This is a genomic window from Pelagerythrobacter sp., assembly GCF_041912895.1.
Lineage (GTDB): Bacteria > Pseudomonadota > Alphaproteobacteria > Sphingomonadales > Sphingomonadaceae > Pelagerythrobacter.
On the sequence record NZ_JAYSGI010000001.1, the window covers coordinates 611,667 to 1,378,668 of the forward strand.

The following is a 767,002-nucleotide window of genomic DNA, read 5'->3' on the forward strand; positions in this document are numbered from 1 at the left end:
GCGCGAGACGCTCAGGAGCGAGATTTATGATTGCGAGTTCATCTGGTGCACCATCGTCCTTACGCCCCCATGCGAACGTCCAGATGGTGTAGCCCTGTCGTTTTAGATTCGGTTCTAAGCGACAGGGCGCCTCTGCTATCAAAATACTCAAGGAGCGCTTGAAATAGAGCGATAGCCTCTACACCCAACTGGGAATGCTACAGAAAACAGCTGGACAATGTGGCGCAATATAGAGCAATATTCTTTAGTCCAAACACGCGACAGAGCAGGCGTGTGGGGTGAAATGTGGGTTCGGTTTTGGCGGCCATTTAAGTAAAAAATGATTTCAAATCATTAGTTTGAGACTTAATAAGTCCACCCTGTCCGCCATGACATCACCTGGGCTGGGTTGGGCGCCGGGTTTTCGCAGGTGCGGGGTTGCGGCGGACGATGTGGTTCTCGCGCACCCCGCCGGTGCGGTCGGCCTCGGCGACGTCGTGATCGCCCTGCGGGTCGTCCTCGATCTCGTATTCCATCGTGCCGCTCCTTCACGAAAGGAAACGCACGGGATGGCAAAAAGGCGACCGCGCCGGTCGACAAACCGCCGAATTTGTTCGCCGAACGGATTTTCATCCATCGCTTTGGGCGGTCAGCGCATGGCGGCGGAGCGCTGCGTAATCCTCGCGGCAGGCTTCGGCGGTTTCGGCGAAGGCGCCTTCGAGCGTGGGCAGCGGACCCGGCGGAGCGCCGAAGCCGGTCGACGCGTTGACCTTGTCGTACCAGTGCGCGCCCCACACGCCGTCCTCAGGATGCGGCCCGCGCGCCCAGCGCAGCATCGCGGCGTCCCAGCCGATCCCGAGCGCCGCGCAGAGCCGCGCGAGCACGCCCGCCGGATCGGCGAGCACGTCGTCCGAATCGACCACCGGCGGGATTTCGCCGGTCCGCTCCGCCTCATGCTCGAAGTACCGCCGCAGCTGCGCGAAGCCGAGCATCTCGGCGCGGCGAAGTTCGTTCTTCGCGGCATAGCTGGCGACCACACGCTCGGGCGCGCGGATCAGGAAGGCGTGGCGATGGTGCGGCATGTCGGCGATGCCGACCGGGCCGACCATATGGTGCGGCATATGCTTCTGATACCAGACCGACGCGCCGCCCGGCGCTTCGCCCGATTGCGCCGCGAGCACCGAGCTCCAGTCGCAGTCCATATCGGCGATCGTCTCCGCCGCCATCGGATGCAGTTCGCCGGTGGCCTCGAGGAAAGCGCCGTAGAACGGCTCGTCCGACACCGCGCAGTCGCTTCGCGCGCCGAAGCTGCGCATCATCGCGGTCGAGATGTTGCGCGGGCCGGACCACATGGCGATGCGGATCGTCACGGTCTTGTTTGCCCTCGCACGTCCTCGTCGATCCGGGCGAGGTAGAGCCGTTGGAGCTTCTCGACCATCGGCCCGCGCCCGGTGCCGAGCACCCGCCCGTCGACCGAACCGACCGGCGCGACCCCGGCGAAAGTGCCGGTGGTGAACGCCTCGTCCGCGCCATATACGTGGGTGAGCGAGAAGTTGCGCTCGCGCACCACGACCCCGGCCTCGCGCGCGATCTCGATCACCATGCCGCGGGTGATCCCGTCGAGGCAGTAGTCGCCGCTCGAGGTCCAGATCTCGCCATCCTTCACGATGAAGAAGTGGGTCGAATTGCAGGTCGCGACGAAGCCGTGCGGATCGAGCATCAGCCCCTCGTCCGCGCCCGCTTGCGCGGCCTGGATGCAGGCGGTGATGCAGTTGAGCTTCGAATGCGAATTGAGCATCGGGTCCTGCACGTCGGGATAGCCGCGGCGGACGTGGACGGTGAACAGGTTGAGCATCCGCGTCGCGGTCTCGGGCGCGGGCTCCTTCCATTCGGGAATGAGGACGATCGTCGCGGGCGTCACCACCACGCGCGGATCCTGATACGGGGTCGAGCGCACGCCGCGCGTGACCATCAGCCGGACATGCACGCCGTCACCGTCCATGCCGTTTGCGTCGAGCAAGGCGTAGAGCCGCCGTTCGAGTTCTTCGCGCGGCACGCCGATATCCATGTGGATCGCCTTCGCCCCGCGCCACAGCCGATCGAGGTGGCGATCGAGGAAGGCGAGGCGCCCATGGTGCAGGCGGATGCCCTCCCACACCCCGTCGCCGAGCATGAAGCCGCTGTCGAACACGCTGACCTTGGCTTCGGCGCGCGCGAAGTGTTCGCCGTTGACGTCGATCAGCACGGTGTCGTTGCGCGGATCGGGGACGTAGAGGTGGGTGCCCTGTGCCATTCGTTCAGCGCCCCCTTCCGACGATCTCGTCCATCTGTTCGCGCAGCTTGGGATCCCATTCGGCGCGCAGCTCGCGGACCTTGGCGAGCAGCGGCTCGTTCTCCCACGCGGGAATGTCGTTGCGGTAGAGATCGGCGACTTCGCGCATCGAAGTACGGTCCATCTCCTCGAACGCGTCGCGCATCGCCATCGCCGATTGCCGGTCCGCCCCGAGCGCTTCGTAAGCCGAGCGGCCCATGCGCAGCGAAGCGTCATAGGTTTCGCGGATCACGTCGCGCGCGCCCATCGCCCACAGGTGGTAAACATGGTCGCGGTCGATCGCGCGGGCGATGACGTGCAGGTTCGGGAAGTTCTGCAGCGCGTAGCCGACCAGCTTGTCGATCTGCTCGCGCTCGTCGAGCGCCACGATCAGCAGTCGCGCCCGCGCGATACCGGCGCTGGCGAGCAGATCGGGCCGGGTCGCGTCGCCGAAGTAGCTCGTCACGCCGAACTTCTTGAGGTGTTCGAGATGGGTCGAATCGTAGTCGATCACCGTCGCGCGGTGCCCCGCGGCGTCGAGCATGCGGTCGACGATGCCGCCGACACGGCCGCGGCCCGCGATGATGATCGGGTTCTCCTCCGCGATGGTGTCCGCCTCGCGCTCCTCGCCGCGGCAATAGGCGGCTTCGATCAGCTTATCGTAGGCGATGAACAGCAGCGGCGTGACGAGCATCGTCAGCGCCACGACCAGCAGCAGCAGGTCCGCCGTCTCGCTATCCAGCACGAAGTTGGCGACAGCGAAGGCGATCAGGACGAAGGCGAACTCGCCCGCCTGCGCGAGGCTGAGCGAGAACAGCCAGCTCGACTGGCGGCGGATGCCCGCGATGCGCGCGATCGCGGCGAGCACCAGCACCTTTACCGCGATCACCACCGCGGCCCAGAACAGCACGGTGCCCCAGTTCTCGACCGCCAGCGCGAAGTCGATCCCCGCGCCCACGGTGATGAAGAACAGCCCCAGCAGCAGCCCCTTGAACGGCTCGATGTCGCTTTCGAGTTCGTGCCGGTACTCGCTGTTGGCGAGCACCACGCCGGCGAGGAACGTGCCCAGCGCGGGCGAGAGACCGACGAAGGTCATCAGCAGCGCGATGCCGATCACGAACACCAGCGCGGCGGCGGTGAACAGTTCGCGCAAGTGCGCGCCCGCGATGTAGCGGAACACCGGCCGCGTGAGATAGGCGCCGATCAGCACGACCGCGCCGACCGCGGCGAGCGTGGTCAGCGCGGACAGCCAGACGGGCATGCCCGCGGTGATGTCGAGACCGCCGTGGCCGTGCGCGCCTTCGGCCACCGCGCCGCCCGCCGCCGCCAGTTCGGGCAGCGCGAGAAACGGCAAGATCGCCAGGATCGGGATGACCGCCACATCCTGGAACAGCAAGACCGAGAAGCCCGCCTCGCCGCCTTCGCTCTTGAGCAGGCCCTTCTCGGTCAGCGTCTCGACGATGATCGCGGTCGAGGACAGCGCGAGGATCATGCCGATCGCGAGCGCGGTGCGCCACTGCTCGCCCGCGAGGTACATCGCGCCCGCGAGCACGAGCGTGGTCGCAACTACCTGTCCCCCGCCCAGCCCGATCAGGCGGCGGCGCATTTCCCACAGCCGTTTCGGCTCGACCTCCAGCCCGACGATGAACAGCATCATCACCACGCCGAATTCGGCAAAGGCCTGCAGCCCTTCGACATCGACCCCCAGCGCGAGGAGCAGCGGCGAGAGCGCCATCCCCGCGAGCAGGTAGCCGAGCACCGAACCGAGGCCGAAACGCGTCGCCAGCGGGACCGCGGCGACCCCGGCCATCAGGATGACGAAGGCGAGGATCAGGAAACCGGTCAACGCGCCCTCCTCATGCCTAAATCAGATGTGCAGCGCCCGTCCGTAGGCGGCGAGCACGCTTTCGTGCATCATTTCGGACAGGGTCGGATGCGGGAACACGGTCTGCATCAGCTCGGCTTCGGTCGTCTCGAGCTGCTTGCCGACGGTATAGCCCTGGATCAGTTCGGTCACTTCGGCGCCGATCATGTGCGCGCCGAGCAGCTCGCCGGTCTTGGCATCGAACACCGTCTTGATGAAGCCTTCGGCCTCGCCCAGCGCGATCGCCTTGCCGTTACCGATGAAGGGGAACGTGCCGGCCTTGACCTCGTGCCCGGCCTCCTTCGCCTTCGCTTCGGTCATACCGACGCTGGCGACCTGCGGGTGGCAATAGGTGCAGCCGGGGATGTTGGCGCGGTCGAGGGCGTGTGGGTGGACATCCCTGTTGCCCAGCTCCTGCGCGATCGCCTCGGCGGCGGTGACGCCCTCGTGGCTCGCCTTGTGCGCCAGCCACGGGCCCGGGGTGCAATCGCCGATCGCCCACAGGCCCTTCGACTTGGTGCGGCCGTAAGGGTCGATCTGAATGAAGCCCTTCTCCATCTCGGCCAGCTTTTCCAGCCCGATGCTCTCGGTGTTGGGCTGGATGCCGACCGCGACGATCACGTGGGTGAAGTCCTGCTCGGCGACCTTGCCGTCCTTCGCCTTGATCTTCGCCTTCACGCCGCTGGCGGAGGTCTTGATATCCTCCACCCCCGCGCCGGTCATGATCGTCATGCCCTGCTTGGTCAGCGACTTCTCGAGGAAGGCGGAGACGTCCTTGTCCTCCACCGGCACGATCCGGTCGAGCATCTCGACCACGGTAACTTCGGCGCCCATGTCGTTGTAGAAGCTGGCGAATTCGATCCCGATCGCGCCCGATCCGATCACCAGCAGCTTCTTGGGCATTTCGGGCGGCGTCATCGCGTGGCGATAGGTCCAGATACGCTTGCCGTCGGCCTTGGCGAACGGCAGGTCGCGCGCGCGGGCGCCGGTGGCGACGATGACGTGCTTCGCCTCCAGCTTCTCCTCGCCCTTGTCGCCTTTCACGGTCAGGCTGGTGGGGCCGGTCAGCGTGCCCTCCCCCATGTGCACCGCGATCTTGTTCTTCTTCATCAGGTGCGTGACGCCTTGGTTGAGCTGCTTGGCGACGCCGCGGCTGCGCTTCACAACCGCTTCGAGATCGGCCTCGATCTCCTTGGCCTTGAGACCGTAGTCGCCCGCGTTCTGCATGTAATGGAAGATCTCGGCCGAGCGCAGCAGCGCCTTGGTCGGGATGCAGCCCCAGTTGAGGCAGATGCCGCCGAGCAGCTCGCGCTCCACGATCGCGGTCTTGAGGCCCAGCTGCGCGCAGCGGATCGCCGCGACATAGCCGCCGGGGCCCGATCCGAGCACGATAACGTCGTATTTGTCAGCCATGATTCGTCCTGTTTGGTCTTGCGTCGGCCCACAGACATGGACCGGTTGTTACACTGTCCAGGCGATAAAAGGTCGCCTTGTGCGGAAATGCGTCGCCTTGCGGGGTAAACCCGTCGCCTTGCGGGGTGCGGGTGTCGCCTTGGGCGTGGAATATGTCGCCTTGCGCGGTCCGGGAAGGCGCGGTTTCATCGAGCGGTCGTCGAGTGTGCATCGCGTGACGATGGCACGGATGGGTCGGTGTAGGACAGCGATCATCGCGCACCCTCGCCCACCGCACGCGGCCGGTCCGTGTCGTCGAGCAGCACGAACCTGAACGTGCCGCACGCCACTTTCACCGTCGCTTCGCCGTTGCGTTCGCGGGCGATGGCTTCGGCGGCGATGGTCAGCGAGGTGGTGCCGGTAGCGGCGATCTCGCAATAGACCGACAGTTCGTCGCCCACCGCCATCGCGCCGGGAAAGGCGAAATCGGTGGCCGAGACGACCACGGCCTTGCCCCGCCCCACCCGGCTCGCCAGCGCGCCCGCGCCCAAGGCCATCTGGCTCATCAGCCAGCCGCCGAACACCCCGCCATAAGGGTTGGTGTCCGCCGGCATCGCGGTGACGCGGATCATCGGTTCGCGGCTATCGCCCATTCAGCCCGCCACCAGTTGGAGGTTCGCGGCGGTCACCCAGCCGTGGCGGCAGGGGCCATCATAGGGGCGGCTTTCGGCGATCGGGCTGCTGACGCGGCAATCGCCCAGTTCCTGGAACTCACCCGAGGGGTAGACGATGCCCTGCCATTCGCCCTCGCCCTCGCACAGCCAGACCAGCGAACGGGGCGGCAGGGTGTCAGTTTCCAGCGCCTCGGCGTCGGGCCGCTCGCGCACGATTTCGTCCTCGTCGTAAGTCGCGATCCGCGCAATCCCGCCGCAGGCATCCGTTACCGGGCCTTCCAGCCCGATCATCGGCACGCGCACGTCGCTCGCCTGCACCGTATCGGGCGCGGGCGGGCCGAAGCCCTGCCCGGCCAGCAGCGCGATGGCGAGCAGCCGGATCACCTCAGACCACGAGGCCCATCGGGTTTTCGACCAGCTGGCGGAAGGCGTCCATCAGTTGCGCGCCGTCGACGCCGTCGATCGCGCGGTGGTCGAAGCTGCCGGTCGCGCTCATCATCGTGGCGACGCCCAGCGCGCCGTCGATCACGTGCGGGCGCTTCTCGCCAGCGCCGACCGCCATGATCATCGCCTGCGGCGGGTTGATGACTGCATCGAACTGCTTGGTGCCGAACATCCCGAGGTTGGAAAGGCTGGCGGTGCCGCCCTGATATTCGTGCGGTTGGAGCTTGCCTTCCTTGGCCTTGCCCGCGAGTTCCTTCATCTCGGTGGAGATTTCGGCGAGGCCCTTGCGCCCCGCATCGACCACGATCGGGGTGATGAGGCCGCTGGGCGCGGCGACCGCGACCGACACGTCCTGCCGCTGATACTGGTACAGCTCGTCGCCCTGGAAGCTGACGTTGCACTGCGGCACGCGCTGGAGCGCGCGGGCGAGCGCCTTGATCAGCAGATCGTTAACCGACAGCTTCACGCCGTCCGCCTCGAGGCTGGCGTTGAGTTCGCCGCGCAGCTTGAGCAGGGCATCGAGGCGCACGTCCACGGTGAGGTAGATGTGCGGGATGGTCTGCTTGGCCTCGGTCAGGCGGCGCGCGATGACCTTGCGCACATTGTTGAGCTTGATCGCCTCGTAAGGCGCGCCGAGATCGGAACCGGCAGGTGCTTTCGCGGGCGCCTTCGCGCCGTCCGTGTCCTTCGCGGTGTCTTTGGCAGGCGCCTTGCCCGGTTCGGCAGCCTCGACATCGGCCTTGACGATCCGGCCATTGGGGCCGCTGCCCTTCACGGCGGACAGATCGAGGCCCTTCTGCTCGGCGATGCGCCTGGCCAAGGGGCTGGCGATCACACGGTCGCCATCGGCCTGTGGGGCGGCGGGGGTTTTCGGCTTTTCAGGAGCGGCATCCTCGGATTTGTCCTCGGGCGCCTTCTTTTCCTCGCCCGCGGGCTTGGCCTTCGCAGGCGTTTCTTTCTCCTCGTCGGCCGAATCTTCCGAGGGCTTCTCTTCTTCGCCCGAACCGGAGGCCGCTTTCGCTTCCTCCGGGTCCTCGTCCTCACCCGCGAGCGTGGCGATCACGGTGCCGACCTTCACGCCTTCGGTGCCCTCGGGCACTTCGATCTTGACGATCGTGCCTTCGTCGACCGCCTCGAACTCCATCGTCGCCTTGTCGGTCTCGATCTCGGCCATGATGTCGCCCGCGCTGACCTGGTCGCCTTCCTTCACGAGCCATTTGGCCAGCGTGCCTTCTTCCATCGTGGGCGAAAGGGCGGGCATCTTGATCGGCGTGGGCATGTTTACGTCGGGTCCTCGCGAGTTTTTCGCGCCCGCTGTGGCCAATTTGGCCGCGCCGGGCAAGGTTCTTGCACGGAATACGTTTTCATCCGATATCCCGCCGCCGGAGGGAATGCATATGCGGGTCTATCTCGTGATCATGGACGAGACCGAGGAAGCGCGCAAAGCGCTGCGCTTCGCCGCGCGCCGCGCGCAGGCGACCGGCGGCGCGGTGCACATCCTCGCGCTGGTCCAGCCGCAGAGCTTCAACGCCTTCGGCGGAGTGCAGGCGACGATCGAGCAGGAGGCGCAGGACCGTGCCGAGGTGATGGCCAGCAGCGCGGCGGGCAACCTCTATTCCGAAAGCGGCAAGATGCCCACGATCGCGGTGCGCGTGGGCGAAGGGCAGGCGGTGATCAAGGAATACCTCGCCGAACACGCCGAGGTCGCCGCGCTGGTGCTCGGTTCGGCGGAGGAAGGCGGGCCGGGGCCGCTCATCACCCACTTCGCCGCGCATTCGGGCGGACTGCACTGCCCGCTCTATGTCGTGCCCGGCGGACTGGAAATGGACGCGATCGATGCGCTCGCGACCGACGGTTAGCAGCTAGCGCTTCTTCCCCCGCCCCTGGTGGCGGATATTGGCGGGGCGACCGCGTTTTCCCTGAGCGGGTTTGTTGTTTGCGGGTTTGCCCTTAGCGTGATTGCCCTTCGGTTTCGCGCGCGGCGCGGGCCGGTCGCCGCGCGGTTCGATGCGGCTCTCGCTGCCCGGCAATTCGAACTTGAGCGCGCCGGTCAGCGCGTTCGCTTCGCCCAGCCGCAGTTCCAGCCGGTCGCCCGGAGCGAATCGCCGGCCGCTGTCCACGCCGACCAGCGCCTGCGCGGCTTCGTCGTAGCGGTAGTATTCGTTGCCCAGCGTCGAGACGGGGACCAGCCCGTCGCCGCCCAGCCCGACGATGGTGGCGAAGAACCCGAACGACTGCACGCCGGTGATGCGGGTGGCGAAGGTCTCGCCCACCCGGCCCGCGAGCCATGCGGCGACGTAGCGGTCGATCGTGTCGCGTTCGGCCTCCATTGCGCGGCGCTCGGCCTTGCTGATCGCTTCGGCGACTTTGCCCAGATCGGCCCGGTCGCGGTCCGACAGGCCGGTGGCGGGCGGCAGGTCGCCTGCCGGTTTCGGCTGTTCGAGCGCATAGGCGTCGACCAGCGCGCGGTGGACCAGCAGGTCGGCGTAGCGCCGGATCGGCGAGGTGAAATGCGCGTAGGAACCGAGCGCGAGGCCGAAGTGCCCCGCGTTCGCCGGCCCGTAATAGGCCTGCGTCTGCGTGCGCAGCACCGCCTCCATCACTTGCGCCTTCTCGCTCTCGTCGGTCACGTCCTTGAGCATTCGGTTGAACAGGCCGGGGGTAACGACCTGCCCCAGCGCCATGCTGCGCCCGAACGTGGCGAGATATTCCTTGAGCGCGACCAGCTTCTCTCGGCTCGGCGTCTCGTGCACGCGATAGACGACCGGCGCCTTCTTGCTTTCGAGCGCCTTGGCCGCGGCGACATTGGCCGCGATCATGAAATCTTCCACCACGCGGTGCGCATCGAGCCGTTCGCGCACCGCGATCTCGGCGATCTTGCCCTGCTCGTCGAGCCGGACCTGCCGCTCGGGTAGGTCGAGTTCGAGCGGGTCGCGCGCGGTGCGGGCGGCGAGGAGGAGCTTCCATGCGCTCCACAGGTTGCGGAGGTGTTCGGGGGCGTCGCCGCCGTCGATCGCGGCCTGCGCATCCTCGTAGGCGACGTTGTGCGAGATGCGCACGGTCGCGCGGGTGAAGCGCCACTTGGTCACCTTACCGTCGGGCGCGATTGTCAGGTGGCAGGCCATCGCTGCCCGGTCCTCGCCTTCCTTGAGGGAGCACACGTCGGCGCTGAGAACTTCGGGCAGCATCGGCACGACGCGATCGGGGAAATAGACTGAGTTCCCGCGCTTCCGCGCCTCGCGGTCCAATTCGCTGCCGGGGCGGACGTAGAAGCTGACGTCGGCGATGGCGACGAGCGCGTCGTAGCCGCCCGCCCCATCGGGCTTGGCCCAGATCGCGTCGTCGTGATCGCGCGCGTCGGCGGGATCGATCGCGACGATCGGCAGGTGGCGCAGGTCCTCGCGCCTGTCCTCGCTGAGCGGCAGCTTCGCGGCGCGCTTGGCTTCCTCGATCGCGGCTTCGGGGAACACGTGCGGGATGCCGTGTTTGGCGATGGCGATTAGCGAAAAGCTCTTGGGCGCGAGGGGATCGCCGAGCACCTCGACCACATTGACCCCGGCGCGGTGGCCGCGCCCGGCGGGTTCGGCGAGCACGAGCTGGCCTTCCTCCGCACCGCCGAGATCGGCGATGGGGGAGGACTGGCGCACCCGCTTGTCGACCGGGGCGAGCCAGCCTTTGCCGCTCTTGTCGATCTCGACCACGCCCATCAGCCCCTCGGTGCGCGCGGGGAGCTTCTTCATGACATGCGCGGTCCATCCGCGCCCGGTTTCCTCGGTCCGCGCGAGCACGCGGTCGCCGACCTTGAGCGCGGCGTGGCGACCCTTCCCTTTCTTGCCTTCGATCACGCGGAGGCGCGGCGGCGGGGTGGCGTCGTCGGGCTGCCAGGCGTCGGGGATGGCGAAGGGCTCGCCGTCGTCGATCTCCAGCACGCGCAGCACGGTGACCTTGGGCACCCCGCCCATGCGGTGATAGGCGGTCTTGCGCCCGTCGATCAGGCCTTCCTCGGCCATGTCCTTGAGGCGCTTCTTCAGCGCGATCTTTTCCTGGCCTTTGAGGCCGAACGCCTTGGCGATCTCGCGCTTGCCCGCGATCTTGTCGGAGCTCTGGATGAATTCGAGGATCTGCTCGCGCGTGGGCAGTCCGTGTACTGTTCTTTTCATGCGCGCCATATGGGCCCTCAGCCCGGCGCGCTCAAGCAGCGCGGCTCAGTAGTAGGCGATCAGCCTGCCGAGGATGGCGATGCAGACCCATACGAAAAGCGAGAACAGCGCCGAGGCGCGTTCGATCGGCGATGGCTGCGCGAGAGCGCCCGGCCGCTTGCGCCGCCAGCGGAACCGGAACGAGAGGGCGTTGAGCACCGCCAGCGCGAGGAGGATCAGCTTGAGCTGGAACGTGGTCGATGTGGCCAGGGCCTCGCCATCGGCCGCGAACAGGACGAGGCCCGACGCGCCCTGCACCAGCAGCCCCGCGATCGCGATCGGCGTGAGCGCGTGCGACAGCGGCTCGAGCGGGAGGCGGCGCCACAGCCCCGCGATCCGCAGATCGACCACCGCGATCGCGCCGACCAGCATGACCAGCCCGAGGATATGGAGCACGTTCGCGATCGGATAGACCACCGCGCTGCCACGCGCCCAGTCGACCAGCCCGATGCCGTCGAGCCAGCCGTTCAGGGCGAGAAGCAGCGATTCCACGATGGCTCAGCGCAGTTCGACGACCTTGCCGCCCGCCCTGATCCGCTCGACCCGCATCTCGCGTGTGCCGTCGCGGCGGATATAGCCGGTGATCGTGACCCGTTTGCGGTCGTCGATCGCATCGAGCGTGAGGCCGCGCTGCTCCATGCGCGAGACGGGCGCGAGGACCACGTCCCACTCCGCGCCGCGCCAGTTCATCTTCGCGCTGCCGTGCGGGTTGCCCCAACGGACATCCTTGAGCGGGCCGGTCAGCGTGATCGGCTCGTCCTCGTTGTAGGAACTCCACCCGTGATGAGCGAGCGCCGCGGCAGGCATGGCCGCCAGCGCGCAGGCGAGGCCGACTTTGGCGAACGGGGACATGGGCGGGTTCCTTTCGATGGTTCCTGCGAAAGACTATCCCATCGGAGCCCGGATTGCACGCCGCTGCGGCTTTGCGGGCCTATTGCTCGATGGGATGAAACCCGCCGGCGGGCACCGCGCTTGCGACCGGGCTCTGCGAGCCGTCGGCGCTGCGCGAGCTGACGCCGAAGATCCAGTCGTCGCCGCGCACCCCTTCGAGCTTGGCGCTGGTGGCGACGACGTTCTCGATCACCGGTTCGTCGCGCCAGTAGGGTTCGTCGGGGCGGCGCTGCCAGATCGTGTAGCCGGTGGCGCCGGGCACCTCGTCCCACGCGATTTCGGTGAAGGTCTGCACCGCGGCCTCCGCCGTGGGCGTGGGGGGCATCGCGGTCTGCGCCAGCGCGTCGAGCGCGCGCACGTTCAGCCGGGTGACTTTCGCCAGATAGGGGAAATCCATCTCGTCGATCGTGTCGCCGTAGACCGTGCCGTCTTCGGTGCGCAGGTCCTGATGCTGGTGCTCGTAATCCTCGACCGCGACCGAGAAGCGGACCGCCGGATAGCCCTTTTCGAGGAACGGAATGTGGTCGCCGCCGCGCCCCATGCGGTCGGTTCGCCAGATCTGGCGGACGTCGAGGCCCGCCGCATCATCGGTGGTGTGGCCTTCCGCCAGGTCGTCGAGCCAGCGCGAGAGATTGCGCGAGGGACTGTCGTTCTCGCCCCCGTCGCGGCGCTGCGCCGCGCGCGCCTCGTCGGTCAGGTCGAGGCGCGGGCCTTCGGAGAACACGCGCACGTGGGTATCGTCGCAATAGCCGTCCGATCCGCACGAATTGCCGACGACGTCGTTGTTGAGCACGGCCTTCACCGTCCAGCCCTGTTCCTCGGCATAGTCGGCGAGCAGTTGCGCGCCGTAGAGCCCCTGCTCCTCGCCCGAGAGCAGCGCGTAGACGATCGTGGTGGGATAATCGTGCTGCGAAAGCACGCGCGCGGCCTCGATCACCAGCGCGGTGCCCGATCCGTCGTCGTTCGCGCCGGGTGCGTCGCTGGTGGAGTCCATCACGTCGCTGACGCGGCTGTCGATATGGCCCTGCACGATCACGACCTCGTTCGGCCGCTCGCTGCCGCGTTGGATCGCGACCGCGTTGCGCAGACGGGTCGGCTCGGGCACGCGGTTGCCCTCGATCATGCGCTCGGGCGCGACGACGGTGAGGCAATCGCCGCAGCGTTCGGAAATGCGCTCAAACTCGGCGAGGCCCCAGTCGATCGCCGCGCCGATGCCGCGCTCGGGATCGTGCTGCACGGACAGGGTGTGGCGGGTGCCGAAACTCACCAGCTTCTCGACATCGGCGCGCAGGCGCTCCTGCGAAACGCTGTCGGCGGGATTATCCTGCGCGGCGAGCGGCGTTGCGGTGAGAAGGGCGGCGAGCGGGAGGAGCTTGTGCATGGCGCGCACTGTTGCCGCGAAATCGCACGAATACAAGTGCGTGTCCCCGCGAAGGCGAGGATCTCAGGCAGCCGATGGACGACCAGATGGCCCGAGGCCCCGGTCTTCGCCGGGGCTCGGGACGGCCTTCAGTACGCCCTGCCGACCAGCACCCGCTCGACCGCCGGATCGCCGGTGAACAGACACGTGCCATCGGCAGGGGCGGCGTCGATCGGCACGTTGCGCACCGTCAGTTTGAGTGCCTTGAGCGCCTCGACGACCTGTTCCAGCGCCGCGCCGGTCGGCTTCGACCACTGAACCTCGACCCAGCCCGGATAGCGGCCGTTCGAAGCGAAGAACTGCTTCAGCGCGTCCATCGTCTCGACGCCGCGCGTCACGTTCGCCTCGCGCCGCTCGCGCGCCTCGGCGAACAGCGCCTGCTGGATATCCTCGAGCATGGCGGGGATCGCCTGCGCGGCGGCTTCGCGCGTGGGGGCTGCGAAGGCGGGCTTGCCATCCTCGCCCCACAACCGGTCGCGGCGCAGCAGGCTGACGACGCCGCCCTCCATGTCGCGCCCGCCGACCTCGACGATCACCGGCGCGCCCTTGCGCACCCAATCCCACCGCTTGGCCGCCGCCTTGCCCGGCTTGCTGTCGAGCAGCACGCGCACCGGCTCGCCCAGTGCGGACCCGCTGGCGAGCGCAGCGCGCAGCGCTTCGCAGTATTCGAGCAGCGCGGCATCTTCGGGCTTGTCGCGCAGCATCGGCAGGATCACGATCTGCCACGGAGCGATCCGGGGCGGCACGCGCAGCCCGTCGTCGTCGCCGTGGGTCATGATCATGCCGCCGACGAGGCGCGTCGATACGCCCCAACTCGTTGTGTGGCAGAGTTGCTGCGCGCCTTCGCGGTCCTGATAGCGAATGCCCGCGGCTTCGGCGAAATTGGTGCCGAGATAATGGCTGGTGCCCGCCTGGAGCGCCTTGCCGTCCTGCATCATCGCCTCGATCGACCAGGTCTCGACCGCGCCGGGAAAGCGTTCGTGCTCGGGTTTCTCGCCCGCGACCACGGGCATGGCGATGTCTTCCTCGGCGTGCGCGCGATAGACTTCGAGCATGCGCAGGGTATGCTCCTTCGCATCCTCGGCGGTCTCGTGCGCGGTATGGCCTTCCTGCCACAGGAATTCGCTGGTGCGCAGGAACATGCGGGTGCGCATTTCCCAGCGCACGACGTTGGCCCACTGGTTGAGCTTGAGCGGCAGGTCGCGCCACGATTGCACCCAGCGCGCCATCGCGTCGCCGATGATCGTTTCGGAGGTCGGGCGCACGACCAGCGGCTCTTCCAGCTTCGCTTCGGGATCGGGCACCAGCCCGCCCTCCCCATTCGCGATCAGGCGGTGATGGGTGACGACCGCCATTTCCTTGGCGAAGCCTTCGACGTGGTCGGCCTCGCGCTCGAAGTTCGACAGCGGGATGAAGATCGGGAAATAGCAGTTGTCGTGGCCGGTGGCCTTGATCCGGTCGTCGAGCAGGCGCTGGATGCGCTCCCAGATGCCGTAGCCCCACGGCTTGATGACCATGCATCCGCGCACGCCCGATTCCTCGGCCATGTCGGCGGCGGCGATCACCTCCTGATACCACTGGGCGAAATCGTCGGCGCGCTTGACGGAGAGCGCGTGGCGGATCTGGGACACGGGTGTTTCCTGCGGTTGTGAGTTGGCGTTCGGCGGGCGGCCCTCGCGCTATTTGCCGAGTTCGTCCAGCTTCTTCTGCATCGCGGCCATCTGTTCGCGCAAGGCGTCGATCTCGCCGTCCTTGTGTGGCTCCCGGCGCGAATCCGCTTGCGGCGCTTCGGCTTTCCTGGTGCCGGGGATGAACGCTTCGGTCGCCGCGCGCATCATCGCCATGTTGGTTTCGGCGATCTTGGCGAGCGGGTTGTTGCCCATTCCCTCGCGGAACGCTTCCCGCAATTCCGTCTGGTTCTTGCGGAAGTTGGCCATGCTCGCTTCGAGATAGCTCGGCATCATCGCCTGCATCGAATTGCCGTACATCGAGATGAGGTCGCGCAGGAAGCTGACCGGCAGCATCTGCGCCCCGCCCGATTCCTCGTCCATGATGATCTGGGTCAGGATCGAATGCGTGATGTCGTCGCCGGTCTTGGCGTCGACCACCTGGAACTGCACGTCCTCGCGCGTCATCTTCGCGAGATCCTCCAGCGTGATGTAGCTCGAGGTGCCGGTGTTGTAGAGGCGCCGGTTGGCGTATTTCTTGATGATGACCGGATCGCCCGGGTTGCGCTGGTTTCTCGTCATTGCAAGATCCTGAAATGCTGCACTGATGCTGCATTAGCAGGTGCAGCATGTGCGGCGCAACATCACGCCTCCGTAATGCGCCCTCACCGGCGGAAGCGACGGCCCAGCGTAGTCAGCAGTTCGTATTGCGACAGGCCGCTGGCGGCGGAGACCTCGGGCAAGTCGAATGGCACGTCGAGCCAGTCGCCTTCGTCGACCTCGGGCGCGGCGGTGAGATCGACCACGATCATGTCCATCGACACCTTGCCCAGCAGCGGCAGGCGCGCGTCGCCGTGACGGAGCGCGCCGCCCGGCCCGCGCGCGCGCAGGAAGCCGTCGGCGTAGCCGAGCGAGACAACTCCCGCCCGCATCGGCGCGTGCGCGGTGAACGTCGCGTTGTAGCCCGCGCTGTCGCCGGGCGAGAGATCGCGCACCTGAATCACCGCGGCCTGCGGAAAGGCGACCTGACGGATCGTGCCGGCCAGTTCGCCGCGCGGCACGCCGCCGTAGAGCGACAGGCCGGGCCGCGTCAGGTCGAACGCGAAGTCGGGCCCGAGCGCGATGCCAGCGCTGTTCGCGAGGCTGCGGCGGCGGGAAGGAATCGCCGCGCACGCTGCGCGAAACCGCTCGAGCTGTGCGGCGTTCAATGCGCTGTCCTCGTCCGCCGACGCGAGGTGCGACATCAGGATATCGACATCGAGTGCGGCGATCGCGGAATCGCCGATCGCGGCAAGCGGGACGCCCAGGCGGTTGATCCCGGTATCGACCATCAGGTCGCACCGTCCGCCGCCAGCTTCGGCCCAGCGCCGCGCCTGCTCGACGCTGTTGACCACCGGCTTGATCCCCGCCGCGCGCGCATAGGCGGCGTCCTCCGCCCGCATCGGGCCGTGCAGCACCGAGAGCTGCGCGGGATCGACGTGGCGCAGCACCTCCAGCGCCTCGCTCCAGTGCGCGACGAGGAAATCGCGCGCGCCGGCATCGCGGAGCACGGGCACCGCCTTGTGCGCTCCGATCCCGTAGGCATCGGCCTTGACCGCCGCGCCCGCGCGCGCCGCGCCCGACATCGCATCGAGCGCGCGCCAGTTCGCCGCGAGGGCCGTTTTGTCCAGTCTTAGCCGCAGGCTCGGCGGCGGAAGTTCAAGCATCGTCGTGGAAATCTCTCGGCGGCCCGCCCGGAATGCCCCACCATGCGACGATAACGCCGAACGCGACCACCGCCCACGTATACCACAGCCCGGCGTAGACGTCGCCCGTGCGCGCGACGATGATCCCCGAGATCAGCGGCAGGAAGCCGCCGAGGTAGCCCGCGCCGATGTGGTAGGGGATCGACATCGAGGAATAGCGGATCTGCGGCGGAAACATCTCCGCCAGCAGCGCCGCTGCCGAACCGAAGGTCAGCGCCGAAAGCGCGCCGAGCCCGAGCAGCAATGCGACGATGCCGATCACGTTGGCGAGCGGCGGCAATTGCCGCGTGAAATCGAACCCGCGCTCCGCGAGTGCGGCCTGGAGCCCGTCGCGCCGCGCCGTGCCGTCGTCGAGCCATTGCGGCGCGAGCGCCAGCGGTTCCCCCGCGACGGTGATCGCCAAGGCGCGCGCATTTTCGACGGTGTAGCTGACCCCGCTCGCGGTCAGCGTATCGAGCACCTTGCCGCAGTCGCTCTGTTCGCGGTCGAACAGCTCGGCGAAGGGATCGGTCGCGCATTGCGGCCCCGACACCACCACCGGGTTCTGCGCCGCCGCTTCGGCGAGCGCCGGGTTGACGAGCTTGCCCATGCCCCAGAAGATCGGGAACAATAGCAGCAGCGTCAGCACGCAGCCGATCACGATCGGCCGCTTGCGTCCGACCCGGTCGGACCAGCGCCCGACTACGAGGTAGAACGACATCGCGATCAGGCCCGCGCCGAACAGCACGAGTTCGACCAGCAACTCGTCCATCCGCATCGGCCCGCGCAGGAACGAGAGGCCGGAGAAGAACGCCGTGTACCAAATCGTCGTCAGTGCCCCGGTGACGCCGAACAGCGCGACGAAGATGCGCTTCTTGTTGCCCGGATAGGTGAAGCTGGCGGTGAACGGGTTGGCGGCGGTGCGCCCCTCGGCCTTCATGGCCTGGAACACCGGGCTTTCGTTGAGCTTGAGGCGCATCCACAGCGAGATGCCGAGCAGCACGATCGAGAGCAGGAACGGCACGCGCCAGCCCCAGGCGGCGAAATCGTCCTCGGGAATGACCATCCGGCACACGAGCACGACCGCGATCGAAAGCACGAAGCCGCCGACCACGCTCGCCTGGATGAAGCTGGTATAGAAGCCGCGCTTTTCCGGCGGCGCGTGTTCGGCGACGTAGATCGCCGCGCCGCCGTATTCGCCGCCGAGCGCAAGGCCCTGAAGGATGCGGAAGCCGATCACGATGATCGGCGCGGCAATGCCGATGCTCGCCGCGCTCGGGATCATGCCGACCCCGGCGGTCGCGATGCCCATCAGCGTGACGGTGACGAGGAACGTGTACTTGCGCCCCAGCCGGTCGCCGAGGAAGCCGAACAGGATCGCGCCGAGCGGGCGGAAGCCGAAGCCGACAGCAAATCCGGCCCAGACGAGCAGGATCTGCAGGGTCTCGTTGTCGCTGGGAAAGAAGGCCGCGCCGATCAGCCCGGCGAGCGTGCCGTAGATGAAGAAATCGTACCATTCGAAGATCGTGCCCGCCGAGGAAGCGGCGATCACCAGGCGGATTTCCTTGTCGGTCGGCTGGCGCTGACCCACCGTTGCGTCGTCACCCATCCCGCGTTCCCGTCTCCCGATTGCGAACGCTTAGCCAGCGCCGTCTTTCTTGGAAAGCGCCGCGCACGCGGCTCTCCACGGCAACGCGATGGCGCCGTGGCGGCCGGGATAGTCGCGTGCGGCAGCGATCGCCTCTATCCCCGGCCATTCGGGCAAGGCACCGCCTTCGAGCCAGCCGGCGACCGCGCGTTCTGCCTGCGCGATATCCGCAGCCGTCCGGCCCGCCGCGCCGCGCGCGAAGAGCGCCGCCGCTGCCTGCCCGACCGCACAGGCGGAAACGCGCATCCCGACCTCACCCACGGTGTCGTCGGGCGCGAGCCCGAGATCGATCGCGATCGTGCTGCCGCAGGTGCGCGAGACGGCCTCGCCCCGCGCCGCGACGTGATCGAGCGGCGGATAGCCCGCCAGTTCGACCGCGAGCGCGAGCATCTCTGGCGTGTACAGCGGGGCGGCGGCGCGCGCGGCCACTATCCGCCCTCTACGGCGGCGCCCTCTTCGCGCAGCATCGCGCGGCGGGTGTGGATCATCTCGACCAGCGCGTCGCTGCTGGCGTTCACCACCGGATAGGTCCGCGCGGTGGTGATCCAGGCGGGCCTGCCGGCGACGCCCCAGATCGTGTCGTAGCCGAGCACCAGCAGCGAGAAGGCAAGCACGACGATGATCGCGCCCTTGATCGCGCCGAAGCCGAAGCCGAGCACCCGGTCGATCGGGCCGAGCATCGACACGCGCGAGGCCTTGCCCATGCGCCCGGCGATCAGCTTCATCGCGGCGTAGGGGATCAGCAGCAGCAAGGTGAAGGCGAGAACCGAGGTGCCCGTGCCGCCGCCGAGATAGGGCTCCATCGCGGCGGTCAGCGGCGTGTGCAGCGCACGGATCGCGAACAGCGCGAGAATCCACGCCGCGAGCGAGAGCACTTCCTGCACGAAGCCGCGCATGAAGCCGCCCACGGACGCGACCCCGACGATGATCAGGACGATGATATCGAAAGCAGTCATATCCGGCAGAATTAGGTAGCGGCCATTACCCGGTCAACGAGATTGGCGAGCTGGGTGACGCCGCGATAGTTAAGGCCGGCTGAATCCCCGCCGCCATCCTTCCCGTTCGGCCCGTATCCGGCATCGAAACCGAGCTTGGCCGATTCGCGCAGGCGGAGCGAGGAGTGCGCGACCGGGCGCACCTCGCCCGCCAGCGAAACCTCGCCGAACCACACGCTCTTGGGCGGCAGCGGACGATCGGCGAGCGCGGAGACCAGCGCGGCGGCAACGGCAAGGTCCGCCGCCGGATCGGTCAGGCGATAGCCGCCCGCGACGTTGAGATAGACCTCCGCCGAGCTGAAATTCAGCCCGCAGCGGGCCTCCAGCACCGCGAGCAGCATGGCGAGGCGGCCGGTGTCCCACCCCACCACCGCGCGGCGCGGGGTCGCGCCCGATTGCAGCCGCACGATCAGCGCCTGCACCTCGACCAGCACGGGCCGCGTGCCTTCCAGCGCGGGGAACACCGCGCTGCCCGCGAGCGGCTCGTCGCGGCCGGAGAGGAACAGCATCGAGGGGTTCGAAACCTCCTCCAGCCCCTGCCCCGCCATCGCGAACACGCCGATCTCGTCGACCGGGCCGAAGCGGTTCTTGAGGCTGCGCAGGATGCGGTACTGGTGGCTGCGTTCCCCCTCGAAGCTCATCACCACGTCGACCATGTGTTCGAGCACGCGGGGGCCGGCGATATTGCCGTCCTTGGTCACGTGACCGACCAGCACCAGCGCGACGCCGTTTTCCTTGGCATAGCGGATCAGTTCGAACGCGCAGCCGCGCACTTGGCTGACGGTGCCCGGCGCGCCCTCGATCGTGTCCGAATGCATCGTCTGGATCGAATCGATCACCAGCAGCGCGGGCGGCTCCATCCCGCCGAGCGTGGTGAGAATATCGCGCACCGAGGTCGCCGCGGCGAGCCGGATCGGCGCATCGGCCAGCCCGAGGCGGGAAGCGCGCAGCCGCACCTGCCCGGCGGCTTCCTCCCCGCTAACGTAGACCGTGTCGCCCCCTGCCCCGGCGATCTTCGCCGCCGCCTGCAACAGCAGAGTGGACTTGCCGATGCCCGGGTCGCCGCCCATCAGGATCGCCGAGCCGGGCACGAGCCCGCCGCCGAGCGCGCGGTCCAGCTCCGCCAGCCCGGTGGTGCGCCGCTGCAGCGCCTCGCCCGGCGCATCGAGCGGTTCGAACGCGATCGCCCGCCCGCCGCTCGACAGGTCGTGCTTCTGCGAGAACACCGTCGCGGGCGCATCTTCGACCAGCGTGTTCCACTCGGCGCAATCGGGGCACTGCCCCTGCCAGCGGTGCGACACCGACCCGCAGGCCTGGCAGACATAGCGTTTCTTCGACTTGGCCATCGTCGTCGGCGATAAACGGAACATTTATGGAACGCAATTGCCAAGGCGGCCCGGGCACGGCACAAGGCGCGCGATGCGGCAGAAGGAACTGAGGATCGCGCTCGTCTGCTACGGCGGGGTCAGCCTGGCGGTCTACATGCACGGCGTCACCAAGGAGCTGTGGAAGCTGGCCAGCGCGAGCCGCGCGTTCCATGCCGGTGATCCGCCCGCCGACGGGGTGCAGGGCATCTATCGCGAACTGCTCGAAGCGATCGAGGCCGGGCACGGCATGCGGCTGCGCGTGCTGCCCGATATCCTCAGCGGCGCGAGCGCGGGCGGGATCAACGCGGTGTTCCTGGCGCAGGCGATCCATTCGGGCCAGTCGCTCGAACCGCTGACCGAGCTGTGGCTGACCACCGCCGACGTCGAGCGGCTGACCGATCCCGAGGCCGAGCCGATGTGGCGCTACGCCAAGATGTGGGCGCAGCCGCTCGCCTGGTGGCTGCTCAAGCGGCCGGGCAACGCGGTGTCCGAAAGCGTCGCGCCCGAAACGCAATCGGAAGTGCGGCGCAAGGTTTCGGACTTCATCCGCGGGCGCTGGTTCGAGCCGCCGTTCTCCGGAATCGGCTTCTCGCGACTGCTTTACGACGCGCTGGCCGCGATGGCCGAGGCGCCGTGTGGCAAGCCGCTGCTGCCGCCCGGCCATCCGGTCGACCTGATGGTGACGGCGACCGATTTCCGCGGCCATCTCGAACTCCTGCGGCTCAACAGCCCCCCGGTGGTCGAGGAGACCGAGCACCGGATGCCGGTGGGCTTCAACGCGCGCACCCCTGCCGAGGGCGGCAGCGATCTGGCGGACCTGCTCGAACTAACCTTCGCCGCGCGCGCGACCGCGAGCTTTCCGGGCGCCTTCCCGCCGTTGCGGCTGGAGGAGATCGACCGGCTGGCGCGCGAGCGGGAGGTCGGCTGGCCCGGTCGCGCGCGCTTCCTCGAACGGGTGATGCCGGTGAACATGCGCCACGGCACGGCGGAGGCGATTTCGCTGATCGACGGTTCGGTGCTGGTCAACAAGCCGTTCGACGGCGCGATGCGTGCCTTGCGCGGCCGCCCGGCGCAACGCGAGGTCGACCGGCGCTTCGTCTATATCGATCCGCGCCCCGACCGCACCGGCGCGCATGGCGGGCGGGGCGACGAGCCGGTGGGATTCTTCGGCGCGATCTTCGGCTCGCTCTCGACGATCCCGCGCGAACAGCCGATCCGCGACAACCTCGAAGTGCTCGAGCGGCAATCGCACGAGGCGGAGCGGTTGCGGCAGATGATCGCGGCGCTGCGGCCCGATGTCGAGGCGGCGGTCGAAAAGCTGTTCGGGATGACGTTGTTCCTCGATCGGCCGACCCCGAAGCGGCTTCACGCCTGGCGCGCGAAGGCGCAGCAGGCCGCGGCCGAGCACGCGGGATACGCCTTCCAGTCGTATGCCCAGGCGAAGTTTACCGCGATCGTCGAGACGCTTGCCCAACTGGTGTTCGACGCCGCGCCCGAACTGAAGCTGGCCGACGAGCGCCCGATCGCCACCCGGCTGCGCGCGGCGCTGGTCGAACGGGGGCTCGACAGTCTGTCGTCGCCGTCAGGGGGCGCGAGCGAGGCGGCGATCGCGTTCTTCCGCGCGCACGACGTGGGCTTTCGCGTCCGCCGCCTGCGCCTGCTCGCCCGGCGGCTATCACGCGAGTGGGAAGCCGATCCCGAGATTCCCGACGCCGCGGTGGAAGATGCGCGCCAGGCGATCTACGCGATCCTCGCGCTCTATTTCACGCGCGAAGGGCACGACGAGCTGGGCGAGGATTTCGCGGAGCTCGCCGCGCGCGCGATCGACGATCCGGGCGCGGTGCTCGATGCGCTCGCCGCGCGGCGGCTGTTGCCCGAAGTCGATGAACTGGCCGAACAGATGCTCGCCGAGGCGCTCGAACGGATGCCCAAGAACCTGCGGCGGCTGATGCTGCTGACCTATCTCGGGTTCCCGTTCTACGATGTCGCCACGCTGCCGCTGCTCCGGCACGAGGCGTTGACCGAGTTCGACCCGGTGAAGGTCGACCGGATCAGCCCCGACGACGCGCGCTCGATCCGCGAAGGCGGCACGCGCGCCACCCTGCGCGGGATCGAGTTCTACAACTTCGGGGCGTTCTTCAGCCGTGCCTATCGCGAGAACGACTATCTGTGGGGCCGGCTGCACGGAGCCGAGCGGATGATCGACCTGGTGTGCTCTACGATCGAAGGCGGCGAACCGAAAGTCGATCCGGCGGACGTCAAACGGAGGATATTCCTCGCCATCCTCGACGAGGAGCGCGACCGCCTGCGCGCCGATCCCGGCCTACTAGAGCGGATACGCGGCGAGATATTGCGAACCGAGTGACTAACGCGCGAGTTCTGCGACCAGCGCGCGGGCGGCGGCAGTCACATCGTCCCAGGTATATTCGAACAGTTCCTCGCCCCCATAGTAGGGATCGCTGACGCTCGCGCCCTCACGACCGGGGACCAGATCGAGCAGGAGCGAGACGCGCGCCGAGGTGTCGGCCGGCGCGATCGCGCGCAGGTCTGCGAGGTTTTGCGCGTCCATCGCGAAGATATGGGTGAAGCGGGAGAAGTCGTCGACGGTTACCTGCCGCGCGCGCAAGGCTGCGATGTCCGCACCGGCTGCGAGAGCGACCGCCTGCGCGCGCGGATCGGGCGGGCTGCCCGCGTGCCAGTCGCCGGTGCCCGCCGAATCGATCTCGACCGTCAGCCCGGCGCGCGCCGTTTCGGATCGGAAAGCCGCTTCGGCGAGCGGCGAACGGCAGATGTTGCCGAGGCAGACGAACAGGACCGCGGGCGAACGCTCGCTCACCCGCCGAACGCGTCCTTCAGCTTTTCGAAAAAGCCGCGGCTCTCGGGGCATTCCTCACCGGTTTCGGTTTCGCGGAACTGTTCGAGGATCGCCTTCTGCTCCTTGCTGAGCTTGGTGGGCGTCTCGACCACGATTTCCACCACCAGGTCGCCCCGTCCGCGCCCCTGCAGCACGGGCATGCCCGCGCCGCGCACGCGCAACTGCTTCCCCGACTGGATGCCGGCGGGAATATCGACGGTGTTCGTTTCGCCCGAGAGGTCGGGAATCTCGACCTTTCCGCCCAGCGAAGCGGTGGTGAAGCTGATCGGCACGCGGCTGAGCAGCGTCGTGCCCTCGCGCTGGAACACCGCGTGCGGGCGGACGTGGACGAAGATGTAGAGATCGCCCGGCGGCGCGCCGCGCGGCCCGGCTTCGCCCTTGCCCGAGAGGCGGATGCGGGTGCCGGTGTCGACGCCGGGAGGTATCTCGACGTCGATCGTCTGCGGCCGGTCGACCGAGCCCTCGCCGCCGCAATCACGGCACGGGCTGACCAGCACCTCGCCGCGCCCGTGGCAATTGGGGCACGGGCGTTCGACCACGAAGAAGCCCTGCTTCGCGCGGACCTTGCCGTAACCGTTGCACAAGTTGCAGCCGCGCGTGCTGGTGCCCGGCGTCGCGCCCGAGCCGTGGCAGGTTTCGCAGGTCTGCGAGACTTCGATCTCGATCTGGTTGTTCTTGCCGTGGAAGGCGTCTTCGAGCCCGATCTCCATGTCGTAGCGCAAGTCGGCGCCGCGGCGCGCCTGCTGGCGCCCGCCGCCGCCGCCGAACGCGCTGCCGAAGATGGTCTCGAAGATATCGCCGATATCGGCGAAGTCCGCCCCGCCATGGCTGCCGCCGCCCATGCCCTGCTGGAAGGCCTGGTGGCCGTAGCGGTCGTAGGCCGCGCGTTTCTGCGGATCCTTGAGGCAGTCGTAAGCGACGCTGATCGCCTTGAACTTGGCCTCGTTCTCCTTGCAGCCTTGGTTGCGGTCGGGATGATGCTGCATCGCCAGCTTGCGGTAGGCGGACTTGATCGTCGCGCCGTCCGCGTCGCGGCTGACGCCGAGCAGTTCGTAAAAATCGATTTCGGTTGCCGACATAATGCTATCGCGCCCCGTGAAGGATCGGGCCGCCGCCGGGGTCGAACACTCCGGCGGCGGCGGCGATCTTCATCGGGCGTCTCAGGCCTTCTTGTCGTCTGCGGCGTCGGCGCTGTCGTCGACTTCCGAGAACTCGGCATCGACCACGTCTTCCTCCGCACCACCTTCGCTGCCGGCGGCGGCTCCGTCGGTCGGGGCGTCAGCGGACGCGTTCGCCTGTTCCTGGCTGTAGATTTCCTGGCCCATCTTCATCGCCACGTCGGTCAGCGCCTGCGCCTTGGCGTTGATCGCGTCGACGTCATCGCCTTCGAGCGCGGTCTTGACTTCGGCAAGCGCGGTTTCGACCTGCCCCTTCAAATCGGCGCTGATCTTGTCGCCATGCTCGTCGAGCTGCTTCTGCGTCGCGTGGACGAGGCTGTCGGCCTGGTTGCGGGCCTCGGCGCTGGCGCGGCGCTTCTTGTCCTCGTCGGCGAACTTCTCGGCATCCTGCACCATCGATTCGATGTCGCTGTCGGACAGGCCGCCGCTCGCCTGAATGCGGATCTGCTGCTCCTTGCCGGTGCCCTTGTCCTTTGCCGAGACGTTGACGATGCCGTTGGCATCGATGTCGAACGTCACCTCGATCTGCGGCACGCCGCGCGGGGCGGCGGGGATGCCGACGAGATCGAACTGGCCGAGCATCTTGTTGTCCGCGGCCATCTCGCGCTCGCCCTGGGCGACGCGGATCGTCACCGCGTTCTGGTTGTCTTCGGCGGTCGAGTAGGTCTGCGTCTTCTTGGTCGGGATCGTCGTGTTGCGGTCGATCATGCGGGTAAACACGCCGCCCAGCGTCTCGATGCCGAGCGAAAGCGGGGTCACGTCGAGCAGCAGCACGTCCTTGACGTCGCCCTGCAGCACGCCCGCCTGGATCGCCGCACCCATGGCGACGACTTCATCGGGGTTCACGCCGGTGTGGGGCTTCTTGCCGAAGAATTCCTCGACCACTTCGCGCACCTTGGGCATGCGGGTCATGCCGCCGACGAGGATCACCTCGTCCACGCCGCCCTTTTCCACGCCCGCGTCGGCGAGCGCCTTCTTGCAGGGTTCGAGCGTACGCTTGATGAGGTCGCCGACGAGCTGTTCGAGCTTCGAACGGGTGATCGTCTCGACGAGGTGCAGCGGGGTGCTCGATCCGCCTTCCATGCGCGCGGTGATGAACGGCAGGTTCACTTCGGTCTGCGCGGCGCTGGAAAGCTCGATCTTGGCCTTTTCAGCAGCTTCCTTGAGGCGCTGGAGAGCGAGCTTGTCGCTCTTCAGGTCCATGTTTTCCTTCTTCTTGAAGGCGTCGGCCAGATATTCGACGATCGCGCTGTCGAAGTCCTCGCCGCCGAGGAAGGTGTCGCCGTTGGTGCTCTTCACCTCGAACACGCCGTCGCCGATCTCGAGGATCGAGACGTCGAACGTGCCGCCGCCGAGGTCGTAGACGGCGATGGTCTTACCGTCGTCCTTGTCCATGCCGTAGGCGAGCGCGGCCGCGGTCGGCTCGTTGATGATGCGCAGCACTTCGAGACCCGCGATCTGGCCGGCGTCCTTGGTCGCCTGGCGCTGCGCGTCGTTGAAGTATGCGGGCACGGTGATGACCGCCTGCGTGACGGTTTCGCCGAGGTAGCTCTCGGCGGTTTCCTTCATCTTCTGGAGGATGAAGGCGGAAACCTGCGAAGGCGAATAGTCCTCGCCGCCGGCCTCGACCCAGGCATCGCCGTTCTTGCCCTTGACGATGTCGTAGGGGACGAGCTCCATGTCCTTCTTGGTCAGCGGATCGTCGAACCGACGGCCGATCAGGCGCTTGATGGCGAACAGCGTGTTGTCGGGGTTGGTCACCGCCTGGCGCTTGGCCGGCTGGCCGATCAGGCGCTCCTTGTCCTTCGTGAACGCCACGATCGACGGCGTGGTGCGCGCGCCTTCCGAATTCTCGATGACCTTGGGCTTGCCCCCGTCCATCACGGCAACGCACGAATTGGTGGTGCCGAGGTCGATACCGATTACTTTCGCCATGGTTTCCCTATTCCACTTGCTTTGGTTGGACGCCGCACGCTGTGTTTCCCGGGTATCGGCGAAACGGTTCGGCGGCTCGATTACGAAGCGCGATATAGGTGCGGTTTCAGTTGGCACAAGGGAGCTTCGCGGCTAGCGTCGAGAACGATACGAAGGGGAGAAACCACCGTGAAATCATCCGTTCTGGCCGCCGCATTCCTGTCCGTCGCCACGCTGGGGCTCGCCGCCTGCGGGGACAGCGCGAGCGAGCAGCCGGCCGAAGCGCCCGAGGGCGTGCCCGGAATGACGATCACCAACGCGCGCATGGTTCTCGCTCCGGTGGAGGGCAATCCGGCGGCGGTCTATTTCGATCTCGCCTACGACGGGGACCGCAGCGTGGCGCTCAACCGCGCGCACGTCGAAGGCGCCGAGAGCGCCACGCTGCACGAATACGCCGAATGGAACCGCCAGATGCAGATGGCGGAGATGTTGCCGCTGGTGCTCAAGAAGGGCGACAAGATCGCGTTCGAGCCGGGCGGCAAGCACGTGATGGCGATGAACGTCTCGCCCGAACTCCAGCCCGGCGGCACGACCGAAGTGACGCTGACCGTCTCGGGCGGCGACAAGACCACGTTCGAGGCCCCGATCCAGGGTCCGGGGGAAGAGCGCTGAACGAAGCGGCCGTTTCCGCCGCCCCGGCCTGCCCGGCGGGCGGCGAACGGCCGTTGACGACGGGCGAGATCGCGCTCGCCCGCAGCGTGTTCGGCGAGGCGATCGACTATGCGAAGGTCACGATCCGGCGGCGCAAGTTCTTCCCCTTCCAGCCGCGCAAGGTGACGATGGCCCCGCGCGGCCACTTGCATTTTCACCCGCTGGGCGAGGCCTATTGCGAGGACTTCGCGCAAGTACCGCTCATCAGGCAGGGCCTGTTCGTCCACGAGATGACGCATGTCTGGCAGACCCAGACCCGCGGCGAGTGGTATCTGGTAACGCGCCGGATGCCGTGGGCGCGATACGACTACTCGCTCAAGCCCGGCTGGCCGCTGGAGCGCTACGGGATCGAACAGCAGGCCGAGATCGTGAAGCACGCGTTCTGGCTGCGAAATGGCGTGCGCGTGGCGGGCGCGCCCGATGTTTCCGCCTACGACATGCTGGTGCGTTTTCCCGGCGCCTCTTGAGCGAAGCGGTTTCAAACGATACCAACAGGCGCCATGACCGGGCGGCCCAACCCGCGCCCGGCATGCAGGTTCACGCATGGAACTCAAGGATTACGGGATGTCGCGGGAACGCGGCTTCCTTTCGCATTACGAGATCGATTCGATCGCCCTCCCCCGCCAGTTCGACGCCGTGGTCGAGGCCGCCGGAAACCTTTCCGGCCTGCTGACCACCGGCCGCGTGCGCCACTGGCTCGACGCGCTTCCCGATCCGCGGATCGAGGATTGGGCGAAGGAAGCGCCGGAGGAAGAGGTCCGCACCGCGATGGTGCACTATTCGTTTCTCGTGCAGGCCTATGTCTGGGGCGAGGCCGATCCGCCCGCGCACCTGCCCGCCGACCTCGCGCGCCCGATGGTGGCGATCGCGGACCGGCTGGGGCAGGCGCCGCTGCTGCCCTATTCGGGCTATGTGCTCGACAACTGGTATCGGCTCGACAAGTCGGGGCCGGTCGATCTCGACAACATCGTGATGCACCAGAACTTCCTCGGCGGGGACGACGAGAACTGGTTCGTGCTGGTCCACGTCGCGATCGAGGCCGAGGCGGGCGTGCTGCTCGACAACGCGGCCAAACTGGTGAGCGTGGCGAAGCAGGGCGACGAGGCCGAGGCGACCCGGCTGCTGGTCGAGATGGATCAGGCGTGGGAGCGGATCTACGGCCACTTCGCGCGCATGCCCGAGCGCTGCGATCCGTACATCTACTTCCACCGCGTGCGCCCCTACATCCATGGCTGGGCGAACAATCCGGCGCTCGGCGGCGGGCTGGTGTACGAAGGGATCGAGCGGTTCGGCGATACGCCGCAGGCGTTCCGCGGGCAGACCGGCAGCCAGTCGAGCATCGTGCCCGCGATGGACGCGCTGTTCCAGGTCGGCCACTCGGACGACCCGCTCAAGAGCTTCCTCGACGAACTGCACCAGTACCGCCCGGTACCGCACCGCCGCTTCATCGAAGATCTGGCGGCGCAGTCGACACTGCGAGACTTCGTGACCGCATCGGGCAACCAGGCGCTCAAGGACGCATTCAACGCGTGTCTGGAGCAGTCGGCGCGCTTCCGCACGCGACATCTCGAATATGCGGCGAGCTACATCAACAAGCAGGCCGGTTCGATCGCGGGCAACGATCCCGATGTCGGCACCGGTGGCACGCCGTTCATGAAGTATCTCAAGAAGCACCGCGACGAGAACCGCGCGCAGACCGTCTGACGCGATTTCGCCGCACAACGAAAAAGGGCCGCCCCGTGAGGAGCGGCCCTTTGTCTGTCGATCGGGTATCGATCAGCGGAAATAGTCGCGATAGCGGCTGTCGCCACGGCAATCGTCGTCGAGATAGCGGCGGCCATCGCGGTCGCGCCAGCCGTCGCAGTTGTTGTTCTTGTCCTTGAGGTATCCTGCCAGACCGCCGATCGCAGCACCGGCGATGGCGTAGGTCTCGAAATCCTCGCCGGTGATGGCGGCGGCGGCGGCGCCGGCAGCGGCACCCAGGCCCGCACCTTCGGCGGCGTAGTTTTCGGCGCAGGCCGAAAGGCTCAGCGAGGAAGCGAGCAGCGCCGGCACGAGCAGCATTTTCGTTTTCATCATGGGTCTCCGTTGCATCCCTGTCCGGCTGCTACGAACTGGCCGCGATTAGGTTCCAGGCTGCGGACCGCTGCGCGGCGAACCGGCTGACCTGTCAGTCGTATTCGACGCCAGGCAGGCCCTGCCCACCATCGGCGATGAACGCGTCGATCCGGGTTTCGAGCACCGGCAGCGGCACCGAGCCGAGCGAGAGCACGACATCGTGGAACTTGCGGATGTCGAACCGCTCGCCCAGCGCGCCTTCCGCTTTCGCGCGCACCCGGCGGATGGTCATCTCGCCCAGCTTGTAGGCGAGCGCCTGCCCAGGCCAGCTGATGTAGCGGTCGACCTCGGTGCCGACCTCGTGCTGCGACAGCGCGGTATGGCTGGCGAGATAGTCGATCGCCTGTTGCCGGCTCCAGCCGCAGTGGTGGATGCCGGTGTCGATCACCAGGCGCGCCGCGCGCCACATCTCGTAGCTCAACTGCCCGAACTTCTCGTACGGCGTGCGGTAGATGCCCATCTCGCCGCCGAGATATTCGACGTAGAGCCCCCAGCCTTCGCCGAAGCCGGAGAAATAGGTCTGGCGGCGGAAGCGCGGCGCTTCCTCCTGCTCCAGCGCGACGCCCATCTGGAAGCTGTGGCCGGGGATGCACTCGTGCAGCGTCAGCGCGGGAATGTTGTAGAGCGGGCGCGAAGGCAGGTCGTGCGTGTTCATCTGGCAGGCATCGAGCCCGCCGCGCCCCGCGGTGTAGAACGGCGCGATCGCCGGATCGACCGGGCGGATCGCAAAGCGATGGCGTGGGAGGAAGCCGAAGTAATCGGCGATCACCCCGTCGACCCGCTTGGCGGCATAGGCGGAAACGCCCATCAGTTCGTCGGGCGTATCGGCGACGAACTGCGGATCGGTGCGCAGGAAGGTGATGAACTCGGCCAGCGTGCCGTCGAACCCGGCTTCCGCCTTGACCTTCTCCATCGCGGCGGTGATCCGCGCGACTTCCTCCAACCCGATCTGGTGGATCTGCTCGGCGGTCAGGTCGAGCGTGGTATATTGCTCGATCTGCTGCTGGTAGTAGGCCGCGCCGTCAGGCATTTCCTCGGCCGCGAGCGTCTCGCGGGTCTGCGGCAGGTATTCGTCGCGAAAGAACGTGAGCAATTCCGCATAAGCCGGTGTAACGCTGCCGGAAATCGCCGCGCGGCCCTCGGCCTTGAGCCGCTCGGCCTCGGCCGTGGGAATGCGCTGCGGCATGTCGGCGAAGGCCTTCCAGAACGGGCTCTGTTCCGGGTCTTCCGCCACACCCGATGCGATCGAGGCGTCACGTCCTTCCAGCGTCGCGCGCGGCACGCTGAAGCCGCGCTCCAGCCCGGCGCGCGCATTGGCGATATGTTCGTCGAAATAGCGCGGAATATCGCGCATCCGGGCGATATAGCGCTCGTATTCCTCGACCGTCACGAAACCGCTGCTCGGCGCGAGATAGCTCCAGAAGTTGCTGTCGCTATCGAACGGCATTTCCCATTCGCGGAAGCGCGCGTCGCCGATCTCCGCCTCGAGCAGCGTGCGGAACACTTGCGCGTCGATCGCCGCCGAGCCCTCGAGCGCGCTCTGGTCGATCGCCTCGAGCCGGTCGAGGAACGCCTGCGCCCGCTCGGCGCGCGCGAGATTGGCTTCGGGGGTCACCGACCACAGCCGGTCGCCCGGCGCGGTGCTGCCGTTGGCTTCCTCGATCTGGTGATACTGGTCGAGCTGGTAGTCGTAGTATTCGTCGGTCAGCGCGGAGAGGCGTTCGTCGGCGCCATCCTGCGCCTGCACCGGCGCGGCGATCATGCTGGCGGCAAGCACCGCCGCCGGAAACGCAAACCTCATTCGACCCTCTCCCCTGTTATTGGGTGCTATTTCGCGACGCTCACCATCGCGGGGCGCAGCAGGCGATCCTTGATCATGTAGCCCGATTGCAACTCCTGAACGATCGTGCCGGGCTCCTGCCCTTCCTCGGCCGGAACCTCCATCATCGCCTGGTGCTGGTTGGGATCGAGCGGCATGCCCTTGGCGGCGATCCGCGTGATGCCATGCTGCGCGAAGACCTTCTCGATCTCGCGCATGGTCGCCTCGATACCCTCGACAAAGCGCTTGGCCTGCTCGTCCTCGCGCAAGGCGGCGGGCACATGGTCCAGCGCGCGAGCGAGATTGTCCGACACCGAGAGGATATCGCGGGCGAAGCCGGTCGCGGCATAGCTGCGCGCGTCCTGCACGTCCTTTTCGAGGCGGCGGCGCACGTTCTGCGTGTCGGCACGAGCGTAGAGTACGTCCTGCTTGGCCGCGTCGAGATCGGCGCGCAGAGCGGCGAGCGCATCCTCGACACCGCCTTCGCCGGTCGCGTCGTCATCATCCTCGAGGAACTCTTCGGGCACGCCCTTCAGTTCCGTTTCGACGGCCTCGTCGTGCGGCCGACCGTCTTCCTTGCGCGTATCGTTGTCGCTCATATTGCTCGTATCTATCCGATGAGTTTGCCCAGGGACCGGGCGGTGAAATCCACCATGGGGACGACCCGCGCGTAATTCAACCGAGTGGGGCCGATCACCCCCAGCACGCCGACCACTCGCCCCTCGCGGTCGCGATAGGGGGAGGCGATGACCGACGAGCCGGAGAGCGCAAACAGCCGGTTCTCGCTGCCGATGAAAATGCGCGTCGCTTCCGCCGTGCGCGCGCTTTCGAGCAGTTCGGCGACCGATTGCTTGTTCTCGAGGTCGTCGAGCAGCGAGCGCACGCGTTCCAGATCGGTCAGCGCGGCATCGTCGAGCAGGCGCGCCTGTCCGCGCACGATCAGCACCGGACGCCGCGCGGCGTCCTCGCTCCACACCGCGAGCCCGCGTTCGACCAGCCCGCTGCTCGCCTCGTCGAGCTGCGAGCGGCCCGAAGCGATCTCGGCGCGCATCGCGGCGGCGGCTTCGGGCAGCGTCCGGCCCGCAAGCCGCGCGGTGATGTAGTTGCTCGCCTGTTCGAGCAGTTGCGGCGAGATGCCCTCGCCCAGCTCGATCACCCGGTTCTCGATCGCCCCGTCCTCGCCCACCAGCACCGCGAGCACGCGCCCCTGCCCGAGATTGGCGAGGCTGAACTGTGCAAGCCGGGGTTCGAGCCGGGGGACCATTACCATGCCCGCCGCGCCGGAAATGTCGGAGAGGATCGCGCTGGTCTGCTCCAGCGCCTGTTCGATCGGGCCAGGATCGGCGAGCCGCCGCTCGATCGCCTTGCGCTCGGCGGCGGTGGGTTCGGCCACCTGCATCATCCCGTCGACGAACAGGCGCAGCCCGCTTTCGGTCGGCATCCGGCCCGCGCTGGTGTGCGGCGCGGCGAGCAGGCCGAGCGATTCGAGATCGGCGAGCACCGAGCGGATCGAGGCGGGGGAGAGATTGAGTGCGGCGCCGTCTCCGGTTCTGGCCCCCGCCAACGTCTTCGATCCGACCGGCTGCCCGCTGTCGAGATAGCCTTCCACCACCAGGCGGAAGATCGCGCGGGCGCGGTCGGTCAGTTCGGTGACGGGTGGCGTGGGCATGGCGGCGCCAGATTGGCCCGAGCGCGCCGCGCGATCAATCCCGGTCGTACTGGAAACGGTCCTCCGCCGTGCCGACGAGATCGTCCAGCGGCAGTTCGCGCCATGCCGTCATGATGGCTTCGCGGTTCTCGGCGAGGCCGGGCTGGCGGCACCCGGTGTTCCATTCGAGCACGGTGCCGTCGCCCGCAGGGTCGCCCCACGATATCGCGACCGCAGCCTGGTCGGTCGCCATCGGGCCGTCGCAGTTGCCGTGGTTGTAGGCCACATCGCTCGCCGGCCGATAAGGCGCGAGGCGTTGCTCGAACGCGCGGACTTGCGCGGGCGTGGCGGTGAATTGCCGTTCGCCCCGCACCGCCACGAAGCGCTCGCCGCGATAGGTGCCCTGCCCGCTCGCGTCGATCTCGACCGAGAACACCGGGCAAGAACCGAAGCAGGGGCCGCGTTGGTAGGAGATTCGCTCGGCGCTGTCCGCCGTTTCGTCGGGCTGCGTGACGCAACCCGCGAGCGCGCCTAATGCAAGCAGAGCGGAAAGCGGGGCGGCGGTCGTTCGGTTCATCGAAAAAGCCTCGAGTGCTGCCGCGCCCTTCGCGGCGCGCTGGCCACCAACGCACAACCCCGCTAGGGCGATCCGCGAATTTCAGACACGGAGATTTTCATGCGACCTTCCGGCCGCGCGCCCGACGAGATGCGCGCCCTTTCGTTCGAAACCGGCTTCACCAAGCACGCCGAGGGTTCGTGCCTCGTCAGCTTCGGCGATACCCGCGTGCTGTGTACCGCGAGCGTGGAGAAGGGCGTGCCGCCATGGCTGCGCGGTAAGGGCGAAGGCTGGGTAACGGGCGAGTACTCGATGCTCCCGCGCGCCACGCACACCCGCGGCCAGCGTGAGGCCGCGCGCGGCAAGCAGAGCGGTAGAACGCAGGAAATCCAGCGCCTTATTGGGCGAAGCTTGCGCGCCGTGGTAGATTTGAAAATGCTCGGCGAGCGGCAAATCACGCTCGATTGCGACGTGATCCAGGCCGACGGCGGCACCCGCACCGCCGCGATCTCCGGCGCGTGGGTCGCGCTGCGGCTCGCGGTGGACGGGTTGATGAAGAGTGGCGCGCTGGTCGACGATCCGATCACGGCACAGGTCGCGGCGGTGAGCTGCGGCATCCATCAGGGCACGCCGGTGCTCGACCTCGACTACGACGAGGACAGTTCAGCCGATGCCGACGCGAACTTCGTGCTGATCTCCGGCGGCCAGATCGCCGAGGTCCAGGCGACCGCCGAGGGCGCGACGTACGACGAGGAAGGCCTGCTGCGCCTCCTGCGCCTCGCGCGCATGGGCTGCGACCGCATCTTCGCCGCGCAACTGGAGGCGGCGAAGGGGTAACATATCAGAACACTTGTCATTCCCGCGAATGCGGGAATCCATGGCGGTCCGTCGCAAACCGGGACGCCGAATGGACCCTCGCCTTCGCGGGAGTGACAAAGAAAGAGAAGCGAAATGAACCGCAAGCTCGGCCACGGCAAACTCGTCATCGCCACGCACAACGCGGGCAAGCTGAAGGAAATTCAGGCGCTGCTCGATCCTTACGGGGTCGAGTGCCTGAGCGCCGGATCGCTCGGCCTGCCCGAACCGGCGGAAACCGGCACGACGTTCGTCCAGAACGCGCTGCTCAAGGCGCGCGCGGCGGCGGAGGCTTCGGGCATCGTCGCGCTGGCGGACGACAGCGGGCTGTCGGTCGCCGCGCTCGACGGGCGGCCGGGGGTCTACACCGCCGACTGGGCCGAGCGGCAGTGGTTCGAGGGCGAGCCGGGACGCGACTGGTTCATGGCGATGGGCAAGGTCGAAGGGATGCTCGCCGCCAAGGGCGCCGACGCGCCGCGCGACGCGGCGTTCCATTGCGTGTTGGCTATCGCATGGCCCGATGGCGAGCATGCGGTCTACGAAGGCACCGCGCCCGGCACGCTGACCTGGCCGCCGCGCGGCGAGCTCGGCTTCGGCTATGATCCGGTGTTCGTGCCGCAGGGCCATGATCTGACGTTCGCCGAGATCGCGCCCGAGGAAAAGCACCGCATCAGCCACCGCGCCGACGCGTTCGCCAAGCTGGTCGCCGAGCAGTTCGGCTGAGCCGAGTCCCCGCGAAGGCGGGGACCTCAGGCCGTCTGGCGCTCCAATTGCCCGAGGCCCCCGCCTTCGCGGGGGATCGCGAATATGCTAAAGGATCGGCGTGGCAACCGCACTCTACATCCACTGGCCGTTCTGCCTGAAGAAATGCCCTTATTGCGACTTCAACAGTCATGTGCGCGCCAGCGTCGATCACGCGGCGTGGCAGGCCGCGCTGGTCGCCGACATGCGGCACGAAGCCGCACTGGCGGGCGGCGCGCCGCTCGAATCGATCTTCTTCGGTGGCGGCACGCCGTCGCTGATGCCCCCCGACCTCGTCGGTGAATTGCTCGCCGAAGCCGAGCGGCTGTGGGGCTTCGCGTCCGACATCGAGATCACGCTGGAGGCCAATCCCTCGTCGGTGGAGGCGGCGGCGTTCGCGGGGCTGGCGGCGGCGGGGATCAACCGCGTTTCGCTCGGGCTGCAGGCGCTCGACGACGCGACGCTGCGCTTTCTCGGGCGACTGCATGACGTCAACCAAGGGCTCGCCGCGCTCGACGTGGCGCAGCGCCGGTTCGCGCGCGTCAGCTTCGATCTGATCTACGCCCAACCGGGACAGACCGAGGCCGAGTGGGACGCCGAACTGACCCGCGCGCTCGGCTTCGGCACCGGGCACCTGTCGCTTTACCAGCTGACGATCGAGCCCAACACGCGCTTCGCCACCGATGTGCGGCGCGGCGTCTTCGCCCCGCTCGACGACGATCCTTCCGCCGAACTGTTCGAGCTGACCCGCGCGCTGACCGCCCGTGCGGGCCTGCCCGCCTACGAAGTCAGCAACCACGCCCGGCCAGGGCAGGAGAGCCGCCACAACCTCGCCTACTGGCGCTACCGCGACTATTGCGGGATCGGCCCCGGCGCGCATGGGCGGCGGGGCGACAGGGCGACGCAGCGGCACAGGAAGCCGGAGAACTGGCTCGCGGCGGTCGAGGGGCATGGCCACGGCATCCGTGAGGATACGCCGCTGACGCCCGCCACGCGCGCGTCGGAAGCGCTGCTGATGGGGTTGCGGCTCGCCGAGGGAATTTCGCTCTCCAATATCGCCACGCGCTTCGGTTTCGACCCTGCGCATCTGGTCGATCCGCACGCGCTCGACATGCTCATGCGCCTCGGCTTCGTCGAGCGGAACGATGATCGGCTAACGGTCACCACGCGGGGAATGCCGGTGCTCGACGCGGTGCTCGGCGAACTCGTCCATCCGGCACTGGTAGCAGCATGAGCATGGCCGATCTGCTGGAAGGCTGGCACCAGCATCTCGCCACCGGCCGCCGCCGCTCGCCGCACACGGTGCGCGCCTATCTGGCAGCCGCGCGCAACCTGCTCGCCGCGACCGGGATCGAACACTGGGACGATGTCGCGCGCCTCGACACTGGTGCCCTGCGCGCCCAGCTCGCCCGCCGCCGGGCGGACGGTCTCTCCAACGCCTCGACGGCGCGCGAGCTCTCCGCGCTCAAGGCGTTCGTCGCCCACGCGCGCGAGCGGACGGGGGCCGGCGAAGCCACCCCGCCCCGCCTGCGCGGCCCGCGGATCAAGAAGGGCCTGCCCCGCCCGGTAACGCCCGACGACGCGGGCAACCTCGCCGATCTGGTCGCTGCCGACGCGGCGGAGGAATGGATCGGCGCGCGCGACCGCGCGGTGCTGCTGCTGCTCTACGGTGCGGGCCTGCGCATCGCCGAGGCGCTCTCGCTCACCGGCGGCGACGCGCCGCTGGGCGAAACGCTGACGGTCACCGGCAAGGGCGGCAAGCAGCGCGTGGTGCCGATCTTGCCGATCGTACGCGAGGCGGTGGCCGACTACACGCGCCGCTGCCCCTGGCCGCTCGGGCGCGAGGAGCCGCTGTTTCGCGGGGCGAAGGGCGGCGCGCTCAATCAGGGCATGGTGCAGAAGGCGACCGCGCGCGCGCGCATCGCGCTCGGCCTGCCCGCCACCGCGACCCCGCATGCGCTGCGCCACTCGTTCGCCACCCACCTGCTCGGCGCGGGGGCGGACCTGCGCAGTCTGCAGGAGCTGCTCGGCCACGCGAGCCTCGGTTCGACGCAAATCTACACGAAGGTCGACGCCGCGACGCTGCTCGATACCTACCGCGCGGCACATCCGCGCGAGCGCTAACGCTAGCGCTGATCGTGTGGCTTCCAGGTGATGACGCGGTAGAGGTACAGCGCGACCACCAGCGCCGCGACCACCAGTGCCAGCGGTCCGATCAGGTGCTCGAACTGCGCGAAACGGCGGCCGAACCAGCTGCCCGCCCCGGCGAGCGCGGCGATCCATATCGCCGAACCCGCGGCGGTCCATATCAGGAACTTGATCTGCGACATGCCGACCATGCCGGCGGGCAGCGACACCATCGTCCGCGCGACCGGCATGAAGCGCATGACGAAGACGATGCCCGAGCCGTAGCGGATGAACCAGTCGTGGAGCTTTTCCACCTCTTCCCAGTCTAGCGTCAGCCAGCGGCCGTAGCGGTCGATCAGGGGTTTGAGGCGTTCGTAGCCGATCCAGCGGCCGATCCCGTACCAGACGTAGTTGCCGAGGACGGTGCCTGCGACCGCGACCGCGACCAGCGTCCAGAAATCGAAGCGCCCCTGCGACACCGCGACGCCGCCCAGGCCCATGATGACTTCCGACGGGATGGGCGGGAACACGTTCTCGAGGAACATGAGGATCGCGATGCCGAGGTAGCCCCAGCCTTCGATCAGATCGAGGATGAAATTGGTCATGCCGGAGCGGGCCGTTATCCGGCGGCGGCGCCCTCCGCAAGCCTGCGCTCGATCGCATCCCAGATGCGTGCGCCGGTATCGGTGCCGTTGAAGCGGTCGATCGCGACGATGCCGGTGGGGCTGGTGACGTTGATCTCGGTCAGCCACTTGCCGCCGATCACGTCGATCCCGACGAACACGAGGCCGCGCCGCTTCAACTCCGGCCCCATCGCGGCGCAGATCTCTTCCTCGCGCGCGGTCAGCTGGGCAGCTTCGGCATGGCCGCCCTGTGCAAGGTTCGAACGGAACTCACCTTCACCCGGGAAGCGGTTGATCGCGCCCGCGAATTCGCCGTCGACCAGCACGATACGCTTGTCCCCCTCGGCCACTTCGGGAAGGAAGGGCTGGACCATGTGCGGTTCGGGCCAGGTCTGGTTGAAGACTTCGGACAGCGCCGAGAGGTTGGTCCCCTCCGCGTCGATGCGAAAGATCGCCTTGCCGCCGTTGCCGTGGAGCGGCTTGACCACCACCGAGCCGTGCTTCTTCTGGAACGCGCGGATATCCTCGAGCCGCCGGGCGACCAGCGTCGGCGGCATGAAGCGCGCGTAATCGAGCACGAACATCTTTTCCGGCGCGTTCACCACCTCGCGCGGATCGTTGACCACCAGCGTCTCGCCCTTCAGCCGGTCGAGCAGCAGCGCGGCGCTGATGTAGCCCAGATGAAAGGGCGGATCCTGCCGCATCAGCACCACGTCGATATCGCGCCCGAGGTCGATCTTTGCCCGCTCGCCCTGCCAGGCGAAGTGATCGCCCGGCGTGTTTTGCACGGAAACCTCGCGCGCCCAGGCACTTACGCGGCCTTCCTCCCACGCGAGCGAAGTGACGTCATAGTGCCACAGCCGATGCCCACGCGCTTGCGCCGACAGCATCAGCGCGAACGACGAATCGCCGGCGATGTTGACCGTTTCGATCGGGTCCATCTGGACGGCGACGCGCAAACTCATTCTCGTTCCTTCAGGGCTGCCAAGCGTTGACGATGTGGCGGGGGAAGCCGCCCGGCGCAAGGAGCAGCACGTCGATGCGGATATCCTCGCCCTCGGTGGCGTATTCGTGCGCCACCGCCTCGACCGCAGCGGCGACGCGGCTCAGGCGGTATTCGTCGATCGCGTGATCGAGTTCGGCGGTGGATCCGCGCCACTTGACCTCGACGAAGGCGATCGTGCCGCCGCGCTTGCACACGAGGTCGATCTCGCCGAGCGGCGTCCGGCGCCGCCGGTCGAGCACGCGCCAGCCTTTCATCTGGAGCCACAGCGCCGCGCGCCCTTCCCCCTCGCGTCCCTGCCGTTCGGCGCGCTGGCGCTTCATCGGCGCAGTTCGAGCGCGCGGGCATAGAGCGCCTTGCGATCCTGCCCGGTCGCCTTCGACACTTGCGCCGCCGCCTGCGACGCTTTCGCGGTTTCGAGCGCCGCGCGCAGCAGGGCGTCGACGTCATGGTCGCCCGGGGGCTCGTCGCCTGCGGGCGCGATCATCAGCACGATCTCGCCCTTGGGCGGATGCGCCGCGTAATGTTCCGCAAGGTCTTCCGCGCTGCCGGTCCGGCATTCCTCGTGCAGCTTGGTCACCTCGCGCGCGACCGCTACCTCGCGGCCCGGCAACACCTCGCCGATCGCCGCGAGCGATTTTGTCAGCCGCGGCGCGGTTTCGTAGAAGATCGCGGTCGCCTGCGCCCCAGCGACCGATTCCAGCGCCGCACGCCGGGCCTTGTCCTTGTTCGGCAGGAAGCCGGCGAACAGGAAGCGGTCGTTCGGCAGACCGGAGAGCGTCAGCCCCGCAATCGCCGCGCAGGCGCCGGGCAACGTGGTTACGGGAACGCCCGCCGCGCGCGCGTCGCGCACCAGCCGGTATCCGGGGTCCGACACCAGCGGCGTGCCCGCGTCGCTGACCAGCGCAACCGCCTTCTCGTGCATCGAGGCGACGAGGCGCGCGCGATCCTTCTCCCCGGCGTGATCGTCGTACCGCCACAGCGGTTTCGACAGGCCGAGGTGCTTCATCAGCTTGCCGGTCACGCGCGTATCCTCGCACGCCACGCCGTCGCACCGTGCCAGCGTCTCGGCTGCCCGCATGGTAATGTCGCCGAGATTGCCAATCGGGGTCGCGACTATATAGAGACCGGGCTGGAGAGGTTGGTGGGCCACCTCCGCACCAATGGACACGACGAAGGGGAGCCGCAAGCATGAAGCGTTGGAAACTGGATCGGCGGATGCTGGTTATCGCCGGGGCAAGCGCCCTGTTGGCGGGGTGCCAGATCATTCCCAAGGGGCCGACCACTTCCACCGCGCCCGAGCCGGGCCCGACCCCGACGCCCACCGAATCGAATCTGCCGCAGGACGAAGCCCGCCACCGCGTCGCCCTGCTGGTGCCGATGTCGGGCACCAACGGCGCGGTCGGCCAGTCGATCGCCAATGCCACCACGATGGCGCTGCTCGACACCAATGCCGACAGCCTGCGCATCACCACCTACGACACCTCCGGCAACGCTGGCGACGCCGCGCGCCGCGCGATCGCCGACGGCAACAAGCTGATCCTCGGCCCGCTGCTCGGCGGCAACGTGCCTTCGGTGCTCGCCCAGGCGCGCCCGGCCAACGTGCCGCTGATCGCCTTCTCCAACGATACCGGCGTCGCCGGGCCGAACGTCTTCGTCATGGGCCATATCCCCGAACAGTCGATCGCGCGCAGCGTCGGCTACGCGCGCCAGCGCGGCGCGACCGATTTCGCCGCGATCGTGCCGGAAGGCGAATACGGGCGCCGGGCGGAAGCCGCGCTGTCGAATGCGGTCAACGGAACGGGTGGCCGCGTGGTCGCGAGCGAGACTTACGCCCGCGGCAACACCTCGATCGTCAGCGCGGCGCAGCGGCTGGCGCAGCAGGGCGGCTACGACACCGTGCTGATTGCCGACGGCGCGCGCCTTGCGGCGCAGGCGGCGGGCGAGTTGCGGACGGACGCCGGCGGCACGCGGATCATCGGCACCGAACTGTGGAGCGGCGAAAGCGCGGTCACGAGCGCTTCCGCGCTGCGCGGCGCGCTGTTCTCCGCGGTGTCCGACGCGCGCTTCAAGCGGTTTTCCGACAGCTATCGCAGCCGCTTCGGATCGCAGCCCTATCGCATCTCCACCCTCGGCTACGACGGCGTGCTGCTGGCGTTGCGCGTCGCGCAGGACTGGCGCGTGGGCAGCGACTTCCCGACCGCGCAGCTCTACGAGGAAGGCGGCTTCCTCGGTCTCGACGGCCCGTTCCGCTTCGGGCGCAGCGGCGTGATCGAACGGGCGATGGAGGTGCGCGAGGTGCGCGAGGGGCAGGTCGCGATCGTCGCGCCCGCGCCGACCGGCTTCTGACGCTGACGATAACGTGCCCGCCGCCGCTTGAAGGTCCGCGAATCCGCGGCCAATAGCACTCGTATGTCAGAAGACCTGTTTGCCGACACGCCCGCTTCGAGCGGCGACTACGATGCCTCCTCGATCGAGGTGCTGGAAGGGCTCGAGCCCGTCCGCCGCCGCCCCGGAATGTACATCGGCGGCACCGACGACCGCGCGCTGCATCACCTCGCCGCCGAAGTGCTCGACAACGCGATGGACGAGGCGGTGGCGGGGCACGCCACCCGGATCGAGGTGAGCCTGGAGGAAGGCAACCGCATCGCCATCGCCGACAATGGGCGCGGGATGCCGGTGGCCGAGCATCCCAAGTTTCCCGGCAAGTCGACGCTCGAGGTGATCCTCGGCACGCTGCATTCGGGCGGCAAGTTCTCAGGGAAAGCCTACGCCACCAGCGGCGGCCTGCACGGCGTCGGCGTGAGCGTGGTCAACGCGCTGTCGAGCCACACCCGGGTCGAGGTCGCGCGCGACCGCCAGCTCTATGCGCAGGAATTCGCGCGCGGCGAGACGCTGGGCAAGTTGCAGGAACTGGGCCCGACGCCGAACCGCCGCGGGACCACGGTCGCCTTCACCCCCGACACCGAGATCTTCGGCGACCGCCAGTTCAGCCCCAAGCGCCTCTACAAGCTGGCACGATCGAAGGCGTACCTGTTCGCCGGGGTCGAGATCCGCTGGAAATGCGCCGCCTCGCTCGCCAGCGAGGACGTTCCGGCCGAAGCGGTGTTCAAGTTCCCCGGCGGGCTCGCCGATCATCTGGCCGAGCAGGTCGGCGAGCGCGAGTGCGTCACCAGCCAGCCCTTCGCGGGCAGCCAGGAATTCGCCGACCAGCAGGGCCGCGTCGAATGGGCGATCGCCTGGCCGCTGTGGTCCGATGGCTCGACGAGCTGGTACTGCAACACCGTGCCGACCCCCGACGGCGGTACGCACGAGCAGGGCCTGCGCGCCGCGCTGACCAAGGGGCTGCGCGCGTTCGGCGAGCTGACCGGCCAGAAGAAGGCGAAGGACATCTCCGCCGACGACGTGATGACCGGCGCCGAGATCATGCTCAGCGTGTTCATCCGCGATCCGCAGTTCCAGAGCCAGACCAAGGACCGCCTGACCAGCCCCGAGGCCGCGCGCCTGGTCGAGAACGCGGTCCGCGACCACTTCGACCATTTCCTGTCCGACAACATGGAGCGCGGGCGCGCGCTGCTCGGCAGCGTGATGGAGCGGATGGACGAGCGCCTGCGCCGCAAGGCCGAGCGCGAGGTCAAGCGCAAGACCGCGACCAACGCCAAGAAGCTGCGCCTGCCCGGCAAGCTGACCGACTGTTCGGGCGAAGGCAGCGGCGAGACCGAGCTGTTCATCGTCGAGGGCGACAGCGCCGGGGGCAGCGCCAAGCAGGCGCGCAACCGCAAGACGCAGGCGATCCTGCCGATCCGCGGCAAGATCCTCAACGTCGCCAGCGCCAGCGCGGACAAGATCCGCGCCAACAGCGAAATCGCCGACCTGGTGCTCGCGATGGGTTGCGGCACGCGCAAGGATTGCGATGCGGAAGGCCTGCGCTACGACCGCATCGTCATCATGACCGACGCCGATGTCGACGGCGCGCATATCGCCACGCTGCTGATGACGTTCTTCTTCCAGGAAATGCCCGACATAGTCCGGCGCGGGCACCTGTTCCTCGCCCAGCCCCCGCTCTATCGCCTGACCGCGGGCAAGGAGAGCGCCTATGCCCGCGACGACGCGCACCGCGCCGAACTGGAAGCGACCACGTTCAAGGGCAAGAAGGTCGAGGTCTCGCGCTTCAAGGGCCTCGGCGAGATGAACCCACAGCAATTGCGCGAAACCACGATGAACCCGGAAACGCGCAGCCTGATCCGCATCACCCTCCCCGCCGAACACGAGCAGCGGCACGCGGTGAAGGAACTGGTCGACCAGCTCATGGGCCGCAACCCGGAACACCGCTTCAACTTCATCCAGAACCGCGCGGGCGAATTCGACCGCGAGATGATCGACGCTTAGCTTGCGTCCGGCAGATAACGGCTCGCCCAAGCGGCGATGACGGTGGCGGCGAATTCGGCGTCGCGCGCTTCGAGCAGCAGGTGATCGGCGCCCGCGAGGCTGACGAAGCTCTTGGGATGTTTCGCCGCTTCGAACAGCCGCGCGGCGTTCTCGATCCCGACGAGCTGGTCGGTGGGCGAATGCATGATCAGCAGCGGCCGGTCGAGTTCGCCGACTTCGCCCGCGAGGTCGACCCCGTGCAGGTGCTCAAGAAAGGCGCGCGAGATGGTAAACGGCCGTCCGCCGATCTCGACCTCGCCGCGCCCGTTCTTCTCGACCGCGTCGAGATCGCCCGAGAGCTGGTGCAGTACGTGCGCCACATCGGCGGGCGCGGCGATCGTCGCCACCGCGGCGACTTCCTTCAGTTCGCCCGCCGCCGCCAGCACCGCCGCCCCGCCGAGGCTGTGGCCGACCAGCAGCACGCCCGGGCCGAACCGGTCGACCAGCGCCGCGGTCGCGGCCTCGACGTCGCCGACATCGGCGGGAAAGCTGTCGGCGCCGAAATCGCCGCCGCTGTCGCCCAGCCCGGTGAAGTCGAACCGCAGGCACGCGATCCCGCGCCCGGCCAGCGCGCGGCTGACCGCGACCGCGGCGCGGCTTTGCTTGGTGCAGGTGAAGCAGTGGGCATAGAGCGCCGCCCCGCGCACCGGCCCGTCGGGCAGTTCGAGCGCGCCGGACAGGTCGTTGCCGGCGGGCCCGGCGATGGTCAGCGTTTCGGTCGGCATGGGGTCTCCTCGGTCGGCGGGGCTTGATAGCAATGCGCCCGAGGCGGCGGAAAGTTTCGCCCGCCGCGTAAGAAATCCCGCCGCGATCGGACTAAGGGAGCCATGGAGCAGGCACAGGACGATCTCTACCGCGAGGCGGGCGAGCATTTCGCCCCGGCTATCGCGCGCCTCGCCCGCGCGATGGAGCGCGATGCCGACAAGGCGCGCGACCTGGAGCAGGACATCCACTGCGAGCTGTGGCGCAGCTTCGCCCGGTTCGACAGGCGCTGCTCGCTCAAGACCTGGATTTACCGCGTCGCGCACAATGTCGCGGCCGATCACGTCGCCGCTGCGGCGAACCGCCCGCGCCCAGTGCCGCTGGAGGAGATCGAGGCCCTGCCCGCTGCGGCCGACGCCGAGCGGCTGGCGGCGGAGAGCCATGCGATCGCCCGGGTGCGCGAATTGATCCGCCGTCTGTCCCCGCTCGACGCGCAGGCGATCGTGCTATGGCTCGAAGGTCAGAGCGGCGCGGAAATCGCCGAAATCACCGGCCTCGGCGTCAATGCCGCCAACGTGCGAATTCACCGGGTGAAGGCGCTGCTCGCCAATGCCTTTGCCGAGCCCGCGAAAGGAGGGGCCACGTCATGACCGATCCGCTGTTGGAAAGCTGGGCCGGCGACGAGGCCGACGCCCGCTTCACCCCGCAAGAGGAATTCGCGCGCCGGCACTCGCGGTTCGAGCGCCGTATCCGCCGCCGCAACCTGCTCGAATATCTCGCGGGCGGTGCCGTCATGGCGGTGTTCGGCTGGATCGCCGTGCAGACCGCGCTGGCGGGTGAGTTGGTGATAACGCTCGGCTGGATCGTCGCGATCGTCGGCATGGGCGTGGTTCTGTTGGGGCTTCACCGGCGCGCGAGCCTGTTACCCCATCGCCTAGAAGCCGATGGCCGCAGTCACCTGCGCGCGCAGTACGAACGTCAGCGCCGCGCCCTGGCGAGCGTGTCGCGCTGGTATCTGGCCCCGCTGGTGCCCGGCATGGTGCTGGTGTTCGTCGGCTCGGCCCTGCCCGTCGCGCGCGAAATCGGATGGCCGGCGGCACTCGGCGGCCTCGCGCTGCCGGCGTTGATCGTGACCGGTATTTTCGCCGGGATCGCCTGGCTCAACCGCCGCACTGCACGCGCACTCGAACGCGAGATCGCCGCGCTCGACGCGCTCGCCTGAAAACCGCATAGTTCTCGCCGACAGGAGGAAATCCCATGCTTCGCACCATCGCCCTCGGGCTTGCGCTCGCTGCGTCGCCCATCCAGCTTGCTGCGCAACCGCCCCAACCGCAGGAGGACGCCGTGCCCGGCCCGATCGCAACCGCCGCCGAGGGCGTGGTCGCCGTGCTGCGCGGCGAGAAGCCGGCCGCCGAGGTGTTCGCCCCCGCTTTCCTCGCCGCAGTGCCGGAAGCACAACTCACCGCGCTGGCGCAGCAGCTCGCCGCACAGTTCGGGCCGTTGCAGGGGCTGGAAGGTGCCGATCCGGTCGGCCCCGATGGCGCGAACATCGCGATCCGCTATGAACGGGCGATCGCGCGCGGGCCGATGCAGCTCGACGCGCAGGGCCTCGTGATCGGTTTACGCCTCAACCAGTTCGATCCGATCGACGACAGCGCGGAGAAGATCACCGCCGACCTCGCCGCGCTGCCGGGCGCAACCAGCGTCTATTACGCACCGCTCGCCGAAGGGGCCGAACCGATCCTGGCCGCCAACGCCGACCGCCAGTTCGCCATCGGCTCGACCTTCAAGCTCTATGTCCTCTCCGCCCTCGCGCGCCAGATCGCGGCGGGCGAGCATTCGTGGGACGAGGTGGTGCCGCTCGCGGTGAAATCGCTCCCGAGCGGCATGGCGCAGAACTGGCCGAAGGGCGCGCCGGTCACGCTTCACACGCTCGCCACCTTGATGATCTCGATCAGCGACAACACCGCGACCGACCAGCTGATCGCCGTGGTCGGGCGAGACGCGATCGCCGAGGAACTGCGCGCCAGCGGCCATTCCGCGCCGGATCGGACCCTGCCGTTCCTGACCACGCTCGAACTGTTCGGCCTCAAGGGCGACCTCCCACGCGGGCAGGCCTACGCCGCGGCGGACGAGGCCGAACAGAAGCGGCTGCTCGATGCCTTCGCGCAGGAAATCGCGGGCGATCCCGAGCGGATCGTCAAGCCGACCTTTACCCAACCGACCGAAATCGACACGCTCGAATGGTTCGCCAGCGGCCGCGATCTCGCCGCGCTGTTGCGCCGCATCGGCGCGCTGGACGATCCGACCGCGCGGGAGATCACGGCCGTCTCCCCCGCGATGCCCGAGGCAAAGCGCGGCGAATGGCGCTACGTCGGCTACAAGGGCGGATCGGAGCCGGGGGTGCTCAACCTTACGTGGCTGTTGCAGGACGAGGCGGGCGCGTGGCGCGTGCTGTCGTTGAGCTGGAACGATCCGCAGGCCCCGGTCGATGCCGGCACCCTCGAACTGATCGCCCAGCGCATCCTCTCGCTCGAATGATCTGACCCTTGCCCCGGCGCGCCGCACGCCTTAACGCGCACGTAAAGTTGCAAGAGGAAACCGGATGACCCAGCGCTTCGAAGGCACCAGCTCGTATATCGCGACCGACGATCTCAAGGTCGCCGTGGACGCGGCGGTCACGCTGCGCCGCCCACTGCTGGTCAAGGGCGAGCCGGGCACGGGCAAGACGGTGCTCGCGCACGAGATCGCCAAGGCCATCGGCGCGCCGCTGATCGAGTGGAACGTGAAATCCACCACCAAGGCGCACCAGGGCCTCTACGAATACGATGCGGTCGCCCGCCTGCGCGACGGGCAACTCGGCGACGAGCGGGTCCACGACATCCGCAACTACATCAAGCGCGGCAAGCTGTGGGAGGCGTTCACCAGCCCCGAACTGCCGGTGCTGCTGATCGACGAAATCGACAAGGCCGACATCGAGTTCCCCAACGACCTGTTGCAGGAACTCGACCGGATGAGCTTCGACGTTTACGAGACGCAGGAGCTGATTGCGGCGAAGGAGCGCCCGATCGTCGTCATCACCTCGAACAACGAGAAGGAACTGCCCGACGCCTTCCTGCGCCGTTGCTTCTTCCACTACATCAAGTTTCCCGACCGCGAAACGATGCGTGAGATCATCGAGGTCCACCACCCCGGCATCCAGAAAAACCTCGTCACCAAGGCGATGGAGATGTTCTACGAAATCCGCGAAGTGCCGGGCCTGAAGAAGAAGCCCTCGACCAGCGAACTGCTCGACTGGCTCAAGCTGCTGCTGAACGAGGACATGCCGCTCGAGGTGCTGCAGGACAGCAATCCCAACAGCGCCGTCCCGCCGCTCCACGGCGCGCTGCTCAAGAACGAGCAGGACGTGATGCTGTTCGAGAGGCTGGCGTTCATGGCGCGGCGGCAGGGGTAGCGGACGCTCAGAAGCCTGAGATGAGCATGTCGAGCGCGTTGCCGATGGTGAGGTCATGTTCGGCCAGAGAACCGATTGGGGGGCCCAATTCTGCCAAAGTCAATGTCGCCGCTCCTTGGGGAGCCACGGTGTATGCAGCGCCCTCAAATTCGACAGTCGGGTTAAGGCGCATGGATCGGGCGACCCCAGCCTCGGCAGAAAAGAGCGGAACTACGAATCGGGTTTTCAGATCGTCGAGCACATCGGCTTGGCAATCGACCACGAGCATCGAATTTTCGCGCAGGCGGTAGACATCGAATTTCGCCACTAGAATTTGCGGTATTTGGCGAGCGGGAGCCCATGCTCCGCGACGTGGTCGTTCCACGCCTGGATCGCCTCGGCATTCTCTTCCCGCCAGCGGGCTTCGCGCGTCGTCTTGACCTCTCGGGCAAGGCCCTCCTCGCAGGCGCGCGACAGATTGATGTCGAGTTCGCGCGCAGCCTCCACGAGCGACTGGTCTAGCGAGACATTGGTTGCCCGGCGGAGCGAGCCGCGCGTGTGTGCATTCATTCGCATCACCTTTCATGCGCAAGATATACGCGCATAACTATCGGTGCAAGGGTGGCCGAACCGGCTTCAAAAGCGCGGACCCGATCGGTATCTGACTCGCGTGGGCACTTCATTGTAAAAAACTCGTCACAATCTGCCAGACCTAAGTTTTTAGCACCCCCGGTGAGTGGTCGACGCGCTCCTCAGTCGAAGCTGTAGGCCAGCTCGAAATCGCCCCAGCGGCGGCCGGCGACGAACACCGGGACGTAGACGTTGCGGACCACGCGGTAGGTCTTGCCGTCGCCTTCCTGGCGATAAACCGCCATCATGTAGGCGTCGCCGCTGCGTTTGGCCTTGTGGTCGATCGCGTCGAGGATGATACGGCCGTTGCGGCAATAGCGGGTATCGTGCGCGAGGTCGCCGGTCGGTTCCTGCGAATGGCGGGTCAGGTGCGTGGGCAGGTAGCCGTTCATATCGGTGCAGGCGGCGGCCATGACGGGGCCGATTTCCTTGGGCGCGCGGTCGAGCAGCGGGCGCCAGTGTTCGTGCGCCCAGTCCATCAGCGCGGTGCGGAAGCGCTTGGGATTGCTCCCTTCTATTTCGCGATAGTCGCTGTCGAAAAGCTGGTCCGGCGTCAGCCCGCCGGCGGCGATCGCTTCCTCGGCCAGCCGCTCGACTTCGCGGGCATTAGCCTGCGCACGTTCGACCATCGCGCTGTCCTGCGGCGACAGCCCGGCCTTGACGATCGAATCGAACATCTCGCTGGCGGTCATCTCGAGCTGTTCCATCCGCTGATGGGCGCTCTGCAGCTTGCTCTCGTTCTCCACCGCGGCGACATCGAAATTGTCGAGCACGCGCTGGACGCGGCCGACATGGCCGCTGATCGTACCGGTCGCGCGGGCGATTTCGTCGTTCTGACGGTCGACCTCCTCGACCAGATCGGCGACGCCCTGGATCGTCTGTTCGATCTGGAACACCGAGGCCTTGGCCTGCTTGCTCGCTTCCGCGCCGTTTTCAATCTGTGCGATCACCGAGTTCGCCTCGCCGCCCAGCGTATCGATGGTGCGCGCGATTTCCTCGGTCGCGCGGCGGGTGTCGCCGGCGAGGCTCTTAACCTCGTTGGCGACGACTGCGAAGGTGCGGCCCGCGTCGCCTGCGCGCATCGCCTCGATCGTGGCGTTCAACGCGAGGATGTTGGTCGTCTCGGCGATCTGCTCGATATCCTGCGAACAGCGGCGCACCTGATCCATCGCGGCGGCGAAGCCGGTGACGTGCTGGGTCAGCGTACCGACGAGTTCGAGCAGGCCGGTGATCTGGCCGAGCGAGGAGTGGATCAGCTCGGTGCCCTGCCCCAGCCGGTCGATCGCCCGTTCGGACAGCAGCCGAGCCTCGTCGCTCGCCTGCGAGACCTTGTCCTGATCCGCCTCGAGTGCCTCGACGGTGCCGCGCAGGGCGTCATGCTCGGCGCGCAGCGTTTCCGACGAGCGGATGACCGCCTCGACGATCCCCGCGACATCGGTGCAGCCGACGGTGACCTCGCCGCAGCTTTCCGGAATGCGGTTGATCGGCTCGCTGCTGCCGACATCGATCTTCAGTTCTTCCATCGAAAGCGCACCCCCGGCCCTGCTTGTCCGCGCAAGGGTCTATCGAGGCATGGTTATCGAAGTTTTAAGCCGCTGGGGCGCTGTGCCCGGATACCTGCCGTAACGTCATGCTGGCGAGCGTGCCGCGGAGCGGGTAGGACGATGCGATGTTCTTCAATTTCGTCGACGAGCTACGCGCCGCGGGCATCCCTGCCAGCTTCAAGGAACACCTGACGCTGCTCGAAGCGCTCGACCGCGACGTGATCGAGGAAACGCCCGAGGCGTTCTACTACCTCAGCCGCGCGACCTTCGTGAAGGACGAGGGGCTGCTCGACCGCTTCGACCAGGTGTTCCAGAAGGTCTTCAAGGGCGTGCTGGCCGATTACGGCACCAGGCCGGCGGACGTTCCCGAAGACTGGCTCAAGGCCGTGGCGGAGAAGTTCCTGACGCCCGAGGAAATGGCGGCGATCAAGTCGCTCGGCGATTGGAACGAGATCATGGAGACGCTGAAGAAGCGGCTCGAGGAACAGGAAAAGCGCCACCAGGGCGGCAACAAGTGGATCGGCACCGGCGGGACCAGCCCGTTCGGCAACTCGGGCTACAACCCCGAAGGCGTGCGGATCGGCGGCGAAAGCCGGCACAAGCGCGCGATCAAGGTGTGGGACAAGCGCGAGTTCAAGAACCTCGACAACACGAAGGAACTGGGCACCCGCAACATCAAGATGGCGCTGCGCCGCCTGCGCCGCTTCGCGCGCGAGGGCGCGGCCGACGAGCTGGATCTCGACGCGACGATTTCGGGCACCGCGCGGCAGGGCTGGCTCGATATCCATATGCGGCCGGAGCGGCACAATGCGGTGAAGCTGCTGCTGTTCCTCGATGTCGGCGGGTCGATGGACCCGTTCGTCAAGCTGTGCGAGGAACTGTTCAGCGCGGCCAATGCCGAGTTCAAGAACCTCGAGTTCTTCTACTTCCACAACTGCCTCTACGACGGCGTATGGAAGGACAATCGCCGCCGCTGGCAGGAGCGGACCAAGACCTGGGACGTGCTCCACAAGTACGGCCACGACTACAAGGTGATCTTCGTCGGCGACGCGGCGATGAGCCCCTACGAGGTCACCCACCCCGGCGGCAGCGTCGAGCACATGAACGAGGAAGCGGGCGCGGCGTGGATGAGCCGCGTGACCAGCACCTATCCGGCGACCGTGTGGCTGAACCCGGTGCCGGAAAAGCAGTGGGGCTATTCGCAGTCGACCAAGATCATCAAGCAACTTGTCAACGACCGGATGTATCCGCTTACCCTCGACGGCCTCGACGATGCGATGCGCGAGTTGAGCCGTAAGCAGGGGTAGGCGCTTGAGGCACACCCGGTTCGAGGCGGTCCGCCTTCGCCTCGAGCGGTTCGATCCGGGGTCGGGCTGGCGGCTGTGGCTCTACGAATTCCTGCTGTTCGGGTTCAAGCAGGGATGGGCGTGCCTGTTCGGCGCGCTGATGCTGGCGCTGCTGCTCGGCACGCATTTCCTCTATCCGACCGACGCGCCGCTCGCGCGGTACGATTTCCTCACGCTCGCCGCGCTGGCGATACAGGCGGGAATGCTCGCGTTCCGGCTCGAGACGTGGGGAGAGGCGAAAGTGATCGCGATCTTCCACGTCGTCGGCACGGTGATGGAACTGTTCAAGACCGCCGCCGGATCGTGGGTCTATCCCGAGCCCAGCCTGCTGCGGATCGGCGAGGTGCCGCTGTTTTCCGGCTTCATGTATGCCGCCGTCGGCAGCTATATCGCGCGCGTCTGGCGCATCTTCGATTTCCGCTACACCGCCTATCCGCCGCGCTGGGCGACCTGGCTGCTGGCCGCCGCGATCTACGTCAACTTCTTCGCGCATCACTGGCTGCCGGACATCCGCTATCTGCTGTTCGCGGCGGCCGCGCTGCTGTTCTGGCGCACGCGGGTCCATTTCCGCAACTGGCGCGCGCACCGCTGGATGCCGCTGCTGCTCGGCTTCGCGCTCGTCGCGCTGTTCATCTGGTTCGCCGAGAACATCGGCACCTTCGCCCGCGCTTGGTCCTATCCCGGGCAGGAGGACGGGTGGGAGATGGTCGGGCTGGCGAAGCTCGGGAGCTGGTTCCTGCTGATGCTGATCAGCTTCGTGCTCGTCAGCCTCGTCCAGCCGATCCGCGAGCCCGACAGGCCGATAGTTTGAGGCGACCGGGTGTTTAGTGTATTCTCGCGGCGGAGGAGAACGCGATGCACTGGATCACCCTTCCCCTCGCGGCTGCCGCGGCGTTCGCTGGGCCTTCGCCTTCGCAGACGATGGACGGGGGTCGCGTTGCCGCCCTGCCCGCCGAATATCGCCCGTGCAGCGGGAGTGTGCCGGTGTTCAACGCTGAGGCGTGCGATAGCCGAGCGTTGACCGTCGAACCGGCTCCTGTGCCAGGCGAGGTCGCCTGTCGCGACCGTATTCGCGAGGCCCGCGCGGCGAGCGGGCAACCGGGCCTCGACAGCGAGCCGGCGAAACCCGGCGAAGCGCCGATGATCGCAGCGGTCGACAAGCGGATCGACGGCTGCGCGGTGATGCAGATGCACCGCGACGTGAACGATATTCGCCCGCTGCCCGCTCCCCCCGAAAAGGGCGCGAAGCTGCTGCACAAGCTGGACTAGCCCTTGCGGTCGAGCTCCTCGTCGAGCCGCAGGCTGCAGCGCCAGAAGAAGAATGCCGGGACCAGCCCGAGGAACGCCGCGCCGTAGAGCACGTAGCGCACGCTTTCCTCGCCGTAGGCCGGGTGCAGCATGTCCGACAGCATGCCGAAGAACAGCGGGCCGAGCCCCAGCCCGATCAGGTTTTGGAAGAACAGCACCATCGCCGCCGCGATCGCCCGCGCGCGCAGCGGCACGAGGCCCTGCGCGGCCGAGTAGGTCGGGCCGTAGTAGAGCGAGTTGCACAGCGTCGGCACGATCAGCAGCACCAGCGCGACCTGCCAGGTGCTCGCCTGATAGGCGAGGAAGGCGATCGGCGCGGCGACGGCCATGCCGATCGCGGGCGCGGTGAGCACGTGGCGGCGGTTCTTCGCGCCGTACCGGTCGGCCAGCCATCCGCCGAACCACGTGCCGAAGATTCCCGCCGCCCCGTTGATGACGCCGAACCAGAAGCCGACCTCGCCCGGGGTCATGTCGTGCGTGCGCTGGAAGAAGATCGTGGTCCACGTCGTCTTGCCGTAGGCGAGGAAGGCGGCGGTCGAACCGGCCGCGAGCAGCAGGACGAAGGCGCGCGATCCCATCACCGAGCGGACCGCCGTCCAGGTGGAGACGCTCGCTTCGGGCGCGGTGTCGGCGGGCATCGCGGCGGCCAGCCTCTGGCGCGGGTCACGCAGCGCGAAATGGACCACCAGCGCCAGCGCGACGCCCGGCAGGCCGACGATCAGGAACGCCATCCGCCAACCCACCCAGTCGGCGAGGAACCCGCCGATCATCATACCCAGCAGCGTGCCGATCGGGATGCCGAGCGCGTAGAACGCCAGTGCCGAGCTGCGCCGTTCGGGCGGCACGATGTCGCTGATGAGCGAGTGCGCGGGCGGCGTGCACCCCGCTTCGCCCACACCCACCCCGATCCGCGCGAGCAGGAGCTGCACGAAGTTGTTCGCCATCCCGCACAGCGCGGTCATCGCCGACCAGGTGGCGAGCGCGATCGCGATCAGGCGCGGCCGGTTTGTGGTCGGCCGGTCGGCATAGCGCGCGATCGGCAAGCCCAGCGCGGTGTAGAACAGCGCGAAAGCGAGCCCCGTCATCAGCCCGATCTGCGTGTCGCTGAGCCCGAGTTCGAGCGCGATCGGCTCGGCCAGGATGTTCACGATCTGCCGGTCGATGAAATTGAAGATATAGACGATCAGCAGGATCCACAGCGTCGCGCGCACCGATCGCTGCGTGGTGGTTGTACCTGCTGCCGTCGCCATACCCGACCCTCTCCTGAAGCGCGGGTATGCCCGTCGCCGGATCGAACCTCCCTTAGTATCGGGCGTGCGTCAAGCGGCGATCAGGAATATCGAAGAATCGGTGCGATCTGCTCACGCCACGCGGCCTCGTCCGCCGAAGCCGTGCTGTCGAGGTCGTCCGGTTCGGCCTCGGCGTCGTCGACCCACTGGCGCAGGCCGGGGCCGCCGTTGATTACGTCGATCGCGAGGCGCGAGAGTTCGTATTCGTAGGGGAAATCGCGCCACAGATCGTAATCGGAATGCAGGCGGCGGATCGCCTTGAAGGCGAGCGCCTGGAGCCGCCACGGTCGGAACGCGGCGTGATCGTAGAACGGAGCTTCGGCGTGGATCATCAGCGCGCCGCACGTCTCGCCCGCGTGCTTGTGGAAGGTCGGCTCGAACCAGCATTCACGCAAGGCGCATCCGGCGAGCCATTCGGGGGCGAGCCGCGCCATCTCGGCGTGAATCGCCGCGGCGTCGAGATCGGGCGCGCCGAACAGTACCTCGAGCGGGCGCGTGGTGCCGCGCCCTTCGCTCAGCGTCGTCCCCTCGATCATCACCGTACCGGCATAGGCGCGCGCCATGTTGACGTTCGCCGCATTGGGGCTCGGGTTGATCCACACGCGATCGGCAGGCCAGCCGTGACCCGGACCGCCGGGCTGCCAGCCCTCCATCCCGATCACCTTGTAATCGACGTCGAGCCCGAGATGATCGACGAACCATTGCCCCATCTCGCCCATCGTCAGCCCGTGGCGCATCGGCATCGGCGCGGCGCCGACGAAGCTCTCCTGCCCCGGTACCAGCAACGTGCCCTCGACGGGGCGGCCGGCGGGGTTCGGCCGGTCGAGCACCCACACGCTCTTGCCGTGTTTCGCCCCCTCTTCCAGCAGGTAGAGCAGCGTGGTGACGAACGTGTAGATGCGGCAGCCGAGGTCCTGCAGGTCGAACAGGAACACGTCGGCGCTCGACATCATCTGCCCGGTCGGGCGGCGCACCTCGCCATAAAGGCTGAAGATCGGGATACCGTAGTGCGGATCTGTCTCGTCCGCGGTTTCGACCATGTTGTCCTGCTTGTCGCCCTTCAGGCCGTGCTGCGGGCCGAAGGCGCTGGACACGTTGACGCCCGCCGCGATCAGCGCATCGAGGCTGTGCATCAAATCCTCGGTGACCGAGGCGGGATGCGCCACGAGCGCGACGCGCGTGCCTTCGAGCGGTTTCCGGAGGGCGGGGTCGGCGAGCAGCCGGTCGATGCCGAATTTCATGCCCCTGCGGGTGCCGCAAGCCTGCCTGCGAAGCAAGCTCCGTCGTGGAAATCGGGCGGCCCGGCGGGATGGGCGAGCGCCCAGTAGCTGAGCGTTCGCCCCTCCTCCTCGATCACCGCGCAGAGGCCCGCCGCGCAGTCCGAACGCGGGAGGCCCGCGCGCGGCACGGTGGCATCGAAGATCGCCATCGCACTGCCGGTGCGCATCGTGCAGTCGGGTTCGCGCGGGAATGGGCGCTCGCTAATTCCCGTGCGGTACCTGGTGAAATCGTAGGCGGCCCAGCGTTCGGAAGGGGAGAGGTTGATCTCGCAGTATCCCGTGCTTCCCTCGGGCCGCAGGAACAGCTCGAAGCACGTCGTGCGCCACAGCTCGTCCGCCCTGCCCCGCCCCGCGAAGGCCGGCATCACCAGCTGGCCGATCCCCTCGATCCGCCAGCGCAGCCGCAGCCACTCGCTGTCGGAATTCAGAATGCGCGCCTCGACCCGTGTCACCGCCAGCGGCGGATGGTCGGGATGCGCGACGAGTTCATGCGTTTGCAACCGGGTGTCCTCGTGCTACGCGCCGCCCCCGCACAGAGGGCCTATGACGACTTACGAATCCGAATTGCTGCGCGTGCTCGACGAACGCGGCTATGTCCATCAGGCGACCGACGCCGCGGGGCTGGACGCCCTCGCCGCGCGGCAGGTCGTGCCCGGCTATATCGGTTTCGATGCCACCGCGCCCAGCCTTCACGTCGGCAGCCTGGTGCAGATCATGATGCTGCGCCGGATGCAGCAGACCGGGCACAGGCCGATCGTATTGATGGGCGGCGGCACCACGCGGGTCGGCGATCCGACCGGGCGCGACGAAAGCCGCAAGATGCTGACCGACGAGGCGATCGCCGACAACATCGCGGGTATCCGCACGGTGTTCGAGAAACTGCTCGTGTTCGGAGACGGCCCGACCGACGCGGTGATGGTCGACAATCAGGACTGGCTGGGCGAGCTCGGCTATATCGAGATGCTGCAGAAGGTCGGCACCCATTTCACCGTCAACCGGATGCTGACGTTCGATTCGGTGCGCCTGCGGCTCGAACGCGAGCAGCCGATGACCTTCCTCGAATTCAATTACATGATCCTGCAGGGCTACGATTTCCGGCATCTGGCGCAGGAAATGGGCGCGCGGTTGCAGATGGGCGGCAGCGACCAGTGGGGCAATATCGTCAACGGCGTCGAGCTTGGCCGCCGGATGGACGGAACCGAGCTGTTCGGCCTCACAACCCCGCTGCTGACCACGGCGGACGGCGCGAAGATGGGCAAGACCGCCGGCGGCGCGGTGTGGCTCAACGAAGCGCAGCTCCCGGCATACGATTTCTGGCAATACTGGCGCAATGCCGACGACCGCGATGTGGGCCGGTTCCTGCGCCTGTTCACCGATCTGCCGCTCGACGAGATCGTGCGGCTCGAAGCGCTCGAAGGCAGCGAGATCAACGCGGCCAAGGTCGTGCTCGCGAACGAGGTCACCAGGCTGGTGCGCGGCGAGGATTCGGCGCGCTCGGCCGAAGCGACTGCGGCCGAAACGTTCGCCGGGGGCGCGGGCGAGGACCTGCCGACGCTCGCTGTCGGGCCCGAGGGGATGCGCATCGGCGCGGTGCTCACCGCGCTCGGCTTCACCGCCTCCAACGGCGAGGCGAAGCGCAAGATCGCCGAAAACGCCGTTCGGCTCGATGGTGCGGCGGTTGCCGATCCGGGCTTTCTGGTCCTGCCGGAAATCGGGCGCGACCTGCGCCTCAGCCTCGGCCGGAAGAAGCACGCAATCCTCACCCGCTGATCGCTGCGCGACCCCGTAATCCTTCGCGGTTCGGGGGGTGCGCAGCTTTACCAAATATCAGCCTTTCGCGTGCATTGAACACCCCGTCGAACAAACAACAAAAAAGGGGTTGTCGCCACGTGTCCGCTGGAGCGAATCTGAGCGTTACCGATCTGCGCCGAACCGCGCGCCATCCGGTCGACCATTCCGTGATCGCCGAGCATCACGATCGCGGCGATATGCCGCTCCATGTCTGCAACGTTTCCGACCATGGCTTCATGGTCGACGATGCGAAGGATCTCGCCCGCGGCGACCGCGTTATCATCCGCCTGCCGACCATCGGCCGGATCGAGGCCTACGTGATCTGGACCCGCGACACCCGCGCCGGCTTCCAGTTCGAACGGATCATCCGCATCGACGACTTCGTCGACATGATCGACGCGATCCAGCCCAACCCGCGCCTGCGCCGTCGCCGCTGATCCGCCAACCGGGCGGGCGGGCGGCAAGCACCGCTTCGCGCCGCGGTCGATCTGATTGCTTGGCTTGCGCGATGCGCGGTGCCATGGCGCGGGCGTGATCACCGAACCGCGATCCCCGTTCCGCATCGCCAACTTCCGCGCCTACTGGGTGTCGCGCCTGTCGATGACGCTGGCGCAATACGCGATGATGCTCATCATCGGGTGGCAGACCTACGACATGGCGCGCGACGGCGGCATGAGCGTGGCGGGCGCCTCGGGCCAGCTCGCGCTGATCGGGCTGTTCCAGTTCGTGCCGCTGTTCCTGCTGACCCCGTTTTCCGGCCTTGCCGCCGACCGGTTCGACCGGCGCAATCTCGCACGGCTGACGATGGTGCTGCAACTGGCGTGCGCGGTCACGCTGGCGCTGCTGACCTGGCACGATCTGCTGCGCATCCACTGGCTGTTCGCGATCGCGGTGGTGCTGGGCGTGGTGCGCGCGTTCAACGGCCCCGCCCTCTCCGCGCTCGCGCCGAACCTCGTGCCCAAGGCGATCCTGCCCAACGCCATCGCGCTGTCCTCGATCGCGTGGCAGAGCGGGATGATCGTCGGCCCGGCGATCGGCGGATACCTCCACGCGATCGTGCCCGCGCTGCCCTATGCCGTCGCCGCGGCGCTGTTCTGCGTTTCGATCGCGGCGATCTCGTGCATCGGCAAGGTGCCGCAGCCGCCGATCCCCGGCGCGGCGCGGCCGATCGGGCAGATGATCGACGGGCTGCAATATGTCGTGCGCAACAAGATGGTGCTGGGCGCGATTACGCTGGACCTGTTCGCGGTGTTCCTCGCCGGGGCGACCGCGCTGTTCCCGGTCTATGCGCGCGATATCCTGCAAGTGGGGGAGACGGGCCTCGCCCAGCTCGCGATGGCCCCGGCGGCGGGCGCGGCGATCACCGCGCTGTGGTTCTCGTTCCGCCCGCTCAAGAACAACGTCGGCCCCAGGATGCTGTGGGCGGTCGCCGCGTTCGGGCTCGCGACGGTGGTGTTCGGCCTCTCGACCTGGATGCCGCTCAGCCTCGCGATGCTGTTCATCGTCGGCGCGGCGGACATGTTCTCGGTCTATATCCGCCAGTCGCTGATCCAGCTCCACACGCCCGACGACAAGCGCGGGCGGGTGTCTTCGGTCTCGCTGCTGACGATCTCCGCTTCCAACGAATTCGGCGACTTCTTTTCGGGCACGCTCGCCTGGCTGATCGGGCCGGTGCTGGCGGTGGTGAGCGGCGGCGTGGGCGCGATCGTCACCGTGGCGCTGTGGGCGAAAATCTTTCCCGTCCTGCGCACCACCCGGACCTTTGACCCGCCGGAGGAATTGGTCGAGACTACGCCAGAAGAAAAATTGCAGGAGAATATCCCATGAAGGCCGCCAGCGTTCTCGAAACCATCGGCAGCACCCCGCACATCCGCCTCTCGCGCCTGTTCCCCGACCACGAGGTCTGGGTGAAGAGCGAGCGGAGCAATCCCGGCGGCTCGATCAAGGATCGCATCGCGCTCGCCATGGTCGAGGATGCGGAGAAATCCGGCGCGCTCAAGGCTGGCGGCACGATCATCGAGCCGACCAGCGGCAACACCGGGATCGGGCTGGCGATGGTCGCCGCGGTCAAGGGCTACAAGCTGGTTCTCGTCATGCCCGAGAGCATGAGTGTCGAGCGCCGCCGCCTGATGCTCGCTTACGGCGCGACGTTCGACCTGACCCCCAAGGAAAAGGGCATGAAGGGCGCGATCGAGCGCGCGACCGAACTGGCCGGGCAGACCGACGGCGCATGGATCCCCAGCCAGTTCGACAACGAGGCGAACTGGAAGATTCACGTCGCCACCACCGCGAAGGAAATCGTCGCCGATTTCGAAGACAGCCCGATCGACGTGCTCATCACCGGCGTCGGCACCGGCGGCCACCTGACCGGATGCGCCGAGGAACTGAAGCGCCACTGGAGCGGGATGAAGGCCTACGCGGTCGAACCCGAGCTATCGCCGGTCATCGCCGGTGGCCAGCCCGGCCCGCACCCGATCCAGGGCATCGGCGCGGGGTTCATCCCCGGCAACCTCCACACGCAGGCGATCGACGGCGCGATCCAGGTCGCGGCCGACGCGGCGAAGGACATGGCCCGCCGCTGTGCGCGCGAGGAAGGGCTGCTGGTCGGTATCTCGAGCGGAGCGACGCTGGCCGCGATCGCGCAGAAGCTGCCCGATCTCGAGCCCGGCGCGCGCGTGCTCGGCTTCAACTACGACACCGGCGAGCGCTATCTCTCGGTGCCCGACTTCCTGCCCGAAGAGTAAGCTAGAGCCCCTCGCCGCCGACCCAATGCGCATTGGAGAGGCGGCGGGCGAGCGCCCAGACCTGCACGCGGATATCGGGCACGGCGACGATTTCCCACGAGGCGCCGCGCGTCATCGGGCCGATCGCATAGAGCCGCTCGTTCCGCCGCCCCGATGCGCCGATCGTGTGCGACTGCGCGTCGACGTCGATCCCGATGCGCAGCGGATCGGGCCGGATCACTCCGCCGCGCGTGAGTTGTTGCAGCAAAGGCTCGCGCGTCGCGCCCAGATCGCCCTGCGGCCCGGTGCAGTTGATGACCCGGCGCACCTCGATCGTGCGCTCCGCCGCGTTGCCCCGGCGGCGCAGGGTGACGGCGGCGTGGCCCTCACCCGGCGCGAAGCCGCAGGTCTTGCCCGCGATCACCGTCAGCCGTCCCTCAGCCATCAGCGCGTTCAGCCGGTCGGCGACCGCCGGAGCGATGCGGTGGCGGTGGATATCCCACCAGGGGCGCAGATGGCGCAGGAACCGCGCCCGCCCGGCATCGTCCGCCGCGCGCCACAGCGGCGCGGTGAAGCGGCGCAACTCGTCCACCGCGTTGCGCCAGCCGACCTCGCTGGCGCGTCCGCGCACGTGGCGGACCAGCGCGGAGGCCTGCGGCACGGGCCGATCCTCGATCGGCGCGAACGGCGGCTGCGTGTCGTGCCGGTGAGGGAGCAACCCGCGCCGCGACATCGCCACGATCCGCCCGCCGAACCCTTCGGCATCGAGCCGCAGCACCATGTCGACCATCGTCAGCCCGGTGCCGAGGACGAGCACCGTGTCCTCGCTGGTGAGACCGGCGGTCGCCGCGTCGGTCCACGGGTCGGCGGCGTAGAGATCGCCCGCCAGATCGGCGCTCAGCCCGCGCGGATGATGCGGCGGCAGGTTGCCGACCGCCAGGATCGCGATGTCGGCGCGCACGGTGCCGCCCCGGTCGAGCGCGATGCGCACGTCGCCGCCCATCTCCAGCGACGTCGCTTCGCCGCGCACCAGCTCCAGCCGCCCGGGCTGACGCGCCATCTCCTGATCCAGCAGATCGCGCAGGTAGGCGCCATAGACCAGCCGCGGCGCAAACGAATCGGCGGCGAACGGCAGGCCCTTGCTGGCCAGCCAGCGGGCGAAGCTGTCGGGCTCGTCGGGCAGCGCGTTCATCCCCGCCGCGCGGACGTTGAGCACGTGGCTGGGCGCGGCCTCGCCATAGGCGAGCCCCTCGCCCGCCCGGTCGCGGCGCTCGATCAGCGTGGCGCGCGGCCCGTCGTGCCGTAACAGGTTGATCGCCTGCAGGGTGCCGGAAAACCCGCCGCCCACGATCGCGACATGCGACAACATCGGGCTAGATTACGTAGTCGGGATCGGTATGCGCTGCGGCCTGGCGGCGCTGTTCCAGCTCGCGGTGCAGCTCGCGCACGCAATCGCTGGCCGCGCGCTCGAACATGCCGGGCACGACCGCATGCGCGAGGCACTTGATCCCGCCCGCGACCATCTTGCCACCGAACCGGGCGGCGATGCCCGCATGTTCGAGGTAGCCCTCGCCCACCAGGCGCGGATGATCCACGAAAGCGCGGCGCAGGATACCGGATCCGCGCGCGGGCGCTCCGGCCTCCTGCGGGCGATCGGAAAGGGTCTGTTCGCTCGTCATTCCCGGGCCATACCGCGCGGCCCCGGGCTTTCCAATCCCGTGCGCACTGTATCTCGCCCGCTTTTGCTGCCAGACATCGGCGCAGCGCCGGAGATGTGCCGGGGATGCGCCAAAGATGAAGGGGGACTGTCGCGATGCAACGCAGGGCTTTCGTGGGCGGATCGGGCGCGCTGTTGCTGGCAGGCTGCACCCGCGCGGCGACCGGCCTGTCGCCCGCCCTTGCGCCGGGCACGCCGCGCCTCGCGCCGCTCCACCTCGACATGGCGCACCTGATGAAGATCACCGTGTGCCTGCGCCCGTTTCGCCCGGCGGGTCCGCGGTTGGAGATCGAACGGTTCGGCGAGAAGACCGTGGTCCACAACTACGGCCACGGCGGCTCCGGCTGGTCGCTCAGCTGGGGCTGCGCCGACGAGGCCGCGATGCTCGCGCGTTCGGGCGGCGCCAGCGAGTTCGCGGTGATCGGCGCGGGCGTGATCGGCCTCACCACCGCGCTGCGGCTGATCGAAAGCGGGGCGAAGGTCACCATCTATGCGCAGGAATTTCCGCCCGAAACCCGCTCGGCGCGCGCGACCGGAGTGTGGTCGCCGAGCAGCCGCGTCGCGCTGTCCACCGCCGCGCCCACCGGCTTCGCCGAGCGCTGGGAAGGCTGGGCGCGTGCGTCCTATGCAGCGCATTTGCGGATGATCGGCCTCGTCGGCGATCCGGCCGAATTCCTCCCGCAATACGAGGTGAGCGGCGGCGACGATGGCGCGCCCTCCCCGCCCGCGCAGCACGATTTCCTCCACCTGCACCGCCGCGTGCGCGACCTCACCCCCGCGTGGGAGCGCCTCAGCGGCACCGAAAATCCCTTCGCCCCGCGCGACACCGCGACCGGGCAAGGCATGGTGTTCAACGTCGCCAGCTACGCCGACCGGCTCGCGCAATTGTTCATGCTGCGCGGCGGCCGGATGATCCGCCGCGCCTTCCCCGACCGCGCCGCCGCGCTCGCGCTGGGCGAGCCGGTGATCGTCAACTGCATGGGCTTCGGCGCCAAGGCGATCTGGGCCGACGCCGGCATGGTCCCCGTGCGCGGTCAGATCGGCTGGCTCGTGCCCCAGCACGACGCGCGCTATTCGCTCTACTACGGCGGCGTGAACGCCATCTCCCGCCGCGACGGCGTGGTCATCCAGTACTACGGCCCCAACGAGGACTTCGGCTACGGCGAACCCGACGAGGTTGCGGACCCGGTAGAGACCGAGCGGGCGCTGGCGATATTGCGTGGGGCGTATGTTGGGTGACGGACTGCCGAGCCGCGAAATTCAGCCTGTCTTCCCTTCCCTCTCCGCACCGCACCCAGCCTCTCCGCTCGTCTCCACCCGCTCCACATCGCTTGTCATCCCCGCGAAAGCGGGGATCCCGCTTCCCTGTGATCCGGTAAACACAAGCTGGCCCCCGCCTCCGCGGGGTGACGAGCTCGGTTGGAGGCGGTTGAGTAAACCCGATCAGAGCGACGTCGATTCACGACCCTAATTGCCGACCTTCAGTTCGCCGTTATGATCTCTCGTAAGGAGACCTTGTGATGGCTGATAACGATGCCCTTCGCCTAAGCTGCACAGAACAGGGCTTCATAGACGCGTTTCGCACCCACGGCTTTCTTTCACCCTACATCGAAGAAGCAGTGCCTGCGTATGTTCGCCCGCACGCTGAGTGGTTCGCCCATGCGGAAGCGCTGAACAGGGCAGGGCTCGATGCCTTCTACCGCCGCGACAACGAAGTGGTGGGTTTGTCGAGTCAACATCCCGTGTCGCTGTCGATCAGAATGACGTTCCGAGCACTGTCTGCTTTCCAAGCGGCACTGATCCTTTATCGCCGGGCAATGGTGCAGGAAGGGGAGACACTTACTCGCAACATCTACGAGACGGCATTTTGGCTTGGTTACCTCCACAAGGATGGTCCCGCCGCTACCCGGGCCTTCCTCAACGATGAACGCAAATCGCAGAAGGACCGCGCTTCCTATTATCTGGAGCAATTTGCCTCCGGAGCATACGATCCCAACCCAGAGATTGAAGCCCAGTTGCGAGAGCAGGTCGCAGAACTTAAGTCGAAGATCACCAACGCCGATGATGTGTCCGTGAAAGAGGCGGCTAGGCGCAGCGACCTTTATGGACATTACGAAACTTATAAGCACCTGAGCGCCGGATCGGCACACAACTCGCTCAATAGCCTTCACCGCTACCTAAACCGTAATCCCGACGGTTCGTACGATGGTCACATTGTAGGTCCTGATCCCGACGCTCTTGTAGATGCGCTCCCGGTCATGTGCATCGGTCTCGGCATCACGCTCGCGATGTTTTGCACGATCGTGGCGCTAGATCACCCAGAGGATGATCTACAGACACTGCTCATAAAGACGGACACGATGCGAAAAGCTCAGAAGGCGGCGGGCGGCGGTATTGCCACAATGGCATGACCTAAGGCTGGCGGATCGTCGTGGCATCCGACTGGCTGACGCGGTTCCCTGCGTTAACTGAGATCGTGTCCGGGAAAAGCGCCGCGCTATGTCGGTTACCGTCAAAAGCCATTCCACTTCCCATCCCATTACGGACATCACGAAAGGCGAAGAATTCGAACTGTCGCTAACGATGATTTCGGCAAACCGTTTTCCTACACTTCAACAGTTTTGCTAGCCTCGCGTCGGCTCTTTCCATCGTCGATCCCCACCCCTGCCCTGCAAGCGGATTCAGGAAGTCTGCGCGGCGAATGCGCAAGTGCTTGCGCCCGCCGCACACGGAAGGTGACAACCGAGACAGCGCTTTTGGATGCACCCGTCTGAAAACAAACGCAGATTCGGGCCGGCGCTATTTTTTAAAGGCCCTCGGTCCGTGTAACAGCGCCTTGCGTCAGGAAGCGGTCGCGAAAGCCTCTTCGCCCAGCGCCATCATTGCTTCGCTGCCCGCTTCCAGCTTGCGCCGCAGCGCGCCGGCGTCGGGCAGGAAGCGTTCGGCGTAGTAGCGGGCGGTGACGAGCTTCGCTTCGTAGAACGCCTTGTCATCGCCACCCTCGCCCAGCTTCGCCTGCGCGACCTTGGCCATGCGCAGCCACATCAGGCCGAGCGTCACGATCCCCATGATGTGCATGTAGTGGTGCGCGCCCGCGCCGAGGTCGTTGGGGTTCTTCATCGCGTGCTGCATGAACCACATCGTCGCGGCCTGCTGTTCGCCCAGCGCCTTCTCGAGCTTCTCGGCGAGCGCGCCCAGGGCCTCGTCGCTCTTCGCTGCGGCGGCTTCCTCGCCCACCAGCTTGAAGAACGCCTGTACCGCCGCGCCGCCGTTCTGCGCCAGCTTGCGCCCGCACAGGTCCATCGCCTGCACGCCGTTGGTGCCTTCGTAGATCTGGGTGATGCGGGCATCGCGCACGAACTGGCTCATGCCCCATTCCTCGATGTAGCCGTGCCCGCCGAACACCTGCTGCATGTTCACCGCAGTCTCGAAGCCCTTGTCGGTGCCGTAGCCCTTGATCACCGGCGTCATCAGCCCGAGCAGCAGATCGGCCTCGGCGCGCTCTTCCTCGGTTGCGGCCTTGTGCGTCAGGTCGACGAGCAGCGCGCCCCACAGCGCCAGCGCGCGGAAGCCTTCGGTGAAGGCCTTGGCGTCCATCAGCATGCGGCGCACGTCGGGGTGGACGATGATCGGGTCGGCCTTCTCCTCCGGCTCGGCGGGGCCGGTCAGCGCTCTGCCCTGCCGTCGGTCGATCGCGTAGGCGACCGCGTTCTGGTAGGCCGCCTCGGCCTGGCTGAAGCCCTGGATGCCGACGCCGAGCCGCGCGGCGTTCATCATGATGAACATGGCGGCGAGGCCCTTGTTCTCCTCGCCGACCATCCACCCGGTCGCCCCGTCGTAGTTGAGCACGCAGGTCGAGTTGCCGTGGATGCCCATCTTGTGCTCGATCGAGCCACACGAGACGCCGTTGCGCTCTCCCAGACTGCCATCGTCGTTCACCAGCACCTTGGGCACCACGAACAGCGAGATGCCCTTGGTCGAATCGGGTGCGCCGGGCGTCTTCGCCAGCACGAGGTGGATGATCTGCTCGGTGAGGTCGTGCTCGCCGGCGGAGATGAAGATCTTGGTGCCGGTGACCCTATAGCTGCCGTCGGCCTGCGGCTCGGCCTTGGTGCGGATCATGCCGAGGTCGGTGCCGCACTGCGGCTCGGTCAGGTTCATCGTGCCGAGCCATTCGTTGGCGATCATCTTGGGCACGTACTTCGCCTGCAATTCGGGCGAACCCTTGGCGAGCAGCGCCGAGACCGCGCCGTTGGTGAGGCCGGGGTACATGCCGAACGCCTGATTGGCCGACGAGATGAATTCTTCGAGCACGAAGCCGAGCGCGTGGGGCATGCCCTGGCCACCGAATTCCTCGGGTGCCGAAAGTGTGCTCCAGCCGCCTTCGCGGAACTGCTCGAACGCGGCTTTGAAGCCCGGCGGAGTGGTGACCGAGCCGTCTTCGTTGCGGGTGCAGCCGTGTTCGTCGCCCGCGCGATTGAGCGGCGCGAGCACTTCGGAGCAGAACCGCCCGGCCTCGCCGATCACCGCGTCGATCATGTCGGGCGTGGCGCTCTCGAATCCCGGCAGATTACCGTAGCTGGCGAGATCGAGCACTTCGTTGACGACGAAGCGCGTGTCGCGGGTCGGGGCGATATAGGTCGGCATCGGAATGTCCTGCGGTAAGGGGTGTCAGTCGATCGCGTCGACGAGCTTGATGAAGGCGGTCAATTCCTTGATCGAGGAATCGATGTCCGCCCGCTGGCGCTTGAGCTTGGCGACGTGCGCCCGGCATTTCTCGACCGTGACGCGGCGCTGCTCGACGCGCCCGTCGCCCAGATCGTAGAGGTCGATCATCTCGCGAATCTCGGTCAGCGAGAAGCCGACGTTCTTGGCCCGCATGATCCACGCGAGCCGCGCGCGGTCGCGCTTGGAATAGACGCGCGAAAGGCCCACGCGGCGGGGCGCGATCAGGCCTTCGTCCTCGTAGAAGCGGAGCGCGCGCGCGGTGCAGTCGAACTCCTGCGTCAGGTCGGAGATCGAGAACTGCTCGCGCGAGTGCTTGTCGGGCCGGTCGAGATGCGCGCCGGAGTGCGTTTCGGAAAGCTTGCGGGCGGGCTGTGACATGGCCTTACCTTACTCCCCCTTACGTAAGCGTCAACCTTCAAGCGCTACGAGGTCGTCGCCCTCGAGCCGCCGGAAGAAGCAGCTTCGCGCACCGGTGTGGCAGGTCGGCCCAGCCGCGCGGCAGCGCAGGACCACCGCATCCTGGTCGCAGTCGACGAGAATTTCCTCGACCGTCAGCGTGTTGCCAGAGGTTTCTCCCTTGCACCAGAGCTTGCCGCGCGAGCGCGAATGGAAATGCGCCAGCCCCGTCCTGTGCGTGGCGTCGAGCGCCTCGCGGTCCATATGTCCGACCATGCGCACCGAGCCGTCGAGCGCGTCGATCACCACGGCGGTCAACAGGCCGGCGGCGTCGAACTTGGGTTCGAATTTATCGGTCAAGCTATCTTCCCCGAACGAATACATGCGCCCCGAAAGGCGGGATGACTGTTTGTTGCACGATAACCACAGGCGCGACTCAAAATCCACGCCCGAAGCACATGTTGCTTTGATCGGCGGGTCGGGAGTGGGAATAGGGGGCCGTTGTCCGCAAGGGCAACTCGCCGAGCTTTCGGTGCCAGTAGAGCGCCATGGTTCAGGGGAAACGGAGACGCAGCCCGCCCGAGGCCATAGGTCATGGGCGAAGGCGCCTCCGGCAACGTTGAGGGATAGGATCCCGTGCGGCCCGATGGGGGTTTGGCCGTCACAGCCTTCGGGCGGATCCTTTGATTTTCGTCACGTGGCGCCCGGAGCTTCGGCTCCGGGCGTTTCGTTATCGGGGTTCCATCCGGGCATGCCGCCCTTCCCCTCCTCCAGCACGCGAGAGAAGCACGCGACGATTACGCGTTTCGCGCCAGCGCGCTTCAGGGCCGCGACGCAGGCTTCGCTCGTCGCGCCGCTCGTCAGGACATCATCCACCAGCACCACGTTGGCGCCGCGCAACGAGGCCGCACGGCGCGGATCGGCCGCGATCGCCCCCGACAGCGTCTTGGCGCGCGCCTTGCGGCCCAGTCCGCCGAGCATCGGCGTGCGCTTGTGCCGGTGCAGCGCATCGACCGTCAGCGTGCCGCCGGTCCCCAAGGCAAGCTCGCGCGCGATCAGCGCCGCCTGGTTGAAGCCGCGCCGCCACAGCCGCCAGCGGTGCAGCGGCACCGGCACGATCAGCCACTCGCCCTCGAGCACCGGCAACCGCGCCGCGACGAGCCGCGCGAGCATCGGCGCGAGCGCGATTCGCCGGCCGTGCTTGAAGGCCAGCACCAGCTTGCGGGCGGTATCGTTGTAGATCGTCCCTGCCGCAATACCATCGTGCCGGGGCGGGTGTGCGAGACAGGGAGCGCAGATCATCGTCCCTTCCGCGACGTCGCTGGCGATCGGTCGTTGGCATCGCGCGCAGGCGGGCGCGCCGGGGATGACCAGTTCGCTCCAGCACGCCGGGCACAGGCCATCCTGCTGCGCGATGCTCTCGCCGCATACCGGGCAACGCGGCGGGTAGATCAGGTCCACCAGCGGAGCGAGCGATTCGCGCAAGAGGGTGGCGGCAGGCATCGCGCGATGCTGCCCGCGCTTGCATGCGCCTGGCAAGAGCGGCAGGGCCCGGCGATGGCATCTTCCGGAGTACCACAGATCTTTTCCCGCCCGCGCCGCGCGGCCCGCTGGCGCAGGGCATTGGAACTGCAGCGCGGCGCGGATGCGGCGGACTTCGTGTTCCGCGCGATGGCCGAGGAACTGGGGGATCGGCTTGGTTTCATCGACCACCGGATGGAAACGGCGCTGGTGATCGGCGACCCAACGGGGCTGGCGGTCGAGGCCCTTGACGGTTCGGCGGCGCGGATCGTTTCGCACGGCCCCGACGCGATCGACGAGGAAGCGGCACTCGACGGGCGGTACGATCTCGTCGCCAGCCTCGGCTCGCTCGATACGGTCAACGACGTGCCGGGCGCGCTGCTGCATATGCGCGAGGCGCTGGCGCCCGGTGGGATTGCGATCGCCAGCTTCCTCGGCGCGGGTAGCTTGCCGAACCTGCGCCGTGCCCTGCTGGCCGCCGAGCCCGAACGCCCCGCGGCGCGGATGCATCCGATGATCGACATGCGCGCCGCCTCGGCGCTGCTCCAGCGGGCCGGGTTCGCGCGGCAGGTCGCGGATTCGTTCACGCTCCGGGTGCGCTACGGATCGCTCGACCGGCTGGTGGCGGACTTGCGCGCACAGGGGCTGACCAATGTGTTGGCATCCACCCCGCCTACGTTGTCGCGCGCTGCGATGGAGCGGGCGCAGGCTGCGTTTCTGGATCAGGCCGATACGGATGGAAAGGTGGTCGAACCTTTCGAGATCATCACTCTAACCGGCTGGAAAAGTTAGCGAAGGCTCGCCTGCGCCGCCGCCAGCCGCGCAATCGGCACGCGGTAGGGTGAGGCGCTGACGTAATCGAGACCGATCTTCTCGCAGAACGCGATGCTGGCCGGATCGCCGCCGTGTTCGCCGCAGATGCCGAGCTTGATGTCACCCCGTGTCGCCCGCCCACGCTCGACGGCGAGTTCGACCAGCTGCCCTACCCCGTCGATGTCGAGGCTGACGAATGGGTCGCGCGGGAAGATGCCCTTGTCGACATAGGGAGCAAGGAAGCGCGCCGAATCATCTCTCGAAACACCCAGAGTTGTCTGCGTCAAATCGTTGGTTCCGAACGAGAAGAAGCGCGCCTCCTGTGCGATCTCCCCGGCCATCAGCGCGGCGCGCGGCAGTTCGATCATCGTGCCGACGAGATAGGCGACCTCGCGCCCTTTCTCGGCGAAGACCTCACCCGCGACGCGATCGACCAGCGCGCGCAGCAGTTCCAGTTCGCGCTTGGTGGCGACGAGCGGGATCATCACCTCGGGCAGCGGCGCTTCGCCGCTCGCCTCGGCGACCTCGCACACCGCTTCGAAGATGGCGCGCGCCTGCATCTCGTAGATTTCGGGGTACGTGATCCCGAGCCGGCACCCGCGATGACCCAGCATCGGGTTGAACTCGTGGAGTTCGTCAGCGCGCCGCCGCAAGTGATCGACACCCAGGCCGGTGGCATCGGCCAGTTCGGCGAACTCGGCGTCGCCGTGCGGCAGGAATTCGTGCAGCGGCGGATCGAGCAGGCGGATGGTGCACGGCAGCCCGGCCATGACTTCGAAAATCTCGCGGAAATCGGCGCGCTGTTCGGGCAGCAGCTTGGCGAGCGCGGCGCGGCGGCCCGCCTCGCTGTCGGCCAGGATCATCTCGCGAACCGCGCTGATGCGGCCCGCATCGAAGAACATGTGCTCGGTGCGGCACAGGCCGATGCCCTCGGCGCCGAACTGGCGTGCCATGCGGCAGTCCGCCGGGGTTTCGGCATTGGTGCGGACCTTCATCCGCCGGTGGCGGTCGGCCCAGTCCATCAGCGTGCCGAAGTCGCCCGCCAGCTCGGGCTCGATCGTCGCGACCTCGCCTGCCATGACCTGCCCGGTCCCGCCGTCGAGCGTGAGCGTATCGCCCTCGCCCAGTTCGCGCTCGCCGATGCGCAGGGTGCGCGCCTTGAGGTCGATCGACACACCCGGCGCGCCCGAAACACACGGGCGGCCCATGCCGCGCGCAACCACCGCCGCGTGTGACGTCATGCCGCCGCGCGCGGTCAGAATGCCTTGTGCTGCGTGCATCCCGTGAATGTCCTCCGGGCTGGTTTCCACGCGAACGAGGATGACCTTCTCGCCACGCTGCGACCATTGCTCGGCGGTGTCCGCATCGAGCACGATCTTGCCGCTTGCCGCGCCGGGCGAAGCCGGGAGGCCGGTAGTGAGCACGTCGCGCGGGGCATCGGGGTCGAGCGTCGGATGGAGCAGTTGATCCAGTGCCATCGGATCGACCCGCAGGATCGCGGTCTTCTCGTCGATCAGGCGCTCATCCACCATGTCGACCGCGAGCTTGAGCGCGGCCTTGGCGGTGCGCTTGCCGCTGCGGGTTTGCAGCATCCACAAATGCCCGCGCTCCACGGTGAATTCGATATCCTGCATGTCGCGGTAGTGCCGTTCGAGCAGGTCGAACACGCGGGCGAGCTCGCCGTAAGCCTCGGGCATGGCCTCTTCCATGCTGAGCGGTTTCGCGCCCGCCGCTTGGCGCGCGGCTTTCGTGAGGTATTGCGGGGTGCGGATGCCGGCGACCACGTCCTCGCCCTGCGCGTTTATCAGGTATTCGCCGTAGTAGGCCTTCTCGCCCGTCGCCGGATCGCGGGTGAAGGCGACGCCGGTGGCGCTGGTTTCGCCCATGTTGCCGAACACCATCGCCTGCACGTTGACCGCAGTGCCCCAGTCTGCGGGAATGTCGTTCAGCCGGCGGTAGACCTTCGCCCGGTCGCTGTCCCAGCTATCGAACACGGCGCGGATGGCGCCCCAGAGTTGGTCGTCGACGTCTTGCGGGAAGTCTTCGCCGAGCTCGCGCAGGACGATCGCCTTGTACTCCCCGACCAGCGCCTGCCAGTCTTCAAGCTCCATCTCGGTATCGTTGAAGAAACCCTTGTCTTCCTTGGCGATTTCGAGCGCTTCTTCGAACAGGCCATGATCGATGCCGAGCACCACGTCGGAATACATCTGGACGAAACGGCGATAGCTGTCCCACGCGAAGCGGGCATCGCCGCTGGTCGCCGCGAGGCCCTCCACCGTCTCGTCGTTGAGGCCGAGGTTGAGAACGGTGTCCATCATGCCAGGCATCGAGACGCGTGCGCCCGAGCGGACCGAGACGAGCAGCGGATCGGCGGCATCGCCGAAGCGCTTGCCGACGGTTTTCTCGATATGTTGCAGGGCCTTGGCGACGTCATCTCGCAATGCGTCGGAGAAATCGCCGCCTTCTTTCAGATAGCGCACGCATTCGTCGGTCGCGATGGTGAAGCCGGGGGGCACCGGCAAGCCGATGCTCGCCATTTCCGCGAGGTTCGCGCCCTTGCCGCCGGTGACGGTCTTGTCCTTCTGCCGCGCAATCGTATGCGCGGCATCGCCGCCGAAGGTAAAGACTGTCTGTTCCATGCCGTTCCTTGTCTGGATGGGATCGGTTGCGGGCCGGTCCGCGGCGGATCAGCCCTCGATGCGCGAGAAATCCGCCACGTTGTGCACTGCAGCACGAAAGCGTGCAAGCAGGTCGAGCCGATGCGCGCGCTTGTTTTCTTCATCGGCGTTTACCGTCACTTCTTCGAAGAACCGGTCGATCGGCGCGCGTAGCGAAGCCAGCGCGGCCATCGCGGCGGCGAAATCCTCCGCTTCGATCGCCTGTGCGGCGGCGGGTTCGGCGGCATCGAGCGCGTCCATCAGCGCCTTTTCCGCAGGCTCCGGCGCGTAGGACAACTCCTTTGCGTGACGGTCCGCCATCTTGGCGTCGATCACCGCCTTCATGTCGGGATCGTCGACGTTGGCGAGCGGGTCTTCCTCGCCGGTATGCGCGGGCTCGCCCTCGACGCCGTACCAATCCTCCTTCTTGAGGATATTGGCCGCGCGCTTGTACCCTGCGAGCAAGTTGGCGCCGTCCTCGGATTCCATGAAGGATTGCAGAGCGTTCACACGAGCCAGAAGCCGCACGAGGTCGTCTTCGTTCCCGAGCGCGAAGACTGCGTCGATGAGGTCGTGGCGGACGCCTGCCTCGCGTTGCTGGACTTTGAGGCGGTCGGCGAAGAAGTCGTGGAGGCTGCTAACGCCTTCCAATAAAGCCAGATAAATCGAGTTCACCCAGTGAATGGGTTTGCTCAGTTCATTGGACATATGCTCCTTGTTGACGAGATTCTCTTGGAATCTCCAAGCAGCGCCTTTCTCGGAAAATTGGAAGGGGCGGTCGGAGACAGCAGCCACATACCAAGTCTCAATGAGCGAGAAGTCGGTCTCACCCAAGCGGCGATATTCTCTAATGGCAATGTGCTTCGAGAGGAGCTTGGCAACCGGCCTCGTCACCTCGTTGAGCGAGAGACGCAATTGTTGGTCAGACAAAACCCGAATGATTCCAAGCGCCGCACGCCGAAGCGCGAATGGATCTTTTGATCCGGTGGGCGTCTCGCCGATAGCAAAGAAGGCAACGACGGTATCCAGCTTGTCCGCCAGCGACACCGCCACCGTCACTGGCGCGGTCGGCACCTCGTCGCCCTGACCGACCGGCTTGTAGTGGTCGCGGATGGCATCAGCGACCTCGTCAGGCAGCCCCTCGGCGCGGGCGTAATAGCCGCCCATCAGCCCCTGCAACTCGGGGAATTCGCCGACCATCTCGGTGACGAGGTCGGCCTTGGCGAGGCGGGCGGCATCCTCCGCCATCTGCGCCAATTCTTCCTTTGTCACCCCGGCCCCCGAGCCGGGGTCCCGCTTTTCTTCGAGCGCTGCACCAGAAGAAGCGGGACCCCGGATCAAGTCCGGGGTGACGATCCCTTCTTCCACCAGCCAGCGCGCCAGCTTGGCGACGCGCTCGACCTTGTCGGCGACGGTGCCGAGCTTTTCGTGGAAGGTAATCCGCTCGAGCTTCTTCGCGTGATCGGCCAGCGGGGTCTTGCGGTCCTGCTCCCAGAAGAAGCGCGCGTCGGAGAGGCGCGCGGCGAGGACCTTGCGGTTGCCGTCAACGATCGCCGCGCCGCCGCCTTCCGCGGCGATGTTGGCGGTGCAGACGAAGGCGTTGGCGAGCGTTCCCGACTTGTCCTCACACACGAAGTATTTCTGGTTCACGCGCGCGGTGAGCTGGATCACTTCCGGCGGTACATTCAGGAAACCGCTGTCGAACCGGCCCAGCAGCGGGACTGGCCATTCGGTCAGCCCGGCATTCTCGACCACCAGGCCCTCGTCTGCGATGACCGTGAGACCGGCAGCTTTCGCCGCCTTGCGCGCGGCCTCGCGAATGATCCCGGCGCGTTCCTGATGGTCGACGATCACGTGGGCGGCACGCAGCTTGTCGGCGTAATCGGCGGCGCTACTGATCGTGATCTCGCCCGAATGATGGAACCGGTGGCCGAGGGTGACCCGACCAGAAGCGACGCCGTGGACCTCGCACTCGACCACATCCTCGCCCAGCAACGCGACGATCCCGCTCAGCGGACGTACCCAGCGCAAGCTATCGGTGCCAATCGAGGCAGCGCCCCAGCGCATCGACTTGGGCCAGGCGAAATCGCGGACGATTGCCGGGATCGCCTCGCCCAGCAGGTCGCCGGTGGCGCGGCCGGGCTTCTCGATCACCGCGAACCACGTGTTGCGACCTTTCACCTCGCGCAGTTCGAGCTGGTCGCGGGTAACGCCGTTCTTGCGGCAGAAACCGTCGATCGCGGCGTCGGGCGCGCCTTCGGGCGGGCCCTTGGCCTCCTCGCTGACAGCCTCGGTGGCTTGCGGCAGGCCGCGCGCGATCAGCGCGAGGCGGCGCGGGGTGGACCAGACGGTGACCTCGCCGGGTTCGATGCCCGCCGCCTCCATCTCGCGGCGGAACAGCTTCTCCAGCTCGTCGCGCGCGCCGGCCTGCATCCGCGCGGGGATTTCTTCGGAGCGCAGTTCGAGGAGGAAGTCGGAGCCGCTCATTTCGACCACTCCGGGTATTTCTCCGCCCAGCTGGGCGCCTCGCGGGCCATGTAGGCCTCGCAGCTACCGCGAGCGAGATCGCGGACCTGCGCCATGTAGCTGGCACGTTCCTGCACCGAGATCACGCCCCGCGCCTGCAGCAGGTTGAACACGTGGCTCGCCTCGATCGCCTGTTCGTAGGCGGCGATGGGCACGTCGTTGTCGAGACAGTTGCGGCATTCGGCCGCGGCCTTGCGAAACAGGTCGAACAGCGCGTCGGTATCGGCGATCTCGAAGTTCCACTTCGACATCTGCTTCTCGTTCTCGAGGAAGACGTGGCCGTAGCTCGTCCCGCGCCCGTCGAAATTCAGGTCGTAGACGTTGTCGACGCCCTGGATATACATCGCGAGGCGCTCGAGGCCATAGGTCAGCTCGCCCGCGACCGGCTTGCAGTCGAACCCGCCCATCTGCTGGAAATAGGTGAACTGCGTCACCTCCATGCCGTCGCACCAGACCTCCCAGCCGAGCCCCCAGGCGCCCAATGTGGGGCTTTCCCAGTCATCCTCGACGAAGCGGATGTCGTGCTTGAGTGGATCGATCCCGATCACCCGCAGGCTCTCGAGATAGAGATCCTGAATGTCGGGCGGGCTCGGCTTCAGGATGACCTGATACTGGTAGTAGTGCTGGAGCCGGTTGGGGTTCTCGCCGTAGCGCCCGTCGGTCGGGCGGCGGCAGGGCTGGACGAAGGCCGCGTTCCACGGCTCGGGCCCGAGGGCGCGGAGCGTGGTCGCGGTGTGGAACGTGCCCGCGCCCATCCGCATATCGTAGGGCTGGAGGATCAGGCACCCGTGCGCGCTCCAGAAATCGTGGAGGCAGAGGATCATGTCCTGAAAGCTGGTCTGGGGTGATCGGTCCATCGTGCGCGCGGCCATGGCGCAGGCGCGAAATCGGGTCAATGCGCAGGCTGCGGTGGACGCGCGAAAGACAGGCATGTGTGACATGATGTCAGGTTCTGTTGACATGATAAGCGAATCGCGACATATGGTCAGGGAAACCTGACACCAAGGTCGATCTGGTCTCATATACCCCGAGGGAGTAACAATAGTGTACAACGCGAAAGCGACGACCAATCGTGACTGGGCGAAGATCCATCTCAATTTCGGCGTGTTCGCCATTCCCTGCCTCGCTCTTCTGATACTCTCGAAAATGGGCATGCTCGAAGAAAGCTATGGCGTGATCGGGGCGGCGTCCCTCGTACTCTCGATGATGGTGATGTTCATGTCGCGCAACGCCGACGAATATACGCTGTCGTTATGGTCGGCGGGCGCCACTGCGGGGTTCATGGCCGCCGTCGCATGGCTGATCTTCGCGCCGCTGATCGAAGGGTTCGTCGATGGGGCGACGGGCAATGCGCACATCAGGGACTGGCCGGCCGACATGGGCATCCACATCGGGATCGCGGTGTTCCTGATAGCCTTCAACCTGAAGCGCTTTCGCGGCACGGCGTGAGCGAGATGAAGGGAGCACTGCGGAATATGCCTTACGACCCCCAAGCGCCGACCGGCGGCGAGACGGCCAGCGCGTTCAACATGGCGTGGACGGGGCTGGCGGCGAATGTCGTGCTGCTGATATCCTACCTGACGGGAAGCCACACGATCTCGACCGCTGCGCTGGCCGTGACCGGCGCACTCATCGCTGTGGTGATGTTCAGCAATCGTTTCGACGAGCATTTCAGTGCCGTGCGCGACACGGGGTTGCGGTGGGGCATGTCGGTGATCGCGCTCTATCTGTTCGCGGGCGCGGTGCTGTCGCTGGCCACGGGTGTGCGCCGCCTCGGGTTCTACACCGCGGCAGGCGAGTGGCCCGATCTCGGGCGTGGAATTCCCGGTCTTCTGGCCGACGGATATCTGCTGGCAATCGTTGCCGGACTGGCATTCCACCTCGGCTTCGCCTGGGCGCGCATTCGTGGAGCGGCAAGCAGGTGAAAAACCGCCTCAAGGTGCTGCGTGCCGAGCGGGACTGGAGCCAGGCGGAGCTGGCGATGCAGCTCGACGTGTCGCGGCAGGCGGTGAACGCGATCGAGACGGGCAAGCACGATCCCTCGCTGCCGCTGGCGTTCCGCATCGCACGGTTGTTCGAGATGAGGATCGAGGAGATTTTCGATGACCAGGGATGATGATGTGGAGCGTGCCGAGAGCAACTTGGGCAATCTGGCAATCCTCGCAGGTGCTGGCTTGTTGGCGCTGTTCGCGCTCGGAGTCCTCGCGGGTCTGATTACTGGTGCAGTCGAAAATTCCGGCCCGCCCCATCCGGTGATCTATATCGCGGGTGCCGTCGCAGCACTGCTGCTCGCGTTCGCGGCATGGCTCATCCGTCGTCATCGCCGCGCACTGACATTGCCGCGCAGCCCGCGCATGCGCGAAGCAGGTGCGATCCTTTACCTGAGCGCAGGGCTGGGCTTTGCCGCCACGCTTGCGCTGATACTGCTTACAGGTTCCGAATTCGGGCTCGACCTGTTCGTTTCCGACGGACCGATCGGCCGCGAGGTCGCGCTGGTCATGGCCGCTATCGTCGTGATCGGCATGGCGCTGTCGATCCGCTGGTTTCTGCTGCTCGACGAGCACGAGCGGGCGGCGCACGATTTCGGCACGGTAGTGGCGTTCTATGCCTATCTCACGATCAGCGCGATCTGGTGGCTGCTGGCACGTGGCGGGCTGACCCCTTGGCCAAACGGCGTGCTGATTTTCTGGCTCTCGCTGGCCGTATGGGTGGTCGGATGGGCATGGCGCCGCCGCGGCTGATTTCCTATAATCCAACGTAACCGAAGGACAACCCGACATGACGTTCACGATCATTATCGATACCGCCCGCCGCCTTTCGCTCGGCGTCTCCGCAATTTCGCTCGCCTTGGCAGGGCCGGCGTTCGCGCAGGAGGAGGTGGCACCGGCCCCCGCCGCCGAAGCCACGGTCGCCTCGCCCGCTTTGTGGAAGGTCGCCGACGAGGACACCACGATCTGGTTGTTCGGGACGGTCCACGCGCTGCCCACGACCATCGAATGGTATCGCGGCCCGATCGCGACCGCGCTGGGCGGCTCGGACACGCTCGTCACCGAGATCGAGATGACGCCCGCAACGGCGACCACGATGCAGCAGATCGTGATGACCAAGGCGATACTGCCCGATGGCCAGACATTGCGCGGCCTGCTCGATGACGATCAGCGGGCGGCCTACGAAGCAGCGATGACGAAGCTGGAGCTGCCGGTGGCCGCGTTCGACCGGTTCGAGCCCTGGTATGGCGCAATGACGCTGGCGATGCTGCCGCTGCTGAAGCAGGGCTATTCGCTCGACGCGGGGGCGGAACAGGTGCTCGAGGCGCAGGCCGGGGAGACGATCGGGCGCGGCGCGCTCGAGACCGTCGAGGAACAGCTCGAGCTGTTCGATGGTCTGCCGCAGGATGCGCAGGTCGAGTTCCTGATGGAAACGGTCGATGGCATCGACGACATCAAGGAAATGCTCGATGCGATGGTCGCCGAATGGGCCGAAGGCGACGCCGACGCCCTGGCCGACCTGATGAACGAGGGGATGGACGATCCGGTGCTGGCCGAGCGGCTGCTCTACGCCCGCAACGCCAACTGGGCGCAGTGGATCGACGAACGGCTCGAAGCGCCGGGCACGGTGTTCGTCGCGGTCGGCGCGGGCCACCTCGCGGGCGAGAACAGCGTGCAGGAAAAGCTGGAGGATCTCGGGATCGAGACCGAACGCGTCCAGTGATGCGCCTGCCTGCCTTGCTGGCGGCGCTGCTGACGCTCGCCGCCTGCGGGCAGGCCGGTCCGCCTCCCGGATTCGAGGGCACCCCCTCCCCCGCGTTGTTCGAGGTTTCGTCGGCGGACGGTGAGGTGGAAGGTTGGCTCTTCGGCACGATCCATTCGCTGCCGGACGGGGTGGAATGGCGCACTGGCCCGCTCGACGATGTTGTTTCGCGGGCCGACCTGCTGGTGGTCGAGGTCCGCGATCTGGACGACGCGGCGGGGTTGCGCGATGCCTTTGCGGCGCGAGCCCGCACCGCCGGGCAGCCGCCGCTGGCGGACAAGGTTCCACCCCGGCTGCGCGGCGATCTCGCAGCGATCCTCACCGAGCACGATCTCTCGCCCGATACCTTCGCCGATATCGAGACATGGGCCGCGGCGCTGACGCTGGCGCAGTATGCCGAGACGGGCGATTCCGCGAACGGGGTCGACCGCGCACTGCTGCGCGAGATGCCGCGCGCGAAAGTCGTCGAGCTGGAGGGCGCGGACGCGCAGTTCGACGTATTCGACCGCCTGCCCGAGACCGAGCAGCGCGACCTGCTCGCCGCGGTGATCGTGGACATGGAGCGCAACCGCGAAAGCCCGGCCGTCCACGCCGCAGACTGGTACAAGGGGCGGATCGACCACCTCGCCGATCGCGAGACCAGCGCGATGCTTGCCGATCCCGAACTGCGCGAGGCGCTCTACGCGGCCCGCAATCGCGCCTGGGCTACGCGGCTCACAGCGCTGCTGAGGCGCGATCCGCGGCCGCTGGTCGCGGTCGGCAGCGCGCACCTGGCGGGTGAGGATGGGCTGCCCGCGCTGCTTTCGGCGCAAGGCTACACCGTGCGGCGCATTCAATAGCGCGATTCCCCGCAGGCTTGCATTCGCCCGGCCTTGCGCTATAGGCGCGCGCTTCCGACCATGGTCATCCCTGGAGGCGTGGCGGAAACCTGTATTCAAAAGCATTTCGAAAGGTACGTGACATGAGCGACGCTCTGACCCTGCCGGCCGAGACGCGCGATCGGGCGGGCAAGGGAGCCTCCCGTGCACTGCGTCGCGAAGGCCGTGTCCCCGCCGTGATCTATGGCGGCAAGGAAGAACCCACCCCGATCCACGTCGAGGAGCGCGTGCTGGTCAAGCAGCTCGGCACCGGGCATTTCATGAACTCGATCATCGAGATCGAGCTCGGCGGCAAGAAGCTGCGCACCCTGCCCAAGGACGTCGCGCTGCACCCCGTCAGCGATCGCCCGCTGCACGTCGATTTCCTGCGCCTCGCGAAGGGCGCCAAGGTGGACGTGAACGTGCCGGTCGTGTTCGAGAACGAGGAAGCGAGCCCCGGCCTCAAGAAGGGTGGCGTGCTCAACGTGGTCCGTCACGAACTGGAACTGGTCTGCGACGCGGACAAGATCCCGAGCGAGATCACGATCGACGTCACTGGCAAGGAAGTCGGCGATTCGATCCACATCAGCGAAGTCACGCTGCCCGAGGGTTCGGAAAGCGCCATCACCGACCGCGACTTCACCATCGCCACCGTCGTCGCCCCGTCCGCGCTCAAGCGCTCGGAGGCCGAGGAAGGCGAGGAAGTGGCCGCCGACGACGTGCCTGCCAGCGAGCAGAGCGACGAGGAAGGCGAGAGCGAAGAGGACGCCGGCGAGGAGTAATCCTCCCATGTCCCGTTCGGGCTTTCAATCGAGGCGCCGGTCCAGCGATGGGCCGGCGCTTTGTGTTTGTGCGTTCGCTTGCCTATCTCTCCTCCGGCGATACGATCGCGCGATCCGCACGACACCGGAGAAATCAGCTTGAGCGACACCGATACCGTCCCCGTTCCGGCCGAGGTGAAAGCCCGCGCCGGCTGCACGCTGGAACAGTACGAAGAGTTGTACCGCCGCAGCCTGGACGAGCCCGACGCGTTCTGGGCCGAGCAGGCGGAACGGCTCGACTGGATCGAGAAGCCCGGAAAAATCGCGAACTGGAGTTTCGATCCGGTCGACATCAAGTGGTTCGAGGACGGCACGCTCAACCTGTGCCACAACGCGGTGGACCGCCACGTCGAAGCGGGCCACGGCGACACCGTCGCGCTGATCTTCGAGCCCGACGATCCGGCGGGCGAGGTCCGGCGGCTGACCTATGCAGACCTCCGCCGCGAGACGATCCGCATGGCGAACACGCTCAAGGCGATGGGCGTGGCCAAGGGCGACCGGGTCACGATCTATATGCCGATGATCCCCGAGGGCGCGATCGCGATGCTCGCCTGCGCCCGCATCGGCGCGGTGCATTCGGTGATCTTCGGCGGCTTTTCCCCCGATGCGATCGCCGGGCGGATCAAGGATTGCGCGAGCGACTGGGTTATCACCGCCGACGAAGGCCTGCGCGGATCGAAGACCATCCCGCTCAAGGCCAACGTCGATGCCGCGCTGGAGAAGGTTTCGGTCAAGGCCGTGCTCACGGTCCGCCATACGGGCGGCAAGGTAACGATGCGCGAGGGACGCGACCACTGGTATCACGAGCTGTCGCAGGATGTCGGCGACGAATGCCCGTGCGCGCCGATGGCCGCGGAAGACCCGCTGTTCATCCTTTATACCTCGGGCTCGACCGGCAAGCCCAAGGGCGTGCTGCACACCACCGGCGGCTACGCGGTGTGGACCGAGACGACCTTCCGCCACGTGTTCGATTACCGGCCCGGCGAGGTCTACTGGTGCACCGCCGACATCGGCTGGATCACCGGGCACAGCTATATCGTCTACGGCCCACTGCTGAACCGGGCGACCGCGCTGATGTTCGAAGGCGTGCCGAATTACCCCGATCACGACCGCTTCTGGGCGGTGTGCGAGAAGCACGGCGTGAATGTGTTCTACACCGCGCCCACCGCGATCCGCGCGCTGATGCGCGAAGGCGAGGCGCATGTCGCCAAGCATGATCTTTCCAGCCTGCGCCTGCTCGGCACGGTGGGCGAGCCGATCAACCCCGAGGCCTGGCGCTGGTATCACGATACCGTGGGCGGCGGCGCGATCCCGGTGGTCGATACCTGGTGGCAGACCGAGACGGGCGGGATCATGATCACCACCCTCCCCGGCGCGCACGACATGAAGCCGGGCAGCGCAGGCAAGCCGTTCTTCGGCGTGTGCCCCGAACTGGTCGATGGCGACGGCCAAGTGCTGGAAGGCGCGGCGAACGGCAATCTGTGTGTCACGCGCAGCTGGCCGGGGCAGGCGCGGACCGTTTACGGCGATCACGACCGCTTCGTGCAAACCTATTTCAGCACCTACAAGGGCAAGTATTTCACCGGCGACGGCTGCCGCCGCGATGCGGATGATTACTACTGGATCACCGGCCGGGTGGACGACGTGATCAACGTGAGCGGCCACCGCATGGGCACCGCCGAGGTCGAAAGCGCGCTGGTGGCCCACCCGCGCGTGGCGGAAGCGGCGGTGGTCGGCTTCCCGCACGACATCAAGGGCCAGGGCATTTACTGCTACGTCACGCTCAACGCCGGCGAGGAGGCGGAGGAGGACTTCGCCGCCGAACTGCGCCAGTGGGTCCGCAAGGAAATCGGCCCGATCGCCACGCCCGATCACCTCCACTTTACCCCCGCCCTGCCCAAGACCCGCAGCGGCAAGATCATGCGCCGCATCCTGCGCAAGATCGCCGAAAACGAGACGGGAGCATTGGGCGACACCTCGACGCTGGCCGACCCGGGGATCGTGGATACGCTGATCGAGGGACGGCTGAACCGCTGACTTGACACGATCCGCCGCCTTCGCGGGGGATTGGGTGGAGGGTTGCCGTCCCGCGCCTGACCGCTACAGCGCCCCCATGCAGATATGGGCAGGCCTCGGTAATCCCGGACCGCAATACGCGCTCCACCGCCACAACGTCGGCTTCATGGCCTGCGACGTGATCGCGGAGATGCACGATTTCGGCCCGGTGCAGAAGAAATTCAGCGGTTGGGTGCAGGAAGGCCGCATCGGCAGCCAGAAGGTGCTGCTGCTCAAGCCCGCGACCTTCATGAACGAGAGCGGCCGCAGCGTGGGCGAGGCGCTGCGCTTCTACAAGCTCGACGTCGATGCGCTCACGGTATTCCACGACGAACTCGATCTCGCCCCGTTCAAGGTCAAGGCGCGCGTCGGCGGCGGGCTGGCGGGGCACAACGGGCTGCGCTCGATCAACCAGCATCTGGGCCCCGACTTCCGCCGCGTACGCATCGGCATCGGCCATCCGGGCCACAAGGACCGCGTGACCGGCCACGTCCTCGGCAACTACGCCAAGGCGGAAATGGAAGACCTCACCGACATGCTCGCCGCGATTTCCGCCGAAGCCGACTGGCTCGCGCAGGGTAACGACGCCCGGTTCATGAGCGATGTGGCGCTGCGAATGCAGTGAAGGAACGTCGCGACCCCGCGCAGCTTTCGCGGCCGAAGATGCTCGCGGTGATGATCGCACAGGCGGCGGTGTTCACGGCGGTCGGCGCGGGAATCTGGGCGCTGTCGGGGCGCGCGCTGGCCGATTTCGTCACCGTCGACGGCGGACAGGTGCTCGTCGGGCTGGCGATCGCCGCGGCGATGATCGCGAGCGCAGCGGCCATCTGCTTCGGATCGCCGACACTTTCACGCAAGCTGGTTCGCACACAGGAAAAGCTGTTCGGGCTGTTCGGCGGCCGCCTTTCGCTTACCGCGATCATCGTGATTTCCCTATGTGCCGGGATCGGCGAGGAAGCGCTGTTCCGCGGCGGCCTGCAAACGTTGGCAGGCGACTACGTGCCCATGCCTCTCGCCATTGCGCTGTCCTCGATCCTGTTCACCGCGATACACATGGCGCGCCCGCTGGTGATGGCGCTGATCTTCGCGATCGGCTGCCTTTTCGGATGGCTCTATTGGCAGACCGGCAGCTTGCTGGCGGTGATGATCGGCCATGCGATCTACGACGTGTTCGCGCTATGGTACGTCCAGCGCGAACTCGATGGGATGGGGTTCTACGATGCGCAGGCGGACGAGGCCGCGTCTGATCCGTAACGTGCTCGACGCGGCGGCAAGCCCGTGCCACGATAGGTGCGAGGAGGACTGCCGATGATCGACCTGACCCGCCGCACACTGCTTGCAGGCGCCGCCGCGACGACCGCGCTCGCCGCCACCGTCACCCGCGCGCAGCCCGATGCCGTGGCCGCCGCGCCCGATCTTTCGGGCAAGTCGATCCTCATTACCGGCTGCTCGTCGGGCTTCGGGCGCGTGGGGGCCGAGCACTACGCGCGGCTCGGCGCCAAGGTGTTCGCGACGATGCGCAATCTGCCGCGGCCCGAGGCGGAGGAACTGGAAGCGCTAGCGCACGACGAGAATCTCGACATCACGGTGATCGAGCTCGACGTGCTTGACGACGACATGGTGGCGCGCGCCGTCGCCGAGGCGGAGCGGCTCGCGGGCGGTGCGCTCGACGTGCTGGTCAACAATGCCGGGATCGGCATCTCCGGCCCGGTCGAGGTGCACGACATGGAGGCGGTGCGGCTGGCGTTCGACACCAACGTCTTCGGCTACCACCGCCTCGCGCGCGCGGTGCTGCCGGCGATGCGGGCACGCAAGAGGGGGCAGATCTTCGCCGTGTCCTCGCAGCTCGGCCGGGTGATCGTGCCGTTCGGCGGGATGTATTCGGCCAACAAGTTCGCGGTCGAGGCGATGTTCGAACAGCTCGCCTACGAACTGGTGCCGCACAATATCGACGTCACCATCATCGAGCCGGGCGGCTACCCCACGAAAGTGTGGGTCAACCGCAACGTTTATACCGGTGCGCTGAAGGAACGCGCGGCGGAAATCCACACCGCGGGCTATCCCGAAGTCGTTGCCGCGATGGGGACCGAGGACGGATCGGGTCGCAGCGCCGACACAATGGACGTGCCGCGCGCGATCGCCGAGATCGCCGCAATGCCGCCCGGCACCCGCCCGCTGCGCCGCGCGGTGAGCGGCAGCGCGATCCCGCAGACCGAAATCAACCGCGTCGCCGCCCAAACCCAGCTCGCCATGCTCGGGCGGTCGGAACGGCTGGGCCCGCTGGTGCGGGCGGTCCACGACTAGCTTTGCCGCGCGAGTGCCGCTAGGGGCCGCGGCACCTCATATTTCCGGAGTTTTCGATGGGTTTCCGTTGCGGAATCGTCGGGCTGCCCAATGTCGGCAAGTCCACCCTGTTCAATGCGCTGACCGAGACGCAGGCGGCGCAGGCGGCTAATTATCCGTTCTGCACGATCGAACCCAACGTGGGCCAGGTCGCGGTGCCCGACGAGCGGCTGGAGAAGATCGCGGCGATCGCCAAGAGCGCCAAGGTCGTCCCCACCCAGCTCGCCTTCGTTGACATCGCGGGCCTCGTGAAGGGCGCGAGCAAGGGCGAGGGGCTCGGCAACCAGTTTCTCGGCAACATCCGCGAGGTCGACGCGGTGGTCCACGTGCTGCGCTGCTTCGAGGACGATGATATCCAGCACGTCAGCAACAAAGTCGATCCGATCGCCGATGCCGAGGTGGTCGAGACCGAACTGATGCTGTCCGACCTCGAAAGCCTCGAGAAGCGCGTCCCCGCCGCGGCCAAGAAGGCGACCGGAGGCGACAAGGAAGCGAAGATCATGGCCTCGGTGCTCGGCCAGGCGCTCGACCTGCTGCGCGAGGGCAAGCCCGCGCGGCTGACCGAGCCGAAGGATGACGAAGAGGCACGCGTCTTCGCGCAGGCGCAGCTCCTCACCGCCAAGCCCGTGCTCTACGTGTGCAACGTGGCCGAGGAAGACGCGGCCGAGGGCAATGCCCTGAGCGCCCAAGTGTTCGAGAAAGCCAAGGCCGAGGGTGCCGAAGCGGTGGTCGTGTCCGCCGCGATCGAGAGCGAGCTGGTGGCGATGCCCGCCGAGGACCGCGCCGAGTACCTCGCCGAACTCGGCCTCACCGAAAGCGGCCTCAGCCGCGTGATCCGCGCGGGCTACAAGCTCCTCGGCCTGCAGACCTTCTTCACCGCCGGGCCGAAGGAATCGCGCGCGTGGACTTTCCCGGCCGGTGCGAAGGCCCCGCAGGCGGCGGGCGAGATCCACACCGATTTCGAGCGCGGCTTCATCCGCGCCGAGACCATCGCCTACGACGATTACGTCACGCTGGGCGGCGAAGCACCTGCGCGCGAGGCGGGCAAGCTGCGACAGGAAGGCAAGGAATATCTCGTGCAGGACGGCGACGTAATGTTGTTCAAGTTCAACGTCTGAGCCGCTCCACGGGCACCAATCCCGGCCCCGCCCGTTGCGCTGACAGGTTAACGGGGACAAAGATGGCCGCCACGTCCGAGAAATTCCGCTGGCTCGTGCGCGCCGGGTTCGCCGCGCGCGGGATCGTCTACCTGCTGTTCGGCTACCTCGCGCTCGGCACCGCTGGCGAGGCACGCGATGGGCAATCGGCGGTGTTCGATTATCTGCAGGACGTGCCGCTGGGCGTGCCGCTGCTCTACGTCATGGCACTCGGGCTGCTCGGCTATGCCACGTTCCGCTTCATGTCCGCGATCGGCGACATCCAGCATCGCGGCAGCGGGACGGAAGGCGCGGTGAAGCGCGTCGGCGATGCCGCCAGCGGTGTCGCGCACCTGTTCCTCGCCTACGCCAGCTACCAGTTCGCGAGCGGCGCGAAGCAGACTTCGGACGGCGGATCGAGCGGCGAGCAGATGGCCGGATCGGTGCTCGCGATGGATCTCGGCCCGGTGCTGATCGGGCTGATCGGCCTCGGCTTCCTCGCTGCCGCGGGCAAGCAGGCCTACAACGCGTGGACCGGCGACTTCATGAAACGCGTCTCGGCCGGTGCGCCTTCGGGCATTCGCACGGCGGGCCGGGTCGGCCATGCGGCGCGCGCGGTCGTGTTCGCGGTGATCGGCTGGTCGATGGTGCAAGGCGCATGGCTGGCACAGGAAGGCCAGATCAAGGGCCTCGGCGAAGCGCTGCTTTCGCTCCGCGACATGGGCGCGCTCTACACGCTGGTGGCGATCGGGCTGATCCTGTTCGGCGCGTTCAGCCTCGTGGTCGCGCGCTACCGCATCATCCCCGAGCTGGGGATCGAGGGCCTGAAGCCGAAATTCTAGTCGAACGCGGCGAGGATGGGGCATGGCCCCGCCCCGCCCTGCGCGCAATCCGCCGCCAGCTTGGCCAGCGAAGCACGCGCGGCGGTCAACTCGGCGATCTGCACATCGAGCGAGGCGATGCGTTCGCGCGCCATCGTTCGGGCGCGCGGGCGATCGTCGGTGCGGTCGAGGTCGATCAGTTCGGCGATTTCGGCGAGCGTGAAGCCCGCCGCCTGCGCGTGGCGGACGAAGCGCAAGCGGCGCGCGTCGCTCGCATCGTAATGCCGCCCGCCCGGTGCATCGCCGCGCGGAACGAGCAGCAGGCCCTTGCGCTGGTAAAACCGGACCGTCTCGACCCCGACGCCGCCCGCCCGCGCGAGATCCGAAATGCGCATCGCGTTCATGCTTGACTCCGTACCATGGTACAGAGGGTATGGTGTAGGACATGAGCACAAACAAGACCGCCCGACTGCACCGCATGGTGATGGAAAAGCACGTCTGCCCTTACGGCACGAAGTCGAAATGGCTGCTCGAACGCCATGGTTATACGGTGGACGATCGCTGGCTGACGACGCGTGAGCAGACCGACGCCTTCAAGCGCGAACACGATGTCGCCACGACCCCGCAGACTTTCATCGATGGCGAGCGGATCGGCGGCTATACCGAGCTGCGTGCGTTTCTGGGCAAGCCGCTGCCGGACAAGGATTCGACCAGTTATAAGCCGGTAATCGCGGTGTTCGCCATCGCCGCCGGGCTGGCGCTGGCTGTGAGCCACTTCGCGTTCGGGAACGCCGTCACCATTCGCGCGGCCGAATGGTTCGTGGCCTTCAGCATGGCGATCCTCGCGATGCTGAAACTGCAGGATGTCGAACAGTTCTCGACCATGTTTCTCGGTTACGACCTGCTGGCGCGCCGGTTCGTGCCGTATGCCTATGCCTACCCGTTCCTCGAGGCGGGCGCGGGTATCTTGATGGCAGCGCATGCGCTCAACTGGTTGTCGATCCCGGTGGCACTGTTCATCGGCACGATAGGCGCGGCCAGTGTGTTCTACGCGGTCTATATCCAGAAGCGCGATATCAAATGCGCCTGCGTGGGCGGATCGAGCAACGTGCCGCTCGGCTTCGTCTCGCTGACCGAGAACCTGTTCATGATCGGCATGGCGCTCTGGATGATTTTCCGGCCATAGCGATCGGATGCTGCTAGGGGGCCGGGATGATTCATTTCGAGGATATCGAGATCGGCGCGAAGCAGAGCTTCGGCAGCTATGCGGTAACGCGCGAGGAGGTGATCGAATTCGCCACCAAGTACGATCCGCAGCCCTTCCATCTCAGCGACGAGGCGGCGGCGGCGACGCATTTCGGGCGGCTTTCGGCCAGCGGATGGCACACCTGCGCCATGACGATGCGGATGCTGGTCGAGAACATGACCACCGTCGAACAGGCCGGTCTCGGCTCGCCCGGAATGGACGAACTGAAGTGGAAGCGCCCAGTGTTTCCCGGCGACACGCTGCGCTGCGAAACCGAGGTGATCGACAAGCGGCGCAGCCAGTCGCGGCCCGAGATGGGCCTGTTCAAATCGCGCATCCAGGTGTTCAACCAGGACGATGCGGTCGTGCTCGAACTGATCTCGAATGGCCTGATCCGCGTGCGCGAGCCAGGCGCGCCGATCTAGCTCAACTGCCGCACTGCGCCACGCCATTGGCGCCGAACACGACCTGATCGCGTCCGTTGCGAAGTTCGAGGCGGCTCGGGTAGTCGACGGTTTCGGTGCCGCTCTGCTCGCCCTCCCCCTCGGCGAGATCGAGCACCATCGCGTATTCCTTGCCGGCATACTGGCCGCGCGCGCCGAGCGGCAGCGCAGGGCTGCCGATATCGGGTGCGAGCCGGCGTATGCGCCCCTCGACCTTGATGTAGGCGCCCCGCTCCATCGCCAGCGCGAGCACGCGGTCGCCCTCCCCTTGCGCGACGAACGAACAGCCCGCGCCGAACAGGTCGTTCTGCTCGATATCGGAGAACGCGATCGCTTCGGGTTCGACCGGCTCGGGCGGGATATCCTGCGCCGCCTCGACCGCGGCGATCGCGCGATCATCGGCCGCCTCCTGTTCGGCGGAAGTCAGTTCGGGCTCTCCGCAGGCGGCGAGCGACAGCAGAACCAGCGGTGCGAACAACCTGTGCATCAATGCCTCCCGAAAAGTTTCTCGACGTCTTCCATCTTGAGCTTCACCCATGTCGGGCGCCCGTGATTGCACTGGCCCGAGCGCGGGGTGCGCTCCATCTCGCGCAGCAGCGCATTCATCTCGGCGACCGAGAGGACGCGCCCCGCCCGCACCGAGCCGTGGCACGCCATTGTCGCGAGCACGAGATCGAGCTTCTCGCCCAGCAGCAGCGAGCCACGGTCGTCGGTCGGCCCGTTGAGCGCGAGGTCGTCGGCAATATCCTGCAGCAGCTTTTGGGGATCGCCCTTGCGCAGCGAATGCGGCACGCTGCGCACGAGCATCGCGGCGGGGCCGAAACGTTCGATCGCGAGGCCGAGTTCACCGAGCCTTTCCGCAGCATCCTCGAGCCGGTCGCAGGCGGGCTCGTCGAGTTCGACGACCTCGGGAATCAGCAACGCCTGCGCCCGCGCGACCGAATCGCCCGCGCCCGCCGCGCGCAGCCGTTCGAGCACCAGCCGCTCGTGCGCGGCGTGCTGGTCGACGATCACCAGCCCGTCCGCCGCCTCGGCGACGATATAGGTACTCGCGACCTGCCCGCGGGCGATGCCGAGCGGGTATTCGGCGGCGTCTTCGGGCAGCGGCGCGGCCTGCTCGGCCCGGCCTTGCGGCACCGGCTCGGCATCCCCGCCTTGCCCTCGCCACGCTGGCGCAGGCTCGCGCACGGAGGTTGAAGGCTGCGACCAATCCCGCCCAGAGAAGATCGATTCGAGCGCGGGAGCGGCGGGCTCGGCCTGCCAGCGCCCCATCGCCGCGGCATCGGGGGCCTGCGCGCTGCGCCGGTCGCCCGTCGCCAGCGCCTGCCGCAGCCCCGAGACGATGAACCCGCGCACCGCCGCCGAATCGCGGAAGCGCACTTCGGTCTTGGCCGGATGCACGTTGACGTCGACATCCTCGGGCGGGAGATCGAGGAACAGCGCCAGCACCGCATGCCGGTCGCGCGCCAGCATGTCGGCATAAGCGCCGCGCACCGCGCCGGTTAGCAGCCGGTCCTTCACCGGGCGGCCGTTGACGAACAGGTACTGGTGGTCGGCGACCCCGCGGTTGTAGGTCGGCAGGCCCGCGATCCCGGTGAGCCGCATGTCGCCCCGCTCGAGATCGATCGCCACGCCGTTATCGGCCAGCTCGCGGGCGACGATCTCCGACACGCGGCGATCGAGCGGCTGCCCCGCCTGCAAGCCGAAAACGCGCCGCTCGCCATGTTCGAAGGTGAAGGCCACGTCGGGCCGCGCCATCGCCAGACGGCGCACGATGTCGTGACATGCGGCGTATTCGCTGCGCGGCGTGCGCAGGAACTTACGCCGCGCGGGCACCTTGCCGAACAGGTTTTCCACCCGGACCCGCGTGCCCGGCGGCAGCGCGGCGGGCCCTTCCTCGCGCAATTCGCCGTGATCGATCACACGCTTCCAGCCCTCGGCCGAACCGTGCGGGCGACTTTCGAGCGTCAACCGCGCGACGCTCGCGATCGACGGCAGCGCCTCGCCCCGAAATCCCAGCGTGGCGACTTGCTCGATCGCGTCATCGGGCAGTTTCGAGGTGGCGTGGCGTTCGAGCGCGAGCGCCATCTCCTCTGCCGCCATACCGCAGCCGTCGTCGGTCACTTCGATCCGGGCGAGGCCGCCCTCAGCGATCTTCACCGCGATGAGAGTCGCGCCGGAATCGATCGCGTTCTCGATCAGTTCCTTCAGTGCGGCGGCGGGCCGTTCGACCACCTCGCCGGCGGCGATGCGGTTGACGAGCGTTTCGGGCAGGCGGCGGATCGCGGGCATCGGAGAACCTGCCTAGCGGCGAAGCGCCACGAATTCGAGGCCGACGGTGAAATTGCCCGCGGGTTTCGTCATAATTTTTTTGGCCTTTTGCCCCGGCATTGGGTAAGGGGTCGCCATCCCTGTCAGATGCGGGTCACGGCAGTCGCAGGATGCTGCGGCAAGTGCTCGAAAGATATACGGAAATACGCGACGGCAATGAGCTTCTTTTCCAATCTGTTCAAATTCGGTTCGCAGAACATGGCGATCGACCTCGGAACCGCGAACACGCTGGTCTACGTGCAGGACCAGGGCATCATCCTCAACGAACCCTCCGTCGTCGCGATCGAGACGATCAACGGCATCAAGCGCGTCAAGGCCGTGGGTGACGACGCCAAGATGATGATGGGCAAGACGCCCGACAGCATCGAGGCGATCCGCCCCCTGCGCGACGGCGTGATCGCCGACATCGAGATCGCGGAGGAGATGATCAAGCACTTCATCCGCAAGGTGCACGGCAAGAAGAGCCTGTTCCGCTATCCCGAGATCACCATCTGCGTCCCCTCGGGCTCGACCTCGGTCGAACGGCGCGCGATCCGCGACGCGGCGTCGAACGCGGGCGCGAGCGCGGTCTATCTGATCCTCGAGCCGATGGCCGCAGCGATCGGCGCCGACATGCCCGTTACCGAGCCGGTCGGTTCCATGGTTGTCGACATTGGCGGCGGCACGACCGAAGTCGCGGTGCTGAGCCTGCGCGGGCTCGCCTACACCACGTCGGTCCGCACCGGCGGCGACAAGATGGACGAGGCGATCGTCAGTTACGTCCGCCGACACCACAACTTGCTGATCGGCGAATCCACCGCCGAGCGGATCAAGAAGGATTACGGCATCGCCACGATTCCCGAAGACGGCGTGGGCGAGACGATCACTCTCAAGGGGCGTGACCTCGTGAACGGCGTGCCAAAGGAAATCACGATCAACCAGGCGCATGTCGCCGAAGCGCTGGCCGAACCGATCGGCGCGATCGTGGAAGGCGTGCGCATCGCGCTGGAAAACACCGCGCCGGAACTGGCCGCCGACATCGTCGACCAGGGCATCGTGCTCACCGGCGGCGGCGCTCTGATCCAGGGCCTCGACGAGCACTTGCGAGAGGAAACCGGCCTGCCCGTCAGCATCGCGGAAGATCCGCTGTCCTGCGTCGCGCTCGGCACCGGGCGCGCGATGGAAGATCCGATCTACCGCGGCGTCTTGATGACCGCTTGAGGGGAGACGTATGGCGCCGCCTTCGTCACGGCGCTCGAGCTATTCGCGTAGGGCGCAATACGGTGTTTTCACCGGCTATGTAATCGCCGGCATCGGCGCGCTGATCGGTGCCGTCCTGCTCGCCCTGTCGCTCTGGCGCCCGGCCAGCTTCGAAACGCCGCGTGCCGTGGCGCACGACGCGGTGGCTCCAGCGGGAGAGGCAAGCGCGGATGTTCGAGCCGAAAGCCAGGGACTGATCGAGGCCATCCGCGGCTACCTGCGCGCGGGGAGTCAGAACGCCGCGCTCAAGGAGGAGGCCGAGCTCGCCCGCATCCGTTTGGCCGAAGCCGAGGCGGTCAAGCGCGAGAACGCTCGGCTCAAAGGCCTGCTCGGGCTCGACGAAGGCAGCACCCGCGCGGTGGCGGTGGCGCGGCTGATCGGCTCGACGTCGTCCAGCGCGCGGCGCTTCGCCTATCTCGGCGCGGGCAGCGCGGACGGAGTCGCGGTGGGCATGCCGGTGCGTAGCCCGCGCGGCGTGGTCGGCCGCGTGCTCGAGGTCGGCCGCGACAGCTCGCGCGTGCTGTTGCTCACCGACAGCCAGAGCGTGCTGCCGGTGCGGCTCGCCCGCAGCAACGTGGTCGCCTTCGCCGAGGGGCGCGGCGACAGCATGCTGCGCATCCGGTTGGTCAATCTCGGGATCAATCCGCTGAAACCGGGCGACGTGTTCGTCACCAGCGGCGCTGGCGGTTACTACCGCCCCGGCATCGCAGTCGCGATCGTCGCCGAAAAGACCGGGGACGGCGCGCTGGCCCGGATCATCAGCGACCCGGCGGCGACCGACTACGTCGCGGTCCAAGAAGTCTGGCAGCCCCGTGCGGTGGCCGCCGCGGCAACGCCGGTCGAACAATCGGTGGGGGACAGCCAGACCGGCAACGAGCCCGCGCCCGCCGCGGACGGGCAATAATGGATCGCGCCGATCCGCGATCGCGGCGCGATGCCTATGGCTCGCGAATTAACCGGGCGCACTCCCCCGCCCTCGCCTATGCCGTGCCGTGGGCGACGATCCTGCTCGCCAGTATGCTCCCGGCATTTCCCATCGCGTCGGCCGCTCCGGTAGTGCCGCCGCTGGGCCTGATGACACTGGTCGCCTGGCGGCTGGTGCGCCCCGGTCTGATGCCGGTCTGGGCGGGGTTTCCGCTGGGCCTGTTCGACGACCTGTTCAGCGGTCAGCCGTTCGGCAGCGCGATCCTGCTGTGGTCGCTCGCGATGCTGGCCATCGAAGCGGTTGAAGCGCGGTTTCCGTGGCGGAGCTTCGTTCAGGACTGGTTGATCGCGACCGCGATACTGGCCACGTATATCGCCGCCGCAGCCGTGCTTTCCGGCGGGCAGTTGGGGGCGCCGCTGTTCGGCGCGCTCGTTCCACAAGTCCTGCTCTCCCTGATGCTTTACCCCATCCTCGCCCGCCTTATCTCCGCCCTCGACCGGTTCCGCCTCCTGCGCGTGCGGGTGCTGGGCTGATGGCGTGGCGGAAGCGGCCTCCGGTGCAGGCCACCAAGGCCATGCTCGAGAATACTTACGATCGCCGCAGTTTCGTGGTCGCGGGGCTCGGCGTGGGCGTGGGCACGCTGCTCGCGGCGCGCATGGGCTACATCGCGATCGCCGAGAACGAGAAGTACGCGACCGAAGCCGAGAGCAACCGCGTCAACCTGTCATTGATACCGCCGCGCCGGGGATGGATTCTCGACCGCAACGGCGCGCCGCTGGCCTCCAATCGGGCCGACTTTCGCGTCGACGTGATCCCCGAGCGAATGAGCGACCCCGAGCGCGAGATCGCGGTGATCGGCGAAGTGCTCGGCTTCGATCAGACTCAGGCGCACGAGTTGCGCGAACGGATTGCACGCGCGCGCGGCTTCCAGCCGGTCGAGGTCGAGAGCGGACTGACCTACGACGAATTCGCTGCGCTGAGCGTGCGCCTTCCCGAACTCCCCGGTGTGGTGCCGCAGCGCGGCTATTCGCGCTTCTACCCCACCGGCCCGACCGTCGGCCATCTGATCGGCTACGTCGGCCCCGCCTCTGCCGAGGAGTACGAGCAGGACCGCAATCCGCTGCTGATCACGCCCGGCTACAAGATCGGCAAGGACGGGATGGAAAAGCAGTTCGAGCAACGGCTGCGCGGCGTGCCCGGTGCGCGCCGGGTGGAGGTGACCGCGTCGGGCCGCATCGTGCGCGATCTCGAGACCCGCGAGGATATCCAGGGCAAGCCCATCAAGCTGACCATCGACGGGCCGCTGCAAGATTATGCCGCACGCCGCATCGGGCTCGAGTCGGGCTCGGTCGTAGTGATGGATTGCCGCACGGGCGACCTCCTGTGCATGGCCTCGATGCCGAGCTTCGACCCGAACAGCTTTTCCGACGGTATCGGCAGCGTCGAGTATTCCATGCTGCGCGACGACGAGCGCGTGCCGCTGCGCAACAAGGTGCTCAAGGGGCTGTACCCGCCCGGTTCCACCGTCAAGCCGATGGTGTCGATGGCGCTGCTGCGCGAAGGGATCGATCCCGAGGAGACGGTCTATTGCGGCGGCGGGCTGCGGGTGGGCAACCGCGTGTTCCACTGCTGGCAGCGCCGGGGCCACGGCCAGGTCAACATGGCCAAGGGCATTTATCAGAGCTGCGACGTCTATTTCTATCATCTCGCTCAGCGCATCGGGATGGACCCGATCGCCGCGATGGCGCGTCGGTGCGGAATGGGGCAGGAATTCAAATTGCCGGTGCTGAGCCAGTTCTACGGCACGGTGCCCGATCCGGCGTGGAAGCTGGAGAAATACGGCCAGCAATGGCAGGCCTACGATACCGTCAATGCGACCATCGGCCAGGGATACATGCTCGCGAGCCCGCTGCAGCTCGCGGTCATGGCCTCGCGGCTCGCCAGCGGCAGGCACGTCGAGCCGCACCTGCTGTTCGGCGAATCCAAGGGCCAGTTCCCGGCCGCCGACTTCTCCGACGAACACGTCGCCTTCGTGCGCAAGGCGATGAGCGACGTGATCAACGGCCCCGGCACCGCCGGTCGTGCTCGCCTGCCGGTCGACAACGTGCTGATGGCCGGCAAGACCGGCACCGCGCAGGTCGTGTCGCTCTCGGTGTCCAACGGGCGCTCGGGCCCATGGAAATATCGCGACCACGGCCTGTTCATCTTCTTCGCCCCGTTCGACAACCCGCGCTATGCCGGCGCGGTGGTGATCGAGCACGGCGGCGGTTCGGGCGCGGCCTACCCGATCGCGCGCGACGTGATGACCTTCCTGTTCGACCCTGCCAAGGCGATGGAAGCCCTCCACGGATTCGAGCAGCAATGGGGCGGCACGGCGCAGGAGCGGCTGGCGGCAAAATATGCCGCCTATGCGGCGCAGGCGGGCGAACAGGTGGGGCCGGTGCCGCAACGCGAGGAAGAAATCTTCGCGCGCGTCGATGCCGAGGCGCGCGCCGCGGCCATGGTGCCGGTGGCGCAGGCGACCGACGCGGCGATCAACCGTTCGGCCGGCCCGGAATGAACTCGGTGATCCCCGCCCCTGTCGCGCGCCAGCCCTGGGCGATGCTCGCGCCGCTGATCCTGCTGGTCGGTTTCGGCGCGATGGTGCTGTTCTCGGCTGCCGGGGGGCATTGGCAACCCTTCGCCACTTCGCATCTGATGCGCTTCGGGGTGTTCCTCGCGATGGCTTCGGTCATGACCCTGTTCGGACGCGACCTCGTGCGGTTTGTGGCCTATCCGGTCTATGGCGTGATCCTCCTGCTGCTGGTAGCGGTGGAGACGATCGGCTTCGTCGGGGGCGGCAGCCAGCGCTGGCTCGACCTCGGCTTTCTGCACCTTCAGCCATCCGAGTTCATGAAGCCGGCGGTCGTGCTCGTCCTCGCCAAGTTCTACGGCGGGCTGCCCCCCGGAATGACCGGGACCTGGCGCGCGCTGATCCCCGCCGCGGTGCTCGTCGCGCTGCCGATGGGCCTCGTGCTGCTGCAGCCGGACCTCGGCACCGCGCTGGCGATCGGTTTCGGCGGAATCGTTGTAATGTTTTTGGCCGGACTGCCGCTGCGCTGGTTCATGCTCGGCGGCGCGGCGGCGGTGGTCGTCGCTCCGATCGCCTATTTCTTCGGCCTGCACGACTATCAGCAGCGCCGGGTGACAACGTTCCTCGACCCTGAAAGCGATCCGCTCGGCTCCGGCTATCACATTACCCAGTCCAAGATCGCGATCGGGTCGGGCGGACTGTTCGGCAAGGGCTTCAACGAAGGGTCGCAGAGCCATCTCAACTACCTGCCCGAGCCGCACACCGACTTCGTCTTCGCGACCATGGCGGAGGAATGGGGCCTGCTCGGCGGGCTCGCGGTGATCCTGATCTACGGTCTGATCATGCGCTGGGGCCTGAGCGTGGCGCGCCAGTCGCCCGATCGGTTCTCCAAGCTGCTCGCCTCCGGCATGGTAGCGACGATGTTCTTCTACGTCGCGATCAACCTGCTGATGGTGATGGGGCTGGCGCCGGTCGTCGGCATCCCGCTGCCGTTCATGAGCCACGGCGGCTCCTCGATGATGACCAACATGATCTGCATCGGCACGCTGATGATGGTCAATCGGTGGAACCGCCAGGCGCCGCGCAGCCGGCTGGGTTAGCGTGCTGCGAAAATTCCCCCCTTTCCATGCGCGCGAGGGACGCTATATGCAGCGCCTCCCGAGTCGGGGCGGCCGCACGGCCAACCCGCCAGACCGCCGGGATGTGGACGCATAGCTCAGTTGGTAGAGCAGCTGACTCTTAATCAGCGGGTCCTAGGTTCGAGCCCTAGTGCGTCCACCACCACTTTCCTGAAAATCTAGAGACTTTCGAAGCGGCCGAGTTCCTTCGGGGTCAGGCGCACCGTCATTCGATGGATCGGCCCGTTGTCGCCGGCTTCGGCGTGGTCATCGAGCACCTGGCCGTGCGCGTGGAGCCAGGCGATCTTCTGCCCCTCGCTCGAGGGCAGCACGATTTCGTGCACTTTCGCGCCCGCCGTCAGGATCGCATCGAGCCGGTCGAGCAGCGCCTCGACGCCTTCGCCGGTCTCGGCCGAGATCGCGGCGATGTCCGCGTCGCCCGAAGCTGTGGCAAGCAGTTCGCCGCGTGCCTCGGCCGCCAGCAGGTCGATCTTGTTCCAGGCTTCGACGATCGGGATCGCGCTGCCGCCGTCCTCTCCCTCGACGATGCCGAGCTCGGCGAGCACCTGCAGCACTTGTGCCTTCTGTGCTCCGGCCGAATCGCTGGCCATGTCGCGCACGTGCACGATCACGTCCGCGCCGGTGACTTCTTCCAGCGTGGCGCGGAATGCGGCGACGAGCTGGGTCGGCAGATCGGAAATAAAGCCGACCGTGTCCGACAGGATCGCCTTTTCCACGCCGGGCAGGCGGATCGCGCGCATCGTCGGATCGAGCGTGGCGAACAGCAGATCCTCCGCCATCACGTCCTCGCCCGTGAGCCGGTTGAACAGCGTCGACTTGCCCGCGTTGGTATAGCCCACCAGCGCGATCACCGGCCACGGCGCCCGCCCACGCCGCTCACGATGCAGCGCGCGGGTCTTGCGGACCTGCTCGAGTTCCTTGCGCAGGCGGCCCATGCGTTGGCGGATCATTCGCCGGTCCGCCTCAATCTGCGTCTCGCCGGGACCACCGAGGAAGCCGAAGCCGCCGCGCTGGCGCTCGAGGTGAGTCCACGAGCGAACGAGGCGGCTCTGCTGGTAGTCGAGGTGCGCGAGCTCGACCTGCAAGCGTCCCTCGGCGGTGGCCGCGCGCTCACCGAAGATTTCGAGGATCAGCCCGGTGCGGTCGATCACCTTGCGCCCCAGCGTCTCCTCGAGATTGCGCTGCTGGATCGGCGAGAGCGCGCCGTCGACCACCACCAGTTCGGCTTCATGCTGCTCGCAGGCGACGCCGATATTCTCGACCTGACCCGCGCCGAACAGCGTGCCCGGTCGCACCTGCCGCACCGGCAGAACCACGCTCTCGGCGACGACGATGCCGATCGCGAGAGCGAGGCCGCACGCCTCCGCAAGCCGCGCCTCGGCGTCGAGGTCGTGCTGCTGGCCGCGGATATCGGGACAGACGACGAGCGCCCGCGCCCCGCGCGAGACTTCGCCCAGCAGGTTGTCGTCGAAGCTCAGTCTTCTTCGCCTTCCCAATCGTCGGTCAGGTCGACCGGGGTGGCCGGCTGGATCGTCGACACGGCGTGTTTGTAGGCGAGCTGGACGTAGCCTTCACGTTCCAGCAGCATGCAGAACAGGTCGTAGGCCGCGATCGCGCCCTGCAGCATCACCCCGTTGACGAGGAACATCGTGACCTGGGCCTCGGCGTCGCGCACGCGTGAAAGGAACACGTCCTGCAACAGGCGCTGCTTCTTGCTCGAATCCTGGCTGGCGAACTGCGCGGCGTCCATCGGCTGCGCGGGCATGATCGTCGAGATCGCGTGCTTGTAGACCAGCTGCGACTGCCCGTCGCGGCGCAGCAGGATCGAGAAGTTATCGAACCAGGTGACGATGCCCTGCAGCTTGACGCCCTTGACCAGGAACATGGTCACCGGGGTCTTGTTCTTGCGCAGGATATTGAGAAACGCATCCTGCAGGTTCGGCTGGCGCGCGGGCTTGTGTTCGCCCTTGGCCATCTCGCTTTCGGCGGGCTTCGGCTTGGGGCGCGCGGAAAGCGTCTTTCCGGTGGACATCGAGGGTCTTCCTTCTTGTTGGCGGCCGCCCTTGCGGTCCGCATTCTGGCGAGCGAAAAAATCCGCCGGCCGCTGAGGCAACCGATTATGCAGCGATTGGTGCCCGCGGGCAATTCCCATATTGTTTGGGTTGGTGCTTGCCCGCGCGAAGGTTCAGCTCTTGCGGTCCGCCGTGCCGCGCTCGCTCATGCCGAGCAGCTTGAGCTTGCGGTGCAGCGCGGAGCGTTCCATGCCGATGAAGCTCGCAGTCTTCGAGATATTGCCTGAAAAGCGCCTGATCTGGATGGTCAGATACTCGCGTTCGAAAGTCTCGCGCGCTTCGCGCAACGGGGCGCCCATCAGCGTCGATAGCCCGTTGGTGCCGCCCAGCTTGCCGCCGGTCACCTCGCTCGGGAGCATTTCGGCCTCGACCACGCGCAATTCCTCGCGCGGGGACAGGATCACCGTGCGCTCGACCACGTTGCGCAGCTGGCGCACGTTGCCCGGCCAGTCGTAGGCCTGGAGCGCCGCCATCGCCTCCTCCGATATCTCGGGCGAGGGAATGCCCTGTTCGGCGGCGTAGCGGGTGAAGAAGTGCTGCGCGAGCGCGGGAATGTCGTCGCGCCGCTCGGCCAGCGAGGGGATGGCGACGGGCACGACATTGAGCCGGTAGAACAGGTCTTCGCGGAAGCGCTTTTCCTCCATCTCCTCCGTCAGATCGCGCGAGGTGGAGGACACGACGCGAACGTCGACCCCGATCTGCCGGTTGCCGCCCACGCGAACGAAGCTCTGCTCGGTCAGCACGCGCAGGATGCGCGCCTGGGTCGAAAGCGGCATGTCGGCGACTTCATCGAGGTAGAGCGTGCCGCCATCGGCGGTCTCCAGCAGACCCGGTCGGACGAGCTGACCGTCGGTCTCTTCGCCGAACAGTTCCTGTTCGAAGCGTTCGGGGGTGATGCGGGCGGAATTGACGATCACGAAGGCGCTGTCGGCCCGCGCGCTCCAGCTATGGAGCAGCCGCGCGGCGACTTCCTTGCCCGCGCCGGCCGGCCCGTCGATGAGTACGCGGCTGCCCGTGTTGGCGACTCGCTTCAGCGTGGCGCGGACCTGATTGATCACGGTCGAGTTGCCGGTGAACTCCTCACCCTGTGAATGCCCCTGTCGAAGCCGCACGTTCTCCCGCCGCAGACGTTCGGTCTCGGTCGCGCGGCCGACGAGATGCAGCAGGCGCTCGGCTTCGAACGGCTTCTCGATGAAATCCATGGCGCCGCGGCTCACGGCCGAGACGGCGGTGTCGATGTTGCCGTGGCCCGAGAAGATGATCACCGGCAACTCGGGCTCGCGCTTCTTGATTTCGTCGAGCACTTCGAGCCCGTCCATCGCGCTGCCGTGCAGCCAGACATCGAGCAGGACGAGGCTCGGGCGGCGCTGGTCGATCGCGGCGAGTGCGGCGCTGCTATCGCCTGCCGTGCGGCATTCGTAGCCTTCGTCGCTCAGCACGCCCGACACGAGCTCGCGGATATCGCGCTCGTCGTCGACGACGAGAATGTCTAGCGCCATGGGGCGATCTCCTTGCTGTCCATCATTCGGTGCCCTCGCCGCCCTGCATCGCGGGCTCTCGCGCCAGGCGCAGCGTCACGCGGGTACCGCCCGCCGGCGCGGTGGCGAAGGCCATTTCCCCGCCGTGTTCCTCGACGATCTTGTTGACGATCGCGAGCCCGAGCCCGGTGCCTTTCTCGCGCGTGGTCACGTATGGCTCCACGATCCGGTCCCGGTCTTGCGGCAGGCCCACGCCGTTGTCCTCGACCATGATCGTCACGTCGCCGGGACCTTGCTCGATCGACACCGATATTCGGCCGCGGAAATCCGGTTCGGCATCGCGGGCCCTGGCCTCGACCGCCTCGACCGCGTTCTTGAGCACGTTGGTCATGGCTTGGCCGATCTGGTGGCGATCGCAGGCGAGCGCGACCGGTCCGTCGCCATCGTGGACGAAGCGGAAGTCCACCTCGGGATGCGCGACTTCCTGCAGGAACAGCGCCTGCCGCACCAGATCGAGCGCGTCCTCCTGCCGGAACACGGGCTTGGGCAGCCGCGCGAACGAGGAGAATTCGTCTACCATCTTCTTGAGATCGCCGACCTGGCGCACGATCGTGCTGGTCAGTTCGTCGAACAGTTCGCCGTCGCTTTCGATCTGCTTGCGATAGCGCCGCTTGAGGCGCTCGGTCGCGAGCTGGATCGGGGTGAGAGGGTTCTTGATCTCGTGCGCGATCCGCCGCGCCACGTCCGACCATGCCGCCTGCCGCTGGTCGAGCAGCTGGCGGGTGATATCCTCGAAGGTGATGACCTGCCCCTCGGAGAAATGCGCGATCTTCACCGCCAGCGTGAGCAGTTCGCCGCCGACGGTCTGATTGACGATCCCGCGGTCGATTCCGGCTTTCACCAGGCCCGCGATCGGCGGCGAGAGGCGGTCGAGCGCAAGCCCTGCCGGCGTGGCTTCCGCGTCCCCGATGAGCAGCGCCTGTGCGGAACCGTTCATCAGCAGGACCTGCCCGCCCTGATCGACCGAGATCACGCCCGAAGTGACCGATTCGAGTACCGTCGCCATGAACGCGCGGCGGTTCTCGAGCTGGCGGTTGGCGCTCACCAGCGCGTCGGTCTGCCGCTCGATCTGCGCAGTCATGCGGTTGAAGGCGCGGTTGAGCAGCCCGATCTCGTCGGGCCCGGTTCGCCCCTCGACGCGCAGCGCGAAGTTGCCCGCGCCGACGCGCCGGGCGGCGCCGACCAGATCGGTCAGCGGCTCGACCTGCCGGTCGGCGAACCGCAATGCGAACCACACCGCGAAGCCGAGCAGCCCCAACGAGACGAAGAACAGCGCGAGATTGAAGCGGAGCTGCAAGGCCCTGCCGCGCTGGGTCAGCACCTCGTAGGTCTGCGACAGCGCTCGCGCGCGCTCGAACTGCTGGTAGGCCCGCGCATCGGTGTCGCGCGCGACGTAGAGGTAGATGCCCGACTCGCGGTCGATCGGGGCGAGCGCCTCGATGCGCGAGGAATCGGTCGAGACGAACACGTTCTCGCCCCGCTGGAGCACCGCCAGCGCCCGCGCGCCGAACTGCGCGGGATCGTTGCCGGCGGTAAGGTTGTAGGATGCAGCCGTGCGCAGCTTCCCGTCGCCCACGTCCTGCAGGATGACGCTTTCGCTGATGTCGCGCGGGCCCATCTGGTAGGTCATGAACTCGGCGAACGCGCGGCTGCCGAGATCCTCCGCGCTCAGGCTGTCGAGCGCTTCGGCATAATAGAGCACGTCGCCCGCCATCGCGCTCGCGTGATTGGCCAGATCGACCTCGTTTTCCTCGTAATACGCCTGCTCCAGCGCCCGCGAGTTTTCGACCAGCGCGCGCGAATTGTCCGAGAACCAGAAATCGACCCCGGACTGGAACAGCACCGCCGCGAAGGCGGCGACCAGCAGCGTCGGAATCGCGGCGACGAGCGAGAAGAAGAACACCAGCCGCACGTGGAGCCGCGCGGTGCTGCCGGCTGCCCGGCGCAATGCCAGCCGGCGGCCGAGCAGAACGGTCAGCGCCATTGCGGGAAGCAGCGTGCCGATCAGCAGGCTCGCGACTTGCCCGGCGGGAACCAGTTGCCCGTCGGGCGGCGCGCTGGCGAACGTGGCCCAAGTGGTCAGCGCCATCGCGATCAGAGCGAGTGCAGAGGCCAGTTCGAGCAGGAGGAAGAAATTCGCGCGGCGCGAGGCGACGACGAACCGTCTCCACCAGCGCGGGCTGCGCCGAGTCAGCGAGAGTGTCGAATCCGCCACAGTTGCAGGCTTACAACTGCACTGTTGCGGGTTTGCAAGAATGAAATCGCCGAACCGAAGCTTTCCCCAGACGAGATGTCAGCCGGCGCGGAGAAAACGCTCCGGCTGGACATCGAGTTCCGCGAGCTTTTTGCGCAACGTGTTGCGGTTGATGCCGAGCAGCTTGGCGGCGCGCAGCTGGTTACCCCCGGTTTCTCGCAAGGCGTGCTCGAACAACGGGCGCTCGAACGCCGCCAGCGCGCGATGGTAGAGCGTGCCGGACGGGGGAGCGTGTTGCGTCAGCCAGCCCGACAGCGCGCCCTTCAGGTCGTCGCCGTCGCCATCCGGCGCATGCGCGGCGGTCTCGCCGAGAATGGCTTTCGTCGTCGCGGCATCGATCACGTCGTCGCGTGCCATCAGGGCGAGGCGATAGACGGCGTTCTGCAATTCGCGCACGTTACCGCGCCAGCGCTGGTCTTCCAGCAGCGCGATCGCGGCACGATCGATCCGCCGCTCGGGCAGCCCCTCGCGCGCGGCGAGGCCGAGGAAGTGCTTGACCAGCGCCTCGATATCCTCGGCGCGCTCGCGCAGCGGCGGCAACTGGATCGGCACGACGTTGAGGCGGTAGAACAGGTCTTCGCGAAAGCGCCCGCTGGCGATCATCGGCTTGAGGTCGCGATTGGTGGCCGCGACGATGCGCACGTCGACCGCGATCTCCTGCCGCCCGCCCACGCGCCGGATGCGGCCCGACTGGAGCGCGCGAAGCAGACGGGTCTGCGCCTCGAGCGGCATGTCGCCGATCTCGTCGAGGAACAATGTGCCGCCGGCCGCCTGTTCGAACTTGCCGATCGCCTGCGCGATCGCGCCGGTGAAGGCGCCCTTTTCGTGACCGAACAGCTCGCTCTCGATCAGGTCGGCCGGGATCGCGGCGGCGTTGACCGCGACGAACGGGCCCGATTTGCGATGGCCGAGTTCGTGGATCGCTTCGGCCACCAGTTCCTTGCCGGTGCCCGATTCGCCGAGGATCAGCACCGTCAGGTCGTTGCGCAACACGCGGGTGATCATGCGATAGACCGCCTGCATCGCCGTGCTGCGGCCCACCAGCGGTAGCCCCTCGCCCGCCTGCGCTTCTTCCCCGCGCCGCTCGCTCGATCCGACCGCCTGCGACACCGCACGCACCAGGTCCTCGAGGTCGAACGGCTTGGGGAAGTACTCGAACGCGCCGGTGTCGCTCGCCCGGACCGCAGTATCGAGCGTGTTCTGCGCCGAAAGGACGATCAGCGGCATGTCGGGGCACGCCGCGCGGACCGTACCGATCGAAGCGATCCCGTCGCCGTCGGCCAGCATTACGTCGGTCAGCATCACGTCGTAGCGCGCCGAGGCGATAAGGCGGTCGCGCGCGGCGATGCTGTCGCAGCGATCGACCGAGAAGCCCTCGTCCTCCAGCGCGGAACGAATGACGGTCGCGATCGCGGCATCGTCCTCGACCAGGAGCACGCGGCCCGTCATGCCTCTTCTCCCGCCTTGGCCACCGGCAGGTGGATGCGGAAGGTCGTCCATCCGGTCGCCTCGTCGCGCTGATGGCCGATACGCCCGTTCATGTCGCGCACCAGCTTGCGCACGAGCGCAAGACCGAGGCCTTGCCCGCTCGCTTTCGACGTGACGAACGGTTCGAACACGTGATCGCGCAGCGCCGGATCGATGCCCGGGCCATTGTCGCTGATCGCGATCTCGATCGGCAGCCGTATCGCGCGCCCGAGCGCGAGGCTGGAAACCAACCCGCTGACGAACCGCGTGCGGATGACGACGCGCGGCGTCTCCGCGCCCGCGCAAGCGTCGCGCGCGTTGGAGATGAGGTTGATCAGTACCTGTTCGAGCGCGTCGCGGCTCGCGAGCACCGGCGGGAGCGAAGGGTCGAATTCCTCGACCAGTTCCACCTCGCCCGCATCCGCCGCGCGCACCGTGGCGAGCGCGCTGCGCACCGCCGCATGGAGGTTGATCGGCGCCACGGGATCGATCCGCTCGCTGCCGAGCCGCTGCATCCGATCGATCAGGCGCGCGATGCGATCGACCTCGTCGGCGATCATCGTGGCGAGCGGCTTGTCCCGTTCGCTCAGGCGTCGCGCGACGAGTTGCCCGGCGCCGCGGATCGCCGCGAGCGGGTTCTTGATCTCGTGCGCGAGGATCGCCGGGGCACGCAGCGCAGTCTCGTCACGGCCGACGTCGCCGAGTTCGCCCTGCCCGATCTCGGACAGCGTCATCACGCGCCATCCGGGATGCGGAGCGAGCGGCGACACGGTGACGTTCACCTGCGCGGCGCGCTCGCCGCAGCGCATCGTCATCCCGCGCACCGTCAGGCGCGCTTCGGAATCGGCGAGGCGATGCGCCACGCGCTCGTCGTCGACCTCGATCACATCGAGCAGGCACGCCCCGACGAGGCGATTGGCGCTCCGATGCAGCAGATCCTCGGCGGCCGGATTGGCTTCGCGCACCACCAAGTCGGGATCGAGCAGCAGAACGGCGAAGATGAGGCCCGCGATCTGCGCTTCCGCGCCGGGGCGAGCCTCCAGCGTCACCGCCGTCATGCTCACGCGGCGCGGCGATGCAGGAACGGGGCGTAGAACCGTTCGATCTCGCCCAGCACCTGAGCGGGATCGTCGATGAAGTTCGCGCGATTGCGGAACTCGGCCGAGCCGTGCATCCCCTTGGTGTACCAACCGAGATGCTTGCGCGCGATCTTGGTGCCGACCGCGTGCCCGTAGTGATCGAGCATCGCGTTGTAATGTTCGATCAGCACGTCGTACTGCTCGTCGAAACTCGGGCTCGCGAGCGTCTGGCCCGTGCGCCACCAGTGCATGACCTGCCCCAGCAGCCACGGCTTGCCATAGGCGCCGCGCCCGATCATCAGCCCGTCCGCGCCCGACTGGTCGAGCGCATTCGCCGCATCCTCGATGCCGCAAATATCGCCATTGACGATCACAGGGATGGAGACAGCGTCCTTCACCTTGCGGATGAAGCGCCAGTCGGCATTGCCCTTGTACATCTGGTTGCGCGTGCGACCGTGGACGGTGATCATCCTCACGCCCAGATCTTCGGCGATCTTCGCCAGTTCGGGCGCGTTCAGGCTGTCATGATCCCAGCCCATGCGCATCTTGACCGTGACCGGCACTGCGACGGCCTTGACCGTCGCTTCCATCAGCTTCGTCGCCAGCGGCACCTCGCGCATCAGCGCCGAACCGGCGAGCTGGCCCACGACTTTCCTCACCGGACAGCCGAAGTTGATGTCGATGATCTCGGCCCCGTTGCCTTCCTGGAGCTTCGCGGCCTCGCCCATCGAGTGAGGATCACAACCGACGAGTTGCATCGACACCGGTTCCTCCGCCGGGTCCCACGCCGCCTTCTGAACCGACTGACGCGTTTCGCGGATCGCAGCCTCGCTCGCGATCATCTCGGTCACGTTGAGGCCCGAGCCGTAGCGGCGCACGAGAGTGCGGAACGGCATGTCGGTCACGCCGGTCATCGGCGCGAGCACGACCGGGCAATCGATCGTGACCGGGCCGACGCGGATCGGCTTCAACGCCGGAGGGGTGGGAAGCGAAGTCATCTGCAAGCTGTGCCTAAAATTTGGGCAGCGCATAGTGGATTGCCGCTGTGCGCGCAAGCCGCTAGCGCGCTGCCGCAATGTCGGAAGCCCCCGCCCTGCCCCCGTTCGCCGCGATCGTGGTCGCCGCTGGCAAGGGCCTGCGCGCGGGCCAGCCGGTGCCCAAGCAGTTCGCCAACTGGCGCGGCAAGCCGGTGGTGCGCTATTCGGTCGAGGCGCTGGCGGCGGCGGGCGCGGACCCGATCGTGGTGGCGATTCCCGAGGGTGCCGACGAAATCGCGACGGCGGCGCTCGACGGCATTGCTACGGTAGAGTTTATCACAGGCGGCGCGACCCGGCAGGAATCGGTTCGCCTCGCGCTCGGCGCACTCGAACGGCGTTCTCCGAGCCATGTGCTGATCCATGATGCGGCGCGCCCCATTCTTCCCCGCCCCGTGATCGACCGTTTGCTCGGAGCGCTGGACAGTCAATCCGGCGCGATACCGGTACTGCCGGTGATCGACTCGCTCGCCCGCGACGATGGCGGCATGATGGCCGGATCGGCGCCGCGCGAGGACTTGCGCCGGGTGCAGACGCCCCAGGCGTTTCGCTTCGCCGATATCCTCGCCGCCCACCGCGCATGGGCCGGAAGCGCCACGGCGGGCGACGATGCGCAGGTTCTGCGCGCTGCGGGTGGCACGGTCGCGCTGGTCGAGGGGGACGAGGCGCTGCGCAAGCTCACGTTCGCGGAGGATTTCATGACCGATCGTCCCATCGTCCGCACCGGAATGGGCTTCGACGTGCATCGGCTCGAGGCAGGCGGGGAACTGTGGCTCGGCGGCGTCCACGTGCCGCACGATCGCGGGCTGTCGGGGCACAGCGATGCCGATGTGGCGCTTCACGCGCTCGTGGATGCCCTGCTCGGCGCGGTAGGCGAAGGCGATATCGGCGCGCACTTCCCGCCGAGCGATCCGCAATGGAAGGGCGCGTCCTCCTCCCGCTTCGTCGAACGCGCCGCCGAACTGGTCACGGCGGCAGGCTATGCCATTGCCAACGTCGACGTGACGATCATCTGCGAAGCGCCCAAGATCGGCCCGTACCGTGACGCAATGCGCGCACGGATCGCTGAACTCTTGGCGATCGCGCCGCAGGCCGTTAGCGTGAAGGCCACGACCACAGAGCGGCTCGGCCTCACCGGCCGGGGCGAAGGCATCGCCGCTCAGGCGATCGCCACCGTTCAAGCAAGGGATTGATCGCCCGATGCGACTGACATGGGTTCGAACCGCCGCCTCGGCACTGGCGCTGGCCGGGCTGGCGCAGCCGGCGCTGGCGCAGACCGCCGATTGCGTGAACCAGGCCGATGTCGAGCAGGCCGCGATCTACGCGATGCCCTCGCTCTACGCCGGCTTCACCGCGAGATGCGCTGCCTCGCTGCCGACCGACGGCTTCATCGCAACCCGGGGCGAGGCGTTCATCGCGCCTTATCGGCAGAGGCAGAGCGCCGCCTGGCCGGGCGCGAAGGCCCTGCTCGACACGTTCGCTTCCAGCGGAAAGGCATCGAGCGAGATCGGCGAGATATCCTCGCTGCTCGGCACCATGCCCGACGAGGCGCTGCGTCCGTTCGTAGATGCGCTGGTGCAGCAGAAGCTAGCCGAAGACATCAAGTTGCAAGATTGCGGCAAGGTCGAGCGCGCGATCGAGCTTCTCTCACCGTTGCCGCCCGAAAACACCGGAGGACTGGTGGCGATGCTGCTCGACTTCGCGGGTGTGAAGAACCCGCCGCTCTGTCCGTACCAGCCGAAATGAGCGACAGCGTCCTGCCTCAAGACGTCGCCGAACTGGCGAAGCGCGTCATCGAGGAAAACCTCGCCGCGTGCCGCCGTGTCGCGGTGGCGGAAAGCTGCACCGGCGGCCTCGTCGCCGCGGCGCTCACCGAGATTCCGGGATCGTCGAAAGTGCTCGATCGCGGTTTCGTCACCTATTCGAACGACGCCAAGATGGAGATGCTCGGTGTCTCCAGCGAGATCATCGAGACGTTCGGCGCGGTGTCGATCGCCTGCGTCTGGGCGATGGCGCAGGGCGCGATCGAGCGCAGCCAAGCCGACGTTTCCGTGGCGATCAGCGGCGTGGCAGGCCCGGACGGGGGAACCGACCTCAAGCCGGTCGGCACGGTCGTGTTCTCACGCGTGGTGCGCGGCGAGAACGGCGAGCCCGAGGGTGAATTGCGCACTTTCGACGGCAAGACGCGCGCCGAAATCCGCCGTCAGGCGACGCTCTGCGCGCTGGAACTGCTGCTTCCGTAGAGCTCTTCCGCCCGCGTTTCGAACGCGGAGACGAGCTTGCGGAAGGCGCGGTCGAAATACTGGCCGGCTAGAGCCTCGAACACCCGGTTCTTGAACGTGAAATCGACCGCGAAGTCGATCTTGCAGCCGCCTTCGCCCAAGTCGGTGAAATGCCATTCGTTGTCGAGATCGCGCAGCGGCCCGTCGACGTAGACCACGTCGATCATCTCGGGCCGGCGCTTGGTCACGCGCGAGGTGAAGCTTTCGCGGAAGCTCTTGAAGCCCACGACCATGTCGGCGACCATCTCGGTCTCGCTGTCCGAGCGTACGCGGGTAGCGATCACCCACGGCAGGAACTCCTTGTAGCGCGCGACGTCCGCCACGAGGTCGAACATCTGTTCGGCGCTGTACGGCACCGTGCGGCTTTCGCGGATGCCGGGCATCAGGCCTTCTGCTTGGCCAATTTCGCCTCGCGTGCAGCCTTCATCTCGGCGAAATCGTCGCCTGCGTGATAGCTCGAGCGGGTCAGCGGGCTCGCCGCGACCTGCAGGAAGCCCTTGGCCCGCGCGATCGAGCCGAACGCGGCGAACGCCTTGGGCGTCACGAAATCCTCGACCTTCGCGTGCTTGGGCGTGGGCTGGAGATACTGGCCCATGGTGATGAAATCGACATCCGCGCTGCGCATGTCGTCCATCACCTGATGGACCTCGAGCCGCTGCTCGCCGAGCCCGAGCATGATACCCGACTTGGTGAAGATCAGCGGATCGTGCGACTTCACCTCCTCAAGCAGCCGCAGCGAGGCGTAGTAGCGCGCGCCGGGGCGGATCGTGGGATAGAGCCGCGGCACGGTTTCGAGGTTGTGGTTGAACACGTCCGGCCCCGCCTCGCAGATCGCCTCGATCGCCGGGCGCATCTTGCCGCGGAAATCGGGGGTCAGGATCTCGATCGTCGTGCCGGGCGTCTCGCGCCGCAGCGCCTTGATGACCTTCACGAACTGCCCCGCCCCGCCATCGGGCAGGTCGTCGCGGTCGACGCTGGTGATGACGATGTGTTGCAGGCCCATCTTGCCCGCCGCCACGGCGACGTTTTCCGGTTCCATCGGATCGACGATGCGCGGCATCCCCGTCTTGACGTTGCAGAACGCGCAGGCGCGGGTGCATACGTCGCCCAGGATCATCACCGTCGCGTGCTTCTTGGTCCAGCATTCGCCGATGTTCGGGCAGGCGGCTTCCTCGCACACGGTGTTGAGGTTCAGGTCGCGCATCAACTGGCGCGTCTCGTGATAGCCCTTGCTGACGGGTGCCTTCACGCGAATCCAGTCGGGCTTGCGCTGCCGCTCAGGGCGCGCGCCTTCGGGCGCGGGTGCGGAGGAGAGGTCGTTCATGCGGCCCATCTAGTCACCACGGGGGCCTCTTGCCAGCCCTTTCCCCGCGAGGCATGGGGCATGGCATGAAGAGCTTCGCAGACCTGATCGCCGGCTACCGCAATTTCCGCAAGGGCGCGTGGTCCACCCAGCGCGAGCGGTGGAGCGAACTGGCCGAAGGGCAATCGCCGCGAGTGATGGTGATCGCCTGTTCGGACAGCCGGGTCGATCCGGCGCAAATCTTCGACGCCGATCCGGGCGAGATTTTCGTGGTGCGCAACATCGCCGCGATGGTTCCGCCGTTCGAAACGACGCCGGGCAATCATGGCGTGTCCGCCGCGCTCGAATTCGCGGTGCAGTTCCTCAAGGTGCGCGAGATCGTCGTGATGGGCCACGGGCTGTGCGGCGGGTGCAAGGCGGCGCTGACGCAGGACCTCCACGGCACCGAGCCCGGCAAAGGCGGCTTCGTCGCCAACTGGATCGCGATGCTCGACGAGGTGCGCGATCCGATCGCGGCGAAGCTGGGGACCGAGGGGCGCGAGGCGGAACGGGCAATGGAACATGCCGCGGTGAGAGTCAGCCTCGCCAACCTGCGCACGTTCCCCTGCGTTCAGGAAAAGGAAGCCAGCGGATCGCTCGCCTTGCACGGCGCGTTCTTCGCGATCTCGGACGGCGTGCTCCACCTGCTCGATGAAGACAGCGGCGAATTCGCCCCGGCCGAGTAAGCGCTTGCCGCACTTCGTTCGCGCCGCCATGTAGGCGCGCATGACCGACGAGCTTCAGCATCGCAACATCGCCCTCCTGATCGATTCCGACAACGCCAGCCCGTCCGGGATCGACCCGGTGCTGACGGTGCTGGCCGAACTGGGGCAGGTGAATATCCGCCGTGCCTACGGCAACTGGCGCAAGCCCGCGCTCAAGAGCTGGGCCGATCTCGTTCACCGCTATGGCATCGAACCGCAGCAGCAGTTCGACATGACCAAGGGCAAGAACGCGACCGACATGAAGATGACGATCGATGCGATGGACATGATGTATCGCGGCCGCGTGCACGGGTTCGGGATCATGAGCTCGGACAGCGACTTCATGCCGCTCGCCATGCGCATCCGGCAGGACGGCTACCCGGTCTACGGCTTCGGCAGCGCCAAGACGCCCGAGGCGTTCCGCCAAGCGTGCACGCGTTTCATCGACGTGGAGGCGCTGATCCGCGCGGAGAAGGAAGAACGCGCCAACGGATCGAAGGGCGCGAAGGCCCCCAAGGGCGAACTCGACGACGAGATGCTGCACCTGCTGTTCGAGGCCTACAACGCCAGCAAGCGCGACGAGAAAGGCTTCGCCAAGCTGTCCGAAGTCGGCCAGCGGGCGGGCAACCGCTCCAGCTTCGACACGCGCAACTACGGTTACGCGCGGCTGATCGACCTGATCGAGGATATTCCCAACTTCGCCACCGAGCGCCGCGAGGGTGGGCAGGTCTGGGTCAAGCGGCTCCGCTAACGCGCATGAGAAAGGCGCGGACCATGAGCCCGCGCCTCTTTCGACAATTTCCGGAGACTTACTGCGCCGGAGTTTGGGCCGGCGCCGCCGTGGCCGTCGCCTCGGCAGCCGGGGCCGCCGCAGTGGCGCCGCCCGATACCTGCCCGGCAGCATAGAGGCCCCACAGATCGGCGACCGGCGCGCGCGCGCCGTCGACCTTGTCGAACGTGGTTTTCGCCTCGGCGAACTGGCCCTGATCGACTTGTGCGATGCCCAGGCGGGTCAGCGCACGACCGGTATCGACGCCCGACTTCGTGAGTGCGAGCTCGTACATTTCCGCGGCCTTCGCGGGCTGCTCGAAGTTGAGGAACATGTCGCCCGCGGCCATGGCGTCGACCGCGCTGCCGGAACCGCGTGCACCGCTCTCCAACTCGGGAAGGTCGGCACGCGCCGATTCCATCTGCGCTTCGGAGGTCGTCCGGGCTTCGGTCACCAGCACATCGCCTTCGTTCAGCATGTTGGCGGCGAGCCCTTCCGCCAGCACTCGACTCACTTCGCCCGGCAGGCGAAGCGGATCGGCGGCAAGAATGTAATCGGAATAGTCGCGCCCGTTGCGCAGGCTGTCGGTCCGATCGGCCAGGCGCATCAGGTCGAGCAGCGTCTGATCGTCGTAGTCGTAGAAGCTACGCTGGACCGCGATCGCATCGCCCCAGACGTCGCTCGACGGGTAATTCGCCACATAAAGGTTGGCGAACGCCGCCGCATCGTCGGCCAGCGCGTTGTTGTAAGCGACCGCGAAGCCGCGGCGGATCCACGCCTCGTCGACCGGCTCGCCCGCCTGCTGCTTGGCTTCGATCGCCTGCTTGAGCGAGGCGAGCCCGGCGGCGTAATTCTCTTCGTTGAAATAGGCTTCGGCGATGAGGCCCTTCGCATTGCTGTCCTGATAGCCGGCTGCGACAGCCTCCTCGAAGCGTGAGCGTGCTGCGGCCCAGTCCTCGGCCTGATAGGCGAGTTGGCCGGCCGCAAAAAGGTTGCGTCCCTGCTGGTCCGCCGGCGTCTTGCCGCTGTCGAGCATCATGTCGAGGCCCTGGCGCTGGACCGCGATATCCTTTGCGTTCGATCCGATCGAATAGACCAATTGGCCCGCGGCGAACTTGTCGTCGGGGGTCTGCGCAGCAGACACAACGGTCGGAATTGCGCCCTTGAGAGCGTTGGGGTCCTCCTTGGCTTCCACCCGCTTAGCAAGCGGCTGATAGGCGGCGATGAACCCTTCCGAGTAATCCTTCTTCTGCGCCTCGCCTTCCTCCTGCGCAGCGGCGGGCGCTTCGAGCGCGACCGCACCGAAAGTGCTGCCAGCGACGAGCGCGAGGGCAAGAGCGAAATGCGAACCGAAGCGCTTGGTGCGCGGCTGCGGATTGCGAGCGAAAGTCATCATTGGGGTATCTCCCATTACAGAATTCTGAGCCGTAGAGGCTGGGGTATGCGGGCTAGGAACGCACGACGAGCGCGCTAGTGCCGCCTCGTCCGCTTCATTGCAATCACTGGTAGGGGATTCGTGCTGAACGGCCTTTGAACGCGCGGTTCGCGCTCCGCGCGTGTGCGAAAAACGCAAAATGTGGAAAAAGCGCGTCGGAATGCCCATCTAAGCGTCGGTTCGAGTGGCGGTGCCCGGCCATCTCGCCTAGGCTTCCCGCACAGTTCCCAGGCAGCAGAACGAAACGAAAAGAAGTCCGTTGAGCGACGATACCGATACCCTTGCCCCGCCCTCCCCGATGGGCGAATTCGAACGCGTCGACATCGTCGACGAGATGAAGACCAGCTATCTCGATTACGCGATGAGCGTGATCGTGAGCCGCGCGCTCCCCGACGTGCGCGACGGATTGAAGCCGGTTCACCGCCGTATCCTTTTCGCCAGCCAGGAAGGCGGCTTCGTCGCCGGGCGGCCCTATCGCAAAAGCGCCAAGATCGTCGGCGACGTGATGGGCAACTACCACCCGCACGGCGACAGCGCGATCTACGATGCACTCGCGCGCCTGACGCAGAGCTGGTCGATGCGCGTGCCGCTGATCGACGGTCAGGGCAACTTCGGTTCGATGGATCCCGATCCGCCGGCCTCGATGCGCTATACCGAAGCGCGGCTGGCGAAGGTCGCCAACAGTCTGCTCGACGATCTCGACAAGGACACGGTCGATTTCGCCGACAACTACGACGGTTCGCGGCGCGAGCCGACCGTCCTGCCCGCGCGCTTCCCCAACCTGTTGGTCAACGGCGCGGGCGGCATCGCGGTCGGCATGGCGACCAACATCCCGCCGCACAACCTGGGCGAAGTGATCGACGGCTGCCTCGCCTTCATCGAGAACCCCGGGATCAGCAGCGAAGAACTGATCGAGATCATTCCCGGCCCGGATTTCCCCACCGCGCCGCTGATTCTCGGGCAGTCGGGCGCGAAGGCCGCCTACACCACCGGGCGCGGCTCGATCCTGATGCGCTGCCGTCACGAGATCGAGAGCACACGCGGTGCGAGGGCAGACGGCCGCCAGTCGATCGTACTGACCTCGATCCCCTATCAGGTCGGCAAGTCCGGGTTAGTCGAGAAGATCGCCGAGGCAGCTAAAGACAAACGGATCGAGGGCATTTCCGACATCCGCGACGAATCGAGCCGCGAAGGCGTGCGCGTGGTCGTGGATCTCAAGCGCGACGCCTCGCCCGAGGTCGTGCTCAACCAGATCTGGCGCTACACCCCGGCGCAGGCGAGTTTCCCGGCGAACATGCTGGCGATCCGCGGCGGGCGCCCCGAAGTCCTCAATCTGCGCGATTTCATCCAGGCGTTCGTCAGCTTCCGCGAACAGGTCATCACCCGGCGCACCAAGTTCGAACTGAACAAGGCGCGCGAGCGGGCCCATATCCTGCTCGGCCTCGTGGTCGCGGTTTCCAACCTCGACGAGGTCGTGGCGATGATCCGCGGTGCGTCCAACCCCGCCGACGCGCGCGCCAAGCTGATGGCGAAGGAATGGCCGATCGGCGACATCGCGCAATATATCGCGCTGGTCGAGGCTATCGAGCCCAGCGCCGAGCAGGAAGGCGGCACCTATCGCCTCAGCGAACGGCAGGTGAAGGCGATCCTCGACCTGCGCCTCCACCGCCTGACGGCGCTGGGCCGCGACGAGATCGGCGGCGAATTGAAGGACCTGTCGATCGCGATCGAGGAATACCTCTCGATCCTGGCCGACCGGGTGAAGCTCTACGGCGTCATGCGTGAAGAGCTGACCGAGATCCGCGAGCTCTACGCCACCCCGCGCCTGTCCGAAATCGCCCCCGCGTGGGACGGGATCGAGGATGAGGATCTGATCGAGCGCGACGAGATGGTCGTGACGGTCACCCACGGCGGCTACATCAAACGCACTCCCCTCCAGGCGTTCCGCGCGCAGAACCGCGGCGGCAAGGGCCGCAGCGGCATGGCGACGAAGGACGAGGACGCGGTGGTCGAAATGTTCGTCACTTCGACACACAACCCCGTGTTGTTCTTCACCAATACCGGCCGCGTCTATCGCCTGAAGGTCTGGCGCCTGCCTGAAGGCGGGCCGACCACCAAGGGCCGCCCGATGGTCAACCTCCTCCCGCTGAGCGACGAGGAGCGGGTGACCAACGTGCTGCCCCTGCCCGAAGACGAGAACGAGTGGAGTCGCCTCAACATCGTGTTCGCCACCGAACAGGGTATGGTGCGGCGCAATTCGATGGACGCCTTCACCAACGTACCGTCAAACGGCAAGTACGCGATGGGCTTCGTCGAAGGCAGCGGCGACCGGCTGATCGGCGTGGAACTCCTGACCGAGCGGCAGGAAATCTTCCTCGCCTCCGACGCCGGCAAGGCGATTCGCTTCGCCGCCACCGACGCCCGCGAAACCAAGAGCCGCACCGGCATCGGCGTGCGCGGCATGGCGCTGAAGGGCGGCGCCAAGGTCGTGTCGATGGCGGTGTTCGATCCGAACACGGCGGACACCGAAACGCGCGATGCCTACCTTCGCGCCGCACCCTGGAAGGAAAGCCCTGCAGAGGGCGATTTGCCGGCCGAGCGGATCGGCGAAATGGCCGAGGCGGAGGAATTCGTCCTGACGATCACCGCGAATGGATACGGCAAGATATCCTCCGCCTACGAATACCGCACCATCGGCCGCGGCGGACAAGGGCTGACCAACATCGGCACGCCGGACAGCAACCCCGGCCGCAACGGCCCCGTCGTCGCGAGCTTCCCCGTGCGGCACGGCTCGCAGCTGATGCTGGTGACCGATCAGGCCAAGCTGATCCGCCTGCCGATCGATTTCCGGCACTTGCTCGGCGAAGACAATGACGGCGGCTTCCGCATCATCGGCCGTGGCTCGGCCGGCGTGCGCATCTTCAACGTCGCGAAGGGCGAGCATGTCGTCGGTGCGGCGCTGATCGACGAGGACGAAGCACCGGAAAACGACGCAGAGGAAGCGATCGTCGAGGAAATCGTCGGGCGCGGCAGCGTCGAGACGCAACCCGAAACGACGCCGCGTTCGGACGACGACATGACGCGCGAGCCCGACGGCGACTGACGCCGCCGGGCTCCGCCGTCGCCTATGCGCGGCGGCGGAGCGTCTGGATCACGCCGGTGGCGATCAGGAACTGGCCGGCGAAATAGGTCGGCCAGATGAGCAACGCCGGGAGCGCGCTGCTCGCCAGCGGGCCCATCCGCGCGAAGATCAGCAGGTCGGAGAATACGAACAGCACCGCGCCCGTTCCCACCCGGTATCGCGGAAAACGACTCAACCACGCGCAGGCGGCCATCGCGCCGAGCGCGAGCGCATAGAGCGTGACGCCGGTGTCGTACGTCAGCAGCCAGGCGATGAGCGGCGTTCCGGCCAGCAGCGCGAGGGCCAGTGCCTTCTGGCTGGCCGCCGTCGAAGGCCGCATGTTGCGCAGATACAGCGCCATCGCCGCAACGTGCGAAGCGAGGAACGCCGCCCCGCCCCACAGGAAATCGAGCTCCAGCAACATGTCGCCCAGTGCCGAGAGCGCCATTACGAGCGCCAGCAACCGCCCGTCGGCGCTCGCGTGGCGCGCCAGCGCGTAGATCGCGAGGAAGCCGACCCCCGCGCCTTTCAGCAGGATCAGCCACAGCTCGCCCATCGGCCAGTCGCGCACGAAGAAATACACCGTCGCCGCCGCGATCGCGGCGAGCAGCCATGGCCGGTGTTCGACAAGTGCGCGCCTCGGCATCCCTTTGTTTCTCCTCGCGGGCGGCTTGGACTTGAACCCGATGCCCGGCAAGCACTAGGTGCCACGCCATGACCTATGACGTCCACATAATCGGCGGCGGCCTGGCCGGGTGCGAAGCGGCATGGCAGCTCGCGCAGCATGGCTATCGCGTGCGCCTGTCGGAGATGCGCGGCAGCGGCGACATGACGCCCGCGCACCAGACCGACGGGCTGGCCGAACTCGTCTGCTCGAACAGCTTTCGCTCCGACGATGACGAGCGCAACGCGGTCGGCCTGCTGCACCACGAAATGCGGCGGCTTGATTCGCTTGTGATGCGCGCGGGCGAAGCGGCACGGGTGCCCGCCGGCTCGGCGATGGCGGTCGACCGCGACGTGTTCTCCGCGGGGGTCGAGCGCGCGCTCGCCGAACACCCGAACGTGACCGTGGTGCGCGAACGGATCGACGAGCTGCCCGCTGCGGGCATGACGATCGTATCCACCGGCCCGCTGACCGCCCAGGCACTGGCCGAAAGCGTGGTGCGCGCGACCGGGCAGGACCGCCTCGCTTTCTTCGACGCGATCGCGCCGATCGTCCACCGCGACAGCATCGATATGGACGTGGCGTGGTTCCAGAGCCGGTGGAACAAGGGAGACGGGAAGGACTACATCAACTGCCCGATGACCAAGGAGCAGTATCTCGCCTTCCACCAAGGCCTGATCGACGGCGAGAAGATCGCGTTCAAGGAATGGGAGGCCGACACACCCTATTTCGAAGGTTGCATGCCGATCGAGGTCATGGCGAGCCGCGGGGTCGACACGCTCCGCTTCGGCCCGATGAAGCCGGTCGGGCTCGACAATCCGCGCGATACCACGCCCGAATTCCCGCAAGGCCGCTGGCCCCATGCGGTGGTGCAGCTTCGGCAGGACAACAAGCTCGGCACGCTGTGGAACATGGTCGGCTTCCAGACCAAGCTGAAGCACGGCGCGCAGGTCGAGCTGTTCCGCACGATCCCCGGCCTCGAGAACGCGGAATTCGCGCGGCTCGGCGGGCTGCACCGCAACACCTTCCTCAATTCGCCGCTGGTGCTCGACCGGCAGCTGCGTCTGAAGGGTGGCGAGCATGTCCGCTTCGCCGGGCAGATCACTGGATGCGAGGGTTACGTCGAAAGCTCGGCGGTGGGGATCATGGCGGGGCTGATGGCAGCCGCCGAACTGGGCGGCGAAACCTGGACCGCGCCGCCGCCTTCCACCGCGATGGGCGCGCTGCTTTCGCACATCACCGGCGATGCCGAGGCCGAGACGTTCCAGCCGATGAACGTCAATTTCGGCCTTTTCCCGCCTCTCCACGACATAAAGAAGAAGGCGCGCAAGGAAGCCTACGCCGAGCGCGGGAAGGCCGAATTCGGGGCGTGGCTGGCGACGCTCGACCGCGTTCCGGCATAACCTCAGCAGCGGCAGGCCGGTTTCGCCCGCCGCTTGGGCGCGGTCGTCGCGAATTCGGCTTCGCTCAACTCCCGGTCGCCATTCGCGTCGGCGCCGTCGAAGCGCTCGGCGGTCGTCACCGCCCACTCCTCGAACGTCAGCAGGTTGTTGCCGTCCTTGTCGAGCTTGCGAAAGGCGTCGGTGCGCGTCGACAGCATCTCGACCCGCGTGATCCTGCGGTCTCGGTTGCGGTCGTAGCGGAAGAAGCGCCGCTCCTCGCGCGTCAGTTCGGTCGCTTCGGGTGGCGCGGGGCCGGTGAGATCGCCCGGATCGACTTCGGGCAGATTCTCCGAATCGGGCGCAGCGACTTCGGGCAGCGGCGGTGGCGCGCCGCGTTCGACCTCGGCCCGGCCTTGCCACCAGAACAGCCCGATCGCGACCAGCAACAGCGTGACGACGCCTCCAAGCACCACCCGGTTCATGGCAAATCCCCCTCGACCCGGACGATAGAGGCTAGCGCCCGAACATGCCAAGCCGAAGCGCGGCAAGCACGTCGCGCCGTCCCCCGACCAGCGGTGCGCCGCCCCCGGCGAGCGACCGTAGCGCCAGCCCGTACAGAACGGCAAGCGGACGCAGCCGCCGTTCGCGCGGCGCGCGGCGTTCGGTTTCTTCGGCAAAGGTCAGCGCGATGGCGCGCTCCTCCGCGTCGGTCGCCTGCGCGGCAAAATCGGCGAGCGCCCAGAGCCGCCCCGCCGCGCGCGCATCCGCCGCCGCCTCGGGTTCTCCGGTGTGCCGCGCCAGCGCAGCGAACGCACCGGCACGGCCCTCGGCGAACGTCTCGATCGCACGGGCGGGAAGCGGCGCATCGCCGACGAGTTGCTCCCACCCCTCGACGAGCCCGGCAAGTGCCACCTCCTCACCGCCCCACCATTGCCCGATCGCATCGAGCACGGGATCGCCGGCGGCGCGCGCATCCACCGGCTTGCCGAGTTCGTCGCGCCACCATGCAAGGCGCAACTGCGCGAGCAGCGGCTCGTTCGCCTTCGCCACGAGTTCGGACAGGCGGGTATCGAGCGCGAACAGCGCAGCGGTGGCGTCGCGCGAGGCCGCCGGGGCATAGTTGAGCGCAAGCTTTTGCGGCAGCGGAAGGGGATCGGGCGTCATGCCTGCCGCGGTAGCATCCTCCGCCCGGGCATTTGGAGTTTTTTAATCCAGCTCTCCTAAAGCGTGCGCTGAACAACTGCGGACGTTCGTGACGGGTATGGGCATCGTCAAATCTATGGCTTCGCTGTGGCGCGACGCGCGGGGCAACTCCCTGCCGATTTTCGCTGCCTCGCTGGTTCCACTGCTCGCGATCGTGGGCGGCGGCGTGGACGCCGCACGCGGCTATCTCGCCAAGACGCAACTCCAGAACGCGTGCGACGCGGGCGTGCTGGCAGGGCGCCGCGCGATGGCGAAGTCGGGCGAATACGGCGATACCGAAGCAGGCAAGGCGACGCAGATGTTCAACGCGAATTTCGATTCGGACATCGTCACCGCCGACCGGGTGAACTTCGACACCGAAGCGGGCGACGAGGGCGACGTGTTCGGCACCGCCTCCGCCCGCATTCCGACCGTCTTGATGAAGCTGTTCGGCAAGTACGACCTGTCGTTCTCGGTCGATTGCATGGCCGAACTGCAGATCACCAATTCGGACATCATGTTCGTGCTGGATACGACCGGATCGATGGGCGGCAGCCGCATCTCGGGTTTGCGGCAGGCGGTCAGGGATTTCCACCAGACCATTACGTCCGCAGTGACCGACGACGACGTCCGGGTGCGCTACGGGTTCGTGCCATATTCGACTACCGTCAATGCAAAGGAACTGCTCGACGAGGGCGAAATCACCTCGGCCTATTTCCGCGACAGCACACCTTATCAGACTCGCTTCGCCGTCTTTAATCGCAACGACTATATCGTTCGCGAAAAGAAACTGACTGACAGCGGGCAGTACAATACCAGCGGCTACAGCTGCGATAATTCGTGGTCCAATTCTTCCGGTACGAAACCGAATAACGTGAATGTCACGTATTACCGCGAGGAAAGCCGAGGCTGGTTTTCTGGCTGCCGCGTCCGCTGGGAAACCTACCGTTATTCATACGAAAACAAAAAGGCCTATCATTTCAACGGCTGGGTCTATCGCCAAGGGAACCTCAACACGAGCGACTACAAGGATTTCGACAGCGTCGAGATCGCGACGGACTTCGATCCGGAGATGTCCTATCTCTCGACCAGCGGCGAATACGCTATAGATGCGCTGGCGAAGCTTTCGATCCGCGGAATGAGCAAATCGAGTTCGCGCTGGAACGGTTGCATTCAGGAACGGGACACCGTCGAAACCGACGATTTCGATCCCGTGCCTTCGGACGCGTACGATCTCGATATCAACCTGACGCCCGACAGCCCGGCTACGAGTTGGAGCCCGATATGGCCCGACGCGTCATATTACCGCACGCCTGGCACCACGCGCACGAGTTCAGGGACTAAGACCACGAGTGCCCCCTGCCCCGCGCCCATGCTGCCGTTCCAGACAATCGACCTTTCGACCACGGCCGTTCCCGGATGGCTCGAAACCTATCTCAGGAATCTGAACGCCACCGGTAACACCTACCACGATATCGGCATGATCTGGGGCGCACGGCTCGCCAGCCCCAACGGCATACTGGCCGACAACGTCAACGAAGACTCCGAACGGGCAGAAAGCATCAGCCGTCACCTCATCTTCATGACCGACGGCAAGATGGAGCCGCACATCCAGTCGTTCACCGCATATGGCGTCGAATACACCGACAACCGTATCGCGCCTGCATGGTCGAGCACGGGTGCGGTGGCGGATCGCCACACCCAGCGATTCCTGGCCGCCTGTGACGGGGCGAAGGACGAAGGCTACACGATCTGGGTCATCGGCTTCGGCGAATCGCTCACCGACGCCATGCGCTCCTGCGCGACTGGGCACCGAGCCTATTTCTCGAACGATAACGACGAACTTCGCGCCACCTTCCGCTACATCGCATCGCAGGTGGCGGACCTGAGACTTGCCCAGTGACGTATCGCCGCAATCTCGCGCGCGATACCGGGGGTGTGACGCTCGTCGAATTCGCGCTGGTCGCCCCGGTGCTGTTCCTGTTGATCTTCGGCATCTTCGACATCGGCCACGGCCTCTACTTGCGATCGGTACTCCAGGGGGCGGTGCAGGACGCGGCACGCGGAGCGGGACTGGAGAGCGGCCGGCTCAACCAGGCGGCGCTGGACGAACGCGTGATGCTGAGCGTCCAGGGCGTCATGCCGTTCGTCGAAGAGGACGATATCGATATCGTGCGCCTGAACTACGAGAATTTCAGCGATGTCGGGACGCCGGAAGATTTCGACGATACCAATCGGAACAACACCTACGACGACACCGAGTGTTTCACCGATCGCAACGACAACGGCCAGTGGGATCCCGACGTCGGTGCGGGTGGCCTCGGCGGGGCGGACGACATCGTGTATTACGAGGTGGGCGTGCGTTACGATCGACTGTTCCCGCTGTGGAGCATGATCGGCCTGCCCCACCGCGGTCTCGCGCAGGCGACCACGGTGATGCGCAACCAGCCGTTCGGCGAGCAGGCCGAGCGCGAGGCGGTGCGCATATGCCCGTGAAGCAAAGCCTTCTTCGCTCGCTACGCTGCCTCGCCCGCGCACGCGATGGCGTGGCACTGATCGAGTTCGCCTATTCGCTGCCGATCATGGTCGCGCTCGGGTTGGGCGGGCTCGAACTGGTCAACTACACCACGGCGCACCTTCGCGTGAACCAGATCGCGATCTCGCTCGCCGACAACGCGTCGCGCGCCAAGCAGGACGTGATTGGCAGCAACCCGCGTTTCCGCGAGCTCGACGCGAACGAATCGATCCGTGCCGCGCAACTGCAGGGCGGCAACCTCGACCTCGCGGATCACGGCCGCGTGGTTCTCTCCAGCCTCGAGGTGAACAAGCAGGGCGGCCAGTGGATCCACTGGCAGCGGTGCGGCGGAGCGAAAAGCTACCGCTCCCGCTACGGCGACGAGGGAACCGGGCGCACCGGCCGCGGCTTCGGGGGCATGGGGATCGGATCGCGCAACGTCCAGGCGGAACCCAATTTCGCGATCATGTACGCCGAAGTCTATTACGACTATCAGCCGCTCGTGCTCGCCCGGTTCATCCCGGACCAGACGATCTACAAGACCGCCGCGATGTACGTTCGCGACGACCGCGATCTTTCGGATGACGGCATCTTCAATCCGTCTCCCAAGGCGACCAAGAGCACCTGCTGATCGACGAACAATGTCAATAAATTAACCCTGTAAGTTCGCGATGCGCTTACGTGGCAACGCGTATCGCCCGAGCCGTGGTAAACCATTCCGCCTCGAACATCGGCCGCCGCTTTGCCGGATGGCTCGCGCGCCTCGCGGGCGACCGGTCGGGCAACACGCTGGCGATCATCGCCGCGGCGATCGCGCCGATCCTGGCGATGGTCGGCGGCGGGGTCGACATGGGCCGCTCGTACCTCAGTCAGAGCCGTCTGCAGCAGGCGTGCGACGCGGGCGTTCTCGCCGCGCGCAAGCGGCTCGGTTCGCAGGCCGCCGTCACCGGCGAAATCTCCGACGACGTGGCCGAAACCGGCCAGCGGTTCTTCAACATCAACTTCCGCACCGGCTCCTATGGCACGGAGAACCGCGATTTCGTGATGACGCTGGAGGAGGACTTCGCGATCTCGGGCGTCGCGACCGTCGATGTGCCCACCACGATCATGCTGATCTTCGGGTTCGACAACGTTCCCGTGCGCGTCGAGTGCGAAGCCCAGCTCAACTTCGCTAATACCGACGTGATGATGGTGCTCGACGTCACCGGGTCGATGGCGCAGATCAACGCCGGCGACACGCTCTCGCGGCTCGACACCATGAAGGGGACGATCGAAACGTTCCACGCCCAGCTCAGCGCCGCGGCGCAGGCCGGTTCGCGGATCCGCTACGGCTTCGTGCCCTACTCGACCAATGTCAACGTCGGCCACCTGCTGCGCGACGAATGGGTCGTCGACATGTGGAACTATCAATCGCGCGAACAGACCGAGGATACGAAACATCCGAGCAAGCGCACCTATAATACCGGAGCGACGCTCGTCTCGGGCTCGATCACGACTGTTGACTACGAAAATTACAAGGCGAGCTTCACTGAGCTCAAGGGCTATCACTGCCCTTCAGCCCCGGGCAGCAACGTGACCACCCAAATAGACGAGACGGCATACAAGGAAGAAAATATCGTCACACCGCTGGAGGGGGTACGCAAGGAGTGGACCTACATCCGCACTCGCAACGGCGCGAGCTATTCGACGGTTCTCAACGACACAACCTGTATCGTGCGTCAGCACACCTATAACGACTACGTCGACACTTATAAGAAGATTGAGGAACCCTCGCTCATCAGCAAAAAGCAGTGGCGCTACGACCAGATCGAATACGACGTGGCAGACTGGCGGACAACGGGCAACGGGTGTATCGAGGAACGCGACACCTACGAGATCGCCAGTTACGACACGGTCGATCTCTCGCGCGCCCTCGATCTCGATCTCGATCGGGTTCCGACCCCTGGCGACACGGCCACGCAATGGCGGCCGATGATGCCATCCTATATCTTCGGTCGGCAACTGAAATGGGACGGCAAAGGCAAGTTCGACACCAAGGAGAAGAAGACCGGAGACGAATACGTGACGCCGGTCGGACTGTCCTCCGCCGCGTGCCCGGCGCCGGCGCGCAAGCTCTCCGAGATGAGCGCCGAAGAGCTGACCGACTACCTCGGCACACTCCGCGCCGAAGGCAGCACTTATCACGACATCGGGATGATCTGGGGCGGCCGGCTCATCTCGCCCACCGGCCTGTTCGCGGCCGAGAACGCCGACGGGCCCGGTTCGACGACCAGCCGGCACCTGATCTTCCTGACCGATGGCGAGACCGCCCCGCTCGATCTCAGCTATTCGAGCTACGGGTTCGAGCCGCTCGATCGCCGTCGCTGGTCTCCTGCCTCCACGCTTTCGCTGACGCAGACGGTGGAGAACCGCTTCGCCTTCGCCTGCGGCGAGGTGCGGCGCAAGAACGTCACCATCTGGGTCATCGGCTTCGGCGTCACGCTGAACGACGTGATGAAGGATTGCGCGGGCGAAGGGCATTATTTCGAAGCAGCCGACGCTGCCGAGCTCAACGCCTCGTTCGCCGCGATCGCCGACAGCCTCAGCGACCTGAGGGTGAGCCGGTGAGGCGGCTGCGCAATCTCGGGCGCGACCGCGAGGGCGCGGCGCTGGTCGAATTCGCGCTCGTCGCGCCGGTCCTGCTGCTTTTGCTGCTCGGCATGTTCGACATGGGCTACAACTATTACATCCAGTCACAATTGCAGGGCGCGATCCAGAAGGCGGCGCGCGATTCGGGTATCGAGGGCGCGCATGCGACGATCCCGCAGATCGACGGCCGCGTGGAAAAGGCCGTCCACGACCTCGTCGCCGGGGCGGAGGTCGATTTCTCGCGCAAGTCGTACGCCACCTTCACCGACGTCGCGCGGCCCGAAGACTACAGCGACATCGACGGCAACGGCGTGTGCAGCGGCGGCGAACCGTTCGAAGATGCCAACGGCAACGGCATCTGGGACGAGGATCGCGGATCGGAAGGCCAGGGCGGCGCGCGCGACGCGGTGCTCTACGTCGTGACGGTCAGCTATCGTCGGCCGTTCGGGGTCACCGCTCTGATCGGCCTGCCCGACACGCTCACCACGCAAGCGACGACGGTGCTGCGCAACCAACCCTACGGCGACCAGAACCTGTCGCAAACGGTGGGCAGCTGCGCATGAGCCGTGCAGGCACCCTTCTGAGCCGGTTGCGCCGCTCGGCCTCGGGCACCGCGCTGACCGAATTCGCCCTCGCCGCGCCGCTGGTCATGACCGCTGGCCTGTGGGGCGTGGAATCGGCGCACCGCGCGGTGGTGCAGATGCGCGTCAATCAGGTCGCGGTGCTCGTCGCGGACAACGCCTCGCGCGTCGGCGAGAACTCGCTGCTGGGCGAGACCAGGCTCTACGAAACGGACGTCAACGACGTGCTCTACGGCGCGCATGCGCAGACCGGGCGTGCGTTCGACCTCTACAAGCATGGCCGGGTGATACTCTCCAGCTTGGAGGTCGTGCCCGATACCGAGGATCAGCAATACATCCACTGGCAGCGCTGCAAGGGCGAACTGATGCGGACATCGGGCTATGGCTTCGAGGGCGACGGCACGGCCAGCGGCATTCCGGGCATGGGCCCGGCCGGCGAGGAGATCATCGCGTTCAAAGATGAAGCGGTGATGTTCGTCGAGGTGGTGTACGACTATCAGCCGCTGATCTCCGACGCTTTCACCCACGCCGACGATATCCACGCCACCGCCGCCTTCAACGTGCGCGACAATCGCGACCTGTCACAGATCTACCAGCGCGATCCGAGCAGCCCGGACGCGGTGGCGGATTGCAACGTTTACGACGGGGTGGCGACGATCAACGGCTGACCGCGCCGCGCCCGCTCAGACGTAGCAGACCTTCTTCACGGCCTCGACGATCCGCTTGGCATCGATCAGCGCCAGCTTTTCGAGGTTCGCCGCATAGGGCAGCGGCACGTCCTCGTTGCACACGCGCAGGACCGGTGCATCGAGGTGGTCGAAGCCTTCCTCCATGCAAACGGCGATCACTTCCGACGCGATCGAGCAGGTCGGCCAGCCTTCCTCGGCGATCACCAGGCGATTGGTCTTGGCGAGACTTTCGAGGATCGTTTGCGTGTCGAGCGGGCGCAGCGTGCGCAAGTCGATGACTTCGGCCTCGATCCCATCCTCGGCCAGCTTCTCGGCCGCTTCGAGCGAGAAACCGACGCCGATCGAATAGCTGACGATCGTCACGTCCGCGCCTTCGCGCACGATGCGCGCCTTGCCGATCGGCAGGACGTGCTCGTCGAGTTCGGGCAGTTCGAAAGTCTTGCCGTAGACCAGCTCGTTCTCGAGAAACACGACCGGGTCTTCGCTGCGGATCGCCGCTTTCAGCAGGCCCTTGGCGTCCGAGCTGTCATAAGGTGCGATCACGATCAGGCCGGGCACGCTGGCGTACCACGGGCCGTAGTTCTGGCTGTGCTGCGCCCCGACGCGGCTCGCCGCGCCGTTGGGGCCGCGGAACACCACCGGGCAGCGCATCTGGCCGCCCGACATGTAGTTCGTCTTGGCCGCCGAGTTCACGATGTGGTCGATCGCCTGCATCGCGAAGTTGAAAGTCATGAATTCGACGATCGGGCGCAGTCCGCCCATCGCCGCGCCGGTGCCGATGCCGGCGAAACCGTATTCGGTGATCGGCGTGTCGATCACGCGCTTGGGCCCGAATTCCTCGAGCAGGCCCTGCGTGACCTTGTAGGCGCCCTGATACTCGGCGACTTCCTCGCCCATCACGAACACGCGCTCGTCGCGGCGCATTTCTTCCGCCATTGCATCGCGCAGCGCCTCGCGCACGGTGACGCTGGCCATGTTGGTACCGTCGGGAATGGCGGGATCGGACTTAGGCTCCGACTTGGGCTTGTCGGGTGTGATCGACTCCTGCTCGTCCTCCGACTTTTCCGACTTCTTCTCCTTGCCGGAATCGTCGTCTTCGGAATCGGCCGTCGTGTCCTTCTCGTCGTCGCTGTCAGCCTCGTCCTTCGCAGGCGCTTCGACGTCGGACGCATCCTCGCCCTCGCCCGCGAGCACGGCGATCACGGTACCGACCTTCACGTTCTCGGTCCCTTCGGGAACGACGATCTTGCCGACCGTGCCCTCGTCCACCGCCTCGAATTCCATCGTCGCCTTGTCGGTCTCGATCTCGGCGAGGATGTCGCCCGAGGCGACCTCGTCGCCTTCTTTTACCAGCCACTTGGCGAGCGTGCCTTCCTCCATCGTCGGGGAAAGGGCGGGCATCTTGAGTTCGATCGCCATGGCTCAGTACTCCTCCACCAGAACGTCGGTGTAGAGTTCGCCGGCCTCGGGCTCGGGCGAGTTTTCCGCGAAATCGGCCGCTTCGGCCACGATCTTGCGGATATCCTTGTCGATCGCCTTCAAGTCATCCTCGCTCTTGCCCTGTTCGACGAGCGCCTTCTTGAGCCCCTCGATCGGGTCCTTGTGCTCGCGCACGTCCTGCACTTCCTCGCGCGTGCGGTATTTCGCCGGATCGGACATCGAGTGCCCGCGATAGCGATAGGTGTTCAGCTCCATCAGCACCGGGCCGTTGCCCTCGCGCACGCGCTTGAAGGCGATCTCGGCTGCGGCGCGCACCTCCAGCACGTCCATCCCGTTCACGTCCATGCCGGGAATACGGAAAGCCGTGCCGCGCCGGTGGAATTCGGTCTCGGCGCTCGACCGTGCGGTGCTGGTGCCCATCGCGTACTGATTGTTCTCGATCACGAACACGATCGGCAGTTTCCACAGGCTTGCCATGTTCATCGTCTCGTAGACCTGGCCCTGGTTCGCCGCGCCGTCACCGAAATACGCGAGACACAGCCCGCCGTCCTCGTTGTACTGGTGCGCCAGCGCCAGCCCGCCGCCAAGCGCGACCTGCGCGCCGACGATCCCGTGCCCGCCGTAGAATTTGTGCTCGGTGCTGAACATGTGCATCGAGCCGCCCTTCCCCTTCGAGATGCCGGCCTGGCGTCCGGTCAGCTCGGCCATGATGACCTTGGGGTCGATGCCGTAGGCGAGCATGTGGCCGTGATCGCGATAGCCGGTGATCACGCTGTCGACATCGTTGTCGAGCGCGCTCTGGAGACCGATGGCGACCGCTTCCTGCCCGATATAGAGGTGACAGAACCCGCCGATCAGGCCGAGGCCGTAGAGCTGGCCCGCCTTTTCCTCGAACCGGCGGATCAGCAGCATCTGCCGATAGAATTCCATCATCTGATCTTCGGAAGCGTCGAAGCTCTTCGCCTTCTCAAACGCATCCTGCAAACTGTGCAGCGCGAAGTCGGCATCCTTGGCAGCGCTCTTGCTCTTGGCAGGCGTCTTGCGGGTCTTGGCGGTTCTGGCCAAATCTCTTTCCTCGATTGTCGCGATCACCCGGGGAGGTGCGCCGCGGCACGCGGCATCGCTTGCCTATAGGCGCAAGGCGCGCGCGCGTGCAACGTCTCGCCGCGCCGATGAATACGAAATTTCCGTAGCGGCAAGCGCCGGTCGAGCGCGGCTATTCGCCCTGCGGGTCGATCATCAACACGAGTTCGTCGGGATGGACGACGTTGAAGTTGCGGCGCAGTTCCTCGCCAACCAGATCCGGGTCGGCATGAGCGGGATGCGCCAGTGCGACGCGGTTCTTCAGCGCGTCGCGCTCTTCGGTCAGCTTGGCGATCCGCGCCTGGCGCTGCTCGAGCAACCGCGCGTTCTCGCCCCACGCGAGCAGGCCGCTGGGTCCGGCGATCGCGAGACCCATGAGCAACAGCAGCAACGCCAGGGCAAGCCCTTGCGTCAACTGCTCCCTCGGCAGGGTGATCCGGTGTCCCTCTCGCGTCACGAGGGCGACAGAATCACAGTTAACGCTGCGATTCAAGCGGTTTGTGCGATGATTTGAAGAACCCGCGACGATTTGTTGGGCAATAGGGACCGCGCGCGCGCTTCGCCCGTTCCCTTCCTATCGACCCGCTTGCATTTTTCGCCTGAACTGGTTACAGTTGAAACCAATTAGAGGAGACCCGTTCATGCCCGATCTGTTCGACAATCCTGCCGGCCTCGATGGCTTCGAGTTCGTGGAATTCTGCGCGCCCGAAAAAGGCGTGCTCGAGCCGGTCTTCGAAACGATGGGATTCACCCACGTCGCGACGCACCGTAGCAAGGACGTGCATCTCTGGCGCCAGGGCGGGATCAACCTCGTCACCAACTACGAACCGCACAGCGCCGCGTGGTATTTCGCGCGCGAGCACGGCCCCTCGGCCTGCGGCATGGCCTTCCGCGTGCGCGACGCCGCCGCGGCATGGGAACACCTGATGGAGGCCGGGGCGCAGCCGGTCGAAACCGAGACCGGTCCCATGGAGCTCAACATCCCGGCCATCAAGGGCATCGGCGGCGCAAACCTCTACATCGTCGACCGTTACGATGCGGACGGCTCGGAAGAGAAACTGTCGATCTACGACATCGATTTCGAATACCTGCCGGGGGTCGACCGCCACCCTGAGGGCGCCGGGTTCACCGTGATCGATCACCTGACGCACAACGTCTATGGCGGTCGGATGAAATACTGGGCGGACTATTACGAGACGCTCTTCAACTTCCAGGAAATCCGGTACTTCGACATCAAGGGCGAATATACCGGGCTGACCTCCAAGGCGCTGACCGCGCCCGATGGCAAAATCCGCATCCCGCTCAACGAGGAAGGCGACAGCGGCAAGGGCCAGATCGAGGAATACCTGCGCGAATTCAACGGCGAAGGCATTCAGCACATCGCGCTGATCTGCGACGATCTCGTTGCGGCGTGGGACCGGCTCAAGCAGTTCGGCGTGCCGTTCATGACCGCCCCGCCCGAAACCTATTACGAGATGCTCGACGAGCGCCTCCCCGGCCACGGCGAGAACGCCGGCGAACTCAAGACCCGCGGCATCCTGCTCGACGGGACCACCGAAGGCGGCCAGCCCCGCCTGCTGCTGCAGATCTTCGCCGAGGCGCAGGTCGGCCCGGTGTTCTTCGAATTCATCCAGCGCAAGGGCGACGAAGGCTTCGGCGAAGGCAACTTCAAGGCGCTGTTCGAAAGCATGGAGCGCGACCAGATCAAGCGCGGTGCGCTCAAGGTCGAGGACGCCAAGAGTGTGGAGCCGGCGGAATGACCGAACATCCGATCAGGCTCGGCGGGGTCCACCACGCCGCCTATCGCTGTAAGGACGCGAAGGAGACGGTCGAGTGGTACGAAAAGGTGCTCGGCATGGACTATGTCAGCGCCTTTTCCGAAGACCACGTGCCCTCGACCGGCGACTACGATCCTTACATGCACGTGTTCCTCGATGCCGGTAACGGCAACGTGCTCGCCTTCTTCGAGCTGCCCACGCAGAAGGACATGGGTCGCGACGAGAACACTCCGGCCTGGGTCCAGCACCTCGCGTTCAAGGTCGGCAGCGAGGACGAACTGCTCGCGGCGAAAGAACACGTCGAAAGCCTCGGCATCGACGTGCTCGGCCCGACGCACCACGGCATCTTCAAGTCGATCTATTTCTTCGACCCCAACGGCCACCGGGTCGAACTCGCCACCGACATCGGCACCGACGAGCAATATGCCGAGTTGAAGCGCGTCGCGATGCCGATGCTCGAGGAATGGAGCCGGACCAAGAAGGCCCCGCGCCACGCAGACTGGCTGCACGAGATCGCGCGGGCCGAGCACGCGGCGAATTCCTGAGGAACATTCCGCCGACCTGCCCCGTTCCCCTCCCCGACACCGACTTTAGGGGGACGTTTTGAATTATATCGGAATTCTCGAACGGCAGCTCATGGGCATGGGCCGCACCGCGATCGAAATGCTGCCCAGCCTGGCGATCGGCGTCGTGCTGCTGTTCGTCACCGCGATGGTCGCGCGCGGCGCGGTGAAGCTGACCGGCGGCCTCACCGGCCGCTCGCACATCCGCAACGATCTCAAGGAACTGATCCAGACGCTGACCAAGCTGCTGGTGTGGATCATCGGCGTATTGCTGGTGATGACGATCGTCGTCCCGGGCTTCACCTTCGGCGGCATGGTCGCGGGCCTGGGCATCGGCGCGCTGGCGATCGGGTTCGCCTTTCAGGATATCTTCGAGAACTTCCTCGCCGGCGTGCTCATCATGCTGCGCGAAAAGATGCATATCGGCGACACGATCGAGGCCGAGGGCGTCGACGGGACGGTCGAGAAGATAACCCTGCGCGAAACGCACGTCAGGCAGTTCTCGGGTGAGCTGACGATCCTGCCCAACTCGATGATCTTCAAGAACGCGGTGAAGATCGTCACCGATCCCGGCACGCGCCGTTTTCAGTTGATGGTCGGGGTATCCTACGACGCCGATCTCGCGCAGTCGCAGCAGGTGATCCGGGATGCCGTAGCCTCCGTTGACGGGCTCATGGAAGACAAGGGCGTCGACGTGTTCGCGCGGGAATTCGGCGCCAGTTCGATCGATTTCCTGGTCCGCTGGTGGGTCGATACGCGGCAGAACAGCCTGTTCACCGTCCACAACGACGTCGTGTTCGCGATCAAGCAGGCGCTCGACGCCGCCGAAATCGAAATTCCCTACCCATACGTCACGCACACTTTCGCGCAGGACGTGCCGATAGCGGCTACCAAAACCGACTGAGCGCGCGGCGGGAGGCACGTTCGGCACCGCGATTGTCATGATCGCCGCACCCTGCCACACGACCTCCGGTCACTCGAGGGGAGTTCGGTGCCGGATTTCTTGTCCATCAGGTGTGTGGCGGCGGCTGCGATCGGCCTTTGTCTCGCAGGGGCTGCGAGCGCGCAGTCGCTGTACGTCAATCCGGATAGCAGCACGGTCGAGGCGGTCGATCGGCTGGAGGGCGAAGCGCGGCGCGACGCTCTGCTGCTGAGCCGCTTCCCCTCGGCGACCTGGTTCACCGCTGGCACTCCTGAAGAGGTCGAGCGGGAAGTTGCGCGGCTGGTCGATGCGGCGCATGCCGCGGGGCAGGTGCCGGTGCTCGTCGCCTACAACATTCCGCTGCGCGACTGCGCGCTCTACTCGGCAGGCGGGGCCGAAGGGGCGGACGAATACGTCGCGTGGATCCGCGGCTTCGCGGCGGGCATCGGCGGGCGCGAGGCGATCGTCGCGCTGGAACCCGACGCGATCGGCGTCGTCCCGTGGCATCGCACCCTCATGGGGGAACCGGAAGCCTGCCGTCCGGACATCGCCGAGCCGGACGAGGCGGCTGCCGAGCGATTTTCCTCGCTCGGCGCGGCGGTCGGCATTCTCGCCGATCTGCCGCGAACCCGCGTCTATCTCGACGGGACCGGCAGCAGCTGGCTCGCGCCGGGGGAGACGGTCGACCGGCTGGCGCGCGCCAACATAGCCCAGGCCGACGGGTTCTTTCTCAACGTGTCCAACTTCGAAAGCGATGCGCGGGTGACGCACTATGCGCGCTGGGTCAGCGACTGCCTGGCGCTCGTCACCGCAGGCGCGATCGGTCCGCGTGAATGCCCGAGCCAGTACGATCCGGCGGATTTCGCCGACGTCGCGACCTGGGGCGCGACCGACGCCGCTTACGATGCGCTGTTCGCCGCAGCCGGGCTGGCGCGCGATCCGGCTTCGCAGAAGCGGGCGATCGTCGATAGCAGCCGCAACGGCACGGGTTCATGGTCGCCACCCGAAGGCAAGTATTCCGACGCGGAGGTCTGGTGCAATCCGCCCGATCGCGGGTTGGGGCGCAGACCGACGCTCGATAGCGGCGATCCCTATGTCGATGCCTTCCTGTGGATCAAGATTCCCGGCGAATCGGACGGCGAGTGCTATCGCGGCACCGCCGGTCCGATGGACCCGGAACGCGGCGTCGAAGCTCCGCGCGCGGGCGGCTGGTTCGCCGCGCAGGCGCGCGAACTGATCCGCTATGCCGAGCCGCCCCTGACCGCCGACTAGCGCGGCGGCGGCGCGGTGGAGGCGCGCACGAGCAATTCGTGTGGATGGTCGCCGCGCGTCGCGGGCGCTTCGCCTTCATCGCCGCCCCCGGCATCGAGCGTGGCGATCAATCGGTCCACCGCGTCCCACGCCATTTCGCTGACCGGCTGGCGCACCGTGGTAAGCTGCGGCCAGGCGGTGCGCGAGACTTCCGAATCGTCGAACCCGGCAACCGACACGTCCCCCGGCACCGACAGCCCGGCATCGCGGACCGCGGCCATCGCGGCCACCGCCATGTCGTCGTTCTGCGCCAGGATCGCGGTCGGGCGTGGCGTGCGGCGCAGCAGGTCGGCGGCGACGGTGTAGCCGACGTCGTAGGTGAAATCGCCGGTGCCGATCATGTTGTCGTCGATCGCCGCACCCGCCTCGGCGAAGGCGCGGCGATAGCCTTCCATTCGCGCCGCGCTGGCCGCGTGCGAAGGATCGCCCATGACGATACCGATGCGCCGGTGGCCCAAGCTCAGCAAGTGTGCGGCAATCGCGCGGCCTGCGGCGACCTCGTCCATCGCCATCACGATGCCGCGCTCCATCGCGCGGTGCGGTGTGATCCGCGCATAGGGCAGCTTCTGCCGGTCGAGCATCGCCAGCAGATCGTCCTGATCGCAAGCGGGCGGCGCCAGCAGCACACCGTCCAGCCCAGCGCGCAACAGCAGGCGACCCAGTTCTTCCGGGCGGCTGGCGACGTCGCGGAACGGCAGCACGACGAGGCGATAGCGCGCATCCTCCAGCCGGGCGAGCGCGCCGTTCTGCAATTCGACGACGTAACTTGGGCTCGGCCGCTCATAGGTCAGCCCGATCAGATAGCTGCGCCGCGCGATCAGGCTCTGCGCGGCGATGTTGGGGTGATAGTCCAGCGCCGCCGCAGCCGCCTTGACCCGCTCGCGCGCGTCAGCGCTGACATGCGGCGCATCGTTCAGCGCGCGCGACACGGTCTTGATCGAAACGCCGGCGAGATCGGCGACGTCGACGATCGTGGATCGCTTGGAAATGGCGGTTTCTCCCCCGAAAATGCGCCCCCGCGCGGCCTGCCGGGCACCTGCCGACGCGCTTGGTTAGCGCCTCTCTTGACTTGTGTCGATGGCGCACGGTAAACGCTGTCAGATGCAACGGTAAACGTTGTCAGGTATTCAGGGAGGGAGAGGTTAGTGCTGCGTCGCAGAGCCACACTCATGTTCGGAGCAATGTCGGCCGCGTTGTGCGCCGGAATGGTCGCCGCGCCGCTGGCCGCGCAGCCGAACCCGCCGGCCGTCGCCGATCCGCAGCAGTGGTCCGCGCAGGCCGCGCCGCTGGCGCTCGACCCGGCGATCGAGCGGCGAATCGACGAGCTGCTCGCGGCGATGTCGCTCGAGCAGAAGGTCGGCCAGATCATCCAGGCCGACATCGCCAGCGTCACGCCCGAAGATGTCTACCGCTATCACCTCGGCTCCGTCCTCAACGGCGGCAATTCCACGCCGAGCGATAAGTACAACGCCCCCGCCCCCGAATGGCTGGAGGCGGCCGACGCGTTCTACGCCGCGTCGATGAAGCCCGATGGCGACCTGCCGCGCATCCCGGTGATCTGGGGCAGCGACGCGGTGCATGGGCACAACAACATCGTGGGCGCCACGCTGTTTCCGCACAACATCGGCCTCGGCGCGGCGCGCGACCCGGAACTGCTGCGCCGGATCGGCGAAGTCACCGCGATCGAGATGCGCACCACCGGGCTGGACTGGACGTTCGCCCCCACGCTGGCGGTCGTGCGCGACGACCGCTGGGGCCGCACTTACGAAGGCTTCGGCGAGACGCCGGAAATCGCCGCCTCCTACGCCGCGCCGCTGATCGAGGGGCTGCAAGGCAAAATCGGCGACGAGGACTGGCTGCGCGGCCCGCACATCATCGCGACCGCCAAGCACTTCCTCGGCGACGGCGGCACCGCAGGCGGCAAGGACCAGGGCGATGCCCGAATCGGCGAGGACGGGCTGCGCGACCTGTTCAGCCCGCCCTATCTTCCCGCGATCGAGGCCGGGGTCCAGTCGATCATGGTCAGTTTCTCGAGCTGGAACGGCGCGAAGATGCACGGCAACGAATCGCTGCTGACAGGCGTGGTCAAGGATCGCTGGAACTTCGACGGGTTCCTGGTCGGCGACTGGAACGGCCACGGGCAGGTGGCAGGATGCACGGTCACCGATTGCGCGCAGTCGGTGATCGCCGGGCTCGACATGTACATGGCGCCCGACAGCTGGAAAGGCCTCTACGCCTCCACGCTGGCGGACGCGCGCGACGGCACGCTGCCCGCGGACAAGCTGGACGAGGCCGTGCGCCGCATCCTGCGGGTGAAGCTGCGCGCTGGGCTGTTCGAGGCTGGCAAGCCGTCTTCCCGCCCCTATGCCGGCGAGTTCGAGCGGCTGGGCAGCGCCGAACACCGCGCGGTGGCGCGCGAAGCGGTGCGCAAGTCGCTCGTCCTGCTCAAGAACGCGGGCGGCGTGTTGCCGCTCGACGCCGGGGCGAACGTGCTCGTCGCGGGCGGCGGGGCGGACAGCATGACCAAGCAGACCGGCGGCTGGACGCTGAGCTGGCAGGGCACCGGCACCACGCGCGCCGATTTCCCCAACGGCCAGACGATCTGGGAAGGCATCGAGGAAGCGGTCGGCGAAGCGGGCGGCACCGCCACGCTGTCGCCTGATGGTGCCTACGCCGAAAAACCGGACGTCGCGATCGTCGTGTTCGGCGAAGACCCTTACGCCGAATTCCAGGGCGACCGGCCCGATGTCGGCTACGACGATGCGGAAAGCCTCGCCCTGCTGCGCAAGCTTCAGGCCGACGGCGTGCCGACCGTGTCGGTGTTCCTCTCGGGCCGCGCGATGTGGACCAACCCGTTCATCAACGCGTCCGACGCTTTCGTCGCCGCCTGGCTGCCCGGCTCGGAAGGCGGCGGCGTGGCGGACGTGCTGTTCGGCGAAGCGGAATTCACCGGCAAGCTGCCCTACAGCTGGCCGAAGACGAGCGACCAGACGGCGGTGAACGTCGGCGATGCGGATTACGATCCGCTGTTCGCCTACGGCTACGGCCTGACGGCAGACCAACCCGGCGATCTCGCAGCCCTGCCTGAAGACCGCGCCACGGCTGCCCCGGCAGACGACAACGTGCTGTTCGCCGCCGGGCGCGCGGGCGCCGGGCGGCAATTGCTGATCGGTGCGCCGGGCGCGCTGGCGACCAATCCGGGGCCGGAGCTGATTACGGCCGAAGGGGCCGACCGCAACGCGCAGGAGGATTCGGTCCGCCTGCGCTGGACCGGAGCGGGACGCGCCGCCGCAGCGATCGTGCAGGATGGCCCGAGCGACCTGACGCGCCAGACCAACGGCGATCTCGCGCTGGAGCTGGAGCTCAAGGTCAATGCCGCCCCCACCGCCGACGTCAGCCTGCTGATGGCGTGCGGCGAAGGCTGCACGGGTGGCTTCCCGCTACGCGGCGTGCTCGCCAGCGCGGCCGAGTCCGGCCAGTGGACGCGCTTCGCGCTGCCGCTGAGCTGCTTCGAACAGGCGGGTGTCGACATGAGCCGTGTCGAGACGCCGCTGATGCTGGTCACCGAAGGCCAGCTCGACATCACCCTCTCGTCGGCGCGCATCGTCTCGCCGTCGGGCGGCCAACTTTCATGCCAGTGAACGATCGCATCGCGCCGATCGCAGGGGAGGACAATATGACCAAGACCAAATTCGCCGGAGCGCTCGGCACCATGTTGCTGTGTTCGGTCGCCGCCGTTCCCGCCTACGCGCAGACCGCACCGGCGAACGATCCCGCAACCGAGACGCAGGAAGCGGACGATGACGATGGCGTGATCATCGTCACCGCCAACCGCCGCGAGGAAAACCTGCAAGATGTCTCCGGCGTCGTTCAGGCGCTCGATGCCGAGCAACTGCGGCAGGACGGGATATCCGAGCTGCGCCAGCTGCAGATCGCCGTGCCCGGTCTCAGCATCGCCAACCAGGAAGGCAACGTCGAGATCTTCATCCGCGGCGTGGGTTCGGCGAACAACACCGAGCTGGGCGACCCGGGCGCCGCGCCGCACCTCAACGGCACCTACATCCCTCGGCCGCGCGGGCTCGGCCTGATGTTCTACGACCTCGAACGGGTCGAAGTGAACAAGGGCCCGCAAGGCACGTTGTACGGCCGCAACGCGCTGGCCGGCACGCTGAACATCATCACTGCCAAGCCCCGGCTGGGCGAGTTCGGTGGCTATGCGCAGGCGGAGATCGCCAACCGCTCGTCATACGGCGCGGAAGGCGCGCTGAACGTGCCGCTGGGCGACACGATCGCGATGCGCGCGGCCGGGTACTACATCAACCGCGACTACGGCTTCCGCAACGTCTCCACCGGCGAGCAGGCGCGCAACCTCAAGCCCGCCGGGCTGGAGGAGAACTACGCCGGGCGTCTCTCGCTGCTGTGGGAGCCCGACGACCGCCTCAGCGTCTCGATCGTCGGGGATTACGGCAAGGAAACCGGCACCGGCTATCCGGGCGCGAACATTTACAGTGCGGTGATCGCCACCGGTCTGCGGCCCGACAAGCTCGACCTCAAGGATGTCGTCTATCGCGGAATGCAGGGCGATATGGAGAACGAGCTGTGGGGCGTTCAGGGCAAGATCAATTACGATTTCGGCAGCTTCACCGGTGAAGTGACCGGCAGCTACCGCTCGGTCGATTTCTACCAGGCGAACGCCAGCAGCGAAGGCATCGACCATCCGGGCCGCGACCTCGACGGGTTCCAGTACGACAACTTCTCGAACAACTTCTGGCAGTCGCGCTCCAAGAGCCAGGTCTACGAGGCGCGCCTGTTCGCCAACGACGATCAGCGCTTCCGCTGGAACGTGGGCGGGTTCTACTTCACCGAGGATCAGGCCGTCGGCTATCTCGCCTTGGCCGACCGCGGCTACTGCTGCTACTCGGGCACCGAGTTCACCATGCCCGACGTCGACGGTGAGAGCTTCGCCTTCTATGGCGACGGAACGTACGACGTGACCGACCGCCTGCGGTTCCTCGCCGGCATCCGCTACACCGAGGAAAAGAAATCGCGCTACGGCATCGGCGGCAACTGGGCGCTGACGCTGGGCGGTGAAGGCTTCGCCTGCTGCTTCAGCACCCGGCTCGGCACCGAAGGCTTCAAGCCCAACCTGCTCGACCGTCCGAACTTCGACGTCAGCGGGATCGACACGCTGCAGGGCCGCGCGCAGTTCCTGGTCGAAGGGATCAAGATGCCGGGCCTGCGCGATACGCTGATCGACCAGATCGGCTCCATCGCCAACGGCACCAGCCCCAACGGCACCTGCATCGACCGCCCAGATATCGACAACGGCTTCGTCGATTGCCCGGCAGACGGCGGCTTCAGTTTCGTCGAGCTGACGATCCCCGATCAGCAGATCGGCCAATCGAAGTTCGATTTCGTGGACTGGCGTGCGGGCCTGGAATTCGATGTCAGCCCGGACAACATGCTCTACGCCAAGGTTTCGACCGGGCACAAATCTGGCGGCTTCAACGACAGCTTCAACGGATCGACGATCCCGGAAACGTTCAGCCCCGAAAAGCTGGTCGTCTACGAAATCGGCAGCCGCAACGGGTTCGATGCCTTCGGGCGGCGGGCGATCTTCAACCTGACCGGTTTCTACTACGACTATTCCGATCAGGTCTTCCAGGATCTGACCTGCATCAACCTCGACGATTCCCAGACGCCGCCGGTCTGCAACGGCTATTCGCTGGTGAACCGCAACATCGGCGCCTCGCGCATCTACGGCGCGGAAGCCGAACTGCGGCTGAAACTGCCGGCGAATTACGCGCTGGATCTCAACGCCGCCTACCTCGACACCAAGGTGACCGAAGGTGTGGTGGCCGATGCCCGCGCGCAGGATTTCGACGCGGGCGGTGAATCGCCGCTGGTCAGCCTGGTGGGCAATCGCCTGCCGCTGGCCTCGAAAATGAACCTCAGCGCGCGTCTGTCGCAGTGGTTCGACATCGGGCCGGGCCGGTTCGATTGGCAGGCGCTGCTCAACTACCGCTCGTCGTTTTTCCTCAGCCAGTTCAACGAAGACGACATCGTCTTCCTCGACGGCACGCGGCAGACCGCGCTGGAGGCCGGCTTCCCCGACCGCCAGAAGGGCTTCGTGACGCTGAACCTCGGCGCGGGCTATTCGGTCGGCAACTTCCGGCTGGAGGCGTGGGCGAGCAACTTCCTGAACGAGGAGGCATCGCAGAAGGCGCTGGTCGGCTCCGCGCTCAACATCCGCTTCCTCAACGACGTGCGTACCTATGGCTTGCGTGCCCGCGTAACCTTCTGATCGCGCGACCCGGCCGCCAGCACCGCGCTGGCGGCCGGGTACCGATTACGCAGTGCCTGTACCCAGTCTTGTGTGGTGCCCCTGGCCGGACTCGAACCGGCACTCCGTGAGGAACTCGATTTTGAGTCGAGCGCGTCTACCAATTCCACCACAGGGGCTCCGGGGCGGGAGCGTTGCCGTTAGCCAGCCGCCGCCGCTTCATCAACGGGAATTACTTCAGCGCCCCTGCCAGCAGCTTGTGCAGGCGCGAATGCAGCGCATCGTTGGCGGCGAGAACCTGCTTCGCATGGATCGACTGCGAGCGGCCACGATAGTCGCTGACGAAGCCGCCCGCCTCGCGCACCAGCAGGCAACCGGCGGCGGTGTCCCAGTCCGCGAGGTCGCTTTCCCAGAAGCCATCGAAGCGGCCAGCGGCGAGCCAGGCGAGATCGAGCGAGGCGGCGCCGAAGCGGCGGATGCCGGCGACCTGCGGGCCGATCGCGGCGAAGATCCGGCTCCATTCGGCGAAATCGCCGCGGCCGCCGTAGGGGATGCCGGTGGCGATCAGCGCATCTGACAGATGCGAGCGCGAGGATACGCGCAGGCGCCCGTCCTTCAGCCATGCGCCGCGGGTCTTCTCGGCCCAGAACGTCTCGTCGGTGATCGGCTGGTAGACGACCGCCGCGACCACATCTCCCCAACCCGAGCCGTCGGGTTTCGGCTCCTGCGCCGCGATCGAAACCGCGAAGTGCGGGATGCCGTGGAGGAAGTTGCTCGTGCCATCCAGCGGATCGACGATCCAGCGCGGCTTGGTCGGATCGCCTTCGATCGTGCCGGCCTCTTCCATCACGAAGCCCCAGTCGGGACGCGCGTGGAGCAGTTCGTCGTAGATCGTGCGCTCGGCCACCCGGTCGGCCTTGGAGACGAAGTCGGACGGCCCCTTGCGGCTGACCTGGAGGTGTTCGACTTCGCCGAAGTCGCGCCGCAGACGGCCGCCCGCCTTGCGCGCGGCGCGCTCCATCACGCGAACGAGGCCGGAGAACATGGACATGGTGCTTGTGCTATCCCGTAATCAGTCGAGCGCGATCTGGATCGATCGCGCGGTCAGTTCGATCTCGCCCCAGCCGCTCGAGATATTGGCGTAATCGCCCTCGATTGTGGCAGAGTAGATATCGGAGTAATCGACATCGCGCCCGGCTTCGGGCTTCGCCTTGCGCAGCCGCAGGTCGTCGAGGTCGGCGAAGCGGACGAAGCCCTTGCGGTAGCAGCCTTCGGCCCCGTCTTCCGGCGCGGCGTAGCGCGGATGCCCGTCGAGCAGGTGGAAGTCCATTTCGAGCGTGAGCGACTCGTCGTCGTAGATCACGCCGAGGATATAGCTGGTCGGCAGGTCGATGCCGTCCAGCCTGGGATGCCCGCCCGCGCTCACGGTCAGCCGGCCTTGCCGACGTAGGTCCGCTCGTAGACGTCGACCACGATGCGCGTGCCGCTCTCGATATGCGGCGGCACCATCACGCGCACGCCGTTGTCGAGCACCGCCGGCTTGTAGCTGGACGAGGCCGTCTGCCCCTTCACCACCGCATCGGCTTCGACGATATCGGCCTCGACCTGTTCGGGCAGCGCGACCGAAATCGGCTTCTCGTCCCACAGTTCGAGCGTCACCTGCATCCCGTCCTGCAGGAACGGGCGCGCATCGCCGAGCAGGTCGCTGGGCAGGTTGATCTGTTCATACGTGTCGTTGTCCATGAATACCAGCATGTCGCCGTCTTCGTAGAGGAACTGGAATTCTTTGGTGTCGAGCCGCACGCGCTCGATCGTGTCGGCACTGCGGAAGCGCACGTTCGTCTTGCGGCCATCCTGCAGGTTCTTCATTTCGACCTGCATGTAGGCGCCGCCCTTGCCGGGCTGGGTGTGCTGGATCTTGGCGACCTTCCAGATGCCGCCTTCGTATTCGAGGATGTTGCCGGGACGGATGTCCACGCCGGAGATCTTCATGGTTCAAGGAGCCTTCGTTTGAGGGGCGGACCTCGATCAGGGCCGCCCGCGATCGCGCGCCGCGCCTTAGCCGAGCCGCCGCGCGCGGGCAAGGTCGCTGGCGCGCGCGTGCCCGCGATGATAGGGGCTGGCCCATGACAGGCATCCGATATGCGATCGCGCTGGCTTCGGCGCTGGCAGCCGCGGGCGCGATGGCCGCGCCCGGGGGCAAGCTCGGGACGATCCCCCAGGGGCGTTACCAATGTTCGATGCCGGGCGATGCCGCCGGAAAGGCGTGGCGGGACATTGCCAACGAAGGCTTCACCATCGGCACCGGCTCGACTTATCGCACTGCTAACGGTTCGGGGACGTATTTGCTCACCGGGACCAAACTCGTCTTCACACGCGGCCCGCTCAAGGGCGAACGGTTCACCCAGACCGGCAGCGCCACGCTGCGCCAGATGGGCAAGGACGGCGCTCCGGGCCGAATGCGCTGCGTTCGCGAAGGGCGCTAGCGCCCCGCCCCCTGGCGCCCGGTCAGCAGCGGAAAGGGATTGATCGCGTTGGCCGGCTCCCACCAGTCGGCGTCGGCGGTCGTGCGCAAGATCGCGAAGTGAAGGTGTGGCGCATCCTGCGGAGCGTTGCCGGTGCTGCCGACCGCCCCCAGCCGCTGGCCACGGCGGATCCGCTGGCCGTCCTTGAGCCCTTCCGCATAGCGATCGAGGTGGGCGTAGTAATAGATCGTTTCGCCGTCCTGGCCGCGGACATAGATCGTGTTGCCCCCCGCGCCCGACTTGAACAGCTTCTCGATCCGACCCGGCGCCGCCGCGACGACCGTGGTGCCACGCGGCGCCATGATGTCGATCGCTTCGTGCAGCCGGGTGCCATCGCCGCGCTCGTCGGTGAAGGTGTCGGTGAGGTCGGCGGCGCGAATGTTCAGCACCGGGATCAGCAGATCCCTCGCGGCGGCAGCGGCAGGCCGCTCGGCCGTGCGCGAATCGATCGCCGCCGCGGCGCCGGTATCGGTCGCGACGGGGCTGGGCGCCGCTTCAGCCGGCTGCGTGGTCTCGCGTTCGCCCTCGCTGTCGGCGTAGCGCACAAAGCTGCCGCCCGCGACGATCCACACCGCCGAGGTCAGCGTCGCCGTGACCACTATCGTCAGAACCCGGTCGAGAACGTTGAGCGCCATATCAGGCTTCGAATAGCACGTTCGTGCGCCCCGTCACCATTTCCGCGAGCCGCGCCGCATCCCAGTTGGTCAGCCGCACGCAGCCGTGGCTCTGGGTCCGCCCGATCGCCTGCGGTTCGGGCGTGCCGTGGATACCGTAGTGATCCTTCGAGAGATCGATCCACACCACCCCGACCGGGCTGTTGGGGCCGGGGGGAAGCTGTTGCTTCTCTTCGTGATCGGGCACGTCCCAGAACAGCGCCGGATCGTAGGCGAACTTGGGGTTGAACGAGATGCCGTTCACGTCCCATTCGCCGAGCGGCAGCGGATCGTGCTGCGAGCCCGAGGTGACGGTGAACAGCGCGACGAGCTTGTCGTCCGCATTGTAGGCGCGCAGCGTGCCCTTCGACTTGCTGACCACGACCCGCGCGGCCTCGGGCTGTTCGCTGCCGACCCCGAGCGATTGCAGCGTACGCTGCCAGTCGGGATTGTCGATCGCGCCGGGCTGGATACGGTCGGCGCCGATATTGGGGACGCGGATTAGCTGACCAGCAGCGAATGTCGAGCGCGGTTCGGCATCGGCGGTGTCCGATGCGGTCGGTGTCGGCGTGGGTGAAGCGGGCGTATCCGGCGGCGCCGCGCCGGCGGGCCTTCCGCCCGGATTGAGCGTGCGTAGCACCTCCACGGTCGTATGGAAGCGTTCCGCGAGTTTCTCGTCGAGAGTTTCGTAGCCCAGCCGGTCGAGTTCGGCTTGGTCTGCCGGGTCCTCGGGCATCTCGGCGAAGGTCAGCGCGCCCCACGATTCGGGAATGCGGACGATACGCGTGGCCGGAATGTTGTCCCACCTGGCGAGCGCGCGGCGGGTGTCGTCGTCGAGCTCGCCGGTGACTTCCAGCGTGTTGGCTTCCTGAAACCCGCGCAACGCATTCTCGGTGCTGAGACCGATCCGGCCGTCGATCACGCCCGGGCCGAAGCCCTGGCGATCGAGCACGACCTGAACCTGCATCATCGGGCGCGCATCGGTATCGCGGATTTCCGGCACCACGAAGTCGCCCTGCCCCGGATCGTGCGAGGCCATCGCATCGGCGAGATTGCCGTCGGCCCTCTCCGCGCTGGCGGCGGTCTCGCTACCCGGCTCGTCGGGATCGGTCCCGTTGAACCCGCATGCAGAAAGGGCGAGCAGGGAAGCAGCGGCGATCAGGTGGCGCATCGGGTTCTCCGGACATACGGGACGCGACCCGCCCCTGCGCTGCGAAAACGCGCCATGCCCGGAATGTATCCGTCCGCCGCCCGGCTTACGGCGCGGAGGCCTGCCCGATCGCGCGGTGAAACTCGCGCACCGCTTCGGCTTCGTTTCCGCTGCCCCAGACGGCGTGGCTCACCGCGAGGAAATCGGCGCCGGCCGCGACCAGCGGCGCGCAGTTGGCCGGGGTGATCCCGCCGATCGCGACGCACGGTATTTCGAACAGGCCTTGCCACCATGCGAGCAACTCGGGTTCGGGCCGGTGCTCGCTTTCCTTGGTTTCGCTGGGGAAGAAGCTGCCGAACGCAACGTAGTCCGCCCCTGCCTCGCCCGCTTCCATCGCGAGATGGCGCGATGCATGGCAGGTGACGCCGATTTGCGCAGTGCGGCCCAGCGCCTCGCGCGCCTCCGCCGGGGAGCCGTCGCCCTGCCCCAGATGTATGCCGTCCGCTTCAAGCCGCCTGGCGAGCGCGATCGAATCGTTGACGATGAAGGCGCAATCGCGCGCGGCGCAGATTTCCTGCAGCGGCGCAGCGAGCCGCGCGGCCTCGTGCTGGTCGAGCCCCTTCACGCGAAACTGGAAGGCGGCGACCGGCCCCGCCGCGAGCACGCGTTCGAGCCGGTCGGGGAAATCGCCGCCCACGTCGAGCGGGGAGATCAGATAGAGTTGCGTGGCTGGTTCGGTCATCGTGTGGTGGGATAGTGCGACGGAGGGGATTCGTCACGCGTTCAGGACCGAGAAAGCGGGCTCGCGCGTTACTCCGCCGATGAACCGCATTCTCGCCCTCGCCGCTCCGGCGCTCGCCGCGCTGCCGCTCGCAGCCTGCACCGTCGTCCCCGACGCCCCCGCCGTCGCGCGCACCCCGATGCCCGAGCGCTACGCCGTGCCGATCGACCAGCCGGTGCGGGTGGGCGATCTGGTGGTGACGCCCAAGGCGGTGGTCGAGGACAGCCGCTGCCCCGAAAACGCGCGCTGCGTCTGGGCCGGGCGGCTGATCGTCAAGACACGGATCGACGGCGACGGCTGGCGCGACACGACCGATATCACGCTGGGCGAAACCTTCGGCACGCACGGCCGGGTGATCGCCCTCGTTTCGGGCATTCCCGAGAAGCGCGCCGACCGCGAGACCGACCCGCGCCAGTATCGCTTCGTCTACGAGATGCGCTAATCCTCCCCGGTACGGGGAGGGGGACCGCGGCGCGCAGCGCCGGCACGCGCCGCCGCTTAGAAGATTTTTTACGCGACGCTGGCGGCGTGGATCCGGTCGATCGCCGCGCCGAGCGTGGCGTCGAACTCGTCGTCGCTCTGGCCCGAGCGGAGATCCTGCAGCAGCCCGCGGCTGAAGCTTGCAATCATGCCGGGGTTCCGCGCCAGCAGTTCGCAGGCCTCGTCGGTCGAGTAGCCGCCCGACAGTGCGACCACGCGCAGCACTTTGGGATGGCGCGCCAGCCCCGCATAGAGCCCGGCTTCGGCGGGGATCGAGAGCTTGAGCATGACCTGCTGCCCTTCGGGCAGCGCATCGAGGCCTTCGAGGATCGCCTCGAGCAGGACCTTCTCGCCCTCGGCGCGGTCGGCGGCGGTGATATCGTACTCGGGTTCCAGGATCGGCATCAGCCCCGCGGCGAGGATGCGCGCGCCCTCGGCGAACTGCTGGTGGACCATGGCCTTGATCCCCGCGGTGTCGTTCGCCTTGATGACCGAACGCATCTTGGTGCCGAACACGCCCTTGTCCTTCGCCCGCGCGAGCAGGCTTTCGAGATCGGGCATCGGCTTCATCATCTGAACGCCGTCAGCTTCGTCCTCCAACCCCTTGTCGACCTTGAGGAAAGGCACGATGCCGCGTTCCGCGAGCCGGTCGGGCACCGGCCGGCCGCCGCTCTCCCCATCCATCGTCTTCTCGAACAGGATCGCGCCGAGCACCTTGCCGTTGCCGAAGCACGGGCTCTCGACGATGCGGCTGCGCATGGCATGGATCAGCGCGAACATCTCGTCGTCGCCGTTCCAGGTGCCCTCCTCGATGCCGTAACCGCGCAGCGCCTTGGGAGTCGAACCGCCCGACTGGTCGAGCGCGGCGATGAAGCCCTGCCCACTGGCGATGCGGTCGGTCATTTGCTGGCGGTTCATCGTCGATCCCTTGCTGTCGGCGCATTCGTATGCACGCGGCGCCAATAGCCAGCACCTCGGGCGCAAGCAAGCCCGCCTCAGGCCTGTCTGCCCGATACCTTGCGGATGATCGCGTCGAAGCGCAGCACGGGTGCGCCGTCGGCGGTGACGAGGCCCTGCACGAACACCGTCCGGCCGCCCGCGCGCACGACTTCGCCGCGCGCCTCGACCAGTTGCCCCTCGCGAACCGGATCGAGGAAATCGCCCGTCAGATGGAGCGTGACGCCATGACTGCCGTCCATCGCCGCGCGCGCGATCGCGAAGATCGCCGAATCGGCGAAGGTCATCAGGCAACCGCCGTGCATGAAGCCCGCGCCGTTCATGTGCCGCGCCTCGGCGCGGAAGGCGCAGAGCGTGCTGCCGTCCTCGAGAACCTTGTCGTAGAACGGGCCCGCGCGCTCCTCGAAAGCGTCGTCGCGCCAGGTCGACCATCCGGCCCATTCGCCCTCTGTCACCCGCACCGGGCCGCTCGACGCGCCGACGAACGGGGCCTCGCTCATGCGCTCAGCGCCGCGACCCCCGGCAGCTCCTTGCCTTCCATCCATTCGAGGAAAGCGCCGCCCGCGGTTGAAACGTAAGTAAAATCCTCCGTCACACCCGCGTGATTGAGCGCCGCGACGGTGTCGCCGCCGCCCGCGACCGAGGTCAGCGAGCCGTCCTGCGTCAGGGCTGCGGCGGTCTTGGCCAGCGCGACGGTGGCGGTGTCGAACGGTTCGGTCTCGAACGCACCCAGCGGGCCGTTCCATACCAGCGTGCGGCAGGTCTTGAGCACGTCCGCCAGCGCCTCGGTCGCCTGCGGGCCGATGTCGAGGATCATCTCGTCTTCGGCGACCTCGTGGACGTTGCAGGTGCGCAACGAGGGGGGATTGGCGGCGAATTCCTTCGCCACCACCACGTCGTAGGGCAGGTGCACGGTGCAGCCCGCGTGGTCGGCCTTGTCCATGATCGCGTTGGCGGTGGCGGCGAGGTCGTGCTCGCACAGGCTCTTGCCGACATCGACCCCGCGCGCGGCGAGGAAGGTGTTGGCCATGCCGCCGCCGATGATCAGGTGCTGCACTCGGCCGACGAGGTTCTCAAGCACGTCGAGCTTGGTCGAAACCTTCGCCCCGCCGACCACCGCGGCGACCGGCGCCTCGGGATTGCCCAGCGCCTTGTCGAGCGCGGTCAGTTCCTTCTCCATCGCGCGCCCGGCATAGGCGGGCAGCAGGTGGGCGAGCCCCTCGGTGCTGGCGTGCGCGCGGTGCGCGGCGGAGAACGCGTCGTTGACGTAGAAATCGCCGTGCGCCGCAATGCCCTTGGCGAATGCGGGATCGTTCGCCTCCTCGCCCGGCCAGAAGCGAACGTTGTCGAGCAGGCCGATATCGCCATCGCGCAGGATGCCGATCGACTGTTCGACCACCGGGCCCATGACTTCGGGGATGAACATGATCTCGCGCCCGAGCACGCGCTCGACGTCGCCCTGCACGAAGCTGGTGCTCATCGTCGAATGGCGCGCGCCCTTAGGGCGGCCGAAGTGCGCCAGCAGCAGTACCTTGGCCCCGGCGTCGGCGAGTTCGAGGATCGTCGGCATCGACGCCTGAACCCGGGTGACGTCGGTCGCCCGCCCGTCCTTCATCGGCAGGTTGAGATCGACGCGGACGAGCGCGACCTTGCCAGCGATCTCCCCGAGATCGTCGAGGGTCTTGAACTTGGCCATTCGTGAATCCTCAGATCAGCCCCGCCATTACCCCGGCGGTATCGATCATGCGGTTCGAGAAGCCCCACTCGTTGTCGTACCAGCTGACCACGCGCGCGAGCTTGCCTTCGAGCACCGCGGTTTCCAGCGAATCGACGGTAGAAGACGCCGGGTAGTGGTTGAAATCGCTCGAAACCAATGGCTGATCGGTATAATCGAGCACACCCTTCATCTTGCCTTCGGCGGCGGCCTTGAGCGCGGCGTTCAACTCTTCGGCAGTGGTGTCGCGGCCGGGGGTGAACACGAGGTCGATCAGGCTGACGTTCGGCGTCGGTACGCGGACCGACGACCCGTCGAGCTTGCCCTTCAGCTCGGGCAGCACCAGCCCCACCGCGCGCGCCGCGCCGGTGGTGGTCGGGATCATGTTCTGCGCCCCGCCGCGCGCCCGGCGCAGATCCTTGTGGATCTGGTCGAGCATGCGCTGGTCGTTGGTGTAGCTGTGGATCGTGGTCATGAAGCCGCGCTCGATGCCGACCGTGTCGTGCAGCACCTTGGCGACCGGGGCGAGGCAGTTGGTGGTGCAGCTCGCGTTCGAGACGATCACGTCCTCGGCGGTCAGGGTATCCTGATTGACGCCGAACACGATCGTCTTCGAAACGCCCGTCGCGGGGGCGGAGATCAGCACGCGCTTGGCGCCGGCTTCCAGATGCGGGCGCGCCGCCTCGTCGGACTGGAAGAAGCCCGTGCATTCGAGCACGATGTCGATCCCGTTGGCCTTGTGCGGCAGCTTGCCCGGATCGCGCTCCGCGGTGACGTGGATGTGCTTGCCGTTGACGACCAGGTCGTTGCCGTCGGTCTCGACCTTGCCCGGGAAGCGGCCGTGGGTGCTGTCGTGCTGGAACAGCAGCGCGTTCGCGCCGGTATCGGCGAGGTCGTTGATCGAGACGAGCTCGAGATCGTGATCGTCCCGCTCCAGAATGGCGCGCGCCACGAGCCGCCCGATACGCCCGAAACCGTTGATCGCAACCTTGGTCGCCATGTGAAGAACTCCTGTTAAATACCCAGCTTGGCTTTGATTTTCGGCACGATGGCCTCGGCGGTGAAGCCGAATTTCTCGAACAGGTCGCCCGCCGGGGCCGAAGCGCCGAAGCGGTCGAGGCCGATCTGCAATCCGTCCGTCCCGGTGTAGCGTTCCCAGCCCAGCGTCGCGCCGGCCTCGATCGAGACCTTGAGTGCATCGGCGGGCAGCAGGTCGGTGAGATAGGCCTCGTCCTGCTCGGCGAACAGTTCCATGCACGGCATCGAGACGACGTCCACGCCGATGCCGTCCGCCTCCAGCGCATCGGCGGCGGCGCAGGCGAGCTCGACTTCCGACCCGGTGGCGATGAGCACAACCTTGCGCGTCCCCGTGGCGGCGCGCAGGCGATAGGCGCCCTTCCCGCTCAGCATCTCGCCCTCGGGATCGTCGGCATGGCGAAGCTGCGGCAGGTTCTGGCGGCTGAGCGCGAGGACCGACGGCGTGCCCTTGGCCTGCAAGGCGAGGTTCCAGCACTCGGCGGTCTCGATCACGTCGGCCGGGCGGAACACGTAAAGGTTCGGGATGAGCCGCAGGCTCATCAGCTGCTCGACCGGCTGGTGCGTCGGCCCGTCCTCGCCCAGCCCGATCGAATCGTGTGTGAAGACGTAGATCGCGCGCGTCTGCTGCAGGGCCGAGAGGCGCACCGCGTTGCGGCAGTAGTCGCTGAAGATCAGGAACGTGCCGCCGTAGGGGATCACGCCGCCGTGCAGCGCCATGCCGTTCATCGCCGCGGCCATGCCGAATTCGCGAATGCCGTAATAGAGATAACGGCCGCCGTAGTTGTCGGCGGTCAGTGGCTCCATCCCCTTCGCCTTGGTGTTGTTGGAGCCGGTGAGGTCGGCCGAGCCGCCGATCATTTCGGGCAACAGCGGCGTCAGCACGTCGAGCGCCATTTCCGACGCTTTGCGCGTGGCGACCTTCTGGTCCTTGCCGAGCCAGTCGGCGAACGCCTGTGCGGCCTTGTCGCCCTGCGGCAACTCGCCCGCCATGCGCCGCTCGAACTCGGCCTTGTGCTCCGATGCGCCGAGGCGCTCGCGCCATTCGCCGTGCATGTCGGCGCCGTGCTGGCCGAGCGCGCGCCAGTCGGCGAGGATATCGTCGGGTATCTCGAACGCCGCCGCGCTCCAGCCCAGTTCCTCGCGCGCAGCGGCGACTTCGTCCGCGCCGAGCGCCGCGCCGTGGGTCGCGCTGGTGCCCTGCTTGTTGGGCGCGCCCTTGCCGATCACCGTGCGGCAGGCGACGAGCGAGGGGCGCTCGTCGGCGATGGCCTCCTCGATCGCGCGTTCGATATCCGCGCCGTCGTGCCCGTCGCACGAGACGACGTGCCAGCCCGTGGCTTCGTAGCGGGCGCGGATGTCCTCGCTGGTCGAAAGATCGGTCGAACCGTCGATGGTGATCGTGTTGTCGTCCCACAGCACGATCATCCGGCCGAGCTTGAGATGCCCGGCGATCCCGATCGCCTCGTGGTTGATCCCTTCCATCAGGCACCCGTCGCCTGCGACGACCCAGGTGCGGTGATCGACCAGATTGTCGCCGAATTCGGCGTTGAGGTGCCGTTCGGCGATCGCCATGCCCACGGCCATGGCGAGGCCCTGCCCGAGCGGTCCGGTGGTGCATTCGACGCCGTCGAGCAGGAAGTTTTCCGGGTGGCCCGCGCACGGGCTGCCGAGCTGGCGGAAGTTGGCGATCTCCTCCATCGTCGGGTGCGCGTAGCCCGAGAGGTGGAGCAGCGAGTAGATCAGCATCGAGCCGTGCCCGGCGCTCAATACGAAGCGGTCGCGGTCGGCCCAGTCAGGCGCGGCGGGGTCGAACTTGAGATGGTTCGCGAACAGCACGGTCGCGACGTCGGCCATTCCCATCGGCATGCCGGGATGGCCCGAGTTCGCCGCTTGCACCGCATCCATCGAAAGCGCCCGGATGGCGTTGGCCATGGGGGCGAGACGGGTGGGGTCGAGACTCATGCGCGGGGTCGCTCCTGCCGGTGGTTCGATGCGCGCTAGGGCTTGCGCGATTCGGGCGCGCGAAGCCTTTGCGGACGCGCAGGCGCAGGTCAACAGCGTGCGACCGGGCGTCCCCCGCGTGCGAGCAAATGCAAGTTATCAACAGGCGCCTCCAAGGCTTTGCGCCGACACGGATTTGCGATATTTTGCGCGCATGGATGGCGAGCGTATCGAACACGCGGTGCAGCGCATCGAAGCCGCGCTGGCACGGATCGCGGTGGCGGCCGACGGCTATCGCCCTGCGCCGCCGTCGGTCACCGGCATGGTCGGCGCGCATCGGCGACTGCGTCAGACGACTGCGGAGGCGCTGCGCGAACTCGACGGCCTGATCGACGAGCTCGAGCGATGAGCGAGGTCCGGCTATCGGTCGGCGGGCGCGACTATTCGGTCGCTTGCGCCGAAGGCGAAGAAGCGCACGTCGCACGGCTCGGCGAGGCGATCGACGGCAAGTTGCAGCAACTCGGCAGCGGTCTCTCGAACAAGGAAGCGGAGAACCTGCTGTTCGCGGCGCTCCTGCTCGCCGACGAACTTCACGAAAGGCGCGAGGAAACCACCGGCGCGCAGACATCGCCGGCCGCGCTGGATGCCGAGCTCGAGCGACTGCGGTCCGCGCTCGAAGAGGCCGAACTCGGCCGTTCGGCCGCCGGCAGCGAGATCGAGACCTTGCGCGCCGATGTCGAAACCGCGCGTGCGAGCGAAACGGCGCTGCGCACCGAGCTCGAAAACCTCCGGATCGAACGCGACAGCGCGCGATCGGCGACCGCGTTCGACGATCCGGGCCTCGCCCCGTCGCTCGAACGATTCGCCGAACTGCTCGAGAACTGCGCCGACAAGCTTGAGGGAAAGCCCCCAGCATCCTAGATAGGCGGTGGCGGGACTGCCCGGCACGCGCCCATACGAAAATCCCTGGGGCTATAAGCAATCCACGGGAGCTGTCCCTGCTTCGGTCCACGGGTTCGTCCTGGGGGCTGGGGCATACGGCGCCCACCTGACCCTTAGGCGTCAGTGGATTTCCTGGGAGAACGACCCATGGTGGTTCCGCCACTTTCCTTTCGACCCTAACACATAAGCCGATGACCAAGCCCGAATTGCGAAAGAGACTGCGCGAAGCGCGGCGTGCGGAAGTCGCGGCGCTGCCGCCGCAGGTGCGCGCGCTGGTATTTCACCGCCCGCCCGCACCGCTGCTGGAGCGCGTGCCGGAAGGCACGACGATCGGCCTCTATGCCGCCCGCGGCAGCGAGGCTCCGGCGGCATCGTACGCGCGGTTCTTCTCGGAGCGCGGTCATCCGCTCGCCCTCCCCCGCTTCGCGGACCGCACCGCGCCGATGGAATTCGCCCTGCATACCGATCCGTTCGACGAGAGCGATTTGGCCGAAGGGCCCTTCGGCATGGCGCAACCCACCGCCGAGGCCGAGACGGTGGTGCCGCAGGTGCTGTTCTTGCCGCTGATCGGGTTCACCATACGCGGCGACCGGCTGGGCCAGGGCGGCGGGCATTACGACCGCTGGCTGGGCGACCATCCCGACACCATCCGCATCGGCATGGCGTGGGACGGGCAACTGATCGACGATCTGCCGGTGGAGCCGCACGACGCGCCGCTCGACGCCGTGGTCACCCCCACCCGCCTCTACGGGCCGTTCTGATGCGGCAGGAACCGAGCTGGCGGCTGCCTGTCGGCATCCTGGCATTGCTGGCGGCGCTGACCGTCTATGGCGTGCTGATCGCGCGCTACATGCCCGATCTCATCGGCGGCTGGCCCGCTTGGGCGCAGACGCCGGTCTATCTCGTGCTCGGGGTGATCTGGCTGCTGCCGCTGCGCCGTTTCCTGATCTGGATGGAAACCGGCCGCTGGGGCTGATCGAAATGCTGCGCTTCGGGTGCCCCCGGAAAGGGGTGAGAGAGCGATTTCGATGGAAGGAAAAGTCCCCAAGTGGCGCGAGTGACGGGGCTCGAACCCGCGACCTCCGGCGTGACAGGCCGGCACTCTAACCAACTGAGCTACACCCGCGTGCCGCTTGGGGAGCAGCGCCACTAGGCCAGCCTCGCAAGGCTGTCAACGGCCTCCCGCAAGACTTTTTCGCGGCAGGGGAAAGTCGCTTTCGTTAACCATATTTTCGCCTCTCGCCGTCATCCCGTCAGCGACACGGAAGGGGCGGTTTTCATGCGGATCGGATGGATTATCGGCGCGCTTGCCTGCACCGCTGCCAGCGGGCTTGCGGCGCAGGACACGCGCGGAATTTCGCGCGCGGTCTACGTCGAACGGATCGCCACGGCACCGGGCGGCGAGAGTGTTCGTACGATCGAACCGGCGCGTGCGCTGCGGCGCGGCGACACGGTGGTGCTGGTCGTGGAATGGCGCGGCACAAGCCGCGGCGAGCCGGTGATCGTCTCCAGCGCGGTGCCCCGCCCGCTGGCCTTCCAGCAGGCGAGTTCCGATGCGGTCGAGGTATCGGTCGACGGCGGGCGCAACTGGGGTCGGATCGGCGCGATGCGGGTGGACGACCGCGACGGACGCCGCCTCGCCTCACCCGAAGACGTCACGCACCTGCGCTGGCGGAGCGCCACCGGCGCGACCCGGCTGACCTATAGCGCGATCGTGCGTTGACGCGGCGTCAATCCGCCAGCAGCAGAACCGGCTTCTCGATCAGCTTCTTCAGCGCCTGGACGAAGCTCGCCGCGTCCCACCCGTCGACCACGCGGTGATCGCAGCTGATCGATACGTTCATCAGCTTGCGCTTCTCGATCCGTTCGCCGCCCATCCCGTCGGGGACGAACATCGGCCGTTCGACGATGCGGTTGGGGCCGATGATCGCGACCTCGGGCCGGTTGATGACCGGCGTGGTGGCCACACCACCAAGCGGGCCGAGCGACGTAACGGTAAGCGTCGAGCCCGAAAGCTCCTCGGACTTGGCCGAACCATCGCGCGCCGCATCGGCCAGGCGCACGATCTCGCGCGCGAGCTGCCACAGGTTCTTCGCCTGCGCATCGCGGATCACCGGGACCATCAGGCCCTTGTCGGTCTGCGCCGCCATGCCGAGATGCACCGCGCCGTGGCGCGTGACCACGCCCGCTTCATCGTCGAAGCGCGCGTTGATCATCGGGAAATCGGGCAACGTCTTGCAGATCGCGGTGATGAGCAGCGGCAGCATCGTCAGCTTCGGCTTGTCGCCGCGATTAGCGTTGAGATCGGCGCGCAGCCGCTCCAGTTCGGTGACGTCGCATTCCTCGACGTACGAGAAATGCGGGATATTGCGCTTCGCCTCGGCCATGTTCTGCGCGATCCGCTTGCGCAGGCCGACGACCTTGACCTGCTCGTCTCCTCGCGCGCGGCCCGCCGGACTGAACCCGCCGCTGCCGCTATAGGTCAGGAAGGCGTCGAGATCGGCGTGGCGCAGACGGCCGTCCTCGGCAGGTTTCACTTCGCCGAGATCGATGCCCAGATCCTTCGCGCGCTTGCGCACCGCGGGGGAGGCGAGGACCTTGGCGGATGTGGTGCCGGGGCCTTCGAAAGGCTCAGGCTGAGCGGAGGCTTTTTCGGTTGGCGAACTTTGGCTTTGCGAGTCTTCGGTTCGCGCAACATCCGCTCGTCCTGAGCCTGTCGAAGGACGCTCGCGCTGCTTTTCCGCCGCGATCGCATCGTCGGCGTCGCTCGCGTCCGGGTTCTCGACCTCGATCCGCTCCTCGACCCCCTCCGTTTTGGGCGTGGGCGCGGCGTCGGCCGCAGCCTCGTTTTCCTCGATCACCTCGTCGGGAATCTCGCCTGCGACCTCGATCACCACCAGCATCGAACCGATCGCGATCGTGTCGCCGACTTCGCCTGCGACTTCGATCACCTTGCCCGCGACCGGGCTTTCCATCTCGACCGTCGCCTTGTCGGTCATCATGTCGGCCAGCCGGTCGTCCTCGTCCACGGTATCGCCGACCTTGACGTGCCAGTCGACGATCTCCGCCTCGGCGATGCCTTCGCCGATGTCGGGCAGGTTGAAGGTGAATTTCGCCATGAGGTCAGTCCTTGAGGAGCTTGTCGATCGCTTCGCCGATGCGAACCGGGCCGGGGAAATAGGCCCATTCGAGGCTGTGCGGATACGGGGTGTCGAAACCGGTCACGCGCTCGACCGGGGCTTCGAGGTGATAAAAGCAGCGTTCGGTGACCAGCGCGGAAAGCTCCGCGCCGAAGCCCGAGGTGCGGGTCGCCTCGTGCACGATCAGGCACTTGCCGGTGCGCTCGACCGACGCTTCGATCGCCTCGATATCGAGCGGCACCAATGTGCGCAGATCGAGGATTTCGGCCTCGACGCCCTTCTCGCAGCAGACTGATTCGACCACGTGGACCATCGTGCCGTAGGCGAGGATGGTCATCGCATCGCCCTCGGTCACCGTGCGCGCCTTGCCGAGCGGGATCTTGTAGTAACCTTCCGGCACCGCGCTCTGCGGATGCCGCTTCCACGGTTCGGCGGGCTTGTCGTAGTAGCCGCTGAACGGCCCGTTGTAGATCCGCTTCGGCTCGAAGAAGATTACCGGGTCGTTGTCCTCGATGCACGAGATCAGCAGGCCCTTCGCGTCGTAGGGCGTCGAGGGGATCACCGTCTTGAGGCCGGAGACATGGGTGAAGATCGCCTCGGGGCTCTGGCTGTGCGTCTGCCCGCCGAAGATGCCCCCGCCGAAGGGCGAACGCACCGTCAGCGGCGCGATATATTCGGTCGCCGAGCGATAGCGCAGCCGCGCCGCTTCCGAGATCAGCTGGTCGAGCCCCGGATAGATGTAATCGGCGAACTGGATTTCGGGCACCGGGCGCAGGCCATAGGCCCCCATCCCCACGGCGACGCCGATGATCCCGCATTCGGAGATCGGCGTATCGAACACCCGCGTCTTGCCATGCTTTTCCTGCAAGCCGGCGGTCGCCCGGAACACGCCGCCAAAATAGCCGACGTCCTCGCCCAGCACGATCACGTCGGGGTCGCGATCCAGCATGATGTCGAGCGCGTCGTTGATCGCCTCGATCATGTTGAGGCGACGTTCGGTGCCCCGCTGTGCCGCTTGGCGCTCCTTGGTTTCGGTGCTCATTGCGGGCGCCCCCCGTCGAACTTGATCTTGCGCTCGCGCGTCGCCTGCTCGGCCTGTTCCTTGAGGTGCCAGGGCAATTCCTCGAACACGTCTTCGAACATCGTGCGGAACGGCTGATGCATACCGTGGCCGAGGATGCCGTTCTTCTCGGCCTCCTTGGTCGCCGCCTTGACGCGTTCGGCCGCCTTGCGGTCCATTTCGGCCTGCCGGTCCTCGTCCCATTCGCCGAGCGCGATCAGGTGGTCCCTAAGGCGCGTTACCGGATCGCCGAGCGGCCATTCGGTACGCTCCTGCGCGCTGCGGTAGCCGGTCGGGTCGTCCGAGGTCGAATGCCCTTCGGCGCGGTAGGTGAAATATTCGATCAGCGTCGGCCCGGCGTTGGCCCGTGCGCGGTTCGCGGCCCAGCGCTGCGCCGCGTAAACCGCCAGCGCATCGTTGCCATCGACCCTCAGACCCGCGAGCCCATAACCCAGCGCGCGCGCGGCGAACGTGGTCCGTTCCGCCCCGGCGAAACCCGAGAAGCTCGAGATCGCCCACTGGTTGTTGATAACGTTGAGGATAACCGGTGCATTGTAAACCGTGGCGAAGGTGCAGGCCGAATGGAAGTCGCCCTCTGCCGTGCTGCCTTCGCCCACCCAGGTCGCGGCGATCCGGCTGTCGCCCTTGATTGCGCTCGCCATCGCCCAGCCCACCGCCTGCGGGGTCTGCGTGGCGAGGTTGCCGGAAATCGAGAAGAAGCTGTGCTCGCGGCTCGAATACATGATCGGGAGCTGGCGCCCCTTCAGCTTGTCGCCCTTGTTCGAGTAAATCTGGTTGATCATCTCGACCAAGTCGTAGCCGCGCGCGATCAGCACGCCCTGCTGCCGATAGCTGGGGAAGACCATGTCGTCGCTGGCGAGCGCCATTGCGGCAGCGACGCTGGTCGCCTCCTCGCCGGTGCACTTCATGTAGAAGCTGGTCTTGCCCTGCCGCTGGCCGCGGAACATCCGTTCGTCGAATGCGCGCACCAGCGCGAAATGGCCGAGCATCGTGCGCAGCGTTTCGGGGTCGAGCTTCGGGTCCCACGGCCCGTGCGCCTGGTCGTCGTCGCCCAGCACGCGGATCAGATCGTGGCACAGCGGCGCGGTTTCCTTCGCCTCGCAGGCCTCGTCCGGCCGCGGCTGTTTGCCGGGCTCGGTCACGCCGATATGGCTGAAATCGACCGTGTCGCCGGGGCGGAACTTGGGTTCGGGGACGTGGAGCTTGAGCGCGGGCTTGTTGGTGCCCGCCGTATCGCTCCCGTCGGGCCTGTCGGCCATATCGGTATCTCCCAGAGCGTGAGACGCAATCTTATACGTGTGCGATATTTTATTTCACACCGCGAAAGGGGTCAAGGCTTCGCTGTCTTCACACCGCGACCGGCGCCTTGATCGGAGCCTGCGGGGCGTAATCGTGGACGGCGAAATCCTCGATCCGATAGCCGAACACCGTCTCCGGCTTTCGCGTTATCCCAAGCCGCGGGTGGCCTTGCGGTTCCCTGCCGAGCTGTTCCTCGATCAGATGCGTGTGATTGAGATAGAGATGCACGTCGCCCCCCATCCACACGAACTCGCCCGGTTCCAGATCGACCTGCTGCGCGATCATCCGCTGGAGCAGCGCGCCCGACCACAGGTTGAATGGCAGCCCCAGCGCCACGTCGCAGCTACGCTGGTAGAGCGCGCAATTGAGGTGCCCATCCGCGACATGGAACTGATACGTCTTGTGACACGGCGGCAGCGCCATGCGGTCGAGCTCGGCGACGTTCCACCCTTCGATGATGTGCCGCCGGCTGCCCGGATTGGTGCGCAGCGATTCGACCACCTCGGCCACCTGGTTGATCCCCGGCCCCGGCTCGAACAGCCCATCCTTGCGGTAGCGATAGGTGGGCCAGTCGACCCATTGTTTGCCATAGACCGGCCCAAGGTCCCCCCACCGCTCGGCAAACGCCTCGTCCTCGGCGATCCGCTGGACGAAGGCATCGAGCGAGATGTTCTCGCCGGTTTCCTTCACGTAGTGCGCGTGCGGCCACTCGTTCCAGATCTTCACCCCCTGCAGCACCAGCGGGCGGATATTGGTCTCGCCGGTCAGGAACCACAGCATCTCGCGGGTGGCGGTCTTCCAGTAGATCCGCTTGGTGGTGAGCAGCGGCATAGCACCGTCCGCCAGATCGAATCGCAGCATCGCGCCGAATACCGAACGCGTGCCGACGCCGGTGCGATCGACGCGCTCGCTGCCCTCCGCCCAGATGCGCCGCATCAAGTCGAGATACTGCCACTCCGGGTGGTCGCGGTCGGTCGAGAGGGCGGGAATCGCGGCGCTGGCCATGCCACTTCCCTAGCCGCGCAAATGCCCGCTTGCCACCCCGCGCCGTGCTGCCTATAGGGCCCGCCTTGCCTCGACCCGCACGGCACTTTGCCCGCGCGGGACCGACACGGTCGGGGAGTAGCTCAGCCTGGTAGAGCACTGTCTTCGGGAGGCAGGGGCCGGAGGTTCGAATCCTCTCTCCCCGACCAATTTTCGCGTTGAACCAGCGGTCTATACGCGCCTTTAGCGCAGTTTATGCATGGCGCGTCGCGCGGCCCGATGCTGGCTTTTCTGAAGCCACTGTTCGAGCGTCAGGTTGCCTTCCGCCAGGTCCGCGAGCACCGCGCCGCGTTCGCCTGCGGGAAGCGGTGGCCCGGTGGTGGAATCGACCGTCGTCTGCCGCTCGACCTCCGCGTTCAGGAGAGCGCCTGCGAGAATTCCGTAGGCGCTCAGGAAGAGCCACATGAGGAAGACCACTATCGCCGACAGCGAGCCATAGGTTGCGCTGTAGTCGCTGATGTATGCAACATAGAGCGAGAAGCCGAAGCTGATCGCAATCCACAGCACTGTCGCCAGCAGCGCGCCCGGCGCGAGCCAGCGCCACCGCGCCGGGCGGCGATCCGGGCCGTAGCGCATGATCAGCGCGAAACCGAAGCTGCCGATAAGGATCGTGGCGATCCACGTCAGGCACTTGAAAAGCAGTTCGGTGCCGGGGCCCACCACGCTCTGCGTCTGGACCTGCAACCACGCGAATGCGCCGGCTCCGCCGATACCGACTAGGGCAATCCCGATCGCGGCCACGGTAAGCGCCGCCGCGCGCAGCGTCAGCGCCACGAAGCCGCGCGATTCGTGCTCTTCATTGATTACATTGAGTGCCCCGATGAGCCCGTTCGCCGCGCGCATCCCGCCGTAGATCGCAAAGAACAGCGCGACGATCAGCGCAAATCCCGTCACGCCCGAATTGGTGGTGACGACCGCGATCAACTGCTCCTCGATCAACGAGCGCGCTTCGAGCGGGAGAACCGTGGTCAAGGCCACGATCTGCCGCTGCACCATCTCCACATCGCCGATCAGGCCGTATATCATCACCGTGGCCGCGATGAGCGGCGTGAGCGCCAGGAAGACGAAGAAGGCCACCCCTGCCCCCAGCAGCGAGAGGTTGTGGAAGCCCCACATGGTGTAGGCGCGCTTCAGGATCACCTTCCACGCGCCGAGCGGCATGGCCAGCGGTGAATTGGCAGTTGCGCCGGGCGCCGCGATCGGCGATGAAATAGCCTTGGCTTCTGGAATTTCAGCGGAATTCTGCTCTTCGCTGGTTTTCTGGTCGATTGCGGTATCGTGCGGGGCCAAGGGGGCTTCCTTTGGATTTTGGCGCAATGGGGTCGGTTTCGAAACTAACGGGCAAGCCCGGCTTTGGTGCCGTTCACTGGCGAGCGCTCGGTGCTGGCACCGCGCTCTGGCTGGTGACGATGTCGCATGCCGCGCTTGCGCAGACGGTCGAGGAAACGGGCACGCAGGAACCAACGGCCGAAGTGCAGGTGCCGGCGCCACCCACCGACATCGATCTTCCCGAGGTCGAACCCGTGATCACCGACGAGGAGTTCGACGAAGCGATCCCCGAGATCGATGTCGAAGACGACCCGGCGCTTGAAGGGCCGCTCGAATCGATCGCCGATTTCGAACGCCGCATAGCCGCCGAGCAGGGCGATGCCCTGCCCACCGAAGATCAGGCACCGCCGCTCGGCGATCCGGCGCTGGCCGATGGCGACACGGCCGAGGAGATCGGCGACGCGCCGGTCCGCGATGCCGAGCTTGCCGCCCCACTTCCGCCGCTGGGCGAATTCGATGTCGAGCCGGTCGAATTCGCGGAGCAGGCGGACGATCAGGAAGCGGTCGAGGTCGCCTATACCGTCCAGGTCAACGGGCTCGACGAAGTGGACGAGGAGGCGGATACCGCCCTCGCCGACATGTTCGACGACCTTTCGGCGCTCGGCGAAGGCGATGGCGAGGCGGCCAATGTGGCGCAAGTCGCCGCGCGGCTGACCGAAGACAGCGCGCTGTTGCAGCGCATTCTCGCCGCGGAAGGCTGGTATCAAGCGAGTGTCGCTACCCGGATTGACCGTTCGGAAGGCGAAGGCGGGCAGCCGCTGACCGCCGTGCTCGACGTCGTGCCGGGGCAGCGGTTCGTGTTCTCCGGCATCGTCATCGATGCCGATCCGACCGAGCCGCCTGGCCTCATCCGCGACAACCTCGCGCTGCAGGTCGGCGAGCCGATCGTTGCCGAACGGGTGCAAGGCGCCGAGGCGCGCGTCGCCGTTACATTGCCGGAAAACGGTTATCCTTTCGCCGAGGTCGGCCAGCGCGATATCCTGCTCGATCAGGACAGCGGCGACGGTATCTATACGCTGCCGATCGAAACGGGGCCGCGTTCGCGCTTCGGCGCGATCGAGACCACCGGCGACCTGGCGTTCGATGCCGAACACGTCGAGGTGCTCTCCCGCTTCGAGCGCGGCGAGCTCTACGACAGCCGCGATGTCGACGATCTTCGCCAGGCGCTGGTCGCGACGGGATTGTTCAACACCGTTTCGGTGACGCCGCAGCCGAGCGGCGAACCGGCGGGCGACGGCACCGAATATGCGACCATTCTGGTGGAGCAGGAAGCCGGGCCGCCGCGTACCATCGCAGGCAGCGCCGGATACGGCACCGGTCAGGGCTTCCGCGTGGAAGGAAGCTGGACGCATCGCAATCTCTTCCCACCCGAAGGCGCGCTGATCGGCCACGCCATCGCGGGGACGCAGGAACAGGGCGCCGGCGTGACCTTCCGCCGGTCGAACGCGGGTCAGCGCGATCGCACGTTCCAGCTGCGCGCGGAGGCCTTGCACTCGGATTACGATGCCTACGAGGCGTTCACCGGGCAGATTTCCGCCCTCATCAGCTACGATTCGACGCCGATCTGGCAGAAGCCGATCACCTATGCCTACGGCGTCCGGCTGATCGGCACGAACGAGCAGGATTACGATTTCGCCACCGAAGAACTCGATCGGCGGACGTTCTTCATCGGCGGACTGACGGGCCAGATCGGGCTGGACCAGACCGACAGTCTGCTCGATGCGACCAAGGGTTTCCGCCTGACGGCACTGATCGAACCCGAAGGTTCGCTGCAAGACGGGTTCACCCCCTATGTCCGCGCGCGACTGGACGGTTCGGCGTATTTCTCGCCGACCGATTCGATCGTGCTCGCCGGCAGGGTCAGGCTGGGGACGATCCAGGGTATCGACCGCTTCGACCTGGCCCCTTCCCGCCGGTTCTACGCCGGCGGCGGCGGATCGGTGCGCGGCTTCGGCTATCAGGAACTCGGGCCGAAGGTGCAACTCGACAATCCCGATTTCGACCCGACCGATCCCGAAGAGGAAGACGATCCGTTCATCTTCCGCCCGATCGGCGGCCGCAGCCTCAACGAAGCCGCGGCCGAGATCCGCTATCGCTTCGGCAATTTCGGGGTGGTCGGTTTCGTCGATGCCGGCCAGGTTTATGAAGACAGCCTGCCGCAATTTTCCGACATCCGCTTCGGCGCAGGCATCGGTGGCCGCTTCTATACCAATTTCGGGCCCTTGCGGCTCGACCTTGCGATGCCGCTCGATCGCCAGCCGGGCGAGAGCCGCTTCGCGGTCTACGTTTCGATCGGCCAGGCGTTCTGATGGCCGAGGAACCCGAGACGACGCCGGTGGAGGGCTTCGAACACGAGCCGTCGCATATCGACGAACCGCGGCGGCACCTTGGCCGAAAGCTGGGGAAATGGGGTGCGGGTGTCGTGGGCGGGATCGTCCTGCTCATCGGGGCCGCACTGCTCCTTCTCGATACGGGCCCCGGCCATCGCTTCGTCGCCAATCAGATTGAAGCGCTCGAATTCGAAAACGGCATGGCGATCGGCGTCGGCCGGATCGACGGCTCGATATATGGCGAGATGGTGATCCGCGATCTCAGCATTGCCGATCCGCGCGGCCGGTTCCTGACCGCCCCGGAAATTCGCCTCGACTGGCGCCCCTTCGCCTTCATCGGCAGCCACCTCGACATCCGTTCGTTGACAGCCGAGCGGGCGACCTTGTTGCGGCTGCCCGAATTCAACGAGACCCCGCCGTCCAACGAGCCGCTGCTGCCCGATCTCGACATCGACGTCGACGAATTCCGCATCAACGATTTCGTGGTCGAGGCTGCGGTCAGCGGCGAACGGCGCGTGGTCAGCTTCGCCGGGAACGCGCATATCGCCGATCGCCGGGCGCAGGTGGCGTTGAACGGCCGGACGATATCCGGCCGGGGCCAGGCGGGCGGCGACCGTATCGCGCTCACGCTCGACGCGGTGCCGGAGGACAACCGCCTCGATCTCGATCTCGAACTCGATGCGCCGGGCGACGGGGTGATCGCCGCCATGGCCGGGCTCACCGATCCGCTGTTGGTGCGCCTCAAGGGCGTCGGCGATTGGGCCGCGTGGAACGGGGGGCTGAACGCAAACCTCGCGGGAAGCGAATTCGCTCGCCTGCGGATCGCGGCGCGCGACGGCGCCTTCACGGTTCGCGGCCCCACCCGGGTCGCGCGCATGTTCGAAGGGCCGACCGCGGCCTTGCTCGGCCCGGTGCTCGACATCGATATGACCGCCCGGCTGGACGAGCGTCGGGCCGTCCTGCAAGGCGGGCTGTCGAGCGACGCCTTCCGGCTCGATACCGAAGGCGTCGTCGATCTGGGCGAGAGCGCCTTCGACGACCTGCGGCTCGGCTTCGTGCTCCTGCGCCCCTCGGCACTGGCGGAGAACCTCTCCGGCAGCGGCCTGCGCGGGCAACTTACGATCGACGGAGACTTCGCCACGCCCGGCGTTGCCTACACGCTCAACGCCGACCGCCTGACGATGAACGACATGGGGCTGCAGGATCTGTCGGTCAGCGGTGCGGCGGAAGTCGACGCCGAGCGCATCCTCGTTCCGGTCCAGGCCCGCGTGGGGCGCATTACCGGGCTCGACACGGTGGCCGGCGGTTCGCTGGCGAACGTTCGGTTGAACGGCGATATCGCGATCGAGGGCCCGCGGATTCTCTCGGACAACATGCGTATCCGTTCCGATCGCATCAATGCCAACGTGGTCCTTCTCGCCGACACCTCCACCGGCCTTTACACCGGTGCGATCGACGGGCGGATCGACAACTACCGGGTCGAGAGCGTCGGGATCTTCGACGTCGAAACCGATATCGATCTGGAAACCGAGCGATCCGGCTTCGCGCTGGTCGGACGTGTCAGCGCGCGATCGACGAGCTTGTTCAACGAAGGGGTGCGCGATTTCCTCGGCGGCAATCTCGTCGCCTCGGCCGATGTCGGCTACGGCGGCGATGGCGTCGCGCGCTTCCGCAACCTCCGCCTGAGGGCGCCACTGGTGCGGATCACCGGCGGATCGGGCAGCTATGCGCCCAACGGAAACATCGCTTTCAATGCCGATGGGGTGACCGAGCAATACGGCGCGGTCGGCGTGCGCGTGGCGGGCACGATCGCCGATCCGCGCGCGACGATAACCGCCGAGCGCCCCGATCTCGGCATCGGCCTCGCCAATTTGCGGGCCGGTATCACCGGAGCGCCGAACGGCTACCGGCTCGAAGCCACCGGCGATACCGACTACGGCCCGCTGACCGCCGACGTCGTGCTGGGCATGGGGGATCAGCTCACGCTCGATATCAACAGCGCGAACCTGGCGGGCATCGATTTCGCCGGTTCGCTGCGGCAGACGAGCGCCGGGCCGTTCGCCGGTCGCCTCACCGCCAACGGCCAGGGCATGGGCGGCGTCGTGCGCCTCGATGCCGAGGGGCAATATCAGCAGGCGCTGGTCAATCTACGCGCGCGCAACACCGTATTGCCCGGCCCCGCCCAGCTGTCGATCGGATCGGCGATCGTCGATGCGCGGGTCGTTCTCTACGACACCCCCTACGTGGTCGCCGACGCGCAGGTATCGCAGCTGCGCATGGGCAGCCTGAACCTGACCGCGGCGCGTGCGGTGGTCGATTACCGCGATGGCCAGGGGCAAGCCAAGGTGCTGGCCGAAGGTGTGAGCGGCGTGCCCTTCCGCGTCGCCGCCAATGCCCGGCTGACCCCCGATCTGTGGCGGGTCTCGCTGCAAGGCCGGGCGCGGGGAATCGCCTTCAGGACGACCAGCCCGGCGCGGATCGTGCCCGGCGACGAGGGCTACGAACTGCTCCCCACGCGGATCGATTTCGGCCAGGGCAATATCCGGCTCGCGGGCACCTATGGCGATGGCATGCGGTTGCAGAGCCGGCTGGACAATGTCGACGTCGCGCTGATGAACGCCTTCGTGCCCGGCCTCGGCGTAGGCGGCAGCGCCAGCGGCAGTTTCGATTTCGCGCAGGCGAATCCCGCAGTCTTCCCCCGCGCCGACGCCCGCATGCGCATCGACAACTTCACCCGCACCACGGCGGTGTCGGTCAGCCAACCGATCGACATCAACTTCGTCGGCAAGCTGCTGGCCGACGGCGGCGAGGCGCGCGCAGTGATGCGCCGGCGCGGCACGGTGATCGGCCGGATGACGGCATCGCTCCGCCCGCTTCCCGCGCGTTCCGGCTCATGGACCACACGCATGCTCGCCGCGCCGCTGTCGGGCGGCATCCGCTACAATGGCCCGGCCGACACGCTGTTCTCGTTCGCGGGGCAGCCCGATCAGCGGCTGTCGGGCCAGATCGGCCTTGCCGCCGACTTTTCCGGGCGGGTGCAGCAACCGCAGCTCAACGGCGTGATCCGGGCGAACGATCTCACCTACGAGAACCAGACCTTCGGCACGCGCCTGTCCAACATGGCGATCCGCGGACAGTTCACCGGCGACAGGCTGGAACTCGAGCGCCTGACCGCGACGGCGGGCGACGGCACCGTCGGCGCGCAGGGCTTCGTCAGCCTCGCTTCGGATCGCGGCTACCCGATGGACCTCTCGGTCGAACTCGACGATGCGAACCTGGCGCAAAGCGACGCGCTCGCGGCGACCGCCACCGGCCAGCTGCGGTTGAGCAAGGCCGCGGGCGAAACGGCGCTGCTGTCCGGGCAACTTCAACTGCCGGAGACGCGCTACCAGATCATCCGCCAGGGCGCGGCCGAAGTGCCCGAACTGTCGGGTGTCCGCTTCAAGCCGCCCGTGGGGCCCCAGCGTATAACGGGCGACGAGCCGGTTCAGGCGTCGGCGGGCCTGTTCGAACTCGTGCGGCTCGACATATCGCTCGATTCGCCCGAACAGCTCTACGTTTCCGGCATGGGGCTGGAGAGCGAATGGAGCGCCGACTTGAGGCTGGCAGGCACGAGCGCCGCGCCGCGGGTGACGGGCAGTGTAGAACTCGTCCGCGGCACGCTGGGCTTCGCCGGGCGCTCGTTCGAACTGACAGAGGGGCTCGTGCGCTTCACCGGAGGGGCGACGATCGATCCGGTCATCACGATGGTCGCCACCGAGGATATCGAGGACGTTACCGTCAACGTGAACGTATCCGGCCGGGCGATGGACCCGCAGATCGCGTTCTCCAGCGTGCCGGGCCTCCCGCAGGACGAAATCCTCGCGCGCATCCTGTTCGGCAGCTCGATCGGCAACCTGTCGACGCTGCAGGCGGTCCAGCTCGCCGCGTCGCTGAATTCGCTGCGCGGATCGGGCGGCGGGCTCAACCCGCTCGGCAAGCTGCGCTCGGCAACGGGGGTCGACCGGCTTCGCATTCTGGGTTCCGACGAGACGCAGGGCAGAGGCACCGCGCTTGCCGCGGGCCAGTACCTCACTGACGACATCTACGTGGAGTTCATTACCGATGCGCGCGGCTTCACCGCCACGCAACTCGAAGTCAGCCTCACGCCGGCGCTGTCGATCCTGAGCCAGGCCGGCGGTTCGGGCACCACCAACGTCAACGTCCGCTATCGGAAGAACTACTGATGCGCGGCGCCGTGCTCGCGCTGTCGATCTGTGTCGCTCTCACCGGATGCAAGCGCGAGCCGACCTTCGAGGAGCGTTACGACAAGGCCGAACAGGATATTCGCGAAACCGCCCGGGAGATCGATCGGGAACTGGCCGATCCGGCAGGAGCACCCGCCGAAGGCACTCGTGCGAGCGACAAGGCGCGCCCGGCTCCGCCGGAGACTAGGAAACGAACCTGAGAACCCGCGGCATCGCCGCGGTGACGATCGAGGCGTGATCCTCTCCATCGAGCACATGGACCTCGGCCCCGCGACCACCTTCCCGTCGATTGAGAATTTCGCCCAGTTCGACCGCGCTGCCGATCATTCGGCGAGATCGCCTACGCTCGAGTATTCGATCGCGACCGGGATCGTGGAATTGCCGCGGCGCCAGCGCTTCCTCCCATTCTCCGACGCACAGCAGGGTGCGGGGATCGATCGCTTCGGCCCCACGGAAGGTTTCGAGAAGGCTGAACCCGTCCCACCATAGCGACGGGCTGAGCGCGATGTGGCGGTCGAACAGACCGGGGCGGCTGCACATCGTCCACAGCGCGAAATACCCTGCCAGCGAATGCCCGAGCAGCATCTGCCGATCCTGGTTCACCCGCATCAGGTCATGCGCGAAGGGCAGCAATTCCTCCGCCAGAAAATCGAGGAACCGTCCCGCGCCGTGCTCGGTCGTGTTTCCGCCCTCGCCTAGCGGCGTGGTGTAGTCGCGCTTGCGGGTATCGACGTCCGATCCGTTCGCCGAGGACACGCCGACGATCGCGATCTCGCGGGCGCCGGTGGCATCCGTCCGCCGCGCCATGCGCCGCATCGTTTCCACGCATGTCGCGAAGCACGTATCGCTGTCGAGCAAGACGAGAAGCGGCCAGCCATCCGCGGGCGGTTCGCCCTCCGGCCGCGCGATGTGGACGCGATATCGGTCGCCGACATGGTGGCTGTCCAGGGTCATCACCCTGCACCCGGCGATCTCGAACGGTGTGCCGTTATCGGATCGGGCCGCTTGCATCGTCAAATATCCTATTGCACTTTACAATCATTCGCAATTAGCCGAAGGCTGCCCGCGTTCCACGAGATGAATGGATAGCGATTCCGGTGTTCGGAGCAAATGCGAGTTCTCAAAGCCGTGATCGAGCCGCCAGCCTTTGGCGCGTGATCCTGTATTGCGCTCTCGCATTCGCGATGGTGACGCTCGCGGCTTGCGACCGGCGTGACGGCACGGTTGCGCAGCAGTCGGCGCTGCAACTGACCGACATAAAGGGGCGCACCGTCTCGGTGCCCGGTCCGGTGTCGAAAATCGCGATCGACGACAGCCGCTATCTCGTCGCGCTGTCGCTGATCCATCCTGATCCGGTGTCCTTGCTTTCCGCCTGGGCGCACGACGACAACCGCCTCGGCGCGGAAGGTTACGCGCAGTTCCTGAAAGCGTCGCCGGAACTCGCGGACCTGCCCAGGATCGCGAGCTCGGCGGAAAACTTCGACGTCGAATCCATCATCGCCGCGCGCCCCGACGTGGCGGTTCTGTCGGTCGAAAGCGGAGTGACCGACGCGCAGATCGAGCGGGTCGAGGGCGCCGGCATCCCCGTGGTGGTGCTCGATTTCTTCGCCGATCCGCTCGACGATCTCGCGCCGAGCCTCGAAATCCTCGGCAAGTTGGTCGGCCGCGAGGAACAGGCGCGCGAATTCCTCGCGTTCCGCAAGCAGCGGATGGACGCCATCGCGCGCCGCGTCGCCGAGCTTCCCGAAGCGGAGCGCACGCTCGTCTTCCTCGAGGCGCACGCCGGGAGCAGCCCGGATTGCTGCAATTCGCCCGGGCGCGGCAACGCCAGCGATTATCTGCAATTCGTGGGTGGCCACAACATCGGGGCGGACGCGCTGTCGCAATCGTCGGGCAAGCTCAATCTCGAATACGTCATCTCGCGCGATCCCGCCGTCTATATCGCGACGGGCGGTCCGCATCTCGCGGCGCGCGGCGGGTTCGTGGTCGGCCCGGGCTACAGCGAGCAGGATGCGCGTGAATCCCTGCGCAAGGTGGCGGCACGGCGCGGGATCGCCGATCTGACGGCGGTGCGCGAAGGCCGCATCTACGGTTTTTCGCACCAATTGCTCAATTCGCCGCTCGATATCGTCGCGATCGAGACGTTCGCGAAGTGGCTGCATCCGCAAGTGTTCGCCGATCTGGCGCCCGACCAGACACTCGCCACCCTCAATTCGCGCTTCCTCGCCGTCCCCTACGACGGGGCATACTGGGTTTCGCTGAAAGAATAGTTCGTCAAAACAGGAGATTATCGTGCGCATTACCCGATCGAGTTCCGCCGCTGTCCTGATGGGCCTGATGCTCGCCGCCTCGCCGATCGCGGTCGGCAGCGCCGCCGCGCAGCAGGCATTCGGCGAAGTCGCCAAGGCCGCGGATGCGAGCGTCTCCTTCGATTCCGCTGAGGACGGCGCACCGATCGTGGCCGGTAGCCAGGTCGAGGTGTCGGGCAGCGGGTTCCAGCCGGGGCAGCAGGTCACCCTCGCCTACGGGCCGACGACGCTGACCGCGCAGCCGCTGACGGCCGATACCGAAGGCGCGGTGACCGGCGCCTTCGCGCTCCCGGCCGATGCCGTCGTGGGCGTCCACCCGATCGTGGTCACGACCGGCGCGCCCTATTACGCCACCATCGCGGAGCTGAAGGTCTCGCCCGATATCCCGCTGTCGGGCGAAGATGCGTTCGATCTGACCGTGTCCGAGCCCGCGCGCGGCCTCTACCAGACGGTCTACAGCCCGAAGAGCGGGGCGATCTATGCCGCGTCTGCGGTGGGCCGCCCGCCGGTCAAGCAGTCTGAAATCGTCAAGCTGGACGCCGATACGCTGAAAGTGCTGGCGCGGGTCAGCCCCGCCGCCGCGCCGCAGCGCCAGGGCCGCGACGGAACAATGGGCGATGGCGGGCTGTTCGCGGTCTACGGGATCGCGGTGGACGACAGCAAGGATACCGTGTGGGTCACGAATACGCGGCAGGATACGGTGGCGGTCTATCGCCAATCGGACCTCGGCCTGATCAAGCAGTTCGCCCCGGGCACCGTCGCCCACTCGCGTGACGTTCGCGTGGACGAGGAACTGGGCAAGGCCTACGCCACCGCCACCTTCACGCCTGAAGTCGTGGTGTTCAACACCGCTGACAACACCGAAGCCAAGCGGATCACGATCGCTTCGAACAAGCGGCGCGAGGAATTCGGCGTCGCGAGCCTTTCGCTCGATCCCGAAGCGCACAAGCTCTACGTCGCGGGCCTCGGCACGTCCGAGGTCGCGGTGATCGACACCAATACCGACGAAGTGCTGCACGTCTTCCCGGTGCCCGGCGCGCGCGGCACGATCGGCGTCTCGCATGATCCGCAGACGGGACGCATCTACGTCGCCTCGCAGGGCAGCGACAACCTGGTGGTGCTCGATGGCGAGACGGGCGCGGTGATCGCCGACACCCCGGTCGGTGCAGGGGCGCTGAACGTGGTGTTCGACCCGGCATCGCGGCAGGCCTTCGTCGCCAACCGCGGGTCGAACACGGTGACCGTGACCGATGCCGACGGCAAGATCGTCGCCAACCTCGGCCCCGCGCCGCGCGCCAACCACGTCGCGCTGGGGCCGAACGGATCGGTGATCGCGGTCGACAAGTCCGCCGGCACGCGTGACGCGGAGTCCGACCAGCTTCTGCGGATCGTCCCCGCGAACTGACGCGCGCAGACGAATGAAACCGAAAGGGCGGCCCCGCGCGGGTCGCCCTTTTTCGTTCAGTTCGGGGTTTCGAGAATATCGTCGATCGCGATGTTGAGGCCTCGCCCCGCGGGTTCGACCCGAGCGGAAACCTGATAGACCTCGGCCAGCCGCTCGGCTGTAATCGCCTCGGCAGGCGGCCCCTCCGCCGCCACGCGTCCGCCGGACAGCAGCACCACGCTGTCCGACCAGCGCGCCGCCATCGCCAGATCGTGCAGCACCATGATGACGATCATCCCGCTGCCCTCGGCGATTTCGCGGACCAGCTTCATCACGCGAAGCTGGTAATGCAGGTCGAGCGCGCTGATCGGCTCGTCCAGCAGCAGAACGCGGGGCGCGCGAACGAGCGCCTGCGCGAGCGAGGCAAGCTGGCGCTGCCCGCCCGACAGGTGGCCGAGTTCGCGCATCGCGAGGTGGCCGATACCGACCCGGTCCAGCGTCTCCAGCGCGGCTTCGGCCAGCCGCTGCACCGAAGCGCCCGCGTGATCGCTGGACGAGGCGCGAAGCGCGCTGATCGTCGCTTCGATCACGCTCAACCCGATGCGCTGGGGCAGGTTCTGCGGCATGTAGCCGACCAGCTCGGCATGATCGGCCAGCGGCAGGCCCAGCAGTTCGACGTCGCCGAGCCGCACCGAGCCCTGCGCGGGCTGAAGCCCGGCCAGCGCGCGCAGCAGCGTGGTCTTGCCCGCCGCGTTGGGTCCAAGCAGCGAGATGATCCGCCCCGGCGCCACCGGCCCGAGATCGACGCCATCGACCACCACCTTGCCGCCATACCCGGCGGAGAGGCCGTGAACGGCAAGTTTCCCGCTTTCGGTCATACCCGGTCCGGCCGGCGCAGGATCAGCGCGAGGAAGATCGGCACGCCGATCATCGAGGTCACGATGCCCACCGGCAGCAGCACGCCGGGCACCAGCAGCTTGCTGGCGACCGAGGCGAGCGACATGATGAGCGCGCCGGTGAGGATCGAGGCGGGTAGCAGAAAGCGGTGATCTTCCCCCAGCAAGAGCCGCGCGATATGCGGGCCGACGAGGCCGACGAAACCGATCGTGCCGACGAACGCGACCGACGTGCCCGCCAGGGCGCTGATGCGCAGTAGCGAGAAGAACCGCAGCCGCCGCACGTCGATCCCGAAGCTGCGCGCGCGGTCTTCGCCCAGCCGCATCGCCGTCATCGCATTGGCCGCCCGCAGCGAGAAAGGGAAGGTCACCGCGCACACCACCGCGAGGACGGCCACGCTGTCCCACGTCGCGCGGCCCAGCGCGCCCATCGTCCAGAATACGAGTTGCGACAACGCCTCCTGCGAGGCGACGAACTGCAGCAGAGCCACCGCCGCGTTGAAGGTGAAGACGAGCGCGATGCCGAACAGGATCACCCCTTGCGTGCCCGCCGCGCGGCTGCGCGCCAGCGCCTCCAGCAGCAGCACCGATCCGAACGCGAAGATGAAGGCGTTGACCGGCACGATCCAATCGTTCGTCAGCCCCGGCAAACCGAAGCCGAGCACAATGCCCAGCGCCGCGCCGAACGACGCAGCGGATGAGACGCCGAGGGTGAACGGGCTGGCCAGCGGATTGTCGAGGATCGTCTGCATCTCGGCCCCCGCCAGCGAGAGTGCCGCGCCGACGAGCAGCGCCATCAGCGCCATCGGCAGGCGCACCTCGCGGATGATGGTGACGGCGGGGAGATCGAGCGCGCCAGGGAAGAACAACCCGTTGAACACGTCACGCAGAGGCAGGGCCGAAGGGCCGGTCGAGATATCGAGCGCGAGCGCGAACAGGCTCGCCGCCAGCAGCACGACGAGCAACAGCACGCGCTTGCGCACGAGGCGGGTGTAAGCGCCGATCGTGGCGGCGCGCGTGTCGCGTTCTGAAAACGGAGCGGAACCCAGCTTCGGTCTCCCGGGAGGATACGGCAGGGGCTGGAAACCCCGGCGATTTCTGGCAAAGCGGTTGGCGAACGGGCCATGGCAAGTCAAGCGAAGGACTCGCATTAGCATCTGTCCTTGCCTACCATAAATCTCTCACCAGCATCCGGAATGCCCATGAACGATATGTCGTCCGCCCCCGTACTTACCCCCGGTCTCGCCGACGCGATGACCGGCTGGCGGCGCGAACTGCACCAGCATCCCGAACTCGCGCACGAAGAGCGCTGGACGGCGGATTTCGTGCACGCGAGGCTGCGCGAATTCGGCCTCGATCCGGTGGCGGTCGGCGGCACGGGCGTGGTCGCGGTGATCGACAGCGGGCAGCCCGGCCCCTCGGTCGCGCTGCGCGCCGATATCGACGCGCTGCCGATGGACGACCGCAGCGGACGCGACTACGCCTCGCGCCATGCGGGCGTCGCCCATGCCTGCGGGCACGACGGGCACACAGCGGCACTTCTGGGCACCGCGCGGCACCTCGCCGCCCATCCGCCGCGCACGGGCCGTGTGGTGCTGATCTTCCAGCCGGCGGAGGAGAACGGCAAGGGCGCGCGCGCGATGATCGACGACGGCCTGCTCGAACGGTTCGCGTTCGACGAGGTCTACGGCTTCCACAACATGCCGCTGCTCGATCCGGGGCAGGCGGGCGTGCGCGCCGGGCCGGTGCTGAACGGCTATATCGTTTGGCGCATCGCGGTGACGGGGGTCGGCGGGCATGGCGCCGCGTTCTACAAGGCGGTCGATCCATTGCAGGCGGCGGCGCGGCTGGCGGTGGAGATTTCCTCGATCGTCGGGCGCTATGTCGATCCGGCGGAGGCCGCGCTGATCAACGTCGCCTCGCTCCAGGCCGGGACCAACCATAACATCATCGCTGACAGCGCGAGCCTTTCGGGCACCCTGCGCGCGCTCAAGCCCGAGGTGCAGGCGCTGCTGTTCGAGCGGCTCGAGCGGGCCTGCGCCGGGATCGCCGCGATGACGGGATGCGAAGTGGCGTGCGAGAAGCTCGCCGAGGTTCCGCCATGCGTCAACGCGCCGGAGGCCGCCGCCCATGCCACGCACGCCTGCGCCGCCGTGGTAGGCGATGGCGGCATCGTCGCGGACCACCCGGCTTATCCATTCACCGACGATATGGCACTGCTGCTCAACGCCGCGCCGGGCGCGTACCTGTTCCTCGGGCAGGACAGCGTGATGTGCCACAACCCCGAATACGATTTCGACGATGCGTTGCTGCCGGTCGCGGCGGGCATCTTCGTCCAACTAGTAACTGACCGGCTGGGCTTGACCGCAAGCTGAAACCGCCCTCCCCTGCCGTCGCAATACTTTCGAAAGGATAGCCCGCTTGCCGCTGAACGACACGAAGATCCGCTACGGTACCGTCACCCGGCTGCTGCACTGGGGCATCGCCGCGCTTCTCGCTTGGCAATTGGGCGGCATGCTCGCGAAGGAAATCGTCGGGCGCACCCCGTTGACGGGTTTCTGGGTCGGATCGCACGTATCGATCGGGTCGCTGCTGTTCGTGCTGATCCTGGTGCGCGCGGTCTGGGCCTTGAGCCAGCGCAAGGCCAGGCCCGACCATCCCGGCGTGGTCGGCGCGCTGGCGAAGGTCGGCCACTTCGCGCTCTACGCGCTGATGGTGATCGTGCCCTCGCTCGCCGTGCTGCGCCTGTTCGGCAGCGAGGATCCGGTCTCGGTGTTCGGCGTGCAGTTGCGCGGGGCGACGGGCGGCGAGATCGAATGGATGACGGCGCCCGCCAATTTCGCCCATAGCACCCTGGCCTGGCTGCTGCTGGCGCTGATCGTCGGTCATGTCGCGATGGTCGCCATCCACCGCTTCTGGTGGCGCGACGACACGCTGGCGCGCATGGCGGGCGATCCTAGGGCGTAGGCTCCGATCGGATCGCCGCGCGCAGAGCGTCGGGAATGCTGGCCCGCAGCGTTCCCCCGTGGCCGAGGCCGGGATAAGTGATGCGGCGCACGTCGAGGCCGGGCTTGTTCGCCAGTGCTTCGACGAATTCGTCCGTCGTCGGGCCTGCGAAACGGCTGCGTGCTTCGCGCCGCCGGGGCGATCCGCCGTCCGATCCGGTCGCGATCACGACGTGCTTGTCCGCCGCGCCGGCGAATGCACGTCCGGCCTCGACGATCACGCCTTCGTCCCACCACAGCGAGGGACTGGTCGCGAAATAGTGCGAGAAGGCATCGGGCCGTTCGAACAGCGTGTGCAGCACGAACAGGCCGCCGAGGCTGTGGCCCCATAGCGCCTGCCGCTCGGGATCGAGCCGAGTCAGCTTCGCCACCTCGGGCCGGATGCGGTGTTCGATGGTGTCGAGAAACGCATTCGCGCCGCCGCCCTGTCGCCCGCGCGAATTGTGCGTTCCGGCGCTCGGCGTGTAGTCGCGATACCGCTCCGCCGCGTCGAGGCGCAGTGGCGTGTCGTGACCGATCGCGACGAGCACCGGGCGTGCGTTTGCATCGACTTCGGCCAGCAGCGCTTCGTCGATATGGGCGAGCGCTGCCTTGCCATCGAGCATCCATAGCGCCGGGCGGCCAGTGGCAGGCAGCGCGCCTTCGGGAATGCCCACAGTCACGCGGTATCGCCGCTCGCCGTCCTCGCTCGCGATATGCAGGGTTTCGAAGCGATAGCCCGGTGCACCGCGATCGGCGATCGTTTCAGGCGCGGTCAGGTCCATGCGCGGCTGCGCAGCGGCGGGAAAAGCGAGCGCCGCCAACAGGCACACGAGTGCGGTGGACACGAGGGCGCGCATCGTCATGCCCGCAGCGTCGCCCCGCCATCGACGTAGAGATCGGCCATCGTGATGTGCCCCGCCCGCTCGCTCAGCAGGAAGATCACCGCCTCGGCCACGTCTTCCGGGCTCGCCAGTTTGCCGAGCGGAATGCCCGTCTTGTACGCTCCGGGAAGGCCCGCGATCACGCGCTCGGCCCCGCTTTCGTCGGCCCACATGCCGGTCTGCATCGGCGTCAGCGTCGATCCGGGGGCGACGGTGTTGCAGCGCACGCCGTATTCGCCGAGCTCCAGCCCCAGGCAGCGCATGAACATGTGGCTCGCCGCCTTCGACGCGGCATAAGCGGCCATCGCGTGGCGCGGCACGCCCGCCGCGTTCGATCCGACCGTGACGATGCTGCCGCGCCGCCGCTCCTTCATCCGCCGGGCGAGCGCGCGGCAGACGTGGAACACGCCGTCGGTGTTGACCGCGAAGACGCGCCGCCATTCCGCGTCGTCCGTGTCCCACACCGGCAGGTTCGACAGCACGCCCGCGACGTTGACCCCGAGGTCGACCGGCCCGGCCTCGTCTTCCACCCGCGCGACGAGGGCATCGACGGCGGCGCTGTCGGCCACATCGAGCGGTTCGACACCATCGGCGGCGGCGATCTCGGTCGCGATCACCCGCGCGCCTTCCTCACGCAACAGGCGGGCGACGGCAGCGCCGATCCCGCCGCCCGCGCCGGTGACGAGGGCGATGCGGCCTGCGAGGCCGGTGGGGCGGCTCATGCGTCGATCCTCTCGTGGGCCAGCATCCGTTGCGATAGTGCAGGCGCGATCAGCGCGCTGGCCTGCGCGCCGGGCAGTTCGGGGTGGAGGAACGGCACGCCGATGGCGTCGAGCGCGCCGCAATGGGGACGCCACAGATCGGCCTGCAGATCGGGTCGCGCCGCGTGATCGGCATCGGCGCGGATATGGGTCAGCGTGCCGCCGAACGGCCGATGGTAATGCGCGCGCACCAACCGATTGGTGTCGAGTACGGTGCGGATCACCCCGTCCTGCACAGCATCGGGCAGATTGCCGAGCGCGCTGTCGCCCGCACGCAGAAAGGCGAGAACTTTGGTGCGCGTGTCGAGCTGAGGATATCCCTCCGGATCGTAGCCCGCGATGGCCAGTAGGGCGCGCAGCGCCTCGGCCTCGGTCGGCTGGGGTTCGGCGCGCCAGCATTCGGCGGGATAGGCGTCGAGCAAGGCGACCAGCCCGACCTCGCGCGCCTGCGCCTCCAGTTCGGCTGCCACCGCCTGCGCGATCAGGCCGCCGACCGACCAGCCGCCGATATGGCATGGACCGCGCGGATGGGCCTCGACGATCCGTGCGGCGTAATCCGCCGCCAGCGCCTCGATGCTGTCGGGCAGGGGATTCGCCAGATCGAGCGCGGGCGACTGCAAGGCATGGACAGTTCGCCGCGGCGACAGCGCACTCGCCAGCGTGCGGTAGCCCCAGCCGATCCCGCCCGCCGGGTGGATCAGGAACAGTGGCGGCAGGTCGTTATCGTCGCCGCGCGCGAAGGTGACGAGCGGCGCGAGCCCCTCGTCGCGGATCGCTGGCCCGGCGGCGATCCGCGCGGCTAGCCCGGCGATGTCGGGCGTCTCGAACAGTGCGCCAAAACCGGGGTCATGGCCCCATTCCTCGGCAACGCGCAGCATCAACCGCACCGCCGACAGCGAATCCCCGCCGAGCGCGAAAAAATCGTCTTCGCGCCCGATCGGCCCGTCGATTTCGAGCACTTCGGCATAGAGCGCCGCCAGCCTCTCCTCGTCGTGGCCCTGCGGCGCCGATCCTCCGGCGCTGGCGAAGGCAGGCACGGGCAGCGCACTGCGGTCGAGCTTGCCGTTGGCCGTCACCGGCAGCGCGTCGAGCGGCACGAAAGCCGCCGGGACCATGTAGGCCGGAAGGTGCGCGGCGAGCGCATCGCGCAGGGCCGCTTCGTCGAAGCCATCCCGCGAGACGACATAGGCAACGATCCGCCCGTCCACCGCCTGCACGGTCGCGGCGCGGGTAAGGCCGGACGCGGCGATCGCCGCCTCGATCTCGCCCAGTTCGATCCGCAGGCCGCGGATCTTCACCTGATGATCGTTGCGGCCGAGGAAGATCACCGCCCCGTCCGCCCTGCGCCGCGCGAGATCGCCGGTCCGGTACAGACGCTCGCCGGGGTGGAACGGGTCGGGCACGAAGCGCTCGGCGGTCAGATCGTCGCGGCCGAGATAGCCGCGCGCCAGTTGCACGCCGCCGAGGTGGAGTTCCCCCGCCCCTCCCGGCGGCACCGGGCGCATCCGCGCATCGAGGATTAGCAGACGCGTGTTCCACACCGGCCAGCCGATCGGCACGGGGCGCGCGTCATCCTCCAGTCCGGCGCGCCAGTAGCTGACGTCCACCGCCGCCTCGGTCGGGCCGTAAAGGTTGTGCAACTGCGCGCCGATCCGCCGGTGGAAGCGGTCGCGCAAGTCGGCCGGCAGTTCCTCGCCGCTGCAGAATACACGTGCGAGCGACAGCCCTTCGCTGTCGGGCGCGTCGAGGAAGGCGGCGAGCATTGAGGGCACGAAATGCAGCGTCGTGATCGCTTCGTCGCGGATCAGTGCGGCGATGGCGGCGGGATCGCGGTGCGCACCCGGCGGCGCGACGACCAGCGTGGCGCCGAGCGTGAGCGGGAGGAAGAACTCCCACACCGACACGTCGAACGTCGCCGGGGTCTTTTGCAGGATGCGGTCGCTAGCGTTGAAACCGTAATGCGCGCCCATCCACGCCAGCCGGTTCACGATCGCCCGGTGGGTAACGACAACACCCTTGGGATCACCGGTCGAGCCTGAGGTGTAGATCACGTAGGCGGCATGGTCTGGCAGCGGCAGATCGTGCGGCGCGGTGTCGCCCCAATCGGCGGGGCGCAGCAGGCGCTCGCCGTAGAGGTCGTGCGGATCGCTGTCGGCCAGCACGGCGGCAGGCGCGGCGCTATCGAGGATCGCAGCGACCCGCGCCGCCGGATGCTCGAGATCGAGCGGCAGATAGGCGCCGCCCGCGCGCAGCACCGCGACCAGCGCGACCACCAGCTCAAGCGATCGGGTCAGCGCGACCGCGACGATCGTTTCCGCCGTCACGCCCCGATCGCGCAGTTGTCCGGCCAGCGCGGCGGTGCGCTGGTCCAGCTCGGCATAGGTCAGCGCGCGGCCTTCGAAGCGCACGGCCTCGGCATCGGGGTGGGCCACCATCGCGCGCTCGATCAGTTCGGCGAGCGACGCGTCGGACAGCGGGTGATCGGTGGCGTTGAACGCCTCGATCTCGCGCCGCGCCTCGTCGGGCGTGGCGGTCGGGATGTCGGCGAGGCGCACCGCATCGGTGGCGGCGGAGAGGAAGGTTTCGAGCCGCGCGGCATGGGCCGCGATTTCGGAATCGCCGTAGAGATCGGGGTTGGCGTCGACTTCGAGCGTGATCGCACTCGCCAGATCGCCGCGGAACGTGAACGCGATGTCTTCCACCGGCCCGGTGCCGGTGACGTGGAGCGTTGCATCGAGACCGGCGAAGCGCGGCGGTCGGTCGTAGGGCTGGACGTTGACCAGCGGGCCATGCAGCCGCCGCTCGCCGCCGATCAGCCCGAGATCGCGCCGCACCTGCTCGCTGCGATAGCGGCCGTGGCGGCGCGCCTCCTGCATTGTGGCGCTCGCCTGCCGGAGCCACTCAGCTAGCGGCATGTCCTCGTCGGGCACCACGTGCAGCGGCAGCACGTTCATCACCATCGCGGGTACGCGCGCCGCCGCGCTGCCGAAGCGGCCCATGTGCGGCATCCCGATCACGATCCCGTCGCCGTCCACGAAGCGATCGCAATAGGCGGCGACGAGCGCGGTCAGCACGTCGGGCCAACTTGCGCCCGACGCCTTGGCTAGTGCGGCGACCGCGCCGCGCGCCGCCTCCGCCATCGGCTGTTCGTGGCGCAGGAAGCGGTGCGCCGAGATGGCGCGGCCCGGCGCCATTCCGGCGATGTCGTCGAGGCCGCCGAGATGATCGCGCCACCATGCGCAGTCGTCTTCGCGCGCCTCGCTGGCGCGATAAGCGACATCCTCCTCCCATAGTCTGGTGAGGGAAGCGAACGGGCGGCCCGCGCCGTCCTTGCCTTCGCGGAACGCGGCATAAAGTTCGGCTACGCGCTTGGTCAGCATGACCATACCGAACCCGTCGTTGGCGAGGTGGTGGACCTGCTGCGCCCACAGGTGCTGCTCGGGCGCGAGGCGATAGAGCGTCTGGAAGCCGATCGGGCCGGTTGCGAGATCGACCGGCGTTTCCATCGCCGTGCGTATTGCGGCGAGCGCCTCGCCCTCGGGATCGGGGCGATCGGAGAGGTCGATCACGACAAGGCGCGGCGCGGCGCCGGCCAGCGTCTGCTCCGGCCCGTTCTCCCCGGCGTGGAACGTCAGCGCCAGCGCCTCGGCCTCGTGGCTCGCCTGCTCGACGGCGCGCTGGAACGCGGCAGCGTCAAGCGGCCCGGAAAGGTCGATATATTGCCCGGTGTTGAAGATCGGATTGGCCGGATCGAGCGCCTGCGAATACCACAGGCCCGATTGCGCTTCGGTGAGGGGACGGGGTGTGCCGATCAAACCCCAGCCTGCCTTTGCTCCAGCAAAACTTGAAGCTCCGCCAGGGTCTGCGCTTCGCCCAGGTCGGCAAAGTCGAGCGGTAACCCGCGCTCTTCCCACAATGAGGCGAGGTTCATCGCGCGTATCGAATCCAGCCCCGCATCCATCAGGTTGGCATCGGCGTCGAGGTCGCCCGGCGCGATCTCGAGGATTTCAGCCACGTCGGCACGCAACGTGTCAGTCATTTCAAAGTCTCCAGAACCTGCCGCGTGCTCAGTACGACGCCGCTGCAATCGGCAACCGCCCGCAGCGCCAGATCGTGCCACTCGCGCGAGAAATCGGCCAGCGCATCGGCGATGAAAAAGGGATGCACATCGCGCTGGAACGCCTCGTATGCGGTCGCCTGACAGCCGATGTGGGCATAGACGCCGCAGATCATCAACTGGTCCCGCCCGCGCGCGTGCACCAGGGTTTCCAGGTTGCTGCGCTGAAACGCGCTGTAGCGATGCTTGACCAGCACGATATCGTCAGGCCCAGGGGTCACCGCCGCGGCGACGGCCTCGTGTTCGGCAATGGCGCGCATTCCCGGCCCCCACAGATCGCCCTGAAGCCCCCGGTCGCGCCGGTCCTGCGCGCCCTTCTGCGCGGTGTGGAACACCGGCACGCCCGCCGCGCGGCAGTGATCGAGCAGCGCGGCGACATTGGCCACCAGCGACTCAAGCGGCGCCTTGCCCGGTTCGAATGCGGCGAGGAAATAGTCCTGCATGTCGTGCACCAGCAGCGCGGCGCGCGACATATCGAGCGACCAGTCGGCGCGCGATGGCGGCAGGTCGGCCTCGCGCGGCAGGTCGTAGGGCGCGACGGTGGGCAGGCGGCGCGGCTCGCTCACGCACTGGCGCCTTCCGCCAGCAACCGCTCACGAAGCTGCGCGCGCAGTTCCTTACGGCTGATCTTGCCGACCGCCGTGGTGGCGAAGCTCTCGACGAAGACGATCTGGTCCGGCACCTTGAACGCAGCGATGTCGCGCCCGCGCATCCACGCCTTGATCTCGCCGGGCGCGGGCGGCACGCCATCGGGGACGACGAAGGCGCAGATGCGTTCGCCGAGGAAACGGTCGGGCAGCGAGACAACTGCCGCGTCGAACACGTTTTCGTGCGCGAGCAGGTGATCCTCGACTTCCTCGGCGGAAATCTTTTCGCCCGCGCGGTTGATGTGATCGGTCGCCCGGCCCTGCACCACCAGATTGCCGCCGTGGACGCGCTTCACCACGTCGCCGGTGCGGTAGAAACCGTCGTCGGTAAAGGCGCGCGCGTTGGCCGCCGGATCGTCGTGATAGGCGCGGATCGTGTAGGGGCCACGGGTGAGCAGGTTGCCCGGTTCGCCGTCTGCCACCGGCTCTCCAGCATCGTCGACGATCAGCACTTCGTCGTCGGGCGAAATCGGGCGGCCCTGCGTTTCCACGATCACGTCTTCGGGGTCGTCGAGCCGGGTGTAGTTGACCAGCCCTTCCGCCATGCCGAACACCTGTTGCAGGGTGCAGCCGAGTTCGGGCCGTACCCGCCGGGCCGCCTCGGGCATGAACTTGGCGCCACCCGCTTGCAGCACCTCCAGACTGGAGATGTCGTGCGGCGTCTTCGCGGCGGCGCGCAGCCACAGCAGCGCGAGCGGAGGAACGAGGCCGGTGATCGTCACGCCTTCGCGCGCGATCAACGGAAAGGCGACTTCGGGCGCAGGGTTCGTCGCCATGACGACGGTCGCCCCGGCACGGATCGCGCCGAAGATACCGGGCGAACTCATCGGGAAATTGTGCGCCACAGGCAGCGCCGCGAGGTAGACGCTGTCGGCTATCATCCTGCAGATCGCGTTGCTCGCGCGGATCGAATAGAGATAGTCGTCGTGCGTGCGCGGGATCAGCTTGGAAAGCCCGGTGCTGCCGCCGGAAATCTGCACCAGCGCGACGTCGCTTGACGATACCTTCGGACGGGTCGGCGGCTCGGCACCGTTGCCGAAGTCGGCGAAGGCGACGTGGCGGCCGGGATCGCCGACCACCACCGCGTGGCGAACCGCCGGCACTTCCACCATCACCTGATCGGCGAGCGCGCGATAGTCGAACCCATCGTGCCGGGCGGCCACCACGATCGCCTTGGCTTCGGACTTGCGCGCGAAATGCGCGACCTCGGTCAGCCGGTGCGCGGGCAGCGCGAAAACCGGGATCATCCCGGCGCGAAACAGGCCGAACACCACCGAGAGGAATTCCGCCACGTTGGGCAGTTGCACCAGCACCCGCGCGCCGGGTTTAAAACCGAGAGCGAGAAATCCGGCAGCGGCGACCTCCGCCCGTTCGGCCAATTGGGTATAGCTCCAGCGCCGCTCGCCGCAGACGACCGCGGTGCGCTCGCCGTGGCTGTCGGCCATGCGGGCGGGCAGGTCGGCGAATGTCTCACCGGTCCAGTATCCGGCGTCGCGGTAGCGCGCGGCGAACGGTTGGGGCCAGTGCTGGGCGAGCGGTTTCATCTACGAGGCTTTCGCGCGGCGCGGCGCGTCCTGGCTTCCGAGAGCGCGCAGCATGGCACGGAATTTCGCCGCCGTCTCGTGCACCTCGCTTTCGGGCACCGAACCTTCGACGATGCCCGCCCCCGCGTGCAGCGTGATGCGCGATCCTCCGACCTGCGCGCACCGGAGGGCGACGTGCCATTCACCGTCGCCGCGCTCGTCGACGTGGCCGACCGCGCCCGCATAGAACCCGCGGTCGTGCGGCTCCAGTTCGCGGATCGCTTCCAGCGCGGCCTCGCGCGGATGGCCGCCGACCGCGGGTGTCGGGTGGAGCATGGCGGCAAGCGCGACCGCCGAGGGGGCGTCTTGCTTCAGCGTGCCCTCGATCCGCGTGCCGAGGTGCCACATCGTCATGGTGGAGCGCAGGCCCATGCCACCCGGCGTGCGCAGGTCGCTGCACAGCGGAGCGAGCAGGTCGAGGATGTATTCGACCGTGATGCGGTGCTCGCGCCGGTCCTTGTCCGAGGCCAGAAGCGCCGCGGCGCGTTCGCGGTCCTGCACCGGATCGCGCCCGCGCGGCAGCGAGCCGGCCAGCGGCTCGGAGACCACCCGGTCGCCGTCGCGCGATACCAGCAGTTCCGGCGTCGCGCCCATCAGCAGGTGGTCGTCGCCGGTTCCGGCGGGGTCGAGATCGACGCGGTAGGTCGTGACATCCGGGTCGGCCGAAAGGACGGAAAGAAGGCGATCATAGTCCGGCCGGTCAGCATGTTCGAGCACCACGCGCCGTGACAGCACGACCTTGCGCAGCGGCGCTTGGTCCGGCGCGCCGATCATGTGCAGTGCACGGGAGACCATGACGGCGTATTCAGGCGCCGCGGGAACCTCACACATATCTTTCTGGTCAAAAGGCCCGGCACCGGCCACCGCGTCGGGCGCTGTAAAACGGGCCGAGCGCAGGGATGCCGGCTGGTAGAGCAGTTCCTCCCCCTGCGGATCGAACGGCAGTGCGCCGACGAGGATGCGGGGCTCTTCGGCAGCCATCTGCGCGAACACACTGCGCAAGCGGCTTTCGAGATCGCCGCGCGCACCGGGCGGAACCAGACGCAGGAGGCCCAACGCGCGCAATTCTTTGCCGTCACGCCGCAGAATGAACACTGTAAAAAGCCCCTTCGATGAGCGCGAGAAGCGACACGATATAGCGATTGCCTCGCAATAGCGATCCTGTGTTCCTTTGTCGGGTTCGATGGTCTATTGCAACGGCAAGATGGCAGAAAATTACAAAACGATGCAAGATGGATAGGGCCGGAGCCGACACCGGCCATGGCAAGAGCGGCCCGGCCCTGTCCCTCGCGCCGCTCATGCTGGCCGCCTTTACCGGATCGATGGCGATGATGGCGTTCGTCGCCGTTGCCGGGCCGCTGGCGCACATCCTTTCGCTGGCGCCATGGCATCTCGGCTCCGCGATGGCGATAGCAGGGGTCGCGTGGATCCTGATGTCGCGCGTCTGGGGCGTCAGGAGCGACCGGGTGGGCAGGCGGCCCGTGCTGCTCCTCAGTCTCGGCGGCTTCGCCTTGGCCTACCTGTCGCTGGCCCTGTTCGTCGATGCGGCGCGGCAGTTCGCCTTCCCTGCGATGCTGTCCTTCGCCGGACTGGTCGTGGGCCGAGCAGTCATGGGCACGTTCTACGCCGCCGTGCCGGTGGTCGCCGCCGCCGTGGTGGCCGATACCGTCGCACCGGCGCGACGTGCGAAGAGCATGGCCGCGATCGGGGCGGCGAGTTCGGCGGGCATGGTCGTCGGCCCGGGACTTGCCGGATTGATGGGCGAATGGAGCCTCGTGCTGCCGCTCTATATCACCGCGCTCTTGCCGATCGCCGCGCTGGTGCTGCTGTGGTCCCGCCTGCCGGGCGACCCGCCGGTGGTGCGAGCACCCAAGCCCGCGCCCCGGCTTTCCGACCGCCGCCTGCACCCCGCCATGGCGTTCGGTTTCGCCGCCGCCTTCTGTGTCGCAATCGCGCAGATCGTGATCGGGTTTTACGTGATCGATCGCCTCGCGCTCGATCCCTTCGCCGCCGCCGAGGTGGCGGGGGGCGCTCTGGCGATCGTCGGCGTCGCGCTGGTCGCGACGCAGACGTCGATCCAGAAGGTGGACTGGCCGCCCATCAGGCTGATCGCGATCGGTTCGCTCGTCGCGGCAGCGGGTTTTGCCGTCACCGCCCTGGCGGCGAGCGTGCCGCTGGTGTGGGCGGGATACGCCGTCGTCGCATGCGGGATGGGCATGATCTATCCCGCAGTTCCGGCGCTCGCCGCGAACTGCGTGGAGGCGGGGGAGCAGGGCGCGGCCGCCGGATCGGTGGCGATGGCGCAGGGCATGGGCGTAGTGATCGGGCCGCTGGTCGGCACGGCCGCCTATGCGGTCTTCCCGGCGCTGCCCTACGCACTCTGCGCGGCGGGCCTTGCCGTCGCCGCGATCGGTGCGCGCGCCGGATTCAAGCGGGCATAGAAAGCCCCGCACCCCGGTTCACTCGGCGTGGGGGGCGGGGTCGGGCTTGCCGGATCAGAAGCGCATATTCGTTTGGACGAAGAACGCTCGGCCGGGTTCGTTGTAGTTGTTCGCGCCCGCGCCATTGTTCGAACTGGCGCGGAACAGCCGTTCGTCGAACAGGTTGTTGACCCCCATGCTGAACCGCAGCGCTTCGGTAGCCTCGAAGATCAGGTTCGCGGATACGAGGTTGTAGGGGTCGCGCGGGAGCAACTGCTCGTCGCTCGGTTCGTCGCCGCTGTAGAGGATCGCGTTGGGCGTCTGCTTGCCGTAGCGGGTGAAGGTGCCGATGAACTTGATGTCGTCGGTGATCTCCCAGTCCAGCGTCGAGTTGATCGTGTATTCGGGAATGACCGACAGCAGCCGGCCCGTCTCGCGGTCCTCGTTGCGGATCATGTAGGTGACGTTGGTGCTGAGCACGAGATTGCGCGCGAACGGGATCAGCACGTTGCCCTCCAGCCCTTCGACGATCGCCTTGCCGGTGTTGTACCACTGGAAGATTCGCGCCGGGCTGCCGTTGTAGGGCGCGGTGCCGATCGGAACGTTGTTGGCGATGATCTTCTGGTCGTAGTCGTTGCGGAAATAGGTCGCGCTGAAGTTCCACCCGCCGGGGCGGAAGGCGATGCCGACTTCCTTGTTGACGCTGGTTTCCGGCTCCAGGTTCTCGTCGCCCTGGATGAAGCAGCCACCGCCAAGGCTCGGGAAGTTGTCCGGGCAGCCGTTGCCACGGGTGTAGTAGAGATAGTTCGGGTTCGACTGGTAGAGGTTCGGCGCCTTGAACGCCTTGGCGATCCCGCCCTTGATGACGACTGTGGGCGTCACCTGATACGATGCGGAGAAGCTGGGCGACCAGTTGCTGCCGAAGGTGGAGTGATGGTCGAACCGCACGCCCGGCGTCAGCGTCAACCGGCCCAGCACGACGTTGTCTTCCACATAGGCCGCGACCGTGTCCGCATCGGATTCGGTATCGCGCATGTCGGGGTTGTCGATGCCGGGCAGGTCGATACCCTGGCTGTTCGACACGGCGTAGGGATCGTCGAGGTATTCGTAGCGATATTCGACGCCGAACGTCATCACGTGCTGCGCCGCTCCGGTCGCGAACGGCACGTCCAGCGTGCCTTGCGTGAACCAGTTGCGCAGGGTCGAGGTGGAGAATTCGGTTTCGGTGTTGATCGTGCCTTCGCCGCCGCCGGCGAGGCCTTCGTTCAGGCGGCGGTTCTTCGTTTCCTCGAATTGCACCAGTGCTTCGAACTCGCCGAAATCGAAATTGCCGCGATATCCGCCGCTGCCGGTGTAGCGCTTGAGGACGTTCGTTTCCTCGCCGATCAGCGCTTCGGTGATCGGGCTCGATGCACCGCTGCCGAGGCGGTATTCACCGGAGTACTCGCTGCCCTGACGGCTGAATCCGCCTTCGATATCGAAGCGGTGGACCTCGTTCGGCTCCCACCTGAGCAGGCCGTTGATGTCCTTGTTCTCGACCCCTTCCCTGCCGCCGGGCGGAACCAGCCCGTCCTCGATATCGGCCGCCTCGGCGTTGATGAACGGATCGTCGGCGGTCGTCTTGCTGTAATTGCCGAAGACCCTGAAGCCGAGCCCAGTGGCGATCGGCCCGGCGACCGAAAAGTTGGCCCGCTTCGTATTGCTCTCGCGCGTGTCCTCGGGGACCAGCACGAACCCACTGACCGAACCGCGAAATTCGTCTGCCGGGCTCTTGGTGATGATGTTGATGACGCCGCCGGCCGCCCCCGAGCCGTAGCGGGCCGCAGCCGGGCCGCGCAGAATCTCGATCCGCTCGACCTCTTCGGCCGGCACCCAGTTGGTGTCGCCGCGCGAATTGCGCTCGCCGTCGCGGCCCATGCGCACCGAATTGCGCGACGACACGGGTTTGCCGTCGACCAGGATCAGCGTGTTTTCCGGGCCCATGCCGCGAATATCGATCTGGCGGTTGTTACCGTAGGTACCGGCCGAGCCCGCGCCGGTAAGGTTGATGCCCGGCTGCCGGCGGATGATGTCCGCCAGATCGTTCACGGGCGGCTGCTCGGCAAGCATTTCGGAGGAGATCGTGGTCGAGCCTAACGCCTGAACGGCCTGGCGTTCGGCGGTCACCACGATCTGGCCGTCGTCGGCGCGAACCGTATCGCCGACCGCGACCTGATCGTCTTCGATCTCTGCGGGCGGAGTGCCCTCATCCTGCGCGATCGCCGGAGTGGCTTGCGCGATGGCGAGTATCGAAACGCCGTAAAATGCTGCAAATGCTGATTTCATTATCCTGCCCTGTTTCGCCGGATTGCAAATAGCGGCTATTGAGAAGCAATCGCAGTTGCTCCTAGGCAAGTGATTGCCATTTGCAACCCGAAATTTCCGCGTGTCCCTCTCAGACGGGAAATCGGAACCTCCGGTTCGGCGAATCTGGCGATCACTCAATGACAAGGGCTGTTGGTGCGGCCTGGCGAAAATCCGGTTCGGCGAGGGTTTATGCGGGCGGGTCAATTCGCCTGCCGGTTCCGCGGTGAGAAGCTCGCCCGAAGCCGCGACATCGTTAGCATATCGCTAACCTCGACTCCGTATTCAGGCCCGGCGAGCCAAGGGGAGCACCGGCGTGAAGGGCGTGATTTTCAACCTGCTGGAACGGGTCGTAACCGACGAATTCGGCGCCGATATCTGGGACGACCTGATCGACGAAGCCGGGGTAAGCGGCGCGTACAGCTCGCTCGGCAACTATGCCGACGAAGATATCGAGGCGCTGGTCGCCGCCGCCGCAGCGAAGACCGGACAGACACGCGCGCAAGTGCTCCACTGGTTCGGCGTGCACGCCATGCCGCTGCTGCGCGAGCTCTACCCTTCGCTGTTCGATCCGCACGCCACTTCGCAGGATTTCGTGCTCTCGGTGAACGAGATGATCCATCCCGAAGTGCGCAAGCTCTACCCTGATGCGGTGTGCCCGTTCTTCCACGTGCGCCGCAACGGCGACAACGCGGTGAGCCTGCAATACGAATCGCAGCGCGACATGATCGATCTCGCCCACGGCTTTCTCGACGGCGCGGCGGTGGTCTACGGCGACAAGGTCGCGGTCGAGAAGCCGGGCGGCGCATCGGATCGGCTCGACGCGAGCTGGACGCGATGAACCAGGCCGCCGCGGTCTGCACGTCTTGTGCGGACAGGATCGACCGGCTGGAAACGCGGCTGGCGCGCGAACGGTCCGCGCGCGCCGAGGCCGAACGCACGGCTGAGGACGGCTTGCGCGCCCTCTACGAACACAAGCTCGACGCCGAACTGCTCGGCAAAGTCGCGGCCCACGCCAACAACGCGCGCAATCTCGACGAGGTGCTGGTCGCAACGGTAGATGGCGTGCTTGAGCGGACGGGCTGGCCGTTCGGCAGCGTGTTCTTTCTCGCCGAAGATGGGCAATCGCTGCAGCCGGCGGCCGTAACCCGGGCGACCGGGGAGGATGCGGCCTCGCTCTGCCATTTCGCCAGACAGGCATTGATCTCGATCGCGGGCAACCACGATCCGGTCGCCCGAGCGATCGCCAGCCGGATACCCGTGGTCGAGGATTCGATCGGCCAGTCGGCCATGGCGTTCGCTCGCCGGCTGGTGGCGATGAAATGCGGCATGCGCTGCGCGATCGCGATACCCGTGCTCTGCGGCGAACGGGTGGTCGCGGTGATGGAGTTCATGACCCCGATGGACAGCGCCCCGCGCGAAGGGCTGCTCGATCTGCTGATGCAGGTCTCCGCGCAGGTCGCGCGGATGCACGAGCGGGTCGAGATGGCCGAGCGCCTGTCGCACGACGCGCTGCACGATCCGTTGACCGGCTTGCCCAACCGCCAGCTCTTCTCCGACCGGCTCAAGCGCGCGGCGCAGATGCAGGCCCGCGCCGGCACCGGCTATTGCGTCCTGTTCCTGGATCTCGACCGGTTCAAGGCGGTCAACGACGGCTTCGGCCACGCCATCGGCGATGCCGCGCTGGTCGAGGTCGCGGGAATGCTCGCGCAATGCGTGGAGCGCGACGCGGCGCGTGCGCAGACCACGATAGCGCGCATGGGCGGCGACGAATTCTGCATCCTGATCGAAGACGATGCCGTCACCGTCGATGCGGTGGCGGAGGCGGTCGCGCACCGGATCGTGCAAACCGTCGGCGCGCCGCTGGCGCTGGGCCGCCACACAGTGCGGATCGGCGTGTCGGTCGGGCTCGCCAAGTCGGGCGATGGTGCGCGCGATGGCGAGATGATCGTCCGCGACGCCGACGACGCGATGTATGCGGCCAAGGCCGCGGGCCGGTCACGCGTGATGGTCCACGACGAGGTGCGGCGCCAGGAAACCGCACGCCGCGATCGGCTGCTGCAACAGCTCGCGGAAGGTATCGCGGGCGGGTTTACCGGTTTCTCGATCGCCTATCAGCCGATCGTCGCGCTGGCCGATGGCGCGATCAACGGATTCGAAGCGCTCGCCCGCTGGTCGAGCCCCGAAGGCGAGAGCGTTCCGCCATCGGAATTCATTCCGCTGATCGAGGACAACGAGCTGATCGACGAGCTCGGCCACTGGGTGCTCGACCGCGCGCTCGCGGCGCTGGCGCGGATGAACGCGCGACGCGGCGCGCAGGCGCCGCTCAGGATGAGCATCAACGTCTCGCCGCTGCAACTGCGCCGGGCGTTTCCGCAACAGGTCGCGGACCTGATCGCACGGCACGGCGTGGCGCCAGGCAGCATCAGCCTCGAGGTGACCGAGGGCGTGGCGCTGGGAGAGGACGAAGAGACGGCCGCGGTCATCGCCGAGTTGCGCGCGCTCGGCCTCTCGCTCAGCATCGACGATTTCGGCACCGGGTATTCGACGTTCTCCTACCTCCAGAAATTCCCGTTTGAGACGCTCAAGATCGACCGCTCGTTCGTGAGCGCGATCTCGGAGGGGCAAGCGGGGGTCGACATCGTCAGGGCGATCATCGAACTCGCGCGTGGGCTCGGCGTGTCGATCGTGGCCGAAGGGACCGAGACCGAGGAGCATATCGAGGCGCTGCGCCTGCTCGGCTGCGATCAGGCGCAAGGGTACTATTTTTCCGAACCGCTCGAATTCGATGCGGCCGAGGCGCTCTGTGCAAGCGGCGCCGCGCCGTCGCGCAAGGTCGCCTGACCTAGCCCCCTCGGAGCAGTTGCACACCCCAGTCACGCTCGAACAGGTAGAGCAGGATGCGCGCCGCCGCGCCGCGTTCGCCCTCCAGCCCGCCATCGCGCTCGATCAGTAGCCGCGCGTCGTCGTGCGCCAGCGGCAAAAGGCGCTGGATCTGTTCCAGCGTCGCCACGCGGAACGGCGTGTCGCCCGACTGGCGCGTGCCGAGCAGTTCGCCGCCGCCGCGCAGGCGCAGGTCTTCTTCCGCCAGCCGGAACCCGTCCTGCGTTTCGCGCATCAGGGCGAGCCGCTCGCGCCCGGTTTCCGACAAAGCATCGCCGCGCAGCAGCAGGCAGGTGGATTTCTCGCTGCCCCGCCCCACCCGGCCGCGAAGCTGGTGGAGCTGGGCGAGGCCGAAGCGCTCGGCCTGTTCGATCACCATCAGCGTGGCCGCGGGCACGTCGACCCCGACCTCGATCACCGTGGTCGCGACCAGCAGTTTCGCATCGCCGCCCGCAAACCGCTCCATCGCGGCATCCTTCAGTTCGGGCCGGAGCTGGCCGTGGACGAGCACGACGGCTTCGCCGAAGCGCTCCTTCAGCATGGCGTAGCGCGCTTCGGCCGCGGCGATGTCCTCGCTCTCCAGCTCGCGCACCATCGGGCAGACCCAATAGGCCTGCTGCCCGCCCGCGATATGCCGCCCGACCGCCTCGACCACATCCGCCAGCCTCTCCTGCGCGACCACGCGGGTGTCGATCGCCTGCCGGCCCGGCGGCATCTCGTCGAGCCGGCTGACGTCCATCTCGCCGTGCTGTGCCAGCGTCAGCGTGCGCGGGATCGGGGTGGCGGTCATCGCCAGCGTGTGCGGCGTGCGGCGCCCCTTGCCCGCTAGTTGCAGCCGCTGGGCGACGCCGAAGCGGTGCTGTTCGTCGATCACCACCAGCGCGAGATCGCGGTAGGCGACGCTCTCCTGAAAGATCGCATGGGTGCCGACGACGATGTCGATCGATCCGTCCATCAGCCCCATCAGGATCGATTCGCGCGCCCTGCCCTTGTCGCGCCCCGTCAGCAGCGCGACCTCGGCGCCCGTGGGCCGCGCCATCGCGCGCAAGGTTTCGAAATGCTGGCGGGCGAGGATTTCGGTCGGCGCGAGCAGCGCGGCCTGCTTTCCGGCCTCGACCGCGATCAGCATCGCTTCCAGCGCGACCACCGTCTTGCCCGCGCCGACATCGCCTTGCAGCAGCCGCAGCATCGGCGTTTCCTGGGCCAGATCGCCTTCGATCTCGCCGATCGAGCGAGTCTGCGCGCCGGTGAGCGGGAACGGCAGCTCGAGCTTGGCGCGCAAACGGCCGTCGCCTTGCAGCGGCTGCCCTTTGCGACGGCGGTTGTCCGCGCGCACCAGCATGAGCGCGAGGCTGTTGGCCAGCAATTCGTCGTAGGCGAGGCGTTCGCGCGCGGCGGCGTGTTCGTCCTTGTGCGCCAGCTTCAGCGCGTCGGCCCAGGCAGGCCAGTCCTGCCGCGCGAGCTGGCCCGGCTCGATCCATTCGGACAACGCAGGAAGCCGTGCCAGCGCCTGCGTCACCAGCCCCGCAAGCTTCGGCTGCGTCAGCCCTTCGGACAAGGCATAGACCGGCTCGCATAACCGCCCCAGCGCATCGCCGCCTTCTTCGGAGACGTGATCGGGATGGACGATCTGGAGCATGTCGCCGTAGCGGTCGAGCCGCCCGGCGATCCAGCGCCGCTCGCCCACCGGAAGCTGCTTTTTCGCGGTGTAGGACGCGCGACCGAAATAGGTCAGCGCGCAGACGTTGCCGACTGCGTCCTCCGCCAGCACGCGATAGGGGCCGCGCCCGCTGCGCGCTGCGCGATGCTCGGTCGGGGTCAGCGCGATGACGATCTGTTCGCCCTCGCTCGCGGCATCGAGATTGTCGACCGGCCGCCGCGTCACGAACCGTTCGGGCAGGTGGTAAGCAACGTCCTTCACCCGCGTCAGCCCCAGCTTGTCGAGCGGCTTGCCCAGCTTGGGCCCCACGCCGTCGAGCGTCGCGGTCTCGGCGAACAGCGGGTTGAGGATTTCGGGGCGCATGACGACGCTCTTAACCTCTATCGTCATCTCGGCGAAAGCCGGGATCGCGTGCAGTTGGAACGCGCCGGTGGAAAGCGATCCCGGCTTGCGCCGGGATGACGCGAACGATAGGCGCGCGCCATGCCCGATCCCACCCGCCTTTCCCGCGCCCGCTTTCGCGCCTGGCACCGCGGCACGCGCGAGGCCGACTACATGATCGGCGGTTTCTTCGACCGCTACCACCAGAGCTGGGCCGAGCCCGACCTCGTGTGGTTCGAAGCGCTGCTGGAGGAAGACGACGTCGACGTCATGGCCTGGGCGCTCGGGACGCAGGCGGTGCCGGACCAGTTCGCGGGTGCCCGGATGGCGATGATGCAGAAGCTCGACTACGTTACCATCTGATTGCGGGTGGGAATTTCCCGCCAAGTCTCTATGTGAAGCGCCGACAGCTACCCCGTCCGAACCCATCGGGCGGGTTTTCGCGCGTGCCCGCCCCGCGCATCCGACCTGGAAAAACGCCATGCCCGATATCCGCCGCATCCTCACCGCCGACCGCCCGCTGACCCTCGCCTCGGTCGCACGCGGGGCGCAGCCGCTGGTCATGGCCGATCTCGCGCGGGCCGCGAAAGGCCGCGCGGTGTTCATCGCGGCGGACGATGCGGCGATGCATTCGGTGGCCGAGGCGGCGCAGTATTTCGCGCCCGAACTGGAGGTGCTGGAATTCCCGGCGTGGGATTGCCTACCCTACGACCGCGCGAGCCCCGCGCTTTCGGTCAGCGCCCGGCGGCTCGCCGCATTGCATCGGTTGCAGGCCGGCAAAGATAGTGCGCAACTGCTGGTCACCACCGCAAACGCCGTGCTCCAGCGCGTCCTCACCCCGTTCCGCATCCGCGAGAGCGTGCGCGAATTCAAGCCGGGCGTGGAGATCGGGCGCGAGAGCCTTGCCGCATTGCTCCAGCGGCAGGGCTACAGCCGCACCGATACCGTGGTGGACAAGGGTGAATACGCCGTGCGCGGCTCGATCGTCGATGTGTTTCCCTCGGGCCTCGAGGCGGGCCTGCGGCTCGATTTCTTCGGCGATGAGCTGGAAAGCCTGCGCAGCTTCGATCCCGCCACGCAGATGAGCACCGGCGTGCTGAAATCGCACTTGCTGCTGCCCGCGAGCGAGGCGCTGCTCGACGACGACAGCATCAAGCGCTTCCGCAGCCGATACCGCGAGATGTTCGGCGCAAACGCCACGCAGGACCCGCTCTACGAAGCCGTCAGCGAAGGCCGCCGCCTTGCCGGGATGGAGCACTGGCTACCCCTGTTCGAGGACCGCATGGCGACGCTGTTCGACCATCTGGACGGCGGCGATCTGGTGGCGATCGATTCGGCGGCCTTGCAGGCGGCCGAGGAACGGCTCGGCGATATTTCGGATTACCACGACCAGCGCATCAGCACCGCGGGGCAGGCCAAGGGCAGCTATCGCCCGCTCGCCGCCGATGCGCTCTATCTGGGCGAAGCCGAGTTTTCCGCCGCGCTCGACGCCGCGCCCGCCCACCGCACCACGATCTTCGCCGAACCCGAGAGCGAGCGGGTGGTGGACTTCGGCTTCACTTCAGCCCGCGATTTCGCGCCCGAGCGCGCGCGGGGCGACAACATCTACGAAGCGGCGGCCGCGCACCTCGGTGCGCTCGGCAAGGCGGGAAAGAAGGCGTTGTTTGCCGCCTATACGCCCGGCAGCCGCGCGCGGATCGCCTCGATCCTATCGGAAGCCGGAGCCCAGACGCAACTTGCCGAAACGTGGCAGGAAGCGCTCGGGCTGGCGGCGAAGGGGAAGCCCGTCGCGCTCGTCCTGCCGCTCGAGACCGGCTTCGCGAACGACGATCTTGAACTGCTGACCGAACAGGACGTGCTCGGCGATCGGCTGGTCCGCCGCAAGAAGAAGCGCAAGGATTCCGACGCCTTCCTGGCCGAACTCCAGGCGCTCAATCGCGGCGATCTGGTGGTCCATGTCGATCACGGGATCGGCAAGTACCTGGGGCTGGAGCCGATCGCGGTCGGCAAGAGCCAGCACGACTGCGTGATGCTGGAGTATCGCGGCGGCGACAAGCTCTACATCCCCGTCGAGAACATCGACGTGCTCAGCCGTTACGGCAGCAGCGAGGAGGCGGTCATGCTCGACCGGCTCGGCGGCGAGGCATGGCAGAAGCGCCGCGCGCGGCTGAAAGAGCGCATCCGCGAGATCGCGGGCGAGCTGATGCAGGTCGCCGCACGCCGCGCACTCCGCAAGGCGCCGGTGCTGGAGGCCGAGGAGGCGAGCTACAACCAGTTCGCCGAACGCTTCCCGTGGCAGGAAACCGACGATCAGGACCGCGCGATCGAGGACGTGCTCGGCGACCTCGCCGAAGGCAAGCCGATGGACCGGCTGGTGTGCGGCGATGTCGGCTTCGGCAAGACCGAGGTCGCGCTGCGCGCCGCGTTCGTTGCTGCGATGGCGGGACAGCAGGTCGCGGTGGTCGCGCCGACGACGCTGCTCGCGCGCCAGCACTACGCCAATTTCGTCGAGCGGTTCGCGGGCTTCCCGCTCAAGGTCGCGCGCCTTTCGCGACTCGTCCCGGCGAAGGAGATGACCGAGACGCGCGAGGGGCTGACAGCAGGCACCGTCGATATCGTGATCGGCACCCACGCGATCCTGTCGAAGAACACGAAGTTTCGCGATCTCGGCCTGGTGATCGTGGACGAGGAACAGCGCTTCGGCGTCACCCACAAGGAAAAGCTCAAGCAGCTTCGCGCGGACGTCCACGTCCTCACCCTCACTGCCACGCCGATCCCGCGCACCTTGCAGATGGCGATGAGCGGGCTGCGCGAGCTTTCCACGATCCAGACTCCGCCGGTCGACCGCCTCGCGGTGCGGACCTACGTGATGGAATGGGACGACATGGTGATGCGCGAGGCGCTGCTGCGCGAACATCATCGAGGCGGGCAAAGCTTCATCGTCGTGCCCCGGATCTCCGACATGGAGGGCGTGTCCGACTGGCTGCACGAGCACGTGCCCGAAGTGAAGTTCGTCGCCGCGCACGGCCAGATGGGCGCGACCGAGATCGAGGAGCGGATGAGCGCGTTCTACGAGCGCAAGTACGACGTGCTGCTGGCGACCACGATCGTCGAAAGCGGGCTCGACCTGCCGAGCGCGAACACGATCATCATCCACCGCGCCGACATCTTCGGCCTCGCGCAGCTCTATCAGCTGCGCGGGCGGGTCGGCCGCTCGAAACTGCGCGCCTACGCCTATCTGACCTACGGCGCCGACACCGCGCTGTCGGAAGTGGCGGAAAAGCGCCTCAAGGTGCTCGGCGATCTCGACAGCCTCGGCGCGGGGTTCCAGCTCGCCAGCCACGATCTCGACATTCGCGGCGCGGGCAACCTGCTGGGCGACGAGCAATCGGGTCATATCCGCGAGGTCGGCTTCGAGCTCTATCAGTCGATGCTGGAGGATGCGATCCTCGCCGCCAAGGCGGGCGACGCCGGGCTGGAGCGCGACAGCGAAGGGCTGAGCCCGCAGATCACCGTCGATGCGCCGATCATGATCCCCGACGATTACGTGCCCGATCTCGCGGTGCGCATGGCGCTCTACCGCCGCCTCAACGACGCGAAGGACAAAGCCGAGATCGAGGCGATGGCGGCCGAGATGATCGACCGCTTCGGCCCCCTGCCCGACGCCACCGCCAACCTCGTGCGGCTGATCGAGATCAAGCACCAGGCGATCGCCGCCAACATCGCCAAGATCGATGTCGGAGCGCGCGGCACACTGGTGACGTTCCACAACGACGATTTCCCCGATCCCGCCGGGCTGCTCGCCTACGTCGACCGGCTGCAGGGCACGGCCAAGCTACGGCCGGATATGAAGCTGGTCATCAACCGGGCGTGGGGCGACCCGAAGTCGCGCCTCAACGGGTTGTTCCAGCTCACCAAGGGGCTGAGCGGGGTCGCCCGCAAGGCTGAGCGGCGGGAAAAGACGCCCGCCTAGGAGTCGCCCCGCGCGAGTGCGGCGAAGGCATCGGCCGTCATCGGTTTCGCGCGCAGGAAGCCCTGGAACACCGCGCAGCCTTCCTTGCGCACGCTGGCGAGCTGGTCCTCGCTTTCGATCCCCTCGGCGATCACCGCCAGATCGAGCGCGCTCGCCATCGCCACGATCGCGCGCAGGACGGCCAGATCGCGCGCGTCCGACACGATGCCCTCGACCATCGTGCGGTCGAGCTTGAGATAATCGAGCGGCAGGATCTTCAGATAGCGGAAGTTGCAGAACCCCGCGCCGAAATCGTCGAGCGCAAGGCGGATACCGCGCGCCGCCAGCAGCGCGAGCTGCGCCGCGCTGCGCTCCACGTCGCTCACCAGCGCCTGCTCGGTGATCTCGAGCGTCAGCCGGCCCGGCGGGAAGCCGGCGGCTTCGATCATCGCGATCATCGATTCGGCGAAATCGTCGGCCGCGAGGTCGGTGGCGGTGACGTTGATCGACAGGCGCAGGTCCGCCGGCCATAGACCGGCATCGGCCAACGCCCGCATGCCGATGTGCCGGGTCAGCGCTTCGGCGGTCCCCGCGCGGCTCGCGATCGCGAACATCGCCTCGGCGCCGATCTGCCCGCGTCGCGGATGGTTCCACCGCACCAGCGCCTCCGCGCCCGCGAGCGTTCCGTCGGCGCACGCGAACTGCGGCTGGAACAGCACCTCGATCTCGCCGCGATCGAGCGCGGCGGCGAGATCCCGCGCCAGGCCGCCCTGCCGCGTGCGGCGGTCGGCGGACAAGCGGCGCTCGTTGATCGATGTCATCCCCTGCATCTCCGCGCACTGGCCCAGTCCGTCGTATCCGTCTGCCCGTGCGCCGCGCGCGTTGCAAATCGGGACGGCCGCCAATAGGTTGCGCCGCAGGCATGGACGGAGCCTTTTCTGCATGACCGTTTCCAACGGATATACGCGGCTGGCCATGCTGGCCTCCGACACCGAGCGCGCGCAGGAAGCCGCGCACGAACTGCGCCAGACGCAGGATTTCTGCCCGATCGACGAGGCCGAGGCGATCGCGGTGATCGGCGGTGACGGCTTCATGCTGCAGATGCTGCACCAGATGCTCGATCGCGATGCGGTGAAGCCGGTCTATGGCGTCAATCTCGGCACCGTCGGCTTCCTGATGAATCGCCACCGCAAGGCCGGCAAGCTGATCGACAAGGTCAATCGCGCGCGCACCATCGGCATCGCTCCGCTGCGGATGGACGCGGTCGGTCAGGACGGGGCGACGACGACGTTCTGCGCGATCAACGAGGTCTCGCTGCTGCGTGAGACGCGCCAGACGGCCAAGATCGAGGTTTCGGTCGACGACCGGGTGCGGATCGAGGAGCTGGTGTGCGACGGCGTGCTCGTCGCGACTCCCGCGGGATCGACCGCCTACAACCTCTCGGCCAACGGCCCGATCCTGCCGCTCGATTCGAACCTCCTCGCGCTCACGCCGATCAGCCCGTTCCGCCCGCGCCGCTGGCACGGCGCCATCCTGCCCGACCGCAGCCGCATCCAGCTGCGCGTGCGCGAACCGAACAAGCGCCCGGTGTCGGTCGTCGCCGATCAGAAGGAACTGCGCGACGTGGCCGAAGTGACGCTGGAGATCGCCCGCGAATCGGAGCTGACGCTGCTGTTCGATCCGGGCCACGCGCTCGACGAGCGGATCGTCGCCGAACAGTTCATCGCCTGATCGCCGATCGGCTGCGAATGCGCGCACGTCAGGCTTGCCAAACCCGAATGCCGCCCATATAGGCGCACCCCTGCCCGCCGCCGGGGGCTGTTCCCCGATAGCTCAGCGGTAGAGTAGGTGACTGTTAATCACTTGGCCGTTGGTTCGAATCCAACTCGGGGAGCCACTCGGCGGCGGGTATGAAAAAGGGCGCGACGGGATTTCCCGCCGCGCCCTTTTCGCATTCGGTGCCTGGCCCGGGTCAGCCGGCGCCGTGGCAGTGCTTGTACTTGCTGCCCGAACCGCACGGACACGGCGCGTTGCGGCTGATGTCCATCCCGGCATAGGGGTTGTCGGTCGAAGCGCCGCCCGGGCTCGCCGCGGCGCGCGGGCTCCCGGCGAGCGAGCCGAACAACGCGGCGCGATCCGCCGAGCCGTCGCCGTCGTTCGAATTTTCGATCCCCGTCAGCGGGTCGATGTGGCCGGTCAGGAAATCGGGCAGGTCCGGCAGCGACTGCTGCGGCGGCGGAGCCACGCGAAGCTGGCTCTTGAGCAGGATCGAGGTGATGTCCTCGCGCAGCTTGTCGAGCATCGATTCGAACAGCCCGAAGGCTTCCTGCTTGTACTCGTTGATCGGCTGCTTTTGCGCATAGGCGCGCAGGAACACCACCTGGCGCAGCGCGTCGAGCGTCGCGAGGTGCTCCTTCCAGTGATAGTCGAGACGCTCGAGCAGGATCGACTTTTCGACCTGGCGCCAGATCGACGGATCGTTCTCGCCGATCTTCTTCTCCATCACCGCATCGACTTCGGCGCGCACGCGCTCCTCGATGATCTCCGGCTCCACGGTGTCTTCCTGCAGCCAGGCGTCGAGCGGCGGCTGGATGCCGAGCACATCGTCGAGGCGTTCGCGCAGCCCCGCGATGTCCCACTGCTCGGGATAGGAGCCGGGCGGGCAGGCGGCGGTCACGATGCCCGCGACGGTATCGTGGCGCATGTCCACCACCACGTCGTCGACCTGTTCGCTGTCCATGATCTCGGAGCGCTGCTCGTAGATCACCTTGCGCTGGTCGTTCATCACGTCATCGTATTCGACGACCTGCTTGCGGATGTCGTAGTTGCGCGCCTCGACCTTCTTCTGCGCGGTCTCGATCGCCTTAGAGAGCCAGCGCGAACCGATCGCCTCGCCGTCCTCGAGGTTCGAATTCATCATCCGCGCGAACAGCGTGTCGGGCCCGAAGATGCGCAGCAGATCGTCCTCGAGGCAGAGGTAGAAGCGGCTCAGGCCCGGATCGCCCTGACGGCCCGAACGGCCGCGCAGCTGGTTGTCGATCCGGCGCGATTCGTGCCGCTCCGTGCCGAGCACGAACAGGCCGCCCGCTTCGAGCACCTGTTGCTTCTCGGCGGCGATCTCTTCCTTGATCCGGGCGACCGCCGCGTCCTTCTCGGGCCCGTCCTCCATCTCGCCGAGTTCGTCCTCGGTGCGAAATTCGAGGTTGCCGCCGAGCTGGATGTCGGTCCCGCGGCCGGCCATGTTGGTGGCGATCGTCACCGCGCCGAGGCGGCCGGCCTGCGCCACGATATGCGCCTCCATCTCGTGGAAGCGCGCATTGAGCACCGCGTGCTTGACGCCTTCCTCGTCGAGGAACTTCGACAGCATCTCGCTCTTCTCGATCGAAACCGTGCCGACCAGGGTCGGCTGCCCGATCTCGCTCTTTTCGCGGATGGCCCTGGCGATGGCTTTGAACTTGTCGACCGTGTTCTTGTAGAACTCGTCTTCCTCGTCGATCCGCTGGACCGGCACGTTGGTCGGGATCTCGACCACGTTCATCTTGTAGATGTCCCAGAACTCGCTCGCTTCGGTCGCGGCGGTGCCGGTCATGCCCGAAAGCTTGGGGTACATGCGGAAGTAGTTCTGGAAGGTGATCGAAGCCATCGTCTGGTTCTCGGGCTCGATCTTGACGCCCTCCTTGGCCTCGACCGCCTGGTGCAGACCGTTCGACCAGCGGCGGCCGTCCATCATGCGACCGGTGAACTCGTCGATGATGACGACCTTCTCGTCCTTCACGATATAGTCGATGTCGCGCTTGAACATCTTGTTCGCCTTGAGCGCCTGGTCGAGATGGTGAACGACCTGGGTGTTCTCGACGTCGTAGAGATTCTCGGTCTCGAGCATGCCGGCTTCGGCCAGCATCGCCTCGACCCGTTCGATCCCGTCCTCGGTCCAGGTGATGTTCTTGGTCTTCTCGTCGGCCTCGTAGAAGCTTTCGTCGATCGTCTTCACGATCGCGTCGACGGTGGTGTAAAGTTCGCTCTTGTCCTCGGTCGGGCCGGAAATGATCAGCGGGGTGCGTGCCTCGTCGATCAGGATCGAATCGACCTCGTCGACGATCGCGTAGTTGAAGGGGCGCTGCACCATCTGGCGCCGCTCGTGCTTCATGTTGTCGCGCAGGTAGTCGAAGCCGAACTCGTTGTTGGTGCCGTAGGTGATGTCCGCGGCGTAGGCATCGCGGCGCTGTTGTTCGCCGAGATTGGGCACGATCACCCCGACCGTGAGCCCGAGCCAGCGGTAAATCTGCCCCATCCACTCGGCGTCGCGGCTGGCGAGGTAGTCGTTGACGGTGACGACGTGGACGCCCTTGCCTTCGATCGCGTTGAGGTATGTCGCGAGCGTGGCGACCAGGGTCTTGCCCTCGCCGGTCCGCATCTCGGAAATCTCGCCGCGGTGGAGCACGATACCGCCGATCATCTGCACGTCGAAATGGCGCATGCCGAGAACGCGGATCGAGGCCTCGCGCACCGTGGCGAACGCTTCGGGCAGGATGTCGTCGAGCGTCTTGCCTTCTTCCAGCTGGATGCGGAACTTGGCGGTTTGCGCCTGCAGCTCCTCGTCGGAGAAGGACTGGATCTGCTCTTCGAGCGCGTTGATCTGGCTTACGATCTTGCCGAGCGAATGGACGTAGCGGTCGTTCGACGAGCCGAAGATGGATTTGGCGATGGCTTGAAACATGGATGGGCCCTGTCAGGACTGGAAATGGATAGGCGCCGCCCGCGTGCGTCACGCACGGAGCGGCGAAGAAGGTCGGGAATGCGGGAACCTGCCTATTCGAAGGCGCGGTCGGGTCCGAACTGCACGGTCGGGATATAGATCACGACCGGCTTGCGTGGCCGGCACTCGCGCGCCGGATCGGCCTTGGCGGGAACCCGACCCTTGCGTGCGGCCGCATCACAACGCTGAGCCTTGCCCGGCTGAGTTTCGGTCGCACTGTCGCCGACCTGTGCGCTCAACGCCTGCGCATAGGCAGCACTCGCCGGCGTGCCGGCGGCGGCAAGTCCGGTGATGAGCGCAAGGCAGGCGAGAAGGCGGGTCAGCATCTCGGCGCAAGATAAGTGCTTTTCGTCGAATCGTCCACCTCGAAAGCCGCATTTACCCCCGCGGGCGCGGCGGCTAGTAGCCGCGGCATGGATCTCGAACGCTCGCCGCTCGCCGCGCCCTTCCCCGACATGCCGCCGATCGCGGGTGTCACGCTGCGCGTGGCGCGTGCCGGATACAAGGACTGGGGCCGTTGCGACCTCACTTACGTCGAGTTGGCGGAGGGCACTGCGGTCGCCGGAGTGTTCACGCGCAACGTGTGCTGTTCGAGCGAGGTCGAGCTGGGCCGCGAACAGGCGGCGGCGGGCCGTGCGCGGGCGCTCGTGGTCAACGCGGGCAACTCCAACGCTTTCACCGGCTATCGCGGGCGCGAGGCGGTCGAGGCGATCATGGCGCAGGTGGCGGGGCATCTGGGGTGCGAGCCGGGCGAGGTGTTCGTCTCCTCCACCGGCGTGATCGGCGTGCCGCTGCCGCAGGACAAGGCCCGCGCCGGGGTTGCGGCCGCACTCGATGCGGATCAGTGTTCGTGGGAAGATGCGGCCGCAACCATCGGAACGACCGACACTTTTCCCAAGGGTGCGACAGCGCAGGCGGTGATTGGCGACACCACCGTCACCTTGTGCGCGATCATCAAGGGCAGCGGCATGATCGCGCCCGACATGGCGACGATGCTGGGCTACGTGTTCACCGACGCGGCGGTGGAGCCGGGCTTTCTTCAAGAGCTGATCTCCGCGGCGAACTCCAGTACGTTCAACTGCATCACGGTGGACAGCGATACCTCGACCAGCGACACCGTGCTCGCGTTCGCCACCGGCAAGGCGGGCAACGCGCCGCTGGCGTCGTTCGACGATCCGGGCGCCGACGCCTTCGCCGCCGCGCTGCACGACGTCTGCCGTCAGCTCGCGCACCTTGTCGTCCGCGATGGCGAAGGGGCACGCAAGTTCATCGAGATCGCGGTGACGGGTGCCGTTTCGGATGACAGCGCGCGCAAGGTCGGCCTGGCGGTCGCCAACTCGCCGCTGGTGAAGACTGCGATCGCGGGCGAGGACGCCAACTGGGGCCGCGTGGTGATGGCGGTGGGCAAGGCGGGCGAACCGGCCGACCGCGACAGGCTCTCGATCGGCTTCGGCGGCCACTGGGCCGCGCGCGAGGGCCTGCCGCTGGCCGACTACGACGAAGCGCCGGTCACCCAGCACCTGAAGGGCAGCGAAATCAGGATCGAGGTCGATCTCGGCCTGGGTGACGGCGGCGCCACGGTGTGGACCTGCGATCTCACCCACGGCTACATCGCGATCAACGCGGATTACAGGTCGTGAGCGTGCTCGACCGCGAAATCCTCGCGCTGGTGCGGCGGGTAAGCGAGGAGGCGATCCTGCCGCTCTACCGCGTGCTCGACGATACGCAGATCGAGGCGAAAGCGCCGGGCGACGTGGTGACGGTGGCCGACCGCGCCGCCGAAGCGATGCTGACCGAGGCGCTCGCCGCGTTCGAGCCCGCGCTGCCGGTCGTCGGCGAGGAGGCCGCCCACGCCGATCCTTCCACGCAGAGCGCGCTGGCGGGCGACTGCTGGATCGTCGATCCGCTCGACGGCACGCGCAATTTCGCCCGCGGCGAGCCGCCGTTCGGCGTGCTGATCGCGCGCGCCGAGGGCGGCGTGGCGCGCTCGGGCTGGATCTACGATTGCTTGAGCGGCCGGTTCTGCGCCGCACACGAAGGCCAGGGCGCGTTTGTTGACGGCGAGCGGATCACGGCGCGCGGCACCGGCGAGACGCCGCCGCTCGCCGCGATCTCACTGGTGTTCATGGAAGAGGCGCGGCGCGAGGCGGTGAAGCGCCATGTCGCCCCGCATTACCGCCTGACCGACATCCCCTATTGCGCCGCCGAGCAGTACCCGCGCCTCGCGCTCGGCACGAACGACGTGTCGATCTTCGAGCGAACGCTGGCGTGGGACCACGCGGCGGGCGTGCTGTGGCTCAACGAAGCCGGTGGCAAGGCCGCGCGGCCCGATGGTTCCGCCTATCGGGTCGACGAGTGGGACCGGCCCGGACTTCTAGGCGCGGCGAGCCCAGCGCTGTGGGATGACCTCGCCGCGCTCTACGCCAAGGGTCCTTAAAGCTCGCCTTCGAGCCAGCCCTTGAGCTGACCCTTCGGCGCGGCGCCGAGTTTCTGCGCGACAGGCTTGCCATCCTTGAACAGCACCATCAGCGGAATCGACTGCACGCCGATCTGGCCGGGGACGCCGGTGTTCTCCATGATGTCCATCTTGGCGATCGTCACCTTGTCGGCCAGCTCCTCGCTGATTTCCTCCAGCGCGGGCGCGATCATCTTGCACGGGCCGCACCAGTCGGCCCAGAAATCGACCAGCACGGGCTTCTCGCTGTCGAGGACATCGGACTGGAAGCTGGCATCGGTGACGTTGACGGTCGCCATGGAAAATCTCCTTGTTGTGTTGGGCTCTATTTAGGCTGTGGACGTGGTCACTCAACGGGCGGTGCGTCAAACCTTTCCTGCGCTGTGGACAAGGCGGCTTTCTGCGCGGCCAGAACTTCCGCCGGAATGGCGATCAGGCGCGGCGCCTGCGTGTAGAGAACCGCCGCTTCGATCGTGCGGCCCGGGTAGATTTCGGCCAGCGCGGCGGCATAGGCGGCCATCTGGCGCAGGGTGGATCGCGGCATCTGATCGAGCGATTGCGGCGGGCGGCGGGCGGTCTTGAAATCAACCACCGTCACCCGCTCCGGCTCGACCAGCAACCGGTCCGCGGTGCCCGCCACGACCTGCCCGTCGACGATGGCCGCCAGCGGCACTTCGGCCAGCGCGCCCGGTGCGAACACATGCGCGAAGGAGGGATCGGCCAGCACCGCGAGCGAGGATGACAGCACCTCGCCGCGCGCCTCGGGCGAAAGGCCCTGCCCCTGCCGCTCCAGCCACGCACCGGCGATTTCCCCGCGCGCTTGCGGTGCCACGTCGGGCAAGCGTTCGAGCAGCCTGTGCGTCAGCGTGCCGCGCAGCGCCGCTTCGCGCAGCATCTCGGGCGGCAGCGGCGGATCGGCGCCGCTGTCCTCGCCCGCGGAGGACGGCGCAAGCGGGCGTGGCGGACGCGGCTCAGGGCCAATCGGCGTGGTCGCCCATGCCGGGAGCGTTGGTGCCGCCGACGCCGCCTGTGGCTCGTCCACCGGCAGCTTCGGCGCACGCGAGCCGAGTTCCCACCGCGCACCCCACAGGTCGTCCGCCAGCCCGTCGCTTTCAAACAGCGGGGCGAGCCGGGCATACCAGCTATCGGCGTGCGGCACGCCCTTCTCGCGCGGGCCGAGCGAGCCGCCGATGAACAGCGCCTCTTCCGCTCGCGTCATCGCGACGTAGAGCAGCCGCCAGTGCTCGCGCATTTCCTCGGCCAGCGCGGCGGCGTGGGCATCGGCGATCGGGCCGAGCCGCTGGTCTTTTGAAAGGCCGGGAATCGGCACGCTGCGCCCAGCCTCTCCGCCCGGCACGTCCTCCGCCAGCGTCAGCGCGCCGCCGCCCGGCGGGGTGCCGGTGGCGTCGGCAAGGATCACGATCGGCGCCTGCAAGCCCTTCGATCCGTGCGCGGTCATCACCCGCACCAGATCGCCGCCCTCACCCGCCTCGCGCTTCAGTTCGCCCTCGCCCGCGTCGAACCACTGGATGAAGCCCTGCAGACTCGCCGGATGCGCGGCGGCATAGGCGTGCGCGGCGTTGAGCAATTCGTCGATCGGGTCGTTCGCCTCGCGCCCCAACCGCGCGATCAGCTTGCGCCGCCCCTGCCACGGGCCGACCAGGATCCAGTGCAGCAACGCCTGCGGCAGTTCGAAATCCGCCCGCGAGAGCAGCGCGCCGAACCGCTCGAGCGTTTCCGCCACCAGCGGCGCGCGCGACATGCGCAGGTGCGCCCACAGCCGCACGCCCTTCTCGCGATAGCCGTGTTCGAGCAAGTCGTCCTGGTTCCATCCGCCCAGCGGCGAAACGAGCAGGTTGGCGAGGTTGAGATCGTCGAACGGCTGCGCGGCGAAGCGCAGCGCTGCCATCAGGTCCTTCACGCCGAGCGGCGCGCCGAGCCGCAGGCGGTCCACCCCCGCCACCGGCACGCCCGCCGCGTGGAGTCGCGCGACGATCAGCCCGGCAAGCTCCTTGCGCTTCCTCACCAGCACCATCACGTCGCCCGGCCCGGCGTTGCGCGGTGTGCCCTTGGCGAGCGGGAAGCCCTCGTCCAGCCATGCCTTCACCTGCCGCGCGATGCGGTCGGCCATCTGGCGGTCGTGGCGCGAGAGCCAGCCTTCCTCGCCCTCATCGTCCTCGCCCTCGGCCTCGCCCGAAACCGGATGCCACAGCGTGACGAGGCCGGGCCGCTCTTGCCCCAGATGCGCCTCCGGCTCCGTGCGCAGGCCGAGTTCCCCATGCCCCACCGCCGCGATCGCGCGATCGACGAAATCGAGCACCGGCTGCCCGGTGCGGAACGACTGGCCCAGCCCATATTCGCGCAAGCGGCGGGCGGGAGGCGCGCCGGGCGGCGGCAGATCGCCATCGGCCAGCGCGTCCATCGCCGCCTTCACCCGCTCGCGCGCGGCCTCGAAATTCTCCGGGCTGGTGCCCTGGAAGCGGAAGATTGCCTGCTTGTAGTCGCCCACCGTGAAGATCGTGCGCAGCTTGCCGTCGTGCGCGCCAGCGCCTGAGAAGAAATCGTCGATCAGCGCGAAGACGATCGCCCATTGCGCGGCGTTGGTGTCCTGCGCCTCGTCGATCAGCACGTGATCGAACCGGCGGTCCATCTTGTAGCGGACCCACGCCGCCATCTCCGACCGGCCGAGCAGTTCGGCGGCGCGGCGGATCTGGTCGTCGAAATCGACCAGCCCCTCGCGCGCCTTGGCCGCATCCCACAACAGCGCGAACTTGCGACCGAGCTCGAGCTGCGGCGCGATCCCCTCGGCCAGCGCGACGACGCCGAGAAATTCGCGAACCTTTCCGATGCAGGCGCCAGCGCGCTCGCTCGCCTCGGCGAAGGCGGGTTCGGCGTTCTTGGGCAGCTTGGGATTGCCGTTCTTGTAGAACAGCGCGTCGGCGAGCGCGTCGATGCCTCCGGCGCGCGCGGTCTCGTCGCCGCCGAGCCAAGCGCCGATCGCCTCGACCGCGGCGCGGCCCATCTTGCCCTTCCACTCGCGATAGTCGGCGAGGCACTGGCGCAGCGCCGCGGTGTCGAACACCCCGTCGCCACACAGCGCCGCGGCGTCTTCCGCGCGCGCGTCGGCCTCCAGCCCCAGCAGGCGATTGACGCGCGGGCGCATCGGCGGCTGCCATGCGCCGGGGCCGAACCACAGCTCGCTCGCGCCCGCGCAGCGCATCAGCCAGGCGCGCACGCCGTCCGGCCCCTTGTCGCGGCTCAGCTGTCCGATCGCCTCCAGCGTCGCGCCATCACCGTCGCGCTCGGCGGCAAGCAGCATGTCGGCCAGCACCTCGCGCGAGAGCAGCTCGCGCTCGCGGTCTTCCATCGGGCGCGATCCGGGGACGATCCGCGCCTCTTCGGGGAACGTCGCGAGCAGCCACTGGGCAAAGGCATGGATCGTATCGATCCTGAGGCCCCCGCCCGGCGTGTCGAGCACGCTGGCGAACAGCGTGCGCGCGCGCGCCTGCGTAGCCGGATCGAACGGCGCGCCGATGGCCTTCAGCTCGCCCGCGAGCGCCGCCGCGTCCATCCGCACCCAGCGCGCGAGCACGTCGTTGACGCGCACCGCCATTTCCGCCGCACCCGCCTTGGTGAAGGTCAGGCACAGGATCTGCGAGGGATCGGTATCGGGCTGGAGCAGCAGGCGCAGCACGCGCGCGGAGAGGACCTGCGTTTTGCCCGTGCCCGCCGAGGCGGACAGCCACACGCTCTCTTGCGGATCGACCGCGTCGCGCTGGCTGCCGGCGAGCGGATAAACCTTGCCGCTCATGCGCCACCCTCATCGTCGTCGAGCCGCGCCTGCCATTCGTCGAGCCGCATCAACTGGTCGTAATCCGCATAGCCCGGATAGTCGGGGTTCAGCCGCGCGGTGAACGGCTTGTCGCCTTTGATGTAATCGCCGATCGCTTCGCGCAGCTTCGTTTCGGTCAGCGGCATGAACCGCTCGGGCTCGATGCCGGAACGCTTGCTGCCGATCTTCAGCGGGGTTTCGACATAGCCGAAGCCGCCGTCACGGTTCTTGGCAAGCGACCAGTATTCGAACGCCGCGGGTTCACCCGCCACGCCGTCGATCCCGCCGCGCTGCGCCATCATCCCAATCAGCCCGAGCTGGAGCGCGAAGCCCTGTTCGACCATCGCCCAGCCGGGCGGCTTGCCGGTCTTGTAATCGACGATCACGAGTTCGCCGCCGGGCAGCCGGTCGATCCGGTCGGCGCGGCCGTGGATGCGCACGCCGTCGATCTCCATCGCGCCCTTCGCCTCGACCGCGATCGCCGCGCGCTCCGGCTCGGCGGCGATCGCCTCCTCGACCCATTCGAGCGCCGCCATCAGGCGCGGACGCCACAGCCCGCGCATCAGCGGGTGCATGTTCATTTCGGTCAGCACCGTCTCGGCGATCGGCGCGAGGGCAGCGGTAGGGTTGTCTTCGCGCGCCTCGTGCCACGTCTCGAGTATCTTGTGTGCCGCTGTGCCCTGCCATGCGGCGGAGGGCTCGGCGTCGAGCGCGTCGAGGCTGCGTAGGCCGAGGATCGCCCCGGCGTAGAACTGATATGGGTCACCGAGCAGGCGGTCGAGCGCGGTCACCGCGATCGGCACGTCGCGCTGCGCGGCGCTCGGGCGCGGCGCGGGGCGCGGATAGGCGGACGGCTCGCCCGGCGTGGCGTCGAGCGCGCGCGCCAGTTCGACCGCCGCGGTCTCGCGATGCGTTTCGAGCAGCTTCTCGCCCAGCAGCGCCTTGACCCGCAGCAGGAAGCGCGAGGGGATCGCCGGGCCGCCCTCGTCGCGCGCCGCGCGGCTGAGCACGACCTCTGGCGCACCGAGCGCTCCCGCGAGATCGTGCGCCGACAGCCCGATGCGGAAGTCCGCGCCGGGCACGCCCAGCGCGCGCATCACCGGCGGCGCGAGCAGCGGATCGGGCGCGGGGCGCGGCGGCCAGCTACCTTCGTTCAACCCGCCGCAGATCACCAGGTCGGCCCGGCCCATGCGCGATTCGAGCAAGCCGTAGATCGCCACGCGCGGGTGCCCGCCATAAGGGGGCCTAACCGCGACGCGCTCCATCGCCTCGCGCAGCACGGCGGGTAGGTCGGCGGGCGCGAGGTCGAGCGCCGTATCGCGCGCATGGAGCCGCAAGTCGTCGACGAAAGCGGAGAGCGCTCGCCCGTCCTCGCGCGCCCACAGATGTTCGCCGCACAGCGCCTCGCCCGCCGCTGCCAGCGAATCGACCTGTTCGCCGAACGGCCGCTCGTCGCCGCCCATCAGCAACGGGGCGAGGATGCTTTCGACCGTATCCCACCAGTCACCGATTCCGCGCGCCTTGCTCTCGGCGACAACCGCCCGCAGCGGCCCCAAGCCGGGCGCCGGGCGCGGGCCGCGCAGCGCGAGTTCCAGCGCGCGCGCATGGTCGAGCCAGTCGGCACGGCCGAGCGGTTCGCCCGCCAGCGGATGTTCGAGCAGCGCGAGCAGCGCGACCGGCGCGGCATCCTCGGCCGCGACCTCCGCCAGCAATAGCAAGAGCCGTCCTGCCGCCGTCTGCGACAGCGGTCGCCCCGCCGAATCATCCGCCTCGATATTCCACCGCCGCAGATGCGCCGCGACCCGCGCCGCGAGCCCGCGATCGGGCGTGACGACCGCCACGCGCTTCTCAGGTGTTTCGAGCGCCTGCCGCACCAGCAAGCCGATCGCCTGCGCCTCCTCTTCCGGGTTGGCGCTTTCCATGATCCGCACGCCCGCCAGTCGGCGCTTCTCGGGCGGCAGGTCGACCCAGCCGGTGCTCGCCTGCGGGGGCAGGAACAGGCTGGAGATCGCATGGCTGCGTTCGGGCTCGGCCGCGCCGATCCCGCGCCGGTGCCACGGCTTCACCTCGCCCCGCGCCACGCCCATGCGATTCAGCAGCAGCTTAAGATGGTATTGCGGATGGGTGACGGCATCGCCGCGCGCGAAGGCGGTATCGGCAGGATCGCCGCCGATCCCGGCACGGCCCAGTTCGTCCCATACCGCATCGTCCAGCGCGAGGTCGAAATCGGGCAGCACGACCGCGCCATTGGGCAGGTCGGCCACGACGCGCAGCAGGCGGGCGAGTTCGGGCGCGGCGCTGGTGACGCCCGCCGCGACGATCGGGGTCGCGGGCGGATCGGCGCGCCAGTGCTTCGCGGCGCGCGCGAACAGCAGGTTCCGCCGGGCGGCAGCGTCAACCATGCCGAGCGCTTCCAGTTCGGCGCGCCACATCGCCTGGACGGTGTAGAACAGCCTGGTGTTGTCGCTCCAGTGCGTTGCGACTTCGGCCAGCGCCTGCATCACCGGTTCTTCCCACAGCGCATCAGGCGCGACGCCTTCGACCAGCAGGCGGTCCATCGTCTGGCCGATCTCGTGCGCCAGCCGCAGCCGCCCGGCGGCGGTGGGGCGCGGATCGCGCCCGAGCGCGGCCATCGCCTGGTCGAGCAGGCTCGCCAGCGTCAGCCAGCGGCGCGTCGGCTCCACAGCGGGAGGAATGTCGCTCGCCCCCAACGGATCGAGCAGCGCGCCCAGCGTCTCGTCGAGGTCGAGGTCGCCGACCACCGTCATGCGCGGCATCAGCATTCCAGCCTGCGCTTCCGCCCCGAAGTGGCGGATGAACGCCTCGGTCACCGTGCGCACCGCGCGGGTGCTCGGCAGCAGCAAAGTCAGGCGCGCGAGGCCGATCTCGGGTTCGGCGTAGCGCGGCGCCAGCCCCGCCACCAGCGCATCGGCGAAGCCGCGATGCGCGGCGATCGAATAGACGCTTGGACCGGGCCGCTCAGCCACTTTTCAGCGCTTCTTCAGTCGGCGCGATCGCCTGCGGCGTGCCGACCTCGAACCATTGCCCGGTGAAGTTCGCACCATAAAGCCGCCCTTCGGCGATCGCGCGTTCCCACAGCACCATCGTGCCGAACGGCCCCTCCGGGGCATCGCGCAGCAGGCGGTGCGAGACGAGTTGGATGCCGGTGTAGATGAACGGCGCGACACGGCCCGGCAGCCGCCGCTTCAGCCGCCCCACCGGGTCCATGTGGAAATCGCCCTGCCCGCGAAAGTTGCTCGCCCGCGCGTGCGGCACGACGAGCAGCAGCGCGTCCATCGCGTCGGCGTCCCAGCGTGCCGAGAGGTCCGCGAAGGCGTCACGCGGCCCGTCCAGCCAGATGTTGTCGGCGTTGAGGCAGAAGAACGGGTCGGGCAGTTGCGGCAGCGCCTTCACCATCCCACCGCCCGTCTCCAGCAGGAGGTCGCGCTCGTCTGAGATAGCGACTGCCGGGGCCTTGCGCTCTTTCAGATGCGCTTCCAGCGTGTCGGCGTAATAGTGGACGTTGACCACCGCCTTCGCCACGCCCGCCTCCGCCAGCCGGTCGAGCGCGTGGTCGATCAGCGGCTTGCCCGCGACGCGCACCATCGGCTTGGGCTGGCTGGCGGTGAGCGGCCGCATCCGCTTCCCCAGCCCGGCCGCCATGATCATCGCGGTGTCGGAGGCGAGCCCAGCACTTTCGGACGTCACTGGATTTCCCCGCCGAAGTTGTCGCGGATATTGCGCGGAATGTTCGCGTCGAACCAGCGCGCCACCGGGGCAAGCGCGGGGTGCGCGAGATCGCGTTCCATCGCTTCCCACACGCGCGGCACCATCGCGAGGTAGCGGGCCTTGTGATCGCGCTTCCACAGGCGGGTGAAGATGCCGACGATCTTGGCATTGCGCTGCGCGCCGAGCCGGGCATAGTCGGCTTCGAAATGCGCACCGGGCGCAGCGGCGGCGATGTAGCGATCGAGCATCGCCTGCTCCAGTTCGACCAATACGTCGCGCCGCGCATCCTGCAGCAGCGAGACCAGATCGTAAGCCGGATGGCCGACCAGCGCATCCTGGAAATCGATCAGCCCCTGCGGACCGCTGCCGTCCGCCGCCGGGCCCAGCAGCATGATGTTTTCCGCATGATAGTCGCGCAGCACGGTAACGCCGGGGGTCTGCCGCTCCAGCAGCGGCGCGAGCGTCTCCTCCCACGCCGCGGCGTACCCGGCCTCGTCCACCGTCAGCCCCATCGCCGGGCAATACCATTCGGTCAGCAGCGCCACTTCGCGCTGATAAGTCGCCATGTCGTAGGGCGCGAAGGGGCCGGGCGGCTTGCGGTGCAGATCGGCCAGCGCGTCGATCGCGGCCGCATAGGCGCCGGCTTCGCCGCCGGGATTTTCGTCGAGCCAGTCGCGCATCCGGTCGTGCCCGAAATCCTCCAGCAGGATCCAGCCTGCGGCGGCATCCTCGGCGACGATCTCGGGCGCGCGCTGGCCGTGCGCGGCGAGCCAGTGCGCCACGTCGAGGAACGGCTGCGGGTCTTCGTGCGGCGGGGGGGCGTGCATCAGCATCGCCTTGCGCCCACCTTCGGCGACACGAAAATAGCGGCGGAACGAGGCGTCACCCGGGATCGGGTCGATCGCGGCCCCCGCCCATCCGGCACGGTCGAGGAAACGGGTCAGGCCGTCTGGAAGCTCGCTCATGGCAGGCGGGTTAGCCAATCCGCCCCCGGCGCGGCAATCGCAATCCGCCCCTGCCCCACAGTTTCCAGCGTGATCGCGAGGCAGCCCGGCTCGTGCGCGAAACCGCCTGCCTTTTCGGGCCACTCGGCGATCAGCGCCGCGCCCTCGCGGTAATCGTCCAGCCCGATCTCCTCGGCTTCTTCGGGCCGGTCGAGGCGGTAGAAATCGGCATGGACCAGCGGCGGATCGAGCATGTCGTACGTCTCGACGATGGTGAAGGTGGGCGACGGCACCTCGCCGCGATGCCCGAGCGCGGCGACGATCGCGCGCGCCAGCGTCGTCTTGCCTGCCCCCAACCCACCCGACAGCGCGACCACGTCGCCCGCCCGCAACCGCGCGGCGATCCGCGCACCGAACGCTGCCATCGCGGCGAGATCGGGCAGTTCCACCCTCACGGCAGGTGAACGGTGGCGGTGGTGCCCGCGTTCTTGCGCGAGACGATGTCCAGCGTCCCACCCTGCGCCTCGATCAGCTGGCGCGCGAGAGGGATGCCGAGGCCGTGCCGCCGCTCCAGTCCCCCGCCGTCCTGTGTCCGGCGAAGCCCGTCGAGCGCGTGGGCCAGTTCGCGCGCCGTCATCCCCCGGCCGTTGTCGGAAATCGTCACGCGCGCGCCATCGGGCCTGCGTTGCAGGTCGACCAGTATCCGCCCGCCCTCACCCGTCGCGGCGATCGCGTTGTCGAGCAGGTGACCGATCGCGCGCGCGAACTGGCGTGGGTCGGCATCGACCTTGCCCACCGAACTGCCGCGCAGATCGAGGCTGAGGCCGCCGGCGACGATCGCTTGCTCGCGGTCACGCACCACTTGCGTCACCAGCGGCATCAGCGCGATCCGCTCCTTCGCCACCGGCAGCAGGCCCGCCTCGCTCTGCGACAGGTCGAGCACGTCCTCCACCTGATCGCCGAGCCGCGCGACCGAATCGAGGATCGCGCGGACATAGTCCTTCGCTTGATCCGAAAGGTCGCCCGCCACCCCGCTTTCCAGCAATTCGGCGAACCCGCCGATCGAGGTGAGCGGGGTGCGGAATTCGTAGCTCATGTTGGCGAGGAAGCGGGTCTTGACCTGATCGGCCTCCTCCAGCGCCATGTTGCGTTCGCGCAGCGCCTCTTCCGCCTTCTGCGAATCGGTGATGTCGAGCACGGTCAGCAGGCCGTTGCCGTCGGGCAGCGGGACGCCCGCAAATTCCAGCGTGCGCCCGTCGGCAAGCTGAATGCGCCCGCCCTGCTCCTTCCGGTCGAGCGTGGCGGCGCGGATCACTTCACCGACCAGCTTCGCCTGCTTGGGCTTCGCCAGGTTCGGCGCGAGCGCCTCCAGCAGCGCATCGGCGGCAGGATGCGCATCCATCAGCTCGGGATCGAGACCCCAGACGCCCGCGAAGCTGCGGTTCCACAATTGCAGGTGGCCATCGGGGGCGAACACCGCCAGCGCCTCGAACAGGCTGTCGAACGTGGCGGTGCGGGTGCGCAGCAGCGTGTCGCGGGTGGCCGAGAGCGCGAGTTGTTCGGTCCGATCCTCCGCCACCAGTACCAGCCCGCCGTCGGGCATGGGCGTCGCCACGACGCGCAGGTGCGTCTTGTCGGCCAAAGGCCAGGCCTCCTCCTGCGGCGCGCCTGCACTGAACCAGTCGGCGTGTTCGCGCCGCCAGGCAGGGAAATCGCGCACCACGGGAGTCTTGCCCGCATCGCGCGCGTCGCTGAGGAACCGCTTGAAATCGAGGCCAGCGGCGACCGAGCCGGGCGCGACGCCGAAGATGCGGCGGAACGGCTGATTGGCGAAGGTCAGCCTGCGGGCCGTGTCGAACTGCGCGACGCCGACCGAAAGCTGGTCGAGGATCGAGCGCTGCGCTTCGCGGAAGGCGCGAAATTCGCGGCCGAGCTGCTCCAGTTCCTCGATGTCGACCGCGTAGCCCGCGATCCCCTCGCGCCCCAGCGGCAGGTCGTTGACCCGAAGCGAGCGCCGCTCGCCGCCCACGGTCGCGGCCACGATCCGTTCGACCGGCGTCTTCTGCCCGGCGGCCTGCAGCGCGACCTGCGCGGCGCTGAGCCCGTCGACCGTCTCGACCAGTTCGAGCTGGCGATCGACCGCTTCGGCCGCGCTGCCGGCACCCACCGCCTCGACATAGGCGGCGTTGACCAGCCGCAGGCGCGCGTCGGTGCCGCGAAACCACATCGGCATCGGCGCGGCTTCGATCAGGCCGACGAGCGCGGCGAAATCGCCCTGCGCGCGCGCGGCATCGTCACGCAGGCGGGCAAGCTCGCTCTCGCTCTCGCTGAAATCGAACACCCACACCAGCGCCGCGCCGCCGGGCGATACCTGCGGATCGGCCAATGTGCCACGCAGCGCGAGGCTGCGGCGCGATCCGGGCGGGGTCAGCGCCATGCGGAAGGGCGCGGCGGTCTTTTGCGCGCGGCGGACGTGCTCGGTCAGTTCGGCAAGCTGCGCGTCCGACAGTCCTTCACCCTTCGTGCCGGTCAATTCGCTAAGGTACGCGGGCAGCTTGCCAAGGCCGAGCCAGCCCGCCAGCCGCTCGGCCGCTTCGATCCGCATGTCGGCGCGCACCAGCAGCGGGATCGCCGGGGCCTCGTCGATCATCCGCGCCATGCGCCGCGCCACCTTGCGGCTCACTTCGGCTCCGCGCGCCTTGGCGGCCGCCGCGATCATCAACCACGCCGCGCCCACCGTCCACGCGGCGAGCAGCAGCCCGATCAGCGCCAGCGCGGTGGGGGAAAGGTCCATCCCTGCCAGCTATGCGGGCAGCCGAGCGGATGCAACGGCAATTGGCCATTTAACACGCAATGGTGCGAGCCTTCGCCGACGCGAAGGCTCGCCCATGATCAATACCGATAATGATCCGGCTTGAACGGCCCTTCCTGCGGGACGCCGATGTAGTCGGCCTGCTTCTTGCTGAGCTGAGTCAGGGTGACGCCCAGCTTGTCGAGATGCAGCGCGGCGACCTTTTCGTCCAAGTGCTTGGGCAGGACGTAAACGTCGTTCTTGTATTCGTCCGCCTTGGTGAACAGCTCGATCTGCGCCAGTGTCTGGTTGGTGAAGCTGCTGCTCATCACGAAGCTCGGGTGGCCGGTGGCGCAGCCGAGGTTCACCAGACGGCCCTTGGCAAGCACGAGGATCGACTTGTCGTCGGGGAAAGTGACCAGGTCGGTGCCCGGCTTGATTTCCTTCCACGTATAGTTGTCGAGCGCCGAGATCTGGATCTCGCTGTCGAAGTGGCCGATGTTGCACACGATCGCCATGTGCTTCATCGCCTTCATGTGCTCGGCGGTGATCACGTCCTCGTTGCCGGTGGCGGTGACGAAGATGTCGCAGCGCTTGGTCGCCTCGTCCATCGTCACCACTTCAAACCCGTCCATCGCCGCCTGCAGCGCGCAAATCGGGTCGATCTCGGTCACCATCACGCGCGCTCCGCCGTCACGCAGCGAAGCGGCCGAACCCTTGCCGACGTCGCCGTAGCCCGCGACGCAGGCGACCTTGCCGGCCAGCATCACGTCGGTCGCACGGCGGATGGCGTCGACCAGCGATTCCTTGCAGCCGTAGAGGTTGTCGAACTTCGACTTGGTGACGCTGTCGTTCACGTTGATCGCGGGGAACGGCAGCTTGCCCTTCTTGGCGATCTGGTAGAGCCGCATGACCCCGGTGGTCGTCTCTTCCGAAACGCCCTGGATCGCCTCGACCGACTTGGTGAGGTAGCCCGGCTTCGCCTTCACGAACGTCTTGAGCGAGCGCTGGAATTCGATTTCCTCGGCGTTCTGCGGCTCTGGCAGTTCCTCGCCGGCTTCGATCCGCGCGCCCCACAGCGCGAACATCGTAGCGTCGCCGCCATCGTCGAGGATCATGTTGGCGGTGCGGTCGGCATCATCGCCGGTGGACCAGTCGAAGATCTTGCCGACATAGTCCCAGTAATCGGCCAGGCTCTCGCCCTTGATTGCGAACACGGGGATACCCTGGTCGGCGATCGCGGCGGCGGCGTGGTCCTGTGTGGAAAACACGTTGCAGGTCGCCCAGCGAACATCGGCACCCAGCGCCACCAGCGTCTCGATCAGCACCGCGGTCTGGATCGTCATGTGCAGGCTGCCGGTGATCCGCGCGCCCTTCAGCGGCTGCGCGCTGCCATATTCCTCGCGCAGCGCCATCAGGCCCGGCATCTCGGTTTCGGCGATGGCGATCTCGTCGCGCCCGTATTCGGCGAGCGCGATGTCCTTGATGATGTAATCCTGCTTGGCGTCGGCCACGAAAATCTCCTGAAATCGGCTGTGTCACGGCGCCGCGCGGGCGCCTGTCGGATCGCAGGCGCATGTAGCGAGCGGCCCGCCGCGAAGCAAATATAAAGCGATCTTTATATCCTTTGCCGTTGCCGCGTAACGCAGGCGCCCTATATCGGCATGCGAACGGACGGGACGACGAAAGGATATTGCGACATGACGATTGCCGTTGGCGACACCATTCCCGATGTGAAACTGGTCAAGGCGACCGAAAACGGGCCCGAGCAGGTTCAGTCGGGCGACTATTTCAAGGGCCGCAAGGTCGCGCTGTTCTCGGTGCCCGGCGCCTTCACGCCGACGTGCTCGGCACGCCACCTGCCCGGCTATGTCGAGAAGGCGGGCGACCTCAAGGCCAAGGGCGTGGACGAGATCGCCTGCACCGCGGTGAACGACGCCTTTGTGATGGGCGCTTGGAACAAGGATGCGGGCTCGTCCGACATCACCATGCTGGCCGACGGCAACGGCGAATTCGCCCAGGCGACCGGCCTGACGATGGACGGCAGCGGCTTCGGCCTGGGCCAGCGCGGCCAGCGCTACTCGATGATCGTCGATGATGGCGTGGTGACCGAACTCAATGTCGAGCAGCCGGGCGATTTCTCGATTTCGAGCGCCGAGCACATGCTCGGGCAGCTGGGCTGATCAAGGCATCCGCCGGGCTTCGAAGTCGTTAGCGCTCTCGGCTTCGAAGCTCGCCGGAATTGCCTCGTATCGGCGCCCGCGAGCAGCCTCTCGTTTTTCATAGAATGCTCTAGCTTGGTAAGCAGCGTGCCTGCTATAGGCGCGGCCAGATCTCAGCAGGCTGAGGTCCAGGGGGCAAAATAATGAACTATTCTCGCGTGTTGGCAGCTCTCGGAGCATGCCTATTGGTGTCTGCCTGCGGCGGGGACGACGGGGCACCTTCCGGACCCGTGGATTCGGGGCCACCACCGACAGTCGCACCCGAGGGCATTCCTGCGAGGACATCCACGCACGTATATCCAACGGCTTTCTCGATGGAAGAATCTCGCTCTATTTCCGGCATCGGTTACGAGACGGTGACGATTCGGACCGGGTCCATCAGACCGGACGGGTCACGTGCCCATATTGCAAAGGCGACTTTCTCCGATCGTCCCAATGGCCTTTTCGAATACGACGCAGTACAACGTTCGGCGTTTTTCCAGTATGATGGCGTAGTCACCACGGCAGTAGATGATGGGCAAAACCTGACCAGTTACGGCAACTACCAACTGTTATGGTATGATCCTTTTGCGGATGATCCCTATAATATTTCTTTTGTCGGGACCCAGGGGCCAACGTCGCCCTATATCGCTTATGCCTCGAACACGTTCCAAAATGAGGATCGTTCCGAAACCGTGCAGGCTTTCGCAGGGGGGCCACGGACCCGACCGGACGATTTCCCCCCTCGTGGCTACGATGAACGGTCGTTCGCTTTTTCGGCGCAGGTCCTCGAAACGGAAACCCTTTCAGGAGGGTTGGACAGCAATGACGTTTCGATCGAATTCGATTTCGCCAGCGACAAATTCGCGGCGGACCCGCTTCGGTTCGATCTGGGCGAAAATGCCGGTTCCCTCACGCTTTCCCTGTCGTTGACCGGCACGCTTACCCGCAGCGATGCTTCGCTGGTCGCACAGGTTACCGATTCGGTGTCAGGGGCCACGGCTGTCCTGCGCGGAAGCTGCTTCGGGCCATATGGTGAGGCTGTCTACATGGCCGGGATAATGGAATTGAACGACGGGCGGCAGATCATGCTGACCATTTATTCGTGAATCGCATCGGCGTGCACGAGCGTGATCGGTAGGGCTTGCGTGCCGCTGGGCACGCCGGCCTGATCTGCGCGCCAACTCGAATAAAACCCGCGAGCTCTGCCAGACTGAGACGTATGTTGCGGAAACAGTCGGGCCGTGGCGCTTTGCGGCCGGCTTGACCGTTTCACGCGAAGCGCACGCATAATTAGGCGATGCGGGCCGCACGTGCTAGGAACAGCGCGCTGACGTCGAAATTTGCGACGGACTTCGAACTTTGCGCTCCGCCGCTTGCTCTTGATAGCCCCGGCGTAAACCAGACGACGACTTCCTTTCATCGGACGATTTGACGCGACAACCCCAAGGCATTTCGCCGCGGGTCACCTTACGTTCTGGAAAGGACATCCCATGGCCAAGATCGGCACTGTAAAGTTTTTCAACGAAGACAAGGGTTATGGCTTCATCCAGCCTGATGACGGTTCGCCCGACAGCTTCGTCCACATTTCCGCCGTACAGGCTGCCGGCATGCAGACGCTGCAGAAGGAACAGCGCCTGAACTACGAAGTCGAGCAGGGCCGCAACGGCAAGGAGAGCGCGGTAAACCTTTCCGCCGCCGACTGAATTTCCTTTTTCGAACTGCCCCTTCCGCCGATGCGGGAGGGGCAGCTTCCTTCCACGATCCGAGGAGCCGGCGGTGAGCCAGACGTTCGAATTTTACGATGCCCGTGCGAAGGAGGCCGCGACTGCGGCCAGCAATGCGACGCTCGACAACGTTCGCGACCGCAACCTGCGGGCCGAGAAGACCTGGCGAGGGCTGGCCGATCAGGCGCAGAAGGTCATGGTCGATCGCGAAGCGGCCGAGCGCGAACGGGCCCTCCGCCGCGCCGCCGAACAGGCCGGTTGATCTCGCGCGGGGATTGAGCCCCGCGCTCAATACCCCATCAGCTTGAGCACTTCTTCGCGGCTGCGCGGATCGTCGCGGAACGTGCCCATCATGCGGCTGGTGATCATCCCGACGCCCGGAGTGCGGACGCCGCGCGCGGTCATGCACGAATGGCTCGCCTCGATCACCACCGCGACGCCTTGCGGCTGGAGGTGGTGCCAGATGCAGTCGGCGACCTCCGCCGTCAGGCGTTCCTGCACCTGCAGACGGCGCGCGAAGCCGTGGAGCACGCGGGCGAGCTTCGATATGCCGACCACGCGATCGGTCGGCAGGTAGGCGATCGCCGCCTTGCCGATGATCGGGGCCATGTGGTGTTCGCAGTGGCTCTGGAACGGGATGTCCTTCAAGAGCACGATCTCGTCGTAACCGCCGACTTCCTCGAACACGCGAGAAAGATGCACCGCCGGATCCTCGCCGTAGCCGAGGCAGTACTCCTTCCACGCGCGCGCGACGCGCTTGGGCGTATCGAGCAGGCCTTCGCGCGCCGGATCGTCGCCCGCCCAGCGGATCAGCGTGCGGATCGCGTCCTGCACCTCGTCAGGGACCGGAGGCTTGCCATCCGCCACGTCTTCGTCGGGCCCGACCAGGCTGCTCATCGTTTGACCTTCCTCTTCGCGCCGCGATAGGCGCGGCCGATCAGGCTTCCCTTGCGGAAAAGCCCGCCCTTGGCAAACGGCTCGAACATGTCGTCGGGCCGTTCGGGATCGAGCAGCGTCGAATCGGCCAGCTTCTCTTCCGTCTCGCTGAGTTCGGGCACATCGTAGGGCCGCAGCGAACGACCCTCGGCCTGCCCATGATCGGCGATCAGGCGATGCATCGAACCGGCCGCTTCCAGCAGCCGCGCGACCTCGTCCTCCTCCAACCCGCAATGTTCGGCAAGCAGCGAACGGCGCAGCGCGCCGATCCCCTCGCAGGCATGGCCGTTGCCCGGCCGATCGCAATCGATGAACACGTCGCACTCGGAATCGAGACCCATCGAGCGGTTGTTGAAGTTCGCCGACCCGATCCTCAGAACGCGGTCGTCGACGATGGTCAGCTTGGCGTGGACGTAGATCGGCGTCTCGCCGGTGTGCGGCACGTAGACCTTGAAGCGTTGCCGATGGTCGATTTCGGCCAGTCCGTGCAGCAAGCCGGCGCGGGCATAGTCCATCGCCTGCTGCTCCAGCCAGCCTTCGGCGGTGATCGGCTGGACCATCACGATCTCGGGCGGATCGTCCTCCTTCAACCGCCGCGCGATCGCTTCGGCGATCTTGCGCGAGGTGAAGTATTGGTTTTCCGAATAGATGAACCGCTTCGCGCGCGCGATCTGGTCGAGCAGGAGGCGCTCGATCTCGTCGACCTGCGGCAGGCCATCGTACTTCGCGCGGGTGCGGGCGATGCCGATCTCGACGTTCTCGAACTGGGCAGTCAGGCCATCGGGCCACAGGCTGTCGTCGGGAATATCGACCTGGTGCAGATCCTTGCCGCCGGCGCGCTCCCACCGTTCGCGGCTGTACATACCGAGCACGCGCGCGGCCTCGCCTTCGAACATCATCGTCGCATCGTGCCACGGGCCGTAGCGGCGGCCGCGCGGACGACGGCGACGGCGGTCGCGCTCGATATGATCGCGCGTGTCCCACCGATCCTGCGTCATGTCGATCCCGCCGCAGACCGCCAGCTTGTCGTCGAGCACCGCGATCTTCTGGTGGTGCGAACAGCCGACCGGATGGTGCGTGTCGAACTTGAAGGTGATCGCGCGGTGCGACGCCATGCGCAGGATGTCGACCGCCATGTATCCGCGGAGCGCGAACTTGAGCACGCCGTAGTTCCACTTGAGCACGCGGATTTCCAGACCCTTGCGGTGGCGCGCCAGCCACATCAGGAAGCTGCCCAGCCGCCGGGGACAGTCGCGACGCAGAATGCGCGAGAACCAGCGCCGACCGACCGCCAAGTGGATGCGGGTGTCGAAATCCCATCCGACCAGCATGATCCGCCGCCGCGCCTTGAGCATCGCCTGCTGCATCAGCGCGAAATAGTCGGCCGCGTCGACGATCACGCTCGCGCGCTCGACACGGGCGTAGCGCCAGACGCCTGGTTCTTCGGATTCGTCGTTGAACTCGGGCTCGGTCGCGCCCGCCTCGGTCTTGCTCACCCCTCCCTCGCCCTTTCTATTCCTTGGCGTCTTCCTTCTTTTCCGGGGTCACCTCGGCCTCGGTCTTCTCCTCGCGCTTGCGGCGCTCGAAGACCGATTCCATGTGTTCCTCGTCCGCTTCGGTGAGATAATTCTCGAAGTCTGGGAAGTGATCTTCCTCCTCCTCGTCGATATGGTGCCGGTACTGATGATCGAAGCTCTTGAACTTCGTCAGCCAGCCGCCCGTCGCCATGTCGGTTGCAGCGAGATCGTTGAGCGCTTCCTCGATCTCGTGGTGCTCGGCGACCGAATGGCGCGTTTCGCCGGTCGTCTCGGGCTTGCGCAGCATGGTGGAATAGAGCGCCTGTTCCTCCGCGGCGGCGTGGCTCTTCAGTTCTTTGGTGAGTTCGGTGAACAACGTTTCGCGTTCGTCGCTCTCGCCATGGGTTTCGAGAATGCGATCGAGCAGCGAGCGGTGGCGGTCGTGATCCTGCTTCAGACGCGCGAAGATCGTTTCGGCGGTCATGCGATGGGTATCCCTGTTCGGTGGAGGTGTACCCCGGCAGAATGGGCGAAGCACGGCATTGTTCCGCACGTCGCGGCGGGGGTGACGCGGCGCGGTTCGCGCACCATATTGCAGCAATGGACGTATTTCGCCAAGCCCCGCCCACCGCCGAGGACATGGAGCGCATGGTGCGCGACGTCGTCGAATCTCTGCCCGATGAATTCCGCGATCCGCTGCGCAAGGTGGTGGTGCGGGTCGAGGAATTCGCCACGCGCGAGCAGCTCGACGCGGTCGACATCCGCAGCAAGTGGAACCTGACCGGGCTCTACGAAGGCCGCCCGCTCGACGAACAGTCGATCTGGGATCCGGGCGACCTGCCGCCGGTCATCAGCCTGTTCCGTCAGCCGCTGGTGCGCGAATGGCGCGAGACGGGGGTCGATTTCGGCGATCTCGTGCGCCACGTGGTGATCCACGAGGCCGGGCATCACTTCGGCTTTTCCGATGACGAGATGCACTGGCTGGAAGATCAGGTCGACTGATCGCCCTGAGCAAGCTGACTGCGGATATGGTCGAGCACCGGCCCGTAGATCGGATTCTCGAACTCCACCCCGACCACCTGACCCTCGCACCACCGCACCGTCGCCGCGATCGGTCCGATGGCGCCGACCCGGATGGTGATCTGCGCGCCGGGGCTCAACCGGCCGAACTTGTCGAAAAACCGGCAGCCGCCTTCGGAGATGTCGAGCACGCTGACGTCCTTGGGCACGCCGGTGCCGGTGCGATAGCGGCCCTCGACCGCAATACCGTGGCGATCCTCGCGCCGGATTTCCCTGTCGTCGGGCCCCATGGGGCAAATCTACCCGCGCAGGCGCGGCAGGCAATAGGGTTTACGTAAAACCCCCGGGAAGGCGCCTCAACAAACCTCGTCCGCCGCACGGCACTTAAGTCGGAACGGTCCTGAACCAGACGCCAAACGGCCCGCCCCCGCATTTGCGGAGACGGGCCGTTTGATGGCGCGCCCGAAAGGATTCGAACCTCTGACCCCCAGATTCGTAGTCTGGTGCTCTATCCAGCTGAGCTACGGGCGCGCTTGGAGGGGGCCACATAGGGGCGGCGTTTGCGCTTGGCAATCCCTATCGGGTGCAAATCGGGGATGCGCCGAAAAAGTCGCGGACGAGCGCCACGTCGAGCGGTGGCATCGCGAGTCGCGGGATGTCGTGCGGCGCGAACCAGTCGATCTCACCGCCTTCGAGCGCTTGGGGCGCACCCGTCCAGCAGGCCGATGTGTAAAGCAGGATGACAATGCCCGGCGCGCCCGCTTCCGGCCCGCACTGGGCGAAGCCTGCCGGTTGCAGGTGGTCGCGGTCGAGGCCGATGCCGAGCTCCTCGCGAATCTCCCTTTCCAGAGCGAAATCAGGCATTTCCCCCGCCTCGACCTTCCCGCCGGGAAATTCCCACAGCCCGCCATGATGCTTGTCTGGAGGGCGCCGGTGCATGAGCCAGCGCCCGTCCTCACGCGCGAGCGCGAGCGCCGCGACCGCGATCCATGTCGGATTTCCTGTCACGTCAACCATTCGGCGGAACCAATCCTTAACCCAACCTGGGCAGAAGCGATCGTCAGGACCGTATCGGGGGGCATCCCAGTGCTGAGGAAATTCCTGAATCGTATCGGGAACGACACCAGCGGTGCGACCGCCGTCGAATACGGCCTGATCGTGTCCTTGGTCGTCATCGCCTGCATCGTCGCAATTCAAGGCGTCGCCGGCGAAACGATAGAGATGTGGAGTACCATCTCGACTGAGGCCGCAGCGGCGATGGAGTAGGGGTCGGCGCTCGATCGGCGCTTTAGCACTTTTTCAACCCCTCCCCTCTATTTCCGCAGATTGCTCGTTCCCGCGTTGCAGGAAAGAGTTCGGGTATCGAAGACTGAACCAGGAGACTAGACATGAAGTTCATCACCAAGCTGCTCCGCGACGAGCAGGGCGCCACCGCCATCGAATACGGCCTGATCGCCGCCCTGATCGCGGTCGCCGCGATCACCGCCATGAGCACGCTGGGCACCGAGCTCACCGAAACGTTCTCGACCGTGTCGAGCCAGCTTGGCGCGAACAACACCGTTTCGGGCTGATTCCACTCTACCGGAAGAAGAAGGCGGCAGGAACGATCCTGCCGCCTTTTTCATGCTCGGAGCCTAGCTGCCGCGCACCACGATCTTGACCTTCTGCCCGGCCTGCAGCTGGTCGCTCGAACCCAAGCCATTGAGCACGCGGAAGCGCTGTTCCTTCGCATCGTCATAAGCCATCCGGTTCGCCAGCCCCGACACCGTGTCGCCGCTGCGCACCGTCACCACCTCAAGCCGCCGCGGCACCACCTGGCTCGCTTCGGCCTGGGTGATCCGGCGCATCGAATTGAACATCGGCGTGAACGTGCCCGAACGGCCCGACTGGCTGATCGTGGCGAAGTGGAACGCCTGGCTGTTCGAGAACTCGTAGGCAAACACCACCACGTCCACCTGTCCATTGCCGCTGTTGACGCGCGCGGTGCCGTAGGCGGCGGGAATTCCGTTCACCGTGGTCCGCTGGAGCGCGGCGGGTGCGAGAGTCTGCTGCTGTCCGCCGAGCGCCTGGAATACGCTGCGCACATAGGCCTCAAGGTTGCCGTTGTAGGGGCCGGTACTCAATTGCGCTTGCCCGCTCTGCCCGTTGATCGACACCGCGCTGGTGCCGTTGACCATGTAAAACCCCTGAGGCGCAGTGAACGACAGGCGGAAGACCGGGTGGATGAACTGCCGCCCATCGATAATCCCCTGAGCCGGATCGTCGCCGTAGACGAGACCGTCGATCCGCGTGAGGAAAGTGTCGCGATTGGTCACGCCGCCCGCCCCGGCGGTGGCGCTCGCCCGCTGAAGCGCGGACTGCACGCGGCTCGCCGGATCGGGGTGGGTCGAGGCCCATTCGGGCACCGTCGCGTCGCCGCGCCCGGCCAGCGAGGCGTCGAGCGCGTTCTGCGATGCGAGGCTTTGCAGAACGGTGGCCATCGCGCGCGGATCGTAGCCGGCGCGATGGAGATACTGGATACCGAGATCGTCCGCCTGCAACTCCTGGTCGCGCGAGAAGCGCAGCGTGAGCAGTTGTGAGCCCTGCAGGAGCCCTTGTGACACCTGCTGTCCGATGCTGCTGTCGCCCAGCAGGATGCCCGACAGGATCGCCCCCGCCGCGCCGAGCAGCGAATTCTGCTGCGCCGCGGCCTGCCGCCGCTGCGAATGGCGCGCGGCGACGTGACCGACCTCGTGCCCGAGCACACCCGCGAGCTCGGCCTCGTTGTTCATCAGCGCGACGAGTTGGCGCGTGGTGTAGACGTAGCCGCCGGGGATCGCGAAGGCGTTGTTCACCGAGCTGTTGAGCAGCGTGACGGTGAAATCGGACTGCGCGTTGCCGAGGCCGGACTGTACGGCGATATTCTTGCCGACCTGCTCGACGTATTGCGCCTGCGGCCCCGTCATCGCGCCGCCGAATTCGGCGAGCAGTTGCGGATGCGCTTCCGCGCCCATCTGCGCTTCGGACTGGGTGATCGGAGTCGAGGCGCTGGGGATGTTGCCTCCGCCCATCGCGGTGCACGAAGTCAGCGCGAGCGAGAGAATTGCGGTTGAACCGAGGGCGAGTTTCTTCAAGTGGGGCATTGCGATGTCTCCTCCAGGCATGCGCGGCGCTCCACCCGCCGCTGCGTTTGTTCCTGTGAGGGTGAACCCGGCGCGTGCCGGCTCGGTTCCCGCGTCAGGCGCAGCCGATCTGCAGGAAGCGATCCTCGCGCATCCGGCGGATCCGTTCGGCCGGCAGTGCGGCGAGCGCGTCCAACTCCTCGCCGATCGCGGCGCCCAGCGCCTTCGCCGTGCCTTCGGGGTCGCGTTGCGCGCCGCCGACCGGCTCGCGCACGATGCGGTCGATCACACCCAGCTTTTCCAGATGCTGCGCCGTCACTTTCATCGCCTCGGCCGCGTCCGGAGCCTTGTCCGCGGTGCGCCACAGGATCGAGGCGCAGCCTTCGGGCGAGATCACCGAATAGACCGCGTGTTCGAGCATCAGCACGCGCTCGGCACTCGCCAGCGCGACCGCGCCGCCCGAACCGCCCTCGCCTACGATCGTCGCGACCATCGGGGTCGGCAGCGCGAGGCACGCCTCGGTGGAGCGGGCGATCGCCTCGGCCTGGCCGCGCTCCTCCGCCTCCACGCCGGGGAACGCACCCGAGGTATCGACCAGCGTCACCACCGGCAGGCCGAAGCGCCCGGCCATCTCCATCAGGCGGATCGCCTTGCGATAGCCCTCGGGCTTGCCCATGCCGAAGTTGTGGCGCAGCCGGGTTTCGGTGTCGTGCCCCTTCTCGTGCCCGATCAGCATCACGCGCCGTCCGCCGAGCCGCGCGAAGCCTCCCAGGATCGCCTCGTCCTCGCCATACGTCCGGTCGCCGCCGAGCGGGACAAACTCGTCGAAGGCATGGGCGACGAAATCGCGGAAGTGCGGGCGTGCAGGATGGCGGGCGACCTGCGTCTTCTGCCACGGGGTCAACGCGGCATAAGTGCTGGCCAGCAGGTCGGCGCTCTTCTGCTCCAGCCGGGCGAGTTCGCCGGAAATGTCGACATCGTCGCTGTCGGCGGCGGCGCGCAGTTCGGCGATGCGCGCTTCGAGCTGTGCGACGGGCTTCTCGAATTCGAGGTAGGAAATCATCGCGCTCCGCTAGTCCGGCTTTGCGCGATGAGCAAGGGCGCGATGGGCAAGGGGGTGCCGGTCGTTGACCAGCGCGACCAGCCGCGCGCTGTCGACGTGGGTGTAGATCTGCGTGGTCGCGATATCGGCATGGCCGAGCAGGGTTTGGAGCACGCGCAGGTCCGCCCCGCCCTCCAGCAGATGCGTGGCGAAGGCATGGCGCAGGACATGCGGGCTGACTTTTTCGGGCGCGAGTCCCGCGCGCATGGCGAGATCCTTCAGCAGCTGGAACAGCCGCACCCGTGTCAGGTGCTTGCCTCCGCGCGAGGGAAACAGGTGCCTGCCCTCCGCCGGGCGCAGCACCAGCCAGCGTGACAGTGCCGCCTTCGCCCGCCCGCTGACGGGCACCATGCGCGCCTGCCCGCCTTTGCCCGTCACGGTGATGAATGGCGCATCGCGCGGCACCGCCGCGAGCGGCAGCGAAACGAGCTCGGTCGCGCGCAGGCCCGATCCGTAGAGCATTTCCAACAGCGCCAGCAGGCGCACCGCGCGCGGATCGTCGCCGTCCGCCTCCTGTTCGGCGCGGGCGAACAGTGCTTCGATATCGGTGTGGCTCAGGATCTTGGGCAGCGGACGGCGGGTCGCCGGGCGCAGCAGCGCGGGCGAGGGATCGTCGGCCCGTACGCCTTCGTCCACCAGGAATCCGTAGAACTGACGCAGCGCCGACGCCTTGCGCGCGACGGTGGCGGGCGCGAGCGAAGCCCAAGCTTGCCCCAACCGCTCCAGATCGCCGCGTTCCGCGCTCTCCAGCGCGCCGACCACGTCTTCCGCACCTTCGAGATCTCGGCGATAGGCGGCCAGCGTGTTCGCCGCCGCGCCGCGCTCTGCGGCGAGCATGGCGAGGAAATCCTCGATCGCGGACATCAGCCGCGGGCCACGGCCTCCGCCGCGATCATTCGCGCTTCGGCTGACAGCCCGACGCGGTTCAGCGCGGAGACGATGTGGTAGAGATGCCGCGCGGTCATCCGCTCCCATCCCTCGCCCTGCATCCCCAGCCCGGCGAGCAATGCGACCAGCGCGGCATTGTCGACCTCGGCCGCGCGCTCGATCGTGCGGGTCCATTTCGTCTGGCCCGAAAGGTCGATCCCGACTTCGTCCGAATAACTGCCGAGCGTGCCCTCGTCGATCCGCCCAAGCCCCGCGAGCCCGGCGAGCAGGAAGCGCGACTTGCGCTTGCCCGCGCTCTCGTCGCTCTCGACGAAGCTGCCGATCTGCCCGCCCGAGACCGGGTTCTGCCGGTTCTGCTGCGCCAGCGCGAGCAGCGCCCATCCCTGGCTGCCCTGCGGCACGACCTCGGCCCATTCCATCGCGTCGCGATCCAGCCCGGCGGCCAGCATCGAGGCGATCAACCGCGGCGCGGCGTCGACGAATTCGTCGCGCGGCGGAATGCGCGCGGCGGCATAGGCGGTCAGCACCATGCGGCCGTAGCCCGCTGCGCCCCCGCCCCAGATTTCCTCCATCGCGGCCAGCCGTGCGGCGGGCGCATCGCCGACATAGGCGTTGCGCAAACTGGCCGCGGTCGCCGCCGCCGGGCCTTCGGCGCCCTCGACCGTGTAGAGCTGACCGTAGAGATCGACCATCGCGGCGGACGACAGGATGCCCTCGCGCCCCGCCCAATCCGCGCCTGGGGCGCGCACGGCGGGCGCAAGCGCGGGCGAGATCGCAGAGACGCGCTGGTAATAGGGCTCGGGGTCGGCGAGCAGGTTGTCGGGAATTTCCGCCCCGAGTGCGGTTGCCAGCGCGTAGCGCCACGGGGTAATTTCCTCGACCGCGTCCCATTCCAGCGTGACGGCGCGCCGCCCGCTGCCCGCAGCCCCGGCATAGCGCTGCGCCAGCAGCACGTCGATCGCCGGCGCTGTGCCGCGCGACAGCGCGCGGTTGAGATCGGTTCCGGCGCGCACGCCCTGCCCGGCGAACGCCGCGCAGATCGAGCGCCAGAGCTGCCAGCGCGCCTCGTCGCGGTCGCTGCCCTGGAGCTGGATCGCGGGGCACGCGCCGGTAATGTCGGCGGTGGCGACATAGGCATCCAGCGCTACGTCGGTCAGCGCGCGGTTCCAGTTGCTGGTGTCGACATCCTGCACGATCGCACGCGCGGCGGTGTATTCGCCGATCGCGTTCAGCGTGCCTGCCCGCAAAGCGGCAAAATCGACCGGGTCCATTCCCTCGGGCGCGGCGAGACGGCTGGCGAGCGCGCGGCGCAGCAGGATATGCCCCCAACGCGACACGAGCGGACCGCGGGTGCCCGCGAGCGCTGCACGGACCAGCGCAGCGGGCTGCGCTGCGAGCGACGCGGTCGCGAAACCGCCCTCCTCCGGGCCGAGCACGCCGACTTCGGCGAGCGAGCGACGCGCGGCAGGCGGAATGTCGGACCGGGGCTTGAGCCCGAGCAGTTCGTCGAGCTCGTCGGTGTCCATCGCCTCCAGTTCCTCGAGCGAGGGAAGATCGTAGGGCAGATCGATGCCGGCGAGCGGATCGCTTCCGGTCGTGCCGGGAATGTCCTGGATCACCGGCACACTGGTTGCCGAGGGTGCAGGGGCGCTCGTGGCGGCGGAGGTTGGGCGGGGCGCGGGCGTCGGGCTCGGCGCGGGCGCCGGGTCGTCGAACCCGGGCGGCAGCAACGACTCGGGCGAACTCTGCGCCACCACGAGCGTCGAACACAGCGCCAACGCGGCACCGCTAGCGAGCAGCGCGGTCCTCATGCTGGCGTCTCCGGCAGGTCGACCGGCTGCGCGATCGGCCGCAGCGGTTCCTCCCCGCCGTCGATCCAGGCGTAGAGCAGCAGGACGGCGATCACTGCCGCCGCCGCCCACGCGATACGCTTGCCGGTAATTGCCAAGTCCCGATGACCCTTCTCACAGTTGCGCGCCACCTAGCCCATCTATAGGCGATGCGGCAATGACCCAGCAGGCCGAAACGCTCAGCGACGCCGAAATCGCCCGCATCGCGCGCCGGATCGACCGACCGGTCGTGCTCGTCGGGCTGATGGGCGCGGGCAAGTCCACCGTCGGGCGCAAGCTCGCCACGCTGCTGGGCAAGGACTTCACCGACGCCGACGACGCGATCGAACAGGCCGCGCAGATGAGCGTGGCGGAAATCTTCGACCGTTTCGGCGAAGGCTATTTCCGCGATGGCGAGCGGCGCGTGATCGCGCGACTGATGGAGGAAAACCGCGGCGTGATCGCCACCGGCGGCGGCGCGTTCGTGAGCGACGAGACCCGCAAGCTGATCCTCGATCGCGGGATCGCGGTATGGATCGACTGCAAGGTCGAAACGCTGGTCGAGCGCACCGCGCGGCGCAACAGCCGCCCGCTCCTGCAAGGGGGCGATCCGCATGAGATCCTCTCCCGGCTCAGCCGCGAGCGCGAACCATTCTACGCGCAGGCGCCGATCCGCATCGGGGGCGAGGACGGGCCGCACCTGGACACCGCGATGGCGATCATCGAGGCGATCGACCGATGGCGGTAGTCCCGGTCAAATTGGGCGGACGGTCCTATCGCGTCCACGTCGCGCGCGGGCTGCTGCGCGAGGCCGGGCGGCACTGCGCACCGCTCTTGCGCAAGCAGACCGTGCCGATCGTGACCGACGCTAACGTCGCACGCGAATGGCAGGCGACCGTCTCCGTCTCGTTCATCGCACAGGGGATCGAGCCACGCTGGCTGGTGCTTTCGCCCGGCGAGGCCAGCAAGGGGTGGGACACGCTGGCGCGCGTAACCGACTGGCTGCTGGCCGAGCAGGTCGAGCGCGGCGATCACGTGCTGGCGCTCGGCGGCGGCGTGATCGGCGATCTCGTTGGCTTCGCCTCGGCGATCCTCAAGCGCGGATGCCGGTTCATCCCGTTGCCAACCACGCTGCTGGCGCAAGTCGACAGCTCGGTCGGCGGCAAGACGGCGATCAACACCACTGCGGGCAAGAACCTCGTCGGCGCGTTCCACCAACCCTCGCTGGTGCTCGCCGATCTCGACGCGCTCGCCACTCTGCCCGAGCGCGAGATGCGAGCCGGCTATGCCGAAGTGCTGAAATACGGCGTGCTGGGCGATGCGGAATTCTTCGATTGGCTGGCGGCGAACTGCGGCGCGGTCCTCGCGCGCGAGGACGAACCGCTCGAACGCGCTGTCGCCGCCAGCGTCGCGGCCAAGGCGCGGATCGTGGCGGAGGACGAGCGCGAAACCGCCGACCGCCGCGCGCTGCTCAACTTGGGCCACACCTTCGGCCATGCGCTGGAGGCGGAAACCGACTTTTCCGACCGCCTGCTGCATGGCGAAGGCGTCGCGCTGGGCATGGTCCTCGCCGCGCGTTATTCCGCCCGGCTCGGCCTGATCGGGGAAGACGACGCGGCGCGCGTCACCCGCGCGGTCGACGCCGCCGGGCTGCCCGCCGAAATTGCCGCGCTGGGTCTCAATGCTGACGGTGCGCGCCTGGCGGACCACATGTTGCACGACAAGAAGATGGACGCGGGCACCCTCCCCTTCGTCCTGCTGCGCGGAATCGGCGAAGCCTTCGTCGCACGCGACGTGAAACTCGCCGATGTGGCGACATTCCTCGACGAACAACTTCGTTCGCGCTGACTTTCGCGCGACAGCGCCTTCGCCAGCGGCTAACTCCCTTGCAAAAGAAGCAATTGCGGGGACGCCGACGATGACCACTGCCGAAGCCACTCCCGAACTCGCCCTCGGCCCGGACGACCGCGCGTTTCTTGGTCATCCCAAGGGCCTGGCCTACCTTGCCTTCACCGAGGCATGGGAGCGCTTCAGCTTCTACGGCATGCAGACGCTGCTGGTACTGTACATGGTCAACAACCTGCTGCTGCCCGGCAATGTCGAGAACGTCGCCGGGATCGAACGATTGCGCGCGCTTTACGGCGGGCTCGACGGGCAGGCGTTCGCCTCCGCGATCTTCGGCACCTATGCGGCAAGCGTCTATCTGACGCCGATCCTGGGCGGATGGATCGCCGATCGGCTGCTGGGCAAGCGGCGCACGGTGCTGATCGGCGCGGTGGTGATGGCGGCGGGCCATTTCCTGATGGCTTTCGACGTCACGTTCCTGTTCGCGCTGCTGTGCCTGATCGTCGGTTCGGGACTGTTCAAGGGCAACATCGCGAGCCAAGTGGGCAGCCTCTACAGGCCCGGCGACCTGCGCCGTGCCGACGCGTTTCAGATTTTCTACCTCGGCATCAACGCGGGGGTGATCGCCAGTCCGCTGATCGTGAGCACACTGGGCGAGAAGGTCGGCTGGCACTGGGGTTTCGGTGCGGCGGGCGTCGGAATGCTGATCGGCCTCGCGATCTACGTCGCCGGCCAGAAGCACCTCCCGCGCGAGCATTTCGACGTGCCGGCGCGCGGAGCGAGGGCGGCCGCCGAACCCAAGGCACCGATGACCCGAAGGGACTGGCTCGCCACCGCCGCGCTGCTCCTACTCATCCCGGTGATGGCGCTGGCGATCGTGCCCAACAACCAGATCTTCAACGCCTACCTCGTCTGGGGCGACCGCTCGTTCGACCTTCAGTTCTTCGGCACCACCCTGCCCACCGGCTGGCTGGTCACGCTCGACGCGATCGTGTCGGTCAGCTTCCTCGCCATCGTCGCGCTGTTCTACCGCTGGTACGGCAAGCATTGGCGCGAGCCAGACGAACTGACCAAGATCATCATCGGATCGGCCTTCTCGATCGGTGGCATGGCCTGCCTCTACATGGCCGCGGCCACCACCGGGCCGGGCGAAAAGATCGGCCTGTTCTGGCCGGTCATGTTCCACGTCGTGAACTCGATCGGCTTCGCGCACATGCTGCCGGTCAGCCTGGCGCTGTTCGCGCGGCTCGCCCCCAGCCAGATCAACGCGACGGTGATCGGGCTGTACTATCTCGCCTTCTTCGCGGGCAATTCGATCGTCGGCTGGGTCGGGGGCTGGTTCGAGACGATGCCGGTGACGAGCTTCTGGCTGATGCACATGGGGTTCGCCGCGGCGGCGGGGCTCGCCTTCGTGGCGTTCAAGCTCCTGCTCGCCAGGCGGTTGATGCACGACGCCGAGCCCGAGGATGCCGCGCTGGCATGATGCTACGGCCCCCGACTGCGTGGATCAGTTCGCTTTGGCCTCAAGCTTCTCGGTCAGCGAAGTGACGTTCTTCGGCAGAGCCGCCGCCTTGGCGAGCATCATCTCGTCGTGCTCGACGAAAATCCGCTCGAGCTCGGTGCGCCGTTCGAGCAGCATGTTGGCAATGCCGGGCGCTAAGCTGTCGCGGTCGCCAATCCGCCCGAGCATGACCGAAAGGTCGCTGATCGTCGCTTCTTCGGGCGACTTGAAATAGTGGCCCCGGTTGTCGAAAAAACCCATTCCCTTGTGCGCCATGGCCTGTCTCCAATCGTGATCGGACCCGGCTGACGGCAGCGCATTCGCCCTTGCCACGCTCGGCACACGGCTCGCTGCTCTATGGCTTGAAAATATCGCAGTGCGCGCACCGGGCGCAAGATTATTAACCATGGCACAGTGCCAGGGAAACGATTTGCTTTCCAACGTGGCGTGCGCGCCACAGTATCTTGCGTCAAAAAAGCCGCGATCCGTCCGGCACCGGCGTATCGGGCGCGAACAGCACGACCTCGCCCGCCGCGTCGGCGAAGCCGAGCGTCAGCACTTCGGACATAGCCGGGCCGATCTGGCGCGGCGGGAAGTTGACCACCGCCGCCACCTGCCGCCCCGGCAACGCGTCGAGCGCATAGTTCGCGGCGATCTGCGCGCAGCTCTTCTTCCGGCCGATCGCCGGGCCGAAATCTATCAGCAAGCGGTAACTCGGCTTGCGCGCTTCGGGAAACGCCTCCGCCGAAACGATCGTGCCCACGCGGATGTCGGCCTTCAGGAAGGTCTCGAAGTCGGTCCGCTCGGCGGCGGGTGCATCGGGCGCATGGTGCAGGTGCATTGGCCGGTCACTCCGCCACGATCATGGCCAGGCTCTCGAGTTGGCGGACCGATCGGGCCGCGCGCGCCTCGCCTTCCGCCACCAGCCGGTAAGGCCCGACCTCGTCGTCCAGCGGGGCGTCGTCGCAGCGAGTCGCGACGATGATCGGCGCATCACCCAGCAGCGGCTCGATCTCGCCGAGGCTGAACAGCACCGCGTAGCCATCACGCGCGCGGGCCAGCACCGCGGTCCGCAACGCCTCGCCGCGCACCTCACGCCCGCTCGCCGCGCCCATCCGCGCGACCACGCTGGCGAGCGTCGGACCGGTGCAGGCCGACACCTCACCATGCGCCTCCAGCCGCGCCTCGACCACCGGCAAGCCTTCCAGCAGCGCGGCATTGACCGCCACCGGCTCGGCAGCGACCAGCGAAAGGAGGGCGAGCGCGATACTCATTCGAGTTCCAGAATCACCTCGTCGACCGCCAGGCTGTCGCCCTCGCCCGCGTTGATCTTGCCCACGGTAGCGGATTTCTCCGCGCGGAGGATGTTTTCCATCTTCATCGCCTCCACCGTGGCGAGCGGCTGGCCGGGCTGGACCTCGTCGCCCTCGGCTACGTGCAGCTTCACCAGCAGGCCTGGCATGGGGCAGATCAGCATCTTGGAGAGATCGGGCGGCACCTTCTCGATCATATGCTGCGTCAGGTGCGCGACGTGCGCTGGCAGAATGCGCAGATCGTGCCGAGCGCCGCGCGTGGTGATTGCATAGCCGGTGCGCGTGGGCGAAAGTCGCAGGCCGAGGCGATCGACGGGTTCTGCGTCCTCGTCCGCGCCCGGGGCGTAGAGCGCGACCTCCACGAACCGCGCGCCGGGCGTGTATTCCATCGCCAGCTCCACCGGATCGCCGTCCACCGTGATCGCGCGCTCCTCCAGGCTCACCGCGTGGTCGGTGCCCCCCACGGTGATCGACCAGTCCCCCGGCGCGGCGAGCGCGGGATCGAGCTGGCCCGCGATCCGCCGCGCGCGATCCGCATCGGCCGTGGCGATCGCGCCGCCGACCGCCGCCAGCGCGCGCTTCAGCTCGGCGGAAGGTTCCGCTCCCGCGAACCCCTCGGGATACTCCTCGGCGATAAAGCCGGTGGTGAGATCGCCCGAGCGGAAGCGCGGGTGCTGCATGATCGCGCTGAGGAAATCGACGTTGTGCCCCAGCCCTTCGAGCTGGAATGCGTCGAGCGCGCGCACCTGCAGGTCGGCCGCCTCGTCGCGTGTCTTGCCCCAGGTCACCAGCTTGGCGATCATGGGGTCGTAGAACATCGAGACCTCGCCGCCCTCGAACACGCCGTCGTCCACCCGCACGCCATCGACGCCGCGCCGCCCATTCGGGTTTTCGGCGTTCTCCGCGCCGTCGTCGGTCCAGCCTTCGACCGGCGGGCGGTAGCGCACCAGCCGCCCGATGCTGGGCAGGAAGCCGCGATAGGGGTCTTCGGCATAGACGCGATTCTCGATCGCCCAGCCGTCGATGCCGATGTCGCCTTGCGCGAACGGCAGCTTTTCGCCCGCCGCGACGCGGATCATCTGCTCGACAAGATCGATCCCGGTGATCGCCTCGGTCACCGGGTGTTCGACCTGGAGCCGGGTGTTCATCTCGAGGAAGTAGAAGCTCTCACCCGTCGGGTCCGCGCCGCTGACGATCAATTCGACCGTGCCCGCGCTGTGATAACCGACCGCGCGCGCCAGCGCGACGCTCTGTTCGCCCATCGCCTTGCGCATTTCGGGGCTGACGAAGGGCGACGGCGCTTCCTCCACCACCTTCTGGTGGCGGCGCTGGATCGAGCATTCGCGCTCGTTCAGATAGACGATGTTACCGTGCTTGTCGCCGAGCACCTGGATCTCGATGTGGCGCGGGTCCTCGATGAACTTCTCGATGAACACGCGGTCATCGCCGAACGAGTTCTTGCCTTCGCGCTGGGTCGCCTCGAACCCTTCGCGCACGTCGGTGTCGTTCCATGCCAGCCGCATGCCCTTGCCGCCGCCGCCCGCGCTGGCCTTCATCATCACCGGATAACCGATGTCGTTCGCCCACTTGAGCGCATCATCGGTGGTGTCGATCGCATCGGGCGAGCCGGGCACGGTGTTGACCCCGGCCTCCTTGGCCAGCTTCTTCGATGCGATCTTGTCGCCCATCGCCGCGATTGCAGGTGCGGGCGGGCCGATGAAGGCGATGCCCTCTGCCTCCAGCGCCTCGACGAAACTCGCCCGTTCGGACAGGAAGCCGTAGCCCGGATGCACCGCCTCGGCCCCGGTCTGCTTGCACGCGGCGATGATCTTGTCCGCGAGCAGGTAGCTCTCGGCGGCGGGCGGCGGGCCGATATGCACCGCCTCGTCCGCCATCCGCACGAACGGCGCGCGCGCATCGGCATCCGAATAGACCGCCACCGTGGCGATACCCATCCGCCGCGCGGTGGTGATGACCCGGCAGGCAATTTCGCCGCGATTGGCGATGAGGATTTTGGAGAACATGGATTTCCTATCAGGCTGCCTTGGGTGCCGGAGCGCCGCGCAGCAGCCCCTCGGTGCTCAGGTCTTCGTCGATTTCGGGCCAGTGGATACCGTAGCCAGCGCCGGCCTTCTCCCACTTCGCCCGTTGCTTGGACGTCGCGCGGAGAAGGCGGGGATACCAGGCGAGCGGGGCCGAGATCGTGCGACCGTCCATCAGATCGACGATCAGGCTCGCTTCGTCGAAGCGCACGTCGAGGACGCGCTCGTCGGTCACTCTAGCCGAAATATTCATGCCACGCCTCCAGCAGCCTGACGCGGTGTTCGTCAACCAGCTTAGCAATGTCATTAATCTCGTGCGCGCGAAAGCCCCGGCTCTTCGCCACCTCGCCGCTGTCGAGCCAGACCTTGATCGTCGCCTCGCCGCGGTCGACGTGGATATGCGGCGGCTCGTTCGGCTCGTGGCTGTAGAAATAGAACCGCAAAGGTCCGATGCGCAGGACTGTCGGCACCGGTCAGGCGTCCTCCACCGCCTTGCACGCCCGGCCAGAAGCCCGCAACGGCTCCTCGCCTTGCAGCGCCGTCAGCCCCAGCTTGGCGAACAGTGCGCCGTCGCTGTCGTCGCCAGCGTTCGGCGCGGTCAGCAGCTTGTCGCCGGTGAAGATCGAATTCGCGCCGGCGAGGAAGCACAGGGCCTGCGTTGCCTCGGACATGCTCTCGCGGCCTGCGCTCAAGCGCACCATCGACAGCGGCATCGTGATCCGCGCCACCGCCACGGTGCGCACGAACTCAATGTCGTCGATCTTGGCGAGCGGCGTGTCGGCCAGCATGTCGCCCAACACCGTGCCCTTCACCGGCACCAGCGCGTTGACCGGCACGCTCTCGGGATGCTGTTCCAGCGTCGCCAGCGTGTGGACGAAGCCCACGCGGTCCGCGCGCGTTTCGCCCATGCCGACGATCCCGCCGCTGCACACGTTGATCCCCGACGCGCGCACGTTCGCCAGCGTCTCAAGCCGCTCGTCCATCGAGCGCGTGGTGATGACGCGCTCGTAATATTCGGGGCTACTGTCGATATTGTGATTGTAATAGTCGAGCCCGGCTTCGGCGAGCATTTCCGCCTGTGTCGGCGTCAGCATGCCCAGCGTCATGCAGGTTTCCAGCCCCATCTCGCGCACCCCTTGCACGATCTTGACGATCGCGGGCATGTCGCGATCCTTCGGGTTGCGCCAGGCGGCACCCATGCAGAAGCGCTGGCTCCCCGCGTCCTTCGCCTGCGCCGCGCGCTGGAGCACGGCCTGCACGTCCATCAGCTTGGTCGCCTCGACCCCGCTGTCGGCCTTGACCGACTGGCTGCAATAGCCGCAGTCTTCCGGGCAACCGCCGGTCTTGATGCTGAGCAGCGTGCAGAGCTGGACCTGTTCGGGCGGGTGGTGGTCGCGATGCACGCTGGCGGCGCGGAACAGCAGTTCGGTGAAGGGAAGGTCGAACAGCGCGGCGATTTCCTCGCGCGTCCAGTCGGTGCGGATGTCTGTCATGTCGAATGTCCGATAGCGGCCCCGCGCGATTGCGCAAACCCTTGCAGCGCGGCGGCATAGTGCGGCGCCCCCCGACGGTCGCCCTCGCCCGAGAGCAGGCCCGCCATTGCGCCCGCGAGCCGCGCGACGTTCGCGTCCGACAACTCGGCCAGCGGCGAAACGTAGACGCCGATAGTGAACAAAATCGCGCCGGTTTCGGGCAGGCGGCGCAACGTCTGGCGCTCGGAGCGGACGAACAGCGTCTCGCCCGCGTTGTCGGGCGTGACATGCGCGAAGGCGTCGGGCCGCGCGATCCAGCGCAACTCGGGCGTCGCGGCGATAAACCAGTTGCAGCGCCCGAAAATCCGTCCGGGCCTCAGTTTCAGCATGAAGTGGTCGACACCGCTCGCAAGCTGTTCGGCAAAGCCCTGGATCGGCGCGTGCATCGCGGCCAGCGGCAGCCCCATCTTCTCCGCCGGACGCCAGTCGCTCGGGAATGCCACCGCCGCGCCGACGAGGCGGTAAAAGTCCTCCTCTTCCCGTTTGGTCAGCAGGCACATGTCCTCCCACCGCGCCGTAGCCGCCTCGGGCAATCCACCCGCGACCCCGAGCATCGCCGCCAGCTCGCGCCCCGGCGCCTCGGCCTCCGGGTCGAGTTGGACGCCTTCGGGAAAGGCCGCAAAACCCTCCTCGCGCGCGGCGAGATCGGGCTCGGGCTGCAACCACTCGTCGTCCGCCAGCGCGGCGAGCCCCATCTTCAGCACGCCGCCCCCGCGCGCCTTGGGCAGCAGTTCGTCGACGGAGAAGCCGAGTGTCACGCGGGCTTTCGCGCAAGATAAAGACCCACCGCCATAACCGCGATACCGATGGCGCGCCTGGGCGTCATCGCGGTCTGGATCGCGCCGAGCCATCCGAAGTGGTCGATCGCCGCCGCGGCCACGATTTGGCCGAGCAGCACGAAGAAGATCGCGTTTCCGAGCCCGATGCGCGGCGCGGCGAACGTGACCGAAACAGCGTAGAAAATGATGAACACCGCGCCGAACCAGATATGCGGCGCCTCGAAGCTGATGGCGTGCCTTTGCGGCAAGCCCGTTACCGCAAGCAAGGCGATGGCGATAACCAGCCCGATCGCGAAACTCACCATCGTCGCCGCGACAGCCCCGCCGAGCTGCTTGCCGAGTGCCGAGTTGAAAGCGGCAAACACCGGAATACCGATACCCGCTGCGAACATCATCGCGGCGATCGGCAAGAAGGGTCCCGATTGCGCGTTACTCATTCTGCTGGCTCGGCCTGAGCATCCTCGACGCCGAGCATCGAAGCGAATGCGCGCTCGGACGCCTCGGGGTCGTCCGCGATTGTCTCTTCGCTGCGACTGGTCGGTATCATGTCAGCACCGTGGGTGTGAAATTGTACAGGAAAGCGCCAACCCCGCCCGAGAGCAGCGTGCTCACCATGGCTTGAGCGATCCGAATGACCCGCGCGACCTTGTCGCGCGAATGCGGCGTGACTTCGAGGCTGGCGAGATACGAAGCGACGAGCAAGCTCGTCACCCCGGCCAGGCCTATAAAGACCAGCACGACGATGAGTTGCTTGGGATCGAATTCAGTTCCCTGACCGTCGGCGAACGCGAATACACCACCGAGCGAAACGAGCGATATGCCGGTGGTGTGCTTGAAGAAATCGTAGGACCGTCCGAACGGAACATCCAGATCGGCCCCGAGCTCGCCATCCTCGTCCATCATTCCGCCGCCTCGCTCATGTCCTCGTCGCCGACATCCTCGCCCGGCGGGGGCATATTGTGGCCCAGCAGGCGCAGCATGTCGGCCGCGCATTCGACCACGTTCGAGCCGGGGCCGTAGATGCCCTGCACCCCCGCCTCGCGCAGGAATTCGTAGTCCTTGGCCGGGATCACCCCGCCCGCGACGACCTTCACGTCGGCGCGGCCCGCTTCGCGCAGCAGCTCGATCAGTTCGGGGATCAGCGTCTTGTGTCCGGCGGCGAGGCTCGACGCGCCGATCGCGTCGACGTCGTTTTCCAGCGCCATCGCGGCGGTTTCGCGGGGGGTCTGGAACAGCGGGCCGCTCAGCACTTCGAAGCCCATGTCGGCAAACGCGCTGGCGATCACGTTGGCCCCGCGATCGTGCCCGTCCTGGCCCATTTTGGCGACCATTACGCGCGGCTTGCGCCCCAGCCGGCGCGCCACCGCCTCGACCCCGCGCACGATCTGGCCATAGCGCTCGTCGCCCTCGTAGGCGCTGGCATAGACGCCCTTCACCGGCGTCGGCATCGTGTCGTAGCGGCCGAACGCGTCCTCCATCGCGGACGAAATCTCGCCCAGCGTCGCATCGTGGCGGGCTGCTTCGACGGCCAGCCCGAGCAGGTTGCCGCCGCCGTTAGACCCTTCGGTCAGCGCCTCCAGCGCGGCGCGGCAAGCGGCTTCGTCCCGTTCCGACCGCACGCGCTCGATGCGCGCGATCTGGCTGGCGCGGACCTTGTGGTTGTCGATGTCGAGCGTCTCGATCTCGGCCTCTTCGGGCAGGCGATACTTGTTCACGCCCACGATCACCGTCTCGCCGCGATCGACCATCGCCTGCTTGCGCGCGGCGGCTTCCTCGATCTGCGCCTTGGGCTTGCCGGTCGCGACGTAGGCGGTCATCCCGCCCGCCGCGTCGACCTCGTCGATCAGCGCGCCCGCCTGCTCCACCAGCTTGGCCGTCAGCGCCTCGACGTAATACGATCCGCCGAGCGGATCGGCGACGTTGGTCATCCCGCTTTCCTCCTCGATCACCAGCTGCGTATTACGCGCGATGCGGGCGGAGAAATCGGTCGGCAGCGCGATCGCTTCGTCGAGCGCGTTGGTGTGCAGGCTCTGCGTGCCGCCCAGCACCGCGGCCATCGCCTCGATCGTGGTGCGGATCACGTTGTTGTACGGATCCTGCTCCTGCAGCGAGACGCCGCTCGTCTGGCAGTGCGTACGCAGCATCTTCGACTTGGGATTCTTCGCCCCCAGCCCCTCCATCACGTCGTGCCACAGCGCGCGGCCCGCGCGCATCTTGGCGACTTCCATGAACAGATTCATCCCGATGCCCCAGAAGAAGCTGAGGCGCGGGGCGAAGGCGTCGAGGTCGAGCCCGGTGGCCATCGCGCGCTTCGCGTATTCCTTGCCGTCGGCGATGGTGAAGGCGAGCTCCTGCACCGCCGTCGCCCCGGCCTCGTGCATGTGATAGCCCGAGATCGAGATCGAGTTGAACCGCGGCATGTGCTCGCTGGTGTAGCCGATGATGTCCGAGATGATCCGCATGCTCGGCTCGGGCGGGTAGATGTAGGTGTTGCGGACCATGAACTCCTTGAGGATGTCGTTCTGGATCGTGCCCGAAAGCTTGTCTTGCGACACGCCCGAACGTTCCGCCGCGACGATGTAGAACGCCAACACTGGGATCACCGCGCCGTTCATCGTCATGGAGACGCTCATCTGGTCGAGCGGAATATCGCCGAACAGGATCTCCATGTCGCGCACGGTGTCGATCGCGACGCCCGCCTTGCCGACGTCGCCCGTTACGCGCGAATGGTCGCTGTCGTAGCCGCGATGGGTGGCGAGATCGAATGCGACCGACAACCCCTTCTGCCCGGCGGCGAGGTTGCGGCGATAGAACGCGTTCGATTCCTCGGCGGTGGAGAAGCCCGCGTACTGGCGGATGGTCCACGGGCGGCCGGTGTACATGCTGGCGTAGGGGCCGCGCGTAAACGGCGCGAAGCCGGGCAGGCCCGGATCGAGATCGGCGGTATCCTCGGCGGTATAGAGCGGCTTGACAGCGATCCCCTCTGGCGTGTGCCAGGTGAGGTCGCGGCCCTTTACTTCCTTGTCGGCGGCGGCCTGCCAGTCGGCGGGGGTGGGTGCGTCGTTCTTGTCGTTCATGGCAGACCCCTTAACGCTTCGCATCGCGCGAAGTCGAGACGCGATGGAGCGCCGGATGGGCGCATCCGATCGATTCACGCACCCCGGCACGAGATACCGTTTTCCTACATGGCTCTGCTTGTGCCACCACTCGGCGGTGCCGCAAATCCCCGTCCACCGTTACAACCCGGATCGAAGTCCACACCACGCGCACCGCGATTGCCCCTTCCACCGAGGGCGAACGGGCGAAAGTCACACTTTCTCCATCCGGCCGGAGCGTAACGCGCAGCGCGTGCCTTTTGCTTGCCTTTTCGCACCGCTTCGCCTAGTCGCGCGCCCGTTCTAGCAATCGCCAGATTGAGACGAACCTTCGCGCACGGCACTCGGCCACGCGGAGAATACGGCCCTCTTGCCCCGTCAGCCTTCGCAATGGTGCGCGGGCAGCGGTGAAAGACCCCGGTAGAACCGGCGGCCGGTAGCAAAACGTGAACAGGAATACCGCACACATGGCAACTTCCGCCAATCCCACGCGCGACGATTTCGAAGCGCTGCTCAACGAACAGCTCGGCGGCGCCGGCGACGAAGGCTTCGAAGGCCGCGTCGTCAAGGGCACCGTCACCGCGATCGAGGCCGGCATGGCCGTGATCGACGTCGGCCTGAAGAGCGAAGGCCGCGTCAACCTCAAGGAATTCATGCGCGTCGACGACGAGCACGGGCTCGAAGTCGGCAGCGAAGTCGAAGTTTTCGTCGACCGCGTCGAGAACGCCGACGGCGAAGCGATGCTCAGCCGCGACCGCGCCCGCCGCGAAGCCGCCTGGGACAAGCTGGAAAGCGAATTCGGTGAAGGCAAGCGCGTCGAGGGCCGCATCTTCGGTCGCGTCAAGGGCGGCTTCACCGTCGACCTCGACGGCGCCGTGGCGTTCCTGCCCGGTTCGCAAGTCGATATCCGCCCCGTGCGCGACGTCACCCCGCTGATGGACATGCCGCAGCCGTTCCAGATCCTGAAGATGGATCGCCGCCGCGGCAACATCGTCGTTTCGCGCCGCGCGGTGCTGGAAGAAACCCGCGCCGAACAGCGCAGCGAGCTGATCGACAAGCTCTCCGAAGGCCAGGTGATCGACGGCGTCGTCAAGAACATCACCGATTACGGTGCGTTCGTGGACCTGGGCGGCATCGACGGCCTGCTCCACGTCACCGACATGAGCTACAAGCGGGTCAACCACCCGAGCGAGATCATCGAGATCGGCCAGACCGTGACCGTGCAGATCGTCCGCATCAACGAGGAAACCCAGCGCATCAGCCTCGGCATGAAGCAGCTGGAAAGCGATCCGTGGGACGGCGTGGGTGCGAAGTACCCGGTCGGCGCGAAGATGACCGGCACCGTCACCAACATCACCGAATACGGCGCCTTCGTGGAGCTGGAGCCGGGCATCGAAGGCCTCGTTCACGTTTCCGAGATGAGCTGGACCAAGAAGAACGTGCACCCGGGCAAGATCGTCTCGACCTCGCAGGAAGTCGAAGTGATGGTGCTGGAAGTGGACAGCGAGAAGCGCCGCATCTCGCTCGGCCTCAAGCAGGCCCAGCGCAATCCGTGGGAAGAGTTCGCCGAGAAGCACCCGGTCGGCTCGAAGGTCACCGGCGAAGTCAAGAACGCGACCGAGTTCGGCCTGTTCGTGGGCCTCGACGGCGACGTGGACGGCATGGTCCACATGTCGGACATCGCCTGGGGCATCTCGGGCGAGGACGCGCTGGCGCTGCACCGCAAGGGTGAAGAGGTCGAAGCCGTCGTGCTCGACGTCGACACCGACAAGGAGCGCATCAGCCTCGGCATGAAGCAGCTCGAGAAGGGCGCGCCGACCGAAGCGGGCGCTTCGGGCAGCCTGCGCCGCGGCGAGACCGTGACCGTAACCGTGCTCGAGGTTCGCGACGGCGGGCTCGAAGTGCAGGTCGGCGAAGACGGCGCGACCGGCTTCATCAAGCGTTCTGACCTCGGCCGCGACCGCGACGAGCAGCGTCCCGACCGCTTCCAGGCCGGCCAGAAGGTCGACGCGCTGGTCGCCGGCTTCGACCGTTCGAAGAAGCCGAACTTCTCGATCAAGGCGCGTCAGATCGCCGAAGAGAAGGAAGCGGTGGCGCAGTTCGGTTCGTCCGACTCGGGCGCCTCGCTCGGCGACATCCTCGGCGAAGCGCTGAAGAAGAAGGACTGACCCTTCCGCCTTCACGCCCGTCAGGGTTGAAGAAAGGCCCGTCTGCCACCCGGCAGGCGGGCCTTTCCTACATCGGCCCCGCTGCGTAAGATGCGCACCCTCAAGAAGCGAAGCGATAGGGCATACAAAAAACGCCATGCTCGAAGTCCACCAGTTCCCCTGCCTGTCCGACAACTACGGTTTCCTGCTGCACGATCCGGACAGCGGCGAAACGGCGTGCATCGATACGCCCGACGGCGCCGAATATCTGAAGCAGGCGCAGGCCAAGGGGTGGCGGATCACGCAGATCTGGAACACCCACTGGCACCCCGATCACGCGGGCGGCAACACTGCGATCGTCGAGGCGACCGGGGCGAAGGTCGTTGCCCCGAAGGAGGTCGAGAAGCTGTCGCCGATCGACCGGTTGGTCGGCAACGGCGATATGGTTTCGCTCGGCGGCTACGAAGCGCGGGTGATCGACGTCGGCGGGCACACCGACGGGCATATCGCCTATTACATCGAGGATGCGGACATGGCCTTCGTCGGCGACAGCGTGTTCGCGCTGGGCTGCGGGCGCATGTTCGAGGGCACGCCCGAGCAGTTCTGGGGCAGTATCGAGCGGATCAAGGCGTTGCCGGGCGAAACCACCCTCTACTGCGCGCACGAATACACGCAGGCGAACGCGAAGTTCGCGCTCCATGCCGATCCCGACAACGTCGAACTGCAACTCTACGCGCAGGAAATCGACCGCAAGCGCGAACACGGCGAGCCGACCGTGCCGACGCAACTTTCGCGCGAACTCGAAACCAACCCCTTCCTGCGCGCCGACAAGGAAGGCCTGCGCAACCGCTGGGGCGGCGGCCAGCCGCACGAGACGTTCGCGGCGCTGCGGGCGGCCAAGGACGCGTTCTAGCCCTTCTCGGCGCCCGTCCAGTCCATGCCCCTGTAGGTATCGCCGGCCTTCAGTTCGGCGATCATCTGTGCGACGCGCTTGCCGCGGGTCTCGTCGCGCTTCGCCCGCCCGATCCAGATCAGGTAGTCGTTGCGCTGATACGGCGGCCGCGCCGCATAGGCCTTGGCCTGACCCGCGTCGTGCAGCGCGCGCTCGACATCGGCCGGCATGCTCTCGCGCGGACGCTTGCTCATACGGAAACTCCGGATTGGCGACTTCGCACCGGCAACTGCCGTCGCCCGGCCACGTTCCTACCCCGGATAAGGGTCCGCCTTAAGCAGCTTCGCCAGGTGGGCGGCGTTGGCGGCGACCATCTTCGCGGTCTGTGTCACCTTCTGCGGACGATGTTCCAGGTCTTTGAAGTCGACGCTGCCCATCGCTTCGCCCACCCAGTAACAGGCGGCGACCGCGGGGATCGTCCAGCCGGTGTCGTTGAGGCTCTGGAACAGTTGCGCGCTCGACCAGTGCGCTCCGTCCTCGTTGCCGACGATCGCCGCGACCGCGACCTTGGAATAGCTCGGCATCCGGCCCGCATCGTCGGTTTCGGACAGGAAGGCGTCCATCCGTTCGAGCACGCGCTTGGCGATCGAGCCGATCTGGCCCATCCAGATCGGACCGCCGAAGATCAGGATATCATGCGCGAGGATTTTCTCGCGCAGTCCGGGCCACTCGTCGCCCTTCCCCTCGTCCGAGGTCACGCCGGGCAATACATTATAGTCGGCGATCCGCAGCGTTTCGGCGAGCGTTACGTCGTGCTTGGCGAAGGCTTCTTCCAGCACGCCGATCATCGCATCGGTCGAACTGGCCTCCCCGCCCGAGCGCTTGAGCGAGCAGTTGAGCGCGATTGCGGAAAGGGCCATGCGATTTCTCCTGTTGTTACAGGAAGAAGCGCACGGCCCTTCGATCGTTCCGCAATGTGCCGCGGGTCAGATGCTCGAGATCAGCTCGTCGGCCAGCCTGCGGTCGGCCTCGGCGTCGTGCTTATCGGCGATCAGCTTGCGCGATGCTGTCGCGGCGGCGCTGGCGGCGCGGGCGCGGACGTCGTCCACCGCCTCGCGCTCGGCGGCGGCGATCTTGTCTTCGGCCATGCGCTTGCGGCGTTCGACCATCGCCTTGCCGTCGTCTTCGGCCTTCGTGAGGATGGCGTCGGCTTCGCGCTGGGCATTGCTCAGCATCGCCTCGGCGTCCTTTTCGGCGTTCGAGACCTTGCGGCGATATTCGTCGCGCAGCGTCTCGGCCTCGGCACGCAGGGCCTTGGCTTCGTCGAGTTGCTGGCGGATCGCGGCGATCTTGTTGTCGAGCCCGCCGACGATCATGCCGGGGACCTTCTTCCAGATCGCGATCAGGATCAGCACCGTCATCGCGACGGCGACGACCTGGAACGGCGCGAGGCCGAAAAGCTCGGGCTCGACGTGAACCGCCGAGCCGTGTTCGACCACCGCTTCGGTCTGCGCCTCGTCGGCGGTGAAGAGTTCGGGCGCGTTAGCCATGAGCCATGGCCTCCTTCACGGCCTTCTTCGCATTGGCGGCGGTGACGCTGACCCCGGCGAGACGCTGGACGATGTCCTGCGCCGCTTCGGCGGCCACGCCTTCGACTTCGGCCAGCGCCGAAGTGCGCGCCGCGGCGATCGAGGCCTCGGCATCGGCGAGCTTGGTGTCGAGCCGCTTCTGCGCGGCCGCCAGCTTCTTCTCGTTGGCCGCGGCCGCATCGGCCTTGGCCTTGGCGACGAGCGTCTGCGCGGCGGCGCGGTTTTCGTTTTCCCGCTTGCGCCAGGCCTCCTCTTCCTCGTCTGCCTGCGTGCGCGCAGCATCGGCGGCGGCGAGATCGGCGGCAATCTGACCGTCGCGCTGGGAGACGGTGTCCATGACCTTGGGGACCATGCCCCGGCCGATCACGAAGAAGACGATCCCGAAGAACACCAGCAGCCAGAAAATCTGGCTGGAGTAGGTTTCTGCGAGCTGGGCTATCTGGGGCATCGAATCACGTCCCGGAAGTCAGGCGAGAACAGGCGCGCCGGCCGGGCTGACCCGGCCGGCGACGATTGCAGAAGTCGATCAGGCGACGAAGATCAGGATCATCGCGACGACGAACGCCAGCAGGCCGAGAAGCTCGGCGGCGGCGAAGCCGATGAACAGACGGCCCTGCTGGCCGTCGGCGGCGCCGGGGTTGCGCAGCGCGCTCTCGAGGAACGAGCCGAACACGTTACCCACGCCGATCGCGGCCATACCCGCGCCGATCGCGGCGAGACCGGCACCAACCAGCTTTGCAGCTTCTACGTCCATGTCAAAAACTCCTTTGAAACGAATGAATTGATTCGGGTTGTTGAAACTTTAGTGAAGGTTCTCGGCGTCGTTGATGTAGAGCGACGTCAGGAGAGCGAACACGTAGGCCTGGATGCCCGCGACCAGGATTTCCAAGGCGCAGATGCCGATCATCAGCACGAAGCTGGGCAGGCCGACGAGCAGGCCGAAATGGGTCCCCGCATTGGTGCCGTCGATCACGAAACTCGACAGAACCTCGAGCAGGACGTGCCCCGCCATCATCGCCACGAACAGCCGCAGCGCGAGGCTGAACGGGCGCACCGCGAAGCTGACGAGCTCGATCAGGAAGATCGCCGGGATCATCGGCAGCGGCGTGCCGTGCGGCACGAACAGGCTGAAGAAATGGAACCCGTGTTTCCAGAAGCCCACGACCAGCACGATCGCGAAGCTGATCGCCGCCAGCACGCCGGTGATCGTGAAGTGGCTGGTGAAGGTGAACGGGTGCAGGCCGATCAGGCCGAGCGGCAGCAAGCCGAGGATGTTGGCGAAGAGGATGAACATGAACAGCGAGAACACGTAGGGTACGTACTTGCGCCCCGCCTTGCCGATGTTCGCCTCCAGCATGTTGTCGACGAAGCCGGTGAAGGTTTCGACCGCCATCTGCCAGCGGCCCGGCACCAACTGGCGCTTCATGCCACCCCACACGAAGGCGGCGAGCACCACGGTGGTGATCAGCATCCACATCGCGCTGTTGGTGAAGGCGATGTTGTAGCCCGCAATTTCCCAGTTCGCCGAGCCGAACAGCGGCTCGATGGTGAACTGGTACATCGGATCGACCTTGGCCGGTTCGGCTGCCACGGCGTTCTACGTCCCTACCTCATGAACATCCGCGCTCGCGGCTACCCCTCCGGAGAGGAGTCGTCGGAGCGCGTGTTCGCCATCCTAAAAATGTTCCTGAAGGCCACCACTATCCCGAGGAACAGGCCGACCAACAGACCCCAGGGCGACGTGCCGGCGAAGGTATCGACCAACCAACCGAGCACGAGACCGCCGAGAATACCGCCGAGGAGATCCGCGAGCACCCGGTTTCCGCTGCGATAGTTCGCATCGGAGCCGGTCGCCTGCGGCCGGTTGCGCTGTTCTTCACGCTCTTTCGCGGCCTTCAGCCGCTGTTCGAGCGCATCGATCCGCGCATCCTCGGCAATCGGTTCTCGTGCGGGCTTATCGTCGCTCATGCCATGCTCCTTGTTAGGGGAATGCGCGGCACAGGCAACGGTTGCCCGCCGAAGGCGCCGCCCCCTTAGGCGGCGGTCATAGGCAAGTCAATCGGCGGGTTGCTGCATTGCGGGAGAACTTGCCCCCAAGCGGGCACGGGCGAACTCTGGCGCCCGCGATCGATGCGGGTCAGCCCGGACAGCGGCTGTCGCGCTGGGGGGCGCCACTGCCGCGCGTCTGCCACGAGCCGTCGGGCGCCTGGTATTTCTCGCCCGGCGAGGTCTTGGAGATGGCGATGCAGCCCGCCGTCAGCGCATATTCCTCCAGCGTGGCGTTGGCCGCCTGCGCCTTCTGCGCGTAGATCGCCCGGCGCTTGATGTTGATGTCGTTGACCATCCGGCGCAGTTCGGCCGAGCCTCCGCCGACGATGCCGAGGTAGCCATCCATCTTTTCGCCCACGGTGCCCGCCGCGCGCGCCTGTTCGTAGGCCGGATCGCGCTGGGCGTGGGCCGCACCGGCGAGCCCGCCCACGGCGAGCGCGAAACCGGCTGCGGCGAAAGCTGCCTTGCGCACGAAATCCCTGTTCATCTCAATCTCCATCAGAAGATATCCGCATTGTTCTCGATCGTGTTGCCCGCGTCTTCCGCGAGCCGGTAGATCACTTCCTGCCGGATGTTGATGTTGAGCTCGATCACGATGGGCTTGTCGGGCGCCTCGACCGAGATGCACCCGCCCAGCGCGAGCGAGCCCGCCACCACCAGCGGCAGCGAACCCCTGGCCCACGCCCGTTGTGCCTTTCCCCGCATGGGCAAGGTTTTCGCAGCGCCGGGGCGGGCCGTCAATTCGACTGGCTTCATGGCATAGTCTCGCTTTCCTGGGTCTGAACGGATTGGTCGTCGTCGGCTTCGGGATCGTCGGGCCGAATGATCTCGAGCCCGGTCCCAGGCTCGGCGCCTTCGGATGGAGTTGCCGGCGCGGGCTGCCCTTCGGGAACCTGGAACTGCACGCCGTCGTCGCGCAGCAGCCCCAGTTCGCGCGGGTCGCGCACGAAAGCGGGATCGTAAAGCGAACGCAGGTTGGTCAGCAGCTGCGCGAAGGCAGCGCGGATGTTGACCCGAAATTCGAGCGGCAGCCCGGCAATCTGCCGGGTCACGAAGTTGCTGCTCGTCCCCTCGCCCTGGCTGACCCCCTCGAAGCGGACCTCGGTGATGATCTCGCCCGAAAGGCTGCCGTTCATGCCCACCGTCATGCGCCGGTAATCGAGCGAGCGCAGCGCCTCGAACGCGTAGTTGGCGATCGGCGAAAGATCCTCGTAGGTCAGCTCGCCGACATATGACACGTTGCCGCCGGGCGGGCGCGACGTCAGCAATCCGCCGTCGATCCTGCCGTACCCCTGCTCGTCGAACACGATCGGCACGGTGCCGTCGAAAATGCCCGTGGCGCTGATGTTGCCCAGCTCCATGTTCTGGACGAAGGCAGCGGCATCCAGCCCCTCGATCTCGAACACGTAGGCGCGCCGCTCGCTGATGCCGAGATTGAGATCGACCGGGCGCAGCCGCAGCGTGCCGCCCATGAACGGCCAGGTGCCGCCCGCGACACCCAGGAACTGTCCCTCGCGCAGCGCGAATTCGACCGTTCCGTCGGTAACCTCGATCCCCGGATTGACCGAGCCGACCCGGATCTGCTGCCGCGGCGCGGTGGTCAGCGCGATCAGGTCGTCGAACACGATCGTGCCCGCCGCGCCGCGCACCGGGCCGAAGGCGGCAGCGAAATCGAGCCCTTCGCTGGTGAACCGGCCCGAGCTGGTCACACCATCTGCATTCCAGTCGATCCGCCCGCTGCCGGTGACCACGCCGCGTGCATTGGCGATCACGCCCAACGCGCGCGGGGTGAGCATCACGGGCTGGAGCGATTCGTCGAACAGCAGGCCGGCGACGGTGAGATCGGCGCGCCCGGTGCCGCTGCCCAGATCGTGGACGATCGCGACCCGCGTGACCTCGCGCTCGCTGGTCGGTTCGCGCAGCACGGTGTCGGCGCGGATCACGTTGTCGGCCAGCGTCAGCGTGGCATCGCGCGCCATCAGCGGATTGAAGCGGTCGGTCTCGGCCCGGTCCTCAAGCGTGAAGCGGCCTTCGGCGAGCGAGAGCACGCCGCCCGCGTAGCGCCACGTCCCCGAGGTTTCGCGCAAGTCGAGCGGGACGACGAACAGCGAGACGTCGGCATCGTCGAACGTGCCGGCGATCTCGCGGCCCAGCGTCGCGGCGAGATTGCTGACGCTGAAGCGGCTCGCCGCGTCGGGCGGGCCGAGCGCCACGGTGACGTCGCGCGCCGAAAGATTGCCGGGCCAGGCGAACCCGATCGGACCCGAGGCGAGCACGATCGGCGTTCCGGCGAGCCGGCCGGCGAGATCGAGCGACGGCGCCCCAGCGGCGATCCGCAAACCGCGCGGACCGTAGGCGAGGATCGGCGCGCCTCTGGCGGGGCACAGCGTCAGCGTACGCCGCTCGAACACCAGCTCGGCCAGCGCCAGCCCGGCGAAGCGGAAATCGGTGCATTCGCGCCACATCGCCAGCCCGCCCGCGCGCGACCAGCCGCCTTCGAGCGGAACCTCCAGTTCGCGTGCGGAACCGCCGGGCAACGCGCCCGACGCGATCGCCCGGCCCGAGAACCCGAAGCGCCCGCCGGTTCCCTGCGCGATCGTAAGCTCGGGTATCGCGAGGCGCGAATCGCCGGCGGTGTATTCGGCCATCCGCAAGCGCAGCAACGGATCGCGGCCCGGCAGGCGCTCCATGCGTCCGGTGATTTGCGGCAGCCCTTCGCCGCCGGTGCTGAAGTTGCCCGCGATACGCGGCGCGGCGCCGCCAGCACGGCTGAACTGCCCGCGCGAGAGCGCCAGCAGCGTCGCCCCGCTGCCCCCGCGCAGGGTCGCGTTCGGTACGAGCAGCGACAGCGAATCGCCGCGCACGCGCGCAGTGACGCTGGCCGCGATCCGGCTGCCGCGCGATTCGCGCACGAGACCGCCAGCGGCGCGCTCGAGCAGCGGGGCAAGCAGCGTGCCCTGCCCCGCGGTGCCGAGCTCGCGAATCCGGCCGGTCAGGCGATCGCCGAAGCGCAGGTCGTTGCCTTCGAGGTCGCCTTGCAGCGCGATCCTTTGAAACCCATCGCGCGCGCGCAATGCGCCGCGCGCGGTCAGCACCGCCAGCCGTCCCTGCGGATGGGCGATCCCGCGCCCGGCGAGCGTGTAGCGGGCATTGAGCTGGCCGTCGCGCCAGGCAGCGCGCATCGTGCCGTTGACGCCGCTCGCGCGCGTCTCGCCCGCAGCAAGCGCGCCGCTCGCGAGCGAGGCCCTGCCCTCGACACCCGCGAAATCCGCATCGGCGGTGGCGTCGAGCGTCAGCGCCGCGTCGGCTAGTCTGATGCCGCCAGCCGGACAGGCGAACCCGGCGAGCCGCAGCGGACCGGCGAAACGCAGCTTGCCGGCCTCGGTCGTCACGCGGCCATAAGCGCTCGCTCCGGCGCCCTCGCATCCGCCGCCGTTGATCTCGGGCGCCACCGCCGCGAGCACGCCGGCGAACCCGCTGTCGAGCCTGCCCGCGCCCTCGGCCTTGAAGCCGACCGGACCGTAGGCGGTCTCCAACAGCGCGCGTCCGTCGGTCAGCGCGATGTCGAATTCGGGCAGTCCCGGCGGCTCGTCGGTGTCGCGAAACAATACGCGGTCGAGCGAGCCGAAGCTCAGCGCCCCATCGCGCCAGCTACCGAACAGACGCGGCCGTTCGAGCTCGATCCGGCCGATCTCGGGGGTACCGAAGCCGTAGCGCATATGCACCACGACCCGCTCCACCGTCAGGTCGGGCAGCAGCGGATCGCCGATCACCACGTCGCGCAGCACCTGCTGGCCGGGGCCGATGCTCTCGATCTCGTATCGCGCGGGAAGGTCGTAATCCTCGAGCAGCTCGGCGATTACATTCCCTGCGATACGCTCGCGCGTGAACCATGCGATCGCGAGCCCAGCGACGATCAACAGCAGCAGCGCGAGCGAGACGCGCCAGCGCCATTTCGTCAGGCGGCGGCGCGGCGCTACGGTTACGGCCTCGTCAGCATTATCGTTGTCTTCGGCCAGCGCCATCGCCTCACACTTGCGCGCATCGCCGGGCAAAGGCAATGCATCGGTTGTCGAACGCGACGGCGGGGGGAAGGTTGCCGCAGGACAAGGAAAATCCGGGCCACACGGGCCATCGCGCGCGATTGCGCCAGCGGCTGCTGACCGGCGGGGCGGAGGCGTTGGCGGACTACGAACTGCTCGAATATCTGCTGTTCGCCGCCAATCCGCGCGGCGACACGAAGCCGCTCGCCAAGGCGCTGCTCGCGCGGTTCGGCTCGCTCGCAGCGGTGCTCAACGCGGAAGCCGGCGCGTTGCGGCAGGTTTCCGGTATGGGCGAGACGGGTGCCGCGGCTCTAAAGGCGGTCGCACTCGCCACCCGGCGCATGGCGCGCGGCGAAGTGCAGCAAAAGCCGGTGCTGGGCAGTTGGCAGGCGCTGATCGATTACCTGACGATCGACATGGCGCATCTCACGGTTGAGCGCGTACGCGTGCTCTATCTCGACACGCGCAACCGGCTGATCATGGACCACCACGTCGGCGACGGCTCGGTGGACGAAGCGGCGATCCATCCGCGCGAGGTCGTGCGCAAGGCGCTCGACCTCGGTGCGAGCGCGCTGATCCTCGTCCACAACCACCCGAGCGGCAATCCCGAACCGAGCCGCGCCGACATCGCGATTACCCGCCGCATCGCCGAGGCGGGGCGGCTGCTCGGCATCGTCGTCCACGATCATGTGATCGTGGGGCGCGAGGGGCATACGAGCCTGAAGGCGAAAGGACTGATCTAGCGCGCGCCGCCTCTCCGGCTTGCCTTCGCGCGGCGCGCGCCCTAGCGGCGGCGCATCCTTGCCCCGATGGAGTCGATGATGGTCCCCCGCTATGCCCGCCCCGACATGTCCGCGATCTGGGAGCCGGAGGCGCGCTATCGCATCTGGTTCGAGATCGAGGCGCACGCGACCGAGAAGCTGGGCGAACTCGGCGTGGTGCCCGAGAGCGCGGCGAAGGCGCTGTGGGACTGGTGGGCGACCGATCCGAAGATCGACGTGCCCGCGATCGATGCGATCGAGGCGGTAACCAAGCACGACGTGATCGCCTTCCTCACCTGGGTTGCCGAGCAGGTGGGCGAGGAGGCGCGCTTCATGCATCAGGGCATGACCAGCTCCGACGTGCTCGACACCACGCTGGGCGTGCAACTCGCGCGCGCCAGCGACATTTTGCTGGAAGACCTCGACCTGCTGCTCGCCGCGATCCGGCGCCGGGCGGAGGAACACAAGTACACCCCCACGATCGGCCGCAGTCACGGCATCCACGCCGAGCCGGTGACCTTCGGCCTCAAGCTCGCGCAAGCCTATGCCGAGTTCACCCGGTGCCGCCAGCGGCTCGTCGCCGCACGGGCGGAAATCGCCACCTGCGCGATCTCGGGCGCGGTGGGCACGTTCGCCAATGTCGATCCGGCGGTGGAGGAGCACGTCGCCGAGCGCCTCGGCCTCGCGGTCGAGCCGATCTCCACCCAGGTCATCCCGCGCGACCGGCACGCGATGTTCTTCGCTACGCTGGCGGTGATCGCGGGCTCGATCGAGCGCGTCGCGGTCGAGGTGCGCCACTTGCAGCGCACCGAAGTGCTGGAAGCGGAAGAATACTTCTCGCCCGGGCAGAAGGGCAGCTCGGCGATGCCGCACAAGCGCAACCCGATTCTGACCGAAAACCTCACCGGGCAGGCGCGCATGATCCGCGCCTACGCCCTGCCCGCGCTGGAGAACGTCGCGCTGTGGCACGAGCGCGACATCAGCCATTCCTCGGTCGAACGCTTCATCGGCCCGGACGCGACGATCACGCTCGATTTCGCGCTCGCGCGGCTGACCGGGGTGATCGACAAACTGCTGGTCTATCCCGAGCGGATGCAGGCGAATCTCGACCGGATGGGCGGCCTCGTTCATTCGCAGCGCGTACTGCTGGCGCTGACGCAGGCGGGCGTGAGCCGGGAGGACGCTTACCGGCTGGTGCAGCGCAACGCGATGAAAGTGTGGGAATCGGATGGCAAGCTGTCGCTGCTCGATCTGCTCAAGGCCGACGAGGAAGTCACTGCGGCGCTCAGCCAAACCGAGTTGGAAGAGAAGTTCGATCTCGAATACCACTTCAAGGAAGTCGATCGCGTGTTCGACCGGGTGTTCGGTTAGGTTCTTCCCTTGGATTGCCAAGGCGACTAGCATCGCGCAGTCGAAAACCGGGGAACGAGGCGAAACATGCAAGTCGTAAGAACGATCGTCTGGGTGCTGCTGCTGGCGGCGCTGCTGGTGTTCTCCGCGTTCAACTGGACGCCGGTGGAAGTGAAGATCTGGACCAATCTGGTGCTGGAGACCAAGATCCCCGCGCTGGTGATCGTCTCATTCCTGCTCGGGCTGGTGCCGATGTGGTTGCTGCATCAGGGCACGCGCTGGCGGCTGAAGCGGCGGATCGGCTCGCTCGAGACCGCGCACCGCACCGCGGTGGCCAACGCCGACCGGCACGATGCGGTGACCACGCCTGGCACCACTGCTGCAGCGACCCCGGCGGAAGTCGACAGCGGCTTCGCGGTCGATCCGGCTCCGCCACCGGCCGCTGTGCCACACCCGGCCCCTGCCGCGTCGGACATCCCGCCGGGCGATCCGCGCGATCCCAAAGACCGCCTGTGACCAATCCCGTCTATCTCGCTCTCGACCTGCCGCAGCTCGATGCGGCCAAGGCGCTGGCCGGAAGGGTCAAATCGCACGTCGGCGGGATCAAGCTGGGGCTCGAATTCTTTTGCGCGCACGGGCACCACGGGGTGCACGAGATCGCGCACCTCGGCCTGCCGGTGTTCCTCGACCTCAAGCTGCACGACATCCCGAACACCGTCGCCGGAGCGATGCAGGCGATCCACGTGCTCGAACCCGCGATCGTCACCGTCCACGCCAGCGGCGGACGCGCGATGATGGAGGATGCCAAGGCCGCCGCCTCGAACGGCACGAAAGTCGTGGCGGTGACGATGCTGACCAGCATGGACGACCGCGATCTCGACCGCACCGGTGTGAAGGGCAATGCGCACGAACAGGTCATGCGGCTGGCCGAGTTGGCCGAAGCCGCCGGGCTCGACGGGATCGTCTGCTCGGGGCAGGAGGTCGGCGCGGTGCGCAAGCAGTGGAAGGAAGGCTTCTTCGTCGTCCCCGGCCTGCGCCTGCCGGGCAATGGCGAGAACAACGCGAACGGCGATCAGAAGCGCGTCGTCACCCCGCGCCAGGCGCGCGACGACGGGGCGAGCGTGCTCGTCGTCGGCCGCCCGATCAGCCGCGCGGAAGACCCGGTGGCAGCGGCGCGCGCGATCGAGGCGACGCTTTGATATCTATCGAAACGGCATCGCCCGGCGATGCCCCTGCCCTCAAGCGCATGCTCGAAGCGGCCTATCGCGGCGATTCGGCCCGCCGCGGGTGGAACCATGAAGCCGACATCCTCGACGACGAGCGGGTAACGCCCGATGAGGTCGCAGGGCTGCTCGCGGACCCGCAGGCCACCATGCTCGTTGCACGCGGCGAGGGCGCCATCGTCGGCTGCGTCGCGGTCACCCGCAAGGAGGCCGCATTGGCCTATCTCGGCATGCTGTGCGTCGAGCCTGAATTACAGTCCACCGGTCTCGGACGACGCCTGCTCGACGCAGCGGAAGAAAGCGCCCGCAGCCGCGGCATCTCGGCGATGGAAATGACCGTCATCGACAGCCGCGACACGCTGATCGCATGGTACGAGCGACGCGGCTACTCGCGCACCGGCGAGGCGCGCCCGTTCCCCGTGCTGCGCGACCCTCCGCTCACTTTCGCGGTGCTGGAAAAGCCGCTCGCCGCGCCCTAAGTGCCGCCAATGGCCGCGACGAAGATCAAGATCTGCGGGATCACGGCTCCCGACGCGCTCGAGGCGGCGATCGCCGCGCGGGCGGACTGGTGCGGGCTGGTGTTCTTCCCGCCCTCGCCGCGCAATCTCGCGCCTTCAGACGCGCGCGCTCTGGCGGGGCAGGCGGGGCGGCGGATCGGCAAGGTCGGGCTGTTCGTCGATCCTGCCGATGCGCTGCTGGCCGAGGGAGTGGCGGCAGGCGCGCTCGACGCGATCCAGCTCCACGGTGACGAGACGCCCGCGCGCGCGGCGCAAGTGCGCACCCGCTTCGCCTTACCGGTGTGGAAGGTGATCGCGGTCTCCTCCGCCGCTGATGTCGCCCGCGCGGAACTGTATCGCGGCGCGGTGGACACGATCCTGTTCGACGCGCGCACGCCGAAAGGCGCGGATCGTCCCGGCGGCATGGGCTTGCGCTTCGACTGGTCGTTGCTTGCGGCCTATCGCGGCGCGCTGCCGTGGGGGCTCGCCGGTGGGCTGACGCCCGAAAATGTCGCCCAGGCGGTGGCGCTCACCGGCGCGCCACTGGTCGATACCTCGTCGGGCGTTGAACGCGCGCCGGGGATCAAGGACCTGGGCAAGATCGCCGCGTTCTGCGCCGCCGCGCGCGCCTGAGCCAAGGCGCGATGCGCGCCACCAAACCTATCGTGTCTCGACTCCGCGCGGCTCGACCGGCATTGGGGGCGCGATGACGAGCAACCCCAATTCCTACCGCACCCAGCCCGACGAGCGCGGGCACTTCGGCGACTATGGCGGCCGCTTCGTGGCCGAGACGCTGATGCCGCTGGTGCTCGATCTGGAGCGCGAATACCGCGCCGCGCAGGCCGATCCGGCGTTCAAGGCGGAATTCGACGACCTGCTGGAGCATTACGTCGGCCGCCCCAGCCCGCTCTATTTCGCCGAGCGGCTGACCGAGGCACTCGGCGGCGCACAGGTGTGGTTCAAGCGCGACGAACTGAACCACACCGGCGCGCACAAGATCAACAACTGCATCGGGCAGATCCTGCTCGCGATCCGCATGGGCAAGACCCGGATCATCGCCGAGACCGGCGCAGGCCAGCACGGCGTCGCCACCGCCACCGTCTGCGCGCGCTTCGGCCTCCCGTGCACGGTGTTCATGGGCGCGGAGGACGTGCGGCGGCAATCGCCCAACGTGTTCCGCATGAAGCTGCTCGGCGCCGAAGTCCGTCCCGTCACCGCCGGGCGCGGTACGCTCAAGGACGCGATGAACGAGGCGCTGCGCGACTGGGTCGCGAACGTCCACGACACCTTCTACATAATCGGCACCGCGGCGGGCCCGCATCCCTACCCGGAACTGGTGCGCGATTTCCAGAGCGTGATCGGCAAGGAAGCGCGCGAACAGATGCTCGGCCGCACCGGCCGCCTGCCCGACCTGCTGGTGGCGGCGATCGGCGGCGGATCGAACGCGCTGGGGCTGTTCCACCCCTTCCTCGACGATGCGGACGTGAAGATGCTCGGCGTCGAGGCGGCAGGCCACGGTCTCGACGGCAACGAGCACGCGGCCAGCCTGCTCGGCGGCTTCCCCGGCGTGCTCCACGGCAACAGGACCTATCTGTTGCAGGATGAGGACGGCCAGATCACCGAGGGCCACTCGATCAGCGCTGGGCTGGACTATCCCGGAATCGGGCCGGAACACGCGTGGCTGAAGGACACGGGCCGGGTCGAATACACCGCCGTGACCGACGACGAGGCGCTGGAGGCTTTCCAACTCCTGTGCCGCACCGAGGGCATCATCCCCGCACTCGAACCGAGCCACGCCATCGCGGCGGTGGCGAAACGCGCGAAGGAGATGAACCGCGATCAGATCATCCTCGCCAACCTCTGCGGGCGGGGCGACAAGGACATCTTCACCGTGGCTGAAAAGCTAGGAGTGGAGATGTGAGTCCACCAGTCCGACAGGGGATAGAGTCCGGATTGCTGGCTGCAGTCCTCGTCTTCATACTGAGTATTGCATTCGCATATATGTCAGAAGCTGCAATCGATCCGAACAAGGAAATGGCTCGCTCGCTGGTCTTTGCGCTCATTTTTGGTGTGTTGGGATGGCGTCGTGCTAACCATGACTGATCGCGTCTCCACCGCCTTCGCCAAGCCCCACCCCGCTCTCGTCGCGTTCATCACCGCGGGCGACGGCGACACCGCGGCCAATCTCGACGCGCTCGTCGCGGGCGGCGCGGATGTGATCGAGTTGGGGATGCCATTTACAGATCCGATGGCCGATGGCCCCGCGATCCAGCAAGCGAATATCCGTTCGCTCGGCGCGGGAACGACCACCGCCGAGGTGCTGCGGATCGCCGCCGGGTTCCGCGAGCGCCACCCCGACGTGCCGCTGGTGCTGATGGGCTATGCCAACCCGATGGTGCGGCGTGGGGCGGAGTGGTTCGCCACCGCCGCGAAGGACGCGGGCGTCGATGGAGTGATCTGTGTCGACATTCCTCCCGAGGAGGACGAGGCGCTCGGCCCCGCGCTGCGCGCCGCCGGGATCGCCCCGATCCGTCTCGCCACGCCCACCACCGATGCGAAGCGCCTGCCGCAGGTGCTCGAAGGCTCGGACGGGTTCCTCTACTACGTCTCGGTCGCGGGGATCACCGGCAAGCAGCAGGCCGTGCAGGGCTCGATCGACGAGGCGGTGGCACGGCTCAAGGCCGCGACCGAGCTGCCCGTAGCGGTCGGCTTCGGCGTGCGCACGCCCGAACAGGCGGCCGCAATCGCCCGCGTGGCGGACGGCGTGGTGGTCGGCTCCGCGCTGGTCGAACTGGTCGGCGAGCATGGCGGCGATGCGCCGCGTCACTTGCGCGACCTGACCGAAAAACTTGCCAAGGCGGTGCATTCGGCGGCAAGGGCCGACCATGAATAGGTATCTGGCATGAACTGGTTCACCCGCGTCCGCAATTCGCTGCCCTTCGTGGCCAAGCGCACCACCGAGGAAACGCTGTGGGTCAAGTGCCCCGGCTGTTCCGAAATGCTGTTCACCAAGGAATACGAGGAAAACCTCAAGGTCTGCCCGCGCTGCGGCCATCACGGCCGGATCGGCGCGGACGAGCGGCTGAGCCAGGTGCTCGACGACGGGTTCGACCTGCTCAAGCAGCCCGAGGTGGCCGAAGACCCGCTCAAGTTCCGCGATACCAAAAAGTATCCCGACCGGCTGAAGCAGGCGCGCGCGAAGAACCCGCACAAGGATGCGTTCTCGGTCGGTTCGGGCACGATCGAGGGGCACCCGGCGGTCGTCGGGGTGCAGGATTTTGGTTTCATGGGCGGCAGCATGGGCATGGCGGTGGGCACCGCCTTCGTGCAGGGCGCCGAGCGCGCGCTGGAGCGCGGGTGCGGCTATATCGTCGTCACCGCGGCGGGCGGCGCGCGGATGCAGGAAGGCATTCTCAGCCTGATGCAGATGCCCAAGGCGACCGTGATGACGCGCCGCCTGAGAGAGGCCGGCCTGCCCTATATCGTCGTGCTGACCGACCCCACCACCGGCGGCGTCACCGCCAGCTACGCGATGCTGGGCGACGTGCAGATCGCCGAGCCGGGCGCGCTGATCGGCTTCGCGGGCCAGCGCGTGATCCAGGATACGATCCGCGAGAAGCTTCCCGAAGGCTTCCAGCGCGCGGAATACCTGCACCAGCACGGCATGGTCGACATGGTGGTCGACCGCCACGATCTGCGCGCGACGCTGGCGAACGTGCTGGATTACTTGCAGCCCGCGAAGGCGGCGTGAGCCAAGCATCCTCCCCGGCACGGGGAGGGGGACCAGCCGCAGGCTGGTGGAGGGGCAGGTCGCAAAGGCTCGTCACAGCCAAGGTGCGGAGCGCGGCATGTGCCCCTGCACCCCTCCCCCGCTCGGGGAGGATATGAAAGACTTCGGCACATCCTCCGACCCGGCGGTGCAGGCACAACTCGACCGGCTGGCCACGCTTTCGGTGCCGCAGGGGCGGCTCGGCCTCGACACGATCCGCGCGCTGCTGGCTCGGCTCGGCGATCCACACCTGTCGCTGCCGCCGGTGTTTCACGTCGCGGGGACCAACGGCAAAGGCTCGATTTGCGCCTTCCTGCGCGCGATGCTCGAGGCTGAGGGCCACCGCGTCCACGCGACCACCAGCCCGCACCTGGTGCGCTACAACGAGCGGATTCGCGTGGCGGGGGAACTGATCTCCGACGCCCGGCTGGCGGCACTGCTAGCGCAAGTGCTCGACGCGGGGGCGGACCTCGGGCCGAGCTTCTTCGAAGTCACCATCGCCGCCGCCTTCGCGGAATTCGCGCGCGTTCCCGCCGATGCCTGCGTGGTCGAGGTCGGGCTCGGCGGGCGGTTTGATGCGACCAACGTGATCCCGCGCCCCGCCGTATGCGGGATCGCCGCGCTGGGGATCGACCACGAGCGCTTTCTGCTCGCGCCCGAAGAAGGCACGCCGAGCGAGCCGCTGGCGCGCATCGCGTTCGAGAAGGCGGGCATCGCCAAGCCGGGCGTGCCGCTGGTGACGCAGTCGTATCCGGAAGGTGCCGCTCAGGAAGTCGAACACGCCGCCGAGCGCATGGGTGCACCGCTCGCAATGCGTGGGCGTGAATGGCACGGCGAGGTCGATGGCGAAGCGCTGCGCTATTCCGACAACAACGGCGCGCTCGACCTGCCGCTGCCCGCCCTGCCCGGCCCGCACCAGCCCGAGAACGCCGCGCTCGCCGTCGCCATGTTGCGACACCAGAGCGCGCTGGCTGTTACGCCCGAGGCGATGGCAGAGGGTATCCGCAGCGCCAACTGGCCCGCACGCCTCCAGCGTCTCGCCCCGGGCCCGCTCACCGATGCACGCGAAGTATGGCTCGACGGCGGGCACAATCCCAGCGCCGGGGCGATCCTCGCGCGGCATTTCGCCGGGCAGCGGCTTCACCTCGTGCTGGGGATGATCGCGGGCAAGGACCCGGCGGCGCTGACCGCGCCGCTCGCCGGGAGCATCGCGAGCCTGACGGTGGTGCCGGTGCCCGCGCACGACTGCTTCCCGGCGGAGGCGTTTGGCCCCGAGACGATCGCGGCACCCAATGTCCCCGCTGCACTCGCCGCGCTGCCGGGCGATGGCCTGCCGGTGCTGATCGCGGGTTCGCTCTACCTCGCGGGCGAGGTGCTGCGGCTCAATGGGGAAATGCCGGACTAGACCGGCGGGTCAGCCCGCGCATCGCCCTCACCCACTTCGCCGGCGGTGCCCATCGCAGCGTCGACCAGCCCGGTGCGCATCATCCACCAGAACAGCACGATGCCCGGCAGCGCGAGCACGGTGGTCAGCAGGTAGAAATCGACATAGCCGAACGTCTCGATCAAGCTGCCCGCGGTGGTGCCGGTCAGCAACCGCCCGACGATGCTCGCCCCCGCACTGATGAGCGCGTATTGCGCGGCGGTGAAGCGCAGATCGCACAGCGCCGAGAAATAGGCGACCACGACCACCCCGCCATAGCCGCTGGCGAAGTTCTCGAAGCCGATCGCGCCCGCCATGCCGAGGTTGCTCTTGCCGATCGCGGCGAGCCCGGCGAAGCTGAGGTTGGAGATTGCCATCAGGATCAGCGCGATCAGCACCGATCGCTTGAGGCCGAGCCGGGCGTAAAGAATGCCGCCCACGAACACGCCCACGATCAGCGCCCAGAAGCCGACGCCGATGTCGTAGATCGCGATCTCGTCGTTGGTGAAGCCGAGATCGTCGAACAGCAGGCGGAAGGTGAGGTTCGCCAGCGTATCGCCGATCTTGTGGACGAGGATGAACAGCAGCACCAGCCATGCGCCGTTGCGGCGGAAGAATTCGACGAACGGGCCGGAGATCGATTGCCACATCTCGCCCATGCCGCGCCGCGCGGCCACGACCTTGCGCCGCGCGGGCTCGCCCAGGATCAGCGCGGTCAGCATCGCGGGCAGCGCGAACACCGCGCAGGCGATATAGGCCGCTTCCCAGCCCATCCGTGCGGCGACGACCAGCGCCAGCGCGCCGGCGGCAGCGGCACCGATGCGCCAGCCGTACTGGCTCATGCCCGAGCCGGTGCCGAGCTGATAGGGTTTGAGCGTCTCGATCCGGTAAGCGTCGATCACGATGTCGAAGGTTGCCCCCGCCAGGCCGAGCAGCACGGCGGAGGTCGCGGTCCAGACGATGTCCGCGCTCGGATCGACCAGCGCGAGGTTGACCGTCGCGGCCATCACCAGCAGCCCGACCACGATCATCCACGACACGCGCTGGCCGAGCCGCCCGATCACCGGCAGGCGCACCCCGTCGATCACCCAGGCCCAGAGGAACTTGAGGTTGTAGACGAGGAAGGCGAGCGTGAAGGCGGTGACGGTCGATTTCTCGATCCCGTCCTGCGCCAGGCGGGTGGTCAGCGTCGCGGCCAGCAGCGCGAAGGGAAATCCCGACGACACGCCGAGGAAGAACGAGGCGAGCGATTCCTTCTCGAGATAGGGCTTGATCGATTCCCAGGTGCTGCGGCGCTCATCCCCGCCCGCATCGATCGTTTCGGCCATTCCCTAGCGTCCTTCCGTTTCGCCCGCTTTGGTGCGACACTAGCCGGGAGAGAGGACGAGGAACAGGCGTCATGAGCGCTACCCGCACCGAGCATCCCACGCGTGGCCCGACCGGCGGCATGCTGGCGCTGGCGCAGGCCATCGCCGGGGGCGAAGGCCGGGCCGAGGCGGGCGTGAGCGAGGTGCCCGCTAGCGTCTATACCGACCCAGACTACTTCGCGCGCGAGCAGCGGGCAATCTACCAGCGGATGCCGCAGATCCTCGCCCCGTCCGCGCTGCTGCCCGATCCGGGCATGGCGGTGCCGCACGATGCGACCGGGCGTCCGCTGCTCGTCACGCGTGACGGCGAGGGCAAGGCGCACGTGTTCCTCAACGTCTGCCGCCATCGCGGCACGCGGCTGGTCGAGGGCAGCGAGCCGGTGTGCCAGAAGCGGCTCGTGTGCCCTTACCACGCCTGGACCTATTCGGTGGACGGGCGCCTGCTCGCCCTGCCCCGCCCCGATACCTTTCCCGGTCTCGACAAGAGCGCGAAGGGGTTGATCGAATTGCACAGCCGCGAGACGGGTGGGTTGATCTGGTTCTGCCCGCAGGAGGGTGCCGCGGACTTCACCCATGCCGAGACACTGGGCGAGGATTTCGACGCGCTGGGCATGGGCGAACACGTGCTGTTTCGCCGCAAGACGCACGATGTGGCGGCGAACTGGAAGCTCATCATGGACGCCTTCCTCGAAAGCTATCACGTCACCCGGCTCCACGCGCAAACGATCGGGCCGTTCTTCAAGGACGGAGTGACCTCGGGCGACATGATCGGCCCGCACGCGCGCAGCGCTGTGGGGCGGCTGGAGGATATGGAGCGGATCGACCTCAACGACATGGCCGCACTGCGCCGCGTGATCACTTTCGCCTATCAGCTCCTGCCCGGCGCGCTCATCATCCCCAGCCCCGACTACATCAACGTGATGACGATGATGCCGCAGGCGCACGACCGCACGCTGGTGGAGGATTTCATGCTGATCCCCGAGCATCCCGCGACAGACAAGGCGCGCGACCATTGGGAGCGAAGCTGGGCACTGCTCGACGGCGGGGTGTTCGCAAGCGAGGATTTCCGCGCGGCCGAACTGGGGCAGCAGGGCCTCTCTACCGGCGCGATCCCCTTGCTCACGCTCGGCACGCTCGAAGGCGGTATTCGGCGCTTCCACGAGACGGTCGAGGAAGCGTTGCGCGCCGCCAATTGAACGCGTAGGCGCGCGCGATGGCGCAGCAACCCAGACCAGAAGGCGAACGTATCGCCAAGCTGCTCGCACGCGCGGGCGTGGCCAGCCGGCGCGAGGTCGAGCGGATGATCGCCGACGGGCGCGTGGCGGTCGGCGGCAAGGTGCTCGAGACCCCGGCGACGATCCTGCCGCACCTGCGCGGCGTGACGGTGGACGGCAAGCCGGTCGCGGCGGCGGACCGCACGCGGCTGTTCGCGTTCCACAAGCCGACCGGCCTCATCACCGCCGAACGCGATCCCAAGCGCCGCCCGACCATCTACACCGCGCTGCGCAACGCCCTGCCGCGCGACGCCGGACGGGTCATGCCGATCGGCCGGCTCGACCTCAACACAGAAGGGCTGCTGCTACTCACCAACGACGGCGAACTGAAGCGGCAGATGGAACTGCCCGCGAGCGGCATCCCGCGCACCTACCGCGCGCGCACGTTCGGCGAGATAAGCCAGCAGCAGCTCGAGGATCTGATCGACGGTGTGACCATCGACGGGATGCATTACGGCCGGATCGACGCCAACATGGAGCGGCGCACCGGGCGCAACCAGTGGATCGAGCTGACGATCACCGAAGGCAAGAACCGCGAGATTCGCCGCGTGCTCGAACACCTCGGGCTACAGGTCAGCCGCCTGATCCGCACCGGCTACGGCCCGTTCGCAATCGGCGAACTGGCGCGCGGGCAGGCGGTCGAAATCCCCAAGCAGCAGATCGAGCGATTCCGTAGTGGTTTGAAGAAGCGCTCGTGAGGATCGTCGCGGGCGAATGGCGCGGGCGCAAACTCGTCGCGCCCAAGGGCGAGGCGACGCGGCCCACCGCCGACCGCACGCGCGAAACGCTATTTTCCATGCTGGCGAGCAGGCTGGGCAGTTTCGAGGGGCTGGCGGTGGTGGACCTGTTCGCGGGCTCGGGCGCGCTCGGGCTGGAGGCGCTATCGCGCGGCGCGGCGCGGTGCCTGTTCGTCGAGCAGGACAGCGCCGCGCTGACCGCGTTGCGTACAAACATCGCAAGCCTGGATGCGCGCGCCCGCTGCGAGATCAGCGCGGCTTCGGTGCTGTCGCTGGGGCCGGCGAAAACGGCGCTCGATCTGATTCTGCTCGATCCGCCCTACGGCACCGGCGCGGGCGCGGTCGCGCTCGACAGGCTGCTGCGACTGGGCTGGATGGGGGAAGCCACGTGGGCGGCGCTGGAGACGCGGGCCGACGAGGCGGTGCAAGTAAAAGGCCTCGAAATCGAGGCCGAAAGACGCGTCGGCAAGGCGAAGTTGACTTTGCTCCGCCTTGCCGCGCAGATTTAGAGGTTCAACGCACCGATTACATCGGTTCCTGCGTCGGTTCCTCCTCGGTCACCGCCGGGTCTTCTGGCGTCGGATCGGTGGTCGGCTCAGCCGCCATGTCAGCCGGAGGGGCCTCGGTCGGAGCAGCCGTGGTGGCGCCACTCGCCATCGCGGCGGCCTGGCTTTCGATCTGCGCCCAAGCCTGCTCCTGCTGCTCGGCCGGAAGGCCCGAGAGCGTCACCTTGTTCGAGTCCGAGATGCGCCAGAACAGTTCCTGACGATCAGGCGTCAGCGCCCAGAAATAGGTCTGGGTGTCGGCCGGCCAGGCATCGTACTGGGCCTGCTGGGCCGCGGGCCACGCATCGTAGCTCGCTTGCTGCTGGGCATCGAGCGAACTGGTGGCGGTCGCTTCGACCGGCGGCGCGGATGCGGCTTCGTCCTGCGCAAGCGCGGGGAAAGCGATGAGAGCGGCGGCAGCCGCGGCGGGGATAAGAGTAACAATACGCATTGGGAAATCTCCTTTGCAAAAATCCCATGCAACGAACGCGAACCAATTCCCGACAGCAGTCCCCCTGTCAGGATTACCTATTATCGTGGCCATCAAGAGGGCCTGAAACAAGGTTTCCGGCTTGGCCAAATCGCTTCTGGAGAACGCTTCAGCGGTAAATGTGGCCGAATCGCGGCAAAACGCAGATCAACAAATTTCCGAAATTTTTCAGCACGTCGCTGGCCAAAATTGCCAATCAACATAAAGTAAGGGCGGAGCCGCCATGGCAGCTCCGCCCCTTTTCGGCCTGTGCGCTCATCCGTGTCCAGAGAGGCGCGCCGAAAAAACCGTCAGGCCTCGGGCTCTTCCTCGGCCACCGGCGTGGCCGGCTGTTCGGCGGGCAGCGGCTCGTCGATTTCGCTCGCCGGGCGACCCGGCCAATAGTTTAGCGGACGATTGCCGTAATTCTTGCCCGCCTCACGCGGATTGACGCAGCCGTCGGTGACCCCGTCCTCGCAGATCGGATAGTCGGTCTTCGGCGCGGGTGCACTCTGCACGGTCTCGCTCGCGACGAACTGCATATTGCCCGAGCCTGCCTGCGCGCCAGCCGGCGACCGCGGCGTGGCCGGAGCGGTCGACGTCATCGGCGCGGAGGTGGCAGCGGGCGCCGGCGGGGGCGGCGCAGTGCCGGAAGTCGACGGCGTCGCGGGCATGCTGGATGCGGGAGCAGCCGCAGGGGCCGCGGGTGCAGCAGCGCCCGGAGGGGGCGCACCGTTGAGTTGCGCGGAAATCTGCGCCCAAGCCTGAGTCCGCTGGGCGGGCGTCATCTGGAACACCTGCACCCGCTGTTCATCGGTCAGCGCCCACCAGCCGGTCTGCTGTTCGGGGGTCAAGGTCCAGTAATACTCCTGAACTCCGCCCGGCCAGCCATCGTAGGAAGCCTGCCGGTCGGCGGGCCATGCGTCGTAAGCGGTCTGCTGCGTCGCGTTCATCGAAAACGCGGCGTCGGTCGCCATATCGGCGGGCGCCTGCGCTGCCGTCGCGGTATCTTCGGGGGCGGTGGCATCCTGGGCAGCAGCGGGTACGGCCAGCGCCAGCGCGGCGGCACCAGCAAGCATCATGGTACGCATTGCAGCTTTCTCCATTGTCGGTTGTATAGCTGGCTCTACGCCGCACGCCGGGCTCGGTTCCGCCGCGCCCTTGCGCCGGCACCTTGCGTTCTCTAACTGTTCGCGTCGTGACCGACCTCGCCGAATCCGCCGCCGCTCGCCCACCATCGAGCGAGATTCCGCTTTATGCAGAGCAGCTTAACGCGCCCCAGCGCGAGGCCGTGCTGACGACCGAGGGGCCCGTGCTGATGCTCGCCGGGGCCGGAACGGGCAAGACCTCGGCGCTCACCGCACGTCTGGCACATCTCGTCGCAACCCGGCGCGCCTGGCCGAGCGAAATCCTCTGCGTCACTTTCACCAACAAGGCCGCGCGCGAGATGCGCGAACGGGTTGGCCGGCATATCGGCCCTGCGGTGGAAGGAATGCCGTGGCTCGGCACGTTCCATTCGATTGGCGCGAAGATGTTGCGACGCCATGCCGAACTGGTGGGACTGCAATCGAATTACACGATCATCGATACCGACGACCAGTCGCGCCTGCTCAAGCAGCTGATCCAGCAGAACGACCTCGACGAGAAGCGCTGGCCCGCGCGCCAGCTTGCCGGCCTGATCGACCGATGGAAGAACCGCGGGCTCAACCCCGAGGATCTCGATGCGGTCGAGAACGAGGCCTACGCCAACGGCCGCGGCCAGCAGTTCTATAGGCTCTATCAGGATCGGCTGAAGGCGCTGAACGCCTGCGATTTCGGCGATCTGCTGCTGCACATGCTCAACATCTTCCGCCGCGAGCGCGAGGTGCTGGCGCAGTATCAGCAGCGCTTCAAATACATCCTCGTCGACGAGTATCAGGACACCAATCAGGTCCAGTATCTCTGGCTCCGCCTGCTCGCGCAGGAGCGCAAGAATATCTGCGTGGTGGGGGACGACGATCAGTCGATCTATTCCTGGCGCGGGGCCGAGGTCGCCAATATCCTCAAGTTCGAGAAGGATTTTCCCGGCGCGGCGGTCATCAAGCTGGAGCAGAACTATCGCTCCACCCCGCACATCCTCGGCGCCGCCTCGGGCCTAATAAATGCCAACAGCCAGCGGCTCGGCAAGACGCTGTGGACCGAGGCCGACGGCGGCGACAAGGTGCGCGTGATCGGCGTGTGGGACGCGCCCGAGGAAGCGCGCCGCGTAGGCGAGGAGATCGAACGGCTGGAGCGCGAAGGCGCGCCGCTCGACCGGATCGCCATCCTGGTGCGCGCGCAATACCAGACGCGCGAGTTCGAGGACCGCTTCATCCAGATCGGCCTCGCCTATCGCATCGTCGGCGGTTTCCGCTTCTACGAACGCGCCGAGATTCGTGACGCGCTCGCGTACCTGCGGGTGATCGCCCAGCCCGCCGACGATCTGGCGTTCGAACGGATCTACAACCAGCCCAAGCGCGGGCTCGGCGCCAAGACGCTCGAGAAGATGCACCAGCATGCGCGCGCCACCGGCCTGCCGCTCGCCGCCGCCTCGCTGCAACTGGCCGACAGCGACGAACTGCCCGCGCGCGCAGGCGGCACGATCGCCGCGCTGATGCGCCAGTTCCTCGTGTGGCGCGAGCAGGCAGACAAAGTGACACCCGCCGAACTGCTGCGCACGGTGCTGACCGAGAGCGGCTACGAGGCGATGCTCCAGGCGGAAAAGACCGCCGAGGCGGCGGGACGGCTGGAAAACCTGTCCGAACTCGCGCGCGCGATGGAGGAATACGACACGCTCGGCGATTTCCTCGAACACGTCAGCCTGGTGATGGACAACGACGCCGACCAGTCGACCGAGAAGGTCACGATCATGACCATCCACGCCGCCAAAGGGCTGGAATTCGACAACGTGTTCCTGCCCGGGTGGGAGGAAGGCGTGTTTCCGAGCCAGCGCGCGCTCGACGAAGGCGGGCTCGCCAGCCTCGAGGAAGAGCGCCGCCTGGCCTACGTTGCGATCACCCGCGCGCGGCGGCGTTGCACGATCGTCCACGCGGCGAACCGGCGCATCTACGGCCAGTGGACCAGTTCCATCCCCAGCCGTTTCGTCGGCGAACTGCCCGCCGACCATATCGAGGAAGAAACCACGCTCACCGGTGGCGCCTCATTGTGGCGCGCAGGGATGAGCGAGCACGACGATCCGTTCGCCCACCTCGCCCGGGCCCAGCCTGCCCGCACCACCACACGCGGCCCCGGCTGGCAGCGCGCGCTCACCACCGGTTACGATCCCAGCCCGAAGCGAGTAAAGGAAAGCACGCGCAGCGCGGCGAGCTTCGCCGCCAAGCCGCGCACCGACATCGCTATCGGCGCGCGCGTGTTCCACGACAAGTTCGGCTACGGCACGGTGACCGATCAGGAAGGCAACCGGCTGGAGATCGAATTCGAGCAGGCCGGCACCAAGCGGGTGATCGACAGCTTCGTAACGGTGGCGTGAAGGCGCTAGGGAGGCGCGAGATGGGCCGAATGAACATCGCGGCGATGAAGTTCGCCAAGGTCTATCCGCTGTACGGGCAGAAGGCCGAGAGGAAGGGGCGGACGAAGGACGAGGTGGATCAGGTCATCTGCTGGCTGACCGGTCACGACCGCGCGAGCCTGCAGCGCGAGATCGACCGCGAAACCGATTTCCAAACGTTCTTCGACGAGGCTCCGAGGCTCAACCCGGATCGCACGCTGATAACCGGCGCGGTCTGTGGCGTGCGCGTGGAAGACGTCGAGGACCCGCTGATGCGCGAGGTCCGCTACCTCGACAAGCTCGTCGACGAGCTGGCAAAGGGCAAGGCGATGGAGAAGATTCTGCGGGCCTGAGCGCCATGCGGCAACCGACAGCGCGCGGCCCGCAGCGCCCGCGCGTCAGCTGAAACCGACGCCGAGGAAATCGGGCTTCGGCCCGTTCCATTCGCCTGCGGGGACCGGTTCGTCGTCTTCGTCGCGACGGCGGCGCTGGCGCTCGGGGCGCTCCGCCCGGTCGGGCCGCGAGGGGCTGTCGCGGCGCGGCTTGCGGCTTTGCCGGTCGCGATCTTCGCGGTCCTCGCGATCGCGGCGCGAACGGCGGGGCCGTTCCTCCTTCTCGTGAGGGCGTTCCTCGCGCGGTTCGGGCGCGGGCTTGAGCTCGACGCGGACGTCCTTCTTGCCGAACACCGCGATTTCCGCGCCGGTCAGCTTCTCGACATTGTCGATCGCCTCGGCGTCGTCTTCCGCGACGAAGGTGAACGCACGCCCCTTGGCGCCCGCGCGGCCGGTGCGGCCGATGCGGTGGACGTAGTCGTCCGGGTGCCACGGCGTGTCGAAATTGAACACGTGGCTCACGCCCTTGATGTCGAGCCCGCGCGCGGCGACGTCGCTGGCGACGAGGATGTTGACGTCGCCCTGCTTGAACCGGTCGAGTTCGCGCAAGCGGCTGGTCTGGTCCATGTCGCCGTGGATTTCGCCGCTGGCGAAGCCGTGACTCTGCAGGCTCTTGTTGAGCTCGCGCACGGTGGTCTTGCGGTTGGCGAAGATGATCGCGGTCTCGACCAGATCGTTGCGCAGCAACCAGCGCAGCGTCTCGCGCTTCTGGCGAGCCTTCACCGGCACCTTGAACGCGGTGATGTTCTCGTTGGTGGAGGCGCGGCGGCTGACCTCGATCCGCTTGGGCGCGGTCAGGAACTTCTTCGCCAGCTTTTCGATCGGCGGCGGCATCGTGGCGCTGAACAGCATCGTCTGGCGCGTTTCGGGCAGCTTCGAGCAGATGAACTCGATATCGGGGATGAACCCCATGTCGAGCATCCGGTCGGCCTCGTCGATCACCAGCAGTTCGCAGCCGTTGAGCAGGATCTTGCCGCGCTCGAACAGGTCCATCAGCCGGCCCGGGGTGGCGATCAGCACGTCGACGCCTTCGTCGAGCGCCTTGACCTGGTCGCCCATCTGCACGCCGCCGATCAGCAGTGCCATCCTGAGGTCGTGGTTGGTGCCGTACTTCTCGAAGTTCTCCGCCACCTGCGCCGCGAGTTCGCGCGTCGGCTCGAGAATCAGGCTGCGCGGCATGCGCGCGCGGCGGCGGCCACTGGCGAGGATATCGATCATCGGCAGCACGAAGCTTGCCGTCTTGCCCGTGCCGGTCTGCGCGATGCCGACGATGTCCTTCATCATCAGGACCGGCGGGATCGCCTGCGCCTGGATGGGAGTCGGCTCGGTATAGCCGGCGGCATCGACGGCCTTGAGCAATTCAGGGGATAGGCCGAGGTCGGCGAAAGTCATCTGTGTCCGATGGATCCGGGTTGTGGCTGGGGTGCCCGCCGTGCAGGGCACTTCGCACCTGCACAATCGCCGCGCCCTTTGCGCGGGACGCGAGGAAAAGTCAAGAATTGCCGGAGAGGCCGGTCAATCGCGTTCCGCGACCATCTGGTTGAGTGCCGAGATCGTGCACCGCGAGCCGGTGCGCGACTGGAGCCTGTCGCGATCGGCGCACATCATCCCGTCGGACCGGCGCTCGAGATAGAAACCCGAATAGAAATCCCGTGCCGAGCACGACCGCTCCAGCTCCACCGCGAACATCCGCCGGTCACGCATGTAGAGCATCAGGCGATTGTCGCGCGCGGGCTGCACCGCGCCGATCGCCGCGACCGGCAGGCATTCGGTCTCGCGTTCAGCGGGGCGTATCCGCGAGGGGCGCACTTCCGCCAGCGACGACAGGTTCGGTTCGCGCGGGCTTGTGCGATGCGGCGCGACGCGGATGATGACCCGCTGCTCGATCCGCACCTGATGCTGGACCGGGTCGGCATGGAGCGCGTCGAGCATGATCCAGCCCGGCTGCATGGCCTCGGCCCCGATCGTGCGCGGAACCGCCGGTGCGGAGTCCCCGACGATCGACGGTCCGGCCGGCGCAGGCGAGCCGAACAGAACGAGCAGGGATGCAATGATGGCCGCGGGGCTGGTCATCGAAGCTGGTCAGTTTCTCCGTGCGGTCGCCTCGATCGAGGCAACTCTATGCCGTGCGGCGCAATAGCGCAAACGCTTGAACGGAGGCTTAATCCTGCCGCGCTGCGAAGACGCGGGTGGTGAATATGCCCGCTGCTGTGCCATAGGCGCGAGATGCGCGATCCCGACGCCTTCCTCGCCGCCGCGGCCGACCTGCTCGGCGCACGCGGCTTCTCCCGCGATGCCGACACGATCGCGCCCTGGCTGACCGACTGGCGCGGGCGCTATTCGGGCCGCGCGCTGGCGATGGCCTCTCCGGCGAGCACCGAAGAGACAGCGGCGCTGGTGAAGCTGTGCGCGCAGCATCGCGTGCCGATCGTCCCGCAGGGCGGCAACAGCGGCATGTCGGGCGGCGCGACGCCCGACGAAACCGGCGGCGCGCTCCTGCTTTCGCTGCGCCGGATGAACGTCATCCGCACACTCGATAGCGATGCGCGGCAAGCGGTGTGCGAAGCGGGCGTCATCCTGCAGACGCTGCACGAGGCGGCGCACGATCACCGCCTGCGCTTCCCGCTCACGCTTGGCGGCAAGGGCTCGGCGACGGTCGGCGGACTGATCTCGACCAACGCCGGCGGGACGCAGGTGCTGCGCCACGGCACGATGCGCGCGCAAGTGCTCGGCATCGAGGCGGTGCTGGCCGACGGCAGCGTGTTCGATGCGCTGACGCCGCTCAAGAAGGACAACCGCGGGTTCGATCTCAAGCAATTGCTGATCGGTTCGGAAGGGACGCTGGGCGTGGTGACCGCCGCGACGCTGCGGCTGCTTCCCGCCATCGGCGGACGCGCGGTGCTGTGGGCAGGAATGGATTCGATCGGCGCGGCGCGGCGCCTGCTGCTCCATGCCGAGGCGCGCGCCGGCGACCGGCTGGAGGGGTTCGAGGTGATCCCCGCGCACTGCCTCGCTTCGGTGCTCGATCACTTGCCCGACGCCCGCAGCCCCGTCTCGGGCGAGCACGCCTGGCATGCGCTGATCGAGTTGGTCGCGGAAGATGGGCAAGCCGATGCCCTGCCCGCGCTGGCCGAAACCTTGCTCGCGAGCGCGTTCGAGCAGGGCCTCATCGCCGATGCGACGATCGCCGCCAGCGAGGCGCAGGCCGAGCAGTTCTGGCTGCTGCGCGATTCGATCTCCCCGGCGGAGCGCGCGATCGGCCCGGCGATGCAGCACGACATCTCGGTGCCGGTCGAGCGCATGGCCGATTTCGTCGACCGCGCAGTGCCCGAGGTCGAGGCACGCTTCCCCGGCACCACCGCGGTCGCCTTCGGCCATCTGGGCGACGGCAACGTGCATTTCCACGTGCTCGCGCCGCGCGGCGCGGCGCGCGGCGTGTGGGAGGAGAACGAGGGCAAGGCGATCAGCGCCTTCGTCCACGATCTCGTCACGCGCTGGGGCGGGTCGATCAGCGCCGAACACGGTATCGGCCAGATGAAGCGCGACGAACTGGGCCGGCTCGGCGACCCGGTCGCGCTCGATATGATGCGCCGGGTGAAACAGGCGCTCGATCCGTACGGCATGCTCAATCCGGGCAAGCTCGTGCCACTTGCACAGCCTGCCGCCACACCGTAAGGCGCGCCCTTCACGCGCGGGGCGAGCCTTGCGCGAAGCGACATTCCTGACGATCCGGAGAGATTCCCATGGCCAGCGCGCCGCAGCCCAGCCTGCCCCTGTTCTACAACGACCTGATGCCGCTCAACAGCCGCGATCACGCCAAATGGCACAGCAAATCGGTCGATTCGGCCAAGTGGCTTTCGGGCCAGCACGCGATTCCGCTCACGGTCGACGAATTCGTGCAGGCGCAGCGCGACTATCCGATCGTGTTCTCCTCGGGCGAGAACCCGCTGCCGCTCGCGCTGATGGGCCTCAACGAAGGCGTGAACACTTTCGTCGACGAGAACGGCAAGGTCACCGATCCGGTCTACCTGCCGGCGTATGTCCGCCGCTATCCGTTCATGCTGGCCAAGCTCCAGCAGGATTCCGACGAGCTCTCGCTGTGCTTCGATCCGACGACCGACGCGGTCGGCGAGTTCTCCGAAGGCGAGGCGCTGTTCGACGACGAGGGCAAGCCCGCTGCGGCGACCCAGCGCGTGCTCGAATTCTGCCAGCACTTCGAGGAAGCGGGCCAGCGGACCAAGAACTTCATCGACGAACTGAAGAAGCACGATCTGCTGATGGATGGCGAGATTGCCATCACCACCAACGACAATCCCGACAATCCCTACATCTACCGCGGCTTCCGCATGGTGAACCAGGAAAAGCTGCGCGAAGTTCGGGGCGATGTCCTGCGCACCTGGAACCAGAACGGGCTGATCGCGATGATCTACAGCCACCTGTTCTCGCTCGAACTGATGCGCTCGATCTTCGCGCGCCAGCAGCAGCAGGGCAAGGGCCCCACCCTGCCGCCGGCTCCGGCCGAAGTTCCGGTCAATTGAAGCACGGCAGAGCGGGGTTTCCGGGCGGCGGCCCGGGCTTGTAAAGGCCACACCCCTTTCCTATCTGCAATGTGTCGGACCGGCGATCCCCTCATGGCCGGTTCCGATTGGTGCGCTGCGGTGCACCTCCTCCCTGAACCTTGGCCACCTCGTGCATCTTGCACGAGGTGGTTTTTTCATTCGGCCGCCAGCGGCAGGGTTCCTCCGCGACCGAGCGCGGCGACCACGTCCCCCAGCTCGCGCACGAGCCCGCCGAGCAGCTTCGCCATCGCCGGCATTCGGGCCGATGGCTCGGCAAACTGCGCGTCGAGATAGGTCGCGCGGCAAATCTCCACCTGCATCGCATGGATCCCGCGCGCGGGGGCGGCGTGCCGGTCGAGGATATAACCGCCGGCATAGGGACGGTTGTGCGCCGCGCGCCGTTCGTGGCGCGCGAGAAAGGCGAAGCCCTGCGCCGCCAGCCCCGGGTTGCAAGCAGCGCCGAACCGGTCGCCGATGACGAATTCCGCCGGCCGGTCGCCGGGGAAGCGGGGCCGCAGCGGCGGCATCGAATGGAGATCGATCAGCAGCGCTGCGCCCCAGCGGTCGCGCAAGGTTTCGAGCGCCTGCCCCAGCGCCGCGTGATAGGGCTTGTGGATACCGTCGATCCGCGCTTCGAGCTCGCCCCGCGTAATCGACCGTTTCCACAGCTCGCCCACCCCGGCCAGGCGGCGCGGAATCAACCCCAGCCCGCTGCGCGAACGACGGTTGACCAGCGAGTTGCGCACCTCCCTCGGCGCCCCGCCCTCGACCATCGACCAGTCCATATCTTCGCACGCGCGATTGAGATCGAGCATCGCGCGCGGGGCATGTGCCACCAGCAGCGCCGCTCCGGTGGCCTCGGCGATTTCGTGCGCGAGCAGGTCGACATAGCGATCCTCGAGCCTGAGCGCGCTGTAATCCGCATTGCGCATCGCCTCGATCACCGCAGGCGGATAGTCGCGGCCGGCATGCGGGGCGGCGACCAGCACCGGGATCGGGGTATCGCGCGGAACGTGCAGCGTGAATGCCGGTCCGCCGTGGCCGGGTATCGCCCCCCGCGGCGGCGCGTCACCCCCCGGCCCTGCCATCTGCTCGTCCATCGCCATCCTTGCTGGACCGTTGACCATGGTGTGTCAAAGCAGGGCAACATCGACAAGGCGAAAGATTTCTTAAGCCGGCACGGCTAAGGCCGCCGCATGACGCACAGCAATGGTCTCAAGGTCCTGATCGCCGAAGACGAGGAGGCGATGCGCGGTTATCTCGCGCGCGCACTCGAAAACGCCGGCTACGACGTGGTCGCCGTGGATCGCGGGACCGAGGCGGTGCCACTGCTCGAGGCGGAGGATTTCGACCTCCTCCTGTCCGATATCGTGATGCCCGAGATGGACGGGATCGAACTCGCCCAGCGTTGCGGCGAGGTGAGCCCGCATACCAAGGTGATGTTCATCACCGGCTTCGCCGCCGTCACGCTCAAGGCCAGCCGCGAGCAGCCGCAGGCCAAGGTGCTGTCCAAGCCCTTCCATCTGCGCGACCTCGTGCTCGAGGTGGAGCGCGTATTCGAAGACAAGTTGCAGATGACCGTCTGACGGCCTGCGCAAATGGGCTTGCGCGGGGCTCGGCCTCTCGCTAGATGGCCCGCCTGCCGATGGCCCGGGGCGTATAGCTCAGTGGTAGAGCACTATGTTGACATCGTAGGGGTCCCAAGTTCAATCCTTGGTACGCCCACCATCGCAGACGATAAGAGGCTCGCCGGAAGGCGGGCCTTTTTCGTTTATGGGCGCTTCCCTTGCGCCCTCCCCGCCCTCTGCTAAAGCGCCCGCAAACCTCCTCAGGACAGACAAGGGCAGACATGCAGAAAATCCAGGTCAAGAACCCGATCGTCGAGCTCGACGGCGACGAAATGACGCGCATCATCTGGGAATGGATCCGCGAGCGGCTCGTCCTCCCCTACCTCGATGTCGACCTGAAGTACTACGACCTGTCGATCGAAAAGCGCGACGAAACCGACGACCAGATCACCGTCGACGCCGCCAACGCCATCAAGGAGCACGGCGTGGGCGTGAAGTGCGCCACGATCACCCCGGACGAGGCGCGGGTCGAGGAATTCGGCCTCAAGAAGATGTGGGTCAGCCCCAACGGCACGATCCGCAACATCCTGGGCGGCGTGGTGTTCCGCGAACCGATCGTGATCGACAACGTGCCGCGGCTGGTGCCCGGCTGGACCGACCCGATCGTGGTCGGCCGCCACGCCTTCGGCGACCAGTACCGCGCGAAAGACACGCTGATCCCCGGCGCTGGCAAGCTGCGCCTCGTGTTCGAAGGCGAAAACGGCGAGAACATCGATATCGACGTGTTCGAATTCCAGTCCAGCGGCGTCGCGATGGCGATGTACAACCTGGACGATTCGATCCGCGACTTCGCCCGCGCGAGCATGAACTACGGCCTCGATCGCGGCTGGCCGGTCTATCTCTCGACCAAGAACACCATCCTCAAGAAGTACGATGGCCGCTTCAAGGATCTGTTCCAGGAAGTGTTCGACGCCGAATTCGCCGACAAGTTCAAGGCCGCCGGCATCACCTACGAACACCGCCTGATCGACGACATGGTCGCCGCCGCGCTCAAGTGGAGCGGCAAGTTCGTGTGGGCCTGCAAGAACTACGATGGCGACGTGCAGTCCGATACCGTGGCGCAGGGCTTCGGCTCGCTCGGCCTGATGACCAGCGTGCTGATGACGCCCGATGGCAAGACCGTGGAGGCCGAGGCCGCGCACGGCACCGTTACCCGTCACTATCGCCAGCACCAGCAGGGCAAGGCGACCAGCACCAATCCGATCGCCAGCATCTTCGCCTGGACCCGCGGCCTGATGTATCGCGGCAAGTTCGACGACACCCCCGACGTGGTCCGCTTCGCCGAGACGCTGGAGAAGGTCTGCATCAACACGGTTGAGAAGGGTCAGATGACCAAGGACCTCGCGCTGCTGATCGGTCCGGACCAGAACTGGCTGACCACCGAGCAGTTCTTCGAGGCGATCGTGAAGAACCTCGAAACCGAGATGGCGAACTGGAAGTGAAACCTCTGCCCTCTTGCGTCATTGAACACTCGATGACGCAAGGGGGCACGATTTCCAGTGGCTAAGACACCGACAAAGCAGCAACCCGCGCGCCGCAAGGCGTCCGAGAAGTTCGGCAAGCGCCGGCTCGAGGTGCGCAACGCGCGCGCGAAGGACATCCGCGGGATCGCCGCGCTGGTGCGGCGCGTCTATGACGACATGCCCGCCTACACCCACGGCGAAATCCGCGGACAGATCAACAACTTCCCCGAAGGCTGCTTCGTCGCGCTGCTCGACGAGGAGGTCGTCGGCTATTGCGCGACGATGCAGATCGCCGAGACGCTGGCGTTCCAGAACCATGACTGGGACGAGATCACCGGCAACGGCTTCGGCAGCCGCCACGATCCCACCGGCGACTGGCTCTACGGTTACGAGATGTGCGTCGACCCCAAGGTGCGCGGCGTGCGCATCGGGCGGCGGCTCTACGAGGAACGCCGCGCACTGGCCGAGGAAAACGACCTGACCGGGATCGTCTTCGCCGGGCGGATGCCGAACTATCGCCGCAACAAGCGCAAGGTGGACGGCCCGGACGATTATCTGGAACAGGTGATCGCCGGAAAGCTGCACGATCCGGTGCTGCGCTTCCAGCTCGCCAACGGGTTCGAGCCCGAGCGGGTGATGAAGAACTATCTGCCCGAGGACAAGAAGTCCGAGGCGAACGCGGTGATGATGGTCTGGCGCAACCCCTACGTAGAGCGCGACCAGCCGGTGAAGAAGCGTCTGCCGCGCGGGGTGGAGGCGGTGCGCGTCGCGACCTGCCAATTGCAGGCGCGCGCGGTCGCCGACTACGACGAGTTTCTGCGCGCGATCCGCTATTTCGTCGATGTCGCAAGCGATTACGAGGCGGACTTCATCGTCTTTCCCGAACTGTTCACGCTGATGTTGCTGAGCTTCGAGGAAAAGGAACTGTCGCCGGTCGAAGCGATCGAGCGTCTGTCCGAATACACCCCGCGCCTCAAGGCCGACATTTCGGACATGGCGATGCGGTTCAACATCAACATCATCGCCGGATCGCACCCGACGCGGATGGAGGACGGCGACATCCACAACGTCGCCTACGTCTGCCTGCGCGACGGCGCGATCCACGAGCAGGAGAAGATCCACCCGACGCCCAACGAACGCTATTGGTGGAACATCAAGGGCGGCGACAAGATCGACGTGATCCAGACCGATTGCGGCCCGATCGGGGTGCAGATCTGCTACGACAGCGAGTTCCCCGAACTGACCCGCCGGCTGGCCGACGAAGGCGCGCGGATCATCTTCGTGCCGTTCTGCACCGACAGCCGGCAGGGGTATCTGCGCGTGCGCTATTGTGCACAGGCCCGCGCGATCGAGAACCAGTGCTACGTCGTGCTCTCGGGCAATGTCGGCAACCTGCCCAACGTCGCCAACATGGATATCCAGTATGCGCAGAGCTGCATCCTGACCCCGTGCGACTTCCCCTTCGCGCGCGACGGCATCGCCGCCGAGGCGAGCGAGAACGTCGAGACGCTGACGATCAGCGACATCAACCTCGCGGACCTTAGCTGGGCACGCGCCGAAGGCACGGTGCGCAACCTCGCGGACCGCCGTTTCGATCTCTATCGCATCGAATGGGACGAGACCGGCGCGCATCCCGGCAAGCCGCCGCCGCGGCGCGAACCGCTCGGCCCCTCGACCGTCGGCGGCGGTTAACCGGAAACGGTGGGCGAGCGCACCCGCTCGCGCCGCACGCCGAGGCCGATCGCGCGGCCGGGAACGCGCCGCAGCAGCGGAAAACGGTCGAGCACCCGCACGGGCAGCGGCGCGCGGGTGATCGCCTCGCCCGACAGCACGCGCCCGATGATCGCATCCTGCGCCGCCTTCTGCGCGGCCTGGATGACGCGGGTGGGAAACATCCGCCGCGCCTGGATGCTGGCGAGCAACGGGTCGGGATCGGTCCCGGCCACCATCGGCCCGGCAAGCAGGTTCGCCGCCGCGACCGCATCCTGGATCGCAAGGTTGATCCCGATACCGCCAATCGGGCTCATCGCGTGGGCCGCGTCGCCGATCGCCAGCAAGCCGGGCCGGTGCCAGCGCGTCAGCCGATCGAGCGCGACCGACAGCAGCTTGAGATCGTCGATGCTGTCGGGCTCCCCATGCTCGGGAAACGGAATGTCGGGAAAGGCGGCGGCGACCTGCTCGCGCACCCAGCGCACGCCGCGCGCCTTGACCGCCTCCGCACCGCCCTTGGGCACGAGCAACGCCGTCTGCCAATACGATCCGCGGTCGATCAGGATGACCATACGCCCCGTGTCGACCGAACCGCGCAGCGCGCCGCCCGGATTGTCCCCCTGACCGAGGTGAAACCAGAGCACGTCCATCGGCGCGCCGAGCGCTTCGACCGGCAGCAGGCCCTGCGTGCGCACGAGCGAATCGCGCCCGTCGGCCATGATGGTGAGCCGCGCGCGAAGCTCCTCTCCGCCCGCCAGGCGCACTCCGGCGGTGCGGCCGCTCTCCTCGATCAGCGCTTCCGCCCGGCTCTCCATCCGTAGCGAGAAACCCGCGAAGGCGCCCGCCTCGTCGCGCAGGAAATCGAGGAATTCCCATTGCGGCATCATCGCGATGAAGGGCGCCGCGACCGGCAGGTGCGAGAGGTCGCCCACGGCATAGTCGCGCCCGGCCACGCGAATTTCCGCCCGGTCAAGCCGGTCGTGCGGCCGCTGCAGGAAGCGCCGGAGCATGCCGAGTTCGTCGAGCACCTCCATCGTCGAGGGATGGACGGTATCGCCGCGGAAATCGCGGAAGAAGTCGGCATGCTTTTCCAGCACGGTCACTCGCAGGCCGGCCCGCGCGAACAGCAGGCCAGCCATCATGCCTGCCGGTCCGCCACCGACGATCGCGATATCGCGGGCATTGTCGTGCGCCATGCCGTGACATTGGTGCGACCGGTGGCTAGGTGCAAGCCATGGCCGGTGAGATCGCCCCAACCCCCGCACTGTCCGACGCGCTGGTGATCCTCGGCGCGGCGGGTATCGTCATTCCGGTCTTCACCCGGTTCCGCATTACGCCGGTCATCGGCTTCATCCTCATCGGCATCGCGGTCGGCCCCTTCGGCCTCGGCGAATGGGTCTTCGAGTACCCGTGGCTCGGGCACATTACGATAAGCGATCCGGAGAGCCTGGCCCCGTTCGCCGAATTCGGCATCATCCTGTTGCTGTTCTCGATCGGGCTCGAGCTGTCGTTCAATCGATTGTGGCAGATGCGCAGGCTCGTCTTCGGGCTCGGCGCGCTCGAACTGCTCATCATCGGCAGTTGCCTCGCCATCGCGCTGTCGATGATGGGGCAATTCTGGACCGGCGCGCTCGGGCTGGGGCTGGCGCTGGCGCTGTCCTCCACCGCGATCGTGCTGCCGATTTCGGGCACCACCACTCCGGTCGGGCGCGCCGCGCTATCGATGCTGCTGTTCGAGGACATCGCCATCGTGCCGATCATCTTCATGCTCGGCGCGATGGCGCCGAACGCGCAGGCCGAAGGGTGGGAAGGCCTCGTCGACACGCTGTGGCAGGGTGGGCTGGTGGTCATCGCGCTGCTGGTTGTCGGGCGGATCGCCCTGCCCCGCCTGTTCGCGCAGGCGGCGCGAACCAAGAGCCCCGAACTGTTTCTCGCCGCGAGCCTGCTGGTGGTGATCGGCGCGAGCCTCGCTACCGCCGTCGTCGGCCTGTCGCCGATCGTCGGCGCGCTGATCGCCGGGCTGCTGATCGCCGAAACCGAATATCACGGCGAGGTCGAATCGATCATGGAGCCATTCAAGGGTCTCGCGCTCGGCGTGTTCCTCATTACCGTGGGCATGAGCATCGACCTGACGACGATCTGGGACAATCTCGGCCCGATCGCGCTGGCGGTGGTGCTGGTGCTGACCTTCAAGGCGGTCGTCACCGGGATATTGCTGCGCCTGATGGGTGCGCGGCGAAGCACCGCGGCGGAAACCGGCATGCTGATGGCGAGCCCTTCGGAAACCACGCTGATCGTGCTCGCCGCGGCCAGTTCCGCGTTGCTGATCCAACCCGGCACCGCGCAATTCTGGCAGATCGTGACCGCGATCGGGCTGACGGTGACCCCGATCCTCGCCAAGCTCGGGCAGATGATCGCGCGCCGGGTGGAGGCCGCGCCCGAGCTTCCGCCCGAACACAGCGACGATCCGCGCGTGATCGTGGTCGGTGCGGGCCGTGTCGGACGCCTCGTGGCGGACATGCTCCGGGTCCACGAGAAGCCCTATATCGCGCTCGATTCGAACCCCGACCTGATCGCGCGCGCCAAGCGCGAGGGCTATCACGCGCTCTATGCCGACGCCTCGCGGCGCGGCGCGCTCCACCGCCTCGGCCTCGACAATGCGCTGGCGGTGGTGTTGACGATGGACGAACCGGTGCTCGCCCAGCGCCTCGTCGCCAAGCTTCGGAAGCAATATCCCGAGTTGCTGATCGTGGCGCGCGCGCGCGATTCGATCCACGCGGCCGAACTCTACCGCGCCGGGGCGAGCCATGCGGTGCCCGAAACACTCGAAAGCTCGCTCCAGCTATCCGAAGCGGTGCTCGGCGACATCGGCGTGGCTATTGGCCCCGTGATCGCCTCGATCCACGAAAAACGCGACGAATTTCGCGAGCAAATCCGCAAGGGCGGCGCGCTCGAGCACAAGCCCAAGCTGCGCACCGGCACCGTCGAAGCGGGCTAGGTCAGGCGGAAACGGTCTCCGCCATTGCCGCCTTCACCGCTGCGATCGCATCGGCGCCCTTGCCGCCATCGGGGCCGCCGCCCTGCGCCATGTCGGGCCGCCCTCCGCCGCCCTTACCGCCGAGCGCCTCGACACCCTGGCGCACCAGCGCGATTGCATCGAACCGGCCGATCAGGTCGTCGGTGACCGCGACTGCGATCGCCGCGCGTCCGCCGTTGACCGCGACCGCCGCCGCGACGCCCGAGCTGAGCCGGGCCTTCGCTTCGTCGAGCAGGCCGCGCAGCTCCTTCGCATCGAGCCCTTCGAGCACTTGGCCGGAGAACTTCACCCCAGCAACATCTTCGTCAGCCGTGGCGGGGGCCGAGCCGCCACCGCCGCCCAGCGCGAGCGCTTTCTTCGCGTCGGCCAGTTCGCGTTCGAGCCGCTTGCGTTCGTCGACCAGTGCGGCGACGCGCGCTTCGACCTCGTCGGGTGCGGTGCGCAGCGTGTCGGCGACCGATTTCAACGCGTCCTCGCGCGCGACCAGCCAGCGGCGCGCCGCCTCGCCGGTCAGCGCCTCGATCCGGCGCACGCCCGAGGAGACCGCGCTTTCGGACACGATGCGGAACAGGCCGATGTCGCCGGTGGCATTCACATGCGTGCCGCCGCACAGCTCGACCGAATAGTTGCGCGCGCCTTCTCCCTTGCGGCCCATCGACAATACGCGGACCTCGTCGCCGTATTTCTCGCCGAACAGCGCCAGCGCACCCGCTTCGACCGCGTCGTCGGGGCTCATCAGCCGGGTCTGGACCTGCTCGTTGGCGCGGATTTCGGCGTTCACCTCAGCCTCGACCGCGGCGATGTCCTCGTCCGACAGCGGCTTGGGGTGCGAGAAGTCGAACCGGAAGCGGTCGGCGGCGACGAGCGAGCCCTTCTGCGTCACATGGCTACCGAGCCGGTTGCGCAGCGCGGCGTGGACCAGATGGGTGGCCGAATGGTTCGCGCGGATCATGTCGCGGCGCGTTGCATCGACCGTGAGGTGCACGCTCTCGCCGACGGACACGCTGCCTTCCTCGACAGTACCGTGGTGCGCGTGGAGGCGGCCGAGCGGCTTGCCGGTGTCCGAGACCGCGATGCGCAGGCCCTCGGGCGTCCAGATCTTGCCGGCATCGCCCGACTGGCCGCCGCTCTCGCCGTAGAACGGGCTCTGGTTCGTGAGGATCGTGACCTCGTCGCCCACCTCGGCGCGCTCGATTTCGGCGCCGTCGCGCACGATGGCGACCACCCGGCCTTCGCCCTCGGTCGAGGAGTAACCGGTGAATTCGGTGCCACCCTCGCGTTCGGCCACGTCGAACCACAGTTCGCCGTCGGCGGCCTGGCCCGAGCCTTTCCACGCGGCGCGCGCGGCGGCCTTCTGCCGCGCCATCGCGGCGTCGAACCCCTCGCGGTCGACCCCGATGCCGCGCGCGCGGAGAGCGTCTTCGGTCAGATCGTAGGGAAAGCCATAGGTGTCGTAGAGCTTGAAGGCGGTCTCGCCGGGCAGTTCGCCGCCCTCTGCAAGACCGGTCGTCTCTTCGTCGAGCAGGCGCAGCCCCTTGTCGAGCGTACGGCGGAACTGGGTTTCCTCGCGCTCGAGCACTTCCTCGATCAGCGCCTGTCCGCGCTGGAGTTCGGGATAGGCCTGGCCCATTTCGGCGACGAGCGTGGGCACGAGGCGGTGCATCAGCGGCTGTTCGGCACCCAGCAGGTGCGCGTGGCGCATCGCGCGACGCATGATCCGGCGCAGGACGTAGCCGCGCCCTTCGTTCGAGGGGAGCACGCCGTCGGCCATCAGGAACCCGCTGGACCGCAGGTGATCGGCGATCACCCGGTGGCTCGCGCGGCGATCGCCTTCGGCGGGCACGCCGGTCAGCCCCTCGCTCGCCGCGATCAGGATCTTGAAGGTATCGATGTCGTAGTTGTCGTGCACCCCCTGCATGATCGCGGAGATGCGCTCGAGCCCCATGCCGGTGTCGATGCTGGGCTTGGGCAGATCTGTTCGGGTCCCGTCTGCCGCTTGCTCGAACTGCATGAACACGAGGTTCCAAATCTCGATGAAGCGGTCGCCGTCCTCGTCGGGCGATCCCGGAGGGCCGCCGGGGATGTGATCGCCGTGGTCGTAGAACACCTCGCTGCACGGGCCGCACGGGCCGGTGTCGCCCATCGACCAGAAGTTGTCGCTGGTGGCGATGCGGATGATCCGCTCTTCGGGCAGGCCGGAAATCTTGCGCCACAGGTCGAACGCCTCGTCGTCCGTGTGATAGACGGTGGCGGTGAGGCGGTCGGGTGCGAGACCCCAATCCTTAGTGAGCAAGGTCCAGGCGTGCTCGATCGCCTGATCCTTGAAATACTCGCCGAACGAGAAGTTGCCGAGCATTTCGAAGAACGTGTGGTGGCGCGCGGTGTAGCCGACGTTGTCGAGATCGTTGTGCTTGCCGCCGGCGCGCACGCATTTCTGGCTGCTGACCGCAGTCGGCGCAGGCGGCGTTTCCAGCCCGGTGAACACGTTCTTGAACGGCACCATGCCCGCGTTGACAAACATCAGCGTGGGATCGTTGTACGGCACCAGCGGCGCGCTGGGCACCGGCGCGTGGCCATTGCGCGCGAAATAGTCGATGAAGGACCGGCGGATATCGTTGGTGGACTGCATGCCTGCGCAGGTAGTTCCTGCGGCGCGGTGCGACAAGCCGATTAACGTGCGCGCAGTGAGCGAGCCAGGCGATCGTGCACCGAGGGCATTTTATGGCGGATGGCGCGAAAACCGCCGTATCCAAGAAAAACCGGCGCGGGCCGCTGCGGGCACACACGCCGGTTTTCCGTTTTCCGGGGCGCCACCCGATAGCGGGATCGCGCGCCCCCTTGAGGCGATGATCAGTCGTCCGCGTCCGGGCCGGTCATCATCTCCTCGGCGACCTCATCGGTCCGGCCGCGGATCGCGGCTTCCAACTTGTCGCAAACTTCGGGATTTTCCTTGAGATACTGCTTGGCGTTCTCGCGGCCCTGGCCGATGCGGATCGAATCGTAGCTGAACCAGCTACCCGATTTCTCCACGATCCCTGCCTTGACGCCGAGGTCGAGGATCTCGCCGATCTTGGAGATACCCTCGCCGTACATGATGTCGAATTCGACCTGCTTGAACGGCGGGGCGACCTTGTTCTTGACCACTTTCACGCGGGTCGAGTTGCCGACGATCTCGTCGCGATCCTTGATCTGCCCGGTGCGGCGGATGTCGAGCCGGACCGAGGCATAGAACTTCAGCGCGTTGCCGCCGGTCGTGGTTTCCGGGTTGCCGTACATCACGCCGATCTTCATGCGGAGCTGGTTGATGAAGATCACCATCGTCTTCGACCGGCTGATCGACCCGGTGAGCTTGCGCAGCGATTGCGACATCAGGCGCGCCTGAAGGCCCACGTGGCTGTCACCCATCTCGCCCTCAATTTCGGCGCGCGGAACCAGCGCGGCGACCGAATCGACCACCAGCACGTCGATCGCGTTCGAACGCACCAGCGTGTCGGTGATCTCGAGCGCTTGTTCTCCGGTATCGGGCTGCGACACGACCAGTTCGTCGATATCGACGCCCAGCTTCTTGGCGTAGACCGGATCGAGCGCGTGTTCGGCATCGACGAACGCAGCGGTGCCGCCGTTCTTCTGCGCTTCGGCGATCACGTGCAGCGCGAGCGTCGTCTTGCCCGAGCTTTCCGGCCCATAGACCTCAATCACCCGGCCCTTGGGCAAGCCGCCCACGCCCAATGCGATATCGAGCCCGAGCGATCCGGTGGAGATCGCCTCCACCTGCATGGCTTCCTTCTGGCCCAGCTTCATCGCCGAACCCTTGCCGAACGCGCGATCGATCTGCGCCAGAGCGGCGTCGAGCGCCTTTTGACGGTCCACGTTGCTTTCCTTCTCAACCAGCTTCAGTTCCGCCGCCATCGCATGGCCTCCTTCGCTTGCCTAGGGCATCGTCGCCGTTATCTACCGAAGCCGGTGTATTCGATTTGTTCCATGAGAACAAGTGTGGAACGGAAATTTTTTCGCGGCGTAGGAAATCACGGAATTTCAGCGTGATACAAGGGAATCATCCGGTGATACGGCGCTGCCGCCAGCGAATTTCGCGTTCCGTGCTGGCGGGAATGTCGAATTCGATTACCCGCTCCCCATCCTTCACGCGCGAGCGATCCCGGCGGCGCGTCTCCCATTCGGCGCTCCAGCCGAGCACCACGCGCAGCCGGACCGGCAAGCGCAACGCGTTGACGACTTGCGCTTCCATCTCGACCCAGTCGCGCTCGTCGTCGCGCGCATCCTCGCTCAGCCGCACGCACATCGCTTGGACCTGATCGCTCGTACCCAGCGCGATTTCGACATCCTGCCCGCTCGCGTAGTCGCGCAGCCGCTCCTCCCCGACGAGCAACGGACCGCGCGACGACGGCTCGAACACCGCGACCCCGCCCGAGGGCAGCGCCACGCCGAGCCCGTGCTCGCTATCGTTGACCGTTTCGAGCAGACGTGCGGCGGGGACGAACCCCTCCACCTCGCCGCCGGGTTCGCAGCGAATCTCGTAGAGCAGTTCGCCTTCCACCGCGTCCTTCTGGAGGAAGGCGATCTGTTTCAGCCCTTTGGCCGACACCGTCACCGGTTCGGGCACCCGATAGAGCTTGAGATCGCCCAGTTCCTCTTCCTGCGCCACCATCGCCACGCGCGAGCCGGTGACGATAATCGTATCGGCGGCGGATTCGTAAGCCGGTTCGGGGGCCATCATCGGCGGTGGGGGCGGAGGGGGCGGCGGCGGCGGCGGATAGGCCACCGGCGTCCCCGCCGCGGTGCTGCCGAGCGGATAGCAGGTCAGCCGCAATGGCTCCGCGTCCGGCGGATCGGCGAGATCAGCGAAATCGCTCACCACGTTGAGCGTGCCTGCCACCGCCATCAGTTCGGCATCGGCGAACGACTGCGCGTTGTCGTTGAGCAGCGTGAGCCACGAAGTCAGTGACAGTTCCACGCCCCCGCGCCCGTCGCCGGGGCCGAGCGTCGCGACGTAATCCGCCTGCCAGTCGAACCCCCAGGCGAGATACGTCAGCACGACCTGATAGGTGCCCCCGGCGGGATCGCGCGTGTCGACCGAGAACACGGGCTGCGCGGAGAGGCCGGCGGGAATGCGGTCGAACGTCAGCGTTTCGGGCAGCCCGGCGCAGCGCACCGCCTCGTACCCCTCGCCGGTTTGCAGCACGAGCCCCCCGTCGGCGCGGGTGCGCACGATCGCCTGTTCGCTTTGCGCCCGCCCGGTGGCGGGGTTGGTGCGGGTGATCGTGACCCGGTTGCCCAGCGCGCCATCGACCAACGCGGCGGGGGAGAGTAGCGCGGCGTTGCGGTTGGTCTCGATCGTGCCGCCCGGCAGGCCGGTGACGATCGCGCTGACCGCGACCATGCCCTCGGCGACGCCTTCGAAGCGCACCGTGCTTTCGCCCGGCGGCAGGGTGACGGTGCGCGTCTCGCTGACCATCGCGAAGCCCCGCGGCCAGTCGCGGTCCATCGCCTCGTCGGGCCCGCGCGTGGGATCGCGATAGACTGTTACCGCCAGCGTTGAAGGTGCCGAGGCGTCGACCGGCGCACGGCCTTGCGCTGCGGCGGGCACGGCCAGCGCCGCCAGCACGAGGCAGAGGATCGCGGCGCGCCGCATCGCCCGCACCCGGCCGGTCAGTACCGCGTTTCGTAGGTGACGCGGACCACCCGCTCGCCCTCGGCGGGCACGGGCACGGCCCACTTGCGGCGGTCGGCATTAAGCTGTTCGCCCGTGATGTCCTCGCTCACGATGCGGAAATCGCGGCCCCACCAGCCGCGGTCGAGCCCGGCCTGGACCAGATCGACTTCCACCGGGGCGGCCTTCGCATTGGTAAGGGTATAGCGCATCGTGGTGCGGTAGAAGGTCTGCGGCCGTTCGATCTCGACCTCCTCCGCCACCTCGCCATCGCGGATCACGCGGTAGCGCGCGCTGCGCTCCCACTCGGCGCCGGTGATCTCCTCGCGCCGCTCGACCTCGGCCTGCACGAACACGTCGAACGCGTCGCCGGTGCGCAGCGAGAGCTCACCGCCCATCGGGGTGTGCGCGATCGCGTTCTCGCCGATGAACTGCGGCGTGCCCTGCGCGTCGCGCTGGTAGAAGCGCACCGTGCCGCCCGGCAGCGCGTCGCCCAGCCCACCGTCACGCGACGATGAGAAGGCGATCTCGGTCGAGGCGTTGACCGGCGCATCGTCGCTGGTGAGCCAGCCCACGGTGCGCGCATAGACCCGGCGCGCGGGCACCCCCTGCACGTCGAGGAAGCTGACCTGCTTGGTCTGGTTGTTGGCGATCGTGGTCCGCTCGGCGAGCGGGTAGAGGTAGAAATCGCCGACCTGCTCGCGGCCCGAATTCTCGGTGCCGGGGCGAACCATCCCCGATGGCGGTGGAGGCGGGCGGGGAATGCGGCGATTGACCGGCCTGCCCTGCCCGCCCGCAGGATCGCCCGCGATCAGCAACGTATCGGCACGGTGGAAGGTGGTGCCGGTCTGGTTGGTCAACGTCACCCAGCCCTGCATATCGATCGTGCCGCTGGCCTCGTCGTAAAGCGAAACGTAGTCGGCCGCCCAGCCGAGGCCGGGGGTGAGATAGCGGATCGATGCCGGGCGCGTGCCGCCGCGCTCGCTCTCCACCATGACCGACAGCGTGGGGCGGGCGCGCAGGTTGGGCGGTACCTCGTCGAACACCGCGCGCACCGGCAGTCCGTCGTCGCGCAGCACCTCGATCCGGTCGCCGATCCGCACGACCACGCCGCCGGCCGTGGAAAGCACCGTGGCGCGCTCGCGCGTCTCGGTGCCGGTTGCGGGATTGGTGCGGATCAGGGTGATCGTCTGCCCGACCGCCTTTTCCATCAGCTTGGACGGGGTGAGCAGGTCGAAATCGAAGTTCTGTTCGACGATCCCCGCGCCCTCGGCATTGAAGCTCAGCGTTTCGGGCCGGATTTGCGCCGACACGTCGGGGAATTCGATCCGGCTGCGCCCCTGCGCGATCGGAAGCTGGCGCACGTCCTGCACCAGCGCCTGCCCGTTGTTGTAGATCGTGACCGAAACGTCGCCCTGCTCGGTTTCGCCGGTCGCGGTCTCGGGCTGCGCGATGGCGGCGGTGGTCCACAGCGCGAGCGGCAATGCCGGCCCCGCCACGAGCATGCGAGCAATCCTCATCCGGTTTCCCCTCTCGATTCGCCGCACGGGCGGAGCGCAATGAACGGAAGGCTAGCGTGCTTCGCGGCGGCTGTCAGGGGCAAACGCTGCGCGCGGCTTCACCTAGCGGGTTGCGGGCTGCGGCGTTTCGCCTCGCCGAGCACGCGCGCGACCTTGTCGCCGATCTGCTGCACGCTGAACGGCTTGGCGATGAAATGCATGTCGGCCAGGTCGATCTGGCTGCGCAGTTGCTCTTCGGCGTAGCCCGACATAAACAGCACCGGCAGGCCGGGCCGCGCCTTGCGGATCGCGCGGACCATCGCAGGCCCGTCCATCCCCGGCATGACCACGTCCGACACCACCAGATCGAAGCCGCCGCCGCCCGCGATCGCCGCCAGTCCCTCGTCGCCATCGGCAGCTGTGGTGACGGTGTAGCCCGCGCGCACCAGCGCCCGCTCGGCCACCGCGCGGACCATGTCCTCGTCCTCCACCAACAGCACGCGCCCGCCGCCCGACCAGTCGCTGGTGGCGCTCGGAGCCTCGTCTTTGGCGGGGCGGGGTTCGGCGCCGCGGTGGACGGGCAGGTAGATCGTGAAGCGCGCGCCCTCGGGCTCGCCCGACGGGCCGAGCAGGTTGTCGGCAAAGATGAACCCGCCCGATTGCTTGACGATGCCGTAGACGGTCGACAGCCCGAGCCCGGTGCCCTTCCCCTGCTCCTTGGTGGTGAAGAACGGCTCGAAGATCTTGGCCAGCAGTTCGGGCGGAATGCCGCCGCCCGAATCCTGCACCACCAGCGCGGTGTAGTCGGCCGCGGGAATGATCTCGGAACCCATCTTGCGGACGTCCGCCGCCGCAACCCTGCGGGTCGCCAGCGTCAGCTTGCCGGTGCCGTCACCACCCGCATCCCCGCGCGCATGAATCGCGTCGCGCGCGTTGACCGCGAGGTTGACGATCACCTGCTCGAGCTGTTGCGGATCGGCGCGTACCGGCCCGAGGTCGCGGTCGTGGCGGACGCGGAAGGCGATCTTCTCGCCCAGCAGTCGCTTGAGGAGCTGGCTCACCTCGCTGACCACGTCGGGCAGCTGCACCACCTCGGGCCGCAACGTCTGCTGGCGGCTGAACGCGAGCAACTGGCGCGTGAGACTGGCGGCACGGTTGGAATTGGCGCGGATCTGCTGGATGTCGTCGTAGTCGCTGTCGCCGGGCGTGTGGCGCAGCAGCATGAGGTCGCAATATCCGATGATCGCGGTCAGCACGTTGTTGAAATCGTGCGCCACCCCGCCCGCGAGCTGGCCGACCGCCTGCATCTTGGTGGCCTGCGCGACCTGGCGCTTGAGCCGCGTCTCTTCGGTCGAATCGGCCAGCGTCAGCAGCACCGCCGGATCGCCCAGCCCGCGCACCCCGGCGATGCCGAGCAGCGCCGGATCGTCGGGCTGGTGGCGCAGCCGCACGGCCATGTCGCCGCTGGAAGAAGGGCCGCGCGCGAACCGGCGCACCGCTTCGATCAGCGCGCTCTTGTCTTCCTTCACCACGAGATCGGACGGGAACGGGGGCAGCCCCTTGTGCTCCATGCCGGTCGCGCGCAGGAACGCCTCGTTGCCGAACAGGAAGCGGCCGTCGCGGTCGGTCATTGCCAGCCCCAGCGGCAGAGCGCCCAGCAGCGATTCGAGTTGGGGCGCGGCCGAGACACTGCCCCCGCCGCCTTCCCAACCGCTGCCGATCCCCACGCCGCTGTCGACCAGCAGCATCAGCGAGGGCGCCTCGTCCGCCCGGGCGGGCCCGTCAGCGCCAGGGTCTCCGAGCGACACCTGAACGAGCATTCTGGGTGTGCCGCGACGCCCTTCGCGTGCGAAATATATCCGTTCGCGCTCGTCCGAACGGAGTTGCTCGGCGAACGCCTGCCCGGCCAGCGTCGCCGCCGGATCGCCGGTCGCGCGCTGGGCAAAGCCCGATCCTGCGGCGCGGATCATACCGTCCGAACCGACCACTGCCGCCTCGATACCGGCCTGTGTGAGGAACGCGCCGAACGGTCCGGTGAGCCAATCCGCAAGCGGCGCGACCGGGTCCGCAGCCGTCAGCGGGGTGAAGCGCCACACAAGATGGTCGTCGCCGCGCCCGACCCGCTCGGCCTCTGCCGACCACGATCCTGCGCCGTCCTCGTGCACGAGCGTGTCGACGGTGCTCCTGCCGTCGCGCCATGCCGCGCGCGCGGCACGCACCAGCCGCTCGAGCGAGACGCGGTCGAGCGGCAGGTTGGGCGGCGCGTGAGCGACGCCGAACCAGTCGCTGTAGAGACGGTTGGCGCAGACCATGCGATTGGCCCGATCGGTGATCGCGACTGCACTGTCGGGCCGCTCGATGGCCGCGACCGTGACCGACCAGTCGGGCGGTGCGAAGCCCTCGTCCGCCGGCGCGGCGCGCATCAGCGACAGGGTGTAGGCGGTCGCCATCAGCGCCCCGAGCCCGACCGCGTAGCCGAGCGTGAGCGCGGTGTCGTCGCTGACGAGGAACACCAGCGCCGCGCTTGCCAGCAGGGCGGCGGCGATGCCCGCGATCAGGCGCAAGCGTCCGGTGTTGCGTTCCGCGCCGTCGGCCATCAGCTTTCCCGCGTTCGCAGCCGCTCGTCCAGCCGCCGTTCCATCTGGCGCAGGCGGCGGGCGCGCTTGCGGCTGACGACCAGGCGCCAGACCAGCCCTGCCAGAACGTAGCCGATCGCGGCCGAAACCACCGCGAGCACGACGAAACCGAACGCGGTCACGCCGGCGATCTCGACCGCGTCGATCGCCCAGGTCCAGCGACCGCTCGCCAGCTCGTCGTTCGCCACGTTGACGGTCACCGCATCGACCTTGAGCACGAACGCGCCCACCCGGTTCGCGACCACCAGCCAGAACGGCACGGTGAAGGGATTGGTGATGAACGTGGCGAGCGCCGACAGCGGCACGTTGGCGCGCGCGGGCAACGCGAGAAACGCCGCGAGGAAGATCTGTCCGATCGGCACGATGAACGCCGTGAACAGCCCCAACGCGACCCCGCGCGGAACCGAACGGCGCGTGAAGCGCCACAGTTCGGGGCTGAGGAAGCGGTGCGCGATCGGCGCGAGGTACTTGTTCTCGGCCATCTGTTCGCGCGTGGGCATGTGCTTGCGCAGCCAGTCGGCGAGGAATGTCTTGGAAGGTCTGCGCATCACGATCTCGCCGCCGCAATGCTCGCGCGAGGCGGCAAGGGCAAGAGCGGCGGTGCGAAATCTGGTGAAGCGGTCATTGCAGGCGATATGGGTAAGGCGCGTGGCGATAGCCAGCCGCTGAACGGCCCGCGCGTCAGCCGTTCTCGCGCATCAGCCGCGCCTTGTCGCGCTTCCAGTCGCGCTCCTTGATCGTCGCGCGCTTGTCGTGCGCCTGCTTGCCCTTGGCGAGCGCGAGCTCGACCTTCGCGCGGCCGGTGCCGTTGAAATAGACCGACAGCGGCACCAGCGTCATGCCCTTGCGCTCGACCGCGCCGAACAGCTTGTCGATCTCGCGGGTGTGCAGCAGCAGCTTGCGCGGGCGGCGCGGCTCGTGGTTGAAGCGGTTGCCGTGGCTGAATTCGGGCACGTTGGCGTTGACCAGCCAGACCTCGCCCTCGCGCACTTCGGCATAGCTCTCCGCGATCGACGCCTCGCCCGCGCGCAGCGCCTTCACTTCGGTCCCCTGCAAGGCGATGCCCGCTTCGAAGGTGTCCTCGATATGATAGTCGAACCGCGCGCGCCGGTTCTCGGCGACGGTCTTGCGCTTGTCGAAGGTGACGGGTTTGGGGCGGGCCATGAGGCGGAGGCATGTAGGCGCTCGCCTTTTCGCTTGCAATCCGCGCCGAACGCGGGCCGAACATCGCGCCATGGACACGGCTGGCGGACCGGGCGAACCCTTCACCATCGCAGGCGAGGCGATCGCGCCGGGCGAAGCGCGCTCGCTTGCGATCCCCGTCAGCCAACTCGCCACCGGGGTGCCCGCCACGCTCGCGCTGCGCGTAATAAACGGCGCGAAGGGCGGGCCGACGGTGTTCGTCAGCGCCGCGATCCATGGCGACGAGATCACCGGCACCGCGATCGTGCAGGAACTGATCGCCCGGATCGCGCCCGAAGCGCTGGCTGGCACGGCGGTGCTGGCGCCGGCGGTCAACGTGTTCGGCTTTCTCCAGCACGACCGCTACCTGCCCGACCGGCGCGATCTCAACCGCAGCTTTCCGGGCGGCAGCAAGGGCTCGCTCGCCGCGCAGCTCGCGCACAGTTTCCTCGAGCACGTGATCGCCCCGGCCGACCTCGGCATCGACCTGCATTCGGCCGCGGTCCACCGCTACAACCTGCCGCAGATCCGGGTGGCGGAAGGCGATCCCTACCTGATCGAACTGGCGATGGCCTTCGGCGCGCCGGTGATCGTCGAGAGCCCGCTGCGCCCCGGATCGATGCGCGCGTTGGCGCACGAGCGCGGCACGCCGATGCTGCTGCTCGAAGCCGGCGAGGCGCTGCGCTGGGATCGCCTCTCGATCGACATCGGCGCCCGCGGCGTGCTGCGCGTGCTCGCCCACCTCGGCATGATCGCGGCGGACGACGGGCTGTCGTCGGTCGGCGTGCCCGCGCGCTCCAACCGCAGCCTGTGGGTGCGCGCACCGCGCGGCGGAGTGACGCACCGCCGCCGCAAGTCGGGCGACACCGTGACAAGGGGCGAAGTGCTCGCCACCGTCTGCGGATTGCTGGGCGAGGACGCACGCGAGATGGCGAGCCCGATCGACGGCATCGTGATCGGCCACGCGACGCTGCCGGTGGTCAACCAGGGCGACGCGCTGTTCCACATCGCCGAGGTCGCGCACCTCGAACTCGCGGGCGAGCGCGCCAGCTCGATCACCGAAGCGATCCGCGCCAGCGAACCCGAAGGCCCCGCCCAGCCGCTGCTCGACGAGGACGAGGTTATATAGCGGGCCTGTCGAAGTGGTATTGAGTCCCTAGACCAGCCCCGCGTGCTCCAGCGCCGCATCCACCGCCTTTTTCGCGTGGTCCGAGCATTCGACCAGCGGGAGGCGGACGGCGGGGGAGAGCCAGTCGTGGACGCGGCTGAGGGCGTATTTGACCGGCGCGGGGCTCGCATCCTCGAACATCGCGTAATGCAATGGGTAGAGGCGGTCGTTCAGTTCACGCGCGCGGACGAGGTCGTTGTCGGCGCAGGCCTGCTGGAATTCGGCGCACAGCGCAGGCGCGACGTTGGCCGTCACTGAGATGCAGCCCACCGAACCCGCGGCGTTGGCGGGCAGCGCCAGTTCGTCGTCGCCCGAAAGTTGGCAGAAGTCCTTGCCGATGCCCATGCGGTGGTCGGTCACACGCGAAAGGTCGCCGCTCGCATCCTTGATCGCGACGATCCGCTCGGGATAGCGGTTCGCGAGTTCACACACCGTTTCGGGCTCGATATCGGTCACCGTGCGCCCGGGCACGTTGTAGAGGACTATCGGCAGGTCCGAATTCTCCGCCAGATAGCTGAAATGCGCGATCAGCCCCGCCTGCCGGGGCCGGTTGTAGTAAGGCGCGACGCACAGGCCCGCCGCAGCCCCGGCCTTCTTCGAGAAGTTCATGTGCAGCAGCGCGTTCATCGTGTCGTTGCTGCCGCACCCGGCGATTATGGGCACGCGGCCCGCCGCCTGCTCGATGCAGATCTCGATCACCCGGTGATGTTCGGCATTGGAGAGGGTCGATGCCTCGCCCGTAGTGCCGCAGGGGACGAGCGCCTTGCTGCCGTTCTCCACCTGCCAGTCGACCAGCCGGCGGAACGCGCTCTCGTCGAACGCCCCGTCGCGAAAAGGAGTCACCAGAGCCGGAATCGAACCCGAAAACATTGCCTGAACCCTCGCCTTTGCCCATAGCGCGAGCGAAACGGCGCATGGGGATTTTCATTCAGCGCCTGATAAGGAGGCCGGGGGCACCATGTCCAGCATGACACGTAATTCCTTGTACGGGCTGGCTTTACTCGCAACCACCGTTCTCACCGGCTCGGGCCCGCTGGTCGCCCAGCAGGATCCGGTCGACAGCGCGCGGCAGATGATGGTGGCCACCGCACCTTCGCAGATCGGCCAGGCGGTGGAGCGGTGGAAGTTCCTGACCGGAAACGACCGGATGGACTTCGGCTCGTATGCCGGGTTCGCGCTCGCCTACCCCGAATTCCCGCGCATGGACGTGATCCGCGCCAATGCCGAAAACGCGCTCGAAAGCGGCGCGCCGAGTTCGGAACAGCTCGTCGCCTATTTCGACCGCAATCCGCCGCTGACCAACGCGGCGCGCGCGCGTTACGCTCTCGCGCTCGCCGGGCTCCAGCGGCCCGAGGCGTTTGCCGCTGCGGAAGCGGCGTGGCGCGGCGGGCGGATGAGCACCCCGGCCGAGGCCTACATGCTCGGCCTGTTCGGATCGCGCTTCACGCCCGAGGATCACGATGCGCGCATGGCCGCGCTGCTGTGGCAGGGCGAGGCCGATGCGGCGGCACGCCACATGGTCAACGTCTCGCCCGGCTATCGCGACCTCGCGATGGCGCGGCTCTCGATCCTTCAGGGCAGCGATCCGGCGTTGTCGGGGCTGCCGGTGCCGTCCAATGCGCGGAGTGATCCAGGCTACGTCTACAATCTCGCGCGGCAATACCGTTCCAGCGGGCGGTTGCCGCAGGCGATCGACCTGATGGCGAACCGTCCCCCGTTTTCCGCCCCCGCGTTCGATGCGCAGGATTACGTGACCGAGGCGCTGCGGATCGCACGCGGCGCGGGCGCCCGCCCAGCGATGCAGATCGCGGGCAAGGTCGACGACCTGTTCATGCCCGGGGCCGACATCTCGGGCATGAGCTATCGCCTGCGCGACGACTACACCTCGCTGATGTGGCTCGGCGGCACGAAGGCGCTGTGGGAGCTGGGTGACGGCAACGGTGCCGCGCCGCTGTTCTATCGCTACGGCAACGCCGCACGCACGCCGCAGACCCGCTCCAAGGGGTTCTACTGGGCGGGCCTCGCGTCCGACCGCGCGGGCAATGCGGGCGAGGCACGGCGCTATTGGGAAATGGCGGCGCAATATCCCGAATACTACTACGGGCTGCTCGCGCTCGAACGGCTCGGCCGCCCCACCCCCGCGTTCGGCACCGCGACGCCGCCGCAGCCGACCGCCGAGCAGCGCGCCGCGTTCCGCTCCAACCCGCTGGCGCTGGCGGTGCGCGAACTGGCGCGTGGCGGCAGCGACTGGCGCACCGAGCGCTATTTCTTCACCGAACTGGCCGGCTGGGCCGACGACGCGAGCGAGATGCAGCTCGTCGCCGAACTGGCGCAGGAACTGCGCATGCCCGAGCTGGCGGTGGTGATCGGCCGCGCCGCGCCGGAGAAGAACATCGCCGGGTTCGAACGCGTCGGCTTCCCCACCGTCTCGCAGCCAGGCGGGACCGACTTCACCATCGTCCACGCGATCGCGCGGCAGGAAAGCGAGTTCGACGAAGACCGTGTCAGCCACGCCGGCGCGCGCGGACTGATGCAGGTGATGCCCGGCACCGCGCGCGAGCAGGCGGGCAAGATGGGCATGAGCTACGAATACGCGAACCTGACCGGCGATCCGCAGTACAACGTGCGGCTGGGCGACGGCTATTTCGCCCGCATGATGGACATCTACGGCGGCAGCTATCCGCTGGCGGTCGCGGCCTACAACGCCGGGCCGGGCAATGTGAACAAGTGGCTGCGCAGCAACGGCGATCCGCGCAACGGATCGGTCGACTGGCTGCGCTGGGTCGAGGAGATTCCGATCTTCGAGACCAAGAACTACGTCCAGCGCGTGCTCGAAAACGCAGTCGTCTACGAGGCGATGTATCCCGATCGGGTGCGTTACGGCGAACCCAAGGGCATCAGCCGGTTCATCGGCAAGTCGACGCCCGGTTGATCTGGTCCGGCTGACCTTGCGGCGGGCGGCGCGATCGTGCTTATGACGCCGCCATGCCCGCAGCCCCCACCCGGACCAATCCGATCACCCCGGCAGGCTACGCCGCGCTGCGGGCGCGCTACGACCACCTGCTCGGCGCCGAGCGGCCCGAGATCGTCGAGATCGTCTCGTGGGCGGCGGGCAACGGCGACCGGAGCGAGAACGGCGACTATCTCTACGGTCGCAAGCGCATGCGCGAGATCGACCGCGAACTGGCTCATCTCGCCCGCCGGATGAAGGCCGCGCGGGTGATCGATCCGGCCGACCAGCCCGACCGCGAGCGCGCCTTTTTCGGCGCCACGATCGAACTCGCCGACGAGGACGACGCGCGCAAGACCGTGACCCTCGTGGGCGACGACGAGCAGGACGCGGGTGCGGGCCGAATCGGCTGGTCGAGCCCGCTGGCACGCGCATTGCGCGGCGCGGCGGTGGGCGACCTGCGCACCGTTCGCCTGCCCACCGGCGACAAGGAATGGGAAGTGGTGGCGATCGTCTATGGCTAGGCCCGGCGCTCTTTCATTCGGGGCTCTCGCGCTCGCCGCCCTCGCGCTGGCCGCACCGCTCGCCGCGCGCGACAGCCTGGGCATGTTCGACAGCTGGGGCGCGTTCCGCGATCCGGGCGTGCCGCGCTGCTACGCCATCGCGCGCCCGCTGCCGACTTCGCGCGCAAGCGACTATCGCGCTTTCGCCAGCGTGGGCACCTGGCCGCGGCGTCAGGTGCGCAACCAGCTCCATCTGCGGCTGTCGCGCGCGCTGGCCGACGGCGCGGAAATCCGCCTCGCGATCGGCGACCGCCGCTTCGTCCTGACCGGTGGCGGGGGCGACGCCTGGGCCGCGGACAAGGCAATGGACGCGGCGGTGATTGCCGCCATGCGCGCGGCGGGGAGAATGACGGTGAGCGCGCGCGACACCCGCGGGCGGCGCTTCACCGACCGCTACGACCTGACCGGCGCGGCGACCGCGATCGACGCCGCCACGGTCGGCTGCGCGAGGGTGGGCCGATGACCGATTTCAAGTCCTCACTGAGCCCAAAGGATATCGCTGCGGCGGCGCGCCGCTATGCGCGCGATAGCCGGGTGCGGATCGCCGATTTCCTCGCCCCGGAGACGGCGCGCGAACTGCATGATTTTCTCGCAGGCGGCGAGTGGTGGCGCACCTTCAACCAGGGCGAGCGGACGTGGGATCTCGGGCCGGAGTCGCTCGCAGCGCTCACCCCGGAACAGGCGGCACAGCTCGACAGCGCTATTCACCAAGGCGCACGCACGGGCTTCCAATACGTCTACGAGACGATCCGCGTATCGGAAGACTCCAGCGAGCGGGCAAGCCGCGCACTGGCCGTGGACCGGCTGCTCGACATGCTCAACGACGAGGCGATGCTGGAAGTCTGGCGCAAGCTCACCGGCGACCAGCAGGTGGGGTTCGTCGACGGACAGGCGACGCGCTATCTTCCTGGCCACTTCCTGACGCGTCACGACGACGACGTCGCGGGGAAGAACCGCGTCGCGGCCTATGTGCTGAACCTATGCCCGGAATGGCAGCCCGAATTCGGCGGCCTGTTGCAGTTCCACGATGCCGAGGGCGAAGTAACCTCGGCGATGGTGCCGGGCTTCAACGTGCTGAACCTGTTCCGGGTGCCGCAGCCGCACAGCGTGTCGGTGGTCGCCCCGTTCGCTCCCGCCCCGCGCTACGCGATCACCGGATGGGTCCGGCGCGGATAAAGAAAGGGCGGAGCCGAAGCCCCGCCCTTCCCACTCGGTGGCTGATTACTGGCGTCAGAAACGCATGCCGACAGATGCCACGACCTGGTGGCGGTCGAGGTCGACGTCGTACTGGTCGATGTCCGGACGATCGCCGGGGAGGTCGACCTCGGCTTCCGAATAGTTCGAGTAGCGATACTCGCCCTTGACATACAGACCGGAGTCCATGGCGTATTCGACGCCCGCACCGACACGATAGCCGTCGGTGTCGAAATCGGTGTCGTATTCGTTTTCACCGTCGAGCGTGGTCGCGTCGAACTTGGCGTTGGTGTAGCCGCCCTTGGCATAGATCAGCGTGTTGGGCGTGACTTTGGCGCCGGCGCGCAGGCCGATGTAGAGGTCGCGGTTGGAATCGACCGGACCCAGGCCGAAGCTTTCGAAATCACCGTTAGTGAATTCGGTGTCGGCGGTCGAATCCATGTATTCGCCCTCGATACCGATCACGGCGCCGCCGGTGTCGAGATCGTAGCCCGCTTCGAAGCCGTAGCCGAAGCCTTCGATCGACTGGTCGTTGTCGTTGTTCTCGCTATCGTCGTCGATGCTGCTGCCGGCACCCGTCTGGTCGTAGCCGCCGATCACGCCGATGCGCGGACCGTTGAACGGGGAATCGGCCGATTGCGCCATCGCGGGGGTGGCCAGAGCCACCAGCGACCCGGTGGCGATGAATGCGATCGTTTTCTTCATAAGTACTCCATCGTTGTCCGGCGGGCGGCGCGATGGCCGCCAGCCTGGACCACCCAAACGGCACGATACGGCGGCGGTTTCATTAACCTTTCACAACGATCCTCGTGTTGTTTTTCAGCCACATGTTAGCGCGACGAACTGACGAAAATTATCGACGAACGGATCAGGCGTGTCGGATGGTCGACGAAAATCGGGGAACCCTTCCCGGCCGCGCCCCGGCCTGCATCCCGACAGGCTTTGCCTTGTCACCCGCCGCGCCCTATATGCGCCTCGTCATGACCCATACTTCGCTGATGCCTATCCCCGGACAGGTCGATCCGGTCCCTGTCGCGCGCGACATCACGCCGCGCGCGGATGGCCGCATGGACCTGATCGGGCTGCCCAAGGCGCGTATCGCCGAACTGTTCGCCGACACCGGGCTGGATGCGAAGCAGGCGAAGCTGCGCGCCAAGCAGGTCTATCACTGGCTCTACCATCGCGGCGCGACCGAATTCGAGGCCATGACCGACATCGCCAAGACGATGCGCCCGTGGCTGACGGAACGCTTCGTGATCGGCAGGCCCGACGTGGTCGAGGCGCAGCATTCGAGCGATGGTACCCGCAAGTGGCTCCTGCGCACGGCGGACGGGCACGAGTTCGAGATGGTCTTCATCCCCGATGCCGACCGCGGCACGCTGTGCGTTTCCAGCCAGGTCGGCTGCACGCTCAACTGCACCTTCTGCCACACCGGCACGATGAAGCTGGTGCGTAACCTGACGCCGGGCGAGATCGTCGGCCAGGTCATGCTCGCGCGCGATGCGCTGGGCGAGTGGCCGAGAGGCCGTATGGATGTCGCCGAGGTGGAGGACGAGGCGGAATATACCTCCGATGGCCGCCTGCTGACCAACATCGTGATGATGGGCATGGGCGAGCCCCTGTACAATTTCGACAACGTGCGCGACGCGCTGCGGCTGGTGATGGACGGCGACGGGCTGGCCCTAAGCAAGCGGCGGATCACGCTTTCGACCAGCGGCGTGGTGCCGATGATGGCGCGCTGCGGGGAGGAGATCGGGGTCAACCTCGCGGTCTCGCTCCACGCGGTGACCAAGGACGTGCGCGACGAGATCGTGCCGCTCAACCGGAAATACGGCATCGAGGATCTGCTCGCCGCCTGCGCCGCCTATCCGGGCGCGAGCAACGCGCGGCGGATCACGTTCGAATACGTGATGCTGAAGGACAAGAACGACAGCGACGAGGATGCGCGCGAACTGGTGCGGCTGCTCAAACAATTCGACCTGCCGGCGAAGGTCAACCTGATCCCCTTCAATCCCTGGCCAGGCGCCCGTTATGAATGCTCGACGCCCGAGCGGGTGCGGCGCTTTTCCGACATCGTGTTCGAAGCGGGGATCAGCGCCCCCGTCCGCACCCCGCGCGGCCGCGACATCGACGCGGCCTGCGGCCAGTTGCGTACCGCCGCGCAGAAGAAGAGCCGCGCGGACCGGGATCGCGAAGCTGCGGAAGCCGCCGCGTAGACCTAATCCGTTTCTGCGTCGAACCGGGCGCGGGCCTCGTCGATCTCTTCCCTGTTGGCCATCGCCCAGCCGCCGAGCACGCCGACCGGATCGCGCAGCGAACGGCCGAGCGGGGTGAGCGAATAATCGACGCGGGGCGGCACGCTCGGCGTCACTTCGCGGGCAACCAGCCCGTCCCGTTCCAGCGCGCGCAAGGTGCGGGTGAGCATGCGCTGCGAGATTCCGTCGATTCCCCGGCGCAACGCGTTGAACCGCACCGGTCCGGCCGACAGCGTCATCACAACCTGCATCGTCCACTTGTCGCCCACGCGCGCGAGAATGTCGTTCACCGCCTTACATTGGATCGGACTATGGACCTCGGGCGCGGGGACGCCGGTCACACCGGTGTGCCTATCGGACGAAAATGTGCCTTCTTGCGCGGGTGCGGTGATGGTTTCCATATGGCCCCTAGTTATCATCAGTAACCAGGGAATCCAAGAATGCAGATCCTCCGTATCGACAGCGCGACCACCGGCGAGGCGTCGGTCAGCCGCGTGCTGACTCAGGCGATCGTCGACCATTTGACCGCCCAGCACCCTGAAGCCACGCTGGTCGAGCGCGATCTCGCAACCGATCCGCTGGCGCATATCGACCCGGTAACCACCGCCGCGATCCGCACGCCGCAAGACATGCACGACGAAACGGTGGCTGCCGCATTCCCGGCGGAGCGTGCGGTGCTGGACGAATTCCTCGCCTCGGACGTGGTGGTGATTGGCGCGCCGATGTACAACTTCACGATCCCCAGCCAGCTCAAGGCATGGATCGACCGGATCGCGGTGCCCGGCGTCACCTTCACCTACAAGGATGGCGGCCCGCAGGGGCTGGCGGGTGGACGCCGCGTGATCGTCGCTTCGTCGCGCGGCGGCGCTTACGAGGATGGCAATCCGGCCGATCATCAGGAAACCCTGCTGAGGCTGGTTCTCGGGTTCATCGGGATCGACGATCCCGTGTTCATCCGCGCCGAGAAGATCGGCTTTGGACCTAAAGTTCGCGATCAGGCGATCGCCGACGCGAAGGCGGAAATCGCGCAGCTTTGAACCGGGCAGGCGATCGCTCGTCGCCGCGATGGAACGGTTGGTCGCAGAGCGCCGAGGGAGCCAATTCGTTCATCCAGCGTTGTGGATCGATGAACGAGACGGGCCGTTAAGGGTTCGATCCCACATCAGGAAGGAGACAGAACGATGTTGAACAAGATGCTTCTCGCCGCTGCCGCCGCTACGGTCACGGTCGTCGCCACGCCCGCCATGGCGGTCGAGCTTCCGGCCCCGACCCAGGCACCGGTGCCGGCCAACTTCGCCATTCATACCGACGTGACCGCCTCATACGACCGCGATCGGCGCTGGCGCGACCGCGACGGCCGCTACGATCGCGATGGCCGCTATCGCGATCCGCGCCCGATCAGCCGCAACTCGCGCATGTGGCGTGGCGACGATGGCCGCTACTACTGCGAGCGCGACAACGGCACCACCGGCCTCGTGATCGGCGCGGGCGTGGGTGCGCTCGCCGGGCACGAGATCGCCGGCAACGGCGGCGACCGCACGCTCGGCGCGATCCTCGGCGGCGCGGTCGGCGCGGTCGTCGGACGCGAGATCGACCGCGGCAGCCTGAAGTGCCGCTGATGCTTCGCCGGGCCGTTTGAACGCGAGCCGGTCCGGCAGGGAAGGCGCGCCGTCCATCCGGGCGGCGCGCCTTTTTCTTTGCACGCCGGTTCGCTGCTGTGCTTGAATGCCCGCGATGAGCGATGCCGCACCGCCCCGCCCCGCAGTCCTCGTTACCGGAGGGGCGAAGCGCCTCGGCGCTGCGATCGCGCGCGCGTTCGGCGAAGCGGGCTGGCATGTCGTGATCCACTACGGTTCGTCGCGCGACGAGGCCGAGGCGCTCGCCGCCGCACTTCCTTCGGCAGAAACCGTGCGGTGCGACCTCGCCGACGGCGACGCAGCCGTCGCGATGGTCGAGGCCCTGAGCGCGTGCTTGCCCGACTGGCGCGTGTTGGCAAACTGCGCGGCAATTTTTGATCGCGACAGTGTAACCGAACTCGATTCCGCAACGTATCTACGCGCGATGCAGGTGAATTCCGCAACTCCCGCGCGCATGGCGCAGGCCTTCCTCGCTCACGCGCGCGCGGCGGGTGGGCGGCGGGTGATCCAGTTCACCGACCAGAAGCTCGCCAATCCGAATCCGGATTTTCCCAGCTACACGATGAGCAAGCACGCGGTGGCCGCCATGGTGCCGATGCTGGCACAACCGCTGGACGAGGGCGGCGCGGCGCACCCCGGGGATCGGGTCTATGCTCTCGCCCCCGGCGCGATCCTGCCCAGCCACGACCAGAGCGAGGACGAGGCCGAAGTGTCGCACCGGCTGAACCTGCTGAAGCGCCGGACGGGCGCGGAGGAAATCGCGCAGGCGTGCCTGTGGCTCGCCCAAGGTTGGCTCGCGAGTGGCGAAACCCTGTTCGTCGACAGCGGGCAGCATCTGCTCGCGCAGCCGCGCGACGTGATCTACCTCGCGCGCGAAGGCGTCTCAGTATGAAGCGCCACGCACTCTCCACCCGCCTGTGGCACTGGTTGAACCTCGCCTGCCTGATCGTGCTGTTCATGAGCGGGCTGAACATCTCCAACGCGCACCCGCACCTCTACTGGGGCGACTGGGGCTTCGATCCGGCGACCGCGTGGCTCAGCGTGCCGCGCTTTCCCGGCTGGGCGACGATCCCCGGCCACTACGACCTCGCCGCCGCGCGCGACTGGCATATCCTCGTCGCCTGGCCTTTCGCGCTGGGCTTACTGTTTATGTGGGTCGCGATGCTGGTGAACCGTCATTTTCGCCGCGATATCGCCACCCGAAGCCGGGAATGGCGCTGGCGCGCAATCCGCGCGGACATCGCCAGCCATCTGCGGCTCGATTTCGATCATGGCGATGGCAAGTACAATTTCCTCCAGAAGCTCTCCTACGGCATCGTCCTGGGCGTGCTGCTGCCGCTGATGGTGTTCACCGGCATGGGCATCAGCCCGGGGTGGGAGCCGCATCTTTCGTGGATGATCGAGGCAATGGGCGGACGCCAAACCGTGCGCTCGATCCATTTCGTCACCGCGTGGGCGCTGGCGGGGTTCTTCGTCGTCCATGTCCTGCTCGTGCTGCTCTCCGGCCCGGTGCGGCAACTGCGCGACATGATAACCGGAGGCCGCGAATGAAGCGCCGCAACCTCCTGGTGGGCGCAGGCGCGGCGCTGGCCGCCGGATGCGCCAAGGTCGCCGAGAGCGATGCGGGCGCTGCGGTGCTGTCGGCGGCGGAGGACTGGCACCGCAAGGCGCAGCGCCTGTTCGCCGCGCGCACCGCGCTGGCAAAGGAATACGATCGGTCGGACCTGTCGCCTTACTTTCGCGGCAACGGATCGCGCACCGTCGATACCGACGCCTACCGCGCCGCGCTGGCGGAGGGGTTCGCCGACTGGCGGCTGGAGGTGGGCGGCCTCGTGCGCCATCCGCTCTCGCTCAGCCTGGAGAACATTCGCCGCCTGCCGCAGCGCACGCAGATCACCCGGCACGACTGCGTGGAAGGGTGGAGCGCGATCGGCGAGTGGACCGGCCCGCAACTCGGCACCATCCTGGAAGGCGCGGGCCTGCTGCCGCAAGCGAAGTACATCGTCTTCCGCTGTGCCGACACCCTCTACGGCAGCCGCTACTACGAAAGCGTCGACCTGATCGACGCCTATCACCCGCAGACGATCATCGCCCATGCGCTCAACGGCGAGCCGCTGCCCGAAAAGAACGGCGCGCCCCTGCGCATGCGGATCGAGCGACAACTGGGCTACAAGCACGCCAAGTATCTGACCGGGATCGAGGCGGTCGCCAGCCTCGACGAGATCGGCCGCGGCGAAGGCGGTTACTGGGAAGACCGCGGCTATCAGTGGTACGCCGGCGTTTGACGAGAACGCGATCCTCGCGAACGCGAGGGCTCGCTACTTCGGATACTTCTCCAGCGTGGGCCGCCATCCCAGCGCGGCCATTTCCTCGAGCACATCGGGATCGATATCGGCCAGCTTGTTGACGTAGAGGCATGCTTTGCCGCGCGAATGCTTGCCCAGCCGTGCGAGCAACGGCGCGAAGGCGGCGTCCTCGCTCTCGTCGCCGCAGTCCATGATATAGAGCGAATGCTTGGCCTTGCGCGGGCTGAACCCCAGCCGGCACATCTCGCCTTCGTGCCCGCTGGCGTAGCGATAGTGATATTCGCCGTAGCCTATGATGCTCGGCCCCCACATCTTCGGCGCTTCGCCGGTCACGCGGCGGAACAGCGCGTCGAGCACCCGCGCATCGTCGCGCTTCGCCGCAGGTTCGACTCCGGCGATGAAATCGGCCGGTTCGACGTGTGTGGCCCGGGTCTTGTTCTCCGCCATACCGCCAGATTAGCGCGGCGTTGACAGCAGGCAAGCGCTGGGGTGAAACCATCGGACGGATTGAGGGAGAATTCGGCGCGATGTGGCTGCTCGACAAGTTTCTGAAGGCGGCGATCAGGCGCGGCAGGCTGATCGTCACCGACCATACCGGCGCGATCCACGAATACGGGCCGGGCCCGGCGCTCGACGGGAGAGGGCCGATGCATATCCGGCTGACCCATCGCAAGGCGGCCGCTCATATCGCGCGCTATCCCCAGCTCGGCGCGGGCGAGGCATTCATGTGGGGCTGGCTGGTGGTCGAGCCGCCGCACGACATCCGCGACATGATCCTGTTCGTGACCGAAAACACCAAGTCGATCGGCGACAAGGCGATCCAGGGCCAGGGCCTGCTGCGCAAAGTGGCGGACAAGGCGATCGCGAAGCTCGACGGGATCAACCTGCGGTCGAAAGCCCGGCGCAACGCCGAGCACACCTACAACCTCACCCGCCAGCTCTACGAACGCTTCCTCGACGAGGATCGCCAGTACACCATGGCCTATTACCGCGATCCGGCGAACAGCCTTGAGCAGGCGCAGATGGACAAGAAGGCGCACATCGCCGCCAAGCTCCACCTCGAAGCCGGCAAGTGCGAAGGGATGCGCGTGCTCGACATCGGCTGCGGCTGGGGCGGCCTCGCGCTCTATCTGCACGAGATGTACGGGGTGGAGGTGCTCGGTGTAGCTCTCGCGCCCGATCAGATCGCCTTCTGCCAGGAACGCGCCGAGGCGGCGGGCGTGGCCGACAAAGTGAAGTTCGCGCTGATGGACTACCGCGACGTGACCGGCCAGTTCGACCGGATCACCAGCGTCGGCCTGCTCGAACACGTCGGCACGATCCACTATCCGCAATTCTTCGAACATACACAAAAGCTGCTGAAGCCCGACGGCGTGATGTTCAGCCATTGCTGCGGCCGCGTCGGCCCTCCGGGGCGGACCGACGCGTGGACGCGCAAGTACATCTTCCCCGGCGGCTACATCCCCGCGCTGAGCGAACTCGTGACCGAAAGCGAAAAGGCCGGATGGCAGGTGATGGACGTGGAGGCGATGCGCTTCCACTACTCCCACACGCTGGAGGAATGGTACAACCGCACCGTTATGCACGAACGCGAGGTCGTCGGCATGTACGACGAGGTGTTCTATCGCATGTGGCTGTTTTACCTCGCCGGGGCGGAACAGAGCTTCCGCCACGGCGGGATGGTCAATTGGCAGATCCAGTATGTGAAGGACCGCGCCGCCATCCCGATGACGCGCGACTACATGACCGAGGAATCCGAACGCCTGCGCGCACGCGGCGCGGTGCCCGGCTGGCGCTTCGACCCGGCGCTGCGCGAAGCGGCGGAGTAGGCGGCCTGCGCTATCGTTCGCGATCCTGAAAGCGGAAGATGCCGAGGATTGTGATGAACCCAGGCTCGCTCATATACGCAATCTGGAACCGATAACGCCGCGTGACGATCCGCCGAAATGCACGGCCTTCGACCCCCATGCCGATTGCCGGAAAATCGGTCAGCAGGTCGATCGAACGGAAGATATCGTCGGTAATCGCCGGAAGGATGTCTGGCGCGACACCCTGGTAGTGCGCGATGATGGCCCTAAGATCGTGTTCCGCCTCGCGGCGAAAGCGTATCGACGTCATGCCTTAAAGCGCTTGCCCAAAAGCTCCGCGATCGTCGCTGGAGAGGAATATTCGGGTTTCGGCTCGGCGACTCGCCTGTCTAGCTCCACCGCTTCTGCATCGCTGAACGCATGCTCGGTCGAATAGGTCGCCATGATCGCACCAAGCACTTCGTCCAGCGGCTCACGGCGGTCGGCGGGGAGGTCTTTCGCGAAGGCGACAAACTGGTCGAGCACGGTCATCAGCGGACCATATCACGCGCTGGACGGAAATCGAAGCAGCGGGATCGCTCGATCGGCCAGCTCCCGTCCGAGGTTAAGGACGAGGCTCAGACTTTGGCCTACGAGACAGCCAGCGATAGAGCGGGCCGAAGCCCACCAGCGCCGCGCCGGCGAAAGGCAGCGCCACGACCCACAGGCGCACGCCGGTAACCCCCTCGGGACTCGCGATACTGATCGCGGCGGTCATCGCGAGGCCGAGGCAGATCAGCAGCAGGCCCGTGAGCAACCGCACATGCGGCACCGGGCGCCCGCCGCGCGCCGGACCGAAGTCGCGCTCGTGCCGCGCGAACACGCCGATCAGCGGCAGCAATACTACGATGTAGAGCGCGAACCACACGGGCCGCGCCCCCTACCATTCGGCGCTCCCCGGCGCGGCGCGCAAGCCGATCCCGCCGAGCAGCCATGCCGCGACCATCACCAGCACGAAAGCGGTCAGGTGCCAGAGATAGACCGTCATGATCATGCCGTTCATCAGCACGGTCGCGGTCCATACGCGCAGGTTGGCCAGCGTCCGCCGCCCGAGCGGTTCGAGCGCGAGGGCCAGCCCCGCCTGTGCCACGCCGAGCGCGAACAGAGCCAGCGTCGGCGGCATCGAGTTGGTCATGGCGGCCCCCGGCACGCCGATCATCGCTACCGGATAAGGCCCGTAGCCGACCAGCAGCGCCAGCGCCGCCAGACCGCCCGCGAACAGTGCGAGCGCACGGGGCAAGCTGCCGAACCGCCCCTCGCGCCAGGCATATCCGAGTTGGTGGATACCGACCCAAACGAACAGGAAATTGGCGAAGTTTACATAGGGCACTCCGGCGACGAGCGTCAGCCCGTCCACCGCCACCGCGGCCAGCGCGAGCGCGGCGAAGCTGGCGAATCCGAACCGCTTCAACGCGCGCCATGTGATCGGGGTGAGCGCGGTGACCAGCAGGTACACCGCGAGGAACCACACCGGCACCAGCGCGAGCGAGGTCGCCAGCCGCACGATCTCGCGGCTCACGCCCGCCTGCGTGCCGAAGAACGCGAACAGCGCCCATGCGAGCAGCACCGGGAAAACTGGATTTATCAGCCGCTGGATACGGCTGGCGAACCATTCGGCGTAGCTGCTTTCCCCCTTCTCGATCATCGCCGCCCAGCTCACGCCGTTGGAATAACCGCCGACGAGGAAGAAGATCGGCATGACCTGAAAGCCCCACGTCAGCCACTGGGTCCACGGCAGGATGCCGAGCAGGTGACCGCCCTGCACTTCGCCGGCGGCGTCGATGTAAGGCGCGGCGACCAGCCAGTGGCCGATCACCACCGCGAGGATCGAGAAGGCGCGGAGGAAATCAACCCAGCGGTTGCGCTCGGGCGGCGCCTGCCGCGCCAGTTCCCGCGCCTTCGCCCACAATCCCGCCATAAGCCTGCGACCCCTTGCCCGTTCCGGCGCGGTTATAGGCACGCAAATGCTCCGGCCCCAAGGCGAACTTGTTTGCCCCGCCAGCTTCGCGCTGTTACCCGCGCGCCCGATTGATGGCCCGAGTGACGGAGTGCCCAGCAATATGTCCGAAGTGAAACGCGTCGTTCTCGCCTATTCGGGCGGCCTCGATACCAGCGTGATCGCCAAGTGGCTCGAGGTCGAGCGCGGGCTGGAGGTCGTCACCTTCACCGCCGACCTCGGCCAGGGCGAGGAGATCGAACCCGCGCGCGAAAAGGCGCGGGCGATGGGCATCCCCGACAAGCACATCTTCATCGAGGATCTGCGCGAGGAGTTCGTACGCGACTTCGTATTCCCGATGATGCGCGCCAACGCCCGCTACGAAGGCGATTACCTGCTCGGCACCTCCATCGCCCGCCCGCTGATTTCTAAGCGCCTGATCGAGATCGCGCGCGAGACCGGGGCCGACGCGATCGCCCACGGCGCGACCGGCAAGGGCAACGACCAGGTCCGTTTCGAGCTGTCGGCCTATGCGCTCGATCCCGACATCGTGGTGATCGCCCCGTGGCGCGAGTGGGACTTGGCCAGCCGCACCGCGCTGATCGCCTGGGCGGAAAAGCACCAGATCGCGGTGCCCAAGGACAAGCGCGGCGAAAGTCCGTTCTCGACTGACGCGAACCTCCTCCACACCTCGTCCGAGGGCAAAGTGCTCGAAGACCCTTGGGAAGAGACGCCCGACTACGTCTATTCGCGGACCGACCACCCGGAAGACGCGCCCGACACGCCCGAATATATCGAGATCGAATTCGAACAAGGCGACGGGGTGGCGCTGAACGGCGAGGCGATGAGCCCCGCGACGCTGCTCGCCGCGCTCAACGATCTTGGGCGCAGGCACGGCATCGGCCGGCTCGATCTGGTCGAGAACCGCTTCGTGGGCATGAAGAGTCGCGGGATGTACGAGACGCCGGGCGGCGAGATCTACGCCCGCGCGCATCGCGGGATCGAGCAGATCACGCTCGATCGCGGCGCGGCGCATCTGAAAGACGAGCTGATGCCGAAGTATGCCGAGCTGATCTACAACGGTTTCTGGTTCAGCCCCGAGCGCAAGATGCTGCAGGCGGCGATCGACCACAGCCAGCAGAAGGTGAGCGGCACCGTGCGGCTCAAGCTCTACAAGGGACTCGCGAGCGTGGTCGGACGCAAGTCGGCCAATTCGCTCTATTCCGAAGCGCATGTGACGTTCGAGGACGACGCCGGCGCTTACGACCAGGCGGACGCGGCGGGTTTCATCAAGCTCAACGCCCTGCGTCTGCGGTTGCTCGCCAATCGCGACCGGTAGAAAGCCAAGCGAATATTTTGCGGCGGGCCGTTGACTTATCCACCCGCGTCCACAGCGAAATCGGGGGACAGTGGAAAACCCGGCCCTTGCAACCTTGCGCGACTCGGTTTCACGGCGCAGTCTCAGGACATCGAAAGGACATCGAAGAGTTCGAGTTTGACGATCTAACGATCTGATAACATTAAAATTCTTCAAGTCATTTCGACGTGGCGGCAGCTGTCCGCGCGGTCTTCGATGGATACCTGCAAAAGGCTTCGGCCCGATGCAAGTGGACCGTTCGAGAAGGACGCGAAAGCAATGCCGTCATGGGCCGGACGATCCGGTCGGCAGTCGAGGATTTGCGAGGTGCGGGCCTTCGGGCGCAAGTCTTGCGGAACGGTTCGAGACGACCGATTACCAGCGATCGACCGGTCTCGGAACCGCCGGAAGGCTGGTCTGCGGTTTTCGAACCGCGATCGCCCACGACGGAACCGGATGCCGGTGCGAGCGCCGGTGACGGATGCGGTTGGCCCGGTTCGCCGGATCGCCGCGGAAACACCGGGCGCCAAGCGCTTCCGGAACGGTTCGCCGGGAAGGAAGACCACGCATCGGTGAGAGTGGGGTCGGCAGCTATGCCGGCCCCATTTCTTTTGCCCCTTCGACATGCCAGCGGTCCGGCCCGGGCAGACGCGTCGCGGGCGACCGAATCGCCCGGCCTAGACCTTTCTCATTCGCCGAAAACGAGACGGCGTCACCGCGATTCGAACGCAGGAAGTTCCCCAAAGCGCGACGAGTTGAACCCGAATCGGGATGGGTGGCCGCCAAGGTGGTGCCTCCGTTATTCCCCGTCCGGTATAGCCGCCGCCATTATGGACGGGTCGATAAACGTTCGCCGCTTGCCGGCTCGCAAGCTCGCCGCCTTCGCCGCGGCGTTGGTGCTGACTGCCCCCGCTGGCGGCCCCGCGCTCGCCGATACGGGCGCGAAAGCCGATGCGTTTGAGGCGAACTTCGTCCACCTGCCTGCCAACTCGATCGCCATCGCTCCGGCCGCCGGTGCGGTGGACGTAACTGCGATCGAACCGGCGGTCGAGGAAGCGGGCGAAGTGCTCGGCTCGGGTGTCGCTTCGTATTACGGGCGCCGCTTCGCCGGCCGCCCCACCGCCAGCGGAGAGCGGTTCGATCCCGGACAACTCACTGCCGCGCATCGCACGCTGCCGTTCGGCAGCAAAGTGCGGGTGACCAATCCGCGCAACGGCAAGTCGGTCGTGGTGCGGATCAACGATCGCGGGCCGTTCCACAAGGGCCGCATGATCGACGTATCGCGCGCTGCCGCGGACGAACTCGGCCTGGTGCAGCGCGGCCATGGCACGGTCGATCTCGTCCTGCTCGACTGAACGCGCGGCCACCCCCGACCACATTCGCATCGCCGGAAAAAACAGGGGCCCCCGCGCATGGCGGAGGCCCCTGCCGCTCGTCGGCCTCGGTGGTGACGCCGGCGGGCTAGCCGGGATGGCAAGGAGGCGACGCGCAGACTTTTCGAGGGAGGGGGGAGAAGAAGGCCGCGCGCCGCCTCTCCCCGCACCAACCATGGCGGTGCGAAAGGGGGTCCAGTCTTAGCGGCGGGTCGTGCGCGGGATGCGATGGCCCCGCCGGGTTCATCGATGCGACAGGTGAACCTAGGCGTTGCCCACGACGTAGCAGGCCGCGGCCACCAGCGCTCCGGCCCAGCGATTGGCGCGAAACCGCTCGAGCGGATTGGCGGGGTCCGCCGGATCGAGCGACGCGACCTGCCAGCCGAGATGCAGTGCGGCGGGCACGAGCGCGAGCAGCGCGACCCAGTCCGCGCGCAGCAGCCAGAACGCCAGCCCCCAGAGCGCGAGCGCGCCGAGGTAGAACACCGTCACGCCGCCGCGCACCCGGCCACCGAGCCGCAGCGCCGACGAGCGGATGCCGACCAGCGCGTCGTCCTCGCGATCCTGCAGGGCATAGATCGTGTCGTAGCCGATCACCCACAGCACGCAGCCGGCGTAGAGCGCTGCGAGCACCTCCCAGTTATCGCCGCGCAGGGCGATCCACCCGACCGGCGCGCCCCAGCTGAACACCAGCCCGAGCCACGCCTGCGGCCACCATGTGATCCGCTTCATGAAAGGATAGGCGGCGACCAGCGCGAGGCTCGCCAGTGCGACGACCTGCGCTTGCCAACGAAGCTGGAACAGCACGATGAGGCCGACCGCGCACAGCGCGCCGAGCCAGGCCCACGCGAGCGTCTGCGAAATCCGTCCGCTGGCGACCGGCCGCACCGCGGTACGCGCCACCTGCCGGTCGAGATCTGCATCGACGATATCGTTGTAGACGCACCCCGCCCCGCGCATCGCCACGGCGCCAAGCAGCAGCCAGAGGAGCAAGCCGATCTGCCACCCGGCGCCGGCCAGCCACAGCCCGAACGCGCAGGGCCAGAACAGCAGCCACCAGCCGATTGGCCGGTCGAACCGGGCAAGCTGCGCGAGGTCGCGCGGCACCTGCGGCAGGCGCGCGACCAGGCCGCGATGCTCGCTGTCGGGGACGATCTGATCGGTCACGGCTTGTCCCCTACCGCCCGGCGTGGCACCTGCCTAGCCATGCCCGCCACCCCCGCCTGGCCACCGCGCAGCGCACCGCGGCTGTTCGTCCCGCCACCGCTGGCGCAGGGCGTGGCGATCGCGGTCGAGGGCAATCAGGCGAACTATCTCGCCAAGGTCATGCGCGTGGCGCCGGGCGACGCGGTGATTCTGTGCGACGACGCGACCGGCGAATGGGCGGCAAAAGTGATCGAAGCGGGCAAGCGCGCGGTCGTGCTCGAGCCGGTCGAGCTGCTGCGCGGGCGCGAGGCGGTGCCGGACCTGTGGCTGTGCCCCGCGCTGCTCAAGAAGGATCGCTTCGACATGGTGCTGGAGAAGGCGACCGAATTGGGCGTCGCCGCGATCCGCCCGCTCGTGACGCGCCGCTGCGTGGCCGACAAACTCAACCTCGATCGGGCGCGCACCGTCACGATCGAGGCCGCCGAGCAATGCGCGCGCACCGCCCTGCCCGACGTCTCCGAGCCGGTGAAGCTGGCCGGGCTGCTGCGCGACTGGCCGGAAGATCGGGCGCTGTTCTTCGCCAACGAACTTGGCGGTGCACCGGCTGCGGAGGCGTTCTCGCAGCGGGGCAAGGCCGCCATCCTGATTGGCCCCGAAGGCGGTTTCGACGACGAGGAACGCGCGGCCATCCGCGCGCTGCCGCAAGCCGTGCCGATCTCGCTCGGCCCGCGTATCCTGCGCGGGGAAACCGCCGCCATCGCGGCACTGGCGGTGTGGATGGCGAGCGCGGGCGACTGGCGCGGCGAAGAATAAATTCCTTCCCACGCAAGGTCCGGTTTCCTAACTGAGCCGGCATGAGCACGCGCGACACCTCGACCACCGACGATCCGATCATCGAATCGCGCGACCAGCTCGTCGCGCCGATGCAGGCGGGCGAGAAACCCAAGAGCGCCTGGCGCATCGGGACCGAGCACGAAAAGCTGGTCTACAAGCGCAGCGATTTCCGCGCACCCAGTTACGACGAAGACTGCGGTATCCGCGATATCCTGCTGAATTTGCGGCAGTTCGGCTGGGAGCCGGTCGAGGAAGGCGGCAAAGTCATCGCGATGCGCGGGAGCGACGGCACCGTCAGCCTCGAGCCCGCGGGCCAGCTCGAACTGTCGGGCGCGCCGCTGGAAAATCTGCACGAGACCTGCAACGAGACCGGCCGCCATCTGGAGCAGGTGAAGGCGATCGGGGAATGCTGCGGGGTCGGCTTTCTTGGCCTCGGCATGTGGCCCGACAAGACGCGCGAAGCGCTGCCGGTGATGCCCAAGGGCCGCTACGCGATCATGATGCGGCACATGCCGCGCGTGGGCAGCCTCGGCCTCGACATGATGCTGCGGACCTGCACGATCCAGGTCAACCTCGACTATGGCAGCGAGGCGGACATGGCGAAGAAGTTCCGCGTCGGCCTCGCGCTCCAGCCGCTCGCCACGGCGCTGTTCGCCAATTCGCCGTTCACCGAAGGCAAGCCCAACGGCTTCCTCAGCTATCGCAGCCACATCTGGTCGGACACCGACCCGCACCGCACCGGCATGCTGCCCTTCGTGTTCGAGGACGGCTTCGGCTACGAACGCTGGACCGACTACATGCTCGACGTGCCGATGTACTTCGTCTTCCGCGACGGGAAATACATCGACGCCGCCGGGCAGAGCTTCCGCGATTTCCTGCGCGGCGAGCTGCCCGCGCTGCCGGGCGAGAAGCCGCGCCAGTCGGACTGGTGGGACCACCTTTCCACCGCCTTCCCCGAAGTGCGGCTCAAGAGCTTCCTCGAGATGCGCGGCGCCGATGGCGGCCCGTGGAACCGCATCTGCGCCCTGCCCGCCTTCTGGGTCGGCCTGCTCTACGATCAGGCCGCGCTCGACGCGGCGTGGGATCTGGTCAAGCACTGGTCGATGGAGGAGCGCGAGGCGCTGCGCAATGCGGTGCCGAAACTCGCACTCGATGCGCCGCTGCCCGGTGGCGGCAAGCTGCATGACATCGCGCACGAGGTGCTGGCGATCTCGCGTGCGGGCCTCGCCGCGCGCGCGCGGCTGAACACCGGGGGCGACAACGAAACCGGGTTCCTCGAAACGCTCGACGAGATCGTCGCCAGCGGCAAGGTGCCCGCGCAACGCCTGCTGGATCTCTACCACGGCGAATGGGCGGGCGACGTCAGCCGCGTCTACGAGCAGAGCTTCTAGGCTACTCCGCCGGTTGCACCATCGCGCCGCCGCGCGGGCGCAGGCGCTTCGCCAGCGCGGTCAGCGGCCGGGTCAGCAGGCCGTGCCGTTCCATCCAGGCGTGGTATTCACGGTATTTCGCGTCCTCGCCCAGCAGGTGCGCTTCCTCGGTCTTGGCGCGCCAGAAATAGATCGCGCTGATGCAGGCGAGGAAGAACGTGTTGCGCACCATGTCGACCGGCGATCCGCTCGATACAAGAAACGGCAGGGTCGAACACCACCAGAACAGGTTCTTCGACACGTAGGCGGGATGGCGGGTGAAGCGGTACGGGCCGTTCGTCAGCACGCCACGATAGGTGAGATTGGAAAAGCGTAAGCCGAACGCGACCGTCGCCCAGGCGTAAAACGCGGTCAACAGCGCGAGCCACCCGGCCCAGAGCCACAGCAGCGCCGGATGCCCGGCCAGCCAGTGCCCCCAACCCGGCGTATTCACCTCGTAGGCCAGGATGCCGTCCGCGCCCATGAAGGCATAGACGAACGGCGGATAGCAGATCAGCGCCGCAAGCCACCCCGCGAGAAACGGGTTGCCGCTGCGAATATGCGCATCGAGCGGGCGGAAAGTCATCAGATAGCCGACCGTGCCGATCTGCACGTCGATCACGAACAGCAGGCCGATCAGGACGCCACCGATCGCCACCGGATCGCGCAGGGCCTGCGCCAGATCGGCCTCCACCACCACGGCGAAACCGCCGGGCAGGATCGAGATCATAAATGCGCCGAAGAACCCCTTGATGATCCACGCGCGCCAGTGCTTCTTGACCTGCTCGGCATCCCAGCCCGCCCGATGCAGCAGCATCGCGCCGAAGTGCCATGCGTTATCGCGCGGCTCCACCAGCCGCCGGTCGAGCCACAGCACGTAAGGCACCGAAAGCACCACCAACGGAACCACTGCGGCTGCCAGCACCTCCATCGCGAACAGGTATTGCCCGCGCCAGTACCAGCGTGCGATGCAGTAGAGCCCGGCGATGATCGCCCAGGTGGCCCACAGGCCCGCGAGCTTGATCGCCGAGTCGCCGATCACTTCGGCCAACGGCCGCTTGCGATGCCAGTCGATCCCGGTCGACGGGTTGCGATGCACCTTGTCGACCAGCACCGACCATGCAGCCATCGGCGCGGCGGAGAAGAACAGCGCGGCGAGCGCGGCGTAAGGGCCGGACATCGGCGCGCGCGGGCCGGGCAACGCGAAGGCGTCGGCGAATTGCGGCCAGTTACGGCAGAACACGATCCATGCGAGCAGTCCGAGCAGCCCGGCGAAGCCCACCCCCGCCGAAACGTCGCTCGCAGGCGGGGCTTTCGCAGCTGTTGGATGCGCGCTCATCGTGAGCCGCGCGATAGCCCGAAAGGGTTAAGGAGCGGGTAAGGCCTTAGGGTCCTGACCCTAGCGGAAGGCGTGGATCGTGCCCTCGTCGTCGAGCAGGTAGAGCATGTTGTTCGCCACCACCGGTGCGAGCGAGACGGGCTTGTCGAGGTCCCTGAACAGGTTCGCCGCGCCGTCGGCCAGGCCGACCTTGTAGATCTGCCCTTCGGTGCTCGCGATCCACAGGTTGCCGCCTGCGAGGACGGGGCCGGTCCAGAAGATCGCGCCTTCCCGGTCCTCTTCGTCGCGATAGCGGCTGAGCTGCGTAATCCAGCGCACCTTGCCGCTGGCCCGCGCGATCGCGAGCAGCTTGGCATCGTCGGTCAGCGCGAAGATCCATTCGCCGGCGATCGCGGGCGTGGAGATGCCGGCGACGTTGAGCTCCCAGATCCGCTGCCCAGTCACCAGCTCGTATGCCGCCATGCGCCCGCCCTGGCCAAGCGCATAGACGCGGCCGCCGTCGATGATCGGATCGGCGTCGATATCGGTCAGCGAGCCGACCTCGGTCGAGATCGAGGTGCGCGCGAGCGCGTCGGACCACAGGAACTGGCCGTTCTCGTAACGATAGGCCGACAGCTCGCCCGAGCTGTAGCCCGCGATCACCGTGCCCTGCCCCGCCGCCGGAGCGGCGACGCCGAACACGCCGGCCGCCGTCTGCGAGCCCGATTCGTTCCATTTCGACTGCCCGGTCGCGGCATCGAGCGCATGGATCTGGTTGTCCTGCGTCATCACGTAGACCGAGTTGAAGGCGATCGTCGGCGAACCGCGCAGCGGACCGGCGGGCTTGACCTTCCATATCTCAGAACCCGTTTCCGCCTCGAGCGCGGCGACTTCGCCGACGCCGTTGGTGATGTAGAGCCGCCCACCGTTGTAGCTCGCGCCGCCGCCGAAGGCCGCGTTCTGCACGTTTCCGGCCAGCTCCATGCGGTGGCTCCAGCGCCGCGCGCCGGTCGCCGCATCGAACGCGTGGACGACGCCGTCGGTATCGACCGCGTAGAGCATCCCGCCGCCGACCACGGGAGCGGCGGCGAGCCTGCGGCGTTCGCCCCCACCCGCGATCTGGGCGGTCCACACCTGCGAGGGTGCGTCGGCCAGCGTGAGGTGGCCGTAGCTCTTGCTCGCGGTGCCCCCCGCCTGCGGCCAAGCATCGTTAGTCTGCGCGGGCGGCACGACGACCGCCACCTCGGCGAGCGAGGCATCGACGCTCGCGCCGCTCTCGATGCGCGAGAGCACCGGCTTGCGTTCGCCGACGGTCGGCGTGGTCTTGGGGCCGTCTCCGCCGAAAAGACCGCATGCGCCCAGCGTCGCCGCCAGCGCCACCACGGCGACGCCGCGGGAGAGATTCGAAAAACGGATGGAAGTCATCGGTTCAAGGCCTGTTCTGAAGGTCTATTGCGCTTGCGGCGCAGCGCCTGCGGGCGCGCGAATTTCGTCGAGCACCGCGTCGACATCCTCGATCGCGTCGACCCCGAGCACGCCGGCCATCTGCCGCGCGCGCGAGCGCAGCGCTTCGGGCTGGTTTTCGTCCCTGGCGATCGAGGCGAACAACGCGCCCGCCTCGCGGTTCTTGCCCTGCTCCAGCTGCGCCATCGCGACCAGTTCGGCCGCGCTACCGAAGAACGGCTTGCCCGGCACGGCCATCGGCTGCAGCCGCGAAATCACGTCGGCCGGCGGCAACGTGTCGAACGTCGCGGCGACCTGGCGGATCGTGGCCAGATCGCGCATCAGCTGCGGCGCATCGCCATCGGCGGCGACCCCGGCGTAGAGCTCCGCCGCATCGGCGGTGCGCCCCTGTTCCATCGCGATGCCCGCCTTGAGCAGGGTCGCCTGCGTCGCCGCGCCGCTGCTGCCTTCGGCGATCAGTGGGTCGAGCTGGCTGTCCGCACCGGCGAGATCACCGGCCTGCAACCGGTCGAGCGCGCCGACCAGCGTTTCCGAGTGCGCCTCCATCGCCGCTTCCTGGCGATGGTTCCAGTAGAGGTAACCGCCGAACGCGACGAGGCCGAGCACCAGCGCGGCGATCAGCGGCTTGCCGTAGCGGCGGCCGAAATCGGCGTACTGATCCTGGCGGACGGCTTCGTCCACTTCGCGCATGAGGACATCTTCCGATGCGGCGCGTCTCTGTTCGGAGGAGGTGGTGGGAGTGAGGGCCAAGCTGTGGCTCTTTCCATTTATCAATTTGGGCGTTCGGCGGGCTGTTTAGCGGATGGGCGCGCCAATTCAACTTGGAAACCTGCCTGTCCCCCGGCGAGTGAACCGCAGGTGAAGCGCACTGGCGCGGCTTCAGGGCAACGTGTCGCGGCCCATGGCGGACGCGTAGAGCCGGCGATAGGCCGCGATCATCGGTTTCTCGTCGAACCTGTCGCGCGCCTTGGCGCGATTGGCGCTGCCGAGTTCCGCGCGCAGAGCGGGATTCGCCGCCAGCGCCCGCAGGCTCTCCGCCAGCCGCTCGGGCACGGGATCGACGAAGGTGCGGTTCGGTTCGGCCACCATCTGCCCGATATCGCCCACGTCCATCGCGGCGACCGGCAGGCCCGCCGCCATCGCCTCGATCAGCGAGAGCGGCGCCTGCTCGCTGTCGGAGGAGATCGCGAAGATATCGAACAGCCCGGCATAGCGCGCAGGGTCCATCGCGAAGCCGGGCAAATGGACGCGGTGGCCGATGTCGTGGTGCTCGGCGGCGGCGCGGATCGCCTCGCGCTCGGGTCCCTCGCCCACGATCACCAGGTGCCATTCCTCGGGCAGCGGCGCGAAGGCCTTCACCAGCCGCGGCAGGTTCTTGACCTCGCGCAGCCCCGCGATCGTGCCCACCCAGAACTCGCCCTTGCGCTTGACCACGCCGCGCAGCGCGTCGGTCTTGGGCCGTTTGGCGAAGGCCCTGGTGTCGATCCCGTTGGCGATATGCTTGACCCGGCCCAGCGGCTGATCCCACGTTTCGAGCGCGATCCGCTCGAGCGTCTCGGACGGCACCACCAGCCCGTTCGCCCGGCCCAGCGCGATCTTGCGGTAGAGATTGCGCGTCGGCTTGAGGCGCGTCCGCTCGTCCTCGTTGAAGCCGTCCTCGTGATGGATCAGCGGCGGCAGGCCGAACGCGTCCTTGAACGCGGTGTGCGCCATCACCGCATCCATCGCGCCCCAGTTGTAGGTCAGGACCAGATCGTAGCCCTGCATCGCCCGCGCGAGGCGCTGAAGACGCGCCGGGGTCGGCCATCCGTGAAGCGGTGGGAAGTCTTTCGGGTAACGCACTGGTATCTGGCGCAGAAGATGCTGCGCCGCCTCCATGTGTTCGGGCTGGCCCGAGACGATCGCATGATCGACCTTCGGCCCGAACGCATTCATCAGGCGCACGGTGCGCAGTTCCTTGCCGCCCGCCGCGAAAGTCGAATGCAGGTGGAGGATTCGCGCCCGGCCGCGCGGATCGGCGCTCATGCGGCCCGCGCGAGCAGTCGGTCGATCGCCGCGAGCGCGACCGGCTCGTCCAGCAGCGGAGCGTGGCCGACGCCGGGCACGGTCACCAACTCCGCATCGGGGTGGCGCGCGGCCATCGCTTCGGCCGTGGCAGGCGAGAGCAGGTCCGACAGCGCGCCGCGCAACAGCAGCAGCGGCGCATCGCGCAAGGCCTCGAACGCGGGCCACAGATCGGGCGCCGCGCCGCCGCTGTCGGCGTTCTCGTCGCCACGGAACGGCTCGGCGATGCTCATGTCGTAATCGAACCCGATGCGGCCGTTCTGCTGCACCGTCAGCCCGCGCTTCGCCATCGCGAGCCAGTCGCCGGTCTCGAAGCCGGGATGCGCAGGGGCATGGACCTCCTCCAGCGCGAGTGCGGCGTGCATCCAGGTGGGGAAATTGCGCCCCTGCCCGACATATTCGCCGATCCGCGCGAGCCCCGCAGGCTCGACCTCCGGGCCGATGTCGTTGAGCACCGCTCCGGCGATCCGGCTTGGCTCCTTCGCCGCCATCAGCATCGTCATCAGTCCGCCGAGCGAAGTGCCGATCGCGACGAAGCGCGCCACGCCTTCCTGCGCCAGCAGCGCCTCGACATCCTCGACATAGGTTGCGGGCGTATAGCTCGCGGGATCGCGCGCGTATTCGCTGTCGCCGCGCCCGCGCATCTCGGGCACGATCACGCGGCGCGAAGCCGACAGGTGCGCGGCGAGATCGGCGAAATCGCGCGCATTGCGCGTCAGCCCGTGCAGGCACAGTACCGGCGCGCGGTCGCCCGGCCCCTGCCCCGGCCCCGGATAATCCCGGAAATGCAGCTTCAGACCGTCCGGGCTTTCCCAGAAGCGGTCGGTAAATCCAGTATCCATCGGTTTCCGGGGGTTTCCTGTGTCAATTTCCCGCGACGGCCCGGCTGTCGTTGCCACCGCCTTCGCAGTCGCGCACTATCGCCCGATGCGCGAAGAACCGCAAGCGTCGCCCTATCGCCCCGATCCCGCGATCCTCCCGCTGGCCCCGTGGCTGGCCGATCGCGTGGAAGCGGCGCGGTTCCCTGCCGCCACGCTGCGGTATCGCAACGATCGCTGGGACAGGGCGGTTGGGCTGGACGAGCTCGACGAAGCCGCATGGATCGATCACTTCGCCCGCTTCGCGCCGCTCGCCGGCAACCTGCCCCAGCCACTCGCGCTGCGTTACCACGGGCACCAGTTCCGCGTGTACAACCCCGAGATCGGCGACGGGCGCGGGTTTCTGTTCGCGCAGCTTCGCGACGAATCCGGGCGGCTGCTCGATCTCGGCACCAAGGGTTCGGGCACCACGCCGCACAGCCGCACCGCCGACGGACGGCTGACCCTGAAAGGCGCGGTGCGCGAAATCCTCGCGACCGAAATGCTCGAGGCGCTGGGGGTCTACACCTCGAAGACCTTCTCGGTGATCGAGACCGGGGAAGAACTGTGGCGCGGCGACGAGCCCTCGCCCACCCGCTCGGCGGTGATGGTGCGGCTGAGCCACGGCCACATCCGGATCGGCACCTTCCAGCGGTTGCTGGCGCTGGAAGTGCGCGACCACATGGCTCAATTGGTCGATTACTGTCTTGCCCGGTTTCCCGGGCCGCAGCCGCCGCCCGACGCGCCGGGACGCGACGAGCCTGCGGTAATCCTCATGCACCAGGCGGTCGAGCGGCTCGCCGATCTCGCAGCGAGCTGGATGGTCGCGGGTTTCGTCCACGGCGTGCTCAACACCGACAACATGAACGTGACCGGCGAGAGCTTCGATTACGGCCCGTGGCGCTGGCTGCCCACATGGGATGCGGGCTTCACCGCGGCCTATTTCGATCACAACGGCCTCTACGCCTTCGGCCGCCAGCCGGAAGCGGTGCACTGGAACCTCGGCCAGTTCGCGGTCGCGCTGCGCCTGCTCGCCGACGCGCCGCCGCTGATCGCTGCGCTCGAGCGCTTCGGGCCGCTCTACATGGCAGCGGTGGCGCGGCGCTGGTGCTGGCGGCTTGGCGTCGCACAGCGCGGCCCCGAACGCGACGGCGCGCTGGTGGCGGCCTGCGAGCAGGCGATGCGCGAGAGCGGCATCCCGCCCGACACGTTCTTCCACCGCCACCGCGGCGCGCGAAATGCCGAAGGCGCCCTCGCCGAAGCGCTGGCCGGATACCGACCGACGGCGGGTGACGACGCCTCCTATTGGGCCGAAGCGCCCCCCGAATCGATGCTGATCGACGAAGTCGAGACCATCTGGTCAGCCATCGACGAGCGCGACGACTGGACACCGCTAGCCGAGAAGATTGCCGCTGTGCATCGCATGGGCGATGCGCTGGGCGCGCCGCCTGCACCTGAGGGTCACGCGCCCGGTTGAGTGCTTCCCATCAGGGCTGTCCGGTCGTCATCTCCAGCGGCTGGATATCGATCCCGAACAGCTTCCATTCGCCCTGTTCCCACTGGAAATACATGTCGAACGAGAGCGATATCGGGCGCATCTGGAACATGCCTTGCACACGAAATACGTCTTCGCGGACAAGCTGCGGTGCCTGGGTGTAGGTCGGCGGGATCAGCAGCGCGTTCGATAGGTCGATGCGAGAACGGCGAATGCCGGCGAACACCTCGGCCAGCCGCGCAGCATCGTTGTTGATCTGGAAACCTTGCGCGGAGATATCTCGCAGCACCGAATAGTTGCCCGACCGGTTGGCGTGATCGACCGCCGCCATCGTGGACCAGATCATCTTCGACAGTTCGAGCTGGCTCGGCGTGGGCCGAATCGAGGGGGGCGGCTGCACCTGTCCGGCCGGAACCTGCGCTTGCGCCATTGCGGACGAAACGGGCGAGAACGCCATTACGGCGAACAAAAATGCCGGGGCAAGGCGCCCCGGCATCTTCGGTAGTTTTGCAGTCATCGTCATGACCATCGGTTCTGACGGCTCACCAGGCGATCTGGAAGCCGCCGCGGGCGCCGACCTCCCCGCTGTCGAAGCCGACACCGAGACCGGCCGAAAGCGCAGCGTTCTCGCCGACCCGCGCGCTGAGGGCCATGGTGCCCGCCGCCCGGTCGTCGAAATAGCCGACCCCGCCCGAGAGACCGAAGTTGGTCCCCGAAGGAAGCGTCGGCGATTCCATCGCCAGCGCCATCGCCACGCCCTCGTTGGCCCGCTCGATCGCCCGGCGATTCTCGGCGGTCTGGCCGAACAGCGAGTTGATCTGCCCGGTCTGTGCGCTGGTGAGCGACTGGAGCGAAGCGATATCGGCCGTGTTGGTGGCGATATTTGCCGTATTGACGCCGATCGCCGCTGTGTTGGCCGCGACCGAAGCGTTGGTGGCGATCCCGGTCGTCAGGCCCAGCGTGCCGTTCGCATCGGAGGTCACGACCGAGATCGTGCCCGTCTGGCTCGCGGTGCTGGTGTCCAGCCCGGCAATCACGACCTGCCCGTCGTTGGCCGCAGTCGCGCCGTTGCCGATCGCAACCGAATTGACTCCGGTGGCCGACGCTTCGTTGCCCATGGCGATCGCGCCGTCGCCGGTCGCGCTGGCGGCTTCGCCCACGGCGACCGAGCGGACCCCGCTCGCGGTGGCGAGGTGGCCCAGCGCGGTGGCGCGTTCGGCCGTGGCGTTGGACCTCCAGCCGAAGGCGGTCGCCCCGGCGCCGATCGCCGACGACTGCCCGCCGACCACGGTGGTCGACGCGCCGTCGGCTATCGTCGAGAAGCCCGCCGCTCCATCGCGGTTGCCGCCGATGGCGATCGAATCGCCGCCGATCGCCTGCGCGGTATTGCCGATCGCGACCGCATTGCTGCCGGACGCCACCGAATCTTCGCCGCCGGCAAAGCTCTGGTCGCCCGAAGCGGTGGATTGATGGCCGACCGCCGTGCCCATCGCACCGGACGCCACGGCTTGCCAGCCGAGCGCGGTGGCGCCGGGCGTGGTGGCAACTGATTCGCCGCCGATCGCGGTGGTCGAATTGCCTTGGGCGAGCGCGGTATCGCCCACCGCCAGCGCATCGATCCCGTCCGCCGACGCGAAGTTGCCGACCGCGGTCGAGTTATCGCTTGCCGCCGTGGCATTGCCGCCCACCGCAAGCGAGGAATCGCCAACCGACTGCGCGCGCGTACCGAAGGCAGAGGAATTGTCCCCGGTCGCCACTGCGGAGTCGCCTACGGCGGTCGAACTACCGCCGGTTGCGGTAGCCGAATTACCGAACGCCGCCGATCCGAGCCCGGACGCTTCCGCGCGTGCGCCATAGGCCGAGGCGAACGCCTGGGTGGCCTGCGACTGCACGCCTGCCGCGATCGAGAAGATGTTCGTCACGCTCGAATCGGCGCCGATGGCGACCGAGCTGCCGGCGGAGACGCTGGCGTTTTCGCCAATCGCCGTCGATTGCTGGCCGCTGGCGCTGGAATTGTTGCCGATCGCAACGCTGCCGCTGGCGCCGAAGCCGGTGCTGGCGCCGTTGCCGACCGCGACGCTGTTACTGGCGAAGAACCCGTCGCTGGCCTCGTTGCCGATCACGACCGAGCCCGAGCTCTGCGCGTTGGCCGCTTCGCCGACCGAAACCGCCCGAACGCCGGTGGCCGAGGCGAGATGGCCAATGGCCGTCGCCCGTTCTGCACCCGCTACCGAGCGCCAGCCGTAGGACGTAGCGCCCGGCCCCATGGCCATCGCTTCGCCGCCGACCGCGGTCGTCGAGTTGCCGCTCGCCATCGCGCCCGAGCCCGCATCGTCGCCACCGATCGCGATCGCGTCAACGCCGTCGGCCGAGCTGCCGTTGCCGATCGATATGCTCGAAACGCCGCTCGCGAGAGCCTGATCGCCCTGCGCGATCGAAAAGTCACCGGTCGCATCCGCGTTTTCGCCAACGGCTACCGAGCGCACGCCAGTAGCGTCGGCGAGGTGACCCAGTGCGGTCGAGCGGACCCCCGTTGCATTAGCCTGCCAACCCACGGCGGTGGTTCCAGGCTGAGTTGCCGTGCTTTCCGAACCGACCGAGACCGAGTTCAGCCCGGAGGACACGGCCCCCTGCCCGACGGCCACGGCGTCCGAGCCGCTGGCGGTTGCTCCCGTTCCGAGCGCGGTGCTGGTGCCGCCAGAAGCGGTGCTGCCCCGGCCGAATGCGACCGAGTTGCCGCCGCTTGCGTCCGCCGAGAGGCCGATTGCCGCAGAGTTCTGGCCAGATGCGGAAGACAGCCGGCCCACCGCGACCGAATTGAGGCCCGAAGCATCGGCATCGCGGCCCAGCGCGGTCGCCACGTCTCCGGTGGCGGAAGCGTTGGCACCCACCGCGGTGCTGCTCGAGCCGGTCGCATCGGCATTGGAACCGCAGGCGAGGCTGGTGTCTGTGCCGTCCGACGTCGCGCCGCCGGTCGAATCCGCAGGTATGGCGAGGAATGCATCATCAACGACACCTTCCTGATTGCCGTCGTCGAGCAAACATTCTTCCGCGGCAGCCGGGGTTGCCGACATCGCGAACATGGCTATCGCCAAGGTCGAAGCCGAGAGCGTTGCACCGCCCAGTAGTTTCAGATTGCGTCGCATAGTCACACACCTCTCCTGCGGCCCCCCGCGAGGCCAGTTGAAAGCAAAGCGCCGCTTAACGGCAGCGCCCGGTGCGACCCGGCTATGTCATGGGAGGAAAGGAATTTGCGACGCGATGGCCACCACCCCTGTTCTTGCCCCCTGTCGCGCCTACATCCCGTGGGAGGGCGCAGCGTTGGCTTGATCGCCGCAGGAGGCCAGACACCATTGGGTGTTTGACCGCGGCGCGACTCGGACTAGAAGCCCGCAAAGCCGTCAACGCCGGTTAAGCATACGTAATTTTTGAGATCGCACAACAACTTAAGGAGCCGCCCACCGTCGTGCCACAAAGCGAGCTGATTTCCTTCGAGCCTGCGACCGGCAGGGAACTGTGGCGCAGCCCGATGGGCGATGTCGACGCGACGGTCGATCGCGCCCGGCGCGCGTGGCCCGCCTGGGCGGCGCAGCCGCTGGCGACGCGGATCGAGCTGTGCCGCCGCTTCGCGAACGAGGTGCGCAAGCAGGCGGACAAGCTGGCCGAACTGATCGCGCGCGAGACGGGCAAGCCGTTGTGGGAAGCCCACACCGAGGTCGAGACGGTCATCAACAAGGTGGATATCTCGGTCACCGCCTATGCCGAGCGGACCGGACAGAAGAAGCTCAACAGCGCGCTCCAGGGCACAGCGGCGGTCCGGCACAAGCCGCACGGGGTGATGGCCGTGCTCGGCCCCTACAACTTCCCCGCGCATCTGCCCAACGGCCACATCGTCCCCGCACTGATCGCGGGCAACGCGGTGATCTTCAAGCCGAGCGAGAAAACGCCCGCAGTCGGCGAATTCCTCGTCGGGTGTTTCCATCGTGCCGGGATATCCGCCGCGGTGGTGCAACTGCTGGTGGGCGGCGCGGACGAAGGCAAGGAACTGGTCGCGCATCGCGGGGTCGATGGCGTGCTGTTTACCGGATCGGCGCAGGCGGGCATCGCGATCAACCGCAAGCTGGCGACCGATCCGGGCAAGATCGTCGCGCTGGAGATGGGCGGCAACAATCCGATCGTGGTGATCGACACGCCCAAGGTGTCCGACGCCGCGACGCTGATCGTCCAGTCGGCCTTCACTTCGGCCGGACAGCGCTGCACCGCGGCGCGGCGGCTGATCGTCAAGGCGAGCATGTACGACGCGGTGGTGGACGAGGTGAAGCGGCTCGCCGGGCGGATCATCGTGGGCGAACCGTTCGCCGACCCCGCCCCGTTCATGGGTCCGGTGATCGACAACCAGGCGGCGGACCAGCTCGTCGAGAGCTTCCTCTACCTGCTGTCGAGCGGCGGCAAGGCGATCCGCCACATGACCCGGCCCGACGACGACCTGCCATTCCTCTCGCCCGCGATCATCGACACCACCGCGATGGCCGAGCGACCCGACGTCGAGCTGTTCGGCCCGCTGCTGCAGGTTATCAAAGTGGAGGATCTCGACGAAGCGATCGCCGCGGCGAACAACACGCGCTTCGGGCTGTCGGCCTCGCTGATCGGCGGCGCGCCGCAGGATTACAACCGTTTCTGGGCCAATATCCGCGCGGGCATCGTCAACTGGAACCGCCCGACCAACGGCGCTTCGTCGAACCAGCCGTTCGGCGGGATCGGCCTGTCGGGCAACCACCGCCCGGCCGCGTTCTACGCCGCCGACTATTGCGCCTATCCGGTCGCGAGCACCGAGATGGAGCAGCCGCGCGCGAGCGTCGGCGTCGGCTTCAAGGACGCCTGAGGCGGATCGCCCGCCCCCTCACCCGTCACCGCGCGTAACGAGATCGACCGCGACCGTGCCAGCCGGCCCTTGCCGAACCGCGACCGCGAAGGCCGCGCCGCCCCTGCGTCCGCGCAGCACGCGTTCGTCCCCGGCCGTAGCCAGCCGCGAGGAGTACCCCGCCTCCCGCGCGAGCGTGTGGTAGAACGCGAGCACCTCGTCGGAGGAAGCGGGGGTGCGGAAATTGACGGCGCGCAGCGCACAGTCGCCCGAATCGGTCCCAGCCGCTTCCTGCGTCGCGCCGCGCGGGTAGATCGGGAATTCGGTCGGCATCCGCGCCGCCCAGACGAAATCGTGCCTCAGCGCCTCGACGCAGGGCGCCGGAGCGCCAACCTCGCGGGCACGCGCGATCACCGACAGCCGCACGGCAAGCGGCGCCGCGGCTGCGGTGCCCGGCTCGGGAAGCGCCAGCAGCCGGTCGCGGCCGCCGACGATCTCGATCGCCTCGGCCCGAGCGGCGTCGATCGCGCCGATCGAATCATTCGGCAGCGGCAGCGCGTGGTCGATGCCTCCGGTCAGCGCCGCGCTGCCTTCGTTCTGGCGCGCGAGATCGGGATCGACGAGAATCTGGTCGTTCAGTGCGGCGACGATCGCGGGATCGACCTCGCGCGGTTCCTGCGTGACCGGGGCGTCGCCGCAGCCGGCCAGCGCAAGCGCCCAGAATGCCGCGAAGAATCGATACTGGCGCAACCCGGCCTCCGTTCCGCGCGCACCGCGCCCGTGGCGGCGGCATAGCGGCTATCCGCGACCAACGGGTTAACCGCGTTCGGACAAACTTGAAGGCGCCCCGCTGCCTCTCGGCAGCGGAGCGCCTTCCACGGCCCGGTGGGTGCCGCGCGACGGCTGCAGGTGGGTGCAGCCGAAGATTGTCAGTGTTGCCGGATCAGCGGCAGCGCGAACCGCCCTTGTCGATCTCGCGGCCGAGGAGCGCACCGCCCGCCGCGCCGAGAATGGCGCCGAGAGTGCGGTCGCCGCGACCGGCAACTTCGTGGCCGATCAGACCGCCCACGGCGCCGCCGATCAGGAGCCCGGTCGTGCCGTTGTCCTTGCGGCAGTAATACCGCCCGTCGTTGCCGCGCCACACGCGCGTGTCGCGATTGACCCGGTCATAGCGGTCGTAACGGTCGTGGCGGTCGTACCGGCCACGGTCGTAGCGGCGATAATCACGGTCGCGATAACGGTCGCGCCACTGGTTAGCGCTCTCGACCTGGTAGGTCGGCGTATAAGCAGCCTGATGAACGCTCGCCGGAGCGGCGGCTTGGGCGGGCGCCGCCAGTGCGAGGCCCGGTGCGGCAATCGCGAGAGCTGCGATCATGATAGTCTTGTTGGTCATCGCTCGGTCCTTTCTTCGTCTCGCCGGACCCCGATTCGATGGGTCATCCGCTCGATGTGTTCAGTTTTAGGGGCCGTTTCCTGAACGGACTGCAACGCCGCGTGCAGATTTCGTTTTTGCGACGAAACGAGCTTTGCCATCGACGGTTCGCGGCTTGCACAGGCTCGGCGCGATGCGTAGATCGCCGCACGATGAATGGCCCCGCTTCCCCGCCCCGGCAGTCGGGCCTCGCCGCCGGGCTCTCGGCTTATTTCATCTGGGGCTTCCTGCCGCTCTATCTGATCCTCGTGCGCGAAGTGCCCGCGTTCGAATTCGTCGGCTGGCGCATCATCTGGACGCTGCCGATCTGCCTCGCGATCGTCGCCTTCCGCCGCCAGGGGCCGCAAGTGTGCGCGGCGCTGGCGAGCGGGCGCAGCCTGGTGACGCTGGCCGCCAGTTCGGCGCTGATCGGGGCCAACTGGCTGGTCTACGTCTGGGCGATCCAGAACGATCAGGTCTATGCCGCCAGCCTCGGCTATTACATCAATCCGCTGATCAACGTGCTGCTCGGCACTTTCGTGCTGGGCGAAAAGCTCAGCCGCCGCCAGTGGCTCGCGGTGGCGGTCGCCGCGGCAGGGGTAGCGCTGCTGCTCGGCGGCGCGCTGACGACGCTGTGGATCAGCCTTTCGCTGGGCCTGAGCTTCGGCACCTACGGCCTGCTGCGCAAGCAGGTGGACGTGGGCGCGCTGCCCGGGCTGACGGTCGAATCGGCGCTGCTGCTGGTGCCTGCCGCGGGTGTCGCGTGGTGGTATGCGGCCTCGCCCGCGGGTTCTTCGTTCGCGCAGTCGACGGAACTGAGCCTCGCGATCGTGCTCGGCGGGGTGTTGACCGCGATCCCGCTGCTGCTGTTCGCCATCGCCGCGCGGCGGATGGACTATTCGACGCTCGGCTTCCTCCAGTTCCTCGCCCCGACGATCGTCTTCATCCTGGGGCTGACGGTATTCGAGCAGCCGCTTCAGCCGGTGCAACTCGCCTGCTTCGTGCTGATCTGGGCCGCGATCGCGATCTTTGTGTGGGATATCCTCGCCCGCCGGAAGGCGGACAAGGTGCTACAGGCGTAGCGTCCAGCGCAGCGTCTCGCCGGCGTGGAACGGCACGATCGCCGTGCCGCCCGCGTCGATTTCCCCCGGCACCTCGACCCCGCTGCGATCGAGCGTGATACGCGCTTCGTTGAGCGGCAGGCCGTAGAAGCGCGGGCCGTTCTCGCTCGCGAAGCCCTCGAAGCGGTCGATCGCGCCTTCCTCGTCGAACACCTGGAGGTAGCTTTCGAGCGCGTAGGGCGCGTTGAAGATGCCCGCGCAGCCGCAGGCGCTTTCCTTGGCTTCGCGCGCGTGTGGCGCGCTGTCGGTGCCGAGGAAGTATTTCGCCGAGCCCGAGGTCGCCGCCTTGCGCAGCGCCAGCCGGTGCCGTTCGCGCTTGGCGACGGGCAGGCAATAGGCATGCGGTCGGATGCCGCCCACCAGCATCGCGTTGCGGTTGATATGGAGATGCTGCGGCGTGATCGTCGCGCCGACGTTGTCGCCCGCGCCGTCGACGAAGCGCACCGCGTCCTCGGTGGTGATGTGCTCGAAGATCACCTTGAGGCCCGGCAGCTCGCGCAGCAGCGGTTCGAGCACGCGGTCGATGAACACCTTCTCGCGGTCGAACACGTCGATCTCGGCGTCGGTCACCTCGCCGTGGACGCACAGCGGCATGCCGATCGCCGCCATCCGCTCCAGCGCATCGCGGATGTTGGCGACATCGCTGACGCCGTGGGCGGAGTTCGTCGTGGCGTTTGCCGGATAGAGCTTGGCGGCGGTGAACACGCCCTCGCGATGGCCGCGCTCCAGCTCGTCCGGGTCGGTGTGATCGGTGAGGTAGCAGGTCATCAGCGGAGTGAATTCCACGCCCGCAGGTATCGCAGCCATGATCCGCTCGCGATAGGCCGCCGCCGCATCGACGCTCGTCACCGGCGAGGCGAGGTTCGGCATCACGATCGCGCGGGCGAACTGGCGCGCGGTGAACTGCGCGACGCCTTGCAGCACCTCGCCATCGCGCAAGTGGACGTGCCAGTCGTCCGGGCGGCGGATGGTGATCGTATCGCTCATGAAGGCGACCCGGCGGGAGACATGGACCACATGTTACACTGTCCTGGAGAGAAAAAATCCGCCGCCGTCCGCGCGCTGTCGAGGCGAGCATCGGGGCGGATCGGGAAGGCGGGCATGGCGACCCCATGGCATATGCGCGGGCCGTAGGACAGGGCTTGATTCGCTCGCCCGGCGCGCCACCTTCACGCCATGCCAGCGACTCGCCTGTTCGACCGCGCCGTGGTGCGCCTTTCCCCACAGGATGAGGGCGAGGATGTCGCCGCGTTCCTGCAGGGCCTGCTCACCAACGACGTGTCCGGCCCGCTGCCCGCCTATGCCGCGCTGCTTTCGGCGCAGGGCAAGACGATGTTCGACCTGATCGTGTGGCCGGGCGATGCGGGAGAATTGCTGCTCGATTGCGAAGCCGCACATGCCGCCGAACTGGTCAAGCGGCTGGCGCTCTATCGCCTGCGCCGCAAGATCGCGATCGCGGTGGACGATGACGTGGCGGTCCATTGGCGCCCGCATGTGGGCGATGGCGCCGCGTCCGACCCGCGCCTCGCCGATCTCGGGCAGCGCTGGCTCGCCCCCGCTTCGGCGGAAGACGCGGCAGCGGACGACGCGTGGCGCGCGCACCGCCTCGCGCTCGGCGTGCCCGAAGGCGGCGAGGAGATGGGCGACGTGCTGTGGCTGGAAACCAACGCGATCGAACTCAACGGCGTCAGCTTCGCCAAGGGCTGCTACGTCGGGCAGGAGAACACCGCGCGGATGAACTGGCGGCAGAAGGTCAACCGGCGGCTGGTGGTGGTGCCGCTCGACCGGTCGGACGAGAAACGGCGCAAGGCGGCCTATCCCGCGCTGGGGCTGGCGGTCGATCACCTGCGGGTGGACGCGATCGACCCGGCGTTGGCGCCCGCATGGATGGCGGCGGCCCTCAGCCCGACTGGCTAATAACGTAGGTTCAGCCCGGCTGGCTGACCAGCGCGATCGAGTTCAGCAGCATCCGCTCGGCGCGGTCGCGCGCGGCGGTGTCGGGCAGGTTGAGCGAGCGCGCGAGCACCGACCCGATCAGCGCATCGCCCATCGCCAGCAGCACGAGCGCCAGCGTATCTTCGTGGACATAGGTGGCCTCGCTGCCCGAGCCGCATCCGCCCGGCGCGATCTCGTCCACCAGCTGATGGATCGTCTCGACGATCGGCGACAGCGCATCCTCGTTACCGGTCAGGATCATCCAGCTCGCCAGCGCGCCCGCGCCTTCCTTGTCGAACGCGTCGAACGCCAGATCGACCACTTCGCGCGGCGAACCCAGCCCGGCCCGACTCGCCTGCACCGCCTGCTTGATGCTCTCGCACACCGTTTCGGCGAGGTGCCGCGCGAGTTCCTTCTGCAACCCCGAAGCCGATCCGAAATGATGCAGCAGGTTCGCATGGGTGCGGCCGATGCGCCCGGCGACGGCTTTCAGCGTCACCGCCTGCGGCCCCGATTCGATCAGCAGCGCTCGCGCCGCCTCCAGCGCCGAGCGGCGGCTCTCTTCCGGGCTCAGGCGCTTGCGGCTTGCCATGCGATTCCTTGAGACATAAAATGGTTAACAATCCGGGGGATCGATCGATGGGCTTAGAACGCGAAGCCGCCGCCGACAAGTTGCCGCTCACGTCGGGCAGCGCGACAGGCAGCGCGACTCCGGCGGATCATGCGCTCAATATCCGCGACCAGAAGTTCTGCCGCGGCGGAACCCCTGCGCGCTGGTGGCATTCGGGCGATCCGGTGGCGACCGCGTGGTACAACTCGGTTTCCGCCAGCCTGCCGCGCGGGGAGAAGTTCTTCATCCAGGTGATGAAGTACTACGACGACAAGGTTCCGCCGAAGATGGCCAAGGAACTGCGCGCCTTCACCCGCCAGGAATCGAACCATGCGCGCGAGCACGTCGCGTTCAACAACCTCGCGCAGAGCCACGGTTACGACATCGAATCGATCGACAAGGGCATCGAGGAGATGCTCGCACTGACCAAGGGGCGGCCGGTCGAGTTCAACCTGGCGATCACGATCGCGCTCGAACATTTCGCCGCCTCGATCAGCCACTGCCTGCTGACCGATCCGCGTTATCTGAAGGGCGTCGATCCCGAGATCGCCGAGATGTGGCGCTGGCACTCGATCGAGGAGATCGAGCACAAGGGCGTGACCTACGACGTGTGGCTCCACGCCACGCGCGAATGGTCGGCGTGGAAGCGTTACCGCGTGCGCGCGATGCTGACGCTGCTCATCACCCGACGGTACTACAACAACCGCGTGCGCGACGCGCTGGGCTTGATGCGGCAGGACGGGATCACCGGCGTGCGGGCCAGATGGCTGCTGTTCCGGCACCTGTGGTTGTCGCCCGGGATGATGCGGCGCATGTTCCCCGAATGGGCGAAAATCCTCCTGCCCGGCTTTCACCCCTGGAAGCAGGACGATCGCGCGCTGATCCGCAAGTTCGACAGCCCCTATGCCGACGCGGTGATGCCGGCCGAATAGCGCGTCCTATTGACAACGATGTAAGTAATCGATACTTACAAGGCTGTCAGTAACATGCAGAGCGAATCATGAACGCCCAGACCATCGCCTTCGACCGCGCCGCTGCGGTGCCCACGCCGGGCGATCTCACGATCACCGTACGCGACGAGCGCTTCAACCGCGGCTCTGCGCCCAGTCGCTGGTGGGCGGGCGATGCGTTCGGCACCGCCTGGCACAACGCGCTGTCGGCGACCTTCCCGCGCGGCGAGGCGTTCTTCATCGAAGCGGTGAAAGCGCACCGCGAAGGTGCCGATCCGCGGCTCGAGGCCGAAATCCGCGCCTTCGTGCGCCAGGAAATCAACCACACCCGCGAGCACATCGCGTTCAACAAGCTGGCCGAGAACGCCGGCTACGACATCAAGGCGATTGACGAGCGCGTTCGCGAGATGCTCGAGCTGACCAAGGGGCGGCCCGAGATCCTCAACCTCGCCGCGACGATGGCGCTTGAGCACTACACCGCGATGATGGCGCACGAATTCCTCGCCAACCCGAAGCATTTCGCCAAGGCCGATCCCGAGGTCCGCGACATGTGGCGCTGGCACGCGGTCGAGGAAATCGAGCACAAGGGCGTCGCCTACGACACCTGGAACCACGCCACCCGCGACTGGACGCCGTGGCGGCGCTGGAAGGTGCGCAGCCTGATGATGCTGATCGTCACCGGGCGCTTCTTCACCCACCGCTGGGAGGATTCGCTGAACCTCCTCGCGCAGGATGGGATCACCGGCTGGAAGGCGCGCTGGGGCCTGTTCAAGTACCTCACCGTGACCCCCGGCGTGGTGCGGCGGATCGTGCCGGCGTGGCTCTCGTACTTCAAGCCGGGCTTCCACCCGTGGGATCACGACGACCGCGAATTGATCGGGCTCTATGAGAGCGAATTCGAGGACGCGCTGCTTCCGGCGGAATAACCGGAACGAGCCCCGGCTCGTACTATGTCACGCCGCGCGCATGTCCGGCTCCGCCTCGCCTTCCAGATCGAGCGCATATTCGGCCGCCAGGGCCGTTTCGCCCCGCCCGCAGCTATGCCGCGCGCGCACCGCGCCGGTGGGCACGAAGCCGAGCTTACGCAGCACGCGCCCCGAGGCCGGGTTGTCGAGGAAGTGCCCGGCGGCGATCCGGCGATGGCCGAGCATGCGCGCCACGTCGAGCGCCGCGCGGCCTGCCTCGGTCGCGTAGCCGCGCCCCCAATGGCGCCGGGCGATCCAGTATCCCAGTTCGACCTCGTTCTCATGCAGGTCGATCCCGATGCCGCCGATCACCGCCGCGTCATACGCGCGCGCGATCAGGAAGCGCGGAAAACGCGGGCTTACCGGCAGCGCCACGAAGTCGTGCGCGTGTTCGGCGGTGTAGGGCCAGGGCGCGCTGGCGAGATTGCGGACCACCCCCTCGTCGGCAATCCCGCCGAAAACGTGCTTCCAGTCTTCGGGCCACGGGGGTCTCAGCAACAGTCTTTCGCTGCGATGGAACACGGCGGTTCTCTCCTCTTCGCCCCGCCCGCCGCCGCACTAGAGGCGATGCGTGACACTTGCATGGCGGCGAAAGAATATTTCGCCGATCGGAGAGGGAGAAACGACAAGAGGGAGACGGGCCCCCTGATTCACAGGATGGCCCCATCTCCCTCTTCGTCTGCCGGTCGTTACCCCGGCTGGGACCGTCCCGTGTGGACGACCCCGTTATCGGATCGTCCGGTTATTCGGCGGCTTCCGCGAACATGTCGACCGACACGTATTTGCGGCCGAGCTTGCCCTTGTGGAATCGCACGACGCCTTCGCTGAGCGCGAACAACGTGTGATCCTTGCCCATCCCGACGTTGGTGCCCGGATAGAACTTGGTCCCGCGCTGGCGCACGATAATGTTGCCCGCGAGCACGCCCTGGCTGCCGAACTTCTTCACGCCGAGGCGACGGCCGGCCGAATCGCGACCGTTGCGCGACGAACCGCCTGCTTTCTTATGTGCCATCGTTCGTGGTCCTTACTTCTTGGCGTCGGTTTTCTTGGCTGCGGCCTTCTTCGCCGGAGCCTTCTTCGCGGGGGCGGCCTCGGTGGCGCCTTCCTTCTTCGGCGCGGCCTTCTTGGCGACCGGCTTGTCGGCGTCCGCCTTCTTGGCCGGGGCCTTCTTGGGAGCGGCCTTCGCCTCTTCCTTCGCCGGAGCGGCCTTGGCCTCGTCCTGCTTCGGAGCCGGCTTGGCCGCTTCCTTCTTCGGCGCGGCCTTCGAATCGCCCACCGCGGTGATGCGCAGCAGGGTCAGCTGCTGGCGGTGGCCGTTTTTGCGGCGATAGTTGTGGCGGCGGCGCTTCTTGAAGACGACGACCTTCTCGCCCTTCGCCTGCGCGATGATCTCGGCCGAAACCGAAACCTTGCCGGCGTCGGCCATCTTGTCGCCCTCGCCGGCGAGCAGGACGTCGCCCAGCGTCACCGTGTCGCCGGCTTCGCCAGCGAGCTTTTCGACCGCGATCTTGTCTCCGGCGGCAACCCGGTATTGCTTGCCGCCCGTGCGCACTACTGCGAACATGGTGGTTACTTCCAATCTCGTTGTTTATGCCCCCGCCTCATGGAACGGACCTCGGGGAAGGGGCGCGTCCGATGCGCCGCCGCTGGCGGGCCCCGGAAAGATGGGTGCCGTTAAGGGAACCGGGGCACCAAGTCAACGGCGGATTGGCCTTTGCGCGCCGCATCTGGCGCGGTGCGCGGCGCGTGCTATGAGCCTTGGCGAATGACGCACGCCTTGCTCCGTATCGCACCGCTGCTGCTCGCCGCCCCACTCGTCGCCTGCGCCGGTGGGGGCGGGGGCGATTACCCGTCGCTCGCGATCCGCGACGCCGAACGGGTCGAGGGCAGTTTCGAAGCCGCCGCACCGTCCGAAGCGCCGCCAGCGCCTGCGCCGCCGAGCGCGGACCTGCTCGAACGGCTCGCCCAGCTCGAGACGGCGGCGAGCGATGCGCACCGCGCCTTCATGGAGGCCGCACCGGGCGCGCGGCGCGCCGTCACCGCGGCGCGAGGCGCAGGCGTGGAGAGCGATCGCTATGCCGAGGCGCAAGTGGCGCTGGCCGACCTCGATTCGCACCGCAGCCGGGCCGCTGTGGCGCTGGGCGATCTCGACCTGCTGTTCGCCGACGCGACCTTGGCGTTCGCCACGCGAGAGCCGATCGCGGCCGCGCGCGCTGAGATCACCGGGATGGTCGCGGAAGAAGACGCGGTGCTCGCCGAACTGCGCGGGGCGCTCTGACCTAGCGCCAGCGGGCGAGATCACGCCGATCTTCGTCGCGCGGTTCGATCCAATGCCAGCCATCGGCGCGCTGCTCGCGTTTCCAGAACCAGGCAGCGGATTTCAGATGATCCATGCAGAGATCGACTGCCTCGAACGCAGGCCGGCGATGGCGCGCGGCGGCGGAAACGCACACGATCGGCTCGCCGGGGCGGAGCACACCGACGCGGTGCGCCATCAGCAGGCCCATCAGACCGAATCGAGCGATCGCCTCGTCGGCCAGCGCTTCCATGCCGGGCAGCGTGAGCGGGGCGTAGTGCTGCAATTCGAGCGCCTCCACCCCGCCCCCGCCGCGCACCTCGCCGACGAAGGTGCAGACGCCGCCGAGGCCGGGATTGGCCTGCGTGAACGGGCCGATCAGCGCGCCGGGCGCGAAGGGCCGGTCGAGCAGGCGGATATCGCGCATCGCGCTAGCCCCCGCTGACGGGCGGCAGGAAGGCCACTTCGCTGCCCTCACCCGCCTGCAAGTCGCGCTTGTCGGGCAGCAGCACGCCATCGACGGCGACCCGCACATCGTCCGCTCCGATCGCCTCGCGCATAGCGGGATCGAGCCGGGCGCAAAGCCTCGCCCAGTCGAGCGGGCCGGACACGGCGAGCGCGTGCTCGCCCTCCCCCGCAAGATCGGCGAGCTTGCCGAGAAAGACCAGCTTCACCCGCCGGTGACCGACATGTGGCGCGGCTGCGCGGGCGTCGCGCCGGGCGCATCGAAGGCGAAGGCATGGCGCGCGGGCTTGATCCGCATCGCGGTGTCGAGCGCGGTATCCAGCGCCGTCTCGGGATCGTCGGACCGCAGCGCCGCGCGCAGGTCGACCCGTTCGGCACCGCCGAGGCACGGGTAGAGCTGGCCCGTCGCGGTGACCCGCAAACGGTTGCAACCCTCGCAGAAGTTGTCGCTGAGCGGCGTGATGAAGCCGATCCGGCCGCCGGTTTCGGTACTATCGAAATAGCGCGCGGGGCCGCCGGTGCGGTGGTTCGAAGGCGTCAGTTGCCAACGGCGTTCGAGCGCGGCGCGGACTTGCGCGAGCGGAAGATAGCGGTCGAAGCGATCTTCCTCGACATCGCCCAGCGGCATCAGCTCGATCAGCGTGATCGCGTGGCCCTGCTCGTGCGCCCATGCGATCAGCGCGGGCAGCTCATGCTCGTTGATCCCGCGCAGCGCGACGGTGTTGATCTTGATCGCGATCCCGGCCGCCTGCGCGGCGGAAATGCCTTCGAGCACGTCGTCCAGCCGGTCGCGCCGCGCCAGCCGGGCGAAGGTCTCGCGGTCCAGCGTATCGAGCGAGACGTTGATCCGCCGCACGCCCGCCGCGGCCAGCGCGTCGGCATGGGTGGCAAGCTGGAGGCCGTTGGTGGTGAGCGTCAGTTCGTCGAGCCCATCCCCCAACCGGCGGCCGAGCCCGCGCACGAGATCGAGCACGTCGCGCCGCACTAGCGGTTCGCCGCCGGTCAGCCGGATGCGCCGCACCCCGCGCGCGATGAATCCGTTCGCCAGCCGATGGAGTTCGTCGAGGTCGAGCAAATCCTTGCGCGGCAGGAACGTCATCCGCTCGGGCATGCAATAGGTGCAGCGCAAATCGCAGCGGTCGGTCACCGATAGCCGCAGGTAGTCGATCCGGCGGCAATGAGCGTCGATCAGGGGTGCATGGGCATCCATCGCGCTATTGTGCCGGATTTCCCGCCGCTTGGCTATCGAGCGACAGGTATTGCCCCGTCACCCCCGGGGCTGCGGCGAGATAACCCGCCGCCGCATCGATCGCCTCGCCCTCGCCCGCAACGCCATTGATGCGCCGGGGGGCGTACTTGCGCGCGAGCCCGGCAACCATCGCGAGTCGCCACATGCGGTGCGTGTGATCGGCGGGCGCGAAGGCGAGCGTGACGTCGTCTCCGGCGTCCAGCGCTTCCTCGGCGTAGGGCAACCAGTGCTGGTCGAACACGCTCGCGGCGGCGAGCGGATCGGCGGGCAGATCGTCGATCGCGATCACTTTCATTCGCGGCGCTCGCGGGTGAGCGTCACGCCGATCTTCTCGTTCGCCTCGGCGATGGCGAGCTTGACGATCTTGACCGTCACCGCCTCCACCCGATCATCCTGCAGGAACAGCGTCTCGCAGATATGGTCGGCAACCGCCTCGATCAGCTTGAAGTGGACGCCGGGCGGCAGCGCCTCGGTCGCGGCGAACTTCAGGTCCATGTAGTTTTTGCTCGCCTCGAGCGGGGTGTCGGGCGTGTAGCGTTCGGCGCACTTGAGACGCGCCCGGATCGCGATCCGCAACGGCTGCGGCTTGCCGGTTTCCTCAGAATAGATGCCGGTGAGGACATCGTGTTCGAGATCGGCGACTTCGAGGATCAGCGAATCGGCCATGTGCGCCGCTTAGCCCGGATTCGACCAGCGCGCGAAGATCGCGGTGGGGAGCAGGCGTCCGCCCTGCCCGTCCTCACGCACCGCGAGATCGCCATGCTCGATCGTGCCGGGCAGATCGGCGAACCGCTCGGCCAGCAGACCGCCGAGCGCGAGGCTGCTCATGCGCACGGCATAGACGGTGAGGAACAGGAAGCGGCTCTCGTCATCGAGCAACTGGCGGCAATCGCCGACGAGGCCGGGCAGCCCTTCCTCCAGCCGCCAGACCTCTCCGCCCGGCCCGCGCCCGAACTTGGGCGGATCGAGGATGATCCCGTCGTAGCGCCGCTCGCGCCGGACCTCGCGTGCGGCGAACTTGGCCGCATCGTCCACCAGCCAGCGGATCGGGCGATCTTCCATGCCCGAAAGCGCGGCGTTCTCGCGCGCCTGCGCGACCGATTTCTTCGAGGCATCTACGTGCGCGACCTGCCCGAAGCGGCTGAGCGCGAGGCTGCCGACGCCGGTGTAGCCGAACAGATTGAGCAACGTCGCCTCGGTGCGCTCCCCGAGTTGCTCGCCCATCCAGCGCCACACCGGGGCCATGTCGGGGAAGAAGCCGAGGTGGCGGAACGGTGTGCATTGCGCGGTGAAGCGCACGTTGTCCCAACCGAGCGGCCAGCCATCGGGCGGCACGTCTTGGGCAAACTGCCAGCGGCCGCCGCCGTCCTCGTCGGACCCGGGTACGAATTCGCCATGCGCCTGCCATTCGGCGACGCGCGGAGCCCACATCGCCTGAGGTTCGGGGCGGATGAAACGGTAGTCGCCGTAGCGCTCGAGCTTGCGGCCATGGCCGCTGTCCACGAGGCCGTAGTCCGCCCAGCCCTCGCCCGCCATCACCAGCGGCGTTTCGGCCAGTTCCGCCATCAGCGCGGCGTCGCGTGGCTTGCAATATGGGCGGTGACAGCCTCGTAATCGCCCGGCAGCTCCACCATCCGCTCCTCGCGCGCGAACAGGTCGCCGACGCGAGACGGGAGCGGCGGGCGCGAGCCGGTGGCGCGCTCCACCGCATCGCCGAACTTGGCCGGATGCGCGGTGGCGAGCGTCACGACCGGGATTTCGGGCGGAAGATCCTGCAAGCGCGTGGCGTGGATGCCGATCGCGGTGTGCGGGTCGATCGTCTGGCAGCATTTCTCCCACGCCCAGCGCATCGCCTGCGCGGTATCGTCCTGATCGGCGCGCGCGCTGACGAACAGGCCGCCCGCCCCTTCGCGCTGCGCATTGGTGAGGCGCATCGCACGGCTGCGCTCGAACCCCCGCATCTGTTCGGCCAGCGCCGCGCCGTCACACCCGCCGGCATCGAACAGCAACCGCTCGAAGTTCGAACTGACCTGGATATCCATCGAAGGCGCGGCGGTGGGGGTAACGGTGCCGGCCGAATAGTCCCCGTCGCGCAGCGCGCGGTGGAGGATGTCGTTGACGTTGGTCGCGACCACCAGCCGCTCGATCGGCAGGCCCATCTGCGCGGCCACGTAGCCTGCGAAGACGTCGCCGAAATTGCCGGTCGGCACGCTGAAGGCAACCTTGCGTGCGGGCGCGCCGAGTTGCAGCGCGGCAGCGAAATAATACACCACCTGCGCCATCAGCCGGGCCCAGTTGATCGAGTTGACCGCGCCGAGGCTGAGCCTGCCGGTCAGCGCCGGGTCGGCGAACATGCGCTTCACCATCGCCTGCGCATCGTCGAAGCTACCGTCGATCGCGATGTTGTGGACGTTGGGCGCGAGCACGGTGGTCATCTGGCGGCGCTGCACGTCGCTGACCCGGCCTTTGGGGTGGAGCATGAAGATCTCCACGCCCTCGCGCCCGGCGACCGCGTCGATGGCGGCCGAGCCGGTGTCGCCGCTGGTCGCGCCGACAATGGTCAGGCTTGCGCCGCGGCGGCCGAGGAATTCCTCGAACAGCAGGCCGAGCAGTTGCAGCGCCACGTCCTTGAACGCGAGCGTGGGACCATGGAACAGCTCGAGCAGCCACTGGCGCTCGTCGAGTTGGACGAGCGGGGTGACCGCCTTGTGAGAAAAGCGCGCGTAGGCTTCCCCGCACAACTCACGCAGCCGCTCGGGCGCGAGGCTGTCGCCGACGAACGGCTGCATCACCCGCGCGGCGAGTTCGGCGTAGGGCAGCCCAGCCAGCGCGGCGATCTCGGCTTCGGTGAACTGCGGCCATTCGCGCGGCAGGTACAGCCCGCCGTCGCTCGCAAGGCCGGCCAGGGTTACCCCTTCGAAATCAAGCGCAGGCGCGCTGCCGCGTGTGGAGACGTATTCCATCGAAGGCAGCGGTTAGCGGTGCGCCGCGCGGCGGGCAAGCAACCCGGCCTAATCCGCGGCAAGGGTTTCCTTCTCGGCAGCTTCCAGTCCGGTCTTGAGCCGATGCAGGCCCGCTGCCGCCGCCGCCGCGTGCGGACCGATCCAGCGTTCGTGGATCGCCTGGATCGGCATCGCGTCGAGATGATTGAACCGCTCGCGTCCCTTGCGCACGGGCACCACCAGCCCCGCCTCCTCCAGCACGCGCAAGTGCATCATCACCGTGGTCCGGTCGAGCTCGACGAAGGCGGCGCACAGGTGCTTGGTGGTGAGCGGACGCAGCTTCAGCGCGTCGCAGATCGCGCGGCGCACCGGGTTCGCCAGCGCCTTGAACACGGCATCGAGATCGGTGTCGATTGACATGTTATGTTTTTATAACATATTTGAGTGCGACTCAACGGGAGAATGGCGGTGGAACTGAAATTCAGGGTCGCGGCGCGCATCGCCAGGCCGGTGCACGAGGTGTTCGAGGCGGTCGCCGATCCCGCGAAGCTGTCATGCTATTTCACCACCGGCGGCGCGCAGGGGCGACTGGAAACGGGCGCGACGGTGACGTGGGACTTTCATGATTACCCCGGCGCGTTCCCCGTTTACGTCAACGAAGTCGTGCCCGACGAGCGCATCGTGCTCGAGTGGCAGGCGACCGAAGGCGAATCGCCCAACGTCGAAGGCGGCGAGATGGCCGAAGCCGATTACCGCACCACAGTGACGATGACGTTCAAGGCGCTGGACGATGGACCCACGCTGGTCGAGATCGCCGAGGAAGGCTGGCGCGAGACACCCGGCGCATTGCAATCGAGCTATGGCAATTGCCAGGGCTGGAGCCAGATGCTCGCCGCGCTCAAGGCCTGGCTCGAATACGGAATCAATCTGCGCGAGGGGATGTACAAATAGTCCCGGCGTCAGGGGCGCCTCTTTCTCCGCAAGGCCAGCACGTAGATCACCAGCGCAGTCAGCGCGAAGAAGAACCATTGCCCGGCGTAAGCGAGATGGTTGTTGGGTATATCCGCGGGATCGGGCGCGGCGAGCTGCGCGAGGCCCGCCGGCGGTTGACCCACTACGAGGCGCGGCCCCGGGGCGACGATCCCTTCGACCGGGCCGCCCTGCCACGCGGCCGGCTCCGGCTCGACGGACCAGCCAATGGCGACGTCCGCCTCCGCTCCGCCGCCGATGGCGCAGCGCGCGATATTGGCCCAGCCCTTGCGGCCGTCCACGCTCGTGCCCGCGCGCGGCGTGACCGACAGAACACGTTCGCAATCGAGCCGGGCGTGGTGGAACAGCGCACGCTCCGCCGCTGCCTCGTTGCCCGGCCAGGCGACGGCGGCCGAGGTCGCCTGCGCCTCGGCATAGCGCGCGAGCAGCGCTTCCTTCTGCGCCCGCCGGTCGAGCTGCCAGAAGCCGAGCGCGATCATCGTGCCCACCGCGGCGAGGACGATTATCGTGGGGATGATCGGAACCTTGCGGATCACGGCTCGCGCCCGCCCGCTTCCTTCGCCCCGTTGCGGTACTCCGACGCGAGCAGCGCGGCCTTGGCGATCCGCAGGCCGAACACCACGGCTGCGGCGGTGACCGGCACCCAGATCAGCGCGTGCACCCACATCGGCGGGCGCACCGTCAGCTCCAGCCAGATGGCGAGCCCGGTGACGAAGGCGCCGATCAGCAGGGTGAGAAACGCCGCCGGCCCGTCGCCGACGTTGAACTTGGCATAATCGAGCCCGCAGCTACGGCAGCGCTCGGCGAACTGGATGCCGCGCGCGAACAGCGTCTTGCCGCCGCAGCGCGGGCACAAACCGAAAAGGGCAGCCTCGCGAACGCTCGGCTGCCCCCTTTCGGTGTCTGGTTCGCCATGAGGCATCAGTGGACCGGCATCAGTGGATCGGCGCGCCCCAGCTGCCCCAGACGTAGACCGTCACGAACAGGAACAGCCACACCACGTCGACGAAGTGCCAGTACCACGCCGCCGCTTCGAACCCGAAGTGCTGGCGCGGCGTGAAGTGGCCCTTGTAGGTCCGCACGAGGCACACGATCAGGAAGATCGTGCCGACCAGCACGTGGAAGCCGTGGAAGCCGGTCGCCATGTAGAACGCCGAGCTGTAGGTGTTGCCGCCGAAATCGAACGGCGCGTGCGAATATTCGTAGGCCTGAATCGCGCTGAACAGGATGCCGAGCAGGATCGTCAGCCACAGACCCTTCTTCAGCCCGTCGCGGTCGCCGTGGATCAGCGAATGGTGCGCCCAGGTGACGGTGGTGCCCGAACACAGCAGGATCAGGGTGTTGAGCAGCGGCAGGTCGAACGGGTTCATCACCGCCTCGATCGCCACCGGGGGGAACTGCCCGCCGATCACTTCGGCGATCTGGCTGGGGAACAGCGCGAAGTCGAACCAGCTCCAGAACCAGCCGACGAAGAACATCACTTCCGAGGCGATGAACAGGATCATCCCGTAGCGCATGTGCAGCTGCACCACCGGCGTGTGATCGCCGGCCTGCGCTTCCTTCACGATGTTGCTGAACCAGCTGAAGAACGTAGCGATCAGCCCGGCGACGCCGAGGCCGAGCACGAAGTGCCAGCTCGCCATCTCGTGCATGTAGAGCACCATGCCGCTGGTGAAGGTCAGCGCCGAAATCGAGCCGATCAGCGGCCAGATGTCGGGCGGAAGGATGTGATAGTCGTGGTTCTTGGTTCCGGCCATGGGTCGCGGGTCCTGTCTAATCGCTTGCGCGGCCCTTAATCGGCGGCGCGGAATTGGTCCAGTGGCTTAGGGTTCGATCTTGCGGTGGAAGGTGTAGCTCAACGTGATCTGTTCGACATCCCTCGCGTTGGGATCGTCCATGATCGCGGGATCGACGTAGAACAGTACCGGCATGCGCACTTCCTGCCCGGGCTGGAGCGTCTGCTCGGTGAAGCAGAAGCACTGAATCTTGTTGAAGTACTCACCCGTCTGTTCGGGCTCGACGTTGAAGGTGGCGTTGCCGGTGATCGGCTGGTCCGAATTGTTGCGCGCGGTGAAGAAGGCCATCTCGCGCTCGCCGATCTGCACCGTGTCGGTCACCTGCTCCGGCTCGAACGTCCACGGAATGTCGCGGCCCGTGCTGGCATCGAAGCGGATCGAGATCGTCTTCGCCCCGGCGCTCTGCGCCATGCGGGCGGCGAGGTCGGCGTCGGAATCGGTCGCGCGCTGGGTCGTTCCGCCGAAGCCGGTGACCTGGCAGAACAACTGGTACAACGGCACCGCGGCATAGCCGAGGCCGAGCATGCCGAGCGCGGCGAGGAAGCCGAACATGGCCACGCGCAGGTTCTTGCTCTCGAGCGTCGCGGTGGTCATCCGCTCAATCCCCCATCCTGACGATCGTGATGGCGTAGAACAGCACCACGAAGAACGCGAGCAGGAGGCCGAGCGCTATGTTGCGCCCCTTCTGCCGCTTCTGGAGTTCCTGCTGTTCTTCGGGCGTCATGCGAACCATCCTTGCACTTGCGCCGCGCGATCGGCGACGAGGGCGGCGAACAGCGCGAACAGATAGAACACGCTGTAGCCGAACAGCCGCTTCTCGGGCCGCATCCGGTCGTCCGGCCCCGCGGTGCGCAAGGCCACCGGCAGCGACAGGGCGACGAACAGCGCGGTCAACGCTGCCGCAGCTCCGCCATAGATCAGCCCGGTGCCGCCGATCAACCACGGCGCGAGGGCCAGCGGCAGCAGTAGCAGCGAATAGAGCAGGATCTGGCGGCGGGTGGACTTCTCCCCCTTCACCACCGGCATCATCGGAATGCCGACCTTCGCGTAGTCAGACTGCACGAACAGCGCGAGCGCCCAGAAATGCGGCGGGGTCCAGAAGAAGATGATCGCGAACAGCAGCACCGGCATCGCGGTCACGTCGCCGGTCACCGCAACCCAGCCGATCATCGGCGGGAACGCACCTGCTCCGCCGCCGATCACGATATTCTGCGGCGTGCGCGGCTTGAGCCAGACGGTGTAGACCACCGCATAATAGACGATCGAGACCGCGAGGATCGCGGCCGCCAGCCAGTTGACCGCAATGCCCATCAACAGCACCGAGCCGACCGACAGCGCGATGCCGAAATCGCGCGCGTCGGTGCGGGCCATGCGGCCGGCCGGAATCGGGCGCGCGGCGGTGCGCTTCATCCCGGCATCGAGGTCGGCTTCCCACCACTGGTTGAGCGAGGCCGCCCCGCCCGCGCCGAGCGCGATGCACAGCACCGCGGTGAAGCCGATGACCGGATGAATCGCACCTGGCGCGGCGAGCAGGCCGCACAGCCCGGTGAAGATCACCAGGCTCATCACCCGCGGCTTCGTCAGCGCGAAGAAATCGCGCCAATCGGCCGGTTGGGTTCGGGTGGCAGCGGTCATTGCATTCCCAGGTTGTTCAAGAAAGAGGGCGCACCGTTGCCGATGCGCCCCCTTCGTGTTCGGTCCCGGAGGATACGTTCCGGGCGGAGGCCAATCGTCGATCGGGCCGGCGTGGATCAGGCCGTGGCCGGGCGATGATCGTGATAGTCGTGATGCTCCTCGATCACCGGCAGAGTCTCGAACTGGTGATACGGCGGCGGGCTCGACAGCGTCCATTCCAGCGTCGTCGCGCCTTCGCCCCAGTAGTTCGGCGCCGCGCGCTTGCCGGCCATGAAGGCGTAGGCGAGGTTGACGAAGAACACGATCATCGAGGCGGCCATGATGAGGTAGCCCATCGACGAGATGTGGTTCCAGTAGCCGAACGCTTCCGCGAAATCCGGGTAGCGGCGCGGCATGCCCTGCCAGCCGAGGAAGTGTTGCGGGAAGAAGATCACGTTCACGCCGATGAAGAAGCCCCAGAAGTGGACGTGAGCGAGGAATTCGGAGTGCATCCGGCCGCTCATCTTCGGGAACCAGTAGTAGAAGCCAGCGAACAGCGAGAACACCGCGCCCATCGACAGCACGTAGTGGAAGTGCGCGACTACGAAGTAGGTATCGTGCACCACGTCGTCGATCCCGCCGTTGGCGAGGTAGACGCCGGTCACGCCGCCCACAGTGAACAGGAAGATGAAGCCCAGCGCCCAGACCATGGGCGACTTGAACTCCAGGCTGCCGCCCCACATCGTGGCGATCCAGCTGAAGATCTTCACGCCGGTCGGCACGGCGATCACCATCGTCGCGGCGGTGAAGTACATCTTCGTGTTCACGTCCATGCCCACGGTGTACATGTGGTGCGCCCAGACGACGAAGCCGACCACGCCGATCGCGACCATGGCGTAGGCCATGCCGAGGTAGCCGAACACCGGCTTGCGGCTGAAGGTCGCGATGATCTGGCTGATCATGCCGAAGCCCGGCAGGATCATGATGTAGACTTCCGGGTGGCCGAAGAACCAGAACAGGTGCTGGTAGAGCACCGGATCGCCGCCGCCCGCCGGATCGAAGAACGTGGTGCCGAAGTTCCGGTCGGTCAGCAGCATGGTGATCGCGGCGGCGAGCACCGGCAGCGCCAGCAGCAGCAGGAACGCGGTGACCAGGACCGACCACACGAACAGCGGCATCTTGTGCAGCGTCATGCCCGGTGCGCGCATGTTGAAGATCGTGGTGATGAAGTTCGTCGCACCCAGGATCGAGCCCGCGCCTGCGAGGTGGAGCGAGAAGATCGCGAAGTCGACCGCCGGGCCGACCGAACCCGAGGTCGACAGCGGCGCATAGACCGTCCAGCCCGTACCCGCGCCGTCACCGATACCGCCCGGCACGAACATCGAGAACATCAGCGAGCAGAAGCCCGCGACGGTCAGCCAGAACGAGATGTTGTTCATCCGCGGGAAAGCCATGTCGGGCGCGCCGATCATCAGCGGCACGAACCAGTTGCCGAAGCCGCCGATCATCGCGGGCATGACCATGAAGAACACCATGATCAGGCCGTGCGCGGTGATGAGCACGTTCCAGTGGTGCAGCGCCGCGTCGAAGTTTTCCGAACCCACGCCGGCGAGGAAGATCGACTGGTTGAGCACCTGGATGCCCGGCTCGGCCAGCTCCCAACGCATGATGCCCGAGATCGCGCCGCCGATGATGCCCGCGCAGATCGCGAAGATCAGGTACAGCGTGCCGATGTCCTTGTGGTTGGTCGACATGAACCAACGAGCGAAGAAGCCGGGCTTGTGATCGGCATCGTGATGCGCCTCTTCGGCGTGCGCCTGGAAGTCTGCGGTGGTAGTGGCCATGGTCGCGTTTCTCTTCGACGGAAATCAGTTGGCGGCGGGGGTCGCTTGCGCGGCCTCGGCATCGGCAGGGGCGGACGTATCCGCATCGGCGGCTGCGTCGGTTTCGGCCTCCTCGCCAGCCTCGGACGTCGAGGCGGCGTCGGCCGTCGGATCGGCCGCGGCGGGCTCGGCTTCGCCGACGGTGCCGCCGGGCTGCGTGCGGACCCAGGCTTCCCACTGGTCGCGCGGGAGCGCCTCGACCGCGATCGGCATGTAGCCGTGGCGCGCCCCGCACAGTTCGGAGCACTGACCGTAATAGATGCCGGGCTCGGTGATCGTCAGCAGGCGCTCGTTAAGACGGCCCGGAACGGCGTCGATCTTGAACCACAGCGAAGGCACCGCGAAGGCGTGGATCACGTCGGCGGCGGTGGTCTGGATGCGCAGCGGCGTATTGACCGGCACGACCATGCGGTTGTCGACCTCGAGGTGAGAGGGGAAGCCCTTGGCCTTCGCCTCTTCCTCCGGCATCATGTTCGAGATCACCTCGAACCCGCCGTTGTCGGGATAGGAATAGCCCCAGTACCACTGATAGCCGGTGACCTTGATCGTCACGGCGTCCTCGGGCGGAGATTCGTACTGGTCGGACAGCAGCGAGATCGAGGGGATCGCGATGCCGACGAGGATGAGGACCGGGACGAGCGTCCAGACCACCTCGATGAAAGTGTTGTGCGTCGTCTTCGACGGAGTCGGGTTGGCGCCGCGGCGGTAGCGCACGACGACCCAGACCAGCAGGCCGAGCACGAACACGCAGATGATCGCCATGATCCAGATCAGGCCGGTGTGCAGGCCGGTGGCGGTCTGCCCGATCGGCGAATACTGGTCCTGCACGTTCCAGGCGCCCGCATGCGGCTGGCCCTTGATCCATTCGGGACCGAGCGGCTCGTAACTGCCCGCCGCCGCTGCGGCATCGCCGGTTTCGGCGGCAGCGGCGTCGTCCGGGGCGGCATCGGCCGGAGCGGCGTCCGCGGGCGCAGCTGTTCCCGGCACAGTCGCTTCCGCGGTGGGTGCGGCAGGCGCCGCGTCCTGCGCCAGCGCGCTCTGCGGAACGAGGGCGAGCACGAGAGCCGCCCCGAGAGTGGTTACGATCCGCGTAGCCCGATCGGGCCAGTCACCGAAATTCATCTGTCCGACGCTTTCCGTTCTTGTTGCCGTTCTTGTCGCTGAAGGCCACGTGCGCAGCCGCGAAACCCCCGTCGGGGGACAGGTCTGGGCGGGCCTATACGCGCGCTTGCCCCCCGTCTCAAGCGCTTCTAGGAGAAAAATCCGAAACCGGCCATCCACGCCGCGAAACCACCCGAATATGGACCGTCCGAAGCGATGACAGAAGAAGAAGTCCTGCACGAATTCCGCGCCAGCGAGGCGCTGCTGGAGGGACACTTCTTGCTCTCCTCCGGCCGCCACAGCGGACATTACCTGCAGTGCGCGCGCGTATTGATGGAGCCGATGCGCGCCAGCCGCCTCGCCGCCGCGCTGGCGGCGAAGATGCCACGCGAACTGCGCGCGGCGGTGGACATCGTCGTCTCGCCCGCGATGGGCGGCATCATCATCGGGCACGAGATGGGCCGCGCGCTGGGCAAGGAGGCGATTTTCCTCGAACGCCCCGAAGGCACGTTCGAACTGCGCCGCGGCTTCCGGCTGGAGCCGGGGCAGAAGGCGCTGGTGGTGGAAGACGTGGTGACGACCGGCCTTTCCTCGAAGGAAGCGATGAAGGCGGTCGAGGCCGCGGGCGGCGAAGTGATCGGCCTCGTGTCGCTGATCGACCGGCGCGCGGACGGCGTGACCTTCGATGTCCCCTATCACGCGCTCGTCGACATCACTTTTCCGACTTATGCGGAAAGCGAGGTGCCCGCGGCACTCGCCGCGGTGCCGGTGACCAAGCCGGGGAGCCGCAAGTAGCGATGCTTCCTCGCCTGCGCCTCGGGGTCAACATCGATCACGTCGCCACCATCCGCAACGCGCGCGGGGGTGACCATCCCGATCCGGTGCGCGCGGCGGAGATCGTCGCGGCGGTCGGCGGCGACGGCATCACCGCGCACTTGCGCGAGGACCGGCGCCATATCCGCGACGAGGATCTCGCGCGCATCCAGGCCGCCACCGATCTGCCGCTCAATCTCGAGATGGCGGCGACCGAGGAAATGCTGGCGATCGCGCTGCGCCACAAACCGCACGCCGCCTGCATCGTGCCCGAGAAGCGCGAGGAGCGTACGACCGAGGGTGGGCTCGATGCCGCCGGGCTGCACAATCAGCTCGCGCCGGTCGTCTCGCGCCTCGCCGATGCCGGCATCCGGGTGAGCCTGTTCATCGAGGCGAGCGAACGCCAGCTCGACGCCGCGCTGCGCCTCGGCGCGCCGGTGGTGGAATTCCATACCGGCGAATACGCCCATGCCACGGGCGAGGATCGCGCGCGCGAACTGAAACGCATCGCCGACATGGCCGCGCTCGCCGCCAAGAACGGGATCGAGCCGCACGCCGGGCACGGGCTGACCTACGAGAACGTCCAGCCGATCGCGGCCATCCCACAGCTCGCCGAGTTGAACATCGGGCACTATCTGGTGGGCGAAGCGGTGTTCGTGGGGCTGGAGCACGCGGTTCGCACGATGCGCGAGTTGATGGACGACGCGCGGTGACCGTCGGCGCGCCCCAAATCCTCCCCGGCACGGGGAGGGGGACCGCCGACGAAGTCGGGGGTGGAGGGGCAGGTGCGGCGGCTCACGACTTCGCTCCTCTTGATCGGACGCCTGTGCCCCTCCACCATGCTGCGCATGGTCCTCCTCCCCGTGCCGGGGAGGATTTATGATAATCGGCCTCGGCTCAGACCTCACCAACATGGAGCGCATCGCCGCCTCGCTCGAGCGCTGGGGCGAGCGATTCGAACTGCGCTGCTTCACCGACGTCGAGCGCGCGAAGGCGGCGAAGCGTCCGTTCACGCGCGTCGGCACTTTCGCCAAACGCTGGGCGGCGAAAGAGGCGTTCGCCAAGGCGGTCGGCACCGGGTTCAGCCGCGGCGTGTTCCACAAGGATATCGGCGTGGTGAACGCCCCCTCCGGCGCCCCGACGCTGGCGCTGACCGGCGGCGCGGCCAAGCGGCTTGCGGAAATGACGCCGGAGGGCCATGAGGCGCTCGTTCACCTGACCCTCACCGACGACCATCCATGGGCGCAGGCCTTCGTCATCATCGAAGCCCGCCCGTTATGAGCAGTGTCCTTTCCCCCGCGACTGACAAGACCGTGACCGACAAGACCGACGCCAAGAAAGAGAAGATCAACTGGGGTTCGGAGCTGCGCGGGCTGGCGCTGATGCTGCTCGCCGTGCTCGGCTTCCACAGCTTCGTGGCCAAGCCGTTCTACATCCCCAGCGAATCGATGCTGCCCAACCTGCTGGTCGGCGACCGGCTGGTGGTGAGCAAGTATCCCTATGGCTGGAGCTGGGCCTCGATCTCGTTCCACCTGATGCCGCGCGGCGAATGGCGCATCTGGCCCGCGACGCCCGAATACGGCGACATCGTGATCCCCGTCCATCCGCAGCGCGACGAGGACTACATCAAGCGCGTTGTCGGTCTGCCCGGCGATACGTTCGAGGTCAGGAACGGCCAGATCGTGATCGACGGGACGCCGGTGCCGCAGGAAGTCGAGCCGCCGCTGCGCATTCCGGTCGACGCCAACATGCAGTGCGATTTCGGCAACGATCCGCGCACCGGGCTGCCGCTCGACTATACCGTGGCACTGCCCGACGGACGCACCATGTGCGAGCCGCCGACGCTGCGCGAGACCCTGCCCAACGGCGCGACCTATCTGGTCATCGACCACCGGACGCAGTCGCTCGACGATTTCAGCCCGATCGTCATCCCCGAAAGCCACGTCATGGTGATGGGCGACAACCGCGACCATTCGGCGGACGGCCGGGATTACAGCCCACGCGGTCTCGGCGGGCCGGTTCCGCTGGAAAACATCGGCGGGCGCGCGGAATTCATCACCTTCTCGCTCGACGGTACCACCAGCCTGAATCCGGTGAGCTGGTTCACCTCCTTGCGCGGCGACCGCGCCTGGACCACATTGCGTCCCGCAATCGCCGACAGGGGCACCCAGAGTGAGCGAAACTGAGTCGCGCAAGGCGGACGAGGCCGGAAGTCCGGCCGATGCCCCGATGGGCAGGAGCCCGGCCTACATCACCAACCCCGAGCTGCGGCTGGAGGCGGCGCGCGCGCTGATCTGGGTGCTCGTCGTCGGGCTGCTGGTGTTCGCCATCTACATCTCGCAATCGCTGCTGGTGATCTTCGGCGCGATGGTCTTCGCCTCGATGATCGACGGCGGTGCGCGCCTGCTCGGTCGGGTCTTCAAGATCGCCCGCGGCTGGCGCGTCGCGATCGTGATCGTGGCGATGGTCGCTTTCCTCGCCTGGCTGGGCCAGTTCGCCGGATCGCAGATCTCGCAACAGGCCGCGCAGTTCCCCGCGATCGTGGGCGAACAGCTCGGCCGGCTGCTCGCCCTGCTGCGCGAACAGGGCTTCGCGATCAGCCAGGCGGACGTGCAGAGCGTGGTCGGCAGCCTCGTCAGCGGAGTCGGCACGGTGACGCGCGCGATCGGCGGGATCGTGGGCGGATTCGCGACGATCGCGCTGATCCTGATCATCGGCATCTACATCGCGATCGATCCCAACCTCTACGAACGCGGCATCGCCTGGGTCGTGCCGCGCCATCACCGCGGCGCGTTCTACGACACCGTGGAACATATGGCCTTCACCCTGCGCCGCCTGCTGGCGGGCCGGCTGTTCGGCATGGTCGCCGAAGGCGTCTTCACCTGGGCGCTGCTGGCCTATGGCGGGCAGCTGTTCGGGATCGGGCCGGTGCCGATGGCCGCGCTGCTCGGCCTGCTGACCGGGCTGCTCGCCTTCATCCCCAATATCGGCGCGGTGATCTCGGGCATGCTGATGGTGCTGGTCGGCTTTTCCGGCGGCACCGACATGGGACTCTACACCATCGGGGTCTATCTGCTGGTCCAGAATTTCGACGGCTACATCCTGATCCCAATGATCGCGAAGAAGACGGTCGATCTCGCGCCCGCGCTGGTGCTCGGGGCACAGCTCGTGTTCGGCGTGGTGTTCGGAATCCTCGGACTGGCGCTGGCCGATCCGCTGCTGGCGATGATCAAGGTCGCGCTGGAGCGGCGGGCGGAACGGCTGGATCGCGAATCGGGCTCGTCCGACCACATCGAAGCGGAGGCCTGATGGCGCGCAAATTTCTCTATTTCGTCGCGATCCTGATCGTGCTCGCGATCGCGGCGCTGTTCGTGCTGCGCTTCTACTGGGACGATCTGGCCGAGGTCGCCTACGTTCCCAGCAGCGAATTCGTCGAGCAGAAGCCGCTCGAGACGAATGCTTATCAGGATCCGGCGATGTGGCTCTCGCGCCCGGGAATTGGGCTCGACGACGCGGCGCGCTGGCAGCCGGCGATACAGGGCGAAGGGCGCCAGCTTCCGGCCGAGGGCCAGTCGACCGTGCCGGCGTTCGCGGTCTTCTTCATCCATCCGACCAGCTATCTCGACCGCGCGAACTGGAACGCGCCGCTCGACGATGCGCAATCGCAGCAGATCGCGCGGCTCTACGTGCGCGGCATGGCGAGCCCGTTCAACCAGGCGAGCGAGATCTGGGCGCCGCGCTACCGGCAGGCGACGTTCGGCGCGTTCCTCACCGATTCGCCCGAGGCGCAGCGCGCGATCGACGCCGCCTACGAGGACGTGAAGCAAGCGTTCGATTTCTTCGTCGCGAGCGTCGACAGCGAGACGCCGATCGTGCTCGTCGGGCACAGCCAGGGCTCGCTGCACCTGCTTCGCCTGCTGCGCGAGGAGCTGGCGGACAGCCCACTCAAGGGCCGCATCGCGGCGATCTACGCGGTCGGCTGGCCGATCTCGGTCGCGCACGATCTTCCCGCGCTCGGCTTCCCCGCGTGCGCCACGCCTTCGCAGGCGGGCTGCATCATGAGCTGGTCGACTTTCGCCGAGCCGGCCGATCCGGGCCGCCTGCTCGATGCCTACGGCGGCTCGCCGGGGTTCGACGGGCAGCCGCGCGGTGAGAGCCCGATCCTGTGCACCAATCCGCTGACTGGCGGGATCGGCGGCGAGGCGCTCGCCGACGCCAATCTCGGCACGCTGATCCCCGAGGCCGACTATTCGACCGGCGAGCTGATCCCCGGATCGGTGCCCGCGCGATGCGATTCGCGCGGCCTGCTGCTGATCGGCGATCCGCCCGAAGTCGGCAGCGCGGTGCTGCCGGGCAACAACTATCACGTCTATGACATTCCGCTGTTCTGGCAGAACGTGAAGCAGGACGTGGGCCGCAGGGTCGAGGCGTGGACGGCAAGGCCCTGACCGGCCCGATCACCGAGCGCAGCGCCGATTTCGCCGCCGCCCTGCCCGATGGCGGCGCGCTGCTGGCGCTCGATCTCGGCACCAAGACGATCGGCACCGCACTGTGCGACGCGGGCTGGCACTTCGCCACCGCGGGCAAGACTCTGCCACGCGGCAAGTTCGGCCGCGATCTCGAAGCATTGAAGGCGCTGGCCAGCGGGCGCTCGGTGCGCGGCGTGGTGATCGGCCTGCCGCGCAACATGGACGGCAGCGAAGGCCCGCGCGCGCAATCGAGCCGCGCCTACGCCCGCAATCTCGCCGAAGGGCTCGGCCTGCCAGTGCTGCTGTGGGACGAGCGCTGGTCCACCGCGAGCGCCGAGCGCGACATGATCGGGCAGGACATGAGCCGCCGCAAGCGTGCCGAGCGGATCGACAGCCATGCCGCCGCGGTGATCCTGCAAGGCGCGATCGACGCGTTGACGGGCGGCAGTTTCTAGGCCGCGAGCATCCGGCGGCGCAGGCGCGCCTCTTGCGCCACGAGCCTGCTCCCCGAACGCTCGGCCTCGCGCCAGATCGCATCGGCTTCCTCCGTCTCCACGCCTGCCGCCCTTGCCTCGAAGCAGGCGAGTCGGATTCGGTCGCTCGGGTGACGGCGCCCGAAGCGTTCGGCGAGATCGAGCGCTTCGGCTCCGCCCAACCCCACGGCGAGGCGCAGGAAGACCTCGCTCGAAGTCGGGTTGAGCACACCGGTCACCCGGTCCGCTTCGACATCGAAGCCGTACTGGTCGAACCAGCCCGAAGCCGGATCGGCCGCAACCACGTTGAGCGACACCGACAGGCTTTCGGGCGGCAGCTGACGGTGAACGTCGCGGTGCGCGCGGTAGTGCAGCAGCTTGCCCGGCGACAGCGCGCTGCGTTCGACGAAGCGCAGCCCCGCCGGCTCGCCACGCCTGCCCGCGACGGCCTCGTAATCGTACTCGTAATAGTCGCTCCGATAGCCCGGCCCGAAATAGCCGACCGTCAGGAAATCGAAGTTGTGATCGTGCGGCACGCCATAGACGAAGCTGCGCGCGCCGCTGGTGCGGAAGGCGTGGTCGCTTTCGGCGGGCCAGAGGTTGGCGCGCAGGAAGTAGCCTTCGCGCATACCCGAAAGGACGATTGCCTGCGGGCCGTAGCCGCTCTCGATCGCGCCGTGGTGCGGTTGTCCGGTCAATTGCGCGATCAGCAGGTCGCCGAGAAACGCGCGATTGCCGCCGAGCCGGGCGAGCCACTGCGCGGCATGGGCGAGGCTGTCTTCCTCGCGCGGATCGAAACCCGCCGCATCGATGCCTGCGATCGCCTCTTCGAGATCGCAGAGCACCGGATCGTCGATCGCGATCACGCGGGGCACGGGGCGGCCTCCTGCTGCGCGAGTTGCGGATGGCGGGCGCAAAGGTCCGCGTGGAGCGAGCGCGCCGGGGCGTGGAGCGGATCGGCGCAGTCGCGTGCGATCCGGGCGAGTTCGCCAAAGCCCGCGGCGCTGTCGAGCGCGAGGCACTCGCGCAAAGCCTGCCAGCGCAGGCTGTCGCTCCCCTCGCGGGCCAGGGCAGCCATCGCGGGCACCGCGTCGCGCCGCTCCATCCGGCCGAGCAGCGCAAGCATCAGTTCGCTGCGGCTCTCGTGGCAATCGCCCGCCGCGCGGTGCAGCAGCGCGCCGTCGGACAGGCGATATTCGAGGCTCGGCAACGGTGCTCCGGCCGGGCGCGAGAGGCGCAAGAGGGTCGTCGTCCGATCCACGCGGGTCACGATCTTGGTCGTGCCGCGTCCATGGCAGGCGAAGGTCGAGCCTGCCGTGACGGCATATCCATAAACTTCAATTCTACTTTATCTTTGGGCTCGTGGACGATCGAAACCACCGTCGCTTCGGCGCTGCCCGAGAGGCAGATTTCACGCCGCTCGCCATCGGCGAAGCAGACCGAGCGCGGCGGCGGCTCGCGCGTGGGAGAATACTGCACCAGCGACAATGTCGCGCGCCCGGCCTGCGCGAGTTGGAGGACCGCATGGCCGTCCGCCATTTGGTGACGCAAGGGCACATGACCGAGCGGCGCGCGGGCGAGCGCCCGGAGCATGGCCGCAACCCAACCGTCTGCGAAACCTCGCGCCGCTTCGAGATCGGTCAGCACCGCGTCGAGCGCCCGGCAATCGCCCAGCGGTGTGCCCGCGCCGAAACGATCGAAGTCGGCGAGAACCGGCGCCACGCCGTCCGCCGCGCGCCAGTCGCCCGCAGCCTCTTCCAGCACCCTCCGGGCCCGGCGCTGCGCGGTCGGATCGCCACGCAACGCCTCTATCGCGGCGTCGATACGCACCGGCCTCGGCCCGTTCAGCCGATTCCCGCCAGGCCGCTCGGCATCGTCTCGTAGAGATAGATCATGATGATCACCGCACGGTCGTCGGTGGCAGCGGTCGCGGCGTTCGACAGGCTGCCGAACATGCCCACGGCGCTGTCGAGCGCGGGCAGCGAGGAGAGGTCGATCTTCGGAAGGTTCATCTGCGCATTCCCTGGTGACGCGGACTCGATGCGGCCCGCGACGGGGGAATGACGCGGCGCGTGCGCGGCGGGAAATTAGAACATTGCAATGCCTCGCCGGGCGACTAGAGCCCGCGCGATGGCAAGCGACCTGCCCCCTTTCGACCCCGCGACGGCGTCCGGGACGATGCTGCGCCACGGCCACCCGGGCTGGCTGGGGCTGCGCTACGGCGCGCACGGCGACGACTGGGTCGAGCTGACATTGCCCTGGCGCGAGGATCTCGTGGGCGAGACCGGCAGCGGCATTCTCGCCACCGGGCCGATCGTCAGCCTGATGGACATGGCCTCGGGCATGGCGATCTGGACCGCGACCGGCGAGTTCAAGGCGGTCGCCACGCTCGATCTCAGGGTCGATTACATGCGCCCCGCGCGCGAGGGCGCGGCGGTCAGCGGCCGCGCCGAATGCTACCGCGTGACGCGCTCGGCGGCGTTCGTGCGGGGCATCGCGCACGATGGCGCGCCCGACGATCCGGTGGCGCATGTCGCCGGCGTGTTCATGTCGATTCCGTGGAGGCCGCGATGACCGATCGGGCGACCATCGCCGAGCTGGAGCGCGAGCTGCCCGCCTATGCCCGCTCCCTCGGGATCACCGTCGATTCGCTCGAGGACGGCTCGCCCGTACTCGCGATCCCCTTCGGTACGATCGTCGAAGGGCGGCCAACGGTGTTCCACGGCGGCGCGACGAGCGGGCTGCTCGAAAACGCGGGCTATGCCGCGCTGCGCGCCGAACTCGCACGCGCCGGGCGGCAGCAGAGGCTCAAGCCGATCAACGTCACCGTGCAGTTCCTCAGCGCCGCCAAGAGCAAGCCGACCTTCGCGCGCGGCCGCGTGCTCCGATTGGGCCGGCGCAACGCCAACATCGAGGTCGAGGCGTGGCAAGACGACCGCGCGCGCCCGGTGGCGACCGCGGTGATGAACGTGCTGATGGCGGAGCCGGAAGGCGGTAGCGAAGGCTGATTTGACGCAAGCCTGCGTTGACGACGACACTGCTGCTTAGTTCACGCGGAGACGCTGAGACGCGGAGGATTTTTCGCGATATTCCACTGTCAGACACTCCTGCGCAGCGGGCATCTGATGACAACGCTGGAGCTGGGAGCCCGCTTCGCGGAAAATGGAAATCAGAACGACCAAAGCTCGAACTCTCCGCGCCTTCGCGTCTCCGCGTGAGCCAAACCTTCTATTGTGGCGCTGATTCTTCAACGGTGTCCGGTGGAGCCCCCGCCTCCAGCCCCACACCGTTCTCGTCAAGCCGGACGTCCAGCGGCACGCCGTCGACATCGGTCGAGATCACCACGCCGCCTTCGCGGACGCGCAGCCGCGTGCCGTCGTCGCCCAGCGGAATGTCGCCGATCTGCGGCACGTCCTGCGGCTGGACCGGGCCGCTGGGATCGGGGCTCGGCGTCGCCTGCGGGCGGGCGGGCGCCCGCGCCTCGCCGAGCGCTTGGCGCATGAAATCGCGCCAGATGCGCGCGGGCAATCCGCCGCCGTGGATTCCGGCGAGCGGCGAGTTGTCGTCGTTACCGATCCACACGCCGACCACCAGATCGCCCGCGTAGCCGACGAACAACGCGTCGCGGTTGTCCTGGCTGGTGCCGGTCTTGCCGAAGTTCGGCCCGCGCAGCATCGCCGCGCGCCCGGTGCCGCCGTTGATCGCCGCGCGCAGGAGCTGCTGGATCTGCTCGTGCTTGCGGCCCGAGAGGCTGTCCTTGCCGTCCCACAACCAGTCGAACCAGCCCGGCTCGCCTTGCGCGAAGGCGTGGGGATTTACGGGAAACTGGTTCGCGGCGATCCCGGCATAGGCGGCGGTCAGCTCCATCAGCGTCATCGTCGAGGTGCCGAGCGCGAGGCTGGGATCGCCCTCGGCGAGCGGCGAGGATACGCCGAGATCGCGCGCGGTCGCGATCACCGCCTCGCTGCCCACCCGTTCGAACAGGCGCACCGCGGCGACGTTGCTCGATCGCGCAAACGCCTGTTCGAGCGTCAGGCTGTCCGAATAGTTGCCGCTGGCGTTCTGCGGGCGGTAGCTGCCTTCGGCGATCTCGGTATTGTCGATCAGGTCCTGCGGCGCCATGCCGGCCTCGAGCGCGGCGAGATAGACGAACAGCTTGAAGGTCGATCCCGGCTGGCGCCGCGCCTGCGTCGCGCGGTTGAACGGCGACGCCTCGTAATCGCGCCCGCCGATCATCGCCACGACTTCGCCGTTGGTCCGCATCGCCACCAGTGCGACCTGCGCATCGCCGAGCGGTGCGCGTGCGGTGACGTCGCGGGCGATGCCCTGCAGCCGCGAATCGAGCGTGGTGGTGATCGTGCGTTCGGCATAGCCGCCCTCGCTCAGCTCGCGCGCGGCGGGCAGCGCCCAGTCGGCGAAATACGTGCCGGTCGGCAGCTCGTTGCGGGTGCGCACGTCAAGCCGCGGGGTCGGCATGGCGCGCGCCTGCGCCGCGCTCAGGTAACCGGCGTCGGCCATCGCGCCCACAACCACCCGCATCCGGTCCTCCGCGAGGTCGAAATTGCGCGTCGGCGCGAGGCGCGAAGGGGCCTTGAGCAGCCCCGCCAGCATCGCCGCCTGCTCGGGGCGGAGGTTCTCCGGCTGGCGGTAGAAATAGTGCAGCGATGCGGCGCGCAAACCATAGGTGTTGTCGCCGAAATAGGCGTTGGAAAGATAGCGTTCGAGGATCTCGTCCTTGCTCAGCCACGCCTCCAGCCAGAACGCGATCAGCGCCTCCTGCCCCTTGCGCATCAGGCTCTGTTCGGGCGTCAGAAACGTGAACTTGGCGAGCTGCTGGGTGATCGTGGAGCCGCCCTGCGTCGGCCCGCCGGTGAAGTTGGACCATGCCGCGCGCGCGATCCCGCGCGGGTCGATGCCCCAGTGGCTGTAGAAGCGCCGGTCCTCGATCGCGAGGAACGGCTCGATTACGTGGGCGGGCAATTCGGCCACTTGCACCGGCTCGTCCACCACCGCGCCGTTGCGCGCGATCGGCGTCCCGTCGGAGGCGAGCAGGGTCAGCTGCGGCGGTGCGATCGGTTCCAGCGAGCGCGAGAGCGGCGCGGTGACCGCGAGCCAGCCGACCAGCAGGATGAAGGCGAACAGCATCCCTGCGACGATCCTCACCGCCAGCTTGCGGCGGCGGCGCTTCGTCTCGCGCTTCGGCTCGTCGTCGATATAGCGGTCGAGTTCGTCGAGCCGCTCCGCCCACGGATCGGCTGCGGGAGCGTCCTGCACGGCGAAATATCCCGGCCCGACCGGTTCGCCGCCACCGCGCCGATTGCGCGAAGTCCAGGAAAAGGTGCGATCCATCTCTGCTGTGTTAAGCGCTTAACACAGCATGGGCGCGTTGCAAATCGTCAGGTGCTCGCGACGACGCTCTCGGGAAGTTCTGCGCCGAACACGCGCTGATAGTATTCGGCCACCAGCATCCGTTCGGCCTCGTCGCACTTGTTGAGGAAGCTGAGGCGGAAGGCAAAGCCGATGTCCTTGAAGATCGCCGTGTTTTCCGCCCAGGTGATGACCGTGCGCGGGCTCATCACGGTGGACACGTCGCCGTTAATGAAGCCTTGCCGGGTGAGATCGGCGACCTTGATCATGTCGGCGATGGTCTTCGCGTCGGTTTCCGGGTTCTTGGCGGCGACGATCTGCTGCTCGGTCTCGGCGGGCAGGTAGTTCAGGCCGACGACGATGTTCCAGCGGTCCATCTGGCCCTGGTTGATCGCCTGCGTGCCGTGATAGAGCCCGCTGGTATCGCCGAGGCCCACGGTGTTGGCGGTAGCGAACAGGCGGAAATTGGCGTCGGGCCGGATCACGCGGTTCTGGTCGAGCAGCGTCAGCTTGCCCGCCTGTTCGAGCACGCGCTGGATCACGAACATCACGTCGGGCCGCCCGGCGTCGTATTCGTCGAACACCAGCGCCACCGGGTGCTGGAGCGCCCAGGGCAGCAGCCCTTCGCGGAATTCGGTCACCTGCAACCCGTCGCGCAGCACGATCGCGTCGCGCCCGACGAGGTCGATGCGGCTGATGTGCGCATCCAGGTTGATGCGGATGCACGGCCAGTTGAGGCGCGCGGCGACCTGCTCGATGTGAGTCGACTTGCCGGTGCCGTGATAGCCCTGCACCATCACCCGGCGGTTGTGCGCGAAGCCGGCGAGGATCGCGAGCGTGGTGTCCGGATCGAACACGTAGGCCTCGTCGAGATCGGGCGTACGCTCGTCCGCCTTGGAAAATGCGGGGACTTTCCAGTCGATGTCGATCCCGAACGTCTCACGCACGTCCACCTCGGTGTCGGGCGCGGCGATCACGGTCTTGCTCGCCTGGTCGAAGCTCTTGTCGGTCATGTCGTTCATCTCGGAGCGGGTGCCTATACGCGCGGGGGATTCGCTGCAAGCGCGTGTGCCGCTAGATTTCATTCCACGCCGCCAAGGGTATAGTGGCCGCGATGGACAAGCGCCGCCCGACCGACCGCCTGCGCGAGGAACTCGTGCGCCGCGTGCGCGCCACATTCAACGAGGATGGCCAGCAATCGGTGCCGCCGTCGGACGAGGCGCTGTTCGAACGCGATTCGCCGATCCGCATGGTCCATGCCGACGTGGTCGGGATGATGGTGGGCGGGATCAGGGGGCTGCTGCTCCAGATGCTCCACCCGCATGCGTTGCAGGGCGTGCTCGACCATTCGGACTTTCGCGCCGATATGCACGGGCGGCTGCGGCGCACGGCACGCTTCATCGCCGTAACGACCTTCGGCCATCGCAACGAAGCGACGGCGGCGATCGAGCGGGTCAACCGCATTCACGAACGGGTCCGCGGCACCCTGCCCGACGGCACCGCCTATTCCGCACGCGATCCGCGCACGCTGGCATGGGTCCACGTGGCCGAGGCGACGAGCTTCCTCGCCGCCTATCAGCGCCACGTGCGGCCCGATATGCCCAACCACGAAAAGGACGAATACTTTCGCCAGTTCGCCCTGATCGCTCGCGCGCTGGGCGCCGATCCGGTACCGACCGACCAGCGTGAAGCGGATGCGATGTTCCGCGATCTGCGCGCCGATTTGCGCGGATCGGCCGAGGCGCGCGAAGTGGCGCAATTGGTGCTCACCGGGCGGCCCGAAGGCGCACCGCCGGCGCTGCAGGCGATGCTCGCGGCCGAGGCGGTCGCACTGCTGCCGCCGTTCGCGCGCTCGATGCTGGGTCTGGAAAGGCCGGGCCTCGCCGCGTTGCCCGCTCGCGCCGCTACCTGGGGCGTGGGCAAGACGCTGCGCTGGGCGTTCCGACAGGGCTAGGCCAGCTTCGGCGGCAGTTCGAACAGTGCGGTATAGCGCAGCGCCAGTTCCCGGTCGCCTTCGATGACGAGGCCCGCTTCGTGCTCGAGCTGCTCCCACGGCACACCCGCATAGAGCCCGCCCGCCACGATCGAGGCCGTCGACGCCCGGAACACCGCGTCGGCCTCCGCCGGATCGCCGCGCCGGATCGGTAGCGCGCCCTTCCCCGGTTCCGCGAGGAACGTGTCCTCCCCGATCGCGAAACCGATGGCGCCCTTCACCGCCCCGACGCGCGCCTTGTCGACCATCGTGCGCATCGAGATCATCAGCGAGACCGGCGAAAGCGGCAGCATGGGATCGTGCGCACTCGATTGCGCGGCCCAGCGGCCCGCCTCCTGAAGCAGAGGTTCGGCCGCATAGCCCCATTCGGTCAGTTCATAGACCTGCGCCTTGCCCGGCGGCGGAAGCCGGCGTTTCACCAGTACCCGAGCTTCCTCCAGCGAGGCGAGCCGTTCGGTCAGCACCTTGGCGCTGATTCCGGGCAGGCTGGCGCGGATGTCGGAGAAGCGCCGCGCCCCGAGCATTAATTCCCTGACGATCAACAGCGACCAGCGTTCGCCCACGAGTTCCATCGCGAAGGCCGTGCCACAGGCGTCTTCGTACCACTTACCGTGCAGTCCAGTTTCTTTTTGTAACTTCATAGTTGCTTTTTGTAACTCATGAGGTCAGAAAGTGCAAGTTCCGATTCGCGCCAAGGCGACCAACACGGATCGAACGAGGAGCAGGACGATGAACGACAGCGCGACATTGCCGCCCGAGAGCGAACTGAAACCGGCATCCGAACTCGCGGCCGCGAGCGACACGCGGCAGATTGGCGAAAGCGCCGAATATCGTAGCGCTCGGACCGCGCTGCTGGCCGAAGAAATCGCGCTGCGCGGGCAGATTCAGCGCGTCGCGCAACATCGCCGCGCGCTGCCGCCCGGCCCGGTCGCCGGGGATTACCGCTTTCTCGATAAAAAGGGCGACGAACTCGGCCTGATCGACCTGTTCGGGGAGCACGACACCCTGTTTACCTATTTCTGGATGTTCGGCCCGGAGCGCGAACGGCCGTGCCCGATGTGCACCTCGTTCGTCGGTTCGCTCGACATTCCGGCGCCCGATATCGAACAGCGCATCGCGCTGGCGATCGTTGGCCGATCGCCGGTCGAGCGCCAGCTCGCCGTGGCACGAGAGCGCGGCTGGAGCCACCTGAAGTTCTACCAGACGGTCGGCGACGATTTCGGCCGCGAATGGGGCGCGCTGACCGACGGCGAGGACGGGCTCGACGAAGGCGCAGCGGTGCTCGTGTGGCAGCGCGACGGCGATCGCGCGCGCCTGTTCTGGGCCGCCGAAGGTGGCCTGGAGACCGCCGATCCCGGCTTCGACCCCCACCTCGCGCCGGACCCCACACCGCTCTGGAACGTGCTCGACATGACGCCGGGCGGCCGCGGAACCGGCTGGTATCCCAAACTCGAATACTAAATCCACCACGACTGGAGAGACCTGATGGCAAAAAGCATATTCATCAATCTGCCCGTGACCGACCTGCCGCGCTCGATGAAGTTCTACGAGGCGGTAGGCTTCGCCAACAATCCGATGTTCACCAACGAACAGGCGGCCGCGATGGCGTGGTCTGACGAGATCGTCGTCATGCTGCTGACGCACGATTTCTGGAAGACTTTCACCGACAAGACGATTCCGAATGCGCACGACAGCGCGCAAGTGCTGCTGTGCCTGAGCCAGGACAGCAAGGATGCCGTCGAGGCGATCGTCGGCAAAGCGACTGCGGCTGGCGGCAAGGCCGACCCGACGCCGCAGCAGGACCTGGGCTTTGTGTATGGCCGCAGCTTCGAAGATCCCGACGGCCACATCTGGGAGAACGCCTTCATGGACATGAGCGCGGTGCCCGAAGGCGAAACCCCGGCCGAGCAGCCTGTGGGCTGAAGGCCTGCAAAAGGGAGAGGAGAGGAACCATGGCTGCCACCGCCAACCAAATCGCCAGCCCCGCACGCCCGATATCCGCCGGTGTCTGGACCGGGCGCGCCCTCAGCGGGCTGGCGGTCGCCTTCCTGCTATTCGACGCCGGGCTGAAGCTGGTCGCGCCGCAGTTCGCGATCGACAACAGCCCGCCGGGTCTCGGGTGGCCGCCCGAGATCGGGATGATGTACACGCTCGCGATCCTGCTGCTGATCCCGACCCTGCTCTACGTCTATCCGCGCACTGCGGTGCTCGGCGCGGTGCTGATCACCGGCTACCTCGGCGGCGCGATCGCGACCCATGTGCGCGTCGGCAGCCCGCTGTTCAGCCACACGCTGTTCGGCGTATACCTCGGCCTGATGGTCTGGGGTGGGCTGTGGCTGAGGAACCCGACGTTCCGCTCCGTCTTTCCCATTATCGACGGGAAGGATTGACCATGCCCGAAGTTGCCAGCGCCCCGATCACGATAACCGCCTACGACTGGGTGCCCGGTTTCGCGCGCGGGTTGGTGCGCGACCTGAGGGTACGCTGGGCGCTGGAGGAGGTCGGACTCGACTATCGCGTCGAATATCTGCCGCAGGGCACGCAGAAGGAGCCTGCGCACCGCCAGCGCCAGCCGTTCGGACAGGTTCCGACATTCGAGGACGGCGAGGTGAAACTGTTCGAATCCGGCGCGATCGTGCTCCACATCGCCGACCGGGCGCCGGGATTGCTGCCTGCCGGGCCGAACGCGCGGGCTCGCACCGCCGAATGGGTCTTCGCCGCGCTCAACACGGTGGAACCGCCGCTGAGCGACTGGGCGATCGCGACCTTGTTCGAGGCGGACCAGCCGTGGTCCGAACCGCGCCAGCCCGCGATCCGCGAGCGGATCGACGAACGGCTGGGCGAACTGTCCCGGCGGCTCGGCGACAACGAGTGGCTGGAGGGCGAATTCTGCGCCGGCGACCTGATGATGATCGCCGTCTTGCAGATGCTGCGCGGCGAGATCGCCGACCTGCTCAATCGCTACCCCAACCTCGCCGAATACCGGAAGCGCGGCGAAGCACGCCCGGCTTATGCCCGCGCGCTCGCAGCGCACCTCGCCGGGTTCACCGGCGATCCGCCGGAAGGGTGGACCGAAGACTAGCACCGGAGAGGAGAGAGGACATGAGCGACGATCTGCAATTCCCCGGGGTTACCGCGCACCTGACGATCGGTGACCGGCGTGCGCAGGAGGCCATCGCGTTCTACCGGACGGCATTCGGCGCCGAACTGTTGATGGACCCGCACCTGGCGGACGACGGCGAGCGCATCATGCATGCGACGCTCGTCATCAACGGCAGCCCGGTGATGCTCAACGACGACTTTCCTGAATACGGCGGCGGGGCGGGCAAGCCGGCGGCGGTGACGCTGCACCTCCAAGTCGATGATGCCGATGCCTGGTTCGCCCGCGCGCTGGAAGCCGGCGCAAGCGAGACGATGCCGCTGGCCGACCAGTTCTGGGGCGACCGCTACGGCCAGGTGACCGATCCGTTCGGACACCGCTGGTCGATCGGCGCGCCCGCCACGCAAGACTGATTTCCGAAGGAGAGAGACGATGGCCTATTTCGAAGGATTTGTCGGCGCGGTGCCGACCGCGAACGAGGAAGGGTATCGCAAGCATGCCGCTGGCGCTGCGCCGCTGATGAAGGAGCTGGGCGTTGGGCGCATGGTCGAAAACTGGGGCGACGACGTGCCCCACGGCAAAGTGACCGATTTCTATCGCGCGGTGAAGGCGAAGGACGACGAGACCGTGGTCTTCTCGTGGTTCGAATATCCCGACAAGGCGACCCGCGACGCCACCAACGAGAAGATCATGAGCGACGAGCGGATGAAAGCTTTCGGCGAAGAAATGCCGTTCGACGGCAAGCGCATGATCCTGGGCGGGTTCGAAGCGATCGTCGACGAACGCGGCGAGGGAACGATGGGCTATACCGATGGCTACGTCGCGCCGGTCCCCACCGAAAACCGCGAAGCCTATCGCGAAATGGCGCAGACGATGGCGCGCAAGTTCGTCGATCTCGGCGCGGTTCGCGTGGTCGAGGCGTGGGGCGACGACGTGCCGACCGGCGAAGTGACGGACTATGCCCGCGCGGTGCAGGCCGAGGATGGCGAACAGGTGATCTTCTCGTTCGTCGAATGGCCCGACAAGCCAACCCGCGACAAGGCCTGGGAAACGATCATGTCCGACACCTCGATGCAGGGGCAGGAGATGCCGTTCGACACCAAGCGCATGTTCTGGGGCGGCTTCCGCTCGCTGCTCGACGCCTGACGCCGCACTCGTACGCAAACCAAGGAGAAATGCCTTGTACGTCAATGGTTTCGTCCTCGCGGTGCCCTCGGACAAGAAGGACGAATACAAGCAGGTCGCCGAGAAGTTCTGGGAGATCGCCAAGGACTACGGCGCGAAGTCGCAGATCGAATGCTGGGAGGTCGACGTGCCCGACGGCAAGACGACCGACTTCCGCCGCGCGGTCAAATGCGAGGATGGCGAGAAGGTCGTCTTCTCGTGGGTCACCTGGGAGGACAAGGCGACCGCCGACGCCAGCCACGACAAAATGATGGCCGATCCGCGCATGAAGGACTTCGGCGCGGGAAACGGCAGCGACATGCCGTTCGACGGCAAGCGCATGATCTACGGCGGGTTCGAACCGCTAGTGTGGCAGGAGGCGTGAGCGCGATGCCGGACCCGGTGACGATCTGGACCTACGATTGGGTGCCGGAGGGGCCGCGCGGCTTCGTGCGCGATCTCCGGCTGCGCTGGGCGTGCGAGGAAGCGGGCATAGCCTACGATGTGCGCAGCGTCGCCTTCGAGGATCGCGCGACCAACCACCTGGACCGTCAGCCCTTCGGGCAGGTGCCGATGCTGGAGGACGGCGAGGTCCGCCTGTTCGAGAGCGGCGCGGCGCTGATTCACCTCGCGCGCCGGAGCGAGGCGCTGATGCCGCGCGATCCGGCGGGCGAGGCCGAGGCGCTACAATGGCTGGTGGCCGCGCTGAACTCGGTCGAGATGGTCTCGGTACCGTGGTGGTTCCTGACGATCTCGGGCGAGAAGGACAATAAGCTCACCGGGTGGATGGACCAGCGGCTCGGCCAGCTCGAAGCCGTGCTGGCGGAGCGGGAATGGCTGGCCGCGGGGCGGTTCACCGCCGCCGACCTGCTGATGGCGGACGTGCTGCGTGTGGGCCTGCTGCGCAAGCATGGCGAGCGCCCGGCGAGCGAAGCCTATGTCGCGCGTGTAACCGGCCGCCCGGCGTTTGCCAAGGCGCATGCCGACCAGCTTGCCCACTTCGGGGCGGCGGACAAGCATAGAGAAACGGAGACGGCATGATGAGCGAGGATCGCGGAGCTTTCATCTGGTATCAATTGATGACCCCGGACGCCGCAGGCGCGCGCGAATTCTACCGCGCGGTCGTCGGCTGGGCGATCGACGAGCGGGGTGAGAGCCTGCCCGGTGGCGGTGAATACCGCATGATCCGCCGTGCAGATGGCGGGACGCAGGGCGGCGTGCTCACGCTGGCGGGTCCGATGGCGAGCAATCCGGCCGGCTGGCTGGGCTATATCCATACGCCCGATGTCGATGCGGCGGCGGCGCGGATCATCGACGCGGGCGGCGCGGTGCACGTGCCCGCCGCCGACATGCCCGGCGTCGGCCGGATGGCGATGGTCGCCGATCCGCAGGGCGCGGTGTTCTACCTCATGACCCCTACCCCGCCCCCCGGCGATCCCGACGCGAAGAGCGACGTGTTCGATTACGAAAAGCCGCAGCGGGTCCGCTGGAACGAGTTGCAGACCACCGATGTCGAAGCCGCGGTGGCGCTCTACGGCGAGCTGTTCGGATGGGAACAGCGCGACAGGATGCCGATGGGCGAGATGGGCGATTACCTGTTCATCCACCACCGCGAAGGGATGATCGGCGCGATCATGCCCAGGATGCCCGACGTGCCGCAATCGGCCTGGACGTTCTACTTCGGCGCCGACGACATCGACCGCGCGGCGCAGGCGGTGACCGATGGCGGCGGACGGCTGCTCGGCGAGATCAACGAAATCCCCGGCGGCGAATTCGCCGTGCACTGCGCCGATCCGGCAGGCGCGACATTCGGGCTGGTCGGCCCGCGAGTGGCTTGAGGAGAGAACCCATGAACAAGAACACGATCTGCCTGTGGTACGACAAAGAAGCGGAGGACGCCGCGCGCTTCTATGCCGAAACCTTCCCCGACAGCGCGGTAAATGCGGTCCACAAGGCGCCCGGCGATTTCCCTGACGGCAAGGCAGGGGACGTGTTGACGGTCGACTTCACCGTCTGCGGCGTGCCCTGCATGGGCCTCAACGGCGGGCCGACCTTTCCGCAGACCGAAGCCTTCAGCTTCCAGATCGCGACCGAGGACCAAGCGGAAACCGACCGCCTGTGGAATGCGATCGTCGGTAACGGCGGCACGGAAAGCGAATGCGGCTGGTGCAAGGACAAGTGGGGCGTAAGCTGGCAGATCACGCCACGAACGCTGACCGAGGCGATGGCGGCGGGCGGCGACGAGGCTCGGCGCGCGTTCGAGGCGATGATGACGATGCGCAAGATCGACGTCGCGAAGATCGACGCCGCGCGGCGCGGAGACTGAACCGGTGGCGCGCAAGATCAGGGCCGGGGCGTTCCTCTCGCTCGACGGCGTGATGCAGGCGCCGGGCGGTCCGACCGAGGATCCGACCGACGGCTTCGCCGAAGGCGGCTGGGTCTTCAAACTGTGGGACGAAGGCATCGAGCCGACGCTCGGCACGCTGTTCTCCGGCGAATACGACCTGCTGCTCGGCCGCCGCACCTACGATATCTTCGCCGCCTACTGGCCCTATGCCGAAGGCGACAACAAGCCGATGAGCGAGGCGTTCGACCGCGCGGCGAAATACGTGCTGACGCGCGGAAACCAGCCGCTCGAATGGCAGAACAGCCACCGCCTCGGCAGCATCGACGACGTTGCAAAGCTCAAGACGGGCGACGGGCCCGATCTCGTTATCCAGGGATCGAGCACGATCTATCCCGGCTTGCTCGCCGCCGGGCTGATCGACACGTTGACGCTGATGACGTTCCCGGTGACGCTCGGCACGGGCAAGCGGCTGCTGGGCGATGGCACCCCGGTCGGGCGGATGGAAATGACCGATCACACGGTCACCGCCAAGGGCACCTTCATCGCCACCTACAAGCCCGGCGGCGCGCTACCGCCCTACCCCGAGGAAGCGCCGATCCCGGCCACGAGCGAGCGCGAAGCCGCCCGGCAGGCGCGGATGAAGGAGGGCAACTGGTGATGCTCGAACTGCATGGCCACCCCTTCTCGTCCTACACCTGGAAAGCGCTGATCCCGCTCTATGCGAACGGCACCGAATTCGCGTTCCGCGAGATCGATCCCTCGGTGCCCAAGTTCGAGAGTTTCACCGGCAAGGTGCACCCATCGGGTCAATTCCCCGTGTTGGTCGACGACGGCACCGTGGTGGTCGAGGCCACCAGCATCGTCGAGCATCTGGCGGTTCATCACCCCGGCCCGGCCCCGCTCATCCCCGCCGACCCGGCCGAAGCGGTGGTCGCGCGGATGCTCGACCGGGTGTTCGACAACTACGTGATGGGCAACATGCAGCGGGTGATCGCGGCCTATTTCGTCGACAAGGACGATCCCGGCGCCGGCGGGCTGCGTGACGAACCGTTCGCACCCGAGATCGCCGCCGGCAAGGCCGGGCTGCGCCGCGCCTATGCCTGGCTCGAGCACTGGCTCGGCAAAAGCGACCTGCCGCCGCACGTGTCGCTCGTCACCTGCGCCGCCGCGCCCGCGCTGTTCTACGCCGATTGGATCGAGCCGATTCCCGATATCCGCCCGCGCCTCGCGGCGCTGAGGGCCGAGTTGCTCGCGCTGCCGGAGGTCGCGCGCTGTGTCGAAGATGCGCGACCCTACCGGCCCCATTTTCCATACGGCGCGCCCGATCGCGACTGATCACCGAGGAGAAAGCCAGTGTCTGTCGATAGTTTCCCCCGCATGGCCTATCCCAACGAAAGCGCCGAATACCGCACGGCGCGCAACGCGCTGCTCGATGCCGAGATCGCGCTGCGGCGGCAGACCGAGGCGGTGGCCGAGATGCGCCGCGCGCTTCCGCCCGGCGGCCAAGTGCCGGAGGATTTCGTGTTCGAACGGATCGGCGCGAATTCGCGCGTCGAGAAGGTCCGGCTGTCCGAACTGTTCGGCGACCACGCTACGCTGATGCTCTACAGCTACATGTTCGGGCCCGATCGCGACCAGCCCTGCTCGGGCTGCACCCACCTGCTCGACTGCAACGACGGCGCCGCGCGGCATATCCCGCAGCGCGCCGCGTTCTACGTCGTCGCCGGATCGCCGATCGCGCGGCTCGCCGCCTGGGCGCACGAGCGAGGGTGGGACCACCTCAATCTGCTTTCGACCGCAGGCAACGAGTACAACGACCAATATTACGGCAACACCGCCGCACTGACGCCCGCGATGCGCCAACTGCGCGGCTACAAGCCCGACGAGAACTGGGACGAACCGATGCTCAATGTCTTCCGGAAGGATGGCGACACGATCCGTCACTTCTGGGGCAGCGAGCTGGTCTACACGCCGAAAGATCCCGGTCAGGACAACCGCGGGCTCGATTTCATGGACCCCGTGTGGCTGCTGCTCGACACCACGCCAGAAGGGCGCGGCGCCGATTTCTTTCCGCAAGTCGACTACGATTAAGCGCTGCGGCGCCAATTGACATGTAGATTTTGTTCACTCAATGTTCTGATCGAACGGGAGCGATTCGCATGGCCGAATATACCTTCTTCACCAATCCAATGAGCCGCGGGCAGATCGCCCGCTGGGCACTGCACGAGGCCGGCGCCAACTACGAGCAGGTGCTGGTCGACTGGTCGGACAAGCCCGAGGCATTGCTGAAGGCGAACCCGATCGGCAAGGTGCCGACGATCGTCCATCACCATGGCGGGCACGATCATGTCGTCACCGAAGCGGCGGCGATCTGCCACTATCTCGCCGAGGCGAACGCGCCCGACCTTCTGCCCGGTGCGCACGAGAAAGCCGACTATTTCCGATGGCTGCTGTTCTCCGCCGGGCCGCTGGAACAGGCGATCACCGCGAAGGCGATGGGCTGGGAGGTTCCCGAAGGTCGGCAAGTAATGGCGGGCTTCGGCAGCTACGAGCGCACCGTCGGCGCGCTGGAAGACTGGTTGGGTGCGCGCGATTTCGTGTGCGGCGACCGGTTCACGATGGCGGACGTCTATGTCGGCAGCCAAGTCGATTGGGGCCTGCAATTCGGCTCGCTGCCCGAGCGCGACGCGTTCAAGGTCTACGCCGAACGCTGTCAGGCACGCGACGGCTACAAGGCCGGGAAGGCGATCGACGGCGAGTTGATCGCCGCGATGCAGGCAGAGGAGAAATCGTCGTGAGCTATACCGCGAGCTGCCACTGCGGCGCGATCGGGGCGACGGTCGCAGGCGATCTGCCGGGCAAGGCGATGAGCTGCAACTGCTCGATCTGCAAGCGCAAGGGCACCGTGCTGCATTTCGTGCCCGCCGCCGAAGCGGACATCGCCGCACCCGCGGGCAAGCTGAGCGATTATCAGTTCAACAAGCGGGCAATCCATCATCAGTTCTGCACCGATTGCGGCTGTTCGCCGTTCTCGGTCGGCACGGGACCGGACGGCAGCGAGATGGTCGCGGTGAACCTGCGCTGCGTGCCCGAATGCGACCTCGATGCGCTGGAGATCGCGCAGTACGACGGCGCGTCGCTTTAGGCGATTGCGGCGCATTTCCTCAGGAGTTGGTAGGCTTCGACCACGCGCCCCAGCCGCCCCTCGAACTTGCGGTCGCCGCCGTTGCGGTCGGGGTGATAGCGGCGGACGAGTTCGGAATAGCGGCGGCGCAGGCGCTGGCGGTCGGTGTCCGAGCCGAGGCCCATCGTCTCCAGCGCCTGGACTTCCTCGCGGCTGAACCTGCCGTCCATCGCCATCTTCGCTTCGCGTTCGGCCCGGCTGCGGATGCCCCCCGCCCGCGCGGCGATGGCATCGAGGGGATCGTCGAAGTCGGCCCAGCGCGGCATCCCGTCGATCCCGGCGGTCGGGCGGAACGAGGGGCTTTCAGTGCGCCAGCCCGCGCCCGGCGCCTGCGCGTGGAGGATTTCCTCCGCGCTCATGCCTTCGAACCAGTCGTAGCCCGCGTTGAATTCGCGCACGTGATCGAGGCAGAACCAGCGCCAGCCCCCCGGTCCGTCGAACGAATTGCCCTGCCCGCCGGGCGCGCGAAACTCGCCCGCCTCGCGGCAGCCCGGCATCTCGCACCTCTGCTCGCTGTCTTCGTATCGTCCGTGGAACTTGCTCTGCTTCACGTCCATTAGGATGGGCATGGACAAGCCGAATGGGAACCCCCAAACCATGCCGATGGCCGGGCCTTTGCAGAACGAAATCGAATCCCTCCTCACCAATTCCTTCGCGCCGACGCGGCTGGAAGTGATCAACGATAGCGCGCAGCATCGCGGCCATTCGGGCGACGATGGCAGCGGCGAATCGCACTTTACCGTGGTGATCGAGAGTGAAGCTTTCACCGGCAAGAACCGGCTTGAGCGGCAACGGCTGGTCAATGCCGCGCTGGGCGACATTCCCGGCGAACGGGTCCACGCACTCGCGATCCGCGCCTTCGCGCCGGGAGACGCCTGATGGCCTACGACCTGTGGTACTGGCCGAGCATTCCGGGACGCGGTGAGTTCGTGCGGCTCGCGCTGGAAGCGGCGGGCGTGGCCTACCGCGATGTCGCGCGTGAGGACGGGGTTAAGGCGCTGACGGCCGATCTTGAAGCGCGCAGCGGCATCCGCCCGTTTGCCCCGCCCTATCTCACCACCAGCGCGAAGGGCGGCGAGTTCGCGATCGCGCAGGTCGCGCACATCCTCGCCTGGCTGGCCGACCGGCACGGCTTCGGCGCGGGCGAGCTGGAGCGCGATCTCGAACTGATCCAGCTTCAGCTTACGATCTCGGACATGGTGGCGGAGGTCCACGCGGTGCACCACCCGATCGCGGGCAGCCTCTATTACGACGACCAGAAGGACGCCGCGCTCGAAGCCGCGGTGCGCTTTCGCGACGAGCGCATTCCCAAGTTCCTCGGCTATTTCGAGGAAGCACTGGGCGCGAACGAAGGGCCTTTCGTGCTTGGCGTGAAATGGAGCCACGTCGACACCTCGCTGTTCCTGCTTGTCGAAGGGCTGCGCTATATGTTCCCCAAGCGGATGGAGGAAGTCGGCGGCGATTATCCCAGCCTCGCGGCCTGCCACGATGCGGTCGGCGAACTGGAGGGCGTGGCCGCTTACCGCAAATCGGACCGCTGCATCCCCTTCAACGAAGACGGCATCTTTCGCCATTACCCGGAGCTCGATGGCAAATGATCGAACAGACCATCACCCCCGACACCCATGATCTGGGACAGTTCGAGGTGCGGCGCGCGATCCCCTCGCGTGCGCGGACGATGGTGGGGCCGTTCATCTTCGTCGACCAGTTCGGGCCGGCGCAACTCGATATCGGCGCGGGGATGGACGTGCGCCCGCATCCGCATATCGACCTCGCCACGGTGACCTGGCTGTTCGAGGGCGCGATCGATCACCGCGACAGCCTCGGCACATTTGCCACGATCCGCCCGGGGCAGGTCAACCTGATGACCGCCGGGCGCGGGATCGTGCACTCGGAGCGCAGCCCGCAGGACGAGCGCGACCGCGGCGCGAAGCTCTACGGCATGCAGACTTGGCTCGCGCTGCCCGACGGGCAGGAGGAAATCGACCCGGCCTTCGAGGCGCAGACCGATCTTCCAGTGGTCGAGGACCAGTGCGCGAAGGCGATCGTCATCATGGGCGAGCTGTGGGGCAAGCGCGCGGCGACGACCACGCATGCCGACACGATCTATGCCGACATCGTGCTCGCCGCATCGGGCGCGCTGCCGATCGAGGCCAAGGCGGACGAGCGCGCGGTGATGCTGGTGGGCGGCGAGGCGAGCGTCGACGGCCAGCCGCTCGGGCTTTACGAATTGACCGTGCTCAAGCCCGGCGCCGAAATGACGCTCGCGAGCGAGCGCGGCGGGCGAGTGATGCTGCTCGGCGGCGAGGCGTTCACGACGAAGCGCCACGTGTGGTGGAACTTCGTCAGTTCGGATCGCGAACGGATCAACCAGGCAAAGCACGACTGGAAGGACGGCAAATTCCCCAAGGTGCCGGGCGACGAGGATGAATTCATCCCGCTTCCCGACAAGCAGCCCAATACGGTGAGCTACCCATGAGCTTCGCAGACCAGACCGTCTGGATCACCGGCGCATCCTCGGGCATCGGCGCGGCGCTGGCGCGCGAGTTCGCCGGGCGCGGGGCGAAGATCGTGCTGTCGGGGCGTGACGAGGCGCGGCTGGCGGCGGTGGCGGATGCGCTCGATGTGGAAACGCTCACTCTCCCCTTCGACGTGCGCGACGATGCGGCGCTGGCCGCGGCGACCGCGCAGGCGATCGCGTGGCGCGGCGGGGTCGACGTGGCGGTGGCCAACGCGGGCATCTCCCAGCGCAGCACCGCGCTCGAGACCGACATGCAGGTCTATCGCGACATCATCGCCGTCGACCTGACCCAGCAGATCGCCTTCGCACAGGGGTTGATCGGGCACATGGCGGAGCGCGGCAGCGGGCGGCTGGTTTTCATTTCCTCGGTCGCGGGCAAGGTCGGGGTGCCGATGCGCACCGCCTATTGCGCGGCCAAGTTCGGGCTGATCGGCTATGCCGACGCGCTGCGCGCCGAACTGTCGCAAAGCGGCGTGGAGGTCCATGTCGTCGCACCCGGCTCGGTCGCGACCGACGTCAGCCGCAACGCGCTGACCGCCGACGGATCGGCGCGCGGCAAAAGCGACAAGGCGATCGAGAACGGCATTCCGGCAGGCGAGGCGGCGCAGGAAATGGTCGACGCCATCGCGCTCAATCAGCGCGAGATCGTGGTCGCGCGCGGAATGGAGGAGGCGATGGGCAAGCTGCGCCAGACGCCAGACCAGTTGTTCGACCAGGTCGCGGCGATGGTCGCCGCGGGCTATGTCGAGAAGATGGAAGCGGAGGGATGAGCATGGAGCAGACGCGTGCGGCGCTCGCTAACGGGATCGAGCTGGACGTGGTCGACACCGGGCCGAAAGATGCGCCTGCGCTGATCTTCCTCCACGGCTTTCCCGAAAGCCATCGCACCTGGCGCCATCAGATCGCGCATTTATCGGACCGCTTCCGCTGCGTCGCGCCCGACCAGCGCGGCTATCGCGGATCGTCGAAGCCGCAGGAAGTCGAGGCCTACACGCCCGACAAACTGATCGGCGACGTGTTCCTGCTCGCCGACGCGCTGGGGATCGAGAAGTTCACGATCGTCGGCCACGACTGGGGCGGCGCGATCGCTTGGGGCACCGCGCTCGCCGGGCAGGCGAACGGGCGCGTGACGCGCGCCGTGATCGCCAATGCGCCGCATCCGGCGATTTTCCAGCAGCTGCTGTATACCAACGAGCACCAACGGGCCTCCAGCCAGTACATGCGCGGCTTCCGCGACCCCGAAAACGACGCGCTGGTGCGTGAGCACGGCCTCGCCGGTATCCTGATGAAGGAAATCAAGTGGGATCGTCCGAGCGCCATGGAGCCGGAGGAGCGCGAGGCGCTGCTGGCGGACTGGCAGGATCGCGAAGCGGCGTTCGGCATGCTCAACTGGTATCGCGCGAGCTCGGTCGACGTGCCGCCGCTCGACGCGCCCTATGCCCGCCCCGAAGGCTGGACCCCGCCGCCGTTGCCCAAGCTGACGATCCCGACGCTGGTGGTCTGGGCAATGGACGACCTCGCGCTGCCGCCCGAGAACCTTGAGGGAATGGACGCGATCATCGACGACCTGACGATCGTGGAAGTGCCCGACTGCGGGCATTTCGTGCCGTGGGAAGCCCCCGAGGCGGTCAACACGGCTCTGGATGAATTTCTTGCGCGGACCGAGTAACTAACCCAGCCATTTCACCCACGCGCCGTGCGGATGCGCGGTCGCGAGCAGCGTCCATTCGTCTGGCCCGGGCCAGTGGCGGGCGCGCAATTCGTGCGCGAAGGTTTCGCGGTTGGTTTCGAGCATGAGCCAGGCGAGCGGCTTCTGTGCGGTCGCGGCCCGCCCCGCCCGCTCCATCGCCGCCACGATACGGTCGCGTGCGGTTTCGGGCAGATATTGCCAGACGATGGAGTGGAACAGCGTGCGCGCCACGCCCTCCACCTGTGGCTCGGCGAGAACCTCTTCCACCCATTCATCGGCGGCCATGCGGTCGAGTTCGGGCGCACGGTCTTCCGTCAGCAGCGCAGCGCGGTCGATCCGGCCCATCCGCTCGCGCGCCTCGGGCCAGACATAGCTCTTCAGGCGCAGCACGGTGTCCGGATCGCGCAAGTCCAGCGGCTTGACGTCGCAGCCGCGAATGCCCTCGATCGTCACCGGGTCGCCGGGCGGAGGAGCACCGCGCCATTCGGGGGCGAGGCGGATCGGAGAGGTCGCCGGCCCCGCGCTCACCCCGCCGAGATCGAAGCGAAACCGCTCCATCATCGTGTTGATACCCGCGCTGGCGCCGATCTCGTTCATCTCGAAACGTGGACCGATCCTGCCCGACAGCCACATCAGGCCGGCCATGAGGCTGGCCGAGCGACCCGCCTCGTTGGTCTGCGGCGGATGGTCGAGCCATGGCAGGAGAACGTGATCGAACGTCTCGACCAGACCGACGACGAGATCGTCGACCTTGCCCTGGTCGGTCGTAATCCCGGCATAGACCGGCTCCAGCCGCCGGTCGGTGCCGCTCAGCAGCAGATAGTGCAGCCCGCCGACGATGCGCAGCGGCATCGCGTCCTCCACCACCAGCCCCTGCCAGTTCGCCATGCGGCGGCCCACGGCGGTGTCGGTTTCGAGCACCGGCAAGAGGCCGCGGATCACCCGCGCGGTGCCGGGCGCTCCGGCGTTTTCGGCGTGATCCGCTTGCCATGCGATCCCTTCGGGGACCGAGCGGGTATGCATGATCGCCTCTGCGCTGCCTGCCATCTCCATTGCCCTTTCCCGGCTCGCCATCTAAGTGCGCCCGCGCAATGGCCGCACCGCTGACCTTCGCCATCCCCAAAGGGCGCATCCTCGACGAGGCGCTGCCCGTGATGGCGCGCGCGGGCCTCGTGCCGGAAGACGCGTTCCACGACAAGGGCAACCGCAGCCTGACCTTCGGCACCACGCGTGACGACGTGCGGCTGATCCGCGTGCGCGCATTCGACGTCGCGACGTTCGTCGCCCACGGCGCAGCGCAGGCGGGGATCGTGGGATCGGACGTGATCGAGGAATTCGATTATTCGGATCTCTACGCGCCGGTCGATCTCGCCATCGGGCACTGCCGCCTCTCGCTCGCCGCGCCCGCCGACACGGCGGAGGCGCATGTGGGCGCGAGCCACCTGCGGGTGGCGACAAAATATCCGAACATCACACGTAGGTGGTTCGAGGGGCGCGGCGTGCAGGCCGAGTGCGTCAAGCTCAACGGCGCGATGGAGATCGCCCCGGCGCTGGGTCTCGCCGGGCGGATCGTCGATCTGGTCTCGACCGGCCGCACGCTGGTGGAAAACGGGCTGGAGGAACGCGACGTCATCATGCAGGTCTCCGCCCGGCTGATCGTCAACCGCGCCGCGCTCAAGACCGATCCGCGCGTGGCCGACCTGGTCGAGCGTTTCCGCGCGAACGTGGCAGCACCCGCCTGATGCGCCGCCTTGCGATCACCGATGCAGGGTTCGAGGCCGCCTTCGCGCGGCTGGTCGACGGCCGGCGCGAAAGCGATGTCGAGGTGCGGCAGGATGTCGCGACGATCGTCGAAGCGGTGCGCCGGAGGGGCGACGCCGCATTGGCCGAATACACGCTGCGGTTCGACAAGCACCGCCTGTCGGGTGAGAGCGACTGGCGCATTGCGGCGGACGACTGCCGCGCGGCTTACGAAGCACTTGAGCCCGCCTTGCGCGACGCGCTCGATCTCGCCGCCGCACGGATCGAGGCCTATCACCGCGACCAGCTTCCGGCGGATCGCGACTTTACCGACGAGGCCGGGGTCCGGCTCGGCGCGAAGTGGCTGCCGGTCGATGCCGCGGGGCTCTACGTGCCCGGCGGGCGCGCGGCCTACCCCTCCTCGCTGCTGATGAATGCGATCCCCGCGCGGGTGGCGGGGGTGGAGCGGCTGGTGGTCGTTACCCCGTCGCGCGGAGGCGAGACGAACCCGCTGGTGCTGGCCGCTGCACATATCGCACAAGTCGACGAAATCTGGCGCGTAGGCGGCGCGCAGGCGATCGCCGCGCTCGCCTATGGCACCGACCGGATCGCGCGCGTCGACGCGATCACCGGGCCGGGCAACGCCTGGGTCGCGGAGGCCAAGCGCCAGCTCTACGGCGTGGTCGGGATCGACATGGTCGCGGGGCCGAGCGAGATCCTGGTGATCGCCGACGCCGACAACGATCCCGACTGGATCGCCGCCGACCTGCTGAGCCAGGCCGAACACGACCCGACCAGCCAGTCCATCCTCATCACCGACGATGCCGCTTTCGCCAGCCAGGTCGAGGACCGGATCGACACGCAATCGGCCATGCTCTCCACCCGCGCGACCGCGCAGACGAGTTGGCGCGACAACGGCGTGACGATCGTGGTCGAGCGCCTGGAACAGGCCGTGCCGCTCGCCAATCGCCTCGCCGCCGAACACGTCGAACTCGCGGTCGCCGACCCCGAGGCGCTGTTTGCCGGCTTGCGGCACGCGGGCAGCGTGTTCCTCGGCCGCCATACGCCCGAGGCGGTCGGCGACTACGTCGCGGGGCCGAACCACGTGCTACCCACCGGCCGCCGCGCGCGCTTCGCCAGCGGGCTGTCGGTGCTCGATTTCATGAAGCGCACCAGCTTCATCGCGCTCGACCCGGCATCGCTCGCCGCGATCGGCCCCGCCGCGGTCGCGTTGGCCGAGGCCGAGGGGCTGCCGGCCCACGCCAATTCCGTTTCCATGAGGCTCCGTTGATGTCCGCTAACGCACCCCGTCGCTCGCTCGCCCGCTCCGCCGCGCGGCTCGCGGCGGTCCAGGCGCTCTACCAGCGCGAGATGGAGAAGACCGCGCTCGCGCGTCTGCTCGACGAATTCCATCAGCACCGCCTCGGCGCGTTGATCGAGGACGAGCAATACGCCGACGCCGAAGTCGCGTTCTTCGACGACGTGGTGTCGGGCGTCGATGCGCGCTGCGACGAGATCGACCTGCTGTTGAGCGAGAAGCTGGCCAAGGGCTGGAGCCTCGCGCGGCTCGACAAGACGATGCTGCAGGTATTGCGCGCGGGAACCTACGAGTTAATGGCACGTGCAGACGTGCCGGTGGGCACGGTGATCGGCGAGTACGTCGATGTCGCCAAGGCCTTCTTCGACGACCGCGAGGCCAAGTTCGCCAACGGCGTGCTCGACGCGGTCGCCAAGCAGGTGCGATGAGCGGCGAGCTCGATTTCATCGAGCTGCTGCGCGCCGCGCCGCTGCACCCCGGTGCGCGCGGGCTGGAAGACGACGCGGCGGTGCTGGCCATCGGCGGCGAGACGCTGGTCCTGACGCACGACATGCTGGTGGAAGGCGTCCACACGGCGGAGGGGCAAGACCCGGCCGACGTGGCGTGGAAGCTCGTCGCGACCAACCTTTCCGACCTTGCGGCGAAAGGCGCGCAGCCGCTGGGCGTGCTCGTCGGATTCATGCTCGGCGAGGGCGACGAGCACTTCGTCCGGGGTTTGCGCGAGGCGTTAGAGTCCTTCCACACCCCGCTGCTGGGCGGCGACACCGTTTCGGGCGGCCCGCCGCGCAGTTACGGTCTGACCGCGATCGGCCGCGCGACGCATGTTCCGGTACCCGCCCGGAGCGGTGCGCAGGCGGGCGATGCGCTTTACGTCACCGGAACGCTCGGCGCGGCGCTGGCGGGTTACGAAGCGTTCCAGGCGGGCGACCGCGAGGCCGCCCAGCCCTATCTCCGCCCCACGCCTCAGCTTGCAGCGGGGCAGGCGCTCGCGCCGGTCGTGACGGCGATGATGGACGTATCGGATGGCCTGCTGCTCGATGCCTGGCGGATGGCGAGCGCGAGCGGCGTGACCTTCGAGATCGATCCCACGTCCGTACCGATAGCCCTGCCCGATGCGCGGCGGGCCGAAGCATTACGCTGGGGCGACGACTACCAGTTGCTCTTTACCGCGCCGGACGGCGCCGATCTGCCCTTCCCCGCCGTGCGGATCGGAACGGCGATGCCGCTGTTCGAAGGCGCCCAGCTCAAGCTCGAAGGCGAGCTGATCCGCAACCCGGACGGCCTCGGCTACAGCCACGAAAGCTAGATATCGGGGCAGTCGACCCCGCGCTTCCGCAATACAGGGCGCAGCGCGTAGTACGCCTCTTTCGTCCGGTGGCTCGGGATCGCCGGATAGAGATGGTGCACGTAGTGCGTCTCCATCCCGATCGAGCCGATGTGGCCGAGCCTGCTCTTGAAGAAGCGCGTGTTGTCGTATCGGCCCGTGCCCTCGCGCGGATGATGCGGTGCCCAGCTCAGGTAGAACCGGATGTAGCTGAGGCCGATATGGCGCGGCAGCCACCAGATCAGCGCCGCCTCGATCGCGTAGCCGCTCCACGCCATGGCGAACAGGACGGCCAGGAAGATCAGCTGGAGGCGGATCGTGTCCTTGAGCGAATCCTCGGCCTCCTTGGTCTCCATCTCCTTGAGGATGCGCTTGTAGATATGGATCGAGCCGTCGACCCCCGGCTGGCGGTTGAGCCAGGTCTTGTAGATCGCGTGCCACGGGCCGTTGGCGCGATCGGGGTAGTCGGGATCCTTCTCGGGATGGTTGGTGTGGTAATGATGTTCGAGATGCATCAGCCGCGCCATCGAGAACGGGAAGACGATGATGATGGTCGAGACCTTGCCGGTCCATTCGTTGAGCCAGCGCGTCTTGCTGCCCGGGCGGCCGATGTTCGAATGCATCGCCTCGTGACTGGTGACGTAACCGCCGACCGCGAACACCGTCGAGAGCACGAAAGCGAGCGGCAGATTGAGCCAGCCCATGATCGCGAGCGGGAAGAAGCTGAGCCAGATCGCGTAGCAGGTGAAGGCGAAGGCGGGGTAGAGCCACATCCGCCCGCCTTCGAACCGCTTGGCGATCTCCCGCTCTTCCTTCAGCAGCGACACGCGCGTGTGGCGGTCGAGCGTGGCATCGCCGCCGAGCGGAATCGCCGGCGCATCGGCACGCGCGGGCGCCTCCCGCACGGTATCACGCACGTCCCCGCTCATACCCAGCGCCCCCGCAGCGTGGCGTAAAGGCCCCACGGCGCACCGATCAGCAGGCCGAACACGATCGGCGCCATGCCCAGCGGCGGTTGCCAGCCCCAGTAGACCATCGTCTGCGCGATCAGCGGCGCGATGAAGCCCACGCCGAACAGAAACGGCATGATCCTGAACAGGCCCTGCAACGCGCTTTGCATGGCGTTTATCTAAACTTAACCACGTTTCGTCGCAAGAGAGCGCGACATCGCCCGTCGCGGTGTCGCGTTTTCGGACACGGCAGCCGGGCACGAGCTTGGCAAACAGGGCCTTGCGCCCTGCCAGCCCCGCCCTATACCTTCGCGCCTCGGGCGGACTCCGCGAAGACGGGGCCGGTCGGCAAGGGACACATCAGGGAAAGGGGATTCGCGCGTGGATTTGATCGCGATCGCAATCGTGCTGGGGCTTCTGGCCATCGTCTATGGCTTCGTCACCAGCCGCCAGGTACTCGGCGCAGCCGCCGGCAATGCCAAAATGCAGGAAATCGCCGGCGCCATCCAGGAAGGCGCGCAGGCCTATCTGAGCCGCCAATACACCACGATCGGCATGGTCGGGGTGGTCGTGGCGATCATCGTCGGGATATTCCTCGGGCCGATCTCGGCCACGGGCTTCGTGATCGGCGCGATCCTCTCGGGCGTGGCGGGCTTCATCGGGATGAACATCTCGGTCCGCTCGAACGTGCGCACCGCAGCCGCGGCGCAGACCGGGCTGCAGCAAGGCCTCACGCTCGCGTTCCGCGCGGGCGCGATCACCGGGATGCTGGTGGCGGGCCTCGCCCTGCTCGCCATCGCGGTCTTCTTCTACGTGCTGATCGGCCCGATGGGTTATGCCGCGAACGACCGCGTGGTGGTCGACGCGCTGGTCGCGCTGGCCTTCGGCGCATCGCTGATCTCGATCTTCGCGCGTCTGGGCGGCGGCATCTTCACCAAGGCAGCGGACGTCGGCGCCGACCTCGTCGGCAAGGTCGAGGCGGGCATTCCCGAGGACGATCCGCGCAACCCCGCCGTGATCGCGGACAACGTGGGCGACAACGTCGGCGACTGCGCCGGCATGGCGGCCGACCTGTTCGAGACTTACGTCGTTACCGTGGGCGCGACGATGGTGCTGACCGCCCTGCTGCTGAGCGGCGCGGGCAACCAGTTGCTGCCGCTGATGGCGCTGCCGCTGCTGATTGGCGGGGCGTGCATCGTCACCTCGATCATCGGTACCTATGCCGTGCGCCTCGGCGGCGGGACCAACATCATGGGCGCGATGTACAAGGGTTTCCTCGTCACCGCGGTGCTGTCGATCCCGGCGATCTGGTTCGTCACGCAATACGCACTCGGTGACATGAACGCCCCGATCGGCGCGCAGAGCGTTTCGGAAGTGGTTGCCGTCGTCGAAGGCGGAACGCTGGCGGAAGAAGGCATGTCGACCCAGCTCGGCGGCTTCACCGGCTGGGACCTGTTCTGGTGCTCGATGGTCGGCCTCGTCATCACCGGGCTCATCATCTGGATCACCGAGTACTACACGGGCACGAACTATCGCCCCGTCCGCTCGATCGCCAAGTCGTCCGAAACGGGCCACGGCACCAATGTGATCCAGGGTCTCGCGATCAGCCTCGAGGCGACCGCGCTGCCGACGATCGTGATCGTCGCGGGTATCATCGTCACCTACCAGATCGCCGGGCTGATGGGCATCGCCTATGCCGCGACTGCGATGCTGGCGCTGGCGGGCATGGTCGTGGCGCTCGACGCCTACGGCCCCGTGACCGATAACGCCGGTGGCATCGCCGAGATGGCGGGCCTCGACGAAAGCGTGCGCGAGAAGACCGATGCGCTCGACGCGGTGGGCAACACGACGAAGGCGGTGACCAAGGGCTACGCGATCGGATCGGCCGGCCTCGCCGCGCTGGTGCTGTTCGCCGCCTACACCACCGACCTCACCGAGTTCTTCCCGAGCGCGGACGTCGATTTCAGCCTCGAGAACCCCTACGTAATCGTCGGCCTGCTGCTCGGCGCCTTGCTGCCCTATCTGTTCGGCGCGATGGGCATGACGGCGGTCGGCCGCGCGGCGGGCGACGTGGTCAAGGACGTGCGCGAGCAATTCCACGCCGACGCGGGGATCATGGCCGGCACCAGCCGTCCGAACTACGCCCGCACGGTGGACCTCGTCACCAAGGCCGCGATCAAGGAAATGATCGTGCCCAGCCTGCTGCCGGTGCTCGCGCCGATCGTGGTCTATTTCGTGATCACGCTGATCGCGGGTCAGGAAAACGGCTTCGCCGCGCTGGGCGCGCTGCTGCTGGGCGTGATCGTCGGCGGCCTCTTCGTGGCGATCTCCATGACCGCCGGCGGCGGCGCGTGGGACAATGCGAAGAAGTTCATCGAAGATGGCAACCATGGCGGCAAGGGCTCTGTCGCCCATCATGCCGCGGTGACCGGCGACACCGTCGGCGATCCCTACAAGGACACCGCGGGCCCCGCCGTGAACCCGATGATCAAGATCACCAACATCGTCGCGCTGCTGCTGCTGGCTGCGCTGGCGGCTGGCTGATCCTTCGATCGATCGAACGCATTCGGGGCGCGGGACCAAGCGGTTCCGCGCCCCGTTTCGTTAAGCCTTCCTAAGCACTCGCCTGCTAGCCCGGTAACGCGGCACCATGCGCCGCGGATTGCGAAGGTTAACGCGTGGCCAGCGCACCCCTCGAACGCGTCGCAGCGACGGCGGCAAACCGCCGCGCCGGTTCGTGCGTGCGAAGTGCGAAGCTCGAGGCCGTTCGCTGGCACGATGCCGAGGAAGCGCTCACGCTCGCCGAATGGGATGATCTTGCGCGCTCTGCCAGCGAGCCCAATCCGTTCTGCGAAAGCTGGAACCTGCTGCCCGCACTGGCCGCATTTGCTCGGCGGCCGGTCGATCTGCTGACGCTGCGCATCGATGGCATGCTGTGCGCGCTCATGCCGCTCGCGCGCTCAGGCAGCTATTACGGATACCCGATCCGGCATATGGCCAACTGGAGCCACGACAACCTGTTCGTCGGCAGCCCGCTCGTCCGCCACGGATGCGAACAGGCGTTCTGGCGCGCGCTGTTGGTCTGGGCGGACACGCATTCGAAAGGGGCGCTGTTCCTCCATCTCGACCGCTTGGCCGAGGATGGTCCACTGTTCGCCGCGCTGTCCCGGATCGCCGCCGAAGAGACGCGCGAATGGGCCGTGGTGCAGCGGGAAGAGCGCGCGCTCCTGCACTCCGATCTCGCGCCCGAAGCCTATTTCGAATGCTCCATCAGCAGCAAGAAGCGCAAGGAGCTGCGCCGCCAGCACAAGCGCCTGTCCGAAGAAGGCGAAGTGCGGTTCGAACGGCAGGCGGACGCGGACGGGCTCGATGGCTGGATCGATGCGTTTTTCGCGCTCGAGGCGGCAGGATGGAAGGGGCGCAACGGGTCCGCGCTGGCGAACGATCCACACACCCGCGATTGGTTCGGACAGACGCTGCGCGGCGCCGCGGCGCAAGGGCGGTTAGAGCGGCTGACGCTCTCGCTCGATAGCGCGCCGATCGCGATGCTTGCCAATTTCATCGCCCCGCCGGGCGCATTCAGTTTCAAGACCGCCTACGACGAGGGCTATGCGCGCTATTCGCCCGGCGTCCTGCTCCAGCGCGAAAACCTCGATCTGCTGGCGCGCGGCGATATCGCTTGGTGCGACAGCTGCGCCGCCGCCGATCATCCGATGATCGAGCGCATCTGGCGCGAGAAGCGCGCAATGGTGCGGGTCAACGTCGCAATCGGCGGCAGACTGCGGCGCGCCCTGTTTCACCACATGCTACGCGCCGAAACCGCCCGGCGATCGAGGAGAAGCTGACGATGGGCGTTCATTCCACGATCGACCCCGCCCCCGGCGATGCCACCGCCGCGGTGTTCGATGCCGAGGCGCGCGCCGCCTTCGCCGCCGCCTATCCGGAGATCCCGCACGTGCTGCGCCATGCGCTGGCCGCGCACCCGCTGCTGGCGCTCGATGCCTTGGCGGCGCTCGCCGAGCGGCTGCCCGAACGCTCGATCGAATACAATCGCGGCGACCTGCCGATCGGGGTGGATGGCAAACCGGGCGGCACCGGCCTCTCGATCGGCGAGACGATCCGCCACATCGCGCGCAGCAACAGCTGGGCCGTGCTCAAGAATGTTGAGCAGGTGGCCGAATACGAGGCGCTCCTGCTCTCGCTTCTGGGCGAGGTTCGGGCCGAGATCGAAGCGAAGACCGGCGCGATGCTGCGCCCGCAGGCGTTCGTGTTCATCTCCAGCCCGAACGCGGTGACGCCGTATCACTTCGATCCCGAGCACAACATCCTGCTCCAGCTCGTCGGCCGCAAGACGATGACGCAGTTTCCCGCGGGCGACCCGCGCTTCGCGCCCGACACGATCCACGAATCGTACCACGCGGGCGGCGCGCGAGAACTCACCTGGCGCGACGAGTTGAGCGCGGCTGGCCGCGAGTTCGCGCTCGGCCCGGGCGAAGCGGTTTACGTGCCAGTGATGGCGCCGCATTTCGTGCGCAACGGGCCCGAAAGCTCGATCTCGCTGTCGATCACCTGGCGCAGCGACTGGAGCTTCGCCGAAGCCGACGCGCGCGGGCTCAACCGCGTGCTGCGCCGCGCGGGCCTGACGCCCGCCGCCCCCGCGCGCTGGCCGCTTACGAACCGCGGCAAGGCGCTCGCCTTCCGCGCACTGCGCCGGATCGGCATCGGCGATTGACCAAGAGCCTTGCGCGTCGCAAGGCTCCAGCATGACCGACCAGCCCGCCCCCGCAGCACTCGTCGCCGATTTCATTTCTCTGCTGACTGTCGGGGGCAAGGGCGACCATGAATTCACCGGCCGCCCGCAAAAGGGCGGCGTGGGCCGTGTGTTCGGCGGACAGGTGATCGCCCAAGCGCTCCAGGCCGCGCAAGCGACCGCGCCGCAGGGCATGGCCGCGCATTCGCTGCACGCGTACTTCCTGCGCGGAGGGCGCGAGGGGCCGGAGATCGACTTTCGCGTCGAGGCCGACTTCGACGGGCGCAGCTTCGCCAATCGCCGCGTGGTGGCAAGCCAGGACGGCACGCCGATCCTCAATCTCACGGCGAGCTTCCAGCGGCCCGAACACGGCCTCGAGCACGACGACTACGCGATGCCCGACGTCGCCCTGCCCGAGGAGCTGACGCCCGATTGGGAGCTTCGCCGCAAGTTCATGGAAAAGGCGGGCGAGGTCGGCGAGGCGCAGCGCGCGCTGATGCTCCGTCCGCGCCCGATCGAGATGCGCACCGTCGACGGTCTCCACTGGATGAGCAAGGAGCCGCGTCCGCCGCAGGCCCATTCGTGGTTTCGCACCGTCGCGCCGCTGCCCGACGATCCGGCGCTCCACCGCGCAGTGATCGCCTATGCCAGCGATTATGCGCTGCTCGGCACCAGCGCGCTGCCGCATGGGCTCAGCTGGGCGCGCGGCGAGCTGGTCGGCGCGAGTCTCGACCACGCGCTCTGGTTCCACCGGCAAGCGCGCGCCGACGAATGGCTGCTCTACGCCACCGACAGCCCGTGGAGCGGCAGCGGACGTGGCTTCAACCGCGGTCGCATCTTCGACCGGAAGGGGCATCTGGTGGCGAGCGTCGCGCAGGAAGGGATGATGCGGCGGCGATCGGAACGATCGGGATAGCTCGCACCTCCTCCGGCGAGGCCGACGCAAGACACAAAAAAGGCCCCGAAAGGGGCCTTTTTCATTGTCGGAATTTTCCGGATCTCAGCTGAAGATCCATTCCCAAAGCCATGAACGCATAATCTTTACCCCTTCTGCGGATTTGCAGAAGGAAACTACGTTAACCATTCTTGTTTGTAAAGTATTAACCAATCTTGTTACGGAGGAGCGGGTTATCCTGTTGTAAAGTAAGAATTTCCTTGAGCTGACTTAACGCCATCGGGCGGGCGATATAATATCCCTGCCCGAGATCGCAGCCGATCTCGCGTAGAAGAGCGTAGGTTTCCGAATCTTCGATGCCTTCCGCGACCGAGGTTAATCCGGCATCTCGGGCCAGCCCGATCACGTTCTTCACGATTGCTCGGGCGGTAGCCGACCGATGCAGATCGCGGACGAACATCTGATCGATCTTTATCTCGTCGAAAGGCAGTTCGAAGATCGCTTCAAGGTTCGCGCTGGCCACTCCGAAATCGTCCATGGAGAACGTTACGCCCAGTTGCTTCACCTGCTCGAACACCCCGCGTGCCGCAGAAAAGTTCTCGATGCGCGCCGTCTCGGTGACTTCGATCGTCAATTGGTCGGGGTTTACCGAATGAATCGCCAGATTCTTCTCGATAAGTTCGGCGATCCGACTGTCGACGAACTGGATCGCCGAAACATTGACCGAGATACGCGGCTTGTGCCCCCCGCCTTGCAGCACTTCTACCGCATCGAGACTTTTGGCGAGGATGCGCTTGGTCAACTCGTCAAGCCGTCCGACGCGCTCGCACTGAAGGATGAAGCGCGAAGGAGGAATCTCCCCGCGCTCTTCATCCACCCAGCGCGCCAGCGCTTCGGCGCCCACGATCCGCCCGTCCCGCAAATCGGCCTGTGGCTGGAGCTTGATCGAAATGCGATCCTCCGAAAGGGCGCTCTCCAATCGCGACTGCAGCGAATAGTCCCATTCCTCGCTGTCAGCCGCGAAGTCGGAAATAATGAACACCGGTCGATATGCTTCGCGCGCCTGGTCGGCCGCGGCGATGGCTGCACTCAGCCGACTGGACACTGGCTTTCCGGACGATTCGTCCACTCCTATCGTCATCGAGACGTCGAGTACTCGCTGAGAAACCGTGATCGACTGCGACGCAATCGCTCGCAGGCCTTCGAGATGCCCTTGCAAGTCGTTTGACAGGTCTCCGCTAACGATCCAGGCGAAATATTTCCCGCCATCGTAATAGATTACAGAACCTGCATCGCCGAGTCCGAGCCGGGACGCCAGTTGACGAAGATAGCGAGTTTGATCGGGCGCCGTTAGCGTTGCGAAAACGGCATCGAGGCGCGCAATCTTCGCAACGACGACCGATGTCTTCCCCGAAAAGTTATCGTCGAAATCACGCTGCAGGGCGACAAAATTTGGTAGCTTGCTCCGCGGTTCTACAAACAGATGGCGTCGTTTGAAGTTCACTGTCGATCGTAGCGAGGCATAGGTGAGCGCGAGCATGAGCAACTCACCGAATACGCTTCGGATACCCAAATGCGCCGTCGCCAAGATAAATGCAGCGACCGATGCAACCCAGCACAGGTAGAATATGCGCCTCGGCCTCGCCCGCCTGAACAGCGAGATTCCTGCGACGAGACTCAGCCCGAAAAGGCCAACCACCCAAGGCCAGTGAAACGTCCATCCTGTGCCCCGCAACGCCGTTTCGGCGGCGAGAACATGCACCAGACTTGATGGCCCGAAAGCATAGCCGGGATATTTCACGATCCTGGCGTCCGTTCCGGACGGTCCCAGGATCACCATTTTTCCTGCTAGCGCATCGGTTTTCCCTGACGCAGGCGCCCACTCGTCGAATTCGTATTGTGGCACCAGAGCCAGATCGATCGAGTAATCCAAAGCGATCGAATCATACTGACGGCCATTCGCTGCCAGCACGCTCCACATTGCAGGAAATTCCACCGAGCCGTCGGAGTAGCTCGCCTCGATAGCCCAAACGAAGCCGAGGAAGTCGGTCCGGTAATCGTTACTGACGACGCGCATTCCCCGTTCGAAGAACGGATCGTTTTCTCGCAAGGGCTTGCCGGCAGCTTGGTCCTCCAACATCGTTTGAGTAAGCACGATTCTGTCGGCCGATCGCTCCATCGTCTTTCGCAGTTCAGAATCGAGTGCGCGGGCGTCGCTGCGCCGAACGGGCATATCGATGAAAATCCGTTCGACACCCGCCGCGTCGAGTTGTTCGATCGCGTGGAGCAACCGCCTGTTCCCGCCCGCGTTAGCGTTTGGGGAAGACGCCTGCCCCATCTCGAAAAATACGATATCGCCGCTAGGCGTATGGTCGAACAACTTGGCCTGTACCGACCAGACGGTTATGTCCACCGGACGCAGAAGCGTAGTCAGGCCGACCACCACCGCAATCGCGATGGCGATGGCGGCGTGGCGCAACCTTTCGGATGCAAACAGTTTTCGTGCCAGTGGCAGCAAGGCGGCTTTCCTCGATCGGCAGTTTTCCTAGCCGAACATCGTAAACATGGTGTTTCCAGCGAAGGCGCCGCTCGCGATGCGCCGGCGCCGGATGCTCACCCGCCCGGATGGTAGAAATCGTAGATCTTGCGCGCCACGCCCGCGCTGATGCCGGGGGTGCGTTTGAGATCGTCGAGCGCGGCGGCGCGGACCTTGCCCGCGGTGCCGAAATGGAGCAGCAGCGCGCGCTTGCGGCTGGGGCCGATGCCGGGAATCTCGTCCAGCGGGCTGGCGCTGATCGCGCGGCTGCGCTTCGCCCGATGCGCGCCGATGACGTAGCGGTGGACCTCGTCGCGCAGCGTCTGGAGGTGGAACAGCAGCGGCGAGTTGGTCGGCAGCGTCTTCTCGCGCCCGTCGGGGAAATGGAACACCTCGCGCCCCTCGCGCCCATGGTGCGGGCCCTTGGCGATAGCGATCAGCGGCACGTCCTCGATCCCCAGTTCCTCGAGCGCATCCTTGACGCTCGACATCTGGCCCTTGCCGCCGTCGATCAGCACGAGATCGGGCCAGGTGTCGCCATCCCGGTCCGGGTCTTCCTCCAGCGCGCGGCCGAAGCGGCGGGTCATCACTTCGCGCATCATGCCGAAATCGTCGTTCGTCTGCGCCTGTTTGATGTTGAACTTGCGATACTGGTTCTTCACGAAGCCCTCCGGCCCCGCGACGACCATCGCGCCGACCGCCTTGGCGCCCTGGATATGGCTGTTGTCGTAGATCTCGATCCGCTGCGGCGGTTCGGCCAGTTCGAGGAATTCGGCGAGTTCGCGGTTGATCTTCGCGCGGGTGCCGCTTTCGGCCAGCCGCCGGTCGAGCGCCTCGGCAGCGTTGCGGCTTGCCTGCGCCATCAGGCGGCGGCGATCGCCGCGCTGGGGCACGCTGATCTCGACCCGGTGCCCGGCGCTCTCGCCCAGCGCCTCGGCCAGCAGCGCCTGCTCGGGCAGCTCACGGTCGACGAGCACGGTGCGCGGCGGCGGCACCTCCTCGTAGAATTGCGCCAGCACATCGGCGAGCACGTCCGCATCCTCCACGTCCTGCGTGTGCGTGGGGAAGAACGCGCGGTGGCCCCAGTTCTGCCCGCCGCGCACGAAGAACGCCTGGATGCCGACTTGCCCGCCTTTGGCCGCGAGCGCGAAGACGTCCGCATCGCCGACCCCGGCGGCGTTGACCGCCTGGCTGCCCTGGATCGCGGTCGCGGCGCGCAGCCGGTCGCGCAACATCGCCGCGCGTTCGAAATCGAGATCGGCGGCGGCCTGCGCCATCTGTACTTCGATCTTCTTCTGCACCGCGCCCGACTTGCCGGAGAGGAAATCCTTCGTTTCCTGCACCAGTTCGGCATAATCGGCTTCGGCGATGCGGCCGACGCAGGGGGCCGAGCAGCGCTTGATCTGATAGAGCAGGCACGGCCGATCGCGGCGGCTGAAAAAGCTGTCCGTACAGGATCTTAGCAGGAACAGTTTCTGCAAGGCATTAATGGTGGTGTTCACACTGCCCGCGCTGGCAAATGGGCCGTAGTAATTGCCCTTCGCCCGCCGTGCGCCGCGATGCTTCATTACTCGAGGGAATTTATGATCGGCCCGCAAGAGTATGAAAGGGAACGATTTGTCGTCACGCAGCAGGACGTTGTACGGCGGGCGGTAGCGCTTGATCAGCTGCGCTTCGAGCAGCAGCGCCTCGGCCTCGCTGTTGGTGGTGACGATCTCCATCCGCCGCGTCTGGCTGACCATGCGGCGCAGGCGGTTGGAGAGGTTGGCGACCTGCGTGTAGTTCGCCACGCGGTTCTTCAGCGCGCGCGCCTTGCCGACGTAGAGCACGTCACCCCGGGCATCGAGCATGCGATAGACGCCGGGCTTGGGCTTCAGCGTGCGCACGGTATCGCGGATCGCGGTGACGCCCGCCTCGATATCGGGTTGCGCGCTGCCCTTTACGGTATAGGTCGCGCGTTCCTCGTTGAAACGCTCCGCGCCGCGCGGATCGGGCGGTGATCCGGCCGAGGAAGGCTGACTGTTGCGCGGCATATTGCCGACATAGTCGCTGCGCCGGAAATGGAAACCGTGGTCGCACAAGCGCGGTTCATCTATGATCCGCCAGACAAACGGCCTGAGATATTCCGGAGCAAGAACCAATGTTGAAGAAGATCATCGCCGTGGCGGCGCTCGGGGCGTCGGTCGTGACGCTGGCCGCGTGCAACACGGTCAAGGGCCTCGGCCGCGACATCGAATCGGTCGGCGAGGCGGGCGACCGCGCGATCTGATGCGCTTGCCATTCCGCGTCGCGGCTCTACCGCGGCGCGGATGGTCGATTACGATGCGATAGTGCTCGGCGGCGGGGCCGCCGGGCTGATGTGCGCCGCTGTTGCCGGGCGGCGCGGGCGCCGCGTGCTGGTGCTCGAACGCGCGGCGGAAGTGGGGAAGAAGATCCTCATTTCGGGCGGCGGGCGGTGCAATTTCACCAACGTCCACACCGCGCCCGACCGCTATCTATCGGCCAACCGCCATTTCGCGAAATCGGCGCTGAGCCGCTACGGCCCACGCGATTTCCTCGCACTGGTTGATGCCTACGGTATCGCGTGGCACGAGAAGACGCTGGGTCAGCTCTTCTGCGACGGATCGGCGCGCCAGATCGTCGCCATGCTGCTGGCCGAATGCGCGAAAGCGGCGGTGGAGGTGCGGTGCGGCGAGGACGTGACCGAAGTGGCGCACAACCGCACACACTTCCACATCACCGGCACCTCCGGCAGCTTCACCGCGCCCGCACTGGTGATCGCGACGGGCGGCCCCTCGATCCCCAAGATGGGCGCGAGCGATTTCGCCTACCGGCTCGCGCGGCAGTTCGGCCTCAAGGTCGTCGAGCCGCGCCCGGCGCTGGTGCCGTTGACGCTGGGCGGCGAGGACGTGCTGTTCCGCGACCTCTCGGGCGTCTCGGCCGACGTCGTGGCGTCATCGGGCAAGGTGCGGTTTCGCGAAGCGGCGCTGTTCACCCATCGCGGGCTGTCGGGGCCGGCGATCCTGCAGGCGTCGTCCTACTGGCGGCCGGGCGACGAGATCGGGATCGATTTCCTGCCCGACCGCACCGAAGGCTGGCTGCTCGACGCCAAGCGCGCCCATCCGCGCGCCGCGATGCGCGCCGCACTGGCGGAAATGCTGCCCGATCGGCTCGCGGCCACGCTGGCGGAGCGGATCGCGCTCGATGGCGAACTCGCCAACCTGCCCGACAAGGCGCTGCGCCAGGCGGAGGCACGACTGCGCGACTGGCGCTTCCGCCCCAACGGCAGCGAAGGCTTCGCCAAGGCCGAGGTGACGCTGGGCGGCATCTCGACGGCCGAGCTTTCGTCGAAGACGATGGCGGCGAAGCGCGTGCCGGGCCTCTACGCGATCGGGGAGGCGGTGGACGTGACCGGGTGGCTCGGCGGCTACAACTTCCAGTGGGCCTGGGCCAGCGCGGTTGCCGCAGGGCGAGCGCTGGCCGAGGACGCCGATTAGAACAGCTTGCGGAACTCGATCTCGAAGGTGCGGCCGAGCGGATCGATCAACTGGGGCTGATAGCTGAGCGGCACGGTGCCGGTGCCATCGGTCACCCGCTGCTGCGCATCGAACACGTTGTCGATGCTGAACGACAGCCGCGTGCCCTTCCAGAAGCCGGGCGTGCCACCGGTCAGCCATTCCTGCTGTTCGAGGTTGGCGAACAGCCGCAGGTCGAAAGTGGCGATATCGTCGAAGAACAGGTCCTGCGAGCCCGGCAAACCGCTGCCATCGATCCGCGTGGCCGATTCGTAGTTGCCCGACGCGCGCAGGCCGATGCCCTTGTAGAACAGGCCGCCCTCGAGCTCGATCTTGTGGCGCGGGACGCCGGTGCCGAACGCCTGACCACTCAACTGGTCGAGCACCGGTCCGCCGGGAGCGACGAGCACTTCGTTCTCGAACTCGATCGTGTGATAAAGGCCGAGGTTCCAGCGGCCCTGGCTCTGGCCCTGTCCGCCGCCGAAGCGCCCGCCGCCGGCACGGCTCTCGCCGCCGCTGCGCGCGACCCGCCCGCCGCGTTCCTGACCCTCGCCGCCTGCTTCGCCGGACGCTTCCGGCGCGGGCATCGCGCAGATACGGTTACGGAATTCGGCGAGGCGCGTCGGGTCGATCTGGCCGTTCGCGTCGCGCAGGCGCGCCTGAACCTCTTCGGGCAGCGTGGCGACGTCGATCTCGGCTGCGGGATCGGCGCACAGCGTCTGGCGCAGCGCGGCGAAGCGCTCGGGGTCCATCCGGCGGAACTGGCCGCCGGCGGCCGCGCCTTCTGCGCTGCACAGGCGTATGCGCAGGGCCTCGACCTTGGCCGGATCGATCTGGCCATCCTCGCCCTTCAGCCGCTCGAGCATGCGCTCGGGCACGCCCGAAAGATCCGGCGTCTCGCCCGCCGGAGTGGCGCAGAACGTCTGGCGCATCTGTTCCATCCGCGCCGGATCGAACCGGCGGCCCGGCGTGCCGGGTGCGGCATCGCCCGGCGCGGGGGCAGCGGCTTGCGGTGCCGGAGGCCCCTCGCCGCCATTGGCCGGAGGCTGAGGCGCTGCGGCGCTCATGCGCCCGCGCCATCCGCCCCGTCCGCCGCCATCGCCGCCCGGTGCCGCTTCGGGCTCTGCCCGGCCGACGCGGCCGAAGACGTTGATGCCGTAGCGCAGGCGCGAGCTCTTGGTGCCCGCGAAGGTGATCGGGCGACGGTCGATCGACACCAGGTTGCCTGCCGTATCGCGCACCACGCGATCGGGGAACGCGGCCTCGATCGCCGGGGTCAGCAGGGGAAACGACTGGGTGACGTCGTCCGACCGATTGCGGAAGTATTCGACCACGATGTTCGCCCGGTCGAACAGGTCGAGTTCGTAGTTCGCCGACAGCTTGATGTCGCGCTGGGTCTCGGCGGCGAGATCGGGGTTGCCACCGGTGACGATCGAGGCGAGCACGCTTTCGCCGCGGGTGAAATCGAACACCGGCACGTTGAAATCGGTCACCACCGGATCCCCGAGCTGCGACAAGCTCGGCGCGGCCTCCTTCCAGATATAGCTCGCCTGGAGCGACAGGCGCTCGGTCGGGCGCCACGAAAGGCCGGCGGTGGCATCGGCGAGCGTGCCGAAGTCCGACAGGTGGTTTACCCCCGCCGCGAGGTTGAGACTGAGTTCGCCCAGTCCGCCGAGGAAGCCCTCGCGCTCGCTCGCGATCGGCAGGCCGAGGTTGACCCCGGCGGACAGATTGCCGCGCGTCTGCGCGAACGTATCGTCCATCGCGGTGCGCGTGTCGGTGCTTTCGATGCGGTTCCACGAATAGCCGGTGTCGAACGTGAGGTTCGCCTCGCCCGCGGGCAGCATGAACGGATTGCCGCGCAGCGTCGCCTTGGCGTCGGCGGCGTAGGACGTGCTTTCGGCGCGGTCCACGCCCGCCGCCGGAATTCCGGGCAGCACGCCGTCGATTTCCAGTTCGCCGGCGTCGACCAGATCCTGGAGCACGCCCGCGTCGCGCCGCCGGTCGATCAGCGTCGTACTCTCGCTGCGGCTCGCCTCGAGCGTGGTGTCGAACAGCCAGTCGCCGATCGGCTTGTTGAGCGAACCGCCGAGCGAGACCGTGGTCGAGCGGTTGCGGCGCGTGAGCGGATCGGCGTCGAGCGTGCGGACGGCGGTCGCCCCGCCATCGGTGAGCGTGACCACGTCGAGGCCCGACAGCGAGCGGCTGGAGCTGCGTTCGATCCCGCCGTTGACCGAGAACGTGCCCGAACCCGGCGCTTCGCCGAGCGAGGAGTTGAGCGTGGCGTCGAGCTCCCAGTTCTCCGAATCGGCCCGCAGGCTGCGGAACGGCGCCGGATCGGGATCGGTCGGCACGGTCGGCGCGCTGCCGGTGGTCTGGATGATATCGCGCTCGTCCTCGGTCAGCAGGCTGGTGCTGCCGAATTCGAAGCCGATGTTCAGCCGGCGGTCGCCCGCGATCGTCAGTTGCGACAGCTCGACTTCGCCGTTCGAGGTGCCGCCGCGGAACGGCGCGCCGAATTCGCCCTCCACCTCGCGGCTCGCGTAATTGTCCTTCAGGATGAAGTTGACCACGCGCTGGTCCGCCGGGAAGCCGAACTGCAGCGCGACCTCTTCGGGCAGGACCTCGACCTTCTCGATCGCCTCGGGCGGATAGCGGCGAAATTCGCGAAAGCCGCCGACGCGCTGACCGTTGATGAGGAACACCGGCCGGCCGTCGCCGCGCCCGCGGCCCGATCCGGTCTGCGGAGCGAGCAGTTCGATCAGTTCCTCGATCGAACCCGCGCCGTAGGACGCGATCTCCTCCGCCTCCAGTTCGAGCACCGGGGGAACGTCGGTGTCGACCTGGCCGCGGATGCGGTCGGCGGTGACGACGATCTCCTCTCCACTGTCGACGGCGTCCTCGCCGCCTTCCTGCGCGGTGTCGGGGGCTTGCGCAGGTTCCACTTGCGCCAGCGCGGGGGCGGCGGCGAAAGCGGCGATGGCGAGCAGCGATGCGGTGGCGGTGAGTTTTGGCAAGGGTATCGTTTTCCTGTCGTCGTTGCGCCTCACCCCTGCCGGCTCACCTGCCAACCGCGCCGCGAAGGCGCAATCCCCGGGCGCGTAACGAATTGTCTCGCGAACCTTTCGCCCGGATTTACGAGGCTTCCCTTTTCGCGCGCGCGCCGCTAAAGGCCGCGCCCTGTCGACTCTCACATTGCACGGAACGATTACTGGATGGCCAAAGAAGAACTCCTCGAAATGCGCGGCAAGGTGGTGGAACTGCTGCCCAACGCGATGTTCCGGGTTGAGCTCGAAAACGGTCACGAGGTTCTCGGCCATACGGCCGGCAAGATGCGCAAGAACCGCATTCGCGTGCTGGTGGGCGACGAAGTGCTGTGCGAACTGACGCCTTACGATCTGACCAAGGCGCGCATCACCTACCGTTTCATGCCGGGACGCGGCGGCCCGGGGCCGCAGTAAGCTTCCGGGGGTGAGCGCACCCTCCCTCATCCTCGCATCGGCCAGCCCCCGGCGGCGCGAACTGCTCGCGCGGCTCGGGATCGAACCGGTGCGCGTGGCGCCCGCCGATATCGACGAGACACCGCACGAAGGCGAGCTGCCGCGCGTCTATGCCGTGCGCATGGCGCGCGAGAAGGCGCAGGCCGCCGCGAGCGCGGAAGCTCACGTGTTGGCGGGCGATACGGTGGTCGCCGCCGGGCGCCGCGTTCTACCGAAGGCGGAGGACGAGGCGACCGCGCGCCGCTGTCTCGAACTGCTGTCCGGCCGCCGCCACCGCGTGCTCTCCGCCGTCGCGCTGCATTATCCCGACGGCACGCTGCGCGAGAAGCTGAGCGAGACGAGTGTACGCTTCAAGCGCTTCAGCCGCGAGGAGATCGATTCCTACCTCGCGAGCGGCGAATGGCACGGCAAGGCGGGCGGTTATGCGATCCAGGGCGCGGCCGAGGGGCTGGTGGCGTGGATCGAGGGCAGCCATTCGGGCGTCGTCGGGCTGCCGCTGTTCGAGACCCGCGCGCTGCTCAAGGCGGCGGGCTTCGCTATTGGCTGACTGGCTGGTCGAGGAAGGCGTGGGCGAACATCGCGCCGTGCGCCTCGCGGGCGATCGCATCGCGGAAGCACGGATCGAATGGCCGGGCGCGGCACTGGCCGGGGACATCGTCGAGGCGACCCTGATTGCGCGCACCGCCGGCAGCGCGCGCGGCACGGTGCGGCTGGCGAGCGGCGAAGAAGCATTGATCGACCGCCTGCCGCGCGATGCGAGCGAAGGCGCCGCGATCCGGGTGGAAGTGGTCCGCGCGGCGATCGGCGAGCGCGGACGCGCCAAGCGCGCGCAAGTGCGGCCCAGTATGGGTTCTCCGGCAACCCTCACCCTTGCCGAGCGGCTTCGCAGCGAAGGGCATGCCGTCAAGGTGGTCCGCCGGTTTCCAGGCGGCGACTGGGACGAATTGTGCGGCGAGGCGCTCGACGGCGCGGTCGCCTTCGCCGGTGGCGCGCTGCTGTTCGCCCCCACGCCGGGCATGACCGTGATCGACATCGACGGTTCCCTGCCCGCGCGCGAACTGGCGCTGGCCGCAGTCGCCCCGTTGGCCGAGGCGCTGCGCCGGTTCGATCTCGGCGGCTCGACCGGGATCGATTTTCCCACGCTGGCCGCCAAGGCCGACCGGCGCGCGGTCGATGCGGCGCTCGGCGAAGCGCTGGCAGGCTGGCCGCACGAGCGCACCGCGATGAACGGCTTCGGCTTCGTGCAACTCGTCGCGCGGCTGGAGCGGCCTTCGCTGCTGCACCTGACGCACCTTTCGCGTACCGGCTTCGCGGCACGGCGATTGCTGCGCCGCGCCGAGCACGTCGCCGAGCCGGGGGTCCTGCTGCTCACCTGCCATCCGGCGGTCGAAAACGCCCTGCGCCCCGAATGGCGCGACGACCTCGCCCGGCGCAGCGGGCGGGCCGTACGGGTCGCCAGTGATCCCGCCCTTGCCCCGGAGGCGGGATTCGCGCAGGCCGTCGCATCATGACCAGCCCGAAGACCTGCCCGATCTGCAAGAAGCCGCGCAACGCCGAGTTCGCGCCGTTCTGTTCGGCCCGCTGCAAGGATCGCGACCTCGCCCAGTGGTTCAGCGACGGGTACGCCGTGCCCGGCCGCCCCGCCTCCCCCGACGAGATCGCGCGCGAGGACTGAATCCCCCCTTGCCAACATTGGCGGCCTTCGCCATAGCGCCGCTTCCAACCGCTCGCCGGCCTTTTTCCGGGCCGTACGCAGAGTGCAAGCCTCGGTAGCTCAGTTGGTAGAGCACGCGACTGAAAATCGCGGTGTCGGTGGTTCGAATCCGCCCCGAGGCACCACCCTCTTTCGCCGCAATTGCCTTGGCCCGCCGTTCGCGGTAAGGGCTGGCCCTGTTTCGATATCGCCCCGGCCCCGCTTCTCCCGCGCGCCGGGGCGCCTCCTTTTCGCCGTTAGGAACCGTCCATGTCCCGTCGCCGCCAGATCTACGAAGGCAAGGCCAAGATCCTCTACGAAGGGCCCGAGCCGGGCACGCTGATCCAGTATTTCAAGGACGACGCGACCGCCTTCAACGCCCAGAAGAAGGGCACGATCAACGGCAAGGGCGTGATCAACAACCGTATCAGCGAATACGTGTTCACCCGCCTCAGCCACATCGGCATCCCGACGCACTTCATCCGCCGCCTCAACATGCGCGAGCAGCTCGTCCGGCAGGTCGAGATCGTGCCGATCGAAGTGGTCGTGCGCAACGTCGCGGCGGGTAGCATCTCCAAGCGCCTCGGCATCGAGGAAGGCGAGCCGCTGCCGCACACGCTGATCGAATATTACTACAAGGACGACGGCCTGGGCGATCCGCTGGTCGCCGAAGAACACATCGCCTGCTTCAACTGGGCGAGCGCCGAGGAGATGCAGGACATCGCCAGCATGGCGATCCGCATCAACGATTTCCTGTGCGGCATGTTCGCCGCGATCGACATCCGCCTGGTCGACTTCAAGCTGGAATTCGGGCGCATCTGGGATGGCGATTTCAGCCGCCTGATCCTGGCCGACGAGATCAGCCCCGACGGCTGCCGCCTGTGGGACATGACCACCGGCGAGAAGCTCGACAAGGACCGCTTCCGCCGCGATCTCGGCGGCGAGGAGGAAGCCTACCAAGACGTGGCGCGCCGCCTCGGCCTGCTGCAAGGCGAGGACAACGGGCCGGGCGAGGTGTTCGACCTCAACGCCCACCGCGGCAAGCTGCGCGGATCGCCCAAGCCGAAGAAGTAAAGCCCGGCCAACCGGTTGAAATCGCTCGCCCGTGTTGTAGCATGGGCGGCGAGCCGCGCCCCGCGGCTGTGGATGGGAATCTTCATGACCGGACGTTTCGTACGCCGCGCGATCGCGGCCCTGCCTCTCGTGGCGCTCGCGCTGCCGCTTGCCGCGCAGGATGCGCCCGAACCCGCGCCGGTCGCCGCCGAAGCTGCCGCCACGCCTTCCGGCACCACGCCATGGGGCTTTCCGGTCTACGACATTCCGGCCGATCCGGCGGTGCGCTACGGGGTGCTCGGCAACGGGATGAAATACGCCGTGCTGCAGAACGCAACCCCGCGCGAGACGGCGGTGGTGCGGTTCGGGTTCGACGTGGGCTGGGTGGACGAACTCGACAGCGAGCTCGGCCTTGCGCATTTCATTGAGCACATGGCCTTCAACGGATCGACGAACATCCCCGAAGGCGAGATGATCAAGCTGCTGGAGCGCGAAGGGCTCGCCTTCGGTGCGGACACCAACGCCTCGACCGGATTCGAGGAGACGATCTACAAGCTCGACCTGCCGCGCACCGATCCGGCGCTGATGGACACCGCGCTGATGCTGATGCGCGAAACCGCCTCCGAACTGACCATCGCGCCCGAGGCGGTCGACCGCGAGCGCGGTGTGATCCAGTCCGAAACGCGCACCCGCAACAATTTCGCGATCCGCCGGATCAAGCATTACCTCGATTTCGTCGCGCCGCAGACGCGCTTCGCCACCCGTTTCCGCGCCGACGGCACGAACGAGACGATCGACGCCGCCGCCGCCAGCGTGCTGCGCGGCCTCTATTCGCGCTACTACCGCCCCGACAACGCGACGCTGGTGGTCGTGGGGGATATCGAGCCTGCCGCCGTCGAGGAGAAAATTCGCGAGAAGTTTTCCGACTGGCAGATGCCCGCCGGTGCGATGGAGCGGATCGGCACCGGCACGATCGATCTCGAACGCGGGCCCGAAGCGGCCAATTTCGTCGATCCCGACGTGCAATATATCGTCAGCATCGACCGCTTCCTGCCTTACGAGGCGCCCGAAACCTCGATCGAGCACAGCCGCGAGACGCTGCTGCTCGGCCTCGGCAGCGCGATGCTCAACCGTCGGTTCGAAACCATCGTCAACGGAGCCGACGCACCGATCGTCAGCGGCGGTGCGGGGGCGAGCGATTTCTTCGACGTCGCCGACCAGGCCAGCGTGACGGTGCAGGCCAAGGAAGGCGAATGGCGCGAGGCGCTGGCCGTCGCCGAGCAGGAATGGCGCCGCGCGGCCGAGCATGGCTTCACGCAAGGCGAACTCGACGAGCAACTCGCCAATTTCGAACTGCGCTTCCGCACCGCGGCCGAACAGGCGGCGGCGCGGCAGAACGGCCAGCTCGCGGACGGTATCCTCAATACGGTGCAGCGCGAGACGCTGTTCGTCACCCCCGCCACGCGGTACGAAATCTTCCAGCAGCTTCGCGATGGCCTGACCGTCGATGCCGTGAACGCGGCGTTTCGCGAGCATTTCGCGCTGACCGCTCCGCTGATCCACGTGAGCACCAAGGAGCCCATAGCGGACCCCGAAAGCACCATACTGGCCGCCTACGACGCATCGATGCAGGTTGCCGTGGCGCCGCCCGCCGATCGCAGCGGGGCCGCGTTCGCCTACGACGATTTCGGCACGCCGGGCGCGATCGCGGCGGATACGACGATCGAGGATCTGGGCATCCGCTCGATCCGTTTCGCTAACAACGTGCGGCTCAATCTCAAGCGGACCGATTTCGAGGAAGGCCGCGTGCGCTTTCAGGTCCGGCTCGGCTCGGGCCAGCTTTCGATCCCCGCCGATCGCAGCGCCGATGCGATCTTCCTCTCCTCGCTATTCGGCGCGGGCGGGCTGGGCGAACATGGCTACGACGATCTCCGCCAGATCCTCGCGGGTCGCAACGTGACCTATGGTTATGCCGTCACCGACGACAAGTTCGCCGTGTCGGGCGCGACGACGATGGCCGATTTCCCGCTCCAGATGCAGGTCAGCGCCGCTTATGCGAGCGATCCGGGCCTGCGCCCGGAAATCGCCAGCCGCTGGCAATCGCTGCTGCCGCCGTTCCTCGCGCAAGGCGACGCGACTCCGCAAAACGTCGCCCAGTTCGAGGTTCCGCGGATCGTCGCCGACGGCAACTCGCGGTTCGGCATTCCGCCGGAAGAACAACTGGCCGCCGTCACGCCCGATGGCGCACGCGCGGTGATCGCCGACCAGTTCGCCGCTGCCCCGATCGAGATTTCGGTAGTCGGCGACATCGACGAACAGGCGGTGATCGACGCGGTCGCGGCGAGCTTCGGCGCGTTGCCCGATCGCAGCGCGGACCTCGCGGCGTTCCCCGAAGCGCGGCAGGCCCAGTTTGCGAGCGATACCGCCCCCGTCACGCTCTATCACGCCGGGGCGCCCGATCAGGCGCTGGTCCAGATATACTGGCCGACCGACGACGACGACGACGCGCGGGCCGAAGCGGCGATGAACCTGCTCGCGGCCGTCGCTCGGCTGGAGCTGACCGAGGAAATCCGCGAGAACCTCGGCGCGTCGTATTCGCCGGGCGCGTTTTCCAACATGTCCAACGTCTACGATGGCTTCGGCACGTTCGGCACTTCGGTCGTCGTCGCGCCCGATCAGGCCGACGAAGTCTTCGAAGCGGTCGATTCGATTGCGGAGGAGCTGAAGAGCGCGCCGGTGACGGACGACCTGCTCGACCGCGCGCGCAAGCCGATGCTCGAACAACTCGCGGTGAGCAAGCGGCAGAACCCGTACTGGCTTGCGGTCCTGAGCGAAGCGCAGCTCCGCGCCGACCGGCTCGACCGGGTGCGCGATTACGAGGAACGGTTGCGCGCGGTGACGCCCGAAATGCTCCAGGCGCTCGCCCAGCGCTATCTCGATCCGGCCAAAGCGCTGCGCATCCGCATCGTTCACCAGAGCCTCGCGCCCGACGGCGAAGCGGCCGGCTCCTGACGCGCGGGCGGCATTCGGCTTGCCCTCGCCCGCGCAGGGCGGCATAGGCGCGCGCATCGCGATCGCCCCGCTATCGAGAAAGGCACCCGGCCCATGAAAGTCCGCATCCACGTCAGCCTCAAGCCCGGCGTGCTCGATCCGCAGGGCCGCGCGGTGCACCACGCGCTGGAAGGCCTCGGTTTCTCGGGCGTGGAGGACGTGCGGATCGGCCGGTTGATCGAACTCGACGTCGCCGACGGCACCAGCGAGGCGCAGCTCGAGGACATGTGCCGCAAGCTGCTGGCCAACACGGTGATCGAGAACTTCCGCATCGAGAGTACGGAGGCCGCGTGATGGCGTTCCGCGGCGCCGTCATCACCTTCCCCGGCTCGAACTGCGACCGCGACATGGCGGTGGCGCTGGAAAAGGTTTCGGGCGCGCCCGCGCTGCGCGTGTGGCACGGCGACGCGGACCTGCCCGACCGGCTCGATTTCATCGCGGTTCCGGGCGGCTTCTCCTACGGCGATTACCTGCGCTGCGGCGCGATCGCCAGCCGCAGCCCGATCATGCGCGCGGTGATCGAGGCCGCCGGGCGCGGCGTGCCGGTGCTGGGCGTGTGCAACGGGTTCCAGGTGCTGACCGAAAGCGGGTTGTTGCCCGGCGCGCTGATGCGCAACGCGCAGCTCGATTTCACCTGCCGCAACGCGCCTTTGCGGGTGGAGAACAGCCAGTCGCTGTTCACTGGCGCCTACGACAGCGGCGAGAAGATCGTGCTGCCGGTGGCGCATCACGACGGCAACTACTTCGCCGACGAAGATACGCTCGACCGGATCGAGGGCGAAGGGCGCGTCGCGTTCCGCTATCTCGATTCCGTGAACGGCTCGCGCCGCGACATCGCGGGCATCCTGAACGAGGCGGGCAACGTGCTCGGCATGATGCCCCATCCCGAACGCGCGATCGAGGCGGATCACGGCGGCAGCGACGGACGCCGGTTGTTCGAAGGTGCGGTGAAGGGCCTTGTCGCCGCCTAGGCGCTGAGGCGCTGGCTCGACCGGCGGAACAACTGTTCGACATCTTCCGCCGGCATCGGTCGGCCGAAGTGGAACCCCTGGATCTTGGTGCACCCGAGATTGCGCAGCATCTCCGCCTGTTCGGCGGTCTCGACGCCTTCCGCGGTCGTCGACATCTCGAGGCTCTGCGCCATCGCCACCACCGCACGGACGATGGCGAGGCTCTCCGCCCCGCCCTGCGCCGCCCCCTGGACGAACGTGCGGTCGACCTTGATCGTGGAGAACCTGAGCTTCCGCAGATAGCCGAGCGACGAATAGCCGGTGCCGAAATCGTCGAGCGCCACCGTGCAGCCGAGTGCCATGACCTGTTCGAGCGCGCCGCGCGCGATGTCGGCGTCGCGCAGGAAGATGCTCTCGGTAACCTCGATCTCCAGCCGCCGCGCGTCGAGCCCGCTGGCGGACAGCGCCCGCACCACGGTGCCGGCGAATTCGGGTTCGAGCAGTTGTTCGGGCGACACGTTGACCGCGATCCGCACGTGGCGCGGCCAGCGGGTGGCCTCGCGGCACGCCTGTTCGAGCACCCAAGCGCCGATCGGCACGATCAGCCGCGTTTCCTCCGCCAGCGGAATGAACTTGCCCGGGCTGACGAAGCCGTGTTCGGCGCTGTGCCAGCGCACCAGTGCTTCGAAGCTGACGATCGTTTCGTCGTGCGCGTCGACCACCGGCTGGAAATTCAGCGCCAGTTCGCCGCGGTCGAGCGCGCGGCGCAGCGCGAACTCGAGCTTGCGCCGCTCTTCCGCCGAGGCGTGGAGGGCGGGCTCGTAGTGGAAATGGTCGCTGCCGCCCTCGTCCTTCGCGCGGTAGAGCGCGAGGTCGGCGTTGCGCATCAAGTCCTCGACCGTCTTGCCGTCACGCGGGCCGAACGCCGAGCCGACGCTGGCACCGACGTAGAGCGTGTGATGGTCGATCTCGTAAGGCTGCGACAGCCGTTCGATCACCCGGCGCGCGATGGCCTCCACGCGGCTCCTGTCCGAAGCATCGCGCACGACGATCGCGAACTCGTCGCCGCCGAGACGACCGCAGAGCGCGCTCTCGTCCATCAGATCCCTGAGGCGGCGCGACACCTGCGCGAGCAACTGGTCGCCCACCAGATGGCCGAGCGAATCGTTGACCGCCTTGAACCGGTCGAGGTCGATCATCAGGAAGGCGCAGCGCGTGCGCCACTGGCCGGCATAGCGCAGCGCCTCGCCCAGCGCCTCGGTGAGCATGAGCCGGTTGGGCAGGCCCGTCAGCGTGTCGTAGCGCGCGAGATAGGCGATCTTCTCCGACGATTCGCGCTGCTGGGTGACGTCCGAGCCGACGCCGCGAAATCCCGCGAACGCGCCCGCGGCGTCGTACAGCGGCGTGCCCGACAGCTCCCACCAGCGGGTCTCGTGCCCGATCGAGACCTTCACCATGAGGTTGGAGAAGCTTTCGCGCCGCTTCATCCGTTCGGCCAGATCGTGCAGGCTGGGCGGGAACTGTCCGCTGTCCCAAGCATCGCCGGCGATGAATTGCAGGAACGACTGCCCTTCCAGCTCCTCGGGCCGCTTGCCGAGCGCGAACGAGAAGCGCGGCGAGGCGCCACGGATGCGGCGCGAGGTATCGACCTGCCATAGCCAATCGGCGCCGTTTTCCTCGAATTCGCGCAGCAGGAGCGAGACGACCTCGGACTTTTCCGCGGCGTTGATTTCCGCCATCCGGGCGGTGAGATAGATGCGCGCGATCTCGATCGTGCCGTAACTCACGGCGATCAGGAAGGATGCTGTCAGTCCGAGCAATTGCCACGCCTGCTCGACCGCGAGCATTCCCATCGCGGCGACTCCGGAAACGGCGGCGAACACCAGCGTGCCGAGCGGCGCGCCCGACGCGATCAGCGCCGAGCCCGCGACCAGCGTGCCCATCGCAACGAGGACGACGAACTTGTCGACCGGCCCGATGAACGGCGCGAATGCGAGCACCGCTATCGCCCACAGCACCCCGATCAGTCCGATCCGCAGCGCATGCGCGCGCAATTCACCCGCGTTGACGCGGCGGTTGTCGGCGTCGAGCAGGCTCGCATCGCGGCGCAGGATATAGAACACCGCGACGGCGACGAGCCCGCACCAGCCGAACAGGAGGAGATCGGGCACTTTCCCGAAACACGTCCAAGCGACCATCGCGGCGGCGAAAACGTGCGCTGCGAGGCGGGATTTCCACGCACCCGAGACCCGCGCGAGTTGCAGCCCGCGCAAGCGATTCCATTCCGCGTCCCCTTCCCCGCGAAGCCCGAGCACGGACATCACCGAAAGACGGGACGGATCGACCCCCTGATCTGCGTGCTTCTCTGTCACCGCGGGGCTGATAAACCCCGAAAGGTTATGGGGCAGTAAAGCGCCGCGCGCGCCCGACCACGTTGCTGCGCCGATTTACTCGACGGTGACGGACTTGGCGAGATTGCGCGGCTGGTCGACGTCGGTGCCCTTCGCGACCGCGACGTGATACGCCAGAAGCTGCACCGGCACGGCATAGACCAGCGGCGCGATCAGCGGATGGACCCGCGGCATCTGGATCGTCGCCAGGCAGCCTTCGCCCGCTTCCGCCAACCCCTCCGCATCGGAGATCAGCACGATCTTGCCGCCCCTTGCGCGCACTTCCTGCATGTTGGAGACGGTCTTCTCGAACAGCGGACCCGACGGCGCGAGGACGATCACCGGCACCGCCTCGTCGATCAGCGCTATCGGGCCGTGCTTCATCTCGCCCGAGGCATAGCCTTCGGCATGGATGTAACTGATTTCCTTGAGCTTGAGCGCCCCTTCGAGCGCCAGCGGATAATCCGGCCCGCGCCCGAGGTAGAGCACGTCGCGCGCCGGAGCGATGAGGTGCGCCATCCCGGCGATATCCTCGTCGTGGTCGAGCGCGGCGTTGAGCGCGGCGGGCGCTTCGAGCAGGTGGCGCACCACCTCCTGCTCCTCGGCGCGATCCATCCGGCCCTTCTTCACCGCCAGATGCGCGGCGAGCGCGGCGAGCACGGCGAGCTGGCAGGTGAAGGCCTTGGTGCTGGCGACGCCGATTTCCGGCCCCGCATGGGTGGGCAGCAGCAGGTCCGCCTCGCGCGCCATCGAACTGGTCGGCACGTTGACCACCACGCCGATCGTCTGCCCCGCCGCCTTGCAGTGGCGCAGCGCGGCGAGCGTGTCGGCGGTCTCGCCGCTCTGGCTGATGAACAGCGACAGCCCGCCCTCCTCGAGCACGGGATCGCGATAGCGGAACTCGCTCGCGACATCGAGGTCCACCGGCACGCGCGCAAACGTCTCGAACCAGTATTTCGCCACCATCGCGGCGTAGAACGATGTGCCGCAGGCGACGATCGTAACCCGGTTCACCGCCGAAAGATCGAAATCGATCTGCGGCAGCGCCACCGTGTTGTCGACCTGATGAATGTAGCTCTTGAGCGTCTGCGCGACGACGGTGGGCTGCTCGAAAATCTCCTTCTGCATGAAGTGGCGGTAATTGCCCTTCTCGACCGCCGCGGCAGAGGCGCCCGAGGTCGTCACTTCGCGCTCGGCCGCTTCGTTCGCCGCATCGTAGACCTGCGCGCCCTCGCGCGTGACGACCACCCAGTCGCCCTCCTCGAGGTAGGCGATCTTCTGCGTCAGCGGCGCAAGCGCCAGCGCGTCGGAGCCGAGGTAGGTTTCGCCCTCGCCGTAGCCGACCACCAGCGGCGAGCCGAGGCGCGCGCCGATCAGCATGTCGGGATGGTCGCGGAAGGCGATCGCCAGTGCGAACGCGCCGCGCAGCCGGGGCAGCACCGTCTTCACCGCACCCTCGGGCGAAGCGCCGTTCTCGATCTCGCGCGAGATTAGGTGCGCCACGACTTCGCTGTCGGTTTCGCTTTCGAGCGTCCGGCCATCAGCGAGCAGTTCGTCGCGCAGCGGCTTGAAGTTCTCGATGATCCCGTTGTGGACCAGCGCGACGTGATCGGTGGCGTGCGGGTGGGCGTTGTTCGCGGTGGGTGCACCGTGAGTCGCCCAGCGGGTGTGCGCGATGCCGACCGTGCCGGGCGCGGGATGGTGGGCAAGTTCCGCGACCAGATTGGCCAGCTTGCCTTCCGCCCGGCGGCGAACGAGCTTGCCGCCGTCGATCGTGCAGACCCCGGCGCTGTCGTAGCCGCGATATTCCATCCGCCGAAGCCCGTCGACCAGCCGGTCCGCGACGGGGCCATTGCCGACGATGCCGATGATTCCGCACATTGAACTCAGTTCCTTCGCAGATGATAGGGCACGCGAATTCCGGGCATGTTGGCCGGGAAGTCCTGCGTGTTGCGGGTGACCAGAATTGCGCCGTTAACCTGCGCCGTGGCCAGGATAAAGGCATCCATGAGATTCATTTTCGCCCGGCGCCGGATGTCGGCGGCGGCAGCGGCGATCCGCGCGTCGATTTCCACGACTTCGAATGGCGCGATGATCTGCTGGAGGGTTTCGCGCTGCTCGATCGGTTCGGCGGCGAGAAGTTCGGCCCAGACCACGCGACTGATGCGGTGGCGGTTGTATCGGCCCAGTTCGGCACTGGCGGCGGGGATATCGCGCAGCCAGTCGATCAGGATGTTGCTGTCGAAGAAGGGGTCGGACACGCGTCAGAGGTTTTCGTAGGCGGTTCGATCTTCCCGCAAGGCGCGCTGATAATCGATGGCATCGCCGATATCGTCGCGATCCTTCCAGAACCCGGCGCCGCGCGCGATCCAGCTCTTCGTGTCGGCATTGTGCAGGAGATATATCTTAACCGCATCGCGAATGAGCGCTGCCCGCGAACTCTTCCGCCGAAGTGCAAAAGCATCGAGTTTTTCGACATCGTCGTCGGGAATGTCGGTGAGGATTCGCATGATGATATCCTGATATCATATCAGTATATCATGTCAATCGAGCCGGAATGCTCCGCAATCGAGATGATCAAGCACACTTCGCCGCCACGTTCTCCCAACGCCTCGAATAATCAGGGTTAAGGTTAAATTAGCACCGCTCATTTAGCGAGTATGCATTGGGGTGCGGGGGACTTGTAGTGTTGAGGCATAGCGAGCAGAGCGGCAGCGTTGCGATCGCGATACCCCCCTCAGTTTCCGCGACCCGGGTATTGCGGACTGTCGTCCTGCGCGACGACGCGTGCATCTTCGCACTGGCGGTTGCGATCATCTTATTGACCCTCCAGTTCATCGCGGCTGCCGGGTTGGGATGGCCGAGCAGCGATTGGTTCGTCATCAACACCAGATTCTATCTCGTTCTGAGCGCGGCGGTTATCATCGCCGAAGCAGTCGTTCGCCTGGCGATCGTGCGCCCTGTCAGCCCGTTTCGCTATCTGTCCTCGCCGCCTGTGATCCAGATCGCGGCCCGGCGGACGTCCGCGCTCCTCCCGATCGCGGCGGTCGGCCTCTTCATGCCTGCGTTCTCGGCGATGAAGAGCAGCATCGGGCGGATAAATCCGTTCGCCTGGGACGAGACCTTCATCGCTCTCGACCAGGCCATTCACGGCACGGACCCGTGGCGGCTGCTCCAGCCAATCATGGGCCACCCGATCGTCAGCCTGATCGCTTCCAACCTCTATCATCTGTGGTTCGCGCTGATCTATCTGGGCCCGATCGTTTTCGCATTCTACGTGCGCGAGCGCCGGCTGCGCCTGACGTTCTTCATCGGTTACTTCGCGACCTGGACCGTCGTGGGAATGGTGTTCGCCACGCTGCTGTCTTCCGTCGGGCCGTGCTTCGTCGGTCCGATCCTAGGCAATCAGCACTTTGCAGAGCAGATGGCGTATTTGCACGAAGCGGACCGGATTTATCCGCTGGCAGTGCTCGACGTGCAGCAACTGCTGCTCGACTGGCACCGCTCGGCGGAGGGCGGATTCGGGCGCGGCATCACCGCCATGCCGTCGATGCACGTCGCGCTTTGCTGGCTCTATGTATTGGCCACATGGCGCATCGACCGGCGGATCGGACTGGCTTTCTTCGCCTTCTTCGTGGCGATCCAACTATCGTCCGTGCATCTCGCCTATCATTACGCCGTCGACGGTTATCTCTCGGTCCTGCTGGTGACGGCGATCTGGTTCGCCTGCGGCAAAGTCGCTGCTGCGGTCGGAAGCCCGGCCAGCAATCTCGGGAACCCTCGGCGATAGCGCCGCGCTTTCAGAGTTTCTCAATGTTTCCGCCCTATTTACCACCTTTCTAACGTGCCGGTCCGCTATCGCGGAGAAATGCCGGGCAAACCGACGAACAACTGGGGGTCGTCAGATGAGCGCATTTGGACGGAAGAACGGGCCCGGCGGTATGGCGCCCGGCGCGCGTCCCTCGTTCGGTGTCGCGCGCCCGATGCAGGGCGGTGACGCGGCGCAGCGCTCGCCCGAGCCGGGCGGCGATCAGTTTCCTCCGCTTCCGGGCGAAGGCGCCCCCTCGCAAGGCGATCCGGGCCAGCCGAACAAGGCCGACGCGCTGACGCGCCTGGCCGACCGCGCCAACGCGATCCACCAGCAGGCCGAGATCGGCGGGTTCGAGGCCAGCGTCCACAAGATCAAGGAGCAGGTGCTTCCCCGCTTGCTCGAGCGCGTCGACCCCGAAGCCGCGGCGACGCTGACCAAGGACGAGCTGTCCGAGGAATTCCGCCCGATCATCATGGAGGTGCTGGCCGAGCTCAAGGTCACGCTCAACCGGCGCGAACAGTTCGCGCTGGAAAAGGTGCTGATCGACGAACTGCTCGGCTTCGGGCCGCTCGAGGAACTGCTCAACGATCCCGACATCTCCGACATCATGGTCAACGGGCCCGACCAGACTTACGTCGAGCGCAAGGGCAAGCTGCAGGTCGCCAATATCCGCTTCCGCGACGAACAGCACCTGTTCCAGATCGCCCAACGGATCGTGAACCAGGTCGGCCGCCGCGTCGACCAAACCACCCCGCTCGCCGACGCCCGCCTGAAGGACGGCAGCCGCGTCAACGTGATCGTGCCGCCGTTGTCGCTGCGCGGCACGGCGATCTCGATCCGCAAGTTCTCCGAGAAGCCGATCACGATCGACATGCTCAAGGACTTCGGCTCGATGAGCGACAAGATGGCCACTGCGCTCAAGATCGCGGGTGCGTGCCGGATGAACGTCGTCATCTCGGGCGGCACCGGTTCGGGCAAGACGACGATGCTCAACGCCCTGTCGAAGATGATCGACCCGGGCGAGCGCGTGCTGACCATCGAAGACGCGGCCGAGCTTCGCCTGCAGCAGCCGCACTGGCTGCCGCTCGAAACGCGTCCGCCGAACCTTGAGGGGCAAGGCGCGATCACCATCGGCGATCTCGTCAAAAACGCGCTGCGCATGCGGCCGGACCGCATCATCCTGGGCGAAATTCGTGGCGCGGAGTGTTTCGACCTGCTCGCGGCGATGAACACCGGCCACGACGGCTCGATGTGCACGCTGCACGCCAACTCCCCGCGCGAGTGCCTCGGCCGTATGGAAAACATGATCCTGATGGGCGACATCAAGATCCCGAAGGAAGCCATCAGCCGGCAGATCGCCGAATCGGTCGATCTGATCGTGCAGGTGAAGCGCCTGCGCGACGGTTCGCGCCGCACGACCAACGTTACCGAAGTAATTGGGATGGAAGGCGACGTGATCGTCACCCAGGAACTGTTCAAGTTCGAGTATCTCGAGGAAACCGAAGACGGCAAGATCCTCGGCGAGTTCCGCAGCTCGGGCCTGCGCCCCTACACGCTGGAAAAGGCGCGCCAGTTCGGCTTCGATCAGGCCTATCTAGAAGCCTGCCTCTAACCGGTCAGCACGCCCTTCACCGCGAGCATGATGAGGCCGCAGCCGACGATGGCGGTGGTCAGGAAGATCGGGCGCCACGGCACCCAGCCGATGCCGTCGATCCGCGCCCGCTTCATCCGCCGGGTCTCGCCGATCATGGCGATCAGCGACACCGCTACCAGCAGCAAGCCCCAGAGCCCCGCGATCTCGGCCTCGCTGGCGAAGGTGATGAAGTGGTGGATGCCCATCGCGCGGGCGATATGGGTGCCTTTCCGCAACACGGCAAGCGCATGCGACAGACCGCAGGAACCGCGGATGCACGGATGCGTTTCACCCCCGTCCGCTCGTTACGAGCAGGGGAAAAGGGAAAAGACACCATGGTCCGCAAGATTATTCTCGCAGCGGGAATCGCCGCTTTCTCGCTCACCGCCGCGGCCTGCAACACCGTCAAGGGTGCAGGCCAGGACATCGAATCGGTCGGCGAGGCCGGCGACGAAGCGATCTGATCGGCATAAAAAGCCCTTACGGGTCGTATGCGCCCGCCGGAGCGATCCGGCGGGCGTTTCATTTTCAGGACCGGCGATAGACGAGCGTCAGGTTGTTCGCCGGCATCGCGTAGCGTGCACCGGGCGTGAAACCGGCATCCGCGGCGACGCGATCGACCGCAGCACGATCCCGCAGGCCCCACGCTGCATCGCGCCCGCGCAGGCTTACGTCGAACGCGATGTTCGACGGGGCGGTTTCGATATCTGCTTCCAGGAAAGGGCCATAGACGATCAGCGGCGCGCCGTGCGCCAGCAAGCCCGCCGCTCCGGCGAACAGGCCCTCGGTCGCCGCCCACGGGCTGATATGGATCATGTTGATGCACACCACCGCGTCGGCCTCAGCGATCGGCCATTGCGGCGCTGCGGCGTCGACGGCGATGGGTGCGAGCAGGTTGGCCGGTCCATCTGCGTCACGCCAAGCCGCGATCGAGGCACGCGCGCCCGGATCGGGATCGCTCGGCTGCCATCGCAGGTTCGCAAACCGCCGGGCGAAGAACACCGCGTGCTCTCCCGAGCCGCTGGCGAGTTCGAGGACCGTCCCGCGCTCGGGCAATTCTCCCGCCAGCACGTCGGCGATCGGGGCGCTGTTGCGCGCGGTCGCCGGGGCGTGGCGCTTCATTCCCACCGCCCCTGCGCCCGTGCGCGACGTTCGCGGATCGTCAGCCAGGCGAACAGCCCGAGCGGACCGGCGAGGAACGTCGCCAGCAGCACGGGAGCCTGCGCCACCCGACCGAACCCCTTCGCATCGGCGTCGCGCGCGATCCACAGGCCGACGAACAGATCGAACGCGAGATAGTGCGTCCAGCCGAGGACGATCGCGCCGTCCGACCGGAACAGCGACTTGAGCCCCGCGACCGAATAATCGGCGAGGCCGGGCGGTGGCAGGCCTGCGTCCCGCAACGGATCGACCGCGCCCGTCGCGAGCAGGACGAGCAGCACCGAATACATGAGGCACAGCAGGCCGATCCCGCAATAGAGCACCGCGGCCATCGCGAGCGGCTTTCGCGGCAGCAGGATGAGGATCGCCCAGGCAGCGAGCGCGAGGAGATTGGTGAAAGCGAAGATTCCGGTCCACATCGCGCTGCCCCTCAGGCGCCGACCGCGTGGTGCGCGGGTTGCGGAAATTCGCGCGCCGCGCGGCGGATGCCGTCGTTGTCGTGGGAGAACTTCCCCGCCGCCTTGCGCATCGCGAGGCCGAGGGTAGCCTCGGCCACCATCCGCGCGGCAATCGAGCGGTACTGCCGCATGCCGCCGCGCAGGAACAGATCGGTCAGCGGGCTCACCGTGATGCCGATCCGTTCGCCCGGCCTGCGCTCCTCGCCACGCTCGCCGCGCAGCAGGCCGGGGCGCAACACGTCGAGGCGCTTGAACCCGACCTTGGCGAGATCGCGTTCGACCTCGCCCTTCACGCGCAAGTAGAAGGTCTTCGCCGCGAGCGAAGCCCCGGCGGAGCTGACCGCGACCATCCGCTCCACGCCGTGCGCCTTCGCGGCGCGCGCCGTTTCCAGCACGAGATCGTGATCGACCGCGCGAAACGCCGCCTCGTCCGCGCCGGATTGCCGCCAGGTGGTGCCCAGCGCGCAGATCAGCGCGGTCGGCCGCACCGCTTCGAACACTTCGCCCCACTGCGCCGGATCGGCGACGAACATCTCCATCCGCACGCCGTCGGGCAGCGGCACCTCGCGCCGGCTGAGCCCGGTGAGGCGGAAATCGTCGCGCCCGATGGCGAGATCGATCACCGTGCGCCCGATCAGCCCGGTCGCTCCGGCGAGCGCGATGCGCAGCGGCTCAGACATTGCTCAATCCTTCGGGCCGGTCGCCGAAAATGCGCGCGTACTGGTCGATCGCAAACCGGTCGGTCATCCCGGCGATGAAATCGGCGATGTGGCGCGTGCGCTGCGGCTCGCCGGCGGGCAGCGCGGCGCGCCAGCCCTCGGGCATCAGCGAAGGATCGCCCGCATAGGCTTCGAACAGCCGGGCGGCGAGGTCGCGCGCCCGCCCGGCGGTGGCGAGTTGTTCGGGATGGTAATAGAGCCGGTCGTACATGAAGCGCTTCAGCCGCCGTTCCTGCGCCGCCATCGCGGGCGAGAACGTCGCCAGCGTGCGCCCCGCCCGGCGTACGGCTTCCGCCGTTTCAATGCCTTGCACGGCATCGCGCGTCTGTTCGATGACGTCGTTGACCATCAGGCCGATCTGCACCCTCACCAGTTCGCGCAACTGCCGCTCTCTCGAGGCGGCGGGAAAGCGCTTTTCGACCGCACGCCACTGGTCCGCGACGAAATCGAGCGACACGAGATCGTCGAGCGCGAGGAAGCCCGCGCGTAGGCCATCGTCGATATCGTGATTGTCGTAGGCAATATCGTCCGCCACCGCCGCGACTTGCGCTTCGAGCGAGGCGTGGCGGGCGAGGTCGAGCGGAAAGGCCGCATCGAGTTCGGCCAGCGCCCAGCCCGGCTGCACGACCGGCCCGTTGTGCTTGGCGAGCCCTTCGAGCAGTTCCCACGTCAGGTTCAGCCCAGGATGGTCGCAATAGGGGCTTTCGAGCCGCATCAGCGTGCGCAGCCCCTGTGCGTTGTGATCGAACCCGCCATGCGGCGCGGTCGCCGCCTCCAGCGCGTCTTCCCCGGCATGGCCGAACGGCGGGTGACCGATATCGTGCGCGAGGCACAGCGCCTCGGTCAGGTCCTCGTCCAGCCCCAGCGCGCGGGCGATGACCCGGCCGATCTGCGCGACTTCGAGGCTGTGCGTCAGCCGGGTGCGGTAGTGATCGCCGTCGGGCGCGATGAACACCTGCGTCTTCGAGCGCAGCCGGCGGAAGGCGATCGAGTGGATGATCCGGTCGCGATCGCGCTGGAATTCGCTGCGCGGCCCGCGCGCGCCGGCGCGGTCCTCGGAAAATTCACGCCCGCGCGACGCGGCGGGATCGGCGGCGAAGGGCGCACGGGTCATGCCCGGTGCGCCTAGGTCCTAACCGCCCGCGCGACAACGGGAACAATCGGGCAACCCCGCGTGACGCGGATCAATCCCCGCCCATGATCCAGTCCACCGCCGCTTCGCAATGGATGCGCGTGGAATCGAATATCGGCAGCACGTTGGCGTCGACATCGACCACCAGTTCGAGCTCGGTGCAGGCGAGCACGATCGCCTCCACGCCGTCCTGCTCCTTGCGGCTGATCATGGTCTTGAGCGCACGCTCGGCATCGCGGGTCGCCTTGCCCAGCATCAGCTCGTCGTAGATGATCCGGTCGAGAATCTCGACGTTGGCCATGTCGGGTGGCGTCAGGTCCACCCCGTGCGCGACGAGGTGCTGGCGATAAAAGTTTTCCGTCATCACGTTGCGCGTGCCGATCAGCGCGGCATTGGTGGCGCCATCGCGCTGCATCCGCTTGCCTACGCATTCGGCGATGTGGATGATCGGGATATCGACCTGGGCCGCAACCTCGTCGTAGACCTTGTGCATCGAGTTAGCGCCGATCACGATCGCCGTCGCTCCCGCCGCTTCGAGATGGCGTGCGGATTCGCCCAGAACCTGTGCCGCGCGCGCCCAGTCCTGTGCTTCGTGCAAACCATGCAGACGCCGGAAATCGAGGCTGTCGATGATCAGCGGCGCGCTTGCCAGCGGCTCGGCGCGGCGCTGCACCAGGCGGTTGATATGGTCGTAATACGATCGGGTGGAGACCCAGCTCATGCCCCCGATCAGCCCCAGTTTGCGCAAAGTCCGTGCCCTTCCGATATCGCGTGACGGCCCCGACCTTAGCGACATCCGGCGGTGCGCGTCCAGCCGGTGGCGGCACGACGGACGACGCGCGCGATACGGTGGTTAACCGCGCAAAAAGAAGGTCAGGGCGCTATCCCGGCGATCCAGCGCTCGACCGCCTCGACGCCTTCGGGATCGACCGTGGCTTTGCCCAGTTCGGGCATCGCGACACCCGGTTCGTCGCTGTCCATCCGGTGCACCAGGATCGATTCGCCCGGCTTGCCCGGCACGACGTCGAACAGCAGGCCGCCCGATCCACGCCCGGCGGCGACGGGGCGCTTCATGATCCCGAGCAGCCGCGGATCGTGCTGCTCCCACCGCAGATCGAGCCCGGAATTGGAGGCGGTGGCCGAGGGCTGGTGGCAATGCGCGCAGTTGACATCGAGATAGGCGCGCGCCGCATCCTCGGCGCCCGCCTCACCGCGTGCCTCCCACAAAGGCAGCACGTCCGCGCCTTCGGGCACGCGGTCGAGCAGCCCGCCGTCGACCATCGCGCCGAGCCATTCGTGCGCAAGGTTGCGCGCCTTGGGCCCGATCGGCACGACCGCGCCTTCCAGCCCGTGACATTCCTTGCACTGGTTCTTGTTCGGCACGCGGTAGCTGATTGCCTGCCCGCGCGGCGTCGTCACCTCGACCCGCGCGCCGGCGACCGCGAGCCGCGCCTCGGTCTGCTCTTCGTTCCAAAGGTAAGGCAGGGCGAGCCAGCCGTCAGCGCGGTGGAGCAGCACGCGCGTTTCGATCAGGCGGCGGCCATCGCCTTCCCCGAAAGCGAAGGTCTTTATCAGCGCCGCGCCGACCGGGATGTCGAGCAGCCCCTCGCCCGCCGCCTGCATCGTTACGCCTTCTGGCAGGTAGACGAAGCGCAATTTCTCCGCCCCGTCCGAATAGAGCGGCGTGTTGAGGCGGTAGGGCGTCACCCGCGCGGCAGGCTCCTGCGCGGGTGCGTCGGCGAAGAAGCCGAATTCGTCGAGTGTGCGCGGCAGCCCATCGGTGACCGCGGCATCGTTCACCGCCGCCGCACTGCCCTGCGAATGCGCGGCGATGCTGGCGGTGGCGGCGAGCAGGCCCGCCGCGAGAAAGGCGGTCGCGCGCCTCACCGGATGCGCGCCTCCAGCTCCGCGCTCGCGCCCCAGCCCTCGCTCGCCGGCGGTTCACCCGCTGCGGCCACCTCCAGCGGGCCGGGTTGCGCGCCTTCCATCCGGCGGCCCTGTTGCGGCAGGTTGAGCGACCAACCATTCATCTCGGGATGGACGGTCAGCGGCGCGGGATCGCTTTCGCCGATCAGCCCGTCCCACAGCACCGGCGGGAGCGCGCCGCCGAAGGCCGCGAGCAATTGCTCGGCACCGTCGATCTGCGGATCGGTGCCACCCGCGTCGACCTCGTTCCAGCCGATCGCGACGCTGCGCGGGTACGGATCGTAATCGGGATCGTCGAACTCCAGCGGATAGGCGATCACCATGATCGGCGCGGTCGGGTTGTCGTAGAGCAGGTTCTGCCCGACCCACACGTTCTCGTTCGCCATCACCATGATGCCGGTGCCGCGCCGCACGCTGGCGACGATATTGCCCTCCGGCGCGAAATTGGCGGTGGTGTTCTCGGCCACGAGGTTGTGGCGCACCAGCACGTTGCCGCCGCCCATCACCGGCAGATCGGGCAGATCGAACACCAGGATGCCCCCGGTGTTGCGGCTGACGAAGTTGCGCTCGACGATCGCGTCACGGCTGTTCTCGATCTCGATGCCCGCGACGTTGTCGGTCGCGACCGAATTGCGCACAGTGATCTTGCTCGACTGGCCGACGTAGATCCCGGCGTCCGACGCGCCGGAAACCTCGCTGCCGTCGATCAGGATATTGGTGCTTTCGACCGGGTAGATGCCGTAGGCGCCGTTGGTCGGCTTGGGTCCGCCCGTCCAGGTGACGCGAATTTTGTGATAGACGATGTCGTCCGCGCCTTTGGACTTGATCCCGTCGCCCTTGGGGTTCTCGACCGCGAAATCGCGCAGGATCACCCCGTCCGACGTGACCAACAGCCCCTCGCCCGAGCCCTGCTGGCCGGTGAAGTCGAGCACCGTCGCCTCCATCCCCGCGCCGCGCAGGGTGACGCCGTCGACGTCGAGGCTGAGGCCATCGGAGATCGCGAAGCGGCCCGCGCCCAGCACCACCTCGTCGCCCGGCGCGGCGAGGATCAGCGCCTCCTGCAAGCGTTCCTGCGCGCCCTCGCCCGCATCCACGGTGATCGTTTCAGCATGAAGCGGCGCGGCCAGCGCCGTGAGCGATATCGCGCCTGCAATCAGTGTCTTGTGCCCGATGGTCATCGTCGTTCTCTCCCTTGCGCGCATTGTGCGACAGTTGCGGGAGAAAGCCAAGCCGGTCCCTTTTCGAAACCGACGATGCGAACGGAGAGCGCCCCTCAGCCCAGCCCGACCGCGCAGAGCCCGGCGGAGCTTGCCGTCACCGCGACGGCCTCGGCATCGCCCACGCGGCGCACACGATCGACGTACTGGCCCAGGGTTACCGGGCGCGCGCTTTCGCCGGGCCGGGCCTTGAGCCCTTCCAGCTTGCGCAGTTGCGCGATCGTCAGCCGATCGACCATTCGCCCGGCCATGCAGGTCGCGTTGCGGTCCGACAGCCCCGCCCCCACGAGCGCGCTGCGCACGCGGTCCTCGGCGATCCGCTCGACGCAGCCCGAGGCGAGGACCAGCGCTGCCAGCGGCCACAGGGCGCGCATCAGTCCATCGCCTTGACGATTTCCTCGACCATCTTCTTGGCGTCGGACAGCAGCATCATCGTCTGGTCCATGTAGAACACGTCATTGTCGACGCCCGCATAGCCGACGCCGCCCATGCTGCGCTTGATGAAGAACACCTGCTTGGCCTTTTCCACGTCGAACACCGGCATGCCGTAAATGGGCGACGACTTGTCGGTCTTGGCCGCCGGATTGACGACGTCGTTCGCGCCGATGACGAAGGCGACGTCGCACTGCGCGAACTCGGAGTTGATGTCCTCCAGCTCGAACACCTCGTCGTAGGGCACATTGGCTTCGGCCAGCAGCACATTCATGTGCCCCGGCATCCGGCCCGCGACGGGGTGGATTGCGTATTTCACCTCGACGCCCTTTTCCTTCAGAACGTCGGCCATCTCACGCAGCGCGTGTTGCGCCTGGGCGACCGCCATGCCGTAGCCGGGGATGATGATGACCTTTTCCGCCTGTTCGAGCATGAAGGCGGCGTCGGCCGCGCTGCCCTGCTTGTAGGGGCGCTGTTCCTTCGCCTCGCCGCCGCTCGCGCTCGCATCCGCGCCGAATCCGCCTGCGATCACCGAGATGAAGCTACGATTCATCGCGCGGCACATGATGTAGCTGAGGATCGCGCCCGAACTGCCGACCAGCGCGCCGGTGACGATCATCGCGGTGTTGTGCAGCGTGAAGCCCATCGCCGCCGCCGCCCAGCCCGAGTAGCTGTTGAGCATCGAGACCACGACCGGCATGTCCGCGCCGCCGATCGGAATGATCAGCAGGAAGCCGATCACGAAGGCCGCGATCAGGATGGCCCAGAACAGCCACCCCTCGCCCGGCCCGGCGTTCGGCGCGAGCGCGTACGCGGCGGTCATGCCGAGGATCGCGGCGAGCGTGCCGAGGTTGATGACGTGCCGCGCCGGCAGCAGGATCGGCGCGCCGCCCATGTTCCCGTTCAATTTGGCGAAGGCGATCACCGAGCCGGAGAACGTGATCGCGCCGATCGCCGCGCCCAATGCCATCTCGACCCGGCTGATCGCGAGGATATTGCCGTCGAGCCCGAGGATATCGAACCCGCCCGGATTGAGGAACGCCGCCGCCGCCACCAGCACCGCGGCGAGGCCGACGAGCGAGTGGAATGCGGCGACGAGCTGCGGCATCGCGGTCATCGCGATGCGCCGCGCGATCACGAAGCCGATGCCGCCGCCGATGGCGATCGCGGCGAGGATTTCGGGCAGACTGGCAAGCTCGTGCGTCACCAGCGTCGTCACCACCGCGATCAGCATGCCCGCCATGCCGAAGCGGTTGCCGCGCCGGCTGCTCGCCGGGCTCGACAGCCCGCGCAGCGCGAGGATGAACAGCACCCCGCTGGCGAGGTAGGCGAGCGCGACCCACGGGTTCACCGCATGCGCGGCGTCGGCGGCGAGCGACAGGTCGGTGGTCGTGTCGGGGGCGAGGATCATCGGGCCTTGCCCTCCCCGGCGGCGGGCTTTTCTTTCTTCTTGTACATCGCCAGCATCCGCTCGGTCACCGCGAAGCCGCCGAAGATGTTGACGCTGGCCAGCACCACGCCGGCGAGGCCGAGCCACTTCGCGCCCGGCACCTCGGCCGCCGCCGCGGCGATCAGCGCGCCGACGATGATGACGCTGGAGATCGCGTTGGTCACCGCCATCAGCGGGGTGTGCAGCGCGGGGGTGACCGACCAGACGACGTAGTAGCCGACGAAGCAGGCCAGCACGAAGATCGACAGGATACTGATGAAATCCAAAGCTGGCGCCCCTCTCGACCGGTTCGGTTCGGGGGTGTGTATTGCAAGCGAGCGCGACGCTGTCGAGATGGTACGGACGCTCTGGGCGGCCATAACGAAAGCGCCGGGCCGCACATGGCGACCCGGCGCTTTCCAGTTAACGCTTCCGAACGGTTACAGCGTCGGCGTGAGCACACCGTCGATGACGTGGACCACGCCGTTCGACTGCATGACGTCGGCCGTGTTGACCATCGCCGTGCTGCCGCCCATGCCGGCGATCTTAACCATGTCGCCATCCATCGTGAGCGTCAGATCCTCGCCTTCGACCGTGGTCAGCGTGGCAGTGCCGCCGCCTTCTTCGATCTGCGCGGCGAGATCGGCGGCGGTGAGCTTGCCGGGTACGACGTGATAGGTCAGCACCTTGGTCAGATCGTCTTTGCCGTCATCGGCCATCAAGCCGTCGAGCGTCGCCTTGGGAACCTTGGAAAAGGCGTCGTTGGTCGGGGCGAACACCGTGAACGGTCCGGCCCCGGACAGGGTTTCGCCCAGCCCGGCCTGAGTCACCGCCGAAACCAGCGTCGTAAGGTTCGGCGCCTTCGAAGCGTTTTCAACGATCGTCATATCCGCCATCATCGGCGCGCCGCCGACGGTCGGATTGGTCGAAGCGGCCATGTCGTCGCCCATCGCGTCGGTGGCCATCGCATCGTCCGGCGTCGTATCGGCGGCAGGTTCGCTGCTGCACGCTGCAAGCGATACGGCAGCGACACCGGCGAGCATAAGTGAAGGAAGTCTCATAGATATTCTCCTCGGCAGCCTGGAGCGCTGTGTGCCCCAAACTCTGCCTACCCTACGAACGAGGGTAGCGTTGTTTCCGAGAAAGGGCCCTCGCGCGACCGCATCCGGGCATGAGTTGCGGGATTTGCCGACGGATATCCGGCGAGTTAATTATTACGTTATAAGGGGTTACGAGGCCTTCTTAAGCCTCTCGCTCACCACTTCGCCACCCTTCGTCAGCCGCACCGTGTCGCCGATCTCCTCATCGAGCACCGGCTTGCCCGCCTCCTTGTCCCAGAAAGCGGAGAGGAAATTGTAGTGGTTGCGGGCGAACAGCGCGCTGGCGTCGGCGGCGAGGTGCGCGGCGGTGTTCGCATAGCCGACGATCTTAACGCCGTGCCGCTCCACCACCTGGTCCGCGACCGAGCCTTCGACGTTGCCGCCTTGGGCCACCGCGAGATCGAAGATCACGCTGCCGGGCTTCATGCTCGCGACCTGCGCGTCGGAAATCAGGCGCGGCGCGGCCTTGCCGGGGATCAGCGCGGTGGTGACGACGATGTCCTGCTTCGCGATATGGCCGGACACCAGCTCGGCCTGGGCCTTCTGGTATTCTTCGCTCATCTCGGTGGCGTAGCCGCCCGATCCCTCGCCCTCGATCCCCGCCACATTCTCGACGAACACCGGCTTGGCGCCGAGCGACCTGATCTGTTCCTTCGTGGCGCTGCGCACGTCGGTCGCCGAAACCTGCGCGCCAAGCCGCCGTGCGGTGGCGATCGCCTGCAGCCCCGCTACGCCCACGCCCATTACGAAGACGCGCGCGGCCTGCACGGTGCCTGCCGCGGTCATCATCATCGGAAAAGCGCGACCATAAGTGTCGGCCGCAGCGATCACCGCCTTGTAGCCGGCCAGGTTCGACTGGCTAGACAGCACGTCCATGCTCTGCGCGCGGGTGATGCGCGGCATGAACTCCATCGACAGCGCCTCGATCCCCGCCTTCGCGTAGTCCGCGACCAGCTCCCGGTTGGCGAACGGATCGAACAGCGCGGCGACCCACGCGCCCGGCTGCGCGCCTTCGAGCAGCGCGAGTTCGGGCGCCTGGATGCCGAGCACGATATCCGCGCCCTTCACCGTCGCCGCCGCAGGGCCGATTTCGGCCCCCGCCTCGCGGAACGCCTCGTCGGGTATCGACGCGCTGGCGCCGGCGCCTTCCTCGACCGCCACCGTCGCGCCGAGCGCGGCGAATTTCTTCACCGTTTCGGGCGTCACTGCGACCCGGGTCTCGCCCGGGGCGCGCTCCTTGAGGATGGCGATCCGCAAAGCGCTTGCGGCGATCAGCTGGAAATCAGGATGACGACGATCAGAGCGATGATCGCGATGGCCGGGACCGACCACTTGAGAAGGGTAATGAAGCCGCCATAGGTCGCGTTGGCCGCCTTCATGTCGTTGCCCGAAGCCATTTCGTGTCGTTTCCTTCGTGGGAAAGGGGATTTCGCGGTGGGTCTATCGCGCCCGGGAGGCGGCATCAAGCCTCCCGCAAGCCGCCAACAGCCTTAATCGGACCTTTACCCCCGCCCCGTAGATCGAACCCCTGTGCCGCAGCGAGACGGTTAGGGGACGATGGCCGAGAACGAATCGCGCCTTTTGATGCTGATCGACGACGAGCCGGCGCAAAGCCGTCTCATCAGTGCGCTCGCCGCGCGCGAAGGCTGGCGCACGCTGGTGGTCGGCGATTCGGAAACCGCGATCGCCACGCTCGGCACGCGGCAGGGCATGCAACTGGCCGCGATCATCCTCGACCAATGGGTGCCAGGCGACGACGCCTGCCAGCTCATCGAGGAATTGAAGAGCCGCCGTCCCGCGCTGCCGATCCTGATGCTCACGACCAGCGCCAGCCCGCTGTTGGCGGTCGAGGCGATGCGCGCCGGTGCGACCGACTACCTCATCAAGCCCGTCGCACCCGATCGGCTGATGCAGGCACTGCGCAGCGCGACCAAGCGCGAGGCGCCCAAGGACGAGCTCCAGCCGCTGACCGAAAAAATGCCCGCCTCGCTCGATTTCGACGCGATGATCGGCACCGCACCCGCGTTCCGTACCGCGCTGGCGCGCGCAGCCAAGACCGCCCGCGGCCACGGCGCGGTGCTGATCGAGGGCGAGAGCGGCACGGGCAAGGAGATGCTGCTGCGCGCGATGCACGCCGCGAGCCCGCGCGCGAAGGCGCCGCTGCGTACGATCAACATCGGTGGGGTGCCGTCCAGCTCGCTCGAATCGATCCTGTTCGGGCACGAGCAGGATGCGTTTCCCGGCGCGTTCGACCGGCAGATCGGCGCGCTCCAGCATTGCGATGGGGGCACGCTGGTGCTCGACGAGGTCGACCGGCTCGACCAGTCAGTGCAGGGCAAGCTGGCCGACTGCATCGAGCAGGGCATCGTCCGCCCGATCGGCGCGCGCCACGGCTTCCGGGTCGACGTGCGGCTGCTGAGCGCGAGCAACCTGCCGCTCGCCGATCTCGTCGCGGCGGGCCATTTCGACGCGCGGCTCCACGCGGCGCTGGCGGCGACCACGATCGTGCTGCCTCCCTTGCGCGACCGGCCGGGGGACATTCCTGCGCTGACCCGTCATTTCCTCGCGCGGATCGGCGAGCAGCCGGGCCTGCGCCACCATTCGATCACCGACGGCGCGCTCTCGCTGCTCGCCGCGTTCGACTGGCCCGGCAACGTGCGCCAGCTCCAGTCGGTGCTGTTCCGCGCGGCGGTCTATTGCGACGGCGAGACGCTGACGATCGAGAGCTTCCCGCAACTGCTCGAACTGATCGGCGACAGTGCGGCGGCCGGCGGCGCACTGCACGAGAGCGGCGGCGTGATGCTCTACACCGACGACGGCAACCTGCGCCCGCTGGAGGACATCGAAGCCGACGTGATCCGCCTTGCCATCGGCCACTATCGCGGGCGGATGACCGAGGTCGCGCGGCGGCTCGGCATCGGGCGCTCCACGCTCTACCGCAAGCTTTCCGACCTCGGGATCGACAACGCGGCCTGAGCGGCTTACCCGGCCGCAATGGCCGATCCTTTCGACTTTTCGGGCAAGAGCGCGCTGGTCACCGGCGCCGCATCCGGTATCGGCGCGGCGACGGCGCGCTGGCTCGACGCGCACGGCGTGGCGCGGCTGGTGCTGATCGATCGCGACGACGCGGCGCTCGATACGCTCGACCTCGCCTGCGAGAGCGAGCGGGTAGCGGGCGACGTGTCCGATCCGGCGCTGTGGGCCGGTCTGTCGCTGGCCTCGCTCGATCATGCCGTGGTCAACGCCGGCGTTTCCTCGGGCGGCCCGATCGCCGAGTGCGATTTCGCCGAATGGCGGCGCGTCATGGCGGTCAACCTCGACGGCGCTTTCCTTTCCCTGCAAGCCGTGATGCGCGCGATGACGGGCGGCGGCAGCATAGTCGTCTCCGCCTCGGTCAGCGGCGTAAAGGCCGAGCCCGGCACCGCCGCCTACGGCGCTTCGAAGGCCGCGCTGATGCAACTCGCGAAGGTTGCGGCGAAGGAAGGCGCACCGCAGGGCTTCAGGGTCAACGCCATCGCGCCGGGCGGTGTCGACACGCCGATCTGGGACCAGACGCCGTTTTTCCGCGATCTCGTGGCCGAGCACGGCGGAGACCGCGATGCCGCGATGAAGGCGATGGCCGCGATGGCGACGCCGCTGGGCCGTTACGCGAGCGCCGACGAGATTGCGGCGCAGATCGGCTTCCTGCTTTCCGATGCCGCCGCCACGATCACCGGCGCGGTGCTGGTGAGCGACGGCGGCTATTCGCTTTAGCGTCCGGCCTAGTCGGTAAGGAAAGCGACCAGGCTCTTCACCTTCTTCTGCCGCCATTGCGGTAGCGGGGCGACGAGCCAGTAGGCGCGGCGGCCTTCATCGGGGCCTTCGAGCGTGGCAAGGCGGCCGTCTTCCAGCGCGTCCTCCACCAGCAGATAGGGCAGGATCGCCTTGCCCATGCCCGCGACCGCGCTGGAGAGCGCCTGCCCGGCATTGCCGACCTCGATTGCCGCATCGGCACCTTCGGGCAGCGGCGCGCCGGGCCAGTCGATCCACAGGTCGGGCGCGCCTTCGGCGGCGACCACGACGCGGCGCGCGGGGGCCAGCTCGATCCCTTCGAGTTCGCCCGGCCCGTCGACCAGCCGCACCGCGACGTCGAGATTGGTCTCGGTGAAGTCGGCGTTCTCGTCCGCGACGAAGCGGAAGCGAATGCCGGGATTGGCATTGCGGAACGCGGCGAGGCGCGGCGCGAGCCACTGGGCGTAGAATTCGCGCGGGGCGGCGATGGTATAGCGGTCGCTCGCCTGCCCCGCCTGCATCGACTGGACCGATTCCTCGAACTTGAGGAACCCTTCGCGCAGCGCGTCGAGCCCCGCGAGGCCCTCCTCGGTCAGTTCGAGCCCCTTGGAGGTGCGGCGGAACAGCACCGTGCCAAGGTGATCCTCCAGCGCGCGAATCTGCTGGCCGACCGCGGCGGGCGTCACCGCCAGTTCGTCCGCCGCACGGGTGAAGCTGAGGTGGCGCGCGGCGGCGTCGTAGACCCGCAGGGCGTTCAAGGGCAGGTGCGTGCGCTTCATCGTGCCGGTGCGGATAGCGGCAAGCCGCTGGCCCTGCAATCGTGCGCGGCGTAACAGAACCGTAACACGCGCACGACAGGGAGCCTGCGGAGCTTGGCACGTCGCATGAACGCATATTCGCATGGCGCGGCCGATCCGGCCGGCGAAGGCAGCGCGGCCGAGGGCGCGCCCGAGCGATACGTGAACCGCGAGCTTTCGTGGCTGTCGTTCAACCGCCGCGTCCTCGCCGAATCGGAGAACGAACGCTATCCGCTGCTCGAACGGCTGCGGTTTCTCTCGATCTCGGCCAGCAACCTCGACGAATTCACCATGATCCGCATCGCCGGGCTGGAAGGGCAGGCGACGCGCGGAATCGAGACCACCGCGATCGACGGGCTCGACCCGCGCCAGCAACTCGCCGCGATCCGTGAACAAGTGCTGGCGGTCGAGGCGCGGCAGCAGCGCGCGCTGGAGACGCTGCGCGCCCTGCTCGCGGGCGAAGGCATCCTGATCGCGGACATCGCCGATCTGGCCGAAGACCAGCAGACGTGGCTGGCGGAATACTTCGCAACCGACATCCTGCCACTCATCACCCCGCAGGCGATCGATCCCAGCCACCCCTTTCCGTTCGTCGCCAACCTCGGCATGGGGGTGCTGTTCCGGCTGAAGCGCGGCAAGCGCCAGCCCGATCTGGTGGAGATGGTGCTGATCCCCAGCGGAGCGCCGCGCTTCGTGCGCGTACCGGGCGCAACCGCGGTCTACGTCGCGATCGAGCAATTGATCGTGGCCTACGCCGACCAGCTCTTTCCCGGCTTCAAGATCCTCGGCGACGGCCTGTTCCGCGTGCTGCGCGACAGCGATATCGAGGTGGAGGAGGAAGCCGAGGATCTGGTCCGTTTCTTCCGCACCGCGATCCAGCGGCGGCGACGCGGGCGCGCGGTGTTGCTGGAGCTCGACCGCGACTGCGACCCGGCGGCCGAGGCGCTGCTGCGCGAACAGTTCGATGTGGGCAGCGCGATGATCGTGAAGTCCGCCGGGATGCTCGGCCTGCGCCATCTCGACGCGATCTGCGCCGAGCCGCGCCCCGACCTCAAGTTCGTCCCGTTCTCCCCCCGCTTTCCCGAACGCATCCTCGCGCACGATGGCGACTGCTTCTCCGCGATCCGCGAGAAGGACATCGTCGTCCACCATCCCTACGAGAGCTTCGAGGTGGTGGTCGATTACCTGCATCAGGCGGCGACCGACCCATGCGTCGTCTCGATCAAGCAGACGCTCTACCGCGCGGGCGACCAGTCCCCCGTCATCGCCGCGCTGATCGAGGCGGCGCAGAACGGCAAGGCGGTGACCGCGGTGGTCGAGCTGAAGGCCCGCTTCGACGAGGAGCGCAACATCCACTGGGCGACCGAGCTGGAGCGCGCCGGGGTGCAGGTGATCTACGGCTTCACCGAGTGGAAGACCCACGCCAAGGTCAGCCTGGTCGTGCGGCGCGAGGAGGAAGGCTATCGCACCTACTGCCACTTCGGCACGGGCAACTATCACCCCACCAACGCGCGCATCTACACCGATCTCAGCTACTTCACCGCCGACCCGGCGCTGGGGCGCGACGCGGCCAAGCTGTTCAATTTCGTCACCGGCTACGTCGAACCACGCAGCACCGAATGCCTCGCGATCTCGCCGATCGGGCTCAAGCAGAAGCTGTTCGACCTGATCGACGGCGAAATCGCCAATGCGCGGGCGGGCAAGCCGACGGGCGTGTGGGCCAAGCTGAACGCGATCACCAACCGCGCGGTGATCGACAAGCTCTACGAAGCCAGCGACGCCGGGGTGGAGATCCAGCTCGTCGTGCGCGGCATCTGCTGCCTGCGCGCGGGTGTGCCGGGACTGTCGGAGAACATCCACGTCAAGTCGATCATTGGTCGGTTCCTCGAACACGGGCGCGTATGGGCGTTCGGCAACGGCCACCGCCTGCCCAGCAAGCACGCGAGCGTGTTCCTGACCTCCGCCGACGCGATGAGCCGCAATCTCGACCGACGGGTGGAGGTGCTGGTGCCGCTGGCGAACCGCACGGTGCACGATCAGGTGCTCGACCAGGTGATGCTCGCCAACATCCTCGATACCGAGCAGAGCTGGCAGCTCCGGCCCGACGGGCAATACGTGCGGATGTGGGCGGAAGACGGCGGCTTCAACTGCCACGAATACTTCATGAGCAACCCCTCGCTCTCGGGCCGTGGCGCGGCGCTGAAAGCGGGCACGGTGCCTAAACTGCGGCTGGAGGATGAACCCGGATGACCGCCATGAGCCCGTTCGCCCCGCGCGCGCTGCATTCGCGGCAGGAGGATCGCCGCGCGGTGATCGACATCGGTTCGAACACCGTGCGGCTGATGGTGTACGACGGTCCGCAACGTGCACCGCGCACGATGTGGAACGAGAAAGTGGTCGCGCGGCTGGGGCGCGATCTGGCGAGCACCGGGCGCATTCCAGAGGAAGCCGCGGAACAGGCGCTGGCGGGCCTCGCGCGCTTCGCACTGCTGGCTCAGGAACTGGGCGTGCACGACGTGCAAACGGTGGCCACCGCCGCCGCGCGCGACGCGGCGAACGGAGCGGATTTTCTCGACCGGGTGGCTGCGCTCGGGCTCGAACCGAAGCTGTTGAGCGGCGAAAACGAGGCGATTGCCTCCGCCCACGGGGTTCTCGGCGCTTTTCCGCAGGCCCACGGGGTGGTCGCGGACATCGGCGGCGGCAGCCTCGAACTGGTCGCGGTGGAAGGCGGCGCGTGCCACGATGCCGCGAGCCTGCCGCTCGGCACGCTGCGCCTGCCCGCCCTGCGCGCCGGCAAAGTCACGGATTTTCGTCGCGCCGTGAGCAAGACGTTCCGCAAGGCCGGATGGGCGACGGCGCATCCCGGTCCGCTCTACATGGTTGGCGGCACCTGGCGCGCGCTCGCCGCCTATGCGATGCGCGCGGCCGACTATCCGCTGACCGACCCGCACGGATTCCGGCTCGATACCGGCGAGGCCGCGCGCATCGCACGCAAGGTCGCCCACGCCGATCCCGCGAAGCTGGCCGCGATCGAAGGCATCGGTGCGATGCGCGCCGAATCGCTGCCCGATGCCGCCGCATTGCTGGAGGTCATGCTGGCAGACCTCGCGCCCGATGGCCTCGTGTTCTCGAGCTGGGGCCTGCGCGAAGGGCTGCTCCACCAGCGGCTCGAACCGCTCGAGCGAGCGAAGGATCCACTGATCGTGGCCGTCGCCGATTTCGCTGCGCCGATGAACAGCGCGATCACCGATGCCGCGCTGATGAGTGCGTGGGTGGTGGATATCGCGCATGGCAGCGGGGCCGGCAGCGGGCCGGAGAACGAGCGGCTGCGGCTGGCGGGTGCACTGCTGTCGCTCGCGCTGCACCGGGTGGAGCCGAACTTCCGCGAGAGCCAGGCGCTCGAATGGGCGCTCGACAAGCGCTGGGTCGGGCTCGACGCGCGCGGCCGCGCGATGATCGCGGCGATGCTGCTGGGAAGCTGCAACCGGGCGGGCTGGTCCCGCCGGGTCGATGCACTCGCGGGCGAGGCCGACTTGCGCGAAGCGATGGGCTGGGGCCTCGCGATGCGGCTGGCCCGGCGACTGGGCGCGACCACCCGCGTCTCGCTGATGACCAGCGCCCTCGAACGCAAGAAAACGAAGCTGGTGCTGCGCCTCGACGAAAGCCGCGCCGCGCTCGCCGGCGAAGGCACGATGCGCGACCTCGCCGCGCTGGCCGACTGGCTGGGGCTGGAGCCGGAATTGCAGATCACGGCCTGAGCGGCCATCATCGCCGCATGACCGTACCGATAGACTACCGGCAGGCCGGGCCGGATTTCGACCGCTTCATGCTCGACCTGCGCGAGACGCTCGACCTGCAGACCACGCATCAGGCGTGGGGCGTGCTGCTGGGCGTGTTCGAGACGTTCCGCCGCCGGTTGACCCCAGCCGAAACTCTCGCCTTCGCCAAGGCCCTGCCGCCGCTGCTGCGGGCGACGTTCGTGCAGGACTGGAACTTCGATGGGCCACAGGCGCCGTTTGCCGATCGGGATGCGCTCGACCGCGAAGTGATGGCCTATCACCGCGATCATCAGTTGGCCGAGCCAGGCTGCATCGCCGCCACTGCCGCCACGCTGTGGCGCCACGCCGACCGGCAACGCCTCGAAGCCGCTCTCGCCCGGCTGCCCCAAGGCGCGCGCGATTTCTGGAGCGACCAGGCGTAGCTCCCTCATCGGGAGCGCGCTGCATCTTTAATTCTTGTTTAAATCTGACTGTGTGATATTTAACTCTGACATAAATCATCGGAGGATAGCATGCACATCGCGATAAATCCGAAACTGGCCCGCTTCGCCACGCTGGGTGTCCTGAGCTTCGTGCTGCTCGGCATCACTTTGAACGGCACGGGTTTGTTCGCTCCAGACGCCAGCCGGGCCGCGATCGTCAATCAGGTAGCCGGACTAATTCCGGCGCTGTTCTTCGTCGCCGGCATCTGGATGGTCGGGCGCGCGTTCAGGGCAATCTCGCGCGGCGAAGCTGTCGAGGTCGCGCTCAGTTCTCTCATGACGCGCCTCGGTGCCTGCCTGTTCGTCGGCGGACTGGCCTTCGTGTTCGCGCAACCCATTCTCACGAAAGCGATTCTCGGCACATCCCCTTGGGGCTGGTTCGATATTCCGTCGATCACGCTCGGCTGCCTGGGATTGCTGCTGATGGCGATGGCGCGCCCGCTGCGCGAAGCGGCCGATGCCCGCACCGAACTCGGCGAGATACTCTGATGCCGGTGCAGGTGACGCTCGACGATGTTCTCAGGAAGCGCGGACTCTCCGGCAAGGAAGTCGCGCAACGGGTGGGTCTCAGCGAAACCCAGCTTTCCCTGTTCCGATCGAACAAGGTTCGCGGCATCCGCTTCGCGACACTGGCGCGGCTTTGCCTGGTCCTCGAATGCGAACCGGGCGAATTGCTCGCATATGCGCGCGATCCCGACGATCTGAGGAGCAGCTAGCGCCTAAGCTTCTCAATCCGCCGTTGCCGGTGCTGCCAGCGGGAAGAAGGGGATGCGCACCTCCAGCGGGGTGCCGTCCGCGCGGTGGAAGGTGTAGAACCCCTCCATCGTACCGTGCGGGGTGGCGAGCGGGCAGCCCGAGACGTAGTCGTGGCTCTGCCCCGGCGCGAGGACCGGGGTTTCGCCGACCACGCCTTCGCCGTCGACGAGGTTGACCATGCCGCGCGCGTCGGTGATGCGCCAGTGGCGGGTCATGAGCTGGACCTGTTCGCCCGAAGCGTTCTCGATGCGGATGTGGTAGACCCAGAACCACTTGCCGGCCTCGGGCTGCGATTGCTCGGGCAGGAAATTGACCGCCACGCGCACGACGATCCCGTCGGTTATCGCGGTATGCTGGAACAGCTGTTTCATCGCATACGAGCGTAGCGGGAAAGGCCCCGGCGGGTAAAGGGTGCCGTCAGAGGCCGGCGGCGGAAAGCGCGCGGTCGAGGTCTTCGGTCAGATCGGCGACGTCCTCCAGCCCGATGTTGATCCGCAGCAGGCCCTCGGTCACGCCCATCTCTGCGCGCGCTTCCTCGCTCATGCCCGCATGAGTGGTGCTGGCCGGGTGGCACATCAGGCTGCGGGCGTCGCCGATGTTGTTCGAGATGTCGATCAGTTCGAGCGCGTCGAGCAGGGCGAAGGCCTGCTCGCGCCCCTCGACCTCGAAGGCGAAGATCGGGCCGAAGGCGTCCATCTGCTTCGCCGCGAGCGCATGGCGCGGATGGCTTTCGAGCCCCGGATGAAGCACGCGCGGCGCACGGCCTTCCACGAAGCGCCCGAGTTCGAGCGCCGTCTCGCTCTGCCGGTGCGCGCGCAACTCCAGCGTCTCCAGCCCCTTGTGGACGACCCAGGCGTTGAACGGCGAGAGGTTCGGTCCGGTGTTGCGCTGGAACGGCAGCAGCACCTCGTCGATGAATTCCCGGGTGCCGCAGACCGCGCCGGCGAGCACCCGGCCCTGCCCGTCCATCAGCTTGGTCGCCGAATAGGCCACCACGTCCGCGCCGAATTCGAGCGGGCGCTGGAGCGCGCTGGTGGCGAAGGCGTTGTCGACCACGGTGACGATGCCGCGCGCCGTCGCCAATCCGCAGACGAATTCGAGATCGACCACGTCGAGCGTCGGGTTGGCGGGCGTTTCGAAAAAGAATACCTTGGTGTTCGGCCGGATCGCGGCCTCCCACGCGGCGTTGTCGGCGCTGTCGATCACCGTGGTCTCGATCCCGAAGCGCGGGCACAGGTGGTCGACCAGCCAGCGGCACGAACCGAACGCGGCGCGCGCGGCGACCACGTGGTCGCCGGCCGAGAGCTGGCACAGCAGCGCCGCGGTCATCGCCGCCATGCCGCTCGCCTGCGCGCGACATGCCTCGGCGCCTTCCATCAGTGCGATCCGCTCTTCCAGCATCGCGACGGTCGGGTTCTGGAGGCGCGAGTAGGTCATCCCCTCGGCCTCGCCCGCGAAACGCGCGGCGACGGTGGCCGCATCGTCGTAGGTGTAGCCCGAGGTGAGGAACAGCGCTTCGCTCGTCTCGCCGTGCTCGCTGCGCCAGGTGCCGCCGCGCACCGCCTGGGTCGCGGGGCGCCACTTGCGCGTGATCGCGCGGTCCATGCCGGTCGTTCTCTTCATCGCGCGCGCTCTATCGGCAGGCGCGACGGGCGGCAAGCGCCCGGCGACCGTTCACCGATGGCGCGGACGCAGTTTCCAGCCGCCTTCACGAAGCCGGACGCGGCGGCCGCACCAGCGGCAACGTGCGGTCAACTCGTCATGCGGGGTGCGTACGCGCCCATCGTCGGGTCGGTGCCCAAAAAGCATGCAGAGAATGCGTCGGCTCATAGCGCGGCTCCGGTGCCAGCGCCCCCGCTGTCTTTACCCCCCGTGCGGCCGACCTCCACCCGATCAAACGCTTGGCGGTATTCTACCACGATCTTTTCGGAAATGGGAAGATGGGCCGGTCGCATCGCTTGCTCGGTTTCGGGTCCACGCCTATCCCGGCGTCGATGAATCGAGCGCTCGACCACCCGCGCGACCCGATCGGGTGGCACGCCGCGCTCGCGATCGGCTTCTTCGTCCTTTGCCTCATCCGAATCGGCGTGCCGGGCGCGCCCTATTTCGACGAGGTCCATTACCTGCCCGCGGCGCGCGCGCTGCTCGACGGCAGCGCATACCTCAACCGCGAACATCCGTTGCTCGGCAAGGAATTGATCGCGCTGGGGATCGCGCTGTTCGGCGACAATCCGTGGGGCTGGCGGATCGTGCCGCTGTTCGCAGGCACTGGCGCGCTGTTCGCCTTCATGCGCGCGCTGTGGTTCGCCGCCCTCTCGCGCTATGCTTCGATCGCCTATGGGGTGCTGCTGGCGAGCGGGTTCGCGCTGTTCGTGCACAGCCGGATCGCGATGCTGGACGTGTTCTTCGTCGCCTTCCTCGCGCTCGCGCTGTGGCAATGCGCGGCAGCGGTGCGGGAGCCCGAAACCGGGCGCTGGCGGCTCGCGCTCGCGGGCGTCGCGCTGGGGCTGGCGATGGCGGCCAAGTGGAACGCGGTGCCGATCGCGGTGCTGCCCGGCCTCGCCTTCCTTGCAGCACGATTTTCCGCCGGGCGACGGCGGCTGTTCACCAGCAGGCGGGGCGTGCCGGTGCCGGGCATTTCGCTGCTTGAAGCTGCCCTGTGGCTCGGCATGGTGCCGCTTGCGGTCTATTGGGCCACGTTCATACCCGCATACTTCGTGGCGAGCGACCCGCTCTCGCCCGGCGGGTTCATCGCACTGCACGGAGAAATCGTCGCGATGCAGGAAAGCGTGGTCCAACCGCATCCCTACCAATCGCGCTGGCCGCAATGGATCTTCGACTTGCGCGCGATCTGGTATCTCTACGAGCCGGTCGACGGCGCGCAGCGCGGGATCATGCTGATCGGCAACCCGCTGACGATGCTGCTCGGCCTCCCCGCGCTCGCGTGGGCGCTATGGCGCGCGGTGGCGGGCGACCGCACCGCTCTGGCCGTCACCGTGCTCTACGCCGTCAGCCTCGGTTTCTGGATCGTGGTGAACAAGCCGATCCAGTTCTACTACCACTATTTCCTGCCGAGCTGCTTCCTGCTCGCGGCGCTCGCTCTGGCGCTCGACGAACTGCGGAAACGCGGCCGGGGCAAGCTGGCGACGGCGATGCTGATCGCAAGCGTCGTGATCTTCGCGTGGTTCTATCCGATCCTCAGCGCGGCGGCGCTGCCGGGCGAGCGCAGCTTCGCCTTCTGGATGTGGATCGACGGCTGGCGATGAGGCTCAGCCCCGCTTCCACACGAAGCGGCTCGACAGCGCGTAGTTCCACACCGCGCCGACCACGATGCCCGCACCCGCCGCGAGCAGCCAGTGCAGCCCGTTTTCCTTCAGCAGCCCGGCCACCGCCACGTTCGCCACCGCGCCGACCCCGCAGGCCACGCAGAAGCCCGCCCAGCCGCGCAGCAGCGCCCCTGCCCCATGCAGCCGGCGGTCGCGATAGGTCAGCCAGTTGTTCAGCCAGAAGTTGAACGTCATCGCGGCAAAGGTCGCAGCCGCCTGCGCCGGGATGAAAGCGGTGTCCGCCTCTCGGTAGAGCAGCGCCAGCACCGCGAGGTGGACGATCACCCCGAGCCCGCCGACCGTGCCGAACAGCGCGAAGCGCGTGGGCACCACGCGGCCGAACGTCTTGTCGTAGAGTCCGATCAGGAAATCGAATGCCACCGCGCGGTCGAGCTTGCTTTCGCCGCTGCGGCGCGCGGCGAAGCGCAGGGGAAATTCGCGCACCTTCAGCGGGTCCGGCGCGCTGGCCAGCAGATCGAGCAGGATCTTGAAGCCCACGCCTGACAGGCGCGGCGCGAGGCGGCGAGCGGTTTCCGCTTCGAGCAGGAAATAGCCGCTCATCGGATCGGTCAGTTCGACGCCCGAGAGCCGCCGTGCGAGGCGATTGGCCAGCCGCGAGCCTTTCTCCCGCCGGGCGCTGGCAAGACCCTTCGGGCTGCCCCCCGCAACGAAGCGGCTGGCGACCGCGACCTGGCATTCGCCACCTTCGATCGCGGTCAGCATTGCGGGCAGCAGAGCGGGATCGTGCTGGTGGTCGGAGTCCATCACTGCGACGAAAGGTGCGGCGGTGGCGCAGATGCCTTCGATCGCGGCGGACGACAGTCCGCGCCGCCCGATCCGCTGGATCACCCGCACGCGCGGGTCGGTCCGGGCCAAGCGGCGCGCCTCGTCGGCGGTGCCGTCTGCGCTGTCGTCGTCGACGACGATGGCCTCCCACGGCGTACCCCCCATCGCCTGCGCGATCCGCGTCAACAGCGGCGCCAGATTGTCGCGCTCGTTCAGCGTGGGCAGGACGATGGCGAGGCGTGGCGTCAAAGGCGCTCCAGCACCGCATCGCCGATCGCGCTCGTGTCCGCATCGCCGCCGAGGTCGGCGCCGCGCACGCCGTCGGCCAGCGCACGACCGACCGCCGCCTCGATCCGCACCGCCTCGGCCTCGCGCTCGAACGAATGGCGCAGCATCATCGCAGCCGAAAGGATCGTCGCCATCGGGTTGGCCTTGCCCTGCCCGGCGATATCGGGCGCGCTGCCGTGGATCGGTTCGTAAAGCCCGAAAGTGCCGTGATCGGTCGTCCGTTCGCCGAGGCTGGCGCTGGCGAGCAGGCCGATGGAGCCGACGCACATGCTCGCCTGGTCGGACAGGATGTCGCCAAAGAGATTGCCGGTCACGACCACGTCGAACCGGCCCGGATCGCGCACGAGCTGCATCGCCGCGTTGTCGACGTACATGTGCTCGAGCGCCACGTCAGGGTACTCGGCAGCGGCCGCAATCACCGTGTCACGCCAGAGTTGGCTGGTTTCGAGCACGTTGGCCTTGTCAACGCTGACGAGCCGTTTCCCCCGGCCTTGCGCGGCGCGGAAGGCGACATGCGCGATACGGCGCACTTCGCTCTCGGCATAGCTCATCATGTCCCACCCTTCCCGCTCGCCGCTGTCGAGCGTGCGCGTGCCCTTGTCGCCGAAATAGACGTCGCCGTTCAGCTCGCGGACGATGAGTAGGTCGATCGCGCGCGCGATCTCGGGCCGCAGCGCGGACATGTCTTCGAGGCCCGGAAAGGTGGTCGCCGGGCGCAGATTGGCGAACAGGCCGAGTTCGGCGCGCAGACCAAGGATCGCCTGCTCGGGCCGCAGATGGCGCTCCAGCCCGTCGCACGCCGGATCGCCGACCGCGCCGAACAGCACCGCATCCGCCGTGCGCGCCATCTCCAGCGTCTCGGCGGGCAGCGGGTGGCCATGGCGATGGTGGGCCACCCCACCCACGTCGCCATCGAACAGCACCATGCCGGGCAGGTCGAGCGCCTGCAGAACGCGCACCGCCTCGCGCGTCACTTCGGGGCCGATCCCATCGCCGGGAAACACCGCAATCTTCATGCCTTCATTCGCCCCAATCTCTCGCGCAGCATCGTGCGCGCGGCCATAACATCGCTCCGGTGGTCGGCAAGCAGGTAGCGCTCGATCGGAGGGCCCTGCGCGGCAAACATTTCCAGCAGCGCCTCAAGCCCCGCTTCGGCGGGTGGCTGCGCGCCGCCATAGCCGAGCTCGCGCAACAGCAGCGCTTCGTAGGCGACGAGGCCGGGCAGCCATCCCCGCGCCGAGGGGGCCTGACAGATCGCTGCAAGAACCGCCACCAAGGCACTGTAGAGATTGGGATAGGCGTTGCGCTCGGGCAATGTGCTGGCGGTCAGCGCGGTAACCCACCCGATCGCCGCCGCTGGCAGCGGCTCGCCCAGCCAGGGCCCTCGGCTCGCGATGAGTTCGAGCCGCGCGAACGGCAACTGGCTGTCGGACTTCGCGCGCAGTTCGAGATCGACGAGATTGCCGGGAATGACCACCGGCCTCAACTGCCGCCCGCGTCCGCCCGCGACATACCCTGCAACCAGCCCGTGCGCCTCGGTCAGCAGCCGCGCGATCACCGCCGTCTCGCCGTGCGGCCGCGCGGAAACGAGGATGGCGGGAGCGCGAATATGCATTCGCGACGCCCTAGCCTGTCACACCGCCGGTTGCGAAGCCGCTTCGGCAGGCGTGTGCGCCATCTCGCGCTTGCTCAGCAGGGTGGCGAGGCTTTCGCCGCGCCCCATCGTCCAGTTTCTCTGCATGCGTACGGTCGGATTGGGCGCGCACCAGATCTCGCCAGTAGCATCGATCGCGGTGACCCAGATCAGATTGTGTTCCTGGCCGTAGTCGATCAAGCCGATGGCGTAGCCGTCGCCCTTTTCGAGCACGTGGAGCGGGATCGGGGGATTGAGCTGGGTGAACATGCGGCACACCTTTCCCATCCGCAACGGACATGGGCGGCACCGGTTCCAGTGTTAACTTTTTCTGATAAGTTGTTGAAGAATCAGCCGCCGCCGATGCGGGCTTCCAAAGCGGCCAAGCGGTCGGCAAGCGCGTCGTTCTCCTCGCGCGCCTTGGCGGCCATCGCCTTGACCGCGTCGAACTCCTCGCGGCTGACGAAATCCATCCCGCCCATCGCTTCCTTCACCCGCTCGCGCGCGCTCTCTCGCGCCTCGCGGGTCATGCCCGCAAACGTGCCGGCCGCTCCGTTGAGGAGCTTCACGAAGTCGGCGATCATCGGGTTCTGGCTTTGCATTGCCGCTATGTGGGCGCGCGGGGCAGGAAGCTCAACTCAAATTTCGATCCGCTGCACCGCCCCGCGATCGGACGTGCCATCGGCCTTGGGGTTCAGGCGCAGGAATTCGTAGTTGAGCACGGTCGCGAACAGGATCCACGCGAGGTAAGGCAGCAGGAGCAGAGCCGCCGCGCGGCGCACGCGCCAGAACAGCGCAATCGTCGCGATCACCAGCAGATCGAGCACCACGATCACCGCGAGCGCGCCGGCGATCTGGTGCGCGGCGAAAAAGGTCGGCGACCAGGCGAGGTTGACCGCGAACTGCACCGCGAACAGCGCGATCGCCGCCGTCCGGCCGCGCGCACCCCACGCCGCGCAGACGAGGGCCAGCGCGAAGCCCATCATCGCGTAGAGCACGCTCCACACGATGCCGAACCACATCGGCGGCGGGAAGATGCCCGGCTTCGCCAGCTCCGCGAACCACGGATTGTCCGCCCCGCTCTGCGACAGCGCGCCGGAAAGGTAGCCGAGCAGCATGCAGGCGGGAACGGTGAACAGCGCCCAGCGGATCACACTGGCGCGCAACTGTCCGCGCGAGGCGAGAGCGGTCATGCAAACTCCCGGAAAATGGGCGATTCGATGGCGCGGATATTGGCGGCGGTGGTAAGGCTGCGCAAGCGAACGCGTGCAACCTGTGCCGCGGCGGGATCAGCGCGAGGCCGAGATGAGGAACTCGACATTGCCTTCCGGCCCGGTGATCGGGCTTTCGACCACACCTTGGACCGCCCACCCGGCACCCTCAAGCCACTCGCGCACTTCGTCGCAGACGCGCGCGTGGAGCGCCGGGTCGCGAACGACGCCGCCCTTGCCCACTTCCTCGCGCCCGACCTCGAACTGCGGCTTGATGAGCGCGACCATGCGGCAGCGCGGCGCGGCCAGTTCCATGGGCCTATCCAAGACCTTGGAGAGTGAAATGAAGGATGCGTCGCACACGATCCAGCCGCACGGCCGATCGATCTGCTCGGGGGTGAGCACGCGCGCGCTGGTCTGTTCGAGCACGGTTACGCGGTCGTCCTGCCGCAATTTCCATGCGAGCTGGTTGGTGCCCGAGTCGATCGCGAACACGTGGCTGGCGCGCCTGCTCAGCAGTACGTCGGTGAATCCGCCGGTCGAACTGCCGACGTCCATCGCCACCGCGCCTGCCGGGTCGAGCGCGAAGTGGTCGAGCGCATGGGCGAGCTTGATCCCGCCGCGCGAAACCCACGGATGATCGCGCCCGCGCACCTCGAGCGGCGCGCTTTCGGCAAGCTGCTGGCCGGGCTTGGCCATTTTCGTTTCGCCCGAGAACACCAGGCCCGCCATCACCAGCGCCTGCGCACGAGTGCGGCTTTCGGCGAGGCCGCGGGCGACGAGGAGCTGATCGAGGCGTTGTTTGGCAGGCATGGACCCGAATGCGGTTAGCGATCATTGAGGGATCGAGAAACCGGAGAGATTCGCTTGCGCCATATCCGCCCTATCGCCGTCGCCGCCAGTTGCATCGCGCTCGCCTGCTGCGCGCAGCCCGCGCCAGAGCCGACCCCGCCGCCGCCCACGCCTGCACCGACGCCGACCCCGACGCCCCCGCCGCCGGTCGCACAGCCGCAATACGACAACTGGGCCGACGCCCCCGCGACGCCGGGCGACTGGCATCTGCGCGAGACCGGCAGTGGCCCGCAGGCGGTGTTCGGCCCCTCCGCCGGCGAAGCGACCTTCGCTTTCACCTGCAACCGCGCCGATCGCACGGTCACGCTCATGCGCGCAGGCGCGGCGGCGGGCGCGTCCTCGCTGGTAGTGCGCACCGAGACCCGCGACGGCACTTTGCCCGCGCGCACTGCGGGCGCGACACTGGCCGCATCCCTACCGGCCGCTGATCCCCTGCTGGCGGCGATGGCGTTTTCCAAGGGGCGCTTCGCGGTCGAAACGGCGGGCCTGCCGACGCTCTACATCCCGAGCTGGCCCGAGATGACCCGCGTGATCGAGGATTGCCGCTGATACGAAAAAGCCCGCGAAATCTCGCGGGCGACAGCGGACAATTCTGACGTGGGAAAAGTTTTTTTCAAGGCTTGTTTTCACCGAGTCGCTGAATCAAATTGCAACTCGAGGCCAGCGGTCCACGCGGCACTCAATCGCCGGTGAAACGGTGGTTCGGCTCGAAAGCGCGAAAGGAGGTGATCCGATGTCTCATGGTTCAGCAGGGAGGTCGGTAAGTTTCCGCGCGAGGCACTATCACTGAGCAGACAGCGATAGAGGCTTCGTGAGCGGCGCTATCGGCCGCTGACCATGCGAAGGGTCGTTTCGGCGAAGGTCGAAACGGCCCTTCTCATATTTGGCCCCCGCTGCGGGGAGCATACTTGCCCTGCCCGTTTCGGCGCATTAACCGGGCGGGCATGGATTTCGAACATATCCCCCACGCCGCGCCCGTCCCTTCCGCCACCCGCGACGAAGCGCTGGCCAATCCCGGCTTCGGCACCGTGTTCACCGACCACATGGTGGTTATCGACTACGACGCCAACCAGCCTGATGCCGTGGGGGGCGGCTGGCATACCGCGAAGGTCTGCCCGCGCGAACCGATCGCCCTCGATCCGGCGGCGGCGGTGCTGCATTACGCGCAGGAAATCTTCGAGGGGCTGAAGGCCTACCGGCAGGAAGACGGCGGGATCGCCCTGTTCCGGCCCGAAGCGAACGCAGCGCGATTCAACAAGTCGGCCGAGCGCATGGCGATGCCGCACCTGCCCGAGGAACTGTTCCTCGAATCGATCCGCCGCCTGCTGGCGGTGGACAAGGACTGGTTTCCGACCGTGGAGGGCGGCTCGCTCTACCTGCGGCCCTTCATGTTCGCGAGCGAAGCGTTTCTCGGCGTGCGGCCCGCCAAGCAGTACAAGTACATCCTGATCGCCAGCCCTGCAGGCAATTACTTCAAGTCCGGCGCGCCCGCGGTGAAGATCTGGGTCAGCCAGGACTACGTGCGCGCGGCCCCCGGCGGCACCGGCGCGGCCAAGACGGGCGGCAACTATGCCGCCAGCCTCGTGCCCCAGGCCGAAGCGATCGAACAGGGCTGCGACCAGGTCGTGTTCCTCGACGCGGTCGAGAAGAAGTGGATCGAGGAACTGGGCGGCATGAACCTGTTCTTCGTGTTCGACGATGGCACCGTGGTTACCCCGCCGCTCACAGGCACGATCCTGCCGGGGATCACCCGCGACAGCCTGATTCGCCTGCTGCGCGAGGAAGGGCTCGAGGTGCGTGAAGAGCCTTACTCGATCGATCAGTGGCGCGAGGATGCAGGCAGCGGCAGGCTGGTCGAGACGATGGCCTGCGGCACCGCGGCAGTCGTCACCGCGGTCGGCACGGTTGCCGGGCGCGACGGCGAATTTACGATCGGCGGAGGCGGGCCGGGGCAGCTGACCAGCAAGCTGCGCGAGAAGCTCGTCGGCATCCAGCGCGGACGCGCGGACGACACCCACGGCTGGGTGACCCGAGTCTAGGTTACAACGGCGTTACAACGGCGGCAGCGTCCGCCGCAGTTCGTCTATCCACACGTCCGCCACCGCGTCGCTCGGCGCGCGCCAGTCGCCGCGCGGGCTCAGTGCCCCGCCCGCGCTGACCTTCGGACCGTTGGGCAGCGCGCTGCGCTTGAACTGGCTGAATTCGAAGAAGCGCTTCAGGAAGTTTTCCAGCCACTTCGCGATCGTGGCGAGGTCGTATTCGTTCTTCGCCGCGTCGGGGAATTCGGCGGGCCACATGCCCGCCTGCGCATCCTTCCACGCGTGCCAGGCAAGGAACGCGATATGGCCGGGTGAATGTCCCCAACGGATCGTGTGATGGAGGAAGAAATCGTTGAGCTCGTAAGGCCCGATCACGCTTTCGGTCGACTGGATCGCACCGTCCGCGCCCGCGGGGACGAGTTCGGGGCTGATCTCTGTGCCGAGGATCGCCTCCAGCACGGCGTCGGTTTCGCGATCGAATTGATCGGTGCGCGTGGTCCAGCGGATCAGGTGCTGGATCAGCGTCTTGGGCACGCCGGCGTTGACCGCGTAGTGGCTCATCTGGTCGCCTACGCCATAAGTGCACCAGCCGAGCGCCAGTTCGGAGAGGTCGCCGGTGCCGATCACGAACCCCGAATGCTGGCCGGCGAGCCGGAACAGGTAATCGGTGCGTAGCCCTGCCTGCACGTTCTCGAACGTCGTATCGTAGACCGGCTCGCCGCCGGCGAACGCATGGCCGATGTCTTCGAGCATCCGGGTCGCGGCGGGCTTGATGTCGATCTCCTCGGCGGAAATCCCCATCGCCCCCATCAGCTTCCAGGCGTTGGCCTTCGTGCCTTCGGACGTGCCGAAGCCGGGCATCGTGTAGCCGCGAATCGTGGCGCGCGGCAGGTCCAACCGATCGCACACCTTGGCTGCCACGAGCAGCGCATGGGTGCTGTCGAGCCCGCCCGAGATGCCGAGGATCATGTGCTTAGCCCCGGTCGCGCGGAAGCGCCGCAACAGGGCGTCGACCTGAATGCCGAACGCCTCGTAGCAATCCTCGTCCAGCCGATGCGCGCGGTTGGGCACGAAGGGGAAGCGGCGGATCGCGCGGACGAGGCCGGTGTCGCCGCGCGCCGCCGCATGGTCGAACGCCACGCGGCGAAACGCATCCTCGGGCCGGCCTGCGGCCTCGGCGGCGTCGTTGAAGGTCTGCATCCGCATCCGGTCGCCGAGGATGCGGCGGGTATCGACATCGGCCACGCACAGCTCGGGCGCGAGGTCGAAGCGCACGCTTTCGACCAGCAGGTCGCCCAGCTCGTAGATCATGCCCTGCCCGTCCCACGCGAGGTCGGTCGTGCTCTCGCCGTGGCCGCTCGCCGAATAGGCATAAGCGCAGATCGCGCGGCTTGACTGCGCGCGGCAGAGCATGTGCCGCTCGTCCGACTTGCCGATGGTGATATTCGAAGCGGAAAGGTTGCACACGATCGTCGCGCCCGCCATCGCGGCCAGTGTCGAGGGCGGATCGGGCGCCCACAGGTCCTCGCAGATCTCGATCCCGAACACGAAACCCGGCAACTCTTCGGCGGCGAACAGCAGGTCGGTGCCGAACGGCACCTCCGTGCCGTTCACCGAGATCTTTAGGCCGATGCAGTTGCGCCCGTGCGCGAACCAGCGCTTCTCGTAGAACTCGCGGTAATTGGGCAGGTAGCTCTTGGGCACGACGCCAAGCAGGCGACCGTTCGCGATCGCCAGCGCGCAGTTGTACACCCGGCCGCCCCGGCGCAGCGGCGCGCCCACCACCGCGACCGGCGAGAGCCCCGCGCTTGCCGCGACGAGTTCACCCACCGCCCGCTCGACCGCATCGAGCAGCGCCGATTGCAGCAGCAGATCGTCGAGCGCGTAGCACGACAGTGAAAGCTCGGGATAAAGCACGAGGTCCACCCGCGCCTCGTGCGCCTTGCGCCATTCGGCGAGGATACCCTCGACATTGCCCGTGACATCGGCGGTGCGCACGCACGGCGTGGCGGTGGCGACGCGCACGAACCCGTGCGTTTGGCGGTCGAAGAAGGGGTGGTCGCTGCGCTCGGTCATATGCGCGCCGGGTTGTTCACGATGAAACGCGCGACTGCAAGCGCCAGCGTGGCCCGCCTCAGGCCGCGGCGAGCAGTTTGCCCGCGGCGGGCGAGCCTTCGAGCAGTTCGATCAGCCCCCGCTCCTCGCGCGTAAGCCACTGGGTCGAGCGCGGCAGGCGCAGCGCCTCGCGCCACTTGATCTGCCGATCGACCAGATCGATCACCGCCGGGTGGACGTAGCTGCGGCGGGTGACGGCAGGCGTGTTGCCGAGATGCTCGGCCACGTCGGCCAGCATCGCCTTAAGCGTGAGCCGCTCCTTCGCCTCCGCCAACAGTTCGAAGGCAAGCACGCTGGCGTGCCAGGTGCGGAAGTTCTTGGCGGTGAAATGCTCGCCCATCGTCTCGCACAGGTATTCGTTGACGTCGTGCGATCCGATCTCGTGCAGATCGCCGTCGTCGTCGATGTACTTGAACACGTGTTGGCCGGGCAGGTCCTGCATCTTGCGGACCACGCGCGCGAGCGCGCCGTCGGTCAGAGAAACCTCGCGCAGCTTGCCGGACTTGCCTTTGTACTTGAGCTTCAGCGTACGCCCCGTGACCTCGGCATGGCGCTGGCGCAGCGTGGTCGCGCCGTAACTGCGGTTGGTCTTCGCGTACCCCTCGTTGCCGATCCGCATAGCGCCGAGATCGAGCAGGCGGACGACGCTCGCGATAGCGCGCTCGCGGGTCAGGCTGCGCGCCGAGAGATCCTCCTCCACCCGCTTGCGGACCAGCGGCAGCAAGCTGCCGAAGGTAACGCAGCCGTCGAACTTCTCGCCTTCGCGGAAATTGCGGAAATCGGGGTGATAGCGGTATTGCTTGCGCCCCTTCGCGTCGATCCCGGTGGCGAGGATGTGTCCGTTCGGCGCCGGGCAGAACCACGCCTCGACATAAGCGGGCGGCAGCGCGATCGCGTTGAGCCGGGTGCGCTCGTCCGCATCGCGGATCAGTTCGCCATGCGCGTCGTAATAGGCCCAGCCGCGCCCGGATCGCTTGCGCGTGATGCCCGGCAAGTCGTCGTCGACATAGATGAGCTTGGGCGCGCGCGTGGGCATGAGGGTTGAACCGCGGATGCGGCTTGCGGTTCCACGCGGCGCGACCCATCTCGGCCCCCGAACGCAGCATTGGGAGCAAGCGATGGCCGATCCGACCTACACCCCGCCCGAAGTCTGGACCAATACCGAGAGCGGCGGCAAGTTCGCCGGGATCAATCGCCCCACCGCCGGCGCGCGCGAGCAGCGCGACCTGCCCGTTGGAGAGCATCCCTTACAGCTCTACTCGCTCGCCACGCCCAACGGCGTGAAGGCCGGGATCATGCTGGAGGAACTGATCGAAGCGGGGCACGACGCCGAGTACGACGCCTGGACCGTGCAGATTTCCGACGGCGACCAGTTCACCAGCGGCTTCGTGGACGTGAATCCCAATTCCAAAATCCCCGCGCTGCTCGACCGCAGCGGACCGGAGCCGGTGCGCGTGTTCGAAAGCGGCGCGATCCTGCTCCATCTGGCGGAGAAGTTCGGCGCGTTCCTACCCACCGATCATACCCGCGCCGAGGTGCTGAGCTGGCTGTTCTGGCAGATCGGCAGCGCCCCGTTCATCGGTGGCGGGTTCGGCCATTTCTACGCCTACGCGCCGGAAAAATACGAATACCCGATCAACCGCTACGCGATGGAGACCAAGCGCCTGTTCGATGTCGCCGACAAGCGGCTGGCGGACAGCGAATACCTGGGCGGCTCGGACTATACCGTGGCCGACATCGCGGCCTGGCCGTGGCTGTCGCCGTTCGTGATCGGCGGAATCTACGGCGAGGCGCGCACGTTCCTCTCGATCCAGGAGTATTCGCATGTCGAGCGCTGGGTGAAGGCGATCGCGCAGCGTCCCGCGGTCAAACGCGGGCGGATCGTCAACAAGACCTGGGGCGAAGACGACGAACAGCTCCGCGAACGCCACTCGCCCGCCGATTTCGAGGGCAAGAAGCTGTAAGGTGCCCCTTCACAACCGCGCCAGCTCCGCTATAGGAGCGCGCGCCTGCTGGGGTGTAGCCAAGCGGTAAGGCACCGGTTTTTGGTACCGGCATGCGCAGGTTCGAATCCTGCCACCCCAGCCAGCTCCCATTTTTTTCTGCGTGCCCCTGCTATCCGGACGGTGTCCTAGCGCACCAGCACGACCGAACAGCTTGCCTTGGCCGCGATCCGGATCGGTTCGGGCTGGTACAGCAGATCGACGAGGGCCGGCTCGCGCGCGGGCAGGACGATTACGTCAGCGCGGATTTCCTCCGCGATATGCAGGATCGATCCGGGAACGGACCCCCAACGGCTGAGCGTGCGGCAGCGTGTCGGGCGAATATGCGCCTTCAACCGTTCGAGCCCCGCTGCGGCGCGTGCTTCGAACCAGCGGCGGGCTTCCCAAGAATAGTCGGCATCCTTCACCACCACCCAATGCGGTGCGATCGTCGCGAGCGTGAGCCAGGCGTCGCAATCGCGCGCCAGTTTGCCAGCGACCTCCACCGCCTTGCGCGCTTCGTCGGGGGCGGTCAGCTTCACCGGCGCGAGGATGTTCTCGAACATCGCCTGTGTCCCCGCGCGCGTCAAAAGCTCGCCGTCAGATCGACATAGCCGTACAGCGTATCGCCGAAACCATTCGCGTTGGGTGCGGTCTCGAGAAACCGGCCGTGGAACAGCGCCGCAGCACCGGTGTCGAGCCGCAGCGCCGTGGGAACGATCCAGTAGCGCGCCCGCGCCTCGATCTGATGGCCGCCGAACTTGCCCGATTGCCCGGCCGCGTCGCGCACGCCGGTGTTGGCGAAGCTGTCGCTCGCACTGTCGAGCCAGGCCGCGCGATAGAACACGAAACCGTCCCACCGCTTCGATGGCTTCACCTCGAGGCGCACGCCAGGCGAGTCGATGTTGTTACGCCCGAGTGGGCCGTAGATCCCGGTCGGGCCATAATCGAACCGGCGCGGACCGTAGAGGCTGTCGAACCGGCCGTAGTCGCCGCCGGGCTTGTCGCCGGTCGCCAGGTCGTACTCGACCGCCACGCGCGGCTGCCAGCTGCCGCCGAACTGGTAGCCGATTTCGGCATGGAGGAACTGCGCGGAAACATTCTGCTGCGGGGCGTCCGCCACGTTGCTCGCGGAGATGTCGCCGAACTGATAGGCGTATTCGAACTCGTAATCGAACCTGCCCACCGCCGGATCGCGAAATACCCGCGCGCCCGGCGTGTAGAGCCTGCGGTCGCGGGTGGCGCTACCGGCGGTATCGTCCTCATCCAGCGCGAAGAAATACAGGTCGAGGTGGGCCGAACCGGCCAGCTTCGGCTTGCTCAGGAAGCCGCCCCAGAAGATCAGTTCGTCGCCTTCGCGATCCCATTCGATTTCGTTGTCGAGGATCGCCGCCTTGTCGCCCGGCAAGCGCTGCTGCGGGTAGGTGTAGAACAGCGTCAGTTGCTCGCCCGCCTTGCCGTCCAGTTCGAACTTGGCGCCGGTGAAGGCGTTGGTGGTGTTGCGAAAGTTGTTGCGGCCGGCAAGCCGCCGCGAACCGAGATCGAGGACGAATCGCCCGGCATCGAGGCTCGCCTGCGACCCCTCGCCGAAAACGTCGCCAAAATCGGCGCCGATATAGGCCTGAACGAGTTCGAGCGCATTGACCTCGCCGGTCCCGACCGAGCTTCCGGCGTCGGTGGCGTAGGCCCGCGAATCGATCAGTTCGCCGCCGACGCGGATGGGGCCGGTGTCGTATTGCGCGAACAGGCGCGACTGGAGCGAAACGATATCGTCGTTCTCGTCGAGCCCGGGGCGAAACTGGTTGGCCAGCGCTTCGTAGCGGACGCGGATGCTGCCCGAAACCTCGAGGCCCTCAGGATCGCCGAGGGCTTCCTGCAAGGTCCAGGGTTCGTCGGGTTTCTCCTCCTGCGCAAATGCGGGGGCAGCTAAGGCGGCGAGAGCGAGAACGCCGGCGCCTGTCAGGTAACGTGCGATCATTGCATGGTCCTTTGTCGGATCGCGACGCTTCCGGTGGACCGGTCAGCCTCGTAGCTTGGTTCAGGGTGCGGACTTGAGCCGCGTTTTCTCGGTCACATCGATCTGCACAATGCGGTCGTCATGCACCGTCACCGCGATCGATCCGAAGCGCAGCGCGAGCAGCGCCTGGCGGATGTTCGCGATTCCCTCTTCGACATGGCGGCGCTTTTCAGGAGACGCTTCGGCGGTCTGCGTGGGAGGCGTCACGACGGGGCTCCTTCCTCCGCGAACAGCCGACCGCGGGTGATACGCAGCGCGAGGCGCTGACCGGCCCTGGGCGCAGGGCGGTCGGCGGGCAGATCCACCTCGATCACGCGCGCGAGACCGCCCACGGTGCCTTCGACCCGCCAATCGCCCCCTTTGCGATAGGCACTTGTGACGACCATCGGGACGGCGCCTGCGCTGTCGCCGTTCAGCACGACATCGTGGGGCCGGAAATCGAGGCGTGCCGGACCGTCGGCCACGCCGTCCGCGTCGACTTCGATCGACCTGTCGTGCCAGCGGATCTTGCCGTCAGCCACGGTTACCGGCAGCCGATTGATGTCGCCCACGAAGCTCGACACGAACCCGGTTTGCGGGGCCATGTAGACATCCTCCGGCGTTCCGACCTGCTCGATCGCGCCATGGTCCATCACCACCACGCGGTCGGCCAGTTCGAGCGCCTCTTCCTGGTCGTGGGTGACGAAGATCGACGTCAGGCCCATCCGTTCGTGCAACTGGCGCAGCCAGCGGCGCAGATCCTTGCGGACCTTGGCGTCGAGCGCACCGAACGGCTCGTCGAGCAGCAGCAATTGTGGCTCGACCGCCAGCGCGCGGGCGAGCGCGACGCGCTGGCGCTGTCCGCCCGAAAGTTGCGCGGGGTAGCGATCGCCCAGCCCGCCGAGCTGGACCAGCTCGAGCAGTTCGTGCGCGCGGGCGCGGATTTCGGCCTTGCGCGGTCGCCGGCTGCGCGGACGGACGGACAGGCCGAAGCCGACGTTGTCCGCTACGTTCATGTGCCGGAACAGCGCGTAGTGCTGGAACACGAAGCCCACCTTGCGGTCGGCGACCTTGAGATCGGTCACGTCTTCGCCGTTGAACAGGACGCGGCCTCGATCGGGAAAAGCGAGCCCGGCGATGATCCTGAGCAGCGTCGTCTTGCCCGAGCCGGAGGGGCCGAGCAGCGCGAGGAACTCGCCGTCGCGCACATCGAGGTCGATACCGCTCAAGGCGGCGAAATCGCCGAAGTGCTTCGAGATGTTATCGAGTGTTATCAATGCCCCGCACTCCCGTGGTTGTAGCCGTAGCGCCATTCGAGAAGCGACTTCAGCACAAGCGTCAGCAGTGCGAGCACCGCCAGCAGCGATGCGACCGCGAAGGCGGCGACGAAGTTGTATTCGTTGTAGAGTATCTCGACATGCAGCGGCATCGTGTTGGTCAACCCGCGCAAGTGCCCGGAGACGACCGAAACCGCGCCGAACTCGCCCATCGCGCGCGCGTTGCACAGCAGCACGCCGTAGAGCAGGCCCCAGCGGATATTGGGCAGCGTCACACGCCAAAACGTCTGGAAACCGCTCGCGCCGAGCGACAGCGCCGCCTCTTCGTCGTCACGGCCCTGTTCCTGCATCAGCGGGATCAGTTCGCGCGCAACGAACGGAAACGTCACGAAGATCGTCGCCAGCACGATGCCGGGCACGGCGAAGATGATCTGAATATCGTTTTCGCGCAGCCACGGGCCGAACCAACCCTGCATGCCGAACAGGAGGATGTAGACGAGCCCGGCGACCACCGGAGACACCGAGAACGGCAGGTCGATGAAAGTGGTCAGCACGCTCTTGCCGGGAAAGTCGAACTTGGCGATCGTCCAGGCTGCGGCGATGCCGAACACGATGTTCAGCGGCACGCTGATCGCCGCCACCGTCAGCGTCAGCCTGATCGCGGAAATCGCGTCGGGATGCGCCAGCGCCGCGCCGTATTCGCCGAAACCCTTGGCCAAGGCCTCGGCGAACACCGCCACCAGCGGCAGCAGCACGAACAGCACGAGAAAGCCGAGCGCCAGGGCGAGCAACGCGAACGAGCCCACCGGCCTGCGAGCGGTGGCTGCGGTCATACGTCGATCTTCCTGCGGCTCCAGGCCTGCACCAGATTGATGAACAGCAGCATCGCGAACGACACCAGCAGCATGACCACCGCGATCGCGGTCGCCCCGGCATAGTCGTATTGTTCGAGCTGGGTGACGATCAGCAGCGGAGCGATCTCGGATTCGAACGGCATGTTGCCGGCGATGAAGATCACCGACCCGTATTCGCCGACCCCGCGGGCCAGCGCGAGCGCGAACCCCGTCAGCAGCGCGGGCAGCACGGCGGGCAGGATCACCCGCGTGAAGACCTGCCGCGGCGTCGCGCCGAGCGAAAGCGCGGCTTCCTCGATCTCGCTGGAAAGATCGGCCAGCACCGGCTCGACCGAACGGACGATGAATGGCAGCCCGATGAAGATCAGCGCGATCGTGATCCCGATCGGATTGTAGGCGACCTGGATGCCGAGCGGTTCGAGAAATTGCCCGATCCAGCCATTGCCCGCGTAGATAGCGGTAAACGCAATGCCCGCCACGGCGGTCGGCAGCGCGAAAGGAAGATCGATCAGCGCGTCGAATATCCGCTTGCCGGGAAAGTCGTAGCGCACGAAGACCCAGGCGACGATCATCCCGAACACCGCATTGACCAGCGCCGCGGCGAGCGCGGTGCCGAAGCTGACCTTGTAGGCGGCGACGGCACGGTCCGAGAAGCCGACCTCGAGGAACTCGGCCGGCCCCATCCCGGCAGCGCGGATGAACACCGTGCTGAGCGGAATCAGGACGATCAGCGAGAGCCAGGCGAGCGTGAAGCCCATCGTCAGCCCGAAGCCGGGGATGATGGACTTGCGCGCGGCGCTGGCGCTCTGGCCCGCCTTTATCGGAAGCGTCTGTTGCATCTGCAGCGGTCTGCTCAATGCGATCGGGCGCGCGTCAGCGCCTGGTCTCGGTGAAGATCTTGTCGAAGACGCCGCCGTCGTTGAAGAAGCGCTTCTGCGCAGCCTGCCAGCCGCCGAACGCGCCATCGATGGTCACGAGGTTCACCTCGGGAAAGGTCGAGGCATACTTGGCCTTCGCCGCTTCACCGGTCGGGCGGTAGAAGTTCCGGCCGATCACATCCTGCGCTTCGGGCGTGTAGAGGAAGCTGAGGTAGGCGCTGGCGACCTTCTCGGTGCCGTGGCGCCCGGCGTTGCCGTCGAGCACCGTGACAGGCGGCTCGGCGAGGATCGAAATCGAGGGCACGACGATGTCGAACCTGCCTTCGCCCAGTTCCTTCTGCGCAAGGAACGCCTCGTTCTCCCACGCGAGCAGCACGTCGCCGATCCCGCGCTCGGCGAATGTCGTGGTCGAACCACGTGCGCCGCTGTCGAGCACCGGCACGTTGGCGAACAGGCGGCGGACGAAATCCTCCGCCGCGGCGTCGGAGCCGTATCGCTCCTTCGCGTAGGCCCAGGCCGCGAGGAAATTCCACCGTGCGCCGCCACTTGTCTTGGGGTTCGGCGTGATCACGCCCACGCCGGGCTTCACGAGATCGTCCCAGTCGCGAATGTTCTTCGGGTTGCCGTCGCGCACCAGGAACACGATCGTCGAGGTGTAGGGCGAGCTGTTGTTGGGCAAGCGCTTCTGCCAGTTTTCGCTCAGCGCGTCGGTCTTCGCGGCGATCTCGTCGATGTCGTACGCCAGTGCGAGCGTCACCACGTCGGCGTCGAGTCCGTCGATGACAGCGCGCGCCTGCTTGCCCGCGCCGCCATGGCTCATGTTGATCGTCACGTCCTGCCCTGTCTTCGCCTTCCAGTCGGCGACGAAAAGCGGATTGATCGCCTCGTAGAGCTCGCGCGTGGGATCGTACGAGACGTTCAGCATTTCCACCGCGCCCTCACCGCCTTTCGCACCGCCCGACTCCGGGGCCTGCGAGCACGCGGCAAGAACCAGCGCGGTCGTGCCAAGCAGAGCGCCGAGTGCCCCGCGGCGCGAAAACGAACCGAAAACCATGAACGTGTCTCCTTGTCAGGCCCGCGAATACCGCGAACGAATCAGCCTCCCATTATTCCTATCTGTTAAATAGGGAATAGCAAGACAGGAAAAACGAAACTCATCCGGCGAACCGCTCCTCCCGCCGCCAAGGCGCGGCATAAGAAGTATCACCGAGCGCATCGCCGATGGTTCGCGTATCGAGCACCGCACGGCTTGCATCGTAAGCGCGGCCGAACTCGCGGCGAATTTCGCATTGCGCCTCGCTCACGCAGTCCTCGCACCGGCGATAGGACTGGCGCGACAGACATGGCAGGGGCGCCAGCGGCCCTTCGAAAATGCGCAGAACCTCGCCGAAGCTGACCGTATCCGCCGGGCGCAGCATCACGTAGCCGCCACTCTTGCCGCGCTTACTTTCGAGGATGCCGGACTTGCGCAAGTCGAGCAGGATCTGTTCGAGGAATTTGTGCGGGATGTTGTAGCGGCGGGCGATCTCGGCGCTGGTGGTGGCCTCGCCCTCAGGGGAAGCGGCGATCGCCAGCAAGGCGCGGAAGGCATAGCGGGCCTTGTTGGAGATCATCACTTCTTCCCTATCTGATAAGTCGACATTTAGCGCGAAATAGAAATTTCTTCAACGGTCACGTCATCAGGATCAGCGCAAAAGCGCTTCCCGCACCGACAAGGCATAGCGCGGTCAGCGGCAGGCCGAGCCGCGGAAAGTCCATGAAGCGGTAGCCGCCGGCGCCCATCACCACCGCGTTGTTGTGGTGGCCGAAGGGCGTCAGGAAATCGAGCGACGCGCCGACGGCGACCGCCATCAGTAGCGGCTCCACCGGCGTTCCCGTGCGCGAGGCGAGCCCCGCCGCGATCGGGCTGAGCACCACCGCGGTCGAAACGTTGTCCACGAACGGGGTGATGACGACCGCCAGCATCAGGATGGCGAGCACCACCACCAGCGGCTCGCCCAGCGGCAAGACGTCGGCCAGCCCGTCGGCAATCAGATGGGCGGTGCCTGTCTCCTCGACTGCGATCCCCAGCGGGATCATGCAGGCAAGCAGGATCACGATCCCCCAGTTCACGTCCTGCAACGCCGTGCGCAGGTTGAGTTGCCCCGACAGTGCGAACGCCAGCACGACGCCGCCGAAGGCGATCTGCGCCGGCAGAAGCTCGAGCGCCGTCAGCACGACCCCGACTCCGAAGATCGCGACACCGCCCAGTGCGTTGCGGCCCCTGCGCGCGATGCGGCGTGGGGACAGCGCCAGCAGTCCGCATTCCGCGGCAAGCTGGCGGATCGCCGCGCGATCACCCGAGACTGCGATGACGTCACCCATCGAGATGTGCAGATCGGCGAACCGCCCTTCGATCCGGCCGCGTCGGCTGGCAAGCGCGACGACGCGCGCATCGGGCCCGGCATAGGCCGCGATATCCTCGACTCGCGAGCCGAGCAGAAGGCTCTCGGGCATGACGACCAGCTCGAGTGGTTCCGCCTCCCCGCTGTCGATGTGCGAAAGCGCACCGTCGTCCGCCAATTCGTCGATCCGCCCGATATGACCCTCGACCAGTAGCGTATCGCCGAGAGCCAGCACGATGTTCTGGCGGCGTGCGAAAACATGCGCGCCATTGCGCACCACGCCGTGCAGAGTGAGGCCCGACTTGCGCTCGAAGGCGGCGAGGCTGACCCCCACGAACGGCGAACCCGGAGGCAGCGACCGTTCGGCCACGAAGTCGGTCGGTCCCACTTCAATCGCCTGCCCGCCCCCGTCGCCGCCGAACCGGGCGAGGACCCGCGGCGAGCCGACGACGAGCCAGGCGATCCCGATCAGCGCCAGCGGCCCGCCGACGATCGCCAGTTCGAAGTAGCCGAGGCTGCGCCCGGTCTCGCTGACCATCCATTCGTTGACGACGAGATTGGCCGGGGTGCCGGTCAGCGAGCAAAGCCCCCCGAGAAGGGTGGCGAACGACAGCGGCATCAGCACCCGCGCGGGCGCGATGCCGAGCCGTGCGCAGACCGACAGCGCTATCGGAAACATCAGCGCCAGCGCGCCGATATTGTTCATGAACACCGAAACCCCGGCTCCAGCGAGACAAAGGAACAGCAGGACCCCGGTTTCGCTGCGCAAGCGTGCGACGATCCCGCGCGCGAAGCGGTCGAGCGTGTGGGTGTCGGCCAGGGCGGCAACGACCAGCAGGATTTCGATCACCGTGACGACCGCAGGGCTGGCGAAGCCCGCGAACACCGAAGTCACCGGCACGGCGCCGCTGGCGAACCCCGCGGCAAGGCCGCACATGGCGACGATCTCGACCCGAAATCGCTCGGTGGCGAACGCGAAGAGCATCGCGAGCAAGATCGCGACGATCGCTCCCTGCTCAAAGCTCATGCAGCACTTGCCCTACCCGCCGGGATTGCCGAAACGCTGTCATCGAGCGCTCTATTCCACAAAACCCACTCGCGAGCTAGGCCATTGGCGAGCGCCGCACGATGCGGTTTCTTCCTATCGGCGAGACGGTGCGCTCAGGTGGCGGGGCGTAGCGCCCGGTCGAAATCGCTACCGGTCGGCTGCTGGAACAGGCGCAGGCCGAATTCGTGCAGCACCGCCAGCAGATGGTCGAACACGTCCGCCTGGATCGCCTCGTATTCGCCCCAGTCGACCGTTTCGGTGAAGCAGTAGACCTCGATCGGCAGCCCCTCGGCGCTGGGCGGCAGCTGCCGCACCAATTGCGTCATCGTGTCGGAAATCCGCGGATGCCAGGCGAGATAGGCGACCAGATAGGCGCGGAACACGCCGAGGTTTGTCATCCGCCGCAGATCGACCTCGCTGCGCCCTTCGGGCAGCCCGGCGTTGAAATCGGCGATGTCGCGCCCGCGCGCCGCTAGATAGTCCTTCAGCAACGAAAAACGGGCGCTCTCGCCTATCTCCGCTTCGCTCAGAAAGCGCACCGAATTCTGGTCGATCATCAGCGCGCGCTTGATCCGGCGCCCGCCCGATTCCTGCATCCCGCGCCAGTTCTGGAACGGCTCGGCGATCATCTTGTAAGTCGGGACGGTGGTGATGGTCTTGTCGAAGTTCTGGATCTTGACCGTGTGCAGCGCGATATCGATCACGTCGCCATCGGCATCGTATTGCGGCATCGTTACCCAGTCGCCCACCCGCACAATATCGTTCGAGGTGATCTGGACCGATGCCACCAGCGACAGGATCGTATCCTTGAACACCAGCATCAGCACTGCCGCGAGCGCGCCCAGTCCGGACAGGAGCAAGAGCGGCGATTGCCCGATCAGCGCGGAAACAATCAGGATCGCCGCTGCGCAGTAGACGACGATCTTGCCGACCTGGAGATAGCCCTTGATCGGGTGGCGGGCAGCATCGGGCCGCTGGACGTAAGCCTCGTTCGCCGCATCGAGCGCGGCGCTGATCGCCCGCGCGACGGTGAGAATGACGAACGCGCTCGCCAGCGTCGCGACCAGTATCTCTACCGCCGGGGGAAGATTGGGCACTACGGCCACCCCAGCGCCAATGATGATCGCGGGCACCGCGTTGGCGAGCCGCCCGGCGATCAGCGGGATCGAGGGCATGTTGTCGTCGAACGTGGTGCGCTCCAGCACCTTGTCGACCACGCGCAGCACTACACGTTTTGCTACCCAGTTCGCGATGGTGGCGACGAGGAGCAGGATGGTGAGACCCAGCGGCATCTCCAGCGATGGATGAACATTGAACGTCGGCATCGTCCACAGATCGGCGATCGGTCTTCTCCACTGGCGGTCAGGGCTCGTCGATGGCCCCGCGCTTATCGTCCCTTCCCGCTGGCGCGCAACCCCACCCGCCGTGGCCGCTCTCAATCAAATGTCGGCCCGCCTAATTTGCGATTGATTTGCACTAGCGAGAGGCTTAGCCGCACCTGCGAAAGATCCGCAATCAGGGGATGATCGTGCTTCCGAAAACCGCCCGCCAGATGAATTTCGCGCTGTTCACCAGTATTTGCCTGCCCGCCTCCGCATTCGCACAGGATATTCCGAACGAGGAAGCCGTGAGCGAGGAAGAGCAAGCCGCGATCGCCGACGAGAATACGATCGTCGTAACGGGCCGGGCGCAGAAGCTCTATCGCGTGGAGGAAACCACATCGGGCAAGCTGCCCACCGCGCCGCTCGAATCCAGCCTCGTCATCACCACGATCACCGAGCAGTTGATCGAGGATCAGGGCGCGCGCGACGCGCAGGATCTTTATCGCAACATCTCAGGCGTCAGTTTCTTCAGCTACGCCGGGGTTACCGCCCGCGGCTTCCGGCAGGAGGAAATCTTCTACGATGGGCTGCGCGGCGACCCCTACGCCGGTTTCTCGGTGCCGCAATTGTTCAATATCGAGCGGGTCGAGTTCCTCAAGGGTCCGGCGGGGATGCTCTATGGGCCAGGCGCGCCGGGCGGCGTGTTCAATTACATCACGAAGAAAGCGCGGGACGACGCGTTCGAGGGCCGCGTAAAGGCCATCGGTGGGACGGAGGATCGCTGGGGCGGCTCGGCGGAGGTCAACGCGCCGCTGGGCCGCGGTTTCGCCGCGCGCGGCGGCGTGTTCTACGAAGATCGCGGGACTTTTCGATTCAACGCCGCGTCGCGCACATTGATTATCGATGGCGGGGTCTCGTTCGATCCGGGGCCGATCCGCCTCGACATCCAGGCGACCCGCTATGACCAGGAACTGGACGCCAATCGCCTGCGCGGCGTGCCGACCGGCGACGATGGCGAGTTCCTGACCGACCGCCGCTGGAACCACAACGAACCGGGCGATTTCCTGAACCTGCAATCCGATGTCTTCCAGATGCGGCTGGAGGCCGAGCCGCTGGACGAGCTCTCACTCGACGCCACGGCCCGTTACAACACCGCGACCGAGGTCCAGAACTATCACGAGCCGCGGGGGCTGTTCGATTCGGACGGCGACGGCACGATTGACGCGACGATCCGCGAATTCCGCGACCAAATGCGTACGCAGGATACATGGTCGTTCGGTGCCAACGCCGTCTGGTCCGCACAACTTTCCGGCAGCGTCGGCAACCGCGTGCTCGCCGGATTAGATCATTTCATATCGGACCAGTATTTCCAGGGCCGTTCGCTGCGGGGGACGACCGCGGTGACGCCGGGCTTGCCGAATCCGCTGAGCCTGTTCGATCCGCAATACGGGCAATCCGATCCGGCAACCTATAACCAGGGGCCGTTCAACGTCACGCTGACCGACGGTACGCGCACCGGCTTTTACCTGCTCGACGAGCTGACCATCGGGCGCCTGATCCTCACCGGCGGTGTGCGCCGCGACAGCTTCCGCGACGATGTGGACGGCACGGTTTTCGAGGACGACGAGACGACCTATCGCGCAGGCGCGGTCTACCGCGTGACCGACGAGATTTCCGCTTTCGGCCAGTATGCAACGAGCTTCGAGCCCCAAAGCGCGAGTTCGCAAAACCCGCTTGCCGGTGGGCCGTTCGCACCCACTTCCGGCGACATCTTCGAAGGCGGCATCAAAACCGCGCTGATGGGCGGACGCGTGCAATCGTCGCTGTCCGCCTATCAAATCAAGCGAACCAACATCCTGCAGATCGACCCGGCGGGCGATGCCGGTGGCGACGGGGTCGAGGATCTTCTCGCGATCGGCGAGATCACCAGCAAGGGTATCGAGTTCGACATCGCCGCCGACATCACGCCGGACTGGGTGGTGACGGTCGCCTACGGCTACAACGACACACGCATCACCGGCGACAACGGCGGCGGCGGCTTCTCGAACGCGATTGGAAACCGGTTCGCCAACGCGCCCGAGCATCAGGCGGGATTCTGGACCCGCTACCAGTTCCCCGCGCTTGGCCTCGCCGCGGCGGTGGGCGGCGATTACGTTTCCAGCCGCCTCAGCATCGACGGGCAGCGGGTCGATCCCTACATGGTTTTCGATGCTTCGCTGATCTACGAAACCGGCCCGATCCGCGCGATGGTGCGCATCGACAACCTGTTCGACAAGACTTATGCCGCTTCCGGCTTTATCGAGCGCACCGGCCATTTTCCGGGTGAGCCGCGCTCTGCCTTCGTGGAGGTCGGATACCGGTTCTGATGGAACTGGCGCGCGAGATCGACGGCAGTCGTCAGCCCCGCACGAAGCGCGTGCCCAAGGCTGCGCGCAATTGGTGGACTGTTCACCAATGGGTCGGCCTGAAACTGAGCCTGTTCATGACCTTTGTGCTGCTGACCGGCACGCTGGCGGTGGTGAGCGCGGAGATCGACTGGCTGCTCCAGCCGAGCCTGCGCGTCTCCCCCTCCACGGTCGAGGGACCGGTCGCTTGGGCGGAGATCGCCCGGAACGCCGCGCGATATCCCGGTGTCGCGCGGGCCACCGCGATCGACGCGCCGACCGCATCGGCCTTCGCCGCGCGGGTGACGATCGAGCACGCTGACGGATCGCTGGGCTTCCTTCACGCGCACCCGGCCACCGGCGCGATCCAGGGCGAGGGGCCGTGGGTCGATGCGGCGCGAGTGCTGCGCAACATGCATCGGCATCTCAACCTGCCGACTTCGATCGGCGTGCCGATCGTCTCCTCGCTCGCCTTCCTCCTGCTGGTGAGCCTCGTTTCCTCGTTCGTGGTCTACAAGAAATGGTGGCGCGGCTTCGCCAAGCCCCTGCGCCGCCGCGATGCGCGCACTTGGTGGGGCGATTTTCATCGGCTCGCCGGGGTCTGGTCGCTGTGGTTCGTGGCACTGATCGCGCTGACCAGCGTGTGGTATTTCGTCGAGAGCCTGGGCGGCGATGCACCGCCCGCGCCCCAAGCCGACATTGCTGCCCCATTCACGCCCGGTCCGGTCCGCGCCGATCTCGCGCGCTCGTTCGATGCGGCGCTGGCAGCCTATCCCGGCCTCCGAGTGGAGCGCGTAGTACTGCCGGGGCCGGATAACCCCCTGCTGCAACTCCACGGCGATTTCGAAGCCCTTCTCGTCCGCCCCCGCGCCAATGCGGTCTGGGTCGATACCCGCACGGCGCAAGTCTTGCTGAAGAGCGACGGGCGCGACCTGAACCTCCACCAGCGTATTTCCGAAATGGCCGACCCGCTGCATTTCGGCGATTTCGGCGGATACTGGACCAAGGCGGTGTGGTTCCTATTCGGGCTGGCGCTGACCGGCCTTTCCGTGTCCGGCGCGGCGATCTACTCGTTGCGCATAGCGCGCGACCGCGAACGCGTGCTGCGCCTGTCGCGCGCGCTTTCGGGCATGTGGCAAGGCATGGCACACTGGCGCTGGCTCTCGGTGCTGCTGCTGGCGATAGGCGCGGTCATGCTGGTCGAACTGTTCCGCCAGTAGGCACTACTGCGACCACTCCACTTCCGCTTGCGGGTTGTGCGGCACGAGGATCAGCGTGTTGTCCTCCACCCGCCACGATTGCAGGCGCGAAAGCAGGTTCATGCCCACCACGCTGGTTTCACCCAGCCCCGGCGCGATAACAGCATCAAGCCCGCGCGCGGCGACGTTGCCGAAGCGCATCTCGTCGATCGTGGTGATATCGGCCGAGATCGTGCCGTTCGCCGTGCTGAGCCGCACGGGCACGCCGCCGGTGCGCGGTTCCAGCCCGATGCGACCGGCGACTTGCGCGGACACCGCGGTCAGCGTCGCGCCGGTATCGACCATGAACGCGACCGGCTCTCCGTTGACTTGCGCGCGCAGCCAGAAGTGCCCGTCCGGCGCGAGCGGAATGCGCGTTTCGCCCCCCTCCACCACTTGTTCGGGCAGGCCGAGTTCGGGCACCGCCAGTTCGATCCGCGGATCGAAGCGCGAAAGCTGGAGCACCAGCATGACGAGAATGCCGACCAGCGCCAGCGTGCTCACCCGGCGCACGAACAGCCCGAACGGCACGCTGCGCCGCGCCATGACCGAGCCGATCCAGCCGGCCAGCAGCGCCGCCACGGTGGCTATGAGCAGGCCCGAGCGCGGAACTTCCGCGATCACTCCAGCGACGGCAGTGAAGAAGGGGTCGAAATCCACGCTGCCGATATAGGCGCTGTCGGCTTGCGCTTCCATGACCGATGCGCAACCCGCTTCAGGGTGCGCTTCGCGCGATCGTCGCTTCCGCCAGGATCAGCGAGAAGCGACCTTCGGCATCCTTCCACCGCTTCACCGGCGTCCATTCGCCCGCGAGCAGCAGCGCGTTGGAACTGCGGCGCGAGAACTTGTGGCTGTTTTCGGTATGGATCGTCTCGCCCTTAGCGAGCGCGAAGCTCTCGCCCGCGACTTCGAAGCGCATGTCCGTCTGCGCTTCCAGATGCATCTCTATCCGCGCGAAATCGTCGTTCCAGCGCGCGATGTGCCGTAGTTTGTCCACCGGAATCGTCCCGCCGAGTTCGCGGTTGATGCGCCGCGCGAGATTGAGGTTGAATTCGGCCGTCACCCCCGCGGCATCGTCGTAGGCGGCCTCCAGCACCGCAGGGTCCTTGATGAGGTCCATCCCGATCAGCAGCATCGAGCCTGCGCCCAGCGTGGCGCGCATCGTGCGCAGCAGGTCGACCGCCGTGCGCGGAACCATGTTGCCGATCGTCGAACCGGGGAAGAAGCCGAGCTTGGGCGTGGCGGCGGCCGCATCGGGCAACGCCACCTCGCGCATGAAATCCGCCTCCACCGGATGGACCGGCAGGCCGGGGAATTTGGCCGAGAGGTCTTCTGCCGCCGCGCGCAGGAAATCGCCCGCGATGTCGAGCGGGACGTAGGCCGCCGGCTCGATCGCCTCGAGCAGCAGTGGAGTCTTGACCGAGCTGCCGCTGCCGAATTCCACCACCGCGCGACCCGGCCCGATCGCATCCGCGAACTCGCCCCCTCGCGTGCGCAGTATCTCGGTTTCGGCACGGGTCGGATAATATTCCTCGACCTGCGTGATATCCTCGAACAGTTGCGATCCGGCATCGTCGTACAGCCAGCGCGCGGGGATCGCTTTCTGCGGCTGGCGCAGGCCCTCCAATACATCGGCGCGAAACGCGCGATCGACCCCCTGCTCGTCGCGATCGACGAGTGCGATCCCCTCCCCTGAAGCCATCAGATATCCTTTGCGAGCCGCAGGCCGGTGAATTGCCAGCGCTGGTGCGGATAGAAGAAATTGCGGTAGCTGGCGCGCGAATGGCCGCGCGGCGTGGCACAGCTCGCACCCTTGAGCACGAACTGGCCGGACATGAACTTGCCGTTGTACTCGCCCACAGCGCCCTCGCACGGGGCGAAGCGCGGGTACGGCAGGTAGCCCGATCGGGTGAACTGCCAGCAATCGCCGAACAGGCCTTCGCTGCCGATGGGAAGCGGCGGTGCAGCGTCGTCGAGCTGGTTGCCGCCGGCGGGATCGTGCGACGGCGCGCTTTCGCCGTGCTGGCCGCGCGCGACCGCTTCCCACTCGAATTCGGTCGGCAGGCGTGATTCGGCCCACGTCGCGAAGGCATCGGCCTCGAAATAGGAGATGTGCGTGACGGGCGCTTGCGGGTCGCGTTCCTGCCAGCCGCCATGGGTGAACTGCTCTGCGTCTCGCCAGTAGAGCGGAGCGTCGATGCGGTACTCCTTCACCCATGCCCAACCGTCCGACAGCCACAGCCGCGCTTCGCGGTAGCCGCCGTCGGCGATGAACGCATCCCACTCGGCATTTGTGACGAGACGGTCCGCGAGCGCGAACGGCTCGAGCAGCACCCGGTGGCGCGGCCCCTCGTTGTCGAAGGCGAAACCCGCGCCGTCATGCCCGACGAGCGCGATCCCGCCGGGATGGGTGTGCCAGCTATCGGTCGCTGGCCCGTCATGCGAACCCGAACTCGAGCCATCCCACATCGCCGGGCCCAGCGGATTCTGAAACAGCGCGTGCTTGATATCGGTCAGCAGCAATTCCTGATGCTGCTGCTCGTGCGCGACGCCGAGCGCGATCAGCGCGGCGCAATCGGGATCGTCGAGCACGTCTTCCATCGCGGCATCGACATGGCCGCGCCATTCGCGGATCTCGTCCACCGTGGGGCGCGAAAGCAGGCCGCGGTCGAACCGGGCGATCCGCTCGCCCTCCGCCTCGTAATACGAATTGAACAGGAACGGCCAATCCTCGCGATAGAGGCGATAACCGGGCCGGTGATCGCGCAGAAGGAAGGTTTCCCAAAACCAGGTGGTGTGCGCGAGGTGCCACTTGGCGGGGGATGCGTCCTCCATCGACTGCAACGTCGCGTCGGCATCCGACAGCGGCGCTGCCAGCGCTTCAGTGAGCGTTCGCGTGCGGCGAAACTGATCGGAAAGGCTCGCCGCCGGATCGGCGCAGCGAGCCGCGTTGGGCTGGGGCACGGAAATCTCCTGTCGCTTCCAGTCCTTAACGACGATGGAGCATTTCGGTTGCGATTGAAAGGGTGGTTTGGCGAAGCTCCCACCGCTCACCCAGTTACCGTAAGCTTACGTGGCCAATATCAAGCGGTATGCTACGTTGGTGCGAATCAATTCGTAAGGGGGACGATTGATGATGGCGAGATACTTCGCAGCAGCTTCAGCATTGCTCACTTTCGCTTCGCCGGTGTCAGCCGACTGGCATGAAGCACAGTCACAGCACTTCGTGGTCTATGCCGACGATAGCGAGAAAGACGTGCGCGAGTTCGCCGAACTGCTCGAGCGGTATCATGCAGCGATGAGTCTGCTGACCGGGCAAGAGGTCGCGGTGCCGAGCCCCTCGAACCGGGTTACAATTTTTGCCGTCGGAAACGAGCGGGAAATTCGACGATTGCTGGGTGACGGCGCTGACAACGTCGCCGGCTTTTACCTCCCGCGTGCCGGCGGCTCGCGCGCGTTCGTGCCCGATGTCCGCACTTCGAGCCGGGAAACGCCGTTCTCCTTCATCGTGCTGCTCCACGAATATGCCCACCATTTCCTGATGTCGAGCCAGCGGCACGCGATGCCGCGCTGGCTGAACGAAGGCGCGGCGGAATTCTTCGCATCAAGCCGTTTCGCGCGCGACGGCTCACTGCAAATCGGGCGCCCCGCCTATCACCGCGCGGGCGAGTTGGCCTACGCAAAGGACGTGAGCGTGGAAGAATTATTGGACCACGAACTCTACGAAGAAAATCGTGGGCGCCGCTACGACGCGTTCTACGGGCGGTCATGGGCGCTGTATCATTACTTGAGGTTCGATGAGGAGCGATCCGACCAGCTTTCGCGATACGCCACCGCCATCACCCAAGGGATGCCACCGCGCGCCGCTGCGGAAAGCGCTTTCGGCGATCTGGACGAGCTGGAACGCGATCTTGACCGCTACTTGCGCAAGCGGAGAATGACGACCTTCGATTTTAAGCCCGGAACCTTCGAGACTGGCGAGATAACCGTCCGTCGCGTGAGCGAGGGGATGGACGAGGCCATGCCGCTACGTATCCGGTCCCAACGCGGCGTCGATCGCGAACAGGCGCTGGAACTGCTGCCCGACGTGCGCGAAGTGGCGGCTCGCTATCCGAACGATGCCGATGTGCTGGCCGTGCTGGCCGAGGCCGAGCATGACGCTGGAAACGATGCGGAGGCCATCGCCGCCGCCGACCGCGCCATCGCGATTAATCCCACAACCAAGAACGCCTACGTGCAAAAGGGCCTATCTCTGTTTCGCATCGCTTTCGACGCCGAAGAAGACGAGATCGATGCCGCTTATGCCGCAGCGATGGAACCTTTCCAGAAACTCAACGCGCTGGAGAACGATCATCCGCTGCCGCTGATATTCTATTATCGCAGCTTCACGGAGCGCGGCGAAGAGCCAAACGAAAACGCCCGTCACGCACTGGAGCGCGCATCGATATTAGCACCGTTCGATCAGGGACTGACAATGAATGCCGCCAACATGCTAGCGAGCGAGGGAAAGATCGCCCTGGCGACGAGTTATCTGGAGTCGCTGGCCACTAATCCGCACGGCGGAGGTTTGGCGGAAGAAGCCCGCAATATGATCGAGGCGATGAAAACGGTCGACGAAGGTACGCGCTTTTCGAACAGTCGTGCATGGCGGGAACCGGATCCCGAAACGCTTTCCGACGATCCCGATGCGTCCACTTCCGAGGATGGAGAGGGTTCGGACGATAGCCCGACCGAACCGGAGAGTAGCGAACCGTCGGTTTGACCGCGATACGCCTGAACAACGCATCGTCCGGTCAGTTCGATCAATTCTTTCCGAACAACTTGCCCGCGAAACCGGCCACGTCGTCGAACGGGTTGCCGTCGTGGTCCTGATCGAGGATCTGGGAGAAGCGGGCAAGCGAGCCCTCGCCGCCGATCTGTTCGACGATCTGCTGCAGCGTGCCGGTATCGAGGCCGGTCTTTTCGGACGCGAGGCCGACGGTGTCGCCGGGTTCGTGATGCGCTTCACCCAAGGCGGCGATTGCCTTTTCGGCGTCGGCCGAATCGATGCCGAGCTTGTCGGCCATGTTCTTGACCGTGGGATGATTGTGCGCCGCGCCGAGCAGCTTGTCGAAAAGGGCCATGATCGTTTCTCCTGACTGGCCGGCCATCGCGGCCGCTTGGTCTTACAAACGAATGGCCCCCGCTCCGGTTTCCCGGGCGGGGGCTCTCCTCTCCAACCGTGAAACCGGTGAAATGCGCGTCAGGCGGCGACGGGAGTTTCAGGCGCGGCGTCGCGCACCCCCTGGTCGACGTGATCGGCGAACGGCGCGAAGTTGTCGATGAAAAGTTGCACCAGTCTGTTCGCGGTGCGGTCGTATTCGTCCTTGTCGGCCCAGGTCGAACGCGGATCGAGGATCCCGTCGTCGACACCGGGGACGGACACGGGAACCTCGAACCCGAAGTTCGGGTCCTTGCGGAATTCGGCTTCGTTCAGACTGCCGTCGAGCGCGGCGTTGAGCAGCGCGCGGGTCGCCTTGATCGGCATGCGGCTGCCGGTGCCGTACTTGCCCCCGGTCCAGCCGGTGTTGACCAGCCAGCACTGGACCTGTCCCTTGGCGATCCGTTCCTTCAGCAGATTGCCGTAGACACTGGGATGGCGCGGCATGAACGGCGCGCCGAAGCAGGTGCTGAAGGTCGCCTCGGGCTCGGTCACGCCGATCTCGGTGCCGGCGACCTTGGCGGTGTAGCCCGAAAGGAAGTGGTACATCGCCTGATCGGGCGTCAGCCGCGCGATCGGAGGCAGCACACCGAAGGCGTCGGCGGTGAGCATGATGACGTTGCTGGGCGGCGGGCCCATGTTTTCGGCCGACGTGTTGGGGATCGAGCTGAGCGGATAGGCGCCGCGCGTGTTCTCCGCGAGGGAGTTGTCGTCGAGATCGATCTCGCCGCTATCGTCCATCACCACGTTCTCGAGCACGGTGCCTTCCATCTTCGTGGTCGCGTAGATTTCAGGCTCGGCTTGCGGATCGAGACGGATCATCTTGGCGTAGCAGCCGCCTTCGAAGTTGAAGACCGCGGTGTCCGACCAGCCGTGCTCGTCGTCGCCGATCAGCGTGCGGCTGGCGTCGGCCGACAGCGTCGTCTTGCCGGTGCCCGAGAGGCCGAAGAACACCGCGCTCTTGCCGTCCTCGCCGATGTTGGCGCTGCAATGCATCGGCATCACGCCCTTGGGCGGAAGCAGGTAGTTGAGGATGCCGAACACGCTCTTCTTCATCTCGCCGGCGTATTTGGTGCCGCCGATCAGGATCAGCTTTTCCGACAGGTTGACCGCGATCACAGTCTCGCTGCGGCAGCCGTGGCGCGCGGGATCGGCGCGGAAGCTGGGCAGGTCGACGATCGTGTACTCGGGCACGAAGCCTTCGAGTTCCGCCGCCGTGGGCCGCACCAGCAGCGTGCGGATGAACTGGTTGTGCCAGGCGAGTTCGTTCACGACGCGCACGTTGGCGCGATATTCGGGTTGCGAGCCGCCGAACAGGTCGGCGACATAGAGCGTGTCCTTGTCCGACAGCGCGGCCATGAAATCCCCCTTGAGCGCTGCGAAATGTTCGGGCGTCATCGAGGCGTTGTTGTCCCACCACACGGTGTTTTCGGTCTCGGCGTCGCGGACGATGAACTTGTCCTTCGCGCTGCGCCCCGTGTGCTTGCCCGTCTCCACCACCAGCGGCCCATGCTTGGCGCGGCGGCCCTCGCCGTTCGCCAGCGCGGCTTCGGTCAATTCGGCCGATGACAGGTTCGCGTGGATCGTGGCGCGGGTTTCGATACCCTGGCTCGAAAGCGGGTAGGACAGCGTGGTCACTTCAATCTCCTGATCGCGCCGAACGGCCCCGCAAGGGGCTTCGGCGATTCGCTCGCATACGAATGCACGGAATGCATCTGCGCGCATAATCGCGCCGCGCCGCTGCGTCAAACGCTGTCCTGCCGCACCGCGTTGTCTCGCGCCATGGAACCGTCTAACCCCCTGCGGCAACTTGCAGATGGCTGGCAGCGGAGGCGACATGGCCGAGACGGAGCGCGGGAACGCGGGCGGCGAACAGGTAATCGCGCTGGTCGACGACGACCGCAATATCCTCACCACCGTGTCGATCGCGCTCCAGGCCGAAGGCTACGCCACGCGGCTCTATTCGGATGGCGAAACGGCGCTGAAGGCGCTGCTGGAAAGCCCGCCCGACCTCGCCGTGTTCGACATCAAAATGCCGCGCATGGACGGGATGGAATTGCTCAACCGGCTCCGCCGTCATTCGGAATTGCCGGTGATCTTTCTCACCAGCAAGGATGACGAACAGGACGAAGAAGCCGGGCTCGAACTGGGTGCGGACGATTATATCGCCAAGCCGTTCAGCCTGCGCCTGCTGCTGGCACGCATCCGCGCGATCCTGCGGCGGACCGAATTCCGCAAGGAAGGCGCGGCACGGCCCGCGGCGAACGGCGACGAGCCGGGCGAGCCGCTGGTGCGCGGACGACTGCTGATGGACCCGGCGCGCCACCATGTGACCTGGGACGGCAAGCAGGTGTCGCTTACGGTGACCGAGTTCCTGCTGCTCGAAGCGCTCGCCGCGCGTCCCGGCGTCATCAAGTCACGCAACGCCCTGATGGACGCGGCCTATCCCGACGACGTCTTCGTCGACGACCGGACGGTCGACAGCCACATCAAGCGCATGCGGCGCAAGTTTCGCGCGATCGATTCCGATTTCATCGCGATCGAGACGCTTTACGGCGCCGGCTACAGCTTCAGCGATGGCTGACACGGGTTTTCGCGACCGGCTGGATGCGGGCATCGACCGGCTCAGCTGGTCGCGCCGGGTCTCGCTCACGGTCCGCATCCTCGCGGTCAACCTGCTGCCGCTGGCGCTGCTGGGCGGCGGCATCTTCTATCTCGACACCTACCGCAACCAGCTCCTGTCGGAACGCTACAAGCTCGCCCGGATCGAGGCGCAGATCACCGCCGAGGCGCTCGCCGGGGCCTCGCGCACGCGACAGGAGGCGCTGCTGATCCAGATCGGCAAGGAGCAGAAGATGCGGCTTCGGATGTTCGACGCCGAAGGCCTGCTGTGGGCCGACAGCTTCGCTCTCGACGGCCCGGCGTTCGAGTTCGACGACGTCGGCGACGATGCCTTCTCGGTGGAATTCGCGCGCCTGCTCGACCGCTGGGTCAACACGATCGTCGGCGCGGACCCGATCCCCGACTATATCGAACCCGATCAGCCGATCGCCGATTCGTGGCCCGAACTCGCGCGCGCCCGCGCCGAAGGTCTGTCGCAGATCCAGTTGCGCGATGCGCCCGACGGCACCCCGGTGATCAACGCCGCCGCGCCGGTCGGTCTCAACGGGGCTACGCTGCTGACCACCCGCAACGCGGTGGACATCACCGACAAGGTTCGCGAGGCGCGCTCGACGTTGGGGATGGCGGTGTTCTTCGCGCTGCTCGGTTCGATCTTCCTCTCGCTCTATCTCGCCCGCACGATCGTACGGCCGTTGCAGGCGCTGGCGCGCGCGGCGATGCGCGTGCGGCTTGGCCGCGAACGCGAGGTAGAGGTGCCCCGCCTGCCGCAGCGGCGCGACGAGATCGGCGCGCTTGCCCGCGCGGTCTCCGACATGACCAACGCGCTGCGCCAGCGGATCGACGCGGTCGAACATTTCGCCGCCGACGTCGCGCACGAGATCAAGAACCCGCTCGCTTCCCTGCGCAGCGCGATCGAGTCGCTCGCCCGGGTGGAGGATCCCGAGCTGCGCGCGCAGCTGATCGACATCGCGGCGCACGACATTCGCCGCATCGACCGGCTGGTGACCGAAATCTCCGACGCCAGCCGGGTCGACGCGGAAATCTCGCGCACGACCTTCGAGAATCTCGACCTCGGCGACCTCGCCGCAGCGATCATCACCGCGCGCGACGACCGGTCCGAAAACGATGGCCGTGCGATCGAACTGACCCGCCCGATGGGCGGCGCGCGGATAATGGGCGTGCCGTTGCGGCTCGAGCGCGTGATCGAGAACCTGCTCGACAACGCGGTCTCGTTTTCACCCGCCGGCGGCCTGATCGCGGTGGCAATCGCGCACGACGACGACCGCGTGACGCTGTCGGTGTGCGACGAAGGGCCGGGAATTCCGGAGGATGCGCGCGAAAAGGTATTTCAGCGATTCCATTCCGACCGCCCCGATGCCGAGGCTTTCGGTAATCACAGCGGGCTCGGCCTCGCGATCGCGCGCACGATCGCCGAGGCGCACGACGGCTCGCTCGAGGCGCGCGAGCGCGAGGATGGCCGCTCGGGCGCATGCATGGTGCTCGCCTTGCCGCCCGCATCGGCCTCGCACCGGTGACGGTTCGGCAGGCAACTTGCGTCGCGATCGGCGGCCGGGGGCTGCTGATCGAGGGACCGCCAGGCGCGGGCAAGAGCGGCCTTGCGCTTGCGCTAATCGATCGCGGCGCGATGCTGGTGGGCGACGACGGCGTGACGCTGGAGGTACGCGACGGGCAGCTCTGGGCACTGCCCCCGCCGAACACCGCGGGCCTCGCCGAAGTGCGCAACATAGGCCTGCTGCGCTTCCCCGTCGCCGAAGCGCGGGTCGCGCTACGCCTCGTGCTCGATCCCGCCGCGCCGCGCTTTATCGAACACGCCGCCGAGCAGGACATCGCCGGCGCGCCGATCCCGTGGCTCGCGTTCGATCCGGGCATCGCGCCGGCGGCCTTCCGAGCCGAGCTCGCGCTCGCCGCCCACGGGTTGCCCCTTTCGGGGACGGCGACCGCCTGATCCCTTCCCAACCGGCACATGAGCGCGCACACCGGCGCGCCATGGCCGACGATTCGCCCGACCATCGCCAGCACGTCCTGCTCGTCACCGGTCTTTCGGGCGCGGGCAAGACCACCGCGTTGCGCGTGCTCGAGGATCTCGGGTGGGAAGCGATCGACAATTTCCCCATCCGTCTGCTCGGCCGACTGATCGGCGGCGCGAATCAGGAAGGGCCGCGTCCGCCGCTGGCGATCGGGTTCGATTCGCGCACCCGCGGCTTCGTCCCGCACGAGATCATCGCCAAGGTGAAGGAACTGGCCCGACGCGACGATCTGGTCGTCACCACGCTGTTCCTCGACTGTGGCAGCGGCGAGCTGGAACGCCGCTACAACGAAACCCGCCGCCGCCACCCGATGGCGGCCGATCGCCCTGTGCGCACCGGCATCCTGGCCGAGCGCGAACTGCTGGAGCCGCTGCGTCGCTGGGCCGACGCGGTCGTCGACACCACCGAATTCTCCAGCAACGACCTGCAACAGGCGGTCCGCGCGCAGTTCGCCGACAGCGCACCGGAGGAAATGGCGGTCATCGTCTCCAGCTTCGGCTTCGCTCGCGGCACGCCCCCGCTCGCCGATCTCGTATTCGACATGCGCTTCCTCGACAATCCGCACTGGGTGCCGGAATTGCGCGAACAGACCGGGCTCGACGCCCCGGTGGGCGAGCATATCGAGCGCGATCCGGGCTTCACCCCCGCATTCACGCAGATTCGCGACCTCGTGCTCACCTTGCTCCCGCGCTACGAGGCACAAGGCAAGAGCTATGTCAGCATCGCCTTCGGGTGCACCGGCGGCCGTCACCGTTCGGTCTACGTCGCGCAGAAGTTCGCAACGGCCTTGCACGAGGCGGGATTTTCGCCCACGATCATTCACCGCAATCTGGGCTCGCGTGCGGCCGACGAAATCGAAGGCCCGCAATGATGAAACGCCCTCCGCAACGGTCCCTGGCCACGGTTCGCATGCTCCTTTTCTCGAAATCCGGCAGAAGCCTCCTCGCATGATCGGCATGATCTTGGTCACCCACGGCCGCCTGGCCGAGGAATTCGTTCACGCGATGGAGCATGTCGTCGGGGCGCAGGAAGCGATCGCGACCGTATGCATCGGCCCCAACGACGACATGGAGCAGCGGCGCAAGGAAATCGCCCGCGCGATCAAGCAGGTCGACGACGGCAGCGGCGTGGTCATCCTGACCGACCTGTTCGGCGGCACCCCGTCGAACCTCGCGATCTCGCTCCTCGAGGCCGGCAGGGTCGAAGTGATCGCGGGCATCAACCTGCCGATGCTGATCCGCCTGTCGGGCGTTCGCAAAAGCGCCGGGGTGGGCGATGCGGTGCGCGCCGCCCGCGATGCCGGGCAGACCTACATCACCGTCGCGTCCGAGCTGCTCGGCCAGCACGCGAAGGCCTGCTGATGGAGCGGCGCGAAGTCACCATCGTCAACAGCCGCGGCCTCCACGCTCGCGCCAGCGCCAAGTTCGTCAACGTCGTCAGCCAGCTCCCGCCCGATATCGAGGTTCGGGTGGCGAAGGATGGGCACGAAGCGGCCGGCGGCTCGATCCTCGGCCTAATGATGCTCGGCGCGGCCAAGGGCGATTCGATCGAGGTGATCGTGAAGGGTGATGGCGACGGGCGCGTGCTCGAACAGTTGTGCGCGCTGGTGGACGACGGCTTCGGCGAAGACTGATGCCCCCCGTGTCGCGGCGCCGGATCACGGGCTTTTCCAATCCCACCGTCAAGTTTCTGCGCAGCCTGCGCGACAAGAAGCATCGCCGCCGCGCGAAGCGGTTCTTGGCGGAGGGACTTCGCCTGCTGACCGAAGCACGCGAATCGGGCCGCCTGCCCGACATGCTGGTGATGGCTGAAGGCCGCGAGGCCCATCCGCTGGTCGATGCGCTCGAACGCGATGTGGCCGCGGCCGGCGGCGAGATCGTCGAGACCAGCGCGGAAATCCTCGCGAAGATCACCGGCAAGGACAATCCGCAGGCGATCGCCGGTGTTTTCGCCGAGTTCGACACCACGCTCGCCGCGCTGGACCGCGATGCCGCGCCGATCTGGCTGGTCGCGCAGGCGCTGCGCGACCCCGGCAATCTCGGCACGATGCTGCGCACCGGGGATGCGGTCGGCGCGGGCGGGCTGATCCTGATCGACGACTGCGCCGATCCGTTCGGCGTGGAGGCGGTGCGCGCCAGCATGGGGGCCGTGTTCACGCAAGCGATCGCGCAGGCGCGGTGGGAGGATTTCCTGCCTTGGCTGCGCGGCGGACCCGGCCAGCTCGTCGCGGCGAGCCTGCGCGATGCCGTGCCCTATCGCGGTGCCGCCTATGCGCGCCCCTGCTTCGTGCTCGTCGGCAACGAATCGCGCGGGCTGCCCGAAGCCTACGAAGCGGAATGCGACCTGCGCGTGACGATGCCGATGCGCGGGCGCGCCGACAGCCTCAACGCCGCAGTCGCGGGCGCGGTGCTGGCATACGAAGTGCTGGCAACGCTCAACGGCTGACATCCGTTCAGCGGGCACTCAGCCGCCGCCGCCCACGAGGCGCCGCATGAGAATTGCGCTGGCCCTGTCGCTCGCACTGCTGACCGCCGCCTGCGTCGCCCATCCCGCGGCGTCCGAGCGGCTGACCGAGAGCCAGTGGCGCTTCGTGACGATCGACGGCGGCTCGCCAGCCGTGCCCGAGAAGGCCACGCTGACCTTCGCCGAAGATCGCCTGTCGGCGAGCGTGGGGTGCAACGGAATGGGCGGCGACTGGCGGATCGAGCAGGGGCGGCTCATCGCCGGCCCGCTGATGGGCACCAAGATGTTCTGCGAAGGCCCGGTGTGGGAACAGGAGCAGGCCGTTTCCGCCCTGCTGGTGGCAGCGCCGAAGCTCGAATGGGATGGCGACCGCCTGTTCCTGAATTCGAGCGGGCACAGCGCGGAACTCGAACGGCTCAGCCCGGAGCCTTAAGGAGGCCCCTAGTCGCCCACGGCCCGGACCAGCCGCCGCTCCATCGGCGCGAGCACCCCGGCGAGCTCGTGCCCGCGCTTGAGCACCTGGCCGTGTTCGCCGAACAGCGCCCACATGCCCTGCCGATTGCGCAGCGCGGGGCGTTTCTCGACCCGCGCCTGCGGGCGCTCGGAGGCACGGCGGAAGGCGGCGAAGACCGCCGCATCCCGCGTGAAGTCCATCGCGTAATCGCGCCATTCGCCCGCCGCGACCATGCGTCCGTAGAGGTCGAGGATGCGTTGCAGTTCGTCGCGCGCGAAGCCGATCTGGTTCGGCGCGCGGCCCGGAAAAGGGACGATGTTGGGGAACCCGCCGGCCCCCGCACCGCCGCTCATCAGCTGTCGGTCCCGCTACGCTTGACCGGCTCCAAGGGAGTCGCTGCGCGCAGTTGCGCTAGCTCGTCGCGCAGCGCGGCGAGCTGCGCTTCGAGCTGCTCGATCCGGCGGCCGCCGCCAGCGGCGATTTCCTCGCACGGCTCGTCGCACGGCGTACCGTAGGGGATGAACTCGCGCAGCCATTCCTCCGCCGGAACGAGCGTGGAGCGCGCCTTGAGGCCGATCATCGTCGCGCCGGCGGGCACGTCGTCGGTCACTACCGCGTTCGCCCCGATGCGCGCGCGTTCGCCGAGCACGATCGGCCCGATGATCTGTGCGCCAGAGCCGATGATGACCCCGTCGCCTACCGTGGGATGGCGCTTGCCGCCCTGCCCGTTCGTCGGGTTCGTGCCGCCCAGCGTCACGCATTGATAGATCGTCACGTCGTCGCCGATCTCGGCGGTTTCGCCGATCACCGTAAAGCCGTGGTCGATGAACAGGTTGCGGCCGATCTTCGCGCCGGGATGGATGTCGATCGCGGTCAGCCAGCGCGAGAGGTGGTTGACGAACCGGGCGAGGAAGAACAGCCGTGCGTCGAACAGCCAATGCGCGAAACGGTGGAAGCCAAGCGCAAGAACACCCGGATAGAGCAGGATCTCCCAGCGCGAGCGCGGCGCCGGATCGCGGGCCCTGATCGAGTCGAGATAGGCGGCGAGGCGTTCGAACATCGGCCCGTTTTTCCCACGTGTCGCCCGGCGAGGCAAGCCGGGCCTAGTTACCATGCCCCAAGTCGAGCTTTCCCTGCTCGGGCCCCCGCACAGCCTCCAGCGCATCGCGCCAGATCGACAGTGTCGGCGGCGCCTTGCGCTCCAGCGTCAGCCGGTCGATCGCGGCGACCAGCCGCTCGATTCCGGCGTAGCTCCGCTCCGCTCGGGGCACGAGGTAGGTAAGCGCACCCTCGCCCAGCGCAAGGCCCCGTTGCACGGCGTGGCTCTCGATCAGCCCGCCGACGAGATCGTCGCCCGGCGTGCCGATCTCGAGGTGGAGCGCCGCGCCGACGCGGCTGCGCAGGTCGGGCAGCGTGATCTGCCAACTCGGCGAACCTGCGACCAGCAGCAGCGGCTCGCCGCTTTCCTGCGCGCGATTCCAGCGATGGAACAGCTCGGTTTCGTCGAGCGCATCGGCCCCGTCGATCGCCGCGCCGGACCCGGCGTTGGCGAACCAGCGCGCCAGCAGCGACTTGCCCGAACGCGGCGGACCGACGAGCACTGCGGTGCCGAACGGCCAGCGCCCGGGCTCGCGCAACGCCTCCGCTACGTGCGAATTGCCCGCGCCGAGCACGATCCGCGCGGGATCGTCCTTGCCCCGCGAAACCAGCGGAAGGGCGAACTGCGACACGGCGCGGCCTTCGCCTAGCGGCTGATGGCGATGGAATTGCCCGACTGACGGACCGTGAAGCCGCGCGCGCGAAGCGCCGCGGCCAGCTGCTCCGCGCTGCCTGCGAACGCCACCGACATCACCGAATTGCCGCCGATCGCCGTGCTCGAGATCGTGGCCCCGCGAACGCCCGGCGTCGCGCGCACCCCGGCGATGGACGCGTCGAACGCGCCGGCGTCGGGGCTGGCGAACTGGATCGTATAGGTCGCTGCAGCGGCGGCAGGCTGTTCCGGCGCGGTAGCCGCTTCGCCTTCGCTTACGGTCGCGCTCTCCGCCAGCGCGGCTTCACGCGCGGCGGCTTCGGCGCGTGCCTGCGCCTGCGCGCTGCGGCCCAGCTCGATCAGCCGCTGGAGCGCCGGGTCGGCCTCCACCGTGCCGAGATCGAGCGTCGGGTCGGGCCGCAGCGTTCCTGCCGCCAGCGCGCGTTCGAAAATCACGTTGAAGCGCTGCACCGCCTGGTCGAGCATCGCCGGAAGCTGGTCCGGGCCCTGCGCGGTCAGCGTGAATGCGTCGAGGTAGGTGTTGTCGGGGCCGTAGCGCGCGGTGAACTGCCCTTCGATCGGCCCGCCCGGCCACATGTACCTGAGATCCGCGATCGGCACGAGCACGTCGGAGGCGGCGAACTGGTCGAGCACATTGCGCCACCACAGGCGGCTGCGGCGGCTCGTCTGGCCGTAGGTGATGAATAGCGAATCGCCGCCCGCACCCGAAGGCCGGACGTAGTTTATCCGGCTCGCTCCGGTCTGATATTCGGCCCAGGCGCGCTGCCACGGGTTGCGCTGCTCGTAGACCGTCGCAGTGCCGGCGGACATCGTCACCGGCACCAGCAGCATCGGTGCGGAGCCGGGTCCGCGACCACTCGCGCCGAGCAACCCGCCCGCGCGGCTGCGATCGAAGATCACGCCCAACCGCGCGATGTAGCGGTGCGGGCCGATATTCTCGTGCTCGATCACTACCGCGGCGACGAGGCTCTGGAGCTGACCGTCGGGGATGTCGGGCCCGCCGATCTTCTCCCACGCCAGCCGCTGCGCCTCGCGCCAGCCCTTCTCGCGCGCATCGTCGGCGCTGTCGCCGGTCACGTCGACCTCGATCCCGCCCACGTTGATGTCGTTGCTGCTGGCGACCGGAGCGATGCCGCGATCGCCCTCCACCTGCGCCCACAGCACCGCGCCGCCCACTGCGAGCGCCAGCGCGCCGGCGAGGGCGATCAGGGGCGTGCGCGGAAGGCGGGGGAGCGAAAGGGTCTGGGCCATCGGGGAAAACTCGCGGCCTTTTGCCGAAACGGACGTGGAATTCCAAGCGCGAATGACTAAAGCGTGTCGCCATGTCGACCAACAACCCGCCGCCCGAGCGCTATACCTATCAGCAGGCAGGCGTCTCGATCGATGCCGGCAATGCGCTGGTCAAGGCGATCGGGCCGCTGGTGAAGGCGACCGCACGCCCCGGCGCGGACGGCGAGATCGGCGGCTTCGGCGGCTTCTTCGATCCGAAGGCGGCGGGCTATTCCGATCCGCTGCTGGTCGCCGCGAACGACGGCGTGGGCACCAAGCTCAAGCTCGCGATCGACCACGACCGGCACGACAGCGTCGGGATCGACCTCGTCGCGATGTGCGTGAACGACCTGATCGTGCAGGGTGCGGAGCCGCTGTTCTTCCTCGACTATTTCGCCACCGGCAAGCTGGAAACGGGCGTCGCCGAGCGGGTGATCGCGGGCATCGCGGAGGGCTGCCGCGAAGCCGGATGCGCACTGATCGGCGGCGAGACGGCGGAAATGCCGGGCATGTATGCCGCCGGGGATTACGACCTCGCGGGTTTCTGCGTCGGAGCGGTCGAGCGCGGCGAGCAATTGACGGGGGACAGGGTGGCGCCCGGTCAGGTGCTGCTCGGCCTCGCGTCTTCGGGCGTCCATTCCAACGGCTATTCGCTCGTCCGGCGGCTGGCGGAGGATTTCGGCTGGCGGATGGACCGCCCCGCCCCGTTCGACGCGGATCGCCCCCTGATCGAGGCGCTGATCGCGCCTACCCGAATCTATGTGAAGAGCCTGCTTCCCGCGATCCGCGCCGGGCGCATCGCGGCGCTGGCGCATATCACGGGCGGGGGATTGCTGGAGAACATCCCGCGCGTCCTGCCCGCTGGCACGCACGCGGTGGTCGATGCCGATGCGTGGAAGCAGCCCGAGCTGATGGCGTTTCTCCAGACGCAGGGAAACATCGAACCGGGCGAGATGGCGCGTACCTTCAACTGCGGCGTGGGCATGGTGCTGGCAGTGGACGAGGCCGAAGCCGATTCGCTCGCGCGCGACCTCGAAGGCGCGGGCGAAACCGTGCTGCGCGTCGGCCGCATCGAGCCGGGCGAGCGTGGCTGCACCGTGCGCGGATCGGCGGAGACGTGGGGCGCGACAGAACGCTGGGAGGCGCGGCACCTTGCCTGACAAGGCGCGCGTCGCCGTCCTCGTTTCGGGCACGGGGACCAACATGGCCGCGCTGCTCTATGCCAGCCGTTTGCCGGGTGCCGCCTACGAAATCGTGCTGGTAGCGAGCAACGACCTGGCGGCGGGAGCGCTCGCGCTGGCCGAGGCGGAGGGTGTCGCGACCTTCGCGCTCTCGCACAAGGGCATGAAGCGTGCCGAGCACGATGCGGCGATGGATGCGGCGGCACGGGAGGCTAAGGCCGATTACATCGCGCTCGCCGGGTACATGCGCGTGCTCGGTCCCGCGTTCGTCGCCGATTGGCAGGGGCGGATGCTCAACATTCATCCCTCGCTGCTGCCCAGGTATCCGGGGCTCGACACCCACGCGCGCGCGATCGCGGCGGGGGACGGCCACGGCGGCGCGTCGGTCCATCTCGTCACCGACGATCTCGACATGGGCGAAGTTCTCGGCCGCGCCGAAGTCGCGATCGCGCCGGGCGACACCGCCGAGACGCTCGCCGAGCGGGTGAAGTTCGCCGAGCACCAGCTCTACCCGCGCGTGCTGGCCGACTACGTGTCGCGCCCGTTCGATCCCGATTGGCTTGTGGCGCAGGTACGCGAGCGTGCGATGGCACTGCCCCATGCCGAAGAGACGCTGAGTCACGGCATGCCCTGCTTCGGGATCGAGAAGGGCAAGAAGTTCGCCTGGGTCAGCATGGACCATCACGGTGACGGCAAGACCGCGCTGCTCGCGAAGATCGATGGCGCAGACGAGCAGGCGCAACTGATCGAGAACGATCCTGAGCGCTATTATCGCCCGGCCTATTTCGGCGACGGGTGGATCGGGATCCGGCTCGATCTCGGCGATACCGACTGGCAATCGATCGAGGACTGGCTTTCGCGTAGCTGGCGCGCGGTCGCGCCCAAGAAGCTGACCGGCCTGATGGACGCGGCGGACCAGTTCTGATGCCGCCGCGCCCGCACCCTCTCGCGCGGGCGCCGCTGGTCGACCGGCTCAACGGCTGGCTGGCAAGCGGGTGGGCGCGCGGCTGGCTGTCGCGGCCAGCGCTCGATCCCGATGCGCTGTGGGCGAAGGCGGCGCGCGGCTTTTCTTCCTTGGACGAAGCGGGTGGCCGCAGCGAGACAGACGTGGCCGATTTTCGCGCGCGGCTGAACATGCTCGCGCGGTCGCTGGAGGACGAGGCGCAGCTCAACCCGCTCGGTCTCTGCATCGCGCACGGGCAACTCGTTCGCGCGATCCGCCACCGGCTCGGGCTGGGGCGGCTGTGGCGCGCCCGCCCCGAACTGCTCGAAACCGAGCTCGCTCCGCCGATCCTCGTCGTCGGGCAGATGCGCAGCGGCACCACCCGCGTCCACCGCCTGCTCGCGGCCGATCCGGCGCATTGCGCGACGCGGTTCTGCGATAGCTGGCACCCCGTCCCCGCCCGGCCCGACCTGCGGCCACTCAAGAGCGGGCTGGCGCTGGCGATGGCGCGGCGGCTCGATCCGTGGCTCGATACGATCCATCCGTTCGGCGCCGCGCGCGCGGACGAGGAACTGGGTTGGCTCGCCGCCGCGCTCGATCATTGCGCCTACGAGGCACAGTGGCACGTGCCCGCCTTCACCGCGTGGAGCGAGGCACGCGATCCGGCGCCCGTATACCGCGAGTTCGCGCGCATCCTGCGTACCGATGCCGCGCATCGCGGCAACGCGCACCGCCCGCGCGTGATGAAAGTGCCGCAGTTCGCGGAAGACCTGCCCGCGCTGCTCGCACGGTTCCCACAGGCGCGCGTGGTCGTCTCGCAGCGCTGCGACGAAGCGACGCTGCGCAGCTCGATCTCGCTGGTCGCCAACCAGATGGCGATCCAGTCCGATGCCGCCGATCTACCCGCGATCGAGACCGAATGGCGGCGCAAGATCGCCTTGCGCGCCGCGCGGATCGCAGCCGCTCTCGATGACTTCGGCGGTCGTGTGGTACGGATCGATTTCACCCGGCTGGACGCCGACTGGCGCACCGAGATCGCCGCGCTCTATGCCGCGCTCGACCTGCCGCTGGATCGCGAGGCAGAAGCTGCGATGGCGCGCGAGATGGCCCGTGCCCATGGCGCGCCGCACGCCGATCACGCGCGCCAGCTCGAAGATTTTGCTAAGCCGCCGGGCGGCGAACGTCAGGCCGCTTCGGTCCCGCGCACCGCCTCGGGCATCAAGATCCTCGCCAGCGCGGGCGAATCCTCGCCGTAGCTCTGCCAGTGGACGATCTTGTTCTTGCGGGTCCGTGCCCGCCAGAGCGTGTCGTGCGTCAGCCGTTCCTCGTCCGCCGACGCCGTGCCCTTCAGCAGCACATCGCCATCGTGCATCACGATCTGCATGTCGTGCATCGCGTAGTTCGCTTCCAGATCGAAGAAGCGGCGCGTGGCGGTGGCGACGTTTTCGCGCCCGTCGATCCATTCGCCGCGGCTGTCGACGAAGCGGATGTCGTCCGCCAGCAACGATTCGACTTTGTCCGCGTCGCGCGCGTTCATCGCCGCGAGGTAGCGTTGCACCACCCGGATCGGTTGCGGTGTATTCCAGTGAAACACGATTGTGCGCTTTCCGCACCACCCCGGCTCGGCCGGATCACGTTTAATGCGACTGGCGGGCGATACGCGAACACGCATACCACCCGCCGTCGAGTCGCGTCTAATCGTTATTTTCGGGCGACGAATCGCATCCGATCAGTCGACGATCTCGTCCTCGTCGAAGAAGAAGTCGATCTCGATCTTCGCGTTCTCGTCGCTGTCCGAACCGTGGACGGTGTTCGCTTCGATGCTTTCGGCGAAGGTCTTGCGGATCGTGCCTTCGTCGGCATCGGCCGGGTTGGTCGCGCCCATCACATCGCGGTTGCGCTTCACGGCGTCGACGCCTTCGAGCACCTGCACGACCACCGGGCCGCTGGTCATGAATTCGACCAGTTCGCCGAAGAAGGGGCGTTCCTTGTGCACGGCGTAGAAGCCTTCGGCCTGGTCCTTGCTCATGCGGATGCGCTTGGAGGCGACGACGCGCAGGCCGGCTTCTTCCAGCATCTTGATGACCGCGCCGGTCAGGTTGCGGCGAGTGGCATCGGGCTTGATGATCGAAAAGGTGCGGGTGACCGCCATGGGATATTCCTTAGAAACTCGGGGGAGACACGAAGGTCCGTGCGGGCGCGCACCTAGCGCCGCGCCGCGCGCGCCGCAAGCCCCGTCGCTAGCGGAACGCCTCGCCGACCATAAGCTGGCCGGTCGTTCCGCCTTCTCCCTTGGTCGCAGTGAAGCTGAACGGCGATCCGTCCGCCGACTTGCCGCCGATCATCTGCATCGTGTCGGTATCGAGGTTCAGTTCCAGCTCGATGCCCGCCGCTTCCGCCTGCCTGCGATAGAATGCGATCATCTCCGCCGCCGGCGCATCCGATTCCATGGTCAGCAGCGCGCCCTTGCTGCCGGCCTGATCGAACACCGTGTTCGAGGCGACCTCGGCGCCGGGAAAGATCGAGAAGCCCCGCGGCAGATCGACCGGCACATCCGCGCCCGATCGCATCCGCGCGGTGCCCTCGTCGGTTTCGATCGTGGCGGTCACGGCATCGCCTGCCTCGCTTGCATCGCCAGCAGCAACCTCCTGCGTGCCCGATCGCTCGGAACCACACGCCGCCAGCGCCAGCACCGCCACCAAGACTAGAACCTGTCTCACCGTTTGCGCACCCATTTGCCGTTCTCCAGTTCGTGGAACTCTCGTTCGACATCCTCGCGCCCGTCGAAACGGCGCCAGACGTCGCGTGCCGCCGCACGGCCGCTTTCGCCGAAGAACAGCAGCGCGCGATCGAACCCATCGGCTTCCTCGCGCCACGCGCCGTCCGCCAGCGCCACCAGCCGCGCGCCGTTCGCCGCCGCGCATTCGGTGGAGAGCAGCACCGGCTGGTGCGCGGCATGCGGCGCATCGGCGCGCCCGCTGGCGAGGAATTCGGGCGGCGCGTGATCCCACAGCGCTTCGCCGATCCGGTCGAGCAGCGCGCCGTCCTCCGCCACAACCAGTATCCGCTGCCCGCCGCGCGCCGCCGCCTTCGCGATCAGCGGCAGCACGCGTTCGACGGGCTGGCCCGGCGCGAGATAGAACCCGACGCGCACCGCCCGCCCGCGCTCAGCCTTCCAGCGTATCGCGCACGAAGCGGTCGATCAGGCGCGCGCCATATCCGGTCGCCCCCTTCTCCCACGTCGCGCCGGGCTTGTCCGACCAGACCATGCCCGCCACGTCGCAGTGCGCCCAGGCCACGCCGTCGTGGATGAAGCGCTGGAGGAACTGCGCCGCGGTGATCGATCCGGCAGGGCGCGGCCCAACGTTCTTCACGTCCGCGATCTGGCTGTCGATCAGCTTGTCGTAGGCAGGGCCGAGCGGCAGCCGCCACAGCTTGTCGCCGCTTTGCGTACCGGCGGCCAGCAGGTCGTTCGCCAGCGCGTCGTCGTTGGAGAATACACCCGCGTATTCATGCCCGAGCGAGATCAGCATCGCGCCCGTCAGCGTGGCGAAATCGACGATCCGCTTGGGCGCGAACTCGGTCTGCGCCCAGTGCAGCGCGTCGCACAGCACCAGCCGCCCTTCGGCATCGGTGTTGAGCACCTCGATCGTCTGGCCGGACATCGAGGTCAGCACGTCGCCGGGGCGGATCGCGTTGCCGTCGGGCATGTTCTCGACCAGCCCGACCACACCGATCACGTTGGCCTTCGCCTTGCGCCGCGCGAGCGCGAGCATCCCGCCCGCGACCGCGCCCGCGCCGCCCATGTCCCACTTCATCTCGTCCATGCCCGCGCCGGGCTTGAGCGAGATGCCGCCGGTGTCGAAAGTGACGCCCTTGCCCACGAACACGGTCGGCGCTTCGCTGCCGCCGCCATCCCACTTGATCGCCAGCAGGCGCGACGGCTGCGCGGAGCCCTGCCCGACGCCGAGCAGCGCGCCCATGCTGAGCTTTTCCATCGCGTCTTCATCCAGCACGATCAGTTCCGCGCCGGTGCCGTCGAATTCCTCGCGGCACATGTCGACGAAGCTGATCGGGAACACCTTGTTCGGCGGTTCGGTCACGAGCTGGCGGGTGAACTCGACCCCGTCGGCCAGCGCGGCCGCGACCGTCCAGGCAGTTTCCGCGCCATCGGGCGCACCGACTGCGATGACGGTTTCGAGCGAGCGCTTCTGCTCGTCCTTCAGCTTCGTGCGATAGGCATCGTGCCGCCATGCGCGCAGCCGCACGCCCAGCAGAACCGAGGCGACGTCTTCCGCAGACAGCGCGCCATCAGAAAAGTCGATCGCCAGCGTCTTTTCGCCCGAGGTGAGGTATTTCGCGGCGAGCGCGGCCCCCGCCTTTTCCAGATTGGCGCTGCGCCCATCCGCATCGGGCGCTCCCGCACCGGCCAGCGCGAGCCGGACCACCGCGCCGTCGCGCTCCGCGAAGCCCTCGAAGATCTGCCCCGCCCCGCCCTTGAAGCGCGCGCTCGCCGCGCCTTCGCCGAGCGCCTTTTCCAGATCGCCGGGCAGCGTGTCCTTGTTCGCGATCTGCGCGAGCAGGTGCGATCCGACGGGTAGCGTGGGGGCAAATTCAATCTTCATGAAATCTCCGGAAACTGGGTCTGATGCCGACGGGCCACAGGTGCGTGAAAGGCCGACCGGGGGAGGATGCGATGGCGATTGCGATTAGGCCCGACCGGTGCGATAGGCAAGCAATGCTCCCCGCTTCGCCGATCGCGCCGCAAGCCGAACTCCGCCGCTTGCCCAAGGCAGGCTGGCCAAAGATATGCTTGATGGCCGGCGCGGGCGGTATCGCGCTTGCGCTCGCGCTCCTTCCTGCCGCCGCGTTCGCGCAGGATGGCGACGCTGCGATCGGCGCCGATCGCGATCAGCCCGGCGAGCCGGTCGCCGGCCCGGATGTGACCACCGACGCTCCTGCCCGCGACGAGCCCGAAGAAAGAACGGGCGACGGCGAAGAGGACGACCTCCTCACCACGCAGCTGCCCCCGCTCGACGAGAGCGAGATGCCCGCCGCGCCGACCAGCGACGACGAGATCGCCTTCGAGGCGGACGGCCTGAGCTACGATTCCAACGGCGAGACCGTCACCGCCACAGGCAATGTGGTGCTGCGCAGCGCCGATCGCTCGGTCCGCGCCGACGAGGTCGTGTGGAATCGGGCCACCGGACAGATCGTGGGCAGCGGCAACGTCCGCTTCGTCGACGAGGAGGGCAACCAGCTCTACACCCAGCGGATCGAGCTGACCGACGAGTTCGAGGCGGGTGCGATGGAAGACCTGCTGCTGGCGTTGCGCGAAGGCGGTCGGCTCGCCGCACGCGAGGGCCAGCGCGGCGAAAACGGGACGGTGATCCTCACCAGCGCAGCCTACACCGCTTGCGCAGTGACCGACGCCGAGGGCTGCCCCAAGGATCCGAGCTGGCGCGTCACTGCCGACCGTGTGGTCTACGATCCGGCAGACAACCGCGTGCGCTTCACCGGCGCCTATCTGGAGATCTTCGGCCTGCGGCTGCTGCCGCTGCCCGGCCTTTCCGTCCGCACCGACGGCAAGGCGGTCTCGGGTTTCCTCGTGCCCGACCTGCGGGTTTCCGAATCGAACGGCGTGGAAGTGAGCGGCAGTTATTACTGGCGCCTTGGTCAGAACAAGGACCTGACGCTCGGCGCGCACATCTTCACCGAAGCGCCGCCGATGGTGTCGGGCCAGTGGCGCCACCTGACCGACCGGGGCGCCTATCAGATCACCGGTTACGCGACGCAGAGCAGCCGCATCTCCGACCTCACCGGCACCCCGATTTCCGAAAGCGATCCGCGCGGCTACCTGTTCGCGAACGGCAAGTTCCAGTTCGGTCCGAACTGGAGCTTCACCGGCTCGCTCCGCCTCGCTAGCGACCGCACCTTCCTGCGCCGTTACGACATCAGCCGCGACGACCGCCTGCGCTCGATGTTCGAGCTCGAGCGGATCGACGACAACTCGTATCTTTCGATCGCCGGCTGGGCGACGCAGACGCTACGTATCGGCGCGCCGCAGGGCCAAGTGCCGGTCGCGCTGCCCGTGATCGACTATCGCCGCCAGCTCGATGCACCGCTGGGTATCGGCGGCAAGCTCGAACTTCAGCTCAATTCGCTCAACATCGTGCGCGACGAAGGGCAGGACACGCAGCGCGCCTTCGCCGGCGCGACGTGGGATCTGAAGCGCATCACCACGCTAGGCCAGGTCGTCACGCTGACTGGCATGGTGCGTGGCGACGTCTATCATAGCGACGAAAACGGGCTGACCTCGACCGCGGTCTATCGCGGCAATCCAGGGTGGGAAACGCGCGGCATCGCGGTGGCCGCGGTCGACGTTGAATGGCCGTTCGCCGGCGAAGCGTTCGGCGGAACCCAGATCTTCACGCCGCGCGTCCAGTTCGCCGCCAGCCCGCCGATCCGCAATCTCGCCGTGCCCAACGAGGATTCGCGCGCTTTCGATCTGGAGGATTCGAACCTGTTCTCGCTCAACCGCTTCCCCGGCTACGACCGCGTGGAAGACGGTGCGCGGGTGACCTACGGGTTCGACTGGGAGCTGCAGATACCCGACTGGCGCATCCGCACCACGGTCGGCCAGTCCTACCGCTTCGACAAGGACCCGAGCGTGTTCATCGACGGCACCGGTCTGAGCGAGCGCGTCTCGGACGTGGTCGGGCGGACCGAGGTGCGCTTCCGCGACTTCGTCAAGTTCACGCACCGCTTCCGGCTCGACAAGGACAACTTCGCGGTGCGCCGCAACGAGCTCGACGCAACCGTCGGCAGCAAGCGCACTTACGCCGAAGTCGGCTACCTGCGGCTCGACCGCGATATCGCCGCAGGGATCGAGGATTTGCAGGATCGCGAGGAAGTGCGCGTCGCCACGCGAGTCGCTTTCGCGCGGTACTGGTCGGTGTTCGGCGCGGGCGTGGTCAACCTGACCGATCGCAACGAGGACCCGACGTTGAGCTCGGACGGGTTCGATCCGATCCGCACCCGGCTCGGCGTCGCCTACGAGGACGACTGTCTCGAATTCGGAGTGACTTGGCGGCGCGACTACACCGACCAGGGCGATGCGCAACGCGGCGACACCTTCCAGGTCTATTTCGCGCTCCGCAACCTGGGGTTCCGTTAGGACCACGGATTGGCAGCGCGGCGCATCTGCGCTATCCGGCCGCTCACTCAGCTTCGGTTAAGCCGCTCGCGGCCACTGGCGGGGCGGAACGCAGGCGCTCGGGAGAGCGCCGTGGATGGGATTTGCACGTGATCGAATTCAAGTTTTCCAGGCTGCTCGCCGGCGCCTCCACGTTCGCGGCCGCGCTCGGGCTCGCCGCTTTGCCGGTCGCGCTTCAGGCGCAGTCCGCAGCGCCCGCCAATGCGCTCGACATCCCCGAGGACGTCGTGCTGATGGGCGATGCCGATCCCAACGTGAGCACTGCCACGGCGGTCGTCAACGGCGCGATCATTACCGAGACCGACATCAACCAGCGCATGGCGCTGCTGCTGTCCACCACGGAACTCTCGCCCGAGGAAACACAGGCCGCGCGGATGCAGATTCTGCGCAACCTGGTCGATGAAATCCTCCAGATTCAGGCCGCTGCCGCGCAGGAAATGGTGGTGACGGCCCCCGAGATCCAGTCGCGCTATGCCGAGATCGCTCAGAGCAACGGCCAGACCACCGACGGGATGGACGCCGCACTGGTCGCGATGGGCTCGTCGCCTGCCTCGCTCAAGCGCCAGATCGAAGGCCAGATTGCTTGGCAGCGGCTGCTCGGCCGCAATGTTGCGCCGTTCATCAACGTCTCGCAGGAAGAGGTGAACGACGTGATCGCGCAGCTCGAAGCCGATCGCGGGACCGAGGAATACCGGCTCGGCGAAATCTTCCTCGCCACTACTCCCGAAAACCGCGAAGCGGTGCGGCAGAACGCGCAGCGGATCGTCGAACAGCTCCAGCGCGGCGCGGACTTCTCGGTCTATGCACGCCAATTCTCCGACGCTTCGACCGCCGCTTCGCGCGGCGACCTCGGCTTCGTCCGGCTCGACACGCTGCCCACCGAAATGGCCTCGGTGGCGCGCGAGATGCAGCCCGGGCAACTCGTCGGCCCGTTCGAGATTCCCGGCGGCTACGAGATCCTCTATCTGATCGACAAGCGCCAGGTCGGCATGCCCGATCCGAGGCAGGCAGTGCTCGACCTCAAGCAGATCTCGATTTCCTTCGCGCCGAATGCCACCGAGGCTGACGCGAACGCCCGGGTGCAGGCCTTCAACACCGCGATCCAGGGCATGCGCGGTTGCGGCGATGCCGAGCGTGTCGCCGAGGAGATCGACGGCCAGGTGGTGCAGAACAGCGGGATGCGCGTCGCACAGTTGCCCGAACAGTTGCAGCAGACCGTCCTCGGGCTCCAGGTAGGCCAATCCACGCCGCCGTTCGGCTCGATGGAAGACGGGGTGCGCGTGCTGCTGCTGTGCGGGCGCGACGATCCGCCCGGCGCGACCGGGGTCGATTTCGATCAGATCATGAACCAGATCGAGGACGACCGGATTGGCAAGCGCGCCCAGCGCTATCTGCGCGATCTGCGCAACGACGCCTATATCGAGTACAACTGACGGCTGCGCCGCAGCCCCCGATGTCGCCGCTCGTCCTGTCGCTCGGCGATCCGGCGGGAGTGGGCCCCGAACTGGTCGCCGAAGCATGGGCCCGGCGCGAAGCCGAATCGCTGCCGCCGTTCGTCGTGGCAGGCGGCGCTGGCGTATTGCGCGCCGCAGCCCGATCGCGCGGGATCGATCTGCCGGTCGCGGCAATTTCCGATATTCGCGAGGCGGCGGCGTTCTGGCATCGGGCGCTTCCGGTGCTCGGCGATGCCGACGGCGAATGGACACCCGGCGCCCCGTGCCGCGAGGGAGCCGCGCTCGCCCTCGCCTCGCTCGAGGCGGCAACGCGCCTCGCGGTCACCCACGATGCCGCGGCCATCGTTACCGCGCCGATCGCCAAGGCGCGGCTGGCCGAGGTCGGCTTCGATCATCCGGGGCAGACCGAATATGTCGCCGCCGCCTGCGGCATCGCGGCGCAGGACGCGGTGATGATGCTCGCCGGACCGCGGTTGCGCGCCATGCCGCTCACCGTCCATGTCGCGCTGGCCGACGTGCCGCGTCTGCTGACCACCGAGCTGATCGTGCGCCGCGCGCGCATCGCCGCCGCCGCGCTGGAGCGCGATTTCGGCCTCTCGCAGCCGCGCCTCGCGCTTGCCGGGCTCAATCCGCACGCGGGCGAGGACGGTCGCTTCGGCAGCGAGGAAGCGCAGACGATCGCGCCTGCTGTGGCGATTCTTCGTGACGAAGGGATCGACGCCACCGGCCCGCACCCCGCGGACGCGATGTTCACCCCCCGCGCCCGCGCGCGCTACGACGCAGCGCTATGCATGTACCACGACCAAGCGCTGATTCCGTTGAAAGCGCTCGATTTCGACGAAGGGGTGAACGTCACGCTCGGCCTGCCGGTGGTCCGCACCAGCCCAGACCACGGCACCGCGTTCGACATCGCGGGACAGAACCTCGCCGATCCCGGCGCCACGATCACCGCGATCCGCATGGCCGGCGAATGCGCTGCACGACGGGCACGGCACCGGCTGTGACCGCCGCGCCGTCCGGCCCATGGATTGCTTCGCCTCGCGCGCGATAACACGCTAGGGGAGCAAGATGAATCCCGACTTGCCCCCCTTGCGCGAGGTGATCGCGCGCCACGGCCTCAGCGCGTCGAAGGCGCTGGGGCAGAATTTCCTGTTCGACGGGCAGTTGCTCGACCGGATCGCGGCGATCCCGGGCGACCTCACCGATCGGGCGGTGCTCGAGATCGGCCCCGGTCCCGGCGGGCTGACGCGCGCGCTGCTCGCGGCGGGTGCGCGGGTGACCGCGATCGAGATGGACCGCCGCTGCCTCCCTGCCCTCGCCGAGCTCGAAGCCGCCTATCCCGGCAGGCTGCGCGTGATCGAGGGCGACGCGATGAAGCTCGATCACGACGCGACGATGGGCGAGCCTTACGCGGTGGTCGCCAACCTGCCGTACAACGTCGGCACCGCGCTGCTGGTGCGCTGGCTGGGTGGCGAACACTGGCCACCGCGCTGGACCAGCCTGACGCTGATGTTCCAGCTCGAGGTCGCGCAGCGCGTGGTCACACAGGCCGGCACCGGCGCCTACGGCCGCCTCGCGGTGCTCGCCCAGTGGCGCAGCGCGGCGCGCCTCGCGATGAAGGTCCACCACAGCGCCTTCACTCCGCCGCCCAAGGTGATGAGCGCGGTGGTCCACCTCGAACCCGCCGCCATGCCCGAAAGCGTGTCCGCGCGCACGCTAGAACGCGTGACCGAAGCTGCCTTCGGCCAGCGCCGCAAAATGCTGCGCCAGAGCCTCAAGGGCCTGCCCGGCGCCCTCGCCGCACTGGAGACGGTGGGAATCGATCCACAGCGACGCGCGGAAACTCTGAGCGTGGCGGAGTTCGTCGCGGTGGCGCGGGCCTTGGACTGACCTCAGCTCGCCTTTGCCGCCTGCCGCCAGCGGTGCAGCAAGGGTTCGGTGTAACCACTCGGCTGGGCCACGCCCTCGAAAACCAGATCCCTCGCCGCGCGGAAGGCCGGTCCGTCCTCGTTGTCCGTCAGGCGAACGTAGCCGGGATCGCCCGCGTTCTGCCCGTCCACCTTGGCGGCCATGCGGCGCAGGGAATCCATGACCTGCTCCCCGGTGCAGATGCCGTGGAGCAGCCAGTTGGCCAGATGCTGGCTGGAGATGCGCAGCGTCGCGCGGTCTTCCATCAGGCCGACGTCGTGGATGTCGGGCACCTTCGAGCAGCCGACGCCCGCGTCGATCCAGCGCACGACGTAACCGAGCAGCCCCTGCGCGTTGTTGTCGAGTTCCTCGCGCACTTCGGCGTCGGACCAGTTCGTGCCCTCCGCCAGCGGAATCGTCAGCAGCGCATCGAGCCCCGGCGCTTCGCCCAGTTCACGCTGCCGCGCGAACACGTCGAGCGTGTGGTAGTGCAGCGCGTGGAGCGTCGCGGCGGTCGGGCTCGGCACCCAGGCGGTGTTGGCGCCCGCCTTAAGGTGGCCGATCTTGGCCTCCATCATCTCCGCCATGCGGTCGGGCGCGGCCCACATGCCCTTGCCGATCTGCGCCTTGCCCGACAGCCCGCAGGCCAGCCCGATCGCGACGTTGCGCTTCTCGTAGGCATCGAGCCAGGCGGCGGATTTCATAGCACCCTTGCGGACCATCGGCCCGGCCTGCATCGCAGTGTGGATCTCGTCCCCCGTGCGGTCGAGGAAGCCAGTGTTGATGAACACGATCCGGTCCTTCACGGCGTGGATGCAGGCGGCGAGATTGGCGCTGGTGCGGCGCTCCTCGTCCATCACGCCGACCTTGATCGTGTGGCGCGGCAGACCGAGCAGGTCCTCGACCGCGTCGAACAGATCGTTGGTGAAGGCGCATTCCTCCGGCCCGTGCATCTTGGGCTTCACGATGTAGATCGAACCGGCGCGTGAATTGCCGAGCCGCGCGTGCCCCTCCACATCGAGCGCGCCGATCGCGGCTGTGAACACCGCGTCCATGATCCCTTCGGGCACCTCCGAGCCGTCCGCGAGCACGATCGCCGGATTGGTCATCAGGTGGCCGACGTTGCGCACGAACAGCAGGCTACGGCCTGGCAACGCGTTCTCGCTGCCGTCGGGCGCGGTGTAGCGCTTGTCCGCCGCGAGAGCGCGGGTCAGGCGGTGGCCGCCCTTCTCGAACGTCTCCTTCAGATCGCCGCGGATCACGCCCAGCCAGTTGCGGTAGGCAAGCGCCTTGTCCTCGCCATCGACCGCCGCGACCGAATCCTCGCAATCGCAGATCGTCGTCAGCGCGGCTTCGAGCACGACATCGGCGATATGCGCGGGATCGCCCTTGCCCACCGGATGGTCGGGATCGACCACAATTTCGATATGCAGACCGTTGCTCGCCAGTAACGGACCGCGCTCGGTCCGGCCGGCATATTGCGCCGGATCGGCGAGATCGGGCGGGCCGGAAAGATCGTTCAGGTCCGCCCAGCTTCCGCTGGCCAGCGGCACCGTTTCGTCGAGAAACGCCTTGGCCCGCGCGATCACCGCCGCACCGCGCGCCGGATCGTAGCCGCCGGGGCTCGCAGGCGGCGCGTCGAGCGCGTCGGTGCCGTAGAGCGCATCGTAGAGGCTGCCCCAGCGCGCGTTCGCGGCATTGAGCAGGAACCGCGCGTTGAGCACCGGCACCACCAGCTGTGGCCCTGCCATCGTCGCGATCTCGGGATCGACGTTCCGCGTGCCGATCACGAACGGCGCGGGCTCGGGCACCAGATAGCCGATCTCGCTCAGGAACGCGCGATAGGCCACGGCGTCGTGCGGTTGCCCGCGCCGCTCCTTGTGCCAAGCGTCAATCTTCGTCTGCAAATCTTCGCGTTTCGCCAGCAAGGCGCGGTTGCGTGGGGCGAACTCGGCCAGCAGCGCCGCGAATCCGCGCCAAAACGCATCGGTGTCGCGGCCGAGCACGGGCAGTACCTCGCGCTCGAGCAGTTCAGCCAGTGCGGCGTGAACCTGTAATGCGGCGCGTTCGACAGTATCGGTCATTCGTCCTCCAAACTCGTGCAATTCCAGCAGCGTCCCGGGGAGGAGGACGTTCCGGCCTATGGCCAAGCGCGCCGCGGATTGCAACGGGGTTGGACAGCGCGCCGCGCCCCGCTAGAGCCGGTTACCGATGAAACCGGAAACCGACAGCGCCGCCGCCGCAGAGGCGATCGACCGCCAGACCATGCTGGAACAGGTGCAGGCGTGGAGCGCGATCAACACCGGTACCGCCAATCTCGAAGGCCTCGCCCGTCAGGCCGACGCGCTGGCCGAGGCCTTCGCCGCGCTGCCGGGGGAGATCGAATTCGTCGATCCCGCCCCCGTCACCGCGATCGACGCAGCCGGCAACGAGGTCGAGCGGCAATTCGGCCGCCACATGGTCCTGCGCGTGCGCCCCGACGCCCCGCGCCGCCTGCTGCTGACCGGCCACATGGACACGGTGTTTCCCGCCGATCACCCGTTTCAGGAACAGCGCTGGATGGACGACGACACGCTGAACGGCCCAGGCCTCGCCGACATGAAGGGCGGCATCGCGGTGATCCTCCACGCCCTCAAGGTGTTCGAGGCAAGCGGGGATGCCGACCGGCTCGGCTACGACGTGATGATAAATTCGGACGAGGAAACCGGCAGCCTCGCCTCGGCCCCGCTGATCGAGCGGCTCGCGCAGGGCAAGTACGCCGCGCTGACCTACGAACCCTCCGCCCTGCCCGACGGCACACTCGCCCATGCGCGCGGCGGCAGCGGCAACTATTCACTTACCGTGACCGGCAAGTCCGCCCACGCAGGCCGCAACCCCGAGGACGGACGCAACGCGATCGTCGCGGCGGCGGCGCTGACGATGGGTCTCAAACGCCTTCAGAATGCCGAATGCCCAGTCAACCCCGCCAAGATCGAGGGCGGCTCGGCCAACAACGTGGTGCCCGACCATGCCGTGCTGCGCTTCAACATCCGCCCCAAGAGCCCCGACGCGGCGCAGGCGTTCGAAGCGGGCCTTGCCACACTGATCGGCGAGGTCCAGCAGGCACACGAGGTGTCGATCCACCGCCACGGCGGGATCACCCGCCCGCCCAAGCCGGTCGACCGCCGCGCGCAGAAGCTGTTCGATCTCGTGCGGGATTGCGGCGCTTCGCTCGGGCAGGAGATCGGCTGGAAATCGACCGGCGGGGTGTGCGACGGCAACAATATCGCCGCCACCGGCGTTCCGGTGGTCGATACCATGGGTGTGCGCGGCGGCGCGATCCATTCGCCCGACGAATTCCTCATCGTATCCTCGCTCGCCGAGCGTGCCGCCCTGAGCGCGCTGGTGCTGCGAAAGCTCGCATCCGGAGACCCCCTTTGACTTTCGCCCTGCGCGCCGCGCGCACCGACGACCTCGAACCGATCTACGAAATGGCCAAGCTCACCGGCGGCGGGTTCACCAACCTGCCGCCCGACCGCGATGCGCTTAGCGCCAAGCTCGATCGCACCGCCAAGTCGTTCGCCCGGCGCGAGGACGAACTGGGCGACGATCTCTTCTTGCTCGTGCTGGAAAACACCGCCACCGGCGAGGTGCGCGGAACCTGCCAGCTGATGACCCAGGTGGGCCAGCAATGGCCGTTCTATTCCTATCGGCTGACCACGCTGACCCAGCATTCGCAGGAACTCGACCGCACGGTGCGCGCCGAACTGCTCAGCCTCGTCACCGATCTGGAAGGGTGCAGCGAAGTCGGCGGGCTGTTCCTCCATCCCGGCCAGCGCGCGGGTGGGCTCGGCCTGCTGCTGGCGCGCAGCCGCTACCTGTTCGTGGCGATGCACCGCCTGCGCTTCGCAGACCGTATCCTGGCCGAGTTGCGCGGCATCATCGACGAGCGCGGCGGTTCGCCGTTCTGGGACGGGGTCGCGGGCCGGTTCTTCGGGATGAGCTTTCAGGAAGCCGACTATTTCAACGCGATCCACGGCAACCAGTTCATCGCGGACCTGATGCCCAAGCATCCGGTTTACGTCGCCATGCTGGACGATCACGCGCGCGGGGTGATCGGCATGCCGCATCCTTCTGGCCGCGCGGCGATGAAGATGCTGGAGAACGAAGGCTTCGCCTACGAAGGCTATCTCGACATCTTCGACGGCGGGCCGACGATGACGGCCCGCACCGATCGGGTGAAGAGCGTCGAAGACGCCACTCCGCATCGTATCGAGCGGTGCGATCTCGACTACGGCGAACGCGCCATTCTCGCCACCGGCGAACTCGACACGTTCCGCGCGGCTTACGGCATGCGTGAGATCACGCCCGAAGGCACCATCGCGATCGACGACACCGCAGCGCAGGCCCTGAAGCTCGCCCCCGGCGACGAGGTGTGGAGCGTGGCACGGTGATGCCGGAATGAGCCTCACCGAGATCAACTTCGACGGTATCGTCGGCCCGAGCCACAACTATGCAGGCCTCAGCCTCGGCAATATCGCCAGCGCCAACCACGGAGGCGATCCCTCGTATCCGCGCGCGGCGGCGTTGCAGGGGCTCGCCAAGATGCGCGGCAACATGGCGCGCGGGCTCGCGCAGGGCTGCCTGCTGCCCCTTCCGCGCCCGAACCACGCACTGTTGACGCGGCTTGCGGTGGACAACGCCACCGACCGCGCGCTGCTCGCCGCGGCATGGTCGGCCAGTTCGATGTGGACGGCCAATGCGGCCACCGTCAGCCCCGCCCCCGACACCGCCGATGGCCGCTGCCACCTGACCCCGGCAAACCTTTCCACGATGCTCCACCGTGCGCAGGAATGGCCGGAAACGAAGCGTCAGCTCGACCTCGCCTTCGCCGACAGCGCGCATTTCGCGGTCCACGATGCTGTGCCCGGCAGCTTCGGCGACGAAGGCGCGGCGAACCATATGCGGCTGTGCGAAGGGCACGGCACGGCGGGCGTGGAGGTGTTCGTCTATGGCCGCCCAGGCGGCAAATTCCCCGCGCGCCAGCACGAGCAGGCCAGCCGCGCGGTGGCGCGCCTGCATGGCCTCGATCCCGATCGCACGGTGTTCATCGAACAGAATCCCGCGGCGATCGCGGCGGGCGCGTTCCACAACGACGTCGTCGCGGTCGCCAACGAGCGCGTGCTGTTCACCCATGCCGAGGCTTTCGCCGATCAGGCCGGGGCGTACGAAGCGATCCGGGCGAAGTTTCCCGCGCTCGAGATGGTCGAGGTTGCCGCGAGCGCCGTCAGCCTTGCAGAAGCCATTCGCACCTATCTGTTCAATGCCCAACTGGTTACGTTGCCGGGCGGCGAAATGGCGCTGGTGGTGCCCGAAGAATGCCGCGAGAGCGACGCGGTATGGTCATGGTGCGAGGCGATGCTCGCGGGCAATGGGCCGATCCGGCAAGTGATCCCGGTCGACGTGCGCCAGTCGATGGCCAACGGCGGCGGGCCCGCGTGCCTGCGGCTGCGCGTCGTGGCCGATCCGGCGACGGTCGATTCGCGCTTCCTCCTCGACGACGCGAAGGCGGAACGGATGGAAAAGGCAATTGCCGCAGCTTGGCCCGAGCAGATCGATCCCGCCGATCTGGGCAGCGACGCGCTAGCGCGCACAGTGCGCGCCGCGCGCCAGTCCCTGATCGAGACGCTCGACTTGCCTGAACTTGGTTAACGCGCTGGACTGCGAGGTCGAGGCGCGTAGACTCGGCGGATCGTTAACCACCGTATCGGGCGGCACGAGGTCGAATATGGCGACTCGCAGACGCCCGGCGTTAACCGAAGGTCGCGTATGTTCGGAAAGCTTCGCCGGTTGTTCGTCATCAAGACGCGGGGCGAAGCCTACCTGATCATCTATGCGCTTAGCCTCGGCGCCACGGCGCGCGGATCGGCCTATCTCACGCAATATCCTGGTTGGGGCGGCAAGCTGCTGTTCCTCGCCTGCACCGGCGCGGTGTTTCTGGCGGGCGCGAAGATCCTCGACTGCCTGCGGTACGAGCGCGATCGTGAGCCTGATGTCGGGAAGTAAGTGGGGGTTTCTGTTGCTACGTACCCCCGGACGCCCGGTTTCCGATTCTGTTACCCGGTTCGGTCCGAACCGTGCTCATAGCTTTGTAAGATCAGGCCGTTAGGCCGTCAGGTTACGCAGCGAGAGCAAGTGCTTCGTTGTCGTTGGCACTTGTGAGTTTTGAGCCTTTAACGGGTTACTCAGCCCGGGCGAAAACAGTGCCTTTCAACACACGTCGATCCTGGTTCGGCCCCGTCGAGATCCCCGGAATTCCGGGAATTTTGGTGGAGCCGCCGGGTACTGCCCCCGGGTCCGTTGTGCCTATTGCACACCGCAATTTATCGCCATAGCCGGCCAAAACCGGCACTGCCCTATATAGCGATCCGCCGCTTAATGTGAAGTGACCGGGAAGAGGCGCCTCAGGGGCGCTTCTTCAGCTCGTCGCGAATTTCCTTGAGCAAGTCGAGTTCGGTCGGCCCGGTCGGCTTTTCTTCCGGCGGAGTCTTCTCGAATTCGGCCATCACCTTCTTGGCGTAGCGGACGAGCAGGAAGATGATGAACGCCAGGATCAGGAAATTGATGATCGCGGTGATGAACGATCCGTAGCCGATCATCGCCGCGCCCGCTTCCTTCAGCGCCGCATAGTCGGCGGTCGACCCGGTATAGCCTTCGGGCGTGCTCAACAGGATGAAATAGCTGGAGAAATCGACGCCGCCGAAGATGAACCCGACGAACGGCATGATCACGTCTTCGGTCAACGAAGTGACGATTTTGCCGAAGGCCCCGGCGATGATGACCGCGACCGCGAGATCGATCACGTTGCCCTTGGCGATGAATGCCTTGAATTCCGTGAGCATGCCTGATTCTCCGTCGTGGCCAGTTCGCACGAGTTTCTGCCATTTTGCCAGTCGGCTGCCAAGACCGGCGATTTCCTTGAAATGCCGCACCGGTGTGCTATCTGCGCAATACAGATTGCAGCGGGCGCATTCCGCCCCGCCTCCGGGAGCTATTCGATGAACTGGAAGTCTGCCAGACTCGGCCTCGTCGCCGTCGCCTCGCTCGGCCTCGCTGCCTGCGGGATCAACTCGGTGCCCGCCGCCGAGGAGAACGCCAAGGCCAAGTGGGCCGACGTACAGGCCGCGTTCCAGGAGCGCGCGAACCTAGTACCCAACATTGCCGAAGTCGCCGCGGGCGCGGCCGAGCAGGAGCGCGGCATCCTGACCGACGTGGTCAACGCGCGTGCCCGCGCGACCAGCGTGAACCTTACCACCGACGATCTCAACGATCCCGAGAAGATGGCCGAATTCGAAGCCGCGCAAAGCCAGCTCGGTGCCGGGCTCGGCCGTCTGCTGGCCAATTTCGAGGCCTATCCGCAGCTCCAGTCGATCACCAACTACCAGATGCTGCAGAGCCAGCTCGAAGGGCAGGAAAACCGCATTCGCATCACCATCCGCGACTACAACGAGGCGGTGCGCCAGTATAACACCACGATCCGCACCTTCCCCGACACGATCGGCGCGAATATCATCCACGGCGCGGAGCCGATGGTGCCTTACGAGGCGGTGACCCCCGGCGCTGAAACTGCGCCCCAGCTCGACATGACCCCGGGCGGTTCGACGCAGGCCAATTGAGCGGGCCGATGCGCCGTATCGCCGGCCTTCTCGCCCTGCTGGCGGCGCTGATCGCGTCGCCGGCATGGGCGCAGGAATTTCCCGAACTGACCGGCCGCGTGGTCGATCAAGCGGACATCATTCCGCCCGATGTCGAGGCGCAGCTCACCGCGAAGCTGGAAGCGTTGGAGACACAGTCGCAGCGGCAGGTCGTGGTCGCGACGATCGCGGACCTGCAAGGCTACGACATCGCGGATTACGGCTACCAGCTCGGCCGCGCGTGGGGCCTTGGCGATGCGGAACGCAACGATGGCGCGCTGCTGATCGTCGCTCCGAACGAGCGCAAGGTGCGGATCGAGGTCGGCTACGGGCTCGAGCCGGTACTGACCGACGGCCTCTCCGCCATCATCGTCCAGCAGCAGATCCTCCCGCGTTTTCGCGACGGCGACTATCCGGGCGGCATCGTCGCCGGAACCGACGCGATCGTCGGCCAATTGCAGCTTCCCGCGGAAGAGGCGCAGCGCATCGCCGCGCAGGCGGAGGAGCAACGCGAGAGCGATGGGGGCTTCCCCTTCGGCGCGCTGATCTGGCTCGGCTTCCTGTTCTTTTTCTTCATCCTCCCGCTGTTCGGACGTGGGCGCAAGCGGCGCTATCGCCGTGGCGGAGTGGGCGGTGTCGTGGGCGACATCATCCTGTGGGAAGCGGGCAAGGCGGTCGCCAGCGGCCTGATGTCGGGCGGTGACGACTGGGGCGGTGGCGGCTTCGGCGGAGGCGGCGGTTTCGGCGGCGGCTTCTCGGGCGGCGGCGGCAGTTTCGGGGGCGGTGGCGCCTCCGGGGGATGGTAGGCGATGAAATACCTGACAGCCGATCAGCATACGATCGTCACCGATGCGGTCGCTGCGGCGGAACGCGAAACCTCGGGCGAGATCGTTACGGTGCTCGCCGACCGCTCCGACGGATACAGCGATATCGCGCTGCTGTGGGCGATCGCAGCCGCCTTCACCGCGATGAGCGTGGTGGCGCTGTTTCCCGAATTCTTCCTCGCGAAGCTCGACTGGCTGCTGGGCGGCTGGACGCACGAGTGGACCACCGGCGAACTGTTCGGGATGTTGACCGGGCTGGGTCTTATCAAGTTCGTCGGCGTCTGGGCGATCCAGCTGTGGCAGCCGCTGAAATTCCTGCTCGTGCCCGGCCCGGTGAAAAGCACGCGCACGCACGACAAGGCGGTCGCGCTGTTCAAGGTCGGCGCGGAGCGGCGCACCCACGGGCGCACCGGCGTGCTGATCTACCTTTCGATGCACGAGCACCGGGCGGAGATCGTCGCCGACCAGCCGATCGCGGAGAAGGTCCCGGCCGAGGTCTGGGGCGAGGCGATGGCCGATATGCTTGCCGAAATCCGCGAAGGCCGCGTGGCCGAGGGCATGGCAGCGGGCGTGCGCGATGTGGGCCAGGTCCTGTCCGAGCACTTCCCCCGCGCCGACGACGATGTGAACGAGCTGCCCGACCGGCTGATCGAGGTCTGATGACCGCCGATCGGGACGCATCCGAAAACATCGTCTGGCAGGGCAAATACATCGCCACGAAGACGCGCGGGCGGTGGGAATACGTCTCGCGCGCCCGTGGCATCCGCGCTGCGGTGATACTGGCGGTCGAGGATGGCCACGTCCTGCTGGTGGAACAATATCGCGTGCCACTCGGCCGCGTCTGCCTCGAACTGCCTGCGGGGCTGATCGGCGATGAGGAAGGCGCAGAGGATGAAGCGGCCGAAGCCGCCGCGGTGCGCGAACTGGAGGAAGAGACCGGCTACACCGCCGCGCGGATGGAGAACCTCGGCGAATTTCATTCGTCGCCCGGCATGGTCAGCGAGAGCTTCACGCTGATGCGCGCGCGGGGGCTGACGAAGATCGGCGCTGGCGGCGGTACCGAGAGCGAGGATATCACCGTACACCGCGTGCCCCTTGCCGATGTGCGCGAATTCATCGCACAGCGCCGCGCGCTCGGCCATGCGGTCGACGTGCGGATCGCCATGTTGCTGGCGGACAGTCTCATCGGGGAGGAATGATATGGCAGGCAGGTGCGCGGGCAAGCTGGCGCTGGTGACGGGGGCGGCGCAGGGTCTCGGCGCGGCGCATGCGCGGCGGCTGGCGGAAGAAGGCGCGCGGGTACTCTGCACCGATCTCAACGGTGCGGGCGCGGCGGCCACGGCGCAGGCGATCGACGAAAGCCTCGGCAGCGGCACCGCCTTTGCCATCGCGCACGACGTGACCGATCCCGCTCAGTGGGAAGCGGCGGTGGATGCCGCGCGCGAGCACCTCGGCGGCCTCAACGTGCTGGTCAACAATGCCGGGATCGGTGTGGGCGGCAATATCGAGACAAGCGAATTCGAGGACTGGCAGCGCTGCTTCTCGGTCAACGTGGATTCGATCTTTCACGGCTGCCAGAAGGCGTTGCCGCTGATGCGCGAGCACGCGCCCGGATCGATCGTCAACATCTCGAGCATCGCCGGGCTGATCGCGAGCGATACGATGCCGGCCTACAATTCGAGCAAGGCGGCGGTGTGGATGCTGTCGAAGTCGATCGCGTTGCACTGCGCGAAGAACAACATGGGCATCCGCTGCAACTCGGTGCATCCCACGTTCGTCGATACGCCGATCCTCGATGGGACGGCGCGGCATCATGCGATCGACAAGGATGTGCTGCTGGAGAAGCTGGCGCGACAGATCCCGCTGAAATTCGTCGGCGAGCCGGACGATATCGCCAATGCGGTGGTCTATCTGGCGAGCGACGAGAGTCGCTTCATGACCGGGGCCGAGATCAAGCTCGACGGCGGTATCTCGGCCATGTGAAGGTAATGCGGCGGGTGAAGGTGTGAGGGGCGCGGTTTGCGCCGCGCCCTCTCAATCCGCGATCAGCGCGATCGCGAGGTAGACCAGGATCAACGATCCGAAGCCGATCAATGTGCCGGCGACGAAGGCCACGCGGACCCAGAGCGGGTCGACCCCGAGGTAGTTTGCGATCCCGCCGCAGACGCCGAACACCTTGCCGTCGGTCTTGTCGAGGCGGAAGCTGCGCTCCGGCGCCACGACGGGGTGGTTGTCGTGCCGGGTCATGCGATGAAGCCGGCGGGGCTGGCGGGCACGATCGCGGCGGCGAAGAACACGGCCGAGACGGCGAAGGCGGAGACGGCGGCGAAGAGGCGGCTGCTCATGTTGTTGAACGATTGCATGGTATTTTTCCCTTCCTTTGCGCTGTCCTTGGGACAATCCCGCGAACACCAGATGCTTTGCACGGGGTGTGCCAGTTTCGAGAAACGGCGGAATTCAGCCATTCCGTGCCCCAGCGCGCGAAGCCGCATCGTTCATCGATCCGAAAGGTTGGGATTTTTTCCCAACCTTTCGGATCGCAAATTCTCGTGGTTTCGCGAAGACCCGCCAGCTATCGCCCGCTGCTCATGGCGCTCGACCGGATCACCCTTGCCGATTTCCGCAATCACGGGCGCAGCGAGCTGTCGGGCACGGCGAAGTTCAACCTGCTGACCGGAGAGAACGGAGCAGGCAAGACCAACGTGCTCGAAGCGCTCTCGCTATTCGCGCCCGGGCGCGGGTTGCGCCGGGCGCAGCTGGCCGACCTGCCGCGCGGTAACGGCGCGGGCGGCTTCGCGGTCGGCGCTTCGTTACTGGCGGCAGAGACGGAGCCGGTCCGCCTCGGCACGTTGGTCCGCGCGGACCGGCCAGGGCGACGGCTGGTGCAGGTCAACGGGGCGGAAGCGAGCGCGGCCAGCCTCGGCGAATGGCTGGCGGTGAGCTGGCTGACCCCGGCGATGGACCGGCTGTTCGCCGACAGCGCGGGCAACCGGCGTCGCTTCGTCGACCGCATGGCGCTCGCACTCGATCCGGGTCACGCGCGCAACGCGACCCGCTACGAAGCTGCGCTACGCGAACGCAACCGGCTGCTGACAGGCGATGCGCCGCCCGATCCGGCGTGGCTCGACGGGGTCGAACGGCACCTCGCCGAATACGGCAGCGCCCTGTCACAAAGCCGTGCGCGGGCGATCGCAGCGGTTGCCGGGGCACTGGCCGCGTTGCCGGACGAACCCTTCGCCCGCCCCGCCCTCGCCTACGCGGCGGGCGGCGCGACCACACAGGGAGACCTCGCCGCCGCCCTGCGCGACGGCCGCCGCCGCGACCGGCAGGCTGGCCGCACGCTCACCGGTCCGCACCGCGACGATCTCGAGGTCACGATGGCCGGCAAGGGCGCGCCTGCCGCCACCTGCTCCACCGGCGAGCAGAAGGCGATGCTGATCGCCATCACCCTCGCCCATGCCGAACTCGCGGCGCAGGGGCGCCCCGGATTGCTCCTGCTCGACGAGGTCGCCGCGCACCTCGATCCGCTCCGGCGCGAGGCACTGTTCGCCCGGCTACGCACGGGCGGCGCACAAGTGTGGCTGACCGGCACCGAGCGTGCACCGTTCGCCGACATCGCGGGCGAAGCGGCGATGTGGGAGGTCAGCGGCGGAGAGGTCGTCGCCGAATGAGTCCCGGCGAAGGCCGGGACCTCAGGCTGACTGCCAGAACATCGGCAGCAGAGCCCCATCTGCCTGAGGCCCCAACCTGCGCTGGGGCTCGCGCTAAGCCTCGTCCTCAGGCAGCGCCTCGACCACCGCGCTCGATGTCGCGCCCACCAGTGTCTCGATCCCTTCGGCGGTCGGGTGGATGCGGTCGGGCTGGATCAGTTGCGGTTGGTCGTAGATCGAATCGAGGAAAAACGGCACCAGGTCCGCGCCGTATTGCTCGGCTAGCGCCGGATAGAGCGCATCGAACTGCGCCTGGAATTCCGGCCCGTAGTTGGGCGGCGAGCGCATTCCCATCAGCAGCACGGGAATGTCCCGTTCCGCCAGAATGTCGAGCATCGCGGCGAGGTTCGCCTTCGTTTCGTCGGGCGACAGGCCGCGCAGCAGATCGTTGCCGCCCAGTTCGAGGATCACGAGATCGGGCGCGCGTTCCTGCGAATCGAGCGTGAAGGCGAGCCGCTGCAAGCCTGCCGCGGTTGTATCGCCCGACACCCCGGCGTTGGCGACGCGTGCGTCGATCCCCTGCGCCCGCAGCGCCGCCTCAAGTCGCGCCGGATAGCTTTCGCCGTCTTCCAGATTGTATCCGGCGAACAGGCTGTTCCCGAACGCGAGGATACGCCGTTCCGGGCCGGAAACGGGCGCCGGTTCGGCGGCCGCCTGCTCGCTCGGCGCGGCCTCGGGTTGCGGCGCGGGGCTGCCGCACGCGGCAAGCGGCAGGGCCAGCAGGATCGACGAAAGGGCGGGACGCATCGGCAAGGCTCCTTGTTCCTCGCGCCTGCCTATGCCATCGCAAGCGCGTGACAAGCCCCCCTCTCGCGATTTCCGCGCGCAACCTTACCCTCACACTCGGCCAGACCGGTGCTCCCGTCGAAATCCTGCGTGGCGTCGATCTCGACGTCGCGGAAGGCGAGGTGCTGGCGCTGCTCGGCCCTTCCGGCTCGGGCAAGAGCTCGCTGATGGCGGTGCTGTCGGGCCTCGAACGCGCGAGCGGCGGCAGCTTGCGCATCGGCGGGCACGATTTCGCGACGATGGGCGAGGATGCGCTGGCGCTGGCGCGGCGCGGGCATATCGGCATCGTGCTCCAGGCGTTCCACCTCCTGCCGACGATGACCGCGCTCGAAAATGTCGCCACCCCGATGGAACTGGCGGGCGAAACGGGCGTGCAGGATCGCGCGCGGGCGGAGCTCGAGGCGGTCGGCCTCGGCCACCGGCTCAATCACTATCCGCAGCAGCTTTCGGGCGGCGAGCAGCAGCGCGTGGCCATCGCCCGCGCCATCGCGCCGCGTCCGCAACTCATCTTCGCCGACGAGCCGACCGGCAACCTCGACGTCGCGACCGGGCACGGGATCATCGACCTGCTGTTCGGCCGCCGGGCCGAAACCGGCGCGACGCTGCTGGTCATCACCCACGATCCCGAACTGGCCGAACGCTGCGACCGGGTGGTGACGATCGAGGACGGGCGCATCGCGAGCGACACGGGTGTCTGACACGCTCCCACTCGCCACCGCCTGGCGCATCGCGCGGCGCGATCTCAACGCGCGGTTCAAGGGTCTGCGGCTGCTGCTGGTGTGCCTGTTCCTCGGCACGGGGGCGCTGGCGGCGATCGGCACGCTGACCGGCGCGATCGAGGGCGAACTCGCCGATCGCGGCCAAGTGCTGCTCGGCGGCGATCTGGAAATCGAGGTGTGGCAGCGCGATCTCGCGCCCGAAGAAAAGGCTGCGCTCGCCGAATACGGGCGCATCTCGGGCGGCACGCGGCTGCAGGCGATGGCAACGGCCGATGGCAACGCCGCCCCGGTCGAACTGAAGGCGGTCGACGATGCCTGGCCGCTCTACGGCACGCTGACGCTCGCCGATGGCCGCACGGTCGGCGCTCCCGCGGCGGGCGAGGCATGGCTGGCGCAGGGCGCGATCGACCGGCTCGGCATCACGGTCGGCGAGAGCTTCCGCATCGGCACGCAAGAACTGACAGCCGCCGGAATCATCGCCGACGAGCCGGATCGGCTGTCCGAAGGCTTCCAGCTCGGCCCGACGGTAATCGCCGATGTCGGCCTGCCCGCGCGCGCGGGACTTACCGCGCCTGGCGCGATGTATCAGAGCAAATACCGCGTTGCCTTCGCGCCCGATCGCGATCCCGAGGCGGTGGAAGAGGCATTGACCGAGCGCTTCCCCGAGGCGGGGTTCGATTTCCGCACGCGCGACGGCGCTTCGCCCGGGGCGGACCGCTTCGTCGGGCGCATGGGCGAATTCCTCACCCTCGTCGGCCTCGCCGCGCTGGTCATCGCGGGGATCGGTATCGGCGGCGGCGTCACGTCTTATCTCGAAGCGCGCCGAACCAGCATCGCCACGCTGAAGGTGCTGGGCGCAACGAGCGGGGATATCGCCCGTATCTACGCCTTGCAGATCGGCGCGGCGGCGCTGGCGGGCAGCGCGCTCGGCCTGCTCGCGGGCGTGCTGGTCACGCCGCTGCTTTCGGCAGCCCTGCAAGATATCCTGCCGGTAGAAGGCGGCTTCGTGTTCGCGCCCGGCGCCTTGTTGTTGGCGGCGGGATATGGCCTGCTGGTGGCACTGGTCTTCGCCGCGACGCCGCTGCTGCGTGCGCGCCAGTTCCCCGCGATGGCGCTGATGCGCGCGCGGGTCGCCCCGCTGCTGCGTGACCGGACCGCGCTGCGCTGGGTGCTGGCGGGATTGGCGGGCATCGTCGCTCTCGTACTGCTGACCTCGAACGATCCGGGGCTCGCGGCGCTGTTCTTGCTCGGCGCCGCTGTGACGCTGGGGCTGCTGGCTCTCCTCGGACATGCCATCCGCGCCGGGGCCGCGCGCCTGCCCCGCCCTTCCAGCCCGCTGGTGCGCAACGCAATCGCCAGCCTGCACCGCCCGGGCTCCTCGACCGGCGCGCTGGTGACGGCGCTCGGCTTCGGGTTGTCCGCCTTCGTCCTGCTGGCGGGCATCCAGACTGCGATCGACGGCAATATCGAGCGCCGCGTGCCGGATCAGGCGCCCGACTATTTCGTGCTCGACATCCCGCGTGATCGGATCGGCGCGTTCGAGAAACTCGTCGCGAGCGAACAGCCCGAAGCCGCGATCACCACCGTCCCGGCCCTGCGCGGCGCGGTGCTCGCCTACGGCCCGGAAGGCGCGATGACGCGTGTTGCCGATCTGGAGGAAATTCCCGACGGCGCATGGGGCCTGCGCGGCGAGCGCGGGCTGACCTATGCCGACAGCGTGCCGGCGGGCAACACGATCGTCGAGGGCGAATGGTGGGGCCCGATGTGGTCGGGCGAGCCGCTGGTTTCGGTCGACGAGGAACTGGCGCAGGCGGCCGACATCGCCGTGGGCGACTACATCACCATCGGCGTGCTCGGGGTGGAGCGCACCGCGCGCGTCGCCAACCTGCGCCGGATCGACTGGGAAAGCATGGGCTTCAACTACGTGTTCGTATTCAGCCCCAACGTGCTGCAGGATGCACCGCACAACATCGCCGCGACGATCGACCTGCCCGACGGCGCCCCCACCGGGCCGCTGCTGCGCAGCCTGGTGCGCGAGTTTCCCTCAAGCTCGGTGATCGAGATCGGGCAGGTGCTGGCGCAGGCGCGCACGATCCTCGGCCAAGTGGGCGTCGCGACCTTCGCCGCCGCTTCCGTGGCGGTGCTGGCGGGGCTAGCGGTGCTGATCGGCGCGATCGCAGCGGCACGTGCTGCGCGGACCTACGATACGGTGATCCTGCGCGTTCTCGGTGCCAGCAGGAGGCAGGTGCTGACGATGCAGCTGATCGAATACGGCCTGCTGGCGCTCGCTCTCGCGGTGGTGGCCTTTGCCCTCGGCAGCGCGCTCGCTTGGCTGGTCATCACCCAGTTGTTCGAATTCGACTGGCTGCCCGACTGGGGAGCGATGCTGGCGGTGCTGGCGACCGGTCTCGCGGTCGTGCTCGGCTTCGCGCTGGCCGGCTCGCTTCCTCTGTTGCGCGCAAAGCCGGCGCAGGCGCTGCGGGCGCTCTGACGCGATCAAACGCCGACAGCGGCAAAAGAAAGGGGGCTCGCGGCCCCCTTTCCATATCAATGAAGCTTCTTATCAGAACCGATACCTCACAGAGCCGCCGTACGTGCGCGGCTGGTTCGGATAACCTGAAACCGAGCGCCCTTGGGCAACCGAAGGGAAGATGGTCGAGATATAGCGATCGTCGAGCAGGTTGCGCCCCCAAATCGAAAATTCCAGCCCCATATCCATCGCATAGGTGATCGATGCGTTGAGGTTGTTGACCTCACGCCGATACTTCGCCCCCTCGAGACGGGCTGGTTCGAAGTCCTGCGTGCCGTCGGGATTGGTGACGATGTAATTGGTCAGCCCCGCGACCACCTGCACGTCGGATTCATAGGCGAAATCCCCGCGAACGATGAGCCGGTCGAGATTGGGCAATTCCTTGTCCCACTGCGCTCCAAACGAAGCGCTGATCGGAGGAACGCCCGCCACGCGCTCGCCCGTCAGATCGCCGACGGGCGAGCCGACGAAACTTTTATACTTTGGGTCGAGGTAGGTCATCGCCAGCGACAGGGTCAGCGAATCGGTCGGGCGGACGTTGCCGTCGAATTCGATGCCGAAGGTTTCCTGTTCGCCCGCATTTGCGAGAACGAAGCTGGAGCCGATGAAGGTGTTGGCCTGGAAATTCTCGATCGTCTGCAGGAACACCGTGAGATTGGCTGCTGCTACGTCCCAGGCGCCCTTGATCCCCGCTTCGTAGACCGTGGATTCCTCGGGCAGCGCGAAGCGCGTCCCCGGCCGCAGGTTGGGGGTGTCGAGGCCCTGGGCGACGATCTGCGTGAAATCGCCGGGCAGCGGCCTGCTGTCGCGTGAAAGGTTCCACGAACTCGCCTTGAAGCCGGTGGCGTAGCTCGCATAGACGTTGACCGTGTCGGACACCTCGTAGGCTACGCGCGCGATGTACGAAAAGTCGTCGTCGCGCGATTTGCCGTCTTCCACCGCGTTGGGAATGTTCAGTATCGGCGGAAGGAACTGAAAAGCCCGCAGGCCGGCAAACGGATTGGCCTGGGGATTGTTCTGATTGGCGTTGGCGAAAGCCTGCGCACCGGCCTGGATCGCACCGAAGGCAGCCATGTTGCCGGCCGCGAACGCGCCGATCTCAGCCGCCGTGGCCGAACGGTCGAGGCCCAGCGCATTGCCTACGCCCTGCGCGAGGGCCCCTTGGAACAGCAGAAGATTGCGCGAGGGCGCGAATTGCGGCGCATCCAAGTCAACGGCGGAGAACGCCTCGGTGCTGACGCCATTCGATACGACGTCCTTCTTGTCCTTGGTGTAGTTTCCGCCCAGCGTGACCGTCAGCCGATCGGTGAGATCGATATCGAACTGGCCGAAGAACGAATAGGCCTCGTTGTCCTGCTGGAAGTCGTTGAAAAAGCCCGAACCTTCCGCGAAAAACGTGCCCGGTGCCGCACCGAGCAGCGCCTCGAGCGAATTCACATTGAGCGCGCCGCCAGATGCCCCCTGGATCAGCAGATTGGCATAGGGCCTGAAATCCGGACCGTAGACGATCTGGTCGGTGGTCTGAAGATCCTCGTTGAAATAGTAACCGCCGACAAGGAAGTTCACCATGCCATCGAAATCGCTAGCGAGACGAACTTCTTGCGTGAAGGTTTCGATGTCGGCCTGTCCGATGTTCGCCCCGGTGGCGAGCTGCGCGCTGGTGAAATCCACATCCTGATTGGCGTTGATGCTGGTGTCTCGATAGGCCGAGATCGAGGTCAACGTCATGTCGCCGATGTCGTAATCGACTTGGCCCGAAACACCCCAGTTCTTCACGCGGTTGAACGGCACCACATCGGAGAACACGACGCCGCCGAGCGGATCGCGGAAATCGTTCACCTGGCCACCGATCGCCTCGATCGCGCCGGTTTCGGCGGACCGTGCGAGATTCGCCACGGCGCAGCATTTTTCGTCGATCTCGTCGTAGTCGCCGATGATCCTCACTTTGAGATTGCTGTCGTTTTCAAACAGCAGCTGGCCACGGGTAAACCAGCGGTCGCGGTCGTTCAGGTCGTCACCGTCTAATCCGTTGGTGATATATCCATCGCGCCGGTTGTAACCACCCGCCAGGCTCGCGGCGATCGTATCGCTGATCGGCCCCGTAACGTACGCCCGCGCCACCAGTGCGTCGTAGTTCCCGTACGACACTTCGGCGTTTCCGCCGAATTCAAACGACGGTTCGGAGCTGACGATGGAGATGACGCCGGCGCTGGCGTTCTTGCCGAAAAGCGTCGACTGCGGCCCACGCAATACTTCTACGCGTTGCAGATTGGGAAGATCGGAAATCTGCGAGATAGCCCGGCTGCGATAGACCCCGTCGACGAACACCGCGACCGAGGGCTCGAGGCCGAGATTGTTGCCGTCAGTACCGAAACCGCGGATCGAATAGCTGGTCGCGAAAGAACTCTGTAACTGCGAAACGCGCAGCGACGGCACCACCGACTGGAGGTCGGTTATATCCCGGATCTGCGCACGCTCGATCGTTTCGGCGGTGGTCACGCTGACCGCGACCGGGGTTTCCTGCAGCGTCTGTTCGCGCTTGGTCGCAGTGACGATGATTTCGTTACCCGTGCCGGCATCGGCGGCATCCTCGATCCCGTCGCCATCGACGTCGGTGACGGCCTGGACGTCGGCCTCCTGCGCGAAGGCGGACGACGGAAGGGCAATGCCGGCCACGCCTGCGAGCAGCGCCGTGCGAACGGTAGCGGTAAAACGCATTGATGTTCCTCTCCAAAAGATCGGGCCGTCTTCCACCATGGGTCGAGCGGCCTTCTGTGTTCGCGAATAGGTTCTCTAACGAAACCTCTCAAGTTCGCGTGACGGTTTGACGGCAGTGACGGGCGGGTTGTGCCTTTCGAGTCACAGTGCGGCATCGATACAACGTGTGTCGCTTGCGCAAACCCGCCGGCCGGTTGTTGGCGAACCGCCCCGACGGCAACTTGCGGCGGTGTTGCAGGCTATTCGAAAACCTCGGAAGCGCCCCGCCCCTTGGGATCCTCGCCGAAGCGGTTCGGGCCGGGCGTGCCGGGAAGCAGCATAACGACCAGAAACGCGATGCTGGCGATCAGGCCGATGAAAGGAATGAAGCTCACCACGATGAACCCCAGATACCACCACCCGGACATGTTGCGATCGTGCAGGCGGCGCACGCCCACTGCGATGCCGGGGATGAGGATGGCGAGAAACCACACGGCGAGAAGAAGCCCGACGCCGGTGAACAGCGTGCCGTAGATCGCGAGCGGATTGGCCGGGTCCACCGTGCCGACATCGCCCAGGCTGCCTGTCACGCCCATCAGCAGGAACACCACGGCCATCACGATCACGTTGAGCAGCGCGAACATCCAGTATTCCATGCGGCGCGAACGCCCCGAGAATTCGGCGTAACGCTTAAGAGGCAGAATCATCCAGTGCATGCAGTCCCCCCGATATCGCTGCTCCGATCGAAAGGCACCATAATCTCGCGACCCTGGCAAGCGCAAACGCCAGCCGCCCCGCAATGAGACCGCTTGCCGTGGCAAGCCTGCTCGTCTAGGGCGCGCGCGAATATTGCGCCGCACCATTGCCGCACCGCTACATCGAAAGCCCCGAGATATGTCAGACGCCCTCCGCAACGTGGCGATCATCGCCCACGTCGACCACGGCAAGACCACGCTGGTCGACCAACTGTTCCGCCAGTCCGGCACTTTCCGCGAGAATCAGCGCGTCGAGGAGCGCGCGATGGATTCGAACGACCTGGAGAAAGAGCGCGGGATCACCATCCTCGCCAAGTGCACCTCGGTCGAGTGGAACGGCACGCGCATCAACATCGTCGACACCCCGGGCCACGCCGACTTCGGCGCCGAGGTCGAGCGCATCCTCTCCATGGTCGACGGCGTCATCCTGCTGGTCGATTCGGCCGAAGGGCCGATGCCGCAGACCAAGTTCGTGACCGGCAAGGCGCTTGCGCTCGGCCTGCGCCCGATCGTGGTGGTCAACAAGATCGACCGTTCCGACGCGCGCCCGCAGGAAGTGCTCGACGAGGTGTTCGACCTGTTCGCCAGCCTCGACGCCAACGACGACCAGCTCGAATTCCCTTCGCTCTGGGCCTCGGGCCGCGACGGCTACGCGAGCGAGGACGAGAACGCGCGCGAAGGCAACCTCGAACCGCTGTTCGAACTCATCACGAAGCACGTCCCCGCCCCCGGCCTCGACACCAGCGGCCCGTTCAGCTTCCTCGCCACCCTGCTCGATCGCGACAACTTCATGGGTCGCGTGCTCACCGGCCGCGTCCAGTCGGGCACGATCAACGTCAACGATCCGATCCATGCGCTCGACGCCGAGGGCAACGTGGTCGAGGTCGGCCGCGCGACCAAGCTGCTGAGTTTCGACGGCCTCGAGCGCGTGCCGGTAGAGCGCGCACAGGCGGGCGACATCATCGCGCTCGCGGGGCTGGAGAAGGCGACCGTCGCCAACACCGTCGCCGATCCGGCGGTGAAGGAGCCGATCAAGGCGCAGCCGATCGATCCGCCGACGCTGGCGATGCGCTTCGCGGTCAACGACAGCCCGCTCGCCGGGCGCGAGGGCAGCAAGGTGACCAGCCGCATGATCCGCGACCGCCTGTACCGCGAAGCCGAAACCAACGTCGCGATCCGTATCACCGAGAGCGAGGACAAGGACAGCTTCGAAGTCGCCGGCCGCGGCGAACTCCAATTGGGCGTGCTGATCGAGACGATGCGCCGCGAAGGCTTCGAACTCGGCATCAGCCGCCCCCGTGTGCTGTTCCGCGAGGAAGGCGGCCAACGTATGGAGCCGTACGAGACGGTCGTGATCGACGTCGACGACGAGCACTCGGGCACGGTCGTCGAGAAGATGCAGCGCCGCAAGGCCGAACTGACCGAGATGCGCCCGAGCGGCCAGGGCAAGACCCGCATCACCTTCTCCGCCCCCAGCCGCGGTCTGATCGGCTATCACGGCGAGTTCCTGTCCGACACGCGCGGCACCGGGATCATGAACCGGCTCTACGAGAAGTATGACGTCCACAAGGGGCCGATCGAAGGCCGCCAGAACGGCGTGCTGATCTCGATGGTGCCGGGTGAGGCCGTGCCTTACGCGCTCAACGCGCTGGAGGAGCGCGGCGAGCTGTTCATCGGCGGCGGCGCGAAGATCTACGAAGGCATGGTGATCGGCGAGAATGCCAAGCCCGACGATCTCGAAGTCAACCCGATGAAGTCCAAGCAGCTGACGAACTTCCGTTCGACCGGCAAGGACGACGCGATCCGCCTCACCCCGCCGCGCCGCATGAGCCTGGAGCAGGCGATCGCCTATATCGACGACGACGAAATGGTCGAAGTGACGCCCACCAGCATTCGCCTGCGCAAGGCGATCCTCGATCCGCACGAGCGCAAGCGGGCGAAGCGCAAGGACGCCGCCTGATTTCACCGGACACGAGAAAGGGCGGCGCCGCGAGGCACCGCCCTTTTTTATTTGTCCGATATCAGAAGTGGAAGCTGAGCGAGGCGCGCAGCGACTGGACTTCGAAATTGGTATCCGACGGGCGGATGTCCGTCCGGCCGGAATCGATCAGGAAGGGGTTGGTGGCAGGCGCGGTGCCCTGACCCACTTCGACGAAGAAGTCGTTGTCCTTGTAGTTCGAGTACAGGTACTCGAGCCCGAGGCCGACGTTCTGGGTCACCATGAGCTCGACGCCCGCGCCGGCCTGGTAGCCCCAGACCATGTCGCCATCATCACGCTCGGCGAACGAATTGGCATTGTTCGTCGTCGTGAAACCGTGCCTGATCTTGGCATAGCTGCCGCCGCCAGTGACGTAGAACAGACCGCGTCCGTCACCCGGCGAGAAACCGGCGCGCGCACGGGCCGAGATTGCGTAATCAAGCTCACGGTTGACCGTGTAGCTCGCGGGCGTGGAGCTGAAGCCGGAGGTGTAGTCGATCGCGTCCGACGAACTGCCTTCGAGCAGGACACCCGCTACGAACGGACCACCGTTGAAGCGCTTGTCGAACCCGACCCGGCCGGCATAGCCGATATCGTCCTTGTCGCTGGTGCAGCCATCGGCCGCGAGACCGGAACGTGCCTGGCCGTTGCAGAAGCCGGGGGCGAACGCATCCACACCGGCAGCAGTGTTGACGTTGTCGCTGACCCCGTCACCATCGGTATCGAACGCCAGCGTATCGCCGCCGTCGTTCGACTGAATATCGTACGAGACCGAACCTGCGACATAGAGCCCGTCGAAGTAGACCGGCTCATCCGAACTTTGCGCCATGGCGGGCGCTGCCGACAGCGCGAAACCGCTGGCCGCGAGGCCGGCAAGCAGATGCTTTTTCATAACTTTTCCTTAGTTGCGAACCTAGTCCCGGCCAAATCCGCCAATTACGTTTCGGTTCCGGCACCTTGCCGAGCCGCCGGAAGCGGGTCGACAGGCCGCGCTTTGCCGCCGGGATCATGAACGCCACATTTAAACCACTGAAAACAAGACCTCTCGATGGGCGCGACAGAGGCGGCAAACGAATGGGAAGGCGCGGATTTCGGTCGATTTTAGCGCTCCACCCATGCAAATTCACGCTGCACGGTGGCAATCGTGCCACAGTCTTGTTACGCCGCGCTCCATGCAGACAGGGACTCTCATCACACTCTCGCTCTATTTCATCCTGATGCTCGGCATCGGGCTCTATGCCTGGAAGAAATCGACCGACACCTCCGAAGGCTACCTGCTGGGTGGCCGCCAGTTGCATCCGGCGGTGGCCGCGCTCAGCGCCGGCGCGTCGGACATGTCGGGCTGGCTTCTGCTCGGCCTCCCGGGTGCGCTCTACATATCGGGACTGGTATCGGCCTGGATCGGCATCGGACTGTTCGTCGGCGCGCTCGTCAACTGGATCGTCGTCGCGCCGCGCCTGCGCCAGCAGACGATCGACTACGGCAACGCGCTGACGATCCCGGAATTTCTCGCCAACCGCTTCCCCGACAAGGCAACCGCCCTGCGGGTGATCTCGGCGATCATCGTGGTGGTGTTCTTCACCGTCTACACCGCCGCGGGGCTCGTCGGCGGCGGCAAGCTGTTCGTCACCAGCTTCGCGGGTCTGTTCGCGGATACCGGGATGAGCGACTACATGTTCGGCATCTGGCTGACCGCTGGCGTGGTACTGGCCTACACGATGGTCGGCGGCTTCCTGGCGGTCAGCCTGACCGATTTCGTGCAGGGCTGCATCATGGTCGTCGCGCTGGTCCTGATGCCGCTGGTGGTGATGTTCGGCCCCGGCGGGAGCGCGGGCGAATCGCTGACCAACATCCAGCCTGGCTTTCTCGATATCGGTTACGGGTTGACTGCGATCGGATTTCTTTCCGCCGTGACATGGGGGCTCGGATACTTCGGCCAGCCGCACATTATCGTGCGCTTCATGGCGATCCGCAGCGCGAAGGACGTTCCGGTCGCGCGCAACATCGGCATGATATGGATGTTCGTCTGTTTGATCGGCGCGCTCGGCATCGGCCTTGCCGGCCGCGCTTATATCGAGCGCAACGGGCTGGTGATCGACGATCCCGAAACGATCTTCATCGTGCTCGCCAACCTGCTGTTCCACCCGCTCATCACGGGTTTCCTTCTCGCTGCCCTGCTCGCCGCGATCATGAGCACGATCAGCTCGCAGCTCCTCGTTTCGTCGAGTTCGCTGACGGAAGATTTCTATCGCCTGTTCCTGCGCAAGGAGGCGAGCGAGCGCGAGACAGTGACGGTCAACCGCATATCCGTGCTGCTGGTGTCGCTCGCCGCGATCGCGATCGCGTCCGATCCGGAAAGCCAGGTGCTCGGGCTCGTGTCCAACGCTTGGGCCGGGTTCGGCGCGGCGTTCGGCCCGCTGATCATCCTCTCGCTGACGTGGAACCGCATGACCGGTGCGGGCGCGGTCGCCGGGCTCGTCACCGGGGCGGCGGTCGTGGGGCTGTGGATCGCGCTCGGCTGGAACGCGAGCTTCCTCGGCGGCGAGGGCGTCTACGAGATCATTCCGGGCTTCATCGCCTCGTGGCTGGCGATCTGGGGCGTGAGCCTCGCCACCGCCCGGCCGCAGGAGGCGGTGACCACCACCTGACGCGGGTAGCCGGCGGCGCGCCGTGGGGGAGGCGCCGGTCAACGTCGCGTTAACCCTGTCTGCCCACTATGCGTGCATGCTTCGCGCGATCGTCTCCTGCTTCCTGTTGTTCGCGCTGGCAGGTTGCCAGTTGCTGCCGGGACGCGACGCGCCCGACCGGCCAGCCACTCCGGCGAGCGGCAACACGATCCCCGCCAGCCGGGAAGCGCGCCAGTGCCTGGCCGAACTCGGCGCGACCGGGGCCGGGTTCACCCCCCTGCCCGATCGCTATGCCGGGCAAGGCTGCTCGCTGCTCAACACCGTCAATCTGACCCGGCTGCCGGGCGACGCCGGGTCGTTCTCGGTCAGCAACCTCGGCCCGGTCACCTGCCCCACCGCCGAAGCGTTCACCGCTTGGGTCCGCTACGGCGTGGACCGCGCCGCGCGCGTCTATCTGAACAGCCCGATCGTCCAGGTCGAGACGATGGGCAGCTATGCCTGCCGCAATGTCGCCGGGAGCAGCCGCCGCTCGGCCCACGCCTCTGCCGACGCGATCGACGTGGCCGCCTTCCACCTCGCCGACGGCCGCCGGGTAAGCGTCCTCGACGACTGGGACGACGGGACCTCGGCCGAGCGCGAGTTCCTGCGCGTCGTCCAGCGCAGCGCGTGCAAGCGCTTCCGCACCGTGCTCGGCCCAGAATACAACGCGGCGCACCGCAACCACTTCCATGTCGAGCGCGGCGGCGACGGCGGGTTCTGCCGGTAATCGGCGCCTAGCGCCGGGTGCCTAGCTTCCGCCCTTCGCGTCGAGGCGGATGCGCACTGCGTCCACCGGATGCCGTGCCCCGAGCTTCGCCATCATGTTGGAGCGATGGATCTCCACCGTGCGCGGGCTGATGTCGAGCGCGTGCGCGATCGCCTTGTTGCTCTGCCCTTCGACGAGCCAGTCGAGCACTTCGCGCTCGCGCGGCGTCAGGGTGTCGATCCGCTGCCGGGCTTCCGCCAGCCGCCGTTGCGCCGCCGCGTGCTCGCCGGCTTCACCCACCGCGCGCGAGACGGCGTCGTCGAGCGCTGCGGGCGTCAGCGGCAGACCGAGGTAGTCGAACGCGCCGTCCCGGACTGCCTCGACGATCCTGCCCGTCTCGGGTTCGGTCGCCGTGGCGATCACCGGCAGCCACACCGAGCTTCTGCTGAGCATGCGGATCGCATCGCCGATGCTGCCCCATCCATCGTAGTCGCGAACGAGTGCCAGCCCGCGATCGGGCATGAATTCCGCTAATTCTTTAACGGTGGCGTAGACCTCTGCATGATGCCCCAGCGCAAATGCGGTCTGTGCGATCTCCGCCCGCGTGCGGCTGTCGGGGTCGACGATGTGAAGAATGATCCGGTCGTCCATGATCGCATGGATGCCGTGAAAAGCCGCGGGGGCGGTGGTGCTACACGCCCCATTTCGGAGACGATAACCCACTATTAATGCGTAGGATCTCCGATTTTTGAACCGGCAACGCAGCCGCGTATTTAGATCGGGATCGGAGCTTTCGCCTTAGGGGCGATTACGGTCAGCAGTACTGCCTAGGGCTCTCCGGCGGCGTCATCAGCCCGGTCTTCCTCCTCGTCGCCCGCATAGAAGCTGTAGTCAGGCAGCGAATGGAACGCTTGGCGCAGCGCATCGCCCCAGCTGGACGAAATCGCCTGGAAATAGGGATCGTCGTGCGTGATCCGGCGGGTATGGGTCGCCTCGAACCCGTCGCGCGCGATCACCAGCAGATCGAGCGGCAGGCCGACCGAGAGGTTCGCCTTGAGCGTCGAATCGAACGACACGGTGAGCAGCTTGACCGCATCCTCGAAGCTCATCGTCCGGTCGTATCCGCGAATCAGGATCGGGCGGCCGTATTTGGTTTCGCCGATCTGGAAGAACGGCGTGTCGAAGCTCGCTTCGATGAAATTGCCCTCGGGATAGATCAGGAAAAGCCGCGGCTCCATGCCCTTGATCTGGCCCGCGAGGACGATCGAAGCGGTGAAGCGGCCTCTGCCGCGCGCGCCGTTGGCATCCTGCCGCTCGGCGATCGTAGTGCGCAGCAGTCGCCCGATCTCGGTCGCGACCTGAAACATGCTCGGTGCCTCGAGCAGCGAGTTGTGCCGCTCGTCGGGCGCCTTGGTGCGCTCTTCGAGCTGGCTGATGACGGCTTGTGTCGTGGCCAGGTTGCCCGCAGTCATCACCGCCAGCATCCGTTCGCCCGGCACCTGCCAGCACGACATCTTGCGAAACACCGAGATGTTGTCGACGCCCGAGTTGGTGCGAGTGTCGCTCATCAGGACGAGGCCCTTGTCGAGGACCATTCCGACGCAATAGGTCATTGTTACTGGTCTACCTGCTGCTGTTCGACCGCCACATCGACGCGCAGGTCCTCGCTGGCAACCCCGAAGCTGATCCCGGTGATCGGCGCAGCGTCGCGATAGTCCCGCCCGGTCGCCACGCGGACGTAGCGCGGATCGGGGCTGATTCCGTTGGAAACGTCGAACCCGACCCAGCCGAGGCCGTCGACGTGCGCTTCGGCCCAGGCATGCGTCGCCTCCTGATCTACGCGGTCGTTCATCATGAGGTAGCCGCTGATGTAACGCGCGGGAATGTCCGCCTCGCGCGCCGCGCCGATGAAGATATGCGCATGGTCCTGACACACGCCGAGGCCCGCGCCGACCGCTTCCTCGGCGGTGGTGTTCACGCCGGTCGAGCCGGTGCGGTATTCCACCTCGTCGCGGATGCGTTGCGACAGGGCATGCAGATAATCGAGCTTGCCGTCCGGCGCGCATTCGAGGTCTCGCAGAAGCGCTCGCACTTTCGGTCCGGGCCGCGTGCGGTCCGTCTGCGACAGGAAGCTCCACAGCGGCAGATGCCCGGAATGATGCCCGATCACCCCCGCGTTGTCCTCGGTATCGACCACGCCGCTGCAGCTCACGATCACTTCGCGCGCGCCATGCTCGACCGCGACCAGCGTGACCGTGTTGAAGTGCTGGTCGTCGTATTCGATCTCCGGCCGGGCGTTCTCGTATTCCATGTCCCACGACAGGATGTTCTGCCCCTGAGTCGCCTTGGGGGTCAGCCGCAGCCGCTGGAGCGCGTGGACCACGGGTTCGGCGAAGGCGTAGCGGGTTCTGTGTCGGATCGAGAGGCGCATCAGGCAAGGAACCTGTAGTCTTCGGCGATCGAACCGGCGATCGCGCGGTTGGCGGACAGGAATTCGAGCAGAAACTCGTGCAGTCCCATGTCGAAGATATCCTCGATGGTGAGATCGGAAATGCGCGTCCCGCTCTTGCGCATCAGTGCGTCGCTTTCGCCCTCGTGGCCATGAATGCGCGCGAGGGCGGCGAGATCCTCGCGCAGCGCCGAGTGGCAGAACGCGAGACTGCGCGGGAAGCGATCGTCGAGCACCAGGAATTCGACGATCCCGCGGGCGTCGATCTGCCCGGCGTTGAGCCAGCGATAGGCGCGATCGCCCGAAACCGAGCGCAGCACCTGATCCCATTGCCCGGTGTCGAGGCTCGACCCGACGTACGACAGCGAGGGAAGCAGCAGGTAATATTTCATGTCGAGGATGCGCGCGATGCAATCCGCACGCTCAACGAACGTGCCAACTCGCGCGAAGTGATAGCCTTCGTTGCGCAGCATCGATCCGGTCATAGCGCCGAGAACGACCGTGCCCGCCCGGCGGATAATCTGCACCGCCTCGCCCACGCTGCTCTGCGCGACCGGCCGCGCAAGCAGTTTGGAAATCTCCATCCAGCTCTCGTTGACCGCTTCCCACAATTCGCCGCTGATCGCGCTGCGGACCGAGCGCGCATTGGTTCGCGCCGCGCCGATCATCGCGATGACGCTGGTAGCGTTGTCCGGATCGCGCAGCAGATAGTTCCACACCTGATGCCCGGTATAGGTGCCGTGCTTCGCTTCGTAGCCCGCGCGTTGGCCGAACGCCTCGATCACCGACCGCCATTCCTCCTCGGCCGTGGCGACATCTCGGGTCAGGGCCATGTGGAACCCGGCCTCCAGCAGACGCGCGGTATTCTCTGCCCGCTCGAGATAGCGGAACATCCAGAACAGGCCATGGGCTGTCCGGCCTAGCAAGGGCGCCTCATGTACATCAGTCTTTGAGCACCCAGGTGTCCTTGGTGCCTCCGCCCTGGCTCGAATTCACCACCAGCGATCCCTTGCGCATCGCCACGCGGGTGAGCCCGCCGGGGGTGATCTCGATACCTTCGGGCGAGACGAGCACAAACGGCCGCAGGTCGACGTGGCGCGGCGCGAGGCCGCTTCGCGTGAAGATCGGGCAAGTGGAAAGCGAGAGCGTGGGCTGGGCGATGTAGTTCGACGGCTTCGCTTCCAGCTTCGCGCGAAATTCCGCCAGTTCGCGCTTCGACGCGGCCGGACCGATCAGCATGCCGTAGCCGCCCGAGCCGTGGACTTCCTTCACCACCAATTCGGCGAGGTTGTCGAGCACGTAGGCGAGGCTTTCCGGGTCCGCGCAGCGCCAGGTCTCGACATTGGGCAGCAGCGGCTTCTGCCCGGTATAGAACTCGACGATGTCAGGCATGAAGCTGTAGATCGCCTTGTCGTCGGCGACGCCGGTGCCAGGCGCGTTGGCGATGGTAATCCCGCCCGCGCGATAGACGTCCATGATCCCCGGCACGCCGAGCACGCTGTCGGGATTGAAGGTGAGTGGATCGAGGAATTCGTCGTCGACCCGGCGGTAGAGCACGTCGACCGGTTCGTAGCCGCGCGTCGTGCGCATCGCCACGCGCCCGTCGGTCACGCGCAGGTCGCTGCCTTCGACCAGTTCCGCGCCCATCTGGTCGGCGATGAAGGCGTGTTCGTAATAGGCGCTGTTGTAGATGCCCGGTGTCAGCACCGCCACGTTGGGCTTGCCTCGCGTCCCTGCCGGAGCGCAGGCTGCGAGGCTCTTGGCCAGGCGGCGCGGATAGTCGCAGACGGTGCGGACCGGAACCCGGGTGAACAGGTCCGGAAACATCGCCATCATCGTCTCGCGGTTCTGCAGCATGTAGCTGACGCCCGACGGCGTGCGCGCGTTATCCTCCAGCACGAAGAATTCGTTCGGTCCCGTCCGCACCAGATCGATGCCGACGATGTGGGTGTAGACCCCGCCGGGCGGGGTGAAGCCGACCATGTGCGGCAGCCATGCCTCGTTGTTGCGCAGCAGCCGCTCGGGGATACGGCCGGCGCGGACGATTTCCTGCCGGTGGTAGAGATCGTGGATGAAAGCGTTGATCGCGCTCACCCGCTGTTCGATACCCCGCGTCAGACGGCGCCATTCATCCGCGGTGATGATCCGCGGAACCATATCGAACGGAATCAGCCGTTCTTCGGCCTCGTTCTGGCCGTAAACGTTGAAGGTGATGCCGGTGCGGCGAAACGCGACCTCGGCGTCGCGATGCTTGCGCATCAGGAGCTTGGCGTCCTGATCGTCGAACCAGCCGAAATAATCTTCGTACGCCGGACGTACCGAACCGTCTCCGATCCGCATCTCGTCGAAACTCGCGTCCGCCTCGCTCATGGGCCCCCTTGTCCGCTGTCGTTGCCGCAGGCTTGGGGGCGTGCCCGATCCGCGTACTCCAGAAGGAAAGGTTCAGGCGGCGTCGAGTTCCCGCAACACCGCGCCGATCGCTTCCGGCGAATAGGTGAAACCCAGATGCGTGCAGCGCAGCGCCACCGCCCGATCGCGCTCGCAGGCGCGGCCGCAGGCGCTGCGTGCGCTGACGATTCCGTCGCGCGGGCTCCACAGCGCCACCGTCGGCACCGGCGGCTTGTCGCAGATGTCGGTCTGGATCGGCGGCTGATCGACGCGATGACCGGTCACGAATTGATAGGCGCGCCACGCGTTGTTGGCGCGCGGATTGCCCGAAAAAGGCGAGCCCATGGTGACGACCTTCGCCACGCGGTCGGGATGGCGCTTAGCGATCTCGCGCGCGAACAGCCCGCCGAGGCTCCAGCCGACCAGATGGACCTCACGGCCATAGCGCTCGTGAACCTCGATCAGCCGCCGCTCGAGATAGCGGATATTGTCCTCGGTCGGTCCGAAATTGAACCCCAGCCCCCAGCGCTTGACCTTGTGGCCGGCCCGCTCGAGCTGCCGCGCCATGTAGCGCATGCGGATGGGGTGCGTCGCGAAGCCCGGCAGCAGCATCACGGTGCGGATTTCCGCCGCGGGTGCAACTTCGATCCGGCGAAACGGGCGCCGGACCGGCTCGGCGAGATGCGACAGCTCGCCCACCAGATAGCGCAGCTTCGGGCCCGAACTCGCATCGGCTATCGGCTCGCGCGCAAGTTCCCAGCGCTGCGCCAGCTCGTGCCGCGAGCTGGGCAGGTGCGCGAAGGAAGAAGGGGCGGAAGCGGTTGCCATCGGATCATTATGTCCCGGCATTGCTAACAGCCGCTGAACGATACCGTTCCGCTATTGCCCGCGTTCGGGACAGTCACCGATGCGCTGCGACGAAACCTTCATCGTCATCCGCATCTCGCCGCCCGGGATGGCGGGCGAGCTCTGGCTCATCTCCATGCGCATGCTGCTCGATTCGGCTTCGACGACGCCATCGATCGTCATGTGCGCCTCGGTGCCGTCCGACCCGGTACAGGTGAGCGCGGCATCGAGATCGCTGCCGTCCGCATCGAACCGGTCGAACGCGCAGGTAATTCCCTCCGCGCCTTCGCCGAGCCGCCTGACGACCGGCTTGAACCCTTCGTCGGCCTCCGCCTGGGTGAGGCAGCGGGTCTGTTCCTCGCCCTGAAGGCCGGCCGCGAGATCGCGCATCTGCGCAGCCTGTGCAGGCGGAATGCCGGGAATTTCGAAATCGACGATCTCGGTGTTGCTCCGGTAGAGGCCGGGCGTCGGCTTCACGAGGTTGTCGGCGGCCGCCATGACCTCTTCCGGCGATTTGGGCTGGTCCGCACCGTCGCCGCATGCCGTCAGGGCCAGAGCGCTGCCGACGATAATGATAGATGCTCGCATTCGGCGGCTCCCTTTCACGCTGTATCGGCGGCCATCGCTATCAAGCACCGCCTCCGCTGCCAAGCGCTTGCCGCGCACGCCCCGCGCGCCCATATCGCGGAGCATGGCCGAACTCGTGATCCGCAGGGGCTTGGAAGAGCCCGATACCTCCGAAAATTTCACGCCGCACAAGCCGCAACGCCCCGAGAAATCGATGGGCGGCAAGCGGTTCGAGCTGGTTTCGGACTATCAGCCCGCCGGCGATCAACCCGCCGCGATCGCCGAACTGACCGGCGCCGCAAAGGACGGCGAGCAAACGCAGGTGCTGCTGGGCGTGACCGGCTCGGGCAAGACTTTCACCATGGCCAAGGTGATCGAGGAACTGCAGCGCCCGGCGCTGGTGCTCGCGCCCAACAAGATCCTCGCCGCGCAGCTCTACGGCGAGTTCAAGAGCTTCTTCCCGAACAACGCGGTCGAATATTTCGTCAGCTACTACGACTACTACCAACCCGAGGCCTACGTGCCGCGCAGCGACACTTACATCGAGAAGGAAAGCTCGGTGAACGAGGCGATCGACCGCATGCGCCACTCGGCCACGCGCGCGCTGCTGGAACGCGACGACGTGATCATCGTCGCCTCGGTATCGTGCCTTTACGGCATCGGTTCGGTCGAAACCTATTCGGCGATGATCTTCGATATCAAGAAAGGCGAGAGCGTCGACCAGCGCGAGCTCATCCGCAAGCTGGTGGCCTTGCAATACAAGCGCAACGACGCGGCCTTCGCGCGCGGCAATTTCCGCGTGCGCGGCGACAATCTGGAGATCTTCCCCAGCCATTACGAGGACATGGCGTGGCGGGTCAGCTTCTTCGGCGACGATATCGAGGAAATCAGCGAATTCGATCCGCTGACCGGCACCAAGGGCGCGAGCCTCGACAAGGTGCGCGTCTACGCCAATTCGCACTACGTCACGCCCGGCCCGACGATGAAGCAGGCGAGCCAGGCGATCAAATTCGAGCTCGAGGAACGGCTCAAGGAACTCCACGCCGAGGGCCGGTTGCTCGAAGCCCAGCGGCTCGAACAGCGGACCAATTTCGATCTCGAGATGATCGCCGCCACCGGTTCTTGCGCGGGGATCGAGAACTACAGCCGCTTCCTTACCGGCCGCCTGCCGGGCGAGCCGCCGCCGACGCTGTTCGAGTACCTGCCCGACAACGCGCTGCTGTTCGTCGACGAGAGCCACCAGACCGTGCCCCAGGTCGGCGCGATGGCGCGCGGCGACCACCGGCGCAAGCTGACGCTGGCCGAATACGGCTTCCGCCTACCGAGCTGCATCGACAACCGCCCGCTGCGGTTCAACGAATGGGACGCGATGCGCCCGCAGACGTTCTGCGTCAGCGCCACCCCCGGGGGATGGGAGATGGAGCAGACCGGCGGCGTATTCGCCGAACAGGTCATTCGCCCCACCGGCCTGATCGACCCGCCGGTCGAGGTGCGCCCGGTCGAGGACCAGGTGCAGGATTGCATCGCCGAAGCGAAGGCGACCGCGGCGAAGGGCTATCGCACGCTCGTCACCACGCTGACCAAGCGCATGGCGGAAGACCTGACCGAATTCATGCACGAGCAGGGCGTGCGCGTGCGCTACATGCACTCCGACGTCGAGACGCTGGAGCGCATCGAGCTGATCCGCGACCTGCGGCTAGGCGTCTACGACGTGCTGATCGGTATCAACCTGCTGCGCGAAGGGCTCGACATTCCCGAATGCGGGCTGGTCGCGATCCTCGACGCGGACAAGGAAGGCTTTCTTCGCTCGGAAACCTCGCTGATCCAAACGATCGGCCGCGCCGCGCGCAACGTCGATGGCAAGGTGATCCTCTACGCCGACCGGGTCACCGGCAGCATGGAACGCGCCATGGCGGAGACGGAGCGCCGGCGCGAGAAGCAGCGCGAATACAACGCCGAGCATGGCATCACGCCGACCACGATCCGCCGCCAGATCGCCGACATCGTCGCCCACACCGCGAGCAAGGACGGCGTCACCGTCGATACCGGCGACGACGAGCGCAACAACCTCGTCGGCCACAACCTGCGCGCCTACATCGAAGACCTCGAAAAACGCATGCGGACCGCCGCCGCCGACCTCGAATTCGAGGAAGCGGGCCGCCTGCGCGACGAGATCAGGCGGCTGGAGAACGACGAACTCGGCCTGTCGGACGACGAGAAGAAGGCCCCGCTCGTCGGCCGCGCCACCGAAGGCAGGCCGGGCACGCGCAAGATGCGGTACGGCAAGACGCAGCGGAAGTGGGGCAAGTAAGCCCGCAGTTCACAGAAGCCTGTCGGTCGTTCATCCCCATCCATTGCCTTTTGCGGATCGTCTGACCTAACAGACCGTCCATGACCTTCCGCACCCTGCTGGCCGCCACCGCCGCCTTCGCCATCGCCTGCCCCGCCGTCGCGCAATCGGACGATGCAAAACCTGCCGCCGAGGCTGCTCCCGCACCCTACGAGGCCAACTCCGCCTCCGAGACGTTCACCGGCACGTTCGGCGGGCGCTCGGTGCGCTATACCGCCACGGTGCAGGAACAGGTGCTCGAGGCCGAGGACGGCACGCCCAAGGCGGCGATCGTCACGACCAGCTATATCGCCGAGCCGCGCGATGCCGAACGTCCGGTCACCTTCCTGTTCAACGGCGGGCCGGGTTCGGGTTCGGTGTGGCTGCAGATGGGCGCGTTCGGGCCCAAGCGGGTCGCGATCCCCTCCGACGCGCGCGACGACGGGGCGCCGCCCTATCCCATTCTCGATAACCCGGATTCGCTGCTCGACGTCACCGATCTCGTGTTCATCGATCCCGTAGGCACCGGGTTTAGCCACACGATCGGCGAGACCAAGGGCGAGGAATACTGGGGCGTCACCAAGGATGCGAAGTCGGTCGCCGAGGTCATCCGCATGTGGCTGGACGACAACGGGCGCTGGAACAGCCCCAAGTTCCTCGGCGGCGAGAGCTACGGCACCACGCGCTCGGCCGCGGTCGTCAACGAACTGGAGGGTCAGTACAACGATGTCGCGCTCAACGGTGTAATCCTGATCTCGACCGTGCTCGATTTCGGCGCGGGCGCGGAGACCGAAGGGGCCGAACTCGGCTACATCACGACCCTGCCCAGCATGGCCGCGACCGCGCTCTATCACGGCAAGGCCACGGCGCGCTCGGTCGAGCAGTTCGTCGAGGACGCGCGCCAGTTCGCGATCGGGCCCTACGCCGCGTTCCTGCTCAAGGGGCAGAACGCCGACGCGCAGGAACGCGCGGCGGTGCGCGCCGAGCTGGCACGGTTCACCGGGCTCTCGGAGGAATATCTTGATCGGGCGGACCTGCGCGTCAGCTCCGGCCGGTTCTACAAGGAACTGCTGCGCGATCGCGGGCTGACGGTCGGCCGGCTCGACAGCCGCTACACCGGCGTCGATTACGACAGCGCGGGCGAGACGCCCGACAACGACCCGAGCTTCTACGGCATCGACGGCGGCTATACCGCGGCGGTCAATCACTTCATGCGCGATACGCTCGGCTACGACACCGAAGAACGCTACGTCACGATCGGCTACGTCGGGCCGTGGGACTGGCGGCTCGAGGGCGGGCGCGACACCAACGCCTATCTCAACGTCGCGCCCTATCTCGGCCGCGCGCTGCGCGAGAATTCGGGGCTGCGCATCTTCGTGGGCCAGGGCTGGTACGATTTCGCCACGCCGTTCTTCGCCGCGGAGTACGCACTGAGCCGCACCGGCTTTCCGCAAGATCGGATCGAGTGGCAATATTACGATTCCGGACACATGATGTACGTGCGCGACGAGGATCGGCAAAAGCTGTCGGAAGATGTCCGCGCCTTCATTCGCGCGCGCTGAGGCGATGCTCCGGGCGTTTGCAATTGGAGTGGCGCTGGCCGGGCTCGCGGGGTGCAAGCCGCCCGCGACCGACGACTACGTCGCGCGGGTGGCGCTCGATACGGCGCAGTCCCATCCAAGCGAACCGCTGGCCTCCCCCGATACCGAAGGCGCGCTATGGGTGCCGGGGGAAGGCGTGCGCATCCTTTACGGCAAGCCCGGCGAAGCGCCTCTGATGGCGCTGGCGTGCGAGGATGGCGGCGAGGGGCGGCGCATCCATATCACCCGCTTCGCTGCGGCCGATCCGCGCGCCAAGGCGATCCTCGCGCTGATCGGCAACGGCCATGTCGTCCGGCTGAACGTCGATGCGACGTGGAACGGGCGCGCGTGGCTGTGGGAGGGCTATGCCGCGGCAGACGATTCGCGGATGGAGGTTCTCACCGGCCCGCGGCGCATCGAAGCGACCATCGCCGGCGCGGGCTCGCTCGAACTCAATCCGAGCCAGCAGCCGCGCCTTCTGGTCGAGGCGTGCCTGCGCGACCCCCGGTCTCCCGCCGTGCAGGAAGCGACTGCGCCAGCGTGATCAGTGCATCGGGGCCGAGCACCTGCGGCAGCTGCCGCGCTTCTTCGCCCGGCGCATACCAGAGATAGAGCGGCACGCCCGCCGCCCCGTGATCGGCGAGGAAGCGGGTGATCGCCGGATCGCGCCGCGTCCAGTCGCCCCGCATCGCTACCACGCCGGCATCGGCGAATGCATTGCGCGTCGGCTTGCGTTCGATCGCCACGCTTTCATTGACCTTGCAGGTCACGCACCAGTCTGCGGTGAACCAGACGAACACCGGATCGCCATCCGCGCGTGCCTCGGCCAGTTCCGCCTCGCTGAATTCTGCCGGCTCGAGAATGCTTTCCGCCGCCACGATCTCGTCGCTCGCCAGGCGGGGAAGGACGGCAACCGCGACGATCACGGCGGCCAGCGCGCTCACCACTGCGGCGCTCCGCACGGCGCCGGCCGTTCGGCCGACCACCAGCAGGATGGCAGCGAGCGCGCCGAGCATCGCCGCCGCACCCCATCCCAGATCGTCTCCGCCGAGCCGGAAACACAGCCATAGCAGCGCGAGCGCGGTGAGCCCCATCGGCACCGCCATGACCTTGCGGAAGGTCTCCATCCACGGCCCCGGGCGCGGCAACATCCGGCGCAGCGGAGGCACGAAACCGATCGCGAGGAACGGCAGCGCCAATCCGACCCCCATCGCGCCGAACAGCAGCAATGCCGAGGACGTCGGCAGCACCAGCGCGGCCCCGAGCGCCGCCGCCATGAACGGCCCGGTGCACGGCGTGGCGATGAACGCCGCGAGCAGGCCGGTGGCGAAGGCGCCGGCAGGCTCTCCGCTGCGGGTGAGCGAGATCGACGGAAGCTCGAACAGCCCGGCGAGATTGGCGGTGATCGCCGCGGTCAGCGCCAGCAGCCCGACCACGACCGCCGGTTGCTGCAACTGGAACGCCCAGCCCACGCTCTCGCCCGCCGACCGCAGCGCCAGCAGCCCCGCCCCCAGCGCAAGGCACGCCAGCACCACGCCGGCGGTATAGGCCGCGCCTTCGCGCCGGGCGAGCGCCGCGCTTTCGCCCGCGCGCGCCAGGCTCAGCGCCTTGAGGCTGAGGATCGGAAAGACGCAGGGCATGACATTGAGGAACAGCCCGCCCGCCAGCGCGCCGAGCGCGAGCAGCCAGAGCGACGGCAACTGCGGCTGCGCGATCGGCACGCCAGCCTCGGCCACTTTGCCCGGTTCGGCCGAAAAGCGCACCCCGACATCGCGCGAGAATGCGAGAATGCCCTCGATCCGCGGCGGCGCGGGCTCGCGGACGAGATCGGACGGCAGGTTGAGCTGAGTCAGCGGGACATCGACGACCAGCCGGTCGCCATCGCGGAAGAACGATTGCTTCTGGGCATAGGCCGGCCGCTTGCCCTGCCCCAGCTCGCGCTCGGACACGAACAGGTGCGGATCGGGCAGCGCGACTTCGGCGGGGAGCGGCACCGCGACGCGTAGCGTCTGGCCGTCGACGGCGAAGCTGGCGCGGCTTTCGATCAGCGGCGCGATCTGCGCGCGCCATTTCACGAAGCGCGGATCGGGCTCGGCCTCGGCCAGTTCCGCCGGATCGAGTTCGAGCACCGCCTGCTGGGGCACGCAGAGCTTGTCGGTGCAGGCGAGATAGTCCGCCGTCACCTCGAGCGGCTCGGCATCGGCGATATCCGCCCCGCGCGGGATGCGGATCGGCACCAGCACGGTGTAGCGCCCTTCATAGACGTGGTTCATCAACCCGCCGATCACGAGGCGATGCGGCACGGGATAGAGCGGCTCGCCCGCGGACCATCCCGCCGGCAACGTCCAGTCCAGTTCCATTCCGAGGCCCGCGTCGCCCGGGTTCGACCAATAGCCGTGCCACTCGTCCGATCGCGGGGTGAACCGGAGCGCGAGCATCCATTCTCCGCCGGCCTCGGGGGCCTTCTCCGCGATCAGTTCGGCGGACATGTTGTCGTCGCCGATCAGCGGCTGCGCGCGGGCGAACCCGGCGGCGGCAAGGGCCAATGCGGCGACGAGCGCCAGCGCTGCATATGCGAGCCAGGCGCGCACAGCGCCCATTGTCCTTGCCTCGGTCACCGCCGTGGCTCTAGTGGGATGCGGAGTTTCCTGCAACGAGAAGGCGATGAACGACAGGCGCGATCTGCTGATTCTGGGCGGTGGACTGGTGGGCATGACGCTCGCGCTGGCCGCCGCGCGCAAGGGGCTGTCGAGCCATGTGGTCGACCGCGCGGACCCGGCGGACCTGACCGCGGAAGGGTTCGACGGGCGCGCCAGCGCGATCTCGACCGCGAGCTGGAACCTGTTCGGCAATATCGGCATCGCCGACGCGCTCGAGCCGCACGGCTGCCCGATCGAGACGATCGCGGTGAGCGATCAGCGCAAGCCGGGCCGGATCGACTTCCGCCCCGAGCCGCATGAAGGGTCGCTCGGCCGGATGTTCGCCAATCGGGCGCTTCGCCTCGCATTGTTCGAGGCCGCCGCCGCCGAGCCGCTGATCGCCTGGCACGCGAAATCCGAAGTGGCCGAACGGCAGCGCGGCGAACACGCGGTGAGCGCCACGCTGGCCGACGGCCGGACGCTTTCCGCGGCGCTGATGGTCGGCGCCGAGGGGCGGACCTCCCCCACCCGCGAAACCGCCGGGATCAAGGTCGCCAAGTGGCAATACGGCCACCGCGCGATCATCGCCGGACTCGAGCACGAGAAGCCGCACCAGGGCGTCGCGTGGGAGATCTTTTATCCCACCGGCCCCTTCGCGCTGCTGCCGATGCGCGACGGCGCGGGTGGCGCGCACCGCAGCGCACTGGTGTGGACGGTCGACGAGAAGGACGCGGCGGGCACGCTGAAACTGTCCGACCGTGCCTTCCTCGCCGAAGTGGAAAAGCGCATGGGCGACCTGTTCGGCGCGGTTCGCGGGGCCGGCCCGCGCTCCTCCTTTCCGCTGGGCTTCCATCACACCGTACGGGTCACGGATCGGCGGCTCGCGCTGGTCGGTGACGCGGCGCACGGCATCCATCCGATCGCGGGGCAAGGGCTGAACCTGGGCCTGCGCGATGTCGGCGCACTGGTGGAAGTGTTGAGCGAAGGGATGCGGCTCGGCCTCGAGCCCGGCGATGCGCAATTGCTCGCGCGCTACGAGCGCTGGCGCGGGCTCGATTCCTTCACCGTCGCGCTGGCGACGGACAGCCTCACCCGGTTGTTCGGCGTGCCCGGCCGCACCGCATCGGCGGTGCGGCGCTTCGGCATGGCCGGGGTCGAACGGATACCCGCCCTCAAGCACTGGTTCATGGACGAGGCGCGCGGCGTTTCGGGCGATGTGCCCGAACTGATGCGCGCCTGACTTTCCGAAGGATTATTCCGAGGCGGTCGCCCGCATCGCCGGGCTCGGCTGTTCGATCGGATTGCCCGAACCGTCACGCAGCAAGCGTGGTTCGAGCACCGCCGAGGTCTCGATGAGGTCGAGCGCGCGGCGGGCCGCGACGTAACGCTCGGCATCCGCGATCCAGCGGCGGGCTTGCTCGGCCCCGGGCAAGCGACGCACTTCGTCGATCGCCATGTTGACCCGCCCGCTCTGGAGATAGAACCGCGCCCGCTCGATCCGGCGCGAGGGCTGCGGCGAGGGCGTGCTTTCCTTGCGGATCACGACCAGCTGGCTCAATTCGTGGCCGATCCGCTCGAACAGCGGGTCGCCGGTCGCCTCGGTGAGTTGCGGCGCGAGGCCTTCGAGCCGCGCTGCAAGGACATCGAGCGTGATCGGATTTCGCGAGAATTCAATGATCGTAGCGACCGAGTTGGGCTTGGCATCGCCGAAGCGGAGCCGCAACTGCTCGGCGAGATAGCCCAGTTCCGCCCCGCGGTCGAGCGCCCGGCGCGCGGCGAAGGCGATCAGCAGGCCTTCCGCGCGCGCGGCATTCCCCGCCGCCGCCTGCGCCTGCAGGTCCAGCCGCGACAGGCGCTGCTCCGCAGCGGCGAGGCGCTGGTCGAGCCCGCCCTGCTGTTCGGCGACTTGCTCGACACGCTGGCTGGCGGCTGCCGGCGTAGTGGCGGGCGCAGGCGTCGGCGATGCAGCGGGGAGCTGCGGCTCGGCGACCGCAGGCAAAGGCTGTTCGGCAGGCGCCGTGTCCTCGCCAGTTCCGAAATCGACGCCCGAGCGCCAGGCGAAATAGCCCACCAGCAGCGCACCGAACAGAAACGCCGCGAGCGCGACGATGACGATCGGCTTGAAAGACGCGCTGCGCGCAGGGGTGGGGTTCGAGTATCTGTCCATCGAAATCCGTTCTGCGACCCGCTCGCGCCCGGCCGGGCGCTATCCCGCGCAGGTCAATGGCATATGTCGCGGGCCAATGCCAGAAGCTGGCTGTCTACAGGATGACCGGCGACCGCGACGCGCCGCCAGCCGCCGCCCGCCGCCTCGGCGATACGCGGGGCGAGCGCGGCGAGTGCAATCGCCTCGCGCGCCAGACCTGCCCGGTCGCATTCGCGGGCGAAATGCCGCGCCGCTTCGCCCGAATGGAGCAGCACTACGCCGCCCGCCTTCAATCTGCCGGCGAAGTCTACCGGGATCGGATGGTGGACCACCCGATAGACCACGCGAGTGTCGATCGCGACATTGGCGGGCGCTTCCAGCACGGTATGCCGCTCCCCCGCCAGCCGTAGCAGGCGCAGGCGATCGCCGCCGCTCAGCCGGTCCACGACCTGCTGCAATCCGCCCTGCCCGACGATTCCGACATTCAGCCCCGCCTCGCGCGCCGCTTCGGCGGTCGCCGCGCCGACCACATGCGCGGTGCGCCCTCGCCATTGCGCCAGCGCGGCCCCGGCATGGCGCACCGCGTTGGCGCTGCCGAGCAGGAGCGCGGCGAACTGAATATCGCGCGGCGCGGCCCATTTCACGGCGGCGACCTCGGCGAGCGGGTAGCCCTCAACTTGGATGGACAGGGCGCGCGCAGCTTCGAGCGTCGCCGACAACCCCGGTTCGGGCCGGATCGCGAAGATCGCCGCGCTCACGCCGGTCCGTCGAAATGCGCCGCTATGCCCGGCGTTGCGCGCGCGAGCAAGTCGGCGGCGAGCGTCGCCGGTGGCTCGTGATCGCCCGGCGCGAACCGACACTCGCCGTCCACGCGCTCGGCACCGTCTGGACTGAACAGGATAGCGCGCAGCACGATCGATTCACCCTCGCGCACCGAATGCGCGGCGATCGGGCTGTGGCAGGTGCCCCCCAGCCCCGCGAGCAGCGCGCGTTCGGCCATTACCGTGGCGCGCGAAGGCGCATCGTCGATCGCGGCGAACAGGGCGCGTGCATTATCGTCGTCCGCCCGGCATTCGATCCCGATCGCGCCCTGCGCCGGGGCCGGGAGCCATTCGGTGGGATCGAGCGCAGTGCCGACGCCAGTCTCTTCCAGCCGCGCCAGGCCCGCAGCGGCGAGCAGCGTCACGTCCGCCTCGCCCGCGGCGAGCTTCGCCAGCCGGGTCGCGACGTTGCCGCGAAACGTCACCACGTCGCAATCGGGCCGGAAATGGAGGATCTGCGCGGCGCGGCGCGGCGCGCTGGTGCCCACGCGGGCACCGCGTGGGATTTCGGCCACGCTCGCCGCGCCGACCAGCACGTCGCGCACGTCGGCGCGCGGCAACACGGCGGCGATCGCCAGCACATCGGGCCGGATCGTCTCGACATCTTTCATCGAATGGACCGCGCCGTCGATCCATCCTTCGGCGAGCCACTGGTCGAGTTCCTTCGTCCACAGCGCCTTGCCGCCGATCTCGGCCAGCGGGCGATCCTGTATCCGGTCGCCGCTGGCGCGCACCGGCATCAGGTCGATCGCGCTTTCGGGCCAACCGTGCGCCGCGCACAGCCGCGCGCGCGCCTCGCGCGCCTGGGCCATGGCGAGCGGCGAATGGCGCGTTCCGAGGCGGAGCTTTGGCTGGTCGGTCATGAGCGGCGCTTGCCCTAGCGAGGCAATTTGTTCAGGGGAAGCGGCATGGGCATCGTGCTTGGCATCGAATCGAGCTGCGACGAAACCGCGGCGGCCCTCGTGACCACCGATAGGGCTATCGTCGCGCAACGCATCGCGTCGCAGGATGCGGAGCACGCGCCCTATGGCGGCGTGGTGCCCGAGATAGCCGCACGCGCGCATGCCGAACGGCTCGCGCCGATGATCGAGGCGGTGATGGACGAGGCGGGAATGGCGCTGGCAGACCTCGACGCGATCGCAGCCACCGCCGGGCCGGGCCTGATCGGCGGCGTGATGGTCGGCCTCGTCAGCGCCAAGGCGCTGGCGATGGCAGGCGACGTGCCGCTGATTGCGGTGAACCATCTGGAAGGGCACGCGCTGTCCCCGCGCCTCGCCGATCCGACGCTCGAATTCCCCTATGCGCTGCTGCTCGTCTCGGGCGGACACTGCCAGATCCTGCGTGTCGAGGGCGTCGGGCGCTATCGCCGCCTCGCCACCACGATCGACGACGCACTGGGCGAAGCGTTCGACAAGACCGCCAAGATCCTCGGCCTCGGCTTTCCCGGCGGCCCGGCGGTCGAGCGGCTGGCGCGCGAGGGCGATCCCCGCGCTGTGCCCCTCCCCCGCCCGCTGGTCGGCAGCGGCGAACCGCATTTCAGCTTCGCCGGTCTCAAGAGCGCGGTGCTGCGCGCCAAGGAGAGCGGCAAGCACGCGGATGCCGATATCGCGGCGAGCTTCCAGCAGGCCGCGCTCGACTGCGTATGCGACCGGCTGGCGATCGCGCTCGATGCGATGGAGCCGGTGCCCGCGCTGGTCGTCGCGGGCGGCGTCGCGGCCAACCGCGCGATCCGCACCGCGCTGGAGGACCTGGCGAACGCGCGCGGCATGCGCTTCGTCGCGCCCCCGCCCGGGCTGTGCACCGACAACGCGGCGATGATCGCCTGGGCCGGCTGCGAACGGCTTGGCCAGTCCGATCCGCTCGATATCGCGGCCCGCCCCCGTTGGCCGCTCGATCCCGAGGCGGAGCCGGTCCGCGGCGCGGGGTACAAGGCATGACCGAAAGCATGACTGTCGGCGTGATCGGCGCGGGCGCGTGGGGTACCGCGCTCGCGCAAATGCTCGCGTCGGACGGGCGCGAGGTGCTGCTGTGGGCGCTCGAGCCCGAACTGGTCGACGAGATCAACTCTTCGCGCCGCAACGGGATTTATCTTCCCTCCGCCGAGCTGGCGCCGACGATCCGCGCCACCGGCGCCCTCTCCGATCTCGCCGGATGCAGCGCGATCCTCGCGGTCACGCCCGCACAGCATCTCGGCAAGGTGCTCGCGAATCTTCCCGAACATCCGCGTGACCTCGTGCTGTGCAGCAAGGGCATCGAAGCGGGCACCGGGCGGCTGATGAACGCCGTCGCCGCCGAGGCCGCGCCCGAAAGCGCGATCGCCATCCTGTCCGGCCCCACCTTCGCGCACGAAGTCGCCGCCGGGCTGCCCACCGCGGTCACGCTGGCGTGCAGCGGCGGCGAAGCGCAGTGGGACCGGCTCGCCCCGATGATCGCGCGGCCATCGTTCCGGCCATATTATTCGGACGACGTCACCGGGGCGGAGATCGGCGGCGCGGTCAAGAACGTGCTCGCGATCGCCTGCGGCGTGGTCGACGGGCTGCAATTGGGCCAGAACGCGCGCGCCGCGCTGATCGCGCGCGGCTATGCCGAGATGCTGCGCTTCGGCGAGGCGCTGGGCGCGATGCCCGAAACGCTCGCGGGCCTGTGCGGTTTGGGCGATCTCGTGCTCACCTGCTCCTCCACCTCGAGCCGCAACTTCTCGCTCGGCAAGGCGCTCGGCGAAGGGCAGTCCGCGCAGGTGCTAATGGCCGACCGGCGCACCGTGGCCGAAGGCGCGCACACCGCGCCGGTGCTGACCGAACTCGCCGCGCGCCACGGCATCGCCATGCCGATCGTCGCCGCGGTCTACCGCCTGCTCGGCGGTGCGCCGGCGCCCGATATCGTGAGCGAGCTGCTCTCGCGCCCATTGCGTTCGGAACAGGACGGCGCTGCGTGACCGAAGCCGAGCAGCAGGGCGACATCGCGGTGCTCGCGAAAGGGGGCCGGACCAATTTCATCGGTTTCCTGCTGCGGCTCGTCGCGCGGGTGCCCTTCCTGTTCATCGCCGGGCGGCTCTACGGCGCGGCGGAACTCGGCCGCTTCGCTTCCGCGCTGGTGGTGATCGAACTGCTCGCGCTGATCTGCTCGATGGGGGAAAAGCGCGGGCTGGCGCAGCGCCTGTCCGAAGGCGAAGGCATCCGGCCGGCCAACGTGGTGTTCGACGGGCTGCTGCTGGCCACGCTGCTATCGTGCGCTGCGGGCCTCTTTCTGTGGTTCGTCCCCGCGCCGATGTTCCCCGCCGGGCAATATTCGACGCTCGACAAGCTGCTCGTCACGGCGATCCCCGCCTATGCGCTGACCGAAATCCTGCTCGCCGCGCAGGCCTATCGGTTCGACATCGCGACCACCGTGCGCGCACGCGCGATCGTGGAACCCTGGACGATCTCCATCATGGCCGGCGCGCTGTTCTTCGTGATCCCGGAATCAGGCCTGTCGCTCGCCTACATCGCCTCGATCTACGCCGGGCTGATCGCGGCGGCGTGGCCGTTTCTCAGGATGTACGGCCTGCCGCGCCAGTGGCGGCCCAACCCGCGCGCCATGTGGCGCATGACCACCCGCGCCTTCCCGCTCGCTTCGGCGGACGCGATCGAATGGGGCACGCGGCGGCTCGATATCTTCATCCTCGGCCTGTTCGCCGCGCCCGCCGCGGTCGGGATCTATTACATCGCGCAGCAGGTCGCGAGCTTGCCGCAGAAGCTCAAGACGAGCTTCGAGCCGATCCTCGGCCCGGTCATCACCCGCAACCTCAAGGAAAAGAACTATCCGGCAATCGCCCGGCAGGTCTGTCAGGTGGGCTTCTGGATCGTCGCCGCGCAGGCCGGCATCGCGCTTGCGCTCGGCGTGCCGGGGGAAGCGGTGATGGGGCTTGTCGGTCCGAACTTCGTCGGCGGCACCGGCGCGCTGGCCTTCCTGCTCGCGGCGGAAGTCGTGGCCGCGACCGCGGTCGTCTCCGAAGCCGCGCTCGTCTACGTCGCGCGCAAGCGCAACCTCGCGATCTCGTTCGGCACGATCGCGCTCCAGGGCGTGCTCACGGTGGCCGCGATCATGGCGGCCGAGCGGATGGGACTGGGCGAGCCGCACAAGGCCGCCGCGGCGGCGATCTCGCTCATGGGCGCCCTCGGCGTCGCTTCGCTGGCCAAGGCCTGGCTGCTCTCGCGCATCCTCGGCGAGCGGGTGAACAACTGGCGCTGGGCGCTGGTCTGGGCCGCTGCGCCGGCGATCGCGGTCGGTTACCTCGCCACGCGCACCCCCGAATGGGTCGAGCTGATCTTCGGCATCCCGCTGATCCTGCTGACCTACGGCTGGGTCATCTGGCGCAAGGGCTTCGGCCCGGAAGACCGTGTGCTGTTCCGCAAGAACGTCGGCGGGGAGAACGTGGCGGAGACCTGACCGAAGGCCCTCGTGGCCTTGCCCCCGCGCGAGGCCGCACGTAAGGCACGGGCCATGGCGATCCGCTCGACACTCACGATATTCGCCGGGGCATTGGCGGTCGGCGCGCTCGGGATCACCGGGGCGAACCTTTCCGCCGGCGATCTCCAGTCGGCGCTCGCGAGCGAAGCGCAGGACGCGATCGCCGAAGCGGGTGGGCAGGGCGTGGTCGCCAATTTCGTTTCGCCTTCGGGCTGGCCGTCGCGGCACCCGGTGCTCGATGGCGGCGGCGCGCTCGACGAAGCCACGCGCGCGAAAGTCGCTCGCGCGGTCGCCGCGGTGCCGGGCGTCGGCGGCATTCGCTGGGCCGATGGCGAAGCGCGGGCGCATGGCGGCGAGACCGAGTACACCCCCGCCCATTGCCAGGAAGACGTCGACGCCCTGCTGCGCGCGCGCACGATACGGTTCGAGGAATCGCGCAGCACGATCGATCGTGCCAGCCAGCAACTGGTCGACGAGGTCGCCTCCGCCTTGCGGCCCTGCCTCGGCAGCATCATCGCCATCACCGGCCATACCGACAGCTCGGGCGCACCCGCGGGCAACCTCGCGCTGTCGCGCGAACGAGCGGTAGCGGTGCGCGAGGCGCTCGTGGCGCGGGGGATACCCGCCGACGGCCTGCGCACCAGCGGCGTCGGGTCGAGCGAACCGGTCGAAGGGCTCGCTCCGAGCGATCCGGCCAACCGGCGGATCGAGTTCTCCGTCGTCTCGACCGAGCCGTTGCGGATCAGCCCGATCGACATTCCGGGGGCGCGTTGACATGGCGATGTGGTTCGAACTCACGGTAATGCTGCTCGCGACCTACGCCGTCGGCCTCGGCATCGGATGGCTGTTCTGGGGCCGCGTATCGAACGATTGGGGAGAATGATGGCATGACGCAGATGATCGAAACCTGGTGGCCCCTGTTCATCGTCGCCCTCGTGCTGGGCATCGCGATCGCATGGTGGCTGTTCGGATCGCGCCGCAGCACGCGCGTAACCGATCGCAGCGCAGGCGACGTGCTCGACGACGGGGCGGCGCCGGCCGCGCGCAACCAGGCGCTGATCGACGCCAAGGCGGCAGCGCAGCCGCCTGTCGTGCCGCCGGGGGTCGCCGGCAGCGGCACTGCGGTCGCGGCGGCGGTCGAGGCGCAGCAGATCGATGCCGCCGAAGCCGCTGCGGAAGTACCGCCTCCGCCAGCTACAGCTGCGGCAGGTGACGATCTCACCCGGATCAAGGGGGTCGGCGGAAAGCTCGATCAGTTGCTCGCCTCGCTCGGGGTCACCAGCTTCGCACAGATCGCCGCCTGGAGCGAGACCGACATCGACCGGATCGACGCGCAACTGGGCCGGTTCCAGGGCCGTATCCGGCGCGATAGCTGGGTCGAGCAGGCAAAGCTGCTCGCGGCGGACGACACCGCGGGTTACGAGGCCAAATTCGGCCGCCTGTGACCCGTAAGGCACGGGAACAATCCACGCTTGCCCCGGTTAATTCGATCAAACGCAATCGAATTTTTGGGTTAAGTATGATGAAACATCCCCGTATATTGGTCGCGGAAGACGAGTTTATCGTCGCCTTCGACTTGTGCGACACCGTCGAAGAAGCCGGCTTCGAGGTCGAAGGCCCGCATTCCGAAATCTCTAGCGCCATGCTCGCGGTGCAGAAGACGCGGCCCGACCTCGCGATTCTCGACGTCGAACTCGAGGATGGCGAGGCTTTCTCGCTCGCCGAGACGCTGATGGCCGAGAACGTGCCGGTAATCTTCCACTCCGGTCAGTTCAGCCCCGACGAAGTACGCGCGCGCTATCCCAGCGCGATCGCGTGCTCGAAGCCGTGCCCGCCGAACGTAATGCTCGAAAAAGTCCAGCAGGCGCTTTCGAGCAACTGAATCTGCTAGCATTTTCCGCTTCGGCAATCGGACGGGCGCACTCGTGCGCCCGTCTCTACATGGTCGGTCGATCACGCGAGCGGCGTCGCTCGCTCTCGCGGGCTTGTCGCGGTAGCGCAAGCCTGCGAAGGGAAGGCTAGCAGTCACAGGAGACATCATGGCCGGAATGGCGCCGTTCAACTGGGAAGATCCGTTCGATCTCGACGGGCAACTGACCGAAGACGAACGCATGATCCGCGACGCCGCGCGCGCCTTCGCGCAGGCCGAGCTTCAGCCGCGCGTGATCGATGCGTTCGCGCAGGAGATCGATGCGCCCGAGTTGTTTCCGCTGATGGGCCGCGCCGGGCTGCTGGGCGCGACCATTCCCGAGGAATACGGCGGCGCGGGCGCCGACTACGTCAGCTACGGCCTGATCGCACGCGAGATCGAGCGGGTCGATTCAGGCTACCGGTCGATGGCTTCGGTCCAGTCGAGCCTCGTGATGTATCCGATCCACGCCTACGGTTCGGAGGAGCAGCGCCGGAAGTACCTGCCCGGCCTCGCCAGCGGCGAGTTGATCGGCTGTTTCGGTCTGACCGAGCCCGACGCCGGTTCCGACCCCGGATCGATGCGGACTTATGCCAAGAAGGATGGCGACGGCTATTCGCTCTCGGGCAGCAAGACCTGGATCTCCAATTCCCCCTTCGCCGACGTGTTCGTGGTCTGGGCCAAGAGCGAAGCGCACGGCGACGGCATTCGCGGGTTCGTGCTCGAAAAGGGCATGGAGGGCCTCTCGGCCCCCAAGATCGACAACAAGCTCTCGCTGCGCGCCAGCACGACCGGCATGGTGGTGATGGACGAGGTCAAGCTGCCCGCCGACGCGCTGCTGCCCGAGGTCCAGGGGCTCAAGGGCCCGTTCGGGTGCCTCAACCGGGCACGCTACGGCATCTCGTGGGGCAGCATGGGCGCCGCCGAGTTCTGCTTCCACGCCGCGCGCCATTACGGCCTCGACCGCAACCAGTTCGGTCCGCTCGCTTCCAAGCAGCTCTACCAGTTGAAACTTGCCGACATGATGAGCGAGATCGCGCTCGGGCTGCAGTCCTCGCTGCGCGTCGGGCGGCTAATGGACGAAGGGCGGTTCGCGCCCGAGATGATCTCGATAGTCAAGCGCAACAACGTCGGTAAAGCCCTCGATATCGCTCGTAAATCACGTGACATGCACGGCGGCAACGGGATTTCGGGCGAATATCAGGTGATCCGCCATATGGTGAACCTCGAAACGGTGAACACCTACGAGGGGACGCACGACGTTCATGCGCTGATCCTCGGTCGGGCAATCACCGGAATTCCGGCATTTTGATGCGATTGTTCGGATACTATCGCAGCTCCACGAGCTATCGCCTTAGAATCGCGCTGAATCTCAAGCGGCTCGATTACGAATACGTGCCGGTAAACCTGCTCCAGGCCGAGCAGCGAGGTGCGGAATACACCGCGCGCAACCCGTTCGGCACGGTGCCCACGCTCGAAGCTGACGGACGCGAGCGCGCGCAATCGATGGCGCAGCTCGAATGGCTCGACGAGGCATATCCCGAGCACCCGCTGCTACCCAAGGGCACCGAAGAGCGCTTCACGGTGCGCGAACTGGTCTACGCGATCGCCACCGAGCTTCACGCGCCGCTCAACCTGCCAGTCCTGAAATATCTCAAGGATCCGCTCGGCCATTCGCAGCCCGAGATCGACACTTGGTATCGCCACTGGCTGGCGCGGACGCTGGCGCCGGTCGAGGCGCGGCTGGCGCAGCTCGGCAGCGAAGACTTCCTGTTCGACGCCCCCGGCCTGTTCGAGGCCGTGCTGCTGCCGCAGGTCTACAACGCGCGCCGCTTCGCGTTCGATTTCGCGGACCTGCCGTGCATCGAGCGGATCGAGGCGGCCTGCCTCGCGCTGGAATCTTTCCAGCGCGCCCACCCCGACAATCAACCGGACAACCCGGAGAACACCCGATGAAGCTCGCCACCCTCAACGACGGCACCCGCGACGGCAAGCTGGTCGTCGTCTCGAAAGACGTGACCCGCTATTGCGCCGCGGACAACATCGCCCCGACGATGCAGTTTGCGCTCGACAACTGGGCGGAGGTCGCCCCGAAGCTGGAAGTCCTCTACCGCGACGTCGAGCACGAGGCAGTGCCGTGCGAGCGGTTCCACGAGCGCGAGGCCCATTCGCCCCTGCCGCGCGCCTATCAGTGGGCCGACGGCAGCGCCTACATCAACCACGTCGAATTGGTGCGCAAGGCGCGCGGCGCCGAGGTGCCCGAGAGCTTCTACCACGACCCGCTGATGTATCAGGGCGGCTCGGACGACTTCCTGCCCCCACGCGCCGACATTCCGTTGAAGGACACCGCCTGGGGCTGCGACATGGAGGGCGAGATCGCCTGCATCGTGGACGACGTGCCGATGGGCACGACGCCGGAAGAAGCGGCGGGCCACATCAAGCTGCTGATGCTCGTCAACGACGTGTCGCTGCGCGGCCTGATCCCCGGCGAACTCGCCAAGGGCTTCGGGTTCTTCCAGTCGAAACCCGCAACCGCGTTTAGCCCCGTGGCGGTCACACCCGACGAACTGGGCGAGGCGTGGGAGGGCAACGTGATCCATCGCCCGCTGATGGTCGACTACAACGGCGCGCCGTTCGGCCGCGCGAACGTGGGGCAGGACGCGACGTTCAGCCTCGCCGATCTGGTCGCTCATGCGGCCAAGACGCGCAATCTCGGCGCGGGCGCGATCATTGGTTCCGGTACGATCTCGAACCAGGGGCCCGATGGCGATCCGGGCAAGCCGGTCGCCGAAGGCGGCGCGGGCTATTCGTGCATCGCGGAAATCCGCATGATCGAAACGATCGCGGACGGCGAAGCGAAGACCCGCTTCATGGCCCCCGGCGACAGCGTGGCGATCTGGATGGAGGACAGCGAAGGCCATTCGATATTCGGCAAGATCGAGCAGCAGGTGGTGCAGGGCTGACCGGCGCGCCGCGCCAGGGCCAAAAATAAGCCTATCCCACCCTCAAATGGCGCGTGCCTTCCGACGCGTCGGCCGAACGATGCTTCCATCCGAGCGGGCCGCTGGCGACGTGGACGCGGTTGCGGCCGCCAGCCTTGGCCGCGTAGAGCGGCGCGTCGGCGGTCTGCAACGCCAGCGAAACAGTGCACGGCTCGCGCAGGTGGGCCACGCCGATCGATGCCGAAACCCCGAAGTCGCGCCCGTCGGCATCGCGTATCTGGTGCTCGTGGATCTGCGCGCGCAGCCTCTCGCATATCTCCCCGATCCGGCCAGGCTCCGCACTGCGCACGACCAGACCGAATTCCTCGCCGCCGAGGCGAGCGAAGAAGCACCCATCCTTCGATAAGCGGCGCATGATGAGGGCAACGTGCTTGAGGACGAGATCGCCGACATCGTGGCCGTAACGATCGTTGATCGACTTGAAGTGGTCGAGATCGATGATCGCGAGCGAGAACGGCTGCTCGGCGGCGGCGGCGAGCGCGGGCTCCAGTTCCTTGAGGAAGGCGCGGCGATTGGGCAGCCCGGTGAGCGGATCGGTCGAGGCGTCGTGGGCGGCCTGCAGTTCCTCCTCCTTGCGCGCCGTCACGTCGCGCACGGTCACGACGAAGCCCGCGATCGCGGCACCGTTATCACCCACGGCGCGGACTTTCGCCTCGAACCACACGCTCGCGTCGTTGCGCACGACCGGGCGTTCGAGCACTTTGGTGACCCCCGGTTCGGCGGCGGCCCGGGCGAGAAGCCCGTCGATCAAGCCCTCGTCCTCCGGCGCGAAAAACGCGGCGAGCGGCATGTCGGCGAGATCGTCGACGCCGCTGAGCCGGCACGAGGCCGGTGATGCGAAGCGGATCGTCCCGGTGGCGCCGAGGCTCAGCATGGCATCGTCCGAATGGTCCGAAATCATCCGGTACAGCGCCTCGCGCCGCGTGATCGTGCCATGCACGATCTCGCGATGCTTGAGCGCGGCCGCGATGGGCAGGATCACCAGCAGCATGACCGCGAGGTAGAACTGGAGGAAGGTCGTCTGTTCGGCCAGCGGCACATCAAGCGCTGCGAAAACGCCGACGCCCAGCGCGAGCGAACTCGACGCGATGACCGCGATGACGAGGACCGAAACCGCCGCGCCGATCCTGCCCAGGCGGAAGCACGCAAAGATGGCCGGCAGGATCGGGAGGAAGAGGAGCGGGTAGGCCGCCTGGTAGAAGGCGACGGTCGCCACCGCCGCGTTGCCCAGCGTGACGGCCGCCAGTTCCCACCGGGCACGCCGTGTGGCGACCTTCATCATTCCGGCCACGCTGCCGCGCGCGAACAGGATCGCCAGCGGCAGGGCCAGCACCGTGCCGAGGCCATGTGCGGCAAACCATTGCGCCGCATGGCCGGTCCATGCGCCGCCGATAACCGATGCGACCAGAAATCCCGCCGGGACAGAGGTCACCAGCGGCCCGACCACCCCTGCAACCAGCACCAACCTGGAAAAGCCCGACCAGCTTTCGAGATAGTCGCGCCCGGGCCGCAGGCGCGCGAGCAGGCCGGCGATCAAGCCTGCTTCGAACACGTTGACGAGCGCCAGCGGGGCCGCGAGGAACGGGCCGAAGCCGAACAACGCGGTCGCGCACATGCTGAGGCAGCCGAAATAGATGATCGTGCGCGGCCACGCGCGATACGGCAGGTTCAGCAGCAGCGCCGCGAGAATGGCGGTGCCGAACCACACCAGCGCCAGCCCGCCGCCGAAACGCGTGGAAAAGATCGTCAGCGAGGTCACGGCCACGAACGCCACGGCGAACGCGACCGTCCGCCATCCCGATGGTTCGGCAATTCGTTCGGCGTCGGCCATCGGGCGGCTATGAACGCATTGGATTAAGATTTGCCGAGGATCGCCCCTGCGGTCTGCGCGAGGCCGGCGCGCGCTATCGGGCCTCGCGGCGGACGGTGCGCACGATGCTCAGCAGCAGCAGGCAGGCCATCGTCGAGAGGCCGGCCAGAAGCAGGAACAGCGCGTCGAAGCCAAATGTCGGCACCAGCGCCAGCGCGAACCACGGCATGATCAGCGACGGCACGGTGTTGGTCAGGTTGAACAATCCCAGATCGCGGCCACGCCGCGCGGGCCGGGTGAGCACGCGCAGCGTCTGGCTCGAATGGAGCGAGAGGAACACCGTGCTGGCGATGCCGAACACGACGTAGCCCGCGATCGCCCAGCCCAGCGTCGGGGCGAGCGCCATCAGCAGCAGGCCGCCGGCGACGATCGCCGCGCTCACGGCCAGCGGCATGATCGGCCGGTCCGCGCTGTCGGACCAGCGGCCTGTGAGCAAAGCCATCGGCACGCCCACGCACAGCACGATCGAAAGCAGCGTGGCGGCGTCGTTGTCGCCGTAGGCCGGCTCTATGCTGCGGAACCAGAGCAGCAGGAAGGCAAACAGAACCGCCTCGGCGAGTTGGACCAGCAGGCGCGCGAGCCACATCCGCGCGATCGCGGTGCGTCCTGTCGGATCGACCGGCGGCGGGGCAGCGCCCTTGGGCTCCGTCCGCGTCATCAGATGCGGCATCGGACGTGGCGCGCCGAACGCCACCACCGGCAGGACGAGCCCCGCCACCATCGCCGCGACCAGCCCGAGGCGGGCATCGGCGGAGGCAAGCGCGGGCACGGTCACGATCGCGCCCGACACCGCGCCGAGCGCCGGCGCGAACGACAGCAGGCCGCCGAGAAGGCCCTTCTGCCGGTCGGGCACGCAATCGCCCGCCCAGGCGGCGAGCGGAGCGAGCATCATGTTGAGGCAGGCCTGCCACACCACGATCACGGCGATCAGCGCGGGCACGCTGGTGGCCGTCCGCACCGACATCAACAGCGCGCACGACAGCGCGAGCCCGGCGATGATCCACGGGCGCCGGCAACGCGTGAGGTCGCTGAGCCAGCCGAAGCCGATGTTCGACAGGCTGGCGGAAATCGCCCCGGCGAAGGCGATGTAGGCCAGCGCGGACACCGCGTCGGCATCCCCCAGCGAAGTCACCCTGACCGGCAGCAGGATCGTCAGGAAGGGGACATAGGCGACCGCCCCGCCCGCGACGGCCAGCGCGTAGAGGTAGAGAAAGCGCGCGGATTGCCGCGGGGATGCGGCGGCTTCAGCGGCCGCCACGGTACACGTCGACCCGCCGGGTGCGGGTTTCGTCCTTCACGCTGCAGTCTCCCCCAGTCCTGTCTTTCGCGTTCGATACTTTTTTCGGGTGCCCGTCAACGCCGCGCAATCGAATTCGCGGCGGGGCCGGGGCTCAGGCCGGTGCGGGGCAATACTTGCGCAAGTAGGCGGCGTGCGAGGGCATGATGCCGACGAGGTAGCGGATCGATTTCTCGATCCCGTCGATCTCGTCGCGCAGCCGGTCGAGCGCGAGGCCGTCGGCCATCACGTTGTGGCCGCCCATTGCGATGCCCTGCCCCGTCATCACCGCTGTCCAGCTGGTCTCGTTGAACAGCTCGTCCTCCTCGCGGAAGATCTGCCCGCTGCGGCGGAACAGCTCGGTCTTCTCGGTCAGCGTGTCGGGCACCGCCATTGTGCGGCAGTGGTTCCAGAACTCCGAATCGTCGCGCGTCGTGGTGTGGTAGTGGAGGATTAGGAAATCGCGGATGCGCGCGTATTCGATCCCCGTCAGGCGGTTGAAGGCATCCTGCTGGACCTGCGTGATCCCGTCCAGCGAGAGGACCGAGACCAGCTTGCTGATCCCGGTGTTGATGAGATGGATCGAGGTCGATTCGAGCGGCTCCATGAAGCCCGCCGCGAGGCCCAGCGCGACCACGTTGCGGTTCCAGAACTTCTTGCGCCGCCCGGTGGTGAAACGCAGGAAATTGGGATCGGCGGTGGGCTTGCCCGCCATGTTCGCCACCAGGATGTCGTGCGCCTCGTCGTCGGCCATGAATTCGCTGCAATAGACGTGGCCGTTGCCGTTGCGGTGCTGCAGCGGAACCTGCCATTGCCAGCCGGCGGAATGTGCGGTGGCCCGGGTGAACGGTGCCGGCTCGCTGCCGTCGTCGCGGTTGCACGGCAGCGCCACCGCGCGGTCGCACGGCAGCCAGTGCGTCCAGTCCTCGTAGCCGGTGCCGAGCGCCTGCTCGATCAGCAGGCCGCGAAAGCCCGAGCAGTCGATGAACAGGTCGCCCGAAATCTCGCTGCCGTCGTCGAGCGTGAGCGTGGTGACGAAGCCGCTCTCGCCGTCGAGCGCGACGTCGGCGACGCGGCCCTCGCGCCGCTCCACGCCGCGCGCTTCGGCATAGCGGCGCAGGAACGCGGCATAGCGGCCCGCATCGATGTGATAGGCGTAGTTCATCGGCGGCAGGTCGTCGCTCGCATAGTCGGCGGTCCGTGCGAACTTGCCGAAATGCGCTGCCAGCGTTTCGAGGTTGAATACCTGGAGCGGCCGCCGGTCGCCTTCCGCATGGAGCCGATGCCACAGGTGGTGGAACGAGACGCCCTCGATCTCGTAGCCATAGCCGCCGAAGGGGTGGATGTAGCGATCGCCCAGCTTGCCCCAGTTGGCGAACTGGATGCCCAGCTTGAAGGTGCCCTGCACCGCGGCGAGCATCTCCGCCTCGTCGATCTCGAGCAGCTTGTTGAAATTGACGAACGGGGGAATCGTCGCTTCGCCGACGCCGACGGTGCCGATCGCTTCGGATGCGACCAGCGTGATCGCGACATCGCGCCCCGTCCTGATGCGCGACAGCGTGGCCGCCGCCATCCAGCCCGCGGTTCCGCCGCCGACTATCACGATCCGCTCGATTGCCATTTACACGCCCTCCCAAGCGCTTGCTCCGATCGCGGACACTAGCCGCGCGGGGGCGAATTGTGAACGTTCATTTTTTTCTTGTGAACGATCACAACGGGGCATATGAATGCTTCGACAGAGCGGGAAAATCCCGCCGATACATGGGAGGGTATCTTGTCCGGCTTAAGCCTGCTTTCCGCGAATCGTCTCGCCGTCCGCCGCACCGCGCTCGGAACCGTCTCCGGCCTGGCCCTTTGCCTGGGCTTCGGCACGCCTGCGCTCGCGCAGGAAACCGACGCGGGGATCGAAGAGGAAACGCCCGGCGGCACGCCCGAAGCGGTCGAAGACAACGACAACGTGATTGTCGTCTCGGGCTTCCGCGCCGCGCTCGAATCGGCGCAGAACATCAAGCGCGACGCCGACACCTTCGTCGACGTGATCACCGCCGAGGACATCGGCGCCCTGCCCGACCGCTCGGTCGCCGAAGCGCTCCAGCGCGTCCCCGGCGTCAACATCTCGCGCTTCGAACAGCGCGACGACCCCGACCGCTTCTCGGTCGAGGGGACCGGGGTGATCATCCGCGGCCTGCCCTACGTCCGCTCCGAACTCAACGGACGCGACATCTTCTCGGCCAACGGCGGCCGCGCGCTGAGCTTCAACGACGTCTCGCCCGAGCTGCTGGGCCGCGTCGAAGTGTTCAAGAACCAGACCGCCGACATGATCGAAGGCGGGATCGCGGGCACCGTCAATCTCGTCACCCGCAAGCCGCTCGACAATCCGGGCTTCAAGCTTGCCGGCACGATCGAGGCGAACTACGGCGATCTCGCCGAGGAATGGTCGCCGGGCTTCTCCGTCCTCGCGTCGAACACCTTCGACACGGGGATCGGCATGTTCGGGATCCAGTTCGGCTACGCCCAGCAGGAACTCGTCACGCGCACCGACGCCTCGCAAGTCACCGATCCCTGCTATCGCGCCGACACGCTCGACGCGCCGTGCATTCGCGTGCGGCCGGTGGGCTCGGGCGGCTTCGCAGGCGAAGACACCTTCGACGAGAGCAATTTCCCGCCTGCCGGCAGCGTGATCGTGCCCAAGGGCGCGGGCGTGCGCACCACCGACCTGACGCGCGACCGCCGTGCCTATTCGGGCATCGTGCAGTGGGAGAGCACCGACGGGCGGGCCGAAGTCACGCTCGAATACCTGCGCGCCGAAACCGAGGCGACGCTCAACGAATTCGCCGCGCTGGCGCAAGTGAACGATGACCTGCTGTTCCCACTGGTCGCCCCCGGCACGACCCCGACGTTTCGCGACGGCAGGGTCGAGACGATCACGCTAACGCAGAATTCGCCCAACAACGTCACCGGCATCCCGACCGAACTGCTTCGCTTCCAGCGCGAGGACGATGCGATGACCGAGGATTTCTCGGCCAACATCCGCCTCAGCCCGAGCGACCGTTTGTCGTTCAATTTCGAAGTCCAGCACATCACGTCCGACCGCAACGAGGACGGGTTCATCGCTGCGTTGCAGACTTTCACCGACATCTACATCGACAATTCGGGCACGACCCCGGTGGTGCAGTTCCTCCAGCCCGGCACCAGCGGATCGCCCGGCTCCTACTTCACCGATCCGAACCTGCTCTATTACTGGTTCAATATCGACAACCAGGTCCGCAACGAAGGCACGCTCGACAGCCTGCGGATGGATTCGGAGTACGAGATCGGCGACGGTTTCTTCAAGCGCGCCCGCTTCGGCGCGCGCTGGGCCGACCGCAACCGCGTGACGCGCAACACCAACTTTTCCAACTGGAGCAACCTCGGCGCGGCGTGGACCGGTCGCAACGGAAACTGGAACGGCGACGATCCGCAGGCCTTCGGCCCCGGCGGCGCCTACGTCGCCGACTTCCCCGAGTATGCGAACATCTACGATCCGTTCGGCGACGGTTTCCAGCGCGGCAACGCGCCGACACCGTTCGGCGACGGCGCTGGGTTCTTCTTCGGCGGCGACAACCTGGTGGAGGAATATCTCAGCGGCCTGACCGAAGAGCAGATCAACCAGATCCGCGCCTTCACGCTTACGCCCGAAGGCCGTCCGCTGATCTACAACCGCGACGGCCTGGTCCCCGGCACGCCTTATCTTCCGGGTGAAATTTCCGACGTCGACGAGAACTCGTTCGGCGCATACCTGCGCGTCGATTTCGGGATGGACGACCTGTTCGGCAACGGCTGGGTGCTGGAAGGCAATATCGGGCTGCGCTACGTCGACACCGAAGTCAGCACGATCGGCGCGATCAGCTACCCGACGCCGCTGACGTTCGACGATCCGTCCAATCCGGGCAACACCGGCGACGGCGACGGAGTGGTGACGGTCGCTGACATTCGTGCGCGCTGCGCGAACACCCAGCCGGGGCAGGACGTGCCCGGCTTCTGCAGCCTGTCGGATGCGCGGCTGGCGGAATTCGCCTCGATCTACACCGGCGAGAGCGTGGCAGATAACACCGGCCTGTCCTACGACCACTGGCTGCCGAGCTTGAACGTCAAGCTCGACGTGGGCGGCGGCCTGCTGTTCCGCGGGGCGGTTTCCAAGGGCCTCGCCCGCCCCGACCTCGCGGCCTACCGCAGTGGTGGCGGGATCGGCGACAACACCAACAATCTTCGCGCGCAAGGCACGCTCGAAACCGGCCCGCTGTTCCAGATATTCACCGGCAACCGCTTCCTGATGCCGGTGGAATCGTGGAACTACGACCTGTCCGCAGAATGGTACTTCAACACTGTCGGCTCGCTCACCGCATCGCTGTTCCTCAAGGAAATCAGCAATGTCGTGAACGAAGGCGCCGCCATCCGGAGCTTCACCAGCCCCAGCGGAGCGACCACCGACGTGCTGGTCAACGGCCCCTACAATACCGACGAAGGTACGCTGAAAGGCTTCGAGCTTGCCTACCAGCAGAGCTACGATTTCCTGCCCGGAATCCTCAGCGGGCTGGGATCGCAGCTGACCTATACCTACGTCGACGCGGGCGATTTCAACAATTCGACACTGGGCGCGGAGCAGAGCCCGTTCGCGAGCGGCCTGCCGCTGGCGGGTGTCTCGAAGCACACCGTCAACGCGGTCGTGTTCTACGAGAAGGGGCCGCTCTCGGCGCGCGCGGCCTACAACTGGCGATCGGAGTTCCTTCAGACGCCGCGCGACGTGATCTTCCCCTATTCGCCGATCTACGGTGAATCGACCGGGCAGCTCGACGCGTCGATCTTCTTCGCGCTCACCGACAGGATCAAGCTCGGCGTGCAGGGGGTGAACCTGCTCGACGAAGTCACGCGGACGTCGCAGGTGATCGATTTCGACGGCACGCGGGTCACCCGGTCCGCCTTCCGCAACGATCGGCGCTACACATTCGTGGCGAGGTTCGACTTCTGATCGCACGATTGCATTGGCGGGCGAGGCTCGGATAACAGGTATGAACCCCGGCCTCCCCGACACTGCACGCGACAACCTCTCGGGTGCGAGCCCACCGCGCCTCGCGCGCCACTTGGATCAATCGGACCCGCCATGAGCAGTCGCCGCCAGGCCGTCACGATCAAGCATGTTGCCGCGCACGCTGGCGTGTCGCTGCAAACCGTCAGCCGGGTGATCAACGACGGCCCCAACGTGCGGCCCGCGATGCGCGAGCGCGTGCAGGCCGCGATCGATGCGCTCGGCTACGTCCCCTCGATCGCCGCACAGCGGATGAACGGGAAGCGATCCTACCTGATCCTGGCGATCAACGACCGCGAGCGCACGATCGCCGACTGGCGCAGCCGCGAGGGCGGCGACTGGGTCGACCAGATGCTGCTCGGCGGCATGCTCAAGTGCGCCGAGCACGGCTATCGGCTGATCTTCGAACTGGTCGACACACACAACGACCATGTCGAGCGCGAGTTGGCCGCCGCTCTCGCCTCGCTGCGTCCCGACGGCGTGGTGCTGACCCCGCCGCACTCGGACAATCCGCTGATCGGCCGCCTGCTCGACGAGCACAATATCCCCTACGCCCGGATCGGATCGAAGGAGCAGGGGTCGGGGATTTCGCTGACGATGGATGACGAAGGCTCGGCCCGCGCCGCGACGGAACACCTGATCGCGCTGGGCCATCGCGCGATCGGCTTCATCGCCGGCCCGACCGAATATTCGCTCAGCGAATGGCGCGTCGCGGGCTGGCGCGATGCGATGGATGCCGCCGGTCTGCCGGCCGACGGCCTGCTGGCGCGCGGCGACTTCACCTATCGCTCCGGCTTTTCCGCCGCACAGGATCTGCTGACGCGCCCCCAGCGCCCGACCGCGATCGTCGCCAGCAGCGACCAGATGACACTCGCGGCGCTCGAGGCCGCAAGCGCGGCGGGCCTGGACGTGCCGCACGACCTCTCGCTGATAAGCTTCGACAACACCCCCATCGTGCGGTTTTCGCAGCCGCCGCTGACCGCGATCGATCAGCCGATCGCCGAAACCGTCGCGCGTGCGGTGGACCTGCTGATCGAAGCGGTGAAGACCGGCGCGCCCACCAGCGGGGTCGTGACCGTGTCCGGCGCGCTCATCGAACGCAGTTCCACCACACCACCCCCGACCTGACGAGCGGCTCCCACCGGGGTCTCAGGCAGTCGGAAAGAAGCCGTTTCAACACCAAGCTCTCGAGAGGACTGATATGGACTGGCGCATCGGCATAGCGACCCTGGCCCTGGCGACCGGGGGCTGCGGCGGCGTATTGGCGCAGGACGGCCTCGCGTCCTCCGCCGGGATGGCGCAGGCGGACCCGGCCAACTGGCCGACGGCTTCCTCCCCCGATGCGCTGAGCGATCCGGCGACCGAAGCGCGCATCGACGCGCTGATCGCGCGCATGTCGCTCGAACAGAAGGTCGGGCAGTTGGTGCAGGCGGATATCAGCGCGATCGAGCCCGCCGACCTCGCCGAATATCCGCTCGGCTCGATCCTCGCGGGCGGCAATAGCGGCCCATACGGCAACGAGCGAGCGAGCGCGGCGGACTGGAACCGGCTGGTGCGCGAGTTCCGCGCCGCCTCGCTCGCCAATGGCGAAAACGGCGTGGCGATCCCGATCATCTTCGGGGTGGACGCGGTCCACGGCCACAATAACATCCCGAACGCCACCGTCTTCCCGCACAACATCGGCCTCGGCGCGGCGCACGATCCCGACCTGATCCGCCGCATCGGCGAGGCCACCGCGCGCGAGATCGCGGCGAGCGGCATCGAGTGGACCTTCGCGCCGACGCTGGCGGTGCCGCAGGACCCGCGCTGGGGCCGCACTTACGAGGGATATTCTTCCGATCCCACGCTCGTCGCATCCTACGGCGGGGCGATGGTCGAAGGATTGCAGGGCGATCTCGCCCCGGGCCGCCAACTCGCCGCAGGCAAGGTCGCGGCGACGGCCAAGCATTTCCTCGCCGACGGCGGCACTCTCAATGGCGTCGATCAGGGCGATGCGCGGATCGACGAGGCCGAACTCGTGAGGGTTCACGCCGCGGGCTATCCGGCGGCGATCGACGCGGGCGCGCTGACCGTGATGGCCAGCTTCTCGAGCTGGAACGGCGCGAAGCACCACGGCAACCGCTCGCTGCTGACCGACGTGCTGAAGGACCGGATGGGCTTCGACGGGTTCGTGGTGGGCGACTGGAATGGGCACGGGCAGGTGGCGGATTGCACGGTCGTCTCGTGCCCCGCCTCGATCAACGCCGGGCTGGACATGTTCATGGCGCCCGACAGCTGGAAGCAGCTCTACGCCAACACGCTGGCGCAGGCGCGCGACGGCACGATCCCGCAGGCGCGCGTGGACGATGCGGTGCGGCGCATCCTGCGGGTGAAGGCCAAGCTGGGCCTGCTCGACGATCCGATGCGCGAACGGGCGGATTACGCCGCGATCGGTTCCGCCGAGCACCTGGCGCTGGCGCGCGAAGCGGTGGCGAAATCGCTCGTGCTCTTGAAGAACAACGGCTCCGCCCTGCCGATCGCGCCCGGCGCGAACGTGCTGGTGGCGGGGCGCGGCGCCGACGACATGGCGATGCAGAACGGCGGCTGGACGGTGAGCTGGCAGGGCGCCGATGTGACCAAGGCCGACTTCACCAATGGGCAGACGATCTGGCAGGCGCTGTCCTCCGCGATCGGCGAGGCGGGCGGCACCGCCGCGCTTTCGGCGGACGGGTCGTTCTCCGCCAAGCCCGACGTCGCGGTGGTGGTGTTCGGCGAGACGCCGTATGCCGAAATGCAGGGCGACGTGCCCACGCTCGACTACCAGCCGACCGGCGCGGAAGACCTCGCGCTGCTGCGCAAGCTGAAGGATCAGGGCATCCCGGTCGTCTCGGTGTTCCTCTCGGGCCGGCCGATGTTCGTCAGCCCCGAGATCAATGCCTCCGATGCGTTCGTCGCCGCATGGCTGCCCGGCACGCAGGCCGATGGTATCGCCGACGTACTGGTGGCGCAGCGCTCGGGCGAACCGGCGCGCGATTTCACCGGCAAGCTCTCGTTCGCCTGGCCCGCCGATGCGCGCTCCCCGGTGGCCGAGCCGCTGTTCGACCGCGGCTACGGCCTCAGCTACGCCGCGCCGCAGACGGTGCCTGCGCTGCCCGAAGACCTCGGCGTCGATCTCGCCGAAGCGCTCAACCTCGACACGTTCTTCGCCGACGGCCGTGCGCCCGATCCGTGGGTACTGTCGCTGTCCGACGCAGGCGGCAAGCGCCCCATCGGGCCGGGCGAGACGACCAGCCCCGGAGGCACGCTGTCGGTCCGCTCGGTCGATGTGACCGCGCAGGAAGACGGCAAGGCATTCGCCTGGACCGGCCCCGGCCAAGTCCTGATCGAAGGCCCCCCGGCCGACCTCTCGGTCGCTTACGAGGATAACGACGTGCTGCGCGTGGACCTGCGGGTCGACCGGCCGGGCGGCGGCGCGGCGGCGCTCGCGCTCCATGGCGGTACGGTCCCGCTCGGCCCGTGGATCGCCAGCGCCCCGGCGGGCGAAGTCGCCACCCTGCGGGTGCCGCTACGCTGTTTGGCGGGCGACGCCGCCGAACTCGAACGCGTCGGCACCGCGCTGCGGATCGACGGCGATGCGGGCCTGGCGCTGACGCTGCTCGAGGCGCGGATCGAGGATGGCGACGGCGCGGCGAAGTGTCCCGCAGCGTCGGGCACCGCCGCCGCGACGCCCGGCGCGCTGATCTTCTCCGACGATTTCGACACCGGCACGCTCGATCGCAGCAAGTGGAACGTCGAAGGCCCCACGTTCTGGGTCAACAACGAGCAGCAGGCCTACGTCGATTCGCCCGAGACGATCCATTTCCTTCCCGCGGGCGCGGTGCCGGGCGCGGAGGACGGCGTGCTCGTGCTCCAGCCGCGTTTCAGCGAGGGATTCGAGACCCCGACGGGGCGCAAGGCGGACTTCGTTTCGGGCCGGATCAACACCCGCGGCAAGTTCGACTTCACCCATGGGCGGGCCTCCGCGCGCATCCGCATGCCCGATGCCGAAGGCGTGTGGCCCGCGTTCTGGCTGCTCGGCAACGGCGATTGGCCCACGGCCGGCGAAATCGACATCCTCGAATATGTCGGTGAGAAGGACTGGGTTGGTGTGGCGCTGCACGGCCCCGGCTATTCGGGCGAAACCCCGCTGGTGAACAAGTTCATGTTCGAGAACGGCATCGACGTGACCCAGTGGCACGAATACGCGGTGGAATGGACGAGCAGCGAAATCCTGTTTCAGGTCGACGGGCGCACGACCTACCGCGTCACCCGCCCGATGGTCGAACACTATGGCAAGTGGGTGTTCGACGCCCCACAATACGTGATCGTCAACTTCGCGCTGGGCGGCGCCTATCCGTTCAAGACCAACGGGATCGAGGAACCGTACAACGGCCTGCCCGCCGAGACGGTCGAGCGGATCAAGGCCGGGGACATCCGCATGGAAGTCGACTGGGTCCGCGTCCACGCAGCAGAATGAACCGGAGAGCCGGGGAGATCGACCTGCAGATCGTGCGTTTCGATCAGTGCCAGCATGGCATGATGGACGATGGACGCGGCGGGGCGGATTGATAGCCCGACCTTTTATGTCAGCCTGTCGGGCTCCGGCCTGCCGGGTGCCACCGCTTGCGCAAACGCCGCGAAAAAGCTTACAAATTCAGCAGACAGCATCCGGCAGGTGCCCTAGGGCGCATCCGCACCGCATCATCGACGTCTCGATACGAAAGGGAGCACGATGCTCTACCAATTGACGGGGCGGGGCCGGGTTCGCCGGCCGCGTCTTGCCCGGGCCGCAGCGGTCGTGGCCGGAGGCTTCGCGACCTGCATCGCCAGCAGCCCCGTGCTTGCCGCCGAACACGATATCGTCGACCTGTCGTCCGCCGGACTTGCGACGCTCGACGACGCCTTCGCGCCCGGACGACCGGCCCTGTCCGAGCCGATCTTCGACGCCGCGCCCGGCGCGATCGCGATGGCGACCGTGTCGCTCCAGGCCGAACCGACTTCACCGCCGGACGTTTACGGCCCGCAGGAATCCGCTTCACTCGCAGCGGACGCGCGGCCCACGCGCTCCTACGCCTCGTTCGGCGAGGACGTTTCCGCGATCAAATGGGAATTCGCCGCGGTGATGGGCTATTATACCGCGACCAACGCGCCCAAGCTGTTCAAGAACCCGCGACTGCCCCATTTCAAAAGCGAAGGCTGGTTCGGCAGGTCGACCAACAACGTCGGCGTCGACAAGCTCGCCCACGTCTATTCTGCCTATGTCGTCAGCGAGTTGTTCTACGCGCGGCTCAAGCACAAGACCGGCGATGCGCCGGGTATCCAGTACACCGCCGCCGCGCTGGCGTCGGGCGTCATGCTGTGGTCCGAACTGTTCGACAGCATCGAGCCCGACAGCGGCTGGTCGTGGGAAGACGTCGCGATGAACACCGCCGGCGCGGGCCTTTCGATCCTGCGCAATTCGGTGCCCGATCTCGACCAGAAGCTGGATTTCCGGCTCATGATCGAGCCGAACGAAGATATCTACAGCGTCAACGGCAAGCCGCATTTCGAACAGCAGCGGTATTTCTTCGCGCTCAAGTCGGCCGGGTTCGAGGCGTTCGAGCGCAGCCCGCTGCGTTTCCTCGAACTGCACCTCGGCTACCACGGGGACGATTTCCGGCTCGAGGACAGGGCCGCGGGGATCACGCCCAAGCGCCACATTTTCGTGGGCATCGGCCTGAACCTGCGCGAACTGCTGTTCAAGAATTCCCGCAGCCGGGTCGGCCGCGCGGCGGGCGAAGTGCTCGATTACTTCCAGCTGCCCTACACTGCCGTGCACACGCATGTGACGGACTGACTGCGGGCGGCGGTGACATAGCCGGGCACAAAGGTTACGCATCGACCCGTTCGACGAGAGCGAGATAGCATGGCTGCAAGCCTTCACTTCCTGCATGGCCGCTATTGCGGCCCCCCGCCCGAGCCGCACGGCCTGTGGGGCGCGTGGAACGGCGACCCGGCGCTGCTCGCGCTGTTCGTCTGCGCGATCGCGATCACGGTGCGGCTGCCGAGCGAGCGGCGCGCGATGTGGCTCGGGGCGATCTTCGCCCTCGCCCTCGCCTTCCTCTCGCCGCTGTGTGCGCTGTCGAGCGCGCTGTTTTCCGCGCGGGCCGTACATCACCTGCTCATCGTCGGGGCCGCCGCGCCGCTGCTCGCGCTGGCCGTGGGCCGCGCGCCGCGCATCGGCCCGGCCGCTTCGCTCGCGCTGTTCACCGCCGTGTTGTGGCTATGGCACGTGCCGCTGTTCTACGACGCGGCGCTGGCGAACAAGGCATTGTACTGGCTGATGCAGGCCAGCCTGCTCGGCGCGTCGTGGCTGTTCTGGTCGGCGGTGATCGGCGGGCGGCCGGGCGCCGACGTGATGGCGCTGGTCGGCGCGACGATCCAGATGGGGTTCCTCGGAGCGCTGCTCTCGTTCGCGCCCGATCCGCTCTACGCCTCGCACCTCGCCACCACCGTGCCGTTCGGGCTCGGGCCGTTGGAAGATCAGCAGCTCGCCGGGCTGCTAATGTGGGTGCCGGGGATGCTGCCGTTCGCGTTCTGGGCGGCGTGGCTGGGCGCGCGGCGCTGGCGCCATCTCGCGGCGGCGAGCGCATGATCCTGACGTGGATGAAGGCGCTGCACCTGGCCGCGCTGATCGTGTGGTGCGCGGGCCTGATCGCGTTGCCGCTGCTGCTGCGCAAACACGAGCTGGTGGAAAACCAGGCGAGCTACACGCGGCTGCGCCTCATCACGCACAACGGCTATGTCCGCATCCTGACGCCCGCCGCGGTGATCGCCATCGGGGCCGGAACCGCGCTGATCTGGCTCGCCCCGGCGTTCGAGCCGTGGCTGTTCGCCAAGCTGGTCGCGGTGGGCGTGCTGGTGGCGCTGCACATGCTGGTCGGGCGCGTGGTGATCCTGATGAGCGAGCGGAGCGGACGGCACACCCCGATGTGGTTCATCCCGCTGGAAATCGCCACCTTCGCGACGCTGGCGGTGATCCTAATCCTCGTGCTCGCGAAACCGGACATTCCCGACATCTTCCCCGCCTGGCTCACCGAACCGCAGGGCCATCAGCTGCCCGTGCGCGAGATACCGATTTGATATTCGAACACCAACTTGCCGCCGTGCCAGCCGGTGAACGCCGTGAACACCAGCGCGAACGCCGACAGGAGCAGGCCGTAGGGCAGGATCGCCTGTTCGTATCCGCCCAGCCGGTAGCCCCAGTTGGCGGCGAGGACGGACAGCAGCGTCATCGCGATGGCGAAATGGGTCCAGCTCGCGGCGCGCACGCGAATGCCGGGCACCATCAGCAGTTCGACCGTGCCCGCGATGCCCGCGAGCACGCCGAACAGGAACGCCATCCCCGCCGCCCACAGCGCGGCACGCGCCCAGAACAGGTCGCCCGTCCACCAGTAGAACAGGTCCGCACCCAGCACGCAGGGGGTCAGACCGATGGGGAACGCCACCAGCATGGCATGGATCGGATGGCCCGCCAGCGCGATCTTGGATTCGATGCGGTGGAAGGTCGGGTCTTCCTCGATCGGGTCGACGAGTTCCTCTTCCGCCGCCTGTTCCTTGGTTTCCGCCATCGCCACGCCGCCCTTGTCCGTATGCTCGGGCTGGTGCCCGTGGCTCTCCTTGCGGCATGCGCGGGGCCGCTGTCCACTCTCGATCCGGCCGGCCCGTCGGCGCGGGCGGTGGCGGACCTGTGGTGGATCATGCTCGCGGGTGCGGGGGCACTGTGCCTGCTGGTGTTCGGCTTGCTGGCGGTCGCGCTGCTGCGCCCGTCGATGAGCCGGGGGAACAGCGAGCGGCTGTGGCTCGGCTGGCTGGGCGTGGCGATGCCCTGCGTCGTGCTGGCCGCGCTGCTGGTCTATGCCCTCGCGCTGATGGCGCGGCAGGCGCCGGGCGAGCCCGCGGCCTCGATGACGGTGGGCGTGGAGGCGCGGCAATATGCCTGGGCCTTTACGCATCAGCGCGGCGGCACGCCGATCGCGACCGAGAACGTGCTGAATATCCCGGCGGGCCGCCCCGTCGATCTGGAGATCACCGCCATCGACGTGATCCACAGCTTCTGGATTCCGCGGCTGGCGGGCAAGATGGATGCGATCCCCGGCCACGTGAACCGCATCAGGATCGAGGCCGACGCGCCGGGGCGCTATCGCGGCGTCTGCGCCGAATATTGCGGCGTCGGCCATCAGGGGCACGGGTTCACCGTAATCGCGCACGATGCGCGGGGCTGGGCCGAATTCGCAGGGGGCAGCGAATGAAGGCGCTGCGCCTCCACCGCGAGCTCGACCGGATCTGGCGCAACGATCCGGGCTGGAAGGGCATGTTCACGAACGTGAACCATACCGATCTGGGCAAGCGCTTCATCCTCGCCTCGTTCGTGTTCTTCGCCATCGGCGGCATTCTGGCGATGCTGATCCGCGCGCAGCTCGCCACGCCGGGCAGCGCCTTCGTGGGGCCGGAAATCTACAACCAGCTGTTCACGATGCACGGCAGCATCATGATGTTCCTGTTCGCGATTCCCCTGATCGAAGGGGTGGCGATCTACCTGCTGCCCAAGATCCTCGGCGCGCGCGATCTCGCCTATCCGCGCCTCACCGCGCTCGGCTGGTGGTGCTACCTGTTCGGCGGCACGATCCTGATCGTGGCGATGCTGGCGGGCTATGCGCCCGATGCGGGCTGGTTCCTCTACCCCCCGCTGTCGGGCAAGGAATACACCCCCGGCATCAACTCCGACGTCTGGCTGCTGGGCATCACCTTCGTCGAGATTTCGGCGATGTGCGCCGCGATCGAGATCATCGTCACCATCCTGAAATTCCGCGCGGCGGGCATGCGGCTGGACCGGATGCCGATCATGGCCTGGTACCTGCTGGTCACCGCCGGAATGATGGTGTTCGCCTTCCCGCCGCTGATCCTCGGCTCGATCCTGCTGGAGGTGGAGCGCGCGTTCGGCTGGCCGATCTACGCGCCCGCGACCGGCGGATCGCCGCTGCTGTGGCAACACCTGTTCTGGCTGTTCGGTCACCCAGAGGTCTACATCATCTTCCTGCCCGCTGCGGGCGCGATATCGACCATCCTGCCGGTGATGGCGCGCACCCGGCTGTTGGGATACGGGATGATCGTCGCGGCGATCTTCGCCCTCGCCTTCCTCAGCTTCGGGCTGTGGGTGCACCACATGTTCACCACCGGCATCCCGAAGATGGCGCTGGGGTTCTTTTCCGCCGCATCGACGCTGGTGGCGGTCCCCACCGCGGTGCAGATCTTCGCGTGGCTGGGCACGCTGTGGATCGGCCACCCGGAACGGCGGCTGCCGATGCTCTACATCGTCGGCTTCTTCGTCGTGTTCGTGATCGGCGGGCTGACGGGCGTGATGCTGGCCGTAGTGCCGTTCGACGCGCAGGCGCACGATACCGCGTTCGTCACCGCCCACCTGCATTACGTGCTGGTCGGCGGGTTCGTGTTCCCGATGCTGGCGGCGACCTACTACTGGCTGCCCCACGTCAGCGGGCGTGGCCGGATCATGCATCTGGGCGAAGCGGCGTTCTGGCTGATCTTCATCGGCTTCAACATGACCTTCCTGCTGATGCACGTGGTCGGCTTGCTGGGGATGCCGCGCCGGATCGATACCTATCCGGCCGACATCGGGTGGACCGCCTACAACCTCCTGTCCTCGGTCGGCTCGTTCGTGCTCGCGTTCGGCTTCGGGCTGTTCCTGATCGACGTGATCCTGCAACTATGGCTTCGGCGCGACAACGTGCGCAATCCGTGGCGCGCGGGCACGCTGGAATGGGCGATGCCGACCCCTTCGCCGAGCTACAACTTCGCCAGCCTGCCCACCGTGGAAAGCCGCGAGCCGCTGCACGACCGGCCCGAACTGCCGCTGGAACTGGTGCGCGGCGAAGGCCTGCTGGCACGCACGCGCGACGGGCGGCGCGAGACGCTGGCGGTCGACAGCGTCACCGGCGCGCCCGCCTATGTCGCGGTGCTGCCGGGCAACAGCGCATTGCCGCTGTATATCGCGCTGGTGCTGGCGGGCTTCTTCCTGTGCATGCTGTTCGGGCTCTATCCGGTCGCGCCGCTGTTCCTGATCGTCGTCGCGGTGCTCGGCTGGCGCTGGTGCTGGAGCCTGGGCGAGCGGCGCGACGTCGGCCCGGTCGATGCCGGAAATGGCCTCGAACTGCCGGTCGGCGGCGAAACGCGCGAGTCGACCGGGTGGCTCGGCAGCATCCTCGCCATCGCGGCCAGCGCCACGTTTTTCATCTCGCTGCTGTTCGGCTGGGCCTTCCTGTGGACGGTGGCGCCCGACTGGCCCCCGCCGCGGATCATCGCGCCGCTCGCGCTGCAACCCGCCCTGATGGCCTTCGGCGCGATCGCCGCCGTCGCGGGCCTGCGGATGGCACTGCGCGACCTGCATCGCGGCGCGCGGCCGCAGCGCGGGATATGGCTCGCGATCGTCGGCCAGTCGATCACGATCGCGATGCTCGGCTGGGCGCTCACCGCCCTGCCCCCGCCCACGAGCCACGCCTATGCCGCCACGACCGCCTGCATCGGCATCTACGCGCTGTTCCACGCCGGGCTGTCGGTCGCGATGGCCGCCTTCGCGCACCGCCGGATCGCGAAGGGATACGTCTCGCCCGCGCGCGACAGCGATCTGCGCGTGGCGGTCCTCTGGAACGACTACGCGGCCGGGGCGGCAGCCGCCGCGATGCTGGCGATCGCCCTGCCGGGGTGGCTCGCATGACGGCGCTGCTCCGGCTGAGCGCGGGCCTCGTCTGGTGGGCGATCGCCTTTGCGCTGATCTACGCGGCCCACGGCGTGAGCTGCAGCGCCGGGCTGGACCGGGTGCCGTTGCTCGGCGGCACCGGCCACGCCGTGCTGCTGCTGGCCCTGTGGGCAGCCAGTCTGGCGATCGCTGCGGCGATAGTGTTCTGGCAGATCAGGCACCGCGGCGAAGTGCTGCACACCGCGAGCGTGGCGCTGTCGCTCACCGGATTGGGGGCGATAGCGATAGGCGGCCTGCCGATCCTGATCGTTCCGGCCTGTATCTGACCGTTCAGAACCAGAACCGGACGCCGACCACGTAGTTGGTCACCCCGGCGTTCTCACCCTCGAGGCGCGCAAAATCGGCGCTGCGGCCCAGCTTCCATTCCTGCTCCACCCCGATGTACGGCGCGAATTCGGGCACGATCTCGTATCGGAGCCGCAGGCCCAGCTCGATCGAATCGAACCCCGCGCCGATCCCGAGCTCGGGAATATCCTGCGCCGAAAGGTTCGCCTCCGCGCGCGGTTGCAGGATCAGGCGCTGGGTGATCCGCTGATCGAGTTCCGCCTCGACCCTGGCCGTCAGATCGCCCCTGTCGGACAGGAACGCCGCAGCGTCGATCTCGAACAGGTAGGGCGCGAGCCCCTGAACACCCACGACCGCGTATGTCCGGTCGCGCGGGGCGAAATCCTGCCGCACCCCGGCCTGGAAATCGAACCACGGCCCGATCGCCCGGCTGTAGAGCGCCTGCACTTCTGCGCCTTCGATCGGCTCGCCGAAGCTGCCCTCCCCTTCGGATTTCAGCCACAACTTGTCGAGATCGCCGCCGTACCAGCCCTGCACGTCCCACAAGTATCCGTCGGCGTCTTCGCGCGCGCGATATTCGGCCCGGTCCGCCTGAAACCACAGATAGGTCTGATTGCCGTGCTCGTGGCGAAGGTGATCGCGCGATGCGCGCATCGCTTCGGCGCCCCAGACGGCATCGGCCGCACGCGGCGGGCCGGAACCGGCCGCCGCCGGGGGCGCGCCCTCGGGGATGGGCGCCGCGTCGTGCTCCATCCCCGAATGGTCCATCTGCGAATGGTCCATGCCGTCCATCGTGGACTGATCGGCCGGCGCATCGTCCGCCCGCTCGTTCGCATCATGAGCCGGGCCCTCGTGGCCATGCGGATGCTGGGATGCCGATTGGTCCGCCTCGCCGGGCGGAGAGTGCGCTTCGTGCCCGGCATGCTGGGCCATCGCCGGCGAAGCGGCGCTCGCGAGCAGCAGGAACGCGGCGGGGCGCATCATGGCTCTCCCTCCCGGTCCGCATCGGGCCGGTAGCCCTCCGGCGCCACCGTCACGACCTGAAACATCCCCATGTGCATGTGATAGAGGAGGTGGCAGTGGAACGCCCAGTCGCCTTCCTCGTCGGCCGTGAGATCGAACGAGGCGCTCCCGCCCGGCTGGACGATCACCGTATGCTTCTGCGGCTGGCGATCCGCCGGTGCGCCGTTGACCAGCTCGAAGAAATGCCCGTGCAGATGAATCGGGTGCGCCATCATGGTGTCGTTGACGAGCTTCACGCGGACGCGCTCGTTGTAGGCGAAGCGGATCGGCTGATCGCTGACGGCCGAAAACTTGCTGCCGTCGAACGACCACATGTAGCGCTCCATGTTGCCGGTCAGGTGGATTTCCATCTGCCGCGAGGGCCGGCGCGGGTCGTCGTTGGGCGCGAGCGCGACGAGATCGCGGTAGGTCAGCACCCTGTGCGGCATGCTGTCGAGGCCGATGCCCGGATCGCCCATCCGGTCGACCGGGTTCATCGAAACCATGTCGACGCCGGGCCCGACGGCGACGTCCGCAGGCAGCCGGGACGTATCGCGCATAGACATGCCCGCCATGTCGCCCCCGGCACCACCGTTTCCCGCATGGCCGGTTTCGCCATGACCCATCGCGCCATGGCCCATCCCGCCGTGCCCCATATCCGCCATCGTCAGCAGCGGCGGATCGCGCAGCGCGGGCACCGCGGCGCGCGCGCCGGGCCTGCTCGCCAGCGTCGCGACCGCCATTCCCGAGCGGTCCATGCTCTCGGCGACGATCGAATGCGCCTCGCCGGTGGGTTCGACGACGATGTCGTAGGTTTCTGCCGTTCCGATCTGAAATTCCTCGACTTCCACCGGGCGCACGTTCTGCCCGTCCGCCGCCACGACATGGAACCTCAAGCCGGGGATGCGCAGGTTGAAGAAGCTCATCGCGCTGCCGTTGATGATCCGCAGGCGCACGCGTTCGCCGCGTTCGAACAGATATTCGAGGCCTTCGTCCGGCCCCCGGCCGTTGGCGAGATAGGTGTAGGTCGATCCGCTCACGTCGAGGATATCGGTCGGCATCATCCGCATCCCGGCCCACATCCGCCGGTCTCTGCCGGAAAGCGGATATGCGTCGGTCCAGCTCGTCTTCTGATTGTTGAAGTATTCCTCGCCCTTCTTGAGCTTTTCCATGATCGCATGCGGGTGGAGCGGCGTGAATTCGCTCAGCAGCAGGATGTAGTCCCGGTCCGCCTGCACGGGGTCTCCCGCGGCGGGTTCGATCACAATCGGTCCGTAATGGCCCGCCTGCTCCTGCATGTTCGAGTGGCTGTGCCACCAGTAGGTGCCCGACTGGCGCAGCGCGGGGAGGTCGTAGACAAACGTTTCACCCGGCGCGATGCCGGGGAAGCTCACCCCCGGAACCCCGTCGAACTGGAACGGCACCAGCAGCCCGTGCCAGTGGATCGAGCTATCCGCGCCGAGCGTGTTGGTCACGTTGAGCCGGACGGGCTCGCCCTCCTTCAGGCGGACGAGCGGGCCCGGCACGCTGCCGTTCACGGCCACCGCATGGCCGCGCCGGCCCTGCACCGCCCAAGCGCCCTCGCCGATCGTCAGGTCGATGCTGCGGCCGGACACCTCGTCGAACCCCGAGCGGATCGGCCCGCCGTGGAGATCGCCTCCGCGCGCCCAGGCCGGCGTCATGGCGCCGATGCCGAGCAGGCCGGCGGCCCCGGCTCCGGCGCCGAGGAAACGTCGTCGATTCAGGTCGCGCATCAAAGATATCTCGTTCGTATGCCTTTTGCCCTCTTACGCGCCCGACGCGATCGCCCCTCACGGTTTTCCGATTTCTTCCCGCAATATCCTGCGCGCGCGGTAGATCCGGGTTTCGACCGTTTTTTCCGATACGTTCAGCAGTTCGGCGGCCTCACGCTGGCTGTGGCCATCGATCGCCACCAGCACCAGCGCCTCGCGCAAGCGGATCGGCAGCCTGCCGATCGCCTGCCGGGTCCGCTCCAGCGCATCGCGGTCGCCGGCAGCCCTCTCCGGCGAAGGCGCTTCGTCGCCGGCCAGATCGCAAGACGGCCCGGCGCCCAGGCGGAATGCCTCCGCGACCTTGCGCCTGCGCAGCCGGTCGCGGCACTTGTTGAGCGTTATCGTCGTCAACATCGGCAGGATCGGCCGGGCCGCGTCCAGCCGCTCGCGAGCGACCCATGCCGACGCCAACGCGTCCTGCACCGCATCCTGGGCTTCCGCACGGTTTCCCAGCATCCGGCCCGCCGTCGCCAGCAGGCGAGGTATCAGCGACCTTGCCAGCCCGGCGAAGGCGAGCCTGTCGCCTGCGATCGTCCGGCGGATCAGCTCCGCTTCGGTTTCGGCCGGGGATAGCGCCACCGCCGGATCATTCCGGCGTCGCGCCGGTCAGCGATCGCGCGACCTGCTGATCGAATTCGCGCCGCTGCTCCTCGTCGAGGATCTGCCGCATCGCGAACACATGGCGTACGGTCGATTTCTGGAGGTCGCCCATCGCATCGTGCACCCCGTCGATCGCGGCGGTCACTCGCGGTCCGTATTCGTGTTCGCTGTCCATCGCCGCGGCCAGGCGGGCATTGGCCTGACGCAGGGCGAGTTCGTGCTGGGCGTTTTCGATCGCAAACCGCGCCTCGAGAGCATCGAGCCGGCGCAGTTGCGCCGCGTCGGGGTCGAGCCGCTCGTGGACGAATTCGTGCAGACCGCCGGGCTGGCGCTGGTCGTGCCAGCGATTGGCCGCCACCGCACCCAGCGCACCCGCGAGCGCGGCGAGGACGATCGCGACGGCGATCTGCAGGCGCGAGACCTTCATGGCTCGACCTGCAGGAGCGCGGCCGGCGAAAGGTGGGCCTCGCTGGAAACGACATACGTGCGCGGCTCGGCATAGGCAGGCGCCTGCGCGACCGTCGCGCCCGCGCCCAGCCCGACGATCGCGAGACAAGCGAGCAGCATCAGCCGGCCGCGCGCTTCCCGCCGCGCCTGCAGCCGGCCCGCACGCTCCCACACGCCGTCCATGAAATCATCCGATACCGGCATCGCCGGCCTATTGCCCAGCCGGTTCAGAAGCGGGTCGAGCGGGTCTCCGGGCTGCATCGTCGAACATCCTTTCTGCACACGATACGGCTTTTCCCGCCCCAGCCCTCATCAATCTTTCGCAAGGCACGCGGCGTCAAGCGCAGCGCCGTGCCGAAGCGAGGGTGGGCGATGGTTCGGAGACACTCGGTCATGCCGTAACTGCGAAAGGCGTAGATGCCTTGCGCATCGGCACGGCGGGCCAGGTTCGGCGGGTTCGGCGCGCCCGAGGAGCTGAATATCTCGAGGTGATGACCGGGCGAGTTGCTGCGTTCGTATCGTTCGACGAGACCGCGGAGGAACACCGTTGTGCCCGGCGCGATTGTCGCGCGCTCCTGTTCGATCAGGTCGATCGCGATCTCCGAGTCCCATCGCGGCAGCACGACGCTGCGGCCACCCAGCGACAGCGGCCGCAGCACACGGTATAGATACCACCGACATGGGCCAGCGGCGCTCCGGTAAACGTGACATCGTCGATCGAGAGGCCGAGATCGAGGCGCCATGCATCAAGCGCGCTGGTGAACCCGGCGGCGCTCGCCAGCCGCCTTTCGGCGCCGACGTCGTGCCCGAGGTATATGGAACCGAAGCCGAGATGCGTCGACTTTGCGCTCAATTCCGGGTGCGCGGAATAGCCCTTCAAGAACTCACGCCAACCCACCTTTCATCAAATATACCTCTTTCTGTAGGCAACTCGCATCAAAAGTCGTCGAAATAAAAAACAGAGTGGCTAATTAGCCACATATCCGAGAATGCCTTCGTACGCGTATCCACCCTGCGATCCCTCGTTGTAATTCACCGTAATCAGATGATCTGAGGTATTCGCTTTATAAAAGCGGTAGAGCGGAAGAAGGCCAGCCACTTGAGACGTTGAGGCGTAACCAAGAATGCCTTCACCTCGGCGTCCTTCGCAATTGGACTGTGTCGACACAAAATGATCGCCGTTGGCAGGATTGAAGCAACGATAAAGGGCGCGGCGATTCGCGCCTCCGTTCACGAACAAATGAAATCCAGTCGTCTCAAAATTGAATCCAGCACTTGCTGCCTCTGAATATGAACGCGTCATGAAATGCTGCAAATTTTTGTAAAATCGATATACCGAAACCATCGTAGTAACTGTTTGCCCTGGCACGGGATACGCATCTATCGCTTTGACAACCTCATCAACCGTACCAACAGCAATCGGGCAGCTATAGGAATAAACCGAGCCGGTCGTGATGTTGGTCTCACCGAAAACGCAAGACCACTTCGTTGTCGGATCAGCGCCTGACGAAAAATTCAAATAAGCCATATAACCGCGATTGGGATTCGCCATGATTGCTGGAGACCATGCGCCCATTGCATGCAAGCCGTTAGGTTGAGCGATAATAACGGGGAATGCCGTGTGTTGACTTGGACTATCGGTAGCGGTCGCTACCACCTTGGTCAAAGTTCGTGAGACCCGGTCATAAGTCAAAAATGTATTGAACGTAGCAGGCAGGCCGACTTTCACGGCAAGCCCAACTCGCCCACCGAGATCATGGCGATCGCGCACCAGCTTTACGTCCTTAAATCCTGCGGCGTAGAAGGCGACTTCGCCGAGTTTGGTTGCTTCAAGGGCTTCAGTTCCTCAATGCTGAGCTTCGCCTGCCAGCAGCTGGATTTGAAGATGCATATCTTCGATTCATTCGAAGGCCTTCCGGAAGCAAAGCACAGCGGTTACACTGAGGGCGATTATGCCGGCAGTCTCGAAGAAGTAACCGAGAATGTGCGCCGGCTGGGGTCGCTCGAACAGGTTACCTTCCACAAAGGCTTCTACGCCGATACCTTCCGCGACTACCGCCCTCCTCGCCTCATGTGCCTGTGGATGGACGTCGATCTCGAGGTGTCTGCCAGGGATCTGATGGTCGTCGCCGACTGCCTCGACCCGAGAGCGAGCCTTTTTAGCCATGAATGCGTAGCGGATATGTTTTCGGACGGAGAGATCGTTAACGCACCCAGACCCGACAATCCCATCCCGCCCGTCCTGGATCGGTTCGTCGAACTCGGTCGCCCGCTGACCGGGCACCACGTGCACGGACACACGGGTGCTTTCTGGCCGCGCTCGGACGGTATTGCCGTCGTGCACAACGAGGTTTTGACGAGGTTGCTGCAGATCCTTCGCAAGGAGGTGTTCAAGTAGAAGGAAAACTACAAAACGGCCTCGCGATCGAAATCAGAGACAGCTGAAAGTGCCGGAACCAGCAGAACCTTTCGATGCCAAGACGGCAACGCTCTTTACCGGTACCTGCGATCGAACTCCGCTATTCCGAATTGAAGAGCTCGATTATTCGCGTGTCTCCAAAAGCTTTCCCTCGAAGCTCGGTAACGCGAAACGCTCTACCGCGAGTATTTGGAAGCACGTGAAGCATTCGCTTGCCTAATTATAACTTGGTTCTAAATACCTTAGCCTCCGGCCACCTGCTGGATACCGGAAACGATCGAGACCGCGCCGAACAGAATGAAACAGCCGATGATGACGGTGGCGCCGAAGCGCCAGTTCATCCGGCCGGTCAGCATGAGGAAACCGACCGCCGCGACGGCCATGACGGCGGCCGCGGTGGCAACGTTGCCGAGTAGCGTGCCCTGTAGCCAGCTGAGCGCGGCGACGATCGGACCCGAACCCTGCGGATCAGTGACAGCCTGCGCGAATACGGCGCTCGGGCTCAGGAGCAGCGTTGCAGCGGCAAAACGAGAAAACGAGCGCATCAAAATCGAAGACCTCTGCTGTATGGAATGAATAATGAACCGCGAACCTTGAAAGACAGAGAGTCTTCTCCGGCTGTGGAGATAGCTATCGATCCGCAAGGTGATATTTTGATTTCGGTCGCCAGCTTCTAGGCCTTAATAAGCACTTCTGCCACTCGCCGCCGCCCCTCTCTTCGCTCGAGCTGCACGAACAGGTCGATACTTTCGCGCACGTAGTGCCGCACGTCATCGCGGGCCAAGCGCGAACCGGCCTGAAGCACGAGCAAGGCCAGCTGCTCGATCGCGCGCTGGTATCGGCGTGGATCGTGGTCATCGAGCCGGGATGGCCGGTGTTGACCGCGCGCAGGAACGTGAACGCCTCGCCGCCACGCAGTTCGCCGAGGATGATCCGGTCGGGCCGCATGCGCAACGCGGCGATAAGCAGATCCTCGGCACCGATCTCGGCTTCGGACAACCGGCCCCGCGCCGCGATCAGCCCGACCGCGTTGTCGTGCCGGACCTTCAGTTCCTCGGTATCCTCGATGAGGATTAAGCGTTCCGCGGACGGTATCTCGGCAAGCAGCGCGTTGAGGAACGTGGTCTTGCCGGTGCTGGTGCCACCGGAAACGACGATGTTGCGCCGCTCCTTCACGGCCATCCGCAAAGCGCTTGCGGTCTCCGAGCCGCCGAGCGTGCGCCAGCCATGCTCGCGCTCGAGCTCGGTATCGCCAGCCTCGAGCGATGCGAACGCGTCGCCGTCCTCCCAGTCGGCGAGCGAGAGATCGGCCGATACGTGCCGGCGGATCGCGAACACGTGCCCGCCGCGCGTTGCGGGTGGACCGACCACTTGCACCCGCGAGCCGTCTGGCAAGCTTGCCGCGAGCAGCGGTTGCGCGCGGCTGATGCCTTGCGAGGAATGTGCCGCGATCTGGCGCGCGAGCCGGGTCAGCAGACGTTCGTCGAGCGCGGGCTCGGCGACCCGCTCGATCCCGCCGCCGAGCGTCTCGATCCACACCTCGCCGGGCCGGTTGATCCAGATATCGGTGACATCGCCGCGCGAGAGCCAGGGGGCGAGCGGCGCCAGGAAACTGTCGAGGTAGTAGCCGGTCTCCACGGATCAGGAATCGACCGTCGAGAAGTCGAGGTCGCGCGCAACGAACACCGATACGCTTGTGCCGTGTTTGACCTTGAGCGTGCGCTGAACCTGCTCGCGATCGACCACGTCGATGTTTTGCGTGCTGCCAGGAAGTGCCACGACCACTCCGTCGGTCGCCTCGCGGGTCGCGATCCCCACGCCGATATCGAGCACCGACTGAAGGATCGCGCCGCCGAAGCGCTGGAAGAACTTGCTGTCGACCTTGCCGCGGATGCCGGCGCGCCCGAGCGGATCGGAGGCGGGCGAATCGAGCGCGATCGTCACACCGTCAGGGCGCAGCAGGCGGGTCCAGCGCACCAGCGCACGGTTCTGTCCGGCGTTGAGGCCCGCCTCGTATTCGCCGTAGAGCCGGCTGCCGCGCGGGATCAGCACGCGCGAGCCGTCGAACCCGTGGACATCGCGTTGGACGAGCGCGCGAACGCCGCCGGGCCGCGTGGAATCGAGCGCGGTTTCGAGAACCGCGGGAACGACCGTGCCCTGTGGAACGGTGAGCGCGGGATTGATAAGGAGACCAGCATTGACGCGCTCCTTATCGCCTGCCGCGGTGTCGGCAGACGGAACTGCCGGTGAGCGCAAGGCGCTGTCGAACACCACCGCCGGGGGCTCGAACCCGCGGCCGGGCTGATCGAAGACCGGTTGTACTGGGACGGGCGCTTGTTCGACGATCACGCGCTCGACGATGCGCGTAGGAGCAGGGTCTGTTGGTGGTGGAATGATACGCTCCGGCTCGCGCAGAAGACCACGGTCAGCGAAGGAAGGCTCGAGAAACTGCCTCGGCAGCGCGAGCGGGGGCGGCGAGACGATCTGCGCACCCGTCTCGGGCAGGTTCGCGGCGATCATCGAGCGTTCGATATCGGCGCGGTTGGCGCTCATCACCGAGAACAGCCACACACCGCCTACAAGAAGCACCGCGATGAATACCCAGAGTCCGAGATTGCCCGGTTTGCCGCGCGCGACGACCGGACGGATGTCCTCCGGTCCGCGATCGGTGCCCGTGTCGGTCTCACCCGTCGCGCGCTTAGCCATCGGCGTTCTCGGGCTCGCGGCGGCGCTCGGCAGTTGCCTTCTCCTTGTCGATGCGAAACACCAGTTCCTGCCACACCCGATCGATCTCGTAGACCTCGCCGCGCATATAGCCGCCCGCAACCTGCTCCTCGCCGCCGGGGCCGATGGCGAACACCGCGGGCAGCGGCTGATCGGGACCGAACACGATCCGCGTTTTTCGGCCGTCGTCGCTAATCGATAACGGGCGCACCGCGCGGTCGCCGCTCAGGCGATAGGTCCAGACCTCACCGGTCGGTTCGGACCAGCTCTCGGCCACCGGCTCGGCGAACGGCGCGTCCGCCTCGGGCTGATAGGCGAACTGCACCAGATAAGCGGCCATCAGCCCTTCGCCGGTCTGCAGCTGCATGCGGTAATCGCGCCGGTCGGTCGCGACCAGCATCGTTGCCGCCGCGCCGTCGATCTGCGGCAGCACGAGCAGCCCATCGCGCTCGGCGGACACCTTGACGTCGAACACCCGGGGCGCATCGAGCGTGACGCGCTCGACCTGTTCGCCCGGTTCGAACAGCACCGTAAGCCCGGTCATCGGTAACGCGGTCAGCAGGTACTCACTGCCCGGCGACCATTGGACGGTCTGGAGACGCGGGTTGTCGATATCCGGGCGCGGCATCGTCTGCGCTGCGCACGGAATGGCGACGAGCGCCGCCGCAAGAGCTGCAATCAGGCGGATCACGGCGCGGTATCCGCCGTGTCCGACTGCGCAGGAGTCCGTGGTGCGGGTGCAGGACCGGGTCCGCCTTGCGCCTCTACGACCTCGGGCAGCGTCTCGGCATCGCGGCGATAGCGGGTGACCTGGAACCCCAGCGGGTTGAGCAGGCGGTCCGCCTCGCTCATTTCGGTAGGCGAGAATCCGTAGTTGATCACCGCCGCCCAGTGCTCCGCGGTCTGTGCCTGCGCGCCGGGGTCGCTGCGTACAGTGGTGAACCGCACCAGCGAGCTGTCCGTCGACAGGGATGATATGCTGCGCACATCGACCGCGATCGTACCGCCGCGCGACATGTAAGCGAGCGGGCTTGCCGGGTTCGATGCCTGCATCCGCGCGATATAGCGCTGGCGCGCCTCGGGCGCGCTCCACAGCGCGACCTTGCGGTAGTCGCGCTGGAGGTTGTCGGCATCGAAACTCTCGCGCGCGATCACGTATTGCACGAGGAACGAGCGGGTCAGCGCGGCATCGGCGCCGACCATCTGTTCGTCGAGCGGCGCGAGCGCCTCGACATTGCCCGTCTGCCGGTCGACCAGGAGGGTGTAGGGCTCGACCGTCTTCAGCGGCAGCAGCACGACCAGCGCGATGGCAAGAAAGAGCGCGGTGGCGCTGGCGACCGCGGCGACGATCCACGCGGTGCGGCGCGAGCGTTCGAGCGACTGCGTGACGCTGGTCGCCCAGCTGTCGGCGATCTCGATATCCGCGTGATCGGCATGACGATCGACATCGTGATCGAAGTCTTTCGGCACGTTCACGACCTGCCCTCCCGCCGACGCGCCGCTATCGAGCCGCGATGCGCGGTTCGGCGATAGGAACTGCCGAGCTTAGTTTCCGAACCCATTCGCTCGCCCCCTGCGCCGGCGGCGACCGCAAATCCGCCTCCCACTCCGCCCGTAACTAGCGTGCGATAACTCATTCGCTCTTGAACGCTACGCGTCTGGCGTTCGCCCAGGCGCTCGATGCTATCGGCGGTGCGCTGCGCGCGACTTTCGACATGGATCGGTTTGGCGGCCGAGGGCGCGGCCTGCTGACGCTGCCAGAGCGCGACGGGCAGTTGTGATTCCGCCATCTGCATCGACGGCCACCCGCGCATAAACGCAACTTTGGCCAAGAGCCAGATCGCGCCAGCCTGGATCAGCGCAAACGCAAGCGTGATCGCGAGTAGCTCAATTGGCGCCGAGCGAACCCCATAACCGAGGCCGCGAACCAGCAAAGCATCGGCAAGCCAGGGCTCAAGTACAGCGAGCTCGACCGCCAACACAACGCTGACCCCAACCGCGCCCAGCATCGAAAGCACTAGGCCGCGTAGCCATCCGGCAAACAGCCCGCGCGTCGCCTCGAACAGAAGCATTCCAGCGGCGATCGGCGCTAGCGCCAGCAGCAGCCCGGCGATCAGCCGTAACAGCCCAACCGATCCAATCGTGCCGGCAAGATACAGCAGTCGCGCCCATCCGAGCGCTGCGTCATCCTGCAATGCGGTCCCCACAAAACTCGCGCCCGGGCTCTCGCCGAGCAGTGCGCCTGTATTGCGTCCGACGCCGCTCTCCGTCAATTCCACGATTCCGCTATCGGCCGCTTGCAAACGCGCGACAAAACCGACCGAAGTATCGCCTGTGCCCGGCGTCGCGATCCCGCTGGTAATCTCCGCCGGACCCGCGATCGCTACGTCGTACACCACCGTGCGAAACGCGGGCCAGGAGAAGGCGAGCGTGAGCACGATCCCGACCTTGAGCGCGTCATAGACCAGATCGCGCGCGCCCGGCCCGGGCCCGAACAGGAAACGAACGCCGATCAGCGCGATAAACAAGGTGAGCAGGCCCAGGACCACGGTGGAGGCGAGCGAGCCGGGCTGTCCCAGGGCCTGATAGCCGTAGCTGCCCAGAAGCTGCGCCTGGCAGTCGATATGCTCGAGCGTGCGGGTCAGGAACCGGTCGCCGGTGACGATGGAAGGACAGGCCATCGCTCAGGCCGCCTCGCCGAGCAACGCCGGGATCCAGTCTTCGGGATCCTCGCCGGTCGTGGGCAGGAGCCGATCGAACAACCGAACGGTGCTCTCGCGGCCCGACAGAATGGTCAGGAGGTCGTCCTCGCCCGACAGATCGAGCCGGGCGACCACGCTTTCCTTGCCATGGCGGATCAGGAAGCAATGCGAGGAATCGGGCAGGGTTCGCACGAGATCGAACTCGTGCTGCGTTAGCCCGAACCCGTCCATGTAATCTTCCGCCCGCGCCTTGGGGTTGATCATGAAGATTTGCGTCGCCGCCTGTTCGACGATCGCGCTCGCGATCCGGCTTTCCAGCGCGTCCTGCGCGCTTTGCGTCGCGAACCCGACGATGCCGTTGCGCTTGCGGATGGCCTTTCCCCAGTCCTTGATCCGCCGCACGAAGACGTCGTCGTCGAGCGCCTTCCACCCTTCGTCGACCACGATGATCGCAGGGCTGCCGTCGAGCCGCTCCTCGACCCGGTGGAAGAAGTAGAGCATCGCCGGCGTGCGCGCGGCGGGATCGTCGAGGATCGCTGTCATGTCGAACCCGACCGTGTTCTGCGTGATATCGGTCGTATCGCGCGCATTGTCGAACAGCCAGGCGCGCTCGCCATCGCCCCACCACGCCCGCATGCGCGCGTGAAGATCGCCAGGGCGCGGCCGGTCGGCGCCGCGGAACAGCTCGACCAGATGGCGCAGCCGGCGCCGCTCGGGCGGCTGCAGGTAATTGGTCTCGATCGCCTCGCGGATCGCCTCCTGCTCCTTGGCAGACGCGCCGCCGGCAAGCAGCGTAAGCCATTCGCCGAGAAAATCGCGGTTGGCGGGCGTGTCGGGCAATTGCAGCGGGTTGAGGCCCGAGGCCGCGTCGGGCCGCAGCCGATCGTAGCTGCCGCCGATCGCGCGGATGAACAACTCGGCCCCGCGATCCTTGTCAAAGAACACGATCCGGGGGCCGAACTTGCGTGCCTGCGACAGCAGGAAGTTCAGGACCACCGTCTTGCCCGATCCCGAAGGACCGATGACGGTGAAGTTGCCCAGATCGTGGTGGTGGAAGTTGAAGAAATAGGGACCCGCCGCGGTCGTCTCGAACAGCGTGACGGCCTCGCCCCAATGATTGCCGTCGGATTTGCCGACCGGGAAGTTGTGCAGGCTGGCAAGGCTCGCGAAGTTGGTGGTGGAGACGAGGCCGCGGCGCGCGATATAGCGGAAGTTGCCCGGAAACTGGGCCCAGAACGCAGGTTCCAGTGCGATGTCCTCGCGCACCGCGTTGATCCCGAGATCGGCGAGGAGTGCGATCACCTCGGCAACGTTGGCGTCGAGCCCCTTGAGGCTGTTCGCATGGATCGCGATCGTCGTGTGATGCTCGCCGAACCCGGCGCGCCCGGCAGCGACCTCGTCTTTCGCGACCGCCAGTTCGTCGCGCAGCGACAGCGCTTCGTCCTCGGCCGACTGCATCCGCCGCAGCACGAGGTTCATCCGCGAGAGCGCCTCGCGCCGTTCGACCAGTGCGAAGCTCTGCGTCAGGTCGAACGCGAAGGGCAGCCGGCTGAGTTCGTCGAACATCCCAGGCATGGTGCGCCCCGGCCAGTCTTTGATCGAGACCATCGCGGTAAAGCTGCGCGGCAGATGTCCGGCGGGCGCGAGCTCGACCGCGTCCTGCCCGAAGCTGATCCGCCGGGCGGGCACGTGATGCCCGAGATCGCCATGTGGCAGCGCGACGGGCCGCATGTCGTGGTTGAACAGCCACGACAGGAACTCGAGCGGTTCGGAGCGCCGCCCTTCGGGCGTGTCGTAAGTCGTGAGCAAATGGGGATCGTAGTGCCCGAGCGCGGCGACCAGCGCCTCACGCGCGTTGTCGAGCGCGTGTTTCTCGGCGGCGATCCGCTCGGCGTTGCGGCCACTCGAGCGCGAGAACCATGCGCGCAGCCGATCGGCGGTGCCGACCCGGCCCTGCAAGGGGCGGCGCACGATCGTCAGGAACAGCTCGTTGACGAAGAGCTGCCGCTCTTCGAAGCGCGCCTTCCAGCGCGTATCGAGCCAGCGGCTGAACGAGTCCGACGGCGCCGCGCCCATGCCGATCGCGGCGGGGCGGCGCACCAGGTGGTGATAGACCGCATAGCGCGAGGAGCCCAACGCGCGTAGCATCGCGTCGCGCAGCTCCGCCCGGTAGTTGAGCTCGTCGCTGTCGGCGGTCTCGAACAGCAGGCCGCCCAGGCGAATGGTCTGCATCAGCAGCCCGTCGCGGGTCTCGATCGTCGCGAGATCGAGATGCCGTGCATAGGGCAGATGGGCGCCGGCCGGAGTCTCACGCGCCGCCGCCTTCGGATCGCGGGTCACGGGCGGTAGGAATTGCATCGCCACAGCGCATGGTTCTTCACTCGCGGGCAATGGCGCACGCGCGTCAGCCACAAGTCGACGAACCGCGGCTCGTTGAGGCACAGCACCATGCCGAGCGCATGGATCACCAGCGCTGCCAAGAGAACCCACCACGATTTGAAGATCAGGAACAGCTCGACCGCGATCACCGCATTGATCACGAAATAGCTGTAGGTCACACCCGCAAACATTTGCGGGCGCGTAAGTCCGATGAATAGAACATCCTGGCGCAGTTGTTCGGCCAAACTTTGCGATTCCCCCTTAGCTCTTCCCCAAGCCCCCGAGTCATACAGCGTTCCAAGCGATTGCAAAGGGCGGAGAAGTACGATCCGGGATTTTCTCTCCGCAGCGGAACGGCTGCGAAACACCGAAAGGTGGCTTGCCGCAATGATTGGCGAGCGGCATTGTGCGAGGCTGACGCGAAGGGGAGGCTACGGGACAATGAACCACGGAGAACAGCCTTGATGCCGGCACCTGCCGGATCGTTGTTCGATCGAGTGCCCGGCAGTTCGCTCGGCAATGCGGTCGACTGGCTGACCGGCACGCTGCTCGGCAGCGTAGCGACGATCCTGTGCGTGCTCGCGATCGCCTTGGTCGGAGTCATGATGCTGACCGGCAGGTTGCCTATACGGCACGCTGCCAAAGTGGTGATCGGGTGCTTCCTCCTGCTCGGTGCGCCGATCGTCGCGATGACCTTCACCAGTGTGTGGCAGCAGCAGGTGCCCGCACGGCCGCCTCCCGCGATAGTCGAGCAAGTCGATCCGCGCGGTGATCTGCCACCGTCGGATTACGATCCATATGCGGGTGCGTCGTTGCGACGGGATTGACTTCGCGGTGAAGAATGCAGCCAACCGATGGCCGAAATGGTGTCTGCGTCGCAAAAGACGACTGCGGTGCTCGAGGCAGAATTGCGGTTTAGTATAGCTCTATGGCGATCGAGAACAACAAAATCAGACTTGCTCTTGACCAATTTGAACCGACCTAAAAAATTGCCTCGCTAAGAAAGATGACAGAATCGGAAGATTTCTGTTTCAGGGGCGGGGGGATGCGGGGGCGGCTTCTCGAAATGGCACCATGGTCGCGAGCATAGTAATGCCGACTTTCGCAAGTTTGAACCGAATGCATTCTTGCGCCGATGATCGATTGGCTCGTGGAGTTATCGATTTAGAGGCAAGGCGTCGATCGAAACGGGGGTGCTACATGGGGCGTAAATCGCTTTTGCTGGCCAGCTGCGCGACCATTGGAGTAGCCGGCTTGGCGCAAGCGCAGTCCAGCACAAAAACATACACGTGCGATGCTTTGGGCAGGCTCGTGACATCCGGCACCGCCGGTGGTGAGAATGACGGCGAGACACGCTCATTCTGCTTCGATAGCAGCGATAACCGAGCAGCTCACGTCGCTACGGCCAATGGCGGCAAGGCCAGTTGTGTTAATACAGGCGTCGGCACTCCGACACCGACACCGACACCGACACCAACACCCACTCCGACGCCCACACCGACCCCGACGCCGACGAACAGTCCGCCAAAGACCAGCCCAAACTACGCGGGCGGCGAGTGTTTCAGCTTTTTCAATGTCAATGTAACCGCGAACGATTCTGATCCAGAAGGCAATTATCCATTGGAGCTCGTGTCGGTTTCCCGTGTCTCTGGATCTGCCACTGCGACAAAACTGTCGAGCACGACCATACGGGTTCGGTTCGGCCCTCAGTTCGACACGTCATCATTTACTTACGTAGTTCGGGACTCTTTAGGCGCTGCCGCGTCAGGGAGTTTAGGTGTTAGCTCATCCACCTGTAGTGTTATTGAACCGTAGCGCGTGCAGATCAATCATCGGGGGCAGACATGTTGAGGTCGCAAGGGGTGATAGCGCGGTGTTTCAATCGGTCCTGGCTACAAGTCGTGCAGGCTCTTGTTGGCATGGCGATCTTGGTGCTGATATCATTCGCGCAGCCAGCGTGTGCGCAAGGGTTCAAACCCCTCGATGTCGAGCGTGATCCCAACGGAATTGATCTGTTGCCTGGCGATTTGCCTGCACGCCTTCCCGAGATATCCATCCCTGCAGCGCCGAAGCTCGCTTTTTCCAATCTTGAGCAATTCTATATGAAGCTCGAGGGCTACCGTGTTCCGAATACTTGGGAGCGGGAGACTTATTCGCTGAACGTAGGAGGGCAGACATCGCACAGCTTCGAATGCGAAGAGATCTGCCAGGACAGAAAGCTGCAGGGCAATAATCTTGTAGCCAATTATGCGAGCGGACAATTCACATTTATCGAAGGGGGTACCGGAAGGCGGATATCATATAATACCCGGACGAGCACCCAAGGGATCATTCTTAGTGGAGACCGCTACTATTTCTTGGCGTCGTCCATAAACTATCCTGACGGCGAAACGCTGAGCCTTTCATATAACTCTCATTCACAGCAGATGGGTGGCGAAGAATATCGCGTTCATCGCGTGTCGGCGGTGACAAGCAGCGCCGGATATCGGCTCATCTTCACGTACAAATCGAACGTCTACAACAGCGATCCGATGGTGCAAGCGCAGTGGAATACGCTGGATCAGGTCAAGCTGGTCAGCGTGGCTGCGCCCACCGTCCCTCTTGCCAGCCTGACCTACGACAACGGGACCATAACCGACATCGACGGGAGAATATGGAACTATCCCGACGGCAGCATGCGATCATGGGGCCTTTCTGCGACCTCCAGTCTTCGACTGCCTGGCGAGGCCGTCGACACTTATGAAGTCACGACCAACCAGTTGGATGCGAGCAGAATCGATAGAGATGTGACCAATGACGGCGTGATATTTAACTACGTCTTCGACCGCAATTCTTCACGTCGGATCACCAAGGCAACGATTACCGGCCCTGAAGGATTTCGGCGGGTGGCCAATGTGTTTCAGGATACCATGGGGTCATTCCCGCAGATCTCTTCGATTGTCGATTCACAAAATCGCGTCACATCTTACGAGTACGAAAACAGGCGTCTGGTTCGGATCACCTATCCGGAAGGTAATGTGACCGAGGTCGATTACGACGCGAGTGCCAACATCACCGAGCTGCGGCAAATCGCCAAGCCTGGCAGCGGGCAAGCCGATCTGGCGCAAACAGCGCAATTCAACACCAGCGGCCCTCAATGTGCTTCGACTTCCTGCTTCCTCCCTCAATGGACGGAAGATGCAAAGGGCAACCGGACCGACTTCGTCTGGAGCACGTCTCGAGCGGTCTTGCTCGAAAAGCTCGAGCCAGCCGATGCCCAGAACCGACGCCGGAAGACAAAGAATACGTGGGATGGCAACGGCCCCAGCCGGTTGATCCGGCAGGAGATTTGTGAGGCCAACGCGGCGGGCGCGGAGCAGACCTGCGGCACCGCCCAATCTTTCGTGACTGAGTGGACCTATTGGAACGACACCTCGCTTCCTCTGACCGAAACGCTGACCGACGGGGTCGGCAATGATCCGCTGACCACGACCTTCGCGTACGATACGGCGGGGCGGCTTCTGTCGAAGGATGGGCCCCTGCCAGGAAGCGATGATGCGGTCTATTTCCGCTACGACATCTTGGGCCGACAGACTTGGGAGATCGGGCCGAAAGAAGAAAGTGCTCGCCGCTTTGCGACACGAACGACCTATCGCGATGCGGACGATCAGGTTCTCAAGGTGGAAAATGGATCGATCGCAAGCCCCACCGATACCGCGCTGGTTGCACTCAGCAGAGTCGAGATGAGCTACAACAATCGGCGTCTTGCAACGAAATCGGTTGTTTCCGATGCTGGCAATACGAGCTTTACACTCACCCAATCGAGCTATGACGGGTTCAACCGGCTACAGTGCACCGCATCGCGCATGAACCCTTCGATCTGGTCGAGCCTGCCGGCGAGCGCATGCACACCAGGCTCTGTCGGCGCACATGGTCCGGACAGGGTAACGCGGCAGCACTACGACACCGAAAGCCGGGTCGTCCGCATCGAGCAAGGTGTCGGCACGACGCTCGTCCGCAATTATGCTACCTACACCTTCACTCCCAACGGAAAGATGGCGAGTATGACCGATGCGCGCGGGTACAAGGCCTCGATGCTGTACGACGGGTTCGACCGGCAGACGCACTGGTATTTCCCCAACCCGGCAGTGACCGGCGCGATCAACGCCTCGGATTACGAGCAGTACTCATACGATGCGAACGGCAACCGCATCTCCTTGCGCAAACGCGATGGTTCGGTGATCGCCTATCAATACGACAAGCTCAACCGCGTAGTGCGCAAGACGGTGCCGGGCAGTTCGCTAAGCACACGCGATGTGTTTTATCGTTACGATATCCGTGGGCTGCAAACTGATGCACGGTTTGACAGTCTGTCGGGTGTAGGGCTGATTACGACTTACGATCGGTACGGTCGGGTGATGCGTTACACCGACACAATGGGAAGTGTGGCGAGAACCCTCGATCATTATTACGATGCGGGGGGCAACCGGACTCGGCTCACCTTCCCAGATGCGATTAATATCAATTATCAATACCGTTCTGGAGGGCGGCTAAACCAGATACGCGATCATGCGAACGCCCTGATCGTGGATTACAACTACAACAGCCGTGGTGAGATCACGCAGATCGACCGCGCAAGCACTGCGCCAGACCAGAACTGGGCTTACGATGCGATCGGTCGCGTCACCTCGACCGGTTGGAGCAATGCGGGATCGAACGATGTCACTTGGTCTTTCACGCGGAACCCGGCTTCGCAAATCCGGACCGAGACGCAGACCAATGACGCTTATAGCTGGGATGGACATGTTAACATTACGCGCAACTATCAGACCAACGGGTTGAACCAATACACATCGGTAGGTAACAAAACCTACTGCTACGACGCCAACGGCAACCTGATTTATGACGGTCAATACATTTACAAATATGATGTCGAAAACCGACTGATCGCTATGACCAGCCCCGGGAGCGCTCAAAATAACTGCACAGCGCTGAGCCCAGGATATAATCTCGTCACTCTTCAATACGATCCTTTGGGCCGTCTTAGCGTAGTAGAGGAGTGGACTTGGGCAGATATCACCTCGCGAACGAAATTCCTGTACGACGGCGACGCGCTGGTCGCGGAATACGATGTTAACGGAACAATGCTGGCGCGGCACGTCCATGGGCCTGTCGCTGGCGCTGACGATCCGATCGCCACCTACACCGGCGCCGCGGTCACTGCCACGGCTCGGCGCAACCTCTACACCGACGCGCGCGGCTCGATCGCGTTTTCGACTTCCAGCACGGGCGCAAGTGCGCAGATCAACACCTACGACGAGTATGGGGTAAAAAGCAGCGCGAACCAGGGGCGGTTTCAATATACGGGACAAGTGTGGCTCGAAGAGCTGGGCATGTATTACTACAAGGCCCGGATGTACTCGCCCACCCTCGGCCGGTTCATGCAGACTGATCCGATTGGGTATGAGGACAATGTTAATCTCTACGCCTATGTCGCAAATGATCCGGTCAATGCGATCGATCCGAGTGGCATGTATCAATGCAAGGGGACGGATGGGCAGTGCGCCGATTTCAAGACTTATCATAAGAATTTGAAGGACGCGGCAGCGAGACCAATGACTGGAACGCGCATCCGCGATCCGAGGCTAAATGCGGCGGTGAAGCAGCTCGGTAAAGAAGGTGACGGCGGAGTAAACATTACTTTTAACACCGAGGACGGAGCTACCACTATGGGGAGCTTTGCTGCCGATACAGACACGATAAATCTCGACTACGCGAAGATTAATAGCAGAGGCGATAGAATAGCGAGGAGTTCAGGTCTGACCGATCGCAAAGCGAGGGGGCTCGTTGGGGGCGGTGTGCTCGCACATGAAGCTTACCATGCCGCTTGGCGCCCTGGTGCTGCAAGCAGCACCTTTGCTCTCGGTAGAAAGCACTACTTCAACGAGTATGATGCCTATGAGGTCGAGCAAAGCTACTATCGGATGTGGGGTCAGTCAGCAGCATTCGGAAGCAACGATATTAGGCGGCGGGCTTACAACAGTTGCTTATCAGGTGCTTTATCCCAACCCAACTCGAATGCCTCCAATCAGTATGAAGCGGGATGCAACTCGGCGAACTGAAAATGAGAACCATCTTTCCCATTGGTATTTTATGTATATCTTTAGTGGCGTGCCACGCTCAGCATAGCGTCAACGGCAGCTGCACTAAGGATTTTGAAGACAGTTATTCCGGTGTGGCTATAGCCACGGAGGCGGGCGACTCGTCATTTTCCATAGGCCATGATTGCCATATATTCGTTTCTGGGCCGGAAGAATATTATCAGGAAGTAAGGGCAGCATGGCGCAACTCTCCATATAAAGGGGCGCTACGCCCAATCCACGTCGATATTGAAGGTAAGCTGCGTTATCGAGATCAGGAAAATCTGGCACCCGTGATAGAGGTTGACGAAGGCTTTTCTATCTCAACGAATTTAGATTCTACAGAGGTGGCCCAACAATTTCGTCTCAGGATGAACCGTGATGCCCCTGAGCAAAATTAGGATGATAGTGCACGCACCTTGCTGCTTATTCCAGCACCATCTCCACTTCCCGCCGCACTTCATCAATTGCCCCGATCTGCACGCCGTCGCGTAAGCCGAGCGCGTCGGTGAGCCTGGCGCGGCTATCGGTATAGAGCGCGACCGCATCCCTGGCGCGGGATATCGCCACATCGACCGCCGGTGCATCGACGGTGTCGGCGCGGAAGCTCTCCAGATGGGCCATGACCCGATCAGCGGTCGCGCCTTGGGAGGAATGTATCGCCCGCACCCGCCCTGGCCGGATATCGATCGGCGAGGCGGGAGAGATCGAGCGCCTCGTGCTTGCCCCTTCCGTTCGACGGTGATCCCGCCCCGCTGTGGATCAATCCCGACGACGATGGCGTGGTCTGAGCCCGAAGTATCTACCGTCTACGAGTAGAGCCTTGGGCCGTTTTGACGCCGGTCGCTGGGGTGATGGCGACAACCATATCGGGAGCATGCTGCCGATACGGTTTGCCGCTTGTTCTTGCCCTGATCTCGGCCGGGGCTCGGTTCCCGAGACTCGAGTTGGCACGGAAGTGTTTATAGTCGTGCCGTCAGGCTTCGTTGGCATCCCCGCTTCCTGCTCCTTCAACACCGCGATCATCTGCTCCTCGCTAAACCTACTACGCTTCATCTCGTCCGTCTCCTTTTCAAAAGGCCGGACTCTACTTATCGCTGGAGGAAATCTAGGGGCTCAGACCAGTGCGAGGCCGTGCCCGTATTGGCGTCCGCCGCATCGATGCCATAAGCGCGCCTCCGGCTCAGCCGCTGCTCGCGACTGCCGCGCCGGAACGTGATGATCTGATCGGCGACCTAACTGGCAGCGTCGGACGCATCGACGTCAGTCGATCCAACCGGCTCCAGCGCGGTGACGGTGACGACATGGGCCCCTGCGTGCCGTCGCGGATCAGCTTGGCACGGATGGCGTCGGCAAGCTTCTGGTGTCCCTCGTGGATGGATCAAGCACGAGGTCCGCCCGGAAACTGCGGGTGATAGGTGTGCGTAATCCCGCGCGATAGCCGCATGCCGTCCGGCCTGCTCCACGATCCACCCGCCGCCCTTGTCGATCGCTCGAACGCTTGAAAATCTCTAGATCGGCTCGGACAGCCAAATGGCGGCGTGCTCAGTCGAAGCCAAATATTTCTCTATTAACGACGGCGCCGTTTGGCATAATCACGGCTATGGCGGCAAGATCGTCCGTTTGGACCAGATAGACTCTTATGTGACTGACCCTGCTCAGAGGCCTGCCGCAATCAGGTTAGTTCGCAAAAAGGTGGCAATCCAAAAAGATGGGTTCCTCAAAAATTTTACCCAGCATCAACTTCTGTTGCTGGATTTCGAGATGCCGCCGTTCGAGAAGACGGGAGATCCGGTAACGGCAGATCGAATCTCAAAAAACAGGGCTCGATCTTGCCGCCATATCAGGATTTCAAGATCATCCCCCGGATAGCAATGCGCTGAAAACCGTCCTTCGACCGACGATTCGCGGAGCAGGCCGAGATCGCCCGTTTGGCGCAGGATCGCCCCAATGCCTATGCCCATGATGCACAGCCCGTGCATGATCGGGCGATCGAAGCCAGCGCGCCGGGCGGCTGCCGGATCGACGTGCAGCGGGTTCAGGTCTCCCAGAAGCCTGTACAGCGCCGCCTGCTCGGGACGCAGAGAGAACGCGATGCGATGATCGGGCGCACGATCTGGCGCGACAGGGGGGGACGGCGGGCGCGCATCGCTGCCGCCGAAGCCGCCATCACCCCGCGCGACAATGGTCGATCGGGTATGCGCGAAGTGCTCGCCGCTCTCGCCGAAAAGGTCGGTGGCTTCCACGATGACCGCCCCGCGCTCGCCCTTGTCGTAAGCTTCGACGATCCGCGTGCGGCACGTCACTTCGCCCTCGGCGGGAAGCGCGCGCATGAGTTCGACGGACTGGCCACCATGCAGCACTTTGGAGAAATCGACCCCGAGGCGGCGCAGGCGATCGGGCGCCGCGAGGTTCGCGACCAGCGAAGCGAAGCCCGGCGATACGGGTGGCGACTCTCCCTGGATAAACGCGAGATCGAATTCGGATTCCACGTCTCGCCCGAAGCCGGTCGCGAGCGCGTAAAGCTGCACGTCGCGGCAGGTCCAGCGGTGGCGGGTTTCGGGAAATGCGAGATCGATCAGTTCGGCATACGGCAACATCGAAAGCCCCTTGCGCTCAAAGCACCGCGCTCGCAGCGCGCTCGAACTCGGCGGACAGCGCCTGCTTCTGGATCTTGCCCGAGGCGGTTCGTGGAAATTCGCTCACCACTCGCCAGTCGACGGGGATTTTCTGCCGCGCGAGGCTGAGCGTCTCCATATGCGCGCACATCGCTTCATCGCCCGGCCAGACCTTGCCCGGCGAAAGCACCACGAAGGCCGCCACGACCTCGCCGAACTTTTCGTCCGGCTTGCCGAGCACCGCCGCCTCGGCGACGGCATCGTGCTTCAGGATCGCGGATTCGATATCCTGGCACGAGAATTTCTCGCCGCCGCGATTGATGATGTCCTTCGTCCGCCCCTCCATGGTAAGGTTGCGGTCTCCGTCCAGCCGCCCGAGGTCGCCGGGGTAGAACCATCCGTGCTCGTCGATCTGGGCGTCGTTGAGTTCGGCCAGCGTGTATCCCAGCATCAGCTGGGGGGAGCGCAGGCGGATATGGCCAAGCGTTCCGGCCTCCACGGGCTGGCGTTCGTCGTCCACGATCTCGATTTCCGAACCGAAGGCCACTCGTCCATCGGTTTCCGCCCGCATCTCCAACGGCGTGCCGAAGCGAGGGTGCGCGATCGTTCCGAGACACTCGGTCATGCCGTAGCTGCGAAAGGCATAGATGCCTTGCGCATCGGCGCGGCGGATCAGGTTCGGCGGGGTCGGCGCGCCCGAGGAGCTGAATATCTTGAGGTGATGACCGGGCGAACTGCCGCGTTCGTATCGCTCGACGAGATCGCGCAGGAAGACCGTGGCGCCCGCCGCGATGGTCGCGCGCTCCTGTTCGATCAGGTCGATCGCGATCTCCGGATCCCATCGCGGCAGCACGACGCTGCGGCCACCCAGCGAAAGTGGCAGCAACACGGCGGTATAGATGCCGCCGAGATGGGCCAGCGGCGCTCCGGTGAACGTAACATCCTCAATCGAGAGGCCGAGATCGAGGCGCCATGCATCGAGCGCGCTGGTGAACCCGGCGGCGCTCGCCAGCACGCCTTTCGGCGCCGAGGTCGTGCCCGAGGTATAGAGGATGACGCATGGATCGGACGCCTCGCCGGGATGCGCCGGCCCGGAGCTGCCATCCGCCACCACCGGCAGCGCTTCCCAGCCATCCGGTGTTTCCCCTGCGCCGATCACGAACCGTGCGTCGGGCTGGAATTCCAAACCTTGCAAGGCGTCGTCGGCATCGAGGCAGGGCGAGCGGGAGCCGTATTCGGAACTGGCGAAGATCAGCCGGGGCCTCGCGTCGGCGAAGATCGAGCGCATTTCCCGTGTCCGATAGATCGGAACTATGGGCACGGCGACCGCCCCGATCCGCCAGCTCGCGAACAGCAGGGTCACCAGCTCCATGCAATTGCTGAGGACCAAGGCGATCCGGTCGCCCGGGCGCGCGCCGCGATCGTGGAGGACGGCCGCCATGGCCGCCGCATCGCGGTGGACCTGCGAAAAGGTCCGGCGGTCGTCACCGATGCGAAGGAATTCGCGTTCCGGCCATCGCTCCGCTGCGCTGGCCAACATGCCCTCGAGCGTGCGCTCGGTCACAAGGCCGGTGCATCGCCGAAAAGCCTCGTTGCTAACTATGGTCATCTCTCTCTCTCCCGCCGTCTTGCGGCTTCGGGCAACGGATCTATTCATCCGCCAACAGCGCGCCGTTTTCGATCAGGGCCGCGAAATTGTCTGCCACCGCCTCGAGTGACAGCGCACCGCGTTCGGAAAACCACTGCGGCAACTGGTTGATGAACGAAGTGATCGCGAAGGCGACGATCATCGGGTCCACGCCGCCGTCGGCGTGAGACCGCTCTATCGTTCGCTTCAGCCGATGATAGGCCTCGCGCGACCACGCCTCGTGAGCGCTCTGCGATGCCGCGGGAAGATGGCTCGCGTGGGACAGGAAGACGTTCATCATCGCGCGGTTGCGCGCACCGTGCATCAACGATTCGCGGATGAACAAACGCAGCGCCAGCGACACGTCCTGCGCCGCCTCGGCCTCGGCGAGAATGCGGTCCGCGCCCTCGATGATGGTGTCGAAAATGGCCTCGAGAAGCTGAACCTTGTTTCCCGCCAGCGAATAGAGCGTGGGCTTCGCGACCTTCAGCGACGCCGCGATATCCTGCATCGTGGTTTGCGCGTAGCCGCGTTCGTCGAACAGCCGTGCCGCTGCCGCCAGCACATCCCCCTTCGTCACCTGCGTCGGCGGACGGCCGGGGCTGCGGCGCGCCGCGGGCGAATCGGCGGCAGGCCCGGTCATGATTTCGCGACGGGGATATCGACATCGCCCATCGATGGCGGCCCGGCGGCGGCGTCGGGCACCAAGTCGCCGATCCGCCCTGCCAGATCGCTCTGCGTCCAGATGGCTCCGTTGCGGATTTCGGTGGCCACGGGCCAGACCTGATGGCGTTTCACGTGGTCGCCATACACCGTGAACACCTGCCCCGATATGTTCGCGGCGCCATCGCCCGCGAGGAAGGTCACGAACGGCGCGACGTTCGCCGGATCCCATTCGTCGAACTGCCCTTCGGGAATCTCGGCGAATTCGCCGAACGCCTGCTCCGTCATCGGGGTGCGTCCGCGCGGAGAGATCACATTGACCGTGACGCCGGCGCTCGCCAGTTCCTTCGCGGCGTCGAAACAGAGCCCGATGATGCCTGCCTTGGCCGCCGAATAATTCGGTTGCCCGGGATTGCCGTACATGCCGGCTTCCGAACTGGTCAGGATCGCCCGCCCACCGGACGGGCGTCCTTCCCGCTTCGCCTTCTCGCGCCAATAACGGCCTGCGAAGCGCAAGGGGGCGAAGTGCCCCTTGAGATGCACGCGCATCACATCGTCCCATTCCTGCTCCGACATGTTGAACAGCATCCTGTCGCGCACGATACCGGCATTGCACACGAGGATGTCGAACCCGCCGAACGCCGATACCGCCGATGCGATCATCGCCTCCGCGGCGTCCCAGTTCGCCACGTCGCCATAGTTCGCGATCGCCGATCCGCCGCGCGCGACGATCTTCGCCGCCACCTCGTCGGCGGCGCCTTTACCCGGCGTGGCAGAGAAATCGTTGACCACCACCGAAGCGCCAGCTTCCGCAAGCGACAAGGCCTCTGCCCGTCCGATGCCCTGCCCCGCGCCGGTCACCAGCGCCACCTTGCCTTCGAGATTCATTTTTCGCTCTCCGCGTTTGCGAGTTCATGTTCGATTGCATGATCCATAATAAAAACCCGACGGTAGGAAAAGGCTTGATTTTTTGAACCCATCGGTAAATTAATTGGCGAATCACATATCGGGAGGTCCAGGCAAGTGACGACGGAAAACGGCACGAAACCAGCGCGCAAGGCGCTGGAAGAAGGCTACATGGAATTCGAGGACGGAAGCGACCGCGTTCGCCTGATCGGGTCCTACAGCGCCGCGGCCGACCTCTATTTCTTTCCCACGCGGCTCCGCTGCCCGGTCACGGGCGAAGCGGTGGAGGATCGCCTGCTTTCGGCGGACGCGACGATATATTCGTGGACCTACGTCGACCACCCACTGGTCGGCAGGGTCAGATATTCCGATGCCAAGGGCTATGGCGTGGTCCAGGGCGACTTGCCCGAAGGCGTGCGCATCCAGGCGGTGATGCTCGACGGCGATGCCCGCGAATGGACGATCGGCGATCCGGTCGAACTGGTGGCCTACCCGGTATCGACAGACGACGATGGCACGGAACTGTGCACCTTCGCATTCCGTCCTGCCCGGGGAGACGCACAATGAGCCGCAAGTTCGATCGCGACGTCTATGTCGTCGGCGTTGGCATGCATCCGTTTCGCAACGCCCACGTGCCGGTGCGCGAATGCGCGTTCGGCGCGGGGGTCGCGGCGCTCGACGACGCGGGCTTGAGCTTCCGCGACATCGAAACGCTGTATAACGGTTACATCACCGGCTTCCTGATGGACGGCATCAACTATGCCAAGGACCTGGGGATGACCGGGCTGCCGATCACCCATGTCGAGAATGCATCGGCGACAGGTTCCACGGCCTTCCGCGAGGCTGTGCTCCAGGTCGCCGGGGGGCACGTCGATTGCGCGATGGCGCTCGGTTTCGACGATCTCCACAAGGTTCAGGGCGTGGGCACCTCGCGCGGGGGGATGGAAGGCATCATCCTGCCCGCCGCCTTCTTCGCCCTGTGGGGCGTCCGCCGCATGCACGAACGCGGGACGACGATCGACACGTTCGCGCAGATCGCGGCCAAGAACTGGAACCATGCCCGGTTCAACGTCAACGCCATGCGCCAGGCCGATCACGAGGTGACGCCCGAGGAGGTCATCAACTCGCGCAAGATCGCCCACCCCTTCACCTCGAAGATGGCCGCCGGCGTCGGCCAGGGTGGCGCCTGCGCGATCGTCGCGACGGAAAAGATCGCTCGCCGGATCGCCGCCGAGCAAGGCCGTCCGCTGATCCGCGTGGCCGCCGCCGTCCAGCAGTCCGAGCAGATGACGGACGGACACATCTTCATGGGCGCCGTGGTCGGTCCGCCGGAAATGACGCGCACGACCGCGCGGGAAGCCTACGAGGCAGCGGGGTTCGGGCCGGAGGATATCTCGCTCGCGCAGTGCCACGATGCCTATCCGATCGAGGAACTGCTGTATTACGAATTGCTCGGCTTCTGCGGTGACGGCGAAGGCGATCGCCTGGTGGCGGACGGCGACACCGCGATCGGCGGGCGGATTCCGTTCTCCACCGATGGCGGACTGATCGCCCGCGGGCATCCGGGTGGGCCTACCGGCCTCGCCCAGATACACGAGATCGCGCTGCAATTGCGCGGCGAAGCGGGACGCCGCCAGGTGGAGAAAGCCCGCACCGGGCTCGCCCACATGGTCGGGGCGGGCGCGGTCTCGGTGATCAACATCCTCGAAAAGGCGTAGCGCGCCGATGGATCTTCGCATCGATCCGGGCGCCCGGGAATTTCGCGCGGAAGTGCGCGATTTTCTGGCCGAGGCACTGCCCCCGCACTTGCGCGAGCGTGGGCGTGCCGGGCAATTCGTCTCGGTCCCCCAAGCGCTCGAGTGGCAGGCCATCCTGCACGCGAAGGGGTGGGGCGCGCCATCGTGGCCCACCGCGTTCGGCGGGACTGGTTGGCCCGCGAGCAAGGTGCTGATCTTCGAGGAAGAAGCCCTGCTGGCCGGGGCGCCGACGCAGAACATCCAGGGGTTCGACCTGCTGGCCCCCGTCGTCATGGAATTCGGCACCGACGCGCAGTGCGCTCGTATGCTGCCTCCGCTGATCGAGGGGAAATCCTATTGGTGCCAGGGATTTTCCGAACCGGGATCGGGCTCGGACCTCGCCTCGCTGCGCACCGCCGCCGAAAAGACGGCGGACGGCTGGCGGATCAACGGCTCCAAGATCTGGACCACGAGCGCGCATGCCGCGACCGATATCTTCCTGCTGGTCCGCACTTCGCACGGGGCGACCAAGCATGCGGGCATCACGTTCGTCGTGGCGGACATGGGCGATCCGGCGATCACCGTACGTCCCATCCGCAGCATCGACGGCGAATGCCACCTCAACGAAGTGTTTCTCGACGATCTGATCGTGCCCGACAATGCTGTGATAGGCGACGTCGGTCAGGGGTGGGATATCGCGACCTTCCTGCTCAACAACGAGCGGATATCGGGCCTGCCCGGCCTGAAGGCTTCGGTCCAGCGGCTGCGCGCGATCGTCCGTGCGCTCGATCGCGATCGTACCGGGCATGCACGGAAGATGACGGAAGCCTTGCACGAGATCGAACTTGAGCTTCGCGCCATGGAAATGTTCGCCCAACGGCTGCTGGCGGCCGAAGGCGATGCCGGACAGCTCAGAGTGCCCAGTTCCGCGTTCAAGATCGCCCTGTCGAATCTCCATCAGCGCGTCACGCGCACCACGGTGGACGCGATGCCGGAACACGCGATGCGCGGATATCTCGATACCGAAACCGGCACGGCGATCGCCGGGGAATACCTCTACGGCCGCGCGATCAGCATCTACGGCGGGACGAACGAAATTCAGAAGAATATCATCGGCCGCGCATTGACGAGGGGCGGCTAGATGGACTTCGCACCCACCGAGGAACAGGCCATGCTGAGCGACATGGCCGATCGCATGCTGGCCGGTTTCGGCGACGCGGCCCCATCCACACCCGATTGCTGGCGGATTCTCGCGGAGCAAGGGATTCTCGCGGTCGGTTTGCCGGAGGAAACGGGCGGCTTCGGCAGCATCATTGAACAATCGCTCGTCCACGAAGCTCTCGGCCGCTCGGCCAGCCGGCTTCCCGTGCTGGGCTGCGGCGTTCTCGCGCGCGATCTCGCAATCGCCGCGAACGGGCTGGCGGCGGATGTCGTGGACGGCTCGCAGATGGTCGCCGCGGCTTTGATCGAGGGAGCGGAGCCGGTCGTGGCGGCGGGCGACGGCGATGACATCCGCCTGACCGGCAGCAAACGGATCGTGCTCGGCGCCGCCACGGCCGACCGGCTGATCGTCCATGCGCAGGCCCTTGGCGCAAGCCGGTTGTTCATGGTCGAGGCCGATGCCGATGGCGTCGAGATCGTCGGCGAGACACTGCTCGACGGATCGCCCGCGGGCAGCGTTACGTTCGCCAACGCTCCGGCCCTCGCGCTGGGCGACGCGGACAGCGCTGCAGTCGCCCTCGCCCAAGCGCTCGACACCGCGACGCTGCTGGCAATCGCCGAACTGCACGGGCTCGCCGCAAGCGCAGTCGATCTGACCGTCGAATTCGTCGGACAGCGCGCCCAGTTCGGGCGATCGCTCAAGGAGTTCCAGGCCGTTCAGCATCGGTTGGCCGAGATGGTGGTGGACCGTCATCTCGTCCGATCGCATCTCGATGTCGCGCTGTCCGCGCGACAAAGCCGGCCCGGTATGGCGCCAGGCGAGAGCTTTCCGATCGCCGTGGCGGCGGGGCGACTGGCCCTGAATATCTGCGAAGTGGCGATCCAGCTTCACGGTGCGATGGGAATGACCGACGAGTATCCGCTCGGCAATCGCATCCGGCGCACCATGGTGCTCAACGGGCTCGTGCAGGGCTGGGAAAGATACCGACGCAAAACCGGGTCCCCCGCCACGGGGATGGAGCCCGGCGCTGCGCTGCAATAGCCGATACCGCGCGCTTACGATGGCGATTCGGCAATGAACGTATTCAACCTCCTGCTCACCACCGCGCGCAGATTTCCCGGCCACGCGGGTGTCTGCGTCGGCCACGATATCTTTCTCACGTATTCCGGGCTTCTCGACAGATCGCTGCGATTGGCGACCGCTCTGCGCGAAAGCGCAGAAGCGGGTGATCGGGTGCTGATCGCGGCGGGCAATTGCCCCGAATACGTCGAGATCCTGTTCGGCTGCTGGGCTGCCGGTCTCGTCGCAGTCCCCGTCAACGCCAAGCTGCACGCGCGCGAGATCGCGCAGATCGTCGAGGATTGCGGGCCGCGGCATATCTTCGCGTCCGAGAGCCTGCAGGGCGCCTTGCGCGAAAAGTGCGGCGATGCGGCGATCACTATCATCGGCAGCGCCGATTACCTGGCGGCGATCGAGCGTGCCGCTCCGGCGATACCGCACGATACCGGGCCGGACGACACGGCATGGCTGTTCTTCACCAGCGGCACGACCGGCCGTTCGAAGGGAGCCATGCTGACCCATCGCAATCTCCTGGCGATGAGTTGCAGCCACCTGGCGGATTTCGACGATCCCGACGAGAACGCCTCGCTCATCCACGCCGCACCCATGTCGCACGGCTCCGGCCTGTATATCGTGCCCTATGTCGCGCGCGGAGCTCGGCAGGTCGTGCCCGCATCGGGCGGCTTCGATCCGATGGAATTCGTGGACCTGTGCAATGTGCACGGCGATTGCGCCGCCTTCATGGCCCCGACGATGGTCCAGCGTCTGCGACAGGCCTGCGAGCGCGAATCCGTCAGACCGGCCAATCTTCGCACGCTGGTGTACGGCGGAGCGCCGATGTATCTCGACGAGATACGGCGCAGCCTGAAGACTTTCGGCCCCATCCTCGTGCAGCTCTATGGCCAGGGCGAAGCGCCGATGACGATCACCGGCTTGAGAAAGCGCGACCACCTGAACGCCAGCGACCGCGTGCTGACCTCCGCCGGATGGCCGCGCACAGGCGTCGAGGTTGCCGTGTTCACCGGCGACGGCACGCCAGCGGAAGCCGGCGAAACGGGCGAGATCGCATGTCGCGGCGACGTCGTGATGGCGGGCTATTCCGGCCTAGAGCAAGCCACGGCCGAGACCCTGCGCGGCGGCTGGCTGTTCACGGGAGACGTCGGATCGATCGACGAGACGGGGATGCTCACGCTGCACGACAGGTCGAAGGACGTAATCATCTCGGGCGGTTCGAACATCTATCCGCGAGAGGTGGAAGACGTGCTCATGTCGCACCCCTCGGTCGCGGAAGTGGCCGTGCTGGGCCTGCCCCACGATGATTGGGGCGAGATCGTCGTCGCCGTGGTCGTCTCGTCTGCCGCCGCCGCCCCGCCCGACGAAGCCCAGCTCGACGCGCATTGCCTGGAACACATCGCGCGATTCAAGCGCCCCAAGCGCTACGTCTTTCAGGATGGGCTGCCGCGCAACAGCTACGGCAAGGTATCGAAGAACGATCTCAGGCTTGCGATCGGGCCGGCGATGTAACCGCTCCAAGGGACTGATGCGCGCGCATCGCGAGCCTATGGGGAAATAACAGGATACTCGGGAAACAGATCATGGACGCAGCGAAGATCCAAACGCGAACCGGCCTCGAGGTGAAGCCGATCCATCCGCATTTCGGGGTGGAGGTCGTCAACTTCGATTTCGGCACGCCGGTTACCGAAGACGCGGCGCGCGATGTGCTCGACCTCGCGGATCGTCACCTGATCGTGCTGTTCCGCGGCCAGCACGTGACCGAAGCTCAGCATGTCGCCTTTACCGAGCTGCTCGGTCCCCCGATCCCCCCGGTCGAGGCCGCCTTCGCGTCGAAGACCAACCCCATGATCCTGCGCCTAGGCAATGTCGACATGGACGGCAACATGCTGCCCACGGACGATCCGGCCACCAAGTACAACGATGCCGCCGAAGACTGGCACAGCGACGGATCGTTCAAGCCCAAGCCCAACTACCTTACAGTGCTGCACGGTCTTGAGGTTCCGCCGGAGCGCGGGGACACCTGGTACGCATCGATGGCGGCTGCCTACGAAGCGCTTCCGGCCGAGACCAAGGCGCAGATCGCGGACTTGGAGATGACCCATCCCTACCCCAGCGGAAAAAACAAGGTGAAGGATTGGGAAGCGCAGAAGATCGAACCCTCTGTGCATCCGCTCGTGCGGACGCTGCCGGGCGGACAGAAATCACTCTTCCTCGCCCATCCGCTGGCCGGAGGGCAGATCGTCGGCATGTCGCAGGACGAGAGCGATCGCCTGACGGGCGATCTGCTGCAATTCGCCACGTCCGGCGAGTTCACCTACAAGCACCAGTGGAAACTCCACGACACGCTGATCTGGAACAATCGCGGCGTCATCCATTCCGCGCGCGGCTGGGACAGGGCGCGGTATCGCCGCCTGTTGCAGCGGACCGAGATCAGCGAAGCGCGCGAATACGCCTGATCCGATCCTCGCGGCGGGTCAGGCCGACCCGCCGTGCTGATCGCTCCATTCCGCGATATACCACGTCAGCAGTTCGCGCTGGCAACCGAGGTTGAGCCGACGGTAGGCGCGCTTGCGATATGTCATCACCGTCTCCTCTCCGATGGAGAGGTCCAGCGAGATGCCAAGCGCCGTCATCCCGTAAAGTATCCGTGCGCAAACCTGCGCCTCGCGATGCGGCAGCGTCTCGCTCGCATGGTCGATCGTGCGCTCGATCTCCTCCAGCGAAGCCAGGGCGACGCGGAAATCGGGCTTCGTGTCGGAAAAACTGGAGTGCTTCGCGATCAGCGCCAACAGCGTCTGCGCGGCCTCGGAAAGATGGTTCGCCTCGTTGCTCGAAAACAGACCGCGCCGCTCGGTTCGCAGCAGGCTGAGGCCGACGACGGAGCCCGAAACTTCGCCGCACAGCAGCATGCGATCGCTGATGTGTTCGGACCTGTAGACGATATTCCGCAGTTCGCTGTCCGGCAGGCTGGCGATATCGAATCTGGTCAGGCGCGGCCCCTTGGCGTCCCTGCATTCCAGTGCTTCGCTCATCGCGGGATCGAACCGCCACATGTCACGCTCGATATAGACTTTCGCCTGCCGCTTCGCGGTGTCGGTGCCATCGAGGCTGGCCGAGATCACCGAAGCCGGAATCCCCCTGTCGAACTTGAACACCGCACAGTGTTCCGCGCCGCACGTACTCGAAAGGAAACCGAGCAGCCTGTCGCTGAAATGTTCTTCGCCGATCGCATCGATCAAGGGGGGAAGCGGGTCCAGCAAATTCCCGTTGAAACGATGCCGCGCGCCGACCGCGTACTGTGTCATACACTCTCCTGTCGCGCCCGATTTTCTCCGTCCCGCTTTCAAGGGACACCGCGGGCGTCGACCGTTTGATAGATCGCTCAGCGCGGCTCGGCAGTCAACTGCGCATCAGCATTCCGGAGCTTGATAAATGCCTCCATACGAACTCGAATTCGAGTGGTATCACACCGCCTTCGCGGAACGCGCGCGCTTCGTCGAAACATACGGCTTCGCGGGTAGCCAGAGCACGATCAATCTGGAGGGAATCCTCATCCGTCCGGCCGGACAGCCGTCGCGCACGCTGCTGGTCTACATGCACCCGGCCTCGACACTCCAACTGCTCCCCGTGCCGCGCGCGATGGCCGCCGCCGGGGTGCACGTGCTGTGCGCCGCCAGCCGCTACGCGCGCAACGACACCGCGGCTATTCTGGAAAACATCCTGCTCGATCTCGGTGCGCACATCCGCCATGCGAAAGAGCGGCTGGGATACGAGCGGATCGTGCTCGCCGGATGGAGCGGCGGCGGCTCGCTCAGCATGTTCTATCAGGCACAGGCGACCCGCCCCACCATCGACGCCACACCTGCCGGCGATCCGGTGGACATTCGCGGAGCCGAACTCCCCAAGGCCGACGGGGTGATCTTCCAGGCCGCGCACATTTCGCGCGCGCGCCTGCTGGCCGATGCCATCGACCCCTCGGTGATGGACGAAGCGCAGCCGGACCGGCGCGATATCGCGCTCGATATCTACGCAGAGGGTGGCCCGAAGCCGCCGTTCTCGGCGGAGTTCATCGCGGCATACCGGCTGGCGCAGATAGAGCGGATCGCCCGCATCACCCACCGGGTGAAGGATACATTGGAAGATCTTCGCAGGCGCGGCGGCGCCGAGATGGAGCGTGGATTCGTCACCCATCGCACGCTGGCCGATCCCCGGTTTCTCGACAGCGCGCTCGATCCGAACGATCGGAAGCCGGGCGCGTGCTATCTCGGAGTGCCCGAAACCGCGAACAGCGGGCCGGTCGGCCTGGCGCGGTTTTCGACGCTGCGGGCATGGCTCTCGCAATGGTCGCTGGAAGATACCAACGCCGATGCCGTTTCCTCCGCCCGCTCGATCGACGTGCCGTTCCTGGCGATCGAGAACGGCGCGGACGACGCCGTGCCGCAGCCCCACGTGCGCGCCGTCTTCGATGCGGTCGGCACGCAAGACAGGCGGATGCACGTGGTACGCGGCGCGAACCACTACTACGCCTCGCAGCCCGAACAGATGGACGAGGCGACGACGCTCGTGCTCGACTGGCTGGAAGACCGGGGACTGCGGTAGTATCTACATGCTTTGCAGGGGCCGCCATGCGCATTGAACACGTCGAAGCCATTCCCTTCAGCCTGCCGCTGGCGAAGCCGGTGAAGTTCGCCGCGGGGACGATCGCGTCGCTCGATCACGTGCTCGTCCGCATTCGAACCGACGACGGCCGCGTGGGCATCGGCGAGGCGCCTGCCCGGCAGATGATCTATGGCGATACGGTGCGCTCGATCGTGTCGGGCGTGGAGGATTACCTCGGCCCGGCGATACTGGGCGCGAACGCCTTCGCGACACAGGACCTGTGGGCGCGGATGGGCATCCTTCCGCGAAACCATTTCGCCAAGGCCGCGATCGATTGCGCGGTCCACGATATCATCGCGCAGGCGAGCGGCGTGCCGCTGTTCAGGCTGCTGGGCGGGTTCGCCAATTCGGTCGAGGTCTGCCACATTCTCGGTTCGGGTTCACCGCAGGACGTGGCCGCCGAAGCCGAACGTCTCGCCGCCAGTCACGGGCTTCGCTGGTTCAAGATCAAGGCCGGGCTCGATCCCGCGGGCGATACGGAATGCATCGCCGCGGTCAGGTCGGCGATGGGCGGCGACGCCCGCCTCACCGTCGATTGCAACCAGGCCTACCGCGCGGATGTGGCCGAGCGGACTCTCCCGGACTGGGAGCGGTTCGAGCTCGAATGGGTGGAGGAACCGTGTGCCGGCAGCGACTCCGCCGGGCGCGCGCGGGCGGCCCGTGCGTGCCGCATCCCCTTCATGCTCGATGAAAGCGCCTGGCTGCCTGCCGAGGTGGCTGCCGAAGCAGCCCTGGGAAACTGCCGCATCGCCGCGATCAAGACCGCGCGCACGGGGTTCACCGTGTCGAAGGACGTGCTCGCGATCGCCAAGGCATGCGGCATGCGCACGGTGGTCGGTAGCCAGGCCGACGGCGATGTCGGCACTTTCGCCGGCGCACACTTCGCCGCAGCGCATGCCGCGACGCGGCACGATGCGGCCGAACTGTCGTTCTTCCTCGAAACCGGGGACCGAATCACCGACAGGCGGCCCGCGATCGAGAATGGCCGGCTGGTTCTGAGCGAAGAGCCCGGCCTCGGCGCGGCGATCGACGAGGACCGGCTTGCCCGCCTTCGCCTCGACACCTGAACCAGTCTGTCAGATCGCCTCGATCGGCGGCAGGGGATAGGCGCGGCGATCCTCGTGCGCGACGATCCTGGGAAGAAGCCGCTCGGTCTCCGAAATCTCATCCAGCCCCGACAGCAGCGCATTGCGCCTGACCGGATCGATATCGAAGGATATCGCCTCGCCGCTCGCATCGGTGATGGCGCAGCGTTCCAGATCGATCGTCAGCTTGGCCGTTGCCGCGCTCTGCGCCAGTTCCATCAGCCGGTCGATCCGCTCTCGCGGCAGCGAGACGGGCAGGATGCCGTTCTTGCAGCAATTGTTGGCGAATATCTCGGCGAAGGTTGCCGCGACGACGCAGCGTATTCCGAAATCCGCCAGCGCCCATACCGCATGTTCGCGGCTGGAACCGCTGCCGAAATTCTCCAGCGCGACGAGGAATTTGGCACGCGTCCACGGCTCGCGATTGAGCACGAAATCGAGGTCCGGCTCGCCATCGCCGCCATAGCGGCGCTCGTGAAACAGCGCCTCGCCCAGACCGTGCCTGCTGACCGTCTTGAGAAATCGCGAGGGCACGATCGCATCGGTATCGACATTGGCGCGCGGAATCGCGGCGGCGATCCCCGTTTCGCAGCGGAATGCCCGCATGTCAGCCCTCTCCGCCCGGACGCGAAATCCGGCCAGCCAGCGCGGTCGCCGCGGCCATCGCGGGCGACATGAGGTGCGTGCGCCCGCCGCGACCCTGCCGGCCTTCGAAATTGCGGTTCGAGGTGGAGGCGCAGCGCTGGCCGGGCGACAGCCTGTCCGGGTTCATTCCGAGGCACATCGAACAGCCCGCTTCGCGCCATTCGAATCCTGCGCGCAGGAAAACCCGGTCGAGCCCTTCCTGCTCGGCCGCATGCTTGATCGCGCCGGAGCCGGGCACCACCAGGGCCTGCACGCCGCTCGCCACCTGCTGGCCGTCGACGATGGCGGCCGCCGCGCGCAGGTCCTCCAGGCGGCTGTTCGTGCAACTGCCGATGAACACCGTATCGATCGCCAGCCCCTCGATCGGCTGGCCGGGTCGCAGATCCATGTATTCCAGCATCCTCGCGACCTGCTCGCGCTGGCCGGGCTCGGCATAATCGCCGGGATCGGGCACTCGGCCATCGATCGCCGTCACACATTCGGGGGTCGTGCCCCACGTCACCATCGGCCGCACTTGCGCCGCGTCGATGCGGACCGTGCGATCGTAGACGGCATCGGGATCGCCCGGCAGGGAACGCCAATATTCCAGAGCACGCAGCCAGCCTTCCCCGCGCGGCGCGAACCGCCTGCCTGACAGGTAGGCGAACGTGGTTTCGTCGGGTGCGATCAGCCCGGCGCGAGCCCCTGCCTCGATCGACATGTTGCACACCGTCATGCGGCCGGCCATGTCGAGCTGCTCGATCGCCCGGCCCGCGTATTCGATGACGAACCCCGTGGCGCCGGCGGTTCCGATGCGGCCAATGATCGCGAGGATCAGGTCCTTGGCGGTGACATCGCGCGGCAGCTCGCCATCGACGGCCACCAGCATGCTTTTGGACGGCTGCTGCACCAGCGTCTGCGTGGCCAGCACGTGCTCGACCTCGGACGTGCCGATACCGAAGGCCAGCGCACCGAAGGCGCCGTGAGTGGAGGTATGGCTGTCACCGCACACGATCGTCAGGCCGGGCAGCGTCAGGCCGAGTTCCGGCCCGATCACGTGCACTATCCCCTGATCGGCGCTGGCGAGCGGCACGTAAGGGACGCCGAAGCGCGCCACGTTCCGCTCCAGCGCCTCGACCTGCTGGCGGCTTTCCGGATCGGCGATCGGGAGATGCCGGTTGGTCGTCGGCACATTGTGATCGGCCACCGCCAGCGTGGATTGCGGGCTGCGCACGCTCCGCCCGGCGATCTCGAGCGCTTCGAACGCCTGCGGACTGGTGACTTCGTTCACCAGGTGGCGATCGATCGCGATCAGCCAGTCGCGCTCGTTCAACTGTTCGATCGCGTGCGACCGCCAGATCTTCTGGTAGAGCGTCAGCGGCCCATCGCTCACAGCGAGCTTTCCCGTCCGCGCGCCGCGGCGAGCGCCGTCCTCACCCGGCCGCCGGGGCAGGCGCCGGGGATGGTTGCCGCATCGGTCGCGGCATCGATCAGGGCGTCGAGATCGATCCCGGTCGGAATCCCCATCCGCTCGAACGTCCAGACCAGATCTTCGGTCGCCACGTTGCCCGTCGCTCCCGGTGCGAACGGGCATCCGCCAAGCCCACCGAAAGATGCGTCGAACACGTCCACGCCCGCGTGATAGGCCGCCAGTGCATTGGCCACGCCGAGTCCGTAGGTATCGTGGCCATGGAAAGCCACCGTGCAGCCATCGGGCAGATGCGGCCCGATCGCATCGAACAATCCCGAAACCGCATCGGGCGTGGTGCGCCCGGTCGTATCGCACAGGCACAGCTCGACCCCCGGAAGGCCGTGCTGAAGCCGGTCGATCAGTTCGATCACCTGCGCGGGTTCGATCCGCCCTTCGAACGGGCAATCGAACGCCGTCGCCAGATTGAGCCGTATTCGCACCCCGGCCGGCAGCGCCCCTGCCAGTTCGACGAATTCGTCGGCCGATTCCTCGGGGCTTCGGCGCACGTTGTTGCGATTGTGCGCGGCGGATGCCGAGAGGACGAAGGCCAGATGGCGCGCGCCCTGCCCGATCGCCTGTTCGGCATATCGCCGCGTCGGCACGAGGACCTGCGTGTCGAGGCCTTCCAGCCGATGCGCCGCATCGAGCACTTCGGCGGCGTCCGCCATCTGCGGCACCGCGCGCGGGGATACGAACGCCGTCGCCTCCATGCGCCGTATGCCCGCGGCATGGAGCCGTGCGACCAGATCGATCTTGCGTTCGGTCGGAATGGCCTGCTCGATCGGCTGGAATCCGTCGCGCGGGCCGACTTCCACGATCTGTACGTTGCGGGTGGTCATGCGATCACTCCCTCGCTGCGCAGCGCGGCTATCTCCGCCTCGTCCATTCCGGCGTCCGTGCGCAGCACTTGATCGGTATGCTGGCCGATCGACGGCCCGGTCCAGCGTATCGCGCCGGGGCTATCGGGAAAACGCGGCACGATGCCGGTATGGAGCACCTGCCCGATCAGGGGATCGTCGACCTCGCACACCATTTCCCGTTCGCGAAATTGCCGGTCCGCGGCGCAATCCGCCGCCGTGTTCGCGAGGCACGACGGCACGTCGCTATCGTGCAACATCGCTTGCAGATACTTCGCGTCGTGCTGCACCGACCAGTCGCCGATGATCCCATCCAGCACCGCTGCGTTGCGGACGCGTTCGGCATTTCCTGCGAAACGCGGGTCACGCGCGATTTCCGCGCGCCCGATCAATTCGGCGAGCCGGGCGAACAGCGGCTCCGAATTGGCCGCGATCAGAATCCACTTGCCGTCTCGCGTCGGGTAGGCGTTCGATGGGGCCGCCGTGGCGATCGCGCCGCCCGTCGGCTGCTTGATCTTTCCCAGCACACCGAATTCGGGGAGCATGGCCTCGGTGAGGCTCAGGACGCTTTCGGTCAGCGCCACGTCGACATCGAGGTTGCCGGTCCGCTGTTTGCCGTCCCTCGCCCACACCGCGGCGAGAATGCCGATCGCGCTGTAGAGACCGGCGACCGAATCTCCCACGCTCAGACCGACCCGCACCGGGGGAAGGTCGGTCGTGCCCGGCGGATGATTGGTCAGATGCCGCAGACCGCCGATCGCCTCGCCGATCACGCCGAAGGCCGCACGGTCCCGGTCCGGCCCGGTCTGGCCGAAGCCCGATATGCTGGCAACGACGATACCCGGCGCCACCGCGCGCAACACCTCGGCGCTCAGCCCCATTCGATCGAGCTGTCCGGGGCGGAAATTCTCGACCACGGCATCGCGGTCGCGCGCCAGCCTGAGGACGATATCCCGCCCGCGCGACGACTTGAGATTGACTGCGATGCTGCGCTTGTTGCGCCCATGGACCGACCACCACAGCGAGTTTCCGTCCACCTGCTCGCCCCAGCTGCGCACCGGATCGCCGCCGATCGGCTCGATCTTGATCACGTCGGCACCGAGATCGGCGAGGAGGCGCGTGCAAAAGGGCGCCGCGACATAGTGGCCGATCTCCAGCACCTTGAGACCGTCGAGCACGGGGCGGTTGCGATCGTTCGTGCCGCTATCGGCGGGGTGCGGTCGGAGGTGGCTATCCATGCCCTGCCCTTACCTTGCTATAGGGGCCGGGCAGGTCCCCATTCGCGGGGACTGAAAGCGGGCCGGATACTCTCCAAGCAAGGGACAACGCACCAGATAAGACGGGATATTCACGTGGCGAAAAACGGCGAGGTCGAGACGGACGCGCAAGAGGCAGGCGGCAAGTTGACGCCGATGATGCTCAACCATGCCGCATGGGTGACGCACGATGTGGCGGCGACGGCCCAGTTCTACACTAAGATAATGGGCATGGAGCTTGCCAGCACGGTCTACGACGACAAGGTTCCCTCGACCGGCGACGACTTCCCGTACTTCCATATCTTCTTCAGAATGCAGGACGGTTCGACGATCGCCTTCTTCGAAGCTCCCGGCCTGCCCGAGCGTTCGAAGACGCCGCATCCGGCCTACGACATCTTCGACCACATCGCGCTGGAAGCACGGGACAAGGAAGAGGTTCTGCGCTGGCACGAATGGCTGGTGTCCAACGATATCGACGTCATCGGCCCGGTCGATCACAAGGGCCTGATCTACAGCATCTACTTCCACGACCCCAACGGACTGCGGCTGGAAATCACCACGCCCCTCGACAAGGACTGGAACCGGCATACCGCCCAGGGCTATGGCGATCTGGATATGTGGGTGAGCACGAAGGAAGCGGCCCGGCAGGAAGGCAAGGACGTCACCAGCGCGCTGGTCGACATGATCCGCGAACAGCGCAAGCGGTACGATCCGTAAGGCTCGAGAAGGTTTCGGACAGATGTTGCAGGAACTGCGTCTCTACGAGGTCGTGGCCGGGCGGACGCCCGATATCGCCGCGCGTTTCGAAAAGCTGCCGGCCCTGTTTTCCCGGCACGGCATCGCTTGCCGGGGCCACTGGCATTCGCTCGCCGGAGGCAATGCGACCACGTTCGTCTACCTGATGGAATATGCCGATTTCGCGGAGCGCGACGACCGCTGGGGCGGTTTCTACGTCGATGCGGACTGGCATCGCCTGCGCGCGGAAACCAACGCCGGCGAGGAAATGGTCGACCGGATCGATACGCTGTTTCTTCGCCCGCACCGCCTCGCGACGGTGCCAGGCGAAGCAGCACCCGGCCTGTCCGAACTGCTCGTGCTGAAGGTATCGGTCGGCCAACAGGCCGTCGCGGACGAGTTTCTCGAGCAATTCTACCTTCCCCGTATCGCGGCAGCGGGCGGCACCGTGGACATGTTGTCGAATGTCGTTTCGGGCTGCGAGATGCCCGCGATCGCGATGAAGATCGGCTGGCCGGATGCCGCAAGCTGGATGGACGGACGCCTTGCGCTGGAGCGGTCGGACGAGCTCAATTCGGCGATCGCCAGACAAAGGCGCGAGATCGGCGTTCCGGCGCTGGCCAAGGCGAAGAGCTGGCTGCTGCACGCGCCCAACGCGGCAAGCTGACCCACACGATCAGTCGGTGCCCCGTGGCAGGGACAGACGCTGGCGCCCGATCGGCTATTGCCGAATGGCCGGATGTCGCCGCGAAGAGAACGGCGCGCCGCCAGGATAACGATTAAGATGCGAGAGGGTTTGGTACACGCGATGGGGAAAATTCACGTCAGCACCTATGCGGTCGGTCTCGTTCTGCTCTATTCCGCGACTTCGCCTGCGATGGCGCAGGACGCCGCAGCGCAGCAGCAGGCCGAAATCGACACAACGGGCGTACAAACCGACGCCGAGAGCCAGTCTGCCGACACGAGCTCGGTCATCGTGGTGACCGCGCAGAAGCGCGAACAGTCGCTGGCCGACGTGCCCGTCTCGATTAGCGCCGTCACGGGCGCGGAATTGTCCGAAAAGGGGATCACCCAGATCGCCGACCTGCAGAAGGTCGTGCCGGGTCTCGTGGCCGCCGAAACCTACATGGGTTCGCCCGTGTACTATCTGCGCGGCGTGGGGTTCTACGACACCTCGCTCGCTGCCCGTCCTTCGGTCGCGATGTACGAGGACGAGGCGCCGATCGCGTTCGCAGCCATGGCGATGGGTCGCAATTTCGATCTCGAACGCGTCGAGGTCCTGAAGGGGCCGCAGGGCACCCTGTTCGGCACCAACTCGACCGGCGGCGCGATCAACTTCATCGCCGCGAAGCCGACCGACACGTTCGAAGGCGGCGCGGGGATCAGCTACGGCCGCTTCAACCAGGTCGTGGCCGACGGCTTCGTCAGCGGGCCGCTGACCGAAAACCTTTCCGCGCGCGCCGCCGTTCAGTACGAACGGATGGACGACTGGCAATACGGCTATACCAACGATCGCACCAACGGTTCACGCGACAACCTGAGCGGGCGCCTGTCGCTGCGCGGCGAGTTCGAGAACGTCGAGGCGAACCTGGTGTTCACCGGCACCAGGAACAAGTCCGACATGCAGGCGCCCCAGCTTGTCGGCAAGGATTTGGCCCTGTCCCTGATCCAGCAGGAATTCCTCGACTATCCGCTCGCCCCCGACAATGCGCGGGCGGCCGATTTCAGCGCATCCTTCCCCAACGGCAAGAATTCGCTCCAGCGGGACGACTGGTCGTGGCAGGCGATCGGGCGGATCGACGTGGAAGTGGACCCCGCGCTCACGCTCACCTCGCTGACATCCTATGCCGAAGCGTCGCAGGAGCACGCGTTCGATGCCGACGGCACGACGCTCGCGCTCACCGATCTCTATATCTCGGGCGATCTGCGCTCGTTCTCGCAGGAATTGCGGGCGAGCGGCGAGATGGGCGACAGCGTGTCGTTCATCTTCGGCGGCAACTACGAGAACAGCAGCGTTTCCGAATTCGACAACTATCTGATCCAGGACAGCCGCAACGCCTTCATCTTCGGCTCCCTGGGCCTGCCGCCGACCGATTTCGTCCCCCAGATCGCGGACCAGGACATCGAATCCTACGCCGCCTTCGCGAACGTCGATGTGGAGATCCTGCCGCAGGTCATGCTGCACGGGGGCGTACGCTATACCTCGTCGACGACCGACTTCGCCGGGTGCGCGCTCGCGGCCGGCAATCTGACCTACGCGACCGGCATCGCCACATTCCTGGGCGTGGGCCCGGTTCCGGCCGGCGAGTGCGCGACGTTCACCCAGCAGCCCGACGGCTCCTTCGAACCCGGCCTGGTGCTCGATTCGCTCAACGAGAACAACGTCGCCTGGAGAGCGGTCCTCGACTGGAAGCCGACCGACTCCACGCTGCTCTACGTCAGCGCCAGCCGCGGCTTCAAGAGCGGGGCGTTCTCCAACATCTCGTCGGTCTTCGCGGACCAGTACACGCCCGTCCCGCAGGAAGAGCTGACCGCCTACGAAGTCGGCGTCAAAACCGCTTTCTTCGACAATGCGGTGCGCCTGAACGCCGCCGCCTTCCACTACGATTACCTCAACAAGCAGTTGATCGGGACGCGTGTCGTGCCGGTGTTCGGCACGTTGACCGCGCTCGTCAGCATTCCGGAATCGACCGTGCAGGGCGCGGAATTCGACCTGACGATCGAGCCGATCCAGGGGCTGAACCTGCGCGCGGCGGCGACATACGTCGACAGCGAGGTGAAAGGCGATTTCATCAGCAATACCGCATTCGGTCCGCTGGCGAATTTCAACGGGGCAAGCTTTCCGAACACCCCGAACTGGCAGGCCAACGGCGGCTTCCAGTACGATTTCGCGCTCTCGGGCGATCTCGACGCCTACTTCGGTGCGGACGCGACCTATCGTGGCAAGAGCAATTCGGACTTCATCCCCGATCCCCGTCTGGCGATCGACTCCTACTTTCTGGTCGACGCCCGGATCGGCATCCGCAGCGCGAGCGGCAAGTGGCGCGCGCAGCTCTGGGGCCGCAACCTGACCAACGAGGTCTATGCGACCACGGTCGTGCGCCGGAACGAAGCCCTGGTCCGCACGACCGGGATGCCGGTCACATACGGAGTAAGCTTCGGCTATGATTTCTGAGGCCCGGCAGATGCATCAGGCGCGCGGATAACCGATGGCTGCGGGATCGAGCCCGGCGGTGGCGTCCGATACGGCGACGGACCAAGGCAGCCGCTACGGCTGGTTCGTCGTCGCCTGCGCCACGGTGCTCCATGCGCTGAACTATGTCGATCGGCAGATCGTCACGATCGTGGCGATACCGATCAAGGCCGATCTCGGCCTGTCGAACACCGAGATCGGCCTCATCAGCGGGTTGGCCTTCGCGATCTTCTACGCGGTGTTCGGGCTCCCCCTCGCCTGGATCGCCGACCGGTGGAACCGGGTTTCCGTACTGTCGCTGTCGCTTTTGACCTGGAGCGCGATGACGGCGGTCTGCGGCCTCGCCCAGAACTTCGGACAGTTGTTCGCGGCGCGGGTCGGCGTCGGCGTCGGGGAAGCCGGCTGCACGCCCCCCGCCCAATCGCTCATTTCCGACTACGTGCCGAAGGAACGGCGCGCATTCGCACTCAGCATATATTCGCTCGGCATACCCATCGGCTCGTTCATCGGCCTCGCCGTGGGCGGCGTGGTCACCGAAGCGTGGGGCTGGCGGGCGGCATTCATGGTCGTCGGGCTTCCCGGCGTGGCGATCGCCATCCTCTTGCCCTTCCTGGTAAAAGAGCCGCGCCGCGCCGTCACCGCAGCGGTGGCCGAGCGAATACCGGGCGTCCGCGAGGTGCTGGCGGACCTTTCGACGAAGAAATCCTACTGGCACCTGTGCATAGCGTGCTCGCTGACGTCGATGCTGAATTTCGGAAGCGGGTACTTCCTGGGCTTCTTCTTCAACGTGAAGCACGATATCCCGCTCGGCTCGCTCGGCCTCTATCTGGGCCTCGTCCTCGGAATCGGGTGGATTATCGGCATTCTGGCCGGCGGGTTCCTCGCGGACAGTCTGCGCAAGAAATACGCCGCCGCATACGCATTGGTCCCGGCCTTCGCCCTGTTGGCGGGCTTCCCGTTCGCCATCGCGGCGTATCTGGTCGAAAACGCCCTGCTCTCGTTCGTCCTGCTGGTCGTCCCGACCGCGCTGAACTCGTTCGTCTTCGGCCCCGGCTACGCGGTTGTCCAAAGCGTGACCGTGCCGCGCTCGCGTGCGCTGGCACTGGCGATCTTCCTGCTGATCGCAAATCTCGTCGGCCTCGGCCTCGGCCCCGTCATCGTCGGCGCGCTGACCGATTTCTTCTCGGCCCAGTTCTACGGACCCGCGTTCTCAAGCCAATGCGTCGGCGAGGCTGCCAGCAGCGCCTGCAGGGCCGCGGAAGCCGGCGCGCGGTCATGGGCGCTGATCGTCGTGAGCGCGCTGGCGGTGTGGTCCGCCGCCCACCTGTTCCTCGCCGCAAGGACCGTGGCGAAGGACAGCGTTTCCTGACGAGCAGCACCGCATCGAACAGACTAAGATGATTAAGCGACGTGCCAGCATTCACGCAGCACATGGGTCGCGGTACGAAATTATTGAACCTCTCTCCGGCCAGCGATCGTTTTGCGACCCGAGCGAGCGTCGTAATCCTCGTGACAGGTCTCACTAGGACCTACCCAAATAATACCAAATCTAGCTGAACGACCTTGGAGTTGCCCCGCACGCGAACGCGCCAAGCGCTATAACACATTGCGGATTCTAACTTTCGTACCCGGCGATCGGCTTTTGCCGGCGGCGGGCCAGTGCCGTGTCAATACGCCGGTCATCATCCAGCAGACCATTGGTGGACCATTCCTCCAGTGGCCCGTTCGGTGGAATAACCAGCACCGGCCCCGAATGCTGGCTCACCTTCTCGCGCAGGCGTTCGTTCTCGGCTTCAAGCCGATCGTAATAAGCGCGCGCGTCGTGAGCGATAAGGCGCCGCTCCAGATCTCTCTCCGACGTCTCGGTCGCAAGATCGATGAAGCGCTGGGCAGCAACCCGATCCTTTATCCCCGCATGGGCAAGTGCCCTCACGTTCGCTTCAAACATCGTCATCCTGCGAGGCTTACCGTTGACCTTGACCTCCACTTCCTCGTCGGCAACGGAGTTCACCACGCGTCGCCGGTTGGCAGGAAGCTTGGGATCCCGCTTCAGCTGTATCCTTCTGCCACGAGGATTGCCCGACACTCCCTTCGCGAACCGCCCCCTGTCATCGCGCGCGGGAGGTTCCGGAGCGTATTCGTCGAGCGGATCGAACCCGTCAATCACTGCGCCACCTCCTCTTCGACAAAGCCCATGTCGACGTCGAACGCGTGGTTCGCCGCGCGCCGCTCGCACACCTCGGCAAACGTCGCGCCGGTGGAGGCGAGGATCGCTTCCCGGCCGGTCAGCTTCTCCCAGCGGCGGATGGTGACCTCGCAGTACTTCGGCTCCAGCTCGATCAGCCGCGCCCGGCGCCCCGTCTTCTCCGCAGCGATCAGGGTCGAGCCCGAGCCGCCGAACGCGTCGAGCACGATCTCGCCGCGCTTCGAGGTATCCTTGATCGCATCCATGATCATCGGCACGGGCTTGACCGTGGGGTGCATCGCGAGATCGGCCTTCGCGCCGGTCTTGCTCGCCCCGCGATAGTTCCAGACGTTGGTACGGTAGCGCCCGTTCTTTCCCAGCTCGACGGTATTGAGATGCGGCTCGGTCCCGACCTTCCATACGAACACGAGCTCGTGCTGCGAGCGGTAGAACGAGCCCATGCCGGCGTTGTCCTTGGCCCATACGCAGAGGTTCTGGAGGCCGGAATATACCGCCTCTCCTGCCTCGAGCATCTCGCGCATGTGGCGCCAGTCCATGCACTGGAAGTGGATTGCGCCGTTCATGCTGACCTGCGCCTCGTTGATGAACACTTCCTCGAGAAAGCCCGCAAACTCGCGCGGAGACATCTCGCCCGAGGCCATCGCGAACTCGTCGTGCTTCGTGGCGCCGAGACCGCCGACGTGCCCGTCGATCCTCACGTTGTACGGCGGATCGGAGAACGCCATCCTGGCGAGCTCGCCGGCCATCAGCGCGCGATAGCTCGACGACGCCCGAGCATCGCCGCACAGCAGGCGATGCTCGCCGAGGAGCCACAGATCACCGGTCTCGATCCAGCAGCGCCCGGCAGGCAGCAGACCGTCAAGGTCCTCGCCGTCTTCGGGATCGTCCTCACCGTCACCGATCGACAGATCGATCTCGGTGGTTGAGAACCCGGTGATCTCGAGATCGAAATCGAGATCGAGTTCGGCGAGTTCTGAGAACTCTATCCGCAGGATCTCCGGATCCCATCCGGCGTTGGCCGCCAGCTTGTTGTCCGCCAGCGCATAGGCACGCAGCTCCTCGGGAGACAGATGCGCAAGCCGGATCACGGGTAGCTCGGTCAGGCCGATCCGGCGTGCCGCCTCGACGCGGCCGTGCCCCGCCACGATCCGGTCGTCATCATCGACCAGCACCGGATTGGTGAACCCGAACTGGCCGATCGAGGCCGTGATCTGCTCGATCTGCCTGTCCGAATGCGTCCTTGCGTTGCGACGCGCAGGCTTCAGCGCCGACAGCGGACGCATTTCCACTTTCGGGTGGCGGTCCCTGCCGTCACCCGCAACACTGTCAGTCATGTCATTCTGCTCCTTCAGCCGGATTTTGATCTATCCAGCAGTGCCTCCAGGAGCGCCGCCTCGGCGGGCATGCGCTGCTTCATGGTCTCATGCAGAGCTTCGGCCGCAGCCTCCCGGCTCATGATCCGCAGCCCCCCCTCCTCCTGCCGGCAGATGAGCACATCGCCGCGCGAGATACCCTGCGCTTCGGTCCAGGCGGGGGGCAGAACGATCCGGCTGTTCGCCTCCACAGTAACCATGTATACCTGACTGGCGTTACCCCCCTGCCCGCCCGGCGCATTCGCCGGCTCGAGCAGCCCGCTGCGCTTGAGTACGTTCTGGACATGCTGGTAGGTGATATCGAGGAAGCGCGCGATATCCGCGCGCTCGACGCCCGTCCGATAGAGGATCCGGATCTTCTCCGACTTTACCCCGGTGTGGTCGGTGAGCCGCTTCATTTCCACTTCGTTCATGTCCGTCTCCGGAGCTGCGATTCGCTGCCATATAGGTCCGCAACTCAGTTCCGCCAAGCTGTTTCTTACACTGTGTAGTATCTTCCTACAATCTGCATCCGCTCGTGCCCGGCCAGTACGACCGATCCGCTAGACGGGCACGATGTCGAGGGCCTCGATCTCTACAGGCAGAACCTCGTCGAGGTCAGCAGGGAGCACATTGGCCGGGTGTCCATCGACTGGGGAGGTGCAACCAGATCATGGGCGCAGATCGCGGCGAACCAGCCGAAGCCGGTCGTCGAGATCACCCGCCGGTTTCAGGAAGAGCAGTTTCCCGGATATACCCGCTTCATCGCGACGCTGTCCGCGATCGAGGCGCTGCCCGTCGGATGGCTGGCGGCCCTCGGTGCAGTGCGGGGCATCTATCTGCTGACCTGCCCGCGTACAAATGAGCAGTACGTTGGATCCGCAACCGGGCAGGACGGGTTTCTGGGACGCTGGAAAGGCTACGTCTCCATGGGCCACGGCGGCAATGCCGGACTCAGGAGCCGGGACCCGTCGGACTATCAGGTTTCCATTCTCGAGGTGTGCGGCAGTTCGGCCACCGTTGAGAACATCATCGCGGCCGAGCAGTTCTGGAAGATGAAGCTCCAGAGCCGCCAGATGGGGCTGAACCGCAAGCAGCGCAGCACCGCAAGGACCCCGCAGATCGGTGCAGGTCCTGTCAGTTTCGCTCCGACCGGCCAAGCGCCGCCAGCTTAAGGCCGAACGCCAGCGCCAGTTCCCCAAGCATCGGGCGCGGCGGGAACGTCATGTCGAGGCCGATCGCGCCCTCGCTCTGCCACTTATCCCACAGCCGCTCCATGCAGACCGTGACCCAAAGCTCGAGCGCCGAGCCGTGCCAGGCGCCCCTCCGCTCTGCGTGCGCGCGCATGCGCACCGCCACCTCGCCCGGATCGCCGAGCCCTGCATCTTCCGCCAGCGCATAGGCGTCGACCAGCGCGGCCAGCTCGATCGCATTCTCCCAGCGGACGTCTTCCGCCTCGGCCGCAGGGTCGAGCCGGATCCCACGTTCAGCCAGATGGTCAGCAAGAATGCGGTCATATGCGGCCTCACCCTGACCAAACATCATGATCGCCAGCTCACCCATCGTGTCGATACGGGTGAACGCGCCCTTCGGGATGCGGCGCAGGCCGGGCCGCACTTTCTTCATCCCCGCGGCATCGGCACGGGTGTGGCGAACCGCGCGCTCTCCGGGATCGGGCAAGGCGCTGCCGGGGCCGCCGCCGAACCACAGGTAAGGGCCCGGCCCGAGCGTATCGGGATCGACCATCAGCCACACCACGCACCCGCCGGGCTTCTGCGCCAGCGCAAGCTGGATATCGACGCTGGCCCGCGCGCCGCGCGCCCTAGTGGCCTTGAGCTGGATATGGCGCAGCACGCCGTTCGCCTCGATCACCAGATCGTAGCCGAACGCGTCGAACTCCGAGCGGAGCACCTCGAACGGCATCTTCAGATCGAGCAGCAGGGTCCGCGAGAGCTGCGCGACGAAGACGTGCTCGACCACCTTCTCGCGCAGTACGGAGTGTTCAGGGGCCCATGGATCGAACATGACCGGACATGTGCTCGACACACGGGCGAAGTCAACGAGAATAGTGACTATAATCCCTAGAGGTTTGCCAGTCCCGCGTCTCCATGCTGGCAGATGGACTGGAACAGGATCGTCGGCATCAACGTGCGCCGGTTCCGGCTCGAGCGGAAGCTGACTCAGGAGCAGCTCGCGCACGATGCGGAGATCGACCTGACCTATCTGGGTGGGATCGAGCGCTGCCGCCGCAATCCCTCGATCAGTGTTGTCGGTCGTATCGCCGCCACGCTCGGCGTGCATCCGAAGGAGCTGTTCGAGGAAGAGTGAACGCCCGGCTGCGGACGGCCTGCCGGAAGGTCGGCGCAAACCAGATCAGGCCTGTCTTCCCCTGTCCTCGAACAGATTATCCTGTCGCAGCTCGCTGCTGCCGGTCCGGTTTCGTAATTTGCCCGCCAGCTCCATAAAGCTTGCGATGTCGAGTAGTCTCCCCCTGCTAGGCCGGACGGTAAGAACTGTGAAGCGTGCAGGGGATGATCAGCTGCAGATATTCCTTGCGCATCTAGTCAGTTTGTGTGGTCGAGATGCCCGGCTCGAGCGTAAGTAGATGCCTGCGGCGTATCCGGTCGGCCTCGACCAGCACCTGCCGCCAGCGATCCTTGCAGCGGCATCCAGCTGATGCCGATCGCCGACGTCGCCGCGAAGGACGAATTTTCCAGCGTGAAGAACATCAGTCGCGACGATCTGCTCGCCGCGCACCGGGTGCCGCCCCAGCTGATCGGCATCATCCCGCTGAACAATGCCGGCTTCGGCAAGGTCGACGAGGCCCGGGACGTTTTCTACGAGACCGAGATCGTGCCGATCGTGCGCCGAATGCTGCGGATGAACGACTGGTTCGGCGTGCGCCTGCTGAGCTTCCGCGACTACACCTGCGCCAACGGGGACCGGATTACCGAGGAGGGCGTGCGGATCCCGGCGGGGGCGGTGCGGTAGGGACGTAACGGCTCAGACGGTGCCGATGGGGGGGCGGCGCCAAGCCCAAATAAAGAGAAAAAATCAGATTTGGCCATTGAATGTATTGGATAATCTTCAAGTGGACTTACTGTGATCGGGCAGGGTAATGGCTTGGCCAGTTTGTAGAAATTCAAAGTTCGTACCGAAGCACTGACGTGCTATCTGTTTCTCGTCGAACACGTCCACATATTCGACTTCAATCAGAAAGTAGACCCATAAGGTGCCCGTCTGGAAAGGCACAGCTTCTTCCGGCAGAAGATTTATCGAGCCGAGACGATCCATGTGATCTCCCGGATTTAAGGTCATCTCAACCCCCAGTTCTGGGCTCCCCCAAGCTTCAGTATCATCCAGGTCGGGAACAGAGCTAGCGATTGCACTCCTGATTTTGCTGGTCAAAAATTTCGCTGGCGTCGCTCCAAAGTTAGTTACAGTCATCTTCATCAGAAGATTGCTCTGAGCTGACCACGCACATTGCCCTCGTTCATTTCGAGTGCTCGCGACACCAACGTAAGCTCGCATTTGCTTGACCGAGGTTTCTCTCGCGATTGCATTGGCTTCGATCGCAGCATTAGCCGCCTTCTCGGTATCCTCGACTGCCGATAGTGTGGCATCCAACGTACGCTTAACGAACCACACGCCGATTGCGGTGATGACTACCGTCGCGATTGTTGCGAAGAACATTAGCATTGCCCACCAGACCATGTCTTGCTGTGCTTGCAGATTAGCCTGGGCGAATTGTTCTGCCTGATTTATCGTGGTCAAAGCGGCATCAGCAGCGTCAGAAGTCTGAACAGTCACTAGGGGCGATCCAGAATCTGCGACGGTCTCGGAAACGACATCCGTCGATTTGGCATTCGGTGTTACGGTCAGATTGCTACCCGACATCATAAGCAACCTTCCTGATTTTCTCGGGCTTACTGGCAAAACGCAATTCGCATACTCGATATCACAGTGACCGCCAGAGGTCAGCGCGAACACTGAGGCAAATTCAGAATGTTGTTGTGCGGGTAGCTATCGTAGATCGTCCGCAGATAGCGGCGGCGGCTGGTCGGATGGGTGTCGACGACGATCTGCTGCTGCTGGCCGGCCGGATTGAGCGTGTAGAAGATATCGCCGGCGGCGATGTACGCAATGATGGTGTCAATCGAATACCACCAGCCCACACCTCCGAGCCCCTGGATGCGCCGGTCGGTGTCCTGGTTGTCGGGAGTGAAGCAGGTTGCATAGAAAGTCGCCATTGCAGTAATCCTCTTTTGTTAAGTTTGGCAGATATCGTGCTTATCCGGAACGGGTATCGTCGAACGTCAACCCGATCCTGACCGCATCCGCGACATGACGTGCGCGCAGCTTCTGCATCATGTTCGACCGATGGATTTCGACGGTGCGCGGGCTGATTTCGAGCTCGATGGCGATTTCCTTGTTCGCCCGGCCCTTGGTCAGCCAGTCGAGCACTTCGCGCTCGCGTGGCGTCAGAGATTCCAGTCGACTCTTTGCATCGATCAGGGCGCGCTGGGCCTCGGCATGACGCGCGGCATCTTCGATGGCCGAGCGCAACTTTGGCTGCAGCGTGTTCCGCGACGCGGGCCAAGCCACGCAGTCGGCCGCTCCCGCCCTGACCGCATCGACGACCCAGTCGATATCCGGTTCGGCGTTGGCGAAGATCACGGGCAGCCCGATTTTTGCGCGATGGAGCACGTCCATCACTTCGCCCGCAGTCTGCGTACCCGATTGCCGATAGAGAATGACGCCCGACTTGGGCGCATAGGCGATCAGCTCGGCGAGGTCGGCGTAGATCTCGGCATGCAGGGACATCGTGAAGATCACACGGGCGATGTCGTTGCGCTTGGCATAGTCGGCACCGACGACGTGAACGGTGCGCGCGCTCTTAAGGCCGGGCGCTTTGCTCTCGCCCGTCATCGACCTTCGCCCGCCAGGCCTGGTGCAGCGACCCCCAGATGATCAGGAGGATTTCCAGCCAGTAGGGAAACCGCTGGAATACGGCGTAGACCAGCTCGTACATTTCCGGCGCGGCCATGCGGATGAAATGACCGGCGACTGAGTAGAACTGGAGCGAGCACATCCATATCGGCCAGATCCTGTCGGCCTTGAGTGCAACGACGAAAAACAGGGCGAAGCCGGTGACGTCGAACGTGAAATGCCAGAGGTCGACGACTTCGTAGATTTCGGCGTGGCTGAAGGCGTTGTGGAGCATGAAATCCGCGGCCGCCCAGGCGACCATAATCACGGCGATCGACCGCTCGGGCCAGCCCCCCTTCCAGAATGCCAACATTGTCGCGACGAACAGCAGCGCGAGCTGAGCGAAATAAAGCATCGGCGGGGCATTGCCCGAGCGGTCGGGCTAGTCAATTTTGTTAGGCGTTCTGGAGCTCGGCCCCGGTAAACACCTTTTGCGGAGCGTCAGGGCAGGTCGGATGCTCCGGCCCCGCGACGACGCGATGCGCGTTGCGCAGCGCAGCGTGGCTGTGGGCGATTTCGTCCTGCGCCGCGCTCAGCTGGGCCAGCGCTTGCTGAGCCCTCTTCAACGCCGGCTGCGCGTAGACGGCGGCTTCGTGCGAGCGATAGGTGACACGCGTGTTGATGATTTCGTTGATGAGATCGGTGGTGCGCAGGGCGGCCTGGTCGATCGTTTCCTCGACCTCGTTGATGGCCGAGCTCAAGCGTATCGCGGACGTTGGGTCGATATTCACTGTCATTCCCCCGTGGAGCATGGAACCTGCTCGTGGCGGGACCGGTCGGCTATGACCCCAACAGGAATTGCAGACCGGCCGCAATTCCAAGAGCACTCAGGCCCGCGAGGCCGACCAGCGCCGTACCCTGCAGCATGAGGACTATCCTGTCTGTCGGGCCCAATCGCTTCGGATCCAGCCACAAGGCGCTCCAACGGAAGGAGTTCTCTGTGGGTCGACCGCCGCCCCCTGGTTGCGACCCGGGGGCGGCTTCGGCCTCTTCCGTCGAAGCGCCCTTAGGGTGTTCTACGGAACTGGCATCCGGAGTTATGGGGAGCGTCTCCGCTGGGAACGATTCCCCATACCGGGCCATGCCGTATAGGCGCGCGGCTTCGTTGCGGGTCGACGCGCCAAGCTTGGATCGGGCCACGTCGAGGTGCCGGTCCACCGTCTTGGGGGAAATGCCCATTTCGCGCCCGATCTCCTTCGACGACATGCGCCGAAGCACCAACTCAAGGGCCTGTTTTTGCTTCTCGGTGAGAGAATCCATCGGGTCGTCAGGCATCCATCGAGCCTATAGGCCTAACGTTTCGCGGCGATAAGATTCAAAGTTAACGGCGGGTGGCAATGTCGGGTGCTAGGGGCATCCCAGGCACGCCGTCGACGCGGATCTGCCTATCTGAACAGGTTGTACAGAGGCCAGCCTATCAGCAGCAGCCAGAATACTGCGAGCATCGTGTAGAGCACCGATGCCCGCAGGGCGCGTATCACATTGGTCGCTATCGCCGCCATCGCCTAACTCATTTCGATCAGCTGCGACGGAAACGCAGCCGGCAGCGTAAGCGCCTCATCGAGATCGGCCTGTAGCCAGCGATCGTAATCCTCCTCGTGCAGGATGACCGGGATCGCCTTCGGGTGGATCGCGCCGACGACATGCGCCGCGGGATCGCCTTCGTAGCCGGTGGTCAGGAACGAGAAGAACGGCGCGGGCCCGGCCGGGCGCCAGATGCCGGCAAAGGCAAAGATCGGCTGCGCGCGCAGGCTGAACCAGTAGGGGCGCTTCTTTCCGGTTTCCGGGTCTGCTCGCGGGCAGATATCACAGGAGCATGGTCACGCCCGAAGTCTCATAGCCACGCTGGCAGACTAACAGGGAGCGTCGGTTAATCCGTCCAGCGCGAGGCTGCCTTCACCATAGAGATAGGCCCCGTCGAAATCGCACAGCTTTCGCAGGCCAACCTCGTCGAGGATGCGGAGCCGGCCCTCGCCCTCCATGACCACCATCCCGCGCTCCTTCAGCGTGCGAAAGCTCCGGTTGGCGTGGACGGCGGAAATGCCACACGCTTCCGCATAATCGCGCTGCAACAGGGGAACCGGGAAATCCCGGTCAGCATCGTAGAGGCCCACCAATCGCAGGCGCTCGATAAGTTCGACGAGCAGATGCGCGATCCGCCCTTCTGCATTGAGGCGACCGAGCCGAAATATCCATTCGCGGTGCATCGCTGCATCGAGCAGAGTCGAAAACCACATAGCCCTGCCGAGATGAGGATGAACCGCGATGACCTGCGAGAGCGCCGCATGCGGTACCTTAGCCAGTACGGTCCTCGTGAGCGACTGCACGCTGTGGTCGAGACGCTTCATGGCATAACCATGGAGGTCGACGAAATCGCCAGCAATATTGACCTCGACCAGTTGCCGGTCGCCGCGCTGGTCCTCGAGATGCCGGAGCATCACGCCCTCGATCAGATAATAGCTGTTGTCGAGCCGGTCGCCACGCGAGACCAATGTTTCGCGAGGTGCGAGGACCATCGTGTCGGCTACCACACCTTCGAGCGCGCGCTTTTCCGCCGCGCTCAGATCGTGACGCAAACGACCCTTGAGGAAGCGCTCCATCACCATATCGTGTCCCCTTCGCTCGCTTCGCTATCGCGCCTCGCGAACGAGGTCAAAAGCGAGATGGTCGGCGCTCTAGACGACCCGATAGTCGATCGGCTTGAAGGTGCCGCCGTTGGAAGCGTAGGCCGAGCACGCGGTCAAACCGATAATCAAGGGTCTGAGCGCGCGAAACCTGATAGAATCGCCTGCCTTCGTCTGTGGCGGTTCGACGGAGAGCTTTCCCGTCTTCTGGTCGACTGGCACATTCATGAAGACATTGAACGCGGTGGGGATCGCGTCCTCTTCGATGCCATAGGGCGCCAGCGCCGCGGCGAGATTGCCAAAGCACCCCCGATGCTCGGGCTTGTCGGGATAAAAATGACGGAACGTGGCCTGCGAACACGGCGTGAGCAGGAAATCGTGCTGGCCTATCGTATCCTCGACGATTTCCAGCATCTTTTGTGACCGGTTCGACCAGAGCATGTTGCCCGTCGTCAACCGCGTGGTTTCCTCGTAGTCGAACGTGCGTCCGTTCGACAGGACCTCGCGAACATCGTCACGCGCAAAGGCAAGCAGGTCACTTACCTGTCCCCCCACCGGATCGATGACCAACAGTTCCGCGCCTTCGGCCAGTTCGAAGGCGACGCCGCTACGCGGCGGGATTCTCGTGATCATCGATACGTTTATCCCTGAATGGACACTGCCAGTTTCCGTCGACCGCCCGACCGCTGTATTGTCGAGCCTCGCTGCTTTCGCCGTAGCGCGCGAGCATCGGGTTTGTCGAACCCGCCAGCTCTTCGTCCCGCGCCAGGATGCGCTCGCGCATCCGCTCGTAGCGGTTCTCTTTGCGCAGACGCTCGAACTGGTCGTGGAGATTGAACACCAGCGTCGGAAAGCGCATCCGGCGCGCCGGTCGCGATGCGTGCGGGTGCAGGCCCACGACGAAATAAGCCTGCTTGCCGAAACTCAGCCCGAAGTGCGGATCGTCGACCTCTGGGCTGACGCGCGCGTCATACGATTGGCCGAGCCATACATCCTTGTCGGCGAGCGACTGCAACCGTTCCCACATCGCCCTTTCGAAGGCGGCTTCGTCGAGATCGTCCGGACCGGAGAACACGACCGCGAGGCTGCGCAGACCAGCAGGATCCCTGTCATAGCTCCGGCTCCATTTGAGCAGTTCGTGATGGAGGCGGACATCGTCCCACGCACTTGTCATGGACCACGCGGGCACGATGCGAAGCGATCCCCGGGCCAGAGCCGATTTTGCGCCGACGCACGGAAAGTCCGGATCGGCGATGTGCTCGCGCAAGGCCTGCTCAAGAGCATTCACGTCCATGGGCATGAGGAGAGAGGCCGGGTCGCGGTACGATTGCATGGCGCTTCTACGCCCGGCCAGACAGTCGTTTCCCACCATATAACAAAGATCAGCCAGTCTCGCTGCCTTGGCACCTGCCTTCCGGCAATTCGACGTTCGCCAGCGCCGTAGCACCGGCGAAATCCGCCTTTTCATCGGAGATCACTGTCATTTTGCCGTCGGTTTCGAGCACGACCCAAGTCGCATCCTCGATCCGCGCGAGGCCATGCTGCCGGATGGCACCGCACACTTCGGCTTTCGAAATCCGCGTCTCGCGCAGGGCCTCGTCGAGGTACTCCCCATGATACACCAGCAGGGTGGGCTGCACCTTCACGATGTTAGAGAACCACGCAAAACGCTGGGCGAAAAACGTGAGCGCGAACTGCAATCCGGCAATCACCGCGATCGCCGCGATCGCGCGAAGTGCCGGAACGCTGTTGAGGAGGATTCCCGATGCCGCCAGGCTGCCGACCGTGATGTTGATGATCCAGTCAAAGCTGTTCAGCTGTGCAGTCGCGCGCTTGCCGACCATGCGAACCAGCGCGACGATGAGAATGTAGAAGAGCGCGGCCGAAAGCGCTGCGTCGCCGATGTCAGACCACGCGATAATCCAATCGGAGGATTCAGTCATCCAAATTCCGCTTTCAAGTAATTTCCCAGATACCCGCCGTGCTACGCCGCAAGGTGCCAATCTTGTCTCCGTCCTCCCACAGCGTCGCCGATACGACGCCCCGCTCGCGCTCGAGTTTTGCGAACAAACCATCCGGTTTGTCAGCCTCGAACTCGATCTCCTCGATAGCCTCGGGATCGCCCGTCTTCACGAACCGCACAGTATAGGTCGGCATGCAGATTCCTTCCGTGAACCGGAGGAGAGGCTCTAGATCGCGGCGATCTAAGCGTCGATTTGACATTTGTTAGTCGGCTATGCAGCCTTTCAGACCGCACCCGCGATACCGCTGGCAAATCGGCTCGCAGGGATCCGAGAGATGCGCGACAGCAATGGGCCTCCGCAGAGCCCATTCTGTGGCCGAAACTCGTGCGACCTCGTCGCGTAGCACGGAACGTCGGCTTCGCATGCGCAGTTGGCGAGCCCCTAAACGAGAAACCACAGGCTGACGAGCAAAACGAACGAACCCAGGCTCATCATCCCGACAACCAAGCGAAGGTTCATGCGCCGCACAGGCCGCACTGAATGAGCATCGAGGCGTTCCAGTACGATGCATGAATGGCGCTCGGCGAGAAAGAACACGACCATCCCGGCAAGAACAAAGCACGACGCAATGGCGCGCGGCAACCAGGACGGCTGCATCTCCTCGAACAGGGCGTTGAATCCGACACCGATGCCAACGGCGGCGAGCCCGGTTCGCATCCAGCCGGCGAAGGTCCGCTCGTTGGCCAGCATGGTGCGATCTTCGGCAAGGTCCGTGCGTTGGCCTGCCAATTCGACCCGGTCATGCCCGTCCATCACCAGACCTCCTTGCGGTTTCAACGCTCAACAATGGCGACAAAGCGTGCAACAATCGACACGATAAAGGTTAGCTTGCCGCTGGGGTCCTCCTCAGCGAGCGTCGCAGTTTCAGTCCAGTCGACATCAAGACGGCCGCCCGCAAGGATCGGCGGACGATCCGAACTCCTATTCTGGCCCCCCCAACATAGCAACAACCAACCGGAGGAATTCGCGGAATGCTATATCGACTTTCATGGTCCAAATGGCGCGAGGTGCTCGAACAGAATTATCGGGACAGATGGGACGATGACAATCCCGGCTTCAAGCACAATTATTTCTCGTCATTAATTGGCGGGACGTGGAATGTCGCTAGAGGGTTATTGCCCGCACAGTGACGATAGTTATCCGTAGCTGGCCAACCGCCTTCGCTTGAAATGGTCTGACGGCATTTTGGGCCGAGAGCGGACATTCTGCTTATCAAGGGGAGACGCGAATGACGTGACCCCCTGATTTTCCTCCAGTCTGGATTAGAGTTCGGCCCTGATGGAAGGACGAACGGGATGAAGAGACTGAGGTTTACCGAGGAGCAGATCATTGGCGTGCTGAAGGAGGCCGAGGCGGGCGCGAAGACTGCCGACCTGGCCCGGCGGCACGGGGTGTCCGAAGCGACGATCTACAACTGGAAGTCGAAGTATGGCGGGCTGGAGATTTCCAAGGCCCGGCGATTGAAGGAACTCGAGAGCGAGAACGCCAAGCTCAAGTGGCTGCTGGCCGATGCGATGCTTGATCAGGCAGCGCTGAAGGATCTTCTGGCAAAAAGTTCTGACGCCCGCCGCGAGGCGTGAAGCGGTTGCTCATCTCCAGGCATGCCACGGGATGAGCGAGCGGCGGGCGTGCCGTGTGATCGATGCCGATCGCAAGAGCGTGCGTTACCGTTCCACGCGGGACGATGACGCCGATCTGCGTGAGAAGCTGCGCGAGCTGGCCAACCGGCGGCGGCGGTTTGGTTATCGTCGGCTACACATATTGCTGCGCAGGGAGGGGATCATGATCAACCGCAAGAAGACCCAGCGTATCTATCAGGAGGAGGGACTGGCGGTGAGGCGACGACGAAGCCGCAGGCGTGCTGTCGGGACCAGAGCGCCTGCTCCGGTGCCGGCGCTGCCGAACCAGCGCTGGAGCCTGGACTTCGTCCATGATCAGATGGCGTCTGGGAGACGGTTCCGCGTCCTCAACATCGTCGACGATGTGACGAGGGAGTGCCTGCGAGCGGTGCCAGATACGTCGATCTCCGGTCGCAGGGTTGTGGGCGAGTTAGCCGATCTGATCGCCGAGCGCGGCAAGCCTGGGATGATCGTCAGCGACAACGGCACCGAACTCACCAGTAACGCCGTGCTGGCATGGTGCGGCGAGATCGGCGTGGACTGGCATTACATCGCGCCGGGCAGGCCGATGCAGAACGGCTTCTGCGAGAGCTTTAACGGCCGGATGCGCGACGAACTGCTGAACGAGACGCTGTTCCTCAGCCTTGCTCATGCCCGCGTCGAGATCGCGGCCTGGGTGCAGGACTACATCCGCGAGAGGCCGCACTCGGCCCTTGGCTACGCAACCCCGGCGGCGTTCGCAGCCGAACTGGATAAGCAATGGCCTGCTTCAGCCGCGCTGATGCGCAAAACAACGGCCCGGCTCTAATCCCAGCTGGAGGAAACCTGGGGGTCACGTCACGAAGAGCAGACACTTTGCGTCGCAATAGGTCTTATGGCTGCGAAAGCCGTCTTAGGAGCAAATCTCTACTCTCGAATTCCAACGCCAAAATTCAGCCAGAACAGGCACAGGTGTAGAGACAGCTCCAATCATCCTCTTCGGACAAATGCAGCCTCTGCGGCTTCGCAAGTGGTGACGCTAGTAAGTGGAAAGACGTTTTCTTGCCGTCGCAAATCGGGAACAGCATTGGTGCTTTCCGGAGTTTGACGATGCGCTGCCAGTTCCGTCGGTCCTTGCCGGACGGCTGTGTGTCGAAACCAGGGTGGCTGTGCCAATCGCCTATCCAATCGATCGTGCCGCCCGATTGCCGCCAAAGGCGCAGCGCTCGATAGCGATGCCCCTTCTTCGATCGATAAAACGAGCTGCGGGTATGGCGATCCCACGTTCCCGGCATCGTGATGTCGACGACATGAAGCGCGCCATCCTTTCGCGTACCGAGAATGAGCCCACCAGCTTCCAGAGGAGCAAAGCGCCGTGTGCACTTTGCCATCTTCTCCTCAACCTGCCGATCGATCAGTACCGCGTCGATCACGAAAGCTGACGTCTGTTGCACGAGGGGCAGTCCTTATGACGGGTCGGGGAGGTCGGCTCGCGACGTATGCCTCGTTCGGGGTCGAGTAGAATCGTTCTGAAACGCGGCCCCGGTCTGTCATTGGCCCAGTCGATCGCCATATCGCACGCAAGGCCCGCTGCGGTCGCGGGAGCGGCAACCGAATACGGAATGTAGGCGCCGTCACCACAAGTTGCAGGCGCCTGATTGACCTCCACACCTGGCTTCAGGGGCCTAAATCGCGGGGGCTCGCTCATCTTCGGGTGAAGGCAACGCAAACAGCAATCGTCCTCACGAAGATTTAGAAAGCTTTGCACTGCCGCGCCGTTACCGCTCACCCAACAACAAAGAATGGCGCCGGGGCCGTTTGACAGATCGCGGAACCACTCATTCAAGGCATATCGCGTGTTCCAGTCGCCAGTCGCGTCGAACGAATGGCAGCTTTCGTCCATTGGTGGCAGGTGCCGGAATGACCGACTTGAAGGCGCAAAGCTGCCTTTGCTCGCTTTATGCGACGTGCCGTCAACGAACTGCTGACAGAAATTGCGGTTCTCAACGGGCAATCCGCTGAATCGACTGGACTTCGCTCGGAAACAGAGCGTGAGTGCACATACGCCACCGCCAACGCTGTGGCGCAGGCTCCGCAGCGACACGCTTCCGCGGAGCTCTCGCTGGTGCGGCGATCCTGCCGCATCACCGGAGACAGCGAATGAACAGCGAAAACGAGACCATCCCGGGCAAAGACAAGCCGGTCGCCGATCACCGCGCGAAGCAGCGCGCTTTCAGGCCGCAAGCCACCATCGCGAAATCGAAGCGAGCCACGAAGTCCGGCGCGGTCATTAAACTCCTCTCCCGCCCGCGCGGCGCGACCATCGAGGAGATGATGAAGGCAACCGGCTGGCAGGCTCACTCGGTTCGCGGCTTCCTCGCCGGGACCGTGAAGAAAAAGCAGGGCCGCCCTGTCACCTCGGAGGCAGACGACAGGGGCCGGATTTACCGGATCGCACCGGAGCAGCAGTGATGGAGCGCTCCCTGCTGAAGCGACTGGAAACTGCCGACTTGGCGGAACTGAGAAGTGAGTGGGAGCGGCGCTACGGCGTCGCTCCCGGGCTTCGCTCGCCCGACCTGCTCCGCAGAATTCTGGCATGGCGCATCCAGGCCGGTGCAGAAGGTGGCCTTGATCGGGCCACGCGCCGCCTGCTTGCCGGGAACAGGGCCAGACCGGAAACCCTGTTGTCCGAAGGCACGGTGATCACCCGCGAGTGGAAAGGCGTGCGCCACGAGGTCGAGATCGCGGATGGCGTGTTCCTGTACCGCGGCGAGCGCTGGAAGAGCCTGTCGGAGATTGCCCGGGCGATCACCGGCACGCGGTGGAACGGCCCGCGCTTCTTCGGACTGCGGGAGGCGGCATGAAGAAGCTGCGCGCAGCGGTCTACTGCCGCAAGAGCTCGGAAGAGGGCCTCGATCAGGAGTTCAACAGCCTCGATGCCCAGCGCGAAGCCTGCGAGGCGTACATCGCCTCGCAGAAGAGCGAGGGCTGGAGCCTCGTCCGTACACGCTACGATGACGGCGGCTGGTCGGGCGGAACGATTGAGCGGCCCGCCCTGCAGCAGCTTCTGGCCGACGTCGAAGCCGGGAGGATCGACATCGTGGTGGTCTACAAGGTCGACCGCCTCAGCCGCAGCCTGTCGGACTTCGCGCGCATGGTCGATCTGTTCGATCGCCACGCGGTCTCGTTCGTCTCGGTGACCCAGGCGTTCAACACCACCACCTCGATGGGCCGGCTGACGCTCAACGTCCTGCTCTCGTTCGCCCAGTTTGAGCGCGAGGTCACCGGCGAGCGCATCCGCGACAAGATTGCCGCCTCGAAGGCGAAGGGCATGTGGATGGGAGGCTTTGCGCCGCTCGGCTACGATCCGAAGGATCGCAGGCTTATAGTGAACGAGGTGGAAGCCCGGACGGTGCGCCATATCTTCGCTCGCTACCTCGAGCTGGGCTCTGTCTACGCGCTGCACGCCGAGCTGACGAGAGATGGCATCCGGACCAAGGTCCTCAACACCCGCGATGGCGGAACGCGCGGAGGCGTACCGTTCGGCCGCGGCAACCTTGCCCATCTGCTGCGCAACCGGCTCTATCTCGGCGAGATCGTGCACAGGGATGCGAGCTATCCGGGTCTTCATGAGCCGATCGTCGATCGGGCAACCTTTGACGCGGCACAGGACCTGCTCGAACGAAACCGACGGGGCACCCGTGAGCGCGCCATTGCATCCGCGCCGCTCACGGGCATTCTATACGACGCGCTCGGCAACCGGATGGCGGCAACGCATGCCCGCGGACGTGGCGGGAAGCGGTATCTCTACTACATCTCGCCGGTTCCGGCTTCGGATCCGGATGCCGGCCGCGTGCTGCGCAGGGTGTCCGCGCCGGCGATCGAGGATATCCTGGTCGAGCGGCTGCGATCCTGGTCAAAGCGGCCGGCAGCGGCCTGGTCCGATATCAGATCGTTCGTGCGGCGCATCGAGCTGCATCCGGATGCCGTCGTCGTCGACCTTGCGCCGCCCGCGCACGAAAGCTGGACGGCCGATCCGCCCGATACGATGGCTACCCCCGTCGACGGAATCCTGCGAATCACCACGCCGGTCAGGATACACACGCGCGGCGGGCGGACATCGTGCGTCGAGAACGCCGCACGCTCGGGTCGGCTGCGACCGGACAGGTCGCTGATCGCCGGTCTTCGCCGCGCGCACACAGAACTCGGGGAACACGGGATCGAGCTCGCCGACATCCGTGGTTCGATCGGTAATGCGCGTGGTATGGAGGACCCGTATCTGCGCAGGCTCGTCGGCATCGCCTTTCTTGCTCCCGATATCCAGCACGCGATTCTCGAGGGCCGCCAGCCAGCCGATCTCAGGCTGGCCGATCTTGTATCGCGCAAACTGCCGCTCGACTGGGACGATCAGCGCAGGCTGCTGGGAATTTACCTGAGCAGGACCTGCTGCGGCCCTGCAAGCCTCCTGCAAGCGCCCTGATATGCTCCTGATCCGCTCCTGCTGACCACCTGTTGGCCAACTGCTCGATTTCGAATGGACGAACGGCTGGTTCACGCAAAAAGTCGCGGAATTCAGCGGATCTGCTCGGCGCTGGGACATCACATCCAGGACGCGAGGGTGCTCGAAAAGTCCCGTTGCAGGTGATTGCACCCCGAAAGTGAAACCGTGTGTGGCGGCGAGCCGCCAGAGACGGGGACGCAAAACCCCTCGAATTGCCGGCGAGCCGGCCTGCGAAACGCGGCGTGAGGCACGGTTTGACCGGGCGCAATGGCGCGGTTCCGCGCCACTCTGCGGCGCCAGTCTTCGAAGAGAGCAGGATTAGTGGACTAGGTGGCGGAGAGGGTGGGATTCGAACCCACGGTACGGTTGCCCGCACACCGCATTTCGAGTGCGGCGCATTCGACCTCTCTGCCACCTCTCCGCGAGGATCGTGCATCGGGCCCCGATGGGACCGGTCGAACGAGGGGCGCCGGTTAGCCGAGCGGCCTCGCCTTGCCAAGCCCCTAGTTGCATGTCGCCGGGGATGGCGCGTGCGCGCCGCTTGTCTCGCACCTGCGAAAGCCTATATCATGCTACGTAATGCAGAGATCGCAGGTCTTTTCCGCCCAGGCGGGTCGCTTGATCGAGATGCCCCGCCACGCCCATGCCCGCTTCGGGATCGGCGATGTGGTGCGCCACCGCATGTTCGATTTCCGCGGCGTGGTGTTCGATGTCGATCCCGTCTTCTCGAACAGCGAGGAATGGTACGAGGCGATCCCAGAGGATATCCGCCCGCGCCGCGACCAGCCGTTCTATCACCTGCTCGCCGAGAACGAGGATTCGTCCTACGTCGCCTACGTCAGCCAGCAGAACCTCCTGCCCGATGCAGACGGTGGCCCGGTCGAGCATCCGAACGTGGCCGAACTGTTCGAGGATTTCCGCAACGGCCGCTACAAGATGCGCCGTTCGCTGACGCACTAAGCCGCCGCCGCGGTTTCAGTCCTTCAGCTTCCAGCCCGATTTCAGCACCCGGTAGCAGGCGTAGGCCAGCACCAGGTTGAACAGGCCGAGCCCGAGCGCGCTCGACAGCACCGCCGCGTCGGTATTGCCGATGTCGCTTTCGCCCAAGAACCCGTAGCGGAAGCCCGAGATCACGTAGAAGAACGGGTTCGCGCGGCTGATCGCCTGAAACAGCGGGGCGAGGTTGTGGATCACGTAGAACGTGCCCGAGAGCAGCGCGAGCGGCGCGACGACGAAGTTCGTGATCGCCGCGTTGTGGTCGAATTTTTCCGCCCAGATCGAAGTCAGCAGGCCCATCAGCGAGAGCATCGTCGCCCCCATCAGCCCGAACCACACCACCGCCCAGACATGCGCCATGCCCAGATGGACGCCGGGGTAGAACGCCATCGCCAGCGCCACCGCGCCGCCGACCATCACCGCGCGCGTCACCGCCGCGCCAACGATACCGGCCATCAGCTCGCCCTCGCTCAAGGGTGGCATCAGCACATCGATGATCGTGCCCTGGATCTTGCCGCCGAGCAGCGTGAAGCTGGCGTTGGCGAATGCGTTCTGCATCATGCCCATCACGATCAGGCCGGGCGCGACGAACGTGGCGAAGGGCACGCCCAGCACTTCGCGCCCCGAGCGGCCGAGCGCGACGGTGAAGATGACGAGAAACAGCAGCGTGGTCACCGCCGGGGCCCAGACGGTCTGCGTCTGGACCTTGAGAAATCGGCGAACCTCCTTCATATAGAGGCTCCACAGTCCGATGCGGTTGATCCCGTCGAACACGGGCACGCCGCGGGGCGGAAACCGGCCGTTCGGGCCGGTGCTTTCCTCCACCAGGGATGCGTCCGTATCGGCGGGCGAACCGGCGGGTATGCGGGCTTGATCGGCCATGGTGGCGCGACTAGTGCTCGCCGCCTGCGCTGGCAACCCGCGCCCGGATAGAAAATGTTGCGAATGGAAACTGAATGAGCTGGACCGACGAACGGATCGCCACGCTGAAGAAGATGTGGGAAGGCGGCTCGACAGCCAGCCAGATCGCCGACGAACTGGGCGGCGTGAGCCGCAACGCGGTGATCGGTAAGGCGCACCGCCTCGGGCTGAAGTCGCGCCCGTCCCCGGTCAAGGCGAACGAGCCCAAGAAGGCCGAGAAAAAACCTGCCGCGCCGGCTCCCAAGCCCGCGCTGAAGAAGCCCGCCCCGCGCCCCGCGCCGAAGGCGGCGCCCGAGCCCGCCGCGGCCCCGGCGCCCGCGCGGCCTTCCAGCGCTGCCCCCGGATCGTCGTCGCAGCCTTTGCCCAATCCCGCGTCCGACCTGCCCAAAATCGTCTCGGTCGGCCCCGGCGGCTTCCTGCGGCAAGGTCCCGGCGACCAGCAGGCGCCGATCCCGCCCGCGCCCCCGCGCCGGCTCGTACCCGCCAAGCCGAGCCCCGAGATCGCCGAGAAGACCAGCCTGCTCGACCTCTCCGACAAGGTCTGCCGCTGGCCGATGGGCCATCCGGGCGAGCCCGATTTCCACTTCTGCGGCGAGCAGGTGAACCCCGGCTTCCCGTATTGCGTCGAGCACTGCGGGCGCGCCTATCAGGCGCAGTTGCCGCGCGGGGCGCGCCGCCCCCCTCCGCCGCTGCCGTTCGGCGGCCCGCGGGTCCGCTGAACCGGCCCCCGCCTCGATGGATGCGGCGCGCGTGACCCGCACGAGGTCGTTCCTCGCCGGGCTGGCCGCGTTCCTGATCGCGAGCTGTTCGGCCGCGAGCGACGACGCGCCGGTCGTGCTCGCCGCGGCGAGCCTGCAGGGCGCTCTGGACGAAGTGGCCGACGGTTGGGCGAGCGAAGGTCATGCCCGCCCGGTGATTTCCTATGCGGGATCACAGGCTCACGCGCGGCAGATCCAGGCCGGGGCGCCGGCCGACGTCGCCTTCCTCGCCGACGAGGACTGGATGGATACGCTGGACGGCGCGGGGCTGCTCGCCCCGGGCACGCGGCGCAATGTCATCTCGAACGCGATGGTGATCGTGCGCCCGGCGGGCGAGGAGGCCCGCACCGATCTTTCACTCGGTGAAGCTCTGGCGGGCGAACGCATCGCGATGGGCGAGCCCGAGACGGTGCCCGCCGGGCGCTACGGCAAGGCGGCGCTGGTGTCGCTCGACCTGTGGAGCGAGATCGCGCCCAGGGTCGTCCCGGCGGAGAACGTGCGCGCGGCGCTGGCGTTGGCCGAGCGCGGCGAGGTCGATGCGGCGATCGTCTACGCCAGCGACGCCGCCGCGAGCGACAGGGTGACGGTCGCGGCGCGCCTGCCCGAAGGATCGCACCCGCCGATCCGCTATCCCGCGGCCGTGCTGACCTCGTCGACGAGCGCGGACGCGGCGGGCTTCGTTGAATATCTCTCTTCCCCCGAAGCGGCGCGGATCTTCGCGCGTCATGGGTTCACCGCCCTGCCGCCGGGCGGCTGACATGCTGTCCCCGGCCGAATGGGAGGTCGTCGGGCTGTCGCTCCAGGTCAGCGTCGTAGCGATGGCGGCGACACTGCCGGTCGCCTATGCGCTCGCCTGGCTGCTCGCGCGGCGCAGCTTTCCGGGCAAGCTGCTGCTCGACGCGCTGGTCCACCTGCCACTGGTGATACCGCCGGTGGTGACGGGGTGGCTGCTGCTGCTGGCGTTCGGCCGCAATGGACCGGTCGGCGCGTTCCTCGAACAGGCGTTCGGTATCGGTCTGGTCTTCCGCTGGACCGGCGCGGCGCTCGCCGCGGGGGTGATGGCACTGCCGCTGATGGTGCGCGCGATGCGGCTGTCGATCGAGGCGGTCGACCGGCGGCTGGTCGGCGCCGCACGCACGCTGGGCGCGAGCAGGTGGCGCGCGTTTCGCACGATCACCCTCCCGCTCAGCCTCCCCGGCGTGCTCGCGGGGCTGGTGCTGGGCTTCGCGCGCTCGATCGGCGAGTTCGGCGCCACGATCACATTCGCCGCCAACATTCCGGGCGAGACGCGCACCCTGCCGCTGGCGATCTACACGCTGCTCCAAACGCCCGGCGGCGAGGCGGCAGTCACGCGGCTGGCGCTGATCTCGGTGCTGCTCTCGCTCGCCGCGCTGGTGACGAGCGAGTGGCTCGTCCGGCGCGCTGCGGGGAAGGACGCGCATGTCGTTTGACCTCGCGCTGACCTACCGCGCCGGCGCGCGCGAGCGCAGCGTGGCGATCGCCACCGATGCGCGCGTACTGGCGATCACCGGGCCCTCGGGCGTCGGCAAGACCTCGCTGCTCAACTGCCTCGCCGGGGTCCACCGGCCGCGCGAGGGGCATATCGCGATCGGCGGACGTACGCTGTTCGATGGGGCATCCGGGATCGACCTGCCGATAGAGGCGCGCGGCGCGGGTTACGTGTTCCAAGACATGCGGCTGTTCCCGCACCTGACCGTGCAGCGCAATCTCTCTTATGGCGCGCCGGCCGCGGCGGAGGGCGACTGGCCCGAGCTGGCAGAGGTCGCCGCGTTGCTCGATCTCGGTCCGCTGCTCGGGCGGCGGCCCAAGACGCTCTCGGGCGGCGAGGCACGCCGGGTCGCGATCGGGCGCGCCCTGCTCGCCCGCCCGGCGTTCCTGCTGCTCGACGAACCGCTCGCCTCGCTCGATGCCGCGCGCGCCGAACGCATCCTCGGCATGATCGAGCGGGTGGTGGATCGGATCGCGGTCCCCACGGTGCTCGTCAGCCACGATCCGCGCGAGGTCGAGCGGCTGGCCGGACACGTGGCCGCCCTCGCCTGACCGGCTGGCCAGTGCCGGCGGCAGAGGTTAAGCCGGGCCATTCCCGAGGAGGTCCTGCCAATGCCGCTATCGCTTCATTCCGCTTTCGTCCCCAGCGCTCTGCAGATGCTGGGATCGACCCGCAAGCTGGTCGACAAGGCGGAGGCGTGGTGCGCCGAGCAGGGATGCGCGCCCGGCGAATTGATCGGCGCGCGGCTGGCCGAAGACATGTTCGCGTTCGATTATCAGGTAAAAAGCGTCGCGGTCCACACGCAGGGCGCACTGGAGGGGGTGCGCGAAGGCGTGTTCTCGCCCGACACGGCCACGCCGCCGGACAGCTTCGACGCGCTGCGCGACAGGCTGGTCAGCGCGATCGCGGCGCTCGAAGCCGCCGACGAGGCCGAGATGGAAAGCTGGATCGGCCGGCCGATGGTGTTCCGCATCCGCGACACCTTCATGGACTTCACCGCCGAAAAATTCCTGCTCAGCTTCAGCCAGCCGAATTTCTATTTCCACGCGACGACCGCCTACGATCTGCTGCGGATGAAGGGCGTGCCGGTCGGCAAGCGCGACTACATGGGCCGGTTGTGGCTCCAGCCGCGCTGATCCTCACGGACGGCGTGCAAACCAGATCGTGTGGCGCGGGCCCTTGTTGTTCGGGCGCGCACGAACCGTGCGCTCCTCGACCGCGAAACCGGCATCCTTGAGGCGGCGGGCGAATTTGTGATCGGGCGCGGCTGACCACACCGCCAGCAGGCCGCCCGGGTTCAGCGCGTCGCGCAGGCGGGCGATGCCGGTGCGGGTGTAGAGCCGTTCGTTGCCCTCGCGCACGATCCCGTCGGGGCCGTTGTCGACATCGAGCAGGATCGCGTCGTAACGCGGCGTGGTGCCGTCCCCGGCATCGTCGACCAGCGCCGCGACATCGGCGATCACCACTTCCCCGCGCCGATCGTTCAGGCAATCGCCGGTCAGTTCGGCCAGCGGGCCGCGCGCCCAGTCGAGGATTTCGGGCACGACCTCGGCCACCGTCACGCTGCCGCCCTCGGGCACGTTCGCCAGCGCCGCGCGGAAGGTGAAGCCCATGCCGTATCCGCCGATTAGCACGCGCGGGCGGCTCAGCGAAAGCTGCGCCAGCGTCAGTTCGGCGAGCTGCTCTTCCGAAAAGCGCATGCGCGTGCCCATTAGCTCGTCGCGCCCGAGCATGATGACGAAATCGCGCCCGTGGCTGACCAGCGTCAGCGTGTCGCCGCCGGGGATCTGCGCGGTGGCGAGGGTTTCGCGGGGAAGCATCGGCCTGCCTTTCAAAACGAAAGGGGCCGCGAAACGCTCGCGGCCCCTTCCTTCGATCATTGCAAGAAGGATCAGTCCTTCAGGAAGTCGGGCACGTGGCTCTCGCCGCCACCATCCCGGCCGCCGTCACGATCGCGACGCGGGCCGCGATCGCGGTCGCCGCCACGGCCACCGCCACGTCCGCCGCGACGGTCGCCACCGCCGCCGCGCGGGCCACGGTCGCCACGGTCACCGCGCGGTTCGCGCGGGGGACGGGTGTCCTCCAGCTCCTCGCCGGTTTCCTGGTCGACGACGCGCATCGACAGGCGGACCTTGCCGCGATTGTCGATCTCGAGCACCTTGACCTTCACTTCCTGGCCTTCGGAGACGACGTCGGTCGGCTTCTCGACCCGCTCGTTCTTCATCTCGGAGACGTGGACGAGCCCGTCCTTGCCGCCCATGAAGTTCACGAACGCGCCGAAGTCGACGATGTTGACGACCTTGCCGTTGTAGATCTTGCCGATCTCCGGTTCCTCGACGATGCCGAGGATCCAGTTCTTCGCCGCCTCGATCTGGTCGAGGTCGGAGGACGAGATCTTGATCGTGCCTTCGTCGTCGATGTCGACCTTGGCGCCGGTCTCGGCCACGATCTCGCGGATCACCTTGCCGCCGGTGCCGATCACGTCGCGGATCTTCGACTTGTCGATCTGCATCGTCTCGATGCGCGGGGCGTGCTTGGAAACGTCGGTGCGGGCCGAACCCAGCGCCTTGTTCATTTCGCCCAGGATGTGCGCGCGGCCGGCCTTCGCCTGCTCGAGCGCGGTCTTCATGATCTCCTGCGTGATGCCGGCGATCTTGATGTCCATCTGCAGCGAGGTGATGCCCGCTTCCGAACCCGCGACCTTGAAGTCCATGTCGCCCAAGTGATCCTCGTCACCGAGGATGTCGCTCAGCACGGCGAACTCGTCGCCTTCCAGGATCAGGCCCATCGCGATGCCCGACACGGGGCGTTCGATCGGCACGCCCGCGTCCATCATCGCGAGGCAGCCGCCGCACACCGTCGCCATCGAGCTCGAGCCGTTGGACTCGGTGATGTCGGACAGGATACGGATCGTGTACGGGAAATCCTCGTGCTTGGGCAGCACCGGGTGCAGTGCGCGCCAGGCGAGCTTGCCGTGGCCGATCTCGCGCCGGCCGGTGAAGCCGAAGCGACCCACTTCGCCGACCGAATAGGGCGGGAAGTTGTAGTGCAGCATGAACGGCGAGTACGAGAGGCCTTCCAGCCCGTCGATCATCTGCTCGGCGTCCTTGGTGCCCAGCGTGGTGGTGCAGATCGCCTGCGTCTCGCCGCGGGTGAACAGCGCCGAGCCGTGGGTGCGCGGCAGCAAGCCGACCATCGCCTCGATCGGGCGGACCTGATCGACCTTGCGGCCGTCGATGCGCGTGCCGTCCTTGATGATCGAACCGCGAACGATGTCGCTTTCGAGCTTCTTCACCAGCTTCAGCGTGCCGAGGTATTCGGCGGGATCGCTTTCGGCGAGGTCGGCGAAGGCATTGCGGGCCTTTTCGCGCGCCGCGTTGACCGCGTCCTGACGCTGCGCCTTGTTGGTGATCTTGTAGGCCGCCTCGAGGTCGGCGCCGATCACGCCGCGCAGCTTCTCGAGCTTCGCCGACTTGTCCTCGACCGGCGCGAGGTCCCACGGGTCCTTCGCGGCCTGTTCCGCGAGATCGACGATCGCCTTGATGACCTTGCGCGATTCCTCGTGCGCAAACATCACCGCGCCGAGCATCTCGTCCTCGGTCAGTTCCTTGGCCTCGGATTCGACCATCATTACCGCGTCCTGCGTCGCGGCGACGACGAGGTCGAGCCGGCCGTCCTCGTCCAGCGCCTTGGCGGCGGCCGGGTTGAGTTCGTATTCGCCGTTGCGGAAACCGACGCGCGCGGCGCCGATCGGGCCCATGAAGGGCACGCCCGAGATCGTCAGCGCGGCCGACGCGGCGATCATCGCCACGATGTCGGGATCGGTCTCGCCGTCATACGACAGGACCTGCGCGATCACGTTGATCTCGTTGTAGAAACCTTCGGGAAACAGCGGGCGGACCGGGCGATCGATCAGGCGGCTGGTCAGCGTTTCCCTTTCGGTCGGGCGCGCCTCGCGCTTGAAGAAGCCGCCCGGGATGCGCCCGGCAGCGGAGAATTTTTCCTGGTAGTGGACGGTGAGCGGGAAGAAATCCTGCCCTTCCTTGACCGACTTGGCGGCGGTCACGGCGCACAGCACCACGGTCTCGCCGTAGGTCGCCAGAACGGCGCCGTCGGCCTGACGGGCGATGCGCCCGGTTTCCAGAGTGAGGGTCTTTCCGCCCCACTCCAGCGATACGGTTTTCGTGTCGAACATGTATTTTCCTTCAGCCCGCCGGCCCTATTGCATCGGCGGGATTTGCTTGCCGGGTATTCCGTCCCGGTCCGGTGCGGAGCCTTGTTTCCGGCCCCGGGCCCCTCCGCCGGATTGCGAAGGATGCCGGATGGACGAAGGGGCGGCCCTTGGAGCCGCCCCTTCGAGAAACTCTTATTTCCGCAGACCCAGCTTCTGGATCAGCGCGTTGTACCGCTCGACATCGACCTTCTTGAGGTAGGCGAGCAGGCTGCGGCGCTTGTTGACCATCGTCAGCAGGCCGCGGCGCGAGTGGTTGTCCTTGTGGTGGCCCTTGAAGTGCTCGGTCAGGTTGCGGATACGCTCGGTCAGGATCGCGACCTGCACCTCGGGGGAACCCGTGTCGCCCTTGGTCTGCGCGTTGTCCTTGATGATTTCCTGCTTCTTTTCGGCGGTGACCGACATTCTCTTTACTCCGCGGTATCGGGGATGTTGAAGCCCCTGACGACTTTCGCCGTCCCCGCGTGGACTTCCATCAGCGCGACCGGCACGCTGCCGGCTTTCGCGAGGAGGAGCCCGTCGGGATGGGGCATTCCGGAAAGGACCCGGCCCTGGCGGACCGCCTGCGCGCTTTCCGGATCGAGTTGGTGGGCCGGGATACCGTCCAGCCCCGCCTCGAGCGGCAGGAGGTGGTCTTCAAGCCGCGCGCCCTTACCGATTTCGTTGAGCGTGTCCAGCGAAATCGCCTGGTTCTCAGTGAACGGGCCGGCTTTCGTGCGCCTGAGATAAGTCACATGCCCCACGGTTCCAAGGGCATGGGCGATATCGCGTGCGAGAGAACGGATGTAGGTGCCCTTCGAGACGTGGGTGACGAGTGTCACGCTGTCCGCAAGCTCAAGCGGCGCGGCAGGATCGAACGGATCGGGCCGACCTGCGGTGGTCGCGAAGCTCGATCCGACCGGCCGTCCACTGCGCTCGCCCAGCATTTCCAACGAGTGGATCGTGACGCTTCGTAGCTTCATTTCCACCGCTTCGCCGGCTCGCGCGCGATCGTAGGCGCGCTGGCCATCGACCTTGATCGCGGAGAAGGCGGGCGGCGCCTGCTCGATCGCGCCCGTGAAATGCGGCAGGATCGCCGCCACCGCCGCCAGTGGAGGCCGGCGATCCGATCGCGCCACGACCTCGCCCTCGACATCGAGCGTGTCGGTCTCCTCGCCGAACTGCACGGTGAACTCGTACGTCTTGCTCGCATCGAGCATCCGCCCGGCGAGCTTGGTCGCTTCGCCCAGCGCGATCGGCAGCACGCCTTCGGCCAGCGGGTCGAGCGTGCCGCCGTGACCGACCTTGGCCTTGCCATGGCCGCCTTCGCGCAAGTTGCGCTTGACCGCGCCGACCGCCTGCGTCGAGCCCAGCCCGCGCGGCTTGTCGAGGATGATCCAGCCGTTCGGGATATCAGCCACCTGCCACCCACAGTGCCAGCGCGAGGTACTTCTCGCGCAGCCACTCGACCGGCGGCAGCACGACATGCTCGATGATCCCGCTGCCCGGAAACGCCCAGGTGATCGCGATCAGCGCGATCAGCAGGAACATGCCGACCTGCTGCAGCTTCGCATATTGCGCGGCCATCGAGCGCGGCAGCAAACCTTGCACGATATGCGAACCGTCGAACGGCGGGATCGGCAACAGGTTGAACAGCGCGAGGAAGATGTTGATGACGATGAAATAGTTGATCCCGGTCAGCACCCACGCCAGCACGCCGGTCGGCGCGGCGGTGATCGTTCCCGCGATCAGACCGAGCGCGATCGCCGCGATCAGCGCCATCACCAGATTGCTCGCGGGGCCGGCGGCGGCGACCGCCATCATGCCATAGCGCGGATTGTCCAGCCGGTTCTGCCGCACCGGCACCGGCTTCGCCCAGCCGAACACCGGCCCGCCGAACAGCGCCAGCGCGCCGGGTACGATCACCGTGCCGACCGGATCGACATGGCGGATCGGGTTGAGCGACAGCCGCCGCTGCTCCTTCGCGGTCGGATCGCCGAGCGCAAGTGCGGTCCACCCGTGCGCGACCTCGTGGAACACGATCGCGACGATCAGGCAGGGGATCAGGATCGCGGCAAGGATCAGCGTGTCGGTCATGGCGGGCTAGATAGGGTGCGGCGGATCACAAAACACCCCGTTAATGGGCCGATCCCAGCGCCTCGCTGAAATGCTTGCGGCACAGTGCCACGTAGCGGTCGTTGCCGCCGATTTCGGTCTGCGCGCCCTCGCTCACCGCCGCGCCGGTGGCGTCGACGCGCAGGTTCATCGTCGCCTTGCGCCCGCAGTGGCAGACGGCCTTCAGTTCGATCAGCGCGTCGGCGATGCCGAGCAACGCGGCGGAGCCTTCGAACAGCTCGCCCTGGAAATCGGTGCGCAGGCCGTAGCACAGCACCGGGATGTTCACTTCGTCCGCCAGCCGTGCGCATTGCCAGGCCTGGTCGCGAGTGAGGAATTGCGCCTCGTCGATCAGCACGCAGTGGACCGGCTCTGCCTTGTGCGCGGCGGTGACCCGCTGCCACAGGTCGGTGTCGGGCGAATAACGGTGGGCATCGGCGCCCAGGCCGATGCGGCTCTCGATCGCCTGATGCTCGCCCCGGTCGTCGAGCGCGGCGGTCCACAGCATCGTCGCCATCCCGCGCTCGCGATAGTTGAAATCGGCCTGCAGCAGCGTGGTCGATTTGCCCGCATTCATGCTGGCGTAGTAGAAATAGAGCTTGGCCATGCGCCTTCCGCTAAACCGGCGCGCGGATTCGTCAACAGCATGAAATGTTAAGCGAGGCGACAGGCGCGCGCCGCGATGCTAGCGCCGGATCGAGGGACGAACAGAGAGGATGGCAAGGTGGCGGAAGCAGCAGTGGCGGGCGCGCCGGCGCAGAAGGGGATACTCGGCTGGATCGAGCGCAGCGGCAACAAGCTGCCGGACCCGGTGTTCCTGTTCTTCTGGCTGATCGCCGGGCTGATCGCGATCTCGGTGATCGGCAGCCTGCTCGGCTGGTCCGCGCTCCACCCCACCGAACTCGACGAGGCGACCGGGCAACCGCGCGTGATCGCGACCGCCAGCCTGCTCTCGGCGGAGAACATTCAGCGGCTGTGGGTGGAGATGCCTGCGACGTTCACGCACTTCCATCCGCTGGGCTACGTGCTCGTCGTCATGCTCGGCGCGGGCGTGGCCGAGCGCGCGGGGCTGTTCGGCACCGCGATGCGCGCGGGCGTGCGCAACGCGCCCAAGTTCCTCCTGACGCCGATCGTTGCGTTCGTGGGCATGATGGGCAACCTCGCGGCCGACGCGGCCTACGTCGTGCTGGTGCCGCTGGCGGGGATCATCTTCCACGCCGCCGGGCGCCATCCGGTCGCCGGGATCGCCGCAGCCTTCGCGGGCGTGTCGGGCGGCTTTTCCGCCAATCTCCTGCCGGGCCAGCTCGACGCGCTGCTGTTCGGCATCACCGAAGCCGCGGTGGAGACGGTGTTCGGCGATTTCACCGCCAACATCGTCGGCAACTGGTATTTCATCGCCGCGATGACGGTGCTGTTCCTCCCGGTCATCTGGTACGTCACCGACAGGATCATCGAGCCGCGGCTTGGCCCGTGGAACGCGGCGATGGCCGGGCGCGAGGCCGAAGGCGACCAGACCGATCGGGCTCTGACCGACGGCGAGCGCAAGGGCATGCGCCGCGCGGGACTGGCCGTGCTCGGCGTCGTCGCGCTGTGGCTCGGTTTCACCTTCGGCCCCGGCACCCCGCTGATCGACGAGACCGCCACCGCCGAAGCGCGGCTGACGCCGTTCTATCAGAGCCTCGTGGCCGGGTTCTTCCTGCTGTTCCTGCTCGCCGGCTGGGCCTACGGGTCGGGCGCGGGGACGATTTCCGACCATCGCGGCCTCGTGAAGATGATGGCCGGTTCGATGGAGGACATGGCCTATTACCTCGTGCTCGCCTTCGCCGCCGCGCATTTCGTGGCGATGTTCGCGTGGTCGAACCTCGGGCTGATCCTCGCGGTCGGCGGGGCGGACTTCCTCGGCGGGCTCGGCCTGCCCGCGTGGGCGCTGCTCGCCGCGATCATCGTGGTGTCGGCGCTGCTCAACATCTTCGTCGGTTCGGCCAGCGCCAAGTGGGCGCTGCTCGCCCCGGTGCTGGTGCCCATGCTCATGCTGCTCGGCATCACGCCCGAAATGGCGACCGCCGCCTATCGCGTGGGCGACGGGGCGACGAACATCATCACTCCGCTGATGGTCTATTTCCCGCTGATCCTGATCTTCTGCCAGCGCTGGCAGAAGGATTTCGGCCTCGGCAGCCTGGCCGCGACGATGCTGCCCTATTCGATCGGGCTGCTGGTGATGGGGCTGGCGATGACGATCGGCTGGGTCGCACTCGACCTGCCGCTCGGCCCCGGCGCGAGCGTGTTCATGGAGGTTCCGGCGACGGTGGCGCCCACCGCACCGGCAGACGCGATCTAGCCGCGGCTAGTCTTCGTCCAGATCGCGCGCGACGCGCGGATCGTGCAGCAGGCGCTCGATCCGCGCGGCTTCGTCGAAGCTCTCGTCGGGCTTGAACTGCAGTTTCGGTGCGAATTTCAGGCCGAGGCGCTTGGCGACCTCGCGCTGGAAGAACGCGGTGTTGGTGCGCAGCGCCTTCAACACCGCCGCCTCGTCCTCGCCCAGCAGCGGCTTAACATAGGCGTTGGCGTTGCGCAGGTCGGGCGTCATCCGCACCTCGGTGACGGATACCGAATGAGCGGTCAGCACCTCGTCGTGCACCTCGCCGCGCGCGAGCAATTCGCTGAGGATGTGCCGCACCCGCTCGCCCACCTTGAGGACGCGGACCGACTGCTGCTCGGGCGTGGACTGGTTGCGTGACATGCGCAGCGACGAGCGGACTTACAACGTCCGCTCGCGCTCCTCCACCTCGAACACCTCGAGCTGGTCGCCCGCCTTGATGTCGTTGGTGTCGGCCAGCACCACGCCGCATTCGAGCCCGGCGCGGACTTCGTCCACGTCGTCCTTGAAGCGCCGCAGGCTCGCGATCGTCGTGGCCGAAACGATGACGTCCTCGCGCGTGAGACGGGCGTGGAGGCCCTTGCGGATGACGCCTTCTTCCACCAGCAGGCCGGCAGCCTTGTCGCGCTTGCCGGAGCGGAACACTTCCTTGACCTGCGCGCGGCCGACGACCGTCTCGATCCGTTCCGGCCCGAGCTCGCCCGCCATCTCCTTCGCGATTTCCTCGGTCAGGTGATAGATGACGTCGTAGTACATCATGCGCACGTTGTCGCGCTTCACCAGGTCGCGCGCCTTGGCGTTGGGGCGCACGTTGAAGCCGATGATCGGCGCCTTGGAAGCGGCAGCGAGCTGCACGTCGCTTTCCGTGATCGCGCCCACGCCCGCGTGGAGCACGCGCACCTTGATGAGATCGTTCGACAGGTTGTGGAGCGCGGTGTTGATCGCCTCCACGCTGCCCTGCACGTCCGCCTTCACCAGCACCGGGAATTCGACCACGTCCGACTGGAGGTTGGTGAACATGGTGTCGAAGCTGGTCGGGGCCAGCGCGGTGCGCTTCTCGGTCGCCTTTTCCTGGCGATACTGCGCGACTTCGCGGGCCCGCTGCTCGTTCTCGACCACGGTGAGCTGGTCGCCCGCCATCGGCACGCCGCCGAGGCCGAGGACCTCGACCGGCATCGAGGGGCCGGCTTCCTTGATCTGCTTGCCCTGATCGTCGACCAGCGCGCGCACGCGGCCGCTCTGGGTGCCGACCACGAAGGTGTCGCCGCGCTTCAGCGTGCCGCGGGTGACGAGCACGGTGGCGACGGGGCCGCGGCCCTTGTCGAGTTGCGCCTCGATCACCGTCGCTTCGGCATCGCGGTCGGGCCGCGCCTTCAGCTCGAGCAGTTCGGCCTGGAGCGCAATCTTGTCGATCAGATCGTCCAGCCCGGTCTTCTTGAGCGCGGAGATTTCCACGTCCTGCACGTCGCCCGACATCTCTTCCACGATCACTTCGTGTTCGAGCAGGCGCTCGCGAATCTTCTTCGGGTTCGCGCCGTCCTTGTCGATCTTGTTGATCGCCACGATCATCGGCACTCCCGAGGCCTTGGTGTGATTGATCGCCTCGATCGTCTGCGGCATGATCCCGTCGTCGGCGGCGACCACCAGCACGACGATATCGGTCACGTTGGCGCCGCGCGCGCGCATTTCGGTGAACGCGGCGTGGCCCGGCGTGTCGAGGAAGGTGATCGCATCACCGCCCTTGGTCTTGATCTGATAGCTGCCGATGTGCTGGGTGATGCCCCCGGCCTCGCCTTTCACGACATTGGTGCCGCGCAGCGCGTCGAGCAGGCTGGTCTTGCCGTGATCGACGTGGCCCATGATCGTGACGACCGGCGGGCGCGGCTTCAGCGTCTCTTCCGGATCGTTGTCCTCGACGGCGGCGATGTCGATATCGGCTTCGGACACGCGCTTGATGTTGTGGCCGAATTCCTCGACCAGCAGCTCGGCCGTATCGGCGTCGATCGTCTGGTTGACGGTGACCATCATGCCCATGTTGAACAGCGCCTTCACCAGGTCGGCGCCCTTCTCGGCCATGCGGTTGGCGAGTTCCTGCACGGTGATCGCCTCGGGCACGACCACGTCGCGCACCTGCTTCTCGCGCGGTCGCGACGGGCCGCCGTGCATCCGGCGCTCCTTCTCGCGCGCGCGCTTGAGCGCGGCGAGCGAACGGGCGCGGCGTCCTTCGTCCTCGTTGAGCGCCTTGGTCACGCTGAGCTTGCCCGAGCGGCGCTTGTCCGGCCGTTCGGTGGTCGCGGCGCTGCGCTTTTCGTCCTTCTTCTTCTTTTCCGGCTTCTTCGGCTCGGGCCGGGCGACCGGAGTGAAGCGGCGCGGCGCGGGCGAAGGCGAGGCTTCACCCCCCGTCGCAGGCGCGGCAGAGTCGCCCTCCGGTTCGGCCGTATCCTCGGCCGGCGCGGCGGCGGCTTCCTCGGCGGCGCGCTGCTCGGCTTCTTCGGCCGCCTTGCGGTTGTCTTCCGCGCGCTTCTTCTCGTCCTCGGCGGCCTGCTTCGCGGCCTGATCGTCGCGCCGGCGGGCTTCCTCGGCCAGCCGCAGGCGATCTTCCTCGGCCTCGCGCTGGAGACGCGCGACGCGTTCCTGCGGAGTCTCGCCCGAAGGCGCGACCTTCTTGGGCGCGGGCTTCTTCGCGACCGGTGCGGGGGCCGGCTCGGGTGCCGGCGCAGGTGCCGGGGGCGGCGGAGGCGGCGGCGGGGCCGCTTCGCCCGGCTTCACGAGCTTGCGGCGACGCTTCACCTCGACCGCGACCTTGTTGGTGCGGCCGTGGCTGAAGGTCTGCTTGACCTCGCCCGAACCGCCCTTCAGGCTCAACGGCTTGCGGGGGCGCTGGTTGTCGGTGTCGCTCATAAAACTCGTCTATCCTTCAAAATCTCGATCGGCGTCCCCGGCCGGAACCGGGTTGCCACGATGTGCCGGGCGGCCCGGCGCATCGGTGTCCATTGCGGCCGCAAGGCCCCTGAAATGCAGCAGGCGCGCGAGGATCGACACGATCCGTCCGGCCGCAGCATCATCGGCCAGCGCCAGGTGGACGACATTGTCGCGGCCCAATGCCACAGACAGCGCCGCCCGGTCCAGTGGCAAGCGCACGCCCCTCTCGCCGGTTCCCTCCGCATCGCGCCCGACGCGCCATGCCTGATCGAGCTTGCGCGATCCGTCCTCGCTCGCGTCGGCGGCGTGAAGCAGCAGCGCCACGCGGCCGCTGCGCGCGTGCTCGACGATCCGGTCGGAGCCCAAGATAAGCCTTCCGCCGCGCATTTCGAGTCCCAGCCGGTCGAGCAGCACGCGCACGAGCGCGTCGTCGACCTTCTGCGGCAGGTCTTCGGGCACGGTCAGCGGCGCGCCCTTGAAGGCGCGGGCGAGCGCGCCGCGCAGCCTGCCTTTCGCGATCGCCGCCTCGAGTTCGGCACGGGTGACGCCGATCCACGCGCCCCGCCCCGGCGCCTTCGCCAGCGGATCGGGCAGCACCAGCCCTTCCGGCGAAATCGCCAGGCGGACCAGCGCGTCGCGCGCGTCATGCTCCCCGGAGAGGATGCAGCGCCGCTCCGGCGCGGATTTCTCCGCGCGGGCGGCTCCGGCGATGTCGGGCGTCAGGCGCTCATTGTTCGGAGTCCGCATTCGCGGCCTCCTCGGTCGCGGGTTCCTCGGCGGCGGCGGGCACTGCAGCGGGTTCCTCGTCTTCGAACCAGTGCGCGCGGGCCGCCATGATGATCTCGTTGCCCTGCTCTTCGGACAGGCCGTATTCGCCCAGCACGCCGCCCTTGTCCTGCTCGCGCACCGGGGCGCGGCGCATCGGCGGGCCGTCGGGGCTGTTGTTGCGGCGGCGCGGCGCTTCGCGCTTCTTGGCGATCAACTCGTCGGTCGCGAGGTCGGCCAGATCGTCGAGCGTCTTGATGCCCGCCTTGCCCAGCACGACCAGCATCTTTTCGGAGAGGTGCGGGATTTCGGCCAGCGCATCCTCGACGCCCAGTTCGCGGCGCTCGGTGCGTGCCGCTTCCTCGTGGCGCTCGAGCGCTTCGGTGGCGCGGTTCTGCAGCTCTTCGGCCAGTTCCTCGTCGAAGCCCTCGATCGAGGCGAGTTCCTCCAGCTCGACGTAGGCGACCTCGTCCAGCTCGGCGAAGCCTTCGGCGACCAGCAGCTGGCTCAGCGTCTCGTCGACGTCGAGCTCCTCCTCGAACATCTTGGAGCGTTCGGCGAATTCCTTCTGCCGCTTCTCGCTCGCCTCTTCTTCGGTCATGATGTCGATCTGGTGGCCAGTGAGCTGGCTGGCGAGGCGCACGTTCTGGCCGCGGCGGCCGATCGCGAGCGAAAGCTGGTCGTCGGGCACGACCACCTCGATCCGCCCCTCGTCCTCGTCGAGCACGACGCGGGCGACGGTGGCGGGCTGGAGCGCGTTGACCACGAAAGTCGCGGTGTCCTCGCTCCACGGGATGATGTCGATCTTCTCGCCCTGCAGTTCCTGCACCACGGCCTGCACGCGGCTGCCCTTCATGCCGACGCAGGCGCCGACCGGGTCGATGCTGCTGTCGCGGCTGATGACGCCGATCTTGGCGCGGCTGCCAGGATCACGCGCGGCCGCCTCGATCGAGATGATGCCGTCGTAGATCTCGGGCACTTCCTGCGCGAACAGCTTCTTCATGAACTCGGGGTGCGCGCGGCTGAGGAAGATCTGCGGCCCGCGGTTGTTGCGTTCCACCTTGGTGATCAGCGCACGCACCCGCTCGCCGACACGCGCTGCCTCGCGCGGGATCTGCTGGTCGCGGCGGATGACGCCCTCGGCCCGGCCGAGGTTGACGATCACGTGGCCGAATTCGACCGACTTGATGACGCCGGTGATGACTTCGCCCGCGCGATCCTGGAATTCCTCGAACTGACGCTCGCGCTCGGCATCGCGGACCTTCTGGAAGATCACCTGCTTGGCGCTCTGCGCGTCGATGCGGCCGAGATCGACCGGCGGCAGCGGATCGACGATGAAGTCGCCCAGCTTGGCCTCGCCATCGAGCTTCTGCGCGGCTTCGAGGTCGACCTGCTTGAAGTAGTCCTCGACCTCTTCCACCACCTCGACCACGCGCCACAGGCGCAAGTCGCCGGTCTGCGGATCGAGCTTGGCGCGAATGTCGTTCTCCGCGCCATAGCGGTTGCGCGCGCTCTTCTGGATCGCTTCTTCCATCGCCTCGATGACGATCGCCTTGTCGATCATCTTTTCCGAAGCGACCGAGTTCGCGATCGCGAGCAGCTCGGCCTTGTTGGCGGAAATTGCACTGGCCATCAGTCGTCAGCCTTCTCTTCTGTGACTTCGTCGATTTCCTCGGCACCGGTGGTGTCGAGAGGTTGTGTCGCGGCGATCAGTTCGTCGGTGAGGACGAGCTTCGCCGAATGGATCGCATCCAGCGGCACCGCCATGCGGCCCGCCTTGCGGTCGTCGATCAATGCCTTGCCGTCCTCGAACCCGGCGAGCAGCCCGCGCAGATTGCGGTGCCCGTCGATCTTGTCCGCGAGCGCGATCTTCGCTTCGTGCCCGGCCCAGTCGGCATAGTCCTTCTCGCGCACGAGCGGGCGGTCGATGCCGGGCGAGCTGACCTCGAGATGGTAGGCACCCTCGACCAGCACCTCGCCCTGCTCCTCCAGCGCGTCGATCCGCTCGGAGACGCGGCGCGAAAGCGCGGCGCACTGGTCGAGCACGAGCTGCCCGGTCGCCGGATCCTCGGCCATGATCTGCAGCGCCTGCCCGCCGTCCCCGGCTTCCGAAGCGATCATCTTGACGCGCACGAGCTCGAACCCGAGCGCTTTGGCTTCGGGTTCGACGATCTCTTTCAGGCGCGCCAGATCGGCCATTCGGTCTCCGGTTTACACGACGTTTGCGACAGGCAGGTTGCCCAAGAGCGTTTCGGCCGGCCCCTCGCGGCGCCAGCCCCTACAGTGTCGCGACAATGTCGGGATTGATGGCCAGATAGGCGCGAGTTCCGCGAAAGGCAATAGGCCGCACGTATTGTATAAAGATGCTCGATCCATTACGTTACATGTAACGGAGATTGCGATGGGCAAGCACGAACCCCTTTCCAGCGCCGAACGCACCGCAAGGCATCGCGCAAAGATGCGAGCGCTCGGCCTCAAGCCCAAGCAATTCTGGCTTCCTGACGTGAATGATCCAGCCTTCATCGCCGAAGCGAAGCGGCAATCCAGGCTGGCTGCGCAATGCTCGGACAGCGAGGACGTGCAGAAGTTTATCGATGCTATTACCGATGAATGGCTGGCCGAACTCGATGCCGCCGAGGAGGCCGCAAGCGACTCGTGAAGCGAGGCGAAATCTGGATCGGCACGGAAACTTCGGATTTCGCCGGAAAGCCTCGCCCTTGGATAATCCTCCAAAGCGATCACTTTAGCGATACCGACTCCATACTGGTCTTGCCGTTGACCTCGATGTCGGTCGATATACCGCTGCTCCGCGTGGCCATCGAAGCTGGCGGTTCGACAGGGCTACAGACCAATAGTTGGATCATGCTGGAAAAGTTGAGCGTGATGCGCCGTACGCGCCTTCGCAAACGGATCGGCTCAGTCGGCGAGCTTGTCCTGATCGAGCTGGAGCGAAAGCTACTGCCCGTCCTGGGGTTCGCCCGCTAGCCTACTCGCCTTCCATCAGCCCATGCTTCCTGATGCAATGCCGTAGCTGGTCGTAGCTCAGGCCGAGCGCCTTGGCGGTCTGGCGCTGGTTCCAGCGGTTCGCGCCGAGGTGGTGCTCGACGATCGAACGCTCGTGCGCGTCGACCGCGGCGCGCAGGTCGGCGATCGTATCGTAGTCGGGCCCGGCCGCTTGCGGAGCGGATGCCGGGCCTGCCGCTTCGGCCTTAGGGGCGGCTTGGCGAGTCGCGGGGGCGAACGGTTTCCACGGGCTTTCGAACGGGTCGAACTGGACGTGGCCGATCGGGTCGTCCCAGCTGTCCCAGCGATAGACCGCGCGCTCGATCACGTTGCGCAATTCGCGCACGTTGCCGGGCCAGAGGTGGTCCTCCAGCTGGCGCTGCACATGGTCGGCGAAGCCCGGCCACCCCTCCCAGTGCAGTTCCGCCGCCATGCGCCGCCCGAAGTATTCGGCGAGCACTTCCACGTCGCCCTCGCGCACGCGCAGCGGCGGCAGGGTGATGACCTCGAAGCTCAGCCGGTCGAGCAGGTCGGCACGGAACTCGCCGCGCTCGGCCAGAGCGGGCAGATCCTCGTTGGTCGCGGCGACGATGCGCACGTCGACCCGGATCGGGCGCGAGGAGCCGATGCGCGTGACCTCGCCGTATTCGACCGCGCGCAGCAGCCGTTCCTGCGCGGCCATCGACAGCGTGCCCAGTTCGTCGAGGAAAAGCGTGCCCTTGTCGGCTTCCTCGAACCGTCCGGCACGAACCTTGGTCGCACCGGTGAACGCGCCTGCCTCGTGCCCGAACAATTCAGCTTCGATCAGCGTTTCGGGCAGCGCGGCGCAGTTCATGGTGACGAGCGGCTCGTCCCACCGGGTGGAAAGGCGATGGAGGCGTTCGGCGATCAGTTCCTTGCCCGTCCCGCGCTCGCCGATCACCAGCACCGGGCGGCGCATCGGCGCGGCGCGGCTGGCACGTTCGACCGCGTCGAGGAAGGCCCCGGACTGGCCGATGAACTGGCTATCGCGCTCCATGTGCCGAGATATAGTGATTTTCACCGATTGTTGGCAACAGAAACCAACCGAGTGCTGACGGCCAATATGCAAGCATCTGACAACATTCATTTTTTCAAGTTTGGCACACCGCTTGCTAATTCGATGGCGTAACCGAGTTTTCAACAAAGGGACCACGCCATGTTCGACCGCCGCTTCCTACAGAGCAAGCTGGGGCAGGCTTCCATCACCAGCGTTGCCGCGATGGCGCTGTTCGTGGCGCTCAGCGGCCAGATGCAGGCGACTCCGGCGATGGCCGCGACGATAGGTTGCGAACAGGTGGATCTGGCGTGACCAAGCCGACCGATCCCCTTGGGCCGGAGCGCGACACCCCCCAGTCCCCCCGCGCTCCGGCCCATACCCGCCCCTCGCGGCTCGACGAGGAGGTCGAGCGGTTGCGCACCAGCCCGACCCCGACTCAGGGCCGCCCGACCCAGGGCCATTCCCACGCCCGCGCGGGCGGTGGCGGCTGGTCGAACGATTTCAATTTCAACGGAGCACCCCTGATGGGCATTTTCAGCCGCACGCGCGACATCATCGCCGCCAACTTCAACGACATGCTCGACAAGGCTGACGACCCATCGAAGATGATCCGCATGATCATCCTCGAGATGGAGGAAACGCTGGTCGAGGTCCGTGCCAGCGCCGCCCGCACGATCGCCGACCAGAAGGAAATGCACCGTCACACGGTCAAGCTCGAACGGCTCCAGGCCGACTGGGGCGAGAAGGCGCAGCTCGCGCTCAGCAAGGACCGCGAGGATCTCGCCCGCGCCGCGTTGGTCGAGAAGAAGAAGGCGGCCGACATGAGCGAGCAGCTCAAGAGCGAGATCGGCGTGCTCGACGATGCCCTGCGCGCCTACGAGCAGGACATCGCCAAGCTGCAGCAGCGCCTGCGCGAAGCCCGCAGCCGCCAGACCGCGATCGCCGCGCGCCTCGAAAGCGCCGAGAACCGCGTCAAGCTGCGCACCCTGATGAGCACCGAGCGGACCGACGAGGCATTGAGCCGCTTCGACCAGCTCGAACGCCGGGTGGACTACGCCGAGGGCCGCGCCGACGCGCTCTCGCTGTCGGACGGCAGCGGCCAGCTTTCGCTGTCCGACGAGATCGCCGCGCTCGAAGGCTCGGACAAGGTGGACGAGGAACTCGAGGCGATGAAACGCGCGCTCGGCAAGAACAACGAAAACAAGGAGGACTGACCGGTGGAAGAAGTGCTCGCAATCGTCGCGATCTTCATCGCGCTCCCGTGGATCATCCTCCACTACATCACCAAGTGGAAGACCTCCGCCACGATCACCACCGACGACGAGGCGCTGCTCGAGGAACTCTACAGCCTGTCCAAGCGGCTCGACGAGCGGATGGACACGGTGGAACGGCTGGTCGCCAGCGACAACCCCGATTTCCGCCCTGCCCGCCTGGTCCACGACCGCGAGGTCGACAACGAGAAACTGCGCGAGCTGGATCGCCTGCTCGCCGAAAAGAAGGGAGCCCAGCAGTGAACAGCCCGCGCACCACGCTCTATCGCGACAAGCAGAACGCCAAGCTGATGGGCGTCTGCTCCGGGATCGCCGACTACACCGGGGTCAACGCCTTCTGGGTCCGCATGGGCCTGATCGGACTGACCTTCGTGGCGGGCGGCATGACCATCCCGTTCTATTTCATCGCCGGCATCCTGCTGAACAAGAAGCCGCCGCACCTCTACGTCGACCGGGAGGAACAGCAGTACTGGCAGCGCGTGCGGCAGAGCCCGAAGCGCACCGCGCGCGAAATCCGCGCCCGGATGCGCGACATCGACCGCCGCCTGGCCGACGTGGAAACCTACTACGTCTCGTCCAACCCGCGCCTCAACGCCGAAATCGAACGCCTGCGCTGAGCGCGCGGAAGAAAGAGGACACGCACGATGGAATGGGGAATTCTCGTACCGCTGGCGCCATTTCTCATGGTCCTGGGAATCGTCTGGATCGTGAAGCACAGCCGGCTGGAAGAAAAGCGCATCGCCGCCACCGCCAGCCAGACCGCCGAACAGGCCGCGCAGTATTCGAGCCGGGTCGCCGAGCTCGAACAGCGAGTCCGCGTGCTCGAGCGCATCGTGACCGACCGCGGCTACGACGTCGCGACGCAGATCGAAGCCTTGCGCGACCAGCGCGAGGTCGAGGATCTCGGCAACGGCGTCCCCCTGCCCGCCGATCGCAAGGAGACGGTGTGATGGACTGGGGCGGCCCCGCTTTCGTCATCGCCATCATCGTGCTGAGCACCGGCGGATGGCTGATCAACAACTGGATCCGCGCCAAGCACGGCTACGCGCTGGAGAACGAATGGGGCGGCACGACCGAACGCACGTCGGACGATGCCTCCAAGGCCGAGCTCAAGCGCGAGAACGCCGCGCTGCGCGGCGAGCTGAAATCGGTCCACGACCGGGTCGCGGTGCTCGAACGCATCGTCACCGACAAGGGCTACGGCGTGGCCGAACAGATCGAGGCCCTGCGCCACACCGATAACAATACCGATCGCGGCACGCCGCTCGACATCGACAACAGGGAGAAAGCACGATGAGCCCCGACCAGATCATGACATTCCTGCCGTGGATCATCGGCGGCGCGGTGCTCGTCTCGCTCGCCGGGGTGGTCGGCTGGGTCCACAACACCCGCCTGAGGATCAAGCACGGCTATCCGCTGGAAGGCATGTGGGGCCAATCGCTCAAGCCCGCCACCGATGGCCAGGCGGCCGAACGCATCAGGCTCCTCACGCAGGAAAACGCCGAGCTGCGCGCCGAAATCGGCTCGCTCAAGGATCGCATGGTCAGCGTGGAAAAGATCGTCACCGACAGCGGATACGGCCTGACCCACGAGATCGAGAGCCTGCGTCTCGACAAGGGCAAAGTCCAATGAGCTGGCCCGAAGCCATCGCCTTCTGCGCGCTCATGCTTACCGTGATCGTTGCCGCGGGCATCTGGCTCGACGCGCACAGCACCAAGCTGAAGAACCGCACGAAGGAACTGGAACTGCAAGTGCGCATGGCCGAGGCCAAGGCCGGGCAAACCAGTGACGCCGAAGCGGCCCGGCTGGAGGAACGCGTCCGCGTGCTCGAACGCATCGCGACCGACCGCAGCCCCGATCTCGCCGCGCAGATCGAGCAGTTGCGCGATCTGCACGAGATCGACGGACGCACTGTGAAGGAGAATGCACGATGAGCATGGGCACCGCACTGGTCGTCATCGTCGCGATCGTCGCTTTCGCCTGCATGCGGATCGCGCGTTACAATTCGCGCTCCGGCCGCAGCGATGCGAAGCATGTTCAGCAGCAGGACCACGACCCCGAGGCGCGGCGCGAGATCGACGACCTGCGCGAACGGATCAAGGTGCTCGAACAGATCACCGTCGATGGGCGCGAGGCAAAGGCGATCGCCGACGAGATAGAGAGGCTGCGCGACCGGTAACGCGCAGCCGATCGAAGGACACGCCAAAACGATACAGGCGAAAGGAGCAATGCCCATGAGCGACCAGATCATCACCGCCGCCGCAGCGCTCGCCGCCATCGGCATCGTCGCATTCGCCGTGTTGCACGGCTGGCAAAGCTGGCTCGCGCTCAAGCAGCGCGAACTGGAGCGCATCGGAGGCCCGGCGCGCGAGATCGAAGGCGGCGCCCCGCTCGGTGCCGCGCGGATCGAGATCGCCGACCTGAAAGAGCGCATCCGCAAGCTCGAAGCCATCGCCAGCGGCGTGGATCTATAATCCTCCCCGGCACGGGGAGGGGGACCGCGACGCGAAGCGGCGGGGTGGAGGGGCACGCGCCGCAAGCGTTACGATAGCTGCCTGTTCCCCTCCGTCATCGAGCGCTGGCGCACTCGCTGCCACCTCCCCGACACGGGGAGGAATGCGCGCCCGCCATTGCCAAGCCCCTTCCGTTTTCGCCGACCTCGCCCTACCTGCCGCTTCATGCGAACCCTCGAAGACATCGCCGAAGAATACGAGTTCCTCGAAGGCGACGAACGCTATCGCCTGCTGATCGAACTGGGCCGAGAGCTCGAAACCATGCCCGACGCGCTCAAGACCGACGCGACGCTGGTGCGCGGCTGTTCCGCCGCCGTGTGGGTCTATCCTACCACCGAGGGCGACACGCTGCACTTCCTCGCCGACAGCAACGCCGCGATCACCAAGGGCATCGTCGCGCTGGTGATCGCCGCGGTGCAGGATCGGCCGGCCGCGGAGGTCGCGCAGATGGACGTCGCCGCCGCGCTCGCGCCGTTCGATCTCAAGAACCAGCTCAGCTCCAACCGCACGCAGGGCGTGCCGAACATGATCGCGCTGGTGCAGGATCACGCCGCACGTATCGCGGCCGGATGACCGCCGCGCGCATCGCGGCCCGATGATCGCCGCGCGCATCGCGGCTGAATAAGCCGGTGCGCGGAACCGCCTCGCCGCCTGCGCGCTTTCCTTTCAGCATTTCCAACACGCCGTGATCTCCTCGCCCGCCGCTCGGCCAGGCGGGGCGACGGCAAGCTGCAAGGACCACACCATGCCCATCATCATCCTGATCGCGACCGTCCTGCTTCCGCCGCTCGGCGTGGCGCTCAAGCACGGGCTGAACCGCGATTTCCTCATCAACCTGGTGCTCACGATCATCCTCTACGTGCCCGGGCTGATCCACGCCGTCTACGTCAACTACATGCGGTAACGGCGAGAACGGGCCCGAAAGCGTGCGCCGCCTCTATCTCGCAGCGGGGATCGTCTCCGTCGCGCTCGGCGCGGTCGGCGCGGTGCTGCCGCTGATGCCCACGGTGCCGTTCCTGCTGCTCGCGGTCTATTGCTTCGCGCGCAGCAATCCGGCGTGGGAGCAGAAGATCCTCGACCATCCCCACTGGGGACCGCAGGTGCGCGACTGGCGCGAACGCCACGCAATCAGCCGCCGCGCCAAGACGATGGCGATCGGCGCGATGACCGTCGGCGCGCTCGTCACCTGGTACACGCTGGGCCACCCGTGGTATCTCGTATCCCTCGCGATCCTCGTAATCTGCGGCACCTGGATCGCGACGCGCAACGAGTGAGGGTAGCCGGTCATATGAACGACACCCTCGGCCTCGCCGAAATCGAAGCCTTCATCCGCGATGGCTTCGTCCGCATCGACCGCGGCTTCGACCGCGCGCTGGCGGAGGAGGCGCGGGCGATCCTGTGGCGGGCGACCGGGTGCGACCCGAACGACCGCGCGACATGGACGCAGCCGGTGATCCGGCTCGGCCAGTTCGGCCAGCCGCCGTTTCGCGCGGCCGTGAACACGCCGGCGCTGCACCGTGCGTTCGATCAACTGGTCGGGCCGGGCCGCTGGCTGCCGCGCGACGCGCTCGGTACTTTCGTCGTCCGCTTCCCCTCACCCGATGCGCCGAGCGACGACGGGTGGCATGTCGACATGAGTTTCGGCGAGGACCAGCCCGACTTCATGGAATGGCGCGCCAACGTCTCCAGCCGGGGCCGCGCGCTGCTGATGCTGTTCCTGTTTTCCGACACCGGGCCGGACGACGCGCCGACCCGCATCCGCGCGGGATCGCATATCGATATCGCGCGCCAACTCGCCCCGGCGGGCGAGGCCGGACTGACCTTGCGCGAACTGGCGGCGGACGGTTTTACCGGATCGGCGCATCGGCCTGAGATCGCGGCGACGGGCGAAGCGGGCACCGTCTATCTGTGCCACCCCTTCCTCGTCCACGCCGCGCAAGCCCATCGCGGCGCCAACCCGCGCTTCCTCGCCCAGCCCCCGCTGCTCCCGCGCGAGCCGCTCTCACTCGACCGCGTGGATGCCCACTACTCGCCGGTGGAGATCGCCATCCGGCAGGCGATCGACGAGGACGGATAGCCACTGCGGGCGCTTATCGTTTTCCTCCAACGCCATGCTATCAAAGCGAAAAGCCGAGAAAGTCGCACTTTCTCCATCCGTGAGGAGCGTCACCTGGCGGCGCTATCCCGCACTACGGCCACGCCCGCTTCGCGCTGGCGTTTCAGTTCGGCCTTCAGCTTGGCCGGATCGCGCGCGAGGACGAAGCTGAAGCTCACCCCGCCGTGCTTGCCCACCGTCGCGTGGTGCAGCTTGTGCGCCTGCACCAGCCGCTTGGCGTAGCCGCGCTTGGGCACCCAGCGGAAATAGCGCTGGTGGACCAGCCCGTCGTGCACCAGCGTATAGATCACCCCGTAGGCGAGCACGCCCAGCCCGATCCACGTGCCCGGCCACCAGGCCGCCTCGCCCAGCACCCACTCGCTGCCAGCTGCGAACATGGCGATGCTCAGCGCGGCGCCGAACAGGGCGAAGCGGTCGTTCTTCTCCAGCAGCTTGTCGTGCGGTTCGTGGTGGTCGCGGTGCCATGCCCAGCCGAACCCGTGCATCACGTACTTGTGGCTCGCCCAGGCGACCCACTCCATCGCGGCGACGGTGGCGATTACGATCAGCAGGGGTACGATCACGCTCATGGCGCGATCCGGTATACGCTATTCGCCCTTGGGAAAGAAGAACCGCGACACTTCCTCGCCGATCCGCGCGGGGCGCAGGGTTTCGGCGTCGATGCAGCACCAGCTCGATTTGACCTCGGCCAGCACTTCCTCCCCGCGATGGATGACGGTGGAATAGAACGCGCGGGCGCCCTTGATCGATTCGAGCACGGTGCGCGCGATCACGTCGTCTTCCAGGAAGGCGGGCTTGCGGTAGGTGATCTCGTGCTTGAGCGCGACCCAAGCCTTGCTCGCCACCTCGTCCGCCGGGGCCAGCTTGCGCCAGTGCGCTAGCACCGCTTCCTGCACCCAGTTGAGGTAGCGGGCGTTGTTGACGTGGCCCATGAAATCGATGTCGTCGGGCACGACCGTGATCGGAAAGGCGAAGGACTTTGCTGACATGGGTGTAAGCTACCACGCATTCGTTGCGATTGCATTGCAATTCTCGGGGCTTCGACAAGGCCAAGCCTTGAGCGCGGCCAAGTTTTCCCATCTTGTCCGGCCCAGGCGGCGGGCATAGCCAAGCGCGATGGCCAGCCGCCCCCGCACATTGTACGAGAAGATCTGGGACGCCCACGTCGTGGAAATCCGCGAAGACGGCACCAGCCTGATCTTCATCGACCGCCACCTCGTCCACGAAGTCACCAGCCCGCAGGCGTTCGAGGCACTGCGCGCGAACGGGCGCACGGTCCGCCGCCCCGACCTGACGCTGGCGGTGCCCGACCACAACGTGCCGACCACCGCGCGGCTCGACGCGAGCGGCCAGCGCCTGCCGATCGCCGACCCGCAGAGCGCCGAACAGCTCGCCGCGCTGGAGCGCAACGCGCCCCACTTCGGCATCCGCTACATCGACGCGACCGCCGCAGAGCAAGGCATCGTCCACGTCGTCGGCCCGGAACAGGGCTTCTCACTGCCCGGCGCCACCATCGTGTGCGGCGACAGCCACACCGCCGCGCACGGCGGGATCGGCGCGCTCGCCTTCGGAATCGGCACCAGCGAGGTCGAGCACGTGCTCGCCACGCAGACGCTGCTGCTGCGCAAATCGAAGACGATGGAGGTCCGGGTCGAGGGCAAGCTCGGGCCCGGCGTGACGCCCAAGGACCTGATCCTGCACGTGATCGGTGCGATCGGCACTGCGGGCGGCACCGGCCACGTGATCGAATATCGCGGCGCGGTGTTCGAGGCGATGAGCGTCGAGGGCCGGCTGACCGTCTGCAACATGAGCATCGAGGGTGGCGCGCGCGCCGGGCTGATCGCGCCGGACGAAACGACCTTCGCCTACCTGGAAGGTCGCCCGTGCGCCCCACGCGGCGCGGACTGGGATCGCGCGGTCGAATGGTGGCGCACGCTGCGCACCGACGAGGGCGCGATCTTCGACAAGTCGATCACGATCGACGCCGCCGATATCGAACCGACCGTCACCTGGGGCACCAGCCCGGAAGATACCGTGCCGATCGGCGGCAGCGTGCCCTCCCCCGAAAGCTTCGCCGATCCGGCCAAGCAGGAGGCGGCGCGCAAGAGCCTCGCCTACATGGGTCTCGAACCCGGCCAGCGGCTGGCCGAGGTAGCGGTGGAGAACGTGTTCATCGGCAGCTGCACCAACAGCCGGATCGAGGACCTGCGCGCCGCCGCCGAGGTGCTGCGCGGGCGGCGCAAGGCGGACGGCGTGAAGTGGGCCATCGTGGTCCCCGGTTCGGGCCTCGTGAAGCGACAGGCCGAGGCCGAGGGGCTCGACAAGGTCTTTACCGAAGCGGGCCTCGAATGGCGTGAACCGGGCTGCTCGGCCTGCCTCGCGATGAACCCCGACAAGGTGCCGCCGGGCGAACGCTGCGCCAGCACCAGCAACCGCAACTTCGTCGGCCGCCAGGGCCCCGGCGCGCGCACCCACCTGATGAGCCCGGCGATGGCCGCCGCCGTCGCCGTGACCGGGCGGCTGACCGACGTGCGGGAGCTGGCCCGATGAAGGGAGGCTGCGTCTGCGGGGGCGTCACGCTCGAACTGCCGCGCAAGCCCGAGTACATCAACATCTGCAACTGCCGCCTGTGCCGCTCGACCGGCGGCGCCTACGGCTACTTCGCGCCCGAGGAACTCACGCTCACCGGCGAGATCAAGGGCTTCCAGCGCGCCGACTTGCCCGACGTCTGGCTGACGATGCACTTCTGCCCGCACTGCGGCAGCGCCACGCACTGGACGCCGAGCGGCAACACGGCGCTCGGGCGCATCGGCGTCAACATGAGGCTGTTCGTGCAGGACGAACTCGCCGGCATCGAGGTCCGCTATCAGGACGGGCGCGGCGTGATCGACGAAACCGACGATTTCGTCACCACCGCCACCGGCCATATCGGCGACGGCAAGGCGTTCTGACCCGCAAGTCCGCTTTCGCGCCGGTGGCGGCGCCCGATGCGCGGGTGCTGATCCTCGGCAGCTTGCCCGGCGAGGCATCGCTCGCCGCGCAACGCTACTATGCACACCCGCAGAACCGCTTCTGGCATCTCGTCGGCGGCGCGATCGGGGCGGACCTCGCCTCGCTCGACTACGACGCGCGGCTCGCAACGCTCAAGGCGCGCGGCATTGCACTGTGGGACACGGTCGCCTCGGCGCGCCGCAGCGGCAGCCTCGACGCGGCGATCCGCGAGGCCGAGCACGCGCCGCTGGCAGATCTCGCCGCCACCTTGCCGCACTTGCGCGCGGTCGCTTTCAACGGGCGCAAGTCCGCCGCGATCGGGCGGCCGCAACTTGCAGGCAGCACGCTCCAACTGATCGACCTGCCCTCCTCGTCCCCCGCCTATGCCGCGATGCCGCTGGCGGAGAAAGAGCGGCTTTGGGCGCGGCTAGGCGATTTCCTCGGATGACCCCTTGCCAAGATTCCTCCACCCTACCATTGACCGTAGGATGACCAAGAAGCTTCCCTCCTCGCTCGGCGGCAAGGCCGCGGTGGCCGGCGCCGCGATCGGCTCCGCCGCGATCGCCGCGGCGCTGCTCTACGCGTCCAAGCGCAAGGCGAAGAACCGGCCGGCCCAGCCCGGTCCCATCCCTTCCGGCGAAAAGCCCGAAACCGACTGATGGAGCCGGTCTCGAGCATCGAGGGCCGGGCGATTCCGCTCGGCGCCAAGAATGTCGATACCGACGTTATCATCCCCGCGCACTGGCTGAAGACGGTGACGCGCGAAGGCCTCGGGCGCGGCGCGTTCGAAACCTTGCGCGCGCAGCCGGGCAACGTGTTTGACGATCCCGCTTTCGTCGGCGCGCCGATCCTGATCGCAGGCGACAACTTCGGCTGCGGATCGAGCCGCGAGCATGCCGCCTGGGCAATGCTCGACCTGGGCGTACGCGCGGTAATCGCGCCGAGCTTCTCCGACATCTTCAGCGGCAACGCGTTCAAGAACGGCATCCTCACCGTAGCGCTGCCGCAGGACCAGGTTGACCGGCTGCTGGAAGTCGCGCGCACCGATCCGGTTGCGATCGACCTCGAAAGCCAGACGGTCACCACCCCGTTCCAGGATCGCTTCGCGTTCGAAGTCGACGCCTTTCGCAAGCACTGCCTGCTCGAAGGGCTCGACGAGGTCGGGCTGACGCTCGAACGCGGCGCCGCCATCACCGAATACGAACGACGTCAGGCATGCGACATGCCCTGGCTGGCACAACCACGGGAGAATGCCGCATGAAGGCCCTACGTACCCACGCCGTCGGTGGTCCGGACACGCTGACGCTCGACGAAATCGAGGTGCCGGCGCCCGCCAAGGGGCAGGTACTGGTCGACGTGAAGGCCTGCGCGATCAACTTTCCCGACACGCTGATGATCCGCGACCTCTATCAGTTCAAGCCCGAGCGCCCTTATGCGCCGGGTGGCGAGATCGCAGGCGTGATCGAGGCGCTGGGCGAAGGCGTGGAAGGCTGGCAGGTCGGCGACCGCGTGCTCGCCGGCATCGGCAACGGTGGGCTGGCGGAGAAGGTCTGCGTCGCCGCAGGCCGCATGTTCAAGGTGCCCGAAGGCGTGCCGTTCGAGAAGGCCGCCTCGTTGATGATGACTTACGGCACCACGATCCACGGGCTGAAGGATCGGGGGCACATCAAGCAGGGCGATGTGCTGCTGGTGCTCGGCGCGGCGGGGGGCGTCGGTCTTTCGGCGGTCGAACTGGGCAAGGCGTTCGGCGCGAAAGTGATCGCCGCCGTCTCGAGCGAGGAAAAGGGCGAGGTCGCGCGTAAGGCGGGCGCGGACGAGATCGTGATCTATCCCAAGGGCGAGATGGACAAGGCCGCGAGCAAGGATCTGGCGGGCAAGTTCAAGGAAGCCTGCGGGCCCGAAGGCGCGAACATCGTCTACGACGTGGTCGGCGGCCAGTATTCGGAACCCGCGCTGCGCTCGATCGCGTGGGAGGGTCGCTTCCTCGTGGTCGGTTTCCCCGCGGGGATCGCCAAGATGCCGCTCAATCTCACTCTGCTGAAGTCGTGCGATATCTGCGGCGTGTTCTGGGGCGCCTTCACCGCGCGCGAACCGGAGAAATATCGCGCGCAGGCCGACGAACTTTTCCAACTGCTCCAGGCCGGCAAGATCGACCCGCTGATTTCCGAAACCTTCCCGCTCGATCGCGGCGGCGAAGCGATCGCGAAGCTCGAGAACCGGCAGGCGGTCGGCAAGCTGGTGGTGACGATGGACTGATGCGGCCATTGGGCGCTTGCCCGAGCGCGGGCGCGCGCCTATCCCGGCGCGCGAACAATTCCGAGAGGACCACATGACCGACTTCAACGATCGCAAGCGTGCGGAAGAGGCCAAGTTTGCGATGGACGAGGATACCGCGTTCCGCGTCGCCGCGCGTCGCAATCGCCTGCTGGGGGAATGGGCCGCGGGTCTGATGAACCTGACTGCCGAGGAAACCGACGCTTACAAGAAGGCGGTCGTCCAGGCCGATTTCGAGGAAGCGGGCGACGAGGACGTGATCCGCAAGCTGCTCGGCGATCTGACCGCTGCCGAGGTCGACGTGGACGAAGCGGACATCCGCGCCAAGCTCGACGAAAAGGCGGTCGAGGCCCGGCGCCAGCTCATGAGCGAGAGCTGATCGCCCCATGCCCATGTCCGGCCCCGAAATCGAAGGCATGATCCGTGCGGCCCTGCCCGGCGCGGACGTGACGATGACCGACCTTGCCGGCGATGGCGATCATTGGGCAGCGCGCGTCGCCGCTCCGCAATTCGCGGGCAAGAGCCGGGTGCAGCAGCACAAGATGGTCTACGACGCGCTCGGCGGAAAGATGGGCGGCGTGCTCCACGCCTTGCAACTCACGACCGAAGTGCCCACCTGAATCGCTTACCGTATGAATACCCGAGTGGAATTACCCATGGCCGATATCAACCAGCGCATCACCGACATCGTCGACAAGAACGACGTGGTCCTGTTTATGAAGGGCACCCCGCTGTTCCCCCAATGCGGCTTTTCCAGCCGCGCGGTGTCGATCCTCGATCACTGCGGCGTCGCCTACGACAGCGTGGATGTGCTGCAGGACATGGAGATGCGACAGGGCATCAAGACCTATTCGGACTGGCCGACGATCCCCCAGCTTTACGTGAAGGGCGAATTCGTCGGCGGCAGCGACATCCTGATGGAAATGTTCGAGGCCGGGGAATTGCAGCAGATGCTGGACGAAAAGGCGGTCGCGAAAGCCTGAACTTTCACGCGCCCGACGACAAAGGCCCGCTCCGGGATGCCGGAGCGGGCCTTTGCCGTTTTCGGGGAGGCGGCGCCGGAGACTTGGGGGGTGGCGCCGCCTCGTTTCGAAGACCACGGGGGGTATCACGTGCGATGCATGGCTCGTGCCAGTTTCCCCTATCTCCGGATTGCTGCGGCGCACGATAGTGAACGAGAATTAACGCACCGCGAATGTGTCAGAAAAACCGACACCTCGAAACCCGCTTGGCAAGCCGCCGGCCGGACGGCACAGTCGGCGCGATGAGCGAGACGTCCGCCTCCGGCATTCCCGCCGCCACGATCGTAATCTTCCGCAACGGCCCGACCGGCGGCCCGCCCGAACTGCTGATGGTGACACGCGCGCGCGCGATGCGCTTCGCCGGTGGGGCCGCAGTCTTTCCCGGCGGTCGTGTCGACGAGGCCGATCGCGTGCTCGCGCAGGGCCTGGCAGCCTTCGACGATGCCGCCGGCGTCGACGAAGCGGCACATCGGATCGCCGCCATCCGCGAAACGCTGGAGGAAACCGGCCTCGCGGTCGGCCTGGGCGGATCGATCGATGCCGCGCGCGCGCGCGCTGCGCGGGCGATGCTGCTGGAAACCGGCGCGCTCGCCCCCGTGCTGGAGGCGATGGACTGGTCGCTCGATCTCGAGGCGATCGTGCCCTTCTCGCGCTGGCATCCGAAGAACGAGCAGCTTCCGCGCGTGTTCGACACGCGGTTCTATCTGGCCGACCTCGGGACCGGTGCGGTGGACGTGACCATCGACGAAACCGAGAACACCCGGCTGTTCTGGATCACCGCGCAGGCTGCGCTCGATGCCGCCGACCGCGGCGAATTGACGGTTATTTTCCCCACCCGCCGCAACCTGGAGCGGCTGGCCGGGTTCGACGATTTCAGCGCCGCACTACGCGATTGCGCGACCTACCCTCCGCGCACGATAACCCCGTTCCTCGAACAGCGCGACGGCGAGCGCTGGCTCTGCATTCCCGCCGACGCAGGCTATCCAGTAACCGCCGAACGGCTCGAGGGCCTCAACCGCGGCTGAGGCGTATCGAAACCGGGAGGCGGTTGCGTGCTCGATCGCACTCCGATCGCGGTCTCAGTTCGGACGCTCGCCTGCGATATATTCGTCGACCAGATCTTCTAGCACATCCAGTGGAACCGAGCCGTTCTCCAGGACGACGCCGTGGAAGTCGCGGATGTCGAACTGCGGCCCCAGCGCCTCGCGAGCACGGGTTCGAAGCTCGAGAATCTTGAGTTGCCCGATCATGTAGCTCGTCGCCTGCCCGGGCCAGTTGAAGTAGCGCTCGACTTCCTTGGCGGCATCGCGTTCCGACAGGAGGGCATTTTCGAGGAAGTACTCGATCGCCTGTTCGCGCGTCCATTGCTTGGAATGGATGCCGGTGTCGGTCACCAGCCGGACCGCGCGCCATAGCTGGGTCGAAAGCATCCCGAACTCCGAATAGGGGTCTTCGTAGAACCCCATCTCCTTGCCGAACCCCTCCGCATAGAGCCCCCATCCTTCGGCGTAAGCGCCATAGCCGCCGAACCGGCGGAACTTCGGCAGGTCCGGCAATTCCTGCGCGAGAGCGATCTGGAAGTGATGACCCGGCGCGCCTTCGTGATAGCTGATCGCCTCCGTCTGGGGCTTGAGCACCTGGTTCATGTCGGCCAGGTTCACATAGTAGATGCCGGGGCGCGAACCATCTTCGGACGGGCTGTTGTAGAACGCCACCGGGGCGGTTTCCTGCCTCCAGGTCTCCACTGCGCGAACCTCCAGCGGCGCCTTGGGCAACCGCCGGAAATAGTCCGGCGCTTTCGCCATGACCTGCGCGATGTACTGGTTTGCATCGGCCAGATATTGCTGACGCCCGGCCTGCGTGTTCGGGTACTTGTACCGCTGCCCGGTGGTGATGTGCTTGAAGAAGTCCTGCAGCGAACCGCTGAATCCGACGTCCGACTTGATCCGCTCCATTTCGCCATGGATGCGTGCAACCTGCTCCAGCCCGATTTCATGGATCTGGTCGGCGGACAGGTCGGTGGTCGTCGATTCCTTCAGGCGGTTGGCGTAGAACTCCGCGCCTTGCGGCAGGCCCCAAGCCCCGCGGTTGCCCTGGCTCTGCCCCTCGAGCGCATCCCAAGTCGAAAGAAACGCCAGATAGCCTCTCCGGACCGGCCCGGTCAGCGCCTCGCGCGCTTGCGCGACGAGCCTGTCCTTCTCGTCTTGCGGGGCATCGAGCTTGGCGACCTTCACCTTGAAGTCGGCGAAGACCGGCGTGTCGTCGCCCGCCTCGAACGGAGCGCCGGCGAAAACGCGCCGGGCATCTTCGCGAACCGGCGCGAAATTGAACGCGGAAGGGACGATGCCGATGCTCGCCTGATAGCGCATATTCGCGGTAATTTCGGTCATCACCCGCTCGACCTCCCGCAAGCGCGCGATGTAGGCCTCGGCATCCGCCACGTTATCGACCAGGTGCTGATTGATCAGGAACACGGGTATGGAGCCGGCCGGGCTGCCATTGGTGCTCGCGGGAAAGGCATGCCAGCGCCACTTGAACGAGGCGATCTCCTGCTCGAGCTCTTCTTCGAACATCCGATAGTTCAGCCGGCTGTCCGGGCTCAAACCGGCCGGATCGAACTGCGCGCGCAGATCCGCAAGCTGGCGCTGGGCGAGGTCGAGCCCCTCCTGGCGATAAGCGTCCGTGTATGTGTCAAGCCGGTCGTACTGGTTCTTGCGGCCCAGCCCGGTGAGAGCCTGGGGCGAGCGCGCCAGTTGCTCTTCGAACGCCGCATCGAGGAAGCTCAGAAGCCGCTCGTCCTCGGCAGCCGTAGCGGTCGAAGGCCGAGCCGCGGGTGCAGACATGGCAGCGGCCGATGCCTCGGCGCCCTGCCGGGATGGAGAGGTGGTCGCACAGCCGGTCGTCGCAAGCAGGATCAATGTGGCAGCAAGAACCGGCTTCATCAGCTGACCTCTTCGTATTGTGGACCTTCTCCTTCGGCCTAACGCCGGTGCGAGCCGACGTCCATCTGTGTCGGCGCAATCCGATAAAACTGACGCTCAACTACCACTATTGCGTCTCACTCGCAGTTGCGATAGGCGGCGCGCCTTCTTGGATTCCCTGGGGGTCAAATGGTCCGTTCGCTTCGTCCCGTCGTCAAGTTCGCCCTGCTCGCATCCGGAGCCCTGTGTGCCCCGGTGCTCGCGCAGGACAGCCCCGAAACACAGACCGAGGACGAAGTCTTCGATCAGGACGTCATCGTCGTCTATGGCCGTGGTATCGAGAGCAATTCGGCCGCGACCGGGCTCGACCTGACGCCGCGCGAGACGCCGCAGTCGATCACGATCATCACCCGCGAGCAGATCGACGACCAGGCCGCCTCGACCGTCGCCGACGTGCTCGAATATACCACCGGCCTTTCGGTGAAACGGGTCGACCGGGGCCGCAACCTCCTGTCCGCGCGCGGTTTCGACATCACCAACTTCCAGCTCGACGGGCTGCCGTTCGCGACGGGCAATGTCGGGCTGGAGGAAACCAGCACCGCGCTCTACGAGCGGATCGAGGTGGTGCGCGGCGCGACCGGCCTGCTCCAGGGCGCGGGCGAACCGTCGGCGTCGATCAACATGGTGCGCAAGCAGGCCGATGCGCGCAGGCTGACCGGAGAGATCACGCTTGAAGCGGGTTCGTGGGATCGGCTGTCGGGCATGGTCGACGTCGGCGCAGCGCTGACGAGCGACGGTTCGGCGCGCGCGCGCTTCGCCGCCGAAGTCTATACGCAGGACGCCTTCGTCGATCTGGAAAGCAGCAACGGCGTCACGCTCTACGGCACGGTCGCTGCCGATCTCGGGCCGGGCACGACGGTGCGCGCGGGAGCGAGCTATCAGCGCGACGAGCGCGACGGCGTGATGTGGGCGCAGCTGCCCTACTGGTATACCGACGGATCGCGCCCGGACTGGCCGCGCTCGACGACTACCGGCGCGGACTGGAACGCGTGGGATACGGTCGAGAAGTCGGCCTTCGTATCGCTCGATCATCAACTGGGCGGCGGCTGGCAGTTGCGTGGCGACGTCTCCTATTTCGAGCAGATGGAGGATTCCAAGCTCATCTGGCTGTCGGGCGCGCCCGATCGCGAGTCGGGCGAAGGCATGGACATCTGGCCCTACTGGTATCTGTCCGAGCCGAAGCAGTGGAGCGCGAACCTGCAGGTCAAGGGCGGCTATTCGCTCTTCGGCCGCGCGCACGAACTGGTCGTCGGCGCGATGTACAGCCATCTCGAGGGCGGCTGGACCAACCGCGATCCGATCGACGGCACGGTCGCGCCGTTGGGCGATTTCCACGATTGGGACGGCAGCTATCCCGAACCCGAATGGGGCGAACGCTACCGAATGAGCGGGTTCGGCACGACCGAACAGACCGCCGTCTATGCCGCGACGCGCTTCCAGATCCTCGACCCGCTGAAGCTGATCGCGGGCGGACGGCTCAGCTCGTGGACGCGCGACGAGGAGGAAGCGCTCTACACGCCCGAAGCCTATCGCATCGAACACGAGAACGTGTTCACGCCCTATGCCGGCCTGATCTTCGATTTCAACGACATGTTCTCGGCCTATGCGAGCTACACCAGCATCTTCAATCCGCAGACCGCGCGCGATCGCGACGGCCGCTATCTCGACCCGCTCGAAGGCAACAACTACGAGGCGGGATTGAAGGCCGACCTGATGGGCGGACGGCTGCGCGCTTCGGCCGCGGTGTTTCGGATCGAGCAGAACAACTTCGCGGTTCCCGACATCGATCCCGCAACGGGCGATCCATACTTCGTGCCCGGCACCACCGACGTCGCCTCGCGCTCGGCGCAGGGCGTCGTCTCGGAAGGCTACGAACTCGAGATGCAGGGCGAGGTGCTCCCCGCGTGGGACATCAGCATCGGGTGGAGCCACTTCAAGGCGGAGGACCCGGACGGGGTCGACGTGCAGGCGCACCAGCCGCGCAAGGTGTTCCGCATGGCCACCAAGTACGAATTCGGCGGCGCGCTCGATGGGTTCAGCCTCGGCGGCTCGATGCGCTGGGAAAACCGCCCGCCGCAGACCGCGCCCAATCCCGCCACCGGCGAGATCGAGCCGGTCGGCCAGGAGCCCTATGCCCTCGTCAACCTGCTGGCCGCCTTTGCGCTGACCGAGCGGCTCTCGCTTCAGGTCAATGTCAACAACTTGTTCGACGAGACGTATTACAACACCAATTCCTGGTTCGGCGGCTATATCTACGGCGAACCGCGCAATGTCCTCGCGACCGTGCGCTACGGGTTCTGATCGGGCGGCTGTCGTGACGGCGGCATCGGGCAACAGGGCAAGGATCGCCCGGCGCGGACAGTGGCGCGGGGTCGCCGTGCGAACGCTCGCCGCCGTCCCGCTCAACTATCTGGTGACGAGCGCGCTTACGGTGCTGCTTGCGCGGCTGCTGCCGGGCGGGCCGATCCAGGCTTCGATGGGCGCGACGCTGTTCTCCTTCGCGATCTTCGCCGGGCTGGCGATGGCCGCATTCGGGGTCCGCTCGGTCGGGAAGCTGTGGCTCGGGATGGTCGCCACGGGGCTTGTCGCCGGACTGGCCGACTGGTGCCTGATCGCATGGGGCGGCCGACTGTGAAGAGCGGCTTTCGCCAGTCGATGGCCTGGCTCCATACTTGGACCGGGCTGCTGCTCGGCTGGCTGCTGTTCGCGATCTTCGTGACCGGTACTGCGTCGTTCTTTCAGGAGGAAATCACGCGCTGGATGACGCCCGAGGTGCGCGGCGTGCCGGCGGATCCGTCCAGCGGCTTCGTGTCCGCGGTGCGCTGGCTCGAACGCGAAGCGCCCGACGCCAGCGAATGGTCGGCCTATTCGGCGGGGAAGCGCACCGCGGGGCTACAACTCTATTGGGCGCCCGGTCCCGGCACGCCGGCTGACGCGCCAACCTCGGCGCGGCTGGACGGTGCCGGGCGGGAAGTCGAAGCGCGCGAGACGATGGGGGGCGCGTTCCTCTACCGCTTCCATTACGACCTGCACTACATCAACTGGTACTGGGCGCGCTGGATCGTGGGCATCGCTGCGATGGCGATGCTGGTCGCGATCCTCAGCGGCATCGTGACCCACAAGAAGATCATCGCGGATTTCTTCCTGTTCCGGCCCGGCAAGGGGCAGCGAAGCTGGCTCGACGCGCACACGGCGTCGAGCGTGCTGTTCCTGCCCTTCATCCTGATGATCACCTATACCGGGCTGGTGACGCTCGCGACGCAGTACATGCCGTGGGGAATCTCCGCCAACTACGCCGAAGAAGGCCAATTCTGGAACGACGCGCTCCCCTGGCCGATGCCCGAGGAAAAGACCGGGCCCGCGCCGCTGGTGCCGATCGCGCCGCTGGTCGAACGGGCCGAGCGCAGCTGGGGGGCTGAGGCCGGCGGCTTGCGCGTACTCAATCCCGGCGACCGGACGGCGCGGGTGATCGTGTCGAGCGCGCCCGATACGCGCATGTCGGCCCGCCCGCGCACGCTGACGTTCGACGGGACGACCGGCGAGATCGTCGATGCGCACGATCCCGATGGCGCGGCGGCTGCCACCGAAAGCACGATGATCGGGCTTCACGCCGGGCGGTTCGCGAGCGCCGTGCTGCGCGCGCTGTACTTCGTGTCCGGGGTCGCGGGCTGCGTGATGGTCGCTTCGGGCCTGATCCTGTGGACAGTGAAACGCCGCGCGAAGCTGCCCGAACCAGATCGGCCGCATTTCGGGTTCCGCCTGGTCGAAAAGCTGAACGTCGCGGCGATCGCCGGGCTGCCGCTGGCGATCGCGGTCTATTTCCTCGCCAATCGCCTCCTTCCGCTCGGCATCGCCGGGCGCGGCGACCGCGAGATCGGCGCGTTCTTCATTGCCTGGGGCGCGGTGCTCGTGTGGTCCGTCGCGCGCCCGGCGCGGCGTACGTGGCCCGAAGCGCTGGGCGCGGCGGCGATCGCCTTCGCACTGGTCCCGATCGTCAGCGCGCTCACCACCGATCGCTCGCTGGCGGCGAGTCTCACACACGGCGACACGGTGTTCGCCGTCTTCGACTCGACGATGGTGGTTCTTGCCGCCGGTCTGGGCTGGGCGGCGCTGAAGGTCGCGCGGCGAAAGCCGGACATGAAGGCGCGCCCGAACCGGCGCTCCCATAATCGTTCGGCCATGACGGAGGCCGTATGATCCATCTGCTTGTTCTCGTGCTCACAACGTCCGGCTTCGCGCTGCTGTGCGTGGCGCGCGACCGGCATCAGCGGGTTCTGATCGGACGCCGGCTTTCCGCAAGAGCGGCGAAGCGCACGCGCTACGCCGGCATCGCGTGCCTGGCGCTGGCATATCCGGTCGCGACGAACAATTCGGGCTGGGCGCATGGCACGCTCGAATGGGTGGCGCTGACCAGCGTGGGCGCGGTGCTGGTCATGGCGGGCCTGACGGTTCGCTCGGCGCGAAATTCCGCACCGCGCTGAGGCTCGCGAGGGCCCGTGGCCGGGTGCCCGCGCGTCGTCGGCAAGGCAATCGACACCGTCGCCGCGAGGTCCCTGCCCTCTTGGGCTCCGATCCCGACCACCTTGCCGACAGACCGTCCCGGCCCCCGCCATTCTCCGACGAACGGGTCAGGCCGGTGCAAGCGCGCCGAACTTGCCCGAGGTAAACTCCGCGATCGCTTCACGGATTTCGGCCTCGGTGTTCATCACGAAGGGGCCGTGGCCGAACACCGGTTCGTCGATCGGCTCGCCGGTCATCACCAGCAGCATGGCATCGCCGTCGGCCTTGATCCCGGCGCCTTCGCCATCGCTGGAGAGACGCGCGATTTCTGCCTCGCCGACGCCCCTTCCGTCGATCGTGACGTGGCCCGAAAGCACCGCGATCATCGTGGTATGGCCTTCAGGCAACGGCAGTGTGACATCCGCCCCGGCATCGAGCCGGACGTCCCACAAGTTGATCGGCGTGAACGTGCTGGCGGGCCCTTTCGTGGCGTCGAACTCGCCCGCGATTATCCGCGCGCGGCCACCTTCGAACGTGACTTCGTCGATCATGTCGCGCGTGATCGCCTGATACTTGGCGGGCGTCAGCTTGTCCTGCGCGGGCAGGTTGACCCACAGTTGCACCATGCGGAACGGGCCCCCGGCCTTCGAATAGCCGGGCGAGTGGAACTCCTCGTGCAGCACGCCCGAACCGGCGGTCATCCACTGGACCTCGCCGGCCCCGATCGTCCCGCCCCCGCCGGTAGAATCGCGGTGGCTGACCTCTCCGTCATAAACGATGGTCACGGTCTCGAAGCCCTTGTGCGGATGTTCGCCCACTCCGCGCGGGTGCCCCTTCACGGGCTCGAAGTTCCACGGCCCGGCGTAGTCGAACAGCAGGAAAGGGCTGATGACGGCGGTATCGCCGTGATAGCTGAACAGCGAGCGCACGGGGAAGCCGTCGCCTACCCAGTGGGCCTTGTCGTTGCGCAGGATCGTGTCGAGTGTCTTCATCGCCTTTGCCTTTCGAAGGGGCGTATTTACGCCCCGCCCCGGGGCATTGCTTTCGTGTCGGACGCAACATATGTACGTGCTGACATGACAGCAAGTACGGTCCAACAGGATACCGCAATGGCCCGGTCCGAAGCCCCGAAGGACGGCTGGCACTGCCCGGCGGAACGGACGCTCGATTTCCTCTCCGGCAAATGGCGCCCGATGGTCATATTCTGGCTCATGGGAGGTTCGCTGCGCTTCAACGAATTGCAGCGGCGGCTGGGCGCGATCACGCATCGCACGCTGTCGAAAACGCTCAAGGAGATGGAGGCCGACGGGCTGGTGCAGCGCCAGGACTATGGCGAGATTCCGCCGCGTGTCGACTACTCGCTCACCGATCGCGGGCGCAGCCTCCGACCGGTCTTGCAGGCGATGGAGGAATGGGCCCTGGCCCGGTCCGATGGCAACCAAGGAGATACGCAGTGACCGACAATGCCGAATGGCCGACCATTCCGTTCGCGCCGTGGAAGGATAGCTGCGCGGCCCTGCACCTCTACACGCAGATCGTCGGCAAGTATCGGCTGGCCCACACCCCCTGGGTCAATCACTCGTGGCACGCGACGCTGTATATCAACGCCGACGGGCTCACGACCGGGCTGATCCCCGACGGCCCCGGGGTCACCGTCCAGTTCGATCTGCACCGCCAGCGCCTCGTCGCCTCGTGCCCGACCGGAAAAAGCGACGGCTTCCCGCTCGAGCCCATGTCGGTCGCCGCGTTCGACAGCAGGTTCAGACAAACGATCGCTGCCCTCGGCGGCTCGCCCGAGTATCATGGCTTCCCCAACGAACTGCCCAAGGCGGTTCCCTTTGCCGAGGATACCGCCGCGCGGCCGTGGGATGCCGAAGCCGTATCCCGGTTCCATCGCGCGCTGGTTCGGATCGACGCGGTGTTCAACGAATTCCGCACCGGATTCCTCGGCAAGGTCAGCCCGGTCCATCTGTTCTGGGGAAGCTTCGATGTTGCCGTGACGCGGTTTTCGGGCAAGCCGGCCCCGCTTCACCCCGGCGGCATCCCCAACCTGCCCGACGCGGTGACGCGCGAAGCCTACAGTCACGAAGTCAGCTCCGCCGGCTTCTGGCCCGGCGGGGGCGGGATCGACGAGCCCTGCTTCTATTCGTACGCCTACCCGACACCCGAGGGGTTCGCCGAGCAATCCGTGAAGCCCGCGGCGGCGAGGTTCGACAAGGATTTGGGCGAATTCGTGCTCCCGTACGAAGCGGTCCGCTCCGCCGCAGACCCGCGCGCGGCACTACTGGAATTCCTCGAGTCCACCTTCGCGGCGGCAGCGACCCTGGCGGACTGGGATGACGGACTGACCTGCGCGATGGGCCGGAAGGGCCAGCCCCGCTCCATTACCTAGCTCTCCTGGGCCGTTGAGCGGTCTTTGGGTGACGTTTGGATCAGTTCGATCTGATGCCCGTCGGGATCGGCGAGAACCGCTATTCTCGCGTCGCCTTCGGCGGCGGTGGTCAACTGTGGGCTGATCGCCGCGACCGCGCTAACGCTCTTCGTCCTGCATCGGTTGAATCCGTCAGCGCGGAATGGGTGGCACGGTATTGAAGCCGAGCCGCCCCTATGAATACGCGTTGCGATCCAGCCTCCCGCTGGCTCGCAGCACCGCAGCCTGCGCGATCAGAACGTCGCTGCGCGCGCGCGCGAGTGCCAGTTGCGCGGCGCGGTAGCTTTGTTCCGCGAGCAGAATATCGATGGTCGAGCGCAGGCCGAATTCGTATTCGGCCCGCACGCCTTCGAGCGCCAGTTGGGCTGCGGCCAACCCCTCCTCGTTCGCGGTGAGGCGCAGCCGCGCGGCGCCCAGCCCGGCCCAGGCGGTGTCCACGTTGCGCAATGCCTCACGCTGCTCCGCTTCCGCCGCGAAACTTTCAGCACGGTAAGTCGCCTCGGCCTCGCGCACGCGTGACGGTACGAGGCCGCCGGTGAACAGCGGCACGCGCAGCGAAAGACCGACCGTGGCGGCGCTTTCGAAGCCGTAGAGGTTGCCGCCGGAAAGCTGTGCGCCGCGGCCATAGCCGCCGGCAAGCTCCAGCACGGGCGCCCGCTCCGCCCGCGCCTGGTCGATCCGCGCGCCCGAGGCATCCGCGATGCGGCGCTGCTCGAGCAGCAGGGGGTTGGTCGCTTCGGCCGAGGCGCGCGCCGCAGACAGGTCGCCGGGTAGCGCCTGCGGCGGTGGCACGTCCGCGACGAGCGCATCCGGCTCCTGACCCACCACGGCGCGGTATGTTGCTATCGCTGCGATCAGCGCGGCCTGCGCGTCGGCGAGGTTGGCGACGACGCTCGCGCGCTGGGCGCGCAGCTGCTCGACATCGGTGCGCGTCGCCTCTCCCAAGTCGAAACGCGATTGTGCTTCCTCCACCTGCCGATCGAGCCGCTCGATCCCGATCCGCGCCACCTCCACCGCTTCCTGCGCGAACAATACGTCGGCATAGGCGATCACCACTCGCTCGAGCACCGCAGCCTCGCGATCGCGCACGCGCTGCTCTCCGGCGGCGACATCGGCATCGGCCGCGCGCACTGCGGAGGACACGCGACCCCCGGTCCAGATCGGCAGGCTGGAGCGGATGGTCGCGCTGCCCGAATTGCCGCTGCCGATGCTGTCGTAGCCCGCGCCCGCATCGACCGAGACGGTCGGCCGCCCGCCCGCCCGCGCCTGCTCGGGCGCTTCGGCCAGTGCATCCTGTCGCGCCTGCGCCTCGGCGAGATCGGGATTGGTGGCATAGGCGGCGGCGATCGCCTCGCGCAGCGTTTCGGCCTGCACGGGCGCAGCGGCGAGCGCAGCTAACGGCAGCCACGCCCATCTAGTCATGATGCAGGGCCCAGGCCGGAGCGGTGCGGCTCGCGCGCAGCGACTGGCCGAGCACGGTCAGCACCGCGATGGCGACGGCGAGCAGGCTGGCGCCGATGAAATAGACGGGCGACAGCGCGATCCGGTCGGCAAAGCCCGCCAGCCAGCGCTGCATCGCGAAGAACGCCAGCGGCCAGGCGATCAGGTTCGCGATCACAACCGGGCGCAGGAACTGGCCGACCAGCAGCTTCACGATATCGCCCGCCGACGCGCCGAGCGACTTGCGGACGCCGATCTCCTTCACCCGCCGCGCGGTATTGAAAGAGGCGAGGCCCCACAGCCCGACCACGCCGATCAGCACCGCCAGCCCGGCCCCGATGGCAAACAGGCGCATGGCCCGGTCATCGGCCTCGTAGAACTGTTGCAGGCTCTGCACGCCGGTCTCGGCTTCGAAGGGAGCCTGCGGCGCCGTGCGCTGCCACACGGCTTGCGCCGCCTTGATCACCGCGCGCGGATCGCCACTGAAGCGCAAGGTGGCCACGGGGACGTCCACCTCCTCGGAATAGTAGGTGTAATATGTCGGATCGAGCGGTTCGCGCGGAGAGAGGAAGCGCATGTCTTCCACCACACCGACGATCGTGCGCGGCGGTGCGCCGTGGCCCAGTTGCTGCCCGACGGCCTCGGCGGGGTCATCGTAACCCAGCGTACGTGCCAGTGTGCGGTTGACGAGGATATTGCGCGGCTCTTCCCATTCCAGATCGGTCGAATCATCCATTCGCTGCGCGCTGCCGAACGGCCGACCTGCCAGCACGCGCGTGCCGTAGGTCTCGAAGAAGTCCGGCCCTGTCGCTACCCGGCGCATGGAGATGGGCGGTTCGCTGTCGGTGCCGAACGAATCGACGTTGTTGTAGCCCGTACCGCCGGCGACCGAATCGCTGACGGTGACCGAACGGACCGAAGGTATCTCCGCAAAGCCGCGCAACAGGCTGCGGCGCAGGGCCGGGTCTTCGGCCCATGCCAGCGAGCGCACCAGCAGCAGCCCGTCGCGTTGATAGCCGAGGTCGGCGTTGCGCAAGTGCTGCGTCTGCGCGAACAGCACGGCGGTGCCGATCATGAAGGCGATCGCCAGCGCGAACTGGAACACCACCAGCGCTTGGCGCACCCGCGTTCCCGCGCGCCCGCCGCCCGGCGATCTGGTGGAGGCCAGCACCGCTGCCGCGCGATAGCCCGAAAGCATGAACGCCGGATACGCGCCCGCGATCAGTCCCACGATCAGAACGAGCAGCGCCAGCGGCAGGATTACCCCGCCGGTGCCGAGATAGGTGATCGACAGTTCCAGCCCGCCCGCGGCGTTTATCAGCGGCAGACTCACTTCGGCGAGGATCAGGCCGATCAGCGCCGCGAGCGCGGCGGTCGCGGTCGCTTCGGTCAGGAACTGCCGGATCAGCGCGCGCCGGTCCGCTCCCAGCACCTTGCGCATCGCCACTTCGCGCGCACGCAGCGCCGCACGCGAGGTGGCAAGGTTCACATAGTTGACGATCGCGATCAGCAGCGTCAGCAGCCCCACGAGACCGAGCGTGGTCACGGTGAGTTTGCGGCTGGCGCTCTCGCGCCCTTCGGGCGTCAGGTGCATGCTCTCCAGCGGGAGCAGGTTGATGCCCATGTCTTCGTTCGCATTGTCGCCGAAACTGGCCGCGCCTCTGCGCGCGACGAACCCCGGCATCTGTTCGTCCAGAGCATCGGCAGCCTCGCGCGCCGGGAAGCGCACGAACGTCTGCACCGAAGTGCTGCCCCAGTTGTACCAGTACTGGGTATCGACCTGGTCCGGCATTCGGGTGAGGATGGTGAATTCCAGATCGGTATTGGCCGGCAGATCCGCGAACACCCCCGCCACGCGATAAGCGCGCGTCTCGCCGTCGGTAGTGAGCGTCATGGATCGCCCCACTGCCTCGCCGTCGCCGAAATAGCGGCGGGCGGTGGCTTCGGAGAGCAGGATGTTGCCCGGGTCCGAGAGCGCGCCCCGCCCTTGTCCCGCCACCATCGGCAGGTCGAACACATCGAAGAACGTTTCGTCGACCCGCGCGGCATCTTCGGCCACCGCATTGCCATCACGCAGCACGATGGCGCCGTTTCCTTGGATGCGGGCGCCGACCAGCCCGGGAAAATCCTCGCGCAGCTGATCAAGCAGCCCACCCATCGTCCAGTGGAAGCGGCCGGTGAACGGCTGGCCCGGCGCTTTCCATTCGGTCTGCACGACGTAGATTTCATCGCTGTCCGGCAGCCATTCCTCGAAGCTCGTTTCGAAGCGGACGTAGAGACCGAGCACGAGGAACACCGCGATGCCCAGCCCCAGCCCGCCGATGTTGAGCGCGGCGTAGAGCTTGTGCCGCGTCAGCGAGCGGTAGAGCGAGAGCAGCGCGAAGCGATTCATCGTCCGTCCCCCGTCAGATCGCGCGCGCGGCGCTGGCGACGATGCGGCCGTCGAGCATGTCGATCCGGCGCTTGGCCATGTCGGCGTGGCTGGGCGAGTGGGTGACCATCACGATCGTCGCGCCCGCATCGTTCAGCGCGGTGAGGATGTTCATGACCTGCTCCCCGTTCGCGGTGTCGAGGTTGCCGGTCGGCTCGTCCGCGAGGATCAGCTTGGGATCGCCCACGATCGCGCGCGCGATGGCGGCGCGCTGCTGCTGCCCACCCGAAAGCTGGTGCGGGAAATGGCGCGCACGGTGGGCGATGCCCACGGTATCCATCGCGGCCGCGACCCGTTCGCCCTTCTTCCCACCGTCCTTGCGATAGGTGAGGCCGAGCGCGACGTTCTCCTCGATCGTCAGTTCGTCGATCAGGTTGAAGCTCTGGAACACGAAGCCGAGCCGCGCGGCGCGAAACTTCGCCAGCTCCGCCTCCGGCAGATCGGCGAGATCGCGGTCCTCGAACCAGTACTGGCCGCCGGTGGGCCGGTCGATCGTGCCCAGCGTGTTGAGCAGGGTGGACTTGCCGCAACCCGAAGGCCCCATGATCGCGAGGAATTCGCCCTCTGCCACGGCGAGGTTCACTTCGGCGAGCGCGGTCGTCTCGACTTCGTCCGAAATGTAGCGGCGTTCGATGTTCTCAAGTCGGATCATGGGTAATTCCCCCGTTCAGCGGATGTTGATGAGGTCGCCGTCGACCTGCGAGAGATTACTGGTGACGACGCGCTGGCCGGGCTTCAGGCCCGACAGGATCTCCACCTGGCGCGGATTGCGGCGGCCGATCTCCACGCGGGTGCGGCGCGCGTGGTCGCCATCGGGATCGAGCACGAAGACGCTGGAGCCGCCGCCGCTCAGCCAGCCGCCGACCGGCGCGATCAGCGCCTGCCGCGCCGCGCCCAGCGTGATTCGCAGGTCCAGCGTCTGCCCGCGGTTGAGCGCCTGGCCCGGCACGGTGTCGAACGTCAGCTCCACGCGGAAGCGGCCCTCGGTGACCGTAGGCAGCACCTTGCTGACGGTGAGGCGCGCACCGTCCGCCGTCTGCGCCGTTTGCCCCACCTCGACCCGGCCGAGGTAATATTCGTCGACGTCGGCCTCCAGCTTCCATTCGCCTTCGCTGTCGACCTGCCCGGCGGGATCGCCGGGTGCGAGCGTCTGGCCCGGTTGCAGGGTGAAATTGGTCAGTCGCCCCGCCATCGGCGCGCGGACGGTCAGCGCGTCGAGGCTGCCGCGCACGGCGGCGAGATTGTTCTGCAGGCGCGCGCGCGTGGCGTCGAGCATCGCCCCCTGCGTGGCGGTGATCCGCCGTTCGGCCACGCTGCCGCTCTGCAACTGCGCGACCCGTCGCGTCTGGTAATCGACCTCCTCCTGATAGCTTTTCACCCCCGCGTCGGAAACGAAGCCCTTGTCGTGAAGCTGCTGCCGGATATCGAGATCGCGGCGCGCGCGGATGAGGTCGTATTCGGCCTGCGCGACCTGCCCGGCGCGGTCCACGCGGGTGCGCTGGATGCCCAGGTTCTCCCCCGCAACGCCGCCGAGCTGGCTGGCGATCTGCGCTTCCTGGCTCAGCACCTGGAGCCGCAGTTCGGGGTTGGCGAGGCTGGCGAGCGGCTGGCCCTTGGCCACCAGTGCGCCATCCTGCACCAGCAGTTCCTGCACCTGCCCCCCGCTCATCACCCCGACCAGCGTGGTGGTAGCGGGCACGACGGTGGCACGCAGCGGCAGGTAATCGTCGAACGGTGCGCGGGTCACCTCGCCCGTCTGGATATCGGCGGCAGCAACGTCGGTCGATCCGCTGGCCGGCAGCGCGCGCCAGCCCGCCACCGCAAGCACGAGCACGCCGAGCGCGATCAGCACCCGGCGGCTGCGCCACCACGGCGCGCGCGGCTTCTCGACCCGGCGGTCCATTCCCGCGCCTGAAGAAGTATTTGCCTGTTCGGCAGCTTGCGTCATCATGCGGCCAGTATCGCCGACATTGGGCTGAACACCTAAAGCACTATGAATAAAAGACTTTCCGATGATGATGAAGCAGGCAACCGTCCGGCGGCGGACACACTGTCCGCAAATGGACAGCCCGATGGCAAGTCAAGCGTGCGATCGGGCCGAGCGATTCTGCTGATCGACGACAATCCGGCGGTCGCGCGGGCGATGGAGATCGCCTTCGGGATGGCGGGCCACGCGCTCGATATCGCACCGACGCCCGAGGAGGCCTTCTCCCGCCTTGCAAGGCGACACTACGATGCGATCGTGCTCGACCTCAACTTCACCGCGGGCAAGACCGACGGGCGCGAAGGGTTGGCGTGTCTCAAGCGGATCATGGCGGACGATCCCTCCGCCTGCGTCGTCGTCCTGACCGCGCACGGCGGAATGCGCACCGCCGTAACCGCGATGCAGGCGGGCGCGCGCGATTTCGCGGTCAAGCCGTGGAACAACGCCGACCTGATCGCCAAGGTGGAGGCGGCGATCGCCCGCCGGCCTGCCGCGCCCGTCGTCGGCAGAACAGCCGTGGCGGACAAGACCGTCGCCCAGCCCCGCCTGCTGGGCAACGACCCGGCAATGGAGGCTCTGCGCGATCTCGTCCGCCGGGTCGGGCCGACCGAGGCGGGCGTGGCGGTGACGGGGCCACCGGGCGCGGGGCGCACGCTCGCCGCCCTCGCGCTCCACGCTGCGTCGGCCCACACCGCGACGCCACCGCTGCGGATCGACCTGCGCGACGAGGCCGCGTGGGCAGCGCTGGACGGGGCGCGCGGCACGGTGACCCTGCGCCATGCCGACCGACTGGACGAGATCGCGCAGGGCCGGCTGCTCGCGCGCCTGCCCGCCGATGCCCGCGCCATAGCCATCGGCGATAGTGTCGCGGAGCTTTCGCCGGCACTTCGCCGCCGCATCGCGACCGTCGAACTGGCGATGCCGCCACTAGCGCAGCGAACAGGCGATATCCCGCTGCTCGCCGACCATTTCCTGCGCACGGCGGCGGAGCGCTTCGGACGGCCCGTCCCCCGGCTGACCCCAGCCGCCGAGGCCGCGATCCGCACCACCGACTGGCCCGACGAGGTGCGCGGCCTCGCGCTGGCGATGGAGCGCGCGGTGCTGCTGGCCGATAGCGGCGTGGTGGACGCGGCGACGCTGTCTCCCGCTGCATCGCCCGCCCTTGCAGAGCGAGCCGGAAATGCCGAGCGCGACTACGATCTCGACCGCTCGGAAAAGGCGATGATCGCCGCCGCGCTGGCCGAGCATCGTCACAATGTCAGCCATGCGGCACGGGCGCTGGGGCTCAGCCGCGGCGCGCTGTATCGGCGGATGGAGCGCTACGGACTGTGACGCTCTACACCAGACGCGGCTGGCGCGCGGCGGCGCTCGGGCTGATGCTCGCCGGGTGCGGGATCGTCGCCGCATTCGCCTGGACGCGCGGATATTGGGGCCTGCTGACCGGAGCGGGGCTCGCCGTGCTCTGGCTGGCGGGCCTTGCCTGGTGGAACGCGGCGCGCCCGCCCGCTGGCGGAGGATCGGGCCAATACGCTAGCCCCAGCGATCCGACCGACGACCGCGCGGTGATGCAACGTCTGCTGCTCGACGCCGCGCCCACCCCTCTGCTGGCGATCGAAGGGGATACCGCGCGTGCTCTGAACCGCGCGGCGCGCGCGATCTTCGCGACCGACGACCGCATCGTTCCCCCGCCGCCCGCGCTGCTCGATCCCGCAGCCAAGCACTTGCGGCACGAGGGACGGCAATGGCGGATCGACCGGATCGATGCGTCGGGCGGGTCCTCGACGAGTGTCGCCGCGCTGATCGATTTCGAGCGCGAGGAACGCGTCGCCGAAGCGCGCGCCAGCGCCGAACTGATCGAGATCCTCGGTCACGAGCTGCTCAACGGCCTGGCACCCATCGTCTCGCTGGCCGATAGCGCAAGGGCGGCGAAGGCCCCCGGACTGCTGCGCGAAATTCTCGAACTGCTCGCGCGGCGCGCCGAGGGGCTGCAGCGCTTCGCCAGCGGCTATCGCGACCTCGCGCGCCTGCCCGAACCCGCCCCCGCGCCGGTTCCGCTCAGACGTTTTGCAGACGATCAGGCGCGCACGTTCGCCGGCCGCTGGCCCGCGATCGAACTCGTGACCGAGGTGTTCGTCGACGGCGCGTGGCCGATGGACCGTGACCAGATCGACCGCGCGGTGTGGGCGCTGCTCCACAACGCCGCCGAGGCCGCGAGCGACGCCGAGCAGCCCCGCGTAGGCCTGTCGCTTGCCCGCGATGCCCGTCAGCTCGTCATCGCGGTCAGCGACAACGGCCCCGGCGTTCCGCCCGAAAGCCGGGCGCAGGTGTTCCGCCCGTTCCATACGACCAAGCCCGAAGGTTCGGGCATCGGGCTCTCGCTCGCACGCCAGATCGCCCATGCCCACGGCGGCACACTGGAACTGGCGGACACCCGGCCCACAACGTTCCGGCTGACGCTGCCGGGGTGACCAGCGGTTATTCGTTGCGTAGCGCCTTTGCGGGCGTCGCGCGCGACACCTGCCATGCCTGCCCGAACACGGTGGCCCCGGCGATCAGCAGCGCCAGCACGCTCGCACCGGCGAAGAACGCAGGCGACAGCGCCACGCGATCGTCGAACCCCGCGAGCCAGCGGCGCATCGCCAGCCAGGCGATCGGCCAGGCGATCAGGTTCGCGATCACTACCGGGCGCAGGAACTGGCCGATCAGCAGCCCCATGATATCGCGCGTGGAGGCGCCGAGCGCTTTCCTGATCCCGATCTCGCGCACCCGGCGCGCGGTGTCGAACGCGGCGAGGCCGTAGAGCCCGAGGCAACCGATCGCCACCGCCAGCACCGCGCCCAGCGTGAACAGACGCGAACGCTGGAGATCGGCTTCGTAGAACTTCTCGTACAGCGAACGGTTCGCCGTGAGGCCGTCAAACGGGATCGCCCCGGCGCGGGCGTGCCAGATCCGCTCGATCGCTGCGAGCAGCGGCTGATCCGCGCCGGTATACCGCACCGCCAGCACCGCTGAGAAGGCATTGTCCATCCGCAGGTAATATGCCTGCGGTTGCACGGCCTTGCGCGGATCGTCGAACCGCAGATCGTCGATGACGCCCACGATGGTCACGCCGTCTCCGCCGCCGGACAAGGTTTGCCCCACCGCCGCTTCGGGCGATGCGAATCCGAACGCACGCACTGCCGACCGATTGACGATCGCGTTGTGCTCGCGAAAATCGCGCCGAATGGCGCCGTCGGGACCGGGCGGCGGGTCGGGCTCTCTGATATCGGCAGGAAAGCGGCTCGGATCGAACGGACGGCCGGCCACCAGCCTCGCTCCGTAGACGTCGAGAAATTGCGGACCCACCAGCCCTTCGAGAAACTGGCGTTCTTCCCCTTCGCGGCTCACGTTGATGATGGAAAACGAACCCCCGCCCGGTATCACCGCCGACGTGGCCGTTCCGGCGACGCCGGGCAGCGCGGCGATATCGCGCCGGATCGCGGCGCGCTGCGCAGGGTCGAGGTTTTGGTTGGCGAACGCGGGCAGCACCGCCAACCCGTCACGCTGGAAGCCGAGGTCGGAGGTCTGCAGATGCCGCGCCTGCGCCAGCAGCACGCCGGTGCCGATCATCAGCGCGATTGCGATGGCGAACTGACCGACCACCAGTGCCGAACGAAGCAACTTGCCCCGCCGTCCCGTGCCGGGCGACTGCGTCGAGACGAGGACCGAGGCGGGCTGGAAGCGCGAGATGACGAAAGCGGGATAGATTCCCGCGATCAACCCGGTCACCAGCACCACGGCCAGCACCGGCGGCAGGATGCTGTCCTGCCCCCAGTAGACGATCGCCAGTTCCATCCCGCCCGCGGCGTTGACGATCGGCAGCGCCATTTCGGCCAGCGCGAGGCCCAGCAACCCGGCGACGCACGCCGCCGCCAGCGATTCGCCCATCAGCTGCCGGATCAGCGCGCCGCGCCGTGCGCCGAGCACCTTGCGCATCGCCACTTCCCGCGCACGCAGATCGGCCCGTGCGGTCGAAAGGTTGACGTAGTTCACGATCGCGAGCGCCAGCGCGATCAGGCCGACGGCGCCGAGCGTGGCCACGACCAGCCGGTCGCGCGGTTCCTCCAGATGCACGCTGGCCAGGGGAATGATCCGATCGGTGATCTTCACCACGTCCGCTGCGGGACCGGAAAAATTCGGATCGGGATGCCGCCGGTTGAACGCGTCCAGATCGGCGATCCGCGCTTCGGCTACTTCCGTGGTTGCAAAGCGCAGAAAAGTGACGAGCCCGCCGAATCTGGGGTTGTCGCTCTCCGCTTGCGTCAGGTGCGCGAAGATGTCGTTGCGGTAGGACATCGCCGCCGGAAGGTCGCGGATCACGGCGGCGACGCGAAGCACGCGCCGTTCCTCACCGAGTGTGATATCGACCGTCTGCCCGATGGGATCGCCGGGCCTCAGATAATCCTGCACGAAGCTTTCGGTCACGACCGCGTCGCCTGGCCGCTCCAGCGCCTGCTGCGGCGAACCGGCGATGGCGGGAAGTGGGAACAGCTCGAAATACGATGGATCGGCCAGCGCCAGCTGTTCGGTCACCGCCCGTCCCCCGCTATGCACGGTGACTTTGCCGCTGATCAGCCGCGCGCCCTGCGTGCCCGGATAGTCGCTCTGCATCAGCGGCAGCATCTCGAAGCGCGAGGGAATGTCGACCGGGGGCGCCGCGCCGAACTGGAAGCTGCGGTCGACGACCCAGATTTCGTCCGACCCGGGCAATGTTCGGTCGAAACTCGTTTCGAAGCGCACGAACAGGAACAGAACCAGGAACACCGCGATACCCAAGGCCAAGCCGCACAGGTTGAGCAGCGCGAAGCGTGGATGGCGACTGAAGGAACGGTAGAGCGTGAGAAAGGCGTTCATGGTCTGAGTTCCGCTGGCCTGTTGGTCGGCGAACAGTCTACCCTGCACTTGCTCGATAGACCTAACATGCTGATTGAGAAGGATTGTTCGGCGGCCTCTCGCCAGCGGCCCATCGCAGGTGTATCCCCTGTCCGATTTCGAACACCCGAACCCGCATTGTCAAACGAATCGCCCCGCCCCACCCCGGATATCCTGATCGTCGACGACGATGCCGATGTCGTGCGCGCCGCCCGGCTATTGCTCGAGCGGCGCGGCTGCGCGGTTCGCGTGGCGGACGGGCCGGAAGCCGCGTGGGTCGAACTCGCCCGCTGCAGGCCCGATGTCGTGTTGCTCGATCTCAACTTCGCACGCGGGCGCACGTCCGGCGAAGAAGGCCTCGGCTTTCTCGATCGCCTGATGGCATCCGACCCCCGCGCGGTGGTGATCGTCATCACCGGCCACAGCGGGATCGCTATCGCGGTCGACGCCATGCGCCGAGGTGCCAGCGACTTCCTCATAAAGCCGTGGAAGAACGATCGGCTGGCGGAGATGGTCGAGCGTGCGGTTGCGCAGGCACACCGGGCGGCGGCCCCGCCGGGCGAAGCCGCGATCCCGGCGATGCTGGGCGAAAGCACCGCGATTGCCCATGTGCGCAACCTGATCGCACGGATCGCACCGACAGCGGCCAGCGTGCTCATCTCCGGACCGCCGGGCAGCGGCAAGACGTTCGCCGCGAACCTGATTCATCGCGGATCGGGCGAAGCGCAGCACCCTCTGGTAAAGTTGGAAGGGAAACTGATCGATCCGGCTCAGGAATTTCCAGATTTTGCAGGCCGGACCGTCCTGATCGAGAATGCCGACCAAATACCGTTAGCGGCTCAGCATGGTCTGATCGGCGCCCTCGAAGGCGCGCGCGTCGTCGCGACCACCCGGCTTGGCGAAAGCCGACTGCGCGAGGCGCTGACCGGCGATCTGCTCCACCGAATCGGCACCATCGCGATCGACCTGCCGCCACTCGCCGATCGCGGCGGCGATATCGCACTGCTGGCGCACCATTTCATGGCCCTTTCCGCTGCGCGCCATGGCCGGGCCGCGTTGCCGCTCACCGATGAAGCCGTTCATGCGCTCGCTACTCACCCGTGGCCCGACAATGTTCGCGGGCTTCAGCAGGCCATGGAGCGCGCAGTGCTACTCGCCAGCGGCGACGTCTGCGATATCGAAGACCTCGGCCTCGCGGTGGATAGCGGATCTCCCCAGCGGCACGGCGAGGCGAGCGATCTCAACCTCGAACGCAACGAGGCACGGCTCGTGTTGGCCGCGCTCAAACGCCATTCGTACAACATCAGCCGCGCAGCCGCCGACTTGGGGCTGACCCGCGCCGCGCTCTACCGCCGGATGGAAAAGCATGACCTCTAGCCCGCGCGCGCCCGCGCTGGCGTTCCTGGCCCTGCTCGCCGGAGCGGCAGCGGCAGCGGCATGGGCCGCGGGCCTGCCGGCGGCAGGGCTCGTGGCACTTATGGTTGGAGCATGGGCCGTTGCCGCGAGCCTCCAGGGGGCGCGGCGGTTCGCGGGCCACGCCCGCGCCACCGGCGATCGGCCCCGGCCAGAGCCCGATCGCGCGGCCCTGACCAGCCATCTCGATGCCTCGCCTCTCCCGCTGTTGCTGCTCGACAGCGACGAGAACCTCATCGCCCTCAATCGGGCGGCGCGCCGGTTCTTCGCGGCCGAGCATCGCATCCTTGTGCCACCCGATGGGCTGGTGGAAACCATCCGCGCCACCGCTCCGGGGCAAGGCGCACGCTTCGACATCCATGCTAGTGGTGCGACCGGCGACGCGCGCGCCTTCGCACTGGCGACCAGCGACGTCGCGGGCCCTTTCGGCAGCGGCCGGATAGCGGCGCTGAGCGATATCGGTGCCGAACTTCGCGCTGCCGAAGCCGCCACTCTGCGCGATCTCGTGCGCGTGCTGGGCCACGAGATCGCCAACACGCTGACCCCGATCGCCTCGCTCGGCCGCACCGCCGCCGAGATCGTCAACGATCCGCAGCCCGACATGATCGCCTTGCGCGAAGCGGTCGACACCATCGCCCGCCGTGCCGAAGGCCTGCAACGCTTCGGCGAAGCCTATCGCGAACTGTCGCGTCTGCCTCCTCCGTGCATCGAAAAGTTCGATGCGGCGATCTTCCTCGGCGATCTCGCGGCGCTGTTCCGCACCACGTGGCCCACGATCGATCTGACGTGCGATTTCGACAGAGCGCCCGGCACCCTTCGCGCCGACCGCGACCAGTTGCACGTGGCGCTATGGGCGGTGCTGCAGAATGCCGCGGAGGCCGCGAACGAAACCGCGCCCGCGGCAAGGTTCGCCTGCATCGCCGAGCGGGGCACCACGATCTTCCAGATAATGGACAACGGCGCCGGCGTTGCCCCCGAACTGCTGGTGGAAATCTTCCAGCCCTTCGTGACGTACAAGCGCGAAGGAACCGGCATCGGCCTCACCCTTGCCCGCCAGATATTGCGCGCCCATCGGGGCGATATTCAAGTGCACACCGATGATCATATGGGAGCGAATTTTCGTATTATCTTGCCCTGACCGGGGCGAATTTCCGCTTTTGTCGCACGACACTGCGAGGCGAGTGAACCGTGAGTCGGGCTGATGGCCGCGCCCTCGTAGACGATCAGGGGATCATCGGCCGCGGCTTTGCTGCCATGGACATAGCGACGCAGCAGCGGGGGCGTTCAATAAAGATACAGGGGCTTTGATTCGATCACTTTTTCGGCTCACAGTACCCAACACGATGGCTTCAATATGCTCTAGATACTCTGTCCAAGAAGCAGCGGCCAGATGTCTCTTCAGGCTCTCGTAGATGTCCGCGCGCCACGCGTCAGTCGTGGGATAAAATAACAGATATCTGATCGTCGAGCCGTCGATTTGCAGATAGATGGTTCGCTTAGTAATGGTTCCAGAATCAAGAAACTTTCCGAATGGTTGCTCATCAAGGATAATCTCTTCTTTATCGCCTTCTCGTATCCTGAAAGCCGCGAGACCTTTTTTGCCGTGAAGTAAGGAGAAAAGTTCGCCTCCGGCAGGAATATCTTTCTTCTGATAGCTACTGGGGACCCTTCTCAATCGGACCAATGATATGGTTCGACCCTCGCTTGAAATCTGCGAAGTCGGAGTTTTCACGAAATTATAAAATTCGTCACACGACAACTCGATTTCATAGCCTTGCTCAATATCAGAAAGATGATCTGTGCGTTCGAATCGCAACAAATCAACCAGTTCCTGAAAGCACACGCTATTCGTGTCTGCGTTAATGTAGCTGGTCAGAACCAGACATTTAGATTTCATTGACCCTCTTCCTTAGGTCGTCTGCGGGGCGGATAGCGTTTTCTCTTTCTTGCCACGATCGTCATCATCTTCCCGACGTCCACGGCCTTCTTCCCTGCGCTTCTTGGTTTCGCAAGCGGGGCAGCGGCCTGTCTCCGTAGCTCCACCGTGGGGTGAATCACATTGTGGTTCGATGCACCGATCCGGAGCGCCCCGCCTGCGGGCTTCGGATGCAGTCCCCCAGCGTGAGCCATCAGCTTCGGCATTCCCTGAGCGAACCACCGCGCGCTCCCGGCGGTCCGTTTCGACCGCTCCGGCAACGTCCGCGGCCGGGGAGCCTCCGGGTCAAAGTGTGTCAGTCGGATCGTCAGAGATTTGCCAGCAATCGCAACGGCGTGGAGCGCGATTGAGCCACTCTGACCCGCGACTTTGCCACTGACCCGGTAGTGGGCCAGAAAATGCCCCACGCCAAAATCAGCCGTAAGGCGCTGATCGCGCTACACTTCTTATGCGGCAGGCGCTGCGTACGGTGTGCGCCCCAAGGCTTCCCAAATTGCGAGCAACGATCCGGTGATGAAGCCGGGCCATTCAATGGGGAACTTTTAGTCCGTAACCTCAAAACTGATGGTCTCGCCGTCTTTCAATCCGGCCAACTGCGAAGCAAGTTGCGCACGGATTGTAATGGCTTCCAGCTCCGGTTTGGTGACGAGGTTGGAGACAGCAAATTCGCCCCGCAACACAAACGGAACCTTTGGGATCAAGCGCGAGCCTTCGGGCAGTCGGCCATGCGTTTCTTGCCATTGGCGGGCTAGTCCGTGTCCGGTCAGGTAATCGCGGTCTGCGAGGATTTCACCGGCCCAAGCATCAAGATTATCAGCAATCTTGTGGCTCTCGCCAGTTTCTGGATCAAATTGACCGATCCAATCGTCAGCTAGAAAGAATTGCTCCCCGAAAGATATTCTCGCCGAAGAAAGTGTAACTCTGAATATCGGTTTGCGTATCTGAATAATGGCTTTTCCATAAATCGAACGAGTTCCACGTGACCAAGCTTAAAACACTTGGCGCATCGCGCAATGGTCGAACCAAGAGTGCGCTCTCAAACGCATAGAAGCCGTCCTTCTTGGATAGTAACTTTATCGCCTGCGAGTTCAGGCCTTGAGGGAAGGACGCCTCTTCAAAACCTGAGCCAATTGGATCGCTTGCTAGATCGACTAAGCTTTGAATGTTCTCCACGCTCAAAACCTAATCACAAATTTCGATCCTGCAACGACCTCCCCAGTCGCGCACGAGGTAAAGCCGCCCGAGCGGATCGTAATACAGCGCCGCCTCGAGCGCACCGGCATAGGACAGCGCGGCGCAGTTGGCATTGGTCTGCACCCGCCGCTCCACCAGGCGGTTCTCGACATCGTAAAGATAGACCGAGGAACCATCGGCGGTGAGGTTGCCGTTGGCGTCGTAGCAGAACGCCGCAGGGCCAGCCGTGGTGCACTGGTTGAGGCCGTTCGTCGCATAGGCCCGGTTGACGTTGACATGCCCATCCCAGGCATAGGCATCGTTGCTGCGCGTCTCGGCCCGGATCTGGCTCGCCGGATTGCGGGTATAAGCCCAGCTGACGTCGCTCGACGAGCCGTCGACATCGAGCGCGATCGAGGCAAGACGGCCGGCATCATCGTAGCCGAAGCTCGACCCATTGTTCGACGCCGTCCCGTAGGTCCACGCGCGTTGCGACAGTAGACCGCGCGCGTTAAAGCTCGCCGTGCCCAGCACCGTTGTCTCGTACCTCAGCGCAGTCGCGCGATCGAGCCCGTCGTAGTCGAACTGCCAGTAGTGCCCATCGGGATGCGTCACCCGCGTGCGGTTGCCGTTCGCATCGTACTGCGAGGAGACGGTCCGGCTGGTGCCATCGGTGGACTGGGTCTCGGACACGAGCCGCCCGAACCCGTCGTAGGTGCTCGCCACACCCGGGCTGGTTGACCCACTGCCGAACCGCACTGCCGTCTGCAGACCGCGCAGGTCGTAGTAATAGAACACATCGCGCGTGTGGATCGTCGGCAGGCCGCTGCGCTCGGGCACCGTCTTGCGGATCACCCGGTTCAGCGCGTCGTATTGATAGCCGAGCGTCGTGCCATCGCGCTTGCGATGCGTCAGTCGGTTGCCGTTAGCATCATCGGTGTAAGCCTCGTAGTCGCCCTCGTTGGGCGCGCGCGAACTCGACAGCGCGCTCGCGGGGGTCGCATCGTTGTAGGCCGTGGGTTTGGTCTTCGACGGGAACACCCAGCTGTTCAGCCGATCGTGGCCGTCGTAGCGCAGCTCCGCCCGGTTGCCGTTCGCATCGATCACGAACTTCTGGTTCCCGTTCGGGGTATAGGTGTAGGTGACATCGGCGATCTCGACCGGGGTCCCAACCGCCTTGCGCACCTGGAGCAGCTGGCCGGCCGCATCGTAGACGTTCTTCGTGATCCGGTCGGGCCCATGGCTCCCCTGGGTGCCAAGCGTACATGCACTCGCGGGCAGACTGGCGTAAATGGAGGGGTTCATCCGCACCGCGGTGCATTCCGGCAGCCCCTGATCGTTATAGCTGTATTGGGCTGCCGATACCGCAACGCCATCCGAACCGCGCGCCACCTCCAGTTGCTTGCGGCCCATATCGTCGTAGTTCGTCTCAACGCTCGACAGCAGCGAAAACGCCGAACCCCAATACCTCGGCTCGATGTCCTCGTTCTTTCAGCCCGACAGCGCCCCCGTTTCCACTTTCACCGGCCGGCCCGCGCCATCGTAGGTCGTACGTGTCGCTCCATGCCTCAAGGGACCCGAACCGTCCGGGTCAGGCAGAATGATGCCAGTCACGCGACCCATCGCATCGTAACGGTAGCCAGTCGTATGCGGAGAAGAAGAAGCTTGGGCCAAGAGGGGCGAGGCGTTCAGGGACATCCCCGCGAGCGCCAGCGCGGCGGCAAGGCGAAGCGCTCCGGGGCGCGTTGCTCCCGCCCGTCTCACGAGCAGCTTACCAGATTGGCCGTAGGCGTGGCCTCACTTATCTTGCGGCCGTACCTGTCATAGCCATAACAGGTACGCCGCGTCTGCCCGTTCGCCGTGACAGAAACTCCCCGAACGAAAAGGTTGTTTGGCCCCGAGTCAGGACCATAATCATAGGTGGTCACCACCTCGTCGCCCGCTCCCGAAGAGCAGCCCGTTCCGGAGGCCGCGCTTGTCTTGCAATATTCCTCGCTCGTCAGAACCCAGATCGGAGTCGCCGCCCGCGAGTAGCCGCCGGATGCATTCTTGATCCAGGCGTACCGCTGTCCATAGTAATAGCGTGTCTGCGAGCGGATTCCGGTCTCGTTTGCAGGCTGCGTCACGGTCAGCATTCCGCCATGGGTGGGGTCATAGGTAATGTGGGTCCGGTTTCCCCGCCCGTCGATCAGGAGACTCGGCTTCGCCGAGGTTACCGGACTGCCTGTGGCGTAACCCGCTTCTTGGACCAAATCTGGTAGGCTAGTACCCGGCTTGGTGTGCTCGACGATTTTATGGACATTGTAGTAGTATCCGTCGATATAGTAGTCGGTTCTATCTCCTTCGGGGTTTTCGCTCCATTGCAAGGTGGTCACCCAGCATTCGCCGGGATAGGTCACCGGAGCTTGCCGATCACAATAACTGCTCTCATAGGTTCTCCCCAGCTGGTCGACGATCTTTGTCGGCCCTGGTGTAGTTTGAAAGTTCGCATCACCAATGTTCGGCAAAGTATTGGGATCTCTCCGTGACTCCGGATGAATCGGAAAAGAATATTCGACTGAAAAGGTGCGGCCTGCCTGGTCGGTGACCGTACCGCCGGCGACTGACTGCGGAGGGGGTACGTCGCCATCGCCCCTCACGTATGGCGTGCGGCTATAGTTGTAAGTATAGCTGCGTCCGTCGGCGAACTGCTGGTGAAGAATAATGTCCTGCACGATGTGATCGGAGCTTACGCTGCCGCCAATGCTGTTGATCAGCCAGGGCGTTGTGGATCCCGGATTGATGAAACCCATGGTTCCGGTACCGGAATAGGTGAACCTCCACACCGCTCCCGTCGGATCCGTAACCGACGTGAGCCCGCCGCTGCCGTAGACATAAACTGCCGTCAACGCATTGTTTGACGGACAGACGCCATTGACCGGCATAACCGTCACGGCGAGGTTGATCGCGCAGGCTTTTGTTATTGAGCTCCAAGCGCTGCCATATTCGAACAGCAGCGCGTAACCGTCGGAGCTCACCACGTTGCGCAGGCGTGTATCGGAACCCGAGGGTCCTCCCGTTTGGTAAGAAAGCTTGTAGACAGTTCCTTCCGGCGAAGTGATCTCACTAGCGTATGCACAACGATCACTGAACGAGCATTCTCCAAAGCGGAGGGGCCGAAACTTCACTCGTGTGCCGTCCGATGCAGTTAGGGTATACACCACATTGTTGGAGGTGCGATCGCCGATATAAGTGAGTTTCGCATGCCCTCCGCGCGATATTTGGGAAAAATTGCTCTGATTCTGTCTACTGTCAAAAGTCTCCGACAGATCTCCGTAGTGAACATTGATACGGAAATCTTGGCCAGAATTGCGATTATAATTGTTGTTGAATATTCCGACGCGCTTTTCCGTGAGCATAATTTCCCAATTGTGCGTAAACTTTGCGAACGGCTTAATGTGCCCGCTGACCGTCGAACCCATCGTGCGCTCGAGCGATATGCCCCCGGTGGGGCTTCCGCTGCCAATTACGATATCGACGTGCCTATAGGCGTATTGTCCGGTTCTGATATCGACACCGCCTGGGGTAATCGCCCGTTCCTCTGCCGGTGGCGTTCCGTTGAGCGGCGTGATCTGACCCGCTGCGGGCGCAATGCCGAAGATCAAAAACGACATCCAACCGCATACGAACCACTTCATAATAACCACCCGAGTTAGCGTCGAGAATAAATAACAAGGCAGGCTTAAGCACCTTTCCCATCTACGGATCCAATATAATGGGCCCGCCGCACCCCAATGAGCTCACGCTGATATTGATTGTGCCGGTCGCGGATGCACCTCGCGCATCCCGGACCACATACGAAGCGACAGACGCCCCAGGCGACCCCGCACCCAAGACCGTCACGTAGCGATCGCCACTCATGAGTACTTGAGCGCCACCGCCCGACATCGAGACGCTGATTAGCTGGAAGCTGTCGCCGTCCGGGTCATAATCGTTCTGGATGACATCGATATTTGCCTGTCCGTTGCAGCTAACCGATGCATTGTCAGTTGTCGCTATCGGCGCCCGGTTTGGCGGTGGTGGCGGTGGCGGTGGCGGTGGCGGTGGCGGTGGCGGTTGCGGTGGCGGTGGCGGTGGCGGTGGCGGTGGAACTCCGCAAGATGAAGGCTGCTCCGATATGGTCGAGACGTAGCCAGTCCTGTTGCCGGCATCATCATACGAGATGTAATGCGTTGCGGTACTGTTCTGACTACATTCACTCATAACTACGACCAAGCGACCGAGGGCATCGTAAGTGAATTCCTGGGTGCTTTGCTGAGCCTCGGTGGGATGGGAAATCGTCAACGCCGTGAGCGCAACAGAGCTGAGCAGCGTCCAACGCAGCATCGAGAATCACCCTCCTGTTTTGTAGAAATATTTTATTGGCAAGCTATCGACGTCAAGTCCGATCGGCGGAAAACAATATCCAAAACGGGTGATTAAGCACAAGAAGTCGCAGACGACTTAGCAAACACCAATCACGTGAGCAGCGAAGAGATCGCTTGGCCGTATGTATTTGCAGGGGCGAGCACCAGGTTTGCCGCGCGGGAGATGCGGCTCGATCGCCGATCTAGGCTTCGTTGGACAACCGGAACAAATGCGCCATGTGAGCCTCCATCGGCGATGAGACCCATCTGAATCAGAATCTAGGATCATAATCCAAGCTTGCCGACAGCAGCCGGGCGATCATGCCAGAGATCATCGACAAGTTCGCGGCGCTATTAGCTTGCAATTTCGCTCAAGCGATTTTCAGGTTCGACGAGAATATACTCGCCTTCTGGTCGACAGTGTCGAAGTCGGAAACGATGCGATCCGGACTAGCGAGGCGAAGAACGCTGTGGCTGCGGCAGTTGCGGGTAATGCGCCGCACATAGTGCCCAAAGCTGAACGGAAATGGCGCGCCCGGCAGGACTCGAACCTGCTGCCTCAAGATTAGAAGTCTCGCGCTCTATCCAGATGAGCTACGGGCGCGCGCAGGCGGGCCATAGCGCGCTTTTCGCGCGCGGCAAATCGCGATGGGCAGCGCCATGGACGAGAGCCCCAGACGCTTGGAAACGGGCCGCGGCGCAGCGCCGGCGTTTCGCTATTACGATCTGGTGATGGCGGCGTTCGTGGCGATCCTGCTGCTGTCGAACGTGATCGGCGCGGCGAAGCCGTCATACGTCACGCTGCCGGGCGGCACGCAATGGTCGTTCGGCGCGGGCGTGCTGTTCTTCCCGATCAGCTACATCATCGGCGACGTTCTGACCGAGGTCTACGGCTATGCCCGCGCGCGGCGGGTGATCTGGACCGGGTTCGCCGCGCTGGCGTTCATGGCGCTGATGGCCTGGGTCGTGGTCGCGCTGCCACCCGCCGAAGGGTGGCCGGGGCAGGACGCGTACGAATTCGTCTTCGGCAATTCGTGGCGCATCGTCATCGCCTCGATGGTCGCGTTCTGGGCCGGCGAGTTCGCCAACAGCTTCGTGCTCGCCCGGATGAAGGTCTGGACCGCGGGCAAGGCGCTGTGGGCGCGCACGATCGGCTCGACCGTGGTCGGACAGGGGCTCGACAGCCTGATCTTCTATCCGCTGGCGTTCTGGGGCCTTGCCGGATGGCCGGTCGAGTTGCTGTGGCAGGTCGTGCTCTCGCAATGGCTGATCAAGACCGCGTGGGAAGCACTGCTGACGCCCGTCACCTATCTCGTGGTCGGCGCGCTCAAGCGGCGCGAAGGGGTGGACATCTACGATACCGGAACCGACTTTTCCCCCTTCGCCAAGGGGCCTCGGAAGACGAATTGAGGCCGGGCGCAAAGCCCGGCCTCTCCCCTCCCCCGACCGTCGTTGCGGTCAGAACGTGGCGCCGACCGCGACGCCGTAGCGGCGCGGATCGAGCGTGAAGATGTTGGTGAAGTTCCCCGACGTCGCATCGGTCAGATAGAGGCCGGTTATCGACGAACTGTCGAAGATGTTCTGGATGAAGCCGCGCACGTACCAGCCTCCGTCGGGGCCGTTCAGCTGGATCTGCGCGTTCGCCTGCACGAACGGTTCGATCCGGTTGACGTTGCCGTTGAAGACGTTGCCGTACTGCGTGCCCGTCATCGCGAGGTCGAAGCGCGGCACGAGCGTCATCCCGTTGCCGAACTCGGCGGTGTATTGCACGCCGATCGAGGCCTTCATCTCGGGCGCCTGGGGCAGCTTATTCCCCTTGAGGTTGACCTCGACCCCGGGGCTGAGCACCTGAAAACCGGCGGGCGCATTGGCCTGGAGCGCCGAGCAGATGCCGAACGCGCCGGTCGAGGCGATCCCGCTGTCCGACGGAAATTCCTCCGGCGGGCGCAGGCCGAGACTGCCGTTGACCGCCGTGACGAAGGCCGCGGCGGCGCCCGGCGCCGGGCCGGTCACCGCGCACAGCGCACCGTTCGAAATGTCCTTGATGATCACCGCATTCGGATCGCCGCCGCCGGGATCGCGCGGGTTGGAGAAGAACTGGTCGCCCGCGACCTCGGCGTGGAGATAGCTGAAGCTCGCGTTGATCAGCCAGCGGTCGGACGGGCGGATGATGCCTTCGATCTCGACGCCCCAGATATCGGCGTCGATCGTGTCGTTGACCGAAGTGCGCGCGATGATCCGGCTGAGCTGCAGGTCCTTGTACTTGTAATAGAACGCGGTGGCATTGAGCTGCAGCGCACCGTTCGCGAAGACATTCTTGCTGCCGATCTCGAACGCGTCGATCTGTTCCGGATCGAAGCTTTCCGACACGGCGAACACGGGCGAGAGCGGCGGATTGATCCCGCCCGACTTGTAGCCGCGCGAATACGATGCGTAGAGCAGGTTGTCCGGCGTCATCTGGAAATCGAGCACCGCGCGGCCGGTGATCTTGTCGAACGAAACCTCGCGCTGCTGCGAGACCTGATTACCCGGCAAACCAGGGTCGGCATCGAAGCTGCCCACGAACGGGGAATCGAACGGATCGCCGTCGTTGCTGAAAGGATTGAGGAAGTTCGCCAGCGTCGTGCGCGCGATGACCGATTTCTTGTCGTTGTTGTACCGCAGGCCGCCGGTGAGCTTCAGCCGGTCGCTGATGTCGAAATAGACTTCGCCGAAGATGCCGTAGCTGTCGAGTTCGAAGTCCTGCGTGTTGTTGCGGTACATCGAGGTCGCGAGATACGACGGCGGAAGGCCCGCGCTGAAGGCCGAGAACGCGCCGAGGATACCGGTGGCGTAGTCGAGCCCGAACGAGTTCACGTAGTAGCTGTTCTCGCTGACCCGCGTGTGGGCGTAGATGCCGCCGACGAGGAAGTTGAACGCCCCGTCGAGGTCGCTCGACAGGATCGCCTCGGCAGACCACGACTTCTGATCCTGGTTCGATCGGTCGAACGCGGCCGGCACGTCGGAACAATAGGCGTGCCCTTCGTAGACGCCCTGATTTTCCTGCAGGTTGTCCGACGCACAGAGCTGCCCGGTCGGGCCGTCGGGAATCAGCGCCTCGGCGATCGGCTGGAAATAGGCCGCCGAGCCCGGCACGAACACGCCCGGCGCGCCCGGCACCGGAATGCCGTTCTGCGCCAGAAACGCGAGCGTGCTGAGCCCGGTGAGATAGCCCGAGCGATCGAGCACGCCGAGGTTGTAGTCCTGCCGCGAATCGACCGTGGTTTCCTGATAGATGCCACCGAGCGAGAGATTGAACGCGCCGAAGCGCTGCTCGAACCGCGCCTGGATCTGCAGCTCGTCGGCGAAGTATTCCGGCGTGAACGCCGTGCGCACCGTGCGCACGTCGTCCGGCTCGACGAAATTGCCGTATCCTTCGCCATCGTCGGGATAGACGCTGCCGAGGCCGAGCGCCGCCGGAATGCCCTGGATGGCGAACAGCTCGCGCGAACTGAGCACCGAGGCTAGCGTCGCATCCGCATTGGTCTTGGCGAAATCGAGCCGCCCGTTGAGACAGCCGAGCACCCCGGTCGGATCGCGCTGGCACATCTGCTTCTGGATGCGCAGCCGGTTGTCGTTCTCCCGGAAATAATAGCCCATCAGGTCGATCGTGGTATCCGGCCCCGGCTCGAAGCGCAGGCTGCCGCGCACTGCGTACATGTCGCGGTCGTCGATCCGGCTGTCATCGTAGAAGTTGCGCGTGTAGCCGTCGCGATTGAGATAGAACCCGGCCACGCGCAGGCCGAGCACCTCGCCGACAGGTAGGTTGATCATGCCCTTGGCCTTCACGCTCTCGAAGTTGCCGTATTCGACTTCGGCGGCGGCGCCGAAGGCGGACAGGTCGGGCTTGGCGGTGACGACGTTGACCACGCCAGAGGTCGCATTGCGGCCGAACAGCGTGCCCTGCGGGCCGCGCAGCACCTCGACTCGTTCGAGATCGAAGTATTCGGTTTCGAACAGGCGCGTGCCGAACAGCGGCGCGCCGTTGGTGTGGATCGCCGTCGCGCTGTCGCAGGTCACACCGACGCACAGATCGCCGATGCCGCGGATGGTGAAGCTCGATCCGGTGAAGTTGCCCTTGGAGAAGGACACGTTCGGCAGCGTCAGTTGCAGGTCGCTGGCGTTCTCGATCTGCTGCGCCTCGAGGGCTTCGGCGGTGAACGCGCTGACCGCGATCGGCACTTCCTGCAGGCTCTGGTTCTGGCGCTGGGCGGTAACGACGATAACGCTGCTGGTGTTTATAGTATCGTCGCCGTCCTGCGGCGATACGTCCTGTGCGTACGCAGGTAAAGCGATGCAGCCGGCGCAAATGCCGGCAAGCAGGGAAGCCCTTACCCTCATCTGTCCTCTCCTCGTGCCCAGTCATCTGATGCGACTTGAACCGCAAGGAAAGTAAATCAGAAACAGTGATTATGGCAATAGGGTTGCGATATGCAGCCTGTTCGCAATTCGGAAATTTCCGAATACGATTGCACGCCTGGCTGGCGAACATGGGCATTCCCCTACGTCAAGTGCGGCAGCGGCGCCGCTTGCGCGCGTGGATATTTCGCTACAGGTGTTGCTTCGGCGCGACGCTGCGGCGTCGGGTCAGGTCAGCGAGGCGCTGTCCGCGATCGCGCTGATGCCGCGCCGGCCGTTCGCGTCGCGGCCGAGCTGGACGATCACGTCGATCACCGAGGCGGCATAGGCGATCGTGTCCGAACGGGTCAGCCCGATGCCGGTCTGCATCACCATCAGCGCCAGTTGCTCGAGCGCGCCGCGCAGCGAATTGGCGTGGATGGTCGAGAAGCTGCCCGGATGGCCGGTGTTGATCGCGCGCAGGAAGCTCACGCTCTCCGCCCCGCGCAACTCGCCGAGCACGATCCGATCGGGCCGCAGGCGCAGCGCGGCCTGGAGCAGCTCGTTGGCGGTGACCTTCGCCTCGCCCAGTTCGCCCTTGACCGCGACGAGCCCGACGCCGTTCTCGCCCGGCAGGCGCAGTTCCGCCGTATCCTCGACCAGCACCACGCGCTCGTGCCGCGGAATCTCGCCGAGCATGGCGTTGAGAAAGGTGGTCTTGCCGGTGCTGGTGCCGCCCGAGATCAGGATCGTGCGCCGCTGGCGGATCGCCTCGCGCAGATAGGCGATCGGCTCGGCCTGGGGATCGGGCAGGGCCTCTACCGCCGACTGGCTCAGCGGCCCCGCGTCGTAGGCGTCGAGCGGCAGGTCGAGCCGGCGGTGGCGGCGGATCGCCATCGCCCAGTGGCGACGCGCGGCGGGTGGGCCGCAGAACTGCACCCGCGCGCCGCCCCAATCCTTGGCGGGCAGCGTGGCGCCGAGCAAAGGATGCTCGCGGTTGATCCCTTGATGGCTGACGCGCGCGACCTGCTCGGCGAGCCGCTGGACCAGCCGGTCGTCGATATGCGGCGTCTCGATACGCTGCATGCCCGGCGCGGTGGCGTCCTCGATCCATACCTCGCCGGGGCGATTGACGAGGATCTCGGTCACCGTGTCGCGGTCGAGCCATTCACGGAACGGCGCGAGATAGGCGTCGAGATAGACGCTGCGCTCGCCGGAGGCGCTGTCGTCCGTCTTGAGCGGGTGGATGTCGGCCGCCATGCCCGTGCCCTACCTGACCGCCGCGACCTGGCTGAAATCGAGATCGCGCGCGGTGAACACGCGGATCGGCTCGCCTTGCCGCACCCGGATCGTCGGGCCGATCTGGCTGTCCTGCTGCGCGGCGACGCTGGCGGCGGACTGCCCCGCCCCGCCCAGCACCACCGACGCGCCGCCGGTGCCGATCGCCGACAGCCCGCCGACGACGGAAAGCAGCATGGCCGAGCCGAACCGGCGGAAGAAATGGCTGTCGACCTCTCCCGCGAGGCCGGTCGTCCCGTCGAAGCCGATCGCGGGCGAGGCGATCGAGACCGAGGCGCCGTCGGGCCGGATCAGCCGCTGCCAGATCACGTAGGCGCGCTTCTGCCCGCCCTGCACGCCCGACTGGTACTGGCCGATCAAGCGGCTGCTGCGCGGCACGAGCACGCGGGTGCCGTCGAAGCTGCGCACATCCTGGCTCACCACCGCGCGGACGTAGCCGGGCACATCGGTGTTGATTGCGGTTTCCAGCACCGCGGGGATCAGCGTGCCCTGGGTGACGGTCGTCTGCGGATTGACCATCGCCTGCGCCTGCGCGGTGGTGCCGCCGACGCCGCCGATGCGGCTGGCGAAGTCCGACGCCGAACTGCCGGTCGCGGTGGCGCTGGCGACCGCTTCGCCCGCGCCGGGCGCAGCGCCGGGTGCGGCCGCCGTGACGGTTCCGGCATCGTAGACAACGGTCGGGCTGGCATAGGGATTGCCCATCGCCATCGGTGCCGGATTGGCCGCGAGCACCGGGCTCGGTGCGGGGTCGGCCTGCGGGCGCACCGGCGCGTTCGGCGCGGGCACCGCCGCTGCTTGCGTTGGCTGGACGGCGGCCTGCTGCGCCGGCGCGGGCGCGACCTGCGGGTTGCCGACGCCATCGGGTTCGCCCAGCCGCGTCGAATCCATCCCGATGAACGTCGCCGCGCCGAGCAGCGCGACGATCGCCACCCCGGCGATCAGCCCGAGCGTGTCGGACTTGCCCTTGCGCTGGGTGACCGCCGGAAAAGCGTTGCGGCTGGCGAGATCGATGACCTCGGCCGTCTCCTGCTCGCGCGGGTCGACATCGTTGGCGGCGGCACCCTGCTTGCGCGTGGGCAGCTTCGTGGCGAGGCGCATTACCTGTTCTCCCCTGCCTGAGCCAGCGCGGCCGAGCCGTGCGGGCGTTCGGGCCGTTGCGGCCCGGTGTTGGTGAGCACGGCGCTGTCGTCACCCGACCGCAGCACCAGTTCGCGCGGGACGCCGTCGACCACGATCGTGTCGCCGCGCACAGTAAAGTTCACCGGCCCTTCGGTGCCCTCACGGTCCTTTACCAGGATCGCGGGCACCGCCCTGCCGTTGGGCCAGGTGAGGAAGGTGGCGTTGCCGTCGTCGTAGGTGCGCGTGGGCAGCAGCGCGGCATCGCCCGCACTTGCCCAGGCGAAGTTGAGCTCGGCCGGGTCGACCACCGCGTAGGGATCGGTCGCGGCGGCGACCTCCACCGCGCTCGGTCCGCCAGCCAGCATCGGCGCCTCTTCCTCCGGCTCTTCGGGATAAGTGAACTTGAGCACGTACAGCGGGTTGGCGCGCGGACTTGCGACGAGATCGAACAGATAGGTTCGCTGGTTGGTCACCACCGTCATGTTCGTCTTCGCGGTGGGTGCGAGCGGCTTCACGAACAGCAGGTTCGCCCGCTTGTTCGGCGTCACCTGCCAGGATTCGGAATCGCCGATCGCGACGTTCTCGATCGCTTCGTCCTCGCCGAACTGGATCGTCGCCTGCACTTTCGTGCGGCCCTCGATCGTCACCACTTGCGCAGGGTCGTAGAGCCGCTCGACCAGCCGGGCGTCGTCGGCCATGGCGGGCGCGGCGAGCAGCGTGAGGGCGAGCGCGGGAAAGGCCACGCGGATCATTTCGATGTCTCCGAAGTACGGGTTGCGGGGGCGCGGAAGCGGGTGCCGATGCCGCTGGTGCGCGAGGTCGAAGGGCTGAGCGAGCGCGTCGCGCCGCCGGTCGCGGCGGGGCCGATCACGCGCGTTTCGCGGTGGGTTGCCGAGCCCGGTCCGGCATCGTTGGCGGTAGCGGCGGTGGGCACGGCGGACAGCGCGATCCGGCGTTGCGAAACCGAGGTGGCGGCAGCTTGCCCCTGCGCGGCGACGGCGGGCGTCTGCATGGCAACCGGCGCGGGCGCGGCGGACCGGCCACCACTGTCGCTGTCACGATCGCGCACCAGCCCGAACACGCGCCACCCGGCGACCATCGTCCCGGCGACCTTCAGCACCATCACCATCAGCGCCATGTGAACCGCGCCGATCAGGAAGAACGCCACCGCCGCCTGCGGATCGACCTGACCGGGGGTGGAGGCCAGCGCGGCAAGGATCGGCACCGCCATTTCCAGCATGATCCCGCCGCCCAGCACGGCGAACAGCGGGGTCAGCGCCAGCAGGACGACGCCTTTGAGCCAGCCGGTGAACAGGCCGCGCGTCCCCTCGAACAGCGCCAGCACCACGAAGATCGGCCCGAGCGCGACGAGCACCGCCAGCCCGATGCGCGCCGTCACCAGCACGCCCACGGTGCCGAGCAGGAACAGCATCGCGCCGAGCCACAGGATGCCTTCGGGCGAGAAAGCGCCGAAATCCTCCTGCCCCTGCGTCGCCTGCTGGATCGCAGCGAAGACCACGTCGATCTTCTCCGCGAACACCAGCGTGGCCGACCCTTGCGTGCCGCCGAGCACGCCCGCCAGCCAGTCGGGCGCGCCGAGCGCGAGGTTCCAGACCACGCTCTGATACGCGACCCAGCTCGTCGCGAAGGTCACGACGAGGCCGAGGGTTACCATGCGCGGAGTCAGCGATTTCACGCCGATGTTCGTGCGGCCCAGCAGCAGCGCGATCGCGAACAGCGCGACGAACAGCGTCAGCGCGATCGTCAGCACGGGGGTCAGCGCGCCGCCGGGCGCGAACAGGCGGCCGAAGGCCTGCGCGGTGAACTCGCCCGCGGTGCAGTCCACCGCCTGCAGTGCGGCGGCGACGCCGTTGCCGACCTGATCGGCGGCGGCCTGGCAGGCGGCGCTCATTCGGCGGCGAGGCGGAAGGGCATTTCGCCCTCCGCCATCCCTTCGTCATCCGCCGCCGCGCTCCCCCCCGGCCAGGCATGGCCGGTGAGCGCGGGGAACCAGTCGGCCGGATCGTCGCCCATCGCCGCGCGCAGCACGTCGAGCCGGCGGACCGAGCTTTCGCGGCCCGACAGCACCGTCAGCACCTCGGGCGCGCCCGACAGGTCGAGCCGCACGACCACGCTCGCATCGGGCTGGCGCACCAGGAAGCAGCGGCTGTGTGCGGGCAGGCTGCGGATCAGCGCCAGTTCGTGGCCCGTCAGGCCGAAGCCGTCGCAGTAATCTTCCGGCCGTGCACGACTGTTGGGCATGAACACCATCGTCGCGGTCTGCTCGACCAATGCGGTGGAAATGCGGCTCTCCAGCGCATCGCGCGCGCTCTGCGTGGCGAAGCCGACCAGCGCGTTGCGCTTGCGCAGCGTCTTGAGCCAATCGCGGATGCGCGCGGCGAACACCGCATCGTCGAGCGCCTTCCAGCCCTCGTCGATCAGGATCATCGTCGGCTTCCCGTCCAGCCGCTCGTCAATGCGGTGGAACAGGTACATCATCACCGGCGTGCGCAGCTTCGGATTCTCGAGCAGCGCGGTCATGTCGAAGCCGAGCACGCGGGCCGACAGGTCGAGCCGGTCGTCGGCATTGTCGAACAGCCAGCCGTGTTCGCCCGCATCGATCCAGGCGGACAGGCGATCGGACAGATCGCCCGCCTCGGGCCGGCGCGCGCCCGACAGCAGCTCCTTGAAGTGGCGCAGGCGGCGGAGCGTGGCGTCGTTGGCGTAGGCGGCATCAACCGCGTGGGCGATCGTCGCCAGTTCCTCCGGCCCCTCGGCCTTGAGCAGCACGCCCAGCCAGTCGCGCAGGAACGCGCGGTTGGCGGCGGTATCGGGCAGCGCGAGCGGGTTGAACCCGGTCGGCTCGCCCGCGCTGATCCGGTCGTAGCGCCCGCCGATCCCGCGCACGAACAGCTCGCCGCCGCGATCCTTGTCGAACAACACGGTGCGGGGCGCAAACTTCTGCGCCTGCGCGGCGAGGAAGTTCATCACCACCGTCTTGCCCGAGCCGGAGGGGCCGATCACCGAAAAGTTGCCGAGATCGCCGGTGTGGAAGTTGAAGAAGAACGGTGTCGAACTGGTGGTCTGGAGCAGCGTCACCGCCTCGCCCCAGTGATTGCCCTGCGCCTGCCCCAGCGCCATGCCGTGCAAGCTGCCGAAGCTCGCCATGTTGGCCGAGGAGATCATCGCGCGGCGCACGATATATTGCTCGTTGCCGGGGAACTGCGCCCAGAAAGCGGGTTCGAGATTGGTGTCCTCACGCACCGCGATCGCGCCGGTGTCGGCAAGCGCGGCAGCGCAGGCGGCGGTCGCTTCGTCCAGCCGGGCGAGATCGCGCTCGCGCACCAGCACGGAGAGATGGTGATCGCCGAAGCCGACCGCGCCGTTGCCCAGCGCGTCCCGCGCCGCGAGCATGTCGGACCGTTCGGCGGCAGCTTCCTCGTCCGCCGAGCGCAGGCGGCGCAGCGCGAGGTCCATTCGCTCGCGCGCGGTCTGGCGCTCGGCCGGGGCGTAGCTTTCGGACACGACGAGTTCGAACGGCAGGCGCAGCAATGCGTCGAGCAGGCCGGGCGAGGTGGCGTCGGGATAGTCCTTGAGGCTGAGCAGCGCGGCGAAATCGGGTTCGCCCGAACCGCGCAGTTCCATCGCGTCGAGCCCGAAACTGGCGCGGCGGTAAGGCAGCATGTGGCCCACGTCGGCATCGTCGTGCGGGCGGCGCACCGGGCGCATCTCGCCGTTGTAGAGCGCGCTCAGCAGTTCGAGCAGTTCGTTGTTCGCCCTGCCCTGCGCGCCCTCGTAATCGCCGAGGACCGAGGCGCCATAGGCCTGGAGCGAAGCGACGAGCCCGGTCGCCGCCGCCTTGAGCGAGCGGATGTCCTTGGGATCGGGCTCGATCTCCTTGCGGCCCCTACCCTTTCCGGCGCGGTTCCACATCTTCGCCGCGCGTTCGGCGAGACCCGCCTTGCCGCGCGCCGGGCGGCGGATCAGGGTGACGAACTGGTCGTTAACGAACAGCGCGCCCGAACCGAGCCGTTCCTTCCACCGCGCGTCGATATGGCGGCTCAATGGATCGGCGAACTCGGCATCCAGTTCCACTTCCACCCGGCGGCGGACGACGTGGTGATACATCACAAAACGCGCATCGAGAGTGGAGCGCAGCACCACCTCGCGCGTCGCCGCGTGGGCGTTGAGCGCGTCGGTATCCTCGGTCTCGAACAGCAGGCCGGGCACCTGCAGCGCGGTCATCACCGAACCGTCGCGCAGCAGCAGCGTGCTTTCGTCGATCAGCCGGGCATAGGGCAGGCGGTCGCCGGCGCGGGCTTCCTTCGCGCTCCAGGCGGCGGCTCCGATCCACTTGCTCATTTTCGATCCGACCCCTTTCAGGTCTTCGTCACGCGGCGTAGCTGTTGCAGCCCCACCGCTTGAAGTTCTTCACCCGCGGACACTTGCTGACCTTGGTCATCCACAAGTCGAACACGCGCGGTTCGCGCAGGCAGGCGAAGTAGCCGATGCCGTGGATCATCACGGCGGCGGGCAGCGCGAGGAAGCTGCCCGTGATGAGGAACAGCTCGGTCGTCACCGCCGCGTTGATGATGAAGAAGTTGTACGTCACGCCCGCGAACATCTGCGGCCGCGTGAGCGCGCGATGGACGGGGTGGCGGACGAGCTGGTCCACTTCAGCCCGCCGCCTGCTGGATACCCGCGACGATCGAAGCCGCGCCGAACAGGATGAAGCAGCCGATGATGACGGTCGCGCCGAAGCGCCAGTTCATTCGCCCGGTCAGCATCAGGAAACCGACCGCGGCGACCGCCATCACCGCGACCGCGGTGGCGACATTGCCCAGCAGCGTGCCCTGCAGCCAACCGAGCGCGGCGACGATCGGGCCGGACCCTTGCGGATCGGCGGCGGCCTGCGCGAAGGAGGCGGTGGGGGTAAGCAGCGCGGCGGCGGCGGAAAGTCTGGCAAGCGAACGCATCAAATCGAAATCCTAGCGGGAATGGTCGGAGAGACGGCCCATGATGGCCGCCACGTATGTCTTGGTTTCGCGAATGTTCGGAATGCCGCCCGCGCGCTCGACCCGGCCGGGCCCGGCGTTGTAGGCGGCCAGCGCCTTTTCCAGATCGCCGCCGAACCGGTCGATCTGCGCGCGCAGATACCGCGCGCCGCCTTCGAGGTTGGCGAACGGATCGTGCGGATCGACGCCCAGTTCGCGCGCAGTGCCGGGCATCAGCTGGGCGAGCCCGCGCGCGCCGACGGGCGATACCGCGTCTTTGCGCCAGCGGCTTTCCTGCCACACCAGCGCCTCTATCAGCGCGGGGCTGAGATCGAAGCGGCGCGACAGTTCGGCCACCTTCGCGGCGTAGAGTTCGGGAATCAGTGCGGCGGGGAGCGCGGGATCGGCGATCGCGTTCGCGGGCACGGCGTAATCGGCCGACAGTTCGACCACGTCCGCCGGAAGCGGCACACCGCCTTCTGCCGAACCCGCGACTTGCGGCCCGGCGATCCAGCGCGCGCCCTCGGCGCCGATTTCCATGACATCGGCGTGCGCAGGCGCGGCCATCGCGGCCATGCCCGCAGCAAGCGCAATACCTGCCGATCTGTCGAGAATCATCGAACCCTCCGTCCGATCCCTTTGCGCACCCTACATGACAGGCTGGTGACAGCAAGTCGGACCGACCCGACAAGGGTTCGCACACGCTCGCCCCTCCTCGAGCGAAGCGGAGGCTACTCTACAAGCGACGGAAAGACCAAGGCTTTCTGCCCGAGCACGCGCAGAGCGCGTCGCGGATCAGCGCATCGTCATCCGGCCAGCGGGCGCAAAGGCGCCGCTATCGAGCAGACGTAGCGCACGGCGCGCGAGATCGCCGGAATCGACCCACTCGCCCCCGGCGAGTTCGAGCCGCACCGTGGATTCGCTGCGGGCGACCGCGCGGAACATGGCGCGCGCCTCTTCCTCGTGCCCTTCGCGCGCGTGGGCGATGCCGAGGTTGATGAGCCGCGCCGGATCGTCGCTTTCGAGGCGGTCGTTGGTCTCGATCCGTTCGATCGCGGCGCCGTTCTTCTGTGCCAGCAGATCGCGATAGGCGACGTCGGGCGCTGTAGCTCCTTGAGCCATCAACACCACGGCCGCGATAGTTACGAGCGCCATTGTTCTTCTCCCACAGGTTCTCCGTATGGAAAATCTGCGCTCCGCCCCGGTCGAATGCAATAAAAATGTCATACTGTCACGCAATTGTAATATTCGCACCTTCACACTCACAGATTGTCATTTTTGTCGTCTTTAAGTCGTATTTATGTCTTTGAAGAAAAAGGCATCTACGCAAAGAAACTGTCACGCACCGGTCCTACTCGGCGAGTCGCGACTTCGAATTCGCGCTTTTTCCGATTCTCGGTTTTTTGAGGGGACCGCTCGCTGTGAAAACGCTTCAACGATCCATCGTACTCGGCTGCGGCCTGGTCATTCTGGCCGGCTGCGGTGCCGACGAAATTTCCTCGCCCGGCACCGGCGGCGACGTCATCATCAACCCGCCGGCCACGCCGCCCCCCCCTCCCCCGCCGCCGCCTCCGCCGCCCGCATCGGTCTCGCCGGCGAGCGGCTGCCCGACCATCTCCGATCCGCAGGGCCTCACCGATGGCGGCACGATCACCGGGCCGACCGGCGAATATCGCATCTGCACGCTGCCCGCGCGCTTCAACGCCTCGTCCACGCTGCCTTATGTCGAAGGCCTGCTCTACCAGCTCAACGGCCGCGTCGATGTCGGCACCGACGGGGGCCCGGCGCCCGACGCTTCGGACGGCGCGGACGACACCAACGTGACGCTGACGGTCGAGCCGGGCGCGATGTTCTACGCCAGCGGCGCGGCATTCCTGAACGTCAACCGCGGCAACCAGATCAACGCGGTCGGCACGGCCGAAATGCCGATCATCTTCACCAGCCGCGACAACGTGCTAGGCCTGAACAACGAGAATTCGTCGGGCCAGTGGGGCGGCGTCGTGCTCTCGGGGCGCGCGCCGGTGACCGACTGCACCGTCGCGCCGAACGCCACGCCCGGCTCGGTCAACTGCGAACGTCAGGTCGAAGGCGCGGCGCAGCCGGCGATCTTCGGCGGGGCGACCGACGACGACAGCTCGGGCGTGATGCAATATGTCCAAATCCGCTATTCGGGCTTCGTCCTCTCGGGCGACAACGAACTGCAGTCGCTCACCACCGGCGGCACCGGCACGGGCACCGAACTTGACCACATCATGAGCTTCAACAGCTCGGACGACGGGGTCGAATTCTTCGGCGGCTACGCCAACGTCAAGAACCTGATCGTGGTCGGTTCGGAAGACGATGCGCTCGACACCGACACCGGCGTCCAGGCCAACCTGCAATACGTGATCGCCGTCAGCCGCGCCGGGGCCGGAGACACGATCATCGAGGCCGACTCGACCAACGTGAACATCGAGAACACCCCGCGCCAGAACACGCAGATCTCGAACGCGACGTTCGTCTACAACGGCTCGGCCGGCGATCAGGCGATCCGGCTCCGCGGCGGTACGGACTATGCGATCGTCAACTCGGTCCTGGTCGATCAGACGGGCGCCACGCCGTGCCTGCGCATCGACGATGCCGAGACGATCCGTCCGGCCAATGCTGGCCTGGACGATGCCGGCCCGCCGGTGTTCAACTCGTTCGTGGTCGATTGCGCGACCCCGTTCCGCGACGGCGGCAGCGTTACCGCGGCGCAGGCCGAAGCGATCTTCGATGCCGGGGCGAGCAACAATTCGGCCTTCACCAGCACGCTATCGATGACCTTCATCAACGGCACCAACGAGAGCGGCGTACCGGCGTTCGATCCGACCGCGCTGTCGAGCTTCTTCGACAACGTCGACTACATCGGCGCGGTCCGCGACGATGCCGACACCTGGTACGCGGGCTGGACCTGCAATTCGGCGACGGCGACGTTCGATCCCGATGGCAGCGATTGCAGCTCGCTGCCGATCTACTGATCGCATGACGAACCGGGGAGGCGTCTCGCTCGCGGGCGAGCCGCCTCCCCGCACTTTCGGGCCGCGCGCCCGCCGAACGATTTTTCGAACGTCCACACGAAGGGGGTCACCCACCATGTCCACTGGCAAGCAGTTGGCGGGGCTGCTTCTGCTCACCACCGCACTCACCTTTCCCGGCGCCGCACTGGCGCAGGGGACCGTCGGTTCGCCCGGCACCGGTGCGCAGGGAACCCCGGATCCCGAAAGCGACGAGAACTTGGCGAGCCAGGCACAAGGCGTCGAGGAAACGGCAGAGCAGCAGCCCGACGAAGCGGAAATCTCCATCCCCGGCGGCGGCAACGAGATCGTCGTCACCGGCCGCCGCACGCAGGACGTGACGCGCAGTTCGACCCAGGTCGTCTCGGTCCTGACCAGCGAGCAGATCGCCCGGACCGGCGAAGGCGACATCGCGGGCGCGCTCGGCCGCGTGACCGGCCTCTCGGTGCAGGGGCAAGGCTTCGTCTACGTCCGCGGGCTCGGCGACCGCTATTCGCTCGCACTGCTCAACGGGCTGCCGCTGCCCAGCCCGCAGCCGCTGAGCCGCGTCGTCCCGCTCGACATCTTCCCGACCGACGTGGTCGCATCCAGCCTGGTGCAGAAGACCTATTCGGCCAACTTCCCCGGCGAATTCGGCGGCGGCGTCATCAACCTGACCACGCGCGCGATCCCCGAGGAAAGCTTCCTCGAGATCAGCGCCGGGATCAGCGGCGACGAACAGACGACCTTCTCGGGCGGGATCGACTATTACGGCTCGGATTTCGACTGGGTCGGCTTCGACGACGGGACGCGCGACGTGCCGCCCGCGCTGCGCGATTTCTTCGACAGCGGCCTCCGGATCAACGATCTCGCGGTCGACCAGCAGGCGATCGCCAAGCAGCTCGGCAATCCTAACCTCGTGCTGACCCAGCGCGTGGACGAGCTGCCCGTCAACTGGTCCGCAGGGCTGACCGCGGGCACGTCGTTCCCGGTATTCTCCGACGGGCAGTTCGGCGTGATCGCGACCGCCGGGATCAGCAACAAGTGGCGCAACCGCTCGATCGTGTCGCAGACCGCGGTCAACGCCGACCTCGATCTCGATACCGATTTCCGCGATTTCGTGACCGACAACCGGATGCTGGTGAACGGCCTGCTCGGGTTCGGGCTCGAGGTCGGCGACCATCGCTTCCGCTGGACCAACCTCTACATCCGCGACACCCTGAAGCAATCGCGGCTCGCCCTCGGCGACGACTTCCAGGATGGCGATACCGAGTTCCAGCAGGATACCGCGTGGTACGAGCGGCAGCTGATCGACAGCCAGATCGTCGCCGAGCTCGAGTTCGGCGAGCTCGATGTCGACCTGCGCGGCGGCTACGCGCAGACGCAGCGCGACGCGCCATACGAATACAGCTTCACCTACGTGCGGACGAACAACGCCAACGATCCGCTGGGCGATCTGTTCGTCAACGTGCTCGACCGCCAACGCGGCAGCGCCTCGGTGGCGTTCTCCGACCTCAAGGAAGACCTGTGGTACGGCGGGATCGACGTCGGCTACGCGTTGACCGACTGGCTGCGGCTCACCGCGGGCTACGCCTACACCGATACCGACCGCTATTCGGAACGGCGCGAGTTCCTGTTCGATGCCGACACCGGGTTCGACGATGCGGTCGGCGCGCTGCGGCCCGACCTGCTGCTCGGCGACGCGGTGATCGAATACTACGGCATCGGCCTGATCGAGACGACGCAGTCCGACCCGGCCTTCGCCGCCGGGCTGGAGATCCAGGCCGGATACGTTCAGTCGCGGATCAACCCGGTCGAAGGCGTCACCTTCGATCTCGGCGTGCGCTACGAAGACGCGCGGCAGAGCGTCGATCCGGTTGAGGTCTTCGCCGCGCCGACCAATTCGGGCAGCTCGACGCTGCTGGAGAACGATTACTACCTGCCGGCGGGCACGATCACCTGGGAAGTCACCGACGCGCTCCAGGCGCGGCTCAGCGCTTCGAAGACGATCGCGCGGCCGCAGTTTCGCGAGCTGATCTTCCAGACCTACTACGACCCGGAAACCAACCGCCAGTTCAACGGCAATCCGCTGCTCGTCGACAGCGAGCTGACCAACCTCGAAGGCCGGCTCGAATACTACTTCGGCAACGGCAACCGCGTGTCGCTGGCGGGCTTTTACAAGGACATCGAGCGCCCGATCGAGGTTTTCTCGGCCTTTTCGGACAACGTCCAGGTCAGCGGCTTCGCCAATGCCCCCAAGGCGCAGCTTTACGGCGCCGAGTTCGAATTCCAGTACAACCACGACCTGATCGACTGGGGCGGCTGGTTCGAAAGCAAGCGCGCGATCGCGGTGGCGAACTACACCTACACCGATTCGCAGATCGAAGTGGCCGAGGGCAATACCACGAGTGTGTTCCCGAGCGGGGCGCGCCCGGCGACCGACTTCTTCCGCGACGGGGTGCCGCTCACCGGACAGTCGGACCATCTGGTCAACCTGCAGTTGGGGCTGGAGGACACCGACCGGCTGCAGCAGTTCACCTTCCTCGTCTCCTACGCGAGCGAACGGGTGACCGCACGCGGCACGTCCAGCCTGCCCGATATCGTCGAGGATCCGGGGCTGCGGGTCGATTTCGTCTATCGCCAGGAACTCGACGTGTTCCGCGTGCCGGTCGAAGTGAAGCTGGAAGCGCGCAACATCTTCGGCCGCGACCACTTCGAATATCAGTCGAACGGGACCAACCGGATCGAGATCAACAGTTACGAGGTGGGCCAGAGCTTCGCCTTGTCGCTGTCGACCGAATTCTGACCACGCTGAAAGACCACCCTGACTGGGCCGCCCGTGCGGGCGGCCCGTCTTTTTCGCCTCAGGGCGCGTCGAAGACGTAGCCGAGCGAACGGACGGTGCGCAGCGGATCGCCCGCACCGGCGGCCTTCAGCGCGCGGCGCAGGCGGCCGATCCAAACATCGACCGTGCGTTCGTCGATCGGTGGATCGAGCTTGCCGAGCCCGCCGATCAGGTCGGCGCGCGAATGCACCCGGTTGGGATTTTCGGCGAAGAAGCGAAGCAGGCGAAACTCGTTCGGACGCAGCCGGATCGCCTGCCCCGCCCAGCGCGCCTGGAGCGCGGTGAGATCGATCGACAGGTCGCCGAGTTCGATCCGCTGCGTCGAACGATGTCCGGGCCGGTGCGACTGCAGCGCGAGCACCCGGTCGAGTACCGACCGCCGATCGAGCGGCCCGATCATGTAATCGTCCGCGCCGGCGCGCAGAGCCCGCCGGCGATCTTCGGCGTCGTCGCTTTCGAGGACCATCGTCACGTGGGCTTCGCCGGTTCGCGGATCGGCACGCAGGCGACGGCACATCTCCAGCCCGGCGAGGTCGTCCAGCACCCAGTCGACGAATGCCCAGATCGGCCCTTCGACCAGTTGCCGCGGCCCATCGGCATGGAGCCGCGTGAAGACGAAGCGCATGCCGTCGTGCTCGAAGTCGTCGAGCGTGTCGGCCAGCCCGTCGGTCAGGAAAATGGTGATGACGCCCACGCGGGATCCCCTTGCCCCGCCCGATTGCCGCAGCCTTGTGACGGGTTGGTGACAAATCCCGATCGGGAAAACGCGGCGCGCGGGCGGAACTGTGCCAGTGGCGAGACGTAGAGTTCGCGATGAAGGGAGAAATCGAGCGCTACCCCCTGACGGGACGATTCCTGATGGGGCGACTGCGCCATGCGCTGTCCGATCGCGAGAAGGATATTCTCGAAGATGCGGTAAGCGATCTGCGCGAATATCCGGACGGCCACCGTATCCTGGCGCGGGGCGAGTTGTGCCATCGCAGCACGATCCTGATCGAGGGTTTCATCAATCGGTCGATCTTCGAAAACGGCCGGCGCTATATCGTCGGGATTCAGGTGCCGGGCGATTTCGTCGACCTGCACGGGTTTGCGCTGAAGCGGCTCGATCACGATATCGTCACCGCCGGACCGGCCCGGATCGGCCTGATCGATCATGCCCGGCTGAACGAACTGATGGCGAGCGAACCGCACCTCTCGCGCCTGTTCTGGTTCTCGACCCTGCTCGATGCGGCGCTGCACCGGCAATGGGTGCTCAAGCTCGAACAGCTCAAGGCCAATCGGCGCGTCGCGCATCTGATGGCGGAACTCTGGCATCGCCTCGCCATGGTCGGGCTGGCGGGCCCGACCGGCTTCCGCTCGCCGTTGACGCAGATCGATCTCGCTGACATGTGCGGCACCACGCCGGTTCACATGAACCGCGCGATCGGAGAACTGCGCCGCCTCGACGTGGCGGATTTCCGGCGCGGTACGGTGAGTTTCGACGATCGCGCGAAGCTCGAACGGCACGGCGATTTCGATGCGACCTATCTCTACGGAGAGGGCGCGCTTCATATCGGAAACGAGCTTCGGGAATAGAGGCGGTAATCACATTGCAATGTGATTCCTGTCTTGCGCCGTCACATGTCGATGTGTATCTCCTCGGCATGACCGACACGACCACCACGACCGTCAAGCGCAAGATTCACGAACTCGTCGACGCCGGCAAGATGTCGCGCGCCGGCATCGCCCGTGCGGCGGGCCTCCATGCGAATTCGCTACGCGACTGCGGCGAAGACAGCTGGAACCCCACCTCGGAAACGCTGGAGAAGCTCGCCGCATTCCTGCGGGACAACGACGATCGCCCGGTGCTCGCCACGATCGAGGAGATCATCGACGAAGCCCGCAACGGGCGGATGTTCATTCTCGTCGACGACGAAGACCGCGAGAACGAAGGCGATCTCGTTATTCCGGCGCAGATGGCGACCCCGGCGGCGATCAACTTCATGGCGACCCACGGCCGCGGCCTGATCTGCCTGTGCCTCGACCGCAAGCGGGTCGAGAGCCTCGGGCTCGAACCGATGAGCCGCAACAACCGCGAATCGATGCAGACCGCCTTCACCGTCTCGATCGAAGCGAAGGAGGGCGTCACCACCGGCATATCCGCCGCCGACCGCGCGCGCACCGTGTCCGTGGCAATCGACGCGGGTAAGGGAGCGGACGATATCGTGAGCCCCGGCCACGTGTTCCCGCTGGCCGCGCGCGACGGCGGCGTGCTGGTCCGCTCCGGCCACACCGAAGCCGCGGTGGACATTTCGCGCCTTGCCGGTCTCAATCCCTCTGGCGTTATCTGTGAGATCATGAACGACGACGGCTCGATGGCGCGTCTCGACGACCTCATCGCCTTCGCCCGCCGCCACGAGCTCAAGATCGGCACGATCCGCGATCTCATCGCCTACCGCCTGCGCAACGATCACCTCGTCGAACAGGTGAGCGAGAGCAGCCTGGAATCCGATTACGGCGGCACCTGGCGCGCGATGACCTATCGCAGCAAGGTTTCCGGTGTAACGCATGTGGTGCTGCAAAAGGGCCATATCGACCCCGCTCAGCCGACGCTGGTGCGCATGCACGCGATCTCGATCTTCGACGACGTGCTGGGCCAGACCGGGCCGCGCAAGCGCCAGCTCCAGCGCTCGATGGCCGCGATCGGCGAGCGCGGCTCGGGCCTGATCGTGCTGATCATGGCCGACCGGCCGGAGAAACTGCAGGCCGAGATCGGCCGCCGCCCGCACCCCGACGGCGAATTGCGCGACTACGGCATCGGCGCGCAGATCCTCGTCGATCGCGGGGTGAGCGAGATGGTCCTGTTGTCGGACAACGACCGCACCGTCGTCGGCCTCGAAGGCTACGGCCTCAAGGTCGTCGGCCGCGAGGCGATCCCGGCCTGACTACATCGCCCGATCACATCGAGCGCGCGATCAGCATCTTCATGATCTCGTTCGAGCCGCCGAAGATGCGGGTCACGCGGCTGTCACGGAACATCTTCGCGATCGGATATTCGTTGATGTAGCCCCAGCCGCCGTGGAGCTGGAGGCATTTGTCGACCACCTCGCCCTGCAATTCGGTCAGCCAGTATTTCGCGATCGAGGCGGTGGTGACGTCGAGCTCGCCGCGCAGCAACTTGGCGATGCAATCGTTGAGGAACACCTTGGCCGCGGTGCCGCGCGCCTTGAGGTCGGCGAGCACGAACTGCGTGTTCTGGAAATCCCAGATCGTCTGCCCGAAGGCCTTGCGCTGCTTGACGTAGTCGACCGTGGTGTCGAGCGCCTTCTCGATCGTCGACATCGCGCCCACCGCGATCACCAGCCGTTCCTGCGGCAGCTCGCCCATGAGCTGGTAGAAGCCCCGCCCCTCCTCGCCGCCGAGCAGGTTGTCGGCGGGCACGAAGACGTCGTCGAAGAACAGCTCGCTGGTGTCGGCCGCGTCCTGACCGACCTTGTCGAGCTTCTTGCCGCGGCGGAAGCCCTCCGCCCCGTCGGTCTCGAGGCACATCAGGCTGATGCCCTTGGCGCGCTCCTTCGGATCGGTCTTGGCGACGACGACGACGAAGTTCGCCAGTTGCCCGCTCGAGATGAAGGTCTTGGCGCCGTTGAGGCGGTAGCCGTTGCCATCTTTGACCGCAGTGGTGGCGATGCTCTGCAAGTCGCTGCCGACTCCGGGCTCGGTCATCGCGATGGCGCTGATGAGTTCGCCGCTCACCAGCCTGGGCAGCCAGCGCTTTTTCTGCTCCTCGGTCCCGTGGCGCACGATGTAGGGCAGGATGATGACGTTGTGCAGGCTCGCCGCGAAGCCGTCGACGCCCTTCGCCGCCTGCTGGTCGAGCACCACCAGATCGTGCCGGAAATCGCCGCCGTGGCCACCGTATTCCTCGGGCACCGTCATGCCGAGCAGGCCCGCCTGCCCCGCCTCTTCCCAGAACGCACGCTCGACCATGCCGTCCTCGCGCCATTTCTCGACGCGCTTTTCGGGTGCATGCTGCTCGAAGAACTTGCCGACGGCATCGCGGAACACCGCGATTTCCTCATCGGCCATGAATTCCGGGTCGGGCACGTCGATCACGGGCATTGCGGGGTCCTCTCGTCTGTCAGGCTATCGTTCCGGCTTTGCGCAGCGCGGCGATCTCGTTTGCGGCGATGCCGAGCGCGGCGAGGATCGCATCGCTGTCGTCGCCGGGCATCGGCGCCGGTTCGGGGGTGGCCGTCGCCGTGCCGGAATAGCGCGGCGCGGGCGCGGGCTGTGCGTCGCCGCCGACCTCGATGAACGTCTCGCGGGCCACGTTGTGCGGATGGCGCACCGCCTCGCTCATCGTCAGCACCGGGGCGTAGCACACGTCGGTATGCTCCATCAGCGCGTTCCACTCGTCGCGAGTCTTCGACTTGAACAGCGCGGCGAGCTTCGCCTTGAGCGACCCCCACTTCGTGCGGTCGTGCTGCGCGTCGAAATCGGCGTCGTCCTCCAGCCCTGCGATCCGGCGCAGTTCGGCGTAGAACTGCGGCTCGATCGATCCGATGCTGACGAACCTGCCGTCCTTGGTCTCGTACGTGTCGTAGAAATGCGCGCCGGTATCGAGCATGTTGACGCCGAGGTCTTCGGACCACACGCCCATGGTCTTCATGCCGTGCATCATGGCCATCAGCACCGCGGTGCCATCGGTCATCGCCGCGTCGATCACCTGGCCCGCCCCGCCGCGCGCGACGCTGAGCAGCGCCGAAACCATGCCGAAGGCGAGCATCATCCCGCCCCCGCCGAAATCGCCGACCATGTTGATCGGCGGGGTGGGTTTATCGCCTTCCCGGCCGAAATGCGCCAATGCCCCGGCAAGCGCGATGTAGTTGATGTCGTGCCCCGCATAGGGCGCGTACGGCCCCGTCTGGCCCCACCCGGTCATCCGGCCGTAGACCAGCTTCGGATTGTCGCCGAGCAACTCGTCCGGGCCGAGCCCCAGCCGTTCCATCACGCCCGGACGAAAGCCTTCGATGATCCCGTCCGCACTGGCACAAAGCCGCCGCGCGAGCGCCACGCCCTCGGCGCTCTTGAGATCGAGCGCGATCGACTTGCGCCCTCTCGCGAGCACGTCCTTGCTGGTCACCGGCTGCGAGCCGCCACGGCCGCCGCTCGCGCGGTCGATGCGGATCACCTCGGCGCCGTGATCGGCCAGCATCATACCACAGAACGGCCCCGGCCCTATCCCGGCGAATTCGACGATCCGCAGCCCCGAAAGCGGGCCTCTGCGGTTTTCGGGCACGCTACTTGCCCTTCCAGTCGGGCTTGCGCTTCTCCGCAAAGGCGGCGGCGCCTTCGCGCGCGTCCTCGCTCACGAACACCGGCCCGATCAGCGCGCCCTGCCGGTCGTAGCGCTCGTCCATCGGCCAGCCGCGCGATTCCTTCACGATCGCCTTCGACACGCGCACCGCGAGCGGGCCGTTCTCCGCGATCCGGTTCGCCAGTTCCAGCGCGCCATCGAGCGCCGCCCCTTCGACCACGCGGTTGATCAGCCCGAGTTCGTAGGCGCGCGCGGCGTCGATGAAGTCGCCGGTCAGCGCCAGTTCCATCGCGATCCGTTCAGGGATCTGATCGGGCAGCATCATCACGCCGCCCGCCGCTGCGACGAGGCCGCGCTTGACCTCGGGAATGCCGAACTTCGCACCCGCACCCGCAACCACGAGATCGCAGGCGATCATCAGTTCCAGCCCGCCCGCCAGCGCATAGCCTTCGACAGCGGCGATCAGCGGCTTCTTCGGCGGCGCCTGCACCACCCCGCCGAACCCGCGCCCTTCGACGATCGGCGATTCGCCGCGCAGGAAGCCTTTGAGGTCCATGCCCGAACAGAACGTGCCGCCCGCGCCGGTGAGCACGCCCACCCGCAGATCGTCTTCCGCGTCGAGCCGGTCCATCGCCGCCGCGATGCCTTCGGCCGCCGCCTTGTTCATCGCGTTCTTCGCCTCCGGGCGATTGAGCGTGACGATCAGCACGCCGTCGCGCACCTCGGTGAGCAGTTCCTCGCTCATCCTCTTCCCTTCCATTTCATTTCTTATCGCAACCTGTCTTGTGCCATTGCTGGCCAAGCCTTACGCTTGCGTCAACCTGATTTGCGTGAACGAGAGAGGATTGCTGCCATGGCCGAGGCCTATATCATCGATGCGGTGCGGACCCCCAGGGGTGTGGGCAAGGTCGGCAAGGGGGCGCTGGCGCACATGCACCCGCAGCACCTCGGAGCCACGGTGCTCAAGGCGATCGCGGAGCGCAATTCGCTCGACACGAAGGATGTCGACGACGTGATCTGGTCGACCAGCACGCAGAAAGGCAAGCAGGGCGGCGACCTGGGGCGTATGGCGGCGCTCGACGCGGGCTACGACGTGACCTCGTCCGGCATGACGCTCGACCGGTTCTGCGGTGGCGGAATCACCAGCGTGAACCTCGCCGCCGCACAGGTGATGAGTGGTATGGCCGACCTCGTCGTCGCGGGCGGGACCGAGATGATGAGCTACACGACGAGTTCGACGCAGGAGGAGATGCAGGTCGGGATCATGCCGCTCGGCATGGGCTCGGGGAACGACCGGCTGCGCGAAGTGCACCCGCAGAGCCACCAGGGCGTGTGCGGCGACGCGATCGCGACGCTGGAAGGCTTCACCCGCGCGGAACTCGACGCGCTCGCGCTGCGCAGCCAGCAGAACGCCGCGCGCGCGATCGAGGAAGGGCGCTTCGACAAGTCGCTGGTCCCGGTGGTCGATGCCGCAGGCAATGCGGTGCTCGACCGCGAGGAATTCCCCCGCCCCCAGACAACCGCCGAAGGCCTCGCCGAACTCCAGCCGAGCTTCGCCAAGATCGCGCAGACGCCGCTCGACAGCGATGGCACCACGTTCGGCGGATTGATAAACCAGAAGTATCCCGATCTCGAGATCAAGCATTTCCACCATGCGGGCAACAGTTCGGGCGTGGTCGACGGTGCCGCGGCGGTGCTGATCGCGGGCAAGGACTATGCCGAGAAGCACGGCATGAAGCCGCGCGCGCGGATCGTCGCCACCGCCAACCAGGGCGACGACCCGACGCTGATGCTCAACGCCCCCGTTCCCGCGGCCAAGAAGGTGCTCGAGAAAGCCGGTCTCACCAAGGACGATATCGACGTGTGGGAGATCAACGAGGCGTTCGCGGTGGTCGCCGCCAAGTTCATCCGCGACCTCGATCTGCCCGAAGACAAGGTCAACGTGAACGGCGGCGCGATCGCGCTGGGCCATCCGATCGGCGCGACCGGATCGATCCTGATCGGCACCGCCTTGGACGAACTCGAGCGCTCGGGCGGGCGCTACGCCCTCGTCACGATGTGCGCGGCGGGCGGCATGGCCCCGGCGATCGTGATCGAGCGGGTCGACGGCTTCGCCGACTGACGCTACCGGCACGCCCATGGACATGATCGGCCCCGTCTCGCGCAGCTACATCTCGCAGCGCACCAAGCTGCACTACGCCGATTGGGGCAACCCGGATGCCCCGCCGCTGATCCTGCTCCACGGCGGGCGCGATCATTGCCGCAGCTGGGACTGGACGGCGAAGGAATTGCGGCAGGACTGGCACGTGATCTGCCCCGACCTGCGCGGGCATGGCGACAGCGGATGGAGCCGCACCGGATATTACCCGGTGATGGGCTACGTGTTCGATCTGGCGCAGTTGATCGAGCTCAACGGTCTCGCGCCGGTCACGATCGTCGCGCACTCGCTGGGCGGCAACGTGGCCTTGCGCTTCACCGGGCTCTACCCCGACAAGGTGCGCAAGATCGTCGCCATCGAAGGGCTCGGCCCTTCGCCCGAACGACAGGCCGAGCGCGAGGCGCGGGGGCCGGAGGAGATCTGGGGCGACTATTTCGCCAAGAAGCGCGATGCCGCCGCGCGCCAGCTCCGCCGCTATGCCACGTTCGAGGATGCGCTGAAGCGGATGCACGAGGCGAACAGCTATCTCTCCGAGAGCCAGGCGTTCCACCTCACCCAGCATGCGGTGATGCGGAACGAGGACGGCAGCTTCAGCTGGAAGTTCGATCCGCACCTCCACGCCTGGCCGCCCGAAGACATGACCTATCCGCACCTCGAAGCGCTGTGGAACCGCATCGAATGCCCGACGCGGCTGATCTACGGCAACGACAGCTGGGCCTCGAATCCCGAGAAGGACGGGCGCATCGCGCAGTTCCGCAACGCCACCGTGACCGCCTACGACAACGCCGGGCACTGGGTCCATCACGACCGGTTCGACGATTTCCTCGGGGAATTGCGCACATTCCTGTGAGCGCGGGGCTGTTGTTCGGCAGCGGTTGCCGTTAGCAAACCGCCATGGCCGAAACGCCGTGGCAGTTCTGGGTCGATCGCGGCGGCACGTTCACCGACGTGATCGCGCGCGCGCGCGACGGCGCCGTCCACCAGCACAAGCTCCTGTCCGAAGATCCCGCCTATGCCGACGCGGCGGTCGAGGCGATGCGGCGCATCGCCGGCGATGGCGCGAACGCGCTGCCCCCGATCGAGCTGCGGATCGGCACCACGGTCGGCACCAACGCCCTGCTCGAACGCAAGGGCGAGCCGACCTGCCTCGCCATCACCAGCGGCTTCGGCGACGCGCTGGCGATCGGCACGCAGGAGCGGCCCGAACTGTTCGTGCGCGAGATCGTCAAGCCGGAACCGCTATACGGCAAGGTCGTGGAAATCGACGAGCGGCTCGGCGCGGATGGCGAGGTCGTCCGTCCGCTCGACGACGCGCACGCCGCCGCCGCGCTCAAGCAGGCGTTCGACGAAGGCTACCGTTCGCTGGCGATCGTGCTGATGCACGGCTGGTGCTATCCGGGGCACGAGGACCGGCTGGCCGCGATCGCGCACGGCATCGGCTTCACTCAGGTAAGCACCGGCCACGATGTCGCGCCGCTCATCAAGCTGATCGGGCGCGGCGATACCACGGTCGCCGACGCCTACCTCTCGCCGGTCGTGCGCCGCTACGCCGAAGCGCTGGTCGAGGAAGCGGGCGGCAGCGTCTCGCCGCTGTTCATGCAGTCGAGCGGCGGCTTGGCGGCTGCCAGCGCGTTCCATGGCAAGGACGCGGTACTCTCCGGCCCGGCGGGCGGAATCGTCGGCATGGCGGCGACCGCGGCGGAAGCGGGGTTCGACAAGGTCATCGGGTTCGACATGGGCGGCACCTCGACCGACGTGTCGCACTACGCCGGCAGCTACGAGCGCGACAGCGAGAACCGTGTCGCGGGCGTGCGCATCCGCGCGCCGATGATGCGCATTCACACCGTGGCGGCGGGCGGCGGCTCGATCTGCGCGTTCGACGGCACGCGGCTGACGGTGGGTCCGCATTCGGCGGGCGCGGTGCCCGGCCCGGCCTGCTATCGCCGCGGCGGCCCGCTGACGGTGACCGACTGCAACCTGCTGACCGGCAAGCTGGTGCCCGCCCATTTCCCCGCATTGTTCGGCCCCGACGGCAACCAGCCGCTCGATTCCGCCATCGTGGAAGCCAAATTCGCCGAGCTGGCGCGCGAAGTCGCCGCCGCGACCGGGCGCGAGGCGAGCCCCGAGGAACTGGCCGAAGGCTGCATCGCGATCGCGGTCGCGAACATGGCCAATGCGATCAAGGCGATCTCGGTCCGCCGGGGGCACGACGTATCGAACTACACGCTGTCCTGCTTCGGCGGCGCGGGCGGGCAGCACGCCTGCCTCGTCGCCGATGCGCTGGGAATGGACCGGGTGATGATCCATCCGCTCGCGGGCGTGCTCTCGGCCTACGGCATCGGCCTCGCCGATCGCCGCGCGGTGCGCGAACGCACGCTCGCGCTCGATTTCGGCCCCGATGCGATGGCCCGGTTGAACGATGCCGCCGCCACGCTGGGCGAGGATGCGACGCGCGACTTGCGCGATCAGGGCGTCGCCGGCGATATCGCGCGCGAAGCGACGGTGCAGATGCGCACGCGCGGCGGCGACAGCACGATCGAGGTCGCACTGGGCCCCGCCGACGCGATGCAGGCGGCATTCGACGACGCCTACCGCAAGCAGTTCGGCTTCCGCAGCGACGATGCGCTGGTGATCGACACGCTGCGGGTCGAAGCGGTCCACCGCGCCGATGCGGATGCGGCGATCGTCGCCGATCTGCCCGCGCGGTCGGGCGAGCCGCTCGCCACGCTCGAATGCTTCATGGCCGGCGAATGGCGCGAGGCTCCGCTCTACGACCGCGCGGCTCTCGCCGCAGGGTTCGCCATGGAAGGGCCGGCGATCGTGATCGATCCGACGTCCACCACCGTGGTCGAGCCCGGCTGGGGCCTCGAGGTGGACCGCCACGGGAATCTGATCCTCGAACGGCTGGACGAGCGCGACGGCAGCACCGAGCTCGGCACCACGGTCGATCCCGTCCGGCTGGAGATCATGGGCGGGCTGTTCATGGCGATCGCCGAGGAAATGGGCGCCGCGCTCCAGCACAGCGCCTCCTCGGTCAATATCCGCGAGCGGCTCGACTTCTCCTGCGCGGTGTTCGATGCGCACGGCAATCTCGTCGCCAACGCGCCGCACATGCCAGTGCACCTCGGCTCGATGGGCGAAAGCGTGCGCACGATCATGGCCCGGCGGGGCGACATGCACGACGGGCGCGGCATCTGCCAGGGCGACGTCTACGCGCTCAACGCCCCTTACGACGGCGGCACGCACCTGCCGGATATCACCGTGGTCATGCCGGTGTTCGTCGATGCCGCGGACCGCACGCCCGCCTACTTCGTCGCCGCGCGCGGACACCATGCCGACATCGGCGGGATCACGCCCGGATCGATGCCGCCGACCAGCACCAGCGTCGAGGAAGAGGGCGTGCTGCTCGACAACGTGCTGATCGTCGAGGATGGCGAGTTCCTCGGCAAGGAACTGCGCGCGCTACTGTCGTCGGGCCCCTACCCCTCGCGCAACGTCGAGGCGAACCTCGCCGACCTCAAGGCGCAGGTCGCCGCCTGCACCAAGGGCGCGGACGAACTCACGCGTATCAGCCATGAATACGGGCGCGAAGGCGTCGCCGCCTACATGGGCCACGTCCAGGCGCACGCCGAGGAAGCGGTGCGCAAGCTGATCGAGCGGATCGAGGACGGCACGTTTCGCTACGAGATGGACAACGGCGCGGTGGTCGCGGTGCAGGTGACCGTCGACCGCGAAGCCCGCTCGGCGACGGTCGATTTCGCGGGCACCTCCGAGCAACTGCCGGGCAACTTCAACGCGCCGGTTTCGGTCGTACGCGCCGCGGTGCTCTATGTCGTGCGCACGCTGATCGACGACGCGATCCCGATGAACGAGGGGTGCCTGCGCCCGATCGAAATCCGTGTCCCCGAAGGCTCGATGTTGCGTCCGCACCACCCGGCCGCCGTGGTCGCGGGCAACGTCGAGACCAGCCAGGTCGTCACCGACGCGCTGTTCGGCGCGCTGGGCGCGATGGCGGGCGCGCAGGGGACGATGAACAACTTCACCTTCGGCAATGCGCGGCACCAGTATTACGAGACGATCGCGGGCGGATCGGGCGCGGGGCCCGATTTCGACGGCGCGGACGTGGTCCAGACGCACATGACCAACAGCCGCCTGACCGATCCCGAAATCCTCGAAACGCGCTTTCCCGTGCGGCTGGAGGAATTCGCCATTCGGCGCGGATCGGGCGGCGCGGGCAGGCACACGGGCGGCGACGGCGCGGTGCGCCGCGTGCGCTTCCTCGAACCGATGACCGCCGGAATGCTCGCCAACCGCCGCCGCGTGCCGCCGTTCGGCTTGGCAGGCGGCGCCGACGGCGGACCGGGCGTCAACCGGATCGAGCGCGCCGACGGCAGCGTGGAAACGCTCGACGCCACCGCCTCGGCCGAAATGCAGCCGGGCGACGTGTTCGCGATCCTGACGCCCGGCGGCGGCGGATACGGAGGGGAATAGGCGATGTGGGTGCTGCTCGGGATCGCGGTGATCGTCGTCGGGTTCCTGCTGCGGTTCAATCCGCTGCTGGTGGTTGCGATCTCCGCGCTGGTGACGGGGCTGGCGGCGGGGATCGATCCGGTCGAAGTGCTCGCCGCCTTCGGCAAGGCGTTCAACGACGCGCGCTACGTCAGCGTGGTCTATATCGTGTTGCCGGTGATCGGCATCCTCGAACGCCACGGCTTGCAGGAGCGTGCGCGCGCCGCGATCGCCGCGTTCAAGGGCGCGACCGTGGGCCGGCTGCTGATCGGCTATCTCGTGTTCCGGCAGGCGACCGCCGCCCTCGGGCTCACGTCGATCGCCGGCCCCGCGCAGACCGTGCGCCCGCTCGTCGCGCCGATGGCGCAGGCGGCGGCCGAAACGCAGGGCGCCGATCCCGAAAGCGACCGCATCCCCGCGATCGCCGCGGGCACCGACAACGTCGGGCTGTTCTTCGGCGAGGACATCTTCATCGCGATCGGATCGATCCTGCTGATGGTCGGGGTGCTCCAGACCTACGGGATCGAGGGCGAGCCGCTGGAGCTCGCCAAGTGGGCGATCCCGACCGCGATCTGCGCCTTCCTGATCCACGGCGCGCGGCTGCTGTGGCTCGACCGCAAGCTCGCGCGCGAGCGCATGGCGCGCGAAGCCGCCCCGGCGGAGGACGCGGCATGATCGACTACGATTTCATCTATGCCGTCGGCGGCGCGTTCTTCCTCGCCTTCGCGCTGCTGAGCGCCGCCGACCGCACCAACCCCCGGCGCTGGGGCAACGCCGCGTTCTACGCCCTGCTCGCCACCAGCTTCTGGGCCGGCGACAGGCTGGGCGACGTGGGCAACGGCGTGCTCGTGCTCGGCCTGGTGGTGGTCGCGGGCTTCAAGCTGATGGGCAAGGGCGCGCCGGCAACCACGACCGCGGAGCAGCGCGCGAGCGAGAGTGCCGCGCGCGGCAACCGGCTGTTCCTGCCCGCGCTCATCATCCCGGCAGTGGCGCTGATCGGCACGCTGGCGTTCAAGCGCTTCCCCGACCTGTTCGATCCGGGGCAGGTTACACTGGTGGCGCTGACCTTCGGCGTGCTCGCCGCATTGGCGGTCTGCTATGCCTGGTTCCGCCCGCGCCCGGTAACGCCGTTCGCCGAAGGCACGCGGCTGATGGACAGCGTCGGCTGGGCCGCGGTGCTGCCGCAGATGCTTGCCAGCCTCGGCGCGGTCTTCGCGCTCGCGGGCGTGGGCGAGGTCGTCGGCGGGATCGCGGGCGGGATCATTCCCGAAGGCAGCCTGCTGGGCGCGGTCGCGGTCTATGCGCTGGGCATGGCGCTGTTCACGATGGTTATGGGCAACGCCTTCGCCGCTTTCCCGGTGATGTTCGCCGGGATCGGGGTGCCGGTGCTGATCGGTGCGTTCTCGGGCGATCCGATCCCGATCGCCGCGATCGGCATGCTCGCGGGCTTCTGCGGCACGCTGATGACCCCGATGGCGGCCAACTTCAACCTCGTGCCCGCCGCGCTGCTCGAACTGAAGGACCAGAACGCGGTGATCAAGGCGCAGATACCCACCGCGATCCCGCTCCTGCTCGCCAACATCGCGCTGATCTACGTCCTCGCCTTCGCGTGAGGTGAAACGCTAGTCACATGAATCTGACTTTCGCTTCATAAGCATTGTCATGCTGAACTTGGTTGTGCGTTGCACAGCTTCGCTTCCTGCATCCATCTCACATGCGGGGTCGCCGCTTAAAGGAGGAGAAATGGACCCTGAAACAAGTTCAGGGTGACGGTTGGTCGGTGCGAAGAACTTTGTTTCCAACATACCAGCGAGCGCGAAACGATTTTCCTACAGCCCGCCCGTCCTGCTAGCAGGGGCGGATGACCGTGCGTTTGCCCTGCCCTTCGCTCGCCGCGATCCCCCACTCGTGGAAGGTGACAAAGTACACGCCCGCATCGGTGGCGCGCGGTGATGGATTCGCGTGTATTTTCCGCGCGTTGTCTCCCGCGCAACGACGACGGGAAAGTTTTTTGAAGGGGGTGGGTCTGTGGTCCACGGCGCGCCGGATCTCGCCGCAATGCTGACCGAAAATCACGCCCGCAGCTTCGCGGCGATGACGCTGGGTCATCTCGGCCTGCGCTACCCCTACAAGCTCGATTTCGTGCTCACCGGGCCGGAGGACGCGGTCGAGCCTGCCGAACTGCACCCGATCTTTCACGGCAGCTTCGACTGGCATTCGTGCGTCCACGGCTGGTGGCAGGTGCTGCGGCTCGCGCGGCTGTTTTCCGCCATGCCCGAAACCGCGGACATTCGCGCGCGCGCCGACGCGATGCTGGTGCCGGGAAAGGTCGCGGGCGAGCTCGCGCGGCTCGACCGGCCCTACAGCGCCGGGTTCGAGCGGCCCTACGGCTGGGGCTGGCTGCTCGCGCTGCATGCCGAGGCCGCGCGGCACGAGGCCGGGTGGGCGGACGCGCTCGAACCGCTCGCGCTGCGCTTCGCCGCGATGTTCGCCGATCACCTGCCCCGGCTGACCTACCCGATCACCGTGGGCACGCACTACAACACCGCCTTCGCGCTCACGCTTGCGCTGGAATGGGCCGAGGGGCGCGACCCGGCGCTCGCCGGCCTCATTGGCGAGCGGGCGCGGCACTGGTTCGGCGACCGGCGCGACTATCGCGGGTGGGAGCCGGGCGGCGACGAGTTCCTCTCGCCCGCCCTCACCGCCGCGCTGCTGATGAGCCGGGTGATGGAACGCGGGGAGTTCGCGGACTGGTTCGCCGCGTTCCTGCCCCACGCCGACGATCGCGAGCCCGCGATGCTGTTCGCGCCAGTCCACGTCTCCGACCGCAGCGACGGCAAGATCGCGCACCTCGACGGGCTCAATCTCAGCCGCGCCTGGTGCTGGCGCGCGATCGGCCGGGCGCTCGGCGAGCCGGAGCGCTTCGCCCCGGTGGCCGACGCGCACATCGCCGCCAGCCTGCCGCATATCGGCGAGGACTACATGGGCAGCCACTGGCTCGCCAGCTTCGCCCTCCTCGCGCTGGAGGGCTAGTTCGTCTCCGCGATATTGTCGTCGGAGTTGCGGTCGATGTACTTGTTGTACGGGTCGATCCCCGCGTAGCTCGGCCTTTCCTCGGTGATCACACGGATCGTCTGCTCGCCCGACCGGATCGGCCGCCGCTCCATGAACAGCACGTTGTCGCGGTCGAACGCGCCCTGCCCCGGCCGCGCGGTGAACAGGCCGATCTCGATCACGTCGTCGAGCCGCGCCCTGGTCTCCTTGCCCTTGCCGTCGGCATAGAACTTGTCCGCCGCGACCGTCAGGGTGGTCTCGAAGCGGCCATCGGGCAATTCGCGCACGGTCGCGCTCTCGGCTTTCAGATCGTAGAGCGTAATCCGCTGGAGCAGGTCCTGCACCAGCTGCCGCTCACGCTCGTTACGCGCAAGGCCGAGGAAGCCGTTCACAAGATCGCGCGAGGTGGCATAGGGCGGCCCCTGGAAGCGATAGCGGTCGAGCAGGCCGGCGAGCATCGCGTTCACCCGGTCCTCGCCCAGCCGGTCCTGCAGCAGGTACATGACCACCGAGCCCTTGCGGTAATGGATGTACGACTGGTTCTCGACCCGCTCGAGCGGCAGTTCCTCGATCACCTCGCCGCCGCGCGCCGAAAGGTAGCTGTCGAGCTCGAACTTGAGGAAGCGGCGGATCTTGTCCTCGCCGTACAGCTCCTTCATCACCATCAGCGCCGAATACTGCGCCAGCGTCTCGACCATGATCGTGCCGCCCTGCTGGTCGGCGCTGATAAGCTGGTGCGCCCAGTACTGGTGGGCCATCTCGTGCGCGGTGACGTAGGTGACGTAATCGATGCTTTCCTCGTCGGCGTTGTCGGCGATGAACCCGATCGATTCCGAATAGGGCATCGTCCCGGCGAAAGCCTGCGCGAACGAGGCATAGCCGGGGAACTCGACGATCCGCGCATGCGAGAACTGATAGGGCCCGAAATTGGCACGGTAATAGCCGAGCGCACGCTCCATCGCGTCAAGCATGCGGTCGACGTTGAAGTCGTGCGCGGCGTGGTAGAACACCTGCAGGTCGACCCCGTCCGCCATCCGCTCGCGCAGCGCGTAATCGGCCGACTGGATCGAGAAGAACGACAGGATCGGGCTGTCCGAGACGAACCGGGCCACGCGCCGCCCGTCCACCACTTCATCCGACACGCGCACGCCCGGCGCGATCGGCGTCTGGCCCGGAACGGTCGAGATCGTGATGTCGGCGGTCACCCAGTCGGCATTGCCGACGTAGTTGCGGTCGCGCGCGCTTTCGTCCTCGAGCTTGGCCGGGCGCAGTTCGGCCGGCAGATCGTATTTGCGGCGCGTCGCCCGGTCCTGCAGCAGGCCCGAGCGGTCCATCCCGATCACCGGGGCGAATTCGCCATTGTTGAGGAAGGTGCCGTTTCTGACCAGCCGCGTATCGTTGCCCGTGGTGCGGAAGCCGCGCTGCCAGCGGCGCGTCTCGAACGTCAGGTCCGCGGTCGCACCGGGCGCCAGCGGCTCCGCGAATTCGTAGATGCGATAGCGGTTTTCGGCATCGTTCATCGCCAGGCGCGCGCCGGGAACCGTGATGTCGAGAATCTCCGCGTTGGGATCGGGCAGGCGCACATGAAGTTGCGCGATCGGCGCGTCGGTGTCGTTGACCAGCGCGTAACGGCCGCGCGCGACCATCCGGCCTTCGTTGGGATAGAGATCGACCCGCATCGTCACATCGGTCAGCGCGGGTTGCGCGAGATTCTCGTACTTCAGGTACTTCTTCTCATAGGCGGCGAGTTGCGCTTCGTTGTCGTCCTGCGTGCGGTATTCCTCGACCACGTTCATCTGGTTGAACAGGAATGCTCCGCTCCCCGCCGCAACCAGCAGCGCAGCGCCCAGCAAGGCGCCAGCAGGCGACACCAGCCGCCGGGGCAGGCTGCGCAGACGCGGCATGAGCGCGCCATCCGCCCCGCGCCGCCAGAGCAGATGCGCGAGCACCGCGAGCACGAGTGCGAAGGCGCCCCAGTACAGTCGCAGCCACCACCCCATCGCCCAGCCGACGTCGGCCCCGTTGATGTCCGATACCGGATTCGAGCCCGTGCTGCCGTAGAGATAGAGCGGATGCTCGAAGCCCATGCTGGAGAGCACGATCGTGGCGACGAGGTACACTACCATGATGCCCCAGCCGACGTACTTGTTGGGGCTGAGCGCCTGGATGAACACCGCCAGCACGGCGAGGATCACCATATCGACCGACATCGGCAGGATATACCAGGCGAAGTATTTCCCCAGTTCGAAGTCGGCATAGCCACGGATGAGTTGGATCAACATCGCCGCGACCACCGAGATCAGCAGCGTGGTGAGCAGGACCAGCGCCACCGCGATCGTCTTGGGCACCATGTACGACCAGCCGGGCACCGATGTGGAATCGACGATCTCGTGCATCTTGCGCTCGCGGTCGCGCCAGACCAGTTCGCCGCCATAGTAGATCGCGATGATGATCGGGATCAGCAGGAAGCTGCCGAAAAGCGGTTGGATCAGCGCGAAAGTGACCGGCCGCGCGGGCGTGCCGTAGAGTTCGTTGCCGAAATAGAGCGCGCTGCCCGCGTTGAAGAGACCGATCAGCAGCAACACGAAGAACGCCGGGCTGCGGAACACCTGGCCCATCTCGAACCGGGTACGCACGAACAGCCGCGCCCAGCCGGCCCGCGCGGGATCGAGCGCCGGCAATCTGTCGACGATCACCGGATCGCCCGCGGCCAGCTTCGCCTCCTTCTTCGCCTTGCGCTGCGACAGGCCTTTCTCGCCGAAGCGGAAGCGCCAGTAGGCGAAAGCGAGCGCGAGCAGCGCGAAGCCGAGCCAGATCAGCCGGTTCCACAGAATCATTCCGCCGAGCGTCGGCACCTGAGTATTCGATTCCGCAGCGGTCCAATACCGCGTGGTTTCGAACAGGGCCGCCAGCCCGAAAGGCTCGGCGAAGCCGGCGAAGTCGCGCAGTTCCGGCTGCGAGCCGACCACCGCGGTGAACACGATGTACAGCACCAGGAACAGCACGACGGCGACGTAAGTGTACATCATCGACCGCGTCACGGTAGCGATCGCGAAGAACAGCGCGCTGGTCATGACGATATTGGGCAGCGCGAAGGCGAGATAGGCGGCGGCGTAGTCTCCGATCCGGTTCGGCCCCAGCGTCTCGCCATCGACCCACGGCATCAGCGATCCGAGCCAGATCGCCAGCGGCACGACGAGAAACGCGGCGAGCGCGGCAAGCAGCGATCCGGCGAAGCGCCCGATCAGGTAATCGAACTTGCTGACCCTGGTCGAACGGACCATCGGGCCGAAGCCGCTTTCCTCGTCGCGCACGATCACGTTGGAGACGAACGCGGTGGTGACGAACATGTAGAACAGCGTCAGGATCAGCTGCGTCTGGACGATCGCCAGCGGGCTGTTGACGTGGATGTTGCCTCCGCCGCCGATCTGGATGTCGTCGCTCGTCGCGGCGCCGAAAGTCAGCAGGAAGAACAGGATCGTCGCGACCCAGAACACCGGGTTGCGGAACTGGTAGCGCAGCTCGAAGCCGGCGATCTTGGCGAACATGGCCCGGCCCCTCAGGCTGCGAGGTCTTCGGCGGTCAGGCCGCGGCGGGTGGTCGCGAGCGTGGAGAAATAGACATCCTCCAGCCCACCTTCGACCGGCGCGAAGCCTTCGCCCGGATCGCTTTCGGACAGGATGTGGACGATCGTGTTGCCCGCGAACAGGCGCGTGGAAATCACTTCGTAGCGCTCGCGGTAGGAATCGAGTTCGCCGCGCGCGATGGTCTTGGCCCAGACGGTTCCGCGCGCCCGCTCGATCAGTTCGCGCGGCGCGCCTTCCAGCCGGATGCGGCCGTCGACGATCACCGCCATGCGCGGGCACAGGTCGGCGACGTCCTCGACGATATGGGTGGAGAGGATCACGACGACGTTCTCGCCGATCTCGGCCAGCAGGTTGAGGAAGCGGTTGCGCTCTTCGGGGTCGAGCCCGGCGGTCGGTTCGTCGACGATGATCAGTTCGGGGTTGCCGATCAGCGCCTGGGCGATGCCGAAACGCTGGCGCATGCCGCCCGAAAAGCCCGCGATCGCCTTCTTGCGCACCGCCCACAGGTTGGTCTGGTTGAGCAGCGTCTCGACCGTGGCCTTGCGGTCGGCGGCCGATGCCACACCCTTCAGCACGGCCATGTGATCGAGCATGTCGTAGGCCGAAACGCGCGGATAGACGCCGAAATCCTGCGGTAGGTAGCCGAGCCGCTCGCGCAGCCTCTCGGGCTCGGCCAGCACGTCGATATCGCCGAAGCGGATCGCGCCGGATGTGGGCGTCTGCAGCGTCGCGACGGTGCGCATCAGGGTGGACTTGCCCGCGCCGTTCGGCCCCAGCAATCCGAACATGCCCTTGGGGATCGACAGCGTCACCTCATCGAGCGCGCGTGTTCCGTTGGGATAGACGTGGGTGACGTCGGTCAGTTCGAGCATGTGGGGTCCCTCCTGTCCGGCGAGGGTAGGGTTTGGCGGCCACATGGTAAAGCGGCGTTGGTCGAGCGGTATGGGTCGTTCAACATCGCGCTTGCGCCCTGCGCGCCATTACGCGAACGACGGTCACGCGCAACGAGGACGATCGCGGATGGACCTGAGCCCCTACGACAGCGAAGATTTTCCCGAGATCCGCGAAGGCGTGCGGCGGCTGTGTGCGCGCTTTCCCGGCGAATACTGGCGGCGGCTCGACGCGGCGCGCGAATATCCGAGCGAATTCGTTGCCGCGCTGACCGCGGCGGGCTGGCTTTCGGTGCTGATCCCCGAGGAATACGGCGGTTCGGGCCTCGGCCTGTCGGCGGCTGCGGCGGTGCTCGAGACGATCCAGGCCGAAGGCTGCAACGGCGGCGCGTGCCACGCGCAGATGTACATCATGGGCACGATCCAGCGCCACGGATCGGACGACCAGAAGCGCGCGTATCTGCCGCGCATCGCGAGCGGGGAACTGCGGTTGCAGGCATTCGGCGTCACCGAGCCGGCGAGCGGGACCGATACGACGGCGCTGCGCACCACGGCGGTGCGCGACGGCGATCACTATGTCGTCAACGGGCAGAAGATCTGGACCAGCCGGGCCGAACATTCGGACCTGATGCTCCTGCTCGCCCGCACCACCCCGCGCGAGGACGCGGCGAAGAAGACCGAGGGACTGTCCACCTTCATCGTCGACATGCGCGAAGTGGTGGGCACATCGCTCACCATCCGCCCGATCCGCACGATGATGAACCACGCCAGCACCGAAGTCTTCTTCGACGACGTGCGCATTCCCGCGAGCGCGCTGGTGGGCGAGGAAGGGAAAGGCTTCCGCTACATCCTCTCGGGCATGAACGCCGAACGCACGCTGATCGCCGCCGAATGCGTCGGCGACGCCAAGTGGTTCATCGGCAAGGCGGCCGCCTATGCCGGAGAACGGCAGGTGTTCGGTCGCGCGATCGGCGCCAACCAGGGTGTGTCGTTCCCGATCGCCCGTGCCTACGCCAACATGCGCGCGGCCGAACTGATGGTGCATGAAGCGGCGCGGCTCTACGAAGCGGGCAAGCCGATGGGCACCGAAGCCAACATGGCCAAGATGCTCGCCGCCGACGCCTCGGTGGAAGCGGGCAACGCCTGCATCCAGACGCATGGCGGGTTCGGCTTCGCCGAGGAATACGACATCGAGCGCAAGTTCCGCGAGACGCGGCTATATCAGGTGGCGCCGATCTCGACCAACCTGATCCTCGCCTACCTCGCCGAACACGTGCTCGGCATGCCGCGAAGCTATTGAGCGCGAGCCGGGTGGGCGGCGCCGGCGAATCCGGCGCCCCGGCAGAAGAAATCGGTTCGCTCGCGCAACCGGTCCGGCGAAAGCTGCCCCCCGGCGCCGTGGCTGATCGCTTCGGTCTGCAGATCGCTGACGAACAGGCCGAGGAATATTTCGGCGAGCGTTTCCGGGTCGCCCGTCATCGGGACACCCTTCGCCCGCCAGTAGACGAACAGCTCTTCGAGCGCGTCGCGCGTCCGCGTCGCGGTCCGTTCGAAGAAGCGGCGCGCGAAATCGGTGTCGTCGATGCTGCGCGCGATCACGATCCGCACCAGCGCTACGCCGTCGGGATCGAGAAACTTGTCGTGCAGCGCGTCGGCGATGCGGTGCAAGGTTCCCTCGGGGTCCAGCCCGCAGGCGGCAGCTTCGCGGATCAGCGCTTCGCCCGAGGCCGCCTTCTCGAACACGACGGCTTCGAGCAGACCGTCCTTGTTGCCGAACAGCTTGTAGACGGTCGCCATCGAGCCGCCCGCATGCTCGACGATATGGCCGAGTGTCGTGCGTTCGTAACCTTGTTCGATAAACAGCGTGCGTGCAGCCTCGACGATCGCCTGACGGCGACGATCGAGACGGCAGAATTCGAATTCATCGATCATGATTGTTTCGACTCCACGATTCCGGGTTGCGTGACAACCGTGTAATTACTATTACACCTTCGCACCTGCACAAAACCTGACTGAAAGCCCTCGCGATGAACCGCCTTCTCATCGGCCTCTCCGCCTGCTTCCTGCTTGCCGCATGCTCGGGAGCCGAGGAGCCGCCCGCGCCTCAGGCGATTCCGGTCAAGACCGTGACGGTAGCGAATCAGGCGCTTCCCAACGTCATCGAGCTGCCCGGCCGGGTGGAACCTATCCGCGTCGCCGAGGTGCGTGCGCGCGTGACCGGGATCGTGCAGAGCCGGCTTTACGAAGAGGGCTCCAATGTCAGCGCCGGCAAGGCGCTGTTCCGCATCGACCCGCGTGAGCTGCGCGCAAGCTACGCCCAGGCGCAGGCGTCGCTCGAACGCGCGCGCGCCACGGCATCCAACGCCCGCGCGGTGGTCGAGCGTTATCGCCCGCTGGTGGCGGAAAACGCGATCAGCGGTCAGGAATACGACGCCGCGCTGGCCGCCGCGCGCGAAGCCGACGCCAACGTCGCGCAAATCCGCGCACAGGTGGAAGCCGCTTCGCTCCAGCTCGGCTATACCACCGTGACGGCGCCGATTTCCGGCAGGGCGGGCCGCGCGCAAGTGACCGAAGGCGCACTGGTGAGCCAGACCGAAGGCACGCTGCTGACGCGGATCGAGCAGATCTCGTCGGTCTACGTCAGCTTCGCGCAGTCGGCGAGCGAAGTGCTCGCCCTGCGCCGCGCGGTCGCGGCGGGCGAGATCGCGCTCGACGAGAACGACCGGATCGAGGTCCGGCTGACGTTCAGCGACGGGACCGAATATCCGATCCCGGGCTATATCGACTTCCTCGCCTACACCGTCGATCAGGAAACCGGCACCGTGGCGCTGCGCGCCGAATTCCCCAACCCCTCGGGCCTGCTGCTGCCGGGCGAGTTCGTCCGCGCGCAGATCTTCGCCGGCGAGGTCCAGCAGGGTATCGCCGTGCCGCAGCGCGCGGTGACGCTGACCGAAGACGGCGGATCGGTCTACGTGATCGACGGCAAGGGCCAGGCGGCGCTGCGCCCGATCAAGCTCGGCGCCATGGTCGATGGCCGGTGGATCGTCGAGAGCGGCCTCAAGGCGGGCGACGTGGTAATCGTCAACAATTTGCAGAAGATCCGCCCCGGCGCTCCGGTCAAGGCTGCCAACGCGCCCAGCGGGCGGAAGGCTCCGGCCGCCGCCGCCAAGCCTGCTGCGCCCGCCACTGCGGCTTCGAGCGAGGCGCGCTGATCCATGGCACGGTTTTTCATCGACCGCCCCATCTTCGCATGGGTCGTCGCGCTCGGCATCCTGCTCGCCGGCGTGATCGCGCTGCGTGCGCTGCCGATCGAGCAATATCCCGAAGTCGCTCCGCCTTCCCTAGCAATCAACGTGACCTATCCCGGCGCCGACGCGCAGACGCTGGAGCAGAACGTCACGCAGGTGATCGAGCAGCAGCTCAACGGCGTCGAAGGCTTCCTCTACATGGATTCTTCCAGCGGCTCCAACGGCACGGCGACGATCACGCTGACGTTCGAGGCCGGGACCGATATCGATATCGCGCAGACCGAAGTGCAGAACCGGCTGAGCACGGTCGAGGCGCGCCTTCCCGAAGAAGTCCGCCGACAGGGCATCACGGTGCGGCAGGCCAACGCCGGCTTCCTCATGATCGTGGCGCTGACGTCCGAAAGCGGCAGCCTGACGAGCACCGACCTCGGCAATATCGCCACCAATCAGGTGGTCGACGAATTGCGCCGCGTGCCCGGCGTGGGCGATGTCACGCTGTTCGGCTCGTCCTACGCGATGCGCATCTGGCTCGATCCCGACGCGCTGGCTTCGTATAACCTGTCGCCTGCTGCCGTGCTTGCGGCGATCCGCGAGCAGAACGCGCAGACCGCCGGCGGCGCGATCGGCGCGCAGCCGCTCGCCGACGGGCAGCAGATCAACGCCACGATCACCACCGACGGCCGCTTCACCACGGTCGAGGAATTCGAGAACATCATCCTGCGCGCCAACAGCGGCGCCGCGGTCGTGCGGCTGGGCGAGGTCGCGCGGGTCGAACTCGGCGCGCAGACCTACGCGACCTCGACCGAGCTGAACAACCAGCCGATGGCGGGCATGGCCATCCAGCTCGCCACCGGCGCCAACGCGCTGGAGGCGGCCGAAGGCGTCAAGCAGCGGATGGCAGAGATCACGCCCGGCCTGCCCGGCGATACCAGTTGGTCGATTCCCTACGACACCACCCCCTTCGTCGAAGCCTCGATCGAAGAGGTGGTCAAGACGCTGGCCGAAGCGATGGTGCTCGTGTTCCTCGTGATGTTCCTGTTCCTGCAGAACTTCCGCGCCACGATGATCCCCACGCTCGTCGTCCCGATCGCGCTGGCCGGCGCGTGCCTCGGCCTGTGGTTGTTCGGATTTTCGATCAACGTCCTGTCGCTGTTCGGCATGGTGCTCGCCATCGGCATTCTGGTCGACGACGCGATCGTGGTGATCGAGAACGTCGAGCGCATCATGCGCGAGGAGGGGCTTCCGCCGCTCGAAGCCACGCGCAAGGCAATGGGCCAGATCACCGGCGCGATCGTCGGCATCACCCTGGTGCTGATCGCGGTGTTCGTGCCGATGGCGTTCTTCCCCGGATCGACGGGCGGAATCTATCGCCAGTTCTCGGTCACGCTGGCGATCGCGATTTTCTTCTCGGCGTTCCTGGCACTGTCGCTCACCCCCGCGCTGTGCGCCACGTTCCTGAAGCCCATCGCCCACGATCACGGCGACGAGCCGGAGATCGATCACGAGGCCGAAGCGCAGCCCGGCTGGCGCGGCCGCTTCGCCCGCGCCAAGCGCAAGGCGGGCAACTTCTTTGCCGGCTTCAACCGCTGGTTCGGCCGCATGCAGGAGAAGTACGGGCGTGCCAACGACCGCATTCTTGCGCGCCCGTTCCGTGCCTTCGCCGTGTTTCTCGTGCTCGTGGCGGTGACGGTGCTGCTGTTCTTCCGCCTTCCCACCGCGTTCCTGCCGACCGAAGATCAGGGCTTTCTGATCACGGCCGTTCAGGCCCCTCCGGGCGCGACGCAGGAACGCACCGACGAAGCACTCGAGCCGATTACCGACTTCTGGCTCGGACGCGAGGAGGTCCAGAACCTCGTGGTCGTGCGCGGCTTCAGCTTCTTCGGGCAGGGCCAGAACAACGCGATCATGTTCGCCTCGTTCAAACCATGGGGCGAGCGGACCGGCGAAGGAAGCAGCGCCGGGGAAATGCTCGAAGCGTCGATGGGCCAGTTCATGCAGAACGATGGCGCAACGGCGTTCGTGATCCAGCCGCCGGCGATCCAGTCGCTCGGTACGGCGAGCGGCTTCACGCTCAAGCTCCAGGATCGCGGCGGCCTGGGCCGCGAGGCGTTGATGGCGGCGCGCGATCAGCTTCTCGGCATGGCTTCGCAGAGCGCGCTGGTCGCCAACCTGCGGCCCGAGGATCAGGGCCCCAGCCCCGAACTCGCGGTCGATATCGACCGGGTCCAGGCACGCGCGCTCGGCCTGTCGCTGGCCGACGTCAACGCGGCGCTCTCGATCACCTTCGGCTCCGCCTATGCCAACGACTTCAACCGCGAAGGCCGCGTGCTCCAGGTACTGGTCCAGGCCGATGCGCCTTATCGCATGACGCCGGACGACGTCCTGTCGCTGCGCATCCCTAACCAGCAGGGCGAACTCGTGCCGTTCAGCGCCTTCGCCACCGCCGAGTGGTCGGCCGCGCCGGCGAGCCTGTCGCGCTACAACGGCTATCCGGCGATGACCCTGTCGGGCATGGCCGCGCCGGGCGAATCCTCGGGCGCCGCGCTGGAGGAGATGGAACGGCTCGCCAGCCAGTTGCCGCAGGGCATCGGCTACGAGTGGACGGGCATCTCGTTCGAGGAAAAGCAGGCCGGTGGCCAGATCGGGCTTCTGCTCGGCCTGTCGGTGGTCGTGGTGTTCCTCGTGCTCGCCGCGCTCTACGAAAGCTGGGCGGTGCCGCTGGCCGTGCTGCTGATCGTCCCTATGGGTGTGCTCGGATCGGTGCTGTTCTCGATGCTGCGCGGGCTGTCGGCCGACGTCTATTTCAACGTCGGGCTCATCACGATCATCGGCCTCGCTGCAAAGAACGCGATCCTGATCGTCGAATTCGCGATCGAGGAAGAGGAACGCGGCAAGCGGCGGATCGACGCGGTGAAGGCCGCAGCCCGCCTGCGCCTGCGCCCGATCATCATGACCTCACTCGCGTTCACGATGGGCATGGTCCCGCTCGTGCTGGCGAGCGGCGCGGGCGCGGCCAGCCGCGCGGCGGTCGGCACCGGGGTGATGGGCGGGATGATCGCCGCGGCATCGCTCGGCATCTTCCTGATCCCGATGCTTTACCTCCTGGTCCGCCGGAACATCAGCCGCAAGCAGCCGAGCGCGGCCGGGCATATGGAAGATGCGCCGGCGCCGGCCAGCACGCCAGACACCGGCCCCGAGACCGGTGGGGAGCCCGCACGATGAAACGCCTGATCCCTATGGTCCTGCTGTCCACCGCGCTGACGGGTTGCGCCAACTTCGCGCCCGAGCACACCCGGCCCGAACTGGCGGTCTCGACCGCCTACGAGAGCGAATACCGGCCCGACGGCAGCGCAGTTGCCTCGCAACTTTCCTACCGGGACTGGTTCGTCGACCCGCGGCTGGAGGGGTTGATCGCGAGCGCGCTCGAGAACAACCGCGACCTCCTCGCCGCGACCGCGCGGATCGAGCAGGCGCGGGCGCGCTATCGCATTCAGGACAGCCGCCGGCTTCCCACAGTGGTCGCGGACGCCAGCGGCGTGCGTACCCGCCAGTCGCTTGCCGGCAATCCGACGCTGGGTGGCGGCATCGGCGGAGACCCGAGCGAGCCCGCGCCGGAAGCGCCCGCCACCATAACATTCAACCGGTTCGATGTCGGGGTGGGCGTCAGCGCCTTCGAACTCGATTTCTGGGGCCGCGTGGCCAACCTCAGCGAAGCGGCGAGGGCAGAATATCTCGCCACGATCGCCGCGCAGCGCGCGTTCTACCTTTCGCTCATCGCCGACACCGCGACGACCTATTTCGAGATCGTCGAGACCGAGGAACAGATCGCACTCGCCGAAGCGACCGCCGACAGCCGCCGCGAAGGGCTGAGGATCGAGCGGCTGCGGCTCGACAACGGCGTCACCTCCGCCTTGCCCTATCGCCAGGCGGAAACGCTGCTGACGCAGGCCGAGCAGCAGCTCGCGAGCGAGCGGCTGGCGCTGGCGCAACTGCGCAACCAGCTCGCCGTACTGGTCGGCGGAACGGTGCCCGAGGGCCTGTCCCAAGGCCTGACGCTGGCCGCGCAGGGTGACGAGCGCCGCCTCGCCGCGGGCCTTCCCTCCGACCTGCTGCTCGCCCGACCCGACATCGTCGCCGCCGAAGAGCAGCTTCGCGCCGCGCGCGCCAATATCGGCGCGGCGCGGGCGGCGTTCTTCCCGACGATCTCGCTCACTGGCAGCGCGGGTTTCACCTCCGACGATCTCGACGGGCTGTTTTCGTCCGACGGTTTCGGCTGGAGCTTCGGCCCGACGATCAGCCTGCCGATCTTCGACTGGGGCGCACGAGAGGCCGATCTCGACCTCGCCCGCGCGCTGGAGGTGGAGCAGGTCGCCAACTACGACCGCACCGTGCAGACCGCTTTCCGCGAGGTGTCCGATGCGCTTGCCGGCCGGCGTTACCTCGCCGAGCAGGTCGAGACATTGGAGCGCGCGCTCGACGCGCAGGAACAGATCGCGCGCATTGCCCGCCTGCGCTACCGCGAAGGCGTGGCGGATTATCTCGAAGTGCTCGACGCCGAGCGCAACCTGTTCAGCGCGCAGCAGCAACTCCTCGCCACCCGCCGCGCCTGGCTCCAGAACCGCGCGACGCTGTTCGTCGCGCTGGGCGGCGGGTTCGAGCAACCGAGCGGCGAGAGCATCGACTGATTCTGGCGCGCGCAAAAGGGCGCCCTCGCCTGAACGCTCCATACCGTTTGCCCTGCGCTAGCAGAACTTGCGACTTGCGTGAGGATCGGCTTGAGAACATAATAAGAACATTATGGTCGAATCGCCAAGGTTACGCATCGCTTCTCCTACAGCGCCTTCGCCGCCTTTGGTGGATACGCTGGCGCTCGGTGCGCCGCTGGCCGACGCATGGTTGAACGGCGGGTTGCGAGGCGATGGGGTGCATGAACTCTATGCGGCGCCCGATGGCGAACCCGGCGCCGCGGCGGGGTTCGCATTGCTGCTCGGGGCGCGGGCCTGCGGCAGCGCGCGGCCGCTGATGTGGCTGCGCATCGCCAGCGGCAAGCCGCACGGACGGCCTTACGCGCCGGGGCTCGCAGAACTCGGGCTCGATCCCGACGCCGTGCTGCTGGTGGAACTGCCCGACTTCCATGGCCTGCTGATCGCGGCAGGCGAAAGCGTGCGCCATGGCGCGGCTGGCGCGGTCGTGATCGAGATCCACGGCCGCGTGCCGCAGCTCGATCTCACCGCTTCGCGCCGGCTGGCGCTGGCGGCGGAGCGCGGAGGCTGCATGGTACTGATCGTGCGCACCGGCGCCGCCCCGATGCCGAGCGCCGCACATACGCGCTGGGAAGTGGCGAGCGCCCCTTCCGCGCCGCTCCCCGCCAATGCCTCGGGGCACCCCGTGTTCGACCTCAGGCTGCTGCGCCAGCGTGGCGGGCGCGACGGGCTGCATGTGCAACTGGAATGGAACCGTGAGCAAGCTGTCTTCAAGGCGCCGCTATCTGGCCGCCCATCTGCCGTTCCTGCCGGCGGAACGGCGGATCGCCAGCGGCACCGCGCCGCCTGACGCGCCTTTCGCCGTCACCGAGAACCAGCGCGGCGCGCTGCGGATCGTGGCGCTGTCGTCGGCTGCGGCAAGACTCGGCCTGTCGCCGGGCATGGCGCTCGCCGATGCCCGCGCACGGGTGCCGGAGCTCGCGGCGTTTCCGCACGATCCGGCAGCCGACCGTGCGCTGCTGCTGTGGCTGGTCGAAGCGTGCGAGCGCTATACGCCCACGGTCGCCGCGGCGGGGGATACGACGCTCGCGCTCGATCTGACCGGCTGCCTGGATGCCGAAGGGATCGCCCGCGATCTCGCCGTCCGGCTCGCCCGGCGGGGGTTGCAGGCAAGGCTCGCGCACGCCGCCACGCCCGATGCGGCGCTGGCGCTGGCACGGTTCGGAGTGGACGATGCCGCCAACCTCCCCGTCGCGGCGCTCGGCCTCGGCGACGAGGCGCATCTCGCACTCGCACGCGCCGGACTGCGCACGATCGGCGATCTCGCCGCCCGTCCGCGCGCGCCGCTCGCCGCGCGGTTCGGGCGCGAACTGCCGCTGCGGCTGGCGCGGCTGCTGGAGGAAGAGGATCGGCGCATTACCCCGCACCGTCCGCCGCCCGCGGTATGGGCCGAACAGCGTTTCGCCGAACCGATGGCGACCACGAGCCCGCTGCTTGAGGTGATCGAACGGCTGGCGCTGGACCTCGAGGGCCAGCTCGCCCGGCGCGGCGCGGGCGGGCGGCGGTTCGATGCCGCGCTGTTCCGCACCGACGGCCATATCGCGCGGCTGTCGGTCGCTTGCGGCAGGCCTTTGCGCGATCCACCCGCGATCCGCGCACTGTTCGCCGAGCGGCTGGAATCGCTGGCCGATCCGCTCGATCCCGGCTTAGGCTACGACATGGTTCGGCTGGCCGCGCCGCTGGTCGAGCCGCTCGATGCCGAGCAGCCCGATCTGGCGGGCGAAGATGCGGCGAAGGCGGACCTCGCCCCTCTGCTTGACCGGTTGCGCGTCCGCTTCGGGGTCAACAGCGTCAGCCGCTTCCGCCCACGCGACGAGCACCTGCCCGAACATGCCGCCGCGCGCGCACCGCCCGAAGCCGGACCCTTCGCCTGGCCCAGCCCCGAACCGGGCGAACCACCGCTGCGCCCGCTGTTCCTCTACGATCCGCCCCAGCGCGTGACCGTAATCGCCGAGGTGCCCGACGGCCCGCCACGCCGCTTCGGCTGGCGCGGGCGGCAGCACCGCGTGGTCCGCCACGAAGGCCCCGAGCGCATCGCCTACCCGTGGTGGAAGCATCCCGACGGACACGGCCCGACGCGCGATTACTACCGCGTGGAAGACGATGCCGGACAGCGTTTCTGGCTCTTCCGCCACGGCCTCTACAGCGAAAACGGCAATCCGCAGTGGTACGTCCACGGGCTGTTCGCATGAACGAAGGTGCGCCCTTCTACGCGGAGCTGGCGGCGGCGACGAGCTTCTCGTTCCTGCGCGGGGCGAGCCAACCTTCGGACATGGTCGCGCGCGCGCTCGAACTCGGCCATGCGGGTATCGGCATCGCCGACCGCAACACGGTGGCGGGCGTGGTGCGCGCGCATGTCGCATTGCGCGAGGCGTGCGAGAAGGCGGAGGAGGAAGGGCTGGTACCGCCCGCCTTCCGCCTGCTGGTCGGCGCGCGGCTCGCCTTCGCCGACGATACGCCCGATATCATCGCCTATCCCGTATCGCGGCATGGCTGGGGGCGGCTGACGCGGCTTCTCACCACCGGCAACCTGCGCGCGGCGAAGGGCGATTGCATTCTCCACGAGTGCGACCTGTTCGATTTTCTCGAGGACCTGCAGCTGATCGTGCTGCCTCCGGCGAGCGATGCCCTGCTCGCCCGCCTCGCCTCGGCCGCGCCGGGCCGCGTCTGGCTGGGCGCGACTATGCTGCGGCAGGGGCGCGATGCCCGCCGCCTCACCCATCTGCTCGATCAGGCGAAGCGCACCGGGGTGCCGCCGATCGCGCTCAACGATGCGCTCTATGCCGCCCCCGAAGCAAGGCCATTGCACGACGTGATGACCGCGATCCGCGAGAAGACGACCGTGCAAGCCGCCGGGCGCAGGCTCGCCGCCAACGCCGAGCGGCACCTCAAGGCCCCGGCCGAAATGGCGCGCCTGTTCGTCGCCGCGCCGCAAGCGCTGGCAGCGATCGAGGACTTCATGGCCGGTATCGCCTTCGTCCTCGATCACTTGCGATACGAGTATCCGCACGAGCCGGTGCCGCACGGTTACACTCCGCAGCGCTGGCTCGCGGAACTGGTGTGGAGCAAGGCACGCACACGTTGGCCCACAGGTATTCCCGCCAAGCTGCAAAGGATGCTGCGCGAGGAACTGACGATAATCGCTCGTGCGAAGTACGCCCCTTATTTCCTCACCGTCCACGACATCGTCGGCTACGCCCAAGCTAAAGGGATATTGTGTCAGGGGCGCGGGTCGGCCGCCAATTCGGCGATCTGCTTCGTGCTCGGGATCACCGCGGTGGATCCGGCGAAGCACGACCTGCTGTTTTCCCGCTTCATCTCCACCGAACGCAAGGAGCCGCCCGACATCGACGTCGATTTCGAGCACGAGCGGCGCGAGGAGGTGATGCAGTACGTCTACAAGCGCTACGGTCGCCACCGCGCGGGAATCGCCGCCACGGTGATCCATTACCGCCCGCGCAGCGCGGTGCGCGAGGTGGGCAAGGCGCTGGGGCTGAGCGAGGATGTGACCACGCGGCTCGCGACCACCGTGTGGGGCAGCTACGCCTCCACTTACGAGCGCGAGCGGTGTGTCGAAAGCGGCCTCGACCCCGACAATCCGGCCATCGCGCGGGTCAACGCGTTCGTCATGCAAATCCTCCACTTCCCCCGCCACCTGTCGCAACACGTGGGCGGTTTCGTGCTGACGCAGGACCGGCTCGACGAGACGGTGCCGATCCACAATGCCGCGATGGATAAGCGCACCTTCATCGAGTGGGACAAGGACGATATCGACGCATTGGGCCTGATGAAGGTCGACGTGCTCGCGCTCGGCATGCTGACCTGCATCCGCAAGGCCTTCGCGCTGATCGAGACGCATATCGGCCGGCAATACCGGCTCGACAGCGTGCCAGGCGAGGCGCCCGACGTGTTCGCCATGCTCCAGCGCGGCGACAGCGTGGGCGTGTTCCAAGTCGAGAGCCGAGCGCAGATGAACATGCTGCCGCGCCTGAAACCGAAGGAATTCTACGACCTCGTGGTCCAGGTCGCGATCGTGCGCCCCGGCCCGATCCAGGGGGACATGGTCCATCCCTACCTGCGCCGACGGCAGAAGCTGGAGAAAGTCGAATTTCCCTCTCCGGCCCCGCCGCACCCACCCGACGAACTGCGTACCCTGCTGGGCAAGACCTTCGGCGTGCCGCTGTTCCAGGAACAGGCGATGAAACTTGCCATCGTCGCGGCGGGGTTCACGCCATCCGAAGCCAACAAATTGCGCCGCGCGATGGCGACTTTTCGCAACCTCGGGAAGATGGACACGCTGGAGGAGAAGCTCGTCGGCGGAATGGTTTCGCGCGGTTACGAACGCGATTTCGCGCAGCGCTGCTTTCGCCAGATCGAGGGCTTCGGCAGCTACGGCTTTCCCGAAAGCCATGCGCTGGCCTTCGCCCGACTGGTCTGGGTCTCGTCCTACATCAAGTGCCGCTACCCGGCGGTGTTCGCCGCTGCGCTGCTCAACTCGCAACCGATGGGCTTCTATGCCCCCGCCCAGATCGTGCGTGACGCACGCGAGCACGGGGTCGAGGTACGCGAGATCGACGCGAACCACAGCGATTGGGACAATGCTCTGGAGCCTGGGGAAAGTGGCGCTTGGGCGGTGCGGCTGGGTCTGCGCCAGATCGAGGGTTTTCGCGAAGACTGGGCGGACGAAATCGCAAAGCATCGCCCCTACGTCACCGTCGAGGATCTCGCGCGCAAGGCGGGCCTGCCGCAACGCGCGCTGCGGCTGCTGGCCGATGCCGACGCCATGCGCTCGATCGGGCTCGACCGGCGCGAGGCGCTGTGGGAAGCGCGGCGAATGCCGTCCGGCGAACTGCCGCTGTTCGCCGCCGCCCGTGCACGGGACGACAGGGCGCGCGAACTCGGCACCGAACCGTCCGCCGCGCTCCCCGCAATGGCGTTGTCGGAGCAGGTCGCCGCCGATTACCAGACCACCCGCCTGTCGCTGAAAGCGCACCCGATGGCGTTCCTGCGCCCTGCGTTCGATGCCGAAGGCGTGTCGCCCTGCGCCGCGCTGCGCGATCGGCGCAACGGCGACAAGGCGAACGTGGCGGGCGTCGTGCTGGTCCGTCAGCGACCGGGCAAGGGCAATGCGATCTTCGTCACGTTGGAAGACGAAGGCGGGATCGCCAACGTGGTCATCTGGGCACGGCTGTTCGAGCGCTTCCGGCGCGAAGTGATGGCCGCGCGGCTGATGCTGGTCGAAGGCGAAGTGCAGAAGAGCCCCGAGGGCGTGATCCACCTGATGGCGAGCCGCATCCACGACCGCACCGCCGAACTCTCGCGGCTATCCGAGACGCACGATCCCGACCCGCTGCTGTCGCGCGCCGACGAATTCCTCCATCCCCAGCATCCGCGCAACGTGCGGCTCCTGCCCAAGTCGCGCGATTTCCATTGAGCACCGGGTTAACCCGCTCCCCGCTTTCCGCGCATTGAGTGGGAGCCATAGTCCGTTATGGCTATATCCTTCCGGGTCGAAGCGCCGAAGCAATACCGATATGCCTCTCACCCGTTACCGAAAGGCCAATTGATGCGTGGAATGCAGCCATCGACAACCGTTCGCTTTCCCCGTCGCAAGAGGTGCTCGTGACCCGCGTCGCGATCATCGGACCGGGAGCGGTTGGCGGCACGATCGCGGCATGGCTGGCCAACGTCGGCCATGATGTACGGTTATGCGCACGCACGCCGTTCGAGCGGGTGCGCCTGACACATCCCGCCGGCGTCATCGATACCGCTCTGCCAGTCCATACCGATCCCGCAGATGCCTCATCGGTGGATGTCGTAATCTCCGCGACCAAGGCTTACGACAGCGAAGCAGCCGCGCAATGGCTGCCTCACCTGCTCGACGATCACACGATCCTGGCGGTTTTCCAGAATGGTGTCGAACACCGCGAGCCCTTCTCCCATGCGCTGGAAGACACCCGTCTGGCGCCCGCTGTGGTCGACATCCCTGCCGAGCGGGAGGCGCCCGGTGTGATCGCACAGAGACGCTTCGGGTCGATTACTCTGGCAGATGATGCGCCAGGTCGTTCGGTCGCCGGGCTGTTCGCCGATACGCCGATCGAAACAGTGTTGACCGATGATCTGTTGACGGTCGCGTGGCGCAAGCTGGCTTTGAATTGCGCGGGAATTGTGAACACGATCACCTTGAAGCCCGCTGCCATCGCACACGATCCGGACGCGGCGCTGGCCATGCGCATGCTGATCGCGGAATGCGCTGCCGTAGGCAGAGCCGAAGGCGCCAATCTCCCTTCCTCGCTGATTGAGGAGGTCATTGACCATTGCCGGGCGGCCGCACCCGATTCCATCAATTCCCTCCATGCCGATCGTCTTGCCGGCCGCTCGATGGAGGTCGACGCGCGCAACGGCGTGATCGTCAGACTCGGCCGACTGCACGGCATTCCTACTCCGGCAAACGAACTGGCAATCGCGCTATTGAAGTCGACAGTATAGCCTGAACCGAGGCATCTTTCAGCTCGCAGACCACAGCTGAACCGCGAGCCCGCCGCCCGAAGAGCGCGAGTTGCCGCCCAACATCACCAGAAGCCTCGATCAACAATTGTGAGAAGAGCATCCTCTTCCGGCAATCACCGATCTAGCTGAAAATAAAAAGCCCCGCGATCCGATCAGGAGCGCGGGGGCAAATTTGCTAAAGATGGTTGCGGGGGTTGGATTTGGTCGTTGGCGAACAATGGCCGTAGCCGCCTGAGCTAACGCCGTCGCCCGGAGCGTGGCGCGCCGAATTCCGCATCACTTCTTAAGACGCCTCACCCGCAGAGCTTGACGCTTCGTGGGCCTAGCTGATTTCGCAGTTTTCCGTCAGTCTCTCTAATTCGAAGGGTAATCGCGGGAAACAGGTCACAAAAGTAACAAGCCAGTGATATCAGCCTCTTAGCCGGTCACATTTGGGGAATTCAGAGGTCATCAGATTACCCTAAGTAAAGGTAATATTTGCATCAAATAAAAGGTCATTAAATCAATGAGATGACCTTTGGACGGAGAATTTATTCCCTGAGATGACCTCAGCGGGGTCACATCAATATCACCCGCAAATCAATGGCTTAGGGTGGCGGAACGAAGGCAGGTGACCAATATTACCCAAGCGCCGCGCATAGCCCCTACCGCAGCATCGGCGAGGATCAGCCAAACTCGCATAATCTCCGATCAAGAAGCCGAAGGCGTGGCGTGGGGGCGAGCGCGACGCTCGGGGTGGCGGGGGTGGCACTGCCCTCAGGCGGTGTTCCGCTTTCGTTCTTGCCCGACTCGGTCGCGCCGGGGCATTGAGGGGGGATGGCCGACTACACGAGCCCGAAGCCGGTCGACCCGGTGTTCTATCAGCCGAACGCCTACCTGCGGATCCATTGCCGCTGCGGGCGGCGCGCGACGTATCCGGTGCGCGACTTCGCCCGGTTCCACCGCCTGCCCGCCACTCTCCAGTTCTACGAGCTGATCAAACGACTGCGATGCGAGATATGCCGCCAGCGCCCTATCTCGGCCGACGTCAGCCGTTTCCCATAGCCCCGGCACCATGCGTGAGGTACGATAGCGGCCATGTGCAATCTCTACGGCATGAGGGCTTCGCGCGACGAGGTCGCGGCCCACTTCCGCGCCAACGACGAATGGCCCCGCGAGGTGACGCTCGAAAAAGACTACGTCGCGCCCGGCAAGCCCGGATGGATCGTGCGCGAGGAAGCCGGCGCGCGGGTTCTCGATACGATGCTCTGGGGGTTTCCCTTCCAGGGCAAGCCGGTCACCAACGTGCGCAACTACGGCAGCCCGTTCTGGCGCTCCGCGCTGCAGGAACCGTCGCGCCGCTGCCTCGTGCCGGTCACCCGCTTTCAGGAGTGGTCGGCCGCACCGGATCCCGCGACCGGCAAGAAACGTCCGTACTGGTTCAACCTGCGCGCGCAGCCGATCTTCGCTTTCGCCGGGATCTGGCGCCCGGCCGAGCCTTCACCGTTCTTCTCGTTCCTCACCACCGGTTACGAGGGCGACCCGGCGGCGCACGCTGTCGGCGCAATCCACCCGAAAGCGATTCCAGTGATTCTGCACGAAGAAGACCATGATCGCTGGCTCCACGCCGAAATCGACGATGCGCTCGAGCTCGCAGCCGCCTTCCCCTCGCAACTGATCGAGGTCGCCGCAGGATGAAGGGCTATCTCTACGTCGCCGACGTTACCGGCACCGAGATCGAGGGATCGCGCCGCGACCTCGCCCACTGCCAGACACCGGAGGCGTTTCAGAAGATCTGGACTGAGCTGGCCGCCAAGGCGGGCGAGGATTGTGTCGTGCTAGACAGCGAAATCGATCGGAGCCAGCGTGGCAACGAAGTGTGAATTCGCCTTCCTGCTCGCACTTTGGCTGATCGGCGCGCTGATCGCCATCAACGCCCTGATCGCCTGATCCGCCCCTACCGCAGCGACCCCGCCGGGATCCGCTCGCCCTCTTCGGTAATCCGGTCCCCGTTGGCGCAGTTGTAGTCGCGGAAGCTCAGCAGGCGCACGCCGAACCAGTCGTTCATCCGCCGCATGCGTTTCACGATCGGCACGATCTCGGTTTCGTAGAAAACGTCCCGCGCCTCGTCGACCTTGCCGAAGCCGGCATTGTTCAGCGGGATGATGCCGATCAGCTGGGGCGGCACCCGGTGCGCGGCGAGCAGATCGTCGCGGCTGATGTTCTTCACGCTGGAAAATTCGTCCTTCGCCGCGACGTCGGCGATCGGTATCAGCTGGATGCCGTCTTTCTTGCCCTTCGGGATATGCAGGAACATGTTCTTGAAGTTCCCGACGCCCTTGGCCTGCTTGAGCGCGCCTTCCATCTTCGCGGCGGTCTCGTTGTCGGCCAGCGGCTCGCTCAGGTAGAGGATGAACCCCGCGTGCGCCCCGTTCAGGTAGTACCGGCGGCGGAACAGCGTCGCATTTTCGTTCAGCAAGCCGCTCTGCAGCGCCGAGAGCCATTCGGGCAGGCCGTAGAGCTCCTGCGCGACGTCGGGCTGCTGCAGGTGGAAGATGCGGCCGAGCGGATATTCGTGCGCCGTCCCGATCGGCCCGTTCACGAACCAGTAGACATCGTCGTCGACGCCGCGGCGGGTGTGCCGCGCCGGCGAATGCCCCGCCCGGGCGATGCGCTGGGCGTTGTTCGGCACGAATTCGAGATAGGCGTTGCCCATCTGCAGGAAGTCGAGCGCGAACCGCTCGAAATCGTCGGCCGACAGCCAGCGCGAGGGCTGCTGGTGAGCGACGAGCAGATTGACCTTCAGCGCCACCGCACTGCGATGATGCGGGCTCATGTTGAACGATCGCGCCAGGCTGTCCATCGGCAGCGGCGGTTCGTACCACCGCCCGTTGTGCCACACCTCGTAATACTGGCTCAGCTCGCGCCGATCGAGCACGCCCTCGGGCTCCCCGAACGTAAAGGCCATCGGCGCGGCGGCGGGCGCGCTTTCCTGCTCGACCAGCTGCTGTTCGTCCATCGTCGTTCCCCGTTTCATCGCGCCGCTTCTGCGCATCAGTTGAAAAACACGACCCGGCCGCCGGCGCTTTCGTGCGCGGTGCCGGCGTCGATCGGTTCGTTGGAAAGCGCGTGCATGATCGCCCAGGCGATGTCGGCATGGCCGATTTGCCCGTTACGCTTGGCGATGTAAGTGACGCCCTTCTGGCTGCCGGTCAGCGCCGGGCGTATCGCCATGAAGGCCTGCATCACGTCCGTCCAACCGGCATCGAATTCGATCCGGCCGGCGCGGAAGACGTTCTGCGCCTTGTGGACCAGCGCCGCCTTGCTCGCGAGCGAATATTCGATCTTGCGCGCCATCGCGAACCAGCGGCTCACCAGCTCCCACACCGCCAGGCCGTGCCCGGTGGTGTCGATCGCGATATCGGTCACGCGGTAGCGTTCGGCCACGCGCTCGATCGCATCGGCCTGCCCCTGGAAGTCGAGCCCGTTGAGGCGATACTTCTCCAGCACGCGGAACTTGCCCTTGCCCGCCTGCTCGGGCGGCGCGACCACCGCCAGCGCGGCATCGTCGCGGCCCTGCTTGTTGGGATCGTAGCCGAGCCACACCGGCAGGTCGCCGAACGGCCGCCCGCCCGCCACCTCGATCAGCGCGGGCTTGAAGTCGCGCCATTTGAGGAAGCTGTCGACGCGGGCCGGGGCGATGCGGCTCCACGGGAAGCTGCTCTCGCTGTCGTCCACGTCCTCGCATTCGAAGAGGTTGCGGAATTCCTCCTCCGAATACTCGAGCCGCAGCTCGTCGACGTCGACCAGCTTGCCCAGCCCCTGCGCGGCCGCGTCGTGGATCGTGAGCGTCTGCTGCCAGCTGCCATCGGGCATGATCGCCCCGCCGCGCAGATTGCGCAGCGACAGGTCGAACGGCTTCTGCTCGCCCTTCTTGCGGCCCTTGTTCCATTCCTCGCCCGACCAGAAGCCGTAGGACTGGTGCGTCTTGCTCGATGCGCTCGAGAAATAGGTCTTCCGGTAGATCGTGTGCGTCGCCATCGCGCTCGCCACGCGGCTCAGCTCGAGGAAATTGTCGACCCAGGCGAATTCGTCGAAATAGAAATCGCCGCTCTCGCCCTGGGCGGTGCTGCTGTTGGTCGACATCGGGTAGAGGCCGACCGCATCAAGATCGAACCCTTCTCCGGCGTCGTCCACGAGCCCGCCGAAGTCGAGCATGATGATCTTGCCCTTGAGCTCGACGCCGGTCACCCGGCGCACCCAGCTCACGATCTCGCGCCGGAACTTGAGCGCCTGCCGCTCCGAGGCGGACAGGAATATCTGGTTGCGCGGCTGATCGCCGTTCAGCACGTCCTCGGCGATCTTGCACACCGCCTCGCGGGCGAAATACCAGGTCGCGCCGACCTGCCGGCTCTTGCGGATTTTCCGCGTCCGCTGGTGCCGCTGCGACCACCAGTGCTCCTGATATGCGAAATTCTTGTCGTGGAAATCGTCGAGCAGCGCCTGCCACTGTTCGCGGGTCAGGCAGTTCTTGCGCTTTTCGGCGCGCTTGGCCTGCGCGGCATCGTCGTTGCGCTTCGCCAGCTTCGGGTTGAGGTCGCTTTCCTTGCCGGTCCCGTCGAACTTGCGGATCCGCGCGCCGCGTTCGAGCTGGCGCATCAGGAAATCGACGCGCTTCATGTCGCCCTCGGTGAAAGGTTCCTTGTCGAGCAGCGTGGCGATCTTCGCTTCGATCCGGTCCTCGACCACCGCGATCGGCGCGGCATCGTCCCACGCATCGCGGCGCTTCCAGCTCGCGACGGTCGGATATTTCTCGCCCAGCTCGGCGGCGATCTGCGTTAGCGTCCAGCCCCGGAAATAGAGCGAGCGCGCCTGGCGCCGCGCGGCGGCGGCGGCAAGCTGGCTCTCGTCCGGTTCCGGGGTCTCGGTGTGCATGGCCCTGCCATGCACCGCCGCGCGGGCCCGCTGGCTATCGGCCCGCAAAGTGAAACCGGCTTCCACCTTTCGCGCGCGTTGCGTTGAGGCCGGTTCGTCTGCCCCAAGGCACCCGACAGCCCTCGAGCAGCAACGCGACGGGGCAGACTGGAATTCGCGACGGGAGCCTTTTGATGAAGACCAAGCCCTTCCTACTCGCCACCGCCGGCAGCACGATCGACGGTCGGGTGATCGACGAGAAGATGCTCGACGAGATGGCCAAGGGTTACGACCCGAAGACCTACGGCGCGCGCCTCAACATCGAGCATATCCGGGGGATCAGCGGCCAGGCGCCGTTCCGCGCCTATGGCGACGTGCTCGAGCTGTCGATCGCCGACGTCGAGGTGAATTTCCACGGCAAGAGCGAAAAGCGCAAAGGCCTCTACGGCGTGTTCGACGTGACCGACGAGGCAAAAGAGCTCAACGCCCAGGGTCAGAAGGTCTATCCCTCGATCGAGATCGAGCCCAACTTCGGCGGCAAGGGCAGTGCCTACCTGATGGGCGTCGCGCTGACCGATTCCCCCGCTTCGATCGCGACCGAACGGCTCGCCTTCAACCGCAGCCTGCCCGGCGCGATCACGCTCACCCGCGACGCCGAGGGCCAGCCCGCAGGCCCGGGCAAGCTGGAATTCGCCGACGCCTCCGATCCCGGCGGAGAGAGCTTCCTCACCAAGCTCGGCACGATGCTCGACGGGTTCGCGGCGAAGTTCGGCGCTGCGAGCGAAAAGGACGGTGCCAAGCCTGCCGCGCCGCAGGGCGCAAAGCCCGAGGGCGAGGATGCCGGCACTGTGTTCGACTTCTCGCAGATGCGCCCGCTGTTCGAGCAATTCGGCCAGACGTTCGAGACCTCGATCGAAGGCCTGCGCACGGGCATTCGCGAGGAGATCGACCAGCTCTCGATCAAGATCAAGCGGGTCGAGGACGCTGCCGAGGCCAAGCCGACCGGCAATCACCGCAGCCGCCCGCCGGCCGATGGCGGCGCGCTCGATTACTCCAAGGTCTTCTGACCCGCCCTGCCCGAACAGCCCGCCCCGCAACCCTCTCCCGCCCCGCGACCAGTCAAACCTAGGGATCGACCGCCATGAACTACCATCTTTCCGATCGCGGCCGCCGGGCGCTCGACGGGCTCTACAGTGCCATCGGCAACATCAACGGCGTCGCCAACGTTCACCGCAAGTTCGCGCTCGATCCGACTTCGGAACAGCGCCTCGAGGACATGCAGCGCGAGGAGATCGCCTTCCTCGAGCGGATCAACATCATCCCGGTGCGCGACCTGATCGGGCAGGTGATCGGCCTCGGCGTCGAGGATTTCATCGCCAAGCGTACGAGCGAAGCCAACCTGCCGCGCAAGCCCGAGTATCCGGGCAAGCTCGACGATCGCGAATACCGGCTCTACGACACCGAGTTCGACACCAAGCTGCCGTGGCAGATCATCGACGCCTGGTCGAAGTTCCCCGATTTCGCGCAGCGCTATTCGCGGCAGGTCGCGATCTCGATCGGTCTCTCGCGGATCTCGATCGGTTGGCACGGCGTGACCGCCGCGGCGCAGAGCAACCCGGTCGCCAACCCCAACGGCGAGGACATGAACATCGGGTGGCTGCAGAAGCTGCGCCTCGAGCGGCCCGATCACGTCATGGGCCGCGCGCTGGATGGCGGCACCGGCACCGCCACCGGCGCCGCCGCCCCGGTTTACATCGGCAAGAACGCCGCGATCGCCGATGGCGACTACAAGAACCTCGACGCGCTCGCCTACGACCTGATCGCCGGCCTGCCGAGCTGGGCGCGCAGTTCGACCGAGCACGTCGTGATCGTGAGCCAGGACCTGGTCGACGAGAAGTACTTCCCGATGATCAACCGGCCGCTGTCGGACACGATCGACGGCGGGCGCGCGATCAGCGACCAGGTGACGTACGACATCGTGAAGTCGGCCAAGCAGCTCGGCGGGCGCCCGGCCGTCGTGGTGCCGAAGTTCCCCGACGGCACGATGGCGGTCACCCCGCTGTCGAACCTGTCGATCTACTACCAGGAAGGTTCGCGCCGCCGCTACATCCGCGACGAGCCCGAGAACAAGGCCAGCCTGGTCGACTACAACTCGGTCAACGAGGGCTACGTGCTCGAATCGACCGACTTTATGGCGATGGCCGAGAACATCACGTTCGGCGACCGCGAATAATACCCCCCGAGAGCGAGGAAACCGAAGCTGGCGTGAGGGCCGGCGACGGTGGAGCCCCGGATCCGGCGGAGGACCTCACAGATCCCGCCACCACTTCAGGAGAGCCTCCGCGATGGTAAGCCCGTTCCGCCGTCACCAGCAGAAAGCCCGCGCCGTCCTCGCGGGCAGCAAGGCCGCGCCCCAGACCAGCGCCGCGCCCCCGGCCCCGGCCGAGGACAGCCCCGCCGGGCAGGAATACGCCGGTCTGCGCGCCGCGCTGCACGACAACCTTCGCTCGCTGGCCGACATCGCCAGCCACGAGCAGCGGCAGCCCAAGAAAGCCGAGTTCGCGAAGACCTTCGCGCCGTGGATCGAGGGCGTGATCGAAGCGAACGCGCCGGTGCAGGATGAAATCCTCGTCACCAACATGATCTGGGCGATCGACTACGGCGATCTCGACTACGCGCTGCGCCTCGGCCGGTTCGCCATCGAACACAACCTCGCGATGCCCGAGCAGTACAGCCGCTCGGTCGCGTGCTTCATCGCCGAGGAGATCGCGGAGATCGCGCTGAAGGATGAAGACGCCGTGCGCCACGACCAGCTGGGCGACGTGCTGCAGCTGACCGCGCAGGCCGACATGCCCGACCAGGCGAAAGCCAAGCTGTTCAAGGCGCTCGGCCGCAGTTGGGCCCGGCGGGCGGAGGATTTCGACGCCACCGCCGACAACGCTCCCGCTGGCGGCGCGAAGGCCTATGCCGGCGAGGCGGAAGAGATGTTCCACCGCGCGCTCAAGCTCGACGAGAAGTCGGGCGTGAAGACCGACATCAAGCAGATCGAGAAGCTGCTGAAGGCGCTCGGCGACGCCGAGGACAGTTGACGCAAGAGATCGCCCACGGCGCTCGGGGGGCGGACGGAACGGCTTGCCGGGTCGCATGGCCCGCGCCGGTCGCGCCGTCCCCACCCCCCGTAAACCGCACCCGGGCAGCGTAAGAGGGAAACCAGATGGCCGGCCTCATCGCTCCGCCCGACAATGCCGATCCCGCAGACGCCGTGGTCTTCGCCGATGGCTGGTTTCCGGACATCCCGCTCGCGCTCGTGCGCGACAGGTTCCGGCTCGGCGACAATGTCGTCACCACGCCCCGCCTCGTTTCGGCCATCGAGGGCGCGATGATCTCCGCCTTCCGCGCGCTCGCGCTGTGGCGGGCGGAGCGGATCGTCGCGGGTGCGGCCACTTTCGACCTGGTGACGTTGGCCCGCCTCAACGACAGGAACATGGCCGAGGTGCTGTGGGAGCGGATCATCGGCAACTTCGCCGCCGCCGAGCTGGCCGACACGCACCGCGATGTCAGCGCCACCGATGACGGGCTCGATCGCGCGGAGGAGAAGTCCGAGACCGCCGACGACTACCGCCGCCTCGCATACCACGCGATCGCCGATCTCCAGTCGCTCGGCGGCGAGCCCGCGCCCCGCAACCGGGTGGCGCTGGTATGATCCCGCGCTCAAGCAGCGGAGCGGTAGCGCAGAAGGCAACTCGCTCAAGCAGCGAAGCGATAGCGCAATGAAGGCTACCGTGCGTGAGGGTGAGACCGTCGACGAGGTCTGCTGGCGCGTGCTCGGCCGGACGCAGGCGGTGACCGAGCAGGTGCTCGCGCGCAATCCCGGCCTCGCCGACCGTGGCGCGGCGCTCCCCGGCGGTCTCGAGATCGATCTCCCCGAACCGGCGCAGGCTGCACCCGCGCGCCGTGAAACGGTGAAGCTGTGGGATTGACCATGACCTCAAGCAGCGCAGCGGTAGGTCGGAACACGGCCTCAAGTAGCGCAGCGATAGGCCAGAAAAGGACCGTCTGATGCAGAAGACGCAATCTCTTCGACGGGCACTCTCCGCCGCGCTGCCCGAGCTCAAGCGCGATCCGGATCGGCTGAAGGTGTGGATCGAGAACGGCGCGGGGCAAAGCCGCGAGACCGCGACCCTCTCGTTCGGCTTCCGCTATCGCCTCAACGTGCTGTGCGTCGATATGAGCACCGATATCGCGGTGCTGGCGCTCGCGCTCTTCCGCTGGCTCCGCGTCAACCAGGTCGATCTGCTCGCGCCCGGCACCGATGGCTTCGCGTTCGACGTCGACGTGCTCGACAACGGGCTGTCCGATATCCTTTTCCAGCTCGACCTCACCGAAAACGTCTCGGTCGGCCCGCGCGAGGATGGCGGCTACGATCTCGCCTATCTCGCCGAACCCGATCCGATGTTCGCCGACGAGCTGCCCCCGGCGGGACTGCCCGAGACACCGCTGCTTGCCGAAGTGCGAACCGACGCGCGGCCCGCGCCGCTGCCAGACGACTGAGTCCGGACGAATGAGCTACGACAGCGACGCCCTCGCCGGGTTCGACGAGTGGTTCGGCAGAATCCTCGCCGGTCTTTCTCCGGGCAAGCGCAAGCGCGCGGCAGTAAAGCTCGGCCAGGCGCTACGGCGATCGAACCTCAAGCGGATCACCGCCAATGTCGAGCCCGATGGCAAGCCGATGGAAGCGCGCAAGCCCCGCCGCGATCGGCGCGGCCGGCTGAAGAAGAAGCGCGGCGGCAAGATGTTCCGCGAATTGCGCTATGCGCGGCGCTGGCGGATCGACGCGCGAACCGACAGTGTCGAGCTTTCGCCGAAAGCGGGGGCGAACGTCGCCGCGATCCACCACTTCGGCAAGCTCGGCACTGTCGGCAAGGGCCGCGATGGCAAGCCGATCAAGTACAAGTATCCGGCCCGCCGTTTGCTCGGCTTCGACGACGAAGATCGGCGCGCCGCGCTCGACGTCGCCGCCGAGCTGCTCGATCCCGGCGCTGGGTGAAACCGGCTTCCACCTGCCAGCGCCCTTCACGCAACACGCGCGGGCGAGGCACGGGTGAGCCATGTCCGGCACCATCGCCACCTCCACAGCGGTCGATCTTTCGCGCCTGCCGCCGCCCGACGTCGTCGAAGCGCTCGATTACGAGACGATCCTCGCCGACAAGAAGGCGCGGCTTGCCGCTGCGATCCCCGAATTCGACGCGCTGCTGGAGAGCGACCCGGCGATCAAGCTGCTCGAAATCTGCGCCTTCGACGAACTGCTGCTTCGCCAGCGGGTGAACGACGGCGCGCGCGCCGTGCTGCTCGCCTACGCGATCGGGGCCGACCTCGACAATATCGCGGCGCTGTTCGGCGTAACGCGCCGGACCATTCTCCCGGCCGATCCCCAGACCGGCGCGGCGGCGATCCTCGAGGCCGACGCCGATCTTCGCCGCAGGGTTCTGCTGGCGCCCGATTCCTATTCGGTGGCGGGTCCGGCCAGCGCCTACGTGTTTCACGCACTGAGCGCGCACGGCGACTTGCGAGACGCCGCCGCGACCAGCCCAGCGCCGGGCGAAGTCGTCGTTTCGCTGCTCTCGCGAACGGGCGACGGGACCGCGCCGCCGGCGGTGGTCGAGGCGGTCGCCGCCGTCCTGAACGATGACGGCATCCGCCCGTTGACCGACGCTGTCAGCGTCCGCTCGGCCGGGATCGTCAACTTCGCCATCGACGCACGGCTGACGCTCTACCCCGGCCCCGACGCCCAGCTTATCCTCGCCACCGCCAATCGCGCGCTCGCCGACCTGCTGGCGTCGCAGAAGCGCATCGGCCGGGATATCACCCGATCGGCGCTCTTCGCGGCGCTGCATGTCGCCGGCGTGCAAAAGGTCGAGCTCGTCTCGCCCGCGGCGGACGTGGTCATCGGCGGGACCGACGCGGCGAACGCCGCCCCGATCGCGGTCACCATCGCGGGCGTATCCGAATGAGCCTGCTCCCGCCCAACGCGACCCGGTTGGAGCGCGCGGTCGAGCAGGCCGGCGCAGGCCTGGCCGACGTGCCCGTGCCGCTGCGGCATCTGTGGAATCCCGCGACCTGCCCCGTCACGCTGCTGCCCTGGCTCGCCTGGGGAGTGTCGATCGATTTCTGGGATCCGGCGTGGAGCGAAGCGGAGAAGCGCTCGGCCATCGCCGGGGCGATCGAGCTGCAGCGCCGCAAGGGCACCCGCGCGAGCCTGCGCGCCGTGCTCGACCGGTTCGACCCGATGATCGAGATCGTCGAGTGGTTCGAGGATAGCGACTATCTCGACCCGCACACCTTCCGCCTCGAGCTGCCGCTGACGACGCGCAGCGACGTCGAATACGATACCGCGCTGGTAACCGCGCTGCTGCGCGACATCGCCGCGGTGAAGCCGCTTCGCTCGCACATGATCGCGGTCCACCGCATGCGTGGCCAGGCCCGTGCCGGCCTGCTCAGCGGCGGCACGCTGCTGGGATCGGTGCGTATCGATGCGCCGGCCGACACCGCCGCGGCTCTCGACCCCTACTGGAACACGCTGCTGCAGACCGAACAGGGCGAACCGCTCGAATTCGGTCCGGACGTCGGCGTGCTGGAGCACGTCTGATGGATGCCGAACCGTTCCCTTTCACCATCACCCAGATCGGGCTCGACGCGCTGGTCGATGCGCACAATGGCGAGACCGAATCGATCCGCATCTCCGAAGTCGGCCTGTCCGATCAGGCCGTAGCGGTCACGCCGACGCTCGATGCCCTGCCGGGCGAGTTCAAGCGCATCGCGACCGTTTCGGGCGTGGCGGCGGACGAGACGACGATCCACATGACCGCGACCGATTACAGCCAGGACGTCTACGATGTCCGCTCGGTCGGGCTGTTCCTCGCCGACGGCACGCTGTTCGCCGCCTATTCGCACGCCCCCGGCCCGCTCTTCCGCAAGGTCGATATCGCCCAGGCGCTGATCATGTTCGACATCGTCTTCGGCGAAGCGGTCGGCGGCGATATCGAATTCGGCGATGCCAGCTTCCTCTATCCGCCCGCGACCGAAGTGACCAAGGGCGTCGCCGAGCTCGCGACGCAGGCCGAAGTCGGCAACGGCGTGGACGACGCGCGCATCGTCACCCCGCTCAAGCTCAAGACGCTGCTTGATCCGCTGCTCGCCGCGATCGACCAGGCCATCGCGCAGGAGGTGGATGCGCGCACCGATGCCGACGCGCAGGAGGCCGCTGCCCGTGCGGACGCCGACGAGCAGCTCGGCGTCGATATCGCCGCCGAAGCCGCCGCGCGCACCGCCGCCGACAACACGGAGAAGACCGCGCGCCAGAATGCCGACCAGGCGCTGCAGGCGCTGGTCGACGCCTTGCGCGCGCTCACGATCACCGGCGGCGGTCTGGTCTCGGGCGGCGGCGCGCTGACCGCATCGCGCCAGCTCACCGTTCAGGCGGCAACGATAGCTGAAGCGCTGGCGGGAACACGCAGCGACGTCGCGCTGACACCTTCGTCGCTCGGCGGGTTCAAATCGAACTTCTCGCAAACCGATTCGATCAGGCTGCCGGGCGGATTGATCCTCCAGTGGGGGCGCTTCAGCGCAGGTGCCAACGGCAGCACGACAGTCACCTTCCCGCTCGCTTTTCCGACCGCCTGCTGTTCCGTGGTCGCCGGGGGCACCACGGTGCTCGACGAAGCATCGCAGGATAACCCGCCCGTGGTGGTGACCTCCACCATCACGCAAACGCAATTCGCCGTGTTCGCTTCGGACAACGAAGCCAGCGGCTGCGCCTACATCGCCGTGGGGTTCTGACATGAGCTTGCGCTATTCGCCATCGACCGGCGGCTTCTACGACACCGATGTCCACGCGGACATTCCCGACGATGCGGTTTACGTCTCTCCCTCCCGCCACGCCGAACTGATGGCGGCGCAGGCGAGCGGCGCGACGATTTCCGCCTCGGCCGATACCGGCAACCCGCTCGCGATCGCCGCCACCGCGCGGTCGCTCGAATCGCGGCGCGAACAGGTGTGCCGCGCGATCCGCCGCGAGGGTGAGCGCCGCGCCGATCGTGTCATGCCGCTCGGCCGGCAGGTCGCCCTGCTGCGCGGCGCGGTGCTGCGCGGAGCGGACATGTCCGAAGACGATCTCGCACGCTTCGCGGAAATCGAGGCCATCGATCTGGCATCCACCGCGATCGAGGAGGACATCGCCGGGCGCTCGCTCGCCGAGCTCGTCGACTATCTGATCGCGGACAATGCCCGCTGGGCCGATGGGAGCGCGGGCTAATGGCGAAAGTTTCCGATCTCCCAGCGCTGGACAAGGTCGACATCGACGGCAGCGAGCTCGTACCGACGGTGAAGGACGGGCAGACGTACGGCGCCCCGATCTCCTACCTGGGCGAGGCCGCTGCCGAGCGAGCTGAGGCAGCGGCACTCGCGGCCGCTGCTGCCGCAGCGCCGTACATCGATTACAACCAGTATTACGTATCAGCCAACGCCACAGGGACTGGAGACGGTTCGCTCGCGAACCCGTGGACGATGACGCAGGTACTTGGACCCGCAGCACCTCCAGGCCTCGTTCTGCCTGCGTGCTTCAACATCGAGGGCGATGGAGCAATCTACCTCAATACAGTGTTGGATTCGCGTTTACAGGGCGGCACGGCTGAACAGCCTATCGTGTATCGCGGTCGAACTGGCCAGACGAAGCCAATTTTCCGTTGGCACACTCCGATAACCTGGACACTCGAAATCGATGAAGACGATCGGCACGTCTATCGATCGAACGAAGCGTTCACTCCCGGCGCATTTATCTATTTCGGCGGGCACATCGATATCGAAGGGCAGTGGTATCCATTGCCAGTCGTGCCCATGGGCTCGCTGCTGAGTACGCATGGCCAGAACTACCGGGCCGATGGCAACTATTACCCGGGTCCGTGCCTCTCCCGCGATCAAACCAGCGGTAGGCTGTATCTCCGGCTCGACCCGCCCGATCCCGAAGCACAGCTTTCCGATCAGCGCTCGTTCGCCAGCAATACCAGCGCCGTTCTAGCGGAAAACACAATCATGGTGAGCGTGCAGACGGATGGCTGGCGCTACGGTGCCCCGCATACGATTGTCGAAGGCTTGCGGTTCGAAAACCATACAAACGGGGCCAGACCGTTCTTTGGAGCCGGTGCAAGGCTCGGCATAAAATTTCGGCGCTGTGAGTTCTTATCAACGCTCACGAGCATTTCCCTCGCAAAAATGCAGGAAAGCGCAGTTGAAGACTGTCAGCTTGATGGTGGTTTCCACCGCGATTGGTGGATGTGCTACGCCGACTTCAAGTTTGGTCAAACGATCGCTTCAAATACTCGCAAGTTGGCAATAAATCTGGGTGGATTTGAGGGCGAGTTCCTTACGAACGGCGTCAAGCTGGTTCGGAACGTCTTTGCAAATTGCTTCGACGCGTTGATCGGCGAAGGCCGAAACATCGAGGTCGGCGGCTATGATCCGCGCGATCCTCTCAGCGATGAGAAGGCGTGGGCAAACGCCAACCGATTTGAAAACATCTGGGACGATGCAGCGCAATTGCTGGCCAAGAACCAGGGCTTCTACATGCACCACAATTATCTGCTGTCGGCAGGCTGGTCGCTCGATGGCGCGAGTTCGGCCCTCGATCGCGGTGCGGATTGGCCTCTGATCTACAGCAACATCGTCTGGCCACAGGAGAAAATCTTCTACGGTCGCAAAGGAGCCCAGAGCGGAGAGGGGCAGTCGCTCGAAGGCATGGTTTATCCGGCGTCGTGGCTGACGCACGGCCTCCGTAGCGGTCAGAACGATTTCCGGTTCTGTCAGCACGTGGTCGGCAACACGATCGTATCGCGTTTGCCTGACGTTCGGAGCGGCCCGCCGAGCGTTTCCGCACGGGGTCTCGATTGGCAAATGACCCCTCGGGCTGCTGGGCAGCACTCAGGGGGCATGACGCTGATCCTGAACAACACTTTCGTGATGGACGGGCTCCAGGACTTCTACGAAGCATGCAATGCCTTAGGTCCTTGGAGCACGTTCAATTGGGCAACTAGCGACCTCCGTCTGGGCCGCGAAGATACAATCATCGACGGCAATGCATTTCTCGGACCGTGGGGGTTCTATGACCCGCTAGGCAATTCGACCGGCACGAACGACTATCATGTTCGCTCGGTCTACGACGAGGCAGGGAATCTGCTTGGCGAGCGTATGAGCTTCGCTGATCTCGCCGGCAACCCCGCCACCTTGGCAAAAATGGAGGCGATCTATGGCGCCCCCTTCCAGCAGGACGGTCTTGAGTTGCCGACCCTCGAGGCCGCGCGCGAAGTGATCAACGAGCTGACGCAGCAACCGCTGGCTAGTCAGACCGCGCTCCGCACCGGCGGCGTCGACCTCACAGAGCTTTCTCCGCGTTGGACCTATTGGCGACCAGGCAGGGTTGCGAAGTGACGCGCCAGCATAGCCTTCCCGAAGGATCGCCCAGGCTCCTCGATGAAACGGTAGGTGTAATGCGCGGCCGCGATGGTCGCCGCGAGGAAGCTGAGAATCAAAAGGTCAGCGCCCGGAGCAGGCAACTCGATCGCTGTATTTCCGTCATGCTTACCGAGGATGCCGAACACGCCTGCCGCAGAATAGAGACACAGCGTGATGAAGGCGTGAACGAGGTAAATCGAATAGCTCCGCTCGCCCAGATACGTGAATGTCCGATGGCAAAGGAGGTGAGAGAGCTTGCCCTGTTCGTAGGCGAAGAGGAGCACCACGAGGGCGAACAGCGGGACCACGAGCGCGCCCATCTCCATCGGGACGCGCGTAATGGCCAGGAACGTGGCGCCTATCGCCGCGACCTCCAGACCCGTCGCGAACGGCACGCGGATATTGTGCCAGAGCACCCATATCCTGTGGGTCAAAACGCCGAGGCCGAAGCCGCCAATTCCGCGAACCAGCGCAAGCACCACCGTGGCGTTCATGGTTTCGGGAACGGCGAGCGCATAGGCCATGCAACCGGCCCCTGCGACAGCGAGGATCATCCAGCCACTGCGGCGGCCGACGAGGCAAGCGAGCGCGAAACAGAAATAGGCGAACATCTCGGTGGAGATCGACCACGCGGGTGCGTTCCAGCTGTTGTAGGGCGTGGTGCCCCAGGCCTGGACTATGGCCAAATTCGCCGGAAGCCATGCAAGATCGAAGCCTTCGGTGAACGCGACGGGATCGTCGACGACGTTCAGTTGATTGGCGACGAGCAGCACGAGCTGGTGCGCGAGGAACAACCCGAGAACGAAAAGATGCAGTGGCCAGAGCCTGGCGATCCGGCGGACGATGAACCTGGTCGCCTCCCGCCAGCCGGCGGACAGCTTTTCGCCGCTCGAATGCGCGATCACGAACCCGGACAGGACGAAGAAGAAGTCGACGAAACGGTAGCTGGTTGTCGCGAGCGCCACGCTCGACAGCACCCCCGTGGTCTTAAGGTGACCGAAGGCGACGACGAGCGCGGCGATACCGCGCCAAGAGTCGAGAGCGGTGAAGCGGTGAACCATTCGAAACCCGCTACCTTCGCCGCGCTTGGAAAGAAAGCCAGAGAAGGGCAACAGCAATGACCGAGAAACTCGCCCAGAACGTGGCAAGCGCTTCGCGCGTCGGCCCGTCCAGCTTCGACGGCCATGATTGGCTGGTGATCTTCAACCTCGGCAGCAGCACGGCGCTGTTCCTGATCGCGCTGCTGTTCAGCGTCGACCTCGGCAAACGCATCTACGTCAACCGGCGCCGCGATGGATGGGATCACCCGGTTACGGTGTTTCGCGTCGTCCTGCTGCTGCTCTCGGCCGGGATCGTTCTCCGCAATGCCGCGCGCGCGGCGGTGCTGTGGAAGTGGGACCCTTCCGACCCATTCGGCACGAGCTTCACGCTGACGGTGCAGCGCTTCGTCGATCCGGTCGCCGACCTCCTGCAGCTCAGCGCGATCGCGCTCGCCATCGTTACCGCCCCGACGCTGATCAACCAGTTGCGCAAGGTGCCCTGGCTGGTGCCGATCAGGCAATCGCTGCCCGAGCTGATGCGTCCCGCCACCCTTGCCGCCATGTCCTTCGTCGCCGCCTTCGGCGTGGTGGTGACCCGGTGATGGAACTGCGCCTGGGGGCAAGCGCGGCGGTTGCGGCGGGCATCGTGGCGACCGGCGCGCCGGGCCGGCACAGCCCGGAAGTGTGGCAGATGCTCGGTTATCCGTTCGAAGCGGCGGGCATGATCGCCGCGCTGTTCGCCTGCATGTGCGCGCGGCTGTGGAGCGCGGACCAGCTTCGCCACCGCAAGACGTTTCGCTGGAGCCTCGACATCCCGGTCAGCGCGTTGACCTTCGCGGCGACGATATGCGCCGTAATCGCGCTGCGCCCCTCCCCTTGGGCCGGGCTGCTTTACGGCGCCGGGCTCGGCGTGATCGGCGAGGGGCTGTTCCACTACGCCCGCAAGTTCGCGGACAAGAGCGGGCTATTCGAAAGGACCGAACAATGATGATCGCCCTGGACGAACGGCTGAGCGCGAACTTCACGCTCGGCGAGATGATCCGCTCGGAGAGCGCGTCGCGGCGCGGGATCCGCAACGAACCGGGCGAAGCCGAGATACGCGCGCTGCGCCTGCTGTGCGAGAAGGTGCTGCAGCCCGTCCGCGAGCACTACGATCGGCCGCTCGTAGTCACCAGCGGCTTTCGGTCCCCTCGCCTCAACACCGCGATCGGCGGCAGCGCCAGCAGCCAGCATTGCAAGGGCGAAGCGGCGGACTTCACGGTGCCCGGCGTCAGCAATCTCGAGGTTTGCCGCTGGATCGAGCGCACCCTCAACTACGACCAGCTCATCTACGAGTTCGGCGAGAGTGGCTGGATCCATTGCAGCTTCTCGGCGCACCGGATGCGCAACATGGAACTGAGCGCGGTCCGCCGCGGCGGCCGTGTGCAATATTTGTCCGGCTTGCGGGCATGACGGCGCTGTTCTCACGCATCTGGCCGCACCTCGCGGTCGTCGCGCTCGTGATCGGTGCCATCTGGTGGATCGACCACCGCGGCTACCAGCGCGCGCAGGGCGACGCGAAGTTCGAACGGACGGTGACCGCGCTGCTGATCGAGAAGCGCGCGGGTCAGCTCGAGGCGGAACTCACGGACCGCCTCGCCGAGCGTGATCGCGTGCTGGTCGACCGCCTCGCTTCGCTCGACGGCATCGAGCGCACCGTTATCCAACCTGTCATTCGAGAGGAGCTGGCCAATGCGCCGCATCTGTCCGATCCTGCTGCTGGCTATGGCGAGCGGCTGCGCGACGCCATCAACGACGCCATCCGCCAGAGCGCCGGTCCCGCCGCCCCTGTCCGCGACGACCGCTGAGCCCTGCCCGCCGCTGGCTCTGCTGGCGAGCGACACCCAGGCCGAGCTCATCGCCTGGGCGGCCTTGTCGGCGATCGCTTACGCGCGCTGCCAGGGCAAGCAAGCCGCCGCGGTTGGCGCTTATGCCGATGCGCGCGCGACAGCGATCGAGGCGAACGCGGAATGAAGAGCGAAGACATTCCCGCCGACCTTGCTGCTCTTGTGCGGATCGGCACCGTGACCGAGGTCGATCTCGCTGCGGCGCTGTGCCGCGTTCGCTACGGCGACCCCGATGACGAAGGCGGTGGCGCGGAGAGTCCTCCGGTACGCTGGCTCGCTCCGCGCGCGGGAGACACCCGTGTATGGTCGCCGCCGAGCGTGGGCGAACAGGTGCTTCTCCTCGCACCGGACGGGCAGATCGGCGCGGCGGTCGCGCTGTGCGGCATCGTCCAGGACGCATTCCCGCCGCCGGGCAATGATGCGGTCGAACTCATCGAATTCAGGGATGGCGCTCGGATCAGCTACGATCCCGATGCTCACGCGCTCGAAGCACTGCTCCCCGGCAATGCCACCGCGGTGATCGCGGCACAGGGCGGCATTACGCTGCGCGGCGACGTGACGATCGAAGGCGAGCTCGATGTTTCGGGCGACACCCGCATCGGCGGCAATGCGGACATCGCCGGCGATCTCGAGGTGGCGGAGGATGTCATCACCGGACCGGTCAGCCTGCGCGAGCACGGCCACAGCGGAGTGCGGTCCGGCACCGAGGTATCGGGACCGCCCGGATAAGCGCGTCTCGTAAACGGCGCTTCCACACCCGGCCTCGCTGGAAATTTCCGCGCGACCTCGGCTTCAACCGCTGCATGAACGGCATGAGCGCGAAGACCGGCAAGCTGCTTTCGGGCGATGCGCATCTCGCGCAGTCGATCTTCGATATCCTCTCGACCCCGCTGGGCAGCCGCGTGATGCGGCGGGATTACGGCTCGTTGCTGTTCGATCTCGTCGATCGTCCGATCAACGGCGCGTTGCGCATGCTGCTTCATGCAGCCACCGCCATCGCGCTGCGCCGCTGGGAGCCGCGCCTGCGCCTCGAACGCGTCGAACTGGGCGGCGAACCCGAACAGGGCGCGCTCACTCTCCGCCTCACCGGCTTTCGCACCGATCTGCCCACGCCGAACGCCCGCACCCAGCTCACCATCCCGCTTCATCGCGGCCTTGCCGCCCCGACTGCCTGAAGGATCAGCCATGCACGGTCTCACCATCCTCGAATCCGCCACCGGTCCCCGCTCGATCGGCCGTGCCAGCCTGGCCGTGATCGGCATCGTCGCCACCGCGACCGCCACCGGCGAAGCGCAGGCCGCGCTCGACCAGGCATTTCCGCTCGACACCCCCGTGCTGATCGCCGGAAACGTCGATGCTGCGGCGGGCAAGGCTGGATCCGGCGGCACGCTCGGTCCAGCTCTCCGGGCGATCGGTGATCAGTCGAGCCCGATCGTCGTCGTCGTGCGCGTGGCGGAGGGCGACGATCCCGCCGAAACCGCCACCAACGTGATCGGCGGGACCGATGGCAACATCTATACCGGCATGCAGGCGCTGCTCGCGGCCGAGGCGCAACTCGGCGTCCGCCCGCGCATCCTCGGCACCCCCGGCCTCGACAGTGCTGCCGTCACGGCGGAACTGATCACCATCGCGCAGAAGCTGCGCGGGATGGCGTACGCGGCGGCGATCGGCGACGACGTCGCCGAGGCCAAGATCTACCGAGACACCTTCGGCGCGCGTGAGCTCATGCTGATCTGGCCCGACACCAGCGCATCGACCGCGTTTCCCGGCGATATCGTCGCCCGCGCGCTCGGGCTGCGCGCGAAGATCGACGAGGAGCAGGGCTGGCACAAGACGATCTCCAACGTCGTGCTGGGCGGCGTTACCGGCCTCTCGCGCGACGTCCATTTCGATCTACTCGATCCGTCGACCGAGGCGGGCGATCTCAACGAGGCCCAAATCACCACCGTCATCCGGCAAAGCGGATTCCGCCTCTGGGGCAACCGAACCTGTGCGGGCGAGCAGCAGCCCGAATTCAGCTTCGAGAGCGCCGTGCGCACCAGCCACGCACTGCAGGACATCATCGCGCTGATCGTCGCGCCCTTCCTCGACCAGCCCATGACGGCGGCGCTGATCAAGGACTTGCTCGAAACCGGCAACGCGCGCTTCCGCCAGCTTGTCGTCGAAGGCCGCATCGTCGGCGCCGAGATGTTCTTCGACGAAGACGAGAACAGCGCACAGGAGCTAGCCGCGGGCCGACCCAAGTTCCGCATCCAGTACACGCCTGCCGCGCCGCTGGAGAACCCCTCGGTCGATCTGCAGATCACCGATTTCTACTACACCGGCTTCGCCGACCAGCTCGTCTGATCCAGGCCGGTTCCCCCGAAATTCTGAAGGAGCACGACAATGGGCCTCCCGCGCAAGCTCAAAAACCTCAATGGCTTCGTCGATGGCGAAAGCTTCCTCGGTGTCATCGCCGAATTCGAGGAGCCGAACCTCGCCCTCGCCACCGAGGACTGGCGCGGCGGCGGCATGCTCGGCCCGGTCAAGGTCGATCTCGGGCTCGAGGCGATGGAGGCGAAGCTCAAGATGGGCGGGCACACGGCTTCGCTCATCCGCAAGTTCGGCACGTCCGAGGTCGACGGCCTCCGCGTGCGCCTGGTCGGCGCGTATCAGAGCGACGATGGCCGCCCCCCCGAGGCGGTGGAGTGCTTCATCGGGGGGCGCTTCTCGGAGATCGCGCCGGGCACGTCGAAGGCCGGTGACGATACAGAGCACGAGTATACCGTTCCGCTCTCCTACTACCGCCGCGTCGTGAACGGCCGCACCGAAATCGAGATCGACATGATCGCCGGCCGCTTCATCGTCGACGGCTTCGATCGCTACGCCGAGATCATGGCGATCGTCGGCGGATAGCGCACCCGAGGTCCCAGCCCGGTCCTTTTGCGGGGCGCCGGGTGACGGATGGACGGGCCGGCGATCGCCTTTGCATCGTCGGCCCGCTTCCAGCCCCGCGCATCCGCCCTCAAGCAGTGAAGCGATAGGGCGATCCAATACAGGAGCCCCGCATGACCGAAGTTGCCACCCCTCCCCAGCCCGACAAGCCCGACCGCGCCACTGTCACGCTCGCCACGCCGATCGAGCGCGGCGACACGAAGATCGAGACGCTCGACCTCCGCAAGCCGCGCGCGGGCGAGCTGCGCGGCCTGTCGCTGCAGGACATCCTCACCAGCGAAGTCGTTGCGCTGCTCACCCTGATCCCGCGTATCACCAACCCGCCGCTCAATGCCGACGAAGCCGACAACCTCGATCCCGCCGACCTCGCCGAGATCGGAGGCTCTATTCGCGGTTTTTTTATGACGCGGGCGGAGCGGGACGTGATCGAGCGGATGATCGGGGACCAACGGCCGAGGAGCTGATGGTCGACATCGCCGCGATCTTCCACTGGCCGCTGAGCGAACTGCGCCAACTGACGCTCGACGAGCTGATCGACTGGCGCGAGCGGGCGATCGCCTGGTGGAACCGCGTCAATCGGTCGGCGCCTGACCGGTGAACAACAAGCTCTCTCTCCTCGTGAACTTCGTCGGCGTCGACAAGATGTCCGGCGCGCTGCGCAACATCGTCGGCCTCGGCAAGCGTGGGTCGAGTTCGCTCAACGCCCTGCGCGGCGAAGGGCGCAAGCTCGAAAACCAGCTCCGCAAGGTTCGCTCCGAACTCGGCCGCAGCAGCGGGAATGTCACCGAATTGATCGACCGGGAGCGCGAGCTCGAGCGGGCGATCGAAGGCGTGAACGGTCAACTCGAACGCCGCAAGCGCCTCAACGCGATCGAGGCGGATCGCCGGGCGATGATCGCGCGCGGCGAGGACCTGAAGAATCGTGGCCGCGAGAACATCGTCCAGGGCGCCACACTCGCCGCTCCGCTGATCCTCGCCACCAAGTCCGCCGCCGAATTTTCCAGCGGCATGGTCGATATCCAGCAGAAGGCCGAACTCAGCGACGCGGCGACCGACAGCCTGGCAAACAACATCGTTCGCATGTCCCGCGCGGCGAAGCTGATGCCCGAAGAGATGCGCAGCGGTCTCGACCTCCTGCTTGCCAAAGGCATGGACCTCGACGCCGCCACCGTTGCGATCGGGCCGGCCGGACGCCTCGCAACCGCCTACAAGGTCGATTTGCCGGATGCCGCCGGCGCCGCCTATTCGAGCATCAAGAACCTCAAGGTCGCGAGTGCCGAGACGGCGCGTGTCTTCGACATCATGGCCGCTGCCGGTAACGAGGGCGGGTTCGAGGTCGCCGACATGGCCCGGCACTTTCCGTCGCTCACCGCGCAGATGCAGGCACTGGGCGAGAAAGGCACGCCCGCCGTCGCCGACCTGTCGGCTGCCCTGCAGGTCGCCATGCACACGGCGGGCAACGCGGACGAAGCCGGTAACAACATCAAGAACCTGCTCGCCAAGATCAACGCCCCGGCGACGATCCGGGCGTTCAAGAAGAACTTCGGCGTCGACCTGCCGGCGGCGATGCAACGGCTTCAGGAACAGGGTTACGGCTCTCTCGAGGCCATTGCCCTGCTGACCAAACAGGCGACCGGCGGAGACATGAAGCGGCTTGGCTTCGCGTTCGAGGACATGCAGGCGCGTCAGGGGATCATGGCGCTGATCCAGAACATGGACGAATACCGGCGCATCCGCGCTGCTGCCACCGATTCCGAGGGCACCGTCGATCGTGGCTTCGATCAGCGCGCGACACGCGACGCCATGGTGAACTGGGAAGCTTTCAAGTCCAGCGCCTCTCAGCTTGCCATCACCTTGGGCACCACGCTGCTGCCTGTTGCAAGCGAAGCCATGACGATGATCGGCGGGCTCGCCAGCTCGGTTTCCGAATGGGCCCAGGCGAACCCCCGCGCAGCCGCAACGCTGACGAAGATCGTCGCCGGTCTCGCAGTGTTCAAGATCGGCCTGGGCGTCGCGCAGTTCGCGCTCGGCGGGCTTCTGGGCCCACTGGCCAACGTCATCGCCGTGACGCGCAAGCTCGGCGGCGCAGCGCGTCTGTTCGGCATATTCCGCACCGCCGCGCTCTTCATGGCGCGCGGTGTCATGCAAGCCGGGCTGATGATGATGGCCAACCCCGTGGTCCTCGCGATCACCCTGATCGTCGCCGCGATCGCACTCGCCGGGTACATGATCTACAAGCACTGGGACACGATCAAGGCCGCCTTCTGGAAAGGCGTCGCTGCGGTCGGGCAGGCGCTCGGATGGGTTCGCGACCGCCTCGTCGCCGGGTTCGCCTACTGGGCTTCGCTCCATGTTCGCGCGCTGCAGATCGGCAAGCAGATCGTCGCCGGGCTTGCGCGCGGAATCATGGCTGCGCCCGGCGCGGTCTGGAACGCGCTCAAGCATGTCGTCATGGGCGGCATCGGTCGGGTGAAGGACTGGCTCGGCATCAAATCCCCCTCGCGCGTGTTCATGGCGATCGGGCAGCATAGCGCCGAGGGCATGGCGCTGGGCATCGAGCGGCGCGGCCGTCGTGCCGTCGGCGCGGCCGGGCGCTTGGCGCGCGGCGTAGCGGGAGCCGCTGCGCTCGGGCTCACACCGGTTGCGGCATCCGCCGGCGGGCAAGCCGCTGATGGCCGCGCTTCGCCCGTCTCGGCCGCTGCTGCAGCCGCTCCCGCGAAAATCGAAATCCATATTCACCAGTTGCCCGGTCAGGACGCGAAAGCACTGGCGCAGGAAGTTCGCCGCGAGCTCGAGCAGTTCGACGCCATCAAGCGCCGGCGCGACTATCAGGATCCCGACTGATGGCCTCCCTTCCCTTCACCGGCCCCACCCCGCGCCATCTGCTCACTCTCGGCATGTTCGTTTTCGGCATGGACACGCTCGCCTATCACGAACTCACCCACTCGATCGAATGGCGCCACGGCACGACCGATCGCCACCAGGCGCGCCCGGCTTCGCAATATCTCGGCCCGGGTCCCGAAACGCTGAGTTTCTCGGGCGTCTGCATTCCCGAACTCGGCGGCGATTACGGTGCGTTCGAGACGATCCAGGCGATGGGCGATACCGGCGACGACTATCCCCTTCTCGACGGCTATGGCCGAGTATTCGGCAGCTACCGCATCGTCCGGCTCGAGCGGCAGCACCTCGTGGTGCTCGCCGGCGGCGTCCCGCGCCACACCGGCTTCCGCATCGAGCTCGAGCGGGTATCCTAGGATGGCAGCGAATGTTGCCGGGGTCGCGCTTTCGGTCGAAGGCGGCGCCGATCTCGCAGATCGGGTCGATCCTCGTCTGATTTCCATGCGCTTGACCGAGGCGCGCGAAGGGGAAGCCGACGAGCTCGAGCTGACGCTTCAGAACCATGACGGCCTGCTCGAAACGCCCGAGACCGGGCGCTACCTCATCCTCGCGCTCGGGTGGCGCAGCGGCGATGCCGTTGCCACCGGCATGGTCGACAAGGGGCGCTTCAAGGTCGACGAGGTCAGCGAATCCGGGCCGCCCGACGTGGTCACCATCCGCGCCCGTTCGGCCGATCTCACCGGCACGTACCGCAAGCGCCGAACCGAGATATGGCAGGAAACCACCCTCGGCGCGATCCTCCAGCGTATTGCCCGCCGCAACGAGGGAACCGCGCGCATCGAGCCGGCCCTCGCGGCGATTGCGATCGCCTCGATCGAGCAGGAGGGCAAGAGCGACATGGCCTTCGTGCGCGATCTCGGCCGTCGCTACGACGCCGTCGCCACGTGGAAGGATGGCATTCTCATCTTCCTCCCGATCGGCGGCTCCGCCACCGCCGGCGGGACGCCACTGCCCGCGCGCACTCTGCGCAAGATCGACGGATGGGCCTGGTCGTTCACCCGCGCCGATCGCGAGGACAACGACGGGGCGGAGGCGCAATGGCACGACAAGGCGGCCGGCCGACGCCGCACGGTCAAGGTGGGCGGCGACAACCGCAAGCGATTGAAGCGCGTCTACGCATCGGAGGCCGAGGCGCGCCAGGCCGCAGACGGCGCCATGTCACGCGCGCGGCGCGAACCCTACAGCTTCGACTACGAGCTGGCGATCGCCGATCCCGAGCTGCAGCTTGATCAGACGATCACGCTCGAGGGTTGGAATACGCGGATCGACGGGCGACGGTGGATCGTCGAAAGCATCGAAACCCACTACGGCGCGGGCGGGCTGATCCAACGGATCAAGCTCGAAAGCGCCTAGGTTTTAGGCAGCTTGCCTAAAATTTTCGATCGCTTCGACAATCTGCTCCGCCTTTTTGGTGGCTAGGCGTACCTGGACCGGGCTCAAGTCCTGGCATTCGACCTCGATATTCGCCGCATCAGTGTCGTCCGCTTCGGCAACTTGTGTTTCGAGGATAACGGAGCGCCACGCGCAGCCTGTCGTTTGATCGACGGCCACTGCTCCCTCGCAGCCGTTGCTTAGGCAGAAAGCGACGTTGCGCTGCCCTTGATAATCCCCGCGCCACGCTGCTGGCCAATCCCGCCGCATGAAGGTCGTGCGCGTCACTTCGCACTGCTCGGTTGTGCAAGAAGCAACCACCGGCGGTGCCGGCGCTCCGGTCGGCAATGCCACAGCTTCTATCATAGCTTCAGCTTCGGCACGGGCAGCCGCGAGATCAACTGTCTCAACCGGGCCGGAAGGCTCGCTCTCAGTTTGGTCGGCATCGCAAGCTGCCAGCATCAACGCCAAGACCGCGATCGCAATACGCATAGCTTCCCCTTCACTCATCCCATTCCGGATCAGGCCACCAATCCTGCCCGACCGTCTCTTCCGCTGCAACTGGCTCCGGCACACGCGGTGCGTCACCGTCGAACGCCACCCTGATCCATGCGCCGTGTCGACTCTTCGCCTGAAAAACCGCGACGATCTCCCGCCCCTCCCGGATCAGTGCTCCGATCCGGCCGCACCGTTCCGCGCTGAGGTAACCGATCTGCACGCCACGCGCGGAGAACACCGCGACCGCGCGTTCGTCGTGCCTGTTCTTCGGTTCAGGACGCAGCTCCACCGGCTCGCCCGGTGCGCACAGCAGGATCTCGAACCTCCGGTCGGACTTGTCGCGGTTCGGATAGCCCGCACCTACTACCGCCAGCGACATTTGCGGCAACGACCGCGGTGCCGATGTCACAAGCGGCCCGACTTCCCGCAAACGCGCCCGATCACGAACAGCTCGCCATCCGTGGCGACCTCGTCGCTGATGACCGGGTTGTCCGACATGATCTTTACAGAGCCGTCCGGCATCGGCCGCAGTCGCTTGATCATGCCGACGCCGCCGAACACAATAACCCAGATGCGATCGCCGAGGTTGTCCAGCCAATCGGTCTGCGACCGGTCGATCAGCACGATGTCGCGGTCATGGATCGTCGGGGCCATCGAATCGCCCATGCCGCGCGCAAAGGCCAGCATATGCGGCGGCGAATCCGTGAACTCGCGCACCCAGCTCAAGGGGAAGCTCTTCTTCTCGATCTCGACCGAATCGCTGTCGAGGAACGCCCCGCCCATGCCGTAGGCAAAATCGATGCTGTCGATATCGACCTGTTCGGGATCGACCACATCACCTGCGTATTGAGGTGATGCATGCTGGCCATCAAACCGCACGCCGGGATCGGGATTGTCCGTTTCGCCCCTTAGATACTCGATCGTCGTCTGAAGCGCGTTCGCGATTTCGGGGAGAAACCGGGGGTGTTGCACATCGCCCTGGAGAAGCCTGTTGATCGAAGGTTGCGCCAGACCCACTGCCCGCGCGAGCGAGGACTGCGTAAAACCCCGCAATTCCATCCGATTTCGGATTCGAGAAGCTATTACCGCCGGCACAAGGTTTGCCTATACGCATTCGCATAACTGAGCGACATACGTTTTGCTATTGACCAGTTATAGGCATTGCTATAGCTAGCGTGGTCATGAGCCAACTCACACGCTTCGAAGCATTGACGGCAGCCGTCCAGGGAGCTGGAAGTCAGTCGCAATTTGCAAGAGACCTTGCGGTTTCCCAGCCCACGGTCTGGCGTTGGATCAATCAGTCCAAACAACTCCCCGCCGAGCATGTGCTCAATGCCGAACGCCTCTACGGCGTTTCGCGCCATGATCTTCGGCCGGATATCTATCCCCGCGAGACGATGGTCGATCGCGGCACCCCCGACCGCTTCGTTGGAATCGACCTTCGCGCGCGCACCGGCGAAGGTCGTCAGCAAGCACAGGTGTCCTGATCGATGCGCGTTTCCTGCCATATCGCCCCTGTTCGCGCCGTCGCCCCCACGGCGCCCGGACTTCCCCGAGTAGCTGTCTGCGGCCTCACCACGCTCGCGTCATGTGAAGCTTTCGGCGAACTTTTCACCGGAGCTTGCGCATGAGCCTCCCGCCCGACGAACAGCGCCAGGCGCGAGTCGTGCGCGAGCTGATCCACGCCGCCGGCGGGGTCGAGGCTTGCGAGCGCGACCGCGAGAAGTCGAAATCGCTGTTCAGCGCCTACCAATCGCCCAACGATCCGCGCTCGATGCCCCTCGACGACATCGAGTTCCTCGAGAGCGTTACCCACGGCAAGCTCGGTCATCCGCACGTCACCCGCTATCTGGCGCGGCAGGCGGGTTGCGTGCTCCTGCCCCGTCCCGAGGTTCCCCGCGATCGTTCCGACATTATCACGCTGCTTGCGCGGCAAGCTCGCGAGCGCGGAGAATGCGATCCCGAGCTGCTTACCGCGCTCGCCGACGGCAATATCGATGAGGACGAAGCCGAGCGGCTGATCCCGATGATGCGCCAGCGTCTCGAAACCGACGCCCACATGCTCGCCCAGCTCGAGGCGATTGCGGGAAGGAGCGTATCATGAGCGGTGAAGGCGCCATCCTCGCCAGCGGTCCGCTGATCGAGGCTCCTCTCGAATTCCGCCTGCGCTCGGGTGGTAAGCTCTCGCCCGACCGGGCGTTCGTCGTCTGCCCGAAGTGCAACGCACCCGCTGGCATCCGCCATTCGGAGCGCGTCACCCATACCGTCAAGCATCTGATCGCGCACTGCTCGAACTCCGGCTGCGGCCATATCTTCCGCATGGAGCTCGTGTTCGTGCACTCGCTGGTCGAAGGCAACATCGTCCGCCCCGATCTCGAGCTGCCCGTCTGCCCGCGCGATCAGGTTCCACACGTTCTGCCGCCCGTCCGCGACGGGCCCGACGAGGAAGAGCAGCGCTCGATGTTCGCCACCGGCTGAGCCGGACGAACCCGCACCACACCGATTGAATTTCGAACGGCCGCGCTCCGGTCGAGGGGGAAGCTTTGTCTCACCGAATTATCCAAACAGGATCCTCAAGATGTCTGCTCGCAGGTGCTGCGCGATGAACCGGCGCGCCTTCCCTCAGAGCGTGATCGACGGAATTCTGCGCCAGTTTCCCGGCATCTCCGCCGTGCGCGCCCATCAGATCGCCCGCGACCGCGAGGCCATGCGCCGGCGTGCTCCGGCCCTGCGGCGAACACCCATCGAGACGATCAATTACATGCCGGAGGGCGGCGACCGGTGAACCTCGAAGCCGAAATCCTCAAGGGCCTCCAGGAGCGCTTCCAGTTCCGCAAGACGCGCGGCGACTGGCTGCAGGAAGGCACCTGCCCGCAATGCAACAAGCGCGAGGCGTTCGCGGCGGCGAAGGACCCGAAGGTCGTTCGCTGCGGCCGCGCCGATCGCTGCGGATGGGAAGACAGCGTCCGCCATCTCCTGCCCGATCTGTTCGAAGATTGGTCGAAGCGTTTCCCTCAATCCGAAGAGAACCCCGACGCCGCGGCCGATGCCTACCTCCTGCACGAGCGCGGGCTCGATCTTCGCCTTCTGCGCGGCACCTATTCGCAGGAACTCTACCGCGACGCGAAGAGCGGCAACACCACCGCCACCATCCGCTTTCCCATCGGCGAGAGCTTCTGGGAACGGATCATCGATCGCGCGGGCCGCTTCGATCGCAAGGCGCATTTCCAGCGTGGCGGCAAATGGTCGGGTCACTGCTGGCTGCCCAACGGCACCACGTTCGAAACGCTCGCCCGCGCCGATGACATCTGGATAGCCGAAGGCATCTTCGATGCCGCCGCGCTCGCCCAGGTTGGCATGGATGCCGTCTCGAACATGAGCGTAAATCCGTGGCCCGAGCATTTCCTCGCCGCGCTGCGCGCCGAGATCGAGATACAGGGCCGCAAGACCCGTCCCCGCCTGGTCTTCGCCTTCGACGTCGGTACCGCCGGCGTCTTCTACGCCAAGAAGCACATCGCGCGCGCGAAGCGCGAAGGCTGGGACGCGACCGCCGCGCAGGTCCGCCCCGATGGCGAGGGCGCCAAGCTCGACTGGAACGACCTCCTCCTCCGCCATCTCGGATGGAAGGGCGACAGCGACGAGGCACCGCTCGGTCGCGAGGCGATCGACGACTATCTCCACAACGGCGCGATCACGATCGCCGAAACGCCCCGCGAGAAGGCGCGGCTGATCATCGAGCGCGCCGAAAGCCGCGCGCGCGCGATCTCCTCGTTCGATATGCGGCATGGCAACCGCCTCTGGTGGGTGACGACGAAGTATTCGGAGGAGGACGGCCGCACCTTCGACGTGCGCGAGATCGCCAACTGCGCGTTCCGCCTGCTCTACCGCGAGCGCGACGAGATCGCCGACGAAACGAACTATTTCCTCCGCGTCGACTTCCCGTTCGAGAACCGCCCGGTCAAGGCGCGCTTTTCCTCCGCGGCCTGCGCCAACAGCGCCGAGTTCAAGAAGCGGCTGATGGCCTTCGCCGGCATGTGGACTGGAACCGGCGACCAGCTCGACCGGATCATGCGAGGGCAGACGCGCCGCTTGAAGACCGTCGAGCCTGTGCCCTTCACCGGATACGTCGCCGCGCACCGTTGCTGGCTGCTCGGCGAGCTGGCGGTCCACGATGGCCGCACGATCGGTGTCAATGCCGAGAACTACTTCGACATCGGCAACGCCGCGCTCAAGCCGCGCAGCACCGAGAGAATGCTCGAAATCGAATACGATGCCGATCGGCAGAAGTTCGACTGGCTGCCCGATCTGTGGACGGCATTCGGGCCCAAGGGTCTCGTCGCCCTGGCGTTCTTCACCATGTCTATTTTTGCCGTGCAGATCCGCGCGCGGCAGAAGTCGCTCGGCTTCCTCGAGATCACTGGCCTTCCCGGCGCCGGTAAATCCACCCTGATCGAGTTCCTGTGGAAGCTGCTCGGCCGCGCGGGATACGAGGGCTTCGATCCGAACAAGGCGACGAACGCCTTTATCGCCCGCACGCTGGTCAAGGTGTCGAACCTGCCGGTCGGCCTGATCGAGGGCAATCGCGACGACGAACGGCGCAGCCATGCGCGCGCTTTCGACTTCAACGAGCTACTCGTGCTTTACAACGGACGGTCGCCGCGCGGCATCGGCCGCAAGAGCGGCGGGTATGAAACCGACGAGCCGCCGTTCCTCGGCTCGATCTACCTGATGCAGAACGAGCGGATCGACGCGATCCCCGCCGTGCTCGAGCGCCTGATGTCGATGAACATCGACAAGGCCCGGTGGTCGCCCGCGACGAAGGACGCTGCGATCCGCCTCGAGGGATGGCCTATCGAGGAGCTGTCGGGGACGATCGTCCATCTCGCCCGCAACGAGGCGAAATTCCTCCCGTTCTTTTTCGAGCGGTTCAAGCACCACGATTCCACGATGGCCGAGCGTGTCGACGGCCTGCACAACGCGCGCCCGGTCAAGTGCCACAGCCAGCTCGCCGCCGCGGTCGAAGCGCTGGCGCACCTGTTCCCGGCTTGCCGCTCCGAGTGGATCGCCGAAACGCTCGAGCTGATCGACGACATGGCGCTCGACCGGCAGCAGAGCGCGGGCGGCGACCATCCGCTCGTCGCCGACTTCTGGGACAAGTTCGAGTTCCTCCTCTCGCGCGAGACCGACGACGCCTACGAAAAAGGGCAGAGCGTCAACCAGCACCGCAAGCCAGGCGAGAAGATCGCGGTCAACCTCCCGCACTTCGAATCCCGTTGCCGCAACGCCGGTATCGCCCCGCCGCCGATCGACCAGCTCAAGAAGGTCCTGCGCGGTAGCAAGTCGCGAAAGTTCCTGCGCTTCGGCGGCGTCAACAGCCCCACGGGCAGCACCAGCAAGTGCTGGATTTTCGAGCAGCCGCTCCGTCCGCGGGAGCCGATCATATGAACGCGCTCAAGCAGCGGAGCGGTAGCGCGGAGAGCAACGCGCTCAAGCAGCGGAGCGGTAGCCCGACCGAGAACGGTTCCGAGCGCCTCAGGGTCTGGCAAGGCATCGAAGCCGCCGATCCTCCCGAGAAGGCCCGCGACTATGCGGACCTGCTCGAGATGGCCGAGCTCATGCTCGAAGCGCGCCGTAAGCGTTTCCCCGCGCTGGTCGCCAGTGGCGATCTCACCGCCGAGGAAGCCGATCGGCAAATTGCCACTCATGCCGAGATCGCTGCCGAATGGCGCTGGATTGCCAGCGGCGAAGGCGATCCCGCCAGCCTGCTGACGCTCCACGATCGCCGAGCTGCCCTCGATGACAGCCTTTCCACCATCGCCAGCATCGCGCGCAGGCGCGGCGGCTTCGGCGGAGACCTCGCCCACCAGGCGCAATGCGTAATCGCCTTGCGCTGGCACCTCGAGCCCGGCCGCGACACCGTGGGTCTGGCCGCGCTCACCCACCAGCTGCGCCGCGAGGCGCGCATCCGGGCCGAACGGCCCGCGCGGGAGAACGCGCATGTCCAATGAAATTCACGCTCTCACCTGCCCCTGTCCGGCTTGCCGAGGGCGACAAGCATTCCGCCGGCGCATCTTGCGAACGCCCGAGCCCTTGGATCGCACCTTCCTGACGTGCGTCGCGGCAGTCTGGCTCGCCGCGGTCGCGACCGCACTCATCCTCATTTTTCGTTGAAAGGAGCCCCGCAAATGGCTGATTCTCATACGTTCATCTGTCGCTGTAGCGCCGAGTTCAAAGGGATGGCATCATCGCCGCCGCAGGGCTGGTCCCGCATCGGTGAAGAGTTGATTTGCGACGACTGCACGAGCGCGCTGCATTTCACGTTCGGTAATGCCAGCGAGGCACCACCGACGCCGATCCGGGCGAGCGGGAAGGATAGCGCCACCGCGATCCTGCTGCGGTCGGGCGTCTACCTCGATCTCGCGGATCCCGACTGCACCCGGATCGCACCGGCCGACATCGCCGCCGGGCTACGCCAGCTGCGCTTCGCCGGCCAGAGCGCCAAGCCTTACACGATCGCCCAGCATTCGCTTCTCGTTCTCCGCCTGGTCGATCCGGTCGCCAATCAGCTGAGGAACCAGGCAGCCGCGCAAAGCTTACGCCGCTGCGCCCTGCTCCACGATGCCGCCGAGGCATTCATTCACGACATCACCCGGCCGCTAAAATCGCAGCTGCCGGACTACCGAGCCTACGAACGCGCCTTCGAAGACCGCCTGTTCTCCGAATTCGGCGTGGAATGGACGAAAGTCCGCAAGGGCATCGTCAAGCGCGCCGATATCGCCGCGCTCGCGATCGAGAAGCGCGAGCTGCTCGACTGCCACGATCCCTGGCCGATCCTCGAACGACTGACAGGCAACGAGCGCTGGGCGGCGCTCAACACCCCTCTCGGCCGCATCTGGTCGCTCGACGAAGCCGAGGCTCGGTTCCTCGACGCCTTCAACGCCCTCTTTCCCCAGCACGAAAGGATCGCGGCATGACCTGCAACTGCATCGAGGAAATGGACGCTCAGCTCGCGGACCATAACACGAAGCTTGGCGTGACCTTCGGCTTTGGCCGCGACGGTTCCAACTACACGTTACCGAGCATCGTAACCGAGAAAGTTGAGAAGCGAGTTCGCAAAGGCCCTGCTCTCGCGATCCCCACCTTCTGCCCCTTCTGCGGTCAATCTTATCGCGGCGCCGCTGGTGCACCCTCGACGGGATGGCAAACCCAGATCGAAGCGGCTCCGATCGGCGAAGACGTCGAAGTGTTCGGTCGCTGCGAGGATTGGAAAGAAGAAGACGACGACAAGCGTCGCGTCTTCACCGCCCGGCGCACGAAATCGCAACCTAACCTCTGGTGGATGGCGGACCACAGCCTCCGCCACGTCGAAGACGTAACGCACTGGCGACTGCCGACCGGACCGATCTCTCCGATGAATGACGGAGAACAATCATGAGCCGCTACGCCGCAAAGACCGAGGTCACTTCGGAGAAAAGCCGCGCGGAGATCGAGCGCACCCTCACTCGCTATGGGGCGGACGGCTTCATGTACGGGTGGCAGGGCGACCGCGCGATGATCGCGTTCCGCATGAACGCACGCCAGATCAAATTCGTTCTACCCATGCCCGATCGCCAGGCGGACGAATTCACCAGCTACATGCGCGGCAGCGTGCAGTACGAGCGCGAAGAAAACGCCGCGCACAAGCTCTGGGAGCAAGCCTGCCGCCAACGCTGGCGCGCGCTCTCGCTCGTCGTCAAGGCCAAGCTCGAGGCGGTCGAGTGCGGCATCAGCGAGTTCGACGACGAGTTCATGGCGAACATCGTTATGCCCGACGGCTCGACGATCGGCCAATGGGCCCGCCCCCAGATCGCCGACATGTACGGCTCGGGCCAGATGCCGCCGCTGCTCCCCGGACCGGGAGACGAGGCATGATAACCGCGCAACGCCTCAAGGGCGCGGCGATCGGCTTCGTCATCGCCGCCGCGGTTCTAATCCTCGACCGCTGCATGGCGGGCGTCCTGCAATGCGATGCCGCGGGAACGTGCCCATGGTGACCGCCCGCAAGATGTCGATCGCCCAGCAGTCGGCCCGGCGCGACCAGCTCGACCGCCTGCGCGTCGAGCGCGGGCTGACCGATCGCGAAGCCGCCGAAGCCGATTGGCTGAGCCACACCCTCTACCTCCGCGAATACCGCGCCCAGCGCCGCGAACGCTTCGGCCATGCCGACGCCCTGCGCCGGCGCCGCGAACCGAAAGGAGCTCTCGCATGAGCCACCATGACCACACGATGCCCGCGCTGCAGATCGGCCGGGCAAGCGATATCCTCCCGAAAGCAGCCGAAGCCGCTGCCCGAACCGGCGTCCAGGTCGACACCGTCGACCACAACCGGATCAGCGAAGCGATGGCCCGCATCCTCGACGAGCGCCTCAAGCACTTCGACCACGGCCACACGTTCGAAAAGGACCTCATCCAGGACGAACGCTTCCTGCTGCAACGCTCCGCGCGCTACGCCGGCAGCGCCACCGAGGACATCCAGTTCCACCGCGGCGACTGGCGCAAGATCGCCATCCGCAACGCCGCCCGCGCCGCCGCCCTCCTCCTCGCCTTCATCGAAACCCAGCTCGAGCGCATCGCGCAGGAGCGGTCTGAAAATGGCCGCCAGTGTGGGTGACGCCGAACGCCATATAGTCGAGATCCGGAAACTGGGCCGCGTCGTCGCGACACTCTATTGCGGCGATGCCTACAGGATCCGCCCAACCCTCGGTTGGTTCGACGCCGACATCATGGATCCGCCGTATCTGTTCGACAATCGCGGGGGCGGTGCATTTCGCAAAAGTAGGGCCGGCGCCAACCTGATCGTCGAGGAAGAACTCGATCAAGGCTTCGATACCTCGATTATCAACCCGCTCCTGTGTGGAGCGACCGTCGTGTTTTGCCACAACGACCAGCTCGCCGACCTCCTCCCGCATCTGCGCGGGAACTTCCACCGGCACGTGACGATGTTCTGGATCAAGCCGAACCCGTCGCCGATGCGCAACAAGCACTACTTGGCCGACACCGAGCCGTTCGTGCACGCGTGGAGCAAGGGCCACCACCCGGTCGGCGATCATCACGACATGCACCGCTGGATCACCGCGGGCACGATGCCCGCGAAGACCTTCGGCCACCCGACCGTGAAGCCGCTGTCCGTCATGAAAAAGATCGTCGCCAACGTGAATGGCAGCACCATCTGCGACCCGTTCATGGGCACCGGAAGCACCGGCATCGCTGCCGTTCGCGCCGGAAAATCCTTTACCGGAATCGAGAAGAACCCCGCCCATTTCGAAACCGCTGTAAAGCGGATCGGCGACGCGATCGCTACCCAGTGAGCGCACCCGCCCGCCCTGCACTCCGCATCATCAACGGCGGATTGGCACAGCCTAGTGCAGCGAAGGCGGCAGCGATCGAACGTGCGCGTAGGCTTGCGCGACGCGATCTTTCTCGCATGATGGCGGCGGAAGGACGATCGCCCCGCTCATGATCAATGCGATTCTCTACGCTCGCTACTCGACCGCGATGCAGTCGCAAGCATCGGTCGAAGACCAGTTCCGTCTCCTCCGGCAGCGAGCCGAGCGCGAGGGTTGGGCGGTGCTCACCGAACAGGCGGATAGGGCGATCAGCGGCACCGTCCGAGACAGGCCGGGCTTGCTCGCAGCGATGTCAGCGATCGAGGGAAGGCAAGCCAATGTGCTGCTCGCCGAGAGTCTCGATCGCATTTCGCGCGACCAGGAAGACCTCGCCAATCTCTACAAGCGGGCACGCTTCGCCGGGGCACGCATCGTCACTCTATCCGAAGGCGAGATCGGCACGCTTCACATCGGCATGGGCGGCACCATGTCCGCACTGTTTCTCGAGCAGCTCGGCGAGAAGGTCCGCCGTGGTCAACGAGGCGTGGTGGCCGGCGGCCGGATCCCCGGCGGAATTTCTTACGGCTACCGAAAAGTCCAGGAATTCGGGCCTGATGGCGAACCGGTGCGCGGACTACGCGAGATCGACGAATCCCAGGCGACGGTAATTCGGCGCATCTTCAGCGAATACGCTGAGGGCATGAGCCCGCTGAAGATTGCAAGACAGCTCAACGCCGAAGGTGTGCCCAGTCCGCGCGGCGGACACTGGCGGGCCAACGCGATCACCGGACACCGGAAGCGGCGCAACGGCATCCTCAACAACGAGCTCTATCGCGGCCGAATTCTGTATAACCGGCAGTCGTTCCGTAAGGATCCCGAGACCCGCAAGCGCGTCTCGCGCGCCAACGACATTGATGAAATGGTAGCGCAGGACGTTCCTGAGCTCCGCATCGTCGAAGATGCGCTCTGGGAACAGGTCCAGGCGCGTCTGGCAAGTTACGGTGAGAAGCCGTCCGTGCACGCAAGGCGACCGAAGCGCTTGCTATCCGGGCTGCTCAAGTGCGCCGAATGCGGCGGCAGCTACACTATCGTCGCCAAGGATTACTGGGGCTGCTCAGCGCGGCGACAGACTGGAACCTGCACTAACCGCGCTACGATCCGCTCGGCCGAGGCCGAGCAACGCGTTTGGGTGGCGGTCCGTGAGGAGATGCTCCACCCCGATGTAATCGCCGCCTACATCGATGAGATGCAGAAGGGCGCTCCTGCAGTCCGCCGAGCTCGCATCGCCGCCCGTGCGGGAGAGGACAGGCGCCTCGCCGAGATCGAACGCGAGCAGGACCGCATCACGGATGCGGTGATCGCCGGAGTGCAACCTGAAAGACTAAAGCCGCGTGCCGACGCCCTCGCGGCCGAGCGTGCGGCCATCGAAGCGTCGCGGGATGATCTGTCCGATCTCGATCGACTGCTTTCGCATCCAGCATTGGCCGCATCTTACCAGCGTCGCTGCGAATCCCTCGCTGCATTCGCCGCCGGCGATGCGGCCAACGTCGCCATGGCGCGCGAGATACTCGTCGACCTGGTCGACAGGATCGAAGTCACACCACGCGCAGATGGCGCAAAGGGCGTCGATCTCCTCCTCCACGGGGATCTTGCCGCAATCCTCGGCATCCAAAACGACGAAAGCCCCGCAGTCCGGAAGGACGGCGAGGCTTGTTCGCTAAAGATGGTTGCGGGGGTTGGATTTGAACCAACGACCTTCAGGTTATGAGCCTGACGAGCTACCGGACTGCTCCACCCCGCGGCACCAATGTTGCGTCTGCCGGAGACGCGAAGAGGGCCGCATGGGCCCTCTGGAAAAGGGCTCGAGGCCCTGACAGTGAATGGGTTTTTACCGCGCTTCCGCCAACTGCAATGCCTGGCGACGACCTACTCTCCCAACGCTTGAGCGTTAGTACCATCGGCGCTGCCTGGTTTCACGGCCGAGTTCGAGATGGGATCGGGTGGGTCACAGGCGCTAGGGTCACCAAGCAATGAAGCTGGCGGAACGCGGTTTCCAAATCGATGCAACCTTTCGGGCGTATCTGGCCTGACAACTCCTTGCGCATCGCAGACAAGCCTTCACAAGACTGTCGTTGATGGTGGGATTCAACAAGCGCGAACAGAACTATTAGGACCGGTTAGCTACACGCATTACTGCGCTTCCACACCCGGCCTATCAACGTGATGGTCTATCACGGTTCGATGATTGCTTATCTTGAGGGAGGCTTCCCGCTTAGATGCTTTCAGCGGTTATCCCGTCCATACATAGCTACCCTGCTGCACCGCTGGCGCGATGACAGGTACACCAGAGGTATGTTCACCCCGGTCCTCTCGTACTAGGGGCAACTCCTCTCAACAATCGACGCCCACGGCAGATAGGGACCAAACTGTCTCGCGACGTTCTGAACCCAGC

763 protein-coding genes, 12 tRNA genes, 2 rRNA genes, 1 other RNA gene and 2 pseudogenes are annotated in these 767,002 nt (G+C 66.8%); 394 read left to right on the forward strand and 386 right to left on the reverse strand.

Annotated elements, in window-relative coordinates; translation table 11 throughout:
* Window positions 1-374 precede the first annotated feature (374 nt).
* From ACE3QC_RS03095 to ACE3QC_RS03130, 8 genes are all read right to left on the reverse strand, one after another.
* A complete protein-coding gene (locus ACE3QC_RS03095; protein WP_374405643.1) occupies window positions 375-515 on the reverse strand; it encodes a hypothetical protein in 141 nt (46 codons plus the stop codon).
* 93 nt (window positions 516-608) lie between these two features.
* Window positions 609-1,349 carry an HAD family hydrolase gene (locus ACE3QC_RS03100; RefSeq protein ID WP_374405644.1) on the reverse strand — a complete coding sequence of 247 codons (741 nt, stop codon included), beginning with the start codon at window positions 1,347-1,349 and terminating at the stop codon, window positions 609-611.
* Window positions 1,346-2,272: an aminotransferase class IV gene (locus ACE3QC_RS03105; RefSeq protein ID WP_374405645.1), complete on the reverse strand. Its 927-nt coding sequence runs from the start codon at window positions 2,270-2,272 to the stop codon at window positions 1,346-1,348. The genes ACE3QC_RS03100 and ACE3QC_RS03105 overlap by 4 nt, the downstream gene beginning before the upstream one ends.
* A gap of 4 nt (window positions 2,273-2,276) precedes the next feature.
* On the reverse strand, window positions 2,277-4,136 hold the full coding sequence (locus ACE3QC_RS03110) for a cation:proton antiporter (RefSeq protein WP_374405646.1): 1,860 nt from the start codon (window positions 4,134-4,136) through the stop codon (window positions 2,277-2,279).
* A gap of 21 nt (window positions 4,137-4,157) precedes the next feature.
* Window positions 4,158-5,567, reverse strand: a complete 1,410-nt coding sequence (gene lpdA, locus ACE3QC_RS03115) for a dihydrolipoyl dehydrogenase (protein ID WP_374405647.1) — start codon at window positions 5,565-5,567, stop codon at window positions 4,158-4,160.
* A 251-nt stretch (window positions 5,568-5,818) separates the two neighbouring features.
* Window positions 5,819-6,199 carry an acyl-CoA thioesterase gene (locus tag ACE3QC_RS03120; protein ID WP_374405648.1) on the reverse strand — a complete coding sequence of 127 codons (381 nt, stop codon included), beginning with the start codon at window positions 6,197-6,199 and terminating at the stop codon, window positions 5,819-5,821.
* Window positions 6,200-6,604: a hypothetical protein gene (locus ACE3QC_RS03125; RefSeq protein ID WP_374405649.1), complete on the reverse strand. Its 405-nt coding sequence runs from the start codon at window positions 6,602-6,604 to the stop codon at window positions 6,200-6,202.
* A gap of 1 nt (window position 6,605) precedes the next feature.
* Complete coding sequence (locus tag ACE3QC_RS03130; RefSeq protein ID WP_374405650.1) at window positions 6,606-7,943, reverse strand: pyruvate dehydrogenase complex dihydrolipoamide acetyltransferase; 1,338 nt, start codon at window positions 7,941-7,943, stop codon at window positions 6,606-6,608.
* Between the two features lie 118 nt (window positions 7,944-8,061).
* Between ACE3QC_RS03130 and ACE3QC_RS03135 the strand changes: the two genes are divergently transcribed.
* Window positions 8,062-8,523, forward strand: a complete 462-nt coding sequence (locus tag ACE3QC_RS03135; protein WP_374405651.1) for a universal stress protein — start codon at window positions 8,062-8,064, stop codon at window positions 8,521-8,523.
* A 3-nt stretch (window positions 8,524-8,526) separates the two neighbouring features.
* Here the strand turns inward: ACE3QC_RS03135 and rnr are convergent, their stop codons facing one another.
* The 11 genes from rnr to radA all read right to left on the reverse strand — a co-directional run bounded on the left by rnr (window position 8,527) and on the right by radA (window position 20,554).
* Window positions 8,527-10,833: a ribonuclease R gene (gene rnr / locus ACE3QC_RS03140; RefSeq protein WP_374405652.1), complete on the reverse strand. Its 2,307-nt coding sequence runs from the start codon at window positions 10,831-10,833 to the stop codon at window positions 8,527-8,529.
* A gap of 36 nt (window positions 10,834-10,869) precedes the next feature.
* Window positions 10,870-11,355 (reverse strand): hypothetical protein, encoded by a 486-nt coding sequence (locus tag ACE3QC_RS03145; RefSeq protein ID WP_374405653.1) that lies wholly within the window; start codon window positions 11,353-11,355, stop codon window positions 10,870-10,872.
* A gap of 6 nt (window positions 11,356-11,361) precedes the next feature.
* Window positions 11,362-11,715: a DUF6152 family protein gene (locus tag ACE3QC_RS03150; RefSeq protein ID WP_374405654.1), complete on the reverse strand. Its 354-nt coding sequence runs from the start codon at window positions 11,713-11,715 to the stop codon at window positions 11,362-11,364.
* A 79-nt stretch (window positions 11,716-11,794) separates the two neighbouring features.
* The gene (locus ACE3QC_RS03155) at window positions 11,795-13,135 is read right to left on the reverse strand and encodes a M28 family peptidase (protein ID WP_374405655.1); all 1,341 of its coding nucleotides are present in this window, start codon (window positions 13,133-13,135) and stop codon (window positions 11,795-11,797) included.
* Window positions 13,136-13,263: 128 nt separating this feature from the next.
* On the reverse strand, window positions 13,264-14,805 hold the full coding sequence (gene proS / locus ACE3QC_RS03160; protein WP_374405656.1) for a proline--tRNA ligase: 1,542 nt from the start codon (window positions 14,803-14,805) through the stop codon (window positions 13,264-13,266).
* Between the two features lie 48 nt (window positions 14,806-14,853).
* On the reverse strand, window positions 14,854-15,423 hold the full coding sequence (gene phaR / locus ACE3QC_RS03165; RefSeq protein ID WP_374405657.1) for a polyhydroxyalkanoate synthesis repressor PhaR: 570 nt from the start codon (window positions 15,421-15,423) through the stop codon (window positions 14,854-14,856).
* Window positions 15,424-15,506: 83 nt separating this feature from the next.
* Window positions 15,507-16,547 (reverse strand): alanine racemase, encoded by a 1,041-nt coding sequence (alr, locus tag ACE3QC_RS03170; protein ID WP_374405658.1) that lies wholly within the window; start codon window positions 16,545-16,547, stop codon window positions 15,507-15,509.
* On the reverse strand, window positions 16,540-18,174 hold the full coding sequence (locus ACE3QC_RS03175) for an MFS transporter (RefSeq protein ID WP_374405659.1): 1,635 nt from the start codon (window positions 18,172-18,174) through the stop codon (window positions 16,540-16,542). Before ACE3QC_RS03175 ends, alr begins: the two co-directional genes overlap by 8 nt.
* Window positions 18,175-18,204: 30 nt before the next feature.
* Window positions 18,205-18,642 carry an iron-sulfur cluster assembly scaffold protein gene (locus ACE3QC_RS03180; RefSeq protein WP_374405660.1) on the reverse strand — a complete coding sequence of 146 codons (438 nt, stop codon included), beginning with the start codon at window positions 18,640-18,642 and terminating at the stop codon, window positions 18,205-18,207.
* The gene (locus ACE3QC_RS03185; protein ID WP_374405661.1) at window positions 18,642-19,169 is read right to left on the reverse strand and encodes a CvpA family protein; all 528 of its coding nucleotides are present in this window, start codon (window positions 19,167-19,169) and stop codon (window positions 18,642-18,644) included. The genes ACE3QC_RS03180 and ACE3QC_RS03185 overlap by 1 nt, the downstream gene beginning before the upstream one ends.
* Before the next feature lie 11 nt (window positions 19,170-19,180).
* Window positions 19,181-20,554 (reverse strand): DNA repair protein RadA, encoded by a 1,374-nt coding sequence (gene radA, locus ACE3QC_RS03190; RefSeq protein ID WP_374405662.1) that lies wholly within the window; start codon window positions 20,552-20,554, stop codon window positions 19,181-19,183.
* Between the two features lie 73 nt (window positions 20,555-20,627).
* Here radA and ACE3QC_RS03195 point away from each other — a divergent pair, with 73 nt between their 5' ends.
* Window positions 20,628-22,940 carry a patatin-like protein gene (locus ACE3QC_RS03195; RefSeq protein ID WP_374405663.1) on the forward strand — a complete coding sequence of 771 codons (2,313 nt, stop codon included), beginning with the start codon at window positions 20,628-20,630 and terminating at the stop codon, window positions 22,938-22,940.
* Here the strand turns inward: ACE3QC_RS03195 and ACE3QC_RS03200 are convergent, their stop codons facing one another.
* The 3 genes from ACE3QC_RS03200 to dnaK form a co-directional block, all read right to left on the reverse strand.
* Window positions 22,941-23,411 carry a low molecular weight protein-tyrosine-phosphatase gene (locus ACE3QC_RS03200; protein ID WP_374405664.1) on the reverse strand — a complete coding sequence of 157 codons (471 nt, stop codon included), beginning with the start codon at window positions 23,409-23,411 and terminating at the stop codon, window positions 22,941-22,943.
* On the reverse strand, window positions 23,408-24,529 hold the full coding sequence (gene dnaJ / locus ACE3QC_RS03205; RefSeq protein WP_374405665.1) for a molecular chaperone DnaJ: 1,122 nt from the start codon (window positions 24,527-24,529) through the stop codon (window positions 23,408-23,410). The genes ACE3QC_RS03200 and dnaJ overlap by 4 nt, the downstream gene beginning before the upstream one ends.
* Before the next feature lie 81 nt (window positions 24,530-24,610).
* A complete protein-coding gene (gene dnaK / locus ACE3QC_RS03210; protein WP_374405666.1) occupies window positions 24,611-26,563 on the reverse strand; it encodes a molecular chaperone DnaK in 1,953 nt (650 codons plus the stop codon).
* Window positions 26,564-26,731: 168 nt separating this feature from the next.
* Here dnaK and ACE3QC_RS03215 point away from each other — a divergent pair, with 168 nt between their 5' ends.
* The 3 genes from ACE3QC_RS03215 to ACE3QC_RS03225 all read left to right on the forward strand — a co-directional run bounded on the left by ACE3QC_RS03215 (window position 26,732) and on the right by ACE3QC_RS03225 (window position 28,957).
* Window positions 26,732-27,214 carry a copper chaperone PCu(A)C gene (locus ACE3QC_RS03215; protein WP_374405667.1) on the forward strand — a complete coding sequence of 161 codons (483 nt, stop codon included), beginning with the start codon at window positions 26,732-26,734 and terminating at the stop codon, window positions 27,212-27,214.
* Window positions 27,215-27,267: 53 nt separating this feature from the next.
* Window positions 27,268-27,720: a vgr related protein gene (locus ACE3QC_RS03220; protein WP_374405668.1), complete on the forward strand. Its 453-nt coding sequence runs from the start codon at window positions 27,268-27,270 to the stop codon at window positions 27,718-27,720.
* A gap of 76 nt (window positions 27,721-27,796) precedes the next feature.
* Window positions 27,797-28,957, forward strand: a complete 1,161-nt coding sequence (locus ACE3QC_RS03225) for an indoleamine 2,3-dioxygenase (RefSeq protein ID WP_374405669.1) — start codon at window positions 27,797-27,799, stop codon at window positions 28,955-28,957.
* Between the two features lie 72 nt (window positions 28,958-29,029).
* Here the strand turns inward: ACE3QC_RS03225 and ACE3QC_RS03230 are convergent, their stop codons facing one another.
* The 5 genes from ACE3QC_RS03230 to ACE3QC_RS03250 all read right to left on the reverse strand — a co-directional run bounded on the left by ACE3QC_RS03230 (window position 29,030) and on the right by ACE3QC_RS03250 (window position 33,415).
* A complete protein-coding gene (locus ACE3QC_RS03230; protein ID WP_374405670.1) occupies window positions 29,030-29,332 on the reverse strand; it encodes a glycine zipper domain-containing protein in 303 nt (100 codons plus the stop codon).
* 91 nt (window positions 29,333-29,423) lie between these two features.
* Window positions 29,424-31,172 (reverse strand): DUF885 family protein, encoded by a 1,749-nt coding sequence (locus ACE3QC_RS03235; RefSeq protein ID WP_374405671.1) that lies wholly within the window; start codon window positions 31,170-31,172, stop codon window positions 29,424-29,426.
* A 26-nt stretch (window positions 31,173-31,198) separates the two neighbouring features.
* Window positions 31,199-31,789, reverse strand: coding sequence for a nucleotide exchange factor GrpE (grpE, locus tag ACE3QC_RS03240; protein ID WP_374405672.1), 591 nt, complete (start codon window positions 31,787-31,789; stop codon window positions 31,199-31,201).
* Between the two features lie 11 nt (window positions 31,790-31,800).
* Window positions 31,801-32,859, reverse strand: coding sequence for a heat-inducible transcriptional repressor HrcA (hrcA, locus tag ACE3QC_RS03245; protein ID WP_374405673.1), 1,059 nt, complete (start codon window positions 32,857-32,859; stop codon window positions 31,801-31,803).
* 34 nt (window positions 32,860-32,893) lie between these two features.
* Window positions 32,894-33,415, reverse strand: a complete 522-nt coding sequence (locus ACE3QC_RS03250; protein ID WP_374405674.1) for a DUF6438 domain-containing protein — start codon at window positions 33,413-33,415, stop codon at window positions 32,894-32,896.
* 99 nt (window positions 33,416-33,514) lie between these two features.
* Here ACE3QC_RS03250 and rph point away from each other — a divergent pair, with 99 nt between their 5' ends.
* From rph to ACE3QC_RS03270, 4 genes are all read left to right on the forward strand, one after another.
* Window positions 33,515-34,231, forward strand: a complete 717-nt coding sequence (gene rph / locus ACE3QC_RS03255) for a ribonuclease PH (RefSeq protein WP_374405675.1) — start codon at window positions 33,515-33,517, stop codon at window positions 34,229-34,231.
* A gap of 114 nt (window positions 34,232-34,345) precedes the next feature.
* The gene (gene rdgB, locus ACE3QC_RS03260) at window positions 34,346-34,972 is read left to right on the forward strand and encodes an RdgB/HAM1 family non-canonical purine NTP pyrophosphatase (protein ID WP_374405676.1); all 627 of its coding nucleotides are present in this window, start codon (window positions 34,346-34,348) and stop codon (window positions 34,970-34,972) included.
* A gap of 100 nt (window positions 34,973-35,072) precedes the next feature.
* Window positions 35,073-36,224, forward strand: coding sequence for a radical SAM family heme chaperone HemW (hemW, locus tag ACE3QC_RS03265; protein WP_374405677.1), 1,152 nt, complete (start codon window positions 35,073-35,075; stop codon window positions 36,222-36,224).
* On the forward strand, window positions 36,221-37,114 hold the full coding sequence (locus tag ACE3QC_RS03270; protein WP_374405678.1) for a tyrosine recombinase XerC: 894 nt from the start codon (window positions 36,221-36,223) through the stop codon (window positions 37,112-37,114). The genes hemW and ACE3QC_RS03270 overlap by 4 nt, the downstream gene beginning before the upstream one ends.
* Before the next feature lie 2 nt (window positions 37,115-37,116).
* Here the strand turns inward: ACE3QC_RS03270 and ACE3QC_RS03275 are convergent, their stop codons facing one another.
* From ACE3QC_RS03275 to rsmI, 4 genes are read right to left on the reverse strand one after another with little or no spacing between them, the layout of a single operon-like run.
* Window positions 37,117-37,722, reverse strand: coding sequence for a DedA family protein (locus ACE3QC_RS03275; protein WP_374405679.1), 606 nt, complete (start codon window positions 37,720-37,722; stop codon window positions 37,117-37,119).
* A gap of 14 nt (window positions 37,723-37,736) precedes the next feature.
* Window positions 37,737-38,705, reverse strand: coding sequence for a glutathione synthase (gene gshB, locus ACE3QC_RS03280; protein WP_374405680.1), 969 nt, complete (start codon window positions 38,703-38,705; stop codon window positions 37,737-37,739).
* Window positions 38,706-38,715: 10 nt separating this feature from the next.
* Complete coding sequence (locus tag ACE3QC_RS03285; protein WP_374405681.1) at window positions 38,716-39,066, reverse strand: YraN family protein; 351 nt, start codon at window positions 39,064-39,066, stop codon at window positions 38,716-38,718.
* Window positions 39,063-39,896 (reverse strand): 16S rRNA (cytidine(1402)-2'-O)-methyltransferase, encoded by an 834-nt coding sequence (gene rsmI, locus ACE3QC_RS03290; protein ID WP_374405682.1) that lies wholly within the window; start codon window positions 39,894-39,896, stop codon window positions 39,063-39,065. Before rsmI ends, ACE3QC_RS03285 begins: the two co-directional genes overlap by 4 nt.
* A 38-nt stretch (window positions 39,897-39,934) precedes the next feature.
* Between rsmI and ACE3QC_RS03295 the strand changes: the two genes are divergently transcribed.
* Window positions 39,935-41,092, forward strand: a complete 1,158-nt coding sequence (locus ACE3QC_RS03295; protein WP_374405683.1) for a penicillin-binding protein activator — start codon at window positions 39,935-39,937, stop codon at window positions 41,090-41,092.
* Between the two features lie 63 nt (window positions 41,093-41,155).
* Window positions 41,156-43,132: a DNA topoisomerase IV subunit B gene (gene parE, locus ACE3QC_RS03300; RefSeq protein ID WP_374405684.1), complete on the forward strand. Its 1,977-nt coding sequence runs from the start codon at window positions 41,156-41,158 to the stop codon at window positions 43,130-43,132.
* On the opposite strand, the gene ACE3QC_RS03305 is transcribed toward parE, so the two are convergent.
* The gene (locus tag ACE3QC_RS03305) at window positions 43,129-43,896 is read right to left on the reverse strand and encodes an alpha/beta hydrolase family protein (protein WP_374405685.1); all 768 of its coding nucleotides are present in this window, start codon (window positions 43,894-43,896) and stop codon (window positions 43,129-43,131) included. The two genes, parE and ACE3QC_RS03305, sit on opposite strands and share 4 nt — an antisense overlap.
* A gap of 102 nt (window positions 43,897-43,998) precedes the next feature.
* Here ACE3QC_RS03305 and ACE3QC_RS03310 point away from each other — a divergent pair, with 102 nt between their 5' ends.
* From ACE3QC_RS03310 to ACE3QC_RS03325, 4 genes are all read left to right on the forward strand, one after another.
* Window positions 43,999-44,523 carry an RNA polymerase sigma factor gene (locus tag ACE3QC_RS03310; RefSeq protein WP_374405686.1) on the forward strand — a complete coding sequence of 175 codons (525 nt, stop codon included), beginning with the start codon at window positions 43,999-44,001 and terminating at the stop codon, window positions 44,521-44,523.
* Complete coding sequence (locus tag ACE3QC_RS03315; RefSeq protein WP_374405687.1) at window positions 44,520-45,095, forward strand: hypothetical protein; 576 nt, start codon at window positions 44,520-44,522, stop codon at window positions 45,093-45,095. The genes ACE3QC_RS03310 and ACE3QC_RS03315 overlap by 4 nt, the downstream gene beginning before the upstream one ends.
* 35 nt (window positions 45,096-45,130) lie before the next feature.
* Window positions 45,131-46,414, forward strand: a complete 1,284-nt coding sequence (locus tag ACE3QC_RS03320) for a serine hydrolase (RefSeq protein WP_374405688.1) — start codon at window positions 45,131-45,133, stop codon at window positions 46,412-46,414.
* 64 nt (window positions 46,415-46,478) lie between these two features.
* Window positions 46,479-47,327, forward strand: coding sequence for an AAA family ATPase (locus tag ACE3QC_RS03325; RefSeq protein ID WP_374405689.1), 849 nt, complete (start codon window positions 46,479-46,481; stop codon window positions 47,325-47,327).
* Between the two features lie 7 nt (window positions 47,328-47,334).
* Here the strand turns inward: ACE3QC_RS03325 and ACE3QC_RS03330 are convergent, their stop codons facing one another.
* From ACE3QC_RS03330 to ACE3QC_RS03340, 3 genes are all read right to left on the reverse strand, one after another.
* On the reverse strand, window positions 47,335-47,634 hold the full coding sequence (locus ACE3QC_RS03330; protein WP_374405690.1) for a CcdB family protein: 300 nt from the start codon (window positions 47,632-47,634) through the stop codon (window positions 47,335-47,337).
* Window positions 47,634-47,876 carry a type II toxin-antitoxin system CcdA family antitoxin gene (locus ACE3QC_RS03335; protein WP_374405691.1) on the reverse strand — a complete coding sequence of 81 codons (243 nt, stop codon included), beginning with the start codon at window positions 47,874-47,876 and terminating at the stop codon, window positions 47,634-47,636. Before ACE3QC_RS03335 ends, ACE3QC_RS03330 begins: the two co-directional genes overlap by 1 nt.
* A 182-nt stretch (window positions 47,877-48,058) precedes the next feature.
* Window positions 48,059-49,459, reverse strand: a complete 1,401-nt coding sequence (locus ACE3QC_RS03340) for a methyl-accepting chemotaxis protein (RefSeq protein WP_374405692.1) — start codon at window positions 49,457-49,459, stop codon at window positions 48,059-48,061.
* 146 nt (window positions 49,460-49,605) lie between these two features.
* Here ACE3QC_RS03340 and ACE3QC_RS03345 point away from each other — a divergent pair, with 146 nt between their 5' ends.
* Genes ACE3QC_RS03345 through ACE3QC_RS03355 form a run of 3 tightly spaced genes read left to right on the forward strand, consistent with a single transcriptional unit; the run spans window position 49,606 to window position 52,095 of the window.
* Entirely contained in the window at window positions 49,606-50,787 is a 1,182-nt protein-coding gene (locus ACE3QC_RS03345; RefSeq protein WP_374405693.1) for a VWA domain-containing protein, read from the forward strand.
* Window positions 50,788-50,791: 4 nt separating this feature from the next.
* On the forward strand, window positions 50,792-51,637 hold the full coding sequence (locus tag ACE3QC_RS03350; RefSeq protein ID WP_374405694.1) for a DUF817 domain-containing protein: 846 nt from the start codon (window positions 50,792-50,794) through the stop codon (window positions 51,635-51,637).
* A gap of 44 nt (window positions 51,638-51,681) precedes the next feature.
* Window positions 51,682-52,095, forward strand: a complete 414-nt coding sequence (locus ACE3QC_RS03355) for a hypothetical protein (protein ID WP_374405695.1) — start codon at window positions 51,682-51,684, stop codon at window positions 52,093-52,095.
* On the opposite strand, the gene ACE3QC_RS03360 is transcribed toward ACE3QC_RS03355, so the two are convergent.
* The 3 genes from ACE3QC_RS03360 to ACE3QC_RS03370 all read right to left on the reverse strand — a co-directional run bounded on the left by ACE3QC_RS03360 (window position 52,092) and on the right by ACE3QC_RS03370 (window position 55,203).
* Window positions 52,092-53,384 (reverse strand): spinster family MFS transporter, encoded by a 1,293-nt coding sequence (locus ACE3QC_RS03360; RefSeq protein ID WP_374405696.1) that lies wholly within the window; start codon window positions 53,382-53,384, stop codon window positions 52,092-52,094. The genes ACE3QC_RS03355 and ACE3QC_RS03360 overlap by 4 nt on opposite strands.
* An 80-nt stretch (window positions 53,385-53,464) precedes the next feature.
* Entirely contained in the window at window positions 53,465-54,664 is a 1,200-nt protein-coding gene (locus tag ACE3QC_RS03365) for an exo-beta-N-acetylmuramidase NamZ domain-containing protein (RefSeq protein WP_374405697.1), read from the reverse strand.
* The gene (locus ACE3QC_RS03370) at window positions 54,661-55,203 is read right to left on the reverse strand and encodes a DOMON-like domain-containing protein (RefSeq protein WP_374405698.1); all 543 of its coding nucleotides are present in this window, start codon (window positions 55,201-55,203) and stop codon (window positions 54,661-54,663) included. The genes ACE3QC_RS03365 and ACE3QC_RS03370 overlap by 4 nt, the downstream gene beginning before the upstream one ends.
* Before the next feature lie 43 nt (window positions 55,204-55,246).
* Here ACE3QC_RS03370 and tyrS point away from each other — a divergent pair, with 43 nt between their 5' ends.
* From tyrS to cysK, 4 genes are all read left to right on the forward strand, one after another.
* On the forward strand, window positions 55,247-56,473 hold the full coding sequence (gene tyrS / locus ACE3QC_RS03375; protein WP_374405699.1) for a tyrosine--tRNA ligase: 1,227 nt from the start codon (window positions 55,247-55,249) through the stop codon (window positions 56,471-56,473).
* A 119-nt stretch (window positions 56,474-56,592) separates the two neighbouring features.
* Complete coding sequence (locus ACE3QC_RS03380) at window positions 56,593-56,931, forward strand: PilZ domain-containing protein (protein WP_374405700.1); 339 nt, start codon at window positions 56,593-56,595, stop codon at window positions 56,929-56,931.
* Window positions 56,932-57,094: 163 nt separating this feature from the next.
* Window positions 57,095-58,321: an MFS transporter gene (locus ACE3QC_RS03385; RefSeq protein WP_374406628.1), complete on the forward strand. Its 1,227-nt coding sequence runs from the start codon at window positions 57,095-57,097 to the stop codon at window positions 58,319-58,321.
* Entirely contained in the window at window positions 58,318-59,238 is a 921-nt protein-coding gene (cysK, locus tag ACE3QC_RS03390; RefSeq protein ID WP_374405701.1) for a cysteine synthase A, read from the forward strand. The genes ACE3QC_RS03385 and cysK overlap by 4 nt, the downstream gene beginning before the upstream one ends.
* A gap of 1 nt (window position 59,239) precedes the next feature.
* Here cysK and ACE3QC_RS03395 read toward each other — a convergent pair whose 3' ends face one another.
* Window positions 59,240-60,586: an FAD/NAD(P)-binding protein gene (locus ACE3QC_RS03395; RefSeq protein ID WP_374405702.1), complete on the reverse strand. Its 1,347-nt coding sequence runs from the start codon at window positions 60,584-60,586 to the stop codon at window positions 59,240-59,242.
* Between the two features lie 4 nt (window positions 60,587-60,590).
* The gene (locus tag ACE3QC_RS03400) at window positions 60,591-60,896 is read right to left on the reverse strand and encodes a DUF6356 family protein (protein ID WP_374405703.1); all 306 of its coding nucleotides are present in this window, start codon (window positions 60,894-60,896) and stop codon (window positions 60,591-60,593) included.
* Window positions 60,897-61,030: 134 nt separating this feature from the next.
* Here ACE3QC_RS03400 and ACE3QC_RS03405 point away from each other — a divergent pair, with 134 nt between their 5' ends.
* Both ACE3QC_RS03405 and ACE3QC_RS03410 read left to right on the forward strand, forming a co-directional pair.
* Entirely contained in the window at window positions 61,031-62,173 is a 1,143-nt protein-coding gene (locus ACE3QC_RS03405) for an FAD-dependent oxidoreductase (RefSeq protein WP_374405704.1), read from the forward strand.
* A gap of 281 nt (window positions 62,174-62,454) precedes the next feature.
* Complete coding sequence (locus tag ACE3QC_RS03410) at window positions 62,455-63,345, forward strand: DUF5677 domain-containing protein (protein ID WP_374405705.1); 891 nt, start codon at window positions 62,455-62,457, stop codon at window positions 63,343-63,345.
* Between the two features lie 430 nt (window positions 63,346-63,775).
* Here the strand turns inward: ACE3QC_RS03410 and ACE3QC_RS03415 are convergent, their stop codons facing one another.
* The 4 genes from ACE3QC_RS03415 to ACE3QC_RS03430 all read right to left on the reverse strand — a co-directional run bounded on the left by ACE3QC_RS03415 (window position 63,776) and on the right by ACE3QC_RS03430 (window position 67,561).
* Window positions 63,776-65,581: an acyl-CoA dehydrogenase C-terminal domain-containing protein gene (locus ACE3QC_RS03415; RefSeq protein ID WP_374405706.1), complete on the reverse strand. Its 1,806-nt coding sequence runs from the start codon at window positions 65,579-65,581 to the stop codon at window positions 63,776-63,778.
* Window positions 65,582-65,605: 24 nt separating this feature from the next.
* The gene (locus ACE3QC_RS03420) at window positions 65,606-66,040 is read right to left on the reverse strand and encodes a MerR family DNA-binding transcriptional regulator (RefSeq protein WP_374405707.1); all 435 of its coding nucleotides are present in this window, start codon (window positions 66,038-66,040) and stop codon (window positions 65,606-65,608) included.
* A 30-nt stretch (window positions 66,041-66,070) separates the two neighbouring features.
* Entirely contained in the window at window positions 66,071-66,442 is a 372-nt protein-coding gene (gene hisI, locus ACE3QC_RS03425; protein ID WP_374406630.1) for a phosphoribosyl-AMP cyclohydrolase, read from the reverse strand.
* Window positions 66,443-66,751: 309 nt separating this feature from the next.
* Window positions 66,752-67,561, reverse strand: a complete 810-nt coding sequence (locus ACE3QC_RS03430) for a double zinc ribbon domain-containing protein (protein WP_374405708.1) — start codon at window positions 67,559-67,561, stop codon at window positions 66,752-66,754.
* A gap of 120 nt (window positions 67,562-67,681) precedes the next feature.
* Here ACE3QC_RS03430 and ACE3QC_RS03435 point away from each other — a divergent pair, with 120 nt between their 5' ends.
* Complete coding sequence (locus ACE3QC_RS03435; protein ID WP_374405709.1) at window positions 67,682-68,371, forward strand: methyltransferase domain-containing protein; 690 nt, start codon at window positions 67,682-67,684, stop codon at window positions 68,369-68,371.
* On the opposite strand, the gene ppdK is transcribed toward ACE3QC_RS03435, so the two are convergent.
* The 3 genes from ppdK to ACE3QC_RS03450 are packed head-to-tail and all read right to left on the reverse strand — an operon-like array spanning window position 68,368 to window position 74,432.
* Complete coding sequence (gene ppdK / locus ACE3QC_RS03440) at window positions 68,368-71,031, reverse strand: pyruvate, phosphate dikinase (RefSeq protein WP_374405710.1); 2,664 nt, start codon at window positions 71,029-71,031, stop codon at window positions 68,368-68,370. The genes ACE3QC_RS03435 and ppdK overlap by 4 nt on opposite strands.
* A 48-nt stretch (window positions 71,032-71,079) precedes the next feature.
* Window positions 71,080-73,536, reverse strand: coding sequence for a glycine--tRNA ligase subunit beta (gene glyS, locus ACE3QC_RS03445; protein ID WP_374405711.1), 2,457 nt, complete (start codon window positions 73,534-73,536; stop codon window positions 71,080-71,082).
* Window positions 73,533-74,432 carry a glycine--tRNA ligase subunit alpha gene (locus tag ACE3QC_RS03450; RefSeq protein WP_374405712.1) on the reverse strand — a complete coding sequence of 300 codons (900 nt, stop codon included), beginning with the start codon at window positions 74,430-74,432 and terminating at the stop codon, window positions 73,533-73,535. Before ACE3QC_RS03450 ends, glyS begins: the two co-directional genes overlap by 4 nt.
* Window positions 74,433-74,619: 187 nt before the next feature.
* Here ACE3QC_RS03450 and ACE3QC_RS03455 point away from each other — a divergent pair, with 187 nt between their 5' ends.
* From ACE3QC_RS03455 to ACE3QC_RS03515, 13 genes are all read left to right on the forward strand, one after another.
* Complete coding sequence (locus ACE3QC_RS03455; protein ID WP_374405713.1) at window positions 74,620-75,024, forward strand: hypothetical protein; 405 nt, start codon at window positions 74,620-74,622, stop codon at window positions 75,022-75,024.
* A gap of 26 nt (window positions 75,025-75,050) precedes the next feature.
* The gene (locus ACE3QC_RS03460) at window positions 75,051-75,500 is read left to right on the forward strand and encodes a hypothetical protein (RefSeq protein ID WP_374405714.1); all 450 of its coding nucleotides are present in this window, start codon (window positions 75,051-75,053) and stop codon (window positions 75,498-75,500) included.
* A complete protein-coding gene (locus ACE3QC_RS03465; protein WP_374405715.1) occupies window positions 75,497-75,691 on the forward strand; it encodes a helix-turn-helix transcriptional regulator in 195 nt (64 codons plus the stop codon). The genes ACE3QC_RS03460 and ACE3QC_RS03465 overlap by 4 nt, the downstream gene beginning before the upstream one ends.
* A complete protein-coding gene (locus ACE3QC_RS03470) occupies window positions 75,678-76,316 on the forward strand; it encodes a hypothetical protein (RefSeq protein ID WP_374405716.1) in 639 nt (212 codons plus the stop codon). Before ACE3QC_RS03465 ends, ACE3QC_RS03470 begins: the two co-directional genes overlap by 14 nt.
* Before the next feature lie 37 nt (window positions 76,317-76,353).
* Entirely contained in the window at window positions 76,354-77,286 is a 933-nt protein-coding gene (locus ACE3QC_RS03475; RefSeq protein WP_374405717.1) for a TraB/GumN family protein, read from the forward strand.
* Entirely contained in the window at window positions 77,286-78,164 is an 879-nt protein-coding gene (locus ACE3QC_RS03480; protein WP_374405718.1) for a TraB/GumN family protein, read from the forward strand. The genes ACE3QC_RS03475 and ACE3QC_RS03480 overlap by 1 nt, the downstream gene beginning before the upstream one ends.
* Before the next feature lie 122 nt (window positions 78,165-78,286).
* On the forward strand, window positions 78,287-78,964 hold the full coding sequence (locus ACE3QC_RS03485) for a 50S ribosomal protein L25/general stress protein Ctc (protein WP_374405719.1): 678 nt from the start codon (window positions 78,287-78,289) through the stop codon (window positions 78,962-78,964).
* Window positions 78,965-79,102: 138 nt separating this feature from the next.
* The gene (acs, locus tag ACE3QC_RS03490; protein ID WP_374405720.1) at window positions 79,103-81,040 is read left to right on the forward strand and encodes an acetate--CoA ligase; all 1,938 of its coding nucleotides are present in this window, start codon (window positions 79,103-79,105) and stop codon (window positions 81,038-81,040) included.
* A gap of 76 nt (window positions 81,041-81,116) precedes the next feature.
* A complete protein-coding gene (gene pth, locus ACE3QC_RS03495) occupies window positions 81,117-81,683 on the forward strand; it encodes an aminoacyl-tRNA hydrolase (RefSeq protein ID WP_374405721.1) in 567 nt (188 codons plus the stop codon).
* Window positions 81,680-82,312, forward strand: coding sequence for a lysostaphin resistance A-like protein (locus ACE3QC_RS03500; RefSeq protein ID WP_374405722.1), 633 nt, complete (start codon window positions 81,680-81,682; stop codon window positions 82,310-82,312). Before pth ends, ACE3QC_RS03500 begins: the two co-directional genes overlap by 4 nt.
* Window positions 82,313-82,366: 54 nt before the next feature.
* Window positions 82,367-83,362 (forward strand): SDR family oxidoreductase, encoded by a 996-nt coding sequence (locus tag ACE3QC_RS03505; RefSeq protein WP_374405723.1) that lies wholly within the window; start codon window positions 82,367-82,369, stop codon window positions 83,360-83,362.
* A 56-nt stretch (window positions 83,363-83,418) separates the two neighbouring features.
* Complete coding sequence (gene ychF, locus ACE3QC_RS03510) at window positions 83,419-84,519, forward strand: redox-regulated ATPase YchF (RefSeq protein WP_374405724.1); 1,101 nt, start codon at window positions 83,419-83,421, stop codon at window positions 84,517-84,519.
* A gap of 62 nt (window positions 84,520-84,581) precedes the next feature.
* Window positions 84,582-85,379: a DUF1206 domain-containing protein gene (locus ACE3QC_RS03515; RefSeq protein WP_374405725.1), complete on the forward strand. Its 798-nt coding sequence runs from the start codon at window positions 84,582-84,584 to the stop codon at window positions 85,377-85,379.
* Here ACE3QC_RS03515 and ACE3QC_RS03520 read toward each other — a convergent pair.
* Window positions 85,376-85,762 (reverse strand): MerR family transcriptional regulator, encoded by a 387-nt coding sequence (locus tag ACE3QC_RS03520; protein WP_374405726.1) that lies wholly within the window; start codon window positions 85,760-85,762, stop codon window positions 85,376-85,378. The two genes, ACE3QC_RS03515 and ACE3QC_RS03520, sit on opposite strands and share 4 nt — an antisense overlap.
* 41 nt (window positions 85,763-85,803) lie before the next feature.
* Between ACE3QC_RS03520 and ACE3QC_RS03525 the strand changes: the two genes are divergently transcribed.
* Window positions 85,804-86,544 (forward strand): MauE/DoxX family redox-associated membrane protein, encoded by a 741-nt coding sequence (locus tag ACE3QC_RS03525; protein ID WP_374405727.1) that lies wholly within the window; start codon window positions 85,804-85,806, stop codon window positions 86,542-86,544.
* A gap of 26 nt (window positions 86,545-86,570) precedes the next feature.
* A complete protein-coding gene (locus ACE3QC_RS03530; RefSeq protein ID WP_374405728.1) occupies window positions 86,571-87,029 on the forward strand; it encodes a MaoC family dehydratase in 459 nt (152 codons plus the stop codon).
* Window position 87,030: 1 nt separating this feature from the next.
* Here ACE3QC_RS03530 and ACE3QC_RS03535 read toward each other — a convergent pair whose 3' ends face one another.
* Window positions 87,031-87,534 carry a hypothetical protein gene (locus tag ACE3QC_RS03535; RefSeq protein ID WP_374405729.1) on the reverse strand — a complete coding sequence of 168 codons (504 nt, stop codon included), beginning with the start codon at window positions 87,532-87,534 and terminating at the stop codon, window positions 87,031-87,033.
* Window positions 87,534-89,339 (reverse strand): DNA mismatch repair endonuclease MutL, encoded by a 1,806-nt coding sequence (gene mutL / locus ACE3QC_RS03540; protein WP_374405730.1) that lies wholly within the window; start codon window positions 89,337-89,339, stop codon window positions 87,534-87,536. Before mutL ends, ACE3QC_RS03535 begins: the two co-directional genes overlap by 1 nt.
* Before the next feature lie 195 nt (window positions 89,340-89,534).
* On the opposite strand from mutL, the gene ACE3QC_RS03545 reads away from it, so the two are divergent.
* The 6 genes from ACE3QC_RS03545 (at window position 89,535) to ACE3QC_RS03570 (ending at window position 95,395) form a co-directional block, all read left to right on the forward strand.
* The gene (locus ACE3QC_RS03545; protein WP_374405731.1) at window positions 89,535-90,578 is read left to right on the forward strand and encodes a rod shape-determining protein; all 1,044 of its coding nucleotides are present in this window, start codon (window positions 89,535-89,537) and stop codon (window positions 90,576-90,578) included.
* 10 nt (window positions 90,579-90,588) lie between these two features.
* On the forward strand, window positions 90,589-91,521 hold the full coding sequence (gene mreC / locus ACE3QC_RS03550; protein WP_374405732.1) for a rod shape-determining protein MreC: 933 nt from the start codon (window positions 90,589-90,591) through the stop codon (window positions 91,519-91,521).
* Complete coding sequence (gene mreD / locus ACE3QC_RS03555; protein ID WP_374405733.1) at window positions 91,521-92,075, forward strand: rod shape-determining protein MreD; 555 nt, start codon at window positions 91,521-91,523, stop codon at window positions 92,073-92,075. The genes mreC and mreD overlap by 1 nt, the downstream gene beginning before the upstream one ends.
* 41 nt (window positions 92,076-92,116) lie before the next feature.
* Complete coding sequence (gene mrdA, locus ACE3QC_RS03560; protein WP_374406632.1) at window positions 92,117-94,102, forward strand: penicillin-binding protein 2; 1,986 nt, start codon at window positions 92,117-92,119, stop codon at window positions 94,100-94,102.
* On the forward strand, window positions 94,099-95,214 hold the full coding sequence (gene rodA, locus ACE3QC_RS03565) for a rod shape-determining protein RodA (protein WP_374405734.1): 1,116 nt from the start codon (window positions 94,099-94,101) through the stop codon (window positions 95,212-95,214). The genes mrdA and rodA overlap by 4 nt, the downstream gene beginning before the upstream one ends.
* Window positions 95,215-95,319: 105 nt before the next feature.
* Window positions 95,320-95,395: transfer RNA gene (locus ACE3QC_RS03570), tRNA-Lys, on the forward strand.
* Window positions 95,396-95,411: 16 nt separating this feature from the next.
* Here ACE3QC_RS03570 and hflX read toward each other — a convergent pair.
* The 7 genes from hflX to dusB all read right to left on the reverse strand — a co-directional run bounded on the left by hflX (window position 95,412) and on the right by dusB (window position 104,661).
* Entirely contained in the window at window positions 95,412-96,749 is a 1,338-nt protein-coding gene (hflX, locus tag ACE3QC_RS03575; protein WP_374405735.1) for a GTPase HflX, read from the reverse strand.
* Window positions 96,728-97,285, reverse strand: coding sequence for an RNA chaperone Hfq (hfq, locus tag ACE3QC_RS03580; protein ID WP_374405736.1), 558 nt, complete (start codon window positions 97,283-97,285; stop codon window positions 96,728-96,730). Before hfq ends, hflX begins: the two co-directional genes overlap by 22 nt.
* A 153-nt stretch (window positions 97,286-97,438) precedes the next feature.
* The gene (locus tag ACE3QC_RS03585) at window positions 97,439-98,824 is read right to left on the reverse strand and encodes a sigma-54-dependent transcriptional regulator (protein WP_374405737.1); all 1,386 of its coding nucleotides are present in this window, start codon (window positions 98,822-98,824) and stop codon (window positions 97,439-97,441) included.
* 22 nt (window positions 98,825-98,846) lie between these two features.
* The gene (locus tag ACE3QC_RS03590; protein ID WP_374405738.1) at window positions 98,847-101,078 is read right to left on the reverse strand and encodes an ATP-binding protein; all 2,232 of its coding nucleotides are present in this window, start codon (window positions 101,076-101,078) and stop codon (window positions 98,847-98,849) included.
* Window positions 101,079-101,156: 78 nt separating this feature from the next.
* On the reverse strand, window positions 101,157-102,566 hold the full coding sequence (ntrC, locus tag ACE3QC_RS03595) for a nitrogen regulation protein NR(I) (protein ID WP_374405739.1): 1,410 nt from the start codon (window positions 102,564-102,566) through the stop codon (window positions 101,157-101,159).
* A complete protein-coding gene (locus ACE3QC_RS03600; RefSeq protein WP_374406634.1) occupies window positions 102,563-103,642 on the reverse strand; it encodes a nitrogen regulation protein NR(II) in 1,080 nt (359 codons plus the stop codon). Before ACE3QC_RS03600 ends, ntrC begins: the two co-directional genes overlap by 4 nt.
* Before the next feature lie 2 nt (window positions 103,643-103,644).
* The gene (dusB, locus tag ACE3QC_RS03605; RefSeq protein WP_374405740.1) at window positions 103,645-104,661 is read right to left on the reverse strand and encodes a tRNA dihydrouridine synthase DusB; all 1,017 of its coding nucleotides are present in this window, start codon (window positions 104,659-104,661) and stop codon (window positions 103,645-103,647) included.
* Between the two features lie 77 nt (window positions 104,662-104,738).
* On the opposite strand from dusB, the gene ACE3QC_RS03610 reads away from it, so the two are divergent.
* The 3 genes from ACE3QC_RS03610 to ACE3QC_RS03620 are packed head-to-tail and all read left to right on the forward strand — an operon-like array spanning window position 104,739 to window position 106,940.
* On the forward strand, window positions 104,739-105,890 hold the full coding sequence (locus ACE3QC_RS03610; protein ID WP_374405741.1) for a bifunctional 2-C-methyl-D-erythritol 4-phosphate cytidylyltransferase/2-C-methyl-D-erythritol 2,4-cyclodiphosphate synthase: 1,152 nt from the start codon (window positions 104,739-104,741) through the stop codon (window positions 105,888-105,890).
* A 7-nt stretch (window positions 105,891-105,897) separates the two neighbouring features.
* Window positions 105,898-106,443 carry a hypothetical protein gene (locus tag ACE3QC_RS03615; protein WP_374405742.1) on the forward strand — a complete coding sequence of 182 codons (546 nt, stop codon included), beginning with the start codon at window positions 105,898-105,900 and terminating at the stop codon, window positions 106,441-106,443.
* The gene (locus ACE3QC_RS03620; protein WP_374405743.1) at window positions 106,440-106,940 is read left to right on the forward strand and encodes a CinA family protein; all 501 of its coding nucleotides are present in this window, start codon (window positions 106,440-106,442) and stop codon (window positions 106,938-106,940) included. Before ACE3QC_RS03615 ends, ACE3QC_RS03620 begins: the two co-directional genes overlap by 4 nt.
* Here the strand turns inward: ACE3QC_RS03620 and ACE3QC_RS03625 are convergent.
* Both ACE3QC_RS03625 and lipA read right to left on the reverse strand, forming a co-directional pair.
* Window positions 106,901-107,362, reverse strand: coding sequence for a type II toxin-antitoxin system RatA family toxin (locus ACE3QC_RS03625; RefSeq protein ID WP_374405744.1), 462 nt, complete (start codon window positions 107,360-107,362; stop codon window positions 106,901-106,903). The two genes, ACE3QC_RS03620 and ACE3QC_RS03625, sit on opposite strands and share 40 nt — an antisense overlap.
* Entirely contained in the window at window positions 107,362-108,303 is a 942-nt protein-coding gene (gene lipA, locus ACE3QC_RS03630) for a lipoyl synthase (RefSeq protein ID WP_374405745.1), read from the reverse strand. The genes ACE3QC_RS03625 and lipA overlap by 1 nt, the downstream gene beginning before the upstream one ends.
* 65 nt (window positions 108,304-108,368) lie before the next feature.
* Here lipA and ACE3QC_RS03635 point away from each other — a divergent pair, with 65 nt between their 5' ends.
* Both ACE3QC_RS03635 and ACE3QC_RS03640 read left to right on the forward strand, forming a co-directional pair.
* On the forward strand, window positions 108,369-109,007 hold the full coding sequence (locus tag ACE3QC_RS03635) for a carbonic anhydrase (protein ID WP_374405746.1): 639 nt from the start codon (window positions 108,369-108,371) through the stop codon (window positions 109,005-109,007).
* A 40-nt stretch (window positions 109,008-109,047) separates the two neighbouring features.
* Window positions 109,048-109,776 (forward strand): NYN domain-containing protein, encoded by a 729-nt coding sequence (locus ACE3QC_RS03640; RefSeq protein ID WP_374405747.1) that lies wholly within the window; start codon window positions 109,048-109,050, stop codon window positions 109,774-109,776.
* 58 nt (window positions 109,777-109,834) lie between these two features.
* On the opposite strand, the gene ACE3QC_RS03645 is transcribed toward ACE3QC_RS03640, so the two are convergent.
* Window positions 109,835-111,190 carry a hypothetical protein gene (locus ACE3QC_RS03645; protein WP_374405749.1) on the reverse strand — a complete coding sequence of 452 codons (1,356 nt, stop codon included), beginning with the start codon at window positions 111,188-111,190 and terminating at the stop codon, window positions 109,835-109,837.
* Window positions 111,191-111,488: 298 nt separating this feature from the next.
* Between ACE3QC_RS03645 and gyrA the strand changes: the two genes are divergently transcribed.
* Window positions 111,489-114,332, forward strand: a complete 2,844-nt coding sequence (gene gyrA / locus ACE3QC_RS03650; RefSeq protein WP_374405750.1) for a DNA gyrase subunit A — start codon at window positions 111,489-111,491, stop codon at window positions 114,330-114,332.
* A gap of 22 nt (window positions 114,333-114,354) precedes the next feature.
* Here the strand turns inward: gyrA and ACE3QC_RS03655 are convergent, their stop codons facing one another.
* The gene (locus tag ACE3QC_RS03655; RefSeq protein ID WP_374405751.1) at window positions 114,355-114,996 is read right to left on the reverse strand and encodes a lysoplasmalogenase family protein; all 642 of its coding nucleotides are present in this window, start codon (window positions 114,994-114,996) and stop codon (window positions 114,355-114,357) included.
* A 68-nt stretch (window positions 114,997-115,064) separates the two neighbouring features.
* On the opposite strand from ACE3QC_RS03655, the gene trmFO reads away from it, so the two are divergent.
* Window positions 115,065-116,417 carry a methylenetetrahydrofolate--tRNA-(uracil(54)-C(5))-methyltransferase (FADH(2)-oxidizing) TrmFO gene (trmFO, locus tag ACE3QC_RS03660; RefSeq protein WP_374405752.1) on the forward strand — a complete coding sequence of 451 codons (1,353 nt, stop codon included), beginning with the start codon at window positions 115,065-115,067 and terminating at the stop codon, window positions 116,415-116,417.
* A gap of 2 nt (window positions 116,418-116,419) precedes the next feature.
* Here the strand turns inward: trmFO and ACE3QC_RS03665 are convergent, their stop codons facing one another.
* Together ACE3QC_RS03665 and ACE3QC_RS03670 are read right to left on the reverse strand one after the other, a co-directional pair.
* Complete coding sequence (locus tag ACE3QC_RS03665) at window positions 116,420-116,878, reverse strand: hypothetical protein (RefSeq protein ID WP_374405753.1); 459 nt, start codon at window positions 116,876-116,878, stop codon at window positions 116,420-116,422.
* Window positions 116,879-116,909: 31 nt separating this feature from the next.
* Window positions 116,910-117,560 (reverse strand): hypothetical protein, encoded by a 651-nt coding sequence (locus ACE3QC_RS03670; RefSeq protein WP_374405754.1) that lies wholly within the window; start codon window positions 117,558-117,560, stop codon window positions 116,910-116,912.
* Between the two features lie 115 nt (window positions 117,561-117,675).
* Between ACE3QC_RS03670 and ACE3QC_RS03675 the strand changes: the two genes are divergently transcribed.
* From ACE3QC_RS03675 to ACE3QC_RS03700, 6 genes are all read left to right on the forward strand, one after another.
* Entirely contained in the window at window positions 117,676-119,481 is a 1,806-nt protein-coding gene (locus ACE3QC_RS03675; protein WP_374405755.1) for a TadE/TadG family type IV pilus assembly protein, read from the forward strand.
* On the forward strand, window positions 119,478-120,074 hold the full coding sequence (locus ACE3QC_RS03680; RefSeq protein ID WP_374405756.1) for a TadE/TadG family type IV pilus assembly protein: 597 nt from the start codon (window positions 119,478-119,480) through the stop codon (window positions 120,072-120,074). Before ACE3QC_RS03675 ends, ACE3QC_RS03680 begins: the two co-directional genes overlap by 4 nt.
* Entirely contained in the window at window positions 120,065-120,724 is a 660-nt protein-coding gene (locus ACE3QC_RS03685; protein WP_374405757.1) for a TadE/TadG family type IV pilus assembly protein, read from the forward strand. Before ACE3QC_RS03680 ends, ACE3QC_RS03685 begins: the two co-directional genes overlap by 10 nt.
* 74 nt (window positions 120,725-120,798) lie before the next feature.
* A complete protein-coding gene (locus ACE3QC_RS03690) occupies window positions 120,799-122,700 on the forward strand; it encodes a pilus assembly protein TadG-related protein (RefSeq protein ID WP_374405758.1) in 1,902 nt (633 codons plus the stop codon).
* Window positions 122,697-123,284 carry a TadE/TadG family type IV pilus assembly protein gene (locus ACE3QC_RS03695; protein WP_374405759.1) on the forward strand — a complete coding sequence of 196 codons (588 nt, stop codon included), beginning with the start codon at window positions 122,697-122,699 and terminating at the stop codon, window positions 123,282-123,284. The genes ACE3QC_RS03690 and ACE3QC_RS03695 overlap by 4 nt, the downstream gene beginning before the upstream one ends.
* Complete coding sequence (locus tag ACE3QC_RS03700; protein ID WP_374405760.1) at window positions 123,281-123,970, forward strand: TadE/TadG family type IV pilus assembly protein; 690 nt, start codon at window positions 123,281-123,283, stop codon at window positions 123,968-123,970. Before ACE3QC_RS03695 ends, ACE3QC_RS03700 begins: the two co-directional genes overlap by 4 nt.
* Window positions 123,971-123,985: 15 nt before the next feature.
* On the opposite strand, the gene ACE3QC_RS03705 is transcribed toward ACE3QC_RS03700, so the two are convergent.
* The 3 genes from ACE3QC_RS03705 to ACE3QC_RS03715 form a co-directional block, all read right to left on the reverse strand.
* Window positions 123,986-125,410 (reverse strand): pyruvate dehydrogenase complex E1 component subunit beta, encoded by a 1,425-nt coding sequence (locus ACE3QC_RS03705; RefSeq protein WP_374405761.1) that lies wholly within the window; start codon window positions 125,408-125,410, stop codon window positions 123,986-123,988.
* A 3-nt stretch (window positions 125,411-125,413) separates the two neighbouring features.
* A complete protein-coding gene (gene pdhA, locus ACE3QC_RS03710; RefSeq protein WP_374405762.1) occupies window positions 125,414-126,496 on the reverse strand; it encodes a pyruvate dehydrogenase (acetyl-transferring) E1 component subunit alpha in 1,083 nt (360 codons plus the stop codon).
* Window positions 126,497-126,647: 151 nt separating this feature from the next.
* Complete coding sequence (locus ACE3QC_RS03715) at window positions 126,648-126,929, reverse strand: septum formation initiator family protein (RefSeq protein ID WP_374405763.1); 282 nt, start codon at window positions 126,927-126,929, stop codon at window positions 126,648-126,650.
* A 226-nt stretch (window positions 126,930-127,155) separates the two neighbouring features.
* On the opposite strand from ACE3QC_RS03715, the gene hppD reads away from it, so the two are divergent.
* The 4 genes from hppD to ACE3QC_RS03735 all read left to right on the forward strand — a co-directional run bounded on the left by hppD (window position 127,156) and on the right by ACE3QC_RS03735 (window position 131,049).
* On the forward strand, window positions 127,156-128,274 hold the full coding sequence (gene hppD, locus ACE3QC_RS03720) for a 4-hydroxyphenylpyruvate dioxygenase (RefSeq protein WP_374405764.1): 1,119 nt from the start codon (window positions 127,156-127,158) through the stop codon (window positions 128,272-128,274).
* Window positions 128,271-128,837 (forward strand): VOC family protein, encoded by a 567-nt coding sequence (locus ACE3QC_RS03725; protein WP_374405765.1) that lies wholly within the window; start codon window positions 128,271-128,273, stop codon window positions 128,835-128,837. The genes hppD and ACE3QC_RS03725 overlap by 4 nt, the downstream gene beginning before the upstream one ends.
* A 58-nt stretch (window positions 128,838-128,895) precedes the next feature.
* Window positions 128,896-129,759 (forward strand): mechanosensitive ion channel family protein, encoded by an 864-nt coding sequence (locus ACE3QC_RS03730; RefSeq protein ID WP_374405766.1) that lies wholly within the window; start codon window positions 128,896-128,898, stop codon window positions 129,757-129,759.
* Between the two features lie 87 nt (window positions 129,760-129,846).
* A complete protein-coding gene (locus ACE3QC_RS03735; RefSeq protein ID WP_374405767.1) occupies window positions 129,847-131,049 on the forward strand; it encodes a glycoside hydrolase family 6 protein in 1,203 nt (400 codons plus the stop codon).
* On the opposite strand, the gene ACE3QC_RS03740 is transcribed toward ACE3QC_RS03735, so the two are convergent.
* Window positions 131,046-132,098, reverse strand: a complete 1,053-nt coding sequence (locus tag ACE3QC_RS03740; protein ID WP_374406636.1) for a LacI family DNA-binding transcriptional regulator — start codon at window positions 132,096-132,098, stop codon at window positions 131,046-131,048. The genes ACE3QC_RS03735 and ACE3QC_RS03740 overlap by 4 nt on opposite strands.
* Window positions 132,099-132,257: 159 nt before the next feature.
* On the opposite strand from ACE3QC_RS03740, the gene ACE3QC_RS03745 reads away from it, so the two are divergent.
* Together ACE3QC_RS03745 and ACE3QC_RS03750 are read left to right on the forward strand one after the other, a co-directional pair.
* Window positions 132,258-134,729: a glycoside hydrolase family 3 N-terminal domain-containing protein gene (locus tag ACE3QC_RS03745; protein ID WP_374405768.1), complete on the forward strand. Its 2,472-nt coding sequence runs from the start codon at window positions 132,258-132,260 to the stop codon at window positions 134,727-134,729.
* Window positions 134,730-134,764: 35 nt separating this feature from the next.
* Window positions 134,765-137,392, forward strand: coding sequence for a TonB-dependent receptor (locus ACE3QC_RS03750; RefSeq protein WP_374405769.1), 2,628 nt, complete (start codon window positions 134,765-134,767; stop codon window positions 137,390-137,392).
* A 73-nt stretch (window positions 137,393-137,465) separates the two neighbouring features.
* On the opposite strand, the gene ACE3QC_RS03755 is transcribed toward ACE3QC_RS03750, so the two are convergent.
* The 4 genes from ACE3QC_RS03755 to efp form a co-directional block, all read right to left on the reverse strand.
* Window positions 137,466-137,550: transfer RNA gene (locus ACE3QC_RS03755), tRNA-Leu, on the reverse strand.
* Window positions 137,551-137,603: 53 nt separating this feature from the next.
* Window positions 137,604-138,422: an inositol monophosphatase gene (locus ACE3QC_RS03760; RefSeq protein ID WP_374405770.1), complete on the reverse strand. Its 819-nt coding sequence runs from the start codon at window positions 138,420-138,422 to the stop codon at window positions 137,604-137,606.
* A 21-nt stretch (window positions 138,423-138,443) separates the two neighbouring features.
* Entirely contained in the window at window positions 138,444-138,797 is a 354-nt protein-coding gene (locus ACE3QC_RS03765; protein WP_374405771.1) for a hypothetical protein, read from the reverse strand.
* 2 nt (window positions 138,798-138,799) lie between these two features.
* On the reverse strand, window positions 138,800-139,363 hold the full coding sequence (gene efp, locus ACE3QC_RS03770) for an elongation factor P (RefSeq protein ID WP_374405772.1): 564 nt from the start codon (window positions 139,361-139,363) through the stop codon (window positions 138,800-138,802).
* 134 nt (window positions 139,364-139,497) lie between these two features.
* On the opposite strand from efp, the gene ACE3QC_RS03775 reads away from it, so the two are divergent.
* The gene (locus ACE3QC_RS03775; RefSeq protein WP_374405773.1) at window positions 139,498-139,857 is read left to right on the forward strand and encodes an elongation factor P; all 360 of its coding nucleotides are present in this window, start codon (window positions 139,498-139,500) and stop codon (window positions 139,855-139,857) included.
* Here ACE3QC_RS03775 and ACE3QC_RS03780 read toward each other — a convergent pair.
* The 3 genes from ACE3QC_RS03780 to thiE form a co-directional block, all read right to left on the reverse strand.
* On the reverse strand, window positions 139,854-140,531 hold the full coding sequence (locus ACE3QC_RS03780) for a M23 family metallopeptidase (protein WP_374405774.1): 678 nt from the start codon (window positions 140,529-140,531) through the stop codon (window positions 139,854-139,856). The genes ACE3QC_RS03775 and ACE3QC_RS03780 overlap by 4 nt on opposite strands.
* A gap of 1 nt (window position 140,532) precedes the next feature.
* A complete protein-coding gene (locus ACE3QC_RS03785) occupies window positions 140,533-141,720 on the reverse strand; it encodes a L,D-transpeptidase family protein (RefSeq protein ID WP_374405775.1) in 1,188 nt (395 codons plus the stop codon).
* An 85-nt stretch (window positions 141,721-141,805) separates the two neighbouring features.
* Window positions 141,806-142,441, reverse strand: coding sequence for a thiamine phosphate synthase (gene thiE / locus ACE3QC_RS03790; RefSeq protein ID WP_374405776.1), 636 nt, complete (start codon window positions 142,439-142,441; stop codon window positions 141,806-141,808).
* Window positions 142,442-142,520: 79 nt separating this feature from the next.
* Between thiE and ACE3QC_RS03795 the strand changes: the two genes are divergently transcribed.
* A complete protein-coding gene (locus tag ACE3QC_RS03795; protein WP_374405777.1) occupies window positions 142,521-142,922 on the forward strand; it encodes a hypothetical protein in 402 nt (133 codons plus the stop codon).
* Between the two features lie 68 nt (window positions 142,923-142,990).
* Here ACE3QC_RS03795 and ACE3QC_RS03800 read toward each other — a convergent pair whose 3' ends face one another.
* From ACE3QC_RS03800 to tkt, 5 genes are all read right to left on the reverse strand, one after another.
* A complete protein-coding gene (locus tag ACE3QC_RS03800) occupies window positions 142,991-143,878 on the reverse strand; it encodes a fructose bisphosphate aldolase (protein WP_374405778.1) in 888 nt (295 codons plus the stop codon).
* A gap of 77 nt (window positions 143,879-143,955) precedes the next feature.
* A complete protein-coding gene (locus tag ACE3QC_RS03805) occupies window positions 143,956-144,417 on the reverse strand; it encodes a PaaI family thioesterase (protein ID WP_374405779.1) in 462 nt (153 codons plus the stop codon).
* Window positions 144,414-145,613 (reverse strand): phosphoglycerate kinase, encoded by a 1,200-nt coding sequence (gene pgk / locus ACE3QC_RS03810; protein WP_374405780.1) that lies wholly within the window; start codon window positions 145,611-145,613, stop codon window positions 144,414-144,416. Before pgk ends, ACE3QC_RS03805 begins: the two co-directional genes overlap by 4 nt.
* 10 nt (window positions 145,614-145,623) lie before the next feature.
* A complete protein-coding gene (gene gap / locus ACE3QC_RS03815) occupies window positions 145,624-146,631 on the reverse strand; it encodes a type I glyceraldehyde-3-phosphate dehydrogenase (protein ID WP_374405781.1) in 1,008 nt (335 codons plus the stop codon).
* Window positions 146,632-146,645: 14 nt separating this feature from the next.
* Window positions 146,646-148,631 (reverse strand): transketolase, encoded by a 1,986-nt coding sequence (tkt, locus tag ACE3QC_RS03820; RefSeq protein WP_374405782.1) that lies wholly within the window; start codon window positions 148,629-148,631, stop codon window positions 146,646-146,648.
* Window positions 148,632-148,851: 220 nt separating this feature from the next.
* On the opposite strand from tkt, the gene ACE3QC_RS03825 reads away from it, so the two are divergent.
* From ACE3QC_RS03825 to ACE3QC_RS03840, 4 genes are all read left to right on the forward strand, one after another.
* Window positions 148,852-149,019 (forward strand): hypothetical protein, encoded by a 168-nt coding sequence (locus ACE3QC_RS03825; RefSeq protein ID WP_374405783.1) that lies wholly within the window; start codon window positions 148,852-148,854, stop codon window positions 149,017-149,019.
* Window positions 149,016-149,531 (forward strand): cell division protein ZapA, encoded by a 516-nt coding sequence (gene zapA, locus ACE3QC_RS03830; protein WP_374405784.1) that lies wholly within the window; start codon window positions 149,016-149,018, stop codon window positions 149,529-149,531. Before ACE3QC_RS03825 ends, zapA begins: the two co-directional genes overlap by 4 nt.
* A gap of 212 nt (window positions 149,532-149,743) precedes the next feature.
* Entirely contained in the window at window positions 149,744-150,313 is a 570-nt protein-coding gene (locus ACE3QC_RS03835; protein WP_374405785.1) for a 5-formyltetrahydrofolate cyclo-ligase, read from the forward strand.
* Window positions 150,313-150,528, forward strand: coding sequence for a DUF2842 domain-containing protein (locus tag ACE3QC_RS03840; protein WP_374405786.1), 216 nt, complete (start codon window positions 150,313-150,315; stop codon window positions 150,526-150,528). The genes ACE3QC_RS03835 and ACE3QC_RS03840 overlap by 1 nt, the downstream gene beginning before the upstream one ends.
* A gap of 73 nt (window positions 150,529-150,601) precedes the next feature.
* On the opposite strand, the gene ACE3QC_RS03845 is transcribed toward ACE3QC_RS03840, so the two are convergent.
* Window positions 150,602-150,678, reverse strand: a tRNA-Asp gene (locus ACE3QC_RS03845).
* Between the two features lie 153 nt (window positions 150,679-150,831).
* Between ACE3QC_RS03845 and ACE3QC_RS03850 the strand changes: the two genes are divergently transcribed.
* Complete coding sequence (locus ACE3QC_RS03850; RefSeq protein ID WP_374405787.1) at window positions 150,832-151,275, forward strand: hypothetical protein; 444 nt, start codon at window positions 150,832-150,834, stop codon at window positions 151,273-151,275.
* A gap of 7 nt (window positions 151,276-151,282) precedes the next feature.
* Here ACE3QC_RS03850 and ACE3QC_RS03855 read toward each other — a convergent pair whose 3' ends face one another.
* The 4 genes from ACE3QC_RS03855 to thyA all read right to left on the reverse strand — a co-directional run bounded on the left by ACE3QC_RS03855 (window position 151,283) and on the right by thyA (window position 156,077).
* Window positions 151,283-152,671: a dihydrolipoamide acetyltransferase family protein gene (locus ACE3QC_RS03855; protein WP_374405788.1), complete on the reverse strand. Its 1,389-nt coding sequence runs from the start codon at window positions 152,669-152,671 to the stop codon at window positions 151,283-151,285.
* Window positions 152,672-152,675: 4 nt separating this feature from the next.
* Window positions 152,676-153,734, reverse strand: a complete 1,059-nt coding sequence (locus tag ACE3QC_RS03860) for an alpha-ketoacid dehydrogenase subunit beta (RefSeq protein ID WP_374405789.1) — start codon at window positions 153,732-153,734, stop codon at window positions 152,676-152,678.
* Window positions 153,731-155,032, reverse strand: a complete 1,302-nt coding sequence (locus ACE3QC_RS03865) for a 3-methyl-2-oxobutanoate dehydrogenase (2-methylpropanoyl-transferring) subunit alpha (RefSeq protein WP_374405790.1) — start codon at window positions 155,030-155,032, stop codon at window positions 153,731-153,733. Before ACE3QC_RS03865 ends, ACE3QC_RS03860 begins: the two co-directional genes overlap by 4 nt.
* 88 nt (window positions 155,033-155,120) lie before the next feature.
* Entirely contained in the window at window positions 155,121-156,077 is a 957-nt protein-coding gene (gene thyA, locus ACE3QC_RS03870; RefSeq protein ID WP_374405791.1) for a thymidylate synthase, read from the reverse strand.
* Between the two features lie 111 nt (window positions 156,078-156,188).
* On the opposite strand from thyA, the gene ACE3QC_RS03875 reads away from it, so the two are divergent.
* Window positions 156,189-156,265, forward strand: a tRNA-Pro gene (locus ACE3QC_RS03875).
* A 34-nt stretch (window positions 156,266-156,299) separates the two neighbouring features.
* Here ACE3QC_RS03875 and ACE3QC_RS03880 read toward each other — a convergent pair.
* Entirely contained in the window at window positions 156,300-157,406 is a 1,107-nt protein-coding gene (locus ACE3QC_RS03880) for a YihY/virulence factor BrkB family protein (protein ID WP_374405792.1), read from the reverse strand.
* Between the two features lie 119 nt (window positions 157,407-157,525).
* On the opposite strand from ACE3QC_RS03880, the gene ACE3QC_RS03885 reads away from it, so the two are divergent.
* From ACE3QC_RS03885 to ACE3QC_RS03895, 3 genes are read left to right on the forward strand one after another with little or no spacing between them, the layout of a single operon-like run.
* Window positions 157,526-159,754, forward strand: a complete 2,229-nt coding sequence (locus ACE3QC_RS03885; protein ID WP_374406638.1) for an autotransporter assembly complex family protein — start codon at window positions 157,526-157,528, stop codon at window positions 159,752-159,754.
* The gene (locus ACE3QC_RS03890) at window positions 159,754-164,001 is read left to right on the forward strand and encodes a translocation/assembly module TamB domain-containing protein (protein WP_374405793.1); all 4,248 of its coding nucleotides are present in this window, start codon (window positions 159,754-159,756) and stop codon (window positions 163,999-164,001) included. Before ACE3QC_RS03885 ends, ACE3QC_RS03890 begins: the two co-directional genes overlap by 1 nt.
* Entirely contained in the window at window positions 164,001-164,222 is a 222-nt protein-coding gene (locus tag ACE3QC_RS03895) for a hypothetical protein (RefSeq protein WP_374405794.1), read from the forward strand. The genes ACE3QC_RS03890 and ACE3QC_RS03895 overlap by 1 nt, the downstream gene beginning before the upstream one ends.
* On the opposite strand, the gene ACE3QC_RS03900 is transcribed toward ACE3QC_RS03895, so the two are convergent.
* Entirely contained in the window at window positions 164,206-165,033 is an 828-nt protein-coding gene (locus tag ACE3QC_RS03900) for an alpha/beta hydrolase (protein WP_374405795.1), read from the reverse strand. The two genes, ACE3QC_RS03895 and ACE3QC_RS03900, sit on opposite strands and share 17 nt — an antisense overlap.
* Window positions 165,034-165,206: 173 nt before the next feature.
* Here ACE3QC_RS03900 and ACE3QC_RS03905 point away from each other — a divergent pair, with 173 nt between their 5' ends.
* Together ACE3QC_RS03905 and ACE3QC_RS03910 are read left to right on the forward strand one after the other, a co-directional pair.
* Entirely contained in the window at window positions 165,207-166,292 is a 1,086-nt protein-coding gene (locus ACE3QC_RS03905) for an ABC transporter substrate-binding protein (protein ID WP_374405796.1), read from the forward strand.
* A 22-nt stretch (window positions 166,293-166,314) separates the two neighbouring features.
* Entirely contained in the window at window positions 166,315-167,736 is a 1,422-nt protein-coding gene (locus tag ACE3QC_RS03910; RefSeq protein ID WP_374405797.1) for a YncE family protein, read from the forward strand.
* A 56-nt stretch (window positions 167,737-167,792) separates the two neighbouring features.
* On the opposite strand, the gene ACE3QC_RS03915 is transcribed toward ACE3QC_RS03910, so the two are convergent.
* The gene (locus ACE3QC_RS03915; RefSeq protein WP_374405798.1) at window positions 167,793-168,593 is read right to left on the reverse strand and encodes an ABC transporter ATP-binding protein; all 801 of its coding nucleotides are present in this window, start codon (window positions 168,591-168,593) and stop codon (window positions 167,793-167,795) included.
* Window positions 168,590-169,582: a FecCD family ABC transporter permease gene (locus ACE3QC_RS03920; protein ID WP_374405799.1), complete on the reverse strand. Its 993-nt coding sequence runs from the start codon at window positions 169,580-169,582 to the stop codon at window positions 168,590-168,592. The genes ACE3QC_RS03915 and ACE3QC_RS03920 overlap by 4 nt, the downstream gene beginning before the upstream one ends.
* A 231-nt stretch (window positions 169,583-169,813) precedes the next feature.
* Between ACE3QC_RS03920 and ACE3QC_RS03925 the strand changes: the two genes are divergently transcribed.
* Together ACE3QC_RS03925 and ACE3QC_RS03930 are read left to right on the forward strand one after the other, a co-directional pair.
* On the forward strand, window positions 169,814-170,986 hold the full coding sequence (locus ACE3QC_RS03925; protein ID WP_374405800.1) for an amidohydrolase: 1,173 nt from the start codon (window positions 169,814-169,816) through the stop codon (window positions 170,984-170,986).
* Between the two features lie 46 nt (window positions 170,987-171,032).
* Complete coding sequence (locus tag ACE3QC_RS03930) at window positions 171,033-171,578, forward strand: cytochrome b (protein WP_374405801.1); 546 nt, start codon at window positions 171,033-171,035, stop codon at window positions 171,576-171,578.
* Here ACE3QC_RS03930 and ACE3QC_RS03935 read toward each other — a convergent pair.
* Genes ACE3QC_RS03935 through ACE3QC_RS03965 form a run of 7 tightly spaced genes read right to left on the reverse strand, consistent with a single transcriptional unit; the run spans window position 171,568 to window position 180,643 of the window.
* The gene (locus tag ACE3QC_RS03935; RefSeq protein ID WP_374405802.1) at window positions 171,568-172,461 is read right to left on the reverse strand and encodes an alpha/beta hydrolase; all 894 of its coding nucleotides are present in this window, start codon (window positions 172,459-172,461) and stop codon (window positions 171,568-171,570) included. The genes ACE3QC_RS03930 and ACE3QC_RS03935 overlap by 11 nt on opposite strands.
* Entirely contained in the window at window positions 172,458-173,201 is a 744-nt protein-coding gene (locus ACE3QC_RS03940; protein WP_374405803.1) for a 2,3-dihydro-2,3-dihydroxybenzoate dehydrogenase, read from the reverse strand. The genes ACE3QC_RS03935 and ACE3QC_RS03940 overlap by 4 nt, the downstream gene beginning before the upstream one ends.
* Window positions 173,198-177,055, reverse strand: coding sequence for an amino acid adenylation domain-containing protein (locus tag ACE3QC_RS03945; protein WP_374405804.1), 3,858 nt, complete (start codon window positions 177,053-177,055; stop codon window positions 173,198-173,200). The genes ACE3QC_RS03940 and ACE3QC_RS03945 overlap by 4 nt, the downstream gene beginning before the upstream one ends.
* Entirely contained in the window at window positions 177,052-177,279 is a 228-nt protein-coding gene (locus ACE3QC_RS03950) for a phosphopantetheine-binding protein (protein WP_374405805.1), read from the reverse strand. The genes ACE3QC_RS03945 and ACE3QC_RS03950 overlap by 4 nt, the downstream gene beginning before the upstream one ends.
* Window positions 177,276-177,923, reverse strand: a complete 648-nt coding sequence (locus tag ACE3QC_RS03955; protein WP_374405806.1) for an isochorismatase family protein — start codon at window positions 177,921-177,923, stop codon at window positions 177,276-177,278. The genes ACE3QC_RS03950 and ACE3QC_RS03955 overlap by 4 nt, the downstream gene beginning before the upstream one ends.
* Complete coding sequence (locus ACE3QC_RS03960; protein WP_374405807.1) at window positions 177,920-179,548, reverse strand: (2,3-dihydroxybenzoyl)adenylate synthase; 1,629 nt, start codon at window positions 179,546-179,548, stop codon at window positions 177,920-177,922. The genes ACE3QC_RS03955 and ACE3QC_RS03960 overlap by 4 nt, the downstream gene beginning before the upstream one ends.
* Complete coding sequence (locus tag ACE3QC_RS03965; RefSeq protein ID WP_374405808.1) at window positions 179,549-180,643, reverse strand: isochorismate synthase MenF; 1,095 nt, start codon at window positions 180,641-180,643, stop codon at window positions 179,549-179,551.
* A gap of 176 nt (window positions 180,644-180,819) precedes the next feature.
* On the opposite strand from ACE3QC_RS03965, the gene ACE3QC_RS03970 reads away from it, so the two are divergent.
* Window positions 180,820-182,028 (forward strand): MFS transporter, encoded by a 1,209-nt coding sequence (locus tag ACE3QC_RS03970; RefSeq protein ID WP_374405809.1) that lies wholly within the window; start codon window positions 180,820-180,822, stop codon window positions 182,026-182,028.
* 54 nt (window positions 182,029-182,082) lie between these two features.
* Here ACE3QC_RS03970 and ACE3QC_RS03975 read toward each other — a convergent pair whose 3' ends face one another.
* Entirely contained in the window at window positions 182,083-184,332 is a 2,250-nt protein-coding gene (locus ACE3QC_RS03975) for a FepA family TonB-dependent siderophore receptor (protein ID WP_374405810.1), read from the reverse strand.
* A gap of 334 nt (window positions 184,333-184,666) precedes the next feature.
* Here ACE3QC_RS03975 and ACE3QC_RS03980 point away from each other — a divergent pair, with 334 nt between their 5' ends.
* A complete protein-coding gene (locus ACE3QC_RS03980; protein ID WP_374405811.1) occupies window positions 184,667-185,191 on the forward strand; it encodes a heme NO-binding domain-containing protein in 525 nt (174 codons plus the stop codon).
* Complete coding sequence (locus ACE3QC_RS03985) at window positions 185,188-187,194, forward strand: putative bifunctional diguanylate cyclase/phosphodiesterase (protein WP_374405812.1); 2,007 nt, start codon at window positions 185,188-185,190, stop codon at window positions 187,192-187,194. Before ACE3QC_RS03980 ends, ACE3QC_RS03985 begins: the two co-directional genes overlap by 4 nt.
* Before the next feature lies 1 nt (window position 187,195).
* Here ACE3QC_RS03985 and recG read toward each other — a convergent pair whose 3' ends face one another.
* Entirely contained in the window at window positions 187,196-189,256 is a 2,061-nt protein-coding gene (recG, locus tag ACE3QC_RS03990; RefSeq protein ID WP_374405813.1) for an ATP-dependent DNA helicase RecG, read from the reverse strand.
* Between the two features lie 120 nt (window positions 189,257-189,376).
* On the opposite strand from recG, the gene ACE3QC_RS03995 reads away from it, so the two are divergent.
* Together ACE3QC_RS03995 and mfd are read left to right on the forward strand one after the other, a co-directional pair.
* Window positions 189,377-189,637 carry a succinate dehydrogenase assembly factor 2 gene (locus ACE3QC_RS03995; RefSeq protein WP_374405814.1) on the forward strand — a complete coding sequence of 87 codons (261 nt, stop codon included), beginning with the start codon at window positions 189,377-189,379 and terminating at the stop codon, window positions 189,635-189,637.
* A 118-nt stretch (window positions 189,638-189,755) separates the two neighbouring features.
* Window positions 189,756-193,247, forward strand: coding sequence for a transcription-repair coupling factor (gene mfd / locus ACE3QC_RS04000; RefSeq protein ID WP_374405815.1), 3,492 nt, complete (start codon window positions 189,756-189,758; stop codon window positions 193,245-193,247).
* Here the strand turns inward: mfd and ACE3QC_RS04005 are convergent.
* Window positions 193,244-194,047: an EAL domain-containing protein gene (locus ACE3QC_RS04005; RefSeq protein ID WP_374405816.1), complete on the reverse strand. Its 804-nt coding sequence runs from the start codon at window positions 194,045-194,047 to the stop codon at window positions 193,244-193,246. The two genes, mfd and ACE3QC_RS04005, sit on opposite strands and share 4 nt — an antisense overlap.
* Window positions 194,048-194,168: 121 nt before the next feature.
* On the opposite strand from ACE3QC_RS04005, the gene ACE3QC_RS04010 reads away from it, so the two are divergent.
* Window positions 194,169-194,957, forward strand: a complete 789-nt coding sequence (locus ACE3QC_RS04010; protein WP_374405817.1) for an NAD kinase — start codon at window positions 194,169-194,171, stop codon at window positions 194,955-194,957.
* Window positions 194,958-195,048: 91 nt separating this feature from the next.
* Window positions 195,049-195,123: transfer RNA gene (locus ACE3QC_RS04015), tRNA-Asn, on the forward strand.
* 75 nt (window positions 195,124-195,198) lie between these two features.
* Here ACE3QC_RS04015 and secA read toward each other — a convergent pair.
* Window positions 195,199-197,943 carry a preprotein translocase subunit SecA gene (gene secA / locus ACE3QC_RS04020; RefSeq protein WP_374405818.1) on the reverse strand — a complete coding sequence of 915 codons (2,745 nt, stop codon included), beginning with the start codon at window positions 197,941-197,943 and terminating at the stop codon, window positions 195,199-195,201.
* Between the two features lie 92 nt (window positions 197,944-198,035).
* Window positions 198,036-198,308 (reverse strand): hypothetical protein, encoded by a 273-nt coding sequence (locus ACE3QC_RS04025; RefSeq protein ID WP_374405819.1) that lies wholly within the window; start codon window positions 198,306-198,308, stop codon window positions 198,036-198,038.
* Between the two features lie 87 nt (window positions 198,309-198,395).
* Here ACE3QC_RS04025 and argJ point away from each other — a divergent pair, with 87 nt between their 5' ends.
* Window positions 198,396-199,622: a bifunctional glutamate N-acetyltransferase/amino-acid acetyltransferase ArgJ gene (argJ, locus tag ACE3QC_RS04030; RefSeq protein ID WP_374405820.1), complete on the forward strand. Its 1,227-nt coding sequence runs from the start codon at window positions 198,396-198,398 to the stop codon at window positions 199,620-199,622.
* Complete coding sequence (locus tag ACE3QC_RS04035) at window positions 199,619-200,419, forward strand: inositol monophosphatase (RefSeq protein ID WP_374405821.1); 801 nt, start codon at window positions 199,619-199,621, stop codon at window positions 200,417-200,419. Before argJ ends, ACE3QC_RS04035 begins: the two co-directional genes overlap by 4 nt.
* Here the strand turns inward: ACE3QC_RS04035 and trxA are convergent.
* The 8 genes from trxA to ahcY form a co-directional block, all read right to left on the reverse strand.
* Window positions 200,416-200,736: a thioredoxin gene (gene trxA / locus ACE3QC_RS04040; RefSeq protein WP_374405822.1), complete on the reverse strand. Its 321-nt coding sequence runs from the start codon at window positions 200,734-200,736 to the stop codon at window positions 200,416-200,418. The two genes, ACE3QC_RS04035 and trxA, sit on opposite strands and share 4 nt — an antisense overlap.
* 47 nt (window positions 200,737-200,783) lie before the next feature.
* Complete coding sequence (gene addA, locus ACE3QC_RS04045) at window positions 200,784-204,248, reverse strand: double-strand break repair helicase AddA (RefSeq protein WP_374405823.1); 3,465 nt, start codon at window positions 204,246-204,248, stop codon at window positions 200,784-200,786.
* A complete protein-coding gene (locus ACE3QC_RS04050) occupies window positions 204,245-207,256 on the reverse strand; it encodes a PD-(D/E)XK nuclease family protein (RefSeq protein ID WP_374405824.1) in 3,012 nt (1,003 codons plus the stop codon). Before ACE3QC_RS04050 ends, addA begins: the two co-directional genes overlap by 4 nt.
* Window positions 207,249-207,938: a nucleotidyltransferase family protein gene (locus tag ACE3QC_RS04055; protein ID WP_374406640.1), complete on the reverse strand. Its 690-nt coding sequence runs from the start codon at window positions 207,936-207,938 to the stop codon at window positions 207,249-207,251. Before ACE3QC_RS04055 ends, ACE3QC_RS04050 begins: the two co-directional genes overlap by 8 nt.
* Window positions 207,939-207,973: 35 nt before the next feature.
* Complete coding sequence (locus ACE3QC_RS04060; protein WP_374405825.1) at window positions 207,974-208,963, reverse strand: aminoglycoside phosphotransferase family protein; 990 nt, start codon at window positions 208,961-208,963, stop codon at window positions 207,974-207,976.
* A complete protein-coding gene (gene tsaE, locus ACE3QC_RS04065; protein WP_374405826.1) occupies window positions 208,960-209,397 on the reverse strand; it encodes a tRNA (adenosine(37)-N6)-threonylcarbamoyltransferase complex ATPase subunit type 1 TsaE in 438 nt (145 codons plus the stop codon). Before tsaE ends, ACE3QC_RS04060 begins: the two co-directional genes overlap by 4 nt.
* Window positions 209,394-211,736 carry a PAS-domain containing protein gene (locus ACE3QC_RS04070; RefSeq protein ID WP_374405827.1) on the reverse strand — a complete coding sequence of 781 codons (2,343 nt, stop codon included), beginning with the start codon at window positions 211,734-211,736 and terminating at the stop codon, window positions 209,394-209,396. The genes tsaE and ACE3QC_RS04070 overlap by 4 nt, the downstream gene beginning before the upstream one ends.
* Before the next feature lie 98 nt (window positions 211,737-211,834).
* The gene (gene ahcY, locus ACE3QC_RS04075) at window positions 211,835-213,247 is read right to left on the reverse strand and encodes an adenosylhomocysteinase (protein ID WP_374405828.1); all 1,413 of its coding nucleotides are present in this window, start codon (window positions 213,245-213,247) and stop codon (window positions 211,835-211,837) included.
* Window positions 213,248-213,433: 186 nt separating this feature from the next.
* Between ahcY and ACE3QC_RS04080 the strand changes: the two genes are divergently transcribed.
* The 4 genes from ACE3QC_RS04080 (at window position 213,434) to ACE3QC_RS04095 (ending at window position 215,923) form a co-directional block, all read left to right on the forward strand.
* Window positions 213,434-213,916, forward strand: a complete 483-nt coding sequence (locus tag ACE3QC_RS04080) for a peroxiredoxin (RefSeq protein WP_374405829.1) — start codon at window positions 213,434-213,436, stop codon at window positions 213,914-213,916.
* Window positions 213,917-214,269: 353 nt separating this feature from the next.
* Entirely contained in the window at window positions 214,270-215,043 is a 774-nt protein-coding gene (locus tag ACE3QC_RS04085; RefSeq protein ID WP_374405830.1) for a hypothetical protein, read from the forward strand.
* A 384-nt stretch (window positions 215,044-215,427) separates the two neighbouring features.
* Window positions 215,428-215,640: a cold-shock protein gene (locus tag ACE3QC_RS04090; RefSeq protein ID WP_374405831.1), complete on the forward strand. Its 213-nt coding sequence runs from the start codon at window positions 215,428-215,430 to the stop codon at window positions 215,638-215,640.
* Window positions 215,641-215,713: 73 nt separating this feature from the next.
* On the forward strand, window positions 215,714-215,923 hold the full coding sequence (locus ACE3QC_RS04095; RefSeq protein WP_374405832.1) for a hypothetical protein: 210 nt from the start codon (window positions 215,714-215,716) through the stop codon (window positions 215,921-215,923).
* Window positions 215,924-215,949: 26 nt separating this feature from the next.
* On the opposite strand, the gene folE is transcribed toward ACE3QC_RS04095, so the two are convergent.
* From folE to ACE3QC_RS04110, 3 genes are read right to left on the reverse strand one after another with little or no spacing between them, the layout of a single operon-like run.
* Complete coding sequence (folE, locus tag ACE3QC_RS04100; protein WP_374405834.1) at window positions 215,950-216,558, reverse strand: GTP cyclohydrolase I FolE; 609 nt, start codon at window positions 216,556-216,558, stop codon at window positions 215,950-215,952.
* Window positions 216,555-218,093 (reverse strand): phospholipase D-like domain-containing protein, encoded by a 1,539-nt coding sequence (locus ACE3QC_RS04105; RefSeq protein WP_374405835.1) that lies wholly within the window; start codon window positions 218,091-218,093, stop codon window positions 216,555-216,557. Before ACE3QC_RS04105 ends, folE begins: the two co-directional genes overlap by 4 nt.
* A 16-nt stretch (window positions 218,094-218,109) precedes the next feature.
* Window positions 218,110-218,598, reverse strand: a complete 489-nt coding sequence (locus ACE3QC_RS04110; RefSeq protein ID WP_374405836.1) for a hemerythrin domain-containing protein — start codon at window positions 218,596-218,598, stop codon at window positions 218,110-218,112.
* A gap of 116 nt (window positions 218,599-218,714) precedes the next feature.
* On the opposite strand from ACE3QC_RS04110, the gene ACE3QC_RS04115 reads away from it, so the two are divergent.
* Window positions 218,715-219,116 (forward strand): metallopeptidase family protein, encoded by a 402-nt coding sequence (locus ACE3QC_RS04115; RefSeq protein WP_374405837.1) that lies wholly within the window; start codon window positions 218,715-218,717, stop codon window positions 219,114-219,116.
* Here the strand turns inward: ACE3QC_RS04115 and ACE3QC_RS04120 are convergent.
* From ACE3QC_RS04120 to ACE3QC_RS04130, 3 genes are all read right to left on the reverse strand, one after another.
* Entirely contained in the window at window positions 219,104-219,424 is a 321-nt protein-coding gene (locus ACE3QC_RS04120) for a PilZ domain-containing protein (RefSeq protein WP_374405838.1), read from the reverse strand. The two genes, ACE3QC_RS04115 and ACE3QC_RS04120, sit on opposite strands and share 13 nt — an antisense overlap.
* A gap of 164 nt (window positions 219,425-219,588) precedes the next feature.
* Window positions 219,589-219,665: transfer RNA gene (locus ACE3QC_RS04125), tRNA-Arg, on the reverse strand.
* A gap of 45 nt (window positions 219,666-219,710) precedes the next feature.
* Entirely contained in the window at window positions 219,711-220,331 is a 621-nt protein-coding gene (locus ACE3QC_RS04130) for a (deoxy)nucleoside triphosphate pyrophosphohydrolase (RefSeq protein ID WP_374405839.1), read from the reverse strand.
* Between the two features lie 191 nt (window positions 220,332-220,522).
* On the opposite strand from ACE3QC_RS04130, the gene ACE3QC_RS04135 reads away from it, so the two are divergent.
* Complete coding sequence (locus ACE3QC_RS04135; RefSeq protein ID WP_374405840.1) at window positions 220,523-220,705, forward strand: Flp family type IVb pilin; 183 nt, start codon at window positions 220,523-220,525, stop codon at window positions 220,703-220,705.
* A 63-nt stretch (window positions 220,706-220,768) separates the two neighbouring features.
* Here ACE3QC_RS04135 and ACE3QC_RS04140 read toward each other — a convergent pair whose 3' ends face one another.
* The 5 genes from ACE3QC_RS04140 to ACE3QC_RS04160 all read right to left on the reverse strand — a co-directional run bounded on the left by ACE3QC_RS04140 (window position 220,769) and on the right by ACE3QC_RS04160 (window position 226,206).
* Window positions 220,769-222,256 carry a M48 family metalloprotease gene (locus ACE3QC_RS04140; RefSeq protein ID WP_374405841.1) on the reverse strand — a complete coding sequence of 496 codons (1,488 nt, stop codon included), beginning with the start codon at window positions 222,254-222,256 and terminating at the stop codon, window positions 220,769-220,771.
* A gap of 94 nt (window positions 222,257-222,350) precedes the next feature.
* Window positions 222,351-223,298, reverse strand: a complete 948-nt coding sequence (locus ACE3QC_RS04145) for an acetyl-CoA carboxylase carboxyltransferase subunit alpha (RefSeq protein WP_374405842.1) — start codon at window positions 223,296-223,298, stop codon at window positions 222,351-222,353.
* Between the two features lie 9 nt (window positions 223,299-223,307).
* Window positions 223,308-224,201 carry a tyrosine recombinase gene (locus ACE3QC_RS04150; protein WP_374405843.1) on the reverse strand — a complete coding sequence of 298 codons (894 nt, stop codon included), beginning with the start codon at window positions 224,199-224,201 and terminating at the stop codon, window positions 223,308-223,310.
* Complete coding sequence (locus ACE3QC_RS04155) at window positions 224,201-226,036, reverse strand: hypothetical protein (RefSeq protein ID WP_374405844.1); 1,836 nt, start codon at window positions 226,034-226,036, stop codon at window positions 224,201-224,203. The genes ACE3QC_RS04150 and ACE3QC_RS04155 overlap by 1 nt, the downstream gene beginning before the upstream one ends.
* Window positions 226,033-226,206 (reverse strand): hypothetical protein, encoded by a 174-nt coding sequence (locus ACE3QC_RS04160; RefSeq protein ID WP_374405845.1) that lies wholly within the window; start codon window positions 226,204-226,206, stop codon window positions 226,033-226,035. Before ACE3QC_RS04160 ends, ACE3QC_RS04155 begins: the two co-directional genes overlap by 4 nt.
* 26 nt (window positions 226,207-226,232) lie before the next feature.
* Here ACE3QC_RS04160 and ACE3QC_RS04165 point away from each other — a divergent pair, with 26 nt between their 5' ends.
* The 3 genes from ACE3QC_RS04165 (at window position 226,233) to ACE3QC_RS04175 (ending at window position 229,382) form a co-directional block, all read left to right on the forward strand.
* Complete coding sequence (locus ACE3QC_RS04165; protein WP_374405846.1) at window positions 226,233-226,802, forward strand: shikimate kinase; 570 nt, start codon at window positions 226,233-226,235, stop codon at window positions 226,800-226,802.
* The gene (gene aroB, locus ACE3QC_RS04170) at window positions 226,793-227,902 is read left to right on the forward strand and encodes a 3-dehydroquinate synthase (RefSeq protein ID WP_374405847.1); all 1,110 of its coding nucleotides are present in this window, start codon (window positions 226,793-226,795) and stop codon (window positions 227,900-227,902) included. Before ACE3QC_RS04165 ends, aroB begins: the two co-directional genes overlap by 10 nt.
* A 70-nt stretch (window positions 227,903-227,972) precedes the next feature.
* On the forward strand, window positions 227,973-229,382 hold the full coding sequence (locus ACE3QC_RS04175) for a peptide MFS transporter (RefSeq protein ID WP_374405848.1): 1,410 nt from the start codon (window positions 227,973-227,975) through the stop codon (window positions 229,380-229,382).
* Window positions 229,383-229,406: 24 nt separating this feature from the next.
* Here the strand turns inward: ACE3QC_RS04175 and ACE3QC_RS04180 are convergent, their stop codons facing one another.
* The 11 genes from ACE3QC_RS04180 to scpA form a co-directional block, all read right to left on the reverse strand.
* Complete coding sequence (locus tag ACE3QC_RS04180) at window positions 229,407-229,661, reverse strand: hypothetical protein (RefSeq protein WP_374405849.1); 255 nt, start codon at window positions 229,659-229,661, stop codon at window positions 229,407-229,409.
* Window positions 229,662-229,869: 208 nt separating this feature from the next.
* Window positions 229,870-230,241, reverse strand: coding sequence for a tRNA-binding protein (locus ACE3QC_RS04185; protein ID WP_374405850.1), 372 nt, complete (start codon window positions 230,239-230,241; stop codon window positions 229,870-229,872).
* A gap of 7 nt (window positions 230,242-230,248) precedes the next feature.
* The gene (locus ACE3QC_RS04190; protein ID WP_374405851.1) at window positions 230,249-230,674 is read right to left on the reverse strand and encodes a hypothetical protein; all 426 of its coding nucleotides are present in this window, start codon (window positions 230,672-230,674) and stop codon (window positions 230,249-230,251) included.
* On the reverse strand, window positions 230,671-232,737 hold the full coding sequence (locus tag ACE3QC_RS04195; RefSeq protein ID WP_374405852.1) for a biotin carboxylase N-terminal domain-containing protein: 2,067 nt from the start codon (window positions 232,735-232,737) through the stop codon (window positions 230,671-230,673). The genes ACE3QC_RS04190 and ACE3QC_RS04195 overlap by 4 nt, the downstream gene beginning before the upstream one ends.
* Before the next feature lie 10 nt (window positions 232,738-232,747).
* Entirely contained in the window at window positions 232,748-233,008 is a 261-nt protein-coding gene (locus ACE3QC_RS04200; protein WP_374405853.1) for a DUF2442 domain-containing protein, read from the reverse strand.
* On the reverse strand, window positions 232,992-233,225 hold the full coding sequence (locus ACE3QC_RS04205) for a DUF4160 domain-containing protein (RefSeq protein WP_374405854.1): 234 nt from the start codon (window positions 233,223-233,225) through the stop codon (window positions 232,992-232,994). Before ACE3QC_RS04205 ends, ACE3QC_RS04200 begins: the two co-directional genes overlap by 17 nt.
* A 3-nt stretch (window positions 233,226-233,228) precedes the next feature.
* Window positions 233,229-234,248 (reverse strand): biotin synthase BioB, encoded by a 1,020-nt coding sequence (gene bioB / locus ACE3QC_RS04210; protein ID WP_374405855.1) that lies wholly within the window; start codon window positions 234,246-234,248, stop codon window positions 233,229-233,231.
* A complete protein-coding gene (locus ACE3QC_RS04215; protein ID WP_374405856.1) occupies window positions 234,245-235,045 on the reverse strand; it encodes a DUF3445 domain-containing protein in 801 nt (266 codons plus the stop codon). Before ACE3QC_RS04215 ends, bioB begins: the two co-directional genes overlap by 4 nt.
* Window positions 235,042-235,476, reverse strand: a complete 435-nt coding sequence (locus ACE3QC_RS04220; RefSeq protein ID WP_374405857.1) for a DMT family transporter — start codon at window positions 235,474-235,476, stop codon at window positions 235,042-235,044. Before ACE3QC_RS04220 ends, ACE3QC_RS04215 begins: the two co-directional genes overlap by 4 nt.
* Before the next feature lie 133 nt (window positions 235,477-235,609).
* Complete coding sequence (locus ACE3QC_RS04225) at window positions 235,610-235,966, reverse strand: hypothetical protein (protein ID WP_374405858.1); 357 nt, start codon at window positions 235,964-235,966, stop codon at window positions 235,610-235,612.
* Window positions 235,966-238,143: a methylmalonyl-CoA mutase gene (gene scpA, locus ACE3QC_RS04230; RefSeq protein WP_374405859.1), complete on the reverse strand. Its 2,178-nt coding sequence runs from the start codon at window positions 238,141-238,143 to the stop codon at window positions 235,966-235,968. Before scpA ends, ACE3QC_RS04225 begins: the two co-directional genes overlap by 1 nt.
* A 485-nt stretch (window positions 238,144-238,628) precedes the next feature.
* On the opposite strand from scpA, the gene rpsA reads away from it, so the two are divergent.
* Entirely contained in the window at window positions 238,629-240,329 is a 1,701-nt protein-coding gene (rpsA, locus tag ACE3QC_RS04235) for a 30S ribosomal protein S1 (protein ID WP_374405860.1), read from the forward strand.
* Window positions 240,330-240,465: 136 nt separating this feature from the next.
* Window positions 240,466-241,221, forward strand: coding sequence for a hydroxyacylglutathione hydrolase (gene gloB, locus ACE3QC_RS04240; RefSeq protein ID WP_374405861.1), 756 nt, complete (start codon window positions 240,466-240,468; stop codon window positions 241,219-241,221).
* Here the strand turns inward: gloB and ACE3QC_RS04245 are convergent.
* The 10 genes from ACE3QC_RS04245 to ACE3QC_RS04290 form a co-directional block, all read right to left on the reverse strand.
* Window positions 241,218-241,454, reverse strand: coding sequence for a YdeI/OmpD-associated family protein (locus tag ACE3QC_RS04245; protein WP_374405862.1), 237 nt, complete (start codon window positions 241,452-241,454; stop codon window positions 241,218-241,220). The two genes, gloB and ACE3QC_RS04245, sit on opposite strands and share 4 nt — an antisense overlap.
* 57 nt (window positions 241,455-241,511) lie before the next feature.
* The gene (locus ACE3QC_RS04250; protein ID WP_374405863.1) at window positions 241,512-242,120 is read right to left on the reverse strand and encodes a flavodoxin family protein; all 609 of its coding nucleotides are present in this window, start codon (window positions 242,118-242,120) and stop codon (window positions 241,512-241,514) included.
* Window positions 242,121-242,186: 66 nt separating this feature from the next.
* Window positions 242,187-242,750: a hypothetical protein gene (locus ACE3QC_RS04255; protein ID WP_374405864.1), complete on the reverse strand. Its 564-nt coding sequence runs from the start codon at window positions 242,748-242,750 to the stop codon at window positions 242,187-242,189.
* Window positions 242,743-243,237, reverse strand: coding sequence for an ATPase (locus ACE3QC_RS04260; RefSeq protein WP_374405865.1), 495 nt, complete (start codon window positions 243,235-243,237; stop codon window positions 242,743-242,745). The genes ACE3QC_RS04255 and ACE3QC_RS04260 overlap by 8 nt, the downstream gene beginning before the upstream one ends.
* Before the next feature lie 78 nt (window positions 243,238-243,315).
* Window positions 243,316-243,543: a F0F1 ATP synthase subunit C gene (locus tag ACE3QC_RS04265; RefSeq protein WP_047805836.1), complete on the reverse strand. Its 228-nt coding sequence runs from the start codon at window positions 243,541-243,543 to the stop codon at window positions 243,316-243,318.
* A gap of 48 nt (window positions 243,544-243,591) precedes the next feature.
* Window positions 243,592-244,350: a F0F1 ATP synthase subunit A gene (locus tag ACE3QC_RS04270; RefSeq protein WP_374406642.1), complete on the reverse strand. Its 759-nt coding sequence runs from the start codon at window positions 244,348-244,350 to the stop codon at window positions 243,592-243,594.
* Window positions 244,351-244,421: 71 nt separating this feature from the next.
* Window positions 244,422-244,757: an AtpZ/AtpI family protein gene (locus ACE3QC_RS04275; protein ID WP_374405866.1), complete on the reverse strand. Its 336-nt coding sequence runs from the start codon at window positions 244,755-244,757 to the stop codon at window positions 244,422-244,424.
* A gap of 169 nt (window positions 244,758-244,926) precedes the next feature.
* Entirely contained in the window at window positions 244,927-245,325 is a 399-nt protein-coding gene (locus tag ACE3QC_RS04280) for a YdbL family protein (protein WP_374405867.1), read from the reverse strand.
* Between the two features lie 11 nt (window positions 245,326-245,336).
* Window positions 245,337-245,543: a YnbE family lipoprotein gene (locus ACE3QC_RS04285; protein WP_374405868.1), complete on the reverse strand. Its 207-nt coding sequence runs from the start codon at window positions 245,541-245,543 to the stop codon at window positions 245,337-245,339.
* Window positions 245,544-245,590: 47 nt separating this feature from the next.
* Window positions 245,591-248,863, reverse strand: coding sequence for a YdbH domain-containing protein (locus tag ACE3QC_RS04290; protein WP_374405869.1), 3,273 nt, complete (start codon window positions 248,861-248,863; stop codon window positions 245,591-245,593).
* Window positions 248,864-248,898: 35 nt separating this feature from the next.
* Here ACE3QC_RS04290 and radC point away from each other — a divergent pair, with 35 nt between their 5' ends.
* From radC to ACE3QC_RS04340, 10 genes are all read left to right on the forward strand, one after another.
* Window positions 248,899-249,624, forward strand: a complete 726-nt coding sequence (gene radC, locus ACE3QC_RS04295) for a DNA repair protein RadC (RefSeq protein ID WP_374405870.1) — start codon at window positions 248,899-248,901, stop codon at window positions 249,622-249,624.
* Window positions 249,625-249,702: 78 nt separating this feature from the next.
* Window positions 249,703-251,013, forward strand: coding sequence for an adenylosuccinate lyase (gene purB, locus ACE3QC_RS04300; RefSeq protein ID WP_374405871.1), 1,311 nt, complete (start codon window positions 249,703-249,705; stop codon window positions 251,011-251,013).
* Between the two features lie 66 nt (window positions 251,014-251,079).
* Window positions 251,080-251,508 (forward strand): LapA family protein, encoded by a 429-nt coding sequence (locus ACE3QC_RS04305; RefSeq protein ID WP_374405872.1) that lies wholly within the window; start codon window positions 251,080-251,082, stop codon window positions 251,506-251,508.
* Window positions 251,505-252,191, forward strand: a complete 687-nt coding sequence (gene pyrF / locus ACE3QC_RS04310; RefSeq protein ID WP_374405873.1) for an orotidine-5'-phosphate decarboxylase — start codon at window positions 251,505-251,507, stop codon at window positions 252,189-252,191. Before ACE3QC_RS04305 ends, pyrF begins: the two co-directional genes overlap by 4 nt.
* Window positions 252,188-252,694 carry a GNAT family N-acetyltransferase gene (locus ACE3QC_RS04315; RefSeq protein ID WP_374405874.1) on the forward strand — a complete coding sequence of 169 codons (507 nt, stop codon included), beginning with the start codon at window positions 252,188-252,190 and terminating at the stop codon, window positions 252,692-252,694. The genes pyrF and ACE3QC_RS04315 overlap by 4 nt, the downstream gene beginning before the upstream one ends.
* 9 nt (window positions 252,695-252,703) lie before the next feature.
* Entirely contained in the window at window positions 252,704-253,345 is a 642-nt protein-coding gene (locus tag ACE3QC_RS04320) for a phosphoribosylanthranilate isomerase (RefSeq protein WP_374405875.1), read from the forward strand.
* Window positions 253,346-253,418: 73 nt separating this feature from the next.
* A complete protein-coding gene (trpB, locus tag ACE3QC_RS04325; RefSeq protein WP_374405876.1) occupies window positions 253,419-254,633 on the forward strand; it encodes a tryptophan synthase subunit beta in 1,215 nt (404 codons plus the stop codon).
* Between the two features lie 174 nt (window positions 254,634-254,807).
* Window positions 254,808-255,605 (forward strand): tryptophan synthase subunit alpha, encoded by a 798-nt coding sequence (gene trpA / locus ACE3QC_RS04330; RefSeq protein WP_374405877.1) that lies wholly within the window; start codon window positions 254,808-254,810, stop codon window positions 255,603-255,605.
* A 9-nt stretch (window positions 255,606-255,614) separates the two neighbouring features.
* Window positions 255,615-256,463 carry an acetyl-CoA carboxylase, carboxyltransferase subunit beta gene (accD, locus tag ACE3QC_RS04335; RefSeq protein WP_374405878.1) on the forward strand — a complete coding sequence of 283 codons (849 nt, stop codon included), beginning with the start codon at window positions 255,615-255,617 and terminating at the stop codon, window positions 256,461-256,463.
* A gap of 133 nt (window positions 256,464-256,596) precedes the next feature.
* Window positions 256,597-257,886 (forward strand): folylpolyglutamate synthase/dihydrofolate synthase family protein, encoded by a 1,290-nt coding sequence (locus ACE3QC_RS04340; RefSeq protein WP_374405879.1) that lies wholly within the window; start codon window positions 256,597-256,599, stop codon window positions 257,884-257,886.
* On the opposite strand, the gene ACE3QC_RS04345 is transcribed toward ACE3QC_RS04340, so the two are convergent.
* Window positions 257,883-259,232, reverse strand: a complete 1,350-nt coding sequence (locus ACE3QC_RS04345) for an MFS transporter (RefSeq protein WP_374405880.1) — start codon at window positions 259,230-259,232, stop codon at window positions 257,883-257,885. The two genes, ACE3QC_RS04340 and ACE3QC_RS04345, sit on opposite strands and share 4 nt — an antisense overlap.
* A 71-nt stretch (window positions 259,233-259,303) precedes the next feature.
* Between ACE3QC_RS04345 and ACE3QC_RS04350 the strand changes: the two genes are divergently transcribed.
* From ACE3QC_RS04350 to rsmD, 3 genes are read left to right on the forward strand one after another with little or no spacing between them, the layout of a single operon-like run.
* On the forward strand, window positions 259,304-260,467 hold the full coding sequence (locus ACE3QC_RS04350; protein WP_374405881.1) for an aromatic ring-hydroxylating dioxygenase subunit alpha: 1,164 nt from the start codon (window positions 259,304-259,306) through the stop codon (window positions 260,465-260,467).
* A 17-nt stretch (window positions 260,468-260,484) separates the two neighbouring features.
* Window positions 260,485-261,243, forward strand: a complete 759-nt coding sequence (locus ACE3QC_RS04355) for a pseudouridine synthase (protein ID WP_374405882.1) — start codon at window positions 260,485-260,487, stop codon at window positions 261,241-261,243.
* Complete coding sequence (gene rsmD, locus ACE3QC_RS04360) at window positions 261,240-261,791, forward strand: 16S rRNA (guanine(966)-N(2))-methyltransferase RsmD (protein WP_374405883.1); 552 nt, start codon at window positions 261,240-261,242, stop codon at window positions 261,789-261,791. The genes ACE3QC_RS04355 and rsmD overlap by 4 nt, the downstream gene beginning before the upstream one ends.
* A 16-nt stretch (window positions 261,792-261,807) precedes the next feature.
* Here the strand turns inward: rsmD and ACE3QC_RS04365 are convergent, their stop codons facing one another.
* Together ACE3QC_RS04365 and ACE3QC_RS04370 are read right to left on the reverse strand one after the other, a co-directional pair.
* Window positions 261,808-262,278: a hypothetical protein gene (locus tag ACE3QC_RS04365; protein ID WP_374405884.1), complete on the reverse strand. Its 471-nt coding sequence runs from the start codon at window positions 262,276-262,278 to the stop codon at window positions 261,808-261,810.
* Window positions 262,279-262,607: 329 nt separating this feature from the next.
* Window positions 262,608-263,387 carry a hypothetical protein gene (locus tag ACE3QC_RS04370; protein WP_374405885.1) on the reverse strand — a complete coding sequence of 260 codons (780 nt, stop codon included), beginning with the start codon at window positions 263,385-263,387 and terminating at the stop codon, window positions 262,608-262,610.
* Window positions 263,388-263,494: 107 nt separating this feature from the next.
* On the opposite strand from ACE3QC_RS04370, the gene ACE3QC_RS04375 reads away from it, so the two are divergent.
* On the forward strand, window positions 263,495-265,804 hold the full coding sequence (locus tag ACE3QC_RS04375; RefSeq protein WP_374405886.1) for an ATP-dependent helicase: 2,310 nt from the start codon (window positions 263,495-263,497) through the stop codon (window positions 265,802-265,804).
* A gap of 29 nt (window positions 265,805-265,833) precedes the next feature.
* Window positions 265,834-266,175 (forward strand): DUF2200 domain-containing protein, encoded by a 342-nt coding sequence (locus ACE3QC_RS04380; RefSeq protein WP_374405887.1) that lies wholly within the window; start codon window positions 265,834-265,836, stop codon window positions 266,173-266,175.
* A 45-nt stretch (window positions 266,176-266,220) separates the two neighbouring features.
* Here the strand turns inward: ACE3QC_RS04380 and ACE3QC_RS04385 are convergent, their stop codons facing one another.
* Both ACE3QC_RS04385 and ACE3QC_RS04390 read right to left on the reverse strand, forming a co-directional pair.
* A complete protein-coding gene (locus ACE3QC_RS04385) occupies window positions 266,221-267,606 on the reverse strand; it encodes a DEAD/DEAH box helicase (protein WP_374405888.1) in 1,386 nt (461 codons plus the stop codon).
* 123 nt (window positions 267,607-267,729) lie between these two features.
* The gene (locus ACE3QC_RS04390) at window positions 267,730-268,287 is read right to left on the reverse strand and encodes a hypothetical protein (protein ID WP_374405889.1); all 558 of its coding nucleotides are present in this window, start codon (window positions 268,285-268,287) and stop codon (window positions 267,730-267,732) included.
* A gap of 153 nt (window positions 268,288-268,440) precedes the next feature.
* On the opposite strand from ACE3QC_RS04390, the gene ACE3QC_RS04395 reads away from it, so the two are divergent.
* Entirely contained in the window at window positions 268,441-269,889 is a 1,449-nt protein-coding gene (locus ACE3QC_RS04395) for an FAD-binding oxidoreductase (RefSeq protein WP_374405890.1), read from the forward strand.
* A 68-nt stretch (window positions 269,890-269,957) separates the two neighbouring features.
* Window positions 269,958-270,752 (forward strand): SapC family protein, encoded by a 795-nt coding sequence (locus ACE3QC_RS04400; protein ID WP_374405891.1) that lies wholly within the window; start codon window positions 269,958-269,960, stop codon window positions 270,750-270,752.
* Window positions 270,753-270,928: 176 nt separating this feature from the next.
* Here ACE3QC_RS04400 and ACE3QC_RS04405 read toward each other — a convergent pair whose 3' ends face one another.
* The gene (locus ACE3QC_RS04405; protein WP_374405892.1) at window positions 270,929-271,873 is read right to left on the reverse strand and encodes an N-formylglutamate amidohydrolase; all 945 of its coding nucleotides are present in this window, start codon (window positions 271,871-271,873) and stop codon (window positions 270,929-270,931) included.
* Between the two features lie 96 nt (window positions 271,874-271,969).
* Between ACE3QC_RS04405 and cpdR the strand changes: the two genes are divergently transcribed.
* The 4 genes and pseudogenes from cpdR to ACE3QC_RS04425 all read left to right on the forward strand — a co-directional run.
* Window positions 271,970-272,359, forward strand: a complete 390-nt coding sequence (cpdR, locus tag ACE3QC_RS04410; RefSeq protein ID WP_374405893.1) for a cell cycle two-component system response regulator CpdR — start codon at window positions 271,970-271,972, stop codon at window positions 272,357-272,359.
* A gap of 67 nt (window positions 272,360-272,426) precedes the next feature.
* A tRNA-Val gene (locus ACE3QC_RS04415) sits at window positions 272,427-272,501 on the forward strand.
* Between the two features lie 121 nt (window positions 272,502-272,622).
* A complete protein-coding gene (locus tag ACE3QC_RS04420; protein WP_374405894.1) occupies window positions 272,623-273,843 on the forward strand; it encodes an NADP-dependent isocitrate dehydrogenase in 1,221 nt (406 codons plus the stop codon).
* 198 nt (window positions 273,844-274,041) lie between these two features.
* Window positions 274,042-274,365, forward strand: a pseudogene (locus ACE3QC_RS04425) (GNAT family N-acetyltransferase); the annotation flags it as partial.
* 50 nt (window positions 274,366-274,415) lie between these two features.
* Here ACE3QC_RS04425 and ACE3QC_RS04430 read toward each other — a convergent pair.
* Window positions 274,416-274,478, reverse strand: a complete 63-nt coding sequence (locus ACE3QC_RS04430) for a hypothetical protein (RefSeq protein ID WP_374406644.1) — start codon at window positions 274,476-274,478, stop codon at window positions 274,416-274,418.
* A gap of 22 nt (window positions 274,479-274,500) precedes the next feature.
* Between ACE3QC_RS04430 and ACE3QC_RS04435 the strand changes: the two genes are divergently transcribed.
* Window positions 274,501-275,556: a carbon-nitrogen hydrolase family protein gene (locus ACE3QC_RS04435; protein ID WP_374406646.1), complete on the forward strand. Its 1,056-nt coding sequence runs from the start codon at window positions 274,501-274,503 to the stop codon at window positions 275,554-275,556.
* Here the strand turns inward: ACE3QC_RS04435 and ACE3QC_RS04440 are convergent.
* A complete protein-coding gene (locus ACE3QC_RS04440; RefSeq protein WP_374405895.1) occupies window positions 275,553-276,770 on the reverse strand; it encodes an FAD-dependent oxidoreductase in 1,218 nt (405 codons plus the stop codon). The two genes, ACE3QC_RS04435 and ACE3QC_RS04440, sit on opposite strands and share 4 nt — an antisense overlap.
* Before the next feature lie 38 nt (window positions 276,771-276,808).
* On the opposite strand from ACE3QC_RS04440, the gene ACE3QC_RS04445 reads away from it, so the two are divergent.
* Window positions 276,809-278,572 (forward strand): cation:proton antiporter, encoded by a 1,764-nt coding sequence (locus ACE3QC_RS04445; protein WP_374405896.1) that lies wholly within the window; start codon window positions 276,809-276,811, stop codon window positions 278,570-278,572.
* A 1-nt stretch (window position 278,573) separates the two neighbouring features.
* Here ACE3QC_RS04445 and alaS read toward each other — a convergent pair whose 3' ends face one another.
* The 7 genes from alaS to smpB all read right to left on the reverse strand — a co-directional run bounded on the left by alaS (window position 278,574) and on the right by smpB (window position 289,578).
* A complete protein-coding gene (alaS, locus tag ACE3QC_RS04450; RefSeq protein WP_374405897.1) occupies window positions 278,574-281,240 on the reverse strand; it encodes an alanine--tRNA ligase in 2,667 nt (888 codons plus the stop codon).
* 221 nt (window positions 281,241-281,461) lie between these two features.
* Window positions 281,462-282,520 (reverse strand): recombinase RecA, encoded by a 1,059-nt coding sequence (gene recA / locus ACE3QC_RS04455; RefSeq protein WP_374405898.1) that lies wholly within the window; start codon window positions 282,518-282,520, stop codon window positions 281,462-281,464.
* A 145-nt stretch (window positions 282,521-282,665) separates the two neighbouring features.
* A complete protein-coding gene (locus ACE3QC_RS04460) occupies window positions 282,666-284,261 on the reverse strand; it encodes a DUF4139 domain-containing protein (protein WP_374405899.1) in 1,596 nt (531 codons plus the stop codon).
* A gap of 17 nt (window positions 284,262-284,278) precedes the next feature.
* Window positions 284,279-285,799, reverse strand: coding sequence for a DUF4139 domain-containing protein (locus ACE3QC_RS04465; RefSeq protein ID WP_374405900.1), 1,521 nt, complete (start codon window positions 285,797-285,799; stop codon window positions 284,279-284,281).
* Between the two features lie 98 nt (window positions 285,800-285,897).
* Complete coding sequence (locus ACE3QC_RS04470; protein WP_374405901.1) at window positions 285,898-288,375, reverse strand: response regulator; 2,478 nt, start codon at window positions 288,373-288,375, stop codon at window positions 285,898-285,900.
* Window positions 288,375-288,962: a DUF2062 domain-containing protein gene (locus ACE3QC_RS04475; protein WP_374405902.1), complete on the reverse strand. Its 588-nt coding sequence runs from the start codon at window positions 288,960-288,962 to the stop codon at window positions 288,375-288,377. Before ACE3QC_RS04475 ends, ACE3QC_RS04470 begins: the two co-directional genes overlap by 1 nt.
* A 133-nt stretch (window positions 288,963-289,095) precedes the next feature.
* Window positions 289,096-289,578 (reverse strand): SsrA-binding protein SmpB, encoded by a 483-nt coding sequence (gene smpB, locus ACE3QC_RS04480; RefSeq protein WP_374405903.1) that lies wholly within the window; start codon window positions 289,576-289,578, stop codon window positions 289,096-289,098.
* 70 nt (window positions 289,579-289,648) lie between these two features.
* Between smpB and ACE3QC_RS04485 the strand changes: the two genes are divergently transcribed.
* Complete coding sequence (locus ACE3QC_RS04485) at window positions 289,649-290,725, forward strand: succinylglutamate desuccinylase/aspartoacylase family protein (RefSeq protein ID WP_374405904.1); 1,077 nt, start codon at window positions 289,649-289,651, stop codon at window positions 290,723-290,725.
* A gap of 27 nt (window positions 290,726-290,752) precedes the next feature.
* Here ACE3QC_RS04485 and dapA read toward each other — a convergent pair whose 3' ends face one another.
* Window positions 290,753-291,634, reverse strand: coding sequence for a 4-hydroxy-tetrahydrodipicolinate synthase (dapA, locus tag ACE3QC_RS04490; protein ID WP_374405905.1), 882 nt, complete (start codon window positions 291,632-291,634; stop codon window positions 290,753-290,755).
* A 97-nt stretch (window positions 291,635-291,731) separates the two neighbouring features.
* Here dapA and ACE3QC_RS04495 point away from each other — a divergent pair, with 97 nt between their 5' ends.
* From ACE3QC_RS04495 to ACE3QC_RS04510, 4 genes are read left to right on the forward strand one after another with little or no spacing between them, the layout of a single operon-like run.
* Window positions 291,732-293,696 carry a transglycosylase SLT domain-containing protein gene (locus ACE3QC_RS04495; RefSeq protein WP_374405906.1) on the forward strand — a complete coding sequence of 655 codons (1,965 nt, stop codon included), beginning with the start codon at window positions 291,732-291,734 and terminating at the stop codon, window positions 293,694-293,696.
* 53 nt (window positions 293,697-293,749) lie between these two features.
* Window positions 293,750-294,238, forward strand: coding sequence for a transcription elongation factor GreB (gene greB / locus ACE3QC_RS04500; protein WP_374405907.1), 489 nt, complete (start codon window positions 293,750-293,752; stop codon window positions 294,236-294,238).
* Entirely contained in the window at window positions 294,231-294,740 is a 510-nt protein-coding gene (locus ACE3QC_RS04505; RefSeq protein WP_374405908.1) for an invasion associated locus B family protein, read from the forward strand. The genes greB and ACE3QC_RS04505 overlap by 8 nt, the downstream gene beginning before the upstream one ends.
* The gene (locus tag ACE3QC_RS04510; protein ID WP_374405909.1) at window positions 294,737-295,453 is read left to right on the forward strand and encodes a 2OG-Fe(II) oxygenase family protein; all 717 of its coding nucleotides are present in this window, start codon (window positions 294,737-294,739) and stop codon (window positions 295,451-295,453) included. Before ACE3QC_RS04505 ends, ACE3QC_RS04510 begins: the two co-directional genes overlap by 4 nt.
* A gap of 54 nt (window positions 295,454-295,507) precedes the next feature.
* On the opposite strand, the gene ACE3QC_RS04515 is transcribed toward ACE3QC_RS04510, so the two are convergent.
* A complete protein-coding gene (locus ACE3QC_RS04515; protein ID WP_374405910.1) occupies window positions 295,508-296,176 on the reverse strand; it encodes an outer membrane protein in 669 nt (222 codons plus the stop codon).
* 275 nt (window positions 296,177-296,451) lie between these two features.
* Between ACE3QC_RS04515 and rlmN the strand changes: the two genes are divergently transcribed.
* A complete protein-coding gene (gene rlmN, locus ACE3QC_RS04520; protein WP_374405911.1) occupies window positions 296,452-297,687 on the forward strand; it encodes a 23S rRNA (adenine(2503)-C(2))-methyltransferase RlmN in 1,236 nt (411 codons plus the stop codon).
* A gap of 2 nt (window positions 297,688-297,689) precedes the next feature.
* Here the strand turns inward: rlmN and ACE3QC_RS04525 are convergent, their stop codons facing one another.
* On the reverse strand, window positions 297,690-298,067 hold the full coding sequence (locus ACE3QC_RS04525; protein WP_374405912.1) for a winged helix-turn-helix transcriptional regulator: 378 nt from the start codon (window positions 298,065-298,067) through the stop codon (window positions 297,690-297,692).
* 99 nt (window positions 298,068-298,166) lie between these two features.
* Between ACE3QC_RS04525 and ACE3QC_RS04530 the strand changes: the two genes are divergently transcribed.
* The 5 genes from ACE3QC_RS04530 (at window position 298,167) to ACE3QC_RS04550 (ending at window position 301,648) form a co-directional block, all read left to right on the forward strand.
* Window positions 298,167-298,763, forward strand: coding sequence for an FMN-dependent NADH-azoreductase (locus ACE3QC_RS04530; RefSeq protein ID WP_374405913.1), 597 nt, complete (start codon window positions 298,167-298,169; stop codon window positions 298,761-298,763).
* A gap of 144 nt (window positions 298,764-298,907) precedes the next feature.
* Window positions 298,908-299,345 (forward strand): glycine zipper 2TM domain-containing protein, encoded by a 438-nt coding sequence (locus ACE3QC_RS04535; RefSeq protein WP_374405914.1) that lies wholly within the window; start codon window positions 298,908-298,910, stop codon window positions 299,343-299,345.
* A 115-nt stretch (window positions 299,346-299,460) separates the two neighbouring features.
* Window positions 299,461-300,255, forward strand: a complete 795-nt coding sequence (locus tag ACE3QC_RS04540; protein ID WP_374405915.1) for an SDR family oxidoreductase — start codon at window positions 299,461-299,463, stop codon at window positions 300,253-300,255.
* Window positions 300,252-300,914 (forward strand): cytochrome b/b6 domain-containing protein, encoded by a 663-nt coding sequence (locus tag ACE3QC_RS04545; protein WP_374405916.1) that lies wholly within the window; start codon window positions 300,252-300,254, stop codon window positions 300,912-300,914. The genes ACE3QC_RS04540 and ACE3QC_RS04545 overlap by 4 nt, the downstream gene beginning before the upstream one ends.
* Window positions 300,911-301,648 carry a molybdopterin-binding protein gene (locus ACE3QC_RS04550; RefSeq protein WP_374405917.1) on the forward strand — a complete coding sequence of 246 codons (738 nt, stop codon included), beginning with the start codon at window positions 300,911-300,913 and terminating at the stop codon, window positions 301,646-301,648. The genes ACE3QC_RS04545 and ACE3QC_RS04550 overlap by 4 nt, the downstream gene beginning before the upstream one ends.
* Before the next feature lie 33 nt (window positions 301,649-301,681).
* Here the strand turns inward: ACE3QC_RS04550 and ACE3QC_RS04555 are convergent, their stop codons facing one another.
* Window positions 301,682-302,116 carry a DUF1801 domain-containing protein gene (locus tag ACE3QC_RS04555; protein ID WP_374405918.1) on the reverse strand — a complete coding sequence of 145 codons (435 nt, stop codon included), beginning with the start codon at window positions 302,114-302,116 and terminating at the stop codon, window positions 301,682-301,684.
* A gap of 80 nt (window positions 302,117-302,196) precedes the next feature.
* Between ACE3QC_RS04555 and ACE3QC_RS04560 the strand changes: the two genes are divergently transcribed.
* Window positions 302,197-303,498 (forward strand): class I SAM-dependent methyltransferase, encoded by a 1,302-nt coding sequence (locus tag ACE3QC_RS04560; protein ID WP_374406648.1) that lies wholly within the window; start codon window positions 302,197-302,199, stop codon window positions 303,496-303,498.
* A gap of 10 nt (window positions 303,499-303,508) precedes the next feature.
* Here ACE3QC_RS04560 and ACE3QC_RS04565 read toward each other — a convergent pair whose 3' ends face one another.
* From ACE3QC_RS04565 to ACE3QC_RS04580, 4 genes are all read right to left on the reverse strand, one after another.
* Window positions 303,509-303,787 (reverse strand): type II toxin-antitoxin system RelE/ParE family toxin, encoded by a 279-nt coding sequence (locus ACE3QC_RS04565; RefSeq protein WP_374405919.1) that lies wholly within the window; start codon window positions 303,785-303,787, stop codon window positions 303,509-303,511.
* A complete protein-coding gene (locus tag ACE3QC_RS04570) occupies window positions 303,784-304,008 on the reverse strand; it encodes a hypothetical protein (RefSeq protein WP_374405920.1) in 225 nt (74 codons plus the stop codon). Before ACE3QC_RS04570 ends, ACE3QC_RS04565 begins: the two co-directional genes overlap by 4 nt.
* Before the next feature lie 73 nt (window positions 304,009-304,081).
* Window positions 304,082-304,384 (reverse strand): hypothetical protein, encoded by a 303-nt coding sequence (locus ACE3QC_RS04575; RefSeq protein ID WP_374405921.1) that lies wholly within the window; start codon window positions 304,382-304,384, stop codon window positions 304,082-304,084.
* A gap of 12 nt (window positions 304,385-304,396) precedes the next feature.
* Window positions 304,397-305,434, reverse strand: coding sequence for an acyltransferase (locus tag ACE3QC_RS04580; RefSeq protein WP_374405922.1), 1,038 nt, complete (start codon window positions 305,432-305,434; stop codon window positions 304,397-304,399).
* A gap of 142 nt (window positions 305,435-305,576) precedes the next feature.
* Between ACE3QC_RS04580 and ACE3QC_RS04585 the strand changes: the two genes are divergently transcribed.
* On the forward strand, window positions 305,577-306,791 hold the full coding sequence (locus ACE3QC_RS04585; RefSeq protein ID WP_374405923.1) for an argininosuccinate synthase: 1,215 nt from the start codon (window positions 305,577-305,579) through the stop codon (window positions 306,789-306,791).
* Between the two features lie 875 nt (window positions 306,792-307,666).
* Complete coding sequence (locus ACE3QC_RS04590; protein WP_374405924.1) at window positions 307,667-308,164, forward strand: septal ring lytic transglycosylase RlpA family protein; 498 nt, start codon at window positions 307,667-307,669, stop codon at window positions 308,162-308,164.
* Between the two features lie 282 nt (window positions 308,165-308,446).
* Here the strand turns inward: ACE3QC_RS04590 and ubiA are convergent, their stop codons facing one another.
* Complete coding sequence (gene ubiA / locus ACE3QC_RS04595) at window positions 308,447-309,349, reverse strand: 4-hydroxybenzoate octaprenyltransferase (RefSeq protein WP_374405925.1); 903 nt, start codon at window positions 309,347-309,349, stop codon at window positions 308,447-308,449.
* A gap of 39 nt (window positions 309,350-309,388) precedes the next feature.
* Here ubiA and ACE3QC_RS04600 point away from each other — a divergent pair, with 39 nt between their 5' ends.
* Both ACE3QC_RS04600 and ACE3QC_RS04605 read left to right on the forward strand, forming a co-directional pair.
* Window positions 309,389-310,141, forward strand: a complete 753-nt coding sequence (locus ACE3QC_RS04600; protein ID WP_374405926.1) for a 16S rRNA (uracil(1498)-N(3))-methyltransferase — start codon at window positions 309,389-309,391, stop codon at window positions 310,139-310,141.
* 41 nt (window positions 310,142-310,182) lie between these two features.
* Window positions 310,183-311,553, forward strand: coding sequence for a glutamate--cysteine ligase (locus ACE3QC_RS04605; protein ID WP_374405927.1), 1,371 nt, complete (start codon window positions 310,183-310,185; stop codon window positions 311,551-311,553).
* Between the two features lies 1 nt (window position 311,554).
* On the opposite strand, the gene ACE3QC_RS04610 is transcribed toward ACE3QC_RS04605, so the two are convergent.
* The 5 genes from ACE3QC_RS04610 to ACE3QC_RS04630 all read right to left on the reverse strand — a co-directional run bounded on the left by ACE3QC_RS04610 (window position 311,555) and on the right by ACE3QC_RS04630 (window position 317,259).
* Window positions 311,555-312,910, reverse strand: coding sequence for an isoprenylcysteine carboxylmethyltransferase family protein (locus tag ACE3QC_RS04610; protein WP_374405928.1), 1,356 nt, complete (start codon window positions 312,908-312,910; stop codon window positions 311,555-311,557).
* 60 nt (window positions 312,911-312,970) lie between these two features.
* Window positions 312,971-314,314 carry a PQQ-binding-like beta-propeller repeat protein gene (locus tag ACE3QC_RS04615; RefSeq protein WP_374405929.1) on the reverse strand — a complete coding sequence of 448 codons (1,344 nt, stop codon included), beginning with the start codon at window positions 314,312-314,314 and terminating at the stop codon, window positions 312,971-312,973.
* Between the two features lie 24 nt (window positions 314,315-314,338).
* The gene (locus ACE3QC_RS04620) at window positions 314,339-315,103 is read right to left on the reverse strand and encodes a tetratricopeptide repeat protein (protein ID WP_374405930.1); all 765 of its coding nucleotides are present in this window, start codon (window positions 315,101-315,103) and stop codon (window positions 314,339-314,341) included.
* Window positions 315,104-315,232: 129 nt separating this feature from the next.
* On the reverse strand, window positions 315,233-316,378 hold the full coding sequence (locus ACE3QC_RS04625) for a glycosyltransferase family 4 protein (RefSeq protein ID WP_374405931.1): 1,146 nt from the start codon (window positions 316,376-316,378) through the stop codon (window positions 315,233-315,235).
* Window positions 316,375-317,259 carry an alpha/beta fold hydrolase gene (locus tag ACE3QC_RS04630; RefSeq protein WP_374405932.1) on the reverse strand — a complete coding sequence of 295 codons (885 nt, stop codon included), beginning with the start codon at window positions 317,257-317,259 and terminating at the stop codon, window positions 316,375-316,377. The genes ACE3QC_RS04625 and ACE3QC_RS04630 overlap by 4 nt, the downstream gene beginning before the upstream one ends.
* Before the next feature lie 85 nt (window positions 317,260-317,344).
* On the opposite strand from ACE3QC_RS04630, the gene ACE3QC_RS04635 reads away from it, so the two are divergent.
* The gene (locus ACE3QC_RS04635) at window positions 317,345-318,751 is read left to right on the forward strand and encodes a protein adenylyltransferase SelO family protein (RefSeq protein WP_374406649.1); all 1,407 of its coding nucleotides are present in this window, start codon (window positions 317,345-317,347) and stop codon (window positions 318,749-318,751) included.
* A gap of 10 nt (window positions 318,752-318,761) precedes the next feature.
* Here the strand turns inward: ACE3QC_RS04635 and ACE3QC_RS04640 are convergent, their stop codons facing one another.
* Both ACE3QC_RS04640 and ACE3QC_RS04645 read right to left on the reverse strand, forming a co-directional pair.
* Complete coding sequence (locus ACE3QC_RS04640; protein ID WP_374405933.1) at window positions 318,762-319,292, reverse strand: hypothetical protein; 531 nt, start codon at window positions 319,290-319,292, stop codon at window positions 318,762-318,764.
* Between the two features lie 19 nt (window positions 319,293-319,311).
* The gene (locus ACE3QC_RS04645) at window positions 319,312-321,843 is read right to left on the reverse strand and encodes a YadA-like family protein (RefSeq protein WP_374405934.1); all 2,532 of its coding nucleotides are present in this window, start codon (window positions 321,841-321,843) and stop codon (window positions 319,312-319,314) included.
* 392 nt (window positions 321,844-322,235) lie between these two features.
* Between ACE3QC_RS04645 and astD the strand changes: the two genes are divergently transcribed.
* Window positions 322,236-323,651, forward strand: a complete 1,416-nt coding sequence (gene astD / locus ACE3QC_RS04650; RefSeq protein ID WP_374405935.1) for a succinylglutamate-semialdehyde dehydrogenase — start codon at window positions 322,236-322,238, stop codon at window positions 323,649-323,651.
* An 18-nt stretch (window positions 323,652-323,669) separates the two neighbouring features.
* Here astD and ACE3QC_RS04655 read toward each other — a convergent pair whose 3' ends face one another.
* Entirely contained in the window at window positions 323,670-324,380 is a 711-nt protein-coding gene (locus ACE3QC_RS04655) for a hypothetical protein (protein ID WP_374405936.1), read from the reverse strand.
* Between the two features lie 193 nt (window positions 324,381-324,573).
* Complete coding sequence (locus tag ACE3QC_RS04660; protein ID WP_374405937.1) at window positions 324,574-325,023, reverse strand: glycine zipper 2TM domain-containing protein; 450 nt, start codon at window positions 325,021-325,023, stop codon at window positions 324,574-324,576.
* Between the two features lie 191 nt (window positions 325,024-325,214).
* Here ACE3QC_RS04660 and rarD point away from each other — a divergent pair, with 191 nt between their 5' ends.
* The gene (gene rarD, locus ACE3QC_RS04665) at window positions 325,215-326,123 is read left to right on the forward strand and encodes an EamA family transporter RarD (protein WP_374405938.1); all 909 of its coding nucleotides are present in this window, start codon (window positions 325,215-325,217) and stop codon (window positions 326,121-326,123) included.
* Here rarD and pyrC read toward each other — a convergent pair.
* A complete protein-coding gene (pyrC, locus tag ACE3QC_RS04670) occupies window positions 326,112-327,149 on the reverse strand; it encodes a dihydroorotase (RefSeq protein WP_374405939.1) in 1,038 nt (345 codons plus the stop codon). The genes rarD and pyrC overlap by 12 nt on opposite strands.
* Window positions 327,150-327,338: 189 nt before the next feature.
* On the opposite strand from pyrC, the gene ACE3QC_RS04675 reads away from it, so the two are divergent.
* Entirely contained in the window at window positions 327,339-328,079 is a 741-nt protein-coding gene (locus ACE3QC_RS04675) for a folate-binding protein YgfZ (RefSeq protein WP_374405940.1), read from the forward strand.
* Between the two features lie 10 nt (window positions 328,080-328,089).
* On the opposite strand, the gene ACE3QC_RS04680 is transcribed toward ACE3QC_RS04675, so the two are convergent.
* Complete coding sequence (locus tag ACE3QC_RS04680) at window positions 328,090-328,689, reverse strand: TetR/AcrR family transcriptional regulator (RefSeq protein WP_374405941.1); 600 nt, start codon at window positions 328,687-328,689, stop codon at window positions 328,090-328,092.
* Between the two features lie 47 nt (window positions 328,690-328,736).
* On the opposite strand from ACE3QC_RS04680, the gene ACE3QC_RS04685 reads away from it, so the two are divergent.
* A complete protein-coding gene (locus ACE3QC_RS04685) occupies window positions 328,737-329,639 on the forward strand; it encodes a metal-dependent hydrolase (RefSeq protein ID WP_374405942.1) in 903 nt (300 codons plus the stop codon).
* Window positions 329,640-329,707: 68 nt separating this feature from the next.
* Window positions 329,708-330,583 carry a metal-dependent hydrolase gene (locus tag ACE3QC_RS04690; protein WP_374405943.1) on the forward strand — a complete coding sequence of 292 codons (876 nt, stop codon included), beginning with the start codon at window positions 329,708-329,710 and terminating at the stop codon, window positions 330,581-330,583.
* Window positions 330,584-330,610: 27 nt separating this feature from the next.
* Here ACE3QC_RS04690 and ACE3QC_RS04695 read toward each other — a convergent pair whose 3' ends face one another.
* The 3 genes from ACE3QC_RS04695 to rplU form a co-directional block, all read right to left on the reverse strand.
* Window positions 330,611-331,144 (reverse strand): GNAT family N-acetyltransferase, encoded by a 534-nt coding sequence (locus ACE3QC_RS04695; RefSeq protein WP_374405944.1) that lies wholly within the window; start codon window positions 331,142-331,144, stop codon window positions 330,611-330,613.
* Between the two features lie 220 nt (window positions 331,145-331,364).
* On the reverse strand, window positions 331,365-331,634 hold the full coding sequence (gene rpmA, locus ACE3QC_RS04700; RefSeq protein ID WP_374405945.1) for a 50S ribosomal protein L27: 270 nt from the start codon (window positions 331,632-331,634) through the stop codon (window positions 331,365-331,367).
* A 12-nt stretch (window positions 331,635-331,646) separates the two neighbouring features.
* On the reverse strand, window positions 331,647-332,186 hold the full coding sequence (gene rplU / locus ACE3QC_RS04705) for a 50S ribosomal protein L21 (protein WP_374405946.1): 540 nt from the start codon (window positions 332,184-332,186) through the stop codon (window positions 331,647-331,649).
* 213 nt (window positions 332,187-332,399) lie between these two features.
* Here rplU and ACE3QC_RS04710 point away from each other — a divergent pair, with 213 nt between their 5' ends.
* Window positions 332,400-332,900 (forward strand): hypothetical protein, encoded by a 501-nt coding sequence (locus tag ACE3QC_RS04710; RefSeq protein ID WP_374405947.1) that lies wholly within the window; start codon window positions 332,400-332,402, stop codon window positions 332,898-332,900.
* Window position 332,901: 1 nt separating this feature from the next.
* Here ACE3QC_RS04710 and ACE3QC_RS04715 read toward each other — a convergent pair whose 3' ends face one another.
* The 8 genes from ACE3QC_RS04715 to ACE3QC_RS04750 are packed head-to-tail and all read right to left on the reverse strand — an operon-like array spanning window position 332,902 to window position 337,994.
* Window positions 332,902-333,345 (reverse strand): molybdenum cofactor biosynthesis protein MoaE, encoded by a 444-nt coding sequence (locus tag ACE3QC_RS04715; protein ID WP_374405948.1) that lies wholly within the window; start codon window positions 333,343-333,345, stop codon window positions 332,902-332,904.
* A gap of 4 nt (window positions 333,346-333,349) precedes the next feature.
* A complete protein-coding gene (locus tag ACE3QC_RS04720) occupies window positions 333,350-333,592 on the reverse strand; it encodes a MoaD/ThiS family protein (RefSeq protein WP_374405949.1) in 243 nt (80 codons plus the stop codon).
* Complete coding sequence (gene moaA / locus ACE3QC_RS04725) at window positions 333,589-334,593, reverse strand: GTP 3',8-cyclase MoaA (protein ID WP_374405950.1); 1,005 nt, start codon at window positions 334,591-334,593, stop codon at window positions 333,589-333,591. Before moaA ends, ACE3QC_RS04720 begins: the two co-directional genes overlap by 4 nt.
* A 4-nt stretch (window positions 334,594-334,597) precedes the next feature.
* Window positions 334,598-334,927, reverse strand: coding sequence for a Rossmann fold domain-containing protein (locus ACE3QC_RS04730; RefSeq protein ID WP_374405951.1), 330 nt, complete (start codon window positions 334,925-334,927; stop codon window positions 334,598-334,600).
* Window positions 334,924-335,298, reverse strand: a complete 375-nt coding sequence (locus tag ACE3QC_RS04735; RefSeq protein ID WP_374405952.1) for a dihydroneopterin aldolase — start codon at window positions 335,296-335,298, stop codon at window positions 334,924-334,926. Before ACE3QC_RS04735 ends, ACE3QC_RS04730 begins: the two co-directional genes overlap by 4 nt.
* Window positions 335,299-335,307: 9 nt before the next feature.
* The gene (locus ACE3QC_RS04740) at window positions 335,308-336,198 is read right to left on the reverse strand and encodes a class I SAM-dependent methyltransferase (RefSeq protein WP_374405953.1); all 891 of its coding nucleotides are present in this window, start codon (window positions 336,196-336,198) and stop codon (window positions 335,308-335,310) included.
* On the reverse strand, window positions 336,198-337,595 hold the full coding sequence (gene thrC / locus ACE3QC_RS04745) for a threonine synthase (protein WP_374405954.1): 1,398 nt from the start codon (window positions 337,593-337,595) through the stop codon (window positions 336,198-336,200). The genes ACE3QC_RS04740 and thrC overlap by 1 nt, the downstream gene beginning before the upstream one ends.
* A gap of 48 nt (window positions 337,596-337,643) precedes the next feature.
* Complete coding sequence (locus tag ACE3QC_RS04750; protein WP_374405955.1) at window positions 337,644-337,994, reverse strand: ArsR/SmtB family transcription factor; 351 nt, start codon at window positions 337,992-337,994, stop codon at window positions 337,644-337,646.
* 42 nt (window positions 337,995-338,036) lie between these two features.
* On the opposite strand from ACE3QC_RS04750, the gene ACE3QC_RS04755 reads away from it, so the two are divergent.
* Window positions 338,037-338,525, forward strand: a complete 489-nt coding sequence (locus tag ACE3QC_RS04755; protein WP_374405956.1) for an SRPBCC family protein — start codon at window positions 338,037-338,039, stop codon at window positions 338,523-338,525.
* A gap of 8 nt (window positions 338,526-338,533) precedes the next feature.
* Here the strand turns inward: ACE3QC_RS04755 and ACE3QC_RS04760 are convergent, their stop codons facing one another.
* From ACE3QC_RS04760 to coxB (ACE3QC_RS04795), 8 genes are all read right to left on the reverse strand, one after another.
* Window positions 338,534-339,100, reverse strand: coding sequence for an SURF1 family cytochrome oxidase biogenesis protein (locus ACE3QC_RS04760; RefSeq protein ID WP_374405957.1), 567 nt, complete (start codon window positions 339,098-339,100; stop codon window positions 338,534-338,536).
* Entirely contained in the window at window positions 339,097-339,486 is a 390-nt protein-coding gene (locus ACE3QC_RS04765) for a DUF983 domain-containing protein (protein WP_374405958.1), read from the reverse strand. The genes ACE3QC_RS04760 and ACE3QC_RS04765 overlap by 4 nt, the downstream gene beginning before the upstream one ends.
* 13 nt (window positions 339,487-339,499) lie before the next feature.
* Window positions 339,500-340,321 carry a cytochrome c oxidase subunit 3 gene (locus ACE3QC_RS04770; RefSeq protein WP_374405959.1) on the reverse strand — a complete coding sequence of 274 codons (822 nt, stop codon included), beginning with the start codon at window positions 340,319-340,321 and terminating at the stop codon, window positions 339,500-339,502.
* 66 nt (window positions 340,322-340,387) lie between these two features.
* A complete protein-coding gene (locus ACE3QC_RS04775) occupies window positions 340,388-340,954 on the reverse strand; it encodes a cytochrome c oxidase assembly protein (RefSeq protein WP_374405960.1) in 567 nt (188 codons plus the stop codon).
* Window positions 340,955-340,958: 4 nt separating this feature from the next.
* Window positions 340,959-341,084: a hypothetical protein gene (locus ACE3QC_RS04780; RefSeq protein ID WP_374405961.1), complete on the reverse strand. Its 126-nt coding sequence runs from the start codon at window positions 341,082-341,084 to the stop codon at window positions 340,959-340,961.
* A complete protein-coding gene (locus ACE3QC_RS04785; RefSeq protein ID WP_374405962.1) occupies window positions 341,081-341,995 on the reverse strand; it encodes a heme o synthase in 915 nt (304 codons plus the stop codon). Before ACE3QC_RS04785 ends, ACE3QC_RS04780 begins: the two co-directional genes overlap by 4 nt.
* Before the next feature lie 116 nt (window positions 341,996-342,111).
* Window positions 342,112-343,818: a cytochrome c oxidase subunit I gene (ctaD, locus tag ACE3QC_RS04790; RefSeq protein ID WP_374405963.1), complete on the reverse strand. Its 1,707-nt coding sequence runs from the start codon at window positions 343,816-343,818 to the stop codon at window positions 342,112-342,114.
* A 24-nt stretch (window positions 343,819-343,842) separates the two neighbouring features.
* Window positions 343,843-344,979 (reverse strand): cytochrome c oxidase subunit II, encoded by a 1,137-nt coding sequence (gene coxB, locus ACE3QC_RS04795; RefSeq protein WP_374405964.1) that lies wholly within the window; start codon window positions 344,977-344,979, stop codon window positions 343,843-343,845.
* 195 nt (window positions 344,980-345,174) lie between these two features.
* Between coxB (ACE3QC_RS04795) and pyrE the strand changes: the two genes are divergently transcribed.
* From pyrE to ruvX, 7 genes are all read left to right on the forward strand, one after another.
* Window positions 345,175-345,753 (forward strand): orotate phosphoribosyltransferase, encoded by a 579-nt coding sequence (gene pyrE, locus ACE3QC_RS04800; protein ID WP_374405965.1) that lies wholly within the window; start codon window positions 345,175-345,177, stop codon window positions 345,751-345,753.
* A gap of 2 nt (window positions 345,754-345,755) precedes the next feature.
* Window positions 345,756-346,484, forward strand: coding sequence for a pyridoxine 5'-phosphate synthase (locus ACE3QC_RS04805; protein ID WP_374405966.1), 729 nt, complete (start codon window positions 345,756-345,758; stop codon window positions 346,482-346,484).
* A 166-nt stretch (window positions 346,485-346,650) separates the two neighbouring features.
* Window positions 346,651-347,052 (forward strand): holo-ACP synthase, encoded by a 402-nt coding sequence (gene acpS / locus ACE3QC_RS04810; protein ID WP_374405967.1) that lies wholly within the window; start codon window positions 346,651-346,653, stop codon window positions 347,050-347,052.
* The gene (gene lepB / locus ACE3QC_RS04815) at window positions 347,049-347,957 is read left to right on the forward strand and encodes a signal peptidase I (RefSeq protein WP_374405968.1); all 909 of its coding nucleotides are present in this window, start codon (window positions 347,049-347,051) and stop codon (window positions 347,955-347,957) included. Before acpS ends, lepB begins: the two co-directional genes overlap by 4 nt.
* Window positions 347,944-349,080 carry an AI-2E family transporter gene (locus ACE3QC_RS04820; protein WP_374405969.1) on the forward strand — a complete coding sequence of 379 codons (1,137 nt, stop codon included), beginning with the start codon at window positions 347,944-347,946 and terminating at the stop codon, window positions 349,078-349,080. The genes lepB and ACE3QC_RS04820 overlap by 14 nt, the downstream gene beginning before the upstream one ends.
* The gene (locus tag ACE3QC_RS04825) at window positions 349,080-350,219 is read left to right on the forward strand and encodes a DUF3089 domain-containing protein (protein WP_374405970.1); all 1,140 of its coding nucleotides are present in this window, start codon (window positions 349,080-349,082) and stop codon (window positions 350,217-350,219) included. The genes ACE3QC_RS04820 and ACE3QC_RS04825 overlap by 1 nt, the downstream gene beginning before the upstream one ends.
* Window positions 350,201-350,695, forward strand: a complete 495-nt coding sequence (gene ruvX, locus ACE3QC_RS04830; RefSeq protein WP_374405971.1) for a Holliday junction resolvase RuvX — start codon at window positions 350,201-350,203, stop codon at window positions 350,693-350,695. Before ACE3QC_RS04825 ends, ruvX begins: the two co-directional genes overlap by 19 nt.
* On the opposite strand, the gene ACE3QC_RS04835 is transcribed toward ruvX, so the two are convergent.
* The 4 genes from ACE3QC_RS04835 to ACE3QC_RS04850 are packed head-to-tail and all read right to left on the reverse strand — an operon-like array spanning window position 350,692 to window position 352,725.
* Window positions 350,692-351,588, reverse strand: coding sequence for a transposase (locus ACE3QC_RS04835; RefSeq protein WP_374405972.1), 897 nt, complete (start codon window positions 351,586-351,588; stop codon window positions 350,692-350,694). The genes ruvX and ACE3QC_RS04835 overlap by 4 nt on opposite strands.
* Complete coding sequence (locus ACE3QC_RS04840; protein WP_374405973.1) at window positions 351,576-351,923, reverse strand: hypothetical protein; 348 nt, start codon at window positions 351,921-351,923, stop codon at window positions 351,576-351,578. Before ACE3QC_RS04840 ends, ACE3QC_RS04835 begins: the two co-directional genes overlap by 13 nt.
* Before the next feature lie 56 nt (window positions 351,924-351,979).
* Entirely contained in the window at window positions 351,980-352,543 is a 564-nt protein-coding gene (locus ACE3QC_RS04845; RefSeq protein ID WP_374405974.1) for a hypothetical protein, read from the reverse strand.
* 14 nt (window positions 352,544-352,557) lie between these two features.
* Entirely contained in the window at window positions 352,558-352,725 is a 168-nt protein-coding gene (locus ACE3QC_RS04850) for a hypothetical protein (protein WP_374405975.1), read from the reverse strand.
* 118 nt (window positions 352,726-352,843) lie between these two features.
* On the opposite strand from ACE3QC_RS04850, the gene ACE3QC_RS04855 reads away from it, so the two are divergent.
* Window positions 352,844-353,287, forward strand: a complete 444-nt coding sequence (locus ACE3QC_RS04855) for a PaaI family thioesterase (RefSeq protein ID WP_374405976.1) — start codon at window positions 352,844-352,846, stop codon at window positions 353,285-353,287.
* Window positions 353,284-353,721: a PaaI family thioesterase gene (locus ACE3QC_RS04860; protein ID WP_374405977.1), complete on the forward strand. Its 438-nt coding sequence runs from the start codon at window positions 353,284-353,286 to the stop codon at window positions 353,719-353,721. Before ACE3QC_RS04855 ends, ACE3QC_RS04860 begins: the two co-directional genes overlap by 4 nt.
* Before the next feature lie 220 nt (window positions 353,722-353,941).
* Here the strand turns inward: ACE3QC_RS04860 and ACE3QC_RS04865 are convergent, their stop codons facing one another.
* Both ACE3QC_RS04865 and cobS read right to left on the reverse strand, forming a co-directional pair.
* Window positions 353,942-356,062 (reverse strand): transglycosylase domain-containing protein, encoded by a 2,121-nt coding sequence (locus ACE3QC_RS04865; RefSeq protein ID WP_374405978.1) that lies wholly within the window; start codon window positions 356,060-356,062, stop codon window positions 353,942-353,944.
* 47 nt (window positions 356,063-356,109) lie between these two features.
* Window positions 356,110-357,102, reverse strand: a complete 993-nt coding sequence (cobS, locus tag ACE3QC_RS04870) for a cobaltochelatase subunit CobS (protein ID WP_374405979.1) — start codon at window positions 357,100-357,102, stop codon at window positions 356,110-356,112.
* A gap of 92 nt (window positions 357,103-357,194) precedes the next feature.
* Between cobS and ACE3QC_RS04875 the strand changes: the two genes are divergently transcribed.
* Window positions 357,195-358,034, forward strand: coding sequence for an oxygenase MpaB family protein (locus ACE3QC_RS04875; RefSeq protein WP_374405980.1), 840 nt, complete (start codon window positions 357,195-357,197; stop codon window positions 358,032-358,034).
* Here ACE3QC_RS04875 and ACE3QC_RS04880 read toward each other — a convergent pair.
* On the reverse strand, window positions 358,031-358,714 hold the full coding sequence (locus tag ACE3QC_RS04880) for a winged helix-turn-helix transcriptional regulator (protein WP_374405981.1): 684 nt from the start codon (window positions 358,712-358,714) through the stop codon (window positions 358,031-358,033). The genes ACE3QC_RS04875 and ACE3QC_RS04880 overlap by 4 nt on opposite strands.
* A gap of 88 nt (window positions 358,715-358,802) precedes the next feature.
* Between ACE3QC_RS04880 and ACE3QC_RS04885 the strand changes: the two genes are divergently transcribed.
* The 15 genes from ACE3QC_RS04885 (at window position 358,803) to ACE3QC_RS04955 (ending at window position 367,829) form a co-directional block, all read left to right on the forward strand.
* Window positions 358,803-359,534: a DUF899 family protein gene (locus tag ACE3QC_RS04885; RefSeq protein ID WP_374405982.1), complete on the forward strand. Its 732-nt coding sequence runs from the start codon at window positions 358,803-358,805 to the stop codon at window positions 359,532-359,534.
* A gap of 24 nt (window positions 359,535-359,558) precedes the next feature.
* Complete coding sequence (locus ACE3QC_RS04890) at window positions 359,559-359,996, forward strand: VOC family protein (RefSeq protein WP_374405983.1); 438 nt, start codon at window positions 359,559-359,561, stop codon at window positions 359,994-359,996.
* A gap of 29 nt (window positions 359,997-360,025) precedes the next feature.
* Window positions 360,026-360,463, forward strand: coding sequence for a DoxX family protein (locus ACE3QC_RS04895; RefSeq protein ID WP_374405984.1), 438 nt, complete (start codon window positions 360,026-360,028; stop codon window positions 360,461-360,463).
* Between the two features lie 2 nt (window positions 360,464-360,465).
* Window positions 360,466-361,155: a glutathione S-transferase family protein gene (locus ACE3QC_RS04900; protein WP_374405985.1), complete on the forward strand. Its 690-nt coding sequence runs from the start codon at window positions 360,466-360,468 to the stop codon at window positions 361,153-361,155.
* A 20-nt stretch (window positions 361,156-361,175) separates the two neighbouring features.
* A complete protein-coding gene (locus tag ACE3QC_RS04905) occupies window positions 361,176-361,586 on the forward strand; it encodes a VOC family protein (RefSeq protein WP_374405986.1) in 411 nt (136 codons plus the stop codon).
* Between the two features lie 19 nt (window positions 361,587-361,605).
* Window positions 361,606-362,319 carry a DUF1428 domain-containing protein gene (locus tag ACE3QC_RS04910; RefSeq protein WP_374405987.1) on the forward strand — a complete coding sequence of 238 codons (714 nt, stop codon included), beginning with the start codon at window positions 361,606-361,608 and terminating at the stop codon, window positions 362,317-362,319.
* A 34-nt stretch (window positions 362,320-362,353) separates the two neighbouring features.
* Complete coding sequence (locus tag ACE3QC_RS04915) at window positions 362,354-362,722, forward strand: DUF1428 domain-containing protein (RefSeq protein ID WP_374405988.1); 369 nt, start codon at window positions 362,354-362,356, stop codon at window positions 362,720-362,722.
* A 5-nt stretch (window positions 362,723-362,727) separates the two neighbouring features.
* Window positions 362,728-363,378: a glutathione S-transferase family protein gene (locus ACE3QC_RS04920; protein WP_374406651.1), complete on the forward strand. Its 651-nt coding sequence runs from the start codon at window positions 362,728-362,730 to the stop codon at window positions 363,376-363,378.
* Window positions 363,378-364,175, forward strand: coding sequence for a VOC family protein (locus ACE3QC_RS04925; RefSeq protein ID WP_374405989.1), 798 nt, complete (start codon window positions 363,378-363,380; stop codon window positions 364,173-364,175). Before ACE3QC_RS04920 ends, ACE3QC_RS04925 begins: the two co-directional genes overlap by 1 nt.
* An 11-nt stretch (window positions 364,176-364,186) precedes the next feature.
* Window positions 364,187-364,663, forward strand: coding sequence for a VOC family protein (locus tag ACE3QC_RS04930; RefSeq protein ID WP_374405990.1), 477 nt, complete (start codon window positions 364,187-364,189; stop codon window positions 364,661-364,663).
* A gap of 4 nt (window positions 364,664-364,667) precedes the next feature.
* Complete coding sequence (locus tag ACE3QC_RS04935) at window positions 364,668-365,342, forward strand: dihydrofolate reductase family protein (protein WP_374405991.1); 675 nt, start codon at window positions 364,668-364,670, stop codon at window positions 365,340-365,342.
* The gene (locus tag ACE3QC_RS04940) at window positions 365,342-366,019 is read left to right on the forward strand and encodes a glutathione S-transferase family protein (protein WP_374405992.1); all 678 of its coding nucleotides are present in this window, start codon (window positions 365,342-365,344) and stop codon (window positions 366,017-366,019) included. Before ACE3QC_RS04935 ends, ACE3QC_RS04940 begins: the two co-directional genes overlap by 1 nt.
* A 42-nt stretch (window positions 366,020-366,061) precedes the next feature.
* A complete protein-coding gene (locus ACE3QC_RS04945; RefSeq protein WP_374405993.1) occupies window positions 366,062-366,775 on the forward strand; it encodes a DUF899 family protein in 714 nt (237 codons plus the stop codon).
* 68 nt (window positions 366,776-366,843) lie between these two features.
* Window positions 366,844-367,482: a glutathione S-transferase family protein gene (locus tag ACE3QC_RS04950; RefSeq protein WP_374405994.1), complete on the forward strand. Its 639-nt coding sequence runs from the start codon at window positions 366,844-366,846 to the stop codon at window positions 367,480-367,482.
* Window positions 367,479-367,829 carry a GFA family protein gene (locus ACE3QC_RS04955; protein WP_374405995.1) on the forward strand — a complete coding sequence of 117 codons (351 nt, stop codon included), beginning with the start codon at window positions 367,479-367,481 and terminating at the stop codon, window positions 367,827-367,829. Before ACE3QC_RS04950 ends, ACE3QC_RS04955 begins: the two co-directional genes overlap by 4 nt.
* Here ACE3QC_RS04955 and ACE3QC_RS04960 read toward each other — a convergent pair.
* Window positions 367,826-368,419: a J domain-containing protein gene (locus tag ACE3QC_RS04960; protein WP_374406653.1), complete on the reverse strand. Its 594-nt coding sequence runs from the start codon at window positions 368,417-368,419 to the stop codon at window positions 367,826-367,828. The genes ACE3QC_RS04955 and ACE3QC_RS04960 overlap by 4 nt on opposite strands.
* A gap of 52 nt (window positions 368,420-368,471) precedes the next feature.
* Here ACE3QC_RS04960 and ACE3QC_RS04965 point away from each other — a divergent pair, with 52 nt between their 5' ends.
* The 5 genes from ACE3QC_RS04965 to ACE3QC_RS04985 are packed head-to-tail and all read left to right on the forward strand — an operon-like array spanning window position 368,472 to window position 372,058.
* Window positions 368,472-368,747, forward strand: coding sequence for a BolA family protein (locus tag ACE3QC_RS04965; protein WP_374406655.1), 276 nt, complete (start codon window positions 368,472-368,474; stop codon window positions 368,745-368,747).
* The gene (locus tag ACE3QC_RS04970) at window positions 368,747-369,466 is read left to right on the forward strand and encodes a glutathione S-transferase (RefSeq protein WP_374405996.1); all 720 of its coding nucleotides are present in this window, start codon (window positions 368,747-368,749) and stop codon (window positions 369,464-369,466) included. The genes ACE3QC_RS04965 and ACE3QC_RS04970 overlap by 1 nt, the downstream gene beginning before the upstream one ends.
* Complete coding sequence (locus tag ACE3QC_RS04975; protein ID WP_374405997.1) at window positions 369,463-370,347, forward strand: pirin family protein; 885 nt, start codon at window positions 369,463-369,465, stop codon at window positions 370,345-370,347. The genes ACE3QC_RS04970 and ACE3QC_RS04975 overlap by 4 nt, the downstream gene beginning before the upstream one ends.
* On the forward strand, window positions 370,344-371,159 hold the full coding sequence (locus ACE3QC_RS04980) for an SDR family NAD(P)-dependent oxidoreductase (RefSeq protein ID WP_374405998.1): 816 nt from the start codon (window positions 370,344-370,346) through the stop codon (window positions 371,157-371,159). Before ACE3QC_RS04975 ends, ACE3QC_RS04980 begins: the two co-directional genes overlap by 4 nt.
* The gene (locus ACE3QC_RS04985; protein ID WP_374405999.1) at window positions 371,156-372,058 is read left to right on the forward strand and encodes an alpha/beta fold hydrolase; all 903 of its coding nucleotides are present in this window, start codon (window positions 371,156-371,158) and stop codon (window positions 372,056-372,058) included. Before ACE3QC_RS04980 ends, ACE3QC_RS04985 begins: the two co-directional genes overlap by 4 nt.
* On the opposite strand, the gene ACE3QC_RS04990 is transcribed toward ACE3QC_RS04985, so the two are convergent.
* Window positions 372,059-373,126 carry a DUF2332 domain-containing protein gene (locus ACE3QC_RS04990; protein ID WP_374406000.1) on the reverse strand — a complete coding sequence of 356 codons (1,068 nt, stop codon included), beginning with the start codon at window positions 373,124-373,126 and terminating at the stop codon, window positions 372,059-372,061.
* 44 nt (window positions 373,127-373,170) lie between these two features.
* Between ACE3QC_RS04990 and hisG the strand changes: the two genes are divergently transcribed.
* Genes hisG through thiL form a run of 4 tightly spaced genes read left to right on the forward strand, consistent with a single transcriptional unit; the run spans window position 373,171 to window position 376,443 of the window.
* Window positions 373,171-373,821, forward strand: coding sequence for an ATP phosphoribosyltransferase (hisG, locus tag ACE3QC_RS04995; RefSeq protein WP_374406001.1), 651 nt, complete (start codon window positions 373,171-373,173; stop codon window positions 373,819-373,821).
* Window positions 373,821-375,110 carry a histidinol dehydrogenase gene (hisD, locus tag ACE3QC_RS05000; RefSeq protein WP_374406002.1) on the forward strand — a complete coding sequence of 430 codons (1,290 nt, stop codon included), beginning with the start codon at window positions 373,821-373,823 and terminating at the stop codon, window positions 375,108-375,110. The genes hisG and hisD overlap by 1 nt, the downstream gene beginning before the upstream one ends.
* Window positions 375,110-375,565 (forward strand): transcription antitermination factor NusB, encoded by a 456-nt coding sequence (nusB, locus tag ACE3QC_RS05005; RefSeq protein ID WP_374406003.1) that lies wholly within the window; start codon window positions 375,110-375,112, stop codon window positions 375,563-375,565. The genes hisD and nusB overlap by 1 nt, the downstream gene beginning before the upstream one ends.
* Window positions 375,562-376,443, forward strand: a complete 882-nt coding sequence (thiL, locus tag ACE3QC_RS05010; RefSeq protein ID WP_374406004.1) for a thiamine-phosphate kinase — start codon at window positions 375,562-375,564, stop codon at window positions 376,441-376,443. The genes nusB and thiL overlap by 4 nt, the downstream gene beginning before the upstream one ends.
* On the opposite strand, the gene ACE3QC_RS05015 is transcribed toward thiL, so the two are convergent.
* A complete protein-coding gene (locus ACE3QC_RS05015; RefSeq protein WP_374406005.1) occupies window positions 376,440-377,390 on the reverse strand; it encodes a fatty acid desaturase in 951 nt (316 codons plus the stop codon). The genes thiL and ACE3QC_RS05015 overlap by 4 nt on opposite strands.
* Complete coding sequence (locus tag ACE3QC_RS05020) at window positions 377,387-377,581, reverse strand: hypothetical protein (RefSeq protein WP_374406006.1); 195 nt, start codon at window positions 377,579-377,581, stop codon at window positions 377,387-377,389. The genes ACE3QC_RS05015 and ACE3QC_RS05020 overlap by 4 nt, the downstream gene beginning before the upstream one ends.
* Window positions 377,582-377,792: 211 nt before the next feature.
* Between ACE3QC_RS05020 and ACE3QC_RS05025 the strand changes: the two genes are divergently transcribed.
* The 4 genes from ACE3QC_RS05025 to ACE3QC_RS05040 all read left to right on the forward strand — a co-directional run bounded on the left by ACE3QC_RS05025 (window position 377,793) and on the right by ACE3QC_RS05040 (window position 383,077).
* Window positions 377,793-379,955: a sodium-translocating pyrophosphatase gene (locus tag ACE3QC_RS05025; RefSeq protein WP_374406007.1), complete on the forward strand. Its 2,163-nt coding sequence runs from the start codon at window positions 377,793-377,795 to the stop codon at window positions 379,953-379,955.
* Between the two features lie 134 nt (window positions 379,956-380,089).
* The gene (locus ACE3QC_RS05030) at window positions 380,090-381,256 is read left to right on the forward strand and encodes a GNAT family N-acetyltransferase (protein WP_374406008.1); all 1,167 of its coding nucleotides are present in this window, start codon (window positions 380,090-380,092) and stop codon (window positions 381,254-381,256) included.
* A 2-nt stretch (window positions 381,257-381,258) separates the two neighbouring features.
* Window positions 381,259-382,143, forward strand: coding sequence for a transcriptional regulator (locus tag ACE3QC_RS05035; protein ID WP_374406009.1), 885 nt, complete (start codon window positions 381,259-381,261; stop codon window positions 382,141-382,143).
* A gap of 31 nt (window positions 382,144-382,174) precedes the next feature.
* Window positions 382,175-383,077 (forward strand): acyl-CoA thioesterase, encoded by a 903-nt coding sequence (locus ACE3QC_RS05040; protein ID WP_374406010.1) that lies wholly within the window; start codon window positions 382,175-382,177, stop codon window positions 383,075-383,077.
* 184 nt (window positions 383,078-383,261) lie between these two features.
* Here the strand turns inward: ACE3QC_RS05040 and ACE3QC_RS05045 are convergent, their stop codons facing one another.
* Together ACE3QC_RS05045 and uvrC are read right to left on the reverse strand one after the other, a co-directional pair.
* Window positions 383,262-385,574, reverse strand: coding sequence for an EAL domain-containing protein (locus tag ACE3QC_RS05045; RefSeq protein WP_374406011.1), 2,313 nt, complete (start codon window positions 385,572-385,574; stop codon window positions 383,262-383,264).
* 95 nt (window positions 385,575-385,669) lie between these two features.
* The gene (gene uvrC, locus ACE3QC_RS05050; RefSeq protein ID WP_374406657.1) at window positions 385,670-387,625 is read right to left on the reverse strand and encodes an excinuclease ABC subunit UvrC; all 1,956 of its coding nucleotides are present in this window, start codon (window positions 387,623-387,625) and stop codon (window positions 385,670-385,672) included.
* Between the two features lie 107 nt (window positions 387,626-387,732).
* Here uvrC and ACE3QC_RS05055 point away from each other — a divergent pair, with 107 nt between their 5' ends.
* Window positions 387,733-387,861 (forward strand): entericidin A/B family lipoprotein, encoded by a 129-nt coding sequence (locus tag ACE3QC_RS05055; RefSeq protein ID WP_374406012.1) that lies wholly within the window; start codon window positions 387,733-387,735, stop codon window positions 387,859-387,861.
* A 40-nt stretch (window positions 387,862-387,901) separates the two neighbouring features.
* On the forward strand, window positions 387,902-389,089 hold the full coding sequence (locus ACE3QC_RS05060) for an NAD(P)/FAD-dependent oxidoreductase (RefSeq protein WP_374406013.1): 1,188 nt from the start codon (window positions 387,902-387,904) through the stop codon (window positions 389,087-389,089).
* On the opposite strand, the gene ACE3QC_RS05065 is transcribed toward ACE3QC_RS05060, so the two are convergent.
* Window positions 389,086-392,124, reverse strand: coding sequence for a TonB-dependent receptor domain-containing protein (locus tag ACE3QC_RS05065; RefSeq protein ID WP_374406014.1), 3,039 nt, complete (start codon window positions 392,122-392,124; stop codon window positions 389,086-389,088). The two genes, ACE3QC_RS05060 and ACE3QC_RS05065, sit on opposite strands and share 4 nt — an antisense overlap.
* Before the next feature lie 198 nt (window positions 392,125-392,322).
* Between ACE3QC_RS05065 and infA the strand changes: the two genes are divergently transcribed.
* The 9 genes from infA to purQ all read left to right on the forward strand — a co-directional run bounded on the left by infA (window position 392,323) and on the right by purQ (window position 399,375).
* On the forward strand, window positions 392,323-392,568 hold the full coding sequence (gene infA, locus ACE3QC_RS05070) for a translation initiation factor IF-1 (RefSeq protein ID WP_047806247.1): 246 nt from the start codon (window positions 392,323-392,325) through the stop codon (window positions 392,566-392,568).
* A gap of 10 nt (window positions 392,569-392,578) precedes the next feature.
* Window positions 392,579-393,154, forward strand: a complete 576-nt coding sequence (locus ACE3QC_RS05075) for a nucleoside triphosphate pyrophosphatase (RefSeq protein WP_374406015.1) — start codon at window positions 392,579-392,581, stop codon at window positions 393,152-393,154.
* The gene (locus tag ACE3QC_RS05080; protein ID WP_374406016.1) at window positions 393,147-394,118 is read left to right on the forward strand and encodes a ribonuclease; all 972 of its coding nucleotides are present in this window, start codon (window positions 393,147-393,149) and stop codon (window positions 394,116-394,118) included. The genes ACE3QC_RS05075 and ACE3QC_RS05080 overlap by 8 nt, the downstream gene beginning before the upstream one ends.
* Window positions 394,115-394,282 (forward strand): DNA gyrase inhibitor YacG, encoded by a 168-nt coding sequence (locus tag ACE3QC_RS05085; protein WP_374406017.1) that lies wholly within the window; start codon window positions 394,115-394,117, stop codon window positions 394,280-394,282. Before ACE3QC_RS05080 ends, ACE3QC_RS05085 begins: the two co-directional genes overlap by 4 nt.
* Before the next feature lie 88 nt (window positions 394,283-394,370).
* Window positions 394,371-394,446: transfer RNA gene (locus tag ACE3QC_RS05090), tRNA-Phe, on the forward strand.
* Between the two features lie 124 nt (window positions 394,447-394,570).
* Entirely contained in the window at window positions 394,571-395,374 is an 804-nt protein-coding gene (gene purC / locus ACE3QC_RS05095; protein ID WP_374406018.1) for a phosphoribosylaminoimidazolesuccinocarboxamide synthase, read from the forward strand.
* 84 nt (window positions 395,375-395,458) lie between these two features.
* Window positions 395,459-398,365 (forward strand): M16 family metallopeptidase, encoded by a 2,907-nt coding sequence (locus tag ACE3QC_RS05100; protein WP_374406019.1) that lies wholly within the window; start codon window positions 395,459-395,461, stop codon window positions 398,363-398,365.
* Window positions 398,366-398,458: 93 nt separating this feature from the next.
* Window positions 398,459-398,698: a phosphoribosylformylglycinamidine synthase subunit PurS gene (gene purS, locus ACE3QC_RS05105; protein ID WP_374406020.1), complete on the forward strand. Its 240-nt coding sequence runs from the start codon at window positions 398,459-398,461 to the stop codon at window positions 398,696-398,698.
* Window positions 398,698-399,375, forward strand: a complete 678-nt coding sequence (gene purQ, locus ACE3QC_RS05110; protein WP_374406021.1) for a phosphoribosylformylglycinamidine synthase subunit PurQ — start codon at window positions 398,698-398,700, stop codon at window positions 399,373-399,375. The genes purS and purQ overlap by 1 nt, the downstream gene beginning before the upstream one ends.
* Here purQ and ACE3QC_RS05115 read toward each other — a convergent pair.
* From ACE3QC_RS05115 to ACE3QC_RS05130, 4 genes are all read right to left on the reverse strand, one after another.
* Window positions 399,372-401,675 carry a putative bifunctional diguanylate cyclase/phosphodiesterase gene (locus tag ACE3QC_RS05115; protein WP_374406658.1) on the reverse strand — a complete coding sequence of 768 codons (2,304 nt, stop codon included), beginning with the start codon at window positions 401,673-401,675 and terminating at the stop codon, window positions 399,372-399,374. The genes purQ and ACE3QC_RS05115 overlap by 4 nt on opposite strands.
* 126 nt (window positions 401,676-401,801) lie before the next feature.
* Complete coding sequence (gene glmS, locus ACE3QC_RS05120) at window positions 401,802-403,625, reverse strand: glutamine--fructose-6-phosphate transaminase (isomerizing) (protein ID WP_374406022.1); 1,824 nt, start codon at window positions 403,623-403,625, stop codon at window positions 401,802-401,804.
* A 5-nt stretch (window positions 403,626-403,630) separates the two neighbouring features.
* Window positions 403,631-404,005 (reverse strand): PIN domain-containing protein, encoded by a 375-nt coding sequence (locus ACE3QC_RS05125; protein WP_374406023.1) that lies wholly within the window; start codon window positions 404,003-404,005, stop codon window positions 403,631-403,633.
* Between the two features lie 3 nt (window positions 404,006-404,008).
* Window positions 404,009-404,254 (reverse strand): ribbon-helix-helix protein, CopG family, encoded by a 246-nt coding sequence (locus ACE3QC_RS05130; RefSeq protein ID WP_374406024.1) that lies wholly within the window; start codon window positions 404,252-404,254, stop codon window positions 404,009-404,011.
* A gap of 311 nt (window positions 404,255-404,565) precedes the next feature.
* Here ACE3QC_RS05130 and ACE3QC_RS05135 point away from each other — a divergent pair, with 311 nt between their 5' ends.
* Complete coding sequence (locus ACE3QC_RS05135) at window positions 404,566-405,534, forward strand: phosphatase PAP2 family protein (RefSeq protein ID WP_374406025.1); 969 nt, start codon at window positions 404,566-404,568, stop codon at window positions 405,532-405,534.
* Between the two features lie 115 nt (window positions 405,535-405,649).
* The gene (locus ACE3QC_RS05140; protein ID WP_374406026.1) at window positions 405,650-407,167 is read left to right on the forward strand and encodes an ATPase, T2SS/T4P/T4SS family; all 1,518 of its coding nucleotides are present in this window, start codon (window positions 405,650-405,652) and stop codon (window positions 407,165-407,167) included.
* Here the strand turns inward: ACE3QC_RS05140 and ACE3QC_RS05145 are convergent.
* The gene (locus ACE3QC_RS05145; RefSeq protein ID WP_374406027.1) at window positions 407,164-407,394 is read right to left on the reverse strand and encodes a hypothetical protein; all 231 of its coding nucleotides are present in this window, start codon (window positions 407,392-407,394) and stop codon (window positions 407,164-407,166) included. The genes ACE3QC_RS05140 and ACE3QC_RS05145 overlap by 4 nt on opposite strands.
* A gap of 129 nt (window positions 407,395-407,523) precedes the next feature.
* Between ACE3QC_RS05145 and ACE3QC_RS05150 the strand changes: the two genes are divergently transcribed.
* Window positions 407,524-407,652 carry an entericidin A/B family lipoprotein gene (locus ACE3QC_RS05150; protein WP_374406660.1) on the forward strand — a complete coding sequence of 43 codons (129 nt, stop codon included), beginning with the start codon at window positions 407,524-407,526 and terminating at the stop codon, window positions 407,650-407,652.
* A gap of 64 nt (window positions 407,653-407,716) precedes the next feature.
* Here the strand turns inward: ACE3QC_RS05150 and ACE3QC_RS05155 are convergent, their stop codons facing one another.
* From ACE3QC_RS05155 to ACE3QC_RS05215, 13 genes are all read right to left on the reverse strand, one after another.
* Window positions 407,717-408,310 (reverse strand): DUF938 domain-containing protein, encoded by a 594-nt coding sequence (locus ACE3QC_RS05155; RefSeq protein ID WP_374406028.1) that lies wholly within the window; start codon window positions 408,308-408,310, stop codon window positions 407,717-407,719.
* Complete coding sequence (locus ACE3QC_RS05160; RefSeq protein WP_374406029.1) at window positions 408,307-408,768, reverse strand: abscisic acid-deficient protein Aba4 family protein; 462 nt, start codon at window positions 408,766-408,768, stop codon at window positions 408,307-408,309. Before ACE3QC_RS05160 ends, ACE3QC_RS05155 begins: the two co-directional genes overlap by 4 nt.
* Window positions 408,769-408,779: 11 nt before the next feature.
* The gene (locus ACE3QC_RS05165; RefSeq protein ID WP_374406030.1) at window positions 408,780-409,487 is read right to left on the reverse strand and encodes an NAD(P)H-binding protein; all 708 of its coding nucleotides are present in this window, start codon (window positions 409,485-409,487) and stop codon (window positions 408,780-408,782) included.
* Window positions 409,480-410,640 carry a deoxyguanosinetriphosphate triphosphohydrolase gene (locus ACE3QC_RS05170; protein WP_374406031.1) on the reverse strand — a complete coding sequence of 387 codons (1,161 nt, stop codon included), beginning with the start codon at window positions 410,638-410,640 and terminating at the stop codon, window positions 409,480-409,482. The genes ACE3QC_RS05165 and ACE3QC_RS05170 overlap by 8 nt, the downstream gene beginning before the upstream one ends.
* 70 nt (window positions 410,641-410,710) lie before the next feature.
* Window positions 410,711-411,406 (reverse strand): aspartate/glutamate racemase family protein, encoded by a 696-nt coding sequence (locus ACE3QC_RS05175; RefSeq protein WP_374406032.1) that lies wholly within the window; start codon window positions 411,404-411,406, stop codon window positions 410,711-410,713.
* Window positions 411,407-411,531: 125 nt separating this feature from the next.
* A complete protein-coding gene (locus tag ACE3QC_RS05180) occupies window positions 411,532-412,545 on the reverse strand; it encodes an SO2930 family diheme c-type cytochrome (RefSeq protein WP_374406033.1) in 1,014 nt (337 codons plus the stop codon).
* Window positions 412,542-413,762, reverse strand: a complete 1,221-nt coding sequence (locus ACE3QC_RS05185) for a parallel beta-helix domain-containing protein (RefSeq protein ID WP_374406034.1) — start codon at window positions 413,760-413,762, stop codon at window positions 412,542-412,544. The genes ACE3QC_RS05180 and ACE3QC_RS05185 overlap by 4 nt, the downstream gene beginning before the upstream one ends.
* Before the next feature lie 95 nt (window positions 413,763-413,857).
* Complete coding sequence (locus tag ACE3QC_RS05190; protein ID WP_374406035.1) at window positions 413,858-414,175, reverse strand: hypothetical protein; 318 nt, start codon at window positions 414,173-414,175, stop codon at window positions 413,858-413,860.
* Window positions 414,175-415,644: an NAD(P)(+) transhydrogenase (Re/Si-specific) subunit beta gene (locus ACE3QC_RS05195; RefSeq protein ID WP_374406036.1), complete on the reverse strand. Its 1,470-nt coding sequence runs from the start codon at window positions 415,642-415,644 to the stop codon at window positions 414,175-414,177. Before ACE3QC_RS05195 ends, ACE3QC_RS05190 begins: the two co-directional genes overlap by 1 nt.
* Entirely contained in the window at window positions 415,641-415,949 is a 309-nt protein-coding gene (locus tag ACE3QC_RS05200) for an NAD(P) transhydrogenase subunit alpha (RefSeq protein WP_374406037.1), read from the reverse strand. The genes ACE3QC_RS05195 and ACE3QC_RS05200 overlap by 4 nt, the downstream gene beginning before the upstream one ends.
* Before the next feature lie 153 nt (window positions 415,950-416,102).
* Window positions 416,103-416,723, reverse strand: coding sequence for a fasciclin domain-containing protein (locus ACE3QC_RS05205; RefSeq protein WP_374406038.1), 621 nt, complete (start codon window positions 416,721-416,723; stop codon window positions 416,103-416,105).
* A gap of 168 nt (window positions 416,724-416,891) precedes the next feature.
* Window positions 416,892-418,019 carry an NAD(P) transhydrogenase subunit alpha gene (locus ACE3QC_RS05210; RefSeq protein WP_374406039.1) on the reverse strand — a complete coding sequence of 376 codons (1,128 nt, stop codon included), beginning with the start codon at window positions 418,017-418,019 and terminating at the stop codon, window positions 416,892-416,894.
* A 14-nt stretch (window positions 418,020-418,033) separates the two neighbouring features.
* Window positions 418,034-418,159, reverse strand: coding sequence for an aa3-type cytochrome c oxidase subunit IV (locus tag ACE3QC_RS05215; protein ID WP_374406040.1), 126 nt, complete (start codon window positions 418,157-418,159; stop codon window positions 418,034-418,036).
* Between the two features lie 160 nt (window positions 418,160-418,319).
* Here ACE3QC_RS05215 and ACE3QC_RS05220 point away from each other — a divergent pair, with 160 nt between their 5' ends.
* Together ACE3QC_RS05220 and ACE3QC_RS05225 are read left to right on the forward strand one after the other, a co-directional pair.
* Window positions 418,320-419,738, forward strand: coding sequence for a sigma-54-dependent transcriptional regulator (locus ACE3QC_RS05220; RefSeq protein WP_374406041.1), 1,419 nt, complete (start codon window positions 418,320-418,322; stop codon window positions 419,736-419,738).
* A gap of 18 nt (window positions 419,739-419,756) precedes the next feature.
* On the forward strand, window positions 419,757-420,515 hold the full coding sequence (locus tag ACE3QC_RS05225) for an SDR family NAD(P)-dependent oxidoreductase (RefSeq protein ID WP_374406042.1): 759 nt from the start codon (window positions 419,757-419,759) through the stop codon (window positions 420,513-420,515).
* 8 nt (window positions 420,516-420,523) lie between these two features.
* Here the strand turns inward: ACE3QC_RS05225 and ACE3QC_RS05230 are convergent, their stop codons facing one another.
* Complete coding sequence (locus ACE3QC_RS05230; protein WP_374406043.1) at window positions 420,524-421,312, reverse strand: LysR substrate-binding domain-containing protein; 789 nt, start codon at window positions 421,310-421,312, stop codon at window positions 420,524-420,526.
* Between the two features lie 105 nt (window positions 421,313-421,417).
* On the opposite strand from ACE3QC_RS05230, the gene ACE3QC_RS05235 reads away from it, so the two are divergent.
* The 5 genes from ACE3QC_RS05235 to ACE3QC_RS05255 all read left to right on the forward strand — a co-directional run bounded on the left by ACE3QC_RS05235 (window position 421,418) and on the right by ACE3QC_RS05255 (window position 426,307).
* Complete coding sequence (locus ACE3QC_RS05235; RefSeq protein WP_374406044.1) at window positions 421,418-423,580, forward strand: RNA degradosome polyphosphate kinase; 2,163 nt, start codon at window positions 421,418-421,420, stop codon at window positions 423,578-423,580.
* Window positions 423,577-425,088 carry a Ppx/GppA family phosphatase gene (locus tag ACE3QC_RS05240; protein WP_374406045.1) on the forward strand — a complete coding sequence of 504 codons (1,512 nt, stop codon included), beginning with the start codon at window positions 423,577-423,579 and terminating at the stop codon, window positions 425,086-425,088. The genes ACE3QC_RS05235 and ACE3QC_RS05240 overlap by 4 nt, the downstream gene beginning before the upstream one ends.
* A gap of 17 nt (window positions 425,089-425,105) precedes the next feature.
* On the forward strand, window positions 425,106-425,531 hold the full coding sequence (locus tag ACE3QC_RS05245) for a DUF2267 domain-containing protein (protein ID WP_374406046.1): 426 nt from the start codon (window positions 425,106-425,108) through the stop codon (window positions 425,529-425,531).
* 90 nt (window positions 425,532-425,621) lie between these two features.
* Complete coding sequence (locus tag ACE3QC_RS05250; protein WP_374406047.1) at window positions 425,622-426,080, forward strand: hypothetical protein; 459 nt, start codon at window positions 425,622-425,624, stop codon at window positions 426,078-426,080.
* The gene (locus ACE3QC_RS05255; RefSeq protein WP_374406048.1) at window positions 426,080-426,307 is read left to right on the forward strand and encodes a helix-turn-helix domain-containing protein; all 228 of its coding nucleotides are present in this window, start codon (window positions 426,080-426,082) and stop codon (window positions 426,305-426,307) included. Before ACE3QC_RS05250 ends, ACE3QC_RS05255 begins: the two co-directional genes overlap by 1 nt.
* Before the next feature lie 12 nt (window positions 426,308-426,319).
* Here the strand turns inward: ACE3QC_RS05255 and apaG are convergent, their stop codons facing one another.
* A complete protein-coding gene (gene apaG, locus ACE3QC_RS05260; RefSeq protein WP_374406049.1) occupies window positions 426,320-426,718 on the reverse strand; it encodes a Co2+/Mg2+ efflux protein ApaG in 399 nt (132 codons plus the stop codon).
* A 46-nt stretch (window positions 426,719-426,764) separates the two neighbouring features.
* Window positions 426,765-427,970, reverse strand: a complete 1,206-nt coding sequence (locus tag ACE3QC_RS05265; protein ID WP_374406050.1) for a PLP-dependent aspartate aminotransferase family protein — start codon at window positions 427,968-427,970, stop codon at window positions 426,765-426,767.
* Window positions 427,971-428,341: 371 nt separating this feature from the next.
* On the opposite strand from ACE3QC_RS05265, the gene ACE3QC_RS05270 reads away from it, so the two are divergent.
* Window positions 428,342-429,613, forward strand: a complete 1,272-nt coding sequence (locus tag ACE3QC_RS05270) for a phospholipid carrier-dependent glycosyltransferase (RefSeq protein WP_374406051.1) — start codon at window positions 428,342-428,344, stop codon at window positions 429,611-429,613.
* Window positions 429,614-429,616: 3 nt separating this feature from the next.
* Here ACE3QC_RS05270 and ACE3QC_RS05275 read toward each other — a convergent pair whose 3' ends face one another.
* The 7 genes from ACE3QC_RS05275 to ACE3QC_RS05305 all read right to left on the reverse strand — a co-directional run bounded on the left by ACE3QC_RS05275 (window position 429,617) and on the right by ACE3QC_RS05305 (window position 434,404).
* Window positions 429,617-430,708 (reverse strand): glycosyltransferase family 2 protein, encoded by a 1,092-nt coding sequence (locus ACE3QC_RS05275; protein WP_374406052.1) that lies wholly within the window; start codon window positions 430,706-430,708, stop codon window positions 429,617-429,619.
* A complete protein-coding gene (gene leuB / locus ACE3QC_RS05280) occupies window positions 430,705-431,763 on the reverse strand; it encodes a 3-isopropylmalate dehydrogenase (protein WP_374406053.1) in 1,059 nt (352 codons plus the stop codon). Before leuB ends, ACE3QC_RS05275 begins: the two co-directional genes overlap by 4 nt.
* Window positions 431,760-432,362 (reverse strand): DNA repair protein RecO, encoded by a 603-nt coding sequence (locus tag ACE3QC_RS05285; protein ID WP_374406054.1) that lies wholly within the window; start codon window positions 432,360-432,362, stop codon window positions 431,760-431,762. The genes leuB and ACE3QC_RS05285 overlap by 4 nt, the downstream gene beginning before the upstream one ends.
* Before the next feature lie 18 nt (window positions 432,363-432,380).
* Window positions 432,381-432,650 carry a hypothetical protein gene (locus tag ACE3QC_RS05290; protein WP_374406055.1) on the reverse strand — a complete coding sequence of 90 codons (270 nt, stop codon included), beginning with the start codon at window positions 432,648-432,650 and terminating at the stop codon, window positions 432,381-432,383.
* A gap of 80 nt (window positions 432,651-432,730) precedes the next feature.
* Entirely contained in the window at window positions 432,731-432,982 is a 252-nt protein-coding gene (locus ACE3QC_RS05295) for an accessory factor UbiK family protein (RefSeq protein ID WP_374406056.1), read from the reverse strand.
* A gap of 36 nt (window positions 432,983-433,018) precedes the next feature.
* Window positions 433,019-433,573 (reverse strand): TspO/MBR family protein, encoded by a 555-nt coding sequence (locus ACE3QC_RS05300; protein ID WP_374406057.1) that lies wholly within the window; start codon window positions 433,571-433,573, stop codon window positions 433,019-433,021.
* Between the two features lie 96 nt (window positions 433,574-433,669).
* Window positions 433,670-434,404: a TlyA family RNA methyltransferase gene (locus ACE3QC_RS05305; protein ID WP_374406058.1), complete on the reverse strand. Its 735-nt coding sequence runs from the start codon at window positions 434,402-434,404 to the stop codon at window positions 433,670-433,672.
* Between the two features lie 54 nt (window positions 434,405-434,458).
* On the opposite strand from ACE3QC_RS05305, the gene ACE3QC_RS05310 reads away from it, so the two are divergent.
* Window positions 434,459-434,992, forward strand: a complete 534-nt coding sequence (locus ACE3QC_RS05310; protein ID WP_374406059.1) for a hypothetical protein — start codon at window positions 434,459-434,461, stop codon at window positions 434,990-434,992.
* Between the two features lie 395 nt (window positions 434,993-435,387).
* Entirely contained in the window at window positions 435,388-436,482 is a 1,095-nt protein-coding gene (locus ACE3QC_RS05315) for a branched-chain amino acid aminotransferase (protein WP_374406060.1), read from the forward strand.
* Between the two features lie 12 nt (window positions 436,483-436,494).
* Here the strand turns inward: ACE3QC_RS05315 and ACE3QC_RS05320 are convergent, their stop codons facing one another.
* Complete coding sequence (locus ACE3QC_RS05320) at window positions 436,495-438,558, reverse strand: NAD(+) synthase (RefSeq protein WP_374406061.1); 2,064 nt, start codon at window positions 438,556-438,558, stop codon at window positions 436,495-436,497.
* 58 nt (window positions 438,559-438,616) lie between these two features.
* Entirely contained in the window at window positions 438,617-439,633 is a 1,017-nt protein-coding gene (locus ACE3QC_RS05325) for a DNA topoisomerase IB (protein WP_374406062.1), read from the reverse strand.
* Window positions 439,634-439,715: 82 nt separating this feature from the next.
* On the opposite strand from ACE3QC_RS05325, the gene yghU reads away from it, so the two are divergent.
* Both yghU and ACE3QC_RS05335 read left to right on the forward strand, forming a co-directional pair.
* Entirely contained in the window at window positions 439,716-440,561 is an 846-nt protein-coding gene (gene yghU / locus ACE3QC_RS05330; RefSeq protein WP_374406063.1) for a glutathione-dependent disulfide-bond oxidoreductase, read from the forward strand.
* A gap of 49 nt (window positions 440,562-440,610) precedes the next feature.
* Window positions 440,611-440,685: transfer RNA gene (locus tag ACE3QC_RS05335), tRNA-Gln, on the forward strand.
* A 43-nt stretch (window positions 440,686-440,728) separates the two neighbouring features.
* Here ACE3QC_RS05335 and ACE3QC_RS05340 read toward each other — a convergent pair.
* From ACE3QC_RS05340 to ACE3QC_RS05385, 10 genes are all read right to left on the reverse strand, one after another.
* Window positions 440,729-441,145, reverse strand: coding sequence for a universal stress protein (locus tag ACE3QC_RS05340; RefSeq protein ID WP_374406064.1), 417 nt, complete (start codon window positions 441,143-441,145; stop codon window positions 440,729-440,731).
* A gap of 20 nt (window positions 441,146-441,165) precedes the next feature.
* On the reverse strand, window positions 441,166-442,557 hold the full coding sequence (locus ACE3QC_RS05345) for an alginate export family protein (protein ID WP_374406065.1): 1,392 nt from the start codon (window positions 442,555-442,557) through the stop codon (window positions 441,166-441,168).
* A gap of 60 nt (window positions 442,558-442,617) precedes the next feature.
* Window positions 442,618-442,803, reverse strand: a complete 186-nt coding sequence (locus ACE3QC_RS05350) for a YezD family protein (RefSeq protein WP_374406066.1) — start codon at window positions 442,801-442,803, stop codon at window positions 442,618-442,620.
* Window positions 442,800-443,852 carry a sulfate/molybdate ABC transporter ATP-binding protein gene (locus ACE3QC_RS05355; RefSeq protein ID WP_374406067.1) on the reverse strand — a complete coding sequence of 351 codons (1,053 nt, stop codon included), beginning with the start codon at window positions 443,850-443,852 and terminating at the stop codon, window positions 442,800-442,802. Before ACE3QC_RS05355 ends, ACE3QC_RS05350 begins: the two co-directional genes overlap by 4 nt.
* Entirely contained in the window at window positions 443,849-444,685 is an 837-nt protein-coding gene (gene cysW, locus ACE3QC_RS05360; protein WP_374406068.1) for a sulfate ABC transporter permease subunit CysW, read from the reverse strand. The genes ACE3QC_RS05355 and cysW overlap by 4 nt, the downstream gene beginning before the upstream one ends.
* Complete coding sequence (gene cysT / locus ACE3QC_RS05365; RefSeq protein ID WP_374406069.1) at window positions 444,682-445,545, reverse strand: sulfate ABC transporter permease subunit CysT; 864 nt, start codon at window positions 445,543-445,545, stop codon at window positions 444,682-444,684. The genes cysW and cysT overlap by 4 nt, the downstream gene beginning before the upstream one ends.
* A gap of 34 nt (window positions 445,546-445,579) precedes the next feature.
* Window positions 445,580-446,638: a sulfate ABC transporter substrate-binding protein gene (locus tag ACE3QC_RS05370; protein WP_374406070.1), complete on the reverse strand. Its 1,059-nt coding sequence runs from the start codon at window positions 446,636-446,638 to the stop codon at window positions 445,580-445,582.
* Window positions 446,639-446,738: 100 nt separating this feature from the next.
* Window positions 446,739-447,197, reverse strand: coding sequence for an Rrf2 family transcriptional regulator (locus tag ACE3QC_RS05375; protein WP_374406071.1), 459 nt, complete (start codon window positions 447,195-447,197; stop codon window positions 446,739-446,741).
* A 58-nt stretch (window positions 447,198-447,255) separates the two neighbouring features.
* Entirely contained in the window at window positions 447,256-448,995 is a 1,740-nt protein-coding gene (locus tag ACE3QC_RS05380) for an SLC13 family permease (RefSeq protein ID WP_374406072.1), read from the reverse strand.
* Between the two features lie 134 nt (window positions 448,996-449,129).
* A complete protein-coding gene (locus ACE3QC_RS05385; protein ID WP_374406073.1) occupies window positions 449,130-450,341 on the reverse strand; it encodes a mechanosensitive ion channel family protein in 1,212 nt (403 codons plus the stop codon).
* A 203-nt stretch (window positions 450,342-450,544) separates the two neighbouring features.
* Between ACE3QC_RS05385 and ACE3QC_RS05390 the strand changes: the two genes are divergently transcribed.
* Together ACE3QC_RS05390 and ACE3QC_RS05395 are read left to right on the forward strand one after the other, a co-directional pair.
* Window positions 450,545-452,704: a TonB-dependent siderophore receptor gene (locus tag ACE3QC_RS05390; RefSeq protein ID WP_374406074.1), complete on the forward strand. Its 2,160-nt coding sequence runs from the start codon at window positions 450,545-450,547 to the stop codon at window positions 452,702-452,704.
* Window positions 452,704-453,942 (forward strand): PepSY-associated TM helix domain-containing protein, encoded by a 1,239-nt coding sequence (locus ACE3QC_RS05395; RefSeq protein WP_374406075.1) that lies wholly within the window; start codon window positions 452,704-452,706, stop codon window positions 453,940-453,942. Before ACE3QC_RS05390 ends, ACE3QC_RS05395 begins: the two co-directional genes overlap by 1 nt.
* A 3-nt stretch (window positions 453,943-453,945) precedes the next feature.
* Here the strand turns inward: ACE3QC_RS05395 and ACE3QC_RS05400 are convergent, their stop codons facing one another.
* The 3 genes from ACE3QC_RS05400 to egtB are packed head-to-tail and all read right to left on the reverse strand — an operon-like array spanning window position 453,946 to window position 456,924.
* Window positions 453,946-454,656 carry a TIGR02281 family clan AA aspartic protease gene (locus ACE3QC_RS05400; RefSeq protein ID WP_374406076.1) on the reverse strand — a complete coding sequence of 237 codons (711 nt, stop codon included), beginning with the start codon at window positions 454,654-454,656 and terminating at the stop codon, window positions 453,946-453,948.
* 19 nt (window positions 454,657-454,675) lie between these two features.
* Window positions 454,676-455,662 (reverse strand): L-histidine N(alpha)-methyltransferase, encoded by a 987-nt coding sequence (gene egtD, locus ACE3QC_RS05405; protein ID WP_374406077.1) that lies wholly within the window; start codon window positions 455,660-455,662, stop codon window positions 454,676-454,678.
* Window positions 455,662-456,924, reverse strand: coding sequence for an ergothioneine biosynthesis protein EgtB (egtB, locus tag ACE3QC_RS05410; RefSeq protein ID WP_374406078.1), 1,263 nt, complete (start codon window positions 456,922-456,924; stop codon window positions 455,662-455,664). Before egtB ends, egtD begins: the two co-directional genes overlap by 1 nt.
* 172 nt (window positions 456,925-457,096) lie before the next feature.
* Between egtB and ACE3QC_RS05415 the strand changes: the two genes are divergently transcribed.
* Window positions 457,097-458,722, forward strand: a complete 1,626-nt coding sequence (locus ACE3QC_RS05415) for a DUF1570 domain-containing protein (protein WP_374406079.1) — start codon at window positions 457,097-457,099, stop codon at window positions 458,720-458,722.
* A gap of 40 nt (window positions 458,723-458,762) precedes the next feature.
* Here ACE3QC_RS05415 and ACE3QC_RS05420 read toward each other — a convergent pair whose 3' ends face one another.
* Both ACE3QC_RS05420 and ACE3QC_RS05425 read right to left on the reverse strand, forming a co-directional pair.
* On the reverse strand, window positions 458,763-459,083 hold the full coding sequence (locus tag ACE3QC_RS05420) for a hypothetical protein (RefSeq protein ID WP_374406080.1): 321 nt from the start codon (window positions 459,081-459,083) through the stop codon (window positions 458,763-458,765).
* Between the two features lie 119 nt (window positions 459,084-459,202).
* A complete protein-coding gene (locus ACE3QC_RS05425; protein ID WP_374406081.1) occupies window positions 459,203-460,798 on the reverse strand; it encodes a phosphoenolpyruvate carboxykinase in 1,596 nt (531 codons plus the stop codon).
* 199 nt (window positions 460,799-460,997) lie between these two features.
* Here ACE3QC_RS05425 and ACE3QC_RS05430 point away from each other — a divergent pair, with 199 nt between their 5' ends.
* The 8 genes from ACE3QC_RS05430 (at window position 460,998) to ACE3QC_RS05465 (ending at window position 466,726) form a co-directional block, all read left to right on the forward strand.
* Entirely contained in the window at window positions 460,998-461,744 is a 747-nt protein-coding gene (locus tag ACE3QC_RS05430) for a response regulator transcription factor (RefSeq protein ID WP_374406082.1), read from the forward strand.
* Window positions 461,737-463,317, forward strand: a complete 1,581-nt coding sequence (locus ACE3QC_RS05435) for an ATP-binding protein (RefSeq protein WP_374406083.1) — start codon at window positions 461,737-461,739, stop codon at window positions 463,315-463,317. Before ACE3QC_RS05430 ends, ACE3QC_RS05435 begins: the two co-directional genes overlap by 8 nt.
* Window positions 463,314-463,748: an HPr kinase/phosphorylase gene (locus tag ACE3QC_RS05440; protein WP_374406084.1), complete on the forward strand. Its 435-nt coding sequence runs from the start codon at window positions 463,314-463,316 to the stop codon at window positions 463,746-463,748. Before ACE3QC_RS05435 ends, ACE3QC_RS05440 begins: the two co-directional genes overlap by 4 nt.
* Before the next feature lie 41 nt (window positions 463,749-463,789).
* Window positions 463,790-464,701: an RNase adapter RapZ gene (gene rapZ, locus ACE3QC_RS05445; RefSeq protein WP_374406085.1), complete on the forward strand. Its 912-nt coding sequence runs from the start codon at window positions 463,790-463,792 to the stop codon at window positions 464,699-464,701.
* 76 nt (window positions 464,702-464,777) lie between these two features.
* On the forward strand, window positions 464,778-465,191 hold the full coding sequence (locus ACE3QC_RS05450) for a PTS sugar transporter subunit IIA (RefSeq protein ID WP_374406086.1): 414 nt from the start codon (window positions 464,778-464,780) through the stop codon (window positions 465,189-465,191).
* Window positions 465,191-465,463: an HPr family phosphocarrier protein gene (locus ACE3QC_RS05455; RefSeq protein ID WP_374406087.1), complete on the forward strand. Its 273-nt coding sequence runs from the start codon at window positions 465,191-465,193 to the stop codon at window positions 465,461-465,463. The genes ACE3QC_RS05450 and ACE3QC_RS05455 overlap by 1 nt, the downstream gene beginning before the upstream one ends.
* Window positions 465,463-466,275, forward strand: coding sequence for a TrmH family RNA methyltransferase (locus tag ACE3QC_RS05460; protein WP_374406088.1), 813 nt, complete (start codon window positions 465,463-465,465; stop codon window positions 466,273-466,275). Before ACE3QC_RS05455 ends, ACE3QC_RS05460 begins: the two co-directional genes overlap by 1 nt.
* A gap of 46 nt (window positions 466,276-466,321) precedes the next feature.
* Entirely contained in the window at window positions 466,322-466,726 is a 405-nt protein-coding gene (locus ACE3QC_RS05465) for an META domain-containing protein (protein ID WP_374406089.1), read from the forward strand.
* 8 nt (window positions 466,727-466,734) lie between these two features.
* Here the strand turns inward: ACE3QC_RS05465 and ACE3QC_RS05470 are convergent, their stop codons facing one another.
* The 4 genes from ACE3QC_RS05470 to ACE3QC_RS05485 are packed head-to-tail and all read right to left on the reverse strand — an operon-like array spanning window position 466,735 to window position 469,769.
* The gene (locus ACE3QC_RS05470) at window positions 466,735-467,100 is read right to left on the reverse strand and encodes a DUF2794 domain-containing protein (RefSeq protein ID WP_374406090.1); all 366 of its coding nucleotides are present in this window, start codon (window positions 467,098-467,100) and stop codon (window positions 466,735-466,737) included.
* Window positions 467,100-467,807 (reverse strand): serine O-acetyltransferase EpsC, encoded by a 708-nt coding sequence (gene epsC / locus ACE3QC_RS05475; RefSeq protein ID WP_374406091.1) that lies wholly within the window; start codon window positions 467,805-467,807, stop codon window positions 467,100-467,102. The genes ACE3QC_RS05470 and epsC overlap by 1 nt, the downstream gene beginning before the upstream one ends.
* Window positions 467,808-467,850: 43 nt before the next feature.
* Complete coding sequence (locus ACE3QC_RS05480; RefSeq protein WP_374406092.1) at window positions 467,851-468,477, reverse strand: ATPase; 627 nt, start codon at window positions 468,475-468,477, stop codon at window positions 467,851-467,853.
* A gap of 14 nt (window positions 468,478-468,491) precedes the next feature.
* Window positions 468,492-469,769 (reverse strand): heavy-metal-associated domain-containing protein, encoded by a 1,278-nt coding sequence (locus ACE3QC_RS05485; protein ID WP_374406093.1) that lies wholly within the window; start codon window positions 469,767-469,769, stop codon window positions 468,492-468,494.
* A gap of 71 nt (window positions 469,770-469,840) precedes the next feature.
* Between ACE3QC_RS05485 and purM the strand changes: the two genes are divergently transcribed.
* The 3 genes from purM to ACE3QC_RS05500 are packed head-to-tail and all read left to right on the forward strand — an operon-like array spanning window position 469,841 to window position 473,167.
* Window positions 469,841-470,947 carry a phosphoribosylformylglycinamidine cyclo-ligase gene (gene purM, locus ACE3QC_RS05490; protein ID WP_374406094.1) on the forward strand — a complete coding sequence of 369 codons (1,107 nt, stop codon included), beginning with the start codon at window positions 469,841-469,843 and terminating at the stop codon, window positions 470,945-470,947.
* Window positions 470,940-471,893, forward strand: coding sequence for a phosphoribosylglycinamide formyltransferase (gene purN, locus ACE3QC_RS05495; RefSeq protein ID WP_374406095.1), 954 nt, complete (start codon window positions 470,940-470,942; stop codon window positions 471,891-471,893). The genes purM and purN overlap by 8 nt, the downstream gene beginning before the upstream one ends.
* On the forward strand, window positions 471,893-473,167 hold the full coding sequence (locus ACE3QC_RS05500; protein ID WP_374406096.1) for a sulfotransferase: 1,275 nt from the start codon (window positions 471,893-471,895) through the stop codon (window positions 473,165-473,167). The genes purN and ACE3QC_RS05500 overlap by 1 nt, the downstream gene beginning before the upstream one ends.
* On the opposite strand, the gene ACE3QC_RS05505 is transcribed toward ACE3QC_RS05500, so the two are convergent.
* The 5 genes from ACE3QC_RS05505 to ACE3QC_RS05525 all read right to left on the reverse strand — a co-directional run bounded on the left by ACE3QC_RS05505 (window position 473,095) and on the right by ACE3QC_RS05525 (window position 476,536).
* Window positions 473,095-473,505 (reverse strand): nuclear transport factor 2 family protein, encoded by a 411-nt coding sequence (locus ACE3QC_RS05505; RefSeq protein ID WP_374406097.1) that lies wholly within the window; start codon window positions 473,503-473,505, stop codon window positions 473,095-473,097. The genes ACE3QC_RS05500 and ACE3QC_RS05505 overlap by 73 nt on opposite strands.
* Before the next feature lie 135 nt (window positions 473,506-473,640).
* On the reverse strand, window positions 473,641-474,063 hold the full coding sequence (gene ndk, locus ACE3QC_RS05510; RefSeq protein WP_374406098.1) for a nucleoside-diphosphate kinase: 423 nt from the start codon (window positions 474,061-474,063) through the stop codon (window positions 473,641-473,643).
* 88 nt (window positions 474,064-474,151) lie between these two features.
* Window positions 474,152-474,631 carry a hypothetical protein gene (locus ACE3QC_RS05515; RefSeq protein ID WP_374406099.1) on the reverse strand — a complete coding sequence of 160 codons (480 nt, stop codon included), beginning with the start codon at window positions 474,629-474,631 and terminating at the stop codon, window positions 474,152-474,154.
* Window positions 474,628-475,065 carry a DNA polymerase III subunit chi gene (locus ACE3QC_RS05520; protein WP_374406100.1) on the reverse strand — a complete coding sequence of 146 codons (438 nt, stop codon included), beginning with the start codon at window positions 475,063-475,065 and terminating at the stop codon, window positions 474,628-474,630. Before ACE3QC_RS05520 ends, ACE3QC_RS05515 begins: the two co-directional genes overlap by 4 nt.
* Window positions 475,066-475,078: 13 nt before the next feature.
* Window positions 475,079-476,536, reverse strand: a complete 1,458-nt coding sequence (locus ACE3QC_RS05525; protein WP_374406101.1) for a leucyl aminopeptidase — start codon at window positions 476,534-476,536, stop codon at window positions 475,079-475,081.
* A gap of 191 nt (window positions 476,537-476,727) precedes the next feature.
* Between ACE3QC_RS05525 and ACE3QC_RS05530 the strand changes: the two genes are divergently transcribed.
* The 4 genes from ACE3QC_RS05530 (at window position 476,728) to rsmA (ending at window position 482,471) form a co-directional block, all read left to right on the forward strand.
* Complete coding sequence (locus ACE3QC_RS05530) at window positions 476,728-479,088, forward strand: LPS-assembly protein LptD (protein ID WP_374406102.1); 2,361 nt, start codon at window positions 476,728-476,730, stop codon at window positions 479,086-479,088.
* Between the two features lie 128 nt (window positions 479,089-479,216).
* On the forward strand, window positions 479,217-480,560 hold the full coding sequence (locus ACE3QC_RS05535; protein WP_374406103.1) for a peptidylprolyl isomerase: 1,344 nt from the start codon (window positions 479,217-479,219) through the stop codon (window positions 480,558-480,560).
* 20 nt (window positions 480,561-480,580) lie between these two features.
* Window positions 480,581-481,585: a 4-hydroxythreonine-4-phosphate dehydrogenase PdxA gene (pdxA, locus tag ACE3QC_RS05540; RefSeq protein ID WP_374406104.1), complete on the forward strand. Its 1,005-nt coding sequence runs from the start codon at window positions 480,581-480,583 to the stop codon at window positions 481,583-481,585.
* Window positions 481,586-481,649: 64 nt separating this feature from the next.
* On the forward strand, window positions 481,650-482,471 hold the full coding sequence (rsmA, locus tag ACE3QC_RS05545; RefSeq protein WP_374406105.1) for a 16S rRNA (adenine(1518)-N(6)/adenine(1519)-N(6))-dimethyltransferase RsmA: 822 nt from the start codon (window positions 481,650-481,652) through the stop codon (window positions 482,469-482,471).
* Window positions 482,472-482,473: 2 nt separating this feature from the next.
* Here the strand turns inward: rsmA and ACE3QC_RS05550 are convergent, their stop codons facing one another.
* Window positions 482,474-484,573: a malate synthase G gene (locus tag ACE3QC_RS05550; RefSeq protein WP_374406106.1), complete on the reverse strand. Its 2,100-nt coding sequence runs from the start codon at window positions 484,571-484,573 to the stop codon at window positions 482,474-482,476.
* A 127-nt stretch (window positions 484,574-484,700) separates the two neighbouring features.
* Between ACE3QC_RS05550 and ACE3QC_RS05555 the strand changes: the two genes are divergently transcribed.
* The 4 genes from ACE3QC_RS05555 (at window position 484,701) to ACE3QC_RS05570 (ending at window position 488,534) form a co-directional block, all read left to right on the forward strand.
* The gene (locus ACE3QC_RS05555; RefSeq protein ID WP_374406107.1) at window positions 484,701-485,909 is read left to right on the forward strand and encodes a hydrolase; all 1,209 of its coding nucleotides are present in this window, start codon (window positions 484,701-484,703) and stop codon (window positions 485,907-485,909) included.
* Window positions 485,906-486,922, forward strand: a complete 1,017-nt coding sequence (locus ACE3QC_RS05560) for an arginine N-succinyltransferase (RefSeq protein ID WP_374406108.1) — start codon at window positions 485,906-485,908, stop codon at window positions 486,920-486,922. Before ACE3QC_RS05555 ends, ACE3QC_RS05560 begins: the two co-directional genes overlap by 4 nt.
* 7 nt (window positions 486,923-486,929) lie before the next feature.
* Window positions 486,930-488,180, forward strand: a complete 1,251-nt coding sequence (locus ACE3QC_RS05565) for an N-succinylarginine dihydrolase (RefSeq protein WP_374406109.1) — start codon at window positions 486,930-486,932, stop codon at window positions 488,178-488,180.
* Window positions 488,181-488,297: 117 nt separating this feature from the next.
* A complete protein-coding gene (locus ACE3QC_RS05570; protein WP_374406110.1) occupies window positions 488,298-488,534 on the forward strand; it encodes a hypothetical protein in 237 nt (78 codons plus the stop codon).
* 36 nt (window positions 488,535-488,570) lie between these two features.
* Here ACE3QC_RS05570 and ssrA read toward each other — a convergent pair.
* Window positions 488,571-488,917: a transfer-messenger RNA gene (gene ssrA / locus ACE3QC_RS05575) on the reverse strand.
* Between the two features lie 15 nt (window positions 488,918-488,932).
* Window positions 488,933-489,370: a large conductance mechanosensitive channel protein MscL gene (gene mscL / locus ACE3QC_RS05580; RefSeq protein ID WP_374406111.1), complete on the reverse strand. Its 438-nt coding sequence runs from the start codon at window positions 489,368-489,370 to the stop codon at window positions 488,933-488,935.
* A 156-nt stretch (window positions 489,371-489,526) separates the two neighbouring features.
* On the opposite strand from mscL, the gene ACE3QC_RS05585 reads away from it, so the two are divergent.
* The 5 genes from ACE3QC_RS05585 to ACE3QC_RS05605 are packed head-to-tail and all read left to right on the forward strand — an operon-like array spanning window position 489,527 to window position 492,969.
* Complete coding sequence (locus tag ACE3QC_RS05585; protein ID WP_374406112.1) at window positions 489,527-490,144, forward strand: LemA family protein; 618 nt, start codon at window positions 489,527-489,529, stop codon at window positions 490,142-490,144.
* Window positions 490,145-490,152: 8 nt separating this feature from the next.
* A complete protein-coding gene (locus ACE3QC_RS05590) occupies window positions 490,153-490,968 on the forward strand; it encodes a YgcG family protein (protein ID WP_374406113.1) in 816 nt (271 codons plus the stop codon).
* Window positions 490,969-490,971: 3 nt separating this feature from the next.
* Complete coding sequence (locus tag ACE3QC_RS05595) at window positions 490,972-491,646, forward strand: TPM domain-containing protein (RefSeq protein WP_374406114.1); 675 nt, start codon at window positions 490,972-490,974, stop codon at window positions 491,644-491,646.
* Window positions 491,646-492,185: an NUDIX hydrolase gene (locus ACE3QC_RS05600; RefSeq protein WP_374406115.1), complete on the forward strand. Its 540-nt coding sequence runs from the start codon at window positions 491,646-491,648 to the stop codon at window positions 492,183-492,185. Before ACE3QC_RS05595 ends, ACE3QC_RS05600 begins: the two co-directional genes overlap by 1 nt.
* A 1-nt stretch (window position 492,186) precedes the next feature.
* Window positions 492,187-492,969, forward strand: a complete 783-nt coding sequence (locus tag ACE3QC_RS05605) for an SDR family oxidoreductase (RefSeq protein ID WP_374406116.1) — start codon at window positions 492,187-492,189, stop codon at window positions 492,967-492,969.
* Between the two features lie 51 nt (window positions 492,970-493,020).
* Here the strand turns inward: ACE3QC_RS05605 and ACE3QC_RS05610 are convergent, their stop codons facing one another.
* Window positions 493,021-493,233 carry a PspC domain-containing protein gene (locus ACE3QC_RS05610; protein ID WP_374406117.1) on the reverse strand — a complete coding sequence of 71 codons (213 nt, stop codon included), beginning with the start codon at window positions 493,231-493,233 and terminating at the stop codon, window positions 493,021-493,023.
* On the reverse strand, window positions 493,230-493,451 hold the full coding sequence (locus tag ACE3QC_RS05615; RefSeq protein ID WP_374406118.1) for a hypothetical protein: 222 nt from the start codon (window positions 493,449-493,451) through the stop codon (window positions 493,230-493,232). The genes ACE3QC_RS05610 and ACE3QC_RS05615 overlap by 4 nt, the downstream gene beginning before the upstream one ends.
* A gap of 123 nt (window positions 493,452-493,574) precedes the next feature.
* Between ACE3QC_RS05615 and recF the strand changes: the two genes are divergently transcribed.
* Complete coding sequence (recF, locus tag ACE3QC_RS05620; protein WP_374406662.1) at window positions 493,575-494,657, forward strand: DNA replication/repair protein RecF; 1,083 nt, start codon at window positions 493,575-493,577, stop codon at window positions 494,655-494,657.
* A 93-nt stretch (window positions 494,658-494,750) separates the two neighbouring features.
* On the opposite strand, the gene ACE3QC_RS05625 is transcribed toward recF, so the two are convergent.
* Complete coding sequence (locus ACE3QC_RS05625) at window positions 494,751-495,443, reverse strand: arylesterase (protein WP_374406119.1); 693 nt, start codon at window positions 495,441-495,443, stop codon at window positions 494,751-494,753.
* A 47-nt stretch (window positions 495,444-495,490) separates the two neighbouring features.
* Between ACE3QC_RS05625 and ACE3QC_RS05630 the strand changes: the two genes are divergently transcribed.
* On the forward strand, window positions 495,491-496,180 hold the full coding sequence (locus tag ACE3QC_RS05630) for an ABC transporter ATP-binding protein (RefSeq protein ID WP_374406120.1): 690 nt from the start codon (window positions 495,491-495,493) through the stop codon (window positions 496,178-496,180).
* A complete protein-coding gene (locus tag ACE3QC_RS05635; protein WP_374406121.1) occupies window positions 496,173-498,692 on the forward strand; it encodes an ABC transporter permease in 2,520 nt (839 codons plus the stop codon). The genes ACE3QC_RS05630 and ACE3QC_RS05635 overlap by 8 nt, the downstream gene beginning before the upstream one ends.
* A 72-nt stretch (window positions 498,693-498,764) precedes the next feature.
* Here the strand turns inward: ACE3QC_RS05635 and ACE3QC_RS05640 are convergent, their stop codons facing one another.
* Window positions 498,765-501,449 (reverse strand): TonB-dependent receptor, encoded by a 2,685-nt coding sequence (locus tag ACE3QC_RS05640; RefSeq protein WP_374406122.1) that lies wholly within the window; start codon window positions 501,447-501,449, stop codon window positions 498,765-498,767.
* Between the two features lie 239 nt (window positions 501,450-501,688).
* Window positions 501,689-502,144, reverse strand: a complete 456-nt coding sequence (locus tag ACE3QC_RS05645) for a DUF805 domain-containing protein (protein ID WP_374406123.1) — start codon at window positions 502,142-502,144, stop codon at window positions 501,689-501,691.
* A gap of 178 nt (window positions 502,145-502,322) precedes the next feature.
* On the opposite strand from ACE3QC_RS05645, the gene typA reads away from it, so the two are divergent.
* Complete coding sequence (gene typA / locus ACE3QC_RS05650; protein ID WP_374406124.1) at window positions 502,323-504,143, forward strand: translational GTPase TypA; 1,821 nt, start codon at window positions 502,323-502,325, stop codon at window positions 504,141-504,143.
* A 61-nt stretch (window positions 504,144-504,204) separates the two neighbouring features.
* Here typA and ACE3QC_RS05655 read toward each other — a convergent pair whose 3' ends face one another.
* Complete coding sequence (locus ACE3QC_RS05655) at window positions 504,205-505,053, reverse strand: outer membrane protein (RefSeq protein ID WP_374406125.1); 849 nt, start codon at window positions 505,051-505,053, stop codon at window positions 504,205-504,207.
* A 280-nt stretch (window positions 505,054-505,333) separates the two neighbouring features.
* Here ACE3QC_RS05655 and putP point away from each other — a divergent pair, with 280 nt between their 5' ends.
* Together putP and ACE3QC_RS05665 are read left to right on the forward strand one after the other, a co-directional pair.
* Entirely contained in the window at window positions 505,334-506,809 is a 1,476-nt protein-coding gene (putP, locus tag ACE3QC_RS05660) for a sodium/proline symporter PutP (protein WP_374406126.1), read from the forward strand.
* A gap of 76 nt (window positions 506,810-506,885) precedes the next feature.
* On the forward strand, window positions 506,886-507,554 hold the full coding sequence (locus ACE3QC_RS05665) for an extensin family protein (protein WP_374406127.1): 669 nt from the start codon (window positions 506,886-506,888) through the stop codon (window positions 507,552-507,554).
* Window positions 507,555-507,575: 21 nt separating this feature from the next.
* Here ACE3QC_RS05665 and ACE3QC_RS05670 read toward each other — a convergent pair whose 3' ends face one another.
* From ACE3QC_RS05670 to ACE3QC_RS05700, 7 genes are all read right to left on the reverse strand, one after another.
* Entirely contained in the window at window positions 507,576-508,184 is a 609-nt protein-coding gene (locus ACE3QC_RS05670; protein WP_374406128.1) for a response regulator transcription factor, read from the reverse strand.
* Window positions 508,185-508,360: 176 nt separating this feature from the next.
* Window positions 508,361-509,146 (reverse strand): peptidase, encoded by a 786-nt coding sequence (locus ACE3QC_RS05675; RefSeq protein WP_374406129.1) that lies wholly within the window; start codon window positions 509,144-509,146, stop codon window positions 508,361-508,363.
* Window positions 509,147-509,148: 2 nt separating this feature from the next.
* Window positions 509,149-509,964 (reverse strand): transglutaminase domain-containing protein, encoded by an 816-nt coding sequence (locus ACE3QC_RS05680; protein ID WP_374406130.1) that lies wholly within the window; start codon window positions 509,962-509,964, stop codon window positions 509,149-509,151.
* On the reverse strand, window positions 509,964-510,908 hold the full coding sequence (locus tag ACE3QC_RS05685; RefSeq protein ID WP_374406131.1) for an alpha-E domain-containing protein: 945 nt from the start codon (window positions 510,906-510,908) through the stop codon (window positions 509,964-509,966). The genes ACE3QC_RS05680 and ACE3QC_RS05685 overlap by 1 nt, the downstream gene beginning before the upstream one ends.
* A 16-nt stretch (window positions 510,909-510,924) precedes the next feature.
* Window positions 510,925-512,352, reverse strand: a complete 1,428-nt coding sequence (locus ACE3QC_RS05690; protein WP_374406132.1) for a circularly permuted type 2 ATP-grasp protein — start codon at window positions 512,350-512,352, stop codon at window positions 510,925-510,927.
* Between the two features lie 72 nt (window positions 512,353-512,424).
* Window positions 512,425-513,198, reverse strand: a complete 774-nt coding sequence (locus ACE3QC_RS05695; RefSeq protein ID WP_374406133.1) for an esterase/lipase family protein — start codon at window positions 513,196-513,198, stop codon at window positions 512,425-512,427.
* Between the two features lie 51 nt (window positions 513,199-513,249).
* The gene (locus tag ACE3QC_RS05700) at window positions 513,250-513,804 is read right to left on the reverse strand and encodes a DUF3617 domain-containing protein (protein ID WP_374406134.1); all 555 of its coding nucleotides are present in this window, start codon (window positions 513,802-513,804) and stop codon (window positions 513,250-513,252) included.
* 103 nt (window positions 513,805-513,907) lie between these two features.
* Between ACE3QC_RS05700 and uvrB the strand changes: the two genes are divergently transcribed.
* The 3 genes from uvrB to ACE3QC_RS05715 all read left to right on the forward strand — a co-directional run bounded on the left by uvrB (window position 513,908) and on the right by ACE3QC_RS05715 (window position 518,236).
* Window positions 513,908-516,094 carry an excinuclease ABC subunit UvrB gene (gene uvrB, locus ACE3QC_RS05705; RefSeq protein WP_374406135.1) on the forward strand — a complete coding sequence of 729 codons (2,187 nt, stop codon included), beginning with the start codon at window positions 513,908-513,910 and terminating at the stop codon, window positions 516,092-516,094.
* An 80-nt stretch (window positions 516,095-516,174) separates the two neighbouring features.
* Window positions 516,175-517,674 carry a S10 family peptidase gene (locus ACE3QC_RS05710; protein WP_374406136.1) on the forward strand — a complete coding sequence of 500 codons (1,500 nt, stop codon included), beginning with the start codon at window positions 516,175-516,177 and terminating at the stop codon, window positions 517,672-517,674.
* A 4-nt stretch (window positions 517,675-517,678) separates the two neighbouring features.
* Entirely contained in the window at window positions 517,679-518,236 is a 558-nt protein-coding gene (locus ACE3QC_RS05715) for a hypothetical protein (protein WP_374406137.1), read from the forward strand.
* Here the strand turns inward: ACE3QC_RS05715 and ACE3QC_RS05720 are convergent.
* Window positions 518,145-520,292 (reverse strand): protein-disulfide reductase DsbD family protein, encoded by a 2,148-nt coding sequence (locus ACE3QC_RS05720; RefSeq protein ID WP_374406138.1) that lies wholly within the window; start codon window positions 520,290-520,292, stop codon window positions 518,145-518,147. The two genes, ACE3QC_RS05715 and ACE3QC_RS05720, sit on opposite strands and share 92 nt — an antisense overlap.
* 64 nt (window positions 520,293-520,356) lie before the next feature.
* On the opposite strand from ACE3QC_RS05720, the gene ACE3QC_RS05725 reads away from it, so the two are divergent.
* Entirely contained in the window at window positions 520,357-521,571 is a 1,215-nt protein-coding gene (locus ACE3QC_RS05725; RefSeq protein WP_374406139.1) for an FAD-dependent monooxygenase, read from the forward strand.
* A 12-nt stretch (window positions 521,572-521,583) separates the two neighbouring features.
* Here ACE3QC_RS05725 and ACE3QC_RS05730 read toward each other — a convergent pair whose 3' ends face one another.
* The 3 genes from ACE3QC_RS05730 to hemC are packed head-to-tail and all read right to left on the reverse strand — an operon-like array spanning window position 521,584 to window position 524,161.
* On the reverse strand, window positions 521,584-522,498 hold the full coding sequence (locus tag ACE3QC_RS05730; protein ID WP_374406140.1) for a hypothetical protein: 915 nt from the start codon (window positions 522,496-522,498) through the stop codon (window positions 521,584-521,586).
* Window positions 522,499-522,551: 53 nt separating this feature from the next.
* The gene (locus tag ACE3QC_RS05735) at window positions 522,552-523,235 is read right to left on the reverse strand and encodes a uroporphyrinogen-III synthase (RefSeq protein WP_374406141.1); all 684 of its coding nucleotides are present in this window, start codon (window positions 523,233-523,235) and stop codon (window positions 522,552-522,554) included.
* On the reverse strand, window positions 523,232-524,161 hold the full coding sequence (hemC, locus tag ACE3QC_RS05740; RefSeq protein WP_374406142.1) for a hydroxymethylbilane synthase: 930 nt from the start codon (window positions 524,159-524,161) through the stop codon (window positions 523,232-523,234). Before hemC ends, ACE3QC_RS05735 begins: the two co-directional genes overlap by 4 nt.
* A 45-nt stretch (window positions 524,162-524,206) precedes the next feature.
* Here hemC and tsaD point away from each other — a divergent pair, with 45 nt between their 5' ends.
* The 9 genes from tsaD (at window position 524,207) to ACE3QC_RS05785 (ending at window position 532,619) form a co-directional block, all read left to right on the forward strand.
* Window positions 524,207-525,235 carry a tRNA (adenosine(37)-N6)-threonylcarbamoyltransferase complex transferase subunit TsaD gene (gene tsaD / locus ACE3QC_RS05745; RefSeq protein WP_374406144.1) on the forward strand — a complete coding sequence of 343 codons (1,029 nt, stop codon included), beginning with the start codon at window positions 524,207-524,209 and terminating at the stop codon, window positions 525,233-525,235.
* Complete coding sequence (locus tag ACE3QC_RS05750) at window positions 525,232-526,233, forward strand: NAD(P)H-dependent glycerol-3-phosphate dehydrogenase (protein WP_374406146.1); 1,002 nt, start codon at window positions 525,232-525,234, stop codon at window positions 526,231-526,233. Before tsaD ends, ACE3QC_RS05750 begins: the two co-directional genes overlap by 4 nt.
* Complete coding sequence (locus tag ACE3QC_RS05755) at window positions 526,230-527,726, forward strand: lipopolysaccharide biosynthesis protein (protein WP_374406148.1); 1,497 nt, start codon at window positions 526,230-526,232, stop codon at window positions 527,724-527,726. Before ACE3QC_RS05750 ends, ACE3QC_RS05755 begins: the two co-directional genes overlap by 4 nt.
* 54 nt (window positions 527,727-527,780) lie before the next feature.
* Window positions 527,781-528,521, forward strand: a complete 741-nt coding sequence (locus tag ACE3QC_RS05760) for an OmpA family protein (RefSeq protein ID WP_374406149.1) — start codon at window positions 527,781-527,783, stop codon at window positions 528,519-528,521.
* A gap of 113 nt (window positions 528,522-528,634) precedes the next feature.
* The gene (locus ACE3QC_RS05765; protein ID WP_374406150.1) at window positions 528,635-529,192 is read left to right on the forward strand and encodes a hypothetical protein; all 558 of its coding nucleotides are present in this window, start codon (window positions 528,635-528,637) and stop codon (window positions 529,190-529,192) included.
* 74 nt (window positions 529,193-529,266) lie between these two features.
* On the forward strand, window positions 529,267-529,629 hold the full coding sequence (locus tag ACE3QC_RS05770; protein ID WP_374406152.1) for a response regulator: 363 nt from the start codon (window positions 529,267-529,269) through the stop codon (window positions 529,627-529,629).
* A gap of 157 nt (window positions 529,630-529,786) precedes the next feature.
* Entirely contained in the window at window positions 529,787-530,968 is a 1,182-nt protein-coding gene (locus ACE3QC_RS05775) for an acyl-CoA dehydrogenase (protein ID WP_374406153.1), read from the forward strand.
* Window positions 530,968-531,612, forward strand: coding sequence for a maleylacetoacetate isomerase (maiA, locus tag ACE3QC_RS05780; RefSeq protein WP_374406154.1), 645 nt, complete (start codon window positions 530,968-530,970; stop codon window positions 531,610-531,612). The genes ACE3QC_RS05775 and maiA overlap by 1 nt, the downstream gene beginning before the upstream one ends.
* Window positions 531,609-532,619, forward strand: coding sequence for a fumarylacetoacetate hydrolase family protein (locus tag ACE3QC_RS05785; protein ID WP_374406156.1), 1,011 nt, complete (start codon window positions 531,609-531,611; stop codon window positions 532,617-532,619). The genes maiA and ACE3QC_RS05785 overlap by 4 nt, the downstream gene beginning before the upstream one ends.
* Window positions 532,620-532,650: 31 nt before the next feature.
* On the opposite strand, the gene ACE3QC_RS05790 is transcribed toward ACE3QC_RS05785, so the two are convergent.
* The 3 genes from ACE3QC_RS05790 to ACE3QC_RS05800 form a co-directional block, all read right to left on the reverse strand.
* A complete protein-coding gene (locus ACE3QC_RS05790; RefSeq protein ID WP_374406158.1) occupies window positions 532,651-534,489 on the reverse strand; it encodes a diguanylate cyclase domain-containing protein in 1,839 nt (612 codons plus the stop codon).
* A 73-nt stretch (window positions 534,490-534,562) separates the two neighbouring features.
* Complete coding sequence (locus ACE3QC_RS05795; protein WP_374406160.1) at window positions 534,563-535,786, reverse strand: MFS transporter; 1,224 nt, start codon at window positions 535,784-535,786, stop codon at window positions 534,563-534,565.
* A 133-nt stretch (window positions 535,787-535,919) separates the two neighbouring features.
* On the reverse strand, window positions 535,920-537,425 hold the full coding sequence (locus ACE3QC_RS05800; protein WP_374406162.1) for a tryptophan halogenase family protein: 1,506 nt from the start codon (window positions 537,423-537,425) through the stop codon (window positions 535,920-535,922).
* A gap of 153 nt (window positions 537,426-537,578) precedes the next feature.
* Here ACE3QC_RS05800 and ACE3QC_RS05805 point away from each other — a divergent pair, with 153 nt between their 5' ends.
* From ACE3QC_RS05805 to ACE3QC_RS05830, 6 genes are all read left to right on the forward strand, one after another.
* Window positions 537,579-540,812 (forward strand): TonB-dependent receptor, encoded by a 3,234-nt coding sequence (locus ACE3QC_RS05805; RefSeq protein WP_374406164.1) that lies wholly within the window; start codon window positions 537,579-537,581, stop codon window positions 540,810-540,812.
* Window positions 540,813-540,944: 132 nt separating this feature from the next.
* Window positions 540,945-541,997 (forward strand): LacI family DNA-binding transcriptional regulator, encoded by a 1,053-nt coding sequence (locus ACE3QC_RS05810; RefSeq protein ID WP_374406166.1) that lies wholly within the window; start codon window positions 540,945-540,947, stop codon window positions 541,995-541,997.
* 73 nt (window positions 541,998-542,070) lie between these two features.
* Window positions 542,071-545,364, forward strand: coding sequence for a glycoside hydrolase family 3 N-terminal domain-containing protein (locus ACE3QC_RS05815; protein ID WP_374406168.1), 3,294 nt, complete (start codon window positions 542,071-542,073; stop codon window positions 545,362-545,364).
* 321 nt (window positions 545,365-545,685) lie between these two features.
* The gene (locus ACE3QC_RS05820) at window positions 545,686-546,723 is read left to right on the forward strand and encodes a DUF2279 domain-containing protein (RefSeq protein ID WP_374406170.1); all 1,038 of its coding nucleotides are present in this window, start codon (window positions 545,686-545,688) and stop codon (window positions 546,721-546,723) included.
* A gap of 69 nt (window positions 546,724-546,792) precedes the next feature.
* Entirely contained in the window at window positions 546,793-547,521 is a 729-nt protein-coding gene (locus ACE3QC_RS05825; protein ID WP_374406171.1) for a cytochrome c oxidase assembly protein, read from the forward strand.
* Window positions 547,518-548,009, forward strand: a complete 492-nt coding sequence (locus ACE3QC_RS05830; RefSeq protein ID WP_374406173.1) for a CopD family protein — start codon at window positions 547,518-547,520, stop codon at window positions 548,007-548,009. Before ACE3QC_RS05825 ends, ACE3QC_RS05830 begins: the two co-directional genes overlap by 4 nt.
* Here ACE3QC_RS05830 and ACE3QC_RS05835 read toward each other — a convergent pair.
* Complete coding sequence (locus ACE3QC_RS05835; protein WP_374406175.1) at window positions 547,979-548,497, reverse strand: DUF2231 domain-containing protein; 519 nt, start codon at window positions 548,495-548,497, stop codon at window positions 547,979-547,981. The genes ACE3QC_RS05830 and ACE3QC_RS05835 overlap by 31 nt on opposite strands.
* A 39-nt stretch (window positions 548,498-548,536) precedes the next feature.
* On the opposite strand from ACE3QC_RS05835, the gene coxB (ACE3QC_RS05840) reads away from it, so the two are divergent.
* Genes coxB (ACE3QC_RS05840) through ACE3QC_RS05850 form a run of 3 tightly spaced genes read left to right on the forward strand, consistent with a single transcriptional unit; the run spans window position 548,537 to window position 551,966 of the window.
* Window positions 548,537-549,178: a cytochrome c oxidase subunit II gene (coxB, locus tag ACE3QC_RS05840; protein ID WP_374406177.1), complete on the forward strand. Its 642-nt coding sequence runs from the start codon at window positions 548,537-548,539 to the stop codon at window positions 549,176-549,178.
* Window positions 549,175-551,658 (forward strand): cytochrome c oxidase subunit I, encoded by a 2,484-nt coding sequence (gene ctaD, locus ACE3QC_RS05845; protein ID WP_374406179.1) that lies wholly within the window; start codon window positions 549,175-549,177, stop codon window positions 551,656-551,658. Before coxB (ACE3QC_RS05840) ends, ctaD (ACE3QC_RS05845) begins: the two co-directional genes overlap by 4 nt.
* Complete coding sequence (locus ACE3QC_RS05850; protein WP_374406181.1) at window positions 551,646-551,966, forward strand: hypothetical protein; 321 nt, start codon at window positions 551,646-551,648, stop codon at window positions 551,964-551,966. The genes ctaD (ACE3QC_RS05845) and ACE3QC_RS05850 overlap by 13 nt, the downstream gene beginning before the upstream one ends.
* Before the next feature lie 4 nt (window positions 551,967-551,970).
* On the opposite strand, the gene ACE3QC_RS05855 is transcribed toward ACE3QC_RS05850, so the two are convergent.
* The 7 genes from ACE3QC_RS05855 to ACE3QC_RS05885 form a co-directional block, all read right to left on the reverse strand.
* The gene (locus ACE3QC_RS05855; RefSeq protein ID WP_374406664.1) at window positions 551,971-552,966 is read right to left on the reverse strand and encodes a copper resistance protein B; all 996 of its coding nucleotides are present in this window, start codon (window positions 552,964-552,966) and stop codon (window positions 551,971-551,973) included.
* Entirely contained in the window at window positions 552,966-554,741 is a 1,776-nt protein-coding gene (locus ACE3QC_RS05860; RefSeq protein WP_374406183.1) for a copper resistance system multicopper oxidase, read from the reverse strand. Before ACE3QC_RS05860 ends, ACE3QC_RS05855 begins: the two co-directional genes overlap by 1 nt.
* Before the next feature lie 57 nt (window positions 554,742-554,798).
* A complete protein-coding gene (locus ACE3QC_RS05865) occupies window positions 554,799-555,359 on the reverse strand; it encodes an RNA polymerase sigma factor (RefSeq protein WP_374406185.1) in 561 nt (186 codons plus the stop codon).
* A 7-nt stretch (window positions 555,360-555,366) separates the two neighbouring features.
* Complete coding sequence (locus ACE3QC_RS05870; RefSeq protein WP_374406187.1) at window positions 555,367-555,807, reverse strand: periplasmic heavy metal sensor; 441 nt, start codon at window positions 555,805-555,807, stop codon at window positions 555,367-555,369.
* Complete coding sequence (locus tag ACE3QC_RS05875) at window positions 555,804-556,031, reverse strand: hypothetical protein (RefSeq protein WP_374406189.1); 228 nt, start codon at window positions 556,029-556,031, stop codon at window positions 555,804-555,806. Before ACE3QC_RS05875 ends, ACE3QC_RS05870 begins: the two co-directional genes overlap by 4 nt.
* Window positions 556,032-556,054: 23 nt before the next feature.
* Complete coding sequence (locus tag ACE3QC_RS05880; RefSeq protein WP_374406191.1) at window positions 556,055-556,486, reverse strand: AMP-binding protein; 432 nt, start codon at window positions 556,484-556,486, stop codon at window positions 556,055-556,057.
* Window positions 556,487-556,794: 308 nt separating this feature from the next.
* Window positions 556,795-557,598, reverse strand: coding sequence for a hypothetical protein (locus ACE3QC_RS05885; RefSeq protein WP_374406193.1), 804 nt, complete (start codon window positions 557,596-557,598; stop codon window positions 556,795-556,797).
* Between ACE3QC_RS05885 and ACE3QC_RS05890 the strand changes: the two genes are divergently transcribed.
* Window positions 557,584-558,225 (forward strand): TylF/MycF/NovP-related O-methyltransferase, encoded by a 642-nt coding sequence (locus ACE3QC_RS05890; RefSeq protein WP_374406195.1) that lies wholly within the window; start codon window positions 557,584-557,586, stop codon window positions 558,223-558,225. The genes ACE3QC_RS05885 and ACE3QC_RS05890 overlap by 15 nt on opposite strands.
* A gap of 263 nt (window positions 558,226-558,488) precedes the next feature.
* Here ACE3QC_RS05890 and ACE3QC_RS05895 read toward each other — a convergent pair whose 3' ends face one another.
* The 8 genes from ACE3QC_RS05895 to ACE3QC_RS05930 all read right to left on the reverse strand — a co-directional run bounded on the left by ACE3QC_RS05895 (window position 558,489) and on the right by ACE3QC_RS05930 (window position 566,242).
* Window positions 558,489-558,791, reverse strand: a complete 303-nt coding sequence (locus tag ACE3QC_RS05895) for a TrbC/VirB2 family protein (RefSeq protein WP_374406197.1) — start codon at window positions 558,789-558,791, stop codon at window positions 558,489-558,491.
* An 85-nt stretch (window positions 558,792-558,876) separates the two neighbouring features.
* The gene (gene virB11 / locus ACE3QC_RS05900; protein WP_374406199.1) at window positions 558,877-559,884 is read right to left on the reverse strand and encodes a P-type DNA transfer ATPase VirB11; all 1,008 of its coding nucleotides are present in this window, start codon (window positions 559,882-559,884) and stop codon (window positions 558,877-558,879) included.
* A gap of 3 nt (window positions 559,885-559,887) precedes the next feature.
* Complete coding sequence (locus ACE3QC_RS05905; RefSeq protein ID WP_374406201.1) at window positions 559,888-560,952, reverse strand: TrbI/VirB10 family protein; 1,065 nt, start codon at window positions 560,950-560,952, stop codon at window positions 559,888-559,890.
* Window positions 560,945-561,661, reverse strand: a complete 717-nt coding sequence (locus ACE3QC_RS05910) for a TrbG/VirB9 family P-type conjugative transfer protein (RefSeq protein ID WP_374406203.1) — start codon at window positions 561,659-561,661, stop codon at window positions 560,945-560,947. The genes ACE3QC_RS05905 and ACE3QC_RS05910 overlap by 8 nt, the downstream gene beginning before the upstream one ends.
* Window positions 561,658-562,446, reverse strand: a complete 789-nt coding sequence (locus tag ACE3QC_RS05915; protein WP_374406205.1) for a virB8 family protein — start codon at window positions 562,444-562,446, stop codon at window positions 561,658-561,660. Before ACE3QC_RS05915 ends, ACE3QC_RS05910 begins: the two co-directional genes overlap by 4 nt.
* On the reverse strand, window positions 562,443-563,651 hold the full coding sequence (locus ACE3QC_RS05920) for a type IV secretion system protein (RefSeq protein WP_374406207.1): 1,209 nt from the start codon (window positions 563,649-563,651) through the stop codon (window positions 562,443-562,445). Before ACE3QC_RS05920 ends, ACE3QC_RS05915 begins: the two co-directional genes overlap by 4 nt.
* A 3-nt stretch (window positions 563,652-563,654) precedes the next feature.
* Window positions 563,655-566,030, reverse strand: coding sequence for a VirB4 family type IV secretion/conjugal transfer ATPase (locus tag ACE3QC_RS05925; RefSeq protein WP_374406209.1), 2,376 nt, complete (start codon window positions 566,028-566,030; stop codon window positions 563,655-563,657).
* Entirely contained in the window at window positions 566,009-566,242 is a 234-nt protein-coding gene (locus ACE3QC_RS05930; protein ID WP_374406210.1) for a type IV secretion system protein VirB3, read from the reverse strand. The genes ACE3QC_RS05925 and ACE3QC_RS05930 overlap by 22 nt, the downstream gene beginning before the upstream one ends.
* A 273-nt stretch (window positions 566,243-566,515) precedes the next feature.
* Here ACE3QC_RS05930 and ACE3QC_RS05935 point away from each other — a divergent pair, with 273 nt between their 5' ends.
* The 4 genes from ACE3QC_RS05935 to ACE3QC_RS05950 all read left to right on the forward strand — a co-directional run bounded on the left by ACE3QC_RS05935 (window position 566,516) and on the right by ACE3QC_RS05950 (window position 572,571).
* A complete protein-coding gene (locus ACE3QC_RS05935; RefSeq protein WP_374406212.1) occupies window positions 566,516-566,878 on the forward strand; it encodes a TrbC/VirB2 family protein in 363 nt (120 codons plus the stop codon).
* A gap of 373 nt (window positions 566,879-567,251) precedes the next feature.
* A complete protein-coding gene (locus ACE3QC_RS05940) occupies window positions 567,252-567,866 on the forward strand; it encodes an Ig-like domain-containing protein (protein WP_374406214.1) in 615 nt (204 codons plus the stop codon).
* A 104-nt stretch (window positions 567,867-567,970) separates the two neighbouring features.
* Window positions 567,971-572,152 carry an RHS repeat domain-containing protein gene (locus ACE3QC_RS05945; protein ID WP_374406216.1) on the forward strand — a complete coding sequence of 1,394 codons (4,182 nt, stop codon included), beginning with the start codon at window positions 567,971-567,973 and terminating at the stop codon, window positions 572,150-572,152.
* Window positions 572,134-572,571: a hypothetical protein gene (locus ACE3QC_RS05950; RefSeq protein ID WP_374406218.1), complete on the forward strand. Its 438-nt coding sequence runs from the start codon at window positions 572,134-572,136 to the stop codon at window positions 572,569-572,571. Before ACE3QC_RS05945 ends, ACE3QC_RS05950 begins: the two co-directional genes overlap by 19 nt.
* A gap of 25 nt (window positions 572,572-572,596) precedes the next feature.
* Here ACE3QC_RS05950 and ACE3QC_RS05955 read toward each other — a convergent pair whose 3' ends face one another.
* The 5 genes from ACE3QC_RS05955 to ACE3QC_RS05975 all read right to left on the reverse strand — a co-directional run bounded on the left by ACE3QC_RS05955 (window position 572,597) and on the right by ACE3QC_RS05975 (window position 577,966).
* Entirely contained in the window at window positions 572,597-572,794 is a 198-nt protein-coding gene (locus ACE3QC_RS05955) for a hypothetical protein (RefSeq protein WP_374406219.1), read from the reverse strand.
* 1,115 nt (window positions 572,795-573,909) lie between these two features.
* A complete protein-coding gene (locus tag ACE3QC_RS05960) occupies window positions 573,910-574,770 on the reverse strand; it encodes a MaoC/PaaZ C-terminal domain-containing protein (RefSeq protein WP_374406221.1) in 861 nt (286 codons plus the stop codon).
* A 16-nt stretch (window positions 574,771-574,786) separates the two neighbouring features.
* The gene (locus ACE3QC_RS05965) at window positions 574,787-576,397 is read right to left on the reverse strand and encodes a class I adenylate-forming enzyme family protein (RefSeq protein ID WP_374406223.1); all 1,611 of its coding nucleotides are present in this window, start codon (window positions 576,395-576,397) and stop codon (window positions 574,787-574,789) included.
* A 40-nt stretch (window positions 576,398-576,437) separates the two neighbouring features.
* A complete protein-coding gene (locus tag ACE3QC_RS05970; protein ID WP_374406225.1) occupies window positions 576,438-577,058 on the reverse strand; it encodes a TetR/AcrR family transcriptional regulator in 621 nt (206 codons plus the stop codon).
* A complete protein-coding gene (locus ACE3QC_RS05975; protein ID WP_374406227.1) occupies window positions 577,055-577,966 on the reverse strand; it encodes an SDR family NAD(P)-dependent oxidoreductase in 912 nt (303 codons plus the stop codon). The genes ACE3QC_RS05970 and ACE3QC_RS05975 overlap by 4 nt, the downstream gene beginning before the upstream one ends.
* 135 nt (window positions 577,967-578,101) lie before the next feature.
* Between ACE3QC_RS05975 and ACE3QC_RS05980 the strand changes: the two genes are divergently transcribed.
* The 6 genes from ACE3QC_RS05980 (at window position 578,102) to ACE3QC_RS06005 (ending at window position 584,412) form a co-directional block, all read left to right on the forward strand.
* Window positions 578,102-578,551, forward strand: coding sequence for a Zn-ribbon domain-containing OB-fold protein (locus tag ACE3QC_RS05980; RefSeq protein ID WP_374406229.1), 450 nt, complete (start codon window positions 578,102-578,104; stop codon window positions 578,549-578,551).
* Window positions 578,548-579,702 (forward strand): thiolase family protein, encoded by a 1,155-nt coding sequence (locus ACE3QC_RS05985; protein ID WP_374406231.1) that lies wholly within the window; start codon window positions 578,548-578,550, stop codon window positions 579,700-579,702. Before ACE3QC_RS05980 ends, ACE3QC_RS05985 begins: the two co-directional genes overlap by 4 nt.
* Before the next feature lie 7 nt (window positions 579,703-579,709).
* Window positions 579,710-580,861 carry an acyl-CoA dehydrogenase family protein gene (locus ACE3QC_RS05990; protein WP_374406232.1) on the forward strand — a complete coding sequence of 384 codons (1,152 nt, stop codon included), beginning with the start codon at window positions 579,710-579,712 and terminating at the stop codon, window positions 580,859-580,861.
* Between the two features lie 30 nt (window positions 580,862-580,891).
* Window positions 580,892-581,923, forward strand: coding sequence for an acyl-CoA dehydrogenase family protein (locus ACE3QC_RS05995; RefSeq protein WP_374406234.1), 1,032 nt, complete (start codon window positions 580,892-580,894; stop codon window positions 581,921-581,923).
* A 33-nt stretch (window positions 581,924-581,956) separates the two neighbouring features.
* Entirely contained in the window at window positions 581,957-583,465 is a 1,509-nt protein-coding gene (locus ACE3QC_RS06000; RefSeq protein ID WP_374406236.1) for an AMP-binding protein, read from the forward strand.
* A 71-nt stretch (window positions 583,466-583,536) separates the two neighbouring features.
* The gene (locus ACE3QC_RS06005; RefSeq protein ID WP_374406237.1) at window positions 583,537-584,412 is read left to right on the forward strand and encodes a TauD/TfdA dioxygenase family protein; all 876 of its coding nucleotides are present in this window, start codon (window positions 583,537-583,539) and stop codon (window positions 584,410-584,412) included.
* Between the two features lie 18 nt (window positions 584,413-584,430).
* On the opposite strand, the gene ACE3QC_RS06010 is transcribed toward ACE3QC_RS06005, so the two are convergent.
* Window positions 584,431-585,195 (reverse strand): LuxR C-terminal-related transcriptional regulator, encoded by a 765-nt coding sequence (locus tag ACE3QC_RS06010; protein WP_374406239.1) that lies wholly within the window; start codon window positions 585,193-585,195, stop codon window positions 584,431-584,433.
* A gap of 193 nt (window positions 585,196-585,388) precedes the next feature.
* On the opposite strand from ACE3QC_RS06010, the gene ACE3QC_RS06015 reads away from it, so the two are divergent.
* Entirely contained in the window at window positions 585,389-586,555 is a 1,167-nt protein-coding gene (locus tag ACE3QC_RS06015) for an alpha/beta hydrolase (RefSeq protein WP_374406240.1), read from the forward strand.
* A 26-nt stretch (window positions 586,556-586,581) separates the two neighbouring features.
* Window positions 586,582-587,682: a mandelate racemase/muconate lactonizing enzyme family protein gene (locus tag ACE3QC_RS06020; RefSeq protein ID WP_374406242.1), complete on the forward strand. Its 1,101-nt coding sequence runs from the start codon at window positions 586,582-586,584 to the stop codon at window positions 587,680-587,682.
* 9 nt (window positions 587,683-587,691) lie between these two features.
* Here the strand turns inward: ACE3QC_RS06020 and leuD (ACE3QC_RS06025) are convergent, their stop codons facing one another.
* The 4 genes from leuD (ACE3QC_RS06025) to ACE3QC_RS06040 are packed head-to-tail and all read right to left on the reverse strand — an operon-like array spanning window position 587,692 to window position 591,890.
* On the reverse strand, window positions 587,692-588,306 hold the full coding sequence (gene leuD, locus ACE3QC_RS06025) for a 3-isopropylmalate dehydratase small subunit (protein ID WP_374406244.1): 615 nt from the start codon (window positions 588,304-588,306) through the stop codon (window positions 587,692-587,694).
* A 1-nt stretch (window position 588,307) separates the two neighbouring features.
* Window positions 588,308-589,717 (reverse strand): 3-isopropylmalate dehydratase large subunit, encoded by a 1,410-nt coding sequence (leuC, locus tag ACE3QC_RS06030; RefSeq protein ID WP_374406245.1) that lies wholly within the window; start codon window positions 589,715-589,717, stop codon window positions 588,308-588,310.
* On the reverse strand, window positions 589,714-590,634 hold the full coding sequence (locus ACE3QC_RS06035; protein WP_374406247.1) for a hydroxymethylglutaryl-CoA lyase: 921 nt from the start codon (window positions 590,632-590,634) through the stop codon (window positions 589,714-589,716). The genes leuC (ACE3QC_RS06030) and ACE3QC_RS06035 overlap by 4 nt, the downstream gene beginning before the upstream one ends.
* Window positions 590,631-591,890: a CaiB/BaiF CoA transferase family protein gene (locus tag ACE3QC_RS06040; RefSeq protein ID WP_374406249.1), complete on the reverse strand. Its 1,260-nt coding sequence runs from the start codon at window positions 591,888-591,890 to the stop codon at window positions 590,631-590,633. Before ACE3QC_RS06040 ends, ACE3QC_RS06035 begins: the two co-directional genes overlap by 4 nt.
* 114 nt (window positions 591,891-592,004) lie before the next feature.
* Between ACE3QC_RS06040 and ACE3QC_RS06045 the strand changes: the two genes are divergently transcribed.
* The 4 genes from ACE3QC_RS06045 to ACE3QC_RS06060 all read left to right on the forward strand — a co-directional run bounded on the left by ACE3QC_RS06045 (window position 592,005) and on the right by ACE3QC_RS06060 (window position 597,205).
* The gene (locus ACE3QC_RS06045) at window positions 592,005-592,625 is read left to right on the forward strand and encodes a VOC family protein (protein ID WP_374406250.1); all 621 of its coding nucleotides are present in this window, start codon (window positions 592,005-592,007) and stop codon (window positions 592,623-592,625) included.
* Window positions 592,626-592,647: 22 nt separating this feature from the next.
* Window positions 592,648-593,310 (forward strand): NIPSNAP family protein, encoded by a 663-nt coding sequence (locus tag ACE3QC_RS06050; protein ID WP_374406252.1) that lies wholly within the window; start codon window positions 592,648-592,650, stop codon window positions 593,308-593,310.
* A gap of 141 nt (window positions 593,311-593,451) precedes the next feature.
* Window positions 593,452-595,818 carry a TonB-dependent receptor gene (locus ACE3QC_RS06055; RefSeq protein WP_374406253.1) on the forward strand — a complete coding sequence of 789 codons (2,367 nt, stop codon included), beginning with the start codon at window positions 593,452-593,454 and terminating at the stop codon, window positions 595,816-595,818.
* Window positions 595,819-595,852: 34 nt separating this feature from the next.
* Window positions 595,853-597,205: a spinster family MFS transporter gene (locus ACE3QC_RS06060; RefSeq protein ID WP_374406255.1), complete on the forward strand. Its 1,353-nt coding sequence runs from the start codon at window positions 595,853-595,855 to the stop codon at window positions 597,203-597,205.
* A gap of 246 nt (window positions 597,206-597,451) precedes the next feature.
* Here the strand turns inward: ACE3QC_RS06060 and ACE3QC_RS06065 are convergent, their stop codons facing one another.
* From ACE3QC_RS06065 to ACE3QC_RS06075, 3 genes are read right to left on the reverse strand one after another with little or no spacing between them, the layout of a single operon-like run.
* Window positions 597,452-598,003, reverse strand: coding sequence for a DUF5681 domain-containing protein (locus ACE3QC_RS06065; RefSeq protein WP_374406257.1), 552 nt, complete (start codon window positions 598,001-598,003; stop codon window positions 597,452-597,454).
* On the reverse strand, window positions 598,000-599,376 hold the full coding sequence (locus ACE3QC_RS06070; protein WP_374406258.1) for a site-specific DNA-methyltransferase: 1,377 nt from the start codon (window positions 599,374-599,376) through the stop codon (window positions 598,000-598,002). The genes ACE3QC_RS06065 and ACE3QC_RS06070 overlap by 4 nt, the downstream gene beginning before the upstream one ends.
* Before the next feature lie 14 nt (window positions 599,377-599,390).
* Window positions 599,391-599,813 (reverse strand): AbrB/MazE/SpoVT family DNA-binding domain-containing protein, encoded by a 423-nt coding sequence (locus ACE3QC_RS06075; protein WP_374406260.1) that lies wholly within the window; start codon window positions 599,811-599,813, stop codon window positions 599,391-599,393.
* Window positions 599,814-600,035: 222 nt separating this feature from the next.
* Between ACE3QC_RS06075 and ACE3QC_RS06080 the strand changes: the two genes are divergently transcribed.
* Entirely contained in the window at window positions 600,036-600,569 is a 534-nt protein-coding gene (locus ACE3QC_RS06080; RefSeq protein ID WP_374406262.1) for a GIY-YIG nuclease family protein, read from the forward strand.
* On the opposite strand, the gene ACE3QC_RS06085 is transcribed toward ACE3QC_RS06080, so the two are convergent.
* Window positions 600,532-601,419 (reverse strand): hypothetical protein, encoded by an 888-nt coding sequence (locus tag ACE3QC_RS06085; protein ID WP_374406264.1) that lies wholly within the window; start codon window positions 601,417-601,419, stop codon window positions 600,532-600,534. The genes ACE3QC_RS06080 and ACE3QC_RS06085 overlap by 38 nt on opposite strands.
* A gap of 93 nt (window positions 601,420-601,512) precedes the next feature.
* Between ACE3QC_RS06085 and ACE3QC_RS06090 the strand changes: the two genes are divergently transcribed.
* A complete protein-coding gene (locus ACE3QC_RS06090; protein ID WP_374406266.1) occupies window positions 601,513-601,722 on the forward strand; it encodes a helix-turn-helix domain-containing protein in 210 nt (69 codons plus the stop codon).
* Window positions 601,723-601,954: 232 nt separating this feature from the next.
* On the opposite strand, the gene ACE3QC_RS06095 is transcribed toward ACE3QC_RS06090, so the two are convergent.
* Window positions 601,955-602,035 carry a type II restriction endonuclease gene (locus tag ACE3QC_RS06095; RefSeq protein ID WP_374406665.1) on the reverse strand — a complete coding sequence of 27 codons (81 nt, stop codon included), beginning with the start codon at window positions 602,033-602,035 and terminating at the stop codon, window positions 601,955-601,957.
* A gap of 35 nt (window positions 602,036-602,070) precedes the next feature.
* Between ACE3QC_RS06095 and ACE3QC_RS06100 the strand changes: the two genes are divergently transcribed.
* Complete coding sequence (locus ACE3QC_RS06100) at window positions 602,071-602,385, forward strand: hypothetical protein (protein WP_374406268.1); 315 nt, start codon at window positions 602,071-602,073, stop codon at window positions 602,383-602,385.
* Between the two features lie 96 nt (window positions 602,386-602,481).
* On the opposite strand, the gene ACE3QC_RS06105 is transcribed toward ACE3QC_RS06100, so the two are convergent.
* From ACE3QC_RS06105 to ACE3QC_RS06165, 13 genes are all read right to left on the reverse strand, one after another.
* A complete protein-coding gene (locus ACE3QC_RS06105) occupies window positions 602,482-603,294 on the reverse strand; it encodes a hypothetical protein (protein WP_374406270.1) in 813 nt (270 codons plus the stop codon).
* A 77-nt stretch (window positions 603,295-603,371) separates the two neighbouring features.
* A complete protein-coding gene (locus ACE3QC_RS06110) occupies window positions 603,372-603,644 on the reverse strand; it encodes a DUF3892 domain-containing protein (protein WP_374406271.1) in 273 nt (90 codons plus the stop codon).
* Window positions 603,645-603,684: 40 nt separating this feature from the next.
* A complete protein-coding gene (locus tag ACE3QC_RS06115) occupies window positions 603,685-604,323 on the reverse strand; it encodes a response regulator transcription factor (protein ID WP_374406273.1) in 639 nt (212 codons plus the stop codon).
* A complete protein-coding gene (locus ACE3QC_RS06120) occupies window positions 604,292-604,738 on the reverse strand; it encodes a hypothetical protein (protein WP_374406275.1) in 447 nt (148 codons plus the stop codon). Before ACE3QC_RS06120 ends, ACE3QC_RS06115 begins: the two co-directional genes overlap by 32 nt.
* 40 nt (window positions 604,739-604,778) lie before the next feature.
* Entirely contained in the window at window positions 604,779-605,114 is a 336-nt protein-coding gene (locus ACE3QC_RS06125; RefSeq protein WP_374406277.1) for a hypothetical protein, read from the reverse strand.
* Between the two features lie 49 nt (window positions 605,115-605,163).
* Window positions 605,164-605,658 (reverse strand): helix-turn-helix transcriptional regulator, encoded by a 495-nt coding sequence (locus ACE3QC_RS06130; RefSeq protein ID WP_374406279.1) that lies wholly within the window; start codon window positions 605,656-605,658, stop codon window positions 605,164-605,166.
* 230 nt (window positions 605,659-605,888) lie between these two features.
* Window positions 605,889-606,188 (reverse strand): SOS response-associated peptidase family protein, encoded by a 300-nt coding sequence (locus ACE3QC_RS06135; RefSeq protein ID WP_374406667.1) that lies wholly within the window; start codon window positions 606,186-606,188, stop codon window positions 605,889-605,891.
* A 48-nt stretch (window positions 606,189-606,236) separates the two neighbouring features.
* The gene (locus tag ACE3QC_RS06140) at window positions 606,237-606,989 is read right to left on the reverse strand and encodes a Crp/Fnr family transcriptional regulator (RefSeq protein ID WP_374406281.1); all 753 of its coding nucleotides are present in this window, start codon (window positions 606,987-606,989) and stop codon (window positions 606,237-606,239) included.
* Between the two features lie 69 nt (window positions 606,990-607,058).
* Window positions 607,059-607,640, reverse strand: coding sequence for a DUF1989 domain-containing protein (locus tag ACE3QC_RS06145; protein ID WP_374406282.1), 582 nt, complete (start codon window positions 607,638-607,640; stop codon window positions 607,059-607,061).
* Window positions 607,615-608,301: a guanitoxin biosynthesis heme-dependent pre-guanitoxin N-hydroxylase GntA gene (gntA, locus tag ACE3QC_RS06150; protein ID WP_374406669.1), complete on the reverse strand. Its 687-nt coding sequence runs from the start codon at window positions 608,299-608,301 to the stop codon at window positions 607,615-607,617. Before gntA ends, ACE3QC_RS06145 begins: the two co-directional genes overlap by 26 nt.
* An 88-nt stretch (window positions 608,302-608,389) precedes the next feature.
* Entirely contained in the window at window positions 608,390-608,950 is a 561-nt protein-coding gene (locus ACE3QC_RS06155) for a DUF421 domain-containing protein (protein WP_374406284.1), read from the reverse strand.
* 13 nt (window positions 608,951-608,963) lie between these two features.
* A complete protein-coding gene (locus tag ACE3QC_RS06160; RefSeq protein WP_374406285.1) occupies window positions 608,964-609,164 on the reverse strand; it encodes a hypothetical protein in 201 nt (66 codons plus the stop codon).
* A 248-nt stretch (window positions 609,165-609,412) separates the two neighbouring features.
* A complete protein-coding gene (locus ACE3QC_RS06165; RefSeq protein WP_374406287.1) occupies window positions 609,413-609,784 on the reverse strand; it encodes a YidH family protein in 372 nt (123 codons plus the stop codon).
* A 542-nt stretch (window positions 609,785-610,326) separates the two neighbouring features.
* Here ACE3QC_RS06165 and ACE3QC_RS06170 point away from each other — a divergent pair.
* A protein-coding gene (locus ACE3QC_RS06170; protein ID WP_374406288.1) for an IS3 family transposase occupies window positions 610,327-611,458 on the forward strand; the annotation gives its coding sequence in 2 pieces (ribosomal slippage) (window positions 610,327-610,583 and window positions 610,582-611,458; 1,134 coding nt in all).
* Between the two features lie 124 nt (window positions 611,459-611,582).
* Here ACE3QC_RS06170 and ACE3QC_RS06175 read toward each other — a convergent pair.
* Entirely contained in the window at window positions 611,583-612,062 is a 480-nt protein-coding gene (locus ACE3QC_RS06175; protein ID WP_374406290.1) for a Mov34/MPN/PAD-1 family protein, read from the reverse strand.
* 727 nt (window positions 612,063-612,789) lie between these two features.
* Between ACE3QC_RS06175 and ACE3QC_RS06180 the strand changes: the two genes are divergently transcribed.
* The 3 genes from ACE3QC_RS06180 to ACE3QC_RS06190 are packed head-to-tail and all read left to right on the forward strand — an operon-like array spanning window position 612,790 to window position 615,109.
* On the forward strand, window positions 612,790-613,101 hold the full coding sequence (locus tag ACE3QC_RS06180; RefSeq protein WP_374406291.1) for a DUF3489 domain-containing protein: 312 nt from the start codon (window positions 612,790-612,792) through the stop codon (window positions 613,099-613,101).
* The gene (locus ACE3QC_RS06185; protein ID WP_374406292.1) at window positions 613,101-613,493 is read left to right on the forward strand and encodes a DUF2924 domain-containing protein; all 393 of its coding nucleotides are present in this window, start codon (window positions 613,101-613,103) and stop codon (window positions 613,491-613,493) included. The genes ACE3QC_RS06180 and ACE3QC_RS06185 overlap by 1 nt, the downstream gene beginning before the upstream one ends.
* Window positions 613,490-615,109, forward strand: a complete 1,620-nt coding sequence (locus ACE3QC_RS06190) for a recombinase family protein (protein WP_374406293.1) — start codon at window positions 613,490-613,492, stop codon at window positions 615,107-615,109. Before ACE3QC_RS06185 ends, ACE3QC_RS06190 begins: the two co-directional genes overlap by 4 nt.
* A 352-nt stretch (window positions 615,110-615,461) precedes the next feature.
* Here ACE3QC_RS06190 and ACE3QC_RS06195 read toward each other — a convergent pair.
* Window positions 615,462-615,551: transfer RNA gene (locus tag ACE3QC_RS06195), tRNA-Ser, on the reverse strand.
* A 158-nt stretch (window positions 615,552-615,709) separates the two neighbouring features.
* On the opposite strand from ACE3QC_RS06195, the gene hspQ reads away from it, so the two are divergent.
* Window positions 615,710-616,090 (forward strand): heat shock protein HspQ, encoded by a 381-nt coding sequence (gene hspQ, locus ACE3QC_RS06200; RefSeq protein WP_374406295.1) that lies wholly within the window; start codon window positions 615,710-615,712, stop codon window positions 616,088-616,090.
* A 15-nt stretch (window positions 616,091-616,105) separates the two neighbouring features.
* Here the strand turns inward: hspQ and ACE3QC_RS06205 are convergent, their stop codons facing one another.
* Window positions 616,106-617,008 carry an ABC transporter permease gene (locus tag ACE3QC_RS06205; protein ID WP_374406297.1) on the reverse strand — a complete coding sequence of 301 codons (903 nt, stop codon included), beginning with the start codon at window positions 617,006-617,008 and terminating at the stop codon, window positions 616,106-616,108.
* A 74-nt stretch (window positions 617,009-617,082) separates the two neighbouring features.
* Here ACE3QC_RS06205 and ACE3QC_RS06210 point away from each other — a divergent pair, with 74 nt between their 5' ends.
* Genes ACE3QC_RS06210 through ACE3QC_RS06230 form a run of 5 tightly spaced genes read left to right on the forward strand, consistent with a single transcriptional unit; the run spans window position 617,083 to window position 620,451 of the window.
* Window positions 617,083-617,766 (forward strand): GcrA family cell cycle regulator, encoded by a 684-nt coding sequence (locus ACE3QC_RS06210; protein ID WP_374406299.1) that lies wholly within the window; start codon window positions 617,083-617,085, stop codon window positions 617,764-617,766.
* A 31-nt stretch (window positions 617,767-617,797) separates the two neighbouring features.
* Window positions 617,798-618,562 (forward strand): molybdate ABC transporter substrate-binding protein, encoded by a 765-nt coding sequence (gene modA, locus ACE3QC_RS06215; protein WP_374406301.1) that lies wholly within the window; start codon window positions 617,798-617,800, stop codon window positions 618,560-618,562.
* Between the two features lies 1 nt (window position 618,563).
* Window positions 618,564-619,256, forward strand: a complete 693-nt coding sequence (gene modB / locus ACE3QC_RS06220) for a molybdate ABC transporter permease subunit (RefSeq protein ID WP_374406303.1) — start codon at window positions 618,564-618,566, stop codon at window positions 619,254-619,256.
* Window positions 619,246-619,866 (forward strand): ATP-binding cassette domain-containing protein, encoded by a 621-nt coding sequence (locus ACE3QC_RS06225; RefSeq protein ID WP_374406305.1) that lies wholly within the window; start codon window positions 619,246-619,248, stop codon window positions 619,864-619,866. Before modB ends, ACE3QC_RS06225 begins: the two co-directional genes overlap by 11 nt.
* A gap of 60 nt (window positions 619,867-619,926) precedes the next feature.
* Window positions 619,927-620,451, forward strand: coding sequence for a DUF1993 family protein (locus ACE3QC_RS06230; protein ID WP_374406307.1), 525 nt, complete (start codon window positions 619,927-619,929; stop codon window positions 620,449-620,451).
* A gap of 3 nt (window positions 620,452-620,454) precedes the next feature.
* Here the strand turns inward: ACE3QC_RS06230 and ACE3QC_RS06235 are convergent, their stop codons facing one another.
* The 6 genes from ACE3QC_RS06235 to ACE3QC_RS06260 all read right to left on the reverse strand — a co-directional run bounded on the left by ACE3QC_RS06235 (window position 620,455) and on the right by ACE3QC_RS06260 (window position 626,247).
* The gene (locus ACE3QC_RS06235; protein ID WP_374406309.1) at window positions 620,455-621,135 is read right to left on the reverse strand and encodes a spermidine synthase; all 681 of its coding nucleotides are present in this window, start codon (window positions 621,133-621,135) and stop codon (window positions 620,455-620,457) included.
* 71 nt (window positions 621,136-621,206) lie between these two features.
* The gene (pnp, locus tag ACE3QC_RS06240; RefSeq protein WP_374406311.1) at window positions 621,207-623,510 is read right to left on the reverse strand and encodes a polyribonucleotide nucleotidyltransferase; all 2,304 of its coding nucleotides are present in this window, start codon (window positions 623,508-623,510) and stop codon (window positions 621,207-621,209) included.
* 171 nt (window positions 623,511-623,681) lie between these two features.
* Window positions 623,682-623,951: a 30S ribosomal protein S15 gene (gene rpsO / locus ACE3QC_RS06245; protein ID WP_374406313.1), complete on the reverse strand. Its 270-nt coding sequence runs from the start codon at window positions 623,949-623,951 to the stop codon at window positions 623,682-623,684.
* Between the two features lie 5 nt (window positions 623,952-623,956).
* Window positions 623,957-624,937: a tRNA pseudouridine(55) synthase TruB gene (gene truB / locus ACE3QC_RS06250; protein WP_374406671.1), complete on the reverse strand. Its 981-nt coding sequence runs from the start codon at window positions 624,935-624,937 to the stop codon at window positions 623,957-623,959.
* Between the two features lies 1 nt (window position 624,938).
* The gene (locus ACE3QC_RS06255) at window positions 624,939-625,622 is read right to left on the reverse strand and encodes a site-2 protease family protein (protein WP_374406315.1); all 684 of its coding nucleotides are present in this window, start codon (window positions 625,620-625,622) and stop codon (window positions 624,939-624,941) included.
* 40 nt (window positions 625,623-625,662) lie between these two features.
* Window positions 625,663-626,247, reverse strand: a complete 585-nt coding sequence (locus ACE3QC_RS06260) for a thymidine kinase (protein ID WP_374406317.1) — start codon at window positions 626,245-626,247, stop codon at window positions 625,663-625,665.
* A 117-nt stretch (window positions 626,248-626,364) separates the two neighbouring features.
* Between ACE3QC_RS06260 and ACE3QC_RS06265 the strand changes: the two genes are divergently transcribed.
* The gene (locus ACE3QC_RS06265; RefSeq protein ID WP_374406319.1) at window positions 626,365-627,978 is read left to right on the forward strand and encodes an AbgT family transporter; all 1,614 of its coding nucleotides are present in this window, start codon (window positions 626,365-626,367) and stop codon (window positions 627,976-627,978) included.
* A 6-nt stretch (window positions 627,979-627,984) separates the two neighbouring features.
* Here ACE3QC_RS06265 and rbfA read toward each other — a convergent pair whose 3' ends face one another.
* From rbfA to rimP, 5 genes are read right to left on the reverse strand one after another with little or no spacing between them, the layout of a single operon-like run.
* Complete coding sequence (rbfA, locus tag ACE3QC_RS06270; protein WP_374406321.1) at window positions 627,985-628,380, reverse strand: 30S ribosome-binding factor RbfA; 396 nt, start codon at window positions 628,378-628,380, stop codon at window positions 627,985-627,987.
* A gap of 18 nt (window positions 628,381-628,398) precedes the next feature.
* Window positions 628,399-630,918 carry a translation initiation factor IF-2 gene (gene infB, locus ACE3QC_RS06275; RefSeq protein ID WP_374406323.1) on the reverse strand — a complete coding sequence of 840 codons (2,520 nt, stop codon included), beginning with the start codon at window positions 630,916-630,918 and terminating at the stop codon, window positions 628,399-628,401.
* Between the two features lie 9 nt (window positions 630,919-630,927).
* Window positions 630,928-631,686 (reverse strand): DUF448 domain-containing protein, encoded by a 759-nt coding sequence (locus ACE3QC_RS06280; RefSeq protein WP_374406325.1) that lies wholly within the window; start codon window positions 631,684-631,686, stop codon window positions 630,928-630,930.
* Window positions 631,667-633,337 (reverse strand): transcription termination factor NusA, encoded by a 1,671-nt coding sequence (gene nusA / locus ACE3QC_RS06285; protein WP_374406327.1) that lies wholly within the window; start codon window positions 633,335-633,337, stop codon window positions 631,667-631,669. The genes ACE3QC_RS06280 and nusA overlap by 20 nt, the downstream gene beginning before the upstream one ends.
* On the reverse strand, window positions 633,337-633,903 hold the full coding sequence (rimP, locus tag ACE3QC_RS06290) for a ribosome maturation protein RimP (protein WP_374406329.1): 567 nt from the start codon (window positions 633,901-633,903) through the stop codon (window positions 633,337-633,339). The genes nusA and rimP overlap by 1 nt, the downstream gene beginning before the upstream one ends.
* A gap of 202 nt (window positions 633,904-634,105) precedes the next feature.
* Here rimP and ACE3QC_RS06295 point away from each other — a divergent pair, with 202 nt between their 5' ends.
* Window positions 634,106-634,363, forward strand: a complete 258-nt coding sequence (locus ACE3QC_RS06295) for an antitoxin MazE family protein (protein ID WP_374406330.1) — start codon at window positions 634,106-634,108, stop codon at window positions 634,361-634,363.
* Entirely contained in the window at window positions 634,360-634,689 is a 330-nt protein-coding gene (locus ACE3QC_RS06300) for a type II toxin-antitoxin system PemK/MazF family toxin (protein ID WP_374406332.1), read from the forward strand. The genes ACE3QC_RS06295 and ACE3QC_RS06300 overlap by 4 nt, the downstream gene beginning before the upstream one ends.
* 1 nt (window position 634,690) lies before the next feature.
* On the opposite strand, the gene pspF is transcribed toward ACE3QC_RS06300, so the two are convergent.
* Complete coding sequence (gene pspF / locus ACE3QC_RS06305; protein ID WP_374406334.1) at window positions 634,691-635,725, reverse strand: phage shock protein operon transcriptional activator; 1,035 nt, start codon at window positions 635,723-635,725, stop codon at window positions 634,691-634,693.
* 159 nt (window positions 635,726-635,884) lie between these two features.
* Here pspF and ACE3QC_RS06310 point away from each other — a divergent pair, with 159 nt between their 5' ends.
* The 14 genes from ACE3QC_RS06310 (at window position 635,885) to ACE3QC_RS06375 (ending at window position 641,586) form a co-directional block, all read left to right on the forward strand.
* Window positions 635,885-636,037, forward strand: coding sequence for a hypothetical protein (locus ACE3QC_RS06310; protein ID WP_374406336.1), 153 nt, complete (start codon window positions 635,885-635,887; stop codon window positions 636,035-636,037).
* Window positions 636,034-636,939 carry a phage shock protein PspA gene (gene pspA, locus ACE3QC_RS06315; protein ID WP_374406338.1) on the forward strand — a complete coding sequence of 302 codons (906 nt, stop codon included), beginning with the start codon at window positions 636,034-636,036 and terminating at the stop codon, window positions 636,937-636,939. The genes ACE3QC_RS06310 and pspA overlap by 4 nt, the downstream gene beginning before the upstream one ends.
* Window positions 636,940-636,942: 3 nt before the next feature.
* The gene (pspB, locus tag ACE3QC_RS06320; RefSeq protein ID WP_374406340.1) at window positions 636,943-637,239 is read left to right on the forward strand and encodes an envelope stress response membrane protein PspB; all 297 of its coding nucleotides are present in this window, start codon (window positions 636,943-636,945) and stop codon (window positions 637,237-637,239) included.
* Window positions 637,236-637,613, forward strand: coding sequence for an envelope stress response membrane protein PspC (pspC, locus tag ACE3QC_RS06325; protein WP_374406342.1), 378 nt, complete (start codon window positions 637,236-637,238; stop codon window positions 637,611-637,613). The genes pspB and pspC overlap by 4 nt, the downstream gene beginning before the upstream one ends.
* A gap of 27 nt (window positions 637,614-637,640) precedes the next feature.
* The gene (locus tag ACE3QC_RS06330; protein ID WP_374406344.1) at window positions 637,641-637,946 is read left to right on the forward strand and encodes a hypothetical protein; all 306 of its coding nucleotides are present in this window, start codon (window positions 637,641-637,643) and stop codon (window positions 637,944-637,946) included.
* Complete coding sequence (locus tag ACE3QC_RS06335; RefSeq protein WP_374406346.1) at window positions 637,946-638,293, forward strand: hypothetical protein; 348 nt, start codon at window positions 637,946-637,948, stop codon at window positions 638,291-638,293. The genes ACE3QC_RS06330 and ACE3QC_RS06335 overlap by 1 nt, the downstream gene beginning before the upstream one ends.
* Window positions 638,290-638,628: a hypothetical protein gene (locus ACE3QC_RS06340; protein WP_374406347.1), complete on the forward strand. Its 339-nt coding sequence runs from the start codon at window positions 638,290-638,292 to the stop codon at window positions 638,626-638,628. Before ACE3QC_RS06335 ends, ACE3QC_RS06340 begins: the two co-directional genes overlap by 4 nt.
* Window positions 638,625-638,930 (forward strand): hypothetical protein, encoded by a 306-nt coding sequence (locus ACE3QC_RS06345; protein ID WP_374406349.1) that lies wholly within the window; start codon window positions 638,625-638,627, stop codon window positions 638,928-638,930. The genes ACE3QC_RS06340 and ACE3QC_RS06345 overlap by 4 nt, the downstream gene beginning before the upstream one ends.
* A complete protein-coding gene (locus ACE3QC_RS06350) occupies window positions 638,927-639,175 on the forward strand; it encodes a hypothetical protein (protein WP_374406351.1) in 249 nt (82 codons plus the stop codon). The genes ACE3QC_RS06345 and ACE3QC_RS06350 overlap by 4 nt, the downstream gene beginning before the upstream one ends.
* Window positions 639,176-639,224: 49 nt before the next feature.
* Window positions 639,225-639,470, forward strand: a complete 246-nt coding sequence (locus ACE3QC_RS06355; RefSeq protein ID WP_374406353.1) for a hypothetical protein — start codon at window positions 639,225-639,227, stop codon at window positions 639,468-639,470.
* A gap of 204 nt (window positions 639,471-639,674) precedes the next feature.
* Window positions 639,675-640,082, forward strand: a complete 408-nt coding sequence (locus ACE3QC_RS06360) for a SufE family protein (RefSeq protein ID WP_374406355.1) — start codon at window positions 639,675-639,677, stop codon at window positions 640,080-640,082.
* Window positions 640,083-640,254: 172 nt separating this feature from the next.
* Entirely contained in the window at window positions 640,255-640,413 is a 159-nt protein-coding gene (locus tag ACE3QC_RS06365; protein WP_374406356.1) for a YqaE/Pmp3 family membrane protein, read from the forward strand.
* 22 nt (window positions 640,414-640,435) lie between these two features.
* Entirely contained in the window at window positions 640,436-640,783 is a 348-nt protein-coding gene (locus ACE3QC_RS06370; RefSeq protein WP_374406358.1) for a YbaN family protein, read from the forward strand.
* Between the two features lie 14 nt (window positions 640,784-640,797).
* Window positions 640,798-641,586: a phytanoyl-CoA dioxygenase family protein gene (locus ACE3QC_RS06375; RefSeq protein WP_374406360.1), complete on the forward strand. Its 789-nt coding sequence runs from the start codon at window positions 640,798-640,800 to the stop codon at window positions 641,584-641,586.
* Window positions 641,587-641,675: 89 nt separating this feature from the next.
* Here the strand turns inward: ACE3QC_RS06375 and ACE3QC_RS06380 are convergent, their stop codons facing one another.
* Both ACE3QC_RS06380 and ACE3QC_RS06385 read right to left on the reverse strand, forming a co-directional pair.
* A complete protein-coding gene (locus ACE3QC_RS06380; RefSeq protein ID WP_374406362.1) occupies window positions 641,676-642,194 on the reverse strand; it encodes a sterol desaturase family protein in 519 nt (172 codons plus the stop codon).
* Window positions 642,195-642,212: 18 nt separating this feature from the next.
* A complete protein-coding gene (locus ACE3QC_RS06385; protein ID WP_374406364.1) occupies window positions 642,213-642,614 on the reverse strand; it encodes an acyl-CoA thioesterase in 402 nt (133 codons plus the stop codon).
* Window positions 642,615-642,741: 127 nt separating this feature from the next.
* Here ACE3QC_RS06385 and leuC (ACE3QC_RS06390) point away from each other — a divergent pair, with 127 nt between their 5' ends.
* The 10 genes from leuC (ACE3QC_RS06390) (at window position 642,742) to ACE3QC_RS06435 (ending at window position 648,937) form a co-directional block, all read left to right on the forward strand.
* The gene (gene leuC / locus ACE3QC_RS06390) at window positions 642,742-644,175 is read left to right on the forward strand and encodes a 3-isopropylmalate dehydratase large subunit (RefSeq protein WP_374406366.1); all 1,434 of its coding nucleotides are present in this window, start codon (window positions 642,742-642,744) and stop codon (window positions 644,173-644,175) included.
* Window positions 644,172-644,576 carry a GFA family protein gene (locus ACE3QC_RS06395; protein WP_374406368.1) on the forward strand — a complete coding sequence of 135 codons (405 nt, stop codon included), beginning with the start codon at window positions 644,172-644,174 and terminating at the stop codon, window positions 644,574-644,576. Before leuC (ACE3QC_RS06390) ends, ACE3QC_RS06395 begins: the two co-directional genes overlap by 4 nt.
* 23 nt (window positions 644,577-644,599) lie before the next feature.
* The gene (locus tag ACE3QC_RS06400; protein WP_374406370.1) at window positions 644,600-645,064 is read left to right on the forward strand and encodes a DNA-deoxyinosine glycosylase; all 465 of its coding nucleotides are present in this window, start codon (window positions 644,600-644,602) and stop codon (window positions 645,062-645,064) included.
* A gap of 40 nt (window positions 645,065-645,104) precedes the next feature.
* Complete coding sequence (locus tag ACE3QC_RS06405; protein ID WP_374406372.1) at window positions 645,105-645,275, forward strand: isopropylmalate isomerase; 171 nt, start codon at window positions 645,105-645,107, stop codon at window positions 645,273-645,275.
* A complete protein-coding gene (leuD, locus tag ACE3QC_RS06410) occupies window positions 645,275-645,877 on the forward strand; it encodes a 3-isopropylmalate dehydratase small subunit (protein ID WP_374406374.1) in 603 nt (200 codons plus the stop codon). Before ACE3QC_RS06405 ends, leuD (ACE3QC_RS06410) begins: the two co-directional genes overlap by 1 nt.
* The gene (locus tag ACE3QC_RS06415) at window positions 645,874-646,872 is read left to right on the forward strand and encodes an NADPH:quinone oxidoreductase family protein (protein WP_374406376.1); all 999 of its coding nucleotides are present in this window, start codon (window positions 645,874-645,876) and stop codon (window positions 646,870-646,872) included. The genes leuD (ACE3QC_RS06410) and ACE3QC_RS06415 overlap by 4 nt, the downstream gene beginning before the upstream one ends.
* Before the next feature lie 73 nt (window positions 646,873-646,945).
* Window positions 646,946-647,269 carry a DUF1476 domain-containing protein gene (locus ACE3QC_RS06420; protein ID WP_374406377.1) on the forward strand — a complete coding sequence of 108 codons (324 nt, stop codon included), beginning with the start codon at window positions 646,946-646,948 and terminating at the stop codon, window positions 647,267-647,269.
* Between the two features lie 7 nt (window positions 647,270-647,276).
* Window positions 647,277-647,510, forward strand: a complete 234-nt coding sequence (locus tag ACE3QC_RS06425; RefSeq protein ID WP_374406379.1) for a BolA/IbaG family iron-sulfur metabolism protein — start codon at window positions 647,277-647,279, stop codon at window positions 647,508-647,510.
* 36 nt (window positions 647,511-647,546) lie between these two features.
* Window positions 647,547-647,873 carry a Grx4 family monothiol glutaredoxin gene (gene grxD / locus ACE3QC_RS06430; protein ID WP_374406381.1) on the forward strand — a complete coding sequence of 109 codons (327 nt, stop codon included), beginning with the start codon at window positions 647,547-647,549 and terminating at the stop codon, window positions 647,871-647,873.
* A gap of 281 nt (window positions 647,874-648,154) precedes the next feature.
* Window positions 648,155-648,937, forward strand: coding sequence for an NUDIX domain-containing protein (locus ACE3QC_RS06435; RefSeq protein WP_374406383.1), 783 nt, complete (start codon window positions 648,155-648,157; stop codon window positions 648,935-648,937).
* A 54-nt stretch (window positions 648,938-648,991) separates the two neighbouring features.
* Here ACE3QC_RS06435 and ACE3QC_RS06440 read toward each other — a convergent pair whose 3' ends face one another.
* Entirely contained in the window at window positions 648,992-650,755 is a 1,764-nt protein-coding gene (locus ACE3QC_RS06440; protein ID WP_374406385.1) for a DUF885 family protein, read from the reverse strand.
* A 267-nt stretch (window positions 650,756-651,022) separates the two neighbouring features.
* On the opposite strand from ACE3QC_RS06440, the gene ACE3QC_RS06445 reads away from it, so the two are divergent.
* The 4 genes from ACE3QC_RS06445 to ACE3QC_RS06460 are packed head-to-tail and all read left to right on the forward strand — an operon-like array spanning window position 651,023 to window position 655,374.
* Window positions 651,023-653,194 (forward strand): TonB-dependent siderophore receptor, encoded by a 2,172-nt coding sequence (locus ACE3QC_RS06445; protein WP_374406387.1) that lies wholly within the window; start codon window positions 651,023-651,025, stop codon window positions 653,192-653,194.
* A 13-nt stretch (window positions 653,195-653,207) separates the two neighbouring features.
* Entirely contained in the window at window positions 653,208-653,528 is a 321-nt protein-coding gene (locus tag ACE3QC_RS06450) for a hypothetical protein (protein WP_374406389.1), read from the forward strand.
* Window positions 653,525-655,090 carry a PepSY-associated TM helix domain-containing protein gene (locus tag ACE3QC_RS06455; RefSeq protein WP_374406391.1) on the forward strand — a complete coding sequence of 522 codons (1,566 nt, stop codon included), beginning with the start codon at window positions 653,525-653,527 and terminating at the stop codon, window positions 655,088-655,090. The genes ACE3QC_RS06450 and ACE3QC_RS06455 overlap by 4 nt, the downstream gene beginning before the upstream one ends.
* On the forward strand, window positions 655,087-655,374 hold the full coding sequence (locus ACE3QC_RS06460) for a DUF3325 domain-containing protein (protein WP_374406393.1): 288 nt from the start codon (window positions 655,087-655,089) through the stop codon (window positions 655,372-655,374). Before ACE3QC_RS06455 ends, ACE3QC_RS06460 begins: the two co-directional genes overlap by 4 nt.
* Before the next feature lie 147 nt (window positions 655,375-655,521).
* Here the strand turns inward: ACE3QC_RS06460 and ACE3QC_RS06465 are convergent, their stop codons facing one another.
* Window positions 655,522-656,385 carry a pirin family protein gene (locus tag ACE3QC_RS06465; protein WP_374406394.1) on the reverse strand — a complete coding sequence of 288 codons (864 nt, stop codon included), beginning with the start codon at window positions 656,383-656,385 and terminating at the stop codon, window positions 655,522-655,524.
* A 117-nt stretch (window positions 656,386-656,502) separates the two neighbouring features.
* Between ACE3QC_RS06465 and ACE3QC_RS06470 the strand changes: the two genes are divergently transcribed.
* Together ACE3QC_RS06470 and ACE3QC_RS06475 are read left to right on the forward strand one after the other, a co-directional pair.
* Window positions 656,503-656,850: a winged helix-turn-helix transcriptional regulator gene (locus tag ACE3QC_RS06470; RefSeq protein WP_374406396.1), complete on the forward strand. Its 348-nt coding sequence runs from the start codon at window positions 656,503-656,505 to the stop codon at window positions 656,848-656,850.
* On the forward strand, window positions 656,847-657,785 hold the full coding sequence (locus tag ACE3QC_RS06475; RefSeq protein WP_374406398.1) for a DUF5996 family protein: 939 nt from the start codon (window positions 656,847-656,849) through the stop codon (window positions 657,783-657,785). Before ACE3QC_RS06470 ends, ACE3QC_RS06475 begins: the two co-directional genes overlap by 4 nt.
* A 213-nt stretch (window positions 657,786-657,998) precedes the next feature.
* Here the strand turns inward: ACE3QC_RS06475 and ACE3QC_RS06480 are convergent, their stop codons facing one another.
* From ACE3QC_RS06480 to ACE3QC_RS06495, 4 genes are read right to left on the reverse strand one after another with little or no spacing between them, the layout of a single operon-like run.
* Window positions 657,999-659,246: a TolC family outer membrane protein gene (locus ACE3QC_RS06480; RefSeq protein ID WP_374406400.1), complete on the reverse strand. Its 1,248-nt coding sequence runs from the start codon at window positions 659,244-659,246 to the stop codon at window positions 657,999-658,001.
* Window positions 659,239-661,656 (reverse strand): ABC transporter permease, encoded by a 2,418-nt coding sequence (locus ACE3QC_RS06485; protein WP_374406402.1) that lies wholly within the window; start codon window positions 661,654-661,656, stop codon window positions 659,239-659,241. Before ACE3QC_RS06485 ends, ACE3QC_RS06480 begins: the two co-directional genes overlap by 8 nt.
* Window positions 661,657-661,669: 13 nt before the next feature.
* Window positions 661,670-662,347: an ABC transporter ATP-binding protein gene (locus ACE3QC_RS06490; RefSeq protein WP_374406404.1), complete on the reverse strand. Its 678-nt coding sequence runs from the start codon at window positions 662,345-662,347 to the stop codon at window positions 661,670-661,672.
* A gap of 15 nt (window positions 662,348-662,362) precedes the next feature.
* Entirely contained in the window at window positions 662,363-663,646 is a 1,284-nt protein-coding gene (locus ACE3QC_RS06495; RefSeq protein ID WP_374406406.1) for an efflux RND transporter periplasmic adaptor subunit, read from the reverse strand.
* A gap of 135 nt (window positions 663,647-663,781) precedes the next feature.
* Between ACE3QC_RS06495 and ACE3QC_RS06500 the strand changes: the two genes are divergently transcribed.
* Together ACE3QC_RS06500 and ACE3QC_RS06505 are read left to right on the forward strand one after the other, a co-directional pair.
* Entirely contained in the window at window positions 663,782-665,011 is a 1,230-nt protein-coding gene (locus ACE3QC_RS06500) for a sigma-54-dependent transcriptional regulator (RefSeq protein ID WP_374406408.1), read from the forward strand.
* Entirely contained in the window at window positions 665,008-666,147 is a 1,140-nt protein-coding gene (locus ACE3QC_RS06505; RefSeq protein ID WP_374406410.1) for an ATP-binding protein, read from the forward strand. Before ACE3QC_RS06500 ends, ACE3QC_RS06505 begins: the two co-directional genes overlap by 4 nt.
* Before the next feature lie 7 nt (window positions 666,148-666,154).
* On the opposite strand, the gene ACE3QC_RS06510 is transcribed toward ACE3QC_RS06505, so the two are convergent.
* Window positions 666,155-668,572 carry an ABC transporter permease gene (locus ACE3QC_RS06510; protein ID WP_374406412.1) on the reverse strand — a complete coding sequence of 806 codons (2,418 nt, stop codon included), beginning with the start codon at window positions 668,570-668,572 and terminating at the stop codon, window positions 666,155-666,157.
* 156 nt (window positions 668,573-668,728) lie between these two features.
* Between ACE3QC_RS06510 and ACE3QC_RS06515 the strand changes: the two genes are divergently transcribed.
* Together ACE3QC_RS06515 and ACE3QC_RS06520 are read left to right on the forward strand one after the other, a co-directional pair.
* Window positions 668,729-669,967 carry a sigma-54-dependent transcriptional regulator gene (locus tag ACE3QC_RS06515; protein WP_374406414.1) on the forward strand — a complete coding sequence of 413 codons (1,239 nt, stop codon included), beginning with the start codon at window positions 668,729-668,731 and terminating at the stop codon, window positions 669,965-669,967.
* Window positions 669,957-671,141: a PAS domain-containing sensor histidine kinase gene (locus tag ACE3QC_RS06520; protein WP_374406415.1), complete on the forward strand. Its 1,185-nt coding sequence runs from the start codon at window positions 669,957-669,959 to the stop codon at window positions 671,139-671,141. The genes ACE3QC_RS06515 and ACE3QC_RS06520 overlap by 11 nt, the downstream gene beginning before the upstream one ends.
* Window positions 671,142-671,234: 93 nt before the next feature.
* Here the strand turns inward: ACE3QC_RS06520 and ACE3QC_RS06525 are convergent, their stop codons facing one another.
* The 6 genes from ACE3QC_RS06525 to ACE3QC_RS06550 all read right to left on the reverse strand — a co-directional run bounded on the left by ACE3QC_RS06525 (window position 671,235) and on the right by ACE3QC_RS06550 (window position 678,101).
* The gene (locus ACE3QC_RS06525) at window positions 671,235-671,900 is read right to left on the reverse strand and encodes a hypothetical protein (RefSeq protein WP_374406417.1); all 666 of its coding nucleotides are present in this window, start codon (window positions 671,898-671,900) and stop codon (window positions 671,235-671,237) included.
* A 906-nt stretch (window positions 671,901-672,806) separates the two neighbouring features.
* Window positions 672,807-673,112, reverse strand: coding sequence for a hypothetical protein (locus ACE3QC_RS06530; RefSeq protein ID WP_374406419.1), 306 nt, complete (start codon window positions 673,110-673,112; stop codon window positions 672,807-672,809).
* A 9-nt stretch (window positions 673,113-673,121) separates the two neighbouring features.
* Window positions 673,122-674,525, reverse strand: a complete 1,404-nt coding sequence (locus ACE3QC_RS06535; protein ID WP_374406421.1) for a hypothetical protein — start codon at window positions 674,523-674,525, stop codon at window positions 673,122-673,124.
* A gap of 347 nt (window positions 674,526-674,872) precedes the next feature.
* The gene (locus tag ACE3QC_RS06540; protein WP_374406422.1) at window positions 674,873-676,789 is read right to left on the reverse strand and encodes a hypothetical protein; all 1,917 of its coding nucleotides are present in this window, start codon (window positions 676,787-676,789) and stop codon (window positions 674,873-674,875) included.
* A gap of 61 nt (window positions 676,790-676,850) precedes the next feature.
* Window positions 676,851-677,150 (reverse strand): Ig-like domain-containing protein, encoded by a 300-nt coding sequence (locus tag ACE3QC_RS06545; protein WP_374406673.1) that lies wholly within the window; start codon window positions 677,148-677,150, stop codon window positions 676,851-676,853.
* A gap of 874 nt (window positions 677,151-678,024) precedes the next feature.
* Window positions 678,025-678,101: transfer RNA gene (locus ACE3QC_RS06550), tRNA-Arg, on the reverse strand.
* 56 nt (window positions 678,102-678,157) lie between these two features.
* On the opposite strand from ACE3QC_RS06550, the gene ACE3QC_RS06555 reads away from it, so the two are divergent.
* Window positions 678,158-678,907, forward strand: a complete 750-nt coding sequence (locus tag ACE3QC_RS06555; RefSeq protein ID WP_374406424.1) for a queuosine precursor transporter — start codon at window positions 678,158-678,160, stop codon at window positions 678,905-678,907.
* Window positions 678,908-678,955: 48 nt separating this feature from the next.
* On the opposite strand, the gene ACE3QC_RS06560 is transcribed toward ACE3QC_RS06555, so the two are convergent.
* The 10 genes from ACE3QC_RS06560 to ACE3QC_RS06605 all read right to left on the reverse strand — a co-directional run bounded on the left by ACE3QC_RS06560 (window position 678,956) and on the right by ACE3QC_RS06605 (window position 690,441).
* Window positions 678,956-681,877, reverse strand: a complete 2,922-nt coding sequence (locus tag ACE3QC_RS06560; RefSeq protein WP_374406426.1) for a TonB-dependent receptor — start codon at window positions 681,875-681,877, stop codon at window positions 678,956-678,958.
* A 246-nt stretch (window positions 681,878-682,123) separates the two neighbouring features.
* Entirely contained in the window at window positions 682,124-683,134 is a 1,011-nt protein-coding gene (virB11, locus tag ACE3QC_RS06565; RefSeq protein WP_374406428.1) for a P-type DNA transfer ATPase VirB11, read from the reverse strand.
* 9 nt (window positions 683,135-683,143) lie between these two features.
* On the reverse strand, window positions 683,144-684,271 hold the full coding sequence (locus tag ACE3QC_RS06570; RefSeq protein ID WP_374406430.1) for a TrbI/VirB10 family protein: 1,128 nt from the start codon (window positions 684,269-684,271) through the stop codon (window positions 683,144-683,146).
* A complete protein-coding gene (locus ACE3QC_RS06575) occupies window positions 684,271-685,044 on the reverse strand; it encodes a TrbG/VirB9 family P-type conjugative transfer protein (RefSeq protein ID WP_374406432.1) in 774 nt (257 codons plus the stop codon). The genes ACE3QC_RS06570 and ACE3QC_RS06575 overlap by 1 nt, the downstream gene beginning before the upstream one ends.
* Complete coding sequence (locus ACE3QC_RS06580; RefSeq protein WP_374406434.1) at window positions 685,041-686,204, reverse strand: type IV secretion system protein; 1,164 nt, start codon at window positions 686,202-686,204, stop codon at window positions 685,041-685,043. Before ACE3QC_RS06580 ends, ACE3QC_RS06575 begins: the two co-directional genes overlap by 4 nt.
* Entirely contained in the window at window positions 686,201-688,654 is a 2,454-nt protein-coding gene (locus ACE3QC_RS06585) for a VirB4 family type IV secretion/conjugal transfer ATPase (protein WP_374406436.1), read from the reverse strand. The genes ACE3QC_RS06580 and ACE3QC_RS06585 overlap by 4 nt, the downstream gene beginning before the upstream one ends.
* A gap of 28 nt (window positions 688,655-688,682) precedes the next feature.
* Window positions 688,683-688,967: a type IV secretion system protein VirB3 gene (locus ACE3QC_RS06590; protein WP_374406438.1), complete on the reverse strand. Its 285-nt coding sequence runs from the start codon at window positions 688,965-688,967 to the stop codon at window positions 688,683-688,685.
* A 1-nt stretch (window position 688,968) separates the two neighbouring features.
* Window positions 688,969-689,268: a TrbC/VirB2 family protein gene (locus ACE3QC_RS06595; protein ID WP_374406440.1), complete on the reverse strand. Its 300-nt coding sequence runs from the start codon at window positions 689,266-689,268 to the stop codon at window positions 688,969-688,971.
* 12 nt (window positions 689,269-689,280) lie between these two features.
* Entirely contained in the window at window positions 689,281-689,904 is a 624-nt protein-coding gene (locus tag ACE3QC_RS06600; protein WP_374406442.1) for a lytic transglycosylase domain-containing protein, read from the reverse strand.
* A gap of 177 nt (window positions 689,905-690,081) precedes the next feature.
* Window positions 690,082-690,441, reverse strand: coding sequence for a hypothetical protein (locus ACE3QC_RS06605; protein WP_374406444.1), 360 nt, complete (start codon window positions 690,439-690,441; stop codon window positions 690,082-690,084).
* A 266-nt stretch (window positions 690,442-690,707) separates the two neighbouring features.
* On the opposite strand from ACE3QC_RS06605, the gene ACE3QC_RS06610 reads away from it, so the two are divergent.
* Together ACE3QC_RS06610 and ACE3QC_RS06615 are read left to right on the forward strand one after the other, a co-directional pair.
* A complete protein-coding gene (locus ACE3QC_RS06610; protein ID WP_374406446.1) occupies window positions 690,708-692,285 on the forward strand; it encodes a hypothetical protein in 1,578 nt (525 codons plus the stop codon).
* 115 nt (window positions 692,286-692,400) lie between these two features.
* The gene (locus ACE3QC_RS06615; protein WP_374406448.1) at window positions 692,401-695,106 is read left to right on the forward strand and encodes a TonB-dependent receptor domain-containing protein; all 2,706 of its coding nucleotides are present in this window, start codon (window positions 692,401-692,403) and stop codon (window positions 695,104-695,106) included.
* Between the two features lie 58 nt (window positions 695,107-695,164).
* On the opposite strand, the gene ACE3QC_RS06620 is transcribed toward ACE3QC_RS06615, so the two are convergent.
* Window positions 695,165-695,839 carry a response regulator transcription factor gene (locus tag ACE3QC_RS06620; protein ID WP_374406450.1) on the reverse strand — a complete coding sequence of 225 codons (675 nt, stop codon included), beginning with the start codon at window positions 695,837-695,839 and terminating at the stop codon, window positions 695,165-695,167.
* Between the two features lie 119 nt (window positions 695,840-695,958).
* Here ACE3QC_RS06620 and ACE3QC_RS06625 point away from each other — a divergent pair, with 119 nt between their 5' ends.
* Together ACE3QC_RS06625 and ribB are read left to right on the forward strand one after the other, a co-directional pair.
* On the forward strand, window positions 695,959-696,720 hold the full coding sequence (locus ACE3QC_RS06625) for a Crp/Fnr family transcriptional regulator (RefSeq protein ID WP_374406452.1): 762 nt from the start codon (window positions 695,959-695,961) through the stop codon (window positions 696,718-696,720).
* Window positions 696,721-696,788: 68 nt separating this feature from the next.
* The gene (gene ribB / locus ACE3QC_RS06630) at window positions 696,789-698,069 is read left to right on the forward strand and encodes a 3,4-dihydroxy-2-butanone-4-phosphate synthase (RefSeq protein WP_374406454.1); all 1,281 of its coding nucleotides are present in this window, start codon (window positions 696,789-696,791) and stop codon (window positions 698,067-698,069) included.
* A gap of 13 nt (window positions 698,070-698,082) precedes the next feature.
* Here ribB and ACE3QC_RS06635 read toward each other — a convergent pair whose 3' ends face one another.
* From ACE3QC_RS06635 to ACE3QC_RS06645, 3 genes are read right to left on the reverse strand one after another with little or no spacing between them, the layout of a single operon-like run.
* Entirely contained in the window at window positions 698,083-699,246 is a 1,164-nt protein-coding gene (locus ACE3QC_RS06635; protein WP_374406456.1) for an acyl-CoA dehydrogenase family protein, read from the reverse strand.
* Between the two features lie 19 nt (window positions 699,247-699,265).
* Window positions 699,266-700,426, reverse strand: coding sequence for a CaiB/BaiF CoA transferase family protein (locus ACE3QC_RS06640; protein ID WP_374406458.1), 1,161 nt, complete (start codon window positions 700,424-700,426; stop codon window positions 699,266-699,268).
* 1 nt (window position 700,427) lies between these two features.
* On the reverse strand, window positions 700,428-701,189 hold the full coding sequence (locus tag ACE3QC_RS06645) for a crotonase/enoyl-CoA hydratase family protein (protein ID WP_374406675.1): 762 nt from the start codon (window positions 701,187-701,189) through the stop codon (window positions 700,428-700,430).
* 108 nt (window positions 701,190-701,297) lie between these two features.
* Here ACE3QC_RS06645 and ACE3QC_RS06650 point away from each other — a divergent pair, with 108 nt between their 5' ends.
* The 6 genes from ACE3QC_RS06650 to ACE3QC_RS06675 all read left to right on the forward strand — a co-directional run bounded on the left by ACE3QC_RS06650 (window position 701,298) and on the right by ACE3QC_RS06675 (window position 710,144).
* Window positions 701,298-702,566, forward strand: coding sequence for an acetyl-CoA C-acetyltransferase (locus ACE3QC_RS06650; RefSeq protein ID WP_374406460.1), 1,269 nt, complete (start codon window positions 701,298-701,300; stop codon window positions 702,564-702,566).
* Between the two features lie 16 nt (window positions 702,567-702,582).
* Window positions 702,583-703,452 (forward strand): alpha/beta fold hydrolase, encoded by an 870-nt coding sequence (locus tag ACE3QC_RS06655; RefSeq protein ID WP_374406462.1) that lies wholly within the window; start codon window positions 702,583-702,585, stop codon window positions 703,450-703,452.
* Window positions 703,453-703,496: 44 nt separating this feature from the next.
* Entirely contained in the window at window positions 703,497-707,093 is a 3,597-nt protein-coding gene (locus tag ACE3QC_RS06660; RefSeq protein ID WP_374406464.1) for a hydantoinase B/oxoprolinase family protein, read from the forward strand.
* A gap of 3 nt (window positions 707,094-707,096) precedes the next feature.
* On the forward strand, window positions 707,097-707,786 hold the full coding sequence (locus ACE3QC_RS06665; RefSeq protein ID WP_374406466.1) for a DUF969 domain-containing protein: 690 nt from the start codon (window positions 707,097-707,099) through the stop codon (window positions 707,784-707,786).
* A complete protein-coding gene (locus ACE3QC_RS06670; RefSeq protein ID WP_374406468.1) occupies window positions 707,783-708,724 on the forward strand; it encodes a DUF979 domain-containing protein in 942 nt (313 codons plus the stop codon). The genes ACE3QC_RS06665 and ACE3QC_RS06670 overlap by 4 nt, the downstream gene beginning before the upstream one ends.
* A gap of 445 nt (window positions 708,725-709,169) precedes the next feature.
* Window positions 709,170-710,144 (forward strand): DUF2891 domain-containing protein, encoded by a 975-nt coding sequence (locus ACE3QC_RS06675; RefSeq protein ID WP_374406469.1) that lies wholly within the window; start codon window positions 709,170-709,172, stop codon window positions 710,142-710,144.
* Here the strand turns inward: ACE3QC_RS06675 and ACE3QC_RS06680 are convergent.
* Window positions 710,141-713,713 (reverse strand): M1 family aminopeptidase, encoded by a 3,573-nt coding sequence (locus ACE3QC_RS06680; protein ID WP_374406471.1) that lies wholly within the window; start codon window positions 713,711-713,713, stop codon window positions 710,141-710,143. The two genes, ACE3QC_RS06675 and ACE3QC_RS06680, sit on opposite strands and share 4 nt — an antisense overlap.
* An 11-nt stretch (window positions 713,714-713,724) precedes the next feature.
* Window positions 713,725-714,624: an ABC transporter ATP-binding protein gene (locus tag ACE3QC_RS06685; RefSeq protein ID WP_374406473.1), complete on the reverse strand. Its 900-nt coding sequence runs from the start codon at window positions 714,622-714,624 to the stop codon at window positions 713,725-713,727.
* A gap of 148 nt (window positions 714,625-714,772) precedes the next feature.
* On the opposite strand from ACE3QC_RS06685, the gene ACE3QC_RS06690 reads away from it, so the two are divergent.
* Complete coding sequence (locus ACE3QC_RS06690) at window positions 714,773-715,942, forward strand: acyl-CoA dehydrogenase family protein (RefSeq protein ID WP_374406475.1); 1,170 nt, start codon at window positions 714,773-714,775, stop codon at window positions 715,940-715,942.
* Here ACE3QC_RS06690 and ACE3QC_RS06695 read toward each other — a convergent pair.
* On the reverse strand, window positions 715,936-716,574 hold the full coding sequence (locus ACE3QC_RS06695; RefSeq protein ID WP_374406477.1) for a TetR/AcrR family transcriptional regulator: 639 nt from the start codon (window positions 716,572-716,574) through the stop codon (window positions 715,936-715,938). The two genes, ACE3QC_RS06690 and ACE3QC_RS06695, sit on opposite strands and share 7 nt — an antisense overlap.
* A gap of 95 nt (window positions 716,575-716,669) precedes the next feature.
* Between ACE3QC_RS06695 and ACE3QC_RS06700 the strand changes: the two genes are divergently transcribed.
* The 10 genes from ACE3QC_RS06700 (at window position 716,670) to ACE3QC_RS06745 (ending at window position 731,025) form a co-directional block, all read left to right on the forward strand.
* Entirely contained in the window at window positions 716,670-717,854 is a 1,185-nt protein-coding gene (locus ACE3QC_RS06700; RefSeq protein WP_374406479.1) for an efflux RND transporter periplasmic adaptor subunit, read from the forward strand.
* Window positions 717,855-717,857: 3 nt separating this feature from the next.
* Complete coding sequence (locus tag ACE3QC_RS06705; RefSeq protein WP_374406481.1) at window positions 717,858-721,112, forward strand: multidrug efflux RND transporter permease subunit; 3,255 nt, start codon at window positions 717,858-717,860, stop codon at window positions 721,110-721,112.
* Window positions 721,109-722,575, forward strand: coding sequence for an efflux transporter outer membrane subunit (locus ACE3QC_RS06710; protein ID WP_374406483.1), 1,467 nt, complete (start codon window positions 721,109-721,111; stop codon window positions 722,573-722,575). The genes ACE3QC_RS06705 and ACE3QC_RS06710 overlap by 4 nt, the downstream gene beginning before the upstream one ends.
* A gap of 169 nt (window positions 722,576-722,744) precedes the next feature.
* On the forward strand, window positions 722,745-723,443 hold the full coding sequence (locus ACE3QC_RS06715; protein ID WP_374406485.1) for an ImuA family protein: 699 nt from the start codon (window positions 722,745-722,747) through the stop codon (window positions 723,441-723,443).
* Complete coding sequence (locus tag ACE3QC_RS06720; protein ID WP_374406487.1) at window positions 723,349-724,845, forward strand: DNA polymerase Y family protein; 1,497 nt, start codon at window positions 723,349-723,351, stop codon at window positions 724,843-724,845. Before ACE3QC_RS06715 ends, ACE3QC_RS06720 begins: the two co-directional genes overlap by 95 nt.
* Entirely contained in the window at window positions 724,842-728,087 is a 3,246-nt protein-coding gene (locus tag ACE3QC_RS06725; protein ID WP_374406489.1) for an error-prone DNA polymerase, read from the forward strand. Before ACE3QC_RS06720 ends, ACE3QC_RS06725 begins: the two co-directional genes overlap by 4 nt.
* 188 nt (window positions 728,088-728,275) lie before the next feature.
* Window positions 728,276-729,142 (forward strand): 2-dehydropantoate 2-reductase, encoded by an 867-nt coding sequence (locus tag ACE3QC_RS06730; protein ID WP_374406491.1) that lies wholly within the window; start codon window positions 728,276-728,278, stop codon window positions 729,140-729,142.
* Between the two features lie 837 nt (window positions 729,143-729,979).
* On the forward strand, window positions 729,980-730,207 hold the full coding sequence (locus ACE3QC_RS06735) for a hypothetical protein (RefSeq protein WP_374406493.1): 228 nt from the start codon (window positions 729,980-729,982) through the stop codon (window positions 730,205-730,207).
* Between the two features lie 33 nt (window positions 730,208-730,240).
* Entirely contained in the window at window positions 730,241-730,840 is a 600-nt protein-coding gene (locus ACE3QC_RS06740) for an SOS response-associated peptidase (RefSeq protein WP_374406495.1), read from the forward strand.
* Window positions 730,837-731,025: a hypothetical protein gene (locus ACE3QC_RS06745; RefSeq protein ID WP_374406497.1), complete on the forward strand. Its 189-nt coding sequence runs from the start codon at window positions 730,837-730,839 to the stop codon at window positions 731,023-731,025. Before ACE3QC_RS06740 ends, ACE3QC_RS06745 begins: the two co-directional genes overlap by 4 nt.
* 74 nt (window positions 731,026-731,099) lie before the next feature.
* Here ACE3QC_RS06745 and ACE3QC_RS06750 read toward each other — a convergent pair whose 3' ends face one another.
* Together ACE3QC_RS06750 and ACE3QC_RS06755 are read right to left on the reverse strand one after the other, a co-directional pair.
* A complete protein-coding gene (locus ACE3QC_RS06750) occupies window positions 731,100-732,179 on the reverse strand; it encodes a phage portal protein (protein WP_374406499.1) in 1,080 nt (359 codons plus the stop codon).
* Window positions 732,180-732,196: 17 nt separating this feature from the next.
* Window positions 732,197-734,077 (reverse strand): terminase large subunit domain-containing protein, encoded by a 1,881-nt coding sequence (locus ACE3QC_RS06755; RefSeq protein WP_374406501.1) that lies wholly within the window; start codon window positions 734,075-734,077, stop codon window positions 732,197-732,199.
* A gap of 173 nt (window positions 734,078-734,250) precedes the next feature.
* On the opposite strand from ACE3QC_RS06755, the gene ACE3QC_RS06760 reads away from it, so the two are divergent.
* From ACE3QC_RS06760 to ACE3QC_RS06815, 12 genes are all read left to right on the forward strand, one after another.
* Window positions 734,251-735,123, forward strand: a complete 873-nt coding sequence (locus ACE3QC_RS06760; protein WP_374406503.1) for a GPO family capsid scaffolding protein — start codon at window positions 734,251-734,253, stop codon at window positions 735,121-735,123.
* 74 nt (window positions 735,124-735,197) lie between these two features.
* A complete protein-coding gene (locus ACE3QC_RS06765) occupies window positions 735,198-736,289 on the forward strand; it encodes a phage major capsid protein, P2 family (protein WP_374406505.1) in 1,092 nt (363 codons plus the stop codon).
* Window positions 736,290-736,401: 112 nt separating this feature from the next.
* Window positions 736,402-737,145, forward strand: a complete 744-nt coding sequence (gene gpM, locus ACE3QC_RS06770) for a phage terminase small subunit (protein WP_374406507.1) — start codon at window positions 736,402-736,404, stop codon at window positions 737,143-737,145.
* Window positions 737,146-737,270: 125 nt separating this feature from the next.
* Complete coding sequence (locus tag ACE3QC_RS06775; RefSeq protein ID WP_374406509.1) at window positions 737,271-737,759, forward strand: head completion/stabilization protein; 489 nt, start codon at window positions 737,271-737,273, stop codon at window positions 737,757-737,759.
* Window positions 737,760-737,826: 67 nt separating this feature from the next.
* Window positions 737,827-738,036 (forward strand): tail protein X, encoded by a 210-nt coding sequence (locus ACE3QC_RS06780; protein ID WP_374406510.1) that lies wholly within the window; start codon window positions 737,827-737,829, stop codon window positions 738,034-738,036.
* A gap of 79 nt (window positions 738,037-738,115) precedes the next feature.
* On the forward strand, window positions 738,116-738,607 hold the full coding sequence (locus tag ACE3QC_RS06785) for a phage tail protein (protein WP_374406511.1): 492 nt from the start codon (window positions 738,116-738,118) through the stop codon (window positions 738,605-738,607).
* A 10-nt stretch (window positions 738,608-738,617) separates the two neighbouring features.
* Entirely contained in the window at window positions 738,618-739,103 is a 486-nt protein-coding gene (locus ACE3QC_RS06790) for a phage virion morphogenesis protein (protein WP_374406513.1), read from the forward strand.
* A gap of 61 nt (window positions 739,104-739,164) precedes the next feature.
* Entirely contained in the window at window positions 739,165-740,067 is a 903-nt protein-coding gene (locus ACE3QC_RS06795) for a baseplate J/gp47 family protein (protein WP_374406515.1), read from the forward strand.
* Complete coding sequence (locus ACE3QC_RS06800; protein ID WP_374406517.1) at window positions 740,064-740,702, forward strand: phage tail protein I; 639 nt, start codon at window positions 740,064-740,066, stop codon at window positions 740,700-740,702. Before ACE3QC_RS06795 ends, ACE3QC_RS06800 begins: the two co-directional genes overlap by 4 nt.
* Window positions 740,702-741,892, forward strand: a complete 1,191-nt coding sequence (locus tag ACE3QC_RS06805; RefSeq protein ID WP_374406519.1) for a hypothetical protein — start codon at window positions 740,702-740,704, stop codon at window positions 741,890-741,892. Before ACE3QC_RS06800 ends, ACE3QC_RS06805 begins: the two co-directional genes overlap by 1 nt.
* Before the next feature lies 1 nt (window position 741,893).
* A complete protein-coding gene (locus ACE3QC_RS06810) occupies window positions 741,894-742,367 on the forward strand; it encodes a hypothetical protein (RefSeq protein ID WP_374406521.1) in 474 nt (157 codons plus the stop codon).
* Window positions 742,367-744,535 carry a hypothetical protein gene (locus ACE3QC_RS06815; protein ID WP_374406523.1) on the forward strand — a complete coding sequence of 723 codons (2,169 nt, stop codon included), beginning with the start codon at window positions 742,367-742,369 and terminating at the stop codon, window positions 744,533-744,535. The genes ACE3QC_RS06810 and ACE3QC_RS06815 overlap by 1 nt, the downstream gene beginning before the upstream one ends.
* Here the strand turns inward: ACE3QC_RS06815 and ACE3QC_RS06820 are convergent.
* Window positions 744,505-745,620, reverse strand: a complete 1,116-nt coding sequence (locus ACE3QC_RS06820) for an acyltransferase family protein (RefSeq protein ID WP_374406525.1) — start codon at window positions 745,618-745,620, stop codon at window positions 744,505-744,507. The genes ACE3QC_RS06815 and ACE3QC_RS06820 overlap by 31 nt on opposite strands.
* Window positions 745,621-745,676: 56 nt before the next feature.
* Here ACE3QC_RS06820 and ACE3QC_RS06825 point away from each other — a divergent pair, with 56 nt between their 5' ends.
* From ACE3QC_RS06825 to ACE3QC_RS06885, 13 genes are all read left to right on the forward strand, one after another.
* A complete protein-coding gene (locus ACE3QC_RS06825; RefSeq protein WP_374406527.1) occupies window positions 745,677-746,201 on the forward strand; it encodes a hypothetical protein in 525 nt (174 codons plus the stop codon).
* Window positions 746,201-746,587 carry a hypothetical protein gene (locus tag ACE3QC_RS06830; protein WP_374406529.1) on the forward strand — a complete coding sequence of 129 codons (387 nt, stop codon included), beginning with the start codon at window positions 746,201-746,203 and terminating at the stop codon, window positions 746,585-746,587. The genes ACE3QC_RS06825 and ACE3QC_RS06830 overlap by 1 nt, the downstream gene beginning before the upstream one ends.
* Entirely contained in the window at window positions 746,584-747,051 is a 468-nt protein-coding gene (locus ACE3QC_RS06835) for a D-Ala-D-Ala carboxypeptidase family metallohydrolase (RefSeq protein WP_374406530.1), read from the forward strand. Before ACE3QC_RS06830 ends, ACE3QC_RS06835 begins: the two co-directional genes overlap by 4 nt.
* Window positions 747,048-747,446: a hypothetical protein gene (locus ACE3QC_RS06840; protein ID WP_374406532.1), complete on the forward strand. Its 399-nt coding sequence runs from the start codon at window positions 747,048-747,050 to the stop codon at window positions 747,444-747,446. Before ACE3QC_RS06835 ends, ACE3QC_RS06840 begins: the two co-directional genes overlap by 4 nt.
* 162 nt (window positions 747,447-747,608) lie before the next feature.
* Window positions 747,609-748,214, forward strand: coding sequence for a phage baseplate assembly protein V (locus ACE3QC_RS06845; RefSeq protein WP_374406534.1), 606 nt, complete (start codon window positions 747,609-747,611; stop codon window positions 748,212-748,214).
* An 83-nt stretch (window positions 748,215-748,297) separates the two neighbouring features.
* On the forward strand, window positions 748,298-748,660 hold the full coding sequence (locus tag ACE3QC_RS06850) for a GPW/gp25 family protein (RefSeq protein ID WP_374406536.1): 363 nt from the start codon (window positions 748,298-748,300) through the stop codon (window positions 748,658-748,660).
* A 10-nt stretch (window positions 748,661-748,670) separates the two neighbouring features.
* Complete coding sequence (locus tag ACE3QC_RS06855; RefSeq protein WP_374406537.1) at window positions 748,671-749,831, forward strand: phage tail sheath subtilisin-like domain-containing protein; 1,161 nt, start codon at window positions 748,671-748,673, stop codon at window positions 749,829-749,831.
* A gap of 39 nt (window positions 749,832-749,870) precedes the next feature.
* A complete protein-coding gene (locus ACE3QC_RS06860) occupies window positions 749,871-750,380 on the forward strand; it encodes a phage major tail tube protein (protein ID WP_374406539.1) in 510 nt (169 codons plus the stop codon).
* Window positions 750,381-750,532: 152 nt separating this feature from the next.
* Window positions 750,533-750,883 carry a phage tail assembly protein gene (locus ACE3QC_RS06865; RefSeq protein ID WP_374406541.1) on the forward strand — a complete coding sequence of 117 codons (351 nt, stop codon included), beginning with the start codon at window positions 750,533-750,535 and terminating at the stop codon, window positions 750,881-750,883.
* A complete protein-coding gene (locus tag ACE3QC_RS06870; RefSeq protein WP_374406543.1) occupies window positions 750,883-751,017 on the forward strand; it encodes a GpE family phage tail protein in 135 nt (44 codons plus the stop codon). The genes ACE3QC_RS06865 and ACE3QC_RS06870 overlap by 1 nt, the downstream gene beginning before the upstream one ends.
* A gap of 293 nt (window positions 751,018-751,310) precedes the next feature.
* Entirely contained in the window at window positions 751,311-753,263 is a 1,953-nt protein-coding gene (locus ACE3QC_RS06875; RefSeq protein WP_374406545.1) for a phage tail tape measure protein, read from the forward strand.
* Complete coding sequence (locus tag ACE3QC_RS06880) at window positions 753,263-753,673, forward strand: phage tail protein (RefSeq protein ID WP_374406547.1); 411 nt, start codon at window positions 753,263-753,265, stop codon at window positions 753,671-753,673. Before ACE3QC_RS06875 ends, ACE3QC_RS06880 begins: the two co-directional genes overlap by 1 nt.
* Window position 753,674: 1 nt before the next feature.
* Window positions 753,675-754,670 (forward strand): contractile injection system protein, VgrG/Pvc8 family, encoded by a 996-nt coding sequence (locus ACE3QC_RS06885; protein WP_374406548.1) that lies wholly within the window; start codon window positions 753,675-753,677, stop codon window positions 754,668-754,670.
* Window positions 754,671-754,673: 3 nt separating this feature from the next.
* Here the strand turns inward: ACE3QC_RS06885 and ACE3QC_RS06890 are convergent, their stop codons facing one another.
* The 3 genes from ACE3QC_RS06890 to ACE3QC_RS06900 are packed head-to-tail and all read right to left on the reverse strand — an operon-like array spanning window position 754,674 to window position 756,281.
* A complete protein-coding gene (locus ACE3QC_RS06890; RefSeq protein ID WP_374406550.1) occupies window positions 754,674-755,180 on the reverse strand; it encodes a hypothetical protein in 507 nt (168 codons plus the stop codon).
* 10 nt (window positions 755,181-755,190) lie between these two features.
* On the reverse strand, window positions 755,191-755,565 hold the full coding sequence (locus tag ACE3QC_RS06895) for an HIRAN domain-containing protein (protein ID WP_374406552.1): 375 nt from the start codon (window positions 755,563-755,565) through the stop codon (window positions 755,191-755,193).
* A 26-nt stretch (window positions 755,566-755,591) separates the two neighbouring features.
* Window positions 755,592-756,281: an XRE family transcriptional regulator gene (locus tag ACE3QC_RS06900; RefSeq protein ID WP_374406554.1), complete on the reverse strand. Its 690-nt coding sequence runs from the start codon at window positions 756,279-756,281 to the stop codon at window positions 755,592-755,594.
* 86 nt (window positions 756,282-756,367) lie between these two features.
* Here ACE3QC_RS06900 and ACE3QC_RS06905 point away from each other — a divergent pair, with 86 nt between their 5' ends.
* The 14 genes and pseudogenes from ACE3QC_RS06905 to ACE3QC_RS06970 form a co-directional block, all read left to right on the forward strand.
* Window positions 756,368-756,673 (forward strand): YdaS family helix-turn-helix protein, encoded by a 306-nt coding sequence (locus ACE3QC_RS06905; protein WP_374406556.1) that lies wholly within the window; start codon window positions 756,368-756,370, stop codon window positions 756,671-756,673.
* Between the two features lie 140 nt (window positions 756,674-756,813).
* On the forward strand, window positions 756,814-757,290 hold the full coding sequence (locus tag ACE3QC_RS06910; RefSeq protein WP_374406558.1) for a hypothetical protein: 477 nt from the start codon (window positions 756,814-756,816) through the stop codon (window positions 757,288-757,290).
* Window positions 757,287-757,664 (forward strand): ogr/Delta-like zinc finger family protein, encoded by a 378-nt coding sequence (locus tag ACE3QC_RS06915; protein WP_374406560.1) that lies wholly within the window; start codon window positions 757,287-757,289, stop codon window positions 757,662-757,664. Before ACE3QC_RS06910 ends, ACE3QC_RS06915 begins: the two co-directional genes overlap by 4 nt.
* Before the next feature lie 124 nt (window positions 757,665-757,788).
* Window positions 757,789-757,971, forward strand: coding sequence for a hypothetical protein (locus ACE3QC_RS06920; protein WP_374406562.1), 183 nt, complete (start codon window positions 757,789-757,791; stop codon window positions 757,969-757,971).
* Entirely contained in the window at window positions 757,968-760,631 is a 2,664-nt protein-coding gene (locus tag ACE3QC_RS06925; protein ID WP_374406564.1) for a toprim domain-containing protein, read from the forward strand. The genes ACE3QC_RS06920 and ACE3QC_RS06925 overlap by 4 nt, the downstream gene beginning before the upstream one ends.
* A complete protein-coding gene (locus ACE3QC_RS06930) occupies window positions 760,628-761,194 on the forward strand; it encodes a hypothetical protein (protein ID WP_374406566.1) in 567 nt (188 codons plus the stop codon). The genes ACE3QC_RS06925 and ACE3QC_RS06930 overlap by 4 nt, the downstream gene beginning before the upstream one ends.
* A gap of 159 nt (window positions 761,195-761,353) precedes the next feature.
* Complete coding sequence (locus tag ACE3QC_RS06935; RefSeq protein WP_374406568.1) at window positions 761,354-762,160, forward strand: hypothetical protein; 807 nt, start codon at window positions 761,354-761,356, stop codon at window positions 762,158-762,160.
* Entirely contained in the window at window positions 762,157-762,621 is a 465-nt protein-coding gene (locus ACE3QC_RS06940) for a hypothetical protein (RefSeq protein ID WP_374406570.1), read from the forward strand. The genes ACE3QC_RS06935 and ACE3QC_RS06940 overlap by 4 nt, the downstream gene beginning before the upstream one ends.
* Window positions 762,618-763,097 (forward strand): hypothetical protein, encoded by a 480-nt coding sequence (locus ACE3QC_RS06945; protein ID WP_374406572.1) that lies wholly within the window; start codon window positions 762,618-762,620, stop codon window positions 763,095-763,097. Before ACE3QC_RS06940 ends, ACE3QC_RS06945 begins: the two co-directional genes overlap by 4 nt.
* Complete coding sequence (locus tag ACE3QC_RS06950; protein WP_374406574.1) at window positions 763,094-763,219, forward strand: hypothetical protein; 126 nt, start codon at window positions 763,094-763,096, stop codon at window positions 763,217-763,219. The genes ACE3QC_RS06945 and ACE3QC_RS06950 overlap by 4 nt, the downstream gene beginning before the upstream one ends.
* The gene (locus ACE3QC_RS06955; RefSeq protein ID WP_374406576.1) at window positions 763,213-763,434 is read left to right on the forward strand and encodes a hypothetical protein; all 222 of its coding nucleotides are present in this window, start codon (window positions 763,213-763,215) and stop codon (window positions 763,432-763,434) included. Before ACE3QC_RS06950 ends, ACE3QC_RS06955 begins: the two co-directional genes overlap by 7 nt.
* Before the next feature lie 17 nt (window positions 763,435-763,451).
* A complete protein-coding gene (locus ACE3QC_RS06960; RefSeq protein WP_374406578.1) occupies window positions 763,452-763,835 on the forward strand; it encodes a hypothetical protein in 384 nt (127 codons plus the stop codon).
* Window positions 763,816-764,532, forward strand: coding sequence for a DNA methyltransferase (locus ACE3QC_RS06965; protein WP_374406580.1), 717 nt, complete (start codon window positions 763,816-763,818; stop codon window positions 764,530-764,532). The genes ACE3QC_RS06960 and ACE3QC_RS06965 overlap by 20 nt, the downstream gene beginning before the upstream one ends.
* 148 nt (window positions 764,533-764,680) lie before the next feature.
* A pseudogene (locus ACE3QC_RS06970) lies at window positions 764,681-765,739 on the forward strand (recombinase family protein); the annotation flags it as partial.
* A gap of 192 nt (window positions 765,740-765,931) precedes the next feature.
* Here ACE3QC_RS06970 and ACE3QC_RS06975 read toward each other — a convergent pair.
* The 4 genes from ACE3QC_RS06975 to ACE3QC_RS06990 all read right to left on the reverse strand — a co-directional run.
* The gene (locus ACE3QC_RS06975; RefSeq protein WP_374406582.1) at window positions 765,932-766,222 is read right to left on the reverse strand and encodes a hypothetical protein; all 291 of its coding nucleotides are present in this window, start codon (window positions 766,220-766,222) and stop codon (window positions 765,932-765,934) included.
* A 52-nt stretch (window positions 766,223-766,274) separates the two neighbouring features.
* Window positions 766,275-766,351, reverse strand: a tRNA-Met gene (locus tag ACE3QC_RS06980).
* Between the two features lie 112 nt (window positions 766,352-766,463).
* Window positions 766,464-766,578: ribosomal RNA gene (gene rrf, locus ACE3QC_RS06985) — 5S ribosomal RNA — on the reverse strand.
* A gap of 120 nt (window positions 766,579-766,698) precedes the next feature.
* Window positions 766,699-767,002: ribosomal RNA gene (locus tag ACE3QC_RS06990) — 23S ribosomal RNA — on the reverse strand; the annotation flags it as partial.

Excerpts from the sequence above, each read along its gene's own strand:
- ACE3QC_RS03095 (WP_374405643.1), bottom strand. The coding sequence starts at position 515 with ATGGAATACGAGATCGAGGACGACCCGCAGGGCGATCACGACGTCGCC.
- ACE3QC_RS03105 (WP_374405645.1), bottom strand. The coding sequence starts at position 2,272 with ATGGCACAGGGCACCCACCTCTACGTCCCCGATCCGCGCAACGACACC.
- lpdA (WP_374405647.1), bottom strand. The coding sequence starts at position 5,567 with ATGGCTGACAAATACGACGTTATCGTGCTCGGATCGGGCCCCGGCGGC.
- ACE3QC_RS03120 (WP_374405648.1), bottom strand. The coding sequence starts at position 6,199 with ATGGGCGATAGCCGCGAACCGATGATCCGCGTCACCGCGATGCCGGCG.
- ACE3QC_RS03130 (WP_374405650.1), bottom strand. The coding sequence starts at position 7,943 with ATGCCCACGCCGATCAAGATGCCCGCCCTTTCGCCCACGATGGAAGAA.
- ACE3QC_RS03135 (WP_374405651.1), top strand. The coding sequence starts at position 8,062 with ATGCGGGTCTATCTCGTGATCATGGACGAGACCGAGGAAGCGCGCAAA.
- rnr (WP_374405652.1), bottom strand. The coding sequence starts at position 10,833 with ATGGCGCGCATGAAAAGAACAGTACACGGACTGCCCACGCGCGAGCAG.
- ACE3QC_RS03150 (WP_374405654.1), bottom strand. The coding sequence starts at position 11,715 with ATGTCCCCGTTCGCCAAAGTCGGCCTCGCCTGCGCGCTGGCGGCCATG.
- ACE3QC_RS03155 (WP_374405655.1), bottom strand. The coding sequence starts at position 13,135 with ATGCACAAGCTCCTCCCGCTCGCCGCCCTTCTCACCGCAACGCCGCTC.
- phaR (WP_374405657.1), bottom strand. The coding sequence starts at position 15,423 with ATGACGAGAAACCAGCGCAACCCGGGCGATCCGGTCATCATCAAGAAA.
- alr (WP_374405658.1), bottom strand. The coding sequence starts at position 16,547 with ATGCTTGAACTTCCGCCGCCGAGCCTGCGGCTAAGACTGGACAAAACG.
- ACE3QC_RS03175 (WP_374405659.1), bottom strand. The coding sequence starts at position 18,174 with ATGGGTGACGACGCAACGGTGGGTCAGCGCCAGCCGACCGACAAGGAA.
- ACE3QC_RS03185 (WP_374405661.1), bottom strand. The coding sequence starts at position 19,169 with ATGACTGCTTTCGATATCATCGTCCTGATCATCGTCGGGGTCGCGTCC.
- radA (WP_374405662.1), bottom strand. The coding sequence starts at position 20,554 with ATGGCCAAGTCGAAGAAACGCTATGTCTGCCAGGCCTGCGGGTCGGTG.
- ACE3QC_RS03195 (WP_374405663.1), top strand. The coding sequence starts at position 20,628 with ATGCGGCAGAAGGAACTGAGGATCGCGCTCGTCTGCTACGGCGGGGTC.
- dnaJ (WP_374405665.1), bottom strand. The coding sequence starts at position 24,529 with ATGTCGGCAACCGAAATCGATTTTTACGAACTGCTCGGCGTCAGCCGC.
- dnaK (WP_374405666.1), bottom strand. The coding sequence starts at position 26,563 with ATGGCGAAAGTAATCGGTATCGACCTCGGCACCACCAATTCGTGCGTT.
- ACE3QC_RS03225 (WP_374405669.1), top strand. The coding sequence starts at position 27,797 with ATGGAACTCAAGGATTACGGGATGTCGCGGGAACGCGGCTTCCTTTCG.
- ACE3QC_RS03230 (WP_374405670.1), bottom strand. The coding sequence starts at position 29,332 with ATGATGAAAACGAAAATGCTGCTCGTGCCGGCGCTGCTCGCTTCCTCG.
- ACE3QC_RS03235 (WP_374405671.1), bottom strand. The coding sequence starts at position 31,172 with ATGAGGTTTGCGTTTCCGGCGGCGGTGCTTGCCGCCAGCATGATCGCC.
- grpE (WP_374405672.1), bottom strand. The coding sequence starts at position 31,789 with ATGAGCGACAACGATACGCGCAAGGAAGACGGTCGGCCGCACGACGAG.
- hrcA (WP_374405673.1), bottom strand. The coding sequence starts at position 32,859 with ATGCCCACGCCACCCGTCACCGAACTGACCGACCGCGCCCGCGCGATC.
- ACE3QC_RS03250 (WP_374405674.1), bottom strand. The coding sequence starts at position 33,415 with ATGAACCGAACGACCGCCGCCCCGCTTTCCGCTCTGCTTGCATTAGGC.
- rph (WP_374405675.1), top strand. The coding sequence starts at position 33,515 with ATGCGACCTTCCGGCCGCGCGCCCGACGAGATGCGCGCCCTTTCGTTC.
- rdgB (WP_374405676.1), top strand. The coding sequence starts at position 34,346 with ATGAACCGCAAGCTCGGCCACGGCAAACTCGTCATCGCCACGCACAAC.
- ACE3QC_RS03270 (WP_374405678.1), top strand. The coding sequence starts at position 36,221 with ATGAGCATGGCCGATCTGCTGGAAGGCTGGCACCAGCATCTCGCCACC.
- ACE3QC_RS03275 (WP_374405679.1), bottom strand. The coding sequence starts at position 37,722 with ATGACCAATTTCATCCTCGATCTGATCGAAGGCTGGGGCTACCTCGGC.
- gshB (WP_374405680.1), bottom strand. The coding sequence starts at position 38,705 with ATGAGTTTGCGCGTCGCCGTCCAGATGGACCCGATCGAAACGGTCAAC.
- ACE3QC_RS03285 (WP_374405681.1), bottom strand. The coding sequence starts at position 39,066 with ATGAAGCGCCAGCGCGCCGAACGGCAGGGACGCGAGGGGGAAGGGCGC.
- ACE3QC_RS03295 (WP_374405683.1), top strand. The coding sequence starts at position 39,935 with ATGAAGCGTTGGAAACTGGATCGGCGGATGCTGGTTATCGCCGGGGCA.
- parE (WP_374405684.1), top strand. The coding sequence starts at position 41,156 with ATGTCAGAAGACCTGTTTGCCGACACGCCCGCTTCGAGCGGCGACTAC.
- ACE3QC_RS03305 (WP_374405685.1), bottom strand. The coding sequence starts at position 43,896 with ATGCCGACCGAAACGCTGACCATCGCCGGGCCCGCCGGCAACGACCTG.
- ACE3QC_RS03310 (WP_374405686.1), top strand. The coding sequence starts at position 43,999 with ATGGAGCAGGCACAGGACGATCTCTACCGCGAGGCGGGCGAGCATTTC.
- ACE3QC_RS03315 (WP_374405687.1), top strand. The coding sequence starts at position 44,520 with ATGACCGATCCGCTGTTGGAAAGCTGGGCCGGCGACGAGGCCGACGCC.
- ACE3QC_RS03320 (WP_374405688.1), top strand. The coding sequence starts at position 45,131 with ATGCTTCGCACCATCGCCCTCGGGCTTGCGCTCGCTGCGTCGCCCATC.
- ACE3QC_RS03325 (WP_374405689.1), top strand. The coding sequence starts at position 46,479 with ATGACCCAGCGCTTCGAAGGCACCAGCTCGTATATCGCGACCGACGAT.
- ACE3QC_RS03335 (WP_374405691.1), bottom strand. The coding sequence starts at position 47,876 with ATGAATGCACACACGCGCGGCTCGCTCCGCCGGGCAACCAATGTCTCG.
- ACE3QC_RS03340 (WP_374405692.1), bottom strand. The coding sequence starts at position 49,459 with ATGGAAGAACTGAAGATCGATGTCGGCAGCAGCGAGCCGATCAACCGC.
- ACE3QC_RS03345 (WP_374405693.1), top strand. The coding sequence starts at position 49,606 with ATGTTCTTCAATTTCGTCGACGAGCTACGCGCCGCGGGCATCCCTGCC.
- ACE3QC_RS03355 (WP_374405695.1), top strand. The coding sequence starts at position 51,682 with ATGCACTGGATCACCCTTCCCCTCGCGGCTGCCGCGGCGTTCGCTGGG.
- ACE3QC_RS03360 (WP_374405696.1), bottom strand. The coding sequence starts at position 53,384 with ATGGCGACGGCAGCAGGTACAACCACCACGCAGCGATCGGTGCGCGCG.
- ACE3QC_RS03365 (WP_374405697.1), bottom strand. The coding sequence starts at position 54,664 with ATGAAATTCGGCATCGACCGGCTGCTCGCCGACCCCGCCCTCCGGAAA.
- tyrS (WP_374405699.1), top strand. The coding sequence starts at position 55,247 with ATGACGACTTACGAATCCGAATTGCTGCGCGTGCTCGACGAACGCGGC.
- ACE3QC_RS03385 (WP_374406628.1), top strand. The coding sequence starts at position 57,095 with ATGACGCTGGCGCAATACGCGATGATGCTCATCATCGGGTGGCAGACC.
- cysK (WP_374405701.1), top strand. The coding sequence starts at position 58,318 with ATGAAGGCCGCCAGCGTTCTCGAAACCATCGGCAGCACCCCGCACATC.
- ACE3QC_RS03395 (WP_374405702.1), bottom strand. The coding sequence starts at position 60,586 with ATGTTGTCGCATGTCGCGATCGTGGGCGGCGGGTTTTCCGGCACCCTG.
- ACE3QC_RS03400 (WP_374405703.1), bottom strand. The coding sequence starts at position 60,896 with ATGACGAGCGAACAGACCCTTTCCGATCGCCCGCAGGAGGCCGGAGCG.
- ACE3QC_RS03405 (WP_374405704.1), top strand. The coding sequence starts at position 61,031 with ATGCAACGCAGGGCTTTCGTGGGCGGATCGGGCGCGCTGTTGCTGGCA.
- ACE3QC_RS03410 (WP_374405705.1), top strand. The coding sequence starts at position 62,455 with ATGGCTGATAACGATGCCCTTCGCCTAAGCTGCACAGAACAGGGCTTC.
- ACE3QC_RS03415 (WP_374405706.1), bottom strand. The coding sequence starts at position 65,581 with ATGCCGACCTATATCGCCCCGACCCGCGACACGCGCTTCGTCGTCAAC.
- ACE3QC_RS03420 (WP_374405707.1), bottom strand. The coding sequence starts at position 66,040 with ATGTCACAGCCCGCCCGCAAGCTTTCCGAAACGCACTCCGGCGCGCAT.
- hisI (WP_374406630.1), bottom strand. The coding sequence starts at position 66,442 with ATGTATTCGTTCGGGGAAGATAGCTTGACCGATAAATTCGAACCCAAG.
- ACE3QC_RS03430 (WP_374405708.1), bottom strand. The coding sequence starts at position 67,561 with ATGCCTGCCGCCACCCTCTTGCGCGAATCGCTCGCTCCGCTGGTGGAC.
- ppdK (WP_374405710.1), bottom strand. The coding sequence starts at position 71,031 with ATGGAACAGACAGTCTTTACCTTCGGCGGCGATGCCGCGCATACGATT.
- glyS (WP_374405711.1), bottom strand. The coding sequence starts at position 73,536 with ATGAGCGGCTCCGACTTCCTCCTCGAACTGCGCTCCGAAGAAATCCCC.
- ACE3QC_RS03450 (WP_374405712.1), bottom strand. The coding sequence starts at position 74,432 with ATGGACCGATCACCCCAGACCAGCTTTCAGGACATGATCCTCTGCCTC.
- ACE3QC_RS03460 (WP_374405714.1), top strand. The coding sequence starts at position 75,051 with ATGCCTTACGACCCCCAAGCGCCGACCGGCGGCGAGACGGCCAGCGCG.
- ACE3QC_RS03470 (WP_374405716.1), top strand. The coding sequence starts at position 75,678 with ATGACCAGGGATGATGATGTGGAGCGTGCCGAGAGCAACTTGGGCAAT.
- ACE3QC_RS03475 (WP_374405717.1), top strand. The coding sequence starts at position 76,354 with ATGACGTTCACGATCATTATCGATACCGCCCGCCGCCTTTCGCTCGGC.
- ACE3QC_RS03480 (WP_374405718.1), top strand. The coding sequence starts at position 77,286 with ATGCGCCTGCCTGCCTTGCTGGCGGCGCTGCTGACGCTCGCCGCCTGC.
- ACE3QC_RS03485 (WP_374405719.1), top strand. The coding sequence starts at position 78,287 with ATGAGCGACGCTCTGACCCTGCCGGCCGAGACGCGCGATCGGGCGGGC.
- pth (WP_374405721.1), top strand. The coding sequence starts at position 81,117 with ATGCAGATATGGGCAGGCCTCGGTAATCCCGGACCGCAATACGCGCTC.
- ACE3QC_RS03505 (WP_374405723.1), top strand. The coding sequence starts at position 82,367 with ATGATCGACCTGACCCGCCGCACACTGCTTGCAGGCGCCGCCGCGACG.
- ychF (WP_374405724.1), top strand. The coding sequence starts at position 83,419 with ATGGGTTTCCGTTGCGGAATCGTCGGGCTGCCCAATGTCGGCAAGTCC.
- ACE3QC_RS03515 (WP_374405725.1), top strand. The coding sequence starts at position 84,582 with ATGGCCGCCACGTCCGAGAAATTCCGCTGGCTCGTGCGCGCCGGGTTC.
- ACE3QC_RS03520 (WP_374405726.1), bottom strand. The coding sequence starts at position 85,762 with ATGAACGCGATGCGCATTTCGGATCTCGCGCGGGCGGGCGGCGTCGGG.
- ACE3QC_RS03525 (WP_374405727.1), top strand. The coding sequence starts at position 85,804 with ATGAGCACAAACAAGACCGCCCGACTGCACCGCATGGTGATGGAAAAG.
- ACE3QC_RS03530 (WP_374405728.1), top strand. The coding sequence starts at position 86,571 with ATGATTCATTTCGAGGATATCGAGATCGGCGCGAAGCAGAGCTTCGGC.
- ACE3QC_RS03535 (WP_374405729.1), bottom strand. The coding sequence starts at position 87,534 with ATGCACAGGTTGTTCGCACCGCTGGTTCTGCTGTCGCTCGCCGCCTGC.
- mutL (WP_374405730.1), bottom strand. The coding sequence starts at position 89,339 with ATGCCCGCGATCCGCCGCCTGCCCGAAACGCTCGTCAACCGCATCGCC.
- ACE3QC_RS03545 (WP_374405731.1), top strand. The coding sequence starts at position 89,535 with ATGAGCTTCTTTTCCAATCTGTTCAAATTCGGTTCGCAGAACATGGCG.
- mreC (WP_374405732.1), top strand. The coding sequence starts at position 90,589 with ATGGCGCCGCCTTCGTCACGGCGCTCGAGCTATTCGCGTAGGGCGCAA.
- mreD (WP_374405733.1), top strand. The coding sequence starts at position 91,521 with ATGGATCGCGCCGATCCGCGATCGCGGCGCGATGCCTATGGCTCGCGA.
- mrdA (WP_374406632.1), top strand. The coding sequence starts at position 92,117 with ATGCTCGAGAATACTTACGATCGCCGCAGTTTCGTGGTCGCGGGGCTC.
- rodA (WP_374405734.1), top strand. The coding sequence starts at position 94,099 with ATGAACTCGGTGATCCCCGCCCCTGTCGCGCGCCAGCCCTGGGCGATG.
- hfq (WP_374405736.1), bottom strand. The coding sequence starts at position 97,285 with ATGTCCACCGGAAAGACGCTTTCCGCGCGCCCCAAGCCGAAGCCCGCC.
- ACE3QC_RS03585 (WP_374405737.1), bottom strand. The coding sequence starts at position 98,824 with ATGGCGCTAGACATTCTCGTCGTCGACGACGAGCGCGATATCCGCGAG.
- ntrC (WP_374405739.1), bottom strand. The coding sequence starts at position 102,566 with ATGACGGGCCGCGTGCTCCTGGTCGAGGACGATGCCGCGATCGCGACC.
- ACE3QC_RS03600 (WP_374406634.1), bottom strand. The coding sequence starts at position 103,642 with ATGACGGCGGTGACGCTGGAGGCTCGCCCCGGCGCGGAAGCGCAGATC.
- dusB (WP_374405740.1), bottom strand. The coding sequence starts at position 104,661 with ATGACTTCGCTTCCCACCCCTCCGGCGTTGAAGCCGATCCGCGTCGGC.
- ACE3QC_RS03610 (WP_374405741.1), top strand. The coding sequence starts at position 104,739 with ATGTCGGAAGCCCCCGCCCTGCCCCCGTTCGCCGCGATCGTGGTCGCC.
- ACE3QC_RS03615 (WP_374405742.1), top strand. The coding sequence starts at position 105,898 with ATGCGACTGACATGGGTTCGAACCGCCGCCTCGGCACTGGCGCTGGCC.
- ACE3QC_RS03620 (WP_374405743.1), top strand. The coding sequence starts at position 106,440 with ATGAGCGACAGCGTCCTGCCTCAAGACGTCGCCGAACTGGCGAAGCGC.
- ACE3QC_RS03625 (WP_374405744.1), bottom strand. The coding sequence starts at position 107,362 with ATGCCCGGCATCCGCGAAAGCCGCACGGTGCCGTACAGCGCCGAACAG.
- lipA (WP_374405745.1), bottom strand. The coding sequence starts at position 108,303 with ATGAACGACCTCTCCTCCGCACCCGCGCCCGAAGGCGCGCGCCCTGAG.
- ACE3QC_RS03635 (WP_374405746.1), top strand. The coding sequence starts at position 108,369 with ATGAAGAGCTTCGCAGACCTGATCGCCGGCTACCGCAATTTCCGCAAG.
- ACE3QC_RS03640 (WP_374405747.1), top strand. The coding sequence starts at position 109,048 with ATGACCGACGAGCTTCAGCATCGCAACATCGCCCTCCTGATCGATTCC.
- ACE3QC_RS03645 (WP_374405749.1), bottom strand. The coding sequence starts at position 111,190 with ATGATGACTTTCGCTCGCAATCCGCAGCCGCGCACCAAGCGCTTCGGT.
- ACE3QC_RS03655 (WP_374405751.1), bottom strand. The coding sequence starts at position 114,996 with ATGCCGAGGCGCGCACTTGTCGAACACCGGCCATGGCTGCTCGCCGCG.
- trmFO (WP_374405752.1), top strand. The coding sequence starts at position 115,065 with ATGACCTATGACGTCCACATAATCGGCGGCGGCCTGGCCGGGTGCGAA.
- ACE3QC_RS03665 (WP_374405753.1), bottom strand. The coding sequence starts at position 116,878 with ATGAACCGGGTGGTGCTTGGAGGCGTCGTCACGCTGTTGCTGGTCGCG.
- ACE3QC_RS03670 (WP_374405754.1), bottom strand. The coding sequence starts at position 117,560 with ATGACGCCCGATCCCCTTCCGCTGCCGCAAAAGCTTGCGCTCAACTAT.
- ACE3QC_RS03675 (WP_374405755.1), top strand. The coding sequence starts at position 117,676 with ATGGCTTCGCTGTGGCGCGACGCGCGGGGCAACTCCCTGCCGATTTTC.
- ACE3QC_RS03685 (WP_374405757.1), top strand. The coding sequence starts at position 120,065 with ATGCCCGTGAAGCAAAGCCTTCTTCGCTCGCTACGCTGCCTCGCCCGC.
- ACE3QC_RS03700 (WP_374405760.1), top strand. The coding sequence starts at position 123,281 with ATGAGCCGTGCAGGCACCCTTCTGAGCCGGTTGCGCCGCTCGGCCTCG.
- ACE3QC_RS03705 (WP_374405761.1), bottom strand. The coding sequence starts at position 125,410 with ATGGCGATCGAACTCAAGATGCCCGCCCTTTCCCCGACGATGGAGGAA.
- hppD (WP_374405764.1), top strand. The coding sequence starts at position 127,156 with ATGCCCGATCTGTTCGACAATCCTGCCGGCCTCGATGGCTTCGAGTTC.
- ACE3QC_RS03725 (WP_374405765.1), top strand. The coding sequence starts at position 128,271 with ATGACCGAACATCCGATCAGGCTCGGCGGGGTCCACCACGCCGCCTAT.
- ACE3QC_RS03745 (WP_374405768.1), top strand. The coding sequence starts at position 132,258 with ATGTTCGGAGCAATGTCGGCCGCGTTGTGCGCCGGAATGGTCGCCGCG.
- ACE3QC_RS03750 (WP_374405769.1), top strand. The coding sequence starts at position 134,765 with ATGACCAAGACCAAATTCGCCGGAGCGCTCGGCACCATGTTGCTGTGT.
- ACE3QC_RS03760 (WP_374405770.1), bottom strand. The coding sequence starts at position 138,422 with ATGTCCATGTTCTCCGGCCTCGTTCGCGTGATGGAGCGCGCCGCGCGC.
- efp (WP_374405772.1), bottom strand. The coding sequence starts at position 139,363 with ATGAAGATCTCCGGCGTGGACATCCGTCCCGGCAACATCCTCGAATAC.
- ACE3QC_RS03775 (WP_374405773.1), top strand. The coding sequence starts at position 139,498 with ATGACAGGCATCCGATATGCGATCGCGCTGGCTTCGGCGCTGGCAGCC.
- ACE3QC_RS03780 (WP_374405774.1), bottom strand. The coding sequence starts at position 140,531 with ATGGCGCTCAACGTTCTCGACCGGGTTCTGACGATAGTGGTCACGGCG.
- ACE3QC_RS03785 (WP_374405775.1), bottom strand. The coding sequence starts at position 141,720 with ATGCGCCACCTGATCGCCGCTGCTTCCCTGCTCGCCCTTTCTGCATGC.
- thiE (WP_374405776.1), bottom strand. The coding sequence starts at position 142,441 with ATGACCGAACCAGCCACGCAACTCTATCTGATCTCCCCGCTCGACGTG.
- ACE3QC_RS03795 (WP_374405777.1), top strand. The coding sequence starts at position 142,521 with ATGAACCGCATTCTCGCCCTCGCCGCTCCGGCGCTCGCCGCGCTGCCG.
- ACE3QC_RS03800 (WP_374405778.1), bottom strand. The coding sequence starts at position 143,878 with ATGAACCGCCAGCAAATGACCGACCGCATCGCCAGTGGGCAGGGCTTC.
- ACE3QC_RS03805 (WP_374405779.1), bottom strand. The coding sequence starts at position 144,417 with ATGAGCGAGGCCCCGTTCGTCGGCGCGTCGAGCGGCCCGGTGCGGGTG.
- pgk (WP_374405780.1), bottom strand. The coding sequence starts at position 145,613 with ATGGCCAAGTTCAAGACCCTCGACGATCTCGGGGAGATCGCTGGCAAG.
- gap (WP_374405781.1), bottom strand. The coding sequence starts at position 146,631 with ATGGCGACCAAGGTTGCGATCAACGGTTTCGGGCGTATCGGGCGGCTC.
- tkt (WP_374405782.1), bottom strand. The coding sequence starts at position 148,631 with ATGAGTCTCGACCCCACCCGTCTCGCCCCCATGGCCAACGCCATCCGG.
- zapA (WP_374405784.1), top strand. The coding sequence starts at position 149,016 with ATGAGCGAGGTCCGGCTATCGGTCGGCGGGCGCGACTATTCGGTCGCT.
- ACE3QC_RS03835 (WP_374405785.1), top strand. The coding sequence starts at position 149,744 with ATGACCAAGCCCGAATTGCGAAAGAGACTGCGCGAAGCGCGGCGTGCG.
- ACE3QC_RS03840 (WP_374405786.1), top strand. The coding sequence starts at position 150,313 with ATGCGGCAGGAACCGAGCTGGCGGCTGCCTGTCGGCATCCTGGCATTG.
- ACE3QC_RS03850 (WP_374405787.1), top strand. The coding sequence starts at position 150,832 with ATGCGGATCGGATGGATTATCGGCGCGCTTGCCTGCACCGCTGCCAGC.
- ACE3QC_RS03855 (WP_374405788.1), bottom strand. The coding sequence starts at position 152,671 with ATGGCGAAATTCACCTTCAACCTGCCCGACATCGGCGAAGGCATCGCC.
- ACE3QC_RS03860 (WP_374405789.1), bottom strand. The coding sequence starts at position 153,734 with ATGAGCACCGAAACCAAGGAGCGCCAAGCGGCACAGCGGGGCACCGAA.
- ACE3QC_RS03865 (WP_374405790.1), bottom strand. The coding sequence starts at position 155,032 with ATGGCCGACAGGCCCGACGGGAGCGATACGGCGGGCACCAACAAGCCC.
- thyA (WP_374405791.1), bottom strand. The coding sequence starts at position 156,077 with ATGGCCAGCGCCGCGATTCCCGCCCTCTCGACCGACCGCGACCACCCG.
- ACE3QC_RS03885 (WP_374406638.1), top strand. The coding sequence starts at position 157,526 with ATGTCGCATGCCGCGCTTGCGCAGACGGTCGAGGAAACGGGCACGCAG.
- ACE3QC_RS03890 (WP_374405793.1), top strand. The coding sequence starts at position 159,754 with ATGGCCGAGGAACCCGAGACGACGCCGGTGGAGGGCTTCGAACACGAG.
- ACE3QC_RS03895 (WP_374405794.1), top strand. The coding sequence starts at position 164,001 with ATGCGCGGCGCCGTGCTCGCGCTGTCGATCTGTGTCGCTCTCACCGGA.
- ACE3QC_RS03900 (WP_374405795.1), bottom strand. The coding sequence starts at position 165,033 with ATGCAAGCGGCCCGATCCGATAACGGCACACCGTTCGAGATCGCCGGG.
- ACE3QC_RS03905 (WP_374405796.1), top strand. The coding sequence starts at position 165,207 with ATGGTGACGCTCGCGGCTTGCGACCGGCGTGACGGCACGGTTGCGCAG.
- ACE3QC_RS03915 (WP_374405798.1), bottom strand. The coding sequence starts at position 168,593 with ATGACCGAAAGCGGGAAACTTGCCGTTCACGGCCTCTCCGCCGGGTAT.
- ACE3QC_RS03925 (WP_374405800.1), top strand. The coding sequence starts at position 169,814 with ATGAACGATATGTCGTCCGCCCCCGTACTTACCCCCGGTCTCGCCGAC.
- ACE3QC_RS03935 (WP_374405802.1), bottom strand. The coding sequence starts at position 172,461 with ATGACGATGCGCGCCCTCGTGTCCACCGCACTCGTGTGCCTGTTGGCG.
- ACE3QC_RS03940 (WP_374405803.1), bottom strand. The coding sequence starts at position 173,201 with ATGAGCCGCCCCACCGGCCTCGCAGGCCGCATCGCCCTCGTCACCGGC.
- ACE3QC_RS03950 (WP_374405805.1), bottom strand. The coding sequence starts at position 177,279 with ATGACTGACACGTTGCGTGCCGACGTGGCTGAAATCCTCGAGATCGCG.
- ACE3QC_RS03960 (WP_374405807.1), bottom strand. The coding sequence starts at position 179,548 with ATGAAACCGCTCGCCCAGCACTGGCCCCAACCGTTCGCCGCGCGCTAC.
- ACE3QC_RS03970 (WP_374405809.1), top strand. The coding sequence starts at position 180,820 with ATGGATAGGGCCGGAGCCGACACCGGCCATGGCAAGAGCGGCCCGGCC.
- ACE3QC_RS03975 (WP_374405810.1), bottom strand. The coding sequence starts at position 184,332 with ATGAAATCAGCATTTGCAGCATTTTACGGCGTTTCGATACTCGCCATC.
- ACE3QC_RS03985 (WP_374405812.1), top strand. The coding sequence starts at position 185,188 with ATGAACCAGGCCGCCGCGGTCTGCACGTCTTGTGCGGACAGGATCGAC.
- recG (WP_374405813.1), bottom strand. The coding sequence starts at position 189,256 with ATGCGCCCCGAAATCCTCAACCCGCTGTTCGCCGAGACCGCGACGCTC.
- ACE3QC_RS03995 (WP_374405814.1), top strand. The coding sequence starts at position 189,377 with ATGCCCGATCCCACCCGCCTTTCCCGCGCCCGCTTTCGCGCCTGGCAC.
- mfd (WP_374405815.1), top strand. The coding sequence starts at position 189,756 with ATGCCCGATATCCGCCGCATCCTCACCGCCGACCGCCCGCTGACCCTC.
- ACE3QC_RS04005 (WP_374405816.1), bottom strand. The coding sequence starts at position 194,047 with ATGACATCGATCAACGAGCGCCGCTTGTCCGCCGACCGCCGCACGCGG.
- ACE3QC_RS04010 (WP_374405817.1), top strand. The coding sequence starts at position 194,169 with ATGACCGTTTCCAACGGATATACGCGGCTGGCCATGCTGGCCTCCGAC.
- secA (WP_374405818.1), bottom strand. The coding sequence starts at position 197,943 with ATGTTTCAAGCCATCGCCAAATCCATCTTCGGCTCGTCGAACGACCGC.
- ACE3QC_RS04025 (WP_374405819.1), bottom strand. The coding sequence starts at position 198,308 with ATGCTGACCCGCCTTCTCGCCTGCCTTGCGCTCATCACCGGACTTGCC.
- argJ (WP_374405820.1), top strand. The coding sequence starts at position 198,396 with ATGGATCTCGAACGCTCGCCGCTCGCCGCGCCCTTCCCCGACATGCCG.
- trxA (WP_374405822.1), bottom strand. The coding sequence starts at position 200,736 with ATGGCGACCGTCAACGTCACCGATGCCAGCTTCCAGTCCGATGTCCTC.
- addA (WP_374405823.1), bottom strand. The coding sequence starts at position 204,248 with ATGAGCGGCAAGGTTTATCCGCTCGCCGGCAGCCAGCGCGACGCGGTC.
- ACE3QC_RS04055 (WP_374406640.1), bottom strand. The coding sequence starts at position 207,938 with ATGATCATGGCGGCCGGGCTGGGGAAGCGGATGCGGCCGCTCACCGCC.
- ACE3QC_RS04060 (WP_374405825.1), bottom strand. The coding sequence starts at position 208,963 with ATGAGCGAGCTTCCAGACGGCCTGACCCGTTTCCTCGACCGTGCCGGA.
- ACE3QC_RS04070 (WP_374405827.1), bottom strand. The coding sequence starts at position 211,736 with ATGGACCTTTCCCCCACCGCGCTGGCGCTGATCGGGCTGCTGCTCGCC.
- ACE3QC_RS04080 (WP_374405829.1), top strand. The coding sequence starts at position 213,434 with ATGACGATTGCCGTTGGCGACACCATTCCCGATGTGAAACTGGTCAAG.
- ACE3QC_RS04085 (WP_374405830.1), top strand. The coding sequence starts at position 214,270 with ATGGAAGAATCTCGCTCTATTTCCGGCATCGGTTACGAGACGGTGACG.
- ACE3QC_RS04090 (WP_374405831.1), top strand. The coding sequence starts at position 215,428 with ATGGCCAAGATCGGCACTGTAAAGTTTTTCAACGAAGACAAGGGTTAT.
- folE (WP_374405834.1), bottom strand. The coding sequence starts at position 216,558 with ATGAGCAGCCTGGTCGGGCCCGACGAAGACGTGGCGGATGGCAAGCCT.
- ACE3QC_RS04110 (WP_374405836.1), bottom strand. The coding sequence starts at position 218,598 with ATGACCGCCGAAACGATCTTCGCGCGTCTGAAGCAGGATCACGACCGC.
- ACE3QC_RS04115 (WP_374405837.1), top strand. The coding sequence starts at position 218,715 with ATGGACGTATTTCGCCAAGCCCCGCCCACCGCCGAGGACATGGAGCGC.
- ACE3QC_RS04120 (WP_374405838.1), bottom strand. The coding sequence starts at position 219,424 with ATGGGGCCCGACGACAGGGAAATCCGGCGCGAGGATCGCCACGGTATT.
- ACE3QC_RS04135 (WP_374405840.1), top strand. The coding sequence starts at position 220,523 with ATGAAGTTCATCACCAAGCTGCTCCGCGACGAGCAGGGCGCCACCGCC.
- ACE3QC_RS04140 (WP_374405841.1), bottom strand. The coding sequence starts at position 222,256 with ATGCCCCACTTGAAGAAACTCGCCCTCGGTTCAACCGCAATTCTCTCG.
- ACE3QC_RS04145 (WP_374405842.1), bottom strand. The coding sequence starts at position 223,298 with ATGATTTCCTACCTCGAATTCGAGAAGCCCGTCGCACAGCTCGAAGCG.
- ACE3QC_RS04150 (WP_374405843.1), bottom strand. The coding sequence starts at position 224,201 with ATGTCCGCGATCGAGGATTTCCTCGCCATGCTCGCCGCAGAGCGCGGC.
- ACE3QC_RS04155 (WP_374405844.1), bottom strand. The coding sequence starts at position 226,036 with ATGAGGACCGCGCTGCTCGCTAGCGGTGCCGCGTTGGCGCTGTGTTCG.
- ACE3QC_RS04165 (WP_374405846.1), top strand. The coding sequence starts at position 226,233 with ATGACCCAGCAGGCCGAAACGCTCAGCGACGCCGAAATCGCCCGCATC.
- aroB (WP_374405847.1), top strand. The coding sequence starts at position 226,793 with ATGGCGGTAGTCCCGGTCAAATTGGGCGGACGGTCCTATCGCGTCCAC.
- ACE3QC_RS04175 (WP_374405848.1), top strand. The coding sequence starts at position 227,973 with ATGACCACTGCCGAAGCCACTCCCGAACTCGCCCTCGGCCCGGACGAC.
- ACE3QC_RS04180 (WP_374405849.1), bottom strand. The coding sequence starts at position 229,661 with ATGGGTTTTTTCGACAACCGGGGCCACTATTTCAAGTCGCCCGAAGAA.
- ACE3QC_RS04185 (WP_374405850.1), bottom strand. The coding sequence starts at position 230,241 with ATGCACCTGCACCATGCGCCCGATGCACCCGCCGCCGAGCGGACCGAC.
- ACE3QC_RS04190 (WP_374405851.1), bottom strand. The coding sequence starts at position 230,674 with ATGAGTATCGCGCTCGCCCTCCTTTCGCTGGTCGCTGCCGAGCCGGTG.
- ACE3QC_RS04195 (WP_374405852.1), bottom strand. The coding sequence starts at position 232,737 with ATGTTCTCCAAAATCCTCATCGCCAATCGCGGCGAAATTGCCTGCCGG.
- ACE3QC_RS04200 (WP_374405853.1), bottom strand. The coding sequence starts at position 233,008 with ATGAATATTTCGGCTAGAGTGACCGACGAGCGCGTCCTCGACGTGCGC.
- bioB (WP_374405855.1), bottom strand. The coding sequence starts at position 234,248 with ATGACAGACATCCGCACCGACTGGACGCGCGAGGAAATCGCCGCGCTG.
- ACE3QC_RS04225 (WP_374405858.1), bottom strand. The coding sequence starts at position 235,966 with ATGGACGAGGATGGCGAGCTCGGGGCCGATCTGGATGTTCCGTTCGGA.
- scpA (WP_374405859.1), bottom strand. The coding sequence starts at position 238,143 with ATGAACGACAAGAACGACGCACCCACCCCCGCCGACTGGCAGGCCGCC.
- rpsA (WP_374405860.1), top strand. The coding sequence starts at position 238,629 with ATGGCAACTTCCGCCAATCCCACGCGCGACGATTTCGAAGCGCTGCTC.
- gloB (WP_374405861.1), top strand. The coding sequence starts at position 240,466 with ATGCTCGAAGTCCACCAGTTCCCCTGCCTGTCCGACAACTACGGTTTC.
- ACE3QC_RS04245 (WP_374405862.1), bottom strand. The coding sequence starts at position 241,454 with ATGAGCAAGCGTCCGCGCGAGAGCATGCCGGCCGATGTCGAGCGCGCG.
- ACE3QC_RS04250 (WP_374405863.1), bottom strand. The coding sequence starts at position 242,120 with ATGGCCCTTTCCGCAATCGCGCTCAACTGCTCGCTCAAGCGCTCGGGC.
- ACE3QC_RS04255 (WP_374405864.1), bottom strand. The coding sequence starts at position 242,750 with ATGGCTAACGCGCCCGAACTCTTCACCGCCGACGAGGCGCAGACCGAA.
- ACE3QC_RS04260 (WP_374405865.1), bottom strand. The coding sequence starts at position 243,237 with ATGCCCCAGATAGCCCAGCTCGCAGAAACCTACTCCAGCCAGATTTTC.
- ACE3QC_RS04265 (WP_047805836.1), bottom strand. The coding sequence starts at position 243,543 with ATGGACGTAGAAGCTGCAAAGCTGGTTGGTGCCGGTCTCGCCGCGATC.
- ACE3QC_RS04270 (WP_374406642.1), bottom strand. The coding sequence starts at position 244,350 with ATGTACCAGTTCACCATCGAGCCGCTGTTCGGCTCGGCGAACTGGGAA.
- ACE3QC_RS04275 (WP_374405866.1), bottom strand. The coding sequence starts at position 244,757 with ATGAGCGACGATAAGCCCGCACGAGAACCGATTGCCGAGGATGCGCGG.
- ACE3QC_RS04280 (WP_374405867.1), bottom strand. The coding sequence starts at position 245,325 with ATGAACAGGGATTTCGTGCGCAAGGCAGCTTTCGCCGCAGCCGGTTTC.
- ACE3QC_RS04285 (WP_374405868.1), bottom strand. The coding sequence starts at position 245,543 with ATGCGGGGAAAGGCACAACGGGCGTGGGCCAGGGGTTCGCTGCCGCTG.
- ACE3QC_RS04290 (WP_374405869.1), bottom strand. The coding sequence starts at position 248,863 with ATGGCGCTGGCCGAAGACAACGATAATGCTGACGAGGCCGTAACCGTA.
- radC (WP_374405870.1), top strand. The coding sequence starts at position 248,899 with ATGCATCGGTTGTCGAACGCGACGGCGGGGGGAAGGTTGCCGCAGGAC.
- purB (WP_374405871.1), top strand. The coding sequence starts at position 249,703 with ATGGTCCCCCGCTATGCCCGCCCCGACATGTCCGCGATCTGGGAGCCG.
- ACE3QC_RS04305 (WP_374405872.1), top strand. The coding sequence starts at position 251,080 with ATGCAAGTCGTAAGAACGATCGTCTGGGTGCTGCTGCTGGCGGCGCTG.
- ACE3QC_RS04320 (WP_374405875.1), top strand. The coding sequence starts at position 252,704 with ATGGCCGCGACGAAGATCAAGATCTGCGGGATCACGGCTCCCGACGCG.
- trpB (WP_374405876.1), top strand. The coding sequence starts at position 253,419 with ATGACGAGCAACCCCAATTCCTACCGCACCCAGCCCGACGAGCGCGGG.
- trpA (WP_374405877.1), top strand. The coding sequence starts at position 254,808 with ATGACTGATCGCGTCTCCACCGCCTTCGCCAAGCCCCACCCCGCTCTC.
- accD (WP_374405878.1), top strand. The coding sequence starts at position 255,615 with ATGAACTGGTTCACCCGCGTCCGCAATTCGCTGCCCTTCGTGGCCAAG.
- ACE3QC_RS04340 (WP_374405879.1), top strand. The coding sequence starts at position 256,597 with ATGAAAGACTTCGGCACATCCTCCGACCCGGCGGTGCAGGCACAACTC.
- ACE3QC_RS04345 (WP_374405880.1), bottom strand. The coding sequence starts at position 259,232 with ATGGCCGAAACGATCGATGCGGGCGGGGATGAGCGCCGCAGCACCTGG.
- ACE3QC_RS04350 (WP_374405881.1), top strand. The coding sequence starts at position 259,304 with ATGAGCGCTACCCGCACCGAGCATCCCACGCGTGGCCCGACCGGCGGC.
- ACE3QC_RS04355 (WP_374405882.1), top strand. The coding sequence starts at position 260,485 with ATGGCGCAGCAACCCAGACCAGAAGGCGAACGTATCGCCAAGCTGCTC.
- ACE3QC_RS04365 (WP_374405884.1), bottom strand. The coding sequence starts at position 262,278 with ATGCGTATTGTTACTCTTATCCCCGCCGCGGCTGCCGCCGCTCTCATC.
- ACE3QC_RS04370 (WP_374405885.1), bottom strand. The coding sequence starts at position 263,387 with ATGCGTACCATGATGCTTGCTGGTGCCGCCGCGCTGGCGCTGGCCGTA.
- ACE3QC_RS04380 (WP_374405887.1), top strand. The coding sequence starts at position 265,834 with ATGAACATCGCGGCGATGAAGTTCGCCAAGGTCTATCCGCTGTACGGG.
- ACE3QC_RS04385 (WP_374405888.1), bottom strand. The coding sequence starts at position 267,606 with ATGACTTTCGCCGACCTCGGCCTATCCCCTGAATTGCTCAAGGCCGTC.
- ACE3QC_RS04390 (WP_374405889.1), bottom strand. The coding sequence starts at position 268,287 with ATGACCAGCCCCGCGGCCATCATTGCATCCCTGCTCGTTCTGTTCGGC.
- ACE3QC_RS04395 (WP_374405890.1), top strand. The coding sequence starts at position 268,441 with ATGCGCGATCCCGACGCCTTCCTCGCCGCCGCGGCCGACCTGCTCGGC.
- ACE3QC_RS04400 (WP_374405891.1), top strand. The coding sequence starts at position 269,958 with ATGGCCAGCGCGCCGCAGCCCAGCCTGCCCCTGTTCTACAACGACCTG.
- ACE3QC_RS04405 (WP_374405892.1), bottom strand. The coding sequence starts at position 271,873 with ATGGACGAGCAGATGGCAGGGCCGGGGGGTGACGCGCCGCCGCGGGGG.
- cpdR (WP_374405893.1), top strand. The coding sequence starts at position 271,970 with ATGACGCACAGCAATGGTCTCAAGGTCCTGATCGCCGAAGACGAGGAG.
- ACE3QC_RS04420 (WP_374405894.1), top strand. The coding sequence starts at position 272,623 with ATGCAGAAAATCCAGGTCAAGAACCCGATCGTCGAGCTCGACGGCGAC.
- ACE3QC_RS04435 (WP_374406646.1), top strand. The coding sequence starts at position 274,501 with ATGAAGAACTATCTGCCCGAGGACAAGAAGTCCGAGGCGAACGCGGTG.
- ACE3QC_RS04440 (WP_374405895.1), bottom strand. The coding sequence starts at position 276,770 with ATGGCGCACGACAATGCCCGCGATATCGCGATCGTCGGTGGCGGACCG.
- ACE3QC_RS04445 (WP_374405896.1), top strand. The coding sequence starts at position 276,809 with ATGGCCGGTGAGATCGCCCCAACCCCCGCACTGTCCGACGCGCTGGTG.
- alaS (WP_374405897.1), bottom strand. The coding sequence starts at position 281,240 with ATGCAGTCCACCAACGATATCCGCCGGTCCTTCATCGACTATTTCGCG.
- recA (WP_374405898.1), bottom strand. The coding sequence starts at position 282,520 with ATGGCGGCGGAACTGAAGCTGGTTGAGAAGGAAAGCAACGTGGACCGT.
- ACE3QC_RS04460 (WP_374405899.1), bottom strand. The coding sequence starts at position 284,261 with ATGCGGCGCGCCGCGATCCTCTGCCTCGTGCTGGCGGCGCTGGCCGTG.
- ACE3QC_RS04465 (WP_374405900.1), bottom strand. The coding sequence starts at position 285,799 with ATGAGGATTGCTCGCATGCTCGTGGCGGGGCCGGCATTGCCGCTCGCG.
- ACE3QC_RS04470 (WP_374405901.1), bottom strand. The coding sequence starts at position 288,375 with ATGGCCGACGGCGCGGAACGCAACACCGGACGCTTGCGCCTGATCGCG.
- ACE3QC_RS04475 (WP_374405902.1), bottom strand. The coding sequence starts at position 288,962 with ATGCGCAGACCTTCCAAGACATTCCTCGCCGACTGGCTGCGCAAGCAC.
- smpB (WP_374405903.1), bottom strand. The coding sequence starts at position 289,578 with ATGGCCCGCCCCAAACCCGTCACCTTCGACAAGCGCAAGACCGTCGCC.
- ACE3QC_RS04485 (WP_374405904.1), top strand. The coding sequence starts at position 289,649 with ATGGACACGGCTGGCGGACCGGGCGAACCCTTCACCATCGCAGGCGAG.
- dapA (WP_374405905.1), bottom strand. The coding sequence starts at position 291,634 with ATGTTTTCGGGTTCGATTCCGGCTCTGGTGACTCCTTTTCGCGACGGG.
- ACE3QC_RS04495 (WP_374405906.1), top strand. The coding sequence starts at position 291,732 with ATGACACGTAATTCCTTGTACGGGCTGGCTTTACTCGCAACCACCGTT.
- greB (WP_374405907.1), top strand. The coding sequence starts at position 293,750 with ATGCCCGCAGCCCCCACCCGGACCAATCCGATCACCCCGGCAGGCTAC.
- ACE3QC_RS04505 (WP_374405908.1), top strand. The coding sequence starts at position 294,231 with ATGGCTAGGCCCGGCGCTCTTTCATTCGGGGCTCTCGCGCTCGCCGCC.
- ACE3QC_RS04510 (WP_374405909.1), top strand. The coding sequence starts at position 294,737 with ATGACCGATTTCAAGTCCTCACTGAGCCCAAAGGATATCGCTGCGGCG.
- ACE3QC_RS04515 (WP_374405910.1), bottom strand. The coding sequence starts at position 296,176 with ATGAAGAAAACGATCGCATTCATCGCCACCGGGTCGCTGGTGGCTCTG.
- rlmN (WP_374405911.1), top strand. The coding sequence starts at position 296,452 with ATGACCCATACTTCGCTGATGCCTATCCCCGGACAGGTCGATCCGGTC.
- ACE3QC_RS04530 (WP_374405913.1), top strand. The coding sequence starts at position 298,167 with ATGCAGATCCTCCGTATCGACAGCGCGACCACCGGCGAGGCGTCGGTC.
- ACE3QC_RS04535 (WP_374405914.1), top strand. The coding sequence starts at position 298,908 with ATGTTGAACAAGATGCTTCTCGCCGCTGCCGCCGCTACGGTCACGGTC.
- ACE3QC_RS04540 (WP_374405915.1), top strand. The coding sequence starts at position 299,461 with ATGAGCGATGCCGCACCGCCCCGCCCCGCAGTCCTCGTTACCGGAGGG.
- ACE3QC_RS04545 (WP_374405916.1), top strand. The coding sequence starts at position 300,252 with ATGAAGCGCCACGCACTCTCCACCCGCCTGTGGCACTGGTTGAACCTC.
- ACE3QC_RS04550 (WP_374405917.1), top strand. The coding sequence starts at position 300,911 with ATGAAGCGCCGCAACCTCCTGGTGGGCGCAGGCGCGGCGCTGGCCGCC.
- ACE3QC_RS04555 (WP_374405918.1), bottom strand. The coding sequence starts at position 302,116 with ATGGCGGAGAACAAGACCCGGGCCACACACGTCGAACCGGCCGATTTC.
- ACE3QC_RS04560 (WP_374406648.1), top strand. The coding sequence starts at position 302,197 with ATGTGGCTGCTCGACAAGTTTCTGAAGGCGGCGATCAGGCGCGGCAGG.
- ACE3QC_RS04565 (WP_374405919.1), bottom strand. The coding sequence starts at position 303,787 with ATGACGTCGATACGCTTTCGCCGCGAGGCGGAACACGATCTTAGGGCC.
- ACE3QC_RS04570 (WP_374405920.1), bottom strand. The coding sequence starts at position 304,008 with ATGACCGTGCTCGACCAGTTTGTCGCCTTCGCGAAAGACCTCCCCGCC.
- ACE3QC_RS04580 (WP_374405922.1), bottom strand. The coding sequence starts at position 305,434 with ATGGCGGGATTGTGGGCGAAGGCGCGGGAACTGGCGCGGCAGGCGCCG.
- ACE3QC_RS04585 (WP_374405923.1), top strand. The coding sequence starts at position 305,577 with ATGTCCGAAGTGAAACGCGTCGTTCTCGCCTATTCGGGCGGCCTCGAT.
- ACE3QC_RS04600 (WP_374405926.1), top strand. The coding sequence starts at position 309,389 with ATGCCCGCCACCCCCGCCTGGCCACCGCGCAGCGCACCGCGGCTGTTC.
- ACE3QC_RS04605 (WP_374405927.1), top strand. The coding sequence starts at position 310,183 with ATGAGCACGCGCGACACCTCGACCACCGACGATCCGATCATCGAATCG.
- ACE3QC_RS04610 (WP_374405928.1), bottom strand. The coding sequence starts at position 312,910 with ATGAGCGCGCATCCAACAGCTGCGAAAGCCCCGCCTGCGAGCGACGTT.
- ACE3QC_RS04615 (WP_374405929.1), bottom strand. The coding sequence starts at position 314,314 with ATGACTTCCATCCGTTTTTCGAATCTCTCCCGCGGCGTCGCCGTGGTG.
- ACE3QC_RS04625 (WP_374405931.1), bottom strand. The coding sequence starts at position 316,378 with ATGAGCGCCGATCCGCGCGGCCGGGCGCGAATCCTCCACCTGCATTCG.
- ACE3QC_RS04630 (WP_374405932.1), bottom strand. The coding sequence starts at position 317,259 with ATGGATACTGGATTTACCGACCGCTTCTGGGAAAGCCCGGACGGTCTG.
- ACE3QC_RS04635 (WP_374406649.1), top strand. The coding sequence starts at position 317,345 with ATGCGCGAAGAACCGCAAGCGTCGCCCTATCGCCCCGATCCCGCGATC.
- ACE3QC_RS04640 (WP_374405933.1), bottom strand. The coding sequence starts at position 319,292 with ATGACGATGACTGCAAAACTACCGAAGATGCCGGGGCGCCTTGCCCCG.
- ACE3QC_RS04645 (WP_374405934.1), bottom strand. The coding sequence starts at position 321,843 with ATGTCGGCAACCCCGGCTGCCGCGGAAGAATGTTTGCTCGACGACGGC.
- ACE3QC_RS04660 (WP_374405937.1), bottom strand. The coding sequence starts at position 325,023 with ATGACCAACAAGACTATCATGATCGCAGCTCTCGCGATTGCCGCACCG.
- rarD (WP_374405938.1), top strand. The coding sequence starts at position 325,215 with ATGAATGGCCCCGCTTCCCCGCCCCGGCAGTCGGGCCTCGCCGCCGGG.
- pyrC (WP_374405939.1), bottom strand. The coding sequence starts at position 327,149 with ATGAGCGATACGATCACCATCCGCCGCCCGGACGACTGGCACGTCCAC.
- ACE3QC_RS04675 (WP_374405940.1), top strand. The coding sequence starts at position 327,339 with ATGCCAGCGACTCGCCTGTTCGACCGCGCCGTGGTGCGCCTTTCCCCA.
- ACE3QC_RS04680 (WP_374405941.1), bottom strand. The coding sequence starts at position 328,689 with ATGGCAAGCCGCAAGCGCCTGAGCCCGGAAGAGAGCCGCCGCTCGGCG.
- ACE3QC_RS04685 (WP_374405942.1), top strand. The coding sequence starts at position 328,737 with ATGGGCTTAGAACGCGAAGCCGCCGCCGACAAGTTGCCGCTCACGTCG.
- ACE3QC_RS04690 (WP_374405943.1), top strand. The coding sequence starts at position 329,708 with ATGAACGCCCAGACCATCGCCTTCGACCGCGCCGCTGCGGTGCCCACG.
- rpmA (WP_374405945.1), bottom strand. The coding sequence starts at position 331,634 with ATGGCACATAAGAAAGCAGGCGGTTCGTCGCGCAACGGTCGCGATTCG.
- rplU (WP_374405946.1), bottom strand. The coding sequence starts at position 332,186 with ATGTTCGCAGTAGTGCGCACGGGCGGCAAGCAATACCGGGTTGCCGCC.
- ACE3QC_RS04715 (WP_374405948.1), bottom strand. The coding sequence starts at position 333,345 with ATGCGCGATATCCGCCTGCTCGACCGGCCCTTCGCGCCCGGCGCGCTG.
- moaA (WP_374405950.1), bottom strand. The coding sequence starts at position 334,593 with ATGGATGCCCATGCACCCCTGATCGACGCTCATTGCCGCCGGATCGAC.
- ACE3QC_RS04730 (WP_374405951.1), bottom strand. The coding sequence starts at position 334,927 with ATGAAAGTGATCGCGATCGACGATCTGCCCGCCGATCCGCTCGCCGCC.
- ACE3QC_RS04735 (WP_374405952.1), bottom strand. The coding sequence starts at position 335,298 with ATGGCCGATTCGCTGATCCTCGAAGTCGCCGATCTCGAACACGATGTC.
- ACE3QC_RS04740 (WP_374405953.1), bottom strand. The coding sequence starts at position 336,198 with ATGGCGGAACTGGCCGAAACGCCGCTGGTGATGGCGGGCGAGGGCTGG.
- thrC (WP_374405954.1), bottom strand. The coding sequence starts at position 337,595 with ATGGAATACGTCTCCACACGCGGCAGCGCGCCTGCGCTTGATTTCGAA.
- ACE3QC_RS04750 (WP_374405955.1), bottom strand. The coding sequence starts at position 337,994 with ATGTCAATCGACACCGATCTCGATGCCGTGTTCAAGGCGCTGGCGAAC.
- ACE3QC_RS04755 (WP_374405956.1), top strand. The coding sequence starts at position 338,037 with ATGGCGGTGGAACTGAAATTCAGGGTCGCGGCGCGCATCGCCAGGCCG.
- ACE3QC_RS04765 (WP_374405958.1), bottom strand. The coding sequence starts at position 339,486 with ATGCCTCATGGCGAACCAGACACCGAAAGGGGGCAGCCGAGCGTTCGC.
- ACE3QC_RS04770 (WP_374405959.1), bottom strand. The coding sequence starts at position 340,321 with ATGGCCGGAACCAAGAACCACGACTATCACATCCTTCCGCCCGACATC.
- ACE3QC_RS04775 (WP_374405960.1), bottom strand. The coding sequence starts at position 340,954 with ATGACCACCGCGACGCTCGAGAGCAAGAACCTGCGCGTGGCCATGTTC.
- ACE3QC_RS04780 (WP_374405961.1), bottom strand. The coding sequence starts at position 341,084 with ATGACGCCCGAAGAACAGCAGGAACTCCAGAAGCGGCAGAAGGGGCGC.
- ACE3QC_RS04785 (WP_374405962.1), bottom strand. The coding sequence starts at position 341,995 with ATGACCGCTGCCACCCGAACCCAACCGGCCGATTGGCGCGATTTCTTC.
- ctaD (WP_374405963.1), bottom strand. The coding sequence starts at position 343,818 with ATGGCCACTACCACCGCAGACTTCCAGGCGCACGCCGAAGAGGCGCAT.
- coxB (WP_374405964.1), bottom strand. The coding sequence starts at position 344,979 with ATGAATTTCGGTGACTGGCCCGATCGGGCTACGCGGATCGTAACCACT.
- pyrE (WP_374405965.1), top strand. The coding sequence starts at position 345,175 with ATGACAGAAGAAGAAGTCCTGCACGAATTCCGCGCCAGCGAGGCGCTG.
- ACE3QC_RS04805 (WP_374405966.1), top strand. The coding sequence starts at position 345,756 with ATGCTTCCTCGCCTGCGCCTCGGGGTCAACATCGATCACGTCGCCACC.
- acpS (WP_374405967.1), top strand. The coding sequence starts at position 346,651 with ATGATAATCGGCCTCGGCTCAGACCTCACCAACATGGAGCGCATCGCC.
- lepB (WP_374405968.1), top strand. The coding sequence starts at position 347,049 with ATGAGCAGTGTCCTTTCCCCCGCGACTGACAAGACCGTGACCGACAAG.
- ACE3QC_RS04825 (WP_374405970.1), top strand. The coding sequence starts at position 349,080 with ATGGCGCGCAAATTTCTCTATTTCGTCGCGATCCTGATCGTGCTCGCG.
- ACE3QC_RS04850 (WP_374405975.1), bottom strand. The coding sequence starts at position 352,725 with ATGAACCTTCCGAAGATCGACCTCTCCTCGCTGCCCGCGCTCGACAGC.
- ACE3QC_RS04855 (WP_374405976.1), top strand. The coding sequence starts at position 352,844 with ATGGCAAGCGACCTGCCCCCTTTCGACCCCGCGACGGCGTCCGGGACG.
- ACE3QC_RS04860 (WP_374405977.1), top strand. The coding sequence starts at position 353,284 with ATGACCGATCGGGCGACCATCGCCGAGCTGGAGCGCGAGCTGCCCGCC.
- ACE3QC_RS04865 (WP_374405978.1), bottom strand. The coding sequence starts at position 356,062 with ATGGATCGCACCTTTTCCTGGACTTCGCGCAATCGGCGCGGTGGCGGC.
- cobS (WP_374405979.1), bottom strand. The coding sequence starts at position 357,102 with ATGAACGACATGACCGACAAGAGCTTCGACCAGGCGAGCAAGACCGTG.
- ACE3QC_RS04875 (WP_374405980.1), top strand. The coding sequence starts at position 357,195 with ATGGACAAGCGCCGCCCGACCGACCGCCTGCGCGAGGAACTCGTGCGC.
- ACE3QC_RS04880 (WP_374405981.1), bottom strand. The coding sequence starts at position 358,714 with ATGAAGTTACAAAAAGAAACTGGACTGCACGGTAAGTGGTACGAAGAC.
- ACE3QC_RS04885 (WP_374405982.1), top strand. The coding sequence starts at position 358,803 with ATGAACGACAGCGCGACATTGCCGCCCGAGAGCGAACTGAAACCGGCA.
- ACE3QC_RS04890 (WP_374405983.1), top strand. The coding sequence starts at position 359,559 with ATGGCAAAAAGCATATTCATCAATCTGCCCGTGACCGACCTGCCGCGC.
- ACE3QC_RS04895 (WP_374405984.1), top strand. The coding sequence starts at position 360,026 with ATGGCTGCCACCGCCAACCAAATCGCCAGCCCCGCACGCCCGATATCC.
- ACE3QC_RS04900 (WP_374405985.1), top strand. The coding sequence starts at position 360,466 with ATGCCCGAAGTTGCCAGCGCCCCGATCACGATAACCGCCTACGACTGG.
- ACE3QC_RS04905 (WP_374405986.1), top strand. The coding sequence starts at position 361,176 with ATGAGCGACGATCTGCAATTCCCCGGGGTTACCGCGCACCTGACGATC.
- ACE3QC_RS04910 (WP_374405987.1), top strand. The coding sequence starts at position 361,606 with ATGGCCTATTTCGAAGGATTTGTCGGCGCGGTGCCGACCGCGAACGAG.
- ACE3QC_RS04920 (WP_374406651.1), top strand. The coding sequence starts at position 362,728 with ATGCCGGACCCGGTGACGATCTGGACCTACGATTGGGTGCCGGAGGGG.
- ACE3QC_RS04925 (WP_374405989.1), top strand. The coding sequence starts at position 363,378 with ATGAGCGAGGATCGCGGAGCTTTCATCTGGTATCAATTGATGACCCCG.
- ACE3QC_RS04930 (WP_374405990.1), top strand. The coding sequence starts at position 364,187 with ATGAACAAGAACACGATCTGCCTGTGGTACGACAAAGAAGCGGAGGAC.
- ACE3QC_RS04940 (WP_374405992.1), top strand. The coding sequence starts at position 365,342 with ATGCTCGAACTGCATGGCCACCCCTTCTCGTCCTACACCTGGAAAGCG.
- ACE3QC_RS04945 (WP_374405993.1), top strand. The coding sequence starts at position 366,062 with ATGGCCTATCCCAACGAAAGCGCCGAATACCGCACGGCGCGCAACGCG.
- ACE3QC_RS04950 (WP_374405994.1), top strand. The coding sequence starts at position 366,844 with ATGGCCGAATATACCTTCTTCACCAATCCAATGAGCCGCGGGCAGATC.
- ACE3QC_RS04965 (WP_374406655.1), top strand. The coding sequence starts at position 368,472 with ATGGCCGGGCCTTTGCAGAACGAAATCGAATCCCTCCTCACCAATTCC.
- ACE3QC_RS04970 (WP_374405996.1), top strand. The coding sequence starts at position 368,747 with ATGGCCTACGACCTGTGGTACTGGCCGAGCATTCCGGGACGCGGTGAG.
- ACE3QC_RS04975 (WP_374405997.1), top strand. The coding sequence starts at position 369,463 with ATGATCGAACAGACCATCACCCCCGACACCCATGATCTGGGACAGTTC.
- ACE3QC_RS04980 (WP_374405998.1), top strand. The coding sequence starts at position 370,344 with ATGAGCTTCGCAGACCAGACCGTCTGGATCACCGGCGCATCCTCGGGC.
- ACE3QC_RS04985 (WP_374405999.1), top strand. The coding sequence starts at position 371,156 with ATGAGCATGGAGCAGACGCGTGCGGCGCTCGCTAACGGGATCGAGCTG.
- ACE3QC_RS04990 (WP_374406000.1), bottom strand. The coding sequence starts at position 373,126 with ATGGCAGGCAGCGCAGAGGCGATCATGCATACCCGCTCGGTCCCCGAA.
- hisG (WP_374406001.1), top strand. The coding sequence starts at position 373,171 with ATGGCCGCACCGCTGACCTTCGCCATCCCCAAAGGGCGCATCCTCGAC.
- hisD (WP_374406002.1), top strand. The coding sequence starts at position 373,821 with ATGCGCCGCCTTGCGATCACCGATGCAGGGTTCGAGGCCGCCTTCGCG.
- nusB (WP_374406003.1), top strand. The coding sequence starts at position 375,110 with ATGTCCGCTAACGCACCCCGTCGCTCGCTCGCCCGCTCCGCCGCGCGG.
- thiL (WP_374406004.1), top strand. The coding sequence starts at position 375,562 with ATGAGCGGCGAGCTCGATTTCATCGAGCTGCTGCGCGCCGCGCCGCTG.
- ACE3QC_RS05015 (WP_374406005.1), bottom strand. The coding sequence starts at position 377,390 with ATGAGCGGGGACGTGCGTGATACCGTGCGGGAGGCGCCCGCGCGTGCC.
- ACE3QC_RS05020 (WP_374406006.1), bottom strand. The coding sequence starts at position 377,581 with ATGCAAAGCGCGTTGCAGGGCCTGTTCAGGATCATGCCGTTTCTGTTC.
- ACE3QC_RS05035 (WP_374406009.1), top strand. The coding sequence starts at position 381,259 with ATGGGCGTTCATTCCACGATCGACCCCGCCCCCGGCGATGCCACCGCC.
- ACE3QC_RS05040 (WP_374406010.1), top strand. The coding sequence starts at position 382,175 with ATGACCGACCAGCCCGCCCCCGCAGCACTCGTCGCCGATTTCATTTCT.
- uvrC (WP_374406657.1), bottom strand. The coding sequence starts at position 387,625 with ATGCCGCGCAACAGTCAGCCTTCCTCGGCCGGATCACCGCCCGATCCG.
- ACE3QC_RS05055 (WP_374406012.1), top strand. The coding sequence starts at position 387,733 with ATGTTGAAGAAGATCATCGCCGTGGCGGCGCTCGGGGCGTCGGTCGTG.
- ACE3QC_RS05060 (WP_374406013.1), top strand. The coding sequence starts at position 387,902 with ATGGTCGATTACGATGCGATAGTGCTCGGCGGCGGGGCCGCCGGGCTG.
- infA (WP_047806247.1), top strand. The coding sequence starts at position 392,323 with ATGGCCAAAGAAGAACTCCTCGAAATGCGCGGCAAGGTGGTGGAACTG.
- ACE3QC_RS05085 (WP_374406017.1), top strand. The coding sequence starts at position 394,115 with ATGACCAGCCCGAAGACCTGCCCGATCTGCAAGAAGCCGCGCAACGCC.
- purC (WP_374406018.1), top strand. The coding sequence starts at position 394,571 with ATGTCCCGTCGCCGCCAGATCTACGAAGGCAAGGCCAAGATCCTCTAC.
- ACE3QC_RS05100 (WP_374406019.1), top strand. The coding sequence starts at position 395,459 with ATGACCGGACGTTTCGTACGCCGCGCGATCGCGGCCCTGCCTCTCGTG.
- purS (WP_374406020.1), top strand. The coding sequence starts at position 398,459 with ATGAAAGTCCGCATCCACGTCAGCCTCAAGCCCGGCGTGCTCGATCCG.
- purQ (WP_374406021.1), top strand. The coding sequence starts at position 398,698 with ATGGCGTTCCGCGGCGCCGTCATCACCTTCCCCGGCTCGAACTGCGAC.
- ACE3QC_RS05115 (WP_374406658.1), bottom strand. The coding sequence starts at position 401,675 with ATGTCCGTGCTCGGGCTTCGCGGGGAAGGGGACGCGGAATGGAATCGC.
- glmS (WP_374406022.1), bottom strand. The coding sequence starts at position 403,625 with ATGTGCGGAATCATCGGCATCGTCGGCAATGGCCCCGTCGCGGACCGG.
- ACE3QC_RS05130 (WP_374406024.1), bottom strand. The coding sequence starts at position 404,254 with ATGCGAATCCTCACCGACATTCCCGACGACGATGTCGAAAAACTCGAT.
- ACE3QC_RS05140 (WP_374406026.1), top strand. The coding sequence starts at position 405,650 with ATGAGCGCATTTGGACGGAAGAACGGGCCCGGCGGTATGGCGCCCGGC.
- ACE3QC_RS05145 (WP_374406027.1), bottom strand. The coding sequence starts at position 407,394 with ATGGGCATCCACCACTTCATCACCTTCGCCAGCGAGGCCGAGATCGCG.
- ACE3QC_RS05150 (WP_374406660.1), top strand. The coding sequence starts at position 407,524 with ATGGTCCGCAAGATTATTCTCGCAGCGGGAATCGCCGCTTTCTCGCTC.
- ACE3QC_RS05155 (WP_374406028.1), bottom strand. The coding sequence starts at position 408,310 with ATGAAGCGCCACGCCCCGGCGACCGCGCGCAACAGCGCCCCGATCGCC.
- ACE3QC_RS05160 (WP_374406029.1), bottom strand. The coding sequence starts at position 408,768 with ATGTGGACCGGAATCTTCGCTTTCACCAATCTCCTCGCGCTCGCTGCC.
- ACE3QC_RS05165 (WP_374406030.1), bottom strand. The coding sequence starts at position 409,487 with ATGTCTGAGCCGCTGCGCATCGCGCTCGCCGGAGCGACCGGGCTGATC.
- ACE3QC_RS05170 (WP_374406031.1), bottom strand. The coding sequence starts at position 410,640 with ATGACCCGTGCGCCCTTCGCCGCCGATCCCGCCGCGTCGCGCGGGCGT.
- ACE3QC_RS05185 (WP_374406034.1), bottom strand. The coding sequence starts at position 413,762 with ATGACCATCGGGCACAAGACACTGATTGCAGGCGCGATATCGCTCACG.
- ACE3QC_RS05190 (WP_374406035.1), bottom strand. The coding sequence starts at position 414,175 with ATGCGCGCCCTGTGGCCGCTGGCAGCGCTGGTCCTCGCCTCGGGCTGC.
- ACE3QC_RS05195 (WP_374406036.1), bottom strand. The coding sequence starts at position 415,644 with ATGATCCTCGCCCCCGACACGACCACCGACCTGTCGCTCGCCGCCGAC.
- ACE3QC_RS05205 (WP_374406038.1), bottom strand. The coding sequence starts at position 416,723 with ATGAGACTTCCTTCACTTATGCTCGCCGGTGTCGCTGCCGTATCGCTT.
- ACE3QC_RS05215 (WP_374406040.1), bottom strand. The coding sequence starts at position 418,159 with ATGGCTTCGGGCAACGACATGAAGGCGGCCAACGCGACCTATGGCGGC.
- ACE3QC_RS05220 (WP_374406041.1), top strand. The coding sequence starts at position 418,320 with ATGGCCGAGAACGAATCGCGCCTTTTGATGCTGATCGACGACGAGCCG.
- ACE3QC_RS05225 (WP_374406042.1), top strand. The coding sequence starts at position 419,757 with ATGGCCGATCCTTTCGACTTTTCGGGCAAGAGCGCGCTGGTCACCGGC.
- ACE3QC_RS05230 (WP_374406043.1), bottom strand. The coding sequence starts at position 421,312 with ATGAAGCGCACGCACCTGCCCTTGAACGCCCTGCGGGTCTACGACGCC.
- ACE3QC_RS05235 (WP_374406044.1), top strand. The coding sequence starts at position 421,418 with ATGAACGCATATTCGCATGGCGCGGCCGATCCGGCCGGCGAAGGCAGC.
- ACE3QC_RS05240 (WP_374406045.1), top strand. The coding sequence starts at position 423,577 with ATGACCGCCATGAGCCCGTTCGCCCCGCGCGCGCTGCATTCGCGGCAG.
- ACE3QC_RS05245 (WP_374406046.1), top strand. The coding sequence starts at position 425,106 with ATGACCGTACCGATAGACTACCGGCAGGCCGGGCCGGATTTCGACCGC.
- ACE3QC_RS05250 (WP_374406047.1), top strand. The coding sequence starts at position 425,622 with ATGCACATCGCGATAAATCCGAAACTGGCCCGCTTCGCCACGCTGGGT.
- ACE3QC_RS05255 (WP_374406048.1), top strand. The coding sequence starts at position 426,080 with ATGCCGGTGCAGGTGACGCTCGACGATGTTCTCAGGAAGCGCGGACTC.
- apaG (WP_374406049.1), bottom strand. The coding sequence starts at position 426,718 with ATGAAACAGCTGTTCCAGCATACCGCGATAACCGACGGGATCGTCGTG.
- ACE3QC_RS05265 (WP_374406050.1), bottom strand. The coding sequence starts at position 427,970 with ATGAAGAGAACGACCGGCATGGACCGCGCGATCACGCGCAAGTGGCGC.
- ACE3QC_RS05270 (WP_374406051.1), top strand. The coding sequence starts at position 428,342 with ATGAATCGAGCGCTCGACCACCCGCGCGACCCGATCGGGTGGCACGCC.
- leuB (WP_374406053.1), bottom strand. The coding sequence starts at position 431,763 with ATGAAGATTGCGGTGTTTCCCGGCGATGGGATCGGCCCCGAAGTGACG.
- ACE3QC_RS05285 (WP_374406054.1), bottom strand. The coding sequence starts at position 432,362 with ATGCATATTCGCGCTCCCGCCATCCTCGTTTCCGCGCGGCCGCACGGC.
- ACE3QC_RS05290 (WP_374406055.1), bottom strand. The coding sequence starts at position 432,650 with ATGTTCACCCAGCTCAATCCCCCGATCCCGCTCCACGTGCTCGAAAAG.
- ACE3QC_RS05295 (WP_374406056.1), bottom strand. The coding sequence starts at position 432,982 with ATGCAAAGCCAGAACCCGATGATCGCCGACTTCGTGAAGCTCCTCAAC.
- ACE3QC_RS05300 (WP_374406057.1), bottom strand. The coding sequence starts at position 433,573 with ATGACCGCTCTCGCCTCGCGCGGACAGTTGCGCGCCAGTGTGATCCGC.
- ACE3QC_RS05305 (WP_374406058.1), bottom strand. The coding sequence starts at position 434,404 with ATGCCTGCCAAACAACGCCTCGATCAGCTCCTCGTCGCCCGCGGCCTC.
- ACE3QC_RS05315 (WP_374406060.1), top strand. The coding sequence starts at position 435,388 with ATGGATTTCGAACATATCCCCCACGCCGCGCCCGTCCCTTCCGCCACC.
- ACE3QC_RS05320 (WP_374406061.1), bottom strand. The coding sequence starts at position 438,558 with ATGACCGAGCGCAGCGACCACCCCTTCTTCGACCGCCAAACGCACGGG.
- ACE3QC_RS05325 (WP_374406062.1), bottom strand. The coding sequence starts at position 439,633 with ATGCCCACGCGCGCGCCCAAGCTCATCTATGTCGACGACGACTTGCCG.
- yghU (WP_374406063.1), top strand. The coding sequence starts at position 439,716 with ATGGCCGATCCGACCTACACCCCGCCCGAAGTCTGGACCAATACCGAG.
- ACE3QC_RS05340 (WP_374406064.1), bottom strand. The coding sequence starts at position 441,145 with ATGTTCGAGAACATCCTCGCGCCGGTGAAGCTGACCGCCCCCGACGAA.
- ACE3QC_RS05345 (WP_374406065.1), bottom strand. The coding sequence starts at position 442,557 with ATGATCGCACGTTACCTGACAGGCGCCGGCGTTCTCGCTCTCGCCGCC.
- cysW (WP_374406068.1), bottom strand. The coding sequence starts at position 444,685 with ATGACCGCAGCCACCGCTCGCAGGCCGGTGGGCTCGTTCGCGTTGCTC.
- cysT (WP_374406069.1), bottom strand. The coding sequence starts at position 445,545 with ATGCAACAGACGCTTCCGATAAAGGCGGGCCAGAGCGCCAGCGCCGCG.
- ACE3QC_RS05370 (WP_374406070.1), bottom strand. The coding sequence starts at position 446,638 with ATGGTTTTCGGTTCGTTTTCGCGCCGCGGGGCACTCGGCGCTCTGCTT.
- ACE3QC_RS05375 (WP_374406071.1), bottom strand. The coding sequence starts at position 447,197 with ATGATCTCCAACAAGGCCCGCTATGCCTTCCGCGCCTTGCTGGCGATC.
- ACE3QC_RS05380 (WP_374406072.1), bottom strand. The coding sequence starts at position 448,995 with ATGAGCTTTGAGCAGGGAGCGATCGTCGCGATCTTGCTCGCGATGCTC.
- ACE3QC_RS05385 (WP_374406073.1), bottom strand. The coding sequence starts at position 450,341 with ATGCCGACGTTCAATGTTCATCCATCGCTGGAGATGCCGCTGGGTCTC.
- ACE3QC_RS05395 (WP_374406075.1), top strand. The coding sequence starts at position 452,704 with ATGGAACTGGCGCGCGAGATCGACGGCAGTCGTCAGCCCCGCACGAAG.
- ACE3QC_RS05400 (WP_374406076.1), bottom strand. The coding sequence starts at position 454,656 with ATGGAAGCGCAAGCCGACAGCGCCTATATCGGCAGCGTGGATTTCGAC.
- egtD (WP_374406077.1), bottom strand. The coding sequence starts at position 455,662 with ATGGCTTCAGGGGAGGGGATCGCACTCGTCGATCGCGACGAGCAGGGG.
- ACE3QC_RS05415 (WP_374406079.1), top strand. The coding sequence starts at position 457,097 with ATGGCGAGATACTTCGCAGCAGCTTCAGCATTGCTCACTTTCGCTTCG.
- ACE3QC_RS05420 (WP_374406080.1), bottom strand. The coding sequence starts at position 459,083 with ATGGCCCTTTTCGACAAGCTGCTCGGCGCGGCGCACAATCATCCCACG.
- ACE3QC_RS05430 (WP_374406082.1), top strand. The coding sequence starts at position 460,998 with ATGGCCGAGACGGAGCGCGGGAACGCGGGCGGCGAACAGGTAATCGCG.
- ACE3QC_RS05435 (WP_374406083.1), top strand. The coding sequence starts at position 461,737 with ATGGCTGACACGGGTTTTCGCGACCGGCTGGATGCGGGCATCGACCGG.
- rapZ (WP_374406085.1), top strand. The coding sequence starts at position 463,790 with ATGGCCGACGATTCGCCCGACCATCGCCAGCACGTCCTGCTCGTCACC.
- ACE3QC_RS05450 (WP_374406086.1), top strand. The coding sequence starts at position 464,778 with ATGATCGGCATGATCTTGGTCACCCACGGCCGCCTGGCCGAGGAATTC.
- ACE3QC_RS05455 (WP_374406087.1), top strand. The coding sequence starts at position 465,191 with ATGGAGCGGCGCGAAGTCACCATCGTCAACAGCCGCGGCCTCCACGCT.
- ACE3QC_RS05460 (WP_374406088.1), top strand. The coding sequence starts at position 465,463 with ATGCCCCCCGTGTCGCGGCGCCGGATCACGGGCTTTTCCAATCCCACC.
- ACE3QC_RS05465 (WP_374406089.1), top strand. The coding sequence starts at position 466,322 with ATGAGAATTGCGCTGGCCCTGTCGCTCGCACTGCTGACCGCCGCCTGC.
- ACE3QC_RS05470 (WP_374406090.1), bottom strand. The coding sequence starts at position 467,100 with ATGAGCGGCGGTGCGGGGGCCGGCGGGTTCCCCAACATCGTCCCTTTT.
- epsC (WP_374406091.1), bottom strand. The coding sequence starts at position 467,807 with ATGTTCGAACGCCTCGCCGCCTATCTCGACTCGATCAGGGCCCGCGAT.
- ACE3QC_RS05485 (WP_374406093.1), bottom strand. The coding sequence starts at position 469,769 with ATGGCCCAGACCCTTTCGCTCCCCCGCCTTCCGCGCACGCCCCTGATC.
- purM (WP_374406094.1), top strand. The coding sequence starts at position 469,841 with ATGTCGACCAACAACCCGCCGCCCGAGCGCTATACCTATCAGCAGGCA.
- ACE3QC_RS05500 (WP_374406096.1), top strand. The coding sequence starts at position 471,893 with ATGCCGCCGCGCCCGCACCCTCTCGCGCGGGCGCCGCTGGTCGACCGG.
- ndk (WP_374406098.1), bottom strand. The coding sequence starts at position 474,063 with ATGGCGGTCACCCGCACCTTTTCGATCATCAAGCCCGATGCCACTCGC.
- ACE3QC_RS05525 (WP_374406101.1), bottom strand. The coding sequence starts at position 476,536 with ATGAAGATTGAATTTGCCCCCACGCTACCCGTCGGATCGCACCTGCTC.
- ACE3QC_RS05530 (WP_374406102.1), top strand. The coding sequence starts at position 476,728 with ATGGCCGGCGCGGGCGGTATCGCGCTTGCGCTCGCGCTCCTTCCTGCC.
- pdxA (WP_374406104.1), top strand. The coding sequence starts at position 480,581 with ATGTCGCCGCTCGTCCTGTCGCTCGGCGATCCGGCGGGAGTGGGCCCC.
- rsmA (WP_374406105.1), top strand. The coding sequence starts at position 481,650 with ATGAATCCCGACTTGCCCCCCTTGCGCGAGGTGATCGCGCGCCACGGC.
- ACE3QC_RS05550 (WP_374406106.1), bottom strand. The coding sequence starts at position 484,573 with ATGACCGATACTGTCGAACGCGCCGCATTACAGGTTCACGCCGCACTG.
- ACE3QC_RS05555 (WP_374406107.1), top strand. The coding sequence starts at position 484,701 with ATGAAACCGGAAACCGACAGCGCCGCCGCCGCAGAGGCGATCGACCGC.
- ACE3QC_RS05565 (WP_374406109.1), top strand. The coding sequence starts at position 486,930 with ATGAGCCTCACCGAGATCAACTTCGACGGTATCGTCGGCCCGAGCCAC.
- ACE3QC_RS05570 (WP_374406110.1), top strand. The coding sequence starts at position 488,298 with ATGTTCGGAAAGCTTCGCCGGTTGTTCGTCATCAAGACGCGGGGCGAA.
- mscL (WP_374406111.1), bottom strand. The coding sequence starts at position 489,370 with ATGCTCACGGAATTCAAGGCATTCATCGCCAAGGGCAACGTGATCGAT.
- ACE3QC_RS05585 (WP_374406112.1), top strand. The coding sequence starts at position 489,527 with ATGAACTGGAAGTCTGCCAGACTCGGCCTCGTCGCCGTCGCCTCGCTC.
- ACE3QC_RS05590 (WP_374406113.1), top strand. The coding sequence starts at position 490,153 with ATGCGCCGTATCGCCGGCCTTCTCGCCCTGCTGGCGGCGCTGATCGCG.
- ACE3QC_RS05595 (WP_374406114.1), top strand. The coding sequence starts at position 490,972 with ATGAAATACCTGACAGCCGATCAGCATACGATCGTCACCGATGCGGTC.
- ACE3QC_RS05600 (WP_374406115.1), top strand. The coding sequence starts at position 491,646 with ATGACCGCCGATCGGGACGCATCCGAAAACATCGTCTGGCAGGGCAAA.
- ACE3QC_RS05605 (WP_374406116.1), top strand. The coding sequence starts at position 492,187 with ATGGCAGGCAGGTGCGCGGGCAAGCTGGCGCTGGTGACGGGGGCGGCG.
- ACE3QC_RS05610 (WP_374406117.1), bottom strand. The coding sequence starts at position 493,233 with ATGACCCGGCACGACAACCACCCCGTCGTGGCGCCGGAGCGCAGCTTC.
- ACE3QC_RS05615 (WP_374406118.1), bottom strand. The coding sequence starts at position 493,451 with ATGGCTGAATTCCGCCGTTTCTCGAAACTGGCACACCCCGTGCAAAGC.
- recF (WP_374406662.1), top strand. The coding sequence starts at position 493,575 with ATGGCGCTCGACCGGATCACCCTTGCCGATTTCCGCAATCACGGGCGC.
- ACE3QC_RS05625 (WP_374406119.1), bottom strand. The coding sequence starts at position 495,443 with ATGCGTCCCGCCCTTTCGTCGATCCTGCTGGCCCTGCCGCTTGCCGCG.
- ACE3QC_RS05640 (WP_374406122.1), bottom strand. The coding sequence starts at position 501,449 with ATGCGTTTTACCGCTACCGTTCGCACGGCGCTGCTCGCAGGCGTGGCC.
- ACE3QC_RS05645 (WP_374406123.1), bottom strand. The coding sequence starts at position 502,144 with ATGCACTGGATGATTCTGCCTCTTAAGCGTTACGCCGAATTCTCGGGG.
- typA (WP_374406124.1), top strand. The coding sequence starts at position 502,323 with ATGTCAGACGCCCTCCGCAACGTGGCGATCATCGCCCACGTCGACCAC.
- ACE3QC_RS05655 (WP_374406125.1), bottom strand. The coding sequence starts at position 505,053 with ATGAAAAAGCATCTGCTTGCCGGCCTCGCGGCCAGCGGTTTCGCGCTG.
- putP (WP_374406126.1), top strand. The coding sequence starts at position 505,334 with ATGCAGACAGGGACTCTCATCACACTCTCGCTCTATTTCATCCTGATG.
- ACE3QC_RS05665 (WP_374406127.1), top strand. The coding sequence starts at position 506,886 with ATGCTTCGCGCGATCGTCTCCTGCTTCCTGTTGTTCGCGCTGGCAGGT.
- ACE3QC_RS05670 (WP_374406128.1), bottom strand. The coding sequence starts at position 508,184 with ATGGACGACCGGATCATTCTTCACATCGTCGACCCCGACAGCCGCACG.
- ACE3QC_RS05675 (WP_374406129.1), bottom strand. The coding sequence starts at position 509,146 with ATGACCTATTGCGTCGGAATGGTCCTCGACAAGGGCCTCGTCCTGATG.
- ACE3QC_RS05680 (WP_374406130.1), bottom strand. The coding sequence starts at position 509,964 with ATGCGCCTCTCGATCCGACACAGAACCCGCTACGCCTTCGCCGAACCC.
- ACE3QC_RS05690 (WP_374406132.1), bottom strand. The coding sequence starts at position 512,352 with ATGAGCGAGGCGGACGCGAGTTTCGACGAGATGCGGATCGGAGACGGT.
- ACE3QC_RS05695 (WP_374406133.1), bottom strand. The coding sequence starts at position 513,198 with ATGGCAACCGCTTCCGCCCCTTCTTCCTTCGCGCACCTGCCCAGCTCG.
- ACE3QC_RS05700 (WP_374406134.1), bottom strand. The coding sequence starts at position 513,804 with ATGCGAGCATCTATCATTATCGTCGGCAGCGCTCTGGCCCTGACGGCA.
- uvrB (WP_374406135.1), top strand. The coding sequence starts at position 513,908 with ATGGCCGAACTCGTGATCCGCAGGGGCTTGGAAGAGCCCGATACCTCC.
- ACE3QC_RS05710 (WP_374406136.1), top strand. The coding sequence starts at position 516,175 with ATGACCTTCCGCACCCTGCTGGCCGCCACCGCCGCCTTCGCCATCGCC.
- ACE3QC_RS05715 (WP_374406137.1), top strand. The coding sequence starts at position 517,679 with ATGCTCCGGGCGTTTGCAATTGGAGTGGCGCTGGCCGGGCTCGCGGGG.
- ACE3QC_RS05720 (WP_374406138.1), bottom strand. The coding sequence starts at position 520,292 with ATGGGCGCTGTGCGCGCCTGGCTCGCATATGCAGCGCTGGCGCTCGTC.
- ACE3QC_RS05725 (WP_374406139.1), top strand. The coding sequence starts at position 520,357 with ATGAACGACAGGCGCGATCTGCTGATTCTGGGCGGTGGACTGGTGGGC.
- ACE3QC_RS05730 (WP_374406140.1), bottom strand. The coding sequence starts at position 522,498 with ATGGACAGATACTCGAACCCCACCCCTGCGCGCAGCGCGTCTTTCAAG.
- hemC (WP_374406142.1), bottom strand. The coding sequence starts at position 524,161 with ATGACCGACCAGCCAAAGCTCCGCCTCGGAACGCGCCATTCGCCGCTC.
- tsaD (WP_374406144.1), top strand. The coding sequence starts at position 524,207 with ATGGGCATCGTGCTTGGCATCGAATCGAGCTGCGACGAAACCGCGGCG.
- ACE3QC_RS05750 (WP_374406146.1), top strand. The coding sequence starts at position 525,232 with ATGACCGAAAGCATGACTGTCGGCGTGATCGGCGCGGGCGCGTGGGGT.
- ACE3QC_RS05760 (WP_374406149.1), top strand. The coding sequence starts at position 527,781 with ATGGCGATCCGCTCGACACTCACGATATTCGCCGGGGCATTGGCGGTC.
- ACE3QC_RS05765 (WP_374406150.1), top strand. The coding sequence starts at position 528,635 with ATGACGCAGATGATCGAAACCTGGTGGCCCCTGTTCATCGTCGCCCTC.
- ACE3QC_RS05770 (WP_374406152.1), top strand. The coding sequence starts at position 529,267 with ATGATGAAACATCCCCGTATATTGGTCGCGGAAGACGAGTTTATCGTC.
- ACE3QC_RS05775 (WP_374406153.1), top strand. The coding sequence starts at position 529,787 with ATGGCCGGAATGGCGCCGTTCAACTGGGAAGATCCGTTCGATCTCGAC.
- maiA (WP_374406154.1), top strand. The coding sequence starts at position 530,968 with ATGCGATTGTTCGGATACTATCGCAGCTCCACGAGCTATCGCCTTAGA.
- ACE3QC_RS05785 (WP_374406156.1), top strand. The coding sequence starts at position 531,609 with ATGAAGCTCGCCACCCTCAACGACGGCACCCGCGACGGCAAGCTGGTC.
- ACE3QC_RS05790 (WP_374406158.1), bottom strand. The coding sequence starts at position 534,489 with ATGGCCGACGCCGAACGAATTGCCGAACCATCGGGATGGCGGACGGTC.
- ACE3QC_RS05800 (WP_374406162.1), bottom strand. The coding sequence starts at position 537,425 with ATGGCAATCGAGCGGATCGTGATAGTCGGCGGCGGAACCGCGGGCTGG.
- ACE3QC_RS05810 (WP_374406166.1), top strand. The coding sequence starts at position 540,945 with ATGAGCAGTCGCCGCCAGGCCGTCACGATCAAGCATGTTGCCGCGCAC.
- ACE3QC_RS05815 (WP_374406168.1), top strand. The coding sequence starts at position 542,071 with ATGGACTGGCGCATCGGCATAGCGACCCTGGCCCTGGCGACCGGGGGC.
- ACE3QC_RS05825 (WP_374406171.1), top strand. The coding sequence starts at position 546,793 with ATGGCTGCAAGCCTTCACTTCCTGCATGGCCGCTATTGCGGCCCCCCG.
- ACE3QC_RS05830 (WP_374406173.1), top strand. The coding sequence starts at position 547,518 with ATGATCCTGACGTGGATGAAGGCGCTGCACCTGGCCGCGCTGATCGTG.
- ACE3QC_RS05835 (WP_374406175.1), bottom strand. The coding sequence starts at position 548,497 with ATGGCGGAAACCAAGGAACAGGCGGCGGAAGAGGAACTCGTCGACCCG.
- ctaD (WP_374406179.1), top strand. The coding sequence starts at position 549,175 with ATGAAGGCGCTGCGCCTCCACCGCGAGCTCGACCGGATCTGGCGCAAC.
- ACE3QC_RS05855 (WP_374406664.1), bottom strand. The coding sequence starts at position 552,966 with ATGCGCCCCGCCGCGTTCCTGCTGCTCGCGAGCGCCGCTTCGCCGGCG.
- ACE3QC_RS05860 (WP_374406183.1), bottom strand. The coding sequence starts at position 554,741 with ATGCGCGACCTGAATCGACGACGTTTCCTCGGCGCCGGAGCCGGGGCC.
- ACE3QC_RS05870 (WP_374406187.1), bottom strand. The coding sequence starts at position 555,807 with ATGAAGGTCTCGCGCCTGCAGATCGCCGTCGCGATCGTCCTCGCCGCG.
- ACE3QC_RS05875 (WP_374406189.1), bottom strand. The coding sequence starts at position 556,031 with ATGCCGGTATCGGATGATTTCATGGACGGCGTGTGGGAGCGTGCGGGC.
- ACE3QC_RS05890 (WP_374406195.1), top strand. The coding sequence starts at position 557,584 with ATGGCGATCGCGCACCAGCTTTACGTCCTTAAATCCTGCGGCGTAGAA.
- ACE3QC_RS05895 (WP_374406197.1), bottom strand. The coding sequence starts at position 558,791 with ATGCGCTCGTTTTCTCGTTTTGCCGCTGCAACGCTGCTCCTGAGCCCG.
- ACE3QC_RS05905 (WP_374406201.1), bottom strand. The coding sequence starts at position 560,952 with ATGGCTAAGCGCGCGACGGGTGAGACCGACACGGGCACCGATCGCGGA.
- ACE3QC_RS05920 (WP_374406207.1), bottom strand. The coding sequence starts at position 563,651 with ATGGCCTGTCCTTCCATCGTCACCGGCGACCGGTTCCTGACCCGCACG.
- ACE3QC_RS05925 (WP_374406209.1), bottom strand. The coding sequence starts at position 566,030 with ATGCAATTCCTACCGCCCGTGACCCGCGATCCGAAGGCGGCGGCGCGT.
- ACE3QC_RS05930 (WP_374406210.1), bottom strand. The coding sequence starts at position 566,242 with ATGTTTGCGGGTGTGACCTACAGCTATTTCGTGATCAATGCGGTGATC.
- ACE3QC_RS05935 (WP_374406212.1), top strand. The coding sequence starts at position 566,516 with ATGCCGGCACCTGCCGGATCGTTGTTCGATCGAGTGCCCGGCAGTTCG.
- ACE3QC_RS05940 (WP_374406214.1), top strand. The coding sequence starts at position 567,252 with ATGGGGCGTAAATCGCTTTTGCTGGCCAGCTGCGCGACCATTGGAGTA.
- ACE3QC_RS05945 (WP_374406216.1), top strand. The coding sequence starts at position 567,971 with ATGGCGATCTTGGTGCTGATATCATTCGCGCAGCCAGCGTGTGCGCAA.
- ACE3QC_RS05950 (WP_374406218.1), top strand. The coding sequence starts at position 572,134 with ATGCAACTCGGCGAACTGAAAATGAGAACCATCTTTCCCATTGGTATT.
- ACE3QC_RS05955 (WP_374406219.1), bottom strand. The coding sequence starts at position 572,794 with ATGGCCCATCTGGAGAGCTTCCGCGCCGACACCGTCGATGCACCGGCG.
- ACE3QC_RS05960 (WP_374406221.1), bottom strand. The coding sequence starts at position 574,770 with ATGTTGCCGTATGCCGAACTGATCGATCTCGCATTTCCCGAAACCCGC.
- ACE3QC_RS05965 (WP_374406223.1), bottom strand. The coding sequence starts at position 576,397 with ATGACCATAGTTAGCAACGAGGCTTTTCGGCGATGCACCGGCCTTGTG.
- ACE3QC_RS05970 (WP_374406225.1), bottom strand. The coding sequence starts at position 577,058 with ATGACCGGGCCTGCCGCCGATTCGCCCGCGGCGCGCCGCAGCCCCGGC.
- ACE3QC_RS05975 (WP_374406227.1), bottom strand. The coding sequence starts at position 577,966 with ATGAATCTCGAAGGCAAGGTGGCGCTGGTGACCGGCGCGGGGCAGGGC.
- ACE3QC_RS05985 (WP_374406231.1), top strand. The coding sequence starts at position 578,548 with ATGAGCCGCAAGTTCGATCGCGACGTCTATGTCGTCGGCGTTGGCATG.
- ACE3QC_RS05990 (WP_374406232.1), top strand. The coding sequence starts at position 579,710 with ATGGATCTTCGCATCGATCCGGGCGCCCGGGAATTTCGCGCGGAAGTG.
- ACE3QC_RS05995 (WP_374406234.1), top strand. The coding sequence starts at position 580,892 with ATGCTGAGCGACATGGCCGATCGCATGCTGGCCGGTTTCGGCGACGCG.
- ACE3QC_RS06000 (WP_374406236.1), top strand. The coding sequence starts at position 581,957 with ATGAACGTATTCAACCTCCTGCTCACCACCGCGCGCAGATTTCCCGGC.
- ACE3QC_RS06005 (WP_374406237.1), top strand. The coding sequence starts at position 583,537 with ATGGACGCAGCGAAGATCCAAACGCGAACCGGCCTCGAGGTGAAGCCG.
- ACE3QC_RS06015 (WP_374406240.1), top strand. The coding sequence starts at position 585,389 with ATGCCTCCATACGAACTCGAATTCGAGTGGTATCACACCGCCTTCGCG.
- ACE3QC_RS06020 (WP_374406242.1), top strand. The coding sequence starts at position 586,582 with ATGCGCATTGAACACGTCGAAGCCATTCCCTTCAGCCTGCCGCTGGCG.
- leuD (WP_374406244.1), bottom strand. The coding sequence starts at position 588,306 with ATGCGGGCATTCCGCTGCGAAACGGGGATCGCCGCCGCGATTCCGCGC.
- ACE3QC_RS06035 (WP_374406247.1), bottom strand. The coding sequence starts at position 590,634 with ATGACCACCCGCAACGTACAGATCGTGGAAGTCGGCCCGCGCGACGGA.
- ACE3QC_RS06040 (WP_374406249.1), bottom strand. The coding sequence starts at position 591,890 with ATGGATAGCCACCTCCGACCGCACCCCGCCGATAGCGGCACGAACGAT.
- ACE3QC_RS06050 (WP_374406252.1), top strand. The coding sequence starts at position 592,648 with ATGTTGCAGGAACTGCGTCTCTACGAGGTCGTGGCCGGGCGGACGCCC.
- ACE3QC_RS06055 (WP_374406253.1), top strand. The coding sequence starts at position 593,452 with ATGGGGAAAATTCACGTCAGCACCTATGCGGTCGGTCTCGTTCTGCTC.
- ACE3QC_RS06060 (WP_374406255.1), top strand. The coding sequence starts at position 595,853 with ATGGCTGCGGGATCGAGCCCGGCGGTGGCGTCCGATACGGCGACGGAC.
- ACE3QC_RS06070 (WP_374406258.1), bottom strand. The coding sequence starts at position 599,376 with ATGACTGACAGTGTTGCGGGTGACGGCAGGGACCGCCACCCGAAAGTG.
- ACE3QC_RS06075 (WP_374406260.1), bottom strand. The coding sequence starts at position 599,813 with ATGAAGCGGCTCACCGACCACACCGGGGTAAAGTCGGAGAAGATCCGG.
- ACE3QC_RS06085 (WP_374406264.1), bottom strand. The coding sequence starts at position 601,419 with ATGTTCGATCCATGGGCCCCTGAACACTCCGTACTGCGCGAGAAGGTG.
- ACE3QC_RS06090 (WP_374406266.1), top strand. The coding sequence starts at position 601,513 with ATGGACTGGAACAGGATCGTCGGCATCAACGTGCGCCGGTTCCGGCTC.
- ACE3QC_RS06100 (WP_374406268.1), top strand. The coding sequence starts at position 602,071 with ATGCCGATCGCCGACGTCGCCGCGAAGGACGAATTTTCCAGCGTGAAG.
- ACE3QC_RS06105 (WP_374406270.1), bottom strand. The coding sequence starts at position 603,294 with ATGATGTCGGGTAGCAATCTGACCGTAACACCGAATGCCAAATCGACG.
- ACE3QC_RS06110 (WP_374406271.1), bottom strand. The coding sequence starts at position 603,644 with ATGGCGACTTTCTATGCAACCTGCTTCACTCCCGACAACCAGGACACC.
- ACE3QC_RS06115 (WP_374406273.1), bottom strand. The coding sequence starts at position 604,323 with ATGACGGGCGAGAGCAAAGCGCCCGGCCTTAAGAGCGCGCGCACCGTT.
- ACE3QC_RS06120 (WP_374406275.1), bottom strand. The coding sequence starts at position 604,738 with ATGCTTTATTTCGCTCAGCTCGCGCTGCTGTTCGTCGCGACAATGTTG.
- ACE3QC_RS06130 (WP_374406279.1), bottom strand. The coding sequence starts at position 605,658 with ATGCCTGACGACCCGATGGATTCTCTCACCGAGAAGCAAAAACAGGCC.
- ACE3QC_RS06140 (WP_374406281.1), bottom strand. The coding sequence starts at position 606,989 with ATGGTGATGGAGCGCTTCCTCAAGGGTCGTTTGCGTCACGATCTGAGC.
- ACE3QC_RS06145 (WP_374406282.1), bottom strand. The coding sequence starts at position 607,640 with ATGATCACGAGAATCCCGCCGCGTAGCGGCGTCGCCTTCGAACTGGCC.
- gntA (WP_374406669.1), bottom strand. The coding sequence starts at position 608,301 with ATGGACGTGAATGCTCTTGAGCAGGCCTTGCGCGAGCACATCGCCGAT.
- ACE3QC_RS06155 (WP_374406284.1), bottom strand. The coding sequence starts at position 608,950 with ATGACTGAATCCTCCGATTGGATTATCGCGTGGTCTGACATCGGCGAC.
- ACE3QC_RS06160 (WP_374406285.1), bottom strand. The coding sequence starts at position 609,164 with ATGCCGACCTATACTGTGCGGTTCGTGAAGACGGGCGATCCCGAGGCT.
- ACE3QC_RS06165 (WP_374406287.1), bottom strand. The coding sequence starts at position 609,784 with ATGGACGGGCATGACCGGGTCGAATTGGCAGGCCAACGCACGGACCTT.
- ACE3QC_RS06180 (WP_374406291.1), top strand. The coding sequence starts at position 612,790 with ATGAACAGCGAAAACGAGACCATCCCGGGCAAAGACAAGCCGGTCGCC.
- ACE3QC_RS06185 (WP_374406292.1), top strand. The coding sequence starts at position 613,101 with ATGGAGCGCTCCCTGCTGAAGCGACTGGAAACTGCCGACTTGGCGGAA.
- ACE3QC_RS06190 (WP_374406293.1), top strand. The coding sequence starts at position 613,490 with ATGAAGAAGCTGCGCGCAGCGGTCTACTGCCGCAAGAGCTCGGAAGAG.
- hspQ (WP_374406295.1), top strand. The coding sequence starts at position 615,710 with ATGCAGAGATCGCAGGTCTTTTCCGCCCAGGCGGGTCGCTTGATCGAG.
- ACE3QC_RS06205 (WP_374406297.1), bottom strand. The coding sequence starts at position 617,008 with ATGGCCGATCAAGCCCGCATACCCGCCGGTTCGCCCGCCGATACGGAC.
- ACE3QC_RS06210 (WP_374406299.1), top strand. The coding sequence starts at position 617,083 with ATGAGCTGGACCGACGAACGGATCGCCACGCTGAAGAAGATGTGGGAA.
- modB (WP_374406303.1), top strand. The coding sequence starts at position 618,564 with ATGCTGTCCCCGGCCGAATGGGAGGTCGTCGGGCTGTCGCTCCAGGTC.
- ACE3QC_RS06225 (WP_374406305.1), top strand. The coding sequence starts at position 619,246 with ATGTCGTTTGACCTCGCGCTGACCTACCGCGCCGGCGCGCGCGAGCGC.
- ACE3QC_RS06230 (WP_374406307.1), top strand. The coding sequence starts at position 619,927 with ATGCCGCTATCGCTTCATTCCGCTTTCGTCCCCAGCGCTCTGCAGATG.
- ACE3QC_RS06235 (WP_374406309.1), bottom strand. The coding sequence starts at position 621,135 with ATGCTTCCCCGCGAAACCCTCGCCACCGCGCAGATCCCCGGCGGCGAC.
- pnp (WP_374406311.1), bottom strand. The coding sequence starts at position 623,510 with ATGTTCGACACGAAAACCGTATCGCTGGAGTGGGGCGGAAAGACCCTC.
- rpsO (WP_374406313.1), bottom strand. The coding sequence starts at position 623,951 with ATGTCGGTCACCGCCGAAAAGAAGCAGGAAATCATCAAGGACAACGCG.
- ACE3QC_RS06255 (WP_374406315.1), bottom strand. The coding sequence starts at position 625,622 with ATGACCGACACGCTGATCCTTGCCGCGATCCTGATCCCCTGCCTGATC.
- ACE3QC_RS06260 (WP_374406317.1), bottom strand. The coding sequence starts at position 626,247 with ATGGCCAAGCTCTATTTCTACTACGCCAGCATGAATGCGGGCAAATCG.
- rbfA (WP_374406321.1), bottom strand. The coding sequence starts at position 628,380 with ATGTCACGCAACCAGTCCACGCCCGAGCAGCAGTCGGTCCGCGTCCTC.
- infB (WP_374406323.1), bottom strand. The coding sequence starts at position 630,918 with ATGAGCGACACCGACAACCAGCGCCCCCGCAAGCCGTTGAGCCTGAAG.
- ACE3QC_RS06280 (WP_374406325.1), bottom strand. The coding sequence starts at position 631,686 with ATGCGGACTCCGAACAATGAGCGCCTGACGCCCGACATCGCCGGAGCC.
- nusA (WP_374406327.1), bottom strand. The coding sequence starts at position 633,337 with ATGGCCAGTGCAATTTCCGCCAACAAGGCCGAGCTGCTCGCGATCGCG.
- rimP (WP_374406329.1), bottom strand. The coding sequence starts at position 633,903 with ATGGCCGATCTGGCGCGCCTGAAAGAGATCGTCGAACCCGAAGCCAAA.
- ACE3QC_RS06295 (WP_374406330.1), top strand. The coding sequence starts at position 634,106 with ATGGGCAAGCACGAACCCCTTTCCAGCGCCGAACGCACCGCAAGGCAT.
- pspF (WP_374406334.1), bottom strand. The coding sequence starts at position 635,725 with ATGGAGCGCGATAGCCAGTTCATCGGCCAGTCCGGGGCCTTCCTCGAC.
- ACE3QC_RS06310 (WP_374406336.1), top strand. The coding sequence starts at position 635,885 with ATGTTCGACCGCCGCTTCCTACAGAGCAAGCTGGGGCAGGCTTCCATC.
- ACE3QC_RS06330 (WP_374406344.1), top strand. The coding sequence starts at position 637,641 with ATGGAATGGGGAATTCTCGTACCGCTGGCGCCATTTCTCATGGTCCTG.
- ACE3QC_RS06335 (WP_374406346.1), top strand. The coding sequence starts at position 637,946 with ATGGACTGGGGCGGCCCCGCTTTCGTCATCGCCATCATCGTGCTGAGC.
- ACE3QC_RS06340 (WP_374406347.1), top strand. The coding sequence starts at position 638,290 with ATGAGCCCCGACCAGATCATGACATTCCTGCCGTGGATCATCGGCGGC.
- ACE3QC_RS06345 (WP_374406349.1), top strand. The coding sequence starts at position 638,625 with ATGAGCTGGCCCGAAGCCATCGCCTTCTGCGCGCTCATGCTTACCGTG.
- ACE3QC_RS06350 (WP_374406351.1), top strand. The coding sequence starts at position 638,927 with ATGAGCATGGGCACCGCACTGGTCGTCATCGTCGCGATCGTCGCTTTC.
- ACE3QC_RS06355 (WP_374406353.1), top strand. The coding sequence starts at position 639,225 with ATGCCCATGAGCGACCAGATCATCACCGCCGCCGCAGCGCTCGCCGCC.
- ACE3QC_RS06360 (WP_374406355.1), top strand. The coding sequence starts at position 639,675 with ATGCGAACCCTCGAAGACATCGCCGAAGAATACGAGTTCCTCGAAGGC.
- ACE3QC_RS06365 (WP_374406356.1), top strand. The coding sequence starts at position 640,255 with ATGCCCATCATCATCCTGATCGCGACCGTCCTGCTTCCGCCGCTCGGC.
- ACE3QC_RS06375 (WP_374406360.1), top strand. The coding sequence starts at position 640,798 with ATGAACGACACCCTCGGCCTCGCCGAAATCGAAGCCTTCATCCGCGAT.
- ACE3QC_RS06380 (WP_374406362.1), bottom strand. The coding sequence starts at position 642,194 with ATGAGCGTGATCGTACCCCTGCTGATCGTAATCGCCACCGTCGCCGCG.
- ACE3QC_RS06385 (WP_374406364.1), bottom strand. The coding sequence starts at position 642,614 with ATGTCAGCAAAGTCCTTCGCCTTTCCGATCACGGTCGTGCCCGACGAC.
- leuC (WP_374406366.1), top strand. The coding sequence starts at position 642,742 with ATGGCCAGCCGCCCCCGCACATTGTACGAGAAGATCTGGGACGCCCAC.
- ACE3QC_RS06395 (WP_374406368.1), top strand. The coding sequence starts at position 644,172 with ATGAAGGGAGGCTGCGTCTGCGGGGGCGTCACGCTCGAACTGCCGCGC.
- ACE3QC_RS06405 (WP_374406372.1), top strand. The coding sequence starts at position 645,105 with ATGACCAAGAAGCTTCCCTCCTCGCTCGGCGGCAAGGCCGCGGTGGCC.
- leuD (WP_374406374.1), top strand. The coding sequence starts at position 645,275 with ATGGAGCCGGTCTCGAGCATCGAGGGCCGGGCGATTCCGCTCGGCGCC.
- ACE3QC_RS06415 (WP_374406376.1), top strand. The coding sequence starts at position 645,874 with ATGAAGGCCCTACGTACCCACGCCGTCGGTGGTCCGGACACGCTGACG.
- ACE3QC_RS06420 (WP_374406377.1), top strand. The coding sequence starts at position 646,946 with ATGACCGACTTCAACGATCGCAAGCGTGCGGAAGAGGCCAAGTTTGCG.
- ACE3QC_RS06425 (WP_374406379.1), top strand. The coding sequence starts at position 647,277 with ATGCCCATGTCCGGCCCCGAAATCGAAGGCATGATCCGTGCGGCCCTG.
- grxD (WP_374406381.1), top strand. The coding sequence starts at position 647,547 with ATGGCCGATATCAACCAGCGCATCACCGACATCGTCGACAAGAACGAC.
- ACE3QC_RS06435 (WP_374406383.1), top strand. The coding sequence starts at position 648,155 with ATGAGCGAGACGTCCGCCTCCGGCATTCCCGCCGCCACGATCGTAATC.
- ACE3QC_RS06440 (WP_374406385.1), bottom strand. The coding sequence starts at position 650,755 with ATGTCTGCACCCGCGGCTCGGCCTTCGACCGCTACGGCTGCCGAGGAC.
- ACE3QC_RS06445 (WP_374406387.1), top strand. The coding sequence starts at position 651,023 with ATGGTCCGTTCGCTTCGTCCCGTCGTCAAGTTCGCCCTGCTCGCATCC.
- ACE3QC_RS06460 (WP_374406393.1), top strand. The coding sequence starts at position 655,087 with ATGATCCATCTGCTTGTTCTCGTGCTCACAACGTCCGGCTTCGCGCTG.
- ACE3QC_RS06465 (WP_374406394.1), bottom strand. The coding sequence starts at position 656,385 with ATGAAGACACTCGACACGATCCTGCGCAACGACAAGGCCCACTGGGTA.
- ACE3QC_RS06470 (WP_374406396.1), top strand. The coding sequence starts at position 656,503 with ATGGCCCGGTCCGAAGCCCCGAAGGACGGCTGGCACTGCCCGGCGGAA.
- ACE3QC_RS06480 (WP_374406400.1), bottom strand. The coding sequence starts at position 659,246 with ATGACTAGATGGGCGTGGCTGCCGTTAGCTGCGCTCGCCGCTGCGCCC.
- ACE3QC_RS06485 (WP_374406402.1), bottom strand. The coding sequence starts at position 661,656 with ATGAATCGCTTCGCGCTGCTCTCGCTCTACCGCTCGCTGACGCGGCAC.
- ACE3QC_RS06490 (WP_374406404.1), bottom strand. The coding sequence starts at position 662,347 with ATGATCCGACTTGAGAACATCGAACGCCGCTACATTTCGGACGAAGTC.
- ACE3QC_RS06495 (WP_374406406.1), bottom strand. The coding sequence starts at position 663,646 with ATGATGACGCAAGCTGCCGAACAGGCAAATACTTCTTCAGGCGCGGGA.
- ACE3QC_RS06510 (WP_374406412.1), bottom strand. The coding sequence starts at position 668,572 with ATGAACGCCTTTCTCACGCTCTACCGTTCCTTCAGTCGCCATCCACGC.
- ACE3QC_RS06520 (WP_374406415.1), top strand. The coding sequence starts at position 669,957 with ATGACCTCTAGCCCGCGCGCGCCCGCGCTGGCGTTCCTGGCCCTGCTC.
- ACE3QC_RS06525 (WP_374406417.1), bottom strand. The coding sequence starts at position 671,900 with ATGAAATCTAAATGTCTGGTTCTGACCAGCTACATTAACGCAGACACG.
- ACE3QC_RS06535 (WP_374406421.1), bottom strand. The coding sequence starts at position 674,525 with ATGGGCCGCAAGCAACTGGAGGTGGCGCGCGGTTCGGATGGCGTTGCG.
- ACE3QC_RS06540 (WP_374406422.1), bottom strand. The coding sequence starts at position 676,789 with ATGAAGTGGTTCGTATGCGGTTGGATGTCGTTTTTGATCTTCGGCATT.
- ACE3QC_RS06555 (WP_374406424.1), top strand. The coding sequence starts at position 678,158 with ATGGACGAGAGCCCCAGACGCTTGGAAACGGGCCGCGGCGCAGCGCCG.
- ACE3QC_RS06560 (WP_374406426.1), bottom strand. The coding sequence starts at position 681,877 with ATGAGGGTAAGGGCTTCCCTGCTTGCCGGCATTTGCGCCGGCTGCATC.
- virB11 (WP_374406428.1), bottom strand. The coding sequence starts at position 683,134 with ATGGCGGCCGACATCCACCCGCTCAAGACGGACGACAGCGCCTCCGGC.
- ACE3QC_RS06570 (WP_374406430.1), bottom strand. The coding sequence starts at position 684,271 with ATGCGCCTCGCCACGAAGCTGCCCACGCGCAAGCAGGGTGCCGCCGCC.
- ACE3QC_RS06575 (WP_374406432.1), bottom strand. The coding sequence starts at position 685,044 with ATGATCCGCGTGGCCTTTCCCGCGCTCGCCCTCACGCTGCTCGCCGCG.
- ACE3QC_RS06580 (WP_374406434.1), bottom strand. The coding sequence starts at position 686,204 with ATGAGCGCCGCCTGCCAGGCCGCCGCCGATCAGGTCGGCAACGGCGTC.
- ACE3QC_RS06585 (WP_374406436.1), bottom strand. The coding sequence starts at position 688,654 with ATGAGCAAGTGGATCGGAGCCGCCGCCTGGAGCGCGAAGGAAGCCCGC.
- ACE3QC_RS06595 (WP_374406440.1), bottom strand. The coding sequence starts at position 689,268 with ATGCGTTCGCTTGCCAGACTTTCCGCCGCCGCCGCGCTGCTTACCCCC.
- ACE3QC_RS06600 (WP_374406442.1), bottom strand. The coding sequence starts at position 689,904 with ATGATTCTCGACAGATCGGCAGGTATTGCGCTTGCTGCGGGCATGGCC.
- ACE3QC_RS06605 (WP_374406444.1), bottom strand. The coding sequence starts at position 690,441 with ATGGCGCTCGTAACTATCGCGGCCGTGGTGTTGATGGCTCAAGGAGCT.
- ACE3QC_RS06615 (WP_374406448.1), top strand. The coding sequence starts at position 692,401 with ATGTCCACTGGCAAGCAGTTGGCGGGGCTGCTTCTGCTCACCACCGCA.
- ACE3QC_RS06625 (WP_374406452.1), top strand. The coding sequence starts at position 695,959 with ATGAAGGGAGAAATCGAGCGCTACCCCCTGACGGGACGATTCCTGATG.
- ribB (WP_374406454.1), top strand. The coding sequence starts at position 696,789 with ATGACCGACACGACCACCACGACCGTCAAGCGCAAGATTCACGAACTC.
- ACE3QC_RS06635 (WP_374406456.1), bottom strand. The coding sequence starts at position 699,246 with ATGCCCGTGATCGACGTGCCCGACCCGGAATTCATGGCCGATGAGGAA.
- ACE3QC_RS06645 (WP_374406675.1), bottom strand. The coding sequence starts at position 701,189 with ATGAGCGAGGAACTGCTCACCGAGGTGCGCGACGGCGTGCTGATCGTC.
- ACE3QC_RS06650 (WP_374406460.1), top strand. The coding sequence starts at position 701,298 with ATGGCCGAGGCCTATATCATCGATGCGGTGCGGACCCCCAGGGGTGTG.
- ACE3QC_RS06655 (WP_374406462.1), top strand. The coding sequence starts at position 702,583 with ATGGACATGATCGGCCCCGTCTCGCGCAGCTACATCTCGCAGCGCACC.
- ACE3QC_RS06660 (WP_374406464.1), top strand. The coding sequence starts at position 703,497 with ATGGCCGAAACGCCGTGGCAGTTCTGGGTCGATCGCGGCGGCACGTTC.
- ACE3QC_RS06665 (WP_374406466.1), top strand. The coding sequence starts at position 707,097 with ATGTGGGTGCTGCTCGGGATCGCGGTGATCGTCGTCGGGTTCCTGCTG.
- ACE3QC_RS06670 (WP_374406468.1), top strand. The coding sequence starts at position 707,783 with ATGATCGACTACGATTTCATCTATGCCGTCGGCGGCGCGTTCTTCCTC.
- ACE3QC_RS06675 (WP_374406469.1), top strand. The coding sequence starts at position 709,170 with ATGCTGACCGAAAATCACGCCCGCAGCTTCGCGGCGATGACGCTGGGT.
- ACE3QC_RS06680 (WP_374406471.1), bottom strand. The coding sequence starts at position 713,713 with ATGTTCGCCAAGATCGCCGGCTTCGAGCTGCGCTACCAGTTCCGCAAC.
- ACE3QC_RS06685 (WP_374406473.1), bottom strand. The coding sequence starts at position 714,624 with ATGCTCGAACTGACCGACGTCACCCACGTCTATCCCAACGGAACACGC.
- ACE3QC_RS06690 (WP_374406475.1), top strand. The coding sequence starts at position 714,773 with ATGGACCTGAGCCCCTACGACAGCGAAGATTTTCCCGAGATCCGCGAA.
- ACE3QC_RS06695 (WP_374406477.1), bottom strand. The coding sequence starts at position 716,574 with ATGATCGATGAATTCGAATTCTGCCGTCTCGATCGTCGCCGTCAGGCG.
- ACE3QC_RS06700 (WP_374406479.1), top strand. The coding sequence starts at position 716,670 with ATGAACCGCCTTCTCATCGGCCTCTCCGCCTGCTTCCTGCTTGCCGCA.
- ACE3QC_RS06705 (WP_374406481.1), top strand. The coding sequence starts at position 717,858 with ATGGCACGGTTTTTCATCGACCGCCCCATCTTCGCATGGGTCGTCGCG.
- ACE3QC_RS06710 (WP_374406483.1), top strand. The coding sequence starts at position 721,109 with ATGAAACGCCTGATCCCTATGGTCCTGCTGTCCACCGCGCTGACGGGT.
- ACE3QC_RS06725 (WP_374406489.1), top strand. The coding sequence starts at position 724,842 with ATGAACGAAGGTGCGCCCTTCTACGCGGAGCTGGCGGCGGCGACGAGC.
- ACE3QC_RS06735 (WP_374406493.1), top strand. The coding sequence starts at position 729,980 with ATGGCCGACTACACGAGCCCGAAGCCGGTCGACCCGGTGTTCTATCAG.
- ACE3QC_RS06740 (WP_374406495.1), top strand. The coding sequence starts at position 730,241 with ATGTGCAATCTCTACGGCATGAGGGCTTCGCGCGACGAGGTCGCGGCC.
- ACE3QC_RS06745 (WP_374406497.1), top strand. The coding sequence starts at position 730,837 with ATGAAGGGCTATCTCTACGTCGCCGACGTTACCGGCACCGAGATCGAG.
- ACE3QC_RS06750 (WP_374406499.1), bottom strand. The coding sequence starts at position 732,179 with ATGAAACGGGGAACGACGATGGACGAACAGCAGCTGGTCGAGCAGGAA.
- ACE3QC_RS06755 (WP_374406501.1), bottom strand. The coding sequence starts at position 734,077 with ATGCACACCGAGACCCCGGAACCGGACGAGAGCCAGCTTGCCGCCGCC.
- ACE3QC_RS06760 (WP_374406503.1), top strand. The coding sequence starts at position 734,251 with ATGAAGACCAAGCCCTTCCTACTCGCCACCGCCGGCAGCACGATCGAC.
- ACE3QC_RS06765 (WP_374406505.1), top strand. The coding sequence starts at position 735,198 with ATGAACTACCATCTTTCCGATCGCGGCCGCCGGGCGCTCGACGGGCTC.
- gpM (WP_374406507.1), top strand. The coding sequence starts at position 736,402 with ATGGTAAGCCCGTTCCGCCGTCACCAGCAGAAAGCCCGCGCCGTCCTC.
- ACE3QC_RS06775 (WP_374406509.1), top strand. The coding sequence starts at position 737,271 with ATGGCCGGCCTCATCGCTCCGCCCGACAATGCCGATCCCGCAGACGCC.
- ACE3QC_RS06780 (WP_374406510.1), top strand. The coding sequence starts at position 737,827 with ATGAAGGCTACCGTGCGTGAGGGTGAGACCGTCGACGAGGTCTGCTGG.
- ACE3QC_RS06785 (WP_374406511.1), top strand. The coding sequence starts at position 738,116 with ATGCAGAAGACGCAATCTCTTCGACGGGCACTCTCCGCCGCGCTGCCC.
- ACE3QC_RS06790 (WP_374406513.1), top strand. The coding sequence starts at position 738,618 with ATGAGCTACGACAGCGACGCCCTCGCCGGGTTCGACGAGTGGTTCGGC.
- ACE3QC_RS06795 (WP_374406515.1), top strand. The coding sequence starts at position 739,165 with ATGTCCGGCACCATCGCCACCTCCACAGCGGTCGATCTTTCGCGCCTG.
- ACE3QC_RS06800 (WP_374406517.1), top strand. The coding sequence starts at position 740,064 with ATGAGCCTGCTCCCGCCCAACGCGACCCGGTTGGAGCGCGCGGTCGAG.
- ACE3QC_RS06805 (WP_374406519.1), top strand. The coding sequence starts at position 740,702 with ATGGATGCCGAACCGTTCCCTTTCACCATCACCCAGATCGGGCTCGAC.
- ACE3QC_RS06810 (WP_374406521.1), top strand. The coding sequence starts at position 741,894 with ATGAGCTTGCGCTATTCGCCATCGACCGGCGGCTTCTACGACACCGAT.
- ACE3QC_RS06815 (WP_374406523.1), top strand. The coding sequence starts at position 742,367 with ATGGCGAAAGTTTCCGATCTCCCAGCGCTGGACAAGGTCGACATCGAC.
- ACE3QC_RS06820 (WP_374406525.1), bottom strand. The coding sequence starts at position 745,620 with ATGGTTCACCGCTTCACCGCTCTCGACTCTTGGCGCGGTATCGCCGCG.
- ACE3QC_RS06825 (WP_374406527.1), top strand. The coding sequence starts at position 745,677 with ATGACCGAGAAACTCGCCCAGAACGTGGCAAGCGCTTCGCGCGTCGGC.
- ACE3QC_RS06830 (WP_374406529.1), top strand. The coding sequence starts at position 746,201 with ATGGAACTGCGCCTGGGGGCAAGCGCGGCGGTTGCGGCGGGCATCGTG.
- ACE3QC_RS06835 (WP_374406530.1), top strand. The coding sequence starts at position 746,584 with ATGATGATCGCCCTGGACGAACGGCTGAGCGCGAACTTCACGCTCGGC.
- ACE3QC_RS06840 (WP_374406532.1), top strand. The coding sequence starts at position 747,048 with ATGACGGCGCTGTTCTCACGCATCTGGCCGCACCTCGCGGTCGTCGCG.
- ACE3QC_RS06845 (WP_374406534.1), top strand. The coding sequence starts at position 747,609 with ATGAAGAGCGAAGACATTCCCGCCGACCTTGCTGCTCTTGTGCGGATC.
- ACE3QC_RS06850 (WP_374406536.1), top strand. The coding sequence starts at position 748,298 with ATGAGCGCGAAGACCGGCAAGCTGCTTTCGGGCGATGCGCATCTCGCG.
- ACE3QC_RS06855 (WP_374406537.1), top strand. The coding sequence starts at position 748,671 with ATGCACGGTCTCACCATCCTCGAATCCGCCACCGGTCCCCGCTCGATC.
- ACE3QC_RS06860 (WP_374406539.1), top strand. The coding sequence starts at position 749,871 with ATGGGCCTCCCGCGCAAGCTCAAAAACCTCAATGGCTTCGTCGATGGC.
- ACE3QC_RS06865 (WP_374406541.1), top strand. The coding sequence starts at position 750,533 with ATGACCGAAGTTGCCACCCCTCCCCAGCCCGACAAGCCCGACCGCGCC.
- ACE3QC_RS06870 (WP_374406543.1), top strand. The coding sequence starts at position 750,883 with ATGGTCGACATCGCCGCGATCTTCCACTGGCCGCTGAGCGAACTGCGC.
- ACE3QC_RS06875 (WP_374406545.1), top strand. The coding sequence starts at position 751,311 with ATGATCGCGCGCGGCGAGGACCTGAAGAATCGTGGCCGCGAGAACATC.
- ACE3QC_RS06880 (WP_374406547.1), top strand. The coding sequence starts at position 753,263 with ATGGCCTCCCTTCCCTTCACCGGCCCCACCCCGCGCCATCTGCTCACT.
- ACE3QC_RS06885 (WP_374406548.1), top strand. The coding sequence starts at position 753,675 with ATGGCAGCGAATGTTGCCGGGGTCGCGCTTTCGGTCGAAGGCGGCGCC.
- ACE3QC_RS06890 (WP_374406550.1), bottom strand. The coding sequence starts at position 755,180 with ATGCGTATTGCGATCGCGGTCTTGGCGTTGATGCTGGCAGCTTGCGAT.
- ACE3QC_RS06895 (WP_374406552.1), bottom strand. The coding sequence starts at position 755,565 with ATGTCGCTGGCGGTAGTAGGTGCGGGCTATCCGAACCGCGACAAGTCC.
- ACE3QC_RS06905 (WP_374406556.1), top strand. The coding sequence starts at position 756,368 with ATGAGCCAACTCACACGCTTCGAAGCATTGACGGCAGCCGTCCAGGGA.
- ACE3QC_RS06910 (WP_374406558.1), top strand. The coding sequence starts at position 756,814 with ATGAGCCTCCCGCCCGACGAACAGCGCCAGGCGCGAGTCGTGCGCGAG.
- ACE3QC_RS06915 (WP_374406560.1), top strand. The coding sequence starts at position 757,287 with ATGAGCGGTGAAGGCGCCATCCTCGCCAGCGGTCCGCTGATCGAGGCT.
- ACE3QC_RS06920 (WP_374406562.1), top strand. The coding sequence starts at position 757,789 with ATGAACCGGCGCGCCTTCCCTCAGAGCGTGATCGACGGAATTCTGCGC.
- ACE3QC_RS06930 (WP_374406566.1), top strand. The coding sequence starts at position 760,628 with ATGAACGCGCTCAAGCAGCGGAGCGGTAGCGCGGAGAGCAACGCGCTC.
- ACE3QC_RS06940 (WP_374406570.1), top strand. The coding sequence starts at position 762,157 with ATGACCTGCAACTGCATCGAGGAAATGGACGCTCAGCTCGCGGACCAT.
- ACE3QC_RS06945 (WP_374406572.1), top strand. The coding sequence starts at position 762,618 with ATGAGCCGCTACGCCGCAAAGACCGAGGTCACTTCGGAGAAAAGCCGC.
- ACE3QC_RS06950 (WP_374406574.1), top strand. The coding sequence starts at position 763,094 with ATGATAACCGCGCAACGCCTCAAGGGCGCGGCGATCGGCTTCGTCATC.
- ACE3QC_RS06955 (WP_374406576.1), top strand. The coding sequence starts at position 763,213 with ATGGTGACCGCCCGCAAGATGTCGATCGCCCAGCAGTCGGCCCGGCGC.
- ACE3QC_RS06960 (WP_374406578.1), top strand. The coding sequence starts at position 763,452 with ATGCCCGCGCTGCAGATCGGCCGGGCAAGCGATATCCTCCCGAAAGCA.
- ACE3QC_RS06965 (WP_374406580.1), top strand. The coding sequence starts at position 763,816 with ATGGCCGCCAGTGTGGGTGACGCCGAACGCCATATAGTCGAGATCCGG.